This is a genomic window from Streptomyces sp. PSU-S4-23, assembly GCF_055632315.1.
Genome location: NZ_JBVMUU010000002.1, coordinates 1,971,118 through 2,893,863 on the forward strand (window position 1 = coordinate 1,971,118; position 922,746 = coordinate 2,893,863).

General features: G+C 71.3%; 766 protein-coding genes, 8 tRNA genes, 1 other RNA gene, 22 pseudogenes and 3 riboswitches (2 of these 800 cut by a window edge). Of the genes and pseudogenes, 369 read left to right on the top strand and 428 right to left on the bottom strand.

Annotated elements, in window-relative coordinates; genetic code table 11:
* The 3 genes from ACZ79I_RS09785 to rsmH all read right to left on the bottom strand — a co-directional run.
* Positions 1-1,150 carry the 5' portion of a peptidoglycan D,D-transpeptidase FtsI family protein gene (locus ACZ79I_RS09785; protein ID WP_471496092.1) on the bottom strand. It extends 809 nt beyond the left edge of the window, so 1,150 of the gene's 1,959 nt are visible here — the first part of the coding sequence; it begins with the start codon at positions 1,148-1,150; the stop codon falls past the left edge of the window.
* A 5-nt stretch (positions 1,151-1,155) separates the two neighbouring features.
* On the bottom strand, positions 1,156-1,788 hold the full coding sequence (gene ftsL / locus ACZ79I_RS09790; RefSeq protein ID WP_471496094.1) for a cell division protein FtsL: 633 nt from the start codon (positions 1,786-1,788) through the stop codon (positions 1,156-1,158).
* Positions 1,789-1,978: 190 nt separating this feature from the next.
* A complete protein-coding gene (gene rsmH / locus ACZ79I_RS09795; RefSeq protein ID WP_471496096.1) occupies positions 1,979-2,974 on the bottom strand; it encodes a 16S rRNA (cytosine(1402)-N(4))-methyltransferase RsmH in 996 nt (331 codons plus the stop codon).
* Positions 2,975-3,420: 446 nt separating this feature from the next.
* On the opposite strand from rsmH, the gene ACZ79I_RS09800 reads away from it, so the two are divergent.
* From ACZ79I_RS09800 to ACZ79I_RS09815, 4 genes are all read left to right on the top strand, one after another.
* Positions 3,421-3,966, top strand: a complete 546-nt coding sequence (locus ACZ79I_RS09800; protein ID WP_471496098.1) for a beta-class carbonic anhydrase — start codon at positions 3,421-3,423, stop codon at positions 3,964-3,966.
* Positions 3,967-4,237: 271 nt separating this feature from the next.
* Positions 4,238-5,266 carry an AAA family ATPase gene (locus tag ACZ79I_RS09805; protein WP_471496099.1) on the top strand — a complete coding sequence of 343 codons (1,029 nt, stop codon included), beginning with the start codon at positions 4,238-4,240 and terminating at the stop codon, positions 5,264-5,266.
* Entirely contained in the window at positions 5,266-6,624 is a 1,359-nt protein-coding gene (locus tag ACZ79I_RS09810; protein ID WP_471496101.1) for a DUF58 domain-containing protein, read from the top strand. The genes ACZ79I_RS09805 and ACZ79I_RS09810 overlap by 1 nt, the downstream gene beginning before the upstream one ends.
* On the top strand, positions 6,621-9,125 hold the full coding sequence (locus tag ACZ79I_RS09815; RefSeq protein WP_471496103.1) for a transglutaminaseTgpA domain-containing protein: 2,505 nt from the start codon (positions 6,621-6,623) through the stop codon (positions 9,123-9,125). The genes ACZ79I_RS09810 and ACZ79I_RS09815 overlap by 4 nt, the downstream gene beginning before the upstream one ends.
* Positions 9,126-9,386: 261 nt before the next feature.
* Here ACZ79I_RS09815 and ACZ79I_RS09820 read toward each other — a convergent pair whose 3' ends face one another.
* The 3 genes from ACZ79I_RS09820 to ACZ79I_RS09830 form a co-directional block, all read right to left on the bottom strand.
* Positions 9,387-9,770, bottom strand: coding sequence for a DUF3040 domain-containing protein (locus ACZ79I_RS09820; protein ID WP_381091173.1), 384 nt, complete (start codon positions 9,768-9,770; stop codon positions 9,387-9,389).
* A 276-nt stretch (positions 9,771-10,046) separates the two neighbouring features.
* Positions 10,047-10,871 carry a methyltransferase gene (locus ACZ79I_RS09825; RefSeq protein WP_471496105.1) on the bottom strand — a complete coding sequence of 275 codons (825 nt, stop codon included), beginning with the start codon at positions 10,869-10,871 and terminating at the stop codon, positions 10,047-10,049.
* Positions 10,872-11,095: 224 nt separating this feature from the next.
* On the bottom strand, positions 11,096-11,650 hold the full coding sequence (locus ACZ79I_RS09830; RefSeq protein WP_471496107.1) for an SAV_6107 family HEPN domain-containing protein: 555 nt from the start codon (positions 11,648-11,650) through the stop codon (positions 11,096-11,098).
* Positions 11,651-11,829: 179 nt separating this feature from the next.
* Between ACZ79I_RS09830 and ACZ79I_RS09835 the strand changes: the two genes are divergently transcribed.
* The 4 genes from ACZ79I_RS09835 (at position 11,830) to ACZ79I_RS09850 (ending at position 17,633) form a co-directional block, all read left to right on the top strand.
* Entirely contained in the window at positions 11,830-12,732 is a 903-nt protein-coding gene (locus ACZ79I_RS09835; protein ID WP_471496109.1) for an ATP-binding cassette domain-containing protein, read from the top strand.
* Positions 12,704-14,788: a YhgE/Pip family protein gene (locus ACZ79I_RS09840; RefSeq protein ID WP_471496111.1), complete on the top strand. Its 2,085-nt coding sequence runs from the start codon at positions 12,704-12,706 to the stop codon at positions 14,786-14,788. Before ACZ79I_RS09835 ends, ACZ79I_RS09840 begins: the two co-directional genes overlap by 29 nt.
* A gap of 56 nt (positions 14,789-14,844) precedes the next feature.
* Positions 14,845-15,480 carry a TetR/AcrR family transcriptional regulator gene (locus ACZ79I_RS09845; RefSeq protein WP_471496113.1) on the top strand — a complete coding sequence of 212 codons (636 nt, stop codon included), beginning with the start codon at positions 14,845-14,847 and terminating at the stop codon, positions 15,478-15,480.
* 626 nt (positions 15,481-16,106) lie between these two features.
* The gene (locus tag ACZ79I_RS09850) at positions 16,107-17,633 is read left to right on the top strand and encodes a phytoene desaturase family protein (protein WP_471496114.1); all 1,527 of its coding nucleotides are present in this window, start codon (positions 16,107-16,109) and stop codon (positions 17,631-17,633) included.
* Between the two features lie 28 nt (positions 17,634-17,661).
* Here the strand turns inward: ACZ79I_RS09850 and ACZ79I_RS09855 are convergent, their stop codons facing one another.
* The 5 genes from ACZ79I_RS09855 to ACZ79I_RS09875 all read right to left on the bottom strand — a co-directional run bounded on the left by ACZ79I_RS09855 (position 17,662) and on the right by ACZ79I_RS09875 (position 22,727).
* Positions 17,662-18,612 carry an SCO2102 family sporulation regulator gene (locus tag ACZ79I_RS09855; RefSeq protein WP_471496116.1) on the bottom strand — a complete coding sequence of 317 codons (951 nt, stop codon included), beginning with the start codon at positions 18,610-18,612 and terminating at the stop codon, positions 17,662-17,664.
* Positions 18,613-18,668: 56 nt separating this feature from the next.
* Positions 18,669-19,592: a methylenetetrahydrofolate reductase [NAD(P)H] gene (gene metF, locus ACZ79I_RS09860; protein WP_471496118.1), complete on the bottom strand. Its 924-nt coding sequence runs from the start codon at positions 19,590-19,592 to the stop codon at positions 18,669-18,671.
* A 130-nt stretch (positions 19,593-19,722) separates the two neighbouring features.
* The gene (gene thiE, locus ACZ79I_RS09865; RefSeq protein WP_471496120.1) at positions 19,723-20,382 is read right to left on the bottom strand and encodes a thiamine phosphate synthase; all 660 of its coding nucleotides are present in this window, start codon (positions 20,380-20,382) and stop codon (positions 19,723-19,725) included.
* Between the two features lie 105 nt (positions 20,383-20,487).
* On the bottom strand, positions 20,488-20,853 hold the full coding sequence (locus ACZ79I_RS09870) for an Rv2175c family DNA-binding protein (RefSeq protein WP_381080699.1): 366 nt from the start codon (positions 20,851-20,853) through the stop codon (positions 20,488-20,490).
* A 647-nt stretch (positions 20,854-21,500) separates the two neighbouring features.
* On the bottom strand, positions 21,501-22,727 hold the full coding sequence (locus tag ACZ79I_RS09875) for an NAD(P)/FAD-dependent oxidoreductase (RefSeq protein ID WP_471496122.1): 1,227 nt from the start codon (positions 22,725-22,727) through the stop codon (positions 21,501-21,503).
* A 137-nt stretch (positions 22,728-22,864) separates the two neighbouring features.
* Positions 22,865-22,978: riboswitch (TPP riboswitch) on the top strand.
* Here ACZ79I_RS09875 and thiO point away from each other — a divergent pair.
* The 5 genes from thiO to ACZ79I_RS09900 all read left to right on the top strand — a co-directional run bounded on the left by thiO (position 22,976) and on the right by ACZ79I_RS09900 (position 28,256).
* On the top strand, positions 22,976-24,154 hold the full coding sequence (gene thiO / locus ACZ79I_RS09880; protein ID WP_471496124.1) for a glycine oxidase ThiO: 1,179 nt from the start codon (positions 22,976-22,978) through the stop codon (positions 24,152-24,154). (Overlaps the previous riboswitch by 3 nt.)
* On the top strand, positions 24,151-24,351 hold the full coding sequence (gene thiS / locus ACZ79I_RS09885) for a sulfur carrier protein ThiS (protein WP_471496126.1): 201 nt from the start codon (positions 24,151-24,153) through the stop codon (positions 24,349-24,351). The genes thiO and thiS overlap by 4 nt, the downstream gene beginning before the upstream one ends.
* Before the next feature lie 3 nt (positions 24,352-24,354).
* The gene (locus ACZ79I_RS09890) at positions 24,355-25,149 is read left to right on the top strand and encodes a thiazole synthase (protein ID WP_471496128.1); all 795 of its coding nucleotides are present in this window, start codon (positions 24,355-24,357) and stop codon (positions 25,147-25,149) included.
* Positions 25,150-25,381: 232 nt separating this feature from the next.
* Entirely contained in the window at positions 25,382-27,295 is a 1,914-nt protein-coding gene (pknB, locus tag ACZ79I_RS09895; protein WP_471496130.1) for a Stk1 family PASTA domain-containing Ser/Thr kinase, read from the top strand.
* Positions 27,296-27,353: 58 nt separating this feature from the next.
* Positions 27,354-28,256, top strand: coding sequence for a deoxyribonuclease IV (locus ACZ79I_RS09900; RefSeq protein ID WP_471496132.1), 903 nt, complete (start codon positions 27,354-27,356; stop codon positions 28,254-28,256).
* A gap of 31 nt (positions 28,257-28,287) precedes the next feature.
* Here the strand turns inward: ACZ79I_RS09900 and ACZ79I_RS09905 are convergent, their stop codons facing one another.
* The gene (locus ACZ79I_RS09905; protein WP_381080713.1) at positions 28,288-28,920 is read right to left on the bottom strand and encodes a sulfite oxidase-like oxidoreductase; all 633 of its coding nucleotides are present in this window, start codon (positions 28,918-28,920) and stop codon (positions 28,288-28,290) included.
* 153 nt (positions 28,921-29,073) lie between these two features.
* Here ACZ79I_RS09905 and bfr point away from each other — a divergent pair, with 153 nt between their 5' ends.
* On the top strand, positions 29,074-29,553 hold the full coding sequence (bfr, locus tag ACZ79I_RS09910) for a bacterioferritin (RefSeq protein WP_471496134.1): 480 nt from the start codon (positions 29,074-29,076) through the stop codon (positions 29,551-29,553).
* On the opposite strand, the gene ACZ79I_RS09915 is transcribed toward bfr, so the two are convergent.
* The 3 genes from ACZ79I_RS09915 to ACZ79I_RS09925 all read right to left on the bottom strand — a co-directional run bounded on the left by ACZ79I_RS09915 (position 29,550) and on the right by ACZ79I_RS09925 (position 31,787).
* Entirely contained in the window at positions 29,550-29,810 is a 261-nt protein-coding gene (locus ACZ79I_RS09915; RefSeq protein ID WP_471496136.1) for a (2Fe-2S)-binding protein, read from the bottom strand. The two genes, bfr and ACZ79I_RS09915, sit on opposite strands and share 4 nt — an antisense overlap.
* A 151-nt stretch (positions 29,811-29,961) precedes the next feature.
* On the bottom strand, positions 29,962-31,314 hold the full coding sequence (locus ACZ79I_RS09920; protein ID WP_471496137.1) for a class II 3-deoxy-7-phosphoheptulonate synthase: 1,353 nt from the start codon (positions 31,312-31,314) through the stop codon (positions 29,962-29,964).
* A 134-nt stretch (positions 31,315-31,448) separates the two neighbouring features.
* The gene (locus ACZ79I_RS09925; RefSeq protein WP_471505521.1) at positions 31,449-31,787 is read right to left on the bottom strand and encodes a hypothetical protein; all 339 of its coding nucleotides are present in this window, start codon (positions 31,785-31,787) and stop codon (positions 31,449-31,451) included.
* Positions 31,788-32,001: 214 nt separating this feature from the next.
* Here ACZ79I_RS09925 and ACZ79I_RS09930 point away from each other — a divergent pair, with 214 nt between their 5' ends.
* Both ACZ79I_RS09930 and ACZ79I_RS09935 read left to right on the top strand, forming a co-directional pair.
* Entirely contained in the window at positions 32,002-32,058 is a 57-nt protein-coding gene (locus tag ACZ79I_RS09930) for a trp operon leader peptide (RefSeq protein WP_369123904.1), read from the top strand.
* A gap of 94 nt (positions 32,059-32,152) precedes the next feature.
* Entirely contained in the window at positions 32,153-34,063 is a 1,911-nt protein-coding gene (locus ACZ79I_RS09935) for an anthranilate synthase family protein (RefSeq protein ID WP_471496139.1), read from the top strand.
* Here the strand turns inward: ACZ79I_RS09935 and ACZ79I_RS09940 are convergent.
* The 5 genes from ACZ79I_RS09940 to ACZ79I_RS09960 all read right to left on the bottom strand — a co-directional run bounded on the left by ACZ79I_RS09940 (position 34,009) and on the right by ACZ79I_RS09960 (position 39,123).
* Positions 34,009-35,010, bottom strand: a complete 1,002-nt coding sequence (locus ACZ79I_RS09940; protein ID WP_471496141.1) for a 2-hydroxyacid dehydrogenase — start codon at positions 35,008-35,010, stop codon at positions 34,009-34,011. The genes ACZ79I_RS09935 and ACZ79I_RS09940 overlap by 55 nt on opposite strands.
* A gap of 144 nt (positions 35,011-35,154) precedes the next feature.
* Positions 35,155-36,183, bottom strand: a complete 1,029-nt coding sequence (locus ACZ79I_RS09945) for a 6-phosphofructokinase (protein ID WP_471496143.1) — start codon at positions 36,181-36,183, stop codon at positions 35,155-35,157.
* 219 nt (positions 36,184-36,402) lie between these two features.
* Positions 36,403-37,095, bottom strand: a complete 693-nt coding sequence (locus ACZ79I_RS09950) for a response regulator (protein WP_471496145.1) — start codon at positions 37,093-37,095, stop codon at positions 36,403-36,405.
* On the bottom strand, positions 37,092-38,330 hold the full coding sequence (macS, locus tag ACZ79I_RS09955; protein WP_471496147.1) for a MacS family sensor histidine kinase: 1,239 nt from the start codon (positions 38,328-38,330) through the stop codon (positions 37,092-37,094). The genes ACZ79I_RS09950 and macS overlap by 4 nt, the downstream gene beginning before the upstream one ends.
* A 34-nt stretch (positions 38,331-38,364) precedes the next feature.
* Positions 38,365-39,123, bottom strand: a complete 759-nt coding sequence (locus ACZ79I_RS09960; protein ID WP_471496149.1) for a lysophospholipid acyltransferase family protein — start codon at positions 39,121-39,123, stop codon at positions 38,365-38,367.
* A 161-nt stretch (positions 39,124-39,284) separates the two neighbouring features.
* Between ACZ79I_RS09960 and ACZ79I_RS09965 the strand changes: the two genes are divergently transcribed.
* Entirely contained in the window at positions 39,285-40,064 is a 780-nt protein-coding gene (locus ACZ79I_RS09965; protein ID WP_471496151.1) for an alpha/beta hydrolase, read from the top strand.
* Complete coding sequence (locus ACZ79I_RS09970) at positions 40,057-40,692, top strand: hypothetical protein (protein WP_471496153.1); 636 nt, start codon at positions 40,057-40,059, stop codon at positions 40,690-40,692. Before ACZ79I_RS09965 ends, ACZ79I_RS09970 begins: the two co-directional genes overlap by 8 nt.
* Before the next feature lie 16 nt (positions 40,693-40,708).
* Here the strand turns inward: ACZ79I_RS09970 and ACZ79I_RS09975 are convergent, their stop codons facing one another.
* The 6 genes from ACZ79I_RS09975 to ACZ79I_RS10000 all read right to left on the bottom strand — a co-directional run bounded on the left by ACZ79I_RS09975 (position 40,709) and on the right by ACZ79I_RS10000 (position 45,931).
* Positions 40,709-41,464, bottom strand: coding sequence for an endonuclease/exonuclease/phosphatase family protein (locus tag ACZ79I_RS09975; RefSeq protein ID WP_471496155.1), 756 nt, complete (start codon positions 41,462-41,464; stop codon positions 40,709-40,711).
* A 90-nt stretch (positions 41,465-41,554) separates the two neighbouring features.
* Positions 41,555-42,508 carry an ROK family glucokinase gene (locus ACZ79I_RS09980; protein WP_471496157.1) on the bottom strand — a complete coding sequence of 318 codons (954 nt, stop codon included), beginning with the start codon at positions 42,506-42,508 and terminating at the stop codon, positions 41,555-41,557.
* 103 nt (positions 42,509-42,611) lie between these two features.
* Entirely contained in the window at positions 42,612-43,133 is a 522-nt protein-coding gene (locus ACZ79I_RS09985; RefSeq protein WP_471496159.1) for a DUF5304 domain-containing protein, read from the bottom strand.
* A gap of 110 nt (positions 43,134-43,243) precedes the next feature.
* The gene (locus ACZ79I_RS09990; protein ID WP_471496161.1) at positions 43,244-44,422 is read right to left on the bottom strand and encodes an ArsA family ATPase; all 1,179 of its coding nucleotides are present in this window, start codon (positions 44,420-44,422) and stop codon (positions 43,244-43,246) included.
* An 82-nt stretch (positions 44,423-44,504) separates the two neighbouring features.
* The gene (locus ACZ79I_RS09995; protein ID WP_471496163.1) at positions 44,505-44,951 is read right to left on the bottom strand and encodes an SRPBCC family protein; all 447 of its coding nucleotides are present in this window, start codon (positions 44,949-44,951) and stop codon (positions 44,505-44,507) included.
* Between the two features lie 182 nt (positions 44,952-45,133).
* On the bottom strand, positions 45,134-45,931 hold the full coding sequence (locus tag ACZ79I_RS10000; protein ID WP_471496165.1) for a metallophosphoesterase family protein: 798 nt from the start codon (positions 45,929-45,931) through the stop codon (positions 45,134-45,136).
* A 308-nt stretch (positions 45,932-46,239) separates the two neighbouring features.
* Here ACZ79I_RS10000 and ACZ79I_RS10005 point away from each other — a divergent pair, with 308 nt between their 5' ends.
* Positions 46,240-48,036, top strand: a complete 1,797-nt coding sequence (locus ACZ79I_RS10005) for an AMP-dependent synthetase/ligase (RefSeq protein WP_471496167.1) — start codon at positions 46,240-46,242, stop codon at positions 48,034-48,036.
* Positions 48,037-48,055: 19 nt separating this feature from the next.
* Here the strand turns inward: ACZ79I_RS10005 and ACZ79I_RS10010 are convergent, their stop codons facing one another.
* Complete coding sequence (locus ACZ79I_RS10010) at positions 48,056-49,693, bottom strand: GMC oxidoreductase (RefSeq protein WP_471496169.1); 1,638 nt, start codon at positions 49,691-49,693, stop codon at positions 48,056-48,058.
* 45 nt (positions 49,694-49,738) lie between these two features.
* Positions 49,739-50,881, bottom strand: a complete 1,143-nt coding sequence (locus ACZ79I_RS10015; protein WP_471496171.1) for a glycosyltransferase family 4 protein — start codon at positions 50,879-50,881, stop codon at positions 49,739-49,741.
* 141 nt (positions 50,882-51,022) lie between these two features.
* Between ACZ79I_RS10015 and ACZ79I_RS10020 the strand changes: the two genes are divergently transcribed.
* Positions 51,023-52,255, top strand: a complete 1,233-nt coding sequence (locus ACZ79I_RS10020) for a glycosyltransferase 87 family protein (RefSeq protein ID WP_471496173.1) — start codon at positions 51,023-51,025, stop codon at positions 52,253-52,255.
* On the opposite strand, the gene ACZ79I_RS10025 is transcribed toward ACZ79I_RS10020, so the two are convergent.
* The gene (locus ACZ79I_RS10025) at positions 52,216-53,526 is read right to left on the bottom strand and encodes an MATE family efflux transporter (RefSeq protein WP_471496175.1); all 1,311 of its coding nucleotides are present in this window, start codon (positions 53,524-53,526) and stop codon (positions 52,216-52,218) included. The genes ACZ79I_RS10020 and ACZ79I_RS10025 overlap by 40 nt on opposite strands.
* A gap of 112 nt (positions 53,527-53,638) precedes the next feature.
* Between ACZ79I_RS10025 and ACZ79I_RS10030 the strand changes: the two genes are divergently transcribed.
* Positions 53,639-54,163 carry a PadR family transcriptional regulator gene (locus tag ACZ79I_RS10030; RefSeq protein ID WP_471496177.1) on the top strand — a complete coding sequence of 175 codons (525 nt, stop codon included), beginning with the start codon at positions 53,639-53,641 and terminating at the stop codon, positions 54,161-54,163.
* 13 nt (positions 54,164-54,176) lie between these two features.
* On the opposite strand, the gene ACZ79I_RS10035 is transcribed toward ACZ79I_RS10030, so the two are convergent.
* The 5 genes from ACZ79I_RS10035 to ACZ79I_RS10055 all read right to left on the bottom strand — a co-directional run bounded on the left by ACZ79I_RS10035 (position 54,177) and on the right by ACZ79I_RS10055 (position 59,684).
* Entirely contained in the window at positions 54,177-55,403 is a 1,227-nt protein-coding gene (locus ACZ79I_RS10035) for a hypothetical protein (protein WP_471496179.1), read from the bottom strand.
* A 43-nt stretch (positions 55,404-55,446) separates the two neighbouring features.
* Positions 55,447-56,466, bottom strand: coding sequence for a C40 family peptidase (locus tag ACZ79I_RS10040; protein ID WP_471496181.1), 1,020 nt, complete (start codon positions 56,464-56,466; stop codon positions 55,447-55,449).
* 219 nt (positions 56,467-56,685) lie between these two features.
* On the bottom strand, positions 56,686-57,720 hold the full coding sequence (locus tag ACZ79I_RS10045; protein WP_471496183.1) for a C40 family peptidase: 1,035 nt from the start codon (positions 57,718-57,720) through the stop codon (positions 56,686-56,688).
* A 340-nt stretch (positions 57,721-58,060) separates the two neighbouring features.
* The gene (locus ACZ79I_RS10050) at positions 58,061-59,410 is read right to left on the bottom strand and encodes an NYN domain-containing protein (protein ID WP_471496185.1); all 1,350 of its coding nucleotides are present in this window, start codon (positions 59,408-59,410) and stop codon (positions 58,061-58,063) included.
* A gap of 34 nt (positions 59,411-59,444) precedes the next feature.
* Entirely contained in the window at positions 59,445-59,684 is a 240-nt protein-coding gene (locus ACZ79I_RS10055) for a hypothetical protein (protein ID WP_381080765.1), read from the bottom strand.
* Between the two features lie 156 nt (positions 59,685-59,840).
* On the opposite strand from ACZ79I_RS10055, the gene ACZ79I_RS10060 reads away from it, so the two are divergent.
* Complete coding sequence (locus tag ACZ79I_RS10060; RefSeq protein ID WP_471496187.1) at positions 59,841-60,572, top strand: rhomboid family intramembrane serine protease; 732 nt, start codon at positions 59,841-59,843, stop codon at positions 60,570-60,572.
* Positions 60,569-60,850 (top strand): Lrp/AsnC family transcriptional regulator, encoded by a 282-nt coding sequence (locus tag ACZ79I_RS10065; protein ID WP_381080769.1) that lies wholly within the window; start codon positions 60,569-60,571, stop codon positions 60,848-60,850. The genes ACZ79I_RS10060 and ACZ79I_RS10065 overlap by 4 nt, the downstream gene beginning before the upstream one ends.
* On the opposite strand, the gene ACZ79I_RS10070 is transcribed toward ACZ79I_RS10065, so the two are convergent.
* The 8 genes from ACZ79I_RS10070 to ctaE form a co-directional block, all read right to left on the bottom strand.
* Positions 60,847-62,214: an aminotransferase class V-fold PLP-dependent enzyme gene (locus tag ACZ79I_RS10070; protein WP_471496189.1), complete on the bottom strand. Its 1,368-nt coding sequence runs from the start codon at positions 62,212-62,214 to the stop codon at positions 60,847-60,849. The two genes, ACZ79I_RS10065 and ACZ79I_RS10070, sit on opposite strands and share 4 nt — an antisense overlap.
* A gap of 185 nt (positions 62,215-62,399) precedes the next feature.
* Positions 62,400-62,516: riboswitch (SAM riboswitch) on the bottom strand.
* A gap of 82 nt (positions 62,517-62,598) precedes the next feature.
* Positions 62,599-62,766 carry a hypothetical protein gene (locus ACZ79I_RS10075; protein WP_471496191.1) on the bottom strand — a complete coding sequence of 56 codons (168 nt, stop codon included), beginning with the start codon at positions 62,764-62,766 and terminating at the stop codon, positions 62,599-62,601.
* A gap of 42 nt (positions 62,767-62,808) precedes the next feature.
* Complete coding sequence (locus ACZ79I_RS10080; protein ID WP_471496193.1) at positions 62,809-63,165, bottom strand: PRC-barrel domain-containing protein; 357 nt, start codon at positions 63,163-63,165, stop codon at positions 62,809-62,811.
* A 186-nt stretch (positions 63,166-63,351) separates the two neighbouring features.
* Entirely contained in the window at positions 63,352-64,416 is a 1,065-nt protein-coding gene (trpD, locus tag ACZ79I_RS10085) for an anthranilate phosphoribosyltransferase (protein WP_471496195.1), read from the bottom strand.
* Between the two features lie 185 nt (positions 64,417-64,601).
* A complete protein-coding gene (qcrB, locus tag ACZ79I_RS10090; protein WP_471496197.1) occupies positions 64,602-66,239 on the bottom strand; it encodes a cytochrome bc1 complex cytochrome b subunit in 1,638 nt (545 codons plus the stop codon).
* Complete coding sequence (qcrA, locus tag ACZ79I_RS10095; protein WP_471496199.1) at positions 66,236-67,294, bottom strand: cytochrome bc1 complex Rieske iron-sulfur subunit; 1,059 nt, start codon at positions 67,292-67,294, stop codon at positions 66,236-66,238. Before qcrA ends, qcrB begins: the two co-directional genes overlap by 4 nt.
* A complete protein-coding gene (qcrC, locus tag ACZ79I_RS10100; protein WP_471496201.1) occupies positions 67,291-68,103 on the bottom strand; it encodes a cytochrome bc1 complex diheme cytochrome c subunit in 813 nt (270 codons plus the stop codon). Before qcrC ends, qcrA begins: the two co-directional genes overlap by 4 nt.
* Positions 68,104-68,217: 114 nt before the next feature.
* A complete protein-coding gene (gene ctaE / locus ACZ79I_RS10105; protein WP_471496203.1) occupies positions 68,218-68,838 on the bottom strand; it encodes an aa3-type cytochrome oxidase subunit III in 621 nt (206 codons plus the stop codon).
* A 178-nt stretch (positions 68,839-69,016) separates the two neighbouring features.
* Here ctaE and ACZ79I_RS10110 point away from each other — a divergent pair, with 178 nt between their 5' ends.
* Positions 69,017-69,418: a response regulator gene (locus ACZ79I_RS10110; RefSeq protein ID WP_471504855.1), complete on the top strand. Its 402-nt coding sequence runs from the start codon at positions 69,017-69,019 to the stop codon at positions 69,416-69,418.
* Between the two features lie 101 nt (positions 69,419-69,519).
* On the opposite strand, the gene ACZ79I_RS10115 is transcribed toward ACZ79I_RS10110, so the two are convergent.
* The 4 genes from ACZ79I_RS10115 to ctaC form a co-directional block, all read right to left on the bottom strand.
* Positions 69,520-70,773 (bottom strand): L,D-transpeptidase, encoded by a 1,254-nt coding sequence (locus ACZ79I_RS10115; RefSeq protein WP_471496205.1) that lies wholly within the window; start codon positions 70,771-70,773, stop codon positions 69,520-69,522.
* Positions 70,774-70,916: 143 nt separating this feature from the next.
* Positions 70,917-71,315 carry a cytochrome c oxidase subunit 4 gene (locus ACZ79I_RS10120; protein ID WP_471496207.1) on the bottom strand — a complete coding sequence of 133 codons (399 nt, stop codon included), beginning with the start codon at positions 71,313-71,315 and terminating at the stop codon, positions 70,917-70,919.
* Entirely contained in the window at positions 71,312-73,054 is a 1,743-nt protein-coding gene (gene ctaD / locus ACZ79I_RS10125; protein WP_471496209.1) for an aa3-type cytochrome oxidase subunit I, read from the bottom strand. Before ctaD ends, ACZ79I_RS10120 begins: the two co-directional genes overlap by 4 nt.
* Complete coding sequence (gene ctaC / locus ACZ79I_RS10130) at positions 73,051-74,010, bottom strand: aa3-type cytochrome oxidase subunit II (RefSeq protein WP_471496211.1); 960 nt, start codon at positions 74,008-74,010, stop codon at positions 73,051-73,053. The genes ctaD and ctaC overlap by 4 nt, the downstream gene beginning before the upstream one ends.
* A gap of 302 nt (positions 74,011-74,312) precedes the next feature.
* On the opposite strand from ctaC, the gene ACZ79I_RS10135 reads away from it, so the two are divergent.
* On the top strand, positions 74,313-75,689 hold the full coding sequence (locus tag ACZ79I_RS10135; RefSeq protein WP_471496213.1) for an aminotransferase class V-fold PLP-dependent enzyme: 1,377 nt from the start codon (positions 74,313-74,315) through the stop codon (positions 75,687-75,689).
* A gap of 21 nt (positions 75,690-75,710) precedes the next feature.
* Here ACZ79I_RS10135 and ACZ79I_RS10140 read toward each other — a convergent pair whose 3' ends face one another.
* Positions 75,711-76,685 (bottom strand): carbohydrate kinase family protein, encoded by a 975-nt coding sequence (locus ACZ79I_RS10140; protein WP_471496215.1) that lies wholly within the window; start codon positions 76,683-76,685, stop codon positions 75,711-75,713.
* A 134-nt stretch (positions 76,686-76,819) separates the two neighbouring features.
* Here ACZ79I_RS10140 and ACZ79I_RS10145 point away from each other — a divergent pair, with 134 nt between their 5' ends.
* Complete coding sequence (locus ACZ79I_RS10145) at positions 76,820-77,029, top strand: hypothetical protein (RefSeq protein WP_471496217.1); 210 nt, start codon at positions 76,820-76,822, stop codon at positions 77,027-77,029.
* 165 nt (positions 77,030-77,194) lie between these two features.
* A complete protein-coding gene (locus ACZ79I_RS10150; RefSeq protein WP_471496219.1) occupies positions 77,195-78,733 on the top strand; it encodes a hypothetical protein in 1,539 nt (512 codons plus the stop codon).
* 108 nt (positions 78,734-78,841) lie between these two features.
* Here the strand turns inward: ACZ79I_RS10150 and ACZ79I_RS10155 are convergent, their stop codons facing one another.
* Positions 78,842-79,198: an iron-sulfur cluster assembly accessory protein gene (locus tag ACZ79I_RS10155; RefSeq protein WP_366028572.1), complete on the bottom strand. Its 357-nt coding sequence runs from the start codon at positions 79,196-79,198 to the stop codon at positions 78,842-78,844.
* A 344-nt stretch (positions 79,199-79,542) separates the two neighbouring features.
* On the opposite strand from ACZ79I_RS10155, the gene nadA reads away from it, so the two are divergent.
* Complete coding sequence (gene nadA / locus ACZ79I_RS10160; protein WP_471496221.1) at positions 79,543-80,727, top strand: quinolinate synthase NadA; 1,185 nt, start codon at positions 79,543-79,545, stop codon at positions 80,725-80,727.
* Between the two features lie 79 nt (positions 80,728-80,806).
* Here the strand turns inward: nadA and ACZ79I_RS10165 are convergent, their stop codons facing one another.
* Positions 80,807-81,751 (bottom strand): L,D-transpeptidase family protein, encoded by a 945-nt coding sequence (locus tag ACZ79I_RS10165; protein ID WP_471496223.1) that lies wholly within the window; start codon positions 81,749-81,751, stop codon positions 80,807-80,809.
* Positions 81,752-81,917: 166 nt separating this feature from the next.
* The gene (locus ACZ79I_RS10170; protein WP_471496225.1) at positions 81,918-82,349 is read right to left on the bottom strand and encodes a hypothetical protein; all 432 of its coding nucleotides are present in this window, start codon (positions 82,347-82,349) and stop codon (positions 81,918-81,920) included.
* A 327-nt stretch (positions 82,350-82,676) separates the two neighbouring features.
* Here ACZ79I_RS10170 and ACZ79I_RS10175 point away from each other — a divergent pair, with 327 nt between their 5' ends.
* Complete coding sequence (locus tag ACZ79I_RS10175) at positions 82,677-83,570, top strand: hypothetical protein (protein WP_471496227.1); 894 nt, start codon at positions 82,677-82,679, stop codon at positions 83,568-83,570.
* A gap of 954 nt (positions 83,571-84,524) precedes the next feature.
* On the opposite strand, the gene ACZ79I_RS10180 is transcribed toward ACZ79I_RS10175, so the two are convergent.
* The gene (locus ACZ79I_RS10180; RefSeq protein ID WP_471496229.1) at positions 84,525-84,824 is read right to left on the bottom strand and encodes a hypothetical protein; all 300 of its coding nucleotides are present in this window, start codon (positions 84,822-84,824) and stop codon (positions 84,525-84,527) included.
* 156 nt (positions 84,825-84,980) lie between these two features.
* Here ACZ79I_RS10180 and ACZ79I_RS10185 point away from each other — a divergent pair, with 156 nt between their 5' ends.
* Both ACZ79I_RS10185 and ACZ79I_RS10190 read left to right on the top strand, forming a co-directional pair.
* Positions 84,981-85,826, top strand: coding sequence for a helix-turn-helix domain-containing protein (locus tag ACZ79I_RS10185; RefSeq protein WP_471496231.1), 846 nt, complete (start codon positions 84,981-84,983; stop codon positions 85,824-85,826).
* Complete coding sequence (locus ACZ79I_RS10190) at positions 85,805-86,002, top strand: DUF397 domain-containing protein (RefSeq protein ID WP_471496233.1); 198 nt, start codon at positions 85,805-85,807, stop codon at positions 86,000-86,002. Before ACZ79I_RS10185 ends, ACZ79I_RS10190 begins: the two co-directional genes overlap by 22 nt.
* Positions 86,003-86,010: 8 nt before the next feature.
* Here ACZ79I_RS10190 and ACZ79I_RS10195 read toward each other — a convergent pair whose 3' ends face one another.
* The 4 genes from ACZ79I_RS10195 to ACZ79I_RS10210 form a co-directional block, all read right to left on the bottom strand.
* Positions 86,011-86,691: a response regulator gene (locus tag ACZ79I_RS10195; protein WP_471496235.1), complete on the bottom strand. Its 681-nt coding sequence runs from the start codon at positions 86,689-86,691 to the stop codon at positions 86,011-86,013.
* A gap of 22 nt (positions 86,692-86,713) precedes the next feature.
* Entirely contained in the window at positions 86,714-87,949 is a 1,236-nt protein-coding gene (locus ACZ79I_RS10200; RefSeq protein ID WP_471496237.1) for a sensor histidine kinase, read from the bottom strand.
* Between the two features lie 248 nt (positions 87,950-88,197).
* Positions 88,198-88,476 (bottom strand): PspA-associated protein PspAA, encoded by a 279-nt coding sequence (gene pspAA, locus ACZ79I_RS10205; protein ID WP_471496239.1) that lies wholly within the window; start codon positions 88,474-88,476, stop codon positions 88,198-88,200.
* A 39-nt stretch (positions 88,477-88,515) separates the two neighbouring features.
* Positions 88,516-89,313 carry a PspA/IM30 family protein gene (locus ACZ79I_RS10210; RefSeq protein ID WP_471496241.1) on the bottom strand — a complete coding sequence of 266 codons (798 nt, stop codon included), beginning with the start codon at positions 89,311-89,313 and terminating at the stop codon, positions 88,516-88,518.
* A 300-nt stretch (positions 89,314-89,613) separates the two neighbouring features.
* On the opposite strand from ACZ79I_RS10210, the gene ACZ79I_RS10215 reads away from it, so the two are divergent.
* Both ACZ79I_RS10215 and ACZ79I_RS10220 read left to right on the top strand, forming a co-directional pair.
* Positions 89,614-90,243 (top strand): DUF3043 domain-containing protein, encoded by a 630-nt coding sequence (locus ACZ79I_RS10215; RefSeq protein WP_471496243.1) that lies wholly within the window; start codon positions 89,614-89,616, stop codon positions 90,241-90,243.
* An 80-nt stretch (positions 90,244-90,323) separates the two neighbouring features.
* Complete coding sequence (locus tag ACZ79I_RS10220) at positions 90,324-91,028, top strand: class I SAM-dependent methyltransferase (protein ID WP_471504857.1); 705 nt, start codon at positions 90,324-90,326, stop codon at positions 91,026-91,028.
* A gap of 93 nt (positions 91,029-91,121) precedes the next feature.
* Here the strand turns inward: ACZ79I_RS10220 and ACZ79I_RS10225 are convergent, their stop codons facing one another.
* Positions 91,122-91,334, bottom strand: coding sequence for a hypothetical protein (locus ACZ79I_RS10225; protein ID WP_381080832.1), 213 nt, complete (start codon positions 91,332-91,334; stop codon positions 91,122-91,124).
* A gap of 185 nt (positions 91,335-91,519) precedes the next feature.
* Here ACZ79I_RS10225 and ACZ79I_RS10230 point away from each other — a divergent pair, with 185 nt between their 5' ends.
* Positions 91,520-92,719: a bifunctional adenosylcobinamide kinase/adenosylcobinamide-phosphate guanylyltransferase gene (locus ACZ79I_RS10230; protein WP_471496245.1), complete on the top strand. Its 1,200-nt coding sequence runs from the start codon at positions 91,520-91,522 to the stop codon at positions 92,717-92,719.
* On the opposite strand, the gene ACZ79I_RS10235 is transcribed toward ACZ79I_RS10230, so the two are convergent.
* The gene (locus ACZ79I_RS10235; RefSeq protein ID WP_471496247.1) at positions 92,716-93,870 is read right to left on the bottom strand and encodes a class I SAM-dependent methyltransferase; all 1,155 of its coding nucleotides are present in this window, start codon (positions 93,868-93,870) and stop codon (positions 92,716-92,718) included. The genes ACZ79I_RS10230 and ACZ79I_RS10235 overlap by 4 nt on opposite strands.
* 116 nt (positions 93,871-93,986) lie before the next feature.
* On the opposite strand from ACZ79I_RS10235, the gene cobT reads away from it, so the two are divergent.
* The 3 genes from cobT (at position 93,987) to ACZ79I_RS10250 (ending at position 97,770) form a co-directional block, all read left to right on the top strand.
* Complete coding sequence (gene cobT / locus ACZ79I_RS10240) at positions 93,987-95,117, top strand: nicotinate-nucleotide--dimethylbenzimidazole phosphoribosyltransferase (RefSeq protein ID WP_471496248.1); 1,131 nt, start codon at positions 93,987-93,989, stop codon at positions 95,115-95,117.
* An 84-nt stretch (positions 95,118-95,201) separates the two neighbouring features.
* Positions 95,202-97,016 (top strand): phosphatidylglycerol lysyltransferase domain-containing protein, encoded by a 1,815-nt coding sequence (locus ACZ79I_RS10245; RefSeq protein WP_471496250.1) that lies wholly within the window; start codon positions 95,202-95,204, stop codon positions 97,014-97,016.
* Between the two features lie 10 nt (positions 97,017-97,026).
* Positions 97,027-97,770: a hypothetical protein gene (locus ACZ79I_RS10250; RefSeq protein WP_471496252.1), complete on the top strand. Its 744-nt coding sequence runs from the start codon at positions 97,027-97,029 to the stop codon at positions 97,768-97,770.
* Here ACZ79I_RS10250 and ACZ79I_RS10255 read toward each other — a convergent pair.
* Entirely contained in the window at positions 97,668-98,429 is a 762-nt protein-coding gene (locus ACZ79I_RS10255; RefSeq protein WP_471496254.1) for a hypothetical protein, read from the bottom strand. The genes ACZ79I_RS10250 and ACZ79I_RS10255 overlap by 103 nt on opposite strands.
* A gap of 88 nt (positions 98,430-98,517) precedes the next feature.
* Here ACZ79I_RS10255 and ACZ79I_RS10260 point away from each other — a divergent pair, with 88 nt between their 5' ends.
* The 9 genes from ACZ79I_RS10260 (at position 98,518) to ACZ79I_RS10300 (ending at position 110,890) form a co-directional block, all read left to right on the top strand.
* Positions 98,518-99,300, top strand: coding sequence for an adenosylcobinamide-GDP ribazoletransferase (locus ACZ79I_RS10260; RefSeq protein WP_471496256.1), 783 nt, complete (start codon positions 98,518-98,520; stop codon positions 99,298-99,300).
* Between the two features lie 124 nt (positions 99,301-99,424).
* Positions 99,425-100,030, top strand: a complete 606-nt coding sequence (locus ACZ79I_RS10265; protein WP_471496258.1) for an RDD family protein — start codon at positions 99,425-99,427, stop codon at positions 100,028-100,030.
* Between the two features lie 320 nt (positions 100,031-100,350).
* Positions 100,351-101,880, top strand: coding sequence for a leucyl aminopeptidase (locus ACZ79I_RS10270; protein WP_471496260.1), 1,530 nt, complete (start codon positions 100,351-100,353; stop codon positions 101,878-101,880).
* Between the two features lie 300 nt (positions 101,881-102,180).
* Complete coding sequence (lpdA, locus tag ACZ79I_RS10275) at positions 102,181-103,569, top strand: dihydrolipoyl dehydrogenase (protein ID WP_471496262.1); 1,389 nt, start codon at positions 102,181-102,183, stop codon at positions 103,567-103,569.
* A gap of 62 nt (positions 103,570-103,631) precedes the next feature.
* Positions 103,632-105,458, top strand: coding sequence for a 2-oxoglutarate dehydrogenase, E2 component, dihydrolipoamide succinyltransferase (sucB, locus tag ACZ79I_RS10280; RefSeq protein WP_471496264.1), 1,827 nt, complete (start codon positions 103,632-103,634; stop codon positions 105,456-105,458).
* A gap of 193 nt (positions 105,459-105,651) precedes the next feature.
* On the top strand, positions 105,652-106,275 hold the full coding sequence (locus ACZ79I_RS10285; RefSeq protein ID WP_381086612.1) for a GntR family transcriptional regulator: 624 nt from the start codon (positions 105,652-105,654) through the stop codon (positions 106,273-106,275).
* Positions 106,276-106,541: 266 nt separating this feature from the next.
* Entirely contained in the window at positions 106,542-109,247 is a 2,706-nt protein-coding gene (aceE, locus tag ACZ79I_RS10290; RefSeq protein ID WP_471496266.1) for a pyruvate dehydrogenase (acetyl-transferring), homodimeric type, read from the top strand.
* Positions 109,248-109,323: 76 nt separating this feature from the next.
* Positions 109,324-110,316, top strand: a complete 993-nt coding sequence (locus ACZ79I_RS10295; RefSeq protein ID WP_471496268.1) for a helix-turn-helix transcriptional regulator — start codon at positions 109,324-109,326, stop codon at positions 110,314-110,316.
* 55 nt (positions 110,317-110,371) lie between these two features.
* On the top strand, positions 110,372-110,890 hold the full coding sequence (locus ACZ79I_RS10300; RefSeq protein WP_471504862.1) for a DUF4240 domain-containing protein: 519 nt from the start codon (positions 110,372-110,374) through the stop codon (positions 110,888-110,890).
* A gap of 328 nt (positions 110,891-111,218) precedes the next feature.
* On the opposite strand, the gene ACZ79I_RS10305 is transcribed toward ACZ79I_RS10300, so the two are convergent.
* Entirely contained in the window at positions 111,219-112,022 is an 804-nt protein-coding gene (locus tag ACZ79I_RS10305) for a peptidoglycan recognition protein family protein (protein ID WP_471496269.1), read from the bottom strand.
* 205 nt (positions 112,023-112,227) lie between these two features.
* On the opposite strand from ACZ79I_RS10305, the gene ACZ79I_RS10310 reads away from it, so the two are divergent.
* Positions 112,228-113,412 carry a MarP family serine protease gene (locus ACZ79I_RS10310; protein ID WP_471496271.1) on the top strand — a complete coding sequence of 395 codons (1,185 nt, stop codon included), beginning with the start codon at positions 112,228-112,230 and terminating at the stop codon, positions 113,410-113,412.
* Positions 113,413-113,470: 58 nt separating this feature from the next.
* On the opposite strand, the gene ACZ79I_RS10315 is transcribed toward ACZ79I_RS10310, so the two are convergent.
* Positions 113,471-113,959 carry a GNAT family N-acetyltransferase gene (locus ACZ79I_RS10315; RefSeq protein ID WP_471496273.1) on the bottom strand — a complete coding sequence of 163 codons (489 nt, stop codon included), beginning with the start codon at positions 113,957-113,959 and terminating at the stop codon, positions 113,471-113,473.
* Between the two features lie 71 nt (positions 113,960-114,030).
* Between ACZ79I_RS10315 and ACZ79I_RS10320 the strand changes: the two genes are divergently transcribed.
* On the top strand, positions 114,031-114,933 hold the full coding sequence (locus ACZ79I_RS10320; RefSeq protein ID WP_471496274.1) for a TIGR01777 family oxidoreductase: 903 nt from the start codon (positions 114,031-114,033) through the stop codon (positions 114,931-114,933).
* A gap of 188 nt (positions 114,934-115,121) precedes the next feature.
* Positions 115,122-116,531, top strand: coding sequence for an NAD(P)/FAD-dependent oxidoreductase (locus ACZ79I_RS10325; RefSeq protein ID WP_471496276.1), 1,410 nt, complete (start codon positions 115,122-115,124; stop codon positions 116,529-116,531).
* 17 nt (positions 116,532-116,548) lie between these two features.
* Here ACZ79I_RS10325 and ACZ79I_RS10330 read toward each other — a convergent pair whose 3' ends face one another.
* The gene (locus ACZ79I_RS10330; RefSeq protein WP_471496278.1) at positions 116,549-117,985 is read right to left on the bottom strand and encodes a regulator; all 1,437 of its coding nucleotides are present in this window, start codon (positions 117,983-117,985) and stop codon (positions 116,549-116,551) included.
* A 298-nt stretch (positions 117,986-118,283) separates the two neighbouring features.
* Here ACZ79I_RS10330 and lipB point away from each other — a divergent pair, with 298 nt between their 5' ends.
* From lipB to ACZ79I_RS10350, 4 genes are all read left to right on the top strand, one after another.
* Entirely contained in the window at positions 118,284-119,081 is a 798-nt protein-coding gene (gene lipB, locus ACZ79I_RS10335; protein ID WP_471496280.1) for a lipoyl(octanoyl) transferase LipB, read from the top strand.
* Positions 119,082-119,209: 128 nt separating this feature from the next.
* Complete coding sequence (gene lipA / locus ACZ79I_RS10340) at positions 119,210-120,199, top strand: lipoyl synthase (protein WP_471496282.1); 990 nt, start codon at positions 119,210-119,212, stop codon at positions 120,197-120,199.
* A 280-nt stretch (positions 120,200-120,479) separates the two neighbouring features.
* The gene (locus ACZ79I_RS10345) at positions 120,480-120,677 is read left to right on the top strand and encodes an SCO2195 family GlnR-regulated protein (RefSeq protein ID WP_471496283.1); all 198 of its coding nucleotides are present in this window, start codon (positions 120,480-120,482) and stop codon (positions 120,675-120,677) included.
* Between the two features lie 142 nt (positions 120,678-120,819).
* Positions 120,820-121,518, top strand: a complete 699-nt coding sequence (locus ACZ79I_RS10350; protein WP_471496285.1) for a DUF4191 domain-containing protein — start codon at positions 120,820-120,822, stop codon at positions 121,516-121,518.
* 270 nt (positions 121,519-121,788) lie between these two features.
* Here the strand turns inward: ACZ79I_RS10350 and ACZ79I_RS10355 are convergent, their stop codons facing one another.
* Positions 121,789-122,256: an RDD family protein gene (locus ACZ79I_RS10355; protein ID WP_471496286.1), complete on the bottom strand. Its 468-nt coding sequence runs from the start codon at positions 122,254-122,256 to the stop codon at positions 121,789-121,791.
* Positions 122,257-122,454: 198 nt separating this feature from the next.
* On the opposite strand from ACZ79I_RS10355, the gene glnA (ACZ79I_RS10360) reads away from it, so the two are divergent.
* The 3 genes from glnA (ACZ79I_RS10360) (at position 122,455) to pspAB (ending at position 125,603) form a co-directional block, all read left to right on the top strand.
* On the top strand, positions 122,455-123,864 hold the full coding sequence (gene glnA, locus ACZ79I_RS10360) for a type I glutamate--ammonia ligase (RefSeq protein ID WP_471496288.1): 1,410 nt from the start codon (positions 122,455-122,457) through the stop codon (positions 123,862-123,864).
* Positions 123,865-124,087: 223 nt separating this feature from the next.
* Positions 124,088-125,011, top strand: coding sequence for a zinc metalloprotease HtpX (htpX, locus tag ACZ79I_RS10365; RefSeq protein WP_471496289.1), 924 nt, complete (start codon positions 124,088-124,090; stop codon positions 125,009-125,011).
* 4 nt (positions 125,012-125,015) lie between these two features.
* Complete coding sequence (gene pspAB, locus ACZ79I_RS10370; RefSeq protein WP_471496291.1) at positions 125,016-125,603, top strand: PspA-associated protein PspAB; 588 nt, start codon at positions 125,016-125,018, stop codon at positions 125,601-125,603.
* A gap of 51 nt (positions 125,604-125,654) precedes the next feature.
* On the opposite strand, the gene ACZ79I_RS10375 is transcribed toward pspAB, so the two are convergent.
* Both ACZ79I_RS10375 and ACZ79I_RS10380 read right to left on the bottom strand, forming a co-directional pair.
* Entirely contained in the window at positions 125,655-125,819 is a 165-nt protein-coding gene (locus tag ACZ79I_RS10375; protein WP_471496293.1) for a hypothetical protein, read from the bottom strand.
* A gap of 187 nt (positions 125,820-126,006) precedes the next feature.
* Complete coding sequence (locus tag ACZ79I_RS10380) at positions 126,007-128,661, bottom strand: NB-ARC domain-containing protein (protein ID WP_471496295.1); 2,655 nt, start codon at positions 128,659-128,661, stop codon at positions 126,007-126,009.
* Positions 128,662-128,859: 198 nt separating this feature from the next.
* Between ACZ79I_RS10380 and ACZ79I_RS10385 the strand changes: the two genes are divergently transcribed.
* Complete coding sequence (locus ACZ79I_RS10385; RefSeq protein WP_471496297.1) at positions 128,860-129,039, top strand: hypothetical protein; 180 nt, start codon at positions 128,860-128,862, stop codon at positions 129,037-129,039.
* Positions 129,040-129,091: 52 nt separating this feature from the next.
* Positions 129,092-129,766 (top strand): hypothetical protein, encoded by a 675-nt coding sequence (locus ACZ79I_RS10390; protein WP_471496299.1) that lies wholly within the window; start codon positions 129,092-129,094, stop codon positions 129,764-129,766.
* A 155-nt stretch (positions 129,767-129,921) separates the two neighbouring features.
* Here the strand turns inward: ACZ79I_RS10390 and ACZ79I_RS10395 are convergent, their stop codons facing one another.
* Both ACZ79I_RS10395 and ACZ79I_RS10400 read right to left on the bottom strand, forming a co-directional pair.
* Positions 129,922-130,407 carry a hypothetical protein gene (locus ACZ79I_RS10395; protein ID WP_471496300.1) on the bottom strand — a complete coding sequence of 162 codons (486 nt, stop codon included), beginning with the start codon at positions 130,405-130,407 and terminating at the stop codon, positions 129,922-129,924.
* Between the two features lie 216 nt (positions 130,408-130,623).
* Complete coding sequence (locus tag ACZ79I_RS10400) at positions 130,624-130,932, bottom strand: hypothetical protein (protein WP_471496302.1); 309 nt, start codon at positions 130,930-130,932, stop codon at positions 130,624-130,626.
* 279 nt (positions 130,933-131,211) lie between these two features.
* On the opposite strand from ACZ79I_RS10400, the gene ACZ79I_RS10405 reads away from it, so the two are divergent.
* The 5 genes from ACZ79I_RS10405 to ACZ79I_RS10425 all read left to right on the top strand — a co-directional run bounded on the left by ACZ79I_RS10405 (position 131,212) and on the right by ACZ79I_RS10425 (position 136,769).
* Complete coding sequence (locus tag ACZ79I_RS10405; RefSeq protein WP_471496303.1) at positions 131,212-131,571, top strand: arsenate reductase family protein; 360 nt, start codon at positions 131,212-131,214, stop codon at positions 131,569-131,571.
* A 136-nt stretch (positions 131,572-131,707) separates the two neighbouring features.
* Positions 131,708-132,394 carry a hypothetical protein gene (locus ACZ79I_RS10410; RefSeq protein WP_471496305.1) on the top strand — a complete coding sequence of 229 codons (687 nt, stop codon included), beginning with the start codon at positions 131,708-131,710 and terminating at the stop codon, positions 132,392-132,394.
* A 330-nt stretch (positions 132,395-132,724) separates the two neighbouring features.
* Entirely contained in the window at positions 132,725-133,762 is a 1,038-nt protein-coding gene (gene glnII, locus ACZ79I_RS10415; protein ID WP_471496307.1) for a glutamine synthetase, read from the top strand.
* Between the two features lie 154 nt (positions 133,763-133,916).
* A complete protein-coding gene (locus tag ACZ79I_RS10420; protein ID WP_471496309.1) occupies positions 133,917-134,909 on the top strand; it encodes an NAD-dependent epimerase/dehydratase family protein in 993 nt (330 codons plus the stop codon).
* 297 nt (positions 134,910-135,206) lie between these two features.
* Positions 135,207-136,769, top strand: a complete 1,563-nt coding sequence (locus ACZ79I_RS10425; protein ID WP_471496311.1) for a DUF1996 domain-containing protein — start codon at positions 135,207-135,209, stop codon at positions 136,767-136,769.
* 100 nt (positions 136,770-136,869) lie between these two features.
* Here ACZ79I_RS10425 and ACZ79I_RS10430 read toward each other — a convergent pair whose 3' ends face one another.
* Positions 136,870-137,292: a hypothetical protein gene (locus tag ACZ79I_RS10430; RefSeq protein WP_471496313.1), complete on the bottom strand. Its 423-nt coding sequence runs from the start codon at positions 137,290-137,292 to the stop codon at positions 136,870-136,872.
* Positions 137,293-137,478: 186 nt separating this feature from the next.
* On the opposite strand from ACZ79I_RS10430, the gene ACZ79I_RS10435 reads away from it, so the two are divergent.
* The 3 genes from ACZ79I_RS10435 to ACZ79I_RS10445 all read left to right on the top strand — a co-directional run bounded on the left by ACZ79I_RS10435 (position 137,479) and on the right by ACZ79I_RS10445 (position 140,948).
* Positions 137,479-137,982 (top strand): tetratricopeptide repeat protein, encoded by a 504-nt coding sequence (locus ACZ79I_RS10435; protein WP_471496314.1) that lies wholly within the window; start codon positions 137,479-137,481, stop codon positions 137,980-137,982.
* 150 nt (positions 137,983-138,132) lie between these two features.
* Complete coding sequence (locus ACZ79I_RS10440; RefSeq protein WP_471496316.1) at positions 138,133-140,073, top strand: hypothetical protein; 1,941 nt, start codon at positions 138,133-138,135, stop codon at positions 140,071-140,073.
* A gap of 158 nt (positions 140,074-140,231) precedes the next feature.
* Entirely contained in the window at positions 140,232-140,948 is a 717-nt protein-coding gene (locus tag ACZ79I_RS10445) for a TetR/AcrR family transcriptional regulator (protein WP_471496317.1), read from the top strand.
* Between the two features lie 76 nt (positions 140,949-141,024).
* Here the strand turns inward: ACZ79I_RS10445 and pulA are convergent, their stop codons facing one another.
* Both pulA and ACZ79I_RS10455 read right to left on the bottom strand, forming a co-directional pair.
* On the bottom strand, positions 141,025-146,439 hold the full coding sequence (gene pulA / locus ACZ79I_RS10450) for a pullulanase-type alpha-1,6-glucosidase (protein ID WP_471496319.1): 5,415 nt from the start codon (positions 146,437-146,439) through the stop codon (positions 141,025-141,027).
* Between the two features lie 204 nt (positions 146,440-146,643).
* Positions 146,644-148,026, bottom strand: a complete 1,383-nt coding sequence (locus tag ACZ79I_RS10455) for an alpha-amylase (RefSeq protein ID WP_471496320.1) — start codon at positions 148,024-148,026, stop codon at positions 146,644-146,646.
* Between the two features lie 382 nt (positions 148,027-148,408).
* Between ACZ79I_RS10455 and ACZ79I_RS10460 the strand changes: the two genes are divergently transcribed.
* Both ACZ79I_RS10460 and ACZ79I_RS10465 read left to right on the top strand, forming a co-directional pair.
* A complete protein-coding gene (locus ACZ79I_RS10460) occupies positions 148,409-148,924 on the top strand; it encodes a GNAT family N-acetyltransferase (RefSeq protein ID WP_471496322.1) in 516 nt (171 codons plus the stop codon).
* Positions 148,925-149,244: 320 nt separating this feature from the next.
* A pseudogene (locus ACZ79I_RS10465) lies at positions 149,245-149,394 on the top strand (GNAT family N-acetyltransferase); the annotation flags it as partial.
* Between the two features lie 119 nt (positions 149,395-149,513).
* On the opposite strand, the gene ACZ79I_RS10470 reads toward ACZ79I_RS10465, so the two are convergent.
* The 3 genes from ACZ79I_RS10470 to ACZ79I_RS10480 form a co-directional block, all read right to left on the bottom strand.
* A complete protein-coding gene (locus ACZ79I_RS10470) occupies positions 149,514-149,741 on the bottom strand; it encodes a DUF1737 domain-containing protein (protein WP_471496324.1) in 228 nt (75 codons plus the stop codon).
* Positions 149,742-149,951: 210 nt separating this feature from the next.
* The gene (locus tag ACZ79I_RS10475) at positions 149,952-150,158 is read right to left on the bottom strand and encodes a DUF397 domain-containing protein (protein ID WP_471496326.1); all 207 of its coding nucleotides are present in this window, start codon (positions 150,156-150,158) and stop codon (positions 149,952-149,954) included.
* Positions 150,134-150,685, bottom strand: coding sequence for a DUF5753 domain-containing protein (locus ACZ79I_RS10480; RefSeq protein ID WP_471496327.1), 552 nt, complete (start codon positions 150,683-150,685; stop codon positions 150,134-150,136). The genes ACZ79I_RS10475 and ACZ79I_RS10480 overlap by 25 nt, the downstream gene beginning before the upstream one ends.
* A 47-nt stretch (positions 150,686-150,732) precedes the next feature.
* Between ACZ79I_RS10480 and ACZ79I_RS10485 the strand changes: the two genes are divergently transcribed.
* A complete protein-coding gene (locus ACZ79I_RS10485; RefSeq protein WP_471496329.1) occupies positions 150,733-150,999 on the top strand; it encodes a hypothetical protein in 267 nt (88 codons plus the stop codon).
* A gap of 175 nt (positions 151,000-151,174) precedes the next feature.
* Here the strand turns inward: ACZ79I_RS10485 and ACZ79I_RS10490 are convergent, their stop codons facing one another.
* From ACZ79I_RS10490 to ACZ79I_RS10515, 6 genes are all read right to left on the bottom strand, one after another.
* Entirely contained in the window at positions 151,175-151,492 is a 318-nt protein-coding gene (locus ACZ79I_RS10490; protein WP_471496330.1) for a hypothetical protein, read from the bottom strand.
* Positions 151,489-151,779: a hypothetical protein gene (locus ACZ79I_RS10495; protein ID WP_471496332.1), complete on the bottom strand. Its 291-nt coding sequence runs from the start codon at positions 151,777-151,779 to the stop codon at positions 151,489-151,491. Before ACZ79I_RS10495 ends, ACZ79I_RS10490 begins: the two co-directional genes overlap by 4 nt.
* Before the next feature lie 147 nt (positions 151,780-151,926).
* Complete coding sequence (locus ACZ79I_RS10500) at positions 151,927-153,657, bottom strand: glycoside hydrolase family 13 protein (protein ID WP_471496334.1); 1,731 nt, start codon at positions 153,655-153,657, stop codon at positions 151,927-151,929.
* A 202-nt stretch (positions 153,658-153,859) separates the two neighbouring features.
* A complete protein-coding gene (locus ACZ79I_RS10505; protein ID WP_471496336.1) occupies positions 153,860-154,771 on the bottom strand; it encodes a sugar ABC transporter permease in 912 nt (303 codons plus the stop codon).
* Positions 154,772-154,784: 13 nt separating this feature from the next.
* Complete coding sequence (locus tag ACZ79I_RS10510) at positions 154,785-155,789, bottom strand: carbohydrate ABC transporter permease (protein WP_471496338.1); 1,005 nt, start codon at positions 155,787-155,789, stop codon at positions 154,785-154,787.
* Positions 155,790-155,901: 112 nt separating this feature from the next.
* On the bottom strand, positions 155,902-157,176 hold the full coding sequence (locus ACZ79I_RS10515) for an extracellular solute-binding protein (protein WP_471496340.1): 1,275 nt from the start codon (positions 157,174-157,176) through the stop codon (positions 155,902-155,904).
* Positions 157,177-157,606: 430 nt separating this feature from the next.
* Here ACZ79I_RS10515 and ACZ79I_RS10520 point away from each other — a divergent pair, with 430 nt between their 5' ends.
* Positions 157,607-158,641, top strand: a complete 1,035-nt coding sequence (locus tag ACZ79I_RS10520) for a LacI family DNA-binding transcriptional regulator (RefSeq protein ID WP_471496342.1) — start codon at positions 157,607-157,609, stop codon at positions 158,639-158,641.
* Positions 158,642-158,752: 111 nt separating this feature from the next.
* A complete protein-coding gene (locus tag ACZ79I_RS10525) occupies positions 158,753-159,625 on the top strand; it encodes a phosphatase PAP2 family protein (RefSeq protein ID WP_471496344.1) in 873 nt (290 codons plus the stop codon).
* 293 nt (positions 159,626-159,918) lie between these two features.
* Here ACZ79I_RS10525 and ACZ79I_RS10530 read toward each other — a convergent pair whose 3' ends face one another.
* On the bottom strand, positions 159,919-162,945 hold the full coding sequence (locus tag ACZ79I_RS10530; protein ID WP_471496346.1) for a bifunctional [glutamine synthetase] adenylyltransferase/[glutamine synthetase]-adenylyl-L-tyrosine phosphorylase: 3,027 nt from the start codon (positions 162,943-162,945) through the stop codon (positions 159,919-159,921).
* A 309-nt stretch (positions 162,946-163,254) separates the two neighbouring features.
* Here ACZ79I_RS10530 and ACZ79I_RS10535 point away from each other — a divergent pair, with 309 nt between their 5' ends.
* The gene (locus ACZ79I_RS10535) at positions 163,255-164,145 is read left to right on the top strand and encodes an alkaline phosphatase family protein (protein WP_471496347.1); all 891 of its coding nucleotides are present in this window, start codon (positions 163,255-163,257) and stop codon (positions 164,143-164,145) included.
* A gap of 156 nt (positions 164,146-164,301) precedes the next feature.
* On the opposite strand, the gene glnA (ACZ79I_RS10540) is transcribed toward ACZ79I_RS10535, so the two are convergent.
* Positions 164,302-165,663 (bottom strand): type I glutamate--ammonia ligase, encoded by a 1,362-nt coding sequence (gene glnA / locus ACZ79I_RS10540; RefSeq protein ID WP_381086750.1) that lies wholly within the window; start codon positions 165,661-165,663, stop codon positions 164,302-164,304.
* A 313-nt stretch (positions 165,664-165,976) separates the two neighbouring features.
* On the opposite strand from glnA (ACZ79I_RS10540), the gene ACZ79I_RS10545 reads away from it, so the two are divergent.
* Positions 165,977-167,158: a globin domain-containing protein gene (locus ACZ79I_RS10545; RefSeq protein ID WP_471496349.1), complete on the top strand. Its 1,182-nt coding sequence runs from the start codon at positions 165,977-165,979 to the stop codon at positions 167,156-167,158.
* Here the strand turns inward: ACZ79I_RS10545 and ACZ79I_RS10550 are convergent.
* Entirely contained in the window at positions 167,116-167,592 is a 477-nt protein-coding gene (locus ACZ79I_RS10550; RefSeq protein WP_471496351.1) for an RrF2 family transcriptional regulator, read from the bottom strand. The genes ACZ79I_RS10545 and ACZ79I_RS10550 overlap by 43 nt on opposite strands.
* A gap of 159 nt (positions 167,593-167,751) precedes the next feature.
* On the opposite strand from ACZ79I_RS10550, the gene ACZ79I_RS10555 reads away from it, so the two are divergent.
* The 3 genes from ACZ79I_RS10555 (at position 167,752) to ACZ79I_RS10565 (ending at position 171,333) form a co-directional block, all read left to right on the top strand.
* Complete coding sequence (locus ACZ79I_RS10555) at positions 167,752-168,456, top strand: DUF3105 domain-containing protein (protein ID WP_471496353.1); 705 nt, start codon at positions 167,752-167,754, stop codon at positions 168,454-168,456.
* Positions 168,453-169,079, top strand: coding sequence for a DUF305 domain-containing protein (locus ACZ79I_RS10560; RefSeq protein WP_471496355.1), 627 nt, complete (start codon positions 168,453-168,455; stop codon positions 169,077-169,079). Before ACZ79I_RS10555 ends, ACZ79I_RS10560 begins: the two co-directional genes overlap by 4 nt.
* A 313-nt stretch (positions 169,080-169,392) precedes the next feature.
* On the top strand, positions 169,393-171,333 hold the full coding sequence (locus ACZ79I_RS10565; RefSeq protein WP_471496357.1) for a S53 family peptidase: 1,941 nt from the start codon (positions 169,393-169,395) through the stop codon (positions 171,331-171,333).
* A 69-nt stretch (positions 171,334-171,402) separates the two neighbouring features.
* On the opposite strand, the gene ACZ79I_RS10570 is transcribed toward ACZ79I_RS10565, so the two are convergent.
* Positions 171,403-172,272, bottom strand: coding sequence for an alpha/beta fold hydrolase (locus tag ACZ79I_RS10570; protein ID WP_471496359.1), 870 nt, complete (start codon positions 172,270-172,272; stop codon positions 171,403-171,405).
* A 123-nt stretch (positions 172,273-172,395) separates the two neighbouring features.
* On the opposite strand from ACZ79I_RS10570, the gene ACZ79I_RS10575 reads away from it, so the two are divergent.
* Together ACZ79I_RS10575 and ACZ79I_RS10580 are read left to right on the top strand one after the other, a co-directional pair.
* A complete protein-coding gene (locus ACZ79I_RS10575) occupies positions 172,396-172,821 on the top strand; it encodes a hypothetical protein (RefSeq protein WP_471496361.1) in 426 nt (141 codons plus the stop codon).
* 119 nt (positions 172,822-172,940) lie between these two features.
* The gene (locus tag ACZ79I_RS10580) at positions 172,941-174,638 is read left to right on the top strand and encodes a multicopper oxidase family protein (RefSeq protein ID WP_471496363.1); all 1,698 of its coding nucleotides are present in this window, start codon (positions 172,941-172,943) and stop codon (positions 174,636-174,638) included.
* A 70-nt stretch (positions 174,639-174,708) separates the two neighbouring features.
* Here ACZ79I_RS10580 and ACZ79I_RS10585 read toward each other — a convergent pair whose 3' ends face one another.
* The 3 genes from ACZ79I_RS10585 to ACZ79I_RS10595 form a co-directional block, all read right to left on the bottom strand.
* Entirely contained in the window at positions 174,709-175,629 is a 921-nt protein-coding gene (locus ACZ79I_RS10585; RefSeq protein WP_471504865.1) for an endonuclease/exonuclease/phosphatase family protein, read from the bottom strand.
* A gap of 302 nt (positions 175,630-175,931) precedes the next feature.
* Entirely contained in the window at positions 175,932-176,552 is a 621-nt protein-coding gene (locus ACZ79I_RS10590; protein WP_471496365.1) for a TetR/AcrR family transcriptional regulator, read from the bottom strand.
* 93 nt (positions 176,553-176,645) lie between these two features.
* Positions 176,646-178,238 (bottom strand): MFS transporter, encoded by a 1,593-nt coding sequence (locus tag ACZ79I_RS10595; RefSeq protein ID WP_471496366.1) that lies wholly within the window; start codon positions 178,236-178,238, stop codon positions 176,646-176,648.
* A gap of 207 nt (positions 178,239-178,445) precedes the next feature.
* Here ACZ79I_RS10595 and panB point away from each other — a divergent pair, with 207 nt between their 5' ends.
* From panB to ACZ79I_RS10610, 3 genes are all read left to right on the top strand, one after another.
* Complete coding sequence (gene panB / locus ACZ79I_RS10600; protein WP_471496367.1) at positions 178,446-179,333, top strand: 3-methyl-2-oxobutanoate hydroxymethyltransferase; 888 nt, start codon at positions 178,446-178,448, stop codon at positions 179,331-179,333.
* A gap of 292 nt (positions 179,334-179,625) precedes the next feature.
* The gene (locus ACZ79I_RS10605; RefSeq protein ID WP_471496369.1) at positions 179,626-180,651 is read left to right on the top strand and encodes an ATP-binding cassette domain-containing protein; all 1,026 of its coding nucleotides are present in this window, start codon (positions 179,626-179,628) and stop codon (positions 180,649-180,651) included.
* Positions 180,648-181,469 carry an ABC transporter permease gene (locus ACZ79I_RS10610; RefSeq protein ID WP_471496371.1) on the top strand — a complete coding sequence of 274 codons (822 nt, stop codon included), beginning with the start codon at positions 180,648-180,650 and terminating at the stop codon, positions 181,467-181,469. The genes ACZ79I_RS10605 and ACZ79I_RS10610 overlap by 4 nt, the downstream gene beginning before the upstream one ends.
* A gap of 27 nt (positions 181,470-181,496) precedes the next feature.
* Here the strand turns inward: ACZ79I_RS10610 and ACZ79I_RS10615 are convergent, their stop codons facing one another.
* Positions 181,497-185,228 (bottom strand): AfsR/SARP family transcriptional regulator, encoded by a 3,732-nt coding sequence (locus ACZ79I_RS10615; RefSeq protein ID WP_471496373.1) that lies wholly within the window; start codon positions 185,226-185,228, stop codon positions 181,497-181,499.
* A 157-nt stretch (positions 185,229-185,385) separates the two neighbouring features.
* On the opposite strand from ACZ79I_RS10615, the gene ACZ79I_RS10620 reads away from it, so the two are divergent.
* The gene (locus ACZ79I_RS10620; protein WP_471496375.1) at positions 185,386-186,186 is read left to right on the top strand and encodes a site-2 protease family protein; all 801 of its coding nucleotides are present in this window, start codon (positions 185,386-185,388) and stop codon (positions 186,184-186,186) included.
* A 13-nt stretch (positions 186,187-186,199) separates the two neighbouring features.
* On the opposite strand, the gene ACZ79I_RS10625 is transcribed toward ACZ79I_RS10620, so the two are convergent.
* Entirely contained in the window at positions 186,200-186,439 is a 240-nt protein-coding gene (locus tag ACZ79I_RS10625; protein WP_471496377.1) for a hypothetical protein, read from the bottom strand.
* Positions 186,440-186,452: 13 nt separating this feature from the next.
* Complete coding sequence (gene npdG, locus ACZ79I_RS10630) at positions 186,453-187,157, bottom strand: NADPH-dependent F420 reductase (protein WP_471496379.1); 705 nt, start codon at positions 187,155-187,157, stop codon at positions 186,453-186,455.
* Between the two features lie 138 nt (positions 187,158-187,295).
* On the opposite strand from npdG, the gene ACZ79I_RS10635 reads away from it, so the two are divergent.
* Both ACZ79I_RS10635 and ACZ79I_RS10640 read left to right on the top strand, forming a co-directional pair.
* Positions 187,296-187,898 carry a hypothetical protein gene (locus ACZ79I_RS10635; RefSeq protein ID WP_471496381.1) on the top strand — a complete coding sequence of 201 codons (603 nt, stop codon included), beginning with the start codon at positions 187,296-187,298 and terminating at the stop codon, positions 187,896-187,898.
* A gap of 175 nt (positions 187,899-188,073) precedes the next feature.
* Positions 188,074-189,339, top strand: coding sequence for an MFS transporter (locus ACZ79I_RS10640; RefSeq protein ID WP_471504867.1), 1,266 nt, complete (start codon positions 188,074-188,076; stop codon positions 189,337-189,339).
* A gap of 57 nt (positions 189,340-189,396) precedes the next feature.
* Here the strand turns inward: ACZ79I_RS10640 and ACZ79I_RS10645 are convergent, their stop codons facing one another.
* Positions 189,397-189,627 (bottom strand): hypothetical protein, encoded by a 231-nt coding sequence (locus ACZ79I_RS10645; RefSeq protein ID WP_471496383.1) that lies wholly within the window; start codon positions 189,625-189,627, stop codon positions 189,397-189,399.
* 60 nt (positions 189,628-189,687) lie between these two features.
* Between ACZ79I_RS10645 and map the strand changes: the two genes are divergently transcribed.
* Complete coding sequence (gene map, locus ACZ79I_RS10650) at positions 189,688-190,545, top strand: type I methionyl aminopeptidase (RefSeq protein WP_471496385.1); 858 nt, start codon at positions 189,688-189,690, stop codon at positions 190,543-190,545.
* Between the two features lie 124 nt (positions 190,546-190,669).
* Positions 190,670-191,338 carry a biliverdin-producing heme oxygenase gene (locus ACZ79I_RS10655; protein WP_471496387.1) on the top strand — a complete coding sequence of 223 codons (669 nt, stop codon included), beginning with the start codon at positions 190,670-190,672 and terminating at the stop codon, positions 191,336-191,338.
* Between the two features lie 74 nt (positions 191,339-191,412).
* On the opposite strand, the gene ACZ79I_RS10660 is transcribed toward ACZ79I_RS10655, so the two are convergent.
* Positions 191,413-192,102 carry a PhzF family phenazine biosynthesis protein gene (locus tag ACZ79I_RS10660; protein WP_471496389.1) on the bottom strand — a complete coding sequence of 230 codons (690 nt, stop codon included), beginning with the start codon at positions 192,100-192,102 and terminating at the stop codon, positions 191,413-191,415.
* 200 nt (positions 192,103-192,302) lie between these two features.
* Here ACZ79I_RS10660 and efeO point away from each other — a divergent pair, with 200 nt between their 5' ends.
* The 4 genes from efeO to ACZ79I_RS10680 are packed head-to-tail and all read left to right on the top strand — an operon-like array spanning position 192,303 to position 196,578.
* A complete protein-coding gene (gene efeO / locus ACZ79I_RS10665; protein WP_471496391.1) occupies positions 192,303-193,451 on the top strand; it encodes an iron uptake system protein EfeO in 1,149 nt (382 codons plus the stop codon).
* Positions 193,452-193,465: 14 nt separating this feature from the next.
* The gene (gene efeB / locus ACZ79I_RS10670) at positions 193,466-194,740 is read left to right on the top strand and encodes an iron uptake transporter deferrochelatase/peroxidase subunit (protein ID WP_471496393.1); all 1,275 of its coding nucleotides are present in this window, start codon (positions 193,466-193,468) and stop codon (positions 194,738-194,740) included.
* A 4-nt stretch (positions 194,741-194,744) separates the two neighbouring features.
* Complete coding sequence (efeU, locus tag ACZ79I_RS10675; protein WP_471496395.1) at positions 194,745-195,620, top strand: iron uptake transporter permease EfeU; 876 nt, start codon at positions 194,745-194,747, stop codon at positions 195,618-195,620.
* Positions 195,577-196,578 carry an SCO2278 family lipoprotein gene (locus ACZ79I_RS10680; RefSeq protein ID WP_471496397.1) on the top strand — a complete coding sequence of 334 codons (1,002 nt, stop codon included), beginning with the start codon at positions 195,577-195,579 and terminating at the stop codon, positions 196,576-196,578. The genes efeU and ACZ79I_RS10680 overlap by 44 nt, the downstream gene beginning before the upstream one ends.
* Before the next feature lie 57 nt (positions 196,579-196,635).
* Here the strand turns inward: ACZ79I_RS10680 and ACZ79I_RS10685 are convergent, their stop codons facing one another.
* From ACZ79I_RS10685 to ACZ79I_RS10705, 5 genes are all read right to left on the bottom strand, one after another.
* Positions 196,636-197,373, bottom strand: a complete 738-nt coding sequence (locus tag ACZ79I_RS10685) for a bifunctional DNA primase/polymerase (RefSeq protein ID WP_471496399.1) — start codon at positions 197,371-197,373, stop codon at positions 196,636-196,638.
* Positions 197,374-197,543: 170 nt separating this feature from the next.
* Positions 197,544-198,158, bottom strand: coding sequence for a TetR/AcrR family transcriptional regulator (locus tag ACZ79I_RS10690; RefSeq protein ID WP_471496401.1), 615 nt, complete (start codon positions 198,156-198,158; stop codon positions 197,544-197,546).
* A 398-nt stretch (positions 198,159-198,556) separates the two neighbouring features.
* Positions 198,557-199,549 carry a small ribosomal subunit Rsm22 family protein gene (locus tag ACZ79I_RS10695; RefSeq protein WP_471496402.1) on the bottom strand — a complete coding sequence of 331 codons (993 nt, stop codon included), beginning with the start codon at positions 199,547-199,549 and terminating at the stop codon, positions 198,557-198,559.
* Between the two features lie 12 nt (positions 199,550-199,561).
* The gene (locus ACZ79I_RS10700) at positions 199,562-200,776 is read right to left on the bottom strand and encodes a serine hydrolase domain-containing protein (RefSeq protein ID WP_471496404.1); all 1,215 of its coding nucleotides are present in this window, start codon (positions 200,774-200,776) and stop codon (positions 199,562-199,564) included.
* Positions 200,689-202,047 carry a multidrug effflux MFS transporter gene (locus ACZ79I_RS10705; RefSeq protein ID WP_471496406.1) on the bottom strand — a complete coding sequence of 453 codons (1,359 nt, stop codon included), beginning with the start codon at positions 202,045-202,047 and terminating at the stop codon, positions 200,689-200,691. Before ACZ79I_RS10705 ends, ACZ79I_RS10700 begins: the two co-directional genes overlap by 88 nt.
* A 425-nt stretch (positions 202,048-202,472) precedes the next feature.
* Between ACZ79I_RS10705 and ACZ79I_RS10710 the strand changes: the two genes are divergently transcribed.
* Entirely contained in the window at positions 202,473-203,018 is a 546-nt protein-coding gene (locus tag ACZ79I_RS10710; protein WP_471496408.1) for a DoxX family protein, read from the top strand.
* Positions 203,019-203,117: 99 nt separating this feature from the next.
* The gene (locus tag ACZ79I_RS10715; protein ID WP_471496410.1) at positions 203,118-203,459 is read left to right on the top strand and encodes a MazG-like family protein; all 342 of its coding nucleotides are present in this window, start codon (positions 203,118-203,120) and stop codon (positions 203,457-203,459) included.
* A gap of 78 nt (positions 203,460-203,537) precedes the next feature.
* Here ACZ79I_RS10715 and ACZ79I_RS10720 read toward each other — a convergent pair whose 3' ends face one another.
* The 16 genes from ACZ79I_RS10720 to ACZ79I_RS10795 form a co-directional block, all read right to left on the bottom strand.
* Positions 203,538-204,269 (bottom strand): ferritin-like domain-containing protein, encoded by a 732-nt coding sequence (locus ACZ79I_RS10720; RefSeq protein ID WP_471496412.1) that lies wholly within the window; start codon positions 204,267-204,269, stop codon positions 203,538-203,540.
* A gap of 133 nt (positions 204,270-204,402) precedes the next feature.
* Positions 204,403-205,887: a hydrogenase large subunit gene (locus tag ACZ79I_RS10725; protein WP_471496414.1), complete on the bottom strand. Its 1,485-nt coding sequence runs from the start codon at positions 205,885-205,887 to the stop codon at positions 204,403-204,405.
* A 4-nt stretch (positions 205,888-205,891) separates the two neighbouring features.
* Entirely contained in the window at positions 205,892-207,526 is a 1,635-nt protein-coding gene (locus tag ACZ79I_RS10730) for a proton-conducting transporter transmembrane domain-containing protein (RefSeq protein WP_471496416.1), read from the bottom strand.
* The gene (locus ACZ79I_RS10735) at positions 207,526-208,218 is read right to left on the bottom strand and encodes a hypothetical protein (RefSeq protein ID WP_471495684.1); all 693 of its coding nucleotides are present in this window, start codon (positions 208,216-208,218) and stop codon (positions 207,526-207,528) included. Before ACZ79I_RS10735 ends, ACZ79I_RS10730 begins: the two co-directional genes overlap by 1 nt.
* Positions 208,215-209,171, bottom strand: a complete 957-nt coding sequence (locus tag ACZ79I_RS10740; protein ID WP_471495683.1) for a respiratory chain complex I subunit 1 family protein — start codon at positions 209,169-209,171, stop codon at positions 208,215-208,217. The genes ACZ79I_RS10735 and ACZ79I_RS10740 overlap by 4 nt, the downstream gene beginning before the upstream one ends.
* Positions 209,172-209,180: 9 nt before the next feature.
* The gene (locus ACZ79I_RS10745) at positions 209,181-211,214 is read right to left on the bottom strand and encodes a proton-conducting transporter transmembrane domain-containing protein (RefSeq protein ID WP_471496418.1); all 2,034 of its coding nucleotides are present in this window, start codon (positions 211,212-211,214) and stop codon (positions 209,181-209,183) included.
* Positions 211,211-211,693: an NADH-quinone oxidoreductase subunit B family protein gene (locus tag ACZ79I_RS10750; RefSeq protein ID WP_471496420.1), complete on the bottom strand. Its 483-nt coding sequence runs from the start codon at positions 211,691-211,693 to the stop codon at positions 211,211-211,213. The genes ACZ79I_RS10745 and ACZ79I_RS10750 overlap by 4 nt, the downstream gene beginning before the upstream one ends.
* A gap of 356 nt (positions 211,694-212,049) precedes the next feature.
* Complete coding sequence (locus ACZ79I_RS10755) at positions 212,050-214,593, bottom strand: tryptophanase (RefSeq protein WP_471496422.1); 2,544 nt, start codon at positions 214,591-214,593, stop codon at positions 212,050-212,052.
* 384 nt (positions 214,594-214,977) lie between these two features.
* Complete coding sequence (locus ACZ79I_RS10760) at positions 214,978-216,324, bottom strand: cytochrome P450 (protein WP_471496424.1); 1,347 nt, start codon at positions 216,322-216,324, stop codon at positions 214,978-214,980.
* On the bottom strand, positions 216,321-216,926 hold the full coding sequence (locus ACZ79I_RS10765) for a GTP-binding protein (RefSeq protein ID WP_381083454.1): 606 nt from the start codon (positions 216,924-216,926) through the stop codon (positions 216,321-216,323). The genes ACZ79I_RS10760 and ACZ79I_RS10765 overlap by 4 nt, the downstream gene beginning before the upstream one ends.
* On the bottom strand, positions 216,901-217,278 hold the full coding sequence (locus ACZ79I_RS10770) for a DUF742 domain-containing protein (protein WP_471496426.1): 378 nt from the start codon (positions 217,276-217,278) through the stop codon (positions 216,901-216,903). Before ACZ79I_RS10770 ends, ACZ79I_RS10765 begins: the two co-directional genes overlap by 26 nt.
* Positions 217,275-217,676 carry a roadblock/LC7 domain-containing protein gene (locus tag ACZ79I_RS10775; RefSeq protein WP_471496428.1) on the bottom strand — a complete coding sequence of 134 codons (402 nt, stop codon included), beginning with the start codon at positions 217,674-217,676 and terminating at the stop codon, positions 217,275-217,277. Before ACZ79I_RS10775 ends, ACZ79I_RS10770 begins: the two co-directional genes overlap by 4 nt.
* Complete coding sequence (locus ACZ79I_RS10780) at positions 217,673-218,860, bottom strand: ATP-binding protein (protein WP_471496430.1); 1,188 nt, start codon at positions 218,858-218,860, stop codon at positions 217,673-217,675. Before ACZ79I_RS10780 ends, ACZ79I_RS10775 begins: the two co-directional genes overlap by 4 nt.
* 648 nt (positions 218,861-219,508) lie before the next feature.
* Positions 219,509-222,202 carry a multicopper oxidase domain-containing protein gene (locus ACZ79I_RS10785; protein WP_471496432.1) on the bottom strand — a complete coding sequence of 898 codons (2,694 nt, stop codon included), beginning with the start codon at positions 222,200-222,202 and terminating at the stop codon, positions 219,509-219,511.
* Between the two features lie 110 nt (positions 222,203-222,312).
* Positions 222,313-224,001: a hypothetical protein gene (locus ACZ79I_RS10790; RefSeq protein WP_471496434.1), complete on the bottom strand. Its 1,689-nt coding sequence runs from the start codon at positions 223,999-224,001 to the stop codon at positions 222,313-222,315.
* Positions 223,998-224,768 carry a helix-turn-helix transcriptional regulator gene (locus ACZ79I_RS10795; RefSeq protein ID WP_471496436.1) on the bottom strand — a complete coding sequence of 257 codons (771 nt, stop codon included), beginning with the start codon at positions 224,766-224,768 and terminating at the stop codon, positions 223,998-224,000. The genes ACZ79I_RS10790 and ACZ79I_RS10795 overlap by 4 nt, the downstream gene beginning before the upstream one ends.
* Positions 224,769-224,836: 68 nt before the next feature.
* Between ACZ79I_RS10795 and ACZ79I_RS10800 the strand changes: the two genes are divergently transcribed.
* Entirely contained in the window at positions 224,837-225,637 is an 801-nt protein-coding gene (locus ACZ79I_RS10800; RefSeq protein ID WP_471496438.1) for a DUF2249 domain-containing protein, read from the top strand.
* A 174-nt stretch (positions 225,638-225,811) separates the two neighbouring features.
* On the opposite strand, the gene ACZ79I_RS10805 is transcribed toward ACZ79I_RS10800, so the two are convergent.
* The gene (locus ACZ79I_RS10805; protein ID WP_471496440.1) at positions 225,812-227,320 is read right to left on the bottom strand and encodes a glycoside hydrolase family 71 protein; all 1,509 of its coding nucleotides are present in this window, start codon (positions 227,318-227,320) and stop codon (positions 225,812-225,814) included.
* Positions 227,321-227,433: 113 nt separating this feature from the next.
* Positions 227,434-228,396, bottom strand: a complete 963-nt coding sequence (locus tag ACZ79I_RS10810; RefSeq protein WP_471496442.1) for an LCP family protein — start codon at positions 228,394-228,396, stop codon at positions 227,434-227,436.
* Between the two features lie 512 nt (positions 228,397-228,908).
* On the opposite strand from ACZ79I_RS10810, the gene ACZ79I_RS10815 reads away from it, so the two are divergent.
* A complete protein-coding gene (locus ACZ79I_RS10815) occupies positions 228,909-230,387 on the top strand; it encodes an exopolysaccharide biosynthesis polyprenyl glycosylphosphotransferase (protein WP_471496444.1) in 1,479 nt (492 codons plus the stop codon).
* A gap of 74 nt (positions 230,388-230,461) precedes the next feature.
* Here the strand turns inward: ACZ79I_RS10815 and ACZ79I_RS10820 are convergent, their stop codons facing one another.
* On the bottom strand, positions 230,462-231,406 hold the full coding sequence (locus ACZ79I_RS10820) for a GDP-L-fucose synthase family protein (protein WP_471496446.1): 945 nt from the start codon (positions 231,404-231,406) through the stop codon (positions 230,462-230,464).
* Positions 231,407-231,558: 152 nt separating this feature from the next.
* Here ACZ79I_RS10820 and gmd point away from each other — a divergent pair, with 152 nt between their 5' ends.
* From gmd to ACZ79I_RS10835, 3 genes are all read left to right on the top strand, one after another.
* A complete protein-coding gene (gene gmd / locus ACZ79I_RS10825; protein ID WP_471496448.1) occupies positions 231,559-232,572 on the top strand; it encodes a GDP-mannose 4,6-dehydratase in 1,014 nt (337 codons plus the stop codon).
* A 167-nt stretch (positions 232,573-232,739) separates the two neighbouring features.
* A complete protein-coding gene (locus ACZ79I_RS10830; protein ID WP_471496450.1) occupies positions 232,740-235,463 on the top strand; it encodes a CBM96 family carbohydrate-binding protein in 2,724 nt (907 codons plus the stop codon).
* 392 nt (positions 235,464-235,855) lie between these two features.
* Positions 235,856-236,335: a hypothetical protein gene (locus ACZ79I_RS10835; protein WP_471496452.1), complete on the top strand. Its 480-nt coding sequence runs from the start codon at positions 235,856-235,858 to the stop codon at positions 236,333-236,335.
* Here the strand turns inward: ACZ79I_RS10835 and ACZ79I_RS10840 are convergent.
* The gene (locus ACZ79I_RS10840; RefSeq protein WP_471496454.1) at positions 236,314-237,441 is read right to left on the bottom strand and encodes a glycosyltransferase; all 1,128 of its coding nucleotides are present in this window, start codon (positions 237,439-237,441) and stop codon (positions 236,314-236,316) included. The two genes, ACZ79I_RS10835 and ACZ79I_RS10840, sit on opposite strands and share 22 nt — an antisense overlap.
* On the bottom strand, positions 237,438-237,977 hold the full coding sequence (locus ACZ79I_RS10845; RefSeq protein WP_471496456.1) for a WcaF family extracellular polysaccharide biosynthesis acetyltransferase: 540 nt from the start codon (positions 237,975-237,977) through the stop codon (positions 237,438-237,440). Before ACZ79I_RS10845 ends, ACZ79I_RS10840 begins: the two co-directional genes overlap by 4 nt.
* Positions 237,978-238,258: 281 nt before the next feature.
* Here ACZ79I_RS10845 and ACZ79I_RS10850 point away from each other — a divergent pair, with 281 nt between their 5' ends.
* A complete protein-coding gene (locus ACZ79I_RS10850; RefSeq protein ID WP_471496458.1) occupies positions 238,259-239,767 on the top strand; it encodes a hypothetical protein in 1,509 nt (502 codons plus the stop codon).
* Positions 239,768-239,797: 30 nt separating this feature from the next.
* Here ACZ79I_RS10850 and ACZ79I_RS10855 read toward each other — a convergent pair whose 3' ends face one another.
* The 3 genes from ACZ79I_RS10855 to ACZ79I_RS10865 are packed head-to-tail and all read right to left on the bottom strand — an operon-like array spanning position 239,798 to position 243,994.
* Complete coding sequence (locus ACZ79I_RS10855) at positions 239,798-241,102, bottom strand: MATE family efflux transporter (RefSeq protein ID WP_471496460.1); 1,305 nt, start codon at positions 241,100-241,102, stop codon at positions 239,798-239,800.
* The gene (locus tag ACZ79I_RS10860) at positions 241,099-242,793 is read right to left on the bottom strand and encodes a P-loop NTPase family protein (RefSeq protein ID WP_471496462.1); all 1,695 of its coding nucleotides are present in this window, start codon (positions 242,791-242,793) and stop codon (positions 241,099-241,101) included. The genes ACZ79I_RS10855 and ACZ79I_RS10860 overlap by 4 nt, the downstream gene beginning before the upstream one ends.
* Complete coding sequence (locus ACZ79I_RS10865; protein ID WP_471504871.1) at positions 242,786-243,994, bottom strand: glycosyltransferase; 1,209 nt, start codon at positions 243,992-243,994, stop codon at positions 242,786-242,788. The genes ACZ79I_RS10860 and ACZ79I_RS10865 overlap by 8 nt, the downstream gene beginning before the upstream one ends.
* A gap of 359 nt (positions 243,995-244,353) precedes the next feature.
* Here ACZ79I_RS10865 and ACZ79I_RS10870 point away from each other — a divergent pair, with 359 nt between their 5' ends.
* Entirely contained in the window at positions 244,354-244,833 is a 480-nt protein-coding gene (locus ACZ79I_RS10870) for an FAD synthase family protein (RefSeq protein ID WP_471496464.1), read from the top strand.
* Here ACZ79I_RS10870 and ACZ79I_RS10875 read toward each other — a convergent pair.
* The 5 genes and pseudogenes from ACZ79I_RS10875 to ACZ79I_RS10895 all read right to left on the bottom strand — a co-directional run bounded on the left by ACZ79I_RS10875 (position 244,793) and on the right by ACZ79I_RS10895 (position 250,655).
* Positions 244,793-245,512, bottom strand: coding sequence for a CDP-alcohol phosphatidyltransferase family protein (locus ACZ79I_RS10875; RefSeq protein ID WP_471496466.1), 720 nt, complete (start codon positions 245,510-245,512; stop codon positions 244,793-244,795). The two genes, ACZ79I_RS10870 and ACZ79I_RS10875, sit on opposite strands and share 41 nt — an antisense overlap.
* Positions 245,513-245,535: 23 nt before the next feature.
* Positions 245,536-245,994 (bottom strand): IS3 family transposase, encoded by a 459-nt coding sequence (locus ACZ79I_RS10880; protein ID WP_471496468.1) that lies wholly within the window; start codon positions 245,992-245,994, stop codon positions 245,536-245,538.
* A gap of 40 nt (positions 245,995-246,034) precedes the next feature.
* Positions 246,035-246,379, bottom strand: a pseudogene (locus ACZ79I_RS10885) (LacI family DNA-binding transcriptional regulator); the annotation flags it as partial.
* A 21-nt stretch (positions 246,380-246,400) separates the two neighbouring features.
* Positions 246,401-247,534 (bottom strand): glycoside hydrolase family 12 protein, encoded by a 1,134-nt coding sequence (locus tag ACZ79I_RS10890; protein ID WP_471496470.1) that lies wholly within the window; start codon positions 247,532-247,534, stop codon positions 246,401-246,403.
* A 202-nt stretch (positions 247,535-247,736) separates the two neighbouring features.
* On the bottom strand, positions 247,737-250,655 hold the full coding sequence (locus ACZ79I_RS10895; RefSeq protein ID WP_471496472.1) for a glycoside hydrolase family 48 protein: 2,919 nt from the start codon (positions 250,653-250,655) through the stop codon (positions 247,737-247,739).
* A gap of 530 nt (positions 250,656-251,185) precedes the next feature.
* Between ACZ79I_RS10895 and ACZ79I_RS10900 the strand changes: the two genes are divergently transcribed.
* Positions 251,186-251,326 carry a hypothetical protein gene (locus tag ACZ79I_RS10900; RefSeq protein WP_471496475.1) on the top strand — a complete coding sequence of 47 codons (141 nt, stop codon included), beginning with the start codon at positions 251,186-251,188 and terminating at the stop codon, positions 251,324-251,326.
* A 29-nt stretch (positions 251,327-251,355) separates the two neighbouring features.
* Positions 251,356-253,110 carry a glycoside hydrolase family 6 protein gene (locus tag ACZ79I_RS10905; protein WP_471496476.1) on the top strand — a complete coding sequence of 585 codons (1,755 nt, stop codon included), beginning with the start codon at positions 251,356-251,358 and terminating at the stop codon, positions 253,108-253,110.
* 180 nt (positions 253,111-253,290) lie between these two features.
* Here ACZ79I_RS10905 and ACZ79I_RS10910 read toward each other — a convergent pair whose 3' ends face one another.
* Entirely contained in the window at positions 253,291-253,500 is a 210-nt protein-coding gene (locus ACZ79I_RS10910; RefSeq protein WP_471496478.1) for a hypothetical protein, read from the bottom strand.
* A 466-nt stretch (positions 253,501-253,966) separates the two neighbouring features.
* On the opposite strand from ACZ79I_RS10910, the gene ACZ79I_RS10915 reads away from it, so the two are divergent.
* The 3 genes and pseudogenes from ACZ79I_RS10915 to ACZ79I_RS10925 all read left to right on the top strand — a co-directional run.
* Entirely contained in the window at positions 253,967-254,851 is an 885-nt protein-coding gene (locus ACZ79I_RS10915; protein ID WP_471496479.1) for an expansin EXLX1 family cellulose-binding protein, read from the top strand.
* A gap of 385 nt (positions 254,852-255,236) precedes the next feature.
* A pseudogene (locus ACZ79I_RS10920) lies at positions 255,237-255,523 on the top strand (transposase); the annotation flags it as partial.
* 21 nt (positions 255,524-255,544) lie between these two features.
* Positions 255,545-255,910 (top strand): annotated as a pseudogene (locus ACZ79I_RS10925) (CHAT domain-containing protein); the annotation flags it as partial.
* Between the two features lie 164 nt (positions 255,911-256,074).
* Here ACZ79I_RS10925 and ACZ79I_RS10930 read toward each other — a convergent pair.
* The gene (locus ACZ79I_RS10930) at positions 256,075-256,479 is read right to left on the bottom strand and encodes an ArsR/SmtB family transcription factor (protein WP_471496481.1); all 405 of its coding nucleotides are present in this window, start codon (positions 256,477-256,479) and stop codon (positions 256,075-256,077) included.
* Between the two features lie 67 nt (positions 256,480-256,546).
* Here ACZ79I_RS10930 and ACZ79I_RS10935 point away from each other — a divergent pair, with 67 nt between their 5' ends.
* From ACZ79I_RS10935 to ACZ79I_RS10945, 3 genes and pseudogenes are all read left to right on the top strand, one after another.
* Positions 256,547-258,523: a heavy metal translocating P-type ATPase gene (locus ACZ79I_RS10935; protein WP_471496483.1), complete on the top strand. Its 1,977-nt coding sequence runs from the start codon at positions 256,547-256,549 to the stop codon at positions 258,521-258,523.
* Positions 258,520-258,808 (top strand): annotated as a pseudogene (locus ACZ79I_RS10940) (hypothetical protein). The gene ACZ79I_RS10935 and the pseudogene ACZ79I_RS10940 overlap by 4 nt, the downstream one beginning before the upstream one ends.
* 17 nt (positions 258,809-258,825) lie before the next feature.
* A complete protein-coding gene (locus ACZ79I_RS10945) occupies positions 258,826-259,260 on the top strand; it encodes a pentapeptide repeat-containing protein (protein WP_471496485.1) in 435 nt (144 codons plus the stop codon).
* Positions 259,261-259,336: 76 nt separating this feature from the next.
* On the opposite strand, the gene ACZ79I_RS10950 is transcribed toward ACZ79I_RS10945, so the two are convergent.
* From ACZ79I_RS10950 to ACZ79I_RS10960, 3 genes and pseudogenes are all read right to left on the bottom strand, one after another.
* Complete coding sequence (locus ACZ79I_RS10950) at positions 259,337-259,903, bottom strand: hypothetical protein (RefSeq protein WP_471496487.1); 567 nt, start codon at positions 259,901-259,903, stop codon at positions 259,337-259,339.
* A 490-nt stretch (positions 259,904-260,393) separates the two neighbouring features.
* On the bottom strand, positions 260,394-261,536 hold the full coding sequence (locus ACZ79I_RS10955; RefSeq protein WP_471496489.1) for a hypothetical protein: 1,143 nt from the start codon (positions 261,534-261,536) through the stop codon (positions 260,394-260,396).
* Positions 261,533-262,029, bottom strand: a pseudogene (locus tag ACZ79I_RS10960) (ATP-binding protein). Before ACZ79I_RS10960 ends, ACZ79I_RS10955 begins: the two are co-directional and overlap by 4 nt.
* Before the next feature lie 150 nt (positions 262,030-262,179).
* Here ACZ79I_RS10960 and ACZ79I_RS10965 point away from each other — a divergent pair.
* Together ACZ79I_RS10965 and ACZ79I_RS10970 are read left to right on the top strand one after the other, a co-directional pair.
* The gene (locus ACZ79I_RS10965) at positions 262,180-263,028 is read left to right on the top strand and encodes a helix-turn-helix domain-containing protein (RefSeq protein ID WP_471496491.1); all 849 of its coding nucleotides are present in this window, start codon (positions 262,180-262,182) and stop codon (positions 263,026-263,028) included.
* Positions 263,025-263,213, top strand: a complete 189-nt coding sequence (locus tag ACZ79I_RS10970) for a DUF397 domain-containing protein (protein ID WP_471496493.1) — start codon at positions 263,025-263,027, stop codon at positions 263,211-263,213. The genes ACZ79I_RS10965 and ACZ79I_RS10970 overlap by 4 nt, the downstream gene beginning before the upstream one ends.
* Before the next feature lie 83 nt (positions 263,214-263,296).
* On the opposite strand, the pseudogene ACZ79I_RS10975 reads toward ACZ79I_RS10970, so the two are convergent.
* Positions 263,297-264,280: pseudogene (locus ACZ79I_RS10975) on the bottom strand (DNA/RNA helicase domain-containing protein); the annotation flags it as partial.
* 197 nt (positions 264,281-264,477) lie between these two features.
* Here ACZ79I_RS10975 and ACZ79I_RS10980 point away from each other — a divergent pair.
* On the top strand, positions 264,478-265,395 hold the full coding sequence (locus ACZ79I_RS10980; RefSeq protein ID WP_471493253.1) for an IS5 family transposase: 918 nt from the start codon (positions 264,478-264,480) through the stop codon (positions 265,393-265,395).
* On the opposite strand, the gene ACZ79I_RS10985 is transcribed toward ACZ79I_RS10980, so the two are convergent.
* Both ACZ79I_RS10985 and ACZ79I_RS10990 read right to left on the bottom strand, forming a co-directional pair.
* Positions 265,352-265,870 carry a hypothetical protein gene (locus tag ACZ79I_RS10985; protein WP_471493252.1) on the bottom strand — a complete coding sequence of 173 codons (519 nt, stop codon included), beginning with the start codon at positions 265,868-265,870 and terminating at the stop codon, positions 265,352-265,354. The two genes, ACZ79I_RS10980 and ACZ79I_RS10985, sit on opposite strands and share 44 nt — an antisense overlap.
* An 877-nt stretch (positions 265,871-266,747) precedes the next feature.
* Complete coding sequence (locus ACZ79I_RS10990) at positions 266,748-267,971, bottom strand: PP2C family protein-serine/threonine phosphatase (protein WP_471496495.1); 1,224 nt, start codon at positions 267,969-267,971, stop codon at positions 266,748-266,750.
* Positions 267,972-268,287: 316 nt separating this feature from the next.
* On the opposite strand from ACZ79I_RS10990, the gene ACZ79I_RS10995 reads away from it, so the two are divergent.
* Genes ACZ79I_RS10995 through ACZ79I_RS11005 form a run of 3 tightly spaced genes read left to right on the top strand, consistent with a single transcriptional unit; the run spans position 268,288 to position 271,260 of the window.
* Complete coding sequence (locus ACZ79I_RS10995; protein WP_471496497.1) at positions 268,288-268,638, top strand: circadian clock KaiB family protein; 351 nt, start codon at positions 268,288-268,290, stop codon at positions 268,636-268,638.
* Positions 268,635-270,161 (top strand): circadian clock protein KaiC, encoded by a 1,527-nt coding sequence (gene kaiC / locus ACZ79I_RS11000; protein ID WP_471496498.1) that lies wholly within the window; start codon positions 268,635-268,637, stop codon positions 270,159-270,161. Before ACZ79I_RS10995 ends, kaiC begins: the two co-directional genes overlap by 4 nt.
* Positions 270,154-271,260 (top strand): PP2C family protein-serine/threonine phosphatase, encoded by a 1,107-nt coding sequence (locus ACZ79I_RS11005; protein ID WP_471496500.1) that lies wholly within the window; start codon positions 270,154-270,156, stop codon positions 271,258-271,260. The genes kaiC and ACZ79I_RS11005 overlap by 8 nt, the downstream gene beginning before the upstream one ends.
* 652 nt (positions 271,261-271,912) lie before the next feature.
* On the opposite strand, the gene ACZ79I_RS11010 is transcribed toward ACZ79I_RS11005, so the two are convergent.
* Both ACZ79I_RS11010 and ACZ79I_RS11015 read right to left on the bottom strand, forming a co-directional pair.
* A complete protein-coding gene (locus tag ACZ79I_RS11010; protein ID WP_471496502.1) occupies positions 271,913-273,175 on the bottom strand; it encodes a tyrosine-type recombinase/integrase in 1,263 nt (420 codons plus the stop codon).
* 127 nt (positions 273,176-273,302) lie between these two features.
* Positions 273,303-273,581 carry a helix-turn-helix transcriptional regulator gene (locus tag ACZ79I_RS11015; protein WP_471496504.1) on the bottom strand — a complete coding sequence of 93 codons (279 nt, stop codon included), beginning with the start codon at positions 273,579-273,581 and terminating at the stop codon, positions 273,303-273,305.
* A 200-nt stretch (positions 273,582-273,781) separates the two neighbouring features.
* Between ACZ79I_RS11015 and ACZ79I_RS11020 the strand changes: the two genes are divergently transcribed.
* Positions 273,782-274,120, top strand: a complete 339-nt coding sequence (locus ACZ79I_RS11020; protein ID WP_471496506.1) for a hypothetical protein — start codon at positions 273,782-273,784, stop codon at positions 274,118-274,120.
* A gap of 91 nt (positions 274,121-274,211) precedes the next feature.
* Here the strand turns inward: ACZ79I_RS11020 and ACZ79I_RS11025 are convergent, their stop codons facing one another.
* On the bottom strand, positions 274,212-274,475 hold the full coding sequence (locus ACZ79I_RS11025; protein ID WP_471496507.1) for a hypothetical protein: 264 nt from the start codon (positions 274,473-274,475) through the stop codon (positions 274,212-274,214).
* A 358-nt stretch (positions 274,476-274,833) separates the two neighbouring features.
* Here ACZ79I_RS11025 and ACZ79I_RS11030 point away from each other — a divergent pair, with 358 nt between their 5' ends.
* From ACZ79I_RS11030 to ACZ79I_RS11065, 8 genes are all read left to right on the top strand, one after another.
* On the top strand, positions 274,834-276,105 hold the full coding sequence (locus ACZ79I_RS11030; protein WP_471496509.1) for an AlbA family DNA-binding domain-containing protein: 1,272 nt from the start codon (positions 274,834-274,836) through the stop codon (positions 276,103-276,105).
* Between the two features lie 424 nt (positions 276,106-276,529).
* Positions 276,530-277,828: a hypothetical protein gene (locus ACZ79I_RS11035; RefSeq protein ID WP_471496511.1), complete on the top strand. Its 1,299-nt coding sequence runs from the start codon at positions 276,530-276,532 to the stop codon at positions 277,826-277,828.
* Positions 277,829-277,954: 126 nt separating this feature from the next.
* Positions 277,955-279,034 (top strand): hypothetical protein, encoded by a 1,080-nt coding sequence (locus tag ACZ79I_RS11040; protein WP_471496512.1) that lies wholly within the window; start codon positions 277,955-277,957, stop codon positions 279,032-279,034.
* 652 nt (positions 279,035-279,686) lie between these two features.
* On the top strand, positions 279,687-286,064 hold the full coding sequence (locus ACZ79I_RS11045; RefSeq protein WP_471496514.1) for a protein kinase domain-containing protein: 6,378 nt from the start codon (positions 279,687-279,689) through the stop codon (positions 286,062-286,064).
* A gap of 59 nt (positions 286,065-286,123) precedes the next feature.
* Positions 286,124-289,150, top strand: a complete 3,027-nt coding sequence (locus ACZ79I_RS11050; RefSeq protein WP_471496516.1) for a helicase-related protein — start codon at positions 286,124-286,126, stop codon at positions 289,148-289,150.
* The gene (locus tag ACZ79I_RS11055; RefSeq protein ID WP_471496518.1) at positions 289,150-293,235 is read left to right on the top strand and encodes an Eco57I restriction-modification methylase domain-containing protein; all 4,086 of its coding nucleotides are present in this window, start codon (positions 289,150-289,152) and stop codon (positions 293,233-293,235) included. The genes ACZ79I_RS11050 and ACZ79I_RS11055 overlap by 1 nt, the downstream gene beginning before the upstream one ends.
* Before the next feature lie 241 nt (positions 293,236-293,476).
* Positions 293,477-293,818 (top strand): hypothetical protein, encoded by a 342-nt coding sequence (locus tag ACZ79I_RS11060; protein ID WP_471496520.1) that lies wholly within the window; start codon positions 293,477-293,479, stop codon positions 293,816-293,818.
* Between the two features lie 68 nt (positions 293,819-293,886).
* On the top strand, positions 293,887-295,536 hold the full coding sequence (locus tag ACZ79I_RS11065) for a hypothetical protein (protein WP_471496522.1): 1,650 nt from the start codon (positions 293,887-293,889) through the stop codon (positions 295,534-295,536).
* A gap of 103 nt (positions 295,537-295,639) precedes the next feature.
* On the opposite strand, the gene ACZ79I_RS11070 is transcribed toward ACZ79I_RS11065, so the two are convergent.
* Both ACZ79I_RS11070 and ACZ79I_RS11075 read right to left on the bottom strand, forming a co-directional pair.
* Positions 295,640-295,852 carry a DUF397 domain-containing protein gene (locus ACZ79I_RS11070; protein ID WP_471496524.1) on the bottom strand — a complete coding sequence of 71 codons (213 nt, stop codon included), beginning with the start codon at positions 295,850-295,852 and terminating at the stop codon, positions 295,640-295,642.
* A complete protein-coding gene (locus ACZ79I_RS11075; RefSeq protein ID WP_471496526.1) occupies positions 295,827-296,675 on the bottom strand; it encodes a helix-turn-helix domain-containing protein in 849 nt (282 codons plus the stop codon). The genes ACZ79I_RS11070 and ACZ79I_RS11075 overlap by 26 nt, the downstream gene beginning before the upstream one ends.
* Before the next feature lie 137 nt (positions 296,676-296,812).
* Between ACZ79I_RS11075 and ACZ79I_RS11080 the strand changes: the two genes are divergently transcribed.
* From ACZ79I_RS11080 to ACZ79I_RS11120, 9 genes are all read left to right on the top strand, one after another.
* Positions 296,813-297,067 (top strand): hypothetical protein, encoded by a 255-nt coding sequence (locus ACZ79I_RS11080; RefSeq protein ID WP_471496528.1) that lies wholly within the window; start codon positions 296,813-296,815, stop codon positions 297,065-297,067.
* Positions 297,064-297,513, top strand: coding sequence for a DUF7848 domain-containing protein (locus ACZ79I_RS11085; RefSeq protein ID WP_471496530.1), 450 nt, complete (start codon positions 297,064-297,066; stop codon positions 297,511-297,513). Before ACZ79I_RS11080 ends, ACZ79I_RS11085 begins: the two co-directional genes overlap by 4 nt.
* On the top strand, positions 297,510-297,683 hold the full coding sequence (locus ACZ79I_RS11090; protein WP_471496532.1) for a hypothetical protein: 174 nt from the start codon (positions 297,510-297,512) through the stop codon (positions 297,681-297,683). Before ACZ79I_RS11085 ends, ACZ79I_RS11090 begins: the two co-directional genes overlap by 4 nt.
* A gap of 211 nt (positions 297,684-297,894) precedes the next feature.
* A complete protein-coding gene (locus ACZ79I_RS11095) occupies positions 297,895-298,350 on the top strand; it encodes a hypothetical protein (protein WP_471496534.1) in 456 nt (151 codons plus the stop codon).
* Complete coding sequence (locus ACZ79I_RS11100; RefSeq protein WP_471496535.1) at positions 298,337-298,999, top strand: hypothetical protein; 663 nt, start codon at positions 298,337-298,339, stop codon at positions 298,997-298,999. The genes ACZ79I_RS11095 and ACZ79I_RS11100 overlap by 14 nt, the downstream gene beginning before the upstream one ends.
* Before the next feature lie 356 nt (positions 299,000-299,355).
* Positions 299,356-301,107 carry a hypothetical protein gene (locus ACZ79I_RS11105; RefSeq protein WP_471496537.1) on the top strand — a complete coding sequence of 584 codons (1,752 nt, stop codon included), beginning with the start codon at positions 299,356-299,358 and terminating at the stop codon, positions 301,105-301,107.
* Positions 301,104-301,379 (top strand): hypothetical protein, encoded by a 276-nt coding sequence (locus tag ACZ79I_RS11110; RefSeq protein ID WP_471496539.1) that lies wholly within the window; start codon positions 301,104-301,106, stop codon positions 301,377-301,379. Before ACZ79I_RS11105 ends, ACZ79I_RS11110 begins: the two co-directional genes overlap by 4 nt.
* The gene (locus tag ACZ79I_RS11115; RefSeq protein ID WP_471496541.1) at positions 301,376-301,984 is read left to right on the top strand and encodes a nucleotide exchange factor GrpE; all 609 of its coding nucleotides are present in this window, start codon (positions 301,376-301,378) and stop codon (positions 301,982-301,984) included. Before ACZ79I_RS11110 ends, ACZ79I_RS11115 begins: the two co-directional genes overlap by 4 nt.
* An 81-nt stretch (positions 301,985-302,065) precedes the next feature.
* Complete coding sequence (locus ACZ79I_RS11120) at positions 302,066-304,555, top strand: Hsp70 family protein (protein ID WP_471496543.1); 2,490 nt, start codon at positions 302,066-302,068, stop codon at positions 304,553-304,555.
* Between the two features lie 73 nt (positions 304,556-304,628).
* Here the strand turns inward: ACZ79I_RS11120 and ACZ79I_RS11125 are convergent, their stop codons facing one another.
* The 5 genes from ACZ79I_RS11125 to ACZ79I_RS11145 form a co-directional block, all read right to left on the bottom strand.
* Positions 304,629-305,942, bottom strand: coding sequence for a hypothetical protein (locus tag ACZ79I_RS11125; protein WP_471496545.1), 1,314 nt, complete (start codon positions 305,940-305,942; stop codon positions 304,629-304,631).
* A gap of 162 nt (positions 305,943-306,104) precedes the next feature.
* Positions 306,105-307,217, bottom strand: coding sequence for a DEAD/DEAH box helicase (locus ACZ79I_RS11130; protein ID WP_471496547.1), 1,113 nt, complete (start codon positions 307,215-307,217; stop codon positions 306,105-306,107).
* Between the two features lie 5 nt (positions 307,218-307,222).
* A complete protein-coding gene (drmB, locus tag ACZ79I_RS11135) occupies positions 307,223-309,106 on the bottom strand; it encodes a DrmB family protein (protein ID WP_471496549.1) in 1,884 nt (627 codons plus the stop codon).
* A complete protein-coding gene (locus tag ACZ79I_RS11140) occupies positions 309,103-312,252 on the bottom strand; it encodes a helicase-related protein (RefSeq protein ID WP_471496551.1) in 3,150 nt (1,049 codons plus the stop codon). The genes drmB and ACZ79I_RS11140 overlap by 4 nt, the downstream gene beginning before the upstream one ends.
* 48 nt (positions 312,253-312,300) lie before the next feature.
* Entirely contained in the window at positions 312,301-313,746 is a 1,446-nt protein-coding gene (locus ACZ79I_RS11145; protein ID WP_471496553.1) for a sigma-70 family RNA polymerase sigma factor, read from the bottom strand.
* Positions 313,747-313,953: 207 nt separating this feature from the next.
* On the opposite strand from ACZ79I_RS11145, the gene ACZ79I_RS11150 reads away from it, so the two are divergent.
* Genes ACZ79I_RS11150 through ACZ79I_RS11160 form a run of 3 tightly spaced genes read left to right on the top strand, consistent with a single transcriptional unit; the run spans position 313,954 to position 319,209 of the window.
* Positions 313,954-315,780, top strand: coding sequence for an McrB family protein (locus ACZ79I_RS11150; RefSeq protein WP_471496554.1), 1,827 nt, complete (start codon positions 313,954-313,956; stop codon positions 315,778-315,780).
* Positions 315,777-317,036 carry an McrC family protein gene (locus tag ACZ79I_RS11155; RefSeq protein ID WP_471496556.1) on the top strand — a complete coding sequence of 420 codons (1,260 nt, stop codon included), beginning with the start codon at positions 315,777-315,779 and terminating at the stop codon, positions 317,034-317,036. The genes ACZ79I_RS11150 and ACZ79I_RS11155 overlap by 4 nt, the downstream gene beginning before the upstream one ends.
* 37 nt (positions 317,037-317,073) lie before the next feature.
* Positions 317,074-319,209: a UvrD-helicase domain-containing protein gene (locus tag ACZ79I_RS11160; protein ID WP_471496558.1), complete on the top strand. Its 2,136-nt coding sequence runs from the start codon at positions 317,074-317,076 to the stop codon at positions 319,207-319,209.
* A 57-nt stretch (positions 319,210-319,266) separates the two neighbouring features.
* Here the strand turns inward: ACZ79I_RS11160 and ACZ79I_RS11165 are convergent, their stop codons facing one another.
* Positions 319,267-320,922: an N-6 DNA methylase gene (locus tag ACZ79I_RS11165; RefSeq protein WP_471496560.1), complete on the bottom strand. Its 1,656-nt coding sequence runs from the start codon at positions 320,920-320,922 to the stop codon at positions 319,267-319,269.
* Between the two features lie 230 nt (positions 320,923-321,152).
* A pseudogene (locus tag ACZ79I_RS11170) lies at positions 321,153-321,311 on the bottom strand (IS630 family transposase); the annotation flags it as partial.
* A gap of 232 nt (positions 321,312-321,543) precedes the next feature.
* Between ACZ79I_RS11170 and ACZ79I_RS11175 the strand changes: the two are divergent.
* From ACZ79I_RS11175 to ACZ79I_RS11185, 3 genes are all read left to right on the top strand, one after another.
* On the top strand, positions 321,544-321,915 hold the full coding sequence (locus ACZ79I_RS11175) for a hypothetical protein (protein ID WP_471496561.1): 372 nt from the start codon (positions 321,544-321,546) through the stop codon (positions 321,913-321,915).
* Between the two features lie 106 nt (positions 321,916-322,021).
* Positions 322,022-322,369 (top strand): PadR family transcriptional regulator, encoded by a 348-nt coding sequence (locus ACZ79I_RS11180; RefSeq protein WP_471496562.1) that lies wholly within the window; start codon positions 322,022-322,024, stop codon positions 322,367-322,369.
* A 254-nt stretch (positions 322,370-322,623) separates the two neighbouring features.
* Complete coding sequence (locus ACZ79I_RS11185; RefSeq protein ID WP_471493252.1) at positions 322,624-323,142, top strand: hypothetical protein; 519 nt, start codon at positions 322,624-322,626, stop codon at positions 323,140-323,142.
* Here the strand turns inward: ACZ79I_RS11185 and ACZ79I_RS11190 are convergent.
* Positions 323,099-324,016 (bottom strand): IS5 family transposase, encoded by a 918-nt coding sequence (locus ACZ79I_RS11190; RefSeq protein ID WP_471493253.1) that lies wholly within the window; start codon positions 324,014-324,016, stop codon positions 323,099-323,101. The two genes, ACZ79I_RS11185 and ACZ79I_RS11190, sit on opposite strands and share 44 nt — an antisense overlap.
* On the opposite strand from ACZ79I_RS11190, the gene ACZ79I_RS11195 reads away from it, so the two are divergent.
* Together ACZ79I_RS11195 and ACZ79I_RS11200 are read left to right on the top strand one after the other, a co-directional pair.
* Positions 323,970-324,716, top strand: coding sequence for a hypothetical protein (locus ACZ79I_RS11195; protein WP_471496564.1), 747 nt, complete (start codon positions 323,970-323,972; stop codon positions 324,714-324,716). The genes ACZ79I_RS11190 and ACZ79I_RS11195 overlap by 47 nt on opposite strands.
* 447 nt (positions 324,717-325,163) lie before the next feature.
* Positions 325,164-325,859, top strand: a complete 696-nt coding sequence (locus ACZ79I_RS11200) for a DUF5655 domain-containing protein (protein ID WP_471496566.1) — start codon at positions 325,164-325,166, stop codon at positions 325,857-325,859.
* 97 nt (positions 325,860-325,956) lie between these two features.
* Here the strand turns inward: ACZ79I_RS11200 and ACZ79I_RS11205 are convergent, their stop codons facing one another.
* Positions 325,957-326,706: a DNA-methyltransferase gene (locus ACZ79I_RS11205; RefSeq protein ID WP_471496567.1), complete on the bottom strand. Its 750-nt coding sequence runs from the start codon at positions 326,704-326,706 to the stop codon at positions 325,957-325,959.
* A gap of 584 nt (positions 326,707-327,290) precedes the next feature.
* Here ACZ79I_RS11205 and ACZ79I_RS11210 point away from each other — a divergent pair.
* From ACZ79I_RS11210 to ACZ79I_RS11345, 28 genes and pseudogenes are all read left to right on the top strand, one after another.
* Positions 327,291-328,412, top strand: coding sequence for a C40 family peptidase (locus ACZ79I_RS11210; protein ID WP_471496569.1), 1,122 nt, complete (start codon positions 327,291-327,293; stop codon positions 328,410-328,412).
* Between the two features lie 75 nt (positions 328,413-328,487).
* Positions 328,488-328,619 (top strand): hypothetical protein, encoded by a 132-nt coding sequence (locus ACZ79I_RS11215; RefSeq protein WP_471496570.1) that lies wholly within the window; start codon positions 328,488-328,490, stop codon positions 328,617-328,619.
* A gap of 106 nt (positions 328,620-328,725) precedes the next feature.
* On the top strand, positions 328,726-329,034 hold the full coding sequence (locus tag ACZ79I_RS11220) for a DUF6112 family protein (RefSeq protein ID WP_381084094.1): 309 nt from the start codon (positions 328,726-328,728) through the stop codon (positions 329,032-329,034).
* Complete coding sequence (locus tag ACZ79I_RS11225; protein ID WP_471496573.1) at positions 329,034-329,732, top strand: hypothetical protein; 699 nt, start codon at positions 329,034-329,036, stop codon at positions 329,730-329,732. The genes ACZ79I_RS11220 and ACZ79I_RS11225 overlap by 1 nt, the downstream gene beginning before the upstream one ends.
* A 37-nt stretch (positions 329,733-329,769) precedes the next feature.
* Positions 329,770-331,158: an SCO6881 family protein gene (locus ACZ79I_RS11230; RefSeq protein WP_471504873.1), complete on the top strand. Its 1,389-nt coding sequence runs from the start codon at positions 329,770-329,772 to the stop codon at positions 331,156-331,158.
* Between the two features lie 89 nt (positions 331,159-331,247).
* Positions 331,248-332,717, top strand: a complete 1,470-nt coding sequence (locus ACZ79I_RS11235) for an SCO6880 family protein (RefSeq protein WP_471496575.1) — start codon at positions 331,248-331,250, stop codon at positions 332,715-332,717.
* Between the two features lie 41 nt (positions 332,718-332,758).
* Complete coding sequence (locus tag ACZ79I_RS11240) at positions 332,759-333,220, top strand: DUF6238 family protein (RefSeq protein ID WP_471496577.1); 462 nt, start codon at positions 332,759-332,761, stop codon at positions 333,218-333,220.
* Between the two features lie 25 nt (positions 333,221-333,245).
* The gene (locus tag ACZ79I_RS11245; RefSeq protein WP_471496579.1) at positions 333,246-334,808 is read left to right on the top strand and encodes an ATP-binding protein; all 1,563 of its coding nucleotides are present in this window, start codon (positions 333,246-333,248) and stop codon (positions 334,806-334,808) included.
* A gap of 132 nt (positions 334,809-334,940) precedes the next feature.
* Entirely contained in the window at positions 334,941-336,077 is a 1,137-nt protein-coding gene (locus tag ACZ79I_RS11250; RefSeq protein WP_471496581.1) for a hypothetical protein, read from the top strand.
* A 90-nt stretch (positions 336,078-336,167) separates the two neighbouring features.
* On the top strand, positions 336,168-336,806 hold the full coding sequence (locus tag ACZ79I_RS11255) for a hypothetical protein (protein ID WP_471496583.1): 639 nt from the start codon (positions 336,168-336,170) through the stop codon (positions 336,804-336,806).
* A gap of 830 nt (positions 336,807-337,636) precedes the next feature.
* Positions 337,637-338,136, top strand: a pseudogene (locus tag ACZ79I_RS11260) (hypothetical protein).
* Between the two features lie 108 nt (positions 338,137-338,244).
* Positions 338,245-339,009: a hypothetical protein gene (locus ACZ79I_RS11265; protein WP_471496585.1), complete on the top strand. Its 765-nt coding sequence runs from the start codon at positions 338,245-338,247 to the stop codon at positions 339,007-339,009.
* A gap of 251 nt (positions 339,010-339,260) precedes the next feature.
* Positions 339,261-341,045, top strand: a complete 1,785-nt coding sequence (locus ACZ79I_RS11270) for a type IV secretory system conjugative DNA transfer family protein (RefSeq protein ID WP_471496587.1) — start codon at positions 339,261-339,263, stop codon at positions 341,043-341,045.
* Positions 341,042-342,082: a hypothetical protein gene (locus ACZ79I_RS11275; RefSeq protein WP_471496589.1), complete on the top strand. Its 1,041-nt coding sequence runs from the start codon at positions 341,042-341,044 to the stop codon at positions 342,080-342,082. Before ACZ79I_RS11270 ends, ACZ79I_RS11275 begins: the two co-directional genes overlap by 4 nt.
* A 147-nt stretch (positions 342,083-342,229) precedes the next feature.
* On the top strand, positions 342,230-342,466 hold the full coding sequence (locus ACZ79I_RS11280; RefSeq protein ID WP_471496591.1) for a hypothetical protein: 237 nt from the start codon (positions 342,230-342,232) through the stop codon (positions 342,464-342,466).
* The gene (locus ACZ79I_RS11285) at positions 342,463-343,701 is read left to right on the top strand and encodes a DnaB-like helicase N-terminal domain-containing protein (protein ID WP_471496593.1); all 1,239 of its coding nucleotides are present in this window, start codon (positions 342,463-342,465) and stop codon (positions 343,699-343,701) included. Before ACZ79I_RS11280 ends, ACZ79I_RS11285 begins: the two co-directional genes overlap by 4 nt.
* Positions 343,698-344,300, top strand: coding sequence for a hypothetical protein (locus tag ACZ79I_RS11290; protein WP_471496594.1), 603 nt, complete (start codon positions 343,698-343,700; stop codon positions 344,298-344,300). Before ACZ79I_RS11285 ends, ACZ79I_RS11290 begins: the two co-directional genes overlap by 4 nt.
* Before the next feature lie 212 nt (positions 344,301-344,512).
* Positions 344,513-344,647, top strand: coding sequence for a DNA cytosine methyltransferase (locus tag ACZ79I_RS11295; RefSeq protein WP_471496596.1), 135 nt, complete (start codon positions 344,513-344,515; stop codon positions 344,645-344,647).
* Positions 344,648-346,069: 1,422 nt separating this feature from the next.
* The gene (locus ACZ79I_RS11300) at positions 346,070-346,231 is read left to right on the top strand and encodes a hypothetical protein (RefSeq protein WP_471496597.1); all 162 of its coding nucleotides are present in this window, start codon (positions 346,070-346,072) and stop codon (positions 346,229-346,231) included.
* A 189-nt stretch (positions 346,232-346,420) separates the two neighbouring features.
* Positions 346,421-347,062, top strand: coding sequence for a DUF4913 domain-containing protein (locus ACZ79I_RS11305; RefSeq protein WP_471496599.1), 642 nt, complete (start codon positions 346,421-346,423; stop codon positions 347,060-347,062).
* Positions 347,059-347,844, top strand: a complete 786-nt coding sequence (locus ACZ79I_RS11310; RefSeq protein ID WP_471496600.1) for a glycosyl hydrolase — start codon at positions 347,059-347,061, stop codon at positions 347,842-347,844. The genes ACZ79I_RS11305 and ACZ79I_RS11310 overlap by 4 nt, the downstream gene beginning before the upstream one ends.
* Positions 347,841-348,326 carry a hypothetical protein gene (locus ACZ79I_RS11315; RefSeq protein ID WP_381084059.1) on the top strand — a complete coding sequence of 162 codons (486 nt, stop codon included), beginning with the start codon at positions 347,841-347,843 and terminating at the stop codon, positions 348,324-348,326. Before ACZ79I_RS11310 ends, ACZ79I_RS11315 begins: the two co-directional genes overlap by 4 nt.
* Complete coding sequence (locus ACZ79I_RS11320; RefSeq protein ID WP_471496602.1) at positions 348,323-348,976, top strand: hypothetical protein; 654 nt, start codon at positions 348,323-348,325, stop codon at positions 348,974-348,976. Before ACZ79I_RS11315 ends, ACZ79I_RS11320 begins: the two co-directional genes overlap by 4 nt.
* 117 nt (positions 348,977-349,093) lie before the next feature.
* On the top strand, positions 349,094-349,654 hold the full coding sequence (locus tag ACZ79I_RS11325; RefSeq protein WP_471496604.1) for a hypothetical protein: 561 nt from the start codon (positions 349,094-349,096) through the stop codon (positions 349,652-349,654).
* A 31-nt stretch (positions 349,655-349,685) separates the two neighbouring features.
* Complete coding sequence (locus ACZ79I_RS11330) at positions 349,686-350,459, top strand: winged helix-turn-helix transcriptional regulator (RefSeq protein ID WP_471496606.1); 774 nt, start codon at positions 349,686-349,688, stop codon at positions 350,457-350,459.
* Positions 350,460-350,568: 109 nt separating this feature from the next.
* On the top strand, positions 350,569-351,417 hold the full coding sequence (locus tag ACZ79I_RS11335) for an SPDY domain-containing protein (protein ID WP_471496608.1): 849 nt from the start codon (positions 350,569-350,571) through the stop codon (positions 351,415-351,417).
* A 33-nt stretch (positions 351,418-351,450) separates the two neighbouring features.
* Positions 351,451-352,374, top strand: a complete 924-nt coding sequence (locus ACZ79I_RS11340; protein ID WP_471496610.1) for an SPDY domain-containing protein — start codon at positions 351,451-351,453, stop codon at positions 352,372-352,374.
* 223 nt (positions 352,375-352,597) lie between these two features.
* Positions 352,598-353,890: an MFS transporter gene (locus ACZ79I_RS11345; RefSeq protein WP_471496612.1), complete on the top strand. Its 1,293-nt coding sequence runs from the start codon at positions 352,598-352,600 to the stop codon at positions 353,888-353,890.
* Positions 353,891-353,927: 37 nt separating this feature from the next.
* Here ACZ79I_RS11345 and ACZ79I_RS11350 read toward each other — a convergent pair whose 3' ends face one another.
* Positions 353,928-354,557: an ATP-binding protein gene (locus ACZ79I_RS11350; RefSeq protein ID WP_471496614.1), complete on the bottom strand. Its 630-nt coding sequence runs from the start codon at positions 354,555-354,557 to the stop codon at positions 353,928-353,930.
* Positions 354,558-354,987: 430 nt separating this feature from the next.
* On the opposite strand from ACZ79I_RS11350, the gene ACZ79I_RS11355 reads away from it, so the two are divergent.
* The 9 genes and pseudogenes from ACZ79I_RS11355 (at position 354,988) to ACZ79I_RS11395 (ending at position 368,096) form a co-directional block, all read left to right on the top strand.
* Positions 354,988-355,746: an SPDY domain-containing protein gene (locus ACZ79I_RS11355; RefSeq protein ID WP_471496616.1), complete on the top strand. Its 759-nt coding sequence runs from the start codon at positions 354,988-354,990 to the stop codon at positions 355,744-355,746.
* 407 nt (positions 355,747-356,153) lie between these two features.
* The gene (locus ACZ79I_RS11360) at positions 356,154-356,702 is read left to right on the top strand and encodes a DUF317 domain-containing protein (RefSeq protein ID WP_471496618.1); all 549 of its coding nucleotides are present in this window, start codon (positions 356,154-356,156) and stop codon (positions 356,700-356,702) included.
* 148 nt (positions 356,703-356,850) lie between these two features.
* The gene (locus ACZ79I_RS11365; RefSeq protein ID WP_471496619.1) at positions 356,851-357,084 is read left to right on the top strand and encodes a hypothetical protein; all 234 of its coding nucleotides are present in this window, start codon (positions 356,851-356,853) and stop codon (positions 357,082-357,084) included.
* A 215-nt stretch (positions 357,085-357,299) separates the two neighbouring features.
* Positions 357,300-358,376, top strand: a complete 1,077-nt coding sequence (locus ACZ79I_RS11370; protein WP_471504874.1) for an IS110 family RNA-guided transposase — start codon at positions 357,300-357,302, stop codon at positions 358,374-358,376.
* An 832-nt stretch (positions 358,377-359,208) separates the two neighbouring features.
* Positions 359,209-365,424 (top strand): DNRLRE domain-containing protein, encoded by a 6,216-nt coding sequence (locus ACZ79I_RS11375; RefSeq protein WP_471496620.1) that lies wholly within the window; start codon positions 359,209-359,211, stop codon positions 365,422-365,424.
* 56 nt (positions 365,425-365,480) lie between these two features.
* Positions 365,481-365,882 carry a hypothetical protein gene (locus tag ACZ79I_RS11380; protein WP_471496622.1) on the top strand — a complete coding sequence of 134 codons (402 nt, stop codon included), beginning with the start codon at positions 365,481-365,483 and terminating at the stop codon, positions 365,880-365,882.
* Positions 365,883-366,005: 123 nt separating this feature from the next.
* Positions 366,006-366,911 (top strand): FKBP-type peptidyl-prolyl cis-trans isomerase, encoded by a 906-nt coding sequence (locus ACZ79I_RS11385; RefSeq protein ID WP_471496623.1) that lies wholly within the window; start codon positions 366,006-366,008, stop codon positions 366,909-366,911.
* Positions 366,912-367,041: 130 nt separating this feature from the next.
* Positions 367,042-367,306, top strand: a pseudogene (locus tag ACZ79I_RS11390) (hypothetical protein); the annotation flags it as partial.
* A gap of 271 nt (positions 367,307-367,577) precedes the next feature.
* Complete coding sequence (locus ACZ79I_RS11395; protein ID WP_471493252.1) at positions 367,578-368,096, top strand: hypothetical protein; 519 nt, start codon at positions 367,578-367,580, stop codon at positions 368,094-368,096.
* On the opposite strand, the gene ACZ79I_RS11400 is transcribed toward ACZ79I_RS11395, so the two are convergent.
* The 10 genes from ACZ79I_RS11400 to ACZ79I_RS11445 form a co-directional block, all read right to left on the bottom strand.
* Positions 368,053-368,970: an IS5 family transposase gene (locus ACZ79I_RS11400; RefSeq protein WP_471493253.1), complete on the bottom strand. Its 918-nt coding sequence runs from the start codon at positions 368,968-368,970 to the stop codon at positions 368,053-368,055. The two genes, ACZ79I_RS11395 and ACZ79I_RS11400, sit on opposite strands and share 44 nt — an antisense overlap.
* 269 nt (positions 368,971-369,239) lie before the next feature.
* Positions 369,240-369,626 carry a hypothetical protein gene (locus ACZ79I_RS11405; RefSeq protein ID WP_471496625.1) on the bottom strand — a complete coding sequence of 129 codons (387 nt, stop codon included), beginning with the start codon at positions 369,624-369,626 and terminating at the stop codon, positions 369,240-369,242.
* A gap of 75 nt (positions 369,627-369,701) precedes the next feature.
* Positions 369,702-371,489, bottom strand: a complete 1,788-nt coding sequence (locus ACZ79I_RS11410) for a relaxase/mobilization nuclease domain-containing protein (RefSeq protein WP_471496626.1) — start codon at positions 371,487-371,489, stop codon at positions 369,702-369,704.
* Positions 371,490-371,837, bottom strand: coding sequence for a plasmid mobilization protein (locus ACZ79I_RS11415; RefSeq protein ID WP_471496628.1), 348 nt, complete (start codon positions 371,835-371,837; stop codon positions 371,490-371,492).
* 317 nt (positions 371,838-372,154) lie between these two features.
* Entirely contained in the window at positions 372,155-372,379 is a 225-nt protein-coding gene (locus tag ACZ79I_RS11420; RefSeq protein WP_471496630.1) for a hypothetical protein, read from the bottom strand.
* A 74-nt stretch (positions 372,380-372,453) separates the two neighbouring features.
* Entirely contained in the window at positions 372,454-373,560 is a 1,107-nt protein-coding gene (locus ACZ79I_RS11425; RefSeq protein WP_471496631.1) for a DUF2637 domain-containing protein, read from the bottom strand.
* Positions 373,557-374,123 (bottom strand): WhiB family transcriptional regulator, encoded by a 567-nt coding sequence (locus ACZ79I_RS11430; RefSeq protein ID WP_471496632.1) that lies wholly within the window; start codon positions 374,121-374,123, stop codon positions 373,557-373,559. Before ACZ79I_RS11430 ends, ACZ79I_RS11425 begins: the two co-directional genes overlap by 4 nt.
* Positions 374,124-374,230: 107 nt before the next feature.
* A complete protein-coding gene (locus ACZ79I_RS11435) occupies positions 374,231-374,932 on the bottom strand; it encodes an ATP-binding protein (RefSeq protein ID WP_471496634.1) in 702 nt (233 codons plus the stop codon).
* Positions 374,932-375,975, bottom strand: coding sequence for a hypothetical protein (locus tag ACZ79I_RS11440; protein WP_471496636.1), 1,044 nt, complete (start codon positions 375,973-375,975; stop codon positions 374,932-374,934). The genes ACZ79I_RS11435 and ACZ79I_RS11440 overlap by 1 nt, the downstream gene beginning before the upstream one ends.
* A gap of 2 nt (positions 375,976-375,977) precedes the next feature.
* Positions 375,978-376,307, bottom strand: coding sequence for a transcriptional regulator (locus ACZ79I_RS11445; protein WP_471496638.1), 330 nt, complete (start codon positions 376,305-376,307; stop codon positions 375,978-375,980).
* Positions 376,308-377,018: 711 nt separating this feature from the next.
* On the opposite strand from ACZ79I_RS11445, the gene ACZ79I_RS11450 reads away from it, so the two are divergent.
* Positions 377,019-377,891, top strand: coding sequence for a helix-turn-helix transcriptional regulator (locus ACZ79I_RS11450; RefSeq protein ID WP_471496639.1), 873 nt, complete (start codon positions 377,019-377,021; stop codon positions 377,889-377,891).
* Between the two features lie 45 nt (positions 377,892-377,936).
* Here the strand turns inward: ACZ79I_RS11450 and ACZ79I_RS11455 are convergent, their stop codons facing one another.
* From ACZ79I_RS11455 to ACZ79I_RS11465, 3 genes are read right to left on the bottom strand one after another with little or no spacing between them, the layout of a single operon-like run.
* Entirely contained in the window at positions 377,937-379,133 is a 1,197-nt protein-coding gene (locus ACZ79I_RS11455; protein ID WP_471496641.1) for an amidohydrolase family protein, read from the bottom strand.
* Between the two features lie 24 nt (positions 379,134-379,157).
* Positions 379,158-380,273 (bottom strand): MAB_1171c family putative transporter, encoded by a 1,116-nt coding sequence (locus ACZ79I_RS11460; protein ID WP_471496642.1) that lies wholly within the window; start codon positions 380,271-380,273, stop codon positions 379,158-379,160.
* A 3-nt stretch (positions 380,274-380,276) separates the two neighbouring features.
* Entirely contained in the window at positions 380,277-380,741 is a 465-nt protein-coding gene (locus ACZ79I_RS11465; protein ID WP_471504876.1) for a hypothetical protein, read from the bottom strand.
* Positions 380,742-381,517: 776 nt separating this feature from the next.
* Here ACZ79I_RS11465 and ACZ79I_RS11470 point away from each other — a divergent pair.
* The 3 genes from ACZ79I_RS11470 (at position 381,518) to ltrA (ending at position 384,486) form a co-directional block, all read left to right on the top strand.
* Positions 381,518-381,952: a pyridoxamine 5'-phosphate oxidase family protein gene (locus ACZ79I_RS11470; RefSeq protein WP_471496644.1), complete on the top strand. Its 435-nt coding sequence runs from the start codon at positions 381,518-381,520 to the stop codon at positions 381,950-381,952.
* 117 nt (positions 381,953-382,069) lie between these two features.
* The gene (locus tag ACZ79I_RS11475; protein ID WP_471496646.1) at positions 382,070-382,537 is read left to right on the top strand and encodes an HD domain-containing protein; all 468 of its coding nucleotides are present in this window, start codon (positions 382,070-382,072) and stop codon (positions 382,535-382,537) included.
* A gap of 530 nt (positions 382,538-383,067) precedes the next feature.
* A complete protein-coding gene (gene ltrA, locus ACZ79I_RS11480) occupies positions 383,068-384,486 on the top strand; it encodes a group II intron reverse transcriptase/maturase (protein WP_471496648.1) in 1,419 nt (472 codons plus the stop codon).
* A gap of 308 nt (positions 384,487-384,794) precedes the next feature.
* Here the strand turns inward: ltrA and ACZ79I_RS11485 are convergent, their stop codons facing one another.
* The 3 genes from ACZ79I_RS11485 to ACZ79I_RS11495 all read right to left on the bottom strand — a co-directional run bounded on the left by ACZ79I_RS11485 (position 384,795) and on the right by ACZ79I_RS11495 (position 386,399).
* Complete coding sequence (locus ACZ79I_RS11485) at positions 384,795-385,262, bottom strand: NUDIX hydrolase (RefSeq protein ID WP_471496650.1); 468 nt, start codon at positions 385,260-385,262, stop codon at positions 384,795-384,797.
* Positions 385,249-385,431 (bottom strand): hypothetical protein, encoded by a 183-nt coding sequence (locus ACZ79I_RS11490; RefSeq protein WP_471496651.1) that lies wholly within the window; start codon positions 385,429-385,431, stop codon positions 385,249-385,251. Before ACZ79I_RS11490 ends, ACZ79I_RS11485 begins: the two co-directional genes overlap by 14 nt.
* A 308-nt stretch (positions 385,432-385,739) precedes the next feature.
* Entirely contained in the window at positions 385,740-386,399 is a 660-nt protein-coding gene (locus ACZ79I_RS11495) for an HAD family hydrolase (protein ID WP_471496653.1), read from the bottom strand.
* Positions 386,400-386,688: 289 nt separating this feature from the next.
* Here ACZ79I_RS11495 and ACZ79I_RS11500 point away from each other — a divergent pair, with 289 nt between their 5' ends.
* On the top strand, positions 386,689-387,372 hold the full coding sequence (locus ACZ79I_RS11500) for a DUF899 family protein (RefSeq protein WP_471496654.1): 684 nt from the start codon (positions 386,689-386,691) through the stop codon (positions 387,370-387,372).
* A 183-nt stretch (positions 387,373-387,555) separates the two neighbouring features.
* Here ACZ79I_RS11500 and ACZ79I_RS11505 read toward each other — a convergent pair whose 3' ends face one another.
* A complete protein-coding gene (locus ACZ79I_RS11505) occupies positions 387,556-388,959 on the bottom strand; it encodes an FAD-binding oxidoreductase (RefSeq protein WP_471496656.1) in 1,404 nt (467 codons plus the stop codon).
* Between the two features lie 275 nt (positions 388,960-389,234).
* Here ACZ79I_RS11505 and ACZ79I_RS11510 point away from each other — a divergent pair, with 275 nt between their 5' ends.
* On the top strand, positions 389,235-389,399 hold the full coding sequence (locus ACZ79I_RS11510) for a hypothetical protein (protein WP_471496657.1): 165 nt from the start codon (positions 389,235-389,237) through the stop codon (positions 389,397-389,399).
* An 11-nt stretch (positions 389,400-389,410) separates the two neighbouring features.
* On the opposite strand, the gene ACZ79I_RS11515 is transcribed toward ACZ79I_RS11510, so the two are convergent.
* The 4 genes from ACZ79I_RS11515 to ACZ79I_RS11530 form a co-directional block, all read right to left on the bottom strand.
* The gene (locus tag ACZ79I_RS11515; protein WP_471496659.1) at positions 389,411-389,587 is read right to left on the bottom strand and encodes a hypothetical protein; all 177 of its coding nucleotides are present in this window, start codon (positions 389,585-389,587) and stop codon (positions 389,411-389,413) included.
* Between the two features lie 121 nt (positions 389,588-389,708).
* Positions 389,709-394,658, bottom strand: a complete 4,950-nt coding sequence (locus ACZ79I_RS11520) for a trypsin-like peptidase domain-containing protein (RefSeq protein WP_471496661.1) — start codon at positions 394,656-394,658, stop codon at positions 389,709-389,711.
* Positions 394,659-394,674: 16 nt separating this feature from the next.
* Positions 394,675-394,983, bottom strand: coding sequence for a trypco2 family protein (locus ACZ79I_RS11525; protein WP_466900140.1), 309 nt, complete (start codon positions 394,981-394,983; stop codon positions 394,675-394,677).
* A gap of 165 nt (positions 394,984-395,148) precedes the next feature.
* A complete protein-coding gene (locus tag ACZ79I_RS11530) occupies positions 395,149-398,952 on the bottom strand; it encodes a hypothetical protein (protein WP_471496663.1) in 3,804 nt (1,267 codons plus the stop codon).
* 158 nt (positions 398,953-399,110) lie between these two features.
* Here ACZ79I_RS11530 and ACZ79I_RS11535 point away from each other — a divergent pair, with 158 nt between their 5' ends.
* Positions 399,111-399,275, top strand: coding sequence for a hypothetical protein (locus ACZ79I_RS11535; RefSeq protein WP_471496665.1), 165 nt, complete (start codon positions 399,111-399,113; stop codon positions 399,273-399,275).
* 423 nt (positions 399,276-399,698) lie between these two features.
* Here the strand turns inward: ACZ79I_RS11535 and ACZ79I_RS11540 are convergent, their stop codons facing one another.
* The 10 genes from ACZ79I_RS11540 to ACZ79I_RS11585 form a co-directional block, all read right to left on the bottom strand.
* The gene (locus tag ACZ79I_RS11540) at positions 399,699-399,986 is read right to left on the bottom strand and encodes a hypothetical protein (protein ID WP_471496667.1); all 288 of its coding nucleotides are present in this window, start codon (positions 399,984-399,986) and stop codon (positions 399,699-399,701) included.
* A 481-nt stretch (positions 399,987-400,467) separates the two neighbouring features.
* The gene (locus ACZ79I_RS11545) at positions 400,468-402,432 is read right to left on the bottom strand and encodes an ATP-binding cassette domain-containing protein (RefSeq protein ID WP_471496669.1); all 1,965 of its coding nucleotides are present in this window, start codon (positions 402,430-402,432) and stop codon (positions 400,468-400,470) included.
* A gap of 240 nt (positions 402,433-402,672) precedes the next feature.
* Positions 402,673-403,710, bottom strand: coding sequence for a phosphotransferase enzyme family protein (locus tag ACZ79I_RS11550; protein ID WP_471496670.1), 1,038 nt, complete (start codon positions 403,708-403,710; stop codon positions 402,673-402,675).
* 509 nt (positions 403,711-404,219) lie between these two features.
* A complete protein-coding gene (locus ACZ79I_RS11555; RefSeq protein WP_471496672.1) occupies positions 404,220-404,720 on the bottom strand; it encodes a LuxR C-terminal-related transcriptional regulator in 501 nt (166 codons plus the stop codon).
* Positions 404,721-404,754: 34 nt separating this feature from the next.
* The gene (locus ACZ79I_RS11560) at positions 404,755-406,179 is read right to left on the bottom strand and encodes a glutamine synthetase family protein (protein ID WP_471496673.1); all 1,425 of its coding nucleotides are present in this window, start codon (positions 406,177-406,179) and stop codon (positions 404,755-404,757) included.
* Positions 406,179-407,711, bottom strand: a complete 1,533-nt coding sequence (locus ACZ79I_RS11565) for an amino acid permease (protein ID WP_471496675.1) — start codon at positions 407,709-407,711, stop codon at positions 406,179-406,181. The genes ACZ79I_RS11560 and ACZ79I_RS11565 overlap by 1 nt, the downstream gene beginning before the upstream one ends.
* A gap of 82 nt (positions 407,712-407,793) precedes the next feature.
* Positions 407,794-408,798, bottom strand: coding sequence for a hypothetical protein (locus ACZ79I_RS11570; protein ID WP_471496677.1), 1,005 nt, complete (start codon positions 408,796-408,798; stop codon positions 407,794-407,796).
* A 213-nt stretch (positions 408,799-409,011) separates the two neighbouring features.
* Positions 409,012-409,206: a hypothetical protein gene (locus ACZ79I_RS11575; protein WP_471496679.1), complete on the bottom strand. Its 195-nt coding sequence runs from the start codon at positions 409,204-409,206 to the stop codon at positions 409,012-409,014.
* 548 nt (positions 409,207-409,754) lie between these two features.
* A complete protein-coding gene (locus tag ACZ79I_RS11580; protein ID WP_471496681.1) occupies positions 409,755-410,993 on the bottom strand; it encodes a helix-turn-helix domain-containing protein in 1,239 nt (412 codons plus the stop codon).
* Positions 410,994-411,826: 833 nt separating this feature from the next.
* Positions 411,827-413,071 (bottom strand): IS256 family transposase, encoded by a 1,245-nt coding sequence (locus ACZ79I_RS11585; protein ID WP_471496683.1) that lies wholly within the window; start codon positions 413,069-413,071, stop codon positions 411,827-411,829.
* Between the two features lie 523 nt (positions 413,072-413,594).
* Here ACZ79I_RS11585 and ACZ79I_RS11590 point away from each other — a divergent pair.
* Entirely contained in the window at positions 413,595-414,512 is a 918-nt protein-coding gene (locus ACZ79I_RS11590; protein WP_471493253.1) for an IS5 family transposase, read from the top strand.
* On the opposite strand, the gene ACZ79I_RS11595 is transcribed toward ACZ79I_RS11590, so the two are convergent.
* Together ACZ79I_RS11595 and ACZ79I_RS11600 are read right to left on the bottom strand one after the other, a co-directional pair.
* Positions 414,469-414,987, bottom strand: a complete 519-nt coding sequence (locus ACZ79I_RS11595) for a hypothetical protein (protein WP_471493252.1) — start codon at positions 414,985-414,987, stop codon at positions 414,469-414,471. The genes ACZ79I_RS11590 and ACZ79I_RS11595 overlap by 44 nt on opposite strands.
* A gap of 130 nt (positions 414,988-415,117) precedes the next feature.
* Positions 415,118-415,999: a nucleotidyltransferase domain-containing protein gene (locus ACZ79I_RS11600; protein WP_471496685.1), complete on the bottom strand. Its 882-nt coding sequence runs from the start codon at positions 415,997-415,999 to the stop codon at positions 415,118-415,120.
* Between the two features lie 262 nt (positions 416,000-416,261).
* Here ACZ79I_RS11600 and ACZ79I_RS11605 point away from each other — a divergent pair, with 262 nt between their 5' ends.
* Positions 416,262-417,584: a hypothetical protein gene (locus tag ACZ79I_RS11605; protein ID WP_471496687.1), complete on the top strand. Its 1,323-nt coding sequence runs from the start codon at positions 416,262-416,264 to the stop codon at positions 417,582-417,584.
* A gap of 129 nt (positions 417,585-417,713) precedes the next feature.
* On the opposite strand, the gene ACZ79I_RS11610 is transcribed toward ACZ79I_RS11605, so the two are convergent.
* Positions 417,714-418,127, bottom strand: coding sequence for an NUDIX hydrolase (locus ACZ79I_RS11610; protein WP_471496690.1), 414 nt, complete (start codon positions 418,125-418,127; stop codon positions 417,714-417,716).
* Positions 418,124-418,786: an NUDIX hydrolase gene (locus ACZ79I_RS11615; protein WP_471504878.1), complete on the bottom strand. Its 663-nt coding sequence runs from the start codon at positions 418,784-418,786 to the stop codon at positions 418,124-418,126. The genes ACZ79I_RS11610 and ACZ79I_RS11615 overlap by 4 nt, the downstream gene beginning before the upstream one ends.
* A gap of 801 nt (positions 418,787-419,587) precedes the next feature.
* On the opposite strand from ACZ79I_RS11615, the gene ACZ79I_RS11620 reads away from it, so the two are divergent.
* The 7 genes from ACZ79I_RS11620 (at position 419,588) to ACZ79I_RS11650 (ending at position 425,098) form a co-directional block, all read left to right on the top strand.
* Positions 419,588-420,097 (top strand): nucleoside-diphosphate kinase, encoded by a 510-nt coding sequence (locus tag ACZ79I_RS11620; RefSeq protein WP_471496692.1) that lies wholly within the window; start codon positions 419,588-419,590, stop codon positions 420,095-420,097.
* Between the two features lie 74 nt (positions 420,098-420,171).
* Complete coding sequence (locus ACZ79I_RS11625; RefSeq protein WP_471496693.1) at positions 420,172-420,471, top strand: hypothetical protein; 300 nt, start codon at positions 420,172-420,174, stop codon at positions 420,469-420,471.
* A 150-nt stretch (positions 420,472-420,621) separates the two neighbouring features.
* Positions 420,622-421,206 carry a hypothetical protein gene (locus ACZ79I_RS11630; RefSeq protein ID WP_471496695.1) on the top strand — a complete coding sequence of 195 codons (585 nt, stop codon included), beginning with the start codon at positions 420,622-420,624 and terminating at the stop codon, positions 421,204-421,206.
* 40 nt (positions 421,207-421,246) lie between these two features.
* A complete protein-coding gene (locus tag ACZ79I_RS11635; RefSeq protein WP_471496697.1) occupies positions 421,247-422,014 on the top strand; it encodes a hypothetical protein in 768 nt (255 codons plus the stop codon).
* A complete protein-coding gene (locus tag ACZ79I_RS11640) occupies positions 422,014-423,408 on the top strand; it encodes a hypothetical protein (protein ID WP_471496699.1) in 1,395 nt (464 codons plus the stop codon). The genes ACZ79I_RS11635 and ACZ79I_RS11640 overlap by 1 nt, the downstream gene beginning before the upstream one ends.
* Positions 423,409-423,457: 49 nt before the next feature.
* Positions 423,458-424,204 carry a class I SAM-dependent methyltransferase gene (locus ACZ79I_RS11645; RefSeq protein WP_471496701.1) on the top strand — a complete coding sequence of 249 codons (747 nt, stop codon included), beginning with the start codon at positions 423,458-423,460 and terminating at the stop codon, positions 424,202-424,204.
* 192 nt (positions 424,205-424,396) lie between these two features.
* A complete protein-coding gene (locus ACZ79I_RS11650) occupies positions 424,397-425,098 on the top strand; it encodes a restriction endonuclease (RefSeq protein ID WP_471496703.1) in 702 nt (233 codons plus the stop codon).
* Between the two features lie 2 nt (positions 425,099-425,100).
* On the opposite strand, the gene ACZ79I_RS11655 is transcribed toward ACZ79I_RS11650, so the two are convergent.
* The 6 genes from ACZ79I_RS11655 to ACZ79I_RS11680 form a co-directional block, all read right to left on the bottom strand.
* On the bottom strand, positions 425,101-425,703 hold the full coding sequence (locus ACZ79I_RS11655) for a non-canonical purine NTP pyrophosphatase (protein WP_471496705.1): 603 nt from the start codon (positions 425,701-425,703) through the stop codon (positions 425,101-425,103).
* A 511-nt stretch (positions 425,704-426,214) separates the two neighbouring features.
* Positions 426,215-426,832, bottom strand: coding sequence for an ATP-binding protein (locus ACZ79I_RS11660; RefSeq protein ID WP_471496707.1), 618 nt, complete (start codon positions 426,830-426,832; stop codon positions 426,215-426,217).
* Positions 426,833-427,048: 216 nt separating this feature from the next.
* Positions 427,049-428,026, bottom strand: coding sequence for an asparaginase (locus tag ACZ79I_RS11665; RefSeq protein ID WP_471496708.1), 978 nt, complete (start codon positions 428,024-428,026; stop codon positions 427,049-427,051).
* Between the two features lie 495 nt (positions 428,027-428,521).
* An RNA gene (gene rnpB, locus ACZ79I_RS11670) (RNase P RNA component class A) lies at positions 428,522-428,923 on the bottom strand.
* A gap of 69 nt (positions 428,924-428,992) precedes the next feature.
* Positions 428,993-429,571 carry a Uma2 family endonuclease gene (locus tag ACZ79I_RS11675; protein WP_471496710.1) on the bottom strand — a complete coding sequence of 193 codons (579 nt, stop codon included), beginning with the start codon at positions 429,569-429,571 and terminating at the stop codon, positions 428,993-428,995.
* 219 nt (positions 429,572-429,790) lie between these two features.
* Positions 429,791-431,227 carry an RNB domain-containing ribonuclease gene (locus tag ACZ79I_RS11680; protein WP_471496711.1) on the bottom strand — a complete coding sequence of 479 codons (1,437 nt, stop codon included), beginning with the start codon at positions 431,225-431,227 and terminating at the stop codon, positions 429,791-429,793.
* Between the two features lie 88 nt (positions 431,228-431,315).
* Here ACZ79I_RS11680 and yaaA point away from each other — a divergent pair, with 88 nt between their 5' ends.
* Positions 431,316-432,116: a peroxide stress protein YaaA gene (yaaA, locus tag ACZ79I_RS11685; RefSeq protein WP_471496713.1), complete on the top strand. Its 801-nt coding sequence runs from the start codon at positions 431,316-431,318 to the stop codon at positions 432,114-432,116.
* A gap of 123 nt (positions 432,117-432,239) precedes the next feature.
* Here yaaA and ACZ79I_RS11690 read toward each other — a convergent pair whose 3' ends face one another.
* The 3 genes from ACZ79I_RS11690 to ACZ79I_RS11700 are packed head-to-tail and all read right to left on the bottom strand — an operon-like array spanning position 432,240 to position 435,490.
* Complete coding sequence (locus ACZ79I_RS11690) at positions 432,240-433,793, bottom strand: bifunctional RNase H/acid phosphatase (RefSeq protein ID WP_471496714.1); 1,554 nt, start codon at positions 433,791-433,793, stop codon at positions 432,240-432,242.
* A gap of 12 nt (positions 433,794-433,805) precedes the next feature.
* Positions 433,806-434,549, bottom strand: coding sequence for a zinc ribbon domain-containing protein (locus ACZ79I_RS11695; RefSeq protein ID WP_471504881.1), 744 nt, complete (start codon positions 434,547-434,549; stop codon positions 433,806-433,808).
* Positions 434,546-435,490 (bottom strand): Nif3-like dinuclear metal center hexameric protein, encoded by a 945-nt coding sequence (locus ACZ79I_RS11700; protein ID WP_471496715.1) that lies wholly within the window; start codon positions 435,488-435,490, stop codon positions 434,546-434,548. The genes ACZ79I_RS11695 and ACZ79I_RS11700 overlap by 4 nt, the downstream gene beginning before the upstream one ends.
* Positions 435,491-435,732: 242 nt before the next feature.
* On the opposite strand from ACZ79I_RS11700, the gene ACZ79I_RS11705 reads away from it, so the two are divergent.
* Entirely contained in the window at positions 435,733-437,058 is a 1,326-nt protein-coding gene (locus tag ACZ79I_RS11705; protein WP_471496717.1) for a hypothetical protein, read from the top strand.
* A 48-nt stretch (positions 437,059-437,106) separates the two neighbouring features.
* A complete protein-coding gene (locus ACZ79I_RS11710) occupies positions 437,107-437,274 on the top strand; it encodes a hypothetical protein (RefSeq protein ID WP_471496718.1) in 168 nt (55 codons plus the stop codon).
* A gap of 237 nt (positions 437,275-437,511) precedes the next feature.
* Here ACZ79I_RS11710 and ACZ79I_RS11715 read toward each other — a convergent pair whose 3' ends face one another.
* The 3 genes from ACZ79I_RS11715 to ACZ79I_RS11725 all read right to left on the bottom strand — a co-directional run bounded on the left by ACZ79I_RS11715 (position 437,512) and on the right by ACZ79I_RS11725 (position 440,592).
* On the bottom strand, positions 437,512-438,489 hold the full coding sequence (locus tag ACZ79I_RS11715) for a 3-oxoacyl-ACP reductase (protein ID WP_471496720.1): 978 nt from the start codon (positions 438,487-438,489) through the stop codon (positions 437,512-437,514).
* Between the two features lie 57 nt (positions 438,490-438,546).
* Positions 438,547-439,623 carry a Zn-dependent alcohol dehydrogenase gene (locus tag ACZ79I_RS11720; RefSeq protein ID WP_471496722.1) on the bottom strand — a complete coding sequence of 359 codons (1,077 nt, stop codon included), beginning with the start codon at positions 439,621-439,623 and terminating at the stop codon, positions 438,547-438,549.
* 111 nt (positions 439,624-439,734) lie between these two features.
* Positions 439,735-440,592, bottom strand: coding sequence for a MaoC/PaaZ C-terminal domain-containing protein (locus ACZ79I_RS11725; RefSeq protein ID WP_471496723.1), 858 nt, complete (start codon positions 440,590-440,592; stop codon positions 439,735-439,737).
* 311 nt (positions 440,593-440,903) lie between these two features.
* Between ACZ79I_RS11725 and ACZ79I_RS11730 the strand changes: the two genes are divergently transcribed.
* Both ACZ79I_RS11730 and ACZ79I_RS11735 read left to right on the top strand, forming a co-directional pair.
* Positions 440,904-442,283 carry a sensor histidine kinase gene (locus ACZ79I_RS11730; RefSeq protein ID WP_471504884.1) on the top strand — a complete coding sequence of 460 codons (1,380 nt, stop codon included), beginning with the start codon at positions 440,904-440,906 and terminating at the stop codon, positions 442,281-442,283.
* Between the two features lie 74 nt (positions 442,284-442,357).
* Entirely contained in the window at positions 442,358-442,999 is a 642-nt protein-coding gene (locus ACZ79I_RS11735; protein WP_471496725.1) for a response regulator, read from the top strand.
* A 376-nt stretch (positions 443,000-443,375) separates the two neighbouring features.
* Here the strand turns inward: ACZ79I_RS11735 and ACZ79I_RS11740 are convergent.
* Positions 443,376-444,813: pseudogene (locus ACZ79I_RS11740) on the bottom strand (MFS transporter).
* A 236-nt stretch (positions 444,814-445,049) separates the two neighbouring features.
* Positions 445,050-446,240, bottom strand: coding sequence for a lipid-transfer protein (locus ACZ79I_RS11745; RefSeq protein WP_471496726.1), 1,191 nt, complete (start codon positions 446,238-446,240; stop codon positions 445,050-445,052).
* A gap of 449 nt (positions 446,241-446,689) precedes the next feature.
* Here ACZ79I_RS11745 and ACZ79I_RS11750 point away from each other — a divergent pair, with 449 nt between their 5' ends.
* A complete protein-coding gene (locus ACZ79I_RS11750) occupies positions 446,690-447,391 on the top strand; it encodes a class I SAM-dependent methyltransferase (RefSeq protein ID WP_471496727.1) in 702 nt (233 codons plus the stop codon).
* A gap of 40 nt (positions 447,392-447,431) precedes the next feature.
* Here the strand turns inward: ACZ79I_RS11750 and ACZ79I_RS11755 are convergent, their stop codons facing one another.
* From ACZ79I_RS11755 to ACZ79I_RS11765, 3 genes are all read right to left on the bottom strand, one after another.
* Positions 447,432-448,835 carry an extracellular catalytic domain type 1 short-chain-length polyhydroxyalkanoate depolymerase gene (locus ACZ79I_RS11755; protein ID WP_471504887.1) on the bottom strand — a complete coding sequence of 468 codons (1,404 nt, stop codon included), beginning with the start codon at positions 448,833-448,835 and terminating at the stop codon, positions 447,432-447,434.
* A gap of 403 nt (positions 448,836-449,238) precedes the next feature.
* Entirely contained in the window at positions 449,239-450,612 is a 1,374-nt protein-coding gene (locus ACZ79I_RS11760) for a tannase/feruloyl esterase family alpha/beta hydrolase (protein WP_471496728.1), read from the bottom strand.
* A 102-nt stretch (positions 450,613-450,714) separates the two neighbouring features.
* Positions 450,715-452,322 carry a long-chain fatty acid--CoA ligase gene (locus ACZ79I_RS11765; protein WP_471496729.1) on the bottom strand — a complete coding sequence of 536 codons (1,608 nt, stop codon included), beginning with the start codon at positions 452,320-452,322 and terminating at the stop codon, positions 450,715-450,717.
* A gap of 246 nt (positions 452,323-452,568) precedes the next feature.
* Here ACZ79I_RS11765 and ACZ79I_RS11770 point away from each other — a divergent pair, with 246 nt between their 5' ends.
* From ACZ79I_RS11770 to ACZ79I_RS11795, 6 genes are all read left to right on the top strand, one after another.
* Positions 452,569-453,327, top strand: a complete 759-nt coding sequence (locus tag ACZ79I_RS11770) for an ABC transporter ATP-binding protein (protein ID WP_471496730.1) — start codon at positions 452,569-452,571, stop codon at positions 453,325-453,327.
* Positions 453,320-454,012 carry an ABC transporter ATP-binding protein gene (locus tag ACZ79I_RS11775; protein WP_471496731.1) on the top strand — a complete coding sequence of 231 codons (693 nt, stop codon included), beginning with the start codon at positions 453,320-453,322 and terminating at the stop codon, positions 454,010-454,012. Before ACZ79I_RS11770 ends, ACZ79I_RS11775 begins: the two co-directional genes overlap by 8 nt.
* Before the next feature lie 63 nt (positions 454,013-454,075).
* Positions 454,076-455,323, top strand: a complete 1,248-nt coding sequence (locus ACZ79I_RS11780; RefSeq protein WP_471496732.1) for an ABC transporter substrate-binding protein — start codon at positions 454,076-454,078, stop codon at positions 455,321-455,323.
* A 69-nt stretch (positions 455,324-455,392) separates the two neighbouring features.
* The gene (locus ACZ79I_RS11785) at positions 455,393-456,259 is read left to right on the top strand and encodes a branched-chain amino acid ABC transporter permease (RefSeq protein ID WP_471496733.1); all 867 of its coding nucleotides are present in this window, start codon (positions 455,393-455,395) and stop codon (positions 456,257-456,259) included.
* Positions 456,256-457,311: a branched-chain amino acid ABC transporter permease gene (locus ACZ79I_RS11790; protein WP_471496734.1), complete on the top strand. Its 1,056-nt coding sequence runs from the start codon at positions 456,256-456,258 to the stop codon at positions 457,309-457,311. Before ACZ79I_RS11785 ends, ACZ79I_RS11790 begins: the two co-directional genes overlap by 4 nt.
* 133 nt (positions 457,312-457,444) lie before the next feature.
* Entirely contained in the window at positions 457,445-459,409 is a 1,965-nt protein-coding gene (locus ACZ79I_RS11795; protein ID WP_471496735.1) for a helix-turn-helix domain-containing protein, read from the top strand.
* Between the two features lie 26 nt (positions 459,410-459,435).
* Here ACZ79I_RS11795 and ACZ79I_RS11800 read toward each other — a convergent pair whose 3' ends face one another.
* Positions 459,436-459,975, bottom strand: coding sequence for an ATP-binding protein (locus ACZ79I_RS11800; RefSeq protein ID WP_471496736.1), 540 nt, complete (start codon positions 459,973-459,975; stop codon positions 459,436-459,438).
* A 362-nt stretch (positions 459,976-460,337) separates the two neighbouring features.
* Here ACZ79I_RS11800 and ACZ79I_RS11805 point away from each other — a divergent pair, with 362 nt between their 5' ends.
* The 5 genes from ACZ79I_RS11805 (at position 460,338) to ACZ79I_RS11825 (ending at position 465,511) form a co-directional block, all read left to right on the top strand.
* The gene (locus tag ACZ79I_RS11805; RefSeq protein WP_471496737.1) at positions 460,338-461,522 is read left to right on the top strand and encodes a lipid-transfer protein; all 1,185 of its coding nucleotides are present in this window, start codon (positions 460,338-460,340) and stop codon (positions 461,520-461,522) included.
* A gap of 5 nt (positions 461,523-461,527) precedes the next feature.
* Positions 461,528-462,355: an SDR family NAD(P)-dependent oxidoreductase gene (locus tag ACZ79I_RS11810; protein WP_471496739.1), complete on the top strand. Its 828-nt coding sequence runs from the start codon at positions 461,528-461,530 to the stop codon at positions 462,353-462,355.
* A gap of 128 nt (positions 462,356-462,483) precedes the next feature.
* Positions 462,484-463,449 (top strand): N-acetylmuramoyl-L-alanine amidase, encoded by a 966-nt coding sequence (locus ACZ79I_RS11815; RefSeq protein ID WP_471496740.1) that lies wholly within the window; start codon positions 462,484-462,486, stop codon positions 463,447-463,449.
* A 158-nt stretch (positions 463,450-463,607) separates the two neighbouring features.
* Positions 463,608-464,390 carry a DUF5336 domain-containing protein gene (locus ACZ79I_RS11820; protein ID WP_471496742.1) on the top strand — a complete coding sequence of 261 codons (783 nt, stop codon included), beginning with the start codon at positions 463,608-463,610 and terminating at the stop codon, positions 464,388-464,390.
* A gap of 110 nt (positions 464,391-464,500) precedes the next feature.
* A complete protein-coding gene (locus tag ACZ79I_RS11825) occupies positions 464,501-465,511 on the top strand; it encodes an LLM class F420-dependent oxidoreductase (RefSeq protein WP_471496743.1) in 1,011 nt (336 codons plus the stop codon).
* A 75-nt stretch (positions 465,512-465,586) separates the two neighbouring features.
* Here ACZ79I_RS11825 and ACZ79I_RS11830 read toward each other — a convergent pair whose 3' ends face one another.
* The gene (locus ACZ79I_RS11830) at positions 465,587-466,141 is read right to left on the bottom strand and encodes a hypothetical protein (RefSeq protein WP_471496744.1); all 555 of its coding nucleotides are present in this window, start codon (positions 466,139-466,141) and stop codon (positions 465,587-465,589) included.
* A 210-nt stretch (positions 466,142-466,351) separates the two neighbouring features.
* On the opposite strand from ACZ79I_RS11830, the gene ACZ79I_RS11835 reads away from it, so the two are divergent.
* Positions 466,352-466,645, top strand: coding sequence for a hypothetical protein (locus tag ACZ79I_RS11835; protein ID WP_471496746.1), 294 nt, complete (start codon positions 466,352-466,354; stop codon positions 466,643-466,645).
* Positions 466,646-466,742: 97 nt separating this feature from the next.
* On the opposite strand, the gene ACZ79I_RS11840 is transcribed toward ACZ79I_RS11835, so the two are convergent.
* From ACZ79I_RS11840 to ACZ79I_RS11850, 3 genes are read right to left on the bottom strand one after another with little or no spacing between them, the layout of a single operon-like run.
* Entirely contained in the window at positions 466,743-467,813 is a 1,071-nt protein-coding gene (locus ACZ79I_RS11840) for a prenyltransferase/squalene oxidase repeat-containing protein (RefSeq protein WP_471496747.1), read from the bottom strand.
* Positions 467,810-468,556 carry a class I SAM-dependent methyltransferase gene (locus ACZ79I_RS11845; protein WP_471496749.1) on the bottom strand — a complete coding sequence of 249 codons (747 nt, stop codon included), beginning with the start codon at positions 468,554-468,556 and terminating at the stop codon, positions 467,810-467,812. The genes ACZ79I_RS11840 and ACZ79I_RS11845 overlap by 4 nt, the downstream gene beginning before the upstream one ends.
* The gene (locus ACZ79I_RS11850) at positions 468,550-470,040 is read right to left on the bottom strand and encodes a glycosyltransferase family 4 protein (protein ID WP_471496751.1); all 1,491 of its coding nucleotides are present in this window, start codon (positions 470,038-470,040) and stop codon (positions 468,550-468,552) included. Before ACZ79I_RS11850 ends, ACZ79I_RS11845 begins: the two co-directional genes overlap by 7 nt.
* Before the next feature lie 206 nt (positions 470,041-470,246).
* Between ACZ79I_RS11850 and ACZ79I_RS11855 the strand changes: the two genes are divergently transcribed.
* The gene (locus ACZ79I_RS11855) at positions 470,247-470,891 is read left to right on the top strand and encodes a TetR family transcriptional regulator (protein ID WP_471496752.1); all 645 of its coding nucleotides are present in this window, start codon (positions 470,247-470,249) and stop codon (positions 470,889-470,891) included.
* 80 nt (positions 470,892-470,971) lie between these two features.
* Here ACZ79I_RS11855 and ACZ79I_RS11860 read toward each other — a convergent pair whose 3' ends face one another.
* From ACZ79I_RS11860 to ACZ79I_RS11870, 3 genes are all read right to left on the bottom strand, one after another.
* Complete coding sequence (locus tag ACZ79I_RS11860; RefSeq protein ID WP_471496754.1) at positions 470,972-473,143, bottom strand: PP2C family protein-serine/threonine phosphatase; 2,172 nt, start codon at positions 473,141-473,143, stop codon at positions 470,972-470,974.
* Positions 473,144-473,388: 245 nt separating this feature from the next.
* Positions 473,389-473,622 carry a ferredoxin gene (locus tag ACZ79I_RS11865; protein ID WP_471496755.1) on the bottom strand — a complete coding sequence of 78 codons (234 nt, stop codon included), beginning with the start codon at positions 473,620-473,622 and terminating at the stop codon, positions 473,389-473,391.
* Between the two features lie 3 nt (positions 473,623-473,625).
* Complete coding sequence (locus ACZ79I_RS11870; protein ID WP_471496757.1) at positions 473,626-475,086, bottom strand: aldehyde dehydrogenase; 1,461 nt, start codon at positions 475,084-475,086, stop codon at positions 473,626-473,628.
* A 179-nt stretch (positions 475,087-475,265) separates the two neighbouring features.
* Between ACZ79I_RS11870 and ACZ79I_RS11875 the strand changes: the two genes are divergently transcribed.
* Positions 475,266-476,294 carry an MBL fold metallo-hydrolase gene (locus ACZ79I_RS11875; protein WP_471496759.1) on the top strand — a complete coding sequence of 343 codons (1,029 nt, stop codon included), beginning with the start codon at positions 475,266-475,268 and terminating at the stop codon, positions 476,292-476,294.
* 45 nt (positions 476,295-476,339) lie between these two features.
* On the opposite strand, the gene ACZ79I_RS11880 is transcribed toward ACZ79I_RS11875, so the two are convergent.
* Positions 476,340-476,978, bottom strand: a complete 639-nt coding sequence (locus ACZ79I_RS11880) for a hemerythrin domain-containing protein (protein WP_471496761.1) — start codon at positions 476,976-476,978, stop codon at positions 476,340-476,342.
* A gap of 479 nt (positions 476,979-477,457) precedes the next feature.
* Positions 477,458-477,524, top strand: a riboswitch (cobalamin riboswitch).
* A gap of 132 nt (positions 477,525-477,656) precedes the next feature.
* Here ACZ79I_RS11880 and ACZ79I_RS11885 point away from each other — a divergent pair.
* From ACZ79I_RS11885 to ACZ79I_RS11915, 7 genes are all read left to right on the top strand, one after another.
* Positions 477,657-478,889: a prenyltransferase/squalene oxidase repeat-containing protein gene (locus ACZ79I_RS11885; protein WP_471496763.1), complete on the top strand. Its 1,233-nt coding sequence runs from the start codon at positions 477,657-477,659 to the stop codon at positions 478,887-478,889.
* A gap of 41 nt (positions 478,890-478,930) precedes the next feature.
* Positions 478,931-479,545, top strand: coding sequence for an SCO2322 family protein (locus tag ACZ79I_RS11890; protein WP_471504890.1), 615 nt, complete (start codon positions 478,931-478,933; stop codon positions 479,543-479,545).
* On the top strand, positions 479,542-480,636 hold the full coding sequence (locus ACZ79I_RS11895) for an energy-coupling factor transporter transmembrane component T (protein WP_471496765.1): 1,095 nt from the start codon (positions 479,542-479,544) through the stop codon (positions 480,634-480,636). The genes ACZ79I_RS11890 and ACZ79I_RS11895 overlap by 4 nt, the downstream gene beginning before the upstream one ends.
* Positions 480,633-482,498, top strand: coding sequence for an ABC transporter ATP-binding protein (locus tag ACZ79I_RS11900; RefSeq protein WP_471496767.1), 1,866 nt, complete (start codon positions 480,633-480,635; stop codon positions 482,496-482,498). The genes ACZ79I_RS11895 and ACZ79I_RS11900 overlap by 4 nt, the downstream gene beginning before the upstream one ends.
* Entirely contained in the window at positions 482,495-483,370 is an 876-nt protein-coding gene (locus ACZ79I_RS11905; protein WP_471496768.1) for an ECF transporter S component, read from the top strand. Before ACZ79I_RS11900 ends, ACZ79I_RS11905 begins: the two co-directional genes overlap by 4 nt.
* 793 nt (positions 483,371-484,163) lie before the next feature.
* On the top strand, positions 484,164-484,577 hold the full coding sequence (locus tag ACZ79I_RS11910; RefSeq protein ID WP_471496769.1) for an aggregation-promoting factor C-terminal-like domain-containing protein: 414 nt from the start codon (positions 484,164-484,166) through the stop codon (positions 484,575-484,577).
* A gap of 281 nt (positions 484,578-484,858) precedes the next feature.
* Positions 484,859-486,487 carry an IS200/IS605 family accessory protein TnpB-related protein gene (locus tag ACZ79I_RS11915; RefSeq protein WP_471496771.1) on the top strand — a complete coding sequence of 543 codons (1,629 nt, stop codon included), beginning with the start codon at positions 484,859-484,861 and terminating at the stop codon, positions 486,485-486,487.
* A gap of 6 nt (positions 486,488-486,493) precedes the next feature.
* Here ACZ79I_RS11915 and ACZ79I_RS11920 read toward each other — a convergent pair whose 3' ends face one another.
* Positions 486,494-487,663, bottom strand: coding sequence for a steroid 3-ketoacyl-CoA thiolase (locus ACZ79I_RS11920; protein WP_471496772.1), 1,170 nt, complete (start codon positions 487,661-487,663; stop codon positions 486,494-486,496).
* Between the two features lie 261 nt (positions 487,664-487,924).
* Here ACZ79I_RS11920 and ACZ79I_RS11925 point away from each other — a divergent pair, with 261 nt between their 5' ends.
* Positions 487,925-489,160: a cytochrome P450 gene (locus tag ACZ79I_RS11925; protein ID WP_471496774.1), complete on the top strand. Its 1,236-nt coding sequence runs from the start codon at positions 487,925-487,927 to the stop codon at positions 489,158-489,160.
* A gap of 247 nt (positions 489,161-489,407) precedes the next feature.
* Here ACZ79I_RS11925 and ACZ79I_RS11930 read toward each other — a convergent pair whose 3' ends face one another.
* Together ACZ79I_RS11930 and ACZ79I_RS11935 are read right to left on the bottom strand one after the other, a co-directional pair.
* A complete protein-coding gene (locus ACZ79I_RS11930; protein WP_471496775.1) occupies positions 489,408-490,796 on the bottom strand; it encodes a glycosyltransferase family 39 protein in 1,389 nt (462 codons plus the stop codon).
* Positions 490,797-491,171: 375 nt separating this feature from the next.
* The gene (locus ACZ79I_RS11935) at positions 491,172-493,220 is read right to left on the bottom strand and encodes a bifunctional glycosyltransferase 87/phosphatase PAP2 family protein (RefSeq protein ID WP_471496777.1); all 2,049 of its coding nucleotides are present in this window, start codon (positions 493,218-493,220) and stop codon (positions 491,172-491,174) included.
* A gap of 286 nt (positions 493,221-493,506) precedes the next feature.
* Between ACZ79I_RS11935 and ACZ79I_RS11940 the strand changes: the two genes are divergently transcribed.
* A complete protein-coding gene (locus ACZ79I_RS11940; protein ID WP_471496779.1) occupies positions 493,507-494,181 on the top strand; it encodes an O-methyltransferase in 675 nt (224 codons plus the stop codon).
* Positions 494,182-494,196: 15 nt separating this feature from the next.
* Here ACZ79I_RS11940 and ACZ79I_RS11945 read toward each other — a convergent pair whose 3' ends face one another.
* Complete coding sequence (locus ACZ79I_RS11945) at positions 494,197-494,592, bottom strand: FHA domain-containing protein (RefSeq protein WP_471496780.1); 396 nt, start codon at positions 494,590-494,592, stop codon at positions 494,197-494,199.
* A gap of 117 nt (positions 494,593-494,709) precedes the next feature.
* Between ACZ79I_RS11945 and ACZ79I_RS11950 the strand changes: the two genes are divergently transcribed.
* Together ACZ79I_RS11950 and ACZ79I_RS11955 are read left to right on the top strand one after the other, a co-directional pair.
* Positions 494,710-495,114 (top strand): DnaJ family domain-containing protein, encoded by a 405-nt coding sequence (locus ACZ79I_RS11950; protein WP_471496782.1) that lies wholly within the window; start codon positions 494,710-494,712, stop codon positions 495,112-495,114.
* Between the two features lie 124 nt (positions 495,115-495,238).
* The gene (locus ACZ79I_RS11955) at positions 495,239-495,730 is read left to right on the top strand and encodes a GNAT family N-acetyltransferase (protein WP_471496783.1); all 492 of its coding nucleotides are present in this window, start codon (positions 495,239-495,241) and stop codon (positions 495,728-495,730) included.
* Positions 495,731-495,802: 72 nt separating this feature from the next.
* Here the strand turns inward: ACZ79I_RS11955 and ACZ79I_RS11960 are convergent, their stop codons facing one another.
* Entirely contained in the window at positions 495,803-497,899 is a 2,097-nt protein-coding gene (locus tag ACZ79I_RS11960; protein WP_471496785.1) for an MDR family MFS transporter, read from the bottom strand.
* 234 nt (positions 497,900-498,133) lie between these two features.
* Here ACZ79I_RS11960 and ACZ79I_RS11965 point away from each other — a divergent pair, with 234 nt between their 5' ends.
* Positions 498,134-499,270 (top strand): peptidoglycan-binding domain-containing protein, encoded by a 1,137-nt coding sequence (locus tag ACZ79I_RS11965; RefSeq protein ID WP_471496787.1) that lies wholly within the window; start codon positions 498,134-498,136, stop codon positions 499,268-499,270.
* A 77-nt stretch (positions 499,271-499,347) separates the two neighbouring features.
* Here the strand turns inward: ACZ79I_RS11965 and ACZ79I_RS11970 are convergent, their stop codons facing one another.
* Together ACZ79I_RS11970 and ACZ79I_RS11975 are read right to left on the bottom strand one after the other, a co-directional pair.
* Positions 499,348-500,007, bottom strand: coding sequence for an HAD family hydrolase (locus tag ACZ79I_RS11970; RefSeq protein ID WP_471496789.1), 660 nt, complete (start codon positions 500,005-500,007; stop codon positions 499,348-499,350).
* Between the two features lie 294 nt (positions 500,008-500,301).
* On the bottom strand, positions 500,302-500,883 hold the full coding sequence (locus tag ACZ79I_RS11975) for a TMEM165/GDT1 family protein (protein WP_471496791.1): 582 nt from the start codon (positions 500,881-500,883) through the stop codon (positions 500,302-500,304).
* Between the two features lie 392 nt (positions 500,884-501,275).
* Here ACZ79I_RS11975 and ACZ79I_RS11980 point away from each other — a divergent pair, with 392 nt between their 5' ends.
* From ACZ79I_RS11980 to ACZ79I_RS11995, 4 genes are all read left to right on the top strand, one after another.
* A complete protein-coding gene (locus tag ACZ79I_RS11980) occupies positions 501,276-501,920 on the top strand; it encodes an HNH endonuclease family protein (protein WP_471496792.1) in 645 nt (214 codons plus the stop codon).
* Positions 501,921-501,998: 78 nt separating this feature from the next.
* A complete protein-coding gene (locus ACZ79I_RS11985; RefSeq protein ID WP_471496794.1) occupies positions 501,999-503,645 on the top strand; it encodes a DUF7800 domain-containing protein in 1,647 nt (548 codons plus the stop codon).
* 263 nt (positions 503,646-503,908) lie between these two features.
* Positions 503,909-504,355, top strand: a complete 447-nt coding sequence (locus tag ACZ79I_RS11990; protein WP_471496796.1) for a DoxX family protein — start codon at positions 503,909-503,911, stop codon at positions 504,353-504,355.
* Positions 504,356-504,596: 241 nt separating this feature from the next.
* On the top strand, positions 504,597-505,196 hold the full coding sequence (locus ACZ79I_RS11995; RefSeq protein ID WP_471496798.1) for a DedA family protein: 600 nt from the start codon (positions 504,597-504,599) through the stop codon (positions 505,194-505,196).
* Here the strand turns inward: ACZ79I_RS11995 and ACZ79I_RS12000 are convergent.
* Entirely contained in the window at positions 505,168-505,416 is a 249-nt protein-coding gene (locus ACZ79I_RS12000) for a DUF2277 domain-containing protein (RefSeq protein ID WP_471496800.1), read from the bottom strand. The two genes, ACZ79I_RS11995 and ACZ79I_RS12000, sit on opposite strands and share 29 nt — an antisense overlap.
* An 88-nt stretch (positions 505,417-505,504) precedes the next feature.
* Between ACZ79I_RS12000 and ACZ79I_RS12005 the strand changes: the two genes are divergently transcribed.
* Positions 505,505-506,296, top strand: coding sequence for an MBL fold metallo-hydrolase (locus ACZ79I_RS12005; protein WP_471496802.1), 792 nt, complete (start codon positions 505,505-505,507; stop codon positions 506,294-506,296).
* 256 nt (positions 506,297-506,552) lie between these two features.
* On the opposite strand, the pseudogene ACZ79I_RS12010 reads toward ACZ79I_RS12005, so the two are convergent.
* Positions 506,553-507,641: pseudogene (locus ACZ79I_RS12010) on the bottom strand (RNA-guided endonuclease InsQ/TnpB family protein).
* Positions 507,642-507,838: 197 nt separating this feature from the next.
* On the opposite strand from ACZ79I_RS12010, the gene ACZ79I_RS12015 reads away from it, so the two are divergent.
* Complete coding sequence (locus ACZ79I_RS12015; RefSeq protein ID WP_471496804.1) at positions 507,839-508,750, top strand: ketopantoate reductase family protein; 912 nt, start codon at positions 507,839-507,841, stop codon at positions 508,748-508,750.
* A 77-nt stretch (positions 508,751-508,827) separates the two neighbouring features.
* Here the strand turns inward: ACZ79I_RS12015 and ACZ79I_RS12020 are convergent, their stop codons facing one another.
* Positions 508,828-509,877 (bottom strand): LysR family transcriptional regulator, encoded by a 1,050-nt coding sequence (locus ACZ79I_RS12020; RefSeq protein WP_471496806.1) that lies wholly within the window; start codon positions 509,875-509,877, stop codon positions 508,828-508,830.
* 180 nt (positions 509,878-510,057) lie between these two features.
* A pseudogene (locus ACZ79I_RS12025) lies at positions 510,058-510,338 on the bottom strand (phosphotransferase); the annotation flags it as partial.
* Positions 510,339-510,371: 33 nt separating this feature from the next.
* On the opposite strand from ACZ79I_RS12025, the gene ACZ79I_RS12030 reads away from it, so the two are divergent.
* The 3 genes from ACZ79I_RS12030 (at position 510,372) to ACZ79I_RS12040 (ending at position 511,873) form a co-directional block, all read left to right on the top strand.
* Complete coding sequence (locus ACZ79I_RS12030) at positions 510,372-510,641, top strand: hypothetical protein (protein WP_471496808.1); 270 nt, start codon at positions 510,372-510,374, stop codon at positions 510,639-510,641.
* Between the two features lie 55 nt (positions 510,642-510,696).
* On the top strand, positions 510,697-511,308 hold the full coding sequence (locus tag ACZ79I_RS12035; RefSeq protein ID WP_471496810.1) for a hypothetical protein: 612 nt from the start codon (positions 510,697-510,699) through the stop codon (positions 511,306-511,308).
* 223 nt (positions 511,309-511,531) lie between these two features.
* The gene (locus tag ACZ79I_RS12040) at positions 511,532-511,873 is read left to right on the top strand and encodes a hypothetical protein (protein ID WP_471496812.1); all 342 of its coding nucleotides are present in this window, start codon (positions 511,532-511,534) and stop codon (positions 511,871-511,873) included.
* Positions 511,874-512,175: 302 nt separating this feature from the next.
* Here ACZ79I_RS12040 and ACZ79I_RS12045 read toward each other — a convergent pair whose 3' ends face one another.
* The gene (locus ACZ79I_RS12045) at positions 512,176-512,595 is read right to left on the bottom strand and encodes a MarR family winged helix-turn-helix transcriptional regulator (protein ID WP_471496814.1); all 420 of its coding nucleotides are present in this window, start codon (positions 512,593-512,595) and stop codon (positions 512,176-512,178) included.
* A 61-nt stretch (positions 512,596-512,656) separates the two neighbouring features.
* On the opposite strand from ACZ79I_RS12045, the gene ACZ79I_RS12050 reads away from it, so the two are divergent.
* Positions 512,657-513,454 carry an alpha/beta fold hydrolase gene (locus ACZ79I_RS12050; protein ID WP_471496816.1) on the top strand — a complete coding sequence of 266 codons (798 nt, stop codon included), beginning with the start codon at positions 512,657-512,659 and terminating at the stop codon, positions 513,452-513,454.
* Between the two features lie 397 nt (positions 513,455-513,851).
* Positions 513,852-515,135, top strand: a complete 1,284-nt coding sequence (locus tag ACZ79I_RS12055) for a DUF5933 domain-containing protein (protein ID WP_471496818.1) — start codon at positions 513,852-513,854, stop codon at positions 515,133-515,135.
* Between the two features lie 132 nt (positions 515,136-515,267).
* Here the strand turns inward: ACZ79I_RS12055 and ACZ79I_RS12060 are convergent.
* Positions 515,268-515,342 (bottom strand) — tRNA-Val (locus ACZ79I_RS12060).
* Positions 515,343-515,506: 164 nt separating this feature from the next.
* Between ACZ79I_RS12060 and ACZ79I_RS12065 the strand changes: the two genes are divergently transcribed.
* Entirely contained in the window at positions 515,507-516,310 is an 804-nt protein-coding gene (locus tag ACZ79I_RS12065) for a DUF4097 family beta strand repeat-containing protein (protein ID WP_471496820.1), read from the top strand.
* 134 nt (positions 516,311-516,444) lie between these two features.
* Positions 516,445-517,941, top strand: coding sequence for a hypothetical protein (locus tag ACZ79I_RS12070; RefSeq protein WP_471496822.1), 1,497 nt, complete (start codon positions 516,445-516,447; stop codon positions 517,939-517,941).
* Positions 517,942-517,972: 31 nt separating this feature from the next.
* On the opposite strand, the gene ACZ79I_RS12075 is transcribed toward ACZ79I_RS12070, so the two are convergent.
* From ACZ79I_RS12075 to ACZ79I_RS12085, 3 genes are all read right to left on the bottom strand, one after another.
* Positions 517,973-519,112: an amidase domain-containing protein gene (locus ACZ79I_RS12075; protein ID WP_471496824.1), complete on the bottom strand. Its 1,140-nt coding sequence runs from the start codon at positions 519,110-519,112 to the stop codon at positions 517,973-517,975.
* A gap of 151 nt (positions 519,113-519,263) precedes the next feature.
* Entirely contained in the window at positions 519,264-520,466 is a 1,203-nt protein-coding gene (locus ACZ79I_RS12080) for a polysaccharide deacetylase family protein (RefSeq protein WP_471496826.1), read from the bottom strand.
* Positions 520,357-522,858: a transglycosylase domain-containing protein gene (locus ACZ79I_RS12085; protein WP_471496827.1), complete on the bottom strand. Its 2,502-nt coding sequence runs from the start codon at positions 522,856-522,858 to the stop codon at positions 520,357-520,359. Before ACZ79I_RS12085 ends, ACZ79I_RS12080 begins: the two co-directional genes overlap by 110 nt.
* Positions 522,859-523,252: 394 nt before the next feature.
* Here ACZ79I_RS12085 and ACZ79I_RS12090 point away from each other — a divergent pair, with 394 nt between their 5' ends.
* Positions 523,253-523,474, top strand: a complete 222-nt coding sequence (locus ACZ79I_RS12090; protein ID WP_471496829.1) for an FmdB family zinc ribbon protein — start codon at positions 523,253-523,255, stop codon at positions 523,472-523,474.
* Positions 523,475-523,481: 7 nt separating this feature from the next.
* On the opposite strand, the gene ACZ79I_RS12095 is transcribed toward ACZ79I_RS12090, so the two are convergent.
* From ACZ79I_RS12095 to ACZ79I_RS12110, 4 genes are all read right to left on the bottom strand, one after another.
* On the bottom strand, positions 523,482-524,171 hold the full coding sequence (locus ACZ79I_RS12095) for an O-methyltransferase (protein WP_471496831.1): 690 nt from the start codon (positions 524,169-524,171) through the stop codon (positions 523,482-523,484).
* Positions 524,172-524,273: 102 nt separating this feature from the next.
* Complete coding sequence (locus ACZ79I_RS12100; protein ID WP_471496833.1) at positions 524,274-525,086, bottom strand: HAD family hydrolase; 813 nt, start codon at positions 525,084-525,086, stop codon at positions 524,274-524,276.
* Positions 525,083-527,527 (bottom strand): phosphoribosyltransferase, encoded by a 2,445-nt coding sequence (locus tag ACZ79I_RS12105; protein WP_471496835.1) that lies wholly within the window; start codon positions 527,525-527,527, stop codon positions 525,083-525,085. The genes ACZ79I_RS12100 and ACZ79I_RS12105 overlap by 4 nt, the downstream gene beginning before the upstream one ends.
* Before the next feature lie 63 nt (positions 527,528-527,590).
* The gene (locus ACZ79I_RS12110; RefSeq protein ID WP_471496837.1) at positions 527,591-528,757 is read right to left on the bottom strand and encodes an HpcH/HpaI aldolase/citrate lyase family protein; all 1,167 of its coding nucleotides are present in this window, start codon (positions 528,755-528,757) and stop codon (positions 527,591-527,593) included.
* Between the two features lie 196 nt (positions 528,758-528,953).
* Here ACZ79I_RS12110 and ACZ79I_RS12115 point away from each other — a divergent pair, with 196 nt between their 5' ends.
* Positions 528,954-529,820: a TerD family protein gene (locus ACZ79I_RS12115; RefSeq protein ID WP_471496839.1), complete on the top strand. Its 867-nt coding sequence runs from the start codon at positions 528,954-528,956 to the stop codon at positions 529,818-529,820.
* Positions 529,821-530,150: 330 nt separating this feature from the next.
* On the opposite strand, the gene ACZ79I_RS12120 is transcribed toward ACZ79I_RS12115, so the two are convergent.
* The 6 genes from ACZ79I_RS12120 to ACZ79I_RS12145 form a co-directional block, all read right to left on the bottom strand.
* Complete coding sequence (locus ACZ79I_RS12120) at positions 530,151-530,882, bottom strand: TerD family protein (protein WP_471496841.1); 732 nt, start codon at positions 530,880-530,882, stop codon at positions 530,151-530,153.
* A 99-nt stretch (positions 530,883-530,981) separates the two neighbouring features.
* Positions 530,982-532,130: a DUF475 domain-containing protein gene (locus ACZ79I_RS12125; RefSeq protein ID WP_471496843.1), complete on the bottom strand. Its 1,149-nt coding sequence runs from the start codon at positions 532,128-532,130 to the stop codon at positions 530,982-530,984.
* A gap of 186 nt (positions 532,131-532,316) precedes the next feature.
* Positions 532,317-532,892 carry a TerD family protein gene (locus ACZ79I_RS12130; RefSeq protein WP_471496845.1) on the bottom strand — a complete coding sequence of 192 codons (576 nt, stop codon included), beginning with the start codon at positions 532,890-532,892 and terminating at the stop codon, positions 532,317-532,319.
* 568 nt (positions 532,893-533,460) lie between these two features.
* Positions 533,461-534,036, bottom strand: coding sequence for a TerD family protein (locus tag ACZ79I_RS12135; RefSeq protein WP_381079600.1), 576 nt, complete (start codon positions 534,034-534,036; stop codon positions 533,461-533,463).
* Positions 534,037-534,156: 120 nt separating this feature from the next.
* Entirely contained in the window at positions 534,157-534,615 is a 459-nt protein-coding gene (locus ACZ79I_RS12140; protein ID WP_471496847.1) for a peroxiredoxin, read from the bottom strand.
* A 176-nt stretch (positions 534,616-534,791) separates the two neighbouring features.
* Positions 534,792-535,229 carry a DUF3052 domain-containing protein gene (locus ACZ79I_RS12145; RefSeq protein ID WP_381079604.1) on the bottom strand — a complete coding sequence of 146 codons (438 nt, stop codon included), beginning with the start codon at positions 535,227-535,229 and terminating at the stop codon, positions 534,792-534,794.
* 425 nt (positions 535,230-535,654) lie between these two features.
* Between ACZ79I_RS12145 and aceE (ACZ79I_RS12150) the strand changes: the two genes are divergently transcribed.
* Both aceE (ACZ79I_RS12150) and ACZ79I_RS12155 read left to right on the top strand, forming a co-directional pair.
* Positions 535,655-538,402, top strand: coding sequence for a pyruvate dehydrogenase (acetyl-transferring), homodimeric type (aceE, locus tag ACZ79I_RS12150; RefSeq protein ID WP_471496849.1), 2,748 nt, complete (start codon positions 535,655-535,657; stop codon positions 538,400-538,402).
* 76 nt (positions 538,403-538,478) lie between these two features.
* A complete protein-coding gene (locus ACZ79I_RS12155; RefSeq protein WP_471496851.1) occupies positions 538,479-539,252 on the top strand; it encodes a potassium channel family protein in 774 nt (257 codons plus the stop codon).
* 276 nt (positions 539,253-539,528) lie between these two features.
* On the opposite strand, the gene ACZ79I_RS12160 is transcribed toward ACZ79I_RS12155, so the two are convergent.
* The gene (locus ACZ79I_RS12160; protein WP_471504892.1) at positions 539,529-539,879 is read right to left on the bottom strand and encodes a small hydrophobic protein; all 351 of its coding nucleotides are present in this window, start codon (positions 539,877-539,879) and stop codon (positions 539,529-539,531) included.
* 234 nt (positions 539,880-540,113) lie between these two features.
* Positions 540,114-541,682, bottom strand: a complete 1,569-nt coding sequence (locus ACZ79I_RS12165) for an MFS transporter (RefSeq protein ID WP_471504895.1) — start codon at positions 541,680-541,682, stop codon at positions 540,114-540,116.
* 172 nt (positions 541,683-541,854) lie between these two features.
* Here ACZ79I_RS12165 and ACZ79I_RS12170 point away from each other — a divergent pair, with 172 nt between their 5' ends.
* From ACZ79I_RS12170 to ACZ79I_RS12180, 3 genes are all read left to right on the top strand, one after another.
* Entirely contained in the window at positions 541,855-542,496 is a 642-nt protein-coding gene (locus ACZ79I_RS12170; protein ID WP_471496853.1) for a TetR family transcriptional regulator, read from the top strand.
* 275 nt (positions 542,497-542,771) lie between these two features.
* The gene (locus ACZ79I_RS12175) at positions 542,772-543,989 is read left to right on the top strand and encodes an alpha/beta hydrolase (protein WP_471496855.1); all 1,218 of its coding nucleotides are present in this window, start codon (positions 542,772-542,774) and stop codon (positions 543,987-543,989) included.
* A 66-nt stretch (positions 543,990-544,055) separates the two neighbouring features.
* Complete coding sequence (locus tag ACZ79I_RS12180) at positions 544,056-544,910, top strand: DUF4429 domain-containing protein (protein ID WP_471496857.1); 855 nt, start codon at positions 544,056-544,058, stop codon at positions 544,908-544,910.
* A 217-nt stretch (positions 544,911-545,127) separates the two neighbouring features.
* Here ACZ79I_RS12180 and ACZ79I_RS12185 read toward each other — a convergent pair whose 3' ends face one another.
* Positions 545,128-546,144: an aldo/keto reductase gene (locus ACZ79I_RS12185; protein ID WP_471496859.1), complete on the bottom strand. Its 1,017-nt coding sequence runs from the start codon at positions 546,142-546,144 to the stop codon at positions 545,128-545,130.
* Positions 546,141-546,617, bottom strand: a complete 477-nt coding sequence (locus ACZ79I_RS12190; protein ID WP_471496861.1) for a MerR family transcriptional regulator — start codon at positions 546,615-546,617, stop codon at positions 546,141-546,143. Before ACZ79I_RS12190 ends, ACZ79I_RS12185 begins: the two co-directional genes overlap by 4 nt.
* Positions 546,618-546,713: 96 nt before the next feature.
* Between ACZ79I_RS12190 and ACZ79I_RS12195 the strand changes: the two genes are divergently transcribed.
* Positions 546,714-547,184, top strand: a complete 471-nt coding sequence (locus ACZ79I_RS12195) for a GNAT family N-acetyltransferase (RefSeq protein WP_471496863.1) — start codon at positions 546,714-546,716, stop codon at positions 547,182-547,184.
* A gap of 19 nt (positions 547,185-547,203) precedes the next feature.
* Positions 547,204-548,025, top strand: coding sequence for a serine hydrolase domain-containing protein (locus ACZ79I_RS12200; protein ID WP_471496865.1), 822 nt, complete (start codon positions 547,204-547,206; stop codon positions 548,023-548,025).
* Positions 548,026-548,043: 18 nt separating this feature from the next.
* Here ACZ79I_RS12200 and ACZ79I_RS12205 read toward each other — a convergent pair whose 3' ends face one another.
* Positions 548,044-548,718, bottom strand: a complete 675-nt coding sequence (locus tag ACZ79I_RS12205) for a pirin family protein (RefSeq protein ID WP_471496867.1) — start codon at positions 548,716-548,718, stop codon at positions 548,044-548,046.
* A gap of 81 nt (positions 548,719-548,799) precedes the next feature.
* On the opposite strand from ACZ79I_RS12205, the gene ACZ79I_RS12210 reads away from it, so the two are divergent.
* From ACZ79I_RS12210 to fabF, 5 genes are all read left to right on the top strand, one after another.
* Complete coding sequence (locus tag ACZ79I_RS12210; RefSeq protein WP_381079632.1) at positions 548,800-550,005, top strand: PucR family transcriptional regulator; 1,206 nt, start codon at positions 548,800-548,802, stop codon at positions 550,003-550,005.
* 89 nt (positions 550,006-550,094) lie between these two features.
* Positions 550,095-551,009 (top strand): ACP S-malonyltransferase, encoded by a 915-nt coding sequence (locus ACZ79I_RS12215; RefSeq protein WP_471496869.1) that lies wholly within the window; start codon positions 550,095-550,097, stop codon positions 551,007-551,009.
* 17 nt (positions 551,010-551,026) lie between these two features.
* Positions 551,027-552,058, top strand: coding sequence for a beta-ketoacyl-ACP synthase 3 (locus tag ACZ79I_RS12220; protein ID WP_471496871.1), 1,032 nt, complete (start codon positions 551,027-551,029; stop codon positions 552,056-552,058).
* Between the two features lie 102 nt (positions 552,059-552,160).
* Entirely contained in the window at positions 552,161-552,409 is a 249-nt protein-coding gene (locus ACZ79I_RS12225; RefSeq protein WP_381079638.1) for an acyl carrier protein, read from the top strand.
* A gap of 120 nt (positions 552,410-552,529) precedes the next feature.
* Positions 552,530-553,801 carry a beta-ketoacyl-ACP synthase II gene (fabF, locus tag ACZ79I_RS12230; protein WP_471496873.1) on the top strand — a complete coding sequence of 424 codons (1,272 nt, stop codon included), beginning with the start codon at positions 552,530-552,532 and terminating at the stop codon, positions 553,799-553,801.
* A 100-nt stretch (positions 553,802-553,901) separates the two neighbouring features.
* Here fabF and ACZ79I_RS12235 read toward each other — a convergent pair whose 3' ends face one another.
* Positions 553,902-554,396, bottom strand: coding sequence for a DUF3145 domain-containing protein (locus tag ACZ79I_RS12235; RefSeq protein ID WP_471496875.1), 495 nt, complete (start codon positions 554,394-554,396; stop codon positions 553,902-553,904).
* Between the two features lie 241 nt (positions 554,397-554,637).
* Between ACZ79I_RS12235 and ACZ79I_RS12240 the strand changes: the two genes are divergently transcribed.
* Both ACZ79I_RS12240 and ACZ79I_RS12245 read left to right on the top strand, forming a co-directional pair.
* On the top strand, positions 554,638-555,528 hold the full coding sequence (locus ACZ79I_RS12240; protein ID WP_471496877.1) for an SGNH/GDSL hydrolase family protein: 891 nt from the start codon (positions 554,638-554,640) through the stop codon (positions 555,526-555,528).
* 9 nt (positions 555,529-555,537) lie between these two features.
* Positions 555,538-556,524: an aldose epimerase family protein gene (locus tag ACZ79I_RS12245; protein ID WP_471496879.1), complete on the top strand. Its 987-nt coding sequence runs from the start codon at positions 555,538-555,540 to the stop codon at positions 556,522-556,524.
* Between the two features lie 390 nt (positions 556,525-556,914).
* Here ACZ79I_RS12245 and ACZ79I_RS12250 read toward each other — a convergent pair whose 3' ends face one another.
* Together ACZ79I_RS12250 and ACZ79I_RS12255 are read right to left on the bottom strand one after the other, a co-directional pair.
* A complete protein-coding gene (locus ACZ79I_RS12250; RefSeq protein WP_471496881.1) occupies positions 556,915-557,322 on the bottom strand; it encodes a peptidoglycan-binding domain-containing protein in 408 nt (135 codons plus the stop codon).
* 717 nt (positions 557,323-558,039) lie between these two features.
* The gene (locus ACZ79I_RS12255; protein ID WP_471496883.1) at positions 558,040-559,119 is read right to left on the bottom strand and encodes an ArsR/SmtB family transcription factor; all 1,080 of its coding nucleotides are present in this window, start codon (positions 559,117-559,119) and stop codon (positions 558,040-558,042) included.
* A gap of 197 nt (positions 559,120-559,316) precedes the next feature.
* On the opposite strand from ACZ79I_RS12255, the gene ACZ79I_RS12260 reads away from it, so the two are divergent.
* Together ACZ79I_RS12260 and ACZ79I_RS12265 are read left to right on the top strand one after the other, a co-directional pair.
* Entirely contained in the window at positions 559,317-559,793 is a 477-nt protein-coding gene (locus ACZ79I_RS12260; protein ID WP_471496885.1) for a hypothetical protein, read from the top strand.
* 267 nt (positions 559,794-560,060) lie between these two features.
* Positions 560,061-560,345, top strand: coding sequence for a hypothetical protein (locus tag ACZ79I_RS12265; RefSeq protein WP_471496887.1), 285 nt, complete (start codon positions 560,061-560,063; stop codon positions 560,343-560,345).
* Here ACZ79I_RS12265 and ACZ79I_RS12270 read toward each other — a convergent pair.
* Together ACZ79I_RS12270 and ACZ79I_RS12275 are read right to left on the bottom strand one after the other, a co-directional pair.
* Positions 560,342-561,217, bottom strand: coding sequence for a hypothetical protein (locus tag ACZ79I_RS12270; RefSeq protein WP_471496889.1), 876 nt, complete (start codon positions 561,215-561,217; stop codon positions 560,342-560,344). The two genes, ACZ79I_RS12265 and ACZ79I_RS12270, sit on opposite strands and share 4 nt — an antisense overlap.
* Before the next feature lie 210 nt (positions 561,218-561,427).
* Positions 561,428-561,814 (bottom strand): RidA family protein, encoded by a 387-nt coding sequence (locus ACZ79I_RS12275; protein WP_471496891.1) that lies wholly within the window; start codon positions 561,812-561,814, stop codon positions 561,428-561,430.
* A gap of 49 nt (positions 561,815-561,863) precedes the next feature.
* Between ACZ79I_RS12275 and ACZ79I_RS12280 the strand changes: the two genes are divergently transcribed.
* The gene (locus ACZ79I_RS12280; protein WP_471496893.1) at positions 561,864-562,835 is read left to right on the top strand and encodes a LysR family transcriptional regulator; all 972 of its coding nucleotides are present in this window, start codon (positions 561,864-561,866) and stop codon (positions 562,833-562,835) included.
* An 89-nt stretch (positions 562,836-562,924) separates the two neighbouring features.
* Entirely contained in the window at positions 562,925-564,226 is a 1,302-nt protein-coding gene (locus tag ACZ79I_RS12285) for a pyroglutamyl-peptidase I (RefSeq protein ID WP_471496895.1), read from the top strand.
* A gap of 36 nt (positions 564,227-564,262) precedes the next feature.
* Here ACZ79I_RS12285 and ACZ79I_RS12290 read toward each other — a convergent pair whose 3' ends face one another.
* On the bottom strand, positions 564,263-565,060 hold the full coding sequence (locus tag ACZ79I_RS12290) for an EI24 domain-containing protein (protein WP_471496897.1): 798 nt from the start codon (positions 565,058-565,060) through the stop codon (positions 564,263-564,265).
* A 136-nt stretch (positions 565,061-565,196) separates the two neighbouring features.
* A complete protein-coding gene (locus tag ACZ79I_RS12295) occupies positions 565,197-566,219 on the bottom strand; it encodes an NADP-dependent oxidoreductase (RefSeq protein WP_471496899.1) in 1,023 nt (340 codons plus the stop codon).
* Between the two features lie 105 nt (positions 566,220-566,324).
* On the opposite strand from ACZ79I_RS12295, the gene ACZ79I_RS12300 reads away from it, so the two are divergent.
* Positions 566,325-566,759, top strand: a complete 435-nt coding sequence (locus ACZ79I_RS12300) for a MarR family winged helix-turn-helix transcriptional regulator (RefSeq protein ID WP_471496900.1) — start codon at positions 566,325-566,327, stop codon at positions 566,757-566,759.
* Between the two features lie 33 nt (positions 566,760-566,792).
* Here the strand turns inward: ACZ79I_RS12300 and ACZ79I_RS12305 are convergent, their stop codons facing one another.
* The gene (locus ACZ79I_RS12305; protein WP_471496902.1) at positions 566,793-567,590 is read right to left on the bottom strand and encodes an SCO2400 family protein; all 798 of its coding nucleotides are present in this window, start codon (positions 567,588-567,590) and stop codon (positions 566,793-566,795) included.
* A 271-nt stretch (positions 567,591-567,861) separates the two neighbouring features.
* Between ACZ79I_RS12305 and ACZ79I_RS12310 the strand changes: the two genes are divergently transcribed.
* From ACZ79I_RS12310 to ACZ79I_RS12345, 8 genes are all read left to right on the top strand, one after another.
* The gene (locus ACZ79I_RS12310) at positions 567,862-569,019 is read left to right on the top strand and encodes a mandelate racemase/muconate lactonizing enzyme family protein (protein ID WP_471496903.1); all 1,158 of its coding nucleotides are present in this window, start codon (positions 567,862-567,864) and stop codon (positions 569,017-569,019) included.
* Positions 569,016-570,020 (top strand): zinc-dependent alcohol dehydrogenase, encoded by a 1,005-nt coding sequence (locus tag ACZ79I_RS12315; RefSeq protein ID WP_471496905.1) that lies wholly within the window; start codon positions 569,016-569,018, stop codon positions 570,018-570,020. The genes ACZ79I_RS12310 and ACZ79I_RS12315 overlap by 4 nt, the downstream gene beginning before the upstream one ends.
* 121 nt (positions 570,021-570,141) lie before the next feature.
* A complete protein-coding gene (locus ACZ79I_RS12320; RefSeq protein ID WP_471496907.1) occupies positions 570,142-571,107 on the top strand; it encodes a hypothetical protein in 966 nt (321 codons plus the stop codon).
* A 165-nt stretch (positions 571,108-571,272) separates the two neighbouring features.
* Positions 571,273-572,382 carry a multiple monosaccharide ABC transporter substrate-binding protein gene (gene chvE, locus ACZ79I_RS12325; protein ID WP_471496908.1) on the top strand — a complete coding sequence of 370 codons (1,110 nt, stop codon included), beginning with the start codon at positions 571,273-571,275 and terminating at the stop codon, positions 572,380-572,382.
* Between the two features lie 40 nt (positions 572,383-572,422).
* Positions 572,423-573,973, top strand: a complete 1,551-nt coding sequence (mmsA, locus tag ACZ79I_RS12330; protein WP_471496910.1) for a multiple monosaccharide ABC transporter ATP-binding protein — start codon at positions 572,423-572,425, stop codon at positions 573,971-573,973.
* Positions 573,970-575,214, top strand: coding sequence for a multiple monosaccharide ABC transporter permease (gene mmsB / locus ACZ79I_RS12335; protein WP_471496912.1), 1,245 nt, complete (start codon positions 573,970-573,972; stop codon positions 575,212-575,214). The genes mmsA and mmsB overlap by 4 nt, the downstream gene beginning before the upstream one ends.
* A 53-nt stretch (positions 575,215-575,267) precedes the next feature.
* A complete protein-coding gene (locus tag ACZ79I_RS12340; RefSeq protein WP_471496914.1) occupies positions 575,268-576,416 on the top strand; it encodes an aldose epimerase family protein in 1,149 nt (382 codons plus the stop codon).
* Positions 576,417-576,594: 178 nt separating this feature from the next.
* Complete coding sequence (locus ACZ79I_RS12345) at positions 576,595-578,220, top strand: pyridoxal phosphate-dependent aminotransferase (RefSeq protein WP_471496916.1); 1,626 nt, start codon at positions 576,595-576,597, stop codon at positions 578,218-578,220.
* Between the two features lie 23 nt (positions 578,221-578,243).
* On the opposite strand, the gene ACZ79I_RS12350 is transcribed toward ACZ79I_RS12345, so the two are convergent.
* The gene (locus tag ACZ79I_RS12350; RefSeq protein WP_471496918.1) at positions 578,244-578,726 is read right to left on the bottom strand and encodes an ATP-binding protein; all 483 of its coding nucleotides are present in this window, start codon (positions 578,724-578,726) and stop codon (positions 578,244-578,246) included.
* 145 nt (positions 578,727-578,871) lie between these two features.
* On the opposite strand from ACZ79I_RS12350, the gene ACZ79I_RS12355 reads away from it, so the two are divergent.
* The 5 genes from ACZ79I_RS12355 to ACZ79I_RS12375 all read left to right on the top strand — a co-directional run bounded on the left by ACZ79I_RS12355 (position 578,872) and on the right by ACZ79I_RS12375 (position 585,491).
* Complete coding sequence (locus ACZ79I_RS12355; RefSeq protein ID WP_471504898.1) at positions 578,872-579,696, top strand: helix-turn-helix domain-containing protein; 825 nt, start codon at positions 578,872-578,874, stop codon at positions 579,694-579,696.
* On the top strand, positions 579,693-579,878 hold the full coding sequence (locus ACZ79I_RS12360) for a DUF397 domain-containing protein (protein WP_471496920.1): 186 nt from the start codon (positions 579,693-579,695) through the stop codon (positions 579,876-579,878). Before ACZ79I_RS12355 ends, ACZ79I_RS12360 begins: the two co-directional genes overlap by 4 nt.
* Before the next feature lie 145 nt (positions 579,879-580,023).
* The gene (locus ACZ79I_RS12365) at positions 580,024-581,619 is read left to right on the top strand and encodes a substrate-binding domain-containing protein (protein ID WP_471496922.1); all 1,596 of its coding nucleotides are present in this window, start codon (positions 580,024-580,026) and stop codon (positions 581,617-581,619) included.
* 97 nt (positions 581,620-581,716) lie between these two features.
* Positions 581,717-582,097 (top strand): hypothetical protein, encoded by a 381-nt coding sequence (locus ACZ79I_RS12370; RefSeq protein ID WP_471496924.1) that lies wholly within the window; start codon positions 581,717-581,719, stop codon positions 582,095-582,097.
* Positions 582,098-582,524: 427 nt separating this feature from the next.
* Positions 582,525-585,491 (top strand): beta-galactosidase, encoded by a 2,967-nt coding sequence (locus ACZ79I_RS12375; RefSeq protein WP_471496926.1) that lies wholly within the window; start codon positions 582,525-582,527, stop codon positions 585,489-585,491.
* On the opposite strand, the gene arfA is transcribed toward ACZ79I_RS12375, so the two are convergent.
* The 3 genes from arfA to ACZ79I_RS12390 are packed head-to-tail and all read right to left on the bottom strand — an operon-like array spanning position 585,488 to position 588,657.
* Positions 585,488-587,014, bottom strand: coding sequence for an arabinosylfuranosidase ArfA (arfA, locus tag ACZ79I_RS12380; protein ID WP_471496927.1), 1,527 nt, complete (start codon positions 587,012-587,014; stop codon positions 585,488-585,490). The two genes, ACZ79I_RS12375 and arfA, sit on opposite strands and share 4 nt — an antisense overlap.
* Positions 587,015-587,041: 27 nt before the next feature.
* Positions 587,042-587,887, bottom strand: coding sequence for an SMP-30/gluconolactonase/LRE family protein (locus ACZ79I_RS12385; protein WP_471496929.1), 846 nt, complete (start codon positions 587,885-587,887; stop codon positions 587,042-587,044).
* Positions 587,884-588,657, bottom strand: coding sequence for an IclR family transcriptional regulator (locus ACZ79I_RS12390; protein ID WP_471496931.1), 774 nt, complete (start codon positions 588,655-588,657; stop codon positions 587,884-587,886). The genes ACZ79I_RS12385 and ACZ79I_RS12390 overlap by 4 nt, the downstream gene beginning before the upstream one ends.
* Before the next feature lie 135 nt (positions 588,658-588,792).
* Here ACZ79I_RS12390 and ACZ79I_RS12395 point away from each other — a divergent pair, with 135 nt between their 5' ends.
* Positions 588,793-589,398: a hypothetical protein gene (locus tag ACZ79I_RS12395; protein ID WP_471496933.1), complete on the top strand. Its 606-nt coding sequence runs from the start codon at positions 588,793-588,795 to the stop codon at positions 589,396-589,398.
* Here ACZ79I_RS12395 and ACZ79I_RS12400 read toward each other — a convergent pair.
* A complete protein-coding gene (locus tag ACZ79I_RS12400; RefSeq protein WP_471496934.1) occupies positions 589,382-590,263 on the bottom strand; it encodes an ATP-grasp domain-containing protein in 882 nt (293 codons plus the stop codon). The two genes, ACZ79I_RS12395 and ACZ79I_RS12400, sit on opposite strands and share 17 nt — an antisense overlap.
* Positions 590,264-590,472: 209 nt before the next feature.
* Between ACZ79I_RS12400 and ACZ79I_RS12405 the strand changes: the two genes are divergently transcribed.
* From ACZ79I_RS12405 to ACZ79I_RS12430, 6 genes are all read left to right on the top strand, one after another.
* Complete coding sequence (locus tag ACZ79I_RS12405; protein WP_471496936.1) at positions 590,473-591,189, top strand: 2OG-Fe dioxygenase family protein; 717 nt, start codon at positions 590,473-590,475, stop codon at positions 591,187-591,189.
* A 152-nt stretch (positions 591,190-591,341) separates the two neighbouring features.
* Positions 591,342-592,883 carry an MFS transporter gene (locus ACZ79I_RS12410; protein ID WP_471496938.1) on the top strand — a complete coding sequence of 514 codons (1,542 nt, stop codon included), beginning with the start codon at positions 591,342-591,344 and terminating at the stop codon, positions 592,881-592,883.
* 69 nt (positions 592,884-592,952) lie between these two features.
* Entirely contained in the window at positions 592,953-594,014 is a 1,062-nt protein-coding gene (locus ACZ79I_RS12415) for a MerR family transcriptional regulator (RefSeq protein WP_471496939.1), read from the top strand.
* A 160-nt stretch (positions 594,015-594,174) separates the two neighbouring features.
* Positions 594,175-595,650, top strand: a complete 1,476-nt coding sequence (locus ACZ79I_RS12420; protein WP_471496941.1) for an acyl-CoA synthetase — start codon at positions 594,175-594,177, stop codon at positions 595,648-595,650.
* Positions 595,643-597,010: a carboxyl transferase domain-containing protein gene (locus tag ACZ79I_RS12425; protein WP_471496943.1), complete on the top strand. Its 1,368-nt coding sequence runs from the start codon at positions 595,643-595,645 to the stop codon at positions 597,008-597,010. Before ACZ79I_RS12420 ends, ACZ79I_RS12425 begins: the two co-directional genes overlap by 8 nt.
* Before the next feature lie 266 nt (positions 597,011-597,276).
* Positions 597,277-598,314: a rod shape-determining protein gene (locus ACZ79I_RS12430; RefSeq protein ID WP_381086305.1), complete on the top strand. Its 1,038-nt coding sequence runs from the start codon at positions 597,277-597,279 to the stop codon at positions 598,312-598,314.
* Between the two features lie 193 nt (positions 598,315-598,507).
* On the opposite strand, the gene ACZ79I_RS12435 is transcribed toward ACZ79I_RS12430, so the two are convergent.
* Positions 598,508-599,215, bottom strand: a complete 708-nt coding sequence (locus ACZ79I_RS12435; protein ID WP_471496945.1) for a DUF2202 domain-containing protein — start codon at positions 599,213-599,215, stop codon at positions 598,508-598,510.
* 177 nt (positions 599,216-599,392) lie between these two features.
* On the opposite strand from ACZ79I_RS12435, the gene ACZ79I_RS12440 reads away from it, so the two are divergent.
* From ACZ79I_RS12440 to ACZ79I_RS12450, 3 genes are all read left to right on the top strand, one after another.
* Positions 599,393-600,088 carry a response regulator transcription factor gene (locus tag ACZ79I_RS12440; RefSeq protein ID WP_471496947.1) on the top strand — a complete coding sequence of 232 codons (696 nt, stop codon included), beginning with the start codon at positions 599,393-599,395 and terminating at the stop codon, positions 600,086-600,088.
* Between the two features lie 31 nt (positions 600,089-600,119).
* A complete protein-coding gene (locus tag ACZ79I_RS12445; RefSeq protein WP_471496949.1) occupies positions 600,120-601,559 on the top strand; it encodes a sensor histidine kinase in 1,440 nt (479 codons plus the stop codon).
* Positions 601,560-601,758: 199 nt separating this feature from the next.
* The gene (locus tag ACZ79I_RS12450; RefSeq protein ID WP_471496950.1) at positions 601,759-603,399 is read left to right on the top strand and encodes an FAD-dependent oxidoreductase; all 1,641 of its coding nucleotides are present in this window, start codon (positions 601,759-601,761) and stop codon (positions 603,397-603,399) included.
* A 37-nt stretch (positions 603,400-603,436) separates the two neighbouring features.
* Here the strand turns inward: ACZ79I_RS12450 and ACZ79I_RS12455 are convergent, their stop codons facing one another.
* A complete protein-coding gene (locus ACZ79I_RS12455) occupies positions 603,437-604,606 on the bottom strand; it encodes a pyridoxal phosphate-dependent aminotransferase (protein ID WP_471496952.1) in 1,170 nt (389 codons plus the stop codon).
* Between the two features lie 543 nt (positions 604,607-605,149).
* On the opposite strand from ACZ79I_RS12455, the gene ACZ79I_RS12460 reads away from it, so the two are divergent.
* Together ACZ79I_RS12460 and ACZ79I_RS12465 are read left to right on the top strand one after the other, a co-directional pair.
* On the top strand, positions 605,150-605,779 hold the full coding sequence (locus ACZ79I_RS12460) for a sensor histidine kinase (protein ID WP_471496954.1): 630 nt from the start codon (positions 605,150-605,152) through the stop codon (positions 605,777-605,779).
* Entirely contained in the window at positions 605,776-606,444 is a 669-nt protein-coding gene (locus ACZ79I_RS12465) for a response regulator (RefSeq protein WP_471496956.1), read from the top strand. Before ACZ79I_RS12460 ends, ACZ79I_RS12465 begins: the two co-directional genes overlap by 4 nt.
* A 52-nt stretch (positions 606,445-606,496) precedes the next feature.
* Here ACZ79I_RS12465 and ACZ79I_RS12470 read toward each other — a convergent pair whose 3' ends face one another.
* The 10 genes from ACZ79I_RS12470 to ACZ79I_RS12515 form a co-directional block, all read right to left on the bottom strand.
* Positions 606,497-607,750, bottom strand: coding sequence for an ATP-grasp domain-containing protein (locus ACZ79I_RS12470; RefSeq protein ID WP_471496958.1), 1,254 nt, complete (start codon positions 607,748-607,750; stop codon positions 606,497-606,499).
* A 22-nt stretch (positions 607,751-607,772) separates the two neighbouring features.
* A complete protein-coding gene (locus tag ACZ79I_RS12475; RefSeq protein ID WP_471496960.1) occupies positions 607,773-609,029 on the bottom strand; it encodes an ATP-grasp domain-containing protein in 1,257 nt (418 codons plus the stop codon).
* A 5-nt stretch (positions 609,030-609,034) separates the two neighbouring features.
* Complete coding sequence (locus ACZ79I_RS12480; RefSeq protein ID WP_471496962.1) at positions 609,035-609,532, bottom strand: flavin reductase family protein; 498 nt, start codon at positions 609,530-609,532, stop codon at positions 609,035-609,037.
* Positions 609,529-610,878, bottom strand: a complete 1,350-nt coding sequence (locus ACZ79I_RS12485) for an LLM class flavin-dependent oxidoreductase (protein ID WP_471496964.1) — start codon at positions 610,876-610,878, stop codon at positions 609,529-609,531. The genes ACZ79I_RS12480 and ACZ79I_RS12485 overlap by 4 nt, the downstream gene beginning before the upstream one ends.
* A 77-nt stretch (positions 610,879-610,955) precedes the next feature.
* Positions 610,956-611,915: a D-2-hydroxyacid dehydrogenase family protein gene (locus ACZ79I_RS12490; RefSeq protein WP_471496965.1), complete on the bottom strand. Its 960-nt coding sequence runs from the start codon at positions 611,913-611,915 to the stop codon at positions 610,956-610,958.
* A 1-nt stretch (position 611,916) separates the two neighbouring features.
* Entirely contained in the window at positions 611,917-612,924 is a 1,008-nt protein-coding gene (locus ACZ79I_RS12495; protein WP_471496967.1) for a mandelate racemase/muconate lactonizing enzyme family protein, read from the bottom strand.
* On the bottom strand, positions 612,921-614,303 hold the full coding sequence (locus ACZ79I_RS12500; RefSeq protein ID WP_471496969.1) for a DUF6025 family protein: 1,383 nt from the start codon (positions 614,301-614,303) through the stop codon (positions 612,921-612,923). Before ACZ79I_RS12500 ends, ACZ79I_RS12495 begins: the two co-directional genes overlap by 4 nt.
* The gene (acnA, locus tag ACZ79I_RS12505; protein WP_471496971.1) at positions 614,300-616,843 is read right to left on the bottom strand and encodes an aconitate hydratase AcnA; all 2,544 of its coding nucleotides are present in this window, start codon (positions 616,841-616,843) and stop codon (positions 614,300-614,302) included. The genes ACZ79I_RS12500 and acnA overlap by 4 nt, the downstream gene beginning before the upstream one ends.
* Positions 616,840-618,282: a citrate/2-methylcitrate synthase gene (locus ACZ79I_RS12510; protein WP_471496973.1), complete on the bottom strand. Its 1,443-nt coding sequence runs from the start codon at positions 618,280-618,282 to the stop codon at positions 616,840-616,842. The genes acnA and ACZ79I_RS12510 overlap by 4 nt, the downstream gene beginning before the upstream one ends.
* Before the next feature lie 51 nt (positions 618,283-618,333).
* On the bottom strand, positions 618,334-619,908 hold the full coding sequence (locus tag ACZ79I_RS12515; RefSeq protein WP_471496975.1) for an amino acid adenylation domain-containing protein: 1,575 nt from the start codon (positions 619,906-619,908) through the stop codon (positions 618,334-618,336).
* 274 nt (positions 619,909-620,182) lie between these two features.
* Here ACZ79I_RS12515 and ACZ79I_RS12520 point away from each other — a divergent pair, with 274 nt between their 5' ends.
* Positions 620,183-621,403: an MFS transporter gene (locus ACZ79I_RS12520; protein ID WP_471496977.1), complete on the top strand. Its 1,221-nt coding sequence runs from the start codon at positions 620,183-620,185 to the stop codon at positions 621,401-621,403.
* Positions 621,404-621,729: 326 nt separating this feature from the next.
* Here ACZ79I_RS12520 and ACZ79I_RS12525 read toward each other — a convergent pair whose 3' ends face one another.
* The 6 genes from ACZ79I_RS12525 to ACZ79I_RS12550 all read right to left on the bottom strand — a co-directional run bounded on the left by ACZ79I_RS12525 (position 621,730) and on the right by ACZ79I_RS12550 (position 631,436).
* A complete protein-coding gene (locus ACZ79I_RS12525; protein ID WP_471496979.1) occupies positions 621,730-622,416 on the bottom strand; it encodes an ABC transporter in 687 nt (228 codons plus the stop codon).
* Positions 622,413-623,927 (bottom strand): ABC transporter permease, encoded by a 1,515-nt coding sequence (locus tag ACZ79I_RS12530; protein WP_471496981.1) that lies wholly within the window; start codon positions 623,925-623,927, stop codon positions 622,413-622,415. The genes ACZ79I_RS12525 and ACZ79I_RS12530 overlap by 4 nt, the downstream gene beginning before the upstream one ends.
* Entirely contained in the window at positions 623,924-624,793 is an 870-nt protein-coding gene (locus ACZ79I_RS12535) for an ABC transporter ATP-binding protein (protein ID WP_471496983.1), read from the bottom strand. Before ACZ79I_RS12535 ends, ACZ79I_RS12530 begins: the two co-directional genes overlap by 4 nt.
* Entirely contained in the window at positions 624,790-625,644 is an 855-nt protein-coding gene (locus ACZ79I_RS12540) for an anti-sigma factor (protein ID WP_471496985.1), read from the bottom strand. Before ACZ79I_RS12540 ends, ACZ79I_RS12535 begins: the two co-directional genes overlap by 4 nt.
* Positions 625,641-626,192 carry an RNA polymerase sigma factor gene (locus ACZ79I_RS12545; protein WP_471496987.1) on the bottom strand — a complete coding sequence of 184 codons (552 nt, stop codon included), beginning with the start codon at positions 626,190-626,192 and terminating at the stop codon, positions 625,641-625,643. The genes ACZ79I_RS12540 and ACZ79I_RS12545 overlap by 4 nt, the downstream gene beginning before the upstream one ends.
* A 252-nt stretch (positions 626,193-626,444) precedes the next feature.
* On the bottom strand, positions 626,445-631,436 hold the full coding sequence (locus tag ACZ79I_RS12550; RefSeq protein ID WP_471496989.1) for a multicopper oxidase domain-containing protein: 4,992 nt from the start codon (positions 631,434-631,436) through the stop codon (positions 626,445-626,447).
* Between the two features lie 446 nt (positions 631,437-631,882).
* Here ACZ79I_RS12550 and ACZ79I_RS12555 point away from each other — a divergent pair, with 446 nt between their 5' ends.
* The 3 genes from ACZ79I_RS12555 to ACZ79I_RS12565 all read left to right on the top strand — a co-directional run bounded on the left by ACZ79I_RS12555 (position 631,883) and on the right by ACZ79I_RS12565 (position 634,317).
* Positions 631,883-632,548, top strand: a complete 666-nt coding sequence (locus ACZ79I_RS12555; protein WP_471504900.1) for a response regulator transcription factor — start codon at positions 631,883-631,885, stop codon at positions 632,546-632,548.
* The gene (locus ACZ79I_RS12560) at positions 632,538-633,596 is read left to right on the top strand and encodes a sensor histidine kinase (RefSeq protein WP_471496991.1); all 1,059 of its coding nucleotides are present in this window, start codon (positions 632,538-632,540) and stop codon (positions 633,594-633,596) included. Before ACZ79I_RS12555 ends, ACZ79I_RS12560 begins: the two co-directional genes overlap by 11 nt.
* A 163-nt stretch (positions 633,597-633,759) precedes the next feature.
* Positions 633,760-634,317: a hypothetical protein gene (locus tag ACZ79I_RS12565; protein WP_471496993.1), complete on the top strand. Its 558-nt coding sequence runs from the start codon at positions 633,760-633,762 to the stop codon at positions 634,315-634,317.
* Between the two features lie 147 nt (positions 634,318-634,464).
* Here the strand turns inward: ACZ79I_RS12565 and afsR are convergent, their stop codons facing one another.
* The gene (gene afsR / locus ACZ79I_RS12570) at positions 634,465-637,413 is read right to left on the bottom strand and encodes an SARP-family global regulator AfsR (RefSeq protein ID WP_471496995.1); all 2,949 of its coding nucleotides are present in this window, start codon (positions 637,411-637,413) and stop codon (positions 634,465-634,467) included.
* Positions 637,414-638,269: 856 nt separating this feature from the next.
* Between afsR and ACZ79I_RS12575 the strand changes: the two genes are divergently transcribed.
* Positions 638,270-638,677, top strand: coding sequence for a hypothetical protein (locus tag ACZ79I_RS12575; RefSeq protein WP_471496996.1), 408 nt, complete (start codon positions 638,270-638,272; stop codon positions 638,675-638,677).
* A gap of 445 nt (positions 638,678-639,122) precedes the next feature.
* On the opposite strand, the gene ACZ79I_RS12580 is transcribed toward ACZ79I_RS12575, so the two are convergent.
* From ACZ79I_RS12580 to ACZ79I_RS12590, 3 genes are all read right to left on the bottom strand, one after another.
* A complete protein-coding gene (locus ACZ79I_RS12580; protein WP_471496998.1) occupies positions 639,123-639,248 on the bottom strand; it encodes a hypothetical protein in 126 nt (41 codons plus the stop codon).
* Between the two features lie 267 nt (positions 639,249-639,515).
* Positions 639,516-639,944: a hypothetical protein gene (locus ACZ79I_RS12585; RefSeq protein WP_471496999.1), complete on the bottom strand. Its 429-nt coding sequence runs from the start codon at positions 639,942-639,944 to the stop codon at positions 639,516-639,518.
* A 25-nt stretch (positions 639,945-639,969) separates the two neighbouring features.
* On the bottom strand, positions 639,970-644,526 hold the full coding sequence (locus ACZ79I_RS12590; RefSeq protein WP_471497001.1) for an RHS repeat domain-containing protein: 4,557 nt from the start codon (positions 644,524-644,526) through the stop codon (positions 639,970-639,972).
* Positions 644,527-644,722: 196 nt separating this feature from the next.
* Between ACZ79I_RS12590 and ACZ79I_RS12595 the strand changes: the two genes are divergently transcribed.
* Positions 644,723-645,241, top strand: coding sequence for a hypothetical protein (locus tag ACZ79I_RS12595; protein WP_471493252.1), 519 nt, complete (start codon positions 644,723-644,725; stop codon positions 645,239-645,241).
* On the opposite strand, the gene ACZ79I_RS12600 is transcribed toward ACZ79I_RS12595, so the two are convergent.
* Positions 645,198-646,115, bottom strand: coding sequence for an IS5 family transposase (locus ACZ79I_RS12600; RefSeq protein WP_471493253.1), 918 nt, complete (start codon positions 646,113-646,115; stop codon positions 645,198-645,200). The two genes, ACZ79I_RS12595 and ACZ79I_RS12600, sit on opposite strands and share 44 nt — an antisense overlap.
* A gap of 43 nt (positions 646,116-646,158) precedes the next feature.
* Positions 646,159-647,613, bottom strand: coding sequence for a hypothetical protein (locus ACZ79I_RS12605; RefSeq protein ID WP_471497003.1), 1,455 nt, complete (start codon positions 647,611-647,613; stop codon positions 646,159-646,161).
* A gap of 731 nt (positions 647,614-648,344) precedes the next feature.
* Between ACZ79I_RS12605 and ACZ79I_RS12610 the strand changes: the two genes are divergently transcribed.
* From ACZ79I_RS12610 to ACZ79I_RS12625, 4 genes and pseudogenes are all read left to right on the top strand, one after another.
* Positions 648,345-653,309: a LamG-like jellyroll fold domain-containing protein gene (locus tag ACZ79I_RS12610; protein WP_471497005.1), complete on the top strand. Its 4,965-nt coding sequence runs from the start codon at positions 648,345-648,347 to the stop codon at positions 653,307-653,309.
* A gap of 129 nt (positions 653,310-653,438) precedes the next feature.
* Positions 653,439-654,350, top strand: a complete 912-nt coding sequence (locus ACZ79I_RS12615; protein WP_471497007.1) for a L,D-transpeptidase family protein — start codon at positions 653,439-653,441, stop codon at positions 654,348-654,350.
* A 759-nt stretch (positions 654,351-655,109) separates the two neighbouring features.
* Positions 655,110-655,373, top strand: a complete 264-nt coding sequence (locus tag ACZ79I_RS12620; RefSeq protein WP_471497009.1) for a type II toxin-antitoxin system VapB family antitoxin — start codon at positions 655,110-655,112, stop codon at positions 655,371-655,373.
* Positions 655,370-655,780 (top strand): annotated as a pseudogene (locus ACZ79I_RS12625) (PIN domain-containing protein); the annotation flags it as partial. The gene ACZ79I_RS12620 and the pseudogene ACZ79I_RS12625, both read left to right, overlap by 4 nt.
* Positions 655,781-656,125: 345 nt before the next feature.
* Here the strand turns inward: ACZ79I_RS12625 and ACZ79I_RS12630 are convergent.
* From ACZ79I_RS12630 to ACZ79I_RS12640, 3 genes are all read right to left on the bottom strand, one after another.
* Positions 656,126-656,199: transfer RNA gene (locus ACZ79I_RS12630), tRNA-Ile, on the bottom strand.
* 168 nt (positions 656,200-656,367) lie between these two features.
* Positions 656,368-656,440, bottom strand: a tRNA-Asn gene (locus ACZ79I_RS12635).
* 5 nt (positions 656,441-656,445) lie between these two features.
* A tRNA-Asn gene (locus ACZ79I_RS12640) sits at positions 656,446-656,518 on the bottom strand.
* Positions 656,519-656,682: 164 nt separating this feature from the next.
* Between ACZ79I_RS12640 and ACZ79I_RS12645 the strand changes: the two genes are divergently transcribed.
* The 4 genes from ACZ79I_RS12645 to ACZ79I_RS12660 all read left to right on the top strand — a co-directional run bounded on the left by ACZ79I_RS12645 (position 656,683) and on the right by ACZ79I_RS12660 (position 662,359).
* Positions 656,683-656,988, top strand: a complete 306-nt coding sequence (locus ACZ79I_RS12645; RefSeq protein WP_471497011.1) for a YtxH domain-containing protein — start codon at positions 656,683-656,685, stop codon at positions 656,986-656,988.
* 64 nt (positions 656,989-657,052) lie between these two features.
* Positions 657,053-658,507, top strand: a complete 1,455-nt coding sequence (locus ACZ79I_RS12650; RefSeq protein WP_471497013.1) for an FGGY family carbohydrate kinase — start codon at positions 657,053-657,055, stop codon at positions 658,505-658,507.
* Positions 658,508-658,697: 190 nt separating this feature from the next.
* Positions 658,698-660,431: an ABC transporter ATP-binding protein gene (locus tag ACZ79I_RS12655; protein WP_471497015.1), complete on the top strand. Its 1,734-nt coding sequence runs from the start codon at positions 658,698-658,700 to the stop codon at positions 660,429-660,431.
* Entirely contained in the window at positions 660,431-662,359 is a 1,929-nt protein-coding gene (locus tag ACZ79I_RS12660; protein ID WP_471497017.1) for an ABC transporter ATP-binding protein, read from the top strand. Before ACZ79I_RS12655 ends, ACZ79I_RS12660 begins: the two co-directional genes overlap by 1 nt.
* A gap of 41 nt (positions 662,360-662,400) precedes the next feature.
* On the opposite strand, the gene ACZ79I_RS12665 is transcribed toward ACZ79I_RS12660, so the two are convergent.
* Positions 662,401-663,714: an RNA polymerase sigma factor gene (locus ACZ79I_RS12665; RefSeq protein ID WP_471497019.1), complete on the bottom strand. Its 1,314-nt coding sequence runs from the start codon at positions 663,712-663,714 to the stop codon at positions 662,401-662,403.
* A 163-nt stretch (positions 663,715-663,877) separates the two neighbouring features.
* On the opposite strand from ACZ79I_RS12665, the gene ACZ79I_RS12670 reads away from it, so the two are divergent.
* Positions 663,878-664,219 (top strand): hypothetical protein, encoded by a 342-nt coding sequence (locus tag ACZ79I_RS12670; RefSeq protein ID WP_471497021.1) that lies wholly within the window; start codon positions 663,878-663,880, stop codon positions 664,217-664,219.
* An 18-nt stretch (positions 664,220-664,237) separates the two neighbouring features.
* Here the strand turns inward: ACZ79I_RS12670 and dnaG are convergent, their stop codons facing one another.
* From dnaG to ACZ79I_RS12690, 4 genes are all read right to left on the bottom strand, one after another.
* The gene (gene dnaG, locus ACZ79I_RS12675) at positions 664,238-666,145 is read right to left on the bottom strand and encodes a DNA primase (protein ID WP_471497023.1); all 1,908 of its coding nucleotides are present in this window, start codon (positions 666,143-666,145) and stop codon (positions 664,238-664,240) included.
* 82 nt (positions 666,146-666,227) lie between these two features.
* Positions 666,228-667,493 carry an NAD(P)/FAD-dependent oxidoreductase gene (locus ACZ79I_RS12680; RefSeq protein WP_471497025.1) on the bottom strand — a complete coding sequence of 422 codons (1,266 nt, stop codon included), beginning with the start codon at positions 667,491-667,493 and terminating at the stop codon, positions 666,228-666,230.
* A 115-nt stretch (positions 667,494-667,608) separates the two neighbouring features.
* Positions 667,609-668,946, bottom strand: a complete 1,338-nt coding sequence (locus ACZ79I_RS12685) for a deoxyguanosinetriphosphate triphosphohydrolase (RefSeq protein WP_471497027.1) — start codon at positions 668,944-668,946, stop codon at positions 667,609-667,611.
* Between the two features lie 85 nt (positions 668,947-669,031).
* A complete protein-coding gene (locus ACZ79I_RS12690) occupies positions 669,032-669,934 on the bottom strand; it encodes a sirohydrochlorin chelatase (RefSeq protein WP_471497029.1) in 903 nt (300 codons plus the stop codon).
* Positions 669,935-670,166: 232 nt separating this feature from the next.
* Here ACZ79I_RS12690 and ACZ79I_RS12695 point away from each other — a divergent pair, with 232 nt between their 5' ends.
* From ACZ79I_RS12695 to ACZ79I_RS12705, 3 genes are all read left to right on the top strand, one after another.
* Entirely contained in the window at positions 670,167-670,862 is a 696-nt protein-coding gene (locus ACZ79I_RS12695; RefSeq protein ID WP_471504903.1) for a SanA/YdcF family protein, read from the top strand.
* Between the two features lie 2 nt (positions 670,863-670,864).
* Positions 670,865-672,334, top strand: coding sequence for a membrane-associated oxidoreductase (locus ACZ79I_RS12700; protein WP_471497031.1), 1,470 nt, complete (start codon positions 670,865-670,867; stop codon positions 672,332-672,334).
* A 112-nt stretch (positions 672,335-672,446) separates the two neighbouring features.
* On the top strand, positions 672,447-674,702 hold the full coding sequence (locus tag ACZ79I_RS12705) for a molybdopterin oxidoreductase family protein (protein WP_471497033.1): 2,256 nt from the start codon (positions 672,447-672,449) through the stop codon (positions 674,700-674,702).
* Between the two features lie 33 nt (positions 674,703-674,735).
* Here the strand turns inward: ACZ79I_RS12705 and ACZ79I_RS12710 are convergent, their stop codons facing one another.
* Both ACZ79I_RS12710 and ACZ79I_RS12715 read right to left on the bottom strand, forming a co-directional pair.
* On the bottom strand, positions 674,736-675,695 hold the full coding sequence (locus ACZ79I_RS12710) for an intradiol ring-cleavage dioxygenase (protein WP_471497035.1): 960 nt from the start codon (positions 675,693-675,695) through the stop codon (positions 674,736-674,738).
* A gap of 294 nt (positions 675,696-675,989) precedes the next feature.
* Entirely contained in the window at positions 675,990-676,400 is a 411-nt protein-coding gene (locus tag ACZ79I_RS12715; RefSeq protein WP_471497037.1) for a gamma-glutamylcyclotransferase family protein, read from the bottom strand.
* A 227-nt stretch (positions 676,401-676,627) separates the two neighbouring features.
* On the opposite strand from ACZ79I_RS12715, the gene ACZ79I_RS12720 reads away from it, so the two are divergent.
* Positions 676,628-678,277 carry a M4 family metallopeptidase gene (locus tag ACZ79I_RS12720; RefSeq protein ID WP_471497039.1) on the top strand — a complete coding sequence of 550 codons (1,650 nt, stop codon included), beginning with the start codon at positions 676,628-676,630 and terminating at the stop codon, positions 678,275-678,277.
* Positions 678,278-678,381: 104 nt separating this feature from the next.
* A complete protein-coding gene (locus ACZ79I_RS12725; protein WP_471497040.1) occupies positions 678,382-679,272 on the top strand; it encodes an aminoglycoside phosphotransferase family protein in 891 nt (296 codons plus the stop codon).
* Between the two features lie 40 nt (positions 679,273-679,312).
* Here ACZ79I_RS12725 and ACZ79I_RS12730 read toward each other — a convergent pair whose 3' ends face one another.
* The gene (locus tag ACZ79I_RS12730) at positions 679,313-679,996 is read right to left on the bottom strand and encodes an NADPH-dependent FMN reductase (protein ID WP_471497042.1); all 684 of its coding nucleotides are present in this window, start codon (positions 679,994-679,996) and stop codon (positions 679,313-679,315) included.
* A gap of 326 nt (positions 679,997-680,322) precedes the next feature.
* On the opposite strand from ACZ79I_RS12730, the gene ACZ79I_RS12735 reads away from it, so the two are divergent.
* On the top strand, positions 680,323-680,847 hold the full coding sequence (locus ACZ79I_RS12735) for a hypothetical protein (RefSeq protein ID WP_471497043.1): 525 nt from the start codon (positions 680,323-680,325) through the stop codon (positions 680,845-680,847).
* A 141-nt stretch (positions 680,848-680,988) separates the two neighbouring features.
* Positions 680,989-681,627 (top strand): class F sortase, encoded by a 639-nt coding sequence (locus ACZ79I_RS12740; protein WP_471497045.1) that lies wholly within the window; start codon positions 680,989-680,991, stop codon positions 681,625-681,627.
* 86 nt (positions 681,628-681,713) lie between these two features.
* Here the strand turns inward: ACZ79I_RS12740 and ACZ79I_RS12745 are convergent.
* A pseudogene (locus tag ACZ79I_RS12745) lies at positions 681,714-682,536 on the bottom strand (sulfite exporter TauE/SafE family protein).
* 276 nt (positions 682,537-682,812) lie between these two features.
* On the opposite strand from ACZ79I_RS12745, the gene ACZ79I_RS12750 reads away from it, so the two are divergent.
* The 5 genes from ACZ79I_RS12750 to ACZ79I_RS12770 all read left to right on the top strand — a co-directional run bounded on the left by ACZ79I_RS12750 (position 682,813) and on the right by ACZ79I_RS12770 (position 688,543).
* On the top strand, positions 682,813-684,051 hold the full coding sequence (locus ACZ79I_RS12750; RefSeq protein WP_471497047.1) for an NAD(P)/FAD-dependent oxidoreductase: 1,239 nt from the start codon (positions 682,813-682,815) through the stop codon (positions 684,049-684,051).
* Positions 684,051-686,660, top strand: coding sequence for a nitrite reductase large subunit NirB (gene nirB, locus ACZ79I_RS12755; protein ID WP_471497049.1), 2,610 nt, complete (start codon positions 684,051-684,053; stop codon positions 686,658-686,660). Before ACZ79I_RS12750 ends, nirB begins: the two co-directional genes overlap by 1 nt.
* Complete coding sequence (gene nirD, locus ACZ79I_RS12760) at positions 686,657-687,007, top strand: nitrite reductase small subunit NirD (RefSeq protein WP_471497051.1); 351 nt, start codon at positions 686,657-686,659, stop codon at positions 687,005-687,007. The genes nirB and nirD overlap by 4 nt, the downstream gene beginning before the upstream one ends.
* A 55-nt stretch (positions 687,008-687,062) precedes the next feature.
* The gene (locus ACZ79I_RS12765; RefSeq protein ID WP_471497052.1) at positions 687,063-687,647 is read left to right on the top strand and encodes a TetR/AcrR family transcriptional regulator; all 585 of its coding nucleotides are present in this window, start codon (positions 687,063-687,065) and stop codon (positions 687,645-687,647) included.
* A 131-nt stretch (positions 687,648-687,778) separates the two neighbouring features.
* On the top strand, positions 687,779-688,543 hold the full coding sequence (locus ACZ79I_RS12770; RefSeq protein ID WP_471504905.1) for an SDR family NAD(P)-dependent oxidoreductase: 765 nt from the start codon (positions 687,779-687,781) through the stop codon (positions 688,541-688,543).
* A gap of 53 nt (positions 688,544-688,596) precedes the next feature.
* On the opposite strand, the gene ACZ79I_RS12775 is transcribed toward ACZ79I_RS12770, so the two are convergent.
* Positions 688,597-689,121, bottom strand: coding sequence for an NUDIX domain-containing protein (locus ACZ79I_RS12775; RefSeq protein ID WP_471497054.1), 525 nt, complete (start codon positions 689,119-689,121; stop codon positions 688,597-688,599).
* On the bottom strand, positions 689,118-690,377 hold the full coding sequence (locus ACZ79I_RS12780; protein WP_471497056.1) for an XRE family transcriptional regulator: 1,260 nt from the start codon (positions 690,375-690,377) through the stop codon (positions 689,118-689,120). The genes ACZ79I_RS12775 and ACZ79I_RS12780 overlap by 4 nt, the downstream gene beginning before the upstream one ends.
* A 236-nt stretch (positions 690,378-690,613) precedes the next feature.
* Here ACZ79I_RS12780 and ACZ79I_RS12785 point away from each other — a divergent pair, with 236 nt between their 5' ends.
* From ACZ79I_RS12785 to tgmC, 4 genes are all read left to right on the top strand, one after another.
* On the top strand, positions 690,614-691,042 hold the full coding sequence (locus tag ACZ79I_RS12785) for an ATP-binding protein (protein ID WP_471497057.1): 429 nt from the start codon (positions 690,614-690,616) through the stop codon (positions 691,040-691,042).
* Between the two features lie 284 nt (positions 691,043-691,326).
* Positions 691,327-691,638, top strand: coding sequence for a putative ATP-grasp-modified RiPP (gene tgmA, locus ACZ79I_RS12790; RefSeq protein ID WP_471497059.1), 312 nt, complete (start codon positions 691,327-691,329; stop codon positions 691,636-691,638).
* On the top strand, positions 691,635-692,591 hold the full coding sequence (gene tgmB / locus ACZ79I_RS12795; RefSeq protein ID WP_471497061.1) for an ATP-grasp ribosomal peptide maturase: 957 nt from the start codon (positions 691,635-691,637) through the stop codon (positions 692,589-692,591). Before tgmA ends, tgmB begins: the two co-directional genes overlap by 4 nt.
* Complete coding sequence (gene tgmC / locus ACZ79I_RS12800) at positions 692,588-693,736, top strand: ATP-grasp peptide maturase system methyltransferase (protein WP_471497063.1); 1,149 nt, start codon at positions 692,588-692,590, stop codon at positions 693,734-693,736. The genes tgmB and tgmC overlap by 4 nt, the downstream gene beginning before the upstream one ends.
* 68 nt (positions 693,737-693,804) lie before the next feature.
* Here tgmC and ACZ79I_RS12805 read toward each other — a convergent pair whose 3' ends face one another.
* From ACZ79I_RS12805 to ACZ79I_RS12815, 3 genes and pseudogenes are all read right to left on the bottom strand, one after another.
* Positions 693,805-693,990, bottom strand: a complete 186-nt coding sequence (locus ACZ79I_RS12805; RefSeq protein ID WP_471497064.1) for a hypothetical protein — start codon at positions 693,988-693,990, stop codon at positions 693,805-693,807.
* 16 nt (positions 693,991-694,006) lie between these two features.
* A pseudogene (locus tag ACZ79I_RS12810) lies at positions 694,007-694,972 on the bottom strand (IS30 family transposase); the annotation flags it as partial.
* Positions 694,923-695,669 (bottom strand): IS3 family transposase, encoded by a 747-nt coding sequence (locus ACZ79I_RS12815; RefSeq protein WP_471497066.1) that lies wholly within the window; start codon positions 695,667-695,669, stop codon positions 694,923-694,925. The gene ACZ79I_RS12815 and the pseudogene ACZ79I_RS12810, both read right to left, overlap by 50 nt.
* A gap of 256 nt (positions 695,670-695,925) precedes the next feature.
* On the opposite strand from ACZ79I_RS12815, the gene ACZ79I_RS12820 reads away from it, so the two are divergent.
* Entirely contained in the window at positions 695,926-697,116 is a 1,191-nt protein-coding gene (locus ACZ79I_RS12820) for an IS110 family RNA-guided transposase (protein WP_471497068.1), read from the top strand.
* Between the two features lie 467 nt (positions 697,117-697,583).
* Here the strand turns inward: ACZ79I_RS12820 and ACZ79I_RS12825 are convergent, their stop codons facing one another.
* On the bottom strand, positions 697,584-697,718 hold the full coding sequence (locus ACZ79I_RS12825) for a hypothetical protein (protein WP_471497070.1): 135 nt from the start codon (positions 697,716-697,718) through the stop codon (positions 697,584-697,586).
* Between the two features lie 67 nt (positions 697,719-697,785).
* Between ACZ79I_RS12825 and ACZ79I_RS12830 the strand changes: the two genes are divergently transcribed.
* From ACZ79I_RS12830 to ACZ79I_RS12840, 3 genes are all read left to right on the top strand, one after another.
* Positions 697,786-698,922, top strand: a complete 1,137-nt coding sequence (locus ACZ79I_RS12830) for a hypothetical protein (protein ID WP_471497072.1) — start codon at positions 697,786-697,788, stop codon at positions 698,920-698,922.
* A gap of 1 nt (position 698,923) precedes the next feature.
* The gene (locus tag ACZ79I_RS12835; protein WP_471497074.1) at positions 698,924-699,079 is read left to right on the top strand and encodes a hypothetical protein; all 156 of its coding nucleotides are present in this window, start codon (positions 698,924-698,926) and stop codon (positions 699,077-699,079) included.
* A 189-nt stretch (positions 699,080-699,268) separates the two neighbouring features.
* Complete coding sequence (locus ACZ79I_RS12840) at positions 699,269-699,799, top strand: hypothetical protein (protein WP_471497075.1); 531 nt, start codon at positions 699,269-699,271, stop codon at positions 699,797-699,799.
* Between the two features lie 162 nt (positions 699,800-699,961).
* Here the strand turns inward: ACZ79I_RS12840 and ACZ79I_RS12845 are convergent.
* The 3 genes and pseudogenes from ACZ79I_RS12845 to ACZ79I_RS12855 all read right to left on the bottom strand — a co-directional run.
* Positions 699,962-700,225: pseudogene (locus ACZ79I_RS12845) on the bottom strand (transposase); the annotation flags it as partial.
* Positions 700,226-700,235: 10 nt separating this feature from the next.
* Positions 700,236-701,444, bottom strand: a complete 1,209-nt coding sequence (locus ACZ79I_RS12850) for an ISAs1 family transposase (RefSeq protein ID WP_471497077.1) — start codon at positions 701,442-701,444, stop codon at positions 700,236-700,238.
* Positions 701,445-701,605: 161 nt separating this feature from the next.
* A pseudogene (locus ACZ79I_RS12855) lies at positions 701,606-702,724 on the bottom strand (IS1380 family transposase); the annotation flags it as partial.
* A 163-nt stretch (positions 702,725-702,887) separates the two neighbouring features.
* Here ACZ79I_RS12855 and ACZ79I_RS12860 point away from each other — a divergent pair.
* Positions 702,888-703,934 carry an IS630 family transposase gene (locus tag ACZ79I_RS12860; protein WP_471497078.1) on the top strand — a complete coding sequence of 349 codons (1,047 nt, stop codon included), beginning with the start codon at positions 702,888-702,890 and terminating at the stop codon, positions 703,932-703,934.
* A gap of 590 nt (positions 703,935-704,524) precedes the next feature.
* Here the strand turns inward: ACZ79I_RS12860 and ppdK are convergent.
* Both ppdK and ACZ79I_RS12870 read right to left on the bottom strand, forming a co-directional pair.
* Positions 704,525-707,266, bottom strand: a complete 2,742-nt coding sequence (gene ppdK / locus ACZ79I_RS12865) for a pyruvate, phosphate dikinase (protein ID WP_471497080.1) — start codon at positions 707,264-707,266, stop codon at positions 704,525-704,527.
* Positions 707,267-707,698: 432 nt separating this feature from the next.
* Positions 707,699-708,919: an ROK family protein gene (locus tag ACZ79I_RS12870; RefSeq protein ID WP_471497082.1), complete on the bottom strand. Its 1,221-nt coding sequence runs from the start codon at positions 708,917-708,919 to the stop codon at positions 707,699-707,701.
* 120 nt (positions 708,920-709,039) lie between these two features.
* Here ACZ79I_RS12870 and ACZ79I_RS12875 point away from each other — a divergent pair, with 120 nt between their 5' ends.
* The 3 genes from ACZ79I_RS12875 to ACZ79I_RS12885 all read left to right on the top strand — a co-directional run bounded on the left by ACZ79I_RS12875 (position 709,040) and on the right by ACZ79I_RS12885 (position 715,376).
* A complete protein-coding gene (locus ACZ79I_RS12875; protein WP_471497084.1) occupies positions 709,040-710,572 on the top strand; it encodes an MGH1-like glycoside hydrolase domain-containing protein in 1,533 nt (510 codons plus the stop codon).
* Positions 710,569-712,506, top strand: a complete 1,938-nt coding sequence (locus tag ACZ79I_RS12880) for an amylo-alpha-1,6-glucosidase (protein WP_471497086.1) — start codon at positions 710,569-710,571, stop codon at positions 712,504-712,506. The genes ACZ79I_RS12875 and ACZ79I_RS12880 overlap by 4 nt, the downstream gene beginning before the upstream one ends.
* 1,211 nt (positions 712,507-713,717) lie before the next feature.
* Positions 713,718-715,376 carry an LTA synthase family protein gene (locus ACZ79I_RS12885; protein WP_471504907.1) on the top strand — a complete coding sequence of 553 codons (1,659 nt, stop codon included), beginning with the start codon at positions 713,718-713,720 and terminating at the stop codon, positions 715,374-715,376.
* A gap of 12 nt (positions 715,377-715,388) precedes the next feature.
* Here ACZ79I_RS12885 and dusB read toward each other — a convergent pair whose 3' ends face one another.
* Positions 715,389-716,537, bottom strand: a complete 1,149-nt coding sequence (gene dusB / locus ACZ79I_RS12890) for a tRNA dihydrouridine synthase DusB (RefSeq protein ID WP_471497088.1) — start codon at positions 716,535-716,537, stop codon at positions 715,389-715,391.
* A 96-nt stretch (positions 716,538-716,633) separates the two neighbouring features.
* Here dusB and ACZ79I_RS12895 point away from each other — a divergent pair, with 96 nt between their 5' ends.
* Entirely contained in the window at positions 716,634-718,085 is a 1,452-nt protein-coding gene (locus ACZ79I_RS12895; RefSeq protein WP_471497090.1) for an MFS transporter, read from the top strand.
* An 84-nt stretch (positions 718,086-718,169) separates the two neighbouring features.
* On the opposite strand, the gene ACZ79I_RS12900 is transcribed toward ACZ79I_RS12895, so the two are convergent.
* Entirely contained in the window at positions 718,170-719,081 is a 912-nt protein-coding gene (locus ACZ79I_RS12900; protein WP_471497091.1) for a helix-turn-helix transcriptional regulator, read from the bottom strand.
* A 101-nt stretch (positions 719,082-719,182) separates the two neighbouring features.
* Between ACZ79I_RS12900 and ACZ79I_RS12905 the strand changes: the two genes are divergently transcribed.
* Positions 719,183-720,610: an MFS transporter gene (locus ACZ79I_RS12905; protein WP_471497093.1), complete on the top strand. Its 1,428-nt coding sequence runs from the start codon at positions 719,183-719,185 to the stop codon at positions 720,608-720,610.
* A gap of 144 nt (positions 720,611-720,754) precedes the next feature.
* Positions 720,755-720,961, top strand: coding sequence for a hypothetical protein (locus ACZ79I_RS12910; RefSeq protein ID WP_471497095.1), 207 nt, complete (start codon positions 720,755-720,757; stop codon positions 720,959-720,961).
* A 256-nt stretch (positions 720,962-721,217) separates the two neighbouring features.
* On the opposite strand, the gene ACZ79I_RS12915 is transcribed toward ACZ79I_RS12910, so the two are convergent.
* Positions 721,218-721,835 carry a CGNR zinc finger domain-containing protein gene (locus ACZ79I_RS12915; RefSeq protein ID WP_471497097.1) on the bottom strand — a complete coding sequence of 206 codons (618 nt, stop codon included), beginning with the start codon at positions 721,833-721,835 and terminating at the stop codon, positions 721,218-721,220.
* Between the two features lie 21 nt (positions 721,836-721,856).
* On the opposite strand from ACZ79I_RS12915, the gene ACZ79I_RS12920 reads away from it, so the two are divergent.
* Positions 721,857-722,312 carry a VOC family protein gene (locus ACZ79I_RS12920; RefSeq protein WP_471497099.1) on the top strand — a complete coding sequence of 152 codons (456 nt, stop codon included), beginning with the start codon at positions 721,857-721,859 and terminating at the stop codon, positions 722,310-722,312.
* Between the two features lie 54 nt (positions 722,313-722,366).
* On the opposite strand, the pseudogene ACZ79I_RS12925 reads toward ACZ79I_RS12920, so the two are convergent.
* Positions 722,367-722,726: pseudogene (locus ACZ79I_RS12925) on the bottom strand (TetR/AcrR family transcriptional regulator); the annotation flags it as partial.
* A 24-nt stretch (positions 722,727-722,750) separates the two neighbouring features.
* Between ACZ79I_RS12925 and ACZ79I_RS12930 the strand changes: the two are divergent.
* A pseudogene (locus ACZ79I_RS12930) lies at positions 722,751-723,424 on the top strand (glycosyl hydrolase family 18 protein); the annotation flags it as partial.
* Positions 723,425-723,435: 11 nt separating this feature from the next.
* On the opposite strand, the gene ACZ79I_RS12935 reads toward ACZ79I_RS12930, so the two are convergent.
* Positions 723,436-724,047, bottom strand: coding sequence for a LysE family translocator (locus ACZ79I_RS12935; RefSeq protein WP_471497100.1), 612 nt, complete (start codon positions 724,045-724,047; stop codon positions 723,436-723,438).
* Positions 724,048-724,204: 157 nt separating this feature from the next.
* Positions 724,205-725,587 carry a glycine--tRNA ligase gene (locus tag ACZ79I_RS12940; protein WP_471497102.1) on the bottom strand — a complete coding sequence of 461 codons (1,383 nt, stop codon included), beginning with the start codon at positions 725,585-725,587 and terminating at the stop codon, positions 724,205-724,207.
* 196 nt (positions 725,588-725,783) lie between these two features.
* On the opposite strand from ACZ79I_RS12940, the gene ACZ79I_RS12945 reads away from it, so the two are divergent.
* The 4 genes from ACZ79I_RS12945 to ACZ79I_RS12960 all read left to right on the top strand — a co-directional run bounded on the left by ACZ79I_RS12945 (position 725,784) and on the right by ACZ79I_RS12960 (position 728,964).
* Positions 725,784-726,743 (top strand): metal ABC transporter substrate-binding protein, encoded by a 960-nt coding sequence (locus tag ACZ79I_RS12945; RefSeq protein WP_471497104.1) that lies wholly within the window; start codon positions 725,784-725,786, stop codon positions 726,741-726,743.
* Between the two features lie 17 nt (positions 726,744-726,760).
* The gene (locus tag ACZ79I_RS12950) at positions 726,761-727,528 is read left to right on the top strand and encodes a metal ABC transporter ATP-binding protein (protein WP_471497106.1); all 768 of its coding nucleotides are present in this window, start codon (positions 726,761-726,763) and stop codon (positions 727,526-727,528) included.
* Entirely contained in the window at positions 727,528-728,430 is a 903-nt protein-coding gene (locus tag ACZ79I_RS12955; RefSeq protein ID WP_381077640.1) for a metal ABC transporter permease, read from the top strand. Before ACZ79I_RS12950 ends, ACZ79I_RS12955 begins: the two co-directional genes overlap by 1 nt.
* A gap of 111 nt (positions 728,431-728,541) precedes the next feature.
* Positions 728,542-728,964 (top strand): Fur family transcriptional regulator, encoded by a 423-nt coding sequence (locus ACZ79I_RS12960; protein WP_471497108.1) that lies wholly within the window; start codon positions 728,542-728,544, stop codon positions 728,962-728,964.
* Between the two features lie 60 nt (positions 728,965-729,024).
* Here ACZ79I_RS12960 and ACZ79I_RS12965 read toward each other — a convergent pair whose 3' ends face one another.
* From ACZ79I_RS12965 to recO, 3 genes are all read right to left on the bottom strand, one after another.
* Positions 729,025-729,564 (bottom strand): YcxB family protein, encoded by a 540-nt coding sequence (locus ACZ79I_RS12965; RefSeq protein ID WP_471497110.1) that lies wholly within the window; start codon positions 729,562-729,564, stop codon positions 729,025-729,027.
* 70 nt (positions 729,565-729,634) lie between these two features.
* Positions 729,635-730,474, bottom strand: a complete 840-nt coding sequence (locus ACZ79I_RS12970) for an isoprenyl transferase (RefSeq protein ID WP_471497112.1) — start codon at positions 730,472-730,474, stop codon at positions 729,635-729,637.
* A gap of 116 nt (positions 730,475-730,590) precedes the next feature.
* A complete protein-coding gene (gene recO / locus ACZ79I_RS12975; RefSeq protein WP_471497114.1) occupies positions 730,591-731,337 on the bottom strand; it encodes a DNA repair protein RecO in 747 nt (248 codons plus the stop codon).
* Between the two features lie 86 nt (positions 731,338-731,423).
* Between recO and ACZ79I_RS12980 the strand changes: the two genes are divergently transcribed.
* Positions 731,424-732,887: an MFS transporter gene (locus ACZ79I_RS12980; protein WP_471497116.1), complete on the top strand. Its 1,464-nt coding sequence runs from the start codon at positions 731,424-731,426 to the stop codon at positions 732,885-732,887.
* A 34-nt stretch (positions 732,888-732,921) separates the two neighbouring features.
* On the opposite strand, the gene ACZ79I_RS12985 is transcribed toward ACZ79I_RS12980, so the two are convergent.
* Entirely contained in the window at positions 732,922-733,137 is a 216-nt protein-coding gene (locus ACZ79I_RS12985; protein ID WP_471497117.1) for a hypothetical protein, read from the bottom strand.
* A 180-nt stretch (positions 733,138-733,317) separates the two neighbouring features.
* Here ACZ79I_RS12985 and ACZ79I_RS12990 point away from each other — a divergent pair, with 180 nt between their 5' ends.
* A complete protein-coding gene (locus tag ACZ79I_RS12990; protein WP_471497119.1) occupies positions 733,318-733,710 on the top strand; it encodes a DUF397 domain-containing protein in 393 nt (130 codons plus the stop codon).
* Between the two features lie 829 nt (positions 733,711-734,539).
* Here ACZ79I_RS12990 and ACZ79I_RS12995 read toward each other — a convergent pair.
* The 11 genes from ACZ79I_RS12995 to ACZ79I_RS13045 form a co-directional block, all read right to left on the bottom strand.
* Positions 734,540-734,863 (bottom strand): helix-turn-helix domain-containing protein, encoded by a 324-nt coding sequence (locus ACZ79I_RS12995; protein ID WP_471497121.1) that lies wholly within the window; start codon positions 734,861-734,863, stop codon positions 734,540-734,542.
* A complete protein-coding gene (locus ACZ79I_RS13000) occupies positions 734,860-735,240 on the bottom strand; it encodes a type II toxin-antitoxin system RelE/ParE family toxin (protein ID WP_471504911.1) in 381 nt (126 codons plus the stop codon). Before ACZ79I_RS13000 ends, ACZ79I_RS12995 begins: the two co-directional genes overlap by 4 nt.
* Positions 735,241-735,338: 98 nt before the next feature.
* Positions 735,339-736,844, bottom strand: a complete 1,506-nt coding sequence (locus tag ACZ79I_RS13005; RefSeq protein WP_471497123.1) for an MFS transporter — start codon at positions 736,842-736,844, stop codon at positions 735,339-735,341.
* 98 nt (positions 736,845-736,942) lie between these two features.
* Positions 736,943-737,578, bottom strand: coding sequence for an NUDIX hydrolase (locus ACZ79I_RS13010; RefSeq protein ID WP_471497125.1), 636 nt, complete (start codon positions 737,576-737,578; stop codon positions 736,943-736,945).
* A gap of 132 nt (positions 737,579-737,710) precedes the next feature.
* A complete protein-coding gene (gene folE, locus ACZ79I_RS13015; protein ID WP_381077615.1) occupies positions 737,711-738,247 on the bottom strand; it encodes a GTP cyclohydrolase I in 537 nt (178 codons plus the stop codon).
* A 351-nt stretch (positions 738,248-738,598) separates the two neighbouring features.
* The gene (locus ACZ79I_RS13020) at positions 738,599-739,627 is read right to left on the bottom strand and encodes a DUF6879 family protein (RefSeq protein ID WP_471497127.1); all 1,029 of its coding nucleotides are present in this window, start codon (positions 739,625-739,627) and stop codon (positions 738,599-738,601) included.
* Positions 739,628-739,665: 38 nt separating this feature from the next.
* Entirely contained in the window at positions 739,666-740,634 is a 969-nt protein-coding gene (locus ACZ79I_RS13025; protein WP_471497129.1) for an SCO2521 family protein, read from the bottom strand.
* Between the two features lies 1 nt (position 740,635).
* Positions 740,636-741,616, bottom strand: a complete 981-nt coding sequence (locus ACZ79I_RS13030; protein WP_471497131.1) for an SCO2522 family protein — start codon at positions 741,614-741,616, stop codon at positions 740,636-740,638.
* A complete protein-coding gene (locus tag ACZ79I_RS13035; RefSeq protein ID WP_471497133.1) occupies positions 741,613-742,530 on the bottom strand; it encodes an SCO2523 family variant P-loop protein in 918 nt (305 codons plus the stop codon). Before ACZ79I_RS13035 ends, ACZ79I_RS13030 begins: the two co-directional genes overlap by 4 nt.
* Before the next feature lie 3 nt (positions 742,531-742,533).
* Complete coding sequence (locus tag ACZ79I_RS13040; protein ID WP_471497135.1) at positions 742,534-744,375, bottom strand: SCO2524 family protein; 1,842 nt, start codon at positions 744,373-744,375, stop codon at positions 742,534-742,536.
* 73 nt (positions 744,376-744,448) lie between these two features.
* On the bottom strand, positions 744,449-745,237 hold the full coding sequence (locus ACZ79I_RS13045) for an SCO2525 family SAM-dependent methyltransferase (RefSeq protein WP_471497137.1): 789 nt from the start codon (positions 745,235-745,237) through the stop codon (positions 744,449-744,451).
* A 265-nt stretch (positions 745,238-745,502) separates the two neighbouring features.
* Here ACZ79I_RS13045 and ACZ79I_RS13050 point away from each other — a divergent pair, with 265 nt between their 5' ends.
* Positions 745,503-746,036, top strand: a complete 534-nt coding sequence (locus ACZ79I_RS13050; protein WP_471497139.1) for a GNAT family N-acetyltransferase — start codon at positions 745,503-745,505, stop codon at positions 746,034-746,036.
* A 38-nt stretch (positions 746,037-746,074) separates the two neighbouring features.
* Here the strand turns inward: ACZ79I_RS13050 and ACZ79I_RS13055 are convergent, their stop codons facing one another.
* Entirely contained in the window at positions 746,075-746,470 is a 396-nt protein-coding gene (locus ACZ79I_RS13055; protein ID WP_471504914.1) for a phosphatase domain-containing protein, read from the bottom strand.
* A 538-nt stretch (positions 746,471-747,008) separates the two neighbouring features.
* Between ACZ79I_RS13055 and ACZ79I_RS13060 the strand changes: the two genes are divergently transcribed.
* Positions 747,009-747,944, top strand: coding sequence for a dihydrodipicolinate synthase family protein (locus ACZ79I_RS13060; protein WP_471497141.1), 936 nt, complete (start codon positions 747,009-747,011; stop codon positions 747,942-747,944).
* A gap of 3 nt (positions 747,945-747,947) precedes the next feature.
* Here ACZ79I_RS13060 and ACZ79I_RS13065 read toward each other — a convergent pair whose 3' ends face one another.
* The 3 genes from ACZ79I_RS13065 to leuA all read right to left on the bottom strand — a co-directional run bounded on the left by ACZ79I_RS13065 (position 747,948) and on the right by leuA (position 751,846).
* A complete protein-coding gene (locus ACZ79I_RS13065; protein WP_471497143.1) occupies positions 747,948-749,153 on the bottom strand; it encodes a sialidase family protein in 1,206 nt (401 codons plus the stop codon).
* Positions 749,154-749,237: 84 nt separating this feature from the next.
* Positions 749,238-749,942 (bottom strand): TerB family tellurite resistance protein, encoded by a 705-nt coding sequence (locus tag ACZ79I_RS13070; RefSeq protein WP_471497145.1) that lies wholly within the window; start codon positions 749,940-749,942, stop codon positions 749,238-749,240.
* Between the two features lie 182 nt (positions 749,943-750,124).
* Positions 750,125-751,846 carry a 2-isopropylmalate synthase gene (gene leuA / locus ACZ79I_RS13075; RefSeq protein WP_471497147.1) on the bottom strand — a complete coding sequence of 574 codons (1,722 nt, stop codon included), beginning with the start codon at positions 751,844-751,846 and terminating at the stop codon, positions 750,125-750,127.
* A gap of 348 nt (positions 751,847-752,194) precedes the next feature.
* On the opposite strand from leuA, the gene ACZ79I_RS13080 reads away from it, so the two are divergent.
* From ACZ79I_RS13080 to ACZ79I_RS13125, 10 genes are all read left to right on the top strand, one after another.
* A complete protein-coding gene (locus ACZ79I_RS13080; RefSeq protein ID WP_471497149.1) occupies positions 752,195-753,262 on the top strand; it encodes a M4 family metallopeptidase in 1,068 nt (355 codons plus the stop codon).
* Between the two features lie 32 nt (positions 753,263-753,294).
* Complete coding sequence (locus tag ACZ79I_RS13085) at positions 753,295-753,561, top strand: protealysin inhibitor emfourin (protein WP_471497151.1); 267 nt, start codon at positions 753,295-753,297, stop codon at positions 753,559-753,561.
* Between the two features lie 74 nt (positions 753,562-753,635).
* Positions 753,636-754,952, top strand: a complete 1,317-nt coding sequence (locus ACZ79I_RS13090; RefSeq protein ID WP_471497153.1) for a GH1 family beta-glucosidase — start codon at positions 753,636-753,638, stop codon at positions 754,950-754,952.
* Positions 754,949-756,205, top strand: coding sequence for an MFS transporter (locus ACZ79I_RS13095; RefSeq protein WP_471497155.1), 1,257 nt, complete (start codon positions 754,949-754,951; stop codon positions 756,203-756,205). The genes ACZ79I_RS13090 and ACZ79I_RS13095 overlap by 4 nt, the downstream gene beginning before the upstream one ends.
* A 198-nt stretch (positions 756,206-756,403) precedes the next feature.
* Positions 756,404-757,468, top strand: coding sequence for a PhoH family protein (locus ACZ79I_RS13100; protein ID WP_471497157.1), 1,065 nt, complete (start codon positions 756,404-756,406; stop codon positions 757,466-757,468).
* Between the two features lie 12 nt (positions 757,469-757,480).
* Positions 757,481-757,978, top strand: a complete 498-nt coding sequence (gene ybeY, locus ACZ79I_RS13105) for an rRNA maturation RNase YbeY (protein ID WP_471497159.1) — start codon at positions 757,481-757,483, stop codon at positions 757,976-757,978.
* Positions 757,975-759,282 (top strand): hemolysin family protein, encoded by a 1,308-nt coding sequence (locus ACZ79I_RS13110; RefSeq protein WP_471497161.1) that lies wholly within the window; start codon positions 757,975-757,977, stop codon positions 759,280-759,282. Before ybeY ends, ACZ79I_RS13110 begins: the two co-directional genes overlap by 4 nt.
* Positions 759,279-759,638: an MmcQ/YjbR family DNA-binding protein gene (locus tag ACZ79I_RS13115; RefSeq protein WP_471497163.1), complete on the top strand. Its 360-nt coding sequence runs from the start codon at positions 759,279-759,281 to the stop codon at positions 759,636-759,638. Before ACZ79I_RS13110 ends, ACZ79I_RS13115 begins: the two co-directional genes overlap by 4 nt.
* Positions 759,639-759,721: 83 nt before the next feature.
* The gene (locus tag ACZ79I_RS13120; protein ID WP_471497165.1) at positions 759,722-760,075 is read left to right on the top strand and encodes a cytidine deaminase; all 354 of its coding nucleotides are present in this window, start codon (positions 759,722-759,724) and stop codon (positions 760,073-760,075) included.
* A 277-nt stretch (positions 760,076-760,352) separates the two neighbouring features.
* On the top strand, positions 760,353-760,823 hold the full coding sequence (locus ACZ79I_RS13125) for a hypothetical protein (RefSeq protein ID WP_471497167.1): 471 nt from the start codon (positions 760,353-760,355) through the stop codon (positions 760,821-760,823).
* 23 nt (positions 760,824-760,846) lie between these two features.
* Here ACZ79I_RS13125 and ACZ79I_RS13130 read toward each other — a convergent pair whose 3' ends face one another.
* Positions 760,847-761,791 carry a LysR family transcriptional regulator gene (locus ACZ79I_RS13130; protein ID WP_471497169.1) on the bottom strand — a complete coding sequence of 315 codons (945 nt, stop codon included), beginning with the start codon at positions 761,789-761,791 and terminating at the stop codon, positions 760,847-760,849.
* A gap of 98 nt (positions 761,792-761,889) precedes the next feature.
* On the opposite strand from ACZ79I_RS13130, the gene ACZ79I_RS13135 reads away from it, so the two are divergent.
* The 3 genes and pseudogenes from ACZ79I_RS13135 to ACZ79I_RS13145 form a co-directional block, all read left to right on the top strand.
* The gene (locus tag ACZ79I_RS13135; RefSeq protein WP_471497170.1) at positions 761,890-762,261 is read left to right on the top strand and encodes a YybH family protein; all 372 of its coding nucleotides are present in this window, start codon (positions 761,890-761,892) and stop codon (positions 762,259-762,261) included.
* 115 nt (positions 762,262-762,376) lie between these two features.
* Positions 762,377-763,696, top strand: coding sequence for a WxL domain-containing protein (locus ACZ79I_RS13140; RefSeq protein ID WP_471497172.1), 1,320 nt, complete (start codon positions 762,377-762,379; stop codon positions 763,694-763,696).
* A 92-nt stretch (positions 763,697-763,788) separates the two neighbouring features.
* Positions 763,789-764,802, top strand: a pseudogene (locus tag ACZ79I_RS13145) (DUF916 domain-containing protein); the annotation flags it as partial.
* Here ACZ79I_RS13145 and ACZ79I_RS13150 read toward each other — a convergent pair.
* Together ACZ79I_RS13150 and ACZ79I_RS13155 are read right to left on the bottom strand one after the other, a co-directional pair.
* Positions 764,699-765,037 (bottom strand): P-II family nitrogen regulator, encoded by a 339-nt coding sequence (locus ACZ79I_RS13150; protein ID WP_381077562.1) that lies wholly within the window; start codon positions 765,035-765,037, stop codon positions 764,699-764,701. The pseudogene ACZ79I_RS13145 and the gene ACZ79I_RS13150 sit on opposite strands and share 104 nt — an antisense overlap.
* Entirely contained in the window at positions 765,034-766,362 is a 1,329-nt protein-coding gene (locus ACZ79I_RS13155; protein WP_471497174.1) for an ammonium transporter, read from the bottom strand. The genes ACZ79I_RS13150 and ACZ79I_RS13155 overlap by 4 nt, the downstream gene beginning before the upstream one ends.
* Positions 766,363-766,529: 167 nt before the next feature.
* On the opposite strand from ACZ79I_RS13155, the gene era reads away from it, so the two are divergent.
* Positions 766,530-767,489, top strand: a complete 960-nt coding sequence (era, locus tag ACZ79I_RS13160) for a GTPase Era (RefSeq protein WP_471497175.1) — start codon at positions 766,530-766,532, stop codon at positions 767,487-767,489.
* A gap of 7 nt (positions 767,490-767,496) precedes the next feature.
* Here era and ACZ79I_RS13165 read toward each other — a convergent pair whose 3' ends face one another.
* The 3 genes from ACZ79I_RS13165 to ACZ79I_RS13175 form a co-directional block, all read right to left on the bottom strand.
* Positions 767,497-769,596, bottom strand: coding sequence for a glycoside hydrolase family 31 protein (locus ACZ79I_RS13165; RefSeq protein ID WP_471497177.1), 2,100 nt, complete (start codon positions 769,594-769,596; stop codon positions 767,497-767,499).
* Positions 769,597-769,746: 150 nt separating this feature from the next.
* On the bottom strand, positions 769,747-770,859 hold the full coding sequence (locus ACZ79I_RS13170; protein ID WP_471497179.1) for a carbohydrate kinase family protein: 1,113 nt from the start codon (positions 770,857-770,859) through the stop codon (positions 769,747-769,749).
* Positions 770,860-770,937: 78 nt separating this feature from the next.
* Entirely contained in the window at positions 770,938-772,263 is a 1,326-nt protein-coding gene (locus ACZ79I_RS13175; protein WP_471497181.1) for a glucarate dehydratase family protein, read from the bottom strand.
* Between the two features lie 232 nt (positions 772,264-772,495).
* Between ACZ79I_RS13175 and ACZ79I_RS13180 the strand changes: the two genes are divergently transcribed.
* Positions 772,496-773,812 carry an MFS transporter gene (locus ACZ79I_RS13180; protein ID WP_471497182.1) on the top strand — a complete coding sequence of 439 codons (1,317 nt, stop codon included), beginning with the start codon at positions 772,496-772,498 and terminating at the stop codon, positions 773,810-773,812.
* Here ACZ79I_RS13180 and ACZ79I_RS13185 read toward each other — a convergent pair.
* The 9 genes from ACZ79I_RS13185 to hrcA all read right to left on the bottom strand — a co-directional run bounded on the left by ACZ79I_RS13185 (position 773,776) and on the right by hrcA (position 784,531).
* A complete protein-coding gene (locus ACZ79I_RS13185) occupies positions 773,776-774,768 on the bottom strand; it encodes an adenosine deaminase (protein ID WP_471497184.1) in 993 nt (330 codons plus the stop codon). The two genes, ACZ79I_RS13180 and ACZ79I_RS13185, sit on opposite strands and share 37 nt — an antisense overlap.
* A 20-nt stretch (positions 774,769-774,788) precedes the next feature.
* The gene (locus tag ACZ79I_RS13190) at positions 774,789-775,694 is read right to left on the bottom strand and encodes a ribonuclease Z (RefSeq protein ID WP_471497186.1); all 906 of its coding nucleotides are present in this window, start codon (positions 775,692-775,694) and stop codon (positions 774,789-774,791) included.
* Positions 775,695-775,700: 6 nt separating this feature from the next.
* The gene (locus tag ACZ79I_RS13195; protein ID WP_471497188.1) at positions 775,701-776,054 is read right to left on the bottom strand and encodes a histidine triad nucleotide-binding protein; all 354 of its coding nucleotides are present in this window, start codon (positions 776,052-776,054) and stop codon (positions 775,701-775,703) included.
* A gap of 106 nt (positions 776,055-776,160) precedes the next feature.
* Entirely contained in the window at positions 776,161-779,367 is a 3,207-nt protein-coding gene (locus ACZ79I_RS13200) for a S41 family peptidase (RefSeq protein WP_471497190.1), read from the bottom strand.
* 70 nt (positions 779,368-779,437) lie between these two features.
* Positions 779,438-779,992: a hypothetical protein gene (locus tag ACZ79I_RS13205; RefSeq protein WP_471497192.1), complete on the bottom strand. Its 555-nt coding sequence runs from the start codon at positions 779,990-779,992 to the stop codon at positions 779,438-779,440.
* Between the two features lie 115 nt (positions 779,993-780,107).
* Entirely contained in the window at positions 780,108-780,848 is a 741-nt protein-coding gene (locus ACZ79I_RS13210; protein WP_471497194.1) for a 16S rRNA (uracil(1498)-N(3))-methyltransferase, read from the bottom strand.
* Positions 780,845-781,969, bottom strand: coding sequence for a nitronate monooxygenase (locus ACZ79I_RS13215; RefSeq protein ID WP_471497196.1), 1,125 nt, complete (start codon positions 781,967-781,969; stop codon positions 780,845-780,847). Before ACZ79I_RS13215 ends, ACZ79I_RS13210 begins: the two co-directional genes overlap by 4 nt.
* 405 nt (positions 781,970-782,374) lie before the next feature.
* Complete coding sequence (gene dnaJ / locus ACZ79I_RS13220) at positions 782,375-783,511, bottom strand: molecular chaperone DnaJ (protein WP_471497198.1); 1,137 nt, start codon at positions 783,509-783,511, stop codon at positions 782,375-782,377.
* A complete protein-coding gene (hrcA, locus tag ACZ79I_RS13225; RefSeq protein ID WP_471497200.1) occupies positions 783,512-784,531 on the bottom strand; it encodes a heat-inducible transcriptional repressor HrcA in 1,020 nt (339 codons plus the stop codon). It lies immediately after the preceding gene.
* 196 nt (positions 784,532-784,727) lie between these two features.
* Here hrcA and ACZ79I_RS13230 point away from each other — a divergent pair, with 196 nt between their 5' ends.
* The gene (locus ACZ79I_RS13230; RefSeq protein ID WP_471497201.1) at positions 784,728-785,462 is read left to right on the top strand and encodes an MBL fold metallo-hydrolase; all 735 of its coding nucleotides are present in this window, start codon (positions 784,728-784,730) and stop codon (positions 785,460-785,462) included.
* A gap of 46 nt (positions 785,463-785,508) precedes the next feature.
* A complete protein-coding gene (locus tag ACZ79I_RS13235; protein ID WP_471497203.1) occupies positions 785,509-786,318 on the top strand; it encodes a DUF3097 domain-containing protein in 810 nt (269 codons plus the stop codon).
* Here the strand turns inward: ACZ79I_RS13235 and ACZ79I_RS13240 are convergent.
* The 5 genes from ACZ79I_RS13240 to lepA form a co-directional block, all read right to left on the bottom strand.
* Entirely contained in the window at positions 786,296-786,883 is a 588-nt protein-coding gene (locus tag ACZ79I_RS13240) for a Uma2 family endonuclease (protein WP_471497205.1), read from the bottom strand. The two genes, ACZ79I_RS13235 and ACZ79I_RS13240, sit on opposite strands and share 23 nt — an antisense overlap.
* 102 nt (positions 786,884-786,985) lie before the next feature.
* On the bottom strand, positions 786,986-788,218 hold the full coding sequence (gene hemW / locus ACZ79I_RS13245; RefSeq protein ID WP_471497207.1) for a radical SAM family heme chaperone HemW: 1,233 nt from the start codon (positions 788,216-788,218) through the stop codon (positions 786,986-786,988).
* Positions 788,219-788,249: 31 nt separating this feature from the next.
* Positions 788,250-790,187 carry a SpoIIE family protein phosphatase gene (locus ACZ79I_RS13250; protein WP_471497209.1) on the bottom strand — a complete coding sequence of 646 codons (1,938 nt, stop codon included), beginning with the start codon at positions 790,185-790,187 and terminating at the stop codon, positions 788,250-788,252.
* Between the two features lie 242 nt (positions 790,188-790,429).
* The gene (locus ACZ79I_RS13255; protein WP_471497211.1) at positions 790,430-792,304 is read right to left on the bottom strand and encodes an AMP-dependent synthetase/ligase; all 1,875 of its coding nucleotides are present in this window, start codon (positions 792,302-792,304) and stop codon (positions 790,430-790,432) included.
* A gap of 269 nt (positions 792,305-792,573) precedes the next feature.
* On the bottom strand, positions 792,574-794,448 hold the full coding sequence (lepA, locus tag ACZ79I_RS13260; protein WP_471497213.1) for a translation elongation factor 4: 1,875 nt from the start codon (positions 794,446-794,448) through the stop codon (positions 792,574-792,576).
* Between the two features lie 712 nt (positions 794,449-795,160).
* Here lepA and rpsT point away from each other — a divergent pair.
* Entirely contained in the window at positions 795,161-795,427 is a 267-nt protein-coding gene (rpsT, locus tag ACZ79I_RS13265) for a 30S ribosomal protein S20 (protein ID WP_471497215.1), read from the top strand.
* 188 nt (positions 795,428-795,615) lie between these two features.
* Here rpsT and ACZ79I_RS13270 read toward each other — a convergent pair whose 3' ends face one another.
* The 9 genes from ACZ79I_RS13270 to leuS all read right to left on the bottom strand — a co-directional run bounded on the left by ACZ79I_RS13270 (position 795,616) and on the right by leuS (position 807,492).
* Positions 795,616-796,011, bottom strand: coding sequence for a nuclear transport factor 2 family protein (locus ACZ79I_RS13270; protein WP_471497217.1), 396 nt, complete (start codon positions 796,009-796,011; stop codon positions 795,616-795,618).
* A gap of 182 nt (positions 796,012-796,193) precedes the next feature.
* A complete protein-coding gene (gene holA / locus ACZ79I_RS13275) occupies positions 796,194-797,183 on the bottom strand; it encodes a DNA polymerase III subunit delta (protein WP_471497218.1) in 990 nt (329 codons plus the stop codon).
* Positions 797,184-797,325: 142 nt separating this feature from the next.
* The gene (locus tag ACZ79I_RS13280) at positions 797,326-797,571 is read right to left on the bottom strand and encodes a hypothetical protein (RefSeq protein WP_471497220.1); all 246 of its coding nucleotides are present in this window, start codon (positions 797,569-797,571) and stop codon (positions 797,326-797,328) included.
* Between the two features lie 94 nt (positions 797,572-797,665).
* A complete protein-coding gene (locus tag ACZ79I_RS13285; RefSeq protein WP_471497222.1) occupies positions 797,666-798,514 on the bottom strand; it encodes an arylamine N-acetyltransferase family protein in 849 nt (282 codons plus the stop codon).
* A 4-nt stretch (positions 798,515-798,518) separates the two neighbouring features.
* Positions 798,519-801,191, bottom strand: coding sequence for a ComEC/Rec2 family competence protein (locus tag ACZ79I_RS13290; protein ID WP_471497223.1), 2,673 nt, complete (start codon positions 801,189-801,191; stop codon positions 798,519-798,521).
* The gene (locus ACZ79I_RS13295) at positions 801,188-802,102 is read right to left on the bottom strand and encodes a ComEA family DNA-binding protein (protein ID WP_471504917.1); all 915 of its coding nucleotides are present in this window, start codon (positions 802,100-802,102) and stop codon (positions 801,188-801,190) included. The genes ACZ79I_RS13290 and ACZ79I_RS13295 overlap by 4 nt, the downstream gene beginning before the upstream one ends.
* A 672-nt stretch (positions 802,103-802,774) precedes the next feature.
* Positions 802,775-803,620: a DegV family protein gene (locus ACZ79I_RS13300; RefSeq protein ID WP_471497225.1), complete on the bottom strand. Its 846-nt coding sequence runs from the start codon at positions 803,618-803,620 to the stop codon at positions 802,775-802,777.
* Between the two features lie 72 nt (positions 803,621-803,692).
* A complete protein-coding gene (locus tag ACZ79I_RS13305; protein WP_471497227.1) occupies positions 803,693-804,430 on the bottom strand; it encodes a hypothetical protein in 738 nt (245 codons plus the stop codon).
* A 179-nt stretch (positions 804,431-804,609) separates the two neighbouring features.
* Entirely contained in the window at positions 804,610-807,492 is a 2,883-nt protein-coding gene (gene leuS / locus ACZ79I_RS13310; RefSeq protein WP_471497229.1) for a leucine--tRNA ligase, read from the bottom strand.
* 460 nt (positions 807,493-807,952) lie between these two features.
* On the opposite strand from leuS, the gene ACZ79I_RS13315 reads away from it, so the two are divergent.
* Positions 807,953-809,248, top strand: a complete 1,296-nt coding sequence (locus tag ACZ79I_RS13315) for a ferric reductase-like transmembrane domain-containing protein (RefSeq protein ID WP_471497231.1) — start codon at positions 807,953-807,955, stop codon at positions 809,246-809,248.
* Complete coding sequence (locus ACZ79I_RS13320; RefSeq protein WP_471497233.1) at positions 809,245-810,861, top strand: NADH-ubiquinone oxidoreductase-F iron-sulfur binding region domain-containing protein; 1,617 nt, start codon at positions 809,245-809,247, stop codon at positions 810,859-810,861. The genes ACZ79I_RS13315 and ACZ79I_RS13320 overlap by 4 nt, the downstream gene beginning before the upstream one ends.
* Before the next feature lie 137 nt (positions 810,862-810,998).
* On the opposite strand, the gene ACZ79I_RS13325 is transcribed toward ACZ79I_RS13320, so the two are convergent.
* The 4 genes from ACZ79I_RS13325 to ACZ79I_RS13340 form a co-directional block, all read right to left on the bottom strand.
* Positions 810,999-811,071: transfer RNA gene (locus ACZ79I_RS13325), tRNA-Ala, on the bottom strand.
* A 140-nt stretch (positions 811,072-811,211) separates the two neighbouring features.
* Positions 811,212-811,445, bottom strand: coding sequence for a hypothetical protein (locus ACZ79I_RS13330; protein WP_016643127.1), 234 nt, complete (start codon positions 811,443-811,445; stop codon positions 811,212-811,214).
* 3 nt (positions 811,446-811,448) lie between these two features.
* Positions 811,449-811,622, bottom strand: coding sequence for a hypothetical protein (locus ACZ79I_RS13335; RefSeq protein ID WP_381077242.1), 174 nt, complete (start codon positions 811,620-811,622; stop codon positions 811,449-811,451).
* A 69-nt stretch (positions 811,623-811,691) separates the two neighbouring features.
* Positions 811,692-813,056 carry an MFS transporter gene (locus ACZ79I_RS13340; protein WP_471504919.1) on the bottom strand — a complete coding sequence of 455 codons (1,365 nt, stop codon included), beginning with the start codon at positions 813,054-813,056 and terminating at the stop codon, positions 811,692-811,694.
* Positions 813,057-813,280: 224 nt separating this feature from the next.
* Between ACZ79I_RS13340 and ACZ79I_RS13345 the strand changes: the two genes are divergently transcribed.
* Entirely contained in the window at positions 813,281-814,159 is an 879-nt protein-coding gene (locus ACZ79I_RS13345) for a helix-turn-helix transcriptional regulator (protein WP_471497235.1), read from the top strand.
* 84 nt (positions 814,160-814,243) lie between these two features.
* On the opposite strand, the gene ACZ79I_RS13350 is transcribed toward ACZ79I_RS13345, so the two are convergent.
* From ACZ79I_RS13350 to ACZ79I_RS13380, 7 genes are all read right to left on the bottom strand, one after another.
* A tRNA-Ala gene (locus tag ACZ79I_RS13350) sits at positions 814,244-814,316 on the bottom strand.
* A 119-nt stretch (positions 814,317-814,435) separates the two neighbouring features.
* Positions 814,436-815,098, bottom strand: coding sequence for a histidine phosphatase family protein (locus ACZ79I_RS13355; RefSeq protein ID WP_471497237.1), 663 nt, complete (start codon positions 815,096-815,098; stop codon positions 814,436-814,438).
* Positions 815,095-815,541, bottom strand: a complete 447-nt coding sequence (rsfS, locus tag ACZ79I_RS13360; RefSeq protein WP_471497239.1) for a ribosome silencing factor — start codon at positions 815,539-815,541, stop codon at positions 815,095-815,097. Before rsfS ends, ACZ79I_RS13355 begins: the two co-directional genes overlap by 4 nt.
* A 110-nt stretch (positions 815,542-815,651) precedes the next feature.
* A complete protein-coding gene (locus ACZ79I_RS13365; RefSeq protein ID WP_471497241.1) occupies positions 815,652-817,409 on the bottom strand; it encodes a LytR C-terminal domain-containing protein in 1,758 nt (585 codons plus the stop codon).
* 17 nt (positions 817,410-817,426) lie between these two features.
* The gene (gene nadD, locus ACZ79I_RS13370) at positions 817,427-818,089 is read right to left on the bottom strand and encodes a nicotinate-nucleotide adenylyltransferase (RefSeq protein WP_453240711.1); all 663 of its coding nucleotides are present in this window, start codon (positions 818,087-818,089) and stop codon (positions 817,427-817,429) included.
* Positions 818,090-818,171: 82 nt separating this feature from the next.
* Positions 818,172-818,327 carry a hypothetical protein gene (locus tag ACZ79I_RS13375; RefSeq protein WP_471497242.1) on the bottom strand — a complete coding sequence of 52 codons (156 nt, stop codon included), beginning with the start codon at positions 818,325-818,327 and terminating at the stop codon, positions 818,172-818,174.
* A gap of 142 nt (positions 818,328-818,469) precedes the next feature.
* Positions 818,470-818,628 carry a hypothetical protein gene (locus ACZ79I_RS13380; RefSeq protein WP_471497244.1) on the bottom strand — a complete coding sequence of 53 codons (159 nt, stop codon included), beginning with the start codon at positions 818,626-818,628 and terminating at the stop codon, positions 818,470-818,472.
* A gap of 162 nt (positions 818,629-818,790) precedes the next feature.
* On the opposite strand from ACZ79I_RS13380, the gene ACZ79I_RS13385 reads away from it, so the two are divergent.
* Positions 818,791-819,942: a M48 family metallopeptidase gene (locus ACZ79I_RS13385; RefSeq protein WP_471497246.1), complete on the top strand. Its 1,152-nt coding sequence runs from the start codon at positions 818,791-818,793 to the stop codon at positions 819,940-819,942.
* Positions 819,943-820,033: 91 nt separating this feature from the next.
* Here ACZ79I_RS13385 and ACZ79I_RS13390 read toward each other — a convergent pair whose 3' ends face one another.
* From ACZ79I_RS13390 to ACZ79I_RS13470, 17 genes are all read right to left on the bottom strand, one after another.
* Positions 820,034-821,107 (bottom strand): SCO2583 family membrane protein, encoded by a 1,074-nt coding sequence (locus ACZ79I_RS13390; protein ID WP_471497248.1) that lies wholly within the window; start codon positions 821,105-821,107, stop codon positions 820,034-820,036.
* A gap of 125 nt (positions 821,108-821,232) precedes the next feature.
* Positions 821,233-821,844, bottom strand: coding sequence for an SCO2584 family spore wall biosynthesis protein (locus tag ACZ79I_RS13395; RefSeq protein WP_471497250.1), 612 nt, complete (start codon positions 821,842-821,844; stop codon positions 821,233-821,235).
* A 150-nt stretch (positions 821,845-821,994) separates the two neighbouring features.
* The gene (locus ACZ79I_RS13400) at positions 821,995-823,281 is read right to left on the bottom strand and encodes a glutamate-5-semialdehyde dehydrogenase (RefSeq protein WP_471497252.1); all 1,287 of its coding nucleotides are present in this window, start codon (positions 823,279-823,281) and stop codon (positions 821,995-821,997) included.
* Between the two features lie 82 nt (positions 823,282-823,363).
* Positions 823,364-823,840, bottom strand: a complete 477-nt coding sequence (locus ACZ79I_RS13405; protein WP_471504922.1) for a hypothetical protein — start codon at positions 823,838-823,840, stop codon at positions 823,364-823,366.
* Between the two features lie 183 nt (positions 823,841-824,023).
* Positions 824,024-825,139: a glutamate 5-kinase gene (gene proB, locus ACZ79I_RS13410; protein ID WP_471497254.1), complete on the bottom strand. Its 1,116-nt coding sequence runs from the start codon at positions 825,137-825,139 to the stop codon at positions 824,024-824,026.
* A 258-nt stretch (positions 825,140-825,397) separates the two neighbouring features.
* Positions 825,398-826,594 (bottom strand): glycosyltransferase family 2 protein, encoded by a 1,197-nt coding sequence (locus tag ACZ79I_RS13415; protein ID WP_471497256.1) that lies wholly within the window; start codon positions 826,592-826,594, stop codon positions 825,398-825,400.
* Between the two features lie 253 nt (positions 826,595-826,847).
* A complete protein-coding gene (locus ACZ79I_RS13420; RefSeq protein ID WP_471504925.1) occupies positions 826,848-828,974 on the bottom strand; it encodes a hypothetical protein in 2,127 nt (708 codons plus the stop codon).
* 215 nt (positions 828,975-829,189) lie between these two features.
* The gene (locus ACZ79I_RS13425) at positions 829,190-830,689 is read right to left on the bottom strand and encodes a D-ribitol-5-phosphate cytidylyltransferase (RefSeq protein WP_471497258.1); all 1,500 of its coding nucleotides are present in this window, start codon (positions 830,687-830,689) and stop codon (positions 829,190-829,192) included.
* 691 nt (positions 830,690-831,380) lie between these two features.
* Positions 831,381-832,817, bottom strand: a complete 1,437-nt coding sequence (gene obgE / locus ACZ79I_RS13430; RefSeq protein WP_471497260.1) for a GTPase ObgE — start codon at positions 832,815-832,817, stop codon at positions 831,381-831,383.
* A 187-nt stretch (positions 832,818-833,004) separates the two neighbouring features.
* Positions 833,005-833,259, bottom strand: coding sequence for a 50S ribosomal protein L27 (gene rpmA, locus ACZ79I_RS13435; RefSeq protein WP_110628143.1), 255 nt, complete (start codon positions 833,257-833,259; stop codon positions 833,005-833,007).
* 14 nt (positions 833,260-833,273) lie between these two features.
* Positions 833,274-833,594 carry a 50S ribosomal protein L21 gene (gene rplU / locus ACZ79I_RS13440; protein WP_412793873.1) on the bottom strand — a complete coding sequence of 107 codons (321 nt, stop codon included), beginning with the start codon at positions 833,592-833,594 and terminating at the stop codon, positions 833,274-833,276.
* A gap of 203 nt (positions 833,595-833,797) precedes the next feature.
* On the bottom strand, positions 833,798-834,151 hold the full coding sequence (locus tag ACZ79I_RS13445; RefSeq protein WP_471497262.1) for a hypothetical protein: 354 nt from the start codon (positions 834,149-834,151) through the stop codon (positions 833,798-833,800).
* 6 nt (positions 834,152-834,157) lie between these two features.
* Entirely contained in the window at positions 834,158-841,099 is a 6,942-nt protein-coding gene (locus ACZ79I_RS13450; protein ID WP_471497264.1) for a restriction endonuclease fold toxin, read from the bottom strand.
* A gap of 129 nt (positions 841,100-841,228) precedes the next feature.
* Positions 841,229-844,909, bottom strand: a complete 3,681-nt coding sequence (locus ACZ79I_RS13455) for a LamG domain-containing protein (protein WP_471497265.1) — start codon at positions 844,907-844,909, stop codon at positions 841,229-841,231.
* 219 nt (positions 844,910-845,128) lie between these two features.
* Positions 845,129-846,568 (bottom strand): FG-GAP repeat protein, encoded by a 1,440-nt coding sequence (locus ACZ79I_RS13460; protein ID WP_471497267.1) that lies wholly within the window; start codon positions 846,566-846,568, stop codon positions 845,129-845,131.
* 503 nt (positions 846,569-847,071) lie between these two features.
* A complete protein-coding gene (locus tag ACZ79I_RS13465; RefSeq protein ID WP_471497269.1) occupies positions 847,072-847,503 on the bottom strand; it encodes a hypothetical protein in 432 nt (143 codons plus the stop codon).
* A gap of 173 nt (positions 847,504-847,676) precedes the next feature.
* On the bottom strand, positions 847,677-848,840 hold the full coding sequence (locus ACZ79I_RS13470; RefSeq protein WP_471497271.1) for a hypothetical protein: 1,164 nt from the start codon (positions 848,838-848,840) through the stop codon (positions 847,677-847,679).
* Positions 848,841-848,990: 150 nt separating this feature from the next.
* Between ACZ79I_RS13470 and ACZ79I_RS13475 the strand changes: the two genes are divergently transcribed.
* Positions 848,991-849,596, top strand: a complete 606-nt coding sequence (locus ACZ79I_RS13475; RefSeq protein ID WP_471497273.1) for an RNA polymerase sigma factor — start codon at positions 848,991-848,993, stop codon at positions 849,594-849,596.
* Positions 849,589-850,590 (top strand): hypothetical protein, encoded by a 1,002-nt coding sequence (locus tag ACZ79I_RS13480; protein ID WP_471497274.1) that lies wholly within the window; start codon positions 849,589-849,591, stop codon positions 850,588-850,590. The genes ACZ79I_RS13475 and ACZ79I_RS13480 overlap by 8 nt, the downstream gene beginning before the upstream one ends.
* A gap of 35 nt (positions 850,591-850,625) precedes the next feature.
* Here ACZ79I_RS13480 and ACZ79I_RS13485 read toward each other — a convergent pair whose 3' ends face one another.
* Positions 850,626-851,882, bottom strand: a complete 1,257-nt coding sequence (locus ACZ79I_RS13485; protein ID WP_471497276.1) for an ABC transporter substrate-binding protein — start codon at positions 851,880-851,882, stop codon at positions 850,626-850,628.
* Between the two features lie 324 nt (positions 851,883-852,206).
* On the opposite strand from ACZ79I_RS13485, the gene ACZ79I_RS13490 reads away from it, so the two are divergent.
* Both ACZ79I_RS13490 and ACZ79I_RS13495 read left to right on the top strand, forming a co-directional pair.
* Positions 852,207-852,809 (top strand): acyltransferase, encoded by a 603-nt coding sequence (locus ACZ79I_RS13490; protein ID WP_471497278.1) that lies wholly within the window; start codon positions 852,207-852,209, stop codon positions 852,807-852,809.
* A 109-nt stretch (positions 852,810-852,918) separates the two neighbouring features.
* Positions 852,919-854,061 carry an acyltransferase family protein gene (locus ACZ79I_RS13495; RefSeq protein WP_471497280.1) on the top strand — a complete coding sequence of 381 codons (1,143 nt, stop codon included), beginning with the start codon at positions 852,919-852,921 and terminating at the stop codon, positions 854,059-854,061.
* 57 nt (positions 854,062-854,118) lie between these two features.
* On the opposite strand, the gene ACZ79I_RS13500 is transcribed toward ACZ79I_RS13495, so the two are convergent.
* The 9 genes from ACZ79I_RS13500 to ACZ79I_RS13540 all read right to left on the bottom strand — a co-directional run bounded on the left by ACZ79I_RS13500 (position 854,119) and on the right by ACZ79I_RS13540 (position 870,433).
* Positions 854,119-855,402 (bottom strand): nucleotide sugar dehydrogenase, encoded by a 1,284-nt coding sequence (locus tag ACZ79I_RS13500; protein ID WP_471497281.1) that lies wholly within the window; start codon positions 855,400-855,402, stop codon positions 854,119-854,121.
* 9 nt (positions 855,403-855,411) lie between these two features.
* Positions 855,412-857,100 carry a glycosyltransferase family 2 protein gene (locus ACZ79I_RS13505; protein ID WP_471497283.1) on the bottom strand — a complete coding sequence of 563 codons (1,689 nt, stop codon included), beginning with the start codon at positions 857,098-857,100 and terminating at the stop codon, positions 855,412-855,414.
* Positions 857,097-858,680 carry a glycosyltransferase family 4 protein gene (locus ACZ79I_RS13510; protein ID WP_471497285.1) on the bottom strand — a complete coding sequence of 528 codons (1,584 nt, stop codon included), beginning with the start codon at positions 858,678-858,680 and terminating at the stop codon, positions 857,097-857,099. The genes ACZ79I_RS13505 and ACZ79I_RS13510 overlap by 4 nt, the downstream gene beginning before the upstream one ends.
* Before the next feature lie 20 nt (positions 858,681-858,700).
* Positions 858,701-861,283, bottom strand: a complete 2,583-nt coding sequence (locus ACZ79I_RS13515) for a glycosyltransferase (protein ID WP_471497287.1) — start codon at positions 861,281-861,283, stop codon at positions 858,701-858,703.
* A gap of 82 nt (positions 861,284-861,365) precedes the next feature.
* A complete protein-coding gene (locus ACZ79I_RS13520; protein WP_471497289.1) occupies positions 861,366-862,388 on the bottom strand; it encodes a Gfo/Idh/MocA family protein in 1,023 nt (340 codons plus the stop codon).
* Positions 862,385-863,500 (bottom strand): DegT/DnrJ/EryC1/StrS family aminotransferase, encoded by a 1,116-nt coding sequence (locus ACZ79I_RS13525; RefSeq protein ID WP_471497291.1) that lies wholly within the window; start codon positions 863,498-863,500, stop codon positions 862,385-862,387. The genes ACZ79I_RS13520 and ACZ79I_RS13525 overlap by 4 nt, the downstream gene beginning before the upstream one ends.
* Before the next feature lie 461 nt (positions 863,501-863,961).
* Entirely contained in the window at positions 863,962-868,146 is a 4,185-nt protein-coding gene (locus ACZ79I_RS13530) for an Rne/Rng family ribonuclease (protein ID WP_471497293.1), read from the bottom strand.
* A 259-nt stretch (positions 868,147-868,405) separates the two neighbouring features.
* On the bottom strand, positions 868,406-869,164 hold the full coding sequence (locus tag ACZ79I_RS13535) for a TIGR03936 family radical SAM-associated protein (protein WP_471497295.1): 759 nt from the start codon (positions 869,162-869,164) through the stop codon (positions 868,406-868,408).
* Positions 869,165-869,212: 48 nt separating this feature from the next.
* Positions 869,213-870,433, bottom strand: coding sequence for a hypothetical protein (locus tag ACZ79I_RS13540; RefSeq protein ID WP_471504928.1), 1,221 nt, complete (start codon positions 870,431-870,433; stop codon positions 869,213-869,215).
* Positions 870,434-870,644: 211 nt separating this feature from the next.
* Here ACZ79I_RS13540 and ACZ79I_RS13545 point away from each other — a divergent pair, with 211 nt between their 5' ends.
* Together ACZ79I_RS13545 and ACZ79I_RS13550 are read left to right on the top strand one after the other, a co-directional pair.
* Entirely contained in the window at positions 870,645-871,976 is a 1,332-nt protein-coding gene (locus tag ACZ79I_RS13545; RefSeq protein WP_471504930.1) for a ferredoxin reductase family protein, read from the top strand.
* 66 nt (positions 871,977-872,042) lie between these two features.
* Positions 872,043-872,642, top strand: coding sequence for an FMN-binding protein (locus ACZ79I_RS13550; RefSeq protein ID WP_471497297.1), 600 nt, complete (start codon positions 872,043-872,045; stop codon positions 872,640-872,642).
* A gap of 184 nt (positions 872,643-872,826) precedes the next feature.
* On the opposite strand, the gene ACZ79I_RS13555 is transcribed toward ACZ79I_RS13550, so the two are convergent.
* Complete coding sequence (locus ACZ79I_RS13555; protein ID WP_471497299.1) at positions 872,827-874,827, bottom strand: bifunctional metallophosphatase/5'-nucleotidase; 2,001 nt, start codon at positions 874,825-874,827, stop codon at positions 872,827-872,829.
* A 274-nt stretch (positions 874,828-875,101) separates the two neighbouring features.
* On the opposite strand from ACZ79I_RS13555, the pseudogene ACZ79I_RS13560 reads away from it, so the two are divergent.
* Positions 875,102-875,311: pseudogene (locus ACZ79I_RS13560) on the top strand (IS256 family transposase); the annotation flags it as partial.
* On the opposite strand, the gene ACZ79I_RS13565 reads toward ACZ79I_RS13560, so the two are convergent.
* The 13 genes from ACZ79I_RS13565 to ACZ79I_RS13625 all read right to left on the bottom strand — a co-directional run bounded on the left by ACZ79I_RS13565 (position 875,281) and on the right by ACZ79I_RS13625 (position 892,783).
* Positions 875,281-875,496, bottom strand: coding sequence for a hypothetical protein (locus tag ACZ79I_RS13565; RefSeq protein ID WP_471505523.1), 216 nt, complete (start codon positions 875,494-875,496; stop codon positions 875,281-875,283). The pseudogene ACZ79I_RS13560 and the gene ACZ79I_RS13565 sit on opposite strands and share 31 nt — an antisense overlap.
* 92 nt (positions 875,497-875,588) lie before the next feature.
* A complete protein-coding gene (locus tag ACZ79I_RS13570) occupies positions 875,589-875,825 on the bottom strand; it encodes a hypothetical protein (protein ID WP_471497301.1) in 237 nt (78 codons plus the stop codon).
* Positions 875,826-876,342: 517 nt separating this feature from the next.
* Positions 876,343-878,283 (bottom strand): TIGR03960 family B12-binding radical SAM protein, encoded by a 1,941-nt coding sequence (locus ACZ79I_RS13575; RefSeq protein WP_471497303.1) that lies wholly within the window; start codon positions 878,281-878,283, stop codon positions 876,343-876,345.
* 106 nt (positions 878,284-878,389) lie between these two features.
* Positions 878,390-879,898, bottom strand: a complete 1,509-nt coding sequence (locus ACZ79I_RS13580; RefSeq protein ID WP_471497305.1) for a CYTH and CHAD domain-containing protein — start codon at positions 879,896-879,898, stop codon at positions 878,390-878,392.
* Positions 879,899-880,318: 420 nt separating this feature from the next.
* Positions 880,319-881,518: a rod shape-determining protein RodA gene (gene rodA, locus ACZ79I_RS13585; protein WP_471497307.1), complete on the bottom strand. Its 1,200-nt coding sequence runs from the start codon at positions 881,516-881,518 to the stop codon at positions 880,319-880,321.
* The gene (mrdA, locus tag ACZ79I_RS13590) at positions 881,515-883,761 is read right to left on the bottom strand and encodes a penicillin-binding protein 2 (RefSeq protein WP_471497309.1); all 2,247 of its coding nucleotides are present in this window, start codon (positions 883,759-883,761) and stop codon (positions 881,515-881,517) included. Before mrdA ends, rodA begins: the two co-directional genes overlap by 4 nt.
* Positions 883,762-883,904: 143 nt before the next feature.
* Positions 883,905-884,573: a rod shape-determining protein MreD gene (gene mreD / locus ACZ79I_RS13595; RefSeq protein WP_471497311.1), complete on the bottom strand. Its 669-nt coding sequence runs from the start codon at positions 884,571-884,573 to the stop codon at positions 883,905-883,907.
* Between the two features lie 12 nt (positions 884,574-884,585).
* Positions 884,586-885,536 carry a rod shape-determining protein MreC gene (gene mreC, locus ACZ79I_RS13600; RefSeq protein WP_471497313.1) on the bottom strand — a complete coding sequence of 317 codons (951 nt, stop codon included), beginning with the start codon at positions 885,534-885,536 and terminating at the stop codon, positions 884,586-884,588.
* Positions 885,537-885,744: 208 nt separating this feature from the next.
* Entirely contained in the window at positions 885,745-886,764 is a 1,020-nt protein-coding gene (locus ACZ79I_RS13605; RefSeq protein ID WP_103845224.1) for a rod shape-determining protein, read from the bottom strand.
* Between the two features lie 344 nt (positions 886,765-887,108).
* A complete protein-coding gene (ndk, locus tag ACZ79I_RS13610; RefSeq protein WP_381092036.1) occupies positions 887,109-887,522 on the bottom strand; it encodes a nucleoside-diphosphate kinase in 414 nt (137 codons plus the stop codon).
* Positions 887,523-887,677: 155 nt separating this feature from the next.
* Positions 887,678-888,067, bottom strand: coding sequence for a DUF4233 domain-containing protein (locus tag ACZ79I_RS13615; RefSeq protein ID WP_471497316.1), 390 nt, complete (start codon positions 888,065-888,067; stop codon positions 887,678-887,680).
* A gap of 6 nt (positions 888,068-888,073) precedes the next feature.
* Entirely contained in the window at positions 888,074-889,621 is a 1,548-nt protein-coding gene (folC, locus tag ACZ79I_RS13620) for a bifunctional tetrahydrofolate synthase/dihydrofolate synthase (protein WP_471497318.1), read from the bottom strand.
* A 537-nt stretch (positions 889,622-890,158) separates the two neighbouring features.
* Positions 890,159-892,783 carry a valine--tRNA ligase gene (locus ACZ79I_RS13625; RefSeq protein WP_471497320.1) on the bottom strand — a complete coding sequence of 875 codons (2,625 nt, stop codon included), beginning with the start codon at positions 892,781-892,783 and terminating at the stop codon, positions 890,159-890,161.
* Between the two features lie 136 nt (positions 892,784-892,919).
* On the opposite strand from ACZ79I_RS13625, the gene ACZ79I_RS13630 reads away from it, so the two are divergent.
* Positions 892,920-893,885, top strand: coding sequence for a hypothetical protein (locus ACZ79I_RS13630; RefSeq protein ID WP_471497322.1), 966 nt, complete (start codon positions 892,920-892,922; stop codon positions 893,883-893,885).
* A 182-nt stretch (positions 893,886-894,067) separates the two neighbouring features.
* Here ACZ79I_RS13630 and clpX read toward each other — a convergent pair whose 3' ends face one another.
* From clpX to ACZ79I_RS13655, 5 genes are all read right to left on the bottom strand, one after another.
* On the bottom strand, positions 894,068-895,354 hold the full coding sequence (clpX, locus tag ACZ79I_RS13635; RefSeq protein ID WP_150478206.1) for an ATP-dependent Clp protease ATP-binding subunit ClpX: 1,287 nt from the start codon (positions 895,352-895,354) through the stop codon (positions 894,068-894,070).
* Between the two features lie 192 nt (positions 895,355-895,546).
* A complete protein-coding gene (locus ACZ79I_RS13640) occupies positions 895,547-896,227 on the bottom strand; it encodes an ATP-dependent Clp protease proteolytic subunit (RefSeq protein WP_471497324.1) in 681 nt (226 codons plus the stop codon).
* A 249-nt stretch (positions 896,228-896,476) separates the two neighbouring features.
* On the bottom strand, positions 896,477-897,088 hold the full coding sequence (locus ACZ79I_RS13645) for an ATP-dependent Clp protease proteolytic subunit (RefSeq protein WP_471504938.1): 612 nt from the start codon (positions 897,086-897,088) through the stop codon (positions 896,477-896,479).
* Positions 897,089-897,729: 641 nt separating this feature from the next.
* On the bottom strand, positions 897,730-899,124 hold the full coding sequence (tig, locus tag ACZ79I_RS13650) for a trigger factor (RefSeq protein ID WP_471497326.1): 1,395 nt from the start codon (positions 899,122-899,124) through the stop codon (positions 897,730-897,732).
* Between the two features lie 202 nt (positions 899,125-899,326).
* A tRNA-Pro gene (locus ACZ79I_RS13655) sits at positions 899,327-899,403 on the bottom strand.
* A gap of 152 nt (positions 899,404-899,555) precedes the next feature.
* Between ACZ79I_RS13655 and ACZ79I_RS13660 the strand changes: the two genes are divergently transcribed.
* A tRNA-Gly gene (locus ACZ79I_RS13660) sits at positions 899,556-899,626 on the top strand.
* 94 nt (positions 899,627-899,720) lie between these two features.
* Here ACZ79I_RS13660 and ACZ79I_RS13665 read toward each other — a convergent pair.
* From ACZ79I_RS13665 to ACZ79I_RS13675, 3 genes are all read right to left on the bottom strand, one after another.
* Positions 899,721-900,242, bottom strand: coding sequence for a DinB family protein (locus tag ACZ79I_RS13665; protein WP_471497328.1), 522 nt, complete (start codon positions 900,240-900,242; stop codon positions 899,721-899,723).
* Positions 900,243-900,475: 233 nt separating this feature from the next.
* Positions 900,476-900,877, bottom strand: coding sequence for a hypothetical protein (locus ACZ79I_RS13670; protein WP_471497330.1), 402 nt, complete (start codon positions 900,875-900,877; stop codon positions 900,476-900,478).
* A 160-nt stretch (positions 900,878-901,037) separates the two neighbouring features.
* Positions 901,038-901,232, bottom strand: coding sequence for a hypothetical protein (locus ACZ79I_RS13675; protein WP_388377658.1), 195 nt, complete (start codon positions 901,230-901,232; stop codon positions 901,038-901,040).
* 522 nt (positions 901,233-901,754) lie between these two features.
* Here ACZ79I_RS13675 and ACZ79I_RS13680 point away from each other — a divergent pair.
* Positions 901,755-902,885: an acyltransferase family protein gene (locus ACZ79I_RS13680; protein ID WP_471497332.1), complete on the top strand. Its 1,131-nt coding sequence runs from the start codon at positions 901,755-901,757 to the stop codon at positions 902,883-902,885.
* A gap of 97 nt (positions 902,886-902,982) precedes the next feature.
* On the opposite strand, the gene ACZ79I_RS13685 is transcribed toward ACZ79I_RS13680, so the two are convergent.
* From ACZ79I_RS13685 to ACZ79I_RS13745, 13 genes are all read right to left on the bottom strand, one after another.
* The gene (locus tag ACZ79I_RS13685; RefSeq protein WP_471497333.1) at positions 902,983-904,416 is read right to left on the bottom strand and encodes a DUF6177 family protein; all 1,434 of its coding nucleotides are present in this window, start codon (positions 904,414-904,416) and stop codon (positions 902,983-902,985) included.
* An 82-nt stretch (positions 904,417-904,498) separates the two neighbouring features.
* Complete coding sequence (eccCa, locus tag ACZ79I_RS13690) at positions 904,499-908,476, bottom strand: type VII secretion protein EccCa (RefSeq protein WP_471497335.1); 3,978 nt, start codon at positions 908,474-908,476, stop codon at positions 904,499-904,501.
* A 22-nt stretch (positions 908,477-908,498) separates the two neighbouring features.
* Positions 908,499-909,737, bottom strand: coding sequence for a MinD/ParA family ATP-binding protein (locus tag ACZ79I_RS13695; RefSeq protein WP_471497337.1), 1,239 nt, complete (start codon positions 909,735-909,737; stop codon positions 908,499-908,501).
* A gap of 47 nt (positions 909,738-909,784) precedes the next feature.
* Positions 909,785-911,140, bottom strand: coding sequence for a type VII secretion integral membrane protein EccD (gene eccD, locus ACZ79I_RS13700; RefSeq protein ID WP_471497339.1), 1,356 nt, complete (start codon positions 911,138-911,140; stop codon positions 909,785-909,787).
* Positions 911,141-911,251: 111 nt separating this feature from the next.
* Positions 911,252-911,575 (bottom strand): hypothetical protein, encoded by a 324-nt coding sequence (locus ACZ79I_RS13705; protein WP_471497341.1) that lies wholly within the window; start codon positions 911,573-911,575, stop codon positions 911,252-911,254.
* A gap of 99 nt (positions 911,576-911,674) precedes the next feature.
* Entirely contained in the window at positions 911,675-912,175 is a 501-nt protein-coding gene (locus ACZ79I_RS13710; protein ID WP_471497343.1) for an HD domain-containing protein, read from the bottom strand.
* A gap of 109 nt (positions 912,176-912,284) precedes the next feature.
* Entirely contained in the window at positions 912,285-912,728 is a 444-nt protein-coding gene (locus ACZ79I_RS13715; RefSeq protein ID WP_471497344.1) for a hypothetical protein, read from the bottom strand.
* Between the two features lie 107 nt (positions 912,729-912,835).
* Positions 912,836-913,234 (bottom strand): hypothetical protein, encoded by a 399-nt coding sequence (locus ACZ79I_RS13720; RefSeq protein ID WP_471497346.1) that lies wholly within the window; start codon positions 913,232-913,234, stop codon positions 912,836-912,838.
* A gap of 15 nt (positions 913,235-913,249) precedes the next feature.
* Complete coding sequence (locus tag ACZ79I_RS13725) at positions 913,250-915,760, bottom strand: ADP-ribosyltransferase (RefSeq protein WP_471497348.1); 2,511 nt, start codon at positions 915,758-915,760, stop codon at positions 913,250-913,252.
* The gene (locus ACZ79I_RS13730; RefSeq protein ID WP_471497350.1) at positions 915,757-916,155 is read right to left on the bottom strand and encodes a DUF6507 family protein; all 399 of its coding nucleotides are present in this window, start codon (positions 916,153-916,155) and stop codon (positions 915,757-915,759) included. Before ACZ79I_RS13730 ends, ACZ79I_RS13725 begins: the two co-directional genes overlap by 4 nt.
* Before the next feature lie 45 nt (positions 916,156-916,200).
* Entirely contained in the window at positions 916,201-916,515 is a 315-nt protein-coding gene (locus ACZ79I_RS13735; RefSeq protein ID WP_471497352.1) for a pore-forming ESAT-6 family protein, read from the bottom strand.
* 61 nt (positions 916,516-916,576) lie between these two features.
* Positions 916,577-916,903 (bottom strand): hypothetical protein, encoded by a 327-nt coding sequence (locus tag ACZ79I_RS13740; protein WP_471497354.1) that lies wholly within the window; start codon positions 916,901-916,903, stop codon positions 916,577-916,579.
* Positions 916,904-917,199: 296 nt separating this feature from the next.
* Positions 917,200-918,378, bottom strand: a complete 1,179-nt coding sequence (locus tag ACZ79I_RS13745) for a PP2C family protein-serine/threonine phosphatase (protein ID WP_471497356.1) — start codon at positions 918,376-918,378, stop codon at positions 917,200-917,202.
* Between the two features lie 149 nt (positions 918,379-918,527).
* Here ACZ79I_RS13745 and ACZ79I_RS13750 point away from each other — a divergent pair, with 149 nt between their 5' ends.
* Positions 918,528-919,757, top strand: a complete 1,230-nt coding sequence (locus ACZ79I_RS13750; RefSeq protein ID WP_471497358.1) for a GNAT family N-acetyltransferase — start codon at positions 918,528-918,530, stop codon at positions 919,755-919,757.
* Positions 919,758-919,781: 24 nt separating this feature from the next.
* On the opposite strand, the gene ACZ79I_RS13755 is transcribed toward ACZ79I_RS13750, so the two are convergent.
* Positions 919,782-920,591: an Fpg/Nei family DNA glycosylase gene (locus ACZ79I_RS13755; protein WP_471497359.1), complete on the bottom strand. Its 810-nt coding sequence runs from the start codon at positions 920,589-920,591 to the stop codon at positions 919,782-919,784.
* 131 nt (positions 920,592-920,722) lie between these two features.
* Positions 920,723-921,217, bottom strand: coding sequence for a ribose-5-phosphate isomerase (locus ACZ79I_RS13760; protein WP_471497361.1), 495 nt, complete (start codon positions 921,215-921,217; stop codon positions 920,723-920,725).
* A gap of 186 nt (positions 921,218-921,403) precedes the next feature.
* Between ACZ79I_RS13760 and ACZ79I_RS13765 the strand changes: the two genes are divergently transcribed.
* Positions 921,404-922,746: the 5' portion of an amino acid permease gene (locus ACZ79I_RS13765; protein WP_471497363.1), read on the top strand. The gene runs 133 nt beyond the window's last position; 1,343 of the gene's 1,476 nt are visible here — the first part of the coding sequence; the start codon lies at positions 921,404-921,406; its stop codon lies beyond the right edge, outside the window.

A 922,746-nucleotide genomic window follows, 5' to 3' on the forward strand; every position in this document is an offset into this window, starting at 1 on the left:
CGGTGACGTGCGTCATCGGCGTGGCGACGTTCTCCTGGAGCACGGCCGCCATCGACATGACCTTGGCGGTGGAGCCGGGCTCGTACGCGTCCTGGAGGGCCGCGTTGCCCAGGGCCGCCGGATCGGCCTTCGACAGGTCGTTGGGGTCGAAGCCGGGCGAGTTCGCCATGGCCAGGATCTGGCCGGTCCGCGTGTCCTGCACGACCACGTAGCCGCGGTCCGCCTTCGACTTCTTCACCTGCTCGGTGATCGCGTTCTGGGCGGCCCACTGGATGTCGCGGTCGATGGTCAGCTCGATGTCGGATCCGGCCACCGCGGGCGTCTCGGTGGAGCCCGCGGTCGGCACCAGACGGCCCCCGGACTGGGCATAGCGGATCCTGCCGTCCTGGCCGGCCAGCTCCTTGTTCAGCAGCTGCTCGATGCCGCCGCCGCCCTTGCCCTCGGCGTTGACCCAGCCCAGTATCCCGGCGGCGAGGCCGCCGTTCGGGTAGACGCGCTTGCTGGTGGGCTCGGCGAGGACGCCCGCGAGGACGCCGACCCCGTCCTTCTCGCTCTCGGCCTTCGCCGCCAGCGTGTTCTTCAGGTCCTTGATCTGCTTCCAGACCTGGGGGGTCCGGCGGCGCGCCAGCAGGACGTAGCGGGTGTGCGGGGTCCTGAGCTTCTTGGCGATCGCGGCGGTGTCCTGGCCGAGGATCGGGGCGAGAAGCTCGGCCGCCTGCTCGGGCGCGTCCGGCCTCTTGGTGGCCTCCTCGGTGAACAGCGTGGGATCGGCCGTGATGTCGTACGCGTCCACGCTGGTCGCCAGCTCGTTGCCGTCACGGTCCGTGATCTCGCCGCGCACGGCGGCCAGGGTGCGGCCGACGTACCGGTTCTGGTCGGCCTTGGCGGCGTACGCGCTCGCGTCCACGGCCTGCACCTGCAGCAGCCGTGCGACGAAGGCGAGCATGACCAGGGTCAGGGCGAGGCCGACCATGCGCAGCCGGGGGCGCGGGCTGCCGAGCCGGATGTTTCGGGACGCGGGGCCGCCGCGGGCCTGGGCGGCCGGGCGGGGGGCGGGGCGGGCACCGGGCGCCGGGTGGCGCCGGGCGCCGGGGCGCTCGGGCCGGGCGGGGCCGGGCACGCGGCGGCGCGGCGGTTCCCTGTCGGACACTTCCGTCACCTGCCGGGGGTCGTGGAAGGGGCTGTGGGCGGTGTGGAGGACCCGGCCGTGGGACGGGCCGCCGAGTCGGCGGCCGGCGACAGCGGCGGCGCCGTGCCGCTCGGCGATGCCGGCGCCGACGGCGACGGCGACGCCGGCGGCGGCGATGTGCCGGACGGCGTGGCCGCCGGGTCCTGGGACGGTGGCGGGGACGCCGTCGCGCTCGCGTCGGGGCCGAGCGCCCCGGGCGAGCCCTCGTCCCCGGTGCTCTCCGCGGACTGCTGGGCGGCGGCCTCGGGGACGCCCCTGACGGTGCCGTCGGGGTTGAGGAAGGCGGGGTCGCCGCCGGGGACCATGCCGAGTTCGCGGGCGCGGCGCTGCAGGGCGTCGGGGGCCGAGTAGGCGTCCACGTCCCGCTGGAGGGCCTGCTCCTCGTCGGTGAGGTTCTTGGTCTCCCGCTGCAGGTCGTCGAGCTTGAACGCGCCCTCGCTGAGCGCGGAGTTCAGTACGAGGAGCCCGATGAGCCCGCCGCCGAGCAGCAGGACGACGAGCAGCACGAAGGGGGTACGGGCGGCGGCCTCGGCGCCGCGCACGGGAATCAGCCGGGCCAGCCGGGCGGCCCGCCCCCTGAGTTCGGGTCTTCTGCTCACACGCCCTCCCGCCTCGCGCGCGCCCCGGGTCCGCGGCTCACTCGACCACCCCTTCCGTCCGGCTCACCCGGCGTGCTCCCGTCCGGCCCACTCGGCGTCCGGCCCGCTGGGCGTCCGGCCCACTGGGCGTCCTCCGTCCCGCTCACCCGGTGTCCCGGCGTCCGGCTGACCCGGTGTCCCCGCATCCGGCTCACTCGATGTCCTCGCGGATGCGCTCGGCGCCGCGCAGGCGCGCAGGCGCCGCGCGCCGGTTCTCGGCCACCTCGTCATCGGTGGGAAGTTCGGCACCGCGTGTGAGGAGCTTGAGCCGGGGCTGGTGGTGCTCGGGCACGACGGGCAGGCCGGGGGGTGCCGTGCTCGCGGCGCCGGCCGCGAGCACCTGCTTGACGAGGCGGTCTTCGAGCGAGTGATAGGAGAGGACGGCGATCCGGCCGCCGACGGCGAGCGCCTTCACGGCGGCGGGGATCGCCCTCTCCAGGACGGCGAGTTCGCCGTTGACCTCGATACGGAGCGCCTGGAAGGTGCGCTTGGCCGGGTTGCCGCCCGTCCGTTTGGCCGCCTGCGGCAGCGCGTCCCGGATCAGCTCCACGAGTCGCGCGCTGTTCGTGAACGGCTCCTTCTGGCGCTCGCGCACGATCGCCGACACGATCCGCTTGGCCTGTTTCTCCTCGCCGTAGGCCCGCAGGATCCGCACGAGTTCACCCGCCGGGTAGGTGTTGAGGACCTCGGCGGCGCTGATGCCCGTCGTCTGGTCCATGCGCATGTCGAGGGGGGCGTCCTGCGCGTACGCGAAACCGCGCTCCGCCTCGTCGAGTTGCATGGAGGAGACGCCCAGGTCGAACAGCACGCCCTGGACGCGTGGAACGCCGAGCCGTTCGAGCACGTCGGGGAGTTCGTCGTAGACCGCGTGCACCAGCGTGGCGCGCTCCCCGAAGGGGGCGAGCCGCTCCCCGGACAGGCGCAGCGCCTCCTTGTCACGGTCGAGCCCTACCAGCCGGACCTCGGGAAACCGCTTCAGCAGCGCCTCGCTGTGTCCGCCGAGTCCCAGGGTGCAGTCGACGACGACGGCTCCCGGCTCGGTCAGGGCCGGAGCCAGCATGTCCAGGCACTGCCGGAGCATGACGGGCACATGGCGGCCGGCCGGTCGCCCGCCGCCGTTGTCGGGAAGCGCATCGCGCCCTGTCACTTCGGGGCCTCTCGGATCCGGCGCGGCCGGTGCGTACCGCCGGGTCCCCGCCCTCTCCCGGCTGACGCCGGGTGTTCCCCGGTGAAGAGGTCGCCCGCCGGCGCCGGAAGCGTCAGCCCACCGGGAGCGGGAGGAGGCCGAGCCGTACGTACGCGCCGCGCACGCGGGGAGAAACCGGCGGTGCCGCCGGGCTCTCCGGGTGAACAGTCCGCGGGGAGAGCGTCTCGCCTCCCGCTTCGCGTCACTTTAGTCCACCCTGTCTCGCGGTCAATCAACCGGCCTGCGCGTCGCGCACCCGGCCCGTCGCCGCGGCGCACTGTGCGCAGATTCACCCGTCCGGCGGCGTTTCACTGTCCGTGTGGGTTACGTCACAACAAGCCGCGATGACGTTCTTTGTGCCCTCTCACAGCAGGCCCGGACCGTCTGTGACCAGTACCGTCATGGGTATGACGACTTCTGCATCCGTTCCCCCCGGCCCCGAAGGCGCCATACTCGGCGGCACCGTCACGGACCGCCTCGTAGAGGCCAACGAACGCTACGCCGCCGCGTTCAGCGACCCCGGGATGGACGCCCGTCCCATCCTCCACGTCGCGGTCGTGGCCTGTATGGACGCCCGGCTCGACCTGCACGCCGCGCTCGGACTCGAACTCGGCGACTGCCACACCATCCGCAACGCGGGCGGCGTGGTCACCGACGACGTGATCCGCTCCCTCACCATCAGCCAGCGGGCGCTCGGCACCCGCAGCGTCGTTCTCATCCACCACACCGGCTGTGGTCTGGAGTCCCTCACGGAGGACTTCCGGCACGACCTGGAGATGGAGGTCGGCCAGCGGCCCGCCTGGGCGGTCGAGGCGTTCCGCGACGTCGAGCAGGACGTACGGCAGTCGATGCAGCGCGTGCGCACCTCCCCGTTCCTGCTGCACACGGACGACGTGCGCGGCTTCGTCTTCGACGTGAGGACGGGACTGCTGCGCGAGATCGACCCCGCCTGACGACCCGGTTGGCACCCCGGCCGTCACCTCGCGCCTTCTTCACCGAACAACCATTCGGACAAGAATCCCGGCCCCGCTGCGCCGAAAAGGCCGTAAAGGCCGACATCTCGCGGCCAGTTATCCACAGGCGAGTGACACGAACCGGTAACGGCCACAAGAATGCGGGGGTGGCGTCACGCGGAACATTTCCCGCGTGGTGTCCGTAATCCGGGGTGGGCCGGTCCGCATCGCAAGCGTCGGCCCGGAGAAAGAACGGGCCGAGGAGGGCCGGGTGACGACCTATGACGATCGAGCGAGCCTTACTGATCTGACCGCCACTGTGGAGCGTGTCCGCAGGTCGGTGGAAGGAGTGATCGAGGGCAAGCCAGAGGTCGTACGGCTCTCGCTGACCGTGCTGCTCGCCGAGGGCCATCTTCTGATCGAGGATGTCCCCGGCGTCGGCAAGACCATGCTCGCCAAGGCGCTGGCGCGTTCCATCGACTGCTCGGTGCGGCGCATCCAGTTCACGCCCGACCTGCTGCCCTCGGACATCACGGGCGTGTCCATCTGGGACCAGCAGCGCCGGGACTTCGAGTTCAAGCCGGGCGCGATCTTCGCCCAGATCGTGATCGGCGACGAGATCAACCGCGCCTCGCCCAAGACCCAGTCCGCGCTCCTGGAGTCGATGGAGGAGCGCCAGGTCACCATCGACGGCCAGACGTACACCCTGCCCAGCCCCTTCATGGTGGTCGCCACCCAGAACCCGGTCGAGATGGAGGGGACCTACCCGCTGCCCGAGGCCCAGCGCGACCGCTTCATGGCCCGTGTCTCCATCGGCTATCCGAGCCCGGACGCCGAGCTGCAGATGCTCGACGTCCACGGCGGGGTGAACCCCCTGGACGATCTCCAGCCGGTCGCGCACGCGCACGAGATCGTGAAGCTGGTGGAGGCCGTCCGGGGCGTCCATGTCGCGGATGCCGTCCGGCGCTACGCGGTGGACCTGGTCGCGGCCACGCGCACGCATCCCGACCTCAGACTCGGCGCCTCGCCGCGCGCCACCCTGCATCTGCTGCGCGCGGCCAAGGCCGCCGCCGCCCTCAGCGGCCGGGAGTACGCGCTGCCCGACGATGTGCAGTCCCTCGTCGTGGCGGTCCTGGCCCACCGCCTGCTGCCCACCGCGCAGGCCCAGCTCAACCGGCGTACGGCGGAGCAGGTCGTCGAGGAGATCCTGCAGCGCACCCCGGTGCCCGCGGCGCCCCAGCAGCAGTCCGGCCTGGGCATGGGCCGGGGCTACGGTCAGCAGCCGCCCCGGAGGCCGTGATGGCGCCCGGGGGGACGGCGCACCCCGCGGAGCGCGACGGAGGCGGGCTGCGCACCGTGTTCGCCGGGCTGACCACGCGCGGGCGCTCCTTCCTTGCCGCCGGCATCGCCGCCGCCGTCTGCGCCTACGTCCTCGGCCAGAGCGATCTGCTCCGGGTCGGGCTCCTGCTGGCGGCGCTGCCGCTGGTGTGCGCGACCGTGCTGTACCGCACGCGCTACCGGGTCGCGGGCAGCCGCCGCCTCTCCCCCGCACGTGTGCCCGCCGGTTCGGAGGCCCGGGTCCATCTGCGGATGGACAACGTCTCGCGGCTGCCCACCGGGCTGCTGATGCTCCAGGACCGGGTGCCCTACGTCCTCGGGCCGCGCCCCCGGTTCGTCCTGGACCGGGTGGAGGCGGGCGGCCGCCGCGAGGTGTCGTACCGGGTGCGCTCCGACCTGCGCGGCCGCTATCCGCTCGGCCCGCTCCAGCTGCGCCTCACCGACCCCTTCGGTATGTGCGAACTGACCCGCTCCTTCTCGACGTACGACACGCTGACGGTCATCCCGCGCGTGGAGCCGCTGCCGCCGGCGCGGCTCACGGGCGAGGCGAGGGGGTACGGCGACGGGCGGCAGCGCTCGCTGGCGCTGGCCGGCGAGGACGACGTGATCCCGCGCGGCTACCGGTACGGCGACGACCTGCGCCGGGTGCACTGGCGCTCCACCGCGCGCTACGGCGAGCTGATGGTGCGCCGCGAGGAGCAGCCGCAGCGCGCCCGGTGCACGGTACTGCTCGACACCCGGGGCATCGCCTTCCACGGCGCCGGCCCGGACTCGGCCTTCGAATGGGCGGTCGCGGGCGCGGCATCCACGCTGGTGCACATGCTGGAACGCGGCTTCTCCGTACGGCTGTTGACCGACACGGGCAGCTCGGTGCCCGGGGAGGGCGCGGACGGGTTCGCAGGCGCGAGCCAGGAGTCCGCGGACGCGGCCGGACTGATGATGGACACGCTCGCCGTGATCGACCACTCGGACGGCACGGGCCTGTCACGCGCCTACGACCTGCTGCGCGGCGGGAACGAGGGCCTGCTGGTGGCCTTCTTCGGCGATCTCGACGAGGAGCAGGCGGCGGTGGCCGCCAAGATGAGCAGGCGCAGCGGCGGCGCACTCGCCTTCCTGCTGGACGGCGAAGCCTGGGGGCGTGAACAGGCCGATGTGCCCGGTCAGTCGGACCAAGGCGAGGACCGGCTGCGCATGCTGCGCGAGGCGGGCTGGACCGCGCTGATGGTGCCCCGGGGCGTCTCGCTGGCGGAGCTGTGGCGCGAGGCGGACCGGCAGCGCACGGGCGCGGGTGCCGTCGGCGGCGTGGGGGGACGGTCATGAGCGGACGGGCCCGGCTGGCGCTGTGCGCCGCGGCGGCGACGCTGATGACGTCGTGCGCCCTGCTGCCTCTGGTGACTCCGGCGACCTGGCTCTTCCAGGCGGCGGTCCTGGTGGCGGTGCAGACCGGGGTGGGCGCGCTGACCCGGCGGGTCCCGCTGGCCCGTCCGCTGACCGTCGCCAGCCAGGTGGTGGCCGGCCTGATGCTGCTCACGCTCACCTTCGCCCGCGACCAGTCCATCGCCGGGTTCATCCCCGGCCCGGACGCCCTCCACCACTTCGGGCTGCTGCTGCGGTCGGGCGCGGAGGACGTCGGGCGGTATGCGATCCCGGCGCCGCTGACCCCCGGGATCCGGCTGCTGATCGTCGGCGGGGTCTTGGTGATCGGGCTTCTGGTGGACACGCTGGCGGTGACGTTCCGCGCGGCGGCGCCGGCCGGGCTGCCACTGCTCGCGCTGTACTCGGTGGCCGCGGGCCTGTCCGACGGCGGCACCGACTGGCTGTGGTTCCTCGTCGCCGCGGGCGGCTATCTGGTGCTGCTGCTGGCCGAGGGCCGCGACCGGCTCTCCCAGTGGGGCCGGGTCTTCAGCGGCGGACCCCGCGCTGCGGGCGCCGACACCGGCGTCGTCGCCCCCGTCCGCACCGGGCGGCGCATCGGGGCGGTCGCACTGGGGATCGCCCTGGTGGTGCCGCTCGCCCTGCCCTCGCTCAAGGGCGGGCTGCTGGACAGCGCCCGCACGGGCGTGGGGGCGGGCATCGGCGACGGCGGCACCATCTCCGCGGTCAACCCCCTGGTGTCACTGCGCGACAGCCTGAACGTGAACGAGGACCGCCAGGTCATGGCGTACCGCACCGACACGCAGGACACGCAGGACATGTATCTGCGGATCGTCGCCCTGGACGACTTCGACGGCACGACCTGGAAGCCGGCCCAGCGGCGCATCACCGCCGTCCCCGACACACTTCCCACGCCGCCCGGTCTCGCGGGCGACGTGCGGCGGACCGAGATCGAGACGAGGATCTCGGCGGCCGGCTGGTACGCACAGGACTGGCTGCCCATGCCGTACCCCGCGACGCGTGTGAAGGTCGACGGCAGCTGGCGGTACGAGCCGGTCGGCCGCACGCTCGTGGGCGACCACGGGCAGAACACGCGGGGCGTGCAGTACGACGTGAAGAGCCTGATCGTGCAGCCGACCGCGAACCAGCTGGCCACGGCGCCGGCACCGTCGGCACCGCTGCAGCGAGAGTTCACCAGGGTGCCCTCGTCGCTGCCGGCGGTGGTGGCCCGAACGGCCCGCCAGGTCACGGCCGGATCGTCGAACCACTACGAGGAAGCGGTCAAGCTCCAGGAGTACTTCGCGGTCAACGGCGGGTTCACCTACGACACCCAGGTGCAGGTCGGCACCGGGCCGGGCGCGATCGCCCGGTTCCTCAAGCAGAAGCAGGGTTTCTGCGTGCACTTCTCCTTCGCGATGGCCGCGATGGCACGCACCCTGGGCATACCGGCACGGGTCGCGGTGGGTTTCACCCCGGGCTCCGTGCAGGCGGACGGTTCGATGTCGGTGGGGCTGCGGGACGCCCACGCGTGGCCGGAGCTGTACTTCGAGGGCGTGGGCTGGACCCGCTTCGAGCCGACTCCGAACCGTGGGTCGCCGCCGTCGTACACCCAGTCGGACACGCCGAGCGGGAGCGACCCGGTCGCGCCGCGGCCGTCGCTGTCGTCGTCCACGGCGCCGTCCACCGCGCCGTCGGCGAGCGAGAGCTGCACGCCGGCGATGCGCAAGCTCCAGGCGTGCCCGAGCGAGTCCTCCCCGGCCGCGGTGGCCGCGGGGGACGGCGGACCGCCCTGGTACCAGATCCTGACGTGGACGCTGCTCGGGCTGGTCCTGCTCGCGGTGCCGCTGGCGCCGATGCTGTGGCGGCTCAGGAGCCGGTCGCTGCGGCTGGCCTCCGCGCAGCACGCACCGTCCGCGCTCCCGCTGGCCCGCCTGAGTCGCGGGGAGCGCGGGGCCGGTGAGGGGGACACGGCTGAGATCGGGATGACCGTCCTGCCGGACGGGGCTGCCACGGACCTGGGCGCCGAGGCCGCCGCCGTGGGGCACGCCCTGGCCGTGTGGCGTGAGCTCATCGACACGGCGTGGGACTACGGCATACCGCCGGACGACGCGCTGACCCCGCGGAGGGCCGCCGAGCGGATCGTGCGGCTCGGCCGGCTGGACGCGGCGACGGCCGAGGCCGTGCACCGGGTGGCCGGCGCGGTGGAGCAGGTGCTCTTCGCCCCCCGGCCGCGCTCCGCGCCCGGGCTGGCCGGCGATGTGCGCAGGCTGCGGGCGGCCCTGCGGTCCACGGCCGGCCGGCGGACGCGGCTGCGGGCGGTCCTGGCGCCACGCTCGGCGGTACGCGCCGTGTGGGCCCTCAGCGACCGCTGGGGGAACCTCAAGGCCCGCTGGTCGGCGCGCTGGGTCGCCCTGACGCGGCGGCCGTCCGGGCAGCGGAGCGGCTGACGCACGGCGCCGCCCGCTCCGCCCCGGGGGGAGCGGGCGGCGCCGTATCCATCCGGGATCCATCCGGGGGCTTCCCGGGCCCGTCACTCCCAGGCCGTGCGGGCCGGGCCGTCCGTACCGGACCGGACCGGCCGAGCGGACCGGCCGGCGCCGGGGGCCAGCCGGCGGGAGGTTACGCGCGCCGGCCCGGGACGGCAACAGGGGGCGGCCACCTCGTCGGTGGCCGCCCCCTGCCGGCAGTCCTTCGAGTGCCGTGGAAAGCTACTGGCCCTGCTCGTCCCGGCGCCGCTGCCAGCGCTGCTCGATCCGGTCCATCATGGAGCGCCGCTGCCGCACCGGCCTTCGGGCGCCCGGCGCCCCCTGCTCTCCCGGCTTGGGGGCCTTGCGCCACCCGGTCACGGCGAGCACGGCGCAGCCCAGCATGACGAGGAATCCCACCACGCTGATCCAGATCTGCTGTGCGACCATTCCGGCCATGAGGAGCGCGATACCCACCAGGAAGCCGGCGACCGCCTGGTAGACCCGTCGCCGGGTGTACGTACGCAGCCCGCTTCCCTCAAGCGCTGTCGCGAACTTGGGATCTTCGGCGTACAGCGCTCGCTCCATCTGCTCGAGCATTCGCTGCTCGTGCTCCGAGAGCGGCACGGAGTCCTCCTCATCGTGCAGTCGCCGGGGCGACCGGGGGTCCCCTTCAGGATAGGCAGGGAATCGCCCCCTTGAAACCCGCCCCTCTACGCCAATTGGCCAACCGGAATCCGCCATGGCCGTCCCGGCTCACTGAGGCTTCCATTCCCCAGCAGCCGACCCGTCATGCCGGACGGTCTCCCTCGATCATACGGCGCGCACCGCCCGATCGGGCGACCTGTGGCGTACTCCATCCACCGCCGATCCGCTGATCAGCGGCGCGTCACGGGCAGCTGCTCAGGCCCCCGCCGCCCCCTGGGTCTCGCCGAGGACGTGGAGCTGCGTGGCCACGGAGTGGAACGCGGGAGCCTCGGCGGCCGCCGCCTCCAGCTTGAGCAGCGCCTCCAGGGCGCCCGGCTCGGTGTCGACCAGCACCCCTGGCACGAGGTCCGCGAAGACCCGGACGCCGTGCACGGCGCCGACGCGCAGACCCGCGTCCTCGACGAGCGCGGTGAGCTGCTCCGCGGTGAACCGGTGCGGCACCGGGTCGCCCTCGCCCCAGCGGCCGTTCGGATCCTCCAGCGCCTGCTTGGCCTCCGTGAAGTGCCCGGCGAGGGCCCGCGCGAGCACGGCACCCCCGAGGCCGGCGGCGAGCAGGCTGAGGACGCCGTCGGGGCGCAGTGCGGCGACCACGTTGCGGACGCCCTCGGCGGGGTCGTCCACGTACTCCAGGACGCCATGGCACAGCACGACGTCGTAACCGCCGCGCTCGACCACGTCGAAGAGGCCGTGGGCGTCGCCCTGGACGCCCAGCACGCGGTCGGCGACACCGGCCTCGGCGGCGCGGCGTTCGAGTGCGAACAGCGCGTTGGGGCTGGGATCCACGACGGTGACGCGGTGGCCGAGACGGGCGACGGGCACGGCGAACTTGCCGCTGCCGCCGCCGGTGTCGAGGACGTCCAGCACCTCCCGCCCCGTGGCCTTGACGCGGCGGTCGAGGGCGTCCTTGAGGACCTCCCAGACCACGGCGGTGCGGAGAGAAGCGCGGGGGCGGGAGGCGTCGGAGCGTAGCGACGTCGTTCGAGGGTGGTGGGAGACGGGCGGGCGCATCGGGTCCGACACGGCAGTTGACTCCTCGGCGCGGCACCGCCTGGTGTACGGCGGAGCGATCGGGCTGCCTTCCGGCCCCCTGTACCAGGGCGAAAGGCTTCATGCGCCTCCACCCTATTGCCTCCGGAGCCCCGACCGGCGGCCTGTCCGCCCGCCGAACGCCACGCCGCCCCCGCGGGCGGCCGGGGGCGTTGCGCGAGCGGCCCCCCGGACGTCCGCCTGCCCGGGCCCACGGCTCAGCCGGCGTCCGGGATCTGCCGGTCCGGGATCTGCCGTTCCCCCTCCTGCCGCGGCTGCGGCAGGACCGGCTGGAGCACCAGCATCCGCTCGACCAGGCGCAGGAACATCGCCACGTCGCGTATCAGGTCGTCCGCGTCCCGGGCGCCGGCCGCGCCCTTGATGCCGGCTTCGGCGCGGGCGCGGCGCGGGGCTCCGGCGGCGAACAGCGCGCACCACTCGGTCAGTTCGGGCGCTATCTCGGGGAGCACCTCCCAGGCGCTCCTGATCCTGGCGCGGCGCCGCGCCGTCAGCTCCGGGCGTCCCCGCGCGGCGAGCACGGCGGCGGCGATGCGCAGGGCGGCCAGATGGGCCGTCGCATAGCGCTCGTTGGGCGTTTCGAGGACGGCCGCCTCGTCGAGTCCGGCACGGGCCTGGGCGAGCAGGTCCAGTGCGGCGGGCGGGGCCGTGGCCCGGCGCAGCACGGGGTGCACGTCGCTCGCCGGGCCGGTCAGTGAGGGGGCAGGGCCGGTGCCGCGCCGCCGGCGTGCGGCGGCCGCGTGGTGGCTGGCCATGACGAACCTCCTGTCGTCTGCGTGACGGCACTGTGGCCGTATGTGCCCATCGTGAGGTATGCCACTGACAATCCGTTCTGACCTGGGCTTTTGCTTCGCATGCAGGTTCGCGGTAGCTTTTGCACTGACCAGTCAGTTTAAATCGGGGGGCATCGCCTCCGCCCCGGGAGCGAGGAGACATGGACGTGCCAGGGATGGCGGACGGGGTCGCCGTCAGTGCCGCGGACCTCGGTCTGAAGGGACCGCGTGGCTGGGCGTACCGGGGCGCCGGCCTCGATGCGGAGCCCGGCTCGCTCATCGCCGTCGAGGGACCCTCGGGCTCGGGCCGGACCTGTCTGCTGCTCACGCTCACCGGCCGGATGAAGCCGACCGAGGGGCGGGCCGCGGTGGGCGGGCACCGGCTGCCCAAGGAGATGGCCGCCGTGCGCCGGATCAGCGCGCTCGCGCATGTGCCCGGAGTCACCGACCTCGACCCGGCGCTGACCGTCGGGGAGCATCTGCGTGAACGGGCGCTGCTGCACAGCCGGTTCGACGCCCCCCTGCGCGCGCTGCTGCGGCCGCGCGCCATGGGGGTGCCCCCTGGTCGAGCGGAGTCGAGAGCTTGGGGGAGGACGGCCGAGGCGGGGCTGCGGATCGACGCCGCTCTCGCCGCCGCCGGACTCGACCGGGACGCGCTGCCCAAGGGCTCCCGGACCGCCGTACGCGACCTGGAGCGACTGGAGGCCCTGCGGCTGTCCATGGCACTGGCCCTGATCGTCCGTCCGCGACTGCTGGCCGTGGACGACACGGACCTCAAGCTCTCCGCAGCCGAACGGGCCGCGACCTGGGACCTGTTGAGGTCGCTCACCAAGGCGGGCACCACGGTCCTCGCGGTGTGCGCCGAGGCCCCCGAGGGCGCGGTCGTGGTGTCGACGGCCCCCGGCGACGGCGACCGGCCGGACCGCGGCGGCGAAAGCCCGGGGGACGCCGTGCCCGGGGAGCGGGGCACGGGCACGGAGGGCACCCCCGACCAGCCGTCCGAGGACGGCGGAGACGACGAGAAGGAGACGGCGGATGCGCTCGCCGAAACTGGCCGCGCTTGAGCTCAGGCGGTTCGGCAGGGGAAGGCTGCCGCGCGCCGCGCTGGCCGCGCTCCTGCTGCTGCCGCTGCTGTACGGCGCCCTGTACCTGTGGTCGTTCTGGGACCCCTACGGACGGCTCGACCGCATCCCCGTGGCACTCGTCAACGACGACAAGGGAGCCACGGCGGCCGGTCGGCACGTCACCGCGGGCGACGACCTCGTCAAGGGCCTGCTGACGAGCCACACCTTCGAGTGGCACCAGGTGAGCGCCGCCGAGGCCCGGAAAGGCGTCGAGAACGGCACCTACTACCTGTCGCTGACCATGCCCTCCGACTTCAGCGAGCGGATCGCCTCCAGCTCCGGGAACTCCCCCGAGGCGGGCGCCCTCCAGGTGCGCACGAACGACGCGAACAACTACATCGTCGGGCAGATCTCCAAGACGGTGTTCAACGAGGTGCGCGCGGCGGCCTCCACGAAGGCGTCGCGGTCGTTCCTCGACAGGATCTTCATCTCGTTCTCGGACATCCACGGGGCGACCGTGAAGGCCGCCAAGGGTGCAGACCGGCTCACCGGGGGGATCGGCAAGGCGGAGAAGGGGTCCAAGGACCTCGCCGACGGGCTCAAGGAGGCCAAGAAGGGCAGCGGACGGCTCTCGAGCGGCGTGAAGAAGCTCGACAAGGGCGCGGGCGACCTCCAGGACGGGGCGCAGCAGGTCGCCGACGGCACCCAGGCGCTGGCCGACCGGGTCGGCGGCGCGGCCGACCAGGTGCGGCCCTTCCTGAAGGAGAACGGCAGGCAGATCGCCGACACCGCGACCCTGGTGGCCGATTCGGCCGGCGTGATCAGCGACCACCTCGACGCGTTCGTCGCCACCGCGCCGCTCGCGGAAAGCGGCACCCGCACCGCGGCCGAGACGCTCGACGCCGTCTACACGAAGCGCTGCGTGAAGGCGGTCCTGCCCGATCCCGCGTGTGACGACCTGAAGAAGGCGAAGGACGCCGCGGCGGACGCGGCGCGGCTCGCCAAGGACGTGAACACCGTGGTGCAGGACTACCACGGCGACTCGAAGGCGCTGAAGAAGGATCTCAAGACCCTCCAGCGGCAGGCCCGGGCGCTCGCCAAGGCGGCGCCGCACCTCTCCGAGGACCTCGACGACGCGGTCGCCAAGGTGGACGCGCTCAACAAGGGCGCCGCCCAGGTCGCCAAGGGGGCCAGGAAGCTGCACACCGGCCTCGGCACCGCCACGACGGGGGCGGCGGACCTCGATTCGGGCGTCGGCGACCTGAAGACGGGCGCGATCGACCTCAACGGCGGCATGTACAAGCTGGTGGACGGCTCGGGGAAGCTCGCCGGCGGGCTGCACGACGGCGCGGGCAGGATCCCCGACTACGACAAGGCGGACCGCGACCGGCGCACCCAGGTCATGTCCGACCCGGTGCAGCTGGCCTCCAGGGACCTGCACAAGGCGCCCAACTACGGCACCGGCTTCGCCCCGTACTTCATCCCGCTGTCCCTGTGGGTGGGCGCGATGGTGGCGTACATGCTGATCCCGCCGCTGAACCGGCGCGCGCTCGCGGCCGGCGCCTCGGCCTGGCGGATCTCACTGGCGGGCTGGCTGCCCGTGGCCGCCGTGGGCGTGCTGCAGACGGCCGCCCTCATGGCGGTGCTGCACTGGGCGATCGGGCTGGGGATGGTGCACGCGGCCGGCACGGTCGGCTTCCTGTTCCTGGTGACGGCCTGCTTCGCGGCGCTCGTCCAGTGGCTGAACGCGCGCTTCGGAGCGGCGGGCCGCATCCTGGTGCTCGCCCTCCTGATGCTTCAGCTGACGTCCGCGGGCGGCACGTATCCCGTGCAGACCAGTCCCGGGTTCTTCAACGCGATCCACCCGTTCCTGCCGATGAGCTACGTCGTCGAGGCCCTCAGGAGGCTCATCACGGGCGGCGGTCTCGGACCCGTGTGGCAGGCGTGCGCCGTACTGGCGGCGTTCACCGCGGGCGCCCTCGCGCTCACCGCCCTGTCGGCGCGCCGCATGCAGGTGTGGACGCTCGACCGGCTGCACCCGGAGCTGAGCCTGTGACGCGGGGAACCGAGTCCATGCCCTCTCACAGGGCCTTTCCTGTGAGAATCAAGACCATGGAACGCAGCAGCGCCGCCGCGGGAGGCGGCTCGAGCCGCCGCGAGGCGACCCGGCAGAAGCTCTACGAGGCAGCCGTCACCCTGATCGCGGAGCAGGGGTTCTCCGCCACCACCGTCGACGAGATCGCCGAGCGGGCCGGGGTCGCGAAGGGCACGGTCTACTACAACTTCGCGAGCAAGTCCGTCCTCTTCGAAGAACTGCTGCGGCACGGCGTGGGACTCCTCACCGCCTCCCTCCGGGAGGCGGCCGAGAAGACGGACCTCGCCGGCGGCACCAGGGTGGACGCGCTGGACGCGATGATCCGCGCGGGACTCGGCTTCATCGCCCGTTATCCGGCCTTCACCCAGCTGTACGTGGCCGAGCTGTGGCGCACCAACCGGGCCTGGCAGTCCACGCTCATGGTGGTCCGGCAGCAGGTCGTCGCGGTCATTGAGGGCGTGCTGCGCGAAGGCGTGGCGAACGGCGAGTTCAGCGAGGAGATCGATGTGCCGCTGACGGCGGCCGCGCTGGTCGGCATGGTTCTGGTGGCGGCCCTGGACTGGCAGTCGTTCCAGCCGGAGCGGTCCTTGGACGACGTCCACGCGTCGCTGTCACGGCTGCTCCAGGGGCGCGTGAGCGGCGGCCGCCGCTAGGCCCTGTCGTCGAATTCCCGTCTGCCGTGCGACGCCATGCACGCTCCCCCACGCTCGGCTGCGCTCGCGCGGGCGGTGCCCCCACGACCCCGCGCGGCCCCGCCCTTCGGGCAGACGACGGGAATGTGACGACAGGGCCTGGCTGGGAGCGCGAAAGCGCCGGTCCGGTGTGTCCGCGCTCCCGCGGACCGCTCCGGACCGGCGCTCTGCCGTGCCCCGTCCTCCCCCGGCGGGCCCCCGTTCGGTCGTCCCCCGGACCCCCGTGTCTCGCTTCCGCCGAGCTGTGCCGGCGGAAGGAGCGGCCAAGGGCGGGCGCCGTTCCGCCGCCCCGTGTCGGCGGTACCGGAGCCGCGCCCCTTTCCGTGCCTCCACTCTTCCGTTCGCGCAGGTCGGAGCCCATCCGCCCGCGTACTCATCTCACCGGCTAGGTACGGATACTCAGCCCTGGGCGCTCACCCCCAGGGCGCCGCCTCACCGGCCCGGTGGGGACGGCGTCCGCTCCCCCGCTCGCCCGGCCCCGGCGCGGCCGGGGCCGCCCCGGGGTGCCGCACGCTCCCGGATTCGTCGCATGCGCTGGTCACCGCCCCGCGTCCGGATTGTCGGCGAGGGCCGATAAGGTCGCGGTCATGGCACGGATTGCGGTGATCGGCGCCGGGATGGGCGCGATGGCGGCCGCCGCCCGGCTGGCCGTCGCGGGCCACCGGGTGGTGGTCTACGAGCGCACGGAGACATACGGCGGCGCACTGCGCCGTTTCACCCGGGACGGCTTCTCCTTCGACACCGGGCCGGGCCTGCTGCCGCTGCCCGCGGTCTACCGCGATCTGTTCGTCAAGACCGGGAAGCAGCCCCTGGAGGAGTGCGTCGAGCTGGTTCAGGTGGACCCCTCCTCTCGGCACGTCTTCGCGGACGGCACGGAGGTCTCGCTGCCGAACGTGTCGCGCGCCGGCGTGGTGTCCGCGCTGGACGGAGCGCTCGGCGGCGGGGCCGGGGGGCGCTGGGGCGACTTCCTGGTGCGGGCCCGCGAGGCATGGGACCGCGCGCGCAGGCCGCTCCTGGAGGAGCCCCTGTGGCCGAACTGGCAGGTGCTTGCCGAGCGCGAGCCGTACCCGGCGGTGCCGCACAAGCGGCTGCTGCGCACCCGGCGGGCCGGCACGCTCGCCGAGGTCGGCGCCTGGGAGCTGCGCGACCCCCGTCTGACGGCCCTCCTGGAGAGCCATGCGCTGGGGTACGGCCTGGACCCCCGGGCCACTCCCGCGAGCGCGGCCGTGCTGCCGTACCTGGAGCACGCGTTCGGCACCTGGCGCGTGGGCGGCGGGATGCGGGAGCTGGCGCGTGCCGTGTACGAGCGGTGTGTGGCCCGGAAGGTGGAGTTCGTGTTCGGTGCCGAGGTCACCGGGATCCTCGAGAAGGACGGCCGGGTGGCGGGGGTCGAGCTGGCCGGGGACGTCTCCGGGGCGCCCGGCTCCGGGAGGGGGTCGGTGGTGGAGGCGGACCTGGTGGTGTCCGGGGTGGCGCCCGCCGTGCTGGACCGTGTGCTCCCGGGGACGGCGGGCGCCCGGGGTGCCGACGAGGTCGGCCCGCGGCGGGGGCTGCCCAGCCGGCTGACCGTGCTGCTGGCGCTGCGCGGTGGCCGGCCCGAGGGCACCGCGCACCGTACGGTGGTCCACACGGCCGACCGCGAGGGCGAGTTGGAGCGTCTCTTCGGCGAACCCGCCGGGCCGGCGCCCGCACCGACGGTGACCGTGCTACGCCCGGACGACCCGGCGCTGGTGCCGGACGCGGGGCACGAGGCGGTCACGCTGACGGTCACGGTCCCCTCCGGCGCGAAGGTGTCCGAGGGCGACGTCGACCGCGTCCTGGACGCCGCCGCGCGTGCGATACCCGGCCTGCGCGAACGCGTCCTGTGGCACGAGGTGCGCACACCGGCCGACATCGCCGAGGACACCGGCGCACCCGGCGGCGCGATCCCCGCGCCGGCGCTGGCCGCGGGCGGCGGGCGTCTGCTGCACCCGTCCAACAGCACCCGGGTGCCCGGACTGTTCACGGTCGGTGGCTGGTCCCACCCCGGTGGCGGTCTGCCGCACGCCGGCATGTCGGGCGCCCTGGTCGCCGGACTCATCGTGGAGGGGCCGGACTTCCGGGGATCGCAGTGAGGGATCCGGTGCTGCCGCCCGTGAACGGTCAGAAGCGGTACTGCTCGTCGTAGCCGTTGCCCTGCGCCGTGCCGTTGCCCTGGTAGGGGTAGGGCTGCTCCGGCGGCAGCTCGCCGCCGAACGCGTCGTCCGCGGTGCGCTGTTGGGGGACCCACACACCGCCGGGCGGGGTCTCGCCGTACGTGCCGGTGGCGTACTGGTCCTGGCCGTACGCCTGCTGCCCGTACTGCTGCTCGCCGCCGTACGCGGTGTCGTAGGAGCCGCCGCCGTAGGTCTGCGTGCCGGAGTACGGGTCGGTGTAGCCGGCGTACTGCTGCTGGCCGTTGTCGTAGCCGTACTGCTGCTGGCCGTAGCCGGAGTAGCCATCGTACGCGTAGGCCTGCTGGTCCTGGGTCCCGCCGGAGCCCGCGTAGGAGGGGTCGGCGGACGCGGCGTAGGACGGGTCGGCCGCGGCCCCGGCCGCGTACGCCGCGTCGCTGTAGACGCCGTAGGAACCGGTGTCCTCGGGCAGCGGCTGCGGCTCGTACACGGCGGTCGCCTCGGCGGCGTTCTCCGCGGGCGGCTGCGGGCGGGTGAAGACATCGTCGCGGTCGTCGTCGTACCCGTCGTCCCGGCGGTACGTCCCGTCGGCCGCCGGCCCGGCCTCGTGGGCGTCAGGTGCCGGTTCCTGGCCCGCGGCCTCACCCCGGCGGCGCTTGCTGCCGCCGTCGCCGCCCTCACGCGGGCGGTTGCCGACCGCCCAGCCCGCCGCGAAGCCGCGCCGGAACGACAGTGTGACGTAGGTCTGCCCGACTGCGAACGCGGCCGCGCCCAGGCCGATGACCACCACGGACGGGATCAGCACGCCGAGCACGACACCGAGGAAACCCACGAATGCGAGCAGCCGCCAGCGAAGGCGCGCCTTGTACTGCAGCAGCACTTCGCCGAGCAGCCACAGCGCGACGATGCCGAACGCGATGTAGAGGACCGTCCAGCCCATGTACGCCCCTCTCCCAGTGGCCGCTACGCAGTGTGTCGTACGGCGGTGCGACCGGTCTAGGCCCGCTGCGGATGGTGCAGACCTAGATTTTCGTAGATTTCCAGTGTCGCCGTGGAGTTGTTGAGTGTAATGAAGTGCAGTCCGGGCACTCCCTCGGCCAGCAGCCTCGCGCAGAACTCCGTGGCGAACTCGATCCCGATCGAGCGTACAGCCGCCGGATCGTCCTTCGCCGCGAGGATCCGCTCTTTCAGACGGGAGGGGATGCCCGCGTTGCTGAGCTGCGGCAGACGTTCCAGCATCCGCACGCTGGTGACGGGCATGACCTCGGGGATGACCGGGGTGGCGCAGCCCGCCGCCTCGACCCGGTCGCGCAGACGCAGATACGACTCCGGCTGGAAGAACATCTGCGTGATCGCGTAGTCGGCGCCGGCCCGGCACTTGTCGACGAAGTGCGCGACGTCGGTCTCCCAGTCGCTGGAGCGGGGATGCATCTCGGGGAAGGCCGCGACGCCGACGCAGAAGTCGCCGGACTCCTTGATGAGCCGGACGAGTTCGGCCGCGTAGGTCAGGCCCTTGGGGTGCGGCACCCACTCGCCCATGGGGTCGCCGGGCGGGTCGCCGCGCACGGCGAGCATGTTGCGGATCCCGGCGTCGGCGTACTGGCCGATGATGTTGCGCAGTTCGGCGACGGAGTGGTTCACGGCGGTGAGGTGGGCGACCGGGGTGAGCGTCGTGTCGGCGACGATCTGCTGGGTCTCCTTGACCGTGCCCGCGCGGGTGGAGCCGCCTGCGCCGTAGGTCACGGAGACGAAGTCCGGGGCCACCGCCTCGACCCTCCGCAGCGCGCTCCACAGGTTCCGCACGCCCTTGGGGGTCTTCGGCGCCGAGAATTCGAACGAGTACGTCGTCTTGCCGGCGGCGAGGATGTCGCGCACCGTCCGTGCGCGATCAGTCCTGGTGGATGCGGTTCCGAGGGCCATACTCGCAGGTTAACCAGGGGCTGGCGGTCCCCCAACCAGGCGCAGGAAATTTGCCCGAATTGTCGAGTTGTTGTCCACCTGTCGGACACTTCGGCCCCCGCGGACCGTCCCGGAGGGTTTCCGCGGCCCCCTAGAGCGTGCGCAGCCGCTTGGCGAACTCGGCCGCCGCCGCGCCCGGGTCGTCCGCCTCGGTGATCGCGCGCACCACGACCACGCGGCGGGCACCGGCCTCCAGGACCTCGTCGAGGTTCCCGAGGTCGATGCCGCCGATGGCGAACCAGGGCCGGTCCGTGCCGAGCGCGGCGGTGTGGCGGACCAGGCCGAGGCCGGGGGCCGGGCGGCCGGGTTTGGTGGGAGTGGGCCAGCAGGGGCCCGTGCAGAAGTAGTCCACGCCCTCCTGGACGGCGGCGGCCCCGGCCTCCGCCTGCGAGTGCGTGGAGCGGCCTATGAGGACGCCGTCGCCGAGGACGGCACGGGCCGCGGGCACGGGGAGGTCGCCCTGGCCCAGGTGCAGCACGTCGGAGGCGGCTGCGTGGGCGACGTCCGCGCGGTCGTTCACCGCCAGCAGTCTGCCGTGGCGTGCGCAGGCGTCGGCGAAGACCCGGAGGTGCTCCAGCTCCTCGGCGGCCTCCATGCCCTTGTCGCGCAGCTGCACGATGTCGACGCCGCCGGCGAGGACCGCGTCCAGGAACTCTGCGAGGTCGCCCTGGCGCTTGCGGGCGTCCGTACAGAGGTAGACGCGGGCGTCGGCGAGCCGGGAGGTGCGGGCGGTGCGGGCGGTCTCGGGCACGGTGGGGTCCCCCCGTGGTCGGTGGCGTACGGGCCGCGGCGGGCGCGGTCGGCCCGGGGCCGTGGCCCGGGACCGCGGCCCGTACGCCGGATGGTTGTTCCTTGCTCAGACGGCGAGCGCCTGGGCGCGGCGCTTCACCTCCGTGCCGCGATTCTCGCTGAGCGCCTGCGCGGGGGTGCCGGGCAGGGTCGGGTCGGGGGTGAAGAGCCACTCCAGCATCTCTTCGACCGTGAAACCGTCGTCCCGCAGGAGCGTCAGGGTGCCGGAGAGGCCCTTGACCACCTTGTCCCCGTCGATGAAGGCGGCGGGGACGTGCAGCGCGCGGTTCTCACCACGGCGTACGGCGATGAGCTGGCCCTCCTTGACCAGCTGCCGCACGCGGGTCACCTCGACACCGAGCATTTCCGCGATGTCGGGGAGGGTGAGCCAGGCGGGGACGAGAGCATCGATCTTTGCGTCAATCTCGGTCACGGGATCAAGCGTGCCATCCCGGACTGACAGTCGGAAGCGGGGCGCCTCCGGCCGGGGGCCGGTTGCCTCCGGAGGGGGACGCCACCCCGGCACGTCGGCGCGCCTGCGCGGGAGCGGGGGCGGGAGCGGAAACGTGCCACCGGGCGGCACCGCGCACCTGGCCGCACCCGGCGTCCCCGCACGGGCGCCAGGCGCGGCGGTCACCACACCCGGCGCATCGCGAGGGCGCGCCTCGGGGCGTGCCGCCGGGCGGCACCCGCGCCCGCCGGTCGGCTGCCGCGCATGCGCGGGCCTCCGTGCCCGGACGGCCGCCGGTGGGCCGGAAGACCGCTGCACCCCGGCGCGCGGCGGGTGCGGGAGAGCCGGCTCCCCGCCCGCCGGGTCGGAGCACCGCCCAGGGACGGCCGCGGCGCACACGGGGACCCAGCCCCGGACGGGCTGCCGGAACACGGAGGACCCCCGCGCCGGCCGTGCGACCACGTGCCGGAGAGCCGGGTGACCCGGTTCGGCTCCCCACGCGCCGGGGCGGAGCACCGCCCAGGGACGGCCGCGGCGCACACGGGGACCCAGCCCCGGACGGGCTGCCGGAACACGGAGGACCCCCGCGCCGGCCGTGCGGCGAGGTGCCGGGAAGGGGCCGGAGGCGACTACGCCGCGGCCTCCTTCAGGGGGCGGGACGGGTCCGACAGCACGTTCGGGTTCATCGGCGCGCCGGACTCGATCAGGCGGCGGCCCTGGGCGAGGTCCCTGGGGCGGCCCACCGCCAGGAGGCCCACCAGGCGGCCGGACCGCAGCCAGCACACCGTCCACGCGGCACCCTCCGGGTTCCCGCGCCACACCATCGTGTCGGCGGACGCGTGGTGGCCCACGTACTGGACGAAGCGGCCGAACTGCTCCGACCAGAAGTAGGGCACCGGGTCGTACGCCACCGGGGCCTCCCCGACGATGTTCGCGGCGACCGCCCGCGGCCCCTGCAGGGCGTTGTCCCAGTGGTGCACGAGAAGCCGCTCCTCGTACCGCCCCGACGGAAAGGACGCGCAGTCGCCGACCGCGTACACGTCCGGCTCCGAGGCGCGCAGGTGTTCGTCGGCCAGCACCTCTCCGTGGACGCCCAGGGCGATGCCCGAGCCGGCGAGCCACGCGGTGGCGGGACGCGCTCCGATGCCCACGACCACCGCGTCCGCGGGCACCCGCGAGCCGTCGTCGAGCACCACGGCCCCCGGCTCGACGCGCTCCACGCGCGCGCCGGTGCGCAGCTCGGCCCCGCTGTCGGCGTACCAGGCCGCCATCGGGGCGGACACCTCGACGGGCAGCGCCCCCGCGAGCGGCCGGTCCGCCGCCTCCACCACGGTCACCGCGCAGCCCGCCTCGCGCGCGGCGGTGGCGAACTCGGCGCCGATCCAGCCCGCGCCCACGACGACGATGTCGTGCTGGCGCGCGAGGACCGGCCGCAGCCGCTCGGCGTCGTCCAGGGTGCGCAGCAGATGCACACCGGGGACGCCCTCCGCGCCCGGCAGCCGGATCGGTTCCGCTCCGGTGGCGACGACCAGGACGTCGTACGGGACGGGGCCCTGCGCGGTGTCCAGCTCATGGTCGCCGGGGCGTACGCCGAGCACTTCGCGGCCCAGCCGGAGTTCGATGTCCAGGGCCTCGAAGTCGACGTCGAAGGCGGAACCCTCGGCCTTGCCGAGCAGGACGGCCTTCGACAGCGGCGGCCGGTCGTACGGCTGGTGCGGCTCCGCGCCGATCAGCGTCACGTCGCCGGTGAAGCCCTGTTCCCGCAGGGCGACCGCGGTCTGCACCCCGGCCATGCCCGCGCCCACCACGACGACGTGCCGGACCGCACCGTCCCGTTGCTGCGTCTGCTCGCTCACCTGATCACCATAGACACCTGACGATTTGTCAGTCAGCGTGCGTGCCGGGTGATGTGTTCCACAGCCGCCGCCCGGCCCGCGGCCGCCGGGGCGGAGGCTCCCTTACCGAGGCACAGGGCACGGGCTAGGGTGGCCCCGTAAGCACTCGCGGGAGCCCGGACGCACCGGGCTGAGAGGGAGGCTGGGGCGGCCTCCGACCGTACGAACCTGATCCGGGTCATGCCGGCGAAGGGAGGGGCTGGACGCCCATGTCGCGTACATCGGACGACGTGTCGACCGTGTCGGACGTCCTCGTCATCGGGGGCGGGATCATCGGGCTCGTGACCGCCTGGCGGGCGGCGCAGCACGGATTGGCCACGGCGGTGGTGGATCCCGAGCCGGGCGGCGGAGCGGCCCAGGTGGCCGCCGGGATGCTCGCCGCCGTCACCGAACTGCACTACGGCGAGCAGACGCTGCTCGGCCTCAATCTGGAGTCCGCGCGCCGCTACCCGGACTTCGCCGCCGAGCTGGCCGAGGCCGCCGGCCTGGACCTCGGTTACCGCCGCTGCGGCACACTCGCCGTCGCGCTCGACGCCGACGACCGGGCCCAGCTGCGCGAACTGCACGCCCTGCAGCAGCAGTCCGGTCTGGAGTCGGAGTGGCTGAGCGGGCGGGAGTGCCGCCGGCTGGAGCCCATGCTCGCGCCTGGTGTGCGCGGCGGGCTCCGGGCCGACGGCGACCACCAGATCGACCCGCGTCGGCTCGCCGCGGCCCTGGTGACGGCCTGCGAGCGCGCCGGGGTGGTCTTCCACCGGGCGTGGGCGGAGCGGCTCTCGGTGGCGCGGGAGCGGGCCCGCGGGGTCAGGACGGCCGACGGCACCGACCTCGCCGCGGGGCAGGTCGTCCTGGCCGCGGGCAGCCTCAGCGGGCGTCTGGCGGGCGTCCCCGACGAGGTGGTGCCGCCCGTGCGCCCGGTGAAGGGGCAGGTGGTGCGGCTGACCGTGCCGAAGCGGTACGCGCCCTTCCTGAGCCGCACCGTGCGGGCCGTCGTCCGCGGCGGCCCGCTGTATCTGGTGCCGCGCGAGAACGGCGAGCTGGTCATCGGGGCGACCAGCGAGGAACTCGGCTGGGACACGACGGTCACCGCGGGCGGGGTGTACGAGCTGCTGCGGGACGCGCACGAGCTGATGCCGGGGATCACCGAGCTGCCGCTCACCGAGACCCAGGCGGGCCTGCGCCCGGCCTCCCCGGACAACGCGCCGCTGCTCGGCCCGAGCGCTCTCGACGGCCTGCTGCTCGCCACCGGCCACCACCGCAACGGCGTCCTGCTGACGCCGGTCACCGGCGACGTCATGGCGCACGTCCTGACCACCGGGGAGCTTCCGGCCGCCGGCCGCCCCTTCACCCCCAGGCGCTTCGCCGCCGCGCTCACGGAGCAGCCCGCATGAACATCTCGGTCAACGGGGAGCCCCGGCGGGTGGCTCCGGGCACCGCGCTCGACGCGGTCGTGCAGACCCTCACGGCGGCGCCCTCCGGCGTGGCCGCCGCCGTCAACGAAACCGTCGTCCCGCGCGGGCAGTGGCCGTCGACGTCCCTCCGCGAGGGGGACCGCGTCGAGGTCCTCACCGCCGTCCAAGGAGGCTGACCCATGGCCGACGATCCCTTCGTCCTCGGTGGTACGACCCTCTCGTCGCGGCTGATCATGGGCACCGGGGGTGCGCCCAGCCTCGATGTGCTGGAACGGGCCCTGGTGGCCTCCGGTACGGAGCTGACGACCGTGGCGATGCGCCGCGTGGACGCCTCGGTGCACGGCTCGGTGCTGTCCGTGCTGGACAAGCTGGGCATCCGGGTGCTGCCCAACACGGCGGGCTGCTTCACCGCGGGCGAGGCCGTGCTGACCGCCCGCCTGGCGCGCGAGGCGCTGGGCACGGATCTCGTGAAGCTGGAGGTCATCGCCGACGAGCGGACCTTGCTGCCCGACCCGATCGAACTGCTGGAGGCGGCCGAGACGCTGGTCGACGAGGGCTTCACGGTGCTGCCGTACACGAACGACGACCCGGTGCTCGCGCGCAGGCTGGAGGATGCGGGCTGCGCCGCGATCATGCCGCTCGGCTCGCCGATCGGCTCGGGGCTCGGCATCCGCAACCCGCACAACTTCCAGCTGATCGTGGAGCACGCGCGCGTGCCGGTCATCCTGGACGCGGGCGCGGGTACGGCGTCGGACGTCGCGCTGGCGATGGAGCTGGGCTGTGCGGGTGTGATGCTCGCCTCGGCGGTGACCCGGGCGCAGGAGCCGGTGCTGATGGCGGAGGCCATGCGGCACGCGGTGGAGGCGGGCCGGCTGGCACGGCGGGCGGGCCGCATCCCGCGGCGCCACTTCGCGCAGGCGTCGTCGCCGGCGGAGGGCATGGGCCGCCTGGACCCGGAGCGGCCCGCCTTCTGAACCGGCCGGGCACACCGCCCCGCCGGACCCGGCCCGTGCGGCAGCGTCGGCCGGGCGCGAAGTCCCGCGCCGCGCGCCCGGCCCGGGTGCGCGGAGGCGCGGCGTGCGCCGGGCCCGGGTGCGCCGGGCCCGGGGGCGCGGGGGCGCGGCGTGCGTCACAGGTCGGCTGCAGTCGTGCCCCGGTTCGGCGGAACGGCCGGGGCCGACAGTGGGTCCTCGTACACTCACCTGCGTGGATACGACCCTTCAGGACCCTCTCGTCGGGCGGGTGCTCGACGGCCGTTATCGCGTCGACGCGCGGATCGCGGTCGGCGGGATGGCCACGGTCTACCGGGCCGTGGACACCCGCCTCGACCGCGTCCTCGCCCTCAAGGTGATGCACCCGGCGCTGGCCGCCGACGGTTCGTTCGTCGAGCGCTTCATACGCGAGGCCAAGTCGGTGGCCCGGCTCGCCCACCCGAACGTGGTGCAGGTCTTCGACCAGGGCACCGACGGGTCGTACGTCTATCTCGCCATGGAGTACGTCGCCGGGTGCACCCTGCGTGACGTGCTGCGGGAGCGCGGGGCGCTGCAGCCGCGCGCCGCCCTGGACATCCTGGAGCCGGTGCTGGCCGCGCTGGGCGCCGCGCACCGCGCCGGGTTCGTGCACCGTGACATGAAGCCGGAGAACGTCCTGATAGGGGACGACGGCCGGGTGAAGGTGGCCGACTTCGGTCTGGTCCGGGCCGTGGACACGGTCACGAACACGACGGGTGCCGTCCTGGGCACGGTCTCGTACCTCGCCCCGGAGCAGATCGAGAGCGGCACGGCGGACCCCCGGGTCGACGTGTACGCGTGCGGGGTCGTCCTCCACGAGATGCTCACCGGCGCGAAGCCGCACCAGGGCGACTCCCCCGCCCAGGTGCTCTACCGGCATCTGCACGAGGACGTGCCGCCGCCGTCGGCCGCCGTGCCGGGGCTGGCCTATGAACTCGACGAGCTGGTCGCCTCGGCGACGGCGCGCGACCCGCGGCTGCGCCCGGAGGACGCGGTGGCCCTGCTCGGCCAGGTGCTGCAGGCCCGCAGCGCGCTCACCGCCGGGCAACTGGACGCCGTACCGCCGCAGGCCGTCGCCCCGGACCGCGACAGCGCCGAGGACCGCACGAGCGTGATCCCGCGGCTGCTGCCGGTCAACCCGGTCGGCGAGCCGGAGAACGCCCTGCTCGACCGGACCAGCCGGCTGGAGACCCCGCCGCCACCGCCGCCGGCGCGGCGGGGACGCCCCCGGCGGGGGCTGCTCGCGCTCGTCCTGGCCGTGCTGGTGGTGTTCGGCGTGGGGGTGGGCGTCTGGTACATCAACTCGGGCCAGTTCACCGAGGTCCCCCCGCTGCTCGCGAAGACCGAGGCCCAGGCGCGGGCGCGGCTGCAGCGGGCGGGGCTGGAGGTCAAACAGGTCAAGCACGCCTTCAGTGACACGGTGAAGCGCGGCACGGTGATCAGCAGCGACCCGGCGGCGGGCGCCCGGATCCGCTCCCACGACGGGGTGACGCTGACCGTCTCGGACGGCCCCGAGACCGTGAAGGTGCCCGATCTGAAGGGTTACCGGCTGGACAAGGCGCGGGCCCTGCTGAAGCAGGACGGCCTGGCCGCGGGCATGGTCACGCGGGCGTTCAGCGAGGACGTGCCCAGGGGCTTCGTGATCGGCACGGACCCGGGCGCGGGTACCGAGCGCCACAGCGGTTCGGCCATCGCGCTCACGGTCAGCAGGGGCAGCCCCGTGGAGGTGCCCGACGTCACCGGCTCCTCCGTCGCGGACGCCACGGCTGAGCTGCGGGACGCGGGCCTGAAGGTGAAGATCGCCGACACGCAGATCACGTCGGAGTTCGACGCCGGACAGGTCGCCCGGCAGACGCCGGACGCGGGCAAGGAGGCCGCCGAGGGCGACACGGTGACGCTGACGGTCTCCAAGGGCCGCGAGATGGTCGAGGTGCCGGACGTGGTCGGTGACAAGGTCGACGATGCGAAGAAGGCCCTGGAGGACGCCGGCTTCGCGGTCGAGGAGGACCGGGGCCTGCTGGGCCTGTTCGGTGACACGGTGAAGGGACAGTCGGTGAAGGGCGGCGACAGGGCGCCGAAGGGGTCGACGATCACGATCAGGATCCGCTGACGGGCGGCACCGCGGACCGGGCGGCGGGATGCCCGGGGCCGCGTGCCACCCTTGGGGGGTGAGCACCCAGCGGTCCCGCACCACCCGCGGCACGTCCGGCGGCGTCCCGCGCAACCCCATCGGCAGCCATGTTCCCGTGGCCGGCGGCCTCCACTCCGTCGGAATGGTCTACGCGCGCGACATCGAGGCCGAGGCCGTGCAGGTCTTCGTCGCCAATCCGCGCGGCTGGGCGACGCCCGCGGGCAATCCGCGGCAGGACGAGGCGTTCCGCGCCGCGTGCGCCGCGGAGTCGGTCCCGGTGTACGTCCACGCGCCGTATCTGATCAACTTCGGCTCGCACACCGAGGCGACCGCGAAGCTGTCCGTGGAGTCCCTGCGGCACTCGCTGCGGCGGGGCCGGGAGATCGGGGCGCTGGGCGTGGTGGTGCACACCGGCAGCGCCACCGGCGGCCGGACGCGGGCCGTGGCGCTGAAGCAGGTGCGCGAGCGCGTGCTGCCGCTGCTGGACGAGCTGACGCATGACGACGACCCCCGCCTGCTGCTGGAGTCGACCGCGGGCCAGGGTGCCTCGCTGTGCTCGCGCACCTGGGACTTCGGGCCCTACTTCGAGGCGCTGGACGCGCACCCCATGCTCGGCGTGTGTCTCGACACCTGCCATGTCTTCGCCGCCGGGCACGATCTGACCGGGCCGGACGGCATGCACCGGACGTTGGACCTGCTGGTGGACACCGTCGGCGAGGGACGGCTCGGGCTGATCCACGCCAACGACTCCCAGGACGTGGTGGGCGCCCACCGGGACCGCCACGCGAACATCGGCTCCGGCCACATCGGCGAGGCCCCGTTCCGCGCGCTGATGACCCACCCGGCCACCGCGGGCGTGCCGCTGATCATCGAGACGCCCGGCCGGAAGGAGGGGCACGCGGCGGACGTGGAGCGGCTGAAGAAACTCCGGGACGGCTGACGCGGGACCGGCGAGTCGGGCTTTCCGTGGCTCAGAGCTCGGGGCCGTCCCCGGGCTCCTCCTGGTACGAGTAGCGCTGCTCCTTCCACGGGTCACCGATGTTGTGGTACCCGCGTTCCTCCCAGAAGCCGCGGCGGTCGGCGGTCATGTACTCGACGCCGCGCACCCACTTGGGGCCCTTCCAGGCGTACAGGTGCGGAACGATCAGGCGCAGCGGGAAGCCGTGTTCCGCGGTGAGCAGCTCGCCGTCCTTGTGGGTGGCGAAGATCGTGCGGTCCGAGGCGAAGTCGGCGAGGCGCAGATTGGAGCTGAATCCGTACTCCGCCCACACCATGACGTGGGTGACCGCGGGCGCCGGCGGGGCGATCTCCAGGATCGTGCGTGCCGGGACACCGCCCCACTCGGCGCCGACCATGCTGAACTTCGTGACGCAGTGCAGATCGGCGACGACGGTGGCGTACGGCAGCGCGGTGAACTCCTCGTGGGTCCAGCAGTGCTTCTCGCCGTCCGCGGTGGCGCCGAAGACCCCGAACTCCCAGCGGTCGGGACGGAACCTGGGTACCGGACCGTAGTGCGTGACCGGCCATCCCCGCTGCAGTCGCTGTCCCGGCGGAAGCTCGGACCGTGCTGCTGCTCCAGACTCTCGCTCCACCGGATGACCCATGACTCCATCCTGACAGACCGCGCGGGGTGTGCAGGACCCACCCAGAGCAAACCAGGACATCTCCCACTAAGTGTGAACTTACTGGACGGTTCCGCATGCCGATGCGATCATGCGGCGCAACCCGCCAGTCCCCGCCTGGAAGGAGCCCGCGCGATGCAGGGCGACCCTGAGGTCATCGAATTCCTCAACGAGCAGCTCACCGGCGAGCTGACCGCGATCAACCAGTACTTCCTGCACGCGAAGATGCAGGAGAACCTCGGCTGGTACAAGCTCGCGGCGTACACGCGGCGGGAGTCCTTCGACGAGATGAAGCACGCCGAGGTGCTCACCGACCGCATCATCTTCCTGGAGGGGCTCCCGAACTACCAGCGGCTCTTCCATGTGCGGGTGGGCCAGACCGCCAAGGAGATGTTCGAGGCCGACCGGCAGATCGAGATCGAGGCGATCGACCGGCTCAGACGCGGGATCCGGCTGATGCGGGAGAAGGACGACATCACGTCCGCGAACATCTTCGAGTCGATCCTCGAGGACGAGGAGCACCACATCGACTATCTCGACACCCAGCTCGACCTGCTGGAGAAGCTGGGCGAGGGGCTGTACCTCTCCCAGGTCATCGAACAGCCCGAGGGCTAGGCCGCCTCCTCGAGTCCGCTCGGTGCGCCGGACCGGTCCGGGGCGGACAGGACGGGACCGGCCCCACCGGCCGCCGCGCGGCGCGGGACGCCGTCCCTGCCCAGCAGTGCCTGGATCCGCCGTACACAGGAACCGCAGTCGGTGCCGGCCTTGCAGGCCGACGCGATCTGCCGGGGAGTGCGGGCGCCGCCCTCCGCATGCTGCCTGACCTGGGCCTCGGTCACGGCGAAGCAGGTGCAGACGTACACGGGGTTCACCTCCCACCGGATCGGACGGGCCGTGCCACCCGACCCGACTGATCGGTGAGGCAAACCTAACCTTACCTGGCGCGGGGAAGCCGGAGAAGCGAAGTGGGGCGCGGATCGCATGTGATCCGCGCCCCACCGGTGCCGGTGCTCCCGAAGCGGGCTACTGGTCGCGGTACATCTCGGCGACGAGGAACGCCAGGTCGAGGGCCTGGCTGCGGTTCAGCCGCGGGTCGCAGGCCGTCTCGTAGCGCTGGTGCAGATCGTCGACGAAGATCTCGTCGCCGCCGCCCACGCACTCGGTGACGTCGTCGCCGGTCAGCTCCATATGCAGGCCGCCCGGGTGGGTGCCCAGCGCCTTGTGGACCTCGAAGAAGCCCTTGACCTCGTCGAGCACGTCGTCGAAGCGGCGGGTCTTGTGCCCGGAGGCGGCCTCGAAGGTGTTGCCGTGCATCGGGTCGGTCACCCAGGCCACCGCCGCGCCCGACGCCGTGACCTTCTCCACCAGCTCGGGGAGCCGGTCGCGGATCTTGTCGGCGCCCATGCGGACGATGAAGGTCAGCCGGCCCGGCTCACGCTCCGGGTCCAGGCGCTCGATGTACTGCAGCGCCTCCTCGGCCGTCGTCGCCGGGCCGAGCTTGATGCCGATCGGGTTGCGGATCTTCGAGGCGAACTCGATGTGCGCGCCGTCCAGCTGGCGGGTGCGCTCACCGATCCACACCATGTGCGCGGACACGTCGTACAGCTGCCCGGTGCGCGAGTCGACCCGGGTCAGCGCCGACTCGTAGTCCAGCAGCAGCGCCTCGTGCGAGGAGAAGAACTCGACGGTCCTGAACTCCTCCGGGTCCGCCCCGCAGGCGTGCATGAAGTTCAGCGCGTTGTCGATCTCCCGCGCCAGCTGCTCGTAGCGCTGCCCGGACGGCGACGACTTCACGAAGTCCTGGTTCCAGGCGTGCACCTGGCGCAGGTCGGCGTAGCCGCCGGTGGTGAAGGCGCGCACCAGGTTGAGCGTCGAGGCGGACGCGTGGTACATCCGCTTCAGCCGCTCGGGGTCGGGGATGCGGGCCGCCTCGGTGAACTCGAAGCCGTTGACGGAGTCGCCCCGGTAGCTCGGCAGGGTCACGCCGTCGCGGGTCTCCATCGGCTTGGAGCGCGGCTTGGAGTACTGGCCGGCGATCCGGCCGACCTTCACGACGGGCACCGAGGCCGCGTACGTGAGCACGGCACCCATCTGGAGCAGCGTCTTCAGCTTGTTGCGGATGTGGTCGGCGGACACCGCGTCGAAGGCCTCCGCGCAGTCGCCTCCCTGAAGCAGGAACGCCTCGCCCCTGGCGACGGCTCCCATCCGGGCGCGCAGCTGGTCGCACTCGCCCGCGAAGACGAGTGGCGGATACGACTCGAGCTCCGCGATCACTTCGCGCAGAGCCTCGGGGTCGGGGTACTCGGGCTGCTGCGCCGCGGGCAGGTCTCGCCAGGTGTTGCCAGCGCTTGCGCTGGACTTAGCGTTCACGGTCACAGTCCCAACCTTACGGGGTCGTGTCCGGTGATTTCGGCCCGGCTCGACAGGCGAGACAGCCCTCCCACAGGGCCCGTCGGCCCCAGGGATGACAGCACGCACTCCCTTAACGCCGACCTACATAGATGTCACCTTCACGCATCCGTGCCGCAACGGCAGCGTGAACATCGCTCCGGCGCGCCGGTCTGCACTTCATTGACCACAGGGTGGGGACTTGAACGCTGGCCCTGGCGGCGCCCGGGCTCCTCGGCTCGAACGACGCCCAGGCCGCCGTCGCCCCCGGGGCCCGGCTGCAGAACGACTTCGAGCAGGCCGCCCGCCACCGGCTCGCTGCCGGACGACCCGGGCGCCTGGTTCCCGGCCGGGCGCACCTGCCCCGAGGACACCGCGTACGACGGCACCGGGGTGCCGGTCCAGAACTCGAACTCCGCGTCGCTGACCAGGTACAGCGTCCTGGCGGGGCAGGAGTACACGCTGGCCGGGTCCGCCGTGACGGGCTCCTACCGCGCCCTTCCTGGCGCGCACCAGGTTCGGCAGCGGCTGGAACACGTACAACATGATCATCTGACGTCGGCGTGCCACACGGTCGTACACCGGCACACCGGCACACCGCCCGCGGCGCCGTGGCCGTCCCCCCACCCGGCGACGGGCTGCGGCGCCGCGGGCGCATGCGTTAAGGTGCCTCGCATGTACGTGCCGACGCACCAGAACTGGTGGTGGACCGCTCATCCGGCGGCCCACTGACTTGCGCGTACGCAGACTTCGCGAAGGCCGCCCGAGGGGCGGCCTTCGGTGTGTCCGGGGTCCGTTCCTCCCATCCGAGAAGGACCACGGACCCATGCACCTGCTCGACCTGTTCGACGATCCCCGCCCGTTCGCCCTGCTGCGCCGCCGCACGCCGGGCCACGACGAGAACACCGTCGAGGTGTTCCTCGGCCCGGTCACCGAGTGCGAGCGCCTCGCCGACCTGCCCGACACGTGCCTGGCGCTCATCCCGTTCCGCCAGATCCGCGAGCGCGGCTTCGACGTCCGTGACGACGGCACCCCGCTGGCGGTGCTGGTGCCCGAGGAGTCGTACACGATCCCGCTCGCCGACGCGCTCGCGCAGCTGCCGGAGCACGAGGTGCGGGTGGAGGGCGCCGGCTTCGACGTCGGCGACGAGCGGTACGCGGAGATCGTCGGACGGGTGCTGCGGGACGAGATCGGCGCGGGCGAGGGCGCGAACTTCGTGGTCCGGCGGACCTACGAGGGGCGGATCCCGGGGTTCGGCCGGGCCGACGCCCTCGCGCTGTTCCGCCGGCTGCTGGTCGGCGAGCGCGGCGCGTACTGGACGTTCGTGGTGCACACGGGGGACCGGACGCTGGTCGGGGCCAGCCCTGAGGTGCATGTGCGGATGTCCGGGGGGACCGTCGTGATGAACCCGATCAGCGGTACGTACCGCTATCCCGCCGGCGGCCCGACGCCCGGGGACCTGCTCGGCTTCCTCGCCGACGGCAAGGAGATCGAGGAGCTGTCGATGGTCGTCGACGAGGAGCTCAAGATGATGTGCACGGTCGGCGACATGGGCGGGGTGGTCGTCGGGCCGCGGCTGAAGGAGATGGCCCACCTCGCGCACACGGAGTACGAACTGCGCGGGCGGTCCACCCTCGACGTGCGCGAGGTGCTGAAGGAGACCATGTTCGCGGCGACCGTCACCGGCTCGCCCGTGCAGAACGCCTGCCGGGTGATCGAACGGCACGAGGTCGGGGGCCGCGGCTACTACGCGGGAGCGCTCGCGCTGCTCGGCCGGTGCGCGGGGGCCCAGACCCTCGACTCCCCCATCCTCATCCGCACCGCGGACATCGACGCGGACGGACGGCTGCGGGTGCCGGTCGGTGCCACGCTGGTGCGAGGGTCGGACCCGGCCGGCGAGGTCGCGGAGACGCACGCCAAGGCGGCCGGCGTGCTGGCGGCGCTGGGGGTGCGTCCCGGCCGGCCGGGCGAGGAGCGGGTACGGCCGAGGCTGGCGGACGATCCCCGGGTGCAGGCCGCGCTCGCCGGGCGGCGGGCCTCGCTGGCGCCGTTCTGGCTGCGGATGCAGGAGCGGGCCCGCGACCTGACCGGACATGCCTTCGTCGTCGACGGCGAGGACACGTTCACGGCGATGCTCGCGCACGTCCTGCGGTCCTCGGGACTGGAGGTGACCGTGCGCCGGTACGACGGGCCCGGGCTGCGGGAGGCGGTCCTCGGACACGAGGGCCCCGTGGTGCTGGGCCCGGGGCCGGGCGACCCCTCGGACCTCACCGACCCCAAGATGCGGTTCCTGCGGGAGCTGACGGCCGAGCTCGTCCGGGGGCACCGGCACGGCGTGCTCGGCGTCTGCCTGGGCCATGAGCTGATCGCGGCGGAACTGGGCCTGGAGATCGTCCGCAAGGAGGTCCCCCACCAGGGCGCGCAGATGGAGATCGACCTGTTCGGGCGGCGCGAGACCGTCGGCTTCTACAACAGCTTCGTGGCGCACTGCGACGACGCGGCGGCGGCCGGGCTGGCCGCGCACGGCGTCGAGGTCAGCCGCGGCGCCGGCGGCGAGGTGCACGCGCTGCGCGGGCCGCGTCGTGCCCCGGGCGCGCCCGGGAACGCGGTCGCGGGCGTCCAGTTCCACCCGGAGTCGGTGCTGTCCGTGAACGGCGCCGCGATCGTGCGGGAGCTGCTGGCTCAGTCGGCCGCCGCGGGCACGAGCACGTTCTCGGAACGGCGGCCGGCCTCGTAGTCGAGGACGTTGCGCACCGTGGCGTCGACGATCTGCGTCACGGCGTCCACGGTGTAGTACGCCTGGTGGGAGGTGACCAGGACGTTCGGGAAGGTGACGAGGCGGGCCAGGGTGTCGTCCTCGATCGCCTCCAGGGACTTGTCCAGGAAGAACAGCCCCGCCTCCGCCTCGTACACGTCCAGGCCGACACCGGTGAAGCGGCCCTCGCGCAGTTCCGCGACGAGGGCCGCGGTGTCTATGAGGCCGCCGCGGCTGGTGTTCACCAGGATCGCGTCGTCCTTCATGGTCTTCAGGGCGGCCGCGTCGATCAGGTGCTGCGTCGCGGGCATCAGCGGGACATGCAGGCTGATCAGGTCGGACTCGGCGAGCAGCCGCTCCTTGGAGACGTACGTCATGCCGAGGGCGGCACAGGCCGGGTTCTCGGCGATGTCCCAGCCGAGGAGTTTCATGCCGAAGCCGTGGGCGATCCGGCAGAACGCCTCGCCGATCTTGCCGGTGCCGAGGACGCCCGCGGTGCGGCCGTGCATGTCGCGGCCCATCAGGCCGTCGAGGCGGAAGTCGAAGTCGCGGGTGCGGTTGCAGGCGCGGACGACGCGGCGGCCCGCGGCCATGCCCAGGGCCCAGGCGAACTCGGCCACGGAGTAGGGCGAGTAGTACGAGACCCGGGCGATCGTCATGCCGAGGCGTTCGGCGGCCGTGAGGTCGATGTTGTTGAAGCCGGTGGAGCGCTGCGCGATCATCCGGGTGCCGCCGGCCTCCAGGGTCTGCAGGACGCGCTCGCCGAGTTCGCAGTTGACGCTGGTGCAGACGACGTCGTGGCCCACCGCGATGGGGGCCGTGTCCTCGTTGAGGAAGACATCGAGGCAGCGGATGTCGTGGTGGCCCGCGAACGCCTTCTCCAGCAGAGGCCTCTCGTCGGCCTGCACGCCGAACGCCACAATCTCCACGAAACCCTCCGGGGTCGGGCCGGAACTGCCTGACACTGCCGAATATACGGGCCTGGCGCGCGGCGGGGGGCGGGAGCGGAGCCGGACCGCCGCTGTCCTGCGGGTGCCGGTGCCCCGCAGGACAGCGGCTCGGCGCGGCCGCCGTCAGCCGAAGAAGACACCGACCTCCTGGTACAGCTTCGGGTCGACCGTCTTCAGTCTGGCCGTGGCCTCGGCGATCGGTACGCGGACGACGTCCGTGCCGCGCAGCGCGACCATGGTGCCGAAGTCGCCGTCGCGGACCGCCTCGACGGCGTGCAGGCCGAACCGGGTGGCGAGCCAGCGGTCGAAGGCGCTCGGCGTGCCGCCGCGCTGGACGTGCCCGAGGACGGTGGTACGGGCCTCCTTGCCCGTGCGCCTCTCGATCTGCTTCGCCAGCCACTCGCCGACGCCGGAGAGGCGGACGTGCCCGAAGGAGTCCAGCGTCTCGTCCTTGAGCACCATGTCGCCGTCCTTCGGCATCGCCCCCTCGGCCACGACCACGATCGGCGCGTACGACGCCTTGAACCGGGACGTCACCCATGCGCAGACCTGGTCCACGTCGAAGCGCTGCTCGGGGATGAGGATCACGTTCGCCCCGCCGGCCAGCCCCGAGTGGATGGCGATCCAGCCCGCGTGACGGCCCATCACCTCCACGACCAGGACCCGCATATGCGACTCCGCGGTGGTGTGCAGGCGGTCGATCGCCTCGGTCGCGATGTTGACGGCGGTGTCGAAGCCGAAGGTGTAGTCCGTGGCGGAGAGGTCGTTGTCGATGGTCTTCGGCACGCCGACGACGCGGACGCCGTACTCGTCGGCCAGGCGCGCCGCGACTCCGAGGGTGTCCTCGCCGCCGATCGCGACGAGCGCGTCGACCTCCTCCTTGGCGAGGTTGTCCTTGATGCGGCGGATGCCGTTCTCCTGCTTGAGGGGGTTGGTGCGCGAGGAGCCGAGGATCGTGCCGCCGCGGGGCAGGATGCCGCGCACGGCGGGGATGTCGAGCCGGACGGTGTCACCTTCCAGGGGCCCCCGCCAGCCGTCCCGGAAGCCGACGAAGTCATAGCCGTACTCCTGCACGCCCTTGCGGACGATGCCTCGGATGACGGCGTTGAGCCCGGGGCAGTCGCCGCCTCCGGTCAGTACTCCGACCCGCATGGAAAAGTCCCTTCGCCGCGGTTGCCTGATGCGGGTCACGCTAATGGTGACCCACGTCACTTCGGCATGGCGCGGAGGGTCAATTCCGGTGAATTGCCCAGTAGTTGATCACTCGGCGCGAGTCAGACTTCACTCGAAGGTGGGCATTGGATGCGCGCGCCGCCGTTCACTCCCGAATGTGCGCTCGGCTCGCGGTGCGCGGGCCCGGCTCGCGGCACCTCAGTCTTCGTCCAGCCCCCGCTCGATCGCGTACCGCACCAGCTCCACCCTGTTGTGGAGCTGGAGCTTGCCCAGGGTGTTCTGGACGTGGTTCTGCACGGTGCGGTGCGAGATGACGAGGCGCTCCGCGATCTGCTTGTAGCTCAGGCCCTTGGCGACCAGCCTCAGCACCTCGGTCTCCCGCTCGGTGAGCCGTGGTGCCCGTGGCTCGTCGGCGTCCGCGGCGGGGGCCGGTTCCGAGGCGAGCCGGCGGTACTCGCCGAGCACCAGGCCCGCCAGGCCCGGCGTGAACACCGGGTCGCCGACCGCCGTGCGGCGCACCGCGTCGATCAGCTCCTCCGTGGACGCCGACTTCAGCAGGTAGCCCGTCGCACCCGACTTCACCGCCTCCAGCACGTCCGCGTGCTCGCCGCTCGCCGACAGCACCAGGACCCGCAGCGCCGGGTCGGTGCCGACGAGTTCCTTGCACACCTGGACGCCCGGCTTCGCGGGCAGGTTCAGGTCCAGGACCAGGACGTCGGGCGCGGCGGCCCGGGCGCGGCGCACCGCCTGCTCGCCGTCGCCCGCGGTGGCGACCACGTCGAAGCCGGACTCGGCCAGGTCACGGGCGACGGCGTCGCGCCACATGGGGTGGTCGTCGACCACCATGACCTTGATCGGTTCCCGCCGCGCACCGGTGGTGTCCGCCGTCATCGCCGCTCCGCCTTCCCCCGTGCGGCCCCCGGGCCGCCCGTCGCTTCCTTCGGTACCTTCAGTTCCACTTCCGTGCCCTGGCCCGGGATCGAGATCAGCTCGGCGGTGCCGCCGATGTCGCGCAGCCGGCCGCGGATCGACTGGGCCACGCCGAGCCGTCCCTCTCCCTCGGCCTGGGCGAGGCGGCCCTCCGGGATGCCGGGGCCGTCGTCCCGTACCGTCACCACGATGCCGTCCGGCTCGTCCTCCACCAGGATCCAGGCCCGGGCCGCCTCCCCGGCGTGCCTGCGCACATTGTCCAGGGCGGCACCGACGGCCGCGGCCAGTTCACGGGCGGCGGCCTGCGGGAGCGGCACCGGGGAGCCGGGCTCGGAGAGCGTCACCCGGGCCCCGGCGTACGGAGCGAGCAGGGAGCGCAGGTCGACCGGGCCCTTCTCGGCGTCCGGCTCGTCGACCGCGCGGACGACCGCGCCGAGTGCGGCGTCCTCCGACACCCGCGAGGGGGCCGCCAGCCCGCCGGAGACCAGCGTGCGCAGCGCGACCTCCTGCTCGCCCGCCAGCCGGCCCAGCTCCGCGGCCTCGCCGCCGAGCGCGGAACCGCGCCGCTGCACCATGGCGAGCACCTGGAGGACGCCGTCGTGGATGTCCCGGGCCAGCCGCTCCCGCTCCCGGGTCGCGGCCTCGATCTCCAGGGCGCGGGCGAGGGTGCGCTCGGAGGCGCGGGCGACCTCGACGACGTATCCGATCGCGATGGAGGCGACCCACACCAGGATCACGTTGTGGACGGTGTCGCGGGCCGGGGTGCCGCGTTCGACCAGGTTCACCGCGGCGACCGTCGTGGAGGCGAAGGCCGCCCAGCGCCAGCCGCCCTTGACGGCGTAGGCGAGGACCGACCCGGCGGTCCATATCGACGGCAGCGTCGGACCGCCCGAGAGGACCCGCTCATGCGTGTCGGCGAGGGGGGTGAGGAGGATGCCGGTGAGCGCGACGGTGAGGTCGACGGCCAGGAACCACCGGGTGCAGCTCGCCGCGTTCGCCACCCTGGGCAGCGTGGCCAGGGTCCACGCGCACAGCACGACGAAGTAGGCGACGGCCAGCCAGGGCCGGGCGAACCTGTCGTAGGCCGTCGCGAAGAGAGCGACGGCGTACACCATGGTGAGCACGCGGTACGCCATGAGCGCACGCCACAGCGGCTGTTCGACCGACATTCTGACGACCCGCTCGCGCCTGGCCATGTCCCCCCGCCCCCCGAGCCGGACGGCCGCGCCCCTAGGAGCCCGGCCGCTCGCTCACGGCTGCCTTCTCCGTGTCCCTGTGTGCCTGTCCGGCGTCCTTCTGCGCCTGCTTCCCGGCCTTCGCCGCCTCCGCGATCTGCCGCTTGGCGGCGGTCGCGTACATGTCGACGTACTCCTGGCCGGAGAGCTTCATGATTTCGTACATGACCTCGTCGGTCACCGCCCGCAGCACGAAGCGGTCGTGCTCCATGCCCCGGTAGCGGCTGAAGTCCAGCGGCCTGCCGATGCGGATGCCGGGGCGCATCAGCTTGGGGATGATCTTCCCGGGCGGCTGGATCTTCTCGGTGTCGATCATGGCGACCGGGATGACCGGCGCGCCGGTGGCGAGCGCCACGCGGGCCAGGCCGCCGGGCTTGCCCCGGTAGAGGCGGCCGTCGGGCGAGCGGGTGCCCTCCGGGTAGATACCGAACAACTCGCCGCGCTCCAGGACTTCGATGCCGCTCCTGACGGCGGCCTCGCCCGCGCCCCGGGCACCGGAACGGTCGACGGGCAGCTGCCCGACCCCCTTGAAGAAGGCGGCGGTGAGCCGGCCCTTCACGCCGGGTGTGGTGAAGTACTCCGCCTTCGCGATGAAGGTCACCTTGCGGTCGAGGACCGCGGGCAGGAAGAACGAGTCCGAGAACGACAGGTGATTGCTCGCCAGGATGGCGGGGCCCTCGGCCGGAACGTTCCCGATGCCCTCCACCCACGGTCTGAAGGCGAGCTTCAGCGGCCCCCCGATGGATACCTTCATCGCGCCGTACAACAACCGACTGCCTCCCGTGTGTGTCGATCAGACCTTAACGCGCCCCACCGGCAAAGGCCCCGACGGCCCTGTTCGGTGGCAGTGCCGTCGCGTACGGTGAAGTACCTGCAATCGACGTGCCCAGCCCTTCCATGAACAGGAGACCGAACGTGCCGGTCCTCCCCGGAGCCGAGCCGTACCGCCACGACGGCGGGGAGGTCGGCGTCCTCCTCTGCCACGGCTTCACCGGCTCCCCCCAGTCGCTGCGCCCCTGGGCGGAGTATCTCGCCGAGCGCGGCCTCACCGTCTCGCTGCCGCTGCTGCCCGGGCACGGCACCCGCTGGGAGGACATGCAGCTCACCGGCTGGCAGGACTGGTACGCGGAGGTGGACCGGGAACTGCGCACCCTGCGCGACAGCTGTGCGCAGGTGTTCGTGGCCGGTCTGTCCATGGGCGGCGCCCTGGCGCTGCGGCTCGCCGCCCGGCACGGGGACGCGGTCAGCGGCGTCGTGGTCGTCAACCCGGCCAACAAGGTGCACGGCCTGTCCGCGTACGCCCTGCCGGTGGTCCGCCACCTGGTGCCCTCGACGAAGGGGATCGCCAGCGACATCGCGAAGCAGGGCAGCACGGAGCTCGGGTACGACCGGGTGCCACTGCACGCCGCGCACTCCCTGCGGAACTTCTTCCGGCTGGTCGACGGCGAGCTCCCGCAGGTCACCCAGCCGCTGCTGCTCCTGCACAGCCCGCAGGACCATGTGGTGCCGCCGGCCGACTCGGCCCGGATCCTCAGCCGGGTGTCGTCGGCCGACGTCCGGGAGATCCTGCTGGAACAGAGCTACCACGTGGCGACGTTGGACCATGACGCGGACCGGATCTTCGAGGAGAGCCTCGCGTTCATCGGCCGGCTCGCGCCGAGTGTCGGCAAGGAAGGGACGGCCGCAGGTGGCTGAGCACGACTCCGACCGCGAGGGCCGCGAGCCGGACGAGAAGGGCGTGCCCTTCGACGAGGACGCCGCCTGGGCGGCGATCGTGGCGGGGTACGGCGAGGAGCCGCCGGACCCGCCGGGCAGCAGGCCGTTCAAGCCGGTCGAGGACCTGGCGCTGCCGGAGCCGAAGCAGGAGGCCGGCCGCACGGACGGCGGCACGGACGACGGCACGGACGACGGCACGGACGGCGGCACGGACGGCGGCACGGACGACGGTGCCGGGGACGGTGCCGGGGGCGGGCCCGCGAAGCCGCTGGGCAGCTCGGTCGCCTTCGCGCCCGGCGTCGGTCCGCGGGACTACAAGGTGCCGGAGCCGTCCGACGACGACTTCGACGAGGACGACGAGGGGCACTTCGTGCCGCCGGAGCCACCGCCGCTGCCCGCGGCCGACACCACGGCGAAGTTCGCCTGGCTCGCGGTGATCGGCGGTCCCGTCCTGCTCCTGCTGGCGGTCCTGCTCGGCTGGGAGATGACCTGGTGGCTCGCCACGCTCGGCGTCGGCGGTTTCCTCGGCGGCTTCGTGACGCTGGTGGTGCGCATGAAGACGGACGACGAGGACGACGGCGATCCGGGGCGCGGCGCGGTGGTCTGACCCGCGCCGGCGACCGCTACGACGCGGGAACCCTGAGGGCGGCCAGCACCGGCAGATGGTCGGTGGCCGCCCTCAGGTCTGCCCGGGTCACCCCCGGGTGGTCGAGGGGAACACCGCAGCCGAGGACCTCCACGCCCCGCGTGGCGAAGATCGCGTCGATGCGCTGGTACGGATCGGCGGGCGTCCAGGTGTACTCGCCGCCCCACGGTGCGGTGGCCCAGCCGTCCTGGAGACGGGCGGCCAGTCGCTCGAAGGTCGGTCCGCCCGGGCGTTCGTTCAGGTCGCCGCCCGCGACCGCGTGCCGGACGCCCATCCCGGCGAGCCGGTCGAGGAGCATGCCGCCCTGGTCGTAGCGCTCGTCCTGCCGCAGGCTCAGATGGCAGCTGACGACACCGAGCCGGGCCCCGCCGAACCGCACGACCGCCGTCGCGAGGCCGCGCCGGTGCAGTCCGGGGGTGAGCGGGAGCAGCACGTCCTCGGTGCACTCGACCGTGGCGCGCAGCGAGCACAGCAGGGCGGGCCCGGCGGCCGTGGCGCCGCCCGAGAGGATCACCAGATCCGAGGCCGCCGCGAGCCGGGCGAGCTTCTTGCGCCAGCGGAAGAAGCGGGGTGCCTCCTGGACGAGCACGAGATCGGGGGCGCAGGCGCCGATCACACGGGCCAGCGCGCCGGTGTCGTCGCGCATGGAGCGGATGTTGTAGCTGAGCACCCGGACGACGGCCGAACCGTCGGCTTCGGTACGGGAGTTGGGCAGCGTGAAGGTCGTCGCCATGCCGATCGAGAATACGCCGCCGCGGCCGCTGCGGGGGCGCCCGCCGTCCCCGGGCGGGGCTCGGCGGGCACCGTCGCGCGCGGCCGGACGTCACATGATCGGGTCCGGCTCCCGGGCCAGGTCGGCGGCACCGACCAGGCCCGCCTTGTTGCCCAGCTGGGCGGCGATGACCTCGGCGACCGGGCGCCAGTTGCCGCCGACCAGCCAGCGCTTGTACGACTTACGGATCGGGTCGAGGACCAGCTCGCCCTCGTCCGAGAGGCCGCCGCCGACGATGAAGGCGGAGGGGTCGAACAGGGAGGCCAGGTCGGCCAGGCCCGCGCCCGCCCAGCGGGCCAGCTCGCGGTAGGAGTCCACGGCCACCGGGTCGCCCTGGCGGGCGGCCATGGAGATGTGCTTGCCCTCGATGCCCGCGGGGGTGCCGTCCCCGAGCGAGAGCAGTACCTCGGCGTTCTCGGGGGTGGCGTTGGCGCGCTGCTTCGCGTACCGCACGAGGGCGCGGCCGGAGGCGTACTGCTCCCAGCAGCCCTGCGAGCCGCAGCCGCACAGCAGGCCGTCCGGCACCATCCGGATGTGGCCGAACTCGGCGGCCACGCCGAAGTGCCCGCGGCGGAGCTTGTTGCCGATGATGATCCCGCCGCCGAGGCCGGTGCCGAGCGTGATGCAGATGACGTTGCGGTGGCCCTTGCCCGCGCCGAACTTGTACTCGCCCCACGCGGCCGCGTTCGCGTCGTTCTCGACGACCACCGGGAGGCCAACGCGGGCCTCGACCTTCTCCTTCAGCGGCTCCTGGCGCCAGTCGATGTTCGGCGCGAAGTAGACCGTGGAGCGCTGACGGTTGACGTACCCGGCGGCGCCGATCCCGACGCCGACGATCTCGTGCCCGGCACGAGCGCCCTCGACGGCAGCGGCGATGGCGTCCACGATGGCCCCGGGCGTGCCCGGAGTCGGCACCTTGTGGGTCGAGAGGATGCTGCCTTCCTCGTCGACCACACCGGCCGCGATCTTCGTGCCACCGATGTCGACGCCGATGGTGAGTCCCATGAATCCCTCAGTTTCGGTCGAGCCCCGCTACGGCCAACCGTACCCGAGGTGACCGGAGGGTGTCGGAGTGCTGAGGGTCCCCGAGACGCCCCTGGGCCGAGCCTCAGTCGAGGTCGATGCGCTCCCCCGGACCCTGCTCCCCGTCCTGCCCGCGGGGGCCGTCGTCCTGCCCGCGGGGGCCGTCGCCGGGGCCGTGGCCGGGGGCGCCGCGGGTCGTCCAGCGCCGCTCCTGCGCCTCGACGGCGGAGCGGTAGGCCGCGAGCAGCTCCGAGCCGGCCGCGGCGAGGTGGTCGAAGACGTCAGGGTTGCGCTCGATCACCGGTTCCATCGCGGCCTTGGCCTGCTGCACCGCCTGCTGCACCATCTGCTGGGCGGCGCCCGACGCCGCGGCTCCCAGCAGCGGGGCCTGCAGACCGGACAGCTTGTCGGCGACGGCGTCGACGAGCCGGCGCAGTTCCTCGGCGGCCGAACCGGGCGGCGTTCCGTACCGGGCGCGGCGGCGGGCCTTCTCCGCCGCGAGGTCCTCGGCGCACGCCTTCGCCCATGCGTCGGCGTCGGTCGCCCGCACCTCGGTGTCGGCGGCCTCCTCCTGAGCGGCGTCGGACGTGGGGCGCTCTTCGCTCATGGCGGACTCCTGACTGCGGTTCGTACTCCCGACGTTACCCGAACGGGGGTACGTGCTTCATCGTGTGCGCGGCCGTCGCGCGCGCCCCGGGGCACCCCCGGCGCGCCGGGTCACGCCCGGCGCGGCCAAAGCTGCGGGTCGGGCGCGAAGCGGATGCTCAGCTCGCCCTCGCGCAGCGCCGCGCCCGCCACGGTGCAGCGGCGCAGGGCGGACGGCAGCGGGACGATCCGGCGGAAGGGGCCCGCGGTCACCACGATCTCGTCGCCGCGCCGGACGAGGTCCAGCTCGTCGCGTATGGCGCCGGGCAGCGGGATCCGCCACACGAGCACCCCGTCCTCGGCGAGCAGGTCCGTCACGGGCCACTCGACCGGGGGCGGCGCCTCGTTGACGGCGGGACCGGCGAGCAGGGCGAGGTCGTCGGCGCCGCGCGGGTCCCGGCCGAGGTGCGGCACCCCGTGCACGGTGTGCGCCCCGTACGTCCCCTGCCACTCCTCCAGGGTCTTGCGCTGCTGGGCGGCGAGGCCCGCGAGCCAGGCGTCGTGGGCGGTGTCGGGCAGGACGCGGTTCGCGATGAGGGCCTGGGGGCGCAGGGCACGCAGGGCGAGGCCGGTGACGGCGGTGCGGACGGCGTCGGCGCCGGCCGGGCCCGGCTCGGCGACCAGCCACACACTCGTGGCGCGGTCGGCGACGACGGCCTCGGCGGCGGCCAGTTCGAGGTCCCAGCGGGCGGCGGTCTCGTAGAGCCACTCGGCGGGCATGGGGACGCCCGCGAGCCGGCCGAGCACGGGGCGCAGGGCGCGGGCCGCCTGCCGCTCCGGCGGGAGCAGCCGGCGCAGATAGCGGCGGAGTTCCTCGGGGAGGGCGAGGAGGGCCAGCGCCTGCGGGACGGGGGGCAGGTCGACGACGAGGAGGTCGTACGCCTCCGAGAGCGCGGCGTCGCGCAGGGCGCGCAGCACGGCGAGTTCCTCGGCGCCGGGCAGCGGGGTGACCTCCTCGGCGTCCAGCCGGGCCGCGCCGAGGAGGTCGAGCGCGCCGGCCGCACGGCCCTGGAAGGCGACGAGATCGTCCCGGAAGCCGGCGGCCGCGTCGGGCCGCAGGACCGTGAGGCAGGGGGCGGCCTCGGCGGGACGGGCGCCGGTGCCGGCGCCGAGCAGGGCACCGGGGGTGTCGGTGCGGTCGGCGCTGAGCAGGAGGGTGCGGGTGCCCCGGCGGGCGGCGTCCAGCGCGGTGGCCGCGGCGACGGTGGTGCGGCCGCAGCCGCCGGGGCCGGTGATCAGGATGGTGCGCATGACGGTGAACGCTACCCGGGCGTTCCCCGCCGGGCCGGCCATGACGCCGGGCCGCCGGCCACGGCTCCGGCGGGCCGGGCGGCTACCCGGCGGTCCCGGACTCCACCCTCTTCTTCAGCCCCGCCAGCGCCCGGTCGATGATGACCTTCTCCGCCTTGCGCTTGATCATGCCGAGCATCGGGATCTTGACGTCGACCGTCAGCCGGTACGTCACCTCCGTGCCGCCCGAGCCCGCCGGCTTCAGCAGGTAGGAGCCGTCCAGGGAGCGGAGCATCTGGGACTTGACCAGGGTCCACGAGACCTCGCCGTCGCCCGTCCAGGTGTAGGCCAGCGTCTGGTCGTCCTTGATCGCGCCCGCGTCCATGACGAGGCGCACCTGCTCCGCGCGGCCCTGCCCGTCCGTCGAGAGGACCTCCGCCTCCTTCACCTCGCCCGTCCAGTCCGGGTAGCGCGCGAAGTCGGCGATCACCCGCATGACATCGGCCGGAGCCGCCTCGATCCTGATGCTCGAACTGGTGTGTTCCGCCATCGCCGTGGCTCCTCCAGATGCGGTCCGGTGAGGGAGGGTGGTGCGCACGCGCGCACGGGTGCAGCGTGAAGGCTACCGCGCACGCTCCGCGCCGGTACCACCCCACCTGCGGTTCGGCCACCGGCCCGGCCCGCCGGGCGCCGCGGCCCCTCGCACCCCTCCCCCTCCCCGGCAGCGGCCGCTCACCACTCCAGCGTCCAGGGCCTGCCGCTGCCCGCGAAGTGCCCCACGTTCACGCACTCCGTCGCCCCGATCCGCATCCGCCGCACCAGGGGCTGGTGGACATGGCCGAACAAGGAGTACCGCGGCCTGGTGCGGCGGATCGCGTCCAGCAGGGCCAGGCTGCCGCGCTCGAAGCGGCGCGCCACCGTGTCGTACACCAGCTCGGGGACCTCCGGCGGGATGTGGGTGCACAGCACGTCCACCTCTCCCACCGCCTCGATCTTCGCCGCGTACTCCTCGTCGCTGATCTCGTACGGGGTCCGCATGGGGGTGCGCAGGCCGCCGCCGACGAAGCCGAAGGTCCAGCCGCCGATCTCGGCCCGCTCGCCGTCGAGCACCCGCACCCCCCGGCCCGCGTACTCCGGCCACAGGGCAGGCATGTCGACGTTGCCGTAGGTCGCGTACGTCGGGGTGGGGAACGCGGCGAACAGCTCGGCGTACTGTCTGCGGACCGCCCGCTCGATCGCCGAGGCGCGGTCCTGGCCCACACCGGCCCACAGCCCGGCTCCGAACCGCCGCGCCTCCGCGAAACGGCGGGCGGTGCGCAGCTCCACCAGCCGGCGGGCGTTCTCGGTGCCGAACAGATCGGGGAAGATCCCGCGGGAGTGGTCGGCGTAGTCCAGGAAGAGGACCAGGTCGCCCAGGCAGATCAGGGCGTCCGCCCCGTCGCCGGCCCTGGCCAGATCCCGCGCGTTGCCGTGCACGTCGCTGACCACATGAACACGCGTCCTCGGGTTACCGCCCGGTGTGGGTGCCATGACGATCAAGCGTAGGGCTGTGGGACATAGGTGAACAGTGGCGTCCGGACCTGCGGTTACTGGCCCGCCGGGAACGGCCTGGACTACTGTGCGCGAAGGAACGCCAAGCCGTGTGACGCGCGGAACATCTCGTCGGGACCCCCTGTCGGAAAAGCCATACCGACGGGTAACGTCCGGGCAGTCCAGTCGTGCTCAGGGTTTCAACCAACGACTTCGGAGGAAGAACCCTGCGCACCTCCCCGAGCCTTGGACCGCACCGTCGCAGCACACGGAGTCGTGGCGCCGGCGCCCTATGAGGAGCAGCAGTCTTGCGCGAGTTCAGCCTTCCGGCTTTGTACGAGGTCCCTGCGGACGGAAATCTGACCGACATCGTCCGCAGAAACGCCGCGCAGCACCCCGACGTCGCCGTCATCGCCCGCAAGGTCGGCGGTGCGTGGCAGGACGTCACCGCCGTCGCCTTCCTCGCCGAGGTGCGGGCCGCGGCGAAGGGGCTCATCGCCTCCGGTGTCCAGCCGGGCGACCGGGTGGGCCTGATGTCCCGCACCCGCTACGAGTGGACGCTGCTCGACTTCGCGATCTGGAGCGCGGGCGCCATCACCGTACCGGTGTACGAGACCAGCTCGCCGGAGCAGGTGCAGTGGATCCTCAGCGACTCCGGTGCCACCGCCTGCATCGTGGAGCTGGACGCCCACACCGCGGCCGTCGAGTCGGTGCGCGACCGGCTGCCCGCCCTCAAGCACGTCTGGCAGATCGAGGCCGGGGGCGTCGAGGAGCTGGGCCGGGCCGGCCGGGACGTCAGCGACGAGACGGTCGAGGAGCGCAGCTCGATCGCCCGGGCCGACGATCCCGCGACGATCGTCTACACCAGCGGGACCACGGGGCGCCCCAAGGGCTGTGTGCTCACCCACCGCAGCTTCTTCGCCGAGTGCGGGAACATCGTCGAGCGGCTGCGCCCCCTCTTCCGCACGGGCGAGTGCTCCGTCCTGCTGTTCCTCCCGCTCGCGCACGTCTTCGGGCGGCTGGTGCAGGTGGCCCCGATGATGGCTCCGATCAAGCTGGGCAACGTCCCCGACATCAAGAACCTCACCGACGAACTCGCCGCGTTCCGGCCGACGCTGATCCTCGGGGTGCCCCGCGTCTTCGAGAAGGTCTACAACTCGGCGCGCGCCAAGGCGCAGGCCGACGGCAAGGGGAAGATCTTCGACAAGGCGGCGGACACGGCGATCGCCTACAGCCGCGCCCTGGACACCCCGTCCGGCCCGTCCCTGGGTCTGAAGATCAAGCACAAGGCGTTCGACAAGCTCGTCTACGCCAGGCTGCGCGCGGTGCTGGGCGGCCGCGGCGAGTACGCGATCTCCGGCGGCGCCCCGCTCGGTGAGCGGCTGGGCCACTTCTTCCGCGGCATCGGCTTCACGGTCCTGGAGGGCTACGGCCTGACCGAGTCCTGTGCGGCGACCGCGTTCAACCCCTGGGACCGGCAGAAGATCGGTACGGTCGGCCAGCCGCTGCCGGGTTCCGTGATCCGCATCGCGGACGACGGCGAGGTGCTGCTGCACGGCGAGCACCTGTTCAAGGAGTACTGGAACAACGAGGCGGCGACCGCCGAGGCGCTGGCCGACGGCTGGTTCCACACCGGTGACATCGGCACCCTCGACGAGGACGGCTATCTGAGGATCACCGGCCGCAAGAAGGAGATCATCGTCACCGCGGGCGGCAAGAACGTCGCCCCGGCGGTGATAGAGGACCGCATCCGGGCGCATGCGCTGGTCCAGGAGTGCATGGTGGTGGGCGACGGGCGGCCGTTCGTGGGTGCGCTGATCACTCTCGACGAGGAGTTCCTGGAGCGCTGGGCCGCCGAGCACGGCAAGCCGGCGGGTTCCACCGCGGCGTCGCTGCGCGAGGACCCGGATCTGCTCGCGGCGGTCCAGGACGCGGTCGACGACGGCAACGCCGCGGTGTCGAAGGCGGAATCGGTGCGGAAGTTCCGCATTCTCCCCTCCCAGTTCAGCGAGGAGTCGGGCCACCTCACGCCGTCCCTGAAGCTCAAGCGCAACGTGGTGACGAAGGACTTCGCGGACGAGATCGAGGCCATCTACCGGAAGTAGCGGGCCCCACCGCCTCACGTCATGGTGCGGTGTCCTCGGCGAGGACCCGGGCCATGGTGCGTTCCGCGAGCGCGGTGATGGTGAGGAACGGGTTGACGCCGATGGAGCCGGGCACGAGGGAGCCGTCGGTGACGTACAGCCTCGGGTAGCCCTTCACACGGCCGTAGTCGTCGGTCGCCCGGCCCAGGACGCAGCCGCCGAGCGGATGGTAGGTGAAGTCGTCGGCGAACGGCTTGCTCGGGGAGCCGAAGAGGTCGTAGCGGTAGATCGTCGCGTTGGCCGCGTTGATCCGGTCGAAGAGCTTCTTCGCCATGCTCACGGACACCGCGCTCTGGGCGGCCGTCCAGCCCGGTTTCGCGGAATCCGTCGCCGGGTCGTACGAGAACGACGCGCGCTCCGGGTTCTTGGTGATCGCCAGGTAGAGGCTGATCCAGTGCTCCAGGCCCATGGGCAGCGGGGCGATCTCCGCGAAGACGGGGTTGTCGGCGTTGGCCCAGTCGTCGATGCCCAGGACGGGGATGGTGGACTCGTCGGCGCCGACGGTGTCCCAGAGGTGGTTGGCGCGGCCGAGCATCACGTTGCCGTTCGTTCCCCAGCCGGTGCCGACGCTGGCGTCGAGCGCCGGCAGGGCGCCGGTCTCCCGTGCCCGCACCAGCAGTTCGGTGGTGCCGAGGCTGCCGGCACCGAGGAAGAGGTACGTGCACGAGTACTGCCCGGTCCCGACGACCGCGCCGCCGGCGTCGATCCGGTCGGCGGTCAGCAGATACGTGCCGTCGGCCTGCCGCCGGATCTCCCGGACCCGCTCCATGGTGTTGATCGTGATGTTGCCGGTGCCGATCGCCGAGGCCAGGTAGGTCTTGTCGAGGCTGCGCTTGCCGTGGTTGTTGCCGTAGATGACCTCGCCGGCCAGCGCGGACTTGGTCACCGTGCCGGCCGCTTCCTGCTGCATGTAGCCGAAGTCGTAGACGTTGGGCACGAAGGTGGTCTTCAGACCGGCGTTCGCGGCGGCCTTCCGGGAGGTGCGGGCGAAGCGGTACCACTCCGTCGACTCGAACCAGTCGGGGTCGACGGTGTTGACGCCGAGCATGGCGCGGGCGCGCGGGAAGTAGGTGCCGTACATCTCGGTGGCGTCGACGGTGGGGAACTGTTCGCCGAAGTACGACCGGACGGGGGTGACGGCCATCCCGCCGTTGACGAGGGAGCCTCCGCCGACGCCGCGTCCCACGTACACGGACATGGCGTCGAAGTGCACCCGGTCGAGGACGCCCGGGTAGGGGCTGATGTTCTTGTTGACGACGTCCAGCCACAGGAAGGTGGCGAGCGGGGCCTCGGTGCGCGTGCGGAACCACATCGACCGCTGGTCCGGGGCCGTGGTGGAACAGAACACCGTGCCGTCGGGGCCGGCGGTGTTCCACAGGCGGCCCATCTCCAGGACGAGGGTGCGGATGCCGGCCTGGCCGAGGCGCAGGGCTGCCACGGCGCCGCCGTACCCGGAGCCGATGACGATGGCGGGGACGGATTCGACCGCGGCGGGCTCGACCGCCTGGGCGGACTGCAGACCTATGCGCGTGAATCCCAGGGCGGCCGCCGTCTGGAGGGCGGCGATGCCGAGGATATGACGTCTACTCAGGTGATGATGCGTCAGTTTTTCTGTCATGCACGCAGCATCGGCGGATTTTCGGCTTCCGCCTAGGGCGGGCGGCTAAAGCAGTTCCCTGAGCCGTTCCGCCAGCAGGTCCCAGCGCCACTTCTCCTCGACCCACCGCCGGCCCCGCTCCCCCATCCTGCGGCGCAGCTCCGGGTCGCCGAGGAGGGTGATGACACGATCCGCGGTCTCCTCCGCCGACCCGCCGCGGACCACCCAGCCCGTCTCGCCGTCCAGCACCGCGTCCGGCGCGCCGCCCGAGTCGCCGGCGACCACCGGGAGGCCCGTGGCGGACGCCTCCAGGTAGACGATGCCCAGGCCCTCGACGTCCAGGCCGCCCCGGCGGGTGCGGCACGGCATCGCGAAGACGTCGCCCGCCCCGTAGTGCGCCGGCAGCTCCGACCAGGGGACGGGGCCCGTGAAGCGGACCGCGCCCGCGACCCCGGTCTCGTGCGCGAGCCTGCGCAGGTCCCGCTCGTACGGCCCGCCCCCGACGATCAGCAGTACCGCGTCCGGCTCCTTGGCCAGGATCCGGGGCATCGCCCGGATCAGGGTGTCCTGCCCCTTGCGCGGGACCAGCCGGGACACACAGACCACCACCGGCCGGTCCGTGAGCCCCAGACGGGCCCGTACCTCGTCGCCGCCCGAGCCGGGGTGGAAGGTCTTCTCGTCGACCCCGGGCGGCAGCTGCACCATGCGTCCGGCCGCCGCGGGCGTCAGCGCGGAGGCTATCCGCGAGCGCGTGTACTCGCCCAGGTAGGTGATGGTGTCCGTGGCCTCGCCGATCCGGCGCAGCAGGCCGCGCGCCGCGGGCAGCTGGGCCCACCCCGCCTCGTGCCCGTGCGTGGTCGCCACCAGCCGCCCGGCCCCCGCCCGCCGCAGCGCCGGCGCCATCAGGCCGAGCGGCGCCGCCGCCCCGAACCACACCGACGTACAGCCGTGCTCCCGCAGCAGTCCCACCGCCTTCCGGGTGGCTCCCGGCGTGGGCAGCAGCATCGTGGTCGGGTCCCGTACGACGGGGAAGGGCTGCTCGGCGTCGAAGGCGGCCGTCGCCTCGGCGCCCTCCCTGCCGCGCTTCCAGGTGGAGGCGTAGACGACGATCCGCCCGGGGTCCAGGCGCAGCGCCATGTTGTGCAGGAACGCCTGGATGCCACCCGGGCGGGGCGGGAAGTCGTTGGTCACGATCAGCGTCTTGTGCATCGCCGTCGACAGTACCGAACCCGGTGTGCGGCCGTCCCCGCGGCCGTGCACGGCCGCGCTTCATGGCCCCGGCACGGGCTGACACGGAATCATGGCCCCTCACGGCACGAACGGGACGACACGGAAGGAACAGGGGCTCAGGTGGGCATCACGGACACACGACGGTTCCCGGTCTGGCTGCTCGTCACCTGGGGCCTGAGCAGACTGGCCCTGCTGCTCTTCGTCTTCAAGGTGCGCGCCTTCCCCGGCCCGGACGTCACCACCGACGTCTCCGTGATCTACCACGGCTGGTACGGCACCCTGCGCACCGGGGCCTTCCCGCACGACGACGTCACCTGGCAGTACCCGCCCGCCGCCGCGCTCGCGGTCCTCTCCCCCGCGCTGCTGCCCTTCCTCGACTACGCGCAGGGCTTCTACGTGCTGGCCTTCCTCGCCGACCTCGCGGTCTTCTGCCTGCTGCAGTCCGCGGGAATGCGCCCCGGCAGGACGCTGCGCGGCGCCTGGGTCTGGGCCGTCGGCGTCCCACTGCTCGGCCCGACCGTCTACGCGCGCTACGACGTGATGGTGACGGCGGTGGCGGTCGCCGCGCTGCTGGCCGGGACCCGCCACCCGCGGGTGATGGGCGCGCTCGCGGGCTTCGGCGCGCTGCTGAAGGCGTGGCCGGCGCTGCTGCTGGTGGCCGCCGTCAGGCGCCGGGCCTGGGTGTCCGCGGCGGTGGTGGCCGGGGGCCTGGCCCTGCTGTTCGGTCTGACGATGCCCGGCGCCTTCTCCTTCCTGACCTCCCAGCGCGACCGCGGCACCGAGGTCGAGTCGCTGGGCGCGCTGGTCTTCCAGGTGGCCCGGCACGCCGGCTGGAGCGGCCGGGTGGTCTTCCACTACGGCTCGGTGGAGTTCGCCGGCCCGTACGTCGACTGGGTCAGCACCGCCGCCCTGTTCCTGACCGCGAGCACCTTCGGCTGGCTGCTGCTGTGGCGGGTGAGCGTCCGGCGCATGCACGTGCACACACTCGCGGACGCGGCCTTCACGGCGGTACTGATGTCCACGGTCACCAGCAGGGTGATCAGCCCGCAGTACATGGTGTGGCTGGTCGGGCTCGCGGCCGTCTGCCTGTGCTTCCACGGCAGCCGGATGGCGCTGCCCGCGGGGCTGGTCCTGGCCGGCTGCCTCGCGACCGTCCTGGAGTTCCCCGTCTTCTTCGCGGACGTCGTCGCCGGCGACCTGCTCGGCGTCTCACTGCTGTTCCTGCGCGACGGCCTGCTGGTGCTGGCCACGGTGACCGCCGCCCGGGAGCTGTGGCTCGGCACCGTCTCGCGGCCCGCCCCTACCGTGCCGCCTCAGGCCGCCCGCACCCAGGAGACGCTGACGCCGTCCTGACGGCGCGCCAGCAGGAGCAGCGCGCCCCACTGCAGCGCCATGGAGAGGGCGAGCGCCCAGCAGATCCCGGCCGCTCCGAGCCCCGACAGCGCATACGCGAGCGGTAGCTGCACCGCCGTGCCGAGCAGCGTCACGCGCAGTACCAGGGGCGCGCCCCCACTGCCCTCGAAGACCCCTCCCAGCGCGATGAAGCAGGCCATCAGCAGCAGGTACGGGCCGATGCAGCGCAGGAAGAGCACCCCGGCCTGCACGACCGCCGGACCGGCGCCGAAGGCACGCATGAGCCACGGTGCGAACGCGCAGAGCAGCACGGCCGCCGCCAGGCCCACGGCCGCCGCAAGCAGCACCGCCTGCCGGCCGATGGCCCGCCGCTCGTCCCGGCCCGCGCCCAGGGTGTGCGCCGTGTGGATGGAGGCGGCCTGCCGCACCGCGTAGAAGGCCATGGTCGCGACGTACATCACCTTGTACGCGATCGCGTACCCGGCCACGGCCGCCACCCCGAGCCGGGCCACGATGGCGACCAGGACCAGTGCGCCGGTCTGCCGCACGGTGAAGTCCGCGGACATCGGCAGACCGGTGGTCAGCGTGTGGCGCAGGGCGGCCGCGGTGGACCGCGCGGGCGTGGTGTGCGCCGCCGTCCGCAGCAGGGCGTTGCGGCGCAGGGCGAGCATCCCCGCCGCGAGGGCGGCGCAGCGGCACAGCACCGTGGAGGCGGCGGCGCCCTGGACGCCGTAGGCGTGGATCAGCGGCGGGTCGCAGACGAGGATCAGCCCGTTGGCGAGGAGCGCCAGGCGCAGGGGGGTACGGGTGTCGCCGGTGCCCTTGAGGATGCCGTCGACGAGCTGCTGGGCGAAGAAGACGGCCGTACCCGGCAGTGAGATCGCGAAGTAGCCGACGGCCAGGGGGAGCGCGGGCCCGCCGCCGCCCAGGACCAGCCGGGCCAGGGGCTCCCGCAGCAGCAGGCCGCCGATCACGACGAACGGCACGATCACCGCGCACAGCGCCCGGCCGCCGCGTACCGCCGCCCGGACCGCGCCCGGGTCCCGGGCGCCCCGGGCGTGTGCGACCAGGACGGTCGTCCCGGAGGCGAACACCAGGGCGACGCCCAGCAGGACGTTCTCGGTGTTGGTCGCGACGGCGACCGCCGCCACCGCCGGGCCGCCGAGCCGGGAGACCCAGAAGGTGTTGACGATCCCCGCCGTGACGGAGGCGAGCAGGGAGAAGTAGACGGGGTGGGCGAGCGAGACGAGCTGTCTGCGGTGGAGGTTCACGACCGGGCTCCCTGTTTTCGAGTCACCTCGGGTTGCCTGAGCTACCTCGATTCGAGGTAACTCGAAAAGAGGTATCATGGGCCCTACGACGTCTGCAACGAGGAGCCGAACGGTGCTGGAGCTTTCGATCCTGGGTTTCCTGGCGGAGGAGCCCCTGCACGGCTATGAGCTGAAGGAGCGGATCAGGGCCCTGAGCGGTCACGTCCGCCCGGTCAGCGACGGGGCCCTCTACCCGGCGATCAGCCGCCTGGTGGCGGCGGGCAGGCTGGAGCAGCACACCGGGCCGGGTGCGGGCGCGGTCCCGCGCCGCGTCCTCTCGCTCACCGAGGAGGGCCGGACCGAGCTGCTGGAACGGCTGCGGCACCCCAGGCAGGCGGAGATCACCGACCACGTCCGCTTCAACACCGTGCTCGCCTTCCTGCGCCATCTGCCCGACCGGGAGGAGCAGGCCGCCGTCCTCCGCCGCCGCCTGGACTTCCTCCAGACCCCGGCGAGCTTCTTCCACCGCGACGGGAAGCCGCTGCGGGCCGAGGACGCCGACGACCTGTTCCGGCAGGGCATGCTGCGGGTCGCCCGGGCGACGGGCGAGGCGGAGCGGGCCTGGCTGCGGGAGGCGATCGCGCGGCTGGAGGGCTGAACCGGCCGCGGGATCAGCCCAGGTGGGCCTTCAGATAGGCCCGCCACTGCCGTGTGAACGCCTCCGGCGTCGTGCCGAGCACCCCCTTCAGCGCGGCCTCGACCGCGCCCTCCCGCCGCCGGTGGGCGCCCACGGCCCGGTAGAAGTCGTTGAGCCGGGCCTCTCCCCAGCGGTCGGCGATGAGCCGGCAGGCCATCCAGCCGCCTTCGTACGCCTGCGCCAGCCTCCCCGCGTCCCCGCTGAAGGCGAAGTCCGCGTCCGCCGGCAGCGCGGCGGGGACGCGCCCGCGGGCGACGGAGCGGTCGAGTTCGGGGGCCACCCGGGCGGGTGTGCGGCCGTCGCCGCGGTAGCCGACCCAGTCGGCGTACCCCTCGGACAGCCACAGGGGCGTCGCCGCCGTGGTGGCGGCGCGGGTGGCGACATGGGTGGTCTCGTGGCTGAGGACGATCTGTCTGCCCGAGCCGCCCAGCAGCGCGTACGCGTCGGGGTTGACGACGATCCGGTCCGCGGGCGCCCGCCCGGCGCCTCCCGCCTCACCGGTCGTGACCGCGGCGATGCCCCGGTAGCCGGACGCCGGCGCGCCGAGCAGCTCCGCCATCCCCTGCAGCGACCGCGGGACGACGACCACGACACGCCCCGGCCAGTGGGTGCCCCACGCCCCGGTCACGGCGGGTACCGCCCGGTCCGCGAGGCGCGCGTAGCCGCGCAGGACGCGCCGCGGCTGTCCCACCCCGAGGACGAGACTGTGCGTGCCGCGGACCACCTCGACGACGCCCTGTTCCCAGAGCTGCCCGGCCGCCCTCCCGGCGGGTGTGTCGGAGCTGATGTACCAGCGGCCGTCGGTACGGACCAGCCGAAGCGCCCGGGCGGTGGTGACCGGCGCCCGGTCGTAGCCCTCGACCCGGTAGCGCAGCTCGGCGTCGGCGGTGGCCCGGTCGCCGGTGCGGTGCAGGGCGGTGAGGCGGTAGGACCAGGCCGCCAGGGGCAGGGCGCGGAGGTTGTCGAACCCGGCGGCACCGGCCGCGGGCCGTCCCGCCGCGTCGCCGGTGGGGGCCTCGGTGGCCAGGAACGCGGGCCGGTCCCGGTGCAGAACGGCCGTCGCCCGCCGGTCGAGCAGCCGCTGCACGGCGGTCGTCTGGGGGTCGGGCGCCGCCGGGGCGCCGCAGCCGGCGAGCCCGGCGAGCAGCAGCACACACGCCGCCGCCACTGCCCGCACACGCCCACGCCCACGCCCAGCCACGCGCCGATCGTACGCGCAGGGCCCGCACGGCCGGGCGCCGTGGTCAGGGTCTGATGACCGACGACACCGGCATCATCCCCACCGGGTCGTAGCGCACGGCGGCCCCCGGGTGCGGCGCGTGGATGACGCGGCCTCCCCCGACGTACATCGCCACATGGCTGGCGTCGGAGCGGTAGACGACCAGGTCGCCGGGGCGGGCTCCGGACAGCGGCACCGGATGGCCGGCGTACCGCTGCTGCTGCGAGGTGCGCGGCAGTCCGACGCCCGCCCTCGCGTACGCCCACTGCATCAGGCCCGAACAGTCGAAGCCGCCCGGCCCGTTGGCACCCCACACATACGGGCGGCCGAGCGCGGAGCGTGCCGCCGCGACGGCCGCGGCGGCACGGCCGCTCGCCGGGGCGGCGGCGGAGAGGCCGGGCAGCGGCCCGCCGGAGCGGGACGCCCGCTCGTAGGCGGCGCGCTCCGCCAGCGAGAGGGAGTTGAGCAACCGCTGCGCCCTGGCGAGTTTGCGCTCGACGGTCTTCTTGTGCCGCGCCACCGCCCTGCGGCTCTTGTCCAGTTCCGCGAGCCTGTCGGCCACCTGCGCCCGCTCCTGGCCCAACTCGCGCAGCGCCGAGCGGAGTTTTCCGAGCTGCCGGGCCTGGCGGACGCCGATCCGGTCGAGCACGGCCGCCTTGTCGAGGTACTCGTCCGGGTCGTCGGAGAACAGCAGCGCGAGGGTGGGGGCCAGGCCGCCGGAGCGGTACTGGACCCCGGCGAGCGCCCCCAGCGCGTCCCGGAGAGAGTTGACGCGGTCCTGCTCCCGGGCGATGCGGTCCTGCGCCTGGCCGACCTGGCGGCGCAGCGAACCGGCGCGCTCCTCGGCCGTGTTGTACGCCTCGGTGGCCTGCTCGGCCTCCCGGTACAGCCGGTCCACCGCGGCCCGGGGGCCGTCGTACGGCGCCGCGTCCGCCGGTACGGTGCCGAGTGCCGCGGCGACGGCGGCCGCGGCGGACAGGACGGCGGCTGTGGCGCCACGGCCCCGGCCGAGGCCGGTTGGTGCAAGGCGGCGATGGGACCCCACGACCGGTCGCACTCCCTTCCGCTGAACGAACCCCCGCCGCACGGCCGGGGGAAGAACGCGGCAGACAGTAGCCGGGTGATCACTCGGGGACCAAAGAACCCCGACGCGCCCCGAAACGCGATGTCCCGCCGCTGACGCAGGTCATCGGCGGGACGCGGGGTCAGCGGGAGCCGCTGGAATTCGCCCGTTCGGGCGGGCGGAGAAGCCGCGGGGGGAACGTCAGATGCGGACGCCGAACTGGAAGGGCATGTTGCCGATCGACTCATAGCGCACGACGGTTCCGGTGCGCGGGGCGTGCAGCACCTGGCCGTTGCCCGCGTACAGGCCCACGTGGTGCAGATCGCCGTAGAAGAGGACCAGGTCGCCGACCTTGAGGTCGCTGGTGCTGTAGATGCGGGTGCCGGCGTTGGCCTGCGCCTGCGATGTGCGCGGTATGGAGACGCCGGCCTGCGCGTAGGCCCAGGAGGTCAGGCCCGAGCAGTCGAACGAGGAGGGGCCGGAGGCGCCGTAGACGTAGGGCGAGCCTATCTTGCTCTGCGCGGCGGAGAACGCGGCGGCGGCCCGGCCGGAGGCGGCGCTGCTGGAGCCGTTGAGGACGCTGCGCTCGCTGGCGCGGCTGGCGCGCGCGTCCTGCGCGGCCAGGGCCGCGCGCTCCGCGGCGGTCAGGCTGTTGAGGAGCTTCTGCGCCTCGGCGAGCTTCCCCTGGACTTCCTTCTTCTTCTTGCCGAGTTCGGTGCGGGTGTCGGCGAGGTCCTTGAGCTTGTCGGAGGCTTCCTTGCGCTCCTGGGCCAGCTCGCGCTGCTTCTCCTGGATCTTCTTCAGCGCCTCGACCTGCTGGCTGCTCAACTGGTCGAGCGTGGACGCCTTGTCGAGGAAGTCGTCCGGGTTCGAGGAGAGGAAGAGCTGCACGGAGGGGTCGATGCTGCCGGTGCGGTACTGGGCGCTGGCCATCGTGCCGATGCCGTCGCGCAGCTGGTTGAGCTCGTCCTGACCGCGGGCGACCTTGTCCTGCAGGGTGGAGATCTGCTTCTCCAGCTTCTCCTGCTTCTCCTTGGCCCCGTTGTACTTCTCGGTGGCCTTCTCCGCCTCTTCGTAGAGCTTGTCGACCTTGGACTTGACCTCGTCCTTGCTCGGCTTCGCGCTGGGGGCGGCGCTGGCGGCCTGGGCGCTGAGCGCCACGGCGGCGGCGGCGACGCTGGTGAGCACGGTCACACGTGCGCGGTTCGGCTGCTTGGGTCGACGGTGGGACGCCACGGAGGCGAGCTCCTTCTTCCTCCAGCCGCCTACCGACACGCCGGTGGGCGGTGTCCCTCCGCCGTCACTCCCGATGAGTGATCACCCGAGCGGAGGTTCGAGGCCAGACCCTAGTGACCTTCTTGTGATCAGTTCAAATCCCCACGGCAAAAAACTCCGCCGCGACGTGCATTCTTTGCATTCGACTCACATGCAGTGATGTGCGCTTGACCCTATGTTGCGTGAAGGTTTCGCCAATTCGGGCATCCCCGACGGACGTTGCGCTTGGTGTTTTCGGTACGCATGGGGCGTACCGGTGTGTGGGTCCCGGCGACGCCGCACCCGGGGGCAGCCGGCGCCGTCAGCCGCGGGACAGACGCTTCAGCAGCATCGCGGACGCGACCGGCCGCGCGCCCGCCTTGGCGGTCCCGTCGGCCACCTCACGGTCGGTGGAAGCGACGATGACCGGCCGGCCCGGCGGCTCCGCGCGCACCAGCTGCCGGATCAGCTCGTCGGCGGTGACGCCCGGCTTGGAGAACAGCACCCGCACCCCGCGCGGCGGCGCGAGCAGTACGGGCGCGGCCAGTTCGGCCCCGTCGAAGACGCAGGTGACCTCGGCGCCGGTCTGCGCGGCGAGCTGCGAGAGCTGCCCGAGGAGCCTGAGCCGCTGCTTCTCCAGCGGCATCTGCGGATAGCCGGTCTTGGTCACGTTGTAGCCGTCGACGACCAGATGCGCCTGCGGCAGCGCGAGCAACTGGTCCAGGATCGCGGGATCGTGCTCGGACAGGGCGCGGGCGGCGATGTCCTTGGGGGTCATACGTCCCGGTTCGACCGCGTCCACGGTCTGAGCCGGCCGCATCGACACCGGGGGCAGCGCAAGCTCCCGCCGCAGCCCCTGTGCCGCCTCCAGCACCGTGTCGAGCAGCAGCCGTACCCGCATGTCCTCGACGCTGCGCCCCTCACGCGCCGCCCTGCGGGTGGCCTCCAGGGCCGCCTCCGCCTCGCCGAGGCGCGCCTTGAGCCGGCGGTTCTCGCCCTCGGCCGCGGACATCTGCGCCTGGCCCTCGGCGCGCACGGCCTCGATCTCCCCCTGCACCTTGCGCAGGGCGGCCTCGCCGCGCTTGACGTCGCTGAGGGCGGCACGCAGCTTGCGCTGGAGCGATTCGGCCTCCTTGCGCACCGAGTCGAGCTCCACGCGCAGCCGCTCGGTCTCGGCGCGGGTCTGGTCGCGCGCGGCGGCCAGCTCCCCGCGCAGCCGCTCCAGCTCGGCCCGGCTCTCCTCGTCGGCACGCTCGGCGTCCGCGCGCTGGGCCTCCTCGCCGGCGGCGGTCACCAGCTTCACCCAGCCCGGCGGGCGCAGTACGTAGGCCGCGGCCGCCACGTCGAGCGGGTCCGCGGCCGGGGGCGGTGAGCCGGAGTCGAGGGCGCCGGCGAGCTCCGGCTGGGACTCTCTGAGCCGTTCCGCGATGCGCTGCCGGAACAGCGCGTCCGTCTCCAGGGCCGCCGCCATGGCGTTGCCGGCGAACTTCGCCCGGCGGTTGGGGGCGAACCGGGCGTACTGCCGCAGCTGCGGGGGCAGGTCGCCGAGGGTCAGGCCGCCGAATCCGTCGGACACGATCTGCACGACCCGGCGGCGCACACCCTCGGGCAGCGGACGGTCGAGCACCTCAGCGGTGCCGTCGGCCGACTCCCCGCCCGTGGTCTCCACCATCCGTCACCCCAATGCCTGTGCGGGACCGCCTCCCTCAGGAGCCGGCACCCGGCCTGTCCACGAGCTCCACCTGGTCCACGGCGTTGCACCAGCGGCAACGCACCGACTCGATGGTCTCACTGACCACCTCGCGCTCCTCGACCGTCGGCTCTCCGGCCAGATCCAGGTGCACGTACTCGACGACCTTCGACGAGCGGGTCACGTCGAACCGCGTCAGGTTGCCGCAGAGCGTGCAGCGCCAGCGGGTCTTCTCCGTCGGCAGGGGAACCGTCATCGTGGCTGCTCTTCCTTCTTCCAGTCTCCGTGATGCGCCAGTTTCCCTGGAGCGTGTGGCTCGTAACCCTACGGCCTGGCGGGTACCCGCCGCCCGCCCGTACCCCGCGGCGAGGCACTCTGTGCGGATCGGTCCCGTTACGCCATGCTCTGTTCCATGATCAGCACCTGGAGCAGGGCGGCCGCCCGAGCGCTGCGGGGCCAGCCGGCACCGGTGACCTACGGACTGATCGCCCTGTGCTGCCTGATCTTCCTGCTCGGGCCGGCCTCGGGACTGAACCCGGCGTACGGGTCCGGGGACGCGCTGTCGGCCGCGCAGCGGGCCTATTTCGCCCGCTGGGGCGTGGTGCCGGTCGAGCTGTTCGGCGGGGCGCCGCGGACCGCGCTCACCCCCGCGACGGCGCTGTTCGTGCACGGAAGCTGGGTACATCTGCTGGGCAACATGCTCTTCCTCTACGTCTTCGGGGCGATGGCCGAGGAGCGGATGGGCCATGTGGAGTTCGCCCTGTTCTACGCGGGCTGCGGCTATCTCGCCCTGCTCGGCTACGCCGCCGCCAACGCCGGGTCGGCGCAGACGCTGGTGGGGGCGTCCGGGGCGATCTCCGCGGTCCTCGGCGCCTTTCTGTTCCTGTTCCCCAAGGCCCGGGTGACCAGTCTCTTCCCGTTCCTGCTCTTCCTGCCGCTGCGCTTTCCCGCCTGGGTGGTGCTGCCCTTCTGGGCGACCCTGCAGTGGATGGCGGCGGGCCGTACCACGCACGGACCCGGGGTGGCCTACCTGGCCCACCTGGTGGGCTTCTCCCTGGGATTCGTCTACGCCTGGGTGCGCTACGGGCGTACGAGTAGGGTGAAACCCCCTGCCCAGGCCCCCGAGGGAGAAAACCAGCCGTGATCACCGCGATCGTGCTCATCAAGACAAGCGTGGACCGGATCCCCGAGATCGCCGAGTCGATCGCCGCCCTGGACTGCGTCAGCGAGGTCTTCTCCGTGACCGGTACGTACGACCTCGTCGCCATGGTCCGGGTCAAGGCCCACGACGACCTGGCGGACGTCATCCCCGGCCGGATCAGCAAGATCCCGGGCGTGCTGGCCACGGACACCCACGTCGCCTTCCGTACGTACTCACAGCACGACCTGGAGGCGGCGTTCGCGATCGGCCTCGACAACTAGGCGCTCCGCTGGAAGTCCCGGGGCGCCGCCGAACCGCACCGGACGTCGCGGACGAGCCGTCCCACCGCGTGGAGGAAGCGCTCCACGTGCTCGTCGGGGGTGCCCGCGCCGAAGCTGACGCGGATCGCGTCGAGAGGCCGGTCGCCAGGGGTGCCGCCGGGGGCGCCGCACGCGTGCCCGCTCCGCGGATCGCCGCCGACCAGGATGCGCACCAGCGGGTGGGCGCAGAACAGACCGTCGCGGACGCCGATGCCGTACTCGGCGGAGAGCGCGGCGGCGAAGCGGGAGCTGTTCCAGCCCTCGACGACGAAGGAGATGACCCCGACCCGCGGCGCGTCGTCGCCGAACAGGGACAGGATCCTGACCCCGGGGACCTCGGCGAGCCCCTCGCGGACCGTGCGGACCAGGTGCTGCTCGCGGGCGACGAGGGTGTCGAAGCCGGCCTCGGTGAGCGCCCTGCAGGCGGAGGCGATGGCATGGGCGCCGATGACGTTGGGTGATCCGGCCTCGTGCCGCGCGGCGCCCTCGTGCCACTCGACGTCCACACCCCCGTCGGCGCGCCGGGTGACACTGCGGCTGGCGCCGCCGCCCGCGAGGTAGGGCTCGGCCTGCCGCAGCCAGTCGGCGCGGCCGGCCAGGACGCCCGAGCCGAAGGGGGCGTACAGCTTGTGGCCGGAGAAGGCGACCCAGTCGACGTCGAGGTCGCGGACGGACACCGGGTGGTGCGGGGCGAGCTGGGCGGCGTCCAGCGCGATCCGCGCGCCGTGCGCGTGGGCGGCCGCGGCGAGTTCGCGTACCGGCCACAGCTCGCCGGTGACGTTGGAGGCGCCGGTGACGCAGACGAGGGCCTCGTCGTGCGGGGAGCGGTCCGCGAGGGCGCGCTCCAGGGTCGCGACGGCCTGCCGCGGGGTGCGCGGGGCGTCGAGGAAGGTGACCGGGGCGTTCCGCCACGGCAGCAGGGAGGCGTGGTGCTCGGTCTCGAAGACGAAGACCCGGCAGCCGGCCGGGAGGGCGGCGGCGAGCAGGTTGAGGGAGTCGGTGGTGGACCGGGTGAAGATCACCTGGTCGTCCTCGCGGCAGTCGAGGAACCCGGCGACGGTCCTGCGGGCGTTCTCGAAGAGGTCGGTGGACAGCCGCGACAGATACCCGGCGCCGCGGTGGACACTGCCGTAGTACGGCGCGTACGCCGCCACGTCGTCCCACACCCGCCGCAGTGCCGGTGCGCTGGCCGCGTAGTCGAGCGCGGCGTAGGCGACCTCACCGCCCGTGACGAGCGGGACGGTGACGTCGCCGCCCAGAACGGGCAGCGGGGTGCGGACGGAAGGGCGGACGGAAGGGGCGACGGCAACGGTGGAGACGGACATGGGTGCACTCCCGTGAGGCAGGTGGAATCGCCGTGCCGGGCGGCACGCCGGAGGGCGCGCGTCAGCGTCGGCGGCACGGAGAAGGGTGAGAAGGAGGATGCGGAGGCGGGGCTCTGCGGCCCTAGCGCATTCGCTTGCTCACGGAAAGGCTCCCTCGAACGACCAGGACCCCTGGTGAGGCGAGGGGTCCGCGCTTGCCGCAGACCTCGCTGCCTGCGGCCTGGTCTTCACCCGGGGCACCCCGCCACGGACGGAGGGTTGCCGGACAGCCGGCCGGGGCCGAATGACTGTCACTCATGACCTGGCCGGGACACTACGGGACGTGACCGTCCGACCGCAATGTCTGTCCGGATACCGGGACGGTCACCGGCGCCCGCGCCCGCCTCACCGCACGGGGCGCCTGCGCGAGCGGGACCAGCGCGCACCGAGCAGCACGAAGTCGGCCACGAGGACCACGATGCCGATGATCAGAAGGTAGAAGAGCCCCTTGACGACCGCGCCCACGAGCCCCAGCGCGATCGCCACGAGGATCAGGAACAGGAACAGCGCCATGAGCGACCACATCCTCCGGCGGTACCGCGCCCGAAGCGCCGTTCAGCGGCGCGCCAGGCGGCGTCCCCGGTCGGCTCCGGGTTCGTAGGGCTTGTCGTAGTGCTGGTAGACCTCGGCCTCCCGCTCGACCGGGAGGACGTCGTCCACGCCCATGGACGGCGCCTTCCTCACCAGCCCCCTGGAGTGCGCCACCTTCACATAGCCCGGCCCCAGGGTCGCCTCGTCGAGGGGGACGAAGACGAGCTTGTGGCGGGTGGGCAGTCCGGTGCGGACGGTGGCCATGGCCGGAGAATCGGTGGCGGTGTCCACGTAGACGGCCTCCAGGGCCCCGATCCTGCGGCCCTTGGGGTCGATCACATCCTGATTGCGCCATTCGCGGATATCGGCTGAGTGAATCATGCCTCGCTCCTTGCGACCGGCCGGTCTCCCATGGGCGTTCCGGCCGGCGCGGGCGTGACCGGCGGGGACCGCCACGCGTTCACTGTACTCCGGCCGCATCCCCGTCGCGCGTTTGACCTGGCCTTTTACCACCCGGACGGCCGCTTCCCCACCGCGGTGCGGCAGCAACCCCCGGCCCCGCGGGCGCTACGCGTTGCTGACCGCCACCCACCGGTCCAGGACCCGCTTGGCCGCCCCGGAGTCGATCGACACCGCCGCCTTCTCCATGCCCGCCCGGATCCGGTCCGCGAGCGGACCCTCCCCGGGATCCAGCGCCACCAGGGCCGCCGCCGAGTTCAGCAGCACCGCATCGCGCACCGGCCCCGTCTCGCCCTCCAGCAGCCGGCGCGCGACATCGGCGTTGTACGACGCGTCGGCGCCCCTCAGCGCCTCCACCGGGACCAGCTCGATGCCGACGTCCCGGGGGTCGAAGGACTCCTCGGTGACCTTGCCGTCACGCACGATCCACACCCGGGACGTCGACGTGGTCGTCAGCTCGTCCAGGCCGTCGTCGCCCCGGAAGACCAGGGACGAGTTCCCGCGCTCCGCGAAGACCCCGGCCATGATCGGCGCCATTCTCGGATCGGCGACGCCGATCGCCTGCGTCTTCACCCGGGCCGGGTTCGTCAGCGGACCGAGGAAGTTGAACACCGTCCGGATGCCGAGCTGCCCGCGTGCCGCGGCCACGTGCCGCAGCGCCGGGTGGAACTTCACGGCGAAGCAGAAGGTGATCCCCGCCTCCTCGGCCACTTCCGCCACCCGCTGCGGCGTCAGCTCCAGATTGACCCCGAGCTTCTCCAGCACGTCCGAGGCCCCGGAGGCGGAGGACGCGGCCCGGTTGCCGTGCTTGACGACCTTCGCGCCCGTGCCCGCGACCACGATCGACGACATCGTGGAGATGTTCACGGTCCTGGCGCCGTCGCCGCCCGTGCCGACGATGTCGACCGTCCGTCCCGGCACCTCGATCACATTCGCGTGCTCGTACATCGCACGCACGAGTCCGGTGATCTCCTCGACCGTCTCGCCCTTCGCCCGCAGGGCGACCGCGAACCCGGCGATCTGGGCGTCCGTCGCCTCGCCGCGCATGATCCGGTCCATCGCCCAGGCCGTGTCGTCCGCACTCTGGTCGCGGCCGTCGAGCAGCCCGTTCAGCACCTGGGGCCAGGAACGGCCCGCCGCGGTGTCGCCTCCAGCGGGGTGCACAGCGCTCATAAGCCGCTCCTGGGTCATGTCCCGAAGAAGGGGACTGGGTTCTCCGCCGGACCCCCGCCGTGCCGCGGACGGGTCCTCGTCCCCCGTTCGGGGACAGCTCCACCCTATCCACCCCGGGGCACGGCAAAGGGCCCCGTCCATGCACTGGACGGGGCCCTTCGACCGTGGCGTGGCGCGCGCAGCGATCAGTGGTGGCCGTGGCCGCTCGTGATCTCCTTGTACTCCTCGACCGTGGGCTTGGGGATCTGGTTGTCCTCCCCGTAGTAGGCGTTGCTGAGCTTCGCGCGCAGCTTCTGGGAGCCCTTGACCTTCCGCTCGACGCCGTTCTCGTCGACCGTCGGGCCGATCTCGACCGGCTGGTACTGCTCGTGCGCCGTGAGCGTGTGCAGCTGCTCCTGGCTGAGCGGCTCGTGGACCTCGATGAACTCACCGTGCGGCAGCCGCTTGATGATGCCCGACTCGCGGCCGTGCAGCACCTTGTCGCGGTCGCGGCGCTGGAGGCCGAGGCAGACCCGCTTGGTGATGACGAACACGAGCACCGGCATCACGAAGAACGAGATGCGGACGAACCAGGTGATCGAGTTGATCGACAGGTGGAAGTGGGTGGCCCAGAGGTCGTTTCCACCGCCGACCAGCAGCACGAAGTACCAGGCGATCCAGGCGGCGCCGAAGGCGGTGCGGGTCGGGGCGTTGCGCGGGCGGTCCAGGATGTGGTGCTCGCGCTTGTCGCCGGTGACCCACGACTCGATGAACGGGTAGACCGCGATCGCGACCAGGATCAGCGGGAAGATCACCAGGGGGATGAAGACGCCCAGGACGAGCGTGTGGCCCGCGAAGTTGATCTCCCAGCCCGGCATCGTACGGATCAGGCCCTCGGAGAAGCCCATGTACCAGTCCGGCTGGGCGCCCGTGGACACCTGGTCCGGACGGTAGGGGCCCATCGCCCAGATCGGGTTGATCTGGGCGATCGCCGCGACGATCGCGATGGCACCGAAGACCAGGAAGAAGAAGCCTCCGGCCTTCGCCATGTACACCGGCAGCAGCGGCATGCCGACCACGTTGTTGTTCGTCTTTCCGGGACCCGCGAACTGCGTGTGCTTGTGGTAGAAGACCAGGATCAGGTGGCCGACCACCAGGCCGAGCATGATGCCCGGCAGCAGCAGGATGTGGATCGAGTAGAAGCGGGCCACGAAGTCGCCGCCCGGGAACTCGCCGCCGAAGAGGAAGAACGACAGGTACGTGCCGACGATCGGCACCGACAGGATCGCGCCCTCCATGAAGCGGACACCGGTGCCGGAGAGCAGGTCGTCCGGGAGCGAGTAACCGGTGAAGCCGGTGAACATGCCCAGGACGAACAGCAGGAAGCCGAACAGCCAGTTGATCTCACGCGGCTTGCGGAACGCGCCCGTGAAGAACACGCGCATCATGTGCACGAACATGCCGGCGAGGAAGACCAGCGCCGCCCAGTGGTGGATCTGCCGGATCAGCAGACCGCCGCGGACGTCGAAGCTGATGTGCAGCGTCGAGTTGAACGCCTCGCTCATCAGCTGGCCCTGCAGCGGGACGTAGCTGCCGTGGTACTCCACCTCGTTCATCGACGGGTGGAAGAACAGCGTCAGATACACACCCGTGAGGATGATGATGATGAAGCTGTAGAGGCAGATCTCGCCCAGCATGAACGACCAGTGGTCGGGGAAGATCTTGCGCATGTTGGCCTTGGCCAGGGAGTAGATCCCCAGTCGGCCGTCCGCCCAGTCGGCGACGCGCTCGCCGGCTGGTGCCCTCCCGCGCGAGCGGGACTCGTTGGTCGTCGTAGTACTCATCCGCGCTCCCAGAAGGAAGGACCGACGGGCTCCTCGAAGTCGCCGAGCGCTTCGAGGTAACCGTCCGCGTTGACGCCGATGCGCAGCTGCGGCAGGGCGTGACCGGCCGGGCCGAAGATGACTCGGGCACCGTCGGAGAGGTCGAAGGTGGACTGGTGGCACGGGCAGAGCGCGTGGTGCGTCTGCTGCTCGTACAGGGAGATCGGGCAACCGACGTGGGTGCAGATCTTCGAGTACGCCACGATGCCCTCGTGGGACCACTCGAGTTCCTTCTTGTCCTTGATGTTGCCCGGCTGCAGCCGGACGATCATCAAGGCCGCCTTGGCGATCTCCTTCTGGAAGTCCTCGTCGGTCTCCTCCAGGCCCTCGGGCTTGGCGAAGGTCAGCGAGCCCACCGCGACGTCGGACGGACGCAGCGGCTCGTTGGTGTTCATGTTGACGAGGAGCCTGCCCTTGCGCCACGCCGTGTGCCGCAGCTTCGTCTCGGGCAGCGGGCCGAGGTCGCGCAGCAGGAAGAGACCGGAGAGCGGCACCAGGGCGACCGCGCCGAGCATCGTGTTGCGGATCAGCTTGCGCCGGCCGAGCTGGGACTCCTTGGCGCCCTGCCGGAAGTCGGCCATGACCTTCGACTTGACCTCGGGCGGCGCCTCGATCGGGTGACGCTCGTCGGCGATCTCCACGTCGGACATCAGGGTGCGGGCCCAGTGGACGGCGCCCGCGCCGATGGCGAACAGCGCCACGCCCAGCGTCACGCCCAGCGCGAAGTTCATCGCGCTGATGTGCCCGATCGGGAAGACGTAGATCGACTTGTCACCGGGGATCGTGACGTACGAGGCGATGAAGCCGAGGGTGGCCAGCATCGACACGGTGAACAGCAGGGCGACCGTGCGCTCGGAGCGCTTGGCGGCGCGCGCGTCGATGTCCTGGATGCGGTGCTCGTGGGGCGGGAGGCCCGGGTCGGCGAACGGGTTCTCCTCGTCCGCCACCGTCACGGCACCTGGTGCGGTGTCCTGCTCAGCGGGCAGGTTCTCTTCTGGAATGTCTTGGCTACTCATGACTTCTTGGCCTTTGCGGTCCGAGCGGCGACCCAGACGGCGACCGCGATCAGGGCGCCCAGTCCGAAGATCCAGGCGAACAGGCCCTCGGAGACCGGACCGAGACCGCCCAGCTCGAGGCCGCCCGGGTTCTCCGTCTGGTCACCGTTGACCGCGTTCAGGTAGGCGATGATGTCCTTCTTGTTCTGCTGGGACATCGTGGTGTCGGGGAAGGACGGCATGTTCTGCGGGCCGGTCTGCATGGCCTCGTAGATGTGCTTCGGGTCGACGCCCTCAAGGGTCGGTGCGAACTTGCCGTGCGTCAGCGCGCCGCCCTTGCCGGTGAAGTTGTGGCACTGCGCGCAGTTGGTCCGGAAGAGGTCACCGCCCTTGGCGATGTCGGCGCCCTCGGGGCTGTAGTCGTTCTTCGACGGGACGGCCGGGCCGGCGCCGAGGGAGGCGACGTACGCCGCGAGCTGGTCGATCTGGGCCTGCGTGTAGATGTTCTTCTTCTTCGGGACCTGGGCGCCCTGCGAGGTCGCGGCCGGCATACGGCCGGTGCCGACCTGGAAGTCGACGGCCGCCGCGCCGACGCCGACCAGACTCGGGCCGTCGGAGCTGCCCTGACCGCCGGTGCCGTGGCAACTGGCGCAGCCCACCGAGTAGAGCTTCTTGCCCTCCTCGATGGCGAGGGACTGGGCGCTGTCATCGGCCTGCGCCTTGTCCGCGGGCGCGAACGCGGCGTAGAGCCCCCCGGAGAGCGTCAGCGCGATGAGTAGGACGACGAGCGCCGCCATCGGATGGCGTCGTCGTGCGGAGAGCTTTTTCACGGATTACCCCGGTGTCAGGATCTTCTGCGTCGATGCTTCTGGAATTGGGACCGGTTCGTCGCGGGCGATCGGTTCTCCCGGATCGGGTGACCGTCCGCCGCGGCCAGCGGCCGTCTACTTGATCATGTAGATCGTGGCGAAGAGGCCGATCCAGACGACATCGACGAAGTGCCAGTAGTAGGACACGACGATGGCGGCGGTCGCCTGCTCGTGAGTGAACCTGCGCGCCGCGTAGGTGCGGCCCAGGACCAGGAGGAAGGCCACGAGGCCGCCCGTCACGTGCAGGCCGTGGAAGCCGGTGGTCAGGTAGAAGACCGAGCCGTAGGGGTCGGAGGAGAGCGAGAGGCCCTCCTCCTTGACCAGGCTCGTGTATTCGAAGACCTGACCGCCGATGAAGATCGCACCCATGATGAAGGTGACGATGAACCAGCCCCGGAGCTTCTTCACGTCACCGCGCTCGGCGGCGAACACGCCGAGCTGACAGGTCAGGGAGGAGAGCACCAGGATGGTGGTGTTGGTGGCCGAGAACGGGAAGTTGAGATGGCTGGCCATCTCCTTCCAGTGGTCCGGCCCGGTCACCGATCGAAGGGTGAAGTACATCGCGAAGAGGGCCGCGAAGAACATCAGCTCGGAGCTCAGCCAAATGATGGTTCCGACGCTGGTGAGGTTCGGTCGATTGACCGACGGGTGCGCGTGCCCGGTGTCTACTGTCGTTGCTGTCGCCACGACCGACATTATGTCGGGCGCTTATCTCGCCCTCACTCCGGGGGGTGCCGTTCGGGGTGTCCCCGCCCTGTGGACTGCCCGGATGGCCCATCGAAGCCTCGTCCGAACAGCTGTTGACCTCGTGTTCAAGGGAGTAGCATCCGGCGCAACGGCTTGTTCCGTATGACGCCGACGTCCCGGAGGAATGATGCAGCCGACCGCCACGGTGCTGGTCTACAGCGACGACGCCAACACCCGCGAACAGGTCCGGCTAGCTGCCGGGCGCAGGCCGGCCCCGGACGTGCCCGTGGTCGAGTTCGTGGAGTGCGCCACGCCTGGAGCCGTCATCAGGGAGCTGGACAAGGGCGGCATCGACGTGTGCGTGCTCGACGGCGAGGCCGTGCCGATGGGCGGCATGGGCGTCTGCCGGCAGATCAAGGACGAGGTCTTCCAGTGCCCGCCGGTGCTGCTGCTGATCGCACGGCCGCAGGACGCGTGGCTGGCGACCTGGAGCCGCGCCGACACGGCCGTGGCGCTGCCGGTGGAGCCGGTGGAGTTCGCCTCCGCTCTGGCCACTCTGCTGCGCCGCAAGGCCCTTGTGAGGGCCTGAGAGACGGGCCGGGCGGGAAGGGTGCGGCTGCCGGCCGTTCGCCCCGCTGTGCGGCCGTACGACGCGGCCGGACGGGGTTCCGGCCGCGCGGGAGCGTGGGCTCAGACCGTCTCCGGGCGCAGCCTCGCCCGGTCCGCGGCGGCGGCCGGGGAGGTCCCGGGGGTCAGGGCACTGCCCTTGCGCCACTTGTTCCAGTCGAGGTTCCAGTCACCGAAGCCGTTGCCGAACGGGGGCATCTGCTGGCCCTTGGAGTTGACGACCTGGACTATGTCGCCGACCCGTACGGTGTTGTAGAACCACTGGGCGTACTGGTTGCTCATCCCGGTGCATCCGTGGCTGACGTTGGAGTACCCCTGGAAGTCGACGGACCAGGGCGCGGCGTGCACGTACTCACCGCTCCAGGTCACCCGGGTCGCCCAGTAGACCAGCAGGTCGAACGAGTCCGACGAGTTCTCCGAGATGCCGATGGTGGTCCCGCGCATCCGTACGGGGCTCTCCTTGGACAGCACGACCTTGATCCCGTTGCGGGTGTCGTAGCCGGCCCTGCCGGTGGTGACGGGGATCTCCTTGATCACCTCGCCGTCCCTGTAGACCGTCATCCGGTGCGCCGCCGCGTCCGTCAGGGCGACGATCCGGTCCCCCGTGGTGAGCTTCAGCGGCTTTGTCTCGCCGCCCCAGAGGCGGTCGCCGATCTTCACTCCCGCGAGGTTGCTGTGGACCGTGATGGTGGCGTGGGCGGGCCAGTAGTCCTTGGGGCGGTAGTGCAGCGTCTTGTCGTCCACCCAGTACCAGGAGCCCTGGACCGCGGGCACGGAGTCCACCCTGAGGGCGCTCTCCACGGCCGCCCGGGAGGCCCTGTCCTTCACGGGGGCGCTCAGTTCGGCGGTGACCGGCTGACCGACGCCGTACGTGCCCGGCTTCGGGCCGAACGTGACGTTCAGCACCTTCTTGGTCGTGGGGGTGCCGGTGTCGAAGTCGATGACCTTGCGGCCGGGGGCCCCGTCCTCGTCCTCCGTGCTCACCCGGACCGTGTAGTGGGCACCGGCGGCCAGCGGTGAGGTGCTGTGCCAGCGGCTGCCGTCGGCGGAGAGTTCCCCGGCCACCTGGCGTCCCCGGCTGTCGGTGGCCGTGACATCCGTGATGCGCGCGTTCGAGTCGGAGACGGTGATCTCCACCGGTTTGCCGGGGTCGGCCTTCTTCTTCGTACTGACGTTGTAGCTGATCTGCCCCGCCGCGTCGTACGGCTTCGCCGAGAGCGGGTCGCCGTCGGACGTGCAGGCGCCGAGGCCCACGCCGAAGGCGATCACCAGCAGGGTGCAGCTGACGACCGTGCGGTTTCGCGGTGAGTGGCTCATGAGATCACGCTAAGAATGTCCGTCAAGCACGGCGCGCCGAGTGACCCGTACGAGGGAAGGAAGAGGGAGCGAAAGAGGGAGCCCGGACCCTCCTGACGGAGTGTCCGGGCTCTCTCGTGCGCCGGGCGCGAATCTGCCGGGTGCTACTGGGTGCGGTTCTCACCGCGGTAGTACTCGAAGACCCAGCCCCACAGGCCCACCAGGATGAACGGGGCCGCGAAGTACATCAGCCACCAGCCGATCGCGACGCCCAGGAAGGCGAGCGCACCTCCGAGGCCGAGGGCGAGCGGCTGCCAGCTGTGCGGGCTGAAGAAGCCGAGCTCACCGGCGTCGTCCGCGACATCGGCCTCCTTGTTGTCCTGGGCGCCCGCGTCGACCCGCCGGGCCGTGAAGGCCAGGTAGTAGCCGACCATCACGCTCAGGCCGAAGGACAGGAAGAGTGCGGTGGTACCGGCCGGCTCCTTCGCCCACACGCCGTAGACGATGGCCATGATGAGAAAGAAGAGAGCCAGCCAGAGGAACATCTTGCCCTGGATCTTCACTTGCCGGCCTCCTTGCCACCAGCGACGGCCCTGCTACCGGCACCGGCACCCATGTACTCCAGCTGCTCGAGCGCGGTGATCTCCGGGTGGTGCAGGTCGAAGGCGGGCGCTTCGGAGCGGATCCGCGGCAGCGTGATGAAGTTGTGCCGCGGCGGCGGGCAGGTGGTGGCCCATTCGAGCGACCGGCCGTAGCCCCACGGGTCGTCCACGCCGACCGGCTTGCCGTACTTGGCCGTCTTCCAGACGTTGTAGAAGAACGGCAGGACCGACAGGCCGAGCACGAACGAGAAGATCGTCGAGATCGTGTTCAGGGCGGTGAAGCCGTCGGCCGCGAGGTAGTCCGCGTAACGCCGCGGCATGCCCTCCACGCCCAGCCAGTGCTGGACCAGGAAGGTGCCGTGGAAGCCGACGAAGAGCATCCAGAAGGTCACCTTGCCCAGGCGCTCGTCGAGCAACTTGCCGGTGAACTTCGGCCACCAGAAGTGGAATCCGGCGAACATCGCGAACACGACCGTGCCGAAGACCACGTAGTGGAAGTGCGCCACCACGAAGTACGAGTCCGAGATGTGGAAGTCCATCGGCGGCGCGGCCAGGATGACGCCGGTCAGACCACCGAACACGAAGGTGATCAGGAAGCCGGTCGCCCACAGCATCGGCGTCTCGAAGGACAGCGAGCCCTTCCACATCGTTCCGATCCAGTTGAAGAACTTCACGCCGGTGGGTACGGCGATGAGGAACGTCATGAAGGAGAAGAACGGGAGCAGGACGCCACCGGTGACGTACATGTGGTGCGCCCACACCGTCACCGACAGTCCGGCGATGGCGATCGTGGCGCCGATCAGGCCCGTGTAGCCGAACATCGGCTTACGGCTGAAGACCGGGATGACCTCGGAGATGATGCCGAAGAACGGCAGCGCGATGATGTACACCTCGGGGTGGCCGAAGAACCAGAAGAGGTGCTGCCACAGCAGGGCACCGCCGTTGGTCGCGTCGAACACGTGGGCGCCGAACTTCCGGTCCGCCTCCAGGGCGAACAGCGCCGCGGCGAGGACCGGGAACACGATCAGGGCCAGCACCGCGGTCAGCAGCACGTTCCACACGAAGATCGGCAGGCGGAACATGGTCATGCCGGGGGCCCGCATGCAGATGATCGTGGTGATGAAGTTGACCGAGCCGAGGATCGTTCCGAAACCGGAGAGGGCCAGGCCCATGATCCACATGTCGCCGCCGATACCCGGCGAATGGATCGCGTCCGACAGGGGTGCGTACGCGAACCACCCGAAGTCGGCCGCGCCCTCGGGGGTGAGGAAACCGCCGACCGCGACGAGCGAGCCGAGCAGGTAGAGCCAGTAGGCGAACATGTTCAGCCGCGGGAACGCCACGTCGGGCGCGCCGATCTGCAGCGGCATGATCCAGTTCGTGAAACCGGCGAACAGCGGCGTCGCGAACATCAGCAGCATGACCGTGCCGTGCATCGTGAACGCCTGGTTGAACTGCTCGTTCGACATCACCTGCAGACCCGGCCGGGCGAGTTCCGCACGCATCAGCAGCGCCATGACGCCACCGATGCAGAAGAACGCGAACGACGTGGCCAGATACAGCGTGCCGATCGTCTTGTGGTCGGTGGTGGTCAGCCACTTGACGACGGTGCTGCCGGGCTGCTTGCGCCTGACCGGCGACCCGCTCTCGTACGAGCTCGCGGCCGCGGCGGCACCCTGGGGTTCATTGAGGATGCTCACAGTTCATTCACCTCCCGGTTCTTCTCGTGGCCCGTCTGCGCGATGCCAGCGGGGATGTAACCGGTCTGCCCCTTCTTGGCCAGGTCCTTCAGATGCTGCTCGTAACGCTCGGGCGAGACGATCTTCACGTTGAACAGCATGCGGGAGTGGTCGACGCCGCAGAGTTCGGCGCACTTGCCCAGGTAGGTCCCCTCCTTGCTGGGGACCACCTGGAACGCGTTGGTGTGGCCGGGGATGACGTCGCGCTTCATCAGGAACGGCACCACCCAGAAGGAGTGGATGACGTCACGCGAGGTGAGGACGAAGCGGACGGTCTTGCCCTTGGGGAGCCACAGGGTGGGACCGGGGTTGCCCGTCTGCGGGTTGCGCGTGGCGGGCGTGCCGATGTCGTAGACACCGCCGGCGTTCGCCGGGAACTCCGACTTGTACCGGTCCGGAATGGCGGCCAGGTTCGCGTCGGTCTTCGCGTCGCCGGACACGCCGTCGACGGGGGAGACGTAGTTGAAGCCCCAGCTCCACTGGAAGCCGACGACGTTGATGGTGACGTCGGGCTTCTTGGACATGTCGAGGAGCTTCGACTCGTCACGGGCGGTGAAGTAGAAGAGGACCGAGATGATGAGGAGGGGGACAACCGTGTACAACGCCTCGATCGGCATGTTGTAGCGGGTCTGCCGAGGAACCTCGACCTTGGTGCGGCTGCGCCGGTGGAAGAATGCGCTCCACAGGATCAGGCCCCAGACAAGGCAGCCGACGGCGAGCGCGGCCGCCCAGGAGCCCTGCCACAGGGAGAGGATCCGAGGAGCCTCCTCCGTGACCGGGGTGGGCATACCAAGGCGGGGGAAGTCCTTGTATGTGCAACCGGTGGCGGTCGCCAGGACCAGGCCCGCGGTCAGTGCCTGCAGCAGCTTCCGCCGCATCGGGCGCCGCAGCGAGCGGTCGGAGCCGTTGGGACTCACGTAGCGCCTTCCCGAGAGTCTCGCCCGCGCGCCCGGCTGCGGCCTTTTTGCTGGTCGGTCGCCGCCCTGCGTCGGGCAGGGGTTTGATGTTTATGCGGACCAAACCCTACTGGACGCCATTTTGGGTCGCGCGGGGAGGGTGCCCAACGCGCCGCCCGACACCCCGAAGGGGCGACTTCGCCGTCCGGGGGACGGCCCCGGGACGGCCCTCGGACCCCCGAAGTACCGGCCCTGGCGGCCATCTGACGGGACCTTCGGATCCCGTGCCGGGCCGGGCCGTTCGCGCGCGTTAGCGTTGCGGTGTGTCCTACTTCGACGCCGCATCCGCCGCCCCCCTCCACCCCGTCGCCCGGCAGGCCCTGCTGGCCTCGCTCGACGAGGGATGGGCCGATCCCTCCCGGCTGTACCGCGAGGGGCGGCGGGCCCGGCTGCTGCTGGACGCCGCGCGCGAGGCGGCCGCCGAGGCGGTGGGCTGCCGCCCGGACGAGCTGGTCTTCACCCCGTCCGGCACCCGGGCGGTGCACACCGGTGTCGAGGGGGCCCTGGCGGGCCGCCGCAGGAGCGGACGTCACCTGATCGTGTCCGCGGTCGAGCACTCCTCCGTGCTCCATTCGGCGGAGTGCTTCGAGTCGGCCGGCGGAACGGTGACCCGGGTGCCGGTCTCCCGCACGGGCGCCGTCACCCCCGAGGCATACCGGGACGCACTGCGCCCGGACACCGCGCTGGCGTGTCTGCAGTCGGCCAACCACGAGGTGGGGACGGTGCAGCCGGTCGCCGAGGTGGCCGCCGTGTGCCGGGAGGCCGGCGTGCCGCTGCTGGTGGACGCGGCGCAGTCGGTGGGCTGGGGCCCGGTGGAGGGCGACTGGTCGGTGCTGACCGCCAGTGCACACAAATGGGGTGGACCCTCCGGTGTCGGACTTCTCGTGGTGCGCAAAGGGGTGCGGTTCGCCCCTCAAGGGCCCGCGGACGAGCGGGAGTCGGGTCGGGCGGCCGGCTTCGAGAACATCCCGGCCGTGGTGGCGGCCGTCGCCTCCCTGCGGGCGGTGCGGGCGGAGGCGGCCGGGGAGGCGGTACGGCTGCGGGAGCTGACGGAGCGGATCCGGGGGCGCGTGCCGGATCTCGTACCGGATGTGGAGGTGGTGGGCGACCCGGACCGCAGACTGCCCGGGATCGTCACCTTCTCCTGTCTCTATGTCGACGGGGAGGCATTGCTGCACGAGCTGGACAGGTCGGGCTTCTCCGTCTCCTCCGGGTCGTCGTGCACGAGCAGCACACTGACGCCGAGCCACGTACTGAAGGCGATGGGGGTGCTCAGCGAGGGCAACGTCCGGGTGTCGCTGCCGCCGGGCACGCCCGCGGAGGAGGTCGACCGCTTCCTCTCGGCGCTGCCGGGCGCGGTGGCGGCGGTGCGCGAGAAGCTCGGCGCGCCCTCTCCCCGCACGGCCGCGGGCGAGGGTGTCCTCGTCGTCGACGCCCTCGGCAAGCGCTGCCCGATCCCGGTGATCGAGCTGGCGAAGGTCATCGGGGAGGTCCCGGTGGGCGGGACGGTCCGCGTCCTGGCGGACGACGAGGCGGCACGGCTGGACATCCCGGCGTGGTGCGAGATGCGGGGGCAGGAGTACGTGGGCGAGGAGCCGGCGGAAGGGGGCCGCGCCTTCCTGGTCCGCCGGCTCTCCTAGAGGGGCCGCCCGCGCCCGGTGTCAGAGCAGGTGCTCCTTGACCTCCATGGCGGCGTCGTCGCCGTAGGCCTTGGTGAAGCGCTCCATGAAGTGGGCGCGGCGCAGCTGGTACTCCTGGGTGCCCACCGTCTCGATGACGAGCGTGGCGAGCATGCAGCCGATCTGGGCCGCGCGCTCCAGCGACACGCCCCAGGCCAGGCCCGACAGGAAGCCCGCGCGGAAGGCGTCGCCGACGCCCGTCGGGTCGGCCTTCGCCGTCTCGTCGGGCACGCCGACCTCGATCGGCTCCCGGCCGGACCGCTCGACGCGTACGCCGCGGGCGCCGAGCGTCGTCACCCGGTGGCCCACCCGGGCCAGGATCTCGCCGTCCGACCAGCCGGTCTTGGTCTCGATGAGCCCCTTCTCGTACTCGTTGGAGAAGAGGTAGGTCGCCCCGTCCAGCAGTATCCGCACCTCGTCGCCGCTCATGCGCGCGATCTGCTGCGAGAAGTCGGCGGCGAACGGGATGGACCGCGTGCGGCACTCCTCGGTGTGGCGCAGCATCGCCTCCGGGTCGTCCGCGCCGATCAGCACCAGGTCGAGGCCGCCGACCCGATCGGCGACCGTCTTCAGCTCGATGAGCCGGGCCTCGCTCATCGCACCGGTGTAGAAGGAGCCGATCTGGTTGTGGTCGGCGTCGGTGGTGCAGACGAAACGGGCCGTGTGCTGGGTCTCGGAGATGCGCACGGACTCCGTGTCCACTCCGTGCCGCTCCAGCCACGCCCGGTACTCGTCGAAGTCCGAGCCGGCCGCGCCCACCAGGATCGGGCTGGTGCCGAGCTGCCCCATGCCGAAGGCGATGTTGGCGCCCACCCCGCCGCGGCGGACGTCGAGGCGGTCGACCAGGAAGGAGAGCGAGACCGTGTGCAGCTGGTCCGCGACGAACTGGTCGGCGAAGCGGCCGGGGAACGTCATGAGGTGGTCGGTGGCGATGGAGCCGGTGACTGCGATACGCACGGCGAGGACACGCTCCTGTGGAGGGAGGGGGATTGACGGTTCACGCTACCCGGTTCACCCGCGCCCCTGAAGCAGGCAAAACTACCCGATAGTAGATCTTTCTCGGTGGGCCCGGAGCTGCCTACGGTCTTGTCATGACGAAGCTCGAGGTCCATGGCACCGCCCCGCTCGACCAGGAAGGAGACCTGGCGTCGCTGCGCGGTGACTGCGCCCGTATGGTCCCGCACTGGGCCGCCCCGGAGAGGGCCGCGTCCCGGCCCGTTCCGCCGTCCCTGATCCACGGGGTCTCGGTGCCGGCCGCCTCGGCCCGCCTCCTGGACGCCATGTCCGAGTACGGGGACTGAGCAGGCGCCCCCCGGGACCGGGCGCGCCCCCCGAGGGAACCATGCGCTCCCCCGGTGCGTCCCATCGCTGTCCCCCGTACGAGGGAGGCGGCGTACGGCCTTCCGTGTCCCTTCCGGTCACGGCGGGGTCTCCTGGGACAGCAGCGGATCCGAAGGAGCGATGCGGTGAACACCGAGCGACCCGACGACGCGCGTGACGCCGGCGAGGTCACCGAGGACGCGGGCGGGGCCGTGCCGCTGCGGCGGCGTTCCCCGGTGGTCGTCGCCTCGGTGGCGGCCGCGGTCCTGCTCGTCGCGGGCGGCGGGGCGTATCTCGCCGCGACCACGTCCGGCGGCACGGGCGGGTCCTCGGCGCCGGGCGGTGACGGCACTCCCCCGGCGCTGGCCCTCGACGGCTATGCCACGGGCGGCGGGGCCGGTGACGGGGCCGGCATCGCGGTGGGCGAGCCCAACCCGTACGGCATGACGTACCGCGCCACGGGCACGCTCCCCGACGGCCCGGCATCAGCGCCGGTGTACCGGGCGACGGGCGAGGTGACGCGCGACGAGGTCGCCCGGCTCGCCCGGGCGCTGGACGTGAGCGGCACCCCGAAGCCGGCCGGCGGGGCCTGGACGGTCGGGGTGACCAAGGACGGCTCCGAGCCCGTGCTGCGGGTGAACCGGCAGGCGCCGGGGACCTGGACGTTCAGCCGGTACCCGTACGGGTCCGACAACCGCTGCACGGGAGTCAAGCCGTGCGCTCCCCGCCAGGACCTCGTCCACCCCGTGAGCGAGGCCGCCGCGAAGAAGGCGGCCGCGCCGGTGCTGAGGGCGGCGGGCCAGGAGGGCGCCGCCCTCGACGCCCGCCAGGTGATGGGCTCCCTGCGGGTGGTCAACGCCGACCCGACGATCGGCGGGCTGCCCACGCACGGCTGGTCGACCGGCGTCCAGGTGGCGGCGGACGGCCGGATCGTCGGCGGCAGCGGGAACCTGAAGGCGCCGGTGAAGGGCGCCGTCTACCCGGTCGTCGACGCGAAGCGGACGCTGGATCTGATGAACGGCGCGCCCCCGTCGTACGGCCGCAAGGGCATCGGGGGCTGCGCGAGCCCCGTACCGCTCAAGGACCGGGACGAGGCACCGTGCGGGTCGTCCACCGCGGCGCCGGAGCGCGCCTCGGCGCCCGTGCTGGGCGCGGTGTTCGGGCTCGCGCGGCACTCCGTGGACGCGCGGGCGGTGCTGGTGCCGTCGTGGCTGTTCGAGGTGCGGCCGGCCGGGTCCCGGGACACGGTCACGGTGACGTATCCGGCGGTGGACCCGCGGTATCTGACCGCGCCGCAGCCGCCCGGGCAGCCGGGCGGAACGCCGGTCCCGCGGACGAGCGGACCCGCTCGCCCGCCGGCGCCGGCGCCGGCGAAGCGCGATGTGAAGGTGATGGGTTACACCGCCGACGGCAGGGATCTCACCATCGCCTACGAGGGCGGGGTGTGCGCCGACTACGCGGCGTCCGTGAGCGAGGGCCCCGGCCGGGTGACGGTGACCGTGACCGAGACGCCCTGGCCGGGCAGGGTGGTCTGCATCATGATCGCCAAGATCTACCACGAGACGCTGCATCTGAAGGCGCCGCTGGACGGCCGCGAGGTGGTGGGCTCGGACGGCCGGGCGATCGCGCGGGAGGCGGCGGGCACGCTGCCCTCCGAGGGGGCGGGGCCCCCGCTGGCGCGGTAGGCGCGCCTCACGGACGCGGAGCCGTGAAGGCGGACCTACGAAGGCGGCGCCCCCTGTCAGGGGGCGCCGCCTTCACACACCTGCCGATGGAGCGTGCTCAGCTCGTGCTCAGCTGAAGGAGTCGCCGCAGGCGCAGGAACCCGTCGCGTTCGGGTTGTCGATCGTGAAGCCCTGCTTCTCGATGGTGTCGACGAAGTCGACGGTGGCGCCGCCCAGGTACGGGGCGCTCATGCGGTCGGTGACGACCTTGACCCCGCCGAAGTCCTTCTCCACGTCGCCGTCGAGGGACCGCTCGTCGAAGAACAGCTGGTAGCGAAGGCCGGAGCAGCCACCGGGCTGGACCGCGACGCGCAGCGCGAGGTCGTCACGGCCTTCCTGGTCGAGCAGGGCCTTGACCTTGGCCGCGGCGGCGTCGGTCAGGATGATGCCGTCGGTGACGGTGGTGGTCTCGTCCTGTACGGACATCTACATCTCTCCCGGGTCGTACGGAGACTGCTTGCCGACGAATGCAAACCCGCGTGGCCGCGGATTCATTCCGGGGCCGGGCACGTTTCTTTTGTCTTCCCTCCACTCATGCTCGCACACGCGACGGAACGGGGACACCAGCCTGCGGGGAGAAGCCCGGGGCGTGCCGCCGTCTCGCCGGGTGGGGCGTGCCGGGATTCACGTCACATCGACGTTATGGCCATCGTCAACATGACGTGAACCGGTTATGATAGATAGCGTCATATCGACGAAAAGGCGTGTACCGCATGTCCCGCCGGCCCACTCCCGGGCCGGCGGGCCGCAGAACAGAAAGGGTGCGTGTCGTGACCACCGCCCAGACCCAGGAGCTCGACGTACAGCCGACGCCCCTCGCCCTGCTGCTGCTCGGCCGCGAGGCCGATCCGAGGAGCGAGCGGGGCGTCGAGTGTCCCGGCGAGCTGCCCTCCCCCTCCGACCCGGACCTGGTCGAACGGGCCCGCGCGGCCAAGGAGAAGCTCGGCGACAAGGTCTTCGTGCTCGGCCACCACTACCAGCGCGACGAGGTCATCCAGTTCGCGGACGTCACGGGCGACTCCTTCAAGCTGTCGCGGGACGCGGCGGCGCGGCCCGAGGCCGAGTACATCGTGTTCTGCGGTGTGCACTTCATGGCGGAGTCGGCGGACATCCTGACGAACGACCAGCAGAAGGTGGTCCTGCCGGATCTGGCGGCGGGGTGCTCGATGGCCGACATGGCCACGGCCGAGCAGGTCGCCGAGTGCTGGGACGTGCTGACCGACGCGGGCGTGGCCGAGCAGGTCGTGCCGGTCACGTACATGAACTCCTCCGCCGACATCAAGGCCTTCACCGGCGAGCACGGCGGCACCGTCTGCACCTCCTCGAACGCGAAGCGGGCCCTGGAGTGGGCCTTCCAGCAGGGCGAGAAGGTCCTCTTCCTGCCGGACCAGCACCTGGGCCGCAACACGGCGGTGCGGGGCATGGGCATGTCGCTCGACGACTGCGTCGTCTACAACCCGCACAAGCCGAACGGCGGGCTGACGGCCGACGAGCTGCGCGCCGCGAAGATGATCCTGTGGCGGGGCCACTGCTCGGTGCACGGCCGCTTCAGCCTCGACTCGGTGAACGAGGTGCGCGAGCGGATCCCGGGCGTCAACGTACTGGTCCACCCCGAGTGCACGCACGAGGTCGTGACCGCGGCCGACTACGTGGGCTCGACGGAGTACATCATCAAGACGCTTCAGGAGGCGCCGGCGGGCTCCAAGTGGGCCATCGGCACGGAGCTGAACCTCGTACGGCGGCTGGCGAACCGTTTCGCGCCGGAGGGCAAGGAGATCGTCTTCCTCGACCGCACGGTGTGCTTCTGCTCGACCATGAACCGTATCGACCTGCCGCATCTGGTGTGGGCGCTCGAGTCCCTCGCCGAGGGCAACATGGTCAACCGCATCGAGGTCGACAAGGCGACGGAGGCGTCCGCGAAGCTGGCGCTGGAGCGGATGCTGGCGCTGCCGTAACCCTCCTTGCCGCCGACATCGCCGAGGGGCGCCCCGAAGGGTGCCCCTCCGCTGTGGGCGCGGCGCGCCGCCACGCGGCTCAGCCGATGGCGATACGCGGATGAGCGCCCGGGCTGATCCAGCCCATGATCCGGTCCATGGTGGCCCTCGGCACGGACACACAGCCGGCCGTGGCCCCGGAACCGTTGACGTGCAGGAAGATCCCGGCACCGCGGCCGGGCGTGGCGGGCCACCGGTTGAAGTTGATGACGAGGGCCTTCGCGTACTGGGTGGGGTAGTTGACGAGGTGCTCGCTGCCGCGGTCGCCGGCCTCGGTGAGCGGGAAGTCGGCGCCCGCCTCGCCGTGCATCGAGTTGTAGTACTGGGACTCGGGGTCCTCCACCCACCAGTCGGTGTCGTCGACGACGTGGTACGGCATGCTCGTCCCGCTCGACTCCACGCCGAACCCCTCGGTGATCGTGTACGTCCCGGAGGGGGTGGTGTACGTCCCCTGCCGCCGGGTCGCCCCGTCCACCACACCGTTCGATCCGACGCGCCCGGCAGTCGTGGCGAACTGCTCCTTCCAGCCTGCGGATCCCTTGGCCCAGGCGGTCACGGTCGCATACGAACCGCTGGCCTCGACCGTGATGACCTGGGTGGCGCCACCGACGTCGACCGGCACGGGGAAGTGCGGTGCGGCCGTGCCGCCGCCCTGCCCGGAGCCGGTCGCCGTGCCCGTCCCCGTTCCCGTCCCGGCACTTCCCTGCGTGGCGGTGCGGGACGCGCCGGCGGACGCGGATGCGGCGCGACCGGACGTGGCGGACGTCGACGGCGAGGCCGACGCGCCGGCGGAGGCGCTCGCGGACTCGCTGGGCGAGGCGGACGGAGCCGACGAGGCGGACGCGCCCTGGGCGTCGCCCCCCTCCCCCGCCACCCGGGCGGATCCGGACTCGGCGGACCCGCCGCCGCAGGCGGTCGCGAACATCAGCGCCCCGCCGACGGCGGCCACGGCGAGGCGCCTGCGGGCAGCGGAAGAGGGCAGCACAAAACAAGAGGGCAGCACGGAAGAACCCTTCGACTGGTTCGGCAGAAAAAGAACGGGAAGCTGGAAGCCGGGAAAGCGGCAGGTAGGCGTGCCGGCAGGTTCCGCGGCGCGCCTAGGAGGCAGCGCCGGGCCGACGACGACCGACGGCCTCGGACGAGGCGGACCCTCAGGCGGCGGGCGTCCGGGCCCGCCCGTGCAGCGTCAGCCAGAAGGTCTGCAACGACTCCTCCGGACCGCCCACCTCGAAGCGGTTGTGCACCTTGCCGAGGGGATTCCACACCCGCCCGTCGGGCATGCGCACGCCGACCGGCTGCCCGAAGTAGCCGCGCTGATCGGCGTCGAAGTCCACCCAGACCGCGCCCGCGCGGCGCACGAGCACCTCGCCGACGTACGCGCCGAGACCGAAGAGCGTGCCGGACAGCCGCTCCGGGGCGGCCAGGCCCTTGCGCAGCCCGTCGACCAGGAAATCGACCACCCTCAGACTGGCCACGGAGTAGTCGAGCGGCAGCCGGTTGCGGGCGGTGACGCGTGCGACGAAGGCAGCCGCGCACGGCCGCATCCGATTCGCGTACGGAACGCCCTCGACCGCCTTGCCCATGGGACCCCACCCCTTCAACTCGGCTCCAGAGGAACGCCAATTGGTCCCCCCGAATTGGTCAAGCGCATGCCAACACAGGAACATCACGGGTCACGGACATGACGAATGCCACAGGAAGGACCCACAGCCCGCGCACAACCTTTTCGCCCTGTGCGTGTCCGTTACAGCCATCGGCCTTCGGCAGGGGCGAGCCCCTGGCCCGAACCGAGCCGAGCCGAGCCGAGCCCACGACAGAAGACCCCATTGACCCCGTTTGTCCGCACGTTGGCCTGGACGGTCCCGACTCGTGTACAACCGGGCATCTTCCGATCTTGAAGGAGTGCGCGCGTGAGACCTCGTCCCGGCGTCGCCCTGCTGGCGCTCCCCGCCGTTTCGCTCGTCTCGCTGTCGCTGTCCGGGTGCGCCGGGAGCGGGTCGACGGCTTCCGGAACTCCGGTGGACTCCGCCTCCGCGACCGCAGCGAAGCCGACATCGGCACCCCCCGAGCCGAGGACGCCCGAGGAGTTCCTCGCCCGGGCGAGGGAGGCGATGTCCGGGCAGCAGGGCTGGACGTTCACCGTCAAGGGGAACGAGGGCCTGCTCTACCAGGGGAGTCAGAGCACCGCGACGTACAAGGCCACGGTACGGCGCACGCAGAACCCCCTGGCACTCCACTCCACGGGAACGACGTACGCCAAGGGCGCAGCGAAGCCCGAGGAGGTCTACGTGGTGGACGGGACCGGATACGTCAGGAAGGGCGGGGCGAGGGCGCGGTGGAAGAGCGGTGCCCTCTCCGACCCGGCGATCGCGAACGCCGTGGAGGACCCCGTCGCCGCGCTCGACGCGTTCGGGACGTACGCCGGGGAGCAGCACACGGGCTCCGGGGTCCTGGTCGTCACCTCGACCGCCGGACAGGTCGAACTGCGGGTGAACACCGCGTCGGCCACCCTGACCGCCGTACGGGACCGGGGCGCCGTCAAGAAGGCGGTACGCGAACTCGCCCCGACCCTTGAGAAGTTGCGCGCGGCGGGCATCACGGCTCCCGAGGACCGGATCGTCGTGCAGAACGTCGAGGAGGTGCTCTTCCTCGACGCCGGCACGTACCGCATCAGGTCGCACCGCTTCCGGTGCACCTTCCTCATCCCCTACCGCGGCCAGAACCTCCGCTACAGCCAGGACGTGACGGAACGCGCCCAGGGCCCGTACACGGGGACCATCACACTCCCGACGGGCGTCGGGTGAGCCCGGCCGCGGGACCGGTCGGCTCGGAAGGAGTGCAGCGAACACGTCCCCGCGATCCAGGACCTCGCTCGCGAGCGCTGGTTCGGCCGCTGTGCGGTACTGCACGACGAGCACGGGACGCCGCGGGAGATCTACTTCTGGGGCTGGTCCGGAGACTGAGCCGTCGTGATCAAAGGTGTGGCAGGGGGCTGCGCGGTGTGCGGGAGAGAACGGCGCGGGACGCGATGGCGTCGGCCCGCAGCGCTCGTGGTACTGGCCTTGGTGCTCCTCGCCGGGGTTGCCTGGCGCCTCATCCGCCTCCATGACGCTCAGCCCCGGTTCGCCGTCGCCTCCTCCCGCTCCGCGCTCCTCGGGACGTGGAAGACGACGGATGGCAGGACCGGGCAGGTCGAGTTCTTCGCGAACGGACGGTTCTCGGCTGCCGGGCTGCCGCTCGAGACGCTCACGCCGTCGTCGGGCGGGGAGTTCACCGGCGGGGGAAGGTGGTCACTTGCCGACCGTGGAAGGTCGGTGGCCCTCACGCCGGATCACCCGCCGTCGGACATGAGCCCGGACGCGAGCCTGGCGGTCGTCCGCGCCGAGGGCCGCGTACAGCTGTGCGTCACGTCCAGCTCACCCGGAGTCTTGTGCGACCGTCTACTGCGGCTTTCCGCAGCGCCAGGGCGACGCGAGTGATGCACGCGGGCGGGTGTCGTGGTGGGGCGGGGGGAGGGGTCCGGTGCCGGTAAGGCATCCGTCATCCGTCGCATCGCGGCGGTCGGCTGCTGTCCGGCAGCAGCAGGCTCCGCCGAGGGCGCAGGCCGGCACGGCATTGCGCCTCAGTCGCGCGGTGACGGCCCGCCGGTGCCACCGACGGGCCGTCACCGCAGTCCGAAGCGCCACCGCCAGCAGCGCGTTCGGCCGCGCCACCTGCTCCGGAGCGCCGCCCCGGCCGACGCCCGCAGGGTGAGGTCTTCAGCTCTCCGGCAGGCGCTCGCCCCTGCTCACCGCGATCCGCAGCGCGTCCGCCAGCGCCGCGGCCAGCTGTACGCCGGTGAAGCGCAACTCCCGCCTCCCCGTGGCCTCGTCGGCGAGCAGCGGTCTGGCCTCGGCCAGGATGAACCGCGCCGAGTCGAGGAGGTCCGCCTCCAGTCGGTCGGCCAGGCGGGACAGGAGACTCTCCGGGTCGTCCGTGCTCAGGTAGCACGGGGCGCCCTCCGGCGTCGTCCACGGGAGCAGGCGCAGCGCCGCCCCGTCCCGTCCGTCGCGCATCATCTCGTCGCTCCCTCCGGATCCGGTCATTCCGCTGCGGGACCGGATCGCTGATCGTTACCTTCTGTGGTGCCATCGTCGCTGTGCGACATGGGCCCTGAACAGGAGCGCCCCGTCCCATCGTCGAGAACGGGACGATCAGCCCGGGAGGCGAGACCGATGACGTTCAAGCCGCAGACCCTGACCCCCTACCTCTCCGCCCGCCACTACTTCGGCGCCGAGCAGCGCCGCCACCGCGAGGCCGCCAAGCTGTCGCTGCTGCAGCTCGCGGACATCCTCAACTCCAGCAAGAGCACGCTGGCACGCGTCGAGACGGCGGAGTTGATGCCACCGCCGGACCTGCCCGACCGGCTCGACGCCGCGTTCGGCACGGACCGGCACTTCCACGGGCTGTACCAACTGGCCAAGCGCGAGGCGCATCCGGACCAGTACCGGCGGTTCATGGACTTCGAGGCGCAGGCCGAGGTCGTCGAGAACTTCGTAGTCCAGACCATCCCAGGACTGCTGCAGACCAAGGAGTACGCCGAAGCCCAGCTCAGCCTCCAGGAAGAGCTGCCCAGGTCGAAGGTGGAGGAACTCGTCAACGCCCGCATGTCCCGCAAGGACCGGCTCAACTCCACTGAGCCCCCACTGCGGTGGGCGATCATCGATGAGGGAGTCCTCCGGCGGCCGTTGGGCGGCAGGGACTGCATGTACAAACAACTGGCCTCGCTGCTCGCGCAGGTGGATACTCCGGACAGCAAGGTCCAGGTGATGCCCTTCAGTGCCGGTCCGCACTACCTGATGGGCGGCGCGCTGACCCTGCTGACCCTTCCCAACAGCTCCACCGTGGCCTATGAAGAGGGCATCGAGGTCGGTCACCTCCACGAGGACCGGGACTCGGTGAAGAAGTGGCGGCGGCGGTACGAAGTCCTCCGCGCCAACGCCCTCCCACCGGCCGCCTCGGCAGAGCTGATTCGACAGGCGATGGAGGACTACAAGCCATGCAGCACACCCCCGAGCTGAGCACCGCCCGGTGGCGCCGGAGCAGCTACAGCAATGCGAACGGGGGTGATTGCGTCGAGATCACCCAGGACCTGCCCGGCGTCGTTCCCGTGCGCGACAGCAAGAACCCCCGAGGTCCCGTGATCGTCGTCCCGGCCGCCGCCTGGGACGCGTTCGTCGGCTCGCTCAAGGCGTAGGGCCCGGGTCAGTCCGCCCTCGGGCGCACCAGGCCCGACTCGTAGGCGATGACGACGAGTTGGGCCCGGTCGCGGGCGCCCAGTTTCGCCATGGCCCGGTTGACGTGTGTCTTCACCGTGAGCGGGCTGACCTCCAGGCGTTCTGCGATCTCGTCGTTGGAGTGGCCGCCGGCGACCTGGACGAGCACCTCGCGCTCGCGGCCGGTGAGGGTGCCGAGCCGGTCGGAGTGGGCCGGGTCGCGGCCGTCGTCGCCGTCGCTCTGGGCCAGGAAGCGCGCGATGAGCCCCTTGGTGGCGGCGGGCGACAGCAGTGCCTCGCCGCCGGCGGCCAGCCGGATGGCGTTCAGCAGTTCCTCGGGCTCGGCCCCTTTGCCGAGGAAGCCGGACGCCCCTGCGCGCAGTGACCGCACGACGTAGTCGTCCACCTCGAAGGTCGTCAGTATGACCACCCGCACCTGGGCGAGGGCCGGGTCGGCGCTGATCAGGCGGGTGGCGGCGAGGCCGTCCGTGCCGGGCATCCGGATGTCCATGAGGACGACGTCGGCGTGCTGCTCCCTGGCCAGCCGTACCGCCTCGGCGCCGTCGGACGCCTCGCCCACCACCTCCATGTCCGGCTCCGAGTCGACGAGTACGCGAAACGCGCTGCGCAGCAGCGCCTGGTCGTCGGCGAGCAGGACGCGGATGGTCATACGGGCCCTCCCTGGGCGGTGGTCACACGGTCTCCCCGGCTGCCGCCGCCGCGTGGTTCCTGACGGGCAGGATCGCATGGACCCGGAAGCCGCCCCCGTAGCGGGGACCGGTGGTCAGGGAGCCGCCGAGGGCGGTGACCCGCTCCCGCATGCCGAGCAGGCCGTGCCCGCCGTGTTCCTCGTCGCCGCCGGGCTGTCCGGCGTCCTCGTCCGTTCCGTCGTCGAGGACCGTGATCTCCACGTGCGTTCCCACGCGTACGACGCTGACCTCGGCCTTCGCCTCGTGGCCCGCGTGCTTCTGCACATTGGTCAGGGCCTCCTGGATGACGCGGTACGCGGCGAGGTCGACGGCGGCGGGCAGCGTGGTGCCGTGGTCGGCCCGGGCCACCTCGACCGGGAGGCCGGCGTTGCGGAAGGTGTCGGCGAGTTCGTCGAGGCGGGCGAGCCCGGGAGCGGGCTCGGTGGGGGCCTCCGGGTCGCCGGACTGCCGGAGCAGGCCGACGGTGGCGCGCAGTTCGTTGAGCGCGGAGCGGCTGGCCTCACGGACGTGGCCGAGGGCCTCCTTCGCCTGGTCGGGCCGCTTGTCCATGATGTGCGCGGCGACCCCGGCCTGCACGTTGACCAGGGCGATGTGGTGGGCGACGACGTCGTGCAGGTCGCGGGCGATGCGCAGCCGCTCCTCGGCGACGCGGCGCCGGGCCTCCTCCTCGCGGGTGCGTTCCGCCCGTTCGGCGCGCTCCCTGATGGCGTCCACGAAGGCGCGGCGGCTGCGCACGGCGTCTCCGGCGGCCGCGGCCATGCCCGTCCAGGCGAACAGGCCGAGGTTCTCCTGCGCGTACCACGGAAGGGGACCGTCGAGCATGGCGGCGCCGGTCAGGACGGTCATGGTGAGCAGGCCGACCCGCCAGGTGGTGGGCCGGTCGGTGGTGGAGGCGACGGTGTAGAGGGCGACCACGGCCGACATCGCCACGGGGGCGCGGGGGTCGGCGGTGACGAGTTCCACGAGGGAGAGGGCCGCCGTGGCCGCGAGGACGGTCATGGGGGCGCGCCGGCGCAGGACGAGTGCCGCCGTGCCGAGCACCATGAGGGCGACGCTGAGCGCGTTCGGGGTGCGCGTGCCCCAGGAGGAGCCGTCCTCGGCGTGGGGGTCGAGGAAGGAACCGGCCACCATGCAGAGGAGGACGCAGAAGGCGAGGGCGGCGTCCAGGGCCAGCGGGTGGGCGCGCATTCTGCACCGGGTGCGTTCCAGGGTGCTCACGCTTGTTCACGGTACGGGGCGGCTGCGCCGGGCGGAACGGTCGGGGCGGGGCGCCCAGGGGTGGTGGGCGGCACCCGGGGTGGTCGTGCCGTGCGGGGGCTGCCGCCCCCACGCCCCCGCTTTCGGCCTGAACGGCCTCGTCCTCAAACGCCGGACGGGCTGGTGTGGCCCGGCTCCGGCCGAACAGTGCCCAGCCTCAAACGCCGGACGCTGGTGCGGCCCGGCCCCGGCCGGGCAGTGCCCCGGCCTCAGCCCGGGATCAGGCCGTCGCCGTCCAGCATCTCGCGGACCTCCGCGAGGCTCGCCTCGGGCAACGGCAGGATCAGCTCCGACGGTTCCAGGGAGTCGTCCGGCAGGGGGGCGCCCAGGCGGCGGACCGCGTCCAGGAGGGCGTTCAGGGTGCGGCGGAAGCCCTGCTCGTCGCCGCCCTCCACCTCCCGGAGCAGCTCGTCGTCCAGCTTGTTCAGTTCGGTGAAGTGGGCATCGTCGAGCTGCACCTGCCCCTCCCCCATGATCCGCACGATCATGTCGCCCTCCTCAGGCGTGGGACCCGGTGGATGACTGGGCTACTGCTTGTCGAAGCGCGGCGTGTCCTGCGGCTGGGACTGGGACTGGCCCTGGCCCGTGCCGCCCTCGATCGCCTGGGGCTGCGTGGCCGAGCCCCCGGCCAGCTCCGCCTTCATGCGCTGCAGCTCCAGCTCGACGTCCGTGCCGCCGGAGAGCCGGTCCAGTTCGGCCTGGATGTCGTCCTTGGCCATGCCGGACGGGTCGTCCAGCGCGCCCGAGGCGAGCAGCTCGTCGATGGCGCCCGCGCGGGCCTGCAGCTGGGCCGTCTTGTCCTCGGCGCGCTGGATCGCCAGGCCGACGTCGCCCATCTCCTCGGAGATGCCGGAGAACGCCTCGCCGATCCGGGTCTGCGCCTGGGCCGCCGTGTAGGTGGCCTTGATGGTCTCCTTCTTCGTGCGGAAGGCGTCCACCTTCGCCTGGAGTCGCTGGGCCGCCAGGGTGAGCTTCTCCTCCTCGCCCTGCAGGGTCTGGTGCTGGGTCTCCAGATCGGTCACCTGCTGCTGGAGCGCGGCCCGCCGCGACAGCGCCTCGCGGGCCAGGTCCTCGCGGCCGAGGGCGAGCGCCTTGCGGCCCTGGTCCTCAAGCTTGGTGGACTGGCTCTGGAGCTGGTTGAGCTGCAGTTCGAGGCGCTTGCGGCTCGTCGCCACGTCCGCGACGCCGCGACGCACCTTCTGCAGCAGTTCCAGCTGCTTCTGGTACGAGTAATCGAGGGTCTCGCGCGGGTCCTCGGCCCGGTCAAGGGCCTTGTTCGCCTTCGCGCGGAAGATCATCCCCATACGCTTCATGACACCGCTCATGGGCTTCGCGCGCCCCCTTCTGACGGACTCCAGCTCACAGATCTGCGACAGAACCCACAGTACGGGCCCTGCCTCCATTACCGCACTGTTCGAGGACGGATGCGGTCATCCGCAAGGACGACTGCGCAACGGTCCCGCTCCGGCGTAGGGAGTAGGTGCCCCCCGGGTTACGTACGGGGTGGCTCCCGGATTCCCTCAGCCGCCTTCCGGAAGAACGTCGGCGGTCTTCCCTTTTGAGGCCCCTCTGTCCCAGTACAGACGACCGGTGTTGCCGGATCGTTCCCCACGGATCGGGGGTCCATGCGTGGAGACCCCGTACCCTTGGGTTTCGTGTTCCGTAGCCGTGCCAAGGAAGAGAAGGCCCAGGTCGCCGACAAGGCGCCGGTGACCGACTCCAAGCAGCCCCGTGACCCCCAGGCCCCGAAGGGCCGGCCGACGCCCAAGCGCAGTGAGGCCCAGGCCCAGCGTCGCAGCGTCGCCAATACCTCGACGACGCGCAAGGACGCCGCCAAGCGGCAGCGCGAGGAGCGCCGCGTCCAGCTGGCGAAACAGCGTGAGGCGCTGGCCGGCGGTGACGAGAGGTACCTTCCGGCGCGGGACAAGGGCCCCGTCCGCAAGTTCGCCCGCAACTTCGTCGACGCCCGCTTCAACGTCGCCGAGTTCTTCCTGCCGATGGCCGTGATCATTCTCGTGCTGAGCATGGTGCGGGTGGCCTCGATGCAGAGCATCGCGCTGATGCTGTGGCTCGTCGTGATCGTTCTCATCGTGCTCGACTCGATCGTCTCCGCGTTCCGGCTGAGGAAGCAGCTGCAGGAGCGCTTCCCCGACCAGAGCAAGAGGGGCGCGATCCCGTACGCCCTGATGCGTTCCCTGCAGATGCGCCGGCTCCGGCTGCCGAAGCCGCAGGTCAAGCGCGGAGAGCGGCCCTGAGCACGGCTGCGTTCTCCGAGGGTGCGGCCGACGCCTGGCTGAGCCGGCTCGGCGGTCTGCGTGACGTCGTACGGCAGGAGCTGGTCGCCCGGCAGCTCGACGAGCAGATAGCCGGGCGGTTCCCGGTGGGCCGGCGGCTGCGGGTGCTCGACGTGGGGATGGGCCAGGGTACGCAGGCGCTGCGCCTGGCCAGGGCCGGGCACCAGGTCACCGGGGTGGAACAGGATCCGACGATGATCGCCGCGGCCCGTGCGGCCCTGTCCGGCGAGCCCGAGGGCATCCGGGAGCGCGTGCGGATCATCGAGGGCGACGGGCGGGACACGGGGGTGCACTTCCTGCCCGGCAGCTTCGACGTCGTGCTGTGCCACGGGGTGCTCATGTATGTGGAGGAGCCCGATCCGCTGGTGGCGGGGCTGGCCCGGATGCTCGCACCCGGCGGGCTGCTGTCGCTGCTCGTCCGCAACGGGGACGCGCTGGCGATGCGGCCGGGCCTGTACGGGGACTGGGGCACGGCGCTGGCCGCCTTCGACACCACCATGTATACGAACCGGCTGGGGCTCGATGTGCGGGCCGACCGGCTGGAGGCGCTGACCGCGACGCTCGCGGGGATCGGGGCGCCGCTGCACGCGTGGTACGGGGTGCGCGTCTTCACCGACACGGCGGCGGACGGGGCAAAGGTCCCGCAGGACGTGGACAGCCTGCTGGCCGTGGAGGAACGGGCGGGGCGCACGGACCCGTACCGGCGGGTGGCCGCGCTGCTGCACCTGTGCGGGGTGCGTGGCTGAGGTCCGCCCCATGGGGTGGGCTCAGGACCACCGAAGGGGCGGGCTGCGGCGGCCGATGAGGTGGGCGAGGGCGGTGGGCCCCCGCCCGGCGGTCTACGACTCGTCGGCGTGCAGGCTCATCGGACCGTAGATCTCCGTCGTGTCCTCGAACAGCCGCACCTGGTCGGCGCCCCCGGCGAGCAGTTCCTTCCAGTGCTCCCCGAGCCAGGACTCGGCGTCCCCCTGCGTGGAGAACTCCTCGGGCGCGACCGCGGGCCGGACCTCCGTCCCGTCGGCCTTCTCGAACCGCCACGTCCACGCCACCATGTACGCCTCCCAGATGTGAGCACACGCAGAGCAGGAGCCGGATCCAGGTCCGGCCGCTGCCCCGAGCCTATGTGTTCCCCCCGGCGGGGAGGAGAAGACCATGGATCATCGGGGCGTGCGGCCTCGGGCCCGCGGGGGCGGACCTGGGCGCGCGTCGCCTGCGGTGACCCGGGAAAATCGGCTCCGTGGACGTGACTCTGCTCGGCACCGGTGCCCCCGCGGGACTCCCCCGCCCCGACTGTCCCTGCGCGGCCTGCGCGCGTGCGCTCGGCGAGGAGGCGCGGGCGGCGACCGCCGTGCTCGTGGACGGGGCGCTGCTGCTGGACCTCACGCCCGGCGCGGCGTTCGCGGCGGCGCGGGCCGGGCACTCGCTGGCCGGCGTACGGCAGGTGCTGCTGTCGCATCCGCACGACGGGCCGGCGGTCGAGGTCCCGGCCGGCCTGCCGGGGCCCGGGCGGGTGCCGGACGGGCGGGAGCTGGCGCTGCTGACCGGGCACCGGGTGCGGGCGCTGGCGACGGACGCGCCGGGCACCGGTTACGCGGTGACCGGACCTGAGGGGCCCCGGCTGCTGTATCTGCCGCCGGGTGCCGCGCCCGCGGGCCTGGAAGGGCCCGCGGAGCCGTACGACATGGTGGTCGCGGACGTCGTGGGGCGGCCGGACGCGCTGGCGAGGCTGCGTGCGGCGGGGGCGCTCGGGCCCACCACCGACGTCATCGCCGTGCACATCGGCCACGAGGTGCCGCCGGGTGCCGAGTTGCGGCGGCGGCTCGCGGCGGCGGGGGCACGGGCGGTGCCGGACGGGACGACGCTGACCGTGGGCGCCTACGAGGACGTCCCGGACGTGCCGCGGCGCACCCTGGTGCTGGGCGGGGCCCGGTCGGGCAAGTCGGCGGAGGCGGAGCGGCGGCTGGAGGCGTTCCCGGACGTGCTGTACGTGGCGACGGGCGGGTCGCGCAACGGGGACTCCGAGTGGGCGGCGCGGGTGGCCGCGCACCGGGAGCGGCGGCCCGGGTCCTGGTACACCCGCGAGACCTGCGATCTCGTGCCGCTGCTGGCGCAGGACGGGCCGCCGCTGCTGATCGACTGTCTGGCGCTGTGGCTGACCGACGCGATGGACGCGGTGAACGCGTGGGACGACGCGGAGTGGTCGGGCGGGGGTGAGCGGGCGCTGCGGGCGCGGGTGGAGGAGCTGGGGGCGGCGGTGCGTGCCACCCGCCGGACCCTCGTCGCCGTCTCGAACGAGGTCGGCTCCGGCATCGTGCCGGCGACGGCGTCGGGCCGCCGCTACCGGGACGAACTCGGCCGTCTGAACGCGGCGTTCGCGGCGGAGTGCGAGCAGGTGCTGCTGGTGGTGGCCGGGCAGGCGCTGCCGCTGCGCGGCTAGGGCCTGTTCTGAGGGTGTGCCGGGCGCCGGGGCGTCGGCGGGGAACTCGGAACAGGCCCTGAGGGCGGGGTGCGGGCGACGATCCGGTAGGCGTTGGAGAAGCGGGTGCGCCGCGCCAGGGGTGCGAGCGTGTGGTCCAGGGCGGCGGCCGTCGCGAGCAGCGGTGCGGTAACCCCTCTCAGGGCCGTGTGCAGCAGGCGCCGGAGCCGTCTCGGCGGAACCGGCCGCCCCGGGCGGCCGCCCGGGGCCGGCAGCGCGCGGGCCACGACCAGTGCCAGGGCGCCCGCGAGGTCGTACGGCGTGTGCGGCTCGCGGCGGTCGGTGCCGACGATCGTGCAGCCCAGGGCCTCCAGTTCGGCCGTCAGGTTGCGCAGCGGCATCAGCTGGAGGTGGCCGGGCCGGGCGTAGGACACCCACCATCGGCCGAGCAGCGCGCGGAAGAGGCAGTCGGGATCGGGGACTTCGACGAGCAGATGGCCGCCGGGCCGCAGCACCGTGAGGGCGGCGCGCAGTTCCGCGCGCGGGTCGCGGGTGTGCTCCAGGTGGTGGAGCATGCTGACGACGTCGTAGCGGGAGCGCAGCCGCGCGGTGATCCCCGGGTCGGTGAGGTGGCCGCGGTGGGCCTCCTCTACGCGGCCCGCGGCCTGTGCCTCCTCGACCAGGTGGGTGGGGTCCAGGCCGTCGAACGAGGTGTAGGGGTGGATCTCCCGTGCCGCCTCGGGGAAGTGGCCGTGCCCGGTGCCGACGTCGAGCCAGCTCTCCGGTTCCGGGAAGGGCAGCATGGCGCGGGCTGCAGCCCGGTGGCGGCGGCTGCCCGCGCGGGCGGCGAGGGCGCGTTCGGCGGGACCGTGGGGGCCCATGTCCTCCGCGTGGCGGACGACATGGGCGCAGTCCCGGCACTCGTACACGAGCGGGCCCGGCCCGTGCCGCCCCGGGCCGGGGAGGCGCAGCCGGGTGTGCGGCCGCGTCGAACCGCACCACGGGCAGCCCTCGCGGGGCGTCGGGTGCGACCGGCCGGTGTTCCCGGCGCCTTCGCCGGGGTACCGGGAGGGGTGCGCGCCGTCCGTCGGCGGGGTGGGGTGCATGGGCGGCTCCTGGGGCGGGTGCGGCGGGCGGCGTACGACGGGGCGGATGGGGGTGGTCGTGACCATGGAGGAGAACGACAATACGTGCCCAAACGGTACGTACGGGGCTCAGTTCGCGGGCGTGGGGACGTGCCGCCGACACGGCGCCGCCGCGTTCGATCCCTGCCGGTACTGTTCGGCGAATGAGCTCGCTTAATCTCGACGACTTCACCGACCTGATCGAGCGCCCCGACGGCGCGGTGCGCCGCGACGCCGAGGCGCGCCGGGAGCGTCGGACCGTGCCGCCGGGGGCGCTGGGCCGCCTCGACGACCTGGGTGAGTGGCTGTCGGCCGCGCAGTCCGCGGTACCGGCGCGGCCGATCAAGCGGCCGCGCGCGGTGCTGTTCGCGGGCGACCACGGGGTGGCCGCCCTCGGCGTGTCGGGTCGGCCCGCGGGCGGCGCGGCCCGGCTGGTGCGGGCGGTGCTGGAGGGCGCCAGTCCGGTGGCGATCCTGGCGCGGCGGCAGAACGTGCCCGTGCGCGTGGTCGACATGGCGCTGGACTGCGATCCGGAGGAGCTGCCGGAGGACGTCGTACGGCATCGGGTGCGGCGCGGCAGCGGGCGGGTCGACGTCGAGGACGCGCTGACGCTCCAGGAGGCGGAGGCTGCGTTCCGGGCGGGGATCGCGGTCGCGGACGAGGAGGCGGACGCCGGGACGGACCTGGTGGTCCTCGGCGATGTGAGCGTCGGCGGCACGACGCCGGCGGCGGTGCTGACCGCCGCGCTGTGCGGGACGGACGCGTCGGTGGTGACCGGGCGCGGCGGCCTGGCGATCGACGACCTGGCCTGGATGCGCAAGTGCGCGGCCGTACGGGACGCGCTGCGGCGGGCCCGGCCGGTACTGGGTGATCAGTTGCAGTTGCTGGCGGCCGTGGGCGGGGCCGATCTGGCCGCCATGACGGGTTTCCTGCTGCAGTGCGCGGTGCGCAAGACCCCGGTGATCCTGGACGGTGTGGTGTCCGCGGCGTGCGCGCTGGTCGCCCAGCGGATCGCGTTCCGCGCGCCGGACTGGTGGCTGGCCGGGCACACGAGCGGGGAGCCGGCGCAGGCCAAGGCGCTGGACCGGATGGCGCTGCAGCCGCTGCTCGACCACGGAGTGACCGTCGGCGAGGGGGTCGGAGCGCTGCTGGCGCTGCCGCTGGTGCAGGCGGCGGCCGCACTGGCCGCGGAGCTGCCGGGACAGGACGAGGGGCAGGAGAAGGGGGAGGGCGAGGAGAGGCGCGAGGAGGGCAGGCAGGAGGGCGAGGACAAGGGCGAGCAGGAGGGCGAGTAGCCGGCGGGGCCGCGGCCGGCCCGGCGGATTCCATCGCACACCGCTCCCCGGTACGCCCCCGAGCGCCCCATATCATCCCCCTTCATGGGAGATGCCCTGTTTACTGCGGAACGGGAACGCACGGTCCGGCCGGCGGGCGGGACACGGTGGTCCGGTCGGGCCTCCCGGCGGGCCGCAGCGATCGCGGTCTGGTACCTGCGCGCCGTCACGTTCATCAACTTCCTCTCCGCCGTATGGGTGGCGCTCGGGCAGGACGTGCGGCGCCACAACCAGGCGGACCTCTTCACGCCGTACCTGCTGACCGCGGGTTTCGCCTCGGGCGTGTTCACGATGTTCCTCGCGGTCACCATGCGGCGGCGCAAGCGGGCCGCCTGGATCCTCAACATGGCGCTCAGCGGGCCGTTCCTGCTGCTGTTCGCGTTCGCCATGGCCTTCCCCGAGATCCGGCAGTACGCGCAGAACTGGATCTCCCTGCTCCTCACCGCGGTCTTCGTCGGCTCGCTCCTGGTGGGGCGGCGGGAGTTCTACGCCAAGGGCGACCGGTCCAACCCGCGGCTGGCCGCCGTCGTCGGCGCCGGCGGCCTGCTCGTGTCCTCGCTGCTCGCCGCGCTCCTGGTGACCGTGGCCAACACCGCGCACGACGCCCACCGTTCGACCTTCCTGGGCCGCTGGCGCTACGGCGCGATGCGGCTCGTCTCGGTCGCCGCCGGCAGCACGGCGCACCACCCCGGGATCGCCACGCCGAACTGGGTGAACGTCACCATCAACGCCTTCAGCACGCTGCTCGTCCTCGCCGTCCTGTACGCCGCCTTCCGCTCCCGGCGCGCCGTCGACCCGATCACCGAGGACGACGAGAGGCGGCTGCGGGCACTGCTCGCCACGCACGGTGCCCGTGACTCGCTCGGGTACTTCGCGCTGCGCCGGGAGAAGAGCGTGATCTGGTCGCCCACCGGCAAGGCGGCGGTCGTGTACCGGGTCGTCGGCGGCGTCTCGCTGGCCTCCGGCGATCCGCTCGGCGATCCGGAGGCATGGCCCGGCGCCATCGAGCCCTGGCTCGCCCAGGCACGTGCGCACGGCTGGATCCCCGCCGTGATGGGCGCGAGCGAGGAGGCGGGGACCGTGTACACGCGGCACGGGCTGGACGCGCTCGAACTCGGTGACGAGGCCATCGTGGACGTGGGCGAGTTCACCCTCGAGGGGCGGGGGATGCGCACCGTGCGGCAGGCGTGCAACCGCGTGAGACGCGCCGGGTACACCGTCCGCATCCGGCGTCACGCGGACATTCCCGCCGAGGAGATGGCGTACCTCCTCGACAAGGCCGACGACTGGCGCGACGGCGCCACCGAGCGCGGGTTCAGCATGGCGCTGGGGCGGCTGGGCGACCCCGAGGACGGGCAGTGCGTGATGCTCGAGTGCACGGACGCCGACGGCCGGCTGCGGGCGCTGCTGTCCTTCGTGCCGTGGGGGCCGCACGGGCTCTCCCTCGACCTGATGCGACGCGACCGGGACTCCGAGAACGGGCTCGTGGAGTTCATGGTGATCGAACTGCTGCGCCGCGCCCGGGAGATCGGGGTGGCCCAGGTCTCACTCAACTTCGCGATGTTCCGATCCGTCTTCGAACGTGGTGCGCGCCTCGGCGCCGGACCGGTGCTGCGGCTGTGGCGCTCGCTGCTCAGCTTCTTCTCGCGCTGGTGGCAGATCGAGTCGCTGTACCGGGCCAACGCGAAGTACCGGCCCATCTGGGAACCCCGGTTCCTGCTCTTCGAGAAGAGCGCGGACCTGCTGCGCATCGGCGTCGCCTCGGCGCGCGCCGAGGGGTTCCTGGAGGCCCCGGGACTGCCGAAGTGGCTGCACCGCAGGCACCTTCAGTCGCACAGAAGAGGAGAGCCGGACAGATGAGGGCCGCTGGATGAGCATCCTCGCCCGCCTGGCCCGCGCCGAAGGGGCACCGCTGTACGCCACCGTGCGCGGGGCCCTCGCACGGCGGGGCCGGCGGGCGATACCCATGACGCTGGGGGCCGTGTGCCTGACGTCGGTGCTGCAGTTCGTGCAGAACCAGCCGTGGGGCTTCGGGTTCGTGCAGGCCATCGGGTCCGTGCGGGCCGAGGAACCGCTGCCGCGCGCCCTGCTGCGCACTCCGCTCTCCCTCTTCGTGCCGGCCCTGGACCTTCCGGTGTGGGGGGCGCTGCTGCAGATCCTCTTCGTGTTCGGGATCGCCGAGATCTGTCTGGGCTGGTGGCGCACGCTCGTCATCGCGTACGTCGCCACGCTCGCCGGCACGCTCTACGCGCGGGTGGCCGTCGGCCTGGGCCCGCACCATCCGCTGGGGCTGTCCAAGGCCGACGCGCAGGTCGTCGACACCGGCCCGTCGGCGGCGGTGATCGGGCTCGCCCTGTTCCTGTGCTGGCGCTACCGCGCGCTGTTCACCGGGGGCGCGGTGATCGCCGCGATGACCGGGGAGCTGCTGGTGAAGGGGAACCTCGCGGGCAAGGAGCACATCGCCGCCATCGCGGCGGTGCTGACGCTGTGCGGGCTGTCCGCGCTGCGCCGTCACCGGCGGCCGGGCGGCCCGGTGAACCGCGGATCGGGCCTGCCGCCGATCCAGTCCTGGACCCTGCGGCGCGGGACGGTCCAGCGTCGGTCGTGGCGGTAGGCGCGCAGACCGGCCCTGGCGCGGGCGCGCGGACGGCGGCGGTAGAACCGCCTGGCCCAGGGCGATCCGGGCCGGGCCAGGCGGACGGCGCCGACCAGGGCGACCAGCGGGATGATCGCTCCGAAGACCGCGACGCGGGCCTTGCCCTTGCTCAGGGCGAGCAGGGAGAAGAGGAAGTTCACGCCGACGGTCACGATGACGCCGCCGCGGTTCTGCAGTTCCTCCGCGGAGACGTCGTTGACGCCGAAGGGCACGAAACCGGCGAGGACCAGGCCGACCAGGGCCGCGGTGATGACGACGACCTCGACGCTCTGGCGGCCCTCCTCGGTCCAGTAGACGTCGTCCAGGTGCAGGATCAGGGCGAACTCGTCCAGCACGAGGCCCGCGCCCACGCCGAAGAGGACGGCGAAGGCGCCGGAGCCGGCGCCCTCGCGACTGGCGACCGCGCCGAAGCCGCCCACGACGACGAGCACGACCCCGGGGACGACGTGGTGGATGTGAACGCCGCCCGCCTTCACATTGCCGAAGGGGCCCCGGCCGGCCCGGATCAGCCGGGTGATGACCCGGGTGATCACGAACGTCAGCACGAACGCGGCCAGCGCGAGGAGCAACGGCAGCTTGCCCGGCTCGACGATGTTGCGCTGCAGCCAGTGGCCCATGGGGCAAGTCTGCCCGCGAACCCCCTGAACTGCCTGTTCGCGGCCTCCCGGACCCGGGACGGGCACCGCCGTCACGTACCCTGCGGCCGTGTTCACGTCATCGTCCCGCCACGGCCTCCGCTTCGCCTTCGGCACCCTCACCGTCCTGCCCGTCCGGGTCACCCGGTGGGACCGGTCCGCCGCACGCGGCGGAATGCTGTGCGCGCCGCTGGCCGGAGCGGTGGTCGGAGGTCTCGCCGGTCTGCTGGGCTCACTCGTGCTCCTGGCGGGCGCCGGGCCGCTGCTCGCCGCCGTCGCCGGCGCCGCCGTACCGGCCGTGCTCACCCGGGGGCTGCACCTGGACGGGCTGGCCGACACCGCGGACGGACTCGGCAGCGGGAAGCCCCCCGAGGAGGCGCTGCGGATCATGAAGCGGTCCGACATCGGGCCGTTCGGCGTGATCACGTTGCTGTTCGTGCTGCTCGCGCAGGTGGCGGCCCTCGCACAGGCGTACGGCCACTCGTGGGAGCGCGGGGCGCTGGCCGCCGTCGTCTCGGCCACCGCCGCCCGGCTGGCCCTCACACTGGCCGCGCGCGGCGGGGTGCCGGCCGCCCGGCCTGAGGGGCTGGGAGCCGCGGTCGCGGGGGTGGTCCCGGTGCGCGGTGCCCTGGCGGCGGCCGGCGTCGTCACCGCGGCGGCGGCCGCCGGGGCAGCGCCCTCCGGGGGGTACGAGGCGGCGCGCGCGGCGGCCGCGGTGGTGGTCGCGGTCGTCGCCGCGGAGCTGCTGCTGCGGCACTGCCTCAGGCGCTTCGGCGGGGTGACGGGCGATGTGTTCGGCGGCCTCGCGGAGACGGCGGCGACGGCCGCGCTGGTGGTGCTCTCGCTCGGCTGACCCGGGTGCGCCGTGTGTCACGGCCCTGCTGCGGCCCTGTTCAACTGCGGCTCTGCACGGGTGATTTGCGCGCTAAGGTGACACATCGATCAGCCATCCGCTTCACCGTCATCGGGGGACGACTGTGCAGAAGACCCGCCGGTTCCTTGCCTGGTTCATCGACTTCGCCCTGGTGCTCACGGCGGCCTCGGGGCTCGCGATGCTCACCTTCCACCGGATATCCATGCTCTTCACCGACGTGCCCGGCCTCGCGACGAAGGGCGGCCTGGACCTGCTGACGTCGCGGGGCGACGTCGTCCGCACCTCGGAGGGCCTCGGACTCTCGCTGTGGCACACGACGGTGCTGTACGTCGAACAGGGCTTCGGACTGCTGGTGGTCGCGGCCTTCCTCTACCAGTGGGCGTCGCTGGCTCTCGCCGGGCGCACCCTGGGCAAGGCGCTGACCGGTCTGAAGGTGACGCCGGCCGCCCCGAGCCGGGCCGCGCTGCGGGCCGCCGTGACGACGACCGCGGACGTGGCCGTGTACGCGCTGGCCTGCATCCTGCTCGTCGAGGGCCAGTTCGTGCTCTCGGTGCTGGTGTGGACGGCGGCGGTGGTGGTCTTCTTCCTGAACGCGCTGCCCGTCCTCTCCCCCAGCCGCCGCTCGCTGGCAGACCGGGTGGCGGGCACGGCGGTGGAGGGGTTCCGGTTCGGCGGCGCCGCCGCCGTGCCGCCGGCCCACACCTTCTGAGCGGCCGACTCCCCTTCGGGCGACGGCAGTCGGGGCCGAAGCACCGACCCGGCGGGCGACAGCGCCGGGCCGGCGCTTCACCGACCGGCCGACATGACCCGGGTCGCCCCGCGGGGGGCGGCGGGTCGTCGCCCCAGCGCCACACACCGGCGAAATCCGTGGGGAATGAGCGAAACCGGCCCCCGCGCGTAGGCTCGTGCCGGGCAATTCCCAGCCCAGGCAGAGACCGGACGTTCGGAGGGATCTAGGGTCGGTTCCCGGGCCGGCCGACCCCATCCGTTCGGCCACCGAAACTCAATCGGAAGCGAGATTTCACCACCGTGACTGCTCTCACTCTCAGCACCGCCGCGGCGGCCGGCCTGCGGGCCGACGCGATCGTGGTCGGTGTCGCGAAGGGCGCCGAGGGCCCGGTCGTCGCACCGGGCGCCGAGGCCGTGGACCAGGCGTACGACGGCAGGCTCGCCGCCACCCTGCAGACCCTGGGCGCCTCGGGCGCCGAGGGCGAGGTGACGAAGCTGCCCGCGCCCTCCGGCTTCAAGGCGCCCGTCGTGGTGGCGGTGGGCCTGGGTGCGGAGCCCGAGAAGGACCAGGCGTTCACCGCCGAGTCGCTGCGCCGCGCCGCGGGCTGCGCGGCGCGGGCGCTCGCCGGCTCCAAGAAGGCCGTCTTCGCGCTGCCGGTCACCGGTGCCGCCGACGTCGGCGCCATCGGCGAGGGCGCGCTGCTCGGCGCGTACGCCTTCGACGCGTTCAAGGACAACGGCACGACCGGGAAGAACGCCAAGAGCGGCAAGTCCCCGCTCGCCGAGGTCGCCGTGCTCGGCGGCAAGCCCCGCGACAAGGCGTACAAGGCGGCCGTCGAGCGCGCCGTCACCGTCACCGAGGAGCTCAACCGCGCCCGCGACCTGATCAACACCCCGCCGAACCACCTCACCCCGATGGCCTTCGCGGCCATCGCGCAGACCGCGGCGAAGGAGCACGGCCTCAAGGTGCAGGTGCTCGACAAGAAGGCGCTGGAGAAGGGCGGCTACGGCGGCATCCTCGGGGTCGGCGCGGGCTCGGCCTCCCCGGCCTGCCTGGTGAAGCTGTCGTACACGCACGCCGGGGCCGGCAAGCACCTGGCCTTCGTCGGCAAGGGCATCACCTACGACTCCGGCGGCATCTCCCTCAAGCCCGCCGGTCACAACGAGACCATGAAGTGCGACATGAGCGGGGCGGCGGCCGTCTTCGCCGCGGTCGTGGCCGCCGCCCGCCTCGGTCTGGAGGTCAACGTCACCGGCTGGCTCGCCCTCGCCGAGAACATGCCGTCCGGTTCCGCCACCCGCCCGGGTGATGTGCTGCACATGTACAGCGGCAAGACCGTCGAGGTGCTCAACACCGACGCGGAGGGCCGGCTGGTCCTGGCCGACGCGTTGTGGGCGGCCTCTCAGGAGAAGCCGGACGCGATCGTGGACGTGGCGACCCTGACCGGCGCCATGATGCTGGCGCTCGGCAACCGCACCTTCGGGGTCATGGCGAACGACGACGCCTTCCGCACCGCGGTCCACGAGGCCGCCGGGGAGGTCGGCGAGGACGCCTGGCCGATGCCGCTGCCCGAGCACCTGCGCAAGGGCATGGACTCCCCCACGGCGGACATCGCCAACATGGGCGAGCGGATGGGCGGCGGCCTGGTCGCCGGACTGTTCCTCAAGGAGTTCGTCGGCGAGGGCATCCCCTGGGCCCACCTGGACATCGCGGGCCCGGCCTTCAATGAGCAGGCCCCCTTCGGGTACACGCCGAAGGGCGGCACGGGGTCCGCGGTCCGCACCCTGGTCCGGCTCGCGGAGCTGAGCGCTGCGGGCGACCTGGGCTGATATCCCACCCGCGCGGGAGTGCGGCCCCGGGCTCGGCGGAGCCCGGGGCCGCAGTCGTACCGGTACGGGCCCTCCCCTTCGGCCAAATCCGTACGATCATCCGCAAGCGCGACCATTCGGCGTGATGGATCCGACGTTTCACACACCCGGCCCAGCGTCCCGCACGCCGCCGACAAGTGCGAAGATGGGGTCTCGGCAGGACAGGGCCCCATCGAAGGGCCGAAGCAAGAGCGGCCGGACACCAGCCGCCTGCCGGTCATCGACGACCGGCGTACGGCGCACATGCATGGAGGACGTGACGTGGCGAACGACGCCAGCACCGTTTTCGACCTAGTGATCCTCGGCGGTGGCAGCGGCGGTTACGCCGCGGCCCTGCGCGGGGCTCAGCTGGGCCTGGACGTCGCCCTGATCGAGAAGGACAAGGTCGGCGGCACCTGCCTGCACCGGGGCTGCATCCCCACCAAGGCCCTGCTGCACGCGGGCGAGATCGCCGACCAGGCGCGCGAGAGCGAGCAGTTCGGTGTCAAGACCAGCTTCGAGGGCATCGACGTACCGGCCGTCCACAAGTACAAGGACGAGGTCGTCTCGGGCCTGTACAAGGGTCTGCAGGGCCTGATCGCCTCCCGCAAGGTGACCTACATCGAGGGTGAGGGCCGGCTGTCCTCCCCGACCTCGGTGGACGTCAACGGGCAGCGCGTCCAGGGCCGCCACGTCCTGCTGGCGACCGGCTCCGTGCCGAAGTCGCTGCCCGGCCTGGAGATCGACGGCAACCGCATCATCTCCTCCGACCACGCCCTCGTCCTGGACCGCGTGCCGCAGTCCGCGATCATCCTGGGCGGCGGCGTCATCGGCGTCGAGTTCGCCTCCGCGTGGAAGTCCTTCGGCGCCGACGTCACGATCATCGAGGGCCTCAAGCACCTCGTACCGGTCGAGGACGAGAACTCCTCCAAGCTCCTTGAGCGCGCCTTCCGCAAGCGGGGCATCAAGTTCAACCTGGGGACCTTCTTCCAGAAGGCCGAGTACACCCAGAACGGTGTCAAGGTCACACTCGCCGACGGCAAGGAGTTCGAGGCCGAGGTCCTCCTCGTCGCCGTCGGCCGCGGGCCGGTCTCCCAGGGCCTGGGCTACGAGGAGGCCGGGGTCGCCATGGACCGCGGTCACGTCCTCGTCGACGAGTACATGCGGACCAACGTCCCGACCATCTCCGCGGTCGGTGACCTGGTCCCGACGCTCCAGCTCGCGCACGTCGGCTTCGCCGAGGGCATCCTGGTGGCGGAGCGACTGGCGGGTCTGAAGGTCGTCCCCATCGACTACGACGGCGTGCCGCGGGTGACGTACTGCCACCCGGAGGTCGCCTCGGTGGGCATCACCGAGGCCAAGGCCAAGGAGGTCTACGGCGCGGACAAGGTCGTCGCTCTGAAGTACAACCTGGCGGGCAACGGAAAGAGCAAGATCCTCAAGACCGCGGGCGAGATCAAGCTCGTCCAGGTCAAGGACGGTGCCGTGGTCGGCGTCCACATGGTCGGCGACCGCATGGGCGAGCAGGTCGGCGAGGCCCAGCTGATCTACAACTGGGAGGCGCTGCCCGCCGAGGTGGCCCAGCTCATCCACGCCCACCCGACGCAGAACGAGGCGCTCGGCGAGGCCCACCTGGCCCTCGCGGGCAAGCCGCTCCACTCCCACGACTGACGCTTTCAGTCTTCGGGCGCGACGACACAGACTTCCGCAATTCGTAAGGAGAAACCGAAACCATGCCGGTTTCCGTAACCCTTCCGGCGCTCGGTGAGAGCGTCACCGAGGGCACCGTCACCCGCTGGCTGAAGGCCGAGGGCGAGCGCGTCGAGGCCGACGAGCCGCTGCTCGAGGTGTCGACCGACAAGGTCGACACCGAGATCCCGGCGCCCGCCTCGGGCGTGCTGACCTCCATCAAGGTCGCCGAGGACGAGACGGTCGAGGTCGGCGCCGAGCTGGCCGTCATCGACGACGGCACGGGCGCCCCCGCGGCCGCTCCGGCGCCTGCCGCCGAGCCCGCGCCGGCCCCGGCCGCCCCGGCCCCGGCCCCGGCCGCCGCCGCCCCGGTCGCCGAGGCCCCGGCCGCCCCGGCCCCCGCCCCCGCCGCTCCGGCCGGCGGCGCCCAGGGCACCGACGTGGTCCTGCCCGCGCTGGGCGAGTCGGTCACCGAGGGCACCGTCACCCGCTGGCTGAAGTCGGTCGGCGACACCGTCGAGGCCGACGAGCCGCTGCTGGAGGTCTCCACGGACAAGGTCGACACCGAGATCCCGGCGCCCGCCTCCGGCGTGCTCCTGGAGATCGTGGTCGGCGAGGACGAGACCGCCGAGGTCGGCGCCAAGCTGGCCGTCATCGGCGCGCCGGGTGCCGCTCCTGCGGCCGCCCCGGCTCCTGCCGCCCCGGCCCCGGCCGCCGCCCCGGCTCCTGCCGCCCCGGCCCCGGCCGCCGCTCCGGCTCCTGCCGCTCCGGCTCCGGCACCCGCCGCTCCGGCGCCCGCTCCGGCCGCGCCCGCGGCTCCGGCGCCTGCCGCCCCGGTCGCCGCCCCGGCCCCGGCTCCCGCCCCGGCCCCGGCGCCCGCTCCGGCCGCGCCCGCCCCGGTCACCCCGGCTCCGGCCGCCCCGGCCGCCGCACAGCCGACCGACGAGGGCGCGTATGTGACCCCGCTGGTGCGCAAGCTCGCCGCCGAGAACGGCGTCGACCTGTCCACCGTCCGCGGCACCGGCGTCGGCGGCCGCATCCGCAAGCAGGACGTCATCGCCGCCGCCGAGGCCGCGAAGGCCGCCGCCGCCCCGGCCCCGGCCGCCGCCGCGCCGGCCGCCAGGAAGGCACCGGTCCTGGAGGTCTCCCCGCTGCGCGGCCAGACCGTCAAGATGCCGCGGATCCGCAAGGTCATCGGCGACAACATGGTCAAGGCCCTGCACGAGCAGGCCCAGCTCTCCTCGGTCGTCGAGGTCGACGTGACCCGCCTGATGCGCCTGCGCGAGCAGGCCAAGGGCTCGTTCGCCGCCCGCGAGGGCGTCAAGCTGTCCCCGATGCCGTTCTTCGTGAAGGCGGCGGCCCAGGCGCTGAAGGGCCACCCGGTCATCAACGCCCGGATCAACGAGGCCGAGGGCACCATCACGTACTTCGACGCGGAGAACCTCGGCATCGCCGTGGACTCCGAGAAGGGCCTGATGACCCCGGTCATCAAGAACGCCGGCGACCTGAACATCGCCGGTATCGCCAAGGCCACCGCCGACCTGGCGGCCAAGGTCCGCAGCAACAAGATCACGCCGGACGAGCTGGCCGGCGCGACCTTCACCGTCAGCAACACCGGTTCGCGCGGCGCGCTGTTCGACACGATCATCGTGCCCCCGGGCCAGGTGGCGATCCTCGGCATCGGCGCCACGGTCAAGCGCCCCGCCGTCATCGAGACGGAGGAGGGTACGGTCATCGGCATCCGCGACATGACGTACCTGACGCTGTCCTACGACCACCGCCTGGTGGACGGCGCCGACGCGGCCCGCTACCTGTCGGCGGTCAAGGCGATCCTGGAGGCCGGCGAGTTCGAGGTCGAGCTCGGCCTCTGAGCCACCGGCAGGCGAGCGACCCTCGGTGCCCCCGCCCGGAGATCCGGGCGGGGGCACCGTGTTTCCGACCGGGCGTGTAAGTCTCGTCTCACCTGCGCGAAAGCGCCCCCATGCGCCTCTCACGGACGGGGCTGCGGCCTTATTGTCTAAACGTCAACCCCAGGGGCCGGTGGCCCCCGCCTAAGGAGCCGTCATGACCGCGCCCGTCGTCCACTCGCTGCGCGAACAGATCCGCGAGCACATCGTGGAGGGGATCGTCAGCGGGCGCTGGAAGCCGGGCGAGCGGATCGTGGAGCGGCGGATCGCCACGGAGCTGGAGGTCAGCCAGACACCGGTCCGGGAGGCACTGCGGGAACTGGAGTCCCTGCGGCTGATCGAGTCCGCCCCCAACAAGGGCGTGCGGGTGAGGAACCTGACCGCCGCGGACCTGGAGGAGTCCTACCCCGTGCGGGCCGGCCTGGAGGCCATCGCGGCGGAGCTGGCCGCCGACAGGCTGGCCGAGGACTGCTCCGAGCTGGAGCCGCACGTCGCCGCGCTGTACGAGGCGGACCGCGAGTCGGACGGGACGGCGCAGGTGCGGCACACGGTGGCGTTCCACCGGGAGCTGGTGCGGGCCGCCGGGAACTCGGTGCTGCTGCACACCTGGGAGGGCCTCGGCATCGAGGTGTTCACGGCGCTGTCGATCCGTTGGCTGGGGACGGTGCAGCAGTCGTACGCGGAGGAGCACGAGGAACTCGTGGCCGCGTTCCGCAGGCGGGATCCGCGGATCGCCGAGATCGTGAAGGCCCACGTTCTGGGCTGCGCGCCGCGCGCGTGACGCGGGGCACCGCCGCGCTCAGACGTCCCCCACCTGCGAAAACCCTCGTGGAACACGGCACCGGGTGTCTTGGTACGAGGCACCGGGTGCCGACTTTCTCGTGATCAAGAGGTTTTGGTCCGCAACCCTTTGATCGATCATCGATCAGCGGGTTAGAGTCACCGACGGGCTTCCACCCGAGCCCCAGCCCTGTCCTGCCAAAGACCAAGGGCACCCCCGAACCCTTACCGACGAGGGAACCCCCTTCGACTGAGGAAGGCGGCGACATGACCGACCCCCACGCCATCCGGCCGAGCGAGCTCGACCAGCTCCCGGACCGCGACCCCGAGGAGACCGCCGAATGGCAGGCGTCCCTGGACGCCGTCGCCCGGGCGGCCGGGCCGCACCGTGCCGCCTACCTGATGCGCCGCACGCTGGAGCGTGCCGAGGGCTCCGGCATCGCGCTGCCCGCACTCCTGGAGACCGACTACGTCAACACCATCCCCACCGCCGCCGAGCCGGCCGTGCCCGGTGACGAGGAGATGGAGCGCCGCATCACCGCGTGGAACCGCTGGAACGCGGCCGCGATGGTGACCCGCGGCAGCAAGTACGGCGTCGGCGGCCACATCGCCACCTTCGCCTCCGCGGCCTGGCTGTACGAGACCGGCTTCAACCACTTCTTCAGGGGCAAGGAGAGTGGGGGAGGTTCCGGCGACCAGCTCTACATCCAGGGCCACGCCTCCCCCGGCATCTACGCCCGCGCCTTCCTCGACGGCCGCCTGACCGAGGACCACCTGGACAACTTCCGGCAGGAGGCGGGCGGCAACGGACTGCCCTCCTACCCGCACCCGCGCCGCCTGCCCTGGCTGTGGGAGTTCCCGACCGTCTCCATGGGCCTGGGTCCGCTCTCCGCGATCTACCAGGCGCGCTTCAACCGCTATCTCACCCACCGCGGCATCAAGGACGTCTCGTCCTCGCACGTGTGGGCCTTCCTCGGCGACGGCGAGATGGACGAGCCCGAGTCGACGGCGGCGCTGGCGCTCGCCGCGCGCGAGGAGCTGGACAACCTCACCTTCGTCATCAACTGCAACCTGCAGCGCCTCGACGGCCCGGTCCGCGCCAACTTCAAGATCGTGCAGGAGCTGGAGGCCCAGTTCCGCGGCGCCGGCTGGAACGTCGTCAAGACGCTGTGGGGCACGGCCTGGGACGAGCTGTTCGCGCTCGACACCACCGGCGCACTGGTACGCCGGCTGCGCGAGGTTCCGGACGCCCAGGTCCAGACGTACCAGACCCGTGACGCCGCCTACATCCGCCAGGACTTCTTCGGCAAGGACCCGGCCCTCGCCGAGATGGCGAAGCTGCTGAGCGACGACAAGATCCTGGAGTGCTTCCACCTCTCCCGCGGCGGCCACGAGGCACGCAAGGTCTACGCCGCGTACAGGGCGGCCCTGGAGCACAAGGGCGCGCCGACCGTCATCCTGGCCCAGACCGTCAAGGGCTTCACGCTCGGCGAGGGCTTCGCGTCGAAGAACGCCAACCACCAGATGAAGAAGCTGACGGTGGACGAGTTCAAGGCGATGCGCGACCGGCTGGAACTGCCGATCCCGGACGCGCGCTTCGAGGGCGGCGTGGTGCCCTACGGCCACCCGGGCGCCGACTCCCCCGAGGTCCGCTACCTCCAGGAGCGCCGCGCGGCCCTCGGCGGCCCGGCCCCGGCCCGCCGCGTCCACCCCGTCGCCCCGCTGCCGGCCCCGGCCGAGAAGGCGTTCACCGCCTTCGACAAGGGCTCCGGCTCCCAGAACGTGGCCACCACCATGGCGTTCGTCCGCCTGGTCAAGGACCTGGTCCGCGACCGGGAGACGGGCCGGCGCTGGGTGCCGATCGTCCCCGACGAGGCGCGCACCTTCGGCATGGAGAGCCTGTTCCCCTCCCTGGGCATCTACTCGCCCAAGGGCCAGACGTACGAGCCGGTCGACCGCGACCAGCTGATGTACTACAGGGAGGCCGCGAACGGCCAGATCCTCAACGAGGGGATCACCGAGGCCGGTTCCATGGCCGACTTCATCGCCGCCTCGACGTCGTACGCGACGCACGGCGAGCCGATGATCCCCTTCTACATCTTCTACTCGATGTTCGGCTGGCAGCGCACGGCCGACCAGATGTGGCAGCTCGGCGACCAGCTCGGCCGCGGCTTCCTGGTGGGCGCCACGGCCGGCCGCACCACGCTGACCGGTGAGGGACTGCAGCACGCCGACGGCCACTCACCGGTGATCGCGGCGACGAACCCCGCCGCCCTGACGTACGACCCGGCGTTCGCGTACGAGATCGCGGTCATCGTGAAGGACGGCCTGCGCCGCATGTACGGCGGGACCCTGCCCGGCGAGGACCCGAACGTCTTCTACTACCTCACCGTCTACAACGAGCCGCTGCCGCAGCCCGCGAAACCGTCCGTGCCCGGCATCGACCAGGGCATCGTCAAGGGCCTGTACCGCTTCAACACGGCCGAGTCGGCGGGGCTCTCCGCCCCGGCGAACGCCCCGCGGATGCAGCTGCTGGCCTCGGGCACGGCGATCCACTGGGCGCTCGACGCCCAGAAGCTCCTCGCCGAGGAATGGGGCGTGGCGGCCGACGTGTGGTCGGCGACATCGTGGGGCGAGCTGCGGCGCGACGCGATGGAGGCGGACGCGGCCCTGCTGCGCGGCGAGGAGCGGGTGCCGTACGTGCGGCAGGCGCTCCAGGGCGCCGAGGGCCCGGTCCTGGCGGTCTCCGACTACATGCGCCAGGTCCCCGACCAGATCGCGCAGTGGGTCGAGCAGGACTACTCCTCGCTGGGCACCGACGGCTTCGGCCTGTCGGACACCCGTGACGCGGCCCGGCGCCACTTCGGCGTCGACGCCCGGTCGATCGTCGTGGCGGCCCTGGCCCAGCTGGCCAGGCGCGGCGAGGTCAGCACCGCGGCCGTGAAGGAGGCGCGGGACCGCTACGGCCTGTAGGCCGGGTCCCGGTCGGACGAGGGGTACGGCGGCCGCCGTGCCCCTCACTGTCGGTGCCGCCCGGCATCATGAAGCCATGCGTGCCGCCCGCCTCATCAAGATGGTGCTGCTCCTCCAGTCCCGTCCCGCCATGACCGCCGCCGAGCTGGCCCGTGAGCTGGAGGTGTCCGAGCGGACCGTGACACGGGACGCCCAGGCCCTGTCGGAGGCGGGCGTCCCGGTGTACGCGGACCGGGGCCGCTCAGGCGGTTACCGGCTCATCGGCGGATACCGCACCCGGCTGACCGGCCTCGCCCGCGACGAGGCCGAGGCACTGTTCCTCAGCGGCGTTCCGGGGGCGCTGCGTGAGATGGGGCTGCAGGACGCGGCCTCCGTGGCCCGGCTGAAGGTCTCCGCGGCCCTGCTGCCGTCCCTGCGCGACGCGCCCCGCACGGCGGCGCAGCGGTTCCATCTGGACGCGCCCGCCTGGTTCACGGAGCCCGGGACGCCGCGGCTGCTGCCGGCGATCGCGGACGCGGTGTGGGACGACCGCCGGATCACCGCGCGCTACCGGCGCGGCGAGATGGGCCGGCACGCCGAGCGCGCAGTGGAGCGGGAGCTGGAGCCGTACGGGCTGGTGCTCAAGGCGGGGGTCTGGTACCTGTGCGCGCGGGTCGCGGAGGACGGAGCGTTCCGCGTGTACCGCATCGACCGCTTCACGGCCGTGGAGGACGGCGGGGAGCGGTTCACGCGGGACGAGGAGTTCGGCCTGGCCGCGTTCTGGGAGGAGCGGGCCGAGCAGTTCGCGCGGTCCGTCCTGCGGGCCGAGGTCGTGGTGCGGCTGTCCGCGGACGGCGTGCGCAGGCTGCCGTACGCCGTCGACCCCGCGTCCGCCCGGGAGGCGCTGAGCGGCGCGGGCGACCCGGACGAGCGGGGCTGGGTGACGCTGACCCTGCCGGTGGAGTCCGAGGAGGTCGCGCACACGCAACTGACGGCGCTGGGCCCGGAGGCCGAGGTGCTGTCCCCGGAGCGGCTGCGCGCGCGGTTCGCGCGCGATGCGGCACGGCTCGCGGGGCTCTACGGCCCCTGACGTCCCGCGCCCTCCGCATGCGCCCCTCCCGTGCAGGGCCGATGCTGGTCCCGTGATGGACGAGACGGAGTTCTGGGAGCTGGTGGACGCGAGCCGCCGGGCCGCCGGGGGTGACCCCGACGAGCAGGCCGACCAGCTCGTCGAACGGCTGACGCGGCTGGACCCGGACTCGATCCTGGACTTCGCCCGGCACTTCGAGTCCCGGTACAACCGCGCCTACCACTGGGACCTGTGGGGCGCCGCCTGGGTGCTGCTCGACGGGGCGAGCGACGACGCGTTCGACTTCTTCCGGTGCTGGCTGATCGGGCAGGGCCGGGAGGTGTTCGAGGGCGCCCTGCACGATCCCGACGCGCTCGCCGGCCTCCTGGAGGACTTCGACGAGGAGACCGACGGCGACGGCGAGGAACTCGGCTACGCGGCGGACGAGGCGTACGAGCAGCTCACCGGCACCGTGGCACCGGACCTGGGGGTCCCGCCGGCGCCCGCCGAGCCGGAGGGCACCCCGTTCGACATGGAGAACGAGTCCCTGCTCGCCGAGCGCTACCCGAGGCTCTGGGCCCGCTTCAAGGGCTGATCCCGAGCGTGCGTCCCGGCCCGCCCGGTGGCCGTCCGTCCCGGCCCACCCCGCAGCCGTCCGTCCCGGCCCACCCCGCAGCCGTGCATCCCGGCCCACCCCGCAGCCGTGCATCCCGGCCGCCCTGGCGCTCATGCCTGCCGTGCGCCCTGGCGCTCATGCCTGCCGTGCGCCGCCGGCCGACGTCCGGGGGCGGTACGCCGGCGCCCGGGCCGGCGGATCCCGGCGTCCTCCGGCCTGCGGACGGCAACCGGCCGAAGCTGCGCACCATGACCTCCTGGACGGTGGTCCGCGCCGTCGCGACACTCGTCCCCGGCCCGGCCACGCGTCAGCGCCGGCCCTGCAGGTGCGCCGCCTGCTCCCTGATGTTCGGGAGGAGGGCGCTGAGCGCCGCACCGGGGCAGTTCGTCATGAAGCCGTCGTTGTGCCCGGCGAGGGCGGGCAGCGTGGCGGTGGCGCCCGCCTGGTAGCGGCTCTTGCCGTTGCTGGAGACGAGCCGGACCCTGACGCGCGGGTCGATGTCCGCCAGGCCCAGCTTCCAGGCGGCCAGTGCGGCGATCGCGTCGGTCATCGCCCGGGGCACCGGCACGCCCTTGGTGAACGTGCCGATGGCGGCGATGCCCGCGGTGCGGTGGTTGAAGCCCTGGGTGTGGGCGCCGGTGACCGCACGGTCGATGCCGCCGGCGCGGCCCTCGTAGATCGTGCCGCAGCGGTCGACGAGGAAGTTGTAACCGATGTCGTCCCACCGCCGGTTGCCCCGCTGCCCCGTGTACAAGGCGCGGATGATGCGGGGCGTCTCGGAGCAGCGGTAGCGGTTGGGTGAGTCGGTGTGGTGCACGAAGACCGCGACGACCTTGTCGTCGTAGCGGGGCGGGGGCTGGCCCCGGGTGCCGTCGTCGGCCCAGACGGATCGCGGCACGATGCGCGGCCGGGGCGCCGGGTGCAGGACGGCGGACCGTGCCTGCGCCGGCCGCGGGGGTGGGAGCACCACGGTGCGCTCGGTCCCGGCCGCGCTCATCACCAGGATGAGAACGGCGGCCAGCCCGGGCATGCAGCCGAGCAGCAGCAGGGCGGCGCCGGGGCGCCGCAGGGCATGCGGCCTCGGTGCGCGCACTCTTGGGAAGACACGCATGGTTTCACTGTCCGTCCGTTCCGTTGCATCCGCGATGTGCGCTGTGCCACCTGGTGGAACCATCGTCCCGGTCCGGCACGTTTTCCTCAGTGCTCGCCGCGCGGGCGGCCCGGCTCCTGCGGGGGCGGTTTCCGGGCGCTCCCCGCGCGGCTGATCACCGGGCTCCTGCGGCGCGTACTAAGGGGCCCCAGAGAAAGGCGGCTTCGTGGACCTGCTCGACTTCCTGCTGTTGCTGGTGATCCTCGGCTATGCGGCGTCCGGCTACCGGCGCGGACTGGTGGCCGGCTGTGTCTCCCTGGCCGGCTTCGTGGGCGGTGCGGTGGTCGGCGTGTGGGTGCTGCCGTGGGTGATGGGCCTGGTGACGCGGGGTACGACGGCGGCGACGGTGACCGCGGTGTTCACGGTGCTGGTCCCGGCCGTGGCGGGGCACGAGATGGCGGGGCGCCTCGCGCTGAAGCTGCGCCGGGAGCTGGACCGGGGGCCGCTGCGGGTGGCCGACGGCGTCGGCGGGGCGGCGGCCAACACGGCCGCCGTGCTGATCGTGGCATGGGTGGCCGCGAGCGTCCTGGGCGCCTCCTCGTCGCCGCTGGTCACCCAGGCGATCCGGGACTCCCGGCTGCTCGGGGCCGTGCAGAGCGCGATGCCGGACACCACCCCGGCCTGGTTCGCGCGTGCCACCTCCGCGCTCACCCAGGCGGGCTTCCCGCAGGTCTTCAACCCGTTCGAGAACGAGCCCACGGCCGGGGTCGCCAAGCCCTCCGGCGACAACGTCACGGCGAGCGCGACGAACGCCGCCAAGCTCGCCACGGTGAAGATCGAGGGCGCCGCGGGCGACCAGGGCCGGGAGGGCAGCGGTTTCGTGTACGCGGCGCGGCATGTGATGACCAACGCCCATGTGGTGGCGGGCATCGACCGTCCGAGCGTGCGGATCGGGGGCGTCGGTCCGTCGTACGCGGCGCGCGTCGTGCTCTTCGACCCCGACCGGGACGTGGCCGTGCTGTACGTGCCCGGTCTGCGCACGCCGGTGCTGCGCTTCGACGAGTCGGCGGCGCGCGGCGACGCGGCGGTGGTCGCGGGCTATCCGGAGGACGGCGACCTGACGCTGCGGGCCGCGACGGTCGCCAGCCGGATCCGGGCCACGGGCCAGAACATCTACAACTCGGGCACCGTCACCCGGGAGATCTACTCGGTGCGCTCGACGGTCCTGCCCGGCAATTCCGGGGGCCCGCTGCTGACCACCGAGGGCAGGGTCTACGGCGTGGTCTTCGCCCGCTCCACCTCGGACACGGAGACGGGGTACGTCCTGACGGCGACCGAGGTCGCCTCCGACGCGAAGCGCGCCGCGCACGCCACGGCGGCCGTCGACACCGGCGACCTCGTCACGTCCTGAGCGTCACCCGGAGTCCGGGGCCACGCAGCTCGCGGCACGGGCGTCCCTCACCGGGACGTCACAGGGGGCGCCCCATAAGCACGTCGTCGACGTACTCGCCGTCGAGCAGGAACTCCTCGGGCAGGATGCCCTCCACCACGAATCCCTCGGACTCGTAGAGGGCGCGGGCCGGGGTGTTGTGCCCGAGGACGCGCAGCGTGATGCGCCGCGCTCCCCGCCGCCGCGCCTCGTCCTGCACGGCGCGCAGCAGGGCCCGGCCGACCCCGGCGCCGCGCGCCTCGTCGGCGACGGCGAGCCCCTGGATCTGGCGCACGTGGGAGTTGCACTTCAGGGAGGTCGGGAACCCCAGCCGGACGTAGCCGACGAGGGCGCCGCCGAGTTCGGCCACGAGATGGTCCCGCGGCCCGAACCGCTCGTTGAAGAAGGGCTCGTACGGCGGCTGCGGGCGCGGCTGGACGGCGTGCAGCGGGGACCAGACGGCGCGGTCGAGCCGGCCGAGCGGCTCCTCGTCGTCGGGGGTGGCGTGGCGTATGTGCGGAACCGGCATGAGGGTCACTCTAGGCCGGTCGTCCGAGGTGCCGTCCGGTGTCGTGCGCGGGCGCCGGGCAGGATGAGGCCATGGAGCGTTCCCGAATCGCTGTGGCCGGCGCGTCCGGCCTCGTCGGAAGTGCCCTGGTGCGGTCACTGGCCGCCGACGGGCACGAGGTGGTGCGTCTGGTGCGCCGCGCGGCCCGGGGCAGGGACGAGATCTGCTGGGACCCGGAGGGGCGGTACGTGGACGCGGCCGGTCTGGCCGGGTGCGACGCCGTGGTGAACCTGGCGGGGGCCGGGATCGGCGACCACCGCTGGACGGACGCGTACAAGAAGACGCTGCGCGACAGCCGGGTGCTCGGCACGGCCGCGCTCGCGGAGGCCGTCGCCTCCCTGTCCGAGCGGCCGCGCGTCTTCGTGAGCGGCAGCGCCATCGGCTACTACGGCGACACCGGGGAGCGGGCCGTGGACGAGGAGGCGCCGCCCGGGGAGGGGTTCCTGCCGTCGTTGTGCGTGGAGTGGGAGGGGGCCGCGGCCGCCGCGCAGGAGGCCGGCGTACGGACGGTGCTCCTGCGGACGGGGCTGGTGGTCGCCCGCGGGGGCGGGGCGTGGGGGCGGCTGTTCCCGCTCTTCGAGGCGGGGCTCGGCGGGCGGCTGGGCGACGGGCGGCAGTACTGGTCGTTCATCTCGCTGCACGACGAGGTGGCGGCGATCCGCCATCTCATCGGCGGGGAGGGGCTGTCCGGGCCGTTCAATCTGACGGCTCCGCAGCCGCTGACCAACCGTGAGATCACGGCGGCGATGGGGCGGGTGCTGCGCCGGCCGGCGCTCTTCCCGGTGCCCGCGCCGGTGCTGCGGCTCGCACTGGGCGAGTTGGCCGGGGACGTGCTGGGCAGTGCGCGGGTGCTGCCCCGGCGGCTGCTGGAGTCCGGGTTCTCCTTCGCGTTCCCGGGGATCGAGGAGGCGCTGCGGGCGGCGCTGGAGCGGTAGCCGGCGAGCACGACGGCGGAGCGGAATTCCGGTGTCCGGCCCCGTGCGACCGTCGTGCGACCGTGCCCTGTCCATGCGCGACTTCCACCGGCCGCCGACGGACCTACGCTCGTCCCGAACTCGGGTATTCCTCAAGCCGGTTGGGGGCATGACGTCTGCACCGGCCGCACAACCTCGAGGAGGGGCACGTGCACGAGCCCGTGAATCAGGCGGACGTCGTCGTCGTGGGGGCCGGGGTCGCCGGTCTCGCGGCGGCCCAACGGCTGACCAGCGCAGGAATCACCACCGCAGTCCTGGAGGCCGCTCCCTGTGTGGGCGGCCGCATGTCGACCGAGAAGGTCGACGGCTTCCGGCTCGACCGGTTCGGGCAGCTCCTGACAACGTCTTCGATGGCACATCCCGAACTGCGCCGTACCCCGGGGCTCGACGCACTGGTTCTGCGTCCCTTCGCGCCCGGCGTCCTGGTGCACAGCGAGGGGCGCCACCATCGGGCGGGCGCCCTGATGGGAGGGAGCGCGGGGGGCGCACGAAGCGCCTTGAACGCTGTACGCGCCCTCGCGAGCGCCCCCCGGGTGGCCTCCGCGCCCCTGGCGGGGAGCGGAGCGGCCCGGGCGCGCGCCGTCCGGGCGAGGGCGGCGGGAGCACGGCCCGGCACCGCGCTCGGCGGGGCCATGGACCAGGCCCGGCTCGGTGCGGCACTGGCCCGGATATCCGCCACGCCCGTGGAACGGCTGCTGACCCGGCCCGAGTTGCCCGCCGGGCACGCCCTCACCGCCCGGGGGATCCCCGCTCGCACGGTCGACGGCTTTCTGCGCCCCCTGCTCGCCGCACTGCTGTGCGACCCGGAGCTGACCACGTCGAGCCGCTGCGCCGACCTCGCGCTGCGCGCCTTCGCGAGCGGCCGGCTGTGCGTGCCGGAGGGCGGGGCGGAGGTCCTGCCGGAGCTGCTGGCGCGGGCGCTGCCACCGGGGACCGTGCACACCGGGGTCCACGTCACGTCGGTCTCCACCACCTCGGTGGCCACCGCCGAGCACGGTGTGGTCCGCTGCCGCGCCGTACTGCTGGCCACCGGCGCGCACACCGCGGCCGAGCTGCTGCCCGGCCTGCGCGTCCCGGACTTCCATCCCGTCACCGTCGTCCACCACGCCACGGACGAGCCGCCGTCGACCGGTGCGTCGCTGCTGCTCGACGCGGACCGCGGCGGTCCCGTGGCGCACACCGCGGTCGTCAGCCGCGTGGACCCCTCCCGTGCGCCCGCGGGCCGCACCCTGGTCTCCTCGACCGTGCTCGGCGCGCCCCCGGACGACGTCGACGGCGCCGTACGGGCCCATCTGGCGCGCCTGTACGGCGCCTCGACCGTGCGCTGGGAGACGCTCGCCGTGCACCACACCGCGCGGGCCGTCCCGGCGATGCGGCCGCCGCACGACCTGCGCCGGCCGGTACGGCTGCTGGCCGGGCTGTACGTGTGCGGCGACCACCGGGACACGAGCACGGTCCAGGGTGCGCTGCACTCCGGGCACCGCGCCGCGTCCGCCGTCCTGGCCGATCTCGGCGCGGGCCCGATGCACGTCGGGGAACCGCTGCCCACCGCGGCCTGAGGGACGGAGCCCGAGGGTCACTGCAGCGCGGCGACCCTGTCGCGGTACCCCCGCACCGGCGCCGCGTCCTTGTACGGCTCCAGGCGGCGTTCGAAGTCCCGTACGTACTCGACCGCCCGCGCCGACCGCATGTCCGCTGCCTGCCCGGCGGCCTCGGCGGCCAGCTGGCAGGCCGTGTCCAGCTCGCCGAGGCCGAGCCGCGCCGAGGCGAGCACGACCCGGCAGAACAGCCGGCTGCGGGCGAACCCGGGCGCCCGCAGCTGCAGCGAGCGCTCGGCGTGCTGGACCGCGGCGCGGTACTGCTGCAGATCCCGGTGGCAGTGCCCGAACTCGTCGCTGAGCTGCGCCTCGTCGAAGAAGCGCGCCCAGTACGGGACCTCGTCGCCGGGCCGGGCGGACTCCAGCGCCCGCTCGGCCCGCACGAGCGAGGCCGTGCACGCCCGTACCTCGCCGAGCACGCCGTGGCCGCGCGCCTCGACGGAGTGCAGCAGCGCCTGGACGACGGGCGGCGCCGAGGTGCCGATGCCCTGCTGCGCCACCCGCGCGAGCTGCACGGCCTCCCTGCCATGGCCGAGGTAGACGGCCTGGCGGCTCATCGTGACCAGCACATACGCCCCGTACGCCCGGTCCCCGGCCGCCTGCGCGAGCCGCAGCGCCTGGACGAAGTAGCGCTGGGCGAGGCCGTGCGCGGCGATGTCGTACGACGTCCAGCCCGCGAGCCGGGTGAGGTCGGCGGCCGCCGCGAACAGGCGGCGGCCCGTCTGCTCGCCGTAGGTGCCGCGCAGCATCGGCTCGGCCTCGTGCTCCAGATAGCGCACGAGCGCCTGGCGGGCGTGGCCGCCGCCGTAGGCGTGGTCCAGGGCCCGGAACAGCTCGCCGACCGAGCGGAGCGCGGCGACGTCGCCGCCGCTGACCTTCTGGCCGGGGCCGCGCTCCGAGTGGCCGCGCTGCCGGGGCACTACGGGCCGGCCCTGGGCGGGGACGCGGGGCGCGGCCTCGCAGCGGCTCACCCGGTCGTCGGCCCGGCCGATCAGCCAGTCCCTGCTGGGCACGACCAGCCCGGCCGGGGTGAAGGCGATCTTGCGCAGCTCGGCGTGGCTGCCCGAGTCCTTGCGCCACAGGCCGCTGACGATGTCGACCGCCTCCTCCGGGGTGGCGGCGAACTCCAGGCCCGCGTAGACGGGTGCGCAGGCGTCGAGCCCGAGGTCCTGCGCGGTGAGCCGGCGGCCGAGCCGCCGGGTGAAGACCTCGGCGATCAGCGCGGGGGTGGTGCCGCGCGGCTGCTGCCCGCGCAGCCATCGGGTCACGGAGGTCTTGTCGTATCTGAGATCGAGCCCGTGTTCGAGGCCGAGCTGGTCGACGCGACGGGCGAGACCTGCGTTGGAGAACCCCGCTTCTGCGATGAGCGCGGCGAGCTGTCGGTTGGGGGTGCGCTGCGCGGGTCGTTCCGTCATCTGCGGTGCGGTCTCCTGACTTTCGGACCACGACGGTGCCCCGGGAGGGGCGGATGCCTCCCCCGGGGTCGCCGCGGTGCCCGGATCGCCTGTGAACAGCCCTTATGGCCTCGTGGACGGCGCGAATGTAGCGGAGAGTGAGCAGATCGTCGCACTCTTCGGCGTCCATTCATCCGATCGTGTGAGGATTGGGCGGTCGGGATGACGAACACCACCGGACGGTGCCACTCCCCGGGCTGGACGTACAGTGGCGTGGGCGTCTTTCGCGCCTGACGAAGCTTCTAGGGAGGCGCTTGCCGTGAGTGAGATGCGGTTCGTCCGTATGGGGTTCGGGGCGCAGGCCGTCGACTACCGGGCGGCCTGGGACGAGCAGCGCCGGGTGCACGCGGCCCGCTTCGCGGACGAGATCCCCGACACCTGCCTGCTGCTCGAGCACCCTCCGGTCTACACGGCGGGCCGGCGCACGGCGGACGACGAGCGCCCCCTGGACGGCACCCCCGTGATCGACGTGGACCGCGGCGGCAAGATCACCTGGCACGGCCCGGGCCAGCTGGTGGGCTACCCGATCCAGAAGCTCCCGCGCCCGGTCGACGTCGTCGCCCATGTGCGCCGCCTCGAAGAGGCACTCATCCTCACCTGCGCGGAGTTCGGCCTGGAGACGACCCGGGTCGAGGGCCGCAGCGGCGTCTGGGTGCTCGGGGACCCCGTGGAGCAGCGCCCGTCCCTCGGCGGGCTCTCCCTGGACTTCGACCCGCGCCTGCACGACGACGAGTTCGACCCGCGGCTGAACGGCCCGGAGTACGCGCCCTCCAACGCGGGCCAGCGGCGCGAGGACCGCAAGATCGCGGCGATCGGCATCCGCGTCGCCAAGGGCGTCACCATGCACGGCTTCGCCCTGAACGTGAACCCCGACAACGCGTGGTTCGACAGGATCATCCCGTGCGGCATCCGGGACGCCGGCGTCACGTCCCTCGCCAACGAGCTGGGCCGGGACCTGACCATCGCGGAGGTGCTCCCGGTGGCGGAACGGCATCTGCGGGACGTGCTGCAGAACGCGGAGCCGAAGCCGCGGGAGATCGAGCGGGCGACGGCGTAATCGAGCGGGCGACGGCGTAGCCGAGGGGGACGCACCCCCGCCGTCCCGGCTCGCCCCGCAGGCAGGGCCGTACACATCACGGGCGTACGCTGGTGTACGCCGAAGAATCGAAGCTACAGGGAGCCGATGTGTCCGCAGTCGCACCCGACGGACGCAAGTTGCTGCGCCTGGAGGTCCGCAACAGCCAGACCCCCATCGAGCGCAAGCCCGAGTGGATCAAGACCCGGGCGAAAATGGGTCCCGAGTACACGAAGATGCAGAACCTGGTGAAGAGCGAGGGCCTGCACACGGTCTGCCAGGAAGCCGGCTGCCCCAACATCTACGAGTGCTGGGAGGACCGCGAGGCGACCTTCCTCATCGGCGGCGACCAGTGCACCCGCCGCTGCGACTTCTGCCAGATCGACACCGGCAGGCCCGAGGCGCTGGACCGCGACGAGCCCCGCCGCGTGGGCGAGTCGGTGGTCGCCATGGACCTCAACTACGCCACGATCACCGGTGTGGCGCGCGACGACCTGCAGGACGGCGGCGCCTGGCTGTACGCGGAGACGGTCCGCGAGATCCACCGGCAGACGGCGGACCGCGAGGGCGGTCACACCAAGGTCGAGCTGCTCGCCCCCGACTTCAACGCGGTCCCCGAGCAGCTCGAAGAGGTCTTCTCCGCCCGCCCGGAGGTCTTCGCCCACAACGTCGAGACCGTCCCGCGGATCTTCAGGCGCATCCGTCCCGGCTTCCGCTACGACCGCTCCCTGAAGGTCATCACCGCCGCCCGCGACTACGGTCTGGTCACGAAGTCGAACCTCATCCTCGGCATGGGCGAGACCCGCGAGGAGGTCGTCGAGGCACTGCGGCAGCTGCACGACGCGGGCTGCGAGCTGGTCACCATCACGCAGTACCTGCGCCCCTCCGTGCGCCACCACCCGGTGGAGCGCTGGGTCAAGCCGCAGGAGTTCGTCGAGCTGAAGGAGGAGGCCGAGCAGATGGGCTTCTCCGGTGTCATGTCCGGTCCGCTGGTCCGTTCCTCCTACCGCGCCGGACGGCTGTACCGGATGGCCGTCGAACAGCGCCGGTCGGCCGCTCCGCAGCCGGGTGGCGCGTACATCGCCTCGCAGGCGGTCTGACCCGGCCCGCGAGGGAGCGCATGGCACTGCGTGCCAGTTCCCGCGTGTGAATCCGCACACAGGCAACTCCCGGCCGACCATGGCCGGTTGACGCGGCCCCGACCGTCCCCGCAGCTAGCGGGCGCCGGCGGGGCCGCGTCGCGTTCCGGGGCCGCACGGCGAGGCTTCATTGGCGTTTGACCGGTCGGTCACGCCCTGGTAACACCAAACGGTGACCCTGGTCATACGTCACGTACCGCCTGGGTCCACAGCCGCCGCCTACCCGAGGGGGACCTCCACCATGCAGGCCGCGCCCGTTCGCGCCACCGCGATTCCTTCGTTCACCGATGCACTGCGTGCCATCGAGTCACTGCTCATGAGCGGCGGTCAGCGGACCGCCCGCCGCAACGCCTGGACCTCCGTCCTGGAGGACCGCCGCCGCGCCAAGGACCGCGTGGAGGCGCAGCGCATGCTCGACGCCGCGTCCTCACGTTCGTAAGTCGCAGGTCACCGCTCACCACCGCGGAGCGACCCCACCGCTCCCTCCCCTCCCTCCTCCGGTTCCCTCCGCCGGCCGGGCGCCCGCTCCCCATCGGGCACTGCCGTCGTCACCGCCTTCCGGGACACGTAGACTTCGTGCCATGGCGAGGAAGGAAACTGCAGCGGACGCTGCGAACGCGGGGCGACTGAAGCAGATCGCCCTGACCTACAAGATGACCCGCAGGGCCGATCCGAAGATCGGTCTTGTACTCGCGGCTGTCGGAATCGTCACCTTCGGTGTCTTCCTCGCGATCGGTTTCTTGCTCGGTCACCCCGTTTATCTAGGCATTCTCGGCTTCCTGCTCGCCTTCCTCGCGACGGCGATCGTCTTCGGACGCCGGGCCGAGCATGCCGCCTTCGGGCAGATGGAGGGCCAGCCGGGCGCCGCCGCGGCGGTCCTGGACAACATCGGACGCGGCTGGACCACCACGCCGGCGGTGGCGATGAACCGCAGCCAGGACGTGGTGCACCGCGCGGTCGGCAAGGCGGGCATCGTGCTGGTCGCCGAGGGCAACCCGAACCGGGTGAAGAGCCTGCTGGCCGCCGAGAAGAAGAAGATGGCGCGCATCGTCGCGGACGTGCCGGTGCACGACGTGGTCGTCGGCGACGGCGAGGGCCAGGTCGAGCTGAAGAAGCTCCGTACCACGATGCTGAAGTTCCCGCGGGTGCTCAGCGGCCCGCAGGTGACCGCGACCAACGACCGGCTGCGCGCGCTGGGCGACCTGATGAGCAACATGCCGCTGCCGAAGGGGCCGCTGCCCAAGGGGATGCGGATGCCGCGGGGCGGTCGCCTGCGGTGACGCCCCCGCCGGGCTGAGCCGGACGGTTCGGGGCCCGGGAGCCATGGCGGCTCCCGGGCCCCGCGGCATGTCATGGGGGTGCGGCGGCACCGGCCGGTGGGGCTTGCTCGCGCAGTTCCCCGCGCCCCTGACGGGGCGCTCCGCGCGGCGTCCCGAGACCCGCGGCATGTCGACGGAGGCTGCGGCGGCATCCGCCGCTGCCGGCCGGTGGGGGTCGCTCGCGCAGTTCCCCGCGCCCCTGACGGGGCGCTCCGTCCGGGTCTCGCGGTCTCAGATGCGGATCTCGACCGTCTTCGCCACCCGGTCGTGCAGGCCGCGGCCGTCGCGGTCCCAGATCAGGGCCGGGACCGCCAGGCACAGCAGCACGGTGCGGGCGAGGGCGCGCAGCGGGGCCACCTGGCCCGTCTCCACCCCCACCACCCGCAGGCCGAACAGGCGCTTGCCGGGTGTGAAGCCGACCGTGCCGACGGTCAGGACGCCCAGCACGAAGAAGATGAGCAGGGCCCAGTTGCCCGTGGCCTGGTCGTAGCCGTCCGTGATCAGACCGTATGCGATCAAGAGGCACAGGCCCCAGTCGACGGCGAGGGCGCCGAGGCGGCGGCCGGGGCGGGCGATCGAGCCCGGTCCCTGCTCGGGCAGACCGAGCTGCTGTCCCCGGTATCCGAGGTCCGCGCCGGCCTCTTCCATGGCCGCGCGGGGACCGGAGAGCCACGATCCGATTGCTTGCCTGTTGTCCACGCGTCCACGGTACTGCGCCCCTCCCGGCGGGCGGCGACGCGGGGTGACTGTGACGCGCACCGGTTAACCTGGGAGAAACAAATGGGTCACGCTTGAGAAATCCTCCGTCCCTATTGTCGGGGCCAGCGTGTGCCACCGCACTGGCCGCACGAAGAACTACCACCCCGGTCAGGAACGGTCGGGAGTAGGAGGAGCTGGATGTTCCAGAACGCCGACGAGGCCAAGAAGTTCATCGCGGACGAGGACGTCAAGTTCGTCGACGTCCGCTTCTGCGACCTGCCGGGCGTGATGCAGCACTTCACGGTGCCTGTCGAGGCGTTCGACCCGGACGAGGAGCTGGCCTTCGACGGATCGTCGATCCGTGGTTTCCAGGCCATCCACGAGTCCGACATGGCGCTGCGCGCGGACCTGTCGACCGCCCGGGTCGACCCCTTCCGCCGCGACAAGACGCTGAACATCAACTTCTTCATCCACGACCCGATCACCGGCGAGCAGTACAGCCGTGACCCGCGCAACGTGGCGAAGAAGGCCGAGGCGTACCTCGCGTCCACCGGCATCGCCGACACCGCGTACTTCGGCCCCGAGGCCGAGTTCTACGTCTTCGACAGCGTGCGCTTCGCGACCAGCGCGAACGAGTCGTTCTACCACATCGACTCCGAGGCCGGCGCCTGGAACACCGGCGCGCTGGAGGACAACCGCGGTTACAAGGTCCGCTACAAGGGCGGCTACTTCCCGGTCCCGCCGGTCGACCACTTCGCCGACCTGCGCGCCGAGATCTCCCTGGAGCTGGACCGGGCCGGCCTGAAGGTCGAGCGCCAGCACCACGAGGTGGGCACCGCCGGCCAGGCGGAGATCAACTACAAGTTCAACACGCTGCTCGCCGCCGCCGACGACGTCCAGCTCTTCAAGTACATCGTGAAGAACGTCGCCTGGCGCAACGGCAAGACCGCGACCTTCATGCCGAAGCCGATCTTCGGCGACAACGGCTCGGGCATGCACGTCCACCAGTCGCTGTGGAGCAACGGCGACCCGCTGTTCTACGACGAGGCCGGCTACGCGGGCCTGTCGGACACGGCGCGCTACTACATCGGCGGCATCCTCAAGCACGCCCCGTCGCTGCTGGCCTTCACCAACCCGACGGTGAACTCGTACCACCGCCTGGTCCCGGGCTTCGAGGCGCCGGTCAACCTGGTGTACTCGCAGCGCAACCGCTCCGCGGCCATGCGTATCCCGATCACGGGTTCGAACGCGAAGGCCAAGCGCGTGGAGTTCCGCGCCCCGGACTCCTCCGGCAACCCGTACCTGGCCTTCTCCGCCCTGCTGCTTGCGGGCCTGGACGGCATCAAGAACAAGATCGAGCCGGCCGAGCCGATCGACAAGGACCTGTACGAGCTGGCTCCCGAGGAGCACGCCAACGTCCCGCAGGTTCCGACCTCCCTCCCCGCCGTCCTCGACTCGCTCGAGAGCGACCACGAGTTCCTCCTCCAGGGCGATGTCTTCACGGCCGACCTGATCGAGACGTGGATCGACTTCAAGCGCACCAACGAGATCGCCCCGCTGCAGCTGCGTCCGCACCCGCACGAGTTCGAGCTCTACTTCGACGTGTGAGCCGGCCGCTCCGGTAGCCCTCCCACGGAGCCCCGTCACCGCCCCCGGGCGGCGGCGGGGCTCCGTCGCGTCGCGGGCCGGTGGAGTCCGGCCGCGGTAGGGGCACTCGTCCCGGGGACTCAGGGACTCTTTGCCCGCCATGGGGCCGTTCGGGACCGGTCCATGGGCGGGGGCGGGCGCACAATGGGAGGGAGTGCTGCGGCCTACTGCGGGGTGATGCAGGATGCGGAGCCGGTTCCGGAGCGATCGGCGGCTGACCGTACGGATGACGGTCACGCTGTTCCTGCTCGGGTTGCTGTACGTGGCGTTCGTCGCCGCGTTGATCGCGTTGCTGAAGTCCTGGGTGCTGGTCGTGGTGATCGCGGCGGCGGCACTCGGCGCGCAGTACTGGTTCTCGGACCGGATCGCGCTGTACGCCATGCATGGCCGGATCGTGGAGCCGGAGGAGTATCCGCAGCTGCACGGTGTGGTCGACCGGCTCTGCGCCGTGGCCGACATGCCCAAGCCGCTCGTCGCCGTCTCGGACATGGAGATGCCGAACGCGTTCGCGACCGGCCGCAACCCCGATCATGCCGTGGTGTGCGTGACCACCGGTCTGCTGCGGCGGCTGGAGCCCGAGGAGCTGGAGGGCGTGCTCGCGCACGAGCTGTCACACGTGGCGCACAAGGACGTCGCCGTGATCACGGTGGCGTCGTTCCTCGGAGTGATCGCCGGGCTGGTCGTCCGGTTCGCGTTCTACTCGGAGCTCTTCGGAGGGCGGGGACGCAAGGACCAGAACACCGTCGCCGTCTTCGGCGCCGTGATGGGGATCTCCGCGGTCGTCTACGCGATCAGCTTCCTGCTGATCCGGGCCCTGTCCCGGTACCGGGAGCTGGCCGCCGACCGTGCCGCGGCGCAGCTCACCGGGCGGCCCTCGGCCCTGGCGTCCGCGCTGACCAAGCTCACCGGGGACATCGCCCGTATCCCGACGAGGGACCTGCGCACGGCCCAGGCGTTCAACGCCTTCTACATCACCCCGGCGTTCGGCGCCGAACCCGGCATCTCCCGCCTCTTCTCCACCCACCCGAGCCTGGAGCAGCGGCTCGACCAGCTCGCGCGGATCTCGACGGAGCTGGGTGAGGCGGCGACGCCGGGAAAGGCGGGCTGAGCGGATGGGACTGCTGGACATCCTGCTCGGTCGTACGAAACCGGTGGCGCCCGACCTCGACCGGCTCTTCGCGCTGCCGTCGGCGGCCATCACGCTGGAGGCCGGCGCCGGGTTCACCCCGACCGGGACCGGCGCGGTCTGCTTCGCCACCGTCGAGGGCGGCGCGTTCACCCAGGCGCACCGCGAGGTGCAGGCGCTCCTTGACGCGGACACGGACCGCACGGGAGAGCCCGTCGAACTCCGGCGGGACGAGTACGGCTACTCCTGGCTGGTGTCGCGCCGCGCACCCGACCGGCTGACCGACCTGGTCAACGATCTGCACGCGGTGAACAGCGCGATGGAGGCGAACGGCTTCGGCCCCCAGTTGCTGTGCTCGGTGGCCGGCTTCCGGGACGAGGGCGGGCGGCGGCTCGCCCTGGTGTATCTGTACAAGCGCGGCACGTTCTACCCGATGTGCCCGCTGCCCGGCCGGCACAAGCGCGACAACGCCCTGGAGCTTCAGGTGGCCGCCCTGCTCAAGAACGACCTGCGGATCGAGGAAGACCTCTCCCGCTGGTTCCCCGTGTGGGGTGCGCCGGGGACGGAGGACTGAGCGGCCGGTGGTCCGACCCGGACGCCCTCCGTCCTTCGGACGCCCCGTCGTTCAGCGGCGGCCGAGCCGCGACCAGAACCCGCCGGAGTTCTTCTGCTCCGCGGTGCACTGACAGCGCTGGGAGGCCGGCACGCCCGCCAGGACCTGGTCGACGTGGTTTCCGCAGCCGGAGTAGGTGTACTTGCCGCAGGTGCGGCACACAGTGCGCTGGCACATGGCACATTGCCCTTTCGTTGGATCTGTCCCTTACGGGCACCCAGGATACCCCCCTGGGTATATAAAAATATACCCCCTGGGGTATCTGGCCGGATCCCCGGGGTCCGGCGGCAGGTGGTGTCGAGGACGAGACCCGCCCGTGGCGCGCCCCCGTTCTTCCCGCCGGGAGCCGGGCACCGCCCGGGGTTCAGGACGCCTGGCCGTGACGGTTCGCCAGCGCCCTGGCGACCTCACGGGTGCGCGGGTGGTCACTGCCCTGGACCCGGATCATGTCGGCCAGCAGGGCGGTGAGCAGGGCGGTCGCGCCGTCGCCGTCACCGGAGAGTTCCAGGAGCTCCGCCCGCTGCTGCCGGGTCCGCAGGGCTCGCGGGTGATCCACGCCGAGCACCGTCTCGATCATGGGCTGCAGAGCGGCCAGATCGGCCAGCGCGGTGGCCGGGTCACCGGCGAGCCCGCGCCAGAAGGCCAGGTTGACGCGGTACGTCAGCGTGGTCGGATGGCCGGGGCCGAGCGCGCGCTCCGCGTCCTGCGCCGCACCGGCGAACTCCTCGACCGCGCGTTCGCGATCACCCGCGAGGCCCCTCCAGTACGCGAGGTTGTGCCGGACGATCAGGGTTTCCCTGTGGAGCCGGCCCAGGGCGGCCTCCAGCCCCGCCAGGGCCCGGACGTGCGTCTCGACCGCCGCGGACGCGTCGCCCGCCTCGCCGGCCCAACGCCCCAGGTCCGCAAGGATCCTCAGCGTGACCGCGTGCCCCGCGCCGAGCCGGCGCTCCACATCCGCGACGAGCGCGGCGCAGGCGTCCCGCGCACCGACGGCATCCCCCGCCAGGCCGCGGCAGAGAACCGCGTAGCTCCGTGCGTCGGTCACCAGGGCGTGGTCCGCGCCGAGTTCTTCCGTCGCCTGCTCGGTGAGCTCGGTGAAGCGCTCCAGGGCCGCGGCCGCGGCGCCCGCTTCCATCTGGAAGCGGGCCTCGTGCAGTCGTACCGCCAGGGTGTCGGGGTCCGTGGCACCCAGGATCCGCTCGGCTTCCCGCCGGATGTCCCGCAAGGACGCGTGCGCCGAGGCCGCCTCCCCGAGCTCGCCGGTGGCCAGGGCGATCTGGCACCGCAGGATCAGCACGTCGCGGTGCGCGTCCCCGAACCGGGCCCGCGCCTGCTCCAGCAGCTCGCGGCCGATGTCCCGCGCCGCGCCGTCACGGCCGAGTCCGGCCAGATGGGGACCGATGCGGCGCAGCACCGGGTGCATGCGCCCGTCCCAGAGCAGGCCGGCGGCCGTCGTCCTGCGCAGGACTTCGACACTGCGGTACAGGGCCGCCTCGGTTTCCGGCCGGTGCTCGGACTCCGCCGTGGACGACCAGAGCTCCTCCAGGGCATCGGCGGCGGCCCTGGCGAGGAGGGGGCGGGCCTGCCGCGGTACCGCCTCGCGGGCCGCGCGTTGCACCAGTGCGTGCACCTCGACGAAGGAGGGGCTGCGCGAGACGTCGTGCGTGACCAGACTGAGCCGGTGCAGGGCACGCAACGACAGGAGTGCGGCCCGTTCGGCGCGCCGGTCCGGAACCCCGCCGGTGTCGCCGGGGCCGTCCGCCCCCGCGTCGATCCAGCGGCGGGCCGCCGCGGTGTGCAGCACCGCCTCCGGGACGCCGTCCGGCGCGAGCATCGACAGGAGTGCGAGCATCGCCCTGGCGCTTCCGCCGGGAGCGAGGTCCTCCGCCCGCTCCACGGCGAGTTGGAAGGCCGTCGCCACGGTGCCGCCGTGCTCGTCCGCCGGGGAGGTCGCCGGCAGCAGATCGGACAGCGTCTCCCGTTGGTCGCCCAGCAGCCGGCAGTACGAGGTCAGGCGCATACCGGTGTCGATGAGGAACGCCGCGGCCTGGGAGAGCGCGAGCGGGAAGTGGCCGAGCGCGTGCGCCAGGGTGCCGAGTTCACCGTCCCCGTCCTCGCCCCGCGGGAGCCGTGCGCGGAGGTAGCCGACCGACTCCTCCGCGGTGAACATCCCCACCTGTACGAGCCGGGAGGACGGGCGGATCACGGCGGCGTCCCGCCGACGGGTGGTCACCAGGCTCCTGCCGTGCGCCCCCACGGGCCGGACGCCCCCGAGGTCCGCCGGATCGTCCAGGTCGTCCAGTACGACGAGCCAGGGCCGCGTCGTCGTGCGCAGCCAGGCGATGAACAGGTCGGCCTGGGCCTCGTCGTCCCAGCCGTGCCCGCCGTCCTTGCCGGAGACGACTCGCCAGGCGCGTGCGTACGCGGTGAGCACCGACTGGCGGGAGGACGCCGCCGCCCAGACCCGTACCCCGCCAGGCTGCCGGAACCGGTGGAAAGCGGCCGCCGCGAGCTGTGACTTGCCCACGCCGCCGGCCCCGGTGAGGACGACTTCGCGTACCGTCTCGTCCCGCAGCGCCGCGTCGATCGCGCGGGACAGGGCCGCCCTCTCCCGCAACGAGGCCGCGTCGCTCGGCGGCCGGCCGACGACCACGTCCTGCGGGGCGTCCCCGGCGGCCGTACCGGGACGGGGCACCGCAACGGCTCGGTCCTCGTACGCCGCTCGCCACAGCCGCTCCCAGTCCGCGAGGGACAACCGGGCGTCGAGGGGGCCGACGGCCGACTCGACGGCGCGCACCACCGCCAGCACGGCATGGACGTCACGCGGAACCGACCGTCCGTTCAGCCACTCGCCCAGACGGCGGGCGTTGACACTGACCCGGCGCCCGGACGGCAGGGGCGTACGGCTCGCTCGCCTGGCCAGCATCTCGTCGGAATGGTCCGGCAGTTGACGCCGCAGTCGCCTCAACGCGGCGCTGAACGCCGCTCTCGGCGGCAGGTCGGGCTCCGGCTCTTCCACCCCGTCGAGTCTAGGGGGGCTGCCAAGGCCGCGGGGCCTCCCCGCCCTCCCGGTCCGGGCCGGTCCGGGGACGTGTCTCACCCCGCCCGGCCCGGCCCCACCTGCGCCGGCGTCCGTCGGCGAAGCCGGACACGGAGAGGGCCGCCGACGCGTTGGGTACGGTCCGGCGCCATCAGGTTCGCCGAGGGAGGTTCCGGAATGACGCAGGAGCGAGCAGGGAGCAAGGCCGCCGGCTGGAGGGCGCTGGTACTCATCGGTGCCCTAGGCAACGCCGTCGGGCTCATCGGACGGGTGCCCGTCATCACCGTGGTGGCGGCCCCGCTCCTCATCGTCGGCGTGATCGGCCTGATGACGTCGCTTCGCAGGCAGCGGTCCTGACGGGGCCGGGAGAGACAGCGGGTGCGGTCCGGTGTACGAGGAGGACATCCCCATGACAGCACGGCAGCCGGGCGACGGCCCGCCCACCGATGTGCCCAAGGACGCGGACGAGCCGTGGGTCTCGGTCAGACCGGACATGGGGCCCGTCAGGGCCCCGCTGATCGCCGGGTCGCCCCTCCTCGCCATCGGGGCCCTCCGCATGGGGCTCATGATGGCGCAGGGCCGTGGCGCGTCCGAGGGATCGGGGACGCGCGGCCTGGTGATCGGCGTCCTGGCGGTGGTCCTTCCGTTCGTCTGGGCCGTCCTGCTGTGCGCCCTGCGCTGGGCCAACGCCGGCATCCTCCTGGAGGACGGGGTCCTGACGGTGCGCAACCGGTGGCACCGCGAGGTCCTGCGTGTCCCCGTGTCGTCGCTCACCGGGCTGCACCAGGTCGTCCTGCCGATCGCCGGCCCGCACGGCACACGGATCGTCGTCACGGCGAGGGACGGCCGGCGGCTCCTGATCGACCCCCGGGCCTGGAACGCCCAGGGGCTCGGGGAGTTGTGGCAGCGTCTGCCCCCGTCCCTGCAGAACAGCGGTTCCCCGCAATGGCCGGCGCTGAAGAAGCGCTTCCCCGGGGTCCGCTGGCCGTGGCGTCATGTGCGCTCCGGCCTGTTCGTCGCGCTCGTCACCGTCGGATGCGTCGCCTATGTCGCCCTGGTGGTGAACCTGCCCTTCCTCCTGTGACCCGCGGCCCGCCTCAGCGGGCCGTCGGCCGCGGGTGCGCGGGGCCCGCGCTCGGACGCGGGGCGGGCGGTCCCGTGGGACGCGGGCCCGAGCGCGACGAGTACGGACGCGGAGGCCGCGGGCCCGGCCGCGGCGTACGGGAGCCGGTCACCGGGTCAGTACCGGACGGCTCGGGCGACGTCGACGGTGACGGGGCCGGAGAGCTTGCGATGGCTGAGCGCGGTGGCGTTCTTCGACGCGCCGGCGGGGACGTCGTCGACCATCACCACGACCGTGTCGAGGAGATTGCCGCCGGTGTCGCGGAAGTCGGCCTGGACGGCGTAGGTCCTGGTCTGCTTCGTCGGGTTGGTGACGGTGATCTCCGCGGCGCTCCGCCCGTCGGCGTCGGTGGACGTCGTACCGGTCCTGACGTCGCCCTTGGCGTCCGTGCCGCCCTTGATCTCGTCGAGTCGGCGACCGGCCTCTGCGGTCGCCGAGGCCAGCGCGCTCGCCGCCTGCGAGGCGAGGGAGGCGGCGGCGGAGGCCGCCTGGGAGGCGTTCCCTGAGGGGCCCCCGTCGCCGGAGCAGCCGCAGAGCACGGCGGCCGCCGCGACGACCGCCCCGAAACCCCGTGCCGTGTCCCGCATGCCGTGCCGCGCCATCGCCGCTCCCGTCGTCCCTCGATGGCTCCAGTGAAGGCCGGGCCGGGGCGGGAGCGCATGCCGGATACGGCACTTCGGGTGACGGGGAACGGGAGCGGCCGGCCTCCGGACCGCCCCGGCCCGCGGGCGGCGGGAGCGGTGGGAGCGGTGGGACCGGAGCGGTGGGACCGGAAGGCGCCGGGTGCCCCGGAGCGGCGGGGCACCCGGCGTCACGGCTCAGCGGCTGTACCGCATGAGCGCCCGCACCATGTGGCAGGTCGTGTCCGACGGCGGATGAACCCCGATCAGCTCCGCCGTGCTCCGTATCGTCTCGTTGCGCGCCTGGTTCGGCATGTACACCCCGGAGTCGAGCAGCGCGATGGCGAGACGCATCGCCTTGAGGCGCCGGTTGTGCGTGACGTACCAGTCGCGCGGCCGCCCCGGCGGAAGCGGTCGCTTCTTCATCGGCGCGTACGGCAGCTCCATCGGGACCGGCCGGCGGGCGGTGGACTGGGTCGGCTTCGGCTTGGTTGCGGCAGCGGGCACAGGCATCCTCCTGTCGCGGTCAGGGAGAGGTCCGGACGTCCCGTCAACTCCCTCGAACACTGCCTCCAGTCTACTGCCGGGCACTGACATCCAGGGAGTCCAGAGGGCCATCAAAAGTCCAGGTCAGCAAGGAAATTGGCGTGGCGTCACCACAGGTGGGACGGGAGGGGCACACGACGGCGAGTAAATCGAACAGCACCGACCGCCGGGTGCGGGCGGCAGAAGGCGGGGGCAGGGTGTGAGCGGGGCCGGCGACGGCTGTCGGCTACCGTGACGGGCATGGAGATCTGGATCAACCCGGCCTGTTCCAAGTGCCGCAGCGCGATCGGTCTGCTCGATGCCGAGGGCGCCGAGTACACCGTGCGCCGCTATCTGGAGGAGGTTCCGAGCGAGGACGAGCTCCGCGACGTGCTGACGCGGCTCGGGCTCGAACCGTGGGACATCACACGCACCGAGGAGGCCGTCGCCAAGGAGCTCGGCATGAAGGAGTGGGCGCGGGACGACGCGAGCCGTGACCGCTGGGTGCGTGCGCTCGCCGAGCATCCCCGGCTGATCCAGCGGCCGATCATCACCGCCGACGACGGTACGGCCGTCGTCGCGCGCACCGACGAGGCGGTACGGGACGCCCTGGCACGCTGAGCCGCACCGTCCGTGTGATGCACGTTACGTCATCGGCTCCCGGGACCCGTGAGCACCGTCGTTCGGCATCTCGTACATAGCGGCGTACGCATGTCGTCCGGCCGTCCGCGAGGGCGGCCGGGGTCAGGAGGCGCGCATGTCGCGTAGGAGAACCCTCAGTCCCAAGAAGAAGCTCGCGCTGCTGGTCAGCGCCGTCGCCGTGGCCGGCGGTGGGGCCTTCGCCCTCGCGGCCACCTCGAACGCGGCCGATGTGCAGAACGCGTCCGACTCGACGGTCTGCCAGGGACTGGCCACCGCGCTCGGCAACAACGAGTCGTTCATCGCCGCGCAGAAGGCCGACCCGGACGCCCAGTCGGCGGCGCGGATCGCCAACCGCGAGGCGGTCGTCGCCGAGATCAAGCGCAAGCAGGAGGCGTCCGGCTGCCAGGTCGGGGAGTCGATACAGCCCGGCGGATCGGCGCAGGCCGGCGGCGGCGCGCAGGCCGGGGGGTCGGCTCAGGACCCCCAGGGCTCGCAGGCCGCCACCTCCGCCCCCGCGACGACGGCACCGGCGGGCGACGCCGGCAGCGTCGCCGGTCAGCAGGTCTGCAAGGGCTCGACCGTGACGCTCTCCGGCGAGGGCGGCGCCCCGGCCGCGTCCAGCGACCAGTTCCCGTCGGGCACGAAGCTGAAGGTCACCAACCTGGACAACAACAAGTCCACGACGGTCACCGTCACCTCGGTCTCCGGCAGCTGTGTGCTGCTCAACAACGCGGCCTTCGAGCAGGTCCGCGAGCCCGGCAAGTTCCTGATCCGCCGGGCTCTGATCGAGAAGGTGGGGTGACGCCCGCGGCTTAGGTCTCCCGCTGCCCGCGGCCACGGGCAGCGGGACCGGCAGGTGCGCCCGAGCGCAGCGCGGCGGCGCTCGGGCGCACACCCGTGCCCGCCCCACGGCCGCCGTGCACGCCTCTGCCGCCCGGGCCGCTCACCTCACCGCGTGCAGTGCGGCACACCAGCACCAGGTAACACGGCATTCACAGACGGGCAATGGCCGGGAAATCGCCTGTTGTCAGGCTGCCCGGCAGCGCCCGGCGCCCCGCTGCCGCAGCGCCGCGCCGCGCACCCGCAACGACGTCGACCGCACGTCGAGACCCACCCCCGAAGGATGTGGCCCGTGACCTTCAAGGCTGAGTACATCTGGATCGACGGCACCGAGCCGACGGCCAAGCTCCGTTCCAAGACGAAGATCCTGGCGGACTCCTTCAAGACGGTCACGGGTGCCGGGCTGCCGGTCTGGGGCTTCGACGGGTCCTCCACGAACCAGGCCGAGGGCCACTCCTCGGACTGCGTACTCAAGCCGGTCTTCTCCTGTCCCGACCCGATCCGCGGCGGCGACGACATCCTGGTGCTGTGCGAGGTCCTCGACACGGACCTGGCCCCGCACCCGTCCAACACGCGTGCCGCGCTGGCGGAGGTCGCCGGGAGGTTCGCCGCGCAGGAGCCCGTCTTCGGCATCGAGCAGGAATACACCTTCTTCGACGGCTCGCGCCCGCTCGGCTTCCCGGAGGGCGGCTTCCCGGCCCCGCAGGGCGGCTACTACTGCGGTGTCGGCGCCGACGAGATCTTCGGCCGCGAGGTCGTCGAGGCCCATCTGGAGAACTGCCTGAAGGCGGGCCTGGGCATCTCCGGCATCAACGCCGAGGTCATGCCCGGCCAGTGGGAGTTCCAGGTCGGCCCGCTGGCCCCGCTCGAGGTCGCCGACCAGCTGTGGGTCGCCCGCTGGCTGCTGTACCGCACCGCCGAGGACTTCGGCGTCTCCGCCACCCTCGACCCGAAGCCGGTCAAGGGCGACTGGAACGGCGCGGGCGCACACACCAACTTCTCCACCAAGGCGATGCGCGAGGGCTACGACGCGATCATCACCGCCTGCGAGGCGCTCGGCGAGGGCTCCAAGCCGATGGACCACGTCAAGCACTACGGCGCCGGCATCGACGACCGGCTCACCGGCCTGCACGAGACCGCCCCGTGGAACGAGTACTCGTACGGCGTCTCCAACCGCGGCGCCTCGGTCCGCATCCCGTGGCAGGTCGAGAAGGACGGCAAGGGCTACATCGAGGACCGCCGTCCGAACGCCAACGTCGACCCGTACGTGGTGACCCGTCTGCTCGTGGACACCTGCTGCACGGCGCTGGAGAAGGCCGGCCAGATCTGATCCGCCCGCCCGCCGTCAGGGGGCGTCCACCCGCGGGGTGGGCGCCCCTCGCGCTGCCGGGGCGGAACGGTCCCGGCAGGCGACACCCGGCCGCGGAGTCTCCTGTGAGCAGATCCGGGTTCCGTCCCGCCGTCCGTGCGGGCACAGTCGTGGCATGAGGCTTCTGGTGCTGGGCGGTACGGAATTCGCGGGGCGGGCCGTCGTGGAGGCGGCGCTCGGGCGGGGCTGGGAGGTGACGGTCCTCAACCGGGGGCGGCACCGGCCCCCGCCCGGGGTGGAGGCGCTGCGGGGGGACCGCACCGCACCCGGTGGGCTCGCGGCGCTGGCCGAGGGCGAGTGGGACGCCGTCGTCGACACCTGGTCGGCCGCGCCCCGCGCGGTGCACGAGGCCGCCCGGCTGCTCGCCGGCCGCGCCGGACGGTATGTGTATGTGTCGAGCTGCTCGGTGTACGCGTGGGCCCCGCCCGCCGGGTACACCGAGGACGCGCCGCTGGTGGAGGGCGCCGCGGCGGACGCCGGGACGACCGAGTACCCGAGGGACAAGCGGGGCGGTGAGCTGGCCGCGCTGGACGCCTTCGGCACGGACCGCTCGGTGCTGGTGCGGGCGGGGCTGATCCTCGGACCGTACGAGAACGTCGGGCGGCTGCCGTGGTGGCTGACCCGGATCGCCCGCGGCGGCCCGGTCCTGGCGCCGGGCCCGCGGGACCTCCCCCTCCAGTACGTCGACGTCCGCGACCTCGCCGAGTGGATCCTCGGGGCGGTCACGCAGGGGCTGAGCGGGCCCTGCAACCTGATCGGTCCGCAGGGCCACGCCACCATGGGCGGGCTCCTGGAGGCGTGCGTGGAGGTCACCGGCGCGGCGGCCGAGCTGCGCTGGACAACCCCGGAGGCCATCCTCGACGCGGGCGTCGAGCCCTGGACGCAGCTGCCCGTGTGGGTGCCACCGGGCAGCGACCTGCACGACGCCATGCACTCCGCGGACGTGTCGCGGGCCGTCGCGACGGGGCTGCGGTGCCGTCCCGTCGCCGAGACCGTGGCCGACACCTGGAGCTGGCTGCGGGACATCGGCGGCACCGCGCCGCAGCGCCCCGACCGGCCGGCCAAGGGCCTCGACCCCGACGTCGAGGCGAGACTGCTCAGGCTGTGACCGCCCACCCCGGAAGGCGGTGCCGGCTACACCCCCGGCCGGGTGGGCGCCCCACTGACCTGTGCGCGGGCCGCGGACACACTGGGACGCGAACCGGGGAAGGCGGGGGTCGTGATCCGGGTACCCCACTCAACTCCCGCTGAAACCAGGGCTTCTGCACCTCTTGCCCGAAATCACCTCATGAACTTCCAAGTTTTTCAGGGGTTTCTGAACACCTCACGGGCCCCTTGCGTATGGGAGGGAGCCGCTTCACCCCTGTCGGGCGCCTCCGCCCCGAAAGGAAGTCAGAGGAGTTCCATGGGACGCAACACACGAAAACGCCGTACGCCGCTGGCCACCAAGGCCATAGCCGCATCCGCGGCCCTAGCGCTCGGTGGGGGCGGGCTGATCTGGGCGAACTACTACGCCTCGGCGCACGAGACGAACGCACAGAACAACACCACCAAGGCCGCTGCCGCCCAGGTGGCCACCATCACCTGCCCGGACGTCGGCCAGCAGCTGACCAGCGTTCCGAACGCGGCGAAGTCGAACGTCGACAGGGAGCTGGCAACCCTCGACAAGCAGGTGACCGAGGCGTACGCCCGGCTGGCCTCGACGCGCCAGGCGCAGACGAACGACGCCGGCTTCGTGCAGAACGCGATCCTCGGTCCGCTCAAGGACAAGCGGACCGCGGTCATCGACCGGATCAAGATCGACTTCAGGCGGGTGGGCGCCAGCGCCCCGTCCTCGCTCGACGGTCTGGCCGCCTGCACCGGGACCACCGCCGACCAGGCCCAGACCAACGCGGGCGGGCAGCAGCAGAACGGCGGCCAGCAGCAGGGCGGGCAGCAGCAGAACGGCGGCCAGCAGCAAGGCGGGCAGCAGCAGAACGGCGGCCAGCAGCAGGGCGGCCAGCAGCAAGGCGGCCAGAACAACGGGCAGCAGCAGGGCAACGGCGGTCAGGCCGGCAACGGCCCGTCCGCGGCGGACTTCGTCGACATCACGAAGGTCCAGCCGAACGTCCCGGCCAAACCGCGCCGCACGGGCAACGCCTCCACCGGTACCTTCACCACCAGGTGCGGGGTGAACGCGAACGGCAACCGCAACACCGACAACGTGATCGTGGCGCCCGGCGTCACCAACGGCGCCCACCACACGCACGACTACGTCGGCAACCAGAAGATCAACGCGTTCTCCGACAACAACAACTTCCTGCAGGGCGGGACCAGCTGCCAGAACAAGAACGACCTGTCGTCGTACTACTGGCCGGTGCTGCGTCTGCAGGACGGTACGCAGGAATTCGACCAGAACCGGGACGGCGGCGGCAAGGAAGGCAACGTCGGCAAGATCCTGGTCGCCCAGCAGGCCCAGATCACCTACGTCGGCAGCCCGACCAGCAAGGTCGTCGCGATGCCGCAGTTCCTGCGCATCATCACCGGTGACGCCAAGACCACCACCAACGGCCTGGCGAACGCCAACGCGCACTGGAGCTGCACCGGTTTCGAGAACAAGGTGCAGCTCACGACGCAGTACCCGATCTGCCCGCAGGGCAGCAAGGTGGTCCGCACGTTCGCCTTCCAGAGCTGCTGGGACGGCCAGAACATCGACAGCGCCAACCACCGCACGCACGTGGCCTTCGCCGACGCAGGCGGCAACTGCCAGAACGGCTTCAAGGCGATCCCGCAGCTGACGATGCGTCTCGTGTACAGCGTTCCGCAGCCGGTCGTCCAGAACGGCCAGGTCAAGAACGCCTACGCGGTGGACGGTTTCCCGGAGCAGCTCCACAAGCCCGCCACCGACCACGACGACTTCATCAGCATCACGACCGGCGGCCTGGCGAACAAGATCGCCAACTGCATCAACAGCGGCCGGAGGTGTTAGTGACCCGGTGAGCGGGTGACCCGCTGAGCGGGTGGCCCGCACAAGAAGGCCGGTGGCGAAGATCCCGCCACCGGCCTTCGGCGTGTACGCCCGGTGCGGCTCAGCCGCCGTGGCCGGCATGGGCGTGGTGATCGACCCCGATCTCGACCTCGCCGCCGAGTCTGCCGCGCAACGCCTTGACCACTCCGTCGTCGCCGACGGCGACCCACTTGCGGCCCACGAGGTAGTAACCGCCGTAGTCCTTGGCGTCATTGAGCCACTCGCGCTGCCCGCGGTCGGTGGCGAAGGTCGCGAGGACGAACCGGCCGTCGGTGTTCTTGCAGACGCCCTGGCGGATCTCGTCGGCGTCGGTCTGGATGCTCGGCTTGCAGTCCACGTTCGCCGCCAGGTCCTCCAGGCTGCCGGTCGCGGTCGCCGGGACCTTGTCCTGGGCGTCATCCGACCCGCCCGACCCGCCGCAGCCGGTCAGCACCAGCAGGGCGACGGCCGCACCGGCCGCCAGCTTCTCGCGCGTCCACCTCATGAATTCCTCCGGTCGTTCCCGCCGTGCCGCTGAAGACCCACGAGGGCCCTGCCCTTCCCTACGGCTGTGGTGTGCCCCGTGCTCAACGGCACCACGGAACCCCACCGCGACCACACGAAAACCGGTGCCCGTCCCTGCGCACATGTGCGAAGGTGGTCGGCCTGAGGGCCGGGACGAGGGGGAAGCGTGAGCACGCAGGGCTGGGAAGCGCGCGTGGCCGCCGCGTGGGCGGCCTTCGACGACGGTGCCGAGCCGGACGCCGCGGACTTCCGCGCGGTGATCGACGCCCTGGTCGCCGAACTGCCCGAGGACAGCCCGCTGGGCCCCTTCGAACGGGCCTGCGCCTGGGACTCGACGGGCCACTCGGACAAGGCGGTCCCGCTGTACCGGGAGGCGCTGGCGCTCGGCCTTGACGGCTACCGCGGCCGCCGGGCCAGGATCCAGCTGTCCAGTTCGCTGCGGAACATCGGGCAGGCCGAGGAGGGCGTCAAGCTGCTCACGCCCGAACTCGACGCCCCCTCCGACGAACTGGACGACGCCGTGCGCGCCTGTCTGGCCCTCTGCCTGTCCAGCCTGGGCCGCGACCGTGAGGGCCTCTCGCTCGTGCTCGGCGCGCTCGCGCCCCATCTGCCGCGCTACCAGAGGTCGATGGCGAACTACGCCCGCCTGCTCGTCGAGCCCGAGCGCTGATCGGGGGGCTCGCCTTCGTGGGTCCGGCCCTCGCGCACGGCGGCCGCCGCGGCCACGCCGCTGTCGGGCGCGCCATCGCGCCGGCCGGCATGCGGGCCGCGAGGGCGGCGGCCGAGGTGACCAACCCCCGGCTCGGTCGTTTGACCGGACGTGCAGTCACAGCATGTCGCCCCGCGCCCCACCCCCGCCTCCGGCCCGGTCGTCGACGTCGAGCAGGCCGAGGCCGCGCTCGTCGAGCACTACCCCCGGCTCGTCCGGCTCGCCTATCTGGTGCTGCCGCCGGGCCTCGGCCGCAGCCGCCGGGTGCTGACCGCACACGCCCTCACCCAGCGCGCGCTGCCCCGCGGACGGGCCTCCGCGTCACTGATCCCGGCCCAGGCCGGAGCAGCGGCCGAGGGCCTGAGGGAGGGCCGCGACGGCGACCCCGGCTACGCGCTGGTCCGCCTGCGGGTGGTGCGTTCGGCGCTGGAGGCGGGCCGGCCGCTGAAGCGCGCGGCCTGGCCGAAGCGGGCCCAACTGCCGTGGCCGCTGCCCCAGGTGTGGGGTCTGCGGCTCTTCCCGCGCGCGGGCGGCGCCGACGAACTCGCCCTGGACCAGCGGCTGTCGGCCCTGTCCGGCCCCGCCCGGGCCGCCTATGTGCTGCGCGGTCTGGAGAGGCTCCCCGAGGACGGCGTGCGCAGGCTGCTGCGCGCCGCGGGCGTGGCGCACCCGGCGTCGGCCGTCCGCGAGGCCGGGCGCGTACCGGTCCAGGACGCGCTGCTCCTGTCCCCCGAGTTCGACCCGTGTTCGCTGCAGGCGCGGCCGACCGATCTGATGCGGCGCAGACAGCACACGAAGGCCGCCCTCGCCGCCGTGGCGGCCGTCGCGGTGTGCGGCGCGCTCCTCACCCTGCCGGGCGGCGGCTGGGGTCCGGAGGGCGCGGCCGCTCCCTCCGACGCGCAGAACCCGGCCCTCCGGGCCGCCCTCGATCCGGCCGGGCTGACCAAGGTGCCGCCCACCGCGTGGACGACGTCGGCGCGCACCGACTTCTCCGTGTGGCCCGCGCGCGGCGGCCTCACCCGCGACACGGCGCTGCTGCGCCGCGCGCTCGCCGTCTGGGCGCGGCCCGGCGGATCCGTCCAGGTGTCGGCGACCCCCGGCACGCCGTCGGGCCCCCCGGCCGGCCCACCGCAGTTGCTGTACGCGGGCCGGGTCGACGCCGCGCGGGTGGTGGTCTTCTACGACGGGCTGCGCATCGTGCGCTACGCCGAGCCGGACGAGGGCACCGGCGGGGCGGCGCTCGACTTCGCCCGGGTCGACGCGGCATCCGGTGCCGAGGCGGACGCGGTGGTGCTGGGCCGGGCCGACGGCAACGTCCGCTATCTGACGGCGCCCTGGGTGACCGGGGCGGCCGAGCGGGACCTGCTGCGGCCGCGGTCGGGGGCCATGGATCTGGGCCCGGACGACGGGGTGACCGCGCCCCTGGCCGGCCGGGCGCGGCAGACCGGCTCGTGCACGTCGTGGAACGTGCTGGAGCTGACCGACGGTTCGGGCACCCGGCTGCTGACCGACCTCGGGGAGCTGACGCCCGCCCACCTCACCGTGGGGCGGCCGGACGCGCCCCGGGAGGTGTCCGGGGCGGCGGCGCTGCGCGCCTGGTCCCCGTTCGCGTGCTCGCTCGCGGCGGTGTGGTCGGGGGGTGTGCGGTCCGTGAACGCGTGGGAGTACGCGCGGCAGAAGCTCCCGGACGGGTCCGGGGAGGCGTCGTGGGTGTGCACACGGGCGGACACCTGGCGGGGCGGGGGGTCGCGGGTGCTGGCGCAGTTCCACACGCCGGGCGGGCGGTACGGCGCCGTGGCGGCGAAGGCCGAGAACGTGCCCGCGTGCGGCGCGAAGGATCCCCATGTGCTGGCGGGTGTGCTGTGGAAGTCGGCGGCGGGGACGTGGTATCTGCTCGCCGCGGGCAGCAAGGGCACCGCGTCGATCGGTGCGACCGGCGGGGCGAGCGGCTCGGCGCGGGGGAACGTGCTCGCGGTGCGGACGCAGCAGGGCGTCCGGGCCGGGCTGAAGGGGACACTCGACGACGGACGGGAGATCAACGGCCTGCGCTGAACCACGGAACGCGTACCAGGGAAGGCTGAACGCAGGCGCGGTGGCTCGATACCGATGGGTGTGCCGCGAGGGCTTGGTGAGCAAAGTGTGCCGGACGTGTGAAAGACCACGGCCGCTCCGGCCCGTGGAGGTCCGGATCCGATCGGTAAGGTGTTCGCATGACAACCGGGGTACGCCGCAGAATGGGAGTCGAGGAGCGGCGGCAGCAGTTGATCGGCGTCGCGCTCGAACTGTTCAGCCAGCGCTCCCCCGACGAGGTCTCCATCGACGAGATAGCCTCGGCCGCGGGCATCTCGCGGCCGCTGGTCTACCACTACTTCCCGGGCAAACTCAGTCTCTACGAAGCGGCGTTGAAGCGTGCGTCGGAGGACCTCGCGGCGCGGTTCGTGGAGCCGCGCGAGGGCCCGCTCGGGGCACGGCTGCTGCGCGTCATGCGCCGTTTCTTCGACTTCGTCGAGGATCACGGGCCCGGTTTCTCGGCGCTGATGCGCGGAGGCCCCGCCGTCCCCGCCGACGCGGACCGGCCCTTGGACGCGGTGTCCCGGACGAACGCGCTCGTCGACTCGGTGCGCCAGGCCGCGTATGTCCAGATCCTTGCGCATCTGGAGGTCCAGGATCCTCCCGCCCGGCTGGAGTTGGTGGTCCGCTCGTGGATCTCGCTCGTCGAGTCGACGGCGTTGATCTGGCTGGACGGGCGGCGGATCCCGCGCCGTGAGCTGGAGGTGCAGCTCGTGCACGACTTCGCCGCGCTGGCGGCGGTGAGCGCCGCGCACGACGCCGACATGGCGGCCCTGCTGCGCCGTATGCTCGGCGACGAACCGGGCGACGGGCCCTTCGCCGATCTCGTCACCCGGCTGGTCACCCTGGCCTCGTGACGGCCGGCGGGGCCGTCGGCTCGCCACTCCGGCGGTGGGGCGGGCCGGGAACGCCGGTCCGCCCCACCGCCGGTGCCTAGTGCGTCACCCGTGAGAAGACCGCCACGGTGCGCGCCGGTACCGCGAAGGTGCCGGACTGCGCCGTGTAGGAGGACGTCTTGACGACGGGGTCCGCGCCGTGCGCCTGCACCGGGTGCAGCGCGTAGTCCTTCCCGGCGAGTGCCGCGACGGTCTGCTCCTGCCTCTCGGGCGTCGCGTTGAGGACGACGACCAGGTCACCGAGTTCCATCGTGATCACCCCGGGCGTCTCGTCCTTCCCGGAGAGCGGGAAGGAGAGCTGCGACTGCACCTGGTCGGCGGTGGCCAGGGAGAAGACGGGCTCGGTGGTCCGGATCCTGAGGAGGTCCCGGTACGCGGCGGAGGCGCCCTGGATCTGGTCGCATCCCACCTTGACGGAGGTCAGCAGGGGCTTGGCGTACGTCCACTTGGACCGGTTGTCGGCCGCCGTCGGCAGCCCGCGCCCGAAGCCGTTGCCGTCCCGGCAGTCCCAGTGGATCGCGTTGAACCAGTCGCCGCTGTCGTAGGAGTTGCGGTCAAGCGACTTGGAGCGCAGCAGGTCGGAACCGGCCTGCGACAGCGAGGGGCCCTGCGACAGGCCGGCCGTCGCCATGGCGAGGACCTGCATACGGGCCCGGTCGGCGGCGGAGGTGCCCTGGGGCAGCTTGTAGGTGAGCGCGTCGAACAGCGACTCGTTGTCGTGAGCGTCGGAGTAGGCGAGCGCGTCGCCGGGTGCCTGGGCGTATCCGGCGGGCGAGCCGTTGTAGTCGACCTCGGCGCCGGTGACCTCCTTGCCGTCGGTGCCGGTGAAGTGGTACTTGGCCAGGTTGCCGCTCAGGCCGACCTTGATGAGGTCCTGGTAGTGCAGCAGGCGGGCCTTCTGCTCGGCCTTCGTCCCGTTGCCGGTGGAGGCGTTGGGGTCGGTGTACAGCCCGGACGCGAAGCCCTGGATGCCGGGGTCGGAGTCGAAGGGGCCGCCGCCGCGCACGGCGTCACGGGCGCGGTCGGAGAAGGTCGCGATGCCCGTGCCGGCCATGTTCTGCTGCGTGGCCTGCACGAAGCGGGCGTCGTTGGCGACCTCGCCGAAGTTCCAGCCCTCGCCGTAGAGGATGATCTTCTTGCCGTCGACGCCGTCCTTCTCGGGCGTGAGCGCGTCGAGGGCCTTGCGCACGGCGAGGATGTTGGCCTTCGGGTGGTGGCCCATGAGGTCGAAGCGGAAGCCGTCGACCTTGTACTCCTTGGCCCAGGTGACGATCGAGTCCACGACCAGCTTGCCCATCATCGCGTTCTCGGGCGCGGTGTTCGCGCAGCAGGTGCTGTTCGCCACCGAGCCGTCGGCGAGCAGCCGCTGGTAGTAGCCGGGCACGATCCGGTCGAGCACGGACGTGTCGGCCTCACCGCTGGCGGCGGTGTGGTTGTAGACCACGTCCATGACGACCCGGAGGCCGTCCTTGTTGAGCGCCTGCACCATCCTGCGGAACTCGACGGTGCGGCCGGTGCCGTCGGGGTCGGTGGCGTACGAGCCCTCGGGGACGGTGAAGTGGTACGGGTCGTAGCCCCAGTTGTAGGCGTCCTTCGCGGCGGTCGCGGCGATGCACGCCTGCTGCCGGTCGGAGTCGGCGGCGTAGGAGGCGAGGTCGCAGCCGGGGGTGGACTGCTCGGACTTCCTCTCGGGGATGCTCGCGATGTCGAACGCGGGCAGCAGGTGCACATACGAGGTGCCCGCCCCGGCCAGCTCCCGCAGGTGCCGGGAGCCGTCGCTGTTCCTGTCGGCGAAGGCGAGGTAGGTGCCCCGGTCCTTCGCCGGCACGGTGCTGTCCTCGACGGAGAAGTCCCGGATGTGCAGCTCCTGGATCTGGGCGTCCCTGAGCGGCACGGCCCTGGGCTTCCTCAGGTTCGCCCAGCCGCTCGGGGCGAGGGAGCGGTCGTCGAGGTCGACGACGAGGCTGCGCTCGGAGTCGGCGGTCAGGGCGAGTGAGTAGGGGTCGGTGACCCTGTTGGTGACGATCTTGCGGACGCTGGGCGCCCACACCGTCACCACGTACCGGTAGGGCTTGTTCTTCCAGGAGGCCGGGCCGGTGACGGACCAGACGCCGTTGGCGGCGTCACGCCGCATGGCGACGGTGGAGCCGCCGAGTTCCAGGGAGACGTGCTGCGCGGTCGGCGCCCACACGGCCAGTGTGGGGCGGCCCCGGTGGAACGTCGGCCCGAGGTCGGCCTTCGTCGCGTCGTACACGTCGTCCAGCACTCCGGCGGTCTGGACGCCCGTCGCCGCCAGCACGGCGCCGTTCGCGGCCCGCTGCGAGGCCACGATCTGGCCGCGCAGCGCCTCGCGCACCCGGTCGCGGTCACGCGGGTCGACGGACCAGGCCGTGTAGTCCTTCAGGTGCGGGAACTTCGCCTTCTGGGCGTCGGTGAGCGTCGTCCTCGTCAGGCGCAGCCAGCGCTCGTCGTCGCTGGTCAGCGTGGAGTCCTTGACGGCGATCGAGCCGTCGTGGGAGTAGACGAGCTGGGTGGAGGCGGCGCCGTCGACGCCGTTCCAGGCGACCGTGTCCCGGTCGATCCAGACGGCCTTGGAGGTGCTCAGGTCGAGGGCGGCGGCGCTGCCGGCGGGCTGCGGCAGCAGGTACTTCTCCTGGCCGCCGATCAGCCACACCTCGTGGCCGTTCGCCGTGAGGTCGAGCGACTGGTCGGCCGGGAGGTCCTTCTCGTCGCCCTTGTGCACGATGTAGCTGAGGCTGGTGGCGCCGTCGGCGAGCGGCACCTCGAAGACCGCGCCGTACGCGTCGGTGCGCACCGGCTTCAGGGGGGCGGCCCAGTCGGTGGGGTTCGCGGCGCCGGTCCAGACGTGCAGGCCCCAGCCGTCGTAGTTCCCGTCGGCGCGGTGGTAGTGGAGGACGGCCTTGGTCGTGTCCTGCGGCGGGTAGTCGGCCGTCGGCCTCTCGGTGAGGAGGGTCTCCTTGCCCTGCTCCGCCCAGACCTCCCCGGTCTTGGTGACGTCGATGGTGCGGTCGGCGGAGACGTCCTTGTTCCCGTCCTTGTCGACGACGAGGAAACCGACGCTGGAGGCTCCGGGCTTGAGCCTGACGTAGGCGAAGGCACCGTAGGCGTCGCGGCCGGCGAAGGGGTGGCCGGCCGGCCAGGTGGTCCCCTCGCCGTCGGCGAGGTCGCCCCAGGCGTACAGGCCCCAGTTGCCGTAGTCGCCGTCGGCGCGCCTGTAGTGGACGATCGCGTAGTCGCGGGAGGAGGCGGTGGGGACCTGCGGGGCGGGCGGGGTGCCGGTGGTGCTCGCGGCCGTCGCGCTCGCGGTGCGGCCCGCCGAGTCGATCACGACCGCCTTGTAGCGCAGCGCCGTTCCGGCCGGCACGTCCTCGGCGATGCTCTGGGTCACCTTGTACGGGGCGTGGTCGGCGGAGCCGAGGGTGCGCCAGCTGCCGTCGCCCACCTGGGCGGCGAAGACGACCCGGTTCAGCCGGCCGCCTTCGACATCCGCGGACAGCTCCACGGTGCCGGTGGCGCCCGCGTCGGGGGCCTTCAGGGTGAGCGCGGGCCGGGAGGCCGGGGCGCCGGGGCGGCCCGCGGCCTTGAGGACGACGGCCGACTGGGCGGGTACCGTGACGGAGACCTTCGTGTCGGCGCCGCTCGTGACGGACGCGTCGGTCCCGTAGACGCCGCGGAACGTCATGCCTGCCGACGCGGTGGCGAAGTCGGCCGTCTTCTGCTCGTCGGCGCTGTTGAAGGCGACGAGGTACTCGGTCCCGTCCTTCCCCGTGCGGGAGAAGGCGTAGACGCCGGCACCGTCGGCCGCGTAGCGCTCGGTCTGGACGCCGTCGGCGAGCGCGGGGTTGTCCCTGCGCAGCTTGGCGAGGGCGCTGATCTGCCGGTACAGCGGCGCGCTCGGGTCATAGGCGTCGCTCGCGGCCGTACGGTCGGTGCCGATCTCGTCGTCGTCCAGGTAGTCGGCGACCCGGGAGGCGAACATGGTCTGGCGGGCGTCCTTGTCGCCGCCGGAACCGGTGAAGCCCTGCTCGTCGCCGTAGTAGACGACCGGGTTGCCGCGGCTGAGGAACATCAGCTCGTTGGCCAGTTCGTCCTTCTTCAGCAGCTCGGCGTCGGACGCCTTGGGGTTGTCCTGCCTCAGGAAGTACCCGATGCGGCCCATGTCGTGGTTGCCGAGGAAGGTGACCTGCTCGTACGCGTTGGCCTTGTCGGTCGTGTACTTGTAGTCGTCGGCGAAGACGCCCGCGAGCTTCCGGGCGCTCCCGCCCTGGGAGGCGTACTGGCGGGCGGCGTCCTGGAAGGGGAAGTCGAGCGTCGCGTCCAGGCGGCCTCGGGTGACGTACGGCGAGGTGACGGAGGTGTCGGCGGAGTAGACCTCGCCGAACATGAAGAAGTTCCTGCGGCCGCGTGCGGCGGCGTACTTGTCGAGGGCGGTCGCCCACTGGGTCCAGAAGGGCATGTCGACGTGCTTCACGGTGTCGATCCGGAAGCCGTCGACGCCGAAGTCCCGCACCCAGCGCTCGTAGATCCGCTCCATCCCCTTGACGACCTCGGGGCGCTCGGTCCACAGGTCGTCCAGGCCGGAGAAGTCGCCGTAGGCGGAGCTCTCGCCGGCGAAGGTGGAGTCGCCGCGGTTGTGGTACATCGCCGGGTCGTTGAGCCAGGACGGGACCTTCACGGCCCGCTTCGCCGCGGGGACGACGGGGGTGCGCGGGAAGGAGTCCGTGCCGACCGGCGGGAACGCCGTGGTGCCGTCGGCGTGGTCCGCGTCGTCGAAGGGCCTGCCGTCCTTCGTCAGATAGGGGAAGGCGCCCTTGGAGAGGTAGTCGTAGGTCTTCTCCTTGTAGTCGACGACGTCGGCGGTGTGGTTGGTGATGACGTCGAAGAAGACCTTCATGCCCTTGGCGTGGGCCTTCGAGATAAGGGTCTGGAGGTCCTTGTTGGTCCCGAAGTGCGGGTCGACCCTGGTGAAGTCGGTGATCCAGTAACCGTGGTAGCCGGCCGAGGCGTTGCTGCCGGTGCCCTGCACGGGCTGGTTCTTGAAGATCGGGGCCATCCAGATGGCGGTGGTGCCGAGCCCCTTGATGTAGTCCAGTCGCCTGGTCAGGCCCTTGAGGTCGCCGCCCTGGTAGAAGCCCTTGTCGGTGGGGTCGTAGCCGGTGCTGAGGCGTGAACCGGTCAGGCCGCCCTTGTCGTTGGACGTGTCCCCGTTGGCGAAACGGTCCGGCATGACGAAGTAGAACTGCTCACGGGTGTCGTCGTGCCGGGCGGGTTCGGCGGCGAGCCTCGCGTCGGAGGGCGGCGGGGGCGGCATCTCGGCATGGGCCGCGAGCGGTTGGACGAGGGCCGCGGCGAGCGCGGCCACGGCGACGGACGCGATCCGTCCGGCATGGGCGGTACGGCGCGCGGGCGGCGCCGGCCATCTCGGTATCACAGGCTTGAACTCCTTGCGATTACGGCTCGAACGGGTCCGGCCCCTGCGCCGCGGGACGGCTCTCGTCGCGGGGCGCCGCGCGACCGTATCGCCGCCGAAAGGTTTACAGCAAGACTCTTGAAAGCAACAGAAAACATTTGCATCGAACGAAGGCCCGCCCTGCCGCACACGGCGGGTCGGCGGGCCTTACTCCCAAGCCCCGGCTCAGCAGCTCGACTTGCCCGTGTAGAGGGCGAGCGCGGTGTTCGGGGCGACCGAGGCCTGGAACCAGCCGCTGGAGTTCACCGTCACCGTCCTGTTGCCCTGCACGTCGCAGTAGGTGCCCGCGGGCAGCGAGGTCTGGAACCAGCGGTCGGCCGTCGTGCTCTCATGGTTGATCACCACATAGCCCTTGCTGCCGCGGCCGAACGCGATGAGGTTGTTGCCGTTGTCCCACCAGTTGGTGACCGCCGCGCCGTGCGTGGCGTTGCGGAAGGCGACCATCGACTTGATCTCCGGCCAGGCGTGCTGGCACTTCCAGCCGTTCTGCCAGCAGGCGTTCACCTGGCCGCCGTTCGGCGGGCCAGCGTCGGTGTCGGACCACTCGTAGCCGGAGTTGATGTCGGGGGCTCCGTAGGGCCAGGCCAGCATGAAGACGTTCGCCAGCGTGTAGTTCGCGCCGTCCTTGTAGTTCAGCGTGGAGCCGTTGCGCTCGGTGTCGTGGTTGTCGACGAAGACGCCGGCGACCGAGCTGCTCATGTACCCCCAGCCCTCGCCGAAGTTGGTGAGGTACGCCAGCTTCTCGTTGTTGAAGACCCGCTTGAGGTCGTAGGCGTAGCGGAACTCCTGGACGTCGCCGTTGCCCGTGTACTCGGTCGGCTGGACCGCCTCGCCCGCGCCGTAGATGACCTCCTGCTTCCAGTAGGCGGACGGGTTGGTCAGCCTGGACTTGATGTTGGCCAGGTCGTCCGCCGGGATGTGCTTGGCCGCGTCGATGCGGAAGCCGTCGACACCGAGGGAGAGCAGGTCGTTCATGTAGCCGGCGATGGTCTGGCGGACGTGCTCCTCGCCGGTGTCCAGATCGGCCAGGCCCACCAGTTCGCAGTGCTGGACGTTCCAGCGGTCCTGGTAGTTGGTGACCTGCGCGGTGCAGTCGTCGAAATCGGCGTACGAGTACAGGCCGGGGTAGTCGTACTTGGTGTACGAGGAGCCGCCGGTGCCCGTGCCGCTGCCCGCCGACATGTGGTTGATCACGGTGTCGGCGACGACCTTGACCCCTGCCGCATGGCAGGTGTTGACCATGTTCTGGAAGGCCGCGCGGTCGCCGAGCCGACCGGCGATCTTGTAGCTCACCGGCTGGTACGACGTCCACCACTGCGGGCCCTGTATGTGCTCGGCGGGCGGGGAGACCTGGACGTAGCCGTAGCCCGCCGGGCCGAGGGTGTTGGTGCACTCCTTGGCGACCGAGGCGTAGTTCCACTCGAAGAGGACCGCGGTGACGTCCTTGGTGCCGGGCGGGGAGGCGTACGCGGTCCCGGCCGGGACAGCGAGGGCGATCGACGCGACCGCCGCGAGGGCGAGGGCGCCGGAGAGCGTTCTCTTGGCCATGTGGGGGTTCCTTCTCCGTTGAAGGATCTGCGGACGGATCTGAAGGCGGATCTGGGGAGGATCTGGGGAGGATCCGCCGAAGGGTCTGTGTGCGGGGCCGGTTGGAGGGACCCAGGGCCCCTTGAAGGGAATTGCTGCAAGTTTTCAACCACTTGCGGTGCAGCGACCGTACGAGCCGCGACCCCGACGGTCAACCCCTCGACATGCTCCTGTCACAGATACCCCGACAAGGGGCGGATTGCGACCCGTTGCGCTGGGCGAACCCTCACGAATCCGGGCGGGCACACGGCGAGGCCCGCCGTCCCCGCCGGACGACGAGCCCCTGAAACCGGACGAAAGAGATTGCGGGCCGTCAGGCACAACTTGCTGCCCGCGCCCACGGATGGGCAGGGTCTGGATCACGCTTGAACTACGCATTTTGAAATCAGACGACTGGCCCCTTTGGCGGGAGTTGCGACTGGCCGCGCTTGCTGACGCGCCCTACGCGTTCGGATCGACACTGGCCCAGTGGCAGGGCTCCGGCGACCGAGAGGAACGCTGGCGTGCCCGTCTGTCGATTCCTGGCGCGCACGATCTCGTCGCGCTCCTCGACGGCCTTCCGGTGGGCATGGTCAGCGGAGTGCCGGGCGAGGAAGCAGAGAACGTGGAGTTGATCTCGATGTGGGTCAAGCCCACGGCTCGGGCCAAGGGCGTGGGTGACTATCTGATCCAGGCGGTCGAGCGGTGGGGGGCGGAGCGCGGTGCCACGACGCTGCGGTTGTCGGTCATGCCCGACAACCGCAAGGCGATCGCGCTCTATGAGCGGCACGGTTTCACGGACACGGGTGAGCCCGGCGATCTTCTCCCCGATGGCGTTTACCGGAAGCGGGTCATGGCGAAGAGCCTGGCCGCTGTCTGATCTCCACATCCGGGCACGGCGGGATCCCTCACTTGGTCAGGGTCCGGCGGCGAGAGGGCCTCCGGGCCGCCTTCCTGACGGCCCCTCAGCGCTCGGCGGCGGCCACGAGGGCGTTGACGCGGTTCTCGTTCTCGCGGCGGGGGCGACGACCTCGCAGTAGTCACCGCTCGCGCCCGGCGGCGGGTTCCTCTCCGACCACCTCGTGTATGACCGCTGCCACACCGTGAGCCATCTGCTGCGCCACCACCTGCCCGATGGCCTGCGCGGCGGCATGGAACACGAGACGTTCCTGCGAGAGTGGATCGCCGGCCGTCGGCCGCAACACGGCCGCGGTGCGCTTCTGGCGTCGCGTCGCCACGGAGATCGCCGGCGACGCGTGGACCGAGGAGCGCAGACACGTACCAGGTCGGCCGGACCTGCCTCCCGACGTCTGGATCTCGTTCAGCAGCCCCGCCCAGACCCACGGCTGAGCATCGAATCCGGGACGCCGCGGAACACACTCGGCGGCACCGGCCAAGCCGACCTGGGCAAGGTTGCGGCCCTTCTCACGCTCACGGGCCGACCGCGACCACCGCTGCTCACGAAGTCCCTACGTCCGTGCCGGCCAGACCAGCGCCTGGGCGACGACGACGCTCTCACCGTTGAAGGTGACGGCGGGGCCTTCGTGCAGTTCGTAGCCAAGACCCATCGCTTCGCTCACACGGTGGCAGAACGTGGCATCGTCCGGTCCGGTCAGGACTCGGTAAACAGGCAATCCGTCCGGTGGTGTGCTCATGAGGAGAAGGATCCCAGACGTTCCCGCCCACCGGGCCGGCATGTCCCGAAGCCCATCGCCACCCAGGCCGTAAGCGGCGGACTTGGGCCGCCGACCGCCCCATACGGCTTGGCAAACGCCGTCGGACTGGCCCGAATCCGCCAATTACCGCCCGTGTGGCCTCCGTAGCCGCGCCGCCATCGGCTCATGCGTCGTTCCACGAATCCCCTGAACACCAGGTACGGTGCGTCCGGGCCCACGAAGTGGCCGGGCTCATCCAAGTCGGCGTATGCCGACGATGAACGCGGACCACACGGCGGGATGGAAGAACAGGACCGGGCCGGTTGGGTTCTTACTGTCGCGGACGGGGACGATGCCGGGGACGTTGTCGGCGAGCTCCAGGCAGTCGCCGCCGCCGCCATCGCTGTACGTGCTCTTGCGCCAGGCGGCGGAAGTCAGGTCAGGTCGCTTGCTGCGCATCTCTTGAACTCCTCCATGGCCCGCTGGATCACGGCCGCTGACGCCTCTGGCGGCAGGGCTCGAGCGTGCACAAGATCGTAACGATAGGAGTGCCGGGTCACCATGGCTCTGTCCTCCACCAGTTCACCCGAGTGTCCAGCCTCCAGGTAGGCCACATCAGGGGCGTTCTCGAACGACAGGAGGCTGAGCGAGCCGCCCATGGCCGAGTGCGCCCCGGCGGCGAAGGGCAGCACCTGCACCTCGATGCACGGCGTCTGTGCGGCATCCAGCACGTGGGCCAACTGGTCCCACATGACCGCCGCCCCGCCCACGGGACGGCGAATCACCGACTCGTCGAGCACGACCCACAGCAGAGGCGGCTGTGTGCGCTGGAGCATGCTCTGCCGCCCGAGCCGGGCCGCCACCTTCTCCTCGATCTCATCTGCGGTGCACCAGGGTTGCCCTTGCCGCAGCACCTCACGCGCGTATGCCTCGGTCTGGAGCAGGCTGGGCACGCTGTGCCACCGATGCTCAGGAGTAGAAGTCACGATCAGCACGAGAGGATCGGCAACGGATGACGACGCCGGAGCGCGGTATGGAGATGACGAAGAGCGCGCAGATCAGGGACGCGAAGGCGGCGAGAGACGAGCTGGGTGAGGCACTGGCCGACGCGGGCGTGCTGCTGCCGTCGCTCGGGCTGGATGCCGTGTCGCTCGCCAGCGACCACTTGTCGCCGCTCGTGGACCTCGGACGCTGCAATCCGAGTACGGCCCGCAAACTGGCGGCGGCCCTGCGGCACGGTTCAGAACTGCTGGCCAAGGTGCGCGAGGCGAACCGGCAGAGCATCAACCGGCCTCGATAGGGGGCGAAGCCCACCGCCCCGTTCGAAGCGGCGGGCCCAAGCCGTCAGACAGCCGCCCACCACCCCGTCGTGTCCTGGGCGGCTTCGCTTCGCCTCCGCGAAGGCGTTCACAGCAGAGAGATCCACCACATCGCGAAAAGGTCGACGCGGTGCCGTCGGCGAGGGCGGTGCCGGCTCAGAGACAACCGGTGTCGCCACCCGCGAAGCGCACGGGCGACACGAGAGCGATGCGGACCAGACCCGGTTCGGGCGGCGGGGCGTCGTAGACGTAGGTGACGGTGAGCGCCGGGCGGGTGTCCGTGCCTTCGATGCGCGTCGTGTAGATCTTCATGTCCCCGACGGCACTGCGGGCGCGCCGACCGAGCGTCGGGTTCTTCTCCAGTTCGGCACGCAGCCCCTCGACGGCTTCGAGGGCTCCTGCGCCGACGGCAAGACAGCGGATGCGGGCTTCATGCGTGATCTCGGCGACGACCGGCTGCCGTCCCTCGGTCACCGGTCGGCTCCCCGCGCGGCGCGGATCTCGGCGACGGCCGCAGCGACGGCGGTGTCGAAGTCGGGATCCTGGCGGGCGGTGATCCGGCCGCGGAACTCCTCGACAAGTCGGACGACGCCCGAGAGGTCGGCGGGGTCGGCGTGGTTGATCTCACGGGCCAGTTCGGCCTCGAAGTCGTCGGCGTCGCCGGGGAAGCCGTAGCCCATGGTGAGGGCGGCGCGGAGTTCGCCGATGGTGCGCATGGGGGGGAGGTGCGGTCGACCGGAGTCGGCCGGATTCGTGGTCATGGCGGTCCAGGCTCCCTTGTCGCGGTGTCGATGCCACAGTACCTCGCTGTGACGTGCTGATCACCGAGACCGCTGCGGCCCGCGAGCGCCGCAGGAGGCGAAGCCCGCCGCCCCCTGCGGAGGAGCGGCGGGCCGGACTCGGACGCGTCAGGCGGTGGTCCACCACACGGTCGTGTCCGCGGGGACCTTGGTCTCGCCGTTCGCCTCCGTCACCTCGTCGCTGGCGATCAGGACCCGGCCGTACGCCGGTGCCGTGACCGACTCGCCGGTGGTGTTCGCGACACACACGAACTCCCCGCGCCGGAACGCGAGCACGCCCTCGGGCGCGCGCAGCCACTCGACGGCGTCGCCCGCGCCGAGACCGGGCTGCTCGCGTCGCACGGCGAGCGCGCTCCGGTACAGCTCCAGGGTCGAGCCCGGCACGCCCCGCTGTGCCTCGACGCTCAGCTCGCCCCAGCCCTCCGGCTGCGGCAGCCAGCTGCCGCCGGCGCCGAAGCCGTACGACGGGCCGGTGCGGGTCCACGGGAGCGGCACCCGGCAGCCGTCGCGGAAGCCGTCCTGGCCCGCGCCCCGGAAGTAGGCGGGGTCCTGGCGGACCTCGTCCGGCAGGTCCACCACGTCGGGCAGGCCCAGTTCCTCGCCCTGGTAGAGGTACGCCGACCCGGGCAGCGCCAGCATCAGCAGGGTGGCGGCCCGGGCGCGGCGCAGGCCCAGCTCACGGTCGCCCGCCAGGCGGATCTGCGTGCCGAGGGCGGAGTCGTGGGCGAAGCGGGTGGCGTGCCGGGTCACGTCGTGGTTGGACAGCACCCAGGTCGCGGGGGCGCCGACCGGGCGCATCGCGTCGAGGGTGCGGTCGATGACGTCGCGCAGCTCGCGGGCGTCCCAGTGGGTGCCCAGGTACTGGAAGTTGAACGCCTGGTGCAGTTCGTCCGGGCGGACGTAGTTCGCGGTGCGTTCGATGGTCGGGGTCCAGGCCTCGGCCACGAAGATGCGCCCGCCCGTCTCCCACCACCGCCCTTCCGAGGAAGGCCCTTCGGGCCCTTTCCGACTGGCGTACTCGTCGAGGATCGTGCGCCACTGTCGGTAGATGGCGTGGACGCCGTCCTGGTCGAAGAACGGCATGACATCGTTGCCCAGCAGCTTGAGCTGGTCGTGGGCGCCCAGGTCCGGCAGCCCCTCCGCCTTGACCAGGCCGTGGGCGACGTCGACGCGGAAGCCGTCGACGCCCATGTCGAGCCAGAAGCGCAGGATGGAGCGGAACTCGTCGCCCACCGCCGGGTGGTTCCAGTTGAAGTCGGGCTGCTCCGGGGCGAAGAGGTGCAGGTACCACTCGCCGGGGGTGCCGTCCGGTTCGGTGACGCGGGTCCAGGCGGGCCCGCCGAAGATGGACTCCCAGTCGTTCGGCGGGAGTTCGCCGCCCGCGCCCTTGCCCGGGCGGAAGTGGTAGCGCTCGCGCAGGGGGGAGCCGGGGCCTTCGGCGAGCGCCCGCTTGAACCACTCGTGCTGGTCGGAGGAGTGGTTGGGCACCAGGTCGACGATGATCCTGAGCCCCAGTTCGTGGGCGTCGCGGATCAGCGAGTCGGCGTCCAGCAGGTTGCCGAACATGGGGTCGACGGCGCGGTAGTCGGCGACGTCGTAGCCGGCGTCGGCCTGCGGCGAGGCGTAGAAGGGGCTGAGCCACACGGCGTCGACGCCCAGGTCGCGGAGGTAAGGAAGTCGGGAACGTACGCCCTCCAGGTCGCCCATGCCGTCGCCGTTGCTGTCGGCGAAGCTGCGCGGATAGACCTGGTAGATCACCGCGTCCCGCCACCAGTCGCGGTGGCGGGCGACAGTGGCGAGGACCGTGTTCGGGGCCTGGTCGGCGGAGTGCTGGCTCATGGCGTCCTTGATGCGATGAGGGTCCCCGTCTCGGGCGGGCCGAGGGTGGGGAAGCGTCGGTCATCGGGCGTGGGTACGGCGGCGGGTGACGAGGCGGCCGCGGTGACAGCGGGGAGGTGGTCCCTCCCCGTGCGGACGGCCCGGGGAGGGCACCGCGGCCGCCACCCGCGCGGTCAGGCGCGGGAGCCCTGCGGGCTGGGCCTCAGCCCTTGGTGCCGCCCGCGGTCAGGCCGGTCACCAGGTTCTTCTGCACGAGGTAGAAGAACACGGAGACGGGTATCGCGATCAGTACCGCGGTGGCTGCCATCAGGTTGCGCTGTGCGTCGTGTTCGCTGATGAAGCTCTGCAGGCCGACGGCGAAGGTGTACTTGTCATCGCTCAGCATGAACGTCGAGGCGAAGGCGACCTCTCCGAAGGCGGTGAGGAAGGCGTAGAAGGCGGCGACCGCGAGGCCGGGCTTGGCGAGCGGCAGGATCAGGCGCACGAAGGTGCCGAACGGGGAGAGCCCGTCGATCCGCCCCGCCTCGTCGATCTCGAAGGGGATCGTGTCGAAGTACCCCTTCAGCAGCCAGGCGCTGTAGGGCACGATCGTCGTGCAGTTGATCAGGATCAGGCCGAGATAGGTGTCGATGAGTTCCAGGTCCGACATGATCTGGTACATCGGCACGATCAGGACGGCGATCGGGAACATCTGGGTGAGCAGCAGCAGCCACATGAACTTCTTGTAGCCGGGAAAACGCATGCGCGAGACCGCGTAGCCGGTGGTGGCGGCGATCAGCACCCCGATGGCGGTGGTGCCGACCGTGACCACGAGCGAGCTCTTCAGCCAGTCGAAGAAGCTGGTGTGCTGCAGGACGAACGAGTAGTTGTCGAACGTCATCGTGTGCCAGATGCGCCCGGGGTGCAGATAGTCGTCCTTGTCGGGGCCGAGGGAGAGGAAGATCAGCCACGCGACGGGGAAGAAGGCGATCAGGCTCGCCGCGATCAGGGTGGCGTGCGCGGCGGCGGAGGCGAGCGGGCCGCGCTCGCCGCGGCGGCGCACCGGGCGCCGCGTGACCGCCGCGGAGGTCTGTCCCGACGTCCTGGCGGGGGGCTCGACGGTGGTCGTGCTCATGGGGACTCCTGCCTCAGATCGCGAGCTGCTGCTCATTGCGGTTCAGCCAACGGCGGTAGACGGACGTGAAGACGATCAGGATGGAGAGAAGCAGGATGCCGTACGCGGCCGACTGCGCGTAGTCGCGCGGCTGCTGTCCGAAGCCGAGGTAGTACGCCCAGGTGACCAGGATCTGGGCGTCCGGCGCGGTGTTGCCGAACAGCAGGAAGATGATGGCGAACTGGTTGAACGTCCAGATGACGCCCAGGAGCACCACGGTGGAGCTGACGGACCTCAGGCCCGGCAGGGTGACGTACCGGAAGCGCTGCCAGGCGCCGGCCCCGTCCATCTCGGCCGCCTCGTACAGCGAGGCGTCGATGGCCTGCAGGCCGCCGAGCAGCGAGAGCATCATGAACGGCACACCGCACCAGGTGTTGACCATGATGGCGGCGAAGCGCTGCCAGAAGGTGTCCTCCAGCCAGAGCGGCGCGGGCAGATGGAGCCAGTCGAGGGCGGCGTTGATGATGCCGCCGTCGGCGAGCATGAAGCGCCAGCCGAAGACGGTGACGAAGGTGGGCACGGCCCAGGGCAGGACCAGGACGAGGCGGTAGAACGTGCGGCCGCGGAACTTCTGGTTGAGCAGCAGCGCCAGGCCGAGGCCGATCGAGTAGTGCAGGGCGACGCAGGCGACCGTCCACACGACCGTCCAGATGAAGTGCGACCAGAAGCGGTCGTACGACAGCGGCCCGAAGAGGATGTCCTTGTAGTTGTCGAGACCGATGAACTTGTACGTGGCGTCGATGTGGTTGACGCCGATCGTGCGGGCCGTGTTGAGGCTGTTGGCGTCGGTGAGGGTCAGATAGACGCCGTACACCAGGGGGTAGAGCACCAGGGCGCCGAGCACGACGGCCACGGGCGCGATCATCGCGTACGCGTACCAGTGCTTCTGGTATCCGTTCTTGAGGCGCCGGCCCAGGCCGGGCCGCGGCCCGCGGTCACCGCGGCGCTTGCCGGTCGCGCGGTCGATGGCGACTGTCATGGTTCGACAACCTTCTTGGACGTCTGCGGATCAACGGGATGGCCTGGGCACAGGCCGGTGGCCGCCGGATCCTTCCCCCGATGTCACCGGAGGATCCGACGGCCACGCGGACTCACTTGCTGAAGTCCGGAACCAGCTTGGCGATGGCGAGTTCCGCGTTGCTCAGGCCCTTGTCCAGGGGCTCCTTGCCACCGGCGATCTTCGGCAGCTCGGTGTCCAGCGGCCCCCACAGCGAGCTGTACTCGGGCAGCGCCGGGCGCGGCTGGGCGGCGGCGAGCACGCCCTGGTAGCCGGCGATGCCGGGGTCGGCCTTGACCTGCGCGCTGTAGGCGTCGTCACGCGTCGGCAGCGTGGAGTTCTTCAGGGCGATGGTCTCCTGGGACTTCGCCGAGGTCATGAAGTTGACGAACTTCAGCGCCGCTTCCTGGTGGGCCTTGTCCGAGCCGGCGTACACGGAGAGGTTGTGGCCGCCGGTCGGGGCGCCCGCCTTGCCGCTGGAGCCGGCCGGGACGGTCGCGATGCCGAGGTTGGCCTTGTCCTTGAACGCCGTGCCCTTGTAGAAGTTGGTGATCTCCCAGGGGCCCTGGATGATCGCGGCGACCTTGCCGTTGACGAACGCGTCCTGGATGTGGGCGTAGGCGTCGGCGGTGGTGTCGGCCTTGTGCAGACCCTTGCCGGAGAAGAGGCCGAGCCAGGTGCCGTACCCCTTCTTCGCCGCGTCCGAGGCGACGGTGATCTTCTTGGCGGCGGCGTCGACCGTGTCGGTGCCCTCGCCGTAGAGGAAGCACTGCGCGTAGTAGGCCTGGGTGGAGCCCCAGTAGCCGTCGACGCCGGTCTTGTCCTTGATCTTCGCGGCGTCGGACTTCAGCTCGTCCCAGGACTTCGGCGCCTCGGTGATGCCGGCCTGCTTGAACAGCGCCTTGTTGTAGACGAGCGCCAGGGTGTCGGTGACGATGGGCGCGCCGTAGGTCTTGCCCTCGTACTGGGCCTGCTTGATCAGGCTGGGCTGGAACTTGCTCTGGTCCGCGAGGGCCGGGGTGCCGTCCAGCGGCAGGAAGTAGCCCTTCTTCGCGAAGGCGGGGGTCCAGCCGACCTCGGAGCGCAGCACGTCCGGGGCGCCCTTGGAGCCTGCGGCGGTGTCGAACTTGTTCTGCGCCTGGTCGAAGGGGACGTCGACGTACTTGACCTTGATCTTCGGGTTGGCCTTCTCGAAGTCCTTGACCAGTGCCTGGTACGTCGGCGCCTCATTGGTGGCGTTGGAGGTGTCCCACCAGGTGATGGTGACCGGCCCGTCCGACTTGTCGCTGCCGCTGTCACTTCCGCCGCAGGCCGTCGCCGCGAGGGCGACGGACGCCACCAGCGCGGTGGCCGCTATGCCACGCCGCATGAGTTTCTCCTTGAGGGTGAAAGCCCGTGGGGGCCAGAGACGGTCCCGTCCGCCGTCCCTCTGCCGACTTGCCGACTGCGCCGTGGGGGAGGCCGCCGAGCGACGAGAACGTAACAGCCATGTAAGCGCCGCGAAAGACCTTGCAGCAAAAAAATGCAAGAACCTCCGACAGTTACCCGTCCGTGACCTGCCCGCGCGGGGCCGGGAGAACAGGTTTGCGGCTGCTCGGCGGGATCGTGGACACTTGTGCAAGACTCTGCAAGCTCTTGCCATACGTCACCGCGACGGGGATGATCCCGTTGCGGACCGGACGCCGAACAGAACACGAGGGAGCGCGATGACGCAGCAACCCGCAGCGGGCCGTTCAACCGCACGGGCCCGGCGTCCGGCTGGTGGGCAAGCGGAGACCCGGCCGGTACAGTCCAATCCCGTGACCACACGGCTTGCCGACATCGCGGCCCAGGCGGGGGTCAGCGAAGCGACGGTCAGCCGGGTGCTGAACGGGAAGCCGGGCGTCGCCGCGACCACCCGCCAGTCCGTGCTGGCCGCCCTCGACGTTCTGGGCTACGAACGCCCGGTGCGGCTGCGCCAGCGCAGCGAGGGCCTGGTGGGCCTGATCACACCGGAGCTGGAGAACCCGATATTCCCGGCCCTCGCCCAGGTCATCGGCCAGGCGCTGACGCGGCAGGGGTACACGCCGGTGCTGGCGACGCAGACGCCGGGCGGTTCCACCGAGGACGAGCTGACGGAGATGCTCGTGGACCGCGGGGTCGCGGGCATCATCTACGTCTCCGGGCTGCACGCGGACACCACCGCCGACATGCAGCGCTACGAGCGGCTGCGCGCCCAGGGCGTGCCGTTCGTGCTGGTGGACGGCTTCTCGCCGAAGGTGCAGGCGCCGTTCATCTCCCCCGACGACCGGGCCGCGATGTCCCTGGCCGTCACGCACCTGGTGTCGCTGGGCCACACCCGGATCGGGCTGGCCCTGGGGCCCAAGCGGTTCGTTCCGGTGCAGCGGAAGATCGAGGGGTTCGTCCGCACCGTGCAGGAGCAGCTGGGGCTGTCGGCCGAGGACATCGAGTCACGGCTGATCCAGCACTCGCTCTACACGCTGGAGGGCGGTCAGGCGGCGGCGTCCGCGCTCATCGACCGGGACTGCACGGCGGTGGTGTGCGCGAGCGACATGATGGCGCTCGGGGCGATACGCGCGGCGCGGCAGCGGGGGCTGGAAGTCCCCACGGACATATCGGTGGTGGGCTTCGACGACTCGCCGCTCATCGCGTTCACGGATCCGCCGCTGACGACGATCCGCAAGCCGGTGCCGGCGATGGGGCAGGCGGCGGTCCGGACGTTGCTGGAGGAGATCGGCGGGACGCCCGCGCCCCACAGTGAGTTCGTGTTCATGCCGGAGCTGGTGGTGCGGGGATCGACGGCTTCGGCGCCAGGGGAACGAAACCGTCCCTGAGCAGGGAGTCTCCCACGGTTGCGGCGGGGTCGCCGGGGTAACGGAAATGCGGCCGGAACCCTTCCAGGGGATGATCTGTCGGAGAAGGGTTTTCTGGCAGACTCTGTGCCTATGGGTGAGAGGACCGTGACGACACTGGAAGCCCGGGGGCAGGCCGCTCCGCATCCCGTCACGGAGGAGGCGGAGGACCGCGCGGGGCAGGGACTCTGGCCCCGGCTCCGCACTCCTCGTCGTCCTCGCTTCTGGTTCGAAATCCTGCTGATCGCGGTCAGTTACTGGGCCTACTCGCTGATCCGCAACGCGGTTCCGGAGCAGAAGGCCGAGGCGCTGGGCAACGCCGACCTGGTGTGGCGGTTGGAGCACCATCTCGGGATCGCCGTGGAACGGTCGGTCAACCACGCCATGAACTCGGTGACATGGCTGATCATCGGGATGAACTACTACTACGCGACGCTGCACTTCGTGGTGACACTGGGTGTGCTGGTGTGGCTGTACCGCCGGCATCCGGGCCGGTACGCGGCGACGCGGCTGTCCCTGTTCGCCGCGACGGGGGTGGCGCTGCTCGGCTACTACTTCTTCCCGCTGGCCCCGCCGCGCCTGATGGGCGGCGGGCGCTTCGTCGACACGGTCCTGGTGCACCACACCTGGGGCTCGATGGCCTCGGGCGACCTGAAGCACATGTCGAACCAGTACGCGGCGATGCCGTCGATGCACATCGGATGGTCGCTGTGGTGCGGCCTGACGATCTTCGCGCTGGCCAAGCTGCCGTGGGTGCGGATCCTGGCCCTGCTGTACCCGCTGGGCACCCTGACGGTGATCGTTGCCACGGCGAACCACTTCTGGCTGGACGCGGTGGGCGGGACGCTGTGCCTGGCGTTCGGCCTCGCGGTGGCGAGGCTGTGGTACGGCGCCCTGCCGTACGCGCTGCCGCGCCGCGTGACGGGAAGGGCGGCCGGACCCGCGCTGGCGCCCGCCGAGCCGTGAGCGCCGCAGCCGCCCGTCGCGGTCCGTGACAGGCGGCTACGGCCCGACGGGCGGCTATGGCCCGCCCAGTGGTCGCGGCCCGACAGGCGGTTACGGCCCCCGACGGGTGGCCACGGCCCGACCAGAGGTCGCGGCCCGGCCAGTGGTTACGGCCCGACAGGCGGTTACGGCCCAGACGGGTGGCCACGGCCCGACCAGAGGTCGCGGCCCGACGAGCGGTTACGGCCCGACAGGCGGTTACGGCCCCCGACGGGTGGCTACGGCCCGACCGGTGGTCGCGGCCCGACGGGTGCTTACGACCCGTAGAAGAGTTCCTCCACGACGGTCCGTGCCCTCCGCGTCGTCCGCCGGTAGTCGTCGAGCATGTCGCCCGCGTGGCCCGGCCCGTATCCCAGGTAGCGCCCCACCGCGGCCAGTTCCCGGCCCACGGTCGGGAAGGTGTCGCCGGCCCTTCCGCGTACCAGCATCACCGCGTTGCGCACCCGCGAGGCGAGCACCCATGCCTCGTCGAGGACCGCCGCCTCCTCGCGGCCGATCAGCCCTGCCTCGCACGCCGCGGCGAGGGCCGCACGGGTGCGGGTGGTGCGCAGGCCCGGTTCCTCCCGGCCGTGCCGCAGCTGCAGCAGCTGGACCGTCCACTCCACGTCCGACAGACCACCGCGGCCCAGCTTCGTGTGGAGCGTCTTGTCGGCGCCCCTGGGCAGCCGTTCCGACTCCATGCGGGCCTTCAGCCGCCGGATCTCGCGCACGGCGTCGTCACCGAGCCCGTGCGCCGGATAGCGCAGCGGGTCGATCAGCTCGATGAAGCGGCGGCCCAGGTCCTCGTCCCCGGCGACGGGCTCGGCCCGCAGCAGCGCATGCGACTCCCACGCCAGCGACCAGCGCCGGTAGTACGCCTCGTACGACGTCAGGGTGCGCACCAGCGGTCCCGACTTGCCCTCCGGCCGCAGATCCGCGTCGATCAGCAGCGGCGGGTCGGTGCTCGGCAGCTGGAGCAGCCGGCGCATCTCCGCGACCACCTTGTTCGCGGCGTCGGCCGCCTCGCGTTCGTCCACGCCCTCCCAGGGCTCGTGCACGAACAGCACGTCCGCGTCGGAGCCGTAACCCAGCTCGTGCCCGCCGAAGCGGCCCATGCCGATGATCGCGAACCGGGTGGGCAGCATGTCGCCCCAGCCGTCCCGGACCACGGCCCGCAGCGTGCCGGCCAGGGTCGCCGCGGTCAGGTCCGAGACCGCGCCGCCCACCATGTCGATCAGGGTGCCCTGGTCCGGCCGGGCCGGCGCCTCCTCGGTGCCGTACGAGCCGACGATGTCCGCGGCGGCCGTGCGGAACAGCTCGCGCCGCCGCACGCCGCGCGCCACCGTGACCGCCTGCGGGGCGTTCTCGGCGCGGCCTACCGCGGCCAGGATCTCCTGCTCCAGGTGGGCGCGCCCGCGGGGTTCGAGGCCGCCGCCGTCGCCGTCGCCGAGGAGGGCCACCGCCTCGGGCGCACGCATCAGCAGGTCGGGGGCGAGCCGGCCCGCGGACAGCACACGGGCGAGGTTCTCGGCGGCGGCGCCCTCGTCCCTCAGCAGCCGCAGGTACCACGGGGTCTTGCCGAGCGCGTCGGAGACCTTGCGGAAGTTGAGCAGGCCCGCGTCCGGGTCGGCGGAGTCGGCGAACCAGCCGAGCAGCACCGGCAGCAGGGTGCGCTGGATGGCGGCCTTGCGGCTGACGCCGGACGCCAGCGCCTCCAGATGGCGCAGGGCGGCCGCGGGGTCCGCGTAGCCGAGCGCCACAAGCCGTTCCCGGGCCGCGTCGGGACTCAGCCGGGCCTCTCCCGGAGCCAGTTGGGCGACGGCGTCGAGCAGCGGCCGGTAGAACAGCTTCTCGTGCAGCCGGCGTACGACGCTGGTGTGCCGCCTCCACTCGCGGCCGAGCTCGCCGACGGGCTCGGTGCGCAGGCCGAGGGAGCGGCCGAGACGCCGCAGGCCGGCCTCTTCCTGGGGGACGAGGTGGGTCCGGCGCAGCTGGTAGAGCTGGATGCGGTGCTCCATGGAGCGCAGGAAGCGGTAGGCGTCCTCCAGCTGTACGGCGTCGGCGCGCCCGACGTAGCCGCCGGCCGCGAGTGCCCGCAGTGCTTCCAGGGTGGTGCCGCTGCGCAGCGAGGTGTCGGCCCGGCCGTGCACCAACTGCAGGAGCTGCACGGCGAATTCGACGTCCCGCAGCCCGCCGGGCCCGAGCTTCAGCTCGCGTTCGAGGTGTGCGGCGGGGATGTTGGCGACGACCCGGCGGCGCATCTTCTGCACGTCGGCGACGAAGTTCTCGCGTTCGGCGGCCTGCCAGACGAGGGGGGCGAGGGTGGCGACATAGCTCTCGCCGAGTTCGGCGTCGCCGGCCACCGGGCGCGCCTTGAGCAGGGCCTGGAACTCCCAGGTCTTGGCCCACCGCTGGTAGTAGGCGAGGTGGCTGCTCAGGGTGCGCACGAGCGGGCCGTTGCGCCCTTCGGGCCGCAGGTTGGCGTCGACGGGCCAGATCGTGCCCTCGGCCGTCGACTCGGAGCAGATCCGCATCATGTGCGAGGCGAGCCGGGTCGCGGCCTGCACGGCCTTGTGCTCGTCTGCTCCTCCCCCGGTGCCTGAAGGGCCTGGGGGTGCCCCCACGGCCTCGCCGACGAAGATGACGTCCACGTCGGAGACGTAGTTCAGCTCGTGGCCGCCGCACTTGCCCATGGCGATCACCGCGAGCCGGCAGACCGCGGCGTCCTCGGGGGCCGCGGCGTGGGCGAGGGCGAGGGCGGCGCGCAGGGTGGCGACGGCGAGGTCGGCCAGCTCGGCGGCGGTCTGGGCCACGTCGGTGGTGCCGCACACGTCGCGCGCGGCGATCGACAGCAGGCAGCGGCGGTAGGCGACGCGCAGCGCGACGGGGTCGTCGGCCTCCGCGAGCCGCCGCTCGAACTCCTCCACCCCGGGGTGGAGGTCCTGCGGCTCGTAGGTGACCAGCACATGCCAGTCGCGGGGGTGGCGGGCGAGGTGGTCGCCCAGGGCGGCGGAGGCGCCGAGGACGCCGAGCAGCCGGTCCCGCAGGGGCTTGGCCGAGATCAGCGTGTCGAGCAGCTCGCGCCGGGCGGTGGGGGCGGGCTGCGCCTCCAGGAGCCGGACGAGACCGCTGAGGGCCAGATCGGGGTCGGCGGTGGCGCCCAGGGCGTCCAGCAGGACGGGATCGGTCCTTATCGGCGCCAGCTCGGCGCTCTCCAGGAGCCGCTCGGCGGCCGAGGGGTCGGTGAAGCCGTGCCGCAGCAGTCGGGTGAAGGTACTGCTCCTGCGCCCCGGCACCGTCATCCTCGGCCTCCCGTCGCACCCGCCGCTCGCACCGGCCATCGGATCAAGTCGGATCGCGTCGGATCAAGGTCGTACGAGAGGGAGCCTAACCGCAGTGCCCGTCCCGGGTCCCGGGGCGGGTCCGGTACCGGGTCCGTCCCGGGTCCGGTATGGGGCCCGGGCCGGGAGCCGCGATGTGCGACCGCGCCTCAGCAGACGTTCATCCGCTCTTCACCTGGGGGGTCGGACGGTGTGGAGTGGGGGAATGTTGGCGTGTGCATGCTCTGTCCGCACCGCCACCCCGTACTCTCCCCCACACCGGAGGTCGATGTGTCCGGCAGTTCCCTGTACCGCCGTACCCGCGCCGCCCTGGCGTCCGCCGCGGCCCTCGCCGCGGCAGCCGCCGGGCTGTGGAGCGGGCTCGGCGGCGAGTCCCCCGCGCACGCCGCGAGCGCCGTCCCGAGCCCGGACCACGTGGTCGTCGTGGTCATGGAGAACCACTCCTACAGCCAGGTGATCGGCTCCTCCAGCGCCCCGTACATCAACTCCCTCAAGTCCGGCGGCGCCAACCTCACCCAGTCGTACGGCATCACCCACCCCAGCCAGCCCAACTACTTCGCGCTGTTCTCCGGTTCCACCCAGGGCATCACGAACGACAACTGCTACACGCCCGGCTTCTCCTCCGCCCCGAACCTGGCCTCGGAGCTGATCGCGGCGGGCCGGAGCTGGGCCAGCTACAACGAGACGCTGCCCAGCCAGGGCTCGACCACGTGCAGCAGCGGCAAGTACGCCCGCAAGCACAACCCCTGGTTCGGCTTCAGCAACGTGCCGACGTCGTCCGCGTACACCTTCGCGCAGTTCCCGACGGACTACACGGCCCTGCCGCAGGTGTCCTTCGTGATCCCCAACCTGTGCAGCGACATGCACGACTGCTCGGTGTCGACCGGTGACACCTGGCTGAAGAACAACCTGGGCGCGTACGCCACGTGGGCCAAGACCCACAACAGCCTGCTGGTCGTCACCTTCGACGAGGACAACTCGCTCAGCGGCAACCGCATCCCGACGGTCCTGTACGGCCAGCCGGTGACGGCGGGCTCCAGCAGCTCCACCACGTACGACCACTACGACCTGCTGCGCACCCTGGAGGACATGCAGGGCCTGTCCACGCACGCGGGCAACGCCGCCTCCGCCACCGACATCACCGGGATCTGGGCGTCCTGACGTACCCCGCGGACGGCCGCGCCGAAACCCCGGCACGGTCGGGCCGACCCCCGCTGCCCCCGGACCGGCCCGGAGCAGCGGGACTGCGTGAGGCCGACGGTCCGCGACCGTCGGCCTCATCCGCCGAATCAGCGGGAAACCCGCCCTGACCTGTGCCTACAGCACCGGCAGGCTCTTGCGCAGCTCGAACGCCGTCACCTCGGACCGGTACTCCTCCCACTCGTGCTTCTTGTTGCGCAGGAAGAAGTCGAAGACGTGCTCGCCCAGGGTCTCGGCGATCAGGTCGCTGCGTTCCATCAGGGTCAGGGCCTCGCCCAGGTTCTGCGGCAGCGGCTCGATGCCCATGGCGCGGCGCTCGGCGTCCGTCAGGGCCCACACGTCGTCCTCGGCGCCCGGCGGGAGCTCGTAGCCCTCCTCGATGCCCTTCAGGCCGGCGGCCAGGAGGACCGCGTAGGCCAGGTACGGGTTCGCGCCGGCGTCGAGCGAGCGGACCTCGACACGTGCCGAGCCCGTCTTGCCGGGCTTGTACATCGGGACGCGGACCAGGGCCGAGCGGTTGTTGTGGCCCCAGCAGATGTACGACGGCGCCTCGCCGCCGGCGCCCGCGGTGCGCTCGGAGCCGCCCCAGATGCGCTTGTAGGAGTTCACCCACTGGTTGGTGACCGCCGAGGTCTCCGCCGCGTGGCGGAGCAGGCCGGCGATGAAGGAGCGGCCGACCTTCGAGAGCTGGTACTCGGCGCCCGACTCGTAGAACGCGTTCCGGTCGCCTTCGAACAGGGACAGGTGGGTGTGCATGCCGCTGCCCGGGTACTCCGAGAACGGCTTCGGCATGAAGGTCGCCTGCACGCCCTGCTCCAGCGCCACCTGCTTCATGACCAGGCGGAACGTCATGACGTTGTCGGCGGTGGACAGCGCGTCGGCGTAGCGCAGGTCGATCTCCTGCTGGCCGGGCGCGCCCTCGTGGTGGGAGAACTCGACCGAGATGCCCATCGACTCCAGCATGGTGATCGCCTGGCGGCGGAAGTCCATGCCGACGTTCTGCGGGGTGTGGTCGAAGTAGCCGGAGTTGTCGGCGGGCGTGGGGCGGGTGCCGTCCACCGGCTTGTCCTTCAAAAGGAAGAACTCGATCTCCGGGTGGGTGTAGAAAGTGAAGCCCAGGTCGGAGGCGCGGGCGAGGGCGCGCTTGAGCACGTACCTCGGGTCGGCGAAGGACGGGGAGCCATCGGGCATCAGGATGTCGCAGAACATGCGGGCCGTGCCCGGTGCCTCTGCGCGCCACGGCAGGATCTGGAAGGTCGAGGGGTCCGGCTTGGCGATCATGTCGGACTCGTAGACGCGCGCGAAGCCCTCGATGGCGGAGCCGTCGAAGCCGATGCCCTCGTCGAATGCCTGCTCCAGCTCGGCCGGGGCCACCGCCACGGACTTGAGGAAGCCCAGCACGTCCGTGAACCACAGGCGTACGAACCGGATGTCGCGCTCCTCCAACGTCCGGAGCACGAACTCCTGCTGCTTGTCCATCTTCCGCTTCCCCATCCTTGCTGGTCAGGCCGCCTGTCCCTGGTAGCACGGGAGGCGGTCGGGCACCTGAGCATCCCACCACAACACCATTTCATGCGCGTTGCGGACCAAGATCGGCCCGGCGGCATCCGGCCGAACACCTCACGTACGGCGATGCCGCTCTGCCGCCCATCTTGCCTGTTCGTCGGCTCATGTGTAATGGCCCACTCTTTCGCCCTTCCGGCTCGCTTAATTTGCATCTCAGATGCAAGTTTTACTAGCGTGCCGATCGGCCCAGCGGGCCGGAGCCCGCCCTTCCGCAAAGGAGTTCCGCATGCTGTCCGAGCAGTCCGCCGCCACCGTGCGCGCCACCCTCCCCGCCGTCGGCGGCGCCATCGGGGAAATCACCCCCCTCTTCTACAAGAAGATGTTCACGGCCCACCCCGAACTGATCCGCGACCTCTTCAACCGCGGCAACCAGGCCGCCGGCACCCAGCCGCAGGCACTGGCGGGCTCGATCGCCGCCTTCGCCACCTACCTGGTGGACCACCCCGACGAACGGCCCGACATGATGTTGAGCCGCATCGCCCACAAGCACGCCTCCCTGGCCGTGACGCCCGAGCAGTACCCGATCGTCCACGAGAACCTCTTCGCCGCCATAGCCGAGGTCCTCGGCGACGCGGTCACCCCCGAGGTCGCGGCGGCCTGGGACGAGGTCTACTGGCTGATGGCGAACGCGCTGATCGAGCTGGAGCGGCGGCTGTACGAGGAGAGCAAGCAGACCGGCTGGCGGACGTGGCAGGTCGTCGGGCGGGTCGAGGAGACCCCGGACGTCGCCACCTTCCAGCTCCGCCCGGCCGACGACGAGCCCGTCATGGACTTCCGTGCCGGACAGTACGTCTCCGTCCGCGTCGAGCTCCCCGACGGCGCCCGGCAGATCCGCCAGTACAGCCTCTCCGCCTCGCCGGACTCCCCGCTGCGGCAGATCACCGTCAAGCGCGTGCACGGTGACGGCGCCCCCGACGGTGAGGTTTCCAGCCACCTCCACGCCCATGTGCGCGAGGGCAGCACCCTGGAGTTGTCGGCTCCGTACGGCGACCTCGTCCTGGAGGACACCGACGCGCCCCTGCTGCTCGCCTCCGCCGGTATCGGCGTGACCCCGGTGATCGCGATGCTGGACCAGCTCGCCCGCACGGGCCACGCCGCCCCGGTCACGGTCGTGCACGGCGACCGCTCCCCCGCCGAGCACGCCCTGCGCTCCGACCACGTGGCCTACGCGGGCAAGCTGAAGAACGCGAGCGTGCACTTCTGGTACGAGGAGGACGCCCCCGAGTCCGCGCACACCGGCATCGTCGACCTGTCCGCCGTGACGATCGCTCCGGGCACGCAGGCGTACCTGTGCGGTCCGCTGCCCTTCATGCGGTCCGTACGGACCCAGCTCCTGGAGCGGGGCCTGCCCGCCGCGGACATCCACTACGAGGTCTTCGGTCCGGACCTCTGGCTCGGCCAGGACTGAGGCGCGGCGGCGGAGATCCCCAGCAGCGCCGGCCCGGTCGGCGCGACGGCCATCTCCTCTATCGTGAAGGGGTCCAGCGAGGCGTAGAACGCCTCCTGGGCCCCTCGCAGCGCTCCGCGCAGCCGGCAGTCGAAGCGGAGCGGGCAGGGCGCGGAGCCGTCGCATTCGACGACCTCGCTGTGGCCTTCGAAGGCCCGCACCACGGTGCCGACCGACGCCTTGCGCCCGGCCTCGGTCAGCGCGAGTCCCCCGCCCCGGCCCCGCCGGGCGGCCAGCAGCCCCATGTGCTGCAGTTCGGCGACCACCTTGGCGGCATGCGTGTACGGCACGTCGATGACCTCCGCGACCTGTCGGGTCGTGGGCCTGGACTCGCCGGCGACGGCGAGCCGCATCAGGACGCGCAGCGCCAGGTCGGTGGAGCGCAAGAGCCGCATGCCGCCCAGGGTAAGTAATCGGTATCTGTGGCTCAAATTATCGCCACGGAACCCCCACCAAACCCCTTCCCTTCGGCCATTCCCCGTGTCCTGTCTCCATCCGGCCACTCCAGTACCACTACGATGCGGCGCACCTGCCCCTTCCCCGAAGGACTCGCCATGGGTTCCGCCGAGAAGACCGCCGCCTCCGCCGAGCGCAAGGCGCGCATGGAGGAGATGCGCCGCACCGAGCGCGCCCGCGAGCGCCGCGGCCGGATCCTCGCGATCACGGCCGCCGTGGTCGTCGTCGCGGGTCTCGTCGTCGGCGGGGTGGTCCTCGTCGACGCGCAGTCCGGCGGCAAGGCCGCGGCGGCGAGCGACGCGAAGAACGGGACGGACCCGAAGAGCTCCGGGAGCTCGGGTGACTCGGGTCACTTCGTCACGGGCAAGGACGGGGTGCGGACCTGGACCGGGAAGCTGTCCCGCAACCACGTCGGCACGGCGGTGGACTACCCCATGCGCCCGCCCGTGGGCGGCAACCACAACCCGGTGTGGCTGAACTGCAACGGCACCGTCTACACCGAGCCCGTGCAGGACGAGAACGCCGTGCACTCGCTGGAGCACGGCGCGGTCTGGGTCACCTACACCGGCAAGGCGTCGAAGGCCGACGTGCGGGCGCTGGCGGCGAAGGTGCGCAAGACGCCCTACACGCTGATGAGCCCGTACGGGAACCAGAAGGACCCGATCATGCTCACGGCGTGGGGCCACCAGCTCGGCGTGCGGAGCGCCGCCGACCCGGGCGTCGACGCCTTCCTCGCCACCTACGTCCAGGGCAGCCAGACACCCGAGCCGGGTGCGTCGTGCACCGGCGGGGCGATGAGGTGAGGAAGCACGTCGGGTGGGTCTCCGGGGCCGCGGCGGCGGTGCTCGTCGCGGTCGGCGCGGTCACGTACGCGGTCGCCGAGGACAGCGGGTCCACGCCGCGGACGCCCACCGCCCGCTCCGCGGACGCGGGCTTCGCCCGCGACATGGCGGTCCACCACCAGCAGGCCGTCGAGATGTCGTACATCGTGCGCGACCGCACACGGAACGAGGAGGTGCGCCGGCTCGCGTACGACATCGCGCAGACACAGGCCAACCAGCGCGGCATGCTGCTGGGCTGGCTCGACCTGTGGGGCCTGCCGAAGGTGTCCCCCGACCCGCCGATGACCTGGATGGGCATGGGCGGCACGGCCTCCGGCAAGGACGGGGCGCTGATGCCGGGCATGGCCACCGACGCCGAGATGAGCCGGCTCGGCACCCTCAGCGGCCGGCAGGCCGAGGTCTTCTACCTGCAGCTGATGACCGACCACCACAAGGGCGGCGTCCACATGGCCGAGGGCTGTGCCGACCTGTGCACGGTGGAGGTGGAGAAGAGGCTCGCCCAGGGCATGGTCGACGCCCAGCGGTCGGAGATCGCGCTGATGACGGCCATGCTCGCGGAGCGGGGCGCGAAGCCGCGCGGCTAGCCAGGGCTTTCCGGACGTGGCTGTGGTCTTGAGGACGGGCCCCGCACGAAGTCCCCGAGCCCCGCGGACGGCGCCGCAAGGGCACCGCGGCGATCGCAACCATCCCGCAACCGCCGACAGGCCCCAAATCACCCCAAATGCCGTGACACTTCCGTCACTTGGGCTCTTCTTGGCCTTTTCATTCCCCTGGCATGAACGGTTCATCGAAAGAGTGGCCCCCACCGTGTGATCCACTCACCGTGCCCTCACGCGCGCGGAGTTCTACGCGGATCACCGGCCACTACATGCGACGAACCGCATCGCAGGGGGTTTCATGAGATCCAACCGCGCCAAGGTGCGCGCCGGGGTGAGCATGGCAGCGACACTGCCGCTGCTCGCCGGCGCGCTGGCGCTCGGCATACCCGCGGCGCACGCCGCGGACAACCCGGGCCGGGACGCACTCTCGGGCACCAGGCCCGCGTGGGCCACGGCCAGGGCGGACAAGGGCGCGACCTCGAACAGCGCCCAGGTCTCCGCCCGGGTCTACCTCGCCGGCCGCGACGCCGCCGGCCTGGCCGCATACGCCAAGGCCGTCTCCGACCCGTCGTCGCCCGTCTACGGCAGGTACCTGAGCGCCAGGCAGGCGCAGCAGCGCTTCGGCGCCACCAAGGCCCAGGTGGCCGCGGTGACGTCCTGGCTGAGGGCATCGGGCCTGAAGGTCACCGCCGTCACCCGGCACTACGTCGCCGTGACCGGTGACGTGGCCGCCGCCGAGAAGGCGTTCGGCACACAGCTGCACAACTACGCCAAGGGCTCGAAGACCTATCGCGCGCCGTCGATGACGGCCTCCGCGCCGGACAGCCTGAAGGGCGCCGTCCTGACCGTCACCGGTCTCGACAACGCCCCGCACAAGGCGAACCACAAGGACCAGCTGCCGCCGCCCGACGCGGTGTTCCGCAACTCCGGGCCGTTCTCCTCGTACCACGGCTCGAACATCGCGAGCACGCTGCCGGACGCCTACGGCACGAAGATCCCGTACGCCGTCCAGGGCTACACGGGCAAGCAGCTGCGCGCCGCGTACGGCGCGGGCAAGCACACGGGCAAGGGCGTGCGGGTCGCCATCACCGACGCGTACGCCTCCCCGACCATCGCCTTCGACGCGGCCACCTACGCGAAGAAGCACGGCGACGCGGCCTACACCACCGGTCAGCTGCGCCAGGTGCTGCCGAAGAACTACACGAAGACCCAGGAGTGCGGCGCCGCCGGCTGGTACGGCGAGGAGACCCTCGACGTCGAGGCCGTGCACGCGGTCGCCCCGGGCGCGAGCATCACGTACGTCGGCGCCGCTTCCTGCTACGACGACGACCTGCTCGACTCGCTCGGCAAGATCGTCGACGGTCACCTGGCCGACATCGTCTCCAACTCGTGGGGCGACATCGAGGCCAACCAGACGCCGGACCTCGCGGCGGCCTACGACCAGGTCTTCCAGTTCGGCGCGGTCCAGGGCATCGGCTTCTACTTCTCCTCCGGCGACAACGGCGACGAGGTCGCGGGCACCGGGACGAAGCAGGTCGACACCCCGGCCAACTCGGCGTGGGTGACGGCGGTCGGCGGCACCTCGCTGGCCGTGGGCAAGTACAACAAGTACCTCTGGGAGACCGGCTGGGGCACCGAGCGGGCCGCGCTGTCGGCCGACGGCACGAGCTGGATGAACTTCCCCGGCGCGTTCACGTCGGGCGCGGGCGGCGGCACCAGCCGGACCGTGGCGGAGCCCTTCTACCAGAAGGGCGCGGTACCGGACTCGCTCGCCAAGGCGAACAGCGCCGACGGCAACCGGGTCGTCCCGGACATCGCCGCGATCGCCGACCCCAACACCGGCTTCAAGGTCGGCCAGACGCAGACCTTCCCGGACGGCTCGCAGCAGTACAGCGAGTACCGGATCGGCGGCACCTCGCTCGCCGCGCCGGTGATCGCGGCCGTCCAGGCGCTGGCCCAGGAGGCGCGCGGCGGCAAGGCCATCGGCTTCGCCAACCCGGCGATCTACGCCAAGTACGGCTCGAAGGTCTACCACGACGTCACGGACGACCCGACGGGCTCCGGACTCGCGGTGGCGCGCGTCGACTTCGCCAACGGCTTCGACGCGGCCGACGGTCTGATCACCTCCGTCCGCAGCCTCGGCAAGGACAGCTCCCTCAAGGCCGTGAAGGGCTATGACGACGTGACCGGTGTGGGTTCGCCCGCCCCCGGCTACGTCGAGTCGTGGCGCCGTCGCTGACAGGCGACCGGCCGCGGCCGACCGCGTGGCGCCCGTCCCCCGTCACCGGGGGGCGGGCGCTCGTGTGTGTCAGCCGGTCTCCAGTACGGCGTCGGCGACGTCCCGGGGCCGGTCCAGCATCACCATGTGGCCGGAGCGTTCGGCGACGCGGAAGGTGCCGTTCAGCAGGTCGGCGAGGGCCCGCTGGCGGTCCAGCCAGTGCGGCGCGCCCGCCGCGAGCACGGTGACCGGCACATCCGGCAGCGGCTTCCGGCGGCGCAGGAGCGCGAGGTCGACTGCCTGGTCGGGGTAGGTGGCGTTCTCGGCGAGGATCGCGTCGAAGGCGCGGCGCGTGGAGTAGACGCCGCGGACGAGGGCAAGGGGAGCCGGATCGCCGCCTCCGGTGCGGGAGGCCCGTATGACGGCGCGGCGCAGGCCCGGCAGCAGGACGCGCGGCGCACCGGCCACGCCGAGCAGCGTGGCGCACGCACGCGTGGCCGCGTCCCGGGCCGGCCCGGCCCGGCGTGGACGCGGGTCCTCCTCGACGCTGGAGTCGACGAGCACGAGGCCCGCCGCCCGCCGGGGCAGCAGCCGGGCGAACGCCTCGGCGTGGAAACCGGCGAGCGAGTGCCCGACCACGGTCGCGGGTCCGTCGAGCCCGAGCGCGTCCAGGACCTGCCCGATCCGCCGGGCCTCGGCGCGGAGCGTCGGCCACGAACGTGCCGGCCCGCTGAGGCCGAGCCCGGGCCGGTCGAACCGCACGACGGTCCGCCGGGGTGCGAGCAGCGGCACGACCGGCTCCCAGTCGAACCAGCACATCCCGAGCCCGGGGGTCAGGACGCACGGCGGTCCCGTGCCGTCGACGCGGACGTGGTGCCGGACCCCGTCGATGCGCACGTGCAGCGCCTCCCCGCCGGCGCGCGGCCGCACGGGAGCACCGCCCCCGCGTTCCTGGATCATGGCCCGCTCTCCCCTCCTGCCCTGTGGTGTGGGGGTGATGACGAGCCTACGTGGCCCGCGACGCGGCCTACGACCGGCGTACACCCGTGGGCAACCGATACCCGGTGGGGGTAGGGTGCGGGCATGAGAACGAGGAGCCGCGAGCGCTACGGACAGCTGCTGCTGTTCGCCGCGCTGCTCTTCGGGATCATCACGATGCACACCCTGGGGCATCCCGCGCAGCACGAGATGGCGCCCTCCGGCGTACCGGTGGCCGCCGCCGCACACCGCGCCCAGGCCCCCACGCAGGCCCACGCGCCCGAGGCGACGGCCACGCCCGTGCCGTCGGTGCATGCCTGGGCGCCCCCGATGACCGGCATGGACCCGCTGTCGGTCTGCCTGGCCGTGCTCGGCTCCTTCACGCTGCTCGTGCTGCTGGCCGCGGCCGCGGCGCGCCCGCGTGACCCCCACGACCCGCCGGTCCGGCCCGCCCGGCCGCTGCGGGCGCTGTGGCCCGACCCCCCGCCGCCGGGATCCCTGCTGACCCGTCTGTCGGTGCTGCGCCAGTAAGCCGGCGCACCGGCCGCCTCGTGCCGCCCGCGCGGATCCTCCCGACGCGGCGCGCCGGAGGCGGTGGACGCGCGCGCCCCTTCCGCACGCACCACACCACGACGAGGTGTCACCCTGTCATGCCTTCTCGCACCACCCCTCACACACGCACCGCGCTCACCCGCCGCACCGTGCTCGGCGCGGCGCTCGCCGCCGCCGGAACGGGAGCTCTGGCGGCCTGCAGGAACCCGGCCGACGCCGGAGCCGGGGCCGGGGCGTCCGGCGCCCCCCGCGGATACGTCGACCCGGCGGGGCCCCAGGTCGCCCTCGCGGAGCGCGCACGCGGCGCCGGTCCGGTCCGGACGGTCCGGCTCACCGCCGCCGCGACCTCGCTCGACCTCGGCGGCCGTACGGTCAGGTCCTGGTCGTACGGCGGCGATCTGCCCGGCAGGGAGGTCCGGGTCACCGCGGGCGACAGGCTCGCGCTGACGCTCGCCAACCACCTCCCCCAGCCGACGTCCATGCACTGGCACGGCGTCGCCCTGCGCAACGACATGGACGGCGTCCCGGGCCTCACCCAGAGCGCGATCGCACCGGGCGCCGCGTTCACCTACCGCTTCACCGTGCCGCACGCCGGCACGTACTGGTTCCATCCCCACTCGGGCACCCAGCTGGACCGCGGGCTGTACGCGCCGCTGATCGTCGAGGACCCGAAGGAGCCCTTGTCGTACGACAAGGAGTGGGTCGTCGTCCTGGACGACTGGGTCGACGGGGTGGACGGGTCGACGCCGGACGCCGTGCTGAGGCAGCTGAGGGGCGGCATGGGCGGGATGGACATGGGCGACCGGGACATGGGCGACGGGGACATGGGCGGCATGAACATGGACGGGGGCGGCTCCATGGACCACTCCGGGCACGGGATGTCCGGCATGTCGGGGATGTCAGGCAGGTCAAGCAGGTCGGGCAGGTCCGCGGAGGGGAGCCCGTCGCCGTCCGCCTCCGGCCCCTCCCGGATGCTCATGGGCGCCCGCAGCCCCCTGCTCGGCGGGGACGCGGGCGATGTGGCCTACCCGTACTACCTGGTCAACGGGCGTACGGCGACGGCGCCCACGGTGTTCCGGGCGCGCCCCGGCGACCGCATCCGGATCCGGCTGGTCAACGCGGGCGGGGACACCGCCTTCCGGGTGGCCCTCGGCGGCCACAGGATGACCGTGACCCACACGGACGGCTACCCCGTACGGCACACGACGACGGACGCGCTGCTGATCGGCATGGGCGAGCGGTACGACGTGCTGGTCACCGCCCGGGACGGCGTCTTCCCGCTGACCGCGTTCGCCGAGGGCAAGAACGCCTCGGCGCGCGCCCTGCTGAGGACGGGGGGCGGCAGCACGCCGGCCGCGTCCGCACGGCCCGGGGAACTGGACGGCCGCGTGCTGACGGCGGACCGGCTGAGGGCCGACGAGTCCGTGGCGCTCGCGTCCCGGGCACCGGACCGGACGGTGCGGCTGCGGCTGACGGGCGGCATGGCGCGGTACGACTGGGCCTTCGACGGCAAGCCCTACACCCCCGGCGGGCGGCATCCCGTGCGGGCCGGTGAGCGGGTGCGGCTCGTCTTCTCCAACGCCACCTCCATGTGGCACCCGATGCATCTGCACGGCCACACCTTCGGGCTGGCCGGCACGACCCACGGGGCACGCAAGGACACCGCGATCGTGCTGCCGCGCGGGAGGCTGACGGTGGACTTCGACGCCGACAACCCGGGGTTGTGGATGGTCCACTGCCACAACGTCTACCACGCGGAGGCGGGGATGATGACGGTGCTCGGCTACCAGGGGTGAGGGCCGGCGGGGTGCCGCACGGGGGGAACGGCCTCCCCGTGCGGCACCCCGCCCCTCGTTCCGGACCCGTTCAGGAGGCGGGGGCGTCGACCTTCACCCGGGCCGCCACCGGCAGGTGATCGCTCCCCGTCCGGGGCAGCGTCCACGAGCTCACCGGTTCCACGTCCCTGACCATGATCTGGTCGATCCGCGCCATGGGGAACGACGCCGGCCAGCTGAACCCGAAGCCGCTGCCCGCCGCGCCCTGCGTGGAGCGCATCTGCGAGGTGACGGCGTTGAGCGCGCGGTCGTTCATGGTGCCGTTGAGATCGCCGAGCAGGATCGCCCGCTCCAGTTTCTCGTCCGCGATGGCCTCGCCCAGCGCGTCCGCGCTGGTGTCCCGCTGCCGGGCGGTGAACCCGGCCTCCAGCTTCACCCGGACGGAGGGCATGTGGGCGACGTAGACGGCGACCTGGCCCTCGGGCGTGGTCACGGTCGCCCGCATCGCCCGCGTCCAGCCCAGCTTGATGTCCACGGCCCTCACCCCGCTCAGCGGGTACTTGCTCCACAGTCCCACGGTGCCCTGCACGGAGTGGTACCTGTACGTCGGCGCGAGCGCCTGCTCGTACACCGGAACAGCGGACGCCTTCAGTTCCTCCAGGGCCAGCACGTCCGCGCCGGAGCCGGCCACGTCGCGGGCGGTGCCGGAGGGGTCGGGGTTGTCGGCGTTGACGTTGTGCGTGGCGACGGTCAGATCGCCACCGCTGCCGGTCTTGTCGCCGAAGAGCCCGCCGAAGAGGTTCAGCCAGACCGCCACGGGCAGCAGGACGGCGATCAGCGCCGTCGCCGACCGGCGGACCAGCGCGAGGACCAGCAGCAGCGGGACGAGCACGACACCGAGCCAGGGCAGGAACGTCTCGGTGAGACTGCCGAGGTTGCCGATGGTGTTGGGGATCCGCGCGTGCACCAGCATCACCAGCGCCAGGAGGACGGCGAGCGCGGCCGGCACCATGCCGCGGCGCCAGATGCCGCGGTCGCCGCGGAGGGTGTGGTACAGGCGCCGGAACCGGGATCCTCGGCGGTCCTGCCCCGTGCCGCCGTTGTCCGTCTCCGTCACGTACGCCTGCGCCATGCCGTCGCCTCACCGCTTGCCGTGCACACCGTCGTCCCCCGGTTACGACCCTAGGGGATGATCGGCTCCGTTCCCCGCCGCCCCATGACGGCCGTACGCGCACGAGGACGACGGAGGGGGCACCCGGAGTTCCGGACGGCGGCCCGGAAAGGGCCTTCTGTGACGAAACCCGCACACGGGCTTCAGGAACTGACGGGTCGTAGCCCCCGCAGCACCGTGTCGACGATCTGCTCGGCGAGGCCCTCCTCCAGTTCGGCGTCGGGGCGCAGCACGGAGCGTACGAGCATGGGGCCGACGAGGATGTCGTTCATCAGGTCGACGTCCACGTCCCCGCGCAGTTCGCCGTTGCGCTGCCCACGGCGCAGGACCTCCAGCCCGAGCCGGCGCCGGGGGGCGATGACGGTCGCGTGGTAGGCGGCCCAGATCCTGGGGCTGCTCTTCATCTGCGCGTGCACATTGCGCAGGATCGCCGAGGAGCGGCTGGCCAGACCGCGCTGCCGCAGCGACTCCAGGAGCACCACGAGGTCGTCGCGCATCGAGGTGCCGGGCAGTTCGGCGTCCCCGGGCTCGGCGGCGCGCATGACGTCGACGAAGAGGTCCTCCTTGTTGCTCCAGCGGCGGTAGATGGTGGCCTTGCCGACGCCGGCGGTGCGGGCGATGCGCTCGATGGACAGGTCCGCGAGGGGCACCCCGTCCTCGATGAGCTTCATCACCCCCTCGATGATGGCCCGTTCGACGGCCTCGCTACGGGGGCGTCCGCGTGCGGGGCAGTCCTGCTGGGGCCGGCTCTCGGCGAGGCTCACGTCGGTCTCCGTCCTTGCTGCGCTCGGATGATTCTCCCCCCGTGCAGGCCGTGAGGGGCACCCGGTGCCGGGGCGCCCCCTCATGACGTACCGTCAGTTCTCGGCCGTGACCAACTCGGCTTCCTGGGTGCCCTCCTGCGGCGCGGGCGCCTTTCCGGGCAGGAAGAGGGCCACGACGACCGCACCGATCACCGCCACCCCCGCACCCCACAGCGCCGTGACGTGCATCGCGTGCAGGAACGCGTCGTTGGCCGGCGAGACCAGCGCCCTGCCGCCGGGACCGAGCTTCGCGGCCACCCCGAGGGTCGCCTCGATCGACTCGCCCGCGGTGTGACGGAGGCCGGCCGGCAGCAGGGAGAGATCGTCCTGGATGCCGTCGCGGTACGTCGCCGACAGGACCGAGCCGAGCACCGCGATGCCGAGCGCGCCGCCGACCTGGCGGAAGGTGTTGCTGAGCGCCGACGCGGAGCCGGCCTTCTCGCGGGGCAGCGCCTGCATGATGACGACGCTGGTGGGGGTCATGATGTGCGCCATGCCGGTGCCCATCAGGAAGAAGACGACCTCCAGGATCCAGATGGGCGTGTCCGCCTCCAGGGCGGAGAACGCGGCGAGCATCGCGGCGATGACCACCATGCCGCCGGTGGTCGTGGCCTTGTTGCCGAACCGGTCGACCAGCAGCCGGGCCCGCGGCGCGAAGATCATCTGCGCGGCGGCCAGCGGCAGCATCAGCAGTCCGGTCTGCAGCGGCGAGTAGCCCCGCACGCTCTGGGTGTAGAAGACGGAGAAGAAGGTCACGCCCATCAACGCGAAGAAGACCAGCGCGATGGCCGCGATGGCGGCGGAGAACACCTTGTTCCGGAAGTACGTGACGTCGATGGACGGGTGGTCGCTGCGCTTCTCGAACACGACGAACAGCGCGAGCACGGCGAGACCCGCGGCGATGGTCGCGAGCACCTTGGTGTCGGTGAAGTCGGCCAACTGGCCGCCCTTGATGATGCCGTAGACCAGCAGGACCAGGCCGACCACGGACAGCACGACGCCGACGGGGTCGACGCGGCCGGGGCGCGGGTCGCGGGAGTCGGGGACCAGCCACACCATCAGGACGAGCGCGAGGAGCACGATCGGCACGTTGATCAGGAAGACGGAGCCCCACCAGAAGTGGTCGAGGAGCACACCGCCGGTGATGGGGCCTATGGCGATGGCGAGGCCGACGCCGCCCGCCCAGATGCCGATGGCCTTGGGCTGCTCGTCACGCTCGAAGACGTTCATGAGGACGGCGAGCGTGGCCGGCATCACGAAGGCGGCGCCGAGCCCCATGAGCGCGCGGAACGCGATGAGCTGGCCCGGCGAGCCCGACTCCGCGGCGAGCGCCGACCCGGCGCCGAACAGGGCGAGACCGGCCAGCAGCGTCTTCTTGCGGCCCATACGGTCGCCCAGGAGCCCCGCGGTGAACAGCAGCCCGGCGAAGACGAGGGTGTAGGCGTTGATGGCCCATTCCAGCTCACTCTGGGTGGCGCCCAGACCGGTCGGCGCCGGAGTGGAGATGGTCTTGATCGCGACGTTCAGGATGGAGTTGTCGAGCACCACGATCAGCAGGCTGAGCATCAGCACGCCGAGGATGGCCCACCGGCGCCGGTGCACCGCCTCGGGCACCCGCCGTGCGACTGGGGCAGCAGGGGTAGTCATGGCGACGAGCCTAGGCGGTTTCCGATACGGAACGGTCTCGTATCGGAATCCTTTACGGAGAACTTAAGAAAATCGGACCGTATGCCGGGACCCGGGGTGAGCGGGGTCGCGCACGCTCCTCTAGCCGCGGGTGGCACGAGGTGCCACCATGGAAACGATCCGGGGACGCCGTCAGGGCGCCTCGAGATGACCGAAGGAGCCGTTGCGATGACGCAGCTTCCGGCTGCCCAGGGGCAGCCCGCTCAGGGTGCGCTCAAGCCCTCCGACAGCAGCAAGGCGCTGTACGGAGGAAAGAGCACCCGCCGCATCACCGTGCGCGACATCACCGCCGCCAAGGACCGCGGCGAGAAGTGGCCCATGCTCACCGCCTACGACGCGATGACCGCGTCCGTGTTCGACGAGGCCGGCATCCCGGTCATGCTCGTCGGCGACTCGGCCGGCAACTGCCACCTCGGGTACGACACGACCGTGCCCGTCACCCTCGACGAGATGACCATGCTCTCCGCCGCCGTCGTACGCGGCACCCGGCGCGCCCTGATCGTCGGCGACCTGCCCTTCGGCTCGTACCAGGAGGGCCCCGTGCAGGCGCTGCGCTCGGCCACCCGCCTGGTGAAGGAGGCCGGGGTCGGCGCCGTGAAGCTGGAGGGCGGCGAGCGCTCGCACCGCCAGATCGAACTGCTGGTCGAGTCCGGTATCCCGGTCATGGCGCACATCGGCCTGACCCCGCAGTCCGTGAACGCCATGGGCTACCGCGTACAGGGCCGCGGCGAGGAGGCGGCGCACCGGCTGCTGCGGGACGCCAAGGCCGTGCAGGACGCGGGCGCCTTCGCGGTGGTCCTGGAACTGGTGCCGGCGGAACTGGCCGCCGAGGTCACCCGCACGCTGCACATCCCCACGGTCGGCATCGGCGCGGGCCCGGACACGGACGCACAGGTGCTGGTGTGGACCGACATGCTCGGCCTGACCGGGGGCCGGGTGCCGAAGTTCGTCAAGAAGTACGCGGACCTGCGCCAGGTCATGGGTGACGCGGCCAGGGCGTTCGCCGAGGACGTCGTGGGCGGCGCCTTCCCGCTCGAGGAGCACTCCGTGCACTGACACCCGCCCGGGCCCTGCCGCCACGGCAGCCGGACCCCCGTGGGCCGTCCCCGCCCGGCCGCGTCCCCCCGCGCCGGCCCGCCCGACGGCCCCGTCCCGCGCCCCCCGCAGGGGCGCCGCGACAGCCCGCCGATCTTCCCCCGTCGGCGGGCTGTCGTGTCTTGCGCCTGCGTACTGTCGGCGGCCTTCTCAGCGTGGCTGTAGGCGGGCTGTCGGTGGCTGTAGGCGGGCTGTCGGTGGCTGTAGGCCGGCTGTCGGTGGTTTGTCGGTGGCGGCTGACACCGTGGCCGGCATGACGCGAATCGACAAGAACCCCGGCAGGGCCGCCCCGGACGCGGCCGTCACCGTACGGGGGCTGGTCAAGCACTACGGCGAGACCAAGGCGCTGGACGGCGTCGACCTCGATGTGCGCGAGGGCACCGTCCTCGGCGTGCTCGGGCCGAACGGCGCCGGCAAGACCACCCTCGTCCGCTGCCTGTCCACCCTCATCACCCCGGACGCCGGCCACGCGACCGTCGCCGGCTACGACGTGATACGCCAGCCGCGGCAGACGCGGCGAGTGATCGGCCTCACCGGGCAGTACGCCTCGGTCGACGAGAAGCTCTCCGGGTACGAGAACCTGTACATGATCGGCAGGCTCCTCGACCTGCCCCGCAAGGAGGCCCGCGCCCGGGCCGACGGGCTCCTGGAGCGGTTCTCCCTCACGGAGGCCGCCAAGCGCCCGGCGTCCACGTACTCCGGCGGTATGCGGCGGCGGCTGGACCTCGCCGCCTCCATGATCGGCCGCCCGGCCGTCCTGTATCTCGACGAGCCGACCACCGGCCTCGACCCGCGCACCCGCAACGAGGTGTGGACCGAGGTCAGGCGGATGGTCGCCGAGGGCGCCACGGTGCTGCTCACCACCCAGTACATGGAGGAGGCCGAGCAACTGGCCTCCGAGCTGACCGTCATCGACCGCGGCAAGGTCATCGCAGGCGGCCGCATCGACGAGCTGAAGGCGAGGGTCGGCGGCCGCACGCTGCGCATCCGCCCGGCGGACCCGCTGGAGCTGCGCCCGACGGCCGCGGCGCTGGACGAGTTCGGCCTCACCGGCCCCGGGAACGCGACCGTGGACACCGAGACCGGCACGGTCCTCGTGCCGGTCCTCAGCGACGAGCAGCTGACCGCGGTGGTCGGCGCGCTCACCGCCCGCGGCGTCACGCTCGCCGGCATCACCACCGAACTGCCCAGTCTCGACGAGGTGTTCCTGTCCCTCACCGGCCACAAGGCCAGTGCCCCGCAGGGCCCCTCCCCCGCCCGCGAGGAGGTCGCCGCATGAGTTCCGCCGCCGTCACCGCATCCGCCGCACCGGTCGTGGAGGGCCGCATCGGACTGCGCGCCAACCTGCGCCACATCGGCGCCCTGGTCCGCCGCAACCTGCTGTGGATCCGGCAGGACCCCGAGTCCATGTTCGACGCGATCCTGATGCCGATCGTCTTCACCCTGCTGTTCGTGTTCGTCTTCGGCGGCGCCATCGCGGGCACCCACAACCGCGACGCCTACGTCAACTACGTGGTCCCCGGCCTCATGGCGATGATGGGCATGAACATCGCGATGGGGGTCGGGACCGGCTTCAACCAGGACTTCCAGACGGGGGTGATGGATCGCTTCCGGTCCCTGCCGATCGCCCGCTTCTCCGTCCTGATCGCCAAGATCACCGTGGAGATCGGCCGCATGCTGGTCGCCACGGCCGTGCTCCTCACGGTCGGGTTCCTCCTCGGCCTGTCCGTGTCGAACGTGCCGGGGCTGTTCGCCGCCGTCGGGCTGTCGATGGTGTTCGGCTTCGGCATCATGTGGATCTTCCTGACCATGGGCGTCGTGATGAAGAACGCCCAGGCCATCCAAGCGATGGGGTTCCTCGTGCTGATGCCTCTGCAGTTCGGCTCGTCCATCTTCGCGCCGACGAACACGATGCCCGGCTGGCTCCAGGCGTTCACCGACTACAACCCGCTGTCATCGCTGGCGGACGCCGCCCGCGGCCTGATGAACGGCGGCCAGCCCATCGCCCACGACGTGCTCGTGACCGTGATCTGGTCGGTGGTGCTCACGGCGCTCATGGCACCGATCGCCATCCGCAAGTTCACCTCCAAGAGCTGACCCGGGCACCGACCGCGCCGGTCCGCGTCAGACGAGGGCGGCGGCCTCCTCCAGGGAGAGCCCGCCGCCCTCCGCGTACGCCGCCCGGAACGCCTGCTCGCCCAGCACGGCCCGGATGCCCGCCTCCGCCCTCTCGCGCGCCTCGCGTTCCGCCGGAGCCGGGACGTGGCCGGGCGGCAGCAGCCCGTCGGCGGCGGCCAGGCACAGGGCGGCGTCCCGGGCGCGGCGCCCGCCGTCCAGGCCGGCGAGCACGATCGCGGCGGTGACCAGTTGCAGGGAGGGCAGATGCGGCGCGATCACCTGGGTCATCTGGTCCCCGGCGCGCACGAGCGCCTCGCGCACCTTGGGCAGCGCCTCGTCGTAGCGCTCCTCGGCCGTGTCCAGCCATGCCTCCAGACCGAGCACGAACGCCTCGAAGACCACGAAGGTGATGGCCTCGAACTCGACGCGCAGCAGGCTCAGTTGCTCGCGCGCCTCGGACACGCGGCCGGTGCGGCAGAGCCACATCGCCAGGAACATCCGGGCCGCCGGCAGGGCGTCGTGCCCCGAGCCGTGATCCCCTTCGAGCACCTGGCGCAGCAGTTCCTCGCCCCGCTCGCCCTGCCCCGCGTCGAGCAGGACGCCGCCGAGGCGGGCGCCGAGCACGGCCTTCTGGGAGCGGGCGCCGAGCTGTTCGGCGTGCTCCCGGGCGGCCTCGTAGTCGGCGGCGGCGAGCAGGTAGTCGCCGCGGCGTTCATGGGCCTCGCCGCGTGCGGACAGGGCCTCGGCCACGCCCCACGCGTCCCCGATCCGGCGGAAGGTCTCCAGCGCCTCGTCCGCGTCCCGGGTGGCGTCGCCCGCCCAGTGGCTGCGGTTGGCGAGGATGTTGGCCCGCATCTGCAGGGTCTGGGCCAGTTCCCAGGCGCAGCCGAGCTCGCGGCAGGTGCGCACCGACTCGTCGAGGACCGCGCGCATACGGTCCAGGTCACCGGTGAACAGGACGGCGAAGAACCACAGGAAGCCGGGCACGCGGCAGGTCTGCGGCTGGCCGGGACGGTAGGTCTCGCTGATGATGCGCAGTTTCTGCTTGGCCTGCGGCGTCTCCCACGCCTGCAGATCGATGTCCATACAGGCGAGATGGATCAGATGGGCGCCGCGGCGGGCCTCGTCGAGCACCTCGGGGCGCATCGGCGGCGGGGCGTCGGTGCACTTCTCGGTCAGGTCCGGCGCGGGCCGCCCGGGTGGTGCGAAGGGGTCGGGGCCGAGGGCCATCACGGCCTGGGCCCAGATACGGGCCTCGGTGCGCAGATCGCGCATCTGCCAGTACCAGGCCAGCGAGAGCAGCAGGCACAGCGCCTCCTGCTCGTCGTCGGCGGCGACGGCGCGGCGCAGGGCGGTGCGCAGGTTCTCGTACTCCACCTGGAGCCGTTCGATCGCGGCGCGCTGCCCCGACGAGCGCAGCAACGGGTCGGTGGTGCGGGCGAGTTCGCGGTAGTACGTGAGGTGGGCGCGCTCGGCGCCGGGCCGCTCGCCCGAGGCGTCGAGCCGTTCGCCCGCGTACTCGGCGACGGTCTCCAGGAGCCGGTAGCGCATCTCCCCGTCCGCCGAAGGGGCCGCCACCACCAGGGACTTGTCGACGAGCGAGCCGAGCGCCTCCAGTGCGGCGGGGCCGCACACGGCCTCGGCGGCGGTGAGGTCGCAGCCGCCGGCGAACACCGACAGCCTCCGCAGCACGGTGCGTTCGTCCGTGCCGAGGAGGTCCCAGGACCAGTCGACGACCGCACGCAGAGTCTGCTGCCGCGGCAGCACGGTACGGCTGCCGGAGGTGAGCAGCCGGAAGCGGTCGTCGAGCCGGTCCGCGATCTGCCGCGGCGACAGCATCCGGAGCCGGGCGGCCGCCAGCTCGATGGCGAGCGGCAGTCCGTCGAGCCGGCGGCAGATCTCGGCCGCCGCCTCGGGGTCGTCCTCGACGCTGAAGCCGGGCCGGGCGGCGGCGCCGCGGTCGGCGAGCAGCCTCAGCGCGTACGGCTGCGGCAGCGGCTCGACCGGGCGCAGCAGCTCGCCCGGCACGCCGAGGGGCTCGCGGCTGGTGGCGAGGACCGTCAGGCCGGGGCAGCGTTCGAGGAGGTGCTCGACGAGCCGGGCGGCGGCGTCGACGATGTGCTCGCAGTTGTCGAGGATGAGCAGCATGCGGCGCCGCGCGCAGTGCTCGGCGAGCCGGGTGAGGGGGTCGTCGTGCCGGTCGGCCACGGCACGCATCTCCTCGGCGCCGGCGCCGCGCATCACCGTCTCGCGCGCCCCGACGGCGGTGAGCACGGCCTCGGGCACGGCCTCCGGGTCGTCGACCGGCGCCAGTTCGGCCATCCAGACCCCGTCCCGGGCGGTGTGCGCCACGGCCTCGGCGGCCTCCTGCGACAGCCGGGTCTTGCCGGCGCCGCCGGGCCCGAGCAGGGTGACGAGCCGGGCGCCGGCCAGGTCGGCGCGGAGGGTGTCGATGTCGGCCTCCCGCCCGACGAAGGAGGTGAGGCGGGCGCGGAGGTTGCCCGGGGGCGGTGCGGGATACGTCCCGCGGCCGGAGGAGCCCCCCGAGGCACCGGCGGCGTGCGGGGCGGAGGCCGGGGCGCCCGGGCCCGAGGAGCCGGAAGCGGGGACGTGCGAGCCGGAGGCGGGGACACGGAAGCCGGAGGCCGCGGTCTGCGAGGCGGAGGCCGGGGCGCCCGGGCCCGAGGAGCCGGAAGCGGGGACGTGCGAGCCGGAGGCGGGGACACGGAAGCCGGAGGCCGCGGTCTGCGAGGCGGAGGCCGGGGCGCCCGGGCCCGAGGAGCCGGAAGCGGGGACGTGCGAGCCGTACGCGGGGACGCGGAAGCCGGAGGCCGCGGTCTGCGAGGCGGAGGCCGGGGCGCCCCGGCCCGAGGAGCCGGAAGCGGGGACGTGCGAGCCGGAGGCGGCTGTTTGCGGGGCGGGGGCGGGGGTCTGCGGGCCGGACCCGGAGGCGTACGGGCGGGGGCCGGAAGCGGAGGCGTGCGGGTGGGAGTGGGGCGGCGCGACTTCGGGGGCATGCAGCAGTTCCTCGTGCAGGGACCGCAGCTCGGGCCCGGGATCGGAGCCGAGCCGGTCGGCGAGCAGTTGCCGTACGGCCTCGTAGGCGGCCAGTGCCTCCGCGGGGCGGCCCGCGTCACGCAGGGCCCGCAGGCGCAGGACCTGGAGGGGCTCGTCGAGGGGGTGGAGGTCGCACAGCGCGGTCAGCTCGGGCAGGTGCTGCCCGCCGTGGCCGAGAGCGAGGGCCGCGGTCAGCCGGGCGCGGCGCGCGTCGAGGCGGCGGCTCTCCCAGCGGGCCGCCTCGGCGGCGCGCTCCGGGAGGTCGGCGAGGGCGGGCCCGTGCCACAGGGCGAGGGCGTCGTCGAGGACGACGGCCGCCTTCGCGGGGTCGCCGTCGGCCAGGGCCCGCAGCCCCTCGCCGGTCAGCCGCTCGAAGCGGTGCAGGTCGACGTCCTCCGGGGCCGCGGTCAGCCGGTAGCCGCCGTGGACCGACTCCACCGCATGCGGCCCGAGCGCCCGGCGCAGCCGCCCGACCAGCGCCTGCAGGGCCCCGGTGGCATCGGCGGGCGGGTCACCGGACCACACCTCGTCGACGAGGAGGACGGCGGGGACGGCCCGGTCCGTCCGCAGGGCGAGCACGGTCAGCAGGGCACGCAGCCGGGCCCCGCCGACCGGGACGGGCGAGCCGTCGGCGCGGAGGGCCTGGGTGGTGCCGAGGATGCGATAGCGCACGGGGTTCATTGTCTCCGGCGGCGCCGGAACCGGTCACGGGGTTCGGGCGGTGCGGCGCCGCGTCCCTCACAGCCTCGCCGGAACCCGGTCCCCCGCGCGAGACGTTTTCGGGGTACGCCCGGTACGGTCGGGCAGTCCGCAGCATCAGCCGAATCCAGGGAGTCCCATGACCACCGCCGCCACCCGGCGCAGCGACCGGAGGATCAGCCCCGTCTTCGTCGGGCTGCTGGCCGTCACGGCGGTCACCGGCTGGGCCACCTGGAGCGGGTTCGCCGCGCAGCCCGGCGTGGCCGTGTTCCTGTTCGTGACGGCCGCGTGGATCGTCTCGCTGTGCCTGCACGAGTACGCGCACGCGCGCACCGCCCTGCACAGCGGGGACATCTCGGTGGGCGCGAAGGGCTATCTCACGCTCAACCCGCTGAAGTACACGCACGCCCTGCTGAGCATCGTCCTGCCGGTGATCTTCGTGATCATGGGAGGTATCGGCCTGCCGGGCGGCGCGGTCTTCATCGAGCACGGGCGCATCCGGGGGCGCTGGCGGCACAGCCTGATCTCGGCCGCCGGCCCGCTGACGAACGTGCTGTTCGCGGCCGTGTGCACGGCACCGTTCTGGCTGCACGCGCTGGACGGGGTGCCCGACGACTTCCAGTACGCGCTGGCGTTCCTGGCCCTGCTCCAGGTCACGGCCGCGCTGCTGAACTCCCTGCCGGTGCCGGGCCTGGACGGGTACGGGGTGATCGAGCCGTGGCTGTCGCACGGGGTGCGCCGCCAGGTGGAGCCGTTCGCGCCGTTCGGGCTGCTCGCCGTGTTCGCGCTCCTGTGGTTGCCGTCGGTGAACAGCGTCTTCTTCGACACCGTCGACTCGCTCCTGAACACCCTGGGCATCGACGACGTGCACCGCTACTGCGGTCAGGAGCTCTACCGCTTCTGGCGGGGCACGAACGAGTACTGCGCGCCGGCGGGCTAGCCCCGGCCGCCGCTCAGCCGGTGGCGGACGAGCGGCGCTCCCGGTCGCGGCGGGCGTAGTACCAGGTCATGTTGGAGGCCAGTCCCGCGAGCAGCACCCAGACGACCCCCAGCCAGCTGCCCCGGGAGAAGGAGACGACGGCCGCGGCGACGGCGAGGACGCACACGGCGAGGGCGTAGCGGGCGAGGCGGGGCATGGCGGTCGGCTCCTGACGGACGGACGGCGTGGTCGTACGGCCTCCAGTGTCCCCCATGCCCCCGCGCCCGCTACACGTCCGTCACCCGCAGACCGGCGTGTGCCTTGTACCGCCGGTTGACGGAGATCAGGTTCGCGACGAGGGACTCGACCTGGTGGGCGTTGCGCAGCCGCCCCGCGAAGATGCCGCGCATGCCCGGGATACAGCCGGCCAGCGCCTGCACCGTCTCGACGTCGGCGCGCTCCTCCCCGAGGACCATGACGTCGGTGTCGATCCGGTCGACCTCCGGGTCCAGGAGCAGAACGGCGGACAGGTGGTGGAAGGCGGCGGTGACCCGTGAGTCCGGCAGCAGCGCGGCGGCCTGCTCGGCGGCGCTGCCCTCCTCGGGCTTGAGCGCGTAGGCGCCCTTCTTGTCGAAGCCGAGCGGGTTGACGCAGTCGACGACGAGCTTGCCGGCCAGTTCCCCGCGCAGGGACCGGAGCGTCGCGCCGTGGCCGTCCCACGGCACGGCCACGATCACGATGTCGCTGCGCCGGGCGGTCTCGGCGTTGTCGGCGCCCTCGACACCGTGGCCGGTCTCCTCGGCGGCCGCCCGGGCGCGCTCCGCGGCACGCGAGCCGATGATCACCTTCTGGCCGGCCCTGGCGAGCCGGTAGGCGAGGCCCTTGCCCTGCGGCCCGGTACCGCCGAGCACGCCGACGACGAGCCCCGAGACGTCGGGGAGGTCCCAGGGGTCCTTGGGCGGGGCCTTGGGTGCACTGTCGGAAGAGGTCATGGGCCGACTCTACGGGCGACGGGCCGTGCGTTGCGTGGTGCGGTTCCTGCGGCACTTGGGCCGGCGCTTCGCCCGCGGGGGGCGAATTCGGGGTGAACTCCGCGTCCCGCGCCGCCGATTGCGGCAGGATGCCCTCCCATGGACGCCGTACGGGTCGCATTGCTGCGGGAAGTGCTCGCCGGGACGGAGTGGCTGGGGGCCACACGGCGGTTCGCGGGGGCGCTGCGGGCGTCGGTGGTGTCGCACGGGGGCGGGCTGCTGCTCGTGGGCACGGCGGAGCACGAGCCGTGGCATCTGGCGGCGCACCTGGTCGACGAGGCCGCGTGGTCGGGGACGCCCGAGCTGTCGCCGACGCTGGTGCGGCACGGGGCGCGGGCCTCGGATCCAGCGCATCTGGCGGTGGGGCTCGGGCGGCTGTCGGCGGCGCGGCGCGGGGAGACGCTGCTGGTGGTGTCGCCGGGCGCGCCGGGGGCCGGGCTCCTGGAGCGGGTCCACGACGCGCGGCGGGCCGGGGCCGTGGTGCTGGCGCTGGACGCCGGGGACGACGACCTGACGGCGATGGCGCACGAGGCGCTGGCGGTGCCGCGGGACACGGATCTCGATCTGGACACCGTGCAGCACCTGGTGAGCGCGGCGGCGGGGGAGAACGCGCTGCCCGCGCCGCGGGGGCGCCGGCGCTTCCGGGACCGGTTGTCGCGGCTGGCCGATCAGCTGACGGCGCCGCCGCCGGTGCGCTGGTAGGCGCCGAAATCCGGTTGCCCCGGTCGCTGGGGCCGCGTGAGCATGGCCGGTCGTGACCGACGACGGCTCCGCTTCCCCCCTGCCCGCACCCGTAGAGGTGCCCGTACCGGCAGCCGCGCCCGAGGCGGGGTCCGCACCCGGCGCCGAGGACGCGCCCGCTCCCGGCGGCTCACGGCTGCGGGCGCTGCTTCCCGACCTCGCGCCCTGGCACGCGTCGGAGGACTTCCGGCGGCTGTGGCTGGCCGGGCTGATCACCAACTTCGGCACCTTCCTCACCTTCGTGGCGCTGCCCGTGCAGCTCAAGGAACTCACCGGGTCGGCGGCGGCCGTGGGTGCGATCGGTGCCGTCGAGCTCGTTCCGCTGATCGTCTTCGGCCTGTACGGCGGCGCACTCGCCGACGCGTACGACAAGCGGAAGCTGATCCTCTCCACCGAGGCGGGGCAGGGGCTGCTGTCCGCCGTGCTGCTGCTCAACGCGCTGCTGCCCCGGCCCGCGGTCTGGCCCCTGTACGTCGTCGCCGCCCTGTCCTCGGCGCTCGGCTCGCTCCAGCGTCCGGCCCTCGACGCCCTCGTCCCGCGCATCGTGGCACACGACCACCTGCCGGCCGCCGCCTCGCTCAACTCGCTGCGCTGGACGGTCGGCGGGGTCGCGGGCCCGGCGCTGGCGGGCGTGGTCGTCGCCTACGCCGGGCTCGGCGCGGCGTACGGCGCGGACCTCGCGACCTTCGTGGTGTCGGTCGTACTGGGCCTGGGCCTCGCGGCGTCGCCCGCCTCGCACAAGGCGGCGAAGCCGTCGCTGCGGTCGGTCGCGGAGGGCGCGCGCTACGCGTGGGGCCGCAAGGAACTGCTGGGCACGTACACCGTCGACATCGCCGCGATGTTCTTCGCGATGCCGCTGGCGGTCCTGCCGTTCCTCGCGGACGAGTTGCACGCCGAGTGGTCGCTGGGGCTGATGTACGCGGCGATTCCGGCGGGGTCGCTGATCGTGTCGCTGACGAGTGGATGGACGTCGCGGATCAGCCGGCACGGCCGGATGGTGGTCCTCGCCGTGGCGGGGTGGGGCCTGGCGATCGCGGCGGCGGGCGTCGCGCGCGACGTCTGGCTGGTGGTGCTGTTCCTGACCCTGGGCGGCTGCTTCGACATGGTCAGCGGGATCTTCCGGTCCGCGATCTGGAACCAGACGATCCCCGATGAGCTGCGCGGCCGTCTGGCCGGCATCGAGCTGCTGTCGTACTCGGTCGGCCCGCAGCTCGGCCAGGTCCGCTCGGGTGGCATGGCGGCGTGGACGAACGTGCGCACCTCGGTCTGGTCGGGGGGCCTGCTGTGTGCGGGCGCGGCGGCGCTGCTGGCCCTGTGCCTGCCGTCGCTGATGCGCTACGACGTCCGTACCGACGAGCACGCGCTGCGGCTGCGGGCCCGGCGTGAGGGGGCGGTGGGCTGACGCGGCCCGCCCGGGGGGCCGTCCCGCCCACCCGCCGGGGCGGGTGGGCGGCCGCCGTCAGTCGTCGTCCCGCTCCGCCGCGGGCGCGTCATGCCACCGCGGATCCGTCTCCCACTCCAGGTTCCGCTCGCGTGCCGTCTCCATCGCGTGCTCCGCCTCCTGACGGGACGTGTACGGCCCGAAGCGGTCCTTCGCGGGGCACTCGGGGCCCTCCTCGACCTTCTGGTGGACCAGGCAGTAGAACCACTCCCCCGGCTTCCCGACCGTCCGCTTCCTGAACAGCGCCATCGCAGGAGCTCCTTTCACCAGGGCCATGGTCCCGCACGCCCGCTGGATAGACTCGCTGACATGTCTGGCCAGTCACTGCTCGTACCAGGAGAGCTGTCTCCCACCCGTTCGGTACCCGGAAACATCCGCCGCCCCGAGTACGTCGGCAAACCGGCGCCGGCCCCGTACACCGGCCCCGAGGCGCAGAGGCCCGAGACCGTCGAGGCGATGCGGGCCGCCGGGCGGATCGCGGCGCGTGCGATGGCCGAGGCCGCGAAGATCATCGCGCCGGGTGTCACCACGGACAAGCTGGACCGGGTCGCCCACACGTACATGTGCGACCACGGGGCCTATCCGTCGACGCTGGGCTACCGCGGTTTCCCCAAGTCGCTGTGCACCTCGGTCAACGAGGTGATCTGCCACGGCATCCCGGACTCCACGGTGCTGCGCGACGGCGACATCGTCAACCTGGACGTGACGGCGTACATCGGCGGCGTGCACGGCGACACCAACGCCACCTACCTGGTCGGGGACGTGGACGAGGAGTCGCGGCTGCTCGTCGAGCGCACCCGTGAGGCGCTCAGCCGGGCGATCAAGGCCGTCAGGCCCGGCCGCCAGATCAACGTCATCGGGCGGGTCATCGAGTCGTACGCGAAGCGGTTCGGCTACGGCGTCGTGCGGGACTTCACCGGGCACGGGATCAACTCGTCGTTCCACTCCGGGCTGATCATCCCGCACTACGACAGCCCGCACGCGACCACCGTGCTGCAGCCGGGCATGACCTTCACCATCGAGCCGATGCTCACGCTCGGGACGCACGAGTACGACATGTGGGACGACGGCTGGACCGTGGTGACGCGGGACCGCAGGCGCACGGCCCAGTTCGAGCACACCCTGGTCGTCACGGGCACCGGCGCGGACATCCTGACCCTCCCCTAGGGCCCGGCGCGGACGGCGGGCGGGAGTGCGCCGCGTCCACCGGGTGGGCTGTGTGCTGTGGGCTCCGCCGCCGATCCGGGGGTAGGGTTTTACCGACAGGGTGTCGGTAAAAGCTGGAGGCCCGATGCAGACGCCGGACCCGGCCCGCGCGGCGTTCTCCACGCTCATCCGCGACGCGTCGCACCAGCAGCACACGGAGGCGGAGACCTCGGCGTTCATGAGCGACCTGCTCGGCGGCAGGCTGGGGGTCGACGCGTACGCGCGGTACACCGAGCAGCTGTGGTTCGTGTACGAGGCGCTGGAGACCGGCGGAGAGCGGCTGGCCGGGGACCCGGTGGCCGGGCCCTTCCTGCGGCCGGAGCTGCTGCGGCTGCCGTCGCTGGAGCGGGACCTCGCGCATCTGCGCGGCCCGGGCTGGCGGGCGGGCCTCACGGCGCTGCCCGCGACACGGGCGTACGCGGCCCGGGTGCGGGAGTGTGCCGAGCGATGGCCCGCCGGGTACGTCGCCCACCACTACACGCGCTATCTGGGCGACCTCTCCGGCGGCCAGATCATCCGCGACAGGGCCGAGAAGACATGGGGCTTCGCCCGGAAGGGCGACGGGGTCCGGTTCTACGTGTTCGACGGGATCCCCAGCCCGGCCGCGTTCAAGAGGGGTTACCGGGCGCTCCTGGACGGGATCCGGGCGGACGACCTGGAGAGGCAGCGGGTCATCGCCGAGTGCAAGCGGGCGTTCGCGCTGAACACCGACGTCTTCCGGGCCCTGGGCGAGGAGTTCCGGCTGAGCGCCTGACGCTCCGGGCCGAGGGCCCGGAGGGGGAGGCCGGCCGCGCCCACGCCGCGGAGCCGTACACCGCTCAGCGACGATCAGCGCTCCAGGAACACCCGTCCTCCCACCTCCACCCAGCCCTCCGGCTGCGGTGCCGTCAGGATCTGCGAGCCCGCCCCCTGGACGATGTTGAGCGCGCGGCCCAGCCGGGCCGTGAGCAGCAGGGCCGCCGCGCCCGTCGCCTCGTCCTCGTCGATCCCCCCGGTGCAAGCACCGGCTCCACCGGAGCGGCTGACGCCGCGCTCATCGATGCGGCCGGGGAAGGCCCGGGCGCGGACGCGGCCGGCGGGCTCGTCCTCCCACGCCCAGGCGTAGATCCACTCACCTGGGGGCGGCACGGGCAGGGCGTCCACCTCGGCGGCCGTCGGGTACTGGCGCAGGGTGCGCGGCGGGGCCCACTCCGGGCGGGCCTCGATCCAGCTGAACTCACCGTCCAGGCGGGTGCCCACGACTCCGGCGGGGGTGACGAGTTCGGGCACGTCGAGCAGCCAGGCCGTGCCCACGCAGGGGTGCCCGGCGAACGGCAGCCGCAGCGTCGGCGTGTAGATGTCGATGACGCCGCGCTCGGGGTCGTCGACGAAGACGGTCTCGCTGAAGCCGAGCTTCGCGGCGAACGCCTGCCGCTCGTCACGTCCGGGGAGCGTCGAACCGTCGCGGACGACGCCGAGTTCGTTGCCGTATCCACCGCCCGGTCCGCAGAAGACGCGCAGCACGTCGTAGTCAGTCACGCGGGCATTCAAGCATCCCGCGGACGGCGGGCAGGGCCCGTGGGCGCCCCCGCGGGCACGGCGGCCGGAAGGGGGTGGGATCCAGATCACGTATCCGGGGGATGGGCAGGTGAGGTAAGGCTCAGGTAACTTAGGCAAGCCTCACCACACCGCGTGGCTCCCTCCGCGCGATGTGCCGCCGTCCGTTCCCTGGAGCATGTATGCGAGCCGTCCGACTCTCCGTCGTCACCGCCGCCGCCACCGCGGCCGCCCTGACCGCCGTCACGGGGTGTACGGAGAAGAGCAGCGCCGAGGGCGGCGACCGCGTGATCACCGTCACGGCGACGGACGACGCCTGCAAGGTGTCGAAGAAGCGGTTCCCGGCCGGGCACATCGAGCTCGACATCGAGAACAAGGGCTCCAAGGTCACCGAGGTCTACGTCCTCTTCCCGGACGACCGGGTCGTCGCCGAGCGCGAGAACATCGGTCCCGGCACCAAGCAGAAGGTCACCGCCGAGGTGAAGGCGGGCGGCTACCGGATCGCCTGCAAGCCCGGCATGAAGGGCAAGGGCATCCGCCAGGACGTCACGGCCACCGGCGGCAGCACCGCCGCCCGCGACCCCCGCCTGGACCAGGCCGTCGCCGCCTACCGCCAGTACGTGCAGCAGCAGGCCGACGACACGCTGCCCCGCGTCGAGGCGTTCGCGAAGGCGGTCGAGGACGGTGACCTGGCGGCCGCGAAGAAGGCGTACGCGACCTCCCGCATCGGCTGGGAGCGCACGGAGCCCGTCGCCGAGTCCTTCGGCGACATCGACCCGAAGGTCGACGTCCGCGCCGACGGCCTGGAGCAGGGCCAGAAGTGGACCGGCTGGCACCGCCTGGAGAAGGCCCTGTGGGCGGACGGCAGGCTCGGCACCGAGGAGAAGGCCCTCGCCGGCCGGCTCGTGACGGACCTGAAGGACTGGCAGGAGCGGGTCGGGAAGGCCGAGATCACCCCGACGTCCATGGCCAACGGCGCCAAGGAGCTGCTCGACGAGGTCGCCACCGGCAAGGTCACCGGCGAGGAGGAGCGCTACTCGCACACCGACCTGGTCGACTTCAAGGCCAACGTCGAGGGCGCGCAGAAGGCGTACGAACTCCTCAGGCCCGTCGCGCAGAAGAACGACGCGGCCCTGGCCGAGGAGCTCGACCGGCAGTTCGCGGCGCTGAACACGCTGCTCGACACGCACCGCACGAAGGGGGCGGACGCGGCGCAGTACGACTTCGTCTCCTACGACAAGGTCGGCGCCGGCGACCGCAAGGAGCTCTCGGACGCGGTCAACGCGCTCGCGGAGCCGCTGTCGAAGCTCGCCGCCGCCGTCGCGAAGTGAGGGGGACCCGGATCATGACGGACACGACGGACACGACCACGCCGGGCTCCGCCTCCCCGGCGCCCTCCCGGCGCGCGCTGATCGGCTGGGGCGGGGCGGGCCTGGCGCTCGGCGCCGCCGTTGGCGGCGGCGCGGTGGCCACGACCCGCGTCGGCGACGACGCGGAACCGGCCGGTGCCGCGACGGGCGGCGCGGTCGGCTTCCACGGCGTCCACCAGGCGGGCATCGCGACGCCGGTGCAGGACCGGCTGCACTTCGCCGCGTTCGACGTGAAGACCGGCGACCGCGCCGAGTTCGTGCGGATGCTCAAGGACTGGACCGAGGCCGCGCGGCGGATGACCGCGGGCAGGTCGGTCGGCGAGGGCGCGTTCGGCGGGCTCGCCGAGGCGCCGCCGGACGACACCGGCGAGGCGCTGGGCCTCAAGCCGTCACGGCTCACACTGACGATCGGCTTCGGGCCGTCCTTCTTCCAGAAGTTCGGGCTCGCGGACAAGCGGCCCGAGGCCCTGGTGGACCTGCCCGCGTTCCCCGGCGACAACCTCGACAAGTCCCGCACCGGCGGCGACCTGTGCGTCCAGGCCTGCGCGGACGACCCCCAGGTCGCCGTGCACGCGATCCGCAACCTGGCCCGCATCGGATTCGGCAGGGTCGCCGTCCGCTGGTCCCAGCTCGGCTTCGGCAAGACCTCGTCGACGACCCCGGACGCCCAGACGCCGCGCAACCTCTTCGGGTTCAAGGACGGCACCCGCAACATCGCCGGCACACAGACGGACCGGCTGAAGAAGTTCGTATGGGTCGCGGACGGGGACGGCCCGGCGTGGATGGCGGGCGGCTCGTACCTCGTCGCCCGGCGCATCCGCATGAACATCGAGACCTGGGACCGCACCTCGCTGCAGGAGCAGGAGGACGTCTTCGGCCGCAGCAAGGGCGAGGGCGCCCCCGTCGGCAGGGCGAAGGAGCACGACGAGCCGTTCCTGAAGGCGATGAAGCCCGACGCGCACGTCCGCCTCGCGCACCCCGACGCCAACAACGGCATCACGATCCTGCGCCGGGGCTACTCCTTCACCGACGGCACGGACGGGCTCGGCCGCCTCGACGCGGGCCTGTTCTTCCTCGCCTACCAGCGCGACCCGCGCAAGGGCTTCATCCCGCTGCAGCGCAGGCTGTCGGCGTCGGACGCGCTCAACGAGTACATCCAGCACGTGGGTTCGGCCGTCTTCGCCGTACCGCCCGGCGTCCGCGACAAGGACGACTGGTGGGGCCGGACGCTGCTGACCGAGGAGGCGTAGTCAGTTGTTCTCCAACTATCTGATCGGTCTGCGCGAGGGCCTGGAAGCCAGCCTCGTCGTCGGCATCCTGATCGCCTATCTGGTCAAGACGGGCCGGCGGGACGCGCTGAGGCCCATCTGGACCGGCATCGGCATCGCGGTGACCATCGCGCTGGCCTTCGGCAGCCTCCTCGAGTTCGGCTCCCAGGAGCTGACGTTCGAGGCGCAGGAGGCGCTCGGCGGCTCCCTGTCGGTGCTCGCGGTCGGCCTGGTGACGTGGATGGTCTTCTGGATGCGGCGCACCGCCCGGCATCTGAGGTCGGAACTGCACGGCAAGCTGGACGCGGCCCTGCGGATGGGCACGGGCGCGCTGGTGGCCACCGCGTTCCTGGCCGTGGGCCGGGAGGGCCTGGAGACCGCGCTGTTCGTGTGGGCGTCGGTGCACGCCGCGAGCGACGGCACCCCGCGCCCGCTGATCGGTGTCGCCCTGGGCCTGGCCACCGCGGTCCTGCTGGGCTGGCTGTTCTACCGCGGCGCCCTGCGGATCAACCTCGCCAAGTTCTTCACCTGGACCGGCGGCATGCTGGTCGTCGTCGCGGCGGGCGTGCTCGCCTACGGCTTCCACGACCTGCAGGAGGCGGGCTGGCTCCCGGGTCTGACGAGCCTTGCCTTCGACATCAGCGGCACCGTCCCGCCGGACAGCTGGTACGGCACCCTGCTGAAGGGCGTCTTCAACTTCCAGCCCGATCCGACGGTCCTCCAGGTCACGGTGTGGGCTCTGTACCTGGTCCCGACACTCGCGGTCTTCCTCGCCCCGGTAGGGTTCCCCTCCGGGAAGGGGAAGGTGAAGGTCACTGATGAGCAGGGATCGCGGGGATCACAGCCCTCGAACGCCTCGTAGTCCGGGCCGGTTCGCCCGGGCCGCGGTCGCGGCGACCGTGGTGTCCTTGACGGCGAGCGGCTGTGTCGTGGTGCACGGCGAGCGGAAGGTCGTGCCGACGGCGACACACGCCGAGGCCGCCCGCGCCCTCAAGGACTTCCTCCGCGCGTACAACAAGGCGGACCAGGACTACGACCGTTCCCAGGACGCGGACCGGGTCACCGGCGCGCTCGCCGACATCGACGGCGGCAAGCTCGCGGCGGGCCACCGCAACCACCCGGACGGCAACCCCGGCCACTCCCCGCTGAAGCTGGCCGACGCGACGTTCACGATCCCCGAGAAGGCGGGCTGGCCGCGCTGGTTCGTCGTCGACGCCCGCGCCAACAAGGGCCGCCCCGATGCCCGTTGGCTGCTCGTCTTCACCCGGTCCGACCCGGGCGAGGTGTGGGCGGTGTCGTATCTGACGATCGTCGCGCCCGGTGACGTACCGCAGTTCGAGAAGGACCAGGACGGCTGGGCCGAGCCGGTGACCGCGGACGACGCGGCGCTCGCGGTGCAGCCGCGCCGTCTCGGCTCCGCGTACACCGCCTATCTGAAGGACGGCGGGGACACGTTCGCGCCGGGCACCCACACCTCGCAGTGGCGGGCCGCGCGGCTGAGGAACGCCAGCAAGCCGGGCGTGGCCCGGCAGTACATCGACGAGCCGCTGACCGACGGCGACTACGCGCCGTTGGGGCTGCGCACGACGGACGGCGGCGCGCTGGTGTTCTTCGTCACCCACCGCTACGAGAAGCAGACGGCGGCGCAGGGCGTGAACATCAATGTCACCGACCCGAACATCAAGGCGCTGATGACCGGCGAGGTCAAGCAGTCCCTGACGCTGGAGTTCGTCTCCAACCAGGCGGTGCTGGACCCGCCGAAGGGCCAGGTGAAGGTCCTCAGCCGGGTGGAGGGGCTGACGGGCGCGAAGGGGGAGTAGGGGGAGCAGGGGGAGTAGGGGGAGCAGGGGATGTGCGGGGAGGGGCGCCGCCGGGCCTCAGCCCCGGTGGGGCCAGGCCGCGAGCTGGTCCTCCGTGTCGTCCCCCGCGTAGCGCGAGCAGACGTCCGTCAGCACCTCCAGCAGGCTCAGCGGGTCCGGCAGCGCGTGCTCCGGGCCCCGTACCCAGGCGACCGTCAGCTCACCGGGCAACTGCGCGGGCGGCAGAAGCACATACGAGCCCCGGCAGTGCCAGCGCAGCCCCGGGTGCTCGTCCATCGTCTCGGGGTGGCAGTCCAGTTCGCACGGCCACCATTCGTCCTCGTCCTCGGGTGTGCCGCGGGTCAGTGTGAAGAACAGCATGCGTCCGTCGCCGGTCACGGCGACCGGCCCCACCTCGACACCGGAGGCGAGCAGCCGCTCCAGGGCCTCGTCGCCGGCCTCGTGCGGAACGTCGAGCACGTCGTGCACCATCCCGGTGGCGGTGATGAAGTTCGCCTCGGGCTGGTGCCGGGCCCAGCGCTCGATCTGCGCCCGGTCCGTGGTGGACTGCGTCTGCCACGCGAAGGAGACGGGGTGCCGGGCGGGGGTGGGACAGCCGACGCGGTCGCACGAGCAGCGGTAGCCCACCGGGTGCGCGGCGGGTGCGAGGGGCAGCCCCGCGGCGGCCGCGGCCAGCAGCATCGCCTCACGGCCGCCGTCGCCGGCGTCCTCCTCGAGACGGGCGGGACGGCGTCCGCGCAGCCACTGGGAGATCCTGCCCTGCACGCTCGTGCGACGGCCGAACCCTGCGCTCATCTATCCCCTCGCCTTACAGCAGTTGTGCGGACAGCATGCCTCATGGTCCCACCATCCTGCGGCACGGGTGACCGCAGTCCGCATCCGGGGTAGGTGGGGCGATGCCAACCGCGGACCGGATCGGGCGACATGACGGGATTTCCCGTGAAGTATCCCTCCGGTCAGGGGGGTCAGCGGGGGGCCAGGCCGTGGAGCGCGTAGTCGACGAGGGTGTCCGTGTACGCGTAAGTGATCGGGCCGGTGCGCTGCAGCCAGCGCTGGGCGAGCGGGGAGACGAACAACTCCAGGGCGATGCGCGGGTCGACGTCGGGGCGCACCGCACCCGCCTCCTGGGCGGAGCGCAACCGCCGGACGTACAGCCCGAGCTGCGGTTCGAGCAACTTGGCGACGAACTCGGCGCCGAGCCGGGGGTTGACCAGGCCCTCGGCGGCGAGGGCACGGGCGGGGGCCTCGAAGCGGGGGTCGTGGAGCTCGTCGACGGTGGCGCGCAGCACGAGCTTGAGGTCGGCGGCCAGGTCTCCGGTGTCGGGGAGGGCGTCCGGCCGCTGCCCGGCCTCCCGTGCGGCCCGCTCCCCGAGGTCCAGGAACGCCTCCAGCAGCACGTCGGCCTTGGACGACCACCACCGGTAGATGGTCTGCTTGCCCACGCCGGCCCGCGCGGCGATCCCCTCGACCGTGGTCCTCGGATACCCGACCTCCGCGACGAGCGCGAGCGCGGCGTCGTGGATGGCGCGACGCGATGCCTCACTGCGGCGGGAGGTGTCGGGGGCGGGTTTCTCGGCCATGCGGCGAATCTACCAGGGGGACAAGACGGGACGTCTCGTCCGCGGGCGGCCGGTCCGCCGGGGGCGGGCAGCCGGTCCGCCAGGGCGGGAACCACGCCCGGTCCGCAGGGGGCCGGGCCGGCCGTCCTACTCGGAGGAGCGCGAGGGCACCCCCGTCCGCCGGGCCGCGTGCCCGAGCGCTCCGCGGGGAGTCCGGTGCATCGCTCCGCGGGGAGTCCGGTGCATCGCTCCGCGGAGAGTCCGGTGCATCACCCGCGGGTGCGATGGGGGGTCCCCCTGATCGAACGCAGCCGAGAGCTTGGGGGAGGCCGGTCACGCCCGCGCGGCGGAGCCGCATACCGACACAGCCCCGCGCCCCTTCGGGCGCCGCCGGACCGCACCGGACTCCGCCGGACCCCTCAGTCCGCCGGGGCCGGCGGCCAGGGCTCGCCCCAGTCCGCGTCGCGGGCCGCGCGGTAGTGGGGACCGTGGCGCTTGGTCACCGTCTCACGGTGCAGGGAGCGGTCCGGGCCGCACAGGTCGAGGAGGACCTGCCCCTTGCGGATCTGCGGCCTGCGGACGACCCGTGAGGGGGCCGGCGCCACCGGGAAGCGGGCCGCGGCGACATAGCTGAACTTCTCGTCCTCGTACGCCAGTGAGCCGCCCTTGACCTGCCGGTGCAGCGAGGAGCGGCTGACCCGGGCCGAGAAGTGGCACCAGTCCTCGCCGGGGACGATGGGGCAGGCCGCGCTGTGCGGGCAGGGCGCGGCGACGCGGAAGCCTGCGCCGATGAGGCGGTCACGGGCCTCGATGACGCGGGCGTAGCCCTCCGGCGTCCCGGGCTCGACGACCACGACGGCCCGGGCGGCCGCGGCCGCGGTCTCGACCACCGAGGCGCGGTCCGCCTCGGTGAGTTCGCCGAGGACGTAGGAGATCGTGACGAGATCGGTGCTCTCGACGGTGAGCGCCGATCCGATACGGGAGCGCCGCCACTCGGCGTCCTCCAGCGCCGGGTTCGCCGCGGCGATCTCCCGGCCCAGGGCGAGGGCGGGCTCGGCCCAGTCGAGCACGGTGACCGGCCGCCGCCCCTCCCAGGTCGCGCTCACGGCCCAGGTCGCCGCCCCGGTCCCGCCGCCGATGTCCACATGGCCGGCCGGAGCCCATCCGGGGACGGCGGCGGCGAACGCGTCCAGCGCCGCGCGCACCGCCTCGAACGTGGCGGGCATCCGGTACGCGGCGTAGGCGGCCACGTCCGCGCGGTCCCGCAGCACGGGCGCGCCGGTGGGGGTCCGTCCCCGGTAGCTGGCGATCAGCCGGTCCACGGCCTGGCCAGCCTGCTTGGGCGCAAGCCCGTCGAGCAGCCCGGAGAGGGCGGCGCGGAGGCTGTCGGCTGGGGAGACGGGGGCGTTCACCGGGAAATTCTCTCAGGTCCCCCGCACCGCTCGCGCCAGCCGGTCCGCCGCCGCCGCCCGCGGCCGGCTGTCCGGTGCCCGGCGGCGCGGGTGGACCGTGTTCGCCAGCAGGACGAGGAAGGTGTCCGTCGCCGGGTCCAGGACCAGCGACGTGCCCGTGAAGCCGGTGTGGCCGGCCGCGCCCCGGCCCGACAGCTCCCCCATGAACCAGGGCTGGTCGACCGTGAAGCCCAGCCCGGGTGGGGTGAGCATCAGTTCCACGAAGTCGGGGCCCAGGATGCGCGCGGGGCCGTACGAGCCGCCGGCCAGCAGGGTGCGGCAGAAGACCGCCAGGTCGCGCGCGGTCGAGAAGAGGCCCGCGTGCCCGGCCACCCCGCCCAGGGCCCACGCGTTCTCGTCGTGGACCACGCCCCGCAGCATCCCCCGGTCCGCCTTCGCCCACGGCCGCCGCTGGTCCTCCGTCGCCGCAGCGCCCGGGCACGGCCCGAAGCCCGTCGCCGTCATCCCGAGCGGCCGGGTGATCCCGTCCCGGACGAGCACGTCGAGGGTGCGCCCGGTGAGACGTTCCAGGAGGTGCTGCAGGATCAGCGGGTTCAGGTCCGAGTAGCAGTACGCGCCGGGCTCGCCCACCGGCGCCTGAGCCCGCAGCGCGGCGATCCGTGCCGCGTCGGACGGGCAGTCGTACAGCGGCAGTTCGGGCCGCAGGCCGGAGGTGTGGGTCAGCAGCTGGCGCACGGTGATGCCGTGCTCGGCCGCCGCGTGGAAGTCCGGCAGGTACGCCCCCACGCGCGCGTCGATGCCCAGCGTGCCGCGCTCCAGCTGCTGCACCGCGGCGACCGCGGTGAACAGCTTGGTGAGCGACGCGAGGTCGAAGGGCGTGTCCAGGGTCATCGGCACCCGCGCCGCGGGCGGCAGTCCGACGCCCCGGTCCGTCTCCGCGTCGTAGGCGGTGTAGCGGACCGCCCAGCCGGCCGCCTCCTCGACGGCGATCACCGGGCCGCGGCCGGCGATCACCACGGCGCCCGCGGCCCAGGGGCGCTCCCCGCCGACGGCGTCGCGGACGCCGCGCACGAGAAGACGCAGTTCCTCCGGATCGAGCCCGGCCTTCTCCGGGGTGTCGATGCGCAGTCTCGGCGCGCTCAGCTCTCCTCCCCCACGCTCTCGGCGGGGCCCGGGCCGGGGGTGCCCCCGCCCTTCGCGCCCGCACGTCCTGTCCAGGGACGGCACAGTGCCACGAAGCAGATGACGGCCACCAGCGCCGCCGCCAGTTGGACGACGGCCATCGGGACGGCGGTCCGCTCGCCGGCGATCCCGACGAGCGGTGAGGTGACGGCGGCGATGAGGAAGGAGGACGTGCCCAGCAGCGCCGACGCGGAGCCGGCGTGGTGCCGGGTGCGCAGCAGCGCCATCGTCTGGGTGTTCGGCAGCGTGATCCCCATCGCCGACATGAGCACGAAGAGGGCGGCGGCGACCGGCGCGAGGCCCACGTCGCCGAGGACGCCCGTGGCCATCAGCAGCAGCGCGGTCGCGGCGAGCGTCACGGTCAGGAGGCCGGTGGCCAGCACCCGGTCGAGGCTGACGCGGCCGACCAGCACCTTGCCGTTGATCTGCCCGGCGACCACCAGCCCCACGGAGTTCAGGCCGAACAGCAGGCTGAAGGTCTGCGGGGAGGCGCCGTAGATCTCCTGGACGACGAAGGGGGACGCGGACACGTACGCGAACAGCGCCGCGAAGGTGAAGCCGCCGACGAGCGTGTAGCCGGTGAAGGCGCGGTCGGCCAGCAGGATCCGCAGGGAGCGCAGGGCCGTGTCCCCTCCCCCGCCGCGCCTTGCGTCCGGAGCGCGGGTCTCGGGCAGCTTCGCCCAGACCAGCGCCGTGAGCGCGACCCCCACGGCCGTCAGGACGACGAAGACGCCGCGCCAGTCCGTGATGCGCAGGATCTGACCGCCGATCAGCGGGGCGACGATCGGCGCGAGCCCGGAGATCAGCATGAGCGTGGAGAAGAACCGGGCCATGGTCACACCGTCGTACAGATCCCGGACGACGGCACGCGCGATCACGATGCCGGCCGCGCCCGCGAGTCCCTGCAGCAGCCGGAAGGCGACGAGGGCGGTGGCCGTGGGCGCGAGCGCGCACAGCGCGGTGGCGGCCACGTAGACGGCGAGGCCGGCGAGCAGCGGGCGCCTGCGGCCCCACCGGTCGCTCATCGGGCCGACCAGAAGCTGTCCCAGCGCCATGCCCGCGAGACAGCCGGTGAGGGTGAGCTGCACGGTCGCGGCGGAGGTGTGCAGGGACGTGGTGACCTGCGGCAGGGACGGGAGGTACATGTCCATCGCCAGCGGGGGTGTGGCGGTGAGCCCGCCCAGGATGAACGTCACCAGGAGACCGGTGCGGCGGAGGCCGGGACCGCTCCGTGCGGGGGACGCGGCGGACGCGGGGGCGGGTATGTGACCCTGCGGCCCTTCCTGGTCGTGCGTGGTACGGCCACGCTCGGGCATCTGCCCCTCCCTCTTCGTACGGCGCGCCGCCCATGCTCTCAGTTCCTGCGGGGTGACCGGGCGGTGTACCAAGGGGCGGACGAACCGTCAACCGTTCAACCTACACAAACGGAATGCTCAACTCCGCACCATTCGGACATGTAACGGGCTTATGCTCGACACTCCTCCACTGAAGCTTCACAGTTGGGGCACGGGGATTCCGCCGACCATACCAGGGGGGTGGCAGCCGTTCCGCCGTCCGGGAGGGGGTGTGACCCGCGTGGGACCGCGGGGTGCGCGCCGGACCGCGGAACGGCTGCCCGTATGCCCTCCCGGGGCGCTCGCCACCCGAACGGCGCCGCCGGCGGGCCGGGCGGGTGTGGACGGTGGGACGGTGGGAACGCGGAGAAGACCCTTCCTGCCGACCGGCTTCCCCGGGAGTGACCGTGACCTGTACCGAGCGACGTGACGTGGGGCTGCTGCTGCTGAGGCTGGGCACCGGCGGGGTACTGGCCGCACACGGGGCGCAGAAGCTCTTCGGCTGGTTCGGCGGGGGCGGGATCGAGGGAACCGGGCAGTTCATGGAGTCCGTGGGCTACCGTCCGGGCAGGGCGAGTGCGCGTGCGGCGGGGCTCGCGGAGGCGGGCGGCGGCACACTGCTGGCACTGGGCCTGGCGACCCCGGCGGCGGGCGCCGCGGCGGCCGGCGCCATGGCGGGGGCGACGGTGGTGCACATGCCGAACGGGTTCTTCGCCCAGAGCGGCGGCTACGAGTACGCGGCGTCGCTCGGTCTCACGGCGGCGGGCCTGGCGGTCACCGGCCCCGGCCGGCTCTCCCTGGACTCGGCGCTCGGCCACGCCGTGAACCGCGGCTGGATGGTCCCGGCGGCGTTCGCGGTGACGGCGGCGGTCACGGCCGTGGTGGTGGGGGCGCGGAACAGGCGGGTGCGCCGGAGGGAAGAGGGGGAACAGGAGGCCCTGTTCGAGGGGTAGGCCGCCTCATGGCAGGCCGCCTCATGACAGGCCGCCTCATGACAGGCCGCCTCATGACAGGCCGCCTCATGACAGGCCGCCTCATGGCAGGCTGCCGGTATGACTGAGCTCGACGGGTCCGCGGACCTCTGGGAGTCGATCGCCCGGCTGCACGCGTGGCTCGACGCGCACCGGGCGCACGACGGCGCGGAGGGCCTGCTGCTGCGCGTGCTGAAGCTGTCGGAGGAGGTCGGCGAGGTCGCGCAGGCGGTGATCGGCGCGACCGGCCAGAACCCCCGCAAGGGCACGACACACCGCTGGGAGGACGTCCAGGCGGAGCTGTGCGACGTGGTCATCACCGCCCTGGTCGCGCTGCGCACCCTGACCCCGGAGGCGCGCGAGGTCTTCACCGCGCATCTGACCAGGGTCACCCAGCGCTCACTCGGCTCCTCCGCCCCCTGAACGGCCCGGTGCATACGGGGCCGCGTGCCGTGGGCGTGCCGGACACAGCGGTCGCCGGCTGCCGCACGCCGTCGGCCGTCAGGCCGGGCCCGGCCACCCGTCCGGGTGGTGCTCCAGCACCGCGGAGGCCACCGCGCCGGACGAGGCCATCACGTCGGCCGCGAAGCGCAGGCGCCCGACGCCGAGTCGGCGCAGCCCCGGACCGTGGTCGGCGGCGACGACGAGGCAGACCGCGAGCAGGAGGAGCCGCCACAGGGCCGTCACCGGGCGGCGCAGCGGCCGGGGCAGCTCTGCGAAGGAGGCGTGCAGTCGCTCGCAGTGGAACGGTACGTGGCGGTGCTCATCGGCCAGGATCCGCCCGGCCACCTCCGAGGTGAGCGAGTCGTCGGTGCCGTCGCGCAGGGCCCGGTAGTAGCGCAGCGCCACCACCTCCGCGATCATCAGCACCAGCAGTTCCGTGCGCAGGCCCATGAGGCGCCGCAACCGGACGAAGACCTCATCGCTCCAGTGGCTGGTCAACGTCGTCCGGCCGCCCGCGGCCAGCAGCAGAGCCAGTAGCCGGGCGTGGTTCTGCTCCTCGGCGACGAACAACCGGACCGCCCGCGCGTAGACGGGGTCCCCGGCACCGTCCGCCTTGGCGACGAGGTTGGCACCGTCGCCGTCCTCCCCGAGCTGAAAACGCCGGATGCCCGCCCAGACGGCTGGATGCAGGGTCGCGCCCTGCTTCCAGTCCGGGTCCCCTCGGTCATGCCTGCGCTCGCGCTCGTCCTCGAACCGCCGTACCCACTTGGCGAAATCGCCCGTACTCACCCGGTCCCCAGTCTCCCTCGGGCACGGTCGCCGTGCCCTGGAGAAAGACGACGCGGGCGGATGCCGAACCGTTCCACCGGCGAACCCCGTCCGCTGTCACCGCTCGCGACGACGCCGGGCTCGCGGGCCCCCGCTACAGGTCGTTGCCCGCGTAGGAGAGGTTGAAGCTCTTGTTGGTGAGGGGGAAGTCCGGGACGATCGTGTCCGCCAATGCCACTGGTAGTGCGGGCCAGTTGAAGAAGGACGGGTCGACCGGCTTGACCCGGGCCAGGTTGCCGTCGGGGGAGAGTTCGACGCGGGTGGCGATGGTGCCGCGCCAGCCTTCCACGAGGCCCACCCCGGTGCCGGGACCCGTGCCGGGCCGCGGCGGTACGGGCGCGGGCAGCGCCCGGGGGTCCGGCAGCCCGTCCAGGAGCCGCTCGGCGAGGGCGAGGGAGACGTCGATCTCTTCGGCGCGGACCAGGAAGCGGGCCAGGACGTCCCCGCTGTCGTGGACCGGCACGTCGGGCGGGGTGTCGTAGGCGGTGAAGGGGTGGGCGGTACGGGCGTCGCCGGGCAGGCCGCTGGCGCGGGCGACATAGCCGAGGCAGCCGATCGCGCGGGCGGCGTCGGTGTGGAGGATGGCGGTGCCGGTGAAGCGGTCGTGGACGGTGGAGTGGCCGAGGGCGAGGCCGGTGATCTCGCGGATGTCCTCGCCGATGGCCTTCAGCCTGCCCGTATCCGGCAGCGCGTGCAGGACCGCGCCGCCGGGGACGACGCCGCCGCGCAGCAGCCGGTGTCCGGTGATCTCCCGGTTCAGGCGCAGGAGGTGCTCGCGGACGCGCTGGGCCTGGGTGTTGAGGATGCCGTGGCCGACGTCGTTGCAGAGCATGCCGAGGTCGGCGACGTGGTTGTGGATCCGCTCCAGTTCCAGGAGCAGGGCGCGGGCGCGCTGGGCCTCGGGTGGGACCTCGGTGCCGGTGGCCTCTTCCACGGCCAGGCAGTACGCCAGGGCGTGGCCGACGGCGGTGTCGCCGCTGATCCGCTCGGCGAGCGGTAGGCCGGTGGTGATCGTGCGGCCCTGGAAGAGCTTCTCGATGCCCTTGTGGACGAACCACAGCCGTGCCTTGAGCTTGAGGATGGTCTCGCCCACGACGGAGAAGCGGAAGTGGCCGGGCTCGATCAGCCCGGCGTGCACCGGGCCGACGGGGATCTCGTAGACTCCCTCGCCCTCCACCTCCAGGAAGGGGTACGGGCCTTCCTGTTCGCCGAAGGCCGGGGGCGGGCCGGCGTCGGGCCGCATGGGGTACCAGCCGCGGGGCCAGTGGAAGTGGCGCACCAGTCGGCGCGGGAGCGGGTGGTCGAGGGGCACGATGCCGAACAGGTCGCGCATCTCGCGCTCGAACCGGCCCGCGGGGAAGGAGAGATGGGCCAGCGTGGGCAGTTCGGGCCGGTCCGGGTCGAGGCGGACGTGGAGTTCGGTGCGGGTGTCGGGCGGGCCGGCCGCGAACAGGTACACCACACGCGGTCCGCGCTCGTCGTGGTGAGCCGCGACCAGGGCCAGCCGGTGGCCCTCGCGCAGCAACTCCTCCGCGCGCCGGTGGAGTTCCCCGACGCCGATGTCATGGGCGGTGCGCATCGTCTCACCTGCCCCCGATCGCCTGGGCGGCGGCGTGCAGCAAGTCGGTCAGCGGTCCCGTGGCGACGCCGAGGGCGGCGCAGGCCAGGAGCCCCAGGGCGAGCGGCCACACGGCCGACGCCTCGGAGGCGGTGGGCTGTGCGGGTGCGGGGCCCAGAAGCATCCGGGCGGTGCGGGCGGCGAGCGCGGCGAAGGCGACGAGCACCAGCAGCAGGGCCGCCGCCGTGACCCAGCCCAGGCCGGTGCCCGCGGCGAACCCCGCCCGGGCGATGGCCAGTTCGGAGGCGAAGAGGCTGAACGGCGGGAAGGCCATCAGCGCCACGACCGCGAGCCCGAACACTCCTGCCGACGCGGGTGCCCGGGCGAGCAGCCCGCGGACCTGCTCGATGCGGGTGGTGCCGGTCAGGTGCAGGATGCGGCCGGAGGCGCAGAAGGCGGCCGACTTGGCGAGGCCGTGTCCGGCGATGTGCAGCAGCGCGGCGGCCAGGGCGAGCGGGCTGCCGACCGCGGCGGCCAGCGCGATCAGGCTCATGTGCTCCATGCTGGAGTAGGCCAGCATCCGCTTGTAGTCGCGCTGGGCCAGCAGCAGCGCGGCCGCGAGGGCGAGGGTGAGCAGTGCGATCCCGGCCAGCAGGACCCGGGTGAAGTCCGGGCCGAGGGCGGCGTCCGCGATCACCCGGTAGCGCAGGACCGCGGCGAACGCCACGGACAGCAGCACTCCGGACATCAGCGCGGACACGGGGGCGGGAGCCTGGCTGTGGGCGTCCGGCAGCCAGGCATGCAGCGGGATCAGGCCCGCCTTGGCGCCGAACCCGAGGACGACCAGGGTGATGCCGAGGCGGGTGACCGCCGGGTCGAGGCGGTCGGCGTGGGAGACGAGGGTGGGCCAGTCCAGCGCCCATGCCTCGGCGACGCCGGCCTGCCGGGCCGCGTAGTAGACGAGGACGGTGCCGAGGAAGGCGAGCGCGATGCCGGCCGAGCAGATCACCACGTATTTCCAGGCGGCTTCGACGGAGGTGCGGGTGCGGCGGTGCCCGACGAGGAAGGCGGTGACGATGGTGGTGGCCTCCACGGCGACCCACAGCACACCGAGGTTGGCGGTCACCACCGCCAGGCTCATCGCGGCCAGGAACGCCTGCACGAGGGCGTGGTAGCGCCACGGGGCGTGGTCGCCTGTGTGGTGGCCGGTCCGGTCGCCCTCCCGGCCGGCGGACCGTTCACCCGCCAGATACGCCGGTGCGGAACCGCAGGCGACCGTGGCGACGGCGCCTACCACGAGCAGCATCCAGACGGTGAGCGCGTCGGCGCGTAGCAGTCCGGCGTACGCCGTCCGGGGGCCGTCGTCCACGACGGTCGCGGCGAGCAGAGCCGCGGACCCGAGGATGACGGCGGGCGAGAGAAGCCCGGCCCAGTCCGCGGCGCGGCGCCGCGGGGCCGGTCCGGGCGGGGGTGCCTCCGCCACCGGAAGGGGGGCCTTCGCCGGGACGGGGGCCTTCGCCGGGCGCCGGGCCGCCGCGGGCGCCGGCCGGCGTAGGGGCGCCCCGGCCAGCGTGTATGCGGCTGCGGCGGCGAGGGGGACGGCGGCGGGTGCGGTCAGCAGCAGGGTGGAGGCGGTGCCTCCTTGCGATAGGTAGGGCATCAGTCGTGCAGCTCCCGCAGGTCGTCGATGTCGGTGGTGCCGAATGCCTCCCGCATTCGGGTGGTGAGGATCTGCAGAACCAGCACGGCCAGCAGCACGTCGAAGGAGACGCCGAGTTCGACGATCAGCGGCACCCCGGAGGCGGCCAGGAAGGCGGTGGCGGTGATGCCGTTGTCCAGCAGCAGGAAGCCGACCACCTGGGCCAGGGCCCGTCTGCGGGTGACCAGGACGAAGAAGCCGATCAGGACCACGGCGAGGCCGACCGGCAGCGCGCGGGTGGCCGGCGTCGGGTCCAGCTCGGTCAGGGGCAGGCTGACCACGTAGGCCAGCAGGGTCAGCAGCGAGGCGGTCAGCAGGGAGGCGGCGACGTTCACCAGCGGCTGGGTCTCCCGCGCCTCCGCCCCGCCGGTGCCATACCACTGCCGGTCCGCCGTGAGTGCGGTCAGGGCCCGGCGCATGAGATACGGCAGGACGCCGGCTCTGAGCAGCCCGATGCCGATGCCCACGGCGATCAGGTCCCACCGTCCCTCGTGCGCGCCGAGGAGGACCGCGATGGCGGCCAGGGCGATGCCCTGCAGGGCGAAGACCCGTACGATCGCGGCGAGTTCGCGCCGCCACAGTACGATCACGGCGGCCAGCAGGAAGGCGCCGCAGGCCACGTCCAGGAACTGCGTGTACAGGCCGCTGTTCATGGCGCTCCGTTCAGGAAGTAGGAGGCGGCCACCGCGAGCAGCGCCAGCAGGAAGGATCCGGCGAGGAGTTCGGGTACCCGAAACAGCCGCACCTTGGCCCAGAACACCTCGGCCGCGGCGAGTACCGCGCCCAGCGCGGCGGCCTTCACCGCGAACAGCACCAGGGCCACGGCCAGGGCGGCCCAGGAGGTGCTGGTGGCGATCCCCCACGGGAGGAACAGCGAGGAGAGCAGTCCCAGCAGCAGGGTCAGGCGCATCTGGGCGCCGAGTTCGACCAGTGCCAGGTCGGGGCCGGCGTACTCCAGGACCATCGCCTCGTGGATCATCGTCAGTTCGAGGTGGGTCGAGGGGTTGTCGACGGGGATCCGCCCGGTCTCCGCGAGCACCGCCACCGCGAGCGCGGCGGTGGCGAGCAGGCTCACGGGGGAGGCGAGGCGGGCGGGGTCGTGGGCGGCACCGAAGACGATGGCCGGGATGTTGGTCGTCCCGGCGGGGATCGACAGGGCGAACACCGACAGCAGGATGGTGGGCTCCACCAGGGCCGCCACCGTCATCTCCCGGGAGGCGCCCATCCCACCGAACGCCGTGCCGGTGTCCAGACCGGCCAGGGCCAGGGCCAGGGTGCCCAGCGCGATGAGGGCCACCACCACGATGAGGTCCGCATGGCCGCCGACCGGAGTGTCGGTGGCCAGCAGCGGCACCAGGGCCGCGGCCACCACGGTGGTGGCGACCAGCACCGCGGGGGCGGTGCGGAAGGCGGGCCCGGTCCCGATCGGGGTGATGGGTTCCTTGCGCAGCAGCTTGCGCAGATCCCGCCACGGCTGCAGCACACCGGCCCCGGCCCGGCCCTCCAGGCGGGCCCGCACCTGCCGCATCCACCCGGTCAGCAACGGTGCCCCGGCCCCCACCACGAGGACCTGGCCGGCGACGGCGGCATATCCGACAGTACTCATCCGTCCGCTTCACCAGCCCAACGCGAGGATCGACAGTACGACGACCAGGCCGACGAAGCCGTAGCCGAGGTAGAGGTGCACGCTGCCGCCCGCCAGCCGCCGTGCCGCCCGGCCGGCCCCGGCCAGCAGGCGCAGCACCGGCTCGTACAGCCGGTGCTCGATCCGGTCGGGCACCCGGCGCTGGAAACGGACCCGTTCCACCAGGTACGCCGACTCCCGCACGGGTGTGACGTCCAGGTCCTGCTCCGGTGCAAGCACATCATCGAAGACCCGCTGCAGCGGCTCGGCGAACGAGGTCGCCGTGTAGGCCATGCGGGCCGTCGGCGCCCCGCCCCCGCAGTCCCACAGCGGCGCGCGCATACGACGCCGGCGCCGCCGCAGCAGCCGGGGCAGGCCCGCAGCCAGGGCAAGCGCGGCGGTCAGCGCGGCGACCACCCACAGCGGAGACAACGACGCGGACACCTCGGCGAGCCGCAGCGCCGGCCCGCCACCCACCAGACCATCGCCGCCCGGCAACCCGGCCGCGGCCACCGCACGCTCCAGGCCACCGCCCAGCACGCCCGGCACCAACGCCAGGCCCACACACAAAACGCCGAGCAGCCCCATCCCGGCAAGCATCAGGGGCGGCGCCTCCCGCCCCGAGGCGGCCCGCTCCCCGCGGGGCCGGGCAAAGAACCCGACACCGAACGCCTTGACGAACACCGCCGCGGCGATACCCGCAGACAACGCGATCAGCGCCACCGCCAGCGGCAGCACGACCCCCACCGCGACACCCGGCACCCTCAGCCCATGGATGAGGGACTGCAACAGCAGCCACTCGCTGATGAACCCGTTGCCCGGCGGCAGCGCCACCGCGCCCAGAGCACCGAGCGCGAACAGCCCGGCCGTGTACGGCATCCGCGAGCGCAGCCCGCCCAGCAGATCCAGATCCCGCAGACCGGTGGCACGCAGCACCGACCCGGCCGCACTGAACAAAAGGGCCTTGAACGCCGCATGGTTGACCACATGCAGCAGCGCCGCCGTCAACGCCAGCGCCCCAAGCGCCCGGTCACCGGAGGCCGCAAACAGCCCGGCGGCCGCCACACCGATGAGCACCAGGCCCATGTTCTCACTGGTCGAATAGGCCAGCAGCCGCTTGAGGTCCGAGGCCATCGCCGCCTGCAGGATGCCGTACACGGCACTGACCCCACCGACGGCCATCAGCCCCAGCCACCACCACGCCGGCCCGCCGCCGAGCAAATCGAGGCCGGTACGCACAAGACCGTAGACGCCCAGATTGACCATAGCCGCACTCATCAACGCCGAGACCGGACTGGGCGCTTCGGGGTGCGCCCTGGGCAGCCAGGCATGCAACGGCACCGCACCCGCCTTCGAGGTGAAGGCCAGCGCCACCAGCACGAACACCAGCCCGCGCACCATCGGCGACAAGGTGGGGGAGGCCGCCCGCAGCACATCGAAGCTCTCCCCGCCCGCCCGCGCAGCGAACAGGGCGAACCCGGCCAGCAGGAGCACCAGACCGAGATGGGTCATCACCGCGTACCAGACACCGGCCTGCCGCACCGGACCCCGCTCCCGGTGCTCGGCCAGCACCAGCAGCAGCGAGGCGAGCGCCATCAACTCCCACAGCACAAGGAACGTGGACACCGACGCCGCCACCGGCACCAGCACCAGGGTGAGGGCGAACAGGGGCAGCACCGCCTGCGCCGTGCGAGAGCCGAGCCCGTGCGACCCATGCCCGGCGGCATACCCGATGCCATACACCGCGACCGCAGCCACCACGACCCCCGCCACCGCCATGAACAGCCCCGCCAGGGCATCCACCGCCAGATGCGTCCCGGCCAGGGGCAACACCCCGGGAACGAAGGCCGTCCAACGGCCGCCGCCCAGCGCGGCCACACCCGCCGCGGCACCGCCGACACCGACACCCGCCGTCAGCACTCCGACGACCGGCACACGCGGCCGGCACGGCAGCACGAACCCGGCCACCGCACCCACGCCACCCAGCCCGACAGCCACCGCGAGAGCGACCGAGACGACGCTCATCTACCGGTCACCCTCCTGAGCGCCGCCACGATCGCCTCCGGCTCCGGCGGACACCCAGGCACCTGGAGGTCCACAGGCACGACATCCGGAACGGCACCCTCGACGCCGTACCCGCCCGCGAACTCCCCACAGCCGATCGCGCAGTCCCCCACCGCCACCACAAGCCGCGGCTCGGGCATCGCCGCAACCGTACGCCGCAGCGGCCCAGCCATGTTCCGCGTCACCGGCCCGGTCACCAAAGCCACATCGGCATGCCGGGGCGAGGCCACCAACCGCGCCCCGAACCGCTCGGCGTCGTACACCGGATTGAAGGCCGCCGCGATCTCGATCTCGCAGCCGTTGCAGGACCCCGCATCCACGCACCGCACCTGCACCGAGCCGCCGAACTCCCGTGCCGCCTCCGGGACCTCGCCGACCGGGCGCGGTGGAGCCGGCTCGGCCACCCGCCCGGTGGCGCGGATCTTACGCAACAGGCCCATGAACCCCTCCCGACGCGGTGAGGACCGGTCCGCGGAGTGTCCAACGGGACACACCTCAACCGGATACGCGGCTTTTACCGTGTTTTGCCTGGCTGGCGGATCGTTGACCGTCGCACAGCACGGCCCCGCCGGCCGGATCTACCGGATCTAAGCGCATCGCATCCACCCACCCGTCACGACACCCACAGGAGTGACGACCTGACTAATTGCGAAGATTAGCAACTCATCAGGTCGCGTGGGGGTGTATCCCGCAGGTCGGGTGCCGCCCCGGGGGCGGGTCCATGGGAGGCCCCGCCGCGGAGCGGCGGAGCCAGGGGGTCAGGCGACGTCTCGCGGGCCCGTCGGCCGGGCCCGGATCACGCGGGCTGCAGCTTCACACGGAAGTGACGCAGGATCGGGGACTGGTCCACGATCCTGAAGCCGCCGACCGACTCCGCCTTCTTGGCGATGCTCTCCAGCGTCCTGCCGACGTGGTCGTAGTGGCTGCGTGTGTAGACCCTGCGCGGCAGCGCGAGCCTGACCAGTTCGTACGGTGCGCTCTTGACCGGGTTGCCGTCCTCGTCCTCCTCACCGAGGTAGAGGGAGCCGAGTTCGGCCGAGCGGATGCCGCCCTCCAGGTAGAGCTGGCAGGACAGGGCGTGCCCCGGGTAGTGGTGGGCCGGGATGTGCGGGAACAGGCGCCCGGCGTTGAGGTACAGCGCGTGCAGGCCGGGGGGCTCGAGGATGTCGACGCCGGCCACGCGCACCCGCTGGGCGAGGTGGGCCGCGATGTCGGCACGCTCCGCGAGATAGGACGGTTCGGTCACCTCCAGCAGGCCCTGGGCCATCATGTCGAGGTCGCGTCCGGCGAGGCCCCCGTAGGTCGCGAAGCCCTCGGTGGCGATGAGGAGACGTTCGCACTTCTCGGCGAGTTCGGGGTCCTTCAGCCCGATGAATCCGCCGATGTGGACGATGCCGTCCTTCTTGGCGCTCATCATGCAGCCGTCGGCCAGCCGGAATGCCTCCTCCGCGACCTGCCGGGGGGTGCGGTCCTGGTAGCCCGCCTCATGACGGGTCACCAGCCAGGCGTTCTCCGCGAACCGGGCCGCGTCCAGGATCAGGGGGACACCGTGCCGCCGGCAGAGGTCGGCGGCCTGCCGCAGGTTCTCCATGGAGACCGGCTGACCACCGCCGCCGTTGTTGGTGATGGTCATGACCACCGCGGCGACCTTGGGGCCGTCGGCTCCGCCGAGTTCCCGCCGCAGCGCCTCCAGGTCGATGTTCCCCTTGAACGGCTCCTCGCTGTCGAGGTTCCGGGCCTCGGGGCAGGGCAGGTCGCGGGCCTGGCAGCCCGCCAGCTCCACATTGGCGCGGGTGGTGTCGAAGTGCGTGTTGGACAGGACGATGCTGCCGGGTTCGAGCAGGGACGAGAACAGGATGCGTTCCGCGGCCCGGCCCTGGTGTGCCGGCAGGATGTGGGGATAGCCGGTCAGCTCGGCCACCGTCTCGCGGAACCGGTAGAAGGAGCGGGAGCCCGCGTAGGACTCGTCGCCCTCCATGCCCGCGGCGAGTTGGGCAGCCGAGATCGCACCCGTGCCCGAGTCGCTCAGCAGGTCGATGGTCACCTCGTCGGCACGCAGGTCGAAGACGTTGTAGTGGACGCGCTTCAGCGCCTCCTCGCGCTGCTCGCGCGTGGTGATCGGAATGGGCTCGACTACCTTGATCCGGTACGGCTCCACGGTGATCTCTGCTCCTGTCTCTGTCTGCTGCTGCGACTGCTGCGACTGCCGCACGGTCCCGGAAGCCGGGGCCCGCCGGTGCGCGGGCGGCACCGTCCGCGGGGATGCGGGGCCGGCCGGCGGCCGGACCCCGTACGCCTCCGAGGAGACGTAGGCGGTCACCCGGGGCGGTCTGCCCCGCTCGTGGACGAGCGCCAGGTAGGCGATGAGCCCGGTCCCGTCCTCCGGTCTGCGCGCGGTGACGGCGGCCAGCGCCCGGGTGAGCGGCGTGGGGTCCATGCCGTGCCGGCCGAGCACGGCCACCGCCCGGGCGTGGGCCTCCCCGTCGTCGCGGACGTAGTCCCGGACCGGGATGTGGAGGGTGAAACCGCTCGGCAGACCGGTCGTGGTCTCCGTGAAGGAGTGGCAGGTGAGGGCGGGCCGCCTGACCAGCCGCAGGTCCTGCCCCGTCCCGGGCCCGGACGGCGCCCGCCCGTGGACCCCCGCCGCCGTGCGGAAGAAGTCCGCCACGGTCTCGGGCTCCGGCCCGGAGTCCATGCGGGACAGACCCCCGGCCTCCGAGGCCGCCAGATCGTCGTGTCTGAGGTAGACCTTCACCCGGGGCGCTTCCCAGTCGCCCAGGTCGAGGGCGAAGAACGGGTAGCCGTCGGCCGGGGGCAGCGCGGCGAACGCCTCCCGGTGGCCGAGCCGTTCCAGCGCCTCCCGTACCGTCGCGGCGGCGCGTTCCGGCCCCGACGCCGCGGGGTTCAGATACGCCTTCAGCCGGGGAACACCGCCGGGACGCAGCTCCAGTGCGCACCACACCGCCAGCGGGCCCTGCGGGGAGAGCGGGAAGAACAGGTCTTCCAGCAGGTCGAGCCGGTCGGAGGCGAAGCCCCAGCGCCGTGTCATGGTCCGCAGCGCGCGTAAGCCGATGCGCCCGCTCTCCGCCAGGCTGCCGGCACCGCACCCCGGTTCCAGCAGCACCCGCAGCGACGGCGCCCTGCCGGGCAGGAAGGCGAGGGAGAACTCCACCGGCGTATGGTCGTCGGACAGGAAGCTCAGGGACGGCGGAGGCTGGTCGAGCGGGCGCCCGGCCATGGCGCCCAACGACTCGTCCAGCACGCTCGCGTATGTGTCCGCGTCGCGGCGGTCGAGCCCCGCGACGGCGCACAACCTCCGCAATTGTCCAGTTGTGAACATGCCAAGCGTAGGGGGATCCGCGGCGGGGGCCAGACCGCCGGACCGGACGGGGATCACCGGGCGCCCCGGCACCAGCCGGGGTGCACACGGGACGGCAGGGGTGGAAGGGATGTCCGGGGACGGGCACCCGCCTGGAAGAAGGCGAAAAGATACCCGCCCTCGCAGACGGGTATCTCGGTGTCCGGATCAGAAGGTAGCGGACCTATGGGGATGATGTGTTCCCGGGAGACTGAAGCGGCGGAGCGCTGATCGGGAGCGGCGGCGGTGGATAGGTGGTCCACCACACCTCCTTCGGCTCGATTTCAACACGCGTACCGCGCAGCTCACTACCCCACCGATTCAACTTTCATGCTGTATGGGAGAGTTGGCCTGGTGTTGCGTGCATCACCCCTTCCACCAGGTCAGGAACGAACTCCACAGTCCACGTTCCGGTTTGCGCGCCCCGCCGTCGCCCTTGGCGTCCTGGGCGGCCGTCTGCGCACCCGCCGCCGACTCGGGCCGGCGCACGGTCCGCATCGGGGTGAAGCGTGCGGGCAGCGTGGCGAGCGCCCGGTTGAAGGGGCCGGGGCGCCAGGTCAGGCTGTCCTCCGGCACCGCGAGTTCGACGTCGGGGAGCTGGTTGAGCAGGTTCTCGATGGCTGAGACCGTGATGAGCCGGGCCGGCTCCTTGGACGGGCAGGCGTGCGGGCCCGCGCTCCACGCCAGGTGGGCGCGGTTGCTGCCGGCCTTACGCGTCGCCGTGAGCGTCGGCCCGGTGTTGGCGGCGGCGAAGCTGACCAGCATCAGATCGCCCGCCCGCACCTTCTGCCCGCCGAACTCCATGTCGGAGGCCGGGTAGTGCGGGGCGTAGTTCGCCATGGGCGGGTTCTCCCACAGCGTGTCGTCGATGGCCTCGTCGATCAGGCCGCCGTTGGCGTACCGGTCGTTGATGAGCAGCCGGTGCAGGGTGTTGCCGATCAGGTTGCGCAGCGGTTCCGCGCCCGCGCCCAGCAGGAGCACCAGCTGGTGGGCCATCTCCTCGTCTTCCAGCTTCGCCTGATGCTGCATCAGCCAGGAGGTGACGTCGTCGCCCGGCCTGCTCCGTTTGATCTGCACCAGCTCGCTCACGGCCTGGAACAGCACCGCGTTGGCCTTCTCGGCGTTGATGCCGTCGAAGATGCCGGAAATGCCGAACATGACCCGGTCACCGATGTCCGCCGGGCAGCCGAAGAGTTCGTTGAACACGAACAGTGGGAGCTGCTTGGCGTAGTCGTTGAGCAGGTCGGCCGAACCGCGGGTGCCGAACTGGGCGATGAGGTAGTCGGAGATCCGCTGGGTGCTCTGGCTGAGCCGGCGGGAGTCCACCCTGGCGAAGCTGTCGGTGACCGCCTGGCGCAGCCGCAGATGCTCGGCACCGTCGCTGAACATGCAGTTGGGGCGGTACACCAGCAGGGGGAGCACCGGGCTGTCCGGGCTGACCCTGCCCTCGTTGAAGTCCCGCCAGCGCCGCGCGTCCTTCCGGAAGGCCCCGGAGTCCTGCAGCATCTGCAGTGCCGTCGCGTAGTCGGTGACGAGGGTGGCCTCCACCCCGGGCGCGAGTTCCACGGGCGCGATCGGCCCGTGCTGGCGCATGTACTCGTAGTACGACTGCGGATGGGCGGCGAACTCCGGCCCGTACAGGGGCACGCTGAGGCCACTGCCGTGGGCGGGGCACCCGGGTGGGGGCGCGGGATCGGTGGAATGGGCGCTCATGTCTGCTCCTGAAGTGCACGGTCCTGCAAATAGCGGACGAGTGTGATCAGTGCTTGGGCCGACGATTTCTCGTCCCGTGCGTCGCATGTGACGACGGGCGTGTCATCGAGCAGGTCCAGCGCTTCGCGCAGCGCCCTTTCCTCGCGCAGCGGCGAACCGTCGAAGCGGTTGACGGCGATCGCGTAGTCGAGCCCGTACTGCTCGATCAGGTCGATCACGGCGAAGGAGTCCGCCAGCCGCTCGGGGTCGACCAGCACCAGTGCCCCGAGGGCACCACGGGCCATGGCCTCCCACATCTGCAGGAAGCGCTGCTGGCCGGGCGTGCCGAACAGATAGAGGACGACCCGCTCGCTGAGCGTCAGCCGTCCGAAGTCCATGGCCACGGTGGTGGTGGTCTTGCCGGCGACTCCCTTGAGGTCGTCGACCGTCTCCCCCGCCCGGGTCATCCTCTCCTCGGTGGACAGCGGAGGGATCTCGGAAATGGACCCGATGAAGGTGGTCTTGCCCACCGCGAAGTGCCCGACGACCAGGATCTTCACGGGAGTCTGGGTGTCGCCGCCGCGGACGTAGGCGTGCTCAGCCAAACTTGGCTCGGAGACCATTCAGCACCTCCTCAAGGATCCGCACGTCGGTGACGTGGGCGCGCGCGGCGGGCGGGCGTATGACGATGTATCCGCCTTCGGCGAGGGCGGCGAGCAGGATCTTCACCACCCCCAGCGGTAACCGCGTGTGCCCGGCGATCTCGGCGACCGAGAGGTAACCGCCGGTGCACATCGTCAGCAGCCTCTGCTCCTCCGGGGACAGCCGGTTGGGCCGCTGCTGGTGGTCCGTCACCGCCGTGATCAGGGTGATGAGCGAGAACTGCTCGTCATCGGGGAGGCTGCGCCCCTTGGTGATGACGTACGGGCGCACCAACTCCGCGGCTTCCGGCTCCGGTCGGCTGGCGTCGGTCATGGCCGTGAACCGGCGTTCTCGCGCGGCGGCGTCGTCAGCTCCTTGCCCAGCTGGCCGACGAGCTGCTGCATCCGGAAGGTGATGTCCCCCATGTCCACGTTGAGGGCCGCCGAGACCGCCAGATAGGCGCCCTCTCCCGCGGAGATCAGAAAGACCCATCCCTCGTCGAACTCGACCAGCGTCTGCCGCCACCGCTGATCGGATCCCTCGCAGAAGAACCCGATCGACCGGCTCAGCGACTGCACACCGCTCATCGCGGCGGCGATGGTGTCCCCCATGTCCTTGTCGACCCCCTTCGAACGGGCCATCAGCAGCCCGTCGGCGGAGACCAGGACGGCATGCAGGGCCCCGGGGATCTCCAGGGCACTGTCAAGCATCCACGCCAGATCGTTCTTCACGAGACCTCATGTCCTTCGCTGCTTGCATCGCGTGTGTTGCCCGTCTCATCCGGCGTGTCCGAATGCGAGGACCGGCCGATCACCGTGCCCCGCTGGAAGGCGGCCATGATCGCTGCCGTGTCTTCGTCGGAGCGCCTCGGGGCACGCGAGCTCTTCGATGACTGCGAGGGTGCCGAACCGGTGGACACGAGGGCCATCGGCCGCTTGCGGCGCCGCTTCGGCAGGCCGTCGGCGGTCGTGGATGCGGTCGGCGAGGAGTGGGGTCCGCTGAGGCCGGGCGAGTTGGCGGCCCCGGCGGCCGGGACGGTCTCCTTCGGGTCGGGCATGCTGGTGAGGAGTTCGTCGGGCAGCAGGAGGACCGCACGCACGCCCCCGTAGGGGGAGGTGGAGTCCACGGACACGGTGAAACCGAAGCGCTCGCAGAGCACACCGATCACCGCGAAGCCGAACTGCGGCGGGTTGCCGAGCTGTGAGACGCCCGAGACCCGCTCGCTCGACAGCAGCCTCGACGCCCTGGCCCGCTCTTCCTCGTTCATACCGACACCGGCGTCGTCGACGACGATGCAGATGCCCTTGGGCACGGCACGGACGTTGATCTCGACGATGGTGTCGGGACTGGCGTAGCTGGTCGCGTTGTCGAGGAGTTCCGCGAGAGCCAGGGCCACCGGTTCGACGGCCCGGCTGGTGATGCCGAAGTCGACCTGCGAGAGGATCTCCACCCGCTGGAAGTGACGGATCCTGCCCTGCGCGCTGCGCACGACGTCGTAGACCGACGCGACCTCACGGTGCCGGCCCAGCCAGCCGTCGCAGAGCACGGCGATGGACTGGGCGCGCCGACCGAACTGGGAGTTCATGTGGTCGATGTCCAGCAGATCCTGAAGAATGACCGACTCGCCATATTTGGTCTGCAGCCTCGAAATGATCAACTGCTGCTCGGCGGCAAGTCCCTGAATCGTCCGCATCGCGGACTTGAGGGCGGTTTTGGTTTCCTCTTCAGCGTGCTCCTGGGCCTTTTTGACGGATTCCGAGTAATGGTTCTCGAGTTCGTCGTAGTGGGTTCTGAGCCCATCGATCTCCTGCCGTAAATTCCGTGCCGCCCTGCGCTGGCGAACAGCAAAGGCAGCTGCGACAAGGACTACGACGAGGAGAGCCCAGAATGCCGGGTCCTGCAAGTAGTGCGTCATATGACTCTCTTCAGACGACTGAAGGTCAGCTGCTGAAATCCCGTCAACGCGGATGGGCCTGGGCCTACAGGTCGCCCGCGCCATGTTTCAGCCGGGCCGTCCTCTTGGTCTCAGATGTCGTTGTGCGTCCATCCGCCCGCTCGACAAGTGCGGTGATCGTATCACCGCCGGGACCGCCAACCGGAAGCCACTCCCCCGCAACTGACAGCGCATCAGCGTGCCTTCACCAAGCACCTGGGATACGGGCGGGAGGCACACCTTCGCCGACCGTCCGGGCACCCACGGCGAGCGGGAGACGCCTCGGCCGGCGATACGTTTTTCCGGCCCGGGACGTGCCCCCGGACCGGCGCGCGCAGCCGCGCGCGCCGGATCGCGCGGCGCACGAACCACGCCCGGCCGGCGCCCGATCGACGCCGGTTCGATGCCCGGCCGGCGCCCGTTCCGTGCCCTCACGGCCCCGCCGGCGGGGGGCCGCCTGCGAGTCCGACGCGGTCGCCGGAGTCCACGGCGACCTCACATCTCCTCAAATCCTCCCCACATACTCCCCAAAGCGAACCCAAACGCGGCGCCCTCCCCCGTACCACGGCGTAGACGCGTCTCCGCCGGGCCCGTCGTTCCCCGGGACCTCGCGCGTACGCGCCGCACGCCTCACCGCGTGACCTGGAACGCCCCGCGTGCGCCGCGCTCGGCATCGCTCATGATGTGCGAGACGAACGGGTACGTCCCCGCCTCGGGGAAGGACAACTCGACGAACCCGCCCTCCGCCGGGGTGAGGGCCAGCACCTGGGCGCCGCCGTGCCCGGGATCGTCCCGCCGCAGCCGGTAGGCGCCCTCCTGGTACACCGTGTCGAACTGCCCACCGACCACATGGAACGCGCCCGCCCGGTTCGGCCCCGCGTCCAGCACCCAGATCCGCACGCGCTCGCCGGTACGGGCCTTCAGGGGCGCGTACGTGTACTGGCCGGCGTATCCGTTGAAGACGACGGCGTCGGGCCGCTGCGCGGCCAGCTTGGCGGGGTCGGCGGTCCCGCCCTGCGGGCCGAGGTAGAGGTCGGACTGGACGAGCAGGTACTCCCGGTCGACCCGCGGCAGGTTCGGCGGATCGATGACCACCGCCCCGTACATGCCGTTGGCGATGTGCAGCGACATCGGCATCGTCGAGCAGTGGTACATCCACACACCGCTGCGGGTGGCCGTGAACCGGTACGTCAGCGACTCGCCCGGCTGGATCGTCCGCATCGGCCGGTCCGGGGCGAGCGTCCCGGCGTGGAAGTCGACCGAGTGGCCCATCGACCCGTCGTTGACGAGCGTGATCTCGAACCTGTCCCCGACGCGGCCGCGCAGCACGGGACCCGGCGCGGTGCCGCCGTAGGTCCACACGGTCTGCCGGACCCCGGGCGCGACCTCCTTCTGCGTCTCCCGGACGGTGAAGGTGCGCCGGTGGACGCGCGGGCCGCCGGCGCCCTCGGCGGGCGGCAGCACGGCATCGCGCGCCGTGAAGCCCGGGGAGGGCTGGGCCATCGGGTCGAAGTCCGCGGCGGCGGACCTCCCGGATGCGGAGGCCGCCGCGCCCTTGTCGTGGCCCGTGTGCCCCCCGTCTTCGCGGCCGTCGGTCCCCGCGCCGGTGGCGGCCCCGGTCCCGGCGGCGGTTCCGGTGGCCTTCACCGTGAACACCATGCCCATCTGCCGGTGCCCGGGCATCGAGCACCAGCCGTCCAGATCACGGCCGATGACGCCCGCGTCGAGGGTCGCGGCCTGGCCCGGGGACAGCCGGCCGGTGCGGGCGCCGCTCTCCAGGACCAGGTCGTGGCGGTCGGTGCCGTGGTTGCGCAGCATGATCACCAGGCGGTTCCCGACGGGTACCGCGACGGAGTCCGGGGAGAACCGCATACCGTGCACCGTCACCTCCACCGTGGTCGTACGGCCGGTGGGCCGTACCCGGGTCCCGTCCGCCGTGAGCGCGGCGGAGTGCGACCCCGGGGCAACGGGCAGCGACCGCACGTCCACGGCGCCGCCCGCCGCGACGGCCAGCATCACCACCGCCACTCCCGCGGCCACACCGCCCAGGACGCGGTGCGACGAGGCCGGCGCGGCCGGGGCCTGCGACGGGTCCGGTACGTGCGGGGCCTGCGGTGCGTGCGGTGCGTGCGGCGTGCCCGGCGTCGCGGCGCCGCGACGTGCCGCGCGGTGCCGCACCACCGTCCGTACCAGCAGCACCAGGAACCACACCAGCATGGCCAGCAGCACCACCGAGCAGACGACGCGCACCATGCTCGGCACCGGCAGGAGGGCCGTCACGAGCACCGCATTGGTCGTGGTCAGCCGCATCGGCCAGCCGCGGTCCAGCTCCGCGTTCGCCGCCCGCACGGCCGAGGGGCCGCCGCCCAGCACCACCGGCACCAGGAAGCTCAGCGCCCCCAGCAGAACCTGTGCGATCCATCCGGCGGCGAGCGGCGCGGTCAGCGCCGGCACCCGGTCCGCCACCTCCGGCCACGTCCGCGCCGTCAGCAGGATCCAGACCAGCACCGCCAGCGCGCCGAGCAGCCAGCCGCCGCCCGCGACCGGCGACCAGGTGGCGAAGGAGTGCGGGGCCTTGGCCCGCGCCTCGCGCACCCAGGGCAGCCCCGCGACGACGAGCCCCGCCGCGTAGCCGGCCACCCCCACCGCGGCGAGCGGCGGCGGCGCCAGCAGCGCGGCGGCGACCGCGGCCCCGAGCCCGCCGAGCAGCACCGGCAGGGCGGTGCGTCCCGCGCGCTCCGCTCCCTCCGCGACCCGGGTGCGCAGCATCGTCGGCCACAGGGTGATGAGGGTCCCGGCCACGGTGAGCCCCACCCACCCGAGCAGGTTGATCAGTTCGTGCGCCAGCAGGACGCGCGCGTGGCCGGAGTCCGACAGGTCACCGCGGGCCATCAGGACACCCAGCCCGGCGCCCACCGGAAGCAGCGCGGACGCCGCGACGTAGTAGCGGACGGTCATCGCGAAGCGGCTGGGCAGGGCCCGCCGCAGCAGCCGGACCAGCCACACCGCGTGGGCGAGCACCGCGGCGGCGACGGCGGCACCTCCCGCGAGGACCGCCGGCCAGATGCCGGTGAGCATGCCGCCGACGACGGCGACGGCACCGGCGTTGAGGCAGGCCAGGCGCAGGACCGCCGGTGCGCCCCGGTGCGCCTCGGGCAGCCGCAGCACGGAGGCGGCGAAGTGCCCGGACCAGATGACGACGGCGTTGCTGACCGCGCCGAGCAGCAGCAGATGGACCAGCAGCCAGCGGGCCGCCGGGACGAACGGGTGGACCAGCGATCCCGCGGCGAACAGCGCGAGCCAGGCCGCCACCACGACGTTCACGCCGAGATGCCAGGCGGCACGGGGCGACCGGCCGGGCGGCGGCCCGGGCGGGCCCGGCGGGAGCCCGGGCGAGGAGGGGCCCTGGGGATGACGGGAAAGGGGCAGGCCACTCACCAGGGGTTCTCCTCCGAGGTACGCGGCCGGGGCACCGGACGTCCGGTGCCGGTGCCGCCGGCGCTCGCGCCGGTGTCGTCTCTGCTGCTCGTACGGGCCGGGGCCGTTGTGGCCTGCGGGCCGGAGGGTGCCGGGGGGCTCGCGGTGGTGCCGGTCGGCGGCTCCGCGGCCCCGTGGGGGTCCGGGGCTGTGGCCGTGTCGCGCCCGGGGACCGGAACGGCACCGGCCACGCGGCCGCCCCCGCCGGGACCCGCACCCGAACCACCCGGGCCGCCGCCCCCGCCGGGACCCCCAGCCGGGCCATCCGTGACCGTGCCGCCGCCCCGGCCCGGAGCCGGCAGCGGGCCACCCCCGCCACCGCCCCCACCGGAACCGGCACCCGGACCCCCCGGACCGCCGCGCCCCCCGTCCCGTTTGCGACCCCCGGTGCCGGCCAGCCCGCTCCCGCCCGGTGTCTGCGTCCCGCTCCCGCCCGGCGTCTGCGTCCCACTCCCGCCCGGCGTCACCGGTCCGCTCCCGCCCGGCGGCGCCGTCCTGCTCCTCGCCGTACCGGTCAGCGTGAGGACCGCCGCCGTCAGCACGAACAGCAGCACGGCGACGATGTTGAGCACCCCGCCGAGCCGCCACGCCCAGCCGGTGTTCCCCAGATCTCCCACCAGGACGCGCAGGGCCAGGGAGCCGTGCAGCAGCCAGGCCGGTGCGGCGAGCACCGGCCGGTACGGCAGGGGGCGGCGCAGTACCGCGGGCAGGATCACCGGGGCATGCGCCATGATCATGGACAGCACGAAGCCGAGGAAGACGGCGTGCACCACGGCGTCGTACCGGCCCCCCTCGCCGACCGGACCCGACCACAGCCACAGCACTCCCGCCAGGGCCAGCCACGCGTACCCGGCCAGCAGACAGGCGGCGCTGAAACGGGGAAGCCCGGTCGAGCGCAGCATCCTGCGGGCCACATCGTGCATGACGAGCCACCAGACGAGCGCGAGCAGGGCGGCGCCGTACAGCAGGACGCCCCGGGCCGGCCACAGCAGGCTCGCCACGGTGCCGACCAGCACGGCGCCGGCACAGCCCAGGAAGGCGTGCTCCGCCCGCGGCGCCAGCAGCACCACCCGGGCCAGCTCCACCCGCTCCCCGGCGATGGTCAGTACGAGGAAGGAGGCCAGCCAGGGCAGCAGCCGGGGGACGTCCAGTCCGCCCAGCCACAGCAGCGCGGCACCGAGCGCCGACACCGCACCCGCGGCCTGGGCGAGCAGGGCGGCGCTCGGCTGCCGCCGCCAGAACCGCACGTAGACGGCGAGCAGGACGGCCGTACCGGCGACGAACAGCAGCCGCCCGGTGAGCCTGGCGACGGGCGCGACCAGCAGCAGTCCGCCCGCGCCGAGGAAGGCGGGAGACAGGTAGGCCCAGCGGCGGCCCAGCGCGACCGCCCGCTCCAGCGCGATCAGCGTCCCGACGAACCCGAGCACGAGGAGCACCCCGTGCACGCCGGGCAGCCGGCCGGTGGTGACGGGGGCGGGCAGGCCGAGCCGGAGCAGGGCGGCGTCGAGCCCCGACAGGAGGGCGAGCCCGGCGGGCACCAGGAGCACTCCCCGGCCGGCGACGCCCCGCCGCACGGTCGTGCCGTCGCGACCGCGCGGGCCGCGGGACGTGCGGGGCGCCCCCTGGGTTCCCTCCGCGGCGGTCATCGGGTCCTCCGGGAGTGCTCGGGGCCGTCCGCCGGGCCGTCACCACGGTGTCCGTCCGGGTCCACCGGTCCCGCGTCCGGGTCCACCGGTCCGGCGTCGAAGCGCAGCACACAGGCGCCGGGTTCGGCGAAGGGCCGCAGGGCCACCCGCTCCCCGTCGCCGCCCAGCGCGGCCATACCGGCCCTGACCAGCCCGGCGTGGACGTTGCAGATCACGTTCGGGTACTCGCGGGCGACCTCGATGAAGGGGCAGCGCGGCAGCCGTACGCGGTTGCCGTCGTCGTCCGTCTCCGGCGCGAACCCGATCTCCCCGAGCAGGGCGACGATCCGGCCGCGTGCCTCCTCCGGGCTGCGCCCGGGCGCCTGCCCGGCGACGAGAGCGCGGCCCCACTCCTCCCCGGCGGCGACGGCGGCCGCCTGGGGATCGGGGCTGGACCGGGCGATCTGCGCGGCGAGCACCGCGGCGAGCCCCGCGTACTCCCGTACGGGGGACTGCTGGGGCAGTGCGGCCCGGTAGCGCCAGGCGGGGCGGCCGCGCCCGGCGGCGGGGGCCCGCTCGCGGAAGGCCAGGTCGAGGTCGACGAGCGCGTCCAGATGCTCGCGGACGGTGTTGGTGTGCAGTCCGCAGACCCGGGCGAGCGCGGCCGAGGTGACCGGCGCGGCCTGGCCCCGCAGGTGCTGGAGGACCGCCCGGCGCTGCCGGGACAGTGACGGATCGTCGTCCGAGCCACCGCCGGGGAGAGGGAGAGCCTTATTTTCCACGGACATGTCCGTAGTATATTGCAGTCACCGGCCCGGGTCGGACCGGCCGGCCCCCAACCGCTGGAGTAGCGATCATGAGTTCTCTCACCCTCGCGTCGGATCCCGAAGACGCCGCGGCCGCCGAGGCCGTCGAGGCGCACCACGCCCAACTGGCCGGCGGACTGGCCGGACGCGTCACGATGCTCCTGGAGGCCGGCGGCGACCCGGACGCGGCCGAGCGGACCCGCGCCGGGCTGGTCGCCTTCTGCGAACGCGAACTGCTCCCGCACGCCGCGGCCGAGGAGTCCGCGATGTACCCGGCCGCGCACGGCACGGTGGAGGGCCGTCTGCTCGTCGACGGCATGATCGCCGAGCACCGGCGCATCGGCGCGCTCGTGGAGGCGCTGCGCACCGCGCCCTCGACGGCACGGGCGGCTGCCGAGGCCCGGGCGCTCCAGGTCCTGTTCGAAGAGCACCTGGAGAAGGAGAACTCCCTCATCCTGCCGCTGCTCGCGGCGGCGCCCGGCATCTCCCTGGCCGGACTGCTCGCCGGCATGCACGAGTTGCTCGGCGGTCATGCACACGACGACGAGGGCGACGAGGCGGAGGGCGGCGCACGGCACGGCGGCTGCGGCGGCGGAGGGTGCGCCTGCGGCGGCTCGGACGACACCGCGGTGCCCGAACTGGACGTGCGCGGCGTCCCGCACGCCCTGCGGCACGCGACCGTCTTCGGCGCGCTCGACGCCGTGCCGGCGGGCCGGGCCATGGTCCTGGTCGCCCCCCACGACCCGCTGCCGCTACTGGCCCAGATCGAGGGCCGGCGGCCGGGCACGTTCTCCGTGGAGTACCTGGAGCGGGGCCCGGAGGCCTGGCGCCTCCAGCTCACCCACCGCTGAGACCGGGCATCTCCGCGCAGGGCACACAGGCTTCACGGCCCTGCGGTACACCGCTCGCGAACCCTGCCGGGCGACGAACGCGCCGGCAGGGAAGCGCCCTGATCAGGCCGGGAGCCGGACCAGCGGTCGTTGCCCTGCCGGGCGGTACGGCGACCTCGTCGACGCGCTCCGGGTTCAACCGCGGCTGGAGACCGCGTAGTACTGAAGGTCCTGCACGGTGACCGTACGCCGCGCCGGATAGCGGGTCGTGACGGCGGCGACGGTGTCCCCCGCGCGGCGGACCACGGCCCTGGTACGGCCGGGGTTCAGCGGCAGGCCCCGGGCGTACACGCCGGCGGGGGCACGGTAGGTGTGGGGCGCGCCACCCACGCGCGCGGAGACTGTGGCGGGCGCGGTCAGGAAGGTGAGCAGTTCCACCTGGTCGCGCGGCGGTGCGGTGCCCGGACGCGGGCGCATCAGCCGGGGTTGAAGCGGGGCGCTGTCGACATCGGTGAACTGGACGCGGGAAGTGGCGTACACGGTGTCGCGGACGATCTGCGGCCATGCCCCGGTCTTGAAACGGGTGAGGTAGTACGAGGAAATGTCCAGGTAGGTGTGGCCGTTGTGCAGCGACGGTGCGAACTGGCTGCCTTCCGAGTAGTCGTTCCACGTGGTGAGCTGCACCCAGTCCGCACCGTCGGAGATCGCGTGGTTCCAGGTCGACCGCAGGCTGGCGGTGTTGCCCGCCTCGTCGTAGACGCCCTGGTTGGGCCGGGCGTCCTGCACGGACACGGCCTGCATCCACTTCTTTCCCAGGGAGTGGGCGAGTCGGATGTCGCCGGGAACGTTGTCCTGGCGGCTGTAGCTCCGGTTGCCCCAGGACGAGAAGGCGTGACTGATGGATGCGAACCGCCGGGCGTTGGCGCGGAAATCCAGGAAGACCGGGACGAGCGCGGTGCTGATGCCCTGGTCGCGTAGTCGCGCGATGACTCGGCCCCACCATGCGGGGTCCTGGGCCTCCGCCTTGAACGGGGACACCACCAGGCGTCCGTCGGCCAGCCGGTATGCGGACGGGGACCGGGCAAGCCGGGCCAACTGGCGGGCAAGGGTGCGCGGGTCGGTGTGTAGGGACGTCATGTCCGGCATCAGCACGATCCGGAAGCCCGGGTCGACGCGCCGCGCCGCGCGCAGCAGCATGTCGACGCGCTGACGGTTGACGCCGGTCAGGGAGAGGATGTCCACGGTGAATCCGTCGAGCCCGGCGTCTCGGGCGGTCCTTACCTCCCGTTCGAGGTTGGCGAGTCGCCAGTCCCCGCTGGACGGGGGCACCGGCAGGGGCCGGTCACGCAGCAGTCCGCCGTAGGCCGCGTGCTTGCCCTGCTCGCCTTGTGGCGTGAGGTAGTTGCGGGCGTAGTAGTCGTGCTCGGCGGGCTGGTTGTCGAGGGAGAGCGGATAGGGCGGAAAGTAGTGCGCGAAGACCAGATGCGGGCTGTCGCGCAGCACATCCGTGGCCGGCAGGTCGAAGGGAAGCGCCGCGTCCCTCGTTCGCCCGGCATGGGGCGCGGTGTCCTCCCGGTCGCGGGCCAGTCCGGTGCCGGTGATCAGTCCGATGAGGATCAGTCCGAACAGGGCGCCGAGCGCGGCGCGCCGCCGGTCTGACGGCCTTCGGCGCCGATGCGTGGGACGAGTGGGGTGATCCGTCATGGTGTCCTCCGCAGACGCCGGTGGGCCGCCGGTGCAGAACTCTAGGGCACATGCGGCCCATTGTCCGGCGAACCGTGCCCAGACGGGCATCTCCGGCGATCACGGCCGTCCCGTCAGGGAGTCGTGGCGCCGAGCCGGTCGGCGTCGTGCGACTGCAGGTAGATGTCGAGGGCGTCCTCGCGCATGGCCCGCCACAACTGGGCGCCGGCGCCGGAATCCAGGAGGACCACGGACTGACCGGAGATCGTGCCGGTTCCCTTGGCCGGGGCGTTCATGAACACCATGTTCCCGGGGCGGACCTCCTTGTTGTCCCACAGCAGGGCCCGCAGGTCGCCGTCGCTGAGCCGGTCGTCGACGCTCACAGCGGCGGTGAGGTCGTCCAGCACCCTGGTGGCCCTGACGGGATTGGAGAAGGTCGAAGGACGCATGACCTTCTCCAGCAGCGTCCGCAGGAAGTACTGCTGACGGTGCGTGCGGTCGAAGTCGCCGCGGGCGAGGTGATAGCGCTCACGCACGTAGGCCAGGGCCTGGGTGCCGTTCATATGGCGGGCGGCGCCGTCCACGACGAGTTCCACTCCGCCGACGGAGTCGGTGAGTTTCCTGAAGCCGTCCCAGTCGATGACGGCGAGATGGTCGACGCGCACCTCGGTCAGCCGCTGCACGGTGTCGATGAGCAGCGGCGGCCCGCCCCAGGAGAAGGCGGCGTTGAGCTTGGCCTTGCCGTGTCCGGGGATGTCCACCCACGCGTCACGGGGCAGCGAGACGACATACGCGCCGGAATGGTCGGCGGGGAGGTGGACCAGCATCATCGTGTCACTGCGCTGGGCACCGTACTTCCACTCGGGGGCCTTGGCGTCGCGGCCCGTGGTCGGCAGCGCGGAGCGGCTGTCGACGCCGACGAGGAGGAAGGTCTGCCCTCCGTCGGAGGGTGCCGGCTGCGCCGCCGCGGGCACGTCCGTCGGGAAGACACCGGAGATGCGGTCGACCTTCCCGGTGAAGTGGTCGACGGCCCACCAGGACACCCCGGCCACCATGAGCAGGCCCGCGGCGAGCAGGACGAGCGCCCCGAGGAGCACCCGACGTGCACGGCTTGCGCGGCGCCGAGGGTGTGCCTGCGTATCTCCGGATCCGTCAACTTCCTTTTGTGAAGTTCCGGTCGAGGTTTCGGGGACGCCGGCAATCGGGCCGGACACCGCCAAACCGGCTCTGTCCGGCCCCTCCTCCCGGTCTGCCGCCTCACCCCGGTCGACCGCTTCGTCCCGGCCTGCCGCTTCGGCCCCGGCCGTGTTCCCGTCCCCCACCACGCACCCCCCACATCAACGCGGTACGGCCCCTTCCGTACCGAAGCGCACACTGTAGCCAGCACGTTCGACGTTCGTACCCCCGTCCACCGGATCATCGCCCGCGGTGTCGACCCGCAAGCGCGGCCCGGCACTCCGTACGGCCCGGCGCTTCTCGGTGACGTTCACGTAAACGCCCCCATCCCTGCACAAGTTTGCCGTACTGTTCACCATCGCGCCGCATGTTCGACGAATGCACGTTCGCGACATCCGGCGACTCGTGCCGCGGAACGTACCTGGGGGGGTACATGTGGGATGTTCAGGCCGCTGAATCCGAGAGATCACACAAGGCGCGCTCGCGGGAGCGCGCGTCCTCGCTGTGGGTGGGACGGAAGTCCCGCTGGTATCTTCCCGCCTCACTGATCACCGACCTGGTCGGCGCCGGTGTTCCGGTGACGCTGATGTTCTTCGCCGCACACCAGCCGTGGGCAGTGCCGAGCGGCATCGCCGCGGGGCTCGCCTGGGCGGGAGTGCAGCTGTTCAGATCGCGCTACGCGGCCCGGGCCATCGGCGAGAGCAGGGGCACACTGCCGGTGCTCCACGACTGGTTCATCCTGCTGGGAGTGCTCGCGGTGGGGCACGCCGCGGCGGGGGTACGGCTGCGCGCGGCGCTGTGCCTGGCGGCGCTGCTGCCCGCCCTGCTGCTGACCCTGGTGTGCCGCAAGGCGCTGTACCGCCATCTCGCGGCGGTACGGCGCAGGGCGCAGGCGGTGATCAAGGTCCTGGTGGTGGGCGAGCCCACCGCGGCGGACGGCGTCACCGCGCACCTCTCCGCGCGCACCGATCACCCGTACGTGACGGTGGGCGGCGTCCCCGTGGGACAGGGCCCGTTCACCTCGGGGATCCGGACGTGGGAACGGCTCCCCGCCACCGCTCCGGAGTCCCCCGCGGAGGATGCCGACCTGGTCATCGGCGCGGTGCACCGGCTCGGCGCCGACCTGGTGCTGGTCGTCCCGTGCTCCACGCTCAGCGGGGAGCGGCTGCGCCGCCTCTCCTGGGGCCTGCACGACGCCGGCATCGAACTGTTCGTCGCACCCGGCCTGGTGGAGGTGTCCGTCAAGCGCCTGGAGGCCGGATCCGCCGGCGGGCTGTCCCTGCTCCGCGTGGCCCCGCCGATGCGGGAGGGCATACAGCCTCTGCTCAAGGCGGCCCTGGACCGCAGCACCGCCCTGCTGGGCCTGCTCGTGCTGGCACCGGTGCTTCTGGCGGTCGCCGCCACGGTGAAACTGTCCTCGCCGGGGCCGGTGCTCTATCTCCACGAGCGCGTCGGCCGGGGCGGGCGTCCCTTCGTGATGTGGAAGTTCCGCACCATGCGCGTGGGCGCCGACCGCCAGAAGGCCGCACTGGCCCAGGAGAACGAGCACGACGGCCTGATGTTCAAGATGCGCCGCGATCCCCGGGTCACCCGGGTCGGCCACTGGCTGCGCCGTACGTCGTTCGACGAACTGCCCCAGCTGGTCAACGTCCTCAAGGGGGACATGTCCCTGGTGGGCCCGCGGCCGCCGCTCGCCGACGAGGTGGCGCACTACACGCCCGTCGAGTGGCGGCGGCTGACCGTACGGCCGGGCATGACCGGGCTGTGGCAGATCAGCGGACGCTCCGACCTGTCGTGGGACGAGACCGTCCAGCTCGATCTCAGCTACGTCGACAACTGGTCGTTCACCAGCGATGTGGACGTCATGGCCCGCACGTTCCGCGCCGTCGCCGACGGCCGCGGGGCGTACTGAGAGCGCCGCCCATGGCCGCACAGCGCCCCGGCGCGCGCTGCGCGCCCCCCGGGTCCGTGCACGAACGGGGCCCGTCAGCCGTCGAGACCGCCGCGCCAGTGGGCGTAGGTGGCGGCGATGCCGTCGCGCAGCGGGATCGCCGGCTTCCAGCCGAGCTGCGCGAGCCGCGAGATGTCGAGCAGCTTGCGCGGGGTGCCGTCGGGCCGGCTCGTGTCCCAGGCGATCCGGCCGGTGAAACCGGTGGCCTCGGCGACCGTCGCGGCCAGCTCGCGGATGGTGAGGTCGCTGCCGCAGCCGACGTTGACCGGCTCGTCGCCGTCGTAGGAGCGCAGCAGCACCGCACACGCGGCGGCGAGGTCGTCCACGTGCAGGAACTCCCGGCGCGGGGTACCGCTGCCCCACAGGACGACCTCCTCGCGCCCCTCGGCCGCGGCCTCGTGGAAGCGGCGGATCAGGGCGGGCAGGACGTGCGAGGTCTCCAGGTCGAAGTTGTCACCGGGCCCGTAGAGATTGGTCGGCATGGCGCTGATGTACGACGCGCCGTACTGGCGCCGGTAGGACTGCACCTGGACTATGCCCGCGATCTTCGCGACGGCGTACGCCTCGTTGGTGGGCTCCAGGGGTCCGGTCAGCAGCGCGTCCTCGGTGATCGGCTGGGCGGCGTGCTTGGGGTAGATGCACGACGATCCCAGGAAGAGCAGGCGGCCCACACCGGCGGCATGGGCCCCGGCTATCACGCTGAGCTGGATCTGGAGGTTCTCCTCCAGGAACTGCACGGGCTGAGTGCTGTTGGCCATGATCCCGCCCACCTTCGCGGCGGCGAGCACCACCGCGTCCGGGCGCAGGACGGACAGTTCGGCCGCGGTGCGCGCGGCGTCACGCAGGTCCAGTTCGGCACGGGTACGGGTGAGCACCTCGTACCCCTCGGCGGCGAGCCGGCGGGACACGGCGGAGCCGACCAGGCCACGGTGGCCGGCGACGAAGACACGGGCACGTTCGGGCAGCAGCGATGCGGTCATGGGCCGGATCATGCCAGGAGCCGTGTGATCAGTGCGCACACACCGCCAACTTGCATGAAATTTCCCATAGTTCACGACATGCAGCCCGCGCACGGCGGGCGTACGGACCGGACCGGCCCCCGGGACGGGTCCGGCAGGGAGGGGAACCCCGCATGAGCAAGACCGCGCTGATCACCGGCGTGACCGGACAGGACGGTTCGTACCTGGCGGAGCTGCTGCTGTCGAAGGGATACCGGGTGCACGGCCTGGTGCGGCGGTCGTCCAGCTTCAACACCGAGCGGATCGACCACATCTACCAGGGCCCCCAGGAGGCCGAACGCCGCTTCGTGCTGCATCACGCGGACCTCTCCGACGGGGTGGCGCTGGTGAACCTGCTGCGCGACATCCAGCCGGACGAGGTGTACAACCTGGGCGCCCAGTCCCATGTGCGGGTCTCCTTCGACGCGCCGCTCTACACCGGCGACGTGACCGGCCTGAGCACGCTGCGGCTGCTGGAGGCGATCCGGGCGAGCGGGGTGGAGACCCGTATCTACCAGGCGTCGTCCTCGGAGATGTTCGGTTCCACGCCGCCCCCGCAGAACGAGGACACGCCCTTCCACCCGCGCAGCCCGTACGGCGCCGCCAAGGTCTTCGCGTACTGGGCGGCCGTCAACTACCGCGAGGCATATGGGATGTTCGCGGTCAACGGAATCCTGTTCAACCACGAGTCCCCGCGCCGCGGCGAGACCTTCGTCACCCGCAAGATCACCCGCGCCGTCGCCCGGATCAAGGCCGGCCTCCAGGACCGTCTCTACCTCGGCAACCTGGACGCGGTCCGCGACTGGGGCTACGCACCCGAGTACGTGGAGGCGATGTGGCGGATGCTCCAGCACGACGAGCCGACCGACTACGTGGTCGCCACCGGAGTACCGGCCACCGTACGGCAGTTCGTGGAGACCGCGTTCGCCCACGCCGGCCTCGACTGGAACGAGTACGTGCGCTATGACCCCAAGTACGAGCGCCCCACCGAGGTGGACGCACTGATCGGTGACGCGTCCAAGGCCCGCGAGACGCTGGGCTGGCGGCCCACCGTCCTGGTGGACGAGCTGGCACGGATCATGGTCGACGCCGATGTACGGCAGGTGGAGGACCAGCTCGCGGGCGCCGCGGTGCGCATCGACCGCTGAACACATCGAAATTTCCTACCAGATGAGTCAAGCGCACCCCATCACGTGTCATGTACTCGTATGGTTCGCGCAGCAAACACGTTCATCCGGCCCGTTCGGATCCGGGGACTCCGGCGGGCTCGACGAGGCAGAGGGCCCGCGACCGGGCCCGGAAGCCGGGGGGGTACATGCACAGATCCAGAGGGCTCAGCGCCGTCCTCGTCCTGTCCACCGCGGCGGGCCTGGGCCTGGTGGCCCTGCCGCAGCCGGCCGCCGCGCTGACCCCGCCCGTCGCCTTCACCGCCGACGACCTGCCGACCTGGCAGACCAACGGCATCGTGTGGGCCCTGGCGGAGGCACACGGCACGGTCTTCGCGGGCGGCACCTTCTCGCAGGTGCGCCCGCCCGAGGGAGGAAGCGGCACCGCGCAGGACGCGGTGAACTTCGTCGCGCTGGACGCGGCGACCGGCGATCCCACGTCCTGCAAGCTGTCGTTCACCGTCGGCAGCGGAACCGCGACCGTGCGGGCGCTCGCCGTCTCGCCGGACAAGAAGACGCTGTACGCGGGCGGTTACTTCGGCGCGGTCAACGGCACGCCGGTCAGCAGCCTCGCCGCCATCGACATCGCGACCTGCACGCCCAAGGCGGGCTTCCACCCGAGCGTCTCCGCCACCGTGCGGGCGCTCGCGGTCACCGACGACACCGTGTACCTGGGCGGCGACTTCTCCTCTGTCGGCGGCAGCGCGCACGCGCGCTACGCGGCGGTGGACGCCGCCGGCGGCGCGGTCAAACCGTTCCAGGCCGATGCCGACGAGCCCGGCAGAGCCGTCGCGGTCACCCCCGACGGCAAGAACGTGATCCTCGGCGGTGACTTCTTCACCGTCAACGGCGCGGCCTCGCACGCCCTGGCCGTCGTCGACGCGACCACGGGTGCCAACGTCCGCACCTATCCCGGGTTCATCGAGACCAACTCGGTGGTCAAGTCCCTCGACACCGACGCCACGGGCTTCTACACCGGCAACGAGGGCACCGGCGGCGGCGTCTTCGACGGCCGCATCGCGCTCGACCTGTCCACGCTGAACCAGCGCTGGCGCGACACCTGTCTGGGCGCCACCCAGGCCGTCAGGTCCTACCAGGGTGTGCTGTACAGCGCCTCGCACGCGCACGACTGCTCCAGCGTCGGAGAGTTCCCCGACGGGCGCCGCCACCACCTGCTCGCGGAGCCGACGACCGGCACCAACAAGCTGGGCTGGTTCCCGGACACCAACGACGGCCTGGGCGAGGGCATAGGCCCGCGCGCCATGGCGGTCTCGGAGACCGCCGACAACAAGTACATGTGGGTCGGCGGCGAGTTCACCACCGTCAACGGCTCGCCGGCCCAGGGCCTGACGCACTTCGCGGCCTCCCCGGACACCGGCGCCCCGACGGTGCCCTCGGCCGGCGCCGAGTCCGTGAGGCCGACCGAGGTCCACGTCCGCTGGCGCTCCAGTCTCGACACGGACGACACCAGGCTGACGTACAAGGTCTACCGCAACGGCGCCTCCACGCCCGTGTACACCGTCGACGGCGACTCCGTGGAATGGTCGCGCCCGCAGTTGTCGTTCACCGACACGGACGTCACCGCCGGCTCCACCTACAGCTACCGGGTGACCGCGACCGACGGCGCCGGCAACACCTCCGCGCTGTCCGCCACGGCCACGGTGACCGTGCCGGTCTCCGTCCAGAAGTACCCCGCGAAGGTGCTCGACGACGGCGCGAACCTGTACTGGCGCTACGACGAGTCCGCCACTCCGTACGTCGGCGACACCTCACCCGGCGACCAGAGCGGCATCCACGTGAACGGGCCCTCGCTGCGCCAGACCCCGGCCGCCGTGACCGGTCCGTCCACAGCCATCGGCTTCGACGGCGTCGACCAGATGGTCTACGGCGACAAGCGCACCACGGTGCCGAGCCAGTACTCGATCGAGACCTGGTTCAAGACGACCACCGGCCGGGGCGGCAAGCTCGTCGGCTTCGGCAACAGGACCACACGGGCCAGCAGCACCTACGACAAGCACATCTACATGCGCGACGACGGCCGGCTGGTCTTCGGCGTGTGGACGGGCGCCGCCCGCACCATCACCTCGCCGGCCGCCTACAACAACGGCGCCTGGCACCACGTCGTCGCCACCCAGGGCGCCTCCGGGATGGTGCTGTACGTGGACGGCGCCAAGGTCGGCACGCTCGCCGAGACGGGCAGCCAGAACTACAACGGCTACTGGCACGTCGGCGGGGACAACCTCAACGGCTGGCCGAGCCGGCCCACCAGCAACTACCTCGCCGGGCAGATCGACGAGACCGCGATCTACCCGTCGGTGCTGAGCGCCTCCCAGGTGCAGAGCCACTACACCCTGGCCTCGGCCCCGGCCGACAGCGTGCAGACCGTCCGGGCGTCGGCCGACACGTACGTCAACTCCGGTGCCACCGGCACCAACTACGGCACCTCCACCTCGCTGGCGGTGCGCGGCAGCGCGGCGTACGAGGCGTATCTGCGCTTCGACCTGCCGTCGGCACCGGCCGGGACGGTACTCAAGAGCGCGCGACTCGCGGTGAAGACCACCACGCTGAGCAGCGCGGGCAGCACGGACGACATCTCCGTGCGGCCCGTCACCGGAGGCTGGACGGAGGCGGGGACCACCTACGCCTCCAAGCCCGCCGTGTCCCAGACCGCGGTCGGCACCCTGAGCGGCGCCACCGACGTCTCGACGCTCTACTCGGCGGCGCTCGACACCACGGCGCTCTCCCCGGTCCTGGGCGGCAGCTACGACCTGGCGCTCACGAGCACCGGGACGGACGCGCTGTGGCTGTGGTCCCGTGAGGCGTCGGCCGCGGAGAACACCCCGCAGCTGGTGCTGACCTTCGGGGCGCCGTAACCGTCACCGCGTCCCGTGTGCGGGGCGCCGGACCACGGACCGGCGCCCCGCACGACCCGTCCGGGCCCACAGCTCTTGTCGGACCCGCCTCCATACCCCGGCCCGCTGGGGCCGCAGGAGCCACCATGCACACTCGTACTCTCCGGCCCCTTCGGCCTCTTGGGCCCCTTCGGCCTCTTGGGCCCCTTCGGCCTCTTGGGCCTCTTGGGCCTCTTGGGCGCGGCGCCGTCGCCCTCACCGCGCTCCTCGCGCTCGGCGGCTGCAGCTCGCACGGCGGCACCGGGACGGAGCCGAAGCCCACGCAGCGCATCTCCGACGACCAGGCCGCCGCCGTACCCGACGATCAGGCGAGCCCCGCCTCCGAGGGCCCGTCGACGCCCTCCGCGGGTCCGGTGCTGCCCGACGCGAAGCTCACCCCGGCGACCGGTTCGTTCACCGCCGCGGAGAAGAAGTACCTGCACGGCCGGGTACCCGAGAACATGGATCCGGCCGCCGTGCTCCAGGTCGGCCAGGAAGCCTGCCAGCGCATCGAGCGCACCGCGGTCCACGACGAGGACGCCGCGGTCGGCGCGCTCATCGCCGGGGACGTGCCGTCCGCCGACGACGCGATCAACCAGCTGTGCCCCAGGCTGAAACCCCTGCTGGACGCCGCCGCGACCGGCTTCGCCGACGGCACGCACAAGAAACCGGAGCCGGGCACCTACCGGGCGCTGACCACGGCCGGGGGGTGCACCTGGCAGGCCCTGGGCGCGGGCGGCAAGGTGCTGGCGTCCGGGCCCGGACCGGGCGGCGCGAAGAAGGTGACCGCGAAGATCCCGGCCGGGACCCGTACGTTCGTCTCGTCGGGCTGCTATGCCTGGCTTCCTGCGTAGGCCCGCTCGTACACACCGAGCAGCGTGCCCAGGACGGCGTCCATGGAGAACGTCTCGGCGGTGAGCTTGCGGGCCGCCGCCGACGCCGACCGGCGCGCGGAGGGCTCCAGCAGATCGAGTACCGCCGGGGCGATACCGTCCGGGCCGGTCACCACGCGGCCGGATCCGGACCGCTCCACGTCGCGGGCCAGGCCGTTGGAGTCGGTCACCACGACCGGCGTGCCCACCGCCATCGCCTCCAGGACCGACATCGGGAACGGCTCGTCCACCGACGGCAGCACATAGACGTGCGCCCGGCGCAGTTCCTCGGTCATACGGGTCCCGGTGAGCGGCCCCGGGCAGCTCACCTTCCCCGTGAGTCCCAGCTCGTCGATCCGCCGCCGCACGGCGGGCAGTTCTCCCTCGTCCGGCCCCGCCACGACGAGGGCCGCCTCCGGATGCCGGGCCAGGATCGCGGGCGCGGCCTCCACCAGATCGACGGGGCGCTTGCGGGCCTGCAGCCGGGCCGCGTACAGGATGCGCGGCGCCCCCTGGGGGGCGGGGCCCTCGGGCTGCGCGGGGACGCCGTTGACCAGGTGGACGGCACGGTCGAGGCCCGCCCCGCCGACCACCGCGTGCAGACCGCGGAGTTCGTGCGCGGTGAGATGCAGCACGGCGGCGGCGCCTCGCAGTACCCGGCGCACCGCGACCGCGTCGAGGAGCCGGGCCGACAGCCGCTCGCTCGGGTCGACCATGCCGTGCGTCTGCAGGATCAGGGGCCGTCCGGCACGCAGCGCGGCGAGCGCCACCGGCAGTGTCACCAGGTCGCGGGCGAGATGCACATGGACCACGTCGGCCCAGCGCACCAGGCGGTGGGCGCCGGCGAGAAGCGACGGGGAGGTCAGGCCGCTGAACCCCAGCGGCAGGACCCTGCGCGCCTGATGGAGCCGGGCGGGCACGCCCTCCACGTCCTCGGGCAGCGGCCGCCCGAAGCCGTCGGCCAGAGCGGTGAGGCGGGCGTCGTGCCCGCGTTCACGTAGTCCGCGGGAGATGTTGAGGGCGACTCGCACCGGGCCGCCGAAGGCATGGGTGGTGCTGTGCAGGGTGACCGCGTGCAGCACTCTCACGCCGGCTCCTCGACGGGCCGGCGCCGGTTGTCCGCCGTGTGCAGGGTCAGTTCGGGCAGGTCCTTGTGGAGGACCGCCCCGGCACCGACGACGGCGCAGCGGCCGACCTTCACTCCGGCCAGGACGGTGGCGCGGGCGGCGATCCACGCGCCGTCGTCCACCGCGATCGGAGCGTTGCGGTAGCGGAAGTCGGCGGCGCGGTGGTCGTGGCTGCCGGTGCACAGCAGGGCTTCCTGCGACACGCACACGTGGGCGCCGAGGGTGACCGGCTCCAGGTTGAGGATCCACGCCCCCTCGCCGATCCAGGTGTGGTCTCCGACCGTCAGCTTCCACGGCCACAGCACCCGCACCCGGTGGCGGACGAGCACCCCGGTTCCGATCCGGGCGCCGAAGGCGCGCAGCAGGGCCGTCCTGACGCGGGCCGGGGTGAACCACGCCATGAAGACCGTGTTCATCACCGCGAACCAGAGTGCCTGGACGAGTATGCCGCGCCCCTTGTCGTATCCGGCCAGTGTGAAGGCCGGCAGATCACGCATCGGTCCATCCCCCCAACGACGCCTCCCCGGACGCCGCGTCGGCCCACTCCAGCCTCCGCGGGCCCGACTTCCCGCGCGTCCGGCGGTAGGTCCGGCAACTCCGTTGCCGGACCAGGCGATTTTAGCCGTGCTGCCGCGGCCCTTCGGGCCACAACGGGCAGGATGCCCTGTACCTCCGCCCTGAAGGACGGAGCACCGGGCGGTGTTGTGCGGCCGACCGTCCACCGCGGGCGCGGCGTCGGTAGACTGCGGCGGGGATCTTTTCCGGGGGCGGGGGCGCCATGACGCAGCACACGACCCTGAGCGCGACGACCGCGCCCAGGACGCCGGAGCCGGGTTCCCGGGCGCTCGCCGCGCTGCCGCCGTTCTCACCGCGCGCGCTGCTCTCGCGCGCGCTGTCGGTCCCGCTCGTGCTCGGCTTCTCGGTGTTCCTGCCGCTGCTGGTGCTGGTCCAGCCGGGCACGGGCCCGCGCGACTCGGCGTTGTGGATGCAGCTGGTGCTGACGGTGTACGCGGGCACCCGGCTGTCGGCGATGATCCTCACCAGCCGCCGGAAGCTGCTCGCCGGTTCGTTCTGGCTGTTCGTCTACATGGCGATGGGGGTGGCGCCGCTCGCCCAGGCCGTGCTCGGACGCACGCCGACCCCGGTGGTGGGAACCCGCAGCGATCTGACCGAAGCCGTCTCGCTCGTGCTGATCGGCTGTGTGGCCTTCGACGTGGGCTCGCTGCTGGCCCGTCAGCGGCCGGGCCGGGAGCGGGACGACGGCCTGCGTTTCGCGCTGGTGCACCGCCGCCGTCTGTACCTGCTGACACTCGTCGCCTTCGCCGGCTCGGCGCTCCTGATGGTCAAACTGGGCGGCCCCGCGGTCTTCTTCACGAGCCGCCAGGAGATCATCAGCAGCGTCGAGGAAGCGGGGCTCTCCCAGGCGGACTCACAGGCGGGCCAGGCCATCGTGCGCGGCTTCGGCACCGTGCCCGCCCTCATCGCCTGGCTGGTGTACACGCGGTGGCTGGTGACCTCGCGGCGGGCCCGCCGCTCCGTGGTGATCATCGCCGTGTGGCTTGCGCTGGCCGCGCTGAACGCAGTGGTCAACAACCCGGTCTCCAACCCGCGTTTCTGGTTCCTCACCGTCCTCTTCTCGCTGCTGTTCACCGTCTTCCCGGTGAGCGCCGCGCTGTACCGGACCGCGCTGAGCCTGGGCGTGGTGGTGGCGCTGATCGTCTTCCCGTTCGCGGACCGGTTCCGCTACGACGACGCCGACTACCGGCCCCTCCAGACCACGTCGCCCCTGGAGCCGCTGGCCCTGAAGGACTACGACCAGGTCGGCATGTTCGCCAACACCATCACCTACGTGGGGTCGGGACGCGGCCACACCTACGGTCGCCAGCTGGCGGGCTCGGCGCTGTTCGCGGTGCCCCGGTCGATGTGGCCGGGCAAGCCGATGGACACCGGGGTGGTGGTCGGCCAGTGGATGGGGGCGACCAACACCAATCTCTCCTCGCCGGTGTGGGCCGAGCTGTGGATCGACTTCGGCCCGGTCGGCATGACGGCCGGGTTCCTGGCCCTGGGATACGCGGCGGCGCGGGTCGACCGCCGCTATGCGCGCCGGGCGGTGCGCCGGGCCCCGCCGGGCAGCCTGATCGCGCTGACCGTGCCCCTGGTCGCCGGGTACTCCTTCATCCTGCTGCGCGGGCCCCTGCTGCAGGCGTCGGGGCGCGTGGCGATCGCGGTGTGCTGTATCGCGCTGATCACCACCTTCCGGCGGGACCGGGCGACCGGGCTGCGCTGAAGCGGGACTGCCGGCCGGTCCTGCCCGGTCTCAGCCCGTGGGGACCGCCGGGACGGGCGCGGCCGTGGGCCGCTCCCGCACCGGCAGACGGGCGACGCGGATCCAGGCCGCCGCCGCCTTCAGCGCGGAACCCGCGGCCAGTCCCCAGGCGGCGCCCAGCGCCGACCCGCTCAGCAGGTAGCCGCCGAGCATGAGGGCGACCGAGAGCAGCGAGAACACCACCTGCACCGACAGGGTGGCGCGCGGGCTGAGGACCCTCAGGGTCACCAGGGCGCAGGTGCCCAGGCCCATCACCGCGTACTGGGCACCCGAGGCGGGCAGCAGTGCGGAGGCCGACTGCCAGGTGGCGCCGAGGAGCTGGCGTCCCACGCCGTCGGGCAGGGCGTGGAGCACCAGCCCCCAGGCAAGGCCGACGGCGCAGAGCGCGAGGCCGAGCACGGCGGCGGCGCGGGCGGTGGCCCGGCGGCTGCCGAGACGGCCCAGCAGCGGCGGCCCGAACGCGTTGACCGAGTTGAACAGGACGTTGAGCGGGCCGAAGAGCGTGGTGGCCCCGCGCAGCGCCCCGACCGCCAGCGGGGCGGCGAACAGCCCGAGGCCGAGCACGGCGAGCTGGCTGGAGGCGTTGCCCACGGCGAACTCCACCACGAAGCGCCGTCCGAGGTGGCCCCGGCGCGTAAAGGACCGCGGGTCGGCTCGGGCGTCGCGCACGTGGGGCCACAGCAGGCGCAGGCCGAGCAGCAGCGCCGGTACGGCCGACAGTCCCCAGACGGCCACGAGCAGTCCCGGCGCGGTGTGCCGGGGCTGGAGCAGCAGCGCGGGCACCACGCACACCAGGCGCAGGCTGTCGGCGGCCAGCGCGAGGCCGGGGCGCCGGAGGGTGGAGAACGCGTACCTCAGCCCGTCCTGCACCAGCACCAGCGGCAGGACGAGCCCCAGGGCGAGGAAGGCTCCGCCCGGCCCGCTCCAGCCGCCGGTGACGGCGGCGGTGACCGTGCCGGCGGCCGCGAGCAGGGCGCCGACGGCGGTGGCGGCCAGCGCGGTGAAGGAGACCGCGGAGCGGCAGGCGGCCCCGGTGACCGCGGTGTCGCCCCGGGTGAGGACGACGGCCTGGCCCACGTACGCCATGTTGAGCCCGAGCAGTACCGTGAAGGTCAGGTAGACCATCGAGAAGGCGGCGAACCCGTGCACGGTGGAGACGCGGGCGGCGATCACCAGCACGGCGATGTTGGTGAGGCTGGAAGCCGCCTGGTCGAGCAAGGAGGCGAACGCGGCCGCCGAACGCCGCGTCGCGCCCGGCGGGCCGGACTCCGGTGGCTGTTCCCCCGAACCGGTCACCGGTCCCCCGAGTGGACGGCGCGCAGGCTGATCGTGGTGCTGCCGTCGCCGTCCAGGGGCTGCTCGGGCCCGGGACGGGTGCTGGGCGGAGTGGGCCGGGCCGCCGGACCTCCGGCCCCGCGGCGCCGCTTGTCGCGGCGTGGGGTGGTCGCCGCTCCGCCCCGGCGCGGCTCGGTGTGCGTCACCGCGCCGAGCACGGTGCCGCCCGCACCGACGATCAGCTCGCGGATACGGACGAGGTCGGCGCGGTGCACGGTGCGCGGGTCGCAGACGATGAGCACCCCGTCGACACGGTCGACGAGCGCGAGGGCGTCGGCGTAGGCGAGGACGGGCGGGGCGACGACCACGACGGTGGCATTGGGATCGTCGGCCTCGGCGATCAGCCGGGTGGTGGCCGCGGAGGTCAGCGCGCGCGGGACGTTGCGCACCCGCTCGCCGGGGACGAGGCCGAAGGCCCCGGACTCGCCCGCGTCGACCACGAGTTGGCCACGGCCGGGCCACTCCCCCTCCGCGTGCTCACCGGTGCGGCTCCAGCGGGGCCGGGAAGCGGCGGACACGTCGAGCCGTTCGGAGAGGGACGGGGTGCGCAGATCGGCCTCCACGAGCAGCACGTTCTTGCCGGTCTCCGCGAAGGAGGCGGCGAGGTTGACCGCGACGGCCACGCTGGACTCCATGGAGCCGCGCGGGGCGACGACGAGCAGGCGGCGCCGGTCGGCGAACCTCTCGTCGTAGGCGAGCCGGAAGGCGATCGAGCGGTACTCCTCGGCCGCCCGGGAGTCGGTGCGGCCGACCACCAGGGTTCCCGCCGAGCCGCGCGGCAGCGCGCCGAGGACGGGTCCGCGCACCGCACGCACCACGTCGCCGGCCGAACGCGGCGCGGGATCGAAGACCAGGCGTACCCAGGCACCGAGCAGGCCGAGGCCGACGCCGACCAGGCCGCCCAGGCCGAGCGAGAGCGGCAGGCCCGGCCCGTCGGACGAGGTGGGGACGGTGGCGTTGCGGATCACGTTGCCGGGCGTCATGTCGAGCGCCTTCAAACTGGTGATCTTGCCGCGGAGGTCGGTGATGCGGTTGAGCAGGTTGGCCTGCACCGCGTAGGCGGAGTCCGCGGCTGAGCCGTTGGGCAGTCGCTTGAGCCGCTGGGAGAGTTCGTCGTTCTGCTTGGCGACGGGATCGAGCTGGTCCTGCAGGCTCTTGAGCATCGACCCCCGGACGGACTCCCACTGCTGCTTGCGCAGGTCGATGTAGGACTGGGTGAGGGCGTCGGCGCGGCGCGCAGCCTCCTTCGGATCGGAGGCGCTGTACGTGAAGTGCAGTACGAGGGTCTGCGGGGGGTTGGTGACCTGGAGGCCGTGCTGGAGCCGGTCGACCTCGTCCGCGTCCATCCCGAGTCGCTTCGCGGCGCCTTCGGCGACCTTGCGGCTGAGCGCCGTCTGCCGTTCGGACCCCATGTTGACGGCCTTGTCGGTGGCGAGGGTCGGCGCGAAGGGGTCGCTGGTGGGTGCGCGCAGCACGAGGTCGGTGGTGGCGGCGTAACTGTCGGCGCCGGTGATGCCGAGCCAGGCACCGGCCAGCAGCCCGACGCCGACGCCGGTGCCGATCAGCCACCGGTAGCGCAGCAACTGGCGGAACTGCTCGCGCAACTGCTCCGGCTCGTCCTCGCCCCGGACGGGAACGTGTGTGTCAGTCACCTGCCGAGTCCCCCAAAACCTCGTCGATCAGCGCGTCTATCCGCGCGAGTCCCGCCTCCCGTGACAGATGGGCGGCCACATGGCGCGGCCCGGCCGCGCCCAACTCGTCAGCAGTCGCCGCATCTTCGGCGAGTCTACGTACGGCTGAGAGCAGCTGATCGGGATTCTCCGGTTCCACGAGTATTCCGGCACCGGAGCGCAGCACCTCGCGGGCCGTGCCGCCTTCGGCGGCGACGGAGGCGACCACCGGGCGGCCGGCCGCGAAATAGGAGGTGAGCTTGGAGGGGACGCTCATGTCGAGGACGGAGGCACGCTGGGTCACGGCGAGCACATCGGCCGCGGCCAGCACGTCGGGGAAGTCCGCGTCGGCCGCCGGAGGCAGGAAGTCCAGGTTGGGCAGTCCCCCGGCGCGGCGGGCGAGGTGATCGCGCTGGTTGCCGTCTCCCATCAGCACTATCCGGACGGCGGGGTCGCGGCGGGCCGCCTCCACCAGCACCTCCAGCCCCTGCTTGAGGCCCATGTTGCCGGAGTGCAGGACCACGGTCTGCCCCGGCCGCCAGCCCAGGCGCTCGCGGGTGTCGGCACGCCGCGCCGAAGGGGTCTGTATGTGCGACCAGTTGGGCACCACGCGGATGCGTCCGGGATCCACGCCCATGGCCCGCACCCGCTCGACGAACGTCTCGTGGATGACGCCCACGAGGGTGGCACGCCGCAGCACCCACGACTCGGCACGCTCGGCCAGCTCGGCGGCGCGGCCGCCGCCCTGGATGCCGGACTGCGCGGCGGCGGCACCCATGAGGTCCTGCACGACCGGCACGTACGGTGCATGGTGGCGGGCGGCGATGCGGGCGCCGAGCACTCCGCCGGCGAGGCTGGGCAGTTGTGCGAGCACGGCGTCGACACGGCCGGTGCGGGGTGGTGCGACGAGACCGTGAGTGAGGATCGTGGCTTCGAACAGGGCCCTGCGCAGGGCGCTTTGGCGCGGTGGGACGCTGTGCCGGCGACGGTGCACGGTGACCCCGGCACGCTGCTCGGTGGTCCGCCACACCCGGCGGTAGGTGGGGTCGAGGCGCCAGGACGGGTAGTGCGGGAGCCCGGCGAGGACGTGGGTGTCGTGCCCGCGGCTCGCCCAGTGCTCGGCGATGCCGGTGGCGTACGGGCCGATACCGGTGTGCTCGGGTGCGTAGTTGGTGGACACCAGAAGCAAGCGGCGCCTGGGCCGGGCGGGTTCCGCCTTCTCGCCGGTACCCGCGTGGGCCTCCGGCTCACCGGTGCGCTGTTGCGGCACGGAGGCCGCCCTGCGGGCGCTCCCGCTCCGGTACCGGCTGCCACGCCCGTCATGGGTCTGTGTCACGCGACGAAACCTTCCCCCCGGCCACCTCGGCAGCCTCCCCTGTGTGTCGGCGTCTCACGGGCCCCCCGGCCCCACGCACTGCTCGGCAGTGAACCAGGACGCACCCTGATTGTTCACCCTTCCTGCACCGAATACGAACGCTATCGTCGAAGTCCGCGCACTCCGTGTGCGCACGTGGGGGGCACCACCGAACGAGGGGGGCATCTGTGCCGTCGAGCAAGCCGTATCGCGTGGGCTACGCGCCGGGCGCCTACGATCTGTTCCACATCGGGCACCTGAACATCCTGCGCCATGCTCGCGCCCAGTGCGACTACCTGGTCGCAGGCGTGGTCTCGGACGAGATGGCCGAACAGGCCAAGGGCAGGCAGCCGATGATCCCGCTGGTCGAGCGGCTGGAGATCGTCCGCAGCATCCGGTACGTGGACGCCGCGTTCGTCGAGACCGTGCCGGACAAGCTGGAAACGTGGAAGCAGGTCCGCTTCGACGTGCTGTTCAAGGGCGACGACTGGCGGGACACGCCGAAGGGGAAGCGGCTGGAGCGGGACTTCGCCACCGTGGGGGTGGACGTCGTCTACTTCCCGTACACCGTCCACACGTCGAGCACCCAGTTGCGACGTGCCATCGACGCCCTCGACGGGACACGGTTCACCGACGAACTGCGGACAGCTCCCGGAACCACTTGGTGAGGAAGGCGACGAGGAAGAGCGCGGCGGCGGCGGCGAGGGCGGTGTAGGCCCAGCGGAAGGCGCTGCCGCCCCCGAGCACCAGGAAGACCAGGCAGAACACCCCGTGGTCGACGGGGAGCAGGGCCACCGCGCGCACCGCGGAAGGCGCCCCACCGTCGCCCGGGGCCGCCTTGGGCTTGAGCTGCTCGGTGAGCAGTCCGCCGAAGAACGTGACGACCGCGGCGAGTTGGAATCCGAGCGGCACCAGCAGCCAGCCGTCGGCCGCGGTCCCGAAGTGAGCGGGGTGGCGGTAGAAGGAGATCAGCACGGCGGTGTGCAGTGCGGTGAGCTTGGCGCAGTCGACCACGTGGTCGAGCCATTCGCCCACCGCGCTGCCGCCGCCGCGCAGCCGGGCGAGCTGCCCGTCGGCGGAGTCGAAGGCGAAACCGACCGCGAGCCCGAGCCACACCGCGAGGCCCACGGCCCAGGTGGGCGCGGCGAGTGCCGCCACCACGACGGCCGCGAAGCTGAACGATGCGCTGATCATGGTCACGTGATTGGGCGTCAGCCCGAGCCGGTAGGCCCCTGCGGCGAGATACCGGCCTGCGGGCCGGTTCACGAACCGCGAGTACAGCGACACACCCTTCGCGCTCTTCTGCGCGGACTTCAGCCGTACCAGCGCTGACGCCGTACTGCTCATCGATCCCCCCGGACCTCATGACTTCACCGGTCGCTCCCCGGAACCACATCATCACAGGTGACGGCGCGCGATGGCGAACGATTGGGTAACGGACCGGAGACTACGAGCGTCGTCCGGGTGGCGGGTGCCGGGCGGGCCGGGCGGACGCACCCACGCTCAGCCTGAGCGCCCCGTCCGGCCCGTGCGCGCACGCCGAACTTGCGCATGACCCCTCCGACGCGCTTGTGGTTCACGCGCTCACCGCTGTCGCGCAGCTCGGCGGTGATGCGGCGGCGACCGTGGGTGCCGTCCCGCTCGGCATGCACGGCGTCCTCACGGCCGGCCCGCCACCTGTTGCCGATGCCCTCACCATTGTCTCGTCCATAGCCAGGGAGCACTCCCTTGCGGATTCCATCAGGGATGCGGAATGCGCTCGTCCGTGACGCACCGCACCGCAGCTCCTCGCCGAGACCGGGACACCAGCGCCGGATCCGGACGATCACCGAGCGGACCGGCGTTGGACTCGGTTCGCTCTGCAACCGTTCAGGACGATTCGCGGACGACGAGTTCTGTACGGAGAATGACGTGGCGCCAGGCCACGGACGGCTCCTCCATCTCCTCCCTCAGCAGTCTGATCATGGCCCGCCCCATCTCCTCCAGCGGCTGACGCACTGTGGTCAGGCGCGGCTTGGTGCGCTGGGCCAGCGGAAAGTCGTCGAAACCGATCACGGCGACATCCTCCGGCACCCGTCGGCCCGCCGCGCGCAGCGTGTGCAGCGCCCCCGCCGCCGTGGTGTCCGACGCTGCGAGGACGCCGTCGATATCCGGGTGCCGTTCGAGGAGTTCCGCCATGGCGCGGCGCCCGTTCTCCTCGGTGAAGTCACCCTCGGGCTGCCCGTGCCGAATCGATCACACGGTGGTGCAGGACGTACCGTTCAGGCTGAAGCCGACCGGTTCGCTGAAGGTACCGTCGTAGGTGCCCTGGAACCCGAAGGAGACCTGGCCGCCGGGTGCGATAAACGCGTTGTACGCCAGGCCGTTGGCCGTCACCGCTCCCGACGAGGGAGAGATGGTGGCGCTCCATGCATTCGTGATCTTCTGCCCGGCCGGCAACGTGAACGTGAGATTCCAGCCGTCGACGGGCGACGAACCCGCATTGGTCACGGTGACGTCGGCGGTGAAGCCGCCCTGCCACACATTCGTGCCGTAGGACACCTTGCACGCCGACGAGCCGCCGGAGCCACCCGGGCCGCCGGGGGTGCTGCCACCGATGTCGACGGTCGAGGAGAACGACGTCACCGCCAGTCCCGCACCGTTCTGCCAGGGCTCGAATCCTGCCTGAATACTCGTCAGGTACCAGTTGTCCTGCGCCAGTCCCCGGGAGACGGCCTGGCGGACGAAGTCCGTCACGTCGAAGCTCCAGCTGTCGATCGCCGACGGCGCGACGAAGGACAGCACGTCGTTGGAGCCGTTGTTGCCGGACCACACCTGCCACGAGCGCCCGGCCACGGTCGCACTGCCGGTCTGCGAGCCGACCGGCTGCACGGACCCCACGTGGTTGAACCAGATCATGATCTCGGTGCGGTTCACGCCGTCGGTGCGGGGCGTCGGGTCCAGCCAGATGTCGTACGCGGCGTCGTAGGCTGCGCCGCTGACGTAGCTGTAGGAGATGCTCGTGGGCGCGCTCGCGACGGAACTGAGCCGGGCCGGCAGGTTGGTGCCGGGTGAGCAGTTGGTGTAGTGGCAGCCGTTGTACACGGACGGGTAGGACTTCGGGGCGCCGTTCGTCGGGACCGAGCCGTCGGCCTGGGCGATCCTGAAGCCGGCGTCCGTGACCGTGATGCACTGGGTGTCGCTGCTGCCCCAGCGGTTGTTCTGGACGACGTAACGGCCTTGGATCGTGGTCGAGCCGAACGGCTCGCAGATGGTCGTGTCGGCCTGCGACGCCGGAGCGGCGGTGAGAAGCGCCGCCAGCGCGACGAGTGAGGTGAGCAACGTGCCGAACAGAGCCTGCGCCCTGCCCCTGTGCTTCAACTGTTGCATGCGGATCCTCCGCTGGGGATGTGTGGGGAGCAGCGAGAGCGTCCACCGGTTCGGGAGCGCTCCCAATTCGGTTCCCGGGAGCTGGTCTTGTGATCACGCTCCTGGCAGCTGCCGGGCGGTCCCCTGTGCGGCTGAGGACCGCCCGGCCGGGTGACCCCGTCTCCCTGTGACGAGGTCGTGCGCGCGGAGCCTCAGCGGGGACTTATTCGAGGAGCTCCGCGTACGAGCCCATGGCGAGGGCGATGTCCGCCTGGGCCCAGAACCGGTGATAGGTGAAGACGGGCGCGGCGCCGCCCTTGAGGTAGGCCTCGATCTTCGACCAGGCCGGGTCGTTCTTGTAGAAGGACCGCAGCGAGACGAACGTCGACGAGGAGTTGATCGCGTCGCCGTTCGGCATCGTGCCGCTCCAGCCGCTCGGGACGTACACGCTGTCGTCGAAGCGGTTGTAGTCGGCGCGGGTCTCCGGGACGGCGATGCCCAGGTCGTCCTGGTAGTTGTTCCACATGCCGTCCAGCAGCGCCTTCGCCGTCGACTTCGCCGTCGCGTCACCGGACTTGGCGCCGTAGTACGTCAGGGTCTTGGCGTACGCGGCCGCCACGCCCACGTCGTCGGTGTAGTCGGCCACGGTGACGTGCAGTCCGCCGTTGGAGCCGGGACTCGACGGGTTCCAGGTGTCGGGCTGCCCCGACCAATGCAGCGTCGACGGGATCAGATACGTACCGTCCGGGTTGATCGTGGTCTTGGACAGCGCCCACGTGACCCACTTGTCGAGGATCGCCTTGGCCTGCGTGTTCCCCGTCTGCTGGTAGTACTCGGCAACCCGCTCCATCGACCACGCCTGGAAACCGAACCACTGGTTGGACGGCGGGTCGTGGTAGACCGGCTCCCAGTCGTAGTACATGCCGTAGAAGGTCGACGTACCGGCCGGCGGGGTCGCGTACCGGCCCTGCCAGCTGTTCGTCGCCCCGCCCGCGATGGCCCCCTCGGACGACTGCAGCCACTGGTAGAACTCCAGCTGCCGGGTCAGCGACTTGGACCAGTCGCCGGCTCCGGTGGCCGACTTGGGCTTCAGGTCGGCGTAGTCGCTGAGTGCGTAGGCCGCGAGGGGGTTCTGGTAGCCGCCGTGGACGTGGCTGGAGCCTATGCGCCAGGCCCAGCCTGCGCTGGTGTCGGTGGCGCCGCCCCACGCGTAGTACCAGGAGAGCAGGTAGTGCGAGGCGTCCTTGCCGGTGCCGGCCGCGCAGGTCGACGGTCCGACGCAGTTGCCGATCTTCTTGAAGTACTTGTCGTACATGGCGTACCGCAGGTAGTCGCCCATCTTCGCGGCCTTGCCCACGGTCGCGGAGACGTCACTGCCCTTGCCCTGCTGCTTGGCCCACACGTCCGCCCAGTACGCGGCCTGCACCGCACGCGCGTCGGCGTCCGGGGCGTCCGTGTACTTCCACTGCCTGGCGTAGGACGAGTCGCCGGTGAACAGGTCCAGGTAGCCGTTCTTCCCGCCGTACTCGAAGGCGTCGCAGGTCGGCTGCGGCACCGTCTCCCACACCGACTCCTGCGGACCCCGCTGGAAGGTGTTGATGTATGACGGTCCCTTCGCCGTCGGCCCGCCCTCACAGGTGCCGCCGGGGGTGTCGCCGTAGCCGTAGACGTTGTCGACGTCCTCGATCCAGTGCATGCCGTAGACGTCGTCCGTGCCGTACGCGCTCTTCAGCTCACCGGCGATCGGATCCGGACCCACGGACACCGAGGTGTCCAGCTTCGCCGGGTACTCGTTCGGGGTGTCCTCCTCCGGCGCGTACGTCGCCGGCTTGGAGGGGCCGTAGAAGGAGTTGGTCGGCTGGTCGGCGTGGGTGGGGATCATGTACTTCTCCATGAGGGCCCACGCGCCGTTGAACTTCGACCAGTCACCCGTGACCTTGCCGTACATCGCCTGCAGCCACAGCAGATAGCTGTAGGCCTCCGACGTGGTCTCGTGGCCCTGGTCCGGGGCCTCCACGATCAGCGTCTCCACCGAGTGGTAAGGGATGCCGTCGGGCGAGAAGTAGCCGTTCGCAGGGTTCGTGATCTTCCCGTAGAGGTCCAGGAAGCGGGCGTCGTACGCCTTCTGCGCGGCCAGCTCCGTCACCGTGACCGTCGCCTTGGAGTAGCCGGTCGCCGAGGCGGTGAAGGTCGCCGCCCCCGTGCCCGTGGAGTCGGCGCTGATGGTCACCGTCTGCGCGGTGTTCCAGTCGGACGGCGTGAAGGTGAGCGTGGCGCCGCCGGTCACGGACAGGCCCGAGTTGCCGTCGGTGCGGGCCGTGGTGACGGTGACGTCGGCGCTCGGCTGCGTCGACAGCTTCAGCGTGAACGTGCCCGACCTGCCCTGCTGAACGCCCAGTTGGCTCGGCGAGGCGACCAGAGCGGGGCCCGAGGCCACCGTGATGCCGACCGGTGTCGACTCGGCGGAGGCCCCCAGGCTGTCGTAGGCCTTCACCATCAGCGAATGACTGCCCACGGACAAACTTGAGACCGAGAGCGAGTAGGGCGCGCTGGTGTCGGTGCCGAGCAGGGTCGTGTCGTCGTAGAACTCGACCTTGCTGATCGTCGCGTTGTCGGCCGCCGCCGCGGTCGCCGCGAGCGGGACCGCGTCCCCCTGCGAGTAGACCGCGCCCGGTTTCGGGCTGGTCAGCACAGCGACGGGCGGCTGGTGCGCGCCCGCGCAGGTGGTGCCGTTGACCGCGAAGGAGGTGGGTGCCGCGTTGGTGCCGCTGTAGCTGAACTGGGCGCCCGTGGAGACGGCGGCGCCCGCGGCGATCGTGCCGTTGTACCCGGCGTCCTTCACGGTGATCGACTGACCGGACTGCGACCAGGTGCCGTTCCAGCCGTTGCCGAGCTTCTGGTTGCCCGAGTAGGCGTACGTCAGCGTCCAGCCGTTGATCGTGTCGGTCCCGCGGTTGGTGATGGTGAGGTCGGCGGTGAAGCCGGAGCCCCAGTCATTGGTCTTGTAGTCGACGCTGCACTGAACCCCCGCCGCCTGCACGGGCGTTGCGCTGATGGCGAGCGTCGACAAGGGCAGGGCGAACGCGGCCGCGACGGCGGTCCACAGCCGCCGCACAGCTCTGCGCTTACGTCCGGGATCCATGTTTCTGGTCCTCCTTGCGGGATGCGGCTCGGTGGGGGTCAAGGCTTGAACCAGTGGGAGCGCTCCCATAGTGATGACGGGCGCAGACCCCGTCAAGACGTTGAGAAGTTGAATCGTTTGAACTAAACCCGTCAACGAAAGTTGGGCAACAACCCTGTGAAATCAAGGCGGTTGGCACTACGGTCCTTCGCACCAGTGGGAGCGATTCCATCACTCGACGCGGCCGTCACGGCGCGCCAAGCTGCAAGGAGTCGCTCATGCGACACCCCCCGCGTTCAGTACTTTTAGCCGGCGCCGGTGCGGCCGCGCTCGTCTCAAGCGCGACCCTGCCAGTGGTCTCGGCCCAGGGAGCCACCCCCGCGAGCACGGTGGAGTACGCCGTCACCAGCCGGTGGGACGGCGGTTTCCAAGGGCTCTGCGAGGATCGCCGACAAGCCGGGCGGTGAGTAGTCGGCAGCTCGCCTTCGGCTTCGCCGACGGCCAGAAGGTCCCAGGGCCGGAACGCCAAGCGGTCCCAGTCCGGCACCACCGTGACCGCCGCGAACGAGAACCGGAACGGCTCCCTCGCCACCGGCTGCTCCTCCGGGCCGTCCCTGATCTCCGCCTACGCCGGCCCGCCCACCGCGTACGGCACCGGCCTGCGCATCCATCTGCGCTCCCTCGCCCCGTAACCCCTCACGACACAAAGGAACCCGCACTGATGAGTCGTACCAGAATGTCACTCCTCGCCGCCCTGGCGGTCCTCGCCGGGACCTCGGGGACGACGCTCCTCACGGCACCGGCCGGTGCCGCCACCGCCTCGGCCCCCTGCACCGTGGACTACCGGGTGCAAAGCCAGTGGGACACCGGCTTCACCGCGGCCGTCACGATCACCAACAACGCCGCGGCCAAGTCGGCGTGGTCGCTGAAGTGGTCGTACGCCGGCAACCAGCAGATCACCAACGGCTGGAACGCGAAGATCGTCCAGAGCGGTGCCGCCGTCACGGCAACCAACGAGAGCTACAACGGCTCTCTGGCGAACGGCGGTTCGGTCAGCTTCGGCTTCAACGGCTCCTACAGCGGCACCAACGCCATGCCCTCCGCCTTCACGCTCGACGGTGTCACCTGCAACGCCGGCGACGGCGGCACCGGCGGCGGTACTGGTGGCGGCACCGGCGGCGGTACTGGTGGCGGCACCGGCGGAGGAGGCGGCGGCACCGGCAGCCGGGCCGACAACCCCTATGCCGGGGCCAAGGTGTACGTGAACCCCGAGTGGTCGGCCAAGGCCGCGGCCGAACCGGGCGGCAGCCGTATCGCCAACCAGCCCACCGCCGTCTGGCTCGACCGGATGGCCGCGATCAACGGTGTCGGTGGCGGCATGGGCCTGCGCGCCCACCTGGACGAGGCGCTGAAGCAGAAGGGCTCCGGCGACCTGGTCGTCCAACTGGTCATCTACGACCTGCCCGGCCGCGACTGCTCCGCTCTCGCCTCCAACGGCGAACTCGGACCGAACGACCTCGACAAGTACAAGTCCCAGTACATCGACCCGATCGCGTCGATCATCTCCGACCCGAAGTACGCGGGCCTGCGGATCGCCACCGTCATCGAACCCGACTCGCTGCCCAACCTGGTCACCAACGCCGGCGGCACCGGCACCACTACCGACGCCTGCGTGACCATGAAGAGCAACGGCAACTACGAGAAGGGCGTCTCCTACGCCCTGGGCAAGCTCGGCGCCATCCCGAACGTCTACAACTACATCGACGCCGGCCACCACGGCTGGCTCGGCTGGGACAGCAACCTCGGCCCGTCCGTGCAGGAGTTCGCCAAGGTCGCCACGACCAACGGCGCGAGCGTGAACGACGTGGCCGGGTTCATCGTCAACACGGCCAACTACAGCCCCGTCGAGGAGCCGAACTTCAAGGTCACCGACAGCGTCAACGGTCAGACCGTACGCCAGTCGAAGTGGGTGGACTGGAACCAGTACGTGGACGAGCAGTCGTTCGCCCTCGGGCTGCGGGACAAGCTGGTCGCGGCCGGGTTCGACTCCGGCCTCGGCATGCTGATCGACACCTCCCGCGACGGCTGGGGCGGCTCCGCCCGGCCCACCGGCCCCGGCCCGATGACGTCCGTCGACGACTACGTCAACGGTAGCCGCATCGACCGGCGCATCCACGCCGGCAACTGGTGCAACCAGAGCGGCGCCGGACTCGGTGAGCGGCCCACGGCGGCCCCGGCCGCAGGGATCGACGCCTATGTGTGGGTCAAGCCGCCGGGGGAGTCCGACGGCTCCAGCTCCGCCGTCTCCAACGACGAGGGCAAGGGCTTCGACCGGATGTGCGACCCCGCCTACGGCGGTAACGCCCGCAACGGCAACAACCCCACCGGCGCCCTGCCGAACGCGCCGCTGGCCGGGCACTGGTTCTCCGCCCAGTTCCAGCAGCTCATGCAGAACGCCTACCCGCCGCTGCCGTAGCCACCTGACACGGTGAGCGCCCGCCGGGCCGATTCCTGAAGGGGCCGACCCGGCGGATCGCGCGTCCCGTCGGCCTCTTCGCCAGAAACCCACCCACCGGACCGATGCCCACCGAGTCCACCCGTCCTCGCCCGTGAACCGGGTCGGCACGGCCAGCGGCGACAACGACGGCAAGGGAGCCTACGGCGACGCCGTCTCGGCGACGGCCGCACCCGACACCGGCGCCTGCACGGCACCGGCGGCAACCACACCGGCGGCAACCCCATCTCCAGCGCCCGCTTCGAGACGGGGCTCGACGAGCTCCTGGGTGAGCAGCGGGGCGGCCTCGTCCGTCACGTCCTCGAACGCCCGCACCGGAGGCCACGCGTTGACCACCCAGACCAGCAGCAAGACAACACCGACCAGAACCCGACCTGCCCCAGGCCGAGCACCGCCTCCTGCTCACCGGCTGGGCCAAGATGGCGAACGCCGGCGGGACCCTCGCCTCCGGCGCGACGAACCATGGCGGTACGGAGACGTTCACCTGCGTGGCGACAACGCCGTACCGCCGGGCCGCGACCCTGTTCACCACGGGATCCTCCAGCGCCGGGGCCACCGTGCTGCCGGAAGGACACGGGCGGCACGGGCACCGGCTACCGAGTCGGCGGCAAGGACGGCATGAACGGCAAAGGCGGGGCACGGTCACGCGGCGACCGTGTCAGTCCGGTTCTGCCCTATCAGTCCCTGAGGAATCGTCGGCAACCTTTTCGCTTCCCGCGGTCACCGAACAGTGCACCATCGGCTCGATCTTCCGAACGGACAGGCAATGAAGTCAGCAAGGCAGGCCGCGCGGCAGCGCAGGCACAGGAGACGGCTCATGACGGGTTCCGTGGTGGCGCTGGCCGCCGCAGGTGTTCTCACCTACCTGATCACGGCGTCGCCTGCCGGCCGCAAGGTCGATGCAGGGTCTGCGACGGCCACACACGTCCCCATTACCAAAGTGAGAACCGCCACCCCGACCGCGACGGGCACCCCGACCCCGAGTGCCTCCCCGACCCCGACGGGCACCACGACCACCAAAGCGGCGAAACCGTCGCCGAAAGACGCTCCGCAGCCCCCGCGAACGGAGCCCCCCGCGGCATCGTCGGCAGGACGGATTCAGCCCAACACCACTTACCGGGGAGTCGCCACCGCTTACAAGGCAGGAGTCGGAGACGGCGCCTGCCTGTTCGGCGCGAGCGACGACCTCATGATCGCGGCGATGAACACGACCGACTACGAGTCGTCCAGGGCGTGCGGCGCCTACGTGCTCGTGCGCGCCGCGAACGGCAAGTCCGTCACGGTACGGATCACCAACGAATGCCCCCTGCCCTGCGCACCCGGTCAGATCGACCTCAGCGAACAGGCCTTCGCCAAACTCGCCGACCTCAAGCTCGGCCGGCTCCCCATCGTCTGGAGCCTGGTAAGCCCCAGCACCTCCGATACGGTCTCCATCAGGTACAAGACCGGCTCCAGCCCCTACTGGTGCGCCATCCAGGCGATCGACCACCGGAATCCGGTCACCAGGCTGGAGGTCCGCACCACGAGCGGCTGGCGGCAACTGCCCCGCACTGCCTACAACTACTTCGTCTCCGCCGACGGCGGCGGGTGCGGCAACGCGATCAGAATCACGGACATCTACGGTGAACGACTGACCATCAGTGGAATCGCGCTGCGGCCGAACGTCGTACAACCGACCCAGGTCCAGTTCGCCCGGCACTGACTCGCGCGTGGTCTGGGTGTGGACCGCACCGTTGCCGCCCTGGCAGGCCGGCGCGTGCACCTCGGCGAGCCTGGCCACCGCCGAGGAACTGCGGGACAGCGACGACAGCCTCGACGTCTTCGCCGGGGACGAGTCCCGGGCGCCGCGGGACCCGCCGGCGCGGGCCCAGGGCCGGGGCGCTCGCCCGTCCGCGCCGGCCGCGGGTCTCGGCGGTGGTGCGGCGCCTGACCATGGACAGCATCTTGTTGGCGAGCTGGACCACCGTGGCCGAGGGCGTCGACGAAGCCGGTGTGCCACCGGTTTCGGGTCAGGCGCCACTTGCCGGTCTCCGCACCTGTTCCCAGCTCGGCCGTCCGCGGCGAGGCGAGTGTGGTTCGCTGCTGGGGTGACTCAGGACTTGGAGATCGTCGCATGCGAATCCGCCGAGGCATTGCTGACCGACGGGCGGCGCAAGTCCATCGAGCCGATGGCCGCCCGGCTCGGGGCTGACGGCAACCGCCAGGCTCTGGCCAACTTCACCACACCAGTCCCTGGGAGCCGGCGCATATCCGGGCCCGGCCGGCCTGGCGGATGGAGGCGGTGATCCGGCCGAGAACCATGGTCTTCGACGACACCGGCTTCCTGAAGGACGCCGAGGCAAGCTGGGCACACTTCGCCTGCCACTCCGGCACCGACCCCGACGCACCGTCCGAGGGCGGGCTCCACCTCCACGACGGCGTGCTGTCCATCGCGGAGATCGGCCGCCGCGACCTCCACGAAGCCGAACTCGCATACCCGTCCGCGTGCTCCACCGGACATGTCGGCTGGAGGCACGCAGACCAGTCCATCCACCACGCCTCCGCGTTCCGACTGGCCGGGTTCCGGCACGTCGTCGCGAGTTTGCGGCCGCTGGACGACCGCGTCGCGGCCGGCGCGGCCGACCCCTTCTACCGGCTGATGCCGGACACGCCGTCCGCCGATGACGCGGCGGTCGCGCTCCACCATGTCGTCCAGCGTCTGCGCACCGAGCACACCGGCCGACCACACCTGTGGGCGTCACTGATCCACAGCCGGCCGTGATCCGATGCCAGGACCAGTCCCGGCAGTGGGTCTTTGAGCACGTCACCGACAGGCCGGCGCTCGTCGGCGCCGGCGCCGAACCCCGGCCGGCGGAGCCGGACGCCGCAGCGCCGCAGCGCCGCAAGGTATGTCATGTCGCCGGCGAGGCGCCGTGCCCGTACGGCTCAGGCGCCGGGGATCGCGGCGGTGTCGCGCTCCGGCTCCGGAGCGGGCAGCGCCGCGTCGCTCATGCCGAGGCGGAGGTGTTCGACGTGGTAGAGGGCCTGGTCGAGGAGTTCGGCGACGTGGTTGTCGTAGAGGGCGTAGACGACTGAACGGCCCTTGCGGGTGCCGGTGACCAGGCCGAGGTTGCGCAGCAGGCGCAGTTGGTGGGAGCAGGCGGACTGTTCCATGCCGACCTCGGCGGCCAGTTCCGTCGCCGGCAGGGGGCCTTCGCGCAGGCGGGCGAGGATGAGCAGGCGGGAGGGAGTGGCCAGGGCCTGGAGGGTGGTGGCCACCTTGGCGGCGCCGGCCGCGTCCAGGCGCGTGTGCGGGACGTTGCTGTCAGGCGGTGCGGCTCCGTGACCCATACGTCCATGGTACGCCGCACCATGAACACATGAATCAATGTTCATTCGTTCCTGTTACCGTGGTGGAATGTCTTCCACTCTTGTCCGCCCGGCTCCGGTTGACGCCGCTCGCGAGCCGGTGTCTCCCAGGCGCCGTACCCGGATCTTCGCGCTGCCCGAGGCGAGGTGGGCGGCGGCGGCGCTGGTGCTGTTCCTGCTCGCCCTGCCGCCGTACTCGGCCGGTGCGCCGGCGTGGGCGTGGGGGCCGCCGTTCGCGGCCGTCTACGTCACCGGCGGCTGGGAGCCGGGCTGGGCCGGCCTGCGGGCGCTGCGGGAGAAAACCCTGGATGTGGACCTGCTCATGGTCGTTGCGGCACTGGGGGCGGCGGCGATCGGGCAGGTGCTGGACGGCGCGCTGCTGATCGTCATCTTCGCCACCTCCGGCGCGCTGGAGGCGCTCGCCACCGCCCGCACCGCCGACTCGGTGCGCGGCCTTCTCGATCTCGCCCCGGAAACCGCCACCCGGCTTGCGGATGACGGTACCGAGGAGACGGTGCTGACCGAGCAGCTCGGCGTGGGCGACACCATCCTGGTGCGGCCCGGCGAGCGGATCGGCGCCGACGGCCGGGTGGTCGACGGGGCCGGCGAGGTCGACCAGGCCACCATCACCGGCGAACCCCTCCCCGTTGCGAAGGAGGAGGGCGACGAGGTCTTCGCCGGCACCCTCAACGGCACCGGTGCCCTGCGGGTGAAGGTCGAGCGCGACCCGTCGGACTCGGTGATCGCCCGGATCGTGGCCATGGTCGAGGAAGCCTCCGAAACCAAGGCCCCCACCCAGCTGTTCATCGAGAAGGTCGAACAGCGCTACAGCCTCGGCATGGTCGCCGCCACCCTCGCCCTGTTCATCCTGCCCCTCGCCTTCGGCGCCGACCTGCGGTCCACGCTGCTGCGCGCCATGACCTTCATGATCGTCGCCTCGCCCTGTGCGGTGGTGCTGGCCACCATGCCACCGCTGCTGTCGGCCATCGCCAACGCCGGACGCCACGGCGTGCTGGTCAAGTCCGCGGTGGTCATGGAACGCCTCGGGCAGGTGGATGCGGTCGCTCTGGACAAGACCGGAACGCTGACCGAAGGCACACCCCAAGTGACCGACATCCTCCCCATGGCCGCCTCCGGCCTGGACGAGGACGAGCTGCTGCGACTGGCAGCAGCGGCCGAGCACCCCAGCGAGCACCCGCTGGCCCGCGCCATCGTGGACGCCGCCCGCACCCGCAACCTCGACGTCCCGCTGGTGGAGGACTTCACCTCCACGCCGGGCGCCGGGGTGAGCGCGAAGGTCGCGGGCCGCACCGTCGCGGTCGGCAGCCCCGCCCGCGTCCTGGACCACCACACCGGTCATCCCGCCATCGCCGTTGCCGCAGGACTGGAGGAAGAAGGCCGCACCGCCGTGCTGGTCACCCTCCACGGCACCCCGGTGGGGGTGCTGGGCATCGCCGACCGGCTCCGCGAGGAGGCCGCCTCCACTGTCTCCGCCCTGGGTGAGCTGACGGGCACCGTCCCCGTGCTGGTCACCGGGGACAACCCGCGCGCGGCCGCCCACCTCGCCGGCGAGGTGGGGATCACCGATGTGCGCGCCGGTCTGCTGCCGCAGGACAAGGTGAACGCGGTGCGGGAGATGGAGCAGGCCGGGCGGAAGGTGCTGGTGGTCGGCGACGGCGTCAACGACGCCCCCGCGCTGGCCGCCGCCCACACCGGCATCGCCATGGGCCGCGCCGGATCCGACCTGGCCCTGGAGACCGCCGACGCCGTCGTGGTCCGCGACGAACTGGACACCATCCCCACCGTCGTCCGCCTCTCCCGCCGAGCGCGCCGCCTGGTCGTACAGAACCTGGTCATCGCCGCGGTGTTCATCACCGGCCTGGTCATCTGGGACCTGGCCGGCACCCTGCCCCTGCCGCTCGGTGTCGCAGGCCATGAAGGCTCCACGGTCATCGTCGGTGTCAACGGCCTGCGCCTGCTCGCCGATGGCGCCTGGCGCCGCGCCCGCATGGGGACCGGCCGGTGAGCCGCCGCGCCCGCAAGGCTGCCCCCGCCGCCGCGGGGGCAGCCGCTGCACCGTCACTGTCTGCCGCGGCTGCTGCTGCGGCACCTCCACGATCCCCGGCGTCGACCACGCCGCCCAACTCGCCGGGCCACGCCGCGCGCTGGAGAGCACCGCTCAGGTGCGGGTGACCGACGGCCTGGAGCCTGCTCCTGGATCGAAGCCGGCGGTCCCGGGCCCGCTGACCCGTCCGGCGTGCTCGACCTGTACGCGTTGCCGTGGGAAACCGCGAGCTCATATCGGGGTTGACCGGCAGACTGTCGCCCATGACCACGCCCCTGAACGCGAGGCGTCGACTCGCCGAGCTCCCGCGCTACACGGCCCTGAACTGCGAGGACTTCACCGGCCAGGACCTGGCTTCTGCTCGCCCCTCACAGTTGCGCTTCACACGGTGCTCGTTCAAGGGAGTCGATCTGCGGCAGGCCACCCTGGACGGCTGCTGGTTCAAGTTCTGCGATCTCAGCGGTGCAGACCTGCGCGGAGCGTCGCTTCGCGGGGCGCGGCTGTCCGGCTGCGATCTCCGCGAGGCCGACCTCCGCGACGCAGTTCTCACCGACGCCGAGTTCGGCCGGGTGAACAGCGGCAGACCACAGTACGACCTCACCAACGCCACCGGGGTCCGCCTCACCGGAGCGCTCCTTCGCAACGTTCAGCTGGACCAGGTCATCGGTTGGCCGTCCGAGGCCGACACCATTGCGTAGAGCCGGGCCTCAGCCCTCACCCTCATGGCGCAGCCGCGCGGTCGGCAAGCTCACGATCTGCGGCAGGAGCAGCCGATCACACCGGCGTGGTGCTGTCGCCCGGGGGCCGGCGGAGCAGGTGCAGACAGACGACCGAGGCGACGACGGTCCGCCGTTCGGAGGCGTCCAGGCGAGGGTCCGTTTCGACGACGTACTGCTGCAACCCGATCCACGAGTCGATGGTGCTCACCGTGACCCGGCCGAGAGTCTCCGGCGCCGGGCCCCCTTCCGGATCGCTCTCCGTGAGATGCCATTCGGTGTGCAGGAGACTCAGCCGTGTGAGGAGGAGTCGGCGTCCCTGCTCCGTCCGGAGGCTCAGCTGCCGGGTCTTGACGATTCCACGGGCGCCGGCGGTGCCGACCTCCCGGTCCGCGGCATCGGTGAAGCGGAACTCCACCGGCCCGAACTGCTCGATACCGACGATGAACCCGCCGGACGTTTCCGTGAGGACGGAGTGCGTGTCGTCGGTGTAGGTGACCTGGGCGAGCGGGGTCCCCTTCACGGTGCACACGGTCAGGGCGGGGCCCACGTATCTGCGCCACCGTGAACGCTTCGGCTGCCCCACCACGACGGCTTCCAGCTCGAACAGCCCCGGTTCCATCATCGGTCGTCCCTCCCCCGCCACGGCTTCCCCCTCGACCGGGTACTCCACTGTGACCGAGAACCTGCCCGGCTCCCATCCCCCGGGCGGACGTCGACGCCACGCGCTGCGGGCCGGGACCATGCCATTGACCCAACCCCCGCCAAAACCCCAGGTCAAAAACGCTGCCGACAGAGTCCGCGCCCGGACCTCGCCCTCTCATCCGCCTGCGCCGGGCCGCCAAGCCACTGACGAAGCGCTTCGCGCTCGGGGTCGCCTACGGTGCCGGCAGCGGCGTGGGCGGCTTCGCGATCGGCTGCGCGATCTTGTGGGCCCGATCCCGATAGTGAACCCGATGAGTGTCAGGGGCGCGTCCACCATGGACGCGCCCACACCCATGCGCACAACCCCGTACTCGACAGCCAGTCACGGGAAGCGCCGTTGCAGCACCAGCGGGCATGTCCGCTCACGGAATCCGTCCTCCCGGCCGCCGTCCGCCCCGATGTGCGCCTCGTCAGGCGGCCCTGCGGACGGCTCCCGGAGTCGGCTGGGGCTCGTCGTGCGCGGCGGCTGCGAGCGGGGCCGTGGGACCCGCGAAGGAGTCGAGCACCGTGACTCCGAACCGGCGGGCGAGGGGCGCGGCGGCCATGGCCAGCGCGACGACGATGGGCGCGGTGAACTCGCCCGCGGCTCCGGTGACTCCGAGTCCGACGGCGATGGCCATGAGGGCGCACAGGAAGAACAGCGGGACGAGCACGCGGGCCTTCGGAGAGGGCACCGCGGTCACGTCGGGGATCGTCTCCGGCACGTCGGCGAGCCGGTCCGCGTCGACCACGCGGAAGTCCACGACGTCGGCGCGCGGGCGGCTGCTGTACGTGAGGATGTCGCAGACGAGCAGCCACAGTTCGCGCAGGTGGATCGCCCGCTCCTCGCCTGCGGCGTCACCGTGGACGAGTGCGGTGTGGTGGCGCAGGGCGAGGACGGCGGTTGCGGTGCTCTGCGCCATGGCCAGGCGGCTTCCCGGTACGGCTCCGACGGACTCCCGGTGAGCGCGTCGCACCAGGGCCGTGCACAGCTGCTCGACCATCTGGCTCTGCCAAGCCGCCGGTGTCGACTTGGCGGGAGCCTTGTGGGCCCTGGTGGTGAAGCTCTCCAGGACGCCCACAGCCACTGCGGTGACCGTGCCCGCCGAGTCGGCGTTGCGCACGGCCCAGATGTCGATACAGGTCAACAAGGCCGACACATGGACGAAGGCGAGGTAGATGCCAACGGCCCACAGCGGCCAGGTGCGCCAGGTCGAGGGGGTGACGACGAGCGCGAGGGCGGCGCAGGCGAGCAGGCCGGGCGCGGCGAGGAAAATCCGGCTGAGCTGTGCCCAGGTGGCGTGCGCGTGTACTTGGTCCACGAGCGGTTTGGCGGTCAGCACCTCGAACTCAGCGCGGGGTCCCAGCTCTTCAGTGAGTGATGCCTTCACCGAGCCGAGTCGGCCCTCCGCCTTGCGCCGCCCGAGCCGCTTCAGCAGACGCACGCGGCCGAGAAGGCGACCCGGCACGCGTGTGCCGCTCACCCACGGGACGTAGTACGCGAAGAGCTGGCACGGCGTGACGAGGAACCAGAAGTAGAAGACGAACCATAAGAATGCCTGTCGCATGCTCATGGGAGGCAGAGTGGCAGGCGGCACTGACACAGCTCAGTGGGTGGCGCCGGGGCGTGGGAGCCGGCGGGGTGATCGATTTCCGCCCAGACCCTTCTTCCGGGGCCCGGCTCGGTGTCGACGCCCCAGCGGGAGGCCAGGGCCTCGACCAAGAGGAGACCGCGGCCGGTCTCGGCGTCGGGGAACGGGGACGGCAGGAGTCGGGGAGGGCTTCCCCACGAACGTCGGCGATCTCGATGCGGATCTTTTCCGGGCTGTGCGTCAGACGCAGGGCGATGTCCCTTCCGGGCACGCGGCCATGGAGTACGGAATTGGCGGCGAGCTCGGCGACGATCAGAGCGGCGGTGTCGGAGAGGTCGGAGCCGTACGGGACTTCCCAGGCGTCGAGTTGGTGGACGGCCAGTCGGCGGGCGAGTCGGGCGCCGCGACGGGTGGCGCTGAGACGCCGACTGAACACACGTACGGTAATCGGGGCTTGGGTGTGGGGCGCGGACATGGAGGCCAGCGTTCCGGCGGGGTGGACGGTCCAGCCAGGCACGACGCTGGTACAGCCGCGTTGTACTGGTTCGCTCACTGGACAGGGCAAGTCACGCACCGTAACGATGGGTCAGTTGAACACGGGGTGCGCGACGAGAGGTGGCCGGGCGTGGTGGACGTCGAAGACGCAGGGGCCGGGGCCGTTGGCAGTGAACCAGAGGTCTCGGACGGGCTCAAGACCTTCGGGGCCGTACACAAGGCCCTGCGGGAGGAGGCCGGGTTCACGCAGGAGGCGTACGCGGAGATCGTCGGCTACTCGGTCCACGCCATCGCCAAGCTGGAACAGGGCAGGCGGTTTCCGCAGCCGAGGTTCATCGAGCGGGCCGGGGAGGTGTTGGAGGCGCCGCGGGTGCTACGGGCGGCGGCGCGGAACCTGGCACGGAAGCAGGGGTTGGCGTCGTGGTTCCAGCAGTGGGCGGGGATCGAAGAGGAAGCGATCTCGCTCTATGCGTATGAGTGCAGGGCGATTCCGGGGTTGCTGCAGCCGGAGCCTTACATCAGGGCGATCTTCGAGAGGCGGCTTCCTCCGCTGACGGAGGAGCAGATCGAGCGGCAGGTTGAGGCGCGGTTGGAGAGGCAGCGGTTGCTGGTGGAGAGGCCGAACACGGCATTCAGCTTCGTCATTGAGCAGGCACTCATCGAACGAGGAGTAGGCGGCACTCAGGTCACCCAGAGTGTCATCGACCAGCTGCTGAAGGCCGGGCGGTTGCGTAACGTCGAGATCCAGATGATGCCGCTCCGGCAGGCGGATCACGTCGGGGTCGACGGGCAGATGTACCTGGCGGAGACTCCTGACCACCAGTGGATCGGGTACACCGAAGGACAGCAGTCCAGTGTCCTGATCACTCAGCCCGAAGACGTGAGCGCAATGCTCCAGCGCTATGGCAAGCTGCGTCAGCAGGCTCTCGGCCGGGAAGCCGGTATGTGCTTGCTGGAGCAGATGCGAGGAGCGTTATGAGCAGCACTGAACTGGAGTGGTTCAAGAGCAGCTACAGCGGAAGTTCCGGGGACAACTGCATCGAGGTCGCCGTGGACGAGTCCATCCACGTGCGCGACTCGAAGCAGCGGGAGAGCGGGCAGCTCGCCCTCTCTCCGACAGCTTGGGCAGCGTTCATCACCCACGCAGGCAACACCCAGGTCTGAGCTCGATCAGCCTTGGCGGGCCAGGGCTCACATGTCCTGGCCCACCGAGGTGTCTTCGGACTGCTCAACGTCGAGCGTGGTCTGTTCCTCATGGTCAGCGTGAAGGAGCGCGATCCCGTGGCGTGCAGAGCCGTGTGGCCGTTGCGGTACAGCTCACCCAGCAGCGAGAGCGCGATCACGCTCTTGCCGGTGCCGGGGCCGCCGGTCACGATCACGACTTCCTTGTGGTCCGAGCGGCGTGCCTTGCGCACCGCGTGCATGACCGTCTCGTAGGCCAGGTGCTGCTCGTCGAGGAGGACGAACTCCTCACGCTCACCCACCTCGCGGGCCGCGACCTCCATGAGCTGACGCGACGGCCTGATGGCAGCGTGCTGCAGCGCGTCGGCGGCGCTCGCGCCGGGCTCGGGCGCGAACCGCGTCTTCAGGAAGTCGATGAACGCGCCGCGCCGGTCCCTGCTGAACAGCCGTCCATGGATGCGCTGCCCGACGTCGTACAGGCCCGCCACACCGGTCTCGGGGGCGTTGTGCAGGTAGGCGGCACCGGCGATGCGTTCAGGATGCCGTGCGAGGGCGCTGTTGAATCCCACCAAGTAGCCGCAGTAGTCGGCGACTTGGAGGATGGGGTTGAGCTTGGGCCTGCCGTAGCCGTCGACCAGGCACCGCTCCGCCGTTCCGTCGTAGGGTTCCGCGCTGCTCCACTGCTTGAGCTCGACCACGACGTAGGACGGGGCTCCGGTTGTGGGGTGCACCCCGGCCAGCACCGCGTCGGCACGCTTGCTCGACAGCGGGAGCTGATACTCGAGCATCATCTCGACGCCGTGCAGGCCCGCGTCGAGGAGCGCGTTCGCCACCTGCGGGATGCTGCACTCCCATGAGCGTATTTCGGAGGCGCCGGGCTTGCGCTTGTGGAGGTGAAAAAACTGCTCGGTCAAGTAGACGGCCAGAGCGCTGGAGATCCGGTCCTCAGGCCCTGACATGTGTTCGGCGGCGATGGTCGACGCCGAACCGCGATACAGCACGGAAAAGCCCCCAGGCAGCACGAAGTGACTCGTGCGGATGGGGGGCATGTCCTGCAGCGGAAGCCCGTCGGACCGCAGTTGAAGATATTCGAGGAGAACACTAAGAAGCTGTTGTTTTTTCGATCTTGAGAGATGCGCGTCGAACGAGAGTCCCGATTGGGTGATCGTGGGGCGCTTGGCGCATACGGACAGGGCCTCCTGAACAGCTCGTTGGTGTCGAATCACCGAGCAGCAGGAGGCCCTTGATGCAGCAGTCTTTCGTGCCGAATGCCGGGCAGTCCAGCTCGGTCACCTGGGAGTGTGACTGCCTGGCTCACCGGTTCGGAAACGCCGTCGACAACGGGTTGCGGCAGCGGCGCTACCCGTCGGACATGACGGACGCGGAGTGGGCGGCCGTCCGGCCGTTGCTTCCGGTGCCGGGCTGGATGCGCGGTCGCGGTGGCCGGCCGGAGGCGTACTGCCACCGGGCTGCACTCGATGCGATCCGCTACCTCGTTGACAACGGCATCAAGTGGCGGGCGATGCCGGCCGACTTCCCGCCGTGGGACCGGGTGTACGCGTTCTTCCGCCGCTGGCGCGACCATGGCCTGGTCAAGGAGTTCCACGACCGGCTACGTGCGCAGGTTCGCGAGGAGGTGGGCCGCGACGCGGAGCCGACGGCCGGAGTGATCGACTCGCAGTCGGTGAAGGCGGACGCGGTCGTCGGTGCGGACAGCCGCGGGTTCGACGGAGGCAAGCTGGTCAACGGGCGCAAGCGGCACGTCGTGGTCGACACCCTCGGCCTGCTGCTCGGGGTGATGGTCACCGCCGCAGATGTCGGCGACCGCGCCGCCGCCCGGGTGCTGCTTACGCAGGTGGCCGACGCGCATCACCGCCTCACCCTTGTCTGGGCCGATGGCGGCTACACCGGCAGCCTCATCGACTACTGCCTCGCCTTCCTCGCGCTGGTCCTGGCGATCGTCAAACGCAGCGACGACATGCGCGGCTTCGTGGTACTGCCCAAGCGGTGGATCGTCGAGCGGTTCTTCGCCCACCTGATGCGCACCCGCCGCCTGGCACGCGACTACGAGCGGCACACCACCAGCGCCGAGGTGATGGTCTACTGGTCGATGACCCTGCTCATGACCCGCCGCCTTGCCCGCTCACGCCCGCAGCAGGCGTGAACCGGCCCGGCGCGGGCTCGGCCAGCCAGCCGCGCGCGACCAGTCGTTTCGCCTTCGACCGCAATGTCTCCACACGCGCCGGCACCACCTCCATGCCGAACCCCGCGGCCATCTCCTGACAGGTCAGCGGCCCTTGACCGAGCCGGCACCGGTCCGCGAGCACGTCCAGGATGCGCTGGTAGTCCACCGACAGCACCGACCTGTCCAGCCCCTCCCGCCACACCGGCACCTGCGACTTCGCCTTCGCCGCATCCGGCACTGGCGCGGTCCGGTCGGCCCGGACCTGGTCCTGCATTGTTTCGTCGACCAAGGCCAGCACCTCGTCGACCCGCGAGCGGGCGATGGCCCACTCCTTCCATTCCCGCTCGGCCACAGCCAGCTCGGCCTGGATGCGGTCGGCCTCCTCCCGCAACTCGTCCACACGACGGCGAGCACCCAGCTCACGCTGTTCCAACAGCCCAACCACCGACGGCATCCACGACCTCCCAGGCAGCGACAGCACGACAGGCCACTACTCCCACAGGACCGCCGACCCTACGCCCGACCAGTGGAAATGCAGTCCCCAACTCCGGAAAGACAACAGCTTCTAACGCGATGGCTGCGGGTCTGCAGGCGTGGTCGCAGATGGTGCGACGGCCTGGCAGCGCTGGGCGGCGGGAAGAGCTGAGCCGTCATCAAGGCGCGCGCTCAGCAGGACAGCGAACAAGGGTGCACCAACCGTCCACACCAGGGGAACCCGGTGCCGACCGGGACGAGCCCGGACAGGAGCCAGGAAGCCAGACGAGTCGGGCTGTACGCCGGAGACCGCCGGACGCTGGAAGAATGCCACGCTGACCTGTGGGTTCATTCGTGCGGGACGACCGCGCTGCACATCTGGTGCACATCTACTCGCGGCCGACAGGAACAGCATCATGAACGCTGTTTCGGTGGCGCGGAACGGGATGACGCCGTCTGTCCCAGCGCAAACACCAGGTACCCCCGTCAGTGCTTTCCGGTGGCCGTGTGTCGTGCGGACCGCGGGTTCGGCAGGGTGGCGTCGCGTCCCCGGCCGGTCCGTTCCGCACGCGGCTTCAGGGCGGCATCCGGGAGCCCCGCCGGTGAGTGTGCTCGGCCACGACGGCGCCGAAGCGGCCCGCCGCCGGGTCGAGGTCGAAGGTCCGCGAGCTGGAAGAGGAGCGCGAGATCCTGTGCAAGGCGGCGAGGTATTTCGCAGGGGAGACGCGCTACCACCGCACCACTCCGGAAGTGATCGTTGGAGAGCCGGATGCCTGGAAATCAGGCCTGTCCGGTTCGGGAAGGGGCCGTCGGAAAAGGACCCGAGCCACGGGCACCTCGTCGGCGGCCCACTTCACTCATTGAGGCGGGGAGGCTTGCTGAGTGTCCGCGCCGGAGCTGACGTGCCGGAGGGTCTCCTCGATGCCGTGCCAGTCCAGGCACATCACCGTGGCGTCGTCTTCGAGGCGGCCACCGCATGCGTTCAGGACCGCGGTTGTCAGCGTCAGCACGGTCTCCCGTGGGTGCAGGTCCCGCGTGCGCTTCACAAGGGTGGGCAGGTCCACTTTCTCCGCGTTCCGCTCCAGCATGCCGTCGGTGAGCATGAGCAGACGATCACCGGGGCGTATCTCGATGTCCTGAACGCGGTAGGGGTGGGACATGGGCACCGGCAGCCCGAAGGGCTGGTCCACCTCGCAGGCGATCTCCTCCAGGGCCCCTTCGCGCATGCGCAGCAGGTGGGGGTGGCCGGCGTTGACGAGCTGGGCCTGCCCGGTGTGGATATTGATGCGCAGCAGTTGCCCGGTGGCGTGGCCGTGGCCGTGGTCGGCCAGGGCCCGGTCGGCCCGGTGGGCCTGCTCGGCCAGGCCGGCTCCTTCACGGCGGGCGCTGCGCAGGGCGCCCACCAGGACCGTGGCGTCCAGAGCGGCGTCGATGTGGTGGCCCATGGCGTCGGTCACCGACAGATGCAGGGCGTCGCGGTTCAGGGCGTAGTCGAAGGTGTCGCCGCTGATGTCTTCGGAGGGCTCCAGGCTCCCGCACAGGGCGAACTGTGCGGCCTCGCACGACAGCGACTGTGGCAGCAACTGGTATTGGATCTCTGCTGCCAAGCTCGGTGGCCTGGAGCGTTTGCCCCAGAGGTAGAGATCGGTGAAACGCCCGTTGGCGATGACGATGTAGGCCAGGGCATGGGCCGCTTCCCCGATCACCTCGAGAACCCCCTCACCGGCGTCGGCCGGCAGATGCAGCTCCAGCAGTCCGATCGCGTCGCCGCGGTTGGTGACCGGGGCAATCACCCGCTGTCCCTGACCGGTCACCTCCCGGTACGGCCGCTGGGTACGCACCACCTGCCCGTAGACACTTCCGAACAGGTCGATCCGTTCCACTTCCCGTCCGGCCTCCCCCGCAGAGGCGGTGGACAGCCGGGCCACAGCCTTCCCCGTCAGATCGACGACGAGGAAGGACACCTTCGTGGCCTCGAAACGCTGCCGCAGGTCCTCGGCGACCACGTCGACGGCATCCACCGGCGCCGCCGTCTCCGCTGCCGTCAACAACCGGGGAAGTTCGTGGAAGGCACCACTCACGGCCAGACTCCCTTACCCCCCTCACATCAGTATGGAAACCCTCACCACGAGCATCAACTCGCGACCAGTCACGGCAAGCAGCGATGGTTACGGTATGCCTTCAATAGATCACAAAGGGTACTTATACACCCCCACCGCGCCTGCAGCGCGGTGGGCGGCGACGGCCTCAGGTGGCCCGGCCGCCCGGACCGCCACGTGCCCATCCGGCACTAAAGCGCCGGCCTCGCCGCGGACCGCCGCACCGTCCACACCGGCGCGGGCGACCCGCTTCGACTTAGGATAGAACACACATTTTGTCCCGTTTGGAGCGAGAGTGGTGGTGACGGGCAAGGGGTTGATGTCGATGGATCGCATGGAGGTCGTGACGAGGTATTCCTTCAGGCTCTTTGTGGCCGGGCATACGGAGCGGTCCTCCACCGCGGAGGAGAACCTGCGTGCGCTGTGCGAATCCCATTTGTCGGGCGGTTTCGACCTCGAGGTCGTCGACGCCGCCGAACAGCCGGATCTCGCGGAGGAGCAGCGCATTCTGGCCACTCCTGCCGTGATCAGACTCGCCCCGCTGCCGCAGCTGCGAGCGATCGGTGATCTGTCCGATCAGCGCCGCACGGCAAACGCCCTGGGGCTCCCGGAGCCGTCCGGTCCTGCCCGGCAGGGGGAAGAGGAATGAACGGCATCGATGCGATCGAACGGCTCCCCACCGGCATCAAGGGCTTCGACCCAGTCGCCCTCGGCGGGCTTCCCAAAGGGCGTGCAACTCTCGTCGCCGGAACCACCGGCAGCGGCAAAACCTTGTTCGCGGTGGAGTTCCTGGCCCGGGGCATCCTCCATTCAGGGGAGCCGGGAGTGTTCGTCACCTTCGAGGAGACGGCGGACGACATCCGACGCAACTTCGCCTCGCTGGGCTTCCCGATCAGGCAGTGGGAGGACGACGGGAAATGGGCGTTTGTCGACGCCTCGGCCGACATCGCCCTGGAAGCGCCCGTCATCGGCACCTTCGACTTCGGCGCCCTGGAGGCGCGGATCGGGCATGCGGCAGGCCGGATCGGCGCCGCCCGGGTTTCGGTCGACGCGCTGGATGCGGTCTTCACCCGCTTCGCCGACCCCGCGACCGTCCGCCACGAGATCGCGCGGATTGTCAACGCCCTGGAAATGACCGGGACCACCTCGATCATCACCGCGGAGCGCTCGGGTGAGTACGACGGCGTGTCCAGGTACGGCGTCGAGGAGTTCGTGGTCGACAACGTGATCATCCTGCGCAACGTGCTGGCGAACGAGCGACGGCGCCGGACCGTCGAAATCGTCAAATTCCGCGGTGCTCCCCACCGCACGGGGGAATGGCTCTTCGCCATCGATCCGACGGACGGACTCGTGGTGATCCCGCTTGCGTTCCTCGCCCTGCCCCCCGCGGCCGCCTCCCGGGTGCGCGTGTCGTCGGGCCTCACCCAACTGGACGACATGTGTGGGGGAGGGTTCTACAAGGATGCGCTCATCCTGCTGACCGGCCCGAGCGGCGTAGGCAAGACGCTGTTGAGCCTGAAGTTCATCACCGCGGGAGCGGCAGCGGGCGAGCGCTGCCTTGCCTGCTCCTTCGACGAGACCCGGGAGCAGGTCAAGCGCAACGCGGCAGGCTGGGGGATGGACATCGACGCCATGGAGGCATCCGGCCTGCTCCACCTCATCGCCGACTACCCGGAGACGGCATCGCTGGAGGACCATTTCATCCAGATCAGACGGGCCGTCGAAGAACGCAGGCCCGACCGGCTCGTCATCGACACGATATCCGCGCTGGAACGCATCGCCTCACCCCGCGCGCTGCTCGACTTCGTCATCGCCCTCGGCGCGGTCGTGCGCCAGCGCGGCATCACCACGCTGCTCACCTCAGCGCTACCTGGCCGACTCACCCGCCAGCTCACGCCACACATCGCGCAGGAGATCGCCAGCCTCACCGACGTCACCATCACGCTGCGCTTCTTCGAGCACGCCGGCCAGGTCCACCGTGCCATCGTGGTCATGCAGAGCCGCGGCTCCGCCCACGACCCCGGCATCCGCCTGGCAACGATCGACGCCGACGGCCTGCACATCGGCGAGCGGCTCAGCGCCCGCATCGGCATCCTCACACCCGACGAAGCCCTCCGGGCGGAGACGACGGCACCGGACGAGACAGAAAGCCCCCAGCACAGTGATGAATGAGGCTGCCGTCGGCCGGGAGGGCCAGGAGACGGAGGGGCCAGGCCCCGCCGACGTGGAGTTCGCCATCGACATCAGCCGGCTGATCGTCCAGGAGTCCGCCGACGGGGTCATCGCCGTGGACGACCAGGGGCTCGTCCGGCTGTGCAATCCGGTCGCCGCAGAGCTTTTCGGCCGCCCCGCCCGGGAGTTGCTCGGCGCCCCGTTCGGCTTCCCGATCGTGGCGGACCGGTCGACAGAGGTGGAACTGCTGCTGCCGGGCGGCGGCAGCCGGGTCGTCGAGATACGGACCGTCACCACCGCCTTGCACGGCGAGCCTATGCATGTCATCTCCCTGCGGGACGTGACGCGCCGGCGACACATCGAACGGGGCGCCGAGCGCTTCCAGCGGCTGCTGCAGCCGGAGCTGCCGGACTTGGCCCCTTTCGGCGCGGCCGCCGTCTACCGGCCCGCCACCGTCGGCGTCGGACACCTCGGCGGGGACTGGTACGACGCCATCCCGCTCCCCGACGGCGCCGTCGGCGCTGTGATCGGCGATGTCGCCGGGCATGACCTGCACGCCGCGGCCGCGATGGCCCAGGTCCGCAACATGCTGCGCGCCCTGCTGTTCGACCGCCGCGCCGCACCCAGCGCCATCCTCGCCGCGCTGGACCGCACCCTCCACGCGATCACGAAGAACCCGGTCACCACCGCGTGCGTGGCCCGCATCGAGCCCAGTGACAGTGGCTGGAAGCTGAACTGGAGCAGCGCAGGCCATCTCCCACCGCTGCTGCTCACCGCCTCCGGCGCGGCCGAGTACCTGCACATCGAGCCCGGCCTGCCGCTCGGCGTGGATCCCGACCGGACCCGCTCCGACGACACCCGCCTCCTGCCCGCGGGCGACACCGTGATCTTCTTCACCGACGGGCTGGTCGAACACCGCGACCAGCCCATCGACGTCGGGCTCGACGCACTCGCCGACCTCGCCACCGCCCACGCCGACCTGCCGTTGGACGACTTCGTACGCACCCTGGCCGACCAGCACCCCGGCGAAGGCCAAGACGACATCGCCATCCTCGCCCTGCGCGTGCCCGCCCAGCCCCACCCCGGAAGCGCCCCGTAGGCGCCGTCACCGCCAGGGTCCACAGGCGGGCCGATCCGAAGTCTTGGGACCGCCAAGCGCACGTCTCCCAGCGACTCCACTCACACGACTCGTCATCCCCGCCCTCACGGCGGACTCGACCCCGGCGACGGTAGGAGCCGACACGATCGGCTACATCCCAAACCCCTGCGAATCACCCCAAGCGTTCGCGGGTGGTCTGCTCACGTAGTCCACCGGGGCGAGACGGGTCGACGGTGGCCCAGCAGCCGGCATGCGCGCGGACCTCAAGCTCCGCACAAGCAGCCCACGCCGCCACTCAGCCCCGCCCGCCACACGATCCCGACGCGCGCAAATCCGCAGAGTGGTCTCACAGATCACGAGCTTCCCGCACTCGCCCAGCACCCCCATCTGACGAGGCAAGTCACGCTCTGCCGGCCGCTCCCCCATTTCACGACCGTTGCACAACCACGCGGGAACTCCCGGGAACCCGCAGGTAGAAACGGGAACCTCCGCCCGGCAAGAAATGGCCCCGACCTGGGTAAAACCCCAGGCCAGGGCGACAAAAGCAGACGAGTCGGGCTGTACGCCGGGTTCTGTTCCACTCAGGGAGCGATCACGCTCTGACCTGCATGTTTGCGGGTATCCGGCGGCTGGTTCAGCCCTCTGGGACTTCTCAGGGACTTTTGGCCGAGTCCGTGAACCAGGCCTCGATGGCGGACAGTCCCCGCGCGCCGGCCTGCGGCATGAAGTGCGTGTACGTCCGGAGCGTGAACGCCGGGTCGGAGTGCCCCAGCCACTTCGCGAGCGAGACTATCGACTCACCGGCTTCGAGCATCACCGAGGCGTACGTGTGGCGCAAGACGTGGAAGCCGTGCTCGCGGCTCGGCTCCCAGACGCGCGACGGCTTCTCACCCGGCTGCCGCTTGGGCAGCGGCGGGATGACTCCCACTTCGGCGAGCGCGGGCTTCCACGCCTTGGTGTTCCAGGTGGTGCGGTTGATCGCGCCGCGCCGGCCGGTGTACACGAGCAACGGGACGGTGACCTTCCGCCGGTCCTCGCGCGCGAGGTCAGGCTCCTCGGGGTCCAGCCACGGCAGGGTGACGTCGATTGGTTCGAAGCGTTCTTGGTGAGTGAGGAGTCGCTTCGCGAGCGTCTTCGGCACCGGCACATCGCGTTCCTTACCGCCTTTGGGCGGACCGAAGTACAGCCGTGACTTGTACATGAGGATTTGCCGCTCCACGTGGACGAAGTCGCCACGGATATCACCTGGGCTGAAGCCGAACGTCTCACCCTGTCGAAGTCCGCATCCGACGCCGAGGTCGAGCGCGATCTGGTAGCGGTCGGCCAGTGCCTCCCGTACCGCGTCGACACGGTCCTGCTCCCAGGCGCGAGCCTTGCGCTCCGGCTTCTTCGGCGGCTTGATCGAGCTGTTGCCCTTGCACGGGTTGCGGTAGAGCCGCTTGTCCTCAACCGCGGCCTGCATGATCGCCTTGAGGTACACCCACGCGACATAGGCGGTACTCGACGCCACCGCCCTCTGTACGTCGGCCGACCACTTGCGCAGCTCCGCGACGCCGATGTCCCTGAGCGCCAGATCTCCAAGCTGCGGCAGCACCTGCCCCCAGATCCTGTGCCTCATGCTTTCCAGCGTCTGGGCGGGGTGCACCTGGGAGGGCCACCAGTGCTTATCGACGTACTCACGAAGGCTGATCGCACCGTCCCGCGCGTCGACGAAATCCCCTCGACGTGTGTCGGTCTGTGCCTCGGCCAGCCACGCCTTGGCGTCCGCGACCGTATCGAAGGACCGGTCACGGACCCCCGGTATCCCTTTGACGCGGTAGCGCGTGCACTTGCCCCAGAGCGCAGTGCGTTCGCGCTTGCCCGTCTCCTTGTTCGGCCGCTTCTTGAGCCATCGGTCCTCGATGTAGCCCGCCATGCGCGTCTTCTCCTTGGCCTGGTCATGGTTCTCTCGGCACGACCTGCGTCGCGATCAGACACACAGACGATCTCCGTGCGCATGAAATTCCGAGTGCTGCTGAACTCCTCGGAACCGTTCTCCCAGGTCAAACAGCCCGGCGTCGTTCGCGCTGCTGCGGCGCTTTACTCAGCGGATTGAGAGCCGGGTTCGACCGCGAGTCCGCCTGCTGCTGTTCGTTGAGCCACGCATCGAGGAGATCCCGGCGGTACATGACCCTCCCGCCGGGCCCCATCCGGAAGCTGGGCGGCCCTTGCCGACGGTGGCGCCAGACGTAGAGGGTGTTCACCGAGATACCCATGTATTGCGCAGCGTTCTGAACGTTCAGGAACGCAGCCTCAACGGCGGGCATGGACTGGTTGCGCATCGCGTGTCTCCGAAGTAAGCGCTGCCGAGGCAGCGGTCGTTCCGTCCTCCCGCCCACCGCGCAGCGAGGCCGCACGGATCACTGCTGGCGAGCAGCATCAGAATCCGGAGAATCAGTGGTTTGGTGCGGCTGTCACCTCGTGCTAGGGGGCGGCCGACCGTCGTCTACAGCAGGCACGCCATTTCGCGCCCAGGGCCGTGATGGACGGCGTGGCACTCGCCGAGGCGCAGGAGCAACTGGCACGGGCAGCCCTCGAGGCTGCGCTGCTGGCCAGCCTGCCGCCGTACAGCATCGAGGCGGCCGCGGACGGGGAGGAGACGGGCGTGGCCCTGGTGCCGGAGGGCCGCCGCGCGCTGCGCCTGGTGTGGCAGCAGGACCCGGCGGCCGCGCGCCACCTGCCCGTGGGGCTGCGTGATGCCCAGCAGGCCGCCATGAACCAGGCGCTGCGCACGATCTTGTCCACCCATCAATTCGGGATCGCCGAGGGCACGCTGGGGGAGGCTCCCCTCGTCCTCGGGCTCACCCGCCCCGACGGGTGAGCCCGGGGCGGCTGTGATCAGCGCGGTTGTGGCGGGTAGGCGGTGCTGCCGGCGGTCGCCAGGACGCGGCTGCTGCTGGGGGAGCAGGTGGTCATTGTGCGGCGAACCCGGTACAAGCGATGTAGCGCTGTGAGCCGTCTCCGACGGACCAGGCCACGGTATATGTGCCTGGTGGGTAGTCGGCGACGGCTCCCGGGAAGTCTCCGGGCCAGACCACGGTGGCCGGAGTGTCGGAGTGCACGGTGGTGCGTGCCAGGCGTGAGGTGCCGTCGGGCAGGTAGACGCGGGCCAGGACGGACATCTCGGTCTGTACGGGGTCGATGTTGCCGTACTTGTTGCGCAGGGTGAGTTCCACTGCGTCTCCGGCCCGGACGTCGCCGGGGGCGACGTACTGCCACGCCCCGTCGACTTCTGCTTCTTTCCGGGGCGCGCAGTCGAACTGTCCCGCCCCTACGTCTCGCACGCCCGAAGCCCAGCAGGCACCCGGGCCGCGTCCACGTCGTGCAGGACGGCACCGTCCACCCCACGCGGGTACTGCACCTGACGGACGCCGAAGTCGCCGCGTGGGCCAGCGACCAGGAGACCGAGACGCGCTGACCCCTGCCGCACCGAAACGGACGGCCGATTGTCAGACCCCCTCCGTACTCTTGGCGCTCAGCCGCTTGGGCTACGGCCCGTGCTGGGCCTTGGATCACGAGAAGCGGGACCGCACAGTGACATCGATCTACCTCTCCTCCGAAAACCCCCGGTGGATACCGAAGACCGAGGCCGACCTGCAGGCCGCCGTCGACGGCGGCCTCTTCGAGGAAAGCCACCACCTCGACCTCAAGAAGGCCCCGAACAGCAAGGGCGACAACAAGGAACTCGCGCGGGACCTGGCCTCGTTCGCCGTCGATGGCGGCACCCTGATCATCGGGGTGCAGGAGAACAAGGAAAGCCGCACCTTCGAACTCGCCCCCCAGCCGCTGAACGGACTGCCGGAGAAGGTCGAATCCGTGGCACGGACCATCCCCGACCCGCCCCTCACCGTCATCACCGAGGAGATCAGCTCAGCGGCCGACGACGGAACCGGCTACCTCATCGTCCACATCCCGGCCAGCCCCGTCGCACCGCACATGGTCGACAACAGGTACTTCGGCCGCGGCGACAAGACGAAGTACCAGATGGGCGACGCCGAGGTCGTCGCCCTGCACACAAGGCGACGCAACACCGAAGCCGACACCCTCGCCCTGCTGCGCAAGGAGATGGACGAAGACCCGCTGCGCGACGTCGGCGCCCAGTCCCACCTCTTCCTGGTGGCCCAGCCCACAGCCGGACGACGGGACATGTGCCTGCCCATCACCGGCGCCCAGGACTGGAACCTCCGCCTGCACACACTGATCACCCGCGTCCAGGAAAGCCAGAAACTCCGGGCGGCGCTCTCGGACCAGGGCTTCAGCCCCGACCTGAGCCACGCCCACCAAGGGCGCCGACGCGCCAGGGGAGTGGCTCTCAGCTCCTCAAGTCTCAAGTCCGACCGCACCTATGCCGCAGAGGGCAACTGGGGCGATGAACACGTGATCGAAGTTCAACTCTTCGAGGACGGCGGACTACGGCTGTTCATGACCCGTCTCTCCGACGGCCTCCACGACCGGTATGCGCCGGAAGAAGACGCGGAGCAGGTTCTCTTCGATGCCGGCGCCGTCATCCTCACCCGGCACATGCTGGAGCTGATCCGCCTCGTCTCCGAAGACGTGGGCTACCACGGGAACTGGGCGGTGGCGGTCGGAGCCAGCCGACTCCGCGGCCGTCGCAGGTACGCCGGACAGTCGCACTTCCCCAGCAACCACAGGTACAGCGCCGACACTTACGAGGAGAGCACCGGCGCGACCTTGGCCGAACTGCGTGAAGCACCAGGCACGGTGACCCGCAGGCTCCTCGGCCCCCTGCTCCGCTCGCTGGACTCCGAAGCGCTGTTCGCGAAGGCCCTGACCGACGAAGGATGAGCTTCGGCTTCATGAGACACCACGGGCCCGGGGGATCAGCCATGACATCCCGGGACCCACGGTCATCCTGGGGCGGGTTCCTACCGGCACCTGGCAAATGCTCGTCCCGATGGCCGGCCACGCTCCCAAGGACCGCGTGCAGCCGGGCGGCGTCCACGTCGTCACCGGCAGCACCGCCCACCCCACGCAGATGCTGGACCTTGCCGACCCGGAAACCACGGCATAGGCCACCACCACCGCGGCCGGGGAAGGACTGGCCCAGGCCGGAGAGGCCTTCAGTTCGAAGCTGGAATGCCCTGACGCGATTTCGTCCGCTAGCGTCCATAAGCGTCACCACATCTCCACATCGGGGGCCACCGCCAACATGCCCGTGCACGACCTGACGGAAGTACAACTCGATCGGCAGCAATGCGCGCTGCTTGCCATGATCGGCACGCAGCAGGCGGCCGATCCAGACGGCCAGTGGCCTATGTGGGACTGGGTGGACCACAGGGCCAAGTCCTTCGGAATGGAGGACCCGCGGGGTGTGCTCGACTCGCTTCCGCGTATCGGGGCTTCCGGATCGCTGGGACTTTCCTACGGCTTCACCACGGCGGTCCCCCGCATCCTTGCGGAGGACACCCGGATCGCGCTGACGGTCGCCGCGGCTTGGGCGCTGGAAGAGGCACGGAGCGACCTGGGGGATCCCTTCCTGCGGGTGCTCCATCACATGATCATGCTGTGGCGAAGCGCCCCGCGTTCGCCGAACGAGGTCACCCGGGTCACCCTCACCTCCGAGGACCTCCAGGGGGCGTTCCCGCACATGCGTGCCCGCATCATCCACCTGGTCCCGGAGTACTTCTCCCGCGAGCCGCTCCTGTCCACTTCGTACAGCAAGCAGCAGGACGGTACCTGGGCGATGGACGTCCCACGGGACGTCAGACGCTACGAGCACGCCACCGACCTGCTCGGCTATGTGAGCGAGGTCTGCAGGCAGGTGCACCGAGTCCTCCAGGAGGCCGACAGGGAACTCTTCGCCGGGCAGTCGGCCCCCGCGCCGCCGTTTGATGCGGTGCTGCACCTCAGCGCGTCCCGCACGGCCCTGCTGACGTGGCTGTGGCACCAGAAACAGGAACAGGCGCCGGGCGGGCCGATGCCCAAGGTTCTGGGCGTGCTCTTGGACGATGACCTCTCTGCCGACCAGGGAGTGCGGTTCACTGAAGACGAGATCGACCGGGCATCCGCATATCTGGAACAGCACGGACTGATCAAAGGCGCCGGCACGCTCGACCAGGGAGCCGGCCCGTCCCTGGCCGAGGTCACCGCGGCCGGCGAGGACTGCGTGGAGAACTACAACGGCGACGTCAGCGCGTACATCCGCCGGAAGGACATCGGAACCGTGACGTTCCACATCGCCACGAACAACGGCAACATCGCGGCCAACAGCGCCAGCTTCACCCAGAACGCCGTGACGCAGGGCGCCTTTGATCCGGCACAGATCCTGGCGGCGGTCAGCCTCATCCAGCAGCTGACCCCTGCCCTGACCCCGGACGCCGGTGAACAGCAGGAGCTTCTGACCCAGGTGAGCAAGCTCCAGACGGTTGCCGCGGCCCCCGTACCGGACCGCGGCGTGGTACGGCGCATCGCGGACGGAGTCTTGTCCACCATCCGCAGCCTCGCCCACTCACCTGACGTCCAACGCCTTGCCCTCGAAGCGGTAGAGCAAGGGATCCAGAACCTGTAGGGCGTCGCCCTCGCCCCGGCGAAGAGCGCTCCAGCGCGCACCGGAACCGGAGCCGTACCGGCCGACGGCCCAATGTCAGACCCGCTCCGTACGCTTGCTGTGAGGCACCTGAGACAGGAGGGCAACATGGCCCGCAACGGAATCAATCAGCGCGATCTCGACAAGTGGGCCCAGGGCTTGGTCAAGGGCATGAACAAGAGCCTTCAGCGGGCTGCCCGGCAGAACCCTTCTCGTGTGCCGGTCCAGTTCGAAGCCTCCACCGCCAGCGGCAGCACACTTCCCGGCGAGGGGATCGAGAGCAGCGCGTACCTCGCCCGGCTGCTGATATGGCTGGACGCCCATGCCCAACAGCGCCCGGCGGAGTACGTCGACGTCACCCGCTTCGTTGAGGAGTTCCAGCTCGAGGACGAGGATCCCACCGTCCTCGCCCTCCAGCTGGAGCAGCGCGGCCTGGTGGACATCGCCCGCAACCTCGCGGGCACCCCAGACGTCCACCTCACCGACGAGGGAGTCGTCGCCGTACGCCATCTGAAGAACCTTCAGAGGGACCGCGCCGCCCGGCTTCGCCACACGATGGACGCCTTCCTGCGGTGGCTGTACGACGCCGCAGGCGACCAGACACCCATCAACCCGGCCCTGTTCCTCGCGACGCCCGGCTCGTACTTCGCCGGAGCCGAGATCTCCGGCACCGAACTGCACCAAGCGCTCTCCTACCTGGCAGAGCACAACCTGATCGAAGCCATCGACACCGACCCCGCCACGGTCGCCATCACACCCCAAGGCGTCAGCTGCGCCCTGGCAGGAGGAAGCGTGCAAGACCACATCAACCAGCCGAGCTCCGGCGACAACATCACCTTCCACATCGGCGAGAACACCGGCAACATCGCCGCGAACAGCCGCGACTTCACCATGAACGCCACGACCAACAAGGACGGGATCGACCCCGCGGCAGTGGTCATGCTCGCCCGTGCCCTGCGCCAGGCCGCACCGGTACTGGACCTGCCGGAGGACGACGCCATCGAGTTCACTCAGCTCGCCACGCGTATCGAAACCGAGGCCGCCAACGGATCTCCCGACCCCGGAAGGCTCCAGCGCTGGGGAGCCTCGGTCATCGGCATCCTAAACTCGCCTGTTGTCAGCGGTGCACTGGGAAGCGTGCTCGCCGCATACACAGGGACGGTGCTTCCAGGCCTGCCGCCCGCCTGAGACCGCGGCTTACGAATCACGCGGCGGGCCCGAAGGGAAGATCTTCCTTCGGGCCCGCCGCGTTTCGCTACGCTGCTGCCCACTCCAGACCGAGGTCGGCCAGCGTTTGGTGTTACTTCTCATCAGTGGGCTCAGCCTGCTTCGACAGTCCAGTCATCGGGGTCCGTGCGCTTCCAGTCGAGATCCACTTCTTCGTCGATGGGAACCGTGACGTGGCGCGGTGCCCATGGGTCCTCGTCGGCCAGCGCGGAGCCGTCGATCCAGAGATCGTTCGGGAGTTCAGGCCCCGACAGGATAATGGTTGTCGTCGTTCACGGCAGGGAGTCAGCCATGCCTGAGCCCAGAATGCCTACGCAGGGTACGGATACGGCGACAGGCCGTCCACGCCCGCTCGTTGAAATCAGCCATCCACCTCGGGCCCCGCTTGAGGACCCGGAGCAGTCATGGCCCGACTGGCTGTTCCCGTCGGCATGACCACGAAGTGGGCACATCACCGGTTGCCGCGCGTCCGGGGCAGCGCTACCAGATCAGACTCCCCATCAGCCTGTTGACAGCGTCAACGCGAGTGTGTGAATCTCGTCAACACGTGAAGGTGTACGCTCCGTGCAGGATGTACCCACCTTGCACGCGACGGGTGAAACGGGGAGGGGTCGTGAGCCTGGGGATGGTCGACGGACGGTTCCGGATCACGGGAATCGTAGGGCGCGGGAACATGGGCGAGGTGCACCGGGCCGAAGACCTTCAGGCCGCCCCGGACTCCCCGCACCGGGAGGTCGCGGTCAAGACCGTGTTGCGCGGCCGGACCGGAGTCGCAGTTGACACGTCGGGGTCCGGCAAGGACATCGACCGCTTCCGCCGCGAAGTGCGGATCATGCGCATGCTGTCCCAGGGCCACCCAAACCTCACCCTGCTGATCAGCGGCGGCGTGGACGAGGCGCCGGGCGGCAGCGGCCTGCCGTACCTGGCCATGGAGCTGCTGGACGGTCATCCACTCGCGGACCTGATAGACGAGGAGCCTCAGCTCCCGGTCTCCTGGGTCGCCGCCCTCGGGGCCCAGATCGCCGCCGGTCTCACCGCCGCGCACACCGCCGGGGTCGTCCACCGCGATCTGAAGCCGGCCAATGTGATGCTGACCGGCGACGGCACCGTCAAGATCCTCGACTTCGGCATGGGTTCGGTCGTCGACGACCCCGACCAGACGCGACTGACCAGCACGGGCGTCAGCGTAGGCACGGCCCGCTACATGGCACCCGAGCAGTTCCGCGCCGAACAGGTCTCCGCTTCGGCCGACCTCTACGCGCTCGGCTGCATCCTGTACGAGCTGCTGATCGGACGGCCGCCGTTCTCCGCCAGGACCGCCTTCGAGCTCTCCGAGCAGCACCAGCACGAGCGGCCGCCGCGGCTGACCCTGGTGCGCCCCGACCTGCCCGCCGGGCTGGTCCGGCTGGTGGACCGCCTGCTGGAGAAGGACGCCGAGCTGCGGCCCGACAACGCCGCCCTGGTCCGTGAGGTACTGATCCCGCTCGCGCTCGCGCCGGACGACACAGCCGCGCTGCTGGCTCCGCACTGGCAGGTGATGGACCCGGTGGCGCGGCTGCGCGCCCTGCTCCCCGAGCCCGCCCCCGCCGCGCCCGCACCCGTGCCGCGCAGGGAGCCGCGCCTGCCCGAGGCGATGGACGTCTTCGGCATCCACGCCGACCTGATCGGCGAGTACGAGAGCTTCACCAAGAGTGCGACGGTGATCAGAGACGCCCGGATCGCCGGCTTCGTCGAGGACGACCTGGCGGCGAAGTCGCAGTGGCCCGACCCCTGGCTGTCGCTGAACCCGTTCTTCGCCGACGGCGGCCAGGTCACCGACCTCGTGCGGGACGGAGTGCTGCACCCCAGGTGCGCGGAGATCTTCCAGGCCGGCAAGAAGGAGACCTCGCAGCGCCCGGACGGTCGGCCGCTGACCTTCCACCTCCACCAGCGGCAGGCGATCGACGCCGCGCAGGCGGGCGACTCCTATGTGCTCACCACCGGCACCGGTTCCGGCAAGTCGCTGTCGTACATCGTCCCGATCGTGGACCGCGTACTGAAGGAGCGTCAGGCGGCGGGACCGGACGCGGGGGGACGGGTGCGCGCGATCGTCGTCTACCCGATGAACGCGCTGGCCAACTCACAGCTCGGGGAGCTGGAGAAGTACCTGCGCCACGGTTTCGGGAAGGGCCGCGAGCCGGTCACCTTCGCCCGCTACACCGGCCAGGAATCCACCGAGGAACGCCGCGAGCTGCGCAGGAACCCTCCGGACATCCTGCTGACCAACTACGTGATGCTGGAGCTGATGCTGACCCGGCCGGACGACCGGTCCAGCCTGATCCGCATGGCCGAGGGACTGCAGTTCCTCGTCTTCGACGAGCTGCACACCTACCGGGGCCGACAGGGAGCGGACGTGGCGTTCCTTATCCGCCGGGTCCGTGAGGCCTGCCGGGCCTCGGCGACCCTGCAGTGCATCGGCACCTCGGCGACCATGTCCACCGAGGGCTCCTGGGAGGACCAGCAGCGCGAGGTGGCCAGGGTCGCCGGCCGGCTGTTCGGTACGACGGTGCTGCCGAAGCGGGTCATCGGCGAGACCCTGGTCCGGGCGACCGAGGAGGCCCCCGCGACCGTGCCCGCTGAGCGCCTGCGGGTACCGGCGGCGCCCCGCTCGTACGACGCGCTGACGAAGGACACGCTGGCCCGCTGGGTGGAATCCCGGTTCGGTCTGGAGCACGAGGAGGGTACGGGGCGGCTGCGCCGCTGCGCCCCGGGCACCGTCGAGGAGGCGGCGGCCGAGCTCGCCGAACAGTCCGGGGTGGCCGAGGAGAGCGTGTGCGAGGCGATCCGGACGACCCTGGAGGCGGGTGCGCAGGCCAAGCACCCGGTGACGGAGCGACCGCTGTTCGCGTTCCGGCTGCACCAGTTCCTCTCCAAGGGCGACACCGTCTACACGACGCTGGAGGATCCGCTCACCCGGCCGCTCACCCGCACCTACCAGCTGGAGCAGCCGGACAGCGACGGCAAACCGCTGTTCCCGCTGGCGTTCTGCCGTGAGTGCGGCCAGGAGTACCTGACCGTGTGGCGCACCGAGGAGAGCGGCGCGTTCCGGTACGAGCCGCGTCGGGACACCTCCGCCTCCGGGGGCCGCGAGGGCGAGGGCTACCTGTACCTGGGCATGCCCGGGCAGGACTACGAGTGGCCGGCCGATCCGCAGAAGGCCGTGGACGACCGGCGGTTGCCGGAGTCGTGGCTCGAGCCGGACGCGCAGGGCGTGATGGTCGTCAAGAAGTCCTACCGGCCCCGGCTGCCCAAGCGCGTCGTCGTGGACGCCCACGGCAACGAGTCGGGCGAGGGACTGGTGGCGGCGTTCGTCCCGGCGCCGTTCCTGTTCTGCGTGCACTGCCAGGTCTCCTACGAGCAGACCCGCGGCCGGGACTTCGCCAAGCTGGCCACCCTGGACCAGGAGGGGCGTTCCTCGGCCACCTCGCTGATCTCCGCGTCGATCGTGAAGTCCCTTCGGGCGGTGCCGGAGGAGAGCCTGGGCAAGGAGGCGCGCAAGCTCCTCACCTTCGTCGACAACCGGCAGGACGCCTCGCTGCAGGCCGGGCACTTCAACGACTTCGCCCAGGTGACCCAGTTGCGCGGTGCCCTGTACCAGGCCGCGGTGCGGGCGGGCGAGGAGGGGCTGCGTCACGACGACCTCGCCGAGGCTGTCACCGAGGTGATGGGCCTCGCGCCCCACGAGTACGCGGCCGGCACGGACCTGCCCCCCTCCATGGAGCGCCGGGCCGTGAAGGCGTTCCGGGACGTCGTCGGATACCGCCTCTACCGCGACCTGGAGCGCGGTTGGCGCATCACGATGCCGAACCTGGAGCAGACGGGGCTGCTGCGGATCGACTACGAGGATCTCGACTGGATTGCTGCCAAGCCTGAGCGCTGGCAGTCCGCCCACGCCGTGCTGCGCGACGCCGACCCGGCGCTGCGTGAGGAGATCGCCCGTACGCTGCTCGACTTCATGCGGCGCGCCCTCGCCATCGACGTGCAGTACTTCCGCGACGACTTCGACACCCTGCAACGGGCGAGCGAGGAGCGCCTCAGCGGGCCGTGGGTGCTGAGCGAGAGCGACCGGCCCACCATCGGCACCGCCTACCCGTACGGCTCACGGCCGGGTATGGAGCGCTCCGCGCAGTTCCTGTCGGCCCGCGGCAAGTTCGGCAAGTACCTGCGGCGGAACATGCCCGACCTGCGCGACCTCCCCCTGGACGACGTCCAGACCGTCATCGAGGACCTGCTGAAGGTGCTGCGGGACGCGGAGCTGGTGCGTGAGGTGGACGCAACCCCCGAGCAGTCCGGCCCTGCCTACCGCCGCCGTGCGGCGCAGAAGCGCACCGGTTACCGGGTGTCGGCCGCCGCGCTGGTCTGGCGGGCCGGGAACGGTGAGCGGGGCGCGGTGGACCCGCTGGCGCGCACCTACAGCAGCGGCGAGGGCCCGCGCGTCAACCCGTTCTTCCGCGACCTGTACCGCACCGCGGCCGCCGAGCTGGCCGGTCTGTACGCGCGGGAGCACACCGCGCAGGTCACCCCGGAGGACCGGCTGGAGCGCGAGAGACAGTTCCGTGACGCGGAACTGCCCCTGCTGTACTGCTCGCCGACGATGGAGCTGGGCGTGGACATCTCCTCGCTCAACGCCGTGATGATGCGCAACGTGCCGCCGACCCCGGCGAACTACGCGCAGCGTTCGGGCCGGGCGGGCCGCTCGGGCCAGCCCGCGCTGGTGACCACGTACTGCGCGACGGGCAACAGCCACGACCAGTACTACTTCCGCCGCTCCCAGGACATGGTCTTCGGGCAGGTGGCCCCGCCGCGCCTGGACCTGGCCAACGAGGACCTGGTCCGCTCCCACCTGCAGGGCATCTGGCTGGCGGAGACCGACATGAAGCTCGGCACCGCGATCCCGGACGTCGTCGACGTCGCCTACGACCCCGACGGCGGCGACCGTCCCGACCCGCAGATGCCGCTGCCGCTCCTCCCCCACATCCGCGACCTCTCCCTCGACGAGGGCGCCCGCAGACGCGCGGCCGAGGCCGCCCGCACCGTCCTCGCCCCGCTGATCACGGACTTCGAGTCGACGACCTGGTGGTACGACGAGTGGATCGAGGACCGGATCGAGCGGGCCCCGGAAAAGTTCAACGAATCCTTCGAGCGGTGGCGCCAGCTGTTCCGGGCAGCCGTCATCGACCAGTACGAGCAGAACAAGCGCGTCGTCGACCACACCCTCTCCCCGGGCGAGCAGAGCCGGGCGCGCACCCGGCGCCGGGAGGCCGAGACCCAGACAAACCTGCTGCTGAACCGCTCCGCCGACAACAAGTCGGTGATGAGCGACTTCAATCCGTACCGCTATCTGGCGTCCGAGGGGTTCCTGCCCGGCTACAGCTTCCCGCGGCTGCCGCTGGCCGCGTACATCCCCCGCTCCGGCAACCGCCGCAACGCCGACGGGGATTATCTGCAGCGTCCCCGATTCCTCGCGATCCGCGAGTTCGGCCCCGGCGCGCTCATCTACCACGAGGGCGCCCGCTACCAGGTCACCCGCGTGCAGCTGCCGCCGGACGCCTCCGGCGACCTGGCGACGGCGGAGGCCAGGCGGTGCGACGGCTGCGGCTACCACTACGACGTCAAGGTCGGCTCCGACATCTGCGCGATGTGCGGTGAGTCGCTGAGGGGCAAGCGCACCGGCCTGCTCCACCTGCACACCGTGTACACCACGCCGCGCGAGCGGATCTCCTCCGATGAGGAGGAGCGCCGCCGCGCCGGTTTCCGTCTGGAGACCTCGTACGCGTTCCAGGACCACGGCGCCCGCAAGGGCCGTCTCACCTCGCATGTCACCGACGCCAGCGGGGCACCCGTTCTCGACCTGGACTACGGCGACTCGGCGACCGTGCGCATCACCAACCTCGGCCGTGTCCGCGACAAGGAGGGCGAGCCGGACGGCTACTGGCTGGACCTGGGCGACGGCCGCTGGCTCAACGACCGGGCCGCCGCGGACGCCATCGAGGGCACCGGCATGCCGGTGGTCGACGAGGACGGCAATGAGAAGCGCCGCAAGAAGCGGGTGCTGCCCTACGTGGAGGACCGCCGCAACATCCTCGTGGTCACCCTGGACGAGCCGCAGCCCGAGCCGGTGGCCTTGTCGTTCCTGTACGCGCTGGAGCGGGGCATCGAGGCGGCGTTCGAACTGGAGGACTCCGAGCTGACTGCGGAGCTGCTGCCCCCGGACGACGGCCCGCGCCGCCACATGCTGTTCACGGAGGCCGCCGAGGGCGGCGCCGGTGTGCTGCGTCGGATCCAACACGACAAGGACGCCCTCGCCAGGGCCGCCCGGACCGCCCTGGAGATCTGCCACTTCGACCCGGACACCGGTGAGGACGAGGGCGGGCCGACGGACGACGAGAAGTGCGCCCGCGGCTGCTACGCCTGCCTGCTGACGTACGCCAACCAGACGCACCACCGCAGGTTGAGCCGGCACTCCGCCCGCCCGCTGCTGGTGCGGCTGGCCGATGCCCGTACCGAGCGGGAGGACCGCGGCGAGTCCCGCAGCGAACGGTTCCGCCGGCTCACTCCTGCGGTCGACAGCACGGAAGCCGCGCCGGAGAAGGCCGCCGCGTCCTCGAACGCCCCCGCGTCCGCGCCGACCCCGGTGGAGGCGGATCTGGCGGCCCTCGTCGCCCAGGGCGACCTGCTCGGCTGGCTGAGGGCGAAGGGCTACCGGCTGCCGGACGAGGTCAACGCCTTCGTCGACGGGGCTGGGGCGTGCCCCGACCTCGTCTTCCGTCTGGGCGATGCCGACTTCCTCGCCGTGTTCGTCGACGTCCCCGGCCACCCGGCCGACTCCACCCGCGACATCGAGGCCGGCTACCGCCTGGAGGAGGCCGGCTGGGACGTCGTGCGCTTCCCGACGGACGCGGACTGGGACGCCATCGCCGACCACAACGCCGGGTACTTCCACCTCCGTTGACCGCCTCGCCCCCTCTCGACCTCTCTCGACCTCTCCATCTCTAGGAACTGAGACATCTCATGAGCCTCACGTACACAGCCGGCTCGCTGGTCGCCGCCCGTGGCCGGGAATGGGTGGTGCTGCCCGAGAGCGCCGCCGACATGCTGGTGCTGCGCCCGCTGGGCGGGAGCGAGGACGACATCGCGGCCGTGTTCCCCGCGTTCGAGGACGTGCGTGCCGCCGAGTTCGCGGCGCCGAGCCCGGCCGACCTGGGCGACCAGCGCGCCGCCGGCCTGCTGCGCACAGCGCTGCGCATCGGGTTCCGGTCGGGCGCGGGCCCGTTCCGCTCGCTGGCGTCGATCGCCGTGGAACCCCGCGCCTACCAGCTGGTCCCGCTGCTGATGGCGCTGCGGCAGCGCACCGTGCGGCTGCTGGTCTCGGACGACGTCGGCATCGGCAAGACGGTCGAGGCGGGTCTGATCGCCAAGGAGCTGCTCGCACAGGGCGAGGCGACCCGGCTGGCCGTGCTGTGCTCCCCCGCGCTGGCCGAGCAGTGGCAGGCCGAGCTGCGGGAGAAGTTCGGCATCGACGCCGAACTGATCCTGGCCTCCACGGTGTCGCGTCTGGAGCGCGGCCTGGAGCTGGGCCAGTCCCTGTTCGACAAGCACCCGTTCACGATCATCTCGACGGACTTCATCAAGTCGACCCGTCACCGTGAGGACTTCGTACGGCACTGCCCCGACCTGGTGATCGTCGACGAGGCCCACACCTGCGTGGCCGCCGACGACGCCGCGCAGGGCGGCGCGTCGTCCGCCTCCAACCAGCTCCGCTACGAGCTGCTGCGGAGGGTCTCCGCCGACGCCGACCGTCACCTGCTGCTGCTGACCGCGACCCCGCACTCCGGCAAGGAGTCCGCGTTCCGCAACCTGCTCGGCCTGGTACGGCCCGAACTGGCGACGCTGGACCTGGAGTCCCCGGCGGGGCGGGCGAAGCTCGCCGAGCACTTCGTGGCCCGCAAGCGCGCCGACGTCCGCGACTACCTCACCAAGGAGGACGGCCTCGCCGACGACTCCCTGGCCGAGCGGACCGCCTTCCCCGCCGACCGCTGGACGAAGGACGAGCCGTACCGGCTGACCCCCGCCTACCGAGCACTGCTCGACGACGCCATCGCCTACGCCCGGGACCGCGTCGAGGCGGCCGGCGAGCAGGGCAAGCGGGAGGCCCGTATCGCCTGGTGGTCGGTGATCGCGCTGCTGCGCTCGATGGTGTCCTCGCCGGCCGCCGCCGCGCAGACCCTGAAGACCCGCTCCGAGTCCGCCGCCGCCCGCACCGCGCACGAGGCGGACGCGCTGGGCGCCCCGGTGGCCGCCGACTCCGCCGACAACGACCGGCTGGAGGGCATGGACGTCGCACCGGGCGCCGCCGAGTCGGAGGAGGCGGGCGCCCGGCTGCTCGAACTCGCCGAGCGAGCCGCGCGGTTGGTCGGCCCGGCCGAGGACGCGAAGCTGAAGGCGCTCACCCGGCATCTGAAGAACCTGATCGCGGAGGGCTACCACCCGATCGTCTTCTGCCGCTACATCCCCACCGCCCAGTACCTCGCCGAGCAGCTCGACGGCAAGCTCGGCAAGAAGACGAAGATCGCCGCCGTGACCGGCACCCTCTCCCCGCAGCAGCGCCTGGAGCGCATCGAGCAGCTCGCCGCCGAGGCCGCCGAGACCGGCGACGACCCGGCCGTCCGCCGCGTGCTGATCGCCACCGACTGCCTCTCCGAGGGCGTCAACCTCCAGCACCACTTCGACGCCGTCGTCCACTACGACCTGGCCTGGAACCCGACCCGCCACGACCAGCGCGAGGGCCGCGTCGACCGCTACGGCCAGAAGCGCGACCAGGTCCGCGTCATCACCATGTACGGCGAGGACAACGGCATCGACGGCAAGGTCCTGGAGGTGCTGTTCAAGAAGCACCGGCAGATCAAGAAGGACCTCGGCATCTCCGTCTCCGTCCCCGACGAGACCGCCTCCGGCGTCACCGACGCCGTGGTGGAGTGGCTGCTGCTGCACGGACGGCAGGGCAGCCAGGAGAGCCTGTTCGAGATGGACGGCCACCAGGAGTCCTTCGACCGCGTCGAGCGCGAGTGGAACTCGGCCGCCGAGCGGGAGAAGACCTCCCGCTCCAAGTACGCCCAGCGCGCCATCCACCCGGAGGAGGTGGCCCGCGAGGTCGCCGCCGTACGGGCCGCGCTCGGCGGCGCCGACGAGGTCCGCGAGTTCGCCCTGGAGGCGCTGCGCGACCTGGACGCCCTGGTCCGCACGGCATCTTTTCAGGGGCGCGACGGCACCGGCGACTTCACCGCCCAGGTCGGCGGCACCCCGGCCGGCCTGCGCGACGCGCTCGCCGCGACCCTCGGCAACCGGCTGGTGGAGGAGGACCGCGAGATCCCGTTCCGCACCACCCCGGCGATCGCGCGCGGCGAGGCCGCCCTGGTCCGCACCGACCCGGCGATCGGCGCCGTCGCCTCGTACGTCCTGGACTCGGCGCTGGACGTGAACGCTCTGGGCCCCCGCCCGGCCCGCCGCTGCGGTGTGGTGACGACGGACGCGGTCACCACCCGCACCACGCTCCTCCTGGTCCGCTACCGCTTCCACCTCACCCTCCCCTCCCGCACCGGTGAACGGCAGCTGGTCGCCGAGGACGCCCGCCTGCTCGCCTACGAGGGCCTGCCCTCGCGCGCCCGCTGGCTGGACGACGACGCGGCCACCGCCCTCCTCGCGGCCCGCGCCACCGCCAACACCCACGAGCAGCGCGCCCGCAACCAGATCACCCGCGACCTGGACGGCCTGCGGGATCTCGCGGGGCACCTCACCGAGTACGGCACCCGCCTGGCCGCCGAACTCGACGCCTCGCACCGCCGGGTCCGCAAGGCCAACGAGGAGATCGTCCGCGGCCTGAAGGTCGTCCCGCAGGAGCCGGCGGATGTCCTGGGCGTGTACGTGTACATGCCGCCGCAGCAACCGGCCGGGGCCGCCTCCCCCACCGCGTCGGCCTCATCCGCCCCATCTGCCCCTCCCGCCGCGTCCGCCTCTACCGTGTCCGGAGCCGAAGCCTGATGTCCGCCGCCACCCGCACCCCCCTGGCCTTCACCGCCGTCACCACGGTCGGCGCCCTGCTCCCCGCCGACATGCTGCTGCGCATCGCCGAGGCGCGGAACCTGCCGGGCACCAAGCCCGCCGACTACGGCCTGCCCGCCTCGGTACCCGTGCGCGACGAGGCCGAGCGCGCCTGGGAGTACCTCAAGCCCCTCTGGCGCGACCTGCGCACCGCCCTGCCCGCCGACCCGGTGACCGGCGCGCCCGCCGCCGACCCGACCGGCCGCGCCGGCACCGACTGGCTCGCCCAGCTCTTCCGCAAGCTGGACTTCGGCGCGCTGACGGAGGTCGGCGCGGCGGGCATCGCGGCCGACTCCGACCCGGAGAAGCGGTTCCCGGTCTCCCACCGCCACGGCCCGGCCCTGGTCCACCTCATCCCCTGGAACCAGGAACTGGACAAGCGCCCTGCGGCTGGGCAGGTCCCCGCGCAATCGATGCTCCAGGACTGCCTCAACCGCACCGAGGCCCACCTGTGGGCGGTCCTCACCAACGGCCGCCGCCTGCGCCTGCTCCGCGACTCGTCGTCCTTCGCCACGGCCGCCTACGTCGAGTTCGACCTAGAAGCCATCTTCGACGGCGAACTGTTCAGCGAGTTCGTACTGCTGTACTGCGTGCTGCACGCGTCCCGCTTCGAGGTGCCGGAGGGGGCGGCGGCCTCGGGGTGCTGGCTGGAGAAGTGGCGTGCGGAGGCCGTCACTTCGGGGGCTCGGGCTCTGGATCAGCTGCGGCTGGGGGTGCAGAACGCGCTGACGGTGCTGGGCACCGGGTTTCTGCGGCACCCCGACAATGTCCGCCTGCGCGAGAACACCGACCCGAAGGCGCTGCGGGACGCTTTGCTGCGCCTGGTGTACCGCCTGTTGTTCGTCTTCGTCGCCGAGGATCGCGAGGCTCTGCTCGACCCGAAGGCCGGTGAGCGGCAGCGGGAGGCGTACGAGCGGTACTTCTCCTCGGCCCGGTTGCGTGAGCGGGCCCGCCGTCGGCAGGGCACGGCCCACGGCGACCAGTACGAGGCACTGCGGATCGTTTTGGCCGCCCTCGGCGCCGAGGGCGGCCGCCCCGAGCTCGGGCTGCCCGGTCTCGGTGGCCTGTTTTCTCACACGGAGGCTGACACGCCGCTCGACGGCCTGAAGCTGTCCAACGAGTCGCTGCTCGCCGCCGTCCGCCACCTCGCCCAGGTCCGCGACCCGGGTGCCCGGCGCTGGCGTGCGGTCGACTACCGGCACCTGGACGCCGAGGAACTGGGCTCGGTGTACGAGTCCCTGCTGGAGCTGGAGCCGAAGCACTCGGCGACGGATCGTAGCTTCGAGTTGATCGAGGTGGCGGGGAACAGCCGTAAGACGACGGGGAGTTACTACACCCCGTCGTCGCTGATCGAGTGCCTGTTGGATACGACGCTCGACCCGGTGATAGACGATGCGGTCAAGCGTGGCGAGCAGCGGGCCGCTGAGGCCGGGCATCCCGATCCGGCGGATGACATCATCGAGGAGCTGCTGTCACTGACGGTGTGTGACCCGGCTTGCGGCTCGGGGCACTTCCTTGTTGCTTCGGCCCGGCGTATCGCCAAACGGGTGGCGTCGGTGCGGGAGCGCAACCCCGAGCCGACGGTCGATGCGATGCGGCATGCGTTGCATGAGGTCGTCGCGCGTTGCATTTACGGGGTCGACCTCAACCCGATGGCCGTGGAGCTGGCCAAGGTCTCGCTGTGGATCGAGGCCATGGAGCCGGGCAAGCCGCTCGGGTTCCTGGACGCCCATGTCAAGCACGGGAACGGCTTGATCGGGGCGACGCCGAAGCTGCTGGCGGACGGTGTTCCGGACGACGCCTTCAAGCCGATCGAGGGGGACGATCGGAAGTACGCGGCCGGGCTGGTCAAGCGGAACAAGGCCCAGCGGGGTGGGCAGGACGAGCTGCTGTTCGACACGGATGCGTTGCCGGGCAATGAGCGGTACGCCGCTGAGCTGGCCCGGATCACTGCTGCACCTGCCAACTCCCTGAAGCAGGTACGGGCGCAGGAGTCTGCCTACCGGGTCTACGTGGAGTCGACCGCGTATGTGCACGACCTGCACGCCGCCGATGCGTGGTGCGCCGCATTTGTGTGGCCCAAGCATGAGGGTGCGCCGGAGGCGCCGACGGATCAGGTGTTTCGGGCGCTGCGTGGTCGTGACCAGTCTGTGGTGCCAGACCGCACGCACGAGGAGATTCTGGGGCTTCGGGATCAATACAGCTTCTTTCATTGGCACTTGGAGTTTCCGGAGGTTTTCTCCGTCCCGGAGTCGGGGGTTGGGGTTCAGCAACAGACGGGCTGGGCAGGCGGCTTCGACGCCGTGGTGGGCAACCCTCCGTGGGATCAAGTTCAGGTAGACGCACGCGAGTTCTTCGCTGCAAAGCGAGTGGACATCGCTGAAGCAGCGAACATGACGGCCCGCAACAAGAAGATCAACCTGCTGGCCACAGAGGACCCCGAGTTGTACGCAAGCTTCAAGGAGGAACAGCGCAAGAACGACGGGTTCAAGCATTTCGCGCACACCTCTGGGCGATTCCCGCTGACAGCCTTTGGGCGACTCAATACGTACTCACTGTTCGCGGAACACGCTCGCACCGCCATGGCCGCTCAAGGGCGCAGCGGTCAGATTGTGCCCTCGGGTATCGCCACGGACTCTTTCAACCAGCACTTCTTCAAGGACCTGGTCACCAAGGGGCAACTCGACGCCCTCTACGACTTCGAGAACGAGGATAAGGTCTTTCCTGAAGTCCACAACCAGCTTCGGTTCTGCCTGTTCACTCTGCGCGGCTCAGGCGACCTTCACGAGCCGATCCGCATGGTGTTCAAGGTTCGACAGCCTGAGCAGATCGCCGATCGGAGCTACCTACTGGCGGCCGAGGACATCCTCGCCATGAACCCGAACACCGGAACCTGCCCCGTCTTCGGCTCCCGCCGCGACATGGAGATCACACTGGGTATCTACCAACGCGTCCCGGTGCTATTCGTAGAAGGCTCTACGGACGGCAATCCATGGGACGCGAAGTTCCAGATCATGTTCATGACCAACACGGACTCGGACAAGTTCCGCACCCACGAAGACCTCATCGCCGATGGCTGGAACCTAGAAGGCAACACCTTCATCAAGGCTGGAGCGCACATGTTCCCGCTGTACGAGGGGAAGATGCTCCACCACTACGACCACCGCTTTGCCACGTATGAGAACGCCACAGAGAAGCAACTCAACAAGGGCACCCTTCCCCGCTTCACCGTAGAACAGCACCAGGACGCATCTGCCGTACCGATGCCTCGCTACTGGGTGCCGGAGGCCGACACCCCCACAGGCGACTTCAAGAACGGCGAGGAGGTCAAGATCCCTGGTGTGCAGACCCTCCTGATGAGGAAGGGCTGGGATCGGGACTGGCTTCTGGGGTGGCGAGACATCACCAACAAGAGCAATGAGCGCACAATGATCAACTTCGTGTTCCCTCGCTTCGGTGCACCTGACGGCACGCTCCTCATGCTGCCTCGCCAGGATCCAATCGCTGCCCTTGTAGCCTGCCTGTCCTCCTTCGTTCTTGATTTCGCCACGCGCCAGAAGATCGGAGGAACTCACCTCAAGTTCTTTACTACTCAGCAACTCCCGGTCATTTCCCCTGCCCAAGCCAGTCCGCACTCTTCATTCATCACCCCCCGCGTCATCGAACTCACCTACACGGCCCACGACATGACCCCGTTCGCCCGCGACCTCGGCGACACCGGCACACCCTTCCGCTGGGACCCCGACCGTCGCGCCATCATCCGCGCCGAACTGGACGCCCTCTTCTTCCACCTCTACGGCATCACCCGCGACGACACGGCGTACATCCTGGACACCTTCAACGTCACCCGCGACAACGACATGAAGGCCCACGGCGAGTACCGCACCAAGAACCTGATCCTCGCCGAGTACGACCGCATGGCCGCCGCCGGCCTGACCCTGGAGACCCCACTCACCGAGAGCGAATCCGGCACCTACCTCTCTACCCTCACCCCACCCCCCGGCCAGGGCCCCCGCCACGGCTGACCACTCCTGGGCGGCCGTGTCTCCGGCCGCCCATGGGCCCACCGCTCCCGCAAGGAACCAACGCCACGTGGTACGTCGAAGCCAGACAAGCAATCCGCGTTCGGCCGTCGTCCTGACCTCGGGTAAGGACTGGGGTACGCGTGCCGCCGCTCAGCGGCGCAGCAGTGGAGCCGAGGCCCCCATGCCCCGCCGACAGCCAGCGAAGCTCAAGGCCCTGCGGCAGTCCGTCTTGGAAGCGCGTATGGCGATCGACAAGAAGCGCTGGCATTCGGCGCGTTACGCCCTCAGCCGGGCCCGGGCTCTCGTCAACGCGCTGCCCGCCGAGCTGACCGTCCAGGAACGCGAGCAACTCTCGCAGCTCCGCAAGAAGTACGCGGCGCGCGGCACGCCCGCCGCGATGAAGGGCAAGAAGACGAAGCGGACACCAGCCGCCCGTGCAGGCGGGAAGAATTCTGTCGCGAAGAAGTCCACGGCGAACGGCACGGCGCAGAAGCCACAGCCGAAGCCCACGCCTGTTCGCGACCTCGGTGACCGCCTCATCAACCGTGCGGCCCTCGGCTACGAGCCGACCGACAAGGCGTGAGACAGCGGTAAGGCCGCTCGTCCCGAACTCAGAAGCCGCCCCGCCCCACTACCCAGCGAGGAGCGCCCATGGAACCACGCGGCTACCGCATGGTGGTCTCGACCGAACTCAACTACGTCAAGGCGTGCGGCATCGCAGAGCGACAGCTGATCGACTGGATCCGCGACAAGGGGTACGACCCGTCCGGGCTGGACGAGGGGCGGACCGAGATCGCCCCTCACGCCACCCTCGACCGTGATTCGGTATCCGGCCGGAAGGGCGCGTACAGCCGGTGGCGCATGCGCGAAACACCCTCCACGTCCTCGGGCACCTGGCAGTCGACGCTGATCGTGCGCTCCGGCCTTGAGGAGGACGGGGGCCGTCGTACGTGGGTGCAGCTCGACATCGAGCACCAGCCGGCCCGCGAAGGCGACGTCCCCAGACGCGCTAACACACCGAACATCGTCCGTTCCCTCCTGGACGCAGTGGAGGCACGTGACGCGGACGCCGATGTCGCCGCGGCGCCCGTCTTCATCGAGGCCGACGACGTCGACGACGCCCTCGAGGAACTGTGCGACAGCAACCGGCGGATGCCCGTCGTCATCGCCACGGTGCCGTACGGGAAGGATCCCGACGACTGGTCGCGATCGGTCGTCGAACCACTCTTCCACTATCTGCACGGACTGGCCGTCCTGTACGTGCTCACGCCGGAAGCACAGGTCAAGTTCAACGCCGCGCTGGAGTACCACCCTGTGTTCGGAGGCGGCGTCCGCACCTACCTGCCGGGTATCGACCCTGCCTGGAAACCCGACGCACAACGTCACCCCGTGATGTCGCGCCGTACGATCGAGGCCGACCCCCGCCGCGCCGCCTCCATACTCGCTGCGCTTCCCCAGCGGCTGTCCTCCCGACAGCCGCTGCCCGCCGCTCTGCTCGGCATTCCGCGCCAGCGCACTCGCCCCCGCTCGCCCTCAGACGGCACGGACGTCGTTCAGCTCCGCTCCGACAATGCGGCCCTGACCGCCCTGTTGGACGAGGCGGAGCGCGCGGAGGCCATCCGGGTCAACGAGATCAACGACCTGTACGCGGAACTTGCGACGGCGGATCAGGCCAGCGACGAACTGCGCGGCGAGAACGAGGAACTGTACGACAAGGTCCAGGAGTCCCAGCGGCTCATACGTTTTCTGCGTGAACAGCTACAGGAAGCGGGGCAGTTCGCCGCCTCCCACACGCCGGCCGTCGCAGCGGACATCGCCTACCCGACGACCTTCTCCGAGCTGCTGGACCGCCTCCACGAACTGCCCGGCATCTCGTTCACCGGGAACCGCAAGACCACACGAGCCCTCGACAGCCAGTCGGTGGACAACTGGCTGTACGTCGCCTGGGACGGTCTACTGGCCCTGGATCACTTCGCCCGTTCCTCCGCCGACGGCGCGGCGTCCGGCGATTTCCTGAGTTGGTGCAAGTCCGACGCCTCCAGCGACTTCCCCTTCCCGGCGGCCAAGGTGGCCATGCGCGAGTCGGACACCGTCGCCCGCAATCCCAAACTGCGCGTTGAGCGCATGCTCCCGGTGCCGAAGGCAGTGGACCCCGACGGTCGGGTCTTCATGCAGGCCCACTTGAAGATCGGCGGGGGCAACACGATCGCCCCGCGCCTCCACTTCTACGACGACTGCCCCCGCTCAGGAAAGGTGTACGTCGGCTACCTCGGCCCACACCTGCGCAACACCCTCACCTGAGCGCGCGCCTGCCGTGCGCGGACGCGAGTACGCCGCCTGCCCTCCGGTCGAACCGGCGGTGGCGGGCGGCGCACTCGTCACTCAAGGTCGGTGGGAGTGTGGGTCACCCGTGGTACTTGGCGAACTCCACGAGACCGACGAACCCCTCACGGGTCAAGGCCAGGTGCGGGCCGTTCGGATCCTTACTGTCACGTACCAGGAACTCATCCGTCGCGCGCGCGTGGTCGGGGGCCCACTGGACGCAGTTGCCGCCTTGACCATCGCTGTACGTGCTGCTGACCCAACGCATGTCACGCGGGTCCGGCATGCTGCTCATTCGCGTGTTCCTTCATGATCGAGTGGATAAGGCGCAGTGACCGGGCCTCTGACTCGGCCGAAGCGCGTAGCCGCTCATACGTGGCCGTCCAGTCACGCACGGCCGTCGTGGAGTCGTTTACGTGCCCCTGCCCTGTCGTCTCCGAGTACAGGACCGTTGTCCCGTCGGCTTGCGTAAGCAGGATAAACGGGAGCCCCGACGCGGGGGCACCCGCTGTGAACTGCAGGACTTGCAGGGACACGTGAGGGCTCGCGGCCGCCCTCAGCAGGTGCTCAAGCTGTCCGGCCATGACGGCAGGGCTGCCAACCACCGCCCGCAGGACCGATTCGTAAAGGATCACCCATAGAAGGGGCGGTGTATCAAGCTCAAGGATCTCGCGTCGGCGCAACCGCAGTTCAACCCGGTGCTTGATCTGCGCGTCCGTCTCGCGTGGGTGTGCTGCTCGGAAGACAGCTTCGGCGTACTCCGCAGTCTGGAGCACCCCCATGACGAACGCGTTCGAGTAGTCCTCGATCTTCGCCGCCTTCTTCTCAAGCTCGACGTAGGGGATGAACCACTCAGGATGCCCCTGCTTGCTCAGCTTGGCCCGGAGCCGGGCGTACACCCCCGGCGTACCGGCCACACGGTCCATGGCCTCCGCGAAGGCTTCGGACGCGAGCACGACGCCGTTCTCGACCTTACTGACCTGCGCCTGCTGATAGTGCAGCTTGTCGGCGAACGCGCCCTGCGAGAGCCCCAGCGTCTCCCGTAGCGCCTTCGTCTCATCCCCGAAGTACGCGGCACCGTTCGCGGGCTCCCGTGCCTGGTCGGCCCCTTCGCTCATCTGTTCAACTCCCCGGCATTCCGCTTGCGTTGGAATGGCTCCAGCCCTGTTGAGCGTACGCACCCCGAGGCCATCGTGTGAGTAAGTAGTCACGCAGAGCAAACAGACGAGTGACATCGGCGTACGGAGTAGTGGGCATGGCGACAACAGGCAGGCGGCGGACGGCCACGGAGAAGGTCAGAGACGCCGAGCGGGCACGCGACGAGCTGCGCGAGGCGCTCAGGGCCGCGGGGGTGCAACTGCCCTCCCTGGGGCTCGACATCGCGTCCTGCGTCGGGCCTGCCCCGCTCACGCTGATCGACCTGGGGCGCTGCAACGTGGAGACGGCCCGCGCGCTCGCCGCCGCTCTCCAGCCCGGCGGGTGCACGCGCCGACAGGGGGCGAGGGCGTGACCCGGAGCGTGTTCCGCTACGTCCCGTTCACGATCGAGCAGGACCAGACGGCAGAGCCGGAGTACGAGGCGAGCTGCGTGTCCGGCGACGAATCGGAGTGCGGCGCGGAGTCCGGCACGCACAGCGGCCCGGGGCCGGTCGAGGAGTGGCAGCGCAAGCACACGCAGGAGACCGGGCACCAGCGCTACCGCCGGAACTTCGGCGACTACGCGGTGATGCGGCGGGCGGAGGAATGGCCCCCGGAGCGTGGGGCACTCGTCTACGACCCGGAGACGCGCAGGGTCGGGGAGTACCAGGCCAAGGAAGGGCCGTACGCGCTGCTGCGCCCCGTCGGCGGGGGCCGCGAGTGGGAGGCCGACCCGGGGCGGATCCGGCCCGCCACGCAGGCGGAACGGCTGAGCGCCGGGGTGAAGGCGGCGAACGACCGCGCCGGGCGGAAGCCGTGACCGAGCCGAGCTACGACACCGGCCGTCCGCCCGTTCCCGTCGCGGGCTGCGCGACGTGCACCGAACTCGCCGGGCAACGTGAGGCCGCGCGCGGCGAGTTCGACCACAGCAAGATGACGGACGCCAACGTGTTGATGCGCCTGCACCAGCGACGGGAGCACCGCGGATGACCCGCCGGGCGTCTTGAGCACTCCCGGGCCATCGCGCTCCGGAACCGGGCGACCTGGGCACGCTCATGGTGCGCGCCCAGGCTCCTGCGTAACGGGGTCGCGCGCTCCCGGACATTCGTAGGGGGCGGGGATGGGACCAACCAACCGAGATCCGTCTGTCAGCGCCTCGCTGTAACGTGCTTCTCCGCAGCAGAGGGGGGAGCAGAGGAACATGACGGCTGCCGACGACTACGCGTCGCTCATGAGACAGCTCAGGGAAGCGCTACCGGACCTGGCTCGGCAAGTAGAGCAGACCGTTCGGGAGGGGAAATACGCGAGGCAGGGCTGTGAAGCGGCCACCACTGATTCGCCGGAGCTCGAAGCAGCCGACGTGACAGTGCTGCCTTACTCGGACGAGGAACGTATCGAGCTGATCGGCGAAGCACTGCTCAAACTGGCCGAGACCATGTGGGCCACACGGCAGGCCGTCTGGAGCATGATGGCGGGCCCATCGGCGGCCCCCGGCCTCGAGTGGGTGCTCCAGTTCCGCGACCCGCCGTCGGGGGAGTCGTCGTCCCTGGTGATGCCAGAGGAGATGGACCGGTCACGCACGGCGTTGCAGGCGGCACGAGAACTGCTCGGGGATCGTTTCGGGAGTGAGTGGAGGCCGCTCGATGAGCAACGCTGACAGAACCTCCCTGCTGCGGGTCATCGAAGCGGCGATCGGCACCGTGTCGAAGGCTTACCGTGGCCTCGCCGACGAGTCCGACCTGTACGAGGCGATGCTGTTCACGCTGTGCGTCGACGCCGCGAAGAAGGCGGGCGGGAAACTGGAGTACGTGTGGAACAGCGGAGACCGGGCCTCTGCCCTGCACTTCCGCCGGGCACCCGGCAACCTGTGGTCCCCCGGATTCACCTACGCCAAGGTCAGGTTCGACGGCCGCCGCAGGTGGCTCGAAATCCATGTGGGTGTAAAAGCCTTCGGGCTGTCAGGGGCACCGCACGAGTGCGACGTGGCGATCATCCAGAGCTCAGAAGCCGAGCGATGCCGTAGGGACGAGAAGCATCCCCGCCGCGAAGGGCTGGTCGCCGCTGTGGAGGCCAAGAACTACAGCTTCAGGCCCCCTCTTGACGTCGGCCGCGCCTTTCACGGCCTGGCCCACGAACTCGGTGAGCGGAAGTGCTCCCTGGTATATCCGTCCGAGCTGTCCTGCAGTATCGCGGACCTCATCGCTACTCGGCCCAGCGAGCAGTTCGAAGGACTCCTGCCGGGAAAGCCGACGGCTGACCGGCTCAGGGATCACCTGGTCCAGGCCATCGAGGCGTGGAAGAAGTAGCTCGTCCGCCCGGACCAGACGGTGTGCAGAGGCAGGTCGACGGTCCCCTCGACGGGGCCGGCCAGCTCCTGCAGGCGCTCGGGCAGTCGACGGCGGCCGACGCGCACCCCGCCCCGGCCGACGCATGGCCGAGCCGGTCGCGATGAATGCGAGATGAGACACGCCCCGAGGAGCGGCCACGCAAAACCAGCCACCCCATCCACGAGCGCGTTGACGTCGCCAACACACTTCTTTACGGTGACTGTTGCTGCGTGAGGGGTTCAGGGGGGCAACAAACCGTGCAGGTGGGCGACACCGGTGGACCCGGCCGAGCCGTCTCGGCGGACCGCCTGCTGAGCGATGCCGAACACTCTTTCTTGCGCGCCGAGTTCGGCGTCGTACGACCGCTTCTGCAGCGTTTCCAGAGTAAGTTCGGCACCCCCGACGTCGGCGGCTCCGCGGTGCGGTACGCCGTGCTCCGGGGCGCGCTGGCCGCTCGGGCCGGGAACTGGCCGGAGGCGGTCCGGTGGTGCCCCGACAGCCACGACCTGGACATGGCGGAGACGGGCGTCGTCCACGCCCTCGCGGTGAGTGCCCTCCGCAGGCTGAGCGAGGAAGGGCGGCACACCGACGCCGGCACCGCGGCGCTCGTGATCGTGCTGTGGGCGTACCTCCTGGACGAGGAGGACCCGGGCGACTTCCGCCTGCTGCTCACCGAGCGGCGCGGTACTCCCGTACCCGACCAGGACTGGGTGGATGCCCGCAGCCATCTGCTCGGGCGCGTCGCCGACCTGCTGCACGCCCTGGACGTCCGGGCGAGCCGGGACGTCCTCGCCGCCTGGGCGACGGCCTGGAGGGCCGAGTGCGGCGTCGCCCCAGCCGTCGTCCCCTCGGATGCCCGACCCGACGGTCTCGTCCCGCTCGGGCATGCCGCGCGGCATCTCGTGGACGACGGCCGCGGGAGTGACCTCCTCGACGCCTACACCTTGCGCCACCCCGACCTGGGCGCCTGGAACGCGGACTCGCCTGAGCACCGTGCCTGCGCCGACGCCCTGGCCCAGGCCCTCGCCGAGCGGGGCCGGGACCGGGTGCGGGCCGGTCATTGGAATGAGGCGCTCGTGGACTTCAGCACGGCGGCACGGCTCGGGCGCACCCTCGGGGCCGTGTCGCAGGCGGCCGTACTGCGCGCGGCAGGGAATGTCGGGCGGAGTCGCACCGGGCGCGGCAACTCCACCGTCACGCGCATCCACGGCCTCGAACTGGCCCATACGCTCCTGCCGCAGAACGCCTACGTGGCCGCCGAGTTGACCGCCGAGCTGGTGGAACTGGGCGAGAAGGTCTTCGCGAGCGACGCTCCGCAGAGCCGGAGGCGTTTCGCGCGCGCTCTGGAGGTGACGCCCCGGAACGGAGACGCCCGTGCGGGCCTCGACGAGCATCTGAGGACGGACCTGCGCCGGGTGCTCGACGGTGAGGATCTGGAGACCAGGCTCCGGGTCGGCGACGTGCAGGAGCTACTCAAGCGCGACCCGGAGTGCGCATCGGCCCGAAGGTGGCTCGTCGACCACTACGTGGAGCGGGCCCTGACCGCCGCCACCGGCGGACATGCGTCCAAGGCGCGGGCAGCCGTACGCAAGGTGCTGCACTACGACGAACGGCCGTACCGTGACGGCCTCGTCGACGAGGTGCTCGTCGACCTGCTGCTCAGTGAGGCGGGGCACGCCGACGCCGAGGACGGCCGCGCCGCCATGGAGCGCAGCGTCGAGCTGCTGAACGTGGCCGCGGCCGTCGCGGACCCCGCCCGGAGGCGCTATGTCAGGAAGCGGCTCGACACCGCCGTACTCCTGCTCGCGGAGCACCTCGAAGCCACCGCGTCCCCGTCGGACGTCATCGAGCTGTTCCTCCGGGATCGGATGCGGATCGGTGTCAGCGCACGCTTCGACCGCACCGTCGAAGCCGCCTACCTCGACCGTGCCCAAGAACGCGAGCGCGCGGGCGACTTCGGCGGGGCGCGGCGCGACCGCGACTGCGCGGAACGGATCGGTGCCGGGCTGTCGGAACCCGCCCCGCTCTTCGGCCCCGACCGCCGCAGGACCCGTCACGACGACACCGGACAGGAAGCCCTCTTTTGACCGACGACGCATCCGCCCCGAACGGCGGCCTTCCCCCGCTCCCCTGGTTCGGCCCCACGCTCCACGAACTCGTGCCCGGCATCGCACCGGGCACCCGCCCCATGCCCCTGCGCAGGCAGGCGGCGCAGGCGCTCGCGGCGGCCCGGCGGGATCCGGTCAGGCACGAGCTCATCGACCGTGCCGACCAGGGTTCCCGCAGTACCGTCACCGCCCTCGTCGCCGAAATGCTCACCCCGCCCCTGCCCTCGCACGACACCGAGGAACGTCCGTGACCGACCCCGCCCCGACCGCCACGACCGGCCCGCCGTCCGAACTCGACAAGATGCGGCGCCGGGTCGAGGCGCTGTCCCGCAAGCGCGACGAGGCCGAGGCCCGGTTGCGGGACCTGCTGGGTTCCCTGCTGCCGCTGGACGACGTGCTCGCCGACACGCGCCGCCGGGTCGGCGCCCTGCACGAGGCGCGGTCCGCCCGCGAGACGGCCTCGGCCGCCATCGCCCTGAGCGAGCAGATCGACGCGGCGCACCAGATGCTGCGCGGCGAGTTCGCCCGACACGAGGTCAGGCCGATGGAGGTGGTGGGCAGAGCCGCCGATCCGGAGGAGATGCGCGTCCTTGGCACGGAGCCCCATCCGACCTGGCCGGACGGCACGGTGCTCAGGGAGAAGCTGACGGGCTTCCGGCTGGGCGCCTCCGTCCTGCGGCCCGCGCAGGTGGTCCTCGCGGTGCCGGGACCGGCGCCCGAGCCCGAGTCCGTACCGTCGGTCGGGGTCGGCCCCTCGGGCGGCAAGCGGGCGCAGCCCCGGCGTACCACGCGCTCCCAGCGACGCCTGCCGCTCAAGCCCTCGGCCAGGCGGGGACGCCGGTCCCGTCGTACCTGACCCGGCGGCCGCGCTCCCTCGGCCCGCCCGCACCGCATCTCCCGCCACCGCCGCTCCACGACTATCAGGAAGCACCCTTCCATGCACCGGACTCTTGGTATCGACCTCGGCACCACCAACTCCGTCACGGCCTGGCTGTGCGACGGCGTCCCCGCCGTCCTGCCCAATCGACACGGCGAGCCAGCCACCCCGTCCGCCGTCGGGATCGGCGCCCAAGGCGCTCTGCTGATCGGGCAGGAGGCCCTCAACTGGCGTGCGGGGGACCCCCGTTCCGTGATCACGGAGGTCAAGCGGCTGATCGGGCGGCGCTGGGACGACGAACTCGTGCAGCAGGCACTCAAGACGCGGCCCGCCGACGCGCCGCCCGTGCGGGCCGGTGCCGACGGCTCGGTGGAGATCCGGCTCGGCGAGCACTACCTCTCCCCCGTGCAGGTCTCCGCGATTCTGCTGCGGCGGCTGAAGAAGGACGCCGAGGACGTTGCGGGCGTACCGTTCCGGCGTGCGGTGATCACCGTACCGGCGTACTTCGCCGAGCCGCAGTTCCACGCGGTGCGCGAGGCCGGACGGCTGGCCGGTTTCCATGTGGCGCGGATCATCGAGGAACCGACGGCCGCCGCGCACGCGTTCGGTGTCCGCTCGGGCGACTACGCGACCGTGCTCGTCTTCGACCTGGGCGGCGGCACCTTCGACGTATCGCTGCTCACGATCGGTCCCGGCTACTTCCAGGTGGGCACCCTGGGCGGGGACAACCTCCTCGGCGGCGCCGACTTCGACGCGCTGCTGGACTGCCACCTGCGTGAGCGGCTCGGCGGACGCGACCACAGCGGCGAGGGAGACGCCTACCGGATCCGGGCCGCCGCCGAGCGCGCGAAGGTCGAACTGTCCGACCGGGACACTTTCGACGTGATCCTCGCTCCGCTCGGTCGCGAGGGCGGATCCTGGTCGGGAACGGTACGGCGCACCGACTTCGAGGAGATCCTCACCGGGCACCGGAGCAGGATGCGGGACACGGTCGAGTCGGTGCTGAGGAAGAACGACGCGCTGCCCGAGGACGTCCAGCGGGTCCTCCTGGTCGGCGGCTCCACCCGTGTCCCTGCCGTCCGGCGCGACCTCCAGAAGCTCTTCGGCGAGGACACGGTGTCGGACGCGGTGGATCCCATGATGGCCGTCGCCCACGGCGCCGCCGTGGAGGCCGGTCTCCTCGACACGCTCGACTGCCCTGCCGAGAGCTGCACCATCGAGGGGATTCCCGTCACCGACGACGCCTGCCCTGCCTGTGACACCCCGCTGCTCGGTCCGGCCACGGTGGACTGCCCGGGCTGCCACGTCCCCGCCCCCGAACTCACCGCCGTCTGCCCCGTGTGCGCCATGAACCTGTCCGGGCTGCGGGCGGCCGCGCCGGTGGCCACCCGCGCGGAGTGCCCGGACTGCGGCCGCGCCGACAACCCCGCCACCGCGACCGCGTGCCTCGACTGCGACGCGCCTCTGGACACGGGCGGGCTGAAGTGCCCCGGCTGCGGAATGGTCAACGCCCCCGGTCTCAGCGCCTGTTCGATGTGCGGCGGCGACTTCGGCACCGCTCTTCCCCAGCAGGTCACGGCCCAGCACATTGGGCTGGAGCTGGAGGACGGCACCCTCGAGGTCCTCTTCCCCGGCGGTACCCCCTACCCGACCGACTGGCACCGGGTGGACGACCTGGCGGTACGCGGCGACAGCGGCACGTCGGTGCGGTTCCACCTCTGGGAAGGACCGCACCTGGGCTCGGCGCAGCGCAACGAGTTCTGCGGTGGCTTCGTCGACGAACACACCGACGAGCTCCGCGGAACGATGCCGCTCACCGTCCAGGCGAGGCTCGACGCCGACCGGACCATCGCCCTGCAGTACCGCATCGGCTCCGGCGAATGGCGAGGCAAGGAGCTCCGGCGCAGCCTGGTCTCCACGGGCATCGGGCGGAAGGCGGCCGAACTCCACGTCCGGTACGCCCGTTTCCTGGCCGACTTCGGGCCCGAGCTCACCCCCGCCGAACGCGACGCCCTCGCCGAAGCCGAGGCGGACCTGGCGGCGCTCGTCAGGGGGGAGACCGTAGGCCGTTCCCTGGACGGACTCCTGGACTCCGCCCGGGACACCCTGGATCTGTGCACGCGGGCCCGAAGTGCCCACGCGCACGCGAGCCTCACCTGCCGGAGCGGGCGCGGTCTGCTGCCGCCGGCGCTCCTGGCGGAACTGCGGGAAGCGGCGGAGGCCGTCCTGGACGCACGCCGGGCCATGGACGCCGACGCGATGCGGGCGAGCACCGAGCGGGCGGAGGATCGCTGGACCGCACTCGATCCGGCGGTCCGCAGGTCGGTCGTGACCATCCGCCTGGCCGAACAGGACGCCTACCCGGCGACCCTGCGCAAGGAGATCCTGGCCGCCCGTGACGCACTGCGCGACGCGGTGGAACGCGGCGACCAGACGGCCCAGGACACCCAGCTCGTACGCCTCGGCCGCCTCGCCGAACAGGGCCGGGGACAGTTCGCGGACGTGAGCGTCTCGTCTCCTGCGGGAAGCGTGCTGCCGTCGAAACGGTGACAGGCCGAGGAATCCGGTGTGGTGCAGGGCCGGTCAGGTCCCGCACCACACCCAATTTCCTCTACGCGTACGCCTACGCGGCCAGCGCGGGGAACACGAGCACCGAGCCGTCCTTCTCGCGGGCGATCTCGATCGCCACGTCTGTCGCACGGCTGTTGACCGTGACGCCGTCGGCCAGCTTGTGAATCCGGTGTGCCGCGCTCATGAGGCGATCGACTTCACCGTTCATGAGGGCGGGTCGCAAACTATTCGGTCGTGCCAGCTCCAGCGCCGACAGGCGTACCAGGACACCGGCGATGCCTTCCTCCACTTCGTCGAGGCTCTGTTGGCCGCGCTTGAGTGCGCGGGTGAAGTTCTCGAACAAGTTGTCAGGGTTCTTCTGGGCATGCTCGACGGCCTGCAGAACGTCGACTCTCCGCTTCAGCGCAATGGCCAGGACAGCGAGTTCGAGGTGAGCGCGGAACGTACCGCCGTGGTCGTCCACACCCGGAAACGAATCGGTCAACGTGCCGATCTCGACGGGCTTGCCGTCAGGAAGCGCGTCGAGTGCTCTCTGCCACCGGCGAAGGCGGCTATCCGCCTTGGACAGTGCCGTATCGATGGTGTGCACTGCCGAGTCCAGTCCCAGTGAGGCACCGATCTCGCCCTCGTCAAGCAGAATGGCAGTGGCTCTGTCAATGGCATTGCGGCAGCCGTCAAGGGCACTGCGCTCGTCTTCAAGATCCTTTTCGTGCAGTCGCTCCAACGCTTCCGTGATGCGTTCGATGGCCCGCTGGCGCTTGCTGTCGGCGTGCGCGCTCACCCCCACCGCAACGGCCATGAGCACGAGCGGCGCAGCCACGGTGAGCGCCGCGCCGCCGGCGGCCGCGGCGCCGGCCGTCGCACCGGCTCCACCGACCGCACCGGCTGCCGCAGCCTTGCCCACCGGCACGAACGTCGCCGGTTCGACGAAGCGCCCCGCCGAGTTCACGAGTGAACCGTAGATGCCACCTGCCGCGGCCTTCGACGGCAGCGAGCGGACGATGCCCTGCCCGAACTGGGCGGCGACCTTGGCCGGGACCACCATGCGATACAGATTCTCGCCCGAAGCGGTCGCTCTGGCCGTCGTAAGGGAACTGCGCGCCGATTGCGTGATGAGCTGCGACAGGCTCTGCGCCAGAGGGCTCGCGGCGTCGAGCGGGATGCCACGGCCGCGGTCGATCTTGTCGGGCAGCGGATGCACCTCAAGGGTGACGATCGGGTTGTCGGCCAGGGCGGCGAGCACTCCGCGCAGTTCGGCCAGGCGCTCAGCCGTCATCACCTCACCCGCGGTCATCACCCCCGGCACTTGGACGTCGGCGGTCGCCAGCGTCAGCACGGGCACGGTCTTCTTACGGTCGTCAGTCATCGTCTCCCCCTTGTTCCCGACAGTGGCTCAGGTCTGACATCGAGCGCGAACGGCACGTGGCCGCGCTCCGCGGATCGCAGCGCCCTGGCGTCGCACGCCGCGCATCGGACCGCTCCGGAACCGCGTCGGCTCCCTCGCGTACCCACAGCCGAAATGATCCCATCACCACATCCGCACCCATCCATCCAGCCCCTCCAGGTGCTGCGGCAACCTGCTGCCCTGCCAGCCCAGCACCAGCCGCTGACGCGCGCGGGTGATCATGACGTAGTAGGCCATGCGGAGGGCCGCCGACGTGGGGTCGACGCCCGAGTCGGACTCCGCGTCGGCGATGACGACGGTGTCGAAGTCGAGCCCCTTGGCGCTGGCACGGTGGACGAGGACGACACCGGGGCGGGCGAGGTCGAGGTCGCGGTAGCGTCCGGAGGGGGCCGCCGAGCTGTAGAGCTGGGGTTCGTGGGCGAGGCCGGACCGCTCCAGGCGGCGCATCAGGTCGGCTGCCGTGCGCAGTGAGTTGACGATGACGCCGATGCGGTCCCGCGGGTGCCGGGCCGCCAGGGTGGTGATGTCGTCGGCGAGGTCCTTGATACCCGAGTAGTGACGGACCATGGGCAGGGCGCCGCTGCGGAAGGGGACGTCGGGGCGGGTGCCGCCGGTGCGGAAGTGTTCGGCGAGGGAAGCGATCTCGCGGGTGTTGCGGTGGTTGCCGAAAATCTCGACGCGTGCGGTGGAGCGGCCAAGGGCATCGGTGATCTCGGTGAGGGTGGAGTTCGTCTCGGTGAGGCGCTGACACTCGTCGGCGAAGACCGTCACGGAGGCGGCGGCAAGGCGGGCCATCCGGTAGAAGCCCGGCGGCAGGTCCTGGCCCTCGTCGATGACGAGGTGGGGGGTTGTCGCGTCGTTCTCGTCAAGGGTGGCGGCGGCTCGACGGGTGAGTTCCGTCCAGTCGAACCAGCCGTCCTCGGTGCGCGGTGCGTCGTGTCCGAAGCGGCGATGGATCCAGGTGTGGCCGGTGGCGGCATCGACCGGCGTGCCGGGGACAGTGAGGCCCTGGAGGGTTCCGCGCAGGAGCTGGCGCAGGAGGTTGGAGCGCGAGATCAGAAAGGTGGTTCGGCCGGTGAGGGCGAGGTGGACGGCGCGGTGCGCGGCAAGCAGGCTCTTGCCGCTGCCGGGCGGGCCGCTGACGACGTGGTTGCCCGTCAGCGGCAGGGCGTCCAGGCAGTCGCGCTGTGCGGGGGTGAGGTCGGGGTGGAGAACGGGGGCGTTCGCAGTGGTCATGGGTGTCATCCCAAGGCGGTGGCGGCCGCGTATTCGCGGCTCGCGGTGAGGACGTCGGTGAAGTAGCCGGGGACGCGGGCCGAGCCGACGACAAGGGCCCGGTCGAGGAGGGTGTTACCGGTCTGGCAGCTGGTCTCCGGCAGCAGGGTGCAGGCGTGGCAGGCGGCCCGGTTGAGGTTGCCGAAGCCCTGGCCGGTGTGCTCGGCGCACAGCGGATCGGCGGAGCACCAGGCGGCCGCCTCCAGCATCCGGATGAGCGTCTCGGCGAAGTTCGGCGCCTCGCCCTGCCGGACCAGGCCGCCGAGAGTGCCTTCCGCGTCACCGGCGGCCGTGTAGACCAGCAGTCCACGCTGGCCGTACTCGGGGCGGCCGTACACGCGCTCGCGCAGGCTGGCGGTGGTGTAGCCGGAGTCGAAGGACAGCTGGCGGATGAGCAGGTGGGCGACGGTATGCAGGAGCAGGAAGCGGGGCGAGAGTTCGCTGCCGGTCGTCTCGGCGAGCTGTTCTTTGCGGAACGACGCGTCGAGGTCCGTACGGATTTCGTGGACGTGGGCCCGCACGCGGGGGTCGTTCTCCCAGGCGGTCAGGCGATGTTCGTCGAGGGTGAGGACGATGCCCTCGCCGTAGACCTCGGTCGCGGGGAGCCAGCGCAGGCGGCCGCTGGTGTCGGCGGGAACGAGGGTGCCGCCCGGCGAGTGGCGGCGGAAACCGGTCAGGGCACGGACCTCGCGGAGGCGATCGACCAGGACTACGCCGTCGATGTGTGCGTCGAGGGCGGCCCAGGGCTCCTCCTTCTCACCGTCGAGGCCGAGTCCGCCACGGCGGATCGCGAACTCCTTGGTGGGTTCCGGGAGTCGGGTGGCGTCGAAGGCGTACCACTCGTCGCGGCTCAGGTCGATCTTGCCGGACTTTCCGGGCTCCGACGGTTCGGCGGGCGCCTGCGCGGGGGCACCGGTGGCCTCCGCGACGAGCTGGTCGATGAGGCTGTCGGGGGCCTCGGTGTCCTCCTTGATCATGCCGCGGAAGGTGTCGGCCCTGGACGTGCCGAGTGCGTCGAGCAGGATCGGCCAGTAGCCGTGGCCCAGGACGGCCTCCGCCATGTTCTGCTCCGCACGCGGGGCTTCGGCGGTCTGGGGGATGTCGAGGGCCGAGTAGACGACCGGGTAGTAGACGTTGCCGGCGGTGCGCTGCACGATGTGCACCTGCTGGCCGCAGGAATGCCTGGCGTCCCAGTGCTGCCAGGGGTTGCGGCCCGAGCACTTCCCTCCCTGGGGACCGAGGATGTCGAGGAGGTCGCGCTCGGCGTCGCATGGCTTGCCGCCCTCCCTGATCGCTCCGCAGCGCACCGAGAGCGCTTCGAGTCCGGAGGCGCGGTCGGCGACGCGGAAGCTGAGTCGGCGTGCCTTCCAGGCGTGCTTCGACTCGGAGCAGGACTCCCGCAGTTCGGGCGCGAGCTTGGAGTGGGCCCAATACCACCAGTCGACGTCGTCGAGATGTCCGTCCGGGCAGATGCGGACGAACCGCATCGGGGTGAGGCGGGGTGCGGCAGCGCATGACGTACAGACGGGCGGCTCGCCCGGCTTCTCGTTCTCACGCAGAAAGCGGACCATGGCCCGGCAGGAGCCACAGAACAGCCAGCCGGGGAAGCGCACATAGGGGACGCCGGGCCGGTCGGGCTTGTCGTAGCGGTCGTTGAGGGTGTGGGGCGCGGCGAAGAAACCCGTTACGCCGAGGCGGGCGGCGAGCCGTTCGGAGGGGACGGGGGTCTTCAGCCCCGGCCACCTCTCGATGCCGACGGCGACGAACGACTCGCCCTGGACGTCGAGTACCGCGCCCACGCCGAACGGCAGCACGGTCTGCGCCTGGCGGACCCGGAGTTTGCGCTTCACTTTCCTGCTCCCGTCACGGTGATCTGGCACTCGCGGTCGACGCTGCGCATCGAGTTGAGGGTCTCCCACAGGCCGTAGCGCTGCTCGAAGGTCTTGAGCAGGTTGTGCTGGCCCTTGCCTTGGCTGCGGTAGTAGAGGTCCTTGCCCTCGGCGGTGGCGGTGTCGGCCTGCCGGTACCAGTCGTCCAGGAGGTAGCCGAGTTCCGCTCGTACGGCGGCGCGTACGGCGTCGGCGTCGGCTTTCGTGGCCCCGCGCTCGGCGGTCGCGGCACGCTCGGCGAGGGCGTCGGCGATCCGCCCTGCCTCTTCCTTGTGGTCGGTGATGCGTCCGGCCCGGTTCTCGGCGGCCAGGCCGAGCCGGTGGCGGACCAGGATGACGAGCGCGGCGTGCAGGGCGCGGCGGCGGGCGGGCAGGGACCAGGGGGTGACGCTGGCGGGTTCGACGTAGCGGTAGAGCGCCCGGTGGTAGTCCATGAAGGTCTCGTAGTGGGACCGGTCGCGCGGGCGCGTGGCGTTGAAGTAGGTGACGACGAGTCCGGGCACCTGGTGGCGGCCGACGCGGCTGGTGGCCTGGATGTACTCGGCGGTGGTCTTGGGCTGGCCCTGCATGAGCATGTACGCGAGCCGCTTCACGTCGACGCCGACGGAGAGCATGTTGGTGCACGGCAGGAACGACACCGACCGGGGGTCAGTCCAGGGCTTTTCGAGGCGGTCGAGGAGGATGGGCTGGTCGGCGCGCTTCACGCTGCTGTCGAGTTGCTGTACCTGCTCGCCGACCAGCTCGCGCGTGCCCGCGCCCTCGTCGAGGCCGCGGAGCTGGGCGGGGATGTCGTCGCCGGCCGCGGTGACGGTACGGCCGAGTTCGCGCAGGCTGTGGTGGTAGCCGACGAGCGTCCAGTAGTCGTCGCGGTGTTCCTCGGGGAGCTGGTGGACGCCCTGGAGCATGGCAGCCGTGGTGGCGACGGCGCCGCGGCCCGCGGTGTGGCCCTGCGCCATGACACCGAGATAGAGGCGGCCGGGGCTGCCGGTGTCGGGGACGGCGAAGAAGCTGTCGCGGGCGTCGAGCCCGGACGGCGGGAAGAGCTGGACGTCCTGGTGGTGCAGGGCGCGGACCTGTTCGGCGGAGCGCCGGATGGTAGCCGTGGCGGCGACGATCTTGGGCGGGCGGCCGTCCGGGTCGGTGCACAGCTCCAGGATGGCCGCCTCGTAGAGGCCGACCGTGGTGCCGAGCGGTCCGGTGAGCAGGTGCAGCTCGTCCTGGATGATCAGGGACGGGGGCCGGTGGCTGGTGCCCGCGCCGAAGAGGCGGCCGGAGTCGGGCTCCCAGGCGAGCCGGGCGAACTTGTCGACGGTGCCCAGGACGAAGGTGGGCGGATCCTCGTAGAGGTGCTGGTCGACGACGGCGACGGGCAGGACGTCGTGGAAGGCGCACTCGTCACGGGTGCAGTAGAAGGCGAACTCGGCCGGCTCGGCGCGGACTCCGTAGTCGGAGCGGACGCTGGACCGGGTCGGCGGCAGGATGCGGGTGCCGCACCACGGGCAGCGGTCGAGAATGAAGACGTCCTCGGGGTGGCTGGCCTCGCGCTGCTCGTCGAAGGCGTCCTTGGCCGCCTGGAACTTGTTCGGAGTGGTGGTGTCGCCGACCCACAGGCCGATGGTGATGGGTTCGCCACCGAGGCCAAGTCCGGGTTCGGTGCGGCGAAGGTGCTCCAGGGCGCAGATCGTGGTGGCGGCGCGCTGGAACTGCTGGGTGGTGAGCAGACTGAGGGTGTAGCGGCTGAGCACGGTGGTTCCGCCGCCTTCGCCGCGGATCCGGCGCAGGGCGATGGTGAAGGCCGCCAGGAGCAGATACGCCTCGGTCTTGCCACCACCGGTGGGGAACCAGATCAGGTCGGTGGTCTCGCGGTCGTGGTGTTTGGGGTCGGCGACGCCGTCGAGGGCGAGGAGGAAGAAGGCGAGCTGGAAAGGGCGCCAGGTGGCCTTGGGGTCAACGGGCGGATCGAGAGCCACGGGGTCCGCGCGGTGGCGCCGCTGACCGGCCTGGTCGGGGGCGGAGTGCCGCATCTGCAGCAGCATGGCACGCTGGGCGATGCGGAAGGCGTCGAGGAGGTCGGGCCGATCGGGGTCGCACAGGGTACGCACGCCGGCTTCGATGCGAGTGACCGCCCGGCGGACGCGGTCGAGGATCCGCTCCGCGGCTTCCCGGCCCCAGGGCGGCACCTCGACGGATCGCTGGCCCACGTACCAGGCGTGGTACGAGGCGGCGAACTCGGCGAGTTCCTCGCGGAGTTGGTCCCTGCCGACGGCCGGGTCGGCCAGGTGGGAGATCGTGAGCGCGGGGGCGTCGAGCGGGCCGCCGGCCCGGATGGCGGGTACCTCGGCGCGTGGCAGGGCTTCGCAGGCGAGGAGTTCGACACCGCCGTCCTCGCCGCAGTCCTCGCGGACGGCGCAGCCGTGGCCGACGGCATGGGTGACGACGTGCCGGTACTGAAGGCGCAGTTCGCGTTCCTCGGGATCACGACTGGCGAGCCGGACGCTGGGATACGGCAGCACGGCGCCATCGGCGGGGCGGACGCGGAGCCGGCACTGGAACAGCATGTCGTCCCAGTCCGGCGCCTTGTCGTCGGCACCGTCGTGGTGTTTTTCGTTGACCAGGGCCACGGTGATGAGGGTGCCCGCACCATAGGAGCGGCGGGTCAGCTGGATCTTCGCGCGGCCGTTGAAGACGGGCACGTCCTCCCGGTCGGGTCCGATCGTGTGGGTCTCGGGCGTGAGGGGAACGCGCTGCCAGCGCCGCCCGCGCCCGGGTTCGTTCCGCTGCGTCTCGTAGCGGGCGGCGGCACAGCTCACCTCGACGTCTACGGCATCGGTGTAGAAGCTGATGCCGAGGGACGCGGGCAGCCAGCTGTTGGTCTCGGGCACGGGGTCGGGGGCCGGGTCCACGTCGGGGGCGTCCTGCTCGGCACCGGGTGCCTCGGGGCCGTCGGCGGCGAGGTCGAGCCGGCGCTGGCGGTCCGCCTGTTGCGGGTAGAGCGTGCCCATCAGGTACTGCCGGTCCGGCGGCGCGTCGAGCACCTCGTCGTCACCGCCGACGGGGCCGACGAGCTGGCGGGTGAGGTAGTCGACCAGCTCTTGGCGCGGGTCCATGTGCGGGTTCCTTCGGATCAGGGGAATGGAAAGCAGATAGCGCGCGGTTCAGCGGCGGGGAGGTACGAGCCCCAGGCGAATCAACCTGTCGCGGAAGACCGGCTTGACCTTCGCCTCGATCTGCCGAACGCGCTCGCGAGTGATGCCGAGGACCCCGCCAATCACGTCCAAGGTGTACGGCTCCCCACCATCGAGACCGATTCGCCGGGCCAGGATGTATGCCTCGCGTTCAGAGAAACAGTCCAGAACGCTGTGGACCTGCTCAAAAAAGTCCTTGCGCAGCAACTCCGCACACGGCCCGGGCAGACGGCAAGGCCCGATGATCAGGTCACCGAGTGCGGCGTCGTCACCGATGATCCGGTCCAGGGAGTCGGTGGGCCGGCTGATCCGGCGCACCTCCTCCACCTCGGCGAATGTGAGACCGGTCGTGTAGGCCACATTGGCGACGGTCCTGGGGCGGCCCTCGTTCAGCAGCTTGCGCTCGGCCACGGCGACCTTGCTGACTCTTTCGTGGGTGTGGACGGGCAGCCGGATCATGGTGCCCTCGTCGGCGATGGCCCGGGTGATGGACTGCTTGATCCACCACGTCGCGTAGGTCGACAGCTTGAAGCCCTTGGTGGCGTCGAACTTGCGGACGGCGCGCATCAGTCCGAGAGTCCCGTGCTGGACGAGGTCCTCGATGTCCAGTCCGTGTCCCTGGTAGCCGTGCGCAATCTTCCACACGAGCCGCCGGTTGTGCAGGACGAGGCATTCGTAAGCGCGCCACCGCTCGCCGTCGCGAGGCAGTGCCTTGATCTCTTCCGCCGGAACGTCGCGGCCGAGGCGCTCGGCGCCATCGCGGAGAAGCACGGCGAGGCCGACTTCCTCGTCCGCCGTGAGCCGTACCTCGTCCAGGTTCCGGCGCCACCGGTCGTCTTCCAGCACGGCTCGGGCCGCGCGGACGGCGTCGGCCAGTCGCGCGTCCATGACCGAAGCGGCGGAGGGGGCCCGCTTCTTCCCACCGATCGACGCCGGAGCGGACGCGGTTGCCACGGGCCGCACCTGACCGTCCGTCACCGTCTGGACGGGCGGGCGGGGGCGGGTGATCGGGAAGTCGGCGGTCAGCTCGCGCGCTTCGCCAGGGCCGAGCCCGTGCAGCCGTACGACTCCGTCGTGGGCGAGCCTGTTGACGGTTCCGTCGGCGTCGGCGTAGCGAGCCAGCATCTGGCGGGCCTGGGCCAGGCGCCTGGCCGCCTCGCTTGCGCCGTGCCGGGGTTCAGGGCTGACGTGCGGTGGGGCCGCCGCCGTGCGGGGCGAGGCCTTCACACGAATGCCCAGAGCGGCGAGCCCGTTGCGGAGCCTTCTCCGCTGCTCGTCGTCCGTCAGCCCCAGCCGGTCCGCTTCCAGACCGAAGGCCCGCTGGCTGACGAGGCCCGTGCGAGACGCACAGCCCTTCAGCCTCTCGATGACGGACGGCAACTCGGCCTCGATCGTGCGTCTTTCGGCCTCGGCCATCGATTCCCCGCCCATAACGCCCCCCACTCCAGCGTCCCCACGCCGGTTCCGCCCAGTAGAACCAACCGGGCACATCCACACTCTAGGGATTGTGCGTTTACATCGTCAACATAAAGTTCTAGGTTGTTTACTAACTCATGAGTCACTTGACAGTGTCAACAGGTAAACTGTGCGGCGTTCGCGCTCGCCCGACCCGGAAGGTCCTCCATGCCGCAGCCCGACCGTCTCCCCGGCGCCCCCGAGTTCCGCATCAAGCTTCCCAAGGATGGCGGTAAGGCGTGCGGGTATCTGCTCGCGGAGTTCGGCGGCAACGGCACGCACAAGTTCCTCCTGCAGGAGGGTTCAATGGTGGTCGCCGAGGCATGGCCCGGGCTCGGTGATCACGCGCGCCGGTTCCGCGCGGATCTGCGCGCGAGCGGCGGGCTCGTCGACGCGCCTGCCGAGCCCGACCGGCCGGAGGCACCGCCGCGTTGGGTGGCGGCCCAGGACATCGCGTGCAACTCGTCCTCGGCCGCCGCCGCGCTGGTGTACGGCTATGACGCTTCCGGTCCGGAGTCCTGGCGAACCGCCGAGGGCCACCCGCTCGCCGACTATCTGTCCACTGGCTGGCGTGCCCCGCGCAAGGCGTGGCTGGTGCGCGGCTCCAATGTCTCCGGGCGCAACCTTGTGCGGCAGTTGTGGCTGAAGGAGGGGTTCGTCTCGCTCTCGGGGGCTCACCTGCCGCCGCTGGAGGAGTCCGATCCGACCAAGAGCGTGCTGCGCCGCTACGTGGAGGATGGATACGAAGGGGCGGCCTCGTACAACCAGAAGCGGGGCCTCGTCGACGAGTTGCACGCATTCCTGACGCAGATGCGCGTAGGCGACACGGTGGCCACCATCGGCGACGGCCGGCTGTACGTCGGGCGGATCACCGGGGAGGCCGTGCAGACCTCGTCGCCGGGCGGGCTGTCCAATCTGCGAAGGACCGTCGCCTGGCTGCCGCAGAGCCATGCGTACGAGGAGCTGCCGGAGGAAGTGCAGCAGAAGTTGTCCGTTCAGCATGACGTCGTCGACCTGACCGGTGTCTTGGACACGCTGGACGGGCTCACGGGGCATACGGAGCGTACGGACCCGACAGCAGCCGACGACACCGGCGAGTACCCCTCCGTCGAACGGCCGACGCAGCGGGAGCTGTCGCTGCCGGACATCACCGAGGCACTTGCCGCGGACCTCCTGGTCCACGACCGCGCCTGGCTGGAGGAGATGCGCGAACTGCTTCTCGATGAGCGGCAGTTGGTCCTCTACGGCCCGCCGGGCACGGGCAAGACGTTTCTGGCGATGAAGCTGGCCGAGTACTTCGGCGGCGGTCCGGAGCAGGTCAAGATCGTGCAGTTCCACCCTTCGTACGCCTACGAGGACTTCTTCGAGGGGTTTAGGCCCGTGGAGGATCCCGAGACGAGGGAGGTTGCCTTCCGGCTGACGGCGGGCCCGCTGCGGGAACTCGCCGATCTCGCCTCCCGCGAGGGCAACCGGCACATCCCGCACTTCCTGATCATCGACGAGATCAACCGCGCCAATCTGGCGAAGGTCTTCGGCGAGCTGTACTTCCTCCTGGAGTACCGGACAAAATCCGTCCGCCTCACCTACTCCGGGGACGACTTCGCGCTGCCGCCGAATCTGTTCGTGATCGGCACGATGAATACCGCCGACCGGTCGATCGCCCTGGTCGACGCGGCGATGCGGCGCCGTTTCGCGTTCGTGGAGCTGTCCCCGCGCGCCGAGCCGACCGCCGGTCTGCTCGCGCGCTGGCTGAAGCGCGAGGGCAGGGACCCGGAGCCCGCCCGTCTCCTCGACACCCTCAACGCCCGCATCGACGACGCCGACTTCGCCATCGGCCCCTCTTACCTGATGAAGCCGGGCGTGTACCGCGAGGGCGGCCTCGAACGGACCTGGCGCACGAAGATCCTGCCGCTGCTGGAGGAGCACCACTACGGCGAGGGCCTCGACGTCGCCGCCCGCTACGGTCTCGACTCGCTGCGCGAGCAGCGCCCATGACCGTGACCGTGCCCGTGCTTGAGGTGACGCTGCGCGAGTACGGGCCCGCCGTCTCCGTCCCTCTGGGCTCCGCGGCCGGGCGGGCCCTCGCCGCCTCCGGCATTCTGCAGAGCGCGACCCCGGATCCCGGCCGGGACGGGCACTGGCTGCTGCGGGCGGGCAGCCAGGTCGGCGCCGTGCGGACGCCCGGCGGTCCGGTCGTACGGATCATGCCCAAGACCCCGGTGAGCCGGCTGTTCTTCCTCCTCGGGTTCAGCCTCGACCCGGCCCGCGCCTGGCGCGACAGCCGGGAGGGCACGATCGACACCGGAGCGTACGACGACGTCGTCCCCGCCCTCGCGCACGCCGTGGAGCGGCAGATCGACGCGGCGCTGCGACAGGGTGTCCTCCAGGGCTACCGGGAGGTGGAGGAGTCCGCGCTGGTCGTGCGCGGGCGGCTGCGCGAGGCCGAGCAGATCCGGCGCCACTTCGGCCGTACACCGCCCGTGGAGATCGTCTACGACGCGTACACCGCCGACACCGCCGAGAACCGCATCCTGCGCGCCGCCACCGAGCGGTTGCTGCGGCTGCCGGGCGTTCCCGGTCCCGTCCGACGGCGTCTCGCCCATCAGCGCGTACGTCTCGCCGACGCGCTGCCACTGGTACGGGGGCAGGAACTGCCGCGTTGGCAGCCGTCACGCCTGAACTCCCGCTACCAGCCAGCACTGCGGCTCGCCGAGGCCGTCCTGCGCGGCACCTCACCGGAACACCGGCCGGCCGGGGCCGAACCACTCACCGTTGACGGCTTCCTGCTCGACATGAACCAGTTGTTCGAGGACTTCGTCACGGTCGCCCTGCGTGAGGCCCTTCAAAAGCACGGCCTGACCGCGCGCCTCCAGGACCCCCACCACCTCGACACAGCGGGTCTGGTACGGATACGCCCCGATCTCGTCGTCCGCGCCGGCGACGGCCGCACTCCGCTCGCCGTCGTCGACGCCAAGTACAAGGTCGAGAAGGCCGACGGACTCCTGAACGCCGACCTGTACCAGGCGCTGGCGTACGCCACCGTGTTCTCTCTGCCCGAGGCGCACCTCGTGTACGCGGCCGGACGGCAGCCCGAGCGCGTCCATGAGGTGCGCGGAACGACGGCCGGGCCGGACGGACGGGGAGTGCGGCTGTACCAGCACAGCCTCGACCTCTCCCGCGAACCCGGACAACTCTTGTCGGCTCTGAAGGAGATCGCGGAACGGCTGGCCGGAGCCACCCCACATCCGTGACCATGGAACACCGTCAGGCAGAAAAGGAAGGGACCTCATGCCCCGGCTCGCCTTCGCCCAGAGCTTCTGGGACGGCTACGACACCCTGGAGAAGCCAGTTCGAGCCGGAGTGCGCAAGGCCATGGCGAAATTCCAGGCCATGAGCGTCGCCGAACTCAACGCGGACAAGGGACTGCACCTGGAGTCCGTCGAGAACGCCCGTGACCCGCGCATGCGCACCATACGCATCACCGACTTCTGGCGGGGCGTCGTCCTCGCCCCCGACGACGGCAGCGACATGTTCCTCCTGGTCAATGTCCTGCCGCACGACGACGCCTATACCTGGGCGGCGAAGCGTCTGTACAGCGCGAACTCCGCGACCCGGGCCCTGGAGGTACGCAACGCCGTCGCCCTGGACGAGCTGACACCGCTGTACGAGACGGCCGCACGCACGGCTCCACGGCTGCTGTTCGCGGACGTCTCCGACGGCACGCTGCGCGAGCTCGGTATCGACGACCAGGTGCTGCGCGCCGCGCGTTCACTGGTGGACAAGGCCCAACTGGAGGCGTTCTCCACGCTCCTGCCGGAGGACCAGCTGCAGGTGCTGCAGTACCTCGCCGAGGGGTTCGGCCCAGAAGAGGTCTACCGGGACGTCGTGGCCGTCCGTCGGCCGGCCGACGCACCCGCTGAGCCGGTGGAGGACTTGGCCACGGTGATCGCCAACACTCCCGCACGCGTCCGCCTGGTCACCGGGCCGCAGGAGCTGGAGGAGATCATGGAGAAGCCGTTCGAGACGTGGCGGGTCTTCCTCCACCCCTCCCAGCGGCGCGTCGCCTACCGCACCTCGTACGGGGGTCCCGTACAGGTCACCGGCGGCCCCGGGACAGGCAAGACGGTGGCCGCCCTGCATCGGGTCAAGCACCTGCTCGGCCGTTCCGAGGACGGCCGTATCCTGCTCACCACGTTCACGAACGCACTGGCCGCCGGACTGCGTGAGATGCTCGGCCTGCTCCTCGACGAGGACGAGAAGCTGCTGGCCAGGGTCGACGTGACGACGGTCGACGCCTATGCGAACGGCATCATCCGCGCGAAGTCGGGGGCCGCGCCCAGACCGATCGGGGACCGGGAACAGCGGCAGTTGTGGGAGAAGGCCGTCAAGCAGCTCGCTCTACCCTTCACCGCCCAGTTCCTGGCCCAGGAGTATCGGCACGTCGTTCTCGGCCAGAACCTCCGCGACCTCGACGCCTACCTCGGCGCAAGCCGCCGCGGCCGCGGCACCGGCCTCGGCCCCACGCGCCGCCGGGAGGTGTGGAACGGCGTGGAGCGGTTCGAACAGTTCCTGCGCGACCGCGGCGAGACCACACACCTGCGAATCTGCGCCCGCGCGGCGGAACTCCTCGCCGGCGAGCCGACTCCGTACGCCCATGTCGTCGTCGACGAGGCACAGGACCTGCACCCCGCACAGTGGCGTGTGCTGCGCGCCGCCGTGTCTCCCGGCCCCGACGACCTGTTCGTCACCGGCGACCCGCATCAGCGGATCTACGACTCCCGGGTCTCGCTCGGCTCCCTGGGCATCACCACCGCCGGCCGCAGCTTCCGGCTGCGCGTCAACTACCGCTCGACCGAGGAGATCCTCGCCTGGTCTGCGCGGCTCCTCGCGCCCGTCACCGTCGACGCGCTCGAGGGCGAGGGAACGGACTCGCTGGCCGGGTACCGCTCCCTGCTCCACGGGCGCCGCCCCCAGGCGCAGGGGTACACGACCCGGCAGGAGGAGACCGAGGCCCTGGTGGACCGGGTCCGGGCGTTGCTCGCCGAGGGCCTCGCACCGCACGAGATCGGCGTGTGCGCACGCTTCAACCTTTCCCTGGACGCGGCCGAGGAGAAACTGAAGGCCGCGGGCGTCCCGGTGCTACGCGTCAAAGGGCAGGTCGCGCAGGGGACCGAGGGGATACGGCTGGCAACGATGCACGCGATGAAGGGGCTGGAGTTCCGCGCGGTGTCCGTCCTCGGTGTCACCGAGGGCACCGTCCCGTTCGCCCGCGAGATCACCCCACGCGAGGTGGACCCGCTGCAGCACGACGCCGACCTGCTCCGGGAACGCTGCCTGCTCTTCGTCGCCTGCACCCGCGCTCGCGAAGCGCTGAGTGTGACGTGGAGTGGAACTCCGAGCCCGTTTCTGCCACGCACCGCCTGACCGGCCAGCAGGCAGAGCAGGTGCGGGGCACCCACCCCGGAGTACCCCGCACCTTCCTCACTCCGCCGGGGCCAAGGCGCCCGTGGCCAGGCCGTCACGGGCGACTTCGGCGAGCTGCCGGCTCAGCTCGTCGACCCTGCGCATTCCTTCCTCGTACGCGGACAGGGCTCGGAAGGCAGCGCCGTACTGACGCTGCTCGTCGATGCTCATGCGGGGAATACGGGCACCTCTGCCGTCAACGCGGTAGGTCCCACTGGCACTTGTGGACCGGCGGGTGTTGACGGAGCTGCGCAGGAATCCCTGCAGATAGTCCGTGTCGAGCTGTTCGCTGGCCGACACCGGTTCCGAACCGTCGTACGTGACGAGTCCGGCGCGGGCGAGATCCGCAACACTGGTGGTGGCGCCTTCCAGTGAGCCCGGTCCACCGCCCGCCGCAAGCTCGGGCAGGAGTGCGGTGAGTCGGCGGATCTGGTCCTCCAGCTCCTTGCACAGGGCGGCGTACTCACCGGGATAGTCACGGTGCCGGGACCGGAGATGGCTGCCGGGAGTCAGGTCGACGGTGTCGTCGAGCAGTTCGATCAGGGGCACGTCGGCGACCTGGTCGGGGCGTGGTTCCAGGCTGCCGTCGGGGCTGTTGCCAGTCAGGTCGACCATGCGCACGGTGTAGTTCGTATCCGCACTTGCGGTGTTCTCGGGGCGCTGCAGACACCACAGATGGACGGGCAGGGCGTGAGAGGTCGCCGTCCCCGGCGGCAGGGCGACCACTTGGCGCACGATGCCCCGGCGTACGAGTTCTGATCGGATGCGGCGGCCTGCCTTGCGGTAGGCGACCGAGGCCGGCATGACCATGAGGACCTGGCCGCCGGGCCCGGTGTGCGCATAGGCATGCTGGAGCCACGCGAGCTCCCCTTCGGCCTTGGACGGGGTACCGAGTTCCCAGCGAGCGTCGAGCAGCAGCTCCTCTCGCCCCCACTCGGTCACGCCTGCCGGCGGGTCGCAGACCACCAGATCCGCCTTGAGGTCCGGCCATTCGTCCGCGCGAAGGGAATCACCTGCCACGACGCGCACGCCTGATCGACCCAGTAGGTCGGCGCGGAGCTGCGCGAAACGGGCACTGTCGACTTCCATCTCCTGGCCGCAGCAGCGCATCCCGTCTTCGGAGGCGACGGACAGGAGCAGCACCCCGATTCCGCAGGCCGGGTCGAAGACTGTGGCGTCCGCCGGCAGCTCGGGAGCGTAGTGGCACACGGCCCGCACCACGCGCTCGGGAGTCACCTGGTCCGATCCCGCACGCCGAGCGGAATCCATGAACCGTTCAGTCAGTCCGTTCACGAGGTCGACGGGCGCTTCGGTTTGAACGAGCGCCTGTACGCGGGTGGCTACTTCATCCGGCACTCCCGGCTCGTCTTCTCCGGCCAGCACCGCGGCCACCTCAGCCAGGCCCGCGATCATCTGCTCCCCGTACGCGGCCCGCATGGCCTGCCACAGCTCGACCTCGGGTGACACCTCCTGGCCTTTGCGCTGCTTGTCCAGCCATTCCTGGACTTCTGCGAGCGCATAGAGCGGACTGTTCGCGGCGCCTCCCGCCGGCGCGGGGAAGTCGTCGTAGCGCCGACGCCAGTTGGAGACAGCGGCCCGAGTGACTCCGGCCAGCCGAGCGATCTCGGAACCGGTGACAAGTGGTCCGACCGATGAAGCGGCATTGTCCGTCATAGTCCCAGCGTACACGGGCCATCAATCTCATTTCGAGAAGTATATCCGTTGACGTCGTACACGTACTCATGTCAGCGTGTTGCGTGTACCTGGTTCTCATGAGCCAGTGCGACATCGGCGTGCCTCGCCTCAGTCGCCCTCATCCCCGTCCCGGTCCCGCGCCGCAGGGCTGCCCAAGCCTGTCTCACGCACCTGTCCTTGTTCCGTCCAGCCACGACCCCGAAGGCAACCGCGTCGAGCAGGCGAGCGTAATCGATCTCGATGAAGCCCTTGCGCCTGCCTTTGCCAGGGCCTCGCCTGAGGTAGATGCGATAGATCAGCCGCGGTCGGTGACCGGACTTGGTGCAGATGAGCCCCGCCATCGACACCCGCTTGGTGCCAGTGTCCGTCAGTCGCAGGCCAGGGTGTACCGCACGCTGAAGCGAGCACGCACCACCTCGGCGATCCGGGTTCGTTCCCGGCGAGCACGTTCCTCCGCAGTCAGCCCACCGCCGTCGCGCCATCGCCCGGCTCCGACGCGAGGAAGCTCAGATCAGTGTCGCCGCCGTCGCCCGCCGAGCGGACGTCTGACGCACCTTCCTCTACAACAGCGTCGAGGCCAGAGCCGCGGTTGCCGCAGCGATGACGCAGCCGGGCGAGCACCCATCCCGCACGCTCGCCGAACAAGACGACGAACGCGAGGCGACCTGGCGCGAACACGCCCTGAACGCCGAGGACGCCCTCAAGGCAGCCCACACCGAGATCCACACCCAGCGCACCCGCATCGGCGAACTCTTCGGCCAGATACGCGACTTGCAAGCCGGGTGGACCGAAGGCGCCATCCAGCGGATCACCACCGAGAACACCGCCCTCAAACAGCGTGTCCGCCAGCCCACCACCGACAACCGCACCCTCGACGAACAGCTCAAGGCCGCCCGCTCGAACCTGCGCTTCCAGGACCGGCACGTCGCCGGCCTCGAAGCCCGCCTCGCCGACCCTGGACCGACACCCTGATCCTGCCTTGCTGATCACGGCCGCACCGCGGCGCGAACAGATGTCGCATTTACATCGAATGTCAAATCGTGGTCCAACTCTACCTAGGGCTAGGTAGAGTTGGACCATGCCCCAGAAGCCTTCCGCTCCACGAATGACGCTGCCGACTCAATTAGTGCTGCGAGCACTTCTGGAGAAGCCCACTGAGGAGCTGTACGGGTTGGAAATCTCCGCCAGGGCGCAACTCGCCAGCGGCACGATCCATCCGATCCTGGCTCGTCTGGAGTCCGTCGGCTGGTTGATCTCACGCTGGGAGGATGCGAACCCGCATGAGCAGGGCCGTCCCCGACGGCGTTACTACCGGCTCAGCCCAGACGGAGCCGTGTCCGCTAGGGAAGCACTTGCCCGCGCCACGGCCAGCAGAAATGCACTCAGCGCACTGCGTCCCGGCCTCGCCGGAGGCGCCAGCACATGAGCCCGGTTCCCGTTGCCGACGATCCGAGCCTCGCCGGTGAGTTCAACTACAGTCACGCCAGCGGCCTGTCTCGTGACCTCATCCGTAAGCTCGCTCGAACCGATATCCGCGCCAAGAGGCTGGCTCATGGCCTCGCACTTCAGAAGCTGTTGTCTTTCCGGAGTTGGGGACTGCATTTCCACTGGTCGGGCGTAGGGTCGGCGGTCCTGTGGGAGTAGTGGCCTGTCGTGCTGTCGCTGCCTGGGAGGTCGTGGATGCCGTCGGTGGTTGGGCTGTTGGAACAGCGTGAGCTGGGTGCTCGCCGTCGTGTGGACGAGTTGCGGGAGGAGGCCGACCGCATCCAGGCCGAGCTGGCTGTGGCCGAGCGGGAATGGAAGGAGTGGGCCATCGCCCGCTCGCGGGTCGACGAGGTGCTGGCCTTGGTCGACGAAACAATGCAGGACCAGGTCCGGGCCGACCGGACCGCGCCAGTGCCGGATGCGGCGAAGGCGAAGTCGCAGGTGCCGGTGTGGCGGGAGGGGCTGGACAGGTCGGTGCTGTCGGTGGACTACCAGCGCATCCTGGACGTGCTCGCGGACCGGTGCCGGCTCGGTCAAGGGCCGCTGACCTGTCAGGAGATGGCCGCGGGGTTCGGCATGGAGGTGGTGCCGGCGCGTGTGGAGACATTGCGGTCGAAGGCGAAACGACTGGTCGCGCGCGGCTGGCTGGCCGAGCCCGCGCCGGGCCGGTTCACGCCTGCTGCGGGCGTGAGCGGGCAAGGCGGCGGGTCATGAGCAGGGTCATCGACCAGTAGACCATCACCTCGGCGCTGGTGGTGTGCCGCTCGTAGTCGCGTGCCAGGCGGCGGGTGCGCATCAGGTGGGCGAAGAACCGCTCGACGATCCACCGCTTGGGCAGTACCACGAAGCCGCGCATGTCGTCGCTGCGTTTGACGATCGCCAGGACCAGCGCGAGGAAGGCGAGGCAGTAGTCGATGAGGCTGCCGGTGTAGCCGCCATCGGCCCAGACAAGGGTGAGGCGGTGATGCGCGTCGGCCACCTGCGTAAGCAGCACCCGGGCGGCGGCGCGGTCGCCGACATCTGCGGCGGTGACCATCACCCCGAGCAGCAGGCCGAGGGTGTCGACCACGACGTGCCGCTTGCGCCCGTTGACCAGCTTGCCTCCGTCGAACCCGCGGCTGTCCGCACCGACGACCGCGTCCGCCTTCACCGACTGCGAGTCGATCACTCCGGCCGTCGGCTCCGCGTCGCGGCCCACCTCCTCGCGAACCTGCGCACGTAGCCGGTCGTGGAACTCCTTGACCAGGCCATGGTCGCGCCAGCGGCGGAAGAACGCGTACACCCGGTCCCACGGCGGGAAGTCGGCCGGCATCGCCCGCCACTTGATGCCGTTGTCAACGAGGTAGCGGATCGCATCGAGTGCAGCCCGGTGGCAGTACGCCTCCGGCCGGCCACCGCGACCGCGCATCCAGCCCGGCACCGGAAGCAACGGCCGGACGGCCGCCCACTCCGCGTCCGTCATGTCCGACGGGTAGCGCCGCTGCCGCAACCCGTTGTCGACGGCGTTTCCGAACCGGTGAGCCAGGCAGTCACACTCCCAGGTGACCGAGCTGGACTGCCCGGCATTCGGCACGAAAGACTGCTGCATCAAGGGCCTCCTGCTGCTCGGTGATTCGACACCAACGAGCTGTTCAGGAGGCCCTGTCCGTATGCGCCAAGCGCCCCACGATCACCCAATCGGGACTCTCGTTCGACGCGCATCTCTCAAGATCGAAAAAACAACAGCTTCTCAGCGTCTCGGCGCCACCAGCAGCGATGTCGATCTGGCGCTCGACTTGGCCGAAGCCGTCGCGCACCTCCATATCCGCGCTGTCCGGCTCTCGTCCGCGATCGATACGCCCCGTTCTGTCGAAGCTCGAACTGCCCACCTGGCCCAGGGGCTTGAGTATGCAGCCGAGTCCTCCTCCGAACTCGCGCTACAACTCGAACGCGTATACCCCCGCGGAAGCGCTCAGGCCAGACGCGTTGCTCAAGCCTGCGACGAAGCCACCACCGTGCTGCACAAGTTCACGACCGCCTTGCACGGTTCGGAAGATGCTTGTGCCTCCCCCAGGGACCAAAGGCGCGTGAGCCTGCCGGCACAGTGGCTTATCGGCTCCGCGGTTCGCATCCTCCCGGCTTCAGACCGGCCGCGATACACCGAGGAATGGCGCAGCGAACTCTGGGATCTCACCGCTGAGCCACGCCGCCGCCACCTCGCTCATGCACTTCGCGTCACGGTCCGCGCCTGGTCTACGCGACGGGCGATTCTGTACGCCCAGCGCGATGACGGCGCTTGGGAGTGGTGAGAAGAATGCGGGCTACAGGAGTAGCCGCCGTGGCTTCGCCATTCGCAACAGCGTTGCCTACGGGGGCAATGCCATGGCAGGCGGAACTTGCCCTGGCACTATCAGGGCCGCTGGTATACGGACTGCACCACTTCTGGATATACAGGCTGAGCCGCCGGGCTCTGGAATGCGCGCCCCGCAACGATGTCGTGCACGTACTCGCCTATGGCACAGGCCAACCTCCAAGTGACCGCGGATCGAGCCAAACCTGACGTCGACTCCCGTCTCCAACCACGGCCCGTCCACCTACTCCAGGGGACGGGCCCTCCCACGGCCACCCGGACGAGCTACAGCAACGGCCCAACTCGCTGTCAGGGACATATAGCCTATGAATCATCGCAGTTCAGAGACGGTTCACGAGTTCCTAGGGCCGGTAAAATTGGGTACAAACGTTCGAATGGGAAGGCCGTGATCACTCAGGCGCTGTCCTACCTCTCGTGGCTGCGGGATCACCGGCACGAGTTCGAGAGCCTGGTGAAGGAGCGGCTGGGCGACGAGGCGGCCGGCTCGGTCGACCGGGGCAATCCGCGTCTGGTGTGCATCGCCGGGGACTTCACGTCGCACGACACGAACGCGCTGGAGGAAATCGGCCGCCGGATCGATCTGGTGAGCTACCGGGACTTCGGCGGGGGCCTGCTGGCTCTGCAGCTGGTCGCCTCCGTGACCGGCTCCTCGGCACTGTCCCGGCCTCCGGCCACGCCCTCGAACACGAGTGCATTCTCGGAGGGTTCTGGGGGTGGCGGTTCGACGGTCAAGTCGGTCCGGCAGTTCTACGACGAGTCGCCTCAGTCGCTGCGGGACCTGTACGCCGACCTCGACGCGATGCTGATCTCCCCTGCTGATGTGCAGAAGGAGTTCCAGCTGCATTACGTCGCCTACCGGCGGATCAAGAACGTCGCGACCGTCCGCTTCCAGCCGCGCAGCCACACCCTCGTGGTCCGGCTTGCGGTCGATCCCGACACGGTCGAGCTGGTCGAGGGCTTCTCCCGTGACGTACGCAGGATCGGCTGTCTGGGGACTGGTCCTCTGGAGCTGCGGATCCGGTCACACGAGGACCTGTCGAGAGCCGGCGAGCTGGTCCGGCGGAGCATCGAAGGCCGCTGACCCAGATCGCGGGGGCCAGGGGCACATCAGAGTTCCGATGCACCCACGGCCCCCGTTTTACGTGCCTTCATGGATGGCGGTCTGGCGTGGTCTGGTCTCATTCTTCAGGGCCTGCCAGTACGAAGTCGTCCTGGGTCAGGGCGCGCTGGAGTCGCTGTTCGGCGATGTCCGCATAGTGGCCGGACAGTTCGATTCCGATGAACTGTCGCCCCTCACGAAGCGCGGCGACGCCCGTGGAGCCGGATCCGGTGAAGGGGTCCAGGACGGTGCCGCCGGGTGGGCAGATCTTGACCAGCTCCTGCATGACCTCGACGGGCTTCTGGGTGATGTGCACCCGGTCCTTCCTCGGCTGACTCGCCGTGTAGAGGCCGGGAAGGTAGACGGGGTTGCGGTCTGCGTCGACCGGCCCCTTGGTGCCCCAGACGATGTACTCGCACGACTGCTTCAGGCGGCCCTTCTGCGGCCGGGAGACCGGCTTGTGCCAGGAGGCGATGCCTCGCCAGGTCCATCCTGCGGCCTGCAGGGCGTCCGTCGTCGTCGGCAGCTGCCGCCAGTCGGTGAAAACCAGTGCGGCGCCGGACTCAACGGTGGCCCGGTATGCCTCGGTGAGCAGCAGGCCCAGCCAGAACCCGTATGAGCGCTGGTCGCGATTCTCACCCGGGAAGTTCGCCAGCAGATGCTCAGCGTCGGCGGAGGTGTACTTCGAGCGGGCGGTGCGGCCGGTGCGCTCGGCACTGGTGCGTCCGCCGCTGTTGTACGGAGGGTCGGTGATCACAGCATCGACGCTGTCGTCGCCGAGGCCGGCGAGCACAGTCAGTGCGTCGCCTCGGTGGAGGGTGTACGGCATCCGGGAGTTCTCGCTTTCCGGGGTTTCGGTCGTGGCGCGAATTTCCCTTCGGGAGTCGCGCAGCAGTGGCTCCGGGCGGCATCGGGAGTAGCCGTTCGGGGCGGTTGATGGGCGGGAGGTTAGCGGCTCTCTCCGGCCTCACCCAATAGTCCAGGGCCCGCCTGCCGCGCCCGTATTGCACCGGATTGAGGGTCGTTTGGTGCGGCCGGAAATCGCGTCTACTGTCTCGCCTTGTTCGCAGGACGGGGCTCGGTCCCGCTCCTGCTGATCTGCGTTTTTCTGTGCTGCCTCGTCCAACGGGACAGCACTGGAATCGCAGTTGAGGTGTGTTGTCGACGAGCCAGAGGAGGCATTCCGATGTGGTGCCTGAGATTACGAGCGCGGCTGGCTGCCGCACCCTGATGACGCCTCCGGGTTCTGGGAGTTAGTAGCCCCGGATACCGGGTTCCTCTCCTTCCTAAGGAAGTTCGGATTCACACCGGCGCGGCGCCGGTGACCTTTTCCACGAGAGACCGGCGCCGCGCCACCACACGTAAGGAGCTGCGTATGCAGCATGCCCAGAAACCCTCATTCCGGTGGCGGCCTTGAAGAAGACCGGCACCGTGGTGGGCCTGGTCGCCACCGGTCCCCTGCTCCTGGCCGCCCCGTTCCTTGTCGTGGCCGCCAAGGACGCGGCAGCCTGCACGGCCAGTCGCGCACAGTCTGCGGACAGCGCGGCGGTCGCTCGACAGGTGGAGTCGATCCTGAACGGCGGCAAGGGCGATTCGGTCTCGATCGCGGGTCTGAGTGATCCGGCCGAGCAGATACCGCACGCCAAGACCATCGTCGCCACAGGCATCGCGCTCAAGGTGCCGGCGCGGGGACAAGTGATCGCCTTGGCGACCACGTTGCAGGAGTCCGGCCTGCGGAACCTGCCGTACGGGGACCGGGATTCGCTCGGCTTGTTCCAGCAGCGTCCGTCGCAGGGCTGGGGGGCGGCCGAACAGATCCGGGATCCCGTGTACGCGGCGACCCAGTTCTACACGCACCTGTTGAAGATCGACGGGTGGCAGCAGCTGACGGTCGCGCAGGCCGCCCAGGCGGTCCAGCGCTCGGGCTATCCGGACGCGTACGCCAAGTGGGAGGACCTGGCCACAGCTCTGCAGTCGGCGATCGCGAAGGCCCTGGGCTCCCCGGATGACGACACAGGGTCGAGCAACGCTGCCAATTCCACCGGTTCCAGGTGCGTGGTCGAGGGCGGGGAGGACGGTGCCGGCTTCGGCGCGATTCCCGCCGGAGCGCTGCCGGATGGGTACGAGATTCCCGTCGATGCGCCCGCCGAGGTGCGGACCGCGATCCGGTGGGCGCTCGGCCAGCTCGGCACTCCGTATCAGTGGGGTGGCTCGTGTACAGATCCGCACGGGCTGGACCCGATGGGGCGCTGCGACTGCTCATCGTTGATGCAGCGCTCCTACGCCGCCGCCGGCGTGACGCTGTCCCGTACGACCTACACCCAGGTCAAGGAGGGCAAGGCCGTATCTCTGGGCGCGGTGAAGCCGGGCGATCTGCTGTTCACCGAGGGCACCGCCGCTGCCCCCGATCACGTGGGCATGTACATCGGCTCCGGGCTGATCGTGCACGCGCCGCATACCGGTGACGTAATCCGGATCACCACGCTCGCCGCGTGGGAGTCCCAGGTGCTGGCCGTGCGCCGCATCGCCAACTGAGCCCGCGCACCTCGCACTTCCCCTTCTCTCCGGCTCGCTTCGGGCCGTCATTCCCCCAGCCGAAGGACCTCCTCCGTGAAGCGCAGAGCGACTCTGCCCGCGACTGCTGCCGTGGTGCTGGGCGGCACGGTGCTCCTCGCCCCGTCCGTGCAGGCTGCCTCCTGCGACTGCATGGTCTCCATGCTGATCCCTGGCTCCGCGCCGTGACGGCCGGGCCGTAGGCCCCGTTCCGGGGCCATCGCCTCCCCCTCCTCCCCCCCTTCTTCCCGCTTCCCGGGCATCTCCGTGTGCCCATTTTCGAACTGGAGTTTCCGTGAATCTTGCCGATCACGTCCGTTATCTGGCTTATGACCCGGGGGTGACCCCGAAGGAGGGCGGCCTGCCGGGCCTGTCGGTCCTGAAGGAGGTCATCTCCTCGATCAACCTGTTCGGCATCATCGCCGTCGTTGGCGCCCTGGCCGTCTCCGCCGTGGTGTGGGCCTGGGGTCACCACTCCGGCTCACACCAGGCCGAGGCCAACGGCAAGAAGGGTGCCACGGTCGCCGCCGGCTGCGCGCTGCTGCTCGGCGCCGCGAACGGGATCGTCAGCTTCTTCTCCGCACTCGGCTCCCAGGTCCACTGATGCGAACGAAACAATCCGCCACGCACGCCCGCGCAGGCGGCGCATCAGGACTGCGCCACCGGATCCTGGCAGGGATCGTGGTCCTGGCCGCCCTCACGGCAGTCGCGGGGCTGATCGCGTATCTCACCCGCGATCGCCACATAGTGGTCCCACCCTCTGCCGCCAGCACGACGAGCGCGGCGACAGCAACGGCGGGCGCCGCTCCGTTCCCGTCGGCCTCGGGGCCCGTCGGCAAGGGGTCGGTGGCCAAGCCCCCGAGGACGACCGACCCGGTGGTTTTCGGCAAGGCGTTCGCCAAGACCCTGTGGGCCTACGACAGCCGCACCCTCTCGCAGCCGCAGCAACTGGCCGGACTGAAAGCGTGGATGACCGGCGAGGAGAAATACACCGACTGGCCCTCGGTCACCGCCCAAGTGCCCACGAAGGACCTGTGGAAGCAGCTACGGTCGAACGGCCAGCACGCCACCGCCCGCATCAGCGAGGGTCACATCCCCGCAGCCTTCACGGCCGCACTCAACGAGAACCCGGGCGCGATCAGCACCGCGTACGTCTACGCGGTCACCGTCACCGGCACCCAGTCCATCGCCTGGAACGGCGGCGGTGCCGGTGCCGAATCCCGCGCGATCACGCTCGCCGTCCAGTGCCGCCCCCACGAGCACTGCGCGCTGTCCGGCATCGCACCGGGCGTCAGCCCTTGACCCCGCACGACAAAGAGAGGAGGCGTCTGCCATGCCAGTGAACGTCTGCGACTGGCCCCTGATGTCCAGCGTCTGCGACAGCGTCACCAGCGGGGTCGGCGACGCCATCACCGACGGCATCGGCGCCTGGATCGCCAAGTCGACCGGTGAGCTCGCCGCTTCGGCGGCCGACCTCGCCGCCGATGCCGTCAACGCCACCACCGCGGTGAACCTGAACGCGTCCTGGTTCCGCGACAACTACGAACTGCTGCTGCCGATCGGGCTGATCCTCACCGTCGGCACCTTCTGCCTGGCCCTGATCCGCGCCGCCTGGCGCCGCGACTCGGAGTCACTGTTCGACGCGCTGAAGGGCACAATCACGGGCGTCTTCTTCGCCTTCACCGCGATCGCCTTCACCACCGTCGCCCTGACCGTCGTCGACGCACTGTCGGACGGCCTGTTCACGCTCGCCAAGAGCAGCGTCTCCGACGCGGTACGCCGCGTGGTCCTGGTCAGCCAGTTCGGGCAGTTGGGTGCGCTGGGTTGGCTGGTCCAGGCTCTGGTCGCGCTCGGCGCCGCCATCGGCGCGTTCATGTACTGGGGCGTGATGGTCTTCCGCAAGGTCGGCATCCTGATCCTGGTCACCTTGGCCGTGTTCGCCGGCGCCGGAGGCGGCTGGGAGGTGGCCAAGCGCTGGCGGCGCGGCTGGATCGAGGCCACCGCCACGCTCGTCGTCTCGAAGCTGCTGATGACGGTGGTGTTCCTGACCGGCGTCTCGGCGATGGGCAAGGCCGATGCGAAGGACGGGCTGTCCGCCTTGTCGGATGCGATGGCCGGCATCGTCGTACTCGCTCTGGTGATGCTCACCCCGTTCGCCACGTACAAGTTCGTGCACTGGGCCGCCGACGGCGGAGGCGGCGAGGACCTGCACCGCTCCGGGGCCTCCGGGATGGTCACCGCCGCCCGCGGGGCCAAGACCGCCGGGCAACTCGCGGTCCAGGCCAGCACCGGCAACCCCGCTCCGCAGGGCCCGGCGACCGTGCCAGGCATGGGCTGGGGCGGGGTCGCCTCTGGGATCGACCCCACCGGCGGCAACAGCAGCACCGGTACCCCGAAGCAGGTCCGGTTCCGCTACGGCGAGGATCCGGGCGCCACCGGCGACAAGGGCACGCCGCTCATCAAGCGCCCGCCAGCCGACGGTGACCGGGGCCAGCCGCTGATCCGGCGTCCCGGACAGCAGGCCGCGGCGAACGCCCCAGCGTCGTCGAGCTCCGCGGCAGCCGAGGCACCTGCGAGCCCGCAACCCCAGGGGCCTGCGACTCGGCTACGGCCTCCGGCCGCGCAGGGAGGCGCGGCCTCGTCCGGCGCTGGTCCCTCTCCGCAGGGCTCGGCGACACCGCAGCAGTGGGTCTACCCCAACCCACCGCAGGGCGGATCGCGCTCCTAGCCCCTGGCTGACACGGGGTGGGCCGCCGCCACCAGGACGGCCCGCCCCCTCCCTCTATCTCTGCACTTCGTTTCAAGGACGGCTTCGCCATGCTCTCCGACACCTCACCGACCGAGGCCCCGGCCACGGTCAAGTTCCCGCACCGCTCCCGGCGCGGCGTGCTGCTCGGCCTGACCGCCGCCCAGCTCGTCGTCGTGGCCGCCACCAGCCTGCTGCTTCTCGCGGTGCTGCTCACCGCCGGCGTCACCGGAGCCCTCAAGCTGATACCGGTGTGGGCGTTGGTCGCGGTCGCGGTCTTCGCCCGGCACCACGGCCGCTCACTCGCCGACTGGTCCCCCATCGTGCTCCGGTACGCGCTTCGTCGTGCCCGCGGCCAGCTGCTCTGGCTCGCTCGGCCTTCCGCCCGGCCGCGCCGGGAGGGCCTGCTGCACCTGCCCGGCACCGCTGCCTCCCTGCGTGTGGTCGCCTCGCCCGACCGCCGTGTCAGCGCCGTTCACGACCCGCATCAGCAGACTCTGACCGCCGTCGTGAAGATCTCCAGCCGGGCCTTCGCGCTGCTCGATCCGGCCACCCAGAACGCCAACGTCGCCGGATGGGGCCGCGCCCTCGCTGCCCTGGCCCGTACGGGACACATCGCCCGGATCCAGGTCCTGGAGCGCACCGTCCCGGACTCCGGTGACGCGCTCAACCGCTACTGGGAGGACCATGGGCGCCCCGACACCCATCTCGCCGGGCCCGTCTACTCCGACCTGCTCGCCGCCGCCGGTCCTGCCGCCGCGCCGCACGAGGCGTACGTTGCCCTGGCCTTGGACCTCAAGGCTGCCCGTAGGTTGATCAACCAGGCCGGAGGCGGACTCACCGGTGCCTTCGCGGTCCTGGCACAGCTGACGGCGACCTTCGACCAGGCAGCCCGCAACGCCGGGCTCGCCCCTGCGGGATGGCTGACCGGCAATGAGATCGCCGCCGTCGTGCGCACCGCCTACGACCCCGAGGCGTCGGCGGCGCTGGACCGCTGGTCGGCCTCCGGGCGCGCGCAGGCCGTCCCGGCAGCCGCCGGCCCGGTGGTGCTGGTGGAGAAGGCCGACCGGATCCAGACCGACACCGCGCACCATGCAGTGTTCTGGATCGAGAACTGGCCCCGGATCGAAACTTCGCCCGGCTTCCTGCACCAACTGCTGTTCGCCTCCGGCGTGCGCCGCACGCTGTCCCTGACCTACGCGCCCAAGGGCCTCGATGCCGCACTGAGGGACGTCCAGCGCAAGAAGGCCACCGTGATCGCGGACGCCGCCGAGCGGCAGCGCAAGGGCCAGGTCGACTCCGAGGAGGACTCGGTCGAGTACGCCGATATCAAGGCCCGTGAGCGGCAGCTGATCGCCGGCCACGCCGATGTCGCCCTGACCGGTCTGCTCACCGTCTCCGCCGAGAGCGATGAGCAGCTCAACGCCGCCTGCGCCGCCGTCGAGACCGCCGCTGTCGCCGCGCTGGTCGATCTGCGCCGTCTGACCTGGCAGCAGGCCGAAGCCTTCACCAATGCGGCCCTGCCTCTGGCCCGCCCGTAGCGCTCCGTCCTCTCACCCGCACTTCGCCGAAGGGCATCGCCATGCTGACCCCGCAGCCGCCGCTGCCCGACCTCGCCCCGGATTTCGTGCCGTTCGCCACCGCAGCGCTCGACTTCCACCGCAGCATCAACATCCCCGCCGGAACGGTCGCGGCCAGCCGCGCCGAGCTGGACTCCCTGCACGCCCATCTGATCTCCCTACACGGCCTGTTCGACGCCCACACCACCCGCACCGCCGTGGTCGCCGAGGCCGAGGGCGACCACCTGCGCGCCGTACGGACCCGGCTGTGGCAGGCCGTCGAGCATCTGCACGCCGCGTACCACGCAGCTCCCCGCCCCTCCGCCAGCCAGACGCCGGCCCCGGAGGCGTGCCGGGCGGGGCTTCCCGAGGGTGCCCCGGAGCTGTCGATCTGTCAGCGGCATCTCGCCACCGCCGCCCGGGTCCGTCGCCAGACCACCCCGGCCGAACTGCACGACCCGTTCACCGGCCTCATCCGCCACTGACCACCACCCGAGGAGTTCTTGACCCATGGCGATCCGTACGCGCGCCAGCGCCAGCCCCCTGTTCACCCCGCGCAAGGCCAGCCGCGCCACCGCCCGCGCCGCGCGGGAGGAGTTCGCCGCCGCCCGCCACACCGCCCACCGCGCCGCCCACCCCGAAACCCGTCCCACCTCCGCCGGTGGGGATCCGGATCTGCGGGCCACCTACCCTGCGTCGGGGAGGCCGGGCCCCGCCTCCACCCGAGGCGGCCTCCTCAAACTGCCCGCACACCGAATGACGACGGCCACCGCCAGCGGCGCGTACCCCTTCCTCGCCGAAGGCGGACTCGGCGCACAAGGCATCTACATCGGCCGCGATGTCCATGCCGAAGCCGCGTTCACCTACGACCCGTTCGCGTTGTACGGGCGGCTGGAGGGCTTCACCAACCCGAACATCCTGCTCGCCGGGATCATCGGCATGGGCAAGTCCGCCCTCGCCAAGTCCCTCGCCGTCCGAGCCGTCGCCTTCGGCTACCGCATCTACGTCCCCTGCGACCCCAAGGGCGAGTGGACAGCCGTCGCCCAGGCCCTCGGCGGCAACACCATCGCCCTCGGCCCCGGCCTCCCCGGCAGGCTCAACCCCCTTGACGCGCCCGCCCGGCCGTACGGCATCAGTGAGCAGGACTGGACCAGCGAGGTCCGCAAGCGACGCCTGCTGCTGCTCGGCTCCCTCGCCCGTACCGTCCTGCGCCGCGACCTGCACCCGATGGAGCACACCGCGCTCGACATCGCCCTCGACCAGGTCGTCGCTGCCGCCGAGGCCACCGGCGCCACGCCGCTGCTCGGCGACGTCGCCCACGTCCTGGGCACACCAGCGCGGCTCGACGCGGCCACCGGCGAGCTGTCCGGGCGGCTGGGCCAGGCCGCCGAAGACCTTGCCCACGCCCTGCGCCGCCTCGTCTACGGCGACCTGGCCGGGATGTTCGACGCCCCCTCCACCGTCACCTTCGACCCGGCCGCGCCGATGCTGTCCATCGACCTGTCCCGGCTCGGCGGCATCGGCGACGACACCGCCCTCGTCCTCGCCATGACCTGCGCCTCAGCATGGATGGAGGCCGCCCTCGCCGACCCCACCGGCGGCAGGCGCTGGGTGATCTACGACGAAGCGTGGCGCGTCATGCGGCACGTCGCCCTACTGGAACGCATGCAGTCCCAGTGGAAGCTCTCCCGAGGACTCGGCATCGCCAATCTGATGGTGATCCACCGGCTGTCCGACCTGCTGACCGCAGGCGACGCCGGATCACGGGGCCGTGCACTCGCCGAGGGCCTGCTGACCGACTGCTCCACACGGATCATCTACCGCCAGGAAGCAGACCAACTCGCCACCGCCGCCACCCTCCTGGGCCTGACCGGCGTCGAGACCCAGGCCGTCTCCGCCCTCACCAAGGGACGCGGCCTGTGGAAGGTGGCAGGCCGGTCCTTCATCACTCAGCACCTCCTCCATCCGCGCGAGCGCGAACTCTTCGACACGGACGCCCGGATGCATGCAATCCCCCGCGAGTTCACTGCAATTGAAGGTTTCTCAGCCTCGTCCGCGCCGCACGCCCGCTGAGCGGCGCCCCGTCGGCTCTCTACCGCAATTTCCCGGCCTCGCCAAACGCCTCCAGGCCCGGATCCTCGGCACACCGCCCCTCATGCCACACGCCTGCGCGAAACCGCCCACCACGCCACAGAAGGCCAACACATGTCCGAGCCCATTCCCGCCATCCGTATCGCCCGCCGTCCCACCAGCGGCGTCACCGCAGAAGGCGGTGACGCATTCGCCGCCACGCTCCTGGAACGGGCCGGATTCGTCCCCCAGTCCTCGATCCGCCAGTCCTGGTACCGGCTCCACTACGACATGGGCGAGGACTACGAGAACGAAAAGGCCACCTACGCCTACGAGATGCTGACCGCCGCCCGCTACCCGGTGGTCATCGACCCGTCGCTGCTCCTGTGCAATGACCGCACCGGCACGCCCCCTCTTGCCGCCACGCACGACGTCTACAACCAGACTCTGAGCGCGCTGATCGACGAGATCGTCCACGCCGACGAAGCCGTTGAGGTCGCCGCGCTCCTCTACGTCCTCACCGACGAGAAGATCGGCATGCTGCCCGCGCTCCGCGAAGTGGTGGAGAAGGCCGGCTTCGACCCGCACATAGTCATCGGCCGCCACCCGGACCTGGGGATTGTGGCCGCCAACCGGCACAACACCCCTGTCATCGACCACGTTCTGCGGCGCGTGGGCTTTGAGCCCGTTCCTGACCGCCGCCAGTTGTACGCGCTGGCCGAGCCCGACCGGGACGGGATCCGCCGTACCCGCCAGGCCGTGCAGAGCCTGCGCATCGTGCGCTACCAAGTGGCTGTCGACGCTGATCTCGAGCCCGATTCGCTGCCACCCCGGCCCTTGCACAACCGCCACCGCGACCCGGTCGAGAGTCTGTCCGGGCCGAACGCACACGCTCGCGCCCTCGCCTCCGACATCGCTTCCGGCCGCCTGGTCCTCCTCGATCAACTGCGCGATCCGGAAGGCGCCCTGCGCGCCGTCGGAGCCTACCCCGCCACGGGCGAGGGCGTCCTGCTCTACGGCGAGGGCGACCTGCGGTACGTCGAGACCCGGCTCGCCGATACCGACCGTGCGCTCGCGGCCTTCGCCCACGTCCGCGGCAATGGCCACCCAGTGCCGCCACCGGAGCCGCTGGCACGGGCAGCCACTGCTGTCTCTCCCGCCCGCTCGGCCCTGCGCCTCCCGGGCCGTGCGGCGACCGGCATCCCGGGGAACCACTCCTTGGCTGCATCACCGGCTGCCGGACCGCGGGCGCCAGGGCACCGCTCCCGCTGATCAGCACCTCCGTTCCCAGAACTCCAGGAGCACACTGCAATGGCAAAAAAACCCGACGTCGCCTTCGGTCTTCACCCCACGTTCGGAACCGTGGCCGCCGTCTCCGACGGACTGTCGCAAGCCGAAGCCGCGCTGCGCGCCGCCGGCTTCGACCACCACGAGGAGCTCGACGTCTTCGTCCTCCCCGAGGGTGCCGACCGCCGCGCGATGGTTCAGCTCGTCCGTGACCTGCAAGCCTTCGGGTACACCGTCGCCGCCGACCCCCATCTGCAGGAGCCACAGCAGGTTTCCGGCATCCGCGCGCTGACATCCCGGGTCATTCAGGCGCAGAGTCCGTCCGATATCGCCAATGTCTTCAACGACCTCCTGGACGACCGGGGCGGCGTCATGCCGGAGATGCACCAGCTGCTGGAGGCCACCGCCGAGTGGTGCGAGCGGCGCCTCGGCGACGAGGGCACCGACCTCGCCCGTATCTGCAGGCGCCTTGGCCACAAAATCACCGAGCTGAGCGTAGACCTCGGCTTCACCGGCGCCGACTTCCTCGACCTCGACAGCCCCCTGCCACCACGGCCGACGACCACGGCGCTGTCCCAGCAGAAAAGCCGGGCTCGCGCCGCCACCACCGCCTCTCCCGCGCACTCCGCCACTTCCCGGCCTGCGACAGCCAACAGCCCCACGCCGTCCCACTCGCCCCAGGCTCCCTCTGCCTCGCCAGCCCCCAGCCGATAACCGGCCCATATATAAGGAGCGCGTTCCGTGCGCCTCGAACCACACATATTCTTCGGCCCCCATCCCGACCTTGGTGTCGTCGCCGAAGTCGCCGCCGGCAACCCCCATACCGAGCAGGTCCTGCGCAAGCACCACTTCCGCCAGCACCCGGAATCGGGGCTGTACTTCCTGCCGAGCGACGCCCCCTACAACCGGGTCCTGCGTGCGGTGACCGGTGCCGCCCGCGTACTGCAGGACGCGGGACTGTCGGTGGCAGCCGATCCGTGCCTCATGGTGCCCCCGCCCGCCCCGCGGTCTCCCGGCACGTCCGCTCGGAAGGCCGTCCCGGCGCAGTCTCTGACCGCGCTGACCGCGGAACTGCACACGGCCGACCGCGCGATGGATGCCGCCGAGATCCTGCAGGAACTGCTGGACGAGGACTTCGGCGCCATGGGCGAGCTGGAACAGCTCATCGAGACGACGGCCACCTGGTGCGAGCACCTGGACAGCGACGAGGGACGCGAACTCGGCTCCCGGCTACGCACCATCGCCAACCATGTGGCCTTCCTCGGCGACCGGATAGCCGACGTCGAAGTCGACCTGGCGATCATGCCGGGCCTGATCCCAGCCGACGCCCCACCACTGGCCGCCACTCCCGCCCGCCCGCACGAAGACCTCCTGCCCAGGTACGGGGCTCGTGCCCAGGCCGCCGTGGCCACCTCCCCCACCGACCGGCCCACTCGCCCACCGATGCCACACCGTCCCCGGCGGCAGCCTCTCCGCCGTCTGGTCCCGCCCGCACGCGCTGACCACCCCGCCCGCTCACCACCTTGCGAAGGAGTACCACCGCCATGGCCGTCAAGACGAAATGGACCGTCGAGCACCACCCGTGCGGTCACACCACCACTGTCGATCTGGCCGACCGTCCCGCCGACCGCCGCGCCGGCTACGCGCGCTGGCTCGCCGGACGGTCCTGCTCCGATTGCTGGAAGGCCAGCCGCGACAACGACGCCGAGGAGAAGGCGACGTGGCTGGAGAACAAGCGCGCCGAGGAACAGGCCGAGGCCGAAGCGTGGGCCGAGCAGTACCGGATGCCACCGCTGACGGAACCGATCGCGCGGTGGCCTGGGGCAACCGCTGCCGTCACCAGCTGATGTCCGCCGCTTACACCGCCCTCGTACTGGAAGGCGACACAACGGAACCCGAGTGGCAGGCCATCGAAGACGCTGCCCGGACCGTGACACGGGCCGGGTGGTGGATCGATCAGAGGGAGGCCGACCCCGCTGACCTGCCCGAGCTTCTGCAGGCCGCCACCAACGACGACCGGCCCACCGAGAACCCGTACGCGTAGCGCTCGGCGCCCGGTTTTCTACCACTCCGATCCGGCCGGACCACGCACCCGTTTCTCCGGATCCTCCACCCATAGCCGCGCTACTCCCTTCGACCGAAAGCAACCGCTATGCCTGAACCCCTGATCACCATCGCCCTCGAGCCCAGCGGCCGGGTCAGCGCCCGCGGCGCCGACGCCCTGGCTGCCACCCTGCTGCGCCGGGCCGGATTCACCGAGATCAACGACTGGCACGGTCTGCGCCACCGGATGCCGTTGAGCAGTTCGGCCGAGGAGCGAGCGGCCGTTGCCGGGTACGCGGCGCAGATGCTTCGGGCAGCCCGCTACCGGGTCGACATCGACCCACGGCTGGACCCCGACCCGCCGCAGGCACCCACCCCCACCGACCCCCTTGGGCGATACGCCGTTGGCCGTGGGGTGCTCGACCTGACCGACCGGGTCAACGCCGCCACCACCGCCGGACAGGCAGCCGAAGCCCTGGACCAGATCCTCGATCCTGCCGACGGCATCCTGATCCGCCTTCAGGAAGTTCTGGAAGCAGCGGCCGAGAAGTGCAACGACTTCGACGAAGACGGCAGCAGCTTCGAACTGAGCGACCGTTTCACCGCCGCAGCCGAGCAGCTCACCCAGATCGGCCACGATCTCGACAGCGCAGCCGTCGACTTCCGCGCCTTGGAACCGGCCACACCGGCCCAGCAGCCCCAGGAGCGGAGCTGGCAGGCCCAGGTCGCCGCCTACGACGAGACGGCTGTCACCAGCGCCGCTCGCGCCACCTCACCGGCCACCCGCAATACGGCCGCCTGCGGTAGGCAAGGGGCCGCCCCAGACAACACCGCTGCCCAGCCGGCCGCCCAGCCCGCCCGTCGCCCCCGCTGACCTCCAGTGCCTCTTTCGTGAGCAGCCCCGCAGCTGCCCGGTCTCGTCCCGAGCCAGTGCCGTACGTGCCGTCTCTCCGACGGCCTCGCCAGCGATGCCGGCTGCCTTCACAACAGCCGCGATCACGCCGTGCGGCGCCTCCACCCCAGCCAGCCGACCACGCCCCGATCCGTTGAGGAGTCCCCGATGACCGCCAGAAGAACCGCCCTCCTGCCTCCTTCCCTTCGTTGTCACCGTTCCCGGAGTCTCCTGTGCCATCCGCGCGTTCACGCACGCCCTCGACCACCACCGGAACCGACGCCCTCCTCTATCTCCTGCTCGTCATCGCCGGACTCGGCCTTGTCGGCGGTTCACTGGCCTGGCTGTGCGGCAATCTCGCCGCTCTCGTTACGGGTTCGGGCCGGTGGTCCGTCTACGATCCCGCGACCGCGCTGTTCCATCCCGAGCAGCTCTGGCCTCACCTTCCCCGCCCGGCAGTCATCACCGCTTGTTACGTGCTGCCAGCCCTGGTGCTCCTGCTCACCGCCGCCGCCGGCGCGAAACTCTGGTTGCGGCTGCGCGGCAATCGAAAGGGTCTGGCCGACCAGCGTGATCTCTCCGGGCTGCTGCCCAAGGAGATCAGTGCGAGGGCCAAGGGCCTCCGGCCCAGCCTGAAGGACATGAACGCCAAGCAGATCACGCCCGACGACCGGGGCATCCTGCTCGGCACCCTGAATCCCGGCAACAAGGAGATACGTTCCTCGTGGGAGGACGTCCTCCTGGCGATCATGGCTCCCCGCTCCGGCAAGACGTCCGGCCTCGCGATCCCGGCCATCCTCCGCGCCCCCGGCCCGGTTCTGCTCACCTCGAACAAGGCCGCCCGCGACGCCTACACCGCCACCCTCGACGCCCGCGCCGAAGTCGGCACCGTGTGGACGCTGGACCCGCAGCAGATCGCACACGCCCCGCGCGAAGTGTGGTGGGACATCCTCGCCGACGCCCACGACCTCGCCGGCGCCCGCCGCCTGGCCGGTCACTTCGTCACCGCGTCCGTCGACGAGTCCTCCCAGGGCGACTTCTGGTCGACGGCCGCCGCCAACACCCTCACCGCACTGTTCCTGGCCGCCGCCCGCGCCCGGCGGCCGATCACCGACGTACTGGCGTGGCTCGCCTCGCCCGCCGACCGCACGCCCATCGACATCCTGGTCGACGCAGGTCTCGACGCCGTCGCCGCCCAGCTCCAGGGCACCGTAGCCGGCGCGGTCGAGACCCGCGACGGCATCTTCGAAACGGCCCGCCAGTACGCCGCCTGCCTCCTCGACCCGGGCATCGCCGCCTGGGTCACCCCGGCCCCGGACCTGCCCGAGTTCAGGCCGGTGGTGTTCGCCACCAGCCGCAACACACTGTTCCTGCTGTCCAAGGACGGCGGCGGTTCCGCCTCGGCGATCATCGCCGCAGCCGCCGACGCCGTGATGCGCGCCGCCGTCGTCCAGGCCGAGCGCGACGGCGGACGTCTCGACCCGCCTCTGCTGGCGATCCTCGACGAGGCCGCCAACGTCTGCAAGATCCAGGACCTGCCCGACCTGTACTCCCACCTCGGCTCACGGGGCGTCATCCCCGTCACCATCCTGCAGTCCTATCGCCAGGGCGTACGGGTGTGGGGCGAGGCCGGGATGGACGCCCTGTGGTCGGCGGCGACCGTCAAGCTCATCGGCTCGGGCATCGACGACGCCGACTTCGCGGACAAGCTCTCGCGCCTGGTGGGCGACCACGACGTGCAGACCGTCTCCGTCTCGCACAGTGAGTCCGGCAAGTCCAGGTCCGTTTCGATGCGGCAGGAGCGGATCCTTCCGGCCGACGCGATCCGGGCCCTGCCCAAGGGCACCGCACTGCTGCTGGCCACCGGCATCCGCCCAGCGCTGCTGAACCTCAAACCCTGGTACAAGGAGCCGAACGCCGGTCCCCTCGGCGCCGCCTCAGCCCGCGCGACCAAGGCGATCACCGAACGCGCCCTGTCGAAGTCCCTGGGCCGTGACGACTTCGGGGCCGCGGTATGAGCGTCTGGAACAAGCCCGCCGCCGAGCGTGTGGCCTCCCTGCGCGAGCAGTACGCCTCTGCCGGGGAACCGGTCGCTGGTGTGTCGGACCTGGAGCTGCTCAACGCGGCGTACGAGTCGGTGCTGCGCGAGCAGATCGACACCCGCGACCGCTACATGGGCCTGCTCACGGAGCTGCGCAAGCACGACGACGCCGTTCGGAAGGCGGCAACCCGGGCCCTGACCGACCGTGCCGAGCGCTACGCCCATCACGCGGTGAACGAGTACATGCGCCCGTTCAACGCGGTCCTCTACCGCATCGAGAACCTTCCCGACCGGCCGGGACCGCGGCAGATGGAAGGACTGCGCCAAGCCGCCGACCGCGTGCGGTTCCAGCTGCGTAACGCCCCAAACCATCCCGCGGAACTCAACGATCCCGAAGGCGCCCGGCAAACGCTGCGTTCCATTCACCGCGTTGTCGGCGTCCTGGACGGCCGGGAGGGGCTGAACGGCGACGACGTGCTCCGGCTGGTCAAGCATGCGTTCGCGGTGGCCGACCGGGCCACCCCCAAGCCGACTCCGCCACCACCGGACCTGCCGTTTACCGGACCGGGCTGGGCCGACCTCAAGGGCTTCTGGGCCTACCAGCCCGACAGTTCGGGCGCCCATGTGAAGGCGTACCCGGTCGGCGAGGACTGGTACCTGGACCTGTGGTCGGACGGCGGGCAACTGCTCGCCTTCGGCACCGTTCCAGAAGCCGAGGTCGGCGCCCTCGCCCCGGCCCTCGTCACCCACGCCGACGACTGGGCCCGTGACCGATCCGAGTACGCCTGGCGCCGCTTCACCGACACCGCCCAAGCCACCCGCACCACCAGCCTCGACACACGCACCGAACTCGCACCGGCACCCAACCGTGCACGGCAGCCCAGCAACTCCCGACTCCATGCGGCCACCGCGACCTCTCCCGCCCGGCCGCCCAGCGTCACCGCAGCCAGCCCTGCGCCGACGTCAACCGAAGCGCACCCTGTGCCGCCCACCGTTCCCCGCCGCAGCCGGTAACCCGCCGCCGCGGTTTCTCTCCCATCCCTCCCTGCGCTCAACCTCTGGTCCTGCCGCTCCGGCATCCCGGTCGCGGACGACTCGACGGTCGCTGCGTAGCGCACTGCCTCGCCTCTCGCCTATTTCGTCCTCTCTGCAAGGAGCGTCATGTCCCCGCGCACGCCGACTTCTTCCTCGCTCCGCACAACCGAGCGCCTAGCCGGCACCCCGGCCGTGCGGCGCGGCGGTCACTGGTGGCTGGTCGCCTCCACCGGTTCCCTTCTCGCCAGCGACCCGGCCTTCACGGACGAACTCGACCGGTTCGCCGCCGATTTGGCCGCAGCCGACCAGGCCGTCGCCGAAGTTCTCACCGCACGCACTGCCCGTCACGAGGCTCGGCGATGAGGCCGCTGCTCCAAGCCGAGCAGGCAGTCCTCGGCGCCGTCCTGCTCGACCCCGGCCAGCTTCCCCGCCTTTCGGAGTGGCTGCGGCCCGGTCACTTCTACCGCCCGCACCATGCGGCGCTGTACGCCGCTCTACTCCAACTCCATTCCGACGGACATCCCGGTGCCGCCCCACAGTCCACCGCGACCGCCGCCGAGGGCCGCACGGCGGGTTGGCCCACCACTCCTACGGCGGGCGGTGACGAACGGCTGGCGTGGATGGATGCCGCCATCGCCGAGGTGAACAGCACCGGGGTGCGGGGCCTGACCACGGTCTACCTGCACACGCTGATCGCTGCATGCCCGCGCCCGGCGCATGCCCCGGTCTACGGGCGGATGGTGCTGGAGGGCGCCATCCACCGCACCGTCGCCGAACATGCCACCCGCCTACACCAGACGGCCCGTGCCGACACCGTACGCGGCAGCGCCGAGGACACCTTGCACTACGCCCAGGTCCTCACCGACGTCCTGGGAGATCTCGCTCGACGCTGGGGCACCGACGCCCGCCCCATGGCACCGGCTCCACCGTTGCCCCAGCCTGCCACGTCGAACCAGCCGCCGGTCTCCCAGGAGCAGCTCGCCGACGAGGAGTACCTGCTGGGCGTGCTCAACGCGCACCCCGACGCGCTCGGCGAACTGGTGGGCTGGCTGCGGCCGGAGGATTTCGCCGACCCGGGACACGGCCGGATCTACCGCTGTCTGGGCGCGCTGCATCACCGGGGCGAGCCGGTCGACGAGGTCACCGTCCTGTGGGAGGCCCAGCGGCGCGGCGCCCTCGGAGACGGCACGCTCACCGCCGAGGACGTCCTGCGCCTGTGCGACTCCCGCGCTGCCGGTGGCAGCGCCGACTATCTCGGCGAGCAGGTCGTCCGGGCCGCCCTGGTCCGTACAGCCGCCGGTGCGGCCCGGCAGGTGCGTGCGCTCGCCGATGACGAGTCCCTCGCCCCCGGCCGTCTCATCGGCTTTGCCCTGTACGCGCTCAGTCCGTTGGAGGACATCCGCCGCCGCTGGAAGACCGCCAGCGGCGTCCCCGAGCCGCAACCCGCACCGCAGTCGGTCGGCCGTGTTCCGTCGGCCCGTACGGATGCCGCCCGCGCCCGCAGTCGGCCGCACCCTCCCTCATCACCTGCTTCACCGGCCGGCTCGTCCGCCGCCGTGGCTTCCCCTGCCCATCCACCTCGACGGAGCCCTTCATGACCCCGCCTGCCTTGACCGCCGCCGACTCCCGCGCCCTGTACGCCCTGGCGGAGGAGTTCACCGCCGCCCGCCGACGCCTCGACGCCGCCCGGCGGAGCGGCGACGGTCTGCCCGCGCTCACGGCCGCTTCCCATCAGCTCCAGTCCCTCGGCCGCCTCGTCGGCGGCCTCACCGACGAGGTCCTGTTCCGTATCGCCGAGCCCGGCCGCCGCACCCCGCAGGAACGGCGTGCCGTCGGCGTGCTGGCCCGGGCCGTAGCCCCCGCGGCACGCGCTCTGGAGCAGTTCGCCGAGGCGTACGAGCAGCTGGGCCTGCTCTACGAGTACGCCGACCACCCGGTCAACCCCGACCTGGCCGACATGCGGAACTCGGCAGTCGACGTGATCCACGACCGGCTCGACCAGTCGCGGACCGCGCTCCAGGACGCCTCACATGCCTTGCACCTGGAGACCGACCGCGCCGGCGCCGTCCTGCCCCGTACAGCCGCCGCACACAGTCGTACAACGGTCCCCGACTCCAGCGCTGCCACCAACAGCACACCGACACGAGCAGCACCAACTCCTCCCTCTACCGGTCAGGTGCCCCGTCACGGACGTTGATGTGCCCGGCCGCAGCGAGCCGCTGATCGGAAGCCTCTGCTCCGGCTACGGCGGTCTGGATCTCGGCGTCCAGGCCGCGCTCGGCGGCACTCTCGCCTGGCACGCCGAGATCAGCCCCGACGCGTCCCGGATCCTCTCCCGGCACTGGCCCGGGGTGCCCCCGTTTCGGCGACATCACAGCCGTCGACTGGGCCCAGGTGCCAAGGGTGTACGTGCTGACAGCTGGCTTCCCCTGCCAGGACGTGTCCGTCGCCGGCCGCCGCGCCGGACTCGCCGAAGGCACCCGCTCCGGGCTGTGGCACCACATTGATATTACTTGCGGATCGAACCCCACTCCGCAGCATTGAGCGCTGGAAGTTCGCCATCTTTCCAATTATCCGGGCCAGGGAAAATACACTTCGGCCATTGGAAGTTTGCGAGCGCCGTAAGAACCGCACACACCAACAGGAGGCACACAGTCGAGATCACAACCCAAGAAGTTCGGTAGGAAATGAGTAGAGCAGCCATACCCAGCACAGTCCCACATATCCCTACGGTAGTCGTGAGGGTGATCCTCCAAAAGTACTTACCCAGCAGCCACGCATCCTGGCGCTGAAAATGCCTAACATCTTCGATCTTCTTCGCATCTACCGTGGCTTCTGGCACCCATTCCAGCCTCTCGCTAGGACTGGACGTATAGCGCGTTACAATGCCGATAAATAGCAAGGCGGAAAGCAAAAAAGCTACTGCAACTCCAAAAAATACGACGGCTAGATCACTCCAAACTCCGCGCGAGTCCCTGACTGCCACCACGGAGTTTGTAAGCGAAAATCCCCCAAGGATCGCTATTGGCGTTCCAGCCACAGAAGAGAGAGCGCGATGGGAATTTAGCTCGCGAGCCCAAGCCCATACTGCCACATCAACCTCCTACCGGCACCTAGGACAGGGAAATGGGCCACCGCACCACGGACAATGGAGCCGCGCAAGCGGGACCCTCCTCACACTTTCAAAATTTGCATCGCGCAGGATTCTTCGGAAGTGCCTTTCAGCAATACCAGACCCGGCATTTACGCGGACATCCTTGATTATTGCACCGACATCAATCCCTGGGTTTTCGTCATCCAGCCGCGCCACCCATAGTTTTTCCCCCTGTGAGATCCTTGGGACTCGACTGTTGATCTTTCGGATCTGACCGTTAGCGTAGACCAACTTCGGAGCGCCACGCCCTTTTTCGCCACCCTCGCTGGACACCACTAGCGCTTTATGCACCCTTGGATTTTGCCGCCAATCACGCTGCACTGATTCTACATATCGACTCTTGCCGACGATTACAATATCACCAGGGACGATATTTCTACCCTCTGCGGAACCCTTTGTCATGACGGTCCGACTCCCATACGCATGTCCCGCGGAATTCTTGCGTTTCTGGGGTGATCTAACATTCAGGCTACTTGGCATAATCTGCCCCGGCGAGCGCAGGCACCCGTCCGGGTGAGTCGGGGAAGACCACAGCGGGCACGCCTGGGTGCACTTCGACCCAAATCCGGGCCATTGTCGAAGTGTCGCGTGGTCACGGTTGCCGGGTCCAGTCCGTCCACTCCTGGGTGTGACTGCCTCGCCCACAGGTTTCGGGAACGCGGCCGACCAGCCGGGTCGCCGACCGCGGTACGGCTCGGACATGAGCGTGGGGGCCGTACGCCGCCGCCATCGCCCGCTGGGAGAGCCTCACCCGCCCGGCGCCTCGTCCCACCGACGATCTGGGCCGCCTGAACCCGGCGTTCGTGGAGTGGATGCAAGGACTCCCCGACGGATGGGTGACCGCCGCCCCCGGCCTGGGACGCCCCGCCCAGCTCACCGCGCTCGGCAACGGCGTCATCCCCCAACAAGCAACCCGTGCCTTGGAGTTGCTCGCACCGCCGTTCCCGGCCTGCCCGCGCTGCCGCACGCGGTGACCCGCTCTATCGCACATTCCCGGCCGCACCAAATCCGACTTCCTGCGGATTCTTGGGCCCTCGGCAGCCACACCCCGCCCGAACGGAGCCGCATGCCGCCCCGCAGACCTCCTGCCTTGTCTCGCCACAGGGCCGACCCTCCGCCGCCCTCCCCTCCACATCCCATCCACGACCGAAGGGACGCCCTCCATGAGCGACCCCGCAGCCACCAGCGCCGACGAGCCCATACGCGTATCCGACCACGATCTCGACGACCTCGCCGCGACCCTCGAACGGCTGGTCAGGACGGCCGAAGCCCAAGGCCGGATGCTGGAGCGGCTCAAGGCCGAGGGCTCCGACACCCACCCCGCCGGCGATGACGCAGAGGACCACGGTCCCGAGCAGGAGGACAACGAGCTTCAGGGCGAGCCGGACTCGGTTCGAGAGGCAGCCGGGGACTCGGGGCCCGCTTCGGTATTCATCCTGGCGCTGGACAACCAGGCGTACGGCGTCGAACTTCACGCCCTGACGGCGTGGGTCAACCATCTCCTGCTGCCCGTCTACGGGCGGGAGATCACGACCAGCCGCCCCTGGTGCCACCAGTGGCACGAACACCCCGAAGCCGTCGCCCGGCTGCACGCGCTGTGGCTGGCCTGGCAGCAGTTCACCGATGTCGAGGCCGGACTCGCCGGCCCCTCGGTCTGGCACCGCGACCACCTCGACCCCACCTGGTTGCAGCTGCGCGCTCCGGACGGGCCGTTCGCCGCCTGCACCACCAGCCCCAACCGGCCCCATCACCGGCTCCTGCCCACCCCCGCCCCCGAACCGACCGAGCTGGAACTGGCGGCTTGAGCATGCCCGACACCCCCAACTACCGCCTCGACGGGCTCTCCCCCGCCGACGATGCCGCCGCCGAAGCCGAAGGCAACATCGCACTGTGGGACGACCTCTTCAGCACCCTGGCCGAACACCACACCCCCGATGGACAGCACAGCTACTTCGTCGTCCATGACGGCTCGGCCACCTGGGGCATCCCCGGGGCACCCCAGTTCATCGCCCTGCACATCACCCGCGACCTCACCGCCCGTACCTTCCGGATCGAGCAGGCCAACCAGCCGACCGTGCCGTTCGCCCAGCTGTGGCTGGCGGGCCGCGGCTGCCCGCCGGACGCCCTCCAGTTGCCCGACGACCAGTACCTTGAGCCCGCCGACGCCCTCACCACCCGCATCGAGCGCCAGATCCGTCACTCCGGCACCCGGTACGAGATCAAAGACCACTACACCCACGACTCCGCCCCGTACGAGACGTGGGTCATGGTCCGCGACAGCGACCCCAGCGCCGCCGATCAGCCGGTGAGGATCTTCCTGGAAGACGCGGACCTCGACGCCCTCACCTACACCCTGCGTGAAGGCGCCTTCCGCGACGGCACCAGCGCCAACCAGTGGCTGTTTGACCGCGACACCCCGCTGCCCGAGCCGCCCGAGCACCTGATCTCGGCCGATCGACGCACCCGGGCCGCGCTTGCCCGCTCCACCACCAGCCGGCTGGCAACCACTGCCTCAGTGCACGCGCCTCCCGCTGGTCCCGCGCCGTCGGCCGGTACTCCGTCGCACCGTCGAGGGGGCCGCTCGTGAGCCGGGCCAGGTTCGGATTCGCCGCGCACCCCGAAGCCCTCGCCGATCTGCGCGAAGTACCCGACCACATTCGTGATCTGGCGCTGCTGGAACTCCAGCACCTCGTCCACGGCAACGAACGCGGTGCACCTCTGGTCGGCCGCCTCGCCGGTTGCCACAAGGTCTACGTCGACCCGAAGGCCGAATGGCGCCTGGTGATCCAGTTCCGCAACGCCCCTGCGGGCAGCCGCCACGACCGGGAGATCTACCTCATCGCAGCCGGGGAGCGCGAGGCCGGAGCGGTCTACCGGGCCGCTACCCAGCGCCTGAACCGAGACGCCGAGACCACGCCCGAAGCCGCTCCGCTCCGCCGCCAGGCCGAGGCCGCCCGCGCTCGCTCCCCGCATCTCCGCAGCGTGCCCGCCACCTCGGCGTCCCCGAGCGACGCTCCCCGCCCGCGCACCACCGCGGAATCCCCCGTCGTACGAAAGGCCCACGCATGACCGCCACCCGCGATGCCCTGGCCGATCTGCTCACCGAGGCCGCGCAGCAGGTGGGCTCCGTGCTCACCGCGCAAGGCCCCGCCGTCGGCACGTCCGCCCGCCCCTACCTGACTCCGTTCCTCGGCCCGCTGGCCGCAGCCACTCCCGTCCTGCACTCCCTGTCCGAGCAACTCGACGCCTACTTCAGCGACCCGCTGCCCAAGACTCCGGCCGGGCTGTTCACCCTCGCCTGCCTGGCCGCCGCCAACGGCCAACTCAACGAAGCGACAGCGGAGTTCATCACCGCCATCGAGTCGGTGTGCAACCGCGCCGGAATCAGCCCCGATTCCAGCGCGCAGCCCACCGCGACCACGGACACGGACGACGCCGTCGGCACGGCGATCGCATTCACCACGACCGAGTGGGACGCCATACAGAAGGCGGCCCGCATCGGCGGCCTGGACGCCGGCGAGTTCGTCGCTGTGTCCGCGTCGGCGGTTGCGGCCTCGCTGCTCTTCACCGATCTGTGCCGCGAGATCTTCGAAGGGCTGCTGACCGATGCCGAGTACGTCCGTACCGGCCCCGACACCGACGCCGCGCTCGGTACCGATACCGAGAGCCTGCCCACGATCGTCCAGCGTCTGCTCGATGCCCCGGGTGCTGCCGCTTGACCAGCCACCCCACCACTTTCGCCGCCCCGGACCCGGCAGCCCAGCCCGCCGCCACACCCGCGTATCACCGCTCCCGCTGATCTCCCGATCCCTGTCCCGACCGAAAGGACCCGTTCAATGACAGACCCAACCACCCTGGACTCTTCGCGCCGCCTCATCGAGCGGCAGTACGGACGGCCGATCCAGCATCTGACGTACGACACCATCCCCCGGCCCGGCCGGGACCACGACCCCGTGCTCTCCACCGCCCTGAACCTCTACGGCGGGTTGCGGGAGACGGCAGCCCGGCTCACCGAGGCCCGGCAGAGGGTGCGTCAGCTCCTCGACGAAGGCCACGACAGCACCATCGACGGCACCACCCGCCTACTCAACCTCGCCCAGGACATCCACGCCCTCACCACCCGGCACATCACCGAGGCCCGGGCCCTCGGTGACCTCCTCGGCGCCCACCAGCCTCCGCCGCCGCTGCCCTGCGCAGCGTCCACCGGCATCTGTGCGGACCACGACCTCGACGAACTACTGCCGCTCGCCCGACGGATCGCCGCGGGCTCGCCGCACCTGACGCGCGCCACGCTCGGCCCCGCTCTGCGCGCCCACGGCATCCGCGTCAGCAACCAGCGCCTCGGCGCACTTCTGAACCGCCTGCGCACCGAGACCTTCCTCGGCGCCGCTGCCTAGTCCCGCCCCGCCCTGATCACGGAGTCATGACATGACGTTCTGGCCGACCGACGCCGACCCCGGCCACCTGGAGCAGGCCCTCGCCCGTCTCTCCCCGCGCTGGACCACCTGGACGCTGCTCACTCTCCAGCGCCACGATCACCTGCGCATATCCGAACTGGGACACGCTCTCCCTTGGATCTCAGGCACAAGCCTCAGTCAGCAGATGCCCCGCCTGCAGCATCACGGCCTCGTCGACCGGACCGGGCGCGGCCAGTACCAGCTCACCGACGCCGCCCGGCAGTTGGGACCGGTCTACGAAGCCCTCACCTCTTGGGAGCGCACCCACTTCCCCACGGACCGGCCGACCGCCGAGGCCGAGCGAATCGAGACCGCGCTCGCCCGGCTCCGCCCACGGGACACCACCACCGTGCTCCACTTCCTGGCCCAGCGCCCGCGGGCATCGTTCACCGAGCTGCAGCAGCCCATCGGGCGCCCCGGGTCGGCCTACGCCCGCCTGCAGCGGATGCAAGCCGACGCGCTCCTGGCCCGCACGGGCCACGGCCGGTACGAGCTGACCGAGACCGGTGCCGCCGTCGGCCCCGTCTACGAGGCACTGAACACCTGGTCTCCCGGCCCCACCACCGCCCCGGCGCCAGCGCACATCACCGCCCCGGTCGTGCAGGAGACGGTCAGCGCCCGCGCCACAGCGGCACTTCGTCGTACGACAACGGCCGTCCAGGGGCTGTTCTCCCACGCTCCCGCATCCGAATCGGCCATGCCCGCTGCATGGACCGCCGCTTCCCGTCCCCTGCACACCCGGTGAACCGCTCCATGCCGCCGCACAGAGTCCCGTCGGCACCGCCCACCCACAGCCATCGCGCCCCTGCACTGGCAGCTGCGCCTCCTCGCCCACCTCCGAAAGACGCTCGCCCATGCCCTCCGCGCCCCAGCATCCGCCCGCCCCGGACGACGACCTCCTCGTCGGACCTGTCTACCTCGCCGGCCCCGGCAACCCGGCCCTGATCACCGAACCCCTACGCGCCACACCCGGGTGGGCCGAAAGCCAGACCCCTACCGGCCGAGTGTTCTCCAGCCCCTGCCTACGCGCCCAGATCGCCGAACTGCCCTCGTCCCGCTACGGCGGCTGGAAGATCTCCTGGTCCCGGGAACCCCTCGCCATCCCGGCCTGGATCGCAACCTTCACCCGCAACACCCCTGCCGAGATCGTCTCCGCGTTCACCACCACCCTCATGCGCGGACTGGACAACGACCACAAGGACTTCCTCCCCGGCGGCCCCCACTACACCCCCATCGCCCCCGGCGACGTCCTCATCGCCCGCGGCTGGAAGGACGAGGCCAACGCCCTCTTCCAGTACCAGCACTCCCCCGACCGACACGCCTACCTCAGCCTGCGCCAGTACGACGCCGACTTCCACTCCGAGTTGGAAGGCGACGTCTCCGCCGAACGAACCATGTACGCGGGCGTCGAGGCCGCCAACGGGCCCCGATGGCACGCGGACTTCACCTCCGCCACCCCGCTGCACTTGATCATCGCCGCAGCCGACGCCTTCTCCAGCCGGGCACCGGTCCGCCGCAACCGGCGCGACATGCCCGAGCGCAACCTCCCGTACCTCACCACCCAGCCCGCCACGTCCTCGCGCGTCACTGCCGCACGTGCCCGCACGACTGCTGGGCCGCTGGTCACAGGCTCATCGGCGGCACCAGCCGCAGCGCCAGTGACACATCCGGGTGTCGCCAATCCCCGGCGATCCCGCCGCTGACCTCACCAGCCCTCACACCTCACGGAGCCACCCATGCTGACCCCCGAGGACGACGCCTACTGGCGGACGTACCACGTCGCGCCCCGGTACCTCGCCGGATCGCTCGGCGCCGACGACGACCCCAGCCTGAAGCCGTTCGTAGACCTGGACTGGCTGCACCACCACATCGACGGCGACCTGGGCAAGGACGTCTTCGTCTCCCCTGACGGGCGTCTGCGGATCGGCTTCTTCGGCGACGACTACATCCTGTGGAACATCGCTGCCTACGAGGATCCCTTCGGCCCTCGTCGCTGGGCCGCGACCTTCAACCAGAACACACCGCCGGAGATCGTCGCCGCCTTCACCACGGCTCTGGCCCGCGACTACGAAGAAGGCAACAACCGCTTCCTGGCACGCCCACCGGTGCGCTGGCACGAGCAGACCCAGCCCCTGACCGAGGCGGGCTGGACCCGCGACTGGGGCGCCGAGATCGGCACCGTGGAGATCCTCGCCCCGGACAAGCAGGCCGGCATTCTCCTCGACCTCCGCTGCCAGGACCCCGAGGACCAGCAATGCCTGCTGTGGTCAGGCCCTCCGGGCTGGGGAACCCGCGCGGAGGCCACCTTCACCACCGGCACCCCCGCCCACCTCGTCACTGCCACCGCCGCGGCCATGGCCGACCCCGCGCCCGTCATCCGCTACGAGCGCAGCATCCCGCGCGGGCTCCGCGACCTGGTCCAGCTCACCCCGGTCGAACCGCCGCAGCCCGCGAAGCCCACCCCGCTCGATGTCCACCGCACCGCCGTCACCCAAGCCGTCGAACGCGCCTTCCGCAGCTCCTCGACCAGCCCCCGCGCCGTGGCTGCCCGCGCCCGCACCACTCTGCCGAGCCCAGCACATTCGGCCGACTCTCCAGCGCCGCAAGCCCCGCAGCCAGGTGTCCACCCCAACTCCGCTCGGCCTGGCCCGCGTCGGTAGCCCGCCCTCCCTGCCGCCGCACGCGCTAAATCTCCCATCCGCGTGGGCCCCGCCACCACGTCGGAAGCGGCCATCGCATCACGTACGGCTGCCATGGCGCCGCAGTTGGCCCCCGTCCACATCCCGTCGGCCGAGACCAGCCGAACCGCTCCACACGCGAGCCGCTGACGCCGTTCGTCCTCGCTCTTCGCCCATCACCCTCGCCTCGCCCTGGAGTCCTTCCATGCCCCGCCCCACCACCACGTCCGGACTGCCCTCGGGCTGGCTGACCCGCTGCTACCTGCTCCGGGCCGCCGACGGCGTGGCCGGCACCACCGTCATGTACGCCGTGCCCCTGATCATCCTCACCACCACCGGCTCGGCAGCCCTGACGGGTCTGGCGTTCCTGCTGGAATGGCTGCCCCGGCTGCTGACCATGGTCGGCGCCGGACCGCTCGTCGACCGGCACCGCCCAGAGCGGGTATTCGCCTACGTCTCCGTGCTGCGCACCCTGGCGGCCGTGACCACCGGCATCGCCCTCCTCCTGGGGGACGGCAGCGCGGCGAGCGCGGTCGTGATGGGGTTCGGCGTGCTGTCCGGCATGCTGACCGAGGTCTCGTTCCTGACCGTGGAGTCGCTCGGCGCGCAAGCCAGCCGGCACGCCGCCGACCGGGCACACCGGGTTCAGACGGTGCTGGTCGGCATCGACCAGTCCGCCCTGCTGGCCGGACCCCTCCTCGGCGGCCTACTGCTGCTCGCCGGACCCACGGTCCTGCTCACCGTGCTCGCCGCGCTGTCCCTCGTCGCCGCCGTCGGCACCCGTGGCCTGCCGCCCACCCTGCGGGCGGCGGACAGCCTGCCGAAGCGGTCGTCCACGCCCTGGGCCGGACTGGCCACCGGCTGCCGAGTGATCGCGGCCCGGCCTGCCCTGGCCTGGCTGGTGGCGTCCATGACCACCTGCGGTCTGGTCTCCGGTGTCCTCCAGGTCAGCGCTCCGATCACGCTGACCAACGACTTCGAGGTCTCCACCGTGACTGCGGGCACCGTGTGGAGCGTCGCCACCGTCCCGTCGCTACTCGCGATCGCCGCGGCCCGCGAGGCCATCGACCGGTACGGCCTGTGGGCCACCGGCCTTGCCGGGGCAGCTGCGCTGTCGGTCGCGGCGCTCACCGCCGCCCTGGCCCCTTCCGCGCTGCTCTACGGCGTCGCGCTGGCGGTACTGCTGTGCGGCGAGGGGGTGTTGAGTGTGGTGCTGCGCACCGCCCGCGCCCGGCTCATCCCGCCCGCTGTGTTCGCCTCGACCCTGGCCGTCACCCTGCTGGCGATCCTCGCCCCGTACCCGCTCGCCGGCGCCATCGTCGCAGTCCTGCCGCCCGAACGGATCCCGGCGTTGGTGCTGACCTGCGCACTGCTGCAGATCGCGGTGACCGCACTCGGATTCCGCGGACTGTGGCACCACCGCGCCGCCTACACCGACTCCAACCACTCTCCGAGCTGTGCCCCGCGCCCGGAGTCACCGCTCCGCGACGCAGCCTGAGCCACCCCGCACATCACCCAGCACAACGGCCGACGGATCATGAAGCCCATTTGCGGCTCAGAGCGAGTTTGCCGACCCGGTGTGCTTGACGCTGCTCGTTGATCCACTGCTCGACCCGGTCCACGGATTCCGCGACTGGTCGATGCGTGGTGTCGAGCAGCTGCGTGCTCCATCGGGGATCACCGGCATTCCACCCGGTCCAGCGGTGCCAGACCATCTCGGGCCAGCCGTCGTGGACGATGACATGGGGCCGATGCCGGGGGCCGAGGGCGTGCTTGCGGTGCCACGCGGCCCAGCCGAGGAAGGCGTCGACCGCCTGGGTGTCCCACCGCCCATGGTCACGCCCGGCGAGGCGAGAGCGCCGGACCTCGTCGGCGACATCGACCAGACACACAGCGATGCCGTCCAGCCGTGGGGCGGAGGGCGCGGCCAGGATTTCACCCAACGGGGACTGTCCGGTGAGCAGCAGGTCGATGCCGCGGTCCTGGTACTCCAGCGCCCGGCGCACCCACATCTCGGTCATGCGATGGCGCCAGTGCCGGTCGGCACCCTCCGGCACACTCAGTTCGTCGAAGTCGTGCACGGCGATCTCCCGGAGCCTGTCAGCCACGGCGTAGGCGAGCGTCGTCTTCCCCGAGCAGCTGGACCCGGTGAGCTTCAACAACATTGCGCCAGGGTGCCAGTGCCACGGCATCTTCCTCGACCGATTTCTGTCGGCGTGGCCGCTGCCGAGCAAACGGATCCTCCCATGCCCTCGATTTCCTGATCAGCGCCCGCTTGTCCTCCCCGACCGTCCGACCTGCGGGGCAAGCCCGCCCCAGGCCGCACTTGCCTGATACGTCGCCTCTCTCGACACGCCTGGCCCAGTCTTGTGCCCTGCCGACACCGTGGGCGCCGCACACCGCCACCACCGCCCGGTCAGGTTCACCGTCCCGCGCTGCACCAGATCAGCCGCGACGGTGTTTCGTCGTACGGGCCGACATCCAGTTCGCCCACGGCAGACGCAAACCACGCGCAACCCGCTTGAGACCACGGCGCGGTCCAAGGGAACGTACGACGGCTCGGAAAGGTCCCAGGTCAACGAAGGGATTCACGTCATGCTCAACACACCGACCGCGCCCGCACCCACCCTCCTCGACCATGCCGAACGGCCGCTGTACCGCGTCGCCCCGCGCTACCTCGCCGGCCCCGGCGAGGACGGCGCGGGCACCGTCATCCAGACCCTGACCGACGCCGGTTGGACCGCTGCGACGTGGATGGACAACACGCGCGTATTCGATCCCAGCCAGCGCTTGGCCCTCGAATTCCTCCCCGAGGCCCAGACCGTGCCGCGCCTCGAAGGCCAGCGCGTGCTGTGGCGACTGTGGGCCCGCCGCGACACCCTCAGCCCCCTGGCCTGGACCGCACTGTTCACCGACGAAACACCCGAAGAGATCCTCCTGCCGATGATCAGCGCACTGGCCACCGCCCCGGACACGGTCCTGGAGCAGGCGCTGCGATACCCCACCCGAACCGAGGCCGATGACGCGACGGTCGTCGCCCCTCTCGCCGCGGCCGGATGGTCTCCTGATCCGACCGAGCAGTCGTCCCACACGTATCACGCGCCGCGACTCCAGGCCCGCCTCACCCACCAACTACCTGGCTGCGACGGTCACTCGGACCACGCGCCCGCCCGCTGGCTAGCCACCGCCCGTCTCATCTACGACGCACCCGCGCAGTGGGCCGCCTCCTTCGACGACACCACACCGACAAGCATCCTCGCCGCCTTCACCACCGCGCTCGCCGACCCGAACCCGGTCGACCGCTACCAACTGCCCCGAGGCGCCGAGGCGTATCTCACCCTCACCCCCGCCTGATCCACACCGCGCCATCCGGTCGGCCCGGACGTCTCTGGGCCGACCGCTCCCTCCCCATGCCCTCTCCACAACGGCCTGTCTTGGCCCACCACCGCGCTCCCTGATAGCCCATCACAAGGACGGGTCGCACTCCCAGCCGTCTCACAAGCACTCGTCCGGCGAGCCCTTCCACCCCACTGCCCCGGCGCCGTGACCACTTCGAGTCCATCTGCAGTGCGGCACCTGGAAGCTCTCCGGGGGCGTCGAGACCTACGTCAACAAGGAGCGCAAGCGACACCTCGCCATCCGCCACGCCGCCGAGCCCGCCGAGGGCTGGGCCGTGCTGCGCCGACTCCTGCGCCTCGACGCCACCTGAGCCTCACGCCGTTCTCTCCCGCCCCTGCCCGTTTCCCGTAGGAGGTCTTCCCGTGTCCCGGTTGCTGACCGTCAGCCAGCTCATCCACCAGCTCCAGACTCTCGACCCCGACCGCCCAGCACTCCTCGCAGTCAACCCCGACTGGCCATTCGCCCATGTCATCGGCCGAATCGTCGAAGGCGAGGGCGACAGTGGCCCGGCCGTGTACATCGCCGAGGACGGACAGCACGGCTACCTTCCGCGATCCGTCGGCGACGCCTTGGGGTGGCACGAGGAGAACTGGGATCCCGGCCTCCACCCCGCAACCGGTGGCGCCGACCAGGAACCGTGGTACCTCGACGCGCAGGACGCCGCGTACCTCGTGACCGAGTTCTTCCACCACCGCGCGGGCTGGACCGCGTACGACACCGATACCGAGGGTGTGTACGCCGCCCCCAACGGTCATCTGACGGTCCGCTGCGCGGACAGCGGCTGGTCCTTCGAAGCCCGCCGTACTCCCGGCGGCGAGGAGGTGTGGCAGGCCGACTTCGGCGCCGCCGTCCCGCCCACCGCCATCAAGGCGTTCGCCGCAGCACTGCTTGGCCCGGAGCCCACTCTCTGATCTCACTCGTCGTGTTGCTGCCCCGCGGACTATTCAGCCCGCGCGGGGCAGCGCTCCATCGTGATCGTCCGCAGCTGGAGGAATCATTCCCCCATACACCACCGCCTGCCCGCCCTTCGTCGCCCTCCGGACTCTGACAACCCACCCGATGCCCGACGGTGTACGCGGAGCCCTCGTCCACCACGTATCCGGCAACCCCACCCACACCCTCAAGGTCAGCTGGTTGCAGGCCGATCGCCCCGGCCGCGTACCGCCCGGCCGGATCCTGCTGAGCTGGACCCGCGCGCAGGACGGCTGTACGAACGTCACGGCCTACCTCGGTCTGCCGGCAGCCGAGGTACTGCTCGCGACCTGGCCTGACAGTGAGGATGTGACGTGGTGACGCTGCTGGCGGGTCTGACCCTTGGCCTGACTGACGTCTCGACTGTCCTGTTTGGGATTTGTCGGCCCGTCGGGCGGCGTCACCACGCACGCGGCCGGACGGGCGTTTGTGACTTCATAGGAGCTTGGTCCAGAAGCCCCGTCACTGTCTTGTCCACCCGCCCGACCGGCGCGTGCCGCCCTCGGAACGGACACGCAAGGACGGACATGACCAGCATGACGCACGATGGCCCGGAGATCACCGGCGGAGTCGACACCCACGGCCTGACCCACCACGCCGCGGTGATCGACTCGGTTGGTCGGCACCTGGCTGACCGGGAGTTCCCGGCCACCATCCGCGGCTACCGAGATCTGCTGGACTGGATGCGTTCGCACGGTGAGCTGGCCGCGGTCGGAGTGGAAGGCACCGGTGCCTACGGTGCCGAACTCGCACGGGTACTGACGGCGGCCGGGGTCACAGTCGTCGACGTGGACCGGCCCGACCGCAAGACTCGGCGGCTGAAGGGCAAGTCGGACCCGATCGACGCCTACGCCGCCGCGACGGCCGTACTGTCCGGCCGGGCTGTTGGCATCCCCAAGAGCCGGGACGGTGCGGTAGAGGCCGTGCGAGTGCTGCGGATCGCGCGCCGCAGTGCCGTGAAGGCCCGCACTCAGGCGATGAACCAGATCCGGGGCCTGCTGGTGTCGGCCCCTGCGATGCTGCGTGAGCAGGTCGCGGGCCTGGACCGAGCCGCGTTGATACGCGCCCTGGCCCGGCTGCGGCCCGGTGATGACTTGTCCCGCCCGCTGGCGGCGACCCGGGCGGCACTGCGACGCCTGGCCTGCCGCCACCAGGCGATGGACGCCGAGATCGCCGGCCTGGATGCCGAGATCGGCCCACTGGTCAAGCGGGCCGCCCCTGCTCTGCTGGAACTGTTCGGTGTCGGCGCCGAGACCGCCGGGCAGCTTCTGGCCTCGGCCGGGGACAACCCGGAGCGGATGCGCTCCGAGGGCGCGTTCGCGCACCTGGCCGGCGTCGCGCCGATCCAGGCGTCGTCCGGCCGCACCCACCGCCACCGTCTCAACCGAGGCGGTGACAGGGCCGCGAACAACGCCCTGTACACGATCGTCTTGACGCGCATGCGCTTTGACGAACGCACGCGCGCTTATGTCGAACGCCGCACAAAGGAAGGGCTCTCCAAGCCGGAGATCATGCGTTGCCTCAAACGGTTCGTCGCCCGCGAGGTCTACCGCGCTCTCACCACCAAACCAACGGGCCAAATCACCCGAACCAACCTCGCTCCAGTGGTTTGACAACCATAGGAGCATCCTGACCGGCGAATGGAGCCACATCGTCCACCCCACCGTCGTCGAGGTGACGGGCCTGCACTCCGCCCTCACCCTCGCCACCTTGATCCTAGAGCTGCTCGCCGGCTAACGCTTCCAGTCCTGCCTGCTGACATCTCGAAAGCCGTAACCGCTCGCGGTGGCGGCCGTCGGCGTACGCTTCCGATGCCACGCGCCGCTGGAATGACCCGTTCCCGATTCTTGCGCTGACTCGACGATGTCGCGACCAGGGCACCGCGTCAGCACTGCGCCCTGTACGGTCAGGCCACCGTCGGCACGAACTGCGAGGGAAAACCGATGCCAGGCCCGGCCGGTTCTCACCACTGCCGCCGGGTCAGGGAAGACGCAGGTGCCAACAAGACTGTCTTGTCGGTTCCAACTAACGTGGCACGGCACAAGGGCGCGCAAGGTGACCCACGAGGGCTCTTGTCGAGTTCTTACCCATTGATCCACTTCTTCCTTCATTTCTTGGGAAAGTCTTGAAGTGGATCAGGGAACTCATCTGCGACTCAAATATCAAGTGACGCCGAGTTCAAAGTGGGTGAAGCGCACAATAGGGACACTCCTAGAGGTCGGCATAACGTAACGACTTTTATGTACCTTCGCGATTTTTTGGGTTTAGGGCGAGCTTCCCGTCTAGCTGTCATGGGTGAGCTGCGCACCTTCCGTGAAGATCAGTTCGTTTCTGTTGGCTCCGCATTGCGGAGTGTCAGGGAGGGAGCTGATCGTGCGTCACAGACCTGCGACCCGTGGCAGACCGAAGAAGAAGAGACAGGCCCGGCGGCTGCGGCATATAGCCATGAGTGTGGTGCTGGCGATGGCGGTGGAGACCGCAGTGATCGCGGAGGACACCGAGATGGCGTTCGCCGTGAGCGCGGGCACCACAGCATCCGAGTCCACATCGTCCGGTTCCTCCCAGGCGTTGGGTCCTGCTCAGGCGCAGGATGAGGCGTCGGCGGTGCTGATGGCCCGTCTGCAGAACCGGAAGATCGAAGTACTGTCCGCGCGGACGACGGACTCGACCACGTGGGCACTGCCCAGTGGGGAGCTGGAGGCCGAGGCGTACGCCGGGCCGATCCGCGTCAAGCAGGGTGGCGTCTGGAAGGACATCGACACCTCGTTGTCCAACAGCGGCGCCGACCTCACGCCGGCAGCGGCAGCCGCGGACATCGCGGTCTCCGACGGCGGTGACACCCAGCTGGCCTCCGTGGCCAAGGGGACGGAGTCCTTCGGGCTGGGCTGGCAGGACAAGCTGCCCACCCCGTCCGTGAAGGGCGACACGGCCTCCTACAACCTGGGCAGCGGGCAAACCCTGTCCGTCACCGCCCTGGCGCAGGGATTCTCGGAGAACATCGAGCTCACCCAGCAGCCCGACAACAACACGGTGTCCTACCGGATTCCGCTCAACCTGGCCGGGCTGAAGCTGTCCCAGGCGGACTCCGGGCACCTGCTGCTGAAGAACGGCGACGGCGACCTGGTGGCCGAGGCGCCCGCCCCGATGATGTGGGACGCGTCCAAGGACCCGGCGTCCGGTGAGTCGGCGCACCAGGAGCGGGTCGCCACGACGATCGAGACCGCCTCGGACGGCTCGCAGACCCTGGTGCTCACCCCGGACAAGGACTTCCTGGCCACCGCGACCTACCCGGTGACCGTGGACCCCACGTCCACGCTGGCGGTCACGACGGACACGTGGGTGCAGAACCCGAACTACCCGGACTCGCAGGTCTCCTCCCAGGAGCTGAAGTCGGGCACGTACGACGCGGGCACGGATGTGGCGCGGTCGTATCTGAAGTTCGACGTGTCGCCGTTCACGGGCAAGCACATCCAGTCAGCGACGATGTCGCTCTACAACTACTACTCGGCCACCTGCTCGACGTCGGGCGCGACCACGGACGCCAAGCGGATCACCTCCTCGTGGTCCTCGACATCGATCACCTGGGGCGCCCAGCCCACCACCACGACCACCAACAAGGCGACGAACACCGGCCACTGGGGCTACGACACTTCCTGCCCCGCCAACTGGTCGAACTGGAACCTACAGGCCATGGTGCAAGACTGGGCCAATGGCGCGACCAACTACGGCCTGCAGCTGGCAAGTGCCAACGAAAACGACTCCACCACCTGGCGCCGGTTCCGTTCGGCCAACTACACCACCGCCGGATACGCACCGAAGCTGGTGGTGACCTACAACTCCTACCCGGCCGTCCCGACCGCGGCCGCGATCTCGCCCTCGGCCGTGAACGCCTACAACGGCAAGCGGTACGTCACCTCGCTGACGCCGACCCTGTCGGCGAAGGTGACGGACGCGGACGGCGGCACGGTCAAGGCCCAGTTCGAGGTGACCCCCGACCCCGCCTACAACGACACCACCTACACGTACACCGCGACCAGCGCGGGCGTGGCGTCCGGCTCCACGGCCAGCCTGGCGATCCCGTCGGCCAACGCCTTCCCGGCGGGCAAACATCTGCGGTTCAGGGTGCGGGGGTATGACTCCACCGACTACGGGTCCTGGACCGGGTACACCACGTTCGTGCTGAACACGGCGCTGCCCGCGGCCCCGACCATCAGCTGTCCCTCGTATCCGCAGGACACGTGGTCGGCGACGGCGCCCGGGGCGGTGACCTGCACCCTGGACACGACCTCGACGGACGGGCAGGGCTTCAAGTGGGGCCTGGACGACCCGTCGATGGCGAAGAGTGTGTACGACACGGTGGACGGCACCGGCGGTGACCCGCTGAACCTCTCCATCACGCCCGCCGACGGCTGGCACACGCTGTACGCGCAGACCATCGACTCGGGCGGCAACCTGTCGTCGACCAACACCAAGTACTCCTTCGGCGTGGGTGCGGACGGTGCCGCGCTGCTCAGCCCCGGCGACGGCGACCGGCCCGCCCGCAGGGTGGCCTTGGCCGCGACCGGCAAGCCCACCTACACCGGTGTCACCTACCAGTACCGCCGCGGTGAGACCGACAGCTGGCACAACGTGCCGCTGGCTGACGTCACGAAGAACAGCGATGGTTCGGCTGTGACGGCCTGGCCGCTGGCTGCCCCCAGTGGTGCGCCGCCCGCTCTGACGTGGAACATCACCACGTCGCTGACCGAGGACGGCCCGGTCGACATCCGTGTCGCGTTCACCGACGGGACCACGACGGGGTACTCGCCGGCGTCGACGGTCACGGTGGACCGCAACGCGGGCACCGCGCCGTCGGATCAGGTCGGTCCGGGTTCGGTCAACGACCTGACGGGCGACTACACCCTGTCGGCGACGGACGCGTCCGCGTTCGGCATGAGTGTGACGCGCACGGCATCGTCGCGGAAGCCGACCGCGGGCGCGGATGCCCAGGGCCAGGTGGCGATCTTCGGCCCGCAGTGGGCAGCTGGCACCACCGCGGACATCACCGACTCCGACTACGCCTATATCCGCCAGACCTCGTCCACCTCGGTGGCGGTCGTGGACGTGGACGGCAACGAGACCGGATTCACCGCCACCTCCGCCAGTGGCTGGAAGAGCGAGCCAGGCGCGGAGGATCTGACCCTGACTGGATCCCTGACCGGTTCGTTCACGCTGAAGGACACCGCCAGCACGACGACCACGTTCACAAAGGTCGACCCCGCCGCCACCACCTGGCAGGTGTCCACCACCTACCTGCCCACCGACAACTCCACCACCAAGGTGGTCTCCGAGAAGGCCGTCAACGGCTCGCTGACCCTGGCACGCCCGAAGTACGTGATCGCGCCGACGTCCGCCGTCGCTTCCTCGACGTGCGAGACGACGCCGTCGACCAAGGGCTGCCGCGTCCTGGAGTACGTGTACGCCGCCTCCACGACCGCCACGCCCTCGGCGTTCGGTGACTACGCGGGCCAGGTGGCCCAGATCAAGCTGTGGATCACCGACCCGGGCGCGGCCTCCGCGACCGCGACGGCGATCGCGCAGTACGCCTACGACGACTCCGGCCGGCTGCGCGAGAGCTGGGACCCGCGGATCAGCCCCGCGCTGAAGACCGCCTACACCTACGACAGCGCCGGCCGGGTCGCCACCCTGACCCCGCCCGGTGAGCTGCCGTGGACCTTCACCTACGGCACGGCCGGCAACGCGGCCACCGCGGGCCCCGGCATGCTGCTCGCCGCCTCGCGCCCCACCCTGGTGGCGGGTTCGAAGACGCAGACCGACGGCGGCACGGCCACGACCAGCCTGGTCTACGACGTACCGCTGACCGGCGCCAACGCCCCCATCCCAGTGGGTGCCACCGACGTTGCGGCCTGGGGCCAGACGGATGTCCCGTCCGACGCGACCGCGGTCTTCCCGCCGGACGCCGTGCCTGCGTCGCACGACGGTTCGGCCCTGACCTCGGCGAACTACGGCCGCGCCTCGATCTCGTACGCGGATGCGTCCGGTCGGGAGGTCAACAGCGCTACGCCGGGCGGACACCTGAGCGTGACCGAGTACGACCACTTGGGCAACACGGTCCGTGAACTGTCCGCGAGCAACCGCGAGCTGTCGCTTGCCAGCAGCGGCGCGGGGCTGTCCGAGCTGACACTGCTCGGGATCAGTGGCTTGTCCACTGCGGACCGTGCGCAGCAGCTATCCACCACGTCCGTGTATTCCAGTGACGGGCAGCGGGAGCTGGAGAGCTTCGGCCCGCTGCACCTGACCACACTGACCGGAGTACTGCACGCCGGGACGGGTGGCACCGACCTGCCGGCAGGCAGTGAGGTGGCGGCGCGCTCGCACACGGTGACCGCCTATGACGAGGGCCGTCCGATCGATGGGACGGCCACGGTGGCCGATGAGCCCACCACGGTCACCACCGGTGCGCATGTGGACGGTTACCCCTCCGACGGCGACACTCGCACCACGAAGACGGCGTACGACTGGGTGAAGGGACTGCCCACCTCGACTACTGACGATCCAGGCGGTCTGAACCTGGTCAAGACCACGTCGTACGACGCAGCGGGCAGGGTCATCAAGACCACGCTGCCCAAGTCGAACGGCACCGACGCCGGTGCGACAGTGACCACCTACTACTCGGCCACCGGTACGGGTGCCTGCAATGGGCGCCCCGAGTGGGCGGACCTGGTGTGCTCCACCGGTCCGGCCGGTGACATCACCGGTGGCGGTACCAACCCCGCCCAGCTGCCCACCAAGACGGTCGAGTACGACCGGTGGGGCAACACCGCCAAGCTGACCGAGACCGCCAACAGTGTGACCCGCACCACCACAACCACCTCCGACGGCGCCGGGCGTCCGACCCTGGTGTCGGTGACCGGCGGAGTGGGCACCGCCGTTGCGGACACCACCACCGCGTACGATCCGGACAGTGGCGACGTTGCCACGGTCACGGCGGGCGGCCTGACCATCACGCATGTCAGTGACATGCTGGGGCGAGAGATCTCCTACAGCGACGGCAGCGGCAACACCGCAGCCACCCAGTACGACGCACTGGACCGCCCCACCCAGGTCGCCGACTCCGCTCCGTCGACCACCACCTACACCTACGACACCACCAAGGACCCGCGCGGTGTGGAAACCTCACGCACCGACTCCGTCGCCGGCACCTTCAACGCCACCTACGACGCGGACGGTGAGCCGGCCACCGAGCAGCTGCCCGGCGGCTACACCCTCACCGTGACCCAGGACGAGACCGGCGCGGAGACCTCCCGGATCTACACCCAGGACAGCGACGGCACCGTCGTCGCCTCCGACACCGCCGACCACTCCATCCACGGCCAGACCGTCAACGACACCGACAGCGCAGGCCAGACCTACGCCCGCGCCTACACCTACGACAACACCGGCCGCCTGACCCAGGCCGACGACACCGCCCCGGACGGGACCTGTACCCGCCGCGGCTACGCCTTCGACGACAACTCCAACCGCACCGCCCTGGCCACCAACGTCAGCGCCGCCGGAGCCGCGTGCACCTCGACCGGTGCGACCAGCACCACCAACACCTACGACAGCGCCAACCGGCTGGTGAACACGGGCATCGTCTACGACGCCTTCGGCCGCACCACCACCCAGGCCACCGGCGCGACCGTCGCCTACTACACCAATGACCTGGTCCAGCAGCAGACCTCCGGCACCAGCCGGCAGACCTGGACCCTGGACGCCGCCCAGCGCCTCGCAGTCTGGACGACGGAGACCGACAACGCCGGCACCTGGACCCAGACCGGCAGCAAGACCAACCACTACGGCGGCGACGGCGACAGCCCCGACTGGATCACAGAGGACACCGCAGGCACCATCACCCGCAACGTCCAGGGCAGCGGCGGCGACCTCGATGCCACCACGGACGCCACGGGCAACACGGTTCTGCAGCTGACCGACATCCACGGCGACGTCACCGTCCAGCTCCCGCTGGACACCACCAAGCCCGTCGTCGCGTCGGCCTACGACGAGTACGGAAACCCCGAGCCCGGCACCGCTACCACCCGCTACGGCTGGCTCGGCGCCAAACAGCGCTCCGGCGAAACCCCAACTGGAGACATTCTCATGGGTGTCCGCCTCTACGAGCCGGGCACTGGACGCTTCCAGTCCATCGACCCGGTTCCCGGAGGAGGAGACAACGCCTACGGATATCCCTGCGACCCTGTCAACCAGTTCGATCTGAACGGCAAGTGGTGGGGCACTCATTGGCTGCGCATTATGTGGCGGAACAGACATGTGCAATCCGTTGCAAACAAGGTTGTTGCCGTGGGTGCAATTTTCCCGTACGCGGTGTACGCCGGCTCGTACTACCTGCGGCACCACCATATGAGTCGCCGTCAACGCCGAGGCTTGAGTGGTCGCCTCCTCCGGAAGGTCGAGTACTACAGCCTTGGCGTGGACGAGCGGCTGGACGCTTTCAAGCGGCACCATCTCGGTAGGCATGAGAGCAACTACGATGAGCACATGCGTGGCAGTTACTGTCCGAGATTCATGTACCGCTGGCGTTCCTGCCGCCCCGGCGGCAGCTTGTACGGATGGCTGCCCGGCTCGTACAGGAAGCACGGACGGGTCCACCGGGACTACTGACGATTGATTCCGGGCCGGGGGCTCGATGAGCCCCCGGCCCGCTCCAAGATTGGACGATGACGGTGACCTGGATATTCAATCGGCCTTATCGGTGTAGCGGGAATATAGTGGCTGCCCCCCTTTGCGGCCTCATCATGCTGACGGCAACCGCGTGCGCTGCCGATGCGACCGATCCCGACAATGTGGCTCCCGTGCGTTTGGTGAACGACACCTCCGACAGAATTCATGTCTCCTGGTGCTCGGGGGAGGATTCCCACTGCAAGGAGCGTCAAGGACTCGGTGAATTGAGACCCGAAGGGCGTGCGGAATACAAGATCTCTTCTTCTGAGATCGTATTCCGTCTCGAGATGGGTGGCGGAACTGTGAAGTATCTCTGCAAAGACGACGCTGAAGGATCGACGATGAATGTGTCAAAATCTGTTTCTGACCTCCAGTCGGCCTACAAGAATTGCGGTTGATCGATGCGCCGTCTTGCTGCGCTGCTGATAGCGTCCGCCCTCCTGCTTGTGGGGTGCAGCAGCGAATCCTCATCTGATCAGCGGCGGCCTGACGGCTGGCACCGGCCGCTTACGGCCCCTTCGGTGTCCGCTCACGCGAAGGCCGTGCCGGCCATGGTGACCACGGATGCCGTGCTGCCCACCGTTTCAGGACGGTTCGGGCGCCCGGCCGCGATCTCGGTTCCGAAGTCCGCGCCGAGCGGCAAGTTCGTCGTCGCGCCGCAGACGCAGGGGCGGGGACGGTCGGCACACACCGGCGACGTGGTCGTCGTCCGCTACACCGCCGTAGTGTGGCGCACCGGCAAGGCGCTTCCCGGCCCGTACGACAAGGGGGCCCGGCCGCAGGTGTTCGCCGTCGGGCGGGGTGCAACGCTGCCCGCCCTGGACCGGGCCGTGCAGGGCCAGCGCGCGGGGAGCCGGGTCCTGGTCGTGGCACCCCCCACGGCCGCGTACGGCACGACCGGCAGCGCGCAGTTCCATGTCACTGGCAAGGACACTGTCGTGTTCGCCGTCGACCTCCTGAACGTCATAGGCGCCCACGCCACCGTCCCCGGCAAACAGGAGCCGATCTCCGATGCCCTGCCCGAGGTGCACATGCATCGGGGCGACGGCACCGTCACCCTCACCGTCCCCGATCGGGCCGCCCCCAAGGGCCTGGTCGTCCAGCGCCTGGTGGACGGCACCGGCCCGGTGGTGAAGACCGGGCAGACCCTGGTACTCCAGCATTCCTCGGCTGCTTGGGAGGCCGCCCGCGGCAAGGACGAGGCAGACCTCTTCCTCAGCTCCCACGCGGACGGCGGCCCACTGCCCGTCGTGATCGGCCAGGGCAACGTCATCGCAGGCTGGGACCGCGCCCTGGTCGGCCAGCGGATCGGCAGCCGCGTCCTCGCCGTCATCCCCGCGAACCTGGGGTACGGTCCACATCCCCCGAAGGGCCTGGCACCCGGCACCACCGTGATCTCCGTCCTCGACATCCTCGCCGCCACCTGAGACCACGCTGAGCTTGGCATCTAACCTCGCTCTTTCGGCGGGCCGGTGACCTGCGGCGTTTCCGAGACATGGGCAGCGGCCGTCTGTGATTCTCGGAATTGCTGAAGTCCCGAGTACAGAACGGCCGCTGATGACGAGCGTTCCGGACGGTGCTTCCGGCGTCGACCCACTGCCCGTGTTGTCCAGGTTCCGGATCGAGTTCTACGAGTGCCTGTACGCCCGCGCCGACGTGCTTTTCGAGTTCGCCGACGCTGTGCTGTGCACCGACGGCCCAGTCAAGACCCTGGTCGAGCTCTCCCTCGCGCGCGCGAGATGCGGCGCGGCCACGGCGCCTGTACGCCACGCTCGACCTGGGCTGGTGCGAACCCGCCTGGTTACGCCGCACACTGGTCGACTAGCCACCCAGACAGCTCGCCCTGCGGGTCGAGGGAACAGGCGTCACCTTCATATTCCGGGCTGAGACCGACTCCGAGCCCTTCCTGGAGAGTGTCGACCACCGGATCAACAGCCACGAGTGCACACCGCCGGCAACCGACGCTCCAGATGACGGCTTAGAAGCTGTTGTCTTTCCGGAGTTGGGGACTGCATTTCCACTGGTCGGGCGTAGGGTCGGCGGTCCTGTGGGAGTAGTGGCCTGTCGTGCTGTCGCTGCCTGGGAGGTCGTGGATGCCGTCGGTGGTTGGGCTGTTGGAACAGCGTGAGCTGGGTGCTCGCCGTCGTGTGGACGAGTTGCGGGAGGAGGCCGACCGCATCCAGGCCGAGCTGGCTGTGGCCGAGCGGGAATGGAAGGAGTGGGCCATCGCCCGCTCGCGGGTCGACGAGGTGCTGGCCTTGGTCGACGAAACAATGCAGGACCAGGTCCGGGCCGACCGGACCGCGCCAGTGCCGGATGCGGCGAAGGCGAAGTCGCAGGTGCCGGTGTGGCGGGAGGGGCTGGACAGGTCGGTGCTGTCGGTGGACTACCAGCGCATCCTGGACGTGCTCGCGGACCGGTGCCGGCTCGGTCAAGGGCCGCTGACCTGTCAGGAGATGGCCGCGGGGTTCGGCATGGAGGTGGTGCCGGCGCGTGTGGAGACATTGCGGTCGAAGGCGAAACGACTGGTCGCGCGCGGCTGGCTGGCCGAGCCCGCGCCGGGCCGGTTCACGCCTGCTGCGGGCGTGAGCGGGCAAGGCGGCGGGTCATGAGCAGGGTCATCGACCAGTAGACCATCACCTCGGCGCTGGTGGTGTGCCGCTCGTAGTCGCGTGCCAGGCGGCGGGTGCGCATCAGGTGGGCGAAGAACCGCTCGACGATCCACCGCTTGGGCAGTACCACGAAGCCGCGCATGTCGTCGCTGCGTTTGACGATCGCCAGGACCAGCGCGAGGAAGGCGAGGCAGTAGTCGATGAGGCTGCCGGTGTAGCCGCCATCGGCCCAGACAAGGGTGAGGCGGTGATGCGCGTCGGCCACCTGCGTAAGCAGCACCCGGGCGGCGGCGCGGTCGCCGACATCTGCGGCGGTGACCATCACCCCGAGCAGCAGGCCGAGGGTGTCGACCACGACGTGCCGCTTGCGCCCGTTGACCAGCTTGCCTCCGTCGAACCCGCGGCTGTCCGCACCGACGACCGCGTCCGCCTTCACCGACTGCGAGTCGATCACTCCGGCCGTCGGCTCCGCGTCGCGGCCCACCTCCTCGCGAACCTGCGCACGTAGCCGGTCGTGGAACTCCTTGACCAGGCCATGGTCGCGCCAGCGGCGGAAGAACGCGTACACCCGGTCCCACGGCGGGAAGTCGGCCGGCATCGCCCGCCACTTGATGCCGTTGTCAACGAGGTAGCGGATCGCATCGAGTGCAGCCCGGTGGCAGTACGCCTCCGGCCGGCCACCGCGACCGCGCATCCAGCCCGGCACCGGAAGCAACGGCCGGACGGCCGCCCACTCCGCGTCCGTCATGTCCGACGGGTAGCGCCGCTGCCGCAACCCGTTGTCGACGGCGTTTCCGAACCGGTGAGCCAGGCAGTCACACTCCCAGGTGACCGAGCTGGACTGCCCGGCATTCGGCACGAAAGACTGCTGCATCAAGGGCCTCCTGCTGCTCGGTGATTCGACACCAACGAGCTGTTCAGGAGGCCCTGTCCGTATGCGCCAAGCGCCCCACGATCACCCAATCGGGACTCTCGTTCGACGCGCATCTCTCAAGATCGAAAAAACAACAGCTTCTTAGGCGCGTGATCGAACCCGGCCGGACCGATCGACTGACGGAGTACGACAATCCCGGAGCTTGACAGCGAGACCCGCATATTAGCGGGGTGCCCATGACGATCGCTTATGACCGCACCAAGACCGCGTCATGTCCAGTAACTGCCAGCAAGATCTCCGCCGTACCCCGCAGCCTGGATGGTTGTCTGCAGGCTGTCGTACACCTCACCGCCGGGACCGGTCATCGCCTCGAAGTCGGCGCGGCCCAGCTCGTGCTCGACCCACTGGTGGGCGCAGCGGCAGCGGATGCTGACCTGGTTGCGGTCGCAGATGACCAGCCAGTCGCGGCGGGCTCCGCAGGCCGGGCACATCTGGATGATGCCGGTGATCACCAACTCGCCGGGGTGAGTGGTGCACTGGACCCGGAACTCGCCGTCGTGCGGTTGCGTCTCCTGCTGGAGCCGCAGGAGCGGGTCGTCCGCAGTTGCCGGCTTCGGTATGTCGGTTCTCGTGCGTACCGCGTCGTCGTGCAGCACCAGCGTCAGCTCCTTCGTTGTCGTTTCCAGCCATAACAGGGCCGCCGCCCCGTGTCCAGTGCGTTGAGCTGCGGCTCAGCGCCTCGGCCCGCGCGAGGGAGGGTCCGCAGAGGCAACAGGGGCAGGACTCGTGTCGGTCCTCGCAGAAGTGGTACGTGCCCGGGTGCGGCTGGCCGTGCCGGTCTTGGTGTCCTTGGCGGTACTCGTGGGGCGTCGGCGCGGAGCGTCGGCGGTGGCGGGGAGTTTGCCCAGGCGTCGCATTCGCCAGACGAGTACGTCCGTGACGCTGTCGGCGGTGTCCAGCTCTCGCCACTCGACGGCCTCCTTCAGCAGTGCGGCCGGGTCGTGTCCGGCGCGTTCGGCCTGGTCGAGGGTGGCGGCCAGGGCATCCAAGCCACTGTCGTCGGCGAGTTGATGGTTGGGCAGGGCGGCGTTGATTGTGTCGGTGTAGCGCTGGCGGACCGGCTGCGGGAGCCGCTGGCCCTGCTCGCGCATCGCGCGTATCGGGGTGCGGGCGGCGGCGCGGTAGGCGGCGCGCAGGTGGCGGGCGGCCTGGGCGGAGGCGGCGGCCTGCTGGGCGTGGCCTCGGGCGGAGTGCCAGTGGGCGGCGGCGATGGCGAGCAGGACGAGGGTGGACAGGACCATGGCGGTCGCGCCGCCGTCTTCGCCTCGGCCGAGGGCGTCTCCGGCGCGAACGATGCCTCGGGCGGCGGCGCGTAGGGCGCGGTTGTCCGCGCGCTCGGCGCGGATGTGGGAACGGGTAGCGCGTTCGAAGGCGCGGGCCGCCTCGCGGAGTTCACCGCGGGTGGCGGCGGGCGAGGTCTGGGCGAGGGCGTCGAGGAGTTCGCCGGCGCCGACGAGCTGGGCGGCAGCGTCTTCTTCATCGTCGTCCTGGCCGAGGGCGATGGTGGCGCGTTCGGCAACAAGCGCGGCTCGGCGACGGGCCTGCGAGGGTTGCGGCCGGCTGGAGGACGGCGTGTCCGGGTGGGCAGAGCGCGGTGCCTCGTCGGGATCGTGATCCTGGTCGACGGGTCCGGCGGCAAGACGCTTGCGGATCTTGGGCAGGGAGAGGTCCGGGGCGAGCTTGGAGCCGGGGAACCAGATGGGTTGGCCGTCGCGGTTGCGGTCGCCGGGCAGGGCGACGGTGTAGCCGAGGGTGTCGCCGGACGGGGCGAGGCGCTTGTTGACGCGTAGTCCGGCTTCGGTCAGGCGGGTGAAGAACTCTGCCTCGCCGGCGGCTCCGGCAACCGCCTGACGGACTGTCTCGCGCAGGATCTCGCGCGGGGTGCGGTCGCGGCCGGTGCGCTCGGCTTTGAAGCGTTCTGCGCTGGTGGGGTTCTGTGCAGCGGTTCCGTCGCCGGCGTTGAGTTCGCGCAGGCCCCATTCCTTCTCTATGCGGCGGCACTCGGCCTGCGAGCGCTTGTAGTCGTACGCGTTGCGGGGCTGGCGAAGGTCGCCCCGCACAATGGTGGCGAGGATGTGGATGTGGTCGTTGGCGTGGCGTACGGCCACCCACCGGCATCCGTCCGGATCTCCCTTTTCCGCGATGCCGGTGGCGTGGACGATGCGGCGGGCGACCTCGCCCCACTCAGCGTCGGTGAGGTAGCGGTCGCCCGGGTCGGTGCGTACTGAGCAGTGCCACACGTGGTTCTTGGGGGCGCGGTCGCCGAGTTGGTTCACCCGCAGGTCCAGGACGCAGGTCAGGTCGGTGAGGGTGGCGCCGGGGTCGCGACCGGGGTCGGGGGCGAAGCCGTCGAAGGAGGCGACCTGGTGCGGGTCGACGTGTTCGTCGCGTTTGCCGGGGCTGTAGAGGTAGGCGAGCAGTCCGTGCGTGCGTGAGCCCCGGCTGATGTCCGGGACCATCTACACGCGCTTCCGTACGAGTTCGTGCGCGGCTGCGTCGACCAGGGCGAGGGTGCGGACCAATGTCTTGAGGGCGTGGTCGAGTTGGCCGGGGCGGGGCTGGCCGCCGGCGTTGTGGATGTAGGCGATCTGGTTGATGTTGTTGCCGACGCGGGATATCTGGGCTCGCAGGGCGGCCAGTTCGTCGATGGCGGCGTTGAGCTGGTCGTTGGAGTCGAGCAGGGTGGTGGAACCACGGGCGGCCGAGAGTCCGGCGGTGGCGAGGAAGCCGGAAGGGTAGACGCGGTTGCGGGCTGCGGCGGCGGTGATCTCGGCTTTCTCATCAGCGGTGAAGCGGACGGCGATCACGTCTTCGCGATGCGTTGGCTGGTAGGCGCGGCGGCGAGGGCGACGGTCGGGAAGCGCGGCATCGCTCGCGCTCGGGGAGGCTTCGGCGGCGGAGTCTTCGGTTTCCCCCTCTTCCTGTGGCGCCCCCTGGTGCCGCAGGTCCGGTTGGTTCCCGTGCGCCCCCGCGCGGGAACCAACCGGACCTCCCTCGCTCTCCTGGGCGAGGGCATGCGCCGTGGATATCCCTTTGGGATACCCACGGCAACAGCTTGCTCGGCCGGTGGCCGTCGGAGCCTCCGGCTCCGCTGAGGGAGTGGTGCCCGCCGGGTCGGCGGTCGTCATCGGCTCGACTCCGGGCTTCGACGGCGGACATCTCGCAGGATCTCGGCGACGTAGTCCATCGCCAGGATCGGATGGTGCAGGGTCCATGGCCGCGAGTCGGGCGTACGGTGCACGATCCAGATCCCGTCGGGCCCGGCTTCGGCGCGATGCAGGTGCCCTCGGCGGTGCAGAACGGTCAACCAGGCGTCGACTTCGGCGGCGGTGGCGGGCGTTGTGCGCATGAGCGGCGTCTCCGGTGCGGCAGGCGGTCTTCGTGTGGGTGCGGGGCGGGTGAGGGGGCCGGCCCTCGGTCAGCTCACCTGCCCGCGTGAGGGTGACCGGTCAGTCGGCGATCGTCGTTGGGCTGTCCGGGGTCGTCCCGGAGCGTGCGCATCAGGTCGGTCAGCCGGTCGTTGGACAGCGGCAGCCCCTGTCCGCGGATGGCCTCGGCGACCACCGCGCGGGTGGTCCGGCCGGTCTCGGTGACCGCCCTCCGCGCGATGGGGAGCAGTTGATCCGTGACCGGGTCGGTCACCCGGTCACCGTCGGACGGAGACGACGGACGCGTGACAGAGTTGGTGTCCCTGCTCGGGGTCGCCGGTCGGTCACTTTTCGGGCGAGCGTCTCCGGCCGCTCTGGATTTGGCGTGTCCGCCCTGGTCACCGACCTGGAGAGGTGTCCGGGTGGCCCGGGAAGCTACCCCGGCCACCAACTCGGTGACCGGGTCGGTCGCCGGGGTGGTCGGTTGACCCGAGGTGTCTTGACCGGTTGGTGTCCGGGTGCCCTGACCGGGCTTGTCCGGGGTGACCTGATCGCCGTCGCTGACGTGTCCGGGTGTCCCGGTCAGAGCGGCGTGCTGGTGGCTGGTAGTGACTTGACCGGCGGCTGGAGGCTGCAGGTGTCCGGTGGTCGCCGGTCGCTGGACCTCGATCCGGTCAGCGGAGTGACCAGCGGGGGCCAGGTGTCCGAGAGGAGCCGAGCTCTCCTCGGTGACCCGGCGGGCGATGAGGATGTACAGGTGAACCGCCCCGGCCAGGGCGAGCGGGGCGAGGGTGGACAGGATGCCGACCGTTGTGTCGCCCAGCCGCAGCCTGCCGGTGGTTGTGTGCTGTTCGTTGAGGCGGACGGCGTGCAGGGCGTTGGCCCAGATGCTGGCGGCGGTCGCGGTGCCGAAGAGCGTCCACACGTACACGCGGGCGCCGAGCGGTGCGGCGCGCAGGACCACCAAGGCGCGTACTCCGTAGGCGATGAACCCGTCGATCACCAGCGGGAAGAGGTAGGTGAGGAAACCGCGGACGTGGATGGCTACGGCCATCTGCTGGAGGGCGTCGTACGACAGCGCGCAACCCGCCGCGCCCAGGGCCACGATGGCGGCTCGGTCCCAGCCGGTCATGCGCGCCGGCTTCGGCACGGTGGGGGTCATGCCGCCGCCCGGAGGTCGTCGCGGGACACGGTGGTCTTCTTCTTCGGCCGCCCGCGCTTCTTGGGCTTCGCCGTGGCGATGTCCCGGTTGCGGAGACGGCGGTGGGTGCGTCGGTAGAGCTTGTCGGCGTGCTCTTCGGTGATCTTCAGCAACCAGGCGAGGCGGCCGGCGGGGATGCCGCGCCGGTAGGCGGCCAGGGCGGCGGCCTCGCGTTCCCGGACGGTGAGATGGATGTCGCGTCCGGCGAGTACGGCGTTGACGCGGGCGTAGTCCAGGCGGCGTGGCAGCTTCTTGTGCAGGGGCTCGCGTTCCTCCTCGGTCAGGCCGCCCCGGATGCCGTTGCGGTCCCGGTTCTCCAGGGCGGCGTCCAGGCAGGTGCGGCGGACCGGGCACTGGGTGCACAGCGCCTTGGCAGTGGCGATCTGGTCGAGTTCGTCCGGCTCGGGGAAGAACAGGTCGGGGTCGACATGGTGGTGCTCGGTGGGGCGGCAGGCGGCGCGGTCCTGCCAGGTGTGGTCGCCCAGCGTCCGGAAGTGGGCAGGGGCCATCGAGGTCTTGGGCATGCGCGGGGTGTCTCCGATCGCCCTCCGTGCGCCCGGCCGGGCGTCGGCGGAGGATGGTGCGTGGTCGGGGAGGTGATGGGGAGCAAGGAGCCGACGGGGTAGAGCGGTCAGGCAGCGGGGCCTCGTCTGCGGTCGGCGCCGGTCAGCACGATGCGCTCGGTCATCTCCGCCAGCCGGGAGGCGACCCGGTCGCCGACGGCTTGGCGCAGGTCACGGATGGCCAGGTTGGTGGTGATCAGCGTCGGCAACATCTGGTTGTAGCGGTGGTTCACCAGCCGGTACGTGATCTCCTCGGTCCACTCCGAGGTCTTGGACGCGCCGAGGTCGTCCAGGAGCAGCAGCGGGCAGCGGGACAGCGCGAGCAGTTCCCGCTCCGTGTCGACGCCTGCCCGGGGGCGCAGGCTCGCGTACATGTCGGCGGCGGTGGTGGCGTGCCACCGCACCCCGATCTCGGCACCCACGAGGCTGCGGACGGCGCCGTAGGCCAGGTGCGTCTTGCCCGTGCCGGTGGTACCGACGAGCAGGAGCGACGGGCCGGTGCGCACCTGGCAGCGGGCGCCCTTGCTGGGAGCGACCGCCTCCGAGGCGACGTTGCGAACCCACGCTTCGATCTGCGGGTGGTCGCCGATCGCGCTGCGGAAGCGCAGCGGAATCCGGGCCTCGGCCGCCTCCAGCGCGGCGATCGGCTCGGGGGTGTCGTGCACCTGGACGCTGGCAGGGTCGACGCCTCGGGCCGCCAGGATCCGGGCGATGCGGGTCATGGTGCCCTCACCGCCGAGCCGCTGAGGTTCGCGGTTGCGGTCGCGCATCACAGCTCCTCGGCGTAGGCGGCGGCAGCATCGACCGGGTTGGTCCACGCCGTGTGACCGGGAACGGTAGGCCGGTCTTCCGGCCGCACCAAGCGACCGCCCCCGGCGTTCATCGCCTCGTTCACCAGGCTCGGCAGCACCGAAGGGTGCATCGGCTTGGCCCGGAAGCGCTCCAGCCCCGCCCGGACGTGCTGCGGGTCGATGCCCTCGTCGAGCAGTTGCCGGACCTTCCGCCCGAGGTGACCGAGCACATCGCTGGGCGGGCGCTCGGCACATGCGGCGGCGTACTCGCCGATCAGATCTCGCGCCGATGGCGATGGTGCGGGCGCTGTGCGCCCCGAAGGATGAGGAGATCCAGGATCCAAGATCCTAGATCCAGGCGCCGAGGTCTCCCCAAGGGTTCGGGGAAGGTTCGGGGAAGCGCCGGCGAATGCCGCCTGACCTGCCGCCTCACGGTCATCGTGCGCGGGGTCGCCGACCGCCCGGCCCAGGGTGTGCCGCTGGCTGTCGCAGCCCTCGGCCTGGTGGTCGGGCCGCTCTGGAGCGGGCGGTACGGGGGCGGGAGCGGGCAGATCGAGGGTTCGGGGAGCATTCGGCGAGGCTTCGGGGAGAGCGCGGGCAGGGCTCGGCGGAACCTCGCTGGCCTCGGCCGGGACACCGGTACAGGCGCCCTTGCAGACGCCACACCGGTCGGTGGCGTGGTGCGCCAGGCAAGTGGGCAGCCGGGACTGGGAGGGCTTGTCGATCTTCTGGTGCTGCCCCCAGGCGGACACGTGCAGATAGCGGCGGCCGTCGCAGCCGGTGTACCGGCAGATCAGCCCGGCGTCGGCGAGTTGTTGGAGGTCGTCCTCGGCGTGGACGGCGGTGTGCTCGGCGCGCAGGGGCCACAGCAGGCCGTTGATGATCGCCGCGTTGTCGCGGAAGCGCCCTTGGTCGTCGGCCTGGGTCAGCAGGCCGAAGAACGTCCGCTCGGCGTTCACGCTCACCTCGGCGAGCGACTCGGAGATGAACGCCTCCGGCTTGATGGTGCGGATCCTCGCCATGCTCAGCGTCCCCGTCCTGCCGCGACCACGGCGGCGCGGCGAAGGCGGGCGGTGGCGAGGTCGAAGACGTACACGTCGCCCCAGGGGGCTTCTGGGTGCGTCCGGATGATCCAGCGGGCGGCGGTAACCGCCTGGATGCGGTTCAGTGCGATCGGCTCCCCCGCCGTGTCATAGGCGCGGGCGTGGGGGTGCGGCCACGCCTGGGTGGGGTCGTGGAGGGTCACACGGAATGTGGCGGCCCCGGGGATCATGTCCGCCAGCAGGTCAGCCAGGCGACGGTGCCGGGCGTCAGGCTCCGTGACGCTTCGGCTTCCGCTCCGGTGCTCGGGCATGCGAGTATCCTTCGCTGGTAGTGAGCGGCCCGGCTGTCTCTCGTGGAAAAGGTCCAGCTGAGCCGCTTGGTAGTGAATCCGCACCCCTTTGGGGGGCGGCCTGTCGGCGCCTGGGAGTTCCCGCTCCTGGGCGCCGCAGTTTTCCTGACTTATCCGGCCCGGTCGGTCTGCCCGTCCCGTATACGCGACTCCTTGCTGACATCCCTCCGGGCGGGTTGCCCGGCGAGCGACGACGAACATATGCGCAGGTCGTGCCAAGATCCAGACCTGTCCAGAGAACCCTCCACGACTCGCGGCGAGTACCGCTGCCCGGCCTGGGCGGACGCCCAGGCGCTGGAGGGTGAGTGCTGCAGGCCGCATGTGTACGCGTACGGGACGGTGGCCGGACCGCTGTCCGCAGCAGGAGACATGCGACATTCCTCTCGGGTTGGCCACTCCGCCGGCGCCGCGCCGAGGTGTGAATTGTCGGGTGCCAGTTGCCTTGGAATCGCTCCGTACCTGGGACAGTGCAGGCTCCCCTCCCCCTCCCTCCGGCCCCCGGAGGCGTCGGAGAGGCCGAAGGCGAAGATCGAGTGAGCGTGCTAGGCTCCCCGTCTTTCGCTAGGCTGAAGCTATTCCGACTCACCGAAAAAGTCAACGCGCCGATGTTCTTTCGATTCAGCGAAAAACGGGGGTGAGATGATGCCTTCTCGTCACTTCGACCGACGCCGTGTGCGCACGGTGCGGCGAGCGGCCGAGATCTCGCAGGCCGAGGTGGCTGCGGCCCTCGGCGTGGCCGACTCGACGGTCGCCGGCTGGGAATCCGGGGATGCGGTTCCCGATGCGGAGAAGCTGCCCGCTCTGGCCCACGTCCTCAACCGGAAGCTGGACGACCTCTTTCCGCGTACCGGGCTGCCCGATCTGACGGACCTGCGGTGCGATGCCGGCTACTACCAGTACGAGACAGCAGCGCTGATCGGAACGAAGAGCGCCGGACCGGTAGCGGGGGCCGAACGCGGGGAGCGGCGGCTCAAGGACAAGTACCTGCCGGCCCTGGCGACGGCTTATCGCGTGAGTGAGGAAGAGCTGCGGCGAGCGGAAGATCGCTCGATCGCCAAGGCGCAAGCGCAGGAGACGGAGGCCGGAGAACCTGAAGCGGCGGAGGCTGCCCCAACTTCTGTGCGGCCGCCCGGCACGCTGGCCGAAAAGATCACGCTGATTCTTGAGCGCTCATACCCCGGAGAGCAGGGGCCGCCCTCGGACGAGGAGATCGCCGCCGCGATCAATGCCCATGCCGGTTCGGAGGTCATCACCGAGGAAGGCGTTCGGGATCTGCGGACCGGCGCTGCGGAAACCGCGGCGCCGGTCGTCCTTGACGGACTGGCTGCGGTCGTCGGCGTGTCACGGATGTACTTCGAGCCGGATGATGCCGTCGCCCTTCAGGTCTATGAGGGGCTCCGGCTCCTGTCGGCGTCGAGGAAGGGAGCCGTAGGCCGGGTCAGGGGCCGCGGACTGGGGGCTGAAGGTCTACCGGCGAACGTCATGGAGTTCGTCAACGGCCTGGTCACGGAGCTGGAACAGAGAGAGCCGGAGGCGAACGAGTAACCCCTGTCCGGAGTTCTGCAGAGCCCCGGACAGGGCCGTCGGCGACTACTCCTGCGCAGTCGTCTTGCGCGGCTCATAGCGCCGGCCCGCGGTCACCACGGCCCGGACCGCCTTGAGCGCGTCGAGGTCTTCGAGAGGATCTCCGTCGATCACCAGCAGGTCGGCCCGGAAGCCGGGAGCGATCCGGCCCGTCGTCTTACCCAGCCCCAGCGCATCGGCCGCGTCCGTGGTCGCCATGTCGAGGATCTTGCTGTTCGGCAGGCCCAGGTACGCGTAGAACGACAGGGCCGAGGCCAGCCCGTCGAACCCGGCGCGCTGGACTCCGGCGTCGGTACCGGCGATGAGCTTGGCGCCGGCCTCCGCCATCTGCCGTACGAGATCGAACATGGCCGCGGCGCGCTCCTCGCCGAAGAAGCGGGGCAGCATCTGCCAGTGGGGGCTCACGGCCGGGCAGACGGCGATGCCCTGGTCGATGATCCGCTTCAGGACGTCCTGCCTGAGGTCGAATCCGTCGCTGGTCATCCACGTGCAGTGCTCGATCGTGTCCACACCCGCTTCGACGGCCGCGCTGATGCCGTCCGTACCGTGAGCGTGGACAGCCACTGGCACTCCGGCCTGGTGGGCCTCGTCTACGAGGGCGGCGAGTTCCTCGTGGGTGAACTGGCTCTGCCAGCTCTTGGGCCCGTCCTTGGTCAGGCCGCCCCCGCTCACCATCGCCTTGATCACGCCAGCACCCGCCGTGATGTTGCGCCGCACGAGGTCGCGGGCCTGGGCCACGCCGGAGACCTCGCCGCCGAGGAAGTGGCAGTGGCCGCCGATTGACGTCGCCGGCGTGCCTGCGGACACGATCCGAGGGCCGGGTGTGCTGCCGCTGGCGATCTCCTCAGCCAGTCGCAGCACGACGCCGTTGCGGTCTCCTAGGTCGCGTGCTGTCGTCACGCCGCTGTTCAGGAGCTGCTCCGCGCGGCGCCGGACGTCCTGCAGCAGGGTTTCGTCGTCCGAGTCGCGAAGAGCGGCCACGGGATCCGCGCTGCCATCGAACGCCAGGTGGACGTGGGCGTCGATGAGGCCGGGCAGGACCGTGGCTCCGGGGAACTCGAGGTGCATCACGTCCGAAGGGGCCTGCTCCGTGATCTCCGCACGCGGTCCCACTGCGGTGATCGAGTCGCCCTCGATGAGGACCGCGCCATCGTTCAGGTACGTCCCGGAGCCGACCAGGACTCGGCCAGCGGTAATCAGCATCGCGTCTCCTTGTTCCTTCGGTGGTTACTCGGACAGCCGCAGCGCGTCCGACACCGCGATCAGCTGACGGACATCCGCGTCCCGGTCGTCCTCCCGAGGAACGGCCAGCGGGACCGCCTGGCGTGGCGCAAGCGCACCCTTGCCCATCCTGTTCACGGCCTGGCGGAGGCGCTCGGCCAGCTCAGCGGGTTCGAGGTCGAGGACTTCCGTGTCCTCCGCCGTGTAGCCCAGGTAGGGGCTGATATCGACCAGCCCGTCACGACACTCCACTATCCGCCGGTGGTAGCGCCGATGCACGCCGCGCGCCCGCAACCGGTCCCGAAGTGCCGATGAAGCAGGCCGCAGCACGTTCTCGGGGTACGCCTCGGCGAGCAGCTGCCACAGCGGGGTGAGCCGCCGGTGGTCACGCCGGTGGCGGATCCAGAGCTTCAGGGACGCGATCCGGGTACGGGCCCCCGGGTAGGTGACGCCCGCCACGAAGAGCAGTATGGACACCACCAGCAGGAACGCCACGGCGGTCATGAACGGTTGCGGTACGGCTCCGCCGCTCCACCGGATAGCGACGATGACCGCGCGGACGGCGCTGGCCGCGGCCATTGCGGTGAGGCCGACAGCGGCCATCCACAGGCCCGTGGCGTGGGGGCGCCGCGACATGCGGGCATACCGGCGAGTCCACTGCCCGGCGACGCCCAGGGCGTACATGAGGTACAGCCCGGCGCCGCCGTAGAAGAAGGCGATCTGCGGGATCGTCATGTCCGCTGTGCTGAAGGAGCCCGCGAAGACCTCGTTCGAAACGGACTCGGCGGCAATGGTGATCGACACCGCTACGAGCACAACGATGACGGCTTCCCGCCGGGCCCGGAGCCGCCCGGCCTCTTCGTCGGCCGAGTACAGGTAGAAGCACATCAGGAAGTACACCGTCAGCAGGAGCAGCACGTTCTGAATCAGCTTCGCCGTGCCGTGCCCGGCCACGGTGTCGACCCCCGAGGCGCCGCCGGGCATGGCCACGGGGTAGGAGAGTGCAGCGCTCAGCAGACTCAGGGTGACGGAGCGGAGCGGGGCGTCGTGCGGGGCGCGCGACCACTGGTACAGCTTCCAGATCACGGCAGCCGCGATACCCAGGAGGAGCAGCTCGGTCACGGGTCAGAGCCACCCTCGCCGGTCGTCGAGGGCCGACTGAATGCGGCGCAGCGAAGGATCCTCCGACAACGGGGCGGCACGGTCGAGCACCGAGGACCACTCCAGGATGATCGTGGCCGCGAGCTCGACCTCACATTCCTCGCCGTCGTCGTACGAGCATCGCCGGGCCACCCGGCGGACCAGATCGGGATCGAGCACCGGAATCAGGGTCGCCCAGCCCTCGACGTAGTCGTCCGGATGCTCCTGCTGCTCGTCGGCCCCCTCATCCTCGGAGAGGAGGATGTGGCCCACTTCGTGCAGGATGATGTGCTCTTGGTGCAGGCGCGTGGTCTCCTGCTGGTAGAGGATCACGTCCATCTGGGGCGTGTCGACCCACAGCCCTGACGGTCCCGGCTTCTCCAGGGGGAACGCCCGAAGAACGATCGGGCGCCCGCGCCGCTCGCCCAGCGCCCGGCACAGCTCCTCCACATCCAACGGCGGCTTTATGCCGAGGTCCTGAAGTTCTCGCCGTAGCCGGCGATGCAGGTCCCTCTCGACCGTCCGCTTCTCAGCGGTGCGCCACCGTCCCAGCCACCGACGGCTCGCCTTGCCCCGCCCAGGCTCCCCGGATTCCGCCGCGCCGCCGGCACGTCTTCCCGACCACATCAGAAATCCCCTTCGTACCGGCCGCTGGCGGCTCTCACCGGAGCCGGGCGACAGCCACGCCCGAGTCATCGGCGTTCAGTTCCCGTGCTGGGCAGCGAGGACGAAAACGATCAGCTGTATCGAAGGACAACGCCGCAGCCGTTGAGCAGCGGCAAGTGGGCCGCACACGCATGTGTCCACACCTCACCCATACGTCATGATCGCGTACGCAAATCGGTACCCGCCGGCGAGGGTTGGTCCGGCGGAGTCTTCGTGAACACTTTGGAGATTACGTGAGCCCGAAGACAGGAATGGCCTGAAATCGACACCGAAACCGCGCCACAAGCCCTCGTCGTCGACGTGTCAAATCATCCCAAATTAGCCGCACCGAAAGCGGATCATGCCGCTGAACTGGCCCTTCAAGGTCCGACACGCACGCCCCAGTTGCGCCCTCCGGCGCGCACAGAAGTTGTCAATCCGAGACCTCCACGTCAATGGACAACTGGAAGATTTAGCTAGTAGTCGGCGTAAATCAACCCTGACCGTCGCACACAAAAGGGGGTGTGGTCGTCGTCACTTCGGGGCAGTTCGGGCATCACTCGCTATTACGCTTTCCAGCCATGTCAAGCGAAATACGCAACCGAGGCGATGACTACGTGGAGTTCTGGCGGGAGCACCACTTGTGCACCCTGACGACGGTTCGCCCTGACGGTAGTCCGCACGTTGTGCCTGTCGGGGTCACCGTTGACGCCGACGCCAACATCGCTCGGGTTATCACCCGCAAATCCAGCAAGAAAGTCGCCAACATCCTTGCCGTGCAACCCGGTCAGGCCCGAGTAGCCGTCTGCCAGGTCGACGGAGGGCGCTGGGCCACGCTGGAGGGCACAGCGGAAGTCCGCACGCACCCGGATGTCGTCAGCGACGCCGTGGCGCGCTACGGCAGCCGATACGGTCGGATGCCGGCTCCGGACCCTGAGCGCGTGGTCATCGAGATCACGGTCGAGCGAGCCATGGGCTACGTGGATGTGCCCAAGCCAAGGCCCGGACGTCGCTGACCAGGTGTCCTGTCCACGGTGGTGACAGCGCGTCTACAACATCAGCGCGAGCCAAGGACCGATCGCAGGCACTTCTCGCCGTGGTCCGCCGCCGGAACGAAAGGTACGCTCGCTGCCATGGCTGCGGTCGGTTGGGCGTACGAACTTGCGGAGTCCCTGCTCGCTGAGCCCCTGCCCCGCCGGTGGGCCCACAGCCGCGGTGTGGCGGCCCGCGCCGAGTCGCTGGCTCCGGTCCTCGGAGTGGATGCCGAGACGCTCGGAGCAGCCGCGGTGCTGCACGACATCGGGTACGCGCCGGCCGTGGCGCTGACGGGCTTCCACCTTCTGGACGGGGCTCGCCACCTGCGAACGCTGCCCGGGGTGGACGAGCGGGTCGTTCAGCTGGTGGCCAACCACTCCTTCGCCCCGCTCGAAGCCGAGGAGCGCGGGCTGCGGGAGACCCTGGCGGCAGAGTTTCCGCGGCCGGATGACGAACTCCTGGTGGATGCCCTGGTGTACTGCGACATGACCGTGCGCCACGAGGCGCTGAGTGACCGAGCGGGGATGAGAGGACCCCGCCGCCCGGCTGTCGCAGCAGCGGGGTAGAAGCCGAGGGCAGTCTGATCCGGGAGACGCCGGGGAGGGCGGGAAGCAGCCCTGACAACGACGGGACGCATCGGTACTGCCAGACGGTGCGGGTCCGGCTAGCGAGACGAGAAGGTGTACGAGAGGAACCAGTGTCGACATCCCGTAAGCGCAGTGCCGGCTCCAACCTGGCGGATCCGGGCCGGTGTGCAGTGCGTGACTGCCGAGTAGGTTGGGCGGTCAACTCCGAAGCCGGAGGGTTATGTCGGTGGGGAGGCCACGTTGAAAGCCTGCGGCGTAGGCGTGGCGATGCTGCCGGGACAGTAGCTGGGCATCTCACTCGTCGATCGGCACTCAGTGAACGTGGGAACCATCCGTGATCGCCCTACCGGTCCGGGCTTCCAGTCCGGACCGGGGGCAGGCCCGTCGTCGGCTGACGGTCGCGGGTGGGGCGGAGGCCCCGTAGTAGTCCGAGCGGAGGAAAGCTCCGTGCATGGCCAAGGGGGCCAGCAAGTCAGCGGAGAGGTTGCTGGAATGCCTGGAGGACGTTGGTGAATACCGATGAGCTGGAGCTTTCCCTGATCAGGGCTGAGCGCCGGGTACAGGAGATCCAGACCAAACTGCACCGTTGGGCGACCGACGATTCTGATCGCCGGTTCGATGATCTGCACAACCTTGTCTGCGATCCGGGCTTCCTGCTGGTGGCCTGGGCTCGTGTGCGGGGCAACAAGGGAGCGCGCACGGCCGGGGTGGACGGCGAGACCGCCTACTACGTCGAGTCCGTGAAAGGGGTCGAGGTCTTCCTCGGCCAGCTGCGGGACGAGTTGAAGGACCGCAGTTTCCGCCCGATCCCTGTGCGGGAGCGGATGATCCCCAAGCCGGGAACGACGAAGCGTCGCCGGTTAGGGATTCCCGCCCTGCGCGACCGGGTGGTCCAAGGTGCTCTCAAACTGGTCTTGGAGCCTGTGTTCGAGGCGGATTTCCTCCCGTGTTCCTACGGGTTCCGCCCCAAGCGCCGGGCCCACGACGCCGTGGCCGAGGTGCATTTCTTCGTGTCCCGCTCTTATGAGTGGATCGTGGAGGGGGACATCAAAGCCTGTTTCGACGAAATCTCGCATTCCGCCCTCATGGGCCGAATCCGGGAACGCGTCGGAGACAAGCGCGTCCTGGCCCTGGTGAAGGCGTTCCTCAAGGCGGGCATCCTCACCGAGGACGGCACGCTCGCGGAGACCCGGGCCGGAACCCCGCAGGGTGGGATTCTCTCCCCCGTGATCGCCAACGTCGCGCTGTCGGTACTCGACGAGCACTTCGCCGCGTATCGGCTTAACGGCAACGGGCTGGCCAGGCGGCGCTACCACGGTCTGCCGAACTGCCGACTTGTCCGCTATGCGGACGACTGGGTCCTGGCGGTTTCGGGGACACGGGAGCACGCCGAGGGCCTGTGCGCGGAAGCGGCGGAGGTCTTGTCCACGATGGGCCTGCGCCTGTCGCCGGAGAAGACGCTGATCACCCACATCGACAAGGGCCTCGACTTCCTCGGGTGGCGCATCCAGCGTCACCGCAAGCGGGGCACCGACAAGCACTATGTCTATGTCTACCCGGCCAAGAAGGCGCTGGTCGCCGTCATGGCCAAGATCAAGGCGCTGTGCTGGCAGGACAAGAACCTGCCGCTCGCGGTCCTGCTGCATCAGCTCACTTCGATGCTGCGGGGCTGGACCGCCTACTTCCGCTACGGCTGTTCCAGCAGGACCTTCCAGTATGTGAGGGCTTACCTGTGGCAGCGGGTCTTCGGATGGTTGCGCCGCAAGCACCCGAAGACGACCTGGAAGGAACTCCGCCGCCGCTTCACCAGCGACGGGTGGTGGCCCGCCGACGGGGAGGTGGTCTTGTTCAACCCGGGAGGAGTAGGCACGCGACGCTACTACTACCGGGGCACCAAGATCCCCACACCCTGGCCGACCGGTGCGTGACGAAAACGTCCCGTCCAACGGGGCTTGTGGAGAGCCGGATGCCCGGCCAACGGGCACGTCCGGTTCGGAGGGCGGGCCGGGGAAACGGGCTGGTGGGAACACCAGTACCGCGCCCCGGTCCGACCCCTACACCACACCCGACGGACTGCCGACGACGTCGCACGCGCGGGTGGACGAGATCCTCGGTCGCTACGGCACAGACAGCGTGGTCGGACGGTTCATCCGCCGGGCTGCACCCGCCATCCACGAGAGCGTGGCGCGGGTGCGAGCACGAGCTCACGAGGCCGGGCTGGCGCTGTAGGCCCCACTCAGCCCAGATAGGGGTAGTTGCCGGAGAGGTAGTGGCCGATCTGCTCCCGCATGCTGGCGTGGATGTCGAGGCCGTCGAGTTCCTCCGGCAGCACCCAGCGCACGCCGTCGGCCTCGTCGTTCACCGTCGGAGCTCCACCCACCGGGCGGCCGATGTAGGCGGCTTCGTACTGCTGCCGGATCTCTCCATCGGTGTACTCGATGATGTGTGCCGGGTTCGAGTAGACGCCGAGGAACCCCGTGACTTCGGCGACGATGCCGGTCTCTTCCTCACATTCGCGCACGGCGCACTGCGCGGGGCTCTCCCCGATGTCCTGGGCGCCACCCGGCAGGGCCCACTGCCCGGTGTCGCGACGCCGCTGGAGGAGGATCGCGCCGTCGTCGTTGACGACGAGGAGGTTGCTGGCCGGGATCAGGGTGTTGGCCTTGGGTGCCTTCGAGTCGTTGTAGTACTCAGTCCTGCCCACGCTGGTGGTACTCCTGACAGTCGGGCGCCCAAAGGACGCGCGGTGTGTTGGTCTGGGCGAAGAAGGTCCCGGAGAAGGCGAGAACGTCGACGTGCTTCACGGCTCCCAGCAGCAGCAAGATCCAGAGGTCCCTGGGCACGCTGGCCAGGTTCGGGTAGACCTCGACCATTTCCGACCGTAGCGCTTCGAGCTGCACCGGCGGCCACTTGCCGCAAACGCGCCAGACACTCCACGAGGCGCTCGACGGCCTGCCACCCGAGCCAGATGAACAGCGCACCGTCGTCCTCGGCGATCTCGCCGCGGTCGAAGCCGCCGACGGAAGGCCGAAGGAGGTATGCAGGTACACCATCCAGCTCTCGACCAGCCGGCGATCACCTGATACGCCATGGGCGTCGGCCGTATCCGCGAGGTCCGGCGCACGCTCGCCCCCTCGCATCCGTACCCTCGGTGATCGCCTCTACGACTGGACCACGACGGTCAGCGCCCTTCAGCGTTGAACTTGGCGATCTTCTCCGGCAGCTCCGCAAGCGAGTCGATGCGCATCGTCGTGATCGCATCCGCGTCCGGGTCACGCTGCTGGATCATGCCCCAGGGGCCACGCCGGATCAGAGCGGTCAGAAGCCCCGCCTGCACGGCCGGGCGGATGTCGTTGTCGAGCCGGTCACCGACGTACAGAATCTCGCCCGGCTCGGCAGGCGTCGCCTCGATGACACTCTCGAAGAACGTCACATCCGGCTTCGACACCCCCCAGTCGTCACTGGTGGCGATCATGTCGGAAGGGAGGTCCAGACCTCGCAGCAGGCCGCCGGCCCGCACGGTCTGATTTCCGGCAATGCCCACCCACAGCCCCAACTCGCGCAGAGCAGCCAGCGTGGGCCGCACGTCCGGGTACAGGTCGTCCTCGCCGAACCATTCCGGCTGTCCTGCAGCCGCGCGTTTCTCCCGCTCCTCGGTCAGGTCGAACCCGGGCCGAAACTGCTGGAACGTCTCCCGGTAGTCGCGCCCCTGAGCGATGACGGCCCCGAACATCGCCGCAAAGGTGTGCCGTGGAACCCCCAGCCAGTCCGCCCACGTCCCGTACTCCCGGGTTTCGTCAACAAGGCACTCACCCACGTCGAACACCACCGCACGAATCATGCTCCGCAGGCTAGACGGTACGTGCGCTGCTCGTACCGCTCATTCCCGCCGCCGTCCGACGCCGTCGCGACGTCCGCCCCGGACACCCAGTGGCCGCATCCCCGGCCTCCCTCCGTACGGGCGACCGGCCTCCTCGCTCCACTCGCGGATCAGCACACCAGCCGGACCTCAGCTCAACTGTCGGCAAACCTTGGAGCCGCCATACTCAAGACACCGGTTCGGGGACACGTGGACGGGGAACTCGGGATCCGGACCGAGGACCGGGGGATGGCCACTCCAGGAGGACGCGATGGTGTGGCACACCAGAATGGCCGGGGAATCAGCGGACTACCTCGCCGCCCGCGAAGAGCTGCGCCTGGCCGAGATCGAGCTCATGCGCCACCGCGAGAAGGTCGCGGCCCGGCGACGGGCCCTCCCGCAGGGGCCGCCCGTCGACGACTACGTCTTCCTCCAGGGCCCCGCCGACCTCGACGCCGGCGACACACCGGTCCGCGAGGTCACCCTGAGCGGGCTGTTCACCGCCCCGGACCGCCCGCTTATCGTCTACCACCTCATGTACGGCAAGCTCCAGACCGACCCCTGTCCGATGTGCACCCTATGGATCGACGGCTTCAACGGCATCGCCCACCACATCGCCCGCAACGCCGACTTCGCCGTCGCCGCAGCCGCCGGCCCGCCCGCCCTGCGGCAGCACGCCCGCACCCGCGGCTGGCGCCGGCTACGGCTCCTGAGCTGCGGCGACAGCACGTTCAAGTACGACCTGGGCAGCGAGGACGAGGACGGCGAACAGGACTCCACCATCTCCGTCTTCACCCGCGACGACGACAGCACAGTCCGCCATTTCTACTCCACCCACCCCCGCATGGCCGACGACATCGACCAGCGCGGCATCGACCTCCTGACCCCCGTCTGGCACCTCCTCGACCTGACCCCACAGGGCCGCGGCGACTGGTACCCGAGCCTCGACTACTGACCCGCGGATGGCAACTTACCGGAGGTGCACTGGTGCGCTACGTAACCTTACGGATGGCTTTGTTCACCAGTTTTGTTTTGACAGCACTTGTTCAGCAACGTTGTGTTCGATGTTCACAAGAAGCGACAGCACGCCGCCACGGGCTGGGGCGGCGCCAGCGCACACCCCGGCAGTACGGCCGGTTCACGGCCTGCGCGCGGCCGGTGCAAACAGGCCCTCCGGGTCGTACGCGGCACGGATGCGCTCGAGCCGCTCCTCGTGCGAGCCGAAGACCGCGCCCCGCAGCTCGCTCGCGTCCTCGTGGAGTCCGGCGAAGTTGACGTACGTCCCGCCGCTCGAGAACGGCTTCATCGCGTCCCATGCCGAGCGCGCCCACCCGATCGCGGCCTCGTCCAGCGCGGGATCCCGCCAGCCCGCGTCGATGCTCACGTTGTAGCGCGCGGACCGGTGCGCGAACGCGCTGTCATCGGGGCCCACGCGCGCCACAGCGCCGCCCAGGGTGCGGATGACGATCAGGCTCTCCGGAGTCGGCCGCCGGGAGTCCCAGTCCACCAGGGTCCGGATGGCCTCGTCCGTCAGGTCCTCCATGAAGTGCGACTTCATGAAGTAGCGTTCGCCGTCCGGGAACCGCCAGGTATTCGCGCTCTGCAGCGTGACGTACGGCACGGTTCCGCTCAGGTCCATGAGCGGCGGGCCCAGTTCGCGCTGCGGCGCCAGCGCGGCGGTGGCACCGTCACCTGGCGGGCCGCCGTACACGGCGCCGACCATCACGCAATTCGATCGGTGCAGTTCCTGCGGGATCGCGGGGTCGGCGGGGACGCTCCAGAGCAGGATCTCCGGTGTGACCGTCTCTGGCGCGGTGTACGTCGCGTCCCGCCATGCTCGCAGCACTTCCTCGGCGCGCTCGTACGGGTGGAGAACCAGCACCCCGGCCACCTCCGGACCGAGCGGATGAAGGCCGAACTCGAAGGACGTGACGACTCCCAGGCCCCGGCCCCCGCCGCGCGCGGCCCAGAACATGTCGGGCTCTTCCTCCCGGCTCGCCGTGCGCACCGTGCCGTCCGCGGTGACGATCTCCAGCGAGCGGATGCTGTCGCAGCTCAGCCCGAACGTCCGCATCACGAAACCGAGGCCGCCGCCGAGCGTGAGACCTGCGATCCCGGTCGCTGAGATCTCCCCGCCAGGCGTGACCAGCCCGTGCAGCTGGGTCTCACGGTCCAGTTCTCCCCAGGTCACGCCCGCCTGGGCACGCGCGGTGCGGGCCGAGGGGTCGACGTGCACGCCTTTCATGTGCGACAGGTCGATCACCAGCCCGTCGTCGCACACGGCGCTCCCCGCGACCTGGTGCCCGCCGCCGCGGATGCTCACGACCGGCCGGTGCTCGCGCGCGGCCGCTACCGCCTCGACGACGTCGGCGGTCCCGGCGCACCGGGCGATCACTGCGGGCCTGCGGTCGATCAGCCCGTTCCATACGGCCCGCGCCTCGTCGTAGCCAGGGTGACTGCGGTCGATCACCTCGCCGCGCAGCGAGGACCGGAGCCGTTCGGCCAGATCCTGTTCGCGTGCCTCTGTCTGCTCGCTCGGCATGGGTCTCACCTCTCCCGGGCGCGCGGTGCGAGCTGCTCCTCATTCCACGCTATGCCGGAGCGGACGCCCTGGCATTGTGGCGAGGCCGCCCCAATCCGGCCCAAGAAGGTGCCGCTTGAGAACGCGAAGTTCCCCTGTAGGCCCGCATTCGGAATGTCCTGTTCCGGTGCGGCGACCTGCGCTTTTCTCGGCTGTCTCATACGAGGGCCACGACATTCTGTCTCACGATCTTGTCGTCCCCTTGAGGTCGTCCGGGGCGCGGTCAGTAACCGTGCATGCCCCATCGCGGCGCGGCGTTCGCCGAGCCGGTCGGGGTCGGCAACGGGCTGCGGGCGCAGGCTCGAGCCGTCCGGGTCGTGGGTGTACTGCGTTCCGTACAACTGGGGTTCGTCGGCCGCGACCAGAACCCGGTCGGTGAGGTAGGCCAGGTAGCAGTGTGAGTGGCGCGGGTTCAGGGGCGGGTGGCGATGATGGCTTCGGTTCGTACGACTTCGTCGAAGGCGCCGTCGGGGTCGAACTCAGTAAGGGTCTGGCGCAGGTCGCGTTCCAAGGCGTCCCTGGGATTGCGTCGCCAGTCGATGTTGGAGATGTCCTGCTCGGAGGCGAGCTTGGGGTCGAACCACGGCACATTTACACACTTCGGCTGGCGTCGCCCAGACCCGTGATCAACGGTCGCGGCGCCTCAACGATGGCGCCCGGTGCGGAGTCGGATATCGATCGAGTCCTGGGCGGAGCAGCGCGGCGTCGCATCATTCTTCGAGGCGTTGCAGTCGTACTGCGCGGTTGTCGCCGTGGGTGGCAAGGCCGTCGGTAATGCGCTGGAGAGCCGCTCTGCTCGTGGAGGGAAGGCTGGGCAAGGCGTGCAGGGTCTCCAACCACTGCGGGAGTCCCCAGGAGCGTAAGGCGATGGCGGCGTACTGCCCGTCGATCAGTTCGTTGATCCATTGCAGTCCGGTGGTGGCTTGCCAGGGCGGTGGGGCGGTCTCGATCAGGCCAAGAAGTCCGTCGACGGCCTCGGGGGCGGCGCGGGCGGTGGGTATCCACCGAGCGACAAGAGGAGCGAGGGATTGAGGGCTGATCCAGTCGCGGCCTGCTGCAGCCAGGCTGACGGCGGGGTCGTTGTCTGTGATGTCCGGCTGCGGGCGGGGGATGAGGCCAGCGACGGCCTCGCGGTCCCAGTGGCTGTCGGTGCGGGGGCCGACGCCGACCTCGAGCGTGTCTAGGACCGTTTGCATCACGGATGGCCAGACGCGCGGCAGAGTACGGCGCAGGCTGGTGCCGTAGGTGCACAGCAGCGACAGATCGGTAAGGAGCTGGGCCAGGGCCTGGGGATGGGCGGTAAATGCCTGGAGATGGTCCTTGAGAGGATCGCAGGTCCCGTCGCCAGCCAGGGTGAGAAGTACCCGGGCGATCTGGCGGCGGCATTTTGTGAATGTGGCGGCGTCGTACCCTTTGGCTGCCCAGTGGACTGCGCCTGTGCGGTGCGCGTCCCAGAGCGCGTCGAGAAGCCGCTGCGCGCGTGGGGCGATGCAGCACTGCGCGCGCACAGCATCAGCGGCGGCGGTGATCGGTCCGGCGAGCCGGTTGACCAGAAGCTGGTCGGCCGTCGCTGTTCGCAGTGCGCGAGGGAGCGGGCCGGTGAGCGGTTCGATGGCGCGCTGCTGCAGGTCTGGGTCCCACGGGCCGAGCCGGCATTCGCGCAGCCCAGCCTCGACCGCATCCCAGGCTGTCTGGTGCCGACATCGGCCGCGGACAGATCCGTTACCGCGCAGGGTCGGCCAGAAGCGGAGCCATGGCAGCCATCGCCTTCCTTGATGTGGGTGGGCGTCGCAGGGGGCCCTCCAGACACGGGCCAGACCCAGGGGGAAGGCAGAGCGCACCTCGTCGAACAGGCTGGTCGCGCAGCGGGTCAGGGCCTGTTCGAGGGCGTCGTAGTCGATTCGTGCCGTGGCGAAGGCGGGCAGCAGTAGGAGCGGCACAGCGATGGCGGCTGAGCGGTCGGCGCCCATGGGGTACAGGCTCGACATGGCAGCGTACTCGTCCTCGTGCGGGTGCAGGGCGGCGTCGAGGACCAGGCCGGCTACCCAGTCGATGGCATCTTCGGCAAGGTCGATGTATCCGTCGGCATGCGCGACCATGGCCGCTGTAGCGGTTCCCACCATGGGGTCCATGGGGTACAACGAGCCCTGCTCGGGTGGATCGGCGGCGAGAGTCCGGGCCAGTTCCAGATCTTGGGCGAGGGTGTCGAGCGGGGCTGACCTGTCTTCGTTGACGGCGTACGTCATCAGCAGCCGGGTCGCTTGCTGGCCTCGTGCGAGTTCTGCATTCTCGGCGGCGAGTCCTGCGACGACGTCGGGGGGCGGTTCGTAGTGCAGGCCGTGACGGCCGTCGCCCAGTTCGACGAAGTGATAATTGTGTGCCTGCAGCCGACCCGCCCACCCTTTGATCACCGTAAGGGTGCTGCTCTCGGTGCCGATCTGTTCTCCGAATACCTGGTCACCGGCGTGGCGCAGCAGTTCGTCCCCGAGACCGTGGAGGACGGTGAGGCGCTCCTGGTTTCCAGCGAGAAGGGCCGTGACCATCATCTGTGTGGAGACTTCGAGGAAGCTGAGGCGGCGTCTGTCGCGGCCGGTGACATCGGCTGGGTCTGGGCCTTGGACGTGGAGGTTGTTCTCGGCCAGGGCGCGTAGGGTCTCCAAATGCCAGATTTCCGGCCGGATCAGCCAGCAGTCCAGCTCCGTGCCAGCACGCTCCAGGTAGCGTACCAGCAGGCCGACGACGAGACCGGGCATGGCCAGGTTCCCGCAGCCGCGCAGCAGCAGCTCGGTGACCTTGCTCAGCGGCAGACCGAACCTCTCGATCAGATGGTCGGCGAACATTTCGACGGCGAGGAGCGCGCTCATGCACGGGTACGGGCCGACGCTGGTGCCGCGGTACCAGGACCATACGTGTTCATCGCCGACGCACAGTCGATGCTCGGTTCCGGGAAGATCGAGTTCCAGTCCCTCCGACCCCCGTTGCTCATAGCCGGTTGAGAGGGAGGCAAGGCGCCCGACACGCGTCGTGGCCGCGTGGTCCAGTAGACGGTGGATCATCTGGAGGGTCTCGGTCGGATTGACGGCGAGGAGAGGGAAGAACGGGCCGAAGTCCCACCTCGCCATCGGGCCGAAGGCCCCGAATGTCCTGGTGTGTCCGCGTACTCCCTCGTCCAGGGGGTCGGGCTGGGAGTACCAGGGGTCTCCGGTGCGAGGCTTTTTGATGTAGTACGCCTCGGTCAGCGACAGCAGCAGCTCTGGGCGGGTACGCGACATCGACCATGCGACATGCCCCGATTCGACGGCGGGTGCCAGGAAGCCGCCGCCGTTTTCGGCGAGGGCGTGCAGGAAGCCTTCCGCTCGGGTGTCCAGGTCCGCACCGAGCATCGCGATCGCCTCGACGGCGAACTCGTCGTGTTGTGCCGGCTCGGCATCCAGCAGCACATCGCGGACCTGCTGGCGAAGCGGAAGGGCCTCGGCGTTTGCGGCGGCCAGGCCGCGGAGCCAGGCCAGCGCCAGTTTCCGTACCAAGGAAGCGATCCCGGGCGATGTGTAGGGGACGTCCCCGTTGTCCGGGTAGAGGCCGGTGCCGTAGGTGAGTTCCACGAGGGGCGCCAGGATCACTGGGTCGCCGACTCCGTGGCGGCTGTGCCCGTCCATGGCCAGGCGGAGCAACAGGGCCAGCCGGTCTGGGGGCTCTTCGGTGAGGGCGGGCCAGGCGGCGGTCAGGGCCTCGGCAGCCGAGCCGAGGGTGAGCAAGGCCTCGAAGGGGAGTTCCCCCCACCGGTCACCGTAGTCAACCGCGAGGAGGTCGAAGACCTGTTGGAGGCGGCGTCGCGTCGGCTCGCTATCCGAACGGGCATCGGCGAGTGTCGCCTGGCAGGCCAAGCGCACCGCGCGCAGTGTCCACCGCGGGGCGCCAGCGGCTTCCAGCAGCTCCCAGCCATCGGTGAGCAGAAGATGGGCGACCGCGAGGTCGCGGACGAGATCGCTGGCGAAATCGTCGGCGGGCCTCCATGCACGGTGCGGGCCAGCGGGTAGCAGGAGCCCGTCCGAGCGTAGCGATGGCAGCGCCGCCGGATCCGGTGCCGCAAGAGGCGTGGAGTCGGGCAGCAGACGTCGGCGGGCGAGAGCGACCATCGCCTGTTCCCTATCATCGGGCGATGGGCCGCCCGCAGGTGCGTCTTCGCCGCGGCGGACCAGCTGGCTCCAGACCGCGGCAAACACATCCGCCTCCGAGAGCGCGCCGTCAGGCAGCTCCTGCGTGGCGTCGGACCGCAGCAGCAGATCGACCAGTCCCGGCCGACCCAGCAGCCAGGCCGCGCGAGGCTGTTGCCGGAACCGGGCCACGGCGGGGAACGTCTGGGTCAGTTGCTCCGTCTCGGCATGGGTCAGCCGTGGTACCTCGTGCTCGGCAGGCCGTGAGCCGGAAAGGACCAGGTCTATGGCGTCCGCCGCGTGTCGCAGGGCGTCTGACACCGCCCGTGCCGCGTCGGCCCGGGTCACCGCGGCCACCCCGAAGCCAGCTCGCAGAGCGGCAGCCGCCAGGTCCGTGAGCAGTTGCCCACGGCCTTCCAGCACTGCTTCCGCACCGTCGATGACCAGCAGCCGAAACGGGATGGCTTCCGCCTCTTGCAGGACTTCACTCAGAGGTGCGCCGAGTTCGGATTCCACGGCGGTCACAGAGGAAGGCAGGTCCCGCAGGTCAACGCACGCCGCGGTGGCATCGGCCTGCCTCAAGTCCTCCACTGCGCGCAAGGTGAGTGCGGACTTGCCAACGTCCGGCTCGCCGAGGATGACCAGCGTGCCGGGGCCGGAGGCGGCTTCGGTGAGTCTCTGCACCAGGTCATGACGGGCGCTGCCGCGGTCGAGTTCAAGGTGGCTGTGCGTGTCGGTCAGGCGCGGGCGGGTGTGGTCACGCAGCATCCCGGCGTACCGGTCAAGGATCTTCCAGGCGGAGCTGGATGGCGGGGCTACGTCCGGCAGGTCTTCCGGGGTCAGGCTGCATCCCAGCGTCGCCTCCAGCCTTTCGAGTTCGTGTGGAGAGAGCTGTCTGGCCCAGCGGTCGACTCTGTGCGCGGCGAGGCGGCCGGGGCCGTCGGAGAGGTGGTGTTTGCCGATAATGCCGATGATTCTGCCGCTGCTGAACACAGCAGCGCCCGACATTCCTTCCCAAGGAGAGGTCTGCGGGTCCGGGGACGCGGCGGGTGGGGTGACGGTCAGGTCGAGAGTGCCTTCGCGCCGGTTGGAGAGCGCCGCGCAGGTGGCGTTGATGTGTTCGGAGTCCCTGTAGCGCGTGCCGTCTTCGTCATTACGGAGTTTGAAACGCGGGAATCCGGTGGCGCTGCAGTGCAGTTCGACGTCGCGCTCGTCGATCCGGGCGAAGGTGGAGGGCGTGAGATGCCCTGTGTCCCTGTCGGTGCCCGGGAGGGTGAGGACGGCGGTGTCGATCGCCGGGTGTGCCCATTCCACCATTGCTTCGGCTGTCCGCTCGTCGGGCTGGTCGGCGTCGAAGCGGACCCGGATACCGGCAGCTTCCGCGACGACGTGAGCTGCGGTCAGTACCTTGCCGGCCGATACGAGGTAGCCGGAACCACGGCGGCCTCGGCCGTCCGGCAGAGTGACGAGAATCTCCGCCACGCGTTCGGCTCGCAGCCCGGCCATGCCCACCATGTCGCGGTCAGCGTTCGCCGTCGGCCTCATCTCCCGCGATCAGGACAGCCCGCTGTGTCCCGTCCGGCGCCACCAGCTTCGGCTGCAGAGTAAGACTAATCCGGTGCGTCTCCGACGTGGCGGATTTGCCGCCCGCGTTCGCCTCGACGACCCAGAATCGGACCTTCCCTCCCGCCCCGGCCTCACGGTCCACCGCCACGCTCGCCTCGACCTCCACCGGGCCGAGCTCGAACCGGACCGGACCAGCCGCGCCGTCCGCCATCGCGGTGTTCAGCTCCTGCCGCAACTGCCGGATCATCTCGGACAGTTCGATCACGCTCTACTCCTCCCCACCGCGCCAGCGCCGCAAAGCATAGCGGCGACCCAGCCCGAGCAGGGTCGGCCTACCGGAGATGAGACCAAGGCCGAACGCGCCTGGCCCGGAAGGACGCAGGCAGATCTGAGGGCGCCCCGGGCCTGGGCGGCGGCCTTTCCGAAGCGCCTACTTCGGCGATATCTGTGCGGTCCGATCGGCGCTGATCTCCAGGCCGCGATGTGTGAAGACGATGTTGCGGACACGTTCTACGGCTTCGGGAGCGATGCGGGCCAGGGGAGGCAAAGCCTGGTGCCAGCCATCGCCAGCGAGTGCGTCTGCCAGGAAACGCAGTGCGGCACCAGAACTCCCTGCTGTGCCGGGAGGCATCTCCAGCAGGGCAAGCGTCCCGAGCGTCCGGGTGAAGTCAGACGCCGACCACATGACTGCCGGTGTCCGGGTGAGGTACGCGGCGACAGCCGCGAGCGCCTCGGCACGGTCGTACGGCACATTGTGGCGGCTCGCGCTGCGTCGGGCGGCGTCGTAGTTCCCGAAGACTGCGTGGGCGATCGCGAAACCTGCGGTTGGCAACTCCCACGGAGGAACGCTCGCCCGCCCCTTCTCCCAAGCCTCCAACAGCATGCGGGCATCCTCACGCTGCTCTCGGGCAGCCAGAACGACCACCACGAGGATGTCCTCCACCTCCAGCGACGCCTTCTTCATGGCACTGCGCTCTGACCACACTTGCTCGATTGCCTGGTGAAGGCGGTCTCTGCACTTCGCGTCCACACCACCGATGGCTGCGAGGAGTTCTGCCAGCCGAGCGATACGGCCTCCGAGGCCACCTGACCCAGCATCTGCGGTCAGCAGGCGCTCTCGTTCCCGGTCAACAAGTTCCGTGGCAGTGGCAATGGCAGATGCGTGGGCGCGCAGTCCGGCCGCCACGGCGATGAGCGCACGTCGGCTCCGGCCGCTGTCCGGTTCATGAACCTCGGCGGCGAGTGACAGAGCAGCCTCGCGTTCTCCCACGTGTGCCAGAGCCTGTGCGGCGGCGCTCTGCACGGCCGCCACGGCCTGGCCAGGGGCGCCCTGGAGAAAGGTGAAGTTGCCGACGCCCTCCAGTGTCCGGGAGCGATCGGCTGTCTCGTGCGCGAGCCGTCGTGCTTCAGCGAGATGCCCCGCGGCCGCGGCTGAGGCGGCGACGGTCGCCAGTGCCCGTACCTGCTCGATCGGGACCCGAAGGCTCCTGGCCAGCCGTTCTCCGTCGGCGTGCCAGCCGGCCGTGGCTAGGGCTTCGCAAAGAGGGATCAGCCACGTTTGCCGCGTCCGGCCATTACGAGGGGATGCCGCGAACGCTGCAAGGGCCTCATGCAGGCGACTCTTCGCCTCGTCTGGTTGTCCCTGCTCCGCGAGGCGGCATGCCTGTTGGGCCAGGGCCTCTGCGGTTGACTCCACCTCCAGGCTGTTCGCGGCGTCGGCGATCGCGGCGCAAGCCCCGGCGAGCACGTCCATGCCGAATGGGCCCGTTTGCATGTTCTCGGGTACGCAGGCCACCAGCTCGCGAGCCTCTTCCACCGCCCCGGTATCCACGAGCGCTTGAGTCACGCTCGTCAGCATGAGTCCGCTAAGGATGGACAGACTTGTCGCGTCATCGCGTGGCAACGTTTCGGGAGCACGTAGCGCGGCTCCCAACCGCCGTGCTGCTCGGTGCGCCAATGTGGCTGCCTCATCGGGGTGGTCTGCCGCCAGTGCCGAGGCGGCGGTGGCATGAACGGCGCACGCCTCAAGTCCCGCCGGGAACGTCTTCGCGTATTGCCTGATCCGTTCATAGAGCCGGGATGCTCGCGCGGAGTCGGCGGCTTGGGCGACGCCTGCCAACGCCGTAACGGGCGCGGTCGGGTCCGAGGGTGAATCAGATGCCAGTTCGTCAGCGTAGCGCTCGGCTTGGTCCAGCAATTCTTCAGCCAGCTCGGGACTGTAGGAGCGGGCGAGGACGGATGCTTCTGCTGTCTTCTCGCACTTGAGCGTCTCGCCCACGCCGGCCGGGAGCCAAAGGGAATCGAGTAGATCGCGCCCTTCACGGTCCTGGCCGACTGAGATCAGTGCCACAGCGGCTGCGCCCGCAGCGACTTCAGCTTCGTACTCATCACCGTTCGACGGCGCCGATTCCCGGCGGGCCCGCTCGGCCCACCGGGCAGCCTCCTGCGCCGTCCGGACGGCGTGGCCGTCACCGACGCTCGCAAACGCGCGCGTCACCTTCGCCAACCGGATGGCCCTGTCCTCCGGATACGGAGCAGCCAGCGCCAGATCCAGGGCACGCTGCGGGTATCCCAGCCGAGCGAAGGCCACCGGAATACTCAACGGCAAGGCCCTGGCATCGTCGTGGAGCAGGTCACGCGAAACGGCGAGCGCCGCCATCGTGGCGAGATCGCCGGGAGCTTCATCCTCGATCACCTGACGGGCCAGCTCAATTTCAGACAACGCCGCATCAACTGCCGCCCGGGCCAGGAGAACCCGCTGACGACGTGGATCGAGGACGAGGGACACCAACCGCTCGGTGCCGCCCGAGCGGCGGAGCATACGCGAGTAGTCATAAAGAAGGTAGGGCGGGGTGTCAGCAGGCCAGCCCTTGGCCCTGTAATCATCCGCCCACGCGTGCAGCCGAGCCTCGTACGTGGCCACAGCGGTATCCCCCAGCTCGGCCAGGGCCCGCCGGCGCAGCTCTTCGTGCCCCAGGACGTGCGCCCGCAAGTCATTCTCCGCGTCCGCCACAAGAACATGACCGCTCTGGTTGGGCACGAAGCTCCGTCCGGTGATGCCGCGAAGCCGTTTGCGCACCTGGTAGGGCCGGGCACCGACCAGGTCGGCCAGGTCCTTGTCGGTCAGGCCGCCCCGCGCCACCGCCAACATTCCGAGCAGGTCGTTGCCAAGGGGCTCATCGTCCAGGAGCCGCTGCAGTTCCCGACCGGCCATATCGCTGATGGCCCGCGCGTGAGGTGAAGCGGCCAGCGTGCGGACGATACCCGCGTCACGAAGGGGATGATCCCAGAGGACGCCGTCGGGTACGAGCGGGTTGGGTCGGCCCGTGACCACCACGCGCATGCCCATGGGCGGCTTCTTCGGCAACAGGGAGGCGATACTGAACCCACCGGGACCGGCACCCCGATCCTCGTCCAGGCCGTCCACCATCAGCACCAGCCGCCGTCCGCGCGCGCGACAAGCCTCCGCAGCGGCCTCGCAGAGCCCAGGCAATGCCTCCGCCCGGCTGCCCGGGGGTACCGAGTCCCGGCCGGCGACAGCAGCCAGCTGCCTCGTCACCCCTTCGAGAAACAGGTCACGGTCGTTGTTGTCCAGGCGATCGGCGATGAAGTAGCTCACCACATCCACGTCCGCCGGCCTGTGCCGGGTGACGAACTCCGAGATCAGGGCAGATTTACCGGCCCACGGCTCAGCCTGCCACCAGGCATACCTGGACTCACCCTCGACATCGTCAGCGGTGCAGAACACCTCCAACTCCCGCAACTCGCCGTCCCGGTCCAGTAGGCGGGCAGGGAGGATGAACTGCTCGATCCATGCCGAATGGCTGTGGAAGACCCTGTCTCGATGTTCGAACACCGGATCCTGCTCCAGCGTCCCAGAGCCTGCGGGTCGGACGGGCGGTAGGGAGCGGTCCGTTGGCTGCTTCGTCGCTGCGGACATGTCCCGTTCGGTGGCCGCTCTCTGACGCAGGTTACGCCACCAGTTGACCCCCTTTGCGGGGAAGCCGTTCCTCTGTGCCTTCGGTTCGAGCAGCGAGATCAGGTACTGGAAGGGCCATTCGTCCTCAGGGACGTACTCACCATTGAGCCAGCCGCTGAGCTTGCTTCTGCCCAGGTGCGCTACCAGAGTCTGCTGCCTGCCCCGCGTGTCGATCTGGGTGTAGGAGAAGTTGGAGGCGTCCTTCAGCTTCCGCAGTTCCGCGGCCAGCCGGTCTTGTGCCGACGTCTCCCCCATGGGTCTCCCTTGTTCAGTCCGAACCCCTGCTGAACGCTATTCTCCCGCGCGCTGGCCTGGCCTGACGCCCTGTTCAGCGGTTCAGGCCCCTCGCTGAACACTCCAGCGTTCCGGCTTCTTTGTCGTCGTCACACCACGACGACACCGAGGAGCAGGCGATGAACATCACCACGCAGCAGGCGCAGGGCGAGCAGCCTGCGGGGCGAAGGGCAGGGATCGCGCGGGCGGCGAAGAAGCTGGGCAAGTGGATCGTGCAGGAAACCGCCTCCGGCGCTGCCCGGGAGGTCCTGAGGTATGTCCTGGGGCTGTGGGAGCAGATGTGACCCCCGGCCGCGTCCGTCCGACGCGGCCACGGCCCTCCCGGCAGCAGCACGTGCGTGCCGATACAACCGGTACAGCGTGCACGGCGAGGACGTATGACAGCCGGAACCCGAGATCAGCCCAGACTTGCCACGGCTGGCCATTTCCCCACGGCGCGAGCACGGCCCCGCACGACGAGCAGGTCAGGCGAGTGAACGATCAGACAGGAGTTCGTCTCATCGCGTTGTCCCTTGGGCCAGACAAGGGCCATCGTCAATGAGAAAGGGGCACGGGAAAGCGAGCCTACATCCCCACCCACCAACCTCGGACGCTTGAGCCCCCGGTGCAGGAGCTGTCGAAACTCGTAAACGTTCGATTCGCACCCCGCCGCCGCCCGCTTCCCAAAACGGCGAGCCGTGCCGACGACGGGCCAACGGTCGGGGTCGTCACCGTCGGCCCCAGCAGTACAGGTCCTCGTGCTCCATGCCCGCCCAGATGAGCAGCCCGCCCTCCCTGAAATCCGTCCACGGCTCCTGGTTCAGGCGCAGGAAACCGTCGAAGGCGCCCACGCCGAACGTCTCGACCATGCCCTTGTAGTCACTCGGCAGCGCGGTGCCCAGGCGCGACTCCACCTCCGCCCAGTCCACGTCCGGCCGCTGCGCGGGCTGTGTCCAGCCGGTGATCCGTATGAGCCGCTGCATCCAGTCGACGTCCTCGTCCGGAGCGACCGCCAAGGGCTCGGGCACCTCCCGGTGAGCGGCCACCAGCACCGGCCGCTCGGTCCCCTCTGCATCCCGCGCCCTGCCCGTGCCGACCCACTGATCCCCGTACGCCCACGCCGGTATCGTGACGGCCCGGTCCTCGAAGGGGACGAGGAGAGCCGCGTCTCTGGACTCGTCGACCGTCGGATCGGTGAAGCCATCGAGGACGAGGGTGCGCGGGCGCCGTACCTGCCGCCGAGCAGGTCGGTCAGCTCCTGCAGGTCCAGGTCCCTGGGCAGGTACATCCAGCCATCCCCCGGCCGAGCTGGGCCAGCAGGTCGTTGACAGTCGCTTGCGCGAGCTCCATGACGGACAGTGAAGCGCACCGCACCGACAATGGACGTGCTCACAGACGTGTCTGACGTCAACCCGAAGGTGTTGGGCCCCCAACCCCCGAGAGACCGTTACTGGACGTAGCCATTGTCAACGGGATCGCGGATTTGCTCATCCGCTGCTAATGAACCGCCTTCATTGCTGACGAAGTCGCGGATCCTGGAGGGGCGGGGACACGCCCGGTGCGCTCGTTCTGCAGATCCCACAGTTCGCGGAACAAGCCGTCACGCTGGGCGAGGAGTTCAGCGAAGGTACCGTCCTGGATGACGCGCCCCTTGCTCAGGACAACGATGCGGTCCGCGATCGCGACATTGGTGAGCCGGTGGGTGACCAGGACAACGGCGCGGTCTGCGGCGAGGCAGCGGAGGCCGGTGAAGATGCGGTGCTCGGCCCGTGGGTCGAGGGCAGCGGTCGGCTCGTCCAGTACCAGGAGTCCGGCCGGCCGGTGGAACGCGCGGGCGAGCGCGATGCGCTGCCACTGTCCGCCGGAGAGTTCCTGTCCGCCCCACCATTCCTTGGCGAGGAGGGTGTTCAGGCCGTTGCGCAGACCGTCGACGACCTCGTCGGCGCCCGCCGCGTGGGCTGCGGTGAGTACCGCAGAGTCCCCCTCCTTCGTGGGCTGGCCAAGGGTGATGTTCTCCCTGGCTGACAAGGGCCAGTTCGCGTAGGACTGCGGTACGACGGCGACTCGCTTCCAGGCCGCGTGCGCGTCCAACTCCCGTACGTCGACGCCGTCCCACGTGATCGCTCCGTTGTCGGGCAGGTACAGCGAGGACAGGAGCTTGCTGAGCGTGGTCTTGCCCGAACCGTTCTCGCCTACAAGGGCGACGACCTCGCCCCGCCGGACTTCCAGGGATACGTCGCTGACGGCCGGGCGGTCGGCGCTCGGATACTTGAAGGTGACGTTCTCGGCGCATACGGCCGTGGGACCGGCCGGCTCGTGGGTGCCGCGGTCGATGCGATGGCCGCCGGCTTCGTCGATGAAGTCGGCCCAGTCATCCAGGTACATGCCGGTGCGGAAGAGCTGGGCGCCGTAGCCGACGATTCCGTCCAGCCCGGTGCTGACACGCCCCAAGGCGAGGAACGCCGTGCCGAGGGCGGCGACCGAGATCCGTCCGGCGGACACCAGGAGCGCCAGGGCCACCCAGACCACGGCGTGTGCGATGCCTCCCGCGGCCCCGCCGACCAGGGAGATCCGGGCGGCGCGCCAGGTCGCCTGGTCGGTGGTTCTGTCGATCCGCGCACCGGCCGTGCGGTACTTGCCGAGCAGGAACGGGGCCATGGTGTCGGAGCGGACCTGGTCGGCGGTCTGTTTGTCGACCATGTACCAGCGCAGCATCCCCAGCAGCCGGCGGTCCTTCGAGGTGGCGAGTGAGGCGATGTAGCTGATGCGGGCCGCCCGCACGCTGGCCACGCCCTTGGGAAGTGCGGCGAGGACGAGCAGCGGCAGCAGCACGGGGTGCACGGCGGTCAGGACGCATGCGGAGGCGATCAGCGACGCCGACGCCGCGAGGATGTACTGGGTCTCCGTCAGGAGATCCCGGGAGACTTCCACGCCGCGGTCGGCCGCATCCCACCGGTCGTTGTATCCGGGGTTGTCGTACGCGGACAGTTCTGCCCTGGTCGCGGCATCGAGGAGTTTGAGTTCGGCTTCGCGGGAGATACGGGGCGCCAGCCGGGCCGACAGCGAGGACGAGGCGATGCCCAGGAGGGCGCGCAGACCGATGGCCCCGGTCAGTACGGCCAAGGACGGTGCGGCGTCCATGAGCTGGGCACTGCTGATGCGCTGAGAGGTGATCAGCGGCTTGATCGCTCCGGTGGTGGCCATGAGCCCGAACGCTTCCAGCACCCCTGAGAGGACCTGTACGAGCAGCAGGGCGATGACCGTGTTGCGGTCCACCTGCCAGCCCAGGGCGAGGGCGCGACGGATCAACTCGGGTAGGCGGCGGGCCATGGAGCGGCTGGTGATGGCGTTGGCAGCCTCGATACGGCGGTCGCCGGGGATGGCCAGCCTCAGCTCCTCGTCCGGTACCTCCGCGTCGTCGGACGGCGTGGCCTCTTGGGCGGTTTTCGGGGTGGTCGTCATCGCCTCCACCCCTCCGCCGCTGTCTGGCGCCTGGCCCGGATGGCGTCGGCCGCGGACACGACGCACGGTGCGACAGCCTCGGCCGCCCGATACCGGCCGATCAATGTGCGATACAAGACGTCCCCCTGTAGGTGAAGTGCCGATGGGTGTCGGCGGTGGCTGAACCGTTTGGGCCGTCGCCGAGAACGGGGCTCCGCTGGGCCGCCGTGCGTGCCAGCACGATCCGAATAGGCGGTCCTGTCACGTCCGGCCTCCGCCCGCGCCAAGGCGGGCGAACGCATCGTCGAGGTCGTCGAGGTGGTTCAACAGGGTGGTCTGTCTCTCGCTCCAGTGCTGCTTCAGATCCGCCTCGGCTTCCTGCGGGAGGCCGTATTCGGCGGTCGTGGCGCCGTAGAAGCTGAACAGCATGTAGAGGAGCGCGACCCGGGCGCAGGACCGCACCTCCGCCAGGGGGAGGCCAGGGTTCTCCGTGTGGTAGGCGCCCACCATGGCCAGCGCGCAAGCGGCCCATTCCGGGCTGTTGGCCACGGTGCGCGGGTCGAACGCCGCCCGGCCCAATTCCCAGGCCGGCAGTCCGGTCGCGCAGCGGAAGTCGATGACACCGGTGACGGCATCGGCAAGGACGATCAGATTGGTGCGGGTGAGGTCCGCGTGGAGAGCCTGTTCCACCAACGTGGCGGGCAACTGCTCCCGCAGCCGGTGGACCTGACCGTGCAGGTCCTCTCGCCGTTGATCGATGTCAACCCGCAGTTGCCCTGGCCCGTCGTATCCCTGCTGCAGCGCCGTGGCCATCACGCTGTCGCACATCGCGACCGCGTCCTCGACGGCACCGGTCCGCCAACGGGACTGCTGCACACGCTTCGGCAGCGGATACGCGGCCAGCACTCGATGCATGCGCCCCATCACGACACCGATGTGCTCGGCGAGGGAAACCGTCATCGCCGCAGTGGCCACGCGACCGGGCGCCTCATCGACGACCGCCCACACTCTGCCCTCCGAGAGGGTGACAAGGTTGCCATCCAGGTCGGGCCACACGCGCGGTACGGGAAGCCGTGCGGCGCGGCAGTATTCCGACATGTCCAACGCAGCCCGTGCCGCATCCACGTCCGCGACCGATCGGTACTCCTTGACGAACAGCCGCAATCCGTCAGTGGTCAGAACCCGCCGGTTGATCGTGTCGGTGCCCATGGGTACCGACTCGATCGCGTCGACAACGAACCCGTACCGGTCCTCCAGCACGTCAGCCGTCAACTCCGCATCCCAGCCGGCTTCGCTCATCCCTGTCACCGCTCTTTGCACCCAGAGAGGCGGCGGGCAGTGAACACGGTGAACGCGTTGTGCTCCGGGAGCTGCCCGCTCTCCGCGATAGCGGCGTGCTGCCGTTCGCTGAGGAACTCCTGGACGACTCTTCGTGCGGCCTGTTGCCAGGGGCCGTTTCCTGTCCACGGGCCGTGATCGCGGAACACCACGCTCACGCCGTCTGCGCACCGGTGCGGCTCGCTACCGGCATGTTGCCTGGCAACCCTCAGCTCACCACTGGGTCCGCCGGCCTCCCAGGCCGACGGCCGGTTGTCGCCGGGCCGGGGATGTGTAGCTGCGACCGTGCACGTGACGGTCACCGATCCCGCCAACTGGTGGAGTGCGCTGGGCATATCGGTCATGTCGGTGCGCCCTTCCGCTGGCTGAGTCGACCGGCCGAGCCACAGCATGTGGCCGGACAGGTACGCTGAGTATTCGTAGGTGGTGGATAGCTTGCCAAGAGCCACTGACATTGCGGCCTGAGCTGGTCATTTACATACCCGGAGTCGAAGGACGGTGCCGGAGGCCATCTCGAGGAGGGACTCGCCCAAAACCCCGTATCTCCAGCCGAGAGTCACCAGATGCGGGTCGTTGTCCACCTCGACGCGCACCCGCAACGCTCGTACCCGTCCCCGGGCTTCATCGCGGCTGATGCGAGTGCGCGCCGCGTACTCCGAAGACGTCGCACCGATGGCGACCATCCGCCACGTCTCGATCTCCGCATCCGAGAAGGCCCCCGGGAAGGTGGCCTTCCCCGGGCGCCGGAGCTGCTCGGTGACGAAGCAGGCATGGACGACTGCGGCCCGGCCACGTACGCCGAACTTCTGTCCGCAGTGCTTCAACTGCACGTTGATCGTGCCAGCCGTGATCACGAGCTCGCGGGCGATCGTGTCGGTGCTCTTGCCCTCCGCGATCTGCTGGACGATCCGGATCTGTGCGGGCGTCAGGTCGAGCGATGTTCGGGACGGACGCGCCGGTCGGGCACTCACGGAAGGTCTCGATCCTTTCGGGGAGGAATGACTGTCAGGCGCGAGCCAGCCACCGACGCCGCTCGGCATCGGTGACCAGCCTCCGCTCGTGTTCGAGTTCCAGCTGGGACAGACGGGTGTAGTGCTCGACCACCGCGGTGCCGAATGCCTCCTGCGCGAGAGCGCTGTTCTGGAAGGCGGCGAGAGCATCAGCGAGGGTGGGCGGCACGGAGGCGCCGCCCACCCTGTAGGAGTTGCCCGTCTGTGGCGGACCGAGAGTGAGCTTCTGCTCGATGCCGCGGTCAATGGCCGCCAGTGCCGCGGACAAGGCCAGGTAGGGGTTGGCATCCGCGCCCGGCACGCGGATCTCCAGATGCAGCCCCTCACCGCGGCCGACGACGCGGACGGCGCAGGTGCGGTTGTCGTAGCCCCAGCTGAACGTGGTCGGGGCAAATGAGCCGGGCGTGAACCGCTTGTAGGAGTTGGTGTTCGGGGCGTAGAAGGGGGCCAGCTCGGGCAGGCCGGCGAGCAGGCCCGCGATGGCGTACCGCCCGGTCTTGGACAGCTGACCCTCCGGCTCGTTGAGCTGGCTGATGGCTTTGGACCACAACGACACATGGAGGTGCATGCCGTTGGCCCGCCCGGTTTCCGGGGCTGCCATGAAGGTGGGCGCGAGACCGGCACGTGAGCCGAGGGTGCGCACCGCGTGCTTGAAGAGAAGGTGCCGGTCGCAGGCGGTGAGCGCGGGCCCGTACGGGAAAGTCACCTCGACCTGGCCAGGCCCGGCCTCGGTCTTGATCGCTTCCACGGGCATTGCGGCGCCCGCGAGCGCGCGCTGAAGGCGGCGGAAGAACCGGTCGGGGGCCGGATCGTGGTCAAGGGCGTAGTCGAGGTTCTCCGACGCCAGGGGCTGCAGGTCCTGGTACCCGGCCTGTTCCGCTTCCACGTATGTGCCCCTGTAGAGGACGAATTCGGTCTCGATCCCCGCCTTGGGGTGCAGACCGTGCCTGGACAGCCGGGTCATCTGCTGGTGGAGGATCTGGCGCGGTGCGATCTCGATGGGCGTTCCGTCGTGGGTCACGGCGTCGCCGAGCACGACGGCGGTACGCGGCAGCCACGGCAGCACCCGCAGGGTAGACAGGGCCGGCTGCACGGACAGGTCCTGATAGCCGGTCTCCCACGAGGTCAGCGCGAAGCCGTCCGCCGGGCTCATGTCGGCGTCGGTGGCCAGGACGTAGGCGCACACCTCAGCGCCGTGATGCGCGACGCGCTTGAGGAAGTGGTTCGCGTCGTACCGCTTCCCCTTCAGCCTTCCCTGCAGATCGGGCACGGCGAGCAGCACCGTGTCGATCGCGCCCGCCTTGACGAGGTCCCGCAGGTCAGACAGGGAGGAGGCTCTCTCGGAGCGCCCGCCCTGCCCGGGAAAGGACGCGGCGGCGAGGCGTGGCATGGTGCCGTTGGTGCTCGTGGTGTGCGTCATCAGACGACCTCGTCTTCGTACGTGGCGGCCGAGCGGTCGAAGTTCTGGGCCGGCACGTCGTACGAGCTGCCCTGTTTCCGCCACCATCCCCAGGCCAGGGCGAGGACTGCGAGCAGAGCGATCGGCGCGTAGTTGAAGCTCTCCACGGACACCAGGCCACCGCCGGCGGGACGTGTCTGCGGCAGACAGAAGAGCACCGTCACGAACACCACCCAGATGACCGCGATCGTGCCGACGGCCACGCCCCAGTTGCCGAGATTCCACGGTCCGGGCCGGAACCGGTGGCGGTTCTTGATGCGCAGATAGATCGGGATCGCGTAGGCCGGGGTGATGCCGATCACGTTGATGCTGGTGATCGCCGCGTACGCGACCGGGCTGTACAGGCTCGGCAGCGCCAGCACCGCGGCGCACACGACGGACAGCAGCACGGCCTTGCGCGGGGTGCCGGTGCGGCGGTCGACCTGCCGCCACTGGTGCGAACCCGGCAGCGCCCCGTCGCGGGAGAACGCGAACACCATCCGGGACGCCGCGGCGGTCTCGGCATTGCCACAGAACAACTGGGCGCTGATCACCACCAGGAGCAGTGCCTTCGCCCCCGCCACGCCCAGGGCGTCCAGGAAGATCTGCGCCGGCGGCACCCCCGTCGCCGTGCCCACGGTGCCTGCGTAGTCCTGGATGGCGAAGGTGAGCCCGGCCAGCAGCACAAACCCGGCCAGCCACGACCAGCCGATCGAGTGAATGATCCCGCGCGAGGCGGACACCTGGGCGTCGGTTGTCTCCTCCGACAGGTGCGCGGAAGCGTCGTAGCCGCAGAACGTGTACTGGGCGAGCAGCAGACCCAGCGCCGTCACGTACAGGGGGCTGGACCAGCCGGTGTTGTTGACGAACTCGCCGAACACGAAGTCGGCGGCCTGGTGGTGGGAGGGAACGATCGCCAGTGCAGCGACGATCAACGTGACACCGCCGAGGTGCCACCAGACACTGATGCTGTTGAGGATGCTGACCAGCCGGACCCCGAACAGGTTCAGGGTGAGGTGCAAAGCGAGGATGCACAGGAAGATCACCATGATCCGGCCCGGCGTCGGCTCGAAGCCCCACTGCAGGTTGAACAGGGCGCCCGTGAACAGTGCCGCCCCGTAGTCGATGCCGGCGATTGCGCCGAGCAGGCCCAGCAGATTCAACCAGCCCGTGTACCAGCCCCATTTCCGGCCGCCGAGCTGCTCCGCCTGGTAGTACAGGGCCCCGGAGGTCGGATAGGCGGAGGTCACCTCGGCGAGGGCGGCGCCGATGAACATCACCATGACGCCGACGGCGAGCCAGCCCCACAGCATCACTGACGGGCCGCCGGTGTTCAGGCCGAAGCCGTACAAGGTCATGCAGCCGGACAAGACGCTGATGACGCTGAAGGAGATCGCGAAGTTCCCGAACGGCCCCATGCGCCGGGTCAGCACGGGCTCGTAGCCCAGCTCCCGCAGGTATGCGTCATCGGACTTCCGGGGGGTCGCATGGCGGTTTGGACTCAAGCGAGACACAGGTCAGCCTCCAAGACTTGAACTGGGGAAATACGGGCAGGCTCATGCCAATTGGTTGGGCGTGGTGGGCAGCAGATCCCGATCACGGGTGCGGCCCGGCACGGGGCCTACGGGCACGGGCGTAGGAGAAGGACTCGGCACGCGCTCGCAGGAGCAGCGCTTCGCCGGGGTCTGGTCCTGCGGCCCCGTCGTGGACCGACGCCCACGGCTCACGGGCTGCGTACGGGCCCATCGCCTCGAAGACCTCGGCGGCCTCCAGGTACTGGTGGCCCGCCCACAACGTGTAGGCGAGAAGGTTCAGATCGGTTACCGAACGCTGCCAGGCGGGTGCCTTGCGGAACCAGTCGTGAAAGGCGGTCAGCGTGCAGTCGAGCGTCGGCTCCTGCGCCCACTGCCGCCGCCACAGCGGATCAGCACGCGACTGCCGCCGCTGCTCGATCTGCGCGTACGCCGGCAGAAGCAGCACCGGCGATCCGACGGGCCGCTGCGAGGCCACGGACCGGCCGAAGTCGAAGACCGCGGCCAAGGAAGCGCCCCACGGGCCCTCGACGGCGAGCATGAACTGCAGCACGCGGTGGTATGCCTCGCGGTTGTACGGATCACGCTGGTTGACCTCGTACAGCAGTCCCCACGGACCGCTGGGCAGCATCGGCTCGGCGGGCCTCATACGATGTTCCTGACGCAGCTGCCGTGTGTCGATCTGCGCCAGCGCCAGGAGACACACCCACGGCACGGGATCATGCGGCGCGCGATGAGTTGCCAGCAGCGCCTCACGCCGCGCCCTGATCTCGAACTCCAGAGTCTGTCGATGCTGTTGGCGGTTCGCACGCAACGCCCGCTCGACAGCAACGCGAGCACTCATCAGCTGCGCGTCGTAGCTGTCGGGCTCTTCCTCGAGCCACAAGCCGACCACATCCGACCGGGCGGCGGCCACCGCCAGCAGCTGAGTGCGCGACGTGCGCAGTGCCCAATGCGTTCCGGTATCCAGCAGCAGCTCCCGTGCCGTTCTCCAGCGGCCCGCCTGTAACTCGATAAGTGCCACGCCCAGGTCGTCGTCGTGGCCGGCGGGGTGATACACGAGACGCATCAGAGTCCCTCGCCACGCATGGGGCGGTGGCGGACCGCAAGGTCGAGGCTGCTCGCCAGGTGCGCTCGAACCGTGCGAGGTCGCGTCGTGCTCTCTGGGTCGAACGTCGATGTCATCGAGGGCCTCAGGTCAGTTGGGGGAACGGAGCCGCGCAGTGGGTGGGTACACCGTCACCAGAAGGCAGGAGTCGACTCGGTCACCGAGTCGGGCGGCCTAGAGACGAATCTGGCCGATCACGTCCGCGATACTGGTCACGAACCGGTTGATGCTCGGGGCCATGGACGTGCTCGCCAGGAAGAACCCGAAGAGCACGCAGACCATCGCGGGTCCGGGTTTCACGGCCTTGCCGCGGATCAGAACGACCACGACGATCCCGAGCAACAACACGAAGGAAACGCTCAGCGCCATCAGGAGGCTGCTTCCTCCGCAGGCCCTCGTCGCTCCCGTCGCGCCTGGCTCAGCGCGCGGCGCAGAGCATCAGGTCGGGTCAGTGTCCGAGGGCCACGGGGGAAGACGTGCCAGTGCGTCCCTGGAGGCGTCGTGCTCTCAGCGGACGGCACAACGACGTGGCACTTCGGCCCGAGCGCGACGGTTCCCGGCTCATCCCAGCGAACCGCGGTGCCCACCGGGACCAGGAAGTACAGCCGAGGTTCCGGGCCCTCGTGATCCAGGATCACCGGGCCGACCGGCTCATCGCTCTCGCCGAGGATCTCGATGGCACGTCGGCCCACGGCCTCGACGGCGCGTACGGCATCCCACCACTCGCCCGCCAAGCACAGTTCGGGCTCGTCGCCGATGGGCAACCAGCGAGGCGGGAGCGCGCGAGCTGCTGGATTGGCGTCAGACACGGAAAAAGCCTCCTCACCACTACGTGTGAGGAGACCATTCCACTCAGCAAATTCTGTGCACGGACAGATTGTCCATGGGGTCCACTTGCCAAGGCCCTTGACAAGCTCTCAGGTTGTGCTAAGGCCCGTCCAACTGCCAAATGCCGACAGCTCGTTGGGGGGATAGGCATCCATTCTGAGCAGCGCCGCGGTGGTCTCGCGAACGGACGGGTGGAACCGCGTATGGTTCGGTGCGACCTTCCGTGCCCGCTTGAGATCGGCGAACGAGCCGGCCCTGTCGCCCACAGCGAGCTTCGCGGAAGCCACGTCGATGAAGTGGTGGCTGGCTCGTTCGCCGACGGTAGTGGTGGGCGGCGCCCACTCCCCGCCAGAAACCGGAGACCACTCGGTCAGGCGGGCGAGAGCCTGCTCGTTGTCGCCCATGTCGATCATCGTGTGCACCTCGTGGATGCGGATGTTCGTCGGACCGAACGACATCTCGTACGCAAGAGAGTCACGGTTACCCGCCATGAGCGCCACCTGCTTCGCCTCCTGCAGGTACGCGTCGGCACGATCCGAATTGTTCTCACGAGCTTCCAGTACCGCGAGCTTCAGCAGCAGTGCACCGTCAACGGCCAGCGCGTCCGCCGTGAAGGAGCGTTCCGGCTGCAACCGCTCCAGCTCGGTCCGCAGTGCAATGAGCTTACGGCGGGCCGAAGAGTAGGCGCCCTGGCGGAGCATCGCCCCTGCGACCAGGTAGCCGGCCGTGAACTGCATCAGGGGGTCTTCAGAGCGGTCGGCCGCCCACCGGACACGCTCCAACGCCGTGTTCGACAGGTCGTGGTGACCCATCTTGTGGGCGAGCGAGTTTACGGCACGGTAGGCACGCGCGAGATGCCAGAACGCCTTGCTCTTGTCGCCGTTGCTACCGCTCAGGGCCATGTGCGTCAGCTCGGTGATGATCGGCGGCAGCAGGGGACCCATGGGCGCATACCGGGCGTCGCGACGCAGGGCGGCCACCTGGTCGACTTCCGAGGCAAGCACGGGAAGCACACGGGGGGCGACTTCCAGGTCGTCGGGACTGTCGTAGCAGAGCAGGAGGCGGCGCAGCTCAGGGATGACAGCGTGAACGCTGTCTTCGGCTTCCGGCTCACCGTAGTACGGCTGCCCGGTTAGGACTTCGGGACCGAACCGCAGCGCCTTCGCGAGCGCCAGCACCAGCGACGGTGAAGCCTTCCGCGCGCCGGACTCCAGCTTTTGCACGTAGCTCGGGGAGACTGCGACCTTCTGTGCCAGTTGGGCGGCAGACAGCTTCCGTGTCCTACGTGCCGTACGGAGACGATCTCCCAGCGTCAGGTTTTCACTCATCGGTGGATCTGTCCCTTCGCGATGGAGCACTCGGTTCAGAGTACGGAAAACGCCCTGACCCGTGCCCCTGGTCGCCAAGTGTTAACAGAGTCGGCAGCGTCGCGACCAGGAAGCGAAGCCCTTTGGTGCCTCGTCCAAGACCTCCCCTACCATCTTTCGAACCGGAGCAAGTAGGTCATAAGACTACAAATAGGCCAGAATTTGGAGGTCGTTGCCATTCGATCGTCAAGAGCTGGCGGAGAAATACCTACGGACAAATTGTCCGCACTTCCCCTACCTCCACTCGATCAACGAGATATGATCCATCACGGAAAGTGACCAGGCGCACTGCGCGACAAGACCACCTGAGCATGTTGCTCCATACTCTCGTGAAGTACGGCTCCGGTGCCGCCTCGTGAGAAAAGCAAGGCAAGATGACCTGATGTAACCGCCATGGTCAGCCGGTTGCTTGTTCATCAGCCAGCACACGTCATGGGTTGAGCTCTACGCCCATCGTGCGGTCCCGGTCCGCGGGTTGGGATGGCTCGGAAGATCGCGGCAAGCTTGCGGGCAAGGAGTTCGGCCTCTTCGGAGGGTTGGGTGCTCACGCAGGTGGGGAAAGCGGGCGCGCACGCGCGCGGCCTGCCTCCCACGTAACCTTGTCGACCCTGCCCCTCTTCTCTCGGATGGCCATGGCCTCCTCGATGACGAAGCCAACTCCGATCATGCGGGCCAACACAGCGTCTTCTGGGCGCGCAGCACATCATCGACCTTCTCGTCAATCGTGGCGAGATAGTCGGTGATCTCGTCCCTGGTCGGTTGCATCGCAGGTCATGTCCCACGGGGTGGTGTAGTCAGGGCAGCTGTTTCGGTTCCGGTTGTGGGGTGATCTGCGGTTCGGGTTCGGTCGGCTTGGTGGTGAAGAGCTCGGCCATGGAGGCTTCGGAGAGGTAGCGGCGGTCGAAGACCTGCCACTCGTCGTGGAGTTCGGCCAGCACCGCGGCGGCCAGCCGGTCCAGGGCGGTGGGATTGGGGAAGACCTGGACAACATCGGCCCGCCGTTTGATCTCCCGGTTCAGCCGCTCCAGCGGGTTGGTCGACCATATCTTCTTCCAGTGCGCCGGCGGGAAGTCGGCGAATGCGGTGATGTCCACCGCCGCATCCAGCAGCATCGTCTTGACCTGTGGGAACTGCCGCCCGAGCATGTCGGCGACCACGTTCAGCTGGCTGCGCACCTGCTCGCCGGTGGTCTGCGCGAAGATGGTGCGGATGGTGGCGGCAACCATCTCCCCAGAACCCCTCTCGATCACCGAGAACACGTCCCGGACGAAGTGCACCCGGCACCGTTGCCAGGCCGCGCCGAGGAAGACGGTGCGGATCGCGGCCACCAGCCCGCTGTGGCTGTCGGAGATCACCAGCTGGACGTTCTCCAGGCCACGGGCCCGCAGCGACCGCAGGAACTTCGTCCAGAACGGCTTCGACTCACTGTCGCCGACCATCAGCCCGAGGATCTCCCGGTGCCCCGTGGCGGAGATCCCGGTCGCGATCACCACGGCCTGCGATGCGATCCGGTGATTCACCCGCGCCTTGCAGTAGGTCGCGTCCAGGAAGACGTACGGGAAGACGGTGTGATCCAGCGGCCGCTCCTTGAACGCGGTCAGCTCGGCGTCCAGCTCGCCGCAGATGCGGGAGACCTCGGACTTGGAGATCCCGCTGTCCGCCCCCAGGGCTTTGACCAGGTCATCGACCGAGCGGGTCGAGACACCGTGCACATATGCCTCCATCACCACGGCGAACAACGCCCGGTCTATCCGCCGCCGGCGTTCCAGCAGCGACGGGAAGAACGACCCGCTGCGCACCTTCGGAATCTTCAGGTCCAGGTCGCCGGCCTGCGTGGTCAGCAGCCTCTCCCGGTGTCCGTTGCGCCAGGTCGTGCGCGTCTCGGAGTGCTCGCGCGGCGCGGCACCGATCACCTCGGTGGCCTCGGCCTCGATCAGCTCCTGCAGGATGCGCTCGCACACCACCCTGATTGCTTCAACTCCCTCGGCCCGACGTAGTGACTCCAGCAGCCGCATCAGCTCAGACTGGGACAAGGCCATCGCGTGCTCCTCCGGTCGAACTGCCCGTTCACCAGAGAGACTTGCGCGATGGCCTGCCCTTGTTCAGGGAGCATGCACCGCCAACGGATGCACGCCCCCGGGCAGACACCCGCGCGTTCCGGAACCCTGCCCGACTACACCACTTCACGGGACGCGATCGCATCGCAACCTGCGCCATGATCCCCGCAGCACCAACAAGAATCGCCGGGTTGGTCAGAAGGGATCGGGACCCCTTCACGAATTGCACGAATCCCCTGACCTGCCTCCTCGACGGCGCGGGCCGGCTCCCCCGGCGGCTGGTGGCTGCTTGCTGACCTCGCCGGCCACGACACCGCGGTGTGGAGCCCGATCCTCGACCTGGCCTGGGCTGACCGTCCCCTGAGAAGCTGTTGTTTTTTCGATCTTGAGAGATGCGCGTCGAACGAGAGTCCCGATTGGGTGATCGTGGGGCGCTTGGCGCATACGGACAGGGCCTCCTGAACAGCTCGTTGGTGTCGAATCACCGAGCAGCAGGAGGCCCTTGATGCAGCAGTCTTTCGTGCCGAATGCCGGGCAGTCCAGCTCGGTCACCTGGGAGTGTGACTGCCTGGCTCACCGGTTCGGAAACGCCGTCGACAACGGGTTGCGGCAGCGGCGCTACCCGTCGGACATGACGGACGCGGAGTGGGCGGCCGTCCGGCCGTTGCTTCCGGTGCCGGGCTGGATGCGCGGTCGCGGTGGCCGGCCGGAGGCGTACTGCCACCGGGCTGCACTCGATGCGATCCGCTACCTCGTTGACAACGGCATCAAGTGGCGGGCGATGCCGGCCGACTTCCCGCCGTGGGACCGGGTGTACGCGTTCTTCCGCCGCTGGCGCGACCATGGCCTGGTCAAGGAGTTCCACGACCGGCTACGTGCGCAGGTTCGCGAGGAGGTGGGCCGCGACGCGGAGCCGACGGCCGGAGTGATCGACTCGCAGTCGGTGAAGGCGGACGCGGTCGTCGGTGCGGACAGCCGCGGGTTCGACGGAGGCAAGCTGGTCAACGGGCGCAAGCGGCACGTCGTGGTCGACACCCTCGGCCTGCTGCTCGGGGTGATGGTCACCGCCGCAGATGTCGGCGACCGCGCCGCCGCCCGGGTGCTGCTTACGCAGGTGGCCGACGCGCATCACCGCCTCACCCTTGTCTGGGCCGATGGCGGCTACACCGGCAGCCTCATCGACTACTGCCTCGCCTTCCTCGCGCTGGTCCTGGCGATCGTCAAACGCAGCGACGACATGCGCGGCTTCGTGGTACTGCCCAAGCGGTGGATCGTCGAGCGGTTCTTCGCCCACCTGATGCGCACCCGCCGCCTGGCACGCGACTACGAGCGGCACACCACCAGCGCCGAGGTGATGGTCTACTGGTCGATGACCCTGCTCATGACCCGCCGCCTTGCCCGCTCACGCCCGCAGCAGGCGTGAACCGGCCCGGCGCGGGCTCGGCCAGCCAGCCGCGCGCGACCAGTCGTTTCGCCTTCGACCGCAATGTCTCCACACGCGCCGGCACCACCTCCATGCCGAACCCCGCGGCCATCTCCTGACAGGTCAGCGGCCCTTGACCGAGCCGGCACCGGTCCGCGAGCACGTCCAGGATGCGCTGGTAGTCCACCGACAGCACCGACCTGTCCAGCCCCTCCCGCCACACCGGCACCTGCGACTTCGCCTTCGCCGCATCCGGCACTGGCGCGGTCCGGTCGGCCCGGACCTGGTCCTGCATTGTTTCGTCGACCAAGGCCAGCACCTCGTCGACCCGCGAGCGGGCGATGGCCCACTCCTTCCATTCCCGCTCGGCCACAGCCAGCTCGGCCTGGATGCGGTCGGCCTCCTCCCGCAACTCGTCCACACGACGGCGAGCACCCAGCTCACGCTGTTCCAACAGCCCAACCACCGACGGCATCCACGACCTCCCAGGCAGCGACAGCACGACAGGCCACTACTCCCACAGGACCGCCGACCCTACGCCCGACCAGTGGAAATGCAGTCCCCAACTCCGGAAAGACAACAGCTTCTGAGGTGGTGCCTCCCCTTCAGGTCCTGGCAGGTGTGGGGCCGGGGGTGAGGAGCAGAGCGTGAAGGGGGCAGGTGCGGGTGGGGGCAAGAACTTCGAGCCAGCCGTCGCCGTCGGCCAGGCAGTACGGGATGGACTGGTAGTGCTGCCACTTCCAGTTCACCCACCAGCGGGCCTCTTCGAGGCGGCCGGCCGTGCGGCTGGGGGTGGGCAGGCGGTAGCCGGACAGCTCCACGTCGCTCAAGTCGACGCCTTGCTCCTGGAGGTGGTGCAGGGCCGCGAGAGCAGCGCGGCGCAGCGGGCTGTGGTCCACCCAGCGGGTGCGCAAGTCGACGGCGACGTTACTGTCGACGGGTTCGGCGGCTTGGTCGGGCAGAGTGATGCGGGAGATGGTGATCTGGCCGGTTTCGCGCCAGGTGATCAGGTCGTGGCGGACTGGGCGGGGGATCGCACGGTCCAGGCCCTCGAACTCTTCGATCATGTCGTCGCGCGGTGCACGCCTGGCTTCGGGGTCCGGCTTGATGCCGTGCAGGATCTGGAGAGCCTGCTGAAGGGTGTCTCCGCGGCGCCACAGCCGCAGCATGGGCACGCCCTCACTCTCAAGCTGCCGACGCTGGGCGGTGTCGAACTGGAGCTGGGTGCCGCGGCTGCGTCCGACCAGCTGCCCGCGGAGTTCGCTGTATGGGTTGCGGCCGGAGAAGAGGCAGGCGACGACATGCTGGTTCATTCGCTCATCGCGGCGGACGTCAACCGCGACGTCCACGTCATGCGGCTGGAGGGCGCCACGGGCGTAGGAGCCAAAGAGGTAGATCTCGTCGACCAGGTTCAGCGGCCAGTCGGTCCCCTCATCCAGTCGGCGCAGCATGTCCTCCACCAGCGCGGTGGCCCGCTCCCGCTTCACCTTTCCCACCTCTCTCTTGCCGCCCCCCGACGGCCAGCGCAAGAGCCCCGCCGCGCAACTCACGGCTGTGCGCGGTCATACGATGCAGGCCGGCTTTCGAAGCGTACGTCTGTCGTCCCGACAACGCAGCGAGTGTGCTGCCGGACATCGCGGGGCAGGCGGGACTTGGGGCTCGCGCCCTCATCCCGGCAGCAGCAAAAGCAGTGGCACAGGCGAACTCCTGGTGCATTCTGGTGGGTTGCCCATATAGGAGGTCGTAACCGTGGCAGAGATCCGCTCGCTGGAGGAGCTGCAGACGCCGGACAGCACCGCGCTCGGGCTGGGCGGCGCAATGCCTGCCGAGCGGTCGGCCGAGTACCTGCAGCGGCTGGTCGCGGACTGCGAGCTTGCTTCGGACGTGGCGGAGGGAACGCGCCGGGAGTTCGATCGACTTCAGCGCCTCTTCGCCTATGGTCTGCTTGAGTATGACGTCTTCACCATGGTCGACGACCGCGCCTTGCTGGTGATGGAGCAGGCACTGCGAGAGCGGTTCGTCCAGTGGTGCGCCGGCGCGGTCACGTTCGAGGACGCCAACGGTTGCGAGTCTCCAGTAACCGAGGACGTGCGCACCTACGATGACGTGCTCGCCGCGGTAAAGAAGCTGGGAAGAAGGAGACGGCGGGGACCGCAGCGGCAGCCGTCGCCGCGGTGGCAGTTGAAGGTCGGCAGCACGCTGATCAACTTCAACGGGATGCTCGCCGGGCTGCGGACCTGGGCGCGGGCGGCCAGTCTGCTGCGTGGTCAGCGCACGCGTGGCATCGAGCATGCGATGTCGAATCTGCGCAATGCTGTCGCGCACCCGACCGGTTACCACCGCACGACGCCCGTGCAGGCGGCACGGACCCTGCACGACCTGGCAGAGTTCATCAACCAGTTGTGGGGACAGCCGACCCCAGGCGGGTGCCTGTATCCCGCCCCGGTGGAACGCGACATCGTCGTCATGGCCTGGAACGACGAGGGAAGCGTCCACCTCGCCCAGGCCGATGCCCTGCGCGACGACACCGGTGCCGACGGATACGTCTACCTCCTGATCCGCAGCGTTTCCCGCCCCGGAAGCCGGTTCGAGGACGCGCACTGGCCAGCGTTCGACGCCCGGTTCGAGACCACGCAGTTCCCCGCGGACTACCTCTGGGGTCCCGGAAGCCGCAGCGACGCTTTGGCCTGGCTAGATGCACAGCAACCGAAGAGGGATACCGTCGACTACATCGACCGCGTCTTCATGCTCCGCGAGCACGACGGCCAGCTGTACCCGCCGATGCATCCGGAAGTGGCCGCCGGCCTCACCGAAGAAGAGCAACGCGGCACCTGGCATACCGTGCGGGCCGACTTCCCCGAACACGCCTTCGCCCACGTACGGGGCCTCAACGGCAGCCCGGATGCACACGCCCGGACCGGAGAGTGCGGAAGCTGCCCTGCTCATCACCTCGGCAGCGGCACCCATGAACAGGCGTTGCGGGCCGCCGAAGAGGCCATCGGCACCGTCACCCCCCGGCGGCCGCCCGCCGCGCGTATCCCTGACTCGATCTTCTGGCCACACAGATTCTGATGACACTTGGTCACCCGCAGGGAGTAGCTGCGAAGAGCCGCAGGCGCGGGATTACCCCGGAAGAGGTGCGGCACGGCTTCTCTCAACCTCACAGGTCGGCCCGTTCACCTGGTGAGACGGGCTGTGAGCCTAGTGGGCCATGACGTGGTCCAGGTACTGCTGGACGGGGGCGTAGAGTCCGTACGGGACGTACTTCGGGATCTCGGAGTGCGAGCACCACGCCAGATCAGCCAGCTCATCGGGATCAGCGACGTGCGCGGCCCCCGAGACGACCTCGCAGGCCGTGTAGGACATGTGCCTTTGCGTCTTGGGATGGATTCGGTTTCCGAGCGGTTTGACCGCCTTCACTTCCAGGCCCGTCTCCTCCCGTGTTTCGCGGACGGCGGCGTCCTCTTCAGACTCGCCAGGCTCGACTTCGCCCGCAGGGAACTGCCAGGACAGTTGGCCCTCGTTCACCCGTCGCCGCACCAGAAGGACGCGCTTCTCGCTCACGATGACTGCTGCGGCGATTCCCGGCCGGTCGTCGTTGGTCTGCTGCGTCATCGTTGAGGCTCCTCCAGGGCTGCCAGGACGGGCGGGAAGATGTTACTCGTGGGGATGAAGCGCGTGACCGAAGTATTCGGTACCCACATCACGTCCACGTTCTCGACGATGTCGCTATTGGTGGCCTCGCCGGCGAGGAACTCGCACAGGAAGTACTCGCATTGGACGGCCGTCACCGGGTGCAGCCTGGTGCCGAGGTTGCGCACTACAGCGCAGCGCACGCCGGTCTCGTTCAACGTCTCACGGACCGCAGCGCTGTCCGGGTGAACACCAGGCTTGATCACCCCGGCTGGAAACTGCCACGTGAGCCCGGAGGCTCTGTCATCGCGACGGCACACAAGCAGGACCTGATCTTCACGCACGACTACCGCGATAGCAACCCTCAGCGGCTGGACCGAGGAGCCGCTGCCTGCGGTCGCAGCCTGGTCCGGGGTCAGCATCAGCGCGAACCGCTTCCGGACAGTCACAGACGCCATTTCGTAGACCTCGTCGAGCAGCTGCTGCGTTTCGCGGCGAAGTACCACATCAGAGTTCGTGTGCCACGCCGCAACCGTCCGAGGAGCGATACCCAGACGCTCGGCAAAGGCATCGTTGGTCATTCTGAGTGCCGCCTGCAGAGCGCAGGCGTAGTGGCCGTTCCAAACCTCCACTACGTCCATGTCGGCCTCCTGGCCCACCGCGGTCAGCGGCATGCGTGATCACTGCACTGCGACTGCGCTCTCACTGCATCGCCCATGCCTGGTGCGCTCGCCCTGGAGTCGGTTCACTGATTGCATGCACTCTCGCGCAGGATCACAGGCTTCCAAACGAGGACGAAGTCCTTGTAGTTCGTGGGGCGTTGAGCGGGTTGAACGCTCCCGTCAAAGGCTAGCCGACGAGATCCGGCAGTTCACCTGGCCAGCCACTCCGATGCCCTTCGTGGCCTGTTCCAAGGCCCAGCCATCTCGGGGCCAGACTCGCTCCGGCGAAGGGGCCTGTCGCGGGACCGGCCCCATGTCTCCAGGCCCCCGGCCACATTCCCAAAGGCCCGCAGCGCGATGGGGTTCGAACCCCTAGCACAACCTTGCTTCCGACGCGGCACTTTGGAGAGGAAGCCTGCGGACAGCCTGTCCGCCCATCGGCGGCGCGGGTTGAGAGGCTCTTCTCGCGGCCGGCTATGACCGTCCTGCTCAGTGCCCGCTCGGCGGGGTCGCTCGAGCATGAAGCGCTCCCCTGCCTCAGGAGATGAGCGGAAGCGGTGCCGGAACGGCAAGAACGAGATCCCATTGGAGGAGGAGACAAGGTGGTGCGGCGTTGACGAACCGTGAAGGTGGCGTTCGGCAGGAGAAGCGATCAAGACGCCCGCGGGCATTCTCGATCTCAGCTCGTCTCGCGAGGAGCCCTCGAAGCGCAGGTAACCTCAGGCCCGTGGCGCACTGAGCGTCCCTCATATCGCCTGCCTGAACGCTGAAAGGGAGCCAATGGTCCAGGATCAGGAGCAGTCGGTGGAACGCACTCTCGTACTGCTGAAGCCCGACGCCGTCGTGCGCGGCTTCGCGGGGAAGATCATTTCCCGATTCGAGGATGCGGCGCTGAAGATCGTCGGCGTCAAGATGAAGCAGATGAACGCCGAGTTCACGCGACGGCATTACTTCGATCTTGAAGAACGCCTCGGTTCCGAGGTCTACAGCTTCACCGCCACGTTCATGCAGCAGGGCCCCGTCATCGCACTTGTTCTGGAAGGAGCCGACGCGATCGCCACCGTACGGAAGATCGTCGGCAGCACCTACCCGAACGAGGCACCGGCCGGCACGATCCGCGGGGACTTCTCGCACTACAGCAAGGCCGCCAGCGTCGCGTCCGGCAAGGCCGTCGCCAACCTCGTACACGCCTCCGGCAACAAGGAGGAAGCAGCTCAAGAAGTGGACCTCTGGTTCGACAAGGACGAACTGCACGACTACCGCACCCTCGCTGAAATCTTCACCTACTAGGCGGCCACCACGTCACTAGCGGGTCGTCGCCGCGTTGAACACCACCGGGGAATCACCGGATGAGAGAGGGCACCATGACCAGCGAAACCCGCGTCGCCTCCGTCGAAGAACTCGAGACCGGCTTCCAGCGGGAACTGGGCACTGACCGATGGGCAGCGGCGGAGAGCGCATACGCACTGGCAGTGCGACACCGCGACGACGGCAACTGGGACCAGTCGCGTGAATGGGTACAGCAGTGCCTGCGCCTGCTGGAAGGGTTCCCGAGCGACACCATGGAGCAGGTGGCCACCAAGCGCCTCTCCGTGGGAGGCGTTCAGCTCCCGACCTACCTGCACGACGGCGTCGTACGAGACCGCTTCGGCGACATCGTCTGACGGGCCAACGCCATCTGGGCAGCGCGGACGCCAAAGGGCGCCCGCGCTGCCCGCCAGCAGAACAGCCGAACATCGCGACCGATCCGGACCAGCTGGGCTCCGCCTGACCTGGTTCGGCTGGATCACCCATGCCTGAACAGGGAGGACACCGTGCCTGTCGAGATCGAAATGCGTGCCCGCTTCAGCCGAGAGGCCCACGACCAGCTCGTCTCGCGCCTCGAACAGGACGGCGAAGACCTCGGCCGCGACGACAAGCACATCTACTTCTACGTGTTGTCCGACCAACTGCTGAAGGTTACTGACAACATCACCGCCAACACGGCGAAGATCACCCTCAAGACCAGCAAGATCGGGAACGGCACGGCTTTTCCTGAGACGGAGATCCCCATCGCCCGCGAGGACGTTGCGGCCGCCGTCTACGTCTTCAACGCACTCGGTTTCGAGAACACGATGCACAAGGCGTACAACCAGCGCCGCAACTTCCGCCTTGGCGGTGTCGAGATCGCCGTCAAGTGGAGTGAAGCGTGGGGCCACCATGCCGAGTTCGAGGTACTCCTCGGTGACGACCCGAGCCCGGCAGCAGTGGAGACGGCTCACGAGCGCATCAACTCGGTAGCCCGCGAACTGGGTGTCCCTCTCATGAGTGAGGAGGAGCTCGCCGAGTTCACCGCAGCCTTCGAAGCAGCGCAGAACGCTCCCGAAGAATCCGCCCCGCAGGTGACACCCGCCACCTGAGTCAACTCGTCGCGATAGACCACCGAGAGGGGTGGACTAGATGAGCACGACCCCGCCGGCCACCAGCCTGGTGGAGCTCGCCGCACGCAAGCAGCTCCCACATCACCAGTTCACCGACCACGCAACGCTGCGCTGGATCGAGGGGAACCGGCCACGCCTGCTCGACGGTGCACCGTCGAGCATCCGGGTCACCTCCCGCAGACTTCTCACCCGTGCGGCGATACCGGCGGCCTGGCTCGCAGAACCCCGACTACGCGATTCTCTGCACGGAGTCCGTCACGCGATGCGCACAGCCGCACTCGCAGCACTCCTCGCTGAGACCACCGGTCTCGACGAACCGGATACCGCCACGCTGATCGTTGCCGCTGCCGTCCACGACTGCCGTCGCCTCCATGACAAGGACGACCGAGGGCATGGAGCCCGCGCCGCGCAATGGCTCACCAGGAACACAGAGGTCATCTGGGAGCACTTCCACATGGGGGCGACCGAGCCGGCCGTCACTCAAGCCGCTACCTCGGTACGCCTCCACGACGTGCCGTACTCGGACTTCACCACGGATGACGAAGCCGACTACTCGAGCGCCCAGAAGATCAGCGATCTGGTGAAGGCGGCCGACGCGCTGGACCGGTACCGGCTGCCGAAGCTCAGCTGGTGGCCGGACCCTCAGCACGTACGCGTCGGGGCGTTCGACCAGCTCCGTGCAGCCGCCTTCGACCTGGTCCTGTGGTCCGAAGCCAGCCACCTGGCGGGACTGGACAGCGCGGACGCTGTCTTCAAGGCCCTCGAGCGGCGGGAGCTGATCGGCTGATGGACTTCCTCGACGCGTACCACCTGTGGGCCGACGCCCACGAGTTCTACGAGGCGTCGATCATCCCCAACCTGGCCGAGGCCACTGGCCCCCTGACCGAGCAGAGCGCTGCCTGGGAATCCCGCCTGGCCGAGGAGACCCCCCAGGGCGCTCTCCTTCGCAGCAACGCCCTCTTCGACGCCCTCAGCAGTGGCGACAAGCTGCACCTGCTGCACGTCACCCATGCTCTGGAGGAGATCAACGAGCACGGGGTGCTGTACCCCTCGGGCGGATGTCTTGTCGGCAGCATCTACTGTGCCCCGCTTACCGCAGCCGGCCAGGGCTTTCGGATGCACAATCTCGCCTCGTACGTTCTCAACAGAGAGGCCCCGGCCTTCCTCAAGAGGATCGGCAAACCCGAGGCGACGCCCACTCCCCTCCTATTCGAGATCGACGTGCCACGCCAGGCGTACCGCGGCCTCGCCGGCATCGACTACCTGCGGCTCGGCGCCATCCACCTGAGCATCTACAGCCATCTCGAATACCTGCTGTCCAAGGCCGAACGGCACCAGTTGCGCGAGACGATCATCAGCCGGGCGAAGAACTCCGCCAGTTTCCTCGCCCTCGCCTCGGCCATCGCGCACACAGGTGCCACCGTCGCGGCCGAGTCGTTCCTCCAACTGCTCGACGAGACCATTCCACGCCTGCCCATCCTCGGATACGTGTACTTCGAGGCACTCGCCGAGTACCTGATGCTGCACTCCACCAGCGACGAGACCAAGCACCTGGCAGAACTCGGCGAGCTCAACAACTGGCTCTACAAAGAGATGATCTTCTCCTCCGAACTGGCCATGGCCGGCAAGTTCGATCTCGCCAAGTTCCGCCCCTCCCCTGACAAGCTCGACGGCCTGCTCGCGCAGGTGGATTCGACGATCGATCCGCAGCACACCCGGCACTACCTCATGGAGCGGATCAGCTATCTCGTCGCCGCCCGCCTCTTCACACCCGGGCAGGTCCCAGAGGAGTGGCGGCACACCCGCTGGGAGTTCGACAGCCTGGCCACCCACCTGGGCCCGCTACTGGGCCATCTCATCCACCGCGAACTGAGGACCTTCGGCCGGTACCCCGACTTCTACTTCTACTTCGACCAGCACAAGGCACTCCAGGCATGGAACTACTGGAACCACATGGACATCATCACGCCCTTCAACGGCACGATCCCGAAGGGCGAGATCGGCATCAACCCCGCCTACCCCGATCTCGAATACCGGGTCTGGCGCGCCGAACAAGATGGTGCAGGGCGACTTCACCCGACGGAGCAGCTGGACGTGACCATCGCTCCGCGGCTTGTGGACATCAAGTACACCCTGATGCGCAACAGCCGGTCAGCAAGCCCGTCATCGACCGCCGCGTGAGGAACCGGCCCCGCCCACCTGCCCGCACACGATCTCCAAGGAGACCATCGTGACCGTCCAGCCGGACACCGAGACCACCACGCCGGACCTGTTGGCACAGCAGATAGCCGAGCTTCTGCGGCAGCCAACTACCACACACGGGCTCGCCCGCACTCTGCGCGCCGCCAAGAAGGAACTCGAAGTCCACCGCACTCACCTGGCCAGCCAGGATGCCTGGCCCAACGGACGCATCGACAAGACGCCCCGCAAGGTACAGATCGGCGGCGGTGCCCATCAGATCGGCGGCTTCTTCAACATCGACGTCGCACCGCCCGCGGACCTCCTGTGGGATGTCCGCGAAGGGATACCCCTGCACGACGATTCCGTCGACGAACTGTTCTCCGAACACTTCCTGGAGCACGTCGACTATCCGCGCTCAGCCAAGTACTACGCGCTCGAAGCTCACCGTGTGCTCACCCCCGGCGGCCGACTCATCACCGGTGTCCCCGACGCCGCGTTCGTGCTCTCCCAATACCCGGATGGCACCGCGGACAGCAAAGAGATGATCAAGCGGTGGTACGGGAAGCGGGACTGCCTCGATCACATCAACACGCATCTCGACCTGATCAACTACGTCTTCCGGGACCAGGACGACAACCCCACCTACAGCCCGCACTACTGGGCCTACGACTACGACAAGCTCGTCCAGCTGTTCACCGAGGCCGGTTTCACCACCGTCGAGCCCTGGACCTTCGACCCGCAGCTGGCCAACCCGAAGCGCCAGTGGGCCAGTGTCTACGTGCTCGCCACCAAGTAGCCGGATCATGCTCGGGCCGACGTAGGCGCAGGCCGACCTCATGTGATCCGGTGGCAGAACGGCGGCCGAACGGCCGGAGCGGGAGCCCCTTGTACACGATGGGCCTCCCAGCGACGTGGCCGAGAAGGCGCTCTTGGCGTCGCGCTCCGGCGCTTCCACACTGTCGAACAGATCATGGCGATCGGGGGATGGATGGCCAAGCGGACGGGCCGCCGAAACAGGATGCAGCGGCGACGGCAAGCGGGCCTTGCCGGTGGCGCCCTCGCCACCGCCGTGTTCGTGTTGTGGCAGTTTCCATGGCTACTGCTCGGCCTCGTCTGTGCCGCTGCAGCGGGTAGCGCTGGGTGGTACCTGTGGGCTGCGCACCGCCGCGAACGCCACGGTGATCTCGCCTGGCGCCAACAGGACCAGCGCATGGCGCTGGAACGGTCTATGGCTGCCATCGACGCCATGACCTGGCAGGACTTCGAACGATACGTGGCCGAACTCTGCAGGCGCGACGGCTGCACCGAGGTCGCTGTGGTCGGCGGCTCGGGTGATCTCGCGGCGGACGTGGTCGGCAGCCTGCCGGACGGCCGCCGCCTGGTCGTGCAGGTCAAGCACTATGCACCCCACCGCACTGTGCCCAGCGGTGACATGCAGAAGTTCGTCGGCATGGCGTTCGCCGAGCACAACGCGGATGTCGCCGTCTTCGTCGCGACCTGCGAGTTCGGCAGATCCGCTCGCGACCTCGCCCTCAAGCACAACATCGTCGCCCTGAACCGCAACCTCTTCGGCTCATGGAACAGCGGAGCACCCCTTGCGTCCCTGCTTCCGCTCAGCGGCGCCGGCGGCGGACTGCCTCACGGCCGCCGAAACGCGCGTCGAAAGAGTGGAAGGCAGGGAGCGGCTTGACGTCAGTGCCGAGGTTCCACCTCGGCCAGCCAGGCGCCCAGCGCGGCAACAACCGAGTTGCCTCGCCACTCAGCGAAGATCTGATCCTGTTCAACCGACGGCAGGGCCGACAGCGTCGACGTGGCGCCCTCCGGAACGAAGATCGACCACAAGTCGGACCACGAGCGTAGGCCAGTCCCGCGATCCGGCGCCGGAGCAATGGTGCCGGGCTTCCTGGAATCGTCAGCAAAGGTATGAAGCACCCCCTCCGCGTCAGCGTAGACGGCGGCGCTGGCGAACCGACAGGTCCGCTTCTCCGTGAGGTCCGCGAGATGCGTAAGCCCTGCAGGACCAAATGCCTCAAGGGCCTGCTTCACCATCGGTCCCGGCCAGCCGCCGAACTCCTCGATGTAGAAGCCGGAATCCTCCACAAACAGCGGTCGCTTGAGCACTTCGAACGCCTGCCGAGCCTTGTGACGCGCAATCTCTGCAACCGATGTCGTCTGGATCTCGTCCAAGTCCAGAGCTACCTGCTCCACCTCGATTCCCCACGGGGCAAGGTGCTCTTGGGCGGTTCGGAACTTTCCTGCATTTCCCGTACACATTGCCACCTTGAAGCCTGGCATGAGCGAAGTGTCTCCTTTCAAGAGTGATGCTGGACGGGAGGTGGAGGGGGCACATCCGCGACCGGACTCGACGTCAACTGGCCTGAAGTTCGGCCACAATGCGTGCCGATTCACGTCGGGCGAGCCCCAGCCGGAGGGTGCTGGGCGTAGGCGTGAAGGCCCTCCGCAGATCGACAGCAGCGGCGGCGGACAACGAGGGTGTCATACGGCTCCTTGGGTGCTGTATGACGACGGTACCAATGGATCAGGCCCATTTGTGATCGAGGTGTCTCAGCCTCCGCTCACGGCACCTCTCGCACCTGACGTTCAGTGACGGCAACATCTGGGCGAAGATGGATTCCGCAGCCGGGCCGTGACGACGGGCTCAGCGGGACTGAGACGGCGCTTCCAGAGTCTCGGCCGGCATCCACTTCCGTAGGGCTTCCGGCACGGTCACGGCGCCTTCGGGCTGTTGGTGCTGCTCGATGATGATCGGACCGCGGGGGTCGGTCGGCCGTTTCGGATCACAGCATCAGGCAGCTTGATGCTGCTTCCCAGCAGTTGCTGGGAGGAACGAGAACCGCGGGTTGGCCGGCGACGCCGTGCGGGCCTGGCGCTCTGTTCGTCGCACGGCAGGTTCACCCGCATGAGGTGAGGGCGGTGCATCCGCGGAGTTGTGGCCCAAGCCGTCGGTCGACGGCTCCGGCGTGATCTCGAACCATGTCGTCTTGCCTGGGGGTTGCGGTTGCGTCCCCCAGGCATCCGCCAAGGCGTTCACGAGCAGGAGGCCCCGACCGCCTTCGTCGTTCGGTCCGGCCTCAACAGCGCTCGGCAACGATGCGTCCGCGTCCGTGACCTCGACGCGAAGCCGCTCATCGGCCCGCGTCACAGAGACACCGCACGGAGCCTCTGTGTACAGGACAGCGTTGGCGATCACCTCGCCGGCCAGCAGCTCGACGGTCTCCAGCGTCTGGTCCGACATCGGAAGCCCCAGGTCCTGGGCCAGCGAGACAACTTGACGGCGTGCGGCCGGGACAGCGTCGACAACAGGCGCAACCGTGAATCCGTACGTCGGACGTTCGGAACTGCGACGCGCCATGACGACAACCTCACCCTTGGTAGTGGCCTCAGTGAAGAAGAAGCCTTCCACCCGACAAGGACTGTGTGAGGACAGTCTGTCCGCAGGCACGCCCGGCAAGACGCCTTGACTATTCGGCGAGTTGTGGTACCCGGGTCAGCTTCTGTCGCGGCTGAGAAACACCGGAGGCGCTCGTCGATTAGACCGTACCCCTCCGCACCTCACATCAGACCTCTCCGCTGCGGTCACGGCTTCGCTCGCGGCATCCAATTGGCTGACGTGCGTGGGTCAGTGCGCGAAGGCTGCGAACTTCTCGGCGATCGTCTCGCGGTCCGCGTCCTGAGCGAGCAACGCCTGGAGCAGGAGGCGTGCCTGGTAGGCGCTGAGGTCGCCGGCAGAGACGAGCCCGCAGTTGATCAGGTCCATCTCTGAGCCGGGGAAGCCGTACGTTCGGTTCAGGACCAGGCCGTTGCCGATACGTGAGGCGAAGACCACGGGGATTCGCGCGGCGAGCCGTTCGAGGCTCTCGACGAGTCGCTGAGGGACATGTCCGACACCGAAAGCGGCGACAACGAGCCCGTCGCATCGGCCGTCCCACGCCGCGATCAGCGTGCCGTCGTCGCCGAGGCTGACCGTGTACAGGCCCACGCGTGCGGCACGGCTCGGCGGCGCCAGAGGACCGTGCCGGCGCCGCAGCGGGGCAGCCAGCCGCACACGGTCCTCGGTTATCCGGCCGATGGGCCCGGCTCCGGGTGACATGAAGGCGGCGGGACTGGTGGTGTGGGTCTTACGGACATGGCGTGCCGCGTGGATCTCGTCGTTCAGGACGACCAGCGCCCCGGCCCCACGCAGCTGGGGGTCGGCTGCGGCGATGACGGCCGCGTACAGGTTGGCAGGGCCGTCAGGGCCCGCCATGGTGGAGTTGCGCATGGCACCGGTGACGATGACCGGCTGGTCGTGACCGTGGTGGAGGTCGAGGAAGAACGCGGTCTCCTCAATGGTGTCGGTGCCCTGCGTGATCACCACCCCGTCGACGTCGCCACCTTCGAGGGTCTTGCCGATCGCTGCGACAAGCTCCACGAGGTCCTCAAAAGTGAGGGACGCACCAGGCACCCGGCGAAAGTCGTGCACCCGCAGGTCGATGCCGTGATTGTCCAGGCCAGGGATGGCGGCCAGGAGGTCGTGGGCGGAGAGGGCCGGAACGACCCCGCCGGTCACCGGGTCGGTGGTCATGGCGATGGTGCCACCGAGAGAGTAGACAGCCACCGTCCTTGTCGCGCCCACCATCGCCCCCCAAACAGTCTCAAGTTGAATGGATCTAGGCCCTCGGAGATCGTTCCGTGCAGGCTATCGGGTCGCCCCCACCACGACCTCAGCCCCGGATTGCAACGCGGCGGCCACGTACGCGCAGGCCCGGTCCAAGGCGTCGAGGCTGAGGCGCAGCCAGCGGTCGTCGGCCGAGCGACGACGCATGATCCTGCCCATCAGTACGCCCCCGTCGCGGGCAAGGCATGCGATCAGCACAGCACATCGATCCCTTTGCGCTCTTCCTTTGGGCGTGAAGGATTGCCTGGTCGACTTGTCTCGGCGACCGACGGCGTCGCCCGCTCCTCTGCTCTGGGACTTTTCAGGGACTTTCAGCACTGTCTGAGGGACTTCCGAGGGACTTTTCGCCGCCTAACGCGGCAAGCTCTTGAAAGATCAGAAAGGGCCTCCGATGCAGGTCAGAGGCCCTTTCTCAGGCAAAGCCGCAGGTGGCGGCAGACGAGTCGGGCTGTACGCCGGGTTCTGTTCCGGAGGGTCCTCGCGGGCCCTCCGGCGACGGCCATCCATCTAGGACCGGCGTTGCCGCCGGCCTCGTGCGGTCTACCCGCGGACTCGGGCGGGCAGCCCTCGATCGTCCGCGCAGGAGCGCCGGGGCGCTCCCTTTTGACCTTGCTCCGGGTGGGGTTTACCTAGCTGCCCAGGTCACCCTGGGCACTGGTGGTCTCTTACACCGCCGTTTCACCCTTACCGAGGACCGAGGTCCCCGGCGGTCTGTTTTCTGTGGCACTGTCCCGCGGGTCACCCCGGGTGGCTGTTGGCCACCACCCTGCCCTGTGGAGCCCGGACGTTCCTCGGGGAGGTCCACCAGGACCTCCACGCGGCCGCCCGCCCGGCTCGTCTGCCGTGTCGACCATGGTACCGGGCGTGGGGTGCCCTCGGTGCGGCGGCCGGGCCCCGTCGGCCGCGTCAGAGGAAGTCCGCCGTGTCCAGTTCGAAGGCGAACGGCTCCGGGAGGGTGAGCGGCTTGCCGAAGGGGAGCGTGCAGTGCTGGCGGTAGTCGTCACGCCCGGGAGTGCTGAACAGCGTGACCGAGGAGTCGTCGCGGTCGACGAGCAGGTACAGGGGGATGCCTCCGCGGGCGTAGCACCGGCGTTTGGCATCACGGTCGGTCCCGGCCCTGGTGGACGTCACCTCCAGAACCATGGCGACGCCGTCGCAGGGCATCCAGGGGTCGGCGCCCCGGTAGAGCCGCAGTTTCTCGGGGGCGAAGGTGCCGTCGGGGATCACGTGGTTCTTCGGGCAGGCGCCCCCGCTCTGCAGTTTCAGGCCCTTGTTCCCGGAGAACTGCATGTCGGTCCGGGCCCGCCTGATCACTTGGCTCACGATCAGGCCGATGTAGTCCTCGTGGTCCCCGTCCGGCGGCGGTGTCACAACGATCTCCCCCTCGATCAGTTCGGCCCGGAAACCCTCCGGTGTGTCCAGGGCGAGAAAGCCCTCCAGCAGGACCTCTTCCTGCGTGAGCGGCTCGTGGGCCATGGCAGTCATGTCACGCCCCTCCTTCTGTCGCCCGTCAGACTGGGGCATCGGAAGATCACCTGTCCGTGAGATCGGGAACCGTTCCCTCGATCGTGGCACACGGTCACGCCCGCCGTCAGGGATGCGCGCGGCGAGCCGGTCGCTCTCCGCGGTCGTCCTCGGCCCGCCCCGCGCGGCCCGGCCGCTCCGCCGCCACGTCGGCGACGCCGACCGTCTCGTCCCGGGCGATCACGCGGGCGCGAACCGGACCGCCGCCGCTGCCGGAGCGGCCCGGGTGAGCCGGACCCGCAGGCGTTCCCCCAGCGGCAGCGGGGCCGTGCCGCTCTCGACGGGGGCGGCCACCGGGGGCCATTCCACCTGGACGGTGCCGAGGGTGGGTTCGTCCTCCCGTACGTCCACCACGCAGCCGTCGAAGACCTCGCCGACGCGGTCCTGGAGCAGGGCGGCCGCGACGGTGTCCAGGCACGCGTGCTCGACCGCGTCGGACCGGCGGCCGCCTTCCGCCGTCTCCCCGGGGAGCGCGTCGAGCGCCCCGAGGACCCAGTCGGGCGGGGCCCGGTTCGCGACGGCCGCGAGGCAGATCTCCGAGGCGTAGCGGTCGGTGAGGCGGTGCAGCGGCTCCGTGCAGTGGGCGTAGGGCGCGGCGACCGCGGCATGGGCGGTGATGGGCGGCAGCACGCCGTCGCGGAAGACCGTGCAGCCGGCGCCGCGCAGCAGGGTCGTGCACTCCTGGAGGAAGGCCGCGTGAGGGGGCCGATGCGGGTCCAGGGAGCGGATGAGGCGTGCGTAGGAGGCGTGGCGCGGCCAGTCGATGCGCAGGGCGTGCGCGCTGCGGCGCAGTCGGCCGATCGCACCGTCCGGAGCGGCCGGGAGCGTCCACAGCGCTCCGGTGCCGTGGGCGAGCATGAGGGCCGCCGCGGCCATGCCGGTGAGGAGGCAGAGCTGTTCGCTCCATCCCTGGACGGGGAGCGGGGCGCGGTAGGCCAGTTGGTATGTGTGGTCGTGCTCCAGGATGTCCAGTTCGGGCACGGTGAGGGAGATGCCGCCGCGTTCCGCCTCCAGTGCCTCGCGCAGCCGGCCGATGTCCTTCAGGAGGGCGAGGGGCTCCTCGGCGGTGCCGCCCTCGATCTCCTTCTGCACGCCGTGGTGGCCGAGTCCGGCGCGGCTGCGTACGAGGGCGCGGCGGACGTCGGTGGCGACGGTGCGGCCGTCCGCGTCGAGGTCGAGGGTCCACAGCACGGCGGGGCGTGTCGCGCCCGGCAGCAGGCTCGCGGCGTCCTCGGCGACCGGGGCCGGGTGCAGCGGGATCCCGCCGTCCGGGAAGCACAGGGTGGTGACCCGGCGGTGGGCCTCGGCGTCCAGGGCGCCGCCGGGCGGGACGAAGGCGGCGAGGTCGGCGACGGCGTACCGGACGCGGAAACCGCCGGTGCGCCGCGCGAGGTGCAGGGCGTGGCCGCGGCCGGCGGCGGACCGGCCGAGTGTGAAGAAGGGGAGGTCGGTGGCGTCGTCGGCGGGCAGGCGCGGCTCCCTGGTGACACGCTCGGCCTCGGCGAGTACCTCGGCGGGGAAGTCCCCGGGTACCCCGGGTCCGGCGCGCAGCCCGCGCAGCGCGGCCCGCAGCGGGCCCTCGGGGGCGCCGACGACGCGGATGGGGCGGCGGGGCATGGTTCGAGCCTAGGGCGGGGCCGGTGGGGCGGCATCCCGACGCCCACCAGGCCGTACGCTGACGCGGAGCTCTACTGAAGGAGTACGTGTGCTTGTCCTGCTGCCGCCCTCCGAAGGCAAGGCGCCCTCCGGCCGGGGTGCCCCGCTGAGGCTGGAGTCGCTGTCGTTGCCGGGGCTGACCGCCGCACGGGAGGCCGTCCTCGACGAACTGGTCGCGTTGTGCAGCGGCGACGAGGAGAAGGCGCGCGAGGTGCTGGGGCTCAGCGAGGGCCTGCGCGGTGAGGTCGCCAAGAACGCCGGGCTGCGGACGGCGGGGGCGCGGCCCGCCGGGGAGATCTACACGGGTGTGCTGTACGACGCCCTGGGCCTGGCCTCGCTGGACACGGCGGCCAGGCGTCGCGCGGCCGGTTCCCTGCTGGTGTTCTCGGGACTGTGGGGCGCGGTCCGGGTGACGGACCGGATTCCCTCCTACCGCTGCTCGATGGGCGTCAAGCTGCCGGGGCTCGGGGCGCTGGGCGCGTACTGGCGGGCGCCGATGGCCGCCGTCCTGCCCGAGGCGGCCGGTGACGGTCTGGTGCTGGACCTGCGCTCCTCCGCGTACGCGGCCGCGTGGAGGCCGAAGGGTGAGCTGGCGGGGCGGACGGCCACCGTGCGGGTGCTGCACTCCCAGGTCGTGGACGGTGTGGAGAAGCGGTCGGTGGTCAGCCACTTCAACAAGGCGACGAAGGGGCGGATCGTGCGCGGTCTGCTGGCCGCGGGGGCCGCGCCGAAGGACCCGGCGGAACTGGTGGTGGCGCTGAGGGACCTGGGTCACACGGTGGAGGCGGAGGCGCCGGCCAGGGCGGGGAGGGCGTGGTCGCTGGACGTGGTGGTCTCGGAGATCCACTGAGCCCGGCGCCCCGTCCGTTGCACAAGGTGCAACCGCTGCAACGGTCTGCAGCGACGGACGGGGACCGGGCCCGGATCCGGGGGGCGGCCGGGGGGCGGCGGCACCGCGCCGTCGGCCGTTGACTCAGCGCAGGTGGGACGTGTCGTTGAGAAGGCGGAGGCTGGCGTTGCCGTCCGCGTAGTACGCCACCGCCGTCAGGGACGCCGCGGACAGCTCCATGCGGAACAGGGCCTCCTGGGGTGCGCCGAGGGCCAGGCGGACGAGGGTCTTGATGGGTGTCACGTGGGAGACGAGCAGAACCGTGCGGCCCGCGTGGGCGGCGATGAGGTCGTCCCGCGCGGCGGAGACCCGGCGGGCGACGGCCGCGAAGCTCTCGCCGCCGCCGGTGGGCGCGGCCTCCGGGTCGGCCAGCCAGGCGTCCATGTCGTCCGGGTAGCGCTCGCGTACCTCGGCGAACGTCAGGCCCTCCCAGGCTCCGAAACCGGTCTCGCGCAGCCCGTCCTCGACGCTCACCGCCAGCCCCAGGCGGGCGGCGACGATCCCGGCGGTCTCGCGGCAGCGGGCGAGGGGCGAGGAGACGACGGCCTGGACGGTGCCGCGCACGGCCAGCGCGGCGGCGACGCGTTCGGCCTGGCGCCGGCCGGTGTCGGACAGGGCCGGGTCGCCGCCGTCGCTGCCGGAGAACCGCTTGAGCGGGGTGAGGGGGGTCTCACCGTGCCGCAGCAGGACGAAGGTGGTCGGGGCGCCGAGGTCGGGGGGCGGGACGGAGGCGACATGACGGGCGGCCCGGACGTCGGCACGGGCACGCGCCACGGGGGCACTTTCCACGGGGGCACTTTCCACGGGGGCACTCTCCACGGGGGCACTCTCCACGGGGGCACTCTCCACGGGGGCACGCTCGACGGGGGCACGCTCACCAGGGGCAACCGCGCCCGGGCGAACGGAACCCGGACCGCCGGTCCCCGCCAGAGCCGCCCCGGCGCGCACGTCGCCCGGTGGGCCGGACGGTTCGGGCACCGTCACGGCCGGCGTACCCGCCCCGCCCGGCATAACCGGCCCGCCCGGCGTACCTGGCCCCGCGGCGGCCACCCCGGCGGTCGCCGCTCCCTCACCCGCCCCCTTGGGCGCCGGACCGCTGCCCGCCGCCAGAGCCGCCCGCGCGCGTGCCGCCCCGGCGCGCGCGTCGCCCGGTGGGCCGGACGGTTCGGGCACCGTCACGGCCGGGGCGCCCGGCTCCCCGGCGGGCCGGGAGGCACTCCACCGCTCGCCCCGGCTCCCCGCGTCCATCGCCTCGTTGGCCAGCCGGTCCGCGTGCTTGTTGCGCTCGCGCGGGATCCACTCGTACGTGACCCGTGCGGCGGGGAACACGGCGGCGGCCCGCATCGCCAGCGGCTTCATGTCCGGGTGCTTGATCTTCCAGCGGCCCGACATCTGCTCCACGACCAGCTTGGAGTCCATGCGGACGTGCACCCGCCCGGTGGGGTCCAGCTCGTGGGCCGCGCACAGCCCCGCCAGCAGCCCGCGGTACTCGGCGACGTTGTTCGTGGCGACGCCGATGAACTCGGCGCGCTCCGCCAGCGTTTCGCCCGTGGCAGCGTCCCGCACCACACAGCCGTAGCCCGCGGGCCCCGGGTTGCCCCGGGACCCGCCGTCGGCCTCGACGATGAACTCCCGCACGCCGTAGGCCTCTTACAGACCGGACTCGTTGGTGCGCACCAGGATGCGGCGGCAGTTCTCGCAGCGGACGACCGTGTCGGGCGCCGCCGCGCGGATCTCGTTCAGCTCGGTGATCGCCAGCTCCTGGCGGCAGCCCTGGCAGGTGCGCTGGTAGAGCTTGGCCGCGCCGATGCCGCCCTGCTGCTCGCGCAGCCTGTCGTAGAGCTTCAGCAGGTCCGCGGGCACCGAACCCGCGATGACCTCGCGTTCCTTGGTCACCGAGGCCACCTCGCCGTCGATCTCCTCGAAGGCCGCGTCCCGGCGTGCCGTGGCGTCGTCGATCTTCGACTGCACCGACGCGACCCGCCCGGTCAGCTCGCCGACCCGCTCCTGCGCGGACTCGCGGCGCTCCATCACCTCCAGGACCACGTCCTCCAGATCGCCCTGCCGCTTGGCGAGCGAGGCGATCTCGTGCTGGAGGTTCTCCAGGTCCTTCGGGGAGGTGACCGCGCCGGAGTCGAGGCGCTGCTGGTCGCGGGCGGCGCGCTGGCGCACCTGGTCCACGTCCTGCTCCGCCTTGGTCTGCTCGCGGGCGCAGTCGCTCTCCTCGGTCTGCGCGGCCACCAGCAGATCGCGCAGCTGCGTGAGGTCCTTGGTCAGCGACTCGATCTCGGCGTGCTCGGGCAGGGACCTCCGACGGTGCGCAAGCTGCTGGAGGCGTACGTCCAGGGCCTGGACGTCGAGGAGTCGGATCTGGTCGGCGGACGCGGCGTTCAGTTGGGGGCTCCAGGAGGATCGGAGGGGGCGCGTGAGGCGCTCTCTGCAGGGGCGGTGGTGGGCGACGAAGGGGAAGAGGCGTGCGCAGCGCTCGTTGGAAGGGCGGTGGCGGACGCCGCGTGGGCGGTCCAGGGGTCGGTGACCGTCGTCGAGACGTGGACGCGCAGGTCCCATCCGTGCCGGTCGGAGATCTCGTCGAGCTGGGACGCGGCCAGCTCGCACCAGGGCCACTCGGTGGCCCAGTGCGCCGCGTCGAGCAGCGCGAGAGGACGGTGGGTGTGAGCGGCCATGAACTCGGACGCCGGGTGGTGGCGCAGGTCCGCGGTGAGGAAGGCGTCGACGCCGGCCGCCCGGACGTCGTCGAAGAGGCTGTCGCCGGAACCGCCGCTGACGGCGACCGTGCGGACGGGCGCGTCGGGGTCGCCGGCGACGCGGATGCCCTGCGCGGTGGCGGGCAGCCGTTCGGCGGCGCGGGCGGCCAGTTCGCGGACGGTCAGCGGGTGGTCGAGCTCGCAGACGCGGCCGAGGCCCCGGCGGCCTTCCGGATCGGTCGGGTCCGGCACGAGGGGGCGCACGACCCTGAGGTCGAGCGCGGCGGCGAGGGCGTCGCTGACGCCGGGGTCGGCGCGGTCGGCGTTGGTGTGGGCGACGTGCAGCGCGATGTCGTTCTTGATGAGGGTGTGTACGACACGGCCCTTGAAGGTGGAGGCCGCCACCGTCGTCGTACCGCGCAGGTAGAGCGGATGGTGGGTGACCAGCAGATCCGCGCCCAGCCCCACCGCCTCGTCGACGATCTCCTGTACGGGGTCGACGGCGAAGAGGACCCGGGAGACCTCCTGGCCGGGGTCGCCCACGACCGTGCCGACCGCGTCCCAGGACTCGGCCCGCTCGGCGGGCCACAGGGTCTCCAGCGCGGCGATGACTTCAGACAGACGGGGCACGGGGAAAAGGCTACCTGCCCCGGGTCCGTGTCCCACCGGTCACGGGCCATTCGCCCAGGCGGGGAGGGGACGGACGGCACAGGGGTGCGCGACGGCGGGCCGTGCGCCCCCTGCTGCAGCACATCCGCCCCCGTTTTTTCGGACAAACCGTGGGACGAACACCCCTTTGTGTGAAGCAGCGGCTCGCCGATGCCACGCCCGTGCGTACGAAAACTAGCTTCGTTGCGGGAGGTGACCGAACGATGACGGCCTGTGCCTTCATGACCGCCACGGAGAACGGGAACGACTGGGCGGCCCGACCCGGATGCGTGATCACCGCGGACGGTACCTACGCGGCGCGCCTCGCCCTGGACGGCGACTCCTGGTACCCCGAGCGCTGGACCCTGGCCGGCCCCGAACCGTACGCCGTGCCGCTGCCGGGCAACCAGCCGGAGGAACCCGGCACCGAAGTACAGCCGATGGCCGACGGGCGGGTGCTGATCCACCGCGTCGCGGACGGGCGGCACACGTTCTCGCTGCTCTATCCGACGGGACCGGGGACGGGGGAACTGCCGCTGGGCGCGGTGGAGTGCCCCGGGGAGGGAACGCGGCTGTGGCTGCTGCCGCCCGCGCCGACCGGGGACCGCGCGTTCGCGCTCGCGGCGGGCCGGGAGTCGGCGACCGTGTGGCTCGTGTCGGGCGGGGCCTTCGGGCCGGAGCGCCTGGCCGAGGTGCCCGGCCGGTGCTCGGGCGGGGTGTGGCTGGACCGTACGGGCCGGCTGCTGGCCCTGGACCGCACACCGGACGGGGGTCCCACCAGGACGGTGGTGGTGGATCTGGCGCGGGGCGGTGAGATGTCGCCCCTGCTGCAGATCGCGGACGGCAGCGACGACCGTCTGGTGCTCGCGGACCCGGACAGCGGGCTGCTGCTGATCCGGTCCGACGCGCCGTCACCGGGCCGCCACCGGCTGGGGTGGGGGGTGATGGGCAGCAGGCTGCCGGTGCGTTTCCCCGAGTGCCTGCTGCTGGACTGCCCGGCGACGCCGTTCGCGATCCAGCCGGGGAACGCGCTGATGCCGGAGGGCTGCGCGGTGGCGCTGCGGATCGACGGGCCGGCGGGCACCTGGGTCGCGGTGTGGCGCCCCGTGGACCGCCGGATCCACCATCTCGCTCCGCCTGCGGGCTGGTTGACCGGGGCGGGGCTGTGGACGCGGGACGGGGTGCTGCGGCTGCCGTACACGACCGGCGTCGTGCGGTGCGGGGTGGCGCGGCTGGAGCCGGCCGGGCGGCCGGCGGCCCTGCCCGCGGCCCTGCCGGCGGCCCTGCCCGCGGCCCTGCCCGCGGTGCGGGAGGAGACCGGGGGGCCGGTCCCGGGGTTCGCGGAGCAGGAGGCGGCGCGGCCGGTGCCGCTGCGGGAGGCGCCGTTGCGGGGGCCCACGGTGCGGGAGGTGGCGCCCCTGGCCCGGTTCTTCGCGGCGCGGCGCCCGTTGAAGATGCGCGCGGAGGTGCCCGCGGACGGTGAAGGGCACGGCGACGCGCGCGGCACGACGGCCCAAATCGCCGAGACGACTGTCACCGCCGCCCGTTAGACTCGCCCGGCTGTACGAAGGATCATGTTGACGGGGTGAACTTTTCCGATGAACGACACCAGTACGACCATGCCGCTGTCCGCCGAGGCCCACCAGCTCTCGGGTCACGGCCGGCACCGCGGCCCGGTCTCCGCGCAGGAGTCCGAGGCGGCTCCGCACGGCCGGCACCGCAAGCCGTCCGGGCAGGAGTCCGAACGGGCCGGCTCGGCGGCCTGACGGCGGCCCGCGAGGAACCGTACGCACGCTGACCGCGCGTCAGCCGGGCGGCGGCCGGCCGGCCGCCGCAGCACACGGCCCCGCCCGTCCCACGACGGGCGGGGCCGTCGCGTAAGGGAAGCCGTCACGCACGGGCAGCCGTCACGTACGGGCTTTCGCCCCCTTCCGGACGCCCCGCCGCCCCGTCGCACGGCCGCACGGCCGCACGGCCGCTCGGCCGCTAGACCGCACGGCCGCTCAGCGGTCCGCCGAAGCCGGCGCCCGGTCCGCCGAGTCCCGCTCGTGCCGGAGCCCGAGTACCTCCGCCGCCGCGAACGTCTCCCCCTCCGGCCGCTGCGCGTAGTGCGGGGTGAGCAGCGCGCCGAGTTCGTCGTAGGTGAAGGCGTCCCGCCTGGTGTCGAACCTCGCCCGCACGCGCGGCCGGTCGACGATCGCGACCAGGCCGCCGTGGACGACCAGGAGCTGGCCGTTGACCCGTGCCGCGGCGGGTGACGCCAGATAGCCGACGAGCGGCGCGACATGCTCGGGAGCGAGCGGATCGAGGCCCCCCTCCGGCTGTGCGAAGCCGGCGAAGACGTCCTGCGTCATACGCGTCCTGGCGCGCGGGCAGATCACGTTGGCCGTCACCCCGTACTTGGCGAGCGCGAGCGCCGTCGATGTCGTGAGGCCGACGATTCCCCCCTTCGCCGCCGCGTAGTTGGGCTGTCCGGCCGAACCCGCCAGGAACGCCTCCGACGAGGTGTTCACGATCCGCCCGTACACCGGGCGGTCCGCCGCCTTGGAGCGCGCCCGCCAGTGCGCGGCGGCGAAGCGGGTCGTGTTGAAGTGGCCCTTGAGATGGACCCGGATCACCGAGTCCCATTCGTCCTCGGACATCGAGAAGACCATGCGGTCGCGCAGGATGCCGGCGTTGTTGACCAGGACGTCCAGCTTCCCGAACTCGGCGACGGCCGACTCGACGAGTGCCCGGGCCTGTTCGAAGTCGGCGACGTCCCCGGTGTGGGCGACGGCCCGGCCGCCCGCCGCGCGGATCTCGGCGGCGACCTCCTCGGCGGGGGCCGCGGACGCCTGACCGGAACCGTCCCGGCCCGGCTGCCCGTAGTCGTTGACGACGACGGACGCGCCGAGCCGGGCGAGCTCCAGCGCCTCGGCCCGGCCCAGGCCCCGGCCCGCGCCGGTGACGACCGCGGACAGCCCTTCCAGTGGCAGCGACATCAAGGTCCTTTCGGAACGCTGTCGAAACTGTCGGATGAACGGGGAGGCACCAAGGGCTCAGATCTCGATGCAGGTGCGCAGCGCGGTGCCCGTCCGCATCTGCTCCAGCGCCTCGTTGATCCCGGTGAGCGGCACCCGGTGCGTGATCAGTCCCGCCAGGTCGATGCGCCCGGCGCGCCAGAGCGCGATGGTCCGCTCGTACGAGCGCAGGACGTCCCCGCCGCCGTACAGGGACGGCAGGATCCGCTTCTCGTCGAAGAACAGCTCGAACATGTTGAGTTGGAGGACGTCGTCCATCGCGCCCGCGCCGACCACGACGAGGGTGCCGCCGCGGCGGGTGTTCTCGTACGCCGTGCGGGCCGTGGCCGACCTGCCGACCACTTCGAAGACGTAGTCGAAGCCTTCGCCTCCGGTGACCTGCTGCTTGGCGTCGGGCAGTTCCTCGGGCGGGACCGCCTTCGTGGCACCGAACTTCAGCGCGGCCTCGCGGCGCGAGACGACCGGGTCGACGGCGACGATCTCGGCGGCCCCCTTGAGCCGCGCCCCCTGGATCGCGGAGATACCGACACCGCCGCACCCGATGACGGCGACGGACGAGCCGGCCTCGACGTCCGCCGTGTTGAGGGCCGCGCCCAGGCCCGTGGTCACACCGCAGCCGATGAGGGCGGCGATGTCGTACGGCACGTCGTCCGGGATCGGCACGGCGCAGCCCGCGTCGACGACGACCTCCTCGGTGAAGGTGCCGGTGCCGGCGAAGCCGAAGACATCGCCGCCGGCCCGCCTGAAGTTGGGGGTGCCCGCGTTCATGAACCCGGCCAGGCACAGCTCGGTCTGCCCGCGCTTGCAGGCGGGGCACGCGCCGCAGGCCGGCAGCCAGCACACGACCACCCGGTCGCCCGGCTTGACGTTGCGCACGCCCTCGCCGACCTCCAGGATCTCGCCCGCGCCCTCGTGGCCGGGCACGAACGGGGCGGGCTGCGGCAGCACGCCGCTCATCGCGGACAGGTCCGAGTGGCACAGCCCCGTGGCGCGCACCCGGATCCTGACCCTGCCGGGGCCGAACCCCGTCGCCTCGACGTCGTCGAAGACCTCCAGCTTGTCCTGGCCGATCTCCTGCAGCACGGCTGCGCGCATGGTGCGGCTCCCCTCGAAGTCTCGGTGGCCCGGTGGCCCTATATGCCTGAGTGCCTGAGTGCCTGAGTGCCTGAGTGCCTGAGTGCCTGAGTGGCCCGGTGGCCCGGAGGCTCAGGAGTGTTCGACGATCGTGTCGGCGAGGACCGGGGCGTCGTCCCGTTCGGCCGCGCTCACGGAGACCCGGACCGCACCGTCCTGCCGCCACATGCGGATGCGGAGGGTCTCGCCCGGGAAGACGACCCCGGCGAAGCGCGTGGAGTAGGCGCGGACGCGGGCCACGTCGCCGTCGAGCTCCGTGTCCACGACCGCCTTGAGCGTCATCCCGTAGGTGCACAGGCCGTGCAGGATGGGCCGCTCGAACCCGGCGGTCTTCGCGAAGTCGGGGTCGGCGTGCATCGGGTTCCAGTCGCCGCAGAGGCGGTAGAGGAGGGCCTGGTCCTCCCGGATCGGCCGCTCGACCACCCGGTCCGGCTCGTCGGCGGGCGGTGCCAGGCGGGTGGACGGGCCGCGGTCGCCGCCCCAGCCGCCCTCGCCGCGCAGGAAGATCTGCGCGTCGCTGGTCCACAGCGGGCCGTCGGCGTCGGCGACGTCGGTGCGCAGGACGAGGATGGCGGCCGTGCCCTTGTCGTACACGGCGGCGACACGGGATGTGGCGGTGGCCCTTCCCTCGGCCGGGAGCGGGCGGTTGATCCGCAGGGTCTGGCCTCCGTGCAGCACTCGGGCGAGGTCGACCTCCACACCCGGCATGGACAGGCCACTGATCACGCCGGGGGCGCCCGCGCCCGCGACGGTGGCGAAGCTCGGCAGGACGTGCAGCCGGGACTCGAAGGTGTACCGCAGTTCGTCGGGGTCGGTCGCGGGGACGCCGGCGCCGATGCCGAGGTGGTAGAGCTGAACGTCCTTGTGATCCCAGGTGATCTCGCCGGAGCGGGGTTCGGCTGCGAGGGCCGCAGCTTCGTCGATGGGCATGGGGCTCCTGACACTGGCGGGGAAAGACCCCGGTGCGGCCGTCCGCACCGTCGGCCGCACCGGGGTCGTCACGGGGCCGTGGAACCCGCCCGTTCTAGAACGCGTTCCAGTACGGCGCCCCCCTGTATAGCCCAGCCTTCCGCAGTTGTGAAGCCTGCTGACGCAGCGTCAGATCGGCTTCGCGTCCCCACGGCCGGCGGCACCCATGACATTTGTCCCGGCCGATCGCGTACAAGCGGCGCTGCCGGGCCGGCTCCCGCACCCGTAGCGTCGTGGGCATGACGCGGATGACGGGGACGAGGGCGACGACGATGACCGGGCTACGGGCGAAGACGATGACCGGGCTACGGGCGAAGACGGGGACAAGGCGAAGGACGGGCACTGCGGAGGCGTGCCACCGGACCGGCCGGGCCTTCCCGCCGCTGGACGACGCGGGACCGCCGCCCAGCGGCTACTCCCTGCTGCCCTGGCTGTTGATGGGGACGGGCTCGCTCTCCAACGTCCTCCGGGCCGAGACCCCCAACCCGTGGATCGGCGCACTCGGTCTGCTCACCTTCAACTCCTGCTATGTCTATGTGGCGTTCCGCGCCTTCGACAGGAGCCGGCGCGAGGCGCGCTCCACGCGGACGGCACTGCTGCTGATGGGGGTGGTGACCTGTGCCCTCGCCCTCGGCTACGGCGGCAGCTGGCTGCTGTTCTTCCCGCTGCTGGGGCTGGCGACGGGCGCGATCGTACGGGGCCCGGCGCTCGGGCGGACGGGCCTCGGGCTGAGCGCGCTGGCCGGTGCGGTCGCCGGGCTGCGCGAGGGCTGGGACGGGATCGGCATCGCTTACGGCACCTTCCTGTCGACCATGGTGACGGCCGCCCTCCTGTCCCTCTCCGAGGCGGTGCGCGAACTGCGCGCCGCCCGGGAGGAACTGGCGCGGCGCGCGGTGGAGAAGGAACGCCTTCGCTTCTCCCGCGACCTGCACGACCTGCTCGGCCACACCTTGTCGGTGATCGTCGTGAAGTCGGAGGCGGCCCGCCGCCTGGCCCCCCGCGATCTGGAGGCCGCGCTGGTGGAGGTGACGGACATCGAGTCCGTGGGCCGCCAGGCGCTCACCGAGATCCGCGAGGCGGTGACCGGCTACCGCGAGGGCAGCCTCGCCACGGAACTGGACCGTGCCCGCTCGGCCCTGACCGCCGCCGGCATGGAACCCGTCGTGCACCGGTCGGGCCCGCCGCTGGGCCCCCGGACCGAGGCCCTGCTCGGCTGGGTGGTCCGCGAGGCGGTCACCAACGCCGTACGCCACAGCGGCGCGGCCCGCTGCGAGATCACCGTCGACGGCACTTCGGAGCGGGTCCGGCTGACGGTCGCCGACAACGGTACGGGCACGTCCTCCGCGCCGGCTCCCGGAGGCGCCGACGGGACGGGGCTGAAGGGCCTGGCGGAACGCCTCGCGGCGGCGGGCGGGTCGTTGCGGGCGGGCCCCTCGCCGCGCGGCGGCTTCAGGGTCACCGCGGAACTGCCGGTGGAGCCCGAACTCCCCGTCGAGCCCGAACCCCCCGCCAAGGCCGAACCCCCCGTCGAGCCCGAACCCCCCGCCAAGGCCGAACCCCCCGTCGAGGCCGGACTCCCCGTGGCCGAACCCCCCGTGGAGCCGGGCTCCGTGCAGGCGCCGACGGCGGCCGCGGCACCCGGGGCCGAGTGACCGCGCACGGCCGCACCCGTCCGGACGGCCGGCGACGGCTCTCGGGGCGCCGGCCCGCACCGTACGCTGGCCCCGTGGACGAGACGCCCCGACGTCAGCACCCCGCAAAGGCCATCAGGGTCCTGCTCGCCGAGGACCAGGGCATGATGCGCGGGGCCCTGGCCCTGCTGCTCGGCATGGAGGACGACATCGAGGTCGTCGCTCAGCTCTCCTCCGGCGACACGATCGTGGACGCGGTGCTGACCCACCGCCCGGACGTGGCCCTGCTGGACATCGAGCTGCCGGGCATCAGCGGCCTGGAAGCGGCGGCCGAACTGCGCGAACGGGCCCCCGGCTGCCGGGTGCTGATCCTCACCACCTTCGGCCGGCCCGGCTATCTGCGCCGGGCCATGGAGGCGGGTGCCGCCGGATTCCTGGTCAAGGACGGCCCGGTGGAGGAGCTGGCCGCCGTGATCCGGCGGGTGCTGCGCGGCGAGACGGTGGTCGACCCGGCGCTGGCCGCGGCCGCCCTCAGCGCCGGCCCCAACCCGCTGACCGCGCGCGAGTGCGACGTGCTGAAGGCGTCCGTGGACGGGGCGACGGTCGCCGACATCGCGGCCAGGCTCCATCTCTCCGAGTCCACGGTCCGCAACTACCTCTCCTCCGCCATCGGCAAGACGGGCACCCGCAACCGCATGGAGGCGATGCGGGAGGCCCGGCAGCAAGGCTGGCTCTGAGAACACCCGGGCCCCGGTGAGGTCCGCCGGACCCGTTCCTCTCCTGGTGCGTCGCCTTCACCGACGTCAGAGTCGTACCGTTCGGCGCCACACACAGGAACCAGTCCTCCGGCCGGCCGTCGACAGGGCGGATCGCCCCCTCGCCGCCGGAGGTCGTGGCCCGGGGGCCGCCGACGGACCTGCGTGGTCGTGCCGTCGCTCCAGGTGCAGGTGACCTGCTCGACGCCCTTGACGACCTGGCCGAACACCAGGCTGCCGTGAACCATGACGACGCTGACCGTTGGGGGGATCGCCGTCTCCATCAGCCTCTCGTCCACCGTGTTGTCGAACAGGACCAGCGGAGCTCCCTCCACGACGGTCCGGCGCACGATTTGCCTCACCGGACGGGGCTCTTGCGCGGCAGCCACACCTGCATCAGCACGGCCCCCGCGAGCAGCAGGACCCCGCTCGTGCGGAACGCCTCCGCGTACCCCTCCGTCAGGGCCTGCGCCGACCGGGCTCCCCCCGTGCGGGTCGCCGCGATCGTCGACATGACCGCGAGCCCCAGGGAACCGCCCATCGTGCGCGAGGTGTTGATCAGGCCCGACACCAGTCCGGCGTCCCCCGGCCGCGCACCCGAGGTGGCGAGCGCGGCGAGCGGGGTCGCCGCCAGGCCGGCACCCAGCATCATCAGGATCCCCGGGAACATGATCGCCGTCAGATACCCGCCGTGCGCCGTCATCGTCGACTGCCAGCCGAACCCGGCGGCCGCGATCAGCGTGCCGAGCACCGCCACGTTCCGCGCCCCGAGGGCCGGCATGACCCGCGGGGCGAGCTTCGAGCCGAGGACCACCGCCAGCGAGCTGGGCACCAGGGCGAGACCGGCGTCCAGGGGCGAGTAGCCGAGGACGTTCTGTGCGTACAGCGTCATGAAGAACCACATGCAGAACATCGCTGAGCCGGAGACGAACATGGCCGCGTTCGCCGAGGCCACCGACCGCAGCCGGAGCAGCTTCAGCGGCATCAGCGGGGTCTTCGTGCGTGCCTCGACGGTGAGGAACAGGCCGACCAGGGCGAGCCCGGCGCACAGCGGCAGCAGCGTCGCCGCCGCCGTCCAGCCCTCCGCCTCCGTCTGCACGATCCCGTAGGCGAGCGTGGCGAGACCCGTGGTGACCAGGAGCGCGCCGGGCAGGTCGAGGCGCCGCCCGTCACCGGCGCGGCTCTCCGTCAGCCACCGCTTCGATCCGGCCAGGACGACGGCGCCGACCGGCACATTGATCAGCAGCACCCACCGCCATGACAGCCCGTCCACCAGCAGTCCGCCGACGAGCCCGCCCGCCGCGCCGCCGCCGGCGCCCACCGCGGTCCAGGTCGCGATGGCCCGTGCGCGGGCCCCGCCCTCCGGGACGGCCGAGGTGAGCAGCGTCAGCGTCGAGGGGGCGAGGACGGCCGCGCCCAGCCCCTGCGCGGCCCGCGCGGCCAGCAACTGCCAGCCCTCCCCCGCCAGCCCGCCGCCCAGGGAGGCCACCGTGAACAGGGAGAGCCCGACGAGGAACATCCGCTTGCGCCCGTACAGGTCCCCGGCTCTCCCGCCGAGCAGCATGAACCCGGCGAAGGCGATCGCGTAGGCGTTCACGACCCTCCCCCAGAGGGGGTACCCCCAGCAGTCCCGGCGCGCTCAGCCCGAGGTCGGCCCGCATCGACGGCAGCGCCACATTGACGACGGACACGTCCAGCACGACGAGGAACTGCCCGGCGCACGCGAGCGCGACCACCACCCAGGTGGGCGGCGCGGTACGGCGGAGGCGTGCGGTGTCTTCGGCGGCTCGGAGCATGGGGTCATGCTTCCAACCGCCGTACCGCTCCGCATCGGTATTTCGTCCTACCGGCCTCGGTCCTGCGACCTGCGACCCGCGTCCGGACCACCCGCCCCGCGTCCGGACCACCCGCCCTGCGGCCGCACGCCCCGGATCCGCCGGTGCCCCAGGCCGCGCGGCCGGCCGGGACGAACCCGCGGCCGATGTTCCGGACTTGTGTTCCGGACTTGTGTTCCGGACTTCGAGCGAAACGCTCAGGCGGCCCGCAGCAGCGTCACGACCGCCGCGCCGCCGAGCCCGATGTTGTGCGCCAGACCGGTCCGGGCGCCGTCGGCCTGGCGCCCGCCCGCCTCCCCGCGCAGCTGCCACACCAGTTCGGCGATCTGCGCGATCCCGGTGGCGCCCAGCGGATGCCCCTTGGAGATCAGGCCGCCGGACGGGTTCACCACCCATCGCCCGCCGTACGTCGTGGCCCCGGACTCGACGAGCGGGCCCGACTCGCCGGGCCCGCACATGCCGAGCGCCTCGTAGGTCAGCAGTTCGTTGACGGAGAAGCAGTCGTGCAGTTCCACGACGTCCACGTCCTCGATGCCGAGCCCGGCCCGCTCGTACACCCGCCGTGCCGCCGCACGCGACATCGGCTGTCCGACGACGTCGATGCACGAGCCCGACGCGAAGGACTCCTCCGTGTCCGTGGCCATCTCCTGGGCCACGATCTCGACGGCCCGCTCCCCCATGCCGTGCCGTTCCACGAAGCGTTCGGAGACGACGACCGCGGCGGCGGCGCCGTCGGACGTCGGCGAGCACTGCAGCCGGGTCAGCGGCCGGTGCACCGTGCGTGCGGCGAGGATGTCGTCCACCTCGTACACGTCCTGGAACTGTGCGTACGGGTTGTGCGCCGAGTGCCGGTGGTTCTTGGCGGCCACGGCGGCCAGCTGCGCCTCGGTGGTGCCGTACCGCTCCATGTGCTCGCGGGCCGCGTCGCCGAAGATCTGCGCGGTCGGCGGGGTCATCTCGAAGCCGTGCCGGGCGGCCATGATCCCGTAGTGCCGGGCCACGGGGGAGGCGGAGAAGTCGCCTCCGTCGGCGCCCTGGCCCAGTGCCCCCTTCTTCATCTTCTCGAATCCCAGCGCCAGCACGCAGTCGCAGGCCCCGCCCTCGACGAGCTGCCGGGCCAGCATCAGGGCGGTCGAGCCGGTCGCGCAGTTGTTGTTGACGTTGTAGACGGGCACCCCGGTCAGGCCGAGTTCGTAGGCGGCGCGCTGCCCGGCCGTGGACGGCTGGAAGCAGTAGCCGACGGGAACCTGTTCCACCTCGGCGTAGGTGATCCCGGCATCGTCGAGAGCACCGCTACCGGCCTCCCGCACCATGTCCCAGTACTGCCATTCACGGGTCTCGGGCTTCTCGAACTTGGTCATCCCGACCCCGGCTACATAGGCCCTCATGAGGAGTCAGAGTAGAACACGTTTCACTTCCAGGACAGCCCTGACTCCGCATCAGATCCGCACAGGACGGTCAAGGACTCGCTCGTCCTGCCGCAGCTGCTCCAGCTGCCCGCCGCCACCGGCTACGGACTCGGCCGGTCCATGGTCGTCGCGGGCCTGTGCGTGGCACCGCCGGGCCTGACGATGATGTTCACCGCGCCGGTCTACGCCCGCCTGTCCACCCGCTGCGCGGCTTCCGCGGCCGGGTCCTGGACGCCGACGGCGCCCGGTCGCCCGCGCCGGGGTCACGCTGACCGACCGCCGGGGCCGCCAGGCGGGCACCGCGCTGTCCGCGGAGAGCAGCTGTGCCGGCCGAGGGCCCCTCGCCGATCCGCACCCCCCGTCGCCCGCGCGGCGGGAGGTGCGGCAGCATGGGCGCCCGGACCCGCGTACGACCGAGAGGACCCTCCATGCCCGCGGCACCCTCCCCCAAGCTCTCGGCCGCCCCCGGGCAGGGCGGACCCGAGCCGGAGATCCTGGCCGCCTTCGAGGCCGCGAAGGGATTCATGCCCCTTCGGGAAGGGCTCGCGCTGTACGAGGCGGCCGTCGAGGCCGGGCGGCTCGGGCTGCCCCTGCTGGAGGTGGGCACCTACTGCGGGCGCTCCACGATCCTGCTCGCGGGCGCCGCCCGCGCCGCCGGGGTCACCGCCCTCACGGTCGACCACCACCGCGGCAGCGAGGAGCAGCAGCCGGGCTGGGACTACCACGACCCGGAGACGGTCGACCCCGAGATCGGCCTGATGGACACCCTGCCCACCTTCCGGCGCACCCTGCACCGGGCCGGGCTGGAGGACCACGTGGTCGCTCTCGTCGGCCGCTCCCCGCAGGTGGCCGGGGTCTGGAACACCCCGCTGGGACTCGTCTTCATCGACGGCGGCCACACCGACGAGCACGCCACGGCCGACTACGAGGGCTGGGCCCCCCATGTGGCCGACGGCGGCCTGCTCGTCATCCACGACGTGTTCCCGGAGCCGGAGGACGAGTTCACCGGCCAGGCCCCGTACCGCGTCTATCTGAGGGCACTCGCCTCCGGCGGGTTCACGGAGGTCTCGGCGACCGACTCACTGCGTGTCCTGAGGCGAACGGGGGCGGGGAGCGGACCGCGCCGTTAGGGTCGCACGTCGAAGCAGCCCCGGCGCCCCGCGAGATCTGTCAGGACGGGCAGCCGGAGTCCGCGATGACGAAGTGGCCGGGCGAGATCTCCTCAAGCGTGTGCGTGACGAAGACGTTGTACAGGCCCATGCTCTGGCCGGAGCCGTTGGCGTAGACGTGGCCGAGGCTCTGGTGGGCGCGTCCGGCGGCCACCTGGTTGTAGTTGTTGTCGGTGTAGCACTGGTGGGCCGCACCCGTGGTGGTCGCGTGCGTCACCGCCGAGGACGCGCCGACCGCCCCGGCGCCGTCCACGGCGGCGACGGTGTAGCTGTAGGTGGTGCCGGGGGCGAGGCCGGTGTCGGTGAACGTCGTCGAGGCCGGCGAGCCGACCAGGGTGCCGCCGCGGTGGACCCGGTAGGAGGCAGCCCCGTCGACGGCGCTCCAGGACAGCGACACCGAAGTGTCGGCGGCGGTGGCGGTGAGTCCGGCGGGAGCGGGCAGGGAACCGCCGCCGTCGGTGGTGTCCAGGCCCCAGTCGTGGCCGATCCGGTACGAGGCGCAGATGTTCATGTCCGGCAGGTACTGGCCGGCCGTGCCGCACTGGGCGGGGCCGCTGCCGGGGTCGACGGGCTGGCCGTGGCCCATGCCCGTGATGCCGTACGACTCGACGACGGCGCGACCCGCGGCGTCCTGGTACACCGTGTGCGGGTAGCCCTGCACGGTATCGCCGAGGTCGGCCGTGGCGTCGGTGCCGTGGACGTCGGTCCACTGCTCCACGATTTCGGTCTGGTTCATCGGAGCCACGGTGGTGTCCTGCGTGCCGTGCCACACCGACATCGTCGGGTAGGGGCCGCCGTAGCCGGGATAGGCGGCGCGGACCCTGTCGCCCCACTGCTGCGGGGTGTGGTCGGTGCCAGGGTTCATACAGGTCAGTGCGTCGATCACGGTGCGGGCGCAGTCGAAGGGCAGGCCGGCGACCACGGCGGCACCGGCGAACACGTCGGGGTAGGCGGCGGCCATCACCGTGGTCATGGCCCCGCCGGCGGACAGACCGGTGACATAGACACGAGACGTGTCGGTCCCGTAGTCGGTGGCCGTCTTGTCGACCATCTGCTTGATGGACAGGGCCTCACCCTGACCGCGGGAGAAGTCGGAGGGCTGGAACCAGTTGAAACAGGAGTTGGCGTTGTTGGCGCTCTGCTGCTGTGGCAGCACGAGGGCGAAGCCCCAGGCGTCGGCCCACTTGGTCCAGCCGGTCTCGTCGCCGAACGCGGCGGCCGACTGGGTGCAGCCGTGCAGGGCGACGACGAGGGGACGCCCGGACGGCAGCCCGTCGGGGACGTAGCGGAACATCCGCAGATTGCCGGGGTTGGAGCCGAAGCCGGTCACCTCCTGCAGGGTGGCGGCCCGCGCGGGAGCCGGAGCCAGTAATCCCAGGGTGAGTGCGATGAGGGAGAGCACCAGCGTCACGGCGGCCGCGGCGCGCGGGTGCAGCCGGCGGTCTGCACCGCGCGGCCGGCGTGCGGGGACGTGTGCGTGCCGCCTGCTGCCGAAACGGCGCCGTGGTGGGGGGAAAGCCGATGGTGGGGGGAAGGCTGGGTTCATCGTGCCACCTTGGTGAGAGCGACGGTTGGGGAGGGGAGGCCATCCGGTCTTCGGTCCGGCCTCGGACATCGGTGCGCGCTCGGGGAGTCACGGGGACGTTACGTCCGGCTCAGCGGGTGCGGTAATGGAGTGGAACCCCACCCCGCGCCGAAGAGGGCTGTAGTCGTCCGCCGTTGCGGCACACGCGATCCGGCCCCGGAGCGGGAGATGCCGCAGCCGGGGCCGGAACACGTGCGGGGAACGGGACGCCGGGGGCGCGGTCTCAGGCCAGGGAACAGCCGTTGACCAGGTCGCCGGAGCGGGGCCGGGGGATGGTTCGGCCGGCCGGTGGCTCCTCGTGGTGCTCGACCCAGGCCGTCATGGCGGTGAAGGCGGCCCGGTAGCAGGGCAGGATGGGCCGCAGCCGGTCGGGATGGGTGTCGTAGAGGCTGTCGACGTGGGTGCCGCCCTCGATCCGGTAGTAGCGGTGCAGTCCGGCCCGGCCCTGGCCGGTGACCATCCGCGCGTAGACGTCGGACTGGACGCCGATGGGAAGCAGGGCGTCCAGGGTGCCGTGCAGGGTGATCATGGGTTTGCCGATACGTCCCGTGAGGGAGATCCGTGCGACGGCGTCATGGACCGAGCGGGGACGGGCGGCGTAGTCGTAGGCGGCGTCGGCGGGGCAGGGGGCGAGGATCTCCTCGGCGGTCGATCCCGCCGAGGTGCCGGGACAGGCCGGATCGTAGGCGGGGTCGAACGCGGCGCGGTAGACCTTCTGGGTCAGGCCCCAGTACACCTTTTCGTGGTAAGGCCACAGGAACTCCGAACCGCGGGTGAATCCGGCCGCGTACATGTCCTCGTCGTCGGCCTGTCCCAGTTGGCGGGCTACGGCGGTGGGCAGGAAGGTGAACAGGTTCGGGCCGTCGGGCCGCCACAGGGCCCCTTCCCAGTCGACGCCGCCGTCGTACAGCTCGGGGTGGTTCTCGAGCTGCCAGCGGGTGAGGTAGCCGCCGTTGGAGATGCCGGTCATGTAGGTGCGCCGCGGAGCGCGTCCGTAGCGTTGGGCCACCACGGCCTTGGCCGCGCGTGTGAGTTGGGTGGTGCGCCGGTTCCATTCGGCGAGTGAATCGCCGGGGTGCAGGCCGTCGGTGTAGAAGTTCGGGCCGTTGTTGCCCTTGTCGGTGGAGGCGAAGGCGTAGCCCTGGGCCAGCACCCAGTCGGAGATGAGGGCGTCCAGGGAGTACTGCTTGCGCACCCCGGGGGCGCCGGTGACGACCAGCTTGCCGTTCCAGCGCTCGGGCAGGCGGATGACGAACTGGGCGTCGTGGTTCCAGCCGTGGGTGGTGTTCAGGTGCGAGGAGTCGGGGAAGTAGCCGTCGATCTGCATCCCGGGCACTCCCGACGGGTTGTGGGTGCCCTGGGCCATGAGACCGCCCTGGTCGGTGGTGTCTGTGTAGGAGGTGCCGGCCAGGGCGCTGGTGGTCAGGTCGTCGTGACAGGAGATCCGCTGCCGTTCGGCACCGGGCACCCTCAGCGGGTGCCGGTGACCGCAGGTGCCGGCGGAGGCGTCGGCCGCTCGTGCCGTGGTGCCGGGAGTGACCGCGGCCGTGGCGAGCAGGGCGGCGGTCAGGAGGGTGCTTCGTCGACTGGGGCGCATGGGTGCGGCCTTTCGAAAGTCGGGGCTCGAACGATGCGGATGCGGACCGACGCGCGGCTCGGTGGTGCACAGCGTGCCGGCGGAGTCGTGCCGAGGAGCGGATCAGGCGTCGAAGCGACGCCGCAGCGTCTTCTTGTCGAACTTGCCGACTCCGGTGCGCGGGATGGCCTCCATCACCTCGATGCGATCCGGCAGCTGCCAGCGGGAGAAGCCGCTGCGTTCGAGGTGGTCGCGAACGCGGTCGAGGGTGATGGTGCTGCCCGGGCGGATGACGACGCAGATCAGGGGGCGCTCCTGCCACTTGGCGTCGGGGACGGCGATGACCGCGGCCTCGGTGACTTCGGGCAGGGCCATGACGGCCGACTCCATGTCCACGGAGGAAATCCACTCCCCGCCCGACTTGATGAGGTCCTTGGCGCGGTCGGCGATGACCATGTAGCCGTGCGGGGAGCCGATGGCGATGTCGCCGGTGCGGAACCAGCCGTCCTCGGTGAACGCCTCGGCGCCGTCGCCCGCGAGGTAGGAGCCGGCGATCCAGGGTCCGCGCACCAGCAGGTCGCCCATCGAGTCCCCGTCCCACGGCAGCGGGCGGCCGTCCTCGCCGCGGATCTCCATCTGGACGCCGGGAAGCGGCAGTCCGGCCCGGGTGCGCACGACCTCGGTGATGCGTTCCTCGGCCCAGTCCCGCATCCGCTCCTTGGGCCAGGCCAGCGAGGCCAGCGGTGAGGTCTCCGTCATGCCCCACACCTGGACGAGCGGGATACCGAGGTCGCGGCGGTAGCGTTCGATCAGGGTCCGTGGTGGGCGAGCGCCCCCGCACAGCAGATGCCGCAGATCCGGCAGCCCGCCCCGGGCGGCGATCTCGTCGGCGACGGACATCCAGATCGTGGGCACCCCGGCGGCCACGGTGACCCGCTCGGCGGCCATCAGCCCGACCAGTGCCGCAGGATCCAGCGGGCCGCTGGAGAACACCTGCTTGGCGCCGTACGGGGTGGCGGTGTACGGCACGCCCCAGGCGTTGGCGTGGAACATCGGCACCACCGGCAGCACGCAGTCGCCGGGACCGATCGCCATCGCAGCCTGCGAAGAGGCGGCGATGGCGTGCAGCACGGTGGAGCGGTGCGTGTAGACCACGCCCTTGGGGCGGCCGGTGGTGCCGGAGGTGTAGCAGAGGCCGAGCGGGGCCTTCTCGTCGATGTCCCGGGGGGTGTACTCGGCCGGCTGTGAGGTGATGAGTTCCTCGTAGGCGAGGACGCCGGGCAGCGTGGTGTCGGGCACCGAGTCACCGAGCACAACGAGGTGCCGTACGCCTTTCAGGCCGCCGCGGGCGTGCACCTTCTCCAGCAGCGGCAGCAGGTCCGGATCGACCAGGACGGCCCGGTCGTCGGCGTGCCCGATGACGTACGCCAGGTCGTCCGGGGACAGCCGCAGGTTGAGAGTGTGCAGGACGCGTCCGGTGCAGGGGATGGCCCAGTACGCCTCCAAGTGCCGGTAGCTGTTCCACGCCAGGGTCGCCACGCGCTCGCCGGGTGCAAGGCCGAGGGCGTCCAGGGCGTGCATCAACTGCTGGGCCCTGCGGGCGAAGTCGGCGTAGGTGTAGCGGTGCACGTGGCCGTCGGGGAACCGCGTGGTCACCTCGGTGTCGGGGAAGTAGCGCGGGGCGTGGCCGAAGAGCAGCCACGTGTTGAGGGGGGTCTCCATCATCGGCATGGCGCACATCGTCACCGCACGGCGGTGGCCCGGCCATGGAGGGAAACCACGGTCCGGCGTGGCTCCGAGTGGAGCCGGTCCCCATTCCGCCCGGGCCAGGGGGGCGGACGGGTCAGGGGTGGAAGGAACCCACACTGGCCGAAAGCTCGGTGTGGAGACCGTCTCCGTGGCCGCCGGGGGTGGCCGGATCTAGCGTCTGCCGCACATCGGCGTCCGCCGGTGCCTTCCCGTGCAGCCGAGGCGGCCATGAATCAATCGCGCGCCATCCTGGTCACGCACCAGTTGTCCAAGGAGTTCCGGGGCTTCCGCGCCGTGAACGCGGTGGACCTGAGCGTCGCCGAGGGCAGCGTCCACGCTCTGGTCGGCCCCAACGGGGCTGGCAAGACCACTCTGTTCAACCTGCTCACCGGATTCCTCACCCCGTCGGGCGGGCGCATCACGTTCGACGGGCACGATGTCACCGGGCAGCCACCGGAGCGCATCGCGCGGCTCGGCGTCGCCCGATCCTTCCAGGTCACCAGCCTGTTTCCGCAGGCGACCGCACGCGAGCACGTCGAGCTCGCCCTCCAGTCCGGCACCGGCCTGGGCCGCCGTCTGTGGCGCTCGGACAGGCTGATGCGCCGTTTCTCCGGCCGCGCCGCCGAACTCCTCGACGAGGTGGGTCTGGGACTGCTGGCCGACCGGCCCGCCGGAAGCCTTCCCTATGGGCAGAAGCGTGCCCTGGAACTGGCGCTGGCGCTCGCGCTGGACCCGAAGCTGCTCCTGCTGGACGAGCCGACGGCGGGAATGGGCGTGGAGGACGTCGACCGGACCACGGAGCTGATCGCACGGGTCCGCGCGGGCCGCACCGTCGTGATGGTCGAGCACAACATGAGCATCGTCGGTTCGCTCGCCGACACGGTGACCGTGCTGCAGCGCGGCGACGTGCTCGCGCAGGGCCCCTACGACCGGGTGAAGGCGGACCCGCAGGTCATCGAGGCGTATTTGGGGGCCGAGGTTGCTTGAGATCAACGGCCTCAGCGCCCGCTACGGCGAGGCCAGGGTCCTTCACGAGGTGTCGCTGCGGGTCGGTGAGGGCGAGGTGGTCACCCTGGTGGGCCGCAACGGCGCGGGCAAGACAACCCTGCTGAACTGTGCGATGGGGCTGCACCGGGGGACTTCCGGCCAGGTGCTGCTGGCCGGGCGCGACATCTCCTCAGCACCGCCGCACCGACGGGCACGCCTCGGCTTGGGGTTCGTGCCCGACGACCGCGGGATCTACGCGGGCCTCTCGGTGGAGGAGAACCTCACCCTGCCGCCGGCCAAGGCCGCTTCTGACTGGCCGCTGGGGCGGATCTACGACGTCTTCCCGGTGCTGGCCGCGCGCCGCCGGTTCCCCGGCGGCAATCTCTCAGGCGGCGAGCAGCAGATGCTCGCACTGGCCCGTGTGCTGCGGGCCGGTGCCCGCGTCCTGCTGTGCGACGAGCCGACCGAGGGGCTCGCCCCGGTCATCGTGCAGCGGATCGGCGAGATTCTGCGCGAGGCCAAGGAACACGGAGTGGCCGTGCTTCTCGTGGAGCAGAACCTGCGGTTCGCCACGACCGTCGCCGACCGCCACTACCTCCTCGCACAGGGCCGGATCGCCCTGTCGCTGGACAACGACGGCGTACGGGAACGCGAGGCCGATCTCCTTACACACCTCGGACTGTGACGGTCCATCACTTTTCGCCATACCTCCGCTCGCACGGAACGTATCAATCAGGAGGCACCACCCATGAAGCGAAGACTGTCGATGGCCGTGGCCGCGGTCGCGGCCGGGGCGCTGCTCGCGGGCTGCGCAGGCGGCGGACCCGGTTCGGACGGCGGCAAGATCAGCGACAACAAGATCGTGCTGGGCGTGCTCACCGACCTGTCCGGCGTCTACGCCGACATCGCCGGCCCGGGGTCGGTCGAGGCCGTCCGGATGGCCGTCGAGGACTTCAAGAAGAAGTACGGCGCCATGGCGGTCACCAAGGACATCGAGGTGGTCGAGGCCGACCACCAGAACAAGCCGGAGGTCGCCAACACACAGGCCCGGGAGATGTACGACCGCAAGAAGGCCGACGCGCTCTTCGACGTACCGACGTCCTCCGCGGCGCTCGCGGTCGCGACGGTCGCCGAGCAGTCCAGGCGGATGTACTTCAACACCGCCGCCGCCACCACCGAACTCGCGGGCAGGAGCTGCAACAAGTACACCTACGAGTGGGCCTACGACACCTACATGCTGGCGCACGGCACCGGCTACAGCGTGACCGCCGCAGGGGGCAGGAACTGGTACCTGATCTACCCGGACTACGCCTTCGGCCAGGACATGCAGGCGAAGTTCGAAGCCGCCGTCGAGAAGGCCGGCGGCAAGGTGGTGGCCAAGGACCCCACCCCCTTCCCCAGCGACAACTACTCCACCTACCTGCTCAAGGCCCCGTCCCTGAAGCCGAAGCCCGACGTGCTGGGGGTCTTGCAGGCCGGCGGTGACCTGGCCAACGTCGTCAAGCAGTACCAGCAGTTCAAGCTCAAGGACAAGGGCATCCAGCTCGCCATCGGGCTGCTCTTCGACAGCGACATCAAGGCCATCGGTGCGGACAAGCTCGCCGGAACCGTGTTCACCACGCCGTGGTTCTGGAACGTCGACGACGAGGCCCGCCAGTGGGCTGACCGGTTCAAGCAGCGCACGGGGCAGCGGCCGACCTTCGACCAGGCGGCCGACTACTCGGCCGCCACCCACTACCTGGAGGCGGTGCAGAAGGCGGGCACGGACAAGGCCGAAGCGGTGAGGAAGGTCCTGGACGGCACGACGTTCAGTGACTTCTTCGCCCGCAACGCACTGGTGCGCCCCGAGGACCACCGGGTCGTCCACGACGTCTATCTGGCGAAGGTCAAGGCGCCCGCCGAGGCGAAGGAGAGCGGCGACTACACCGAACTCGTGCAGTCCGTCCCGAGGGACCAGGCGTTCGACAAGCCCTCGCCGGACTGCCGGATGAAGTGACGACCAGGCGCGGCGGCCCGCCGCCGGAGACGGACGGGCCGCCGCCCCCGGGACCGCAAAGGACCTCCCATGACCTCGTTCCTGCAACAGACCTTCAACGGCATGGTCAGCGGCAGTTTCTACGCCCTGCTCGCGCTCGGACTGGCCGTCATCTTCGGCATGTTGCGGGTGGTGAACTTCGCCCACGGCGCGATCTACACGCTCGGCGCCTTCGGGGCGGTCGTGCTGTCCGACGGCGCCGGACTCGGCTTCTGGTGGGCGCTGCTCCTCGTACCCGTCGTCCTCGCCGCCACCGGCACGCTGCTCGAACGGCTGCTGATCCACCGGCTGATGGCCCTCGACCCGCTCTACAACTTCCTGCTGACCTTCGGCATCGCCCTGGTCTGCCAGGACCTGCTGCGCATGCGGTACGGCTCGCACTCCCTGCCGTACGAGCACGCGCCCCTCACCGGCTCCGTCGACCTCGGGCTGTTCGACTTCCCCCGCTACCAGGTCTTCACGCTCGGCCTGTCGCTCGCCCTCTGCCTGGCCGTATGGCTGCTGCTCACCCGCACCCGGATCGGCACCATCGTGCGGGCCGCCACCGAGCGCCCCGCACTCACCCGAGCGTTCGGCATCGACACCGGCCGCTGGGTGACTCCCGTCTTCGGCTTCGGCGTCGGACTCGCCGCCCTGGCCGGTGTGCTCGCCGCTCCGATGCGGGCCGTCAACTCGGGCATGGGCGCCGACCTGATCATCACCGTGTTCGCCGTCGTCGTCATCGGCGGACTCGGCTCCGTCTTCGGCTCCGTGCTGGCCGGCTTCACCATCGGCATGCTCCAGGCCCTCGGCAGCCTCTACGTCCCCGTCCTGTCCCAGACCCTGGTCTATCTCCTGATGGCCCTCGTCCTGCTGATCCGGCCCGCCGGGCTGTTCGGCAAGGAGGAACACGCATGATCTTCGCCCTGCTCGACAAGCTCCGTGCCCGGCCGGGGTGGCTGCGGTGGGGCCTGCCGGCCGCCGGGCTGCCGGCCGCCCTCGGCCTGCCGTGGGTGCTGTATCCGCCGGTCGCCACCGACATCCTGTGCTGGGGCCTGTTCGCCGTCGCCTTCGACCTGCTTCTCGGTCACGCCGGACTGCTCTCCTTCGGCCACGCCGCGTTCTGGGGCACCTCCGCCTACCTGACCGGTCTGATCGCCATCCAGAGCCAACTGCCCTTCCACGCCGCTGTGCTCGGCGGCGCCCTGGGCGCCGCGCTGCTCGCCCTGCCCATCGGCTACCTCGCCGTCCGTCGCAGCGGCATCTACTTCGCCATGATCACCCTGGCCTTCGCGCAGATGGTGTATTTCGTGGCCAACCAGTGGGGCGATGTGACCGGCGGGGAGAACGGACTGCAGGGCATCCCGCGCACCCTGCCGGGTGCCGACCTGTCCGACCCCTTCGTCTACTACTACGCCGCCCTGCCCGTGGTGCTGCTCGGCCTGGCGGCGGCCTGGCGGATCGTCCACTCCCCCTTCGGGCGGGTCGTCGCCGCCGTACGGGACAATCCCGATCGCGTGCGGGCGCTGGGCTACCCCGCCGACCGCTACAAACTCGTGGCCTTCGTCGTCTCCGCGTTCCTCTCCGGTCTCGCGGGCGGGCTGTACGCGGTCAACCACGGCTTCGCCTCCTTGCAGGAGGTCTACTGGACGACCTCCGGCAAGGTCGTCGTCATGACCGTTCTCGGCGGCATCGGCACCCTCTGGGGCAGCCTTGTGGGCGCCGCCGCCATCGTCCGTCTCGAGGACTGGCTGTCCACATCCGGCTTCGAGGAGACCGGTCTGATCACCGGTGCCGTCTTCATCCTCGTCGTACTGGTCTTCCGGCGAGGGGTGTGGGGCACGATCACGCATGCCGTACAGGCCGGCTCCCGCACCCACACCCACACCCACACCCACACCGAGGAGCGCGGACCCGAGCCGCGAATTCCACAGGACCACGACGACACATCCCAGAACGTGCCATTGTAGGGCAAACCAAGTGACACAATGATCTATATGGAGAAAATTCATCATTCTGGGCTGATCGCATGGAGTGCATCCACCGGCCGCGCTGCCGTCCGCCGGCCACGGCGGTGTCCGCCCGAGCCGCCCGAGGGGGATCATGAGCACCGACCTGCCGTCCGCTAGCCCGGGGACCGAATGCGCCCGAGGGCTGCTGCGCCTGCTGCGGAACCGCGCCCCGGCCGAGGCGTACCAGGAACTCCTCGACGGCTGCCCCACCGCCGACGTGCCGCACCTCCGCCCGCTCATCGATGACGCGTTGCACGTCAGAGCCCAGCTGGAGGAGCGCCGCCGCCGCGAGGACGAGCTCGCCGCGCTCTACGAGACCGCGGGAGACCTCTCCTCCCTGCGCGACCTGGAAGCGGTGCTGCAGGCGATCGTCCGCCGGGGCCGGATCCTGCTCAAGGCGGACGCGGCCTACCTGATGCTGCACGACACCCAGCACGGCGACAACTACGTACGGGTCACCGACGGCATCCGCACCGAGGCGTTCAAGCACGCCCGCCTGGCGATGGGGGCGGGGCTCGGCGGCTTGGTCGCCAAGACCGCCGTCCCCTACAACACTCCGGACTACCTGCACGACCCGCGCTTCGAGCACACCGTCGACGATGTCGTGCGCGACGAAGGGCTGATCGCCATCCAGGGGGTGCCGCTCAAGCTCGGCGAGAGGGTCATCGGCGTGCTGTTCGCCGCCAACCGCAGCGCCCGTCCCTTCTCCGACCACGAGGTGGCACTGCTCGTCTCGCTGGCGAACCACGCCGCCATCGCCATCGAGAACGCCACGCTCTTCCAGGAGGTCCAGCGCGCCGTCGACGACCTCACCGAGGCCAACGCCGTCATCAAGGCCCACAGCGCCTCCGTGGAGCAGGCCGTCGCCCTGCACGAGCGGCTGACCAGCATCGTCCTGCACGGCGGCGGCATGGCCGACATCGCGCAGAACCTGGCCGAAGTCCTCGGCGGCAGCATCCTCGTCCTCGACCCCGGCGGTCGCACCATGGCCGCGGCCGGCGAGGACCCCCTGGTGGAAAAGGCGCAGTCCGCCGGCAGGCTCCCGGACCGTTCCCCGGCCGCCCGCGCGGTCCGCGAGGCATGCCTCCTGGGTGCCGAATCGCACCGCACCCGCCGCATACCCGGCGCCGACACCGGCACCTCGGCCTGCGCCACGCCCATCATGGCCGGCGCCGAGGTGCTCGGTTCCCTGGCCCTGGTCAGGGACCGCCTCGACGCCGGCGACGTACGCTCCCTGGAGCGCGCGGCCCTGGTCACCGCGCTCATGCTGCTCAGTGAACGCAGCGTCGCCGAGGCCGAGCACCGCCTGCGCGGTGAGATCCTCGAGGACCTGCTCGGCGCACCCCACCGAGACCTTGAAGGGCTGCGGCGCCGGGCCGCGCTGGTGGGCCTCGACCTCGGCCGCCCCCACACGGTCCTGGCGGCCCGCTGCCGCGGCGGCGGTCATCGCCGGGCCATCGCCGATGGGGCAGCCGCGTACGCCGCCCATGCCAAGGGTCTGGCCGGCGAGTACCGGGGCGACGTGATCGTCCTGCTCCCCGAGACCGAGGACCAGGACCCCGCGGAGACCGCCCGCACCCTGGCCGGCCACCTCTCGCGGACCGTGGACGACGCGGTCACGGTCGGCGGCGCGCCCGCCGCCCCGGGCGTCGACGCCACCGTCGAGGCCCACCGGGACGCAGCCCGCTGCCTCGACGTCCTGCTCGCCCTCGACCGGGACGGAGAAGGCGCCTCCCCCGACGAACTCGGCATCTACGGGCTGCTGTTCAGCCAGGCCGGCCGTGATGAGCTGCACCACTTCGTCCGCCGCGTCATCGGCCCCGTCCTGGACTACGACGACCGCCGAGGCGGTGAACTCGTCCGCACCCTCCTGGCCTACTTCGCCTGCGATGCCAGCCTCACCCGCACGGCCGCCGAACTGTTCGTCCACGTCAACACGCTCTACCAGCGCATCGACCGGGTCACCGCGCTGCTCGGCCCACAGTGGCGCCACGGCGACCACGCACTCCAGGTCCACCTCGCGCTCAAGGTGCACAGCGTCCTGTCGGCGCCGTGAGGCCGCACGCCCGAGAAAGCCTCGGTTCAAGGAGCGGCGGGCAGGCCGGACGGCCTGGACACGAAGGTCGTCAGCTCGAACCACGTGATCTTGCCGGTGGCCGTACGGGTGCTTCCCCATGCCTCCGCGAGCAGGTCGAGGAGTTCCGTGCCGCGCCCGCCTTCCGCATCGGGCCGGGCCATACGGCGTACGGGCCGGGCCGGGCTGGCGTCCTCGACCTCGCATCGCAGGAGGAGCCCGCACACCCGGAGATTGAGGCGTACCGGTCCGTGCGTGTGGCGCAGGGCGTTGGTGACCAGCTCACTCACGAGGAGCTCGGCGGTGTCGGCGACGCCGTCCAGGCCCCAGTCGCCCAGCTGGGCGGTCACCAGCCGCCGGGCCCGGCGGGCCGAGGTCAGGGCGTGCGGCAGCGGCCAGGAGGCGTCCTCCTGTTCGGCGGCGCGGCCGGCGGACGCGCCCAGGCCCTGCGGGGACCTCAGGAGGTCCACGGAGGAACTGCGGGTGTGGCGAAGTCCGTCGGGGCTGTCGAGGCCGCGGAACGTGACCACGTACGGGTCTCCGGCCATGTGCTGTACTTCCTTCCCGCGCTCGCAGTTCGAGGCGGTCGTGGTGTCCGAAGTCCCGCGGTCACCCGGCATGTCCGTGAACGATCCAACCGCAGGCTGGGTGTCTTCGAACAAAATCGACATTAGGTACCTCCGCTCCGCACGGCCATGGAGAAACCCCCCACTGCGGTTCGTGGCAAAGTGTGCGATCTCTCCCTCACGGCATCCGTGCCGTGCGGGTCCGGTGTGGAGATGTGCTCCACACCGGACGGCGAATGACCCAGCAGTCGTCCATGTCCAGGTGCGGGTGCCGCTGTCTAGCGTCGGATCGCCTGCTGAAGGCGCGGGACCGGTGGCTCCCGCAGGACGCTGGGAGGAGAGCGATGGAGCAGCGAGCGCATGTCGCGGGGGTCGGTATGGTGCCGTTCACCAAACCGGGCACCGGCGATCCGTACGACGTGATGGGAGAGCGCGCCGTGCGCGCCGCCCTCGCCGATGCGGGGATCGACTACCGCCTGGTCGAGCAGGCATACGCCGGTTACGTCTACGGCGATTCCACCAGCGGGCAGGCCGCCCTGTACGGGCTCGGGCAGACCGGCATCCCCATCGTCAACGTCAACAACAACTGCGCCACCGGCTCCTCGGCGCTGTGGCTGGCGCGGCAGGCGGTGGAGAGCGGAGCCGCCGAGTGCGTCCTCGCGCTGGGCTTCGAGCAGATGAACAAGGGCCCGCTGCCCCTCGTGTGGGGCGACCGGCCCAACCCGCTCGCCCGGTCCCTCGACCGCATGGCCGCCGCCCAGGGCCGCAACGAGCAGGCGCCGTGGGCAGCGGAGTTCTTCGGCGGCGCGGGGACACAGTACGCGCGGCGGTACGGCACCGCCCCGGAGACCTTTGCGAGGATCTCCGTGAAGTCGCGGCGGCACGCCGCGCACAATCCGTACGCGGTCTTCCGCACCCCCGTGACCGTGGAGGAGGTGCTCGCCTCACCTCATGTCCACGGCCCGCTCACCCGCCTGCAGTGCTGCCCTCCGACCTGCGGGGCGGCCGCCGCGGTCGTCTGCAGCCTCCGTTTCGCCCGGCGGCACGGGCTGCGCACGGTGAGGATCCGGGCGCAGTCGCTGACCACCGACACCGCGAGCAGCTTCGCGGGACAGGACATGATGAAGCTGGTCGGCTACGACATGACCGCAGCAGCCGCCCGGCAGGTGTACGAGGCGGCCGGAGCCGGCCCGGAGGACATTCGCGTCGTCGAGTTGCACGACTGCTTCACCGCGAACGAGCTGATCTCGTACGAGGCGCTGGGACTGACCCCGGAGGGCACGGCGGAGAAGTTCGTCGCGGACGGCGACAACACCTACGGCGGCCGTGTGGTCACCAATCCTTCCGGCGGACTGCTGTCCAAGGGGCACCCGCTGGGTGCGACCGGGCTCGCCCAGTGCACGGAGCTGGTGTGGCAGCTGCGCGGACAGGCGGGCGTGCGGCAGGTGGAGGACGTGAGTCTCGCGCTGCAGCACAACATCGGCCTGGGCGGCGCCTGCGTGGTGACGCTCTACGAGCGGACGGTGTGACCGCCATGGACAACCTCGACGGCAAGACCGCGATCGTCTCCGGCGCCGGGCGCGGCATCGGCCGGGCCATCGCCTTGAAGCTGGCCGCCGAAGGGGCACGCGTCGTCGTCAACGACCTGGACGCCGAACCGGCCGCGGAGACCGTACGGGCGGTGAAGGAGGCGGGGGGCGAGGCGGTCGCCTGCCCCGGCAGCGTCACCGAAGACGGCTTCGCCGAACACTTCGTGGCCACCGCCGTCGATACCTTCGGCGGTCTGGACATCATCGTCAACAACGCCGGCTACACCTGGGACGGCGTCGTACAGAAAACGACCGACGAACAGTGGGACGCCATTCTCGACGTGCACTTGAAGGCTCCCTTCCGGATCCTGCGCGCTGCCCAGCCGCTGATCAGCGCGACGGCCAAGCGCGAGGCGGCCCGCGGAACCACGGTGCATCGCAAGGTCGTCAACGTCTCCTCGGTCGTGGGCCTGTCGGGCAACGCGGGGCAGGCCAATTACGCCTCCGCCAAAGCCGGTGTGACCGGGCTGACCCTCACCCTGGCCAAGGAATGGGGCCGCTACGCGGTCAACGTCAACGCGGTCGCGTTCGGCCTGATCCGCACCCGTCTGACCGAGGCCCCGGCGGGAGGAGGTGCGGCCATCGACGTTCAGGGGCGCCGCATCGGTGTCGGCATCAGCCGGGACTACGTCGACGCCATGGAGAGCGCCATCCCACTCGGCCGCGCGGGAACCCCCGAGGAGGCGGCCGGCGCAGTCTATCTGTTCTGTGCTCCCGAGTCCGACTACGTCACCGGGCAGGTCGTGGTGTGCGGTGGCGGCTTCACCGGGTGACCTGTCCCGCCGGCGGCGAGCACGGCGGCCCCGGCCGGACGTGGGCGGTCGAAGTACCTCTGACACGGGAGATCCCGAAGGGATCCGGGTCCCTGCGAAGCATGCGACCGCCCCATAAGGTGGCAGGCATGTCGTACGCAGGCCCGGAGTTCGATCCCTTCCAGCCGCGCCGCCCGCGGCGCCGGACACTGACCGTCGCGGTCGCCGTGCTGGTGCCGGCCGCGCTCGCCGGCTGGCTGGTCTACGAGGCGGTGGCCGACACCGGCGGCGGACGGGCGGGAGCGGCGCCCGCGACCCGTTCCCCGGCGCACTCGCCGAACGCGGCCTCCCCGACGAACGACGGCGGGCGGACGGTCGCGCCGCCCGCGCCCAGGCCGGCCCCGACGGCCCCGGCCGGCACGGCCGCCCCGGCCGCGTCGGGGCCTCTGAAGGGCAAGGTCGTCGTCATCGACCCGGGCCACAACCCCGGCAACTTCCACCACACCGCCGAGATCAACCACAAGGTCGACATCGGAACGAACCGGAAGGAGTGCGACACCACGGGCACGTCCACCAACTCCGGTTACACGGAGGCCCGGTTCACGCTGGACGTGGCGCGCCGGCTGCGCGCACTCCTCCAGGCACAGGGCGCCACCGTGAAGTTCACCCAGGACGGCGACCGCCCGTGGGGGCCGTGCGTGGACGAGCGGGCGCGGATCGGCAACGAGGCGCACGCGGACGCGGCGATCTCCATCCACGCGGACGGCGCACCGGCCGGGGACCGCGGCTTCCACGTCATCCTCCCGGCGTCGGTGCACGCGGGCGCCGCGGACACCCGTCCCGTCGTCGCCCCCTCCCGCGACCTCGGCGAGCGCATCGCGGGCAACTTCGTCCGCGTCACGGGCAGCGCGCCCGCCGACTACGTGGGCGGCGGCACCGGTCTTGTGGTACGGAACGATCTCGGCGGTCTCAATCTGTCAACGGTTCCGAAGGTGTTCATCGAGTGCGGCAACATGCGCGATACCAAGGACGCGGCATTGCTGACCAGCGGTGCGTGGCGGCAGAAGGCGGCGCGAGGGATCTCTGAGGGAATCGTGAGTTTCCTGCGGGGGTAGCGATCACGGGTCCGCACCCGGCGGACACTCCGGCCGGTCGGACGATACTCTCGTCCCTACGATGAGGGGCCACCCCCGCGCTTCGCACCGCGGCCCGAGGGCGACATGGTGACAGCGACGCCTCCACCGACGACGAGACGACTGACGAAGGACCCGAAGTGAATATCCGCTCCCTCACTAGAGGCGACGGCGTGGTGATCGGAGCAGCGGTGTTGCTGTTCATCGCGTCGTTCCTCGACCTCGCCGGCTGCGGCGGCGCCGGCGCCTACTGCAGCCAGATCGATCTCCCCAACTCGTGGGACAGCCTGGGACTCGGCCTCGGCACCTACATGGCCGGCGTCGTCGGTGGTGCGCTCGTCGTGGTCTCCCGACTGCTCCCGGCGCCGCGCAAGGTCGCGGGTGTGGACCTGGGCGCGTTCGGTACCACGCTGACCGTGGCGGCCGCCTGGGTGCTGCTGTGGACGCTCATCGACGCCGGTGACGCGGGCGCCGGCCTCATCCTCGGCTTCATCGCCGCCCTGGTCCTCGCCGCCGCGGCCATCGCCACTCCCCTGGTCCCGGCGCTGGGCGCCGCCCTCATGGGCGCCCCCAGGCCGGCCGCGCCGCAGACCTACGGCGGGCAGCCGCAGGGCGGCTACGGCTACCCGGGCGGCCAGCAGCAGCCGTACGGCGGTCAGCCTCAGCCGGGCCAGCAGGGCCAGCCGTTCGGCGGACAGCCGCAACAGACGCAGGCGCCCGCCGGGGACTTCTCGCCGTTCTGGTTCGCCGTGCCGGTGGCGCGTCCGCTGTACGCGGAGGACGGCTCGCCCACGCCGATCGCCGAACTGGCGCCGGGCACCTGGTACCTGGCCGTGGAGCAGCGCGGTCCCGGCCTGGTGGCGCAGACGCAGGACGGCCGCCGTGGCGTGCTGCAGGACACGAGCGGGATCCAGCGGGGCTGAGTTCCCTCGCGCGCACGGCCCCTCGCCCTTCCGGGCGGGGGGCCGTTGCCGTACAGTCGCAGCACCAAAAATATCTGACGAGGCGTCAGAACATCGCGACTGGAGGCGACATGCGGCTCGGGCTCGCGCTCGGCTACTGGGGCCGCGGCCCCGCGGCCGACCACGTCACGCTGGCGCGGGAGGCCGAGCGGCTCGGCTACGGCTCCGTGTGGACCGCCGAGTCCTGGGGGTCGGACGCCTTCACCCCGCTGACCTGGATCGCCGCCCGGACGTCGAGGATCAGACTGGGCACGGCGGTGGCTCAGATGGCCGCCCGTTCCCCCACCACCACGGCGATGCACGCGCTCACCCTCGACCACCTCTCCGGCGGGCGCATGATGCTGGGCCTCGGGCTGTCCGGCCCGCAGGTCGTCGAGGGCTGGTACGGGCGGCCGTTCCCGGCCTCGCCGCTGACCGCGACCCGGGAGTACGTCGACGTCGTGCGCCAGGTCCTGCGGCGCGAGGCGCCGGTGACACTGGACGGGCGCTTCCACTCCCACCCGTACCGGGGCGCGGACGGCACCGGACTGGGCAAACCGCTCAAGCCGATCACGCACCCGCTGCGCGCCGAACTCCCCGTCCTGCTGGGGGCGGAGGGTCCGAAGAACATCGCGCAGACCGTGCGGATCGCGGACGGCTGGCTGCCGCTGTACTGGTCTCCGACCCGCCCCGAGGTGTACGAGGCATCGCTGGCCGGGCTGCGGGAGGACTTCCTGATCGCCCCGATGGCCCGGGCGACGGTCTGCGACGACGTGGCCGAGGGGCTGCTGCCGGTGAAGGCGATGCTCGGCTTCTACATCGGCGGGATGGGTCACGCCGCACGGAACTTCCACGCCGACCTCATGGCACGCATGGGATACGAGGAGGAGGCGCGCCGCATCCAGCGGCTGTTCCTGGAGGGCCGGCGGGAGGAGGCCGTGCTGGCCGTGCCCGATGCCTTCGCCGACGAGATCTCGCTGGTCGGCCCGCGGGAACGCATCGCGGAGCGGCTGGAGTTGTGGCGCAAGGGCCCGGTGACGGACCTGCTGGTGCTGTCCCCGGACCCGCACACGCTGCGTGTGCTCGCCGAGTTGAACACCTGAGGCACCGCCGCGCGGCGCTGCGCGGCGCTGCCCGTCCCGGTCGCGCCGGCCCGTGTCGGCCCGTGTCGGCCCGTGTCAGCCCGAAGTGAGCCGCACCGGCGACGGGACCTTGTTCACGACGGGTGCCCCGGCACTCCTGCCCGCGCGCCCGACCCGTTCGACGACGTCCTGGAAGGAGCCGACGGCCGAGGGGTCGCCCTTGCGCAGCCGGGACGTCAGTCCCTCGAGCGCGTCGATGCCCGAGGTGAGCGGAGCGACGGCCCGGGCGAGCGCGGGGTCGCCCCGGGCGCCGCGCACGGCTGCCTCCAGCCGGTGCTGGGCGAAGGCGCCGGCGAGGCCCGCCTTGACGAGCGCGGCCGTCCGCCCCTCGGCGCCCTTCTTGAACGTGCCGGACTTCCACGGCTTCACGATCCACTGGTACGTCGCCCCGGCCGCGAGCCCCGCGTTCGTCGCGAAGCGGGTTCTGGCGAACGTCCGTCGCTCCGCCGGGGTGGACGGGGAAGGGGTGGCGACCGCGATGTAGGCGGCGGCCTCCTGCGCGACGCCGCCGCCACCACAGGCGGCGGCACCGGCGAACAGTGTGCCGCAGAGGGCGAGCGCCACGGCGAGGGGGCGTATCGGTGCGGGCACGACGTCCTCCGGCCTCCGGGAAGGGAACGGAAGGGTTCGTTCCCCCGGCCGGGGAGAACACCCTCACCGGCAGCCTGACCCGTCCCGCCCGGCTCCGTCGTCCCGGACGGGGCCGTTCGGGTGACATCCGGGGCGGAATCCCTTGGCCCGCACGGGACACGCCGCGTCCTGACGAGGTTTCAGCCGGGCGCGCCGGGCAACCCGGAGAGCATGTCCCCTCGATATCGCAACGGCACCAATCAGGCCGGAACGGTCATCGCGGTCGTCGCCGACGTCATGGCCGTCATCCTGGGCCTGTGGATCCTGATGTACCTGCTGCAGGCGAACCGCGCCAACGACCTGGTGCGGGTCGTGCACGGCGCGGCCTCCTGGCTCGCGGGCTGGTCGCACGACCTGTTCACGTTCGACGACGCCTGGGCGCGCGTGGTCGCCGGCTACGGTCTGGCCGCGGTGGTCTACCTCTTCGTCGGCCACGCCATCGCCCACCGGATGCACCGGCACTGAGCCGCCGGACGGCAGCGGGCCGCCGGACGCAACCGACGACGACGCGGCGAGCCGCGTGCCAGGGTCCGCGAGCCCTGGCACGGTCGGTGCGAAAGACCTAGGCGCAGCAGTCCGGGTCGAGGCCCAGCGGCAGCCGTTCGCCGCCGAAGACGGCGCACGTCGCCTCGTCGCCGCCGAGCGCGGCCACGGCGAGCAGCAGCGAACCCGCCGTCCAGGTGGTGAGTTCCTCCGGCCAGACCGCCCGGTCCTCGAAGACGTACCCCGTCCAGTACAGGCCCGACTCCGCGTCGCGCAGGTGCTGGATCGACTGGAGGATCTCCAGTGCGCGGTCGGACTCGCCCATCGCCCACAGGGCCAGGGCGAGTTCGGCCGACTCGCCGCCGGTCACCCAGGGATTGGGAACGACGCAGCGCACGCCGAGGCCGGGCACCACGAAGCGGTCCCAGTCGGCCTCGATGCGCTCCTTGGCCTCCGCGCCCGTCAGGGCTCCGCCGAGGACGGGGTAGTACCAGTCCATCGAGTAGCGGTCCTTGTCCAGGAACCGCTCGGGGTGCCTGCGTATGGCGTGCCGCAGCCCGCCCGCCGCCAGCTCCCAGTCCGGTTGCGGCTCTTCGCGCTGCTCGGCGATGGCGAGGGCACAGCGCAGCGCGTGGTGGATCGAGGAGCAGCCGGTCAGCAGCGCGTCCGCGGTGCCCGTGCCGTCGTCCTCGCGCTTCCAGCCGATCTGCCCGCCGGGCTGCTGCAGCGCCAGCACGAACTCCACGGCCGCGTACACCGTCGGCCACATCCGGTCGAGGAAGGTGTCGTCGCCGGTGGCCAGGTAGTGGTGCCAGACGCCGACGGCCACATAGGCGACGAAGTTCGTCTCCCGGCCGCGGTCGGTGACGTCCTGCGGGTCCCCGTCGGCGTACGCCGCGTACCAGGACCCGTCCTCGTTCTGGTGCCGGGCCAGCCAGTCGTAGGCCCGCTCGGCCGCCGCGTGCTCCCCGGCCGCGTCGAGGGCCATGGCCGCCTCGACGTGGTCCCACGGGTCGAGGTGGTGCCCGCGGAACCACGGTATGGCGCCGTCCTCCCGCTGCACGGCGAGAATCCCGCCGACGGTCGCGGCGGCCTGCTCCGCGGTGAGGACCCCGGGCAGGACGAGGTGTTCTGTCCGGGGAGTGGTCACTTGACGGCCGCCTCGGGGGAGAGACGGGGCAGATGGGGCTTGGTCGCGTACGCCACGAAGCTCTTGCCGACCACCGGGTTCAGCGCCCGTTCGGCGACCCGGGTGGCGAGCGGCTTCTTCATGATGTCCCAGACGAGGAGCTTGTGGTACGCGCGCACCGGCAGCGCCTTGTCGTTGTCGACGCCGAACGCGCACTTCAGCCACCAGTAGGGGGAGTGCAGCGCGTGGGCGTGGTGCGTGCCGTACGGTTCGAGGCCCGCGCCCCGGATCTTCGCGAGGAGTTCGTCCGCCTTGTAGATGCGGATGTGGCCTCCCTCGACCTCGTGGTAGGCGTCGGACAGGGCCCAGCAGATCTTCTCGGGTCCGTAGCGCGGGACGGTGATGGCTATGCGCCCGCCCGGCTTGAGCACCCGGACCATCTCGGCGAGGACGCCCTTGTCGTCGGGGATGTGCTCCATGACCTCGGAGATGATCACGACGTCGAAGGACTCGTCCGGGAAGGGCAGTGCGAGGGCGTCGCCCTCCATCGCCGTCGCGGTGGCCCCGGCGGGGGCCTCCCCCGCGTCCTTCATCGCCGCGAACCAGGTGGCGACCTCGCGGATCTCCTCGCCGTTCCGGTCGAGGGCCACGACCCGGGCGCCGCGCCGGTAGCACTCGAAGGCGTGCCGTCCGGCGCCGCAGCCGAGGTCCAGGACGCGGTCGCCGGGGGCGAGCGGGAACCGGGAGAAGTCGACGGTCAGCACGTGGCCCTGCTTTCGCGATTGGATTCGACGTCGGTCACGGTCGCGGTGCCGGCTGCCGCCGGGCCGCCGCCCGAGGGGGCCGTGGAGCGGCCGGGGGGCCGGGGCGCGGAGCGGGCGGTGCGCGTCGTCCCGGAGGGGTCGATGCCCCGTGCCGCGGGGCGGCGGGCAGCGGTGCCGGGGGAGGCGGCGATGGCCTCGCGGTAGCGCGCCACCGTGCCCTGCGCCGCTTCGGCCCAGGTGAACCGGCTCAGTACCCGCTGCCGCCCGGCCGCACCGAGCCGCGCGCGAAGCTCCCGGTCGCCCAGCAGGCGGCTCAGCCCCGCGGCCAGGGCGCCCGCGTCGCCCGGCGGCACCGCCAGGCATGTCTCGCCGTCCGGACCCGCGACCTCCGGTATCGCCCCGCCGGTCGTCGCCACCAGGGGCGTCCCGGTCGCCATCGCCTCGGCCGCCGGCAGCGAGAAGCCCTCGTACAGCGACGGCACGCACGCCACCTCGGCGGAGCGCACCAGGTCGACCAGCTCCGCGTCCGAGATGCCCTTCACGAACTCGACGGCGCCGTCGAGCCCGTACCGCTCGATGGCCTGCGCGACGGGCCCGTCCTCCGCGCGCTTGCCGACGACGACGAGATGCGCCCCGGGGTACTCGGTGCGCACCTTGGCGAGCGCCTCGATCAGGAAGACGAGGCCCTTGAGCGGCACGTCCGCGCTGGACGTGGTGACGATCCGGCCCGGCACCTGCGGCACCGAGGGGTCGGGGGAGAAGAGGTCGGTGTCGGCGCCGATGTGCACCACGTGGATACGGTCCCGGGCGACGCCCAGGTGGTCCACGATCTCCTGGCGGGAGGTGCCGGAGACGGTGAGCACGGACGGCAGCCGGCGCGCCACCCGCTTCTGCATGCGCGTGAACGCGTACCACCGCCGTACGGACGCCCGCCGCTGCCAGCCCTCGGCCGCGTCCAGCTCCAACTGCCGGTCCACGGTGATGGGGTGGTGGACGGTGGTCACCAGCGGCGCGCCCAGATCGCCCAACAGGCCGTATCCGAGGGTCTGGTTGTCGTGTACGACATCGAAGTCACCGCGGCGGGAGCGCAGATGCCGGCGGGCGCGCAGCGAGAACGTCAGCGGCTCGGGGAAGCCGCCGGTCCACATCGTGGCGACTTCCAGGGCGTCGATCCAGTCCCGGTACTCCTCGCGCTTCGGGGTGCGAAAGGGGTCGGGCTGGCGGTACAGGTCGAGGCTGGGCAGTTCGGTGAGGGAGAGTCCCTCCAGGCCCTCCCCCTCGTCGAGCACGGGGTAGGGCTGCGCCCCGACGACCTCGACGTGGTGGCCGAGCCGGACCAGTTCGCGCGAGAGGTGCCGTACGTACACGCCCTGGCCGCCGCAGAACGGGTTTCCCTTGTAGGTGAGGAGCGCGATGCGCAACGGGCGGTTGCCGTCAGCGGCCGAGTCCTCCTGGGGACCCGCCTCCTTGGCCTCAGCGGTCACTCTCGGCCCCTTCTCCCTGCCATTTCCGGCGAGACTACGCTGGGACGGTAATCTAGAACAAGTTTCAGACTTGATCGTTCAAGAGGCTCCGAATCTACCGGCTGGTAGCCCCACTGTAAGCGGTGGATCAGGTGATTCACGCCACGGATGGCGCCCTACCATGCTGTCCGATCGCCCGGCCTCACCGACTGCCAGGAACGGGACCCATGCCTGCGGAAGCCAAGGTGCCAGCCAGTACCGCGCGACCGGCGGCGCAGCCGGCCGCTCCCCCGCTCACCGAGCGGCAGGAGGCGCGCCGCCGCCGGATCCTGCACGCGAGCGCGCAGCTGGCCAGCCGGGGCGGTTTCGACGCGGTCCAGATGCGCGAGGTCGCGGAGTCCTCCCAGGTCGCGCTGGGCACGCTGTACCGCTACTTCCCGTCGAAGGTGCATCTGCTGGTCGCGACCATGCAGGCCCAGCTGGAGCACATGCACGGCACCCTCAGGAAGAAGCCGCCCGCCGGGGCGACGCCGGCCGAGCGGGTGGCGGAGACCCTGATGCGGGCCTTCCGCGCGCTGCAGCGGGAGCCGCATCTGGCGGACGCCATGGTCCGCGCCCTGACCTTCGCGGACCGCAGCGTGTCCCCCGAGGTCGACCAGGTCTCCCGCCAGACGACGGCGATCATCCTGGACGCGATGGGCCAGGACGACCCGACCCCGGAGCAGCTGTCCGCGGTCCGAGTGATCGAGCACACCTGGCACTCGGCCCTGATCACCTGGCTCTCGGGCCGGGCGTCCATCGCCCAGGTCAAGATCGACATCGAGACCGTGTGCCGGCTGATCGACCTCACGGGCCCGGGCGGGGAGCGGTAGGAGCCGCCTGCGCACAGACGGCCGGCCTCCCGCGAAGCGGCGGTCGCCCACGCGTCGCCGCCGCTCCGGGCGCAGACCGGTCACAGACGGGCTCCACTGCCGTGGACCTCCGGGGCGCGGTCGGTGAGCCGCAGGAGCAGCATGGCGGTGTCGTCGGTCTGACCGCCGCGGAGCTGGGCCTCGTCGATCAGTGCGTCGGCGATCTCTTCGAGGGCGTGGCCGGCGGCGGAGAACGCCGTCCTGAGCCGGATGAGCTCGCGGTCGTCGCGGTTGGCGGGGCACTCGACCAGGCCGTCGGTGTAGAGGGCGAGGACGGCGCCGGGCGGCAGCTCGATGTCCGTGATGGGAAAGGCGGCCGCGGGCTCGACGCCCAGAAGGGGCCCCGGTGGGAGATCGAGGATCTCACAGTGGTGGTCGACGTGGCGCACGAGCGGCGGGCAGTGGCCGGCGGTGGCCAGGCGGAGGCGGTGGCGGACGATGTCGATGTCCGCGCACAGGCAACTGGTGAGCAGGTCCGCGTCGAGGTCGGTGAGCAGTTGGTTGGTGCGGGCGAGGATCCGGCCGGGCGTCTTGCGGGCGACGGCGTAGGCGTGGATGGCGGTGCGGACCTGCCCCATGAGGGCGGCAGCGTGCACGTTGTGGCCCTCCACATCGCCGATGACGGCGACTGCTTCGCCGGGTCGTGTGCACACGATGTCGTAGAAGTCGCCGCCGATGTCGATGCCGTAGCTGGAGGGCAGGTAGCGGACCGCGGTCTCCAGGCCGGGGATGTCGGGCAGGGCATGGGGCAGGAGGCTCTCCTGGAGGCCGCGGGCGAGCCGCCGAGTCGCGTCGTGGAGGCGGGCCCTGTCCAGTGCCTGTGCGATCAGGCCGCTGAAGGCGACGAGGGCGGTTCGTTCCTCCGGGGTGAAGACGTGGGGCCGCTCGTACCCCAGGACGCAGGTGCCGACGGGGTTCCCGGAGGCCAGCAGGGGCAGGTACGCCCACGCGGCCATGCCGTCGTCCAACTGTGCGCGGGCGGGATACGACTGGGCGAGTTCCTGCCTGCAGGAGAAGAAGGACGCCTTGCCCTCGGTCAGTCCCACCACTCCGGGAGTGGTGGGCGAGCTGAGCGGTGTGCGCTCCAGAACCCTCACGGCCCCCGGAGCGAAGCCGTGGTGCTGGATGATGCGCAGTCGGCCCGCTTCCGCCACGAGGAGCGCGAAAGCCTGGGCCTCGAAGGCGTCCGTGAGCTCGTGGGCCACCAGATCGACGACGTCCTGCACGTCGATGGCCTGGCTGAGGGCACCGGACAGATGCACGAGGTGGTAGATCACCCCTGGTCGGATGCGTCCGCCGAACTGATCTCCTCCGTACGGGTCGGGGCCCCGCGCTCGGTGTTCGCCGACGACGGGAGTGATGCGCACGCTGATGCCGGTGGAGTCCGGATGGAGTTGGAAGAGCAGGTCGAGCTCGGGGCGGCAGCGGGCGGTGAAAGAGGTCGTACACCGGCTGACGATGGCGTCGCGGTAGTGCCGCTCGTACCGGGGCTCGTCCAGCCACGGCAGCGATTCCCAGGGACGGGTGCCGAGCAGGCTCTCCTTGGTGCCGAGGAGCGCGACCGCCGCCGGGTTCATGAAGGTGAGCCGCCCGTCGAGGTCGAGCGACACCGCGGCTTCCGGTACACGGGCGAGGTGGTCCAGAGCCGCGAGCGCCTCGTCCCTGTCCACAGCCCCCGTGCGCACGGGAGGGATTTCGCGCGGCTCGGCGGACGGCACGAGGCGTTGCCCGGCCCGGTCGGCTGCCCGGACGACGCGGACGCACTCCGCGACGGCCGCCTCGATCGTCCGCGCTTCCGCAGAACTGAGATCGGCCGGTCTTCCGGGCCGCCAGAACAGCGCCATGCCACCCCACGTCGTCTCCTCGTCGGCCAGCGGGACGGCCGCCATGGCGTACTGGTGCGGAAAGGCCAGGGCGCGCTGCGGATAGCGGCGCGCGTACTCCTCGCTCGACGGCAGCCATACCAGCTTGTGCTCACGTACTGCCTCGATCAGCGGATCGGCGCCCTCTACGGAGATGCGGAGATGCCACAGTGGGCGGACGAAGCGCGGCGGTATCCCCGTACCGCACTCCGCGCTCAGGACTTCGTCGCCGGGCTCGAAGAGATAGACGCCACCCCCGAGCGCGCCCAGCCGCCGGATCGTGTCGACGAACGTCCGGTCCAGCAGGCGCCGCGCGGCGTCCGAGTCCAGGTCGGTGAGGTCACTCGGCATGGCGACTCCCGTTGCGCCCTCTGCCCGGGCGCGCGAAAAGACCTACGAGACGAGTTCGGATGATCTTCAGGTCTTTCGACCTTCCGACCTTCTCGACCGTCGATGTCGGCCCCAGCGGAAGCCGAAGCTTCTCGCCAAAGTCGGCAACTCCGGTTGAGGTGCCTCACTCATCCCGTAGGCACTTACCATGTTATCCCTTCCAGAGTCGGACGGAACCCCCCAAACCATGATTTTTTGGTCCGCGACTACTCCTCGGGCGGGAAGACCGGCTCCCCGCTGCCCAGCACCGTGATCACGATCGCCTCCACCGGGCAGTTCTCCGCCGCCGCCAGCACCTGTTCGCCCGCGTCGGCGTCCGGCTCCACGGGGTGGGACTGGCGCGCGGAGTCCAGGCGGAAGGCATCGGGTGCGCGGTTGACGCACTGCGCGGAGCCGATGCAGACCGAGCGGTCCACCTCGATGTGCCAGCGGTCGCCCATGCGCTACGCCTCCCCGTACCCGGCCGGCAGGTGGATCATCTTGTGCTCCAGGAACTCGCCGTAGCCCTCGGGCCCGAACTCCCGGCCCAGGCCCGAGTTCTTGTAGCCGCCGAACGGGCCGAGCATGTCGAGGCTGAAGGTGTTCACCGAGTACGTGCCGGTGCGCACCCGCCGGGCCACCTCGATGCCGTGCTCCACGTCCGCCGTCCAGACGCTGCCGCTGAGCCCGTAGTCGGAGTCGTTCGCGATCTTCACGGCCTCGCCCTCGTCGCCGTACGGGAGCAGGCAGATGACCGGTCCGAAGATCTCCTCACGGGCGATCCGCATGGAGTTGTCGACGCCGCCGAAGAGGGTCGGCTCCACGTACCAGCCGCGCTCAAGGCCCGCCGGGCGCCCGCCGCCGGTGAGGATCTTCGCGCCCTCCTCCTGGCCGATGCGGATGTAGTCGAGGTTGCGCTGCTGCTGGCGCCTGGCCACCAGCGGGCCGACCTGGGTCGCCGGGTCCAGCGGGTCGCCGACCACGAGCGCACCGGCCGCGGCGGCGAAGGCGTCGGCGAACTCGTCGTAGCGCGAGCGCGGCACGAGAATACGGGTCTGGGCCACGCACGCCTGGCCGTTGTTCATCCAGGCGGCCTGCACGATCCCGGGCACGGTCGTGGCGAGGTCCGCGTCCGGCAGCACCACGGCCGCCGACTTGCCGCCCAGCTCCAGGGTCACGCGCGTCAGGTTGCGGGAGGCCACCTCCATGACGCGCTTCCCGGCCGCGACCGAGCCGGTGAAGGACACCTTGTCGATCCCGGGGTGCCCGACGAGGTACTCGCTCACCTCGCGGTCCGCGGGCAGGATCGACAGCACGCCCTCCGGCAGCCCGGCCTCGCGCGCGATCTCCCCGAGGATGTACGCGTCCAGGGGCGACTCGGGCGACGGCTTGAGGACGACCGTGCAGCCGGTGAGCAGTGCGGGCGCGAGCTTCGCGGCGGCCACGAACTGCGGCACGTTCCACGGCACCACGGCCGCGACGACCCCGACGGGCTCGCGCCGCACGAGGATCTTCCCGAGGACGCCGTCGCGCCGCTCCTCGTAGGTGAAGCTCCGTGCGACCGTGATCGCCGCGTCCCAGACCATCATCGCGCCCAGCGCCTGCGCGAGGACGCTCCAGGAGTACGGGGAGCCGTTCTCGGAGGAGATCACGCGGGCGATCTCCTCGTGCCGCACGGCGATCGCGTCCTTGATCCGGGTGACGACCCCGATCCGCTCGTCCAGGGTCATCCGCGGCCACGGCCCCTCGTCGAAGGCCCGGCGCGCGACGGCGACGGCCCGGTCGACGTCGTCCCTGGAGGCGTGCGGCACCCGACCGATGACCTCCTCGGTGTGGGGTGAGACCACCTCGATGACGTCCGCGCCCAGGGGGTCGGTCAACTCCCCGCCGATGAACAGCTGTCCGTGTTCCACAAGCTCGGTCATGGCCGACTGCCTCCCGGGACTCCTCTGACGATCCATCAGATACCGAAACTGATACCAGTTCCAGTCGGCACAGTCCACGGCCGGGACGGAGGCGGGGCACGGCAGTTGAAGGTCGACCGGGGCTACCTTCGAAACGTGTTCTAGTTATAGTTGACCGGAAGACGGCGATTGGGGAGCCCATGGCACAGACGGCCGATCACGGCGGGGGCGTACGGTCCCTCAGGGTCCCCATTCCGGACAACCCCCTCGGGCACACCCTGGTGTACGTCGTCGACACCGACCGCGGTCCGGTGCTGGTCGACACCGGCTGGGACGACCCCGGCTCCTGGGACGCCCTCACCGAGGGGCTCGCGGCGTGCGGCACCTCGCCCGGGGAGATCCACGGGGTCGTCGTCACCCACCACCACCCCGACCACCACGGCCTGTCCGGCGCCGTCCGCGAGGCGTCCGGCGCGTGGATCGCCATGCACGCCGCCGACATCTCCGTGGTGCGGCGCACCCGGGAGAACCGGCCCGAGCGCTGGTTCGCGTACATGGCCGACAAACTCGCCGCGGCCGGCGCCCCCGAGGAACACCTCGCGCCGCTGCGCGCCGCCCGTGGCCGCGCGAGCCTGCCGGGCCTCGCCCCCGCGCTGCCCGACCGCGAGATCGTCCCCGGCGAACTCCTCGACCTGCCCGGCCGCCGCCTGCGCGCGGTCTGGACCCCCGGGCACACGCCCGGCCATGTCTGCCTGCACCTGGAGGAGGAGCACCCCTCCGGGCTCCCCGGCCACGGCCGCCTGTTCTCCGGCGACCACCTGCTCCCGGAGATCACCCCGCACATCGGCCTGTACGAGGACCCGGACGACACCACGGTCACCGACCCTCTCGGCGACTACCTCGACTCACTGGAGCGCATCGGCCGTCTCGGACCCGCCGAGGTGCTCCCGGCGCACCAGCACCCGTTCACGGACGCGCCGGCCCGCGTGAACCAGTTGCTGGCGCACCACGAGGACCGGCTGACCGGCCTCCTGGCCCTGCTGACCACCCCGCTCACCCCCTGGCAGCTCGCCGAGCGCATGGAGTGGAACCGCCCCTGGGACCGCATCCCGTACGGCTCCCGGCACATCGCGGTCTCGGAGGCGGAGGCCCATCTGCGCCGGCTGGTGAAGCTGGGCCGGGCGGAGGCGGTGGCGGGCAGCGACCCCGTGACCTACGTGGCGGCGTGATCCGCCCGAGGCGACGGCCGGACGGTGCGGTCCCCGGGGCCGGGGTCAGTGCGGGGCCTTGCCGCCTGCACCCGCCTCCTTCTCGGCCGCCGCCATGCGGTTGAACATCTGCCTGGCCCGGTCGGGCGGGAGTTCGCGGTCGAGGAGGGGCAGGTAGACCTCTTCCTCCTTCGCGAAGTGCAGCGCGACGATCGCGTGGAGGGAGTACAGAACGCGGCGCAGGTCCTTCTGCTCGTCCGGGCCCGGGGCGGCTCGGCCCAACCGGGCGCGGAGCCTGCCGAGTTCGGCGGTCAGGGTGCCCACCTGGGCATGGTCGCGACGCATGGTGTCCGTCGCGCGTGTCCCTCCCCTGCCGGCGAGGAGCGAGTCCACCGTCGCGTACAGCACCCTGTCCTCGGCCACGGCGTGCGGGATCAACCGCGTGGTGAGGAACGTGTACGAGGCGTCGACCCTCTTGCGCTGCTCCTTCAGCGGCGCGGTGCCGACCCCCTCGGCCGCCGTGGCGAGCGCCTCGATGGACGGGATCAGCTCGCGGTGCTCGGCGCGCAGCGGCTCGGTGACCGTGCCGCCGCCCGGCTGCGGCTCGGCGCCGGTTCCCGCGCCTGCCCACGCCCAGGCCGCGACGCCCAGCAGGGCCACGGCTGTTGCGGAGGCTGCGACGGCGTTGACCCGACGTGTTCTCATGGCGCGACTCCACTCCTGACGGACCACACTGCGTCAACGGAAACGGAAGGCAACCTTCATCTTGTCCGCGTCGCACGGGAGATGAGGGATGTGCTGCTCCATACGGGGCAGTCACCGTCCGCTACCGGCTCCTGCCCCGCCGGCATCACGGCCGGCGCCTCGCGCCCGCCGTCCACGCGGCACGGCGGGCGGGCAGCGCACGCGGGTCGCGCGGCGGGGGCGCGAGCATCGACCCCGGCCTCCTCGGCGCCCGGCCGCCCGCGCGGGCGCGCCTCCGGCACGGCCGCCCCGGAAAGCCCTGCCCGCGGACGAGGTCCGTCACCGCGGCCCTCGACGGCCGCGTCCCCGTACGAACCCCGGTGGCGCCGCAGCACCAGGTCCCCCTCGGCCCCGTACGCGCCGGCCGTGAGGCATGGGCGGTCTCGGGGCCGCCCCCGCAGGCCGCTAGAGTGAACGGGTCGTCTCACTACCCGTACGAGGGGAAGCCGGTGCGAATCCGGCGCTGACCCGCAACCGTGAGCCGCTTCGGCGGCGAGCCGGATCACCTCGCACGGGATCGTGACTGGCTCACGCACACCGGCATCCGCCGGTGCACGGCACCGTCGAGGTCTACGGAGCCGAGCCGCCCGGGGTGTCCCGTGCTGCCCGGCTCCCCGCAGGGAGAGGCACCCGCCGATCATGAACGTCCGCCGCAGCGCCGTGGCCCTGGCCGCCACCGCAGTGATCGGCGCCGCCGCGCCCGCCGTCGCCACCGGTCCGTCGGCGTCACCGTCACCGGTGGTCCCGTCGGGCCTGTACGGCAGCACCGACCCGACCTACGACGGTGTCTGGCGCCAGTCCCTCGCCCTGCTGGCGCAGCACACCACGGGTGTGCGGCCCGCCGCCCGGGCCGTGGACTGGCTGGCCGGACAGCAGTGCGCGAACGGGGCGTTCGCGGCGTTCCGCGCGAACCCCGGCACGGCCTGCGACGCCAAGCTCATGGTCGACACCAACAGCACGGCCGCCGCCGTCCAGGCCCTCGCCGCGCTCGGCGGACACGAGGCCGCGGCCGGCAAGGCCGTCTCCTGGCTGAAGTCCGTTCAGAACAAGGACGGCGGCTGGGGGTACATGCCCGGCGGGGCCAGCGACGCCAACTCCACGTCCGTCGTGGTCGGTGCGCTCGCGGCCGCGGGCGAGAATCCCGCGCGGGTCCGCAAGGACGGGAACGGCAGGGCACCGCAGGAGCTGCTGGCGTCGTGGTCCATCCCGTGCGGCGGACGCGGCGGGGGCGCGCTCGCCTACCAGCCGGACAAGAACGGGAAGCTGGCGCCCAACGCGGACGCGACGGCGGCCGGGGTGCTGGCCGCCCTCGGCAAGGGGTTCGTGGCGACGGCCGGGAAGGCACCGGGGCAGGAGTCCGGGTGCGCCGGCTCCGGCACGCCGCTCACCTCCCCTCAGGTGGCCGCCAACGGCGCCGCCTACCTGGCCGGGGCAACGGCCACGACCGGCCATCTCACCTCCGCCCTGCCCGGCGCGGGTGACCGGCCCGACTACGGCAACACGGCGGACGCGGTCGTCGCGCTCGCCGCGCAGGGCCGGACGAAGGCCGCGCGGAAGCCGTACGCCTGGCTGGAGAAGAACTCCGCGCAGTGGGCGAAGCAGAGCGGCCCGGCCGCGTACGCCCAGCTGATCCTCGCCGCGCACGCGATGGGCGCCGACCCCCACCACTTCGGCGGCACGGACCTGGTCACCGCGCTCAACGGGACGGGCCCGGCCCCGCAGGCGGCCGAGCGGTCCGACGGCCCCGGCACGAACGCCCGCTCCGGCTCGGACTCCGGGCCCGCCGTCTGGTGGATCGTCGGCGTCGGCCTCGTCGCCGGCATCGGCGTCGGCATCCTGCTGTCCGGCCGCGCCAGGAAGCGGCAGCCGTGATCCGCCGCGGTGCGGCCGCCCTGGCCGCGGCGGCCCTCCTGATGCTGCCGGCCGGGGGCCCGGCGCACGCCGTCGGCTACCGGTACTGGTCCTTCTGGGAGCGGCACGGGCAGGCGTGGACGTACGCCACCCAGGGCCCGTCGACCGCGCGCCCCGCCGACGGGGACGTCCAGGGCTTCCGGTTCGCCGTCAGCGAGGACTCACAGGACGCCGAGAAGCCGCGCGGGACGGCGGACTTCGCCGCCGTCTGCGCGGCGACGCCCGCACGGGAGGGCCGCAAGCGGGTGGCGCTGGTCATCGACTTCGGCACCGTGGCGGACGCCCCTTCGGGCGAGACCCCACCGGCCCCGCGCACGGTCTGCGCCCGCGTCCCGGAGGACGCGACGACGGCGGACGCGCTGGCGGCGGTGGCGAAGCCGCTCCGCTACGACACCAACGCCCTGCTGTGCGCGATCGCCGGATATCCGGGCCGGGGGTGCGGCGAGCAGGTTGGGGAGACGACACCCGGGTCGGCGCAACCACGGCCCACGGCGTCCCCGCGGACGGCGCCGGACGCACCGCCCCAGGGCCCGTCCGCCGGGGTGCTCGTGGGCGCCGCCGCCGTGGCCGCCCTGGGCGCGGCCGCGATATGGCAGGCGCGGCGCCGCCGGAGATGACGATGGCATCCCGTCCCCGCGGCACCCGGCCGGCCCTGCACGCGGGCGCCTGGTGGCTGTGGGCGCTCGGTCTCGCCACCGCCGCCACCCGCACCACCAACCCCCTCCTGCTGGGCCTCCTCGTCGCCGAGTCCGCCTACGTCGTCGCGGCACGCCGCACCGCGGCGCCCTGGTCCCGTTCCTACTCCGCCTTCGCCAGGCTCGGTCTCGCCGTGCTCGCCGTCCGCCTCCTGTTCGCCGTGGTCCTCGGCTCGCCCCTCCCCGGCACCCATACCGTTTTCACCCTCCCCGAAGTCCCCCTCCCGCACTGGGCGCAGGGCATCCGCATCGGCGGCCGGGTCACCGCCGAGGCCCTCGTCTTCGCCCTGTACGACGGTCTCCGGCTCGCCACCCTGCTGGTCTGCGTCGGCGCCGCGAACGCCCTCGCGAACCCCGCCCGGCTGCTGAAGTCCCTCCCGGGCGCCCTGTACGAGGCGGGGGTCGCGGTCGTCGTCGCGCTCACCTTCGCGCCGCACCTCGTCGCGGACGTCCGGCGCCTGCGTGCGGCGCGCCGGCTGCGCGGCCGTCCCGACCGGGGGCTGCGCGGTCTGCTGCAGGTCGGTCTGCCGGTGCTGGAGGGCGCGTTGGAGCGTTCGGTCGCGCTCGCTGCCGCGATGGACGCGCGCGGCTACGGCCGCACGGCCGACGTCCCACCCGGCGTCCGCCGCACGACCACGGCCCTCACGCTGGGCGGTCTGCTCGGGGTGTGCGCGGGCACGTACGGGCTGCTCACCGCGGAAGGGGGCGGCTACGGCCTGCCCGTCCTGCTCACCGGGCTGGCCGCCGCGCTCGCCGGGCTGCGGCTCGGGGGCCGCCGGTCGCCGCGCACGCGCCACCGGCCGGACGTGTGGGACGCACGGGCATGGCTGGTCGCCGGGTCGGGGATCGCGGCGGCGGCGGGGCTGGCCGTGTCCGCGGCCACCGATCCGGCCGCCCTGTATCCCGGCGTCATCCCCCTGACCGCCCCGGCGCTCCCCCTGCTCCCCGCGGCGGCGGCGCTGCTCGGTCTGCTGCCCGCGTTCGTCACCCCCGCCCCCGAGGAGCCCGTGTGATCCGCTTCGAGAACGTCTCCGTGCGGTACGACGGGTCGGCCGGACCCGCCGTCCAGGGCGTCGACCTCACGGTCCCGGAGGGCGAACTGGTGCTGCTCGTCGGTCCCTCCGGGGTCGGCAAGTCGACGGTGCTCGGGGCGGTGAGCGGGCTGGTCCCCCACTTCACGGGCGGCACCCTGCGCGGCCGTGTCACGGTGGCCGGGCGCGACACCCGTACCCACAAGCCGCGGGAACTGGCGGACGTGGTGGGCACGGTGGGGCAGGACCCGCTGTCCCATTTCGTGACGGACACGGTCGAGGACGAACTCGCCTACGGCATGGAGTCGCTGGGGCTCGCCCCGGACGTCATGCGGCGGCGGGTCGAGGAGACGCTGGACCTGCTGGGGCTGGCCGCCCTGAGGGACCGGCCGATCGCCGACCTGTCCGGCGGGCAGCAGCAGCGCGTCGCGATCGGCTCGGTGCTCACCCCGCACCCGAAGGTCCTCGTCCTGGACGAGCCCACGTCCGCGCTGGACCCGGCGGCCGCCGAGGAGGTCCTGGCCGTGCTGCAACGGCTCGTCCACGACCTCGGCACGACGGTCCTGCTGGCCGAGCACCGGCTGGAGCGGGTCGTCCAGTACGCCGACCGGGTCGTCCTGCTGCCGGCCCCCGGCGCCCGCCCCGTGCTCGGCACCCCCGCGGAGGTGATGGCCGTCTCGCCGGTGTACCCGCCGGTGGTGGACCTGGGCCGGCTGGCCGGCTGGTCGCCGCTGCCCCTGACCGTCCGCGACGCCCGCCGCCGCGCGAGCGCCCTGCGCGAGCGACTCGCGGGCACCGCACCGACGGACACCACACCCACAGACACCGCACCGACGGACACCTCGGGCGCGAACACGGCCGGCGCGGACACCGCAGGCGCGGACACGGCCGGCGCGGACACGGCCGGCGCGAACACCGCAGGCGCGAACACGGCCGGCGCGAACACCGCAGGCGCGAACACGGCCGGCGCGGACACCGCAGGCGCGAACGTGCCGCACCCGCGCACGGCGGACAGCGCGCCCGCCGAGGCCCCCGCCCGCCGCCGCTTCCTGCGCCGGCGTACCGCCGCCCCGCCTCCCTCGACGCCCCGTCCCCCGGCGGTCGTGGCGTCCCTCGCCGTCCGCCGCGCCCGCGTCGAGGCCCTGCGCCACGTCGACCTCGCCGTCGCGCCGGGCGAGACCGTGGCGCTGATGGGGCGCAACGGCGCCGGGAAGTCCACACTGCTCGCCGCGCTCGTCGGACTCGTCGAACCGGCCCGCGGGTCCGTCCGCGTCGGCGGCGTGGCACCGCACGGCACCGCCCCGCGGGATCTGGTGCGGCGCGTGGGTCTCGTACCCCAGGAGCCGAGGGACCTGCTGTACGCGGACACGGTGGCCGCCGAGTGCGCGGCGGCGGACCGGGACGCGGGTGCCGCTCCCGGCAGCTGCCGGGCGCTGGTGTCCGAGCTGCTGCCGGGCGTGGCGGACGACGCGCACCCCCGGGACCTGTCGGAGGGGCAGCGGCTGGCGCTCGCGCTCGCCGTCGTCCTCACGGCCCGTCCCCCGCTGCTGCTCCTGGACGAGCCGACGCGGGGGCTCGACTACGCGGCGAAGTCCCGCCTCGTGGCCGTGCTGCGCGGGCTGGCCGCCCAGGGGCACGCCATCGTGCTGGCCACCCATGACGTGGAACTGGCCGCCGAGCTCGCCCACCGCGTGGTGATCCTCGCGGACGGCGAGGTCGTCGCCGACGGCGCCACCGCCGAGGTGGTCGTCGCCTCCCCCTCGTTCGCGCCGCAGGTGACGAAGGTGCTGGCGCCGCAGCGGTGGCTCACGGTGGCCCAGGTCCGTCGGGCGCTGTCGTCATGACGTCCCGCCGCCCCGGGCCCGCCGCGTCGCCGGCCACGCGCTCCCTGCCGCGTCCGGGCACGGTCGCCCAGGCCCGCGCCGTCCGCCTCGGACCCCGTTCGCTCGCCGCCCTGGCCCTGGTGAGCGCGGTCGGCGCCGCGGGGTTCGTCTGGCCCCTGTTCGCCGACCCGGCCTCCCAGCTCGGGGCGCACGCCCAGGACGCGCCCTGGCTGTTCGCGGGGCTGCTCCTGCTGCTGGTCGCGGTCGTGGCGGCGACGATCTCCGAGTCGGGGCTCGGTCCGAAGGCCGTGGCCATGCTGGGCGTGCTCGCCGCGACCGGCGCGGCCCTGCGGCCGATCGGCGCCGGGACCGCGGGCATCGAGCCGATGTTCTTCCTGATGGTGCTGAGCGGGAGGGTGCTCGGGCCCGGGTTCGGGTTTGTGCTCGGGGCCGTGACGATGTTCGCGTCGGCGCTGCTGACGGGCGGGGTCGGCCCCTGGCTGCCGTTCCAGATGCTGGCGATGGGCTGGTTCACGCTGGGCGCCGGGCTGCTGCCGGGTGCCGACCGGCTGCGGGGGCGGGGTGAGGTGGTGATGCTCGCCGGCTATGGGTTCGGGGCCGCGTTCGCGTACGGCACGGTCATGAACCTGGCCGGCTGGCCCTTCATGGGCGCGCTCGCCTCGGGCATCGCCTACGACCCGCACACCGGGCTCGCCGCCAACCTCGCCCGTTTCCTCGCGTACTGCACGGCCACGTCCCTCGGCTGGGACCTGGGCCGTGCCGTGGTCACGGTCGTGCTGACCTGCTTCCTCGGCCCGGCCGTGCTCAAGGCGCTGCGCCGGGCGACGCGGCGTGCCGCCTTCGAGAGCCCGGTCGCCTTCGAACCGCGTTGACGCCCTCACCTGCGTAAACGCAGGTGATTCCGGTCAGCACCGCTATGCGGTGCTCCCTCGGGTTCCTGCTTCACGGACCTCTGCCACCCGAAGGTGGTCTTACCGGGCCTCCACAGGCCCGACTTCCCGCCCGTCCGGCGGTAGGTCCGCCAACTATGTTGTCGGACAAGGCGACTTCAGCAGTGGTGCTGCGGCCCTACGGGCCGCTGAGGCGAGGATGCCCTACACCTCCACCCTGAAGGGTGGAGCACTGGGCAAGTGTGCGGTAGCGCGTGCCGTGGGTCACATCCGCGCCCCCCGCCTGTGACCCCGGCCACTCCCCGACTCCCTTGCGTGCGGCGCCGGTCACAGCCACGCCCGCGCGGGGCGTGACCCCGGCCACAGGCGCGCCGAGACCTGGGTCACACTCGGGCCGGCCCGTCTATGGCCCGGGTCACACCGTTTCGTCGCGGTCCGCATCCACCCCTCGCGCTCCGTGACCCAAACCGTGAGGAGCCCCACGTGACGGAGGTCACCTACGAGGCGGGGTCGTAGATCCAAGTTCATGACATGCACGCGTCGATCACCCCTCTGACCTGGGGAATGAGAGCCAGGTCACACAAGCGACTTTCGTCGCGGATGCGACCACAACTAGTAAAAGGGGTCATTGCGGACGTTCGGCGCAACTGCTTCTCTGGATCCCGTCGCCAGGCGCCGACAAGCCCCACCGGGCCCGACGCCACGGCAGGCCCCCACCGCCTCCGCGTGGTTCCGGCATGCCGCGACGCCCCGTCCCCGATCGAAAAGGTGCCTCGTGTCCGTCTCCTTCATCCGTCGCATCGCCTCCCCGAAGAAGGCCATCGCCGCCGCCGCCGTCGCCGCCGCCACGACCGGCATGGTCCTCGCCTCGGCCCCCGCTCAGGCCGCCACCACCTCGGCTTCCTCCGCGCAGACGATCGCGCACAAGATGATCCCGGACTCCGCTCAGTACGAGGCATTCAGCAAGATCGTCTCCCGTGAGAGCGGCTGGAACGTCCACGCCACCAACTCGTCGTCCGGCGCCTACGGCCTGGTCCAGGCGCTGCCCGGCTCGAAGATGGCGTCCGCCGGGGCCGACTGGAAGCACAACCCGGCCACCCAGATCAAGTGGGGCCTGGACTACATGAACTCCCGCTACGGCAGCCCCGTCAAGGCGTGGAACTTCTGGCAGACCCACCACTGGTACTGATCGGCCCCACCCCCGACAGCCCCGACAGCCCCGAAGGCGGCGGTCCCCCGGACCGCCGCCTTCGGGCACCCGCGCGAACGCACCGGAAGCACGGGCGGGGTTGGGAACTGCTTCCGGTGGACAGCGCTTGGGCGCGTGCCGGTGTGCATGAGTGAGCATCGATGGCCGAGTGACCGGCTTTGGTGAGGAACGGGAGTTCCTACGTCGAATGCGTGACCTTCGCGGGTGGTGTTCGTTGAGTGGGGTGGCAGGGTCCTTGGGCACCGGGCGGGGGTGGGGGCATGGGCGGTTTGCGCGAGGTGGCGGCTTCGTTCGTGGTGCCCGGTCCGTCCGGGGTGGCGGTCCGCGGCAGTCTCAAGGGGCTGACCGCGCAGGACGGGAAGGTCCTGCGCCTGGTCGGTGGTCTGCTCGGCTCGCTGGCCTGCCGTGACCTGAAGGCCCGTTGCGCGGCCGGGCCGGGCCATGACAGCGGGCAGTGGGCGCAGCGCAAGCGTGCGTTGACCCAGGAGTCCTCCTCACGCTGGGCGGGCAGCATCACCAAAGCGACACATGACCAGTGGGCGCTGGCCCGGCGTGGACAGCTCGCCCACGTCCAGGGCCTCGAAGCAGGTGTCCGCACGGTCGCGCACCGGCTCTCGCTGCCGGTGGGGGCGAAGGGTTCCAAGGGCTCGGGGGGCGGTTACCGCTCGAAGCGGGAGTGGTTCGCCAAGTCCCGGCGCCTGCACGTGCTCCTGGACCGGCTGGAGCGTGAACGTGCGGAGCGCGAGGCCGGGTGCGTGCGTGTGGTGCGCGGTGGCAGGAAGCTGCTGCGCACCCGGCACCACCTCGAAGCCGCCCGGCTGACCGAGGCGGAGTGGCGGCAGCGGTGGGAGGCCGAGCGCTGGTTCCTCCAGGCCGATGGCGAGTCCGGGAAGCGGTACGGGAACGAGACCATCCGCGTGGCCCCGGACGGTGGGATCAGCATCAAGCTCCCGGCGCCGCTGGTGGGTCTGGCGAACGCGCCGCACGGCCGGTACGTGCTCGCCTGCCGGGTCGGGTTCCGGCACCGGGGCGAGCAGTGGGCCGATCGCGTCACCGCACACCGCGCTGTCGCCTACCGCATCCACTACGACGTCGGCCGTCACCGCTGGTACCTGACCGCCTCCTGGCAGATCCCGCAGGTGACGGCCGTGCCGTTGGAGGCGGCCCGTGCAGGCGGGCTGATCGGTGTGGACATGAACGCCGACCACCTCGCCGCTTGGCGCCTGGACGTCCACGGCAACCCGGTCGGTGAGCCCCGCAGGTTCGACTACGACCTGTCCGGCACCGCACCGCACCGCGACGCGCAAGTGCGGCATGCCCTCATCCGGCTCCTGCACTGGGCCGAGCACCATGGGCTGGCCCTCGCGATCGAGGACCTGGACTTCGCGGCGGAGAAGACCCGGGAGAAGCACGGGCGGCGCAAGCGGTTCCGCAGGTTGCTCTCCGGGATGCCCACCGCGAAGCTGCGCAGCAGGCTGGTGTCCATGGCCGCCGAGTTCGGCATCACCCTGGTCGCCGTCGATCCCGCCTACACCAGCCGCTGGGGTGCCCAGCACTGGCGGCAGCCCTTGACCACCACAACACGCAAGACCACCCGCCATCAGGCTGCCGCCGTGGCGATCGGAAGGCGCGCCCTGGGACACCCGGTCCGGCGACGGACGGCACCGCCCCCACACGACCAGAGCGATCGTGCGGGGCATCGGACCGTCCAGGCCCGACCGGGTGTCCCGGGGCGTGAGGAAACCCGCCCCCGCATCCCCGGACCACGGACACGATCCGCTGGCGCCGGATGCGGAGCGAAAGCGGGCGACCAGTGGGCCCACAACCGTTCGGGGCACACGGCTGAGCACCAGTCCTGGCAACAGGACTCACTCCCGCTCAGTCTCTAGGAACGGTCAGAGGCGCTGGATGATCGTCCCGGTGGCCAGGGCACCGCCCGCGCACATCGTGATGAGCGCGAACTCCTTGTCGGTGCGTTCCAGTTCGTGCAGGGCCGTCGTGATGAGCCGGGCGCCCGTCGCACCCACCGGGTGCCCGAGGGCGATCGCGCCGCCGTTCACGTTCACCTTCTCCAGGTCCTGTCCGAAGACCTGCGCCCAGCTCAGCACCACCGACGCGAACGCCTCGTTGATCTCCACGAGGTCGATGTCCTTGAGGGACATCCCGGCCTTGCCCAGCACCGCCCGCGTCGCGTCGATCGGCCCGTCCAGGTGGAAGTGCGGGTCGGCCCCGACCAGCGCCTGCGCCACGATCCGCGCCCTCGGCTTCAGCTTGAGCGCCCGCGCCATCCGCTTGGACGCCCACATGACCGCCGCCGCGCCATCGCTGATCTGCGACGAGTTGCCCGCCGTGTGCACGGCCGTCGGCATGATCGGCTTGAGTGCCGCCAGGCCCTCCATCGAGCTGTCCCGCGGCCCCTCGTCCCGGTCCACCAGCCGCCACATGCCCTGGCCGGCCCGCTGCTCGTCCTCGGTGGTCGGCACCTGCACCGCGAACGTCTCGCGCTTGAAGCGCTCCTCCGACCAGGCGATCGCCGCCCGCTCCTGCGAGATGAGGCCGAGGGAGTCCACGTTCTCCCGGGTCAGACCCCGGCGCCGGGCGATCCGCTCCGCCGCCTCGAACTGGTTGGGCAGGTCCACGTTCCACTCGTCCGGGAACGGCTTGCCCGGCCCGTGCTTGGACCCCGAGCCGAGCGGAACCCGCGACATGGCCTCGACGCCGCAGCTGATCCCGACGTCGATGACGCCCGTCGCGACCATGTTGGCCACCATGTGGGAGGCCTGCTGGGAGGAGCCGCACTGGCAGTCCACGGTCGTCGCCGCGGTCTCGTACGGCAGCCCCATGGCCAGCCAGGCCGTGCGCGCCGGATTCATGGACTGTTCGCCGGCGTGCGTCACCGTGCCGCCGACGACCTGTTCGACGCAGTCGGCGTGGATGCCGGTGCGGCCGAGCAGTTCACGGTAGGTCTCGCCCAGCAGATAGGCGGGGTGCAGATTGGCGAGCGCGCCACCGCGCTTGCCGATGGGAGTGCGTACGGCTTCGACGATCACGGGTTCCGCGGCCATGGGGGGCTCGTCCTCTCCTCGGTCACCCGCGCGGCGCGGGCGTCCCGGCCCACCCGCCACGCAGAACTAGTACGCGTTCTAGTTCTGCGTGCAGTCTGCTGACACCCTGTCCACAACCGCAAGGGTCTTGCAGCCTCGGAAGTCGTGATCTGCACGAATCCCCCACGCAATTCGGGGCGTCGCACCTCTTGCGACTTGTAGAACCCGTTACTACCTTCACGGCAACTTCCTGATGGGCCGTCAGAATGGTGGGAGTCGCCGATGCCCTGTCCAGCGCTGCCCGACGGGTTCGACTTCACCGACCCCGATGTGCTGCACCACCGCGTCCCCCTCCCGGAGTTCGCCGAGCTGCGCCGGGCCGAACCCGTGCGCTGGATACCCCAGCCGGCCGGCCTCGCCGGCTTCCAGGACGAGGGGTACTGGGCCGTCACCCGGCACGCGGACGTCAAGTACGTCTCCACGCACCCGGAGATCTTCTCCTCGTACCTCAACACCGCGATCATCCGCTTCAACGAGCACATCGAGCGCGACGCGATCGACGCCCAGCGCCTGATCATGCTGAACATGGACCCGCCCGAGCACACCCGGGTCCGCCAGATCGTGCAGCGCGGCTTCACACCGCGCGCCATCCGGGCCCTGGAGGAACGGCTGCGCACCCGCGCGTACGCCATAGCCCGGGGCGCCCTCGCCCACCGGGGGCCCTTCGACTTCGTCACCGAGGTCGCCTGCGAACTCCCCCTCCAGGCCATCGCCGAGCTGATCGGGGTCCCGCAGGAGGACCGGACCAAGATCTTCGACTGGTCCAACAAGATGGTCGCCTACGACGACCCCGAGTACGCCATCACGGAGGAGGTCGGGGCCGAGTCGGCGACCGAGATCATCGCCTACGCGATGAACATGGCCGCCGACCGCAAGCAGTGCCCGGCCAAGGACATCGTCACCACGCTGGTGGCCGCCGAGGACCAGGGCAACCTCACCTCCGACGAGTTCGGCTTCTTCGTGCTGATGCTGGCCGTCGCCGGCAACGAGACCACCCGCAACGCGATCACGCACGGCATGCACGCCTTCCTCACCCACCCCGACCAGTGGGACCTCTACAAGCGGGAGCGCCCGGCGACCACGGCCGAGGAGATCGTCCGCTGGGCGACCCCGGTGGTGTCCTTCCAGCGCACGGCCACCCAGGACACCGAACTGGGCGGCAGGCAGATCAGGAAGGGCGACCGGGTCGGCCTGTTCTACTCCTCCGCCAACCACGACCCCGAGGTCTTCGACGACCCGGACCGGTTCGACATCACTCGCGACCCCAACCCGCACCTCGGCTTCGGCGGCGGAGGCCCGCACTACTGCCTGGGCAAGTCCCTGGCCGTGCTGGAGATCGACCTCATCTTCAACGCGATCGCCGACACGATGCCGGACCTCAGGCCGGCCGGCGACCCGCGCCGGCTGCGCTCCGCCTGGATCAACGGCGTCAAGGAACTGCGGGTGACGGCCGGCTGACACGCTCGGGCCGCCGGCTTCCCGGCGCCGTCGGCCCGTCCCGGGGGAGGCAGGGGCATCCCCCTGCGCCCCGCCCCTGCCTCCCCCGGGAATGACGGCGCGCGGCACCCGTCCGGTCGCCCACGGCCGCGCGGCAGCGGCCGTGGGCGACCGGACGGCCGGCTTCGGGCAGGGGCGACCGGACGGCCGGCTTCGGGCGTGCGCCGGTGGGGCACCCCGTCGCCGTTCTCCTGGGCCTGACACACCGTCACCGCACGCAACGCCCCGCTCTGGCATGGACGACGACCTGCGCTCCCCGCACCAGGGTGCGCTCGCAGACCTCGAAGTGCGCGGTCAGCCCCCGCCGTTTCGCCGTCTCCCGGGCGAAGGGGCCGAGCGGCCGACCGGGCGGGTCGGTGAGCACGACGATCCGGTCCGACGCCTCGATACGCCGCCCGATCGTCCCGGCGGAGAGCTCGGTGCCCTCCAGGGTGCCCGAGGCCGCCGGGGACCGGGCGAGCGCCAGATCGTTCAGGCGGCCGTACAGGGACGGGTACGACAGCAGCCACTCACGGCGCCGGGCCGGCATGAACAGGACGGCATCGCCCGGGCGCGCCGACCGCTCGACGGCACGGGCGATGGCCACCACGTCGTCCTTGCGGCTGTCCGGGGAACGCACCAGCACCGACCACGGCCACAGCACCGCGACCGCCACCGCGGCCGCCACCGCGGCCGCCAGACAGTCCGTCAGGGCCCGCAGGGCGGGGGCGAGCCGGCACCGCATCCCCGCCATCCGGTCCAGCACCGCCCCCGCCGGCAGGGCGAGGCCCGTCATGCCGTAGAGCACATACCGGTCGACGTACCAGGGCTCGACCAGGGACACCGTCATCAGCAGGCCGGCCGGGGCCACCAGCGTCGGCAGGGCGAGCGACACCAGGGTCGTCGTTCCGGGGCTCCCGCCGCCGCGCACGAGGAACCGGCACAGCAGCGCGCCCGCGGCCGAGATCGCCAGAAACTGCAGCCACATCGCCGGACCAGGGCGTCCGAGCCAGCCCAACTGCCGTGCCGCCTGCCCCGCGCTCAGCACCGCCAGGGGCAGCAGGCCCACCAGTACCGCGGCCGAAGCGGCGGCCCAGCGCCGCCACACCCGGTGCGGCACGCGCAGCCGCCACAGGGTCAGCGCGTGGGCCACGAGGACCAGTGCGGCGAACTCGTGCAGCCAGCAGGCCAGGGCGAGAACCGCCGCGTACGCCGCCCACCACCGGCCGCGCGCCGAGGCGGTCCCGCGCAGGAAGAGGTACGCGGACCAGGTCACGCCCGCCGTGACCAGCGCGTACGAGCGGCCCTCCTGGGCGTACTGCTGCGTCGCCGGTAACAGCACGAAGACGAGCCCCGCGAGAACACCGGCCCGGTGTCCGGCCAGCCGCGCGCCGATCGCCCCGACTCCCGCCGCCGCCACGGCCGTCGCGACGGTCGACGGCGCCCGCAGGGCCATCAGCCGGTCGTCCCACACCGCGAACACGGTGTGCATGAGGGCGTAGTACAGCCCGTGCACGGCGTCGACATGGCCGAGCAGGGCCCATAGCCGGCCCCACGAGCGGTGCGCCACCTGGTAGGTCACCGACTCGTCCCGCCACATGCTGTCGCTCCGGTCCATCCCCCACAGCCCCAGGCAGAGCGCGGCCAGGGCCGGGAGGATCAGCGGCGCCGTCCGTCCGGGCGCGCCGCCGCGCCGGGCCGCCGCCCGCGGGGTGGTCCGCGGGCCGCCGCCGCGCCGCGGGTGCGCCAGATCAGGATGCCGGCTGATGATGTCCTCCCGAGAGGTCGAGGTCCCGCTCGTGCGTATCCGTCCGGACCGTGCCGACGACCCCGCCGTCGCGCCGCGTGAGGTGCTCGACGGCGTCTCCTCCTCGGCCTGCCGGACCGCGATCCGGGCGCCCTGTACCGCGTGTCGCGCCTGCCGGCCGGGCGCGACACCCCGTGCCTCGGCGCTCGGCTCCGAGGAAGACCACGCGGCCTCCCTTGTGGCTCCCTATCCGGGAAGCCCCTGGGCCTTCGCATGCCCCTCGGTCGGCAGCCGTCCGGCGGCGGGCCGGCGTTCGCCGTCCGGGCCGGCGGCGACCACCGCCCGCGGCCCCGACAGCAGACGGGTGAGCGCGAAGCCCGCGCCCACCACGGCAGCGCCGCCCACCGCGTCGAGCACCCAGTGATTGGCGGTGGCCACGATCGCGGAGAGCGTGAACAGCGGGTGGAGCAGGCCCAGCGTCTTCATCCACCGTCGGGGGGCCAGCACGGCGATCACGACGCCGCACCACAGCGACCAGCCGAAGTGCAGGGACGGCATGGCGGCGTACTGGTTGGTGACCGCCGTCATCACCCCGTAGTCGGGCTTCGCGAAGTCCTGCACACCGTGCACGGTGTCGATGAAGCCGAATCCCGGCATCAGCCGCGGCGGGGCCAGCGGGTAGAGCCAGAAGCCGAGGAGGCCGAGCAGCGTGGCGAAGCCGAGCGCGGTACGCGCCCACCGGTAGTCCGCCGGCCGCCGGGAGTAAAGCACGGCGAGCGTCGCCAGCGGAACCACGAAGTGGAACGACTCGTAGTAGAAGCCCAGGAAGTGCTCCAGCCGCGGCGCCGTCACCACGGTGTGGTTGGCCCAGTGCTCGATGTCGATGGAGAGGTCCCTCTCCATCGCGTGGATCTCGTGGCCGTGCGCCTCCGCGGTGGCCCGGCTGCCGGTCGCGGTCAGCCGCACCCAGGAGTAGGCGGCGTAGCAGACCCGGATCAGCAGCAGCTCGAACAGCAGGTTGGGGCGGCTGAGCACACGACGCCGGAACCGGGACAGCGGCACCCGGGAGGGACGGGCCGGGGCGTACACGGCGGGCCGCGGCGACCGGTGGGCGGGGGACGCGCGGTCCGGGAACGGCAGCGCGCAGGCGGCGGCCAGCGCCGCCAGCAGGATGACGTTGTCGCGCAGCGGGTGCAGTGCCGCCACGTTCGGGATCAGTGCCTTCGCCGGCAGCGTCATCACCAGAACCACGGCCAGCGGCCACACATACCGGTCACAGGTGCGGCCGCCGGCCCGCCCGACCGCCGCGAGCAGCACCCACAGCAGCTGGTGCTGCCAGGTCGTCGGCGACACGGCGACCGCCACGCAGCCGGTGACGGCGACCGCGAGCAGCAACTGGCCGTCGCGCGCGTACCGCACGGCGCGGCGCAGGCCCACGGCCGCGACGGCCGCGCCGAGCACCAGGAAGAGGCAGATCTCCAGCGGTCCGGTGAGCCCCAGCCGCAGCAGCGCGCCGTGCAGGGACTGGTTGGCGTGGTCGTCCGCCTTGCCGCCGAGGCCCACGCCCGCCAGATGGTGCACCCAGTAGGTGTACGAGTCGCGCGGCATCGCCGCCCAGGCGAGCGCGGTGCACAGCGTGAAGGTGACGGCGGTCGAGGCGGCGGCCCGCCGGCGCCCGGTGAACCACAGCAGCGGCGCGAACAGCAGCACGGTCGGCTGCAGGGCCGCCCCGACCCCGATCAGCACACCGCTCCGGCGCTCCCCGCGTGCCACGAAACAGCCGAGCAGGACCAGCAGCACCGGGATGATGCTGGTCTGTCCCAGGTGGATGGTGTTGCGCACCGGGAGCGACAGCATCAGCAGGCTGATCGCCATGGGCGCGGCGAGCAGCGAGGTCCGCCGGCTCACGGGCTGCGGCAGGGCCCGCGCGGCGATCAGGCCGAGCGCCACGACCAGCAGGAGCGTGCCGAAGGTCCAGGCCCAGCCGAGGGCTTGTTCAGCCGATCGGGTGAGCGGTTTGAGGACGAGTCCCCCGAAGGGGGTACCGGTGAAGCGGGTCGACTCGTACAGCGAGCCGTTGAGGTGCAGCACGCCCCCGGCGCCGGCCCAGGTCTCCAGATCGGTGAGGCGGTCGTTCCTGGGGGTGTGCAGGACCACGGCGATCTGCCGGGCCGCGAGGACGGCGGTGAGCAGCCACATGCCGAGGCGGACCGCCGCCAGTCTCGATGTCGTCGTCCCCGAGGCCCCCGCTCCCAGGGCACCGCCCATCTGCCCGCTGTGTTCCACGTTCGCCACGCCCCGTCGGCCCTCCCGCCGCGTTCGTCCCGTGCGTCCCCTTTGCCCGGATGACGATAGTGGGCGTGCAGACCGGTTCCGTCCCCGCTGTGCGGAAGGGATCACACGAATGCCCGAGAGACCCACAACCGCCTCCGCCGCCGGTGCACGTACCCCGATCGGCTGACACCCTCCTCGATCGGGTGATCTCCGCGGCTGCGGTGCCCCGCCCCGGCTATATTCGTTAGCGACTCTATTTAGTCCGTCTAACTGCTCTCTGTCCGGACACACCGGAAAGGCATGATGCATGAGCACGGCACAACAGCTCTGGGACGACGTCGACGCCTACTTCACCTCCCTGCTCTGCCCCGCCGACGAGACGCTCACCGCGGCGCTGCGGGACAGCGACGCGGCCGGGCTCCCGGCCATCAACGTCGCACCGAACCAGGGCAAGCTGCTCCAGCTCCTCGCCCGGCTCCAGGGCGCGCGCCGCATCCTGGAGATCGGCACGCTCGGCGGCTACAGCACGATCTGGCTGGGCCGCGCCCTGCCGGAGGACGGCCGGCTGATCACGCTCGAGTACGACGCCAGGCACGCGGAGGTCGCCCGCCGCAACCTCGCACGGGCGGGCCTGGACCGGATCACCGAGGTGCGCGTCGGCCCCGCGCTGGAGTCGCTGCCCAAGCTCGCCGAGGAGCGGCAGGAGCCGTTCGACCTGGTCTTCATCGACGCGGACAAGGCCAACAACGCGCACTACGTGGAATGGGCCCTGAGACTCACCCGCCCCGGCAGCCTGATCGTGCTCGACAACGTGGTGCGCGGCGGCCGGGTCACCGACGCCGGCAGCGAGGACCCCAGCGTGCGGGGCACCCGGGCCGCGCTCGAACTGATCGCCACGCACCCGGGACTCAGCGGCACGGCGGTCCAGACGGTGGGCACCAAGGGCCACGACGGCTTCGCGCTGGCGCGGGTCGTGGGCTGAAGCCGCCGGGCCCCGCTACACCTCGTGGAAGAAACCCACGTTGATGCTGCGCGGGCCCGTGCGGTCCTGGACGATCAGCTCACCCGAGCTGCCGCGCGGGAGCATGGCGGTACCGCCGTAGGGGAGGGACTGTGCGGGGAGGCCGGCCAGGGTCAGCCGCACCTCGGAGGAGGGCTCGACGTGCGAGCCGCGCAGCCACGTGACCTGCCAGCCTCCGTCCTGCCCGCACAAGAACTCCAGGTGGACGCGTGAGACGAACAGCCAGTCGTCCGGAGTGGCCAGCCGGCACACGGACTTGTCCCTGCCCACCCGCAGCACGGAGCCCGGCTCGCTCGGCGCGTCGGCCATCAGCATCCCGGCCGTCGCCCCGGCGTCCGCCCCGGACACCGAGGCCATGGTGAGTTCGAGCACGTGCGCTCCTCCTGAGTGCGGCGGTCAAGTGGTACGCGGCCGGACGGTTCGGCCTACCGCTGCGGAATGATAATTCGCCCGATCATCCCGTCGGGTGACATCCGGCACAATGGATCCATGACCGAGCGCAAGCCACCCGGCATCAGCTTCGAGTCCTATGTCGACCAGCAGATCCGCGACGCCGAGGCGCGCGGGGAGTTCGCGAACCTCCCCGGCGCGGGCAAGCCGTCACCGGCCCTCACGGAGACGGAATACGACGAACTGTGGTGGATCAAGCGGAAGATGGCCCGCGAGGGGATGGGGGTCCTGCCGCCGACGCTGGAGCTGCGCAAGGAAGCGGAGGACACCTTGGCGGCGGCCGCGGTGGCGCCGTCCGAGCCGGCGGTGCGCCGGCTGGTCGAGACCCTCAACACGAAGATCCGCGCCATGATGTTCCAGCCGCCGCCGGGCCCGCCGCTGGGCCTCAAGCCGTACGACGTCGAGGAGATCGTCCGGGACTGGCGCGAGCGCCGACAGGGCTGAGGGCCCGGCAGGGGCACGGGCCCTGTAGCTGTGCGGGCCGGGCCGCCCGGCCCCGGTCCGCGCACGGCGGCGCCCCCGATATCCGGTTGCGTGCCCCGCCCGGTCCCTCCCGACAATGTCCGGCATGACCTGGACCGTCACCCCGGAACGCTTTGACTCCCCCGTCGCCGCCGCCCTCTGGCGGGCGTACTACACGGAGGTCAGCGACCGCTGGTACCTCCTGCACGAGGGGCGCCGCACGGACCCGGCCGAACTGGAGCGGGAGATCGCCGCGGACACCGGCGCCTATCTGGCCCCGCCGGGCGGGGTGCTCCTGGTGGCGCGGTACGAGGGCGCCCCGGCGGGCACCGCGGGCGTGCGCCTGACGGACCCGGACACGGCCGAACTCAAGCGGGTCTTCCTGTACGAGGAGTGGCGCGGCAAGGGCGGCGCCCCGCTCCTCGTGGCCGCCGCCGAGGGCGCGGCCCGGGCGCTCGGCGCACGGCGGATGGTGCTCGACACCCGGCACGACCTGGTGGAGGCCCGCACCCTGTACGCCCGCCTCGGCTATGCGGAGACCGAGCCGCACAACGACCAGCCGTACGCGGAGCACTGGTTCGGCAAACGGCTGTCCTGACCCGCTCTTCGGGCCTGCTCCTCGGGCCTGCTCCTCGGGCTGAAGCCCGACCGCGGCCTTCCGCACCACGTCTCAGCCCGGGTGCCGGGGCGAGCGCGTCCCCGCGCCCTCGTGCGGGCGTTCCGCGTCCGAGCCGCACAACTCCCCGTTCAGTTCGTGGACCAGCTTGATCAGATCGGTCGGGCGGTCCGGCCCCCACCAGTCGCCGAGCAGCTCGGCCAGGGACTCCTCGCGGGCGGCGGCCAGGCGTTCGGCGACCTGGCGGCCCTCCGCGGTGAGGACGAGGTCGAGTCCCTCACGCACCGCCAGATGCCGCTCCTCCACCTGCCGTTCCGCGGCGAGGACGACGTTCAGCGGGACCGCGCCGCGCTCGGCGAGCATCCCCGGCTCGGCCCAGCCGTACTTCTTCATCCGCAGCAGCAGCCAGCTCGCCGCGGGCAGCAGGTCGCACCCGGCCCGTCGGGTGATCTTCTGGTAGATCTCGTGCCGCCCCTCCCGCGAGCCGAGCACCGACAGCGCCCGGCACACCTCGTCGTACGACGAACGCTGCACCGGGTTGCTCGCCAGCGTCTCCGTCACGTCCGGCGCGGTCACCGAGCCGCGCAGCCGGTCCTCGCGCAGGAACCACGCCAGCACGAAGCCGAGGAGGGCGACCGGGGCCGCGTAGAGGAAGACATCGGTGATCGACGACGCGAACGCGTGCAGGACGGCGGGCCGCAGGGCGGCGGGGACGGCCGCGATGCCGCGCGGGTCGGCCTTCAGGGTGTCCGCGGTGACACCGGCCGGCAGCGGGCGCCCGGCGAGCGCCGCCGTGAGCCGGCCGCCGAGGCGGCCGGCGAAGACCGCGCCGAAGACGGCCACCCCGAACGAGGCTCCGATGGAGCGGAAGAAGGTGGCGCCGGAGGTGGCCACGCCGAGGTCCTCGTAGGCCACGGCGTTCTGCACGATCAGCACCAGGACCTGCATCACGAGGCCGAGGCCCAGCCCGAAGACGAAGAAGTAGCCGCTCATCTCCGCGGTGCTGCTGTGTTCGTCGAGGCGGTGGAGCAGAAGCAGGCCGATCGTGGTGACGGCGGTGCCCGTGACCGGGAACACCTTCCACCGGCCGGTGCGGCTGACGATCTGCCCGGAGGCGGTCGAGGACAGCAGCATGCCCGCCACCATCGGCAGCATGTGCACACCGGACATGGTCGGGCTCACCCGCTGGACGACCTGCAGGAAGGTCGGCAGATAGGTCATCGCCCCGAACATGGCGAAGCCGACGATGAAGCTGATGACGGCGGAGAGCGTGAAGGTGCGGATGCCGAAGAGCTTCAGCGGCAGGACGGGCTCGGCCGCCGCGCGCTCGACCGGTACGAAGGCCAGCAGCAGAACGGCGCCGAGGACCACGAGGCCGATGATCTGCGGCGAGCCCCAACCCCAGGTGGTGCCGCCGAGGGAGGCGACCAGCACCAGGCAGGTGGCGACGGCGGCGATGAGGACGGTGCCGAGGTAGTCGATGACATGCCGTTCGGCCTTCCCCGGGATGCGCAGCACGGCCGCGATGACGGCGAGGGCGACAACACCCACGGGCAGGTTGACGTAGAACACCCAGCGCCAGCTGAGGTGCTGGGTGAACAGCCCGCCGAGAAGCGGCCCGAGCACGCTGGTCGTGCCGAAAACGGCACCGAAGAGACCCTGGTAACGGCCCCGCTCGCGCGGCGGGACGATGTCGCCGACGATCGCCATCGACAGCACCATGAGCCCGCCGCCACCGAGGCCCTGGACGGCGCGGAAGGCGATGAGCTGAGGCATGTTCTGCGCCATGCCGCACAGCGCGGAGCCGGCCAGGAAGAGCACGACGGCGGCCTGGAACAGCTTCTTGCGGCCGTACTGGTCGCCGAGTTTGCCCCACAGGGGGGTGGCCGCGGTCGACGCGAGCAGATACGCGGTGACCACCCATGACAGGTGTTCGAGACCGCCGAGGTCGCTGACGATGGTGGGCAGCGCGGTCGACACGATCGTCTGGTCGAGGGCGGCGAGCAGCATGCCCAGCAGCAGCGCGCCGATGGAGACGAGGACGCCGCCGTGCACCTCTTCCCGCCCGGGCGCCGCGTGGTGCCGTGTGACGGCCGCCCCCGCGCCCGCCGCCTCGGCCTCCCCCGTCCTGCCCTGCGTGTCGTCGGTCATGAAGATCTCCCGTGCACGGGCCGTCGGCCCTGGTGCACCCGGGACCCGGGCACTGTGCCCGCACGCCCCGGGGTCACTCGTCCATCCTGCGCTTTCTGCTCTCTCATCCTGATCGGTATGACCGGTTATGGCCTGTTGAGTCCCGATGGGAGGCGGCGATTCCGGGGGTTCCCGGGAGATTGTGTGCGGGAGATCTGCATAATCTCTGCACATTCGGCGGGAGGGGACCCACGCGTGAGCGGAACGAACGGACGGAACTGCCCGGAGTGCGCGGCACCGCGGCGGCCTGACGGCACACCGTCGTGCGCGTGCACCCGACGGGCGTCCGACGCGCTCCGGGACGCGCGCACGGCGGATGCGGCGGCGGCCGAGGACTTCGATCCGCTGCGCATCCGGCCGTATGTGGAGCTGGAGGTCACCGCCTCGGAGACGCAGGCTCCCATGGAGACGCGGGCTCCCGCGGAGCCGGAGGTTGCCACCCCGCGGACGCGGGCTCCCGCATCCCCGGAACCGGCCGGGCGGGAGTCGCCCGGAGGCGCGGCGGCACCGGACGAGACGATGCGGCTCGCCGCCGTGCGGGACGGGTCGGAGCGGGCCGCGGCGCCCGCCGACGAGACGATGCGGCTTGCCGCCGTGACGGACGACGGCACGGCGCGGCGCGCAGCCGCTCCGGCAGGGGGTACGCCCCCAGGGAGCGCACCCGACGAGACCATGCGGCTCACCGCCGTGCCCTCGGCACCGGCCGGCCCGGAGCGGGCGGACGGCACGGCGCCCCGGCGACCGCGGCGCAGCACCGTGCTGCTGGCCGCCGGCGGAGCGGTCGCCGCGGTGGTGGCGACCGCGGGGATCGCCGGCGGGCTGTTCTCGTACGACCCGCCGGAACGGGCCAGGGCAGTGCCCGAGGGCATACGCGCGAGCGTGCCGGAGAAGCCGTCGGACGGCCCGACGACACCGGCGCCCGCTGCGCCCTCGACCACACCCTCGGCGAGCCCTGCGCCGTCACCGAGCGACAGCCCGTCGCCCTCGGCGTCGCCGTCGGCGGCGTCACCGAGCCCGTCCCCCTCGGCCACGGCGAGCCAAGCGCCGCCCGCACAGGCCACCGCACCGCCCACCGCCACGGTGTCACCGACCACGGGCGGGATCAGCGCCCCGGTACTGCGCCCCGGCGACAGGGGTCCCGAGGTCACCGAACTGCAGCTGCGCCTGCGCCAGGTGGGCCTGTACTTCGGTCCTGCGGACGGCGACTACGGCAGGCAGGTGGAGTACGCCGTCCGCAACTACCAGTTCGGCCGCGGCATCCGACAGGACGCACCGGGGGTGTACGGGGCGGCGACGAGGGCGAGGCTGGAGTCGGAGACGACCCAGCCCTGAGGCCCGCGGAGCTGACGCCCCGTCGGCCCAGCGACCCAGGAGCCGTGGTCCGGTCGGTGGTCCGGTCGGTGGTCCGGTCAGCCGATGTGCAGGGAGATCCCGCCGTCCGCCGTGCCCGCCGCGCGCACCTGCGTGAGGTCCCGGACGAGGGCGTCGGGGCGGTGCGCACGGGCCCGGGGGCCGACGCCGACCACTCGCATCCCGGCGGCGCGCCCCGCGGCGATGCCCACGCCGGAGTCCTCGAAGACGACGCAGTCCTCCGGCGCGACGCCCAGTTCGGCGGCGCCCTTGAGGAAGCCCTCGGGGTCCGGCTTGCTCGCGCCCACGCACTCGGCGGTGATCCGCACGTCCGGCGGCGTCAGCCCCGCGGCCGTCATGCGCGCGGTGGACAGTGCGACGTCCGCGGAGGTGACGAGGGCGTGCGGCAGCCCGGCGAGGGAGGCGAGGAAGGCGGCGGCGCCGGGAATCTCGACCACGCCGTCCATGTCGGTGGTCTCCTCGGCGAGCATGCGGGCGTTGTCGGCGTGGTTCTGCTCCACGGGGCGGTCGGGCAGCAGTACGGCCATCGAGGCGTGGCCCTGCCGGCCGTGCACGACCTTCAGCACCTCGTCGGCGTCCAGCCCGTGCCGCTCGGCCCAGCGTCGCCAGCAGCGCTCCACGACGGCATCGGAGTTGACGAGGGTGCCGTCCATGTCCAGCAGCAGGGCGCGGGCGGTGAGAACGGTCGTGGCCGTCATCGGCAGGGCTCCAGGGCGCGGGAAGGGGACCGGCGGGGCCCCGGGGAGACAAGGCGGCCCCGCCCACCGGTCAGGGAGGTGCGGGCGGGAGCCACTTTGTTCCTACACGATACAAAACTGCCGCCCATCCCGCCACCGCTTCCGACCTGCATCGACGCAGCCCCCTCCGAGACGGACACCGCAGGGACACCCGCCGGTCACCGCCGGGCGGCCGGAGGGACACCGCGAGACCCGTCCGGCGGCCACCACCCCGCCCCGCCCCACCCTGACCCCACCACGTCACGTCACGTCACGTCACGCGGCCACGGCCTCGTACAGGCTCCACACCCCGAGACCCGTCATCAGCGACACCGCCACCTTCGTGATCAGCCGCAGCGGCACCCTCTTCATCAGCGCCCTGCCGCCGACGATCCCGAGACCCGCGACCGCCCACAGGGCGAGCACCGCACCGAGACCCACGGACAGCGGCGAGTCGTAACGGGCAGCGAGGTTCGCCGTCATGATCTGGGTCAGGTCCCCGAACTCGGCGACCAGGATGAGCATGAACCCGGCCGCCGACACCTTCCAGAAGCTCTGGTTCTCGGGCCGCCGGATCTCCTCCTCGCCCTCGTCCTTCTTCAGGAGCAGCACGGCGGCCCCACCGAGGAAGAGCACACCGGTGAGCGCGTGCACGATCCGCTGCGGCAGCAGGGTCAGCACGCTGCCCGCGGCGACGGCGAGCGTGACGTGCAGCAGGAAGGCGGCGGCGACACCGGCGAAGACGTACGAGGCGCGGTACCGGGTGCCGAGGACGAGCCCGGCCAGAGCCGTCTTGTCCGGCAGTTCGGCCAGGAAGACGACGCCGAAGGCGAGCGCCAGGACGGTGATGCTGATCAAGATTCCTCAATCGGTCGGGGCCGCCCCGCCGAGAGTGCTTGACTGCTGCGACACCTCGGCACGGCAGCACACGGGTCGCCCGTGCCGTGGGGCACGGGCGTGCACTGCTGGCCGAAGGTCTCGCTGGCGGACCCGTACGGGTCGGCCTCCGGGCGCCGGCTCAGGCGAGCTGAGCAGTATGTCGACGGTCCGGCGAAGAGCTACTCCCCTTCTGCGCCGTCCATGGTAAGCGACCGCCGGACGCCACTCGTGCGACAAAAGTCACGCCGCACCCCTTGTAGCGTCATGTACGCGTCATTAGTTTCTTACCGAAAGCACACCTTCCGGCAACACCCCCTCGCGAGCATTCCCTCGCCCGCAGCTCGACACCCCACCCCACAAGGGAGTTCGTCATGCCCAAGGTCTACGCGCGTCGACGCCTCGGCGTCCTGGCCGCCCTCACCGGACTCATAGCCTCGGTCGGACTCCTCAACGGTCCGACCGCCTCGGCCGCACTCCCCACCCCGGTCAGCGCCGCCACCGCCCGCAGCTACCTTGCCTCGCTCACCGTGGCGACGGAGGACCGCACCGGCTACAGCCGCGACCTCTTCCCCCACTGGATCACCATCAGCGGCACCTGCAACACCCGCGAGACCGTCCTCAAGCGCGACGGCACGAACGTCGTCACCAACTCCTCCTGCGCCGCCACCAGCGGCAGCTGGTACTCCCCGTACGACGGCGCCACCTGGACCGCCGCCTCCGACCTGGACATCGACCACCTCGTGCCGCTCGCCGAGGCGTGGGACTCCGGCGCGAGCGCGTGGACGACGTCCCGGCGCCAGGCGTTCGCCAACGACCTGACCCGCCCGCAGCTCATCGCCGTCACGGACAACGTCAACCAGGCGAAGAGCGACCAGGACCCCGCCACCTGGATCCCGTCCCGGTCCGCCTACGTCTGCACCTACGTCCGCGCCTGGGTGCAGGTGAAGTACTACTACGACCTCTCCGTCGACTCGGCCGAGAAGAGCGCGCTCCAGAGCTACCTCGCGAACTGCTGAGCCCCCGGGCCCTCCGGACCCTCCCCGCTCCCCTCCGTCGCCCCGTACCGTACGGGGCGACGGAGGGGAGTGATCGCCGTGGCGACGAGCCTGCGCCTGGGGCCGCTGCTGAGATACGTGGACGAGTCGTCCGCGACCGTCTGGGTCGAGGCGAGCCGCCCGTGCACCGCCGAGGTGCGCTGCGCCGGCGGCGCCCGCGGCACGGCCCGCACCTTCCAGATCGCCGGGCACCACTACGCGATCGTGCCCGTGGCGGGCCTCACACCCGGCACCACCGAGGCGTACGAGGTGCTGCTGGACGGGACGCCCGTGTGGCCGCTGCCCGACTCGCCCTTCCCGCCCTCCGTGATCCGCACGTCCGATCCCGAGGTGGTCCGCGTCACCTTCGGCTCCTGCCGCTGGGCCGCGCCTCCCGTCGGCGAGAGGGACCGGACGGGTCTGGGTCCCGATGCGCTGGACACGCTGGCGGCGGGCCTCGCCGCCGACCCGGACGCCGAACGCCCCGATGTGCTGCTGCTGTTGGGCGACCAGGTGTACGCGGACGAGACGTCCGCGGCGATCCGCGACCGGATCGCCGCCCGCCGCGGCCTCACCCACCCGCCGAACGGCCAGGTGGCGGACTACGAGGAGTACACCTGGCTCTACCGCGAGTCCTGGCTGGACCCCGAGATCCGCTGGCTGCTGTCCACCGTGCCCAGCTGCATGATCTTCGACGACCACGACATCATCGACGACTGGAACACCAGCGCGTCCTGGCTCGCCGACATGCGCGCCACCTCGTGGTGGCGCGAGCGGCTGCTGAGCGGCCTGATGTCGTACTGGGTCCACCAGCACCTCGGCAACCTGTCCCCGGCCCAGCTGGCCGAGGACCCGCTGTACGCGGCCGTGCGCAGGACCCCGGACGGCACGGACGTGCTGCGCGCGTACGCCGCCCAGGCCGACGCCGACCCCTCCTCGGTCCGCTGGAGCTACCGCCGGGACTTCGGCCGCGTCCGGGTCGTCATGCTCGACACCCGCGCGGCGCGGGTCCTCGACGAGGGCGGCCGGTCGATGCTCGATCCGGCGGAGGCGGAATGGCTGCGGCAGCAGGCCCTCGGCGCGCGTGACACCTGCGACCACCTGCTGATCGGCACCTCCCTGCCCTGGCTGCTCCCCCACCTCGTGCACGACGCCGAGGCGTGGAGCGCCGCCCTGTGCCGCGGCGAGCGCGGCGAGCGCTGGGCCCGGTACGGCGAACGACTGCGCCGCCTGGCCGACTTGGAGCACTGGGCGGCCTTCCCCGAGTCCTTCGAGGCACTGGCGGACCTCGTCGCCGAGGCTGGTACGGGACCGGGCGCCCCGGCGAGCGTGTGCCTGCTGTCCGGCGATGTGCACCACGCGTACATCGCGGAGCCCGAGTGGCCGGGCGGCGGACCCGACGCCCGTGTCCTCCAGCTCACCTGCTCCCCCGTCCACAACTCCGTCCCGCTGTCCATACGGCTCGGCTTCCGCTTCGGCTGGAGCGGCCCGGGACGTGCCCTGGGCCGCCGTATCGCCCGGCACGGCCGGGGCGCGCGCCCCGGCCTCGACTGGCGCCGGACGGGCGGCCCGTGGTTCGGCAACCAGCTCATGACCCTGACCCTGCGCGGCCGTTCCGCGTCACTGCGCGCACTGCGGGCACGCCCGGACAAAACGGGCTCGGCCCGCCTGACGACCGTGGAGGAAACCCACCTCACCGGCCCATGAGACACCGGGCCGACCGTACCGGGGTCCGGGCCGACGGTGCCGGGTCCGGGGTCCGGGGTCCGGGGTCCGGGGTCCGGGGTCCGGGGTCCGGGGTCCGGCTGATGGTGCCATCCTGATTCACCGTCAAGGGCAGGACCCCCGCCGCCATTCGGTCCTGTGCCGACCTGCGGACCTCGCGGAGGTCTGCCTACTTTGGTGGCCGAATCGGTTTTCCCCCCACGACCGGTCCGCCCGCGGGCCGGGCCAGACCGAAGGAGCCCCCCATGGCCCCACGCATGAACGACGCACAGCCCTACGCCATCGGCCTGTTCCGCATGGTGATCGGCCTCCTCTTCACCTGCCACGGCGCCGCCTGGCTGTTCGGTGTCCTGGGCGGTGCGACGGGTGACGGCGGCGCCATCCCCGCCGGCACCTGGCCCGACTGGTACGCGGCCCTGATCGAACTCATCACCGGCTGCCTGGTGCTGCTCGGCCTCGGCACCCGGGGTGCCGCGTTCGTGGCCTCGGGCTCGATGGCGTACGCGTACTTCGACATGCACCAGCCAGTGGCCCTGTGGCCGATCCAGAACGGCGGTGAGCTGCCGGTGCTGTTCTGCTGGTGCTTCCTGCTGCTGGCCTTCACGGGCTCCGGTGCCTTCGGCCTCGACCGCCTGCTGGCCTCCCGCTCGGCCACCGCGGACAAGCAGTCCTCGGAGCCCATCACGGCCTGACGGCCCCGGGCACGGCGGAAGACGTCCTGGACGGCGGAAGACGTCCTGGAGCGGCGGAAGACGTCCTGGAGCGGCGGCAGGCGTCCCTGACACGGCAACAGGCGTCCCGTCCGCCTCACCGACCCCCGGTGCATCTCCCGTCCCGGCCGCGTACGCTGTACGGCTGTCGAAGGCGCTCCTGCCGCTCCCCGTGACATCGCGGTACGCAGGTGCCTCTGGGGAGTGGGACGGGGAGATACGGGTGCTCGAGAGTGTGGGGTCGCTGGCCGGCAGCCCCTGGATCTACCCCGTGGTGGCCGCATCGGTCCTGCTGGACGTCTTCCTGCCGCTGCTGCCGAGCGGTGTCCTGGTCATCGCGGCGGCGACCGCGGCAGCGGCGGGGTCCGCCGTCACACGCGTACCGGACGTCTTCTGGCTCCTCGCGTGCGCGGCGACGGCCTCGGTCCTGGGCGACCTGGTGGCGTACCGCCTGGCCTGGCGCGGCGGCGCCCGGCTGGACCGCGCGATCGCCCGTTCGCGCCGGCTGACGAGCGCGCACGAACGCCTCGGCGCGGCGCTCGCGCGCGGCGGGGGTGCGCTGGTGATCCTGGCGCGGTTCGCGCCCGCGGGCCGCTCGGTCGTCTCCCTCGGCGCGGGTGCCGCCCGCCGCCGAGCCCGGGACTTCCTGCCCTGGTCGGCGCTGGCCGGCCTCACCTGGGCGGGGTACAGCGTGGCCCTCGGCTACTTCGGCGGCCAGTGGCTGGGCGCGACCTGGCTGGCCACGGGCGTCTCGGTGACGGCGCTGTTCGCGGCGGGTGCGGGCGCGGCCTACCTCATGCGCCGCCCGGCCCCGCGGGACTAGCCGAACGGGCCCCTCCCCGCACCTGCAGACCCGCGAGCAGTTCGGCGGTCGCCGCGGCGACCGCGTCCACCGCGTGATCGAACACCTCACGGTTGTGTGCGGCCGGGGCGCGGAAACCGGAGACCTTGCGCACGAACTGCAGCGCGGCGGCGCGGATCTCCTCCTCCGTGGCCTCCTCGGGGATCGCGGGCGGGCGGAGCGTCTTGATGCTGCGGCACATGGGTCCAGTCTCGCGCCGCCGCCCCGTCTTCGCCCGCCTTTGCGCCGATCCCGGGAATAGCCCGGTCGCCCGCCGGATTCTGACCGGCATGAGCTCTGTCGACATCCTGTACGTGGGCGGCCCCACCGCCGTCGTCGAGCTGGGCGGCGTACGCCTGCTCACGGACCCCACCTTCGATCCGCCGGGCGAGTACCCCATCGGCTCGCGCAGCCTGGTGAAGACGGCGGGGCCCGCGGTCCCGGCGACGGGGATCGCCCCCGTCGATGCCGTTCTCCTCTCGCACGACCAGCACCCGGACAACCTCGACGCGGCGGGCCGTGACCTGCTCGCGGAGGCCCCGGTGGCCCTGTCCACGGCTTCGGCGTACGAGCGCGTCGGCGCCCCCGTCCGGGCCCTGCGGTCCTGGGAACGGGTGGAGCTGCCGCGCCCGGCGGGCGGAGTGCTGCGGGTGACCGCCGTGCCCGCGCTGCACGGCCCCGAGGGCAGCGAGCCGCTCGTCGGCGAGGTCACCGGCTTCGTCCTGTCGGGCGCGGACCTGCCGACGGTCTACGTCAGCGGTGACAACGCCTCCCTCGACGTGGTCCGCGCCATCGCCGACCGCGTCGGCCCCGTCGACGTGGCCGTCCTGTTCGCCGGTGCCGCCCGCACCCCGCTGGTCCCGGACGCCCCCCTGACGCTCACGAGCGAGGCGGCCGCCGAGGCGGCCCGGATCCTCGGCGCCCGCCATGTCGTCCCGTTGCACTTCGAGCACTGGGCCCACTTCACCCAGGACGGCGCCACCCTCAGGAAGGCGTTCGCGGAGGCGGGCCTGACGGACCGTCTGCACCTGCTGGAACCGGGTTCCTCGGTACGGCTGCGGGGGCGGGAGCCCGGCCTGTAGGACGGCGGGGCGCAGAGTCGCAGAGTGGCCCATGAGCCCACCCCGCCCCACCCCCAAGGCTTCCCTTGGGGGTCGGCAAGCTTCTTGGAGGATTGACTGGAATCGGGGCCTCTTGTGATCATCTCCGAGGGTCCCCGAAGAGGCGCCCCGGCACGGCGACCCCGGCGACCGGCACCGTGACCGGGGACGTCGGTCGGGACGGACGGTGATCGGGGACGGAACTTGGCTTCCTCCCCCTCCTGAAGGAGGGGGATTCCTACGGCTCGCGCCGTAGGGGTTTCTGCTTCATCGCCCACTGCCCGCCCGGAGTACTCCGTTGAGGTCTTGCACCAGCTCCACAGACAGACGCCGTCAGCCCGACGGCCAAGATGTTCTTCGCCGCGCTCACGTCCCTGTCGTGGGTCGTCCCGCAGTCGCACGTCCAGGTGCGGACGTTGAGCCGCATCTTGTCCTGCAAGGTGCCGCAGACGGAGCACAGCCTGGACGAGGGGAACCAGCGGTCGATCGCGATCAACTCGCGGCCGTACCACTGGGCCTTGTACTCCAGCATGCTCCGGAACTCCGACCGGGCCGCATCGCTGACAGCGCGGGCCAGGCTGCCGTTCTTCACCATGTTCCGGGCGTAGACCTTGGCGACCTTCCGGCGGGCCTTGGCCCGGTTCGCGCCGTCGCCCTCGGCCTTACGGGCAAGCTGCCGCTGGGCCCTGGCGAGGCGCGCGCGGTCACGGCGCTCGTGCCGGGGGTCGGAGACCTTCTCCCCGGTCGAGGGAGTCAGCAGGTGGTCGAGCCCGACGTCGATACCGATGGCCGCGTCGGCGGCGGGGAGCGGCTGGACGGACGGGTCTTCGCACAGCATGGACACGTACCAGCGTCCGGCCGCGTCCTGCGACAGGGTCACCGTGGACGGCGCCACACCCTCCGGAAGGGGGCGCGACCACACGATGTCGAGCGGCTCCGCCATCTTCGCCAACGTCAGCTAGCCGTCCCGGAACCGGAACGCGCCGGTGGTGTACTCCGCCGACTTCCGCGACTTCTTCCGCGACTTGAAGCGGGGGTACTTGGCCCGCTTGCCGAAGAAGTTGGTGAACGCCACCCGGAGGTGCCGGAGGGTCTGCTGGAGCGGGACGGAGGAGACCTCGTTGAGGTAAGAGAGTCCCTCGGTCTTCTTCCAGGCCGTCAGCATCGCCGACGTCTGGTCGCAGTTCACCCGCTCCTGCCGCAGCCACGCTTCCGTGCGCGCCGCAAGGGCCAGGTTGTAGACCTTCCGCACGCACCCGAACGTGCGCGACAGCTCCGCTGCCTGCGTATCCGTCGGATGGAAGCGGTACTTGAACGCCCGCTTCACGTGGGTGGTCTTCCCGGTTCACATGCTATTGCACCAGTTTGCGACGGCCTGCGGGTAGCTGGGGGTGGACGCTGGTCCGCCCTGGCGGCGAACCGGCTCTTCCTGCCCTGCTCCGCAGGAGCTTCGTTTCTCCCCCGCAAGCGGGAGGTACCCCCACCCCCGGCTGAAGCCGCGGGTATCCACGAAGGAGATCCCCGATGACGAACGACGACCTCACCGTGGCGGTCCTGGGACCCGGCGGTGTCGGCGGTCTGCTCGCCGCACTGCTCGCCCGGGCCGGGCACCGGGTGATCTGCCTGGCGGGCGACGCATCGGCACGGACGCTGCGGGAGCGGGGCATCCGTGTGCGCAGCGACAGGTTCGGCGATTTCACGGCGCGGGTCGAGGCGGACACGGAGCTGCGCGAGCCGGCCGACGTGGTGCTGGTCGCCGTCAAGCACACCGCGCTCGACGCCGCGCTGGAACGGGTCCCGGCCACCGTGCCGGGCGAGAACGCCCTGTTCGTACCGCTGTTGAACGGCGTGGAGCACCCGGCGGCACTACGCGAGCGCTACGGCGACTCCCGAGTGGCCCCCGCGGTGATCCGGGTGGAGTCGACCCGCCTGGCGCCGGGGGTGATCGAGCACGGCAGCCCCTTCGTGGAGGTCGACCTGACCGGGGACGCCGTGGCGCACGACCGGCTCGACCGGTTCGCCGGGGCCCTGGAATGGGCCGGGGTGCGGGTCCGGGTCCTGGACGGGGAGGCGGCGGCGCTGTGGTCGAAGATGGCGTTCCTCGCCCCGTTCGCGCTGCTGACCACCCGGTACGGGGCGCCGCTCGGTGTCATCCGCAGCGAACACCGCGAGGAGTTGGTGTCCCTGGTGGAGGAGACGGCCGCGGTGGGCCGGGCGAGCGGCGCGGCCACGGACGCGGAGGCGGCGCTCGCCCGCTACGACGCCTTCCCGCCCGAGATGAAGTCGTCGATGCAGCGTGATGCGGAGGCGGGGCGTCCGCTCGAACTCGATGCGATCGGCGGCGCGTTGCTACGGGCGGCGGAGCGGAACGGCGTGGAGGTGCCGGTGGCGGCGCGGCTCGTGGCGGAGTTGGGCCGGTCCTTCCCGGGCTCCTGACGGCCGTCGCCCTGAACTCCCCTGCGAACCGGCGCCGTCAGGACAACGCGTCGGGACAGCCCGTCAGGACAGCGCCGTCAGGACAGCGCGTCGGACGGGGCGTCAGGCGAGGCGTCGGACGGAGCGCCAGGCAATGCGTCGGACGAGGCGTCGGACGGAGCGTCGGACAGGGCGCCAGGCAATGCGTCGGACGAGGCGTCGGACGGAGCGTCGGACAGGGCGTCAGGCGAGACGTCGGACGAGGCGTTGTGCCGGACGACCGTGCCGGCGAAGGCGCGGGCCGACGGGGACAGCGTGTCCCAGCGGCGCGCGGCCCAGCCGACGGTGAGCGGCGGCAGCTCGGGCACGGGGATGAACCGCAGCCCGGGCCGGCCGTGGTCGCGCCAGCCGGGCAGGTCCGGCACGATCGCGTGGCCGACACCGAGTTCGGCCAGCAGGATGGCGGTGTCCCAGTCGGCGACGCTGGTGTCGGAGGCGACCGCCGGTATTCCCAATCTGGCGTAGGCGGCGTCGAGTTGGATGCGCGAGGTGGAGCCCTCGGGCAGCCCTATGAGCCGCAGCCCCGCCAGGTCGGCGGCCTCGATCCGCTCCCGCAAGGAGAGTTCGTCGGCGGCGGGTACCGCGAGCACCCAGGGCAGCCGGACGACCGGGCGCTGCTCGACCCCGCGCACGGGCGCCCCCAGGGTCACCCAGGCGAGATCGAGCCCGGGCTCCCGCAGTGCGTCCACGCAACTGCGGCTGGAGCTCTCGGTCCGGAACTCCAGGCTCACCTCAGGGTGTTGCCGCCGGAACTCGGCCACCGCCGCGGCCATGAAGTGCCGCACGGTGACACTGCCGGTGGCGATCCGTACGACACCGCCGTCGCCCCGTGCGATCTCCGCCAGCCTGCGCAGCGCCAGGTCGAGCCCCGACATGCCCTCCTCGGCCGCCTGGTGGAGCACGCGCCCGGCCCGGGTGGGCACGACACCGCGCGACTGCCGTTCCAGCAGCCCCACCCCGACCTCGCGCTCCAGCCGCCGTACGTGCTGGCTGACGGCCGACTGGGTGCAACCCAGTTCCCGGGCCACGGCGCTCAGGCTGCCGGCCCGGCAGACGGCGACGAAGACACGCAGATCATCAAGGGTCACGGGCACCAAAGGTATCCGCCGCGCACGGACGGTCGGCGGGGTGGACGGACCGGAGCGGACCGCGGGGTCCGACACCCGCCGGCCGGGGCCGTGGACCGGGCCCTGAGGCGCATGGGCCAGACCGCGTGGGTCTTGGCCGGCGGTTCCGGAGCGTCCGGCACCGAAGGCCGAGGGGCCTGGTCACTGACGGGCCGTCGCGACGAGACGTCTCAGCGCGTGCTGTGCGGGCGGGCCCCAGGTGCGCTTGCCCCCCGGACGGCCGTGGACACCCGCCTCTCCGATGAGGACGCAGGCGAGGGCTTTCAGCACCGCCCAGCCGCGGGCGCGACGCCGGGTGGCTGCGTCCGGGGTGGGCCGACGGGCGTCGTAGAGGCGTTCGACGGCGCCGTCCGGCAGCAGTATCCAGCGGCGGCGAGATCGCAGGCCGGATCGCCCGCGCAGAGGTCGCCGAAGTCGATCACCAGGACAACAGGCGCGTCGCCGCACTGATCGCGGTGATCTGCCTGTCCCTGCTGCTGTTCTGCCTGATCGAACGCCAGGTCCGGCAAGCCCTCGGAGGTGACCAGAAGATGCTGGGCCTCTACCCCGGCAACCAGAAGGTGCGACCCACCGGCAGAATGCTCCCCTATCACCTCTCCGACCTGCGACTACGGGTCGGCAGTGCCACCGACCCACCCGTCATCGCCATCACCCGCGGCATCCAGCTCCACCTGCTCGACCTCCTCGGCTTGGAACCCACACACCCCCGCCGGCCAGAGACCTGAGCTGCTTTCGCCCTCCGTCACCGGTGAAAGACGGGGTGACTGAGACGATGCCCCGGTGAACCACTCCTCGCATTTCAGCATCGGTCCTGGTCATGACCGGCAGCATCGCCCGGAGCCCAGGCCGGCCGAGCCCGGTCAATGGCCGAAGTTGGAGGCCGCACTCGCTGTGGTCAATCGCGACCTGATGGCGACCCTGCCGGATCAAGAAGCACTGATACTGATGGTTGACCCGCCCCGGCAGCCTTTGCCCCCGAGCGGAATCGACAGGGGTCAGGTCTACGTGGCGATGCCCGACGGCCGTTGGCACGGCAATTCGGTGAATGCGTGCGACCTGGAGGAGGGCGACCCGCCAGGGCCGGACGATGCGACGACGGTCCTGACTGTGGTCGCAGATGCGGCGCAGTCGACCATCATGGAGTTGCTCTGGCGGGTCTGGCCGATCTGCCCGGAACACAAGATCGGAATGCACCCTCGTCCCGCAGGGACCACTGACGACTGCTACCAGGGCGAAACGGACGCGGTCGGCCCACCTGTGTGGTGGTGCCGGGGCAGCCAGGACGGCGATTGCCACGACGTCTCCCTGGTGGGCGAGTTGGCCGCCACCCTGCCAGGAAAGCAACGTCGCGCACTGCGGCGCAGCAAGCGTAAACGAGAGGGTCGCCGATAGCCGCGGGGCCAGACAACTGCGCGGGGGACGACGCCCAGTGGGCGGCGTGCTCGGAGGCCGCGGCCCGCGAGGTCGTATCCACCTTTCGCTGCCACCCGCGAAGTACGGAGCTAGCCCCGACAGCGGCCCGCCGTTCGTGACGCCCAGCGCTCGCCCACAACCGTTCGGGTGAAGCGAGGGAAGCGACTCGCATCCAAAAATCGAACAGGCGTAGCATTGCGCCGTGGCTGCGACCTATGACTTTCCGAGTGACCTCCTCGCCGGTCAGGAGGAGCTGCATCAGGTCCGGGCGGAGCTCCTGGCCCTGCTGAAGCGGCTTCCCTGGTCGGTGGAACCGCTGGACGGATTCAGCGACGACACCGGCTGGCGCAAGGTGGAGCGCCCCGCCTCCCCGGGCTGGACCGAGAACGAGCAGGCGGAGGTGGAGAAGCTCCGCCGGCGAGAGCGGGAGCTCGCGGTGTTCGTCTCCGGCCACCGCTTCTGGTCGGAGGTGGCGACCGAGGACAAGGTGGACGCGCGGATGCACCTGAAGCACGCGGCCGAGGAACCGCCGCGGGAGACTTGACGCCCTCACCTGCGTAGACGCAGGTGATTCCGGTCAGCACCGCTATGCGGTGCTCCCTCGGGTTCCTGCTTCACGGGCCTCTGCCACCCGAAGGTGGTCTTACCGGGCCTCCACAGGCCTGACTTCCCGCCCGTCCGGCGGTAGGTCCGCCAACTACGTTGTCGGACAAGGCGACTTTAGCAGTGGTGCTGCGGCCCTACGGGCCGCTGAGGCGAGGATGCCCTACACCTCCACCCTGAAGGGTGGAGCACTGGGCAAGTGTGCGGTAGCCGTCACGCGGGCAGCGAGGTCCTCTGGTGCGCCTACCCCTCCTCTTCCCCGTTGAGGCGCCGGAGGAGGTCGAGCAGGGTCGCGCGGTCCGCGCCGGAGAGGGCGGAGAAGCACGTCGCGAGCACCTCGTCGGCGACCCGGTGCCCGGCCGCCAGGACCTGCTCGCCGGCGGGCGTGAGATGGTGCCCGATACGGCGGCCGCGGCCGGGCCGGCGCTCGACCAGGCCCTGGGCCGCCAAACGGCCCACGAGTGCGCCGAACGACTGCTCGCTCTGGAACGTCGCGGCGGCCAGCTCGCGGCCCGAGGCACCGGGGAGGCGGCCGATCGCGCGCAGCGCGTCCCACTGGGCCAGCGTTGTACCGACGGCGGAGAGGGCACTGTCGAGCGCCCGGTGCTGCCGGTACTGGGCTTGCTTGACCGCCCTTCCGAGGACTTGCAGGTCACCGTGCATACACTGAGCCTACCCCACGACCAAGCTAGCTTATATAAAGAACCTTAGTTACCATCTCGGCATGCCCACAGACACCACAGCGGTCGTGTACGACGACCTTTCCCTCACCTTGTCCGAGGCCGGTACCGGCCGGCCGGTCCTTGTCCTGCACGGCGGCGGGGGACCGTCCACGGTCGCGGACCTCGCCCGGCGCCTCTCCCGGACCGCGCACACCCTCACCCCCGTGCACCCCGGCTGGGACGGCACCCCCCGCCCCGCCTGGCTGACCGGTGTCGACGACCTGGCCCTCGCCTACCTGCACCTCCTGCACGACCGCCGGCTCCACGACGTCCTGGTCGTCGGCTCCTCACTCGGCGGCTGGACCGCTGCCGAGATGGCCGTGCGCGACACGGCGGGGATCATCACCGGACTCGTCCTGATCGACGCGGTCGGGGTGCACATCGAAGCGGAACCGATCGCCGACGTCTTCGGCCTCGGCCCCCGCGCCCTCGCCGAGCACTCCTGGCACGACCCGGACCGCCACACCGTCGGCCCCGCCGACGTCCCGCCCGGCCAACTCGCCGTGCGGCAGGCCAATATGACCACCATGCGCACGCTCGCCGGCGACCCCTACATGCACGACCCCAAGCTGCTGCGCCGCCTGGGCCGGGTCCACCCGCCCGCGCTCCTGCTCTGGGGAGAGAGCGATCGCGTCGTCACCCCGGCCTACGGCGCGGCGTACGCCTCCGCCTTCGGCCACGGCCGACTCGAGATCATCCCGAAGGCGGGCCACCTTCCCCACATCGAACAGCCGGACGCCACCGTCCCACTGATCGAGGCCCACCTGCGCGGGACGACCACCCGCCCCACCCCCCGGTAAACCGTGGGGAGCAGCGGCGACGGCCGGCCCGGCCTGCGGGGCGGAGCAGTCACGGCAGTCGAAAGGTCCTGCGCGCAGGATCACCGGTCGGCCGGCAGAGATCGGCCACGCCACCCAAACGCAAAACATATTTCAGCGGAAACCCACGCGTCGCTTCGATAACATGCTCGAACTTGCGACTAACGCCCCCATCACCCGTTCTTCACCGGAAAAACATGCCATCCATCGCGATAAGTAACCCACTCGACCAAAACACAGCAAACCGGTCAAACAATTGATATCCACACCATCGCGGGTGATTTCGCGAATAAAGGGCGGAATTAGGCTCTCCGTATGGCGTCGGCCGCGGGTGGTACTCGGGGCCGCGGCGGGCGTGGCGGCCCTCGGATTCCTCGTCATGCTGGAGATCGCCGCACATCGCTACGGTGTGCCGGGGCCCCTCACCGTTCAAGCGCGAGAGCTGATATTCCCCCCCAAATCCGGTTTTCTGCTGTACGCCGGTATGGCGCTGATGCTGGTGGTGCTCCCCTGGCGGGAACGATTCATCGCGGCCGGTGCCGCGGTCGGCATCGACGTCGTCCTCTTGCTGGTCCGGTGGACGGCAGGCGTCAGAATGACCGACGGCCACCCTGTCGGCAACGGCGCGTTGTGGGTGATTCTGGGCTGTGCGGTCATCGCTGTCACACGCCGCACCGGCCCGGAACGCGTTCTGCTGCTGAAGGGCGTCGGGCTGGGCCTGCTGCTGGTGGCCGGCCGCAAGGCCGGAGACACCTGGCTGCTCATCACCGCGAAAGCGCGCCCATGGGTGCTCGACCAATACGTGGAGACCGCCGATCACGCGTTGGGCAGCCCGTCATGGCTGATGGGCCGGATCGTCACGGCCTCCGGACCGATCGGCTTCAATTTTCTCGACTTCGTCTACGGTCAACTCGCGGTGGCCGCGGCCCTCGTCTCGCTGTACCAGCTGCGCAACGTGGCGGCCGAGCGCGGCTTCCCGGGCCATCATCTGGTGCGCACCTTTCTGCTGATCGGTCTGCTCGGGCCTGCCATTTACATGATCTTCCCGGTGGTCGGACCGGTCTTCGCGTACGGCGACGGCACCGGGCACTGGGCGTCGTTCGCCCTGTGGTCGCACACGCAGTCCACCGGACACTGGGCGGTGGCCGATGTGTGGCCGGGAACGCCGCCGCCGATCGGCGCCCCGCACCCCATGCCGTTCGACAAGATCACCCCGCGCAACTGCATGCCCAGCCTGCACACAGCGTGGGCTGCCGCGATCTTCATTCACACCCGGAAGGGCCCGAGGGCGCTGCGATTCGCAGGCACGTTCTGGCTGATCGCCACGCTCTGCGCCACCCTGGGATTCGGCTACCACTACGGGGCGGATCTCCTTGCCGGCGTGGTGTTCACACTCACCATCGAGGCGGCCCTGCGCTCGTACGACCGCGGCTGGGACCGATCGGGGATCCAGTTGGCCGCCCACGGCGCCACCGTCTTCGCCGCGCTCCTGGTGTCATATCGCTATCTGCCGTTGGAGCTGGCGAAGTATCCGTGGGTCTACGGACCGGTTCTCGTACTGGCGACGACCTCGGTGATCTACCGCTACGTGCGGACCACTACGCCGTGGGAACCGAGGGCCGTACCGGCGCGGCAACCGGAACCGCAGTCCGAACCGGTTTGAGTCTTGTCGCATCGGCCGCCTGCCGAGCGCTTCCCGGGTGAGGCCGGGAAGACGGTGAGCAGTGGAGGCGGCGCGCCGGCCCAGGTCATCGGGTGTCACCCGCCGACCTGGGCCCTTCTCGTGCCCTGCGACTGGTGGGCGCGGACGGTTTCGAACCGCCGACATCCGCCTTGTAAGGGCGGCGCTCTACCACTGAGCTACGCGCCCAGGACGAGTCGACAGCCTACATTGCCCGAGGGTGTGCCCCGCAAACCCGTATACGGCGGAGGGTTCGGGGGTTAACCCCACCCTCGTTCCGGGAGTGGGCCGGATCCTCCCGGAGCGCGCGGATGCGTACGGTCGAAGGACGCTTCTGCTCTCAGGGGGACCTCATGGATCGTACGGGCTCGGCCACCGCGCGTGCTGCGCGTGCCAAGGGCGCGCGGCCTGTCCGGGCCGTCGCCGTCGCGGGAGTCGTCGCGGTGCTCGTCGCGGCCGCCGCCGGCTGCGGGAACGACGCCGCGGACGACCCGCATCCGGACCACCGTTCCTTCGCGCTGCACGGTCGTACGCTCACCGTCGACTCCGACGACTCGGCGCTGGAGATCGTTCCGGCCGACGTGGACAAGGTCGAGGTCACACGGTGGTTCAAGGGGTCGGTGGTGGTCGGCGGGAACCCCCGGGTGACGTGGGTCATGAAGGACGACCGGCTCGTGCTGCGGCTGAAGTGCTCGGGACTGGTCGCGGACTGCTCCGCCAGGCATCGGATCGAGGTGCCGCGCGGGGTCGCCGTCAGGGTCCGGGACGGCGACGGGAGCGTGCGGGCGCGGGGTTTCAAGGAGGCGCTGAGCATACGGACCGGGGACGGTTCGGTGCGGGTGACGGACTCGACCGGGCCGCTGACGCTCGACAGCGGCGACGGGTCGATCCACGCGACGGGGGTGGGTGCGCGGCGGGTGCACGCCGGGACCCGGGACGGCTCGGTGCACCTCGAACTCCGTGTCGTCCCCGACCTCGTGGAGTCGAGCAGCGAGGACGGCTCGGTGACGATCACGCTGCCGCACGGCTCCTACCGTGTGTCCACCCGTGCCGGGGACGGCTCGGTCCATGTGTCCGTCCCCAGGGACCCGAGCAGTTCCCATGTGGTCGACGCACGGACGCGGGACGGGTCGGTCACGGTGCGGGCGGCGGGATAGACCGCGCGGCCCGGGGGTGCCGGCCCGGGGGGCCGGCTCGGCCACGGCACGGCGAACCGACTGCCCCGTGTGTTCGTCCTCAACCGGTGGGAGAATGACACCGGGCAGGGCGGATGACAGCACGGGAGAGGGATGTGACGGCGACACCATCGCAGCCGTACACGCCGTTTGCGCCATGCGCGCACCACCGCTCGCCGAGCCGCCGCCCGGACCCCACGAGCACTGCGCGTCCTGAGCCGGACGGGCGCGGCGGCCGACGGGCCGGCCGGGCGCCGCGCCGGGTTCCCGTCCCCCGGTCCTCACGGCCCCCCACCCCGGTGCGTGATGCCCTCGTCCTGCTCGCCGTCCCCCTTGTCGCCGCCCTGCTGCTTCCCGCGGCGTTCGCCGGGGGCGGGACGCGCAGGTGGTTCGGGGGGCGGGGCGAGGGGCAGCGGGCCGAGGCGCAGGCCGCGAAGGACGCCGCCGCGGCCGCTTTCTACGAGCTCGACACCGCCCAGCGCGATCTGCGGATCTCGATCGAGACCATCGCCGCGGTCGACGACTCCCCCGCCGCCCGCCGCGCACTGAGCGACTTCGAGGCGCTCGGGAGGCGTATCGACGAGGTCAGCCACCGGTACATCCAAGCGGTGGACGCACACGACCTGGACCGGGTCGATCTCGACGCCTCCGCCGCCTCCCGCGCCCGGTCGGACCTGACCGCCGCCAAGGACGAACTCACCCGTGTCAAACAGGAGCTGGATCGTTTCGGTGAGGGGCTCGGACCGCTGCTGGGCAAGGCCGAGACCCAGTTGGCCAGGCTCGCCCCGGCCGTGGAGCGCGCCCGCCGGTCCCTGCTCGCCGCCAGCAACGCCCTGGACACCGTGCGGGCCACGGGCCTGACAGCGGACGACCTCGCCGCCCGGCTGGCCGCTCTCGCCCCCGAGCTGACCAGGCTCAACCAGGGGGCGGGCCGGCACGGCGTGGCCCAGACCCTGGAGCGCGCCGAGCGGGTCGCCCGGGAGGCCGAGGCCGTGCGCACCGAGGCCGAGCGGCTTCCGGAGCGGGCCGCCGAGACCGACCACCGGCTGGTGTCCCTGCGCACCCGGGCGCAGGCGCTGACCACACGTGCCGGTCAGGTCGAGCCCGTGCTGAGCGAGCTGCGGCGGCGGTTCGCGGCCGCCTGCTGGCAGGACCTGCAGCATGTGCCGGAGCAGGCCGCCGAGACCGTGCGGCAGGCCGAGGTGAAACTGAAGGAGGCGCAGGCCGCGCGCGACGCGCAGCGCTGGCCGGACGCGACCTCGCTGCTGTCGACCGTGCGGGCGCTGCTGAACACGACGGACGAGGCGGTGTCCGCCGCGGGCGACCGGCTGCGGCGGCTCAACGCCGTGCAGAAGGACCCGCAGCAGGAGATCGAGCGGACACGGTTCGCGATCCGGGACGCGCAGCGGCTGGCCATGGCGGGGCGTACGACACCCGATCCGCGGCACGCCGGCCCGCTCGACGACTCCGTGGCCCGGCTGGAGCGCGCGATCGCCACCCTGGAGGGCCGTCATCCGGACTACTGGCACTTCCTGACGGAGGCCGAGGCGGTGCGCCGGACGGTCGCGGGCGTGGTGGCACGGATCCGGGAGGAGCGGGGAGCCGGGCACTGAGGCCCGGCCCCCCGCCCCCGAAGAGCACCTCTCAGGTGCGGTAGGCGTAGTACGCCGCGTTCGGGTACGACGCGATGATGCTCGCCACCGACCTGTTGTAGGTGTTGGTGGAGTGGTACGTCACATACGGCACGCCCTTAGAGCTGCGGGAGGTGACGATCATGGAGTGGTCCTTCGACCCGTCCTTGTTGAAGTCCATCTGCAGCACGTCGCCCACGTCCATCTGGTAGACGTTGGCCAGGCTGGTGACCCGCTTGGAGGACAGGGCGAACCAGGAGAACTCGTTGACGCCGACGAACGAGTCCGACTGGATCTCCGCGTTGCCGAACCACTTGTGGAAGTCGTTGGTGTAGCCGGGGACGTGCTTCCAGCCGCCGGCCTTCAGGGACTGGCTGACGAAGTTGGTGCAGTCGCCGCCGGCACCCTGCCCGTTGAAGTCCGGGTAGTCCGGGTTGTACTTGTTCCAGTACTTGGCCGCGTACGCCGCCATGGCCTTGTAGTCGTAGCCGGTGGCGGAGAAGTCCTTCGGCTTCGCCGGCGCCGGCCGCGTGGTGGCCGAGCGGGTCGCCTCGGGCGGGCCGTCGTCGGCGGCGGTGGCCGGCGCGGCGACGGCCGGCTTGGCCACCTGGTTCACCGCGAGGTAGCCGTCGTCGGTGTCGCGGATGCCGGTCAGCTGCCAGTCGCCGCTGTGGTCGGCCTTGAACGTCAGCTGGTGGTGGGCCTGGAAGCCGGTGGTCTTCGGCTCGTTGCCCAGCACCTTCTTGTAGGTCAGCGTCGTGGTCTCGGTGACGTCGACGGTGGCGTGACGGCCCTTCACCCGCGTGCGGTCCAGCGAGACGCTCGTGGTGGCCGCGCTGTACTTCTCACCGAGCGCCGCGAGACGGGACTTGCGGCCCCGCAGCTGCGACAGCGCGGACTTCTCGTCGCGCGACAGGGTGGAGGACAGCCGCACATCGCCGGAGAACCGCGACGCGAGCGGCTTGCCGCCGGTGTTCTTCCCGCTGTCCACCAGGGCGTCCGTGCGGTCGGTGAAGACCGCGTCCGCCAGCCGCTGGAAGGTGGCCTTGGTCGACGGGTCCACCGTGGGGTCGTCGGCGACACTCGCCGCACCCGCGCTCCAGTTGGGCAGCAGCGCCACGCCGGCGACGACCGAGGCGGCCGCGGCCGTCACTATGGTCGTGCGACGCCGCTTATGGCTCAGTTTTCTTGATTTCAATGATGTTCCCCTCTACGCCGGTACTCGATACCGGGAGCCGCATCTTCGCATGGCATGTGTGGCTCTCGTGAAGGGGGTTGCAGAAGCGATACAGAGGACGGCGGCCTCACTTCACCACGGTCGACCAGTCCGGCGACTGGGCCGGGTCCAGGCTGCGCAGCCGCTCCAGGGTCTCGGGCTTCTGCACGTCCAGCCAGTCGGCCAACTCCTTGAAGGACACGCACTTCACGCCCTTCTTCGTGCACATGTTCTTCACGACCTGGTCGATGGCCTTCATGTAGATGCCGCCGTTCCAGTCCTCGAAGTGGTTGCCGATGAACAGGGGTGCCCGGCTGCCGTAATAGACGCGGTTGAATCCCGCCATATAGGAGTCGACGGTCATCTGCTCCCACTGGGCGTACTTCGCCGGGTCGCCCTTGGTCTCCCCGCCGGACTGGTTGTAGAGGAAGTTGAAGTCCATGGAGAGGCCCTGGTACTTGCCGCCCTCGTACGGGAGCATCTGGAGCGGGAAGTCCCATATGCCGTTCTTCTTCGTCGGCCATATCTGGAAGTCGCCCGGGGAACTGGCGTCGTAGCGCCAGCCGTAGCCCTTGATGGCCTGCAGCAGGTTCTTCTGGCCCTCCAGGCAGGGCGCGCGGCCGCCGGTGACCTCCTTCTTGAAGTCGAAGGGCAGCGGGGCGATGTCCTCGTAGCCGGTGTTGGTCTTCCACTTCTCCACGAACGAGTAGAACTGGTCGATCTCGCTCTTCCACTCCTGCACGCTCCAGTCGCCGCCGCCCTTGGCGCCGCAGAAGTGGCCGTTGAAGTGGGTGCCTATCTCGTTGCCGTCGTCGTACGCCTTACGGAGCTGCTCCAGCGTGGTGCGGATGTGCTCGTCGGTCGGATAGCTGATCGCCGCGGAGCCCACGGAGTGCTGTGGCGGGTGGTAGAGGTCCTTCTTGCCCTTGGGCAGCAGGTAGATGCCCGTGAGGAAGAAGGTCATATGGGCGTTGTACTCCTTGGCCATCTCGCGGTAGTGCGAGAAGAGATGGTCGTCGCCCTCCAGGGCGCCGTCCCAGGAGAAGACGACGAACTGGGGCGGTTGCTCGCCCGGTTTGAGCGGTTCGGGCTTCAACTCGCTCTTCTGCGGTCCGGTGTACGAGGTGGAGCCGTCCCCGATGATCCTCGTCTTGCCGTCCCAGGCGGGCTCCTTGGCCGTACTAGCCGTCGAGTCCTTGCCCTTGGGAGTCCTGCCCGCCTCCGCCGACGCCGCCGGAGCCGTGTTGCCCGGTCGGGTCAGCGCCAGGAGGGTCGCCGTCACCGACGCCACGACCAGGAACGTCGCCAGCGTCAGGAACCCTGCCCGGCTGTTGAGACGGGCTGTGCGAGGAGGACGGGCGCGGCGACGTCGGCCGGTTCTCTTGGTCATGGCTGGCTCGTTCCGGGAGGGGGGTGGACACGTGGGGCTTCTCGGCCGTCTGGGACCGGCCGGACTGCGTCATGGCCTTGGACCAGATGCCGTAGGGAACGCTGTCCGCGGCGGTGCCGGCAACGCCCTCGAGCGGCAGTGGTTCCAGGCTCTTGGACAGATCCATGCGGTAGACGACGACCGCCGTCGACACGGACGTGGACGTCCCCACGTACCAAGAGGCGGTGTCGTTCGGTGTGGTTCCCGCCTTTCCGGCCACCTGCAGGGAGGCGGGGGCACCATCGGGGTGCGCGCGGCGGAAGGACTCCGTGAGCGCCCCGGTGACGTCGCGGGCCACGGAGGTGCCGACGGCCCGGCGGGACTCCGGTTTCGCAAGGGCGACCGCGGAACCGTTGCGGGTGACGCGCCACACCGAGTACGGCTCGGTGTGGGTCCCGTCCGCGGCGAACGTGGCGTACCCGCTCGCCATCCGGATGGCGCTGGGTGTGGAGCTGCCCAGGGACAGCGCGGGGACCTGCGGGCCGATGCTGGAGGCAAGCAGCCCGGCCGCCTGAGCGGTCTCACGAACCCTGCCGAGGCCGGTGTCCATGCCGAGCTGCATGAACGGCGTGTTCACGGACCGGGCGAGCGCCCGCTTGAGGGTGATCGGTCCGTAGGATGCGTTGCCGTCGTTGTGGGCGGCGACCTTTCTGCCGCTGCGGTCCCAGTACGGCCCCTCGGGCGTGGTGACGGGGATGCCGTCGTCACCGTCGTAGACGGACTCGGGGGTGACCGGCGTCGCGGGTCCGCCGCGGGTCTTGTGCACGCCGTGTTCCAGGCCGGCGGCGTACACGAACGGCAGGAACGCCGAACCGGCCGGGACAGTGCTCGCGTTGGACTCGTTGTAGCCCTGCTTGCGGTGGTCGGGGCCGCCGTAGACGGCGAGGATCCGGCCGTCGTCGGCGACCGAGGCGGCGCCGTAGTGCGCGGTCGCCGCCGTGCCCGGATGGTCGCGCTTCGCCTGCTTGCGGGCCTTGGTCACCGCGCTGGTCAGCGTGGCCTCCCGCGTGCGGTCGAAGGTCGTGTAGATCTGGTAGCCGCCCAGGTCGAACTGCTTGTCCGAGATGTGTCCGGCCTTCTTGGCGTACTGCGCCGCCAGTTCGACCAGATAGTCGCTCTGCTCACCGGTGTCGTAGAGCGGGTTCTGCTTCAGCGGCTCGGGGAAGGTGCGGTACCTGGCGCGCTCGGCCTTCGACAGCTTGCCGATCTTCACCATCCGGTCGAGGATCCAGGACCAGCGCTCCACGGCCCGCCGGTGGTTGGCCTGGCTCAGCGTGGGGTCGTAGAGGCCCGCGCCCTTCAGCAGGGAGGCGAGGGAGGCGGCCTCGCCGGCGTTGAGCCGGCTCACGTCCTTGCCGTAGTACGCCTGGGCCGCGCGCTGGATGCCGTAGGTGCCGCGGCCGAACCAGCTCGTGTTCAGATATCCCTCGAGGATCTTGTCCTTGCTCATCTTGTTGTCGAGCTTGAGGGCGATCATCGCCTCGGTGAACTTGCGGCTCACCGTCTGGTTCTGGTTCAGGTAGACGTTCTTGACGTACTGCTGGGTGATGGTCGAGCCGCCCTGGGTGTCTCCCTCGCCGACCGTGCGCCACAGGGCCCGGGTGATGCCCGAGACGGACACGCCCGGGTCGGAGTAGAAGCTCTCGTTCTCGGCCGCCAGCACCGCCCAGCGGACCTGCGGGGGTATGTCCTTGAGGGGCATGGCCTGCCGTTGTACCCAGCCGGTGCGGGCCATGGGGGTGCCGTCGGACCAGAAGTAGACGTTGTCCTGCTGGGTGGCGTACGAGTTCAGGTTCTGCGGTATGTCCGTGGCCGCGTACGCGACGGCCAGGAACGTGGCGGTGAGGCCGACGGAGGCCAGCACGGCACCCAGCCACTGGCGCCAGGAGGGTATCCAGCGCCGCCAGCCGGTGCGGCCCGGCCGCGGGTACACCGGCTTCAACTTGCGGGCGTACGGGGCGAGTCTGCGGGCGTAGGGGGCCAGCCGGCGCGTGTACGGCGCGAGTCGGTCCGTGAGACGGGTGAGCGCAAGGCGCCGGGCACTCCCGTCCCGCCCGGTGCCGGAGCCCTCTGGCTGCACCACCCGCAGTTGCATGGTGGCGTCCGGCTCCAGGGGCTCCGGGAGCCTCAACTGCATGGTGACATCGGGCTCCGGGGCCTCCGGGAGCCTCAACTGCATGGTGACGTCGGGCCCCAGGGGCTCCTCCGCCCGGGCGCCGTCCTGAGCGCGGTGCGGCTGGGATCGCTTCGGCACCGGCCGGCGGCGGTGAGGGCGGCCTACGCCGCGTTCGTCAGCCACGACGGGCCCCGGCGCACGGACGGTCCAGGGACTGTCGGCCACCTATTCGAAACCCCGCCTCGGTCACGACTGCGTCTCCCTCCGCACTCCCGGATTGCGCGCGCGGGTGTCTGCAGTGGCCACGCATTGTGGCTGCGAGCCCCGCCCCCGACCATGCGGCTCATCGCGGCCTTCATAAATTATCAGTGCCCCTTGTGATCTCTTCGTCGAAGACCGGACAGAAGTTGATCGGAGCGAAAAAATTGAGGAGATGTTAAGGAGATTTGGCAGGGTTCACGGAGGGTCGCCCGACACTATGACGTCCCGGGATCTCCCGTGATCTCCCGGAACCGCCCGTTAATCTATGGGCATGCCTCGCTATGAGTACCGCTGCCGTACGTGCGGCGACACGTTCGAACTGAGCCGTCCGATGGCGGAGTCCTCCGCGCCCGCGCCCTGCCCGTCGGGCCACGATGACACGGTGAAGCTCCTGTCGACCGTCGCGGTGGGCGGCACGGCGTCCGCTCCGGCGCCGGCGCCCCGCGCGGGCGGAGGCGGAGGCGGTTGCTGCGGCGGGGGCTGTTGCGGCTGAGCCCCGCTCAGCGCCGTCGCGCCAGGGTCAGTCCGTCCGCCACCGGCAGCATCACGCTGTCCACCCGCTCGTCCGCCTTCACCTGCGCGTTGAAGTCCCTGACGGCGGCGGCGCATCCGGTCGCGCCCGGGTCCGTGACGCCGCCGTGGCAGAAGACGCGGTCCACCACGAGAAGGCCACCGGGGCGCATGCGCGGCACCAACTCGTCCCAGTAGGCGCCGTAGTCGTCCTCGTCCGCGCCGATGAAGGCCATGTCGATGTGCGGTTCGGCCGGCAGCCCCCGCAGCGTCTCCGGCACGGGGGCGGTGCGCAGCTCGATCCGGTCGGCGACTCCCGCCTTCGCCCAGGCCGCCCGCGCCTGCCGCGTCCACTCCCCGGAGACGTCGCACGTCAGCAGCGTCCCGCCGGGCGGCAGCGCCTGCGCCATGGACAGCGCCGACAGCCCGGTGAAGGTCCCGACCTCGACGATCCGGCGCGCCCCGGTCAGCCGCACCAGGAAGGCCAGCAGCGGCCCCTGCTCCTCGGCCACCTGCTCCTCGGCCGCCTGCTCCTCGGCCGCCTGCTCGCCCGCCACGAGCGGCAGCCGGGTGTGCGTCACCTCGACGAGCATCCGCTGCACCGGGTCCAGCGGCGGATTGTGCCCGAGCATGTACGCGTACAGCTCCTCGGTCAGTGGCGTCCCGTTCCCCTTGGCCACCAGGCCCTCCTCACGTCGGCCCCGAGGTCCCGAGCGTTCCCGCTCGCTTCCACCGTAGCCCCGCGCCCGGGAGCGGGGCCGCCCGCGCCGCCCGCCCCGCTGCTACGCCTCCCGCGCCGCCTTCAGGAACTCCCGCAGGATCCGCTCCCCGGCCGCCACGCCCCGCTCCGGCACGGCACTGATCCCGGGTGCCGTCCAGTCGGCGTCGGCCAGTTCGCCGTGGCCCGGACGCCAGCCCCGGTCCGCGGCGAGCAGCAGGTCCGCGTCGAGCAGCGAGTCGCCGGCGGCGAGCGTGAGCACGGCCCCGCAGCGCCGGGCGACCTCGCGCACGGCCGCGCTCTTGGTGAGCGGCTTCGGCACGGCGTAGACCTTGCGGCCCTGCAGCGACACCGTCCAGCCGCGGTTCTCCGCCCAGACGGCCAGTTCCTTCACCCATTCCCCGGGCAGCAGTTCGCGCTCGACGACGAGGTAGGCGAACAGGTCCTCGGCGACCCGCTGCTTGCGCACCCACACCGGGTCGGCGGTGGCCGCCAGATGGTCCCGCACCTCGGCCAGCGGCGCGCACTGCTCGGCGATCCGGGCGAGGACCGCCGTGTGCCAGTCGGGGTCACTGACGCCGTCGACGAGCAGATGGCCGCCGTTCGCGCAGATCGCGTACGCCGGGGCGGGGCCCGGCAGGTTGATGCGCTGGTACTGCTTGCGGGTGCGGGTCGTGGTCGGCACGAACACCGCCCGGTCACCCAGGTCGGTGAGCAGCCCGGCCGCGGTCTCGGTCATGTACGACAGCGGCCTGCTCTCGTGCACCTCGACGCACAGCAGCCGGGGAGCCCGGGCGTCCGGCATGGTCAGCGCGAGCGCCGCGGAGGAGTAGATCAGCGTGCGGTCGAGGTCACTGGCGACCAGTACGGGCTTCATGCGGCCACCGCCCTGCCGTCGGCGCCGGTGGCGCCCCGCGTGTACTTCGGATGGATCAGGCCCACACACATGTACGGAAGCGCGGCGACCTCCTCGACGGGCACACCGCGCTGCTCGGCCAGCAGGCGCACATGGTCGAGGTCGGCGCCCGCCCCGGCGCGTGCCAGGATCTTCCAGGGCACCCGGCGCAGCAGCACGCGCGTGGTCTCGCCGACGCCCGGCTTGACGAGGTTCACGTCGTGGATGCCGTACTCCTCACTGATGCGTTCGACCGCCGCCCAGCCCTCCCAGGTCGGGGTGCGGTCGGCGGACAGCAGTTCCTTGGTGCGCGCGGCGACGGCCTCCTCGACCTCGGTGAAGCGGGCGGACACGGCGTCGAGGAAGGCCACCGACACGTCCGCCCCGGCGAGTTCGCGGTAGAACTTGGCGCCGTGGTAGTCGTGCGGGCCCACCAGGTCGGCACGCAGCACCGTCCGTGAGATCAGGCCCGAGACCGTGGAGTTGAGGCAGGCGGACGGGATGAGGAAGTCGTCCCGGGTGCCGTAGGTGCGTACGCACGATCCCGGGTCGGCCAGGACCGCGATCTCCGGGTCGAAGCCCGTGATGCCGTCGGATGCCTCGAACTCCCGGACGGCGTCGGCGAGTTCCCGGGTGATGGCGCCCTTGCCGGTCCAGCCGTCGACGAAGACGACGTCGGCGGGGTCGTACCGGTCGGCCAGGTAGCGCAGCGCGTTGGCGTCGATGCCGCGGCCGCGCACGATCGACACCGCGTAGTGCGGCAGGTCCAGTCCGTGCCGGTGCCGGGCCCAGCGGCGCATCAGGACGCCGACGGGGGTGCCGGCGCGGGCGAGGGAGACCAGGACCGGCCGGGGCGACCGTTCGGCGAGCACGGTCTCCGTGACCGCGCCGACGGCCTGGGCGAGCCGGGCGGCGGACGCCTCCAGCGCCGCGTGGAACAGCTCCTGGTACTGCTCGCTGGGCTGGTACTCCACCGGCAGCGACTCGGCGTAGTGCGCGCCGCCGCTCTGGATGGCCTCCTCGCGCTCCTCGGTCGGCGCCTCCAGGGTGACGTCCGAGAGGTCCTGCAGCAGCCAGCCGACCTCCTCGGGCGCGTACGAGGAGAAGGCTGGGCCGCGGAGGGGCTCGGGCAGCATGGCGGGCCTTTCGGGAACGTGCCGGGGCTCGGGGACGTGACTGGGGACGACCGCGAGCAGAACGTGCGGGGCGTGCGCGGCGAGCCGGTCGAGCAGGCCACCCCTGGCGTGCAGGGCCGGTGTGTCGGCCACGGAGTCCACGACCGCGACGACGGCGTCGAAGCCGGCGTCCGCGACGTTGTACGCGTAGCGCTCTCCGGGGCCGTCGGCCGGGTCGTCGTGGGCGGGGAAGACGATGCGGCTGCGTATCGCGTAGCCGGGGTCGTCGACCGCGAGGACGGGCGAGCGGGTGGTCGTGGAGTAGCGGACCTCGGCGGCCACCACCTGCTCGAGTTCACGGGCGAGCCGCAGCGGCGCGTACATCAGCTCCTCGAAGCCGAGCACGAGCACCCGCCGGGCGCCCTCGGGTATCGCCTCGGCCAGCCGGGCGGCCATCGCGGGCAGCGCGGCCTCCAGACGGGCCCGGTGCGCGGGGGTGAAGCCGTGCCGCCCGCCGTCGGGCAGGCCGCGGGGCCAGCCGAGCGCGACGCGGCCGATCGTGCCGTGGCGCTCCCGGTCCGGTACCGCCGACTCATGCCGGGCGACCAGTTCCCGGCCCTTCTCCAGCACGCCCTCGGGCAGCCGGACGGTCCCCGCGGCGGCCGCCACCAGGTCGATCCGGGCGCCGATCTCCCGCCCGAAGTCCGCCAGGCGGTCCAGGTCGGCGGCCGAGCGCATGTCGACCAGCGCGACCACGACGTACCGCCCCCGCGGATGGCGCCGGTGCAGGTCGCGGATGGTGTTCATGACGGTGTTGCCGGTCGAGAACTCGTCGTCGACCAGGACCAGCGGACCGTCGCCCGCCAGCAGGCGCGGATCCTCGGGCAGCAGCAGATGCGAGGTGGCGTGGGAGTGGGACTCCTCGAAGCCGCCGGCCCGCGCCACACCCTCGACGGGGCGGCGGGTGGAGTGCAGATAGGGCACGGCGCCCATGCCGTCGGCGACGGAGTGGCCGAGGCCCGTGGCCGTCTCCGCGTACCCGAGGACGACGGGACCGCCGGCTTCGCTCTCCCCTCCGTCGGCGGCCAGCAGGTCGCGCACCCGGCGGCCGAGCGCGAGCCCGTGGCCGTAGACGACGGACGGGGACTGCGGGACGTGCTTGCCCAGCACATTGGAGACGAGCAGATGCGCCCGCCGGGGGTTGCGCCGCAGCGCGAGCCCCAGCAGACCGGTCAGCTCGTCGTCGCCGACGAGTTCGACCCCGAGCCGTTCGGCCACCCACGTCCCGGACCACACCACGTTCTTCATCGATTCCTTGTCACTGATGTCGATGCCTCACCACGTCGCCACGACGGCACGGCCACTGGGCGCTCAGCCGGGGAGCCCGGCGGCCAGCAGTTCCACGAAGCCGATGTCCTCGCCCGCGACGCCGAAGACCTCGGCGCGCTGGAGCGTGCGCTCGGCCCAGGCGCGGTGCGGCTTCACCTCGTTCATCTTGTTGGTGTACGCGGAGCGCAGCACACCGCCGCCGAGGCGCTCGGGCCGCAGGATGTCCTGCGCGTCGCTGAACTCCTCGTGGCTGACCACCGACAGCGCGTGCACCGGCATCACGTGCGAGGGGTGGATGCAGGTCTTGCCGAGCAGGCCGTTGGCACGGTCGAGGGAGATCTCGCGCAGCAGCCCGTCCATGTCGTGCTCGATGAGCGCCTCGCGCAGTTCCTCGACCTCCCCCTCCAGGAAGGGGCTGCGCCGCAACTGCGGCTTGAACATCCGCTCCTGGACCCGGAAGTACTCCCACACCGGCCCGGTCACCGTGAACCCGGTGCCGTCGGCGCGCCCCAGGACGTTGACCACGTCGGCGATGACGGAGGCGACGATCTGGATGTCGTACGCGGTCATGTCGGGTGCTCTGCGCAGTCCGTACGAGGAGCAGAAGTCGGTGACGCCGAGGCGCAGCGCGAGGACGCGGTCGCGGTACTTGTCGACGGTGCGGGCGATGCCGTCCAGGGTCTCCCGGCGCGACTCCAGGTAGAGCAGGTCGGGTGATTCGAGGACGGGCATGGCGAACAGCCGGCGTCCGCTCGCCGCCTCGGCCGCCGTCAGCGCCTCCAGGAAGGGGACGCCCCGCTCCTCGGTGAACTTCGGAAGGACGAAACCGGACAGCAGCCGCACCGCCGGGCCGAGCCGGGCGACCAGGTCCGGGATCTGCGCCGGCGTCCGGACCCGGACGAAGAGGAGCGGCAGCTCGGCATCCGGGCGGGACGCCAGGTCGGTGAACTGCCGGACCAGGTTCTCCTCGGCGTCGGCCACGTCCGCGTCGTCGATCGAGTCCTCCAGGCACAGCACCATGGAGACCACCCCGCGGCCCGCCTGCTTGACCACGTCGTCGGCCAGGCGCGGACGGGTCGCGGGACTGTAGAGGGTGGCGCCGAGGGCCGCCGCGAGCACGCGCGCGGGGGAGTCGGCGGTGAAGACGGCCGGCTCCCGGTGGAAGAGGCGCTGCCGCTCCTCAGGGGCGATGTGCCCGAAATGACGCATAAGACTCCCCCGTGGTGCAGGACGACCTGGACGACCCGAAAAGATGTGGCCGGTAATAGTACGTAGAACCCCATGTCGTGGGTTCCCACCGGGCATGAAGTTCAGGTAACCCGGCTGTGTCGAGGGCACATCGGCGCCACTCCGGGGAGTCCACCCCGCGTTGTCGTGACCAGGACCGAGAAGGCAGGATGACGCCATGACGCACGCGATGCTGAAGGGGTCGAACGTACCGCTCGAGGCCACGGCCGTACGGGCGGTGCTGCGCTGGGCGTCGGGGCAGGGCGTCCCGGAGGTCGACGCCTCGGCGCTGCTCCTCGGGCCCGGCGGGCGGGTGCGTTCCGACGAGGACTTCGTCTTCTACAACCAGCCCCGGCATCCGTCCGGGAAGGTCCGGCTGCTCGGCAAGAAGCGGGAGTCGGACGGGCTGACCGACACGATCCAGACGGATCTCGTGGGGATCGAACCCGGCGTGAGGCAGATCCTGCTGGTCGCCTCGGCGGACGACGTCACGTTCGACCGCGTACGCGCGCTGCGCATCCTGCTGTACGACGCGGCCGCCCCCGACGGGGAGCCGCTGGCGTACTTCGACATCAAACCGGAGACGGGCGCGGAGACGGCGCTGATCTGCGGTGAGCTGTACCGGCGCGGCGATGGCTGGAAGTTCCGGGCGCTCGGCGAGGGCTACTCCAACGGGCTCAAGGGGCTCGCGAACGACTTCGGCATCTCGGTGGACGATTCGGAGGCTCCGCCGGTTCCGGCCGGGACGACCGGTTCGGTCCCCTCGGCCGCGCCCGAGGTGTCGGCGCCGCTGCCGCCGGAGCAGCCGGTGCCGCCGCAGCCGTCGTACGGCTATCCGGCGGTGCCCGCACAGCCGGCGCCCGCGACGGCCGCGCAGCCCGCGTACGGGTACCCGCAGCCGGCGAGCCGGCCGGCGTACGGCTATCCGCAGCCTCAGACGGCGGGGGCGCCCGCACCGGCGTACGGCTACCCGCCGACGACCGCCCCGGTCCCGGACCCGGATTTCGCGCTGCCGCCGCAGGGGCCGCAGTTCATCGGCCGTTGACGCCCTCACCTGCGTAAACGCAGGTGATTCCGGTCAGCACCGCTATGCGGTGCTCCCTCGGGTTCCTGCTTCACGGGCCTCTGCCACCCGAAGGTGGTCTTACCGGGCCTCCACAGGCCTGACTTCCCGCCCGTCCGGCGGTAGGTCCGCCAACTACGTTGTCGGACAAGGCGACTTCAGCAGTGGTGCTGCGGCCCTACGGGCCGCTGAGGCGAGGATGCCCTACACCTCCACCCTGAAGGGTGGAGCACTGGGCAAGTGTGCGGTCGCAGCCTACCTCGGGCGCGGGCCTCGGACGCGGTCCGCGAGCCGCGGTCGCCTCGACGTGGATCACGTCTTCGTCTTGTACCCTCGGCCCCACTGCAGGCCCCACCCGTACAGCCGGTCCAGCTCGGCCTGGAAGCCGTAGACGAACTTCACCTCGCGCCGGACGACGATCTCGCCCTTCACGTTCTCGATCAGGACGACCGCGCAGGAGCGTGCCTGCGGGTGGCGTTCGTCGAGGCCGATCTCGATGCGCGGACCGTTGCTGGGAAACATCGTCACGACGGCGTGCGTACGGTCGAACGCCGGCGTCTGGTCGTATATGTAGACGAAGATCAGCAGCCGCTTGAAGTCATCCCGGTGATCGAGGTTGACGAAGATCGTCTCACCAGATCCGGAGCCGAACCGGTCGTCGCCGCTGAGCTTGATGTACGGCGGTTCGTTGAGCTCTCCGAAGAAGCCGCCCAGGGGCTGCACCACGCCCTTGGTGCCGTCGTTCAGCTCGTACAGGCACCCCAGGTCGAGGTCGACGTTGACCATGCTCTGGGTGTGCGCCTGCACGACCTCCGGGGTGAACAGCCGGAGGGGGTGGCGCAGCAGGCTGCCGCGCTCGGGGGCGCCGATGTCCGAGGTGCGCATCCGCCACGACAGGTTGATGCGCAGGTTGCCGGTCGCCGCGCCCTGTTTGGTCAGGGACACCCGCTGATGCCGCTTGGTCAGCTCGATCGCGTTGCTCGCCGCGCTGCCCGAGTCGAACTGTGCGGCCCGCCCGCGCCACACGCCGTCCCAGAAGCTCATGCCCGCCCCCTGTACTCACGGTTCCACAGCCGCGGGGCGGCCGCGAGGACGAGTCCTCGCGGCCGCCCCGAATCAGAGCGTTCCTCGCCCCGGGGCGCGTCACACCCCGGACGAGACCTCAGTCTTCTCGTCCGAGCTCTCGCCTTTTCCCTCGCCCCCGGCGAGCGCCCGGTTGCGGCGCACGGAGGACCAGAAGGACCAGGCGATCAGGACGACGCCGACGAGACCGGTGACGACCTCGTTGATCTGGTACTGGATGGTGACGAGGAGGATCACGGCAAGCGCGCCGATCGCGTAGTGCGCGCCGTGCTCCAGGTAGACGTAGTCGTCGAGGGTGCCCTGGCGGACCAGGTAGACCGTCAGCGACCGGACGTACATCGCGCCGATGCCGAGGCCGAGCGCCATCAGGACGATGTCGTTGGTGATGGCGAAGGCGCCGATCACACCGTCGAAGGAGAAGGACGCGTCCAGGACCTCCAGGTAGAGGAACATGAAGAACGCGGCCTTGCCGGCCAGGAGGATCGCCGAGCGCTGCTTGCCGGCGCGCTTGGCCTCTTCCTCCTCCTCGTGCTCCCGCTCCTCCTCTTCCTCAAGCCGGTCCTCGAAGTAGCCGGAGAGACCGCCGACGATCATGTAGGTGATCAGGCCGGCGATGCCGGCGATCAGCACCGTCTGTGCCTTGTCGACATGCGCGCCGCCGTGCTGGTGGGCGTGGGCCGCGAAGGTCATGGAGGAGATCAGCAGAACGATCAGCGCGATGCAGACCGACAGCATGTCGACCTTGCCGAGCTTGGCGAGCGGACGCTCGATCCAGCGCAGCCACTGGATGTCCCGGTCCTCGAAGATGAAGTCCAGGAAGATCATCAGCAGGAACATGCCGCCGAAGGCGGCGATGGCCGGGTGGGCGTCGGTGACGAGCTGCTGGTACTGGTCCTTGTCCGTCAGCGCCAGATTCACCGCGTCTACGGGGCTCTTCTTCGCGGTGACCGCGACGATCACCACGGGGAAGACGAGTCGCATGCCGAAGACGGCGATGAGCACGCCGACCGTGAGGAAGATCTTCTGCCAGAAGGCATTCATCTTCTTCAGGATCCCGGCGTTGACCACCGCGTTGTCGAAGGACAGCGAGATCTCGAGGATGGACAGGATCGCCACGATGCCGAAGGCGGTCCACCCCCCGTAGAGGACCGCGGCGGCCAGGCCGACCGCGGTGACCACGAACGACCAACCGAAGGTTTTCAGAAGCACTGGCTACCCAATCCGTATCTGTACGGGTCTCCCCCGTTGCCGTACCCGGCTTTGCCTAATGTTGACCACGAGTCTAGAGGGGGAGCGGCCCGGCCGGGCCACTTGGTTCGGCCGGACCTCGCAGCCGCAGGCAGGGGAGCGCGGACCGGCTCCCTCGCCGATCACGAGGAAGGCGGGACGTGGCCTCTACGCGACGTTGACCCCGAAGTCCAGGGCGATGCCGCGCAGGCCCGACGCGTACCCCTGTCCGACGGCGCGGAACTTCCACTCGCCGCCGTAGCGGTAGACCTCGCCGAAGATCATGGCCGTCTCCGTGGAGGCGTCCTCGCTGAGGTCGTAGCGGGCGAGTTCCTGGCCGTCGGCCTGGTTGAGGACCCGGATGTAGGCGTTGCTGACCTGGCCGAAGGTCTGGCCGCGCTCGTCGGCCAGGTGGATGGAGACCGGGAAGACGATCTTGTCGCACTGGGGCGGCACCTTGGCGAGGTCGATCAGGATCGTCTCGTCGTCGCCCTCGCCCTCGCCGGTGAGGTTGTCGCCGGTGTGCTCCACGGAGCCGTCCGGGCTCTTGAGCTGGTTGTAGAAGACGAACCACTCGTCGCCGAGCACCCGGCCACCGCTGCACAGCAGTGCGCTGGCGTCGAGGTCGAAGGGTGCCCCGGTGGTGGAGCGCGCGTCCCAGCCGAGCCCGATCATCACATGTGTGAGGTTGGGTGCGGCCTTGGAGAGGGAGACGTTGCCTCCCTTGGCGAGCGTGACGCCCATGATGCTGGTCCTCCCCGAAGTACTGCGTCGTGCCGGGGGCGGATCCCCCCGGTGGTCCGGGGGCGGATCCCCCCGGTGGTCCGGGGGTGGCTTCCCCCGGGTGGTCCCGGGCCGGGCCCCCGGTGGTCGGAGGTCGGCCCCGGTGGCCGGGAACCGGGCCCGGTGTCCCGGAGGCCACATCCCCGCCACCTCGGGAGCCGAATCCCCGAGACCCCGTGGAGCCCCGGCCCCCACTACCGCGAACCCGCACCCCCCGCATCCAAGAGCCCGGCCCCACTACCGCGAACCCGCACCCCCCCCCGCATCCGAGAGCCCGGCCCCCGCTTCCTGGGAATCGCGCGCCCGGAAGACGTGAGCCCGGCCTCCCGGTACCGGGAGGCCGGGAAGCTCGAACCCCCGGCGCCTGGGAGCCCGGCCGCGTGCCGGAAGCCCGGGTCCCCGCTGCCGGGGGCCCGCCCCCGGTGTCCGCGGCTCGGGACTCCCGCCGGTCCCCGTCCGTCCGGCGCCGCGATGCGTGCGGCGCCGGACGGCGGTGACGGACGGTGACGCGACCGCGCGAGCGTCCGGCTCAGACGTTCACGCCGAAGTCCTGCGCGATGCCGCGCAGTCCCGACGCGTAGCCCTGGCCGATGGCACGGAACTTCCACTCGCTCCCGTGGCGGTACAGCTCGCCGAAGACCATGGCGGTCTCGGTGGAGGCGTCCTCGCTCAGGTCGTACCGCGCGATCTCCTGCTGGTTGGCCTGGTTGACGACGCGGATGAACGCGTTGCGCACCTGGCCGAAGGACTGCTGGCGGTTCTCGGCGTCGTAGATGGAGACCGGGAAGACGATCTTGTCGACGTCGGCCGGAACCCCGGCGAGGTTGACCTTGATGACCTCGTCGTCGCCCTCGCCCTCACCGGTGAGGTTGTCACCGGTGTGCTCCACCGAGCCGTCCGGGCTCTTGAGGTTGTTGAAGAACACGAAGTTCTGGTCGCTGCCGACCTTCCCCGAGGAGTTCAGCAGCAGGGCGCTGGCGTCCAGGTCGAAGTCGGTGCCGGTCGTGGTGCGGACGTCCCAGCCCAGACCGACGAGGACCGCGGTCAGGCCCGGGGCCTCCTTGGTCAGTGATACGTTGCCGCCCTTGCTGAGGCTGACTCCCACGAGTCCTCCCATTGGTGTCCAGGGGCGGGGAGCCCCGTGGTGCGTTGGTGTCGGGTATCGGATCAACGAGTCGATCCTAGTGACCGGTTCCCGCGCCCCGCAGGGCTTGGAACCGAAGAATCACAGGGTGTCGAGCGCCTTCACGTACTCGTTCAGGTCACGCGCGTCCGGCAGGTCGTTGACGACGGTCCACCGCACCACGCCCTCCTTGTCGATGATGAAGGTCCCGCGCACCGCGCAACCCTTGTCCTCGGCGAAGACGCCGTACGCGCGCGAAATGTTGCCGTGCGGCCAGAAATCGGACAGCAGGGGGTACTCCAGGCCCTCCTGTTCGGCGAAGACGCGCAGCGTGTGGATGGAGTCGTTGGAGACGGCGAGCAGCTGGGTGCCGTCGTTGACGAACGCCGGCAGGTTGTCGCGCAGCTCGCACAGCTCGCCGGTGCACACGCCGGTGAACGCGAAGGGGTAGAAGAGCAGCACCACGTTCTTGTCGCCGCGGAAGTCCGAGAGCTTCACGGTCCGGCCGTGGTTGTCCTTGAGCTCGAAGTCGGGGGCCTTGTCTCCGACCTGGATCGCCATGGTCCTGCATCCCTTCCGGTGGACTGTTCGGGGTGGGACCACCCTACGCAGCGATCACCGCGGGCCGGCGGACGGGCTGAGTGTTTCAGCCCGTCCGGGGTCCGGGAAGCAGGCCGTTCAGGCCCGTACGGAGGTCCGGGCACCGGACCTCCGGGGACGGTCACCGGGGTGGGGGGTCACTTCTTGGGCTTGGCGGCCTTCGGCGTCACCAGCCGGCTCCCGCTCCAGTCCTTGCCCACGCTCACACTCTTGGACGCCGACAGACCCGCCGTCGTCGCGGCTTCGGAGATGTCGCTCGGCTCCACGTAGCCCGTACGGCCGGTCTTCGGCGTGAGGAGCAGGATGGAGCCGCCTTCTTCGATGTACGTGGTGGCGTCCACCAGCGCATCCGTCAGGTCGCCGTCCTCGTCGCGGAACCACAGCACCACGGCATCGGCGACGTCGTCGTAGTCCTCGTCCACGAGCTCGCCGCCGATGGCTTCCTCGATGGCCTCGCGGAGCTCCTGGTCGACGTCGTCGTCGTAGCCGATCTCCTGGACCACCTGCTCGGGCTGGAACCCCAGCCTCGCGGCAGGGTTCGTCCGCTCCTCCGCGTGGTCCGCGGTCGCGCTCACGGGTTGCCTCCTGATCATGTCTTGGTGAGTATCTCAGCCACGCGCGTACGCGAAGCATTGGCCGTAGTCCACACGGGCGGGACGGATCGCGCAAGTACCCGGCGGTTCAGACCGCCGAAACGGTGACGATCCTGGCCGTGTCGCCGCAACTCCTGTCACGGTATCGCGCCCGGGAGTGATCCACACCACACCGTTCTGCCCGGTTTGCGCAGTCCGGAATCCTTCACCGGTACGAAGGTCGAACGGCCCTTCCGGGGGTGTCACAGCGTGGGCGTATCGTTGCGTTTTGGTCGGGCTCATCACGCAAGACCGGTCCGCCGCCATGGTTACCACTCGGTAGAGATGACGTTTCGCTCCCCCCAGGTACACGATGGGGACCGGTGCAGGCACAGGCAGAAGTAGCCCTCTGACAGGTAAGGAACAGCGTGGCTTCCGGATCCGATCGCAATCCGATCATCATTGGCGGCCTTCCGAGTCAGGTTCCTGACTTCGACCCCGAAGAGACCCAGGAGTGGCTGGACTCCCTCGACTCCGCCGTGGACCAGCGCGGCCGCGAGCGGGCCCGCTACCTGATGCTCCGTCTGATCGAGCGGGCCCGCGAGCGGCGCGTGGCCGTGCCCGAGATGCGCAGCACGGACTACGTCAACACCATCGCGACCAAGGACGAGCCGTTCTTCCCCGGCAACGAGGAGATCGAACGCAAGATCCTCAACGCCACCCGGTGGAACGCCGCGGTGATGGTCTCGCGCGCCCAGCGGCCCGGGATCGGGGTCGGCGGCCACATCGCCACCTTCGCCTCCTCCGCCTCGCTGTACGACGTGGGCTTCAACCACTTCTTCCGCGGCAAGGACGAGGGCGACGGCGGCGACCAGGTCTTCTTCCAGGGCCACGCCTCGCCGGGCATCTACGCCCGCGCGTACCTCCTGGACCGGCTCACCGAGCAGCACCTGGACGGGTTCCGCCAGGAGAAGTCGAAGGCCCCCTACGGCCTCTCCAGCTACCCGCACCCGCGTTCCATGCCGGACTTCTGGGAGTTCCCGACGGTCTCCATGGGCCTCGGCCCGATCGCCGCGATCTACCAGGCCCGCATGAACCGCTACATGGAGGCGCGCGGCATCGCGGACACCTCCAGGTCCCATGTCTGGGCGTTCCTCGGCGACGGCGAGATGGACGAACCGGAGTCGCTCGGGCAGCTGACCCTCGCCGCCCGCGAGGGGCTGGACAACCTGACCTTCGTCGTCAACTGCAACCTGCAGCGCCTCGACGGCCCGGTCCGCGGCAACGGCAAGATCATCCAGGAGCTGGAGTCGGTCTTCCGCGGCGCCGGCTGGAACGTGATCAAGCTGATCTGGGACCGCACCTGGGACCCGCTGCTGGCCCAGGACCGGGACGGCCTCCTGGTCAACAGGATGAACACCACGCCGGACGGCCAGTTCCAGACGTACGCCACCGAGTCCGGCGCCTACATCCGCGAGCACTTCTTCGGCGACGACCAGCGGCTGCGCGCCATGGTCGAGAACATGACCGACGACCAGATCCTGCACCTGGGCCGCGGCGGCCACGACCACCGGAAGATCTTCGCGGCCTTCTCGGCGGCCAAGGCGCACAAGGGCCAGCCGACGGTGATCCTGGCCAAGACGATCAAGGGCTGGACGCTGGGCCCGAACTTCGAGGGCCGCAACGCGACCCACCAGATGAAGAAGCTCACGGTCGACGACCTCAAGCGCTTCCGGGACCGCCTGCACCTGCCGATCTCCGACAAGGAGCTGGACTCGGGCCTGCCGCCGTACTACCACCCGGGCCGGGACTCGGACGAGATCCAGTACATGCACGACCGCCGCAAGGGACTCGGCGGCTACGTCCCGACCCGTGTGGTGCGCTCGAAGCCGCTCCCGCTGCCCGAGGACAAGGTGTACGCGACCGTCAAAAAGGGCTCCGGTCAGCAGTCGATCGCCACGACCATGGCGTTCGTGCGCCTGCTGAAGGACCTCATGCGGGACAAGGAGCTCGGCAGGCGGTTCGTGCTGATCGCGCCCGACGAGTACCGCACGTTCGGCATGGACTCGTTCTTCCCGAGCGCCAAGATCTACAACCCGCTCGGACAGCAGTACGAATCCGTGGACCGCGATCTGCTCCTCGCGTACAAGGAGTCCCCGACCGGCCAGCTGCTGCACGACGGCATCTCGGAGGCGGGCTGCACGGCGTCGCTGATCGCGGCCGGCTCGGCGTACGCCACCCACGGCGAGCCGCTCATCCCGGTGTACGTCTTCTACTCGATGTTCGGTTTCCAGCGCACCGGCGACCAGTTCTGGCAGATGGGCGACCAGCTGGCCCGTGGTTTCGTGCTGGGTGCGACCGCCGGGCGTACGACGCTGACCGGTGAGGGCCTGCAGCACGCGGACGGCCACTCGCAGCTGCTCGCCTCGACCAACCCCGCGTGCGTGGCCTACGACCCCGCCTACAGCTACGAGATCGCGCACATCGTGCAGGACGGTCTGCGCCGGATGTACGGCTCCTCGCCCGAGCACCCGCACGGCGAGGACGTCTTCTACTACCTCACCGTCTACAACGAGCCCATCCAGCACCCGGCCGAGCCGGAGAACGTGGACGTCGAGGGCATCCTCAAGGGCATCCACCGCATCAGCGAGGGCACCTCGGGGAGCATCCCGGCGCAGATCATGGCCTCCGGCGTCGCCGTCCCGTGGGCGATCGAGGCGCAGCGGATCCTCGCCGAGGAGTGGAACGTGCGCGCCGACGTCTGGTCGGCGACCTCCTGGAACGAGCTGCGGCGGGAGGCCGTCGAGGTGGAGCGGGACAATCTGCTGCACCCGGAGGAGGAGCAGCGCGTTCCGTATGTGACCCGGAAGCTGAACGGGGCCGAGGGTCCGTTCGTGGCCGTGTCCGACTGGATGCGATCGGTTCCGGACCAGATCGCACGCTGGGTGCCCGGCCCCTACCAGTCGCTGGGTGCGGACGGCTTCGGCTTCGCGGACACGCGCGGTGGGGCCCGCCGCTTCTTCCACATCGACGCGCAGTCGATCGTGGTCGCGGTGCTCACCGAGCTGGCGAAGGCGGGCGGGATCGACCGCTCGGTGCTGAAGCAGGCGATCGACCGCTACCAGCTGCTCGACGTGGCGGCGGCCGACCCCGGCGTGGCCGGCGGCGACGCCTGACCCGGCTGCGGATCGCCCCCGAAGGGCGGCGGGGCGACGTTCCCCGCCGCCCTTCGGGCTTTTCTACGATGCCCGTATGAAAGAGACATCGGCACGGGCCCGCTGGGAGCACTACACCGGGCGGCCCCTGCTCGTGCTGGCGATCGCGTTCGCTGTCGCGTACGGCGTGCCGATCGTGGACACCGACGCGAGTCCCGCGCTGACGACCGCGTGCACGGTGGTGGAGTGGGTGGTGTGGGCCGCGTTCGCCGCCGACTATCTGGTGCGGCTCGGGCTCTGCGAGAGGCGCCTGGAGTTCGTCCGTACGCACTGGCCGGACCTGTTCGCGGTGGTCCTTCCGATGCTCCAGCCGCTCAGGCTGCTGCGGATAGTGGCCACGCTCATACTCGTGGGGCGGCGGGCCCGGATGGCCTCGCAGATCCGGCTGACGACGTATGTCGGCGGGTCGGTCGTCGGGCTGCTGATGTTCGGGTCGCTGGCCGTGCTGTCGGTGGAGCGGGACTCGCCGAACGGGAACATCAGGACCCTGGGCGACGCCGTGTGGTGGTCGTTCACGACGATGACGACCGTGGGGTACGGGGACCACGCGCCGACCACCGGGCTCGGCCGGGTGCTCGCGGTGGGGCTGATGCTCTCCGGTATAGCGCTGCTCGGTGTGGTGACCGCGAACATCGCCGCCTGGTTCATCGCGCGGTTCGAGCAGGACGACGCGGTGGAGCGACGGCAGACGGCGGCGATCGAGGCACTGACGGAAGAGGTACGGGCCCTGCGGGCGGAGGTCGCCGCGCTGTCCGGGCCGCCGCCCGTGCCGCATCCCCACGCCCCGGAGGAGACCGGCCCCCGGCCGTAGCCGGGGCCGCTCGCACCGGCCCCTGGGCAGGGCCCGGTCACGGACCGGACGGTCCCGGCACCCGGCACCCGGCACCCGGCACCCGGCACCCGGCACCCGGCACCCGGCCTCAGGAGCCCGGCCACCGACCGGACCGTCCCCGCGCCACCGGCTCAGGGTCCCTTCCCACGGACCGTCCCCGCACTCCCCGGACCGGGGACCCCGGCCACCGACCGGACCCTCTTCGCCCCCCATCAGAGGCGCGGCCGTACACCGGACCGTCCCCCGCGCTCCCGGTCAGAGCAACCCGTTGCCCGGGCCGCCCGTGGTGCCCGTCAGCCAGAGGAGGGCCAGGAGCGTGTCGATCGCTCCCAGGACGAGGGCCACCAGGGCCGTCACCGGGCGGGTGCTCGACCGGCCGCGGCCCAGGGCCAGCCGGCCGCACACGACCGCCACCGGTCCCAGAACGATGCCGAGGGCGAAGAACCCGGCGATCGCGCAGACGACTCCGACGATCCCGAGTGTGGTGCGATCCGGCCCTGCCGCCCGCACCCGGCTCCGCCCCGCCGAAGGGAACTCCCAGCGGGACCGGGGGCGGCCCCTGGGACGGAGGTGTCCGCGCGTGCCGTGCCCGAAGTTCGCCATCATCAACTCCCGGAACCTCGTGGTCAGTTCGGGTTCGATGCGGCGGGTACCCCGCGGTGCCCGGGCCAGACCTGCCTGCGCGCTGCCCCCCTCCAGCAGCGCGCCGCAGTCCGGCCGCCCTCCGGGTCCCACGGCCCCGCCGTGCGAAGGACGCGACCACTGTGACCTGCGGCGCGCGCGGGTAGGGAGGGATCTTGAGCGCCTTCACCCTGACGAGCGAACGCACCCCGCCCGGCGTCAGATGTGCGCGGCCCCCGCGCCCGCCTCCGCGTTCTCGCCGCGCTTGGTGAGCAGCGCCACCAGTACGGCGACCGCCGCCACGCCCGAGGCGACCAGGCAGGCCAGGCTCATGCCGGAGATGAACGTGTCGTGCGCGACACCCGTGATCTTCTCGGCCACCACGGCCGGAACACCCTTCGGCACCGGGGCGACACCCACCTGGACCGCCTGCGACGCCTGGTCGAGCTGGGCGGGGGTGAGCGGCGGCAGCTGGGCGGCGGCCCAGTTGCCCGGAAGGTCGTTGTCGACGCGGGAGGCCATCACCGCGCCCAGCACGGCCGTGCCGAGGCTGCCGCCGATCTGCATCGCGGCCTGCTGGAGGCCGCCGGCGACACCGGAGAGCTCCATCGGCGCGTTGCCCACGATGACCTCGGTGGCGCCGACCATCACCGGGGCGAGGCCGAGGCCGAGCAGGGCGAACCAGATCGACATGACGGCGCTGCCCGTGCCCGCCTCGAGCCTGGACATGCCGAACATGGCGACCGCGGTGAGCACCATGCCGCCGGCCAGCGGGATGCGCGGGCCGGCCTTGGTGATCACGGCGCCCGCGAGCGGGGAGCCGACGATCATCATGCCGGTCAGCGGCAGCAGGTGCAGGCCCGCGTCGACCGGGCTCATGCCGTGCACGTTCTGCAGGTAGAAGGTGACGAAGAACAGGCCGCCCATGAAGGCGATCGCCATGAGGACCATCAGGACGACACCCGCCGACAGCGGCACCGAGCGGAACAGCGCCAGCGGGATCAGCGGTTCCTTCACCTTCGTCTCCCAGAAGGAGAAGAGGGCGAAGCACGCCAGGGACGCACCGATGAACAGCCATGTCTTGCCGTCGCCCCAGCCCCAGGACGGGGCCTTGATGAGCGCCCAGACCAGGCAGAACATGCCGCCCGACAGCAGCGCGATGCCGAGCAGGTCGAAGGAGCGCGGCGCCTTCTCGGCGCGGTGGTCGGTGAGGATCAGCAGACCGAGGAGGAGGGCGAGGGCGCCGACCGGCACATTGATGAAGAAGACCGACTGCCAGCTGACGTGCTGGACGAGCAGACCGCCCAGGATGGGGCCGCCCGCGGTGGAGGCGCCGATGACCATGCCCCAGATGCCGATGGCCATGTTCAGCTTCTCGGCGGGGAAGGTGGCCCGCAGCAGACCGAGCGCGGCCGGCATCAGCAGCGCGCCGAACAGGCCCTGGAAGACACGGAAGGTGATGACGAGGGCGATGCTGTCGGAGAGGCCGATGGCGCCGGAGGAGGCGGCGAAGCCCACCACGCCGATCAGGAAGGTCTGCCGGTGTCCGAAGCGGTCGCCGAGCTTGCCCGCGGTGATCAGGGTGACCGCGAGGGCGAGGAAGTAGGCGTTGGTGATCCACTGGACGTCGGCGAAGCTCGCGCCCAGGTCCTTGGCGATGGCCGGGTTGGCGATGGCCACGATGGTGCCGTCGAGGGCGACCATCATCACGCCGATGGCGACGGCTACGAGGGTGAGCCACGGATGCCCGCGCAGCCCTCGCCCGGGCGCGCCATCCGGCGGGGCCATCGACGTACTGGACGTCTTGTCCCCCGGTTCCGTCGCGTCGACGGTGGTCTGACTAGTCATGAGGTCGAGGCTAATGACAGCCTCTGACAAATGACAAACCAGTTCACAAGTCGGTAACTGCCACGCCACTCACGGATAGGGTGAACCGGGCGGATGAACGAAATGAGGACCCATGGAGACGGCCCCGCGGCCGGGACTGCGTGAGCGCAAGAAACGACGCACCCGGGACGCGCTGCTGCGCGCCGCCCTGGAGTTGTTCCTCACCCGGGGGTACGAGCGGACGACCGTCGACGAGATCGCCGCGGCCGTGGACGTCTCGCAGCGGACCTTCTTCCGCTACTTCGCCGGCAAGGAGGAGGCCGTCTTCTTCGCGCACTCCGTGGCGGAGTCGCACTTCCTGGAGGCGGTGCGCGGGCGGCCGCCGCACGAGGCGCCCCTGGAGGCGCTGCGCCAGGCCGTGCTGGAGGGCTGGGACGGCATCGGTGAGGCCGTAGACCGATTCATCCCGATCGAACTGCATTTGCGCACGTATAGGTTGATCGAGTCGACGCCCGCCCTGTTCGCCACCCATCTGCGCCGCTCGGCGGAGCTGGAGGAGGAGATCGCCCGTGCGATCGCCGAGCGCGAGGGGCTCGACGTGGACACGGACCCGCGGCCGCGCGTCACGGTGGCCGTGTTCGGCGGGGTGATGCGCGTGACGGAACGGCTCTGGAGCGCACGGGAAGACCTCAGCGTGGCCGCCATCCGCGAACTGACGGCCTCTTACCTCGACGCCGTGGGCCCCGCGTTGGCCGAGAAGTGGCGCGCGGAGTGATTCCGTACCGATCCCGCACCGATCCCGCACTGATCCCGTGCTGATTCCGCATCGGTCCCGTACGGGTCAAGTGAATTCCCGCTCCCGCCGCACGGGCCGCAGCCGACGGGGTGAACCCGCGGTCACACGCGGTGCGGGAGGAGGCGCACTTCATCGGCGCAGCGTGATGATCGAGCGTAAAGTGTATCCGTTTTGCCGCAATTGGCGCACGAGAAACGTGAGACGCGTCACTCGGTTAACGCGAGACACTCTCGTTCTCCTAGTGTGTCCTTCCAGTGACTTCCTTCGACACCTCCCCGCAACTCAACGTCTGGCGCGCGCTGCTCGCGCTGGCTGTGGTCTTCGTGATGCTCGCGACGACCGGCTGGACCGCCGTGCGCAGCCACCGCGGCCTCACCCCCCTGCAGGCGTCGCGCTCCGCGTGGGAACACGGCAGGATCGCCGGACGTGAACTGCCGGACCTGGACGAACCCCCGGCCCGGCTCGCCGCCTTCTTCGCCTCGCTCAGCGCCCGCCAGCGCTCCCGGCTCGCCCACCGCTACCCGCTCGCGGTCGGCAACATGAACGGGGCCCCGGTACGGCTGCGCTACGACGCCAACCACATCGCCCTCGCCAGGCAGCGCGACGTCGAGCGCGTCAGGATGCACGACGACCGGCTGTCGCCGGTGGGTCAGCGGGAGGCCGGCCGCCTCATGAACCGCTTCGGGGCGCTGATGCGCAAGGACCGGCAGATCCTCGCCTTCGACCCGGAGGGCTCGGGCCGTATCGCCGAGGTCCTCGGGAACCTCGACCGAGCCGAGCGGATCTCGGTCGTCGTCCCCGGCGTCGACACCGACCTGCTCACCTTCCAGCGCACCTTCCGCAAGTACTCGGCACCGGTCGGCATGGCCAGGTCCCTGTACACGGCGGAGCACGAGACCGACCCGCACACCCGTACGGCCGTGATCGCCTGGGCCGACTACACCGCGCCCAGCGGGCTCGGCATGGAGGCGGCGACCGCGATGCGCGCCACGGAGGGCGCCGTCCGGCTCAACGCCCTGCTGCGCGCCCTGCCCGGCAACGCACCGGTCCAGCTGTACTGCCACAGCTACGGATCCGTGCTGTGCGGGGTGGCCGCGCACCGGCTGCCGGCCCGTGTGTCCGACATAGCGGTGGCGGGCAGCCCGGGTATGCGGGCCGACACGGCGGGGGGCCTGCACACCACGGCCCGTGTGTGGGCCATGCGGGACGCCGACGACTGGATCCAGGACGTGCCCTACCTGGAGGTCGGCGGCCTCGGCCACGGCGCCGACCCGGTCTCCCGGGGCTTCGGGGCGCGGGTGCTGTCCGCACAGGGGGCGAAGGGTCACGCCGGCTATTTCGAGCCGGGCACGGAGAGCCTGCGCAACTTCGCCGACATCGGCACCGGCGCATATGACTCGGTGCTGTGTGCCGACGACGATGGAGGCTGCCGGGCGGGTTTGTCCGGTGCCGTGTCGGCCGGACGCGCGTAGAGGACCAGGAATTGCGGTCTGCCAGGGGAGGCGACGGAGGAGCTCATGCCGCATACGATGAGCCGCATGGGTGACGTACTGGCCGGATTTCATGCCGCCTGGGAGTTCGAGTCCGACTCCGTGCTCATCCGCTTCGAACGGGGAATCCGGACGCCCAAGCTGCTCCAGGCGCTCGGCGAACGCCGCATCCCCCTGGAGGCGATCGCGGGGGTGAGGCTCGATGCGGGGAAGCGCGGGACGGTCGTCCTGCAGGCGGTGCCGCGGCCCGGGGCCGACCCGCTGATGGAGGCGGCGGCCGGACAGCTCAAGGAGACCTCCGACCCCTACCGGCTGGTCCTGCCCGCCGACCGCGAAACCCTCGCCGAGTACTACGCGGACGAACTGCGCACCCTGCTCGCCGATGACCCCGGGCCGGCCGAGCGCTTCCTGGTCGCGCCGCCCGAGGTACCCCTGCAGTTCAAGGCGTACGACGGGAAGGCGTCCTTCGACGGCAAGGCCGTGTCCTTCCGCTGGTCCTGGACGGGCGCGTCCTCGGCCAAGTGGAAGGCCGGCGACCAGAGCTTCCCCATCACCGGTCTGAGCGGGGTCGAGTGGCGCTCCCCCGAGGTCTTCGAGGGCCATCTCCGGCTGCTGCACCGCGACCCGGCCGGCGCCGCGCAGCCGGCCCAGCCGGACCAGGACCCCGCGGCCGTGATCTTCGGGCTCGGCTACGGGCCGGTGCACGAGTCGCTGCCCTTCGCCGCCTCGGTGCTGGCGGCCGTGCGGGCCGCGGGCCCCGCCCCGGCCGTGGGCCCCGCCGCTCGCCGCGATCCGGCGGACATCGCCGAGCGGATCCGGCACCTGGGGGAACTCCACGAGGCCGGGCTCGTGACGGACGAGGAGTTCTCCACGAAGAAGGCGGAGTTGCTGGCGGAGCTCTGAGCGCTCCGCGGGACCCGGTGCACCACCTGCGGGTCCGATCGGTGGGGGAGGCTCCTCGCGCCGTTTCCCACGCCCCTTTCGGGCACTGCCGCACCGCACCGGACCTCGCGGACCCGCCCGGTCGGCCGCCGGCCCCGCGCTGCCCGCCGCCGCTCCCGTCCCGCCACTGCCCCCGTCCCGCCACTGCCCCCGTCCCGCCACCGCCCCCGTTCCGCCGCTACTCCCGTCCGGCCGACGCGAACGTCATGTCCGGGTAGCGGTCGCCCGCCACCTTGGAGGCGATCGGCTCCAGCAGGGCCAGTTCGCTCTCGCTCAGCACGATCCGCGTCGCCGCCGTGTTCTCCTCGACGCGCGAGCGCTTGGTCGTCCCCGGGATCGGCACCACGGGCAGGCCGCACACCGCCGCCTGCTGCTGCACCCAGGCCAGCGCGATCTGCGCCGGCGACACGCCGTGGGCTTCGGCGACGGTCCGGACCGGCTCCAGGAGCGCCACGTTGGCGCTCGCGTTCTCCCCCGTGAAGCGGGGCATCGTGCGGCGGAAGTCCTGGTCCGTGAGGTCGGTGTCGGCGTTCGAGAAGGAGCCGGTGAGGAAGCCGCGGCCGAGCGGCGAGTACGGCACCAGGGCCACGCCCAGTTCCTTGGCGGCCGGCACCACATGCGCCTCGATGTCCCGGCTGAACAGCGACCACTCGGACTGCACGGCGGCGATCGGGTGAACCGCCCGGGCCGCGCGCAGTTCACCGGCCGTGACCTCGCTCAGCCCGAGGTGTCTCACCTTGCCCTCGCGCACCAGTTCCGCCATGGCGGCGACGGTCTCCTCGATCGGCACGTTCACGTCGCGGCGGTGCATGTAGTAGAGGTCGATCACGTCGACGTCCAGGCGCCCGAGGCTGGCCTCGACGCACCGGCGGATGTACGGGGGGTCGTTGCGGATGGTCCGCTTGTACGGCTCGTCGGGCGGCGACGAGATCCCGAACTTGGTGGCGATCACGACCTCGTCCCGGTGCGCCTTGAAGAACGGCGACAGGAACGTCTCGTTCTCGCCCGCGCCGTACGCGTCCGCGGTGTCGTAGAGCGTGACGCCCAGCGCCAGCGCCCGCTCCAGGGCGGCCCGCGACTCCCCGGCGTCCGCGGGGCCGTACGCCCAGCTCATCCCCATGCAGCCGAGGCCCTGGACCCCCACCTCGGGCCCGTCGCCGCCGAGCCGCACCGTCGTGATCCTGCTGTCCGTCATCGCGGCCTCTCCGACACCGGGGCGCGCCCGGCGTCCGCGTAGAAATCGATCTTGCGGTTGAGCACCGAGAGAGTGTCCTGCAGCTCCGCGATCCGGGCGAGCACGTTCCGGCGGGTCGCCTCCAGGAGTTCGCAGCGCTCGGCGTAGGTGTGGTCGCCCTCCCGCACCATCTCCGCGTAGCGCACCATGTCGGCGACCGGCATCCCGGTGAGCCGCAGCTTGCCCACGAGGTCGAGCCAGTCCAGGTCCGCGTTGCAGTAGCGGCGCTGACCGGTGTGCGAGCGGTCGATGTGCGGCATCAGCCCGATCCGCTCGTACCAGCGCAGGGTGTGCGCGGTCAGGCCGGTGAAGGCGACGACCTCGCTGATCGTGTAGCTGTCCTCGCCGTCGGGACGGGGGTGCCGCTCGGGCGGTGCGGAGCAGACGTCGGTTCCTTGTTCGGCTTCCTGGGCCAAGGTCTCGATCACCGTCATGGCCACCACGCTAGAACCTTCGAGCACACTCCAAGCAAGCGGAACCAGGCGAAAATGCCGAGACTCGACCGGGTGGGGCTGACTAGCGTGCGGACCATGAGTCTCGTACGACGGGCCGTGCGCGAGGACGCCGAGGAAGTGCTGCGGCTACGGCAGATCATGCTGGATTCCGTGTTCTCCGCCGAGTCCTCCACCCAGTGGCACGACGAGTCCCTGCCGACGGTGCGCCGCCGGCTCGCCGACCGGGACGGCGACTTCGCGGCCTTTGTGGTCGACCATCCGCAGCGGCCGGGGGCGCTCGCGGCGCTCGCGGCCGGCACGATCGAGTACCGGATCGGCCGGACGGGCAATCCGCACGGGCGGGTGGGGCACGTCTTCAGCGTCGCCACGGATCCCGGCGCCCGCCGTCGCGGCTACGCGCGCGCGTGCATGGAGACCCTGCTGGACTGGTTCCGGGAGCAGGGCGCCCGGCAGGCCGAGCTGAACGCGTCCGCCCAGGCCGAGCCGCTGTACGCGTCCCTGGGCTTCGTCCGCAAGCCGGACCCCTCCATGTGGCTCCGGCTGTGAAGCGCTTAGCCTCATACCCATGTCCCTGCAGAGTCTGGCGCTGATCGAGAACTGGCCCGTCCCCACCGCCGCCGCGGCCGTCGTCCGTGCGGACGGCACCGTCCCCGGCACCCGTGGTCCGGTCGACCACCGCTTCGCGCTGGCCTCGGTCACCAAGCCGCTCGCCGCGTACGCCGTGCTCGTCGCGTACGAGGAGGGAGCGGTCGAGCTGGACGAGCCCGCCGGTCCGCCCGGCTCGACGGTCCGTCATCTGCTCGCGCACACCTCCGGCCTGGCCTTCGACGAGCACCGGGTGACATCGGCGCCCGGGCAGCGGCGCCTGTACTCGAACGCCGGGTTCGAGGTGCTCGGCGACCATGTGGCGAAGGCCACGGACATCCCGTTCGGCGAGTACGCCCGCCAGGCCGTCCTGGAGCCGCTGGGCATGACCTCGACGAGCCTCGACGGCTCCCCCGCCAAGGACGGCGTCTCGACGGTCTCGGACCTCGCCCGGTTCGCGGCCGAGGTGCAGGCGCCGCGCCTGCTCGATCCACGGACGGTGGCCGAGGCGATGACGGTGCAGTACGCCGGGACGAAGGGCGTGCTGCCCGGCTACGGCCACCAGAACCCCAACGACTGGGGCCTCGGCTTCGAGATCCGCGACGCGAAGTCACCGCACTGGACGGGGCGTTCGTCCTCGCCCCGTGCCTTCGGCCACTTCGGCCAGTCGGGCACGTTCCTGTGGATCGACCCCGACGCGGGGGCGGCCTGTGCGGCCCTGACGGACCGGGCGTTCGGCCCGTGGGCGATCGAGGCGTGGCCGGTGTTCACGGACGCGGTGCTGGCGGAGCTGCGGGGCTGAGCCCCGTGCCGTCCCGTCCTACCGCGGCGGGCCGGAGGTGTCCGCCATCTCCCAGATCAGCAGCTCCGCCGCCGTCACCCCCACCGCCTCCAGGTCCTTCGCGTCCGTGATCCGCGCCGCGTCCCCCGGTCCCAGCTCCTCCCCCTCCAGGCGTACGTCCCCGCGCACCACGTGCACGTACGCGTACGCCGCGTCCGGTACCGCGGTGCGCTCCCCCGCCCCGAGGCGCCGTACGTGCAGCATCGCGCCCGCCCCCGGGACCGCGTACGGTGTGGAGTCCGCGATGCCGTGGACCACCTCGTAGCCGGGCTCGCCGCCCGGTTCCAGGGGGACCAGCCACATCTGGACGAAGACCAACGGGACGTCGGCGGCGTTGCGTTCCACATGCCGGACGCCGCCCGCCGCGCTGAGGCGCTGCACATCGCCGGGGCGGATCACGGAGGTGCGGCCGGTGGAGTCGCGGTGGGTCAGCTCGCCCTCCACCACCCATGTGACGATCTCCGTGTGGCTGTGCGGATGCTCGTCGAAGCCGGCGCCCGGTGCCAGCCGCTCCTCGTTGCAGGCGATCAACGCGCCGAACCGGAGGTTGTCCGGGTCGTAGTGGGGGCCGAAGCTGAAGGCGTGCAGGGACTCGATCCCGGCGCCCGGGTCCCCTCCGCGGTGGCGCCCGCCGGCGCGCCGTACGTCCATCACGGTCCCCACCGTAGCCCCGTGCCGTCCACCCATCGGGACCCGCGACGCACGGTCCCGTCCCGATAAGGCAGTCTTGTCCCCGTGCCCGAACCCGAAGCCAGGAACACCGAGACCGCAGCGCGTTCCGTCCATCCGCATGCCGCGACCCTGAAGCGGCTGGAGAAGTCGTCCGGAAGCCTCGCCGCGCAGGCCATCGCGCGCATGGACGAGACGCTGCCGTGGTACCGGGCGATGCCCCCGGAGAACCGTTCCTGGATCGGTCTGGTGGCCCAGGCGGGTATCGCGGCGTTCACCGAGTGGTTCCGGCATCCGGACGCCCCGCAGGCCATCTCCACCGATGTGTTCGGCACGGCCCCCCGCGAGCTGACCCGGGCCATCACCCTGCGGCAGACCGTGGAGATGGTGCGCACGACCATCGAGGTCATGGAGTCCGCCATCGACGAGGTGGCCGCTCCCGGCGACGAGTCCGTGCTGCGCGAGGCGCTCCTCGTGTACGCCCGTGAGATCGCCTTCGCCACCGCCCAGGTCTACGCCCAGGCCGCCGAGGCGCGCGGCGCCTGGGACGCGCGGCTGGAGTCGCTCGTCGTCAACGCCGTGCTCAGCGGGGAGGCCGACGAGGGGGCCGTCAGCCGGGCCGCGGCGCTCGGCTGGAACTCGCCGGAACATGTGTGCGTGGTGCTGGGTACCGCGCCGGACGGTGACAGCGAGCTGACGGTCGAGGCCATCCGGCGGGCCGCCCGGCACGCCAAGCTGCAGGTGCTCACCGGTGTCCTCGGGGACCGGCTGGTGGTGATCGCCGGAGGCAGTGACAATCCGCTCGCCGTAGCCAAGTCGCTCATCGGGCCGTTCGCCGCGGGTCCCGTGGTCGCCGGGCCGATCGTGCCCGATCTGCTCGCCGGGACCCGCTCCGCCCAGGCCGCCGCGGCGGGCCTCAAGGCGTGTTCCGCCTGGCAGGACGCACCGCGCCCGGTCCTGGCGGACGATCTGCTGCCGGAGCGCGCGATCGCCGGTGATCCGAGCGCGCGGGAGCAGTTGGTGGAGGAGATCTACAGACCGCTGGAGGAGGCGGGTTCCGCGCTCCTGGAGACCCTCAGCGTGTATCTGGAGCAGGCGTCCAGCCTCGAAGGCGCGGCCCGCATGCTCTTCGTTCACCCGAACACCGTGCGCTACCGGCTCCGACGTGTGACTGACGTCACCGGGTGGTCGCCCTCTGATGTACGCTCCGCGTTCACCCTGCGAATCGCGCTGATCCTGGGCCGTCTCGTCGAGGGGGATCTCCCGACCTGACCTTTTGTCGAGGGCCCACAAAACCCCCTGCGGTTCTTCGTCCCTGTCCTCACGGGCGGCCCCGGCCGTCCCCAAGAGAGAGTGTGAGAGTGCTCGTACTCGTCGCTCCCGGCCAAGGCGCCCAGACGCCCGGTTTCCTGACCCCCTGGCTCGAACTCCCCGGCGCCGCCGACCGTATCGCCACCTGGTCGGACGCCATCGGGCTCGATCTCGCCCGCTACGGCACCCAGGCCGACGCCGACGCCATCCGGGACACGGCCGTCGCCCAGCCGCTGCTGGTGGCCGCCGGTCTGCTGTCCGCCATGGCACTGGGTGACATCGTTCCCGGCGCCGTCGCCGGCCACAGCGTCGGCGAGATCACCGCCGCCGTCTTCGCGGGCGTCCTGGACGACACGGCCGCGCTGACCCTCGTACGCAAGCGGGGTCTGGCCATGGCCGACGCCGCGGCCATCACGCCCACGGGCATGTCGGCGCTGCTGGGCGGCGACCCCACGACGACGATTCCGCACCTGGAGAAGCTCGGCCTGACCCCGGCCAACGTCAACGGTGCCGGGCAGATCGTCGCCGCCGGCACCCTGGAGCAGCTCGCCGCCCTCCAGGAGGACAAGCCCGAGGGCGTGCGCCGCGTCGTCCCGCTGAAGGTGGCGGGCGCGTTCCACACGCACCACATGGCCCCCGCGGTCGACGCCCTGGCACAGGCCGCCGAGGCGCTGGCGCCCGCGGACCCGAAGGTCGCGTACGTCTCGAACAAGGACGGGCAGGCCGTCGACACCGGCGCCGAGGTGCTGCAGCGCCTGGTCGGCCAGGTCGCCAGCCCCGTCCGCTGGGACCTGTGCATGGAGACCTTCGAGAAGCTGGGCGCGACCGCGCTGGTCGAGGTCAGTCCCGGCGGCACCCTGACCGGCATCGCCAAGCGCGCGCTGCCGGGCGTCACGACCCTGGCCCTGAAGACCCCCGACGACCTCGCCGCGGCTCGCGATCTGATCGCCGAGCACAGCGCCTGATGGAGGAGCCCGAGAGCATGTCGAAGATCAAGGCGCGGAAGGGCGCTCCGTACGCGCGCATCCTCGGCGTGGGCGGTTACCGTCCCGTCCGGGTGGTGCCCAACGAAGTGATCCTGGAGACGATCGACTCCTCCGACGAGTGGATCCGCTCCCGCTCCGGCATCGAGACGCGGCACTGGGCGAACGACGAGGAGACCGTCGCCGCCATGTCGGTGGAGGCTGCCGGCAAGGCGATCGCCGACGCCGGGATCCCCGCCGAGCGGATCGGCGCGGTCGTCGTCTCCACCGTCTCGCACTTCAGCCAGACCCCGGCCGTCGCCACCGAGATCGCCGACAAGCTCGGCACCGACAAGGCCGCCGCCTTCGACATCTCGGCGGGCTGTGCGGGGTTCGGCTACGGCCTCACGCTCGCCAAGGGCATGATCGTCGAGGGGTCCGCGGAGTACGTCCTGGTCATCGGCGTGGAGCGGCTGTCCGACCTGACGGATCTGGAGGACCGGGCCACCGCCTTCCTGTTCGGTGACGGCGCGGGCGCGGTCGTCGTGGGCCCGTCCGAGGAGCCGCACATCGGCCCGACCGTGTGGGGCTCGGAGGGCGACAAGGCGGAAACGATCAAGCAGACCGTGCCGTGGAACGCGTACCGGGTCGGCGACGCCTCCCAGCTCCCGCTCGACGACCAGGGCAACGTCAGGTTCCCGGCGATCACGCAGGAGGGCCAGGCGGTGTTCCGCTGGGCCGTGTTCGAGATGGCGAAGGTCGCCCAGCAGGCGCTGGACGCGGCCGGGATCACCGCGGACGACCTGGACGTCTTCATCCCGCACCAGGCGAACGTGCGGATCATCGACTCGATGGTGAAGACTCTCAAACTGCCGGAGCACGTCACGGTAGCCCGTGACATCCGCACCACCGGCAACACCTCGGCCGCCTCGATCCCGCTCGCGATGGAGCGGCTCCTGGCGACCGGCGAGGCGAAGAGCGGCGACACCGCGCTCGTCATCGGCTTTGGGGCGGGTCTCGTGTACGCCGCGACGGTCGTTACTCTCCCCTAGGCACTCCGTGCCGGATCTTCGGTCCGGCACGGGCACTGCACGCACCTGCCGCTGACGCGGTGGGCGCCACACCCTCTGGATATCTACGAAGGAGCGCCTGACATGGCCGCCACGCAGGAAGAGATCGTCGCCGGTCTCGCCGACATCGTGAACGAGATCGCCGGCATCCCGGTGGAGGACGTCCAGCTGGACAAGTCCTTCACCGACGACCTGGACGTCGACTCGCTGTCCATGGTCGAGGTCGTCGTCGCCGCCGAGGAGCGCTTCGACGTCAAGATCCCCGACGACGACGTCAAGAACCTCAAGACGGTCGGCGACGCTGCCGACTACATCCTCAAGCACCAGGGCTGATCGACCGATCACCTGGGCGGACAGCCAGGCGCCGGGCCCGTGGCCCGGCCGTCGGGCCGTCGCCCCGCCACCCGGCGGTGGCGCCGTCGAATCCTCGTATCCGTTGGAGAAAGAATTCCCGTGAGCCCGACCAATCGCACCGTGGTCGTCACCGGTATCGGCGCAACCACACCGCTGGGTGGCGACGCGGCCTCTACCTGGGAGGGTCTGGTCGCCGGCAAGTCCGGTGTCCGCGCCCTGGAGCAGGACTGGGCCGCCGAGCAGGCCGTCCGCATCGCCGCACAGATCGCCGTGGATCCGTCCGAGATCTTCCCGCGGCCCCAGGCCCGACGCCTGGACCGCTCGGCGCAGTTCGCGCTGATCGCGGCCAAGGAGGCGTGGGCGGACGCCGGTTTCACCGGCAAGGCGGGCGAGGACGGCAGTATCGACCCCGACCGGCTGGGCGCGGTCATCGCCTCCGGCATCGGCGGTGTGACGACCCTCCTCGACCAGTACGACGTGCTCAAGGAGAAGGGCGTCCGCCGTGTCTCCCCGCACACCGTGCCGATGCTGATGCCGAACGGCCCGGCCGCCAACGTGGGCCTCGCCGTGGGCGCCCGCGCCGGTGTGCACACCCCGGTCTCCGCCTGCGCGTCGGGCGCCGAGGCCATCGGCTACGCCATCGAGATGATCCGCAGCGGCCGCGCCGACGTCGTGGTCGCCGGCGGTACGGAGGCGGCCATCCACCCGCTGCCGATCGCCGCGTTCGGCAACATGATGGCGATGTCCAAGAACAACGACGACCCGCAGGGCGCCTCGCGCCCCTACGACACGGCCCGCGACGGCTTCGTCCTCGGCGAGGGTGCGGGCGTCCTGGTCCTGGAGTCGGCCGAGCACGCCGCCAAGCGCGGTGCCCGCGTCTACGCGGAGGCGGTCGGCCAGGGCATCTCCGCCGACGGCCACGACATCGTGCAGCCGGAGCCCGAGGGCCGCGGCATCTCGCACGCCCTGCAGAACCTGCTCGACAGCACCGGCCTGGACCCGGCCGAGATCGTGCATGTGAACGCGCACGCCACCTCCACGCCGGCCGGTGACGTGGCCGAACTGAAGGCGCTGCGCAAGGTCTTCGGCGACGACGCGGACCACATGGCGGTCTCCGCGACCAAGTCGATGACGGGCCATCTGCTCGGCGGCGCCGGGGGCGTGGAGTCGGTGGCGACCGTCCTCGCGCTCTACCACCGCATCGCCCCGCCGACGATCAACGTCGAGAACCTCGACCCCGAGGCCGAGGCCAACGCCGACATCGTCCTCGGCGAGGCCCGCAAGCTGCCCGTCCAGGGCCGCATCGCCGCGCTGAACGACTCCTTCGGCTTCGGCGGGCACAACGTGGTGCTGGCGTTCCGGACCGTCTGACGGTTCGACGTCCGACGTCCTTGCGAACGGCGTGTGGCCCGGACTCCCCTGGGGAGTCCGGGCCACACGCCGTTGCCCGCCGGATGCCGCGTGAACGCCTCTAGACGACCTGGTGGAGCCAGCGGACCGGTGCTCCCTCGCCCGCGTAGCGGAACGGCTCCAGCTCGTCGTCCCACGGCTTGCCGAGCAGCCTGGCGAGTTCGGCCTCCAGGTCCGTCTCGTCGCGCTGGGAGCGCAGCAGGGCGGCGCGCAGCCGGTCCTCCGGGATCAGGATGTCGCCGTGCAGGCCGGTGACGGCGTGGAAGATGCCGAGGTCGGGGGTGCAGCTGTAGCGCTCGCCCTCGGCGGTCGGGCACGGCTCCGCGGTGACCTCGAAACGCAGCAGCTGCCAGCCGCGCAGGGCGGAGGCGAGTTTGGATGCGGTGCCGGCCTCGCCCTGCCAGGAGAACTCGGATCTCCAGGTGCCGGGGGCGGCGGGCTGCCGGATCCAGTCGAGGTTGACGCGTGTCCCCAGCACGCCCGCGACGGCCCACTCGACGTGCGGGCACAGTGCGCGTGGCGCGGAGTGCACGTACAGGACTCCACGTGTCGTCACCTGAACCTCCGGGCAGACCGCGACATCTTGTAACTTTACGGAACGGGCGTGGCGGGGCGGCCACGGGGCGAGGCTACCGTGCGTGGGGGCAAGGAGTGTGACGTACCGTCGGTCCAGGTGCCCGCAAACTCCGAGGTTTCACCCAAGGGGACGCGGGGCTGACCCAGCGTGTTCGAAACGCTGCCCGAACGACTGCGTACGCGGACCGACCACCGGGTACGACGAACGAGGGGACCAGGGGATGCGGAAGCCAGACCACCGATCGCGGGCCGCCGTCGCGATCGCCGCCGCGGCCGTCCTGGGGCTCGCCGGATGCGACGCCTCCCGCGGCGACGGGACCGCCACGCGGAGCAGCACCGCCTCCGCGAGGCCCACGCCGGTCTGGAACCCCTCCCCCCGCTCGATCGCCGCCGTCGGCGACTCCATCACGCGCGGCTTCGACGCCTGCACCGTGCTGTCGGACTGCCCCGAGGTGTCCTGGGCGACGGGCAGCGACGTCGGGGTCGACAGCCTCGCCGTGCGGCTGCTCGGGGCGGCGGGGGCCGCGGAGCGCAGCTGGAACTACGCGGTGACGGGGGCCCGGATGTCCGATCTGGCCGGGCAGGTCGCCCAGGCCGTGCCGAGGAGGCCGGAGCTGGTGACGGTGATGGTCGGCGCGAACGACGCCTGCCGCTCCACCACCTCGGCGATGACGCCGGTCGACGACTTCCGTGACGAGTTCCAGGACGCGATGGACGTGCTGCGCGCGTCGCTGCCCAGGACGCAGGTGTACGTCTCCAGCGTGCCGAACCTGAAGCGGCTGTGGTCCGAGGGCCGTGGCAGCCCGCTGGGCAAGCAGGTGTGGAAGCTGGGCATCTGCCCCTCGATGCTGGGTGACGCGGACGCGCTGGACGCCGCGGCGACCAGGCGGCGGGACAAGGTGCAGGCCCGCGTGGAGGGGTACAACCGGGTCCTGAGGGAGGTGTGCGCAAAGGACCGGCGGTGCCGTTTCGACGGCAACGCGGTCTTCGACTACCGCTTCGGGGCCGCGCAGTTGAGCCAGTGGGACTGGTTCCATCCGAGCCGGAACGGTCAGGCCAGGCTCGCCGAGATCGCCTACCGCGCCGTCACCGCCAAGGACCCCGTGACCTAGGGTTTCCCCATGAGCGAACGTTTCGGCACACTTTCCGACGGCACACCGGTCCACCGCTGGACCCTGGAGCGCGGCGGGGTGCGGGTGCGCGTCCTGTCGTACGGCGGGATCGTGCAGTCCGTGGAGGTCCCCGACCGGGACGGACGCCCGGCGGACGTGGTGCTGGGCCTGCCGGACCTGGAGGGCTATCTGAGCAACCCGGGGCCGTACCTCGGCGCGCTGATCGGGCGGTACGCCAACCGCATCGCCGGCGCGCGCCTCCCCCTCGACGGCCGGACGTACGCGCTCGAACCGAACGACGGACCGAACACGCTGCACGGGGGCGCCGGGGGCTTCGACAAGCGACCGTGGGACGGCGAACCGGTCGAGCACGGCATACGGCTGTCGCGGGTGAGCCCGCACGGCGAGGAGGGCTTCCCCGGCCGGCTGGAGGTCTCGGCGACGTACACCCTCGACGCGGACGGCGCGCTGCGGATCGCGTACGAGGCGGTCACGGACGCGCCGACCGTGGTCAGCCTGACGAACCACTCGTACTGGAACCTGGCCGGTTCGGGGAACGCGGGCGGACACGAGCTGCGGATCGCCGCCTCACGGTTCACCCCCGTGGACGGGGACCTGATCCCGGCCGGCGCGCCGCGGGACGTGGACGGCACCCGCTTCGACTTCCGGACGGCCCGGACCACCGGCTCCGGCTACGACCACAACTTCGTGCTCGACAAGGGCGTGACCGGCACCCCGGTCGAGGTCGCCGAGCTGCACGATCCGGCGTCCGGGCGGGTCCTCACCGTGGCCACGACGGAGCCGGGGCTGCAGCTGTACACCGCGGACCACATCGGCGGCCCGTTCGTGCCCGGCGCCGGGATCGCCCTGGAGACGCAGCACTTCCCGGACTCCCCGAACCGGCCGGACTTCCCGAGCACGCTGCTGCGGCCGGGCGCGGTGTACCGCTCGCAGACGGTGTACGGCTTCGGCGTACGGGCTGAGGACCTGTGCTGAGTTCCCCGCCCGCGCCCCGCGCAGACGACGGAGAACTCGGAACAGGCGCTAGCTAGCGCAGTAGGCGGGCAAGTGCGGTCGGCTGGAGCTCGGGGACGTGGTCGTCATGTCCGACGGGTACCGCCGCACCCGATCGGGGTGATCGGCTGCGTTGACGTACACGTGCGCGAAGCAATCACACGTTAGGGCGGCCGAGTTGAGATCAGCGGGCTCAGGCGCGTACAACTGCGACAACAGGGCCTCTTGGTACTGCTCGGTTCGGTTCGCACCTCCGAGCTACCAAGGGCCCTGCCTTCATGCACCTACCATCAGAAGATCACCCCGGCGGGAAACCTGTTCAACCCGCACGTTCCGTGATCGGTTTAGATACGGCTTCTGACGACGACCCTGCTATATGTACATTGCCGCGTAGTACCGCAGGTTGGGCCAGGTTTGACTGCCGACGACGCCGTCGACCGTCATCACGGTGTATCCGGACCTGTCGTTCACATAGGACTGGAAAGCCTTGGCAGCGGCCTTGGAGTTGCTCCCGAAGACACCGTCGATCGTGCCAGGGTCGAACCCAACCTTCTTGAGCAGACACTGGGCCTCGATGCCCGAACTCGATACTCCGGTGGAGCTGGGAATGACCGTCGTACCGCTGTAATAGCCGGCGTACCCGTTGACCCCCGATTGGGTGTAGTGACAGGTGTACGCCTGGGCAGAGGTGGAGCCGGCAAATGCCGCGGGGGCGCCAATGGTGCTAGTGATCAGCGTCGCGGCGGTCAAAGCCATCGCGATGTTTCTCCGTGAAGCCATGTCGTCTCCCTCGTGTGATGATCCTGTGGCGACCGTGGGGATCAGAATGCGGCAATCACGCATACCACCGCGACGTTCCGTGCAACGATTCGAGCACGTTCGAACAGGCGGCCGCGGAACCAGCAGGGCCAGGGCCGGACAGCGGGAGGATCATGATCGAGCTCACCGTGGACGCCGTCGGGCTCGCCCGCTCACGTTTCGCCGTCTCGCCACTCCACGAGGTCGTCGCGACGCTGCTGCCCTGGGGTGTGAAACCGGGCCCCCTGACGCCGATCCGTGGGTCGCTCGCGCCTGGCGCATACTGCGGCGGGAGCGGCTGCCTCTGCTATCGGAACTGGCTCGGGACGAGACAGGGTATGTACCCGACTTCCTCAGCCCGCATCCCTCAGGGCCCGCTCCCTCGGTCCAGGAGCAGCTGGAACGAATTCGTGCACCCCGCCCGAGCGCGTCCTGGGCGAGTTGGGGGCCTTGCGCGACGGGCGGCCGCTGAGCGGCCTCGCCGGTTCCGGAATGCCGGCGGGTGTGTGGCGTGCCATGGGCCGGGGAGGTGGGCACGTGGCCCGGCAGGCGGCGGACGAGATGCGACGCCATTGGGACCTCGCGTTCGCCCTCACCCTCGGCGTGCCCAAGAAGGTCACCTGTGGCACGCCACTTCAGCATGCCCTCACACGTTCCCGCAGGTCAGGCCGCACTGGTCCTAGACACGACGCGCGACTGTCAAACCCGGGTCACTGGTGGAGACGTAGCGGAAAGTGTCGTCTGCCGGGGGAGATCCGAGGAGCCTGTTCCGCCCCCTACCGGCTTCCCCCCAGCCAGCCGGGATCCCTCGGGTGTACGGCGGTAGAGCACCGATCGGCCGGACCGGGCGCGGGCGACGAGGCCTGCCCGGTGCAGTACGCCGAGGTGGTAGGAGACCGTGGCGGGGCTGAGGAAGTGTCGTGCCGCCAGCTGGGCGGTGGAGGTGGGATGTGCCAGTGCGGCGAGCAGTCCGGCGCGGGTGGGGCCGAGCAGCTGGGCCATCTCGGGAGACGGGGCTGCTGGGGCGATGGTGTTGGCAATGGCCTTGTCGCGCACGGGGTAGACGAGCATCGGGGGCCGGTCTCCGTCGCGCGTTGTGTCCACGGCCACGGCCGGCTGAGGTGCGACGAGTGACGGCACGACAACGACCAGGGGCACGGGCCGCGCGATCCGGAACCGGCTCTCGACACGCAGGGTTCCGTCGGCCCACCGGATGCCGGGGTGCAGGGAGTTGAAGAGCCTGGCCGCTCCGTGCCGGGCCAGCACGCCGGCGCATCGGTCGACCTCCGCGTCGAGGGCGGCTTTGGCGGCTTCCCAGTGCGGGGCGAAGGCCAGCTCCCAGTAGCGCCATATCTCGTCCGCCACCTGTCGGGCCACGTGTGCGCCGCCCCGCGCCATGGCCCGCTGTACCCCCCTCGGTAGCTCGGAACCGGCGAGGCCGCTCCGCGGCCGGCCGTCACGCAACGCCTCCAGCTCACCCAGTACACGCCCGGGCGGAGTGCACCGGACCCGCTCCAGCTCCTCCTCGACGGTGGGCGAAGGCCCGGACGGATGCGGGCTGAGAAAGTCGGGCACGTACCCGCCCCCGTCCAGGGCCAGTTCGGACAGCAGGGGCAGCCGTGCCCGGCGCAGCACGCGCCGGGCACGAGCGACCCACGGATCGGCATCCGGGGCCGGTCGCAGACCCCAGGGCAGCAGCGTCGCGACGACCTCGTGCAACGGCGAGACCGCGAAGCGGGAACGGGCGAGCCCGGCGGCGTCCACGGTCAGCTCGATCATGACCCTCCCGCTGGCCGCGCGGCCGTCCCTTCGAATCTGCTCGAATCGTCGCACGGAACGTCGCGGTGACAGGCCTGATCGGCGCAAGCTGATGGCCCGCGGCGTGGTCGCCGACGGAGCCGAGGGGGAGCGTATACGCGAAGGACGCGCGGGATTTAGGGGCGCGGCGGCAAGCGCGGCCCGAAAAATACGTCGGCATGTACTCGACATGGAGGGGAACTATGCGGGCCAGGACCAAGTCTGGGGTGGCGAAGGTGGCGGCGGCGCTCACGGCAGCTGCGGGGTTGGCGGTGCTGTCCCCGACCCAGCAGGCGTACGCGGGGGCGTCCTGCTCACTGGCTGGCTGCTCAACCACCTGGAACTACTCCAATCTCGGCGTGTACGCGGTGAAGAATTGGACCTGCAGTTCCGGAACGACGGGGACAGCGAGCACCGGCTGCGTCTCTCTGTCTACAACCAAATGGATTTACTACGGCCAGCGCACGCCGAGCGGCCAGGACTGGGACGCTTTCCGGGTAGACGCTGGGTACTGCTACCTCGTGGAACTGCACACGCCGGGCAAGAAGTGGCACATGCGCTATGACCGGAGGGCCTACTCCACTCCGGTCTACGTGAAGGTCGAGGACTGGGGGACGGCTTACGTCCGCGGCCAGTCAACGACCACTTGTCCGTGAGCCGGTACCTACTTCGGCGATGGTGACAACGCCGAACTGGCAGCCTGCCGGACGTGCGAGAGGTTCGAGGTCCTCGCACCTCTCGCATACTCCACTCACCACAGTGGTGTCCTGGCGGTCGCCCGAGAGGTAGCCGACCGCGTGTGCACCCGCGATGGCGGCGGGCTCCTCGCCGGTGCGGCTATCAGGATGGCGTCCCGGACAGCGACGGCCCGTCCGATTGCACCTGGACGTTTGCGATAGACCCCCATAGCCGGTGGGAAAGCCGTGCGCCAGGTGCGCCAGTTTCTGGCGCACGGTCCGGTCGGTCTGTGGCGGTGTCATCTGCTGGGCAAAGAGGGCCGCGTGCATGTCGGTGGTGTGGCCGGTGCTGGTGAGCAAGCCGGTGACCGGGACGAATGCCGGATCCAGGCGTGGGTTGAGGGCGTCCTCAAGACGGGCGCGTACGTGGGCGGCGTGGCGGCGCAGATTGCCGTGCAGCCGGTCGGCCTCGCGGGCGGTGCACAGGACCAGGTCGGCGAGTTCGCCCACCGCAGCGCCCCGCTACACTAGCCGCCCTCGCCCCGCATCCGCTTCGCCGCCCGGCCGAGCAGGGTCATCGCCCCCAGGCACACCAGCAGGACCGAGCCCCCCACCGCCGTCGGCGCCGGACTGCCGTCCTTGATCCCGTTGCCGGTCACCGTCGTGGCCAGCACGAGGATGATCGAGTACAGGCTCATGCCCACCTTGGCGCCGGCCGGAATCACCTGGAGCAGCTGCGGGACGGTCGTCGCGGCGGCGAGTCCCATGGCGAACGGGATGAACGCGCCGAGGACGAGCGCGCCGAACCCGAAGGAGTTGCCGTAGGCGCCCCAGCCGGCGCCCTTGACGAGCAGATAGCCCGCGGCTGCGAAGGACAGCAGGGCGAGCAGGCCGTTGATGTACGCGGCCTGCGTGGCGGCCTTGCGGGCGCTCGGCAGGTGCGCGGCCGGCGAGCGCCAGGCGTCCGGGGTGATCAGGCGCAGCTGCCGCCGGAGGGCGTTCATCCTCACCATCGTGACGACGCCGACGGTCACGAGGACCAGGCCGACGGCCGCGGCGACGAGACCGGACGGCTTCTGTGTGATGCCGTAGTGGACGCCGCCGAAGGTCAGCGGGATGCCCAGGACGAACGAGACCGCGTAGGTCTTCGACTTCTGCTGGATGCGCAGCACCAGCTGCCGCTGATCCGTGGTCAGGTTCGGGTCGAGCCGCATGTGTCCCTCGCCCAGCCTCTGTTGCGGTGCCTGGGGCTGCTGCGGCGGGTACGGCTGCTGCGGGTGGCCGCCCTGCTGGGACGGGTGGTACGGGGGCTGCTGTCCGTAGGGACCCTGCGGCGGGTAGGGACCCTGCGGCGGGTACGGGCCCTGCGGCGGGTACGGGCCCTGCGGCTGGTTTGGGTGCATGCGTTCTCCCCCGAACGGCGTGTTCCGGCCCGCGAGTCTGCCACAGCCCACCGAGGGCGACGAGCCCCGGCCCGGAGGTCAGGTCCCGGACCGGGGCTGCTGTGCGGGGAACTCGTCCCGGCCCGACGGTAATCGTCGCCGTCACCCGGCCGCCGGCGATCGAACGGCGGGCCTGGATCTCGTACGAACTCTTCACAAACGCCCGGGGCGTCAGGCCGCAGGCACCGCCGCGACGACCTCGACCTCGACCTGCGCCTCGGGCCGGAAGAGCCGTGGCACCTCGAAGGTCATGCTGGTGGGCGGAGTCCCGGCGAGGAACGTCCGGCGCACGGCGCCGTATTCCTCGAGTCGGCCGATGTCGGTCAGATAGGTGCGGATGTTGATGACGTCGGCGAGGGTGGCGCCGTGCGCCCTGAGCAGGGCGTCGATGGTCTCGAAGACGCCGCGGGTCTGCTCGGCGAGCGTCGCGCCCTCGGCGATCTGGCCGGACAGGAACAACAGCGCGCTGCCATCGGCCTGTTCGACCCGCGCGACCTGGGAGTAGTACGGGCTGAGCGGCTGGGGCGCGGAGGCGGGGTTGCCCAGGGTGATCTGCATGGCGCCGACGCTATGACCGCGCCCGGAATGCGACAAGCGAATGTCTAGCATGGCTGCCATGTCGACCTCACATGGCACGGTGGTGTCCGGCGTCCCCGACCTGTCCACCGTGTGGCTGCGGGTGTTCCTGGAGGTCGCCCGGCGGGGCTCGTTCACTCTGGCGGCGCGCTCGCTCGGCTGGACGCAGTCCGCGGTGTCCCGGCAGATCGCCGCGCTGGAGTCGGCGCTGGGCGGGGCGCGCCTGTTCGACCGGCTGCCGCGGGGCGTGCGGCTCACCGAGGCGGGCCGGATCCTCGTGCCGCACGCGGAGGCGGTGTCGGACTCGCTGCACTCGGCGGCGCGCGAGTTCACCGCGCTGCACGAAGTGTCCGGCGGGCGGCTGAGGTTCGGGGCGTTCGCCACCGCCGACGCGGCCCTGGTACCGCGTGCCCTGGCCGCCTTCCGCACCCGCCACCCCCGCGTCCGGGTCTCCCGTGAGGAGGGCCTCACGCCCGTCCTCCTGGACCGGCTCACCGCGGGGCACCTCGACCTGACGGTCGTCTCCACGACGGGCCGGCCCCCGCTGGACGCCCACGACCTCCACCACCTGCTCGACGAGTCCCTGTACGTCGCCGTCCCCGCCGGCCATCCCCTCGCGGACCATCCGGGGCCCGTGCGGCTCGGCCGGCTCGCCGACGACGACTGGATCTCCGGCGCCCCGCGCCCCGAGGGCACCCTCCTCGACGCGGCCGTACGCCAGGGCTTTTGCCCGCGCATCGCCCATGTCGTGGCCGAGTGGACCGCCAAACTCGGATACGTCGCCGCGGGCCTCGGGGTGGCCCTGGTCCCGGCGCTCGCCGCCGAGTCCGTACGGCCCGACGTCGCGCTGCTCGCGGTGCTGGACGAGGGCGCGCCGGCCCGGGCGGTGTACGCAGCGACGGCGCGCGGGCGGTCCCTGTCACCGGCCGCCGAGGCGTTCATCGGGGCCCTGCGGGACGCGGCGGCCCATGTGCCCGCGCCGGCGCGGGAGGGTGCCGGCTGATCCGGGCACCGTGGCCCCCGCCCCTTCCGTCACGCGATACTGCGGCCGTCCGGCGGCACACCCACTGCGACGGAAGGAACTGAACTCCCTTGCCTCCCATACGTGTTCGGACAGGCATCCTGGGACTGGCGCTACTCGCGGGACTCACGGCGCCACCGGCCGCGGCGGCGGACCCGGCGCCCACCGCGACCGTCGAGGAGCAGCGCCTCGACCGGGCCACCCCGCAGGAGATCCTCCAGCGCTCCGGATTCGACTCCGTGGCCCCGCGGTTCGCGCGGGCGCTGGCGCGGACCGGGTCGTACGCGCAGGCGGAGCGCATCGTCACCTGGCAGGGGTCGCGGCTGTGGCGTCGAGCCGTCGACCGGGCGCAGGGGCGGGGGCCGGCGGACTGCGGGGGGCGCGAAGCGCTTCCCTGCCAAGGCGGTGGCCTGAGCCGGGACGACGACCGGCCGCTGTACTGGGCGCGGCTCGGCATGACGCGGGAACTGCGCGCCTGGCAACCGGGGTTCGGGCTGTCGGACACCCAGCGCGGCAGGCTGCTCTCGGCGCTGGAGACCGCCTCACGCGGCCAGGACACGATCCGGTACCCGCACGGTGTGCGGCGGATCCTGGTCACCGGGTTCGACCCGTTCACGCTGGACCGGGACATCCGGACATCCAACCCGTCCGGGGCCGCCGCACTCGCGCTGGACGGCACCACGGTGCGGACGGCGGACGGCCCTGCGCGCATCGAGGCCGCCGTGTTCCCGGTGCGCTGGCGGGACTTCGCGGAAGGGACGGTGGAGCGCACGCTGCGGCGGCGGCTGCCGCACCTGGACCTGTTCACGACGGTGAGCCAGGGACGGGTCGGCCGCTTCGACATCGAGCGGACCAACGGGGCCTGGCGGGGCGGCTTCCCGGACAACGACAACCTCGGCAGCACCGGGATCGTCCCGGTCCGCGATCCGGCCGGCCAGCCGCAGTGGACGTCCACGACCCTCCCGTACCGGGCGATCACGGCCGCGGACACCGGGCGCTTCCCCGTGTACGACCACACGGAGGTGACCGAGATCCCGGCGGGAGGCACCGGTCCCGTCGTACGGCCGGACGGACCGACCGCGGGCTCGACGGCACGGGCCGGGGGCGGCGGCAACTACCTGTCCAACGAGATCGCGTACCGGGCCACGCTGCTGCGGGACCGGCTCGGACTGCACGACACGCTGCCGGGCGGGCATGTCCACACGCCGGTGCTGCGGTTCGGCACGGGGAACACGGACCCGGCGACGGGGGCGGTCACCGACCCGGAGTTCGTGCGCAACCGGCTCGACATCATCGCGCAGGTGCGGGCGATCGTGGTGGCGGCGGCGAACGCGACGTCCGGCGTCAGTGCGGCGGAGGGGACGGGAGGCTGACCCCGGGGCCGGCCGGGACGGCGGCGGGCGGGCGGGTCACGGAGTGGCCTCCTCCGGGGCCGGGGACCGCTCGGGGCCGTTCCCGGCGGTCTCCTCGCCCATCAGGTCGCGGGCCAGCAGCGTGGCGCCCGCGACCGCGCCCGGCATCAGGAAGACGGCCGCGAAGGGCACGAGGAAGGCGAGGGCGAGAGGGGTGCCGAAGCCCCAGACCAGGAGCCGGCGGGAGCGCAGCAGGGCGAGGCGCTCGCGGAGCGCTACACCGCGGCGCTGGAGGGCGACGGCGGCGAGTTCCTCGGCGAGGAAGAAGCCCGTGACGAAGAACCCGACGACGGGGACGACGGTCTGGCCGACGAACGGGAGGAAGCCGAGCGCGAAGAGCAGGACACCCCACAGCGCGGCCCGGACCAGGACGCGCAGGCTGTCGCGGAGCGAGATCCACACTTCGCGGATCAGGGGCAGCTCCGACCGCGGGGCGGTGCCGTCCGGGGAGACGTCGCGGTCGACCTTCTCCGAGAGGCTCTCGTAGAAGGGCTGGCCGACGACCAGGGTGACGGCGGTGAAGGTGAGGACGGCCAGGAGCAGGGCGAGGGCGAACAGCACGGCGGTCAGGAAACCGCGGAAGAGGCCGGGCCAGGGGCTCGGCCAGGTGTCGGCGAAGGGGGTGGCCCAGGCGACGAGGTCCTCGCCCCACAGCGCCAGGGCGGTGAGCGCGGCGGCGTAGAGCACGAGGGTGACGAGGCCGGGCAGCAGACCGAAGCGGTACTGCCTGCCGTGCCGGGCCATCCATCGCTGCCCCTTCAGCAGATGGCCGAATCCCGTCCCGAGATCGCGCATGGGGGAACCCTATCGCTGCCGCGCCGTGCCGGGCCGGGCACGGGTCGAGGGCCGCATCCCACGTCCAGAGATGCGGCCCTCGTCGAACACAGCGCCATGGGCCGGATGATCGTCACCGCGGCGCCGCCGGGAGGGTTCAGAGCCTGACGACCATCTTCCCGGTGTTGTCGCCGCGCAGGACGCCGAGGAACGCCTCCAGGTTGTTCTCGATGCCCTCCACGACGGTCTCGCGGTACTTCAGGGCACCGGAACGCACCCAGGCGCCGACCTCCTCGACGAACTGCGGCTGCAGGTCGTAGTGGTCGTTGACGAGCAAGCCCTCGATCCGGCCGCGGGTCTGGATCAGGCGGGCCAGGTTCTTCGGACCCGGGGCGGGCTCGGTGTCGTTGTAGACGGAGATCATGCCGCACACGGCGATGCGGCCGCCGCGGTTGAGGGAGCCGATGGCGGCCTCCAGGTGGTCCCCGCCCACGTTGTCGAAGTACACGTCGATCCCGTCGGGGGCGGCCTCCCGCAGTTGTGCGCTCACGGGCCCGTTGCGGTAGTTGAAGGCCGCGTCGAAGCCGTACTCCTCGACCAGCAGCTTGACCTTCTCGTCGGAGCCGGCGGAGCCGATGACCCGCGAGGCGCCCTTCAGCCTGGCGATCTGCCCGACCTGGCTGCCGACGGCCCCGGCGGCACCCGACACGAACACCGCGTCGCCCTCCGTGAAGGCGGCGGTGCGCAGCAGTCCGGCGTAGGCGGTGAGCCCGGTCATGCCCAGCACGCCCAGGTACGCGGACAGCGGTGCCGCCTCCGGGTCCACCTTGACGGCGTTCCCGGCGTCCACGACGGCGTACTCGCGCCAGCCGAAGAAGTGCAGGACATGGTCGCCGGGCTCGATGCCCTCGGCGTTGGAGGCGACGACCTCGCCGACCGCGCCGCCCTGCATCGGCTTGTTCAGCTCGTAGGGCGCGACGTAGGACTTGGCGGCGCTCATCCGGCCGCGCATGTACGGGTCGACGGAGACGTACACGTTCCGCACGAGCACCTGGCCCTCACCCGGCTGCCGGACCTCCGCCTCGACGAGGGCGAAGTCCCCGGGCCCGGGCCAGCCGACCGGCCGGCTGAGGAGGTGCCATTCGCGGCTGACGGCGGGGAGCGTGGGGGCGTTGGACATGGCGGCCTTTCCTCACATGCTGCGGCGGCTCAAATACTTCAGTACCTGAAACAACCATGCGCCTGAATATTTCAGCATGTCAAGTGGAGCGGTAGCCTGGACGCCATGGCCACCCAGAGGACACCCCGCATCGACCCGCTGACCCTGGAGGTCGTGGAGCTCATCGGCACGGTCGTGGCCCGCTACCACGAGGAGTACGAGGAGGCCGCGGCCGAGCACGCGCTGACCGGCGCGCAGGCACGCCTGCTGAGCCTGCTGTCGCTGGAGCCGCTGCCGATGCGGCGGCTGGCGCAGAAGCTGAAGTGCGAGCCGTCCAATGTCACCGGCATCGTGGACCGGCTGGAGACGCGGGGCCTGGTGGAACGCCGCCCGGACCCGGCGGACCGCCGGGTGAAGCTGGCGGCGGCAACGGAGGAGGGCCGCCGGGTGGCCCGCGGCCTGCGGGACTCCCTGGACTTCGCCCGCGAGCCGCTGGCCGCCCTGTCCCGCGAGGAACGCCTGTCCCTGCGGGACCTGCTGGTCCGCATGCTGGAGGCATGACCCCGGCCCCGCGCGGCGGTACCCGGTGAGCCGCTAGGTGCACCACCACAGAAACCGGTTGCAGGTGTTCGTGGGGGACGGAGCGGGGGGCGGGGTCGTGGGCCCCGGGTCCGCCGAGGGCGTGCTCGCCGTCCCGGTCGACGTCGCCGTCGGCGCCGGGGCCGGGGAGCCCGGCAGCCCGGTGGCGGCGGGCGACGGCGTCTGCGGGCTCTTCGAGCCGTCGGGCCCGGTGGCCTTCGGGGACTCGGACACCGACGGCGACGCGGACGCCGTGGCCGATGCCGGGCGGGCCGACCCGGCGGTCCCCGCACTCCCGTCGCCGGCCGACGGATCGGCCGTGTCCCCGGCGCCGGCGGAACTGTCCGCCGACTCGTTCCCGGCGGTCGCCGTCCTGGGGATGGATCCCGGTGCCTCGATGCCGAGTTCGGCCAGGCTCAGCCCACCGGCCGCCAGCAGCAGGCCGGCCCCGACGAACAGCGCCCGCCGCCGGCGCCGCCGGTGCGCCGCCGCCTTGCGGTCGCGACGCGCGGCCCGCCCCCCGGCGGCCGGGTCACGCTGGGCGGGCGCCCCGCGCCCCTTGGCCCGCCGCCGGTTCTGGGCGCGCCCGGGCCGCACGGGCTCGTCCGCGTCGGCGGCCCCGGTTGCCTCGAAGCCTTCCGGACCACCAGGGGCGTCGAAGCCGCCGTGGGCGTCGGCCCCGTCGTAGCCGTCACCGGCGATGTGCGCGTCGGCGTGGTCCGCGTACGCGCGCAGTTCTTCGACCGATGAGCCGCACCCCGGGCACGCGAGGGCGCCGTTGAGGTGCCGTCGGCACGGGTGGCAGTAGTCCATGACGCGGGAAGAGTAAGTTCCTCGCCGGTAACGTTCCTAGTGGCCGCTGTGAAAATTGTGTGGTGAACCGCGGGTGAACCCTGCGGCGAGTTGATCACGGCCCGGGGAACCGGCACCGGCATCCTTGCCGAAACCGTTATGCGTGCGACCCATTGACACCCCCACCGACCCCTCCTTACTGTCACGCCAGCATTTCGAACGTGTGACGAAATATCGAACAATCCATGTGGGCCGACGCAGCACCACGACGAGGCAACAAGGGGCAACTGCCGTGCGCATCACCGGAATCAGCACACATGTGGTCGGGACGCCGTGGCGCAACCTGACCTATGTCCAGGTGCACACCGACGAGGGCGTCACCGGCGTCGGCGAGACCCGGATGCTGGGCCACACCGACGCGCTGCTCGGCTACCTGCACGAGGCGGAGGCCAACCACATTCTCGGCTCCGACCCGTTCGCGGTGGAAGACCTCGTACGCCGGATGAAGTACGGCGACTACGGCCGCGCGGGTGAAATCGTCATGTCCGGCATCGCGGTCGTGGAGATGGCCTGCTGGGACATCAAGGGCAAGGCCCTCGGCGTCCCCGTCTGGCAGCTCCTCGGCGGCAAGGTCACCGACAGGGTGAAGGCGTACGCCAACGGCTGGTACACCACCGAGCGCACCCCGGAGGCGTACCACCGGGCCGCCCGGCAGGTCATCGCCCGCGGCTACCGGGCCCTGAAGATCGATCCCTTCGGCACCGGCCACTTCGAACTGGACCACGAGCAGACCCGTTACGCCGTCTCCCTCATCGAGGCCGTCCGCGACGCCATCGGTCCGGAGACCGAGCTGATGCTGGAGATGCACGGCCGCTTCTCCCCCGCCACCGCCGTCCGGCTCGCCCGCGAGCTCGCGCCGTTCGCACCGGCGTGGCTGGAGGAGCCGGTCCCGCCGGAGAACCTCAAGGCGCTGCAGAAGGTCGCCGCGAAGACCGACATCCCTCTCGCCACGGGCGAACGGATCCACGACCGCATCGAGTTCCGCGAACTCTTCGAGGACCAGGCCGTGGACATCCTGCAGCCCGACGTCGGCCATATCGGCGGCATCTGGGAGACCCGGAAGCTGGCCGCGACCGCCGAGACGCACTACATGCTCGTCGCTCCGCACAACGTGGGCGGGTCCGTCCTCACCGCCGCCTCCCTCCAGGTCGGCTTCACCTCCCCCAACTTCAAGATCCTGGAGCACTTCAACGACTTCGCCGACGCGGAGATCAAGAAGGTGGTCAAGGGGGCGCCGGAGGTCGTCGACGGCTACTTCCACCTCTCCGACGCCCCGGGGCTCGGCGTGGAGCTGGACACGGACGCGGCGGCGGAGTTCCCGCAGCAGCAGGCCCGGTTCGACCTGTGGTCCGAGGGCTGGGAGCAGCGCAGGCCGAAGGGGGCGAAGTGAGCACCGCGGTCGTCGTCGAGGCGCCGGGCACCCACCGCCTGGTGCCGCACGAGCCGGTCGCGCCCGGCCCCGGCGAGGCGCTGGTCCGCGTCCACGCCGTCGGCATCTGCGGCAGCGACCGCGAGGTCTACCAGGGCAACCGGCCCGAGGGATATGTGCGCTACCCGCTCGTCCCCGGCCACGAGTGGTCCGGCACGGTGGAGGCGGTCGGCGCGGGGGTGCCCGAGGCGCTCACCGGCCGCAAGGTCGTCGGGGAGGGCTTCCGCAACTGCCAGGTCTGCGACCGCTGTCACGCGGGCGAGACGACCCTGTGCACGGCGGGGTACGAGGAGACCGGTTTCACCCGGCCGGGCGCGATGGCCCCCACCCTCACCCTGCCGGCCCGTCTGCTGCACGTGCTGCCGGACGGCGCGGACCTGACGGCGGCGGCCCTCCTGGAGCCCGCCGCCTGCGTCGCGGCCGCCGCGCTGAAGGCGGACGCGCGGCCCGGCGAGCGGGTCGCGGTCGTCGGCACCGGCACGCTCGGCATGTTCGCCGTGCAGTTCCTGAAGGCGGTCTCCCCCCTCGACCTGCTGGTCGTGGGGACGCGCCGCGACCGCGAGGCGCTGTCCCGGCGGTTCGGCGCCACCAGCTTCCGCACACGGGACGAGGAGCTTCCCGACGACGTCGACGTCGTCATCGAGACCGCCGGGTCCGCGTCCGCCGCGCGCACCGCCGCCTCGCTGCTCCGGCGCGGGGGACGCCTCGTCCTGACGGGCATCCCGGCCCCGGGCGCGGAGGGCCTCGACCCGACCGTCCTGGTGGTGCGGCAACTGGAGGTGCACACCGTGTTCGGGGCTCCGCCGGAAGCCTGGGCGCACGCGGTGCGGGTCTTCGGCGCGGGACTGCTCGATCCCCTGCCGCTGGTCACGCACGAGCTGCCGCTCGCCGAGTTCCCACAGGCCATCGAGCTGGTGGGGGCGGGCGATCCGAAGGTCGGGAAGATCCTGCTGCGGCCCTGACACCTGCGAGCCGTACGCCGGTGCGGGGCGACCTGACGGGTTCCGCACCGGCGTACATCCCGGCCCTTCCACACCCTCAGCCGCGAACCTCGTCCGAAATACCGAACATGAAGGACACCTTGTGATCGACTCCGCTACGGCAGCCCGCAGGCCCGGTGAGCAGGCGCTCGCCGCGCTCGGCCTGGGCGCGCCCGCCCTCTCCCCCGCCGACGCCTCGCCCCACACCTTCCCCGGGGGCGGCCGCTGGCGCACCGAGGTCCCCTCGTGCGAGGGACCCGAGGCGCTGGCCGTGGTCCTCAAGGAGTCCGCACGGCTCGATGTGCCGGTCCACCGGATCAGCCAGGGCAGCGGCGTGTGGATGCTGACCGACTCCGAGATAACCGAGATGGTCGAGGCGACCGGCGAGCGCGACATCGAACTGTGCCTGTTCACCGGGCCGCGCGGCACCTGGGACATCGGCGGCTCGGTGCGCTCCGACTCGCACGGAGCCGGGCTGCGGGCCCGCGGTCACGACGCCGTCGCCGGCTGCGTCGAGGACGCCGTACGGGCCACGGAGCTGGGCGTGAAGTGCCTGCTCGTCGCCGACGAGGGCGTGCTGTGGACCCTGCACCGGGCCCGGGAGAAGGGCATCATCCCGGCGGACACCACCCTCAAGGTGTCCGCGCTCGTCGGCCCGGTCAACCCGGCGTCGTACTCCGTCCACGAGCACCTGGGCGCCGACTCGATCAACGTGCCCAGCGATCTGACCCTCGGTCACCTCACCGAGATACGGCGGGTCTCCGCCGCCCCCATGGACATGTACATCGAGACCCCCGACGACCTCGGCGGGTACGTGCGGATGTACGAGGTCGCCGAGCTGATCCGGCGCGGCGCACCGCTCTATCTGAAGTTCGGCCTGTCCAAGGCACCGGGGATCTACCCCTACGGCGCACATCTGCGGGACCTGACCCTGGACACGGCCCGGGAGCGGGTGCGGCGCGGCCGGCTCGCCCTCGATCTGCTCGCCCGGCACGGCGCGGACGGCGACATGGCGCCGCTCGGCTCCCGGCTGCCCGGGCCGCTCAACCGCTTCCCCACCGGCGACTGACGACCGCCGGGAGCACCCCGTCCCTCCCCACCCCGTCCCTCCCCACCCCGTCCCTCCCCACGAACGCCCCTCCCCACCCCGTCCCGCCCCACGAACGCCCCTCCCCACCCCGTCCCTCCCCACGACGCCCCTCTCCACGACGACAAGGAACAAGGACTGATCACCATGCGCACTCGCAGAGCCGCTCTCGCCGCGATAGCCACAGCCGCCTCCCTCGCCCTCACCCTGACCGCCTGCGGCCAGAACAGCTCGGGCGGCAGCAAGGAGGACAAGGGCAGCGCCAAGGGCGGCACCATCGGCATCGCGATGCCGACCAAGTCCTCGGAGCGCTGGATCTCCGACGGCAACAACGTCGTCAAGAACCTCCAGGCCAAGGGTTACCAGACCAAGCTGGTCTACGGCGAGGACGACCCGGACACCCAGGTCTCGCAGATCGAGAACCTGATCACGCAGGGCGTCAAGGGCCTGATCGTCGCGGCCATCGACAACAAGTCCCTGAACAACGTGCTCCAGGAGGCCGCCGACCAGAACATCCCGGTCATCGCCTACGACCGGCTGATCCTCGGCACCAAGAACGTCGACTACTACGCCTCCTTCGACAACAGCAAGGTGGGCGAGCTGCAGGCCACCTACATCGTCGACAAGCTCGGCCTGAAGAACGGCAAGGGCCCCTTCAACATCGAGCTGTTCGCGGGCTCGAACGACGACAACAACACCAAGTACTTCTTCAACGGCGCGATGAGCGTCCTGAAGCCGTACATCGACAGCAAGAAGCTGGTCGTCCGCTCCGGCCAGACCGCGCTCAACAAGGTCACCACCCTGCGCTGGGACGGCGCCACCGCGCAGAAGCGCATGGACGACATCCTCACCTCCTCGTACAAGACGGGGCGGGTCGACGCGGTCCTGTCGCCGTACGACGGCATCTCCATCGGCATCCTGTCCTCGCTGAAGTCGGACGGATACGGCTCCAAGAGCAAGCCGCTGCCGGTCGTCACGGGCCAGGACGCGGAGCTGGCCTCGGTGAAGTCGATCATCGCCGGCGAGCAGACGCAGACCGTCTACAAGGACACCCGCAAGCTCGCCGAGGTCGCGGCGAGCATGGTCGACGACATCCTCAACAAGAAGAAGCCGCAGGTCAACGACACCAAGACCTACGACAACGGCACGAAGGTCGTGCCCGCCTACCTGCTGCAGCCGGTGAGCGTCGACAAGACCAACTACGAGGACGTCCTGGTCAAGGGCGGCTACTACACCGACGCCGAGCTGAAGAAGTAACCGCCGCGTCCACCGACCCCAACCACTGGAAGGCACGACCATGGCGGGACCCGTCCTGGAAATGCGCTCGATCGTCAAGACCTTTCCCGGTGTCAAGGCGCTGTCGGACGTCACATTGACGGTCCGTCAGGGCGACGTCCACGCCATCTGCGGAGAGAACGGCGCCGGGAAGTCCACCCTGATGAAGGTGCTCTCCGGCGTCCATCCGCACGGCACCTACGAGGGCGAGATCCTCTTCGAGGGGGAGGTCTGCCGCTTCAAGGACATCCGGGCGAGCGAGCAGCACGGCATCGTCATCATCCACCAGGAGCTGGCGCTGGTGCCGTACCTCTCCGTCGCGGAGAACATCTTCCTCGGCAACGAGCACGCCACACGCGGCTTCATCAACTGGAACGAGACCCTCAGGCACGCCACGGAACTGCTGCGCCGCGTCGGCCTCGACGAGCACCCGGAGACCCGGGTCGCCGACATCGGTGTGGGCAAGCAACAGCTCGTGGAGATAGCGAAGGCGCTGTCGAAGTCGGTGAAGCTGCTCATCCTCGACGAGCCGACGGCCGCCCTGAACGACGAGGACAGCGGCAAACTCCTCGATCTGATCCTGGAGTTGAAGAAACAGGGCATCACCTCGATCATCATCTCGCACAAGCTGAACGAGATCCGCCGGGTCGCCGACTCGGTGACCATCCTGCGCGACGGCCGCACCATCGAGACCCTCGACGTGAAGGCGCCCGAGACCACCGAGGAGCGGATCATCGCCGGCATGGTGGGCCGCGACCTGGACCACCGCTTCCCCGAGCGCACCCCGCACCACCCCCAGGAGGGTGCGGCCCCGGCGCTGGAGATCCGCAACTGGACCGTGCTGCACCCGATCGACCAGCAGCGCAAGGTGGTCGACGATGTGTCGCTCCAGGTACGGCGCGGGGAGATCGTCGGCATCGCGGGCCTGATGGGCGCCGGGCGCACCGAACTGGCGATGAACGTCTTCGGACGCGCCTACGGCCGGTACGCGGGCGGCACCGTCCTCAAGGACGGCACACAGATCCGTACCAGGACCGTCGCCGAGGCGGTCGCGCAGGGCATCGCGTACGTCACCGAGGACCGCAAGCACTACGGCCTCAACCTCATCGACACCATCAACCGGAACATCTCGCTGACCGCGCTGCACAAGGTCGCCGGCCGGGGGATCGTCGACGAGCACGAGGAGCGGCAGGTCTCCGAGGGTTTCCGCACCTCCATGAACATCAAGGCGCCGACCGTCTTCGAGCCGGTGGGCAAGCTGTCCGGCGGCAACCAGCAGAAGGTCGTCCTCAGCAAGTGGATCTTCGCTGGTCCGGACGTGCTGATCCTGGACGAGCCCACGCGCGGTATCGACGTGGGCGCCAAGTACGAGATCTACACGGTCATCGACCAACTGGCCGCCCAGGGCAAGGCGGTCGTCTTCATCTCCTCCGAGCTGCCGGAGCTGCTCGGCATGTGCGACCGCATCTACACGATGGCCGCGGGACGGCTGACCGGTGAGGTGCCGCGGGCCGAGGCCACGCAGGAAGTGCTGATGCGCCAGATGACGAAGGACAAAGAGGTAACGCGATGAGCACGGATGTGACCGCCAAGACCCCGGCCCCCGCGCCGCCGGGCGGCAGCGGAGCGGCCTCGGGCAAGGGCCTGCTCCACCTGATGCTGACCGGCCTGCGCCGCAACATGCGGCAGTACGGCATGCTGATCGCGCTCGGCCTGATCGTGGTCCTCTTCGAGATCTGGACCGGCGGGGACCTGCTGCTGCCGCGCAACGTCTCCAACCTGGTGCTGCAGAACAGCTACATCCTGATCCTCGCGATCGGCATGATGCTGGTCATCATCGCGGGCCACATCGACCTGTCGGTCGGTTCACTGACGGCTTTCGTGGGCGCGTTCGCGGCCGTGCTGACGGTCAGCCACCACGTGACGTGGCCGGTCGCCGTGGTGCTGTGCCTGCTGGTGGGCGCGGTGGCGGGTTCGGTGCAGGGCTTCCTGATCGCATATCTCGGCATACCGTCGTTCATCGTCACCCTCGCCGGGATGCTGCTCTTCCGCGGGCTGACGGAGATCCTGCTCAAGGGGCAGACCCTCGGCCCGTTCCCGGACGGGCTGCAGAAGATCGGCAACGGCTTCCTGCCCGAGGCCGGCCCGAACACCAACTACCACAACCTCACGCTGCTCCTCGGCCTCGTCCTGACCGCCGCCGTGGTGTGGCAGGAGGTACGCGACCGGCGCCGGCAGCAGGAGTTCGCCCTGGATGTGCTGCCCGGCCGGCTGTTCGCGCTGAAGCTCGTCGCCCTGGTCGCCGCGATCCTCGTCCTCACCCTGCTGCTCGCCAGCTACAAGGGCGCGCCGATCGTGCTGATCGTCCTCGGCCTCCTGGTGGTCGGCTACGGCTACGTCATGCGCAACGCCGTCTTCGGCCGCCACATCTACGCGATCGGCGGCAACCTGCCGGCGGCGAAGCTGTCCGGTGTCAAGGACAAGCGGGTCACCTTCCAGGTGTTCCTGAACATGGGCGTGCTCGCGGCCCTGGCGGGTCTGGTGGTCGCCGCCCGCCTCAACGCGGCCTCGCCGAAGGCGGGCGTGAACTTCGAACTCGAGGCGATCGCCTCGTCGTTCATCGGTGGCGCGTCCATGAGCGGCGGTGTGGGCACCGTCCTCGGCGCGATCATCGGCGGTCTCGTCCTCGGCGTGCTGAACAACGGCATGAACCTCCTCAGCGTCGGCACCGACTGGCAGCAGGTCATCAAGGGCCTGGCCCTGCTGGTGGCGGTCGGCTTCGACGTGTGGAACAAGCGCAAGTCCGGTTCGTAGGTCAGCTCGGGCCCCGCCGCCCCGGCGGGGCCCCTCCGTTACGGGAGCCGCACATGGAACTGAGCAGACGCACGGTCATCGCGGGTACGGCGGCGGCGGGAGTCACCGCCGCCGGCATCGGCACGGCGCAGGCAGCCCCGGGAGGCGGGAAGCCGGTGAAGGAGCTCTTCGGCACGCTCACCGACGGGACGAAGGTGTACCGCTGGTCGCTGGAGAACGGCGGCACGCGCCTGAAGGTCCTCAGCTACGGCGGCATCGTCCAGTCGCTGGAGATCCCGGACCGGCACGGCCGGTACGCCAATGTCTCACTGGGCTTCGCCGCCATCGACGACTACGTGGCGAAGAGCCCGTACTTCGGCGCCACCATCGGCCGCTACGGCAACCGCATAGCCGAGGGCCGGTTCACCCTGGACGGCACGACCCACCAGCTGTCCGTCAACGACGGCGTCAACAGCCTGCACGGCGGAGCCAAGGGCTTCGACAAGCGGGTCTGGGACGTCGAGCCGTTCACCAAGGGCTCCGACGTCGGTCTCGTCCTGCACTACACCAGTGTCGACGGCGAGATGGGCTACCCGGGCACGCTCAGGACGAAGGTGACCTTCACCCTCGACCGGCGCGGCGACTGGCGCATCGACTACGAGGCCACCACCGACAAGCCGACCGTCGTCAACCTCACCAACCACACGTACTGGAACCTGGCGGGCGAAGGCAGCGGCGGCATCTACGACCACGAGCTCACCATCGCCGCCAGCCGCTACACGCCCACCGACGCGGGCCTGATCCCCACCGGCGAACTGGCCCGGGTCGCGGGCACCCCCTTCGACTTCCGCAGGGCCAAGCCGATCGGCCGGGACATCCGCGCCGGCCATCCCCAGCAGGTCACCGCCAAGGGCTACGACCACAACTGGGTCCTCGACAAGGGGGTCACGGCGCAGCCGGAGCACATCGCGACGCTGCGGGACCCGCGCTCGGGACGCACCCTGAGGATCGCCACCGACCAGCCGGGCCTGCAGTTCTACTCCGGCAACTTCCTCGACGGCACGCTGGTGGGCACCTCCGGGCACACCTACCGGCAGGGCGACGGCCTGTGCCTGGAGACGCAGCACTTCCCGGACTCGCCGAACGAGCCGTCGTTCCCGTCCACCGTGCTGCGGCCGGGGCAGACGTACCGCACGACGACGATCCACTCGTTCGGCGTGTGATCGTTCGGCGCCTGACGCGTCCGCGGTGGTTCCGGTTCCCGAAGTCACACCGTCTTCACACCCGTTGAACGGCGCCCCCGCCGTATCCGTATGACCGGGTGGCCCGTGCTCCCCCGCGCGGGCCACCCACAGACGACGGACCCGCCTGCCCACCGGGTCCGCCCCATACGGAGGTTCCATGGCCGACAACGTCACCTCGCTGTTCCGCGGCAACGGGGCGCACAGCCCGTCGATGGCGGCGCTGACGCGGGAGGGCGGCGACGGGACGGGCCCCGTGGACTTCTGTATTCCGTGCAACCCCTACTTCCCCACGCCCGCCATGTTCGACGAGATGGCGGGCCGGCTGCGCGAGATCGTCACCTACTACCCGAGCAGCGCCGACACGATCACATCCGAGCTGTGCAATCTGCTCCAGCTTCCGCCGCAGTGCGTCGCGATGGGCAACGGCTCCACCGAGCTGATCACCTGGATCGACCATCTGCTGGTCCATGAGTCCCTCGCCGTCCCCGTCCCCACCTTCGGCCGCTGGACCGACCAGCCGATGGAGACCGGCAAGCGCGTCGACATGTTCCCGCTGCAGGAGTCCAGCGGCTTCGCGCTGGACCTGGGCCAGTACGCCGAGTTCATCCGCAAGCGGGGCACCCGCGTGGCCGTGGTCTGCAACCCGAACAACCCCGACGGCGGATTCGTGCACCGCCAGGCGCTCGTGCAGTTCATGGACGCGATGGCCGACCTGGACCTCATCGTGATCGACGAGTCGTTCCTGGAGTTCGCCGACGCGGAGAACGAGCCGAGCGTCGTCCAGGACGCGGTGATGCGGCCCAACGTCATCGTGCTGCGCAGCCTGGGCAAGAACTTCGGTCTGCACGGCATCCGCTTCGGCTATCTGGTCGCCAACCCCGCGCTCGCGGGCAAGGTCCGCTCCATGCTGCCGAAGTGGAACCTGAACTCCTTCGCCGAGCACGTGGTGTTCATGCTGAAGGAGCACGGTGCCGAGTACATGGAGAGCCTGCACCAGGTCCGCCGCGACCGCCTGGACATGGCCCGCCAGCTCGCCCAGCTCCCCGGTCTGACGGTCTACCCGTCGCAGGGCAACTTCCTCTTCGTGCGCCTCCCCGTGGGCGCCGAGGGCACCGTGGTCCGCGACCGGCTGCTGACCGAGCACCGGATCCTGGTCCGCGAGTGCGGCAACAAGATCGGTTCATCCAGCCGCTTCCTGCGGCTCGTGGTGCGCCCCGAGGTGGACGTGCGTCGCCTGGTGTCCGCCCTGGAACAGGTGCTCTACGGGACCAGGAGGGGAGCCGCCGTACCCGAGCTGGGCACAGGGACCAGCTACAGCTCGGGTACGGCGGCCGTCGACCGGCTGGTCAGCCAGACCAACGGGGCGGGCGTCATGGGCCTCGCCTCCCAGGCCGCGGCGATGCCCCTGGCTCCCGGCTCGGCCCCGGCCCCTGCCCCGGCGCCGGCCCCCATGCCCACGCCGACCCCGCTGCCGGCGCCGCCCGCCCCCGCCCCGATGCCCGCACCGATGCCCGCCCCGATGCCCGCCCCGGCGGCCGCGGCCCTCGCGACACCGCCGGGGTACGCCCCGGGATACGCCCCGGAGTACGCCCCGGCCGCGGCCCTGCAGCCCGTCCCGCAGACCGGCCTGCCCGGACTCGCGGCGGCCGCGCAGAACCGCCGCGGCATGCCCGCCGCGGGCGGCCTCACCGCGGCCCAGGTCCGCGGCCGCACCCAGCCGGAACCGGTCCCCGAGCCCACGGGGTGGCCGGCGGCGGGCGCGATGTACAACCAGGTGGGCTGAGCCGGCCGCGCCGCGCGGAGGGGTCAGACCGGGTGAGCCCTGACGAGGGACAGCCAGCCCGGTACGTCGACCTCGGCGCGCACGGTCTTGCCGGGCGGCGGGTCCCGGTCCACCACCTCCCAGCGGGCGGCGAGCGCGTCGACGAGGAGCAGCCCGTGGCCGGTCTCGGCGAGGGACGGCGGTTGCCGTAGATCGCCGGGGCCCGGCGGGTGCGGCGGCCCGCCGCGGGTGTCGCCGACCTCGATGCGGACGCTTCCCGTGACCAGGGAGAGCCGCAGCTCGAAGTCCCGCCCGGGAACGCGGCCGTGAGTGACCGCGTTGACCGCCAGCTCGGCGACGATCACGGCGATCCGGTCGGAGGCGTCCGTGCCGTGCGGGATGCCCCAGGTGTTCAGCTGGTTCAGGGCGAGGTGGCGGGCGAGCCGGGCTCCGCGCGCAGTGGCGCTGAAGCGCTGGGTGAACACACGTACGGTAACCGGGCGTTGGGGGGTGGGTGGTGCGGTCATGCGCCCAATCTGACGGTCCGGAGGCCCACTTCACCAGGTCGGCGCCACGTACGCTGCCGCGGCGTACGCGATCACGGACTGGACGGTACCCGTCACGTGCCGTGACCATGGGCGCGGGAGGTGGCCGACGGTGGTCGATGGCGCGATGGGAACGGGCGGCGGCGAACCGGAGTCCTCGGACAGCCTGCGGACGTTCGGGGCGGTGGTCCAGGCACTGCGGGAGCACGCCGGGCTGAGCCGTGAGGAGTTCGGCGAGCTGGTGCGGTACTCCAAGCACACGGTGGCATCGGTGGAGCTGGGGCGCCGCATGCCGGACCCGGCGTTCGTGGAGCGGGCGGAGGAGGCGCTGGGGAACACGGGGGCGTTGCGGAGGGCGGCGGAGTTCCTGTCGCGGCAGCCGGGGTTGGCGGCTTGGTTCCGGCAGTGGGCGCGGCTGGAGGCGGCGGCGATCACGTTGTACACGTACGAGTGCCGGTTGATTCCGGGGTTGTTGCAGACGGAGCGGTATGCGCGCCAGTTGTTCGTGGACCAGTTGCCGCCACTGACCGATGAGCAGATCGAGAATCACTGGGCCGCGCGTGCCGAGCGACAGCGGTTGCTGTGGGAACGCGCCAACACCGCGTTCAGCTTCATCCTGGAAGAGCACTTGTTCCGGCGGCGCACAGGCGGCGCACAGGCCACCCGCGGACTCATCGATCACCTCTTGGAGATCGCTCAGTTGCGTAACGTCGAGATCCAGGTCATGCCGCTGGTTCGCGAGTCGCACGCCGGCCTGCACGGGCCCATCCGTCTGGTGGAGACCCCGGAGAACCGGTGGTTCGCCTACAACGAGGGGCAGGAAAGCGGCCACCTCATCTCCGACTCAAAGGTGGTCAGCGTGCTCCAGAGGCGATATGCCAGGATGCGTGCGCAGGCTCTTACCTTCGAAGACTCCGTGAGCCTGTTGGAGCAGATGCGGGGAGCGCTATGAGCATGTCCGAACTGGCCTGGTTCAAGAGCAGCTACAGCAGCGGCTCCGGAGACGACTGCGTCGAGGTCGCCCGCACCCCCGCCACCATCCACGTACGCGACTCAAAGGACAGGCAGGGCGCCCGGCTCGCCGTCACACCCACCGCCTGGACCGAGTTCCTCACCTACGCGGCCCGGGTCTGATTCCCGTCGGCTCCGGGCGAACCGCGGGTGTCCGGAATGACGCCCCGGTGAATTCGAGCTGACGGTCCGTCGATTCCTCGCCACGCAGGGTGCCGAGGCCATCACCATGGCCTCCCCATCCACCCGCGTGTTTCGGGAGTCGGCCGTGAACGGCTTTCCCTGGGAGTTCTCCTTCGCCGTCCTCGGCCTGGCCGTCCCCGTGGTCGCCGCGCTGTGGGAGTTCGTGCTCGCCGGACGCAAACGGCTCGGCTACCGCGTCCAGATGGACACCACCGCAGGGGACGCGGCCGCCTCTCCGTACGCGGGAGTGCTCCGGCAGATGGAGCGGACGAACGGGTCACCGCTGCGCGACCCGTCGTTCGTCCTGCTGCGGATCGAGAACAGCGGCTGGGCCCCGATCGTCGAGGACGACTACCTGGCGCCCGCCGGGGGCCCGGTGGGCATCCGGATCAGATGCCGGGGCCGCCATGTCGTCGGCATGGTCGTCACCGAGCTCAGCCGCGGCGAGCTGCGCGGTTTCTTCACCCCGCCCGGCGGGAACCGGGCTCCCGCGCGCCCCGTCCCCGGCCTCGGGGTCGCCGACGGTCTCATCGAGCTGCCCAAGGTGAAGCTCAACCGCCGCGACCACTACAAGGTGCTGGCGGTCCTGGAACGCGAGGAGGGCTTCGCCGACGAGACGTACCCCGATCCGGAGGTCGTCGCGAGCATCGTGGGCGGGGTGCGCGGCGGGTCCGTCAGGAGGACCGAGTACTACCCGTTCGCCTCCCGCCCGGTCAGGGTGCTGCTCGCCGTGCTGGTGCTGGTGGGCGCCGTCCAGTCACTGCTGACGTTCACCAGGGACGACGCCAAGGCCGCGCCGCTCGACTGCGCCAAGGGGACGCTCACGCTCTCCGGCTCCACGGCGTTCGCGCCGATACTGCGGGAGGCCGCGAAACAGTACGAGAAGACGTGCCCCGAGGCGCACATACCGATCGGCGACGACACCTTCCAGGGCAGCGTCGCGGGACTCGACTCACTCGCCTCCGCGGGCGCGAAGGCGAAACCGGCCGGTGGTCAGGGGATGGGCGACCGGCTGGCGTTCAGCGACGGACCCAAGAGCGACGGCCGCCCGCAACTGCTGCCCAGACCCGTCGCGCTGTCCCTGTTCACCCTGGTGGTGAGCGAGGACGCGGGGGTCCAGGACCTGTCCCTGAAGCAGGTCAGGGACATCTACGCCGGGAAGATCACCAACTGGAGGCAGCTGAAGGGGAACGACGTCCCGATCCACCTGGTCAGCCGCCACCCCGGCTCCGGCACCCGCACCACCCTCGAGCGCCAGGTCCTGGCAGGCAGGACGCTGCCCTCGGTCACCGTGAACGACTGCGCGGCCTTGGACGCCGCCAAGCCGGGCCGCTGCGAGGTCAGCGACACCATGGCCCTCCTAAACACCGTGGCCTCGACCCGCGGTGCCCTCGGCCACAGCGAGGTCGGCGCCGCCACCGCGCACACCGGCATCCGGCTGGTGCGCATCGACGGCTACCCGGCCACGCTGGCGGGCGCCGACGAGGGCGCCTACCCGTACTGGCAGACCGAGTACGCGTACACCTACGGCGAGCCGCCCGCGGACTCCCTGGCCGCCGGCTTCCTGCGCTACCTGGCCAACGAGGTCGGCAAGGACATCGTCCGCGCCCACGGCGACCGCCCCTGCGCCGAACTGGCCAAGCCGCTCCTGTGCCGCCCCAGCCGGGCCGGCTCGGACTGACGACGGGTTCATCCAGCCGCTTCCTGCAGCTCATTGTGCGTCCGCACCGACATCGCGGTGATGCCCACCCCACGGATTCCGCTGCAAGACTGGGCTCATGCCGAAGAAGCGAACACCCGGCACGACCTTCGCCGAGTTGGTGGCCTCCCTGGAGCACGGTGGAGGGTCCGATCCGGGCATCGGCGAACTCTCGCCCGCGAGTTCGGGCGAGCTCGTCGACGGACAGGGCTGTCTTTGGACGAAGAACCGGGGACCGCTCGACGCCCGGCTGGCTAGACGACTCGTGCACGGCGCGGACGAGATGATCCTGGGGGAAGGTGCCGGGGAGGTGCTGCGACCGGTGCCGACCGACGGGCGCGAGGAGGCGTGGGTCTTGATCAAGGCCCGGCTGGACCCTCCCGAGCCGGGAACGTACCGGGCGTACGACTTCCGCTCCGAGGACGGTCGTGTCCTGCTCTACATCGAGGAGTCCTGCTGACGCCCCACCGCTGACACGAAGCTATCCGCAGGGCGGAAACCGGTACCTCAAGACACAGGCCGATGCCCAAGCGAGTCGCCCTTCTCCCTCCATCAACCGGGGTCACCCGGCCTCCCCACATCATCAGACACGGCAGCTGTAGTTCTTGATCAGGCTGGTCGTGTCATGTCGTGACGGCGGCGGTGAGGTTGTTCCAGCGGCGGTGTGCTTCGGCCGCGCGGTGCTGGCGTTCGCCGCGCGGCCGAAGCACACCGCCGCTGAAACACATAGTTCATGTAATCGCGTCACCGCGACGCCACCCCGGCGCACGGCCGTCCCCTGGGTGCCGCCCATATCGCGTAATCCGCCCGTGCCGCGGGCCTCATGGCACCGTCGCAGGGCCGTGCCGGGGGAACAATGACGGCACCCGCGCCCCGAGGAGACCGTCTTGGTGTTGAACCGACGCACGTTCGGCGCGCTCGCCGGCAGCGCCGCGCTCGGCCTCTCGCTCGGCGGGAGCGGCGGGGTGGGCGCCGCGGCCACCGCGCCGTCCGGGCCCGCCCCCGGACCGCCGGGCGCGGACGGCCGGGCGCACACGGTCGGCTTCGACCGGTACTCGCTGATCGTCGACGGCGGGCGGCTCGTGCTGTGGTCGGGTGAGGTGCACCCGTTCCGGCTGCCGAGCCCGTCCCTGTGGCGGGACGTGCTGCAGAAACTGCGTGCGTACGGCTACAACGCGGTCAGCGTCTACGTCGCCTGGAACTACCACTCCCCCGCCCCGGGCTCGTACGACTTCACCGGCGTGCGGGACCTGGACCTGTTCCTGCGCACGGCCGCCGAGACGGGGCTGTATGTGATCCTGCGCCCGGGCCCCTACATCAACGCCGAGGTCGACGCGGGCGGCTTCCCCGGCTGGCTGACGGCCACCCCGGGCACGGCCCGCACCTCCGACCCGGCGTATCTGTCGTACGTGGACGAGTGGCTGACCGCCGTGGACCGGATCGCGGTGCGGCATCAGTACACCAGGGGCACCGGCACCGTCGTCCTCTACCAGCTGGAGAACGAGTACGCGAACCACGTCACCGCGCCGGAAGGCCGCGCCTACATGGCACACCTGTACGCGAAGGTCCGCGCCGACGGCGTCGACGTGCCGCTCTTCCACAACGACAAGGGCAGGAACGGCTACTGGACCCCGGGCTCGTTCGACACGGGCGGCGAGCGCGGGCGCTGGCTGTACGCCTTCGACGGCTATCCCTCGCCCTCCCGGACGCCCCCGGACTGGGGGTACTTCGGCCCTGGGGGGACGAAGGGCGGGTCGACCGCGAGCCCGAGCACGCCGGGTTTCCTGGCCGAGTTCGGCGGGGGCTGGTTCGACCCGTGGGGCGGCGTGGAGTTCGGCGGCAAGGGGTACGCGGAGTCGCGCCGCACCCGGGACGCGGCGTACGAGCGGCGCTTCTACCTGACCAACCTCGCCAACGGCATCACCGTCCACAACGTCTACATGACCTTCGGCGGCACGTCGTGGGGCTGGCTGCCCGCCCCGGTCGTCTACACCTCGTATGACTACGGGGCCGCCCTCGACGAGGCCCGCCGGCCCACCGCGAAGCTGGTCCCGATGCACCAGCTCGGGCATCTGCTGCAGAGCGTGCCCGAACTGGCCGCGCTGGACCGGGCGGAGGACATCGATGCCGGCGGCGGACCGGGGCTGCGGGCCTACCACCTCGTCCATCCGGACACCCGGGCCCACGTCTGCGTGCTGCGCAACGACACGTCCGCGGAGATCACCGCCGCCGTCCCGCTCGCCGGGACGACCGTCCGTGTGCCCGTCCCCGGGCGCGACGCCCGGCTGCTGGCCACCGGGATCTCCCTCGGAGCACGGACGCTGCGGTACTCCACCGCGCAGCCCATGCTGCGGCTGACCGCCGGGCGCCAGGACATCGCCGTGTTCACCGGGCGCGCCGGCGAGGCGACGCGGACCGTCCTGGAGTGCGCGGACCGGCCCGCCGTCACGGTGCTGGAGGGAGACGCACGGCACGCGTACGACGACGGCGCCCTGCGCGTGGACGCCGGCCTCGGCGGGCTCACCCGGGTGCTGGTGCAGGACGGGGGCGTGGCACGGCCGCTGCTGCTCCTGCTCGCGGACGACGAGACGTCCGTGCGGCTGTGGCGGCGCGACACCCCCTCGGGCGCGGTGCTGGTGTACGGCCCCGCGCTGCTGCGCACCGCCTCCCTGCGCGGCACGACCGCGTATCTGACCGGTGACACGGTCGAGGAGGCGGACCTGGAGGTGTGGGCGCCGCGCGGGGTGGGCGAGGTCGTCTGGAACGGGGTGGCGCAGGCGGTGCGCCCCACCCGCTGCGGCGGTCTGCGCGCCGTGCGCCGGCTGCCGGGCGCGGGACCGGTCCGGCTGCCCGCGCTGACCGGGTGGCGCCGCAGGGAGGAGAACCCGGAGTCCGCCGCCGGCTTCGACGACTCGGCGTGGCGGGCGGCCGACCTGACGTCCTCGTACAGCACGACTCCCGTGCCCGACGGAGGGCCTGTGCTCTTCGCCGACGACTACGGCTTCCACTACGGGGACGTCTGGTACCGGGGCCGCTTCGAGGGCGCGCCCGGCGCCGGGTCCGTCTCGCTGGCGTACGTCACGGGCACGCAGGGGCTGCTGATGGCATGGCTCGACGGGAAGCCGCTGGGCACCCACCGGATGCCCGTGCCGGACGAGGACACCGTGCGCAAGGGCACCTGGGAGGCGACGGCGACGTTCCCGGTGGCGGCGACGGCGCCCGGCCCGCACGTCCTGTCCGTCCTGGTGCGCCGGATGCAGCACGACGAGGACGGGCGGGCGGACGACACCCACAAGGCCGGGCGGGGGCTGGTCTCCGTCACCTTCGACGTCGGCGTCAACGGCGCGCCGCCCGCGGTGCGATGGCGCATCCAGGGCGAGACGGCCGCCGACCCGGTGCGCGGCCCGCTCAACAACGGCGGCCTGTACGGGGAGCGGCAGGGGTGGCATCTGCCCGGGTTCGCGGACGGCGGCTGGCAGTCGGCGGCCCTGCCGCGCGCGGACCGGCGGCAGGGTGTGGTCTGGTACCGGACGCGGTTCCGGCTGGCCGTCGACCCCGGCACGGACGCGTCGATCGGGCTGACCCTGGAGGACGACCCGGCCCGCGCCTACCGGGTGCAGATCTTCCTCAACGGCTGGAACATGGGCCAGTACATCAACGACGTGGGCCCGCAGCACACCTTCGTGCTGCCGAACGGGGTGCTCGACACCCGGGGCACCAACACGCTCGCGCTGGCGGTCCTCGCCGACGGGACCACCGCCTCGGGGCCCGGGAAGGCCGGGTTGACGCTGCTGGGCCGGGCGGCCGGGGGAGTTCTCGTGTCACCGGTGCACTCCCCCGGCCGGGCGGGCTAGCGGAGCCGGATCACGTTCCAGGACAGGGGCTCCAGGAGCGTGCTCAGCACGCCGTCCCGCAGGTGGGTGCCGGGCACCTGGTGCGGGGTCACCCGCTCGGGGTCGGCGAGGGTGTTGCCGGCGTCGGGGTCGGCGTCGGCGAGCGCGGTGTGCTCGACGACCGACGTCAGGCCGAGGCCGCCCAGGGCGACTTCGAGGGGCAGGGGCCCGGTGCGGCCGCGGTTGACGGCGAAGACGGTGACGGAGCCGTCCTCGGCGCGCACGGCGGTGGCGTGCAGCAGGTCGGTCTCGCCGTACCTGCGCGTCTCGTACGTCGGCGAGTCCACCCGCACGTCGAGGACCGTGCCGCGGCCGTACGCCGAGGCGTGCGCGAAGGGGAAGAAGGTGGTCTGGCGCCACGCCGGTCCGCCCGGCTCGGTCATGATCGGCGCGATGACGTTGACGAGCTGGGCGAGGCAGGCGACGGTGACCCGGTCGGCGTGCCGGAGCAGCGCGATCAGGAGCGAGCCGACGACGACGGCGTCGGTCACGCTGTAGGCGTCCTCCAGCAGGCGCGGGGCCTCGGGCCAGTCGCCCGGGTCGGCGGACCGGGCGTGCTCCTGCCAGCGGGACTGGTACCAGACGTTCCACTCGTCGAAGGAGAGGCTGATCCGCTTCGTGGACTTGAGTCTCGCGCCGACGTGGTCGCAGGTCGCGATCACGTTCTCGATGAAGGACTCCATGTCGACGGCGGAGGCGAGGAAGGAGTCGACGTCGCCGTCGGCGGGTTCGTAGTAGGCGTGCAGGGAGATGTGGTCGACGAGGTCGTAGGTCTCGGCCAGCACCGTCGCCTCCCATGCGGCGAAGGTGGGCATGGACTGGTTGGAGGAGCCGCAGGCGACCAGTTCCACGGACGGGTCGATCTGGCGCATGGCGCGGGCGGTCTCGGCGGCGAGCCGGCCGTACTCCGCCGCGGTCTTGTGGCCCGTCTGCCACGGGCCGTCCATCTCGTTGCCCAGGCACCACAGCCGGATGCCGAACGGGTCCTTGTGGCCGTGCGCGGCCCGCAGGTCCGACAGGGCCGTGCCGGAGGGGTGGTTGGCGTACTCCTGGAGTTCCAGGGCCTCCGCGACTCCGCGGGTGCCGAGGTTGACCGCCATCATCGGCTCGGTGTGCGGGCCGAGCCTCCTCAGGAAGGCGATGTACTCGCCGAGCCCGAAGCGGTTGGTCTCCGTGGAGTGCCAGGCGAGGTCCAGGCGGCGGGGGCGCTGGTCGACCGGTCCGACCGAGTCCTCCCACTTGTAGCCGGAGACGAAGTTGCCGCCTGGGTAGCGCACGGCCGTGACACCGAGTTCGCGGACCAGCTCCAGCACGTCGGTGCGCAGGCCGGTCTCGTCGGCCGCGGGGTGGTCCGGTTCGAAGATCCCGGTGTAGACGCAGCGGCCGAGGTGCTCGACGAAGGAGCCGAAGAGCCGGGGGTCGACCGTGCCGACGGTGAAGGCGGGGTCGAGGGTGAACCGGGCGGCCTGCGCGGTGCGGGACATGGGGGTCCTCTCGGTTCCGGGACGGGGTCAGCCGGCGAACGGGGGCTGCGGCAGGCCCTTTCCGGCGTCGGGGAGCACGAGGACGGAGCCGGAGAGGGGATGCGGCGCGTCCAGGCCCGTACGGGCCGTGGTGATGTACAGGTCGGTCAGGCCCGCGCCGCCGAAGGCGCAGGCGGTGGGTCGGCGCACGGGCAGATCGAGGACCCGGTCGAGGCGACCGGAGGGCGTGTAGCGGTGGATCGCGCCACCGTCCCACAGCGCCACCCACACGCAGCCGTCGGCGTCCACGGTGAGCCCGTCCGGGAAGCCGCGTTCGACGTGGGCCAGCGGCCGTCGGCCCACCGGCAGCCCGTCGTCGCCCACGTCGAAGACGTCCACCCGCCGGGTCGGCGAGTCGATGTAGTACATCAGCCGTCCGTCGGGGCTCCAGCCCGTGCCGTTGCTGACGGCGACGTCGTCCAGCACGGTGCGGACCGTGCCGTCGGCGGTGATCCGGGACAGGGTGCCGCCGCCCGGCGCCTCGTCGTAGCGCATGGTTCCGGCCCACAGCGAGCCGTCGGGGGCGACGGCCGCGTCGTTGCCGCGACGGCCGGGTACGGGTTCGCGGTGCAGCCAGCGGAAGCCGGCGCCACCGGGGCCGTAGAGGCCCACGCCGTCCCGGAGGTTGACGACCAGTCCGCCGCCCGCGCGCGGTTTGGCGGCGCCCACGTGCTGCTCGGTCGCCATGACGGTGCGGCGCCCGGAGGCGGGATCGTAGGTGTGCACCCGGGAGCCGAGGATGTCGATCCAGATCAGCCGCTGCGCGTCCGGGTCCCAGGTCGGGCCCTCGCCGAGGGCGGCGTGCTCCCGTACCGCGATCTCGTATCCCGTCATCCCGCGCTCCGGTGGCCGAGGCGCTCGGACAGTTCGCCGGCGCCCTTGGCGGCGAGCTGCTCCAGCTCGGCGCGGCGCTCGTCGCTCCAGCGGATCATCGGTACGGAGATGGAGAGCGCGGCGACGACCTGCCCGGTGCGGTCGCGCACGGGCGCGGCGACGCAGCTGACGTCGGGGTTGGACTCGCGGCTCTCCACGGCGATGCCGCGGGTGCGGATCTCGCCCAGGGCCTCGCGCAGGGCCGCCGGGTCGGTGATGCTGTTGGGGGTCATCGCGGCCAGTTCGGTGCCGTCGGGGATACGCGCGGCCAGCTCCTGCTCGGGCAGGGACGCGAGGAGCATCTTGCCGACCGAGGTGCAGTGGGCGGGCAGCCGGCGGCCCGCGGCCGACACCATCCGCACGGCGTGCGTGGAGTCGACCTTGGCGATGTAGATGACGTCGGTGCCCTCCAGGATGGCCACGTGCACGGTCTCGTCGCAGGTCTCGGCGACGGACCGGGCGACCTGCTGGCCCTCGGCGGCGAGGTCCAGTTGTTCGGCGTAGCGGCTGCCGAGCTGGTACGGGCGCACGCCGAGGCGGTAGCGTCCCGGCTGCCCCGGCACCTGGACGATGTACGAGCGTGCGGCGAGCGTGGTGACCAGTTCGTGCACGGTGGTGCGCGGCAGCTGCAGTTTGCGCACGATGTCGGGGGCGGAGAGCGTCCCGTCCCCGTCGAGAAAGAGCTCCAGGATGTCGAGAGCCCGGGTCACGGCAGGTACGAGGCGTCCCACGACCGGCCCCCTCTCTGTATGTTCGAAATTTCAACTCACGATCGGCATGACGAACACAGGCTAGTCATAGTGGCTCAGCCGGGCAATGGTCGTGCGGTGCGTGCGGTGCGTGCGGCCGGCGCGATGTCCGGGAGGATGGAAAGCATGCCGTCCGCGAAACGCCCCGCCAGCCCTTTCACCCCACTCGACTTCCAGCTGGTGCTGCTGCGCCGCATGGCGGACCACAATCCGGCCCTGGTCGACGGGGCCCGCCGTGAGCTGGGCGTACCGATCTCCCGGATGCGTGAGGCGAACCGCCGCTGGCAGGCCATGCTGCACTCCCCGCGCGCCCGCTCCTCCGTGTCGCGCTACCGCTCGGTCCTGGGCGAGCCCGAGTCGGCGGCGCCCCGCCGGATCGGCGACCTGGCCTGCGAGGCCCTGCTGTGGCCGGTCCCGCTCTGGCCCGACCTCCGCTTCGAGGTGCTGGTGGCGCCGAACGGAGTGGTGTGGAACGAGTGGCTGGTCCGGGCGCCGGGCGCACCCGCCCGTGCGCCGGCCACCGTCGAGGACCTGACCCCGTGGTCCTGCACGGTCGACGAGGCCGCCCGCGCCTTCGCCCCGGCCCGCCCCCTGGAGGGCACGGCGCCCACCCGGTGGGGCCTGGCCTTCACCGCCCCGGACGCGTCGGGCGTGCGGCACGCGTGCGCGGCGGAGTTCACCTGGGGGCTGCTGCAGCGGGTGGCGGTCAGCGGGCGGCCGTGAGGATCGCGGCCGCGACCGCCTGCGCCGACCCCGGGTGCAGGGTGAGGAACAGGCTCGGCTCGATGAGCTCCAGCTCCATCACGCACGGACGCCCGTCGGCGTCGTCCACGAGGTCCACGCGGGCGTAGAGCAGTTCCGGCGCGCCGGGCACGGCGGCCAGGGCCCGCTCGGCGACGGCGAGTTCGTCCGGGGCCGGGGTCCACGGCTCCAGACGCGGGTGGGCCACCTTGCGCTCGTCGTACGGCGTGCCGGGCGCCAGGACCGCACCCTTCCGGCTGGCGTGCAGGAACCGCCCGCCGAAGAACTGCAGCGCCCGCTCCCCGGTGGCGTCGATCCCCTTCGCGTAGGGCTGCACCATCGCGGTGAACCCCTCCGCGTGCATCCGCGCGAGCTGCCGTACGGCGGTGGCGTGCTCCCCGGGCAGGTAGCGGGCGGCGAACCGGGCGCCCGCGCCCGAGGTGGGCTTGATGACGTACTCGTGATCGCGGGGCAGACCGGCGGGGTCGCCGGGGGCGATGTACCGGGTGGGCACGACCGGGACGCCCGAGGCGGCCAGATCCCCGAGGTAGCGCTTGTCGGCGTTCCAGCGCACCACGTCCGCGGGATTGGCCAGCCGGGTGGCCGTGCCGCAGCGCTCGGCCCAGGCGGTGAACTGCGCGGCCCGCCAGCTGTAGTCCCAGGTGGAGCGGATCACGGCCAGGTCGTAGGCGGCCCAGTCGGCGCCCGCGTCGTCCCAGTGCACGACGTCGGCCTCGGCACCGGCCGCCCTCAACTCGCTCAGGAGCGACGGCAGGTCGCGGTCCACCGCGACCTCCGGCCCGGGGCGGCAGGTGACGAGCGCCACGCGGGCGGCGGTGTGGGCCACGGCTGGACTCCTGTTCGGGCGACGATTCCAGCGCGCAGGCTAGCAACGGCCCCGCGAGGAGCGGCCGGAGGGACGGGACGGGCGGCCGGCGCATCCACGACCACGGCACCCGTTATCCACCGATTCAGCTGATCCATTCCCATCACCCGTTTCATCCGGTCTCTCGGGGGAAGTCGCCCGGCGCAGGCCGGAGGAAGGCGGGCCGTCCCGTGCAGAACCCCTCCGTGGAGGCCGCCCGCGAGGCGCTGGTCTCCGACGGTGCCCACCTCATGCCCGCCGCCGTCACGACCGCGTGGCTCGGCGCGGACGCCGGGGAGTGGGAACGCTTCCGTACCCACTGGGAGGAGCTGAGCACGGACCGTTACGCCTCCGCCCGGGGTGCGCGCCGGCTGCGCCGTTACGGACGGTTCTCGCTCACCCCGGCGACGGGGCGGATCGCGTTGCTGCCGCAGGCCGCCTTCCTGCAGCCCGAGGACAGCAATCCCCTGTACGTCGGCGTGGACCGCACCTTCGAGCCCCTGACCGGTTCCTTCGTGGCCGACCCGGTGTTCCGGGCGGTACTGCGCCTGCTCGGACTGGTGGCGACGGCGTTGGACGAGCCGGCGGAATGGGCCGTGAAGGTGCATCCGTTCCGTGTCGTGGCGTCGGCGGACGCGGAGGGACTGCCCACACCGGAGGGCCGGCACCGCGACGGGGTCACCCTGGTGTCCTCGCTCCTGGTCGGCCGGCGGAACGCCGCCGGCGGAGCGAGCTCCGTGTCCGATCCGGACGGGCGACGGCTGCTGACGGCCACGCTCGACGAGCCGGGGACCCTGCTGCTGGGGGACGACCGCCGCACCCTGCACAGCGTGTCGCCGGTCCGCCCGGTGGACCGGAGCCGTCCCGCGTACCGCGACGTCCTGGTCGTGACGTTCGCACCGGGCTGAAGAGGGCCGGACACGATCCGAGGACGGGGCCGGCGGACGGCCCGACGGCGGGTCCCCGGCGCGTTGCGGCCGGAAAGCCCGGGAGGACCCGGTGGCCGGGTTAACGTCGCCACCGTCGACCGGCACACGACGTGGGGCACGGAGGTGGTGCGGTGCCGACGGCTCGATCACGGATCGCCCCGACCGACCTGCCGGTCATCCTCGGACTCGCGATCGCCTTCGCGGTCACGGTCGTCGACCCGCTGGTGCTCAGCCTCAACCTGCCGCAGGTGAGCCGGGCCCTCCAGGTGCCGCCGCGGCTCCTCGGGCTGCTCGGCGGGGCGGCGACGCTGGTGATGGCCGCCGCCGTCCTCGCCGCGGGCCGTCTCGGCGACGTCTTCGGGCTCAAGCGGCTGCTGATACTGGGACTGCTCGTCGTCACGGTCGCGGACCTGCTGTGCGCGCTCTCCCCCGGCTACGGCTTCCTGCTGGCGATGCGCTTCCTGGTCGGACTGGGCATGACCGCGCTGCTGGGGGTGCCGCTGGCCCTCCTGAAGGCGTCGGTGACGCCGGAGAAGCGGCCGACGGCCATCGGGGTCTTCACCGCCGTCGAGATGCTCCTGTTCGGGCTGGCCCCCGCGTTCACGGGCTGGGCGGTGGCGGCCGTCGGCTGGCGGTACCTGTTCCTGGTGGCCCCGCTGCTGTGCCTGGTCTCGCTCCGGCTGACGGCCCGCCATGTGCCGCATCCCCCCGCCGGGCGGCGCCGCCGGCTCGACGCGCCCGGTGTCGCCCTGGTCGGAGTGGCCCTGCTGGCCCTCGTCATCGGCCTGGCCTCGGCGCAGAACGGCATCGCCCGGGCCGGGACGTGGGTGCCGCTGGCGATCTGCGCGGCCGCCGCCGTGCTGTTCGTGCTCCATGAACACCGCACCCCCGAACCGGCCCTGGACCCGGCGCTGTTCCGCAGCCGCCCGTTCGGCACGGCCCTGGCCGCGAACCTCACCCTGAACCTCCTCGCCGCCGGGCTCGGCGTCGCCCTCGGCCAGTTCGGCAGCGCGGTGCTGTCGCTGTCCCCCGAGGCCATCGGACTGCTGTACCTGCCCGGCACCCTGCTGATCTCCACGGCCGTCATCCAGGCCGGGCGCCTGGTCGGGGCGCACGGCCCACGGCCGGTGATGGTCGCCGGCCTGCTGCTGATGGCGGCCAGCGGGCTGCTGATGGCGGGCACCGTCAGCCCCACGATGGCGCTGTGGCTGCTCGTCCTGGCCGTCTGGCTGTGCAACCTGGGGTCCCTGGTCACCTCCGCTTCGGTGTCCGAGACGGTTCTCGCCCATGCGCCGGCCGGACGGTCCGGCACGGTGGCCTCCGTGCAGATGGCCTTCGGGATGACCGGCTACGCGCTCGGGCCCACCGTCTACCTGCTGCTCCTGAACGTCTTCTTCCAGCAGCGGTGGCTGTCGGACGCCACCTCCCGCGGTGTGTCGGCGTCACGGGCCGAGCAGGCCGTGGACGCCGTGCGCGGCGGGATGGCGCACAGCCCGGGTGGCGTCGGATACGACCCGAACCTGCTCAGGCAGGCGGCCGGGCTGAACCTGGGGCTGGACTTCGCCGACGGGCTGCGGCTCACCATGCTGACCGTCACCGCCCTTCCGCTCCTCGTGGCGCTGGCGGCGCGTGTGCTGCTGCCCCGCCGCAAGGAACCACGGCCGCCGTGTTGACCTTCACCCTTGGTGAAGCCACAGCATCGGTGGCGGAACGGGGAACGGCCGAAGGGCGGGGTGGGGGCGGTGGAGATGCTGACGATCGGGGCGTTCGCGAAGGCGTGCCGGCTGTCACCGAAGGCGCTGCGGCTCTACGACGAGCTGGATCTGCTGCGCCCGGCCCGCGTCGACCCGGACACCGGCTACCGCTACTACGCCCCCGGGCAGCTGGAGCGGGCCCGGCTGGTGGCGTGGCTGCGGCGGCTGGGCATGCCGCTGGCCCGCATCCGGAGGGTGTGCGCGCTGGACGACGCGGGCGCCGCCCGGGAGATCCGCGCCTACTGGGCACGGGTCGAGGCCGAGACCGCGGCACGCCGGGACCTGGCCGCGTTCCTCGCGGACCACCTCTCACACCCGTCGAGGAAGGACACCACCATGCTGGAACTGCGCTACTGCGCCCTTTGCGACCCCGGACTGGTCCGTACGGCCAACCAGGACACGGCGTACGCGGGCGCCCGTGTGCTCGCCGTGGCCGACGGGTTCGGCGCCGGGGGCGCGCCCGCGAGCTCGGCCGCCATCGAGGCGCTGCGGTACCTGGACCGGGAGCCGCTGCCGACGGGCCATGTGCTCAATCTGCTTCAGGACGCGGTGCAGGGCGCGGCCCAGGCGGTCCGGGACGCGGTCGGGACGGACACCGAGGCCGGCACCACCCTCACCGCGGCGGTGTGGACCGGCTCGCAGCTCGCCCTCGTCCATGTCGGGGACTCCCGTGCGTATCTGCTGCGGGACGGCGGGCTGTTCCGGATCACACACGACCACACGGTCGTGCAGTCGATGGTCGACGAGGGAAGGCTGACGGCCCAGGAGGCCGCGGTCCATCCGCAACGCGCCCTGCTGCTGAGGGCGCTGGCGGGCGGTGGGGACAGCGCCGTGCCCGATCTGCGGCTGCACGACGCACGGCCCGGCGACCGGTATCTGCTGTGCTCGGACGGCCTGTCCGGGGTCGTACCGGACGGGGAGATCCGCGCCGCACTCGCCTCGGCGCCCGCGCCGGCCGACGCGGCACACACCCTGGTCGCCGCGGCGAACGCCGCCGGCGGACCGGACAACGTCAGCTGTGTGGTGGCGGACGTGGCGGAGGCCGCCTGAGCGAGCCGGTCGCGCGCGCGGCGGGGCGTGGCCGGTGGAGGGGGACGAACTGGACGTCCGTGTGGTCGGGATCGATCTCGTCCTCAGGCGGGTATCGCTGACCGTGGTGTAGGAACGGTCCGTGAGTCCGTACGTCCGTTTCGACGCAAGGAGTGCCCGCGTGTCCTCCCTTTTTCCGGCCCTGACCGACCCCTCGGCCGGGCGGCGCCCGGCCCTGCGGTTCGGTGAGCGGGCCCTGACGTACGACGGGCTGGCCGCGGCGGCCGCCGCGCTCGCCGGGCGGATCGGCGGCGCGGAGAGGGTCGCCCTGTGGGCCACGCCCTCCCTGGAGACCGCCGTCGGCGTGGTGGCCGCGCTGAGCGCCGGTGTCACCGTCGTCCCGCTCAATCCGAGGTCCGGGGAGGGCGAGCTGGGGCACATCCTGTCCGACAGCGCCCCCTCGCTGGTGCTGGCCGCCCCGGCCGACGGACTCCCTTCCCCGGTACGGGAGCTGGAGCGCGTCGACGTGAACGTGGACGGCACGGCCGGCGCGGACGGCACCGGCGGCGTGGCGGCGTTCGCACCGGCCGAGGCCGACGGCGAGGATCCCGCCCTCGTCGTCTACACCTCCGGGACCACCGGGCCGCCCAAGGGTGCCGTCATCCCCCGCCGGGCCCTGGCCGCCACGCTCGACGCGCTCGCGGACGCCTGGCGGTGGACCTCCGACGACGTGCTCGTGCACGGGCTGCCGCTGTTCCATGTGCACGGGCTGGTCCTCGGCGTCCTCGGCCCGCTGCGCCGCGGCGGATCGGTGCGCCACCTCGGCCGCTTCGACACGGAGGGGGTGGCGCGCGAGCTGGGCGACGGCGCGACCATGCTGTTCGGCGTGCCCACGATGTACCACCGCATCGCGGAGGCCCTGCCCGGCGAACCAGGGCTGGCCAAGGCGCTGGCCGGGGCCCGGCTGCTGGTGTCGGGGTCGGCGGCGCTGCCGGTGCACGACCACGAGCGGATCGCGGCCGCGACCGGCCGCCGGGTCATCGAGCGGTACGGGATGACCGAGACGCTGATGAACACCAGTGTGCGCGCGGACGGGGAGGCGCGCCCGGGCACGGTCGGCGTGCCGCTGCCCGGTGTCGAACTGCGGCTCGTCGAGGAGGACGGCTCGCCGATCGGCGCGTGGGACGGGGAGACGGTCGGCGAGATCCAGGTCCGCGGCCCGAACCTGTTCACCGGGTACCTCAACCGGCCCGACGCCACGGCCGCCGCGTTCACCGACGACGGCTGGTTCCGCACCGGGGACATGGCGGTGCGCGAGGCCGACGGGTATGTGCGCATCGTCGGCCGCAAGGCCACCGACCTCATCAAGAGCGGCGGGTACAAGATCGGGGCGGGCGAGATCGAGAACGCGCTGCTGGAGCACCCGGGGGTGCGGGAGGCCGCCGTCACCGGGGAGCCCGACGCCGATCTGGGCGAGCGGATCGTCGCCTGGATCGTGCCGGCGGACCCCGCGGCGCCGCCCGGCGCCGACGAGCTGGCCGACCATGTGGCGCGCCGGCTCGCCCCGCACAAGCGCCCGCGCGTGGTGCGCCGTCTCGCGGCCCTGCCCCGCAACGACATGGGGAAGATCATGAAGCGGGCCCTGGGCGATGCCTGAGCGCCTGACCGCGCGGCAGTTCATCGCCCTCCTCACCCCCGACTTCACCGAACTCCCCCGCCCCGGGGGCACGGAGGACACGTGCGGGCCCGACGGCCCGCTGGAGTGGGCGGGGTACGGGGCCGCGCGGGCCCTCGCCGCCGCCCGCACCGGCGAGGAGGAGTCGGTGGTCTGCGGCCACGCGACCGTGGGTGGCGTTCCGGCCGTGCTGATCGCGTTCGAGTTCGGCTATCTCGGCGGTTCGCTCGGCGAGCGCACCGGCGACCGGCTGGAGGCGGCGCACGCGTACGCCCGTGCGCACCGGCTGCCGGTCGTCTCGCTGATCGCGACGGGCGGCAGCCGGATGCAGGAGGGCATGCTCGCGCTGACCCAGCTCCAGCGGATGGCGCGGCAGTCGGCGCTCACCCGCGCGGCCGGACTGCCGCAGCTCGCGGTGGCGCGCGACCCGACGACCGGCGGCGGCTGGGCCACGCTGGGCGCGGGCGCCGACGTGGTGCTGGCGCTGCCGGACGCGCAGGTCGCCTTCGCGGGCTCCCGGGTGCGCCCGCCGGACGCGGACCCGGCGGCCTACACGGCTCAGGCGCAGCTGGCGGCCGGCACCGTCGACGCGATCGTGCGACCGCGGGACCTGCGGGAGACGGTCGGCCGGTGGCTGGCGCTGCTGACGGCGCCGTCCACCGAGCCGGCGCCCGTGCCCGGCACGGCGACCGCGGCGGCGGACCGTCCCGCGACCGGCTGGGACGCCGTCCGGCGCGCCCGCGACCCGGGGCGCCCCCGTGCGCGGGCCTACCTGGACGCGTACTTCACGCGCCGGGCGGACATCGGCGGCGACCGCTGCGGCGGCCGGGGCGGGGGCGTGCTGTGCGGCTTCGGCACACGCGCCGGGCGGACGATCGCGTACGCGGCCCAGGACGGCACCCCGACCCGGCCCGCCGGGTACCGCACGGCCGCACGTCTGATCCGCCTGGCGGACTCCCTGTCGGTCCCCGTCCTGACGCTGGTGGACACGCCGGGCGCCGCCAACGACGCCGAGGCCGAGCGGCAGGGCGTGGGCGCGGCGATCGCGGACCTGTTCGGCGCGGTCGCCACCGCCCGTACGCCCCTGACCACCCTGGTGATCGGCGAGGGCGGTTCCGGCGGGGCCCTGGCCTTGGCGGCGCCCGGCAACACCTGGGCCACACCGGACAGCTACTTCTCCGTCATCGCGCCGGAGTCGGCCGCCGCGATCCTCAAGCGCCCGGCCGACCAGGTGCGGGCGACGGCGGACCACCTCCGTGTGCGTCCCCAGGACCTGGTGGCGCTGGGGGTCGTCCGGGGGATCACCGGAGGTGGCGCCGCCTCTGTGCCACCGCCCGGATGATCTCCTGGCCGGCCGTCCGCCCCGGTGGCCGCTCACCGCGGCGCGCGGGCGGACGTGGTGGGCGCCGCGGGCACGCGGCACGGGCGCGCGGCACGGGAAGCGGCGCGGCACAAGCTTCCGGGGGTGCGACGCGCCCGGGACCACCCGGCCGGACGCACCCCGCCCGGCCCACTCCGAAGGGCGCCGGGGCCCGCCGCGGCGGACGATGCAGAGGAAGAGGCCCGCCGCCCGGCGGCCGCCCGCGGTCTTTCTCGGGAGGTACCGCCATGACCGTCTGCCTGGACCAGCTGCGCCGCTGCCACGTCGCCGTGGACCTGGGGGCGGCCAGAACCCGTGTGTACGTCAAGGGGTCCGGGCTGGTGGTGGACCAGCCCAGCGTCGCCGCCGTGAACACCCGGACCGGCGCGCTGATCGCGGTCGGCGAGTTCGCGGAGAAGATGACCGGGCGCACGCCCGCGTACATCCGGGTCGCACGGCCGGTCTCCGGCGGCACCGTCGTCGACATCGAGATGGCCCAGCGCATGCTGCGCCATCTGCTCGGTGAGAAGCTCCGCCGCTCGCTGCGCCGCAAGCCCCGGCTGCGGGCCGCCGCCTGCACCCCGCACGACGCGGATCCGCTCGCCCAGCGCGCGGCCATCGAGACCCTCGTCGGGCTGGGGGCGCGCAGGGTCGAGCTGGTCGACACCCTGGTCGCCGCCGCCGTGGGGTGCGGGTTGCCGGTCGAGCAGCCCGAAGCGTCCATGATCATGGTGTGCGGTGCCGCCGCCACCCAGATCGCCGTGCTGTCGCTGGGCAACATCGTGACCGCCGAGCGGATCCCGGTGGGCGGGGAGGCCGTCGACCACGCGATCGTGCAGCACCTGCGGCACGAGCACGCGCTGATGCTGCCGAGCCAGTCGGTACGGCCCCTGCAGCTCGCCCTCTCCGGCAACGGCCTCACCCCGCACGGGCCCGCCTCCACCGAGATCCAGGGCCGGGACGTGGCCACCGGGCTCGCGCGGTCCGTGAAGGTCGACACGGCCGCCGTGCGCAACGCCATCCAGACCCCGTTGACCGCTGTCCTCGACGGCATCGGCAAGGTGCTGCGGGACTGCCCGCCCGACCTGGTGGCCGACCTCGCCGACCGCGGGATCATGATGGTCGGCGGCAGCGCGCTGCTGCCGGGCCTCGACCAGATGCTGCGGCAGGCGACCGGTATGCCCGTGCACATCGCCGAGCGGCCCGACATCTGCGCCGTGCAGGGCCTGGGCGCCATGCTGGAGGGGAGGATCCAGCCGCTGACGCTGGACCCGCTGGCCGCCTGACCCGCCGGCCCGCCGCCCCGCGTCCGGCACCCCGGGCGGGGGCGCCGGACGCGGGGGCGCGGCCCGCAGCGACGCGGCACCGCCGGATGCGAGGCGAACCGCACCGCCGAGCGGGGGCGAGCGCACCGTTGCCCATGCGGCCGAGCCGTCCGGCCTCGCCGAGGGCCTCACCCGATCCGCCCGATCCGCCCGCTCAGCCCGTTGCGCCCGGGGCGATCCAGCGGTCGAAGGCGGCCAGGTGATTCTCGGACGCGGCGCGCAGGTTGCCGTAGAGCTGCCGCACATCGGGGGCGGTGAGGCCCGACAGCGCCTTGTCCAGTGCGGCGATGTCCTCCGTCTCGACGGTACGGCCCGCCTTCAGCGCCCCGTCGAGACCGCCTTCGCCCTGCTTCAGGAGCCGGTCGTAGACGGCCTGGACGGCCGGATCGGCGAAGTCACCGGCCGCCTTGCCCGCGGTCGGATCCGTGATGCCGTAGCGGTCCAGCAGACCGCGGACCGCGCTCAGGTGCTGCGTCTCGGCTGCCGCGATCCGCTCGAAGATCCTTTCGTCGTACCGGTTCGCGAACGCCGTGTACAGATCGTGCGCCAGCTTCTCCTCCTCCGCCATGCTCGCGAGCGCGGTCTTCTGGACGTCGGTCAGAGTGCCCTGGGCGGCGGGGACGGAGATGTTGCAGACCCCGTCACCGCGGGCGTCCGGCATACCCGCGCCCTGCCGGTGTGCGTGCTGCTGGCCGCCTCCCGCCATGGGGCCCTGCCCTCCCGCCATGAGGCCCTGCGCGGCTGTCCGGTCGGGCGCCGGGGTGCCGCCGGTGGCCGCGGTCACCGGACCCGCCGCCAGCACGCCGCCGAGGACGAGGACGCCGGCGGTCAGCGCCGTGGCGACCTTGACGTTGCGTTTCATGGTGTTCTCCTCAAGCCGTCGGTCCGGGGCCTCTGCCGCTCCCCGCACCGTCACCGTCGCGTCCGGCCCTGCAGTCGGTGTGCCACCGATGTGGAGACGGGATGGAGACCGCGCAGGCGGGCGCGGTGGACCGTTCGGCCCTCGCGCGGGGGCGCCCCGGGCGCGTAGGTGTGGGGCATGGGTGCCACCGTGCTCGTCGTCGAGGACGACAAGGAGATCCGCGAACTGCTCCGCCGCTACCTCGAGCGCGCGGGGTACGGGGTGGTGACGACCTCCTCGGGCGCGGAGGCGGTACGGCTGCTCGGCGAGCAGGCGGTCGACCTGGCGCTCCTCGATCTCGGGCTGCCGGACGTCGACGGCGACGAGGTGCTGCGCGAGGCCCGTGAGCGGGGCGGTGTCCCGGTGGTGGTGCTCACCGCCCGCAGCACCGTCGAGGACCGCATCCACGGCCTGCGGCTGGGCGCCGACGACTATGTGACCAAGCCGTTCAGCCCGACCGAGGTGGTGCTGCGGGTGGGAGCGGTCCTGAGCCGCGCGCGGGGCACGGGGGCGGACGCGGTCACGCCCGTCTCGTACGGCGGGGGACGGCTGCGCATCGACGAGGCCCGTCACCAGGTCGTGCTGGACGGGGTCCCGGTGGAGCTGACGCCCACCGAATGGGGTCTGCTCACCACCCTGGCGTCGGTCCCGGGCAGGGTGTACTCGCGCTACGAGCTGGTCAACCGGGTGCGCGGCTACGAGTTCGCCGGGTACGAGCGGACCGTCGACTCGCATGTGAAGAACCTCCGCCACAAGCTCGGGGCGGCCGGCCCGGGCGTCGTGGAGACCGTGCTGGGCGTGGGCTACCGGCTGGGGTGGACCCGTGACCTCTGACCCGCGCCCTCAGGCCGGCGGACCGGCTCAGGTGCCACGCCCCCGGACCGGTCTGCACCGTCATGGCCTCGGCCCGCTGGGGCGGCGGCTGTTCGCCGCGTTCGCCCTGGTCGCGCTGGTGTCCGTGGCCCTGCTGACCGCCGCCGCACTCGTCGGCGCCGACCGCGGTGTCAGCAGCGCCCACCGGGCGGAGCGGCAGCGGACCGCGGACCGTGTGGCCGCGGTGGCCGCGGACGCCTACCGGACCGCGGACGGCTGGCCGGAGGCCGACCTCTCCAGGGCCCGCTCCCTCGCCGCCGGCGCCGGGGCGGACCTCACCGTGTGGGACGCGGACGGGCGGCTCGTTCTCGGCACGCCCGGCCCCGGGCCCGGCCACGGCACATCCGGCCCCGGCCCGGCACACGGCGGGCAAAGCGGCGCCCCGGGTCCCGTGGCGACCGCGGAGGTCACCGTGGGCGGCGCCGCGGTCGGCTCCGTACGGCTGCGCTTCGCGTCCGGGGCGGGAACGGCGGGGCGGTCCGTCGCCTGGGGGTGGGTGGGCGCCGCGGCCGTCGGCGCCCTCGCTCTGGCGCTGGCCGCGAGCTGGTTCGTCACCCGGCGTCTGACGGCCCCCGTCGTGCGCGTCGCGGACACCGCCCGCGCGCTCGCCTCCGGGGACCGCGCCGCCCGTGCCCGGGTCGACGCGCCGGGCGAACTGGGCTACCTCGCCCGCGCCTTCGATGCCATGGCCGACGACGTGACCTCCGCCGAACGGGCCCGCCATCGGCTCGCCGCCGACGTGGCGCACGAACTGCGCACCCCGCTGGCCGCGTTGCAGGCGGGGCTGGAGGAACTGCGCGACGGCTACGCGCAGGCGTCGCCCGAGCGGCTGGCCGCCCTCCACGACCAGGCCCTGCGGCTGGGCCGCATCGTCGGCGACCTCGGTGAACTGGCGGACGCGGAGTCGGCCCGGCTGTCGCTGCATCCGGCCGAGGTGGATCTGGTCGCCCTGGTCCGCTCGGCGGTCGCCGGACGCGAGGCCGAACTGCGTACGGCCGGGCTGACCGTGCACAGCCGCCTGGGCACGGCTCCCGTTCCCGTGCACGCCGACGCGGACCGGCTGCACCAGGCTCTCGGCAACCTCCTCAGCAACGCCGCCCGGCACTGCCGCCCCGGCGACAGCGTCACCGTCACCGTCTCGGCCACGCCCGCGGAGGCCCGCGTCGAGGTGGCCGACACCGGTCCGGGCATCCCCGCCGACGAACTGCCGTACGTCTTCGACCGCCTCTGGCGGGGCACCCGCGCCCGTGCCACCGGCGGCAGCGGCATCGGCCTGGCCGTCGTGAAGGAACTGGTCACCGCGCACGGCGGCTCGGTCACCGCGGACCCGTCCCCCGGCGGCGGGACCCGGATGACCGTCCGCCTGCCCAGGACCGCCAGGGCCGGGACCCGCCGCAACGGCCCTGGTCAGGGACCTGCCGAGACCGTCTGACGTCATCCGCCGCCCCGGCGTGCCCGGGTCGGGCGGTCCCGTGCGCGGTGGTCCGTCCCGCCCCGTGGATCAGGGCCATTGGTCCCTCGGCCGAGGGACGTTTCGCCCCCGGTCGCCCCCCACCCCCCACATACGGTGGGGGGTATCCGAGCGCTGCGGGTCCCACGGACCGCAGAAACCGGGAGCACGAACGGAGAACATGGTGAAGGTCATCGTCGTCGGTGGGGTCGCGGGTGGCATGTCGGCCGCCACCCGGCTGCGCCGCATGCAGGAGCACGCCGAGATCGTCGTCCTCGAGCGCGGACCGCATGTGTCGTACGCCAACTGCGGCCTGCCGTACCACGTCGGCGGGGTCATCCCCGAACGCACCGATCTGCTGCTGCAGACACCCGAATCGCTGCGCGCCCGCTTCCGTCTCGACGTCCGCGTCCGCCACGAGGTGCTCGGCATCGACCGCGGGGCGCGCACCGTCCGGATCCGCGACCTCGACGCCGGGCGCACGTACACCGAGGACTACGACCATCTCGTGCTCAGCCCCGGCGCCGAACCCGTCGTGCCGCCGCTGCCGGGGGCGGAGCGCGGCCTGACGCTGCGGGACGTCACCGACACCGACCGCATCCTGGACGCGGTGCGCGCGGGTGCCCGCAGTGCCGTCGTCGTCGGCGGCGGCTTCATAGGCGTCGAACTCGCGGAGAACCTCCGCCATCGGGGTCTCACCGTCACCCTGGTGGAACTGGCCGACCAGGTGCTGTCGCCCCTCGACCCGGAGATGGCCCGCCCCCTCGCGGACGAACTCGTCCGAGGCGGTGTCGAACTGCGCCTGTCCGCGCAGCTGCACAAGGTGCTGCCCGACGCGGTGGAGCTCGCCGACGGCACCGTGATCCCCGCCGACATCGTCGTCTTCGCCGCCGGGGTGCGCCCCGACACCGCACTGGCCCGCGCGGCCTCCCTGGAGATCGGCCCCTGCGGCGGTATCGCGGTGGACGAGCAGCAACGCACCAGCGACCCGCGTGTGTTCGCGGTGGGCGACGCGGCGGAGAAACGCGACCGTCTCACCGGCGACGGCACTCTCGTCCCGCTGGCCAACCTGGCCAACCGGCACGGCCGCCTCGTCGCCGACGCCATCGCCGGGCGCCCCGTGCGCAGCCGGCCGGTGGTGGGCACCGCGATCGTCAAGGTCTTCGGCCTCACGGCGGCCGCGACCGGCTGGAACGAGAAGCGCCTGCGCGCCGCCGGCCGTCCCCACCGCGTCGTGCACATCCACCCGGCGTCCCACGCCGGCTACTACCCGGGGGCCCGGCCGCTGGCCCTCAAGCTGCTCACCGACCCGGCCGACGAGCGCATCCTCGGTGCGCAGGTCGTCGGCGGCGAGGGCGTCGACAAGCGCATCGACGTGCTGGCCACCGCCATCACCTGCGGTCTGACCGCGCCGGACCTGGCCGACCTCCAACTCGCCTACGCCCCGCCCTTCGGTTCGGCCAAGGACCCCGTCAACATGCTCGGATACGTCACCGACAACCTGGCCGGCGGAACGGCCGCCACCGTCCAGTGGCACGAACTCGACCAGGCGGTGCACGACGGGTCCGTGCTCGTCGACGTCCGCACCCGCGCCGAACACGAGGCGGGCGGCATTCCCGGCTCCCTGCACGTCCCGGTCGACGAACTGCGCGACCGTCTCGACGAGATCCCCCTCGACCGCCCCACGGTCGTCTACTGCCATGCGGGGCTGCGGGGCCACACGGCCGCCCGCATCCTGACCCAGCACGGGCGCAGCGTGCGCAATCTCGACGGCGGCTGGCTCACCTGGCAGGCGGGACGGGCCCCGCAGCCCGCCTGGTGAGCGACGCCGGGAAGGCTGTCCGCGGGCGCGGCGGCGCTCATGAGGCGCCCTCCCCGTAGACCTTGTTGATGCGGTGGACGGCCTCGCGCACGGTCCCCGGGGGCGCGGCGGTGAAGCACAGCCGCGCCCAGGCGGCGCAGTGCTCGCCGAACGCCCTGCCGGGTACGAGTCCGACGCCCTGCTCGGCGCAGCGGCGCACGAACTCCTCGCCGTCGCCGTAGGCGCGCAGGTCCAGAAAGGTGGAGAGGCCGCCGGCGACCGCGGTGTGCGGGATCTCCAGCACCTCGGCGGCGAGCCGGTACGCGTCGGCGGCGAGCCGGCGGCGCGCGGCGAGTTCCCCCGGCGAGGTGGCCAGTGCCTCGAACGCGGCGAACTGGGCCACGGTGGGCACCGGGCGCAGGGTGTGCGGCGACCGCTCGGCCAGGGTCCCGGCGCAGCCGGGCGGGGAGATGAGGTAGCCGACGCGTGCGCCCGGGATCGCGTAGGTCTTGCTGCACGAGTGCACCGCGAAGGTGCGCGCGTCGGCCCCGTCGACGGTGGCCGTGTCGCGGAAGCCGTCGGCCGAGAAGTCGTAGTTCTCGTAGGCGTTGTCGGCGATCAGCCACAGGTCGTGCCGTTCGGCGAGATCGACGAGACCGGCCAGCTGGGCCGCGTCGAGGCGGTGACCCGTCGGGTTGTTGGGGTTGTTGAGGTAGATCGCGCGGGTGCGGGGACCCACGGCGGCCTCGACGGCGGACACCGGCCCGAGGCCGGGAGCCGTGGCCGGATCCGGCGGCTCCAGGAACACCGGGACCTCACGGGGCACGCCACCCGCCGCGTGGACCAGGCCGGTGGCGGACATCCACTGCGGCGAGAGGACCAGCACGTCGTCGCCGGGCCGCAGGATCGCGTGCAGCACGACGGCGACGGCGTGGGTGGCCCCGGCGGTCAGCAGGATCCGGTCCGGGTCGACCGCGGTGCCGCGCCGTGCCCCCGCCACCGCGGCGAGGCGCTCGCGCAGGGCGGGGACGCCTGCGGGCGGCGCCGGTTCGTGCGGCGCGATCCCGAACTCGGCGCGCTCCCAGACCCGGGGCTCGGCGCACGGCGGGAAGACGGTCTTCTCCTGGTGCAGCCCGATCGGCGTCCGGTGCCCGCGGGCCCGCAGCAGCCGCTCGACCGCGGCCAGCGGCGAGGGGGGAAGGTCGGTCGGCGTACCGAAGGAGGGCATGGTGGGTGGCTCCTGGTCGGCGGTGGTGGGGGTGTCGGGGAGGAGCGCCCGGGCGGCCCGAGGCCGGCGACCGGGTCGAGGGGGCCGCGACCGTGCCCGACGGCCCGTTCCTTGACGCTCCGGTGGGACCTGCGCGCCCGGTCGATGCCCCGGGCGGCCGCGCGAACGGCCCCTTTGCAGACGCGACTCGGAAAAGGGACGGTAGCAAGGGCACGGGCGCGGCCACGGTTGTGGGCACAACGAGGTTTCCTCTCGAAAATCTCTTTGTGCCCATTGCGCCGGGCGCCGGTGGCGACCGGGATCTGTGACCCGGTTGCTCCCGAAATCCCCTTCGGGTAAAGACTCCGTCAACGAATCTCTTTACCAAAAGAATACTTGCTGCCGTCGCTGCCCATCCGAATCAATGACTCCCGGGTGACGGCCGAAAACCGCGCCCCGGGCGTGGTACCGCCAACGACCGCTCCGCGCCCGCCTGATGAGCCGTGCGCGCACCGGTCGCACCGACCGGTGACGATGCATCAGAGTGACGGGAACGGGGGTTTCGTGTCCGAACGCACGCCTGTGCTCTCCACGCCGGCACGAAGACAGGAGGACGTACGCACCCACGAACGACGCAACGCGCTGCACACGCTCCTCGGCCTGCTGGAACTGGCCGGGCAGGACTGGGCGACCATCACCGACCGGGTGGGTGAACCGCTCGTCGGGGCCATGCTGGTGGGAAAGTCGGTGATGGCCATGGAGCGGGGGGTACGGCTGTCCGTCAGTGAGGGTTCTTCACTGCGCCGGCGCCAGGACCGGCCGGACGACCTGGTCACGATTCTGGGCAACCTGATCGACAACGCGGTCGACGCGCTCGCCGGCCACCGTCCGACCGCCCCGGACGGACCGTGGATCGAGGTGGACCTGCGCGAGCGGGGGTCCCTCACCGAACTGCGCGTGACCGACAACGGGCCCGGGGTGCCGCCGGAGAAACGGCAGTGGATCTTCGTCGACGGTGCCTCCACCAAACGGCACGCGGACGACCGCCGCCGGGGCCTGGGGCTGGCCCTCGTCGCCGGCCTCCTGCGGGAGCGGGGCGGCACCGTGACCGTGGGCGAACGGGAGGGCGGCGGCGCGGTGTTCACCGTTCTGCTGCCCACGACGGGGCCCGCCGGCGAAGGGGAGGCGCCGTGATCGACGTCCTCGTGGTGGACGACGACTTCCACGTCGCCGGGATCAACGAGCGCTATGTCTCCCGGGTGCCCGGCTTCCGCGTGGTGGGGCGGGCCCACGACGCCGCCTCGGCGTTCGCGTCCGTGCAGCGCGGGGGCATCGACCTGGTGCTGCTCGACCACTACCTGCCGGACGAGAGCGGGCTGTGCCTCACCCGGCGGCTGCGCCGGGAGGGCCCGGACGTCGATGTCATCATGGTGACCGCGGACAACCGGCCCGCCTCCGTCCAGGAGGCCCTGCGGGCCGGCGTCCTGCAGTACATCGTCAAACCGTTCACGTTCGAGGCGCTGCGCGGCAAACTGGAGGGCTACGCGCAACTGCGCGCGGCCCTCGGCGACACCGCGCTGGACCAGGACAAGATCGACCGGGTCCTGGGCACCCTGCGCGCCGCGGCCGCCGCCGGCCACATGCCCAAGGGGTACACGGAGCGGACGGCCGAGCTGATCCGGCAGATCGTCTGCCGGGCCGGCGGGCCGGTGTCCGCGCACGAGGTGTCGGCGCAGGCCAGGGTGAGCCGCTCCACGGCCCAGCGGTACCTGAAGTACCTGGAGGAACAGGGCCGGTTGCGCCTCACCCTGAAGTACGGGGACAGCGGCCGGCCCGAACACCACTACTCCACCGCATGACGGTGCCGCCCTCCGGCCCGGCGGGCGGCACCGGTGCGGGCGGTCCGGCGGATCACACCGCCGGACCGCCCGCGTCGCGCACCCGGAGCTGGAACTCCAGGCGGGAGACGGCCCTGCGGGCCGCGTCGACCGCCTCCCCGGCACTGGCACCGAGGGCGCGGGCGTACGCCACCCGGGACTCGGAGGAGGTCAGACCCCCGGCCTCCTTGCCCGGCCTGGCGGTCACCTCGACCCCGGTCACACCGGGCACGGCGCGGGCCTCGTCGAGCCCGGTGACCTCGCCCAGCACACCGCGGGCGCCGAGCACCGCGAACCAGATCGCCGAGCTGCGCGGCGCGCGGCGCGCGGCCAGGGCCGCCCGGACCCCGGGCAGCACCCGCTCCCCCAGCGTCTGCCGCAGCGCGCACTCGTCGAGGTCCACCCCGGTCGCGTCCCGGGTCAGCGCCGGGATCTCGTCACCGCCCATCCGCACATGCGTCTCGATCACCCGGGGGCCCGACGGGGCCAGCACCACCTCGGTGTGGGTGACGCCGAAGGTCACGCCCAGCGCGTCCAGGACGCTCCCGACGCAGGCGTGGACCTCCTTGCGCCGCTCCTCGGGCAGTTCGGCGGGCGAGACATGGCCGAGCTCGACGAACGTCGCCGGGTCGGAGTACTTGCGGGTGATCGCGACCACCTCGTGCTCGCCCCGCTCGGAGACCGCCTCGACGCTGAACTGGGTGCCCTCGATGAACTCCTCCACCAGCACGCCCGGGTTGGCCAGGCCCAGGTAGCTGCCGCCGGCCCGGTCGAAGGCGCCGGCCAGGTCGCTGCCGGCGGTCACCCGGGCGACTCCGGCGCTGCCCGCGCCCGAGACCGGCTTGACCACACAGGTCCCGTGCGCCCGTACGAAGGCCCGCAGGGCGTCCACGTCGGCGACCCGGGCGTAGGCGGTGGTGTCGACGCCGGCCTCGGCCAGCCGGGCCCGCATGGCCTCCTTGTCATGGGCCAGGGAGACCGTCCTGACGCTGTGGCAGGCCAGGCCGAGGGCCTGACCGATCGCGGCGTAGCGGTCCTGGTCCCGTTCGCCGAAGGTGGCGATCCGGGTGAAGGGGTGCCGGGCGTGCGCGGCGGCGGCCAGCGCGATCCACTCCTCGTCGGGGGCGTCACCGCGCACCCCGATCACCCGGGCGTTGCCGCCCGGTTCGCGGACCTTGCCGATGTAGTCCAGCTGCACGATCACCGAGGTCTCGGTGCCGGGCCGGGCGGCGCGCAGCCGGGCCGGGAAGTCGCGGCCCGTCCCGACGACCAGTACGTGCTCAGGCATCACAGCTCATTTCGCTAGGGCGTCAGGACGTCTCCGACGCGGTCCGGACCCAGTCGGTGGCGGCGTACCACCAGTGCGCCAGTTCCTCCTGGTACTTGCGCACCTGCGCCGCGGTCCCCGCCGTGACCAGCGCGTCGGCGGCCGACTGCGTGAGGTGCTCCACACCGCGCCCCACCGCGCCCGGCGCCAGCCGCACGGTCAGGTCGACCGCCGGCACGGGGCAGGGCCCCGAGGGCGGGACGAAGGCGCCGTGGCCCGGCGGGAAGAGTGTCCAGCCGGCGAGTTCGGCGGGGGCCGGCGGCTGCCCGGTCAGGGTGAGGGCGCTGCCGCACTGCGCCCGCAGCCCCTCCCTGGCGAGGTGCACGCCGAAGATCCGCTCGTACGTCTCGGCGACCAGCGCGCCCCCGGCCCGGCTGGCGATCTCGCACAGCACCGGCTCGCCGTCGGCGCCGGTCCACGCCTCCAGGTGGAAGGCGAGCGGGGTCGAAGAGCCCGGCAGCGCGGCGATCACGTCGTGCGTCATCCGCGTCAGCGGGCCGAACCGCGGGTCGTCCGGGCCGAGCATGGCGCTGCTCACGTCCGAGTGGTCCTGCAGGCGCTGGGCGATCCCGCCCAGGTTGTACTGGGACGGCCAGGCGTGCAGCACGCGCCCGTCCCGCATGATGCCGTCCACGTGGAAGAAGTCCCCCACGACGAAGCTCTCCGCCATCCACTGCCCCGGCAGGTAGGGCACGTCGGAGGCGCGCTGCCGGGCCAGGAAGGCGGTGACGTCCGCCGGGCCGCGCAGCACGGCGACCCCCTCCGAGCCTGCGCCGAAGCGGGGCTTGACCACGGCCGGGAAGCCGTGGGCGTCGAGGAGGTCGAGCAGGTCCGCCGGGCTGTCGACCGGGGTGAAGGCCGGCACCCGTATCCCCGCCTCGCGGGCGATCCGCTTCATGACGACCTTGTCGCGGTAGGCGGTCGCCGAGGCGGTGTCCTGGCCGGGCAGGCCGAGCCGGGCACGCAGCCGGGCGGCCCGCAGCACGTCGCTCTCGCTGGTGCTGGCGACCAGGTCCACGCCGTGGGTGCGCGCCGCCTCCTCCGCGATCTCCTCGGTGGCCCAGGAGTGGTAGTCGGGCACCAGGCGGTGCATCGGGAAGTGCTCGGCGAGGACGTCCTCGGCGCCCTGGACGGCCTTGGGTGTGGTGATCAGGACGACGCTGCCGGCGGTGTCGTCCAGCCACTGCTGCAGCGGGCGTCCGGTCAGCGGCTGGCGGGAGAACAGCAGGACTTTCGGCATGGCTCTCAGATCCTTGACGCGGTGGTGGAGGTGACGGGCCGCAGCCGGCCGTGGAGGTGCACCAGGCTCTGTCCCGGCGCCCCCTCACGCACATGCTCGACGGAGGCCACCACCAGGTGGTGGTCGCCGACCCTGCTCCGCTGCTGCCGTGCGCACACCAGCCAGCCGAGGCAGCCGTCGAGCAGCGGCACGCCGTGCGGGCCGGTGTGCCAGCCGGTCGGCGGGGCGAACCGGTCGGCGCCCCGGGCCGCGAACCGCTCGGCCAGCTCCGTCTGGTGGGCGCCCAGCAGCTGGATGCCGAACCACTCCGCGTCCCGGACCAGGGCCCAGGTGCCGGAGGTGTCGGCCAGCGCGAACGAGACGAGGGCGGGGCGGGCGCTGAGCGAGGTGAACGACGTGATGGTCACGCCGGCCGGTCCGGCCTCGCCCTGGGCGGTGAGCACCGCGACACCCGAGGCGTGCGGGCGCAGCACCGTGCGCAGGGCCGACGCCTCGACGGTCATCTGGTCCCCGCGGCGGCGCCGAACGCCGGCCGGCGCAGCCCGAGGTTCTCCCGCAGGGTGGTGCCCTCGTACTCGGTGCGCACCAGTCCGCGCCGCTGCAGTTCGGGCACCAGCAGCTCGACGATCGCGTCGAGGCCGTCGGGCAGGTAGTCGGGCATGATGTTGTAGCCGTCGCACGCCTCGCCGGCGAACCACTCCTCCAGCTCGTCGGCGATGGTCTCCGGGGTGCCGAGCAGGAAGCGGTGGCCGCGCCCCGCCGCCACGGACAGGTACAGCTCGCGGACGGTCAGGCCCTCCCTGCGGGCCTTCTCGTAGATCAGCTGCTGCTTGCTGGTGGAGCCCTCGGTGGGCGGCAGTTCGGGCAGCGGGCCGTCCAGCGGGAAGCCGGAGATGTCCACCATGCCGAGCTGGTAGGACAGCATGCCGAGGCCGACGACCGGGTCGACCAGGTCCTGCAGGGTGGCGTACTTGTCCTCGGCCTCCGCCTTGGTGCGGCCGACGACGACGAACGCGCCGGGCAGGACCTTCGTCTGGTCCGGGTCACGGCCGTAGTCGGCGACCTGCTTCTTCAGCCCGCGGTAGTAGGACTGAGCCCCGTCCAGGGTCTGCTGCACGGTGAAGACGACCTCGGCCCAGCGGGCGGCGAAGTCCTGCCCGTCCGGCGAGGAGCCGGCCTGCACGATCACCGGGTACCCCTGCGGCGGCCGCGCCACGTTCAGCGGCCCCCGCACCCGGAAGTGCTCCCCCTCGTGCCCCAGGATGTGCAGCTTCTGCGGGTCGAAGAAACGCCCGCCCTCCTTGTCGTACAGGAACGCGTCGTCCTCCCAGCTGTCCCACAGCCCGGTGACCACCTCCATGAACTCCCGTGCCCGGTGGTACCGCGCCGCGTGCTCCGGCTGCCGGTCCAGGTTGAAGTTGCGGGCCTCCGCGTCGGTCGCCGAGGTGACCACGTTCCAGCCGGAGCGGCCCGCGCTGAGGTGGTCCAGGGAGGCGAACTGGCGGGCCACGTTGAAGGGTTCGTTGTACGTCGTCGACATGGTGGCCGTCAGGCCGATGTGTGTGGTGTGCACGGCGAGCGCCGACAGCAGCGTCAGCGGCTCGAAGTGCACCATGCGGCCCTGCCGGCTCAGCTCGTCGGCGTCCCGGTACTTGGTGCGCACCCCGGCCCCGTCGGAGAGGAAGACCATGTCGAACAGGCCCCGCTCGGCGGTCTGCACGAGCGAGCGGTAGTAGCCGAAGTCGAGTCCGCCGTCGGGACGGGCGTTGGGGTGGCGCCAGGCGGCGACGTGGTGGCCCGGTGCGGGCAGGAAGGCGCCGAGCTTCATCATGCGGCGTTGCGCGCTCACGTGGATCTCCAAGGGGCAGATGCGGACTTGGGCAGGGCCTGCCGTGGCCGGCCGCCGGGCGGCCGGCCGGCGGCCGGTCAGCCGAGGCGGCGTACCGGCTCGCCCTCCAGGAACGCCTGGATGTCCTGCACGGCGTGGCCGTAGTACGTCGCGTAGTTGGCCTGCGAGACGTATCCGAGGTGCGGGGTGGCGAGCAGCCGGGGGGCGGTGCGCATCGGGTGGCCGGCGGGGAGCGGCTCGGTGTCGAAGACGTCCACTCCGGCGCCGGCGATGCGGCCCTCGCGCAGGGCGGCCAGCAGCGCGTCCTGGTCGACGATGGCCGCCCGCGAGGTGTTGACCAGGTAGGCGGTGGGCTTGAGCAGGGCGAGTTCGCGCGCGCCGAGCAGCCCGCGGGTGCGGTCGCTCAGCGCGAGGTGGACGGAGACGAAGTCGCTGCCTTCCAGCAGTTCCTCCTTGGACGCGGCGAGTTCGACACCGACCTCGTCGGCGCGTTCCCTGGTGAGGTTCTGGCTCCAGGCGGCGACCTGCATGCCGAAGGCCAGGCCCACCTGCGCGACCCGGCTGCCGATCTTGCCCAGGCCGAGCAGGCCCAGTCGGCGGCCGTGCAGGTCGGCGCCGACGCTGGACTGCCAGGGGCCGCCCTCGCGCAGCGCGTTGTTCTCGGTCACGACGGAGCGGGCGAGGCCGAGGAGCAGCGCCCAGGTCAGCTCCACCGGCGGGGTGGAGGAGCTGGCGGTGCCGCAGACCGTCACCCCGCACCGCTGGGCGGCGGCGAAGTCGATGACGGAGTTGCGCATCCCGGAGGCGACGAGCAGCTTCAGCCGGGGCAGGCGGTCCAGCAGCGAGGCCGGGAAGGGCACCCGCTCACGCAGGGTGACGACGATGTCGAAGTCGATGAGGCGGGCGGCGAGTTCGTCCTCGTCGACGATGTGCTCGCGGAAGGCGACGACCTCGACCCGGTCCTGGACCGGGGTCCAGTCGGCGGATCGCAGCGCGGCGTCCTGGAAGTCGTCGAGCACGGCACAGCGCAGTCGCATGTCAGTTGTCTCCGTAGGTCGTGCCGGTCTGGGTGGCGCCGAGGCCGGGGGCCGTCGGCATCCCGATCACACCACGGTCGACGGTCGCTCCGGTGAACGGGTCGCCGACCAGGCCGAGATGGCCGTCGAGGTCCAGTTCGTCGGCGAGCGGGGCCAGTTGGGCCATGGCCGTCACCCCGAGGGCGCTCTCCAGCTTGCAGCCGAGCATGACCCGCAGTCCGGCGCGCCGGGCGAGCGCGATGGTCTCGCGGGCCGCGAGGAGCCCGCCGCACTTGGCCAGCTTCACGTTGACGCCGCCGGCCCGGCCGGTCAGCCGCAGCACGTCGTCGGGGCCTGCGCAGTCCTCGTCGGCGTAGACGGGCAGCGGCGCGTTCTCGTGGACGTACCGCAGCGCGTCCGGGTCGCCCGGCGGGACGGGCTGTTCGAGGAGTTCGACGCCGTGCCGGTGCAGGGTGCGGGCGACGCGCAGGGCCCGGTCGGGGCTCCAGGAACCGTTGCCGTCGACCCTGATCCGCCCGCCGTACACCGAGCGCAGCAGCCCGGCGCGGCTGCCGTCGTCGTCCGGGGTGAACTTCAGCTTCAGCACCGGCCAGCCGGCCAGCGCCCGCCCCTTGTCGAGGAGTTCGCCGTCCGGGCAGGCGCCGATGGACAGGGCGGTCGGCCCGACGGGCAGCCCGTCCAGGCCCAGCAGCCGGTGCAGCGGCTGTCCGCACGCCTTGCCGAGCAGGTCGTGCAGCGCCATGTCGACGGCGCAGCGGGCGGCGGGCCCGATGCCCGCTGCGGCCAGCCGGGCGAGGACGGCCCGCAGTTCGTACGGCGTGGCGGCGTCCGCCAGTACGGGCGCGCAGGCGTCGACGTCCGCGGGGTCGGCGCCCCGCGCGGTGCCGTAGCCCGTCAGGCCCTCCCAGGTCAGCTCGACGACGCTCTGGCGCACCTCGGTGGTGACGCCCGTGTTGCTGACGAACGGCTCCTTGAGGGCGACGCGGACGGTGCGGTGGACGAATCTCATCCCAGTGCCTCCTCGCACGCGGCGACGGCGGCGCACGCCTGCCGGAACGTCAGCTCCCGGAAGCCCTCCGGCTCCACGGGCACCGTCGGCTCGCGGGTCTCGCCGCCCGCGGGCACGCCGCTGCCGTCCCGGAAGCGGCCACGCAGATAGGGCGACAGCCGCCCGCCGTGCTCCGCGAGCCAGGAGAGCGCGGTGTCGTGGGAGTCGTCAGGGCGGGCGGCCCTCAGGTGCCTGAAGAGGTCCGCCAGCAGCCCGGCGTCGGCGGGTTCGGTGCCGGGCGGGCAGAGCATGAAGACCTGGGCCGGCAGCAGCACGAAGGCCACCGGGCTCGCCGCGTCGAAGTGGCGCACCAGGGGGGTGGTGATCGCCCGCAGGGAGCGCACGGTGGACCGGCGCGCCAGATAGCCGCCGCGGCGGGGCGGACAGCCCGCCATGGCGCGTGCCCCCCAGTGCACATGGGTGACGAAGGGGCGCTCGGGGGTGCCGGGCGGGCGGCCCGGGTGGTGGGTGCCGAGCAGCGCGAACAGCACGTTCGTCAGCTGCAGCGACATCACCGGGAGCACCGGCGGCAGCGTCGGCAGCCGCTCGAAGAAGGCGGCGGGTTCGACCAGGGCGCTCACCAGCACCATGGCCGCCTCGGCGAGCGCGCGGGCCGAGGGGTAGCGGTGCCCTTCGAGGACGTACCCCGTGCCGTCCCGCCGCGGGTCGCAGCGGTCCACCGCGCCGTCCGGCCATGCCGCGTGGCTGATCAGCTCCGACAGGCGGGTGCCCTGTTTCGCGGTGGCGTCGGCCTGTTCGATCAGCAGGGTCAGCATGTCGGTGACCAGCGGCCCGTTGTCGACGAGGACGGCCGCCCACTGGGTGAAGCGGAAGCCGGGGATCTCCCGCATCCGCCGCCAGTGCAGGTCGACGAGCGGGACGAGCTCGCCGTCCACCTCGGCCTGGGTCAGCGGGCAGAACAGCGGACGGCCGCGGTCCCGCCGGACCATGGCCCGCCCGTCCCAGGTGTACAGCGCCAGGGTGTCCCGCTTGCCCTGCCCGATCAGCGAGCCGGGCTGGTACGCCTCGTCGCCGCCCGCCGCGTCGGCCTCGGTGCGGGTGAAGCCGTAGATCAGCGGATAGCCGTGGCCGCCGCCGCAGATCGCGGTGTTGAAGTCCATCGGTCCGGACCGGCCCAGCGCGATGTCCTCCCAGTTGCCGAGGTGCCCGGTGCGCGGCGGCAGCAGGTCCTCGTGCCGGTGGAGCAGGTCGAGCAGGGTGCCGATGGGGATGTCGTGGGTGCCGACGTGCACCGGGGCGAAGGTCTTGGCCCCGGTGGCGAGGGCGTCGGCCGACGCGGCGGAGCGCAGGCCCAGCCCGTCCAGGAGGTGCCCGCTCATCGCCCCTCCCCGTCCCGCAGCCGCCCCAGCAGGTACGGCAGCGTGCCGCCGGCCAGCAGCACGTCCCACTCCCCCGCGGACTGCACGTCGGCGCGCACGGTGAACGAGGTCCCGTCCGCGGTGACCCGCGCCTCGCCGGTCTCCCGTACCGCGTCGAGCGCCAGGTGGAACTCCTCCCGGCCGCTCAGGCCCAGCTCCGGCCAGCTCGCCGGCAGCAGCAGCGGCAGGATGCCCATGGCGCACAGGTTGGCGCGGTGGATGCGCTCGAAGCTCTCGGCGAGGACCGCCCGTACCCCCAGCAGCCAGGGGCCCTTGGCCGCCCAGTCCCGGGAGGAGCCCATGCCGTAGGAGCGGCCGGCCAGCACGATCAGCGGGGTGCCCTCGGCGGCGTACCGGCACGCGGCCTCGTACACCGGCAGCCGCTCGCCGCTCGGCAGGTGCAGCGTCCTGCCGCCGCTGTCGCCGTCGCCGGCCAGGCGGTTGCGCAGGCGCGGGTTGCTGAAGGTGCCGCGGGCCATGACCTCGTGGTTGCCGCGCCGCGAGCCGTAGGAGTTGAAGTCGCGCACCCCGCGCTCGCGCAGGTGGCGCCCGGCCGGCGAGTCGGCGGGGATGGCGCCGACCGGTGAGATGTGGTCGGTGCTGACGTCGTCGCCGAGCGCGAGGAGCGCGCGGGCGCCGGTGAGCGGGCCGGAGCGGGGGCGGGCGTCGGCGTAGGCGGGGGGCCGGATGTAGGTGGAGTCCTCGTCCCAGGCGAAGACCGCGGAGTCCGGTGCGGTGACGGCCGCCCAGCCCGCCCGCGCGGACGGGTCGTCGGCGAAGACCTCCGGGGTGACGAACTCGGCTTCCAGAGCCCGCAGTTCGACGTCCTGCGGCCACAGGTCGCGCAGGAAGACGGGTGCGCCGTCGGCGTCGCTGCCCAGGGGTTCGCGGTCCAGGTCGACGCGGACGTGCCCGACGAGGGCGAGGGCGACGACGAGGGCGGGCGAGGCCAGGTATCCGGCCCGGACCTGGGCGTGCACACGGGCCTCGAAGTTGCGGTTGCCGCTGAGCACGGCGGCGACGGTGAGACCGGCGCGGTCGACGGCGTCGCCGACCCCGTCGCCCAGCGGGCCGCTGCCGCCGTTGCAGGTCATGCAGCCGTACCCGGCGACGTGGAAGCCCAGCCGCTCCAGGTCGTCGAGGAGGCCCGCGTCCCGCAGGTAGCGGGTCACGGCCCGGGAGCCGGGCGACAGGCTCGTCTTGACGTGCCGGGGAACGGTCAGGCCCCGCTGCACGGCCCGGCGGGCGAGCAGTCCGGCCGCCAGCATCGCCTTCGGGTTGGAGGTGCTGGTGCAGGAGGTGATGGAGGCGATGACGAGGTCGCCGTCGGTGACACCGTCCTCGGTCCGGGGCTCGGCGGGGTGGAGCGCGGCGAAGGAGCCGGGCAGGCCGGCGAGCGGGATCCGCTGGTCGGGGCGGCTGGGCCCGGCCAGGTTCGGCCCGACCTCCCCGAGGTCGAACTCGATCACCCGCCCGAAGCGGGGCGCGTCGCCCTCGCGCAGCAGGCGCTGGCGGCGGCAGTACTCCGCCACCAGGGCGACGTCCCGCTCCGTGCGCCCGGTGCGCCGCAGGTAGTCCAGGGTCTCGTCGTCCACCGGGAAGAAGGCGGACATGGCGCCGTACTCGGGCGCCATGTTGGCGATGGTGCAGCGGTCGGGGGCCGACAGGGCGGCGACCGCGGGGCCGGTGAACTCCAGCATCAGTCCGCGCACCTCCTCCCGGCGCAGCCGCTCGGTGAGCGCGAGGACCACATCGGTGGGCGAGGTGCCCGGGCGCACGGCGCCGGTCAGGCGCACGCCGGCCACGGGCGGGACGCGGATCGGCTGGGCGAGCCCCAGCATGAGGGCCTCCGCCTCCAGGCCGCCGACGCCCCAGCCGAGGACGCCGAGACCGTTGACCATGGTCGTGTGGCTGTCGGTGCCGATCACGGTGTCCGGGTGGAGCACGTCGCCGTCCGCGCGCGCGACGACGGTCGCCAGGCGCTCCAGGTTGACCTGGTGGACGATGCCGCTGCCCGGCGGGATGACCCGCAGCCCGTCGAAGGCGCCCTCGGCCCACTTCAGGAACGCGTACCGCTCCCGGTTGCGCTCCAGCTCCAGGGCCTCGTTGCGGGCGAGGGCGTCGGGCCGTCCGGCGACGTCGGCCTGCACGGAGTGGTCGACGACCACGTCCACGGGCAGCGCGGGGTTCACGCGCCCCGGCTCGGACACGCGGTCGCGCAGGGCGGCCAGGTCCACCAGCAGGGGGATGCCGGTGTAGTCCTGGACGAGGATGCGGGCGGGCCGCAGCGGCATCTCCAGGCCGGGCTCCTCCCCCGCCGCGAGCCGCTTGCCGAGCCCGGCGGCCGCCGCGTCGTCGCCCGCCCGCAGCAGGGACTCCAGCAGCACCCGGCCGGTGTAGGGGACGGCCCCGAGGTCGAAGCCGCTCTCCTCGGCGAACTCCGGCAGGCCGTACAGCACGGCCGACCGCCCGGCGAGGCATGTCCTGATCGGCGCGGTCATCGGGCGTCCGCCTCCCGTGCCGCCGGGTACCGGCGTCCGCGCGGCCCGACGTAGTCGAGGAGCGGCCGGATGAGGACGTTGTTCGACTGCTGCTCCAGCGCCTGCGCCACCCAGCCGGCGGTACGGCCGACGACGAACAGCGGGACCGCGAGGTCGTCGGGCAGGCCGAGCAGCCGGTAGGCGAGGCCGGCGTAGAGGTCCACGTTGGGGGCGAGGCCGTGCCGGCCGTAGGGCCGCATGGCCTCGGCGACGGCGTCCAGGATCTCCAGGCCGCGGCTGTCGCCCCGCTCCCGGCTCAACTCGACGACGGTGGACCGCAGATGGCGTACCCGCGGGTCCTCGGTGCGGTAGACCCGGTGGCCGAAGCCCATCACCGGCTCGCCCCGGCCGCGCAGCCGTGCCACGTACTCCGCGGCCCGCTCGGGCGCGCCGACCTCGTCGACGAGCCGCATGACGCGCTCGGCGGCGCCGCCGTGCACGGAGCCCGCGAAGGTGGCGACGGCGGCGGTGACCGCGGCCGTCATCCCGGCCCGGGAGCCGACGGCGACGCGGGCGGCGAACGCCGACGCGTTGGAGCTGTGGTCGGCGTGCACGATCAGTCCCTTGTTCAGGAACCGCACCGCGGCCGGTGTGGGCCGCTCGCCGAGCAGGGCGGTGAGGAAGGCGTCCGCGCAGGAGGTCTCCTCCGCCGGGGTGGACGGCTCGCGGCCGCTGCGGAAGGCGTGGTGGGCGGCCACCAGCATGGGGATCCGGGCGATCAGCGCGATGCCGGTCTCGCGGGCCTGCTCGTACGTCTCGTCCGTGCCCGCGTCGCGGCGGGGCCCGAACGCCTCGAGCGCGGAGACGCAGGTGCGCAGTGCGTCCATGGGGTGGGCGTGGGCCAGCGAGCGGGCCAGGTCGAGCACCGGGGCGGGCAGTTCGCGGGCCGCCCGCAGTTCCTTCTCGAAGGCCGGCAGGGCCGCGGCGTCGGGGAGTTCACCGTGCACGAGGAGGTGGGCCACCTCCTCGAAGGAGGCGTGCTCGGCCAGGTCGTGGATGCTGTAGCCGCGGTACTCCAGGATCCCCTCGGCGCCGTCGATACGGGTGATGGTGGTCCGATCGAAGCTGACGCCGTCCAGGCCGCGGTGCACGGTGTGCCGCTGCCCGGCGGGGGGCTGCCCCGCGGGGGGCTGTCCCGCGGGCGCGCCGGGACCGGGCGCGGCGGAGGGCGCCCGGCCCGCGGCGCACCCCTCGGCGAACTCCCGGATCGCCGTCACCGAGCGCAGGGCGAGGGTGAGTTCGTCGTCGACCGGCACGCCGTACGCCTCTTCGAGCGCCACCATCAGCGAGATGTGGCCGAGCGAGTCCCACTGCCGGATCGACTGGTATTCCAGGGTGTCGGTGACCCGGTCCTCGCTGATGCCCAGGGTGCGGGCGACGAGGGCGTCGACACTGCTCATGGTTCCCCTTCTGCGGTCGGTCGTGTGCGATGCCGTAGGACGTCGGCGGGATCAGCGGGGGCCGGGCGTCCGCTGCTCCAGCCACCGGCGCAGCGCCGGGCGGTCCACCTTGCCGTTGGCGTTGACGGGCATCTCCCCGACGACCTGCACGGACCTCGGCACCATGTAGGCGGGCAGACCGGCCGCGCAGGCGTCGGACAGCGCCGCGGGGTCGCCGGCACCGGACACCACGGCGGTGATCGTTCCGGCGTCCGGCCACTGCAGGGCCACCGCCTCCAGGGCCCCGGCGCGGCGCAGCACGGCCTCGATCTCGCCGAGTTCGACGCGGTGACCGCCGATCTTGACCTGCTGGTCGTTGCGGCCGAGGCAGACGTACTGCCCGTTCAGGCGGCGCACCAGGTCGCCGGTGCGGTAGTACGTCCGCCCGGCGCGCTCGAAGTACCGCTGCGCGGTCAGCTCCGGCGCCCGCCAGTAGCCGGGGGTGGTCTGCGGCCCGGCCAGGCACAGCTCGCCCGGTTCGCCCTCGGGGACGTCGGCCAGCCGCTCGTCGACGACCAGGGCGTCGAGGCCCGGATAGGGCCGTCCGATGGGCACGTTGTCGTGGACGCACTCGGCCGGACTGGCCGCCGGGTCCCAGCGGTACGCGGTGCAGGCGATGGTGAGTTCGGTCGGCCCGTACAGGTTCTCCACGGTGGAGTACGGCGCCGCCGCCTGCCACTCCTCGGCGGTGGCCCTGGGCAGCGCCTCCCCGCAGAACAGGCTCCAGCGCAGCGTCGGCATCGTGCCCGGCCGCAGCACCCCGCGCCGGCGCAGCACGGCGGCGACCGAGGGCACCGAGAACCAGACGGTGATGCCGTTGCGCTCCAGGTACGTGAAGGGCGCGAGCAGTTCGATGGGGTCCATGGAGCAGACGCGGGCGCCGTTCTCCCAGGCCATGAACAGGTCGAACACCGACAGGTCGAAGGTCTGGTCGAAGGTCTGGGTGAGCCGGTCGTCGGGGGTCAGCCGGTAGCGGTCCTGGTTGGCGTCGAGGAACGCGCGCACATTGGCGTGGGTGACGGGCACCCCCTTGGGCACGCCCGTGCTGCCCGAGGTGAACAGCAGGTACGCCGGGTCGTCGGCGGCGGGCTCGGGCAGCTTCGCCGCCGCCGTGAACCCCGCGAGGTCGGTGGCGTCCAGCACCCGGTGCCCGTCGAGGCCCGGCACCTCGGACCGCCTGGCGTCGGGCAGCAGGACGACCGGGCGGTACGGCAGTTGCCGCAGCAGTCCGGGGAGCTGGGCGGCCGACGCGGCGTCCGCGAGGACGGCGTCGACGTCGGCGCGCTCCAGCATGGTGAGCGTGCGCGCCACCGGGAACTTCCGGTTCAGCGGTACGAAGGCGGCGCCGGCGAACAGCGCGGCGGCCACGCCCAGATAGCCGACCTCGCTGCGGTGGGCGAACACCCCGACCCGGCGTGGCGGGCCCGCCACCGTCTCGACGAGGGCGGCCGCCCAGCGCCGCGCGGTGGCCGCGGTCTCCTCGTAGGTGTAGTCACGGCGCCCGACGGTCAGGGCGACGCGGTCGGGACGGACGCTGGCGTGGTGGAGCAGACCGGCGCCCAGACGCCGGTCGAGTGCTGTGGTCATGTCGGTCCGAACTCCGGTGACGGGAAGCCGGACCGACGCTAGCGGTGCCCCGCACGGGCTGTGCCGTTGCGAGCGCACTGCTTGTTTAACGAGTAAATCCTGTTCTGCCCATTGGTCTCGTGCCGCGTGTTCCGCGGGGCGGTGAACTCAACGAGCAGAACGGGATTTTCGCGCTCAACTCCCTTTGTGGGCCCAAGGGCCGGGCAGTCGGGGCGTGGCCTAGCCTCGCCGGGAGTACCAAGCGGGAGAGAAACGAGCGAGGAGTGCCGGCCACATGAGATCCCTCCTGCCTCCACCCGGACCCGCGCGGCTGCTGACGGTCATCGTGATGGTGATGACGCTCGGCCAGGGGCTGTGGATGGCGCTCAGCGCCGTCTACGCGGTGACCGTACTGCACCTGACGTCCGGTCAACTCGGCGTGAGCGTGAGCGTCGCCGCCGGGATCGTCCTGCTGTGCAGCATCCCGCTCGGCCATCTCGCCGACCGGGCCGGCCCGCGCACCGTGCAGATATGGTCGTTCCTGGTGCTGACCGTGCTGACGTGCGGTCTGCTGTTCGTCACCGACTTCTGGCCGTACCTGGTCGTCGTCTCCGCCCAGGGCATCGCCTACCGGGCGGGACGCAGCGCCCGCAAGGCCATGATCGCGGGGCTGATCCCCTCGGCGAACCGGGTGACCGTGCTCGCTCAGATACGCGCGGCCTCCAACGCGAGCGTCTCGGTCGGGGCCTGCCTCGCCGGTCTCGTCCTGGCCGTGGGGTCCCGCGAGGCGTACCAGGCGGCGGTGGGCTTCGTCGCCGTCACCTTCCTGATCACGGGCCTGCTCACGGTGAAGGAACCGTCCGTGCCCCCGGTCCCGGCCTCGGCGGGCCCCGCGCTCGGGGTGCTGCGCGACGTGCCGTACCTCACCTTCGCCGCCCTGGACGGGCTGCTGACCACGCACACCGTGCTGCTCGACGTGGTGCTGCCCCTGTGGGTGCTGCGGCACACGGGGGCGCCTCGCTGGATGAGCGCGGCCATCCTGCTGCTCAACACGGTCCTGGTGGTGGCCGTCCAGACCCGGGCCGCCCGGGGCGTGGACGATCCGACGGCCGCCGCGCGGGCCAGCCTCCAGGGCGCGGGTTGTGTCGCGGCCGCCTGTCTGGTGTTCGCACTGAGCGACAAGGCAGCACTGGTGCCCGCCTGTCTGCTGCTCGCGCTGGGCGCCGTCGCCCACGCCCTCGGCGAGGTACGGCAGGCGGCGGGCAGTTGGGGCATCGCCTTCGACCTGGCCCCTGACCACGCCCAGGGCCAGTACCAGGCCACGCATGCGATGGGCGCCGACATCGGCAAGATGATCGCCCCCGCGGTCTTCATCTGGCTGGTGCTCGGCCACGGGGCGCTCGGCTGGGCGGCCCTGGCTGTGGCGTTCGCCGCGCTGGGCACGGCGATGCCGCCGGTCGTCGCCCGCGGCCTGCGCACACGCACCGCCGTCGGCGAGGCGACACCCACCGGGTGACGAGCGCCGGGTGACGCCCGCCGGGTTGAACCGCCGGGGACGATTGCCGGGTGACGACTGCCGGATCGAGCCGTCAGGTAAACCGCCGGGAACCAGCGCCGGGTGGGCCGGCGGCGGTACCGTGCCGGCGGCGGCACCGTGCCGGCGGCGTCGGACGGCGGCGCCGATCGGCGGCAGGAGGTCGTGGCCGTCCCCTCCGCCCGCGCCGCAGGACGCCGGCCGCCGCCCGGCCCAGGCCGGCCAAGGAGGCCGGCGGGGGCTCCGAGGACTGACGGTGAGGACTGCCGTGGCTCCTTCGGGCTCCGCCGCCGGGCCCCCGAGCCGAGTCACCCGCCTCCGCCGTGCCGGAGGCCCGCGCCCCGGAGCCGGCGGCGCGGCTCCGGCCCGCAGACCGCCCAGGCGGCAAGCACGGTGGCCAGAACCCCGCACCACAGCTCATGTGCGTCCGCCCAGCGCGGATCGCCCAGCGGCACGAACGGCGTGACGCGGGGCGGGAGGAGCACGGCGGCCGTGACCGGCAGCGCCAGCACGGCGCCCGCCACGCCCGGTCCCGGCGCCCGTGCCTCGCTGAACCGCACCGACGCCGCGGCCAGGGCGAGCGCCAGCCCGGACAGCGCGCCGGCCTCCAGGGTCACCGCCCCCGACGGCACCCCGGCCCCCTGCCCGGCGCCGGCACCGGCCCGGGCCACGCCCAGCACGGCCGTCCACCACGCCGCGCCCAAGAGCAGCACCACGGCCGCCCGCAACGCCTGCCGCACCGGGCGCGGCACGGGAGGCACGCCGGTGGTGTGCCGGGCCGGGTCGTCCAGGACGAACGCCGTCCCCACCGCCCCGCACAACGCGGCCCCCCGTACCACGTCGACCAGCGTCCGGGCCGAGGACTGCGGCGAGAACAGCACCGGCACCGCGGCGATGACCAGCCCCAGCCCCCAGCCGGTGGCGAGCCGGGACCACGGCAGCGACCGCACCGTGGGGCGCACCAGAGCCGCCACCACCGTCGCCCGCCGCCTCATGCGCACATCCACTCGCGGTCCGCGGCCGTTTCCGCCGGGGCACCGACGCCCAGCAGGGCGGCCGCGCGGTCGGTGGTCGTACCGGGGGCGGAGAGCTCCGCCCAGGACGCCTTCACCCGGCGCTCCGCCTCCCCCCGGGGCTCGGCGAGCAGCCGCTGGAGCACGGCGTACTCGCGGTCCCGCAGGGAGATCGGGTTCACCGGTGCCGGGATCAGCCCGGGACTGCTGACGCCGCCCCCGGCCGCCGCGGCCGCGCCGTTCCGGGTCGCGCGGATCGCCAGCCAGGCCATCAGGACTCCCCGTGCGTCGCAGTACGCCCCGTGGTAGTGCTCGTCCCCCACCACCAGACCCCGGGCGACGCTCGCCGCGAACTCCAGCTCCGGCTCGCCGCCCCACGCCGTACCGGCCGTCACCTCGCCCGGCGCGGCGGGTGCCGGCTCCGCCTGGCCCGACGGCCCGTCGAGGGCGGCGACCCGCTGCCGCACCGTCAGTGCCCGCGTCGCCTGCGGCGCGCCGGCCATCGACCGCACCCTGACCGTCACCCGGGTCCACTCGCCGATCCAGGGTGTGAACTCGGGGAAGGCGCAGTACGTCGTCACGCCGCGCCGCTCGCAGTGCTGCACCGCCGCCGGATCGCGGGTCGCCACCTCACGCTCCTCGGTCACCGCCTTCGACGGCGCCATGCCCTGGAACACGACAGCGATCACCACCGCGCCGAGAGCCCCCAGGGCGGTGGCCCGTACGGCCCGTGTCCGGCCGCCGCTCACCCGTACCGCACCCGCCGCCGCCAGCACCGAGAGCGCCAGCAGATACAGCACGTGCCATCCGGCGGGCCGCCCCAGCAGATCCGACGGGAGCGGGCGTGCGCCCTCGTCGAACAGCACCGGGGCCATCCCGCGCAGCCAGGCCCCGGTCCGGGCGGAGGGCACGAAGACGAAGGTGAACGCCAGGAGGGCGACGGCGGCCATGGGCGCCGTGAACGCCGACCGGACCGCCCTGCCGAGCAGCACCCCCAGGACCGCCGGCAGGAGCACCAGCAGCGGCCCGGTCAGCAGTTCGAACACCGACCCGTGTCCCACCGCGCCGGGACGGAGCGCCGCGGCCGTGAACTGCCCGGCCACGATCAGCGCCCCCACGAACGCCGTCGGCAGCACCGACAGCACATGGGCGCAGGTGCGTTGCCAGGGCGGCATCACCAGTACCCCGAAGTGCCCGTCCGTGCCGTGCCGGTGGGAGCGCAGCACCGCCATGTTCGCGGCGATCAGCGCGGCCAGGCCCAGCAGCACCTGTCCCAGCTGTGTCTCGCGGTCGGCGTCCTGCAGCACCGGGTAGGCGTCGTCCGCGCCACCGCCCCGCCACAGCAGAAACGCCGGGTACACCGTCACGGCGACCAGCACCAGAGGGTGCAGCAGCAGGCGACGCGCCTCCACCCGGGCCAGCGTCATCACCGCCCGCCGCCCGCCCGCGCCCGGCGCCGGGGCCGCCACCGGGGCCTCGGTCACGGCCGTCATGCCGCCGCCTCCGGCACCGTGCCGCCGCCGAGCGCCAGGAGGTAGCCGTCCTCCAGCGTCGGATCGACCAGCCGGGCGCCCGCCGGCGGATCCCCGACGTTGCGGAACTCGCCCGCCCCGGTGCGCCATCCGGCCCGGGCGCCCGGCTGCCGCTCCGCACTGCTCCACACGCGGCCGTCGGCCACCGCCGTCAGCTCCGCCGGCGTGCCCTCGAACCGCACCCGGCCCTTGTCCAGCACCACCACCCGGCGGCACAGCATCGCCACGTCCTCCGTCTGGTGGGTGGACAGCAGCACCGTGCGGCCCTCGCCGGCCTGCGCGATCAGCTCCCTGAACCGCATCCGCTGCTCCGGGTCAAGGCCGACCGTGGGCTCGTCCAGCACCAGGAACCCCGGATCGCCGACCATGGCCGCCGCCAGCGCCACGCGCTGGCGCATGCCACCGGAGAGTCTCCTGATCCGCTTGCCGCGCACATCCGCGAGACCGACCGCGTCCAGAACCCGCCGGGCCTCCTCGTGCCGGGCCCGCCGGTCCGTCAGCTCCTTCAGGATCGCCACGTAGTCGACGAACTCGAAGGCGGTGAACTCCGGGTGGAACCCGGGATTCTGCGGCAGATAGCCCAGCACCCTGCGCGCCTCCTGCCGTCCGCGGACCGTGCCCGGATCGTGCCCGAGGACGCTGAGCGCCCCGGTGTCCGGCGGCGTCGCCGTCGCCAGGATCCGCAGCAGCGTCGTCTTGCCCGCACCGTTCGGCCCGAGCAGGCCGGTGACGCCTTCGCCGAGCCGCAGAGTCACATCGTCCACCGCCCTCGTACCGCGGTGGCTCAGGGTCAGCCCGACGGCCGAGACCGTGGGTGGGGGTGTCATGACAGCCTCCTGGCCGTGAAGGGGACGGATCGAAGGGAAGGAGCGAGCGGGCGGCCGCTGTCGAAGCGGTCCCGCGACGCCACCAGCAGCGCCGTCGCCACCACCGCGACCGCCGCCGCCGCGCCCTGGCCCACGGCGGTGAACGGCACCGGTGTCCCGGACGCCAGCAGCAGGTTCAGCACCACCAGGGCGGTCCAGCCGCCGCCGACCAGCGCCGGCGCCAGGACCGGCCCCAGCCGGGCCGTCAACGCGACCCCCGTCGCGGTCAGGGCGAGCGCCGGCAGCAGCCAGCCGAGCGCCGCCAGGCCGAACGACGGCAGCGCCAGACTCGCCAGCCCGCTCAGCGCCGTCGTCGTGGACAGCACCGCGACCGTCCGCACCATCAGCAGGCGGAAGGTGTGCATCGGCGCGACCACCGCCATCTCGTACGTCGGGTCCAGCCCCGGCCCGAACGACACCGCCACCCCCGCAAGCGGCAGCAGCGGCGCGGTGGCCAGCAGCATCAGCGGCGACGCGGCCAGTCCCGCGCCGACGGCGAGCAGCAGCGTGAGCGCCACGGCCCCGAGCCAGGACCGGCGCAGCACCGGGGTCGCGGCGAGCAGCCGCGCGGTGTGGCCGGCGACCCCCATCCGGATCAGCAGCGACTCGACCGGACCGGGCCTCGGGGCGTCCAGCTCGGCGTCCAGGCGGGCCCAGCCGGCGCTGATCTCGGCGGGCGGGACATGGGCCGAGAGGGCCGCCCGGCAGTCCGCGCAGGCGGCGAGGTGGGTTTCGACGGACCACAGCCGGGGCGCCGTCAGATTCCCCTGGGCGTACTCCCGCAGGTCCCCGTCCTCCACGTGCCAGCTCATGCCAGGCCTTCCCGCAGTTGCCTCCGGGCGCGCATCGCCCGGGTCTTGACCGTGCCCGGCGGGATGCCGAGCAGCACGGCCGCCTCACGCGTCGTCAGACCGTCGATCACCGTCGCCTGCACCACCGCCCGCAGCTCCGGCGAGAGCCCGGCCAGCGAGGCCCCCAGGTCGCCGTGCTGCACCCGGGCCAGCACCTGCTCCTCGGCGGACACCTCGTCGCGATGGCGCAGCCGGGACAGCGCCTGGCGCAGCCGGCCCCGGGCCCCGTCGCCGCGCAGCGCGTCCACCAGGCGGCGCGACCCGATCCGCCAGAGCCAGCCCGCCACGTCGCCGTCACGGCGGTAGCGGGCGGCCCCCCGCCACACGTCCAGGAACGTCTCCTGCACCACGTCGTCGACCAGCGCCGGATCGGCGCACCGCCCCCGCAACCGCAGCACGAGCCACGGTGCGTAACGGCGGTACAGCTCCTCGAAGGCGCGACGGTCCCCCTCGGCGACGGCCCGCAGCAGCTCGCCGTCGCCCGGACTCCCCCGGTTCGTTTCGCTCACGCCCCCTCATCGGACCGGACCCGCCTGGCGGTTCACACGGCGGCTCCCCCATCGGCGCACTGTGCCACGCACGGGCACGCGGGCCGCGTCCGCTGCGTCCGGGCCGGCGGGGGAACATGTCCGGCCCGGCGAGCGCGGCACGACCGGCCGCCGGTGCCACGGTGCGCGTCCTCGCCGGACACGCGCCGGAGGGCGGGCCCACGGCCCGCCCTCCTGTCGTGCGTCATCGCCCGGCCGCGGCCGGTGTCCCGGTCACCAGGGTGAGCGCAGCGTCACCCGGACCGTGAGAGGACGCGTCGTCCTGCGCCCGGCGGCGTTCGTCGCCGAGACCCGGTACTGGTAGGTCGACCCGAGGGCGACGGTGCCGTCCACGAACCTGACCTTCCCGGTCCTGCTGCGGGCCGGGGCCGTGCCGATCTGCGTGAACGTCGCGCCGTTGTCGGCGGACCGCTCGATGACGAACCCGGACTCGTTGGTCGCGTTGTCCCGCCAGGTGAGGCTGAGCCTCGGCCCGCTCCGCAGCCCCGCGGCCAGGCCGGTCGGAGGCTGCGGGACGTTGACGCCGAGCGGGTCCGACACCGACTTCACCGTCATGCTCGGGAACTCGCTGCCGTATCCGACCCTGTTGAGCGCGACGACCCGGTACAGATACGGCGTGGTCGCCGATGCCGTCGGATCGACGAACGAGCGGGCCTCGTGGACGTTCGGCCGGTCCAGCGGCGAGTCGACCGTGCCGACGTCGGCCCATGCGGTGCCGTCGCTCGACCGCTGGACGACGAAGGACGTCTCGTTGATGGAGTCGTCCTGCCAGGACAGCCGGATCCGGGCGCTGGTGCCCGTGCCCACGACGTCCGACGAGAGCCCGCTCGCCTTCAGCGGCGGCAGCGCGAGCGACTCGGGACGCATCATGTCCATCTCCTCGTGGCTGAGGATGTGACAGTGGATGACGTATTCCCAGCCGAAGTTCACCAGCTTGTTGGTGATGGCCGCCGTCGGATTGCCCTGCGGATCCACGTTGTTGAACATCGACGTGTCACCCAGCGGCATCGCCGGGTCGAGCGGCCTGACGGAGTTCGGCACTTCGAAGGGCACCGTCGGCACGACCGGCCGCAGCGCGACGATCGTGTCCTCCAGTGGGCTCATCCGCACCGTGTCCTTCCACCCCAGCTCGTTGGCGTCCGGCCGGATCACGATGTTGTCCCAGGTCACCCGGTTGAGGACCTGGACGTCGTACAGATGGAAGTGGATGGGGTGCGTGTCCACCCCGTTGTGGGTGAACCGCCAGATCTGGGTGCCGTCCGCGTTGGTGCTGATGGGCGTGACCTTCATATCGGCCTTGGGCAGGTCGGTGCCGTCGATCAGCTCGGTCTGCGGGTTGATGTACGGATACAGCGTCACGTTCTGTGCCCCCGGAGTGGGTGGCTGCGCCTCGACCCCCAGGTTGGCCTGCATCCTGCCGAAGTCGTCGAACGCGGTCGCGTTCATCTCGTCGTGGATGGCCTTCGGCTGCAGCGGCATCGTCATCTTGGCGGCCGGTGCCTTGAGCGTGTTGAAGCCGAACGTCGACGTGTCGTTCACGCGGACCAGTCCGTCACAGGTGTTCACGGACGTGTTGGGGACGTTGCAGTTGCTGCTGGCGGCGAAGGCGGTACCGTACGCCGAGTTGTAGGCCGCCTGCCCGACGATCAGCGGGTTCTGCCCGGACTCGAAGACGCCGGAGCCGTCCGCGTGGTGCCGGAAGGCGGCCCGCAGCTTGGTCAGGTCGAACGCCGCGGCCGGCGCCGTGTCCGCGATGGTCACCTGCATCACCGTACGGGTGTTGGGCCCGTACCCCGGCAGGATCGTCGGTGCGCCGGTCGGGCTGAGGTCCGGTGCGCCCGTGTAGTAGTCGTACGACGGGACGCGCGCCGGATAGGCCGCGGGGGCGTCGTTGTACAGGATGAGCGTCTTGCCGGCGAACTTCGAGAAGTCCACCAGGACATCGGCCCGCTCGGCCGGTGCGAGAGCCAGCGAGTGCTTGTCCACGTTGCCGACGTCGAAGCGCGTCGGGTCGGTGATCCAGGTCGTCGGCTGCTGACCGTCGACGACGGCCGGCGCGGGCAGGAAGCCGCCCTCGTTGGCGATCTGGATCCAGTCCGGCCCGGCGGCGTCGTTGTTCGCGTCCACGGGGGTGGGCGACACCGTCGGGTCGGTCTGCGCCGCCGCCAGCTCGCCCGGCTTCAGCGCCACCTCGGTCGTGCCGTCGCCCTGCTTCGGGTCGGCGGTGTACCACTGGAAGTTGAAGAACCGGTCGTTGGCGGCGTTGAGCAGCCGCATCCGGTAGGTCTTCGGCTGGAGCGTCACCTTCGGGTAGGCGACCCCGTTGACGACGGGCGTGTCGTTGAACTGCTCCATGCCCATCGAGATGTTCGGCGTGCCGGGGATCTGCTCCGGCTCGCAGAACGGGTCGGTCCGGTACTGCCAGGTCGAGGGGACGTCCAGCTTGCACTTCGGGTCGTAGTAGGGGTTGGCGATGGGCCCGTACTTGGCAGTACCGGCGGGCGGCCAGAACCACGGCCCGTACATCCAGCGCCCGTAGGCGCTCATGCCCGACGGATCGCCCGGGTTCTGCGCGGGCATGTAGACGTGGTGGTACCAGAAGCTGCCCTTGGTGCCCCAGCGCCTGGTGTTCCAGGTCGGGTCCTGGCCGTAGGAGACGGTCTTGCCGGCGGCGTCCTTCTGGTCCTTGAGCTGCGCGTCGTCCGGCACGAACGTGCGGTCCTGGAGGAGCAGCGGGAGGGTGTCACCCGCAGCGGGGATGGTGCCGCTGCCGATCAGCGCCTTCTCCGTGTCGTCGGTGATGGTGTAGCCGGCGGCCTCACCCGCGTACACGTTCAAGCGAGTGATGCCGTAGGAGTGGTCGTGGTAGAACATCAGCCGCGCGCTCTGCTGGTTGGTGTAGTAGAACGTCGAGCAGCCGTCGTCCTTCGCGGCGCAGAGGGTCGCCCCCGTGCCGTCCGTCATGTCCGGCACGTTCTGCACGCTGACGCCCTGCGGCCAGTCCGTGTTCTCGCCGGCCGGGGTGATCCACTGGTGCGGGGTGCCGTCGCTGATCCAGGGCGTGATGCCGCCGTGCAGGTGCAGCGTGGCCCGGTTGTCCGGGAAGCAGCCGGTCTTGCCGTTGGTGCACGCCGGGTTGCGCACCTCGTCCGTGACGGTGCCGTCGTTCGTCGGTGCGGGCATCGCCATCGGGCCCATGCCCGAGCCCATGCCGGTGGAGTCGACCGGCAGGAACAGGTCGCCGTCGGCGCCCTTGGGGAGCAGGTTGCGGAACACGATCCGCACCGGCCGGTCCTTGGTCGCCGCGATGAGGGGACCCATCCACTGCGGTGAGGTCACACCCGTGTACGGCAGCGGCTGCCGGGTGCCGTCCATCAGCTCGTTGTAGAGCGGGACCTTCCGTCCGGGCACCGCGTCCGTCGACAGCTGGACATAGCCGCGCACCAGGGTCGGCGGCAGGTCCGAGGAGAACCGGGTGAGGTACTGCACCAGGCCGATGACGTATTCGTCGGCCGGCTTGCCGCCGGTGGTGACGGGCTCCGGCACCGCCAGGGGGATGAACTTCTCCGACGGTTTCGCCGACGGCGCCTGCAGCTGTACGACGTCGGGGCAGCCCGTGCCGTCCGCCTTGGGGTCGCAGGTGACCGGCAGTTCGTCCTGGAACTTCTTCATCCCGGCCGAGAGATAGCCGGCCCCCGGGTCGGTGACCTTGACCGCACTGATCGCGCCGGTGTCCGTCACGGCCTTCGCCACCGCCCCGGTGCCGCCCTTGCCCGTCGGGTCGGTGATGGTGACATCGGGCGTTCCGGTGTAGCCGGAGCCGATCGTGTCCACCGTCAGGCCCACGAGTCTCAGGCTGCTGGAGACCTTCGCCTCCGTGGCGCCGGGGATCGGGTCGGCCAGGGTCCCGTTGTGGACCGCCACGCCGGGGGCGCCGCTGTAGCCGCTGCCGGGATCGTCGACGGTCACCTTGGTGACGCTGCCGTCGGCCGCGAGGTCGGCCGGCTCGACATGTCCCCTGGCCACGGTGCCGTTCGGGTCGTCGGGAAGGTCGAAGTCCACCGTGGGCATGGTGTAGCCGGACCCGCCGTCCGCGATCGTCACGGCGTCCACCCCGCCGGAGGCCGTGGCGGTGGCACCGCTGCCGCCGCCCCCGGTGATGCCGACGGCGAAGCCGCCGTAGCCGCTGCCGCCCGCGCCGACCGTGAGGCCGACCACGGCCCCCGTCGCCTTGACGGTGGCCTCCGCGGTCGCCGCCGTGGTGCCGCCGTCCACGGTGACCGACGTCGCGCCCGCGACATAGCCGTGCCCCGGGGCGGTCACGTCGATGGAGGCGATGCCGCCGGTCTGCGGGTCCACCGTGGCCGTCGCCTCGGCGCCGGTCCCGTCGGGGACCACCTGCGCCGCGAAGGAGTACTGCCGGTCCTGGATCGGGTAACGCGGGTAGTCCGCCGAGCCCACCGCCACCGTGCCGCCCTCCTTCGGAGGCACGTTGGTCTGCGGTGTGGTGGAGGTGTCGACACCGGCCGGATAGACGAAGGTGTCCGTGCGGGAGGCGACACCCGTGTCGACCGGGACGCCCTCACCGTAGAAGCCGATGACGTCCCCGGCCCGCACGGCGACGTCGGGGACGTCGTACGTCGTGACCTCTCCGGCCGCGGCGGCCGGCGCGGGCACCGTCTGGGGCCCGCTGTCGGACACCACGGTGTACGTGTCCGCCGCGCCCGCCGGCCTGAGGACGTAGGCGTGGAAGAGGCCGCCCTCGGATGCCGAGGGACTCCCGCCCGGCGTGGCCTGGTTCCAGGTCTGGAAGCTCTTGAGGGTGCCGTCGGGAAGCGGAGAGCCGGACACGATGACGAGCACAGGTCCGAGTTCGCCCGGCGGCGTCGCGTAGTCGGTCGCGAACGCCCGGTCGGCCAGCGGGTTTCCCACCCGCATCGCGGTGGACGTGATGGTCACCCGGGCCTTCGACAGCGTCAGCGGGCTGTTGGCCCAGTTCGGCCACGGGCCGAAGTAGTGCGGGACCTTCGTCTCGTCCGTCGGGCCGCTCGGCCCGTCGGCGGCGGCCGCCTGCGCCTGCCGGACCGGCGCGGGCGGCAGACCCGTGACGACCGCCAGCCCCGCCAGCACCGCCCCGGAGCCGATCAACGCGACGGTGCGCCGTACCCGCTTCCGGAACCGTCTTCTCACCTGCTCGGTGAACACGCCTTCCCCCTCCCCTTGCTGACCTGCCGCGGCCTGCGCGCCCGGGTCCGGCCCCGTGGCCCACCGGGGCGGGGAGAACGAGGGCACAGGCTCCTGCCACCGGCCGGTGGCACGACCTGTGGGGGTCGCGCGACAACCCTGCGGCCGGCCGCCGAGAGCGTGCGCGAAGATGACACGCCTTTCATCCATCTGTCATGACGGGGCGTCGGGGGGCGGGCCGAACGGGACGTCACCACACGAACCGGATCGCCACACCGGGTGAACGCGTACTCACGCAACGTCATCCCGCTCTCCTGGAACGGGCGCCCGACCAGGCCGATCCCGCCACATTCGGAAGACCGCCTGCCGAACACCGGAGCGACACCTATAAAAGATCCGGGGACAGCCGCAGATGACAGCCCAGGGGGTGCTGCCACATGTGCGGCGGGGGGAGGGCGGTGGCCATCATGGCCCGGTTGCTGGTCGTCGAGGACGAGGCGCGGCTGCGCGCCTACCTCACACGCACTCTTGAGGCGGACGGTCACGTCGTGGACGGCACGGGGTCCGGCCCGGACGCCGTACGCCGCCTGCGCGACGGCGAGTTCGACCTCGTCGTGCTCGACCTCATGCTGCCGGGGTTCGACGGCTTCGAGGTGATGCGGCGCGCCTTCGACCGGCGGCCCGACCAGCGCGTGCTCGTCCTGTCCGCCGTGGTAGACGTCGCGACCCGGGTCCGCTGCCTGCGGATCGGGGCCGTCGACTTCCTCGGCAAGCCCTTCGCGACCGCGGAGCTGGTGGAGCGCGTCCGCACCCGGCTCCGTACTCCCGCCAGCGGCGTCTCCCAGCGATGGCTGCGCGTCGGGGAGGCCACCCTCGACCTCGAACGGCAGGCGCTCAGCGTGGGCGGCAAGGACGTGCCCCTGTCGCACCGCGAATTCATGCTGCTCGGCCATCTCATGCGGCGGGCCGGGGAGGTGTGCAGCAGGCGTGAACTCCTCGCGAGCGTCTGGGGTTACGCCGACGGCCCCGGGAGCAACGTGGTCGACGCGACGGTCCGCCGGATCCGCGGCAAGGTCCCCCGGCCGGTCATCGAGACGGTGCGCAATGTCGGGTACGCGTTCAGTGCCGGCTGAGCACCCGCGTCTCGTCTTCGCCGGCTGGGTGCTGTTCGCCGTGTGCAGCCAGCTGCTGCTGTTCGTCGTACCCGGCCTGGAGACCGTGGCGTTCCACCTGGTGTGGATCAGCATGTCCGTCGTCTACGGGTTCCAGGGCTGGTCGGTGCGCCGTATGGCCGTCGTGCTGACCGTGGTCATCCTGGTCACGGGCACGGTGCTGGGCGGGTTCGTGGCGCGGGGCCACGCCGACTGGGACGAACTCGCCGAGGTGCCGCTGATGGCTCTGGTGTTCCTCGCCATGGTCTGGCACGTACGCCGACGGGCCGCCGCCCTCGCGGAGACACAGAGCCTCGTCGAGCGCGAGCGCCGCGCACAGGAGGTCAAGGAGTTGTTCGTCCGCAACTGCTCGCACGAGATGCGTACCCCGATCACGGTGGCCCGCTGCTACGCGGAGATGGTCCGCGACGAGCTGCCGACCCCTCAGAGCAAGGAGGACCTCGATGTCGTGGTGGACGAGCTGGACAAGCTCGGCGGCCTCGCCGGGCGCCTCCTCGTCCTGGCGGACGCCTACGAGTCGGCCGAGTTCGAGTGGGGCCCGGTGGACCTCGGCTCCCTCCTGCGGCGGACGGCCCAGCGGTGGCGGCCGGCCTCGGACCGCGACTGGCTCCTGGACGCGCCCCCCGTCCTGGTCGAAGGCGACGAGTCCCGGCTGGAGGCCGCCCTCGACGCCCTGGTGGAGAACGCCGTGAAGTTCACCGCGGAGGGCGACGCCATCGTGCTGCGCTGCCGTGCGACCCGCGGTGGCGCCGTGGTCGAGGTGGAGGACACGGGCATCGGCTTCGCCCGGTCACGGGCCGACGACGGCAGCGGCCCACCGCCCTCGTCGGGGCGCCCCGGCACCGGGCTCGGCCTGGCGATCGTGCGCGCCGTCGTCCAGGGTCACGGCGGAACCCTCACCGTGGTGCCCGACCGGCCGCGCGGCTCGTTGCTCCGGATCCTGCTGCCGCCGCACCCGCCGGCGGCCGCACCGGGAGCGGCACCGGCGGATCCGCCCGGTCGGCGGTAACGGCGAGGCACACGGCCCGAGGAGCCCGGCTGAGTTCTGCCGCGCCCCGCCAGGGCACGGCGACCCCGCTCCTCATGTGATGACAGCGGCGTCCTATCCACCGGCCGGATCGCAGGAGTAAAGGTCAAGGCACTGCCTTGAGGGCGGTGGCAGGCTGGCCGCCATGTCCAATTCGTACGCGCAGCCCGTTCTGAGGACGCCGGATCTCTCCGAGGGCCTGCACACCGTCGAGCGGTTGCTCTCCATCGCCGATCTTCAGGGCCTGGAGGTGGACTTCGAGGCCCTGGTCCCCTCGGCGGACGTTCTCACACCGCTGCTGGAACTGCTTCCGCGTGCCACGTGGTTCGCCGAAGGGGACACGGGTGGCTCGTCGGTGAAGGGGGACGATCCGTCAGCGCACCTTCCCGTCCGGCTGAGGTCCTTCGCCCGGCCACCGGAGACGGTGGAGCCGTTCCTCGACGCGGTGGGCGACAGCCCGGCCACGGTGCGATGGGACTTCGGCGGCTGGCCCGAGGCCCCGGAGGTGGGGCTGGGTGCCAGCGGCACGAGGGGTGCGTTCGTGACGCTGTGCGCCAACGTCCGCGACCTCGATCTGGAGAGGCCCGCGACCGATCACACCGTTTTCGTCCACGTCAAGCAGATCGAGGCCGAGCGCGCGCCGTGGCTCGCAGCCCAGGTAGGGCTGACGGTGATCGGCGACCTGGTGATGGCTCCGTACTGAGCACCTCCCGTGCACGGCAGTGCGCCCCCGCCGGGGTCGGGGCCACAAGTCGAACGTCTCTGCTGAGGAGAGCCGTCGTGAGCGGTTCGATCACCAGCCGCACAGCCGAAGGTAGCCGGCCCGACAAAGCCTTGCAGAACACCCCCTTTAGGCAACGCTGTAGGCGTTGCCACCGAGCAGCGTGCGGACCGGCTCGGCCTCTGGCGAGCCCAGCTTCTCGAAGACGTCCCGTGCTTCCTGCCACATCACGTTGGCACGATCCTGTTGGCCGATGCCCGCGAGCGCCCGGCCGAGGACGGTCAGAACGTTGGCCCGGCGCCACTCCCCGCCGATACCGCGCAGGATGGCCAAGGCCATCTCGGCGTTGGCCGCCGCCTGCGCCGGACGCCGGGCGGCGAGGTCGACCTCGGCGAGACGGAACAGGCACATGCCCTCCCACAGACGTTGGCGGCTGTCCCGGAACACCGTCAGAGCCTGGAGCAGTTGCTCAGACGCGGCGGCCGTATCACCGGTCTCGGTGAGAGCCAGAGCGAGTGTGTAACGGCCGTTGGCACCGCGCATGGCGTTGCCCATGTCGTCGTAGATGCTGATGCCCCGCTGCGCCAGCGTGATCGCGCTCGCCGTCCGTCCAGTCGCGAGGTGAATCCGCGACAGGTTGCACAGGGCCCCGGCCTCGCCGGAGCGATCGCCCAAAGCCTGGTAGTACTCGATGGCCTGGGTGAGATAGTTCTCCCCGTCTTTGTGCCAGTTCCGGTAAACGGCGATGACCCCTCTGCCGTTGAGCGCATCGGCCGTGGTCCAGTCGTCGCCGGTTGCTCTTCCGAGGCGTACTGCTTCGCGTGCTTCTCGGTCTGACGCTTCGAAGCGGTCCGTGAGGGAGTGCACAAAGGCGAGGATCCCGCGCACCCGCGCCTCGGCCCGCTCGTCGCCCGTGGCCGTGGCTGCGTCCAGCAGGGCTGTGGCCACCGATTCGTAGCGGTTGGCGTTGCTGCCGGACTCAGCCAGGTCACGCACGACGAGGAGGAGGTCGATCCCCTTGCGCAACTCACCTTTGGAAGGGGCCTGTTGGACAGCAGCGAGCAACGATCGCGCTTCGCTGTACAGCCAGTCCTGAGCGGCGTGCCGGTCCTGGAAGGTCAGCCCGGGGTAGTCGGCCGGCTCCAGATGATCGACCAGTCGGTCTCCGGGCCGCTCGATCCCGTAGACACCCGCCGCCGTGGCCAGGTAGAAGTCCAGCAGGCGCGCTATCGCCGCCTCCCGCCCGGGTGGCCACTCGTCGCGTTCGGCGCACGCGCGCGCGTACAGCCGTACGAGATCGTGGAACCGGTAGCGGCCGGGCGCCGCCGACTCCAGGAGCGAGGTGTCGACCAGGGACTCCAGGAGATCCTCGGTGTCCTCGGCCGGGAGGTCGAGTACGGCAGCGGCGGCGGCCAGGGAGATGTCCGGGCCATCGGCGAGGCCGAGGAGGCGGAAGGCTCGGGCCTGGGCGGGCTCCAGTTGGCCGTAGCCCAGTTCGAAGGTGGCCTTGACCGCGAGATCACCCGCCCGGAGTTCGTCCAAGCGGCGGCGCTCGTCCGCCAGCTTGGCCGCCAGGACCGAGACCGTCCAGGTGCGGCGGGCCGCCAGGCGGGAGGCCGCAATACGGATAGCCAGGGGCAGGAAGCCGCACGCGGCCACCACGTCCAGCGCCGCCTCCCGCTCGGTGGCAACCCGTTCCTCGCCCACGATCTTCGTGAACAGGATGAGTGCTTCCTCTGGGGACATCACGTCCAAGTCGACGAGGTGGGCGCCCGCCAAGTCGACCATGCGCACGCGAGAGGTGACCAGGGCCGCGCAGCCCTCCGTGCCAGGCAGCAGGGGGCGGACCTGGGCGGCGTCCCGGGCGTTGTCGAGCAGGACGAGAACCCGGCGGCCGTCCATGACCGAGCGGTACAAGGCCGCCTTGCCTTCCAAGGAACTGGGGATCGCCGAGTCCGCGATCCCCAGCCCCTGCAAGAACAGTTCGAGGACGGACTCCGGGTCTGCAGGGCGCGGGCCCGCACCCTGCAGATCCACGTATAGCTGGCCGTCCGGAAAGGCGCCGCGCGCCTGGTGCGCCACGTGTACCGCCAGCGTCGTCTTGCCCACCCCGCCGATGGCGGCGAGCGCGGAGACGGCCATGACCCTGCCCTCGGCCGACGCCAGGATCTCGCTCAGCTCTGTCACGAGGGCCGTCCGCCCCGTGAAGTCGGGGACCGTGGCAGGGAGTTGCGCCGGACGGACGGGGACAGGGGCGGGCTCGGTCACGGGATCGGAAAGCTCTGCCAGACGTGGGTCTGCCGCAAGGATCCTTCGCTGGAGTTCCGTGAGGCCCGGGCGTGGCTCCACGCCCAGTTCGTCGGCGAACAGCCGACGGGTGTCGGCGTAGACCGCCAGGGCCTCCGCCTGGCGGCCGGACCGGTACAGGGCCAGCATCAACAGCTCACGCAGGCGCTCCCGTAGCGGATGCACGGCGGTCAGGGCAGTCAACTCCGAGACCGCCTCGGCGTGATAGCCCTGCTCCAGATCCATGTCCAGCCGGGATTCGAGGAGTTGGAGGCGCCACTCCTCCAAGCGGACGCGCTGCGCCTCGGCGTACGGTCCCGGCACGCCCGCCAGTGGCTCGCCGTCCCACAGTGCCAGCGCCCGCCCCAGCGCATCCCGTGCTCGGGTCAGATCCCCTACGTTGTGCGCCTTTTCCGCCTCGGACGCCAATTCCTGAGCAACCGTCAGGTCCAGGCTGCCCTCGGGCAGCCCTCGGATCACATAGCCGCCGGACTCACTCACGAGGACACCTGGGGGCAGCGTCTTGCGCAGCCGGGAGGCGTAGGTGCGCACCGCGGCCAGCGCCCGCGGGGGCGGCTCCTCGCCCCACAGGGCGTCGATCAGCTCGGCGGCGGTCGCCGTACGGCCCTCGCGCAGCAGCAAGGCGGCGAGCAGGGCGCGTTGCTGCGGGGAGCCGGTGTTGAGCAGCTCGTCCCCGCGCCGGGCGCCCACCGGGCCGAGTACCCTGAAACGCAGCATGTCAGGCCCCGCCACGCCGGGGGGCTGCTCGGGCACCCGTGGTACGCCATCCATCGCTGCCTCCCCTCCAGTCAGCGTACCAACTCGTTTAGCAGACGTATATCGATCGTTTATCGACGCCTGCGACCATGGGCCAACCGCACTCTGTGACTGCCCGGTCCGGGGCTGCGCTGCGCCGGGGTCCGGGAGTGGCATCCCGGGCTCCCGGCGGCCCGAGCGGGCGAACCGGAGTAGACAGCCTTCGACCTTCCTTCTTCAACTCTGGTCCGTCTGACGCTCTTTGGGCTACCGTCATCCCAGCGCGCCGTGTGGCGGGTGGGCTGGCCTCCGCCAAAGGTCATTGAAGGTCTGCCTGTTGACATGTGCCGCGGATCCGGACTGGGCAAAGTCATAGGGAGAACGAGCGCCGTCATGCAATCCATCAGTACGCCTGTCCTATTGGCCGGAGTCGTGGTGACTCTGGCCTATTTTGTGTTGGTTGGCTACCTCGTCAGATCGTTGAGGACCAACAAACGGCTGCCTGTGGTGATCGCGGCCGTGACCGGGCTCGTAGGCGCGCTTCCTGCGGTGCTCTACGCCCTGTACTCCGCACTCAGCGCCGTGGCGTAGGGCATCTGGGCAAGGAGGCTCCGACCCGGGGAAGCGGCTGCTCGGCCGAGTCGCTTCCCCGGGAGGCCGCTATCTGCTCAATCACGGTCCGCGTGCTTGGCCAGGCTATTTGTTCTCGCCTGGGTTGACAGAGGATGTGGTCACTTCGACCTCTTCTTGGAGGTTCGGGGGGAGGACTTCCCCGGTGAGGGCTCAGACTCCCGGGCCGGTGGGCCGGCGGACTCCTCAGTAGCCTCCTGAACGGCGTCGGGCTGTGGGGTTCCGCCAGCATCCGGTTCGCCCACTGTCACGGGGGTGCTCAGTGTCGCTCTCCGCGCTCGCCTCCGCCTGCGGGACGTCTGCGGCAGCAGCCACGAGCGAGAGTCTGCTGGTTTGGCAATGGGGCCGCCTCCACGACCTACGCCACCTGGCGGCCACGCTCTCCCTGCTCGCCGGGAACGACATCAAGGTGGTCCAGGAGAGCCAGGACGACGCCGCCCATGCCGCCGTGCAGTGGATGCGTGATCACTGCACGCCGAACGATCTGGAGCTGGTCCGGATCGAGAACTTCAACGACCAGCACCAGGGAGATCAGCGCCAGGAGTTCGCCCTCCTCCGCTTCACGGTCGCCCGAACGGAGACACCGAGCATCGCGGGCTGGGACTCGTCGCGCCCCTCGCCTCTCGGCCGTAGCAGCAGGCGGAAGGGGGTTGTTTCGCGCGCCGCGTGACCTGCGTCCCGAATTTGTCCTGCCGATCAGGCAATCATGATCACCGAAGGGTCACCAAGACCCTCATACGCTCGCCCCGACCAGGAAAGTGCCTGGCCAGAAGGTTTCTCCTCGCGTAGCGAATGGTGGGGCGGGTGGGACTCGAACCCACGGCCGACGGATTATGAGTCCTTTGAGGATCTTGGCGACCCTTGTCGATCAATGTCAATCTTGGCCGTTTTCCCAGGTCAGACACAGTTTGGCGCCTCGATCCTTCCCGGCCCTTGTCGGTCTTTTCCGATCCTTGTGTCCAACCTGCGTCCAGAACGCGCCCCGAAGGGACGGGCAGGGCTGGGTATTCCCACGCCCGGATGCACCGCCCCGCTTCGCCTGGGCCGCTGGGCCTGATGCCACCCCGAGCCCGGGTCAGCCGGCTGACCCGGGCTCGGGAGCACGATGTACGTGATCACGCGTATACGTTGAACTCGACGATCGACCACCAGCTGTCGGCGCCGCCGATGTCGACCACCTTGACGTAGCGCGCCGTCTGCGTCGCGAACGAGGCCACCTCGACCGGCTGACTCGACGCCATAGAAGCAACCTTCGTCCAGCTACTCCCAAGTTCGGGCAGGCCCACGGTGCCCCTCCAGGCAGTTGGCCCCGCGCTGCAAGACTTCAGCGCACTGGCCACGTCCGAGACCGCTGCTTCTTCTGATGCGCTTCACTCTGCGGGGAAAGGCCCCTGCCGGACCCGCGGTGCCAGCATCGCCATCACGGCGAACAACCTCCACTTGCCGGGAAGGACTCACTGTGACGGCAGACGTGGCGATCGGTTCTCGATCATCTAAGGCATAGGCAGCTACCGCCGACCAGAGGTTCGATTCTTTTGGCGGGCGGCAATCGAGCCGGGCTCGTTCCGCATATGTGGGGGCACCAGGAATTTGGGGACGTTGAACAAAGCGATGGAGAGATAGACGACACCGCACAGCAATATCCCGGCGAGTGACGCTCTGAGGATGTCGAGCATCACCCCTTGGGCCGGGCCCTGGTGGCTCTGGCGCCAGATCCCGTCTGCCAGGACCAGGAGGCCACCGAACGCGAGACCGGCGGCTGTGGCCACCGACGCACGCACCATCCCACGGCGGAACTCCTCACTCAGGGGATAGATCCTCATCGCGCCCGCATGGATGGTGACCCTGCCGGGATCCTTCCAGAGGCGGAATGTCAGGTAAGCCTTGACCCCGGCACCGAAGATCGCCAGCAACCCGACTGCCACAGCAGCGTTCATCGCATGTCCGTTCCGAATCGTTCGCTCACCAGAGGTCCGAGATGGCGTTGTTGGCAAAACTGGACAGTGCCACGCCGGCGAGAGCTCCGACGACACCACCGACAACCGTACCGGCGCCAGGAACCACCGAGCCGATCGATGCCCCGAGCGCGGCGCCTCCCTCCGCCGCGGCCCACGTCCCCACAGCTGCTCCCGCCGTGGCCCCGGCATCCGCCGCCCACACGGACAGCCCGGTGTCGACAGCGGTCTCTGTGGTCGCCTCGGGGACGTTGTACCGCGTTCCTTGGAGATTCGACCATTCCGTGGCCCCGATGCCGACATACGGCGCATATCTTGTATAGCGAACGATTCCTGGGATCTGCGACCCGAAGGTCTTTCCGGCGAGCTGTACATCACTTCCGATGTGAGTGGAAGCCAATTTCAGCGTACCGGGAGACTTGAGGAACACAGCCAGCTGCTTGATGGCCTTCTCCAATTCCTCAGGAGTCGTTTCCGGGCTCTTGAGGATCTTCTGCATTTCATGCCATTTGTCGCCCAGCTTCGCCGCACCGCCCTGAATTGCACCGCCACCTGTCAGGACTCCGTTGATTGCAGCACACACCCTTCCGTCGTAGCCCTTGCTCGCACAGCCGGTCGACGAGGTCCAGTTCGTGATGATGTCGCTCTTGGAGCTGCTGCCACTCGTTTTCCCATGATGCGCGGGATGTCCGCCGCCGCAGTCGATCACGCACTTGTTCATGGACGGGTCGTTGTACCAGTCGTCGAAACCCGTCGGGTCACTGGCACTGACCGGGTCGTTGCCGGCGTAGTCGTAACCGCTGAGCTGCGTTGGATCGGTGGTCTCGGTGACGGGATCGGCGGAGAGGAAGCGTCCGTTCGCCGGATCGTATTCGCGGGCGCCGAGGTTTTCGAAGGTGGTGGTGGGGTCTGGGGTGCCGCCGATGTAGCCCTTGTCGCCGGACCAGGTGGTGGGGGCGGTGCCGCGGGTGGAGCCGAAGGGGAGGTACTGGCGGCGGGTAGCGGTCAGGGTCTGGTAGTCGACGGCCAGGGTGTCGGTGCCCTGGCGGTCGGGGATCAGGTACTGGACGTCGCCGGTGCTGGTCCGCTGGGCGATCGTGGTCCCGCCGATGGTGTAGTAGCGGGTGCCGGAAAGGGTCGAGGTGGTGGTGTTCTCCGCGATCTGCTCGTCGCCGAGGAAGAGGGTGGCCTGGCCCGGGTCGGTGCGCAGGACCTGGTTGCCGTCGGTGTCGTAGAGGTAGGTGGTGGTGCCTGCGCTGGTGGTGTCCGTGGCGAGCTTGCCCTGGTCGTTCCAGGTCAGGGTCTGGTCCCCGGTGGCGCCGCCGGTGATGGTGGTGGTGTTGCCGGCCGCGTCGTATTTGTAGGCCACGGTGTTCTTGGCCGCGTCGGGGCCGGTGGCGGTGGTGTTGTTGAGGGAATGGGGCTGGTCGGTGGCCGAGCCTTGGGCAGGGTACTCGTACGTGGTGGTGGTGTCGTTGGCGGTGGCGCCCGAGGTGTCGTGGTCGGTCTGGGTCTTGCGGTCGCCGGCCGCGTCGTAGGTCCAGGTCTGCCAGTACGGGTTGGTACCGCCGACGGTTGAGCTGCTGCCGGGGGCAGGGGTCGCGGCGCAGTTGTCGGTGGCGGTCCACGCGGCGTCCAGGCGGGTCGCGTAGTCGTACTGGTAGCACTGGGTGTCGGTGGTGGCGCCACCGCTCTGCTTGTCGACGGTCGAGGTGACCAGGCCGGCTCCGGCGGAGACGCTGCTGTTGCCGTAGGTGTAGCTGGTGTCGTCGACGACGGTGGCGGCGGTGGCGTCCGTGGTCTTGGCGTCGGTCAGGGCCCGGGTCTGCGGGTCGTAGGTCAGGGACAGAGCGACCCAGGTGCCGGAGGGGCCCATGGTGTACTGCAGGGGCTGGCCGTATTCGGAGTAGCCGATGGCGGTGACGTAGTCCCAGGCTGCGGTGCCGGTGCTGACGGCGCTGGTGGCCTCGCCGTACTGGTCGTAGCCGTAGTCGATGGTCTCCGCCGGCAGGCCGCCGGAGGCCGGGTCGCCCCGGGAAGCGAGATTGCCGGTGAGAGTGTAGGTGTAGCTGGTCGTGTAGCCGGCCGAGGGGGCGAGAGCCGCCTCGTTGGAGGGCAGGTTCGCCAAGGTCTCCTTGCTGGCCGCGGGTTTGGCCATGCCGGTGTAGGCGAGCACCGTGCTGGCCACCGACGGGCTGGTGGTGCCCTTCTGGTACGAGACCGAGGAGGTCGGGTATCCCTTCTTGAGCGTGTCGTAGGTCCAGGCACCGATCTCATCGCTCGTCGAAGCGGTGGCTCCCCCGGTGGTGTCGTAGGCGAAAGCCTTCCGCCCGTCCAGGTCATACGCGTACGACGTCTGCTTACCGCGAGAGTCCGTTGTGGACAGCAACTGATCGGCGTTGTCGTAAACCCAAGTGGTTGTTCCGGTATCCGGGTCGGCGGCGGAGGTCTGGTTGCCGAGCAGGTCGTAGGTCCAGGACCAGGTGTTGCCGACGGCGTCGGTCTCGGTCGCCTCCTTGCCGTTGGGGAAGTAGGTGTAATGGGTGTCGGAATAGTCCGATGCAGGGTCGTTCACCGGATCGGCCGGGACACCGTGGTGATACTGGTACAAGTCGGTGGTGTTGCCGCGGGCGTCCGTCACCGTGCTTTCCGCAGTGGCGCCGTTCGGGGGGACGGTGGTGGTCACGTTGCCCCCGTACGTGGTGAGCTTCTGCCACGTCTGGGTGCCGAGCGCATAGGAGATGGCGGCGGTCTGCCGTCCCGCGCCGTCGTAGGTGAAGCCGGTCTCGGAGGGGATCTGCCCGTCCTGTGCTTGCACCAGAGTGGAACCGGGAGCACCGGTGGTGTAGTAGGGGTCGGTGGTCTTGGCGGTCAGGCCGTCGGTGTTGTAGACGGTGTCGGTAATGAGACGGCCGCCGTCCACCGTTCCGGTCTGCGACTCCCGTTCCCGCAGCAGGGCGTCGTAGAGCACTTCGGCTGTGCGGTAGGAGCCGTCGTCGTTGAGGGTCTGGGTGGTGACCACGGAGGGGGCGCTGTCCGAGATCGCGTAGCTGAACTTTTCGCTGGCTGACGATATGCCTGGCTTGAAAACGGCCGTCAGCCGCCCGAACGCGTCGTACTGCTGTTTGGTCACGTACCCGGCGGCGTCGGTGCTCTGCAGGGGCAGCTCGCGCAGGGCGTCGTAGGTCGTGGTCGTGGCGTGGGTGAGTGGATCCGTGACGGTGACCGAGGTCGGCTCGGCGTCGGTGGTCGGCGTGTATGCGGTGGTGGTTTTGCGGTTGACCGCGTCGGTGGCGGTCAGAGTACGCCCGTACTCGTCGACCGTGGAGGACGACATCGTGCTGTAGACGGGGGTGGACCCGCTGTAGGAGGTGGCCTTCTGCACCATGGTCGTGTCCCCGGCGGTGGGGGCCGTGCCGAAGGTGGTCGAGCCGTCGTAGAAGGTGCGGGTGTCGGAGACGGCGTCGGCCGGCAGCGACGGGCTGACCGAGCAGTTCACTGACACCGTGCTGGTCTCGTTCTGCTTGTCGAGGATCCAGGCGCTGGTGCTGTCAGCGAAGGTGGTGGCGGTGCAGAGGTCGTCCGAGGCGGTGGAGACGTCACCGAGGTCGTCGGTCTTGGTGACCCTGCCGTAGGAGTCGTGGGTGTAGTCGATTTCGGTCTCCCGGGTACTGCCGGAGGACAACGGTGTGTAAACCCGGCTTTTCGCGGTGCCGATGAGATAGGCGTGTTGGTCGGGCAGGCCGCTCACGGCGTGGGTGGCGGTCGCGGCGGACTTCCATGGGTCGGTGATGGTGTCGGTGACCACCTTGCCGCTGCCCGAACCGTTGTAATCGATCGTCTCGTAGGTCATACCCGCGTAGGGGCTGGAGTCGGTGGCTGGTGAATCGCCACGCGAATCCGTGACCGTCGCCGACCGCGTGCCGCCGTTCGGCAGGGTGTCGCCGTCCATGCCCCGGAAGTAGGTGTAGTCGGTCTCGGTGACCTGGTCCGGGGCAGTGCCGGTGGTCACCTTCATCCCCTGGTAGCCGCGCCACTGATTCCAGGTGCGTTGGCCGGAGGGGGTGAGCGGATTGTCGTCGTAGTGCCAAGCAGGGGAGCCGACCGGGGTGTAATGCGTGGTGATGGTGTCGTTGACTCCACCGCCCGTCGGGTCCTGCTGGGTGACACCGGTGACGATGTACTTGTTGAACCAGTCCTCGATCGGCGAGGTCTGCCCGTCCGGGGTCCAGTAGGCCGGGTAGCACAACTGCGTGTTCTGACTCGGGTCACTCGGGGTTCCGGACGCGCACGCCGCCGAGGAGTAGCCGACGTTGATGATCTGGCCGGTCTCGGTGGTGATCGTGTTGAGTCGGTGACGGGTGATCGGCGGATAGCCGTTGGTGACGTTGACGCGGTTGGACAGCGCAGTGCCGGTGAGGGTGACCGCAGGGGTGGAGCTCGACGCGGACGAGCCTCCGGCGCTGGTGTCCTGCCCGGTGCGCGTGATCGAGGACAGCCACAAGGACGCGGTGGTGGAGTCGCCGGTGGCCGGGAAGGAGTGGGTGAAGCTCCAGGAGTCCACGTTGGTCTCGGTGGTGCCGACCAGGGCCTGGGTCTGGATGCCGGTCAGTTCGTACTCAGACCAGAAGGTCGGGGAGTTGACTGAGAAGCTGTTGTCTTTCCGGAGTTGGGGACTGCATTTCCACTGGTCGGGCGTAGGGTCGGCGGTCCTGTGGGAGTAGTGGCCTGTCGTGCTGTCGCTGCCTGGGAGGTCGTGGATGCCGTCGGTGGTTGGGCTGTTGGAACAGCGTGAGCTGGGTGCTCGCCGTCGTGTGGACGAGTTGCGGGAGGAGGCCGACCGCATCCAGGCCGAGCTGGCTGTGGCCGAGCGGGAATGGAAGGAGTGGGCCATCGCCCGCTCGCGGGTCGACGAGGTGCTGGCCTTGGTCGACGAAACAATGCAGGACCAGGTCCGGGCCGACCGGACCGCGCCAGTGCCGGATGCGGCGAAGGCGAAGTCGCAGGTGCCGGTGTGGCGGGAGGGGCTGGACAGGTCGGTGCTGTCGGTGGACTACCAGCGCATCCTGGACGTGCTCGCGGACCGGTGCCGGCTCGGTCAAGGGCCGCTGACCTGTCAGGAGATGGCCGCGGGGTTCGGCATGGAGGTGGTGCCGGCGCGTGTGGAGACATTGCGGTCGAAGGCGAAACGACTGGTCGCGCGCGGCTGGCTGGCCGAGCCCGCGCCGGGCCGGTTCACGCCTGCTGCGGGCGTGAGCGGGCAAGGCGGCGGGTCATGAGCAGGGTCATCGACCAGTAGACCATCACCTCGGCGCTGGTGGTGTGCCGCTCGTAGTCGCGTGCCAGGCGGCGGGTGCGCATCAGGTGGGCGAAGAACCGCTCGACGATCCACCGCTTGGGCAGTACCACGAAGCCGCGCATGTCGTCGCTGCGTTTGACGATCGCCAGGACCAGCGCGAGGAAGGCGAGGCAGTAGTCGATGAGGCTGCCGGTGTAGCCGCCATCGGCCCAGACAAGGGTGAGGCGGTGATGCGCGTCGGCCACCTGCGTAAGCAGCACCCGGGCGGCGGCGCGGTCGCCGACATCTGCGGCGGTGACCATCACCCCGAGCAGCAGGCCGAGGGTGTCGACCACGACGTGCCGCTTGCGCCCGTTGACCAGCTTGCCTCCGTCGAACCCGCGGCTGTCCGCACCGACGACCGCGTCCGCCTTCACCGACTGCGAGTCGATCACTCCGGCCGTCGGCTCCGCGTCGCGGCCCACCTCCTCGCGAACCTGCGCACGTAGCCGGTCGTGGAACTCCTTGACCAGGCCATGGTCGCGCCAGCGGCGGAAGAACGCGTACACCCGGTCCCACGGCGGGAAGTCGGCCGGCATCGCCCGCCACTTGATGCCGTTGTCAACGAGGTAGCGGATCGCATCGAGTGCAGCCCGGTGGCAGTACGCCTCCGGCCGGCCACCGCGACCGCGCATCCAGCCCGGCACCGGAAGCAACGGCCGGACGGCCGCCCACTCCGCGTCCGTCATGTCCGACGGGTAGCGCCGCTGCCGCAACCCGTTGTCGACGGCGTTTCCGAACCGGTGAGCCAGGCAGTCACACTCCCAGGTGACCGAGCTGGACTGCCCGGCATTCGGCACGAAAGACTGCTGCATCAAGGGCCTCCTGCTGCTCGGTGATTCGACACCAACGAGCTGTTCAGGAGGCCCTGTCCGTATGCGCCAAGCGCCCCACGATCACCCAATCGGGACTCTCGTTCGACGCGCATCTCTCAAGATCGAAAAAACAACAGCTTCTTGAGCAGGACGCGCCGCTGGCGCAGTTCAGGTCGTACGGGACGTCGGGCCAGTTGGACGCGGTCGAGGCGGAAAGGCCCGAGGTCGCGCAGCCGCTGGAGGAGGTGGAGCAGCGCCCGTTGACGGTGAAGGTGACCTGGCCGGTCGGAGAGGTGGAGTACACCTTGCCGGCCCGCTGTCCGTACATGATCTTGTTGAGGTAGCCACCGCGGACGTACGAGGTGTTGGCAGTGGTGCCCAGGTCACGGGCGTAGTAGTTGGTCTCCTTGGTGTAGAAGTACGAGACCGTGTCCTGGTGGGCGTCCACGACGTAGTCGAGGTTCCAGCGGTAGGCCTGCTGGCACCAGGAGCTGGAGAACGTGGCGTTGTAGCAAGGCTGGCCGGAAGCGGTGGCGTAGACGGGCTCGGTCCACACCGAGTCGGTGGCCGTGTTCCCGCTGGCGTAGCCGGGCAGCTGGTTCTGACCGAAGTAGTACTGGGTGCCGTCGTCCGTGGTGACCACCCAGTATTCACCGTTCTGGGCTCCGTTGACGGCACCAGTCTTGTACTGCACCCGCTCGTTGCGATCGTCCTGAGGGTGCCAGGCACCGGTGGAATCGTCCTTGACCAGCGTCGTGGTCCTGCCGCCCAGCGACAGGGTGACCGTGTTGTTGCTGGACCAGCAGTTGTCCTGGGTCTTTGTCGCGCCTGACGGGTTCTGGTGACACGAAGGGTACGACCGCTCGACGAAGCCGGGACTGTACTCGAAGCCGTCGCCGATCCACGACGCCTGGTTGTTCGTGGAGGAGGTGAGACCGTCCTGGGACTGCGAGTTGTAGTTCAGGGCGATCTTCGGTTGCAACCCGCCCGGTACCTGCGGAACATCGATCGGATAGGACCAGTTGAAGGTGTCCGAACTACCGCCTGCCTGCCACGATGAGGACGGCTTCAGCGAAGTGGCGGTGAAGTCGCCGCCGCCTCCGCCGGTCGAGGAGGTCGCGGCCACCACCAGCTGGGTCGTCTGCGCTGTCGAGGCCATGGGCGACAGCAGCGCCCTCTGGGCGGACGAACCGGACGGGGCCTCAAGTGGCGGCGTGATCCGAGAAGTCACCAAGGTGCTCTTCGCCACGGTGAACGTCACGTTCGCCTTCAGCTTGTGGGCGGTGGAGTCGTTCACGGTCGCCAACGGCGTCTGGGTCCGGCAACGTGCCGCCTTCGGGGTGGTCAGGGCGCAATCCGGTAGCGCGACCAAGCGCAGGCGAGAGGCCCAGTCGGCGCCGAACCCAGCCTCGAACGCCTTGTAGTCGAGCGTGAGGGCGAAGCGACTTTCGGAATCGATGCCGTCGTTACGGCCCAGGTTCAGCAGAACGCCTTTCACCCCTGCCGCCTTGGCCGTGGCTTCAGGCAGTACGCGCACGCTGATGCTCGAAGGGACCCCCGCCGCTGCCGGCTTGGGGTTGCGTACAGCGTTCTTGGCCGGCGGCCTCGCCGGACCGATCCACACAGGGAGCGAGCCGGCGCGCTTCGCGGTCCCCGACGCCTTCATGGAGATGGCGGCTGTGCCTGACGGCCATGAGACCTGCGGGGGCCGATAGGCAGGCATGGGCTTGGGCCGGTGGTAGTGCGAGGTCACAGGGAAGACCGCTACCGGCCTGTCGTGCCGGGGTGTGGGCGCGTGACGCGGACTGGCCATAGCGGCTGGTGCCGATTGAAGCATCCCCGTGCACAGCGCCCCGGCGACAACGGCTCCGGTGAGCACGCGCCATGCTCTGATGCCGAGTCGCGATCGCCCCGACGCCACGCAACTGCCTCGGTGTCTGCCAGAAGCCACGGCGTCCCGCCCCCTCGGTGTCCCTGGATGGATCACTTGATCCGCCCCGGGACGCTACCCACGGCCCGACGCTCAGCGAACGGCCTTACCGAGTCCTGATCAGACTCTTACGACGCTTACATGACAATATTTGGCAGACAAGCAGGTGAAATCGCTTTCCCCGCCCCATCCAGCCCTCTGGCACAGACAGCCACGGCCTCCTAGCGTCGTGACGCACCGGATCACCGGTCACCGGACAGGGGGGAAACCACCACATGCGAAGGCACCACTCACCGGGCATGCCCAGAGCCGCCCGCCGACTCAGAGCCGCAGCCATCGGCGCCGCACTCGCCCTGGTCACCGCCGCGGTCAGTCAGAGCCCGGCCGAAGCCAACACCCCTGTAGCCGCCACCGGGGACACAGCCCACTACTCCTCCGGAACATCCGCCCCGGCCGCCAAGAGCACGCCCAAACGGTCTGATCTGCCCCGCCTGCCGGACGGATACGGCCCCACAACCGCTCAGCGGAAGACGATGGAGGCTGCGGCGGCAAAGGCCCGGCACACCGGGGAAACGGTCTCGGTCGGTTCGTTGACGACTCCGGTCCAGCAGGTGAGCGCCGACCCCAAGGGCGGATTCCAGTTGTCGGCGAACCCTGAGCCGGTACGGACCAAGCAGCACGGTGCCTGGGTACCCGTTGACATGACGCTGCATCACAACGGCGACGGCACCTGGTCTCCGGCCGCGACCGCCTACGGCACGGTGTCCTTCTCCGGTGGCGGCCATGCCCCGTTGATCACCACTCACTACGACGGCGTGAGCATGGCTGTCTCCTGGCCGGGCACGCTGCCCACACCCGTCGTCAACGGCGCAACCGCGACCTACCGGTCCGTAAAACCCTCGGTGGACCTGGTCGTCACCGCCACAGCCGCCGGTGGCTTCACTGACACGCTGGTCGTCAAGTCCGCGGCAGCCGCCCGGAATCCGGTGCTGGCCACACTGCGCCTCGGGACGAAATTCACCGGCGGCCGCCTCACGCGTGGCAACGCGGACAATCTCACCGTACGAGACACCCGTGGCCGAGACCTCATGGACGCGGCCGGCCCGCTGATGTGGGACTCCAACACCACCTTGCCCTCCCAGGCTCACGCCAGGACCGCACCGGCGGCGAACAAAGCCAAGGTCGCCGCAGACCCATCGGATGCCGCGCATCCCGGCCTGGCCGCACATCAGGCGCCGGTCGGCACGAAGGTGTCCGCTTCGGCCCTGTCGCTCATCCCGGACGCCCGGATGCTGACGGCCCATTCCACCGTATTCCCCGTCTACATCGACCCCACGTTCAACTGGCACCCCTACGACCCGGCCGCCCCGGCCTTCGACGAGGTCAAACAAGGCTGTCCCAACAAGTCCTTCTACAACCAGACGGGCTCGCTCGCGGACAGCGGGTACTTGGGGGTCGGCTACAACGGCTGGCAGGAGGGCTCCTGCTACACCGGCCGGGAGCACGCGATCTATCAGTGGAAACTGTCGTCCACGATCTGGGGCGCCCACATCAACACCGCCACCGTCAACGCCACCGAGATCTACTCCGCCGCCTGCTCCAGCTCCTACACCGTCAACCTGCACTGGTCCGGCGGCATAGGATCCGGCACCGACTGGAGCAACCGGCCCGGCTACAACAGCTACTCCACCTCCGCCAGCTACGCCCGCGCCTACAACGGGGTCTACTGTCCGTCCAACGGCTCGGTGACCCACGGCCTGAACGTGTACAACCCGATCTCCCGTAACGCGGCCGGACACGCCTCCACTTTCACCGCCACGCTCAGCGAGGACTCCGCCGAATCCAGCCACGACGACGGCGGATTCTCCCGGTTCTCGCACAACCCGAGCCTGGAGATCTTCTACAACCTCATTCCCTCCAGCCCCTCCAAATCGACCATGTCCGCGGTCTCCGGTGCGGACGACGCGGCCTGCGACACCACCTCCCCCTATCCGTACATGGGCAAGACCATCGCCAGCACCCCACCGGTACTGAAGGCCAAGGTCTCCGACCCGGACGGTGACAAACTGCAGGCCACGTTCCAATACTGGGTCAACGGCTCCTCCACCAAGTACACCGGGCTCAGCGGCGACAACCTGAGCAGCGGCTCCTACGCCGGCTACAGCCTGCCGTCCAGCTTCATCAGCTCACTGACCAGCGGCCAGATCGTCGACTGGCAGGTCAAGGTCACCGACGGCGAGGACACCACCTCCTACACCAACTCCCCGACCTGCCAGTTCACCGCCGAACCCACCGCTCCCGACACCCCGACCGTCACCTCGGAGAACAACCTCTACCCGGACACCGACAACGGCGGCAGCGCGGGCGCCTCGGCCGGCACGGCCGGCAAGTTCGACCTGGCGACCAGCGGAGGCGCCGGCGCCACGAAGTTCGTCTACAACGTGGACGTGCCCCCACCCACCAGCAACCCGCCCGCCTCCGAGGTCATCGCCGCGACGGGCAACGCCGCCACGGTGACGGCCACTCCCTACTCTCCCGGCCCGCACACACTGTGGGTGTACGCCGTGGACGCCGCAGGCGACGACTCCGGCACGTACGGATACCCGTTCCTGGCCACGGGCCACGCGAACACCACCTGTACCAGCCTCTCCGCCTGCTTCAACAACACCGCGATCAGCCCCGACTCCAACATCTCCCTGGGCTCGGCCGACGGCAATAACAGCTTCTCCGCCACCGACCTCTCAGCCGCCGGCTGGTCCAGCGGCGGCAAAGTCACCGTGGACGGAGCGAATTTCACCCTCCCCGCCTTCGGCTCCGGGCAGAAGGACAATCTGCTGGCCGCCAACCAGACCATCACCTACAGCGGCACCGGCAACGCGCTGGTCTTCCTGGCCACCTCCACCAATGCCAACCTCGCCGACCCCGGCGCCATCGCCGGTGACACCACCGCCCCCTACGTACCAGCCGGTGCCCCGGTGTCCGCCTCGTACTGCTTCTCCGGCACCGACCCGCTGGACGTCTGCCCCGCCACCGGCACCATCACCTACACCGACGGCACCAGCACCCCCTATGACCTGACCGTCCCGGACTGGATCTCGGGTCCCGCGTCGTTGGCGGCCGTGGCCCTGCCGCACTGGAACAAGCCGTCCGGGCAGGTCACCAATGCCGCCTACCAGCCGAAGATCTACCCCTTCGCGGTGCCGGTCGACCCCGCCAAGACCATCGCCTCGGTGACCCTGCCGGACGTCTCCCACCAGGTCGGCAACAGCACCCCGGCGCTGCACGTCTTCGGCATGGCCACCCGCAACACCACCGCAGGCACGCCGGAGACGAACGGCACCACTGCCGTGGCGCCGAGCGGTCAGTCCTGGACCGGCGCGTGGGCCAACGCGAATGAGGGCCAATTCAATTTCCAGGGGAGCAACTTCTCCAACCAGACGTTCCGCATCGCTCTGAAGCCCTCGATCTCCGGCAGCACCGTACGGATCAAGCTGGACAACGCCCTTGGCACCAGCAAGCTGTCCATCGGCCACGCCACCATCGCGACCGACTCCGGCTCCGGCGCCCCCTCCGCCGTACCCGCCGGTACCCCGACAACCCTGAAATTCGGCGGCAGCCAAACCGTCACCATCCCCGAAGGCGGCTCCGTCTACAGCGACCCGCTCCCCTTCCCGGTCGCCGCAGGCCAGTACCTGCTCGCCTCGTACCAGCTGACCAACTCCGTGCCGTACCTGGTCCAGCACTCCTACGCCAACAACGCCTTCCAATACCTCACGGCCACCGGCGCCGGTGACAAGACCACCGACACCACCGGCACCCCCTTCTCCGGCACCGGCACCTACTCCGGGTGGTACACCGACCTGGTCACCGACGTGGACGTCACCTCGGCCGGCACCCCCACTCAGGCGGTCCTCGGCGACGGACTCATCGACCCCTTCCAGCCCGGGACCACCCCCACCAACACCGCCGGCTACAGAGTCTCCGACACCCTCGCCGGCGCCGAACCCAGCACACCCAGCCCCTACGGCACCATCGCCGAGGGCATCGAATCCAACCAGCTCATGACCGACAACCCCGAGACCTACAACGGCAGCACCATCGGCGGCCCCTCCGCCCTCTCCCGCATCGACCGCGACATCCTCGACCAACCCGGCATCAGTGACGTCGTGATCTACGAAGGGTTGGAAGACCTCCTCAGCGGCAGTACCTCCGACGACGTGGAAGCCAACGGCTACACCGCACTCGTCCAGCAACTCCAAGGCTGGGGCATCGCCACCACCCTGACCTCCCTCACCCCCTGCGACGGCTTCACAGGCGACGGCGCCACCCCCAACGACCCCTGTACCAGCACGGTCGACTCCAACCGCACCGACGTCAACGGCTGGCTCAGCGGCATGTACCTCGGCAGCCCCTGGTCCACTCCGCCGGTCTACTACGCCGACTTCGACTCGGCCCTCGCCGTGCCCGACACGACGAACGGCGAGGAGAAGCTCGCCACCGCCGCCGACTCCAGCGACCACGTGAACATCACCAATGCCGGGTACGCCGCCGAGACCACCGCCGTCCTCTCCCCCCACGACACCTGGGCACTCGACGACGGCGACGGCTTCACCATTGCCAACGACACCGCCGCCACCGACACCCCCAACACGGTGACCGACACCACTGGCGTCGGCAGCAACACCCTGGCCCTCAATGGCACCACCGCCTGGACGAACGACTCCACCCGCGGCGAAACCCTCTCCTTCGACGGCACCACCGGCTACGCCGCCAGCAGCGGCCAAGTCCTGAACACCACCGGCAGCTACTCCGTCTCCGCCTGGGTGAAACTCTCCTCGCTGCCCACCCGCAACGCCACCGTCGCCTCCCAGGACGGCACCGAGAACAGCGCCTTCTACCTGCAGTACAACTACGCCCACACCGGCAGCCCGAGGTGGGCCCTCAACTTCGCCAATACCGACACAGCCAGTCCGGCCTTCACGGTCGCCAGCTCGACGGCGGCAGCCACCGCGAATACCTGGACCCACCTAGTGGGCACCTACAGCGCCGCCACGAAAACCGCCCAGCTCTACGTCAACGGCAGCCTTGCCGCGAGCGCCACAAACGTCACCACCTGGAGTTCCGCGAACGCTTTCGCGATCGGCCGAGCCATGTACAACGGCAGCAACAGTGACTTCTTCCCCGGGCTTATCAGCGGCGTCCAGGCGTGGAACTACGCACTCACCGCCAACCAAGTCACCGCCCTTTACCAGCAAATCCCCTGACCTGCTGTTGTGGGTGCTCCCGGCCGCCTGGCCGGGAGCACCCACAACAGCTGCACGCGTGTCTCCACGCGTGACGCATCACATCCACGACAGGTCTCCGTGACTGCCCATCCCTATTCAGGAGCGACCATGGCTTTCAACGGCGGTTCGGGACGGCACGCCCGGCCCAAACCTCCCCGCGCAGGCGGAAAGGCGGCTTCCTCGCTGGTGATAGCTGCAGGAGCAATCGCCTCCGGCGCATTCACGACCGTCACGGCACAAGCTGCGATGACGGCCTCTTCCGCCTATACCGTCGAGCCGGGCGACAGCCTGTCGGGCATCGCCGTCAAAGAAAACGTCCCCGGCGGTTGGAGTGCCCTCGCCTCGGCCAATCACATCGCCTCGCCGTACATCATCCACCCCGGCGAAACACTCGTCCTGCCCGTCGGCTCGACCACCTCGCCCTTCCCCGTGCCCGTCACCGCAGGGACCTCCAGACAGGTCATCACTGTTCAGGCGAACGGGAGCCACGCCACCGTTACCGTCTGGCAGAAGACCGCCTCGACCTGGGCCAAGAAATACACCACCACTTCAGCCAGAATCGGCGCCCATGGCATCACCAACGGCACCACCCGCAAACAAGGAACCGGCACTACCCCCACCGGCACCTACACCATCACCCAAGGCTTCGGCGTCGCCGCCAACCCCGGCACGAAGGTGCCTTACCACCACGTCACGTCCCAGGACTGGTGGGTAGAAGACCCCGACTCCGCCTACTACAACCAGATGCGCCAGGCCTCCCAAGGCGGATTCCCCCTCACCGAATCCGGGGACCACGGCAGCGAACACCTCATCAACTACCCCACGCAGTACCACAACGCCCTGGTCATCAACTACAACATGCACCCCGCCGTCAAAGGCCGCGGCGCCGGCATCTTCCTGCACGACCTCGGCCCCCAAGCCGGACCCACCGCAGGCTGCGTCGCCGTTCCCCAGACCGTCCTCACTCAGATACTGCGCTGGATCGACCCGGCCCAGCACCCCGTCATCGCGATCGGCTGAACACCATCACCGCCCCTGGCCGTCCATGCCAGGGGCGGCCGATACCCGGTCACCGCCGCGGTGCCCCATCAAGTTCGAAGACCTGTTATGGCGCTCGGGCTCCTCATGGGAACTGCGCTCACTGATTTCCCATGACGTGGCATTTGCTACAGCTGTAGGCGGGCCTGCTGCATGCGGAGGCAGCGCGCACCCCATCTGGAAACGCTCCGGACACACCGACAAGGGCCGCGACGGCTGCCTCGCCCCCATACCCTGGTCCGGGTACACCGCCCCCTTCGGCTTCAGCCCCTCCGACGCCACTACTGCACCTTGGCTGCCGCCGCCCGCCAACTGGAGCGAGCACAGCGGGGAGGCACAGACGGGCGACGAGACACCGATGCTGGAGCCGTACCGCACGGTCCTGCACATCCGACGCAGGCACCCGGCCCTCGGCGACGGCACCATGACCTGGCTCGACACTCCGCGCCGGGAGTCCTCGCCTTCCACCGCGACCCCGGTCTCGTGTGTGTCGTCAACCTCTCGACCGAGACATTCCAGCTGCCCGACCACACCACGATCCTGCTGGCCAACGGTCCCGGCTCAAGAAAAGCCCTCCATCTGGAGCACTTCGTCGATTCGCCAGAGTACGTCCTTGTCCACTCCCCGCCGGTCGCCCAGGCCCTGGCCCACACAGCTTCGCGACCGCCACCAAACAGAAGATATAAAAGATCTTATATCTTGATATACTTTGCCTGATACACCCACGCGGATGAGGTCACCATGAGCCGGACGGTCATCGATCTCGACGACGACGCACTGGAAGCAGCTGCCAGAGAACTCGGCACCACCACCAAACGCGACACCATCAACACGGCACTGCGGGAAGTCACGGCCCGCTACCGGCGCCTGCGGGCGCTCGACGAAGCCCGCGAACTGGTGGCCGAAGGCGCTCTGGACATCGACCTGCTGATGAACAAGCATGCATACCGCCCCACGAGCGCGGACGCGGCACACGATGACCGCGGCACCGGGGCGCACGAGTGACCGTCGCCGACTACCTGATCGACACCTCCGCCCTCGCCCGCGTCCTGCTCCGCCAGAACACGGCCGAATGGGACGACAGGATCGCCGCCGGCCTCGTCGCGATCTGCGACCTCACCGAACTGGAAGTCCTCCACTCGGCCCGTTCCGCCACGGACCGCGCCCGCTTGAAGTCGGCACTCGACGCCCACTACGCCTGGTGCCCCATGCCTGACGGCGTCTACCGCCGCTCCCGCGTCATCCAGGAACAGCTGACCGCCAAGGGAGAACACCGCAGCGCGGGCCCCGTGGACCTCCTGATGGCCGCCGCCGCGGAAGAAGCGGGACTCACCCTGCTCCACTACGACCGCGACTTCAAAACCATCGCCCGCACGACAGGGCAGCCGGTCCGCACGATCGACCTCAGACAGTGGAGCTCGCGCGGTGCCGACGGGCACCGAGCTTCCGACCGACCCGGCCGCCCGGCGGTCAGTCCGCGGTGACCTGGGCCGCCTCCCGCCCCCCGGGTCACCGGGCACCACTTCCGGATCCTCGCGTCCAGCCAGCGTCCAGAATTCGACGTCCAGACGCTCGCGCAGCCCACCCACGACGCCATCCTCCAGCCGCAGGCCGATACGTCTGCGCAGGTCAAAGCGATCCAACGCACACTGACGGCCACCGAGTTGAACTCACGAGCAGCGGATTCAGCCCCGGAGCCCAAAGTCCTGAATCCGCACGCCAGATGAGACGTTTCCGCAGGTCACAGGGGTGCACAGTGGGGCGGGTGGGACTCGAACCCACGGCCGACGGATTATGAGTCCGCTGCTCTAACCGGCTGAGCTACCGCCCCGTTACGGCGCGTCGCGCACATTTGTGCGCGCCGTCTGCCGCAGCATAGCCGCTCATACGATCTCCTGCTTCGCGTGGTCGGCTTCGCACGACCTTGAGGACTTCGTCCTGGGCGCGGGCGGTTCCTGCGGACATGAAAAAGGACCCCGGTGGGGTCCTCTTCAGCGTGCTCCCCCGACTGGACTCGAACCAGTAACCTGCCGGTTAACAGCCGGCTGCTCTGCCAATTGAGCTACGGAGGACCGAGCTCCCCCGACTGGACTCGAACCAGTAACCTGCCGGTTAACAGCCGGCTGCTCTGCCAATTGAGCTACGGAGGAACGCCTCGTTGCATCGAACGTACCTACCTGGGTATCCGCCAGGGGGCGCACGCTCGCTGCGACACATACATTAGCGCAAGCAGGGGGGTGCTCCGCCAATCGGTTCGCCCCGCGACCGATGCCCACGCAAGGGACGATGCAGACGCAAGGGAAGGGTGGCCGCCATGCGCTATCGGCTCACGTTCGTCGCCGGGCTGCTTCTGGGCTATGTGCTGGGCACACGGGCCGGACGCGAGCGGTATGAGCAGATGAAGAAGTCGGCCCGCCAGTTCGCCGAGAACCCCGCGGTGCGCAACACGGCCGAGTCGGCCGCCCAGCAGGGACGCGAGTACGCGGGCCGGGCCTTCCACGCGGTGAGCACCAAGGTCGGCGACCGCATGCCCGACTCGGTCGCCGTCCGTGTGCGCTCGCTGCGGGAGCGGAACACGAACGGCAGCGGCGAGGACGACTGGGGCACCAGCAACACCTGACCCCGCCCCCGGTGGCCCACCCGCGGCGGCACGGCCACCGCCCTCCGTGCGGCAGAATTCCGCCATGGGGATAGTCGCCGGGTTGGACAGTTCGCCCGATTTCACTCGTATCGTCGTCTGTGACACGGACACGGGGGCCGTGCTCAGGCAGGGGTATGCACCGCATCCGGTGGAGGGCCCCGAGGGGGGCGGCCGCCCCTCCGACGTCGATCCGCAGGCATGGCTGCTGTCCCTGGGGGAGGCGGCCGGCGGCGGTCTCCTGGAGGGCGTGCAGGCCATCGGGGTCTCGGCGCAGCAGAACGCGCTGATCCCGCTCGACACCCAGGGCGCCACCGTGCGGCCCGCGCTGGTGGGCGGCGACAAGCGGGCGCAGGTCGCGGCGGCCGACCTCATCGACGCGCTCGGCGGCCGGCAGGCGTGGGCCGAGGCCGTCGGCTGCGTACCGCAGGCCGCGCTGCCCGTGACCAAGCTGCGCTGGCTCGCCAGGGCCGAGCCCGACAACGCGCTGCGCACCGCCGCGCTCATGCAGGCCCACGACTGGATCGTGTGGCAGCTGCTCGGGCGGCCCGTGCGACGCACCACCGATCGCGGCGGCGCCTCGGCGACCGGGTACTGGTCGGCGGCGGCCGGCATGTACCGCGGCGACCTCGTCGAGCTGGCGCTGGGCCACCAGGTCGTGGTGCCCGAGGTGCTCGGCCCGTCCGAGGCGGCGGGGACGACGCCGGAGGGGCTGCTGATCTCCGCGGGCACCGGCGAGACCATGGCCGCCGCCCTGGGCCTGGGCATCGGGCTGGGCGACGCGGTCGTCTCGCTCGGTGCCTCCGGGTCCGTGATGGCCGTGCACCCCGAGGCGCTCGTCGACTCCACCGGAATGATCACCTCACTCGCGGACGCGACGGGGCTGCACCTGCCGGTGGTGACGACCCTCAACGCGGTGCGCACCCTGCGCGGCGCCGCCGAACTGCTCGGCGTGCCCGACCTGGAGTCCCTCTCCGATCTGGCCATGAAGTCGACGCCCGGCTCCCACGGGCTCGTCATGCTGCCGTACCTGGAGGGCGAGCGGACTCCGAACCTGCCGCACACCGCGGGCACCCTGGCCGGGCTGCGGCGCGAGTCGATGAAGCCCGAGCACCTGGCGCGGGCGGCGTTCGAGGGCATGCTGTGCGGGCTCGCGGACGCCCTGGACGTGCTGCGCGGACGCGGGGTCGAGGTACGGCGGATCTTTCTGCTCGGCGCCGCCGCGGAGCTGCCGGCCGTGCAGTCGGCGGCGCCCGCGCTGTTCGGCGCGCAGGTGATGGTCCCGCAGCCCGCCGACTACGCGGCGATCGGCGCGGCCCGGCAGGCGGCCTGGTCGCTCGGGGTCTCCCGGGGCACCCTCGACCCGCGCACCCCTCCCGCCTGGCAGGGCGCGGCCGCGCAGGTCCTGGAGCCGGGCGAGGAGCTGGCGGTGGGCCAGGCCGTGCGCCAGCAGTACGTGTCGGTGCGCGAGCAGACGCATCCGGGGGCGTTCAGGTCCTAGGACGCCCCGGTGTCCGCCGTAACGCCCCGGTGTCCGCCGTCCCGGTGGGCCTACGTCGCGAGGCTGAATCCGCATCGGCACTTGGTCCGTCAACGGCTTAATCACTTGAGGTAACGCGGGTGGAGTGTCCGACGATAGGGGCTGGTGCACCACCGACCGCCCTGCCGTCGACGACTCCGAGAGATCCCGCGTGCTCATACGACTTCTGAGGGCCCATCTGGGCCCGTACACGAAACCCGTCGCGCTGCTGGTGCTGCTGCAGTTCCTGCAGACGTGCGCCACGCTCTATCTGCCCACCCTCAACGCGCACATCATCGACAACGGTGTCGTGAAGGGGGACACGGGCTACATCCTGACCTTCGGCGGCCTCATGATCGGGGTCTCGCTGGGCCAGGTCGTGTGCAACATGGGCGCGGTCTACTTCGGCGCCCGTACGGCCTCGGCCGTCGGGCGGGACCTGCGGGCGGCGGTCTTCGACCGGGTGCAGTCCTTCTCCTCGCGTGAGATGGGTCACTTCGGGGCGCCGTCGCTGATCACCCGCACCACGAACGACGTGCAGCAGATCCAGATGCTCACCCTGATGACGTTCACCCTGATGGTGTCGGCGCCGATCATGTGCGTGGGCGGCATCGTCATGGCGCTCGGCCTGGACGTGCCGCTGTCCGGCGTCCTGGTCGCGGTCGTGCCCGTGCTCGGCATCAGCGTGACGCTGATCGTGCGCCGGCTGCGCCCGCTGTTCCGCACCATGCAGGTCCGGCTCGACACGGTCAACCGGGTGCTGCGCGAGCAGATCTCCGGCAACCGTGTCATCCGCGCCTTCGTGCGGGACGACTACGAGAAGGGCCGGTTCCGGGACGCGAACACCGAGCTGACGGAGGTGTCCCTCGGCACCGGCCGCACCCTGGCGCTGATGTTCCCCCTGGTGATGACCGTGGTGAACCTGTCGTCGATCGCCGTGGTCTGGTTCGGCGCGCACCGCATCGACAGCGGCGGCATGCAGATCGGCGACCTGACCGCGTTCCTCGCCTACCTCATGCAGATCGTGATGTCCGTGATGATGGCCACCTTCATGTTCATGATGGTGCCGCGCGCGGAGGTGTGCGCCGAGCGCATCCAGGAGGTGCTCGACACCGAGTCGAGCGTCGTGCCGCCCACCGCGCCCGTCGTCGAGCTGCGGCGCCACGGCCACCTGGAGGTCCGGGGTGCCGGGTTCCGCTACCCGGGTGCCGAGGAGCCGGTGCTCAAGGCCATCGACCTGGTGGCGCGGCCGGGCGAGACCACGGCCGTCATCGGGTCGACCGGCAGCGGCAAGTCGACGCTGCTCGGGCTGATCCCGCGGCTCTTCGACGTCACGGAGGGCGAGGTGCTCGTGGACGGCGTGCCCGTCCACGAGATCGAGCCGAAGCTGCTGGCGAGGACGGTCGGGCTGGTCCCGCAGAAGCCGTACCTGTTCGCGGGCACGGTCGCCACCAACCTGCGCTACGGCAATCCGGACGCCACGGACGAGGAACTGTGGCACGCGCTGGAGGTGGCGCAGGCAAGGGAGTTCGTCGAGGCGCTGGAGAACGGGCTCGACTCCCCCATCGCCCAGGGCGGCACCAATGTCTCCGGCGGCCAGCGGCAGCGGCTCGCCATCGCGCGCACGCTGGTGCAGCGCCCGGAGATCTACCTCTTCGACGACTCCTTCTCCGCGCTCGACTACGCCACGGACGCGGCCCTGCGCGCGGCGCTCGCACGGGAGACCGCCGAGGCGACGGTGGTGATCGTCGCGCAGCGCGTGGCGACCATCCGGGACGCCGACCGGATCGTGGTCCTGGACGAGGGCCGTGTCGTCGGCACCGGGCGCCACCGCGACCTGATGGCGGACAACGAGACCTACCGGGAGATCGTCCTCTCCCAGCTCACGGAAGCGGAGGCTGCCTGATGGCCGGGCCCATGGGACGCATGATGGCCGGCGGCGGCCCCGACCAGCGGTCGATGGACTTCAAGGGGTCCGGGAAACGGCTCCTGGCGCAGTTCGGGCCCGAACGCGCCACGATGACGGGGATGCTGGCCTGCGGTGTGCTGAGCGTCGGCCTGTCGGTGGCCGGGCCCAAGATCCTCGGCAGGGCGACCGACCTGGTCTTCGCGGGGATCGTCGGCCGCCGGATGCCGTCGGGGGTGAGCAAGGAGCAGGTCCTTCAGTCCATGCGCGAGCGTGGCGAGGGGGGCGTCGCCGACATGCTCTCCGGTACGGACTTCACCCCGGGCAAGGGCATCGACTTCGGTGCCGTCGGCAACGTCCTGCTGTTCGCGCTGGCCACGTTCCTGGTGGCGGGCCTGCTGATGGCGGTGGCCACCCGGCTGTCCAACCGGGCCATCAACAAGACCGTCTACCGCATGCGGGAGGACGTTCAGGCCAAGCTGTCGCGGCTCCCGCTGTCGTACTTCGACAAGCGGCAGCGCGGCGAGGTGCTCAGCCGCGCGACCAACGACATCGACAACATCGGCCAGACGCTGCAGCAGTCGATGGGCCAGCTCATCAACTCGCTGCTGACGATCGTGGGCGTGCTGGCCATGATGTTCTGGGTGTCGTGGCTGCTGGCGCTGGTCGCGCTGGTGACCGTGCCGCTGTCCTTCGTCGTGGCGACCCGTGTGGGCAAGCGCTCGCAGCCGCAGTTCGTGCAGCAGTGGCGCACCACCGGCAAGCTCAACGCGCACATCGAGGAGATGTACACCGGGCACACGCTGGTGAAGGTGTTCGGGCGGCAGGGGGAGTCCGCGAAGCAGTTCGCCGAGCAGAACGAGGCGCTGTACGAGGCCGGGTTCCGGGCGCAGTTCAACAGCGGGGTCATGCAGCCGCTGATGATGTTCGTGTCGAACCTGAACTATGTGCTCGTCGCGGTCGTCGGCGGTCTGCGGGTGGCGTCCGGCACGCTGTCCATCGGTGACGTGCAGGCGTTCATCCAGTACTCGCGCCAGTTCTCGATGCCGCTGACGCAGGTCGCGTCGATGGCCAACCTGGTGCAGTCGGCCGTCGCCTCGGCGGAGCGCGTCTTCGACCTGATCGACGCGGAGGAGCAGGAGGCGGACCCCGAGCCGGGGCTGCGGCCGGACGAACTGCGCGGCCGGGTCGCGCTGGAGAACGTGTCGTTCCGCTACGACCCGGACAAGCCGCTCATCGAGAACCTGTCGCTGAAGGTGGAGCCGGGCCACACGGTCGCGATCGTCGGCCCGACGGGAGCGGGCAAGACCACGCTCGTGAACCTGCTGATGCGGTTCTACGAGGTCACCGGCGGGCGGATCACGCTCGACGGGGTCGATGTCGCGAAGATGTCCCGGGACGAGCTGCGGGCCGCGATAGGGATGGTGCTCCAGGACACCTGGCTGTTCGGGGGCACGATCGCGGAGAACATCGCGTACGGGGCCGCGCGGAAGGTGACGCGCGGGGAGATCGAGGAGGCCGCGCGCGCGGCACACGCGGACCGGTTCATCCGTACGCTGCCGGACGGCTACGACACCGTGATCGACGACGAGGGCACCGGGGTGAGCGCGGGTGAGAAGCAGCTCATCACGATCGCCCGGGCGTTCCTGTCCGACCCGGTGATCCTGGTCCTCGACGAGGCGACGAGTTCGGTCGACACCCGTACCGAGGTGCTGATCCAGAAGGCGATGGCCAAGCTCGCGCACGGGCGGACGTCGTTCGTCATCGCCCACCGGCTGTCGACGATCCGCGACGCGGACACGATCCTGGTGATGGAGAACGGCGCCATCGTCGAGCAGGGCGCGCACACCGAACTGCTGGCGGCCGACGGGGCGTACGCCCGGCTCTACAAGGCGCAGTTCGCGCAGGCCGTGGCCGAGGTCGACTGATCGGATGGGGGCCGCTCCCGCGGGCGGTGGGCGGCCCCCTGTCAGTCGAGGTATCCCCTGAGCTGGTCGGCGAACGCGTGGTCCCTCAGCTTGTTCAGGGTCTTCGACTCGATCTGCCGGATCCGCTCGCGGGTCACACCGAAGATGCGGCCTATCTCCTCCAGCGTGCGGGGACGGCCGTCGACCAGGCCGTAGCGCAGCTGTACGACCTTCCTCTCCCGTTCCCCGAGGGTGGACAGGACCGCCTCCAGATGCTCCTTGAGCAGCAGGAAGGCGGCGGACTCGACGGGGCTCGTGGCGTCGCCGTCCTCGATGAGGTCGCCGAGGGCCACGTCCTCCTCCTCGCCGACGGGCGCGTGCAGCGAGACGGGCTCCTGGGCCAGCCGCAGCACCTCGCTGACCCGCTCGCTGGGCAGGTCCAGGTAGGCGGCGACCTCTTCCGGCGTCGGTTCACAGCCGCGTTCCTGCAGCATGCGGCGCTGGACGCGGACGACGCGGTTGATGAGCTCGACGACATGGACCGGGACGCGGATGGTGCGGGCCTGGTCGGCCAGGGCACGGGACATGGCCTGGCGGATCCACCAGGTCGCGTACGTCGAGAACTTGTAGCCGCGCGCGTAGTCGAACTTCTCGACGGCCCTGATCAGGCCCAGGTTTCCCTCCTGGACGAGATCGAGCATGGTCAGGCCGCGGCCGACGTAGCGCTTGGCGACGGAGACGACGAGCCGCAGGTTCGCCTCGATCAGCCGCCGTTTGGCCATCCGGCCCATGACCACCAGCCGGTCGAGGTCGAGCGCGAGCTCGGTGTCCAGATCGGGGGTGTTGCCGAGCTTCGCCTCCGCGAACAGGCCGGCCTCGACGCGGCGGGCGAGTTCGACCTCCTCGGCGGCCGTCAGCAGGGGGATGCGGCCTATCTCGCGCAGGTACTGGCGGAACAGGTCCGAGGAGGGACCGCCGGTGTCGATGCGGGCGCGCAGCGGTTCGACGGGCTCGGGCGCCTCGCCGGCCTCGACGGTCTCCATCTCGCCGGCCGGCGGCTCGACCGGTTCGGCGGCGCCCTGCGGTTCCGCGCCCGCCTCCGGGTGGTGCGCGAGCCGGCCCTGCGGTGGCATCGCCGTCAGGACGGCGGGCTCCGTGTCGGGCTCGCCGCTCGCGGTCTCGGTCTGGGTCTGGGTGAGGGTCTGGGTCTGCACGGGGGCGACCTCCAGGAGTGTCGCTGCTGAGGCATGCGGCAGCGGTACGTCGGGGATGGCGCCGGCGGTCCGCCCGCCGGCCATCCCGTAGTCATTGAGCGGAACCGCGGGGGTGTCGGACCCGCCGTCGGCGGTCCGGCCGCGCTCCGAGGACTCAGGCACCGCACCCCAGTGTGGGGTACGACACATCGCCGCCACGAGGGGCGTGCGGCCACTTTTTGGGTCCGTTCCGTGACCGGGCGGTTACTCAGCTCGTTTGACCATCGGACCGGCCACCGGGGACATCGCGAACATGAGGAAGGACCGATCGGGCAAGATGGGGAACATGAGCGAGAACGACGAGCTGCGGCGGCGCATCGAGGCGCTGGAGGCTCAGGTGAGCCGGCTCGAAGCGCAGCACACCACGACGCAGAACCTGGCCGTGGGCTCCGATCGCGATGTGGCCGCGTTGCAGGTACAGCGGCGCGCCGACATGCAGGTGATCCGGGCGCTGCGAGACACGCAGCTGGAGCACGGCAAGACGCTGGACTCACATACCAAGACCCTGGCCGAGCACGGCAAGCTGCTCGGTGCCCTGGTGTCCGGTCAGGTAGCGATGATGGAGCAGCTCCAGGCGATCACCAACCACTTGGGGATCACGCCGCCCGAAACGCCCCCGGAGGCGTAGCCGCACGAGCGGCGGCTCTCACAGCGCCGCCGCCCCTCGTTCCCGCAACGCCTGGTCGTACTGCTGCAGCACCCACAGCTCGTTCTGCACCGCGGAGACGTGGGCCGGGTCGGCGTGGGAGCCAAGGCGGGTCAGGGTGCTCTGGATGTCGCGGACGCGGCGTTCCACCGCGCGGCGGCGGACCGTGACCAGCTGGGCGCCCGCGTAGGTCTCGTCCACCTCCTTGCGGAGCATGATCGCTTCGACCGCCAGCTCCGTGACCATGGCGCGGACCGTGTCGTCGGGGGCCGTCTCGCGGACCCGGATCAGGTACTCCTGCGGGTCCTGGGCGCCGTACTCCGCGCCGCCCGCGTCCATGATCGCCTGACGGACCGCGGCGTACGGCGCCGCGGTGAACTCGTCGACCCCGTACGCGTCGAACGCCGGGGTGACCAACTCCGGCCGCTGAAGGGCCAGTTTGAGCAGCTCCCGCTCGGTCGCATAGACCGGGTTGCGCAGGTTGAGCGCCGGGCCGGAGACGGCCGGACGGGCGGCCGCCGGATACGACTGCGGGGGGCGCTGCCCGGCCGGCGCCGGGCCCCTGCCGCCGCGGTCGCGGGCCCAACGGGCCAGCTGCGCCACCCGTTTGACCACGAACTGTGTGTCGAGGATGCCGAGCATGCCCGCCAGCTGGACCGCGACCTCGTGCTGGGCGCCGCTGTTCTTGATGCGGGCGACGACCGGGGCCGCCTCGTCCAGCGCGGCGGCGCGGCCCGCCGGGGTCTCCAGGTCGTAGCGGCCGACTATCTGGCGCAGCGCGAACTCGAAGAGGGGCGTGCGGGGTTCGACCAGGTCGGCGACCGCCTCGTCGCCCTTGGCCAGCCGCAGCTCGCAGGGGTCCATGCCGTCCGGCGCGATCGCGATGTACGTCTCGGCCGCGAACTTCTGGTCGTCCTCGAAGGCACGCAGGGCCGCCTTCTGGCCCGCCGCGTCCCCGTCGAAGGTGAAGATCACCCGCGCCGATCCGTTGTCCATCAGCAGCCGCCGCAGGATCTTGATGTGCTCGCCGCCGAAGGCCGTGCCGCAGGTCGCGATGGCGGTGGTGACCCCCGCGAGATGGCAGGCCATGACGTCGGTGTAGCCCTCGACCACCACGGCGCGGCTCGCCTTGGCGATCTCCTTCTTCGCCAGGTCGATGCCGTACAGGACCTGCGACTTCCGGTAGATCGCGGTGTCGGGGGTGTTCAGGTACTTGGGGCCGGTGTCCGCCTCGTACAGCTTGCGCGCGCCGAAGCCGACGACGTCGCCCCCGATGTCGCGGATCGGCCACATCAGCCGGCCCCGGAAACGGTCGATGGGCCCGCGGCGGCCCTCCTGGGACAGGCCGGACAGCAGCAGCTCCTTGTCGGAGAAGCCCTTGCCGCGGAGGTAGCGGGTGAGGTGGTCCCAGCCCTGGGGGCTGTAGCCGACGCCGAAGTGGAGCGCGGCGGCCTGGTCGAAGCCGCGCTCGGCCAGGAACGTCCGTCCCGTGCCCGCCTCGGGGCTGGTGCCGAGCTGCTCCGCGTACCACTGCGCGGCGAGTGTGTGGGCCTCCACCAGGCGGATGCGCTCGCCCCGCTGGTGGGTGGGGTTGTACCCGCCCTCCTCGTAGCGCAGCGTGATCCCGGCGCGGGCGGCGAGACGCTCGACCGCCTCCGAGAAGGAGAGGTGGTCGACCTTCATCACGAAGGTGATGGTGTCGCCGCCCTCCTGGCAGCCGAAGCAGTGGAACAGGCCCTTGGCCGGGCTGACCTGGAAGGACGGGGACTTCTCGTCGTGGAACGGGCACAGGCCCTTCAGATTGCCGCCGCCCGCGTTGCGCAGCTGGAGGTACTCGGACACGACGGAGTCGATCGGGACCGCGTCCCGTACCGCCTTCACGTCCTCGTCGTTGATCCGTCCTGCCACGCGTGAATTCTACGGTGGCGCACCGACACCCCCGCGCCCGAAGGGGCGCGGGGGCCGTGGCGCCGTGCGGCCGCGCCCGCGCCTAGGCGGACAGGTCCTCCAGGGGCACGCCGGGGTCCGCCAGGGCCTCCGGATCCACCGCCGCCCTCGCCCGGATCAACGACTGGATCCGCTCCGTGACGTCCCACACGTTCACGTTCATCCCGGCCAGCACCCTGCCCTCCTTCATCCAGAACGCGATGAAGTGCCGCTTGCCGACGTCGCCCCGGATCACCACCTCGTCGTACGACCCGGGCGGCGCCCACCCCGAGTACTCCATCCCCACGTCGTACTGGTCGGAGAAGAAGTACGGCACCCGGTCGAACGTCACCTCGCGGCCGAGCATCGCGCGGGCCGCCGCCGGGCCGCCGTTGAGGGCGTTCGCCCAGTGCTCCACGCGCAGCCGGGTGCCGAAGAGGGGGTGGTGGAAGGAGGCGATGTCTCCGGCCGCGTAGATGTCGGGGTCGGAGGTGCGCAGCCGCTCGTCGACCACGACGCCCCCGCCCTGCGCGCGGTCGGCGATCTCCAGGCCCGCCGCCTCGGCGAGCCCGGTGCGCGGGGCCGCGCCGATCGCGGCGAGCACGTCGTGCGCGGGGTGCTCCTCGCCGTCGTCGGTGCGGGCGGCCAGCACCATGCCGTCCTGGCCGACGATCTCGGAGAGCCGGACGCCGAAGCGGAAGCGGACGCCGTGCTCGCGGTGCAGCTCGGCGAAGAGGTTGCCCAGCTCGGGGCCGAGGACGGCGTGCAGCGGGGTGGGCTCGGGCTCGACGACGGTGACCTCCGCGCCGTACTCGCGGGCCGCCGCCGCGACCTCCAGACCGATCCAGCCGGCCCCGGCGATCACGAGGTGGCCGTTGTCCCGGCCCAGCGCGGTCAGGACGCCCTTGAGTCGCTCGGCGTGGGCGAGGCGGCGCAGATGGTGGACGCCGGCGAGGTCGGTGCCCGGGATGTCGAGGCGGCGCGGCTCGGCGCCGGTGGCGAGCAGCAGCTTGTCGTAGTGGACGAGTGTGCCGTCGTCCCCGAGACGGACCGTCTTCGTCTCCCGGTCGACGGCGTCGACGGTCTGGCCTAGGTGCAGCTCGATGTCGTTTCGCGCGTACCAGGCGGGCTCGTGGACGAAGACGCTGTCGCGCTCCTCCTTGCCGAGCAGATAGCCCTTGGAGAGGGGAGGTCGCTCGTACGGGTGGTCCCGTTCGTCGCAGATCAGTATCACCCGCCCGGTGAAGCCCTCCGCTCGGAGCGTCTCGGCCGCTTTCGCACCGGCGAGCCCTCCCCCGACGATGACGAATGTCTGATCCGCGTCGACCACTTGATGCCTCCTCGTAAGGATGTCGCCACATGCGAGCGTCCCGCACGGAACGTGGTGCGGGAAGGGGGAGTGGCCCGATCAGGCCACGCCGGGTCATGTCCGGGTCACCTCGGGTTCATCCGGCTCCCGTCAGCCGTGCGTGCAGGGAGCGCGCCGAGGCGTCCGTGAGCGAGGCGATCTGGTCGACGAGGACGCGCTTGCGGGCACGGTCGTCGGCCGCCTGCTCGAACAGTGCCCGGAACTGGGGATCGAGCCCGCCGGGCGCGCGGGCGGTGAGGACGTCGGCCAGCTCGGCCACGACGACGCGCTGGTCGGCGCGGAGGCGCTCCTGCTCGGCGCGCTGCATCACATACAGGTCGGCGACCGCCTTGAGGACCGCGCACTCCATGCGGGTGCTTCTCGGTACGACGAGTTCGGCCGCGTACCGGGTCAGCCGCCCGCTGCCGTACGCCGCCCGCGTGGCGCCCTCCGCGGCCAGGCAGAAGCGGCCGATGAGCTGGCTGGTGGCGTCCTTCAGCCGGGCCTGGGCGACGGCCGAGCCGTCGTACCCGTGCGGCCACCACTCGTGGCCGAGGAGCCGGTCGAGGGCCTCGGCGAGTTCGTCGGGGTCGGTGTCCGCGGGGACGTACCGCCCGACGGCGACGGCGAAGACCTCCCGGCGTTCGGACTCGACGCGCAGACGGTCGGGGTCGATGTGGCCGGCGTGCAGGCCGTCCTCCACGTCGTGCACCGAGTACGCCACGTCGTCGGACCAGTCCATGACCTGGGCCTCGAAGCAGGTGCGGTGGCCGGGGGCGCCCTTGCGGACCCAGTCGAAGACGGGGCGGTCGTCCTCGTAGACCCCGAATTTCGGGGACGCGGGGTCGGTGGGGTGGGCGCCGCGCGGCCAGGGGTACTTGGTGGCGGCGTCGAGGACGGCGCGCGTCAGGTTCAGACCCACGCTGACGGGTTCGCCCGTCCGCCCGGACCGGACGAAACGCTTGGGTTCGATACGGGTGAGCAGGCGCAGCGACTGGGCGTTGCCCTCGAAGCCGCCGCAGTCCTGCGCGAACTCGTTCAGCGCCTGTTCGCCGTTGTGCCCGAAGGGCGGGTGGCCGAGGTCGTGGGAGAGGCACGCGGCCTCGACGAGGTCGGGGTCGCAGCCGAGCGCGGCGCCCAGTTCACGGCCGACCTGGGCGCACTCCAGGGAGTGCGTGAGCCGGGTGCGGGGGCTGGCGTCCCATGCCTCGCTCCGCGCGCCGGGCGTGACGACCTGGGTCTTGCCCGCCAGACGGCGCAGGGCGGCCGAGTGCAGCACCCGCGCCCGGTCGCGCTGGAAGGCGGTGCGGCCCGGACGTTTGTCGGGTTCGAGCGCCCAGCGCTCGACGTCCGACGCGTCGTACGCCGAGGGGCCCGCCGCGCCGCTCTCACACCGCGCGGGGGCCTCGTGTGCCTGTGGTGCGGTCCCTTCCATGACCCGACAGTAAACGCAGCGGATGACGTTCGGGACGTCGGCGTCCGCTTCCGGGCGATCCGTTTCGCGCCGTGCCGCCGCCCGCTCAGGCCGAGGCGAGGGCCCGCTCGGCGACCGGCTCCCCGGCCGCCACGGCCTGGTCGTAGCGCTGCAGTACAAGGCGCGCCACGGCCGGATGAGCACCGAGCGGGGCCGCGGCGATCCAGGGTGCTGCGGCCGCGCACTCGGCGGCGAAGCGCCCGGGCGCGGTGAAGTACGACGCGACGGCGACCCGGTGGCGGCCTCGGGCGGTGAGCGCGCGCACCGCGTCCGCCACGGTGGGCGCGGCGGCGGAGGCGTAGGCGGCGAGGACGGGGACGCCGAGGCGTTCGGCCAGCAGCCGGGCGGTGCGGCGGGTGTCGAGGGCGGAGTCGGGGTCGCGGGAGCCGGCGGCGGCGAGCACGACCGCGTCGGCACGGTGCCGGAGGTCGCCCGGCCGGGTCCGCCAGCCGGCCTCGACGAGGCGGTCGTGCAGGGTCTCCACGAGCAGCGGGTGCGGGCCGAGCGGGGCGGCCACGATCGTGTCCGCCCGCGCCGCCGCCGCGGCTTCGGGGATGTCGCGCTTGACGTGGTGGCCGCGGCCGAGGAGCAGCGGCACGAGGACGGCGCGGTCCCCGCCCAGGGACGCCAGCGTGTCGGGAAGCAGGGGGTCGTTCAGCTCGATGTGGCCGAGGTGCAGGGGCAGGTGCGGGCGCAGGTCACGGACGCGTTCCATGAGGGCGTGCACGGTGGCCAGGGCGCGCGGGTCGCGGCTGCCGTGGGCGACGAGGACCAGTGCGGGCGGGGCCGGGCGCCGGGCGCCGTTGCGGGAGACGAGGCTGAGCTGCCTGCCGAGCTGGCTGGTGATCCGGTTCATGAGTTGCGCCGTACTGTCGAGGTGGGCGCCGCCGGGGTACGGGCGGCCGGGGCCGGGGTGGGACTCGTCGCGAGGAGGGTTCGACGCCGTCATGGACCGATCCTGACGGCGCGAGATTGCCGGGCCGTTGCGCGGCCGTGACGGGTGTTTTCCGGGGTTTCACGGGGAGGCGGCGGGAGGCGTGAGGGGGCGCGGGGGCCGTTTCGCGCGCCCCCTCCGCTTCCGTGCGAACCGGATCACCGCCCGCTGCGTCCCCCCTGACGACACCGGCGGCACCGAAGCCGCCGCGGCCGCCGAAGCCACCGACCTGGGGGGACGCGTCCCGATGGGCCTGCCGCGCCTGAGGATCCGCCGACCGAGACCGCCGCGCACGCGTGCCGGGCGGCGCAGGGCCGTGCAGGGGCTGATGCTGCTGTGCGTGCTGGCGTTGCTGCCGGCCACGTGGATGTTCCTGGCCACGGGCGACCGGCTGCGCACGACGGCGGACGTGCCGCGCACGCAGGTCGCCGTGGTCTTCGGCGCCGGCCTGTGGGACGGCGAGCCCTCGCCGTACCTCGCCCACCGGCTGGACGCGGCGGCGCGGCTGTACCGGGCGGGCCGCATCGAGGTCGTCCTGGTCACCGGCGACAACAGCCGCAGGGACTACGACGAGCCGGACGCGATGCGCGCCTACCTGAGGAGGCACGGCGTGCCGGACGGACGGATCGTGAGCGACTACGCGGGCTTCGACACCTGGGACTCCTGCGTCCGCGCGAAGAAGATCTTCGGCGTGGACCGGGCCGTCCTGATCAGCCAGGGCTTCCACATCCGCCGCGCGGTCGCCCTGTGCCAGGCGGCGGGCGTGGCCTCGTACGGCGTCGGGGTCGACGACAAGCACGACGTGACCTGGTACTACGGCGGCACCCGGGAGGTGTTCGCCGCGGGCAAGGCGGCCCTGGACGTGCTGTTCCGCCCGGACCCGACCTTCCTCGGCCCGAAGGAGCAGGGCGTCACGAGGGCGCTAGCGGCGGCGCGGGGCTGAGGGTGGAGATCACGGATCCGACGCCCGCCGAGCGACGCGTCCTGGCGGCGTTCCCGCTCGGCGAGGGCGTCGACTTCCTCGACGGCGCCGACGACGACCCGGCGGCGGGCGCCTCCTGGGGCCCCGAGCGGACCGTGCGCGCCGAGGTGCTGCGGGCCCTGCTGCTGGACGGGCCGGTGCGGGAGGGGCGGATCGCCGGGCTGAAGGTGACCGGGGCCCGCATCACGGGACGGCTGGACCTCAAATACGGGACGGTCACGCATCCCGTACGGCTGCGGTCCTGCCACTTCGAGCAGGCACCGGAACTGTACGGGGCGCAGGTCGGCGCCCTGGTCCTGAGCGACTCGGTGCTGCCCGGGCTCGCGGCGGGCACCCTCCGCGCCGACGGCGTCGTACGGATCAGCGGCTGCCGTATCGCCGGTCCGGTACGCCTCCAGGCCGCGAGGATCTCCGGCGCGTTCTTCGCCGAGGGGGCACGGCTCGGCGTACCCGGCGAGACCGGCGGGGAGTCCGTCCTCAGGCTCAGTCACGCGGAGGTGGCCACCGACGTGTGGGCCGCCGGGCTCGTCGCCCACGGCAAGGTCCTGATGGACGGGGCCACGGTCGGCGGGCAGGTGAACCTGAACGACGCGGAGCTGTACGCCCCCGGCGCCACCGCCCTGCACGCCGAGACCCTGGTGGTGGGCACCGACCTGCACGCCATGCGGTTGCGCGCGCATGGCCGGGTCAACCTCAGCGGCCCCCGCGTTCCCCGCCAGCTCGAGTTCGCCCACGCCCGTCTGTCCAACCCGGGCGGCCAGGCCCTGCGCGTCAGCAGCTGCGTCATCGGCGAGCTGTGGCTGCGCGACGCCGCGCCCGTCGAGGGCGTCGTCAACATGCGCCGCGCCCAGGTGGACCTGCTGCACGTGCCGCCCGAGGTGTGGCCCGAGCGCGTCAGCCTCGACGGGCTCGGCTACCGCGCCCTGACCCCGCATCTGCCCGCCGAGCAGCGGCTGCCGCTGCTGGAGCGGGAGACGGAGGGCTATCTCCCGTACGCCTACGAGCAGCTGGCCGCGGCCTACCGCACCGCGGGCGACGACGCGGCGGCGCGCACCGTCCAGCTGGCCAAGCTGCGCCGGCACCGCCGCACCCTGCCGTGGTACGCCCGGCTGTGGGGCCATGTGCAGGACGCGGCGGTCGGCTACGGCTTCCGCCCGATGCGGGCCGCCGGCTGGCTGCTGTTGCTGCTGTGCACCGGCACCCTGGCCTTCGCCCTGCACCATCCTCCGGCGCTCAAGCCCGGCGAGGCGCCCGACTTCAACCCGCCTTTCTACACGCTCGACCTGCTGCTGCCGATCATCGACTTCGGCCAGGAGGGGGCGTTCGCGCCACGCGGCTGGTACCAGTGGCTGTCGTATCTGCTGATCGCCACCGGCTGGGTGCTGGCGACGACGATCGCGGCGGGGGTCACACGCTCGCTGAACCGGCAGTAGACGGGCACCCGGCGGCCTCACGCCGGCCGCCGGCCGGCGGGGAGGTCACCGTCCCGGCCGCGTAACAGGGACCGGTCACGGCACGTAACACGGCCGAATCACGCTGATCTGCATGAAGACCGCCTCGACGCCCACCCACTGCCCGTACTGCGCCCTGCAGTGCGGGATGAACCTGTCGCCCGCGCCGGAGGGTGGCGTCGAGGTGACCGAACGCGCGGACTTCCCGGTCAACCGGGGGGCGCTGTGCGGCAAGGGCCGTACGGCGCCGGCGCTGCTGTCGTCACGGGTGCGGCTGACCTCGCCGCTGGTGCGCTCGGACGGCGTGCTCAGGCCTGCGGGCTGGGACGAGGCCCTGGACCGCGTCGCCGAGGGGCTCTCCCGCACGCGCGCCGGGCACGGCCCCGACGCCCTGGGGGTGTTCGGCGGGGGCGGCCTCACCAACGAGAAGGCGTACGCGCTGGGCAAGTTCGCCCGCGTGGTCCTCGGCACCTCGCAGATCGACTACAACGGGCGGTTCTGCATGTCGTCCGCGGCCGCCGCCGGGGTGAAGGCGTTCGGGCTCGACCGGGGGCTGCCGTTCCCGCTGGAGGACGTTCCGCGCACCGGGTGCGTGATCCTCGTCGGCTCCAACCCCGCCGAGACGATGCCGCCGGCGCTGCGGTACCTGACGGAGCTCAAGGAGAACGGCGGCACGCTGATCGTCGTGGACCCGCGCCGCACCCGGACCGCCGAGCAGGCGGACCTGCATCTGGCGCCCCGGCCGGGCACGGACCTCGCGCTGGCGCTCGGCCTGCTGCACCTGATCGTCGCCGAGGGACGCACCGACGAGGCGTACATCCGGGAGCGCACCAGCGGCTGGGAGGAGGCACGCGCGGCGGCGATGGCGTACTGGCCCGAGTACGTGGAGCGGATCACGGGCGTTTCCGTTCCGCAACTGCGGGAGACGGTACGGCTGTTCTGCGAGCCGGAGACGGCGATGGTGCTGACCGCCCGCGGGCCCGAGCAGCAGTCCAAGGGCACGGACACGGTGGGTGCGTGGATCAACCTGTGCCTGGCCACCGGACGTGCGGGCCGCCCGCTGTCCGGCTACGGCTGCCTCACCGGCCAGGGCAACGGACAGGGCGGCCGCGAGCACGGCCAGAAGGCCGACCAGCTGCCCGGCTACCGCAAGCTGACCGACCCCGCGGCACGGCGGCACGTGGCCCGGGTGTGGGAGGTCGACCCGGACACGCTGCCGGGGCCGGGCAGGAGCGCGTACGAACTCCTCGACGCGCTGGGCGGGGACATCCGCTCGCTGCTGCTGATGGGCTCGAACCCGGTGGTGTCGGCCCCGCGCGCCGCCCATGTCGAGCAGCGGCTGCGCGCGCTGGACTTCCTGGCGGTGTGCGACGTGGTCCTCTCCGAGACGGCGGCGCTGGCCGACGTCGTCCTTCCGGTCACGCAGTGGGCGGAGGAGACCGGCACGACGACCAGCCTGGAGGGCCGGGTCCTGCTGCGCCGCCGGGCGATCACCGCTCCGGAAGGGGTCCGCAGCGACCTGGAGGTCCTGCACGGACTGGCCGCCCGCCTGGGCGTGGAGAAGGGCTTCCCCACGGACCCGGAGGAGGTCTTCGACGAGCTCCGCCGCGCCAGCGCCGGGGGCCCGGCGGACTACTCGGGCATCACCTACCGGCGGCTGGCGGAGGAGAACGGGGTGTTCTGGCCGTGCCCGGAGGCGGCGGGCGGATCCGCGCCCGCAGGCGGCACCGCTGCCGACATGCCCATGGGCACCGCGGTCCGGGACGGCGAGGGCGCGGCCTTCGGCCTCTGGCCCGACGGCCCGTCGGGTGACGCGGGACAGGCCGCCGCCGGACCGCCCGCCGCCCGGCCGGTCCATCCGGGGACCCCGCGCCTCTTCCTGGACGGGTTCGCCACTGAGGACGGGCGGGCGCGGTTCGCCGCCGTGTCGTACCGGACCGCCGCCGAGGAGCCCGACGACGCGTACCCGGTGCTGCTGACCACCGGGCGGGTCGTCGCCCAGTACCAGTCCGGGGCCCAGACGCGCCGGGTCGAGGAGCTCAACGCCGCCGCACCGGGGCCGTACGTCGAGATGCACCCGCGGCTGGCCGAGCGGCTCGGCGCGGCGGACGGGGACGCGGTCGCCGTGGTGTCGCGGCGCGGCCGGGCCGTCGCGCCCGCGCGGATCAGCCGCGGCATCCGGCCGGACACCGTCTTCATGCCGTTCCACTGGCCGGGTGAGGGCCGCGCCAACACCGTCACCAACCCGGCCCTCGATCCCACCTCCCGCATGCCGGAGTTCAAGGTGTGCGCGGTGCGGCTGGAGCGCGTCCAGCAGGAGACGGCGGCCGGGCGGGAACGGCGGCCGTGAGCGCGGGCGCGGGTTCGCCCCTCCGCCCGGGGCCTACGGGACGGCGGTTCGCGAGGCGCTCGCCGCGCTGTCCGGCGGCGGTGTGTACGGCGTCGTGGCGCCGGGCGGAGGACCGGGCGACGGCGACTCGGGCAGCCCCTTCGGCGGCGCCGCGCCGGACGGCGGCAGCGGGGCCTCGCCGCCCGCCCCGGTGCTCTCCCGGGTCGGGTCGATCCCGACCGTCAGCGTGGCGACGAGCCCCCGGGCGATATCGCCGGTGACGTCCATGAGCCCGTCCCGCGCGCCGCCCCCGCGGTACCCCCCGTCCTCGGCGAGAAGGGTGCGCTTCCCGGTGTGCCCGGTGTACGGGTCGGTCGCGTACACGGCGTCGGTGTACCGGTCGGCGACGTAGAGCCGGCCGGTCCAGTTGAGCCGGCCGCCGTCGTAGGTGCGGCCGCTCCTGCCGCCGCCGGTGCGCACCTTCACGTGGATGCCGGGGGCGTGGGAGCCGTGCCAGCCGGGGAAGACCGTCGTGAACTCGGCGACGCCGTCGGCGCCGGTCGTCTGGTAGCCGCGCAGGAAGGTGCGGGGGTTCGCGCCGCCGGTGTCGCTGTCCGCGAAGGGTGCCCTGCCACCGGGGGGCAGGGACGTGTAGCCGGAGTAGTACCCCCAGGCGTCGCAGTGCCAGATCTCGACGGCCGCGTCCGCGAGAAGGGCACAGGCGTGGGGCTGGTCGCGCACGGTCAGACGCACCGTGAGCGGCACCCCCCTCTTGCCCTCGGTGATGTCTTTGCGGAAGAGCGCGCCTTCCAGGTAGTACGGCCCCTCCGAGACGCTCGGGTTGAGCACGCACAGCTCGGCACCGCGGGCCGCGTCCGGGGCCTTGCCGGCGTCCGGTCCGTGGGGGCCGCGGCCCGGGAAGGAGCAGGAGCTGACGCCGAGTCCCAGGACGGCTCCCGCCGCGGCGCCTCCCAGGGCGAGCGCGCGCCGCCGGGTGATGTCGCTGTCCGTCATGGGCGGGACCCTAGGCGCGGCGGGCCGGCCGGGAACGGGGGCGCACGGCGCGGTCGCCCGCACGAGCGACGGTGGCGGCCGACTGCCCGCCCGCGGCGCCCGGTTCGGCGGTACGGCGCGCGACACGCGCGGCCCGACGCGTGCCATGCGACCGACGGGGAAGCGCAACACGCGACGCGGGGCGCCCGTGCGGCGCGGGGCGCCCGTGCGGCGCGGGCAGCGCAACGCGCGACCTGGGGAGCGCGACGCGGGCAGCGCAACACGCGACCCGGGAGCGCAACGCGCGACGCGGTCTCAGCGATGGGCGAGCCAGTCCCCGCCCTCGATCAGCCGGCCGTGCGCCCGCAGCCGCGCCGCCACGGCGGGCGCGGCGACGTACACCCAGGCCCGTACCGTGCCGCCGTCCGCGGCCGTCACGTCCCGGGCCACCCGCTCGTACAGGCTGTGCGGATCGCCCGGCACGCAGTCCTCCAGCAGGTCGAGGGCGGCGAGCAGCTCCGCGTACGCCTCCGGCCGCGCGGTGACGATCTCGCCGCTGACCGTGCCGCCGCCCTGCTCGACGGCGTACGGGTATCCGGGACCGTCGTAGAGCACGGCGCCCGGCAGCAGCCCCGGTTCCTCGGAGCGGGTGCGGCCGCGCAGGAAGAGGTCGTGGTTGGGCTCGCCGGGGCGCAGGGTCCCGTACACGAAGAACGGGAGTCTCACGCCCCGGCTCCCCCGCTGGTCCCGATGGTCGCGCCGTTCGCCGCAGCCATGATCGGTCTCCTCCCGCCCCTCTACCGAAGCCTTGCAGAAACGATTCTCACCCCTCACACATCTTCGTGAATGAGCTATGGACATGACATGTCATGAACCCTTAAATCGAAGCGACGTCGGGGGTCACCGCCCCCGATCCCCCACACGCGCCCCCAGGCGCCACTTCGAGGAGACCGATGAGTCGGATACGGCACATCCGAGATTCCCGTCTCGCCGCGGCCGGCACGGCCGTGGCCACCGCGGCCCTGCTGGCCGCCGCCCTCGCCCCCGCACCCGCCGCCGGCGCGGCCGCGAGACCCGGCCGGGCCACCGCGATCGCCAACGCCACCGCCGCGCTGCGGCAGCAGGCCGCCCATCTGGGCCTGTCCTCCGCGCAGGGCACCGCCGTCCGCGACGTCGTCGTCGACGCGGACGGCGGCCAGCATGTGCGCTACGACCGGACGTACCGTCAGCTCCCCGTCCTCGGTGGCGACTTCGTGGTCCATCTGGCCCCGAGCGGCTCCTACCGCAGCGCGGACCGGGCCACCACGCGCGCCGTCTCCGTGCCGACGACCACCCCCACGGTCAAGGCACCTCAGGCGGCCGACCTGGCCGCCGCCGCACTGCGCGCCGCGAACACCGGAGAGCTGCTGAAGCGCGTGACCGCCAAGCCGCAGCTCGTCGTCGACGCCCTGCACGGCGCACCCCGGCTGGCCTGGCGCACCAACGCGGTGGGGCAGGACTCGCTGGGCAACCCGGTCGCCCGCACCGTCCTCACGGACGCCCGCACCGGCCGGCAGATCGACGCGTGGGACAGCATCGAGACGGCGACCGGCGACGGGAAGTCCCTGTACGGCGGCACGGTTCCGCTGGAGACCACCCTGTCCGGGTCGAGCTACCAGCTCAAGGACCCGACCCGCGGGAACACCTACACCGGCGACGCCGAGAACAAGACCGACCTGTGCATCTTCGGGATCTGCTTCAGCCGCGCCCCCGCCACCCTGTTCACCGACGCCGACAACCACTGGGGCACCGGCACGACCGCGGACCGTTCCTCGGCGGCGGTGGACGCGCAGTACGGGACCGACGAGACCTGGGACTACTACAAGAACGTCCACGGCCGCACCGGCATCGCGGGCGACGGCAAGGGCTCGTACAACCGCGTGCACTACGGGAACAACTACAACAACGCCTTCTGGGACGACAGCTGCTTCTGCATGACGTACGGCGACGGTGACGGGACGACGTTCGGCCCGCTGGTGGCGCTGGACGTGGCCGGCCACGAGATGTCGCACGGCGTGACGTCGACGACCGCGGCACTGACGTACTCCGGCGAGTCCGGCGGCCTGAACGAGGCGACCTCGGACATCTTCGGCACGCTGGTGGAGTGGTACGCGAACAACGCCTCGGACCCCGGTGACTACCTCATCGGCGAGAAGATCGTCCGCTCGGGATTCGGCGAGCCGGCGCTGCGGTACATGGATCAGCCGTCCAAGGACGGGAACTCGGCGGACTGCTGGAGTTCGTCGGTCGGGAACCTGGACGTCCACTACTCGTCGGGCGTCGCCAACCACTTCGCCTACCTGCTCGCCGAGGGCAGCGGCGCGAAGACGCTCAACGGGGTCTCCTACAACTCCCCCACCTGCAACGGCTCGACCGTGACGGGCATCGGCCGCGACAAGCTCGGCAAGATCTGGTACCGGGCCCTGACGGTCTACATGACGTCGTCGACGAACTACGCGGGCGCGCGGACGGCGACGCTGAACGCCGCGAAGGACCTCTACGGCGCGGGCAGCGCGGAGTACAACGCCGTGGCGGCGGCGTGGAGCGCGGTGAGCGTGGGCTGAGCGAAAAGCCGTGGCGGGCCGGCCGCCGGAGCGCCTAGGCTCCGGCAGCCGCCCCGCCATCCGGCGCCCCGGCACCCCGGCCGCCGACCGACGCACGGAGACCCATGCCCACCGTGAAGATGCACCCCGACGAACTGGACGTCGACGGTGGGCTGGTGCGCCGGCTGATCGCGGACCAGTTCCCGCGGTGGGCGGGACTGCCCGTCACCGAGGTGCCGTCCGCGGGGACGGACAACGCGATGTTCCGGCTGGGCGACGACATGGTCGTACGCCTGCCCAGGCGGCCCGGCGGGGCCCGGCAGGTGGCCAAGGAGCAGCGCTGGCTGCCGTTCCTCGCCCCGCAGCTGCCGCTGGCGGTCCCGGTGCCGCTCGGCCGGGGCGCGCCGGGGCAGGGGTACGAGCAGCCGTGGTCGGTGCTGCGCTGGCTGCCCGGCGAGAACGCCTACGACGCGCCCGCCACCGATCCCGCCTCCGCCGCCGTGGACCTGGGCCGCTTCGTGGCGGCGCTGCGCGGGGCCGACGCCACCGGCGGCCCGGCGTCCTGGCGCGGTGGCCCGGTGGCGGCGAACGACCCGTACGTCCGGGCCGCGATCCGCGACCTGGGCGCGGACGGCACGGTGGACGCGACCGCCGCGACCGCGCTCTGGGAGGAAGTCGTCCGGCTCCCCCAGTGGGACGGCGATCCGGTCTGGCTGCACGGTGATCTGCTGCCCGGGAACCTGCTCACCGAGGCGGGCCGGCTCACCGCGGTGATCGACTTCGGCGGCCTGGGGGTGGGCGACCCCGCGGCCGACACGCTGGCCGCGTGGGCGGTCCTCACGTCCGGCACACGGGAACCGTTCCGCGAGGCGGCCGAGGTCGACGACGCGACATGGGCGCGCGGGCGGGGCTGGGCGCTGTGCTTCGGCCTGATGGCGGAGCACTACTACCGGCAGACGAATCCGGTCCTGGCCGCGGTGGGCCACCGCGCGGTGACGGAGGTTTTGGCGGACTGACCCGCGACCGGCCGGCGGCGATGCCTGACCGCCGCACCGGCTACCCTCCGTACGGCCGCCTCTCCCTCGCCTCGCGCAACGCCTGGGCCCACCAGACCAGTTGGTCCAGCATCACCTTGGCCGCCGCGGCGGGGCCGGACGCGTCGCGCGGGTGGCCCGCCTCGTCGAAGGCGGCGCGGCCGCCGTGGAAGGACACCGTGTCCCGCACCGTCACCGTGTGGAGTTCCGCGAAGACCTGGCGGAGGTGTTCCACCGCGCGCAGGCCGCCGGCCATGCCGCCGTAGGAGACGAGGGCGACGGGCTTGGCGCGCCACTCGGTGTAGTGCCAGTCGATGAGGTTCTTCAGGCCGGCCGGGAAGGAGTGGTTGTACTCGGGGGTGAGGACGACGAACGCATCGGCGCCGGCGAGCTTCGGGGTGACCCCGGCGAGCGCGGCCGTCACCTCCGGGGAGCGGGCCAGGGTCGTGGGCAGCGGAATCCCGGCCACGTCCACGACGTCGGGCACGAGGTCGTCGCGTCCGCGGAGGCGATCGAGCAGCCACTCGGCGACGACGGGCCCGAAGCGGCCGTGCCGGTTGCTGCCGATCACGACGGCGACACGGACGGGAGCGGGCACGGGGACGGGCACGGGGACGGGCACGGGGACGGGAGCGGGGACGGGGACGGGGACGGGAGCGGGGGCGGGGACGGGAGCGGGGGCGGAGACATCCGTGGCTGTGGTCATGACGCACAGCCTCATACCTCAACCATTGTTGAGGTCAAGCCGTCTCCTCCGCTCCCGGCGCGACGGCCGGTCACCCGTTCACAGCCTGCGGCTCCCCCCTTCGGGCCCCCTTCCGGGAGCCCGACGCCCGTACGTCCATGACCTGCTGAAAGACCGTCGGGACCGCCCGGACGGGCCAGTCGCGGCACACCCGTTCACCGTACGTCCGACGGCGCGCCAGGAAGCGTGAGCGGCCGGGTGCGACTTTCCTCGACAGGGCAGGGGCACGACCGACGCAGCGGCACACTGGGGGTGCCGCGGGCCGTGCCCTCCCGGAGGTGCACCCCATGCGACGTACGTCCCGTCTGCTGACCGGTACCGCGCTCGCCGTCGCCGCGGGCCTCGCGGCGGCCGTACCCGCGTACGCCGGTGACGCCCAAGGGCTGGAGGTCTTCCCCTCCACCGTCGCGCCCGGGGGCGAGGTCACCGTCAACACGGCGGCGTGCGGATCGGACGGCTCGGCGGCGGGCGACGCCACCGCGGTCGGCGCCGGCGCCTTCGCGCTCGCACCCAGCACACACGAACAGGACGCGATCGGGCGGTTCCGGGTGCCGCCCGGTGCGCAGCCGGGCACCTACGAGATCGTCGCGAAGTGCTCCGGCGGCCGGCACGCGAGGGTGACGGGCGACCTGACGGTGACCCTGGCCTCGGCCCAGGATCAGACGCGTCCGCGAGGAAGCGTGAAGACGGGGGTCGGCGGCGCACTCGGCCCCGACCCCGTGCGGACCGCGGCCGGTGTGACGGCTCTCGCCGTCGCCGCCGCGGGCGGTACCTGGCTCCTGCATCGCCGTGCGAGAGGCGACGGGATGTGACGGACGACCTCCGCTGTCCGTCCGCCGGTACCGCCGTCCCCCATCCCCCTCCGGGTCCGATGCCCCTCGCGGCCCGGAGGGGGTCCGGGAGACGCCCCGGCCAGACCGGGGCCAGGCCCGGCATCCACGAAGGAGGCTCACGTGCGCAAGGCCGGCAGGTCCGGCACCGTCGGTGACGCCGCCATAGCGTCCGTCACCGTGGTCGCCCTGTGTTCCGGCGGATGGCTGCTCGGCAGCGGCTCCCAGTCCCACGCGCCACCGCAGCCGTCGGCCGCGCAGGCCGCCTCCGACCCCGATCGCGCGGGGTCCGCCACCTCCCCGCTGCCGCCCTCGCCGCCCGTCCGCATCCGGATACCCGCGATCCGCGTCGACGCCCCCCTGACCGGCCTGGGGCTGACGAGCAGCGGCAGCCTGGAGGCCCCGCCCGCCGGGAACAAGAACCTGGCCGGCTGGTACGAGGCCGGCACCATGCCCGGCGAGACGGGCACCGCGATCGTCGCCGGTCACGTCGACAACGCCCAGGGCCCTGCCGTCTTCTACGACCTCGGCGCCCTGGCGAAGGGCAGCACGATCGAGGTCGGACGCCGCGACCGCTCGACGGCCGTCTTCACGGTGGACGCGGTCGAGGTGTACGAGGCGAAGGACTTCCCCGACGACCGGGTCTACGGGGCGGCGCACCGCCCCGAACTCCGGGTGATCACCTGCGGGGGCGGCTACTCCGAGGCGACGGGCTACCAGGGCAACGTGGTCGTCTTCGCGCACCTCACCGCCGTGCGCTGACCCGCCGCCGGACGCCGGATCGCCACCGGCGGACGCCGCCGCGCTCCCTCGGACGCGCCGCCCCGCTTCCCCGTACGCCGGCCCGCTCAGGCCACCCACTGCTGGTAGGCCAGGTTCGCGACCAGCGCGAAGACCACCGTCAGCAGCACGATGCGGACGAACCCGCTGCCCTTCTTCAGCGCGGTGCGCGCCCCCACGGTGCCGCCGGCCAGGTTGAAGACGGCCATCAGCACGGCCAGCCGCCAGAAGACGGTGCCCTTCCAGGCGAAGGTCGCGAGGGCGCCGGCGTTGGTGCAGCAGTTGACGATCTTGGCGGTGGCGGAGGCGGTCACCAGGTCGAGGTGCAGGACGGCGGTGAGCGCCAGCACGAGGAACGTGCCCGTGCCGGGGCCGATGAGACCGTCGTAGAAGCCGATGCCGAGACCGGCGAGCCCGATCGCGGCGAGCACGCGCCGCGCGGAGACCGGCGCGGTCGAGGGGGCGGTGCCGAACGCGGGCCGGAGGAGCACGAAGGTGCCCACCCCGAGCAGCACGACCATGACGACCGGCTTGAGGACGTCCGTGCTCATCCCCGCGGCCACGAACGCCCCGCCCGTGGACCCGGCCAGGGCCGCGATTCCGATCCGTACCGCCGTTCCCACGTCGACCGGCGTCCTGCGCGCGTATGTCACGGCCGCGCCCGTGGTGCCGACGATCGCGACGGCCTTGTTGGTGCCGAGGGCGTACGCCGCCGGGGTGCCGCCGGGCAGCCCGAGCAGCAGCACGGGCAGCAGCACAAGCCCGCCCCCGCCGTCCCCCGAGTTCTCGGCTCCGCTCGAACAGGGAGGTGCCCCCATCGGCGTCGATCCAGCCGGCCGCGAGGGCGGTGAGGCAGAGGACGACGGCCATGGTCAGCGATATGTCGGGCATGATCGCGACCCTAGGGAGGGGATCGATGTGCCGTCCATCGACCTGAGGGTCTTCTGAGGTTCGGGCGGGCCGTGGACCTCCGCCTTCGCACCCGGCCCACCGGCCCGGCGCGCACCCTCACACCCGGCCCGCCCGCCCTCCGCGAACCCTCACACCCCGGCCCGCCCGCCCTCCGCGAACCCTCACACCCCCGCTCCATGCCGGCTGAGGGCAGCGTTCCCCGTGGGAAACAGTCGTGATGCGGCCGGGTAACGTCGGCATCGCACGCTGCGTTGCATGACCTCGAATACGCGTGTGGTGGTGATCGGCGCCGGACTCGCGGGCGCCCGTCTCGCCCGGCGGCTCGGCGAGCTCGGTACGCCCGCCCTGCTCGTCGGGGAGGAGGAGCACGCCCCGTACAACCGTGTCCTGCTCGCCGACGTCCTGGCCGGCCGCTACGCCCCCGAGGTGATCTCCCTGCCGGCCCCGGAGCGTCTCGTGCGCGCCCGGGTCACCCGGATCGACCGCGCGGCCCGCGCGGTGCACTGCCATGACGGCTCGTTGGTCGCATACGACACGCTCGTGCTGGCCACCGGCTCCAACCCGGTCCTGCCGCCCCTGCGCGGACTGCTCACCCCGGACCGGCGCGAACTTCCCGAGGGCGTCCACGCGTTCCGCACGATGGACGACTGCCTGGGTCTGGCCAAGGCGGTCCGCGAGGGGGTGCGCTCCGTCGTCATCGGCGGCGGCCTGCTCGGTGTCTCCGCCGCCCGCGCGCTCGCCGCCCGTGGCGCCCAGGTCGTCCTCGCCCAGCAGGCCGAGCGCCTGATGGAGCGGCAGCTCGACCCGTCCGCCTCACGGCTGGTGCGCCGCCACCTCACCGGCCTGGGCGTCGAGGTCCACACCGAGACCCGGGTCCGCGGGGTGCGCACGCTCGGCGGCGCGGTCCGCTCCGTGGAGATGTCCGACGGCTACGCCCTCGACACCGACCTCGTCGTGCTGGCCTGCGGGGTGCACCCCCGGGTGGGCCTGGCCCACGAGGCCGGGCTGGCCGTCCACAAGGGCGTCCTCGTCGACGACGAACTGCGCACCTCCGACCCGCACATCAGGGCGATCGGCGACTGCACCCAGTACGCCGGCACCGTGTACGGGCTCGCCGCTCCGGCCCTGGAACAGGCCGACGTGCTCGCCGAGCTGATCGCGAGCGAGGCCGACGGCGGCGCGGGCGATCCCGCCGCCCGCTACACCGGAACCCGGTCCCTGACCCGGCTCACCCTCGCCGGGCGGGACGTCCTCGACCTCGCCGCCTTCGGCGAGACCGACCCCCGCCCCGGCGACGACGTCGTGCAGCTCGCCGACGCCACCCGCGGCACCTACCGCAAGGTCGTCGTGCGCGAGGACCGCCTGGTCGGCGGCGTGCTCGTCGGCGAACTCGGCACCGTCGGCGCGCTCGCCCGCGCCTGGGAGACAGCCGAGCCGCTGCCCGCGGACGGTGCCCCGCTGCTCCACCTGATCACCAACGATGGAGGCTCCTGATGTCCACGACCGCACTTGTGGGGACCGGCCCCCGCCCCACGATCGTGCTCGTCGGCCATGGCATGGTCGGCCAGCGCTTCCTGGAAGCGCTGGCCGAGCGCGGCCTGACCGCCACGCACCGCGTGGTCGTGCTCTGTGAGGAGCCGCGCCCGGCCTACGACCGGGTCCGGCTCACCTCGTACTTCTCGGGTACGACGCCGGACGAACTGTCCGTGACGGACAGGGAGTTCATCGAGACGCACGGGATCGAGCTGCACATCGGCGACCCGGCGGAGACGATCGACCGGGACACCCGCACGGTGACCGCGCGCTCCGGGCTCACCGTCACGTACGACACGCTCGTCCTCGCCACCGGCTCGTACCCCTTCGTGCCGCCGGTGCCCGGCAAGGACGCCACCGGCTGCTTCGTCTACCGCACCATCGAGGACCTGCTCGCCATCGAGGAGTACGCGAAGACGCGGGCCGCCACGGGCGCCGTGGTCGGCGGCGGCCTGCTCGGCCTGGAGGCGGCCGGCGCGCTCAGGGGCCTCGGACTGGCCACGCACATCGTGGAGTTCGCGCCGCGCCTGATGCCGGTGCAGGTCGACGAGGGCGGTGGCGCGGCACTGCTGCGCACCATCGAGGACATGGGCCTGACCGTGCACACCGGCACCGGCACCCAGGAGATCGTCGTCGGTGAGGACGGCGCGGTGACGGGCATGAAGCTGTCCGACGGGTCCGAACTGGCCACGGACATGGTGGTGTTCTCGGCCGGTGTGCGCCCCCGTGACCAGCTCGCCCGCGACTGCGGCCTCGCCGTCGGCGAGCGCGGCGGCGTCACGGTGGACGAGCAGTGCCGGACCGTCGGTGACCCGCGCGTCTTCGCGATCGGCGAGTGCGCGCTGGCGTCGGACGGGAGGGTGTACGGCCTGGTCGCACCCGGTTACGAGATGGCCGAGACGGCCGCCGCCACGATCGCCGCCGACGAGGCCGCGTTCACCGGCGCCGACCTGTCCACCAAGCTGAAGCTGCTCGGTGTCGACGTGGCCTCCTTCGGCGACGCGCACGGCACCACCGCCGACTGCCTCGACGTCGTCTACGCGGACTCGCGCTCGGGCATGTACAAGAAGCTGGTCATCGGCCGCGACGGCGAACTGCTCGGCGGCATCCTGGTCGGCGACGCGGAAGCGTACGGCACGCTGCGCGCGCTCACCGGGTCCGTGCCGCCCGTCGCGCCCGAACATCTGGTGCTGCCCGCGGGGGCCGGCGCCCCGGCGCAGCTCGGGCCGTCCGCGCTGCCGGACGAGGCCGTCGTCTGCTCCTGCCACAACGTCACCAAGGGCACGATCCGCGGCGCGGTCACCGAGCACAGCTGCACCACCGTGCCCGAGGTGAAGAAGTGCACCAAGGCCGGTACCGGCTGCGGCAGTTGCGTCAAGGTGCTCACCCAGCTGGTCAACGACGAGCTGGAGGCGAGCGGCGTCGAGGTCGACAAGGGCCTGTGCGGCTGCTTCGCGCAGACCCGCGAGGAGCTGTACGAGATCGTCCTGGCCCTGCGCATCACCTCCTACCGGCGGCTGCTCGACCGGTTCGGGCGTGAGGGCGCGCGCGACGGCGAGGGGTGCGAGACCTGCAAGCCGGCGATCGCGTCGATCATCGCCTCGCTCGCCCCCACGATCGGTGCCGACGGCCATGTCCTGGAGGGGGAGCAGGCGGCCTTGCAGGACACCAACGACCACTTCCTCGCCAATCTGCAGAGGAACGGCTCGTACTCGGTCGTGCCGCGCGTCCCCGGCGGTGAGATCGCCCCGGAGAAGCTGATCGTGATCGGGGAGATCGCCCGCGACTTCGGCCTCTACACGAAGATCACCGGTGGTCAGCGGATCGACATGTTCGGCGCCCGGGTGGAGCAACTCCCCCTGATCTGGGCCCGCCTGGTGGACGCGGGCTTCGAGTCGGGCCACGCGTACGGCAAGGCGCTGCGCACGGTGAAGTCCTGCGTGGGCCACACCTGGTGCCGCTACGGCGTCCAGGACTCCGTCCGCATGGCGATCGACCTGGAGCTGCGCTACCGGGGGCTGAGGTCCCCGCACAAGCTGAAGTCGGGGGTCTCCGGCTGCGCCCGCGAGTGCGCCGAGGCCCAGTCGAAGGACTTCGGTGTGATCGCCACGGTGGGCGGCTGGAACCTGTACGTCGGCGGCAACGGCGGCGCGACCCCGCGCCACGCGGACCTGCTGGCCCAGGACCTCTCCGACGCCGAACTCGTCCGCCTGATCGACCGGTTCCTGATGTTCTACATCCGCACGGCCGACCGTCTGGAGCGCACCTCGGTGTGGCTGGAGCGGATCCCGGGCGGCCTGGACCACGTGCGGGACGTGATCGTCCATGACTCGCTCGGCATCTGCGAGGAGCTGGAGTCCCTGATGGCCGCGCATGTCGCGGGCTACCGCGACGAGTGGGCGGAGACCGTCAACGACCCCGAGAAGCTGGCCCGGTTCGTGTCCTTCGTCAACGCCCCCGACACCCCCGATCCGGTCGTCGGCTTCGTCCCCGAGCGCGACCAGATCAAGCCCGACCTGCCGCTGCTGACCATCGGCACGCGACCCCTGGAAGGAAGCACCCAGCGATGACCCTGGCACCCGAGAAGCTCGACCTGACGATCCAGCTGCGGCTGGACGAGGAGTGGCTGACGGTCTGCGACCTCTCCCGGCTGATCCCGGGCCGCGGAGTCGCGGCCCTGCTGCCGGACGGCCGCCAGGCCGCCGTCTTCCTCGACCGCGCGGGACGTGTCCACGGGATCGACAACCGCGACCCGTTCACCGGCGCCGCCGTCCTCTCCCGCGGTCTCACCGGCACCCATCGCGGCCGCCCGTTCGTCGCGTCACCGATGCTCAAGCAGCGCTTCGACCTGGAGACGGGGCAGTGCCTGGACGACGAGACGGTGCGGGTGGCGGTGTACGAGGTGCGGACCGCCTAGCCGTACCACTCCCCTCACTTGACCGATCGTTCTGGAAAGTCCTAGGGTCCCCCTCATGGCCAGGACCAAGGAATTCGATCCGGACGCCGCGCTGCAGTCGGCCCTTGAGCTGTTCTGGCGACGCGGCTACGAGGCCACGTCGATGGCCGACCTCGTCGCGCACCTCGGCATCGGGCGGGCCAGCATCTACGCGACCTTCGGCAGCAAGCACGAGCTGTATCTGAGGGCGCTGGACCGCTACCGGGAGACGCGGGACCCGCTGCTGCTGCACGAGCTGTCACAGCCGGGTCCCGCCCTGCCCGCCGTACGGGCGGTGATGCGCCGGTTCGCCGCCGAGGCGGCCACCGACGGTGAGCGCCTGACCGGCTGCTTCGTCACCAACACGGCGGCCGAACTGGCCCCGCACGACGCGGCCGCCGCCCGCCGGGTCGAGCTGAGCTGGGACCACGTCGAGACCCTGCTGCACTCCGCGCTCGTCCGCGCCCGCGCCCAGGGCGAACTGCCCGCTGGCCGCGACCCGCGCGCCCTCGCCCGCATGCTGCTGGTGCTGATGCAGGGCCTGCGGATGGTCGGCAAGGCGTCGCCGGACCCGGCCCGCGTACGAGATGCGGCGGAGCAGGCGCTGGCGCTGCTCGGCTGAGCGGCCCGGGCAAGCGGCACCACGCGGGCGATACCTTTCACATGCCGCAATATTGGATCGATCGGTCTAGAAAATTGTTCAGGAACATGGCCGGTATCGGCAACACGGCCAGAACAGGGGAGCCCATGAACATGACCGCCCGCTTCTCCGGCAGGACCGCCCTCGTCACCGGCGCGGGCTCCGGCATCGGACGGGCCACGGCCCTGGCGTTCGCCGCCGAGGGCGCGCACGTCGTCGCCGCCGGACGCCGGGCCGCTCCCCTCGACGAGACGGTCGCGCTGATCGAGCGGCGGGGCGGCAAGGCGCTCGCGGTGTGCGCCGACGTCTCGCGCGCCGACGATGTCCAGGCGCTCGTCGCGGCGGCGGTGGACCGCTTCGGCTCGCTCGACGTGGCCGTCAACAACGCGGGGGTCCTGCGCGCCGGCGGACCGCTGGCCGACCTTCCCGAGGCGGACTGGCGCACCCAGCTCGACATCAACGTCACCGGCGTCTTCCTGGCACTCCGGGCCGAGATCCGGCAGATGCGCACCCAGCCGTCCGGCGGCGCCATCGTGAACGTCGCCTCCAACATCGGCGCGCACACCCATGTGCCCGGACTCGCCGCGTACGCCGCCTCGAAGGCGGCCGTCGCCGCGCTCAGCCGGGCCGCCGCCCTGGACCACGTCCGCGACGGCGTCCGCATCACCGTGGTCAGCCCGGGCGCCACCGCCACGACCATGTCACTGCGCCCCGGCGAGACGGAGGCGGAACGCGCCGAACGCGTACGCGACGCCCTGCCCCTCGGCCGCCTCTCCGACCCTGCGGAGGTGGCCGCCGCGATCCTGTACCTCGCCTCGGACGACGCGGCGCCGGTCGTCGGCTCGGACCTGGTGATCGACGGCGGCGCGGCGCTCTGACCCGGACACGGGACCTTGGCGGGCCCCGCCCCGGTGGGGCGCCCCACCGACGGTCACATGACGGGGACGCCGTCCCGGAGGTACAGCGGCCGTCCGGCATCGAGCGCCCGCAAGGCTGCCTCGAACCGGCGCCGGGCACGGTCCCGGAGCCGAACGCGGGCTTCGTCAGGCGGCACGAACCTGATCTCCGACAGCTCTCCGTCAGTGGGCCGCAGCCGGTCGGCTTGCTCCTGCACGAGCGTGCCGCCGTCGAAGACGAACGCGATCTGATCGTCCCAGGGACCATGCGGGGCGACCCAGTCCACCACCAGCAGACCTTGGAGGACGACCTTGAGCCCGAGTTCCTCGACCAACTCGCGGCCCGCCGCGTTCTCCGGCGGCTCGTTCGCCTCCGCCATCCCGCCGGGCATGTCCCACCCCGGTTTGTACGTGGGGTTCACCAGGAGCACGCGCCCGGCGGGGTCGCGCACCAGCACATCGGCGGCAACACGCTTGCGGGCCTGCTTGGCGTTGCCCTCGGCGAGGTAGGCATCCCACGCTTCCGGGTCGGCAGGGGTGGGGGGCTTCGTGGGCCTCATACGGAGCTTCCTCCCCGTGACGGCGGGATCAGGTCGGCCAGGAGCAGCATCCTGGCTCTGCGGGCGTCGTCGAACCGCACCAGGTACTCACGGACCGGACCATACGCCTTGTGCGGCTCCAGCAGTCGGCGCAGCTCGTCGAGTTGCCGCACGACCCGGATGGAGCCCAGGGTGGGGCTCGTGCCGAGAAGGTCGTGACCGGCGCTCACCGCGGCGTCCAGGTCACCGCGGCGTACATGGATGTCGACCAGGACAATCCTGCCCAGCGCCAGTGACCGCGCCCGGCCCGCTTCCCGCAGTGCGACGGCCTGTTCGGCCTGCGTCAGCGCCTGGTCGTACTGTTCCAGGTCGCGCAGGATCAGCGCCGACTCGCTCGCCAGGGCGGCGGCGTCGAACGTGCTCAGCCACGGGTGATCCACTGCGGGCAGCCCTTCGAGATCGCTGCGGGCGGCATCCAGTGCGCGGGTGGCAGGGGTGCGCTGTGCTGCGGCTGCCAGAGCGCGCGCCTGCATCGTGTTGAGCCGCGCTGCCAGCGCGGGAGTCCGCGGCCCCTGCGCGGCGAGGTCGAGGCCGGTCCGGGCCCAGCCGACGGCTCCGGCAACGTCCCCGGTCTGGAGCGCCAGGTGGCTGCTGCTCGCCGCGACATGAGCGGCCAGCGGGAGGTCACCGGACGTGCGGGCCAAGGGCAGCGCGCGGGCGAAGTGGCGTCCGGCACGGTCGTCGTGGCCGGAGTCGTGGGCCATCCACCCGGCCATCTCGGTCAGCGCCGCCGCGGCGGCGAAGACCTGCGGCCCGCTGTCGGCGTCCACCAGGCGCGGCGCCACCTGGTCGGACAGGTGCCGTACAACCGCCCCGTACAACCGGCCGCCGCCGGTCTGCCGGTCAGCACTGCGGAAATGATCCATTGCCACCAGGTCGTGACCGTCCGGCGGCGGTCGGTCGGCATGCCGGGGTTCCGCCACCGCGGGCTCCCACGACCGGCGAGCCAGCCCCAGCAGCGGACCAGGGATGTGAAAGGCATCCGCGATCTGCTCGAACAGGCTGAGCTTCTCCACCCGGCTCTTGCCATTCATGTAGTCGTAGAGCCGACCTTGTGTGATGTCGACGGCAGCGGCGATCTTCCGCGTGCTCACACCGCGGCCGTTGAGCATGCGGAACACCGCCCCCATGTCCCGCTCCGCGCACGCCCTCAGCAGACGTTCATCACCGAGCAGCCCGGAAATGACGTCACGCGGGTCGGGTGACTGACCGCTCATTGGCGACTCCCCCGAGTAGCACGTGCCTCGATGCTACGGCCAACGCCCGCGCCCTTTGGGCGACTCCGTCTTGGAGTCACCTTTCGGAGTCTCTTCATCCTCTTCTTTCGGCGTTGACTACCTGTCAGCCGCCCTGGGGGTACACCCGCACGCGGCACGCCGCGCCCGCACGCTTCTCCCTGAGGTGTGCGGCCGGGCTCCATCCCCCACAACCCGCCCCGACCAAGGCATTGACGATGACTATGGCAAGCGTTGAACCGCATCCGACAGGACATCCCGGATACAACATCACGATGCCTTGCGCGCCGAAGGCCGCCGGGGAAGCCCGACGCCTGGTCCGCACCGCGTGCGCAGCCTGGGAGATGGGTGACGAAGCGGCAGAGACCGGGGCACTCCTGATCACCGAACTCGTCAGCAACGCCGTGAAGCACTCGCGCACCCACTTCATCCGGGTAGTCGTCGAGCGGCCAGCCCCTGACCGGCTACGGGTCGCCGTCGTAGACAAGTCGCGCCGCATGCCCCGACTCCGCAATCCGAAGCAGGAAGACGCCACCGGCCGCGGCCTGATGCTCGCCGAGGCGCTCGCCGACCGGTGGGGAACAGACCTGCTCCCCTGGGGCAAACGCACCTGGGCCGAAGTGCAGGTGAAGGCCGGCGAACGGTGACCGCCCGCTGGTATGGCGCGTCCAAGCCGTGGTTGAGCCGCAACCCGGCACGCGGCGTGCACGTTGCCGCTGACCGACGAACTCCTCGCCGTTCTGTTTCCCCCAACCCCCACAGCAGGGCGCACCGTCTTCCCGCCCGGTCCCGGTGATCCGGGCGGGACAGCCCAGGGCAGCTCTCCACCGCCACCGTCCCGGACCTGTAGGTCTCTGCTGGGCCTGTCGCTCATCACCTCGGCCCAGGCAGGGTCCGTCAAGAGCCGTACAGTCGATCTCAAGGAGGAACGTTGTTCACGCACTCCGACCGCGTGCCCACCGGCACCCCGCTGCCGTCCGGCCACCAGACCTCTGCCCCGTGGGGCCTGCGCCGCATGGCCCCCTACCCGGCGTTCGCGCCCGGATACGCACGCGTCGAGTTGGATCCGGTCACGCAAATGGGCCGCTACTTCGACGCCGCGGGGCAGCCGGTCATGATGCCGGGTCACGGCACCAGCACCGGAACGAACCCACCTACCAACACCGGCAACCCGAGCGACGGCTCCGGGCCCGGCGGTGGCGGCGGCGGTGACCAGGACACCGGGAACGACAACGACCAGTGACGAATCCGGCTCCGGTTCTGGTCGTCACCAACACGGACGACCCCACAACCGACCTGGTGGTGGAGCAGCTGCACGACCGGGGTGTCCCGGTCGTGCGGTTCGACTCCGGGGACTTCCCCGCCACCTTGTCGGTTGCGGCCACCATCACCAGCGACGGCATCAGCGGCACCCTGACCACGCCGTCGCGTACCGCAGACCTGGGGAGCGTGCGGTCGCTGTACTACCGCCGCCCCTCCGGTTTCGCCTTCCCCCACCTGGACGAGCAGACTGCCCGTTTCGCCATCACGCAGGCCCGCTACGGGCTCGGCGGCCTTGTCGCCTCCCTGTCCGGCTGTCTGTACGTGAACCACCCCCACCGAATCGGCGACGCAGAGTTCAAGCCTTCCGGCCTCGCGGCCGCCGCGGCGGCCGGGTTCACCCTCCCGCCCACGCTGATCACCTCGAACCCCGACGCCGCGCGAAGCTTCGTGAAACGGTACGGGCCGGTGATCTACAAGCCGCTGTCGGCGCCGCTCTACTGCAACGAGGACGGCGTTTCCTGCACGGTGGAAGTCGCCGAAGTCTCGGCCGACGAGATCGACGACGCGGTAGCCGGTACGGCCCACCTGTTCCAGCAACGGGTGGGCAAGTCCGCGGACGCCCGCGTCACCGTGATCGGCGACCATGTGTTCACGGTCCGGATCGACTCCGGCCTGCTGGACTGGCGCGCCGACTACAGCAGGCTCACTTACACCCCTGTCGAGCCGCCGCCCGGCCTCACCGCGGCTCTGCACCGGTATCTCAGCTCCTTCGGGCTGGTCTTCGGCTGTTTCGACTTCGCCATCGACCGCGAGGGGCAATGGTGGTTCCTGGAGTGCAACCCCTCCGGACAGTGGGCTTGGCTGGAACCCGAAACCGGCCTACCGATGGTCAGCGCCATGGCCGACCTGCTCGAAAGGAAGACGACGCCGTGACCGACGACAAGGCCCTCCGCCTGGCGCTCGCCGAGCGCCTGGCCGTCGGCGGCTACCTGCGCACCCCGCCGTGGCGGGCGGCCGTGGAAGAAGTGCCCCGGCACGAGTTCCTGCGCGGCGGCTTCTTCGAACCCGTACCCGGCTCCGCCCCGACCGCGTGGCGGCCGGTCCTCCCAGACGACCCCTGCTGGCTTCAGCGCTGCTACGGCGATGATTCCCTCGTCACCCAGATCGCCGGAACCATCATCCCTCGCGACATCCGCGGTGAGATCACGCGCACCCCCACCTCGTCCCGCACCATGCCGTCCTTGGTGGTGCGGATGCTCGAAGAACTCCAGGTCGAGGACGACCAGCGTGTGCTGGAGATCGGGTCCGGCTACTCGACAGGACTCCTGTGTCACCGGCTCGGCGACGATCACGTGACGTCGATCGAGATCGACGAGGACGTCCTCGACGCGGCCCGCGTCGCCCTGGGGAGCATCGGGTGCTTCCCGCACACCGTCCTCGGAGACGGCCTCGCCGGTGACCCGGACGGTGCCCCCTACGACCGGCTCATGGCCACATGCGGCGTCGTCGACCTGCCGTATACGTGGGTGGAACAAACCCGGCCTGGCGGGATCATCCTCGCCACCCTGTGCGGCTGGCTCTACTCCTCCGAACTGGCCCACCTCACCGTCGGCGACGACGGCACCGCCCATGGACGGTTTCTCGGTGGCCAGATTTCCTTCATGCTCGCCCGCCCCCAGCTCCCGCCCCCGCTCGGGACCCTCCCTGACCTCGACGACGGCAACGAACGCCGCGCACGCCTCACCCCCGGTGTCCTCGACGACTGGAACACGCGCTTCGTCGCCCAGCTCGCCGCCCCCGCCGCCCAGCGCATCACCCTCACTTGGGGCGGCAAGGAGACAGATCTCCTCCTCGACGTGGAAGGCGGGTCCTGGGCCGCACTCGTCCAGGACGACGACACCTGGACCGTCCGCCAAGGCGGCCCGGCACGCCTCTGGGACGCCATCGAGGACGAAGTCACCCGCTGGCGTGCCGACGGCGCCCCACCGTTGGAACAGTTCGAGGTCATCGTGACCCCCGAGGGGCAGACCGTGACGTGGCCCAAGGGTCGGGAAGCCGGGAGGAGGACGCGCCGATGACGGACTCGGCAGACGAGCTACCGGAAGAAGACGCATGACTGTCAATCCCCTCGCAGCGTGGAGACGATCTATGCGGCCAGTCCCTCGGCGAGGGTGGCCCGGTACTCGCGTTCGTAGTTGATCGGGCTCTTGAAACCGCACACGCTGTGTAGCCGCCTGGTGTCGTAGAAGTCGGTGATCCAAGTGGCGATCTTGATGCGGGCCTCGGTGCGCGGGCGGAAGGTGTGCCGGTGGACGTACTCGACCTTGAGCACGCTGTTGAACGCCTCGGAGGGTGGATCGGCTGCTGCGCTCGACGAGCGTGCCGATCGCGGACCGGCCCGTCCCGATGATCAGATCGCCTTCCCAATGCCCCGGGACCGCGCGGTCTGCGGCCTCTGCAGGACGTTCACTGAGGACGACATCCGCGGTGACATGCCCTTGCGGCTTGTTCCGTGACCTCGACCGAGGCTCTCGAAGCGCCCGCCCGGTGCGCAGACAGGCGACCAGCTCACGCTTGAGCGCACCACGGCCCTCAATGAACAGCGACTGGTAGATCGCCTCGTGGCTGATGCGCATGGACTCATCCTCGGGGAAGTCGGCCTTCAACCGGTGCGAGATCTGTTCCGGGCTCCATGCTGTCGCCCACCGCCTGTCTTGCCGGTGCGGCTTGTTCAGCCCTTTCCACGGAGGCGTCTGCGGTCCTGCGGCGACCGTCCCGTCAGGCCGGTGAACGTTCCCCGACAACCTCTCCTGAACGTACTCACGTAACCGGTCGTTGCCCAGGAGCTTCGCGCTCTTCGGGCGCTTGGCCGCCTGCTGAGCCTTCCACTGGGCGACCGTCGCGCGGTACTCCTGCTTGCCGCTGCGCGTGGCGGCGTTGCGGCGCAGTTCGCGAGAGATCGTCCCGGGGTCACGCCCCAGGGCGCGGGCGATCTCGCGCACACCCTTGCTCATCGCCCTGAGAATCGCGATCTCCTCGCGCTCCTCGAACGTGAGGTACCGGCCCGAGGGCTCGGCCAACGAGATCGGAGGCATGCCGCCAGCGTGACGAAACCACCTCGCACCCACCGGCCACGACACGCCGACCGCCAGCGACGCCTCGGCCGTCGTAACCCCTGTGGCGATCAGTCGCCAGAACTGGCGCTGCACGACCCGAGACGGATCAGGCCGCCCCGGCGAGCGCATCGCCGGCCGCAACGCACGGTCAGCGCGCCACTGCCGACGCCGCCCCTCCGGAACATCGCTGGTCTTCAAACTCCAGTCCGCCGTGGCCACGTCGCACACCTCCGAGATCAGGGTGTTGCGACGACCAGTTGAATCCGCCTTCGCTGCCCCTGTCGGTGTGCATGATCACGCCGCGGACGTCGCCGCCCCGGGTGGCCGCGGCCATGTTGAGTGAGGCCACCACCAGCTCGGCGTCGTGCCGGGCACCCATCGCGTAGCCGAGCAGCCGACGGGAGAACAGATCGATCACCGTTGCCAGGTAGAGCTTGCCCTCGCCGGCGTCGATCTCGGTCATGTCGCCTGCCCAGACGAGGTCCGGTTCCTCGGCGGTGAAGTCCCGGCGGACGAAACCCGGGGCGGCTGGCCGCCTGCCCGGCCTGGTCAGCGACCGGCGGCTCTTGACCTTCCGGCCCGCCAGTCCGAGCTCGGCCATCAGCTTCGCAACGGTGTTCACCGACACCCGCCAGCCCCGGCGCACCAGCTCAATGAACACCTTCGGCGAGCCGTAGGTACCCCCGGAGCAGCGGAAGATCTCCTCGATCTCCTCCGCCAGGTGCTGCTGGCGCAACTCCCGCTCGGTCGGCGGCCGGTCGCGCCACTTGTAGTACCACGACTCCGACACCCCCAGAGCCCGGCAGGCGACGCGATGCGGTATGCCCTCCTCGGCCTTGCAGCTGCTGATCACCCCGACCGCCACGGCCGGGTCCGCCTCATCCACTTCACCCACAAGACCATGCAGCGTTTGAGTACATCACGCCCTACCTTTCTTCTCGGGTCTGAGCCGGTCATTCGTAAGATCGGCGGACCCGGGGACCCGGGGTATGGCTGACATCACGCTGTGCCACTTGGATGGTTTATGGAGCTTGGCCGCCCGGGGTCCTGCGACTCGACCGCCAATTGGGAACTGCGACTCGATCGCTTCGTAGGGCAACGCCGGCGAGGTCGTCTGCGGAAACTGTGTACGACGAGCTCACGGAGGATACGTGCCGGAGATCTGGGCCGGACTGGACATCGGCAAGACGCATCACCACTGCGTGGTGATCAACGCGGACGGCACCCGCTTGCTGTCCCGCCGGGTCTCCAACGACGAGGCCGAGCTGCTGCAGCTCATCGGCGACGTCCTGGAGATATCCCGTGACGTACTGTGGGCCGTCGACCTCAACCACGGCGGTGCCGCACTGCTGATCGGTCTGCTGGTCAACCACGGTCAGCCTGTCGCCTACCTCACCGGTCTGGCCGTTCACCACGCCTCGGGCACCTACCGCGGCGAAGGCAAGACCGACGCCAAGGACGCCTTCGTGATCGCCGACCAGGCCCGCGTCCGCCGTGACCTCGGTCTGCTCCGGCCCGGCGATGAGATCGCCGTCGACCTGCGCACCCTCACCACCCGCCGCCTCGACGTGGTCTTCGACCGCACCCGGCAGATCAACCGGCTCCGCGCACAACTGGTCGAGATCTTCCCAGCGTTGGAGCGGGCTCTGGATCTGACGAACAAGGGTCCAATCACCCTGCTCACCGGCTACCAGACCCCGGCCGCCATCCGCCGCGCTGGCGCCAAACGGCTCGAAAACTGGCTGAAGAACCGCAAGGTCCACAGTGCCGCTGCTCTCGCGAAGACCGTGGTGGAGGCCGCCCAGGCCCAGCACACCGCGCTGCCCGGCGAGACGCTGGCCGCGGCGATGGTGCTCCGGCTGGCGAAGGGGGTGATGGCCCTCGACGAGGAGATCGCCGAACTCGATGCTTTGATCGAGGCCCGGTTTCGCGAACACCCGCACGCCGCGGTGATCCGCAGCCTGCCCGGGATGGGCCCCAGGCTCGGCGCCGAGTTCATCGCCGCGACCGGCGGCGAGATGGACGCCTTCGGCACCGCTGACCGGCTGGCCGGCTTCGCCGGCCTGGCCCCCAGACCCCGTGACTCCGGCCGCGTCAGCGGCAATCTGCACCGGCCTCGGCGCTACCACCGCGGGCTACTGCGAGCCATGTACCTGTCGGCCATGGTCAGCCTGAAGTGCTGCCCCGCGTCCAAGGCGTACTACGACCGCAAGCGCAACGAGGGCAAGAGTCACAAACAAGCCCTGCTGGCCCTCGCCCGCCGCCGCGTCAACGTCCTATGGGCGATGATCCGTGACGGAGAGTGCTACCAGCCTGCACAACCCGCTGCCGCGGCGGCTTGACAACAAGATTGGGAAGCTCCATCTCCAGTTCGCGGATGCGCTTGTCCTTCTCCCTGGCCTCGGCCCGCAGCCGCTCCAGCTCCGCCCGCTCACTCTCCCGCAGCCGGCCACCAGACGGCTCGGCCACCGGTCGGTCCGACGACGGCGACCCGTTGCGCCGGGCCCGCGAGACCCTGCTATGCAGCGTCCCGGGATGGATGCCCAGATCCTCGGCCACCTCCGGAATCGGCTTCCCGGGTCTCCGTCACGATCCGTACCGCCCCCTCACGGAACTCGGCGTCGTAGATGCGCTTCCTGGATGCCATGACCCCCAACTATCCCGCCGGTCACGGTCTCCACAGTAGGAGGGGAAGTGCAGGCTCGCTCCGCTCACCGCGCGCGGTTGTGCGGTGAGCACGCGGGGAAGCTTTCCGAGCAAGTGGAGCGTCGCGCCGCGATCACCCGGAGAGCCTCACTCCGCCATCCGGTCACTCGCTGGTGATGTCGCCCCAGAGCATGCGAAGAATCCAGGCCACGAGAGCCCGTACGGCGCCAGAAGCGGCTCCAGTGCAGATGGCGCGGGTGGCGTCGGAACGCCGGTTGGCGACCTGACGGTCAGTCATTTTGCGTCTCCATCTTGGCGGAGCCCCCGGCGGGCCCCTCGGCACCAAGTCAGTCAGGCTTGCTGGCGTGGACCTCGAACCAACCTCGCGGGGTTCTAAAGTGGGGCTCATGGCGAGGACCGGCCCCAGCGCTGCAGACGCAGCCCTCATCGAGAAGCTGAGCAAGAAGAGTCTGAAGGTCAGCGCTGCCCAGCTCGAACGCTGGAGGTCCGTCGGCGTCGTACCGCGAAACAGGCGAACGCACCTCGGGCGCGGAAACGGCTCAAAATCGACCACCGATGATGTCGGCGAACAACTAGTTGAAGCCATGGCGATGGTCAGCCGAAATGGCCGGTCGGCGCATGAAGCGGTACTCCGAATCTTTACCGTAGACCCTCGCTCTCAGGACCTGTATGAGCGGTGCCTGCCGATTCCAGAGAAGGCGATTCGGTCCGCCTTCGATTGGTTTGTTCGGCATGGAGACCAAAGCGTCCACCGGCGCATCGAGAGAGCCCTAAAGCGCACGGGAAAGCAAGGTGATGAGGCTGCTGACCTCATTGCGAGGATCGCTTCTCGGCACTACAGAAACACCGCGCTTCTTCACCCTCCGCCAACTGCGGAACATCGACCACCCACCTGGACCGCCAGAAACGAACAGAGCATTCAATTGCTCACAGCCCTGACCATTGGCAACTTTCTGGGGGTCGAAGAAATTGGGACGCAGAAGCTGGCCGAGATTCTTGCGGACGGCGGGCCTTCTACCGCCACAAACGAGGATAGAAGAGAATTCGGGGAAAAAGTTGCGGCGATTCTTGCTGCCCGTGAACTGGCAGGTGGGGAGTCTGTCCGGCTCTCGGCGGTCCCGAGCATGGAAGACACGATTCACCGCCTGAGGCAGACCGACTTAGAGCGAATTCTCAAACTTCGGGACAAGATCGCCCTAGTCGCCCAGATTGGATTCATCTACTTGAAGGTTCGGGGATCTGAGGACTTTCGGGAATTCAGTCTTCGAATCCTTGACGCAAGTACTGAAACCACCGATGCGAACATGCTCCTCTACGCTGCCACCCCTATTGCGGCCACGCTAGAAAGCTCCGCCTGGCACACGATGTCAGGTCTTATCGTCATGATCCTCATGGAGGACGATGCGGAATATTCCGACACGCTTGACAAGCTTGTCAGGGGTGTAGTTCCGGAACGTCTCGCCCATAGATTTATTGAATAATTTGAAAATTCTCCAGGCTATCCTCGGCACCGAGTTCGGCGGCGGCGAGGTCGTGATCTTCGCCTACGGGTCTGACGCGGAAGCCCCGTACCGGGTCAAGGAGCCCGGCTTGCGCGCGCTCCCGTTCCGACCGGCGCATGTCGTGCTGCGTTATTGATCAGAAACTCATGGGGTTCACTCGTCGAGGACGTAGCGGACGTGCCGGCCGCCGAAGTATCCCCGCCCCTACGAGGCTGGGGCAGACCCAGAAGGATGGTGGAGCCGCATGGGTGACAAGCTGTAGCGAGTACGCCGGACAGCGCAACTCCGGTATCCGAGAGAGCAACGACTGTGCTGAGAATGAGCCATGACGCCTGCCGCCTCTGAGCAACCGGTGCCCGAGCCCTCGCAGAAGATGCCAAGACGCAGGATCCGGGGCTCAGCCAACACCTGGATCTCGGCTTCGGCGGTGTTCGTGTCCCTCTTCAGTTTGTATCGGTCCGATCAGGCTGACAAGAAGGCGGAGGAGGCACAGAAACGGGATCGGGCCACAACAGCGTCGTTCTTCTGGCAGGCGAACCTGAGACCGCAGCCCAAGTTGTACATCATCAATCGCAGCCGCTTCGACATCAAGAAAGCGCAAATCATCTTCAAGGACGGTAACTACCTGGAAGCCGGTCTCATCCCCGCCTGCGCTTTGTATGTTCTCTCCGGCACACAGCCGGACTGGACGGCGAACCTCCCCGCCCGGCTGCACTTCGTCGATGCCAACGGTGATCACTGGGCTCACGTAAGTGGCCGGCTTGAGCACCTGAAATCGAACCAAGAGCCAAATGGCAAAGACATTACGTACGAATACGCCGGAAACGTTGATCTCCAGTTCCTGACCTCATGCTAGCCTCGATCTTTCTTGATGGGCCGCCGACGGAGTCGGTGGCCCATCTTGTTGCCGATGGCGGCGGCCGGGCAGGCTCGGAGCCCGAGTGTCGTCTCGGGTGGACGCCGGGTTCCACTGCTCCGGGCTGGAGGGTTCTCTCGCGGGGACAGGTGAATCCGCTGGTCAGCCGGGGTGCGGCAGGAGTGCGAGCCGGTCGAGGGCTGCGGTGATGTGACCTGCCCAGGGCCAGTGCCGGGCCAGGCGGAGGATCCGGCGACGGCCGGTGGTCACGAGCTGCCCGGCCGTGGTGAACAGGCGGAGCCGCAGACGGCGGGGTTCCCAGAGCCTGGCCTTGCCGGTCAGTGCGAGCATCGGCATCCAGGCCAGCAGGTCGAGAGCGATCTGTACGATCTCCAGCCAGATCCGGTTCTGGGCCGTGCGGTGCAGCAGGGCTTGATCAAGTTCCGTAGGTGTCCGGATCGTTGGTGATGCCCAGGATGGGGAGTGCTCGTCGGGGCTCGTCGCGGATCGCCCGGGTGGTCTTGGCGATGTTGTCGGCTCCGAGGGTTTTCAGCACGCCGATGGCAAGGTTGCGGAGGGTCGCCATGGCCCGTGGTGCGGTCCCGGCGTGGACGGTGGAGGCGTCCTCGGCGAAGGTGACGTCCCTGATGTGGTGCGAGGAGTTCTCCACTCCCCAGTGCCCGCGGATCGCGGCGGCCAGGTCGGCGGGCCCGGCTTGATGGGCGTCGAGGCTGGTGACGGCGTAGACACTCTCACGGGTCTCGCGCCGGCCGGTCTGCTTGCGGCGGCGGTGGACGCGGATGGCCAGGCGGGCGTGGGGAAAGGCGATTCCGCCGAGTTCGTCGGCGATCCCGCACGTCTTGATCGAGCGGGACTCGCGGCGTCCGTGTCCGGCCCCGGAGGCGGTGTGCTGGACTGCGATGGACTGCCGGGGAAGAGCGGCGAGTTGGGCGTAGACGGTGGGCTGGTTGGTCTTGATCACGGCGATGTAGTGGGCCTTCTTGGTCTCGACCAGCCAGGAGATGTTCGCCTTGACCGAGTGCAGGGCGTCGAAGGTGACGACGGTACCGGTCAGGTCCAGCGGTGCCAGCAGCGGCCGGAAGTGTGTGGTTTCGTTGGTCTTCGCGCCGACCTCCACCTGGGCGAGGGTTACGACGGTGCCGTGAGTGACCGCGGAGAGCAGATGCCGGCGCGTCGCGGTGAGACGGGCTGATCCCTTGAGTGCTTTGCCGTCGACAGCGATCGCGCGCGACCGCCCGGACGCGGAGGGCGACGGCGCCTGGGAGGGTTCGGTGGCGGCACGGTGCCGGTCGGCCAGGTAGGCGCCGACCGCCCGGTCCAGGGCGTCACCGTCAACAGCCCCCAGCACACGGCCGATCGTGGCCGGCGCCGGAGTGCGCCGCCATCTGAGCAGGTGGCGGCGGATCCCGATCACTGTCAGGAGTGCGTTCGAAGCACGCTGACCCCACTCGGCGAGTTCGTCGATGCTCCTCGCTCCCGAGACGACCGCGCAGGCACACACCAGCAGGATCGCTGTGAGTGAATACCACCGGCCCCGCCGTGCGCGCGGGTCGGGCACCGAGTCGAAGTAGGGGCGCAGGTCGGCGATCCGGCCGGTGTCCAGCGGCCCCAGTTTCACCAGCACGGCAGGGATGGGAGAGGATGCAGCAGCAGGCACGGGCCACCTCATGATCATCTGGCTTAGACACCACAATGATCACGAAGCCCGTGCCTGCTCTGCTATGCGCCCCAATCGGTCACAACCCGACCAGTTGCACGACCCCGGAACTTGCAACCGCCCTGGCGGTGCAGGGGCAGGTTCCGCAGCCCGGTGGCCCGGGCAGCGCGGATGCGGTCCTCGGCCCGGGCCCGCAACCGGTGACGGAGTTCGAGCTCGGCGATCGGCCGACCGTCGGTGTTGGTGGCGAAACAGGTCAGCCGCATGCCGTCCGCATCCGTCAGCCGCAACTGGGCTCCGGGGTGGGGGCGTTCCTTCCTGACGATCAGCCGCATGCCCTTGGGCCAGCCGGCCAGGACGTCGCCGGTGAGTTCGGCGACCCAGGCCCCGTCACGGATCTCGCCGTCCGCCTCGACGGCCGCCGTCCAGGCCGATGCCGGAACCTTCAGCACATGCTGGTGGATCGCCTCGGTGATCACCATGCCGACCGAGTAGGACAGCCACCGTCCCCGCCGGGCGAGCCAGGCGACGAAGTCGTGGGTGCCGCCCGCGGAGTCGGTGCGGATCAGGGTCCGGCGCCCGCGCCGGTACTCCTTCGGCAGCTGCGCCAGGGCCAGACGGGCGGCGGTGATGTGGTCGGCCGCCGTGTTCGATCCCGCGTTGCCCGGCCTGAGCAGGGCCGCGACGGGTTCCCCGGTGCCGCCCGGTCCGTGGTCGACGAACCCCATCAGCGGATGATGTCCGTAGGTCCGCTTCCACGTCGGGGCCGCGTCCTCCTTGTCCGAGTGCGCGATCACCAGCACCCCGTCCAGATCGACGGTCACCGACATGCCCGCATCAGGCGCGTCCCGGCCGGCCAACCGCCAGACCTGTCGGCGGACTTCGGCCCGCGCGGCACGGATCGCTGCCAGTGCCTTCTCCCCGGAGGCGGCGAGGGTGTCGATGAGGCGGGAGACCGTCGGGTCGGAGGCCACCGGTCCGAACACGGCCGACTCGGACCGCAGCATGCCGACATCCGCGAGGCAGTCCCCGCCCAGCGCGACCGCCAGGGCCACGTCCAGCAGGATCTTGCCCGGATCGTGCACCGCCCGAGCCTTCCGCCACGGCATCAGCGCCGCCGATATCGCGGTGTCCAAGCCGACCCTGCGGACGGTCTCGACCAGCAGCACGCCCCCGGCCTGCGAGACCACCGCCCGGCCGCCGCCCTCGATGCGGACACGCGGATACGACCCGATACGCTTCTTCACCTGGAGAGTGCTTCTTCCCGTGCAGCCAACAGGACCCTAGACAAGTCCCATCGTTGCAGGTCAGGAGCACTCTCTGCTTATTTGATCAAGCCTCGGACACCCCACCTCGTGAAAGCGTGAGGCTAGATCCGAAACGCTTTGGGTTCACGCTCGTTGACGGTGTGTGAGTGATCTGGTGGGGGATGCGCGGACCTGGTCGCCGGACGCGCAGGAGGCTGTGCGGTTGCTGGCGGTGTCCGCGCTGGTGGAGGGGCGGGACCGGGCAGAGGTTGCGGCCCTGTTCAAGGTGTCGGTCAGGGCCGTGGACAACTGGTGGACGAGGTGGCAGACCGGTGGCAGGGACGCGCTGCTGTCCCGTCCGCGCGGCCGCCGGGTGGGCGAGCATCAGGTTCTGTCCGAGGCCGAGCAGGCCGCCGTCCGACAGGCCGTCCTCGATCACACCCCCTCCGGCCTGGAACTTTCCGGTCAGCTGTGGACACGGAGGCTGATAGGCGAGCTGATCTTCAGGCTGTACCGGATCCGCTTCACCGAACCCGGGGTGGGCAAGTACCTCAAACGCTGGGGACTGACGTTCCAGCGTCCGGACAAGCGGGCCGTCGAGCAGGATGAGGAAGCGGTCCTCGTCTGGCACGAGGAGACCTGGCCGGCGATCCGAGCCAGAGCGAAGGCGGAGAACGGTGAAGTCCTCTTCGCCGATCAGGTCGGGGTCCGCTCGGATCAGGTCACCGGCCGCACCTGGGGCGCCAAAGGCACGACGCCGGTCGTCCGCCGCACCGGGAACCGGTTCTCCGTGAACGCGATGTCCGCGATCAGCACGAAGGGCCGGATGCATTTCATGGTCTTCACCGAGTCGTTCGACGCGAAGGTCATGTGCCGCTTCCTGGACCGGCTTGTCGGGCACTTCGACTGCAAGGTCCACCTGATTGTCGACCGGCACTCGGCCCACCGCTCGAAGACCGTCCGGACCTGGCTCGCCGACCACAAGGACGTGATCGAGCTGCACTTCCTGCCGTCGTACTCACCCGAGCTGAACCCCGACGAGCTGGTCAACGCCGACCTCAAACGCAGCCTGCCCCACGCCCACCGGGCCAGGAACCAGGCCGAACTCGCCGCCGAAACCCGCAGGTTCTTCCACCGCCGACAACGCCAGCCCCACATCGTGCGGGGATACTTCGGCGGCCGGCACGTCCGCTACGTCCTCGACGAGTGAACCCCATGAGTTTCTGATCAATAGGAGAGCCTGCCGATGATGTGGTGAGAAAGCGCATCTATCTGGTGAGCGGGTTCGGCGCGCACGGTGGCCGCTGGGCCGTCTCTGGGCCGTGAAAGGTTGACCAGCGGTGACAGGGGACACCGGGGGGTGACAGGCCCCTCGCCCATCTGACCTGGGCGCCGCCGAACGATTTGCGGCACTGGAAGGGTTACGCCGAAGCCCGGAGAACTGAGCTGACGTGCGCTGATCCCACGCGTCGGGTGAGTGTGTGGCTGCGTGACAACGCCAACGGCGGCCCGGCCTTGGAATGCCGCATCAGGGCGGAGCCCTGTGGTGACGGCTCGTGACGGGACCCGGCCGCGTGTCGAGGGCATCAACGAGGGCACAACGGCTTCACGCAGGTTCAACGGCAACCAACACCACCAAGCGCCATTTCCGCTGGTCAGCGAAGTTCATTGACAGTCTCCGCAGATGATGCACGAGAGGGCGGCACCCCCGCACAGGGTGCCGCCCCTCCTGGTACGCCGGGACCGTTGCCGCGTCGGCGAGGGTCAGGTGGCCGTCAACGGTCCCGGGGTCCGTGTCGCCTAGCGGTGGTCGCTGCCCTCCGAGGAGGACGCCGCGCGCCCCGCCTCCAGGCGGGCCACCGGGATCCGGAAGGGGGAGCAGGAGACGTAGTCCAGCCCGACCTCGTGGAAGAAGTGCACCGACTCGGGGTCACCGCCGTGCTCGCCGCAGACGCCGAGCTTGAGGTCGGGGCGGGTGGCACGGCCGGCCTGGGCGGCGGCCTTCACCAGGGAGCCCACGCCGTCCCTGTCGATCGTCTCGAAGGGGGAGACGCCGAAGATGCCCTTCTCCAGGTAGGCCGTGAAGAAGCTGGCCTCCACGTCGTCCCGGCTGAAGCCCCACACCGTCTGGGTCAGGTCGTTGGTGCCGAAGGAGAAGAACTCGGCGGCCTCGGCGATCTGCCCCGCCGTCAGCGCGGCGCGCGGCAGCTCGATCATCGTGCCGATGGCCAGCTTCAGCCGCGCCCCCGTGGCCTCCTCGACCTCCGCGATGACCCGGTCCGCCTCCTCGCGCACGATCTCCAGCTCCTGGACCGTGCCGACGAGCGGGATCATGATCTCGGCGCGGGGGTCGCCCTTCGCGGCCTTGCGCTCGGCGGCCGCCTCCGCGATCGCCCGTACCTGCATCGTGAACAGGCCCGGGATGACCAGGCCGAGGCGCACACCGCGCAGGCCCAGCATCGGGTTCTGCTCGTGCAGCCGGTGCACGGCCTGCAGCAGGCGCAGCTCGTTCTCGTGCGGCTCCTGGCGGGCCTCCGCCAGCGCCACGCGCACCGACAGCTCGGTGATGTCGGGCAGGAACTCGTGCAGCGGCGGGTCGAGGAGCCGGATGGTGACCGGCAGTCCGTCCATCGCCTCGAACAGCTCCACGAAGTCCTTCTTCTGCAGCGGGAGCAGCTCCTTGAGGGAGTCCTCCCGCTCCGTCTCCGTGTCCGCCAGGATCAGGCGCTCGACCAGCTCGCGGCGGTCGCCGAGGAACATGTGCTCCGTGCGGCACAGGCCGATGCCCTGGGCGCCGAAGCGGCGCGCCCTCAGCGCGTCCTCGGCGTTGTCCGCGTTCGCCCGTACCCGCAGCCGGCGCTTGCGGTCCGCGAAGGCCATGATGCGGTGCACGGCCTCCACCAGTTCGTCGGCGTCGTCGGCGCCCGCGTGCATCCGGCCCTCGAAGTACTCGACGACCGGGGACGGGACCACCGGGACCTCGTCCAGGTACACCTTGCCCGAAGATCCGTCGATGGAGATGAGGTCGCCCTCCTCGACCACCACGCCGCCCGGTGCCGTCAGGCGCCGGCGCTTGGTGTCGACCTCCAGCTCCTCGGCGCCGCAGACGCAGGTCTTGCCCATGCCGCGGGCCACGACCGCGGCGTGGGAGGTCTTGCCGCCGCGCGAGGTGAGGATGCCCTCCGCCGCGATCATGCCGTCCAGGTCGTCGGGGTTGGTCTCGCGGCGGATGAGGATGACCTTCTCGCCCGAGCGCGACCACTTGACCGCCGTGTACGAGTCGAAGACCGCCTTGCCGACGGCCGCACCCGGCGACGCCGCGATGCCCCGGCCGAGCTGCTCCACCTTCGCCTGCTCGTCGAAGCGCGGGAACATCAGCTGGGCGAGCTGGGCGCCCGTCACCCGCTGCAGCGCCTCCGCCTCGTCGATCAGGCCCTGGTCCACGAGCTGGGTGGCGATGCGGAAGGCCGCGCCCGCCGTGCGCTTGCCGACGCGGGTCTGCAGCATCCACAACTGGCCGCGCTCGATGGTGAACTCGATGTCGCAGAGGTCCTTGTAGTGGTTCTCCAGCGTCTCCATGATCTGCATCAGCTGGTCGTACGACTTCTTGTCGATCTGCTCCAGCTCGGCGAGCGGCACCGTGTTGCGGATGCCCGCGACCACGTCCTCGCCCTGCGCGTTCTGCAGGTAGTCGCCGTAGACGCCCTGGTGGCCGGAGGCCGGGTCGCGGGTGAACGCCACGCCCGTACCGGAGTCGGGGCCGAGGTTGCCGAAGACCATGGAGCAGACGTTCACCGCGGTGCCCAGGTCGTGCGGGATGCGCTCCTGGCGGCGGTAGAGCTTCGCGCGGTCGCCGTTCCACGAGTCGAAGACCGCCTTGATGGCGAGGTCCATCTGCTCGCGCGGGTCCTGCGGGAAGTCGCGCCCGGCCTCGGTCTTGACGATCTTCTTGAACTTCGTGACCAGCTTCTTGAGGTCCGCGGCGTCCAACTCCGTGTCGACCGTGGCCTTCTTGGCCTTCTTGGCCGCGTCGAGCGCGTCCTCGAAGAGGTCGCCCTCGACGCCGAGGACCGTCTTGCCGAACATCTGGATGAGACGGCGGTAGGAGTCCCACGCGAAGCGCTCGTCGCCGGCCTGCTTCGCCAGTCCCTGCACGGACTTGTCGGAGAGGCCGATGTTGAGGACGGTGTCCATCATGCCCGGCATGGAGAACTTCGCCCCGGAACGAACCGAGACGAGCAGGGGGTTGTCGGCCTGGCCGAGCTTCTTGCCCATCCCCTCCTCAAGAGCGGCGAGGTGCGCACTCACCTCGTCACGCAGTGCCGCCGGCTCCTCGCCGCTGTCGAGGTAGACCTTGCACGCCTCGGTGGTGATGGTGAAGCCCGGAGGGACGGGGAGACCCAGATTGGTCATCTCCGCGAGGTTCGCGCCCTTGCCGCCGAGAAGGTCTTTGAGGTCCTTGTTGCCCTCGGTGAAGTCGTAAACGAACTTCACGCCTTCCGCGGCGTTCTCCGTTACGTGGGGATCTTTGTTTTCCGACACGGTCTCGACTCCTCGAGGACGCGATAGCTGCCCTGACGGCGAGGAACATACCCAGATCGAAGGCGCCTGGGTACGTCTACTTGCGCGTCATACGCCCGTAACCACCCGTCCGCCACCGGATTGAAAGTCAAGGCTTTGCAACTCATGACACACCGATGTTTTCACTTCTTGAACGAATGAAGACCCGTAGATGACCCGTGGCGCTCACATGAGCGGGATTCAGCACGTCTGATTTCGATCGATGAACGATCAAGTGGTGGCACTCAGTGCCAGCACTTGGAGAAGTGCAACCACCCAAGATCCGCTCATCTGAGCGCGACCCTTATCAGGGGTGGCGAGAATCACGCGCTCGAGGGGCCCCCGATTCCACCATCCGGACGCGCCACGGGGCCGGAACACGGCGGTTACACGGGCGGGGCGGGCCGCCGCCCCTCAGACACCGAGCGCGAGCAGCCGCTCCTCCACCCGCTCCGGGGCATACAGGTACTCGACGACCAGCGCACCCGCCCCGACCAGAGCCGACCGCTCCCCGAGCCGTGAGGTCACCACGTCCAGGTGCGCGGTGGAGCGGGGCAGCGCCCGCTGGTACAGCAGCTCCCGCACCCCCGTGAGGAAGTGAGTTCCGGCCAAATCCCCGGCGATCATCAGCACGCCGGGGTTCAGCAGCGTCACCACGGTCGCGAGGACGTCCCCGACCCGCCGCCCGGCCTCCCGCGCGAGCGCCACGGCCTCCGGATGCCCCGCGGCCAGCAGGTCCCGTACGTCCGATCCCGAGGCGGCCGGCACCCCCGCCTCCGCGAGCCGGCGTGCGACGGCGCCTCCGCTCGCCACCGCCGCCAGACAGCCGTACGAACCGCACCGGCACAGCGCGCCGGCGCCCTCGGGAACGCGGATGTGCCCGATGTCCCCGGCGCCGCCGTCGATACCGCGGTAGATCCGGCCACCGACGACCACGCCCGCCCCGATCCCGGTGGACACCTTGATCAGCACGAACGCCGAGCAGTCCGGGTGACCGGCGCGCTGTTCGCCGTACGCCATCAGGTTCGCGTCGTTCTCGACCAGCACCGGCACGTCCGCGGCGCCGTGCGCGTGCTCCGCGAAGGCCCGCCGCAGGCGCCCCCTGATGTCGTAGCCGTCCCAGCCCGGCATGATCGGCGGCTGGACGACCCGGCCGGTGTCGCTGTCGACGGGGCCGGGCACGGCGAGCCCAATCCCGCACACCTCGTGCGCCCGATGGCCGGCCTTCTCCAGCAACTGGGCGAACCAGCGGCCCAGTTCGCCGAGCACGGCCTCCGGCCCGTCCTCGATCACCAGGGCTCCGGAGTGCTCGGCCAGGATCTCGCCGGACAGGGACAGGGCCGCGGCGCGCGCGTGGCGTGTGTCGAGGTCGGCGGCGAGGACCACCGCGTGGGCGTCGTCGAACTCCAGGGTGATCGAGGGACGGCCGCCGAGCGGGGAGCCGACCGGCCCGCCCGCGCCCTCGCGCAGCCAGCCGGCCCGGAAGAGACGGTCCAGTCGCTGGCCGACCGTGGCCCGGGACAGACCCGTGGCCTGCTGGAGGGCGCCACGGGTCGTGGCGCGGCCGCTGCGCACCAGTTGGAGCAGATCCCCGGCGCCGGCCTGAGCGCCCGGCCTCCCGGCCCGTCCGGTCATGCACACCCCCTTGCGTTCACCAATCCTGCATTACATATTGAGTTTTGCGTGTTAAATAGACGTAACCCTACGGTAGCTACTGCCGAACCGGCCGGCCGGATGTCTTTCGGGGAGACCTGAGTGGACCGCACTACCCAACTCACCGCCCACCGCACGGAACTCACGGGTTCCCTGCGCACCACCGGCTCACCGCCGGGGCACGGACCGCGTGAGACCGTCCGTCCCGGGACCGGTGTATACGATCCGGTCACCACGGGCGCGGGAACGCCGCACGTCAGGGCGGCGCGGGTGCTGGAGGACAACTGGACGGGGACGTCGACGGTGCCGTCGCGCGGCCTGTATCCGCACCAGTGGTCCTGGGACTCGGCGTTCATCGCGATCGGCCTGCGCCACGTCTCGCCGTTACGGGCGCAGACCGAGCTGGAGACGCTGCTCGACGCCCAGTGGGCGGACGGGCGGATCCCGCACATCGTCTTCAACCCCTCCGTGCCGCTCGACGCGTACTTCCCCAGCCCCGACTTCTGGCGTTCCTCGACCGCGGGTCGTGCTGCGGGCGCCCCGCGCACCGTACAGACCTCGGGCATCGTCCAGCCACCGGTGCACGCGCTCGCGGCCTGGCTGGTGCACCGCGCCGACCCCGGGCTGTCCCGGGCGCGCGGTTTCCTCTCCCGTGTCTACCCCCGGCTCGCGGCCTGGCACCGCTATCTGCTGCACCGCCGCGACCTGGGCGGCGGGGGGCTCGCCTCGGTGGTGCACCCCTGGGAGCAGGGCATGGACAACAGCCCCGCCTGGGACGCTCCGCTGTCCCGCATCACCCCCGCCCCGACCCGCTCCTTCCGCCGCGCCGACCTCGACCACGGCGCACCCGAGGACCGCCCGACCGACCTGGACTACGGGCGGTACGTGCGGCTGGCGGCGGACTACCGCGACCGCGGATACGCCGACCGCCCAGACGAAAGAGTGGCCCGCAGGGCCCCGGCCGAGGACGGGTTCGCGGTGGAGGACCCCTCGTTCAACGCGCTGCTGATCGCGTCGGAGCACGCACTGGCCCGCATCGCACACGAGCTGGGCGCGACGGGCACCGCCCGGCACGCCCGCGCCGAGCGTCTCACCGCGGCCCTGGTCGACCGCCTCTGGGATCCGGCCGAGGGCCTGTTCTTCTGCCGGGACGTGCGCGGCGGCGCCCTCATCCCCGAGCGCACCGTCTCCGGGCTGATCCCGCTGCTGCTGCCCGCGCTTCCCCGTGACATCGCGACCGCGCTCGTGCGCACCCTGCACGGACCGCACTTCGGGCTCGGCGGCGCCACCCGGCTCGTGCCGAGTTACGACCTGCTGGGCGAGGCCTTCGACCCGCACCGGTACTGGCGCGGGCCCGCCTGGTTCAACACCGGCTGGCTGGTGGAGCGCGGCCTGCGCACGCACGGGGAGCAGGCGCGGGCCGACGCGCTGCGCGCGGCCCTGCTCCAGACGGCCGAGGCCACGGACTTCGCGGAGTACGCCGACCCGTACACGGGCGAGGCATGCGGGGCGCTCGGCTTCAGCTGGACCGCCGCGCTCACGCTCGACCTGCTCCACCAGCGCCCCGGACACGGCGTGTCCCCGGGGGGCGCCGGCACGTTCGACAGGAGTGACAAGGGAGGGGGCCGGCGATGACGGACCGGCATCATCTGCTCGTGCACGGCACGACGTTCGCCGCCGTGGGAGACGGCGGGGACATCAGCGGGGTGCGGGGCGGCGGCTTTCCCGCCGGGTTGTTCGTACGCGACGCACGGCATCTGAGCCGGTGGCAGCTCACCGTGGACGGGGCCGTGCCCGAGACGCTCACCCCGGTCGCGGACAGCGACGCGGCCCGGTGCGTGCTCGTGCCGCGCGGCGGCCGGCAGGAGCCGCCCGCCTACACGGTCTTCCGTGAACAGGCCGTCGCCGACAGCGCGTTCGTGGAGTCGGTGCGCGTCACCAGCAACCGCCCGGTCCCCACCACGGTCCGCATCGCGGTCACCGCGGACGCCGACTTCACCGACCAGTTCGAGCTGCGTTCCGACCACCGTACGTACGCCAAGACGGGCGCCCTGCGCTCCCGCCGGATCCTCGACGACGGGGTGGAGTTCGGCTACCGGCGCGGCGAATGGCACTCCCGTACGACGGTCACCGCCGATCCCCCGCCGGACGGCGTGGAGGAGACGGGGACGGGCGCCCGCCGCCTCGTGTGGACGCTGGAGCTGGAGCCGCACGGCTCGGCGGAGCTGGCCCTGCGGGTCGCCGCCCGGCCGCACGGGGCGGTGCAGGACCCGGCGGTCCCGCCCTCCCCCGCCGCCGCGGGCGAACGGCTCCTCGCCCTGGAAGGCGAGTTCATGGAGGGCGTGGCGTTCCCCACGGGCTGGCCCGAGCTGGCCGCGGCCTGCGCGCGGGGCCTGTCCGACCTCGCCGCGCTCCAGGTCCCGGCGGCGGGCCCCGACGGCGAGGACCTGCGCGTCCCCGCGGCCGGCGCCCCCTGGTTCCTCACCCTGCTGGGCCGCGACGCGCTCCTCACCTCGCTCTTCGCCCTGCCCTACCGGCCCGGGCTGGCCGCGGCCACACTGCCCGCGCTCGCCGCGACGCAGGCGACCGAGGTCGGCACGCGGTCGGTGGCCCAGCCGGGGAAGATCGTGCACGAGGTGCGGCACGGGGAGCTGGCCCACTTCGGCCAGGTGCCGTACGGGCGTTACTACGGCTCGGTCGACGCGACCCCTCTCTTCCTGGTGCTGCTCGGGGCGTACGTGGAGCGGACCGGTGACGTGGCGATGGCCCGCCGCCTCGAAGCCCACGCCCGCGCGGCGATCGGCTGGATGCTGGACCACGGCGGGCTCACCTCCCGCGGCTACCTCGTCTACCGCGCCGACCAGGGCGGCCTCGCCAACCAGAACTGGAAGGACTCCCCCGGCGCGATCTGCTCCGCCGACGGCAGCCGCCCCACCGGGCCGGTCATGGCGGCGGGCGCGCAGGGGTACGCGTACGACGCGCTGCGCCGCACCGCGCATCTGGCCCGCACGGTGTGGGGCGACGAGGTGTACGCGGCGCTGCTGGAACAGGCGGCCGGAGACCTGCGCGACCGCTTCCAGCGGGACTTCTGGATGGACGACCGCTCCTTCCCGGCGCTGGCGCTGGACGGCGAGGGCCGCCAGGTGGACGCGCTCGCGTCGGACGCGGGCCATCTGCTGTGGTCGGGCCTGCTGGACAAGGAGTACGGGGAACTGGTCGGCAGGCGCCTGCTGGAGCCGGACTTCTTCTCCGGCTGGGGCGTGCGCACGCTGGCCGCCGACCAGGCGGCGTACCACCCGATGTCGTACCACCGCGGGTCGGTCTGGCCGCACGACAACGCGCTGATCACACTGGGCCTGGCGCGCTACGGACTGCACGACGAGGCCCGCGCGGTGGCTCACGCGCTGGTCGACGCCGCGACGGCGACGGGCCACCGGCTGCCGGAGGTGCTCGCCGGGTACGGCCGCGACACGCATCCGGAGCCGGTGCCGTACCCGCACGCCTGCGTCCGCGAGTCCCGCTCGGCGGCGACACCGCTCGCGCTGCTGACCGCGGTGGGCGGGGCCTGAGCGCTCCGCCGGCCGTCCGGCGCGCCGCGCGGGTGCGGTGGGGCGCCCCCGTTCGAGCGTGATGGGGAGCTTGGGGGAGGCCGGCCGCGCCCACGGGGCGGAGCCGTATCTCGACACGGTCCCGCGCCCCTACGGGGCGCTGCCGGAGCGCACGTCTCCGACCCCGTCGGCGCGGAACAGGCCGCGCCGCGGGGCCGGTCGGGACGAACCCGCCCGGGACCGCGATCGCGGGACCCGAAGACCGGTCCGCGGGAGCCGTTGACCTCGGGTTTGCCGGGTGTTTGCCGGGCTCTGGGGCTTCGCTGTTGAACGTACGCATCCGGCTGCGCGTACGGGAGGACGGCGGGCCCGGCCTCCCCCAGCGTGGCCCGCCTCCTCGCCACGGGCTTCGCACGGAAGGACCCTTCGGGTTGCCTCTCAACACACGCTCACGAGACACGACGGACCAGCCCGGGGCGGCCACGGACGAGGTCCCGCCGGCAGGGCTGGAGGAAGGAGCGGCCACCGCCCCGTCGGCCACCGCCGGGTCGGCGGCGACGCGTCCCGCGAAGCCGGAACCGGACAGCGGGGGCGCCGCGACGGCGGCGGCACAGGAGCCGCCGGAACCGTCCGGCCCCGTCCCGGCGACCGACGACCGAACCGCGTCCGCCGACGCCTCGGCCCAGCCGTCCCCGGACGGACACGCCGAGCCGACGGCGAACGGTCCCGGACCGGCGACCGACGCGCCACAAGTCACCGCCGGCGGGGCCGAGTCCCCCGGCGCCACCGCGTCCGGCCCCGGCCCGGACACCGCACCGGCGGCCCACGAACCGGCGGACGCCCCCGCCCCCGCGACCGACGACCCGCAGGACACGGAAAGCCCCGCCGACAGCACCCCGGCCGACACAACCGCCTCCCCGGACGCCGACCCCGGCACCGACACCGGCACCAGCACCGGCACCAGCACCGGCACCGGCACAGCAGCCGACGGCACTTGCGAGGCTCCCGCGCCCCCCGCGCCCGTCACGGAAGCCGGAGCCGCACCCGAGGCACCCGAGGGCGTGGAGCCCCCGGAGGCCGAAGCCGGACCCGCCAGCCCCGAGACCACGAAGCCTCCGGAGGCCACCGAACCCCCGGAGGCCGCCGAGCCCGCGGACCGCGCGGCCCCCGCCCCCGGCGGCGGGGCCGACGGCAGCGCTGCGGAGGCCGAGTCCATACGCCCGCGCCGCCGCCTGCGCGCCTGGCGTGCCCGGCACCCGGGTGCCGCACGGGTGCTCGCCCTCACCGTCACCGTTCTCGCCGGCGCCCTCGTCGTCGTCTCGCTCGTGCTGCCCAACAGGGCCGAGAACCTCCAACTCGCCCACTTCACCCGCATACCGGTGGAGGCGCTGATGGGCGCCGTCGTGCTGACCGCGCTGCCGCGGCGGCCCCGGCTGGTGGCGGCCTGGCTCGGCGGGATCGCGCTGGGCGTGCTGACCGTGCTCAACCTGCTCGACATCGGCTTCAACCAGTACCTCGGGCGCGGCTTCAACGTCATGCTCGACTGGCCGCTCTTCAGCGACGCGGAGTCCTATCTGGAGGACACGCTGGGCCGCGCGGGTGCCCTGGGCGTGGTGGTCGGCGCGATCGCGATCGTCCTCGTCGTCCTCGTCCTCTCCGCGCTCGCCGTCGTCCGGCTCAGCAGTGTCATGGTGCGCAACCGGGCCACCACCACCCGCGCGGTCCTCGTCCTCAGCATGGTGTGGATGACCTGCACCGCCCTCGGCCTCCAGAACGGCGGCGTGCCGCTGGCCTCCGAGAGCACCGTCACGATGGTCAAGTACCGCACCGACCTCCTGCGCCAGACCATCCGCGACGAGCGGGAGTTCGCGCGGACCGCCCAGGCCGACGCGTTCGGCGACACCCCGGGTTCCCAGCTCGTGCCCGATCTGCGCGGCAAGGACATGATCTTCACCTTCATCGAGAGCTACGGCCGCAGTGCGATCGAGGACCCGGTCATGGCGCCCGGCGTCGACAGGACCCTGCAAGACAGCACCGCGGCGCTCGCCAAGGCCGGTTTCCACGCCAAGAGCGGCTGGCTGACCTCGGCGACGTACGGCGGCAGCAGCTGGCTCGGCCACTCCACGTTCCTGTCGGGCCTGTGGATCGACAACCAGAACCGCTACCGCACGGTGACCGCCGGAGACCACCTCAGCCTCACCAAGGCGTTCAAGAAGACGGGCGCCTGGGACACGGTCGGCGTCATGCCCGGCGTGCAGAAGGGCTGGCCGGAGCAGAAGTTCTACGGCCTGGACAAGGTCTACAACGCCTTCCAGATGGGCTACAAGGGCCCGAAGTTCAGCTGGTCGACGATGCCCGACCAGTACGCCCTGCAGGCGTTCCAGCGCCTGGAGCACAGCAGGAAGCGCGACAAGCCCCTGATGTCGGAGATCATCCTGACCTCCAGCCACCAGCCGTGGGCGCCCATCCCCAAGATGGTCGGCTGGGACCGACTGGGCGACGGCTCGGTCTTCGACGCCATCGAGAAGGCGGGCAACAACCCGGCGGACATCATCACCGACTCCGCCCGCTCGAAGGAGGAGTACGGCAAGTCCATCCAGTACTCGGTGACCGCCCTGACCCAGTGGCTGGAGCGCTACGGCAACGACGACACGGTGCTCGTCTTCCTCGGCGACCACCAGCCGATCTCCCGCGTCAGCGGCAACCACGCCAGCCGTGACGTGCCGTGCGCGATCGTCGCCAAGGACCCGAAGGTGCTCGACAGGATCGCCGGCTGGGGGTGGACGGACGGTCTGCGCCCGGCGCACAACGCCCCGGTGTGGAAGATGAGTTCGTTCCGCGACCGCTTCCTGACGGCGTACGGCTCCACCCCGCACCCGTCGAAGCGCTGACCCGCGCGGCGGTCAGCCGCCGGAGGTGTCCAGCTCCGCGTCCTCGCCGACCCCCGCGCAGTCGTACGGGTCCCGCAGCCAGCCGTCCGGCAGCACCACCCGGTTGTTGCCCGACGTACGGCCGCGGGGCCCGTCGGCGCCGGACGGCCAGGGCTGGTCGAGGTCCAACCGGTCGAGTCCGGACCGCAGTTCCTCCAGCGAGGAGGTGATCGCCAGCCGCTTCCGCATCTCCGAGCCGACCGCGAAGCCCTTCAGGTACCAGGCCACGTGCTTGCGGAAGTCGATGACGCCGCGCGACTCGTCGCCGATCCACTCGCCGAGCAGCGTGGCGTGCCGGACCATGACGTCGGCGACCTCGCGCAGCGCCGGACGCGTGAGGTCCCCGGTCCGTCCCTCGAAGGCCGCCACCAGATCCGCGAACAGCCATGGCCGGCCCAGGCACCCGCGGCCGACCACGACGCCGTCACAGCCCGTCTCGCGCACCATCCGCAGCGCGTCCCCGGCCGACCAGATGTCGCCGTTGCCGAGCACCGGGATCTCCGGCACGTGCTCCTTCAGCCGTGCGATGGCGTCCCAGTCCGCCGTGCCGCCGTAGTGCTGGGCGGTGGTGCGGCCGTGCAGGGCGATGGCCGTCACGCCCTCCTCCACGGCGATCCGCCCGGCGTCCAGGTAGGTGAGGTGGTCGTCGTCGATGCCCTTGCGCATCTTGATGGTGACCGGGAGGTCGCCGGCGCCGCCGACGGCCTCGCGCAGGATCGCCCGCAGCAGGTTGCGCTTGTACGGGAGGGCGGAGCCGCCGCCTTTGCGGGTCACCTTGGGCACGGGGCAGCCGAAGTTCAGGTCGATGTGGTCGGCCAGGTCCTCCTCGGCGATCATGCGGACGGCCTTGCCGACGGTCGCCGGGTCCACGCCGTACAGCTGGATCGAGCGCGGCTGCTCGCTCGCGTCGAACCTGATCAGCTGCATGGTCTTCTCGTTGCGCTCGACCAGCGCCCGGGTCGTGATCATCTCGCTGACGAACAGCCCCTTGCCCTCGCTGAACTCTCGGCACAGCGTGCGGAAGGGCGCGTTGGTGATCCCGGCCATGGGCGCGAGCACGACGGGCGGCTGGACGGTGTGCGGGCCGATCTGCAGTGTCGGGTTCCTCGGCGGCGTGGGCATTGCTCCATTGTCACGCACGCCGGGGGTACCCGATGCGGCGACGGTGTATCACTCATTAGTTAGACGCACTATTCAAATCGGCGTACGATGACGACCATGCCCGAGCTCAGCCACCGCCGGCGCCTGCTGGTGCTCGCGATCTGCTGCATGAGCCTGCTGATCGTGGGCCTCGACGTCACCGTCCTGAACGTCGCGCTCCCCTCGATGCAGAGGGAGCTGCACGCGACCCTGGCGGGCCTGCAGTGGACGATCGACGCGTACACCGTGGTCCTGGCCGCGCTGCTGATGCTCGCGGGTTCCACGGCCGACCGGATCGGCCGCAAGCGCGTCTTCATGGCGGGGCTGACCGTCTTCAGCGCCGGCTCGCTGCTGTGCTCGCTCGCCCCGGACCTGAATCTGCTCGTGGTGTTCCGCATGGTGCAGGCGGTCGGCGGTTCGATGCTCAACCCGGTCGCGATGTCGATCATCACCAACACGTTCACCCACCCCCGGGAGCGGGCCCGCGCGATCGGCGTGTGGGGCGCCGTGGTCGGCATATCCATGGCGGCGGGCCCGCTGGTCGGGGGGCTGCTGGTGGAGTCCGTCGGCTGGCGCTCGATCTTCTGGCTCAACCTGCCGGTCGGGCTGGCCGCCCTGCTGCTCACCCTCCGCTACGTCCCTGAGTCCCGGGCCCCCCGGGCCCGCCGCCCCGACCCGGTCGGCCAGCTGCTGATGATCGCCCTGTTCGGCTCCCTGACATACGCGATCATCGAGGCGCCGAACGCCGGCCCCGCCACGGTCCTGCCCTTCGCGGGCCTCGCGCTCATGGCCCTGCTCGGCCTGCTGTGGTACGAGCCCCGCCGCACCGAGCCCCTCATCGACCTGCGCTTCTTCCGGTCGGCCCCGTTCAGCGGCGCCACGCTGATAGCGATCTGCGGCTTCGCGGCCCTGGGCGGCTTCCTGTTCCTGTCCACGCTCTACCTGCAGAGCGTGCGCGGCCTGGACGCCCTGCACGCGGGCCTGTGGATGCTCCCGATGGCGACCCCGACCTTCCTGTGCGCGCCCCTGTCCGGCCGCCTGGTCGGCAGCCGCGGCCCCCGCCTGCCGCTGCTGATCGCCGGCTGCGCGATGACCGCCAGCGCCGTGCTGTTCGCGGCCTTCGAGGCGGAGACGTCGAACCGCACCCTGGCCCTCGGATACGTCCTGTTCGGCGTCGGCTTCGGTTTCCTCAACGCGCCCATCACCAACACCGCCGTCTCCGGCATGCCCCGCGCCCAGGCCGGTGTCGCCGCCGCCGTCGCCTCCACCAGCCGCCAGCTCGGCCAGACCCTCGGTGTGGCGGTGGTCGGCGCCGTGCTGGCCTCGGGCGTGGGCTCGTCGCCGTACCGGGACGCCTTCGTCTCCGCCGCCCGCCCCGGCTGGTGGATCCTCACCGCCTGCGGCCTCGCGGTGCTGTTCCTGGGCGCGCTGACGACCGGCCGCTGGGGCCGCCGGACGGCCGACCGCACGGCGGAACGGCTGCAGGAGACCGAGGTACGGCAGGCGGCGGGCATCGGCACGCCCGGTTAGCCGCGCCGGGCCGCCCGGTCAGGACCCGGCGGATCCGCGGTCCGCGAACCGCCCAGGCCCCTGCCGCTCCAGCGCGATCGCGTCTCAGGCCCCCTGCCGCTCCAGCGCGATCGCGTGCAGCTTCTCCAGCTTCTCCCGCGAGTCCGCGTCGGCCGGCGCGTACGTCACCATCCGCGCCCCGTTGTGCGGCCCCAGCCACAGATCCGTGTGGTCCACCGCCAGCATCCCGACATGGGCGTTGCGGAACTCCTTGCGCTTGCTGCGGGAGCTCACCACCTCGTGCCGCTCCCATGCCGCGCGGAACTCTGCGGACTCGGTGGTCAGCCGCTTGAGCAGCATCTTCCAGGCGGGCTCGGCGAGATGGTCGGCCATCGAGGCGCGGAACTTGGCGGCCATCAGCCGCATCGTCTCCTCCAGCTGCACGATCGACGTCTGCCAGTCGGCGTTCGTGTAGCACAGCAGCATGACGTTGCGGTCCGCCGGCGGCACGGCGTCCAAGTCGCACAGCAGCAGCCCGTAGGTGCTGTTGTAGGCGATGATGTCGTACCGGCTGTTCTGGATGCAGGCGGGGATCGGCTCCAGCTGCTTCAGGAGAATGCGCTGGGCCTCGGTGGCCGAGGGGCAGTTCGTGCCGGGCACCGGGTCGGCGGCCGCGGCGAGGTTGAACAGGTGGGCCCGCTCGCTGGAGTCGAGCAGCAGGGTGCGGGCGAGGGCGTCGAGGACCTGCACGGAGACCTGGATGTCCCGGGCCTGTTCCAGCCAGGTGTACCAGGTGACGCCGACCGCGGACAGCTGCGCGACCTCCTCGCGGCGCAGGCCCGGGGTGCGGCGGCGCCGGCCGCGGGGCAGTCCGACCTGCTCGGGCGTGATGTGCTCGCGCCGGTGCCGCAGGAACGCGGCCAGTTCGTGCCGCCGGATCTCGGACGCCCGCGTCCCGGAGCCGTCCGCGTCCCGGGGCTCCCGGGCCGCCCCCGTCTGCTGCACCATGGTCGCCATGCCCCCAGCCTGCCGCCCGTCGGAACCTGTTTCCAGGTAGTGCTTGTACCAGGATAAAGACACTCTGGTACCACGCTGAGAGCCGTCGGAGGCTCGAAGGCGTGACCGAGACTCTCACTTCCCGTACCGTCCGTTCCCCGGTGGAGACACCGCAGTTGGGCGGCCTCGGACTCTTCACGGTGCTGCTCGCGGCGGCGCTGCCCCTCATCGACTTCTTCATCGTCAACGTCGCCCTGCCGACGATGGGCAGGGACCTGCACGCGGGCGAGTCCGTCCTCGAACTCGTCGTCGCCGGGTACGGGCTCTCGTACGCCGTCCTGCTCGTGCTCGGCGGCCGGCTGGGCGACCTCTTCGGGCGGCGCGCCTTCTTCCTCGGCGGGATGGCCGCCTTCGGGCTGACCTCGCTGGCGTGCGGGCTCGCCCCGAACGCCTGGACGCTGGTGGCGGCGCGCGTGGCCCAGGGCGCCGCGGCCGCGGCGATGCTGCCCCAGGTGCTCGCCACCATCCAGGCGGCGACCGGCGGGCAGCGCCGCGCCAGGGCGATGGGCCTGTACGGCGCGACGGCCGGGCTGTCCATGGTGGCCGGGCAGATCCTCGGCGGCGTGCTGGTGGCCGCGGACATAGCGGGCACCGGCTGGCGTTCGGTGTTCCTCGTCAACGTCCCGGTGGTGCTCGTCGGCCTGGTCCTGGCCGTACGCGCCGTGCCGGAGACCCGCTCCCGGCGCCCGGAGCCGGTGGACGGTCCCGGCACCGTCCTGCTCGCCCTGTCGCTGGTGACCCTGCTCGCGCCGCTGACCGAGGGCCGCGCGGCGGGCTGGCCGCTGTGGACCTGGTTGTCGCTGGCCGCGTCCCCGTTCGCGGTGTGGGCGTTCTACGCGGTGGAGCGCCGCGCGGACCGGCAGGGCCGTACGCCGCTGGTGCCGCCGAGCCTGTTCGCGCTGGTGTCGCTGCGCCGCGGCCTGGTGATGGTGGTGCCGTTCTCCATCGGCTTCAGCGGCTTCATGTTCGTCATCGCCGTGGCGCTGCAGCGCGGCGCGGGCCTGGGGCCGGTGCCGGCGGGCCTGGCGCTGGCTCCCATGGCGATCGTCTTCTTCGCCGTCTCGCTGTGGGGACCGCGCCTGATCGCCCGGCACGGCACCCGGGTGGTGACCGCGGGCGGCCTGATCCAGGGGGCCGGGGTGGCTCTGATCGCGCTGGCCGCGTGGCGGGCCTGGCCGGACCTGGGCGTGGTGGAGCTGCTGCCGGGCGCGGCGGTGGCCGGGGCGGGCCAGGCGCTCCAGTTGCCCGTCCTGTTCCGGATCATCCTCTCCGAGGTCCCGCCGGCCCGGGCGGGCGTGGGCAGCGGGGTCATGATCACCACCCAGCAGTCGGCGCTGGCGCTGGGCGTGGCGACGCTCGGCTCGCTCTTCCTGGCGCTGGTGCCCGGTATGGGCATGCGGGACGCGCTGGTCGTCACGCTCCTGGCCCAGCTGGCCGGAGTGGCCGTGACGACGGCGCTGAGCCTGCGGCTGCCGCGCTCGGTCGGCTAGCGCGGTGCCCGGCGGCCCCGCCCCGTGCCCCCGCACGGCGCGGCGCGGGGCCGCCGGCAACTCGCCGCCGCGGGAAGCCCCGTTGATCTTTCCGTTGCTGCACACTCCTTGCTGCGCGAACAGACGGGTACCCCTGGAGGCGTCATGCTGCAGATCAACAGGAGCAAGGTCAGCCGCTGGGACCGGCACGGGCGCGAACACGTCGTGCGGGTGCAGCGGACCGGTGCGCGGCGCACGATCAGCTGCGACACGTGCGGCTGGTCCCAGAGCACACAGTTCCTGCCCTGGCTGAAGGCCGAGGAACACCTCGCGGAGGCGCACCAGGCGACGGTGGACCCCTCGGACGCCTAGGGTCTGTCGAGAAAGCGCCGGCCACAGCCACTCGTTGAGGACTGCGGCCGGCATGGTCGCTTCGTGGCGGGCATCTCGTTTGCCGGAGCCCGCGAGCGGCCGCCCCTGACATCGGGCGGCGCGAACCCCGTGCGCGCCGGTGATCGATTGCCGCGTCGACCAAGCCGACGATGTGTGCCACCTCGATCTGGTCGGGACAGACCCGAGGCGCCCCCGGCCCACCGCGCCGGGCCGGGGGGACCGGTGGGCATGGCGGTCATCCGTCCTCGGACCGGCGGGCGCGCAGGCTGCGCACCTTGTGGAGGTTGCCGCAGTGCTCCATGGAGCACCAGCGACGCCGGCCGGGACGGGAGGTGTCGACGTACACCAACTGGCAGTCGTCGGCGGCGCACATGCGGATGCGGTGCGCGTAGGGGCCGGTGAGCAGGTCCACGGCGTCGCGGGCGACGGTGGACAGCAGCTGGGCGCCGCTGCCCGGCCCGGCCCAGGCCCGTGCGCCGTCGGCGCCGATGGCGGGGGCGAGGGGCGGCCGAGCGGCGGCCTCGTTGACGATCCGCAGGTCGGCGCGGGCGCCCGGGGTTCCTTCGGTGCGGGCGAGGACGACCCGCCACAGTGCGTCCCGCACCCTTCGCGCCGCCGCGAGCTCGTCCTGCGCGATCCGCAGCACGGGTGTCGGGGACAGCCGGGACCGCTCCGCCCAGGCGGCCAGATCGGCGGGCTCGTGCAACGTCTCGTAGCGCCGGAAGGCCCCCGGTCCGCCGGTGGTGAGCAGTTCCAGGCTCAGGGCGCCCGGGTCGAAGCGGTAGGCGGCCCCGGTGCGGGACCGCAGCACGATTCCGTTCCCATCGGCAGGGATCGTGGACGACGACGGCATGTAACCAATATAAGTAGTTACATGGCAGCACTGAACTGGAAACTGGTCGTCGACACGCGCGACGCGATCGCCCTCGCCGACTTCTGGGCCGCGGCGCTGGAGTACGAGGTGGAGGACAACGGCCCGCTGATCTCCCGCCTGCTGGCGGCGGGCCGACTGCCGCAGGCGGCGGTCGCCGAGCACCGCGGCACCCACGTCTTCCGGGGCTTGGCTGCGATCCGGCACCCTGAGGACCCGTACGACGAGGAGACGGGCATCGGCCGGGGGCGCCGCATCCTGTTCCAGGACGTTCCCGAGCCGAAGTCCGCGAAGAACCGCCTGCACATCGACGTCCACGCCGGCCCGGACGCACGCGAGGCGACGGTTGCGCGGCTGGAGTGCCTGGGCGCGACCCGCGTCGAGGAGGTGGACAAGGGCCCGGCCGGCCGCTGGTGGGTCATGCGGGACCCGGAGGGCAACGAGTTCTGCGTCGCGTAGCCCGTCGTCGCGCAGCCCGTCTCAGGACGACCGCTCCACCGCCGGGGAGCGCGGTCAGGCCCGCAGCCCGCGCAGCACCAGCTCCAGGACCGCCTCGAACTCGGTGTCGATGCCGGGCTGTTCCCACGCGCGGTGGTAACCCGGGTCGTGGAAGCGGCCGGTTGCCTGGAAGAGGGCCCGGGCCGTGGTGGCGGGGTCGGCCGCGGCGAAGGAGCCGGACTCCACACCGTCACGGACGATCTCCGTGAGCTGAGCGGTCAGGTCCGCGATGTGCTGGTCCACAACCCGGCTGTTCTCCCCGGTCAGCACGCTGAACGTGGCGAACAGTTCCGGGTCGTCCCCCGCCTTGTGCCGCTTGGCGTCGAACAGTCCCCTCAGCCAGTCCCGCAGTCGCGCCTCGGGGTCGCGCCCCTGCGTGACGAACCCGTGTCATCTGTCACCCGCATCGCCGCGCACGGCTACAACGTGATCAACGCGGCGTTCCCGGTCATCCGCTCCGACGGCACCGCGCTGTGGGAGGACGGCATGGACACAGGGGTGAAGGTGGCCACCCCGGCGGAGATGTGCGCGGCGAAGGCCGCGGGCGCGACGATCCTGCTCTCGATCGGCGGCGCGGCGGCGGGCATCGACCTCAGCTCCACCGCCGTGGCCGACCGGTCCGTTTCGACGATCGTGCCGATCCTGAAAGAGGTACAACTTCGACGGCATCGACATCGACATCGAGACGGGCCTGGTCGGCAGCGGCGCCATCGGCCACCTGTCCCCGTCGCAGGCCAACCTGATCCGCGTCATCGACGGGGTGCTGGCGCAGATGCCGCCGGGCTTCGGCCTGACGATGGCCCCGGAGACGGCGTACGTCACCGGCGGCAGCGTCACGTACGGCTCGATCTGGGGCGCGTACCTGCCGATCACCAAGAAGTACGCGGACAACGGCCGTCTGTGGTGGCTGAACATGCAGTACTACAACGGCGGCATGTACGGCTGCTCCGGCGACTCAGGCATGGCGGCACTACGGCACGAGTCTGAAGGGCCTGATGACCTGGTCGGTCGACTGGGACGGCTCGAAGAACTGGACGTTCGGGGACACCGTGAGGGCCCTGCAGGGCCGCTGAGCCGTCGGGCGTCAGCGCGCCGTGAGCGCCAGCTTGGCACCGAGCGCCGCGAACGACCCCGCGAAGGTGCGCCGCAGCCACGCCATCACCCGCGGCCGGGAGGTGACGTGGCTGCGTACGGAGGCGGCCAGGACGCCGTACGCGGCGAAGACCACGAACGTCACCAGCATGAACACACCGCTGAGTGCCAGCATGCGCACGACCGCGTGCGGCTCTCCGGGACCCACGAACTGCGGCAGGAAGGCGAAGAAGAAGATCGTCAGCTTCGGATTGAGGATGTTGATCAGCACACCCCGGACGATCACCCGTGTCGCCGAGCGCGGGGCCGCGGCCTCTTCGACGGCGATCACGTCCTTGTCCCGCACGGTCACCCAGGCCATGTAGAGGAGGTAGGCCACACCGGCGTACTTGAGGATCTGGAAGGCCGAGGCACTGGCGTTCAGCAGTGCGGCCACACCGGTGACGGTGGCCAGCACGTGGGGCACGATCCCGAGCGTGCAGCCGACGGCGGCGACGACGCTCGCGCGGCGGCCGCGCGAGAGTCCTGCGGCGAGCGTGTAGACGACGCCGGTGCCCGGGGTGGCGACGACGACGAGGGTGGTCAGCAGGAAGGCGATGTCCATGCGTCCACCCTCGCGGGGCGGTGATCCCCCGGAACAGGGCCAATCCGGCGGGCATATCGAGGACCAATGGAACCCATACCGAGGATCAGCGAGAGGACCCATGACGAACGCCGGACGGGAGATCCCGTCCGGCGTTCAGGAGATCCGGAGGTGAGACCTAGCAGCCGATCAGGCGCCCGGCCAGGTAACCCTCGATCTGGTCGAGGGACACCCGCTCCTGCTTCATCGAGTCACGCTCGCGCACCGTCACCGCGTTGTCGTCCAGCGTGTCGAAGTCGACCGTCACGCAGTACGGCGTGCCGATCTCGTCCTGGCGGCGGTAGCGGCGGCCGATGGCGCCCGCGTCGTCGAACTCGATGTTCCAGTTCCGGCGCAGGGTCTGGGCCAGGCCCTTGGCCTTCGGGGACAGTTCGGGGTTGCGCGACAGCGGGAGCACCGCGACCTTCACCGGCGCGAGGCGGTGGTCCAGGCGCAGCACCGTGCGCTTCTCCATCTTGCCCTTGGCGTTCGGCGCCTCGTCCTCGACGTAGGCGTCCAGGAGGAACGCCAGCATCGTGCGGCCGACGCCCGCCGCCGGCTCGATGACGTACGGCGTCCAGCGCTCGCCGGCCTCCTGGTCGAAGTACGACAGGTCCTGGCCGGATGCCTTGGAGTGCGCGGTGAGGTCGTAGTCGGTGCGGTTGGCGACGCCCTCCAGCTCGCCCCACTCCGAGCCGCCGAACTGGAAGCGGTACTCGATGTCGGCCGTGCGCTTGGAGTAGTGGGAGAGCTTCTCCTTCGGGTGCTCGTACCAGCGCATGTTCTCCTCGCGCAGGCCGAGGCCCGTGTACCAGTTCCAGCGCTCCTGCATCCAGTACTCGTGCCACTTCTCGTCCTCGCCCGGCTTGACGAAGAACTCCATCTCCATCTGCTCGAACTCGCGGGTGCGGAAGATGAAGTTGCCCGGCGTGATCTCGTTGCGGAACGACTTGCCCATCTGCGCGATGCCGAACGGCGGCTTGCGGCGGGAGGTCTGCTGGGTCTGGAGGAAGTTGGTGAAGATGCCCTGCGCGGTCTCGGGGCGCAGATACGCGACGGAGCCGCTGTCCTGCGTCGGGCCGAGGTGGGTGGAGAGCAGGCCCGAGAACTGCTTGGGCTCGGTGAACTGGCCCTTGGTGCCGCAGTTGGGGCAGTTGATCTCCGCGAGGCCGTTCTGCGGGAGACGGCCGTGCTTGGCCTCGTACGCCTCCTCCAGGTGGTCGGCGCGGAAACGCTTGTGACAGGAGGTGCACTCGGTGAGCGGGTCGGTGAAGGTGGCGACGTGACCGGAGGCCACCCAGACCTCGGTCGCCAGGATCACCGACGAGTCGATACCGACGACGTCCTCGCGTGACGTCACCATGTAGCGCCACCACTGGCGCTTGATGTTCTCCTTGAGCTCGACACCAAGAGGTCCGTAGTCCCAGGCGGCCCGCTGACCGCCGTAGATCTCGCTGCAGGGGAATACGAAGCCACGGCGCTTGCTCAGGTTGACGATGGTGTCGATCTTGTCGGCGGCCACGGTGCTCTCTTCATTACGACGACGGGCGACGAAGCGACTGCTTCAGAGCATTGCTTCAGAGCGAATGCTTCAGGTTACCGGCGGGGGCTCCCCTCCGATCAAATCGGTCGGCACCGAAAGCGGGTCCCCGGGTTCACGGACTCCTCACCCGGAGGCTTGTTGACAACGGTTTCCATCTTTGTTGAAAATGAGTGTCATGAACGTACGACGACGCCTCATACCCGCGGCCGCCCTGACCGGTGTCACCGCCCTGACCCTCGCGGCGACCTCCGCCTGCTCCTCCGCCGGCGCCGCGGGCGGCGACACCGGAAAGTTCGACGTCGTCGCGTCGTTCTACCCGATGGCCTTCCTCGCCGAGCAGATCGGCGGGAAGTACGTCCATGTCACCAGTCTCACCCAGCCCGGGCAGGAACCGCACGACCTTGAGATCAGCGCCCGGCAGACCGCGCAGCTGGACCAGTCCGACGCGGTGCTCTACCTCAAGGGCCTCCAGCCCTCCGTCGACGACGCGGTGGCCCAGTCCGGGATCGGGACGAAGATCGACGCCGCCTCCCTGACCAGCCTGGAGGACCACGGCAACGAGGTCGGCGGGCACGCCGCCGCCCACGACGCCCACACGGGCGAAGAGAGCGGGGGCAAGGACCCGCACATCTGGCTCGACCCGGTGCGCTACGCCGAGGTCGCCAAGGGCGTCGGCAAGGCGTTCGAGAAGGCCGACCCGGACCACGCGGCCACCTACCGGAAGAACACCGACGCGCTGGTCAAGAGGCTCGGCGGCCTCGACGCGCGGTTCTCCGAGGGCCTGCGGAACACCCGGACCAAGGTCTTCATCACCACGCACGCCGCCTTCGGCTACCTCTCCGAGCGCTACGGCCTCACCGAGGAGGCCATCAGCGGCCTGGACCCGGAGTCCGAGCCCAGCGCCGCCCGCGTCAAGGACCTTGAGAAGATGGCGCGCACCGACGGCGTCTCCACGGTCTTCTACGAGACGCTCGTCAGCGACAAGACCGCGAAGACCATCGCCGAGGACGCGCACCTGACGACGGACGTCCTCGACCCGATCGAGGGCATCACCGCCAAGTCCCGTGGCCGCGACTACATCCAGGTCATGGAGTCCAACCTGAACGCGCTGCGGAAGGCCCTGGGAACCAAGTGATCGTTACGGAGGACGCGATGGGCCAGCCCGTCATATCCCTGCGCGGCGTACGCGCCGACCTGGGCGCACGCCCCGTCCTGCGCGGCATCGACCTCACCGTGCGCCGCGGTGAGGTCGTCGCGCTGCTCGGGGCGAACGGCTCGGGCAAGTCGACCGCCGTGCGCAGCGTCATCGGCCAGGTGCAGACCGACGCCGGCGAGATCGAGCTGTTCGGCACGCCGCGGAGCCGCTTCCGCGACTGGCACCGCATCGGCTACGTGCCGCAGCGCACGACCGCCGCGGGCGGCGTGCCCGCCACGGTGACCGAGGTGGTCTCCTCCGGCCGGCTCTCCCGCGCCCGCTTCGGCGTCCTGCGCAGGGCCGACCGCGAGGCCGTACGGCGGGCACTGGACCTGGTCGGCATGGCGGACCGGTCCAGGGACTCCGTGAACACGCTCTCCGGCGGCCAGCACCAGCGCGTGCTGATCGCCCGCGCGCTCGCCTCCGAACCCGAACTGCTGATCATGGACGAGCCGATGGCGGGCGTCGACCTGGCCAGCCAGGAGGTGCTCGCCCGGACCCTGCGGAGCCAGGTCGCGGCCGGTGCGACCGTACTGCTGGTGCTGCACGAGCTGGGCCCCCTGGAGCCGCTCATCGACCGGGCGGTCGTGCTGCGCGACGGCTGCGTCCTGCACGACGGCCCGCCCCCGAAGGCCGTGGGCCAACACGCCCTGCCCGGCCACGACCACGTGCACCCGCACACCACCGCGGGGGCCGAACCGACACGCACGGGACTGCTGAGCTGATGGACCTCCTGAACTACGCCTTCATGCAGCGGGCCCTGCTCGCCGCCGTCCTGGTCGGCATCACCGCGCCGGCCGTCGGCATCTACCTCGTACAGCGCCGCCAGGCCCTGATGGGCGACGGCATCGGCCATGTGGCGATGACCGGCGTCGGCCTGGGCTTCCTGCTGTCGGCCTCACCGGTGTGGATGGCGACCGCCGTCTCGGTGCTCGGCGCGGTCCTGATGGAGCTGATCCGCTGGTACGGCAGGACACGCGGCGACATCGCGCTCGCCATGCTCTTCTACGGCGGCATGGCGGGCGGCGTGATGTTCATCAACCTCGCGCCCGGCGGCTCCAACGCGAACCTGACCTCGTACCTGTTCGGGTCGCTGTCGACGGTCTCCCCCTCGGACGTCGTGGCGATCTGCCTGCTGGCGGCGTTCGTGGTCCTGGTCACCCTCGGACTGCGCCGCCAGCTCTTCGCGGTCAGCCACGACGAGGAGTTCGCGCGGGTGACCGGCCTGCCGGTGCGGGCGCTGAACCTGCTGACGGCGGTCACCGCGGCGGTGACGGTGACCGTCGCGATGCGGGTGGTCGGTCTGCTGCTGGTGTCCGCCCTGATGGTGGTCCCGGTGGCGGCGGCGCAGCAGTTGGGCCGCAGCTTCACCGCGACCTTCGCGATCGCGGTCGCCATCGGCGTCACCGTGACCATCGGCGGCACGATCACGTCGTACTACCAGGACGTGCCGCCCGGTGCGACGATCGTGCTGCTGACGATCGCCGCGTTCATCGCGCTCACCGCGCTGGCGACACCGCTCGCCCGGCGACGCGCGCGGGCGCTGGCCGCCGCGCAGACCGCCGGGGACCCCGTGGAGTGCGCGATCCCGGCCGGCCGGGAGGCCGCCGACGGGGCCGGAGTCTGACCGCGCACAGGCCGGGCTGGCACAATGGCCCGGCAAGGCGCAGACGTGAGCCGTGAGAGAGCCGAAGGGGCGCGCCCCGCAGATGAGCGAGCCATCGAGAAGGAGGCAACGGTGACGACCGCCGGCCCGCCCGTACGGGGACGATCCACCCGCCAGCGCGCCGCCGTGGCGGCGGCGCTCGACGAGGTCGACGAGTTCCGCAGCGCGCAGGAGCTCCACGACATGCTCAGACACAAGGGCGACTCCGTCGGCCTCACCACCGTCTACCGCACCCTGCAGTCCCTCGCCGAGGCCGGCGAGGTCGACGTCCTGCGCACCTCCGACGGCGAGTCGGTGTACCGCCGCTGCTCCACCGGCGAGCACCACCACCACCTGGTCTGCCGCGTCTGCGGCAAGGCGGTCGAGGTCGAGGGCCCGGCAGTGGAGAAGTGGGCCGAGGCGATCGCGGCCGAGCACGGCTACGTCAACGTGGCACACACGGTGGAGATCTTCGGAACGTGCGCGGCGTGCGCGAGCGCCACGGCCGAGGGCTGACGACCGGCACCGCAGCGGGCGCTCAGGGGGCCGAAGGCGAGGGTGCCCCGCAGGCGACGCTCACACGCGGGGCAGATGCCGGTCCAGCAGGGCCCGCAGCCGCTCCACGCCCTCCGGGCTCCGCGCACCCCGCTTGACGAGCACCACCGCGCAGGTTCCTCCACGGTCGGGGCTGCGCAGCAGGAAGCAGTGGTCGGTCTCGGCGTAGCTGCCGTAGTTGGCCCACCCCATGCGCGCGTCGACGTGGGCGCTGACCGTGCGGACGCCCTGCTCGCCGACGGTCACCCGCATCACACCGTGGTGCTGGCTCGCCCCGATCAGCCGGCGGGCCATCTTCTGGGGCACCCGGGACATCAGCACCGGCCAGAGCGCGAACATCACCCCGAACGCGACGAGGGCGGCGTCGTCGCCCCACACGCCCCCGGCCAGCAGCGCCACCCCGAACAGGGCGAAGCCCCACAGGACGACGGGGTGGTAAAGGAGCCCCGCCCTGCCCTGCTTGCGCAGCATCACCCGCAGGGCGTCGGTCATCTCCTCCTGCCGGTACTCGTACTCCAGTACGACATCGGTCTCGTGCTGCTCCACGGTCCGCTCGGCCATGGCCCCTCCCCAGGTGATCGCCGGTGACGAGCCATGATCGTAACGGCAGGGCGTGACGGAGCACGCCGGGTCATTCCTGCTCCTGCCCGCCCTCCATGGCCAACAGCTCCTCGTTCGGGATCGCCCCGCCGAACCGGCGGTCGCGGGAGGCGAACTCCACGCACGCCCGCCACAGGTCGCGCCGGTCGAAGTCCGGCCACAGGACGTCCTGGAACACCATCTCGGCGTAGGCACTCTGCCAGATCAGGTAGTTGGAGGTGCGCTGCTCACCGCTCGGCCGCAGGAACAGGTCCACGTCCGGCATGTCCGGGTAGTACATGTACTTCGCGAGGGTCTTCTCCGTGACCTTCGACGGATCGAGCCTGCCCGCCTTCACGTCCTCCGCGAGGGCCTGCGCCGCGTCCGCGATCTCGGCGCGGCCGCCGTAGTTCATGCAGAAGTACAGCGTGAGCAGGTCATTGCCCTTGGTCTGCTCCTGGGCGACCTGGAGCTCCTTGGCCACCGACTTCCACAGCCTGGGCATCCGGCCCACCCAGCGCACCCGGATACCGAGCCCGTCGAGCTGGTCGCGGGTCTTGCGGATGAAGTCACGGTTGAAGTTCATCAGGAAGCGCACCTCGTCCGGCGAGCGCTTCCAGTTCTCCGTGGAGAACGCGTACAGGGAGATGTTCCGGACGCCGATCTCGACCGCGCCCTGCAGCACGTCCAGCACCCGCTCCGCGCCGACCTTGTGCCCCTCGGTGCGCGGCAGGCCGCGCTCCTTGGCCCAGCGGCCGTTGCCGTCCATGACGATCGCCACGTGGTTCGGCACCAGCTCGCCGGGGAGCTTCGGCGGGCGGGCCCCGGACGGGTGCGGCTCCGGCGTCTTGTACTCGCGTCGCTGGCGCCCCAGGAACCCGCGTACGGCCATGTGCTTCTCGTCTCCCTCGATCTGCTGTCGTTCTACTGCTGTTTCTACTGCTGTTTCTGCTGCTGTTTCTGCTGCTGTTTCTGCTGCTGTTTCTGCTGCTGTTTCTGCTGTTCCGCCTACTGCTCCACGTACCGGAGCGAGCGCAGTCCGCGCTCCAGGTGCCAGTGCAGATACGCCGACACCAGTCCGCTGCCCTCCCGGACGTACCGCGGCTCGCACGCGTCCGCGGTCTCCCAGTCTCCCGTGAGCAGCGCGCCGAGCAGTTCGAGGGCCCGCGGCGAGGGTACGACGCTGCCCGGCACCCGGCAGTCGCCGCAGACGGCCCCGCCCGACGCCACGGAGAAGAAGCGGTTCGGGCCGGGTATGCCGCACTTCGCGCAGTCGCCGAAGCTGGGCGCGTAGCCGTTGACGGCGAGGGAGCGCAGCAGGAAGGCGTCCAGCACGAGGTGCGGCGCGTGCTCGCCCCGGGCAAGGGTGCGCAGTCCGCCGACCAGCAGCAGATACTGCTGCACCGCCGGCTCGCCCTCGTGGTCGGTGAAGCGCTCGGCGGTCTCCAGCATGGCCGTGCCGGCCGTGTAGCGCGCGTAGTCGGTCACGATGCCGCCGCCGTAGGGAGCGATGGTCTCGCTCTGCGTGCACAGAGGCAGGCCGCGCCCCACCAGCTCGCTCCCCCGCGCGAAGAACTGCACGTCCACATGGGAGAAGGGCTCCAGCCGGGCCCCGAACTTCGACTTGGTCCGCCGCACCCCCCGGGCCACGGCGCGCACGCGTCCGTGCCCGCGGGTGAGCAGGGTGATGATCCGGTCCGCCTCACCCAGCTTCTGGGTGCGCAGCACGATGCCGTCGTCGCGGAACAGGCTCATGAGCCCATTCTGCCCTCACGCGAGCCCGGGCGGCCGGGCGAGCCGGAGACCAGCAGATGGACATATCGGTGATATCGATGTTTTTCATGACCCGCTCCCCTGCCCGCTCCGGTCCGTCCGCCGCCCCCTCCCCGGCCGCCGGGGAGCGCGCCGCACCGGATCCCCGCGCGTGGCGCATGCTCGCCGTGGCACTCAGCGCCACCTTCATGGCGAGCTTCGACCTCTTCGTGGTCAACATCGCCGCGGCGGCGCTCCACACCGATCTGCGCATGAGCGACGCGGCGCTGGAACTCGTCGTCGCCGGCTACGGGTTCGCGTACGCGGCGGGCCTGGTGACCGGCGGCCGGCTCGGCGACCGGTACGGCTACCGGCGGATGTTCGTCACCGGCCTGTCCGCCTTCACGGCGACCTCGCTGCTGTGCGGGCTCGCCCAGTCCCCGGCCCAACTCGTCGGGGCCCGGCTGGCACAGGGCCTCGCGGCGGCCGTGATGGTGCCGCAGGTGCTCTCGCTGGTCACGGCCCACTTCCCGGCCGCGCACCGGGGCCGGGCCACCGCGTGGTACGGCGCCGTCAACGGGATCGGCGCGGTCACCGGGCAGTTGCTCGGCGGACTGCTGCTGGAAGCGGACGTCCTTGGCCTCGGCTGGCGCACCGTCTTCCTGGTGAACGTGCCGGTCGGCCTGATCGCCGCCGGGTTCGCCCTGCTCGTGCTGCCACCGCCCGCACGGGACCGGACGAGCCGGCGGTTCGATCCACTGGGGGCGGCGGGCGTCACGCTCACCCTGGCCCTGGTCCTGGCGCCGCTGTCGCTCGGCCGCCAGGAGGGCTGGCCGGTGTGGACCTGGATCTGCCCTGCCGTCGCCGTCCCCACGGGCCGGCTGACGCTGGGCTGGCAGCGGACCCTGCGCAAGCGCGGCGGCGACCCCGTGGTGCATCCCGGACTGCTCGGCAACCGCCCCTTCACGACCGTGCTCCTCGCGGTGGGCCTCTTCCAGTCCTACTTCGGCGCCTACCTGTTCACGCTCGCCCTCCTCCTGCAAAGCGGCCTCGGCGCCCGCCCCGTCACGGCAGCCGTGGTCTTCGTCCCCCAGGCCGTGCTGTTCAGCACCGCCTCCCTGCTCAGCGGGCGGCTGACGGCCCGGCACGGAACGGCCGTGCCCGCCGCCGGGGCCGCGCTGATCATCACGGGTCTGACCGCCCTCGCCGCCCACCTCGCGATCGCCGGGAACGACGTCACCGGCCCCGCGCTGATGCCCGCGCTCGCCCTCATCGGCCTCGGCAACGGCCTCCTGCTGCCGCCGCTGATCGGCTTCGCACTGGCCCGCGTCGGCCCGGCGGAGGCGGGGTCCGCCTCCGGCACTCTCAGCACCACCCAGCAGTTCGCCAGCTCCCTGGGGGTCACCGTGTTCGGCATGCTCTTCTTCGTCACGGCCGGCCCCGGCCTGCGCTCGGCCCCCACAGCGATGGTGACCGTCACGGCCGTGTTCGTCACCCTCATCGCGGCGGTCGCGTCCCTGCTGCGGACCATCGCCCGCCACCGCTCCGGCTGAGACGGGGGACGGACCCTCCCGGGAAGGCGGCCGTTCACGGCACCTCGCCCCGGCTGCGGGCGTTGGCGTACGCGGTCGCCGCACTCAGGCGCTCGGCTGGGGTCGCGATGCGTACGGCCTCCGGCTCGACGTCCCACTCCCTGCCGCCGCCGTACGGTCGCAGCTGCACGTACGGCCCCTCGTACCCCATCACCACACCCACCCGTCCGGTGCGGACGTCGACGGCGTACGCCCCGATCGGCAGCCTCATCCCACCTCCGCGACCCGCTCGGCGCGCAGGGCCGCCGTGAGGCGGGCGGCGGCGTCGGCGGAACAGCCGCCCAATCCAACGAGTGGACAGGGCGCCTCACGCGCAACACTCGCCGGGTCGAGCCGGAGCGACGGCAACAGGATTCCGGCGCTCGCGAGCGCCGCCCGCAACTCCTTCACAATGTCCTCCGCCTCTTCGACGCACCGCGCCGAGTGCCGTCCCCCGGGTGATACATGTGCCGCAGACACGTGCTCCCCTTCCTCCCCTTCCTTTGCGGGTTTTACGCTTCGCGTCCTCACGGTGACGCTCTGCATCTACACTTCGGCAGGAGTTCACGCACTACAGGTGAGAGGCAGTAAAGGGGCGTTGCGCGCGGGGCTCACGCAAGTGGATTTGCGGGCCCGGGTTTTCGTCTCCGGCCACAGTGACGGCCACGGCGACGGCGACGGCGGCAGTTGCGTCGAGGTCGCTGCCGGAGCCGCCGGCATGGTCCCCGTCCGCGACAGCAAGGTGCCCGGCGGTGCCGTCCCCCTCAAGGCCCGGCGGCGTGGACGGAGTTCATCCGTACGGTGAGGACCGCCCGCTTCTAGCCAGTGTCGTGCTTCCGCGCTCCGAGTAAAGGGCGCTTCGCGTCGGCTTCGCCGATCGGCCTCCGGCCGACCCTTGACTCGGAGCGCTCCAGCACGGGGAGGAAGCGAGCGGACGGCCCGGAAAGCCGGGCCCCCCAGGTAGGCCGCACGGCCGTGGGCCGGGCAGCACCCGGAGTCGGTCGGCGCGACAGCCCGTCAGGGCACGCCGGGCCGGCTCGGCGTCTGCGGCAAGACCGGGCGGACGCTTCAGCACCTCGCATGCACGCCGGGCCGGCTCAGCGTCTGCGGCAAGACGGAGTCTCGGCGGGGGGCGGATGGGTGGGCGACTCACCGATTGGAGGATCTGTGCCACGGTGGGGCCTCTCCCTCCTCGTCAGGGGCTGCCTCGATGGCACAAATCCTCCAATTGCTCCTGAGCACTACCCCCAAGGCCACCCGAGTCACACCGGCCGCGCCAGTCCCGCCTACCGGGCGATCGCCGCCGAACCCACCCGGCGTGCATGCGAGGTGCCGGCGCGCCCATCCGCCCTGCGGCGGACGCTGAGCCGGCCCGGCGTGCATGTGAGGTGCTGACGCGCCGTCCGCCTCCGGGCGCGGGGCAGCCGACGGGCCCTGCGGCTTACCTGGGCCCCCGCTGCTCCCCCGGCCGCCCGCTCGCTTCTTCCCCGTGCTGGAGCGGGTCGTGTCAAGGGTCGGCCGGAGGCCGATCGGCGAAGCCGACGCGAAGCGCCCTTGACTCGGCCCGTGGAAGCACGACACTGGCCAAGAAGCGGGCGGTCCAACGGTGCCTCGTCCGCTCCGGTCAACGGACGTCAACCGACCTTGCGCAGCTCCCCGTCGGCGAAAACCGCGACGATCACCAGGCTTCCGCCCAGCGCTTCGACGTACCTCGCCACGACATCCGTACCGGAGACCTGGCCACTCTCGATCTGCGAGACACGCCCCTTGCTCACACCCATGCGCTCGGCCACCTGCGCCTGGGTGCAGCCCCGCTCCCGCCGCATCTCGACGAGCCGCCAGGCCCGTGCCTCGGCGAGCAACCGCTGGGCTCCTTCGAGAAACGCGTCGCGCCCGCCGGACAGTTCCTCCGCCCGCTCACGGTGCCCGCCGGTCGACCACTTGGTGTATCCGTTCACTTCCCCGACTCCTTCTTCCGATCAGCCAGGTATTCCGTGTAACGACGTTCGGCGAGCGGGATCGCCTCGTCATACCAGGCGTCCCAGTTTCCGGCTTTGTCCCCCGCCACAAGGAGGATCGCGGATCGCCATGGGTCGAACATGAACAAGAGGCGCATCTCACTCCGGCCAGTCGAGCCCGGACGCAACTCCTTGAGATTGTGCAAGGAAGACCCCTTGACCCGGTCAACCAGAGGGCGCCCCTCGGCAGGTCCATGGCACGCAAGGACCCAGATCGCCTGGTTCACCAGCACGTATGAACCAAGATCGCCTTTCTCCAGATCGTGAAGCCACTGATCCACCTCGGCGGTCAGATAGACGTCCCGCTGTTCTTCCACCTTCAGCCCTTCCGCGAGTTTAGCATTCACTAAACTCGACGCCAGGCGCAGAAGCCGCCGAGATCCCGCATCATCACCCGTACGGGCCGCCCACCGGCCTACCGCCCGTCCGGCACCGTCGCCTCCCGGAGTTCCGGGTCGAGTTCGCCGGCGTCCCGGTGTGCCGTCTCGTGGCGCAGCAACGTCAGGTGGGCCGCGGCCAGGGCCAGCAGGACCCCGATGTTGAGCAGGGCCGCCGCGTGCAGGCCGTCCGTGAAGGCCCTTCGGGCGAGGGCGAGGAGTTCGTCACCGAGCCGTTCCGGCAGCCGGCCGGCGGCCTCGGCGGCGCCGCCCAGGGTGGCGCGGGCGGCCTCGGTGAGGTCGGGTCCGATGCGGCCCGGAAGGCTGCCGCCGTCCATCGTCGCCCGGTACACGGCCGCGGCGACGGATCCGGCGACGGCCACGCCCAGCGCCTCGCCCAGGTTCGCGCCGGTCTCCCCGACGCCCGAGGCGTTGCCGGCACGTTCGGGTGGGGCGCTGCTAATGATCACGTCGTTGGTCAGGGCGAGCGCCGCCTGGATGCCGAAGGAGGCGATGGCGAAGGCGATGACGGCGGGGACCGGTCCGGATGTCGTGCGTGCCTGGGTGAGCAGTACCAGGCCCGGTACGGACAGCAGGAACCCACCCGACATGATCCAGAGCGGGTTCGTCCGGTTCGCCGCGAGCGGGGCCAGCAGCGCGCCCACCACGCCCGCCGCCACCGCGGGCAGCGTCCACAGCCCGGTCGCCAGGGGGGACAGTCCCAGCACCAGTTGGAAGTACTGCAGGAGCAGGAACTGCGTGCCGGTCACCGCGAAGAGCCCGAGGGTCAGCCCGCCGAGCGACACCCCGAACGCCGGGCGGGAGAACAGCCTCAGGTCGAGCATGGGGTCGGCGAGCTTCAACTGCCTGCGCACGAAGACCGCACCGAGGCAGAGTCCCGCGACCATGCTCAGCAGCGGCAGTGCGTGGAGGCCGTGCTGGGCGATCTGTTTGAAGCCGTAGACCACCGGCAGCACGGTCGCGATGGACAGGGCGGCGCTGAGCGGATCGAGCCGCCCGGCCTGCGGGTCGCGGAATTCGGGCAGCAGCAGCGGGCCGGCGATCAGCAGGACGATGCCCACCGGCACCCCGAGCAGGAACACCGAGCCGTACCAGTAGTGCTCCAGGAACAGCCCGCCGATCAGCGGGCCGATCATTCCGCCGATGCTGAAGTTGGTCATCCACACCGCGACCGCGATCCGCCGCTGCCCCGGGTCGCGGAACATGTTGCTGATCAGGGAGAGCGTCGACGGCATCAACGTGGCCCCGGCGACCCCGAGCAGCGCCCGCGAGGCGATGAGCATCCCCACGCCGGACGAGCAGGCGGCGAGCAGCGAGGCCGCTGCGAAGGCGGCGGCACCCGAGAGCAGGAGTCTGCGGCGCCCGATCCGGTCCCCCAGCGTTCCCATGGTGGCGAGGAAGCCGGCGACCATGAAGCCGTAGATGTCGATGATCCACAGCAGTTCCGTGGTGCTCGGATGCAGTCGCTCGCTGAGGTGGGGCGCGGCCAGGTGCAGCACGGTCATGTCGAGACCGATGAGCATCGTCGGCAGCGCGAGGACGGCCAGTCCGGTCCATTCCCGTCGTCCGGCCCGCGCCGGAACCCCGGCACGGGCGTCTGACGTGCCCCGGGCCACCGGCGTCAACCGGTCGCTCGGGAGGAGACCGGCGCGCCCCGGTAGGCGTCCAGCAGGCGGCGTACGGCGTAGGTGACCGGGACCGGATGGCGCAGCGCCTCGTCGGGTGTCAGCCATACGGCCGAGGTGCCCTCCGGGCCGAGGTGCACCGTGAGGCCGGTGTCCACCGCGTCGGCGGTGCGGTAGACGTGCCACAGATGGGCGTCGGCGCCGCGGCGGCAGCCGTCACCGGGTACGGGGATGCGGGCCAGGTGTTCCAGCGGCGCACCGGCGATGCCGGTCTCCTCCCGGAGTTCGCGCGCCGCCGCCTCGCCGGGGTGCTCGCCGCACTCGACGTGTCCGGCGGGGATCGTCAGGCCGAAGGGGAACGCCGTGCGGTCGAAGAACAGGAGGCGGCCGCGGACGTCATGGACGAACACGCCCGCCGTCTCGTGCCAGTATTCGCCGTCGGCGTCCGTCCACCACCGGACCGCGGGATCGAGCACCAGCGCACGGTCGGCGGTGTGACCGCAGGCGGGGCACACGCAGTGCCGCCGGCCGCCGGTGGTGCGCCACTCCACCGGCTCGCGGTGGCAGCGCAGACAGTAGTGGTGCTCGGCGCCGTCGTTCAGCGCGTGCGGTGGAAGGAAGTCCAGTTTCATGTCTCATCACCGATCTCCGGCCTCCCGTCACGGACGTGCCGGACGTGCCGGGCGCGCCGGACGGCGCGGCTTCGCGCGGCGGACAGCCCGGTGTCCTGGGCGCGAAGCCGGGCGCGTCGGCCGACGGGCCCGTCAGTCGTCCAGGCCGTACCGGAGGAACAGCTCCTTGTCGCCCGCGACATAGGAGGTGTCGGTGATCACCGTCTGGTCGGACGGGCCCCGGCTGCACATGCACATGTGCCGGCCGGTGGAGACGACCCGCGCCGCACGGGCGCCGCCCGAGGTCATGATCTCCTCCGCGATGTCCTTCACGAGGTGCTCCTGGATCTGGAACCTGCGGCTGAACGCCTGTACCAGCCGGGGGAACTTGCCGAGGCCCAGGATCCGGTCGCCGGGCACGTACGAGATCGCCACCTTGCCGTAGAAGGGCAGGAAGTGGTGCGCGCAGATCGAGTAGTAGTTGATGTCGTGCACGCGGACCACGCCGGCGTGCTCGCCCTTGACCTCGACCGTGGTCTTGAGGATGGTCGAGGTGTCGATCTCGTAGCCGCTCAGCAGTTCGCGGTAGGCCCGTACGATACGGGGTTCGCATTCCGGTTCCTGGTACCAGTCGAGCGCGCGCTTGTCGGTCGTGACGTTCTGTTCGAGCCACTCGGCGATGCTGCTCATGAAACACCTCCTGATGGACGCCCCATGGCGCCTTGAGTGCTGCTGTTTCAGGTCGGCCTGCGGCCGGCTCCGCGAAAGCGGTTGCCCGAGGAACTCGATCACGACGTTCCGATGGGATCCGACGGGATCCGATGGGATCGGTCGCTGTTGTCGACCAGAGTCAGAAGCGCGTACGCACGTGCTGTGAACAGCAGCTTCGTGCTGACTGTGCCATGCTGCCCGCCACTGTCCGGAGCACGCAACTTGTCGGAGATGTCCGAGTGACCCGTCACTCTCCCGGCCTCTCCCGGCAGAGGCGGCCGCCGTCGCGGGCCGCCGTGGCCGCCGCGACGTCGAGCCGCCTCGCAGGGTTCAGCCGGACGCCGTGCTCGGTTCGGGCTCGGGGTCCGGGTCGCTGGGCTCGGTGGCCTCCCACAGCACGTTGAAGCGGTTGACCCGCTCCTCCACGTGCTGCCGGGTCATCTTCAGCAAGGTCTTGGCGGGCACGATCTCCACGTCCGGCTCGGTCTCGTAGGAGAGCTCCCCGTCGAAGAGGATGAAGTCGTTGAGCGGGGTCACCTGGGCGCGCGGCGGCAGCAGCGACCGGACCGCGATGCGCGCGTCGATGCCGAACTCCCGGTGCCGGTCGCACAGTCGTTCCAGGCTCTCCGTGCGCTCCTCGGGCCTGCTGACGAGGAACAGCCGCCGCACCTCCACACCGCGCTGCTTGATCGCCTCTTCCTGCGCCTTCAGATAGCGGTTCGCGGGCTCGCTGAACCAGAAGTCACGGTCCACCGAGGTGCTGGTCGCGTACACCGTCTTCCTGGCGCAGGTGGTGAGATCGATCAGCCAGTCGTGGTTCTCTCCGGGGCAGTCGGCGCTGCCGTTGCTGAGGCTCTCCATCAGCGAGGCGAGCCGGCCGATCTCCTCCTGGGCGAAGGTCTTGACGATCTCCGAACCGTGCTCGCCGACCTGGGTGTACTTGCGGGCCAGCCGGGTCACCCCGTCGGAGCGGAGCACCGACCGGTCCACCTGGCTGAACAGCTCCGTGGCGTCGTTGATCTTGGCGAAGCTCTCGTCGACGGCCGCGCGCATCTGCGCGTGGTGCTCGGCCAGGCTGTCCTTCATCTCGCGGATGCGCTTCTTGTGGCCCGCCTCCATGGTCTCCAGCCGCTGCTCGAACTCCACGAGGTACTGGATGATCAGCGCGGCGCCGCCGAGGACGACGGACACGGTCAGCTGCCACACCTGGTTCTTGTCCTGGTTGAGGACACTGGTCAGGACCCAGGTGCCGCCGGCGACTAAGACCGTGAACAGTGTCTTCCTGAGGAGCTTCGGAATCTGCGTCTGATCCTGGGTCCTCGGCGCGGTCCTGACTTCCCCTGTCGATGCTCCGTTCATATGAGCCTCCCCCGTCGGGTGTGTCGTTGTGCCGCCCTTCAGCGCGTACTCAGTGCCTCGTGCAGCAACGGAACGGCCTGGACGGCCAGTTGGTCGCGGATGCGCTGGACCAGGGTCTGCCACTGGCGGGTGAACCCCGGTTCCCGTTCCAGCACGTCCCACAGGTGGCCCAGCGTGCGGTCCACGTGGGCGCGGGGCATCCACAGATGCAGTAGGTGATCGACGGCCGGGCGCAGGGCCAGGACGGCCGAGGGGCCGTCCGCCGCGCCGAGCCTGCTGCTGTCGAGCATGTGCACCACGGTCGTCAGCAGCCAGTCGTGCAGGGCGAGGTCCTCGCACAGACCCGCCGCCGCGGCGGCCGGGGTGTCCTGCGGCAGCCGCAGCTGAACGGTCCGCAGCCCGTCCTCGGCGAGCGTGAAGCGCTCCAGTGACGGCCCCTCGCCCTCGGGGGCGCGCCGTGCGGCCCAGCGCAGATGGGTGCGCCGGGACTTGAAGGGTGCCTTGTGGTCGAGCAGCGGATGGCGCACCACCTGGGCGAACAGACCCTCGGCGATCATCCCGAGGTCCAGTTCGCCGCGTCCGCCGCCCCGCAGCACGCCCTCGGCGGTGGCCTGTTCGGGGAGCTTCCCGAAGGGTTCGACCAGGCCGGGCCTGACGAGGTAGTGGCCCCAGGGGCGGCGCATGTCGGGGCCGGCGGCCGGGGCGCTGAAGTAGGCGGTGGCCTGCAGGACGCGGCCTTCGGTGAGCGCGGCGCGGGCGGCCACCGTGCCGACGCCGCGCACCTTGGCTCCGTTGGAGGTGGGCAGCCGGCAGTCGACTCCGGTGAGGACCTCCGGGGAGAGCGCGTACAGGTTGGGGCGTTCGGAGACGCGGACCAGTTCGTCGGCGCGCAGCCGCAGCAGTTGGGCGGCGGCCCGGCCGTCCAGCGCCTGGAAGGACGGCAGCAGGCCGGTGCGCACCTCGCCGCAGGCGAGAACCGGGCGGGCCGACTGTCCGGGGGCCGGCATCTCAGGTCTCCCCGGGGGAGAAGGCGGGGGCGGGCTCCTCGTAGAACACGTAGGTGGCGCGCTGCGCGACGGCCGCCGGCACGGTGGCGCCCTCGCGCGCGGAGCGCTCGGCGACCTGCCGCAGCGCGCCCGCGTCGACGTCCGTCTGGTCGAGGATGAGCCGGACGGCGTCCTCGACGGCCAGGAAGCGGTTCGGCATCAGGGTGCAGGTGCGGTACGCGCTGAAGGGTGTCGCGGAGGCGTTGAGCTGGATCAGCGGCGGCAACCGGTCCCAGTCGTAGGGGAAGTCGGCGCCGTTCCAGGGGCGCGGGGTGAGCACGGGCTCGCCGAGGTGGCGCAGGAGGCCGAGGCGGGCCAGTTGCCAGACGGCGGCGAGGAACGGGCAGGACCACAGGCGTTGTCCGTCCTTCTCCGACCACAGTTCGACGTCCATGAACACGGAGTGGTTGCGGGCCGCGGTCTCCTGGGGCGGCTGCCAGACGCTGACCTCCATGGCGCGGCGGGAGGTGGGGCTGCGCTGCCCGTTGGCGAGCCAGCCGGTCTGGCTGACGGGCGGGCGGGAGCCGTGGCTGCCCGGCGGCGGCGACTCGACGAGGCGGTGCATCACGGCCTCGGCCAGCTCGATCTTGTCGGCGACGGCGCAGCCCGATTCGCGGGCGAGGTAGTCGATGACCAGTCCGGCCCGCTCGGCCTCTTCGAGGATCACGGGGACGAGTTCGGCGGGCGTGGAGAAGCGGGTGAAGTAGTCGTCGACGAGGAAGCAGGTGCTGATGCGGGGCCGCTTGCCGCCGGTGCGGCGGGCGGCGGCGGCACGGGCGGCGTCCACCCAGATCCGTACCTCGGCGAAGTGCTCACGCAGCCGCTCGGGGCCGGCCTCGAAGTCCTCCATGTAGAGGTGGCCGAGCTCCAGGGAGAGGTGGGACAGCGGGACGGACTGGGTGCGGGGCTCTGCGGTGGTCTCGCGGAACACGGCTTCCGTCACGGCTGCTCCCAGTACTTGTCGTCGGTGAGCCGTCCGGCCAGCTCGCTCAGCGCCTCCCAGGTCTCCCTGTTGGCGATCTGGCTGTCGAGCACGTCCTCGTCGGTGATGAGCTGTTCGCGCCACTGCAGGACGGGCTCCAGGGGCACGGAGCCGAGGACCTGGCTGTAGCCGATGCCCTGGGCGGAGGCGAGGTGCTTGAGGTCCCGGTCGCACTCGCGCATCCACGCCGACTGGGTGGCCGACACCTGGGACCACAGGGCCGACTCGGGATCGGGGACGGCGGCCCGTACGAAGCGGATGACGGCGCGCAGCGCGTCCTCGTCGTGGCCGCGGGCCACGCCTCCGGCGACGATGCCGCGCCTGCCGAAGACCAGGCTGGCGGCGGCGGCCACGTGCTGGCGGGTCCAGCGGTGGAAGACGAGCCAGCGGAACTGCACGCCGCTCATCTCGCGCTGCGCGGTGGCCTCCAGGACCATGTCGACGGCGTAGCTGCGGCCGGCGCTGAGGTCGACGACGATCAGGTCGAACTCGCTGTTGAGCCGGAGCAGGAGGTCCACGCAGCGGCGCAGGTTGTCGTCGGTGGTGGCGAACTCGCCGCCGCTGAGGTCGCCGGGCATGAGCACCAGGCGGCCGGAGCCGGGCGGCCGGTTGCGCAGCACCCGGTGCTCGGTTTCGGACCAGACGTCGACGCGGGCCGGTTCGCCGACGTCGCCCACCAGATAGGAGTGCAGTCCGCGGTCCTCGGCGGCCTGGCGTGCGTCGGGCACGTCGAAGACGGCCGACGCGGTGGGCGAGCCGAAGTCGAAGTCCAGGTAGCAGACGTCGTCGCCGGCCAGCGCGCGGTGGTAGGCGAGGTTGGCGCTGGTGACGGAGCGGCCCGTGCCTCCCTTGTCGGAGGCGGCGAACAGGAGCACGGCTCACACCCCCTGGGCCGCGGCTTCGCGGGCCCGGGCCAGGGCGTCCAGCTGTCCGAGGACGTCGAGGGCCAACGCGCAGGCGGTGCCGGGTTGTTCGTCCACGAGCGTGCGAGCGCGGCGCAACTTGACCTCGATGCCCCTGAGTTCCAGGCCGCGGTTGCCCTCGCTGGCGGGCGCGGGCTCCATCTGCTCGTTGCCGAGGAGGTGCGTGGACTCGCTCAGCAGCGCCTGGGCGAGGTCGGTCAGTTTCGTGCTGCGGATCGGCGGCTGCTTGTACATCTCCTGGACCTGGACCATCACCTCGGTGACGCGTTCGGTGATGCTCCAGGACACCGGTACGTCGAGGGACGGGGAGTCCGGGTAGGCGGCGTGGACGTTGTCCCACAGGCCGACGGCCTCGCCGTCGCGCAGGCGGCGGCGCCACACGTGGCCGAAGATGTCCTCGGCGAGTCTCAGCAGCCGGTCGTGTGCGTCGAGGTTGCGGGAGAGCGTGCACAGCTGGATGGTCCGCTTGAGCAGCTGCGCCGAGAAGTCGGTCATGGTCCACTGCATGGGCGGGCCGATGCGTTCGCTGCCCTGCAGCGGCAGGGTGACGCCGGGGTTGTGCAGCCGGACCATGGGGTCGTCGCGGGTCATGCGGCTGGTGATGCGGCCGCGTTCGGCGAGGCGTTCCATGATCCTGACGGTGCGGGTCAGGTCGTCGTCGGTGGCCCGGCGGCGCATCAGGTCGTGGATGAGGATGGCGGCGACGGAGAGGGAGAAGTACTCGGATTCCAGCTTCTGGCCGGTGGTGCGCCAGGGGATGTCCTCCAGGGGCCAGCGGTCGGTGTCGAAGCGCGCGATGCCCGACCAGAACTGCTGGGTGATCTCCCATCGGAGGCGTAACGCCTCGGCGAGCTTCTGCTGTTCGGGGTTGAGCAGGCCCAGGGTGAGGGTCCGGTCGGAGAACAGGTCCTGGATGCCGTCGAGGGCGACGACGGTGAAGTAGAGGTACGGCACCGCGTTGGCGACGCCCTGGGGCTGGGTCCCGATCGGTTCGTCGGTCTCCACCTCGGGCGCGTCCTTGATGATGCTCCAGCCCCAGCCGCACTCGAAGAGCTGGCTCTCGTCCTTGAGGCCCTCCTCGACGTCGAGGCCGAGGGTGAGGCTCTCCCCGATGGCGGCGCGCAGCGCGCGGAAGCGGCGCTGGAACTTCTGCACGACGTGGCGCTGCGACAGCCGCCCCTGGCCGAGGAGTTCGCACAGCGTACGGCCCTGGGAGGAGTCGGTGTCGAAGACGTTGACGGTGAAGGAGCGCAGCAGGCTCACCATGGCGGCGGTGAGCCGGGCGCTGGTGGCGAGGCGCAGTTCCTGGATGGTCTCCAGGACGTCGCTGCGGCGGGTCTTGGACTCGTAGACCTTGAGGAAGCCGAGTGTGGCCAGGCACAGGGTGATGGACATCGAGTACGAGTCGACCACCCCGAGCTCACGCTGTTCCTTGGTGAGGTCCCGGTCCTTGTCCCTGGAGGAGAAGTAGTAGCCGCCGGCGAACGACGGCCGCTTGTCCTCGCCGGTGTGCATGCGCATGAACTGGGCTGCTGCGGCGACGAGGTTCGCGGGGATCTCCAGCCGTCCGCCGGCCTTGCGCATCGTCTGCTGGACGTCGTCCTGTGTGGTGTCCGGGTCGTCCAGCCGGAAGGCCGGGATCTCGGTGGCCGGGTACAGCAGGCAGAGCAGGCGCTCCGCGTCGGCGACGCTGCTCTCTCCGCCCCATTTGCCCCATGCCCACTCCCCACCGTCGAAGGAGTGGCGGGCGATCGCCTGCCAGATGTCCAGCAGATGCTGGCGTGGCTTGATCTGCATCCCATGCCCCTCACACAGGCCGCGCTGCCATCAGCTCGGTGAATTCTCTGTTCTCTTGTCGAAGCCGCGCTCCTCAACTGGTCGGAATATCGGACTCCGAATTCCTGCGACCCCAGGCGACGATCATTCCCGAATACCCCTCGCGCAGGGCGGCCGACGCCTTGAGCCGCGTCGTCTTGAACTCCCGGGCGAAAGGCACCAGGCTCTCGTGCACCTCCGACTCTCCCACGTCGCACGCGGGGAAGAAATGCTCACCCGCGTGATACCCCATGGAATGCTCCATGAACGCGGCGGCGAAGGGCGCGCCGGGGGCCAGGGCGCGCAGGAAGCACTCGACGCCCCGGGCGAACTCCTTGTGGGAGGTGGTCATCGACTCCGCGACGAAGAACATGGTCCCCATGGACCACTGCCCCTCGTGGCGCACGAGGTCGAAGAGGTTGCCCGACCGGACCCGGACGGTGTCGCGGAACTTCGCCCGCGGGTCCATGTCCAGGGCGCCGTACACGTCGTTCTTGCACAGGACGCGCCAGAACTGGTCCCAGTTCGCGTCGTAGGAATCGACCTGGCTCTCCAGGTAGCGCACATTCGCGGATGAACGCTCCAGGAGGGTGATCTCGTCGCACCACGGCAGCATGGCGAGTGCGGGATAGAGGTTCGCGCCGGCGCCCACATCGATACCGGAGACCGGCCCGGGGGGCGGCGTTCGGAAATGATCGCCGAAATGATCGCGTACGATGTGGAGGATCTCCGCGTCCTCTGCCTGAAGGTCGCGGTAATTGTGATCTACGTAGGCGATGGGGTCGAATGCGGCCCACGATACGTCCGCATTCAGTTGAGTATCCCCCGACGATCTCAAGGTCATTGGCTTACGGTACCAACGCCGGGGACCCCGCGGATCCCCTCCGGCCAAATGTCATGGAACGCGACTACGGCACATGGGGCGCACCGGGGGCGCACCGGGGCGAATGACTTTTTGGACCTGATCCCACCTTGAAGGGCCAGATCGCCCCGCTCAAGATGGTCGGAACTCTGTCGAACACACCCGAACGGCAGAGATCACGCGTCCCACCCGTATCACCCGTACGGGTGTCAACGCGTCCTTGACTCCTTTCCGCTTGGGGGGCGGCATGGCTGCGTTTCCACAGGAACGTTTCTCTTCGCATGGGGGCCGGACCGGCCCGGCACTGTTCCACGACCGGGGGCTCGTCGACCGGACGCTGACGATGAGGGGAGTCACGGAGGAGGACCTGCCCGAACTCGTCCGCGTCGACAGGGAGGCGTTCCCCGACGACCCCTACCCCTACTTCGTGCTCCGCCAGCTCTTCGACCTGCACGCGGACCAGTTGCTCGTCCTCGACGACGGGGAGCGCCTGCACGGCTACGTCCTGTTCGTCATCTCACCGGACAGGTACCGGGGTTGGATCGTCAGCCTCGGCGTCACCCGCGACCAGCGGGGGCGCGGGCTGGGCCGGCGGCTGATGCTGGAGGTGCTGCGCCGGCTGCGCGCCGAGAGCGTCCGCGAGATCCGGCTGACGGTGGAGCCGGCGAACGACGCCGCGATCACGCTGTACCGGTCGCTCGGTTTCTCGTCCGACGAGGGCGTGCGCAAGGACTACTTCGGCGCCGGGGAGGACCGGCTCATCATGACGCTCGGGCTGTGAACCTCACGGCGGGGGGCCGTGCGGCCCATGAGGCCCGCTCAGGCGGTGAAGCGCCGCACGTACCGCCGCTGCCAGGGCGTCTCCACGGCGTGCCGGTCGTAGTGTGCGCGGACGTACGCCACGGCGTCCCGCGGCGGTACGCCGTCCAGCACGGCGAGGCAGGCCAGCGCCGTGCCGGTGCGGCCGCGACCGCCGCCGCAGGCGACCTCGACACGCTCGGCGGCGGCGCGGTCCCATGCCCCGGCAAGCAGCCGGCGCGCCTGGGAACGGCTGCCGGGCAGGCGGAAGTCGGGCCAGCGCAGCCAGTCGGCCTCCCAGGGCACCTCGGGCGGCGGGCTGCCGAGGAGGTACAGGGCGTACGACGGAACGGGCCCGTCCGGCAGCGGCCGGCGCAACGCCCTCCCGCGCACGAGCCGCCCGGACGGCAGCCGCAGGACACCGGGACCATCGGGATCCCAACTCGTCTGCGGCTGAGGAGGGTTGCCGGAGCGGTCCGGGCGGCTGCCGGGTCCGTCCGGGGTCCTTCCGGCGGCGTCGGGGGCCACGCGGGCGTGTGCCTCACCGGTGCGGGCGCCGCCCGCAGGCGCCTCAGGGCTGCCGGTCTCCGGGTCGCGGTCGGTCATCGGCCCAGTGTCGCCCGGCGGCCGGGCCGGGGCAGGGCGTTTCGCGGGCAGCGGACCGGCGGCCGGGCGCGGCGCCGCGTTCCGCCGGCGGCGGATCGACGGCCGGGCACGGGCACGGTCCGCCGCAGACGACGGACCGGCGGTCAAGCACGCCACCACCTCCCGCCACCGCCTCCCGCCACCGGCGCCCGCGGCTTCTCGGGCGAGTCGGCCGCCGGGCACCGCTTCCGCTGCCACCATCCTGTGCGGGAGGGCGAGCCGGCGCGCGAGCCCGTGCGGCAGGCGGCACGCCCCTCCCCGGCCACCGCCGTGGCCGACGTACCCGACCAGAGAACGCCAGGGAGCCCTGATGACCCTGCCCGCCCCGCTGACCGGTGTCGTCCCGCCCGTCTGCACCCCTCTGACGCCGGAAGGCGAGGTCGACGTCCCCTCGCTGCTCGGGCTCGTGGACCATCTGGTGACGGGCGGGGTGGACGCCCTGTTCGTCCTGGGGTCGTCCTCGGAGGCGGCCTACCTGACGGACTGCCAGCGTCGGTCGGTGGTGCGGACGGTGGTGGCGCACGTGGCCGGCCGGCTGCCGGTCCTGGCCGGGGCGATCGACATGACGACGCCGCGTGTGCTGGACCACGTGGCATACGCGGTGGAGGCGGGCGCGGACGCGGTGGTCGTCACGGCGCCGTTCTACACCCGGACCCATCCCGCCGAGATCGCCCGCCACTACCGGCTGGTCGCCGGCCGCTCCCCCGTGCCGGTGATCGCCTACGACATCCCCGTCTCCGTCCACACCAAGCTGAGCGCCGAGCTGGTCCTGGAGCTCGCCGCGGACGGGACGCTGGCCGGTCTGAAGGACTCCAGCGGGGACCTGGCCGGCTTCCGCGCGGTCGTCACGGGCGCCCGTGCGCGGGCCGGCATCACGGGCTTCAGCGCGCTGACGGGATCCGAGCTGGTCGTGGACTCGGCCCTGGCGCTGGGCGCGGACGGGGCGGTGCCGGGCCTGGCGAACGTGGACCCGGAGGGCTACGTCCGTCTGGACCGCCTGTGCCGTGCGGGCGACTGGGACGCGGCGCGGGCGGAGCAGGAGCGGCTGTGCGCCCTGTACGGGATGACGGGCGTCGGGGACAGGGCCCGGATGGGCGCGAGCTCGTCGGGCCTGGGGGCGTTCAAGGCGGCGCTGTACCTGCGGGGGGTGATCGCCTGCCCGGCGACGGCCCAGCCGCAGGTGCCCCTGTCGGAGGGGGAGATGGAACGGGTGGGGAAGCATCTGGCGGCGGCCGGGCTGCTGTAGTCGTCACCCCAGGTCGCCGAGGGGGATCCGCCGGAACTCGATCGTGTCGTACGGGCCGGTGGTGCCCGTCTCGTACAGGATCCCCACCGTCGCGCGGCCGAGCTGTACCAGGTCGCTGTAGGCCGCCCGCCGCGGGGACAGCGTCAGTGCCCTGGTGAAGGTGTGCCCGCCGTCGGTGCTGCGCCAGATCGCCATCGCCCGCCGCGCGGTGGGCACGGAGGGACCGGAGAAGAGCAACGGCGCGCCGCGGCCGCGGAGTTGCAGGAGGCCGGCCTGGACGACCGGGACGTCGTCCAGGGTGTGCTGCACGGCGTAGGGGCGGTCCAGGCTCCGGCCGCCGTCGCCGGAGTAGCTGTCGAGCCGGTTGCCCGCGCTGCTGCCGTTCTGGTCGCGGGAGCTGAAGTAGAGCCTGCCGTCGGCGAGTTGGGCGACGCTGGTCTCGTTGGCGTTGTCGTACCCGTCGTAGGAGTCGTCGACGGAGCCCAGGTGCCAGGTCCGGCCGCCGTCATCGGAGAGCATCGCGTGCGCGCCGTGGTACCTGGCCTCCTGTCCGGTGCCGGTGGAGCCCTTCGGCGGTGCGGCGGAGTGGTTGGCGGGGACGACGAGACGGCCGGCGTGCGGGCCCCGGGTGAGGGCGACCGCATGGCCGGGGCCGGTCGCGTACCAGCGCCAGTCCGCGCGTTTCACCTGGGCCGTGATGTCCCGAGGGGCCGTGAAGTGCCGCCCGTCGTCATGGCTCGCCTGGACGAAGACACGGCGGCTCTGCGCGGGCGTCACCTCGCCGCGCATGATCTGCGCCTCGGTCACCGCACCGCTGTTGTAGGACGTGACCAGGACGATCCGGCCGGTGCGCGGGTCCACCACGGGCGCCGGGTTGCCCCGGGTGTCTCCCCGGCCGGCGGCGACCACGGTCATCGGGCCCCAGGTGCAGCCGCCGTCGGTGGACCGCCTGAGGACGACATCGATGTCACCGTTGTCGCCGGCGCCGCCGTGCCGTCCTTCGGCGAAGGCCAGCACGGTCCCCTTCCGGGTCGTGACCGTCGCCGGGATCCGGTAGGCGGCGTAGCCGCCCCGGCCCGCGGTGTACGGCACGGAGGGGGCGCAGCCCCGCCCGGGGTGCGGTGCGGCGGCCGCCGTGCCCGTGGCCGCGAGGGCCGTCAGGAGACCGGTGGCGGCCGCGAGCACGGCGCCGCGCCTGGTGGCGGTCATGGCAGGCTCCCTGCGCTGGGGCGGGCACGGGACACGGGATGTCCGGTCGCGCTTCAGTGTGCCGGCTCGTGGAGCACGGGTCTCCTACGACGGTGTGCGCGCCGCCGCCAGCAGCCGGGTCACATCGTCCGAGCAGATGGTGAGCGCCGCGCCGACGGTGGCGAGGACCTCGCGCTCGGCGACGGTGTAGGGGCCGTCCGCGAGGGCGATGCGGGCGCCCTTCAGCAGGATGGACTCCCGGCCGGTGGGGGCGAGGTGGGGGGCGAGCGGGTCCAGGGCCTCGTGGAGCTCTATGGCCAGGCTGGCGCCGCCCGGTTCGCCGCAGAAGCGGCCGGTGTCGGCGGCCAGGGCGTCGACCAGGGCGCTGAGGCTGTCCGCCGTGCAGTCCTCGAAGCCGGCGGCGCGGACCGCGGACGCGGCCGTCTCCAGGGATGTGCGGGAGCCGGTGCCGCCCGCGGCGAGGACGGCGAGGGCCACCGTGTGGACGGCGTCGCGGAGCATCGCGGAGAAGCGGGTGGTGGTCGGGTGGTCGAGGACGTCCGTGCCGTAGTGGCGGCCGCAGGCCGCGCACTCCACGACCGGGCCGGTCTCGCCGCGCGGCAGCACGGGCAGGCCCGCCAGGGAGAGGCCGCGGCGTCCGGTGAGCCGCTGGTAGTTGCGGTCGCCCCCGCAGCCCGGGCAGAAGAACTCTCCGTCGCCGACGGCGGTCCACGTGGTGCGGACACCGAGGAGACGCGCGGCACGGCCCTTGCGGACTCCACGGCCGTTGCGTCCCCGTTCTGGCAGCACGTCGCACCTCCGAAACGGCACGGCAACATCGCCGTGCTGGCGTGATGTTAGCCACATCGTTGATGCGAAGTCAGTACCCCGGACGAGACCTCTCTGTGATCTTCGGCGGAAATGGCCGGTCCGCGACGCGGCCCTGCGCGCCCCCGGGGGCGGGCAGGGCCGTGAAGCCGCCGGTCAGAGGGTCAGCGGGCGGCGCGGTTGACGGCGGAGACGACGGCCTTCAGTGAGGCACGTGTCGTATTCGCGTCGATGCCGATGCCCCACAGGACCTTTCCGTCGATCGCGCACTCGATGTAGGAGGCGGCCTGCGCGGAGGCGCCCTCGCTCATGGTGTGCTCCTGGTAGTCCAGGAGGCGTACGTCGATGCCGATGTTCTCCAGGGCGTCGAAGAACGCCGAGATCGGGCCGTTGCCGGTGCCGGTCAGGACGGTGTCCTCGCCGTCGACCGTGGCCTCGACGGTGAGGGTGTCGACGCCGTCCTTGTCGGTGGTCGTCTGGCCCGTCCTGACCTGGATGCGGCCCCAGGGGTTGCCGGGGTTCGGCAGGTACTCGTCCTGGAAGACCGACCAGATCTCCTTCGGTGTGACCTCGCCGCCCTCGGCGTCCGTCTTCGCCTGGATGATCCTGGAGAACTCGATCTGCATCCGGCGCGGCAGGTCCAGCTTGTGGTCGTTCTTGAGGACGTAGGCCACGCCGCCCTTGCCGGACTGCGAGTTGACGCGGATGACCGCCTCGTAGGAGCGGCCGACGTCCTTGGGGTCGATCGGCAGGTACGGCACCGCCCACTCGATCTCGTCGACGGTCCGGCCCTGGGCCGTCGCCTCGGCCTCCATGGCGTCGAAGCCCTTCTTGATGGCGTCCTGGTGGGAGCCGGAGAAGGAGGTGTAGACGAGGTCGCCGATGTAGGGGTGGCGCGGGTGGACCTCCATCTGGTTGCAGTACTCCCAGGTGCGGCGGATCTCGTCGATGTGGGAGAAGTCGATCTGCGGGTCGACGCCCTGCGAGAAGAGGTTCATCCCCAGGGTGACCAGGTCGACGTTGCCGGTGCGCTCGCCCTGGCCGAACAGGCAGCCCTCGACGCGGTCGGCGCCGGCCATCACGGCCAGCTCGGCGGCCGCCACCGCGGTGCCGCGGTCGTTGTGGGGGTGGGCGGACAGGCAGACGTACGCGCGGCGGGAGAGGTTGCGGTGCATCCACTCGAAGCGGTCCGCGTGCGTGGACGGGGTGGAACGCTCCACGGTGGCGGGCAGGTTCAGGATGATCTCGCGGTCCGGGCCGGGCTGCCAGACGTCCATGACCGCCTCGCAGACCTCCAGGGCGAAGTCCAGCTCGGTGTCGGTGAAGATCTCGGGGCTGTACTGGTAGCCGAACTCGGTCTCGGGGCCCAGCAGCTTCTCGGCGTACTCCATGACCAGCCGGGTGCCGTCGACGGCGATCTGCTTGATGTCGTCCTTGGAGCCGCGGAAGACGACCCGGCGGAAGACCGGGGCCGTCGCGTTGTAGAGGTGCACGTTCGCGCGCCGGGCGCCCTTCAGGGACTCGACGGTCCGTTCGATCAGGTCCTCGCGGGCCTGGGTGAGGACGGAGACGGTCACGTCCTCGGGGATCGCGCCCTCCTCCTCGATGATGGAGCGCACGAAGTCGAAGTCGGTCTGGCCGGAGGCCGGGAAGCCGATCTCGATCTCCTTGTAGCCCATCTTGACCAGCAGGTCGAACATCGCGCGCTTGCGGGCCGGCGACATGGGGTCGATCAGGGCCTGGTTGCCGTCGCGCAGGTCCGTGGACAGCCAGCGCGGGGCCTGGGTGATCCGCTTGTCCGGCCAGGTGCGGTCGGGGATGTCGACCTGCTCGTAGGGGCGGTACTTGTGGATCGGCATGGACGTGGGCTGCTGGCGGTTCGCCATGGTGCGTAGGCTCCTCGTGAGGTCCGGAAGGACGGCCGACGGCGCAACGCCGAACTCCGCGGGGAGGGGGTCGGCCTCGACTACAGGCCCTCGCCGCGGCAGCTAAGGAGGAGCAGCCCGAAACGCATGATGCTCCGCATGCTAGCCGAGCCGCGCCGGATGCGTGGGCCCGTATCAGTATGCGGGACCGGAGTGACATTCCAGACATAAAGTGTCTCGACTCACAAAGACATGCAAACCTCGCCTCCTGCCACTTTCCCGCGAACCGCGCGATCCCCTTCCCCGCCTTTTCACCAATCATGGTTGCAGGTAGTGACAGTCTGGTGACACAGTGCAAGGGTGCCGGGCATGACCAGCAACGGGGGCCACGAGCCCGTCTTCTGCACCATCGTGCCACCGCATGTCCTCGACAAGCTCGCCCAGCACGAGGACTCCGCGCTCGCCACACCCGCGCGCCGCACCCTGGAGCGCGACGCCCTGGAGCGCACCCGCCGCCGGCTGACCACGGTCATCGGGGCCCCCTCGGCGGCGCCGCCCGCGCACGCCGCCGACCAGCCGCACCGCACCGTCTACGACGCCGGGCACCGCCAGGACCTGCCCGGCAGGAAGGTCCGCGGCGAGGGCGACGAGCCCGGCGGGGACGCCACGGTCAACCGGGCCTACGCGGGCCTCGGCGCCACCTACGAGCTGTACCGGACGGCGTACGGCCGCGACTCCATCGACGGCAAGGGGCTGCCCCTGGACGCGAGCGTGCACTTCGGCGAGAACTACGACAACGCCTTCTGGAACGGCGAGCAGATGGTGTTCGGCGACGGGGACAACGAGGTCTTCCTCGATTTCACCATCCCGGTGGACGTCATCGGCCACGAGCTGACCCACGGCGTCACCCAGTACACGGCGAACCTGGCCTACTACGGCCAGCCGGGCGCCCTCAACGAGTCGATGTCGGACGTGTTCGGCTCGCTGATCAAGCAGCACGCCCTCGGGCAGACCGCGGCCGACGCCGACTGGCTGATCGGCGCCGGGCTGCTCGCCCCGCGCGTCACCGGCAAGGCGCTGCGCTCGATGAAGGAGCCGGGGACCGCGTACGACGACGACGTGCTCGGCAAGGACCCGCAGCCGGGGACGATGGACGGCTATGTGCACACCAGCCAGGACAACGGCGGTGTGCACATCAACTCCGGCATCCCCAACCACGCGTTCTACCTGGTCGCCACCGAACTCGGCGGGCACGCCTGGGAGCGGGCCGGACAGATCTGGTACGACGTGCTGACCGGCGGGGAGCTGCGGGCGCAGGCGACCTTCGCCGACTTCGCGAAGCTGACCGTGGCGGCCGCCCTGGCCCGGTACCACCGGGGGGAGGAGCAGGAGGCCGTCCTCAAGGCGTGGGAGCAGGTCGGGGTGCCCGCCTCGTAGCCCCGGCGCCCGTCGCGTACTAGACAGGACCCATGCGTATTCGGGTGAGGCGCACGGGCGGGTTCGCGGGCATCGAGCGCCGGGCCGAGGTGGAGACCTCGGGACGGGCCGACGCCCCCGAGTGGCACGCCCTGGCGGAGCGGGCGCTCGCCGGCGGCCGGGGCGCGCCGCCGGCGGGTGTGCCGGACGGCTTCAGCTACGAGATCACCGTGGACGGCAGGACCGTGTACTGCGCGGACCCCCGGCTCACCGAGGAACAGCGGACGCTGATCTCGAGAGTCCTGAAGGAAGGGGCCTGACCGACCCCTTCGGCCTCCAGCGGGGCAACAGCCGGTCGGCGCCTGCCCGTTGACTTCCCTTACCCGCGGTAAGGATGATCCGGCGCATGGTGACGAACCCGATACCCCAGTTCCCGGCCGGCTTCCTGTGGGGCGTGTCGACCTCGGCCCACCAGATCGAGGGCGCGGTGGACGAGCGCGGGCCCTCCGTGTGGGACGCGTTCACCGCCGAGCCGGGGCGGGTGAAGGACGGCTCGACCGCGGCGGTGGCGTGCGACCACTACCACCGCTACCGCGAGGACGTGGCGCTCCTGGCGGACCTCGGCGTGGACGCGTACCGCTTCTCGGTCTCCTGGCCCCGGGCCTGTTCCCCCGGGGGCCTCGACTTCTACGACCGCCTGGTGGACGAGCTGTGCACGGCGGGCGTGCGGCCCGTCCCGACCCTCTTCCACTGGGACCTGCCGGTCGCGCTGGACTGGCTGGAGCGCGACACCGCGGCCCGGTTCGCCGAGTACGTGTCCGTCGTCGCCGAACGCCTCGGCGACCGGGTCACCCGGTGGATCACCCTCAACGAGCCCGCCGAGCACACCCTGCTCGGCCATGCGCTCGGCGTCCACGCACCGGGCAGGCGGCTGATGTTCGACGCGCTGCCGGTGGCCCACCACCAGCTGCTGGCCCACGGCCTTGCCGTACGGGCCCTGCGCGCGGCCGGCACCTTCGACATCGGCATCGCCAACTCGCACGGGCCGACATGGCCCGCGTCCGGGTCGCCGCAGGACGTGGAGGCCGCGGAGTTCTACGACGTCCTGCTCAACCGGCTCTTCTCCGACCCGCTTCTGCTGGGCCGCTACCCGGAGGGCATCGGCGAACTGATGCCGGGCGATGTGGAGTCCGACCTGAAGGTGATCGCGGAGCCGGTCGACTGGTACGGGATCAACTACTACGCGCCGACGAAGGTGGGTGCTCCGCAGGGCGCGGAGATCGATTTCGCCGGCATCACGCTGCCCGCCGAGCTGCCCTTCTCCGTGCGGGAGATCGAGGGCTATCCGGTCACGGACTTCGGCTGGCCGGTGGTGCCGGAGGCGCTGACCGAGCTGCTGACCGGCTTCCGCGAGCGCTACGGCGACCGGCTCCCGCCGATCGTCATCACCGAGAACGGCTGCTCCTACGAGGGCATCGACGACCAGGAGCGCATCGCCTACCTGGACGGCCATGTGCGGGCGCTGCACCGGGCGATGGAGGCGGGCGTCGACGTGCGCGGTTACTTCGTGTGGTCCCTGATGGACAACTTCGAGTGGGCCGAGGGGTACGCCCGCCGCTTCGGGCTGGTCCACGTCGACTACGAGACGCTGGAGCGCACGCCCAAGGCGTCGTACGCCTGGCTGCGCGACCGGCTGCGGGCGCGGGGATGACGACGGCCGGGCGGGCCGTGGACGCGCTCGCCGAGCCCGTCGAACCCGTCGGCCGGGGCTGGACGTCCGCCCTGTCGCTCGCCAACGGCGCGATCTGGGTGGGCTGGTACGGCCCGCTGCAGATCCTGCTCGCCTCGCAGGCGAAGGACTTCGCCCCGGGCTCCGGCATGTCCAAGGAGACGATGCTGGCCTGGGTCACGGGCGCGGGCGCGGTGGTGTCGCTGGTCGCGAACCCGGTCTTCGGCGCGCTGTCGGACCGCACGACGGCGCGCCGGGGCCGCCGCACGCCGTGGATCGTCGCCGGTGCGGCGGGCGGCGCGGCGGCGCTCCTGCTGCTGGCGGGAGCGGGCGGGCCGTGGACCATGGCGCTCGGCTGGTGCCTGGTGCAGCTGACGCTGAACGCGGCCTTCGCGGCGGTGACGGCGGCGGTGCCGGACCGGGTGCCGCGGCTCCAGCGGGGTTCGGTGGGCGGCTGGCTGGGCGCGGCGCAGGTCCTCGGCGTGGTCGGCGGCACCGGTCTCGCCGCGGCGGCGGGCGGGGTGGGCGCGGGCTACACGGCGTGCGCGCTGTTCACGCTGGCGGGGGTGCTCCCGTACGTCATGGCCTACGAGGACCTGCGGCTGCCGGTGCCGGACCGCCCCGCCTGGTCCTGGCGGGGCTTCCTGGCCGGCTTCTGGCTCAGCCCGCGCCGCCACCCGGACCTGGGCTGGGCCTGGCTGACCCGCTTCCTGATCAACCTCAGCAACGCGCTCGTCCTGCTGTACCTGCTCTACTACCTCCGGGACCGCCTGCACCGCGGCGATCCCGAGCAGGGCGTGCTGGTCCTCACGGCCGTGAACGGCCTCACGCTGCTGGCCACGGTCGTGGCCGGCGGGGTCTGGTCGGACCGGGTGGGCCGGCGCAAGCCGTTCGTGATCTGGTCGGGCGTCCTGATGGCGGCGGCGACGGCGGTCCTGGCCGTCTGGCAGACCTGGCCGGGAGCGGTCGTCGCGGCGGCCGTGCTGGGGATCGGCTTCGGCGTGTTCACATCGGTCGACTTCGCGCTGATGACGGACGTCCTGCCGACGGCACTGGACCGCGGGAAGGACCTCGGGGTCATCAATGTCGCCAACGCGCTCCCCCAGGTCGCGGCCCCGGCCCTGGCCGCGCCGGTCGTCACCCACCTGGGGGGCTATCGCGTGCTGTACCTGGTGGCGGCGGTGATCGGGCTGGGCGGGGCGCTGCTGGTGGGGCGGATCCGCGGCGTGGAGTGAGCCGGGCGGCGCGGCCCGCTCGGTCCCCGCCGCCCGGTCTGCCCGCCCGGCACGGCACGGTGTTCGAGGGACGGCGTCCACCGGCCGGGTGAAAAGTCCTACGGCTCTGTCAGTCCCGCGTCGTACTCTTGAAACCGCGAGGCCGCCCTCAGCAGCGCGGCCGTACGGAGGAGGAATCGCGGCCTTCAGAGCCGGCCCATGACTCAGACACCCACAGCGCACAGCCCCGCGGAGGGACAGGCCAGAGCGCACTTCACCGTCCCCGCCCAGCACCCCATGGTGACCGTGCTGGGTTCCGGAGACTCCCTCCTGCGCGTGATCGAGAAGGCTTTCCCGGCGGCCGACATCCATGTCCGGGGCAATGAGATCAGCGCGGTGGGCGACGCCGGTGAGGTCGCCCTGATCCAGCGCCTGTTCGACGAGATGATGCTGGTGCTCCGCACCGGACAGCCGATGACGGAGGACGCAGTGGAACGCTCGATCGCCATGCTCCGGGCGGGCGAGACCGGGGAGGGCCCGGAGGAGACCCCGGCCCAGGTGCTCACACAGAACATCCTGTCGTCCCGCGGTCGCACGATCCGCCCCAAGACGCTCAACCAGAAGCGGTACGTGGACGCGATCGACAAGCACACGGTCGTCTTCGGCATCGGTCCCGCGGGCACCGGCAAGACCTACCTGGCCATGGCCAAGGCCGTGCAGGCCCTGCAGTCCAAGCAGGTCAACCGCATCATCCTGACCCGCCCGGCCGTCGAGGCGGGCGAGCGCCTCGGCTTCCTGCCCGGCACGCTGTACGAGAAGATCGACCCGTATCTGCGCCCGCTGTACGACGCGCTGCACGACATGCTCGACCCGGACTCGATCCCACGGCTCATGGCGGCGGGGACGATCGAGGTGGCACCGCTGGCCTATATGCGCGGAAGGACCCTGAACGACGCCTTCATCATCCTCGACGAGGCCCAGAACACGAGCCCCGAGCAGATGAAGATGTTCCTCACCCGCCTCGGCTTCGACTCGAAGATCGTGATCACGGGTGATGTGACCCAGGTCGACCTCCCCGAAGGGACCAGGAGCGGCCTGCGGCAGGTCCAGGAGATCCTGGAGGGCGTCGAGGACGTCCACTTCTCCCGGCTGTCGTCCCACGATGTCGTACGGCACAAGCTGGTCGGCCGTATCGTCGACGCCTACGAGAAGTACGACAGCAAGCACGGCACCCAGAACGGCACGCACAAGGGCCGGGGCAAGGCCGGGCACAAGGGGAAGTAGACCAGCACGACCATGTCGATCGACGTCAACAACGAGTCCGGCACCGAGGTCGACGAGCAGGCGATCCTCGACATCGCCCGCTACGCGCTCGCACGGATGCGCATCCACCCGCTCTCCGAGCTCTCGGTGATCGTCGTGGACGCCGACGCCATGGAGCAGCTGCACGTCCAGTGGATGGACCTGCCCGGACCCACCGATGTCATGTCCTTCCCCATGGACGAGCTGCGGCCGCCGTCCAAGGACGACGACGAGCCGCCGCAGGGGCTGCTCGGCGACATCGTGCTGTGCCCGGAGGTCGCCGCCAAGCAGGGCGCCGAGGCACCGACGCAGCACACCATGGACGAGGAGCTGCAGCTCCTGACGGTCCACGGTGTGCTGCACCTGCTCGGCTACGACCACGAGGAGCCCAACGAGAAGGCCGAGATGTTCGGTCTGCAGGCCGCCATCGTGGACGGCTGGCGCGCGGAGAAGGGTCTGAGCGGCCCCTCACCGGCGCCCACCGTGTCATGAGCCCCCAGCTCGTCACCGGCGCCATCGCGCTGGTCGTGGTCGCCTGGCTGGCCGCCTGCGCGGAGGCGGGCCTGGCGCGCGTGTCCAGCTTCCGCGCCGAGGAGGCGGTCCGCAGCGGCCGGCGCGGCAGCGCCAAGCTCGCCCAGGTCGCCGCGGACCCGACCCGCTATCTGAACGTGGCGCTGCTGGTCCGGGTCGCCTGCGAGATGGCCGCCGCCTCGCTCGTCACCTACGCCTGCCTGAAGGAGTTCGCCGGTACCGCGGAGGCCCTCCTGGTCGCGATCGCGGTCATGGTCCTCGTGTCGTACGTCGCCGTCGGCGTCTCCCCGCGCACCATCGGCCGCCAGCATCCGCTGAACACGGCGACGGCGGCGGCGTACGTCCTCGTGCCGCTGGCCCGGGTGATGGGGCCGGTGCCCTCCCTGCTCATCCTCATCGGCAACGCCCTCACCCCCGGCAAGGGCTTCCGCCGCGGCCCGTTCGCCTCGGAGGCGGAACTGCGCGCCCTCGTCGACCTCGCCGAGAAGGAGTCCCTCATCGAGGCCGAGGAGCGCCGCATGGTGCACTCCGTCTTCGAACTCGGCGACACCCTGGTCCGGGAGGTGATGGTGCCGAGGACCGACCTGGTGGTCATCGAGCGCTACAAGACCATCCGGCAGGCGCTGACCCTGGCCCTCAGGTCCGGCTTCTCGCGCATCCCGGTGACCGGGGAGAGCGAGGACGACATCGTGGGGATGGTGTATCTCAAGGACCTGGCCCGCAAGACGCACATCAGCCGCGACGCCGAGTCGGAACTGGTGTCCACCGCGATGCGGCCCGCCACCTTCGTGCCCGACACCAAGAACGCGGGCGACCTGCTGCGGGAGATGCAGAAGGAGCGCAACCACGTGGCCGTCGTCATCGACGAGTACGGCGGCACGGCCGGGATCGTCACCATCGAGGACATCCTGGAGGAGATCGTCGGCGAGATCACCGACGAGTACGACCGTGAGCTGCCGCCGGTCGAGGAACTGGGCGGGGACCGCTACCGGGTCACGGCCCGTCTCGACATCGGCGACCTGGGCGAGCTGTACGGGCTCGAAGCGTACGACGACGAGGACGTGGAGACGGTCGGCGGGCTGCTTGCGAAGGCGCTGGGCCGGGTGCCCATCGCGGGTGCCTCGTCGGTCGTCGAGCTGCCCGACGGGCGTGAGCTGCGGCTGACCGCGGAGGCCGCGGCAGGCCGCAGGAACAAGATCGTGACCGTGCTGGTGGAGCCGTCGGGCCCGGCCGGGCCCCCGGGGGAGGAGCCGGAGCCGGCATGACCCCGCAGGAACTGCGCACGTTCTGCCTGGCCTTCAACGGCGCGGTGGAGGACTTCCCGTTCAACCCGCAGACCTCGGTCTTCAAGGTCCAGGGCAGGCTCTTCGCCCTGGCGGACCTTCGGTCGCGGCCCCTGACCGTCAACCTCAAGTGCGACCCGGAGGACGCGGTCCGGCTGCGCGCCGGGCACGAGGGCCTGATCGTCCCCGGCTGGCATATGAACAAGCGCCACTGGAACACGGTCACCGTGGACGGCGGGCTCCCGGACCGCCTGGTCCGGGAGCTCATCGAGGACTCCTACGACCTGGTCGTCGCCGGTCTGCCGAGAGCCGACCGCCTCCGCCTCGACCGTCCCTGAGCCCTGTCTCCCGGCCCGGCCCGGCGACTCCGGTGGCGGGGGTGAGCGGCCGGGCCGTCCGCGCGGCTCCGTATGCTCGGTGCATGACCGACAGCAACGCGCTCGATCCCGAGGACCGCAAGATCGTCACCCTGGCCCGTTCGGTGCGGGCCCGCAACGGCGTGCCCGAGGGCGCAGCCGTGCGGGACGAGACCGGACGGACCTATGCCGCCGGCACCGTCGCCCTCGACTCGCTCGCGCTCAGCGCCCTGCAGACGGCGGTCGCCATGGCGGTGGCCTCGGGGGCGAAGTCGCTGGAGGCGGCTGCCGTGGTGACCGAGGCGGGGTCCGCCGCCGCCAAGGATCTGGCCGCCGTGCGGGACCTCGGCGGGCCCGGGACCCCTGTCCTGGTGGCGGGGCCGGACGGAACGGTCCACGAGAGGACGACCGCGGGCTGAGGGGTAGCACTTCGGCCACTTTTCCTGACCCTTGAAGAAACCGCCCGGCGTCTCTTGCAATCCCACGGCCCCGGCGCATCAATGGAATCGCTAGTTCCGACGGACCGTCAGATGTGCCGTCACGTGGCGTGCCGCACCCCGCCCGTGGCCGGTCCGCGTTCAGCCGCGTGTCTCTCCGCACCCGTCACCGTGGTCCCGTGACGCCTCCGTGTGCGCGGCCCGCGGCGGTCCGTGGGCGTCCCCACATGGCAATTCCCGTACCAGGGAAGGGATTTCGATGAGAGGCAAGAGATTCGGCACGGGCACGGCGTTACTCGCGGCGGTCGCCGCGACCGGCCTGGCCTTCACCCAGACCGCGGCCGCCGTCACTCCCCAGACGGCGAGCATCACCGCCGACTGCGGCAGCTTCGGCGGCGGCGCGGCCACGCTCACGGCCACCCAGAGCGGCACCGCGGCCACCATCACCGTGCAGTCCGCGGTGACCGTGCCGATCAGTCTGTCAAAGGACTCGATCGCGTCCACGCTCACGCTGGTGAAGGCGGGCGGCGGCACCACCGTCTTCTCCGGCAAGAAGAACCCGGCCATGTCCGCCGGCAGCTCCGTCACCGTGGGCCCGCTCGACGGCACCGTGGCCTCCGGCGACAGCCTGGAGGCGTTCGGCGGCTCACTGAAGATGACCGTCTTCGGCATCACCATCACCTGCACCGCGACCGGGCCGCAGTCTCCTGGCCCGTTCGTGTTCGACTGACGGTCGGCCCGACGGGGCCCACGTCACTCTGAGCCGGTGCCGTCCGGACGCGGACGGCACCGGTGTGGCCCCGGGAACCAAGCGGGGTCGGGGTCGGTGAACGCCTGCCGGCTGTGCGCGAGCAGCGCCCGCACCCCGGGGCTGCGGGTGCTCTTCCAGACCAGGGCGAGCAAGGCGTGTGTGTCGACATCAGCGATGGTGCGGGCGATGAGCCGGCCGCGGTGGCGCGCGGCCATGGAGTCGCTGAGGACCGCGACGGCGAGCCCGCGGGCGGCGAGGTCGGCGATGGCGTCCGCGGCGCTGGCCTGCAGCGCGATCGCGGGGTGGAGGCCCTGAGCGGCACAGGCCCGGTCGAACACCGTGCGCAGGCCGGTACCGGGCGGCATGCAGACGATCGGATGGGCGACCATGTCGCGCAGGGTGATCCGCCGCCGGTCCGCCAAGGGGTGCCCGGCCGGGACCGCCACGACGAGCCGCTCGCTGACGACGGTCAGCGCGTCCAGCCCGTCGGGGGTGGCGGCCGCTGCCCCGATGAGCGCCACGTCGACGGTGCCGGCGCGCACCCCCTCGACGAGCCGGTCGGAGCCGTCCTCCAGCAGCGAGAGCTCCACACCGGGGTGCGCCCGGTGGAAGGCGGCGAGGGCGTCGAACAGCGGCGTGAGGGTACAGCCGATGACCATTCCGACGGTGAGCCGCCCCCGGATCACGTCGGTCACCTCACCCACCGCCTGACCGACCGCTCCGGCGGCTGCGAGCGCGGCGCGGGCGTGTTCGAGAGCGGCCTTGCCCGCGACCGTGAGGGCGACGGTGCGCGCCGACCGGTCGAACAGCTCGGCGCCCAGTTCCCGCTCCAGCCGGCGGATCTGGGCGCTGACGCCGGACTGGCTGATGTGCACCCGCTCGGCCGCCCGGGTGAAGTTCCGCTCCTCGGCGACCGCGACGAAGTATTCCAGCTGCCTCAGCTCCATAACCATTGATTCTAGCTTTCAGTAGATTCATCTGTTGGACTTCTGGTCGGCGGGTGGCCAGCCTGGGAGGTGTCGAAGCCCGACGTCAGGAGAGACCCATGACGGAGTACGAGAAGGCCCTGCGCCCGGAGGACATCACCCGCTTGTTCGTCGAACGGTCCAACGCCGGTGACGCGGCCGGGGTCGCCGCGCTGTACGAGGAGGGCGCGGTGATGGCCTATCCGCCCGGCGAGCAGACGGTGGGCCGGGAGGCGATCCGCGCCCTGTGGGAGAAGGTGCTGGCCAACCGCCCCCGCTTCGAGCCGGAACCACCGCTGCCGACGCTGGTCAGCGGCGACATCGCGCTGACCGCGACCCCGCCCGGGGACGGGGCCGGCGCCCGGGCACAGGTGGTCCGGCGCCAGCCCGACGGGAGCTGGCTGCGCCTGCTCGACCAGCCCGAGTTCCTCCCGCCCGCCGGCCATAACTGACGATCCATCAGCCCACTTGCGGCATCTCCATTGACTTCTCACACGGTCCGCACATCAATGACCCCGTGTCGGCGCAGAAGAGCCGCTGCGCCCGTGACCACACGAGGGGGCAAGGATGGCCTCAGGAACTCGAAGACGCCGCTGGGCCACGGTACTCGCGCTGGCCGCCTGCGCGGTGGCCGGCGGCGGCGCACTGGCCTGCCCGGCCGGTGCCACCCCGCAGGAGGTGGACTTCGCCACCCACTGCATCCCGCCCGCGATCGCGGGAATCCCGCCGATCGACGGCACCACCACCGCGAAGATCACGGTGGACAACGCCAGCCCCAAGGTCGGCGACACGGTCACCGTGACCTACACGGTGGTCACCCCCGCCGCGAGCAACCCCACCGACCTGGCCCTGCCGGCCGACATCATGACGCCCACCGGCAAGGTCGCCCTCGGCGGCGCCCAGACGGGGGACGTCACCGTCACCGGGCCCAAGAAGAACGACCCCGTGCCGGGCAAGGGCGCCTTCCCGTCGTTCAGCATGACCGGCACGTTCACGGTCACCTCGCCCGGTGCCATCACGCTCTCGCCGGGCGACTACAACATCCACACCAGCTACATCCTGGAACTGGACACCCCCTGCACGGTGACCAACCCTCCCGCCCCCGTTTCCGAGACCGTGACGGCGGCGGACACCACCCCGGTCAACAACCGTGCGATCACGCTCGGTTCGGCCTCCGGGAAGCCCGGTGACAGCGTGACCGTCACCGGCGGCAACTTCACCCCCGGCGCGACCGTCACCCTCGCCGGGCGCTCCGGCGCCGCGCAGACCGCGGACACGGCGACCGTGACCGCCGACGCCCAGGGAGCCTTCAGCGGCGCGCTCGTCGTCAACGACAAGACGACGACCGGTGTCGTGGCGTACGAGGGCAGCGCCTGGAGCACGGACAAGGGGGCCGGTCCGGCCGCGTACATCGTCGTGGACGACACCCCCGTCCCCGCGAACAGCCAGAAGCTCACCACCACCGTGAAGGCGGGCACCCTGTCGATGTCACAGGCCGCGGACACCGTCCAGCTGTCGGCCGTCGACTTCGGCACGGGCGGGGCCTCGCAGGGGGCCCTGCAGACGGTGACGGTCAAGGACTTCCGCGGCGGACCCGCGGGCTGGTCCCTGACCGGCAAGGTCACCGACTTCACGGGACCGGGCGCGACGATCGGCGCCGGCCGGCTGAGCTGGACCCCGGCCTGCGCCACCAAGGCGGGCAGCCCGAGCACCTGCCGGGCGGGTTCGGCGGGCACGGTGGGCACCTCCGGCGCGACCCTGGCCTCCGCCCCCGACGGCACGCTCACCGGTGGTGAGTTCGCCGTCGACGCCGGGCTCTCACTGGACGTGCCGGCGTTCACTCCTCCGGGGTCGTACTCCGGTGTGCTGACGCTGACCCTGACCTGACCGCACGCCTCACCCCTCCGGTGGCCGGGCGCCCGCCCCGCGGGACCGCACCCGCCCGTCCACCCCGACCACGTCCGCGGGGGTCCGCACCCATGCGCAAGCCGTACGTCGTCCTGTTGTCGCTGTGTCTGTTCCTCACCGCGGCGGCGGCACCCTGCCACGCCGCCGACAACGGCGGCTGGTCCGTCTACCCCGTCTCCTCGAAGCTCGGCGCACGCCCCTACTTCTATCTCTCCGCCGATCCCGGGCAGACGATCGAGGACACGGTCGTCGTCGCCAACAAGACCGGCCGTCCCCTCACCTTCCGCCTCTACGCCGCCGACGCCTACAACACCGCGCGTGACGGCGGGTTCGCGGTGCGCACCCTGCGGGAGAGGATGCGGGGGGTCGGCGCGTGGGCCAGGCCCGCGCGGCCCCGGGTCACCGTCCCCGGCCATGCGTCGATCAGCGTGCCGTTCACGTTACGGGTGCCCGCGGACGCCGAACCGGGCGACCATCCGGGGGCGCTGGTGGCGCTCGACGATCACGTCGACAGGGGCGGCGGGCCGCTCGCGCTGGGGGTGCAGCGGGCGGTCGGAGCCCGCGTCTACCTCCGGGTGAGCGGGCCCGCCCTCCCCGCGATCTCCGTCGAGGACGTCCACGTCGGCCACCACCAGCCGCTGGTGCCCGGCCTCGGGAACAGCACGGCGGCGATCTCGTACACGCTGCACAACACGGGCAACGTCACCCTGAGTCCGAGGGTGGAGCTGCGGGCGCGGGGCCTGTTCGGCCGCACGCTGCTGGCGCGCGGACTGACGGGGATCCCCTCGCAGCTGCTGCCCGGCCAGCGCGTCCGGCTCACCGAACCGTGGCGGGACGCGCCGCAGCTGGACCGGGGCGACGTCACGCTGACGGCGAGCGCGCGGGGGACGCGCGACTCGGCCGGCGCGTCGTTCCTCGCGCTGCCGTGGCTGGTCGTGGCGGTGCTGGCCGCGGCGGCGGCCGTGGCGGCTGCGCTCGTGGTCAGAGCGCGTCGGGGCCGCGCTCGCCGGTCCGTACCCGCACCACCGACTCCACCGGCACCGCCCACACCTTCCCGTCCCCGATCTTCCCCGTCTGCGCGGCCTTCACGATCGCGTCGATGACGGCGTCGGTGTCCGCGTCCTCGACGACGACGTCGATCCGCACCTTGGGCACCAGGTCGACCTGGTACTCGGCGCCGCGGTACACCTCGGTGTGGCCGCGCTGGCGGCCGTAGCCGCTGGCCTCGGTCACGGTCAGGCCGTGCACGCCGAGTTCCTGCAGGGCCGCCTTGACCTCGTCGAGGCGGAACGGCTTGACGATCGCGGTGATGAGCTTCATGCCTGGGACGTGACCTTCTGGGTGACGGAGGAGACGGAGTGGCCGACCGGGGCGCCATGGCCCAGGACCCCGTGATCGTAGGCCGTCTCGGCGTGCACCGTAAGGTCCAGGCCGGTGTGCTCCTGCTCCTCGCTCGCGCGGAAGCCCATCACCTTGTCGATCAGCTTGCCGATGCCGTAGGTGACGGCGAAGGCGTACACGGCGACGGCGGCCACGGCCACCGCCTGCCTCCCCAGCAGGGCGAGCCCGCCGCCGTACAGCAGGCCCTCGCTCCCCTGCGTCATCTCCCGCACCGCGAACAGGCCGATGAGCAGGGTGCCGATGACGCCGCCGACGAGGTGGACGCCGACCACGTCCAGCGAGTCGTCGTAGTTCAGCTTGAACTTCCAGCTCACGGCGTACGAGCAGACGACACCGGCGGCGAGGCCCACGACCAGCGCGCCGAGCAGGGACACCGAGCCGCAGGACGGGGTGATGGCGACCAGGCCCGCGACCGCGCCGGACACCGCGCCGAGCGTGGTGGGGTGGCCGTCCCGCTTCTGCTCCACGAACAGCCAGCCGAGCAGGCCGGTGCAGCCGGCGGCCAGGGTGTTGAGGAAGACCGCCGCGGCGAGGCCGTTGGCGCCCAGGGCCGAGCCCGCGTTGAAGCCGAACCAGCCGAACCAGAGGAGACCGGCCCCGAGCACCACCATGGGCAGGTTGTGCGGGCGCATGGCGTCCTTCTTGAAGCCGAGGCGCGGGCCGAGGACCAGGCACAGGGCGAGACCGGAGGCGCCGGAGGTGATCTCGACGGGGAGGCCGCCCGCGAAGTCGAGGGCGCCGAGCCGCTCCAGGATCCAGCCGCCCGGGCCCCACACCCAGTGGGTGACGGGAACGTATACCAGCAGGGCCCACACGGGGACGAAGACGAGCCAGGCCCCGAACTTCGCCCGGTCCGCGATCGCGCCGCTGACGAGGGCGGCCGTGACGATCGCGAAGGTCAGCTGGAAGGTCGCGAACAGGAGCGTCGGCACGGTGCCGTGGAGGCTCGCGGGACCCAGGCCCGCCATCCCGGCGTGCCGCAGATCGCCGATCAGCCCGTCCGCGCTGTCGTCGCCGAAGGCGAGCGCGTACCCGGCGGCCAGCCACACCACCGTGACCAGCGCGATCGACACGAAACTCATCATCAGCATGTTCAGGACGCTCTTCGTGCGGACCATACCGCCGTAGAAGAGGGCCAGGCCCGGGGTCATCAGCAGGACGAGGGCGGTGGCGGCGAGCAGCCAGGCGGTGTCGCCGGTGTCGAGGGCGGGGGTCTTTCCGGCGGCCAGGAAGGCGGTCTCCACGGACGGGTCTCCTCGGGGTGCGGGGCTCGTCCGAGGGTCACGGGTACGGGTTTCCGGTTGCGTACAGATGTGTTTCGCTGACGTTTCGTGTTGCGCGGGGGTTTCCGGAACCTCACCCGGGGCCGTGCCGAGCTCGCCGTGCGAGGATGCCTCGTGGATCAGGGAGAATGGGCGCCATGAGCGTTCGCAGCCAGTCATCCGAGCCGACACAGGCCGTCCACCGGGCGGGCTTCGCCTGTTTCGTGGGCCGCCCCAACGCGGGCAAGTCCACCCTGACGAACGCTCTGGTCGGGCAGAAGGTGGCGATCACCTCGAACCGGCCGCAGACCACGCGGCACACGGTGCGCGGCATCGTGCACCGGCCGGACGCGCAGCTGATCCTGGTCGACACCCCCGGTCTGCACAAGCCGCGGACGCTGCTGGGCGAGCGGCTGAACGACGTGGTGCGCACCACATGGGCCGAGGTGGACGTGATCGGCTTCTGTCTGCCCGCCGACCAGAAGATCGGCCCCGGTGACCGTTTCATCGCCAAGGAGCTCGCGGGGATCAGGAAGACCCCGAAGGTGGCGGTCGTCACGAAGACGGACCTCGTGGACTCCAAGGCCCTGGCCGAGCAGCTGATCGCGATCGACCGGCTCGGCAAGGAGCTGGGGTTCGAGTGGGCGCAGATCGTTCCGGTGTCGGCGGTCGGGGGCAAGCAGGTGGACCTGCTGGCGGACCTGCTGATCCCGCTGCTGCCCGAGGGGCCGGCGCTCTACCCGGAGGGTGACCTGACGGACGAGCCGGAGCAGGTCATGGTGGCGGAGCTGATCCGGGAGGCGGCGCTGGAGGGTGTGCGCGACGAGCTGCCGCACTCGATCGCGGTGGTGGTGGAGGAGATGCTGCCGCGCGAGGACCGCCCGGCGGACAGGCCGCTCCTCGACATCCACGCGAACCTGTTCATCGAGCGCCCCAGCCAGAAGGGGATCGTGATCGGGCCGAAGGGGAAGCGGCTGAAGGAGGTCGGCGTCAAGTCCCGCAAGCAGATCGAGGCGCTGCTCGGCACGCCCGTGTTCCTCGACCTCCATGTGAAGGTGGCCAAGGACTGGCAGCGGGACCCGAAGCAGCTGCGGCGCCTGGGCTTCTGAACGCCCGTCAGCCGGGTGTGGGGGAAGGTCTCAGCGCGCGCAGGGCCTTGCCGGCGCCCTCGGCCTTCAGGTTCACGAAGGCCGGGGTGACGCCCAGGGGGACGTCGTAGCCGGTGAGGGTCCGCGGGCCGCGGACGACGGTGCCGCGGGCGACGTCGTACCAGACTCCGGGCGGCAGGTGGACGGTGCGACTCGCGCCGTCGGTGAGCTGCGGGGCGGCCAGGACCGCCGGGCCGAGCATCCACTCGTCGGTGATCGTGTAGGACGCCCTGTCCCGCGGGAAGTCGAAGAACAGCGGCCGCATGATCGGGTCGCCGGTGCGCAGCGTCCGCCGCACCTGGTCCCAGATGTACGGCGCGAGGCGTTCGTGCCGGGCGACGGCCTCGCGGTAGAGGTCGACGGTCTCCTGGTCGTAGTCCACCGTGCGGCCCGTCGTGACGTCGACGGTGTCGACGGGCGATGTGGAGGAGTACATCAGCGGCTGCAGCGAGGCGGACTGCGCCCAGCGCACCAGCACCTCCTTGGCGGGCGCGGGCCGGCCGCCGGAGCCGCCGATCATGTCGGTGGTGACGAAGGGGTAGCCGATGGTGGAGATGGCCAGGTTCTGGGTCACGGAGGCGCGCAGCGACTCCCAGCCGGTGCCCTTGTCGATCTGCCGGGTGACGAACCCCGCCCGGTGGGCGCTCGCGTCCCAGTGCACGCGGATGCCGACGCCCTGGAGGTCGAACCCGTCGGCGAGTCCGGCGCCGAGCCGCTGGTAGTCGGTGGGCCGGTAGCCGTCGTGCGGGGCGCATCGTTCGTCGAAGAAGCGGGTGTCGAACTTCAGCCCGTCGACGCCGTAGTCGCTCATCAGGGTCCTGAGCCGGCCGGTGTACCAGGCCCTGGCGTCCGGGTCGGCGAGGTCGACGATCCCGGCGGTGCCGTTCCACCAGGTGACGGTGCACGGTTTGGAGGGGTCGGCCGCGTCCTTCAGCAGGTACCCGTGGTCGGCGGCGTACCGGTACGCGTCGGAGTCGAGGTTGATCCACAGGGTGACCCAGAGGCCGAAGTCGAAGCCGAGGTCGTGGATGGTCCGCGACATGGCCTCGGGGTCGGGGTACGCCTTCGGGTCGAAGGTCATGTTCCCGTAACGCGACTCCCATTTGTCGTCGAGCTGGAGGGTGTGCCCGACGAGTCCGTTGTCGTGCAGGTCGCGGGCGTAGTCGAGGAGCCCGGCCTGGTCGACGTGGGTGTAGAACTGCGCCCAGGAGTTCCACACCGGCCTGGTGTACTGCTCGTAGGTGGCGTCGCTCTTGGCGGGCTTGCCGACGATGCCGATGTAGTCGCGGTAGACCTCCAGCGGTGTGGACTCCACGAAGACGGTCGCCCGGTAGGGTTCGGCGGACTCGACGTCGAAGCGGCCGAGGCCGTCCTTGCCCTGGTTGATCGCCACGTCCATGACGTGCCCGGTGTCGACGTGCAGTCCGGCCGCGCTCGACGTGTACCAGAAGGGGTCGATCATCTGGTACGAGGCCGGGCCGAAGGCCGGGTGGACCACCTCGCCGGCGTCGAGCGGCCAGGGCTGGTCGGTGCCGGGGCCGCCCTGCGGGGTCTCGGCCTCTCCGTGCCCGTACCAGTGGCCGGCGGACGCCAGGTCGTAGGCGAGTCCGAGCCGGTCGGGGTCCGCTCCCCCGACGGCCCAGTCGAGGTGGTAGCGGTCGGCGGACGGGGTGATGCGGGCCCGGACCGTGGCGCCCGCGGCGGTCGTGTCCGCGGTGAGGGTGAGGACCCCGTCCTTCCAGGACCAGCCGGTGACCTCGGTGGCGTGCTGCCAGACTCCCCCGGCGCGGAAGCGCAGGGCTCCGGTGTCGCCGCCCGCGGTGGCCAGGACGCCGGTGCCGGACCGGCTGGTCGTGAGGGCGAGCCGGGACGTCGTCACCTCGACGGTGTAGCCGGGGGCGTTCCCGGAGGGCGGCACGGTCAGGGCGAGCCGGCCGGCGGACGCGGAGAACCGGGCGGCCGGGAGAGCGGGGGCGGCCTGTGCCGGTGCGGTGAGGCCGGCGGGGAGGGCCGGGGCCAGTGTCACGGCCGCGAGCAGTGCCCTGAGTCTGCGTGATGGTCCGCGCACAGCACATGTCCTTCGACGGGGGCGGTCAGGGGCCGGGATGCGCGAGTCAGAGGTCGGTCCGTACGGACCATGCTCGATTCAGCTCGATCCAGCCGATGATCGAGCGGTATCCATCATGTGTCAACGACCGTTTCCGGTCGGGCCGGTGCGTCAGGCCGGCCGTCTGAAGCCGATCGTCGGCACCGCCCGGCGCCGCGGCCACGGCTCCACGCACACCTCGGGGAGCACTCCGTCCAGGAAGGCGTACCGGCGCAGCGCCGCGGGCTCCTGGTTCTCGTACGACTGCACCTTCCGCCACCAGGCCGCGATCTCCGACCACCCGGGCGCAGAGAGCGACCCGCCGAACTCCTGCACGGACAGCGCGGCGGTCAGCCCCGCGAAGGCCAGGCGGTCGGCCAGCGGCCACTCGGCGAGCGTGCCCGTCACGAAGCCCGCCACGAAGACGTCCCCCGCGCCCGTGGGGTCCAGCGCCTCGACGGCGATCGCGGGCACGGCGGCGGTCTCCCCGGTACGCCGGTCGACGGCGTACGCGCCCTCCGCGCCGAGGGTGACGACGGCCAGCGGCACATACTCGGTGAGCGCGTGCGCGGCGGCGCGCGGGCAGTCCGTGCCCGTGTAGCGCATGGCCTCCACCGCGTTGGGCAGGAACGCCTCGCACAGCTCGAGGTCGGCCAGGCCCGCCAGGTTCCAGGCGCCGGTCTCGTCCCAGCCGACGTCGGCGAAGATACGGGTGCCCTGCCGGGCGGCGGTGGCGATCCAGGGGGCGCGCCTGCCGGGGGTCAGGGAGGCGACGGCGGCGCGGACACGGGGCGGGCAGTCGGGTGCGGGCTCCTGCGGCGGCGGCTCGTGGCCGTGGGAGACCATGGTCCGTTCGCCCTCGTACGCCATGGAGACGGTGACCGGGGAGTGCCAGCCGGGAACCGTCCGCGACGGCGACAGGTCGATGCCCTCGCCCCGTTCCAGGGCGTCCCAGCAGTAGTCGCCGTAGTGGTCGTCGCCGAAGGCCGCCGCCAGGCAGGTCTTCAGGCCCAGGCGGGCCAGCGCGGTGGCCATGTTGGCGACGCCGCCGGGACTCGACCCCATGCCCCGCGCCCAGCTCTCGGTGCCGCGCACCGGGGCCGAGTCGAGCCCGGTGAAGATGATGTCGAGGAAGACCGTGCCCGTGAGATACACGTCCCACGGCGGGTCCTCCGGCAGGCGCAGGGCGGCAAGGGGGTCGAGGCGGGCCTGGCGGTACGGTCCCTCTCCGATGGACGCGGTCACGGTGCGCTCCCTGGCGTGATGCGGACCCAGCCAGTGTGCACCAAGCGCCCCTTCGGCGGGCGCCGGGGCCACGGGCCGCTACCAGCGGGGGACGGGCGGTGTGGCCCAGGCGGGGTTCGCGACGCGCATCGCGGCCTCGTCGTCGCGGTCGCGCAGGGTGCCGTCGTCGGTGAGCCAGCGCTCGTGGAGGACGGCCAGCCGGTCGCGGTCCAGCGTGACGCCGAGGCCGGGGGCGTCCGGCACGGCGATCGTGCCGTCCCGGAAGGCGAGGCGCTCGGTGAGGACGTCCTCGGACTGCCACGGGTAGTGGGTGTCGCAGGCGTGGTGGAGGTCCGGCACGGTCGAGGCGACATGGGTCATCGCGGCGAGGGAGATGCCGAGGTGCGTGTTGGAGTGCATGGACATCCCGACCCCGAACGCACGGCAGACGGCGGCGAGTTCGCGGGTGGCGCGCAGCCCTCCCCAGTAGTGGTGGTCGCAGAGCAGCACCTGGACGGCGCCGCGCGTGAACGCCTCCTCGATCTCGGCGAACGTGGTGACGCACATGTTGGTGGCCAGCGGCACCTCGGTGCCCGCGGCGACCTCGGCCATGGCGGGCGTGCCGAGGGCGGGGTCCTCCAGGTACTCAAGGACGTCGGCCAGTTCCCGGGCCACCCTCAGCGAGGTCTCCACGGACCAGGCTCCGTTCGGGTCCAGGCGCAGCGGGTGCCCGGGGAACGCCTCGGCGAGGGCGCGGACCGCGGCGATCTCCTCGTCCGGCGGGAAGACCCCGCCCTTGAGCTTGAAGGACCGGAAGCCGTGCCGCTCCTTGAACGCCCGGGCCTGGGCGACGACTCCCGCCGGATCGAGGGCGGCACCCCAGTCGTCCTTCTCACCACCCACGCCCTCGGGATGGCCGGCCCACCGGTAGAAGAGGTAGCCGCTGTACTCGACCGCGTCCCGCACCCTGCCGCCGAGCAGTGCGTGCACGGGCAGGCCGAGCGCCTGGCCGAGGGCGTCGAGGCAGGCGACCTCGAAGGCGGACAGGACGGACAGGCGCAGCTTGTCGGCGGTCTGGACGCCGCGCAGCCCGCCGACGTCGACCCGGTCACCGGCCCGGGAGCGGTCGACGGCGATCTCGCCGGCGAGGGCGGACAGCCCGTTCAGCTCCGTCACCGGGCGGCCGGTCAGCCTGTCCGCCAGGGGCCGGGCCAGCTCCAGGTACTTGGTGTCGCCGTACGTCTCGCCGACCCCCGTGATCCCGTCGGCCGTCACCACCTCCACGATCAGACGGGGCGTGTACGGCTGGTGGACGCCCTGCGTGTTCAGCAGCGGCGGGTCGGCGACCAGAACCGGGGTCAGGCGCACCTCGGCGACGGACAGGTCGCGGGAGGTCTCGGCGGTCACGGGGCGGCTCCCTTCCATTTCCCCATGTAGACATCGTCCATGGATGCGAACGCCATGAGGCAGCACCCTTCTACCCGGCCGCTCACCCCGCAAACCCCCACGTGCTCCGCGTCACACCGTCCGCCCTTCTTCTCGGACGGAGTGTCTGATACACATGGCCCGCACGTTCCTGTCGGTCGACGGACGGCGCCCCCTCCCCCTCTTCTCCGGCTCTCGCCGGAGCCGTCCTTCCGCACGCCCTGGAACGTCCGTGTCCTCCCGCACCGCCCCGCCCTGGCCCCTCATCGCCCTGTTCACATCCGGGTACCTGGCCGCCTACCTCCTGCCCACCACCGTCGGCAGGCTCGACTCCGGTCTCCCGCTGTCCGCCACCGAGGCCGGTTCCCTCGGCAGTGCCCTGCTGCTGAGTTCGGCCCTCGCGGGCTTCCTGCTCGCCGCCCGGGTCCAGCGCGTCGGCCCCCGCCGGCTCGCCCGCGCCGGCCTCGCGCTCACCGCCATCGGGTACGGCACCGCCGCCCTCACCCACAGCGTGCCGCTGGTCGTCGCGGGAGCGATCGCGGGCGGGTTCGGCTCCGGCACGGCCGGCACGGTCGCCGCGGCCGGCATCGCCGCCGAGCGGGACCCCCACCGTGCCTCGGCCCTGGGCCTGCTCGGCGTCTCCGCGCTCGCCGGCGTGGTCTACCTGACGGTGCCCCACCTCGGCGCGGGCCACGGTCCCCCGCTCGCCGCGAACGCACTCGCCGCGCTGCTCGTGTGGCCCGCGACCGGCCGGCTCACCGCCCCCGCCCCGCCGGCCGCGGCGCCGGCGGGCGCGGCCCGCCCGCCTCACGTCCGCTCCGGACCGGTCCTGGCCGCCGGCATCCTGTGCTGGTCCCTCGCCCAGAACTCCCTGTGGGGCGTCAGCGGCCGCATCGGCCTCGCCCAGGCGCACCTGACGGAGGCCGCCGTCGGCGCCGTCTTCGCGGCCGCGCTCGGCGCCGGCCTGTTCGGGGTGATCGGCGCGAGGGCGCTCGGCCCCCGCCTCGGCCAGGCGCTCCCCATCGGTGCCGGCACCGCGCTCATCGCGGGCTGCATCGCGCTCAGCGCCTCCGCCACCGGGCTCGGCACCTTCGCCACGGGTGAGATCGCCTGGAACGCGCTCTACCCGGTCGTCCTGTCGTATCTGCTCGGCCTCGCCGCCTCGCTCGACCATCGCGGCCGCTGGGCGGTCCTCGTCGGCTCGGCGTCCTCGCTCGGCACGGCGGCGGGCCCCCTCACCGGCAGCGCGCTGTCCGCGCGGGCGGGCTTCCCCGCGATGGGCGCGATCCTGGCGGCCGGACTGCTGGCGATCGCGGTCCCGTTGACCGCGGTCGCGCTGCGCCCCGGCGGCCTCCGGCGACGGACCGCCGCGACCGGCGCGACCGGCGCGACCGGCGCGACCGGCGCGACCGGCGCGACCGGCGCGACCGGCGCGACCGGCGCGACCGGCGCGACCCTCGTGGGCCCGGCTCCGGCGGACGTGCCCCGGCCGCCTGAGCCGTCCCCGGCCGCCTACGGGAACTCGTATGCGTCCACCTCTGCGAGGTAGCGCGCCCGCCGCTCCTCGTCGTGCTCCAGGAAGGAGGCGGCGAAGGAGTTGCGGGCCAGCTCGCGCAGCCGCTCCTCGCCCAGGCCGAGCGCGGCCCGCACGGCGTCGAAGTTGTCCCCCGCGTACCCGCCGAAGTACGCGGGGTCGTCGGAGTTGACGGTGCACAGCAGCCCGGCGTCCAGCATGGCCGCGAGCGGATGGTCCGCCAGGGCGTCCACGGCGCGCAGACGCACGTTCGACAGGGGGCACAGGGTCAGCGGGATCCGCTCCCGCGCGAGCCGCTCGACGAGCGCCGGATCCTCCATGCAGCGCAGCCCGTGGTCGACGCGCTCCACGCCGAGCACGTCGAGGGCCTCGGTGATGTACTCCGGCGGCCCCTCCTCACCGGCGTGCGCCACACGGTGCAGGCCCAGGGCGGCGGCCGCCTCGTACACCTCGCGGAACTTCCCCGGCGGATTCCCGGTCTCGGCCGAGTCGAGGCCGATGCCCGCGATCCGGTCGAGGTACGGACGCGCCGCCTCCAGGGTCTCCATGGCCGACTCGGCGGACTCGTCGCGCAGGAAGCACATGATCAGCCGGGTGGAGACGCCGTGGTTGTCCTGGCTGCCGCCGAGCGCCCGCCACAGTCCCTCGACGACCGTGCCCATGCCGACCCCGCGCGCCGTGTGGGCCTGCGGATCGAAGAAGATCTCGGCGTGCCGCACGCCCTGCGCGGCGGCCCGCGCGAGATAGGCGTCCGCGAGGTCCCCGAAGTCCCGCTCCGTCCGCAGGACGGCCATGAGCTCGTAGTACAGGTCCAGGAAGGACTGGAGGTCCTCGAACCGGTACGCCGTGCGGAGAGCGTCCGCGTCGGCGTACGGCAGCGTCACACCGTTGCGCGCGGCCAGCTCGAACGCCAGCTCGGGCTCCAGGGTGCCTTCGATGTGCAGGTGCAGTTCCGCTTTCGGGAGGGGCATCGCAGCATCGTACGGCCGTTTCACCGGCGTTTCGGTACCGGCACCGTCATCAGATCGTGTGCCACGGTCAGTTCGCCGTCGAACCCGGCGGCCCGTGCCTCCCGCCCGAACGCCTCGGGTTCGGGGTAGCGCTGACTGAAGTGGGTGAGGACGAGGTGGCGCACCCCGGCCTCCGCGGCGACGCGCCCGGCCTGACCGGCGGTCAGGTGGCCGTGGTCCTCTGCCAGGTGCGCGTCCGCGTCGAGGAACGTGGACTCGATGACCAGCAGGTCGCAGCCCTCGGCGAGGGCGGGCACGGCCTCGCACAGCCGCGTGTCCATCACGAAGGCGAACCGCTGCCCGCGCCGCACCTCGCTCACCTCGTCGAGCGGGACACCGCCGAGGGAGCCCTCCCGCTGGATCCGTCCGACGTCGGGCCCCTGGATGCCGTGCGCGGCGAGCCGTTCGGGCAGCATGCGGCGCCCGTCGGGCTCGACCAGCCGGTAGCCGTAGGACTCGACGGGGTGGGACAGCCGGCGGGCCTCAAGGGTGTAGGCGGGGGTGACCGCGAGCGGGCCGTCGGCGGCGACGGGCGCCTCGGTCACCCTTACCGTCTCCCGGTACGCCGTCGCGTACCGCAGCCGCTCGAAGAACCGCTGCCCCGACTGCGGGTAGTGCGCGGTGATCCGGTGGCGCACCTGGTCGAGGTTGATGCGCTGGATCACCCCGGCGAGTCCGAGGGAGTGGTCGCCGTGGAAGTGCGTGACGCAGATCCGGTGCAGGTCGTGGGCGGCGACCCCGGCACGGAGCATCTGCCGTTGGGTGCCCTCACCGGGGTCGAAGAGGATTCCCTCCCCGTCCCACCGCAGCACATAGCCGTTGTGGTTGCGCTGCCGGGTGGGCACCTGGCTGGCGGTGCCGAGGACCACCAGTTCGCGTGCGGACACGGTGGTCTATCCGGGGGGCCACTGCAGGCCGCGGCCGCCCAGGACGTGGGCGTGCGCGTGGAAGACGGTCTGGCCCGCCCCGCTGCCGGTGTTGAAGACGACGCGGTAGTAGTCGAGCTTCTCGTCCGCGGCGACCTCGCCGGCCTCCCGGAGCACATCGGCGGCCACGGCGGGTGCGGCGGCGGCGAGGGAGGCGGCGTGCGGGTAGTGCAGCCGGGGGATGACCAGCACATGGGTCGGCGCCTGGGGGTTGATGTCCCGGAAGGCGACCGTGGTCTCGGTCTCCCGGACGATCGTCGCCGGGATGTGCCCCGCGACGATCTTGCAGAACAGACAGTCGTCCTGCGGCTCTCCCGCCATGTGCGTGCCTCCTGACACAGACTGATCGCGACGACGGCATCGTATCGGCCCTGCCCGCCCGCTCCGAAGGGCGGGCGGGCACCGTCCGCCGCCGGACGGGGGGGAATCACGACGACGGCAGCTCCGGGGGCCGCTTCGCCGGGCTTTCCTCCAGCGCGGCCAGCGCGATGCGCACCGCCTCGTCCAGCTGGACGTCACGCCCCGCCGCGTGGTCCTGCGGCGCCTGGACCGCCTCGACATCCGGATCGACCCCGTGGTTCTCCACGCCCCACCCGTAACCCTCCAGCCAGAACGCGTACTTGGGCTGCGTCACCAGCGTCCCGTCGACCAGCCGGTAGCGGCTGTCGATCCCGACGACCCCGCCCCATGTCCGGGTGCCCACCACCGGCCCGATCCCGAGCGCCTTGACGGCCGCGTTCACGATGTCCCCGTCCGATCCGGAGAACTCGTCGGCGACGGCGACGACGGGCCCCCGGGGTGCGTCCTCGGGGTAGCTGTAGGGCCGCATCCCGCGCGGCAGGTCCCATCCCACGATCCGCCGGGCCAGCTTCTCCACGACCAGCTGGGAGGTGTGCCCGCCCCGGTTCTCCCGCACGTCCACGATCAGCCCCTCGCGGGCGACCTCGATCCGCAGGTCGCGGTGGAGCTGGGCCCACCCGGAGCCCACCATGTCCGGCACGTGCAGATAGCCGAGCCGCCCGCCGGACCTCTCGTGCACGTAGGCGCGCCGGTCCGCCACCCACGCGTGGTACCGCAGCGGCTCCTCGTCCGCGATCGGGACGACGACGGCGTGCCGCAGCTCGCCCCCGCCCGCCGGCGAGACCGTCAGCTCCACCGGTTTACCGGCCGTCCCCACCAGCAGCGGCCCGGGCCCGGTCACGGAATCCACCGGCCGGCCGCCGACCGCGACGATCGCGTCGCCCGCCCGTACGGCCACGCCGGGCGCCGCCAGCGGCGCCTGCGCGTCGGGGTCGGAGGTCTCCGAGGGCAGTACGCGCTCGACGCGCCAGCTCCCGTCCTCGTGCCGGGACAGGTCGGCCCCGAGCAGCCCCTGCCGCCGGTCCCCGCCCCAGCTCCCGCCGGCGGGCGTGACATAGGCGTGCGAGGTGCCCAGTTCGCCCTGCACCTCCCACAGCAGGTCGACGAGGTCGTCGTGCGTGGCCAGGCGCCCGAGCACGGGCCGGTAGCGGTCCAGTACGCCGTCCCAGTCGACCCCGCCCAGGTCGGGCCGCCAGAAGTTGTCGCGCATGAGGCGGCCGGTCTCCTCGTACATCTGCCGCCACTCGGCCGCCGGGTCGACGGTCTGCCGTACGCGCGACAGGTCCACGGTGATGTTCGCGTCGCTGTCGTCGTCGTTCGGGGCACGCCGGTCGCTCGGTACGACCTTGAGCTTGCCGTCGGTCCACAGCAGCACCCGTTTGCCGTCGCCGGTGACCGCGAAGCGCTCGGCGTCCGCGCACAGGTGCTCGATGCGCTGCTGGACGAGGTCGTACCGTTCCAGCTCGGTGTGGGGATCGGGGTCGTCGGGGGTGGCGCGCGAGGCGCCCAGCACGCCGCGCACCGGATGCCGCAGCCACAGCACCCCGTCCTTGGCCGCCTGCAGCCCCGAGTAGCGCGCGGCCTCGACCGGGAACGGCACGATCCGGTCGGCGAGACCCTCCAGGTCGATCCGGGTGGCGGGCGCGCCCTCGCTGCCGGGCGTCTCGTCCTTGTCGGGCGCCTCGAAGGGGCGGCCGTGCCGCTGCGGCCCGAACGGGGAGGGGGTGGCCGCGGCGAGCGTGATCAGATACGGACGCGAGCCGCCCACGAAGGCCAGGTCGAAGACGTGCTCGTCGTAGACCGGGTCGAACGAGCGCGCCGAGAGGAACGCCAGGTGCTTGCCGTCCAGCGTGAAGGCCGGCGCGTAGTCGCGGAAGCGGAGCGGTGTCGCCTCCGTCACCGACAGGTCGGCCGTGTTGGCGAGCTTGAGCTGCCGCAGCGGGCGCGGTCCGGGATGCGACCAGGCCAGCCACGCCGAGTCCGGTGCGAAGACGAGCCCGCTGACCTCGCCGTCCTCGCTGCGGTCGACCTCGCGCACCTCACCGCTGTCCCGCTCGACGAGCAGCACCCGCCCGTCGTGCGCGGCGACCGCGACCCGGCTGCCGTCGGGAGCCACCGCGAGCCCGAGCACACGGCCGAGCTGCCCGGCCGCGAGCCGCCGCGGGACGGCGCCGGGCGCGAGTCCGGTGGCGGGCGCGAACTCCAGCGCGTCGTCGCCCTCCGCGTCCGTGACCCACACCACCCACTCCTCGCCGTCCGTGCGGAAGGTGTGCGGCAGACGGGCCCGTACGCCGTGCCCGTCGGCGAGCGCGCGGGCGGGCCCCGAGCGGTGGGTGACCCAGTGGACGGCGCCCCGCACCAGGACGGCGCTGCCGCGCCCGGTGTGGTCGGGCGAGGCGGAGCCGAACCAGCGCGCGGCGCTCACGGGATACGGCTGGAGGTCGGTGCGCTGCCCGCCGAGCCGGATGTCGAGCCGTCGCGGCTCGGCCCCGTCCAGGTCGTCCAGGAGCCACAGTTCACCGGCGGACGCGTAGACGACCCGGGTGCCGTCGGTGGCGGCGTGCCGGGCGTAGAAGTCACCCAGGGGTGTGTGCCGCCGCAGATCCGAGCCGTCGGCCGACGACGAGTAGAGCGCCCCGACGCCCTCGTGGTCGCTGAGGAAGGCGATGCGCTCCCCGACCCAGAACGGGTACTCGACATTGCCGTCGAGGTCCTCGTGCAGCCGCACGAACTCCCCCTCGCCGGCACGGTCGATCCACAGCTTGCCCGCCGTGCCGCCCCGGTACCGCTTCCAGTGCGCCGCCTCGCGGCCCATGGGCGCGGACAGCAGCACCGTGGCCGGCCCGTACGCGACATCGCCGACGGGTCCGTACGGCAGGGTGGCCGCCTCCCCGCCGTCCAGTGGCACCGCGCGCGCCCAGGTGCGGCGCAGCGACGCCTGGCCGACCGTGCTGAGGGCGAGCACGCGTCCTTCGGGGGTCCAGCCGCGCACCTGGGTCTTCGCGCTGCCCCAGTGGGTCAGGCGCCGGGCGGGGCCGCCGTCGAGCGGGGCGACGTGCACCTCGGGGGCGCCGTCGCGGGTGGACGTCCAGGCGACGGTCGTGCCGTCCGGGGATATCCGGGGGTGGTTGACGGGGACGTTGTCGGCGCTGACCCGCCAGGCGCGGCCGCCGTCGACCGGGGCGACCCAGACGTCGTCCTCGGCGGTGAAGGCGAGCAACTCGCCGTGCAGGTGCGGGAACCGGAGATACGCGGGCGATGCGGGCTGAGTCACCAGGTCACCCTAAGCAGCGATCGTGGTCCCTGACAGGGGTTTGCGCTGTTGCCTGCGTCCCATGCGCTCGTCACTTGCCCTGGACCGGCCAGCAGGTGGGGTCGCCCTGGCACCAGATGGTCTTCGTCACGGTGACCGTGGGACCGGGCCCGCCGGGGGTGACGGGGTGGTAGGAGACGGGCGGCGTGGGGGTGGCGTTGCAGTTGCCGAGCCCGCTGACGTGGAAGACCTCCTTGCCGCCCACCGTCGCCCTGAGGTCCCCGCGGACGCACTTGCCGTCGACGGCCCGCGTGACCCTGCCCTTGACGGTGATGTCCTTGTGGTCGCCCGTCTGTCCCTGGCAGTCGACGCTCACGACGGTGGTCTCGCTCGGCGCGGGCGTCCCCGCGGACGTGGCGGCCTTGCCGCCGTCGCCGTAGGTGCCCGTGCAGCTGAGCCAGCGCACGTCCACGTGCTGCCGCTGCAGTTGCGTGGTCGCGGTCTGGTCGGTCGTGTACGCCACCGCCGCGGAACTCAGATCTCCGGGCTGGCACGCCACGGCTCCGCCGACGGCGACGGCGACGATTCCGGTCACGGCCGCGAGCCGCCGTCCCTTCGGCCGTCGAATCCGCCTCAATACCCCCATGGACGGCAGCCTGCCACTGTCCCGCCCACGACGGTAGAGCGCATACGGCCACCGGGCGCTCCTGGAGGCCCGTCACCCGGGCGAGTTCGCCGCGTGCCCCGTGGATGTCCGCGGATCAGGACCAGCGGCCCGTGCGGCCCAGCAGCAGAGCGGCCGCCGCGGTGCCCGCGGTCGACGTACGCAGGACGGTGCTCCCCAGCCGGAACGCCCTGGCACCCGCCTGGCCGAACAGCGCCAGCTCCTGAGGCGAGATGCCCCCTTCGGGTCCCACCACCAGCACGATCTCGCCCTCGGTGGGAAGGTCCGCGGTCGCCAGGGGTTCCTCACCGCTCTCGTGCAGGACGGCGGCGAGATCGGCGGTGGCCAGAAGTGCGGCAACCTGTTCGGTGGTTGCCGCGTCCGCGACCTCGGGGAAGCGCACCCGGCGGGACTGCTTGCCCGCCTCACGGGCGGTGGCCCGCCACTTGCCGAGCGCCTTCAGTCCGCGCTCGCCCTTCCACTGTGTGATGCACCGGGAGGCCGACCACGGCACGATCGCGTCCACCCCGACCTCGGTCATGGTCTCCACGGCCAACTCCCCCCGGTCGCCCTTGGGCAGGGCCTGCACCACGGTGATGCGCGGAGTCTGCGGCGGCTGCTCGTGAACGCACTCCAGGTCCATGACCACGAGGCGGTCCTTGCCCTCGGCGGCCTTCACCACGCCCTCGGTCCACCGTCCGCGTCCGTCGGTGAGGACCACCTCCTCGCCGGGCCGCAGCCGCTTCACCGAGACCGCGTGCCGCCCTTCGGGGCCGTCGAGCACGAACTCCGGTCCGACGCCGTCGAGTCGGTCGACCACGAACACCGGTGCGGTCATCGGGACGCACCTCCCGCCGACAACGCTGTCACCGCTGCCCCGGCCTCCGCCGCCAGCACCTCCACCAGCTCCCCGGCGGGCAGTTCGCGCGCCATACGATGCCCCTGGCCCGCCCACAGCGCCATGCCCTGCGCGTCCCCGCTCTTGGCGGCCGCCTTGCGCAACGGCGAGGTCAGGTGGTGGACCTCCGGGTAGGCGGCGGGCGCGTAGGGGCCGTGCTCGCGCATGAAGCGGTTGACCAGGCCGCGCGCCGGACGCCCGGAGAAGGCGCGCGTCAGCTCCGTCCGGACGAACAGGGGGTCGGTCAGCGCCTGTTTGTGCAGGGGGTGGGCGCCGGACTCGGGCGTCACCAGGAACGCGGTGCCGAGCTGGGCGGCGCTCGCCCCCGCCGCGAGCACCGCGGCGATCTGGCTGCCGCGCATGATCCCGCCGGCCGCCACGATCGGGATCCGCACGCTCTCGCGGACCTGGGCGACCAGCGAGAGCAGCCCGATGCCGCAGGGGTCGTTCTCGGCGAAGTCGCGGTGGGTGCCCTGGTGGCCGCCCGCCTCGACGCCCTGCACGATCACCGCGTCGGCGCCCGCCCGCTGCACGGCGAGGGCCTCGTCCACGGTGGTCGCGGTCACCAGGGTGAGGGTGCCCGCGCGGCGCAGCGAGTCCAGGACGTCGGGGGCGGGGACGCCGAAGTGGAAGGAGACCGCCGGCACCGGGTTGTCGAGCAGGACGGCGAGCTTGGCGTCGTAGCCGTCGTCCCGGCCGCTGTCGGGGTCGCCCAGTTCCGTCTCGTACCAGGCGGCCTCACCGGCGAGCTGGTTGGCGTAGACCTCGACGGCGGCGGCAGAGGGCAGCGCGGTGGCGGCGGCCGCTCCGGTGGATCCGCCGCCCGCACCGGGGTGCTCGGGCTGCGGCATGAACAGGTTCACGCCGAAGGGGGCGCCCGTGAGGCCGCGGAGCTGCTTGATCTCCTGGTACATGCCGTCGGCGGTCTTGTACCCGGCGGCGAGGAACCCCAGGCCGCCGGCGTCCGACACGGCAGCGGCGAGCCGCGGCACGGAGGCGCCGCCCGCCATGGGGGCCTGCACGATCGGATGGCGGAGGAGATCGGTCAGCGCGGTGGACATGACCGCATGGTGTCACGTCCTCCGCACGGGTCCGAATCCGGTCTTCCTCTGGCATATGCCAGAGGAATCGGCAGCGGGTCAGGACGCCAGAGGCACCACGAGACCCACCGCAATCCGGCCTCCCGACCCCACGAATCAACGCCCGCCCCAGGCCCACACCACCAGCCCGTCCGGCGCCTGAGCACAAGGCCGTTCACATCCACACACCACCAGCCGGTCCGGCGCCTGAGGACGAAGGTCGTTCACGCCCACACACCACCAGCCGGTCCGGCGCCTGAGGACAAGGCCGTTCACGCCCACACACCACCAGCCCGTCCGGCGCCTGAGGACAAGGCCGTTCAGGCCGAGGCGGGGGCCTGGGGGCGGCAGCCCCCAGACGGTCCGGTGACGCCGGGCGCCCCCGCGTCACCGCCCGTTGAACGCATCCTTCAGCCGCGAGAACAGCCCCTGCTGCCCCGGCTGGAACTGTCCCTGCGGCCGCTCCTCGCCCCGCAGCTTCGCCAGCTCGCGCAGCAGCCGCTCCTGCTCCGGGTCCAGCTTCGTCGGGGTCTGCACCTCGACGTGCACGACCAGGTCGCCCCGGCCGCCGCCGCGCAGGTGCGTGACGCCGCGGCCGTGCAGCGGGATCGACTGCCCGGACTGGGTGCCGGGGCGGATGTCGACCTCCTCCAGGCCGTCGAGCGTCTCCAGCGGCACCTTCGTGCCGAGGGAAGCGGCGGTCATCGGGATGGTGACCGTGCAGTGCAGGTCGTCGCCGCGGCGCTGGAAGGTCGAGTGCGGCAGCTCGTGGATCTCGACGTACAGGTCGCCGGCGGGGCCGCCGCCGGGGCCGACCTCGCCCTCGCCCGCGAGCTGGATCCGCGTGCCGTTGTCGACACCGGCGGGGATCTTGACGGTGAGCGTCCTGCGGGAGCGCACCCGCCCGTCGCCCGCGCACTCCGGGCACGGGTTCGGGACGATGGTGCCGAACCCCTGGCACTGCGGGCACGGCCGCGACGTCATGACCTGGCCCAGGAAGGACCGGGTCACCTGCGAGACCTCACCGCGGCCGCGGCACATGTCGCAGGTCTGGGCGCTCGTCCCGGGCGCCGCGCCCTCGCCGTTGCAGGTGTTGCAGACGACGGCCGTGTCGACCTGGATGTCCTTGGTCGTGCCGAAGGCCGCCTCGTCGAGATCGACTTCGAGCCGGATCATCGCGTCCTGGCCGCGGCGGGTGCGCGAGCGCGGACCGCGCTGCGACGCCGTGCCGAAGAACGCGTCCATGATGTCGGAGAAGTTTCCGAAGCCGCCCGCGCCGAAGCCGCCCGCGCCCCCGCCGCCCGACTGGGACAGCGGGTCGCCACCGAGGTCGTAGACCTGCTTCTTCTGCGGGTCCGAGAGCACCTCGTAGGCGGCGTTGATCTCCTTGAACCGCTCCTGCGTCTTCGGATCGGGGTTGACGTCCGGGTGCAGCTCGCGGGCGAGCCGGCGGAACGCCTTCTTGATCTCGTCCTGTGACGCGTCGCGGCGTACGCCGAGCACGGCGTAGTAGTCCGTGGCCACTTACGACTCCGCCAGGATCTGTCCGACGTACCGTGCCACCGCTCGTACCGCTCCCATCGTTCCCGGGTAATCCATGCGGGTCGGTCCGACCACGCCGAGTTTCGCTACTGCCTCGCCGCCCGAACCGTAGCCGACGGAGACGATGGACGTGGAGTTGAGTCCCTCGTACGCGTTCTCATGGCCGATACGCACCATCATGGCCGGATCCTTCGCCTCGCCCAACAGCTTGAGAAGGACGACCTGCTCCTCCAGCGCCTCCAGGACGGGGCGGATGGTGAGCGGGAAGTCGTGCGCGAAGCGGGTGAGATTGGCGGTACCGCCGATCATCAGCCGCTCCTCGGTCTCCTCCACGAGCGTCTCCAGGAGGGTGGACAGTACCGTCGAGACCGCGCCGCGGTCCTCCGGTTCCTCGAACGCCTCGGGAAGGTCCTGCACGAGCTGCGGGACATCCGCGAAACGGCGGCCGGCGACCCGGCTGTTGAGCCGCGCCCGCAGATCCGCGAGGGACGTCTCCCCGAACGGCGCGGGGCAGTCGATCATCCGCTGCTCCACCCGGCCGGTGTCCGTGATCAGCACCAGCATCACGCGCGCGGGTGCCATCGACAGCAGCTCCACGTGCCGCACGGTCGAGCGCGTCAGCGACGGGTACTGCACGACGGCGACCTGCCGGGTGAGCTGCGCGAGCAGGCGTACCGTACGCGCGACCACATCGTCGAGGTCGACCGCGCCCTCCAGGAAGTTCTGGATCGCGCGGCGCTCGGGCGGGCTCATCGGCTTGACGGCCGCGAGCTTGTCGACGAAGAGGCGGTAGCCCTTGTCCGTGGGGATGCGTCCGGCGCTGGTGTGCGGCTGGGCGATGTAGCCCTCCTCCTCCAGCGCTGCCATGTCGTTGCGGACGGTGGCCGGGGAGACGCCGAGCCTGTGCCGCTCGGTGAGCGCCTTGGAGCCCACCGGCTCCTCGGTGCCCACATAGTCCTGGACGATGGCGCGCAGCACTTCGAGCCTGCGTTCACTGAGCATCGCGCGCACCTCCAGCAATTCGGTCTTCCCGGCACTTCCCCTGGCACTCTGCGTATTCGAGTGCCAGCATCCCGGGGCCCAGTGTACGGCGGCCGGGTACGCACCCGGCAAGGGAGAGCCCGGCTGTCGTACCGACGTGTACCGACCTGTCCCGGGCTGTCCTGCCAGGCCGGGCGCCTGCCGATAGCGTCGCTGTATGACGGTGCTGTGGGAAGGGTCCGGGTGGGAACCGCTCGGTACGCGCTCGGGGCGGCGGCGGCTTCCGGTCTGGGACTGCACGGCCGGGCTCGTGGTCGGCGGGCACGGGGCGCTCCTCGTGGACGCGGGGTCGAGCCTGGGCGAGGGCGCACGGTTGCGCGCCCAGGCGCGGCGGCTGCTCGCGCCGCTCGGCGGGGACCGGCGTGTGACGCATCTCGCGCTCACGCACCCCCACTTCGACCATGTCTTCGGGGCGGCGGCGTTCGCGGGCGCGGAGGTGTTCGCGGCGGTGGGCGTCGACGCGGTGCTGCTGCGCGGCCGTGACGAGCTGGTCACGGACGCCGTGCGCCACGGGCTGGACCCGGGAGCGGCGGCCGAGGCCGCGGACGTGCTGGTGCGTCCGCGCCACCAGGTGTCGGGCGAGCGGACGCTGGACCTGGGCGGGGTGCGGGTCCTGCTGGCCGACGTGGGACCCGGCCACACCGCCCACGACCTGGTGGTCCTCGTCCCCGGTGACCCGGAGGTGGTGTTCTGCGGGGACCTGGTGGAGGAGTCCGGCGAGCCGCAGGCGGGTCCGGACGCGGTCCCCTCGCACTGGCCGGCCGCCCTGGACCGGCTGCTGGAGCTGGGCGGCGAGGACGCGCTGTACGTGCCGGGGCACGGGGCGGTGGTGGACGCCGGGTTCGTCCGGTCCCAGCGGGACGGACTGGCGGCCCGTTTCGGCGTGTCGTAGGCGCTCGCCACATCCTCCGGCCCCGGCTTCTCCTATCGTCATCCGAATGCGCATGTACTCGCCGGACCTGACCCCGCCGTGGAAGAAGCCGAAGCCCGCCCCGGAGGTCCCGGCGGACCCCGGCCTGGTGGTGGAGGAGCCGCGCACCGGCTTCTGCGGCGCGGTGATCCGCTGCGAGGCGGGCACGGTGACGCTGGAGGACCGCTTCGGCAAGCACCGGGTGTTCCCCCTGGAGCCGCGGGGGTTCCTCCTGGAGGGCAGGGTGGTGACGCTGGTGCGCCCGAAGGCTCCCCCGCGGCGGCCCACCCGTACGGCGTCGGGCTCGGTGGCCGTCCCGGGTGCCCGGGCGAGGGTGGCCCGCGCGGGCCGTATCTACGTCGAGGGACGTCACGACGCGGAACTGGTCGAGAAGGTGTGGGGCGACGATCTGCGCATCGAGGGCGTGGTGGTGGAGTACCTGGAGGGCGTCGACGACCTGCCGTCGATCGTGGCGTCCTTCGCCCCCGGCCCCGACGCCCGTCTCGGCGTCCTCGTGGACCACCTGGTCCCCGGCTCGAAGGAGTGGCGCATCGCGGAGTCGGTGACGAGCGGGCACGCCCTGGTGGTCGGGCACCCCTACATCGACATCTGGCAGGCGGTGAAGCCGTCGTCCCTGGGCATCCGCGAGTGGCCGGCCGTGCCGCGCGGGCAGGACTGGAAGAAGGGGGTGTGCCGGGCGCTGGGGTGGCCGGAGAACACCGGGGAGGCGTGGCAGGGGATTCTTGCGCGGGTGCGGTCCTACAAGGACCTGGAGCCGGAGTTGCTGGGGCGGGTGGAGGAACTGATCGACTTCGTCACGGCCGGCGGTGGCGCTTGACGGGCGGCACCGTTCCGAACTCGTTGGTCTCCAGCTTGATGCCGAACATGTCCAACGACAGTGGCATGCCGAATCTGCTGGTCCGCTCCAGCAGGTAGTCCGCCTCTTCACCTTGCCCGGTCGGCTCCGTGAGCAGCAGGCACTGGGCGGCCATGGGATCGATGATCAAGTAGGCGGGCACTTTGCCCGCCGCATAGATGGAGCGCTTGTCCCCGTAGTCGCGGTCGACGCTGGTCTTCGAGACGACCTCCACGACTATGGTGACCACCCCCGAAGGCAGCAGACGTCCGGAGCCGGGGACCGCACCGCGTTCGATCACCACGAGGTCGGGCACGGGTTCGCTGAGCTCGTGCGGTATGTCGACGGCCTGCACCTGCAGCCGCTGCCAGCGGTCGCGGGGAATCTGGTCCTGGACGGACTCCACGATCACGTTATGGACCAGGCCAGGCCCCGCCGTCATCACGATGTCCCGCCGAAGAAGCTCTGCCTTGAAACCCTCCGGAACCTCCAGGTTCTCGAAGATCTCCCTGACGTCGGTGATCAGTCGGCCATCCACAGCGGTCATCTCCGTGGCCCTCCACTTTCCGCCGCCGCGCTCACGGCAGCAGCCTATGAACCAGGTCAGGGACCACATCAGGGTTCAGCAGTGATTCACTCCGCCGAGTGATCAGTCCACCAGGTCCCGCACCACCGCATCCGCCAGCAGCCGCCCCCGCAGCGTCAGAACGGCCCGCCCCTGCCCATACGGCCCCTCCTCCAGCAGCCCCTCCTCCAGCGCCCGCCGGGAAGCCGCCAGCCCCTCCTCCCTCAGCAGAGCCAGCGGCGCCCCCTCCCGCAGCCGCAGCTCCAGCAGGATGCGCTCGACCCGGCGGTCCTCGTCCGTGAGGACCTCCCGCCCCGCCCCCGGGGAACGGCCCTCCGCCAGGGCCGCCCCGTACGCCCCCGGATGCTTCACGTTCCACCAGCGCACGCCGCCGATGTGCGAGTGCGCCCCGGGGCCCGCGCCCCACCAGTCGGCGCCGCGCCAGTACAGCTCGTTGTGCAGGCAGCGCCCGGACTCCGACACGGCCCAGTTCGAGACCTCGTACCAGTCGTAGCCCGCCGCCGACAGCATGTCCTGAGCGATCAGGTACCGGTCCGCGTGCACGTCGTCGTCCGTCATCGGCATCTCGCCCCGGCGGATGCGACGCGCCAGCCGCGTGCCCTCCTCCACGATCAGCGCGTACGCCGAGACATGGTCCGGCCCGGCTCCCAGCGCCGCCTCCAGCGAAGCCCGCCAGTCGTCGTCCGACTCCCCCGGCGTCCCGTAGATCAGGTCCAGGTTCACATGCTCGAAGCCCGCCGCCCGCGCCTCGGCCACGCACGCCTCGGGGCGGCCCGGGGTGTGGGTGCGGTCGAGGATCTTCAGGATGTGCGGGCGGGCGCTCTGCATGCCGAAGGAGATCCGCGTGAAGCCGCCCTCCCGGAGGGCCGTCAGATACGCCGGGTCGACCGACTCCGGGTTGGCCTCCGTGGTCACCTCGGCGTCGGCCGCGAGGCCGAACTCGTCCCGGATCGCCCCCAGCATCCGCACCAGGTCGTCCGCCGCCAGCAGCGTCGGCGTACCGCCCCCGACGAACACCGTGCGCACCTCGCGCGGGTCGTCGCCGAGCACCTTGCGGGCCAGGCGGATCTCCTCGATCAGGGTCGGCGCGTAGGTGTCCCGCGAGGCGAGGACGCCTCCCGTGCCCCGCAGCTCCGTCGCCGTGTACGTGTTGAAGTCGCAGTAGCCGCAGCGCGTGGCGCAGTACGGCACGTGGAGGTAGAACCCGAGGGGGCGCCCTGCGGCCCCGGCGAGCGCGTGCGCGGGCAGCGCGCCGTCGTCGGGGACGGGTTCGCCGTCGGGGAGTGCGGAGGGCATGCCCTCCATTGTCCCGCACGGTCAGACGTCCTCATTCCGCCTGCAGCACCAGCAGTGCCAGATCGTCCTCCGGCGGGTTCCCGCCGAACTCGTGCACCAGCCTCCTGATCCGCTCCGCGATCAGCTGCGCGGTCAGTCCGGCGCAGCCGGCGAGCGCCGCGGCGAGCCCGTCCCCGTCGTCGAACTGGCGCGATCCGCTGCGCCGCTCCGTCACCCCGTCCGTGACGCACAGAAGCGTGTCGGCGGGGTGCAGCTCGAAGGTCTCGCACGTGTACGTCACGTCCTCGACGACCCCGAGCAGCGTCTGCGGCTGCGCCACGGCCCGTACGTCGCCGTCCGGCCCCAGCAGCAGCGGCAGCGGATGCCCCGCCGCGGCCAGCGTGCACCGCACCCCGCCGTCGGAGGGGACCAGCTCGCCGTAGAGGAGGGAGAGGAAGCGGGCCTGCGGGCCGTCGTCGACGACCGGTACGGGGGTGCCTGCCGCGACCAGCGCCCGCGCCGCCGCGTCCGAGGCCTCCGTCGCGTCGTCCAGCAGGAGCTGGTTGAGGCGGTCCAGGACGTCGGGGACGTCGTAGCCCTCGCGGGCCAGCAGCCGCAGCCAGGGCCGGGCGAGCCCGATCACGACCGCCGCCTCGGGGCCCTTGCCCTGGACGTCACCGATCGCGAAGCACCAGCGGCCGTTCCCCGCCGGGAACAGGTCGTAGAAGTCGCCGCTGGGACCGCCCTTGTCGCACGGTTCGTACACGAGCGCGCTGCGCACCCCGGGGATCTCGGCGACCGCGCCCGGCAGCAGCCCGCGTTGCAGGACCCGGCTGATGGTGGCCTGGCGCGCGTACTGCCGGGCGGCCCCGATGGCCAGCGCCACCCGGCGGCTGAGGTCCTCGACGAGGCCGGTGATCTCGTCGGGGAAGCACGGCAGCCCGGCCCGCCCGATGACGAGCGTGCCGAGCGGCCGGCCGCCGGCGATCAGACGGTAGGCGAGCGCCGCCCCGGTCGCGCCCCGCGGGCCCAGCGCCTCGGCGGGCCAGGGCACCGGCACCGCGCGGGAGCGCACCGACTCCGGCAGCCGGGGCGGGTCCTTCTCCAGCGCCCGGCGCAGTTCCTCGATGCGGTTCTCGCTGCCGTGCCAGACGCGGGCGAGTCGCGGTCCGCAGGCCACGGCGGCCTCGGACCCGCGCCAGCCGGTCGCCTCGTCCTCCAGCCACACCGCGCACCAGTCGGCCAGCCGCGGCACGAGCAGCTGCCCGGTGAGCGCGGCCACCAGGTCCTCGTCGAGCTGCCCGGCGAGCAGGTCGGACGCCTCGGCGAGGAAGGACAGGGCGCCGCGGCCCCGCCAGTCCCGGTCGGGGGCGCCGCGCCCGGGGTCGGCGCACACGAGGGGTTCCGGCGCGGGGAACCCGGCCGTGCCCGGCTCCCACTCCGGGACGCTCTCGCCGGCGTATGCCTCCATCTCCTCCTCGGCGTCCAGGGTGCCGTCCAGGGGCAGGCGCGCCCAGACGGTCTTGGCACCGGTGCGGTAGGTGATGCCCCAGGCCGTGGCGAGCGTGGAGACGAGCCGCAGACCGCGCCCGTACTCGGGTACGCCGTAGGGGCGTTCGGTGCCGTCGTCCCGCACCACGCGCGAGGGGTGGCGGTCGGAGACCTCGACGACGAGTCCGGCCGGATCGTCCCTGGCGTCCTCCAGACGGCAGACCAGTTCGACGTCCGTGCCCGCGTGCACGACGGCGTTGGTGACGAGTTCGCTGACGACGACCACCGCGTCGTCGCCCAGGCGCTCGGTGACGGTGCCGGGCTCGGCGAGCCCCTCCCAATCGGTGAGGGTGGCCCGCATGAACCGGCGGGCGGCCCCGGGCGCGAGCGGCCCTCCGGGCAGGGTGGTACGCGCCGACGCCCACAGCCCCGCGCCCTCGTGCGCCGGCGCGTCAGGGGAACGGGACATGGTCTCCCGCTGCGTCGGGATGGCCCCCATGGACAACTCCCCGGGAAGTTCGGACGAATGCGCCTCTGGCGATGCGGACAGGGTGACAGACCGACCGCATCCATAAGCACCGAGTTACCGAACTGGGCCGCCTTGGAGGGGAACCGTGCTCCACAAGTGCTCGACAAGTGCCCGACAACGGACAGATCCGAGCAGCGGACTCCCTTACGGGCACAACGGCACGGGCGGCGCGTCGACCACGCGCCGCCCGTGCCCGCGTCTTCGTACCGTCGTCACGCCTCGCGGGTGCCGTCGTACATCTCGTCGATGAGGTGCTTGTACTCGCGCTCCACGACGGGCCGCTTCAGCTTGAGGCTGGGTGTGATCTCGCCGTGCTCCACGTCGAGGTCGCGCGGCAGGAGGCGGAACTTCTTGATGGTCTGCCAGCGCTGGAGGCCCTCGTTGAGCTGCTTGACGTAGCCGTCGATCAGCCCGACCGTGGCGGGGTCGGCGACGACGTCGGCGTACGACGTGCCGGCCAGGCCGTTCTCCTTCGCCCACTCCAGGATGGACGGCTCGTCGAGGGCGATGAGCGCGGTGCAGAAGTTGCGGTCGGCGCCGTGCACCAGGATGTTGGAGACGTACGGGCACACCGCCTTGAACTGGCCCTCGACCTCGGCCGGCGCGATGTACTTGCCGCCGGAGGTCTTGATGAGGTCCTTCTTGCGGTCGGTGATCCGCAGATAGCCGTCGGGCGACAGCTCGCCGATGTCCCCGGTGTGGAACCAGCCGTCGGACTCGAGCACCTCGGCGGTCTTCTCCGGCAGGCCGTGGTAGCCCTCCATGATGCCCGGGCCGCGCAGCAGGATCTCGCCGTCGTCCGCGATCCGCACCTCGGTGCCGGGCAGCGGCTTGCCGACCGTGCCCGTGCGGTAGGCCTCGCCCGGGTTCACGAAGGAGGCCGCGGAGGACTCGGTGAGGCCGTAGCCCTCCAGGATGTGGATGCCCGCGCCCGCGAAGAAGTAGCCGATCTCGGGTGCGAGGGCGGCGGAGCCGGAGACACAGGCGCGCAGCCTCCCGCCGAACGCCTCACGGATCTTGGCGTAGACGAGCGTGTCCGCGACCTTGTGCTTGGCGGCCAGGCCGAAGGGTGCGGAGTGGGTGCCGGTGCGGCGGAAGTTGTCCTGGGTGACCTTGCCGTACTCGCGCGCGACCCCGGCCGCCCACTGGAAGATCTTGTACTTGGCCGCGCCACCGGCCCGCGCCTTGGCCGCGACCCCGTTGTAGACCTTCTCGAAGATGCGCGGCACGGCGGCCATGTACGTGGGCTGCACCACGGGCAGATTCTCGATGATCTTGTCGACACGGCCGTCGACGGCGGTGACGTGCCCGACCTCGATCTGGCCGGAGGTGAGCACCTTCCCGAAGACGTGGGCGAGCGGCAGCCACAGGTACTGCACGTCCTCGCCGCTGATCAGCCCGGTCGCGGCGATGGCCTTCGCCATGTACGCCCAGTTGTCGTGCGGCAGGCGCACGCCCTTGGGCCGGCCGGTGGTGCCGGAGGTGTAGATGAGGGTGGCGAGCTGGTCCCTGGTGATCGCGCCGACCCGCTCCTTGATCAACTGGGGGTGCTTCTCCAGGTAGGCGGCGCCGTTGGCCTCCAGGTCGGCGAGGGTCAGCACCCAGTCGTCGGTCTCGACGCCTTCGGGGTCGATCACCACGACGCGGGTCAGCTCGGGCAGTTCGGCGCGCTTCTCCCGCGCCTTGGCGAGCTGGGCGGCGTTCTCGGCGATCAGTACCTTGCTGCCGGAGTCGGCGAGGATGAACGCGGACTCGTCGGCGTTCGTCTGCGGGTAGATCGTCGTCGTGGCCGCGCCCGCGCACAGGATGCCCAGGTCGGCGAGGATCCACTCGACGCGGGTGGAGGAGGCGAGCGCCACCCGCTGCTCCGGCTGCACGCCCAGTTCGATCAGTCCGGCCGCGATGGCGTAGACCCGTTCGGCGGCCTCCGCCCAGCTCAGCGACTTCCAGTCGTCGGGGCCCTCGCCGGAGGCCGGGGGCACCGGGTAGCGGTATGCCTCGGCGTCCGGCGTGGCCGCCACGCGCTCCAGGAAGAGGCCCGCCACGGACGGCGGCCGGTTCTCGATCAAGGTCTGTGTGTCGCTCACGACATCCTCCGGGGCCCGCGACGGTGCGGCTGGCTCAGTACGGCTGGCTCAGTGCGGCCGGCTCTTTGCGGCTTGTATTCCACCCGCGAGCCGTTGTTTAACTCGCGAGTAACTATCGGGCAGGGACAGGGTAGAGCCCGACCGGCCGGTTCGTAAGGGGCGACGGCCTGTCACTTCCTACAGAGAGCGACCGGGCGCACGAACAGGGGCCCGCCGCGCTTTCGCGCGGCGGGCCCCTGTTCCGCCCGGTTTGCCGGGGTGACCCGCGGTTACTTCTTGCCCTTGACCGAGCCCGCACTGTCATCGCTGGACAGCACGGCGATGAACGCCTCCTGGGGAACCTCCACGGAACCCACCATCTTCATCCGCTTCTTGCCCTCCTTCTGCTTCTCCAGCAGTTTCCGCTTGCGGGAGATGTCACCGCCGTAGCACTTGGCGAGGACGTCCTTGCGGATGGCGCGGATGGTCTCGCGGGCGATCACCCGGGCGCCGATGGCGGCCTGCACCGGCACCTCGAAGTTCTGCCGCGGGATGAGCGCCTTCAGCTTGGCGACGAGCCGCACGCCGTACGCGTACGCCTGGTCCTTGTGGGTGATCGCCGAGAACGCGTCGACCTTGTCGCCGTGCAGCAGGATGTCCACCTTGACCAGGCTGGAGGACTGCTCGCCGGTGGGCTCGTAGTCCAGCGACGCGTATCCGCGGGTCTTGGACTTGAGCTGGTCGAAGAAGTCGAAGACGATCTCCGCGAGCGGGAGGGTGTAGCGGATCTCGACGCGGTCCTCCGACAGGTAGTCCATGCCGAGGAGGCTGCCGCGGCGGGTCTGGCACAGCTCCATGATCGCGCCGATGAACTCCGTGGGCGCGAGGATCGTGGCACGCACGACCGGCTCGTACACCTCCGCGAGCTTCCCCTCGGGGAACTCGCTCGGGTTGGTGACCGTGTGCTCGGTGCCGTCCTCCATGATCACGCGGTAGACGACGTTGGGCGCGGTGGCGATCAGGTCGAGCCCGAACTCCCGCTCCAGCCGCTCGCGGATCACGTCCAGGTGCAGAAGCCCCAGGAAGCCGACGCGGAAGCCGAAGCCGAGGGCGGCGGAGGTCTCCGGCTCGTAGACGAGCGCGGCGTCGTTGAGCTGGAGCTTGTCGAGGGCCTCGCGCAGGTCGGGGTAGTCGGAGCCGTCGAGCGGATACAGCCCGGAGAAGACCATGGGCTTCGGGTCCTTGTACCCGCCCAGGGGCTCCTCGGCGCCCTTGGCCTGGCTGGTGATGGTGTCACCGACCTTGGACTGGCGGACGTCCTTCACACCGGTGATCAGGTAGCCCACCTCGCCGACGCCGAGCCCGTCGGCCCCGATCATCTCAGGAGAGCTGACGCCGATCTCCAGCAGCTCGTGCGTGGCGCCGGTCGACATCATCCTGATGCGCTCGCGCCTGTTGAGCTGCCCGTCGACGACACGGACGTACGTGACCACGCCCCGGTAGGAGTCGTAGACCGAGTCGAAGATCATCGCGCGGGCGGGCGCGTCGGCGACACCGACCGGCGCCGGGATCTTCTCCACGGCCTTGTCGAGCAGCGCGTCGACGCCGACACCGGTCTTGGCGGACACCCTGAGCACCTCGTCGGGCTCGCACCCGATGAGGTTGGCGAGCTCCTCGGCGAACTTCTCGGGCTGCGCGGCCGGCAGGTCGATCTTGTTGAGGACGGGAATGATGGTGAGGTCGTTCTCCATCGCCAGGTAGAGGTTGGCGAGGGTCTGGGCCTCGATGCCCTGGGCGGCGTCGACGAGGAGGATGGTCCCCTCGCACGCGGCGAGCGACCGCGAGACCTCGTAGGTGAAGTCGACGTGCCCCGGGGTGTCGATCATGTTGAGGATGTGCGTCGTCCCCTGCCCGGGGCCCGTGGTCGGGGCCCACGGCAGACGCACCGCCTGGGACTTGATCGTGATGCCGCGCTCGCGCTCGATGTCCATGCGGTCGAGGTACTGAGCGCGCATCTGCCGCTGCTCGACCACTCCGGTCAGCTGGAGCATCCGGTCGGCGAGCGTGGACTTGCCGTGGTCGATGTGCGCGATGATGCAGAAGTTGCGGATCAGAGCCGGGGCGGTGCGGCTCGGCTCGGGCACATGGGTAGGGATCGCGGGCACGCAGGGTCCTGATTCTTGAGGCGTCCGCAGTGTCTGCGGTCTCGGGTCGGATCGATACGTAGCCTCCATGGTCCCACGCGCGGGAGCCTGCGACCGGTCTGGGCCGCGGAGGGGACGGATCCGCGGATCCCGGTGAAGCGGCGCCCGGCGGCACCGGCAGCACCCGGGGAGGCCGGCGGAACGGGCCGCGTGCGGGGACGGACGCCCGGGGCGACGGGGGCGACGGGGGCGACGGGGCGACGGGGGCGACGGGGCGACGGGGGCGGCCGGGGCGCGAGCCGGGTGGCTGAGGCGCGGGCCGGGTGACCGAGGCGCGGCGGGCGTGGGGCCGGTCGGGGCGCGGTAGCCGATCGGGGCACGGTGGCCGGTCGGGGCGCGGTGGCCGGTCGGGGCGCGGTGGGCGTCGGGGGCAGCGGGCCCGTCGGGGCGCGGTAGCCGATCGGGCGCGGTAGCCGGTCGGGGCACGGTAGGCGTCGGGGGCAGCGGGCCCGTCGGGGCGCGGTAGCCGATCGGGGCACGGTGGCCGGTCGGGGCGCGGTGGGCGGGTCGGGGGCGCGGTGGGGGCGCCTTCCGTGGGTTTGGGCGGGCCGGAAGGCGGCTGGTAGCCTGAGTGGCTGTGTCTCCTGCCCTCTCAGCGCGAGGCACGTCTTCAAGAAATCATCGGCGCGTGAGGCGGCCAGCCTCGCGTGCCTGAACCTGTAAAGGCTCATTCGTGGCGAACATCAAGTCCCAGATCAAGCGGAACAAGACGAACGAGAAGGCGCGCCTGCGCAACAAGGCCGTCAAGTCCTCGCTCAAGACCGCGATCCGCAAGGCTCGCGAGGCCGTCGCCGCGGGTGACGCCGAGAAGGCCACCGAGCTCCAGCGCGCCGCCACGCGCCAGCTCGACAAGGCCGTCTCGAAGGGCGTCATCCACAAGAACCAGGCCGCCAACAAGAAGTCGGCGCTGGCCACCAAGGTCGCGGCTCTCAAGGGCTGACACTTGATTTGACGCCGGAGGGATCCGAGCGGGCCCTCTCTCATCCGCTCCCACCCGGCACCCGGGTTCGTACGCGGCCTGCGTTCGCCACGCGGGTACGAGCCCACGAGCTTCAACCGAAGGCCCCGCCCCCGTCCTTCCCCGGGACGGACTGCGGGGCCTTCGGCCTGCGCGGTCACGACCCGGCGTCAGGACCAGAAGTCGTTGTCCTCGTCGATGTCCGCGACGCACTCGTCAAGATCGGTGATCTTGTCTCCGGTGATCCGGAAGACGATGCATCCGTCCTCCTCCAGATGCTTGCCCCGGCGCTCGGCCGTGAGATGGTGCAGGGCCACCACATGCCCCCGGCCGTCGGCGAGCACCTGGCGCGGCTCCAGACGCAGCGTCCCGTCCGTCTCCTCCAGGAGCCGCCGGTACATGTCGATGATCGCGTCCCGGCCCTTGAAGTCGCCCGACAGCGGATGGCTGCCGGGAACGTGGTACGTGGCGTCCGCCGCCATCGCCCCACGCAGGATGTCCAGGTCACCGCGCGAGAAGGCGTCGTAACCCTTGCGGACGAGTATCGCCTGCGGGTGTTCAGCCATGGCAATCGCCACCTCTCCGTCGCTTCGGCGATGTACAGCTGTACGTCCGATTCTCCTCCGCACAGCCCCGGGGGCCACCGGTCGCCGGCCGACGCGCACCGCCGGGCCGCCGCCGGAGCGCCGGGGCGTCGGGGCGCACGGGTACGCCTCACGCGCGCCCTCGCCTCACGCGCGCCCTCGCCTCACCCGCGCCCCCGGGAGCGCGCCGCCCTCGCGATCGTCACCACCGCCTTCTCCAGGGCGTACTCCGGGTCGTCCCCGCCGCCCTTCACTCCCGCATCGGCCTCGGCCACGGCCCGCAGCGCGACCGCCACCCCCTCCGGCGTCCACCCCCGCATCTGCTGCCGCACCCGGTCGATCTTCCAGGGCGGCATCCCCAGCTCCCGGGCGAGGTCCGCGGGTCGTCCGCCCCGGGCCGACGACAGCTTCCCGATCGCGCGCACCCCCTGCGCGAGCGCGCTCGTGATCATCACCGGCGCCACGCCCGTCGCCAGCGACCACCGCAGCGCCTCCAGGGCCTCCGCCGCCCGCCCCTCGACCGCCCGGTCCGCCACCGTGAAGCTCGACGCCTCCGCCCGCCCTGTGTAGTACCGCCCCACCACCGCCTCGTCGATCGTCCCCTCGACGTCCGCCACCAGCTGCGACACCGCGGACGCCAGCTCCCGCAGGTCGCTCCCGATCGCGTCGACCAGCGCCTGGCACGCCTCCGGTGCCGCCGAGCGGCCCCGCGCCCGGAACTCCCCGCGTACGAACGCCAGCCGGTCCGCCGGCTTCGTCATCTTGGGGCACGCGACCTCCCGCGCCCCCGCCTTGCGCGCCGCGTCAAGCAGGCCCTTGCCCCTGGCGCCGCCCGCGTGCAGCAGCACCAGGGTGATCTCCTCGGCGGGCGAGGCGAAGTACCCCTTCAACTCCTTGACGGTGTCGGCCGACAGGTCCTGCGCATTGCGCACGACCACGACCTTGCGCTCGGCGAAGAGCGACGGACTCGTCAGCTCGGCCAGCGTGCCGGGCTGCAACTGGTCCGAGGTCAGGTCCCGTACGTCCGTGTCGGCGTCGGCGGCCCGGGCGGCGGCCACCACCTCCTGCACGGCACGGTCGAGCAGGAGGTCCTCCTGGCCCACGGCAAGGGTGACGGGGGCGAGAGGGTCGTCGTTCGCGGTCTTCTTGGCCATCACGGACAGCATCCCACGCGCCACCGACAACGCGGCGCCCGGCGCCGCAGGCCCCACCACATGGGGAAGGAGCCGGACGCCCCGCCCCGCGGGGAAGGAGAGGAGCGGGCGGACACCGCTGCCCGTACCGCCCCCGCGTCGGCTACGGCTCCTCGCGCCAGCCGTCCCACTCCCCCGCGAACGCGTCGAGTTGCTCCGGGTCGAGGCGCTCCTCCTCGTCCCGCAGCACCACGAGCCACTGCGCGTCCTCCGCGTCGTCCTCACCGGCCAGCGCGTCCCGTACGATCCGCGGCTCCTCGTCCAGCGGGAACCGCTCCCCGAGCGCCTCCGCCGCCTCTTCCGCGGCATCGCGGTCGGGCAGCACCAGCACATGTCTCGCATCGCTCACGGGGCCATCTTCCCGCCGCGCCCCACACCGCCGGTCCCCGGGGCCGCCCGGAAGGTCCCGGCCCCGGCGGCGTCCACCGGGCCCCGGGCGCTCCTCATCGCCGGTCGGCCCTTCCACCGGCCTCCCGCACGGTCGGCACCCGGTCCAGCTCGATCCCGAACCCCTCCCGGTACACCCTCAGCACCTCCTCGTCGCTCCCGAGTTCCGACACCTCCTTCCGTCCGTCCGGGGCCGTCAGCGTGAGTCGCCTGCCGCTGAGCGTGATCCGCCCTCCGTCCTCCGTGACCCGTGAACACACCAGCGACCGCACGAAGCGCGAGTCCGGCGACGTGCTGTTCCACCAGGCCCCGGTCACGAAGTCCCCGAGCACCCGCGGGCGTACCTCCAGCCGGTACTGCGGACTGCCGTCCCGCAACACGTCGAGGTCCTCGAACTCCGCCGTACCGCCGCCTCCGCGCACCCCCGCCGCGTCCGCCCCGGCCTCGACCACCCGGAACGTTCCGCCCGGGTCGGGTTGCTCGCCCCGGTGCCCGAACGCCAGCGGGAAGTGGCTGTGCGCCCCGAAGCCGACATCGGCCAGCCAGTCGCCCCCGTCCGCGGTCCGCACGCGCAGCGCCAGATGGTCGTACGGCACCCCGATCCGGCCCTCCTCCCCGTACACCCGCGCGGCGAGCAGGGTGACGTCGAAGCCGACCGCCCGCAGCAACGCGCCGAAGGCGCCATTGAGTTCGTAGCAGAAGCCGCCCCTGCGCGCCCCCACGATCTTGTCGATCATCCGCTTCTCGTCCAGCACGATCTCCTCGCCGAGGTGGATCGACAGGTTCTCGAACGGGACCGCCCTCAGATGACTCAGGTGCAGCTCGCGCAGCACATCGGTGGTGGGCCAGGCGGGGTGTTCGGCCCCGATCCTGCGAAGGTAGGCGTCGGCCTCTGCGGAATTCACACCATCAGTCTCTCGCCACACGCAGCTCCCGTCCCTCCCCGGCCACGGCGACCGCCCCGTCCTCGTCCGTACGCAGCACGAGGGCACCCCCGCCGCGCAACCGCGCGACCGTACTCGGTGCGGGGTGGCCGTACACGTTGTGCCTGCCGCATGAGATCAGCGCGAGCCGCGGGGCCACTCTCCGTATGAGCTCCGGATCCTGGTACGCCGACCCGTGGTGGGCGACCTTGAGGACATCCACCAGTCCCAGGCCGGCTCCGGCCGGCGACCGCAGCAGCGCCTGCTGGGACGGGGGTTCGAGATCACCGAGCAGCAACAGGGTCAGGCCCGCCGACCGCACGAGCAGGGCGACGCTCGCGTCGTTCGGGCCGTCCGGGAACGGGGCCGGCTCCGTTGGGGGTACCTCCCCGCCGCCCAGCGGGGTCTCCCCGCTCGAACGAAGCCGAGCGTGGGGCAGAACCAGAGAGCCGGGGGGAGGCCACACCACCCGCCAGTCGAGCGCTCCGGTGCGGCGGTGCTCCCCGGCCACGGCGCGCGTGACGGGGATGTGCCGGGCCGCCGCCTGAGCGTGCACGAACGCGGCCTGCTCCGGTGGTTCCTCGAACCAGGTGGTCTCGATCGCCCCCACCGAACGCCCGCGCAGCACTCCGGGCAGCCCCGTCACATGGTCGGCGTGGAAGTGGGTCAGCACGACCAGCGGGACACGGGTGATGCCGAGCACGGCCAGACACCGGTCGACCAGCGCGGGATCGGGTCCCGCGTCCACCACCACGCCCGTGGCGTGGCCCGCTGCGAGCACGGTGGCGTCCCCTTGGCCCACGTCGCACATCGCGAACCGCCAGCCCGGTGGCGGCCACCCGGTGATCACCCGGGTCAGGGGCGGGGGCCGCACCACCACGAGCAGCATCACCGCGGCACAGAGGACGGCCGGCCAGGGACTGCTCAGCAGCCTCCGGCCCACGAGCACCACGATCGAGGTCACCGCCGCGAGCAGCAGCGCCCCCGCCCAGCTGCCCGGCCAGTCCACTCCTCCACCCGGCATCGCCGCCCCGGTGCGCGCGACACCTGCGATCCACCCGGCGGGCCGGCCCGCGCACCACGCGAACACCTTGGCCGCGGGCATGGCCATGGGCGCCGCCCCCAGCGCGGCGAAACCCAGCACCGTCGCCGGCGCCACCGCCAACTCCGCGAGCAGGTTGCACGGCACGGCGACCAGGCTGACCCGCGCCGACAGCAGCGCGACGACCGGCGCGCACAGCGCCTGTGCGGCCGCGGCGGCGGCCAGTGCCTCAGCCACGCGCGGCGGCACCCCGCGCCGTCGCAACGCCGCACTCCAGCGGGGAGCGAGGGTGAGCAGCGCGCCGGTCGCCAGCACGGAGAGCAGGAAGCCGTAGCTGCGGGCGAGCCAGGGGTCGTAGAGCACCAGCAGCAGGACCGCCGTGGCCAGGGCGGGGATCAGGGATCTGCGGCGTCCCGTCGCGAGGGCCAGCAGCGCGATCGCCCCGCAGGCCGCGGCCCGCAGCACACTCGGATCCGGCCGGCACACGATCACGAACCCGAGGATGAGCGTGCCGCCGAGCAGCGCGGTTCCCCTCAGCGGGATACCGAGCCGGGGCGCCAGCCCCCGGCGCTCCGCGCGCCGGGCCAGTCCGGCCGGGCCGATGAACAGGGCCAGCAGGAGGGTGAAGTTGCCCCCGCTGACGGCCAGCAGGTGGGCGAGGTCCGTCTTCTTGAAGGCGTCGTCCAGATCGGGGGTGACCCGTGAGGTGTCCCCCACGACCAACCCCGGCAGCAGTGCCCGCGCATCCGGATCCAGTCCGTCGGTGGCCTCCCGCAGCCCGGCGCGCAGCGACCCCGCCCACCGCTGCGTCCGGGACGGCTCCCCCACCACGTCGAGCGGTTCCCCGGCCCGTACGCGCAGCACGGCGGCGTGACGCCCCGCGGCCGGAGAGGGCGCCAGCCGCGCGGCCACCCGTACCCGGGTGGAGGGCAGCAGGGCCTGCCAGGGCGAGCGTCTGGGTCCGTCCTCGAGGCCGGGCGAGCCGGTCGTCACCGCCACCCGGGACTTCATGTCGACGATCACCAGCACCGGTGTCCGTGTGGCCGTCACGGTCCCGTCCGCTCTCCTCAGACGCCGGACCACGGCGTCGAACAGCACGGCGGTCGGCGTCGTGTGGTCGCCCTCGATCCTGGGCCGGCTCAGCCGTGGATCAGAGGAGACCTCGACCTCCGCGGTCACCTCGGCGTAGGTGCGCGCGAGGGCGGGGACGGGGCCCCGCCGCAGGTCCGCACCGTGCAGCCCGGCGGACAGCAGCGCGGCGGCGGCACAGAGCAGCGCGGCGGCGACGGACACCGCCGACCGGGAACCCGGTGCCCTGCGACGGCCCTCTTTACCGCCCGGCGCTCCGGCCCGCGCACCGCCTCGCGCGCCCGATCGCCACACGGTCAGCAGCCCGCCTGCCGCCGGCAGGCAGACGGCCACCCCACCGGTGACCCACACGGCCGGGGCATCCAGTGCCCAGGCGGCGGCCGCCCACGCCGCAAGCGCGGGTGCGACCAGCCGCAGGTCCGCCGGTCCTTCCGGCCGGGTGTCCTGGTCTCCGGGCCCGACGCCGCTGCCGGTGATGCGTGCCGGTGTCCGCGCCCCGCCCGCGGCGCCCGCGTTCGGCGCCCTCATGGCCGTACGAGATTCCGGAGATCGGCGAAGCGGCGTTCACCGATGCCGTTGACGTCACGGAGCTCGTCGACCGAGCGGAAGCCGCCGTGCCGGTCGCGGTAGTCGACGATGTGCCGGGCGAGGACGGGACCCACCCCCGGCAGCGCGTCGAGCTGGTCCACCGTCGCCGCGCTCAGCGAGACCGGGGTGGCGGGAACCGCGCCGGCAACGGATCCGCCGGTCGCCGGGCCCACCGGGTTCCCGCCCGTCACGGGTGCCGGACCACCGACCACGATCTGCTCGCCGTCCACCAGCAGGCGGGCGCGGTTGAGGGCGTCGGTGTCCGTGCCCGGGCGCACTCCACCCGCCGCACGCAGGGCGTCGGCCACCCGGGACCCGGCCGGAAGCCTGAGCAGGCCGGGCCTGCGCACCTTGCCGCTGACGTCCACGACGACCGCGGCACCCGTCCCCGGCCCCGTTCCGGGACCGGCGCCCGGCCCGTCCCCCGGTTGCGGGCCGGCCGGCGCACCCGGCTCCAACGACCGCTCGCCCCGGTTCCCGCCCGGCGCCCCGCCCGGCGCCCCGTACGGCGCCGCGGCGCGCACCACCTCGGGCGCCCGCACCTGCCGGGTCCTGCCGGCCCAGAAGTGCTGTGCGGCGAGGACCGCGGCCACGACGAGCAGCACGCTCAGCGCGGCGACGCTCTTGCGCTCCAGTGCACACCTCGACTGCAGCCACAGGGGCATCCGCTCACGCACGGCCGGCCCCCACCGCTCACGCCACATGCGCAGGCCGCCCGTGGCACCGTGCACGGGTGTGCCGATACCACCGGCCGCAGGGGCGACCGGTGGGGCCGGGCCTGCCGCCTCGCCCGTCTCTGACTCGGCCGGCTCGACCGGCTCGACCGGCTCGACCGGCTCGACCGAGTCCACCGACACCGGTCCGGCCAACCTGGCCGGCCGGACCTGCCGGACCTGCCGGACCGGTACGGAAAGCCCGGTCGGCACGATGGGGCCGACCGGCACGGCCCGCCCATTCGACTTGACCGGTCGGGCCGGTCCGGCCGGCCCGACCGGCTCAGCCGACGCGGCCGACGCGGCCGGCTCCACGGCGGTCGGCTCCACAGCGGCCGACTCCACGGCGGTCGGCGCCCGGAAGCCACAGGTCCCCCTCCCCGTCGCCGTGCTCCCCCGCGGTTGCCGCCTGTCCCCGGCGGCTCCCGGCGGATCGTTGCCGAACTCCTGCCGCTCGCCCGTCCGTTCCGTGAAGAGCGCCTCCGCGCGCAGGCGCAGCGTGTCGGCGGCCGGCGTCCGGCGATGCCGTCGGGCGTGCGGCCGGACGCGCTCCCGGGCATGTCCCGGGGAGTGCCGTGGGAGATGGCGGGTGCGGCCGTCGGAGCCCGGGCCGCGGCCCGGGCCGCTCGTGGGGGTCGCTGTACGTGAACGTGATCGAAGTGCCATGCGCCGAGGATCGGGCACACCGCCGAAATCGCGATGATCTTGGTGGATTCCCGGGGATTACTGCCCAGTTGTGGATAACTCCGTCACCCGTCCGAGCAGTGGTCACGCCCCGGCCGCCCGGGTGAGCGAGCGGGCACCGCTCCGTCACCGCGGCGAGACAACGGCCCCCAGCAGCCCGGGGCCGGTGTGGGCCCCGATCACCGCGCCGACCTCGCTCACATGCAGCTCGGCCAGCCCGGGCACCCTTCCGCGCAGACGGTCGGCCAGGGCCGATGCCCTCTCCGGGGCCGCGAGATGGTGGACCGCGATGTCGACCTGCGCGCTGCCCGCCCGCTCGACCACGATCTCCTCCAGGCGGGCGATCGCTCTGGACGCCGTGCGCACCTTCTCCAGCAACTCGATACGGCCGCCGTCCAGCTGCAGCAGGGGCTTCACCGCGAGCGCCGAGCCCAGCAGTGCCTGAGCGGCGCCGATCCGGCCGCCCCGCCGCAGGTAGTCGAGGGTGTCGACGTAGAAGTACGCGGAGGTGCCGGCGGCCCGCTTCTCGGCGGCCGTGACCGCCTCGTCGAGGGTTCCGCCCGCCTCCGCGGCCTCCGCTGCGGCGAGGGCGCAGAAGCCGAGGGCCATCGCGACCATGCCGGTGTCGACGACGCGCACCGGCACGGGAGACCGGCGCCCGGCGAGCACCGCGGCGTCGTATGTGCCCGAGAACTCCGAGGACAGATGCAGCGAGACGATGCCGCTCGCGCCCGACTCGGCGACCCTGCGGTAGGTCTCGGCGAAGAGCTCGGGGCTGGGCCGGGACGTGGTGACGGGCCGTCGCTTCTGCAACGCCTCGGCCAGGGAACGGGCTGAGATCTCGGTGCCCTCTTCGAGCGCCCGGTCGCCCAGCACCACGGTCAGCGGCACCGCGGTGATGCCGTGACGCTCCATCGTCCGCTGCGGCAGGTAGGCCGTGGAATCAGTGACGATCGCGACATGGCGGGACATGAGCTGGAGGTTACCTGCCGCAACGCCCGGGTGGCAGCCCGGCCCCTCCGACCTGGGGGCACCTTGACGGAATCATGTGGTGCTCTCGGGGCGGGGCTTCTTCTGCCAGGGGTACGCGGACCGCTGTCCCGGCGGGGCGATGGACGGGCGGGCCGGCTCCTGCGGCGCACGGGATTCGGGTGTCTGCGGCCAGGTCCGGTCGGGGACGGCCGGGTCCTCGGGGGCCGGCGCCTCCGGCCACGCCGGGGCGGAGGGCATCGGCTCCTCCTTGGTCCAGTGGCGCAGCGCGCCCGCCTCCACGTCGATCTGTGCGCTCAGCGCGTCCAGATCGTCGTCGGCGAACCGTCGGGCCCTGTCGAGTGCCGCCCAGCGCAGCGAGTCCGCCGACCGTGTGATCCGCTCGGCGCGCTCGCGCAGTTCGGGCAGGCGGGAGGCCAGGAGGCGCCGGTCCGGCTCTGCTTCCAGCCGCCTGAGTTCGGCGTCGAGTTCGTGTCCGTGCGCGCTGAGCCGCCGGAAGAGACCGAGTGACTCCTTCAGCGACGCGTCCTCGGCGACGCCGGCGCTCAACGCGTCCTGCGTGGCGCGCATCGAGGTGCGCAGCTTCAGACGGAGCTGGGCGAGCTCGCCGGACGGGCCGGGCTGGGCGAGGGTTCTGGCGCGCAGGGTGGTGTCCTCGACCGTGCGCCGTGCCTGCGCGATCGTCCGGTCCACGCCGCGTTTGGCCGCGCCGATCACCTTGACCGTCGCGTACGCCCCGAATGCGACGCACAGCACGAACAGGAGCACGACGACGGTCAAGAAGGCTTCCACGACGACGCTCCTCCTCGGGCCGGCCAGAGCGGCTGGTGCACCGCTCCTCCACGGTAAACGCAGCGGGCAGGTCCGGGGTTCCGCAAGAACCCCGAACCTGCCCTTAGGGGACTACCCGGACAGGGGCGGCCCGGCCCGACACCCCTGGTGCGCGGGAGGGCGGGGGCGCCCGGCGGCCGTTACGCCGTGACGATGTTCACCAGCTTGGGCGCGCGCACGATCACCTTGCGGATGCCGGCGCCGTCCAGCGCCGCGACCACCTTCTCGTCGGCCAGCGCCGCCTTCTCCAGCTCCTCCTCGGAGATCGACGGGGAAACCTCCAGGCGCGCCTTGACCTTGCCCTTGACCTGGACGACGCAGGTGACCGTCTCGTCGACGACGTACGCCGGGTCGGCGACGGGGAAGTCCTGGTGGACGACCGAGCCGGTGTGGCCCAGCCTGTGCCACAGTTCCTCGGCGACGTGCGGGGCCAGCGGCGCGGTCAGCAGCACCAGGGCCTCGGCGACCTGGCGCGGCACCGGCCGGCCCGCCTTGGTCAGGTGGTTGTTCAGCTCGGTGATCTTGGCGATGGCCGTGTTGAACCGCAGGCCCTCCAGGTCCTGGCGCACTCCGTCGATGGCCTTGTGCAGGGCGCGCAGGGTGTCCTCGTCGGGCTCGGCGTCGACGACGGTGACCTCGCCGCTCGCCTCGTCCACGACGTTGCGCCACAGGCGCTGCAGCAGCCGGAACTGGCCCACCACCGCGCGCGTGTCCCACGGCCGCGACACGTCCAGCGGACCCATCGCCATCTCGTACAGACGCAGCGTGTCCGCACCGTACTCGGCGCAGATCTCGTCCGGAGTGACCGCGTTCTTCAGGGACTTGCCCATCTTGCCCAGCAGCCGGGTGACCTTCTCGCCCTGGTAGTGGTAGGCGCCGTCGCGCTCCTCCACCTCGGCGGCGGGCACCGCGATGCCCCGGCTGTCGCGGTAGACGTATGCCTGGATCATGCCCTGGTTGAACAGCTTGTGGAACGGCTCCGCCGAGGAGACGTATCCCAGGTCGTACAGGACCTTGGACCAGAAGCGCGCGTACAGCAGGTGCAGCACGGCGTGCTCGGCGCCGCCGACGTACAGGTCGACACCGCCGTGCGGCATGCCCTCGCGCGGGCCCATCCAGTAGCGCTCGATCTCCGGGTCGACCAGCTTGCGGTCGTTGTGCGGGTCCAGGTAGCGCAGCTCGTACCAGCACGAGCCCGCCCAGTTGGGCATGGTGTTGGTCTCGCGGCGGTACTTCTTCGGCCCGTCGCCCAGGTCCAGGGTGACGTTGACCCACTCCTCGTTGCGGGACAGCGGGGTCTCGGGCTGGGTGTCGGCGTCGTCCGGGTCGAAGGTGCGCGGCGAGTAGTCCTCGACCTCCGGCAGTTCCAGCGGCAGCATCGACTCGGGCAGCGCGTGGGCGACTCCGTCCTCGTCGTAGACGATCGGGAAGGGCTCGCCCCAGTAGCGCTGGCGGCTGAACAGCCAGTCGCGCAGGCGGAAGTTGACGGTGCCCTCGCCGATGCCCTTGCGCTCCAGCCACTCGGTGATGCGCGCCTTGGCCTCGACGACGCTCTGGCCGTCCAGGGTCACGGTCCCGCCGGCGGAGTTCACGATCTTCGCGTCGTACGAGTCGAACGCGTCGTCCCACGTGGACGGGTCGGTGCCGCGGCCGTCGGACGGCTCGACGACACAGCGCATGGGCAGTTCGAAGGCTCGCGCGAACGCGAAGTCACGGCTGTCGTGCGCCGGGACGGCCATGATGGCGCCGGTGCCGTAGCCCATGAGCACGTAGTCGGCGATGAAGACGGGGATCCGCTCGCCGCTGACCGGATTGGTGGCGTAGGCGCCCGTGAAGACGCCGGTCTTGTCCTTCGCCTCGGCCTGCCGTTCGACGTCGGACTTCGAGGCGGCGTGGGCGCGGTAGGCGGCGACCGCCTCGGCGGGCGTGGCGTGCCCGCCGGTCCACACCGCGGGCGTTTCCTCGGGCCAGGCGTCGGGGGTGAACTTCTCGACCAGCGGGTGCTCCGGCGCCAGCACCATGTAGGTGGCGCCGAACAGGGTGTCCTGGCGCGTGGTGAAGATCGTGATCGCTTCGCCGTCGATGGGGAAGTCGACGCGGGCGCCCTCGGAGCGGCCGATCCAGTTGCGCTGCTGCAGCTTGATGGCCTCGGGCCAGTCCAGCTCCTCCAGGTCGTCCAGCAGCCGGTCGGCGTAGGCCGTGATGCGCATGTTCCACTGACGCAGCTTGGCCTTGAAGACGGGGAAGTTGCCGCGCTCCGAGCGGCCGTCGGCGGTGACCTCCTCATTGGCCAGGACCGTGCCCAGGCCGGGGCACCAGTTGACGGGCGCGTCGGAGGCGTACGCCAGGCGGTACTCGCCCAGGACGTCGGCGCGCTCCATGGCGCTCAGCCGGTTCCACGCGCGCGTGGTGCCCGGAATCGCTCGCTCACCGGATTCGAACTGGGCGATCAGCGCGGAGATCGGGCGGGCCTTGCGCGCCTCCTCGTCGTACCAGGAGTTGAAGATCTGCAGGAAGATCCACTGGGTCCACTTGTAGTAGTCGGGGTCGATCGTGGCGAACGACCGCCGCTTGTCGTGGCCCAGGCCCAGCCGGCGCAGCTGGGTCTTCATGTTCTCGATGTTGGCCTCGGTGGACACGCGCGGGTGCGTGCCGGTCTGCACGGCGTACTGCTCGGCGGGCAGGCCGAAGGCGTCGAAGCCCAGGGTGTGCAGGACGTTGTGGCCGGTCATGCGCTGGAACCGGGCGAACACGTCGGTGGCGATGTAGCCCAGGGGGTGGCCGACGTGCAGGCCCGCACCCGAGGGGTACGGGAACATGTCCATGATGAACTTCTTGGGCTTGGCGACCAGCTCCGGGTCCCCGGCCAGGTCTCCGCTGGGGTTCGGCGCCGCATAGGTGCCCTCGGCGTCCCAGAAGTCCTGCCAGCGTGCCTCGATCTCGGCCGCCACGGCGGCCGTGTAGCGGTGCGGCGCGGCCTCCGCCGACACGGCAGCGGCGGCAGCGGGGTTCGTCTCGCTCATGATCCTCAAAGCTCCATCGATCGTCTCTGCCAGCGGAAATGAAAAAGCCCCTCGCACAGGAGGGGACGCCGCGCCGATTCCGGCCATCCGATTGACCCGGTGGTCGGGACTGATCAGCGCGGCTCGCTAAGCAGAAGGCGTACGGCACGCATGGCGCCAGGGTACCGCAGTGCCCGAGCGCCTCGCGACGGGCTTCCGCCGGCACGCACCGGGAGCGGAGGGAAGTGAACCCAACGCGCGGCGGAGCCGTACTGAGACCCGGACGGTCAGGTTGTGAAGGTCTCGAGGAGCTGAACAACGTTCAAATGTTACTTCGCGTAACACCAGCTAGTCGGACAACACCACCACCCCGTTGCCCTTTGATAACAACGCAATAACTCAAACCTCGTACCGCTCGGTTTGGAGCCACCTAAAGTGCGGCAGCGGGACCGCCTTCCCGAAACCTTTCGGAGTGACCCCCATGAACCCTCAACGTAGTAACAGCTCGCTCCCCAAGCCGGGTCGCTCGGCCTACGGCGTGGCGACGGTCGTGGTGCTGCTGCTGATACCCGTGGTCGTGCTGTACGGAGGCGACTGGCTCCAGGAATTCCTCAACTTCGGCGCGGGCGTCGTGGCGCTGGTCCTCCTCACCTGCTCGGTGATCTGGGGGCTCGTCGCCCAGGACCGGCTCCTCCTCAACATCCGCCAGCGGATCGTGGCCCAGGCCGTCCACCGGGTGACCGCCGTCGGCTCGATCGCGTTCCTCGTGGTGCACATCGGCATCAAGCTCGCGCTCGAGCACACCGTGTGGATCGCCGCGGTGATCCCCTTCGGGCTCGGCTTCAGCGGTATCGGCGGGCTCGTCGGGCTCGGCACCCTGGCCGGCCTGCTCATGATCTTCGTGGGCGTCACCGGTGCGCTGCGCAACCAGTTCGCGTCCCCGGCCCCGGTCGCGGCACGCTGGCGGGCGATGCACATGCTGGCCTATCCGGCCTGGTGCGCGGCCCTCATCCACGGCCTGTACGCCGGCCGTCCGGTGAAGAGCCCGCTCTTCACCTACCTGTACGAGCTGTCCCTGCTCGCGGTCATGGCGGCCCTCGCGCTGCGCGCCGCGCCCCGCCCGTACAAGCGGAAGATCGCCGACCGGCTCCTCGCTGCCTTCGGGAGCGAGGAGCCGCTCGGCCGCGACGACCTGGAGGAGAGCCGTGCCCGCGTCGCCGAGTCCGCCATGGCGGGCCTCGGATCGCGCTCCACGGGCCGTTCCGCCGGCCGCGAGGGACTGATTCCCCCGCAGTCCTCCGCCCCCCTCTACGAGGCCCCCGCGGCCCGCACCATGACCCCGGAGTCCGGCAACGGCTTCGCCGCCGCCTACCGGGCCGTCTCGCCCACGCCGCGCGCGCAGTCCCCGATGACGCCCGACGCGACCCAGCGCATGGACATGCCACTGGACATGCAGTCCACGGAGGCGATGCCGCGCGTCGACGGGCCGGGCAGTACCTCGGGCAACTGGCCGATCCCGTCGCCGCCGCCCGTCGGCGAGGCGCCCCAGTCCTCCTACGACCCGCTCAACGACACCGGATACACCATCCCGGCCTACGGCAACGCGGGGTACAACGGGTACGGCGCGAGTGACATGTACGACACAGGTGAGATGAACGCGCCCTACGGTACGTACAACCCGTACGACAGCGGTCCCGCGACGGAAACGCGGCCCGGCGCCTATGACACGCCGGGCGCCGGCGAACCCTGGAACGCGCCTTCCGGAGGCTTTAAGTGAACGAGGCCCTGCCCGACGTCCCAGAAGTCCGTGTGGTCGGGCTTCCGCAGCTCACGTCGGGCTTCGACCTTGTCGAGCGACTCGACCTGCCCATGCACCTCAAGGTGCACGGCCCGCTGGAGCCGGTGGGCGGCGAGCAGCTCGCCCAGCTCGCCGAACAGATCTCCCTGAAGGGGCGCGGCGGCGCGGGCTTCCCCTTCCACAAGAAGCTGCGGTCGGTCGCCGAGTCGGCGATCCGCCGCGGCATCCGGCCGGTGGTGGTCGTCAACGGAAGCGAGGACGAGCCCGCCTGCCGCAAGGACACGGTGCTGATCAACCGCGCGCCGCACCTCATCCTGGACGGCGCCCTGCTGGTCGCCGAGGCCCTGGGCGCCCGCACCCTCGTCGTCGGTGTGACCCGTGCGTCCACCGAGAGATCCATGGAGCAGGCGCTCAGCGAGCGCGGGCTGAGCAACCGCCGTGGAGCACCGATACGCGCGCGGGTGCAGCGCAATCCGGTGCGCATGGTCACCGGCGCCGCCTCCTCGCTGATCCGCTCCATCGACGGCGGCCCGGCGATCCCGCCCGGCCGCAAGGTCAGCGCCTCGCAGACCGGCGTCGGCGGCGCGCCCACACTGCTGTCCAACGCCGAGACGTTCGCCCAGCTGGCGATCGCCGCCCGCATCGGGGCCGAGCGCTACTGCAACACGGGGCTGTACGACGAGCCCGGCACCGTCATGCTCACCGTCTCCGGGGCGGTCAACCGGCCGATGGTCATCGAGGTCCCGACGGGTGTGCCGCTGCGGTACGTGCTCCAGCTGGCCGGCGCCCCGCCGGTGCCGCAGGGCGTGCTGACCGGCGGCTACCACGGCAAGTGGATCGACGCGGCCACCGTCAACGAGGCGATCGTCTCGCGCAACTCCCTGGATGCCGTCGGCGGCTCGCTGGGCGCCGGCGCGATCCTGCCCATCAGCCAGGAGACCTGCCCGCTGGGCGAGTCCCTGCAGGTGGCGAAGTGGCTGGCCGAGGAGAGCGCGGGCCAGTGCGGTCCCTGCTACCTGGGCCTGCCGGCCGCGGCACGCGGCATGGAGGACATCATCAACGGCGGCGGCCCCGCCGCGCTGGAGGCCCTCAAGCAGGTCGCCAAGGCCGTGAAGAGGCGCGGCGCGTGCTCGCATCCGGACGGCTCGGCGATGTTCCTGGAATCGACCATCAAGGCGTTCACGGACGATCTGGCCGCCCACGTCCTCGGCAACGGCTGCGGCAGGCCGGTGGAGGGCGTGCTGCCGCTCTTCGAGGGCGGCAGGGCGCCCACGGGCATCCCCGGCGGCGGACAGGCGGAGCCGGAGGCGGGTGCCAGCAGGCAGAAGATCTTCGTCGACTGGACGCTGTGCCGCGGCCACGGCCTGTGCGCGGACATCCTCCCGGAGGTCTTCGAACTGGGCGCCGACGGCTTCCCGACGGTCGCCCAAGCGCCGGTGCCGCGGTACGCGGAGGCGAAGGCGCTGCGGGCCGTGCGCCGCTGCCCGGCGCTCGCGCTGCGGATCGAGGAGGACACCCGGTCCGGTCCGTCCTCCCGCAGCAACCTGCCCGTGCTGTCGCAGGGCCGAGGACGCCGCGCGCTCGGCCGCTGAGCGCACGCGATGAGGGCCGCCCGCCCCTCGCGGGTGGCCCTCATCCCGCAGCGGCTCCCGGATCTCGGCCGCGCGCGAGCACACCCGCACACGACGAAGGCGGTCCATCCGATCGGATGGACCGCCTTCAAGTCCTGTGGAGCTAAGGAGAATTGAACTCCTGACCTCCTGCATGCCATGCAGGCGCTCTACCAACTGAGCTATAGCCCCGTGTGGTGCCCCGCCGGGTTTCCCCGGCGGCGACGCCAACATTACACGCTCCTCCCGGTGCACCACCAAATCGTTTCCGTCCGGTACGGGTTGGGAGGCCGCTCTGCGGGGGCGTGCCCCGGTGTCCGCGTTCGCCCGCGTCAGGCGGTGGCGAAGGAGTAGAAGCGTTTGAGGGTGCAGTGCTCGTCCAGGAGACGGCCGTAGATCGGCTCGCCCTCCAGCTCACGGTAGGTCTCGATCGGGTCGCCCTTTATGATCAGCGCCCGCGCGCACTCCTCGCACCAGTACTGGTAGTCGGGGTTGACCGGCTCCATGTCACGGACGATCGGTGTGCCGCTGCCGCACCAGTCGCACTTCCGCCTGTGTGCACCCATCGATCAGCTCCAGCTGTGGCCGCAGGCCGTGCACACGTAGGAAATGCCGCCGTTGTCGCCGAGGACCTGGGCGACATGGGACGAGCCGCAGGAAGGGCAGTCGAGGAGGGTGCCAGTCTGACGTGCCACCGCCACTGCGAGGGGGTCGCCGGTCCCCTCGCGGATGCTCCCAGGCATCGCTACTCCCTCCCGTCGGGCCGCGCACCCTTCCGGCCGTTTGATTCTGCCACGGCCGGGCCAATACGGTCAGCGACGCCTGCGTACCAGTCCGGACACGGCCCCCAGCACAGCCGTCGCGGCCAGCGCGTACATGCATGCGAGGAGCGCGTCCGAAGAGGTATACGCCCCCGGGGCCCCAAGTGACTCAAGCCGGTTCAAGAACAGTGTGCCGAAGGCCGCGACACCGATCAGCTGGCCGAGCTGGGTGACCGTCGCGAGCAGTCCGCTGGCGTCCGCCGCGTCCTCGGGCCGCACGGTGGCGAGGGCCCTGGTGAGTGTGGGACTGAAGCTCAGCGCCAGGCCCACGCCGACGCCCGCGAGGGCCACGTACAGCCACGGCCCGCCGTCGCCGCCGCCGTGCAGCGCCCGGCCCACGCCGGCCACCGAGAGGGCGGCGAGCAGGAACCCGCCGGGGATCAGGGCGCGCTGCCCGGAGGCGGGCCAGCGCCGCCAGGTCAGACCGACGAGCCCGAACACCACGGCGGTGGGTGCGAAGGTGAGGCCGGCCCGCAGTGCGCTGTAGCCGAGGCCGCCCTGGATGTGCAGGGTGAGGGAGAACAGGAATCCCGCGTTGACGGCCATCACCGCCAGCAGCCGGACGACCGCGAGGCCGATGCCCGGGTGGCGCAGCACCCTCGGGGCGATCAGCGGCGCCCCGCCGCGCCGGGCGAGCCGGGACTCATAGCCGCGGAACAGCGCGAAGACCACCACGCAGACGGCGAGGCACAGCCAGGACCACAGCGGCCAGTCCTCCTCCTGGCCGAGGACGAGCGGCACGGTCAGCAGCGAGACGGCGGCGCCGAGCAGCACCAGACCGGGCAGGTCGAGGCCGCGCGACCGTTCCAGGGCCTGGGTGTCGTCGCGCGGCAGGGCCCGGCGGCCCATGGCCAGGAGCACGGCGCCGACGGGCACGTTCACGAGGAACACCGGCCGCCAGCCGGTGCCGAACAGATCGGCGCTGACCAGCACGCCGCCCAGCACCTGCCCGGCGGCGGCACCGGTGGCGAGGACGGCGGAGTACACGCCGAGCGCCTTCGCCCGTGCCTCGCCGGTGAAGTGACGCTGGATCAGGCTGAGCACCTGCGGGATCATCAGGGCCGATCCGGCGCCCTGCAGCAGCCGGAAGGCGATGAGCTGCCCCGTGGTCCCCGCCAGTCCGCAGGCCAGCGAGGCGGCCGTGAACACCGCGAGTCCGGCGAGGTGGACCCGCCGGTGCCCGAGCAGGTCGCCGAGGCGCGCCCCGGTGATCAGCAGGACGGCGTACGAGATGGAGTACCCGGCGACCACCGACTGCAGCCCGGCCCCGCTCGCATGGAGTCCGGAACCGATCGCGGGTACGGCGACGTTCACGATGAAGACGTCGAGCAGGGCCATGAACTGCGCGGTGAGCAGGACCGCGAGCAGCCGGCCGGGGCGATTGTCAGTGGCGTGGGTTCTACTGGTCGCAGGACGGATCGCGGGACCGGAGCCGGGGCCCGCGGGGGTTGTCGTCGTCATGCCTCCGAGCCTGACGACGGTTGGATACGGGTAACGAGAGCCCGCCGATGCTGGTACTGACAGCACCTGGCAGCGTCCGGCTCCGGTCCCGACCATGGACGACGGGGGATGTGAGGACGATGGGGACGACACAGCGCCGCAGGCCGGAGCTGGCCGCCTTCCTGCGCAGCAGGCGGGCCCGGGTGACGCCCGCCGACGTGGGCATGCCGCCGGGCCTGCGGCGCCGGACGCCGGGCCTGCGCCGCGAGGAGGTGGCGCAGCTGTCCGGCGTGGGCGTCACCTGGTACACGTGGCTGGAGCAGGGCCGCCCCATCAACGCCTCGCCCCAGGTCCTGGACGCGGTGGCGCGCACGCTCCGCCTGGACCAGCCGGAGCGCGAGCACCTGTACCACCTCGCGGAGGTGCCCTACGAGCACGGTCCCGCGGGGCTGCCCGGGCGGGTCGGCCCGGAGATCCAGACCGTCATCGACGCCCTCGACCCCCATCCGGCGGTCGTCTACAACGCGCGGTACGACGTCCTCGCGACCAACCCCGCCTACAGCGACCTGTTCCAGCTCCCGCCGAGAGGGGACAGCGGCAGGCCCAACGCGCTGTGGATGCTCTTCACGGTGTCCGAGGAAGCCTGCCCGGTGGTGCGCCGGGACGAGGAGCTGCCGGTGATGGTGGCGACCCTGCGCTCCGCGTACGGCAGACATGTGGGCGAGCCGGCCTGGGAGGACTTCATACGCGCGCTGTCGGCGGCCAGCCCCCGCTTCGCGGAGCTGTGGGCGAGCGGTGAGGTGACCCCGCCCGGGCCGCGGGTGAAGACCTTCCGCCATGGGGTGGTGGGCGAGCTGCGGATGACCTCGGTGTCGCTGTCGATCAACGGAATGCCGGAGTGCCGGATCGTCGTGCACACACCGGAGGACGCGGACGCCTGGGAGAAGGTGGCGCTGCTGCGGGAGCGCAGGCAGCGGCTGTGGCCGCCGTCGGACAGGGAACCGGCCGACGTGGTGTGAGCGACACCGCGCACGAAAAATCCCGCCCCTCGCGGGACGGGATCCTTCGGTATCGGTCTTTGACAACTCAAGAGTGTCGATCTGTGGAGCTAAGGAGAATTGAACTCCTGACCTCCTGCATGCCATGCAGGCGCTCTACCAACTGAGCTATAGCCCCTTGCCCCACGCGGCCGGGCCGCATGGTGTTCCGCCCCGCTCGGCGGGGCGAACAAGAAGAACTCTAGCCTGCGACCTGCCGGAAAGCGAAATCCGGGTCCGGCGCCCGATGAGGCGGTGTCAGTCGTCGTCACCCAGGACCGGCTCCGGGAGGGTGCCCGCGTTGTGCTCCAGGAGACGCCAGCCGCGTACGCCCTCGCCGAGGACGGACCAGCTGCAGTTGGAGAGACCGCCGAGGCTCTCCCAGTGGCGGGCCTCCAGGCCGAGCAGGCGGCCGATGGTGGTGCGGATCGTGCCGCCGTGGCTGACCACCACGAGGGTGCCCCCGTCGGGCAGCTTCTCGGCGTGCCGCAGCACCACGGGGGCGGCGCGGTCGGCGACCTCGGTCTCCAGTTCGCCGCCGCCGCGGCGGACGGGCTCACCGCGCTTCCAGGCGGCGTACTCCTCGCCGTACCGGGCGATGATCTCCTCGTGGGTCAGCCCCTGCCAGACGCCCGCGTACGTCTCGCGCAGGCTCTCGTCGCGGGTGACGTGGAGGCCCGTGAGCGCGGCCAGCTCGGCGGCCGTGGCGGCGGCGCGCCGGAGGTCGGAGGCGAGGATGGCGTCCGGCTTCAGGGAGGCGAGCAGACGGGCGGAGCGGCGGGCCTGGGTGAGGCCGGTCTCCGTCAGCTCGACGTCCGTGGAGCCCTGGAAGCGGCGCTCCACGTTCCACATCGTCTGGCCGTGGCGCCACAGGATGAGGCGGCGGCCCCGCTTCCCCTCCTCGGTGCCCGCGGCGGTCACCGCAGCTCCCCGCCCAGTCCGGCGGCGTCCTCGGCGGCCTGCAGCCTGGCGTGCTCCTCGGCCTTGCCGCGGGTGGCCTTGGCGTCGGCGGGCAGCTCCAGCTCGGGGCAGTCCTTCCACAGCCGCTCCAGGGCGTAGAAGACGCGCTCCTCGCTGTGCTGGACGTGCACCACGATGTCGACGTAGTCCAGCAGCACCCAGCGGGCCTCGCGGTCGCCCTCGCGGCGCACCGGCTTGGCGCCGAGTTCCTTGTTCAGCCGCTCCTCGATCTCGTCGACGATGGCCTTGACCTGACGGTCGCTGGGCGCCGAGGCCAGCAGGAAGGCGTCCGTGATCGACAGCACGTCGCTGACGTCGTAGGCGATGATGTCGTGCGCGAGCTTGTCGGCGGCCGCCTGGGCGGCGGTGTTGATGAGTTCGAGGGAACGGTCCGTTGCGGTCACTACAGGGCTTTCCGTCGGCGGTCAGTGATACCTCAAGGGTCTCACGGACCGCCGACCGCTCCCCAAGTGATTAACGGATCACACCCCGGCGACCCAGGGTGTGATCCAGGTCACGACGACGGCTTGTAGTTCTGGCCGAGGACGACCGAGACGGTGGCGTTCGATGCCGCCGTGCCCTTCTTGACGGCGCTGGTGGGCAGTCCCAGGGTCTTGGCCACCTCGATCGCGTTCTCCTTGTCGCCGTCGCCGGCGTAGGTGATGCGGGACTCGGCCTGGGCGGGGCCGGTGCCGGTGTCGATGACGGTGTAGCCGCCGTTGACGAGCACGACGCGGGCCTGCGCCGCGGAGGACTTGGAGCCGGTGGCGTTCTTGACCCCGACCCGGACGGCGTCGCCGGCCTGGGGGCTCTTCACGGTGCCGCCGAGCAGGTTCCTGACGACGGTCTCGGTGGCCTTCTGTCCGACGGTTCCGTCGGACTGGACCGGCAGCAGCTCGGTCTTGTAGTCGCCCTGCTTGGCGTGGTCGGCGAGCTTGGCGAGGAAGGTGCCGAGGTCCTTGTCGCTCAGGGACGGGTCGAGGATCTGGGCGAGCGTCTGCACCGTGGTCGTCGCGGCCTGCGGGTCCGAGGACATCTTGCGCAGCACACCCTGCATGACCTGGCCGAACCGCTCCAGCTGGGCGTCCTGGGGCTCACCGGGGGCGCGGTAGGTGGCATAGGCGACGGCCATCTTGCCGCTGAGGGTCTGCTCCTCCCCCTTGTGCACGAGGGGGGCGCCGCCCTTCTTCTTGGCGTCGGGGTCGGGGACGTCGGTGTCGGTGGTGACCTCGATGTTGCCCACGAGTTCGACGAGGTTGTTCAGGTACGGGGTGTCGAGGCGCCAGGTGCCCTCGATGCTGGTGCCCAGGACGGCGTCGATGGCGTCGCCGGTACCCGAGGAGCCGTCGCCGGCGACCGACTTGGCGAGGGTGGTCGTGGTGCCGTCGTCGGAGGTCAGGGCAAGGGAGTTGGGCAGCAGGACGGTCGCACCCTGCTTGGTGGTGGTGTTGTCGACGAGCAGCGCTGTGGAGGTGCCGCCGCCCTTGGTGTTGTGCAGGTGGACGACGATCACGTCGCGGTTCTGGGCGCCCGCGGCGGTCGTCGTCCCGCCGGACGAGCCCGCGGAGGAGGTGCCGGGCAGCTTGCCCGCGTACCAGAGGTAGCCGGCTCCGCCGAGGCCCACCAGCGCGAGGACCACGACGAGGGCGACGATCCGGCTGCGGGCACGGCGCCTGGCCTCCTCACGGCGCTCGGTGCGGTTCTCGGTGAACTTCAGCCAGTCGATGACGTCTTCGGAGTCGCCGTCGGGTTCCTCGACGAAGGCGAACTGCTCGGTGCGGTAGTCACGGTCGCCGCGCGGCTCCCGGTCGGCGGCGGTCCCCGCCGGTCCGCTGGGGCCGCCGTCGGGGAAGCCGTCCGCGCGGCCGGGGCGGCTTCCGGACGGTCCCGCCTGCTGCGGGATGTACGCGGTCTGTTCGGGGACGCGCGGCTGCGGACCGCTCGTCGCGGTCTGCCCGTACGGGTCGCGGCCGCCGGTGCCGGTGCCGTACGGGGCGTAGGGGTCGTACGGGGGGACGGGCGGCTGCCTGCCCGTGTCGTGGGAGGGCACCGCTTGCTGCTGACCGGTGTGGTACGGCGCCACCGGCTGGTGCTGACCGGTCGCGTACGGGTCGTAGCCGTAGCCCGGTGGCTGCTGCTGGTTGCCGTAGGGGTCGTAGCCCTGCGGGGCCTGCTGCACGGGCACCTGCCGGTACACAGGCTGCCCGAACTCGTCGTAGCCGACGAGCTCGTACTGGTCGCCGCCCGCGTATCCGTCGTATCGGTCGTTCACCGGTGGCCCCTCTCGGCTCACTCGCCGCGGTACAGCTGCCGTTTGTCGATGTAGCGCACCACGCCGTCCGGCACCAGATACCAGACGGGTTCGCCCTTGGCGACCCTCGCACGGCAGTCTGTGGACGAGATGGCCAGCGCGGGAACTTCCACGAGCGAGACGCCGCCCTCGGGAAGACCGGGATCGGCCAGGGTGTGACCGGGGCGGGTGACGCCGATGAAGTGCGCGAGGGAGAACAACTCGTCCGTGTAGCGCCAGGTGAGGATCTGGCCGAGGGCGTCGGCACCCGTGATGAAGAAGAGGTCGGTGTCGGGGTTGAGGGCCTTGAGGTCGCGCAGGGTGTCCGTGGTGTAGGTGGGGCCGCCGCGGTCGATGTCGATGCGGCTGACCGAGAACTGGGGGTTCTCGGCGGTCGCGATGACGGTCATCAGATAGCGGTCCTCGGCCGGGCTGACCTTGCGGTCGGTCTTCTGCCACGGCTGGCCGGTGGGCACGAACACCACCTCGTCCAGGTGGAACTGCGCGGCGACCTCGCTGGCCGCGACGAGGTGCCCGTGGTGGATCGGGTCAAACGTCCCGCCCATGACGCCGAGGCGGCGTTTGCCCGGGTTCGACGGCCCGCTTCCGGGGCCGGGTCCCGTGCCCTTCGCCGGACCGGTGGGCGTGTGCTGCTCTCCCATGCATGCAGACCCTACCGGCCCGGCCGCCGGGCGCCGGCCGACAGGACCCGGCGGGCGGCCGGGACCGGGTCCTGCGCCGGACTCAGCGGTCGCGGTTGAAGCGGGTGGTGACCCACAACAGCGCGAGGAGGATGACGAGGGCGGCGCCGCCCGTCATGTAGGGGCTGATGCTCTCGTGGTTGCCGCCTTCGCCCTCGGCGAGGGTGGCCAACTGGGCGGCGGTGCTGTGGAAGCTCATCTCGGCAGACCTATCCGGTGTGGGCGGAACAAAGACGTCGGCTCATCGTAAGCGGGCGCCTCGGCACCGATCACGCCGACTCCGCCATTGGCGGGGAAGGGCCCGCCGGAGCACGGGGCGGCCCGCCGCACACCGCCGCCCGTCATTCGTCCTTGCGCCGGTAGCCCCGCAGCAGGAACCACCCGGCCATGACGCAGCCGACGACCATCACGATCAGCACGATGCGGAGCAGGTTGCCCGGCCCCTGCCGCTGCGCGGCCGTCGCCGCCTCGGTGAGCCAGGCGGCGGGAGTGTGCTCCATGGATCGCTCCTTACGGTGTGCTGCCCTGCCACCGTATCTCCGCCTAGGCTGGAGTCCGCTTCGGGGGCACTTCGGGGCGCCGCACGGCGTACACGGTCACTCCACCGGGTGGCCGCCCGATGATCAATCGCACAGTGAGCGACCAGACACATGGGGGAACACATGTCCGACGACGGCCGCGACCAGAACGGGCACGAGACCGTGCCGAGCAGGCAGCGCAGGCGTTTTCCGGGGATCTCCTCGCGCGCGTACGAGCACCCGGCGGACCGTTCGGCTCTGGTGGCCCTGCGCAAGCTCACCGGCTTCGACACGGTCTTCAAGGCACTCAGCGGTCTGCTGCCCGAGCGCAGCCTGCGGCTGCTGTTCCTCTCCGACTCGGTGCGGGTCTCGGACGCGCAGTTCACGCATCTCAACGACATGCTGCGGGACGCCTGTTACATCCTGGACCTGGAGAAGGTCCCGCCGATGTACGTCACGCAGGACCCGCAGCCGAACGCGATGTGCATCGGCCTCGACGAGCCGATCGTCGTCGTGACGACGGGACTCGTGGAGCTGCTGAACGAGGAGGAGATGCGGGCCGTCGTCGGCCACGAGGTGGGCCACGCGCTGTCCGGCCACGCCGTGTACCGGACGATCCTGCTGTTCCTGACCAACCTCGCGGTCCGGGTCGCGTGGATCCCGCTGGGCAACCTCGCGATCATGGCGATCGTGACCGCGCTGCGGGAGTGGTTCCGCAAGTCGGAGCTGTCGGCCGACCGGGCCGGGCTCCTGGTCGGGCAGGACCTGCAGTCCTCGATGCGCGGCCTGATGAAGATGGCGGGCGGCAACCACCTGCACGAGATGAACGTGGACGCGTTCCTGGAGCAGGCCGAGGAGTACGAGGCCGGGGGCGACCTGCGCGACTCCGTGCTCAAGATCCTCAACGTGCTGCCGCGCACGCACCCCTTCGCCGCGGTCCGCGCGGCGGAGCTCAAGAAGTGGGCCGCCTCTCGGGACTACCAGCGGATCATGGACGGTCACTACCCGCGGCGGACCGAGGACAAGGACACCTCGGTGGCGGACTCCTTCCGGCAGTCGGCGGCCGGCTACGCCAACGAGGTGAAGCAGTCCAAGGACCCGCTGATGAAGCTGGTCAGCGATCTCGCGGGCGGCGCCGGCGACCTCGGCGGCCGGGTGCGGCGCGGCTTCGCGGGCTTCGCCGGCGGCGCCCCCAAGGACGCGCCGCGTGAGTCGCGCGAGGGCCGGACGGCAGAGGCAGAGGGCCGGCCGGGCGACGACGGCGCCGGGGACGAGACCCGCGGCCACGACGCCTGACCAGGGCGGTCCGGACGGCGACGCCTGATCGCGGCCCGCACGGCGACGGCGCCCGCCCCGGCCCTTCCCGGGGCCCCCGTCTCCCAGGGCCTCAGAGCGTCGGCTGCGCGCTCTTCGCCAGGGAGCCGCACAGGGCCGTCGCGGTGGCGTCACCCGTCGCGTAGGGGTCGGTGCCGGCCGGGCCGCCCGCCTTGGGCGTCTGGCCCGCCAGCAGCGGGCGCAGCTCGTTCGTGGCGTCCTCGGCGCAGGCCAGCGGGCCGGCCTGGACGTACGAGGAGATCAGCTGCACCTGGTGCATGCGCAGGTCGTTGCGGTCGAAGCGGAAGGTCAGCTCGCGCCGCACGGTGAACAGCGACGCCTTGGCCTTCGCATCGGATCCGGCCGGCTTCAGCGCGTACACCAGGGTGTGGTCCGCGGTGACCTCCAGGGTGTCGGAGTTGGTCTCCGCCGCCTCCAGGGTGCCCTGGACGCGGATCTTGCGGTCGGCCAGCTGGACGCGGGACGGGTCGAAGCGGACCAGCCAGCCGGTGGGCTCGTGCCGGCCGTCCGCGGCCGGATGCACAAAGCCCTGGTCGAACTGGTCGAGCTGCTGCGGGTTCAGCAGGAGCCGCACGGGGCGCACGGCGCCGCCGGTGAGGACGGCCGGGTCGAGCGAGGACTGGACGAGGTAGTCCTTCGCGGTGGTCAGGGCGGCGACGACCTGGCTCTCGGAGAAGTCCGCGGTGCGCCGCGTGGCGGGGAGGGTGATGCCCTCGGCGCCGACCCGGTACTGGGCGGCGGGGCTGTGGGCGTAGAGGGTCTCGGGATCCTGGGCGCCGGGTACGGCGGACTGCGGGGCGAGGGGTATGACCGTGGACCGCTGCGGCTCTATGGGCTGTGCCTTCGGCGTCGGGTACGGATGGCGTACGCCCATGTAGATCGCGGTGGCGAAGGCGATCGCTATCAGCACCACGAGGATCAGGGCCTGGCGGGGCAGTCCCCGGTGCAGCGCCGGGCGGCGGCGCACGGCCGGGGCGTGGTCGGACATCCGCTCCCGCGCGGAGTACTCCTGCAAGCGGGCAGCACGGACGAACGACTCGTCGAACACGACGGATCGGTATTCGTCCTCGCCACCACCGGGAGCGCCCTCGGGTGTCCCCTCAGGTGGGTCTCCAGGCCCGCCCATACCTTCAGGGTAGGTCTCCTGGAGCTCAGGTAAACGCCCTGGTGCACGACAAGTTCTGACAGGTTCTCACCAGGATTTCGCGCGAACGTCGGGCCTGGGGCGGCCCGCGGCGCGCACGGGCTGTCTCAGGGGGTCCGCGGAACCGCCGAGAACGCCGGGGGCGAGTATTCCGCGGAGGCCGAGGGGCCCGTGCCGGCGCCGGCCTCCTGCCCCTGCTCCAGCCCGGTCCTCGGGGGCGGGACCTGCTCCTGACGGCCCGAGGACGCGCCCCGGTACACCGCGGTGAAGGCGAGGGCGACCATGCCGATGCCCATCACGAGGGCGAGCATCCAGGCGACCGGGCGATGCCAGCGGGCCCCCTTGCGGTAGACCCTGCCGTAGGTGCCCGATGCACCGTAGCGGCCTTCCAGGATCTCCGTGTCGTCCAGGTCGTCCAGATCCCGTCCGTGGCCGAATCCGCCCCCCTCGTCGGGCCCGAATCCCTCCTCGAAGCGCTCGTCGTCGCCCCGCGCGCCCCTGGCGTGCGCCCGGCGTGCCTCGGCCTCCTGGGCCTCGGCGCGGGCCTGGGCGGCGGCCAGAAGTCTCTCCACGGCCGTCGGCTCGTGCACCAGGGCGGCCTGTACGAAGGCCTCGTCGAAGACCACGGAGGCGAACTCTTCGTCGCTGCCTCCGTGGTCGCGGTCGTCGTCGGGCTCCCAACCGTCCTCGAACGGCGTGCCCCCCACGTCCTCCGGCACGGATCCAGAGTAGACCTGGGGGGTCAATTTGGGCAGACGGTAAGGAATTTCATCCACCTGGCGAGACGGTTCACGGCCGAACCGCCGAAAATCGCGGTCCAGGCGGCGCCGAGCGGGCGCTCAGTGCCGTCCCGACCAGGGCTTTCGGGCTCAGCGCCGCACGTGCCCGTCGCCGGTCACGATGTACTTGGTGCTCGTCAGCTCCGGCAGCCCCATCGGCCCCCGGGCGTGCAGCTTCTGTGTGGAGATGCCGATCTCCGCGCCGAAGCCGAACTGGCCGCCGTCCGTGAAGCGGGTCGACGCGTTCACGGCGACCGTCGTCGAGTCGACGAGCTGGGTGAAGCGGCGGGCGGCCTGCTGGGAGGTGGTGACGATCGCCTCGGTGTGGCCGGAGCTCCACAGCCGGATGTGCTGGACGGCCCTGTCCAGGGAATCCACGACGGCGGCGGCGATGTCGTAGGACAGGTACTCGGTGTCCCAGTCCTCCGGAGTGGCCTCCACCACGGTCGCCCGGGAGTCCTTGGCGTACGCCATCACGCGCTCGTCGGCGTGCACGGTGACCCCGGCGTCCGCGAGGGCGTCCAGGGCCCGCGGCAGGAAGCGGGGGGCGATGTCCTGGTGCACGAGGAGCGTCTCGGCCGCGTTGCACACGCTCACGCGCTGCGCCTTGGAGTTGATCAGGATCTCGACCGCCATGTCGATGTCGGCCTGGGCGTCGACATAGACATGGCAGTTGCCCGTGCCGGTCTCGATCACCGGGACGGTGGACTCCTCCACGACGGTGCGGATCAGGGAGGCCCCGCCGCGCGGGATGAGCACGTCGACCAGGCCTCGGGCGCGCATCAGCTCGCGCACCGACTCGCGGCCCTCGCCGGGCACGAGCTGGACGGCGTCGGCGGGCAGCCCGGCGCCGCCCACGGCGTCGCGCAGCACCCGGACGAGGGCGGTGTTCGACTCGTACGCGGAGGACGAGCCGCGCAGCAGCACGGCGTTCCCGGACTTCAGGCACAGGGCGGCGGCGTCGACGGTCACGTTCGGCCGGGCCTCGTAGACGATCCCGACGACGCCGAGCGGGACGCGGACCTGGCGCAGGTCGATGCCGTTGGGGAGGGTGGAGCCGCGGACGACCTCACCGACCGGGTCGGGCAGCGCGGCGACGTCCCGTACGTCGGCGGCGATGGCCCGGATGCGCTCGGGCGTCAGGGTGAGCCGATCGATGATCGCCTCGCTGGTGCCGGCCTCGCGGGCCTTGGCGATGTCCTTGGCGTTCGCCTCGACGATCTCACTCGACCGGACCTCCAGCGCGTCCGCGACGGCGAGCAGCGCGTCGTCCTTCTCGGCGCGCGGCAGCGGCGCGAGGTCGGCGGCGGCGGCCTTGGCCCGGTAGGCGGCCTGGGTGACCGGGGACATGGAGTCGTACGGCGAGAGCGAGGTCATGCAGGAAGGGTAGTGCGCCGGGTGGACCGGTCCTGGTTCATCCCACACCGCGAGACGGGCCCGGAGGGGCCCTGGGGATCACTCAAAAGGGATGCACGCCCACCGGGGTGGCCGGCGCCGGCCCGTACCCCTCGGCGACACGCTGCTGGTAGGTCTCGCGGTCGATGACCTCCAGGCCGACGATCTCCCAGGGCGGGAGGCCGGCGGTCTGGCGGTGCTCGCCCCACAGCCGCAGCGCGACCGCCGCGGCGTCGTGCAGGTCGCGGGCCTCCTCCCAGTAGCGGATCTCCGCGTGGTCGTTGGCATAGCGGCTGGTCAGCAGAAAGGGGTGGTCGTTGGCCAGCTGTTCGAGGGCCCGTCGCACCTCCTTCAGCGGGGCCTCGCCGCCGGAGACACTGAGCGTGACGTGCCACAGACGGGGGGTCTCGCCGGGCGTCTCGTACGCCGTGCCGGCCACGACGCTGGTGAGGGCGCGCTCCTTGCCGGCCGCGCGGGGCGCACCGCCGTCACGGACGGCACCGAAGGTGCCGCCACCGCGGGACGTGGCCCCAGGGCGCACTCGTGTCACGACGGCCTCCTTACTCAGTGCTCGTGCGGAATGTGTCCCCGGGACAAAGTTGAGCAGGCCGCAGGGCGCTGTGGGGCGGTTTTACGGAACGTCCCCCACCGGACCGCCGTGGGGGGTGGACGTTTCGGTTGATTACGGGTGCGGGACGAATCCTTGCGAATGCGGGACGAATCCTTACGGGTGCGGCGGGTGCAGGACGACCAGATCGTCCCGGTGGACGACCTCACGTTCGTAGGCGGGACCCAGTTCACGGGCCAGTTCCCTGGTCGAGCGGCCGATCAGCCGGGGGATCTCCTTGGAGTCGAAGTTCACGAGCCCGCGCGCCACCGCCCGCCCCTCGCCGTCGCGCAGTTCCACCGGGTCGCCCGCGGTGAAGTCGCCCTCGACCCCCGCGATGCCGGCGGGCAGCAGCGACGTGCGGCGTTCGACGACCGCGCGCACGGCCCCGTCGTCGAGGACGAGTGCACCCTGCGGGGTGGAGGCGTGCTGCAGCCACAGCAGCCGGTGGGCGGAGCGCTTGCCGGTGGGGTGGAAGTACGTGCCGGTGTCCCGGCCCGCGAGGGCGTCGGCGGCGTGCACCGCGGAGGTGAGCACGACGGGGATGCCCGCGGCGGCCGCGATCCGGGCCGCCTCCACCTTGGTGACCATGCCACCGGTCCCGACACCGGCCTTGCCCGCGGTGCCGATGTCCACGTGCGCCAGGTCCTGCGGCCCCCGCACCTCCGCTATCCGCGAGGTGCCCGGCCTGCTGGGGTCGCCGTCGTACACGCCGTCCACGTCTGACAGGAGGACCAGCAGGTCGGCCCGTACGAGATGGGCGACGAGCGCGGCAAGGCGGTCGTTGTCACCGAAGCGGATCTCGTCCGTGGCAACGGTGTCGTTCTCGTTGACGACGGGCAGCGCCCCCATCGCGAGGAGCTTGTCGAGGGTCCGCGCGGCGTTGCGGTGGTGGGCGCGGCGGCTGGTGTCGTCGGAGGTGAGCAGCACCTGGCCGACGCGGACGCCGTGGCGGGCGCAGGACGCGGTGTAGCGGGCCACCAGCAGGCCCTGTCCGACGCTGGCGGCGGCCTGCTGCCGGGCCAGGTCCCGGGGGCGGCGGCGCAGGCCGAGGGGTGCGAGGCCGGCGGCGATGGCACCGGAGGAGACGAGGACGATCTCCTTCTCCCCTCCGCTGCGGTGCTTGGCGAGGACGTCCACCAGGGCGTCGACGCGGTCGGCGTCGAGCCCGCCCGCTGCCGTGGTCAGCGAGGAGGAGCCCACCTTGACGACGATCCTGTGGGCCTGTGCCACGGCCTGCCTTGCCCCTGCCACCTGCTGTGCTTCCCCTCGCGCGTCGGTCCGGCTCCCGCTCGGCAATCTACGCGAAGGGGCACGGTTGCCGCGCACCGGTCCAGTACGCGGACGAGCGGCCGCGGGGACCGAGGCCACCAGACCGCGGCCGCGCTCTGCCGCACGGTCCGCCCGTCAGGCCGCGCGGTCCGCCCGTCAGGCCGCCCCGCCCGTCCGTCAGGCCGCCCCGCCCGTCCGTCAGGCCGCCCCGCCCGTCCGTCAGGCCGCCCGGCGCACCTTCAGCACCCGCCGGGCCGCCTTCCGCAGCCGCCGGAAGTGAACCGTCGTCGTCGGCTTGAACGCCTCGATGGTGACCGTCTCGCGGACCGTCGGCACGAACCACTCGTCCGGGAGGCCCGCGGCGCGGTCCCGGAAGTGCGGGTAGGCGAGGTAGGCGCGGCCGCCGCGCGGGTCGATGAGGACGGTGGGCGCCTTGTTCGCCTTGACGAACCCCAGGACGTCGGCGAGGAGGTCGGCGCGGCCCCGCGCGACCAGGTGGAGCCGGAGCCGCTCGTTGACCTTGAGCTGCCGGGCGAGGCCCTCGTGCCAGTACGCGTCCATCAGCGGCTTGGCCAGCTCCAGCTTGTGGGCGCGGATCTCCTCGCTGTTGGTGAGGAAGACGGGTCCGAACTGCGGCAGCAGGGTGATCAGGAAGGGCCGGACCATCAGCAGGTCCCGGCGGGGTCCGGCGGGCACGTGCTCGGCGATGAGCCGCATCAGGGCGCGTGCCGAGTCGAAGCGCAGGGTGTAGCTGCCGCTCTTGGTGACGTGCTTTCCGTCGTCGCGGCCGACCAGGTAGTAGCAGGTGTAGTCGGAGATCACGGAGACGCCGTCCGCGCGGAGGTACGCCTCCATCGTGAACAGGGCGTCCTCGCCGGTCTTGAGGGACTCGTCGAAGTGCATGCCGTGGCGCGTCAGCAGCTCGCGCCGGAAGAGCTTCTGCGCGCTCAGCGTGAACTTGATCTTCGAGGAGAAGACGTCGGTCCGGGCCAGGTTCTTGCCCCACATGGACTTCGGGGCGTTGCGGTTGACGCCGACCACCTTGCCGAGCACCACGTCGGTCTTGTGCTCGTCGGCCATCGCCACCATGCGCTCCAGCGCCTCGGTGCCGAGCCGGTCGTCCGCGTCGAGGAAGAAGACATAGCGTCCGCGGGCCCGGTCCAGGCCGACGTTGCGCGGGCCGCTGGGGCCGCCCGAGTTCTCCTGGCGGATGACCGTCACGGTCAACGGCGCGCGCTTGGCGAACTCCTCGAGGTACTCCCCCGTCCCGTCCGTCGAACCGTCGTCGACGGCGATCACCTCGATGCGCGCCGGGTCCAGGGTCTGGCCCTCCACGGACTGCAGGCATTCGACCAGGTACGGCATCGCCTCGTACGCCCCGATGATCACACTGACATCAGGCTGCGCAGCGGTCACGCTTCCCCCTTGTCACGGGATGTCCCCGTATCACTCACAGAATCACCAGCTAGACGGCTGACGGGGCGCGGGGGTTGCGTCCATTCCGGGTTTCGTGGCGTGGATCACAGGGTGAACCGACAGGAAACCGTGAGGAACCGACGAGGGTGCAGCGTAGGCGGCTTCGGTAAGAGACAGGAAAGGACCGGGGCGCCGAGGAGTCGTCCTCGGCGCCCCGGTCCCCTGCGGTACGGCCGCGGGCGGGCCCTGGGTCCTAACCCTTGACCACGTCGTTCGTCTCGTCGGCCGGCGGAGTGCGCTGGCCGGGAACCGCGCCCGTCGGCTCGGCGGCCGCCGCCGCGCGCGCGCCGGTCTCCTGGCCGCGGCCGCGCACCTCGGCCTGCTGGCCGCGGTTGCGGGCCTCGGACTTCTGCGCCAGGAGGCGCACCGCGGCGTTGAACCGCTCGATCGAGGCGGGCTCGTCCGGACCCAGCAGATAGCGCTTCAGCTCCCGGCGGCCGGCGGCCAGCGGGTCGGACCCGGGGTCGCGGACGGCGGCCAGCAGCGCGTCCAGCTCGCGCGCCGAGTTCGACAGGATCACGGCCGCGCGTACCGCCGTGTTCTGCCGCTTGAACTCCTCGGCGCCCACCCCCGCCGAGTCGGTGACGGCGTACGGCTTGCCGCTCGCGATGAAGTCGGAGACCACGCTGGAGATGTCGGACACCATCGCGTCGGAGACGTTGAAGCAGTCGTACAGGCGCGGCTCTGCACCCGTGATGACGCGGTGCTGCCAGGGGCCGGACGAGCGCCAGTACGTCTCGTTCCACTCGGCCCGCAGCCGGGCGATCTCCTCGTGCATGACCACGTCGATCGCGCCGTCGCGGGTCGCCTCGGCCTCGTCGCCCTTCTCGCTGGTGGGCGCGGTCAGCTCGGCGAGCCGGGCCTCGATGCGGGTCAGCTCGGCCCTGGCCCGTGCCTGGGCGGCGGTGTCGGCCCGGAAGCGGGGGTCGGCGGCACGCTCGGCGGCGGCCTTGTCGACCAGCGCGGTGATCCGCCGGTGCGCGGCGGCCGCCTTCGCGCTGCGGGTGCCGGTGAAGGGGTGCGGCTTGTAGAGCACGCGGACCGGCGGGTCGGCGGCGAGCAGCTTCTTCACGATGTTCTCGCCGGCCAGCAGGATCGAGGTGTTGCCCGGGTTGTCGTCCCATCCCTCCCAGGTGGGGGCGTACAGGATCGTCGGGCAGGGTTGCCCGGAGTCTTCGCCGCGGAGGTCTTCGGACGGGATGCGCCCGGACTGGATGGGCGCCAGCTGCGGGCGGCCGACCTCGACGATGTCCTCGTCGCGGATGCCGACGTCGGCGATCGCGTAGCGGTCGCGGCCGGCGCGGCCGGCGGTCCACACCTCGTCGTACACCTTGCTGAACGGGTTGACGCTGGCGACCTTGTCGCTGTCGCCGTGGCCGATGAAGACGTGCTTCATGGTGGGCACGCGCAGCATGTGGATGTTCTTGCCGACGTTCGCCGCGTACAGCGTGACGCGCACGGTCGACAGGTCCATGTTCATCAGGTGCACCCCTCCGGGCACGCAGACGACGGGGACCGTGGTGGGCGCCAGGTTCTGCAGGATGACACGCTCGCGGAGGATGATCAGCGGCCGGGTCTCCAGCTGCTCCATCGTCTCCAGCCACATGTTGACCTGGTACGCCGAGTCCTTGGAGCCGGAGAAGTACAGCACCGTCTCCGGGCGGTACTCGCGCAGCCAGGCGCCGAGGGCCGCGAGGACCGTCCCCGCCTTCGGCGGGATCCTCCTGCCGCGCACGTACGGGGCGAGGGCGACCACGTAAAGGAAGGCCAGCACCAGGGTGGCCGCGACGCCCGCGAGGCCGTAGACGACGCGGTCGGCGGCCGCCATGACGAGCAGGCCGGCGACCGCCGGCAGGTCGAGGTGGAGCATCTTCTCCGCCGCGCGGTGCACCAGGCCGCGGGGCGGGGCGTCCGGGATGCGGATCCGGGAGCCGAGGTCCACGTTGCGGGTGGAGACCGGCATCGCGCGGCGCTTGTGGATCAGGGTGACCAGGGCGCTGTGGGGGGCCTGGAAGGCGAAGAAGGCCAGGAAGCAGGCGATGGCCGCGTAGAAGACCGGCTCGCCGGACAGGCCGGCTCGCGCCAGGAGCAGGACCAGCAGCAGCTGGCGGAGCAGAAACCGGATGGAGAGGCCGGCCCGCAGCTTGCCGAGGAGCTGGATCAGATAGCTGCCGCGCCGGTGCAGATAGTGGTCCGCCAGGTACGTCACTGCGGCCGCGGCCGCGAAGGCACCGACGCTCGGGAGGAGCGCGGCCAGCATCAGCGCGGGGAAGCCCAGCATCATGAGGGCCGCCGCGGCCAGTTCGGCCGCACTGCCCACCCGGGCCACGCGTATAGCGGTGGAAATCACGGAGGAACCTGCTCTTGGAGGGGAGTGCCGGTGGTGGTTCGGGAAAACGCCTCGGGCGGCGTTTGAAAAGGAAGCGAAAAGAACTTGCAAACGATCCGGAACCTTACGGATTCAGGCCCCTGTGCACACGCATTCGTCATGCGATCACAGAGGCCTGAATTCCGGGAAGTCATTTTGACCGTCGATTATGCCACGCCGTCCTGCCGGTCCAGGACCGCGGCCAGGGCCGCCTCGAAACCGGTCTCCCGGCCCGCCCCCGCCGTCGGATCCTGCTGGCGTACGTCGATGACGTGGCCGGTGAGTCCGGAGACGAGGACGTCGAGCGAGGCGCGCGCCACGGCCTCGGAGGACAGCAGCGTGCCCGCGGGTTCCTGGCCGAACGCCTTGGTGCGCATCGGGGTCGCGGTGCGCTCCGGGTTGATGCAGTTGACGCGGATGCCGTCGGCGGCCCACTCGTCGGACAGGGCCTGGGTGAGGTTGACCATGGCGGCCTTGGTCGAGGAGTAGAGGCTGTACTCGGCGCGGCCGCGGGTGTAGCTGCTGGACGTGTAGAGCAGCAACTGGCCCTTGGTCTCGGCGAGGTACTTGTACGCCGAGCGGGCGATCTGCACCGGGGCCAGGTAGTTGACCTTCAGCGCTTCCTCGATGGTCGCGTTGTCGGTCTCCGCCAGCTTGCCGATGCGCAGCACGCCGGCGGTGTTGACGACGTAGTCGATGCGCCCGGTCTCGGCGTACGCCCGGGACAGCGCGTCGTCGACCTCCTCCGGGTTCTCGACGTGCGTGCCGGTGGTGGAGCGGCCCAGCGCGTAGACCGCGGCGCCGTAGGACTCGGCGAGTTCGGCGATGTCCTTGCCGATGCCGTACGAGCCGCCGAAGACGACGACGGTCCTGCCGTCGAGGAGTTCGCGGTACGCCTCCGCGCCGTTCTGCTCCGGCGCGGCGGTGGAGGCGAGCTGGAACAGCTTGTCGGCGATGAACACGTCGACGGGCTGGGTGACCTTCATGTTGTACTCGTCGCCCGCGACGACGTGGATCGGCACGTCCGGCAGGTACTTGAGCACGACGGAACAGTCGTCGGTGGCCTGGAAGTTGGGGTCGCCCGCGGCGACCTCGTAGGCGCGGCGGATGGTGGACAGCTTGAACGCCTGCGGGGTCTGGCCGCGGCGCAGCCGGGAGCGGTCGGGGATCTCGGTGATGAACTCGCCGTCCTCACCGTGCGTGCGGGTCACGATGATGGTGTCCGCGGACGGGATGGCGACGTCCACGGCCTGGTAGCGCTCCAGGGCCGCGACGCAGTCGTCTATGACGCGCTGCGACAGCAGGGGGCGTACGGCGTCGTGGAAGAGGACGTTGCGGTCCTCGTCCTCGGCCAGGCCCTCGCCGAGCAGGGCGATGGCGCGCTCGGTGGTCTCGTTGCGCGTGGCGCCGCCCTCGACCACGTGGGTCACCTTCGCGAAGCCCGCCTTGGCGACGATCTTCTCCACGTCCCCCACATAGCCCGGCGCCATCAGCACGATGATGTCGTCGATGGAGTCGGCCTTCTCGAAGGTCGTCAGCGTGTGTTCGATCACCGCCTTGCCGGCGATCTTCAGCAGCTGCTTCGGAATCGACAGACCCACGCGCTGACCGGTCCCACCAGCCAGGATCACTGCGGTGGTACGGGGCTTGGCTATGCGCTCTGACACAGGTGACCTACCTCGGGGCTTCAGGGAACCTTCGGATGGTCCCACTTTCGGTAAGCGAAGTGCAAGGTGAGCGCCCTCTGCTGCATATGTGAGCGCAACCTGCCATTCATCTTGCACCCTCGGCGATTACCAAAGACACCCGGTCGAATTGTCCGGATTTGCCGTGAGTAACTCCACACGGGTCTCGGCCCGTCTTTTCCCCGCGCTTTCCCCCGTGTTGCATTCCGGTCACGCGGTCCGGCGCGCCTCGCCGCCCGCGCGGGCGGCGCGCCCGCACGGTCACCCGCGTCACCCGCGTCATCCGGTGAGCCGAGACCCGCGGACGGCGCCGCCGGGGCGCGGGTCTCGCATACAACGCGCCCCGCCACGTCCGGCGGCTCGTGAAGCGGGCCGGCTCTCGCCGTACCGTCCGCGTCCATGGTCAACGGACCATAGGGGAACTTTCTGAAGCGGAGCTGAGAGAAGCCTGCGACACGGATGAGCCCCGGGGGCAGGGCCCGGCGGTGCTCCGGGGTCCGCCGCACCCGGGGTGTGGCGAGGCGTCCGGGCACGGCGCCGTCTCCGGGACGCGCCCGGGCGCCGGCGCCGTGGACGGCGCAACCGGCCACGGGGTGCCCTACAGCGGGCCGGAGCCGCCCCGGCCCCTCCCGGAGCCGCAGTCGGCCACCCGGCGCCCACCGGCCGGCCTCCGTCAGAACGGCTCGAAGTCGTCGAACTCCCGCAGGGCCTCGTCCCGTTCGGCCTGGCGTTCCCGGCGGCGCTGCACGGCGGGCCGCGCCGCCTCGAAGCGGTGGTCCTCGCCCCGCCGGCCGAGCATCTCCGCGCCCGCCGTCAGGGTCGGCTCCCAGTCGAAGACGACCGCGTTGTCCTCGGGCCCGATGGCGACGCCGTCGCCGGCCCGGGCGCCCGCCTTCACCAGTTCCTCCTCGACGCCGAGGCGGGCCAGCCGGTCGGCCAGGTAGCCGACGGCCTCGTCGTTGTTGAAGTCGGTCTGGCGCACCCACCGCTCCGGCTTCTCGCCGCGCACGCGGAACAGCCCCTCGTCCTCGCGGGTGACCGTGAACCCCGCGTCGTCGACCGCCTTCGGCCGGATGACGATCCGGGTCGCCTCCTCCTGCGGCCTGGCGGCGCGCGCCCTGGCGACCAGGTCGGCGAGGGCGTACGACAGCTCCTTCAGGCCGAGGTGGGCCACGGCGGACACCTCGAAGACGCGGTATCCGCGGGCCTCCAGGTCCGGCCGCACCATGTCGGCCAGGTCCTTGCCGTCCGGCACGTCGATCTTGTTGAGGACCACGATCCGCGGACGGTCGTCGAGACCGCCGTACTGCCGCAGCTCCTCCTCGATCACGTCGAGGTCGGAGAGGGGGTCGCGGTCGGACTCCAGTGTGGCGGTGTCCAGCACGTGCACGAGCACGCTGCACCGCTCGACGTGCCGCAGGAACTCCAGGCCGAGCCCCTTGCCCTGGCTGGCGCCCGGGATGAGCCCCGGCACGTCGGCGATGGTGTACACGGTGGCGCCCGCGGTGACCACGCCCAGGTTCGGGACGAGGGTGGTGAACGGGTAGTCGGCGATCTTCGGCTTGGCGGCGGACAGCACGGAGATCAGCGAGGACTTGCCGGCGCTCGGGTAGCCGACGAGGGCCACGTCCGCGACCGTCTTCAGCTCCAGCACGATGTCCCGCAGGTCCCCGGGCTCGCCGAGCAGCGCGAAGCCGGGCGCCTTGCGGCGGGCGGAGGCCAGCGCCGCGTTGCCGAGCCCGCCGCGGCCGCCCTGGGCGGCGATGTACGACGTGCCGTGTCCGACGAGGTCCGCGAGCACATTGCCCGCCCGGTCGAGCACGACCGTGCCGTCCGGCACCGGCAGGACCAGGTCCTGGCCGTCCTTGCCGGACCGGAAGCCGCCCTCGCCGGGCTTGCCGTTGGTGGCCTTGCGGTGCGGGGAGTGGTGGTAGTCGAGCAGCGTCGTGACGGACTGGTCGACGGTGAGGATCACATCGCCGCCGCGGCCGCCGTTGCCGCCGTCGGGGCCGCCGAGCGGCTTGAACTTCTCGCGGTGCACGGAGGCGCAGCCGTGGCCTCCGTTACCCGCGGCGACGTGCAGTTCGACGCGGTCCACGAAGGTGGTCATGGTGCAGTGCCTCCAGAAACGGTGCGGAAGGTGTCTCTTGCGGTCTCTTGCGGTCTTTTACGATCTCTTGCGGTCTCTCGCGCAACAAGCGAAAGGCGGACCCGCCTTCCCGACCGGGAAGTGAGGTCCGCCTCGCGAGATGTTCGGTCGAAAACCGTGAATCAGCCGATTCAGGCGATTCAGGTGATCAGGCGACCGGAACGATGTTCACGACCTTGCGGCCACGGTGGGTGCCGAACTGCACCGCGCCGGCCTGCAGGGCGAACAGCGTGTCGTCGCCGCCGCGGCCGACGCCCGCGCCCGGGTGGAAGTGCGTGCCGCGCTGGCGGACCAGGATCTCACCCGCGTTCACGACCTGACCGCCGAAGCGCTTCACGCCGAGCCGCTGGGCGTTGGAGTCGCGACCGTTCCGGGTGGACGATGCGCCCTTCTTGTGTGCCATCTCTCCTCAGTCCCTTACTTCGCAGCCGCGGGGATCGCGGTGACCTTGATCGCCGTGTACTGCTGGCGGTGGCCCTGGCGACGGCGGTAACCGGTCTTGTTCTTGTAGCGCAGAATGTCGATCTTCTGGCCCTTGTGGTGGTCCACGACCTCGGCCTGGACCTTGATCCCGGCCAGCACCCACGGGTCGCTGGTCACGGAGTCGCCGTCGACCACGAGCAGGGTCGAGAGCTCGACCGTGTCGCCAACCTTGGCAGTGGAAATCTTGTCAACCTCAACGATGTCGCCGACAGCAACCTTGTGCTGGCGACCACCGCTGCGCACGATGGCGTACACGCGGATCTCACTCTCTCGCTCGGGACGGCACCCCCGCAGTCCAGCCGCCCTGCGACACACGCGGACGACCTCTCCCGAACGGCCCTTGCGGCCCGTGCCCGGGAGGAAGAGGTTTACGGGGATGTGGCGGGTCTGTGGACACGCCGACGGTCAAGGTTACGGGGCCCGGCTTGAGGGGTCAAACCGGGCCCCGGCCGAATCGCCTAACGCGTGATGACGCGCCCGTCGGCCACGTCCCATCGACGCGTAGGACCGCCTTCGTCGTCATCGACGAAGAAGGTGCCTTCGAGATCCGGGACGGACTCCGCAAGCCGCTCCAGCAGATCGAGCACGAGGTCCACACCCCCGCTGCGCATGGAGGCCCCGAAGAACACGTGGGCGATCCAATTGATCTCCCTCTGCTGGTACAACCACCCGTCCAGGTACAGGGCGGCGGCTTCATCGGTCAGGTGAAACCGCGCCCCCTCGGTCCTGTAGTGCTCCACGACGTCCCGAATCGCGCTCAGGTCGTCGTAGTCGCAGTCCAGAAACCCCCGGACGTTGAAGTACCGTCCCATCGGCGGTCAGTCCCCCAATCCGGTGCGCACGATTCCGCCCTTGCCCTCGATGTAGTCCCGGACATCCCGGTGGACACCGTACTTGAACCAGAACTCGGCTCTCAGTCCCCTCTCGTCCGCCGCTTCCAGAGTCGCCTTGATCTGCTTCCTCGTGGACTTGCTCAGGAAGTTCTTCGGCCGGTTGACAGCCGTCCAGGTCCGCTTCACCTGGATGAGCGCGTCGCTGGTGACCACGTCGATCTCACGCCCGTTGATCATCTCGGACGTCCCGCCGGTACGCGCCCGCACCATGTCTTCGTAGTGCACATCAGCGGCCTCTCTGGTCTTGCCCTGGGCCACCAGCTCTTTGACCTTGTCAGATGCCTTCAGTCCGCAGTTGTGCACGAGGAGCGGGGTCGTCCCCGCCGACACGTAGTACGTGTGGATGTCGTCGATGGTGAGGTCGTGCGTGCGCTGCCACTTGTGCCACACCCGCGCCGACGCCAGCTCGACGGTCTCACCGGACGGAGTGCGCAGCTCCATGCCGGGCTTCAGATCGCCGGCCTTGATCCACCGCTTCTCCGATTCGGCCCAGAACGGATGTGTCGTCGTGGAGACCAGCGCGCGGGCCGTGCCTGAGTGGTCCTTCACGGTGAGGTCGACGAAGTCCTTGTCGTCCTCCGTGACAATGGTGCCGACGACCTCCCGGACCGTCGTCCTGCCCGTCTCCGGGTCCGTGACGGTGACCTTGTCGCCGAGCTTCACCTTCTCGATGGGCTTGGTGGTGCCGTCCGCCAGCAGGACCTTCGTACCGGGCAGGAAGCTGTGGCACTCGGGCTCAGACCTGGTCCGCTTCTTGAGTGCCTCCGCCGCCTTCTTCCTGGCGTCCGCCAGTTTGTCGACGGCTTTGGCCAGACTGGCTCTCGCCGCTCCCAGTGCCTTGTTGGCCTTGTAGAGGTCCTGGGCGCCGCCGATCAGATCCTCGACCAGGCCGGTCACCCGCTTGACGAGCTTGAGCCCCTTGGCCCACTTCCAGGGCGCCCCGTACTTGGCGAGAATCTTGCCCGCCAGGCCGCCCGCGAAGCTGCCGGCGATGTTGAGCAGGGTCTCGCCGCAGGCGCCGACGTCTCCGCTGGAGATGCAGTCCAGGGCCGCGTCCACGCCCAGGATGTCCCGGACGATCTTGACGAGCATCTTGCCCGCCGACTTGATGCGCTGCTTGGCGGTGGACTGCTGTGACTGTGCCGCCGCCACGTTGTTGGACGCCTGGTCAGCCTCCGACTGCGCCTTGTCTACTTCCTTGTTGCCGGTCTCGGGGGCGTAGGTGCCCGAGTAGGCCGAACAGTACGAGTACGGGAAGCAACTCTCCAGACCGGACGGGTCGGAGAGGGTGACCGGGGAGTTGTCGGCGTACGCGTAGCCGTTGATCTGGTTCGGCCGGCTGTAGTCGATGATCGGGTCGACGGAGATGAACTTGCCGATCGAGGCGTCGTACTCCCGGGCTCCCAGATGGGTCAGCCCGGTCGAGGTGTCGATCGTGCCGCCGACGAAGCCTCTCTCCCCCGGCCAGGTGCCGGTCTTCTCGCCACGCTCGACGCCGTAGGGGTCGAAGCGCCGCTGGGAGACAGCTCCAGTCGTGGAATCGATGGCCAGCTCACCCGTGCCGTGGTGGTCGGAGGCGACGAAGGAGAGCTTCCCGGCGGTGCGGACCGCGACCGTCTGGTCGGCGTAGTCGTAGTAGCGGGTGGCCTCCTTCTTGGTGCCGTCGGCCGACAGCTTCAGCTCGGTGCCCGGCAGGTACACCGTCGTGCCGGAGGAGTCCTTGCGCAGGACCCGGCTGCCGGAACCGTCGTAGAGGTAGCTGGTCTTCGAGCCGTTCGCCTCGGTGACCTCGCTCGGCCTCCCGGAGTCGTTCCAGACCAGGGACTGGGCGTTGCCGCCGATGGTGCGCTTGGTGGTGTTGCCCGCGTCGTCGTACTCGTACGTCGACTGCTTGTCCCCTGTCGGGGTCTTCTCGACCACCTTGGTGAGCTGGTGCGGTCCGTCGCCCTGGGCGCCCGCGCCGCCGTACTCGTAGCTGCGGGTGATGTTCTTCGCCGCGTCCAGGCCGGTGTCGTGGTTGACCTCGGAGACTCGGTTGCCGATGGCGTCGGTCTCGTACGACTTCCAGTACGGGATCGGGCCGCCGAGCGGATTCACGCCCGGGGCGCTCTCGCATGCCTTCGGGCCGGTGCCGTCCAGCGGCGCTGTGGACCCCCTGGTGCCGGAGCCCGCCGCGTCCGCAGCCGATGCCGCCGGGGTCCAGGCGTCCGTCAGCCGCTGCCGGCCGTCATAGGCGAAGCACTGCACGTCCGGTGCCGAGGCGTTGGCCGTGTCCGAGATCGACAGGACGTTTCCTGCCTGGTCGTAGGAGTAGTTCGACTCCTTCGCGGGGGCCGTGGCTCCGTAGACGTCGACCACCGAGCGGGTCAGCCGGTCGGTGCCCTTCTCGTAGTCGTAGGTCTGCCAGACCTTCTTGCCGCTGCCCGTGGACAGCTCCAGCTGCTGGAGGTGGCTCTCCTTGGAATAGACGGTGTTGGTGACGTACGAGGTCGTGCCCGTCATCGTCATCGGGCGCTGGAGCGCGTCGTACGTGTAGGTCACCACCTCCGCCGGCAGGTCACCGATGGCCGGCAGGCCAGCGCTCTGGACCGTTCCATCCCGGTTGTACGTGCTGGTGAAGACGTAGGTGCCGGCGAGGGACCCCTGGGAGGCGGGGACCTGGTAGGCGGTCTTCAGCGGGCGGTAGAACTCGTCCATCGACTGGATGGCGGTGGCGAAGTACTCCGTCGGCGAGACATAGCTCAGGAAGCCATAGGCCTGGCCCAGCCAGCCCGCCTTGTCGTACTTCGTCTCGCTCAGCTTGGTACCGGTGGTGGGGCTGCCCTGCCAGGTGCTGACGACGCGGCCGAGCTTGTCGTAGACCGTGGAGGTCTTCTTGTTGCGGCCGTCGTACGCGGTAACCGGCTGGTCCAGCTCGTCGTACTCCGTGCGCGAGGTGCCCGCGTCGGGGTCGATCGACGTGATCTTGCGGCCCAGCTGGTCGTACTCGTAGCGCCACACGTTGTTCTTGGCGTCGGTGACCGTTTCCAGCTTGCCCGCGGGTGTGTAGGTGTACTTCGTCGAGTCGTACGGCACGCCCGCACCCGGCGTGGAGCCCCGATAGTGCCGTATCTCGGAGACGTTGCCCTGGCCGTCGGTGACCGTCGTCGTGGGCACGCCGCCCGTCGGCGGGTCGATGTGGGTCATCTCGCCGTCGTACGCGGTGGTCGTGCGCCACTGTTCGACGCCCGCGACCGCAAAGATCTCGGCCGTGGTGCGGCCCAGGCCGTCGTACTCCAGCAGGCTCTGCGCGCCGACCTCGCCGTTGTGCACGAGCAGCAGGTCGTCCGCGGCCGCGCCGGCCGCGTTGTACGTCAGGTTGGTCTTCTTGATGTTGCCGGTGCCGTCGTAGAACGTGTCGGCAACCATGCGGGTGCCGTCCGAACCCTCGGTCTGGATCTGGCGGGGCCGCAGCATGCTGTCGTAGAGCTGGTACTCGGCGCCGTAGGAGCCGTCGTTCTCGATCTTCTCCGTCTTGATCGAGGTGACCTTGTCCTTGCGGACGTTGTACGAGTACTTGATGCTCGGCGTCTGGGTCGACGCCCGGTCCGCCAGCCACACCGAGGTCAGTCGGCCCAGCGCGTCGTAGGCGAGGTCCGTCCGCTTGCCGTTCGGGTCGGTCTGGCCCGCCGACATGCCCCAGGCCGGGGCGTAGTCGGTGGTCGTGACGTGGCCGAGCGCGTTGGTGACGGCCGTCTTCGACAGCAGGCCGTTGGTCTCGGTGTAGACCGTCTTCGTCTCGCTCTGCTTGGCGTCCTTCTGGGACAGCGGACGGCCGTAGGAGTCGTAGGTCGTGGTGCCGGTGACCTGGTACGTCCCCGCGGTGCCGTCGTGCGAGACCAGCCGCTCGGTCTTCGTCGCGTCACCCTTCGCCGGGGTCGCGCCGAACGCTCCGTTGTCGTAGGAGGTGCGCTCGTCCGCCAGTACCTGGGTCCTGCGGTCGGGGGTGGCCGAGCACGCCACGGACACCGCCTCGCTGCGCGCGGGCAGCGAGAGGATGTTCTTCGCCGTGTTGTCCGCGTACGTGGTGCGGGTGCAGCTGTCGTCCTTGGCGGTGGAGACGTCGCCCTGGTCGTCAATCTCCAGGACGCGGCCGGTGTCGTTGGAGGTGTCGTACGTCGTGGTGGACTTCGTCTCCCGCCATGTCCCGTCGGACTTCAGGTTGAAGCCGCGGCCGGTCCTGGTGCGCACCATCGACGCGCGAGTGGTCCCCCAGCTCTTCGTCTGGGTGGCGGTGTAGTGCTTCCACGGGGTGGAGATCATCTTGGAGACCAGCTTGTCACCGTCGTAGGTGGCCGCCTCCAGCTGGTGGCCGGTGAACTCCTCCGCGTCCGTGTAGGAGGCTCCCGTGGAGTCCTTGACCGTCACCGAGCGGGTGTTGCCGGCGGGGTCCTTGTCCCCGTCCATGCCCTGCATGAAGGTGTAGTCCACGCGGGTGGTCTGCCGGTCGGCGCCGCCGCTGGTGACCTTGACCTTGCCGTAGCCCTGCCAGCCGCCCCAGGTCAGGTACTTGTCGTCGGTGATGCCGTCCGGCTTCGCCTTCCGCCAGGCGGCGTCGCCTTGGTAGTCGTAGCGCGTGACCATCTGGTCGCTGCCGCCCGTGCGGTCGGTCTCGACGACCGCCGAGACGACGTACTTGTGGAACCAGTCCGTGATCGGGTCGATGTAGCCCGGCGGCGCCCACTTCACCGGGTAGCAGCGCTTGGTCGACTCGCCCGGTGCGGGCAGCGTCTCCTTGGTGCAGTCGGTGGGGGCGTAGTTGACGTCGAGCTGGGCGCCCGTCTCACTGAGGACGGCCGACAGGCGGTAGCGGTGGAAGGGCGCGATGTTGTCGCCGATCGCGTCGACGCGGTTGGCGAGCTGCTCGCCGAAGAGCTCGACGGACGGCAGCTGCACCGCCGTGCCGGCGCGGCCCTCGTGGTCGATCTTCGACAGCCACAGCGTCTTGGAGTCGTCGCCGTTGTCGGTGAACAGGTGCGTGAAGGACCAGGCGTCCACGTCCGAGTAGGTCGTGGCGTCCTTGCGCATCTGCGTGACGATCGATGTCAGCCGCTTGGTCGTCCAGAAGGTCTGCACGGGCGAGGTGCACTTGGTGTCGGCCTTGCACTCCTGGTCGACGGGGACGTCCGGCCAGTGGGCGGCGTTCGCCTTGGTGCGCTTGCTCTCCGCACAGTCGAAGTCGGCGGTGGGCAGGCAGCGTTCGTCGACGTTGAAGACGATCCGGGCCGGGGCCTTCGCCGCGTACACGTTGCCGTCGGTCTGGCCGTAGTCGATGCGCTTGAGGTAGCCGCCTCGGTCGTAGGCGGTGCCGTTGACGTCGGTCTTCCCGTTGAGCGCGTAGTGGTTGGTCTCGCGGCCGTAGAAGTAGGACATCACGTTGCCGTGCGTGTCCTTGACGTAGTCCAGGCTCCAGCGCCACGCCTGCTTGCAGTGGGCGCTGGTGAAGGTGGCGTTGTAGCAGGGCTCGCCGGAGTCGTCACCGAAGACGGGGGCCGTCCAGACGGAGTCGGTCTCCTCATTGCCGGTGGCCCAGCCCGTCAGGCGGTTCTGCCCGAAGTAGTACTCGGTGCCCTCCGGGGTGGTGACGCGCCAGTACTCGCCGTCGTTGTCGCCATTGACGGCGCCGGTCAGCTTCTCGACCTTGGTGCCGTCGTCGGCCGACATGTGCCACTCGCCGGTGGTGTCGTCCTTGACCAGTTCGCCGGAGCTGCCGTTGAGCATGATCGTGGCGTTGTCGAACGCCCAGCACTGCTCGCCGGAGCCGTCGTGGCCGTCGTCGGAGCAGGGCTTGTAGCGGCGCTCGATGTATCCCGGGTCGTAGGAGAAGCCCTCACCGAGCCAGGAACCCTGGTTGTTGGTCGCCGCCGTGCGGCCGTCCGCCGACTGGGAGGAGTAGCCGAGGCCCACGCTGGGAACCAGCCCGCCCGGGGCCGGAACCGTGCGCAGCGGGTAGTCCCAGCTGAACGCTCCGGAGGAGGGGGCGACGCTCCAGCTGGCCGACGGGGACAGCGCGGTCGCCTGGTAGGTGCCCTGTGCGCTGGACGGACCCGCCGCCACCGCGACCAGGGACGTCGCGCCGACCGCCATGGTGGAGGCGCCCTTCGCGGCGGCCGGGGCGGCGGTCACGTCGGCGGAGAGGGTGCCGGCCCGCACGTCGTTCACCGTCCGAAGCACCTTCGGCTGCTGCGGGCAGTCCTTGCTGCCGGGGTCGGCCACGGCGGCACAGGCCGGGAGCTGCACCAGGCGCAGCCGGGAGGCGTAGGAGCCGCCGAAGCCCTCGGCGAACTCGGAGTAGTCCAAGGTCAGCCGCACCTTGGCGGCCTGGCCGGCGCCGTCGGCGCGCTCGATGCCGAGGAGGACGCCGGCGCCGAGCCGCGCGGCGCGCTCGGGGGCGAGGACGTCGACGCGCACCTTGCCCGGCGCCTTCAGGCCCCTGGTCCCGGTCCTGGCCACCGTCTTGGGCCCGGTACCGGTGCTGGTCTTGGTGCCGGTCTTGGTGCCGGTCTTGGTGCCGGTCTTGGTACCGGGTTCGAGGATCCTGACCGGCAGGCCACCCGCCTCCGCGGAGCCGCCCAGCCTCACCTCGGCGCCGCCCTGCCTGGGCCACACCGCCTTGTCGAGCCCCTTGACCGCGGCCTTGCGCGCCGCGTCGGAGGGGCGGGGCTTCGCCTTCGCGGCGAAGCCCCGGGCGGGGTCGCCGTCGTCCTGGACGCCGGGGCGGCTGGTGCGGCCCCGGGCGCCGTCGTCGAGCGCCATGGCCTGGACCGACGATGCGGACAGCGCGAGCGAGAGCCCGAGCACTGTCGCGACGACCGTCTGTCTGGGCATGCGGCGGCTCAATGAGCGGCCACGGAAGAGCATCGGACAACTCCCTGGTCGGAGGAGGAACTCACAAAGAAGAAGGGGGAGGTGTGCCGGGGCCGAACAGCCCCGGCACACCACAGGGGTGACTGCCCGTCACATATCTGGCAGCGCCGTCAGTCCGGCCATCTGCTGCACCGCGACCGGGTCGGCCGCCCCGCTGTAGACGCGCACCTCGTCGATCGCCCCGGCGAAGTACTCGCTCGCCCCGTGCAGCGAACGGCCCACCTGCAGACCGCCGCCGGCGGACCACAGGGTGTCGTCCTTGCCGTAGGCGCCCGCGACGAGCTGGCCCTCGACATACAGCCGGATCGAGTTGGCGAAGGCGTCGTAGACGACCGCGAGGTGCTGGCCGGAGCCGCCGGTGTCGGGCAGTTCCTGGTCGTCGGTGAAGGTGACGACCTCGGCGCCCGCCGCGTCGGTCTTGGCGACTGCCAGCTCCCACTGGCCGGTGGCCGCCTGGTAGCGGACCTGGACGCGGTTGGCGTTGGCGCCCGGCAGCGACAGCACCGTCTGCGACTTGACCGGGTCCAGCGAGGTGAGCTGGGCGCGGGCCGTCACGGTGAGGCTGCCGGCGCCGGTGACCGGGGCGGTGGCGGTGGACGCGTAGTCGCCGTCACCGTCCAGGACCAGGTTGCCGTCGCCGACCAGCGCGGCGATGTCGAACAGCGGGTCGGCCGGGCGGTAGATGGAGGCGTTGCCCGCCAGGGTCAGCGCCTGGCCGCCGCCGGTCTCGGCGGACGCGCCACCGGTGGCGTCGTCGAGCTGCCAGTACCCCTTGCGCTCCGGTCTGACGGTCATCAGCTCCGCCACCTGGGCGGCGGGCAGGACCCGGTCGAAGGCCCTGACCTCGGCCAGGTCACCACTGAAGTTGTCGCGGTAGCCGCTCTTGGCGGTGGCACGGCCGATCTGCAGCGGCCCGTACGACTTCCAGGTGGAGCGTCGCGTGGCGGATGCCTTCAGGTCCTTGTTGATGTAGAGCTGGAGCTGCGGGCCGCCGCTCTTCTGCGCGTCGTACACGCCGGTCAGCAGGACCCACTGGTCCTTGACCGGGGTGACTCCGGTGGAGACGGCCTTCCACTCACCGAGCGAGTCGACGTCGTTGACCGGGACGGAGAACTTCCAGGTCTGCGCGGACGCGTCGTAGCCGAGGGTGAAGCCGGGCTCACCGGTGCCGTCCTGGCTGACGACCGCCATGTCCTTGTCCAGCGCGGTGGGCCGCACCCAGGCGCTGACGCTGAAGCTCTTCGCGGTGTCGAGCACGGTCTCGCTCACGTCGAGGTAGGAGTCGGCACCGCCGTCGAAGCGCGCCGCCTTGTCGGCCTTGCCGCCGGGGCCGTCCGCGCCGAAGACGACGGCGCTTCCCGCGGTGGCCGAGAACTCGCCGCTCTCGTCGTGCGCTTCGGCGTCACCCGCCTGGTCGGCGAGGTTCCACTGGGCGACGACCGGTGTGCCCTCGCTCACCAGGAACTCGTAGTGGGCCTTGGTGCTCGGGTTCTCCGCCTTGTCGACGGCGATCACGTCGACCCAGTGCCGTCCGGCCCGGGTCGGCATCCACTGGACCGAGGCGGAACCGCCCGCCGCGGACGGGGAGACCGTGGTCGCCGGGCTCGCGGTGCTGTCGAAGGCGTACCGGTACTTGACGACGTCGGTGTCGGGGATGGAGTCGTTGGGGTTGGGTGCGAAGGTGAAGGTGCCGTAGGTGCCCACGCCGTCGTGGTAGACGGTGTCCGACGGGTACTGCTTGGACAGGACGTTGGGCTTGCCGGGCAGCGTCTTGTCGTAGATGAACTCGCAGCGCTGCGCGGTGTCGCCCTCCCAGCTCCACGGCCCGTAGCCGTCGCCGTCGTAGGCCCGCGCGCTCCAGTAGATGACGGTGTTCTGCGGGATCGTCGACTTGACGGTGTGCGTGAACTTGGTGCTGGTCGTCGGGGAGAGCCAGTCCGGTGTCAGGTAGGTGTAGGACTTGGCCTCCTTCGTGGTGGGGTCGGTCCACTCCACCTTGAACTCGACCTTCACCTTGTCGGTCTGGCCGTTGCCGTGGTCCGGATCGCTGGCGATGGCCTGGAGCTTCGGGGGGACCTCGGTGTACTCGCGGGTGGAACCCCACTTGCACAGGCCGCCGGGGTCGCTCGACATGTCGGACGTCTTGATCTGCCGTGGCAGGGTGTTGTACTTGATCGACAGGTACGCGTTGCCGCAGATCCGCTTCCATTCGGCGAAGCGGGTCTCGTCGGCGGCCCTGAGGCCCAGCGTCATCGCGTTCCAGCCGTCCGCGGCGGCCGTCTTGACCGCGGAGGTCAGCCCACCGCTCGCCCCGCTCTCGAAGTGCAGGTTGGCCTGGCTGGAGCAGGAGGTCGGGGAGATCGCCTTGTCGACGGTCTCCAGGTGGTCGACCCAGTCGTCCGAGGTGTTGGACCAGTCGCTGGACGACGTGATCGTGTAGTTCTTGCCGCCGACCCGGTACAGCCGGATGGGCTCGGCGGTCGGGGAGGCGCTGTAGATGTGCTCCACCCGGGCGGAGAAGGTCGCGCCCAGGATCTGCTTCCCCTTGTAGAACGACAGCGGCATGGTGAACAGCACCCGGCGGACGCCGACGCCGTTGCAGGAGACCGGGTTGTAGTCGGTGGGGCACTTGCCGACGCCCGCGCTGCCCGAGTACTTCCAGTCCTGCTCGCCGGGCATCCCGGACATGACGCCGGTCCAGGCGGTCCGCGACGTGGTGCGCTGGATCGGGTCGATGACGACCGGGAAGACGGTGCCCGCGCCCTTGAGGAGCTTCTGGTCGGGGACGAGGCTCAGCCTGCCCTTGCCCACCTCGACACCGAGCGGGGCGACGCGTCCGCCGCCGCCCGGGCCTTCCAGGGCGGCCCTGGGAGCCTTGTCGCCGGTCCCGGGACCGGCGGTGGCGGTGGTGGTGGCGGTGGCGCCCGCGGCGTCCGTGCCGGCCGCCGCGGCCTTCAGCGCCTTCGCGACGGCCTTGGGGCCCTGCTTCCTGGTGGCGGCCTCCTCGACGGCGGAGGAGTCCCACATCGCGGGCTTGCCGGCCTGGAAGACGGTGCCGCCCACGGCGGCGTCCTCCGCGACGATCGCGCCGGTGGTGTCCTCCGAGACCTTCAGGCCGTCGGTGGCCATGCCCAGGTCGAGCCTGGCCAGCTTCGGATCGGCCGCCGCCTCGGGCGTCTTGACGACCAGCAGATGACCGAAGCCGTCGGCCTCGGCCCGGACGGTCAGGTCGACGCCGGGCAGGGCGTCGGTGTAGGTGGCGGTGTCGCCGTCGATCCTCGGCGCGGGCAGCTTGCCGTACGGCCAGGTCAGGGCGAACTCGCGGCCCGCCCGCTGCATGGTCACGAACGGCTTGCCCGCCTGCCCCGCGGAGAAGCTCAGGTCGACCGTGGCGGCCTTCGGGCCCCAGCTGCCGTCGGCCCGCTTCACCAGCGTGGCGTCGACGCCGACCCACTTGCCGCCCTGGAACGTGCGGACGGGCTCGGTGTACTCGCGGGCGGTGAAGGTGCCGTCGGGCTCGGCGAAGATCTCGCGGCGCTCGGTGCGCAGCCCGACGACCTCGGTCTTCCTGCCGCTCTCCTTGGCGGCGGCCAGCGCCTGCTGCTCGGTCTGCATCGGCCGGCCGGCGGCGATCGGCGTCTGGCCCGCCGGGGTGCCACCGCTGCCCGGGAGGACGGTCACACCCGCCGCCACCGCGCCGGTGACGGCGGCCGCGACGGCGGCACGCAGCGCGATGCCCCGCCGTATCGGTCTGTGTCTGTCTGCGGACACGCGTCCACTCTCCAGTCGGTTGAGTCGGTCTCGGGAATCCGGTCGCCGGAACGCCACATCCGGCGGGATGCGTCACGCGGTTGACGGGTCATCGACGGACCGTCGCTCCGAAGGCGGCGGCACCTGCGGGGAAGCCGCCCTCACCGGGCCCCTCCCCCTTGCTTCTCGTGTGACCCCACGCCCGCCGGACATCCGGGTCCGACGGGCGCTGACGCGTCCTCAGAGCACGGTCGCCCCGAAGGCGACCCCGCTCGCCGGAACCCCGCCCTCGCCGGGCTTGATCGTCACGGCCGGCGCCCCGCCGGAGGCGACGCTCCAGGGGAAGCCGTAGACCGCGCGCCCGTCGGCCGGGCCGTACGGCACGCCGACGTACAGCAGCGAGGGGGTGGCTCCCAGGGAGAGACCGGTGAGCATGCGCGGCGCGGGCCCGGACGGAATGCCGTACCCGGGGTCGATCCAGACGTCGGAGGCGCCGGGTGCGCCGACCATCGGGACGATCTGGACGCCGCCCTTCTCTGCGTGCTCCTCGGACGACTCCTCGCCGGGCACGCCGATCGCGAGCCGGGTGGTCGTGCCCGTGGAGGTCGCGCTGGGGGAGGTGTTGACGGCTGCGAGCCGCCTGCCGAAGAAGTCGCCGGGCTCGGCCTCCTGGTCCACGTCCGCGGTGTTCTGGTCGATCCAGGCGGTCTCGGTGAAGGTGCCGCTCGCCGTGAGGCGGAAGACCTGCACGGCGCCCGCGTCCACGGTCGTGGACAGGTCCTCGCCCGGAACTCCGACCGCGAGCAGCGACTCGGTGGTGGAGGTGGCGCCGGAGGGGCGGTACGGGACCATGGCGAGCGCGGCGCCGAACTGGTCGCCGACCTCCTCGGCCCCGCTGACCGCGTCCTGGTCCTGGCCGATTCCGCCGAGGGGCGTGGGGTGTCCGGAGCTGAGCGTGTGGCTGAACGTGGTCACGGCGCCGGCGAAGGTCGTGGTGCCGAGCGCCTCGCCGGGTGCGCCGACCGCGAAGTGGGTCGGGGTCGCGGCGAGGGTGGACCCGAAGCGGTCGTCCTGCTCCGCCACTCCGGGTACGGCGCCGCCGGTGCTGGTGTCCTGGTTGATGCCGACGACGGTCTGCGCCGTGCCGTAGACGTAGGCGAAGCCGCCCGCGTCCTCGACGGTGCCGATCGACTCGCCGGGGATGCCGATCAGCAGGTACGGCGTGCCGCCCGAGGTCTTCCCGGCCGCGACCGCGTATCCGACCCAGTCGTCGGCCTCCGCGGTGCCGCCCAGCGCCTTGTCGGTGCCCTGGTAGAACTCCTTCACGGCCTTGCCGCCGGCGTTCAGCCCGGCCGGGGCGCCGTAGATCACATGTACGTTCCCCGAGTCGGCCGCGGTGCCGATGTCCTCGTACGGGGCGCCGACCACCAGGTCGCTGCAGCCATCGAGGTCGGCGTCGTAGACGGCCAGTGAGTAGCCGTACCGGTCGCCCGCCTCGGGGGCGCCCGGTATGTCGGCCGTGGCCTGCGAGAGGGTGAGGGCGCCCTTGCCGCCGCCGTAGACGACGTGCACCACCCCCGCCTTCGGCACGCCGTCGACGCTCGCCTCGGGGTCGGCGATCGCCGTGTCCCTGACTCCGTCACCGTTGAAGTCCGACTCGCTCCCCGAGGGACACGCCACGGCGGCCGCGGCGGGTGTTCCCCCGGTTCCGGCCCCCCAGGTCAGTAACGCAGCTGTCAGACAGGCGGCGGCAGCTCGCCGCCACGTTTTCCCCACCCCTGGCACAGACACCCCTACCTAAAGAGGATCTAAAAAAGGTCAAGTGATCCTCTCTTTACTTGAAGTGCACATGCAATACGGTTGCCCCTTCCTCAGCGCGTGACAAAGGTCACAATTGCTTCACATGCCCTCCACAGGGTCCGCACCACACGCCACCGGCAACCCGGCCCGAGCGCTCGAGGTGACCGTGACCGCGCGCAGCCGGACCGGGCTCCGTCTGCGATGTGACCGAGCGCCTGGACCTGGAGCTCAGGGCTGCGGTCGTCGTCCGTCCAGCAGACGTCGCCGCGGAGGCGAGCGCGTCCAGACCTTTGACCAGCCGGCCAGGTCCTTCGGGAACAGCGACAGCGCCAGGCGACTGTTCACAAACCCCGAATTACCAGGCGCTCATTCCGCCAGGAGCCTTAATGAACGCAGCCGCTCGGCGTGCAGTGCAGTCCGCCGATAAGGCGCAAGTCAGAGGTTGACGATGCGGCCTCGAAATACGAGATATCGACGTATTCCGCGCCGCCGGGCTGGTCGATCGTGAGCGTCCCCGCGAAGGGCCAGGCGCCTGCCACGCATCGCATGCTGGTCGAACCGTAGTCGTGGATCACTCCGTTCCCCGCCCTGAACCAGCCCTGTCGGCACCCCGATCCACTCGCGACCGTGTTGACACCCTCGAACCCCACGGACCGGTTGTACCAGCTCAACTCCCCCTTGAGTTCGGTGTTGCCGTAGCTGATCACGAACGGCGTCACGGAGTTGGCCGCCGCCTGCGCCGACGAGGCGGGCAGCAGAACGGACATCGCCATGAGCGAAGACAGCAGCACCGCGACCTGCTTCCACTTCTTCATTTCCAACTCCCTTATTCGGGTACGAACGGGTTTCCTCGACGAGTGAACGGGAAGGACTTCAGTCCTCGATCCGAGCCACTCATCCGTCCCGTCGGCGTTGATGTGCACGAGCGTGACAATGACGTTCTCCAAGGCCCATTTTCGGGTCTCGTCGCATGGGGTCTCATCGACGGTCAGGACGGCAACTCCGGCTGCAGCTCGGCGGACACCATGTCGAAGATTCCCCAGTAGCCCTCGACCCAACTGCCGTCCGGCAGCCCTGTGCGGGTATCCACATGGCTGAATGCCTCGACGCCGACCCATCCCTGGAACTCGCCGAGATCGTCGATGACCTGGAGCATCGGGCGGGGATGCGAGTTGTACAGGTAGCAGGGTTGCCCCTGGGCCAGAGACTGGCACCAGTACTCCTCAGTGTTGCGCCTGCCCCCGCCGATCTCCCCGATGTAACGCACGCGATCCTTGTCTGTACCCGCGCACGAGGTATTGGGCTGGAGCCAGCCCATGCACGGGCTGCCGCTGCACAGCCTCCACGGACCTGGGGCAGCTCCGAAGGTCCATGTGCCCCCCGCCCCCTCGCGCCCGACGATGCCCGTCCTGGTGGCGGGGTCGGACGATGACGCCTTGGCCACCACGAAGGCACCCCGATAAGGCTGCGCGTTGTAGCGCGCATCGTTGACGAGTTGGCTCATCGACGCCCGGCTTGCCCGGTCCAGTGATGCGTTGCTGCCGTATCCCACTCCGAAGTTCGCTGAGTACGTGGAGAACGCACCCGGCGCCGGGATCTCCACATCGTTCCCGTAGGCGCCGTAGAACGTGGGGCTGGTGATGCGGGCCATACCCCCGGCGGCGAGTTCGGCCGTCACGTTCCAGTGCTCGGTGAGGGGTTGCGCCAGGGTGGCTCCGGCGGCGGTCATGGTCCACGTCACAAGAAGTCGTCCGTCGGACGAGTAGCCGAAGGTACCCGAGTAACCGCCGGTTGGGGTGCCGGTGAACCCGTCGACCGTACGCACAGCACAGGCCGGGACGTCGCCGCCGCAGTTCGCGGTCATCGCATCCACCCGAACCGGTTGGTCCCGCTGGTTCCAACTCCAGTAGCTGGTGGTCACCGTTCCGTCGGCCTGGAAGACGTAGTACCCGAGTCTCACCCAGTTCCGGTAGTTGTTCGTCGACGCCAGGTTCATGGAGCCCACGGAGACGACCCAGTTCGCCTTGCCTCCGGGCAGCGGAGTGACAGCCTGCGCAGGGCCGGCGGAGAACAGCATCGCCGCCAGGAGAGCACCCAACGCGAGCAAAGCGCTGGCAGGTCTTGCGACGGCTGCTTTCACCACGGTCCTCACCAGAGCTCCACTCTCCCAGGCGCTCCATGGAGCGCATCACGACTTCTCTTACCCGGAGCCCTCGAACTGGTTCACGGCAAGATCGTGAACCAGTTCGAGGGCTCCGGGTAACAAAGGGTGTATGCGACCGACGGCAGACACGGAGACCGCGTGAACCACTCGCCCGGCAGACTCGGCGATGACGCGTCGGTCATCGCCGGTTCCCTGGCCCAGCCGGAGCTTTTCGGTGAGCTCTTCCACCGGCACGCGGCAGTCATCCACCGGTACGCAGCCCGAAGGCTGGGCGAGGACGCGGCCGAAGACATCACCGCCGAGACGTTTCTGACCGCGTTCCGCGCCAGGGCGCGATACGACCTCACCCGGCCGAACGCACAGCCGTGGCTGTATGGAATAGCCGCCAACCTGGTCGGAAAGCAGCGCCGTGCCGAAGTGAGAGCCCTCAAGGCACTGGCCCGTGTCGGTCGCGACCCCGTCGCCGACACCTGGACCGAGCGCAGCGACAGCCGTGTCGCCGCCCAGGCGGCGCAGGGGCCGCTCGCCGGCGCGCTGGCCGATCTTTCGCCGGGCGACAGGCACGTCCTGCTCCTGGTCGCCTGGGCCGATCTCGGCTACCAGGAGGTGGCCGAGGCACTGTCCATCCCCGTGGGCACGGTGCGTTCCCGCCTCAATCGAGCCCGCAAGAAGATCCGCATCGCCCTCGGAGGCGTGGACCCCACGCTCGTACGCGACTTTCCGGGGGTGGTCGGCAGTGGATGAAATGACCGCAGTCCGACAACTGCGCGCCGACGCTCCCCTGCCCGACCACAGCCGGCTCGCCCCCGCGCATCAGCGGCTGCTGACCGAGATCACCAGCCCGCGGCGCGGGCACGCATGGTGGAAACTCAAGGCGATCGGCACGGCGGTCGCAGTGGTGGCAGCGGCCCTGTTGTCCACGCTGACGCTACGGCAGGAAACGACGACACCGGCAGTACCCGTTCCCCGGCCGACCCAGTGGGTGTACCAGCACGTCCGGTTGGACACCTGGCAGTGCGGTACCACCATGACCACCTACGAATACAGCGAAACAGGGTTCCTCAACCTCGCGCCGACTTCTCAGCCATGCCACATGAAATCAACAAAGCAAGTCAATACGGAAAGATGGATCCGCTATGACGGCGAAGCGCTGGCCATGCCGGACAGGAGCACGAACGATCCGAACGACGTAGAGGTGTGGAAGGGCCGGTATCAGACCGGATGGGACATGCTGTCGCCCGAAGACTCGGACGCTCTGGTGGCCGCGCTCCCCGACGACCCCGAGGCCGCGCTGACGCTGATCCGCAAGCGGTCCGTCCCCAGCCGACTCGCCAGTACAGCGCGCCTGACCCAAGCCCAGCGCGACTTCGCGGAGGTCGTGGAGATCCTCTCCGGAACGCCGAACCTGCCGCCCGAAAAAGCCCGGACGATCATGCGGATCATCACCAGCCTCAAAGGAGCGAGCAAACCCGTCAGGGTGACCGACGGGGCGGGGCGGGCAGTCCTCGCAATCGGCATCAACGGCCATTTCCGTGACTACTCGTACGAGCGCAACGGCATGCAGGTACTCCTGGACGCCCGTTCCCTCGCCTATCGAGGCGTCCGTTACATCGCCGGACTCGACTACTACGTGGGCGGCCGGTCCTCGGGGGGACCGTTCGTGGCGAAGGGTACGGTGCTCGCCACGGCCACCCGGCTCTCCACCGGCATCGTCGCCAGGGCGGGCCTGCGTCCATGACGGCCACGGGTCACGACGACGTCCGCCCGCCACATTCAGCGCTGCCGGGCGAGCAACTCGGCGGCTGCCGCAGCCGCCGAGTCAAGAGCCTCCTTGGGACTCTTCTCACCGGACAGCGCTGCCCGAATCTCGGGAGCGAGCAATCCCATGAGCTGACGAGCGGACGGTTCGAGCTCTCCGGGGAAGGTACTCGCCAGGGCCGCCTGGTACTGCATCGCATAGGGTGAATCGCTCGGCACGATGACATCGGTACGCGGTGACAGGTAACCGCTCATCCTGCCGATGGACTTGATCTGCTCCGGCTGGGTCATGAAAGCGAGGAACTTCTCCGCCACCCCCTTGTGCCGCGATCGGGCATTTATGGCAAGAGCACCGGGAATACCGAACGCGACCTCACGGGCAGGGCCCTTGAGCGGCGCGCCCACCAAGACGTTCTCGGCGCCCCAGAGCTTCGCCATCTGATCGGCATCGGCCGGGACGGCGGAGTAGCCCATCGCCGCCTGCTGATTGCCGAGTGCCTGGCCGACGATGTGGTTGTCGTTCGTCAGCGACGACTTGGGGACCGCGCCCGCCCGGTAGAGCGCCACGAGGAAGGTGAGCGCCTCAACACCCTCAGGGCTGTTGAAGGCGGCCTTCTTGCCGTCCTCGGAGAAGACCCTGCCACCGGCCTGCCACAGCAACGGGTAGAAGTTGAGGTTCAGAGAAGCATTGTCGCCGGCGGAGTAGTCGAGGACGGCGATACCCTTCCTCCGCAGCTTGGGGGCGGCGGCCCTGATCTCGTCCCAGGTAGCGGGCGGCATGGTGACACCGGCATCTGCCAGCAGCTTCTTGTTGTAGATCGTGGTCGTGACCGTCTGATAGACGGGCGCGCCGTAGATCACGCCTCTCTGCGTCACCGCTTCCAGGGCGGCAGGCAAGAACTTGTCGGCACTGCGGCCCAATGCCCCCTTCACCGAGGCGATGACACCACCGGCGGCAAACCGCGAAATCTGGTCCGGCGTCAGGAGTACGACATCCGGTCCCCTGCCGCCGGCAAGTGCGGTGGCGATCTTCTCATCGCGGCCTCGCCACGGCTGCTGCTCGACGGAGAGCCGCACGCCAGGCGTGCTCTTCTCGAAGTCCTTCTCGATCTGCTCCCAATACGCGGCGCCGGCCTTGTGGTCAGCGATCACCGGGTAGACCCAGACAGTGACGCTTTTCGGCGCCGAACCAGGCCCGTCCCCGCACCCGGCGACGACGAGAGCGAGCGTCAATGCCAGAGATGCCGCAGCACGCCGGATGCCTGAGTTCATGTGTTCCCGGAAGCCATGAGAAGAGAGAACCAGATTCCCGAATCCTACAGAAGATCCGATTCGGTCGGACAACGGGGCACCTGACGGGCGACCGAGAAGCTGAACATATAGCATGACCTGCTGAACCCGTCACAGCCGGACGGGGTGGGAGCACGACTTCACGCCAAGCACCGCTGATTACACAACAAGGGCACATGTCACATATCGCCCATGGAGTCCGCGGATAGTGCGCGCACATGGGCATGGAGACGAGCACGGCCCGTGACACGCGCCGGGACCCTGCCCGTATGCTCGCCGCCGAGGCCAACAGCGGAAGGCAGAGAAGTGAACTACAGGGTCCAGCCCAGCGCCCAGGTCGACGAGACCGCCGAGATCGGTGATGGAAGCAGCGTGTGGGAGCTCGCGCAGATCCGGGAGGGCGCCCGCCTGGGCAAGGGCTGCGTGATCGGCCGTGGAGCGTACGTCGGCTCGGGCGTGCGGATGGGCGACAACTGCAAGCTGCAGAACTACGCGCTCGTCTACGAGCCGGCCGAACTCGGTGACGGTGTCTTCATCGGCCCCGCCGTGGTCCTCACCAACGACCACAACCCGCGCTCGGTAGACCCCGAGGGCACGCTGAAGCGTGGCGGCGACTGGGAGGCCGTCGGTGTGAAGATCGCCGACGGCGCCTCGATCGGCGCGCGATCGGTGTGTGTGGCCCCGGTCGAAATCGGCCGGTGGGCCATGGTCGCAGCCGGCGCGGTAGTCACCAAGGACGTCCCGGACTTCGCGCTGGTCGTCGGCGTGCCCGCCCGGCAGATCGGCTGGGTCGGCCACGAGGGTGTCCGCCTGGTCGAGCGTGAGGACGAGGCCGGGGCGTGGGAGTGCCCGAAATCCGGCCGACTGTACATGGAGACAGCCGAAGGGACGCTCACCGAGGCAAAGTGAGCGGGCAGCCGGAGGCGGGCCCCGGGAAACCGGAGCCCTCGGTCCTCCAGCCCCATCGGTGCCCGGACCGCGCGGTCCGGGCAACCAGGACACACAGCGAGGACCACGCATGTCGCAGACCGACGTCAAGGTTCCGGCCCCGGCGGACGCGTACGGCCCGGAGCACCCCGGGGAGAGGTCGGCCCCCCGGCTCTACGCACTGGACGCGCTCCGGGTAGTGGCGGCGCTGTCCGTGCTGATATTCCACTTCACCGGTGTGGACGCAGCAACCCGGGCGAACTGGGGTGTGAACCCCAAAGAGCTGTTCCCCTGGCTCTTCCCGGTCACCTCGTACGGCTCGTACGGCGTCCAGTTGTTCTTCATCATCAGCGGCTTCGTCATCTGCCTGTCCGCATGGGACCGCACACCCGGCCAGTTCGTGCGGGCCCGCTTTCTGCGGCTCTTCCCTGCCTACTGGTTCTCGATAGTCGTCGCCGTCCTCGTCTGGCGGGGGCTGCCCGACGGCGTGCGCAAGGCGCCCAGCGTCAGCGAGTCGCTGACCAACCTGACGATGTTCCAGGTGCCGCTCTCGGCCCGGCATCTCGTAGGCGCCTACTGGACGCTGTGGGCGGAGCTCACCTTCTACCTGATCTTCCTGATAGTGCTCTGGAAGGGGCTGGACTACACCCGCGTCTCCGTCTTCTGCTGGCTCTGGCTGCTCGCGAGCGTCCTGGTGCAGCAGGACGACGTCCCGCTGCTCGGCGTCTTCGCCCAGCCGCTGAACACCGCACTGTTCGTCTCCGGCATCGCGATGTACCTGATGTACCGCTTCGGCCCCGACCTCAAGCTGTGGGGCCTGCTCGGCGCGAGTTGGCTGGTGATGCAGAGCGACCTCGTCGAACACGCCGACCACCTGCGCCACGACAAGGGCATGGACCGCGACCCGTACATCGCCCTCGCCCTGGTCACCGTCTTCTATCTGCTGGTACTCGTCGTCGCGTTGCACAAACTCGACCGGATCGGCTGGAAGTGGCTGGCCTCGGCCGGTGCACTGGTCTACCCGCTCTATCTGCTCCACGAGGAGCTCGGCTGGGCGATGATCCGCACGATGTACGGGCACATCGGGGCGTGGGCCACACTCGGTGCCACCACGGGGGCGCTGATCGTGCTGTCGTGGCTCGTGCACCGCTTCGTGGAGAAGCCGTCGCAGAGGTGGCTGCGCGCCACACTGGAGAAAGAATCCCGTCGACACACGGCGAGCACCCAAAGCTGACCCCGGGTACGGGAAGGGGCTCGTCCGGCGGACGAGCCCCTTCCGTACCCGGAGGTGTCAGCCGCCGATCACGACGCGCCGGACACCCTTCCACGCCTCCGAGTCGGTCGTGCGACGCCCATCGACGAGCACCGTGACATCTGGCAGGTCGGCAGGGCTCAGGGAGCGGTACTCCGCGTGGTCGGCCTGCAGGATCGCGGCGGTGACCTTCTCACCCCGGTGAGGCGTCAGGCCCAGCGCGGACAGCTCGTCAGCCGTGTACATCGGGTCCGAGACAAAGGGCACCGCGCCGCGCGCCCTGAGGGCTTCGACGGTCGGGAAGACGCCCGAGAACGCGGTCTCCTTCACTCCGCCGCGGTAGGCGGCGCCCAGCACGAGCACGTTGACGCCGGTCAGCTCCCCGTAGGCGGCGGCGAGCAGGTCGACGGCGTACTCCGGCATCGCGGCGTTCGCCTCGCGGGCCGAACGCACGACGGTGGCCGCCGGGTCGTTCCACAGGTACATCCGCGGGTAGATCGGGATGCAGTGGCCGCCGACGGCGATGCCCGGCTGGTGGATGTGGCTGTAGGGCTGCGAGTTGCAGGCGTCGATGACCTTCTTGACGTCGATGCCGTTGGCGTCGGCGAAGCGCGCGAACTGGTTCGCCAGACCAATGTTGACGTCACGGTAGGTGGTCTCGGCGAGCTTGGCCAGCTCGGACGCCTCGGCCGTGCCCAAGTCCCACACACCGTTCGGCTGGGGCAGGTCGCCACGCTCGTCGAAGTCGAGGACCTGCTCGTAGAAGGCCACACCGCGGGCGGTGGACGCCTCGTCGATACCGCCGACCAGCTTCGGGTAGCGGCGCAGGTCGGCGAAGACCCGGCCGGTGAGCACACGTTCCGGCGAGAAGACCAGCTGGAAGTCCTCACCGGCGGTCAGGCCGGAGCCCTCGGCCAGCATCGGCGCCCAGCGGGTGCGGGTGGTGCCGACCGGCAGCGTGGTCTCGTACGAGACGAGGGTGCCCGGCTTGATTCCCTGGGCTATCGCCTTCGTGGCGGCGTCCATCCAGCCGAAGTCCGGCACGCCCTCGGCGTCGACGAACAGCGGCACGACCACGACCACGGCATCGGACTCGGAGACCGCCGCCGCGGTGTCCGTGGTCGCACTCAGCAGACCGGCGTCGACGGCCTGCTTGAGCTTGACGTCCAGGTCGTGCTCACCGGGGAAGGGCTCGACGCCGGCGTTGACCAGTTCGACGACCTTCTCGTTGACGTCCGCGCCGATGACCCGGTGGCCCTTGGATGCGAACTGCACGGCCAGCGGAAGACCGATCTTGCCGAGCGCTACTACACAGATGTTCATGGACGATCGCTACTTCCTTCTGGAACCGTTCGGCTTCTTGGAGCCGATCGACTTCAAGCCGACGGCACAGGACTTCAGCTTCCTGGCGACGCGCCTCATGGCCCGGTAGGCCAGGTGCCGCTTCGGCGGGTACATCTGAGCCGTGTCGATCACCACACGACCCTTGTCGTTGACCAGCGCGGAGGCACGGTACGGATCCTCGGGACGGCCCCAGCGGCGAGCCAACGGCATCGGCTTGTCCCTGCCGCGCACGGCGATCTCGTAGGTCTCGCCGGCGACGTCCACGTACACGCGGACGCCTAGTTTCACGGTACGCCGTTCCAGCGGGACACGGGCGTGCAGCACGGTGGCGGCGCCGTCCTCGGCGGGCTCCACCTCGACCTTCCCGACCGGCGCGGGCAGCATGTGGTCCGCGGGGAGCCTGCGGGCGCCGTGCTTGTTCGCCGACTTGGGCATGGCGCCCCGGACCAGCCGCAGGGTGGCGCCCTCGACGTCACCGACGACGGGCACCCGCACGGAGGCCGTGTAGACGAAGCCGTCGCCCGGCTGCTCCCACCCGGACCCGAGCAGTTCGGTCCCTGCGGCGAGGGGGCCGGGGACCGCCTCACCGATCAGCTCGTACACACGGTCGGACAGGTCCGGAAGAGGAACGCGGAAGCCCGGGTAACGGGCGTAGGCGCGGTCGCCCTCGACGACGAAGGGGGGCGGCGCGCCGTGCTCCTCCTCGAAGGTGATCGCCTCGCACAGCTCGTCGACGGCGCCGGCCTGGGCCAGGGCGATGCGCACCCGGCGCTTGACGTCCATCCGGTCACGGACACCGTCGGTGAAGTACGCCTCGGCGAGCCGGGCGATGCCCGCGCAGATCTCCCGCTGCACGACGCGGCCCAGGCCGGGGAAGTCGTCCTGCACGAGCTTGGCCAGTTCCCAGGTGAAGTGCCGGTGCAGTACGGCATCGCGCTGGGGGCCCGCCTCGAGGAGACCGGCCGTGAAGTCCATGATCTCGGCCGTGCAGCGCAGCCGGGACAGGTGGTCGGCCCGGTAGGTGATGTTGCTGGCGTCGCCGCGCTTGACTGCGTAATAGCAGACGTAGTCGGCCACCACCGAGATCTTCCGCGCGCGCACGCATGCCTCGATGGTGAACGGCTGGTCGCTGCCGACGGGCAGGTTCTCGGGGAAGCGCAGCTTGTGCTTCTCCACCAGCTCCCGGCGGAAGAGCTTGGTGTTGGCCAGGGTGAACGGCAGGGCGGAGTCGTACAGGTCGACGTCCCGGTTGCCGTCCTTGAACAGCGCCTGGTGCACGTACCGGCCGTTCGTGCCGACCATCCTGCCGACGACGACGTCCGCCTCCCCCGCGTCGGCGCAGGCCACCATGCGCTCCAGGGCCTCTTCGCCGAGGTAGTCGTCGGAGCCGATGAAGTACACGTACCGGCCCCTGGCCGCTTCCAGCGCGCGGTTGCTGGGCGCGGCGGGGCCGCCGGAGTTGGCCTGGTGGATCACCTTGACGGTGTCCGGATACAGCCGCGCGTACCGGTCGAGTTCGCGGCCGCTGTCGTCGGTCGATCCGTCGTCGACCGCGACGATCTCCAGCCGGTCGCGGCCGATGCTCTGCCCCACCAGGGAGTTCAGGCACTCCGTCAGGTAGGGCATGGTGTTGTAGACGGCCACGACGACAGTGACGTCGGGAACTTCCCCGCTCATGAACCCGCCTTCGATGATCTCGCAACCAACCGGGTGTACAGCTCGTCCAGCACCTCGGCCTGCGCCTCCCAGGTCCAGGCGTCGAGCAGCCCGGGCTTGTCGTAGGCGGCCCGGTACCTGTCGGGGTCGGCCAGCACGGCCCTGATCGCGCGCACGAGGTCGTCGACGTCCTCGGCCCGGCATATCTCACCCTGGCCCGTGGACCGGGTGACCTCGGACATCGTCTTCACGTCGCTCACCACCAGCGGCAGCCGGGCGTGCGAGTACTCGAAGAACTTCGTGATGAGGGCGATCTCGTGGTTGGGCCAGTGGTGGATCGGGATACATCCGGCGTCCGCCGCGGACAGGAAGCGGACCACCTGCCAGTGCTTGACGTACGGGACGGCGTGCAGCCGGTCTCCGACACCGAGTTCCTGCGCGCGCTGCAGCAGGCCTTGGATGTAGGCGGCCGCAGGCGACGGCACGACGAACGCCATGTGGACGCCGTCGAGCTTCGGCAGGGCCTCCACCATGTCGCCGAGGCCGCGCTGCGGGCCGGGCGAGCCGCTGTAGACGACCAGGGGGACCTCAGGTCCTATGCCGCACAGTGCGCGCAGGTCCGGCTCCGGCTCGGTGTCCTCGAGCGCCGAAACCCGCTCGGCGGGGCGGTCGGGAGCGTTCAGGACGACGGTCGGCTGCTCCTTGAGGCCGTGGCGCTCCTTGAGCAGGTCCCCCAGGCCATCGGAGACGGTGACCACGGCGTCGGCGAACGGGGCGTACTCGCTCTCGTGCGCGGTGTTGCCGGGGATCCAGTGGGCGTTGTCCTCCCACGGGCGGACGCCGGGCAGGTACTCGTGGGCGTCCCACACCAGCTTGACCGAGCGGCCCTTGGCGCGCGCCCGGATCGCGGCGCGGGCACCGACCCCGAGCATCCGGAAGTCGTTGGCGTGGATCAGGTCGGGCTTGAGGGCGTCGATCTCCTTGCCATAGGTCAACTCGTAGTCCCACAGGACCGGTTCAAGACGGCGCCAGGCGCGCTTGCCCTTGACGGCCTTCCACAGGGCGGTGAAGGCGCGGTCGACCGGCCCGCGCAGGGCACGGCCCGCCTTCTGCGCCCGGCTGGTCTGGCGCGCGCGGAACCCGACCCACTTCTGCATGAACCTGGACACCGGCCCGGCCGCCAGAAGGCGCAGCGCCTCGACGCGCCGGAACATCGGGCTGCCCACGGCCTGCGGTGCCACCTTCAGCGCGGCCCTGCGGGTGGCCACGTCCGCCCGCCATGCCTTGGCCCACTGGCGGCGGTAGGCCGACATCGGTCCCGGCGGGTAGGCGAGCGGACTGCGCAGAGGTGAGCGGTGCCGCTCGGCGTGCCGCTTGGCCAGTGGCGTCTTCAGCGGCAGCAGCCGGACCTCCGCGTCGCCGAGCTTATAGCTGCGCCCGCTGCCGGAACGCACCAGGCCGAGCAGTACCACGTCCCAGCCGACGGCCGCCGCGGACTCGGCGGCCTTCTGTACCCGCGAGTCGTTCTGGACGTTGTTGTCGACCAGCATGACGACGCGGCCTTTGGCCGGTCGTGGCGCGTCGGTGCTCTGCGCTTCCATGAACAGCCTTTCTGAACTGGTCACTTCAGGAACTGGCCCAGGACTTGGGCGGTCCAGGTTCCGTCGTGGTACGTCCGGGCGAACTCGACGGACCGACGACCGATACCGGCCGTACCCTCGGGGTCGTCGACCAGCCCCTCCACCACCTCGCGGAGGGTGTCGGGGGTGGCGCCGACGATGGGCAGGGCACCATCCGTCGCGGCCTTCACACCGTCGCTGATGTAGGCGACGACGGGCTTGCCCGCGGCCATGGCCTCCACGGCGAAGGTGCCGTAGCTGCCGGTGGTGAACTGGTCTAGCACAAGGTCGCAGCTCTGCACGAGCTCGCGCATCTGCGCCCATGGAATGCCCTCGGCGAGCCGGAACTCGATGACCCCCTTGTCGTGGAGCTCGGTGAGCACCGGCATGATCCGGTCGGTGCCCTTGGTCCACCGCTTCGACGGGGCGTGGAGCACCAGCGGGCGTTTGCGCTCCATGACCGGGCGGTCGGTGGCCCAGCTCTCGACATCCACCACCAGCGGTGTCCACTTCGCCGTCGGCAGGTCCTCCAGGAGGTCCGGGGTCGTGACATAGAGCGGCAGACCGAGGTCGGACGCGATCCGCTTGTTCAGCTCGGCTTTGGCCTGGAGCTTCTTCGCGATGCCGTCGGGGGCGTCATGGAAGAGCGAGAACGGGTGGCGCGCCATGTGATTGCCCGGGTGGCGGATCTCGCTGCCGTGCGCGAGCAGTGCCACCTTGATGCCGGCCTGCTTCAGCGCGTCGAGATCACCGGCGATGGACGTGCCGTTGAGGTGGCCGAACACCGGCATGAAGGCGTCGACGAGCAGGTGCGTGCAGCGGCCGATGATCCGTTCCATCTGCTGGACCTGCACGTCGAGGTCCCGCAGCCGGTCCGCGTCGACGTACACGTCGGCCGGGTAGTCGAAAGACTCCGGCCGCTTGTTCATCACGACCTCGGCGGACACGTCCGGGTTCTGTCGCGTGATCGCCTGCGCGAACGCGGCGCCCTGCCCTGCGTAGTTGGCGGGGCCGAGGCCCAGCCGGACGCGGGTGTCACCGATCTTCCGCCACATCGGCCGGCCGTCGGCATCGGTGGTCTCCGCCGTCCGGACGGCGTCGGGGGTCTCCTGCACCGTCCAGGACACCTCGGGGCGTGGGCCGGGCGGCGTCCTCTTCGACAGGTCGCGGTACAGCCGCAGCAGCTTGCCGCTCTGCGCTTCCCAGGACAGGTCGGTGAGGACGTCCTCGGTGATCGCATCGGCGAGCCTGCCGTGGTTCTCCATGGCCCGTGCTGCGGCCTTCGCGAAGGTCTTCGGGTCGTCCCAGGTCCACACCTCGCCCAGGCCGTGCTCCTCGACGTACGCCTTGATGACCTTCACGTCGCTGGTGACCAGGGGCAGCCCGGCCTGAAGGTACTCGGAGACCTTCGTCGGCAGCGACACCTCGCAGTTGGGGACGCGCCGGAAGGGAGTGAGTCCGAGGTCGGCGGAGGAGAGGTAGTCGGCGACCTCGTGCTGCGGCACGTACGGCACGAGGTGGACCCGGTCGCGTACGCCGAGGGACTCGGCCCGCGCGAGCAGTGTTTCGAGCAGCGGTGTCATCCGGCCGTGGACCAGGGCGAGATGGAAGCCCGGCAGTTCCGGCAGACCCTCGATGACGGCGTCCACTCCGCGCTCCGGGCCGATCCATCCCGAGTAGACCATGAGCGGCACGTCGGGACCGAGGCCGCATGCCTCACGCACCGACGAGGTGGACCTGCCGGCGCCGATCACCTCGCGGACCGGCGCGTTGCCCACCACCAGCGGCGGCTTGGGCAGTCTGTGGTCCTCCTGCAGCAGCTGGGCCATCTGTGAGGAGACAGTGACCACCGCGTCGGCACGGCCGATGAACTCGGCCTCCACCGCAGGCAGTGCGTACGCCTGGCGGGGGTCGGGCCATTCCACGCCCCTGACGTACTCGTGCGCGTCGTACAGCCAGGAGCACGCGTGGCCGCGTGCGCGCAGCCGGGCGGCGCTGAGCGCGGCCGTGGCGATCATCGTCACATCGTTGGCGTGGATGACGTCCGGCTCGATCTCCTCGATCACCGGGCCGAAGGCCAGGTCCAGGTCGACCACCTGCGGCCAGTCGAGACGCCAGTTCCGGACCGGGTCCTTGGGCTTGCGCCGCTGCTCCCACTTGTAGGCCTGCACGCGCAGCGTGTGCACGTACCGGCGGGCGCGCAGCACCGCCTTGATGGACGTACGGCGCGGGGCACCCGCCCAGTTGCTCTCGGCGGACTTCTGGCGGACCCAGGCCTTGTAGGCGGCGTTGTAGCGCTTCAGGGCCGCCTGGTCGGGAAGGTGGTACTGGGTGGCGGCCGCTCGCAGCTTACGTCCTCTGCGCGCCTTCGCACCGCGCATGTAGTCCGCTCCCACCGGCACCCGGATCACGTCGACGGGCCCCATCTTCGACCGCTGTACGCGCTTGGTGTCGCTCCTGCCTATCAGGGTCACGTCCCAGCCGTCTCGCGCCGCAGCCACAGCGGTCTTCTGCACGCGCGAGTCACCCGTGATGCCGTTGGCAACGATCACTGCCAGTCTCGGCCTGCGAGCACGGGGTTCCATCAGGTACTTCCTCCAGGTAGTACAGGAGTGCGGCCCCCCTTGTCTCGAAGGGGGGCCGGGGAGCAACGGCGGCGCGCCGGGCTTATCGGGCGGCCAGGTGCTCTTCCTGGTCGATAAGGACGGTACTGCCACCGACGGCCGACTCGAGCACCGCCGCCGCGACCTCCACCGTCCGCATGCCCTGGCGCAGGGTGCAGATGTCGGCGGGCTTGCCGAGTACGGCGTCCCGGAACAGTTCGTGCTCGACGAGGAGCGGCTCCCGCTTCTGGATGGCGTAGCGGATCATGTCGCCCTCGGAGACGCCCCGGAATGCCTGCAGCATCTCCCACTCGGTCGCCACCGCGGCGTTGGAGTGGAAGGTCAGGTCCGCGGTGAGGGTGTCGGCGATGAAGCAGCCGCGCTCGCCGGTGACCGAGGTGAAGCGCTCCTTGAACGGGCTCAGCCAGTTGACCAGGTGGTTGACCATGGTGCCGTCGTCGAGGCGGCCGACCGCGGAGACCATGTCCTCGTGTTCGCGGCCGCTCTTGTGGACGGTGTGCGCGGCGATGGACACGTACTCGTGCCCCGTCACCCAGCCGGTGAGGTCGATGTCGTGGGTGGCGAGGTCCTTGACCACCCCGACGTCCGCTATGCGGTGCGGGAAGGGGCCCTGGCGGCGGGTGACGACCTGGTAGATGTCGCCGAGCTCGCCGGCCTCCAGACGGGACCGCAGCGACCGCAGAGCGGGATTGCACCGCTCGATGTGCCCCACACCGGCCACCAGGCCGCGCGACTCGAACGCCTCGACGAGGCGGCGCGCCCCTTCGACCGTGTCGGCGACCGGCTTCTCCACCAGCGCGCACACACCGGCCTCGGCGAGCCGCAGGCCGACCTCCTCGTGCAGCCCCGTGGGGCAGGCCACGACGGTGTAGTCGACGCCCAGGTCGATGAGTTCGTCGACGGTGTTCACGATGGGCGCGCCCTGGGAGGCCCCGTACTTGTCGCCCATCGGGTCGACGATGCCGACGAAGTCGACACCTTCCAGGCCGGCGAGGACACGGGCGTGGTGGCGCCCCATGGAACCGAGGCCGATGAGTCCGGCCCGAAGGGGTCTGGCGGTGGTCACAGCTGCTCTCCCAGCGCGTTCACGGCGGTCACGATGCGCTCCAGGTCTCCCGCCGACAGCGCGGGGTGGACGGGCAGCGACACGACCTCGGCGGCCGCGCGCTCCGTCTCGGGCAGTTCCCAGGCGCGGCCGGCCTTCTGGTCCGGTTCCCAGTACGGCTTCAGCCGGTGGATCGGGGTCGGGTAGTACACGGCGTTGCCGACGCCGGCCTCGGCGAGGCGCGCCATGGCGGCGTCGCGGTCGCCGCGGACCCTCACGGTGTACTGGTGGTACACGTGCCGGGCGCCCTCGGCGACCTTCGGCGTGACCACGTTCGGCGCGGTGATGTGCTCCGTCAGGTACGCGGCGTTGGCGATGCGCTGCTCGGTCCAGCCCTCCAGCTTGGCGCGCTGGACCCGGCCGATCGCCGCGGAGACGTCCGTCATGCGCATGTTGGCGCCGACGATCTCGTTCGCGTAGCGCTGCTCCATGCCCTGGTTGCGCAGCAGCCGCAGGGTGCGGGCGAGTTCCGCGTCGGCGGTGGTCACCATGCCGCCTTCGAGGCTGTGCATGTTCTTGGTCGGGTAGAAGCTGAACGTCCCGGCGGTGCCGAACGCGCCGACCGGGGTTCCGTCGAGCGAGGCGGCGTGCGCCTGGCAGGCGTCCTCCACCACGGCCAGGCCGTGCCGTTCGGCGATGGCCGTGATCTGGCCCATGGCGGCCGGGTGGCCGTAGAGGTGGACCGGCATGATCGCGGCGGTGCGCGGTGTGATGGCCGCCTCGACGGCCGCCGGGTCCACGCAGAAGGTGTCGGGCTCGATGTCGGCGAAGACCACGTCGGCGCCCACGAGCCGCACGGCGTTGGCGGAGGCGGCGAAGGAGAACGACGGCACGATGACCTCGTCACCCGGACCGAGGCCCAGCGCCAGCAGTGTCAGGTGAAGCGCGGAGGTGCCGGAATTGACCGCGACGCAGTGCCGCATGTTCACCAGCTCGGAGAACTCCGCCTCGAAGGCGGCCACCTCGGGGCCCTGTACGACCCTGCCGCTGCGCAGGACGCGCACGGCGGCCTCGATCTCCTCCTCCCCGATCACGGGCTTGGCTGCTGGTATCGGCTCGTGGGTGTCGGTCATCGACATCCCCCTCCTCTTCGGCGACCACGAGGGCGCACCACTTCGTGACGGGTCGGGAAGGGACGGTGCCGAGCGCGCGTGTGTCCGCTCCCTGAAACGTTCGCCTGCAGACGTGGCCGGCGAACGGTGTTCGCTGAAGACCCTCCCCCAGAAGGTTCTTGCGAGAGGACAGCCGTGCTGTGGACGGGACGACCGGACACGTACGTCGGCTGTGGTCCGGCGCGCCTGCCAGCGGCGGCTGGAACCGCAGTCACGTTACCAGCACAGAAGCAAAGTTTTTCCTCAGGGTTACGACAGAGAGACCTTGGCTTGACGGCTGATCGGTCACATCCGGCACGCAGAGTGACCAGGTCGTCAAGGACGGGCGACGGACCTTGGACACGCCGCGGCCGGCCCGGGCGCGGGACACCGGGTTCGGTGTCCCGCGCCGTTCGCTCAGGCGCCCCGAGGGGCGGTCCCGGTCAGTCCTCCGTGGGGGCGGAGACGGACGGGGCCGCCTGCTGCGCCGCCGCCGTCTTCTTCGAAGCGGTCTTCGCCGCCTTCTTGGCCGTCGTCTTCTTCGCGGCCGTCTTCTTGGCCGCGGTCTTCTTGGCGACGGTCTTCTTGGTGGCGGCCTTCTTCGCCGTGGCCTTCTTGGCCGCCTTGCGCGCCGTCTTCTTGGCGGGCGCCGTCGCCTCGGCCTCCGCCTCCGCAGGGGCCTCCGCCTCCGCCTCTGCGGGGGCCTCCGCCTCTCCCGCCGACGGGACGACCAGGACGGCCGCCTCCTCGGACGAGGTGGGCGCGGTGGCCTTGCGCACGGCACGACGGCGCGGACGGGCCGGAGCGGCGCTCTCGGCGGGCGCCTCGGCCGGCTCGACGGCCTCCTCCGCGCCGGCCTGCGGCCCGGCCTCGGCCGGTGCCTCCTCGGCGGCCTGCGGCTCGGGTTCGGTGACCGTCACCACGACCTCCTCGGGCGTGCCGGGCGCACCGGCCGGCGCCGACACCTTGCGGGTGGCGCGGCGGCGCGTACGACCCTTGGGTGCGGCCTCCTCCTCGGCCGGAGCGGGCGCCTCGGCGACCGGCGCTTCGACGGCCGGCGCCTCGACGGCGGGCTTCGCGACGGCCGGCTCCTCGGCCGCCACCGGCTCCGCCTCCGCCTCCGCAGCCTGGGCCCGCTTCGGCGCACGCTCGCCGGTACGGGACTTCGGGGCCCGCTCCTCGGTCCGCGGCGCACCCGCCGGGGCCGACACCCGCCGGGTCGCCCGGCGCCGCGCACGGCCCCGCGACGCGGCGGCCTCCGCCTCGGCGATGCTGCTGTACAGCTCCTCGTCCGGCGCGAAGGCCTCCGCGGCGGCCGGCTCGGGCAGCGCGACGACCGCGGGGACCGCCTCGGGCTCCTCGGCGGGCGCCTCGGCCTCCGTGACCGCCGCCTCACGCGTCTCCGGCTCCTGCTCGGCACCACCCCGGCCGCGCTTCTTGCGCTTGCCGCCGGCGGGCGGGGCCGCCTGGTCCATGTGCACGATCAGGCCGCGGCCGTTGCAGTGGACGCAGGTCTCGGAGAAGGACTCCAGCAGGCCCTGTCCGACGCGCTTGCGCGTCATCTGCACAAGACCCAGCGAGGTCACCTCGGCCACCTGGTGCTTGGTGCGGTCCCGGCCCAGGCACTCCAGCAGGCGCCGCAGCACCAGGTCCCGGTTGGACTCCAGCACCATGTCGATGAAGTCGATGACGATGATGCCGCCGAGGTCGCGCAGCCGCAGCTGGCGCACGATCTCCTCGGCCGCCTCCAGGTTGTTCCTGGTGACGGTCTCCTCCAGGTTGCCGCCCTGGCCGGTGAACTTGCCGGTGTTGACGTCGATGACGACCATCGCCTCGGTCCGGTCGATCACCAGCGAACCGCCGCTGGGCAGCCAGACCTTCCGGTCCAGCGCCTTGGCGAGCTGCTCGTCGATCCGGTAGGTGGCGAAGACGTCGACCTCGCTGGTCCACCTCTGCAGGCGTTCGGCCAGGTCGGGCGCGACGTGCGAGACGTATCCGTGGATGGTCTCCCACGCCTCGTCACCGCTGACGACGACCTTGGAGAAGTCCTCGTTGAAGATGTCGCGCACGACCCGGACCGTCATGTCCGGCTCGCCGTACAGCAGCGTCGGCGCGCTGCCGTTCTTCGCCTTCTTCTGGATCTCCTCCCACTGCGCCTGCAGCCGCTCGACGTCCCGGCGCAGCTCCTCCTCGCTCGCGCCCTCGGCGGCGGTGCGCACGATGACGCCCGCGTCCTCGGGGACGATCTTCTTGAGGATGGTCTTCAGCCGTGCCCGCTCGGTGTCGGGCAGCTTGCGGCTGATGCCGGTCATCGAGCCCTCGGGCACGTACACCAGGTAGCGGCCGGGCAGGGAGACCTGGCTGGTCAGGCGGGCGCCCTTGTGTCCGATCGGGTCCTTGGTGACCTGGACGAGGACCGACTGCCCGGACTTCAGCGCGGACTCGATGCGCCGCGGTCCGCTCGCGAGGCCCAGCGCCTCGAAGTTGACCTCACCGGCGTACAGGACGGCGTTGCGGCCCTTGCCGATGTCGATGAAGGCGGCCTCCATCGACGGCAGGACGTTCTGCACCTTGCCCAGGTAGACGTTGCCGACGTACGAGGTCGACTGCTCCTTGTTGACGTAGTGCTCCACGAGCACACCGTCCTCGAGCACGCCGATCTGTGTACGATCGCCGTTCTGCCGGACCGCCATGACGCGCTCGACGGCCTCGCGGCGGGCGAGGAACTCGGCCTCGGTGATGATCGGCACCCGGCGGCGGCCCTGCTCGCGGCCCTCGCGGCGGCGCTGCTTCTTGGCCTCCAGGCGTGTCGAGCCCTTGATGGACTGCACCTCGTCGCTGGGGTGCTCCTCCTTCTTGCGGGGCTCACGGATCTTGACGACCGTACGCTCGGGTTCGTCGACGGCCGACTCGGCGCCGGGCTCCTCACCGGCCCGGCGGCGGCGACGGCGGCGGCGACGGCTGCCGGCCGTGGCGGCGGAGGACTCCGGCTCCTCGCCGCGCTCCTCCTCGGCCGCCTCCTCGGCGTCCTCCTCCACCTGCTCGGCGGTGTCCTCGGTGTCCTGCGCGGCCTGTTCGGCGGCGAGTTCCTCGCCCTCCGCGCCCTCGGGGGCCTCACCACGGCGGCGGCGACGGCCACCGCGGCGACGGCGGCGCCGCGCACCGGGCTCCTCGGCCTCCTCACCCTCGGCGGCCTCCTCGGCCTCCTCGGCCTCCTCAGGCTCCTCGGGCTCCTCGGGCTCCTCCACCTCTTCGGTGGTCTCCGGCACGGGGGCCCCGGCCTCCTCCTCGCCGCCCCGGCGACGACGACGGCGACGCGGGCCGGCGGCCTCCTCCGGCTCCTCGGCCTCCTCGTGCTCCGCGGCCTCGGCCGCAGCGGCAGCGGCGGCCCGCTCCGGGGTCTGGAACATGGGCTCGGTGAACACCGGCGCCTGGAACACGGCGACGGTGGGCCGCGCGGGCCGCTGCACGGCCTCGGGCGACTCCTCGGCGGCGGACTGCGCGGGCTCGGCGAAACCGGCGGCTGCCTTGCGGACGACGCGACGGCGCGTGCGGCGCGGGGCGGTCTCCTCGGCGGCCGGCTCCACCGCCTCGGCGGCGGGGGCCTGAGCGGCCGGGGTCTCCGCCTCGGCGGCGGGGGTCGGAGCAGCCGGGGTCTCCGCCTCGGCGGCGGGGGCCTCCTCGGCCTCGGTCTCCTCCACGGCGGCGGGCGCGGACACGCGGCGGGCGGCCCGGCGACGGGTACGGCGGGGGGCTTCCTCGGCGGCGGGGGCCTCCTCGGCGGGCACCGGCTCGGCCGCCTCGCTCACCGGCGCCTCCGCGACATCCGCGGTGACGGGCTGAGCCTCGGTGACCCCGACGCTCTCGATGGCCCCAGGGGCCTCCGCGGCCACGGGAGTCCCGGCTGCCTCGGCAGCCGCCGGGGCCCCGGCGGGCGAGGTGGCACGGCGCGCGGTCCGACGACGGGTGCGCCGCGGGGCCTCCTCCTCGGCGGCCGGCTCCGCCGCCTCGGCGGCAGCGCCGGCCGCCTCCGCGGCGACATCGCCGCCCGCGGGCACCACGACCTCCGCGGCCTCCGCCGCCGGCGCGCCGGCAGGCGCCGACACACGCCGCGTCGCACGACGACGCGCACGAGGCGCCACGGGCTCCTCGGCCGGCTCGTCGGCTGTGGCCGCGGCAGGCACCTCGGCAGCGGCGTCGCCGCCCGCGGGCAGCACGACCTCCGCGGCCTCCGCGGCCTCCGCCGCCGGCGCGCTGGCAGGCGCCGACACACGCCGCGTCGCACGACGACGCGCACGAGGCGCCACGGGCTCCTCGGCCGGCTCGTCGGCTGTGGCCGCGGCAGGCACCTCGGCCTCCTCGGAAACGGCGGCCTCGGCCTCCGCCTCCGTCTGCTGGATCTCTTCTGCCCCGGTGACCTCGCCGGTCTCCATGTCCTCCGCGGCCGGTATGGCCGGCGCCGCAGGGGTCACCACCTCGCCCGCCGCGGGGTCGGTGGTCGCGGCGTCGGCCTCGGCCGACGGCGGGCCGGCCGGCCGCGACGCGGCGCGGCGCCGGCGGCGCGGGGGCAGGGTGTCACTGGGGGTGTTGTGTTCGGAACCCTCGATGGGTTCGGTCGGTTCGAGCATGCGGGCGTTTCTCCCGTCAGGCTCCCGGGCGCCGCGCCTGGTCCGGCATCGCCGGTGACGTCCGCGGCTCGCGCGTCGCGCGGTGCCGCCGTCCGGGGCGCGGGCGCCGCACGGGAGCTCTCTGTGTCCTGTCTCGCCGGTTCCGTACGCAATGTACGTACGGCCTGGCGAAAGTCTTCTGGTGGGTGCGCTGCCCGACCCAGGTGGCTCCCGAGTACGAGGGCGGCGCTACGACGTCCGTCCCTACGCGGGACCGTCCTTACTCCGGCGCCGTCGCGGCGGCGGATGCGGCGGCCACGGGTGGCTCGGTCGCCGCCGCCTCGCGGTCGGGCGCGAGCGGGTCGGTCACCGTGCCGGTCTCTTCATCGAGCAGCCCCTGCGCCAGCCTGGTCACCGCTGCGGGGACCGGCGGCGCCAGGTCGGCCACGGCGCGGAGACCGGACAGGACGTCGTCGGGTCGTACGGCAGGCGTCACGTGCCGAACAACCAGCCGCAGTATCGCACAGGGCTGGTCGGTCGGCCCATCACTGTGAGCTTCCAGACTCACGACCGCGGCGCGGGCGTCGAACGTGCGCACGCCGTTCTTGGTCAGTCGCTGCACGTCGACGGTCCCGGCCGCGTCGAAGGCCGCCACCGCGCGCTCTGCGTCCGCGAGGGCCACGCCGTTCAGGCGCAGGTCCCACACCGACGCGTCGAGCCGGTCGGCGAGCCCGGAGGTGCGGGCCTCGACCGCCTCGACGATGTCGAGCCCCGCGGGCAGCGACTCGTCGAGGAGCTCACGCAACGTGTCCGGATCGCGCGCCTCGGTGAGCGCGATCTCCAGATACTCCGCCTCACTGCCCGTGCCGGTGGGTGCGGCATTGGCGTACGACACCTTCGGATGCGGCGTGAACCCGGCCGAGTACGCCATCGGCACCTCGGCCCGGCGCAGCGCACGCTCGAAGGCGCGCTGGAAGTCACGGTGGCTGGTGAACCGGAGGCGGCCGCGCTTGGTGTAGCGCAGTCGGATGCGCTGCACCGCGGGTGCGGGCGGCGGGCCTTCGGGCTGTCGCTTGCCCAGTGTCGTTCAGTCCTTCGTGAGAGCGGTCGTACTGCTACCAAGAGTACGTGTCGCGGCGGCCTTCGGTTCCCGCCGGGAGACCGGCCGCGGCTCGCGGGCGGTGCCGAAGAGCATGCGGCGGACGTCGGACCGGGCCTGCCGCACGGACTCGCGCGCGAAGGCCAGCGCCTGCCGCGCGGCCCGGCCGGCGCTGCGCGCGGCCTCGGCGGCGGGCCGCAGCACCAGGTCGCGGACGATGTGCCCGACGGGCGTCAGGACCGTCCGGTACACCCACCGCGCCGGAGCCACGAAGATCCACCGGAAGAGGGTGCCGAGGAAGCGTCCCACAGCGAGCGAGATGTGCCCGGCGACGCGCCAGGCGTGACCGAGCGCGGCGCCGATCTCGCGGCCAGCGGCCGCGAGGACATGTCCCACCGGGGCGAGGACCCACCGCCACAGGGCGAGCGCGGGCAGCACCAGCAGGACGTGCACCAGCCGGCCGAGCCCGGCCCCAATGCCGGTGAGGAGCACACGGGCGAGCCACAGGAGGCCGCCGGCGAGCCAGGCGATGCCGCGCCCCAGGGGCGTCAGCACGCGCGCGTACGACCACACCACCGGACCGACGACCAGATACCGCACAAACCACACCACGCCCGCCCACACCCCGCCCCCCACCACGGCGAGGACCCGGCCCACCCCCTCGGCCAGCCAGGTCAGCGCACGCCCCAACGGCGTCAGCACGCGCGCGTACGACCACACCACCGGACCGACCACCAGATACCGCACAAACCACACCACACCCGCCCACACCCCGCCCCCCACCACGGCGAGGACCCGGCCCACCCCCTCGGCCAGCCAGGTCAGCGCACGCCCCAACGGCGTCAGCACGCGCGCGTACAGCCAGGCGATGCCGTGCCCCAGGGGCGTCAGCACACAGCGGTACAGCCACTGGGCCGGGACGACGACGAGAACACGGCCCAGCCGGCCGAGCCCCTTGCCGAGCGGCACGAGGGCGTGGCGCCACAGCGTCACCCACGGCCATACGAGCACCGCCCACGCCGCCCACAGCAGGGCGCGGCCCGCCGGCCGCAGCACGGTGTCCCGCAGGAACCGCCCGCCGACGACCAGCACGTCCCACACCATGCGCACGGGCACGACCAGGACGAGCACGACGATCCGCACCGGCAGACGGACGGCGACGGTGAGACATCCTTCGGCGTGCTGCTGTGGCGGCTTCTCGGGCTCCATACCGGCGTAGACGCGCCGGTGGCCCGAACGGATGCGGTGGCGCGCCGTGCCGCCGCTCCCGGCACCGCCCTCCCCTCCCAGGGCACGGCGTCCCATTTCGGCCACTGATGCGGAGGTGGCCGGTCCGTATAGGGTGCCTGCGCATCAGGCAAGGGGAAGGAAGGCCACCTTGACCACAATCCAGCACAGCCGGGCAGGACGGCGGCAGGCCATGCGCCGCATCCGCCCGCGTCGTTCTCCCGCGATACCCCTGCTCGTGCTCGCCTGGGCCGGCGCGGCCGGCGTCCTGTGGCTGTGGTGGGATGACACCCCGGCCGTCGCCGCGACCACCGCCGACCGGCTCACCCACGCGGGCCGGATGACCGGACTCCTCGCCGGCTACGTCATCGCCCTGACCGTGGCGCAGATGGCGCGCGTCCCGGCCCTCGAACGCCGGGTGGGCTCGGACAGGGTGGCCCGCTGGCACGCGATGAGCGGCCGCTACGCGCTCTTGCTGACCCTCGCCCACGTCGTGCTGACCCTGTACGGGTACGCGCTCCAGGGGCACACGGGCATCGTGCCGCAGACGGTCTCCGTCGTGACCGGCTACCCGGAGATGGTCAAGGCGACGGCCGGCACCCTGCTCCTCCTGCTCGTCGGCTTCGTCTCCGTCGGCGTCGTACGGCGCCGGATGCGCTACGAGACCTGGTACTACCTCCACCTGCTCACCTATGCCGCGGTCTACCTCGCCTTCGGGCACCAACTGGCCACCGGCGGCGACTTCGTGGGCAACGCCACCGCCCGCACGGCCTGGTACGCCCTGTACCTCACGGTCGGCGCCCTGGCCCTCTGGTACCGGGTGCTGGTCCCGGTGCGGCTCAACCTGCGGCACCGGATGCGGGTCGAGTCGGTGACACAGGAGGCACCGGGCGTGGTCTCCGTACTGATCCGGGGCAGACGGCTGCACCGGATGGGCGCGGAGGCCGGGCACTTCTTCCGCTGGCGGTTCCTGACGAAGGGTCTGCGCTGGACCGCGAACCCGTACTCGCTGTCGGCGCCGCCCCGCCCCGACCTGCTGCGCATCACCGTGAAGGCGGCCGGCGGACACAGCCGCGCGCTCGCGGAGCTGCGGCCCGGGACGCGGGTGTGGGCGGAGGGCCCCTACGGGGCGATGACGGCCGCCCGCCGCAGCCGCGGCAAGGTGCTGCTGCTGGCCGGTGGCGCGGGCATCACCCCGCTGCGGGCCCTGTTCGAGACCCTGCCGGGAAGGCCCGGCGACCTGACGCTGCTCTACCGGGCGCGTACGGCCGAAGACCTGGCGCTGCGGGCCGAGTTGGAGGAGATCGCGGACGCCCGCGGCGCCCAACTGCTGTACGCGGTCAACAAGGAGGACGGCCGGCGGCCCGCGATCACCGCGAAGCTGCTGCGCCGGATCCTGCCGGACATCGCCCAGCACGACGTGTACGTCTGCGGGCCGCCCGGCCTGGCCGACGAGTTCTACGGGGCGCTGTGCGAGGCGGGTGTCCCGGACCGCCGCATCCACCATGAGTCCTTCGAGTTCTGATGCCCCGGAACCCCGTGTGACCGATACCGCTGTGACACCCGCGACCGAGAGAACGCTGTGAGAACCATGAGAAAGAGCCATCCGCTGCGGCAGATGGTGCTGGCCGGCGCCGTCACCGTCTCCACCGTGGTGCTGCTGCTGGCGCTCAAGCCCCACACGGATCCGGCGCTCGCGCAGAGCGACGCCGCGCCCACGGCCCAGGCCACGGTCGCCGCCTCACCGTCGGCGTCCCCGTCCGCGTCCGCGTCCCCGTCCGCCTCACCGTCGAAGGCGGCCGCGAAGCAGACGGCGTCCTCCCCGAAACCGTCGGCGTCGCACTCCACGACGGCCGCACCGGCGAAGACCAGCCGTACCCCGTCCGCCACGAAGACCACCTCGGCCGCGCCCACGACCCGCAGCGTCACCGGGGGCACGGTCCAGACGAAGTACGGTCCGGTCCAGGTACGGATCACCCTCACCGGCAGCAGGATCACCGGGGCGACCGCCGTCCAGTCCCCCTCGTCGCCGGCACGCAGCCAGGAGATCTCCTCGATGGCGGTCCCCAAGCTGAACCAGGAGACCCTGGCCGCGCAGAGCGCGAACATCGACTCCGTCTCCGGCGCCACCTACACCAGCCAGGGCTACAAGCAGTCCCTGCAGAGCGCCCTCGACAAGGCCGGTATCTGATCCGCCGTGGGACGCGCGGGCCGACGCGACACGTACCGCTCCCTTGCCGGCGGGCCCGAGAGCCGGGCGTGCTCGGCATGCGAGGCCCGGAGCAGCCGGGTGGGTGCCGTATCCCGGAGGCTCCCGGGGCACCGCGTCCCCGTCCTCTGCGGCGCGGCAGCGGCTCAGCGGCCGCCGGCTGTTGTCACTGGGTGACCCGTGGCTCAGCCAGCCACCAGGGCCCGGCGCCGGCGATCGGCTGCATGCTGTCCGGCACAGCCCGCGACACCGGCAACGTGCCGCCCACGACGATCCAGCTCGACCCCATGCCGTTCAGGTCGGACGTGTGCAGGCCGCCGTGCCTCTCGGCGTACGACAGCAGCACGTCGGGAGCCGCGACGGTGCCGTCGGGTGCGGGCCGGACCGTGGCCATCTTGCTGGGCGGCAGTTGCTTGACCAGCGGATCGGCCCACGATCCGTCGCTCTGGAGGAACTTCATGTTCCGCACGCCGTTGGTCCGGCACATGTGGTCGAGGGCGTCGCCCGGCGAGTAGCACCCGGCGATGGTGTAGACCCGGTCGTCCTCCAGCGGCTCCCAGGCCTTGGTGGAGCGGTCGTAGACCTCCGCCTTGACGATCCTGCCCGTCTCCGGGCCGTAGGGGGCGTTCAGGTCGAGGGAGAACCTCACCCCGGACAACTGCGGCACGTAGCCGCCCTTCCGGCGGTAGGGGTTCGGGTCGAGCGCCGAGTTGAGGAACCCTTCGAACCGCTCCTTCAACTGCGAGCCGGTGACCTCGCCGACCCCGATCCAGGCAGCGAGCGGCAGCCACCCGTAGACGTCACCGACGGTGAGTTTCTCGCCCGCCGGGACCGGGAAGTCGTAGCGGAATCCGGCCGTGCCGGCGATGTCCGCCCCGCTGAGCTTCCAGACCGCGTCGGAGATGAACTCATCGCCCGCGGTCGGGAACACGCTGTCCCGCTCCAGATCGACGTCGGTCGTGCCGATCACGGTGTCGATCGGCTTGTCCAGGACCAGCGGCTTGCCCCCGCCCGGGTAGGTTCGGGTGAACGGCCCCTGCCAGGTGGCCTTCAGGAAGGGTGCCCGCACCTGGTCGACGATCGACTTCATCCCCGGGTCCTCGGGCACCGAGGAGTCGACCTGCTCCAGGTTCCAGCGCGAACTCACGACGCGGGCCGACGTACCGTGCCCCGCGACCTTCAGATCCATCCGGCCGACATGCGAGCCCTCGCCCGACTCGACCACCAGCGTGGTGTGACGGGGGTCGACGGCGTTGCGCACCCGTACCGGTGTGAAGGTCTCCTCATGGGTGTCGGCGCTGAACATCACGTCCACCCCGGGGATGTCGCGCGCCGCGGCGATGTTCTGGGACAGGCCGGTCTCGGACATCACGACGACCAGTTCCGCTCCCTTCGCGCGCACCTCCTCGACCAGCGGTGGCAGGTCGTTGTAACCCGCGTGGAAGTCCAGCCCGTTGGCGAAGATACGGGCCTGGGCCCCGGGCTTGTCGTCGTTCAGGCCGATGACGGCGACCTTGACCCCGTTGATCTCCTTGAACAGGTAGGGCGGCAGCGGGCGCTCTCCGACCTTGGCGTAAGGCGGCGCACCCGGTGCGTTGTAGACGCCGGCGGCCAGCACCGGGAAGTCGACCAGCGGCTTGCCCTTCGGGGTCGCCCCCGGATAGCCGGCCGGGATGCCCGTGTAGCGTGCCCGCGTCTCCTGCGGGCCTTCGGTGAAGTCCCAGTTGCCCGGGGTGTACGCATCCGGCTTGAACTTGTTCATCACCGGAAGGCCGGCACGTCCCTTGGTGAAGAGCATTTCAGCGCTGCTGGAGAAATTGTCCCCGTTGAACAGGAACAGGTTCCGCCCGGTGGTTTCCCGTCTGATCCGCTGCACGGCGGTGTAGGTGCGAGCGAAGCCGCCCACCCCGTCGTGCCACTTGCCGTCTTCCAGCTTCTCCCAGTGCGGCACGAACTTCCCGTGTGTGTCGGCCACGTGGACAAGGGTGACGGAACGCCCGCCCCCGTCCTCGCCCGACGGGCCGGAGGCCGCCAGGTTCCCCGAGGCTGCCAGGCTCGGTACGACCGCGAAACTCGCCGCGAGCACGCCCACCGCCGTCCGCGGGAACCAGCCGCGGCCCATCCACCGCGGCAGTCTGCCGCGGAGTCCGGACAATGCTTGTCTCATGAGGCACCTTCCGTCACATCGACCAGGCTCTTCGATACGCCGTGGCGGGGAAGGGGAACACGCCGCGGATGCCCAGCCCAAGAGGCCGCCGTGTCCAACTTCTCTGGACGGCGTTGTCCAGCCGCTCATGGACACCCCGAGCACCCGGTGTGACCTGCGAAGCACAGCGGTCGGTGGGGCGACGCCGACTCGGGGCGATGGCGGTGGTCTCACACTGCGGACGGTTCGCGGCGCGGGCGGGCGACGGTCAGGACCGCCCAGGGCCGCGCGCGGCAAGGCAGTCCGCCGGATGCTCGCCGCCGCGCTGGAAGCGGAAGTCATTCAGTGCATAGCCGTGCTGGCTGCGGAGACCGACGGACACGGCCGGAGCCCGATGGTCCGCAACGGTGACCACGGACCCGGTCCGTGGTCACCGCGGCCGGCCGGTCGAGGTGAAGGCCTGGCGGCGAACGATCACCGTGTCGACGCGGTCTCCGGTGAGCGCTGCATCAGGTCGCTGATCACCGGGTGCTCCGGCGAGGCAGGGCAGGTGAAGACGCGCATGGTCTCGTCCCTGCCGAGTCTCACCCCCGTGGGCGATTGACGCCGCAGGCGGCTGTCCACAGGGGCGTCGAGCCATCCGGCCGGGGCCCAGCTCGCCGTGCCGCCGTCCCACTCGCTGCTGGCCACCGCCGCGACGAACCGCATCTCGCTGCCGCACGAGTGGCACCGCACCGGTCCGGAACAGCCCTGGTGGTTCCACGGCTCGTGGCCGCCGGGCTTCAGCCGGGCTCCCCGACGACAAGGGGCTCCTGCGGCGCCGGCAGACTCCCGGAAAGACCGCTGCTGTCGCGGTTGAAAACCTGAACGAACGGGCCGGCGACGCCGTTGTAGGGCACCGTCGCGTCGTCGTAGCGGTGCTGGAACGGACACCACAGGACCTGCAGGACGTCCGTCCCCTGCGGGAAACCGTCGTACCAGGGCACATCGCGCGCGTACACCTGCATCACCTGGAGCACGGGCCAGGCGGTGTCCGCGGGGATCTCGTCCCAGGTGATCCCACCGTGGTGGGCGAACGCCGTCGCTGACCGCTCGCCACGGACGTCGCCGGGTCGATGCGGCGGGCGGTGCTTGAGGTGGTGCCCTCCAGGGCAGGCCGGCCAGGCCTCATCGGCCGGCCAGGCCAGTGGTCCGCCGATCGAACTGTCGTATGGGCCCGGGTGAGCCGGCTCGGGGTGCAACCGGACCGCTGTCCTCGCGTGACCGGCAAGCTCGGGGAAGACCGAGAGGACGTCCGACGGACGAGGTGGAGTCGCCGGAACGTTCATCGACGCCGCCTCTGCCGCTGAGCAGTGGCCCCGCCGACCGCATCGGCCTGCAGAGCGATGGATCCCCCGGTCATGCGCGGCACCGTACGATCCTCGCCCCGCTCACGACCGGCCGGGGGCCGATCCGCTCGCGTCGAATCCACAAGTCTCGGCGATCGCTCCCACAAAGGCACGGCCGACCACGGGCCCCGTACGGCCTCGCCCCTTGTCAGGGCTGCTTCTTGACGGCGAGGGGGAGCAGCTTCTTGCCGGTCGGTCCCACCTGGATATGACTGTCCATGGCAGGGCACACCCCGCAGTCGAAGCACGGCGTCCACCGGCAGTCCTCGACCTCCGTCTCGTCGAGGGCGTCCTGCCAGTCCTCCCAGAGCCAGTCCTTGTCGAGGCCGGAGTCGAGGTGGTCCCAGGGGAGGACCTCCTCGTAGGCGCGCTCGCGGGTCGTGTACCAGTCGACGTCCACTCCGTGCGGGGCCAGCGCCTTCTGGGCGCACGTCATCCAGCGGTCGTAGGAGAAGTGCTCGCGCCAGCCGTCGAAGCGGCCGCCGTCGTCGTAGACCGCGCGGATGACCGCGCCGATGCGGCGGTCGCCGCGCGACAGCAGGCCCTCGACGATGCCCGGCTTGCCGTCGTGGTAGCGGAAGCCGATCGAGCGGCCGTACTTCTTGTCGCCGCGGATCTTGTCGCGGAGCTTCCCCAGGCGGGCGTCGGTCTCCTCGGCGGAGAGCTGGGGCGCCCACTGGAAGGGGGTGTGGGGCTTGGGGACGAAGCCGCCGATCGACACCGTGCAGCGGATGTCGTTGGAGCCCGAGACCTCTCGGCCCTTCTGGATGACGTGCGTCGCCATGTCGGCGATCTGCAGCACGTCCTCGTCCGTCTCCGTCGGCAGGCCGCACATGAAGTACAGCTTCACCTGGCGCCAGCCGTTGCCGTAGGCCGTCGCCACGGTTCTGATCAGGTCCTCTTCCGAGACCATCTTGTTGATGACCCTGCGGATGCGTTCGGAGCCGCCCTCGGGGGCGAAGGTGAGGCCCGAGCGCCGGCCGTTGCGCGTCAGCTCGTTGGCCAGGTCGATGTTGAAGGCGTCCACGCGGGTGGACGGGAGCGAGAGGCCGATCTTGTCGTCCGTGTAGCGGTCCGCGAGGCCCTTGGCGATGTCCGTGATCTCCGAGTGGTCCGCGGACGAGAGGGACAGCAGGCCCACTTCCTCGAAGCCGGTCGCCTTGAGGCCCTTGTCCACCATCTCGCCGACGCCGGTGATCGAGCGCTCGCGCACCGGGCGCGTGATCATGCCGGCCTGGCAGAAGCGGCAGCCCCGTGTGCAGCCGCGGAAGATCTCGACGGACATGCGTTCGTGGACCGTCTCGGCCAGGGGGACCAGCGGCTGCTTGGGGTAGGGCCACTCGTCCAGGTCCATCACGGTGTGCTTGGACACGCGCCACGGCACGCCCGACCTGTTCGGCACGACGCGGCCGATGCGGCCGTCCGGGAGGTACTCCACGTCGTAGAACGCCGGGACGTACACCCCGCCGGTCCTCGCCAGGCGGAACAGCAGCTCGTCGCGGCCGCCCGGGCGTCCCTCCGCCTTCCAGGCGCGGATGATCCCGGTGATCTCCAGCACCGCCTGCTCGCCGTCTCCGATGACGGCGCAGTCGATGAAGTCGGCGATCGGCTCGGGGTTGAAGGCCGCGTGCCCGCCGGCCACGACGATCGGGTCGTCGGGTCCTCGGTCCCGGGCCTCCAGAGGGATCCCGGCGAGGTCCAGCGCGGTCAGCATGTTCGTGTAGCCGAGTTCGGTGGAGAAGCTCAGGCCCAGGACGTCGAAGGCCCGCACCGGGCGGTGGCTGTCCACGGTGAACTGCGGGACGCCGTGCCGTCGCATCAGCGCCTCCAGGTCCGGCCACACGCTGTAGGTGCGCTCGGCCAGGACGCCGTCCTGCTCGTTGAGCACCTCGTAGAGGATCATGACGCCCTGGTTCGGCAGTCCGACCTCGTAGGCGTCGGGGTACATGAGCGCCCAGCGGACGTCACAGGCGTCCCACGGCTTGACCGTGGAGTTGAGCTCTCCGCCGACGTACTGGATCGGCTTCTGCACATGCGGCAGCAGGGCTTCGAGCTGCGGGAACACCGACTCGGCGGCTTCGGCAGGCATCTCGCGACTTTCGTGAGCTGGACGGGACACAAAGGGAGGACCATCAAGCCTAACGCGAGCGCGGGTCCCGTCCGGACGCCCGGAACGGCCGGCGGCCGGCGCCCGCTCAGAGTTCCGTGGCCGCCTCCACCGCCCGCCATGCCTCCGCCAGCGCCGCCTCGGTGGCCGCGGCGCGCTGTTCCTCCCGCCCGTACAGGACACCGTAGGAGAACGCGTTCTCCCCCGCCGCATGCGCCTGGGCCGCCAGTTCGCACAGGGCGCCGCGGGCCATCACGCTGTCCTGGTGGTCACCGAGCAGGGTCTGCAGGGACTTCATGGACCTGACCATCGTCTCGGCCGGTCCGCCCAGCGCGGGGACGGCGGCCTCGGCCGCGTACCGGGTGCGTTTGGCTTTCTTGCGGGCCTCGTGTATCGCGACGTCCCGGTCGTGGCCGGACGGCAGGTCCAGGGCCCGGCCGATCAGCGCGGCGACCTTCCGGTAGTCGTCGCGCACGGCCTCGGCGATCACCTTCGCGGGGTCGCCGGCGGCCGCCTTCCGCAGGGGCGGGGCGGCCACGAGGGTGTCCAGCGCGTCCAGCAGGTCGAGGTGGCGACCGCTGTCCAGGACGGCGATCAGCCCGCGCCGGGAGCCGCTGCGGCGCGCCTTCGACCAGCTGCGCAGGCGGTCGGGTACGGGGCCGGAGACCAGCGAGGAGGGCAGTTCGGACAGGGCGGTGGTCAGGTGCTCGGCGAGGACCTCCTGGTCGCGGTCGACGCCCAGTTCCCCGGCCAGCCACTTCAGTTCGCCGGCGATCGGGCCGGTGGCCGTGCGGTCCAGGACCTTGCCGTAGGACCGCAGGGTGCTGCGCAGCCGGCGGGTGGCCACGCGCATGGCGTGGACGGAGTCGAAGACGTCGCGGCGCACCGCGGGGTCCAGCTCGACGATCGCGTCCCGCTGGGCGCGGACGTAGGCGAGGACGTGGTCACCCGCGGTGACGGGCGGGGTGCGGGTGGCGGCGGGGGCGGTTGTGGTGGGCCCTGCCGTCTCCTGGAGGGCCCTGGCCAGCTTGGAGGGGGCCGAGGAGCGGCTCAGCCCCGCCTTGCGGAGCTTCTTGTCGACCCGGTCGAGGAAGGCGGGGTCGCCGCCGTCGGCGAGTTCGACCTCGATCTCGGTCCACTCGGCGGTGCCCGTGCCGCCGCTGAGCCGCTCGGCGCGGACCTGGTCGAGGCTGACCTCGGCGAGCAGGGCGCCGTCGGCGTCGACGAGGTGGCGGACGTCACGGGCGGAGCGCAGGCGTATGACGGGCAGGAGTTCGGCGCCGCGCACGCGGGAGCGGACGAGCCCGGACAGGGACCGGGGGACGGTGTCGGACAGCGGGGCGCGGATCTCGTCGCGTACCCCGTCGGCGACGGGCAGTTTGAGGTGCCAGCCGGGATCGCCGCCGCCGGTGCGGCGGCGCAGGGTCAGGTGGGCACGGGCCAGCCGCTCGTCGGCCGTGTCGTAGTACGTGGCGTCGAGTTCGGCGACGCCCTTGTCGACGACGGCCGAGACCCCGCGGACGGCGGTCAGGTCGGGAAGCCCGTCCCCGGCCGCCGCATCGTACTTCCGCTCGATTTCGCGCTTCGTGTCCACCATGGCCCGAATCTAGTCGCATGGGGGCCGGCAGGGCAGGGGCCTGATGGATCTGTGCGTGCCTCGGCCGGCGTCAGGCCGGCGGCTCGGGGCCGGACCTGTCCGCGCGCAGTGCGCTCCCATGGCCGGTCGCTCGTCGCCGATGTCCGAAGCCGGATGCGGATGCGGAAGACCAGTCGACGGTGCCGGACCCCGACCGGCCCGCGGACCCGGACGCCGGTGCCGGACGTCGCTCGCCGGCCCCGGCCCCGGCCGCCGGCCGCCGACGCCGGGCGCCACGCGGAGCGGTATCGGGCGGTGTCCTGTGCAACGGGAGCCTCCCCCGCGGTGCCGGGGCCGCTCGGGGCCGGGGCGCCGGTGGGGCGGCTCCCCGGCCGGGCGGGTGCGGGGCCGTAGGCGGCCGGGGCTCGCGCGGGGCGGGGCTCACGCCGAGATCGGCCGCTGCACCCTGATCGACTGCAGCAGCCCCACGGCCACCCAGACCGCGAACATCGAGGAGCCGCCGTAGCTGACGAAGGGCAGGGGCAGGCCCGCGACCGGCATGATGCCGAGGGTCATCCCGATGTTCTCGAAGGACTGGAAGGCGAACCAGGCGATGATCCCGGCGGCGACGATGGTGCCGTACAGCTCGGTCGTCTCCCGGGCGATGCGGCAGGCCCGCCACAAGAACACCCCGAGCAGAACGATTATCAGCCCGGCGCCGATGAAGCCCAGTTCCTCACCCGCGACCGTGAACACGAAGTCGGTCTGCTGCTCGGGCACGAACTGACCGGTGGTCTGCGAGCCGTGGAAGAGGCCCGCACCGGTCAGTCCGCCGGAGCCGATCGCGATGCGCGCCTGGTTGGTGTTGTAGCCGACGCCCGCGGGGTCCAGGTCGGGGTTGGCGAAGGCGGCGAACCGGTTGATCTGGTACTCGTCCAGGATGTGCAGCTGCCACACGGCGACCGCGCCCAGGGCCCCCGCGGCGATCAGGCCGAGCACCCACCGGTTGGAGGCACCCGAGGCGAGCAGCACGCCCAGCACGATGACCACCATGACCATGACCGAGCCGAGGTCGGGCATGAGCAGGACGATCAGTATGGGCACGGCGGCCAGCCCCAGGGCCTGTGCCACCGTGCGGTGGTCGGGGTGGGGCTTGTCGCCCGCGTCGACGCGGGCGGCGAGCAGCATCGCCATGCCCAGGATGATCGTGATCTTGACGAACTCGGAGGGCTGGAGGGAGAAACCGCCGCCGAACACGATCCACGCGTGCGCGCCGTTGACCGTCGCGCCGAGCGGGGTGAGCACCAGCAGGACCAGGAAGACCGAGATGCCGTACAGGATCGGCACGGCCGTGCGCAGGGTGCGGTGGCCGAGCCAGATCGTGCCGATCATCAGGGCGAACCCGATGCCGGTGTTCATCAGGTGCCGGATCAGGAAGTAGTACGGGTCGCCCTGGTTGATCTCGGTGCGGTTGCGGGTCGCCGAGTAGACGAGCGCGGTGCCGATCAGGGACAGGGCCGTCGCCGACAGCAGTATCGGCCAGTCGAGGCGCCGGGCCAGGCCGTCGCGGGCGAAGACCCGCGTCCAGCGGGCCCGCTCGGGGCCGTACCCGGAGACGGAGAAGTTGTTCGCTCCGGTCACGTCAGGATCCTCCGCCTCTTGCGTCGGCGGGCCGGCTTGCGGCGGGTGCGGGTGCCGTCCGTGGGCGAGGGCGCGGTGGCCGACGGGCTGTCGGTGGGCGTGCCCTGCTGGTCCTGCCCGCCCGCCTGTTCCGCGTTCGGATCGTACTTCTCGATCTTCGGGGCGACGATCGAACCATCGGTCCTGATCTTGGGGAGGCCCTTCTGCGGTGTGGGCAGCAGCGCCTTCTTGGTGTCGATCGAGCCGTCGTCCTGGACGCCGTACAGCGCGTTGTAGATGTGGCGCACGGCCTCACCGGAGGCACCCGAACCGGTACCGGCCTGGGCGATGGTCATGACGACCGCGTAGTCCTTGCTGTAGGTGGCGAGCCACGACGTGGTCTGCTTGCCGTAGACCTCGGCGGTACCGGTCTTGGCGTGCAGCGGGATCTTGTCCTGCGGCCACCCGCCGAACTTCCAGGCGGCGGTGCCGCGGGTGACGACGCCCGCGAGGGCCTGGTCCATGCCGTTCCGCGTCTTCTTGCTGATCGGCAGCCTGCCGTGCGACTCGGGCCTGATCTCGGTGATCTCCTTGCCGTCCGGGCTGACGACCGCCTTGCCGATGGTGGGGTTCCACAGGGTGCCGCCGTTGGAGATCGCCGAGTAGATGACGGCCTCCTGGATCGGGGTCAGGAGCGTGTCGCCCTGGCCGATGGAGTAGTTGATCTCGTCACCGGCGCGCATCCTGTTGCCCTCGAGACAGTTCTCGTAGGCGATCTTCTGGACGTAGTCGCCGTCCTTCTTGCCGGACTTGCACCAGGCGTCCTTGTTGGCCTCCCAGTACTTCTGCTTCCACTCGCGGTCGGGGACGCGGCCGGAGACCTCGTTGGGCAGGTCGATGCCGGTGGTCTTGCCGAGGCCGAACTGATGGGCGGCCTTGAAGAAGTAGTCCCCGGGCTTCTTCTTCGGCTTGATCCCGCCGTCCCTCAGCCACTCCTTGTGGGCGAGGCCGTAGAACACGGTGTCGCAGGAGACCTCCAGGGCGCGGCCGAGCGAGATCGGGCCGAAGCTCTCCCCCTCGAAGTTCTTGAAGACCTGGCCGCCCACCGAGTACGAACTGGTGCACGGGTAGTTGCCGTCGAAGTCGTAGCCGGCCTCGACCGCGGCGGCCGTGGAGACCACCTTGAAGGTGGAGCCGGGCGCCGACTGCCCCTGGATGGCCCGGTTGAGCAGCGGGTAGTCGGAGTTCTTGCCGGTGAGCTTCTTGTAGTCCTTGGCGGAGATGCCGCCGACCCAGACGTTCGGGTCGTACGTCGGGGCGGACGCCATGGCGACGATGCGGCCCGTCTTCGCCTCCATGACCACGACGGCGCCGGAGTCCGCCTTGTAGTTCTCGCCGGTGATGTCGTCGAACTGGGCGCGGGCGGCCTTCATCGCCGCGTCCAGCTCGTACTCGGCGACCCGCTGCACCCGGGCGTCGATGCTGGTGACGAGGTTGGAGCCGGGCTCGGCGGCGTCGCTCTTGGCCCTGCCGATGACGCGGCCGAGGTTGTCAACCTCGTAGCGGGTGACGCCGGCCTTGCCGCGCAGCACCTTGTCGTACTGGCGCTCCAGGCCGGAGCGGCCCACCTGGTCGGAGCGCAGGAACGGGGAGTCGGTGTCCTTGGCCTTCTGGATCTCGTCGTCGGTGACGGGCGAGAGGTAGCCGAGGACCTGGGCGGTGTTGGACTCGCCGGGCGCCGGGTAACGGCGGACGGCCTCGGGCTCGGCGGTGATGCCGGGGAAGTCCTCGGAGCGCTCGCGGATCTGCAGGGCCTGCTTGGGGGTGGCCTCGTCGGTGATGGGGATGGGCTGGTACGGGGAGCCGTTCCAGCAGGGCTGCGGCGTCTTGGCGTCGCAGAGGCGGACCTTGTCCATGACGTCCTTGGGCTTCATGCCCAGGACGCCGGCCAGCTTGGTGAGGACCGCCTTGCCGTCGTCCTCCATCTTGAGCAGGTCGGTGCGGGACGCGGAGACCACGAGCCGGGTCTCGTTGTCCGCGAGCGGGATCCCGCGCGCGTCCAGGATCTCACCGCGCACGGCGGGCTGGACGACCTGCTGGACGTGGTTGCCCGACGCCTCCCTGGCGTACTCCGAGCCGTTGCGGATCTGGAGGTACCACAGCCGGCCGCCGAGCGTGCCGAGGAGGGACAGGACGAGGATCTGAAGGACGGCGAGCCGGATCTGGACGCGTGGGGTCCGTCCGGTCTCGGGAATGTTAGTCATGGGCGAAGCCCATTCCGCTGAGGGTGGCGGTGGGAGACGGGCGGGCATTGGTCATGGGCGAAGCCCATTCTTCAGAAGGGTGGTGGGATACGGGTACGAGTACACGGCCGGCCCGTGTGACGGGAAGGCCGCCTGCCGGACGGTCACAGCCGCTTGACCCCCTTGATGCGCCCGGCGCGGGCCACCCGTGCCCTGGCCGCCCTGACGCGCAGTACGCCGCGCTGGCTGCCGATGCGCAGTCCGGTCCCGGAGGAGAGCCAGCCGGAGGAGACGTCCGCCGCCTTGGCGGAGTTGGTCTCGGCGAGCGGGTCGTTCTCGGCGCGACGGGCCAGCGCCATGATCCCGGGCACCACGAACGGCGCGAGCAGCAGGTCGTACACGGCGGCCGTGAACAGCAGTCCGGCCAGGCCGACATGACGGGCCGCCGTGTCGCCGACGAGCGCGCCCACGCTCGCGTACAGCAGCGTCGAGCCGACCGCGGCGGCGACCACCACCGCCATCGGGCCGGTCGCGGACTTCAGGCGGCCGTGGTCCGGTCTGAAGAGCCCGGCGACATAGCCGATGACGCACAGTACGAGGGCGTAGCGGCCGGCGGCGTGGTCGGCGGGCGGGACGAGGTCGGACAGCAGTCCGGCGCCGAAGCCGATGAGGCAGCCGCCGACGTGCCCGTAGACCAGGGCGAAGGCGACGACGGTCAGCAGCACCAGGTCGGGGACGGCACCGGGCAGATGGAGGCGGGCGAGGACGCTCACCTGGATCACCAGGGCGACGATCACCAGGGTGGTGGCGAGCAGCATCCGGTTGAAGCGCATCTGGTTCAGCTCCTAGGGCGTCTGCTGCTGGCCGTCGACGGAGTCCGTCGCGGAGTCCGACGGCGTGACGGTGACGGTCACGGTCGGTGTCGGCTTCGGAACGGGTTTCGGGGGCAGGACGGTGTCGCGCGGATCCTTCTTCGGCGCCGTGACGACGACGCCGACGATGTCGAGCTTGCTGAAGGACACGAACGGCTGCACATAGACCGTGCGGGTCAGACCGCCGCCGGACGGGTCGACGCGCAGGACCACACCGACGGGGACACCGGGCACGAACGGCCGGTCCGCCTGCGAGCCGAAGGTGACCAGGCGGTCGCCCTTCTTCACGTCGGCCTTGCCGTTGAGGAGCTGGACGCGCAGCGGACGGTCGCCCTGCCCGGAGGCGAAGCCGAGTTCGTCGCTGCTCTCCATCCGGGTGCCCACGGTGAAGTCGGGGTCGTTGGCCAGCAGCACCGTCGCGGTGTCGGGGCCGACGGTGGTGACGCGGCCGACCAGCCCGTCGCCGTTGAGGACGGTCATGTCGCGCCGGATTCCGTCGTTGGCGCCCACGTCGACGGTGACGGTCCAGGAGAAACCCTGGGCCGCTCCTATGGCGATGACCTCGGCGCCCTTGATCCCGTACTGGCCCTCGCCCGCCACCCGGATCATCTTGTCGAGTTGCTTGAGGCGGCTGCGGTTGCGGTCGTCGCTGCCCAGTCTCGCCTTCAATGCGGCGTTGTCGCGCTCCAGTTGGGCGACGCGGTCATGCCGGCTGCCGGAGTCGCGTACGGCCGCGATCGCGTTGCCGACGGGGCTGACGGCGGACGACACCCCGTTCTCGATCGGGCCGAAGACCGTGGCAGCGGCCTGGCGGGCACCTTCGACCGGTGAGTCCTGGCCGCCGCGGATGTCCACCGTGATCAGAGCGAACGCGATGGCGATCAGCAGCACCAGGAGCAGCCGGCTCTCTCGTGTGTCCCTCACGTGCGGCGGCCGTGCCTTCCTCGTCGGAATGTATGGGGCGGGCGGTCCAGGGATGCGGTGCCGAGTGGGCACGAACTCACCGGGCGATACCTGGGGGGCACGACCCGGTGGGCACAACCCCGGGGTTTTCGGGGGAGCTTATGCCTCTATATCAACGATCCGCCGCACGAGAGGCGATCGTCTCGTACGGCGGAATCGGCGCGTCGCGTCATCTGCGGGGCTGGGCGTCCAGCACCTGCTGGAGCGCCTCGAACTCCTCGACGCACTTGCCGGAGCCGAGCGCCACGCTGTCCAGCGGATCCTCGGCGATGTGGATCGGCATGCCGGTCTCCCGCCGCAGCCGCTCGTCCAGCCCGCGCAGCAGGGCACCGCCGCCGGTGAGGACGATCCCGCGGTCCATGACGTCACCGGACAGCTCCGGCGGGCACTTGTCCAGGGTCGTCTTGACCGCGTCCACGATCGCGTTGACCGGTTCCTCGATGGCCTTGCGCACCTCGGCCGCCGAGATGACCACGGTCTTGGGCAGTCCGGAGACCAGGTCCCGGCCGCGGATTTCGGTGTGCTCGTCAGTGTCGAGGTCGTACGCCGAACCGATCGTGATCTTGATCTGCTCGGCCGTCCGCTCACCGAGGAGCAGCGAGTACTCCTTCTTGACGTACTGGATGATCGCGTTGTCCAGTTCGTCGCCCGCGACGCGGATGGACTGGGCGGTGACGATGCCGCCGAGCGAGATGACCGCGACCTCCGTGGTGCCGCCGCCGATGTCCACCACCATGTTGCCCGTGGCCTCGTGGACCGGCAGGCCGGAGCCGATGGCCGCGGCCATGGGCTCCTCGATGATGTGCACCTGGCGGGCGCCCGCCTGGGACGACGCCTCGATGACGGCGCGGCGCTCGACGCCGGTGATGCCGGAGGGCACGCAGACCACGACCCGCGGACGAGCCAGGTACCGCCGCTTGTGGATCTTCAGGATGAAGTAGCGGAGCATCCGCTCGGTGATCTCGAAGTCGGCGATCACACCGTCCTTCAAGGGGCGCACGGCGACGATGTTGCCCGGCGTCCGGCCGATCATCTTCTTCGCTTCCGCGCCGACCGCGAGGATGCCACCGGTGTTGGTGTTGATCGCGACGACGGACGGCTCGTTGAGTACGATCCCGCGACCCCTGACGTACACCAGCGTGTTGGCGGTCCCGAGGTCGACAGCCATGTCACGGCCGATGAACGACATTGAGTTCCCCATCAGGATTCGTCTGGCCTTCCCAAGTGGAGCGTTTGATGGCTTTTGTTGGGGTGGCGAAGTGGCTGCTGTGACGTGAAGGCTTACATCGTAGTCTCGCCTGCACGAACACGGTGCGAGGGTCTTCGCCATTGTCAGCAGATGACGTACCGCCTCGCTTCTGGAGACGGGCGTTCGGGGGTAGCCGTTCCCCCGAACGGCACGCATATGCCGGACAATGGCCGGGTTTTCACAGCGGATGGTACGGCAGCCTCCGGATCAGGCATCCGGGTGACATGACGGCCCCTCATCAACCGTGTGCACACCGAGTCAGGGAATTCACCCTCCCGCCATGCTCAGAAGCGGCCGGGAAAGAAGATCTTCAACTCGCGTTCGGCGGATTCCTCGGAGTCGGAGGCGTGGATGAGGTTCTCCCGCACGATCACCCCGTAGTCGCCGCGGATGGAGCCGGGGGCGGCGGCGATCGGGTCGGTCGGGCCGGCCAGCGCCCGCAGTCCCTCGATGACCCGCTCACCCTCCACGACGAGCGCGACCACCGGGCCGGAGGCCATGAACTCCACCAGCGGCTCGTAGAAGGGCTTGCCCTTGTGCTCGCCGTAGTGCTGCTCCAGCGTGTCCTGGTCCAGGGTGCGCAGCTCCAGCGCGCTGATGCTCCAGCCGGCCTTGCGCTCGATACGGCTGATGATCTCGCCGATCAGCCCGCGACGGACGGCGTCGGGCTTGAGGAGGACAAGGGTGCGCTGGCTCACGGGGGTGGCTCCTTACGGGTCACGTGGTGCGGTGCGTAGAGGTTACAGGGCCGGTAGGGGTGGACGTCACGCAGCGTCAGGCGCCCTGGGGCGGGCGGCCGCGCTCCGGAGCCCCGACCGCTGGAGACGCCGCCCGGCCGCGGCGGCCCCGTCCCTCACCCGCCGGAGTGGCCTTCGTTCGCCTGGGCCGGGCTGCCCGGGCTGCTCCCCTCGCCCTGCGCCGCCGCGAAGCGGGCCTTGGCCTCGTCGATCTTCCGCCCGTAGTGCACCGACGCCCACCACAGCGCCGCGAAGACCGCGCCGAGGAAGAACATCGTCGGCACGAAGAACCCGGACGCGATCAGCGCGATCTGCAGCGCCCAGCCCAGCTGGACACCACCGGGACGGGTGATGAGGCCGGACAGCACCAGGCTGAGGACCATGGCGATGCCGCTGACCGTCCAGACCGTGCCCGTGGACAGCCCCGGGTCCTTCATGGCGACCAGGCCGGCGAAGCCGATGACGAAGAACTCGCCGATCAGGGTCGAAGCACACAGCGTACGCACGGAACGTCAGCCCTTCCCCAGGAGCAGTCGGGCCTCGCCGACGGTGATGACGGAGCCGGTGACGAGGACGCCCGCGCCCGCGTACTCCCCCTGCTCCTCGGCCAGCGTGATCGCCGCCTCCAGGGCGTCGGGCAGCCGCGGCTCGACCTGGACGCGCTCCTCGCCGAACACCTCCACGGCGATCGCGGCCAGCGCGTCGGCGTCCATGGCGCGGTGGCTGGAGTTCTGGGTGATCACGACCTCGGCGAAGACCGGCTCGAACGCCTCCAGCAGGCCCCGTACGTTCTTGTCCCCGCTGACGCCGACGACCCCGACCAGGCGGCTGAAGTCGAACGCCTCGCTCAGCGCGTCCGCGGTGGCGCGGGCCCCCGCCGGATTGTGGGCGGCGTCCAGGACGACGGTCGGGGAGCGCCGCACGACCTCCAGGCGGCCCGGGGACGACACCGACGCGAAGGCCCTGCGGACGGTGTCGCCGTCCAGCGGCCCGGGCCGCTGCGAGCCCACGCCGAAGAACGCCTCGACCGCCGCGAGCGCCACGGCCGCGTTGTGGGCCTGGTAGGCGCCGTGCAGCGGCAGGTACACCTCGCCGTACTCGCCGCCGAGGCCGCGGAGCGTGAGGAGCTGGCCGCCGACCGCCACCTCCCGGGAGACGACCCCGAACTCCAGGCCCTCCCGGGCCACCGTCGCGTCCACCTCGACGGCCTTCTTCAGCAGCACCTGGGCCGCGTCCACGGGCTGCTGGGCCATGATCACGGTGGCGTCCTGCTTGACGATGCCGGCCTTCTCCCGGGCGATCTCGCCGGGCGTGGAGCCCAGCCGGTCGGTGTGGTCCAGGTCGATCGGGGTGACGACGGCGACGTCCGCGTCGATGACGTTCGTGGCGTCCCAGCTGCCGCCCATGCCGACCTCGACGACCGCGACGTCGACGGGCGCGTCCGCGAAGGCCGCGTACGCCATGCCCGTGAGCACCTCGAAGAAGGACAGCCGGTACTCCTGGCTCGCGTCGACCATGTCGATGTACGGCTTGATGTCCCGGTACGTCTCGATGAAGCGCTCGGCGGAGACGGGGGCGCCGTCCAGGCTGATCCGCTCGGTGATCGACTGGACGTGCGGGCTGGTGTACCGCCCGGTGCGCAGCTCGAAGGCGCCGAGGAGGGCCTCGATCATCCGGGCGGTGGAGGTCTTGCCGTTGGTCCCCGTGATGTGGATGGACGGATACGACCGCTGCGGCTCCCCCAGGACGTCCATCAGCGCCGAGATGCGGCTGACGGACGGCTCCAGCTTGGTCTCGCCCCAGCGGGTGGCCAGCTCGGCCTCGACCTCCCTCAGCGCCCTGTCGACCTCGGGGTCGGCGGGCCGGGCGGGCACCTCGGACTGCGGCGGCCCGCCCTGCGTGCGCAGGGTACGGCTGCCGGCCTCGATCACCGCGAGATCGGGGGCCGGGGTCTCCCCTGCTCGATCGGAGTTGAGAGCTTGGGGAAGGTCCGTCTCGATCGCGACGATCTCTTCGAAGGGATCGCTCTCGTTGGGGTCGCTCGGGGGCAGGTCACTCACGAGGCCAGTCTACGGAGCACCGGTGACAGCCGTGGCCGCGGGCACGGGGTGCCGCGACACGGCGGCCCCGGAAGCGCGCCGCTGCCCGGCGCCCGGCGAGCACAGGAAGCCCGGGCGGAGCGCGCACCCGAGCGGGACGAAGCCCGAGTCGGGCACGAAGCCGGGTGGGGCGCGCACCCAGGCGGGGGCGAAGCCCGAGTCGGGCGCGCACCCAAGCGGGGGCAAAGCCCGAGTCGGGCACGTACCCAAGCGGGGGCAAAGCCCAAGTCGAGCACGTACCCAAGCGGGGCGAAGCCCGGGTCGGGCACGAAGCCGGGTGGGGCGCGCACCCAGGCGGGGGCGAAGCCCGAGTCGGGCACGTACCCAAGCGGGGGCAAAGCCCGAGTCGGGCACGTACCCAAGCGGGGGCGAAGCCCAAGTCGAGCACGTACCCAAGCGGGGCGAAGCCCGGGTCGGGGGCGAAGCCCGGCGGGGCACGAACCCCCGGCCCGGGCCGCACCCAGGCCGCGGGGCCGGACCCCCGGCCCGGGCGCGAACCTAGGGCTGCGGCAGACGCTCCAGCTGGGCCTGGATGCGGGCGATGTCCTCGTCCGCCTTGGCGAGCCGGGTACGGATCTTGTCCACCACGTGGTCCGGGGCCTTGGCCAGGAACGCCTCGTTGCCGAGCTTGGCGGTGGCCTGGGCCTTCTCCTTCTCCGCGGCGGCGAGGTCCTTGGCCAGTCGCTTGCGCTCCGCCGCCACGTCGATCGTCCCGGACAGGTCAAGGGCGACCGTGGCGCCCGCGACCGGCAGCGTCGCCGTCGCCGTGAAGCCCTCGCCCTCCGGCTGCAGGCGCAGCAGCTGCCGGATGGCCGCCTCGTGCGGGGCGAGCGCCGTGCCGTCGAGCGTCAGCCGGGCCGGAACCCGCTGACCGGGCTGCAGGCCCTGGTCGGCGCGGAAACGGCGGACCTCGGTGATGACCGACTGGAGGGTCTCGATCTCCTTCTCGGCGGCCGTGTCACGGAAACCACCGTCCTTCGGCCAGTCCGCGATGACGACCGACTCACCACCCGTGAGGGTGGTCCACAGCGTCTCCGTGACGAACGGGACCACCGGGTGGAGCAGCCGCAGGGTCACGTCCAGGACCTCGCCCAGGACGCGCTGGGAGACCTCGGCCGCCTCACCGCCGGCCTGGAACGTCGTCTTGGACAGCTCGACGTACCAGTCGAAGACCTCGTCCCAGGCGAAGTGGAAGAGGGCGTCGGAGAGCTTGGCGAACTGGAAGTCGTCGTAGAACGCGTCGACTTCCGCGACGACCGAGTTCAGGCGGGACAGGATCCAGCGGTCGGTGGCCGACATCCGCTCGGGCGCGGGCAGCGGGCCCTCGACCGTCGCGCCGTTCATCAGCGCGAACCGCGTGGCGTTCCAGATCTTGTTGGCGAAGTTGCGGGAGCCCTGGACCCAGTCCTCGCCGATCGGCACGTCGACGCCCGGGTTGGCGCCGCGCGCCAGGGTGAAGCGCAGGGCGTCGGAGCCGTACTTGTCCATCCAGTCCAGCGGGTTGACCGCGTTGCCGAAGGACTTCGACATCTTCTTGCCGAACTGGTCGCGGACCATGCCGTGCAGGGCGATGGTGTGGAACGGCGGGGTGCCGTCCATCGCGTACAGGCCGAACATCATCATCCGGGCGACCCAGAAGAAGAGGATGTCGTAGCCGGTGACCAGGACGGAGTTCGGATAGAACTTCGCCAGGCTCTCGGTCTGCTCGGGCCAGCCCAGCGTGGAGAAGGGCCACAGGCCGGAGGAGAACCAGGTGTCGAGGACGTCGGTGTCCTGGTGCCAGCCCTCGCCGCCGGGAGGCTCCTCGTCCGGGCCGACGCAGACGACCTCGCCCTGGGGCCCGTACCAGACGGGGATCCGGTGGCCCCACCACAACTGGCGGGAGATGCACCAGTCGTGGAGGTTGTCGACCCAGTCGAAGTACCGCTTCTCCATCTCCTGCGGGTGGATCGCCACCTTGCCCTCGCGGACCGCGTCACCGGCCGCCTTCGCGAGCGGGCCGACCTTGACCCACCACTGCATCGACAGACGCGGCTCGATGGTGGTCTTGCAGCGCGAGCAGTGGCCGACCGAGTGGACATAGGGCCGCTTCTCGGCGACGATCCGGCTCTCGGCGCGCAGGGCGGCGACGATGGCGGACCGGGCCTCGAAGCGGTCCAGTCCCTGGAAGGGGCCATGCGCGGTGATGACGGCGTGCTCGTCCATCACGGTGATGGCGGGCAGGCCGTGGCGCTGGCCGATCTCGAAGTCGTTCGGGTCGTGGGCCGGGGTGACCTTGACGGCACCGGTGCCGAACGCCGGGTCGACGTGCGTGTCGGCGACGACCGGGATCGAGCGGTCGGTGAGCGGCAGCTTCACGGTCTTGCCGACCAGGTGCCGGTAGCGCTCGTCGTCCGGGTGCACCGCGACGGCGGTGTCGCCGAGCATCGTCTCGGCACGGGTGGTGGCGACGACGATGGTGTCGTCCCCGTCGCCGTACTTCATCGAGACGAGCTCACCGTCGTCGTCCTGGTATTCGACCTCGATGTCCGAGATGGCGGTGAGGCAGCGCGGGCACCAGTTGATGATGCGCTCGGCGCGGTAGATCAGCTCGTCGTCGTGGAGCCGCTTGAAGATGGTCTGGACGGCCCGGGAGAGGCCCTGGTCCATGGTGAAGCGCTCACGGGACCAGGCGACACCGTCTCCGAGGCGTCGCATCTGCCCGGAGATCTGCCCGCCGGACTCCGCCTTCCACCGCCACACGCGCTCGACGAATGCCTCCCGCCCGAGGTCGTGCCGGGACTTGCCCTCCTTGGCGAGTTCCCGCTCGACGACGTTCTGCGTGGCGATGCCGGCGTGGTCCATGCCGGGCTGCCACAGCGTCTCGTACCCCTGCATGCGCTTGCGGCGGGTGAGGGCGTCGATGAGGGTGTGCTCGAAGGCGTGCCCGAGGTGCAGGCTGCCGGTGACGTTCGGCGGCGGGATGACGATGGTGTAGGCCGGCTTGCCGCTCTTCTCGTCGGCTTCGAAGTAACCACGCTCTACCCAGCGCTCGTACAGCGGCCCCTCTACATCGGCCGGCGCGTACTGGGTCGGCAGTTCGGTGTGGGGCGCTGTTGGCTGCTGCTGAGCGTTCTCGGTCACGGGGTCAGTTTAGAGGTGTCACGGCGCCGTCCCGAAACGCGATTCTTTGGTAACGGTGAGCCCCCCGGCGTCCCGGCCCCCGTCCGCTTGCGCGAGGATGTCATGACGACATAAGCATCTGGAGGGGAACCCAGAAATGAGCTACAACCAGCCGGGCCCGTACGGCGGGCAGCCCCAGCAGCCCGGACCGTACGGACAGCCGGGCCCCTACGGCCAGCCGCCGCAGGCCCCCCAGCCCGGCTACGGCTACCCCCAGCAGGGTCAGCCGGCCCCCGGCTACGGCTACCCCCAGCAGGCCCCCCAGGGCGTCCCGCCGCAGCCGAACCCGTACGGCGGCCAGCCCACCCCGCCCTACGGCCAGCAGCCGTACGGGCAGCAGCCCTACGGCGCCCCGCCCCCGCCGGCACCCGGGGGCGGGGGGAAGAAGACGGGGCTGATCATCGGCGCGGTGGCGGTCGTCGCGGCGATCGCCGTGGGGGCGTACTTCCTGGTCGGCGGGAGCGGCGGCGGGAGCGGTCCGGTCGCGGACGACGGACCGCACAAGCTGACGGCGCCGGAGCAGGTCATCAACGGCACGTACAAGAAGTCGGACAGCAGCGAGTCCCCGGACTCCATGAGCGACAAGGACCTGGCGGACTTCGAGAAGTGGGGCGTCAAGAACCCCAAGGACGTCAGCGCCGGCTACACCAACGGCACGGGCCTTTCGGCCAAGAACCTGACGTTCGGCGGTGTCTACGGCACCATCGACAACCCCGAGGCCGTGGTGGACGCCATGTTCGCCAAGATCAAGTCCGAGTCGGAGAAGGACAAGACCACCAAGGGCCAGCTCCTCGGCAGCCCGGAGACGGTCCACCCCTCGGGCTTCTCCAACGGCATCATGAAGTGCCAGGTGGCCGAGTTCGAGAACGACAAGGCGTCGAGCGCGGCCGCCGGCGCGGCGAAGACCGTCAAGATGCCCATCTGCATCTGGGGCGACCACAGCACCGTCGCCGACGTGACGGCGTTCAACTTCGCCGCCCTGGCCGCCGGCGCGGGAGGATCCGTCGACGAGACGGCCGACCTGGCGGCCAAGCTCCGCAACGACGTGCGCGTCAAGGCGTGACACCGGCGACGGTCCCCCGGTCGGGGGAAGTTCCGCGGAGCGGTTGAGCAGACGAGCGGGGGCTCGGCCCGGGGGCCGGGCCCCTTTCGTACGCCCCTCACCGGCCCGTGCGCGGGCCTTCGGAGGGAAGACGGAAGCGCCCGGCACGTCGTGCGTGCCGGGCGCTCCTGCCGTGCGGGCGGTTACGCCGTCTTCTGCTCGCCCGGGCCGCGGCCCCGGGCGTCCCGCGGGATCAGCGTCGGGTTCACGTTCGAGAGGACCACGTCCGCGGTGATGACGACGCGGGCCACGTCCTTGCGGGACGGCACCTCGTACATCACCGCCTGGAGGACCTCCTCCATGATGGCGCGCAGGCCGCGGGCTCCGGTCTGGCGCAGGATGGCCTGGTCCGCGATCGCCTCCAGGGCCTCGCGTTCGAAGTCCAGCTCCACGCCGTCGAGTTCGAAGAGGCGCTGGTACTGCTTGACCAGCGCGTTGCGCGGTTCGACGAGGATCTGCAGGAGCGCCTTGCGGTCGAGGTTGTGGACCGACGTGATGACCGGGAGGCGGCCGATGAACTCCGGGATCATCCCGAACTTCACCAGGTCCTCGGGCATCACGTCCTCGAACTGGTCCTTGGACTCCAGCTCGCGCTTGGAGCGGATCGTCGCACCGAAGCCGATGCCCTTGGCGCCGGCCCGGGACTCGATGATCTTCTCCAGACCGGCGAAGGCACCGCCCACGATGAACAGCACGTTCGTCGTGTCGATCTGGATGAACTCCTGGTGCGGGTGCTTGCGGCCGCCCTGGGGCGGGACGGAGGCCGTCGTGCCCTCCAGGATCTTCAGCAGGGCCTGCTGGACGCCCTCGCCCGAGACGTCCCGCGTGATCGACGGGTTCTCGCTCTTCCGGGCCACCTTGTCGATCTCGTCGATGTAGATGATGCCGGTCTCGGCCTTCTTGACGTCGTAGTCCGCCGCCTGGATCAGCTTCAGGAGGATGTTCTCGACGTCCTCGCCCACATACCCCGCCTCCGTGAGCGCCGTCGCGTCGGCGATGGCGAAGGGGACGTTCAGCATGCGGGCCAGGGTCTGGGCCAGAAGCGTCTTGCCGGAGCCGGTGGGGCCCAGCAGCAGGATGTTCGACTTCGCCAACTCGATGGCGTCGTCGCGGCCTTGGGCGCCGCCGTTCTCACCGGCCTGGACCCGTTTGTAATGGTTGTACACCGCGACGGAGAGGGCCTTCTTCGCGGCCTCCTGGCCGACGACGTACCCCTCGAGGAACTCGTAGATCTCGCGGGGCTTGGGGAGTTCCTCCCAGCGCACCTCGCTCGTCTCCGCGAGCTCTTCCTCGATGATCTCGTTGCACAGATCGATGCATTCGTCGCAGATGTACACACCGGGGCCTGCGATGAGCTTCTTGACCTGCTTCTGGCTCTTGCCGCAGAACGAGCACTTGAGCAGATCGCCGCCGTCACCGATGCGTGCCACGGTGTGCTTCCCCTTCGCCTGGGAGACGCCTTACGTCCAGCGGCTCCTGGTGCTGCCTTATGTCCGACGGTACCTTGCCGGGCCCCCCGTTCGGGCCCCCCTTGGCACGGTTCACTTCGACGTGCAACGTGTCACACCGGGCCAAGGGGCGGCAGACGATACAGGTCCGATCGCGAATCGGGTGGATTCGCCTCAGCGGACCGAGGTGTTGTTCATCTTGCGCGTGGAGATGATCTGGTCGATCAGTCCGTACGCCAGGGCGTCCTCGGCCGTGAGGATCTTGTCGCGCTCGATGTCCTCGCGGATCTTCTCGATCGGCGTGCTCGAGTGCTTGGCCAGCATCTCCTCCAGCTGCGAGCGCATCCGGAGGATCTCGTTGGCGGCGATCTCCAGGTCGGAGACCTGGCCGCGGCCCGTCTCGCTGTAGGGCTGGTGGATCAGCACACGGGCGTTCGGCAGCGCCATGCGCTTGCCCGGGGTGCCCGCGGCCAGCAGCACGGCGGCGGCGGAGGCGGCCTGGCCCATGCAGACCGTCTGGATGTCCGGCTTCACGAACTGCATCGTGTCGTAGATGGCCGTGAGCGCGGTGAAGGAGCCGCCCGGGCTGTTGATGTAGATCGAGATGTCGCGGTCGGGGTCCATCGACTCCAGGCACAGCAGCTGCGCCATGACGTCGTTGGCGGAGGCGTCGTCGATCTGCACGCCCAGGAAGATCACGCGCTCCTCGAAGAGCTTCGCGTACGGGTCGTACTCGCGGATGCCCTGCGAGGTGCGCTCCACGAAGCGCGGGATGACGTAGCGGGACTCGGCCACGGGGGCGGTGTACTCGGCGCGCGCACGGTCGTAGAGGCCGCTGCCGGGGAAGTCGTTCACGATGTCTCCTGAAGGGGCTGAGGCGGTGGCTGGGGGCGGAAGGGGGCGCCGGGGCCGGCTGCAGGCGCCCCGGCGGCTCGTGGGCGCCCGCGTGTGCTCGGGACCCGGGAGGGGCTGTGTGGGCCCGCTGCCGGGGCCCGGGGGCCCACGGGGGCCTCGGCGAGCCCGTGCAGCCCATTACGGGCCGTGAGGGCCTTACGGGGCCTGCACCGTCCGCAGGTCCTGCGGGCCGGTGTGGACCCCGAGCCCTTACGAGCCCGCCCCGGTGCCTCCGCCGCCCGGCATGCCGGCAGCGGTGGTGATGACCTCGTCGATGAGGCCGTACTCCTTGGCCTCCTGGGCGTCGAACCAGCGGTCGCGGTCCGAGTCGCGGGTGATCTGCTCGACCGACTGGCCGGTGTGGAAGGCGGTGAGCTCGGCCATGCGCTTCTTGGTGTGCAGCAGCCGCTCCGCGTGGATCTTGATGTCCGAGGCGGAGCCGGCGAGGCCGGCCGAGGGCTGGTGGATCAGGATCTCGGCGTTGGGCAGGGCGAAGCGCTTGCCCGGGGTGCCCGCGCTGAGCAGGAACTGCCCCATGGACGCCGCCATGCCCATGGCGATCGTCACCACGTCGTTCTTGATGTACTGCATGGTGTCGTAGATCGCCATGCCCGCCGTGATGGAACCACCAGGGCTGTTGATGTACAGGTAAATGTCCTTGTCGGGGTCGGCGGCAAGGAGCAGCAGCTGTGCGGTGATCCGGTTGGCGATGTCGTCGTCCACCGGCTGGCCGAGGAAGATGATCCGCTCGTTGAGCAGCCGGCTGTAGACCTGGTCGCCGAGGCCGCCACCGATGGAAGGCTCGCCGGCGGCGGAGGGCATCAGATTCGTCACGTATCCACCTGCTCGTCTTACGACGGCACGGGGCCGTCTCACGTGTCCTGCTGGGGCGTGGGACCCCGCGCGGCCCCTTCGGGGCGCCTTCGGGGACTCCCCTGCCCTCGTATTCATGGACCCTAACGCGCAGGCAGGCGGGTGCCATCCCGGTTCCGCGACTGTTCGCTGTCAGCGCATGTGCTCCGTGGGGCGGGCGGGAGGCGGCGGTGGCCGTGGCCGGGCGGTGCCGCTGGGCTCCCGGCGGGCGGGGCGGGGGCGCGGGACCGGGCCCCTCCGAGGGGGTGAGGTGCGGTAGGCCGTCAGGGCGGCGGGGCGGGCGGCCGCGGTCCCCTTCCCCAGGGGATCCGTCCCGGCGTACGGACGGTCGCGGGGCTGCGCGCCCCCGGCCCCGCCCTGGCGCCGCCCTGGCCCGTCCTGGCCCGTGTTCTGGCCCCGGAGGCCCGGAACCCCGGAGGAGAGCGCCGTGGTGCCTGAGGACGCCGGGACGGCGCGGGTCCGCTGTGACCGGGCGCGCGGTTCCCGCCCCCCTTGCGGGCCGCCCCCGGGGGCCGATGCGGCGACGGGCCCCAGGGGCGGTGTGTCCCCTGGGGCCCGTCGTTGTGTGCGGGTGGGCGGAGGTTACGCGGTTACGCCTCCGGGGTCTCCTCGGACCCCTCGGACTCCTCGGACTCCTCGGCGGGGGCCTCCGCCGTCTCCGGCTCGGTCTCGTCCTCGTCGTCCAGGTCGACGATCTCGCCGTTGGTGTCCTTGACCGTGGCGGCCTCGACGACGACCGCCAGGGCCTTGCCCCGGGCGACCTCGCCGACCAGCATCGGAACCTGGCCGCCCTCGACGACCGCCTGGGCGAACTGGTCGGGGGACATGCCGGAGGAGGCCGCGCGCCGCATGAGGTGCTCGGTGAGCTCCTCCTGGTTGACGTTCAGCTTCTCCTTGTTGACCAGCTCGTCGAGGACGAACTGCGTCTTGATGCCCTTGACCGACGCCTCGCGGGTCTCGGTGTCGAACTCCTCGGCCGTCTTGCCCTGGATCTCCAGGTACTTGTCGAGGGTCAGCCCCATCTGCGAGAGCTGGTGGTGCTCCAGGTTGTGCTTACGGGTGTTGATCTCGTCCTCGAGGAGCTTCTCGGGGATCGGGACCTCGACCAGCTCCAGCAGCTTGTCCAGGACGCGCTCCTGGGCCTGCGTGGCCTGGTCGTACTGCTTCATGTTCTCCAGGCGCTTGCGGCTGTCCGCCCGCAGCTCCTCCAGCGTGTCGAACTCGGAGGCGAGCTGCGCGAACTCGTCGTCCAGCTCCGGCAGTTCGCGGGAGGCGACCTGGGTGACCTTGACGGTCACCTCGGCCTCCCGGCCGGCCGCCGAGCCGCCCTTGAGCTCGGAGGTGAAGGTGGCCTCCTCGCCGGCCGACAGACCCTTCACGGCGTCGTCGATGCCGTCCAGCAGCTCGCCGGAACCAATGGTGTAGGAGACACCGCTGGCGACTCCGTCCTCCAGGACCTCGCCGTCGACCTTCGCCTCCAGGTCCACGGTCACGACGTCGCCGTCCTCGGCGGCGCGCTCGACCGGGGTCGTCGACGCGAAGCGCTCGCGCAGCTGCTCGACCGACTTCTCGATGTCCTCGTCCGACACCTCGACGGCGTCGACCTCGACCTCGATGCCGGAGTAGTCCGGGATCTCGATGGTCGGGCGGACGTCGACCTCGGCGGTGAAGGACAGCACCTCGTTGTCCTTCAGCTCCTTGATGTCGACCTCCGGCTGGCCCAGCGGGTTCAGCTCGGCCTCGTTGACCGCGTCGGTGTAGAACTTCGGCAGCGCGTCGTTGACGGCCTCCTCCAGCACCGCGCCACGGCCGAACCGCTGGTCGATGACCCGGGCCGGGATCTTGCCCTTACGGAAGCCCTTCACCGTGACCTGCTGGTTGATCTTCTTGTACGCCGCGTCGAGGCTGTCCTTGAGCTCCTCGAAGGGCACCTCAACAGTGAGCCGAACCCGGGTCGGGTTCAGGGTCTCCACGGCGCTCTTCACGGTTCGGTCTCCTTGTGGCTGACTTCTTGGGGTTCTGCCGAGCTGCTCCGCCCGGGTCGGCCGGGTCTTCGGCGGATTCGCGGCCCCTGCCTGAGAGACGTGACAATGCAGACACACGGGCGCGCAGCTTGCATAGTAACCGCAGCCACTCGGGGCCCCAAAAGGCGATCGATCGCGTCGGCGTCCGGGCGGCGCCGGCCGGTGGTCGGGGTGGCGGGATTTGAACCCACGGCCTTCCGCTCCCAAAGCGGACGCGCTACCAAGCTGCGCCACACCCCGTCTGGTGCGACACGTAGGGTACATGCCCGGACAGCGTGCGTCGGCCGGTTTCCGCACGGGCGTGCGCGCGGACCAACGCGTTGGCCTACGAGGTGGCCGACCCGCTACGATGCCTCCTGTGCCGCGGTCGGTGACCTGCGGCGCATCCCGTTGCGGGCGTAGCTCAATGGTAGAGCCCTAGTCTTCCAAACTAGCTACGCGGGTTCGATTCCCGTCGCCCGCTCTGCACGGCTCGGGGCCAGGTCGGAGGAGCATTCCTCTGCCTGGCCCTGATCGTTTGCCCTCGGCGCGCCAGGTATCACCGCCGACGTCCCTGATCAGTCAGGCGGGGCCAGGGTGAGCTGGGCCCGGTGGAAGCCGAAATGCCGCGTGGGGTACCGGTAGACGTCAGCCAGGGTCATCACGTCCTTGAAGAACGGATCCCACCGCGTCGGAAACCGCATCGTGCGCGCCAGCTCGGCCTCTGTCTCGGCATCCAAGCGGCGACGAAGAGCCGCGACAGTGCGATCAAACTGCGCACCCATGCGGCGGTGGTTGAAGACCCGCGCACCGCCCACGGCGCCGAGATAGTTGATCACATCGAACGGGCGGGTAGACGCGTCGAGCAGACGAGACCAGGCTCCACTCACGCCCAGCGGAAGACGGCCGAACAGGCGTACCAGCGGAAGCAACGCCCGGACGACCATGTAGCCGAAGAGCATGTGAAACAGCAGTTGCTCGTTGTTCCACCGCGTCCCCCGGCTCGGGCGACGCAGGTCCTCGGCCGCAGCGGTGTCCAAGAGCCGATGGAACGCCACGCTCGCCTGCCGCAGCTCGTCATGGACGACTTGCCGGTCCATTCGCCCCTCCTGCCTGACCGTCGTGCATCGCCCCCATGATGGCGCCTACTGGGCGGCCCGGCAGCAGACTGGAGGCACCGCAGACAAGGTGGAAGGGCGGGAGGGCGGTGCACCTGCCCCCCTGCGCGCCCGGCCGGATCGCGAGCATCGGGGAACAACGGGGAACCTAGGCAAGCCGCCCCCAAACCCGCAGGTCACCGTCTCGCCGGCTCAGCGCCCACCCGCATACGCGATCAGGCCCGCTCACAGGTTCCGGAGGTCCGCCGAGTACGCCGAGCGGGGCCGGTGGGCGTGAAGCGGAGGATGCCTCCGGTGGGGCGGGCGACGGCGGACGCGGGCCGGTGGCGGGGTAGCGGGACGCGGATCAGGCGGTGGGTGGCCGTGTTCCCGATCGTGATCGTCCGGTAGGCCGTGGCGGAGTCCGGCCCGGCCGGCACGAGGCGGCCGGAGGTCTGGCCGGGCGGCGTCCGGGCGGGGCGGCGGGCCCGGCCTCGTACGGGGGTGCCGAGGTGTTCGCCCGGCATGGGGAGCGTGGCCGTCCAGGGGCGCGACACGACGGCGTCCGCGTCCACGCCGGGCGCGGTGAGGGCGCCGCTCACCCGGCGGGCGGCGACCGCCTCGCGGCGAGGGGGCACCTCCCGCGCGAGAAGAGCTCCCCCTTCGCCGGAGCCGAGGCGGTCCTCATGCGGTGACCGCCCGCCTCCGCCGGGTCCGCGTCGCGCGGCGGCACCCCTGCGCTCCCGCTCCGTCTTCCCCTGGTGCGCCTCCGCCTCCGCCGGGCGTGGCCGCGCCCGTTCAGAAGCGGATCGAGTTGATGGTCTCCGCTATCGAGTTGAGGAACCGGTTGATGGACGGAGCCATGCCGGTCGAGGCGAGGAAGAAGCCGAAGAGGATCGCCACGATCGCCGGGCCGGCCTTCACCGAGCCCCCTCGGATCATCACCACCAGGATGATCGCCAACAGCAGTACCACTGACAGCGAAATGGCCACAACTGATCACACCCTCGGTCGGTCCGCTCTCCCGGTCCGGGGCGCCGTCCCCGCGCACCCCCGCCAGAACCATCGTGCCACCAACACGCCCGCCCTATGCGGCCGGTGAGGCATCGTCGGCCACACCGGCTCCACGAAGGCGCCGCCCCGGCGGTGGGCGACCGTGAACACCCCATTTCCACACGGTTGATTCACAGGCCGCCGTACTCGAATTCGACGCCGATCGTTTCCATATCCACCCATCGTGTTCGCAGTCAATTCGGATGCCCCCACAAAAGCCCTGTCGGTCGGACATTCCGCCAGAGTCGCCTGCGAGCGTTATGCCCGCTTTAGTCGGGATGAATGCGGACACAACGACCGTATAACGTAGGAAAATCGGCATGCCCACGGTGCGCTCCCCGATGTGTGCAAGACCACTCACAGGCATCACTGACTTCCGCGAATCCGGGTAGGCGCGCGCGATAACCGACATGTGCATCGAGGGTTTTACTCACGCCCTCAGACAACGCTAGGGTGCCTCAGATGTTCCACCCCGCCTCGTCCTCCGCAAGAGCAACAGGCCCGTCCCACAACCCCGGAACCCCTCCCACTCCCCGAACTCCCCCACCGCGCGCCCCGCAGCGCGACGCCTTCTTCGACAACGCCAAGTACCTGGCGATCGTCCTGGTGGCCATGGGCCACTCCTGGGAGCCGCTGAAGGGCGACAGCCGCGTCCTCGAAGCGCTCTACACGGCCGTCTACGCCTTCCACATGCCGGCGTTCATCCTCATCTCCGGCTACTTCTCACGCGGTTTCGACATGCGCCCCGACCGGCTGAAGCGGCTGGTGACGGGCGTCGTCGTGCCCTACGTCGTGTTCGAGACCGCCTACGTCCTCTTCAAGCGCGCGGTCGACGGCGACCCGGACCTCGCGATCAGCCTGCTCGACCCGTGGTACCTGACCTGGTTCCTGGCCGCCCTCTTCGTCTGGCGGTTGACGACCCCCCTGTGGAAACTGGTGCGCCGGCCGGTCCCGCTGGCCGTCGTCATCGCCATGCTGGCCTCCGTGTCGCCGGACATCGGCGACGACCTCGACCTTCAGCGCGTGCTGCAGTTCCTGCCGTTCTTCGTCATCGGCCTGTCCCTGAAGCCGGAGCACTTCCAGCGGGTGCGGCGCCGCGCGGTACGCGTCCTGTCGGTGCCGGTGTTCGCCTGCGCGCTCGCCGTGGCGTGGTGGGCCGTGCCGAGGATGAACCCGGCCTGGTTCTACCACCGCGACAGCGCACAGGAGCTGGGGGCGCCGTGGTGGGCCGGTCCGGTCATGGTGCTCGCGCTGCTGGGCTGCTCGCTGCTGCTCTCGGCCTGCTTCTTCGCCTGGGTGCCGCGCCGCCCGATGTGGTTCACCACGCTGGGCACGGGCACGCTGTACGGCTATCTGCTGCACGGGTTCTTCATCAAGGGCGCGGACTACCGGGGCTGGTACGACGCGGCCTGGCTGCACGGGCCGCTGGGTGAGGTGGCCGTGACCGCCGGTGCCGGGGTCCTGGTGACCGCGCTGTGCACCTTCCCGGTGCGCAGGGTCTTCCGGCCGGTGATGGAGCCGGAGATGCGCTGGGCGTTCAGGAGGGACCCTGCGGAGGTGGCGCGCCGGCGTTCCGCCACGGCGGTCGGGTGACGCAGGCGTCACCGCGGCGGCGTACAGCCGTCGCCGCGGCGGCGTACAGCCGTCGTCTCGCCCGGCCGGGCCCTGACGCGGGCGTCCGGCCGGGCCCCTACGAAGCGCCCTTGAGGTGCCTCATCAGCCTCTCGTAGTCCGCCCATCCCGAAAGGTCAGCGGGGTCGCCCGGCAGCGGGTAGTACAGCGCCGGGCGGGTCCTCGGGCCCAGCGGAACGGGGGCCTCGGCCAGCGGGGTGCGGCGCGCGCGGTCACCGGGCATCGCGCGGACCTCCTCCGCGCCCAGGACGAAGGCGAACGGGACACCGGGACCCTCGAAGCGCGGCGGCACGGACAGATCACGGCGGGCCTTGCGGATCTGGACCAGCATCGACTGCAGATGGTGCCGGGTGGCGAGCGCCTCGGCGGCCGCGCGCACCGCGTCCGTGGGCACCTCCTCCCCCGGCCCGTAGCCGAACGCCAGCGTGACGTCCTCCTCGACACCGCCCTTCGTACGGCTGATGCGGACCGTCGCCACCGCGGGGCGTTCCGGGGTGCCGACCACGACCAGCCAGGTCGGCTCGGGCGCCCGTTCGAAGGCCACATCCGTCAACTGGCGCAGCGACCAGGGAAGGTTGGCCGGTTCCTCCGTTCCCCAGCCGGCCGGCGGCTCGCTGGTGATCTCGCGCCACACCGACTCCAAGGCGCCGCCGAGCACCAGCCTGTCGTCGGCCGGGTGGATCGCCCGGTAGGAGACGGCCAGCTGCCGCTCTCCGGACGCCGCGTCCTCGGCGAGGTCCTGCGTGAAGGTGCCGGCCACGGGCGTGTGCGGGTCCTGCGGTGTGGCGTCCGGCGACTCCACCGTCACGAACAGGCCGTTCCTCCACTCCAGTACGGCCCCGGACAGCCCGTCGTAGTACCCGTCCTTCTCGTCCTGCACGACCCAGCGGGAGGGCCAGCCGGGCAGGCTGTTGCGGACCGCGGGGGACAGCCGGGTGCCGGCGGGCGTGACGATCTGCAGGCCCAGTTCCGCCGCCGCGGCCGCGCGCAGCGCGTCCGAGAGCCACGCCGTCATCGCCACGACCGGGCGGTCCTGGATGACGACGGCGACCTTGTCCGTGAGCACGTCCACCGCGGGCTGCGCGGCGGCCGGCGTGGGCACCGCGCTCACCCCGTCGGGCTTCACCACGGCGAGGGAGGACGCGGCCTGCGGCGGCCAGGCGGTGCCGCCGACCAGGGTCGCCAGACGGGCCGCGAAGGTGCCGGCGAGCTGTTCCGCCTCCTTGACGCCGGTGGTGGCGCGGGCCTCCGTCCACCAGTACGGCACCTCGGGCTCGCTCGCGCCCAGCAACCGCTGTGCCTCGCCCCTGACCTGGACGAGCAGCGGGGCCTCCACGGACACCAACGGGCGCCCCTGCTCGTCGCACAGCTGCACGACGGCACCGTCGCCCTCCGCGCCCACCAGCTTGTCCGGGCCGCCGGAGAGCAGTCCCGCGATGACGCTCAGCGGGTCGGGCATCTTCTTCGTGAGGGCGATGACGTCCTTGGTCATGGGCTCGGCCGGTCCTTCGTCCTGCTCGCTTCGGGTGGGGTAGGTCGCTGCTGTCCTGGACGCCCCGGGGGCCGCTCCCGGTTCACCGGTCCCCCGCGTACACGGTCTGGATCAGCCGGTTCGGCTCGCCCCGGCGCACCAGCACCCCGCGCCCCGACGGCTGCTGGCCGGCGTACACACCGGGGAAGAGCTGGCCCTCGCCACGGTCGCCCGCCATCACCAGCGCCGAGGCGCCGGACTCCCGCAGGCCCTGCAGCAGCGGCTCGTACAGGCCGCGGGAGGCTCCCGCGACGCGCCGGGTGACGACGAAGTGGAGGCCGATGTCGACGGCCGAGGGGATGTAGGGCAGGAAGGGGGCCAGCGGCTGCTGGCCCGCCGTGGTCAGCACGTCGTAGTCGTCGACGAGGATCACGATCCGGGGGCCCGAGCCCCAGCTGCCCGGCTCCAGGTCCTCGCCGTCCGCGCTCTCGTCGGGCAGCCGCTTCTCCAGCTCTCCGGCGATGCCCGCCGACAGGGCCCCGGCCAGCTTGGAGTTGTAGGCGTAGCCGCCGCGGTACTCCTCGGGGATCGCGCCGCGCAGGCCCCGGCGCGGGTCCATGATGCCGAAGACCAGCTCCTCGTCGCTGTAGCGCTCGATGAGGCCGTCGGCGATGACCTTCAGCAGGTTGGTCTTGCCGCACTCGCTGTCGCCCATGATCAGCAGGTGCTGGTCGTGGGCGAACAGGTCGAGCAGGACGGGAGCCAGCTGGGTCTGGTCCAGTCCGATCGGCACCCGGCGCGGCTCCGCCACCGGGCCCGGGAGCAGCTGGGGTTCCAGGACGTGCGGCAGCACACGGACCGGCTGGGCGACCTCGCCGGTCCAGGTGGCGCGGATCGTACGGGCCGTGCGCTCCAGGACCGCGCCGAGGTCCGCGGTGTCGGCGAGACCGTCCGTGCGCGGCAGCGCCACCTGCGCGAAGAGCTTGCCGTCGGTGAGGACGCGGCCCTTCTCCTCCGGTGCGAGGGTCTCGGCGAGCTTGCGGTCGACGCTGGACTCGCTGACGTCGTTCAGGCGCAGCTCGACGCGGGTGCCGAACTGGGACTGGGTGGCGATGCGCACGTCGTTCCAGCGGAGCATGCCCGCGACGACGTGGATGCCGTAGCCGCCGCCCCGTTTGAGGATGTCGACGACCGCGTCGTCCAGCTCCTCGAAGTCGTCCCGCAGTGCGCCGAACCCGTCGATGAGCAGCACGATCTCCGTGGAGGCCAGCTCCGGGACGCGGCCCGCCGCGCGCAGGTCGCGCAGCTGCTCCAGCGAGTCGATGTTGTGGATGCGGAACAGCTCCTCGCGCTGGTCGAGCATGCCGCGCACGGAGTCGATGGTGCGTGCGGCGCGCTCGCGGTCGGCGCGGCCCGCGACGCCTCCGACGTGCGGCAGCCCGGCGAGCGCCTGGAGGCCGCCGCCGACCAGGTCGAGGCCGTAGACGCCGACTTCCTGCGGGGTGTGGGTGAGCGCCAGGGAGAGGGCGAGGGTGCGCAGCAGCGTCGTCTTGCCGGACTGCGGTCCGCCGATGACCGCCGCGTGGCCGCCCGCGACCGTGAGGTCGAGGTACCACTGGCCCTGCCACTGCTTCGTCGGGTCGTCGAGGACGCCCATCGGCACCTGGAGCGGGCCCCTCCGCTTCGCCAGCTGCATGCCGCGCGCGCCGACCTCGACGGGCCCGGCGACCTTGTCGAGGGCGATGGCCTCGGGCAGCGGCGGCAGCCAGATCTGGCGTACGGGCCTGGTGCCCGCGTGCTCGATCTGCTGGACCATGACGCCCATCTCGGTCGGGCCGGTCTCCCGGCGCCGCATCTGCGGCTCCTCCGGACCGGAACTCTCGTCCTGCCCGAGGGTGTTGAAGGCCGCGTACTCCAGTGCGAGCGGCCCGGTGTCCTCCTCCTCGCGCTGCACGGGGCCGCGGTAGGCGCCGGAGACGTAGCTCGCCTTGAACCGCTCGTAGTGGCTGGTGTCGACCTTGAGGTAGCCGAAGCCGGGCAGCGGCGGCAGGTGGAAGGCGTCCGTGGTGTCCAGGACCGTGCGGGACTCGTCGGCGGAGAAGGTGCGCAGGCCCAGCCGGTAGGACAGATAGGTGTCCAGGCCCTTGAGCTTGCCGCCCTCGATGCGCTGGCTGGACAGCAGCAGATGCACGCCGATGGAGCGGCCGATGCGTCCGATGGACAGGAAAAGGTCGATGAAGTCCGGCTTCGCGGTGAGGAGTTCACCGAACTCGTCGATCACGACGAACAGGTGCGGCAGTGGCTCCAGGTCCGGGCGCTTCTCGGCGCGCAGGGCGGCGTAGTGGCCGATGTCGGCGACGTTCCCGGCGTCCTTGAGGACCTGCTGGCGGCGCTTGACCTCGCCCGCCAGCGAGGCGTGCACGCGTTCCACCAGACCCGCCTGGTTCTCCAGGTTGGTGATGACGCCGGCCACGTGCGGCAGGCCCGCGAAGGGCGCGAAGGTGGCGCCGCCCTTGTAGTCGACGAGGACGAGGGCGAGGTCCTCCGGGGGGTGCGTGGCGACCAGGGCGAGCACGAGGGTGCGCAGCAGCTCGGACTTGCCGGAACCGGTGGCGCCTACGCACAGGCCGTGCGGGCCCATGCCCAGCTCGGAGGACTCCTTCAGGTCGAGCAGGACCGGCTCGCGGCTGTCGCTGATGCCGATGGGGACGCGGAGGAAGGCGCGTTCGCCGCGCGGCGCCCACAGACGGTCCAGGTCGAGCCGGGCCACATCGTCGATGCCGAGCAGTTCCGCGAAGTCGACCGGGCCGGTCAGCGGCGCGTCGACCATCGACTCGGCGGACAGCCTGAGCGGCGCGAGCATCCGGGCCAGGCCCTCGGCGAACGGGACGCTCACCTCGTCGACCGTGCCGTGCGCGCTGATCGGTTCCGCCTCGCGCAGGTCCTCGATGACGATCCGCGCCCCGTCCACGGTGATGCGGACGCCGACCTGACCGGGCTCCTGCACCCGCTGGTCGAGCAGGTGCAGCACGGTGACGCCCATGTCGCGCAGGCCCACCGCGTCGTCGGGCCGCGGAAGGTCGACGGCGTCCCCGCCGTGGCCGTCGGTGACCACCAGCAGCCGGGAGGACATGGCGAGGGCGTCCCCGCCGGACAGGCCGCGGCGCACCTCGGCGGCGAAGGAGGCCCGGCGGCGCAGTTCCGGGCCGATCTGCCGGGCGAGCTGCGGCAGCGAGGGGGCGATGCGGCGGGCGGCGACCGGGCCGTCGAACTGGTCGCCGTCGAGCAGATGCGGCAGCCACTTCGCCCATTCCCACTCCGCCATCCGCTCACCGGGCACGGCGAGCGCCATGGCGACGTCGTCGGGGGCGTGTGTGGCGGCGGCCTGGATCATCAGGGCGCGGGCCACGCGCAGGGTGTCCTCGCGGGCGCCGATGACGCTGATGTTGCCGACCCGGTCCAGCGGGACGGTGAGCGGCAGTTCGGTGCCCGTGCTGAAGCGGGCCATCAGCGCGGACGCCTCGTTCAGCATGAACCGGTCGGGCGGGGTGAGCACGGACGACCCCTGCTGGGCGACCTTCAGGTCCCGTACGGGCATCTCGCCGGTGCCGACCCGCACGCGCAGGAAGTCGCCGTCGAGCCGGCGCCGCTCCCACAGCCGGGCCGGATCGCGGACTATGTCGTACAGGGCGTCCGGCGGCGGGTTGAGCACCTGGGCCGTCTCGCGCCGCGCCCGCTCCTCCTTCGACAGTTCTTCCCGCAGGTCCTCCAAGTACGCGAGGTACGCCTCGCGTTGGGTGCGGCGGGTGCGCTGGGCCTTGCCGCGCTGCGAGAAGACCAGGGCCATGGAACCGGCGATGGTGACCACCAGGATGATCGCGCCGAGCCCGGCGAACTGGCTGTTGCGCACGACGGTCATCATCACCACGGACGACATCACGCCGGCCACGGGCAGCAGCGAGGTCGCGATGGAACCCGCCTTGCCCTCGGGCAGGTTGGGCGGCGCCTCGATGGCGCGGGGCTCGGGAGCCGCCGGCGGGCGGGTGGTGCGGGCCGGGCGGTGGATCAGTCGGGTGCTCATGTGCCGTGTTCCTCCCCCGGGTTCAACGGCGCTTCTGGGAGAGCTGGAAGACCTCCGCGGCCAGGCGGGTGGCGGCCTGCCGGGTCGCGTGCGCGAGGAGTTCGGTGCGGATGGTGCCGCCCGCGGCCAGGTGCCGGTCGTAGGGCAGGACCTGGACCCGGGCCCCGGTCGCCTTCAGCGTCTCGGCGGCCCGGCCGGTGTCGAGCCCGGTGTGCGGCACCATCTCGGTGAGCGCGACGACGGTGCCCTCCATGACGTGCCGGGGCAGCCCGCGCATCCACTGCAGGACGGCGTGGGTGCTGGAGATGCCCTCCAGGGTGGCGGGCGCCGTCAGCACCCGGGCCTGGGCGGCGGACAGCGCGACCCGGGCGACCTCGGCGGGCAGGGTCTCGCAGTCGACGACGGTGACACCGAAGTAGCGGCGCAGGGACACCATGACCTTCTCATACCCCTTGGTGTCCAGCATCGCGCCGATCTGGCCCTGACTTCCGGGCAACAACCAGGCGTTGTCCGGGAGTTGGACGAGATAGCCGGTGACGTCGAGCAGCGACATCTGCGGTTCGACGATGCCCGCGACGTCGCCCGTGGTCCAGCGCAGGGTCTCCGCGCCGAGCCGCAGCGGCAGCGAGCCGAGGGCGGGGTCGGCCTCGACGACGAGGGTCGGGTCGTGCCGGTAGTGGGCGTAGGTGGTGCCGAGCAGCGCGGCGACGGTCGTCTTGCCGGCGCCGCCGCGGATGGAGGTGACCGCGATCTGCCGGCCGGTGGTCACGGCCTGCTGCAGCACCTCCGCGGTGGCGGTGGCCCCGGCGACCTCGCGGGCGGCGGAGGAGGAGACCGTACGGCGCAGGGCGCGCAGGGCGCGGGCGGTGAAGGCTTCGCCGTGCCGGGGCTTGAGACCGGCTCCGGCGAGCTGCTTGTCCACGACCGGACGGGAGTCGGGGGTGCGGGGCCGCGGCCGGGTGGCGGGAGCGGCTGGCTGCTGGGGCTGTTGGGGTTGCTGGGGTTGCTGGGGCGCGTACGCCTGCGGGGGCTGCCCGGTGGCACCCGGCTGACCGGGGTACGCCTCCTGAGGGGCGGGCTGCTGCGGCACGGGCTGCTGCGGGTGGCCGTACGCCTGGCCGGACGCCTGGCCCTGCGCCGGCACGCCGCGCGGCTGCCCGGCACCGGCGGCGGGGTCGCCCTGCGGCTGCGGCTGGGGCTGCCCGGAGGCGCCCCTCAGGTCGCGCAGCACGTCGCTCTGCCAGTTGTCGCCGTTCGGCATGTCGCCCTTCTCTCCTGCCCGCCCCGCCCGGAGCGGCCCACCGTGTGTCAGAACTTGTTGAGGAGCTGCCCGTAGATGCCGAAGACGCCGACAGCGAGCGGGAACAGCCCGATCACGCCGAGGGACTCGATCAGGTCGGCGATGCGCCGCAGCCGCACCTGCACATGCTCCGGCGGCTGCACGGCGAGAACGAGCAGCGGCAGCACCGCGGCCGCGCACAGCACGGCCAGCGGCCCGGCACCGGCGGCGTGGTCCATCCACAGCACGATGAGGCGGACGACGAGCAGCGCGGCGGCGGCGAACAGCGAGACCACCTCGGCCACCAGCGGGAAGGCCCGGGCCCGGGACAGCAGCACCACGGCGACCAGCGACGCCAGGGTCACGGTCCACGCGGTCGGCCGGTGCGCGGTGGTCAGCAGCCAGCCGCCGGCGGCGGCCGAGGCGGCGGTGACGACGGTCGCGAGGGCGAGCCCGCGGTGCGTGGCCGCCAGCGCGTTGCCGACCTGGTGGCGGCTGACCGAGACGCCCGACGACCTGCGGTCGTCGAGTCCGGTCAGCCCGGAGGCCATCAGCGCGAGCCGCGGCAGCAGCCCGAGCAGCACCACGGAGAAGACGGCCATCACGGCGCCCAGCCGGGCGGGTTGGTCCTGTACGGCGGCCACGGCCTCCCACACCGCGGCGACCACGGCGATGGCCCCGGCACCGATCAGGCCGCCGCGGCCGAGCGGCGAGAAGAAGGCCAGCAGCAGCAGGGTCACCAGCAGCGCGGCCACCACTCCGGCCAGCCGGGCCGGCCCCGGCCAGTCGTAGGCGTCGGCGGCGGTCCAGGCGGCGAGCAGCCCGAGCCCTCCGGAGGCGAGCAGCAGGGCGGTGGCGAGACCGCGGTTGCCGTCCCCGACCCTGGCGACGACCGCCCCGGCGACGAGGAAGAGGACGGTGGCGGCCACCAGTCCGGTCGTGAGGGACTCCAGCGCGAACTCGCGCCGGGCGAGCACGGCCGCGGTCACCGCGAAGACGAAGGTGGCCACGCCGGCGCTGATCCGCCGGGCCGCGGGCCGCCAGCGCCAGGCGCGCAGATCGAGGTCGTCGGCGACCTGGTCCGTGACGTCGTGCACGACCGGCGCGGGCGGCGCGGCGTGCGCGCGGACGAGCTGGAGCACGGCGCCGTCGGCCACTTCGGCCGACGCGAGCGTGGCGTCGTGCGGCAGCACCGAGCCGTCGGAGGTGATCAACTGCCGCGTCATGGGGCGCGCGGCGGTCCGGTCGTCGAGCAACTGCAGGATGTCCGGCAGCAGTTGCCCGATCGGTGTGTCCGACGGCAGGACGATGTCGGCTCGCCGTCGCTCGCCGACGAGGGTGACCCTGCTCAGCTGGGCCCGGGACGTCGTTGCTGTGCTCACCACTTACGGGAACCTATCATCGCGATGTTGTCCGAAACGGGTCGTCTGCACGGCGCTGCCGTACACGCGCACAAAGCCTCCATGGCGTGCTCATGCCCTCCCCGCACGCGCCGTTCACCTCTTCTCCGCACCGTGCCGTGTGGCACCACCCGAAGGCGTGGGCGACGTGCTCTCCCCCGACGGGTTGTACATCTGCTCCTGCTGCTGTTGCTGCTTCTTCTGCTCGGCCTTCTGCTTCGCCAGCGTGGCCTGGAGGAAGGACCAGCCGATGCATCCGGCGCACAGCACGGCGGCGATGGCGATGCCCGCGAACACCTTGCCGAGGCGCTCGTCCACCGTGCGCCGGCCGCGCTGGGCGCCGAACAGCAGTGCGTCGCGCATCCGCCTGCGGCGCACCGCCACCGACTCGAGCAGCTGGCTGTCGTAGTCCCGTGCCATCAGTCGTCCCGTGCCGTTCCGTTCCGTCCTGTGTCGATGTGGTCGTACGTCGTCGCCGTCGGTCCGTGTCTGTGTCCGTGGCCGTGGCCGTGGCCGTGGTCAGTCATCGTCGCCGAGGCCGAGGAACCGTCGCATGGCCGCGTACTTGCGGGTGAGCCGCTCGGCGGTGGGCGCGTCGAGCGCGGCCAGCCGGGCCGGGTCGGCGTTGTGCGCGAGGTCGGCCGCCTTGACGAGCCGGGCGCCCGGGGTGGCGAGGATCCGCCGGGCGTACTCCTCCGGATGCTCACCGGGGTGCTTGGTGACGGCCCGTACGACGTCCTTCGTCACCCGCGGCAGCGCGGCGCCCTGCAGCCATTCCTCGTCGAGGACACCGTCCTCCAGGGAGTCGTGCAGCCAGGCGGCGGCGACGAGTTCGTCCGTGCCGCCACGCGCCCGTACGCCCTCGGCGACGACCCGCAGATGCTCCGCGTACGGCCGCCCCGCCTTGTCCTTCTGCTCGGCATGCGCGGCCCGCGCCACGGCCTCGACCCCGGCCAGGCTCATGGGCGGCGCCGACGCGGATGACGGTGGTGTCCGCCGTTCCTGTGGCATGCGCGGCATGACAGGCTCCCCCTAACTTTGCCTCTGCAACATAGGGCATGGACGAGCGGGGAGTACACCCCGGGTGCGGTCCGGCACGCGAGGGACGGGCAGCCGGGCCGGGAGCCGGTCAGTACCCGGCCGGGGCGGGGGCCTGCAGCTTCTTCACCTTGGCGCCGGCGATGACGTTCCAGAGGAGGGTGAGCGGGGTGAACAGCACCAGGGAGAGGGGGCTCCACCAGCCCTGCCAGAGCGTCTCGGTGGTCAACTGCTTGTAGACACGCATCCCGCAGGCGTGGCACATGGGCCCTTCCAGCTTCCGGAAGGTCATGAGCACGAGCAGCCCGCGGTGCGCGCGGAAGGTGACGTCGACGGCGGGGGCGCTCCCGCAGAAACGGCACACCAGAAAGGGCCCCTGCCCCGGCCACGACCCCCCGCCCACAGCCACCGGCGCCCCCTGCGCATACCCGCCCACTCCCCCCGCGTACCCACCGGACTGGGGGTGACCACCCTGCTGGGCATAGGGGTTCGGGTACGGCTGCTGGGCGTAGGGGTTGCCCTGCGGGGTGGTCATGGAGGGGGCTCCTGGGGTGGGGTGGGTGGGGTTGGGGGGCGGAGTGGTCATTTGTAACGCGGGGGGGGACGGCGACGAGGAGTCCTCCTTCCGCAATGGGTGCATGGTCAGCCCTTGGCCACCATGTCCTTGAGAGCGGCAAGACTCTCCGACTCGGACAGTGAGCCAGGCACGATATGGCTCCTCTCGCTGTCAGTCGCACCCTGTAGCAGTTCAGCCAGGAGAGCCGTGGGGGCGAGACCGCGAGCCTTGGCATCCCGCATCTTTCGCAGCCACGGGGCACCGGCATTGACGTCGGCGGGGCGAAGCCCCGGAGGCGCCAGCCAACCAGCCGCGTCATCACTGTCGTTGGCCCACATGTAACCAATGACCGTGCCGACCGCACTGGCAATACTTACGTATTGTACCGATCTATCCGTAGTGCGGTTGTAACGCGGCGGCCCTTCGACCTCCTTGAACTGCAGATCTTCCTCGAAGCGCGGGTTGGGTCCGCTTTCCCTGCTCATGGGTTCTTCCTTTGCTTACCTCGGCAGGACTTCGCCATAGACCTGCACCTTGCCGGCGTCATCTACGAAAACGCGCGTCACCCTGTACTTGGAGCCTCGCCCGAGAAGCAATTCACGCTCATCCACCCCGTACTTGCTCACCTTCTCGAGCCATAGCGCAGGCGTGTTCTTGGGGACCCGGAGATGATAGATGGCCTCCTTACCGGCAAAGCTCGGTACCGGATGGTTGCCGAGCGATGTGGAGAGATAGCCGTCCTCCTCGAACGTCCGGCCCTCCATGTCGAAGGGCGAGTCGATGTCGAGGTGGCCGATTCCCGTTCCCCGCACGACCATGGCGTCCTCGGGGAGGGGACGGGTGGACATCACTCTGTCCATTTCCTGGATGTCGTGCAGCACCTCCGGCCTTGGGCCGTAGCCCTCAGTGCCCCGGAGATAGCCGTTCATGTCCTTGTACGAGGGGAACGAGTCCCCCGTGTAGTCGTTGAGGGCGCGCTTCGCGGACGGGTCCAGATTGTCCACGTAGTCGTTCCAGTGCTCACGCCCGTACACGATGGCGTCGTAGTCGTCGGGGAAGGAGACAGTCCCCTTGGATACCTCGGCCGCGGCCACCGCATGCTTCTCTGCATCCGGGAGCTTGTCGAACTCCTCCGCGGAAACGTGCGGGGTGTACTTGAATTCTCCCTCGGAGCCACCGGCCCCGTGGACCGCGTCGTACCCTGCCCCCTCGCCACCTGCGTGCGGATCCACATGCCCGCTGTCCCCATGCTCCGCGGCATGCGTCGCGTCATCGCCGTGTCCGGCCACATCGTCGGTGTGATTGGAGCCGTCGTGCCCCGCGCCGTCGTGACCCGCACCGTGGGAGGCGTCGTCCGTGTGGCCGGCCGGTGGTGTGTCGTGGCCCGTTCCGTGCGGGGTGTGGCTGCCGCCGCTCGGGACATCGTGGCCGCCGGTGTGCGGTGTGCCGGTCGGTGCCTCGTGCGGTGTCGCGGCCGGTGCGTGGTCGTACGCCGTCGGCGCGTGGCCGGAGGGCGCCGGTGCGTGATCGTACGCCGTCGGCGCGTGGCCGGAGGGCGCCGGTGCGTGGCCGGAGGGCGCCGGCGTCCCGTCGAAGGTGCCGCCCGGCGTGTGGCCGGCCGGGAGGTGCTGGCCCGGCGGGTCGTAGTGGGTGCCCGGCGGGATGTCGTAGTGGCCGCCTGCCGTCACCGCGTCGGTGACGCCGTCGCCCGCCCGGACCCCGGACAGGGCCGGCTGCTGGACCGTCCAGTGCGCCGGGAGCCCCGGAGCCACCTCGTGGGGGACGGGCGTCGTGTCGATCGTGCCGTCGTGACCGATGAGGTTGCCGTTCGTGTCCAGCAGGCGGCCGTCGGGCAGGTGGACCGAGCCGTCGGGGAGGGTGGGGACGTCGATCTTCCCGATGCCCTTGAGGGCTGTGGTGACGTCGCCGATCTTGGACAGGCCCGCGCCCGCGGCCTTGCCGACATACGTCATCGGATCGATGATCCGGCCCGCCTTGCCCGCCACCGACAGCGCCCTGGCGACCGCACCCGCCTTCCCCGCACCCGACGCCGCGCCCCCCGCACCACCGGTGAACACCGTCGTCAGCACATTGAACGTCACCGCACCCGCAGCACGAGCCGGGTTCTTGCCCCACTCGTCCCACGCCACCAACGCCTTGCCCGTCTCCTTCATCGCCGTACGCGAATCACGAAACCACGACGGCAACTTGTCATCCGGCAACGCCCAGAACATCGTCCCCAGACCAGGAATCGACGAGATCGCCAACCCCGTCGCCAACTGCGCCAGACCCTTCCACGCCTGACCCATCGCATCCCAGCCACCAAAACCCACCAGCGTCCCAAGGCCCTTGATCGTGCCCCAGATCCCATCCACGATCAGCCCGTCCCACACAAAGGACTTCACCCAATGGCCGATCTCATACCAGTGGTGCTTCTCCTCCACCGGGTCACCCCAGGGAAGCTTCGCATTCTTCATATCGGCCGCATCAAACCCATACTGGTCCTTACGGTCCGAACCATCCCCCGCCACCATCTGCGTCCCACCGAACAACGCAGTGATCTTGTTGTGACACGTCCGCTCCGCCGCCCAGAACGCCGCCACCGCAGCCGTCACGTCATCACGGATCCGATTGTGCCTGTCGACCTTGTCCCCGTCGTACTCCCAGTCCTCGTCACCCCTGACCGAGTCCACAAAGGACGCCGCATCGACCTTCAACTGCTTCAGCCTGTCCACCAGCGGACGGATCTCCGTCGCATACGACGACAACGCCGACGACACCTTCTCCAAGCCGTCCGCGAAACCATCCGCCCGATCCTCGACCGGCTTCGTCGTCGCGAACAACCGCTCCGCCTCAGGCGCCGTGTAATACCCCCGCAACCCCTGAAACTGCCTGTGCACATCCCGACCCGTCGACCGGACATGCGACGCATCCGCCTTCAGATCCCCGTAATCCTTCTCCAACTGCGCCAGATCACCGGTGAACTGCGGAATCTGCTCCGGCTGGATCACGCCTTCCCCACCCCCGGCAGATCAACCCGCGGATCCGCCAGCGCCTTACGCTGCGCCTGAGCCGCCATCGCCTCATCCCCCCGCAGATACGCCGTCGTCGCATCCACCGCACCCTGCAACGACCTACCCGCCCGCGCCGCGATGAACTGCAGATCCTTCGACGCATGCTCCGCATACTGCGACAACGCAAGAGCCACCAGACCCCCCTGGGCCTTCTCCCCCTTGCCCCCACCACCCCCGCCGCCACCCTCAGCGGAGATCGTGCCCGCACTGGACGCCGCCGACGTCAGATGCTCCCCATACGCCTTCGCATGATCCCCGATATGCGACGCCGTCTCACCCGTCGTCTTCAGCACCTGCTGAATACCCTGCGGCTTCAAATCCCAGCCGGACACGACATACCCCCGTGGTAACCGATCCTGACTCCGCCTACGCCCGCGTCAGCCGATGTTGTCGACCGCCGCCTTCGCCTTCGCGATCGTCGACTGCGCCGTCGAGTCGTTCTGCTCCAACGTCGACTTCACCAGCCCGATGATGTTCTTGACCTCCTGCGACGCACGGTTCCACCGCAACTCCTTGCCGTGGTACTCATCCGCCACACCATCCGCCGTGAAGTCCGCCATCGCCGCCTTCACCTGACGGTCCCGCGCCGCGATGACCTCCTCCAAACGACCGATCACCGCCTGCAGACCACCCTGCACATCCGCCGACGCACCCGTGTCGTACGACCGACGATCCGCACCCGAACCCGCCATCACACACCACTCCCCGTGAAGAAAACGAACAACCCCGCCACACCGCGAACAACCCCGCCGCTCAGCGGAACCGCGCCCCGTCGAAGTTCGCCGCCGACATCTGACGCCGCGCGTTGTCGCCCTGCTCCTGATCACCCGAACCGAACGCCGAGTCCATACCCGACTGACCACCCAGAATCGCCGCCAGCGACGCGTTCAGCTCCTTGGTGATCCCATCCGCCCGCAACTTGAACTGATCGAACGCCACCCGCCCCGCACCGTTGAACTTCCCCTCCAACGGCTGCGCCGCCTGCACCAACTGACGGATCAACGTCCCCAGATCGTCACTCGACCCACGCGAGTCCTTCATCAACGTCGACAGGGTCTGTGCCCCCATGTCGAACTTCATCCTGCCTCCCCGTTCCGGCCGGCCCGTCGTGCCGGCTGTGCGATAGATGCGGAGCCATCTCTATCAACTCCGCGATTGCCCGTGCAATCGGCCCTCACAAGGCTGATACAAACACATGACGAAGCCGTGGGGGCATATCGGGCATCTGCCGTGCACAGGCCGGGAGTTGAGGCAAAGAGGGCGTACGGGCAGCCTGGCGGCGGCCCGTACGGCGGTAGCCGCTGCGAACGGGCTGTCCTGCGGCGGGTGTTCGTGCGGCGGGGTCGTGGCGTGAGGTTCGCCGGGGCAGGCCGCGGTCAGCGGGCGGCCTGGGCCGTCGGGCCCTCCCGGGAGATCAGGAGGAGCGCCCTGTCGTCGTTCACGTCCTTCGCCACCGCCTCGATGAGGTGCCAGGCCGCGCCGTGGAACCCCCCGGCCACATAGCGGTCGGCCTCGCCGGTGAGGCGGTCGATGCCCTCGACGATGTCACGGTCGGAGGTCTCCACCAGGCCGTCCGTGAACAGCATGAGGACGTCGCCGGGGCGCAGCGAGCCCTTCACGGAGTCGAACTGCGCGCCCTCGTAGACGCCGAGGAGCGGCCCTTCCGCCACCTTCTCCTCCCAGCGGCCGCTGCCCGCGCTGAGCTGGAGGCCCGGGGGGTGCCCGGCCGAGTACAGCTCGTAGTCGCCGGATTCCAGGTCCAGCACCAGGTGGATGGAGGTGGCGAAGCCCTCGTCCCAGTCCTGGCGGAGCAGGTAGCCGTTGGCCGCGGGCAGGAAGGCGTGCGGCGGCAGCGAACCCAGCAGTCCGCCGAACGCCCCGGACAGCAGCAGTGCGCGCGAGCCGGCGTCCATGCCCTTGCCGGAGACGTCCGTCAGGACGACTTCGAGCGTGCGGCCCCCGTTGGTGCGGGCCGCCACCACGAAGTCGCCCGAGAACGACTGCCCGCCGGCCGGTCTGAGCGCCATCTCGCGGTGCCAGCCGAGCGGCAGCTTCGGCAACTTGCTCTGGACGCGGATGCGTTCGCGCAGGTCGAAGAGCATGGTTCCGCCGCGCCGCCAGGGCACGCCGACGCGGCTGCGGAACTGTGCGATCAGGAGCCCGAAGAACCCGCAGGCCGCGACCACGAGCACCGTGCCGGGAGTGACCCGCGACACTCCCTCCGTGTAGGGGCCGAGTTTCACGGACTCGACTATGAGCGCGGTGGCGGCGGCGGCGTACAGCCCGAGCAGGCTGGAGGGCCGCAGCAGCAGGCCGCCCGCCACGATCGGCAGGACGAGGACGGTCGGGGAGCACCACACGGGGTCGACGAGGGTGGTCGCCGCGATCAGCGGGATCGTCAGCAGCAGGCCGGCCAGCGCGATCCAGTCGGAGCCGTCGCCGCGGAAGTAGTCCACGGCGGATCTGCGCACGCCGGTGCGGGCCCGGTGCCACTGCTTCTTCAACCGGGCCGTGAACGTCTCGGCTTCCGCGCGCCGCTCTCGTCCTGCTGCCATTGTTCGGGACCCTATCCATCCGACCAGCCCGTTGGCACGGGAGGTCCCACTTGTCCCCCGTCCGAGCGCGGAACTTCACAGGAACCCGCCCGCCGCGGCGCGGGAGAAATCCCCTCGCTCGTCCGGGCTTGCCCTGATAGGGATGGCCCATGACGACGGACGTACGGGTACTGCGGCAGACTGAGTGGGACCTCTGGTACGACACTCTCATCCGCGCCTTCGGCGGGGTGGACGAACCGCCCGAGGAGCGGCGGCTGTGGGACGAGCTGACCGAGCTTGACCGTTCCCTGGGCGCCTGGGACGACGACACGTGTGTGGGCACCGCCGGTGCCTTCGGCTTCCGCCTCACCGTACCCGGCGGCGCCTCGGTGCCCGCGGCGGGGATCACGATGGTGAGCGTGGCGGCCACGCACCGCCGCCGCGGGCTGCTGACGTCGATGATGCGGCGGCAGCTGGACGACATCCGCTCCTGGGGCGAACCGCTCGCCGTGCTCACCGCGTCCGAACCCGCGATCTACGGCCGGTTCGGGTACGGCGCCGCGACCTTCCACGTGAGCGCCGAGATCGACACCAGCCGGGTCCGGCTGTCCGTACCGGCCGGCACCGATGACGTACGGCTGCGGTACGCGGAGCCCGCGGCGGTCCTCGACGCGTGCGAGGCGGTCTACGCGCGGCTGGTGCCCGGCCGTCCGGGGATGCTGGCGCGGCAGCCCGGCTGGGAGCGGCTGGGACTGCTCGATCCGGAGAGCCACCGGGAGGGGGCGTCGCCGCTGCAGTGCGTCGTCGCCGAGCGGGAGGGCGCGGTCACGGGGTACGCGCGGTTCCGCACCAAGCCCGAGTGGGGGGTCGCCGGGCACGACGGCAGGGTCACCCTGACGGATCTGGCGGCGCTGGACCCGGCGACGGACGCGGCGCTGTGGCGCTTCCTGTTCGGCATCGACCTGACGACGACGCTGGTGACGCGCGGCCGGCCGGTCGACGACGCCTGGCAGTACATGGTCTCCGACCTCCGGCGCTGCCGGCCACGGCTGCGGGAGTCGTTGTTCGTGCGGCCGGTCGACGTGGGTGCGGCGCTGGAGGCACGGACGTACCAGACGCCGGTGGACGTGGTGTTCGACGTCGAGGATGCCTTCTGCCCCTGGAACACGGGGCGTTGGCGGCTGACGGGCGACCCGAAGGGCGCGTCGTGCACGCGCACCGCGGATGCGGCGGATCTGTCGCTGTCCGTACGGGAGTTGGGGGCGGCGTACCTCGGCGGTGTGTCCCTGACGGCGCTGGCGGCGGCGGGCCGGGTGCGGGAGCTGCGGCAGGGAGCGCTGGCGGAGGCGTCGACGGCGTTCGGCTCGGCGGTGGCGCCGTGGCTGCCGCACGGCTTCTGAGGGCGCCGTCCGCGGCGGGGTCGGCTACCGCCGCTGGCAGCCGGGGCACCAGAACAGATTGCGGGCGGCGAGACCGGCGGTGCTGATCTCGCCGCCACAGATGTGGCAGGGAAGGTTCGCCCTGCGGTACACGTACACCTCGCCGCCGTGGTCGTCGACGCGCGGCGGGCGGCCCATGGCCTCGGGGGTGTGTTCGGGGCGGACGGTGTCGATGCGGTTCACGCGGACGCCCTCGCGCATGAGGCCGACGAGGTCGGCCCACATCGCGTCCCACTCGGCCGGGGTGATGTCCTTGCCGGGGCGGTAGGGGTCGATGCCGTGCCGGAAGAGGACCTCGGCGCGGTAGACGTTGCCGACGCCGGCGATGACCTTCTGGTCCATCAGCAGGGCGGCGATGGTCGTACGGCTGCGGGAGACACGGCGGTAGGCGGCCGCGGGGTCGGCGTCGGCGCGGAGCGGGTCGGGCCCGAGGCGGCCGTGGACGGCGGCCTTCTCGTCGTCCGTGATCAGCGCGCAGGTGGTGGGGCCGCGCAGGTCGACGTACGAGAGCTGGTTGGCCAGGCGGAGGCGGACCGTGTCGGTGGGCGGGGGCGCGGGGGCGTCGCCGAAGGTGACCTTGCCGAAGAGGCCGAGGTGGATGTGGACCCAGTCGCTGTCGCGAAAGCCCAGGAAGAGGTGTTTGCCGTGGGCGTCGGTGGTACGCAGCTCGGCCCCGTCGAGGAGCGCGGCGGCGCCGGCGAACGTGCCCTGGGGGCTGCGGACGGTGACGGCGCCCCCGGCGAACCGTGCGGTGTAGTCCTCGGCCAGCCGGTGAATGGTGTGCCCTTCCGGCACGGTTGCCCCACCCTTTCCAGTTCCAGCACGCCGGGGACGGGCCCCGGGCCCGCCAGGGGGCGCTGCCGCCCCCTGGGCTCCTGCTCCTAGGACGGTCCTCGGACGTTCCTCGGACGGCCGGCCGGGCCGGCTCAGCCCTGCGGCTCCTGCGGGTGATGGGCCGGGATGGGCGGGAGTTCGCCGGTGGTCTCGTAGGACGACAGCATGTCGATGCGCCGCATGTGCCGCTCGTCGCCCGAGAACGGCGTGTTCAGGAACGTCTCGACGAACTTCGTCGCCTCGTCCGCCGTGTGCATCCGCGCGCCCACGGCGACGACGTTCGCGTTGTTGTGCTGCCGGCCGAGCGATGCCGTCTCCTCGCTCCAGGCGAGGGCCGCCCGGACGCCCTTCACCTTGTTCGCGGCCATCTGCTCGCCGTTGCCGGAGCCGCCGATCACGATCCCGAGGGAGCCGGGGTCCGCCGCGGTGCGCTCCGCCGCTCGCAGGCAGAAGGGCGGGTAGTCGTCCTGGGCGTCGTAGAGGTGGGGCCCGCAGTCGACGGGCTCGTGTCCCGCGGACCTGAGCCACTCGACGAGGTGGTTCTTCAGTTCGAAGCCTGCATGGTCGGAGCCGAGATACACGCGCATGGTCCGAGTGTGACACGGCCGCCGCGGATCGGCCGCGCGGGGTGCCGGCCTCGAAGAGAGGCAAGAAAGACCATGGAACCTCAAGGAAACCTCAAGTAACGATCTGGATTCAAAGGTTTCCGATTTCATTTGCCTCCGATTCACTGGACCGGCTCGTTACAACCGGCGCAAAGGAAGCACACCCTCATGACTTCGCAGCCGACCCTCACAAAGGCCGGTAACGACCCCGGCCGCCCCGGAGACCCCGGTGGCGGCCTCCAGGCCGGCCTCAAGAACCGCCATCTGACGATGATCGCCATCGGCGGTGTCATCGGCGCCGGCCTCTTCGTGGGTTCCAGCTCCGGCATCGCGACCGCCGGTCCGGGCATCCTGCTCTCGTACGCCCTCGTCGGCACGCTCGTGGTGCTGGTGATGCGCATGCTGGGCGAGATGTCCGCCGCGAACCCGACCTCCGGCTCCTTCTCCGCGCACGCGGATCGCGCGCTCGGCCGCTGGGCCGGTTTCTCGATCGGCTGGCTCTACTGGTTCTTCTGGGTGGTGGTGCTCGCCGTGGAGGCCACCGCGGGCGCCAAGATCCTCCAGGGGTGGATCCCGGCCGTGCCCCAGTGGGGCTGGGCCCTCATCGTCATGGTCGTACTGACGGCCACCAACCTCGTCTCCGTCGGCTCCTACGGCGAGTTCGAGTTCTGGTTCGCCGGGATCAAGGTCGTGGCGATCGGCGCCTTCATCGTGATCGGCGGGCTCGCCGTCTTCGGGCTGCTGCCCGGTGTCCACAGCGACAAGGCGGGGCTGGACAACCTCACCGGGCACGGCGGCTTCCTGCCCCACGGGCCCGGCGCCGTCCTCACCGGTGTGCTGCTGGTCGTCTTCTCCTTCATGGGCAGCGAGATCGCCACGCTGGCGGCCGGCGAGTCCGAGGACCCGCAGCGGGCCGTGACCAAGTCCACCAACAGCATCATCTGGCGCATCGCCGTCTTCTACCTGGGCTCGATCCTCGTGGTCGTCTCGCTGCTGCCGTGGAACGACCCCTCGATCAAGGACACGGGCTCCTACGTCGCCGCCCTCGACTCCCTCGGCATCCCGCACGCCGGTCAGATCATGAACTTCATCGTGCTGACGTCCGTGCTGTCCTGCCTCAACTCCGGGCTCTACACGGCCTCCCGGATGGCGTTCTCGCTCGGCGAGCGGGGCGACGCGCCGAAGGCGTTCGCGCGGACGAGCGGCCGCGGCGTCCCGGTGACGGCGATCGTCGCCTCCGTCGTCTTCGGCTTCCTGGCCGTCTTCTTCAACTACAAGTTCCCGGACTCGGTCTTCCTCTTCCTGGTCAACTCCAGTGGTGCCGTCGCCCTGTTCGTGTGGCTGGTGATCTGCTTCTCGCAGCTGCGGATGCGCAGGATCATCCAGCGCGAGGCGCCGGAGAAGCTGGTCGTGAAGATGTGGCTGTACCCGTATCTGACGTGGGCCACGGCCGCGCTGATCGTGCTCGTCCTCGGCTACATGCTGACCGACACGGAACACGACGGACGCGA

What these genes read in the sequence shown, in the direction of transcription:
- ACZ79I_RS12015 (WP_471496804.1), top strand. Translation starts at nt 507,839, where the DNA reads ATGACGAACGACGACCTCACCGTGGCGGTCCTGGGACCCGGCGGTGTC.
- ACZ79I_RS10635 (WP_471496381.1), top strand. Translation starts at nt 187,296, where the DNA reads ATGGACGCCGTACGGGTCGCATTGCTGCGGGAAGTGCTCGCCGGGACG.
- thiS (WP_471496126.1), top strand. Translation starts at nt 24,151, where the DNA reads ATGAACATCTCGGTCAACGGGGAGCCCCGGCGGGTGGCTCCGGGCACC.
- ACZ79I_RS12045 (WP_471496814.1), bottom strand. Translation starts at nt 512,595, where the DNA reads ATGCACGGTGACCTGCAAGTCCTCGGAAGGGCGGTCAAGCAAGCCCAG.
- ACZ79I_RS12670 (WP_471497021.1), top strand. Translation starts at nt 663,878, where the DNA reads ATGAGCGAGAACGACGAGCTGCGGCGGCGCATCGAGGCGCTGGAGGCT.
- ACZ79I_RS11535 (WP_471496665.1), top strand. Translation starts at nt 399,111, where the DNA reads ATGAACATCACCACGCAGCAGGCGCAGGGCGAGCAGCCTGCGGGGCGA.
- ACZ79I_RS12610 (WP_471497005.1), top strand. Translation starts at nt 648,345, where the DNA reads ATGCCCAGAGCCGCCCGCCGACTCAGAGCCGCAGCCATCGGCGCCGCA.
- ACZ79I_RS12385 (WP_471496929.1), bottom strand. Translation starts at nt 587,887, where the DNA reads ATGACGGGATACGAGATCGCGGTACGGGAGCACGCCGCCCTCGGCGAG.
- ACZ79I_RS12980 (WP_471497116.1), top strand. Translation starts at nt 731,424, where the DNA reads ATGACCCGCTCCCCTGCCCGCTCCGGTCCGTCCGCCGCCCCCTCCCCG.
- ACZ79I_RS10455 (WP_471496320.1), bottom strand. Translation starts at nt 148,026, where the DNA reads ATGGCCAAGAGAACGCTCTCCGGCGCCCTCGCCCTCGCGGCGGTCGCG.
- ACZ79I_RS12470 (WP_471496958.1), bottom strand. Translation starts at nt 607,750, where the DNA reads ATGCCTGAGCACGTACTGGTCGTCGGGACGGGCCGCGACTTCCCGGCC.
- ACZ79I_RS11440 (WP_471496636.1), bottom strand. Translation starts at nt 375,975, where the DNA reads ATGGCGAGGATCCGCACCATCAAGCCGGAGGCGTTCATCTCCGAGTCG.
- ACZ79I_RS09985 (WP_471496159.1), bottom strand. Translation starts at nt 43,133, where the DNA reads ATGAGCGAAGAGCGCCCCACGTCCGACGCCGCTCAGGAGGAGGCCGCC.
- ACZ79I_RS10330 (WP_471496278.1), bottom strand. Translation starts at nt 117,985, where the DNA reads ATGACGGAACGACCCGCGCAGCGCACCCCCAACCGACAGCTCGCCGCG.
- ACZ79I_RS12050 (WP_471496816.1), top strand. Translation starts at nt 512,657, where the DNA reads ATGCCCACAGACACCACAGCGGTCGTGTACGACGACCTTTCCCTCACC.
- ACZ79I_RS11780 (WP_471496732.1), top strand. Translation starts at nt 454,076, where the DNA reads ATGAAGCGAAGACTGTCGATGGCCGTGGCCGCGGTCGCGGCCGGGGCG.
- ACZ79I_RS13550 (WP_471497297.1), top strand. Translation starts at nt 872,043, where the DNA reads ATGAGAAAGAGCCATCCGCTGCGGCAGATGGTGCTGGCCGGCGCCGTC.
- ACZ79I_RS11570 (WP_471496677.1), bottom strand. Translation starts at nt 408,798, where the DNA reads ATGCGTCTCGTGTATCACCCCGCCGGCCACGACGACGACCTGGGCGTG.
- ACZ79I_RS11275 (WP_471496589.1), top strand. Translation starts at nt 341,042, where the DNA reads ATGAGCGTCTGGAACAAGCCCGCCGCCGAGCGTGTGGCCTCCCTGCGC.
- ACZ79I_RS10215 (WP_471496243.1), top strand. Translation starts at nt 89,614, where the DNA reads ATGCGTGGAGACCCCGTACCCTTGGGTTTCGTGTTCCGTAGCCGTGCC.
- ACZ79I_RS12600 (WP_471493253.1), bottom strand. Translation starts at nt 646,115, where the DNA reads ATGCAGCAGTCTTTCGTGCCGAATGCCGGGCAGTCCAGCTCGGTCACC.
- ACZ79I_RS12915 (WP_471497097.1), bottom strand. Translation starts at nt 721,835, where the DNA reads ATGCCGTCGTCGTCCACGATCCCTGCCGATGGGAACGGAATCGTGCTG.
- ACZ79I_RS11175 (WP_471496561.1), top strand. Translation starts at nt 321,544, where the DNA reads ATGACGCAGCCGGGCGAGCACCCATCCCGCACGCTCGCCGAACAAGAC.
- ACZ79I_RS10070 (WP_471496189.1), bottom strand. Translation starts at nt 62,214, where the DNA reads ATGTCCGTCTCCACCGTTGCCGTCGCCCCTTCCGTCCGCCCTTCCGTC.
- ACZ79I_RS13135 (WP_471497170.1), top strand. Translation starts at nt 761,890, where the DNA reads ATGACGGAGTACGAGAAGGCCCTGCGCCCGGAGGACATCACCCGCTTG.
- ACZ79I_RS11865 (WP_471496755.1), bottom strand. Translation starts at nt 473,622, where the DNA reads ATGGGCGACCGCTGGCACATCGAGGTGGACCGCTCGGTCTGCATCGGC.
- ACZ79I_RS13555 (WP_471497299.1), bottom strand. Translation starts at nt 874,827, where the DNA reads ATGAGACAAGCATTGTCCGGACTCCGCGGCAGACTGCCGCGGTGGATG.
- ACZ79I_RS12100 (WP_471496833.1), bottom strand. Translation starts at nt 525,086, where the DNA reads ATGAAGCCCGTACTGGTCGCCAGTGACCTCGACCGCACGCTGATCTAC.
- ACZ79I_RS12395 (WP_471496933.1), top strand. Translation starts at nt 588,793, where the DNA reads ATGGAAAGCATGCCGTCCGCGAAACGCCCCGCCAGCCCTTTCACCCCA.
- ACZ79I_RS11890 (WP_471504890.1), top strand. Translation starts at nt 478,931, where the DNA reads ATGCTGCCGGCCGGGGGCCCGGCGCACGCCGTCGGCTACCGGTACTGG.
- ACZ79I_RS12475 (WP_471496960.1), bottom strand. Translation starts at nt 609,029, where the DNA reads ATGCCGAAAGTCCTGCTGTTCTCCCGCCAGCCGCTGACCGGACGCCCG.
- ACZ79I_RS13515 (WP_471497287.1), bottom strand. Translation starts at nt 861,283, where the DNA reads ATGGAACCCCGTGCTCGCAGGCCGAGACTGGCAGTGATCGTTGCCAAC.
- ACZ79I_RS11750 (WP_471496727.1), top strand. Translation starts at nt 446,690, where the DNA reads ATGCCCGCGGCACCCTCCCCCAAGCTCTCGGCCGCCCCCGGGCAGGGC.
- ACZ79I_RS12750 (WP_471497047.1), top strand. Translation starts at nt 682,813, where the DNA reads ATGACCTCGAATACGCGTGTGGTGGTGATCGGCGCCGGACTCGCGGGC.
- mmsB (WP_471496912.1), top strand. Translation starts at nt 573,970, where the DNA reads ATGAGCACGGATGTGACCGCCAAGACCCCGGCCCCCGCGCCGCCGGGC.
- ACZ79I_RS12185 (WP_471496859.1), bottom strand. Translation starts at nt 546,144, where the DNA reads ATGACGGACAGCAGGATCACGACGGTGCGGCTCGGCGGCGACGGGCCC.
- ACZ79I_RS11355 (WP_471496616.1), top strand. Translation starts at nt 354,988, where the DNA reads ATGCTCAACACACCGACCGCGCCCGCACCCACCCTCCTCGACCATGCC.
- ACZ79I_RS11710 (WP_471496718.1), top strand. Translation starts at nt 437,107, where the DNA reads ATGAACGACACCAGTACGACCATGCCGCTGTCCGCCGAGGCCCACCAG.
- ACZ79I_RS12965 (WP_471497110.1), bottom strand. Translation starts at nt 729,564, where the DNA reads ATGGCCGAGCGGACCGTGGAGCAGCACGAGACCGATGTCGTACTGGAG.
- ACZ79I_RS11855 (WP_471496752.1), top strand. Translation starts at nt 470,247, where the DNA reads ATGCCTGCGGAAGCCAAGGTGCCAGCCAGTACCGCGCGACCGGCGGCG.
- ACZ79I_RS13125 (WP_471497167.1), top strand. Translation starts at nt 760,353, where the DNA reads ATGAGAGGCAAGAGATTCGGCACGGGCACGGCGTTACTCGCGGCGGTC.
- ACZ79I_RS12455 (WP_471496952.1), bottom strand. Translation starts at nt 604,606, where the DNA reads ATGCCCTCCTTCGGTACGCCGACCGACCTTCCCCCCTCGCCGCTGGCC.
- ACZ79I_RS13060 (WP_471497141.1), top strand. Translation starts at nt 747,009, where the DNA reads ATGACCCTGCCCGCCCCGCTGACCGGTGTCGTCCCGCCCGTCTGCACC.
- ACZ79I_RS11795 (WP_471496735.1), top strand. Translation starts at nt 457,445, where the DNA reads ATGAGCACCGACCTGCCGTCCGCTAGCCCGGGGACCGAATGCGCCCGA.
- ACZ79I_RS11760 (WP_471496728.1), bottom strand. Translation starts at nt 450,612, where the DNA reads ATGCGCCCCAGTCGACGAAGCACCCTCCTGACCGCCGCCCTGCTCGCC.
- ACZ79I_RS12450 (WP_471496950.1), top strand. Translation starts at nt 601,759, where the DNA reads ATGGTGAAGGTCATCGTCGTCGGTGGGGTCGCGGGTGGCATGTCGGCC.
- ACZ79I_RS11950 (WP_471496782.1), top strand. Translation starts at nt 494,710, where the DNA reads ATGACCGAGCGCAAGCCACCCGGCATCAGCTTCGAGTCCTATGTCGAC.
- ACZ79I_RS11800 (WP_471496736.1), bottom strand. Translation starts at nt 459,975, where the DNA reads ATGGCCGGAGACCCGTACGTGGTCACGTTCCGCGGCCTCGACAGCCCC.
- ACZ79I_RS12955 (WP_381077640.1), top strand. Translation starts at nt 727,528, where the DNA reads ATGGACCTCCTGAACTACGCCTTCATGCAGCGGGCCCTGCTCGCCGCC.
- ACZ79I_RS13540 (WP_471504928.1), bottom strand. Translation starts at nt 870,433, where the DNA reads ATGGAGCCCGAGAAGCCGCCACAGCAGCACGCCGAAGGATGTCTCACC.
- ACZ79I_RS11550 (WP_471496670.1), bottom strand. Translation starts at nt 403,710, where the DNA reads ATGAGCGAAGCCGGCTGGGATGCGGAGTTGACGGCTGACGTGCTGGAG.
- ACZ79I_RS11015 (WP_471496504.1), bottom strand. Translation starts at nt 273,581, where the DNA reads ATGCGCAACCAGTCCATGCCCGCCGTTGAGGCTGCGTTCCTGAACGTT.
- ACZ79I_RS10510 (WP_471496338.1), bottom strand. Translation starts at nt 155,789, where the DNA reads ATGACAGTCGCCATCGACCGCGCGACCGGCAAGCGCCGCGGTGACCGC.
- ACZ79I_RS12735 (WP_471497043.1), top strand. Translation starts at nt 680,323, where the DNA reads ATGCGACGTACGTCCCGTCTGCTGACCGGTACCGCGCTCGCCGTCGCC.
- ACZ79I_RS13390 (WP_471497248.1), bottom strand. Translation starts at nt 821,107, where the DNA reads ATGGGCGGGCCTGGAGACCCACCTGAGGGGACACCCGAGGGCGCTCCC.
- ACZ79I_RS11895 (WP_471496765.1), top strand. Translation starts at nt 479,542, where the DNA reads ATGACGATGGCATCCCGTCCCCGCGGCACCCGGCCGGCCCTGCACGCG.
- ACZ79I_RS11990 (WP_471496796.1), top strand. Translation starts at nt 503,909, where the DNA reads ATGGCCCCACGCATGAACGACGCACAGCCCTACGCCATCGGCCTGTTC.
- ACZ79I_RS13235 (WP_471497203.1), top strand. Translation starts at nt 785,509, where the DNA reads ATGCGCATGTACTCGCCGGACCTGACCCCGCCGTGGAAGAAGCCGAAG.
- ACZ79I_RS13760 (WP_471497361.1), bottom strand. Translation starts at nt 921,217, where the DNA reads ATGCGCGTGTATCTCGGCTCCGACCATGCAGGCTTCGAACTGAAGAAC.
- ACZ79I_RS12435 (WP_471496945.1), bottom strand. Translation starts at nt 599,215, where the DNA reads ATGAAACGCAACGTCAAGGTCGCCACGGCGCTGACCGCCGGCGTCCTC.
- ACZ79I_RS12440 (WP_471496947.1), top strand. Translation starts at nt 599,393, where the DNA reads ATGGGTGCCACCGTGCTCGTCGTCGAGGACGACAAGGAGATCCGCGAA.
- ACZ79I_RS13720 (WP_471497346.1), bottom strand. Translation starts at nt 913,234, where the DNA reads ATGAGCAGGGAAAGCGGACCCAACCCGCGCTTCGAGGAAGATCTGCAG.
- ACZ79I_RS13140 (WP_471497172.1), top strand. Translation starts at nt 762,377, where the DNA reads ATGGCCTCAGGAACTCGAAGACGCCGCTGGGCCACGGTACTCGCGCTG.
- ACZ79I_RS10405 (WP_471496303.1), top strand. Translation starts at nt 131,212, where the DNA reads ATGGAGATCTGGATCAACCCGGCCTGTTCCAAGTGCCGCAGCGCGATC.
- ACZ79I_RS10550 (WP_471496351.1), bottom strand. Translation starts at nt 167,592, where the DNA reads ATGCGGCTCTTGCGCTCCACCGACCTGGCGCTGCGCGTCCTGATGCGG.
- ACZ79I_RS10475 (WP_471496326.1), bottom strand. Translation starts at nt 150,158, where the DNA reads ATGCGCAGCAAGCGACCTGACCTGACTTCCGCCGCCTGGCGCAAGAGC.
- ACZ79I_RS09905 (WP_381080713.1), bottom strand. Translation starts at nt 28,920, where the DNA reads ATGGGTCATCCGGTGGAGCGAGAGTCTGGAGCAGCAGCACGGTCCGAG.
- ACZ79I_RS12250 (WP_471496881.1), bottom strand. Translation starts at nt 557,322, where the DNA reads ATGGCTTCACGGAGAAACATCGCGATGGCTTTGACCGCCGCGACGCTG.
- ACZ79I_RS13500 (WP_471497281.1), bottom strand. Translation starts at nt 855,402, where the DNA reads ATGAACATCTGTGTAGTAGCGCTCGGCAAGATCGGTCTTCCGCTGGCC.
- ACZ79I_RS13735 (WP_471497352.1), bottom strand. Translation starts at nt 916,515, where the DNA reads ATGGCGGGTTCGGGTGCGGATCGTCGGTCGTACGACACGGGTGCGTCG.
- ACZ79I_RS10680 (WP_471496397.1), top strand. Translation starts at nt 195,577, where the DNA reads ATGAGCAGGGATCGCGGGGATCACAGCCCTCGAACGCCTCGTAGTCCG.
- ACZ79I_RS09845 (WP_471496113.1), top strand. Translation starts at nt 14,845, where the DNA reads ATGGAACGCAGCAGCGCCGCCGCGGGAGGCGGCTCGAGCCGCCGCGAG.
- ACZ79I_RS10845 (WP_471496456.1), bottom strand. Translation starts at nt 237,977, where the DNA reads ATGCGTGATCTGCCGGCCTTCACACTGGCCGGATACGACAAGGGGCGC.
- ACZ79I_RS11915 (WP_471496771.1), top strand. Translation starts at nt 484,859, where the DNA reads ATGGGCGGTTTGCGCGAGGTGGCGGCTTCGTTCGTGGTGCCCGGTCCG.
- ACZ79I_RS12660 (WP_471497017.1), top strand. Translation starts at nt 660,431, where the DNA reads ATGGCCGGGCCCATGGGACGCATGATGGCCGGCGGCGGCCCCGACCAG.
- ACZ79I_RS09995 (WP_471496163.1), bottom strand. Translation starts at nt 44,951, where the DNA reads ATGGCGGAACACACCAGTTCGAGCATCAGGATCGAGGCGGCTCCGGCC.
- ACZ79I_RS11350 (WP_471496614.1), bottom strand. Translation starts at nt 354,557, where the DNA reads ATGTTGTTGAAGCTCACCGGGTCCAGCTGCTCGGGGAAGACGACGCTC.
- ACZ79I_RS13665 (WP_471497328.1), bottom strand. Translation starts at nt 900,242, where the DNA reads ATGGACCGGCAAGTCGTCCATGACGAGCTGCGGCAGGCGAGCGTGGCG.
- eccCa (WP_471497335.1), bottom strand. Translation starts at nt 908,476, where the DNA reads ATGAGCACCCGACTGATCCACCGCCCGGCCCGCACCACCCGCCCGCCG.
- ACZ79I_RS13065 (WP_471497143.1), bottom strand. Translation starts at nt 749,153, where the DNA reads ATGACCGCCACCAGGCGCGGCGCCGTGCTCGCGGCCGCCACCGGTCTC.
- ACZ79I_RS11155 (WP_471496556.1), top strand. Translation starts at nt 315,777, where the DNA reads ATGACCGTGACCGTGCCCGTGCTTGAGGTGACGCTGCGCGAGTACGGG.
- cobT (WP_471496248.1), top strand. Translation starts at nt 93,987, where the DNA reads ATGAGCTCGCTTAATCTCGACGACTTCACCGACCTGATCGAGCGCCCC.
- ACZ79I_RS11410 (WP_471496626.1), bottom strand. Translation starts at nt 371,489, where the DNA reads ATGGTCCCGGACATCAGCCGGGGCTCACGCACGCACGGACTGCTCGCC.
- ACZ79I_RS09840 (WP_471496111.1), top strand. Translation starts at nt 12,704, where the DNA reads ATGCGCTCGCCGAAACTGGCCGCGCTTGAGCTCAGGCGGTTCGGCAGG.
- ACZ79I_RS11070 (WP_471496524.1), bottom strand. Translation starts at nt 295,852, where the DNA reads ATGAGCAGCATGCCGGACCCGCGTGACATGCGTTGGGTCAGCAGCACG.
- ACZ79I_RS10225 (WP_381080832.1), bottom strand. Translation starts at nt 91,334, where the DNA reads ATGGTGGCGTGGACGTGGCGGTTCGAGAAGGCCGACGGGACGGAGGTC.
- ACZ79I_RS09815 (WP_471496103.1), top strand. Translation starts at nt 6,621, where the DNA reads ATGAGCGGACGGGCCCGGCTGGCGCTGTGCGCCGCGGCGGCGACGCTG.
- ACZ79I_RS12425 (WP_471496943.1), top strand. Translation starts at nt 595,643, where the DNA reads ATGCCTGAGCGCCTGACCGCGCGGCAGTTCATCGCCCTCCTCACCCCC.
- glnA (WP_471496288.1), top strand. Translation starts at nt 122,455, where the DNA reads ATGTTCCAGAACGCCGACGAGGCCAAGAAGTTCATCGCGGACGAGGAC.
- ACZ79I_RS11020 (WP_471496506.1), top strand. Translation starts at nt 273,782, where the DNA reads ATGGACGGCGTGGCACTCGCCGAGGCGCAGGAGCAACTGGCACGGGCA.
- ACZ79I_RS11870 (WP_471496757.1), bottom strand. Translation starts at nt 475,086, where the DNA reads ATGACCGAGCTTGTGGAACACGGACAGCTGTTCATCGGCGGGGAGTTG.
- ACZ79I_RS11930 (WP_471496775.1), bottom strand. Translation starts at nt 490,796, where the DNA reads ATGGACCGGAGCGACAGCATGTGGCGGGACGAGTCGGTGACCTACCAG.
- ACZ79I_RS11160 (WP_471496558.1), top strand. Translation starts at nt 317,074, where the DNA reads ATGCCCCGGCTCGCCTTCGCCCAGAGCTTCTGGGACGGCTACGACACC.
- ACZ79I_RS10895 (WP_471496472.1), bottom strand. Translation starts at nt 250,655, where the DNA reads ATGGATCCCGGACGTAAGCGCAGAGCTGTGCGGCGGCTGTGGACCGCC.
- ACZ79I_RS12840 (WP_471497075.1), top strand. Translation starts at nt 699,269, where the DNA reads ATGACGCCTGCCGCCTCTGAGCAACCGGTGCCCGAGCCCTCGCAGAAG.
- ACZ79I_RS10485 (WP_471496329.1), top strand. Translation starts at nt 150,733, where the DNA reads ATGGAGATGACGAAGAGCGCGCAGATCAGGGACGCGAAGGCGGCGAGA.
- ACZ79I_RS12260 (WP_471496885.1), top strand. Translation starts at nt 559,317, where the DNA reads ATGTACTCGACATGGAGGGGAACTATGCGGGCCAGGACCAAGTCTGGG.
- ACZ79I_RS13270 (WP_471497217.1), bottom strand. Translation starts at nt 796,011, where the DNA reads ATGGCTGAACACCCGCAGGCGATACTCGTCCGCAAGGGTTACGACGCC.
- ACZ79I_RS13575 (WP_471497303.1), bottom strand. Translation starts at nt 878,283, where the DNA reads ATGCCTGCCGAAGCCGCCGAGTCGGTGTTCCCGCAGCTCGAAGCCCTG.
- ACZ79I_RS12520 (WP_471496977.1), top strand. Translation starts at nt 620,183, where the DNA reads ATGAGATCCCTCCTGCCTCCACCCGGACCCGCGCGGCTGCTGACGGTC.
- ACZ79I_RS11185 (WP_471493252.1), top strand. Translation starts at nt 322,624, where the DNA reads ATGCCGTCGGTGGTTGGGCTGTTGGAACAGCGTGAGCTGGGTGCTCGC.
- ACZ79I_RS11875 (WP_471496759.1), top strand. Translation starts at nt 475,266, where the DNA reads ATGGCACAGACGGCCGATCACGGCGGGGGCGTACGGTCCCTCAGGGTC.
- ACZ79I_RS11365 (WP_471496619.1), top strand. Translation starts at nt 356,851, where the DNA reads ATGCCCGACGGTGTACGCGGAGCCCTCGTCCACCACGTATCCGGCAAC.
- ACZ79I_RS13315 (WP_471497231.1), top strand. Translation starts at nt 807,953, where the DNA reads ATGAACCCTCAACGTAGTAACAGCTCGCTCCCCAAGCCGGGTCGCTCG.
- ACZ79I_RS10645 (WP_471496383.1), bottom strand. Translation starts at nt 189,627, where the DNA reads ATGGCGCTGTTCAGGAAGCGGACGGTCGGGAAGCCGGGGGAGTGGTTC.
- ACZ79I_RS11470 (WP_471496644.1), top strand. Translation starts at nt 381,518, where the DNA reads ATGTCAAGCGAAATACGCAACCGAGGCGATGACTACGTGGAGTTCTGG.
- nirB (WP_471497049.1), top strand. Translation starts at nt 684,051, where the DNA reads ATGTCCACGACCGCACTTGTGGGGACCGGCCCCCGCCCCACGATCGTG.
- ACZ79I_RS11620 (WP_471496692.1), top strand. Translation starts at nt 419,588, where the DNA reads ATGGTCCAGGATCAGGAGCAGTCGGTGGAACGCACTCTCGTACTGCTG.
- ACZ79I_RS10955 (WP_471496489.1), bottom strand. Translation starts at nt 261,536, where the DNA reads ATGAGCATGCGACAGGCATTCTTATGGTTCGTCTTCTACTTCTGGTTC.
- ACZ79I_RS13020 (WP_471497127.1), bottom strand. Translation starts at nt 739,627, where the DNA reads ATGAACGGAGCATCGACAGGGGAAGTCAGGACCGCGCCGAGGACCCAG.
- ACZ79I_RS10170 (WP_471496225.1), bottom strand. Translation starts at nt 82,349, where the DNA reads ATGGGCAAGGCGGTCGAGGGCGTTCCGTACGCGAATCGGATGCGGCCG.
- ACZ79I_RS12650 (WP_471497013.1), top strand. Translation starts at nt 657,053, where the DNA reads ATGGGGATAGTCGCCGGGTTGGACAGTTCGCCCGATTTCACTCGTATC.
- hrcA (WP_471497200.1), bottom strand. Translation starts at nt 784,531, where the DNA reads ATGCTCAGTGAACGCAGGCTCGAAGTGCTGCGCGCCATCGTCCAGGAC.
- ACZ79I_RS11010 (WP_471496502.1), bottom strand. Translation starts at nt 273,175, where the DNA reads ATGGCGGGCTACATCGAGGACCGATGGCTCAAGAAGCGGCCGAACAAG.
- ACZ79I_RS10985 (WP_471493252.1), bottom strand. Translation starts at nt 265,870, where the DNA reads ATGCCGTCGGTGGTTGGGCTGTTGGAACAGCGTGAGCTGGGTGCTCGC.
- ACZ79I_RS13630 (WP_471497322.1), top strand. Translation starts at nt 892,920, where the DNA reads ATGAGCTACAACCAGCCGGGCCCGTACGGCGGGCAGCCCCAGCAGCCC.
- ACZ79I_RS10285 (WP_381086612.1), top strand. Translation starts at nt 105,652, where the DNA reads ATGACCGCGCCCGTCGTCCACTCGCTGCGCGAACAGATCCGCGAGCAC.
- mmsA (WP_471496910.1), top strand. Translation starts at nt 572,423, where the DNA reads ATGGCGGGACCCGTCCTGGAAATGCGCTCGATCGTCAAGACCTTTCCC.
- ACZ79I_RS11495 (WP_471496653.1), bottom strand. Translation starts at nt 386,399, where the DNA reads ATGATTCGTGCGGTGGTGTTCGACGTGGGTGAGTGCCTTGTTGACGAA.
- ACZ79I_RS11675 (WP_471496710.1), bottom strand. Translation starts at nt 429,571, where the DNA reads ATGACTGCCATGGCCCACGAGCCGCTCACGCAGGAAGAGGTCCTGCTG.
- ACZ79I_RS13090 (WP_471497153.1), top strand. Translation starts at nt 753,636, where the DNA reads ATGATCCGGCGCATGGTGACGAACCCGATACCCCAGTTCCCGGCCGGC.
- ACZ79I_RS11825 (WP_471496743.1), top strand. Translation starts at nt 464,501, where the DNA reads ATGCGGCTCGGGCTCGCGCTCGGCTACTGGGGCCGCGGCCCCGCGGCC.
- ACZ79I_RS13005 (WP_471497123.1), bottom strand. Translation starts at nt 736,844, where the DNA reads ATGCTCATCGGTCTCGACATGACCGTGCTGCACCTGGCCGCGCCCCAC.
- ACZ79I_RS12945 (WP_471497104.1), top strand. Translation starts at nt 725,784, where the DNA reads ATGAACGTACGACGACGCCTCATACCCGCGGCCGCCCTGACCGGTGTC.
- ACZ79I_RS10685 (WP_471496399.1), bottom strand. Translation starts at nt 197,373, where the DNA reads ATGAGCGCAGGGTTCGGCCGTCGCACGAGCGTGCAGGGCAGGATCTCC.
- ACZ79I_RS10850 (WP_471496458.1), top strand. Translation starts at nt 238,259, where the DNA reads ATGACGCAGCACACGACCCTGAGCGCGACGACCGCGCCCAGGACGCCG.
- ACZ79I_RS12730 (WP_471497042.1), bottom strand. Translation starts at nt 679,996, where the DNA reads ATGACCACAGCCACGGATGTCTCCGCCCCCGCTCCCGTCCCCGCCCCC.
- ACZ79I_RS13695 (WP_471497337.1), bottom strand. Translation starts at nt 909,737, where the DNA reads ATGCCGAACGGCGACAACTGGCAGAGCGACGTGCTGCGCGACCTGAGG.
- ACZ79I_RS12345 (WP_471496916.1), top strand. Translation starts at nt 576,595, where the DNA reads ATGGCCGACAACGTCACCTCGCTGTTCCGCGGCAACGGGGCGCACAGC.
- ACZ79I_RS11060 (WP_471496520.1), top strand. Translation starts at nt 293,477, where the DNA reads ATGGCGATCGACAAGAAGCGCTGGCATTCGGCGCGTTACGCCCTCAGC.
- ACZ79I_RS13750 (WP_471497358.1), top strand. Translation starts at nt 918,528, where the DNA reads ATGACGACGGACGTACGGGTACTGCGGCAGACTGAGTGGGACCTCTGG.
- ACZ79I_RS10250 (WP_471496252.1), top strand. Translation starts at nt 97,027, where the DNA reads ATGAGCATCCTCGCCCGCCTGGCCCGCGCCGAAGGGGCACCGCTGTAC.
- ACZ79I_RS13715 (WP_471497344.1), bottom strand. Translation starts at nt 912,728, where the DNA reads ATGACCACCCCGCAGGGCAACCCCTACGCCCAGCAGCCGTACCCGAAC.
- efeO (WP_471496391.1), top strand. Translation starts at nt 192,303, where the DNA reads ATGCGAGCCGTCCGACTCTCCGTCGTCACCGCCGCCGCCACCGCGGCC.
- ACZ79I_RS11885 (WP_471496763.1), top strand. Translation starts at nt 477,657, where the DNA reads ATGAACGTCCGCCGCAGCGCCGTGGCCCTGGCCGCCACCGCAGTGATC.
- ACZ79I_RS10060 (WP_471496187.1), top strand. Translation starts at nt 59,841, where the DNA reads ATGATCAGCACCTGGAGCAGGGCGGCCGCCCGAGCGCTGCGGGGCCAG.
- ACZ79I_RS13605 (WP_103845224.1), bottom strand. Translation starts at nt 886,764, where the DNA reads ATGTCGTTCATCGGCCGTGACATGGCTGTCGACCTCGGGACCGCCAAC.
- ACZ79I_RS11330 (WP_471496606.1), top strand. Translation starts at nt 349,686, where the DNA reads ATGACGTTCTGGCCGACCGACGCCGACCCCGGCCACCTGGAGCAGGCC.
- ACZ79I_RS11430 (WP_471496632.1), bottom strand. Translation starts at nt 374,123, where the DNA reads ATGCCCAAGACCTCGATGGCCCCTGCCCACTTCCGGACGCTGGGCGAC.
- ACZ79I_RS11445 (WP_471496638.1), bottom strand. Translation starts at nt 376,307, where the DNA reads ATGCCCGAGCACCGGAGCGGAAGCCGAAGCGTCACGGAGCCTGACGCC.
- ACZ79I_RS10515 (WP_471496340.1), bottom strand. Translation starts at nt 157,176, where the DNA reads ATGCGGCGTGGCATAGCGGCCACCGCGCTGGTGGCGTCCGTCGCCCTC.
- ACZ79I_RS12490 (WP_471496965.1), bottom strand. Translation starts at nt 611,915, where the DNA reads ATGCGACTGCGCTGTGCCGTGCTCGACGACTTCCAGGACGCCGCGCTG.
- ACZ79I_RS12340 (WP_471496914.1), top strand. Translation starts at nt 575,268, where the DNA reads ATGGAACTGAGCAGACGCACGGTCATCGCGGGTACGGCGGCGGCGGGA.
- ACZ79I_RS11955 (WP_471496783.1), top strand. Translation starts at nt 495,239, where the DNA reads ATGACCTGGACCGTCACCCCGGAACGCTTTGACTCCCCCGTCGCCGCC.
- ACZ79I_RS10745 (WP_471496418.1), bottom strand. Translation starts at nt 211,214, where the DNA reads ATGAGCGTCGTCTCGGTCGCTCTCGCGGTGGCTGTCGGGCTGGGTGGC.
- ACZ79I_RS12280 (WP_471496893.1), top strand. Translation starts at nt 561,864, where the DNA reads ATGGCTGCCATGTCGACCTCACATGGCACGGTGGTGTCCGGCGTCCCC.
- ACZ79I_RS10770 (WP_471496426.1), bottom strand. Translation starts at nt 217,278, where the DNA reads ATGACCGACGCCAGCCGACCGGAGCCGGAAGCCGCGGAGTTGGTGCGC.
- ACZ79I_RS10430 (WP_471496313.1), bottom strand. Translation starts at nt 137,292, where the DNA reads ATGAGGTGGACGCGCGAGAAGCTGGCGGCCGGTGCGGCCGTCGCCCTG.
- ACZ79I_RS11505 (WP_471496656.1), bottom strand. Translation starts at nt 388,959, where the DNA reads ATGCCGAGCGAGCAGACAGAGGCACGCGAACAGGATCTGGCCGAACGG.
- ACZ79I_RS10385 (WP_471496297.1), top strand. Translation starts at nt 128,860, where the DNA reads ATGACGCAGGAGCGAGCAGGGAGCAAGGCCGCCGGCTGGAGGGCGCTG.
- ACZ79I_RS10690 (WP_471496401.1), bottom strand. Translation starts at nt 198,158, where the DNA reads ATGGCCGAGAAACCCGCCCCCGACACCTCCCGCCGCAGTGAGGCATCG.
- nirD (WP_471497051.1), top strand. Translation starts at nt 686,657, where the DNA reads ATGACCCTGGCACCCGAGAAGCTCGACCTGACGATCCAGCTGCGGCTG.
- ACZ79I_RS10915 (WP_471496479.1), top strand. Translation starts at nt 253,967, where the DNA reads ATGACGGGTTCCGTGGTGGCGCTGGCCGCCGCAGGTGTTCTCACCTAC.
- acnA (WP_471496971.1), bottom strand. Translation starts at nt 616,843, where the DNA reads ATGACCGCGCCGATCAGGACATGCCTCGCCGGGCGGTCGGCCGTGCTG.
- ACZ79I_RS12170 (WP_471496853.1), top strand. Translation starts at nt 541,855, where the DNA reads ATGGAGACGGCCCCGCGGCCGGGACTGCGTGAGCGCAAGAAACGACGC.
- ACZ79I_RS11305 (WP_471496599.1), top strand. Translation starts at nt 346,421, where the DNA reads ATGAGCGACCCCGCAGCCACCAGCGCCGACGAGCCCATACGCGTATCC.
- ACZ79I_RS11655 (WP_471496705.1), bottom strand. Translation starts at nt 425,703, where the DNA reads ATGCCAGGCTTCAAGGTGGCAATGTGTACGGGAAATGCAGGAAAGTTC.
- ACZ79I_RS12620 (WP_471497009.1), top strand. Translation starts at nt 655,110, where the DNA reads ATGAGCCGGACGGTCATCGATCTCGACGACGACGCACTGGAAGCAGCT.
- ACZ79I_RS11520 (WP_471496661.1), bottom strand. Translation starts at nt 394,658, where the DNA reads ATGGCCGGGCTGCGAGCCGAACGCGTGGCGGAGATTCTCGTCACTCTG.
- ACZ79I_RS12065 (WP_471496820.1), top strand. Translation starts at nt 515,507, where the DNA reads ATGGATCGTACGGGCTCGGCCACCGCGCGTGCTGCGCGTGCCAAGGGC.
- ACZ79I_RS10755 (WP_471496422.1), bottom strand. Translation starts at nt 214,593, where the DNA reads ATGTTCACAACTGGACAATTGCGGAGGTTGTGCGCCGTCGCGGGGCTC.
- ACZ79I_RS10970 (WP_471496493.1), top strand. Translation starts at nt 263,025, where the DNA reads ATGAGCAGCACTGAACTGGAGTGGTTCAAGAGCAGCTACAGCGGAAGT.
- ACZ79I_RS13085 (WP_471497151.1), top strand. Translation starts at nt 753,295, where the DNA reads ATGCGTATTCGGGTGAGGCGCACGGGCGGGTTCGCGGGCATCGAGCGC.
- ACZ79I_RS13045 (WP_471497137.1), bottom strand. Translation starts at nt 745,237, where the DNA reads ATGACCTTGAGATCGTCGGGGGATACTCAACTGAATGCGGACGTATCG.
- ACZ79I_RS10545 (WP_471496349.1), top strand. Translation starts at nt 165,977, where the DNA reads ATGCTGTCCGAGCAGTCCGCCGCCACCGTGCGCGCCACCCTCCCCGCC.
- ACZ79I_RS10145 (WP_471496217.1), top strand. Translation starts at nt 76,820, where the DNA reads ATGACGAAGCTCGAGGTCCATGGCACCGCCCCGCTCGACCAGGAAGGA.
- ACZ79I_RS13380 (WP_471497244.1), bottom strand. Translation starts at nt 818,628, where the DNA reads ATGGAGCACACTCCCGCCGCCTGGCTCACCGAGGCGGCGACGGCCGCG.
- ACZ79I_RS11970 (WP_471496789.1), bottom strand. Translation starts at nt 500,007, where the DNA reads ATGACGGCCACGACCGTTCTCACCGCCCGCGCCCTGCTGCTGGACATG.
- kaiC (WP_471496498.1), top strand. Translation starts at nt 268,635, where the DNA reads ATGAACGGCATCGATGCGATCGAACGGCTCCCCACCGGCATCAAGGGC.
- ACZ79I_RS10750 (WP_471496420.1), bottom strand. Translation starts at nt 211,693, where the DNA reads ATGGGCCTGTTGCGTAAGATCCGCGCCACCGGGCGGGTGGCCGAGCCG.
- ACZ79I_RS13740 (WP_471497354.1), bottom strand. Translation starts at nt 916,903, where the DNA reads ATGAAGTTCGACATGGGGGCACAGACCCTGTCGACGTTGATGAAGGAC.
- ACZ79I_RS11005 (WP_471496500.1), top strand. Translation starts at nt 270,154, where the DNA reads ATGAATGAGGCTGCCGTCGGCCGGGAGGGCCAGGAGACGGAGGGGCCA.
- ACZ79I_RS10945 (WP_471496485.1), top strand. Translation starts at nt 258,826, where the DNA reads ATGACCACGCCCCTGAACGCGAGGCGTCGACTCGCCGAGCTCCCGCGC.
- glnA (WP_381086750.1), bottom strand. Translation starts at nt 165,663, where the DNA reads ATGGACAAGCAGCAGGAGTTCGTGCTCCGGACGTTGGAGGAGCGCGAC.
- era (WP_471497175.1), top strand. Translation starts at nt 766,530, where the DNA reads ATGGGCGCCATGAGCGTTCGCAGCCAGTCATCCGAGCCGACACAGGCC.
- ACZ79I_RS10735 (WP_471495684.1), bottom strand. Translation starts at nt 208,218, where the DNA reads ATGAACAGCGGCCTGTACACGCAGTTCCTGGACGTGGCCTGCGGCGCC.
- ACZ79I_RS12155 (WP_471496851.1), top strand. Translation starts at nt 538,479, where the DNA reads ATGAAAGAGACATCGGCACGGGCCCGCTGGGAGCACTACACCGGGCGG.
- ACZ79I_RS10185 (WP_471496231.1), top strand. Translation starts at nt 84,981, where the DNA reads ATGACGTTCAAGCCGCAGACCCTGACCCCCTACCTCTCCGCCCGCCAC.
- ACZ79I_RS10525 (WP_471496344.1), top strand. Translation starts at nt 158,753, where the DNA reads ATGGGTGAGAGGACCGTGACGACACTGGAAGCCCGGGGGCAGGCCGCT.
- thiO (WP_471496124.1), top strand. Translation starts at nt 22,976, where the DNA reads ATGTCGCGTACATCGGACGACGTGTCGACCGTGTCGGACGTCCTCGTC.
- ACZ79I_RS12350 (WP_471496918.1), bottom strand. Translation starts at nt 578,726, where the DNA reads ATGACCGCACCACCCACCCCCCAACGCCCGGTTACCGTACGTGTGTTC.
- ACZ79I_RS11095 (WP_471496534.1), top strand. Translation starts at nt 297,895, where the DNA reads ATGACGGCTGCCGACGACTACGCGTCGCTCATGAGACAGCTCAGGGAA.
- ACZ79I_RS13230 (WP_471497201.1), top strand. Translation starts at nt 784,728, where the DNA reads ATGACGGTGCTGTGGGAAGGGTCCGGGTGGGAACCGCTCGGTACGCGC.
- ACZ79I_RS13205 (WP_471497192.1), bottom strand. Translation starts at nt 779,992, where the DNA reads ATGGGGGTATTGAGGCGGATTCGACGGCCGAAGGGACGGCGGCTCGCG.
- ACZ79I_RS11715 (WP_471496720.1), bottom strand. Translation starts at nt 438,489, where the DNA reads ATGTCGCTGCCACTGGAAGGGCTGTCCGCGGTCGTCACCGGCGCGGGC.
- chvE (WP_471496908.1), top strand. Translation starts at nt 571,273, where the DNA reads ATGCGCACTCGCAGAGCCGCTCTCGCCGCGATAGCCACAGCCGCCTCC.
- ACZ79I_RS10765 (WP_381083454.1), bottom strand. Translation starts at nt 216,926, where the DNA reads ATGGTCTCCGAGCCAAGTTTGGCTGAGCACGCCTACGTCCGCGGCGGC.
- ACZ79I_RS12480 (WP_471496962.1), bottom strand. Translation starts at nt 609,532, where the DNA reads ATGACCGTCGAGGCGTCGGCCCTGCGCACGGTGCTGCGCCCGCACGCC.
- ACZ79I_RS12110 (WP_471496837.1), bottom strand. Translation starts at nt 528,757, where the DNA reads ATGCGTCATTTCGGGCACATCGCCCCTGAGGAGCGGCAGCGCCTCTTC.
- leuA (WP_471497147.1), bottom strand. Translation starts at nt 751,846, where the DNA reads ATGGCGAACCGCCAGCAGCCCACGTCCATGCCGATCCACAAGTACCGC.
- ACZ79I_RS13705 (WP_471497341.1), bottom strand. Translation starts at nt 911,575, where the DNA reads ATGGCACGGGACTACGACAGCCAGCTGCTCGAGTCGGTGGCGGTGCGC.
- ACZ79I_RS13240 (WP_471497205.1), bottom strand. Translation starts at nt 786,883, where the DNA reads ATGACCGCTGTGGATGGCCGACTGATCACCGACGTCAGGGAGATCTTC.
- ACZ79I_RS10980 (WP_471493253.1), top strand. Translation starts at nt 264,478, where the DNA reads ATGCAGCAGTCTTTCGTGCCGAATGCCGGGCAGTCCAGCTCGGTCACC.
- ACZ79I_RS13580 (WP_471497305.1), bottom strand. Translation starts at nt 879,898, where the DNA reads ATGGTGGACACGAAGCGCGAAATCGAGCGGAAGTACGATGCGGCGGCC.
- ACZ79I_RS11530 (WP_471496663.1), bottom strand. Translation starts at nt 398,952, where the DNA reads ATGGGGGAGACGTCGGCACAAGACCGGCTGGCCGCGGAACTGCGGAAG.
- ACZ79I_RS10655 (WP_471496387.1), top strand. Translation starts at nt 190,670, where the DNA reads ATGCAGACGCCGGACCCGGCCCGCGCGGCGTTCTCCACGCTCATCCGC.
- ACZ79I_RS11120 (WP_471496543.1), top strand. Translation starts at nt 302,066, where the DNA reads ATGCACCGGACTCTTGGTATCGACCTCGGCACCACCAACTCCGTCACG.
- ACZ79I_RS10445 (WP_471496317.1), top strand. Translation starts at nt 140,232, where the DNA reads ATGACAACCGGGGTACGCCGCAGAATGGGAGTCGAGGAGCGGCGGCAG.
- ACZ79I_RS11245 (WP_471496579.1), top strand. Translation starts at nt 333,246, where the DNA reads ATGGCGATCCGTACGCGCGCCAGCGCCAGCCCCCTGTTCACCCCGCGC.
- hemW (WP_471497207.1), bottom strand. Translation starts at nt 788,218, where the DNA reads ATGCCCTCCGCACTCCCCGACGGCGAACCCGTCCCCGACGACGGCGCG.
- ACZ79I_RS13505 (WP_471497283.1), bottom strand. Translation starts at nt 857,100, where the DNA reads ATGAGCGGGGAAGTTCCCGACGTCACTGTCGTCGTGGCCGTCTACAAC.
- ACZ79I_RS12130 (WP_471496845.1), bottom strand. Translation starts at nt 532,892, where the DNA reads ATGGGCGTCACGCTCGCCAAGGGAGGCAACGTCTCCCTCTCCAAGGCC.
- ACZ79I_RS13115 (WP_471497163.1), top strand. Translation starts at nt 759,279, where the DNA reads ATGACCCCGCAGGAACTGCGCACGTTCTGCCTGGCCTTCAACGGCGCG.
- ACZ79I_RS11340 (WP_471496610.1), top strand. Translation starts at nt 351,451, where the DNA reads ATGCTGACCCCCGAGGACGACGCCTACTGGCGGACGTACCACGTCGCG.
- ACZ79I_RS12245 (WP_471496879.1), top strand. Translation starts at nt 555,538, where the DNA reads ATGAGCGAACGTTTCGGCACACTTTCCGACGGCACACCGGTCCACCGC.
- ACZ79I_RS11320 (WP_471496602.1), top strand. Translation starts at nt 348,323, where the DNA reads ATGACCGCCACCCGCGATGCCCTGGCCGATCTGCTCACCGAGGCCGCG.
- ACZ79I_RS10730 (WP_471496416.1), bottom strand. Translation starts at nt 207,526, where the DNA reads ATGCCCTACCTATCGCAAGGAGGCACCGCCTCCACCCTGCTGCTGACC.
- ACZ79I_RS13385 (WP_471497246.1), top strand. Translation starts at nt 818,791, where the DNA reads ATGTCCGACGACGGCCGCGACCAGAACGGGCACGAGACCGTGCCGAGC.
- ACZ79I_RS11165 (WP_471496560.1), bottom strand. Translation starts at nt 320,922, where the DNA reads ATGACGGACAATGCCGCTTCATCGGTCGGACCACTTGTCACCGGTTCC.
- ACZ79I_RS12985 (WP_471497117.1), bottom strand. Translation starts at nt 733,137, where the DNA reads ATGAGGCTGCCGATCGGGGCGTACGCCGTCGACGTCCGCACCGGACGG.
- ACZ79I_RS12910 (WP_471497095.1), top strand. Translation starts at nt 720,755, where the DNA reads ATGCTGCAGATCAACAGGAGCAAGGTCAGCCGCTGGGACCGGCACGGG.
- ACZ79I_RS10495 (WP_471496332.1), bottom strand. Translation starts at nt 151,779, where the DNA reads ATGACCACGAATCCGGCCGACTCCGGTCGACCGCACCTCCCCCCCATG.
- ACZ79I_RS11250 (WP_471496581.1), top strand. Translation starts at nt 334,941, where the DNA reads ATGTCCGAGCCCATTCCCGCCATCCGTATCGCCCGCCGTCCCACCAGC.
- ACZ79I_RS12580 (WP_471496998.1), bottom strand. Translation starts at nt 639,248, where the DNA reads ATGGCGTCGAGTCAGCCGGTCGAGGTGGCCTCGTTCGCGACGCAGACG.
- ACZ79I_RS12090 (WP_471496829.1), top strand. Translation starts at nt 523,253, where the DNA reads ATGCCTCGCTATGAGTACCGCTGCCGTACGTGCGGCGACACGTTCGAA.
- ACZ79I_RS10760 (WP_471496424.1), bottom strand. Translation starts at nt 216,324, where the DNA reads ATGAGCGCCCATTCCACCGATCCCGCGCCCCCACCCGGGTGCCCCGCC.
- ACZ79I_RS09935 (WP_471496139.1), top strand. Translation starts at nt 32,153, where the DNA reads ATGCACCTGCTCGACCTGTTCGACGATCCCCGCCCGTTCGCCCTGCTG.
- ACZ79I_RS11400 (WP_471493253.1), bottom strand. Translation starts at nt 368,970, where the DNA reads ATGCAGCAGTCTTTCGTGCCGAATGCCGGGCAGTCCAGCTCGGTCACC.
- ACZ79I_RS12990 (WP_471497119.1), top strand. Translation starts at nt 733,318, where the DNA reads ATGTCCTCCGCCTCTTCGACGCACCGCGCCGAGTGCCGTCCCCCGGGT.
- ACZ79I_RS11580 (WP_471496681.1), bottom strand. Translation starts at nt 410,993, where the DNA reads ATGAGTGAAAACCTGACGCTGGGAGATCGTCTCCGTACGGCACGTAGG.
- ACZ79I_RS11510 (WP_471496657.1), top strand. Translation starts at nt 389,235, where the DNA reads ATGCCCCATCGCGGCGCGGCGTTCGCCGAGCCGGTCGGGGTCGGCAAC.
- ACZ79I_RS11370 (WP_471504874.1), top strand. Translation starts at nt 357,300, where the DNA reads ATGACGCACGATGGCCCGGAGATCACCGGCGGAGTCGACACCCACGGC.
- ACZ79I_RS11435 (WP_471496634.1), bottom strand. Translation starts at nt 374,932, where the DNA reads ATGCGCGACCGCAACCGCGAACCTCAGCGGCTCGGCGGTGAGGGCACC.
- ACZ79I_RS10890 (WP_471496470.1), bottom strand. Translation starts at nt 247,534, where the DNA reads ATGCAACAGTTGAAGCACAGGGGCAGGGCGCAGGCTCTGTTCGGCACG.
- ACZ79I_RS11225 (WP_471496573.1), top strand. Translation starts at nt 329,034, where the DNA reads ATGCGAACGAAACAATCCGCCACGCACGCCCGCGCAGGCGGCGCATCA.
- ACZ79I_RS10565 (WP_471496357.1), top strand. Translation starts at nt 169,393, where the DNA reads ATGAGATCCAACCGCGCCAAGGTGCGCGCCGGGGTGAGCATGGCAGCG.
- ACZ79I_RS13745 (WP_471497356.1), bottom strand. Translation starts at nt 918,378, where the DNA reads ATGGCAGCAGGACGAGAGCGGCGCGCGGAAGCCGAGACGTTCACGGCC.
- ACZ79I_RS13525 (WP_471497291.1), bottom strand. Translation starts at nt 863,500, where the DNA reads ATGACCGACACCCACGAGCCGATACCAGCAGCCAAGCCCGTGATCGGG.
- ACZ79I_RS09975 (WP_471496155.1), bottom strand. Translation starts at nt 41,464, where the DNA reads ATGGCGACGACCTTCACGCTGCCCAACTCCCGTACCGAAGCCGACGGT.
- ACZ79I_RS12360 (WP_471496920.1), top strand. Translation starts at nt 579,693, where the DNA reads ATGAGCATGTCCGAACTGGCCTGGTTCAAGAGCAGCTACAGCAGCGGC.
- ACZ79I_RS11860 (WP_471496754.1), bottom strand. Translation starts at nt 473,143, where the DNA reads ATGCCGAGTGACCTCACCGACCTGGACTCGGACGCCGCGCGGCGCCTG.
- ACZ79I_RS10875 (WP_471496466.1), bottom strand. Translation starts at nt 245,512, where the DNA reads ATGAGCAGTACGGCGTCAGCGCTGGTACGGCTGAAGTCCGCGCAGAAG.
- ACZ79I_RS09960 (WP_471496149.1), bottom strand. Translation starts at nt 39,123, where the DNA reads ATGAAGGTATCCATCGGGGGGCCGCTGAAGCTCGCCTTCAGACCGTGG.
- ACZ79I_RS13215 (WP_471497196.1), bottom strand. Translation starts at nt 781,969, where the DNA reads ATGTCCACCGCGCTGACCGATCTCCTCCGCCATCCGATCGTGCAGGCC.
- ACZ79I_RS10505 (WP_471496336.1), bottom strand. Translation starts at nt 154,771, where the DNA reads ATGAGCACGACCACCGTCGAGCCCCCCGCCAGGACGTCGGGACAGACC.
- ACZ79I_RS11575 (WP_471496679.1), bottom strand. Translation starts at nt 409,206, where the DNA reads ATGGCGCTGAGCGTTTCCTTCGTGTTGTTGCTCGGGATCGTCGTGGTC.
- ACZ79I_RS09850 (WP_471496114.1), top strand. Translation starts at nt 16,107, where the DNA reads ATGGCACGGATTGCGGTGATCGGCGCCGGGATGGGCGCGATGGCGGCC.
- ACZ79I_RS11785 (WP_471496733.1), top strand. Translation starts at nt 455,393, where the DNA reads ATGACCTCGTTCCTGCAACAGACCTTCAACGGCATGGTCAGCGGCAGT.
- ACZ79I_RS11290 (WP_471496594.1), top strand. Translation starts at nt 343,698, where the DNA reads ATGACCCCGCCTGCCTTGACCGCCGCCGACTCCCGCGCCCTGTACGCC.
- ACZ79I_RS10075 (WP_471496191.1), bottom strand. Translation starts at nt 62,766, where the DNA reads ATGGCGCTGTTCCTGTTCCTGATCCTCGTGGCGATCGCGCTGGGGCTC.
- ACZ79I_RS10905 (WP_471496476.1), top strand. Translation starts at nt 251,356, where the DNA reads ATGAGTCGTACCAGAATGTCACTCCTCGCCGCCCTGGCGGTCCTCGCC.
- ACZ79I_RS11035 (WP_471496511.1), top strand. Translation starts at nt 276,530, where the DNA reads ATGATCGGCACGCAGCAGGCGGCCGATCCAGACGGCCAGTGGCCTATG.
- ACZ79I_RS10000 (WP_471496165.1), bottom strand. Translation starts at nt 45,931, where the DNA reads ATGGCACCCACACCGGGCGGTAACCCGAGGACGCGTGTTCATGTGGTC.
- metF (WP_471496118.1), bottom strand. Translation starts at nt 19,592, where the DNA reads ATGGCCCTCGGAACCGCATCCACCAGGACTGATCGCGCACGGACGGTG.
- ACZ79I_RS11075 (WP_471496526.1), bottom strand. Translation starts at nt 296,675, where the DNA reads ATGAGCGAAGGGGCCGACCAGGCACGGGAGCCCGCGAACGGTGCCGCG.
- ACZ79I_RS11635 (WP_471496697.1), top strand. Translation starts at nt 421,247, where the DNA reads ATGAGCACGACCCCGCCGGCCACCAGCCTGGTGGAGCTCGCCGCACGC.
- arfA (WP_471496927.1), bottom strand. Translation starts at nt 587,014, where the DNA reads ATGTCCCGCACCGCGCAGGCCGCCCGGTTCACCCTCGACCCCGCCTTC.
- npdG (WP_471496379.1), bottom strand. Translation starts at nt 187,157, where the DNA reads ATGACCTCTTCCGACAGTGCACCCAAGGCCCCGCCCAAGGACCCCTGG.
- ACZ79I_RS13195 (WP_471497188.1), bottom strand. Translation starts at nt 776,054, where the DNA reads ATGGCGGGAGAGCCGCAGGACGACTGTCTGTTCTGCAAGATCGTCGCG.
- ACZ79I_RS10350 (WP_471496285.1), top strand. Translation starts at nt 120,820, where the DNA reads ATGGCGAGGAAGGAAACTGCAGCGGACGCTGCGAACGCGGGGCGACTG.
- ACZ79I_RS12190 (WP_471496861.1), bottom strand. Translation starts at nt 546,617, where the DNA reads ATGACGGTGATCGAGACCTTGGCCCAGGAAGCCGAACAAGGAACCGAC.
- ACZ79I_RS12370 (WP_471496924.1), top strand. Translation starts at nt 581,717, where the DNA reads ATGCCGAAGAAGCGAACACCCGGCACGACCTTCGCCGAGTTGGTGGCC.
- ACZ79I_RS11560 (WP_471496673.1), bottom strand. Translation starts at nt 406,179, where the DNA reads ATGACGCACACCACGAGCACCAACGGCACCATGCCACGCCTCGCCGCC.
- ACZ79I_RS11960 (WP_471496785.1), bottom strand. Translation starts at nt 497,899, where the DNA reads ATGACCGACGACACGCAGGGCAGGACGGGGGAGGCCGAGGCGGCGGGC.
- ACZ79I_RS10530 (WP_471496346.1), bottom strand. Translation starts at nt 162,945, where the DNA reads ATGACGGTGCCGGGGCGCAGGAGCAGTACCTTCACCCGACTGCTGCGG.
- ACZ79I_RS13645 (WP_471504938.1), bottom strand. Translation starts at nt 897,088, where the DNA reads ATGCCCTCCGCCGCCGGCGAGCCTTCCATCGGTGGCGGCCTCGGCGAC.
- trpD (WP_471496195.1), bottom strand. Translation starts at nt 64,416, where the DNA reads ATGAGCGCTGTGCACCCCGCTGGAGGCGACACCGCGGCGGGCCGTTCC.
- ACZ79I_RS11050 (WP_471496516.1), top strand. Translation starts at nt 286,124, where the DNA reads ATGAGCCTCACGTACACAGCCGGCTCGCTGGTCGCCGCCCGTGGCCGG.
- ACZ79I_RS10320 (WP_471496274.1), top strand. Translation starts at nt 114,031, where the DNA reads ATGGAGCGTTCCCGAATCGCTGTGGCCGGCGCGTCCGGCCTCGTCGGA.
- ACZ79I_RS12770 (WP_471504905.1), top strand. Translation starts at nt 687,779, where the DNA reads ATGACCGCCCGCTTCTCCGGCAGGACCGCCCTCGTCACCGGCGCGGGC.
- ACZ79I_RS09855 (WP_471496116.1), bottom strand. Translation starts at nt 18,612, where the DNA reads ATGGGCTGGACGGTCCTCTACATCGCGTTCGGCATCGTCGCGCTGTGG.
- ACZ79I_RS11145 (WP_471496553.1), bottom strand. Translation starts at nt 313,746, where the DNA reads ATGGCCGAGGCCGAAAGACGCACGATCGAGGCCGAGTTGCCGTCCGTC.
- ACZ79I_RS10425 (WP_471496311.1), top strand. Translation starts at nt 135,207, where the DNA reads ATGGGACGCAACACACGAAAACGCCGTACGCCGCTGGCCACCAAGGCC.
- ACZ79I_RS10935 (WP_471496483.1), top strand. Translation starts at nt 256,547, where the DNA reads ATGTCTTCCACTCTTGTCCGCCCGGCTCCGGTTGACGCCGCTCGCGAG.
- ACZ79I_RS10195 (WP_471496235.1), bottom strand. Translation starts at nt 86,691, where the DNA reads ATGACCATCCGCGTCCTGCTCGCCGACGACCAGGCGCTGCTGCGCAGC.
- pspAB (WP_471496291.1), top strand. Translation starts at nt 125,016, where the DNA reads ATGGGACTGCTGGACATCCTGCTCGGTCGTACGAAACCGGTGGCGCCC.
- qcrA (WP_471496199.1), bottom strand. Translation starts at nt 67,294, where the DNA reads ATGAGTAGCCAAGACATTCCAGAAGAGAACCTGCCCGCTGAGCAGGAC.
- ACZ79I_RS12515 (WP_471496975.1), bottom strand. Translation starts at nt 619,908, where the DNA reads ATGACCACAGCACTCGACCGGCGTCTGGGCGCCGGTCTGCTCCACCAC.
- ACZ79I_RS12970 (WP_471497112.1), bottom strand. Translation starts at nt 730,474, where the DNA reads ATGGCCGTACGCGGGTTCCTGGGGCGCCAGCGACGCGAGTACAAGACG.
- ACZ79I_RS12140 (WP_471496847.1), bottom strand. Translation starts at nt 534,615, where the DNA reads ATGGCGATCCAGGTCGGAGACAAGGCCCCCGACTTCGAGCTCAAGGAC.
- ACZ79I_RS10800 (WP_471496438.1), top strand. Translation starts at nt 224,837, where the DNA reads ATGAGTTCTCTCACCCTCGCGTCGGATCCCGAAGACGCCGCGGCCGCC.
- ACZ79I_RS11490 (WP_471496651.1), bottom strand. Translation starts at nt 385,431, where the DNA reads ATGGTCGAGGTCTACCCGAACCTGGCCAGCGTGCCCAGGGACCTCTGG.
- ACZ79I_RS13710 (WP_471497343.1), bottom strand. Translation starts at nt 912,175, where the DNA reads ATGCCGCGCATGCCACAGGAACGGCGGACACCACCGTCATCCGCGTCG.
- ACZ79I_RS10555 (WP_471496353.1), top strand. Translation starts at nt 167,752, where the DNA reads ATGGGTTCCGCCGAGAAGACCGCCGCCTCCGCCGAGCGCAAGGCGCGC.
- ACZ79I_RS11235 (WP_471496575.1), top strand. Translation starts at nt 331,248, where the DNA reads ATGCTCTCCGACACCTCACCGACCGAGGCCCCGGCCACGGTCAAGTTC.
- ACZ79I_RS10315 (WP_471496273.1), bottom strand. Translation starts at nt 113,959, where the DNA reads ATGCCGGTTCCGCACATACGCCACGCCACCCCCGACGACGAGGAGCCG.
- ACZ79I_RS09810 (WP_471496101.1), top strand. Translation starts at nt 5,266, where the DNA reads ATGGCGCCCGGGGGGACGGCGCACCCCGCGGAGCGCGACGGAGGCGGG.
- ACZ79I_RS12105 (WP_471496835.1), bottom strand. Translation starts at nt 527,527, where the DNA reads ATGAAGAACGTGGTGTGGTCCGGGACGTGGGTGGCCGAACGGCTCGGG.
- ACZ79I_RS11730 (WP_471504884.1), top strand. Translation starts at nt 440,904, where the DNA reads ATGACCGGGCTACGGGCGAAGACGATGACCGGGCTACGGGCGAAGACG.
- ACZ79I_RS12950 (WP_471497106.1), top strand. Translation starts at nt 726,761, where the DNA reads ATGGGCCAGCCCGTCATATCCCTGCGCGGCGTACGCGCCGACCTGGGC.
- ACZ79I_RS12780 (WP_471497056.1), bottom strand. Translation starts at nt 690,377, where the DNA reads ATGAGCGGTCAGTCACCCGACCCGCGTGACGTCATTTCCGGGCTGCTC.
- ACZ79I_RS13025 (WP_471497129.1), bottom strand. Translation starts at nt 740,634, where the DNA reads ATGCCGGCCCCCGGACAGTCGGCCCGCCCGGTTCTCGCCTGCGGCGAG.
- ACZ79I_RS10305 (WP_471496269.1), bottom strand. Translation starts at nt 112,022, where the DNA reads ATGCGTGTCTTCCCAAGAGTGCGCGCACCGAGGCCGCATGCCCTGCGG.
- ACZ79I_RS12195 (WP_471496863.1), top strand. Translation starts at nt 546,714, where the DNA reads ATGAGTCTCGTACGACGGGCCGTGCGCGAGGACGCCGAGGAAGTGCTG.
- ACZ79I_RS13510 (WP_471497285.1), bottom strand. Translation starts at nt 858,680, where the DNA reads ATGGAAGCGCAGAGCACCGACGCGCCACGACCGGCCAAAGGCCGCGTC.
- ACZ79I_RS12165 (WP_471504895.1), bottom strand. Translation starts at nt 541,682, where the DNA reads ATGGCCCCGCCGGATGGCGCGCCCGGGCGAGGGCTGCGCGGGCATCCG.
- ACZ79I_RS11425 (WP_471496631.1), bottom strand. Translation starts at nt 373,560, where the DNA reads ATGACCCCCACCGTGCCGAAGCCGGCGCGCATGACCGGCTGGGACCGA.
- ACZ79I_RS10110 (WP_471504855.1), top strand. Translation starts at nt 69,017, where the DNA reads ATGCAGCCGACCGCCACGGTGCTGGTCTACAGCGACGACGCCAACACC.
- ACZ79I_RS12295 (WP_471496899.1), bottom strand. Translation starts at nt 566,219, where the DNA reads ATGTCCAACGCCCCCACGCTCCCCGCCGTCAGCCGCGAATGGCACCTC.
- ACZ79I_RS13485 (WP_471497276.1), bottom strand. Translation starts at nt 851,882, where the DNA reads ATGAACTCAGGCATCCGGCGTGCTGCGGCATCTCTGGCATTGACGCTC.
- ACZ79I_RS11810 (WP_471496739.1), top strand. Translation starts at nt 461,528, where the DNA reads ATGGACAACCTCGACGGCAAGACCGCGATCGTCTCCGGCGCCGGGCGC.
- ACZ79I_RS11380 (WP_471496622.1), top strand. Translation starts at nt 365,481, where the DNA reads ATGACGGTGACCTGGATATTCAATCGGCCTTATCGGTGTAGCGGGAAT.
- ACZ79I_RS12870 (WP_471497082.1), bottom strand. Translation starts at nt 708,919, where the DNA reads ATGACCGGACGGGCCGGGAGGCCGGGCGCTCAGGCCGGCGCCGGGGAT.
- ACZ79I_RS13050 (WP_471497139.1), top strand. Translation starts at nt 745,503, where the DNA reads ATGGCTGCGTTTCCACAGGAACGTTTCTCTTCGCATGGGGGCCGGACC.
- ACZ79I_RS10595 (WP_471496366.1), bottom strand. Translation starts at nt 178,238, where the DNA reads ATGACTACCCCTGCTGCCCCAGTCGCACGGCGGGTGCCCGAGGCGGTG.
- ACZ79I_RS12160 (WP_471504892.1), bottom strand. Translation starts at nt 539,879, where the DNA reads ATGATGGCGAACTTCGGGCACGGCACGCGCGGACACCTCCGTCCCAGG.
- ACZ79I_RS11585 (WP_471496683.1), bottom strand. Translation starts at nt 413,071, where the DNA reads ATGGCCTTGTCCCAGTCTGAGCTGATGCGGCTGCTGGAGTCACTACGT.
- ACZ79I_RS13375 (WP_471497242.1), bottom strand. Translation starts at nt 818,327, where the DNA reads ATGAGCTTCCACAGCACCGCCGCCCAGTTGGCCACCCTCGCCGAGGGC.
- ACZ79I_RS13545 (WP_471504930.1), top strand. Translation starts at nt 870,645, where the DNA reads ATGCGCCGCATCCGCCCGCGTCGTTCTCCCGCGATACCCCTGCTCGTG.
- ACZ79I_RS11065 (WP_471496522.1), top strand. Translation starts at nt 293,887, where the DNA reads ATGGAACCACGCGGCTACCGCATGGTGGTCTCGACCGAACTCAACTAC.
- ACZ79I_RS10345 (WP_471496283.1), top strand. Translation starts at nt 120,480, where the DNA reads ATGCAGGCCGCGCCCGTTCGCGCCACCGCGATTCCTTCGTTCACCGAT.
- ACZ79I_RS13250 (WP_471497209.1), bottom strand. Translation starts at nt 790,187, where the DNA reads ATGGGGGCCATCCCGACGCAGCGGGAGACCATGTCCCGTTCCCCTGAC.
- ACZ79I_RS11285 (WP_471496593.1), top strand. Translation starts at nt 342,463, where the DNA reads ATGAGGCCGCTGCTCCAAGCCGAGCAGGCAGTCCTCGGCGCCGTCCTG.
- ACZ79I_RS13680 (WP_471497332.1), top strand. Translation starts at nt 901,755, where the DNA reads ATGTTCCACCCCGCCTCGTCCTCCGCAAGAGCAACAGGCCCGTCCCAC.
- ACZ79I_RS12225 (WP_381079638.1), top strand. Translation starts at nt 552,161, where the DNA reads ATGGCCGCCACGCAGGAAGAGATCGTCGCCGGTCTCGCCGACATCGTG.
- ACZ79I_RS13120 (WP_471497165.1), top strand. Translation starts at nt 759,722, where the DNA reads ATGACCGACAGCAACGCGCTCGATCCCGAGGACCGCAAGATCGTCACC.
- ACZ79I_RS11475 (WP_471496646.1), top strand. Translation starts at nt 382,070, where the DNA reads ATGGCTGCGGTCGGTTGGGCGTACGAACTTGCGGAGTCCCTGCTCGCT.
- ACZ79I_RS11615 (WP_471504878.1), bottom strand. Translation starts at nt 418,786, where the DNA reads ATGGACGTAGTGGAGGTTTGGAACGGCCACTACGCCTGCGCTCTGCAG.
- ACZ79I_RS11790 (WP_471496734.1), top strand. Translation starts at nt 456,256, where the DNA reads ATGATCTTCGCCCTGCTCGACAAGCTCCGTGCCCGGCCGGGGTGGCTG.
- ACZ79I_RS12920 (WP_471497099.1), top strand. Translation starts at nt 721,857, where the DNA reads ATGGCAGCACTGAACTGGAAACTGGTCGTCGACACGCGCGACGCGATC.
- ctaE (WP_471496203.1), bottom strand. Translation starts at nt 68,838, where the DNA reads ATGTCGGTCGTGGCGACAGCAACGACAGTAGACACCGGGCACGCGCAC.
- ACZ79I_RS10605 (WP_471496369.1), top strand. Translation starts at nt 179,626, where the DNA reads ATGACGCGAATCGACAAGAACCCCGGCAGGGCCGCCCCGGACGCGGCC.
- ACZ79I_RS11345 (WP_471496612.1), top strand. Translation starts at nt 352,598, where the DNA reads ATGCCCCGCCCCACCACCACGTCCGGACTGCCCTCGGGCTGGCTGACC.
- ACZ79I_RS11125 (WP_471496545.1), bottom strand. Translation starts at nt 305,942, where the DNA reads ATGACTGACGACCGTAAGAAGACCGTGCCCGTGCTGACGCTGGCGACC.
- holA (WP_471497218.1), bottom strand. Translation starts at nt 797,183, where the DNA reads ATGGCCAAGAAGACCGCGAACGACGACCCTCTCGCCCCCGTCACCCTT.
- ACZ79I_RS12255 (WP_471496883.1), bottom strand. Translation starts at nt 559,119, where the DNA reads ATGATCGAGCTGACCGTGGACGCCGCCGGGCTCGCCCGTTCCCGCTTC.
- ACZ79I_RS09945 (WP_471496143.1), bottom strand. Translation starts at nt 36,183, where the DNA reads ATGCGGGTCGGAGTACTGACCGGAGGCGGCGACTGCCCCGGGCTCAAC.
- ACZ79I_RS12615 (WP_471497007.1), top strand. Translation starts at nt 653,439, where the DNA reads ATGGCTTTCAACGGCGGTTCGGGACGGCACGCCCGGCCCAAACCTCCC.
- ACZ79I_RS11705 (WP_471496717.1), top strand. Translation starts at nt 435,733, where the DNA reads ATGACGGCCTGTGCCTTCATGACCGCCACGGAGAACGGGAACGACTGG.
- ACZ79I_RS10050 (WP_471496185.1), bottom strand. Translation starts at nt 59,410, where the DNA reads ATGGTGGAGACCACGGGCGGGGAGTCGGCCGACGGCACCGCTGAGGTG.
- ACZ79I_RS12115 (WP_471496839.1), top strand. Translation starts at nt 528,954, where the DNA reads ATGACGCACGCGATGCTGAAGGGGTCGAACGTACCGCTCGAGGCCACG.
- ACZ79I_RS11610 (WP_471496690.1), bottom strand. Translation starts at nt 418,127, where the DNA reads ATGACGCAGCAGACCAACGACGACCGGCCGGGAATCGCCGCAGCAGTC.
- ACZ79I_RS10410 (WP_471496305.1), top strand. Translation starts at nt 131,708, where the DNA reads ATGTCGCGTAGGAGAACCCTCAGTCCCAAGAAGAAGCTCGCGCTGCTG.
- ACZ79I_RS09835 (WP_471496109.1), top strand. Translation starts at nt 11,830, where the DNA reads ATGGACGTGCCAGGGATGGCGGACGGGGTCGCCGTCAGTGCCGCGGAC.
- ACZ79I_RS12585 (WP_471496999.1), bottom strand. Translation starts at nt 639,944, where the DNA reads ATGAACGCTGCTGTGGCAGTCGGGTTGCTGGCGATCTTCGGTGCCGGG.
- ACZ79I_RS12595 (WP_471493252.1), top strand. Translation starts at nt 644,723, where the DNA reads ATGCCGTCGGTGGTTGGGCTGTTGGAACAGCGTGAGCTGGGTGCTCGC.
- ACZ79I_RS11765 (WP_471496729.1), bottom strand. Translation starts at nt 452,322, where the DNA reads ATGCCGATGATGGAGACCCCCCTCAACACGTGGCTGCTCTTCGGCCAC.
- afsR (WP_471496995.1), bottom strand. Translation starts at nt 637,413, where the DNA reads ATGGATGGCGTACCACGGGTGCCCGAGCAGCCCCCCGGCGTGGCGGGG.
- ACZ79I_RS11590 (WP_471493253.1), top strand. Translation starts at nt 413,595, where the DNA reads ATGCAGCAGTCTTTCGTGCCGAATGCCGGGCAGTCCAGCTCGGTCACC.
- ACZ79I_RS13290 (WP_471497223.1), bottom strand. Translation starts at nt 801,191, where the DNA reads ATGAGGGCGCCGAACGCGGGCGCCGCGGGCGGGGCGCGGACACCGGCA.
- ACZ79I_RS10245 (WP_471496250.1), top strand. Translation starts at nt 95,202, where the DNA reads ATGGGAGATGCCCTGTTTACTGCGGAACGGGAACGCACGGTCCGGCCG.
- ACZ79I_RS11100 (WP_471496535.1), top strand. Translation starts at nt 298,337, where the DNA reads ATGAGCAACGCTGACAGAACCTCCCTGCTGCGGGTCATCGAAGCGGCG.
- ACZ79I_RS11455 (WP_471496641.1), bottom strand. Translation starts at nt 379,133, where the DNA reads ATGCTGATTACCGCTGGCCGAGTCCTGGTCGGCTCCGGGACGTACCTG.
- ACZ79I_RS10255 (WP_471496254.1), bottom strand. Translation starts at nt 98,429, where the DNA reads ATGGGCCACTGGCTGCAGCGCAACATCGTCGAGCCGGGCAAGCTGCCG.
- ACZ79I_RS10805 (WP_471496440.1), bottom strand. Translation starts at nt 227,320, where the DNA reads ATGACGGATCACCCCACTCGTCCCACGCATCGGCGCCGAAGGCCGTCA.
- macS (WP_471496147.1), bottom strand. Translation starts at nt 38,330, where the DNA reads ATGGCCAGGCGCGAGCGGGTCGTCAGAATGTCGGTCGAACAGCCGCTG.
- ACZ79I_RS13150 (WP_381077562.1), bottom strand. Translation starts at nt 765,037, where the DNA reads ATGAAGCTCATCACCGCGATCGTCAAGCCGTTCCGCCTCGACGAGGTC.
- ACZ79I_RS11720 (WP_471496722.1), bottom strand. Translation starts at nt 439,623, where the DNA reads ATGCGCGCAGCCGTGCTGCAGGAGATCGGCCAGGACAAGCTGGAGGTC.
- ACZ79I_RS12555 (WP_471504900.1), top strand. Translation starts at nt 631,883, where the DNA reads ATGGCCCGGTTGCTGGTCGTCGAGGACGAGGCGCGGCTGCGCGCCTAC.
- ACZ79I_RS12270 (WP_471496889.1), bottom strand. Translation starts at nt 561,217, where the DNA reads ATGCACCCAAACCAGCCGCAGGGCCCGTACCCGCCGCAGGGCCCGTAC.
- ACZ79I_RS11815 (WP_471496740.1), top strand. Translation starts at nt 462,484, where the DNA reads ATGTCGTACGCAGGCCCGGAGTTCGATCCCTTCCAGCCGCGCCGCCCG.
- ACZ79I_RS13465 (WP_471497269.1), bottom strand. Translation starts at nt 847,503, where the DNA reads ATGAAGAAGTGGAAGCAGGTCGCGGTGCTGCTGTCTTCGCTCATGGCG.
- ACZ79I_RS12000 (WP_471496800.1), bottom strand. Translation starts at nt 505,416, where the DNA reads ATGTGCCGCAGCATCAAGACGCTCCGCCCGCCCGCGATCCCCGAGGAG.
- ACZ79I_RS11545 (WP_471496669.1), bottom strand. Translation starts at nt 402,432, where the DNA reads ATGACGACCACCCCGAAAACCGCCCAAGAGGCCACGCCGTCCGACGAC.
- gmd (WP_471496448.1), top strand. Translation starts at nt 231,559, where the DNA reads ATGAGCAAGACCGCGCTGATCACCGGCGTGACCGGACAGGACGGTTCG.
- ACZ79I_RS10210 (WP_471496241.1), bottom strand. Translation starts at nt 89,313, where the DNA reads ATGAGCGGTGTCATGAAGCGTATGGGGATGATCTTCCGCGCGAAGGCG.
- ACZ79I_RS12275 (WP_471496891.1), bottom strand. Translation starts at nt 561,814, where the DNA reads ATGCAGATCACCCTGGGCAACCCCGCCTCCGCGCCCCAGCCGCTCAGC.
- ACZ79I_RS13130 (WP_471497169.1), bottom strand. Translation starts at nt 761,791, where the DNA reads ATGGAGCTGAGGCAGCTGGAATACTTCGTCGCGGTCGCCGAGGAGCGG.
- dusB (WP_471497088.1), bottom strand. Translation starts at nt 716,537, where the DNA reads ATGCCCACGCCGCCGAGGAACCCGACACTGCAGATCGGCCCGCACACC.
- ACZ79I_RS11625 (WP_471496693.1), top strand. Translation starts at nt 420,172, where the DNA reads ATGACCAGCGAAACCCGCGTCGCCTCCGTCGAAGAACTCGAGACCGGC.
- ACZ79I_RS10015 (WP_471496171.1), bottom strand. Translation starts at nt 50,881, where the DNA reads ATGCACAAGACGCTGATCGTGACCAACGACTTCCCGCCCCGCCCGGGT.
- ACZ79I_RS10950 (WP_471496487.1), bottom strand. Translation starts at nt 259,903, where the DNA reads ATGATGGAACCGGGGCTGTTCGAGCTGGAAGCCGTCGTGGTGGGGCAG.
- ACZ79I_RS10460 (WP_471496322.1), top strand. Translation starts at nt 148,409, where the DNA reads ATGGGCAGGGTCTGGATCACGCTTGAACTACGCATTTTGAAATCAGAC.
- ACZ79I_RS11880 (WP_471496761.1), bottom strand. Translation starts at nt 476,978, where the DNA reads ATGAGAACACGTCGGGTCAACGCCGTCGCAGCCTCCGCAACAGCCGTG.
- ACZ79I_RS10795 (WP_471496436.1), bottom strand. Translation starts at nt 224,768, where the DNA reads ATGTCCGTGGAAAATAAGGCTCTCCCTCTCCCCGGCGGTGGCTCGGAC.
- ACZ79I_RS13330 (WP_016643127.1), bottom strand. Translation starts at nt 811,445, where the DNA reads ATGGGTGCACACAGGCGGAAGTGCGACTGGTGCGGCAGCGGCACACCG.
- ACZ79I_RS13210 (WP_471497194.1), bottom strand. Translation starts at nt 780,848, where the DNA reads ATGACCGCACCGGTGTTCGTGGTCGACCGACTCGACGGCGTCGGACCG.
- ACZ79I_RS12935 (WP_471497100.1), bottom strand. Translation starts at nt 724,047, where the DNA reads ATGGACATCGCCTTCCTGCTGACCACCCTCGTCGTCGTCGCCACCCCG.
- pspAA (WP_471496239.1), bottom strand. Translation starts at nt 88,476, where the DNA reads ATGATCGTGCGGATCATGGGGGAGGGGCAGGTGCAGCTCGACGATGCC.
- ACZ79I_RS11980 (WP_471496792.1), top strand. Translation starts at nt 501,276, where the DNA reads ATGCCCAAGGTCTACGCGCGTCGACGCCTCGGCGTCCTGGCCGCCCTC.
- htpX (WP_471496289.1), top strand. Translation starts at nt 124,088, where the DNA reads ATGCGGAGCCGGTTCCGGAGCGATCGGCGGCTGACCGTACGGATGACG.
- ACZ79I_RS10570 (WP_471496359.1), bottom strand. Translation starts at nt 172,272, where the DNA reads ATGATCCAGGAACGCGGGGGCGGTGCTCCCGTGCGGCCGCGCGCCGGC.
- recO (WP_471497114.1), bottom strand. Translation starts at nt 731,337, where the DNA reads ATGAGCCTGTTCCGCGACGACGGCATCGTGCTGCGCACCCAGAAGCTG.
- ACZ79I_RS10930 (WP_471496481.1), bottom strand. Translation starts at nt 256,479, where the DNA reads ATGGGTCACGGAGCCGCACCGCCTGACAGCAACGTCCCGCACACGCGC.
- ACZ79I_RS10115 (WP_471496205.1), bottom strand. Translation starts at nt 70,773, where the DNA reads ATGAGCCACTCACCGCGAAACCGCACGGTCGTCAGCTGCACCCTGCTG.
- ACZ79I_RS10500 (WP_471496334.1), bottom strand. Translation starts at nt 153,657, where the DNA reads ATGAGCCAGCACTCCGCCGACCAGGCCCCGAACACGGTCCTCGCCACT.
- ACZ79I_RS10300 (WP_471504862.1), top strand. Translation starts at nt 110,372, where the DNA reads ATGGACGAGACGGAGTTCTGGGAGCTGGTGGACGCGAGCCGCCGGGCC.
- ACZ79I_RS10815 (WP_471496444.1), top strand. Translation starts at nt 228,909, where the DNA reads ATGTGGGATGTTCAGGCCGCTGAATCCGAGAGATCACACAAGGCGCGC.
- ACZ79I_RS10790 (WP_471496434.1), bottom strand. Translation starts at nt 224,001, where the DNA reads ATGACCGCCGCGGAGGGAACCCAGGGGGCGCCCCGCACGTCCCGCGGC.
- ACZ79I_RS10740 (WP_471495683.1), bottom strand. Translation starts at nt 209,171, where the DNA reads ATGAGTACTGTCGGATATGCCGCCGTCGCCGGCCAGGTCCTCGTGGTG.
- ACZ79I_RS12120 (WP_471496841.1), bottom strand. Translation starts at nt 530,882, where the DNA reads ATGAGCTTCTGGGACGGCGTGTGGCGCGGGCGGGCCGCACAGTTCGAC.
- ACZ79I_RS12705 (WP_471497033.1), top strand. Translation starts at nt 672,447, where the DNA reads ATGAAGACCGCCTCGACGCCCACCCACTGCCCGTACTGCGCCCTGCAG.
- bfr (WP_471496134.1), top strand. Translation starts at nt 29,074, where the DNA reads ATGCAGGGCGACCCTGAGGTCATCGAATTCCTCAACGAGCAGCTCACC.
- ACZ79I_RS12240 (WP_471496877.1), top strand. Translation starts at nt 554,638, where the DNA reads ATGCGGAAGCCAGACCACCGATCGCGGGCCGCCGTCGCGATCGCCGCC.
- ACZ79I_RS13100 (WP_471497157.1), top strand. Translation starts at nt 756,404, where the DNA reads ATGACTCAGACACCCACAGCGCACAGCCCCGCGGAGGGACAGGCCAGA.
- ACZ79I_RS11300 (WP_471496597.1), top strand. Translation starts at nt 346,070, where the DNA reads ATGCAAGGACTCCCCGACGGATGGGTGACCGCCGCCCCCGGCCTGGGA.
- ACZ79I_RS10610 (WP_471496371.1), top strand. Translation starts at nt 180,648, where the DNA reads ATGAGTTCCGCCGCCGTCACCGCATCCGCCGCACCGGTCGTGGAGGGC.
- ACZ79I_RS09990 (WP_471496161.1), bottom strand. Translation starts at nt 44,422, where the DNA reads ATGCGCACCATCCTGATCACCGGCCCCGGCGGCTGCGGCCGCACCACC.
- ACZ79I_RS11375 (WP_471496620.1), top strand. Translation starts at nt 359,209, where the DNA reads ATGAGTGTGGTGCTGGCGATGGCGGTGGAGACCGCAGTGATCGCGGAG.
- ACZ79I_RS11920 (WP_471496772.1), bottom strand. Translation starts at nt 487,663, where the DNA reads ATGGCCGCGGAACCCGTGATCGTCGAAGCCGTACGCACTCCCATCGGC.
- ACZ79I_RS11745 (WP_471496726.1), bottom strand. Translation starts at nt 446,240, where the DNA reads ATGAGGGCCTATGTAGCCGGGGTCGGGATGACCAAGTTCGAGAAGCCC.
- ACZ79I_RS12525 (WP_471496979.1), bottom strand. Translation starts at nt 622,416, where the DNA reads ATGAGGCGGCGGGCGACGGTGGTGGCGGCTCTGGTGCGCCCCACGGTG.
- ACZ79I_RS11190 (WP_471493253.1), bottom strand. Translation starts at nt 324,016, where the DNA reads ATGCAGCAGTCTTTCGTGCCGAATGCCGGGCAGTCCAGCTCGGTCACC.
- ACZ79I_RS11325 (WP_471496604.1), top strand. Translation starts at nt 349,094, where the DNA reads ATGACAGACCCAACCACCCTGGACTCTTCGCGCCGCCTCATCGAGCGG.
- ACZ79I_RS12900 (WP_471497091.1), bottom strand. Translation starts at nt 719,081, where the DNA reads ATGGCGACCATGGTGCAGCAGACGGGGGCGGCCCGGGAGCCCCGGGAC.
- ACZ79I_RS13495 (WP_471497280.1), top strand. Translation starts at nt 852,919, where the DNA reads ATGTCGCAGACCGACGTCAAGGTTCCGGCCCCGGCGGACGCGTACGGC.
- ACZ79I_RS13685 (WP_471497333.1), bottom strand. Translation starts at nt 904,416, where the DNA reads ATGACCAAGGACGTCATCGCCCTCACGAAGAAGATGCCCGACCCGCTG.
- ACZ79I_RS13335 (WP_381077242.1), bottom strand. Translation starts at nt 811,622, where the DNA reads ATGCCTGGGAGCATCCGCGAGGGGACCGGCGACCCCCTCGCAGTGGCG.
- ACZ79I_RS11940 (WP_471496779.1), top strand. Translation starts at nt 493,507, where the DNA reads ATGAGCACGGCACAACAGCTCTGGGACGACGTCGACGCCTACTTCACC.
- ACZ79I_RS11240 (WP_471496577.1), top strand. Translation starts at nt 332,759, where the DNA reads ATGCTGACCCCGCAGCCGCCGCTGCCCGACCTCGCCCCGGATTTCGTG.
- ACZ79I_RS13445 (WP_471497262.1), bottom strand. Translation starts at nt 834,151, where the DNA reads ATGGGACGGTACTTCAACGTCCGGGGGTTTCTGGACTGCGACTACGAC.
- ACZ79I_RS10580 (WP_471496363.1), top strand. Translation starts at nt 172,941, where the DNA reads ATGCCTTCTCGCACCACCCCTCACACACGCACCGCGCTCACCCGCCGC.
- ACZ79I_RS10390 (WP_471496299.1), top strand. Translation starts at nt 129,092, where the DNA reads ATGACAGCACGGCAGCCGGGCGACGGCCCGCCCACCGATGTGCCCAAG.
- ACZ79I_RS12695 (WP_471504903.1), top strand. Translation starts at nt 670,167, where the DNA reads ATGGGCCTGCCGCGCCTGAGGATCCGCCGACCGAGACCGCCGCGCACG.
- obgE (WP_471497260.1), bottom strand. Translation starts at nt 832,817, where the DNA reads ATGACCACCTTCGTGGACCGCGTCGAACTGCACGTCGCCGCGGGTAAC.
- ACZ79I_RS10725 (WP_471496414.1), bottom strand. Translation starts at nt 205,887, where the DNA reads ATGCGCACCGCCCATGACATCGGCGTCGGGGAACTCCACCGGCGCGCG.
- ACZ79I_RS09830 (WP_471496107.1), bottom strand. Translation starts at nt 11,650, where the DNA reads ATGGCCAGCCACCACGCGGCCGCCGCACGCCGGCGGCGCGGCACCGGC.
- ACZ79I_RS11680 (WP_471496711.1), bottom strand. Translation starts at nt 431,227, where the DNA reads ATGCCCCGCCGCCCCATCCGCGTCGTCGGCGCCCCCGAGGGCCCGCTG.
- ACZ79I_RS12510 (WP_471496973.1), bottom strand. Translation starts at nt 618,282, where the DNA reads ATGAGCAGTGTCGACGCCCTCGTCGCCCGCACCCTGGGCATCAGCGAG.
- ACZ79I_RS11905 (WP_471496768.1), top strand. Translation starts at nt 482,495, where the DNA reads ATGACGTCCCGCCGCCCCGGGCCCGCCGCGTCGCCGGCCACGCGCTCC.
- ACZ79I_RS13450 (WP_471497264.1), bottom strand. Translation starts at nt 841,099, where the DNA reads ATGCCCAGACAGACGGTCGTCGCGACAGTGCTCGGGCTCTCGCTCGCG.
- panB (WP_471496367.1), top strand. Translation starts at nt 178,446, where the DNA reads ATGACGCAGCTTCCGGCTGCCCAGGGGCAGCCCGCTCAGGGTGCGCTC.
- rpmA (WP_110628143.1), bottom strand. Translation starts at nt 833,259, where the DNA reads ATGGCACACAAGAAGGGCGCATCGTCCACCCGGAACGGTCGCGACTCC.
- ACZ79I_RS12290 (WP_471496897.1), bottom strand. Translation starts at nt 565,060, where the DNA reads ATGCGCGATCTCGGGACGGGATTCGGCCATCTGCTGAAGGGGCAGCGA.
- aceE (WP_471496266.1), top strand. Translation starts at nt 106,542, where the DNA reads ATGACCGACCCCCACGCCATCCGGCCGAGCGAGCTCGACCAGCTCCCG.
- ACZ79I_RS12535 (WP_471496983.1), bottom strand. Translation starts at nt 624,793, where the DNA reads ATGACACCCCCACCCACGGTCTCGGCCGTCGGGCTGACCCTGAGCCAC.
- ACZ79I_RS12500 (WP_471496969.1), bottom strand. Translation starts at nt 614,303, where the DNA reads ATGAGCGGGCACCTCCTGGACGGGCTGGGCCTGCGCTCCGCCGCGTCG.
- folE (WP_381077615.1), bottom strand. Translation starts at nt 738,247, where the DNA reads ATGAGCAGCATCGCCGAGTGGCTCGAACAGAACGTCACGACCGACAAG.
- ACZ79I_RS11280 (WP_471496591.1), top strand. Translation starts at nt 342,230, where the DNA reads ATGTCCCCGCGCACGCCGACTTCTTCCTCGCTCCGCACAACCGAGCGC.
- leuS (WP_471497229.1), bottom strand. Translation starts at nt 807,492, where the DNA reads ATGAGCGAGACGAACCCCGCTGCCGCCGCTGCCGTGTCGGCGGAGGCC.
- ACZ79I_RS11055 (WP_471496518.1), top strand. Translation starts at nt 289,150, where the DNA reads ATGTCCGCCGCCACCCGCACCCCCCTGGCCTTCACCGCCGTCACCACG.
- ACZ79I_RS09800 (WP_471496098.1), top strand. Translation starts at nt 3,421, where the DNA reads ATGACGACTTCTGCATCCGTTCCCCCCGGCCCCGAAGGCGCCATACTC.
- ACZ79I_RS12765 (WP_471497052.1), top strand. Translation starts at nt 687,063, where the DNA reads ATGGCCAGGACCAAGGAATTCGATCCGGACGCCGCGCTGCAGTCGGCC.
- ACZ79I_RS10010 (WP_471496169.1), bottom strand. Translation starts at nt 49,693, where the DNA reads ATGACAGAAAAACTGACGCATCATCACCTGAGTAGACGTCATATCCTC.
- ACZ79I_RS11265 (WP_471496585.1), top strand. Translation starts at nt 338,245, where the DNA reads ATGCCTGAACCCCTGATCACCATCGCCCTCGAGCCCAGCGGCCGGGTC.
- ACZ79I_RS10420 (WP_471496309.1), top strand. Translation starts at nt 133,917, where the DNA reads ATGAGGCTTCTGGTGCTGGGCGGTACGGAATTCGCGGGGCGGGCCGTC.
- ybeY (WP_471497159.1), top strand. Translation starts at nt 757,481, where the DNA reads ATGTCGATCGACGTCAACAACGAGTCCGGCACCGAGGTCGACGAGCAG.
- ACZ79I_RS12300 (WP_471496900.1), top strand. Translation starts at nt 566,325, where the DNA reads ATGGCCACCCAGAGGACACCCCGCATCGACCCGCTGACCCTGGAGGTC.
- ACZ79I_RS10585 (WP_471504865.1), bottom strand. Translation starts at nt 175,629, where the DNA reads ATGGTGCCGGCCGCGCTCGCCGTCCTCCTGGCGCTGGTGATGCTGGTG.
- ACZ79I_RS10055 (WP_381080765.1), bottom strand. Translation starts at nt 59,684, where the DNA reads ATGACGGTTCCCCTGCCGACGGAGAAGACCCGCTGGCGCTGCACGCTC.
- ACZ79I_RS12720 (WP_471497039.1), top strand. Translation starts at nt 676,628, where the DNA reads ATGAGTCGGATACGGCACATCCGAGATTCCCGTCTCGCCGCGGCCGGC.
- ACZ79I_RS11080 (WP_471496528.1), top strand. Translation starts at nt 296,813, where the DNA reads ATGGCGACAACAGGCAGGCGGCGGACGGCCACGGAGAAGGTCAGAGAC.
- ACZ79I_RS12055 (WP_471496818.1), top strand. Translation starts at nt 513,852, where the DNA reads ATGCTGGAGATCGCCGCACATCGCTACGGTGTGCCGGGGCCCCTCACC.
- ACZ79I_RS11640 (WP_471496699.1), top strand. Translation starts at nt 422,014, where the DNA reads ATGGACTTCCTCGACGCGTACCACCTGTGGGCCGACGCCCACGAGTTC.
- map (WP_471496385.1), top strand. Translation starts at nt 189,688, where the DNA reads ATGTCTGGCCAGTCACTGCTCGTACCAGGAGAGCTGTCTCCCACCCGT.
- ACZ79I_RS13400 (WP_471497252.1), bottom strand. Translation starts at nt 823,281, where the DNA reads ATGACCTCGCTCTCGCCGTACGACTCCATGTCCCCGGTCACCCAGGCC.
- ACZ79I_RS12775 (WP_471497054.1), bottom strand. Translation starts at nt 689,121, where the DNA reads ATGAGGCCCACGAAGCCCCCCACCCCTGCCGACCCGGAAGCGTGGGAT.
- ACZ79I_RS11335 (WP_471496608.1), top strand. Translation starts at nt 350,569, where the DNA reads ATGCCCTCCGCGCCCCAGCATCCGCCCGCCCCGGACGACGACCTCCTC.
- ACZ79I_RS13300 (WP_471497225.1), bottom strand. Translation starts at nt 803,620, where the DNA reads ATGTCCCGCCATGTCGCGATCGTCACTGATTCCACGGCCTACCTGCCG.
- ACZ79I_RS11805 (WP_471496737.1), top strand. Translation starts at nt 460,338, where the DNA reads ATGGAGCAGCGAGCGCATGTCGCGGGGGTCGGTATGGTGCCGTTCACC.
- ACZ79I_RS11140 (WP_471496551.1), bottom strand. Translation starts at nt 312,252, where the DNA reads ATGGACCCGCGCCAAGAGCTGGTCGACTACCTCACCCGCCAGCTCGTC.
- ACZ79I_RS12005 (WP_471496802.1), top strand. Translation starts at nt 505,505, where the DNA reads ATGAGCTCTGTCGACATCCTGTACGTGGGCGGCCCCACCGCCGTCGTC.
- ACZ79I_RS10295 (WP_471496268.1), top strand. Translation starts at nt 109,324, where the DNA reads ATGCGTGCCGCCCGCCTCATCAAGATGGTGCTGCTCCTCCAGTCCCGT.
- ACZ79I_RS10375 (WP_471496293.1), bottom strand. Translation starts at nt 125,819, where the DNA reads ATGTGCCAGCGCACTGTGTGCCGCACCTGCGGCAAGTACACCTACTCC.
- ACZ79I_RS11650 (WP_471496703.1), top strand. Translation starts at nt 424,397, where the DNA reads ATGGCCAAGCGGACGGGCCGCCGAAACAGGATGCAGCGGCGACGGCAA.
- ACZ79I_RS11040 (WP_471496512.1), top strand. Translation starts at nt 277,955, where the DNA reads ATGGCCCGCAACGGAATCAATCAGCGCGATCTCGACAAGTGGGCCCAG.
- ACZ79I_RS12220 (WP_471496871.1), top strand. Translation starts at nt 551,027, where the DNA reads ATGTCGAAGATCAAGGCGCGGAAGGGCGCTCCGTACGCGCGCATCCTC.
- ACZ79I_RS10625 (WP_471496377.1), bottom strand. Translation starts at nt 186,439, where the DNA reads ATGGGGGACACTGGAGGCCGTACGACCACGCCGTCCGTCCGTCAGGAG.
- ACZ79I_RS10155 (WP_366028572.1), bottom strand. Translation starts at nt 79,198, where the DNA reads ATGTCCGTACAGGACGAGACCACCACCGTCACCGACGGCATCATCCTG.
- ACZ79I_RS11835 (WP_471496746.1), top strand. Translation starts at nt 466,352, where the DNA reads ATGTCCCCTCGATATCGCAACGGCACCAATCAGGCCGGAACGGTCATC.
- ACZ79I_RS13175 (WP_471497181.1), bottom strand. Translation starts at nt 772,263, where the DNA reads ATGGAAGGGAGCCGCCCCGTGACCGCCGAGACCTCCCGCGACCTGTCC.
- ACZ79I_RS12785 (WP_471497057.1), top strand. Translation starts at nt 690,614, where the DNA reads ATGACTATGGCAAGCGTTGAACCGCATCCGACAGGACATCCCGGATAC.
- ACZ79I_RS12710 (WP_471497035.1), bottom strand. Translation starts at nt 675,695, where the DNA reads ATGACGGACAGCGACATCACCCGGCGGCGCGCGCTCGCCCTGGGAGGC.
- ACZ79I_RS13095 (WP_471497155.1), top strand. Translation starts at nt 754,949, where the DNA reads ATGACGACGGCCGGGCGGGCCGTGGACGCGCTCGCCGAGCCCGTCGAA.
- ACZ79I_RS11770 (WP_471496730.1), top strand. Translation starts at nt 452,569, where the DNA reads ATGAATCAATCGCGCGCCATCCTGGTCACGCACCAGTTGTCCAAGGAG.
- ACZ79I_RS10715 (WP_471496410.1), top strand. Translation starts at nt 203,118, where the DNA reads ATGACTGAGCTCGACGGGTCCGCGGACCTCTGGGAGTCGATCGCCCGG.
- ACZ79I_RS12690 (WP_471497029.1), bottom strand. Translation starts at nt 669,934, where the DNA reads ATGACGGCGTCGAACCCTCCTCGCGACGAGTCCCACCCCGGCCCCGGC.
- ACZ79I_RS10235 (WP_471496247.1), bottom strand. Translation starts at nt 93,870, where the DNA reads ATGGTCACGACCACCCCCATCCGCCCCGTCGTACGCCGCCCGCCGCAC.
- ACZ79I_RS10080 (WP_471496193.1), bottom strand. Translation starts at nt 63,165, where the DNA reads ATGATTCACTCAGCCGATATCCGCGAATGGCGCAATCAGGATGTGATC.
- ACZ79I_RS12430 (WP_381086305.1), top strand. Translation starts at nt 597,277, where the DNA reads ATGACCGTCTGCCTGGACCAGCTGCGCCGCTGCCACGTCGCCGTGGAC.
- ACZ79I_RS10820 (WP_471496446.1), bottom strand. Translation starts at nt 231,406, where the DNA reads ATGACCGCATCGCTGCTGCCCGAACGTGCCCGTGTCTTCGTCGCCGGC.
- ACZ79I_RS11150 (WP_471496554.1), top strand. Translation starts at nt 313,954, where the DNA reads ATGCCGCAGCCCGACCGTCTCCCCGGCGCCCCCGAGTTCCGCATCAAG.
- ACZ79I_RS13345 (WP_471497235.1), top strand. Translation starts at nt 813,281, where the DNA reads ATGGGGACGACACAGCGCCGCAGGCCGGAGCTGGCCGCCTTCCTGCGC.
- ACZ79I_RS12200 (WP_471496865.1), top strand. Translation starts at nt 547,204, where the DNA reads ATGTCCCTGCAGAGTCTGGCGCTGATCGAGAACTGGCCCGTCCCCACC.
- ACZ79I_RS12530 (WP_471496981.1), bottom strand. Translation starts at nt 623,927, where the DNA reads ATGACGGCCGTGACCGAGGCCCCGGTGGCGGCCCCGGCGCCGGGCGCG.
- ACZ79I_RS12540 (WP_471496985.1), bottom strand. Translation starts at nt 625,644, where the DNA reads ATGAGCTGGCACGTGGAGGACGGGGACCTGCGGGAGTACGCCCAGGGG.
- ACZ79I_RS11420 (WP_471496630.1), bottom strand. Translation starts at nt 372,379, where the DNA reads ATGCGCACAACGCCCGCCACCGCCGCCGAAGTCGACGCCTGGTTGACC.
- ACZ79I_RS12725 (WP_471497040.1), top strand. Translation starts at nt 678,382, where the DNA reads ATGCCCACCGTGAAGATGCACCCCGACGAACTGGACGTCGACGGTGGG.
- ACZ79I_RS12495 (WP_471496967.1), bottom strand. Translation starts at nt 612,924, where the DNA reads ATGAGATTCGTCCACCGCACCGTCCGCGTCGCCCTCAAGGAGCCGTTC.
- ACZ79I_RS10470 (WP_471496324.1), bottom strand. Translation starts at nt 149,741, where the DNA reads ATGCCGGCCCGGTGGGCGGGAACGTCTGGGATCCTTCTCCTCATGAGC.
- ACZ79I_RS12685 (WP_471497027.1), bottom strand. Translation starts at nt 668,946, where the DNA reads ATGGAAGGGACCGCACCACAGGCACACGAGGCCCCCGCGCGGTGTGAG.
- ACZ79I_RS13010 (WP_471497125.1), bottom strand. Translation starts at nt 737,578, where the DNA reads ATGAAACTGGACTTCCTTCCACCGCACGCGCTGAACGACGGCGCCGAG.
- ACZ79I_RS12880 (WP_471497086.1), top strand. Translation starts at nt 710,569, where the DNA reads ATGACGGACCGGCATCATCTGCTCGTGCACGGCACGACGTTCGCCGCC.
- ACZ79I_RS11180 (WP_471496562.1), top strand. Translation starts at nt 322,022, where the DNA reads ATGCCCCAGAAGCCTTCCGCTCCACGAATGACGCTGCCGACTCAATTA.
- ACZ79I_RS10190 (WP_471496233.1), top strand. Translation starts at nt 85,805, where the DNA reads ATGCAGCACACCCCCGAGCTGAGCACCGCCCGGTGGCGCCGGAGCAGC.
- ACZ79I_RS11205 (WP_471496567.1), bottom strand. Translation starts at nt 326,706, where the DNA reads ATGCCGTACACCCTCCACCGAGGCGACGCACTGACTGTGCTCGCCGGC.
- ACZ79I_RS12565 (WP_471496993.1), top strand. Translation starts at nt 633,760, where the DNA reads ATGTCCAATTCGTACGCGCAGCCCGTTCTGAGGACGCCGGATCTCTCC.
- ACZ79I_RS12355 (WP_471504898.1), top strand. Translation starts at nt 578,872, where the DNA reads ATGGGAACGGGCGGCGGCGAACCGGAGTCCTCGGACAGCCTGCGGACG.
- ACZ79I_RS11595 (WP_471493252.1), bottom strand. Translation starts at nt 414,987, where the DNA reads ATGCCGTCGGTGGTTGGGCTGTTGGAACAGCGTGAGCTGGGTGCTCGC.
- ACZ79I_RS09890 (WP_471496128.1), top strand. Translation starts at nt 24,355, where the DNA reads ATGGCCGACGATCCCTTCGTCCTCGGTGGTACGACCCTCTCGTCGCGG.
- ACZ79I_RS10180 (WP_471496229.1), bottom strand. Translation starts at nt 84,824, where the DNA reads ATGATGCGCGACGGACGGGACGGGGCGGCGCTGCGCCTGCTCCCGTGG.
- ACZ79I_RS13185 (WP_471497184.1), bottom strand. Translation starts at nt 774,768, where the DNA reads ATGCCCCTCCCGAAAGCGGAACTGCACCTGCACATCGAAGGCACCCTG.
- qcrB (WP_471496197.1), bottom strand. Translation starts at nt 66,239, where the DNA reads ATGAGTACTACGACGACCAACGAGTCCCGCTCGCGCGGGAGGGCACCA.
- ACZ79I_RS10615 (WP_471496373.1), bottom strand. Translation starts at nt 185,228, where the DNA reads ATGAACCCCGTGCGCTATCGCATCCTCGGCACCACCCAGGCCCTCCGC.
- ACZ79I_RS13080 (WP_471497149.1), top strand. Translation starts at nt 752,195, where the DNA reads ATGACCAGCAACGGGGGCCACGAGCCCGTCTTCTGCACCATCGTGCCA.
- sucB (WP_471496264.1), top strand. Translation starts at nt 103,632, where the DNA reads ATGCCGGTTTCCGTAACCCTTCCGGCGCTCGGTGAGAGCGTCACCGAG.
- nadD (WP_453240711.1), bottom strand. Translation starts at nt 818,089, where the DNA reads ATGGGAGAGCAGCACACGCCCACCGGTCCGGCGAAGGGCACGGGACCC.
- ACZ79I_RS11500 (WP_471496654.1), top strand. Translation starts at nt 386,689, where the DNA reads ATGGTGTGGCACACCAGAATGGCCGGGGAATCAGCGGACTACCTCGCC.
- ACZ79I_RS10575 (WP_471496361.1), top strand. Translation starts at nt 172,396, where the DNA reads ATGAGAACGAGGAGCCGCGAGCGCTACGGACAGCTGCTGCTGTTCGCC.
- efeB (WP_471496393.1), top strand. Translation starts at nt 193,466, where the DNA reads ATGACGGACACGACGGACACGACCACGCCGGGCTCCGCCTCCCCGGCG.
- mreD (WP_471497311.1), bottom strand. Translation starts at nt 884,573, where the DNA reads ATGCGCTTCAACCGGATGCTGCTCGCCACCACCCTGGTGATCGTCGCC.
- ACZ79I_RS13040 (WP_471497135.1), bottom strand. Translation starts at nt 744,375, where the DNA reads ATGCAGATCAAGCCACGCCAGCATCTGCTGGACATCTGGCAGGCGATC.
- ACZ79I_RS09950 (WP_471496145.1), bottom strand. Translation starts at nt 37,095, where the DNA reads ATGACGGCGGACACCACCGGTGCGCGGCGGGAACCGATCAAGGTCATG.
- ACZ79I_RS11395 (WP_471493252.1), top strand. Translation starts at nt 367,578, where the DNA reads ATGCCGTCGGTGGTTGGGCTGTTGGAACAGCGTGAGCTGGGTGCTCGC.
- ACZ79I_RS12305 (WP_471496902.1), bottom strand. Translation starts at nt 567,590, where the DNA reads ATGGACTACTGCCACCCGTGCCGACGGCACCTCAACGGCGCCCTCGCG.
- ACZ79I_RS12895 (WP_471497090.1), top strand. Translation starts at nt 716,634, where the DNA reads ATGCCCGAGCTCAGCCACCGCCGGCGCCTGCTGGTGCTCGCGATCTGC.
- ACZ79I_RS10780 (WP_471496430.1), bottom strand. Translation starts at nt 218,860, where the DNA reads ATGACGCACTACTTGCAGGACCCGGCATTCTGGGCTCTCCTCGTCGTA.
- ACZ79I_RS10395 (WP_471496300.1), bottom strand. Translation starts at nt 130,407, where the DNA reads ATGGCGCGGCACGGCATGCGGGACACGGCACGGGGTTTCGGGGCGGTC.
- mrdA (WP_471497309.1), bottom strand. Translation starts at nt 883,761, where the DNA reads ATGACTAACATTCCCGAGACCGGACGGACCCCACGCGTCCAGATCCGG.
- ACZ79I_RS11130 (WP_471496547.1), bottom strand. Translation starts at nt 307,217, where the DNA reads ATGACCACTGCGAACGCCCCCGTTCTCCACCCCGACCTCACCCCCGCA.
- ACZ79I_RS10705 (WP_471496406.1), bottom strand. Translation starts at nt 202,047, where the DNA reads ATGCCCGAGCGTGGCCGTACCACGCACGACCAGGAAGGGCCGCAGGGT.
- ACZ79I_RS10620 (WP_471496375.1), top strand. Translation starts at nt 185,386, where the DNA reads ATGACCACCGCCGCCACCCGGCGCAGCGACCGGAGGATCAGCCCCGTC.
- ACZ79I_RS12825 (WP_471497070.1), bottom strand. Translation starts at nt 697,718, where the DNA reads ATGACTGACCGTCAGGTCGCCAACCGGCGTTCCGACGCCACCCGCGCC.
- ACZ79I_RS13110 (WP_471497161.1), top strand. Translation starts at nt 757,975, where the DNA reads ATGAGCCCCCAGCTCGTCACCGGCGCCATCGCGCTGGTCGTGGTCGCC.
- ACZ79I_RS12180 (WP_471496857.1), top strand. Translation starts at nt 544,056, where the DNA reads ATGGGTGACGTACTGGCCGGATTTCATGCCGCCTGGGAGTTCGAGTCC.
- ACZ79I_RS11725 (WP_471496723.1), bottom strand. Translation starts at nt 440,592, where the DNA reads ATGCCCATCGACGAAGCTGCGGCCCTCGCAGCCGAACCCCGCTCCGGC.
- ACZ79I_RS10830 (WP_471496450.1), top strand. Translation starts at nt 232,740, where the DNA reads ATGCACAGATCCAGAGGGCTCAGCGCCGTCCTCGTCCTGTCCACCGCG.
- ACZ79I_RS12645 (WP_471497011.1), top strand. Translation starts at nt 656,683, where the DNA reads ATGCGCTATCGGCTCACGTTCGTCGCCGGGCTGCTTCTGGGCTATGTG.
- ACZ79I_RS11925 (WP_471496774.1), top strand. Translation starts at nt 487,925, where the DNA reads ATGCCCTGTCCAGCGCTGCCCGACGGGTTCGACTTCACCGACCCCGAT.
- ACZ79I_RS09980 (WP_471496157.1), bottom strand. Translation starts at nt 42,508, where the DNA reads ATGGGACTCACCATCGGCGTCGACATCGGTGGCACGAAGATCGCGGCC.
- ACZ79I_RS13530 (WP_471497293.1), bottom strand. Translation starts at nt 868,146, where the DNA reads ATGCTCGAACCGACCGAACCCATCGAGGGTTCCGAACACAACACCCCC.